The organism is Sphingomonas daechungensis (assembly GCF_014489495.1).
In the GTDB taxonomy this organism is placed as follows: Bacteria; Pseudomonadota; Alphaproteobacteria; order Sphingomonadales; family Sphingomonadaceae; genus Sphingomicrobium; species Sphingomicrobium daechungense.
The window spans coordinates 113029-1004923 of sequence record NZ_CP060780.1 but is presented as its reverse complement, the minus strand read 5'-3'; the positions used below and the strand labels follow the sequence as shown (position 1 = coordinate 1004923).

Here is an 891895-nt window from a genome sequence, read left to right as displayed (position 1 = left end):
CATCGGCAAGGTCGGGAAGGCGATCGGCGGCAGCTTCTCCGCTTCCGCATATTGATTGAGCAGGCCTTCCTTCCACTTGGCGCGCTGAAGCTGCCAAACGCCAAGGCCGATCATCACGGCCACCGCAGCGGCGACGATGAGGGTCGGGATTAGGGGAATTCTCCGGGTCATGACACGATCTTACCTTCGCGGGCGCGATGGCGGTATTCCTGTGCGATCAGCCAGGACTTGGCGAGGCGCAGGCCGCCGACCGTCAAAGCGAGGCCGACCGGAATCCAGACCAGGTGAACGTACCAGGGCGGCGAGACCTTGAGGTCGAAGACGACGGCGCAAACCGTCAAGATCGCGCCGACGATCAGGATCAGGAACGCGGCGGGCCCGTCGCCCACGTTGAAGCTGTCGAAATCGAGGCCGCAATCCCGGCAGGTGGCCGCGAATTGAACCGGCCCCTTGTACAACCGTCCCTGCCCGCAGCGCGGGCAGGTTCCCTTGAGGGTGTTGGCCAGTGGCGATGGTGGATTCACCTCGCCCATGTCCGGTCACCCGCGTGCGGCGCGCCCCAGCCGCCCCATACGTAGATCGACACGAACAGGAACAGCCACACGACGTCGACGAAGTGCCAGTACCAAGCCGCCGCTTCGAAGCCGAAGTGCTGCTTGGGCGTGAAATCGCCCTTGTAGGCGCGGATCAGGCAGATCGTGAGGAAGATGGTACCGACGATCACGTGGAAGCCGTGGAAACCGGTCGCCATGAAGAAGGTCGAACCGTAGATCGTGCCGCCGTTGGCAAGCTTGAACGCGAACGGAGCGTGCATGTACTCGTAGGCCTGGATCCCGCTGAACAGGATGCCGAGCAGAACCGTCAGGAGCAGACCGAGCTTCAGCCCTTCGCGATCGCCGTGGATCAGCGAATGGTGCGCCCAGGTCACCGTCGTGCCTGAGCAAAGCAGGATCAGGGTGTTGAGTAGCGGGAAGCCGAACGGGTCGAGCACTTCCTGGCCCTTCGGGGCCACTGGCCGCCAATCACTTCCGCGGTCGACGGGAACAGCGACGCGTCGAAATAGGCCCAGAACCAGGCGAGGAAGAACATCACCTCGGAGGCGATGAACAGGATCATTCCGTAACGCAGGTGAAGCTGCACGACCGGCGTGTGGTAGCCCTGGTGTGCTTCGCGGATGGTGTTGGACCACCAGCTGTACATGGTGACCAGGACGCCAGCGAGGCCGAGGAAGCCGACGGTGGAGCCGTACGGATTGTCGTGCATCCACATCACCAGCCCGCCGAACAGAGCGAGCGCCGAGAATGAGCCGATCAGCGGCCATGGATCGGGATCGACCAGATGGTAATCGTGATTCTTGCTTGCGGCCATTGCGCGGGCTTCCCCTCGTGTTCTTTGCTTGCGGCTCTAGCGGGACGTTTCCGGCTTTTCCACCGGGTAAAATGTGTAGCTGAGCGTGATCTCGTCGATGTTCCTGGTGTCGGGGTCGTCGAGGATCTTCGGATCGACGAAGAAGACGACCGGCATGTCGACCGACTGGCCGGGCTTCAGCGTTTGTTCGGAGAAGCAGAAGCATTCGATCTTGGAGAAATAAGGCCCCGCAATTTCCGGCGTGACGTTGAACACCGCTTGGCCCGTCGTCGTCCGCGCGGTCAGGTTGGTGGCGCGATAGAGGATCTGCGTCCGCGCCCCGGGGCGACGCGCACCGTCTCCTGCACCGGTTCGAACTTCCACGGCAGGTCCTGGTTGATATTGGCATCGAAGCGGACGCCAATCTGGCCGGCCACCGCTCCCGGCGCCTTTTCGGCACGGAGCGGGGTCCCGTCAAAGCCGGTCAGCTGGCAGAAGGCGCGGTAGAGCGGCACCGATGCGAAGGCGAGCGCGAGCATCGCCAGCGCGGCGAAGGCCATGATCGCAGCCGTGCGCCCGTTCTTGCTAGCGACGGCCGTCACTTGTTCAGGCCGATCTTGGCCACGGTGATCAGGAACAGCAGGATGACGAAGGCGCCCAGCAGCCAGGCCATGAGCCGAGCCCGCTCGCGCTGGCGACGGAGCAGTTCGTCTTCGGGATGCGGGTTCATGCAGCCACCCAGCGGTCCACCACCACGGCGGTGAACAAGGCGAAGAGATAGAGGATCGAATAAGCGAACAGCCGGCGCTCTGGCTTCATGCCTGCCGGCGTATCCGCCTTGTTCGCGAACACTGCGACCGCCAGCACGAGGAAGACCGCGCTGAGCACGACGGCGGCGACGCCGTAGAGCGTGCCTGTCAGGCCAAGCGCCCAGGGCGCGACAGCGGCGCCTGCCACGGTCAGGCTGTAGAGCAGGATCTGCAGGCGCGTGTTCTGAATGCCCGCTACGACCGGTAGCATCGGCACGTTCGCAGCTGCGTAATCGGAACGGACGAACAGCGACAACGCCCAGAAGTGCGGCGGCGTCCACAAGAAGATGATCGCGAACAGCAGAGCGGGCAGCAGGTCGATCTGCCCGGTCGCGGCAACCCAGCCGATCAGCGGCGGAAAGGCGCCGGCGGCTCCGCCGATGACGATGTTCTGCGCCGTTCGCCGCTTCAGCCAGACGGTATAGACCAGGACATAGAAGAGAATCGAAATCGCTAGCAGCAGCGCCGCCAAATGATTGGTCGCAAGGTCCATCAGGACGACCGAGAAAGCCGACAGCCCGACACCGAAGTGAAGCGCCGTCTGCCGGTCCATCCGCTGCGCCGGAAGCGGGCGATTGGCGGTCCGCCGCATCTTCGCGTCGAGATCTGCCTCATACCATTGGTTGAGCGCCCCGGCCGCTCCGGCGCCGAGGGCGATGCACAGGATCGCGGTGAAGCCGAGCACCGGTGGAAGCATCTCCGGCGCTGCCAGCAAGCCGCACAGCCCGGTGAACACCACCAGGCTCATCACGCGCGGCTTGGTCAGCGCGACGAGATCGCGCCAGTCGGCGGGCAGGGCAGGTTGCGCAATGGTGGGGGTCATGACTCGGCTGGGGCTATAATGAGGGAACGCGTGGACTGGAACCCTCTGCGCGGCCCGCTACCCTAGGACCATGCTGACCCGATTCGCCTTTGCATTGAGCCTGTTGCTCGTCGCCCCGGCCGCCGCCCAGGCGCCCGCGTCCCCTCCGCCGCTACCGACATCGTCAAGGTCGCCCTCGACACCAGCGCCGGACGCATCGTCCTCGCGCTCGACCGCGGCCATGCACCGGTCACCACCGACAACTTCCTCCGTTACGTCGATGCCGGGCGTTTCAACGGTGAGAGCTTCTACCGGTCGATGAAGTTCACCGACGGTGGCGGCATCGTCCAGGGCGGGATCACCACCGACGCCCGCAAGCTCTACCCGCGATCGCGCACGAACCGGTCAGCAAGACCGGCATTAAGCACGTCACCGGCACGGTTTCGATGGCTGCCTTCTCCCCGGCACCGCCAAGGCGGACTTCTTCATCCTGCTCAGCGACATCCCCTCGTTCGACGCAAGCTTCGCGGCGTTCGGCCATGTGGTCGAAGGCATGGACGTGGTGAAGGCCATCCAGGCCGCGCCGACCTCGCCGACCAAGGGCGAAGGGGTGATGAAGGGCCAGATGCTCGAGCCCGTTGTGAAGATCACCAAGGCATCGCGGCTGGCTAACTAGCCGGCTTCGCCTCTTCTTCCTCGATGATGGTCTGCTCGCGCCCGGTGCTCCCGGACTGCAGGGAGGCCGGGGTAACGATGATCACGCTTCCGGGTTTGAGTACGGACATCACGTCGTGGCGGAACATGACCGGCGTCTCAAACCGTTTGCCCTCGCCGGGGACGACCTCCATCCCCTCGCCCTCGCCGCCGAACTGAACCTTCAGCCATTTCTGACCGCTCTCGTCCCACGAGCGCATGACGTAGGCCATCGGCCGCGTCTCGCCGGTCACCCGCACCGGGGCGGATCCGATCTCGATGCCGTTGCGCAGCACTACCGCCCGTCCATCGGCAATGCTGACCACGACCGAGACGATGCTGTCGTCATGGGCCGGCGACCGCTCCGGGTGCCATTCGTAGGGCGCCCTCGCGATGGGAATGTCGGGTCCGGGCGCAGCGGTCGACGCGAGAGAGGGAGCGTCCGATCCCGTCGGAGCGGTCGGCACACTCGTGATCACCACGGTCATTCCGAGTTCGGTCGCCCCGAACAGCAAAGCCGAAAACCCAGCCGGAAGGCGAATGCAGCCATGCGAGGCCGGATAGCCGGGCAAATTCCCGGCATGCAGCGCAATGCCCTTCCAGGTCAGCCGCTGCATGTTGGGCATCGGCGCATTGTTGTAGGTCGAAGAAAAGTGCGTCTTGATCTTCTGCAGGATGGTGAAGACGCCGAGCGGAGTTTCGTAGCCCGGTTTTCCACTGGAGACCGTCGACGCCGCGATCGGCACGCCGTTGCGGAACAGGATCGCGCGTTGGGAAGCGAGGTTGACCACTAGCAGCATGCCCCGGACGGGCTCAGCTCCGGCGCCCAGACATATTCGCCGTTCTTCAGCTGCGCAGCGACTTCCAGGATCGGCCGATCCTGCCGTGCAACCTGCTGCGCGGACGCGGGAAGGGCGAGGCACGACGCGGCGACAGCGATGGCGGCAGTACGGAAGAATCTCATCCAGCCATCAACCTTGCTGACGGGCGCAATTCCATTCGGGAAATTCCCTAGTTCAGGCGATGGCTGCGCTGGTCTAGCGGCAGGAATAGGTGGAAAGCGGACATTCGACCACGCGCTCACCAAACGGCGTCTAGAACCTCGACTGCCGCACGTTGCATTACCGGTTCGTTCCGCGATTTCACCTCAGGGCCGACTCGTTCTGCGAACCGCATGAAGGTGTCTTGGTCACGTTCTTCCAATGCAGTGCATACTTGTTGTATTTCTGCGGCGCTTAACGTTTGCCAGCTTGCAACGAGGTTTTGCTCCCACTGCGTCCCGTGCCGTTCAACGGCCCCATCAATGGCCTGCGCAAGCTTTTCTCGCCCTCTGGAGCCATCCCGTGCCGCTGCCATGCTAACCGTTTGCGTCCGTTCAACGGCCATCGTGAGCATCGACCTGTACTGCTCTCTCGGTTTGAGCGCCTGAACAAGACCTTGGGCATCATTGGTGGCACAGCGAGGTGAATGACCGCAGCCCCGAGAGCAACTAATGCGCTTACGATGAGAATGGGACGCTTCATACCAAGAACGCTACCGCTGGATAGTTTCGGCACTCTAAACAAGGCTTAATGTCTGCTTTGGGTTCGTAAAAGCAAAAGGCCCCGGTCTCCCGGGGCCTTTCTCTTTTCCGGCTCGATCCGCCTAGCTGATCTTCGGCAGCGTCGAGAACTGGTGGAACGGCGGTGGGCTGGACAGCGTCCATTCCAGCGTCGTCGCGCCTTCGCCCCAGGGGTTGTCCGGCGCCTTCTTTCCGGCCGCGAGCGACCAGATCAGGTTGACGAAGAAGATCCCCATCGCAGCGATCGTGACCATGTAGCCGTAGGTCGAGATCGTGTTCCAATGCTCGAAGGCCGGCGTGTAGTCCGGGATACGGCGCGGCATGCCGTCGAGGCCGAGGAAGTGCTGCGGGAAGAAGATCATGTTCACGCCGATGAACATGATGAAGAAGTGCAGCTTGCCGAGCAGCTCGTTGTACATCTTCCCGCTCATCTTCGGGAACCAATAGTAGAAGCCGGCGAAGATCGCGAACACCGCGCCGAGGCTGAGCACGTAGTGGAAGTGCGCAACCACATAGTAGGTGTCGTGCATGTAGTTATCGACGCCGCCGTTCGCGAGGACGACGCCGGTGACGCCGCCGACCGTGAACAGGAAGATGAAGCCGATCGCCCACAGCATCGGCGTCTCGAAGGTGATCGAGCCGCCCCACATGGTGGCGATCCAGCTGAAGATCTTCACGCCGGTCGGGACCGCGATGATCATCGTCGCGGCGGTGAAGTACATCTTCGTTTCCATGGTCAGGCCAACCGTGAACATGTGGTGCGCCCACACGACGAAGCCGACCACGCCGATGGCGACCATTGCGTAGGCCATGCCGAGATAGCCGAACACCGGCTTGCGGCTGAACGTTGCGACAATCTGGCTGACCATGCCGAAGCCCGGCAAGATCATGATGTACACTTCGGGGTGGCCGAAGAACCAGAACAGGTGCTGGTAGAGGACGGGGTTACCGCCGCCAGCCGGGTCGAAGAAGCTGGTGCCGAAGTTGCGGTCGGTCAGCAGCATGGTGATCGCACCTGCAAGCACCGGCAACGCCAGCAGAAGCAGGAAGACGGTGACCAGGATCGACCACACGAACAGGGGCATTTTGTGCAGGGTCATGCCCGGCGCACGCATGTTGAAGATGGTCGTGATGAAGTTGATCGCGCCCAGGATCGAGCTGGCGCCCGCGAGGTGGAGCGAAAAGATCGCCATGTCGACGGCAGGTCCCGCGGACCCGCTGGTCGATAGCGGTGCATAGACCGTCCAACCGGTGCCGGCGCCGAGGCCGGTGCCGCCGGTGACGAAGGTCGAGCCGAGCAGCAGAAGGAAGGCGGGGACCAGCAGCCAGAAGCTGATGTTGTTCATGCGCGGGAACGCCATGTCCGGCGCGCCGATCATCAACGGCACGAACCAGTTGCCAAAGCCGCCGATCATCGCCGGCATGACCATGAAGAAGACCATGATCAGGCCGTGCGCGGTGATCAGCACGTTCCAGTGGTGAAGCTGCTCGTCGATTCCCGATGCGGTGCCGGCGCCGATCGGCCAGGCGTGATTCAGATACTGAATGCCCGGGTGCATCAGCTCCATGCGCATGATGCCCGAGATGCTGCCGCCGATGATTCCCGCGACGATCGCGAAGATGAGATAGAGCGTGCCGATGTCCTTGTGGTTCGTCGACATGAACCAGCGGACGAAGAAGCTCGGCTTGTGATCGGCATCATGATGAGCGTCGTGCGCTTCGTGAGCCTTCAGTGCGGTAGTGGCCATAATACTTTGCTTCCGCTCTTAATTCTGGGCCGTCGCGGCCTGGTTGGTGGCGGGCTGCGGCGCAGCCGGTTGCGCTTCGGCGGAGGCCGCGGCCGGCGTCGCCGCCGGAGCGGCGGCGGGCGCTGCGGCCGGCTTCGCGCCGGGCATGGTGCCGCCCTTGGAAGCGACCCAGGCGGCGAACTGTTCCGGCGGAACCACTTCGACCGCGGTCGGCATGTAGCCGTGACGCGCGCCGCACAGCTCGGTGCACTGGCCGAAATAGACGCCCGGACGATCGACCTTGACCCACATCTGGTTCACCTGGCCGGGGTTGGCGTCGATCTTGCTCCAGAAGGCCGGGACCCAGAAGGCGTGGATCACGTCGTTCGAGGTGACCAGGAACTTCACGACCTTGCCGGCCGGAATGACCATCCGCTCATCGACCGCGAGCATCGGCGGACCGTCCTTGTCGGTGCGATAGCGGTCGCCCGGCTTGACGTCCTTCTGCTCCTTCAACTGGTTCGAAACGATCTCGAACCCGCCGTTGTCCGGATAGGAATAGGTCCAGAACCACTGGTTGCCGACGACCTTCACGGTGAGGTCGGCGGGCGGCGGGTTGTATTGCTTGCTGAGAAGACGCATCGACGGGATGGCGATGGCGACGAGGATGAGGACGGGAACCAGCGTCCATACCACCTCGAGCACGGTGTTGTGCGAGGTGCGCGAGGGGGTCGGGTTCGCGCCACGGCGGAACTTCACCAGGGCGAGACAGAGCAGGCCAAGGACAAAGAGGCTGATCACCACGCAAAGAAGCAGCAGCCAGTTGTTGTGAAAGTTCGCGGCATAGTGGCCGATGTCGGTCACCTGCTCCTGGATGCCGATGCCGGATTTCCGCGGAACGCCGACCTCGGTCGGGGCCGCATGGCCCGGGCCCGTCGCGGTCATCGCCACAGCCTCGGGATTGGCGGGGGCCGTCGAGCCGCCAGGCGCATTCGCAACGGTCGGCTGGGCCGCCGCTTCCGCAGCGGTTGCGGCCTGCGGCTGGGCCGCTTGCGGGCTTTGGGCCGCTGCAGGTGTTAGTCCGGCGGCTGCCAGGGCAATCGCCCATGCAATCAGTTTCATTTTCACCCCGGTGAACTTGGGTTGGGGACTAAGAGCACCGCGACCGGGCCCCTTGAATCAGCGGCCTTATAGGCACGGCTTTTCGCTCTCTCAAGCGCCTCATCCAATGGTGTTGAAGCTGTTGCGTGCGAAGCCTATTCACGCGCTCGGTCCGAACGGCGGAGCATTCATGACCGAAGACGAAGTCCTTGCGGAATTCAGGGCGGCCGACGCGCTGCTCGAAGGGCATTTCATCCTGTCCTCCGGGCTTCGGAGCCCGCGTTATCTGCAATGCGCCCGCCTGCTGATGGACCCGGCGCGGGCCGAGCGGATCGCCGTGGCGCTGGCCGACCGCCTTCCCCAAGCGACCCGCGACGCTATCGACATCGTCGTCTCGCCGGCCATGGGCGGAGTGATCATCGGCCATGAAATGGGACGCGCGCTGGGCAAGCCCGCAGTGTTCGTCGAGCGGCCCGAAGGCAGCTTCGAGCTGCGCCGTGGCTTCCGGATCGATCCGGGGGCCAAGGTGCTGATGGTCGAGGATGTCGTCACCACCGGCCTGTCGTCCCGTGAAGCGATCAGGGCGATCGGAGAGGCTGGCGGCGAAGTGATCGCTGCTGCGTCGATTGTCGACCGGTCGGGCGGCGGCGTCGATCTCGGCGTGCCCTACACCTCGCTGATCCGCATCGACGTTCCGACGTATGAGGCCGACTCTCTTCCACCGGAGCTTGAGGCCATACCGCGATCAAGCCCGGGAGCCGCGCGGCGGCGTGACGGGCGAGCTGCGCTCCAATTCGCTCAGGCTGGGCGTCAACATCGATCACGTCGCGACCATCCGGAACGCGCGCGGCGGCGATCATCCCGACCCGGTCCGGGCGGCGATCCTCGCCGCTGATGCTGATGCAGACGGCATCACGGCCCACCTGCGCGAAGACCGCCGTCACATCACCGACAATGACATCGAGCGGCTGATGGCCGAGATCGCCTTGCCGCTGAACCTGGAGATGGCGGCGACCGAGGAGATGCTCGGCATCGCGCTCCGCCATCGCCCGCACGCGGCGTGCATCGTGCCCGAAAAGCGCGAGGAGCGAACGACGGAGGGCGGCCTCGATGCCGCCGGCCAGAACGAACACCTCGCTTATTTCGTGGAAAGCTTAAGCGCCGCGAACATCCGCGTCAGCCTGTTCATCGAGCCATCCGAGGAGCAGGTCGCCGCCGCCGTCCGTCTCGGCGCGCCGGTCGTCGAGTTTCACACCGGCCGCTACGCGCACGTCGAGGGGGAGGAACGCGCCGCCGAGCTCAAGCGGATTGCCGACTGCGCGGCGCTTGCGGTCAAGAACGGGATCGAGCCGCACGCAGGCCACGGCCTCACCTTCGACAATGTCGTGCCCATTGCGGCCATCCCGCAGATCGCCGAGCTCAATATCGGCCACTTCCTCATCGGGGAGGCGATCTTCACCGGCCTGGATGCCAGCGTCCGCCGCATGCGCGAGCTGATGGACAGCGCGCGCTAGGATGCCGCGATGCTGAGCGGATTGTCGGCTGGACTGAAAGTCGTGCTCGGCGTGCAATTCGTCCTGGCGCTCCTGTTCCTCGCGCTGGGATGGAGCCATACGTCATCGATGACCTTCGGTCGGACACCCTCGTTCGCAGACATGGTCGCGCTGGCCGCGCCGCTGGCGCTGGTCGTCGCGGGATCGATCGCTTCCGCCGGCGCTTCCCGGCGGGGACAGCGAGGTCTCGCGCAGGTATTCGCGCTTATCCCTATCCCGCTGGCGATCCTTCTCGCGACGCTGGCCGGATTGGTTTGAGCGCATGATCATCGGCATCGGCTCCGACCTCTGCAACATTGAGCGCATCGAGAATTCGCTGGCACGCTTCGGCGACCGCTTCCTCAACCGCGTTTTCACCGATGTCGAAAAAGCCAAGGCCGCATCTCGCCCGCACACGCGCGCCGGAACGCTCGCCAAGCGCTTCGCCGCCAAGGAGGCGTTCTCCAAGGCCGTCGGCACCGGCTTCAAGCGCGGCGTCTACATGAAGGACATCGGCGTGGTGAACGCGCCGTCGGGCGCTCCGACCCTCCGCCTCACCGGCGGTGCCAGGGCGCGGCTTGACGCCCTTGCGCCGGAAGGCCACGCCATCGACATACATCTGACGATGACCGACGATTTTCCCTGGGCTCAGGCATTTGTCATCCTGCAAGCCCGCAAGCTGGAGCCCTGATTGACCGACACCGTCCCCGAATCGAGCGCCGAGCCATCACCTGCTCCCGCTCCGGTCGCCGAGGAAAGCAAGGGCGCCGCGCTGTGGCGTGAGATCAAGGGCCTGTTCTGGGTCCTCGTCGCGGTGCTGCTGTTCCACAGCTTCATCGCCAAGCCCTTCTACATCCCGTCCGAATCGATGATGCCGATCCTGCTCAAGGGCGATCGGCTGGTGGTGAGCAAATATCCGTACGGCTGGTCGTGGGTTTCCCCGAGCTTTCACGTCTTCCCGCACTGGAGCGGGCGCGTGATGGGCCGGATGCCGGAGCGCGGCGATATCGTTATTGTCACCCCGCCGGGCGGAAGCGACGACTGGATCAAGCGCGTTATCGGCCTTCCCGGCGACACCATCGAGGTCCGCGGCGGGCGCCTGATCATCAACGGCAAGCCGGTGAAGTCGGTCCCGCGTCCGCCGGTGATGGTGCCCGTCGACGCCAACGTTCCCTGCGGCATGGAATTTTCCGGTTTCCAGACGATCGGCGAGGACGGGAAAGCCTATTGCCGGCTTCCGATCGTTCGCGAGACGCTTCCCAACGGCGTCACCTACGACACCATCGACCTCGGCCCGGGTTCGGCCGGCGACGACCGCCCGCCGGTCAAGGTTCCCGCCAACCACCTGTTCCTGATGGGCGACGACCGCGACCGCAGCGCCGACAGCCGCTTCACCCATGAGCAGCAGGGCCTCGGCGGCCCCGTGCCGTGGGAAAATATCGGCGGCCGGGCGGAGTTCATCACCTTCTCGCTCGACGGCACGTCGCAGCTGCTGAACCCGCTGAGCTGGTTCGAAGCGCTTCGCTCGGGCCGTGCAGGGACGTCTCTTCGGGCACAAAAGGAGTAGCCGATGAGTTCAGGGCCGCCGACCGTCGAACCTCACGTCGAGCGCCCTGGACCTGTCGAGCTTCGCGACCCCTGGTCGCCCGTGAATTCAAGCGCGCGTCCGTCTGGTTCGGGCTCGCCTTGCTGGTCGCGGGCGTCATCGTCCTCGCCCAGCCGCTGCTGCTGATCATCGGCGGAATGATCTTTGCCGTCTTCCTCGACGGCGGCGCCCGGCTGCTCGGCCGGTTCCTGCCGATTCGCCGCGGTTTCCGGCTTCTGCTGACCCTCCTGCTCGGATTCGGCTTCGTTGCCTGGGTGGGCTGGTTCGCCGGCACCACCATCGCCGCCCAGTTCGAGGCGCTGCGGATCGTGGTCACCGCCCAGTTCGACAAGCTGATGGAGACGGTGTCGTCGCTCGGCCTGATTCCAAAGGGACCGCCGACGAACCTCGGCTCCCAGCTATTGGGCTCGGTCGGCCGCCTGACCAGCGTTGTCGGAAGCGCGATCGGCGCCGTCACCAGCGTCATCCTGATGCTCGTGATCGGTATCTTCCTGGCGATTGAGCCGCGCCTTTACGACCGGGGCATCGCCTGGATGCTGCCGGTCCGCCACCGCGAGCAATTCTACCGAATCGCCAACCATGTCGGGTACACGCTGCGCCGCCTGCTGCTGGGCCGCCTGCTGGGGATGGTCTTCGAAGGCTTCTTCACTGGCGTGCTGCTGTGGCTGGTCGGCGTGCCGATGGCGGCTCTGCTGGGCCTGATTACCGGCATCCTCGCCTTCATCCCGAACATCGGTGCAATCACCTCGGGCATCCTGATGGTCGCGGTCGGATTCAGCGCCGGCCCGCACCAGGGCTTCGCGGCGATCATCATCTACTTCGCGGTGCAGAACATCGACGGTTACTTGATCATTCCATACATCGCGCGGCGCACGGTCGATCTCGCGCCGGCGATCGTGCTCGCCATGCAGCTCCTGATGGGCGCGCTGTTCGGAATTCTCGGGATCCTGTTCGCCGATCCGATCCTGGCAGCGATCAAGGTGACGCTGATGGATCTCAGCCACGAAAATGCGGAGAAGGATGGATTGAGCCCCGAGGTCGTCGGGGACGGAGCTAGCTCGCCTTAAGGCTGGGGCTGGCCGGGTTCAGGCACCGGAAGCCGATGCGGTTCCGCCTGGCCGCCGTCGGGAACGCCCTGCTGCTGCATCAGCGCCGCGTTGGGCACGATCTGGACGATGTGCACGTCGAAATCGAGGTCTGCGTTGGGCCGAACGGGCTGCCCGGAGGCGGGGTCTCGCCGTAAGCGAGCTTGCCCGGGATGTGGATCTTGTACTTGCCGCCCTTCTGCATCTTGGTCAGCGCCTCGGCAAAGCCGGGGATGACCTGTCCAGCGATCATCGGCTGCGGGCCGCCGTGGCGGGCGCTGTCGTCGAACACGGTGCCGTCGGCAAGGCGGCCTTCATATTCGACCATCACGCCGTCGACCGACTGGATGAACGGGCCCTCGCCGGCCTGCAGGGTGCGGATCCTGAGGCCGCTTTCGGTCGTGGTGCCGCGCAGCGGGCTGGCGCCGAGCCAGGCAAGGCCGATTCCGGCCGCGACCAGGACGATCAGGGCAATCCAGATTCCCGCGGCGCGTCCGCGATGTTCGGGACGCTTGGCAGCTTCGGCAACCGACATGTCTTTGCGTCCCGTTCTGGAGGGTAAGGGCTTAGCGCGAACCTTCGCGCTCGGCGCGCTTGCGCTCGAGCTTGCGGGCGCGACGGATGGCAGCGGCACGCTCGCGTGCGCGCTTTTCCGACGGCTTCTCGTAGTGGCGGCGCAGCTTCATCTCGCGATAGACGCCTTCGCGCTGCAGCTTCTTCTTGAGCGCGCGGAGCGCCTGGTCGACGTTATTGTCGCGAACGATGATCTGCATAAATGCCCTGTGAAACTCCGAATCTGCTGTGTCCAATCCCGTCAAAAGCTTACGGGACCAATAATCTTCGCCCGGCGCAGCATTGCTGGGTCGGGGCGCCGCCCTTAGCAGTGCCCTCCAGCCCATGCAAGGCGCGGAAAGACCACCGAATAGCAGGATGATCGCAGACCCGGGGCTCGTCGATGCGCGAGTATCCGCTCCGGGGGGATGCGAGCCTTTGCCCCGATCAGGCCACAATGATCCCGTTGCGCACTGCGTACCGTACGAGGTCGGCAGTTGTCCTGAGGCAAAGCTTCTGCATCACGTTCGTGCGATGCGTTTCGACTGTCTTCACACTGATCCGGAGCCCGCTCGCCATTTCGGCTCGGGTCTGCCCTCGGCAATGCGCTGGACGACCTCACGCTCACGATTCGTCAAAAAGCCGGTGAGCGGCCGGGATCCTTTCTTGAGGTAGGAATCCAGCAGTCTCTCTGACACGGAGCTGGAGAAGAATGGCCGGCCTGAAGAAAGCGAATCGAGCGCCCGTAGAACCTGCGTTCCGGGTTCTGATTTCAGCACGAGACCCCTCACGCCCGCTTCGAGGGCCTCAAGCACGAAATCTTCCCGCTCGTGCGCCGTGTACATCAGGATCGCAATTCGCGGCGACAGGCGCTTCAATTCCGTGGCGAGGTAGACGCCGCTCAAACCCGGCAAACAATCATCGATGACGGCAATATCGGGCCGGGTATTTCGGGACATGTCCACGGCCGCGCGGCTGTCTGCCGCTTCGGCAACGACCGAGTAATAGCCCGTCGCCTCGACGAGACCTCTCACGCCACGCCGGACAGAATGATGATCGTCCACGATCATGAGTCGCTTGACTGGAATGGACGCCATCGTTGCCCCGATCCGAGGACGCCGGTCAAAGCGTGCCTCCACAAGCTCGTTCGAAGTCTGCGAGCCGTCGGCAGCGGCGCGAACGAGTTCGAGTTCAATAGTCCGGAGGCACCCGGACGTCTAGTCATAATATACGACTTGTCATTATGACAATCAGTTTACTCTGACCCGATCATGCGATAATTCTCGCTGGTGGATTCCAGCAGAACAGGTGATCACCGCGTCCGCGTGGCTGCCGAGCGCCGCGATCGTATGCGCTCGAAGCTGATGGAAGCAGCGCTCGTCGTCTTTTCGTCCCGGATGCCGAGCCGAAGGGAATCGAGCATGTCATTCGACATGCGGGCGTCTCGCGAGGCTCATTCTACAATTACTTCGAAAGCGTTGAGGAGCTTCTGAAGGCCGTCGCGGTCCAGGTGAGTGACGACTTGATGGACGCGGTGGCTCCCGTCGTGGAAGCGCGGGCAGACGCGGCAGAACGGGTGTCGGCAGGCATTCGCTCATGGATCGCTCTGATTGAGGCGAACCAGTTCCTGGCCGCATTTTTTCGCCGTGCAGGACTCTATGTCTTTGAGCAGAATACGCGCCTGCGAGAGGATCTTCCTCGAGACCTCGTCGCGGGTATGGCCTCGGGACAGTTTACAATCGCCGAGGTGGAATTGGGGTTCGTGCTTGTCGCTGGAACGGTCTTGGCTGCCATAAACACCTTGGCACTCGGTCTTCCGCCGCCCGATTACGGCAAGAAGCTTTCTCAGCGCATTCTCATGTCGCTTGGCGTCGAATCTCACGAAGCCGAAAGGATTTCGGAAATGGCCATTCCCGAGGCACAGTTCCCAAAGGACTCCCCGGTCAGTCGCGCCGCAGGTTGAGTGCCGGGCGAGCAAAAAGTTCAATTCACTGCGGTGAATCGAGGCCTGAACACGATAGGCTAACTAATTGCGCAATCGCGGTTATCGGCGATTAACCTTCTCCCGTGTACAACCTCCGCTTCATTCGAGTGGGGTGGTAATGGGTTTCAATCGTAGGGAAGTGTTGCGTTGGGGCGCCGTTGGCGCGGCGGGGCCATGCTCTCGTCGGCTGCAAGCTCCGTTGGCCTTCCGTCGATCGTTTACGCTCCGCCGCCGGTGCCGCGGGACCCGCTGGGTCCACTCGCGCCGCAGCAGGTCACCCCTCCGGGCATCGATCCGACCTTGTTCCAGAAGGCCAAGGCCGCGCTGGATTCGCACCGCTACCAGGCGCGTGCGCGTGACGTGATCGGCATTGTCGATTTCTCGAAACCGTCGAGCGACCCGCGATTCCACCTCGTCGACCTGATGAACGGAACGGTCGAAAGCCATCTCGTCGCTCACGGCCGCGGCTCGGATCCCGACCATTCGGGCTTCCTCGAGCGCTTCTCCAACGATTTCGGGTCCTATGCGACCTCCAGCGGCGCCTACACGACAGGCGATTATTACGAAGGCAAGTACGGCCTCTCGATGAAGGTCAACGGCCTCGACTGGACCAACAACAATGCCGAGGCACGCGCCATCGTCATTCACAACGCCTGGTACGCCGAGCCGCAGATGATTTCGCAGCATGGCAAGCTCGGACGTTCCGAAGGCTGCTTTGCGTTCAGCCGCGCCAGCCAGTGGGACGTCATGCGCCGCCTCGCCGGCGGCCGGATGATCTACGCCGACAAGGTTGCCTGATTAGACCCAGCTTCAGGGGCAGGAGAGGACGGGCCTCGGATCGTGATCCGGGGCCCCGGCTTTTTGTGCTAGGCGCGCGGTGATGGACGCCCAAACTCTATCGATCCCGGTTGGCGATGAAACCACGTCCGGACTGTTGCTGATGCCACCGGACGCGAAGGCCCTGTTCGTCTTCGCGCATGGGGCCGGCACCGACATGCGCCACCGCGCCATGGCCGGCAATGCGGAAGGGCTGGCCGAACGCGGCGTTGCCACGCTCCGCTACAACTTCCTCTTCACCGAAAAGGGCGGGAAGCGTCCCGACCCGCCGCGGCTTGCGCATGCCGCCGTCCGCGCCGTAGTCGCCAGGGCCGCCGAGGTTGCGGACGGTCTTCCTCTCTTCGCCGGAGGCCGCTCGTTCGGCGGAAGGATGACGTCCCAGGCGCAGGCGGACCACCCGCTGCCGGGTGTGCGCGGCCTCGCTTTCCTCGGTTTTCCGCTTCATCCCGCCGGTAAGCCGGGCATTGAGCGCGCAAGCCATCTCGCCATGATCCGGATTCCGATGCTGTTCGTGTCCGGCACCCGCGACGCTCTGGCGGAGCTCGACCTGCTGCGTCCCGTCGTTGCCGGGCTCGGCAGTCTCGCAACGCTGCACCTGGTCGACCAGGCCGATCACAGCTTCAAGGTTGCGGCGAAGAGCGGCCGGACTGGGGCCGAAGCCGAAGCCGAAGTGCTCGATGCGCTCAGCCGCTGGATGTCAGGACACTAAGAGCGCCCGTTCGAGGTCCTTGGGCCGACCAAACGCCATCAGCATCGCCTTCAGATCCGGAACGGACGGGACAAACAATTCTTGGTCCCCGACCCGCTTTGCCTCGCGGCTTCGCGGCACCACGGGTTGCCAGCCGTTCGCAGCCGCCAAAGCGAAGCCGCCCATGACTTCGACCGGTAGGGGCGGGGCTCGCCAGGTTCCAAACACGGCCGACCGGAACTTCGCGCTCGGTGGTCCGGTCCGTCCGCCTCCGCCGACCCGCTTCATGAAGATCTCCGCGTCCCGTGCCGACATCAGCAGGTCGACGTCACGGACAGGAGTCACCGGAAAGCCGTGCAATGCGATCGCCGCGCTGCCGATGATCCACCAGTCGTCGGACGCTTCGGCCGCCATGGCGGCGACCATTTCCAGGCTTTGCCGGAGGTCCTTGGCGAGCAGCTAGGCTTCCTGGGCGACGGCGCCACGCGCTTTGGCGTCGCGAATGAACCACCATGCCGACCAGGCCAGGGTGGCGAGCAGGATCGCTTCGATGATCCGGCTCACGGTCGCCGGCCCGACTTGCGTCTGCAGGATCATGTTCGGGTAATAGAGCGCCAGGCTGTGCGACAAAGCGAGGACCACCAGTGCAGCGATTGAGGCTGCGGCCCACAGCACCGAGCGGTGCAGGGTCCTCAGGCGGAACAGGAACAGGCCAGCACCCGCGAAGGCAAGGGCCAGGAAGACGACGATCAGGATGTACGGCCCCGGCCGCGACCAGTCGGACAGGCCCGCCGAATGGTAATATTCGCCGAAGGCATCGCTGACTGCCATTTGCGCATCGACCGCGCGCAGCGCGGCGAACGCGGCGCAAACGAATGCGATGCGCAGCCAGAAGGGTGCGGTCTCCGACGTGGCGGGATTTCCCCGCGCCCTCGACGCAACAAAGGCGATACCCGCGCAAGCCGCATAAGCCGCCGCATAGACGATTTCCGGTTTCGTCTTACCCTCCCCACAACTCTTGACCTTGAATAGCCGCGACGGCTGCCGCCGCCAAGAGTCCCGTGGCGTTAGCGTGAAGCCACCTTGTCAGGCGTCTTGGCTTGCGGGGTCTTCGGGGCATTGTTCAGGGCCGCGATGACCTTGCCGTCCTTCTTGTAGATGTCGGCATAGTCCTTGATCGACCCGTCCTGCAGCGCAGCGGAGGACATGTAGACGATGTAGACCGGGAGCGGCTTGGGGAAGTTCGCCTGCACCGTCTTCTGGCTGGCGACCGTCTCCTTGATCCGCTCCGGGGTCCAGGCGGCGGGCACGGTCCCATCCGCGGCCGGCGCATAAGTGCCCTCGCCAAGCAGCTTCTCGGCCAGCAGCAGGATGTGCTCGGTGCGGATGCAGCCGTGGCTGTAGGCGCGCGACTTGGCGTCGAACAACGTCTTCGCGGTCGTGTCGTGAAGGTAGATGTTGTGCGGGTTGTACATCACGAACTTGATCTGCCCGAGTGCGTTGCGCGGCCCCGGCGGCTGACGCCAGCGGAGGATCTTCCCGTCCGGCCCTTTCAGCGAAACATAGCCCGGCTTGCCCGCGACTTCCTTGGTGATGCTGGGCGGCACTTCCCACCATGGATTGAGGATGACCCCCGTCGCGACCGCCATCAGCTGCGGCGTCTGCGTCTTGATTGCACCTGCAACCGCGCGGTGGCGCGACACGGTCTGCCCGTTCTCGACCAGCGCCGCCGTATAGGCCGGCACATTGACGATGATGTATCGCTCGCCCAGGTCGCGCGGCAGCCAGCGCCAGCGGTCCATGTTCAGGCGGATGCGGTTGATCTTGTCGGTCTCGCCCTTCGGAGTGACCTCCAGAGCGTGCCTCAGCGCCGCATATTGCGGGTGCGTCGGCAACAAGCCCGTCAGCGCTTCGCCGACCCGGTGCTGCGCCAGCGCGGCGCGGAGCAAGGTGTCCTGTTTCGCCGCATCGAGGTCGGGATCGGGGACGAACCAGTTCTGCCGGTCGGCGCGCTTCACGCGGCCCAGCGCCAGGTCGTTCGACAGCGCGTTGAAGCGCTCGGTCGCCGCCGCGGAGAGCAGGATCGGGTCGCCCGCGCTCATCGCGCTGATCAGCCCGGCCGTATCGTAATCCCTGGGGTCGAGCCCTTCCTTGGCCGAGGTCATGATCGCCATCAGCAGCTGGTTGGCGTCCAGCGGCGTCCACACCGCGGGCGGCGGAGGCGGCGGAACGGGCGCCGCCACCGGCGGAGCGACGGGCGTGGTCGCCTGCGCGGGCTTGGCCGCCGGCACGCCGGTCTGGGCGATCGCGAGCCCGGCGGGAGCCATCAGCGCCGTGAACAGAAGCAAGCCTTTGAAACGCACTCTCATCCCCTGGAAAATCCCACGTTTCGAGGTGGGTAGCCCCAACCTCGACACCTCAAAGAATGTGCAATCCACCTGATACACGGGCTGAACGGCTGTCGCTAGTGACGCCCGCGCCACACCCTTGCGGCAAATGATGAATCCGGAACGAACCAATCCTTAAGGTCCCGCCGCCTACCTTGCCCTGCCGATTGGGGACCTTGAGAATGTTGAACGGCACAATGATACCGCGAAGCGTGCGCCGGATCTTCGACGAACGCATCGAACCGCGCACGGAAACCGTGTCCCAGACCGCCGTCCTGGAGCTTCGCGGCCGCAAGCATGTCGTCCGGCTGCTCAACATTTCCCGCTTCGGGCGATGGTCATTTTCCAATCGATGCCGCATATTGGCGAGGCCGTCGCGCTCCATCTTTCCGACCGGGCCGGGTGTGCGGGCAGGTCTGCTGGGTTCGCGATGGGCGTATCGGAGTGAACTTCGAGACGAAGTCTTGAGTTGCGTAACGTGGAAATGAGTTTCTCCATGATCAGGGCCCGCATCGGCGAAACCGCCGATCCCGTCGAACGTCGCCGCGCATCGCGCCTTCCGGTCGAGCTGGACGCCCGCGTCCGCGAGCTCGGCACCGAGGGCGTCGAGGCCCGCGTCCTCAACATCTCCGAAACCGGCTTCATGGCCGAAAGCGACGGCCATTTCGAAGTCGGCGCCCGCATCTGGCTGATGCTTCCCGGCCGCGGCCGCTGCAACGCGGTGGTCAAGTGGATCGCCGGTGACAAGCTCGGCGCCGAGTTCGCCGAAGCCTTCGCGCTGGACCATCTCCGCACCGAAACGCACGGCGCCTGAGCGCGCGGGGCTGTCCTACAGCCCCGGATTTTGCATACAGGGCGCGGGATGAACGCATCCCCAGCGCCCGCCGAGCCTCAAACCGGCACCGCCATCCCCCACTTCGAAAAGCTAGCCGCCGATCCCGAGATCGCGCCCTTGCTCAACTTCGATCCCGTCGTCCGCAAGGTCAGGCGCCCCGACGGCTGGACCCCGGAGCTTCAGCGAGAGCTGATCGCCCGCATCGCCGCCACCGGCACGGTCCAGTCCGCCGTGTGGCAGATGGGCAAGCACGCCACCGGCTCCGAGGCGCTCTACAAGACCCCTTCCGCCAACGGCTTCCGCATGTCCTGGGACGCCGCCATCATCATCGGCCGCCGCCGCAACGGCCTCGATTCCCAGCCGCCCTACACCGGCGAGGTCCCCGGCATTCAGCGCCGCGGTTCGAAACGCGACCTGCCGCCCGAACCCGCGCCGGAACCGGTCATGAGCGACGAGCAGAAGTGGGACCTCATGCAGGCGATCGGCGCCAAGTTCCTGAAGAAGGTCGCGGCCGAGCGGCAGGCGCGCCTCGCCGGACAGACCGTCGCCGCCGATTTCTACCTTCGCCAGGTCACCTTCATCGAAGTCATGTTCGACCTCACCGCCACCCGCCTCGGCTTCGACACGCACGACGTGATGAGCAAGCTGCGCCGCGGCGATCACGATGTCACTCAGATCGCCAGCACCGCCTTCTCCGACTGGCTGGACGCCGCGCGGCGGAAATGGTGGACGGAGGAAGGCCAGCCCGAACGCCCGAGGCACCCGGACGTCAGCTTCCTGAAGGCGCACCGCAGCGTCGAGGGCAAGTTCACCACCGCCGCCGACGAGGATTCCACCGGCGCCACCACCACCCCGGCGCGCGGCTTCACCAGGGAGAGGTGGGCGACGATGAAGCACAATGAACAGCGCGCCGCCCGGCAATGGCAATATGGACAGGACGCGGAGGAGCAACGGGCCTACGAGCGTCGCGCCATCGAAGAGTGGCGCGCGCGAGTGAGCACCGAGCGTAGCGACGCCGACGCGTAGCGTCGCCGGAGCAGCGCGAAGAGATGCGTGCCCCAGGCCGGACGACGGGTCGCACAGCGAGCCCGATCGACGTCACGGGATTCACTCCCGTGACGGCTGGCACTTGCCAAGGAGACCAGGATGAAGCACCGATCCGACGCCGCCACCCGCCAACCCCAAAACCAGCCTCCGCAACCGCTCGCCGGTCCGGGCGAGCAGCGGCCTCAGCAGTTTGACGAAGAGGATGAAGCGGACGCGTTCATCCGATGGCTGGCGCATGGGGAGGCGGGGCGGTTGGGTGAGCCGAACTACGTCCAGTTACGTTGACAAACACACGCCTCCTGTAATCTATGGTTGACAGCATGTGTATTGTAAACTATAGGAGACAAAGTTGATCGAGGTCCGGCAGACCACTCGATTTGCGACATGGTTGGCAGGTCTGCGTGACGAACGCGCCCGGGCTCGCATCCTGAAGAGGCTTGATCGGGCTGGGCAAGGAAATTTGGGAGACGTCGCTCCGGTTGGAGATGGAGTCTCGGAGATAAGAATTTTCTACGGCCCGGGCTATCGCGTCTATTTTATCCAGCGAGGTTCGGAGCTGATCGTCTTGCTATGCGGCGGCGACAAGTCGACGCAGAGCGCGGACATCGAGGAAGCAAAGGCTTTGGCTAAGGAGGTTGATTGATGGCCAAGATCGAAACCACGGCTTTCGACTCCGCCGACTATCTCAACACCGCCGAAACCATCGCAGCCTATCTCGATGCCTATCTCGAGGATTCCACTCCCGAGGAGCTTCGCACTGCTCTTGCGACCGTCGCGCGTTCCCATGGCATTTCGGATTTGGCTCGGCGCAGCGGCATCAGTCGTCCGGGAATCTACAAGGCGCTCGGCCAAGATGGGAACCCGTCGTTCGAGACGATCCGCGCTATCCTGAGCGCGATGGGGTTGCGATTGACGGTGGAGCCTGCGGAGGTCGGATAGGGCCATTATTAGTCGCTGACCAAGGCAGCGCGTGCGGGCATGGAGGGTCGGAGTTGGAAGCGTCAGACAAGTGTCGGGTCCCGGTTCTCAGCCCGTCGTATATATGAGTAGTCATGCTTGAATCGCAGCCTCCGCCCCTTCCGCGCTTCCCGCGAGATGCTCGAATTGCAAACGTGGTCTCGGATCGCATGCGTAAGATCCGGAGTACGGACACCAAACCAGAGATGCGTGTTAGGCGCCTCCTGCACAGGATGGGATTTCGGTTTCGGCTTCATCGGTGTGACCTCCCAGGAAAGCCGGATGTCGTTTTGCCAAGGTACCGGTTGGCGATACTGGTTCATGGATGTTTTTGGCATCAGCACCCAGGCTGCCGCCACGCTCGCTTGCCTCGAACCCGGCAAAACTATTGGTTGCCAAAGCTAGCCAGAACTCAGGAGCGCGACCTTCGGAACGTAGTCGAATTGAATCGACTAGGCTGGCGAACTCTAACTATTTGGGAATGTTCAGTTGATAAACTGGACAAGTTAGAGGCAATACTTCGGCGAGTTACGGCTGCCCCTCAGGCGGCGAGCGCGGAAGTGATCTGACTTGCTACAGCCTCAGCGAGAATTGGTGGAACTGCATTGCCCACCTGCGAATATCTTGCGCTTTGTCGGCCGAGAAATTGAAATTCATCCGGGAAAGACTGAAGCCTTGCTGACTCTCGAACGGTGAGTCGCCTAGGTGCTCGAGAACAAGAAGCGTGTTGTCGAATTCTCGAGGACGCTTTCTGCCTCTTCGTTGCGAGGAATCGAAGCGCGGAATACGATATGGATTGCTCACATATGGATCAGCCGAATGAGCAAAAGGCTTGTTCGCCTCGAGGTTCCACTTCACAAAGCTCTGTTTTGCGAACTCTCTCGCGTCCCATGAGCGCTCGTTGCCATCGCCCTTCTGCATGGCCTGCGCGTCCAGAGTTGGGTCTGCCGCCTTTCCGGCAGCTTGGATGACTACGGCCTTCTTGTAGCCGATCTCCTCGCCGGAAAGGACTACGTCGATCAACTTATCCAACGGATCTGAAGGAGCGGGGATCGGTTGGCTCTCCACCTCCTCCCAGACGACCCGTAATATATCCAAAGCAATCTCAGCGTGCGAAGACAATAAACACCTCGATCGACCACTCGCGTTCCCGGCGATGGGTGCAGACACTCCAGATGCAGGTCAAGTCATCGCACCAACCGCGCTGTTGATTGCCGATTGGAGATCAGAAAGCAGCCCTTGCGCGTCGTGTCTCTCGCTTCCCCACTGCAAAAAGCGCTTCAACTCTCATCACCCATACGTAAGGCAGCAATAAACGCCTCCTGCGGGATGCTCACGGAGCCATATTCCCGCATGCGCTTCTTGCCCTCTTTCTGCTTCTCCAGAAGCTTGCGCTTGCGGGTGGCGTCGCCGCCGTAGCACTTGGCGGTCACGTCCTTGCGCAGCGCGGCGATGGTCTCGCGGGCGATGACCTTGCCGCCGATCGCGGCCTGGATCGGGATCTTGAACAAGTGCCTGGGGATCAGGTCCTTCAACCGCTCGCACATGCCGCGGCCGCGGGCTTCCGCGTTTCCGCGGTAGACGATCATGCTCAGCGCATCGACCGGCTCGCCGTTGACCAGGATGCTCATCTTGACGAGGTCGCCCTCGCGGTGGCCGACCTGGTGATAATCGAATGACGCGTAGCCGCGGCTGATCGACTTCAGTCGGTCGTAGAAGTCGAACACCACTTCGTTGAGCGGAAGCTCGTAGCGCAGCATCGCCCGCGCGTGGCTTCCGGTGCCGACGTAGGTCAGGTCCTTCTGGATGCCGCGGCGGTCCTGGCACAGCTTCAGCACCGCGCCGAGATAGCTGTCGGGGACGTAGATGGTCGCGTCGATCCACGGCTCCTCGACCCGCTCGATCACGGTCGGGTCGGGCCAGTCGGCGGGGTTGTGGATCTCCAGCTTTTTGCCGTCGCGCAGGTGGACCTCGTAGACCACGCTCGGCGCGGTGGTGATGAGGTCGAGGTCGTATTCGCGGGTCAGCCGCTCCTGGATGATTTCCAGGTGGAGAAGGCCAAGAAAGCCGCAGCGGAAGCCGAAGCCGAGCGCGGCGCTGGTCTCCATCTCGAAGCTGAACGAGGCGTCGTTGAGGCGGAGCTTGTAGAGGCTGTCACGGAGCTTCTCGAAGTCCGCGGCGTCGACCGGGAACAGGCCGCAGAAGACGACCGGCTGGACTTCCTTGAAGCCGGGGAGCGGCTCGGCGGCGGGGCGCTTCGCATCGGTGATGGTGTCGCCGACGCGGGTTTCCGCGACTTCCTTGATCTGCGCGGTGATGAAGCCGATCTCGCCCGCGGCCAGCTCGCTTAGCTGCTCGATCTTCGGGCGCATGCAGCCGACGCGGTCGACGAGGTGGGTGGTGCCGGCGGCCATGAACTTGATCTGCGCGCCCTTGCGGATGACGCCGTCCATCACGCGGACCAGGATGACCACGCCGAGATAGGGGTCGTACCAGCTGTCGACGAGCATCGCCTTCAGCGGCGCGTCGCGGTCGCCCTTGGGCGGGGGATCTTGTCGACGATCGCCTGGAGAACTTCGTCGATCCCGATGCCCGACTTTGCGGAGGCGAGGACCGCCTCGGAGGCGTCGAGCCCGATGATCTCCTCAATCTCCTGCCGCACCCCTCCGGGTCCGCGGCGGGCAAGTCGATCTTGTTGATCACCGGCACGATCTCGTGGTCATGCTCAATCGATTGATAAACATTCGCCAAAGTTTGAGCTTCGACGCCTTGGGCGGCGTCGACGACGAGGAGGGCGCCTTCGCAGGCCGCGAGCGAGCGCGAGACTTCGTAGGCGAAGTCCACGTGGCCGGGCGTGTCCATCAGGTTCAGCTCATAGCCGTTCCATGCGAGGCGGACGGTCTGCGCCTTGATGGTGATCCCGCGCTCCTGCTCGATCTCCATATTGTCGAGGATCTGCCCGTGGGTCATCTCGCGCTCGGTCAGCCCGCCGGTGCGCTGGATCAGGCGGTCGGCAAGCGTGCTCTTCCCGTGATCGATGTGCGCGATGATCGAGAAATTCCGGATTTTGTTCAGCTCTGTCATTTGCGGGGCGCGCTAGCAGGGGATTGAAGGAAGCGCGAGGGCGTTGGATAACGGCTGTTCAACAGGGGGCTAATCGATGAGCAAGTTCAGCATCTTGGCTACGGGTGTGTGCGCGGCCGCGTGTGGTGCAGCAGTCTATGCGGCGGCGCCCGCGAAGGCCCGCCACCTCCTCCGCCGATCGCGAACTACTGGATGGATGCCGCGACGACAGGCGGCTTTGGGGCCGGAATGACCGGAGGCGGCGGCCGCCCGAGCATGAGCCAGATGATGGGCATGATGTCCGGCAGCGCACCGCCGGTGACGCACACGCTGGAGCTGCGGCTCGCGTCGCGGACCAAGGCTCCTGCCGCTCCCAAGGCCGATCACCTGATCCCGCCGGGGCTGCAGATGGGACCGAGCCTGCCGCTGATCGCGCCGGACAGGCCAAAGCCGGAACCGACGGCGATGCCCTATGAGAAGCCAAAGGGGCGGATGCTGGTCTACTGGGGCTGCGGCGAGCATGTCGCGGCCGGCCAGCCGACGGTCATCGATTTTTCCAAGGTCGCGGCTGGGCAGATCCCGCCCGGGATGGCCGCGATGTCGAGCTTCGCGCGTTATTCGGCGGTGCCGCGAACGGCTCCGGGCTATGGCGAATGGCCCAACAAGGTCGACCGCAAGCAGGTGCCGCCGGGCGGGTCGCTAATCGGCGTGCACAAGGTCGAGGGCAATTATTCGCCGCCGATCGCGTTCACCCTCGGCCAGGACTGGATGCCGAACCTGAACCTCCGGCAGATCGCGGCGCTCCCCTCCGGAGCGGTGCGAATGGGCTGGACTCCAGCGCCTACCGCGACCGGCTACGCACTGGCCATGTTCGGCGCCAACCAGAGCGGGGACGTCGTCATCTGGTCATCGTCCAAGAGCGCCGCGACGGCCGCGTTGCTCGATTATCTGCCGCCGAGCGAGGTGAAGCGACTGATCGGCACGGGTCACGTATTGCCGCCGACGACGACCGAATGCACCTTGCCCGCCGAGGTCGTCCAGGCGTCGCCCGCAGGCATGATCATGGAGATCGGCTACGGTCCGGAAGCCTATTTTGCGGAGAGCCCGAAGGCGCCCAAGTGGACCGCCCGTGTCCGCTTCAAGACGGTGTCGTCGACCATGCTCGGGATGCCCGACATGGGTGAGGGCGCCCCGCAGGGCCAAGGACAGCAGCCGAAGAAAAAGAAGAAGTTCGGAATCGGCGACATCCTGGGCGGAGCCATTCCGCACTAAGGCGATTTCCGCCCGTTCGTCGATGTCGAAGCGTCGTCCGTCGAAGCGTCTTGCGCTGACGGGCGCGACCCCTACAGCAATCCGCCGAGTCGAGGGGAGTTAAAAGCTTCATGAATAACAAGAATCGTATTGCCGTCCTGCTTGCCAGCGCATCGCTGCTCGCCGCCTGCGCGACCGCGCCGCAAACCGCCGTCGCCCCGGCCGCCCCGCCGGCCGCTGCGGCGCCAGCGCCGTCCGAACCGGCGCCGGTTTCCGCGCTGGTCCAGGAAGTCGCGATTCCGCACACCTCGTTCAAGCTTGCAAACGGCCTGACGGTCATTGTCCACGAAGACCATAAGGCGCCGATCGTCGCGGTCAGTACCTGGTACAACGTCGGTTCCAAGGACGAGCCAAAGGGCAAGACCGGCTTCGCGCATCTGTTCGAGCATTTGATGTTCAACGGCTCGGACAACCTGCCCGGCGACTACTTCACCTACCTGCAGCAGATTGGCGCGACCGATTACAACGGGACGACCTGGTTCGACCGCACCAATTATTTTGAGACGGTGCCGAAGGCTGCGCTCGACCGCGCCCTGTTCATGGAATCCGACCGCATGGGCTATTTGCTCGGCGCAGTGACGCAGGAGAAGCTGGATAACCAGCGCGGCGTCGTCCAGAACGAGAAGCGGCAGGGCGACAACCAGCCGGGCGGCCTCACCGAATATGAGGTGCTCGGCAACCTCTTCCCCGAAGGCCATCCGTATCACCACTCGACGATCGGCTCGATGGCGGACCTCGACGCCGCCAGCCTGGCGACGGTGAAGGAATGGTTCATCGACAAGTACGGCCCGAACAATGCCGTCCTCGTGCTGGCGGGCGACATTACGGCGGCGGAAGCTCAGCCGCTGGTCGAGAAGTATTTCGGAGCGATCAAGGCGGGCCCGGTGAACACGCCGGCGGCCGCCGACGTCCCGACCCTGGCCGCGCCCAAGTCGATCGTCATGAAGGATCGCGTCGCCGCGGTTCAGATCCAGAAGCATTGGGCGGTTCCCGGTCTGCAGTCGGACCAGCTTGCCGCGCTCGACATCGGCGGGTCTATCCTCGGTGGCCTCGCCAGCTCGCGCCTCGACAAGATCCTGGTGCGTGACGAAAAGCTCGCGGTCGGCGTCAGCGCCGGACTGCAGCCGTTCCAGCGGATCGGGATGTTCGAGGTCGACGCGACGGTGAAGCCGGGCGTCGATCCGGCGGGGGTCGAGAAGCGTCTCGACGAGATCATGGCCGAATTCATCGCCAACGGCCCGACCGAGGATGAAGTCCGCCGCGCCGCGACCCGCGAAGTCAGCGGGCGCATTCGCGGGCTGGAGCAGGTTGGCGGCTTCGGCGGCAAGGCCGTGGCGCTGGCCGAAGGCGAGGTCTTCGTCGGAGATTCCGACTTCTACAAGAGGACGCTCGATGCCTATGCCGCGCTGACGCCCGCCGACGTGAAGGCGGCGCTGCAGCAGTGGCTGACCCGTCCTGCATTCACGATCAGGCTCGAGCCCGGCGACCGGCCTCCGTACGAGGAGACGAAGTTCAAGCCGAAGACGGGCAAGACCGCCGACATCAAGACGCCCAAGGTCAAGCGCGAGATTCCTGCCGTATCCGGTAATGCGCCGCTCGACTTCCCGGCGGTTCAGCACACGACGCTCTCCAACGGCATCAAGGTCAGCTACGCGCAGCGCACGACCGTGCCGGTCACGCAGATCGCGCTCGGCTTCGACGCCGGCTATGCAGCCGATGCACCCAACGGTCGCGGCCTGCAGAACATGACCCTGTCGCTTCTCGACGAAGGCGCTGCGGGCAAATCCTCGCAGCAGATTGCCGAGGACGAAGAGCGGCTGGGCGCCCAGATCTCCGCAGGAGGCGGCGCTGACACCAGCAACGTCACCTTGTCCGCGCTCAGCGCCAACCTCGGCCCGTCGCTCGACCTGCTGGCAGACCTCGTCCAGCGGCCCGATTTCAATGCGCCGGAAGTGGAACGCGTCCGCACCCAGATCCTGACCGGGATCGCGCAGGAGCAGAAGACTCCGGAGCGGATGGCGGGGCGCGCGCTGCCGTCGCTGCTCTACGGCCCGACGCATCCCTATGCCGCGATCGGCTCCGGCGATCCGGCAGCCGTGAAGGCGTTCTCGCGCGAGGATCTGGTCGGTTTCCAGCAGCGGTGGCTGCGGCCGGACAATCTCGAGATTTTCGTGGTCTCGAACCTGCCGCTTGCCGACGTCCAGCAGCAGCTGGAGCAGCGCTTCGGCACTTGGACGGCGCCTGCCGTTGCGAAGGGTGAGAAGGTGTTCACCGCGCCGCCGGCGCGCCCGAATGCCCAGCGGATCGTGCTCATCGACCGCCCGGGCTCACCGCAGTCGATCATCGTCGGCGGCCAGGTGACGCCGGTCGATCCGCGCGGGGAGATGGCGGCGCTGACGCTCGCCAACGACGTACTGGGCGTGCAGTTCCTGTCGCGCATCAACATGGACCTGCGCGAAACGAAAGGCTGGTCGTACGGCGTTCGCGGGACGACGCAGCTCAATGCCAAGGTCGTGCCCTATGTGATTTCCGCCCCCGTGCAGGCGGACCGCACCGGCGATTCGATCAAGGCGCTGCAGGCCGACATCCGCGAGTTCCTGACCACCAAGCCGGTTACCGACGAGGAATTCGAACGGAACCTCGCCAACCGGGTCAGCCAGCTGCCGGGCTCGTTCGAAACGTCGGGTTCCGTGCTGGGGGCGATGCAGACCAACGCGCTCTACGGCCGTCCCGACAATTACTACGAGCTGCTGGCGGACAAGTACCGTTCGCAGTCGAAGGCGTCGCTCGACGCGGCGCTGCGGGCGGCAGTCGATCCGAACGGCTTCGTCTGGGTGGTGGTCGGCGATGCGGCCAAGGTGAAGCCGCAGCTGGCCAAGCTTGGCCTGCCGGTTGAGGAAATGCAGCCGAAGTAAGCCTGGTCCGATGGGAGGCCGACGCCGCCATGGGTGAACCCATGGCGACGTTCTTTAGTGGCAGGTTTGGGTGGAAAGCTGACGTTAGGAGTAGCGTGCTGATATCCCCCACATGCTCCACACGCGTACACTAAATGGCACAATCGAAATCGAAGGTCGGGCGTACGACTGGGACCTACGTCGCGAGCCGCAATGGTGCACTGTGGACGGCTGGCAAGGTATGTTGGTCGGAGTCCGGGATGCGACCGAAGATGGGCGCGAGGCACTATTACACTTTCCCCGCGCCAAGGGTCCTGCTCAGCGAGGCCAGAGGACCCCGCCACCGCCCACAGGTCCATCGTCAGGAACTTGAACAAGCCATCAAGGGTGCGCTGGCGGCGGGCTGGGAACCGAGCGCTAGAGGCAAGGCATTCCACTTCGATGTCTAATGTCCGCGATGGGTGGAAAGCGGACGCCCGCGATCGATGTAGAAGGTGCCGCCAAACTACTGACGGCACTGTCTACAAGGTGAACTAGGCTATCTGCCGGCGTGCGATTGCGCCCGCCTTACGCCGCCTCATAGAGAGACCGACCGCACCGAAACCGAAAAGCATCATTGCCCAGGTCGCGGGCTCCGGAACGGCAGCGATTTGCGAGGTCGTGAACTGCGTTATCGCCCCCGCTGTTGACTGCGTTCCGGTGGTGGCTGCACCATTGAAGATGTCGACAACGCTGTAGATGCCGTCGTCAAGCGTGTTCACCGTGTCAAAGGTCAGAAAGCCGAACCCGGAGCCCGAGACCGTCGCGTCGGTCGGGATCAGGAAGTCGAGAATCAGACTCCCCATGGCCGGATCGTAGAGGAACGGATTGTCGAACATGATAGTGTAGTCGAATGGCTGGGAGCCCGTTCCCGTTGCAGCGGTGGAGAGCGACAGCGCCCCTGAATAGACCGTCTGCGGGTTCAACAAATTGTTCGCAAACACTGCATCGGCAACTCCCGATGAGTCATTGCCGGACGCCCCGGTTACGCCGGCCTGGATCGTAATGTCGGACACATTGACGGTATTGCCGGAGAAGAAGCTCGGCCCCGCGCCCGGATAGGCACGAAAGCTGATGGCACTGATCGACTGCGGTCCGCTGAAATAGCTGGACGAATAGATTTGCTGGACACGGCTTCCGCCGGTTCCGAAATAGCGAAGGGGCGCAGGACCTTGGGCATTTCCTGGGGCCGTCGGCACAACCTGCTGGGCTAAGGCCGATACGGGCAGGCACACGGCGGCCATTGCCAACAGACCGATACGTCCCTTTTTCATTAATACTCTCCTTGCCCGGAACGGGACCAAGGAGCTACGGTTGGGCGCCAGCGGCGGACGCAACTGCCGGTAAATAAATATTAATCAGCCGTTTCGGTAGTTGCCGTCGTGGCGCGCGCACCTGACTGACCCGCCCATGCGTCTACCAGCGAGATGTCTCCGTATCTCCAATACAGGGTTAACCTGTCGAAGGAGAAATTTATGAGGAATCTTGCTCGCCCGGTTGCCATCGCTCTGATGATTGCAATGGCAGGCTCGTCACCGGCAGGCGCCCGCAATCCGATGGTTGGCGGCGCCGCGATGTATTCGACCAAGACTATCGTCCAGAACGCCGTGAATTCGAAGGATCACACCACATTGGTCGCGGCCGTCAAAGCGGCCGGGTTGGTCGATACCTTGTCCGGGAAAGGTCCCTTCACCGTTTTCGCGCCGACGAACGAAGCATTCGCGAAATTGCCGGCGGGGACCGTCGACACGCTGCTGATGCCTGAAAACAAGGGCAAGCTTACCGCGGTGCTCACCTATCACGTCGTTCCTGGGACCTATACCGCGTCCCAGATCGCAGCGATGGCCGCAAAGCATGGCGGCACCGCGACGCTGAAGACCGTGCAAGGCGAGAACCTCAGGTTCCGTAAGTCGGGCGGCGGCTGGTGGGTCATCGACGCCAAGGGCGGCAAATCGCGCATCACCATTGCCAACGTGATGCAATCGAACGGCGTCATCCACGTCGTCGACACGGTTGTGATGCCCTGAACACGCTTGCGTGCCCGATTGGGGTCGGGCACGCCCGGCGGGAAGGGGTCAATTCAACCGCGTGATGCGGCGACTTCCCGCCGGCCCTATCAGTAGGGACCGGGATCGGGCATGACCATTACGATGAATCGTGGCGTAAACGACGGCCCCGCAAGGGACGAACTGAGAGCGCTGATGCTGGCGACCGCGGACGGCGACGTGCAGGCGTTCGAAACGCTTTATGGCCGGACTTCTGGGAAGCTCTACGGGATCTGCCTAAGGCTGCTCGGCAATGAGGCCGAAGCCCAGGATGTGCTTCAGGACACCTACGTGAAAGTCTGGCAGAAATCGGCGACCTTCGACGGCGACAAGGCGAGCCCGATCACCTGGCTCGCAGTTGTTGCACGAAACAAGGCCATCGACCGTTTGAGGCAGCGGCTTCCGAACAGCGAAGATGTCGGTGCGGCCGAGGGTATTGCCGACGGGGGTCTGTCCGCGATCGATGTGATCGAGGATCGGCAGGAGTCCGAGCGGCTGGCCGGCTGCCTCGACGAGCTTGAACAGCGTACGCGCGACATGATCCGGGCGGCTTTCCTGGATGGCGCGACCTATCCTGAGCTCGCGGAACGGCAGGGTGTCCCGCTTGGGACGATGAAAAGCTGGATCCGGCGCGGCCTCCAGCGACTTCGCGGATGTCTGGAACGATGAGCGACGACCGCACAGACATGGATGACCGCAACATCCTCGCTGGTGAATATGCGTTGGGCGCGCTTACCGGGGACGACCTGCGCCGCGCCCGCGACCTTGACGCCTCGGATGCCGAATTCCGGGCAGATGTCGAACGCTGGACTGGCCGGTTCACTCGCCTGTACGAGGAGGTGTCAGAGGTCGCGCCGCCCCGCATGCTCTGGTCGAGGATTACCGCTGACGTTGGCCACACCGGCGCGTCCGGCAATGTGGTCGCTTTGCGGCGAAAGGTGTCGATCTGGCGCGGTTCGGCGCTTGGGATGACCGGCATTGCAGCTGCTCTTGCTCTTTTCCTGGTGTTCCGGCCGCCGGTCCCGGTCCCGGTCCGGGCCGTTCCGGCTGAGCCGATGGTGGCAGTCCTCGGCGATGCCCAGGAAGCGAAAGTGGTCGCGAATTGGGACCCCGACCGCCGTCAATTGATCACCGTGGTGTCCGGAAAGCTTTCCGGCGATCCCGCCCACTCGCATGAGCTTTGGGTAATCCCGGCCGGCGGCAAGCCGGTCTCGCTCGGAACCTTGCCGGGCTCTGATCAGTCACACGTCACGCTGGCCGAAGCGCTCGCCAAGTTGCTTCAGGAAGGCGCGACGATTGCTATCTCCGTCGAACCGCGCGGTGGCTCTCCGACGGGTGCGCCGACCGGCCCGGTCGTGGCTTCCGGCCCGCTGAAGCCTGCCTGATCCGGATACAAGAAACACCAATCGACGACGCGCTGAATAAGGCTTCTAGCTCGGTTCGGTTTTCACGCGTCGAACAAAGGCGTTGGAAAATTTTCAGCGGCAGATGCCTGCCCAATGGCAGGAACGGGTCGCAGACGCCCGGCGGGATATGCCGGAGATCAAGCACGGATGGGGGTTGGTTTGGCTCGCAGTTGGGAGTCCGAAATGGGTCGAAAGCTGACACTGGCTGCTTCGCGCTTGTGAAACTCTGACGTTTACGTAAGCAGCCGCTCGGAGTGTCGATTCCAGGAGGGGAGAGACAGTCCCGGCTCGGATGGCCCCCAGCTGTCCGGGCCGTTCCTGATCTCTTTGCCAGCCTAGTGTCCGCTTTGGGTCGAATACGGTCGCGGCGGGTTTGGGTGGAAAGCGGACATAAGCTCCCTTAACTTGGCTCGGTGCATCGTGGGTTTGAATTCGCCGGCCTGGCTGAAGCAATTCTGACCACTGGCCGCACGCAACCGACGTACGACCCCGCGACCTTGACAGCGATCAAAATCGAGTCCGCGGTCCTGATGCGAGCCCACCCGACCAAGATGGATAATCCGGCTGGGTAGTTATATCGCTCGCGCTATTGCTTATTCCGCGGAAAGCGCGCTTCGTTGCTTCAGGAACGACTTTCCACCTGTCCGTCCGCGCCCATGTGGTTGGGCCGCTCCAGCGAACCGCCGGTTCGCCTCCTAGCTAGACAGCTAGATACAGGGAACAATCCGATGAAGAAGTTACTGGCCTTTGGCCTCGCCGTTGCGCTTGCAACGCCCGCATCAGCTCAGCTCAAGCCTTATACGGACTACACTGTGAGCGACACCGTCTCGAATGTCTCCACGATCAAGGTGAAGGAGAACATGGTCGAAGACTACCTACAGGGTATCCGCCAGACCTGGGTAGCCAGCAGCGCAGCTTCAAAGCGGCTTGGGCATATAAAGGACTATCATGTGTATGTGAGTGACCTGCCGAACGGCGGCGAGTTCAATGTCATGCTAGTTACAACGTTCGCCAACACCAGCGATCTGGCGCCAAATAAGGCTCGCTACGAAGCGTTCATGCGAGAGTGGGGAACGGCAAACGAAGCCCCAACCCGAAGTACCACCACTACCGTCTATCCCAATTTGCGGGACATAACGGGTGAATATCTGATGCGTGAAGTGACGTTCATGCCATCGAAGTAGGAGATTGGGGGCAGAGAGGCGCTTCTGCCCCGATCTATTCGCTTCCAAAGACTCAATTGATCAAAGCGGGCAGGAGGCCTACCGGCAGGTTTGGGTCGAAACCTGCCGCTAGATCCGGCAGAGGGCAGCATTCTGGACCGCTAGCTGCCCGCCGCAGTCATCGCCAATGTTCGCGAACCGGCTCAGCGCTTCTTGGGGTCAGGCCTTGCGACGGGTTTCTTGCTTTTACGCAATCCCAGCTGGTTTGCGGTGATTGCCACGGCCATGATCGCGTTCACGATCGCCTCCTCAGCATATCTAGCGGCGCGCATTGTACCACTCTTGGGGCAAGCGGTCAGGAGGGTTTTGGCGGCGTCGGCGCTAACGTCCGATTTCGCGACTTAGTGGCCGCTAGCGAAGCGACCTTGTGATCATGCCGGTCGAGCTTCCGACCTTGATGCCAAGCTTCTTGATGGTGATCAGGCTGTGGGCGGCGCGGCCTCCGGCCAGTGGAATGATCCATTGTTCTACGGAGACGCCGCCCTTCAGCTTAAAGCGGAATCGGAAGCGGTCGCCGACTTCCTCGGCGGTGACCGGCCCTCGCGCCTCGCTCATCGTTCCGACGTAACGGCCCGGGGCGACTTGCTTCATGTGCCAGCGGCGCTGGTACGGCTTCTTGCCTTCATCCTCGACGCGCTGGACCAGGACGAGCGAGCCGTCCGGCTGGATCTTTCCCTGGCCGATGGTGCGTGCCTTGTAGGGTTCCCTGGTGATGAGATCGACGGTGCTCACCATCTCCGTCGCGCCTTCGAAGAAGCGGAGGGGTAGGGGAGCCGCTCGGCCTTCGCCGCCGGTGCGGAACACAGGAACAGGCTGCCGATGAGCAACGCGGATGCACGCAACGCCATGGAAAGGCTGAACCAAGGCCGTGGGGTCGCGGTTCCTATTGCTGCGTTCAAAGCGTCATCTTTCCCTTGCGAGGCGTCGGAGTCCCGAGCGTTTCACTGGTGAGCGGTGCCCCGCGTCGAGGAGTGCCTGGCGGCGGCCTTTGATGTCGACGCCGCGCTGGATGTCTTCGAACGGCTTGGTGGCGGCGAAGGCGTCGTGGGCGAGTGCGCGATCGACGAAGCTCGCAACCTTCGGCCAGCGCGCCGGGTCGGGATGGTAGTCGACGTAGGCGGCGTTTCGGAAGAAGGTAGCGATCGCGATGTCGGCCAGGCCGAACTCGCCGAACAGCCAGCCGCTCTCGGGAAGCTGGCCTTCCAGATAGTCCATGACTTCCGGGATGTCCTCGGCCAACGCCTTGTCGATGCGCTGCTGATCGCCCGGCTCGCCCCAGACCATCGGGTGGACGAGCTTCTGATAGAACAGGTTCCAGATGAAGACGTCGCCGAGGCGGGTGTCGGCATATTCCTCGAACCAGCGGGCGCGGGCGCGGTCCTTGGGATCGGAGGGGAGCAGCGGGGGCCCCGGGTAAGCCTCGTCGATGTAGGCGCAGATGACGGAGGAATCGCCCGCGGTGAAGTCGCCGTCGATCAGGACCGGGATGCGGCTCAGCGGGCTCAGGCGGCGGAACTCGTCATTGCCGAAGAACGGCGTGATCGGGTCGATCTCGTAGGCGAGGCCCTTGAGGTGAAGGCAGGCGAGGACCTTGCGGACATAGGGACTGACGAAGCTGCCGATGATCTTCATTTGAGCGTCAACCTTGTGACGTGGCCCATCTTGCGGCCGGGGCGGGCCTCGCCCTTGCCGTAGATGTGGACGTGGGCATTCGGGTCCGCGAGCAGATCCCGCCAGCCGTGGACCTCGTCGCCGATGAGATTGTCCATGGCCACGGCTGCCGCGGCGAGGTCGGTCGAGCCGGGCGGAAGATCGCAGACGGCACGGATGTGCTGCTCGAATTGCGACGTGACCGCACCTTCGATCGTCCAGTGGCCGCTGTTGTGCACGCGCGGAGCGATCTCATTGACGACGGGGCCATGGGCGCTGGCGAAGAATTCGACGGTCAGGACGCCGATGTGGCCGAGGGCTTCGGCAACGCTGGCTGCGGCCGCGCGGGCTTCGGCGGTCTGGCCAGCGATGAGATCGCCGCTGGGAACGGTCGACGTGCGCAGGATGCCCTCGCGGTGGGCGTTGTCGGGACTGTCCCAGAAGGTCGTCCGGCCGTCGGCCCAACGTGCGACGATGACGGAGAACTCGGCGGCAAAACTGACGCCGGCTTCGGCAACCGCGGGCTCGTGGGAAATCGCGTCCCACGCCGCCGCTGCCTCCTCCGGTGAGCGGATCCAGGCCTGGCCCTTGCCGTCGTAGCCGTAGCGGCGGGTCTTGAGCACGATCGGGACGCCAAGCTCGGCGACCGCGGCTTCGACGTCTTCGAAGCTGGAGACCGAGCGCCAAGGGGCGACACGGGCTCCGGTGGCCTCGATGAAGGCCTTTTCCTCCGCGCGGTCCTGGGCGACGGCGAGCGACTTGGTGCCCGGCCGAAGCTTGTCGCCGAGGACCCTGAGCGGTTCGACGGGCAGGTTCTCGAACTCGTAGGTCGCAATGTCGACCGCCTGCCCGAAAGCTGCGAGGGCCGCGGTGTCGTCGTACGCTGCTCTGGTAAAGCCAGCGGCGACATCTGCCGCGCAGGGCCGTTCGTGCGGGTCGAAGATGTGGCATTTGTAACCGAGCTGGGCCGCGGCGACCGCCAGCATCCGGCCGAGCTGGCCGCCGCCGACAATCCCGATGATCGAGCCCGGGGCAATCATTCCGGCGATTCGACCACCGCCTGGGTTTGCTCCTCGCGATACCGCTCGACACGCGCCGCAAGATCGTCGTCGATCGTCGCAAGGATCGAGGCCGCGAGCAGGCCGGCATTGACGGCGCCGGCGCGGCCGATGGCCAGGGTGCCGACAGGGACGCCGGCGGGCATCTGAACGATGGAGAGCAGGCTATCCATGCCTTTCAAGGCCTGGCTTTCGACAGGAACGCCAAGCACGGGAAGGCTGGTCATCGAGGCGGCCATGCCCGGCAAATGCGCGGCTCCGCCGGCACCGGCGATGATGACCTTGAGGCCGCGCTCCTTGGCGGTCGACGCATAATCGTAGAGGCGCTTGGGCGTGCGATGGGCGGAAACGACCTTCGTCTCGTGAGCGACCCCGAGCTTGTCGAGCGTCTCGGCCGCGTGGCGCATCGTTTCCCAGTCCGAGCTGCTGCCCATGATGATACCGACGAGCGGCTGCGACATTCCCCTGCTTCCCTCCGCCTCAGCAATTGTGTCGTTTAGGAACACGCCATCGCATCGTCCAGTCATGGGTATTTTCCCCGAGGCCGAATCAGATTATGTTTTTCGCTCTTAAGGGGAATCTCGGGCTCCTATGAACGATGTGGTCATCGACGTGACCGATCCTGACACCCTGCTTGCAGAGGTGCGGCGCCTCAAGGCCGAGATCGCGCAACTGCAGGAGCGCGTCGAGCTTCTCGATCGCCTCGCCTACCAGGATGTGCTGATCGACCTGCCGAATCGGCGTGGATTCATGCGTCACCTGGAAGCGGCGATCGACCGCGTCAGCCGCTACGATGACAGCGCAGCCATGCTGTTCGTCGACATCGACGGCCTCAAGATGATCAACGACACCTTCGGTCACCAGGCCGGCGACGAAGCGCTCATGCAGGTTGCCGACATGCTTGCGAAGGGCGTCAGGAAGAGCGACTGCGTGGCCCGGCTGGGCGGCGACGAGTTCGGGATCCTGCTGGAGCGGGTCAACGAAGTTGGAGCTTCGGAGACGGCCGACCGCCTTGTCTCGATGATCGCGGATTGCGAGTTCTGCTTCCAGGGTACGTGCCTGCCGCTGAGCGTGGCCATCGGCATTTCAGCAATCGAGCCGAACGATCAGCCGGAGGCGGTCATGGCCCGGGCCGACCTTGCCATGTATCGGCAAAAAGCCGCGGCCTAAGCCGCGCGCTCGCTCAGATAATAGGAATCGCGGACTGTCAGGTCGTCGTTGAGTTCGTAGACCAGCGGCTGGCCGGTCGGAATCTCGACACCCACAATTTCATTGTCGCCGATGTTCGACAGATGCTTGATGATGCCGCGGATCGAATTGCCGTGCGCCGCGACCAGCACGCGCTCCTCACGTCGCAGCGCCGGGACAATCTCCGCATCGTAGTAGGGCAATGCGCGGGCAATCGTGTCCTTCAGGCTTTCCGTATTTGGCACCGGAATGCCGGCATAGCGCCGATCATTGCCGACGGCATATTCGCTATCGTCGGCGAGCGGGGCGGTGGGATATCGTAGGAGCGGCGCCAGATCTTCACCTGCTCGGCCCCGACCTTGTCGATCATCTCCTGCTTGTTGAGCCCTGTCAGCCCGCCATAGTGCCGCTCGTTCAGATGCCAGTCCTTGGCGACCGGCAGCCACAGGCTGTCGAGCTCGTGCAGGACGAGGTGAAGCGTGCGGATGGCACGGGTCAGGACGCTCGTGAAGCAGCGGTCGAACTCATAGCCGCGGTCCTTCAGCAATTTGCCGGCAGCGCGCGCTTCGTCGACGCCCTGCGCGGAAAGATCGACGTCCCACCAACCGGTGAATCGGCTCTCCAGGTTCCATTGCGATTGGCCGTGGCGAAGCAGGACAAGCGTTGGCATCAGGCGTCGACCCTGTCCTTGGCGGGCTTCTCCGCCTTTGCCTTCGAGAGGTCGGGAAGCGTCGCGTGGAGCGCTTCCAGGCAGGCGAAAGCCAGGAACTTCGACCGCTCCGGGCTCCAGCCGTAGAGCGGGTCGGGCAGGTCGAAATTGTCCTTGAACGGCATTTCTAGGGTCATCGACACGCAGCCGAAGCGCTCGGCAAGCTGGGTGGTGGACATGGACATGTTGGCCTGGCCGGGAGGAGGAACCTCATAGCCCTGGCGGGTCTGGAAGTCGGGCGAAATGCGCTCGAGATTATCGGAGAACGTTTTGAACAGGCCGAGCTGGCGATCCGTCAGCGACGGGATGCCTTCGAACCCGGCGAGGAAGTTCGCCGGGATGGCTTCGTCGCCGTGGACGTCCATCGCGAAATCGACCCCTGTCTCGTCCATCGCATTGCGGACGTAGAGAACCTCAGGGCTCTTTTCGGCCGTCGGCGCATGCCATTCGCGGTTGAGATTGATGCCCACGGCGTTGGTGCGCAGATGGCCGCGCTTCGACCCGTCCGGGTTCATGTTCGGAACGATGTGGAAGGTGCAGTCGCGGCGAAGCACGCGCGAGACGGGATCGTCGGGATCGGTGAGCTTCTCGAGGGCGCCCTCCATCCACCATTCGGCCATGCTCTCGCCGGGATGCTGGCGAGCGTAGAGCCAGACGGTGAGATCGCCGTCGCCGATCGTCAGGCAATCGAGATCCTGTCCGTCGATCGACTTGCCGAGCGAACGATACTCAACGACCGGAAGCGATGCGTACGTCGCAATCAGGTCGTGGTGACGCTCCATCGAGTATGGCGCGAAATAGGCGAGCCAGACGCAGTCGGTTGCCGGCGTGAAGCGGATGGTGAGGATGCCATCGGCATAGCTGGTATCATGGACGCGCAGCCACTCTTCGCGATCGTTCGAGACGACCGCCTTGTAGTCCGGCCAACCGTTCGGATAGGCGGAGTCCGCGCAGTTGGTGATCCGCAGCGTGACTTCGCGGCCCTCGCCGCCAGCAAGGCGGAAATAGAACCACTGGTAGAAGTCGGACATGTGGTCCTTGACGATCTCGAGATCGACCGTGTTGCCGTCCTGCTTCGCGACGCGGATGTTTCCTGCATCGAATGCGCTCGAAATCGTGAGTGCCATGAGACCTTCTTGAAAAATGCCGGTAATCGGCGCCGCTGATAGTGTGAGCCTGTCCATCAAGCAAACCGTCTTCCAGAGCGCATGTGCTTGGCGACAATGGGATAGTCCCCTAAGCAATCCGCAATGGGGGCTTCTTTTCAATGAGGGCATGATCGCGCGGTGTGGAGTGCTCGCACTGCTGGCGTGCGCGCTCGCCTCGTGCAATCGGACGATTGAGATCCAGGCTCCACCCAAGGTGGAGACCAAGGCGGAACTGCCGAAGCTGATCTCCACCCTCGAAGCCCCGATCGTGGTGCCGATGGCCGATGTTCAGGCGGCCCTGAACCGGGCTGCTCCGACCGTCCTCTGGAACATTAATCAGTATGAGGATGCATGCGTTCCGGCGCAGCGCGCATTCAAGGGCGGCAAGGTGCTTGGCGTGAAGATCTTCGGGCGGAAGGGGCTGAAGGTTACGCCCAACCTCGGTTGCCAGATCGTCGGCCGTGCGGTCCGTGGACCGATCCGGCTGAGCGGACAGGGTCAGATCCTGCAGATGACCATGCCGGTTTCGGCGGTGGTGAGCGTCAGGGACGTCGGCGGCATCATTCGGCAGGAGACCGCCACCGGCGCCGTCAACGTCACCGCCAGCGTTCGCCTGGGCATGCGCAGCGATTGGACGCCGACGGCGAAGCTCGACATCACTTACAACTGGACCAACCCGCCTGGAATCGACCTGCTCGGCCGGCGGATCACCTTCATAAAGCAGGCTGATTCCCGGCTGACCGGAGTCGTTGCCGGGCTCGAGAAGTCGCTGCCGGCCGAGCTTCAGAAGCTGAATGTCCGGCCCCAAGTCGCGCAAATCTGGGGCGGGGGCTTCACGACCATCCTTCTCAACCGCGAGAATCCGCCCGCCTGGATGCGCGTATCGCCGCAAAAGCTCGGCGTTGTCGGCTACAATGCCAACAAGACGAACATTACGCTGACCATCGCGGCGCAGCTCCTTACCGAGACCTTCGTTGGTGAACGGCCGACGGACCCGGTCCCGACGCCGCTCCCGCCGCGGCCAACGGCCTCAAGGAAGTCGGGATCGTCTTCAACACGCCAGTGATCGCGGACTATGGAGAAATTGAGCCCGTCATCCTCCGCGCCCTGCAGAAGCGCGCGGCCAAGGGATCAATATTCGAAACGTCGGCGCTGTCGATGCGACGTTCCAGAAGGTGACCGTCTATGCGACCGAGAACGGCAGGGTTGCTGTCGGCATCGACCTGGCCGCGCAACTGGTCGGCAAGCCGCGAACCAGGACGAGCGCCGTCGTCTGGCTGACCGGAACCTTGTTCAACGAACCCAATTCCGCGGTCCTGAGCGTTCATGATCTGGCCATTGCCGGCGACACCAGCAATGCGGCCGTCAATCTTGCAATCCGCTTGTTCACCGACCCGACGATGATCGGGACCGTCCAGGCTGCGCTTACCGAGGATTTCGCGAAGGACTACGATCATGTCATCGCCGCCGCCCGGAAGGCGATTCAGGAACGGCGGCAGGGCGATGTCGTCGTCTCGGCGCAGATCGATAAGGTCGAATCCGGCCGGATCGAAGCGACGGGACAAGGCCTGTTCCTTCCTGTCCGCGCAACCGGAAGCGGGACGATCAAGTACCAGCCGATGAGATAGCTGAGTTAGAGCAAGGGAGTTCTCATGATTGCTTACGTCGCTTTGTCCGTCGCTTCATTGCTGATTGCCGCCTCGTCGCAAGTCGCGACCGCTCCCGTTCCTTCGCAGGCAGCTTCGTCCGAGCGGCTTGCGAAGATCGAAGCCGCCGTCGCCAGTCCAAGCCGGACTCCGGCGAACGTCGTTCGCGATCGGTATCGGCATCCCGCGGCGACCTTGAACTTCTTCGAGGTCGATCCAGGCGACACGGTTGTCGAGATCTGGCCTGGCGGCGGCTGGTACACCGAGATCCTCGCGCCCTACCTCGCAGCTGGCGGAGGCAAGCTATACGCCGGCGCGCCGGATTGGGGACGCAGCGGCCTTGCCAAGCTGCAGCAGGCCGATGCCAAGCTTTACGGTGGAATCGAGGCGGTCGATTTCCCGGCCTTTGATTCGGCTGCAAAGCGTCTTCCGGACGGCACGGCGGATGTCGTCCTGACCTTCCGCAACGTCCATAACTGGCGGATGGGGTACCGCCGCGACGACAAGCAGGACTACAGCGCGGAAGCCTTTCGCCAGATGTTTGCGATGCTGAAACCCGGCGGGGTCCTTGGCATCGTCGATCACCGGCTGCCGGAATCGGCCAGCGAGGAGCGCGAGCGCAGCAGCGGCTACATCAAGGTTTCGACCGTCCGCCGGCTCGCGGAGGCCGCGGGCTTCAAGCTCATCGCTTCGTCGGAAATCAACGCCAATCCGAAGGACACGACCGACTGGCCGGAAGGCGTGTGGACGCTGCCGCCATCGCTGGCGCTGAAGGACCAGGACCGCGACAAGTACCTGGCGATCGGCGAAAGCGACCGCATGACGCTTAAGTTCGTGAAACCAACGGCGTAGGGCACTGGCGCCGCGCCAAAGCCTCGGCTAGCGATTGCCGCGCATGTCCAAAGTTCCTGTGCTTGTGACCGGCGGAGCCGGATATATCGGCAGCCATGCGGTCCTTGCCCTGCGCGACGCGGGTTGGACCGTTGCCGTAATCGACGACCTTTCGACCGGGACCAAATATCTCGTCCCGACGACGTCCCTTTCTACGAAGGGAATGTCGCGGACCGTGAGCTCGTTCAGCGCATTATTGCCGAGCAGGGCATCGGCGCGATCATGCATTTCGCGGGGTCGATCGTGGTGCCTGAGAGCGTCGAGAAGCCGCTCGACTATTACCGCAACAATACGGTCGCCAGCCACGCGCTCGTCTCGACCGCGATCGATGCGGGCGTCCGCCACATCGTCTTTTCCTCGACCGCAGCCGTCTACGGAGAGCCGGAGCGGGTGCCGGTCGACGAAAGCGTCGCGAAGATCCCGATCAATCCCTACGGCGCATCGAAACTGATGACCGAGCGAATGCTCGAGGATTCGGCGGCTGCTTATCCGATGAATTACGCGGCGCTTCGCTATTTCAACGTGTCCGGCGCCGATCCCGAGGGCCGCTCGGGCCAGGTCGGCAAGGGCTCGACCCACCTGATCAAGGTCGCGGTCGAGACGGCCGTCGGGAAGCGTGACCATATCGACGTCTACGGCACCGACTATCCGACCGAGGACGGCAGTTGCGTGCGCGACTACATCCACGTCAGCGACCTGGTGGCGGCGCATTTGAAAGCACTCGAGCGGCTAATCGAAAAGCCTGAGGAGAACCTCGTCCTTAACTTGGGCTACGGGCGCGGGCTGTCGGTCATCGAGGTGCTCGACGCGCTGGAGCGCGTGACCGGCAAGCCGATCCGGCGCGAGATCAAGGGCCGCCGCGCGGGTGACCCACCCAACCTCATCTCGTCCAACAAGGCGCTGCTGAGCACGCTCGACTGGTCGGCGCGTTATGCCGACATCGACACGATCCTGACCCATGCTCTCGAATGGGAGAGGAAGCTGCAGTCCCGGAACTGGGAATGAAGTCCAGGACCGTTTGGGTCGCAGCGTTTGCGGCGCTGCTGGTTGGCGCCGCGCCTGCCAAGCCCGCAGAACGTGATCTCGCCGCCGACCGCGTTCGGGCGCACGTCGAATTCCTGGCGAGCGACTTATTGAAGGGCCGTGACACGGGGTCGGAGGGACACCGGATCGCGGCCGCCTACGTGGCCTCGGAGTTCCGAGAACTCGGGCTGAAGCCCGGCGGACTGAACGGCAGCTATTTCATCGACGTTCCATTCCGGAAGGCAACGTTCGACGCCCTGCCTCCATTACGCTTACGGTCAACGGCAAGAAAATGCCGCTCGTCACCGGAAAGAACGCAGCCATCAGGCCGAGCGTCACCAGCCACGACGTCAGCCTGAGCGCGCCGCTCGTATTTGTCGGGCGCGGCATCTGCGACAAGCAATTGGGCGTCGACGATTATGCCGGCCTCGACGTTCGCGGGAAGATCGTGGTCGCCTTGCCGGACCGGCTGCCGGGCGTTCCCACCGATGTGGCGGCGCACCTCGCGTCGATTCAGGCCCAAACGGCGGGCGAGCAGGGTGCCCTCGGGATTATCGTGCTCGATGATTCTTCAACCATCGCGGGGATATCCAGCGCTTTTCGAAGCGGCCGGTGATCGACTGGGTGGATTCGCAAGGCCGTTCGAGCCGCGCATCGTCGGCGCAATCGATCGCCGTCTCATCGGAGGTCACCGAGCGGATTTTCGAGCGGGCTCCACGGCAGTTGCGAGCCATCCGGGCGGACGTCGCGACCGGAAAGAAGGTTCGCGGCTTCCCGCTGCCGGCCAGCCTTTCGATTACCGCGAAATCGAACTGGGAGGACTTCACGAGCCCTGAAGTCGTCGCAGTGCTGCCGGGGTCGGATCGCAAGCTGGCCGCCGAGCATGTCGTGTTGATGGGGCACCTCGACCATCTGGGGGTGAGGGCGGACGCCAAGCCAGGTGAAGACGCGATCTACAATGGGGCGCTCGACAATGCGGCCGGCGTTGCAACGATGCTGGAGGCGGCGCACGAGTTCGTCGATTCCGGCAAGCCGCCGCGGCGATCCGTGATGTTCATTGCCAATACGGGCGAGGAATACGGCCTCCTGGGCGCCAGTTATTTCGCGTCGCATCCGACGGTACCCGCGGACAAGATCGTCGGCCTTGTCGACCTCGACATGCCGCTGCTCCTCTACGATTTCACCGACGTCGTGGCCTTCGGCGCAAAGCATTCGACGACCGCAAGGGCTGTCGCCGCGGCCGGGGCGGGCATGAACGTCGCGGTCTCTCCGGATCCGATGCCGCAGGAAAGCCTGTTCGTCCGCTCCGACCATTATCCGTTCGCGAAGCAGGGCGTGCCCGCCGTGTTCCTGATGACAGGCTATGCAAATGGCGGGCGGCCACTGTGGCAGAAGTTCCTGGGCGAAACGTATCATTCCGTGAAGGACGACCTCGGCCAGGCGATTCGCTGGGACGCGGGCGCGAAGTTTGCGGAACTCAATTATCGCATTGCCAGGGCGATGGCTGACGGCGAGCGGAGGCCGATGTGGTACGCCGGGGACTATTTCGGCGAGACCTATGCCCGGGCCAGCCGAAGGCCCGCCGCTGAGCGCTGCACCTTGACGGCGAAGCCCGTTTTCGCTTAAGCGCGCGACCAGCGGCTGCCCTGCGGGCGGCCTTCCTTATTTTTGACCAGACGAAACGAAGAGACAGGCGCGCGCCATGAAGATTCGCAACAGCTTGAAGTCGCTCAAGGCGCGCCACCGCGATTGCCGCGTGATCCGCCGCCGTGGGCGCACCTACGTGATCAACAAGACGAACCGGCGTTTCAAGGCTCGCCAGGGCTAAACCCCTGAGAGGGCCAAGCCCTTCAAAAATCGTCATTTCGCTCCCATCTGCGTCAGTTCGGCGCAGATTTGCCGCGCTTCGTCTTTCACCCGCTGTTCACATCGGCGAGAGTAGGAAGCGACGCTAAGGAGTCGTGTGATGAAGATGGTTTCGAAGGGTGCACTGCTGATCGGAGCTGCCATGCTGGCAGTGACCGGATTTGCCGGCGTGGCCTTCGCGCAGGCGAACCAGGGCAACAAGGACCAGGCGACGCCGCGCGGCTGGAACTACGAGATTCGCGACGGTAAGCGCGTGCCCAAGGGCGGCAATCGAATTACCAATCCGGACGGCAGCTGGCGCGAGGAAACGCGCCAGGGCTCATGCGTAACGGTCAAGGAAAAGACCGCGGCGGGCGAGTATAAGGAAAGCCGCCGCTGCGACTAAGCCGGGCGGTCCGGCTTGGGCCGTTTGGTGATGACGCAAGCGGGTAGCTTCAGCTGCTCGACTTCCCGGCAATCACGAACCTGGATTGATCCGTCGGGCCCGACGAAGATCGCGAAGCTTTGCTTGGTGGAGCAGGTGGCGGTCCACATCGAGAGATTGCCATATTCCTGGACGTAGCCAGCATCGGTGAGTGTGTTGCACTTCTTGCCGCTGTCATAGATCGCCCTTCGAAGCGCGATCTTCAGGTTGGATTCGCTGAGATTGTGAAGTGCATTCTGCTGTTCGCTGCGCACCGAAATCTGCTTCGCCGGTGCCGGTTGGCTGCTGTTGTCGCCGCAGCCCGACGCCAGCAGCGCCAGTGCGATTGTCGCCGAGATCCGGGTTCGCATCGAACGTCCTTTCATCATCAACTGATTCAACAACGCAACCGCCGTGAGTTTCACCTCACGAATAGCGAATCTTCACGGCCGCTGCCGCAGCTTTTGCAGTCGCGACCGCGTCCTCCGCATCCGTTCCGCCAGCAAGCGCGATCCCCATTCGCCGATTCTTGAGCGTCTTCGGCTTGCAGAAGATGCGCAGATCGACCGGTGCGCCCGGATGACCACGAGCAAGCGCTTCCGCCAAGCCTTCGAATTCGAAGTTCTCGCTCTCTTCGCTCGCCAGGATGACCGCCGAGGCCCCGGGCCGGGTCAGCTCGATCGAAGGAATAGGCAGCTTCAAGACTGCGCGCAGGTGGAGCTCGAATTCGTTCGGGAATTGGGTGATCAGAGTCACCATGCCCGTATCGTGGGGACGGGGCGACAATTCGGAGAATATCGCCTGGTCGCCCTTAATGAAGAACTCCACACCGAAGATCCCGTAGCCGCGGAGCGCCTCGACGATCTTCCGCGCCTGCCGCCGCGCCGATAGCAGCGCTCCGTCGGCGATCTTGGCCGGCTGCCAGCTCTCGCGATAATCGCCGGCTTCCTGTCGGTGACCGATCGGCGCGCAGAACAGGACGCCGGCCTCGGTGGCGACAGTCAGGAGCGTGATCTCGCTGTCGAACTCGATGAATTCCTCGACAATGACGCGGGGCCGGTCGCCGCGCATGTTGGCCACGGCGTAATCATAGGCGGCACCGACATCGCCCGCCTCCTTGACGGTCGTCTGGCCCTTGCCGGAGCTCGACATGACCGGCTTCACGACGCACGGCACTCCGATCTCGGCGGCAGCCGCGATCGCATCCTCGCGGGACTCGGCGAACTTGTAGCGCGAGGTGATCAAAGCGAGGTCGCGTGCGGCGAATTCGCGGATGCCGTCGCGGTTCATGGTCAGCTGAACCGCCTTCGCCGACGGAGCGACCCGCCAACCGTCCGATTCGAGCTTGGCGAGAGTGTCCGTGTCGATCGCCTCGATCTCCGGAACGATGACGTCCGGCTTGTGCTTCTTCACCGCCGCAGTCAGCGCCTTGCCGTCGAGCATGGAGAAGACCTCGAACGCATCGGCGACCTGCATTGCGGGGGCGCTCTCGGAGCGGTCGCAGGCGATGACGCGGCAGCCGAGCCGCTTGGCGGCAATTGCAAATTCCCGGCCGAGTTCGCCCGACCCCAGGAGCATCAGAGTGGCAGTGTGCATCGCCGGGCGATAGCGGCGCTCGCAATCGTCGGCTAGACCACGGCCGTTCGCTGTGGAGGGCTGAGATGCGTGCAATGCTTCTGTTTTCAACTGTCCTGATTGCCGCCTCGCCTCCCGCGAAACCCAAGACTCCGTCCGAAATCGTCGCGGGGGCTCCCGCGGGCGCTTGGCGAGACATCAGCCCGGACGATCTGCTGGTGATGGATCTTGCCAACGGAAGACAGGTGGTCATCCAGCTCGCACCGCAGTTCGCACCGGTCCACGTCGCGAACATTCGCGCGTTGGCGAAAGGGAGCTGGTGGACCGGCTCGACGATCTACCGCGTGCAGGACAATTACGTTGTTCAGTGGGGCAACAACGAAGGCAAGAAGCCGCTTCCGGCCGGTGTCGTCGCCAAGCCGCCGGCCGAATATCATCGATCGCTAGAGGGATTATCCGTCCGACCCTTGGGTTATCCGGACGATTTCGCCCCAGCGCAGGCTTCGCCGGCGGCTGGCTGATCGGCTATGACACCAAGGCGGGCACGGCGAATCTCACCCACTGTTACGGCTATGTCGGCGTGGGCCGGGACCTGTCACCGGACACGGGAACAGGCGGGGAATTGTACGCCGTCATCGGTCACGCGCCGCGTCACCTCGACCGCAACATCGCGGTGGTCGGCAGGGTCATCGACGGGATGGATCGGTTGAGTTCGCTACCGCGAGGGACCGAGGCGCTCGGCTTCTACAAGAGCGAGAGCATGCACGTGCCGATCGCCATGGTTCGGCTGGGAAGCGAAATCCCTGCAGCCGCCCGGCCATCCTACCAGTACATGGATACAAGCAGCGCGACGTTTGCGGCTTATGTGAAAGCCCGCGCCAACCGGCAGGACGAATTCTTCATCCGCCCGGCAGGCGGCGTCGACTTGTGCAATGCGTCGGTGCCGGTGCGGAAGAAGGCAGCTTAGGCGGCCCAGGCAGCGTCCTGGTGGCGGTTTTTGTGCTGAATGATCGCGGGGCCAGCGTATGAGCGCATGCCGGCCTCGGCCAGCGGCAAGGCCGTGGCACAGAACGCGCACTCCGCCGACATTCGACCGATCAGCCAGTGCGTGCGGCCGCAGCCGGGCAGTGATTGACCTCATGCTCCCGGTACACGGCGTGATACCCTCTACCAGTCAGCGTCCTCAGCGCGTCGTTGGTCGGCATTGTCCGATCCTTCCTTTCGACCGCTCTCAACGCCGTGACCGCGGCAGTGGTTTCATCGATATTGGGCGATCCGCGCCCCGTTGCCTGAATCCGCGCCAGGCCGGGAACTGGATGAAATCACGCGAATTGTTGCCGTGGTGCGGAGCAGGTTCTGCTTCGCAGAAAGGGGGATTGGCCTAGCATGTCGAGTCATGGCCGACACGAGTAAGGCGTTGAATTCGAAGGCCGGCGAGGCGAGCGCCGAAGCGGCCTCGGAATCGGGCAGTCCGATCGAACTTGCAGGCGGGGGATTCGACTTCTCCGGTATGCTTGCAGTCGCCGACATGCTGCCAGTCATGGTGGCTTACATCGGCGAGGACCTTCGCTACCGCTTCATGAACAAGCCCATGGCCGACTGGTTCGAGCGGCCCCGCCTGGAACTGCTCGGACTGACGATCAGGGAACTGCTCGGCGAAGAAGCCTGGGCCATGCGTGAGCCGCTGATTGCGGCCGCCTTCGCGGGGGAACGCAAGTTCTTCGCGACGGACTTCAGGCACCCCACCCGCGGCAATCTGGCGGTCCAGACCAATTACATGCCTTGGACGGATGGCACTGGAAGGGTTCGGGGCGTCATCGTTCTCGTACAGGACGTGACCGAGCAACGCGCAGCGGAACGAGCCCTTCGCGAGAGCGAGGATCGCTTCCGCCGGATCGCGAACCAGGCGCCGGTCCTGATGTGGGTGACCCGCCTCGACCGCACCCGCGACTTCGTCAACGACGCCTATGTCGATTTCGTCGGTGGTGACCGCGAGCTCGCCCGTACGCTCGACTGGCGGGAGCGCATCCATCCCGACGATCATGACCGGATCGTCCAGGAATCGATCGCCGGCGAGGCGGGTCGCGGCACCTTCACGCTTGAGGGACGGTACCGGCGCGGCGATGGCGAATACCGCTGGTTGAGAAGCACTTCGTCGCCGCGTTACGCGCCGGACGGCGAGCTGGCCGGCTTCATCGGTGCGGCCACTGACATCACGGTCGCGAAGGAGGCCGAACTCGATCTCAAGCGCCAGGTCGAGGAGCGGACTGCCGAGTTGGTCCGGCGCGAAGCGCAGTTCCGGGCGGTCTTCGAAGCCGCTCTCGAGGTGATGGTGCTGCTGGAGCCCGACGGCACGGTGCTGGCGGTCAACAATCGCCGCGAGATCTGGCGGCATCCCAATCCCGACGATGCGATCGGCCTCAAGCTCTGGGATTCGCCGACGATGAAAGCCTATCCGCAGCATCGTGCGGTGATGAGGGAGGGTATTGCCCAGGCCGCGAAGGGCAGGATCTTCACGACCGAAGTCCAGATGGAGCGGGCGGGACTTCCTACGGCGATCCTCGACGTGTCGGTCCAGCCGGTGAAGGACACCGATGGATCAATCATCTATTTATTGTTCGAGGCGCGCGACATCACCGAGCTGAAGGCTGCCCAGGCGCAGCTCCGGCAAAGCCAGAAGATGGAGGCGCTCGGCCAGCTCACCGGCGGGATCGCGCACGACTTCAACAACCTTTTGACCGTGGTCGTCGGCGGCCTCGATCTCCTGACCAAGCGGATCGAGGACGAGAAACTAAAGCGCTACGCCACCAACGCGCTCACCGCCGCGGAGCGGGGCGCGCGGCTGACCGGACAGCTTCTCGCCTTCAGCCGAGTCCAGCGGCTGGAAGTCCGCGCGACGCACATCGCGCCACTGATCGACAATATGCGGCCGCTGCTGAAGAACGTGCTCGGGCCGGGCATCGAGAAGAAGTTCGACCTCGACGAGGAGATGGTGCCGGTCCTCGCCGATCCAACCCAGGTCGAGGTTGCCGTCCTCAACCTCGCGATCAACGCGCGCGATGCGATGCCTGAAGGAGGGGTGCTGACCTTCAAGACGCGGCATGTGGTTGTCACCCAGGAGACCGACCTCGACCCGGGCGATTACATCGAGCTGAGCATCAGCGACACCGGTTCCGGCATGACCGAGGACGTGCGCGAGCGGGCCTTCGAGCCGTTTTTCACGACCAAGGAAGTCGGCAAGGGCACCGGCCTTGGGCTGTCGATGGTCTACGGGATGGCGCGCCAATCGGGCGGAGTCGCGCGGATCGTCAGCGAGCCCGGCAAGGGGACTTCGGTCAGCCTGTTCTTCAAGGCCGCGGGCCGGGCGAGAAAGCCACAGCCGGCGACTCCGAGGAGCCGGCCGGCGAACCTCAAACGTCGGCGGAGCGCATCCTCGTCATCGACGACGACCCCGACGTTCGGGAATTCATTTCCGAGGCGCTCGTCGACCAGGGCTATGTCGTTCGCCAGGCTCCAGACGGCAAGACTGGGCTGAACGCCTTCTCGTCAGAAGTGCCTGATCTGGTGGTGCTCGATTTCATCATGCCCGGTCTTTCGGGGGCCGACGTCGCCAGCAAGATCCTATCGACCCATCCCGGCCAGCCCATTCTGTTCGTGTCCGGATACAGCGAAACCGATTCCATCAAGCGGATCGCACCCAACGCTCCGCTGCTCACCAAGCCGTTTCGGGCGGAAGCCCTGTCGAAAGCCGTGCGCTCGGCGCTAGTCCGAGGCTGATTCCGCCAAAAGGTGATCGGCCGTCCGCAGCGCGAGAGCGACGATTGTCAGAGTCGGATTGGCCCAGCCGCTGGTCGGGAAAATCGATCCGCCGGCAACGTAAAGGTTCTCGACGTCGTGGACCCGGCAGTCGCCGTCCACGACGCCCTTCGCCGGGTCGCTACTCATGCGCGTGCCGCCGAGCTGGTGGTAGTTTGCGAAGGGGTGGTTCCCGACGGTGTAGTCGATCGGCCATTGCGGGTCGGGGTCGGACAGCCACTCGGTCGGCGTCGCGCTACCTTTGCCGAGACGGCGCAGCTCGCGGTCCATGACATCGGGGAATATCCGGGCGGTACGTTTGTCGATGTCGCTCAGCTTCCACACGAGATCGGCGCGCGGTGACCCGAGCGCGTCGCGTTCGCCTGAAAGAATGACGCGGCTTTCTGGGTTTGGCGCCTGCTCACCGCGCGTGATCGCGTAAAGGTGGGTGCGCCCGGTGTTGGCCCGAATCTTCTCGAACCAATTGCGGACCGAGCGATGGAAGGCGGTGCGCACGGCCCGATAGAGATGGTCGGCCATGCGGCCCTTGCGGTCAGGCGAGATGTTGTGGCGGAGCTTGTTGTAGACGGCGCTGCTCATGTTCACGCCGTGCTTCGGGTCGCGTTGCAGCTTGAATGTGACGATGCTGTTCAGGACCTCGTGCTTCCGCTGGGCGTCGTCGGCGAGGCGAAGCGCCGGCGCCAGCGGCGGCCGATCGCGGTAGAAGCGCTTCTGGAACAGCGCCCACAACTCATAGGGCTCGCGCGTCTCGATCTTCGCTACGCGGCCGGCGGGATGCTCCATGAAGTAGCGGCCGACATTGTCGTGACCATTGCCGATGCCGTTGGCGAGCAAAAGGCGCGAATTTTCGATGGCCCCGCAGGCGAGTACGTAACGGCGCGCCCTGATTGTCGTGCTTCGGCCCTCCAGCGAGCGGACTTCGACCCCAACGACAGCCCTCCCTGCTTCGGAAGTAGTGATTTGAGTGACGTTGGCGTGTAGCAGGACAGTGACGTTGGGGACCTCGAACAGGTCGCGCGCGCGGGCGGCCGTGAACCGCTCCATTTCCTCGTCGAAACGCCATAGCTTCGCGTCGAGCTCGGAAGGATCCAGGCCGGGATCGGGGACCCCAAGCTGCTGCCACACATCATGTTCGTAATTGAACTCGCCGACATCGAAGATGGCGTTCGCTTGCCGGTAATATGGATTTAGCTGCCTTCGGTCGATGGGCCAGCCGCTGTGTTCGACCCAGGGACGCTGCTCGAAGTCGATCGGGTCGAGGACCGCGCAGCGTCCGCCCCAGATCGCGACCGTGCCGCCGAAGAACCGGAGCCTTGAATCGTGCAGGTCGTAATAGGGCATGCCGAGATTCGCGCCCCGGTAGAGATCCTGCGTCGCCTGCTCGAAATCCGTTCCGCCGCTTTCGACGAGGCAGACCTTTAGCCCGCCCTTGGCAAGGCGGCGAGCAAGCGGGATGCCGGCCGCGCCGGCGCCCATCACGCAGATGTCGGCGTCGATAGGGCCGAGGCCCTCTGCGGTTCGAAGATCGATCAGCATGGTGGGTTAGGCAGCCTTGCTCTGACCCTGGCTCATCGACTGCTGCCACCAGCAACTGAACATGGCGATCGCGTAGAGGATGCGGCCGTGATTGGCCTCGCCGCGCGCGTGCTCGTCGAACAATTGTTCGACCGCATCGGGCTGCAAGTAACCGAGCTGCCGGGCACCGCTATCGTTCCAGGCCTCGCGAGCGAAGCGGCTGAAGTCGCCGCGGAACCATTCGGCGAAAGGCAGCTGGAAACCCAGCTTGCGGCGGTCAAGATGGTCCTTGTTGAGCCATGGCTCGATCGCCTTGCGGAGCGAGTATTTCCCAACCCGGCCGCGGAGTTTCATGTCCTGCGGTACCGTCAGGCTCCAGTCGACGAACTCGCGCGACAGGAAGGGGACGCGCGCCTCCAGCGAATGCGCCATGCTGCCCTTGTCCAGCCGGTTCAGCAGCGACCCGGGCATATGGATGGTGAGATCGCCGAGCATCAGCTGCTCAAGCGGGGACAGCGCACGGTGCTCGGGCAGGAAATATTCCGCCTCCAGCTTCTGGTAGCTCGCGGGCCCTTCCTGTTCTTTCCAGAAGGACGGCGCGTAAAGCCGGGATCGTACTCCCGGCGTCGAGATCTCGGTCGCCGCGATATAGCGTTGGAGATTGTTCTCGAGCAGCGCCGACTGGCGGAAGCGGCGGGCGCTCTGAACCTGGTAGTTCCAGCGCGCAAGGCCGCTCCTGGGCAGTGCGTCGATCAAGTCGCCGAGATGGAGCGGGCCGTTGAGCAAAGGCGCGAGGCGGGATGCGAGGAGAGCGGTCCGCTGTCGCTTGTAGCCGGCGAAAATCTCGTCGGAGCCCTCGCCGCAGAGAACGACCTTTACCTGCTCTCGCGCGAATTTGGACAGGTGCCAGATTGGAACCGCCGCAGTCGCTGCGCATGGCTCGTCGAAATCGGCCTGGACTTGTGGAAGCACGTCGCCCGCTGCCGCCGGCTCCAGCGGCAGGACATGATGCTCGACACCGAGGTCCCTGGCGATCCGCGCCGCCGACGCGCTTTCGTCAATCGACGTTCCGGGAAAGCCCAGAGTGAAGGCCTTGACCTGCGTGTTCGCGACTCGAACCATCGCTGCGGTGATCGCGCTGGAGTCGATCCCCCTGACAGGAAAGCGCCGACCGGCACGTCGGCAAGCATGTGGCTTTTGACGGTGGCGAGTACCCTGCTTCGGGTTTCTTCGATCCATTCGCCTTCAGTCAGATTGTGGCGGACATTGAAGCGCGGTTGCCAATAGGTCTTTGCATTGCTGCTCGACCGGTCGACTTCCATGAATTGACCGGGACCGAGGCTCCGCGCGTTGTGGAAAATCGATCGGGGCGGTTGAACGTAACCGTAGCAGAAGAAGTCGTGAACTGCCCGGTCGTCGAGCTCCCAGCGATGACCAGGAAGCACTCGAAGCGCGCGGAGATCGGAGGCAAAGGCAATGCCGCCTTCCTGCTCGGTGATGAGCAGGGGTTTGATTCCCAGCGGGTCGCGGGCGAGCGTCAGCCGGCGATCGGCATGATCCCAGATTGCGATTGCGAACATGCCGTCAAGGCGGCCCCATGCGTCGTTGCCCAACACACAAAAGCCTGAAGGATTGTTTCTGTATCGCTGTGGGTGCGGAACCTGGCGCCGCGCCGCTCCAGCTCCGGCCGAAGCTCGAGGTGATTATAAATCTCCCCGTTGAAAACGATCGAGTAGCGGCCGTCCTCGGTCCGCATCGGCTGGTGGCCGCCTTCGATGTCGATGATGCTGAGGCGGCGCATGCCGAAGCCGAAATCGCCATCGACCGTCACGCCGTAATCGTCAGGTCCACGCGAATAGATGGTGTCGCACTGCCGCTTCACGACAGCGCTGGAGACCGCTCGGCCGGAGCGTCTATACCATCCCGCTATTCCACACATGTCGCTCTGCCCCGACAGGCTGGAATCATAAGGCCCGAAGCCAATTCTACAACAGCGCAGCGGCTCTGTTCGTCCCGAACGTCGATTGTCCCCAACCTTGCCCTCGGCAAAGCACGGTCATACGAGGCGGCCACATTTCAGCGAGGCCGGGACTTTGGACCAGACGCAGCGTGACCAGGAGATCGCCAAGCTCCTTCAGTCAGAGCATGTGAAGTATCAGAATATCGATTTCGGCGAGGGCAGGGGACCGGCGGATACCAGCGCACGTCCATGGACTCGCTGCTGTTCGGAAGCGGCCTTGAAGGGCTGACTTTGCTCGATATCGGCTCTTCGCTCGGGCATTTCTGCCTGGAAGCGCTGAAGCATGGTGCAGCGGGCGCCACCGGGCTCGAAACGTCGCCGGAGCGCATCCGGCACGCTCGCGAGATTGCGCGACTGATGAACCTGCCCGCGGAGTATATTGAAGCGGATTTCGAGGATTATGTCCCGAGCCGAAATCGTTCGACGTCGTGCTCTGCCTCAACGTGCTTCACCATCTCTATGAGCCGATCGGGGCGATCCGGAAGATCATGTCGATGACCCGCGACCGCTTCTATCTCGAGGTCGCGCCGGTGAAGGCGCGAGAGGTGATGAAGGTCGCGAATATTTTCTCGCTATGGGCGCGACGAACGCGCCGCTCGTCCTTCTCGGCGATACGTCGAAGAGCACCCGCGCCGCCGATCGCACTTTCACCTTCACGAAGAAGGCGATGTCGGTGATCGTCAACGGTCATTCGAAAGCGTTCGAGCCGGTTCGCTTCCATCCGTCGAGCTTCAAAGGCCGGTGGATCGTCGAAGCGCGCCGGCGACAGATCGACCATCTGGTCGTGGTTGCGGGCGTGACCGGGGTCGGCAAGTCGACCTTCATCGAGCGGCTCAAGTCGTCGAAGGAATTGCGCGCGCGGTTTGGAATTGAAGGCGACTTCTCCGTGGCCTCCGCAAACGATGTCGATGGACTTCGAACCGGCCGCCACGAGACGCTGATTTACCACTACGACATTCTGCGGCCCTTCGACCGGCCTCTCCATGCACATCCCGCGACCCTGCGTTCCATTTGCTATCGTCAGCCAAACGCGTGACTTCGATTACGCTTGCCAACGACCCGACACCCTTCGTAAGCGCCTCCAGTCGCCGGGAGCAGAGCCGAATTCGAAAAAGGGCAGGAAGAGGCATGCGGTGATCCTCAGGCAGTATGAGAATCCATCGTTCCTCGAAACGTGGCACGATGTCTGGGCCGCCGCAGTCGCAAAAGAGGTAGCCCCGTCGCCGCTCGAGGTTCGGCTGGTCCGGAGCGATTCCGACTATTCTGCGATCGCGACGGTATCGGACTTGAAGGCGATGCTCTCCGCCTGACCGGCAGGCATGGGATAGCCGAGCTCGGCCAGAGGCAGTCCGCGCCGCTCGGCAAGGAGCGCATTGTCTCGCGCGAAATGGGATTCCAGTTTCCCCGCAGCATCCTTGCCGATGAGGTCGCTCAGCTTGGGCGGCTTCCCGAACAGTCCCGTTCGGTTGAGTGCTTCGAGGATCTTCCGGCGCGGCCGATACCAGCCCGGAATGTTCACGAGGTAGTGCTTGTCGAGGACCGAGCGACGGGTGAAGAGATTGAGGCCGCGGGCGATCCAGGCGAGCGGAGCGCCATAGCCGCGCAGGCGCGGTTCCAGCGAGACTTTTTCCCAATCGACGTTGAGCCGGAGCTCTGCTGCGAACTCGCGCAGGAAATCCATGCCACCGCGACGGAAATCCTCGAACAGGAAGACGTGAACGTTTTCGCGTCCGAACAGATCGTCGTAGAGCGCGACGATCCTCGAATAGAGGAAGAAGTCGACGTCGAAACGCGGCTGCTTGTAGGTCACCACTTCAGGCCGCTGCAGATAGAGTTTGGGAAACAGGAAGCGAGTGGCGCTGAAGGTGCCGCCGGCGCGGATATACTGCTGGTAGAGAGAGACGATCACGCTAGTCTGCGACCGGAGCATGATCACGATGCGGGCGTCCGGGAATGTCGCTTTGATCCGATGCGCAAATTCCTTGGTGACGATGCCGTCGATGCCACCATTATGCTGGTAGCCGCACAGCCCTTCCTCCGAGAGAATGCCGGCCTCACCCCTTGTTAGCCCAAGGGTCGCGAGCGCCGCGGCGGGATCAAAGGTCAGCGCATTGGCGTCAAGAAGTGCGGCATTGACCAGCGCACGGTTGACGTAGCGCGGCGATTTTACGCAGGGGAAGAAGCTCTTCTGGAACCAGGTGCTAGCGGCTTTCGGAAAGCCGATATGGACTATCGGTGTCGCGCCGCCGCTCGCCACTGTTTCCGCCCCTCTCCAGGCTGCCGTGTCCGTCCGGCAGCCCTCCAAGTCAACAGCCGGGAGCAACGCGAGCGGCTCTGCGTTTAGCGTTTCATGGTTGGGTTGCTTCTCACGGTCCTCTCAGTCGCGACTCAACCTGCGCCAGCGCCGGCCTCGCTCAACCCTCATGCGGTCGAGCTGTTCGAGCGCGACTGGGTGCTAGACCAGTGGGCCAGGCGAACGTTCGATACCAATGGCGACGGCCGGATTTCGATCGAGGAGGCCCAGCCGGCCGCGCTTGCGTTCAAGGACCTCGCAGATGGCGACGGTGACGGGAGGGTGACGCCGTACGAATATGAACGCGCGCGGGAATTCATCCTCGCTCGCTATTGATCAGCCCGCCATCCTCTTGGCGCCCAATCCAACCACCATCTGGTTCGCTCGCTCATAAGACAGAGGTTTGCCGAACAAGTAGCCCTGGATCGTGTCGCAGCCGAGTTCGCGCATCCGCTCGAAATCTTCGGCAGTCTCGACGCCTTCCGCGGTCACCGACATGCGGAAGCTCTTGGCCAGCTGGACAATCGACTTGATGATCGCGACGTTTTCGGGCCGCGAGCCGCAATCGCGGACGAAGCTGCCGTCGATCTTCAGCTTGTGGAAGATCGCCTTGTTCAGATAGCCGATCGACGAATAGCCGGTGCCGAAGTCGTCGAGCGCAATGCCGACGCCCAGCGCGCGAAGCCGCTTCATGACGTCTAGCGTTGGCCCGTTGTCGCCAAGGAACACGCCTTCGGTCACTTCCAGCTCGATGCGGTTGCCCGGTACTTTCCAACGGGCGAGAGCCTCGCTGACGACGTTCGGGAGTGACGGAAGCACGATCTGCTTCGGGCTGATGTTCAGCGCGACGGTGATCGGGTCCGGCCAGGTGGCGACGGCGCGGCAAGCCTCGTCGATGACCCATTCGCCGATTTGAACCATCAGGCCCGATTCCTCGGCAACCGGGATAAAGACCCCGGCGGCACGAACCCTCGCTGTGGGTGGTTCCAGCGGATAAGGGCCTCGAATCCGACGAGCTTCTGATTCTTGGCGCTGACCAGAGGCTGGAATGCGAGGTGGAACTGCTTGGAGGTGACCGCCTGGCGGAGATCCTGTTCCAGACGAACGCGGTCTTCCTGTTCCGACTGCAATTCGGACGAGAAGTAGCGCGCGACGCCGCGTCCGGCGTCCTTCGCCTGATAGAGCGCAAGGTCGGCCTTGAGGATCAGGTCGTCGACCGTGGCGCCGTCGATTGGGCCGAAGGCGCAGCCGACCGAGACGCCGATGCGGATCTCGGTCTGGTCGATCATGTAGGGCTCCTTGATCGACACGATGATGCGATCACAAAGTTGCTCGACCAGCTTGCGGCTCTGGGCGTCGGTGATGACGATGGCGAACTCGTCGCCGCCCATGCGGCCGACGTGCCCGTCGGCGCCGACTTCATCGACCAGACGCTTGGCAACGGCGCGCAGGACGGCGTCGCCCTTCGGGTGGCCGAACGTGTCGTTGACCGGCTTGAAGCCGTCCAGATCGAGAAAAAGGATCGCGCAAGGGGTGTTGTTCGCCGTCGCCTGGCGCAGGGCGTCGCCGAGAAGCTGACGAACGCGACCGCGGTTGGGCAGGCCGGAAAGCACATCCATGTTGGCGAGGTGGGTCAGGCGCTCCTGCGTCTGGCGCATCTCCGTGATGTCGCTGCCGACGCCGCGGAAGCCCTCGAAGCGGCCAGCGGTATCAATGATGGGGTCGCCCGCGATCGAGATCCAGCGAGGCCCGCGGCCGTCTGCAATTCCATGTCGAGCGCATTGAAGGGTTGCTTCTCGAGCAGCTTGCGGCCCAGCTCCGCATGACCGCCGAGCAAAGAGGGCATCGAGTGGCCGAGCAACTGGCTGGCGGGGCGTCCCAGCAAGGCCGTCATTCGCGAGCTGATGTAGGTGACGCGATTTTCCGCATCGACCTGCCAGAGCCAACCCACGCCGCGCTGCTCATATTCCTGCAGCAAAAGGCTGGCACTTTCGCTCTGGGCGCTGAACGTCGCGTTGGTCTTCAATTGCTCGAAGGCCCAGCGGGCGACGTTGAGGACACCGAAAATCGACACGCCAAGTGTGAACAGGATCGAAAGCATGTGCTGGAACGGCACCGTGTTGCGGCCGAGTAGAAGTGCCGCAGCCAGGCCTGCCGTAAACGTCGACATCCATCCAATCACTGAGCGCGGATGGACTACAAGGCCGAGCCCGGCGACGCCGAGGCCCGCAGCGATCGATGCCGCGATGACCTGCCCGCCCGGTGGAAGACCGACGAAAACGTAGAGCGGAAGTGACAGCCAGACTGCCGCACGAAGGACGACTTCGCCGATCATCATCCAGTCGGGGACGCGTCGTCCCGACCTGCCGATGTGCGTGATCGCCTGGGTCTTGGCGATGTGAAGCGCGAGGAGGTTGATCCCCGCAACAGCCAAGGCCCACGGAACCACGAGCATTTCATCGACGTCGCCCAGAGGGCAGCGGCCATCATCAGCGCAGCAACGATGTTCGCGGCGGCGAAAAAGGGCGCGAGCTGCGCCCTGGAAATCAACTGGACGTCCTTAAGCGGAGTACTGGCGTTGTCCGACGGATCGCTGGCGAGCCCGAGGGACTCGCCGTCCGGCAGGCGCGCTGAAATCATCCGCTTATAACGGTCGGGAGCTTCGTACATTGCGCTCGCTACTTCTGGTCTAAGCAAGCGGTAGCCGAAGAGGGTTGAGACGCGGTTAAGACGTAGCTCTCAACTGCCTAATTTAAGTTTGTCCAAATCCCTCTGCGTAATGGGGTGATAGGAGCTCCTCGCAACCTTGTAGACGCGTGCCGCGATGGGCCGCCCCACGCGTTATCCGAGGCCAGAGTTTGGATTAACGGACGCACGAATTTGCGTCGGCCCTGCGAAGTCAGGAAATGCTCGAGCGCCGGGACCGCAGGGTCGTATCGGTTGCGAATGGCCAGATCGAGCCAGGCGAACAGGACTTCCTGGTTGCCGGCGTCGTTCAATTTGAGCGTCTTGTTCAGCTGGTCGAGCCGGGCAGTCGGCAGCTTCCGAGGCAACTTGTTGAGGAATCGCAGTTTTTCGGCCGTCGTCCAGCTGCTGAAGCCTGCTGGCACCGGTCCCCCGACGGTGAATGCGGAAACGGCCTTGTCCACATCCGCGAACGCGGCCGGATCGGGCCGTGCGACGTTCGAGGGCAGGCCCGGCTTATAGAGCCAATTGTCGAGTTGAAGCTTCTGCTCGAGGGCCTTGTCGCCCTTGACCAGCTTTTCCCGCAAATCGGCCAAAAACAAGGCGGAAGTCATCGGCTGGAAGGCGTGACGGTCGAAGTATGAGTGCAGATAGGCGTCCCATTTCTCGCGGCCGACGATCTTTTCCATCGTTCGCAGGAAGACGGCGCCCTTATCGTAAATAATTCCGCCTGCGCCTCCATCGGGCACACCTTCCTTCGGGCTTAGGTGAAGTTGCGTGTTGGGGCCATTAATGCCCTCTTCGGCGAACGCTTTCTCCATCTCGTCGAAGCTGAGCGCAGCTTCCTGCGCGGCTCGCTTAGGGCCGTAGAGCGCCTCCATGATCCGATTCTCGAAGTAGGAAGTGACCCCTTCGTTGAGCCAGCTGTCGCTCCAATTGGCATTCGTGACGAGATTGCCGGACCAGCTGTGTGCAAGCTCGTGAGCAACAAGGCCGACGAGACTCTTGTCGCCCGCAATGAAGGTCGGCGTCAGGAACGTCAGAGTCGGGTTTTCCATGCCGCCGTATGGGAAAGCTGGCGGTAGGACGAGGACGTCGTAGCGACCCCAGCGATAGGGCCCGTAGAGCGTCTCGGCAGCCTCGACCATTTTCTCAGTGTCCGCGAGCTCTGCCGCGGCACGATCGAGCATGGCCGGCTCGGTCCAGACGCCGGTTCGCTTGCCGAGCGGCTTGAAGGCGAGGTCTCCGACCGCGATTGCGATCATGTACGGAGCGACACTGTGATCCATCTTGTAGGTGAAGACGCTCTCGCCGCCCTGGGTCATCGGCTCGGCCGCCTTCGGGGCGCTCATGACCGCCGTCAGACCCGCCGGAACGTGGATCGTCGCTTCCCACGTCTGGCGGATGCCGGGTGAGTCCTGGGTTGGAATCCAGCTCCGGTTCTCGATCGCCTGGCCCTGGCTGAACAGGTAGGGCATTTTCTTCCCCGCGGTCTGCTCCGGGGTCAGCCACTGCAGCGCGCCAGCATCCGGAGCGCTTTTGTACTTGATGATCAACCGGTCGGTGTCCGGGCGCAGCGAGATCGCGAGCGGAGAGCCTAGCTTGGGATCGGACGGACCGACCTTGTAGTCGAGCGGCTGGTTGGAGCCGTCGGTGATGCTGGCGATTTCCAGGCCCTTATCGTCGAGGACGATCTCCTTCGCGTCCGGCTTGCGATCGATGTCGAGGGTCGCAGTGCCGCCTAGACGCTTCGTCTCGAAATCGACGTTGAGGTCGAGCGCGACGTGGTGGACGCGCGCTTCCAACGGACGGGCGTAGCTGGCTGAGTCCTTGGCATCGGCAGTTTCGAGGACCGGCGCGATACTGGCTTCGGTCTGATTATCGGCGGCGTTCATGGCCGTATTGGTTTGCGATGAGTTGCAGCCCGCAACAATGATTGCGGCCGCCGCAACGGCCGTACGTACAAAGCTCATGTAGGGTCCTTATTCGGCGGTGCTAACGTAGATCGACCGCTTCGGTGCCGAGAAAAAGCGCCGCACCATCGGCTCGAAAAAGTCGAGCGGTGCCGTGTCATACGCTTCGTCGAACGCTGTCTGGTCGTAAATCTCGCAGAACCGGGCAGTATCCTCGAAGTGCGGATGGCCCCGAAATTGCTCCCGCATGTCGCGGTCCATTCCGAGGTAATGGAAGAAGTAATACCCCTGGAAGATGCCATGGTGCTCGCACATCCAGTGCAGCTTCTCATCGACGAAGGGCTTGATGATGGCCGCCGCAATGTCGGGATGGTTGAGGGTCCCGAGCGTGTCGCCGATGTCATGAAGCAGCGCCATCACCACATAGTCCTCGGATTCGCCGCCCCGATGAGCGCGAGTCGCGGTCTGCAGGGAGTGCTGGAGGCGGTCGATCGGGAAGCCGCCATAGTCGCCGTCGAGCAGCTTCAGGTGGGTCAGCACGCGGTCGGCGAGACCCTGGGCAAAGGGGAAGAAATGGCTCCCGATGGTTGCCCAGTCTTCCGCCGTACCTTGGTCCATGCTGCGAAACTTCGCGCGCGGAGCATGTTCGTTCATCCGTGTCTCTCCCGTGGCGGACCGGATTGCCGCTTCCTGCCTTTGCTCGCAATGGCTGAATTGCCCTCTATATCCCAACCGGCAATGGCGACCGATAGCGCAGCATTGAAACAGCAAGCCGGCATGGCCGCCGCCCGCTCGCCCGCCCAGCCGCTGATGGCGGGCGTCGGTCTCGACCAGCCGTTCTTCGATGACAAGAACCGTGCCTTCTGGATCCTCCAGAGCGCCGGTTGGACCGGCTATTTCATCCTGCGGTCTTTGTCAGGCTTCTCGAACAGCATGGGCCTCGTCTGGCTGGTGCACACCGCACTGCTGACGGCCACCGGCTATTCTTTGACCCTGCTGATGGCGTCGCTGTTCCGGCGGCTGATCGCGATGAAGCCGATCTGGACCCTGGTCCTGTCGCTCGCCGTGGTTGTCCTCGCCGCGACGGCCTTCTCGATCATCGAGACCTGGAGCGTCGCGACCTTCCTGAAGCCGAACCTGGAGCTTGGACCGCGCACCTACCTCAGCGCGATCCTTCTCGACTTCGCTTTACTCGCGGCCTGGGCCGCGCTCTATTACGGGATCAACTATTTCCTCCTGCTGGAAAGTGAGATCAAGCAGCGCGAGCGGCTGGAAAGCCAGGCTTCGACCGCCCAGCTGGCGATGCTGCGCTACCAGCTCAATCCTCACTTCCTCTTCAATACGCTCAACTCAATCTCCACATTGGTGCTTCTGAAGCAGACCGAGCGGGCGAATGCGATGCTTGCGCGGCTGTCATCCTTCCTTCGCTATACCTTGGCCAATGAGCCGACCGCGAAGGTGACCCTGGCCCAGGAAGTGGAGACTTTGAAGCTGTACCTCGAGATCGAAAAGATGCGCTTCGAGGACCGGCTCCGTCCCCATTTCAAGATTGAGCCGGAAACGATCGGCGCCCGCTTGCCATCGCTGTTGCTCCAGCCGCTGATCGAAAATGCGATCAAATATGCGGTGACGCCGAGCGAGGACGGGGCCGACATCTGGATCAACGCGACCCGGCAGGGGCAGGGCGTGAGGATCGAAGTGGCCGACAACGGATCGGCCGAGGGTGCGGACTTGTCGGCGAGCCCGTCGACCGGCGTCGGACTGGCGAACATTCGAGACCGTCTGACGCAGGCCTATGGTCCTGCCCATGGTTTTGCGACTCAAGAGAACGACAAAGGGGGGTTCAGCGTTATTGTAGAAATTCCCTACGAAACCGGAGACAAGGACACATGACCATTCGCACCGTGCTCGTCGACGACGAGCCGCTGGCGACCCAGGGGCTTCAGCTCCGGCTCGAGGCTCACGACGACGTCGAAGTCGTCGCCACTGCGGCCAACGGGCGTGAGGCCATCAGGGCCATCAAGACCCACAAGCCGGACCTCGTCTTCCTCGACATCCAGATGCCCGGCTTCGACGGATTTTCCGTCATCCAGGGCCTGATGGACGTCGAGCCGCCACTGTTCGTGTTCGTCACGGCCTATGGCGACCACGCCCTCCGCGCGTTCGAGGCGCAGGCGGTCGATTACCTCATGAAGCCGGTCGAGGAAGACCGGCTTGCGGCGACGCTCGACCGGGTTCGACAGCGCCTATCGGAAAAGAGAAGCGCCGAGGAGGCCGGGCGCCTGAAGGAGGCGCTGGCCGAACATGCTCCCGAAGCGGCGGAGGAACTGGCCGAAGCGGGGACGCCGGAGGGCCACGCACCCGACCGCTACGAGAAGATGATCAACATCAAGGACCAGGGCAGATCTTCCGCGTCGACGTCGACACGATCGAGCGGATCGATGCTGCCGGGGACTACATGTGCATCCAGACCGGCGAGAACACTTTGATCCTGCGCGAGACGATGAAGGATCTCGAAAAGCGGCTCGACCCCCGCCGTTTCCAGCGCGTGCACCGCTCGACCATCGTCAACCTCGACCTCGTCCGCCAGGTGAAGCCCCACACCAACGGGGAATGCTTCCTGGTGCTCGATTCGGGTGCGCAGGTGAAAGTGTCCCGGTCCTATCGCGACGTCGTCGCCCGGTTCGTCCACTAGAACCCAGCCCATAAAAAAAAGGGGCGCCCCGTTCGGAGCGCCCCTTTCAAACCGCGTGCGTGCGCGCGGCTTGAGCGAAATTAATTCGCGCTATTGCCGTCAGCGTCGGCGCCGTTGCGAACTGCATCGGCAGCGTTCTCGCCCTCGGCGCGAACTGCGTCGGCGGCGTTGTCGGCAGTCTCGTTCAGGGTGACACCCGGAACATCGTCAGCATTGGCTTCGATGGCATCGGCCGTGTTCTCGGCGTTTGCCTCGATGTTGTCGGCGGCCTGCTCCTGCGGGCTCTGGTTACAAGCTGCGAGAGCAGCGACGCCGAGGGCCACTGCGAAAGCGGTCGAAATCTTCTTCATCAGTTCATTCCCTGTTTTGACACGAGATGCCTGAGGTAGCCTCATCTTCTCGAAGTGAGCAATACGCTTACAGATGTTTTCTGTTCCACCGCCGAAATCTTAGTTTCCTGGCGGCGGTGGAGTCGTGGTCGTCTGATCGCCTCCGCCGACGTTCCCGCCCGTGGAGATTTGCTGCTGGACGACTTGCGTCAGCTGCGGACTGGTAGTGGTCGCAGTACAAGTGGCGTTGCCGCTCGCGACAGAGGCCGCGAGGGCATCGACCGAGACTCCGCACACCGTTGCCGCGACATCCACAGGCACCTGGGCGGTGACGGGAATCGAGTTGCGGTTGACCTGCAACGACACGGAAAGGTCGTTGAGGACGTTCTGCAGGTTCACGTTCACCAGCGTCGGAATGCTTCCCGACCCCCGGTGGAAGTGCCGCTGCCGCCGTCTCCGGCGCCCGTGCCTCCTGTCGTCCCGGTGCCGGCAGTCGTGCCAGCACTGCCGTCTGACGCGCTCTGGGGTGCGGTGTCATTCGTCTTGCAGGCGGCAAGGAGCGTCGCCGACGCGACCGCGCCGGCCAAAAGCCACGATTTCAACATGATAGTCCTCCCGGAAAGCTACTGTGGGGGTTGGGTTGTGGGTTGCTGCTGCGGCGGGGTCGTTGTCGTCCCGCTGCCGCTTGTGCCTTGCGCGCTTGTCGTCGTCTGCGCCCCGCCGCCGACCGAGCCATTGGCGGCAAGCTGTTGCTGAACCGCTTGTGCGAGCTCCGGGGAGCTCGTGGTCGCCGTGCAGCTCTGGCTGGAACCGCCGCCGCCGATCGACAGGATGTTGATCGACACGCCGCAGACGTTGGCTGCGACCGTGATCGGGATCTGGGCGTTGATCGGGATGTTGGATCGGTCGATCTTCAGGTCGAGCGCAAGATCATTGAGAACATTGCGCAAATCGACATTGACCAGCGACACGCCGGCGCCGACCGCGCTTTGCGCACCGTCCGCGACAGCGCTCCCGGCGCTCCGCACTCCATCGGTCACATCGTTGGTTTTACAGCCGGCAAGCAGGACAAGCGCCGCCAGCGGGATACACACAGTGTTACGCGTCATACATCGACCCCTCTGTTGATTCCGCAAACGCGCTGAACCCTGAGTTGGTTGCGCTGTATCGGGCCGGGACAAGTGCTACGGGGCCTGTACGGACGACTCTGGCAGGAGCGGCGACAATGACTGAGAAATTCGAGCGCTTTCTGGCGCTTCACGTCCCGGGCGATCCGGTTATCCTGTACAACATCTGGGACGTCGGAAGCGCGCACGCCGTCGAAGAGGCGGGAGCGAAGGCGCTGGCGACCGGCAGTCATCCCGTCGCCGACGCGAACGGATGGCCGGACGGGCAGAAGGTCCCGATCGACTTCGCGCTCGCCAATGCGGCGCGGATCGTCGACGCCACCACCCTTCCGCTGACGGTCGACTTCGAAAGCGGCTATTCCACGGATCCGGACACGGTCGGCCGCAACGTCTGGCGGCTGGCGCACATGGGTGCCGTGGGTTGCAACTTCGAAGACCAGGTCATTGGCGGGGAGGGTCTTCACCCGCTCGCCCAACAGGTTGAGAAGATCGCCGCGATCCGGCGGCAGGTCGGCGACAATTTCTTCATCAACGCGCGGACGGATCTGCTCCTCAAAACGCAGGAACATGACGACGCGTTGATCGATCAGGTCGTGGAGCGCGGCAAGGCGTTCGCCGATGCCGGAGCAAGCGGCTTCTTCGTGCCCCGGCTATCGAACTCCGCGCAGATCGAACGGGTCGTCCGCGAGGTTCCGTTGCCCCTCAACGTAATCGCCTTCCCCGGCGCGCCGCCGAAGCAGGAATGGGCGAGCGCGGGCGTGGCCCGGATCAGTCATGGGCCGTTCCCGCATCGAGCCCTGATGGCAAAACTCGAGGAAATGGCGCGCGAGGCGATCCTGTAGCCTCATCGTCTGCGGCCTGACAAATGTTCACACTAGGTTGAAAGCCGCCCGGTAAACATCGAGTCCCATCAGGCGTGCTAGCCGACCAGCCAACCGCCAAGGCGCGAAAGACGCAGATCGTGATTGTCGGCGGTGGCGCCGGCGGCCTTGAGCTCGCCCGCCTGCTGGGCGCCCGGTTCGGTCGCAAGAATCACGACATCGTTCTGATCGAGCGCAACCTCACGCACATCTGGAAACCGCTGCTTCACGAGGTCGCGGCGGGTTCGCTCGACGCCAATCTCGACGAAGTCGGGTACCGGAGTCACGGCCACCGCTGGGGTTACCGCTTCTTTCTTGGCTCGCTCCAGTCGCTCGACCGCAAGCGGCGGAAAGTCATCGTCGCGCCCCTGGTCGACGTGGACGGCACCGAGCTTATGGCCGCGCATGCCATCCGCTACGACTATCTCGTGCTCGCGGTCGGAGGGGTGACCAACGACTTCAATGTCCCGGGCGTGCGGGAGCATTGCCTGTTCCTCGACGATCGCGAACAGGCCGATGCCTTCCGCCACCGCCTGCTGAACCAGTGCCTGCGCGTTTCACGGACGATGAGCGCCGATGCGGAGGCCGATGAGCATGTCTGCGTGACGGTGGTCGGCGGCGGAGCGACCGGGATCGAGCTTGCCGCCGAGCTCTACAACAGCGCCTCGGCGCTTCGACATTACGGGCTCGAGGTGTTCGACGAAAAGCGGCTTCAGGTGACCTTGCTGGAATCGGGCCCGCGCATCCTTCCCGCCCTTCCGGAAAAGCTAGCCGCGGCCGCCCATGAGGAGCTCGAGGCGCTGGGTGTTTCCGTCCGACCGGCGACCCGCATCGTCGAGGCGCGGGCGCATGAGATGATCACGGACGAAGGCGAGGTCATTCCAGGCCACCTCCAGGTCTGGGCCGCCGGCGTCAAAGCGCCGGATTTCCTGGGTTCGCTCGACGGCCTGGAAACGAACGCGCGGTGCCAGATCGTCGTTCGTCCGACGCTTCAGACCACGGTCGACGACAGGATCTTCGCGATCGGCGATTGCTGCTTCTGCGAGCTTCCCGACGGGAAGCCGGTTCCGCCGCGCGCTCAGGCGGCGCACCAGATGGCATCAGCAACCTATCGCAACCTGATCCGCCTCATGCGTGGGCGGGAATTGATCCCTTTTCGCTATCACGATCACGGTTCCCTGGTGTCGCTGTCCCGCTTTTCGACCGTGGGCAGCTTGATGGGGAACCTGATCGGCGGCCGGATCGCCGTCGAAGGCCGGATCGCTCGCTTCGTCTACAAGTCGCTCTACCGGATGCACCTGTTGGCGATTCACGGCTTTCTGAGAGGCGCGATCCTGATCCTGATCGGCCGCGTGAACATCGTGGTGAGGCCCAAGCTCAAGCTCCACTGAGCCGGTTGGCATGGGTCGCCAGATAGTGTTGCGCTAGCGGCAGGTTTGGGTGGAAAGCGGACGCTACGACGGTTTGTGACTGATCACTCTCGACAGCTCTTCGAGGCCCTCAGGCGCGTCCTCCCAGAAGGCCGACAACCTAACAGGAAATCGGTCGGCCAGATCATTTGAGGACGGGTGCACCATCGGGTTCCTGTAATCGCGAGATCAAGCCCGATATCGTCATGCCTGCTCTGGCAGCTCCGCATAGTACGCCCTCGGCCTCTGAGCCAAGCCAACCCTCTTCGGCATCTGCCATATCGCGCATGAGCGCGAGTTCGAACCAGGCGTCTACATAATCCTCGATGATCTTGCGCTCACGAGCGGGCCAACTTCGCCAACCAGCTAGTCCAACTTTCCCCAAGACGATCTCGGGGTCGATCAAACCTGCCGGGTCATTGGCTGCGATGTCCATGATGCGCGGAAGTAAGTATTTAAAGTCGAGCTCGCTTCCCAGGGTGAAGAATACGCCTGAGACATACGACCAGAGTTCCTCGTAGTTAAATGTCGCAATGAGTTCGTTAGCAAGGCGTCAGCGCCTTCGCTGTCGAGGCAACATGGGCAACCCTCGATCACTTTCGGCGTGTCGGCCTCAAAATGCCGATATTCCGTCTCAACGAGGTGCTGGACGCGCCCTTCGGCTGACTGCTCTGAGGCCACCATTCGGTTAAGGTGCCCATTGCCAGCTGTTGCCGCAAGACTCTCCGACAGCTAGCGGCAGCAATGGGTCGAAAGCCCACTCTAAAGGCGACACATCAGAAGGACCGGCTGATTCCGAACTCGGTCCTCGTCCGTTTGTATTCGTAATATTCTACGGAACTGTGGTTTCTCTCGCGGACAATGCGGATCGTCGGCGAAAAGCCAGCAATGCTTATTTGCCGGAACACGGCACCCAATTGAAAACGAGCCAACTTATCCTCTCGGGCCTTAGGTAGAATTAGCAGCCGGGCATCTGCATTCAGCCTTGCGTAGTCCGCCCCAATGTCGACGGTTGCTCGGCCAAGGTCGCGCGATATCGTCGCTCCGATGGACCAGGACCGAGTGGCATACGCCGGCTCGTTTGCCTTGAATCGATCGAATGACCCACGCAACGACGCAATCACTCGCGCCGAGAATGCGCGTTCGTAGCGAACTACAGTACCGATGCCGTGGCCATCCTGAAGGTCGTTAAAGAAATTGTCGGAAGTTCGAATGGAAGCATCGACCCGCAGCTGGGAAGCTCGATCGACGATCAGTCGACCACTGCCGGAAGCGCGGAAAGTTCGTTGGTACGGCTTCATGCCAAACCATCGCTGATTGAAGGCGACCTCTATCGCAATCCTTGCCGGGCCGCGGCCGATCTCCGGGCCCACTGCTGCTTCGAACGAAATATCATTGAACTCTGACCGTCGATACAAATCGGCGTCAAGCGAGCCATGGGCGGCTATGCTAACTTCGCCCGACACATCGACCCGACTCTGAAGCAGGCCCCTTGCGGACAAGCCAACACCAGATTTGGCCCTGGAATCTTCATCGAATGCAAATTCTCCGAACACCGTTCCCAATGTGTCGGATCGGGTGGCGCGGTTGATGTTCGTATCCGGCGCCACAGCAAGTTCAATCTGTAATGCCAGCGGCTGAGAAGACTTGAGGGACGCACTCAGCCGGTCAACCAGTCTTGCAATATTCAACGGAAGGTCGAGCCTACTCAGCGAGCGCAACTCACGAAGGACGCCAGCTTCGTCGCCAATCCTATGCAGCAGTCCCACAAGCTCAATGCGCGGAGCGGTCGCCTTCGGATTTTCATCTGCAACCCGCCGCATCAAGACTGCCGCTTCAGTCGTCTTGCCTTCCGCCGCCAGGATCTTGGCAAGTCGAAACCGTGCTTCCGATCGAACTTCTGCGTCAGCGTCCTCCAAAAGAGTTCGGTAGATTTTCGTCGCGTTGGCGAGTTCGCCCACCCTCTCGAAGCGCTGGCCAAGTTCGAGCAGCGCCGGCGCCAACAGCTTGATCCGTTCGCTTGCGTTTGCAGGGGACAAGGCGGCAACGGCCAGCGCCGCTGCGAGCGAGAGATGGATCTTTCGTCCCATCGCTCACGGCCCGCTGTTCCTGCGCCCGATCAGGGCACCGACGGCAGGCTCAGTCAGATTGGTGTCGGGATTGCGAAAATCGATGTTCCAGCGAGCAATCAATTCCTCTGCGCCAGGCCCAGTGAATTGCCCTAAGAATGCTCCGGAGAGGCCGTTTGCGCTGTCACGCAGCGATCCCGCGAATGTTGCGCTTCCGGTTCCGTAGACTGTGTTTGCGAAACTGTACGTTCCAATATGCGATGTGCCGCCGCCAAGATCATGGATGCTAAGATCCATTTGCCCACCCAGCGTTCCTGCCCCGAAGTCGAAATTGAGCGTTGTGGCGCCATCGAAATAGTAAAGATTCGAGACGGAGACGCCGATTGCTGTCCCTGAATAGCTTGCCGACCCCGTCGTCGGTACGGACGCGGCGGGAGTTGCCTGACCAAAGGCGAAGACTGACGTCGGATAGCTCGCCAGGACGTTGACCATGGCAAGGTCAGAAAATTGGTAGCCGGAGCCAGGCTTCAAAAACGAGATCTGCTCCGGGTTCATGCCGGCCCCAGCAATCTGGCCGTTATAATAGCTACTGGACTGCCCGGTCTGCTGGAAAGCCGAAGCCGGAGCTCCCTGATAGCTGGGAAGCGCCACGAAGTAGCTCTGAGTCGAAGCGTCGTAGGAAACTGAAAAGCCGTTTGTGTCGACGTCGGAAACCAGCTTGTCACCCGCGCTGATTTCCCACCCAAGGGTGGAAAAGGAAGTCGATTGGGTGATGCCGGGAGTCAGGTAGGCACCTGCCGGTGGCTGCGGTGGCGGTGGCGGTGGCGGTGGTGGTGGTGGTGGGCCCGGTTGAGGTGTTGGCGTTGAGTTTACTCCTTCACCGCCACCGCCACAGGCAGTCATTGTGAAAGCTGCACTCAAAATGATGAGTGCGTTCGTGCCTTGACGAGCCATTTGCTTTCTCCCCGCAAAGAGACTGAAGGCGGCGTAGAAACCCTCCAATCAATGTGCGATGACGGACTGCCGATCATGGCCTGATCATTTACTGATGGGGCCGTCTGTGGGTGGGAGAATGCGGGTTTGGTGAAACCAGCGCAGCTTGCGGAGCGTCGCGACTTTACTGCTGGTCCGCTCCTTATCAGCCCTGCCCGCCGACACATTCAGGGGCCAGCTGGCGAAATTCAGGTCGAGCCCCTCACCATGCAGATTTTTCTCCTCTTGGTGGACGCAAGAGGTGAGGTCGTCACGAGAGACCAACTCTTCGATGCTGGCTGGGGCGGAGCTCTGGTTGGCGATGACAGCTTGAACCGGACCATTAACCGTGTCCGACGGATCGCGATGCAGACCGGGCCCGGGTCGTTTGAGATCGAGACAATCCCTCGGACAGGGTATCGCCTCACAGGGTTGGACCGCGCGTCACCCCACGAAGCGCTTGGGACCAACGCGTCGGCGGCGCCCTCGGAGCAGGTTTCGCGAAGGTACGTTCTCGGCTTTTCCGCGGCGGCAATTGCCGGTTTGACCGGCATTGGCCTGTGGTCGGTTCGGCGGGTCCAAAACGACCGGCAGTTCGCGGCCCTCCTCGAAACCGGCGAACGCGCATTGCTGTTCGATAAGCGCGAGGAGGGCCTTCAGGCGCTGCAGGAAGCTCTCTCAATCTATCCTGGCGACGCGAAAGCGCTCGGCCTGATGGCCTATACTCAGCTCGGCGATTCCGGCGGGAGCCAGACTGGCAATCCGAGTGCCGCGGACCAATTTTCGCGCGCAGCGCTGAAAGCGGACCCCGAAGATCCTTATGCACGCCTCGCCGAGACTATCCTTCAGCGGTCAATGCTGGACGTCGCGTCGACCGAAGACAGGCTCAATCAGATCCTGACCAAGGACCCCAAGAACATAAGCGCCATGCGAAGCCTCTGGGGACTCTATCAATCGGTCGGATTAAGTCGTGCGGCGTCGGGACTGGTCGAAAGGGCTATGGCACTCCAACCTTTGGCCCCCGTCACGAACTATCCGCGAGCCCAGATGCTGTGGATCTTGGGACGGGTCGGCGAGGCTGACCGGGTCATCGATCGGGCGATCGAGATGTGGCCGTGGCACCGCTTCGTTCGCTTTGCCCGATTCATGATTTATGCGTTCACGGACAGGGCCGAGGCGGCTCGATCAATGCTCGATTCCAAGTCGACGCTGCCGCAGTCGTTCAGTCCCGATGCAGTGTCGCTGTGGCGGTTGTCGCTCCCGGCTCTTGGCGACAGGTCGGCTGCAAACATCGCGCAAGCGCGCGACGCTAACCTGCGCGCCGCCCTGAAGTCGCCAACTCTGTCCTACCAGGCGGTCATGACACTTTCCGCTCTTGGGGAAGTCGATGCCGCTTTCGACGTCGCTAACGCGCTGTTGGCATTTCGGAAGCCGGGAACCGCCGTCGGACCTTCGCCTGCCCCGACGGAATGCGGAGTACGGCGTGGCGGTTCACGCCGTGGCTCTTCACACCTCCTTCTGAAGCGCTGAGACGCGATCCCCGGTTTCGTGCGCTTTGCGATGGTGTTGGGTTGACGGACTATTGGTCGAAGCGCGGTGTGCAGCCGGATTATGGGTTGGGCAGCGTCTAGAATTTTGCCTCAAGCCCGATGCCGATTTCCCGGGATCTCCTGCGGTCGCCCAGGACGGGTTAAGAAAGTAGGTAAGGTAAAAGGTATTCAGCAGGTTGCGGGCATAGCCGAAGATCTTGAATTGCCCTGCCGCGTAGGAGGCCTGAGCATCGACCTTGGTCCAGCCATGAACGCGCCGGTCAGCACGGTTCAAGTCGTCGCTAAAGTAGCCGCTATTATGCCGCACCTGCGCCGACACGCTAAGACGGGGAACGACCTGCCACATGACCTCGGCACCGAGACTGAAGTGCGGCGAACGCTGGAACTCCTTTTCGTCGAACGCAGCGTATGCTGGGGGGACTCCGGTTATCCGGGTCGACAGGGCACCGATTGCCAGCCTCGCTGAGAAGCTTGGATCGGGGCGCCAGTCCATTGACAGCTCCGCTCCTTCGCTTCGGGCCCTGTCAACATTGAAGAGGTCCGCAAAAGTGACGAGCGCCGACGTTGGTGTAATGATGACGATGGACCGTGCCCGCTGAGGGTTCGTCATGTCGTAGCGGAACAGGTTGGCCGACGCCGTGAGCTTGCCGCCAGCAAGTGATGCTCGCGCAAAGATCTCGGTATCCCACAGGAATTCAGCCTGGAAATTGTCCGGCTGGCCCGTATCAAACCTCAACGTCGTCCCACCGGGATTATAAGCTCGCTGAAGGAGAACTCCGACGCGGACGTTCTTCTGGACGTCGTAGGAAAGGGATAGTTTGGGCAACCAAGCGTCGAACGCCTTTTTATAGTTCAGCGGGATTGGGGACGTGCTCCCAGCAAGTGCTCCGGTCCTGACCTGTCGATCCGACTGATACCGCAGCCCGGCCGTGAGATGCAGGCGGCTCGTCCAAAGCCAGGTGGCTTCGCCGAAGATGCCTGTCGCGCGCTGCGTGTCATCGAACCGCCCGATTCCGGACAGTTGCGAGAGGTCGATCATCTGGTGAAGGGTGGCCTGGCGGTGGGACAGCCCCATTGTGGTTTGCAGAGTCTCGGAGGGGTCCCAAGTGAATAAGGTCTCACCCGACCAGTCGCGCCCGGCGATCCGGGTGGTGCCCAGGCCGGGCGGTGCAAACCGGCGGATCTCCGTCCGACCGCCTGTGAAAAGGGTCTTCAGGGTCAAAGATGGCGACAGGGCAGCGGTTGAGGATGCCGTTCCCGAATCCACTCCGATTTTGAACGTCCCATAGGACGCACCCGGGTCCTCCCGGAGCTTGAACGGCGGTCGGACCGCCTCAAACTGAGGCATTTGCGATTTTGAATGGCTGAGGGAAAGCTGGAAGCGAACAGAATCGCTCAAATTCGCGAGCAACTTGCCTCGGACGAGGCCATAGACATCGTGGTTGGGATCGGCTCCCTCAACTCGATCGGCGATCTTGCTCGCAGGATGGCTGTAGCGCAGGTCGGCGGCGACGCGGATTGCAACATCTCGATCGATCGGGCCTGTAGCGCTGAACGAGGCCTGCCGCGTGCCGAGGTTGCCAACGATCACGCGCGCGCGAGTCTGCGGGTCGAACGACGGATCGCTAGTTTGGACGAAGATTGCGCCGGCGATCGAGTTTTGCCCCTGGGTGGTGGTCTGCGGGCTCCGGAAAACCTCGACTTGATCCACGTCCCAAAGTGGCGCTGAGCCGAATACGAACTCGTTGAAGCTGACAGGCCTCCCGTCGACGATCAGCGTCGTGCGCGGCCGGGTGCCGCCGAGGAAAGCCGGCAAGTCGCGGGTCGGGCCGGTCGTATCCTGGCCGCGGATCGTCGGGCCTTCCCCGCCCGAGGAAAGCTGAACATTGGGGATCAATTCGAGGATCTGCTCAATGCGATCTACGCCAACAGAACCTTCAATCCGCTGTTGATCGAAGACCTCCACGCTCGCCGGTGTGTCGAACTCGGAGCGTCGGACGCGCTCCCCGGTCACCATGATCACGCTGCCTGCGGTGAGTTCGGATTCCGAGGTGACATTGTCGGAGGGTCGCAGGGCTGACGCTGCCGCGAGACCGGCAAGAGCGGTTCCAAGCATTTGATTCTAGCTTACTACTTTGAGTGCCATTTCCAACCAGCCGTCCAGGATTGCTTGTTCAATATGTATCGCAAATCGTCTGCGACCTGGCCCGTTCGAACAAGTGTGTTGGATGAAAGACCGAGAGGCCCGCATGGACCGGTACGGGCAAGCGTGCCCCCGATCCATTTTTCAGTTGGGGCGCGCCATGAGGGCCCCGCCCTTTCGCGAATTCTTGCGCCGGATCTGGAATCCGACGACACCAAATCCGACCAGCATCATCGCCCAGGTCGCAGGTTCTGGGACGGCGTTGACGGAGCCGCCAAAGTTGAGATTGAAATGCGAGCCGACGCCCGCTTCGAGCTGCGACGTGGCGATTCCGCCAAAAGACCCATTGGCATTGGCATACAGGCCCGTGCCTCCAAGGATGGTGTAGGTTAAGTTGAGGTTGGTCAGAAAAGGTGTTCCGCTCGGTGTCGCCAGGCCTGCGACCGAGCCAAAGATCTCATCGGTCCCAAAGTCGAGCTGGAAGGTGCCGTTGATCGGACCCGATGCCCCAGAGAAACACCAGTTGTGACCATATGTGAAACTCCCCAATGTCGAGTTTCCAGTCGACGTTGATGGATCGAGAATCCCTCTGGAAGGAGCAGGCGCGCAGGTGGCGTCCGGTCCTGCAATTCCGAGCCCAGAGATTGTTCCTGAGAAATCGAGTATGTCGGCCTGTGCCGCCGTTGCGCAAACAAGCGCCGCCAGTCCTGCCGCAATCCTAGCGAATGTCTTGCTAGCCATCCGTCCTCTCCTTCATCACCCCGAAGCGGGTGCGCGAGGACAGTGACCAGCCGCCTATCGGAGAGCGATGATCATTTCCTGATCATTTCATGATGATCCAAAAGGTTCTCTGTTTCTCCGTTGGCGTCTCGAGCCAAAAGCGTCCGCTCCAAATCGGCTCCATGGCATGCGCTCGGCCTCTAGACTTCGAGAACCGAGGCTAGCGGCCGGTTTGGGTCGAAGGCGGACACTACGTCCGGGCGAGCTTCCTGCTTTTCAATCGCGTCGGTCCGGACTTGAGCACGCTCCGCCTGAAGATGCGCGAGGCGATTCGGAGGAAGAGGGCGACCCACAGGAGTTGCCAGACGATCGCGACGAGGTGCGGCAGCAGTCCCGGGAGCTCGCCGGCGCGTGCGATCATCACGTAGGGCGAGGATAGCGGGAAGATCGCCGCGGCAATCGCCTTGGTTGCGTTGGGCGCGCCGACCGCGACCGAGGCGAAGGCGAAAATGACGACCTGGGCCATGGTTACCGGCATCGACAGGGTCTGCACTTCCCGTGCGCTGGAGGCGTGGGCGCCAATGCCGAGGAAGATGGCACCCAGGAGCAGGTAGCTCATCGCGAAATAGACGATGCCAAGCAGGATGAAGGTCGGCCAACCGACCGCGGGTGGCGGAAGAGCGCTCAGGCCGTTCGGTGCGAATACGGCAATGGCTGCGGCACCCACGGCGGCCCAGACGGCGATTCCGACGAGCGAGGCGCACAGCATCGCCAGCAGCTTGCCGAGGAAAATGGAATCGATCGGCACTGCCGCGGCGAGCACCTCGATCACCTTGTTCGATTTCTCCTCGATCAGCTGCGACAAAAGCATGCCGGCGAGGAGGAGGGTAAGTAGGAACAGCAACGACTGGCCGCCTCGCGCGGTCAGCGCGTGGGCTCCGGTGTTTGGCGCATTCGGCGATGGGCTGGTCAGCATCACGGGCAAGTGGACGGCTTCCGAAGGAGTGCCGGACCGGCGCGCCTCGGCAATGATCAGCCGCAACTGCTTGGCCGTCCCGCTCTGTGCGCTGACCGACCCGAGCAGCCTCGGACTGGCCAACCCGCCTTCAAGGACTGCGACGTAGCCCGGCTTGGCGCTCTCCAGCGTGCGCGCGGCCTGCTGAGGCTGGCCGTTGGGATCAACCCGCTGGAGTCCGATCATCCCGATCGCTCCGAATGTATCCTGGAGCCGATTGCGGGCGGCATCCAGCTGCTGGAAGTCCTGGGCAGTGGCGATCACGCCGACCGTCGGACGCTCGGTCGCGCTCATTGGGGCGGTGGCTGCGCCGAAGACGGCGATCATCAGGACCGGGAAGAACGGCCCCAGCAGAAACAGCAGGAAGGTGCGGGAAAGCACGGTGGCCGAGAAATCGCGGCGGGCGATCACGAAGGCGGCGCGAATGAGCTCTTTCACTGCACGTTCTCCGGCTCGACCGCCATGGCCCGGGCCGCCGCATCCCCGGCAATCGCGACGAAGGCTTCGTGAAGACCGGGGCGTTCGATCGCAAGCGTCTCGATGCCCGCGCCGCCGTCGATCAAGGCCTTGAGCAGCGGCTCCGGGCCGCTTTGAGGAAGCTCGAAAATCCAGTCACCGCCTTCTTCGCGTGCCGAGGGCGGGAGCGCCGAGCGCCACGGACCATCGCGCTCGCGGGTGCGGAGGCGGACGATGGGACGAAGGCATTCACGCGCCTCGTCTACGCGGCCGTTGAAGGCGACCTTACCACCGGCGATGATCGCGATCTGCTCGCAAAGCCGTTCGGCGTGGGCGATGACGTGCGTGGAAAAGATGATGGTGACGCCGTCCGCCGCGCGGCTGCGGATCAATCGCTCCAGCTTGCCCTGGTTGATCGGATCGAGACCGGAGAAGGGTTCGTCGAGCACGATCATCCGCGGCTCGTGGACGAGCGTGCCAAGCAGCTGGACCGTCTGGGCCATGCCCTTGGACAAGGTCCGGATCGGCTTCTTCGCCCACTCGCCGAGGCCATTCTCCTCGAGCAATTGGTCGGCGCGTTTGCGGGCTGTCGAGAGGGGGAGGCCGCGAAGCGCGCCCATGAAGGCAATCCCCTCCGCGCGTTCATCGACGGGTAGAGGCCGCGCTCCTCGGGCAAGTAGCCGATCTGGTGAGCGGCTTCGATCGGACGCGTGTGACCCAGCACGCAGCGTTCTCCCGACGACGGCTCGATGATGCCGAGCAACATTCGCAGCGTCGTCGTCTTGCCGGCGCCGTTTGGCCCGAGCAGGCCAAAGATGGAACCGACCGGAACTTCGAGGCTGACGCCGTCGACCGCGCGCTTCTCCGCGAAGTCCTTGACAAGGTCGCGCGCTTCGACGGCCAGCCCTTCCGTCCAACCCTGCGGCGAAGCCTGTCGAAGCACTGGAATTCCTTAGAGAAACGATGGAGCGCGGTGTTAAGGGCAGCGCCGTGGATAAGAGCCAAACCCTTAAGGAGGCAATACGGGCCGAGGCCGAGCGCCTGGGCTTTGCCGCCTGCGGGTTCACGCGCGCGGATGCCGCCGATTCCGCAGGGCTCGATATCCGCAAGTGGATCGAGGCGGGGAATCACGGGACGATGGGCTGGATGGAGACGCGGGCCGATCACCGCGTGTCTCCGAAAGCGATGTGGCCCGACGCGAGATCGGCGATCGCGCTGGGGATGAGCTATGCACCTACGTCCGATCCGATGGCGCTAGGAAATGAGACGGAGCGCGGGCGCATCTCGGTCTATGCGCAGGGCGGCGACTATCACAAGACGGTCAAGAAGGCGCTGAAGGCGCTGGCCCGTTTCATCGTCGATGCAGCGCCAAGCGAGCTCAAGGTCTTCGTCGACACGGCGCCCGTGATGGAGAAGCCACTGGCCCAGGCGGCCGGGATCGGCTGGCAGGGCAAGCACACCAATCTCGTTTCCCGCGAGCATGGGAGTTGGCTGTTCCTCGGCGTGATCCTGACTGAGCTGGAACTGGCTCCCGACTCGCCGGCCACCGACGGCATCCACTGCGGGACGTGCACGCGATGCCTCGACTCCTGTCCGACAGGGGCGATCGGGCCGGAACATCGCATCGATGCACGCAAATGCATTTCCTACCTGACGATCGAACATGACGGGCAGATTCCGGAGGAGTTTCGTGAGGCAATGGGGAACCGCATCTACGGCTGCGACGACTGTTTGGCGGTGTGTCCGTGGAACAGCTTTGCCGACGCGGCTGCAGCCAATCGGGCGTTCCTGCCCGAGCGGAGCTTACGGCGCCGAGCCTGGCCGACCTGCTGAAGCTCGATGACGCGGCTTTCCGCGAGATGTTCGCGGGGTCGCCGATCAAGCGGATTGGCCGCGATCGCCTGATCCGCAATTGCCTCATTGCAGCGGGCAACAGCGGCTCAGGGGCGCTGGCGTCCAGCGTAGAAGTGCATGTTTCGGACCCCGACCCGGTGATTGCCGAGGCCGCGGCCTGGGCGCTCGATCAGCTTCGGATGAGGGACGCGATACAGGCCTGTTGAGACGTGTCATTGCCGTTCGACAGGCGCGTGTCGACGTGAGTCACGCGCTCGGGCAGGCCGCCCGACGGTGAAGGGTAGAGATAGGCGTCGAGGATGCATGAGCGGCTCTTGAACTGCAGCTTGAGGCCGGGTCCCTCGCGGACCTGTAGCTTCGGCTGACCCATCTTCTGGATCAGCTCCGCCGCCGTCATGTTCACCAGCGAACCCGGAACGGACGGGCCGGTGGGGTAGGCCTTGAAGCCGGCTCCGGCTCCGGTCCCGGCTGGGTGGCGCAGGCGGAAAGCAACACGGCACCAGTGAGAGGAAGGATCTTGCGCATCGCCTAGTCATGGCGGCGGCAGGGAGGCGAGGCAAGCTTGCCGCCCGGGCCCGGCGCAGCTAGGCGCGCGCTTTCCCCCGCAAAAGCAACAGGTGCTCCTACATGACCGACTGCCGTCTCGACGTCTTGTGCATCGGAAATGCCATCGTCGACGTGATCGCCAACGCCTCCGACGACTTCCTCGACATGGAGGGGTTGGTGAAGGGATCGATGCGGCTGATCGACGCCGATGAGGCTGAGCGGCTCTACTCCCACATGGGCCCGGCGCACCAGGTTAGCGGCGGATCGGCTGGCAACACGGCCGCCGGGATCGCGGCGTTCGGCGGGACCGCGGGTTTCATCGGCCAGGTGGCGAAGGACCAGCTCGGCGAGTTCTACCGGCACGACCTGACTTCCGCGGGCGTGGAGTTCATCACACCGGCATCGGATGTCGGAGTTCCGACTGCGCGCTCGATGATCCTGGTCACGCCCGACGGGCACCGGACCATGAATACGTTTCTCGGTGCCGCGCAGCTGCTTCCGGCAAGCGCGCTAGACGAGGACCAGATCCGGGCGGCTCGGATTCTCTACCTCGAAGGTTATCTTTGGGACCCGGAGACTCCGCGCTACGCGATGGTCCGGGCGATCGAGGTTGCGCGGGACGCTGGCCGCAAAGTTGCCTTCACCTTGTCGGACACGTTCTGCGTCGATCGCCATCGCGACGGGTTCAACGAGCTGCTCGATAGCGGCCGCATCGACATCCTGTTCGCCAACCAGGCGGAGATTGAGGCGCTGGCCGGCGTGGCGCATCTCGAATCTGCAGTCGCGGCAGTGAAGGACAAGGTCGAAATCCTCGTCGTGACCCGCAGCGAAGATGGCGCATTGGCCACTCGCGGCGATGAGCGCGCCGACGTTCCTGCGGAGCCGATCGAGAAGCTGGTCGACACGACCGGCGCGGGCGACCTGTTCGCGGCCGGCTTCCTGTTCGGCGTCGCGCGCGACCGCAGCCTCGAGGAATCACTGCGTCTCGGCGCGATCGCGGCAGCCGAGGTCATCCAGCACTACGGTGCGCGCCCGGAAGCCGACCTCAAGGTGCTCGCGGGCGACCTCGTCGCATAAGAAAAAGGGCGGCCCCGAAGGACCGCCCTGAACTTCATACTCTGACTCCGGTTACGGCCGGACGGTGGGTTCGCCGCTTTCGTCCAGAGGGCGTCCTCCGGGAACAGCGGAAAGTCGCCCTCGCCCTTGCCGTATCCACCCTTGCCGAGCTCCGAGTTCCTCATCCCGTAGAGGAAGTAGAGCACGACCATCGCCAGCGTGTACCAGAAGAAGATCACCAGCACGTACCAGGGCACGGTCGTGATCAGCCACAGGCAGGACAGGATGCCAGCCGCCGGAACGATCGGATAGAGCGGTACGCGATAGCCTCGGGGAATGTCCGGGTGGGTCCGGCGAAGCCAGATCACCGACAGGCAGACCACGGCGAAGGCCGCGAGCGTGCCGACCGAGGTCATGTCGCCAAGGCTGTTGATGTCGAAGAAGCCCGCCGCGAACGCGACGATGACACCGACCAGCAAGGTGTTGATCCACGGCGTGCGGAACTTCTGGTGAACCGTTGCGAAGACCCGCGGAAGCAGGCCGTCGCGCGCCATCGTGTAGAAGATTCGGGTCTGGCCATACATCAGCACGAGGATGACCGAGGTCAGGCCGATGATCGCGCCGATCTTGATGGTCTTAGCGAACCACGCCCATTCCGGTCCGAATGCATCGACCGCGACGGCGACCGGATCCGGCACGTTTAGCGACGTGTAGGGCACGATCAGGGTCATCACGATCGAAACGAGGATGTAGATGACCGTGCAGGCGAGCAACGAGCCGATGATCCCGAACGGCATGTCCTTGCCGGGTTCTTGGCCTCCTGACCCGCAGTCGAGACAGCCTCGAACCCGATATAGGCGAAGAAGACGATCGATGCGGCGCGAAGGATGCCGCTCCACCCGAACTCGCCGTCCTTGCCCGTAGGTGCCGGGATAAAGGGGTCCCAGTTCTGGGTGTAGCTGCCGAGATCCTTGAGAATGATGAACCCGCCGACGAGGATGAAGGCGACAAGCACGGTCACCTTGATCGCGACGATGGCGTTGTTGAACTTCGCCGATTCCGACACGCCGATGCACAGCAGAAGCGCGAGCGCGGCGCAGACGAGGAACGCAGGAAGATTGAAGGTGAACACGACGGGCGCCCCGTTGACGAGCACCTCCGCGCCATCCTTCATCAGATGATGTCCGGTTGGCCCGGTGAGCTCGACAGGAATGTTGATCCCGATGTCACCCAACAGGCTGACCATGTATCCGGACCATCCCACCGCGACCACGGACGCCGCGAGGCCGTATTCGAGGAGCAGCAGCGCACCCATCACCCACGCGGCGAATTCGCCGATCGTGGTGTAGCTATAAGTATAGGCGGAGCCCGACACGGGCAGCGTTGAGGCCAACTCGGCGTAACACAGGCCGGCGAAGGCGCAGACGATGCCTGCGATTGCGTAGGAAATGAGGACGGCCGGACCGGCATGAAGCGCCGCGGCGTTGCCTGTGCGAACGAAGATACCAGCGCCGATGATGCAGCCGATCCCGAGGAAAACGAGGTTCCAGGGTCCGAGCGTCCGCTTGAGCTCACTGGTCCGGGTCTCTTCCTGAACCTGGGCCACGCTTTTGCGCATCATCATGCGCCCGAGCACGCCTTTTGGTGCGGCAGTCGCCATTATTACTCCCCTATGATGGCGTAAGTCTTGGGGCCGACCCTAGCGGCTCCGCCCTAAGGGCAATCCCCTAGCGAGCGAGCATCGGGCCGAGGGTTGTGCCGCCGAAGATGTGCATGTGCAGGTGAGGCACTTCCTGCCCGCCTCGAAGGCCGGTGTTGGCCATCACCCGGTAGCCGATCTCGACCAGGCCGGCCTCGCGGGCGACCTTGCCGACGGCGCGCGTGAACCCGGCGATCTCCGCGTCCGAGGCCTTTTCCGAAAAGTCGTCCCAGGACACGTACCGCCCTTTCGGAATCACCAGAATATGCACTGGCGCCAAGGGGTTGATGTCATGGAAGGCGAGCGCGTGCTCGTCCTCGTAAACCGTCTTCGAAGGCAGCTCGCCGCGGAGGATGCGCGCGAAGACATTGTTGTCGTCGTAGGGCTGTGTCGGGTCGATTGGCATTACGGACTCCGCTTGACCGGGGGCGAGGCCTCGCTACCAGTTTTGAATATGACCGACGAGACTCCCGAAAGCCTGATCCCGTACGACGAGATCGTGCAGGAAGCCTTGCGCGACGTCGTCGGTCGCGTTCTCGGCGAGGTCGAGCGGTCCGGCGGCCTTCCGGGCGAGCATCACTTCTACATCACCTTCAAGACCAAGCTTCCCGGCGTCAGCATCCCGAAGCACCTGACGGAGCGCTTCCCGGACGAAATGACCATTGTCCTCCAGCACCGATTCTGGGACCTCAAGGTCGAACAGGACGCGTTCAGCGTCGGCCTGTCGTTCGGTGGCGTGCCCTCGACTCTTCACGTCCCGTTCGCGGCGGTCACCGACTTCGTCGACCCGGCGGTCGACTTCAGCCTGAAGTTCCAGGCGAGTGGCGCGGACGATGCTCATGAGCAGCATGAGGAAGCGGAGAACGACGCGCCCAAGGCCGAACCCGGCGAAGACGGTTCGAACGTCGTCAGCGTGGACTTTACGCGCAAGAAGTAGCGCGCGCTGCGTCATCCTGTTGAAGGCAGGATCGATGACCGCCCGCCTTGCCAATGATGCGCCGTCGCGTTCATGGATGCTGAAACAAGTTCAGCATGACGTTTCAGGAATTCAGATGAACACGACTCGCACCGAGACTGACAGCTTTGGACCGATCGAGGTCCCGCGGATTCCTACTGGGGGCGCAGACCGAGCGCTCGATCGAGAACTTCCCGTTTGGCCCCGCGAGCAGATGCCGCTGGAAATCGTCCATGCGCTCGGCTTCATCAAGCAGGCCGCTTCCCGTGTGAACGCCCGTATCGGCGGACTCGACCCGCAGATTGCGGAAGCGGTCCAGCAGGCGGCGGCGGAAGTCGCCCGTGGCGACCTCGACAGCCAGTTTCCGCTGGTCATCTGGCAGACCGGGTCCGGCACCCAGTCGAACATGAATGCCAACGAAGTCATCGCCGGACGCGCGAACGAGAAGCTGACCGGCAACCGCGGCGGCAAGGAGCCGGTTCACCCCAACGACCACGTCAACAAGAGCCAGTCGTCGAACGACAGCTTCCCGACCGCGCTTCACGTCTCGGCCGCCCGCGCGGTCAACAGGCGCCTGCTTCCGGCCCTCCGGATGATGCACGACCGGCTGGCGGAGCAGTCGAAGCGCTGGGCGGGGATCGTCAAGATCGGGCGTACGCACCTCCAGGATGCGACGCCGTTGACCCTCGGGCAGGAATTCTCGGGCTACGCGCAGCAGATCGCCGACAATATCGAGCGCGTCCAGGGCGTGATGCCACGGATCTATCGCCTGGCGCAGGGCGGGACGGCGGTCGGCACCGGGCTCAACACGCCCAGTGGCTTTGCCGAAGCTTTCGCCAAGGAGATTGCGAACCTCACGCAGCTGCCGTTCACCAGCGCTCCTAACAAGTTCGCGGAGCTCGCGGCTCATGACACGATGGTCGAGCTGTCCGGCGTCCTCAATACAATCGCGGTCTCGCTGACCAAGATCGCAAACGATATCCGTCTTCTGGGCTCAGGGCCGCGATCGGGGCTCGGCGAGCTGAAGCTTCCGGAGAATGAACCGGGAAGCTCGATCATGCCGGGCAAGGTCAACCCGACCCAGGCCGAGATGCTGACGATGGTCGCGGCGCAGGTCATGGGCAATCATGTCGCGGTGACGGTCGGAGGCCTCCAGGGTCATCTCGAGCTCAACGTGTTCAAGCCGCTGATTGGTGCCAACGTCATTCGCTCGATCAACCTGCTCAGCACGGGCATGGAAAGCTTCACGCTGCGGACGCTCGATGGGTTGGAGCCTGACGAAAAGCGGATCGGCGAGCACATGAACCGATCGCTCATGCTAGTGACAGCGCTTGCTCCCGAGATCGGCTACGATAACGCAGCGGCAATTGCCAAGCATGCCCACAAGAACGGCCAGACGCTAAAGGAGGCCGGGCTTGAACTGGGGCTGGTGGACGAGGAAACCTTCGACCGCGTGGTCAAGCCGGAAAGGATGATCGGCTAATGTCGATGGGCAGGTTCGCCATTGCCGCAATGGCCGTCGCGTTGAGTGCTTGCGATACCATGGTGCCGGGCCTGAAGCCTGCCGGGGCTCGTTCGGCGGGCCGCAAATCGGCGTCGTTCTTGAAAGCGGGGCCGGAACCGTCGACTTCGGTTGCGCCACGGGGACGATCGATGAGCCGATCTTTCCGGGCAAAGACGGGCTGTTCAGCGTCAAGGGCACCTACCGGACCGGCCAGAGTGGACCCATCAAGGTCGGCCAGATCTTCAAGTCACAAGAGGCTGTCTATTCCGGGACCATCGTCAAGGACGCCATGACCTTGTCGGTCAAGCTGGAAGACGAGACCGAACTTGGGCCCTTCACCTTGACCCTGGGCGCGCCGGCGCAGGTGGTGCGCTGCCGCTGATCAGAGCTTGAAAGTTAATCGAACGCCCAGGTTGTCGATCCCGGGTTCTGCTTGCTGAACAGTGTCGCATGACTCATGTGCACCCAGCTCGCTTCGATCGAGGTCCGGTCGGTGATCTGGGCGCCGATCCCCAGCTCCGGCTCGAACAGGACGCGGCTGCCAAACTCCAGCTTGCCGTTGCCATCGATCTGGTAGCCCTTGGTCGAACCGGTGTGCACGGCAATGCCGAGCCCGGGCCGGACGAAGAACTGCTTCCCGAACTTCGCCGAGAGGCCAACCGCGGCATAGTTGGTGTTGCCCGATGTGTTGACGGCGGCGAACGCATAGGGCTGCAGCGGGGTCTTGCCGATACGATCCCCGCGCCAGCCGAGCTGGACGTCCATACCGTCCTCGACTCCGGCGATTGTCAGGAACGTGTCCACGTCATGGACATAGAGGCCGCCGAACACTTCTCCGGCCTGTGCGGGGGTTGCGACGAAGAGGGCGGGAAGAATGGCGAGCGCGGCAAATTTGAGCGTTTTCACTAGGTTTCCTCGGATTTTGCCGGATGAATGCGCGAAGCGTCGAATGGTGCCGACGCCTACCCGCCCGATTGCCAAGCCTTTACCGCATCATTGGGGGCCAGCAACATCCATACGTTCAGGGTCAGGTTGTCGCGGATCATGATCAGCGGAATCAATTCCAGGACGAGGACGATGGCGACTGACGCCCACAGCGGCAGCCTACGTGCAAGGAAGAATCCCAGCGTCATCATTGCAATATCGCTGATCGAATTGAGCACGCTGTCGCCGGTGTAGCCGAGCGCGGCGGTCTCCTCGCGATAGCGGTTGATAATGAAGGGCGTGTTCTCGACGATCTCCCACGAGACCTCGATCGCCAGCGCGGCGAGAAACCGCCATTCGACCGGCCATTTGCGGAAGAGAAGAGTCAGGACCGCATAGAACAGGAAGCCGTGGACGATGTGGCTCGGGCTGTACCAGTCCGAGAGCATCTGGCTCGTCCTCGAGCTGTTGGGCTCCGAAATCCACACGTCGATCGTCCCGCAGGTGCAGATCGGTGGCCGGCCCATCATGTAAAGCAGGGCGCCGGCCGCAACGACGATTAACAGGGCAGCAGCAGTCGCGCGTTGCGTTCGGGTCATTGAGCCAAGGCTTAGCAGAGCGAAGCGGCTTGCAAAGCCGTTGCTGCCGGTCAATCAACCGTGACATGCTTCGCGCTTATGGTCCGAACTGCGACGGCGGCATCATCGATGCCGGCAAAGGCCAGCGCATTCCCGACGATGCCACCTGGATCGACCTTGAGGAGCCGACGAGGGACGAGGACAAGCTGGTCGAGGAGTGTGTTCGCGTTCAGATCCCGACCCGCGAGGACATGAGCGAGATCGAGCCGTCGAGCCGCCTCTACGAGCAGAACGGTGCGCTCTACATGACCTTGAGCACAATCTACGGTGTCGAGGAGGGCCACCCGAAAAGCGACCCGGTGAGCTTTGTCCTGACCGACAACAGGCTCGTGACCGTCCGCTATGTGACGCCAAAGCCGGTGCGCGCCTTCCAGCAGCACGCCCACAAGGACCATCTTCTGGTCAAAGACTCGCTGACTGCGGCCTACAATCTGCTCGACGTGATCATCGACCGGCTGGCGGACGAGCTGGAGGAAGTCGGACGTGAGATAGACAAGATCTCGGCCCACATCTTCGCGAAGTCGACCAACGCTCGTCGGATCCCGGCCGACCGGCTGACCTCACTATTGAGCCGCATCGGCCGCGCTCAGTCACTGCTGGTGCAGATTCGGATCAGCGCGGTCAGCACGGCCCGAATGCTGAGCTTTTTCCTGGCGTCGGACCGTCTCCGCTCGCCCAAGGCAGCAGGACTTCGCGATCACATCCAGGCGCTGCTCGGCGATACCAAGTCGCTGACCGACCACAGCGCATTCCTTGGCGATAACCTCACCTTTTTGCTCGACGCATCGCTCGGTCTGATCAGCATCGAGCAGAATGCGGCGATGAAGCTTTTTTCATGGGCAGCACTAGTGTTCCTCCCGCCGACCCTGATCGCCGGCATCTACGGAATGAACTTCGACCATATGCCCGAGCTCAGGTGGCTTTTCGGTTATCCGATGGCGCTGACCCTAATGCTTGCCAGCGCAGTCCTTCCGCTGTGGTTCCTGAAGCGGCGCGGATGGATATAGCCCGGTTTGCGGGGTTCGGGGCGGATTGCTAAGGGCCAGCACGCCGCCCATCTGACGGGCGCTCCCACAACCCAAGCATCACAGGACCTTTTTCGATGATTCCGACCGGCCAGGACAGCCTCAATACTCGCTCGAACCTGACCGTCGGAAGCCGATCCTACGCCTATTACTCGCTGCCCAAGGCGGCCGAGCAGCTCGGCGACATCAGCCGGCTGCCCTTCTCGATGAAGGTGCTGCTGGAGAACCTGCTGCGCTTCGAGGACGGCACGACCGTTACTCGCGACGACCTCCAGGCGATGGTCGACTGGCAGAAGGAGCGGAGCATCGCCCGCGAGATCCAGTACCGCCCGGCGCGCGTGCTGATGCAGGATTTCACCGGTGTTCCGGCCGTGGTCGACCTCGCCGCCATGCGCGACGCGATGAAGAACCTCGGCGGCGACCCGCAGAAGATCAATCCGCTGGTGCCGGTGCATCTCGTCATCGACCACAGCGTGATGGTCGACGAATTCGGCACGCCCAAGGCGTTCGAACGCAACGTCGAGCTGGAATATGCCCGCAACGGCGAGCGCTACGAGTTCCTCAAGTGGGGCAGCGGCGCGTTCGACAATTTCAAGGTCGTGCCGCCGGGAACGGGCATCTGCCACCAGGTCAACCTCGAGCACATCGCGCAGGGCATCTGGACCGGCGACGACACGAACGGCGAGACGGTCGCCTTCCCGGATACGTTGGTAGGTACGGACAGCCATACGACGATGGTCAACGGCCTCGGCGTGCTCGGCTGGGGCGTTGGAGGTATCGAGGCCGAAGCGGCGATGCTCGGTCAGCCGGTGTCGATGCTCATTCCGGAAGTCGTTGGCTTCCGCCTGTCGGGCTCGCTGCCTGAAGGCATTACCGCCACTGACCTGGTGCTGACCGTCACGCAGATGCTGCGCGCCAAGGGTGTCGTCGGCCGCTTCGTCGAGTTCTACGGTCCGGGCCTCGCGACGATGAGCGTCGCCGATCGCGCAACCATCGCCAACATGGCGCCGGAATATGGCGCGACCTGCGGCTTCTTCCCGATCGACGAGCGGACGATCGAGTATCTGAAGCTCACCGGCCGCTCCGACGAGACGATCGAATTGGTCCGCGCTTACTGCCAGGCCAATGGCTTCTGGCACGACAGTTCGCTGCCAGAGCCGGTGTTCACCGACACGCTCGAGCTCGACATGAGCAGCATCGAGCCGTCGCTCGCCGGTCCGAAGCGTCCGCAGGACCGCGTCGTCCTCAGCGACGTCGACGACCAGTTCAACGGCGAGCTGGAGCACACCTACAAGAAGCACAACGACCCGCGCGTCGCGGTTGAGGGCGAGCAGTTTCAGGTCGGCAATGGCGACGTCGTGATCGCAGCTATCACCAGCTGCACCAACACGTCGAACCCGTCGGTGCTGATTGCTGCCGGCCTCGTCGCCCGCAAGGCGCGCGAGTTCGGGCTGGAGCCGAAGCCGTGGGTGAAGACCAGCCTTGCGCCAGGCAGCCAGGTCGTCACGGATTACCTCGACGCCAGCGGCCTTTCCGAAGACCTCAACGCCATCGGCTTCGATCTCGTCGGCTACGGTTGCACGACCTGCATCGGCAATTCCGGCCCGCTTCCGGAGCCGATCAGCAAGGCGATCAACGAGAATGATTTGGTCGCGGTCAGCGTGCTTTCGGGCAATCGCAATTTCGAAGGCCGCGTCTCGCCGGACTGCCGCGCCAACTATCTTGCGTCGCCGCCGCTGGTGGTCGCCTATGCCCTGAAGGGCACCGTGCGCGCCGATCTCGCCCATGAGCCGATCGGCAAGGCGCGCAACGGTCAGGACGTGTTCCTCAAGGACATCTGGCCGTCGAACGACGAGATCCGTGCGCTAATTGATGCGCACGTCCATTCCGACATGTTCCGCAGCCGTTACGCCGACGTCTATCGCGGCGACGAGCGTTGGCGGGCGATCCCGGTGTCAGGCGGCGACACCTACGGCTGGCCCCCGACCTCGACCTACATCCAGAACCCGCCGTACTTCACCGGCATGACGATGGAGCCGGTTCCGCCGGGCGACATCGAACGCGCGCGGCCGCTGGCGATCTTCGGCGATTCGATCACCACCGATCACATCTCGCCCGCGGGCGCGATCAAGCCGGACAGCCCGGCGGGTCGTTACCTGCTGGAGCGCCAGGTCAGCCGCGGCGAGTTCAACAGCTACGGTTCGCGACGCGGCAATCACGAAGTGATGATGCGCGGCACGTTCGCCAACATCCGCATCCGCAACCGCATGCTCGACAATGTCGAGGGCGGCTTCACCCGCTACGCACCGAGCGGCGAGACGATGGCGATCTACGACGCTGCCATGCTCTACCAAGCGGACCAGCGCCCGCTCGTGATCATTGCCGGCAAGGAATATGGTACCGGCAGCTCGCGCGACTGGGCCGCCAAGGGCACGGTGCTGCTAGGCGTCCGCGCCGTCATCGCCGAGAGCTTCGAGCGCATCCACCGTTCCAACCTCGTCGGCATGGGCGTGCTTCCGCTTCAGTTCAATGCCGGCGAGAATGCCGAGACCTACGGCCTCGACGGCACGGAGAAATACACGATCACCGGCATCGGCGAATTGAAGCCGCGCCAGGACGTGACGGTCCAGGTCATCAAGGACGACGGCAAGGAGTTCAGCTTCACCGCCCGCTGCCGCATCGATACCTACAACGAGCTCGAATATTTCAGGTCGGGCGGCATTCTGCACTACGTGCTGCGGAGGCTTGCGGCGGCGTGAGGGACGGCACCGGCTGGATCCTCTCCTTTGCCGGCGGCGCGTTGCTTTGGTCAGTCGCTTCGGCGACATCCGGCGGCCGGGAGCCGTGGGACACCAGCGAATATTGGGTCGTGTACATGCCGATCGCCTGCGCGCTTTGCGCAGCCCTCGGCTTTGCATTCCCCGACCGCCCGTGGCGTTGGCCGCTTGCCGTGATGCTGGCGCAGATGCCGGTCATGTGGGTCACGCAGGGCATCGGTAGCCTCTGGATTCCTGGCATCGTCATGCTGCTGGTGCTGGCCTTGCCGGGGATGCTCCTCGCGTCGCTGGGCGGCGTGCTACGCCGCATGAGAAGCGCGACGTGACTCCGGTCGAAATCGTCGTCGAGGTCGTTGGTTGGGCCGGGGCCGTGCTGATCCTGTTGGCATATCTATTGCTCTCGGCGGGCAAGCTGACCGGACAGTCGATCGTCTACCAGGCGATGAACGTGGTCGGTGCCGCCGGCTTCACGGTGAACGGCTGGTGGCATGGGGCCATCCCGTCCGCCGCGCTCAACGTGATCTGGATGCTGATCGGGGCGATTGCCTTGTGGCGCATCGTCGATCGGCGCAAGAAAGCAGGCGATCCAGTCAGCTAAGGACGGGCATGGGGCAAGCCAGAATCGCAATGCTGTTCATTGTCGCTCTGGTCCTCACGGCCGCCGTCTCACCGGAGCGAAAGGCCGTCCTCGATGCCCTGCGGCCAAGGTCGAAGCCAGGCTGGGGCCGAACGTCGAGTTCGTCGTCCAGGTGCTGAGGGTCGAGAATGGCTGGGCGTTCGTCATGGCCGAACCGCGGCGCAAGGGCGGCAAGGCGATCGACGGCAACCAGATCTTTGGCGAGGACTTCGACAATATGGACGGACTTCGCGTCGATGCCGTTCTCAAGAAGCGCAACGGGCGATGGGCAGTGGCGGACTGGGCAATCGGTGCGACGGATGTTTGGTACTGCGACGTGGGGCCCAAAAGCCTCAAGCGCGATTACGGCTGCTGAGCGATCGCCGCCTCGAGCCAGGCAGGGATGATGGCGTCGCCGAGATCATCGGTACGGCGGTGCTCGACGGCCAGACCCAGATCCTCATAAACCACTCGCGTGCGGGCCCTGCAGCGGTCGTTGGAACGACGACCAGTCGGCGGTTGACCTTCTGCCGCCAGTTCATGCGCGCCGTATTTTCCTGGCCGACGAAACAGCCCTTGGTGAAGCTGACGCCGTTCAACTCCGCAGCGTTGCATTCCAGCCAGAGGATGTCGCCAAGTTCGGCGCGGCCTTCGCAAACCCCAAGGCGCAGTCGATGTTCCTGCCATCCACCGGCACTTTCCCCGGGCTCCGCGAGCCAGCGATGTCCGAGCTCTGGCAGTCGAGGGTCCGGTGTCCCGGGGCCGCCCGGCGCCCAATGGACGGCGAGCGTAGCGTCACGGTCGATCCCGATCGGGCGGCGCAAGCGGTACAAGGACAGCCGCTTGATCAAGTCTCCCGCCGAATCAGCTTCGCAGTCGAGCAGGAAGTCACCTTCGTCACGCCAGACGATGAAATCGAACTGACACTTCCCCTGAGGCGTCAGCAGTGCAGCCCATACCGGCAGCGGGCCCGCCACATCGCTTGTCACAAGCCCTGCAGGAAGCCCTGCACGTCTTCGCCGGAAAGGCGGACGATCGCTCGATTGCTGAGGGTGGTCGCGGCCATGGCCTTCAGTTAGGGAGCCGAGTGTGACGATGCAAAGCCTGACGATCCGGCGGCCCGACGACTGGCACGTCCATTTGCGGGATGGCGAGATGCTTCGGCTGGTCGCGCCATTCACGGCGCATCAGTTCGCGCGAGCGATCGTCATGCCCAATCTTGTTCCGCCGATCACCACGATCGCCGGCGCTGCCGACTACCGCGAGAGGATCTGGGAAGCGGCCGGCCGCGATTTCCAGCCGCTGATGACCTATTACCTCACGGACGAATCCGATCCGGAGGTCGTCGAGAGCGGCTTCAACGACAATGTCTGGCTCGCCGCCAAATTATACCCGGCCAATGCAACGACCAATTCGGCATTCGGCGTCACCGACATTCGCAATCTCCATCCGACGCTGGAGCGGATGCAGTGGGTAGGAATGGTTCTGTGCGTTCATGGCGAGGTGACCGATCCGGACGTCGACGTGTTCGATCGTGAGGCGGTTTTCATCGACCGCGTTCTCGTGCCGCTGATCCGCGATTTCCCCGAGCTCAAGATCGTCCTCGAGCATATCACCACCGCCGAAGCCGCGCATTTCGTGCGGGATGCGCCAGCGAACATCGCCGCGACCATCACGCCGCAGCATCTTCATCTGAACCGTAACGCCCTGTTTGCGGGCGGTTTGAGGCCACACGCCTATTGCCTGCCGGTGGTCAAGCGGGAGAACCATCGGCTGGCCGCGCGAGCGGCCGCCGTTTCGGGTTCGCCGAAGTTCTTCCTTGGCACCGACAGCGCGCCGCACTCGCGTCATGCGAAGGAGTCAAGTTGCGGATGCGCCGGCATCTTCAACGCGCCCTATGCTCTCGAGAGCTATGCGGCGGTCTTCGAGGAGGAGGGCGCGCTGGATAGACTGGAGGGCTTCGCCTCGGAACATGGCGCGCATTTCTACGGCCTTCCGCTCAACGAGGGCACCATCACCCTGCAGCGAGCGGAGAATGACATTCCCGAACGCCTGGCCTTGGAGATATCGATCTGATCCCGTTCCACGCCGGACAGACGCTGAACTGGACGGTCGCGGCTTAGCAGTCCGGGCTGCCGCCCGACCCACTTGGGCCGATCACCGCGCCGAAATGGTCCTTCACGGCGGAATAGCATTCGCAGGCATGTCGCTTGAGGCCGGCTCGATCGACGACGATGACCCGGCCGCGGCGGGCCGAGATCAGCCCCTGGTCCTGCAGGGCTCCGACGACTGCGTTCACCGTCGTGCGCTGAACGCCAAGCAGTTCGGCCAGCGCTTCCTGGGTCAATTCGATTCGGTCGCCGGCGCGGTCCTGCGCAGTCAGGAGCCAGCGCGCGGCCCGCTGCTGAATGCTGTGAAATGAGTTGCAGGTCGCGGACTGCATGACCTCGGCAAGCAAATAGTCCGAGAAGCGGCAGAAAAGGTTCTTGAGGAAGCTGGACTGGCCCTTGGCGTGCTCGAGCACCTTCATCGGTACGCGCATTGCCGGGCCGCCGACGATCACCTTGGCCTCCGCGAACGCGGGCGCGTGGCCGCAACTGACGATGCCGCCGACAGCGCCCTCGCGCCCGATCGAGGCGACTTGCACCGACCTGCCGTCGCTCAATTCCACGACAAGCGAGATCATCGTGGTGCCGAAGGGGAAGTAGCTCCAGTCGACGTCCTGGCCCCGAGTCAGCACGCGCTGACCGACGTCGAGGTCGACCAGGTCCGCATCAGATTGCAGAAGCTGGCGCACTTCCGTCGAAAAGGTAGACAGAAGCAAATTGCCCGAAAAGGCGTCCTCGAACCGTTCCGGTCCGGTCATGGTGTCCAACATACGCAACAAAACCCCCACAGTGGCTCATGAACGATGAAGCCACTGAATTCATTACGCCTGCGACACAGGACATAACAAGGGTTAAGCACGGTCATCAAATTTCAGCTCGTGATAGGCTCCACTGTGGTGTGGGACGCGGCAAGATAGGAATCGGCGACGAGACGGAGTGGAGTCACGTCGACGGAACTCCGCCGCTGATCGATCAGGTCGACGAACTCGCGATAGATGTCCGGATATTCGCCAGGGCCCGAAACATCCTGCTCGGCGCCATCGACGAACAGCCGGGCGCCGCCCTCCTTCAGGAAGATGCTGCGGCCGTCAGTGGTCCGGATATCGATCGTCCATTCTTCCCCGTCGGTTCGAAGGAAGTCGAAGCTGGCGTGGAGTGGGCCGTCGGCGACGTCGCTCGCGAAGTCGATCTCGGCGGCAACAGGCGTTTCGGCATTGGCTGGCACGCTCAACTGGGCTGAGCGGACGAACAGCGAGCCGGGAAAGATGGCTGTAACGATGGACAAGGCGTTGATGCCCGGGTCGAATACGCCGAACCCACCGGCGTCCCAGATCCATCGCTGCCCGGGATGCCATTTGTGGACGTCCTCCTGCCAACGGATCTGCATTTCGGCGATCCGTTTCCCTGCGAGAGCCTGCGCGGCGATCGGCACCGATGGATTGTGACGTGAGTGCCAGGTTCCGAACAGCGTCACGCCCTTCGCTTCGGCGAGGCAGATGAGATCCTCGACCTCGCTAAGTGTCGACGTCGGCGGCTTCTCCATCAGAACGTGGAGGCCGGCTTCGATGCAAGCTGCCGCAATCTCGTGACGGACGGACGGCGGAGTCGTGATCGCGACAGCTTCGAGACCTTCGATGCTTTGCAGTAGCTCGCGCCAATCCTCAAAGATTGGCTCGACGCCATGGCCGGTGCGGCTGGATGTCGCAGCCAGTTCGAACCGCGGGTTCGCCGAGATCGCCGGCAGATGCTGGTCTTCGGCGATCTTGCCGAAACCGATGATCGCAATCCGGATTGGCTTCATTGTCCCCCAATGCGGCGACATAGGCGCGCGCTTTTTCGAGCGTGGCCTGTTCGGTCTGTCCCGGCTTGTAAAGGCCGCCGCCCAGGCCGAATCCATCTGCGCCGGCGTCGAGCCAGCCTGTGATGGATTCGGGCGTAACGCCGCCGACAACGATCAGCGGAACGTTCGGCGGGAGAACGGCCTTCTGCGCCTTCACCACCGCGGGAGTTGCCGCCTCTGCCGGGAACAGCTTGATCGAATGAGCCCCGCGCGGATGGCGTCGAAGGCTTCCGAGGGCGTAAAGTAACCGGGCGAAGAGACCATTCCCGCAGCCACCGTTGCTTCGATTACGGACGTGTTGGCGTTCGGCGAAACGATCAGCCGGCCGCCCGCATTCGCAACCTCGGCCACTTGTGACGGATCGAGCACAGTCCCCGCACCAATCAATGCGCGGTCACCAAACTTCGCGGCGATGATGCGGATGCTCTCCAGCGGATCAGGGAATTTAGCGGGACTTCGATGATCCTAATGCCGCCCCTGTAAAGGGCGCCTGCGATCGCTTCAGCTTCCGCGGGGGTGACTCCCCGGACGATGGCCACCAGCGGACACTCGGCGAAGTACCGGCGGAAGTCTTCAACTGCGCTCATTCAATCAACTCCGCGATCCCCTTCGCTCCGGCGAGGAAAGCCTGCTCCCCATTGACCTCGTGGGGCGTCCTGCCGGCGATCTGTATGGCCTCCGAATAAAGCTTCGTCAGTTCCGGCCGACCCATGACGACGATGTCCTGCTCATCACTCTCGCCGAGGCCGGCGCGCACGTCAGTGCCTATCAACAGCCCGCTTGCATAGGACGGTGCGTCGCTCGCTTCGGCCTCGCCAAGGAGGATGCGTGCGCGGATCTTGAACAGCTCGGACGTGAGGCAATCGCCCGAAAGACCACGGCGCACGCCCACGGCAAACGCACGACCCCCTCAACGGTCCCGCCGATAAGATCGGCGAGAATGCTGTGCTCGCGAAGCACGTTGAACAGTTCGCCGGTCATCACGGTTCGGAAGCGAATGATGCGTCCCTCACGCAGAACCACCCATTTGTTGTGCGTGCCCGGATGGCAGACGAGCGCATCGGGCGAGACCAGGCCTGCAGCGAGAGCGCCGAGAAGCTGCAATTCCTCGCCGCGCATGACGTCCGCATCGCCGTCGCAAAGGAAGGACACCCCCGGCACTAGCGCGATCCGACCTTGCTCCGGCCACACGAGCGCTCGCGCGAGATCATCGAGCCCGGCGGGGGCGGGGACATACGGCGCGTCCACCCATCCACGGTTCGATCCCACCATCCCTGCCAACAGCAACGGCTTGTCGCCCAGGCGTCGGCGAATCTCCGCGACGGCATTGCCGAACCCGCCGGCCGGGACGGACAGGATTCCCTGCCCGTCCTCGAACTCGTCGGCGCAGAGGCCGTCGGAATTTATGAGGTAGGCGCGTCGATTGGTCGTGCCCCAATCGACCGCAATGAATCCGTCTTTCCAGGCCATGCGTTCTCTTCGTTATCGAAAACGGCGGGAACGCGACATTGCTCCCGCGGTTTTCTATTCGGGCAGGCCGGGACAGAAGCTGTTCCCTGAATAGAATATCGGCGTGAGCGGCGTCCGAGGGAGACTGAAACATCGCCAACTTCATGTTCGCGACCGGGATAGAGAACAGCATCCCGACCATCGACAATGGCAGGACGCGCGTCGACGAGATGGAGGTCTGCGGCCACTACGAAAGGTGGCGCGAGGATTTCGACTGCGTCCAGGAAATCGGCATCAATTTCCTTCGCTATGGTCCGCCTCTCCACAAGACGTATCTCGGCCCCGGCAAGTACGACTGGGAATTCGCGGATATCACGCTGACGGAGCTGAAGCGCCGCGACATCACGCCGATCATCGACCTTTGCCACTTCGGCGTTCCCGACTGGATCGGCAATTTCCAGAACCCCGATTTCCCGGTTCTCTTCGCGCGGTACGCGGCAGCCTTCGCCGAGCGCTACCCCTGGGTGCAGCTCTACACGCCGGTCAACGAGATGTTCATCTGCGCGATGTTCTCCGCCAAGTACGGCTGGTGGAACGAGCAGCTGAAGACGGACCTCGGGTTCGTCACCGCGCTCAAGCACATCGTCAAAGCCAATGTCCTGGCGATGCTCGAAATCCTCAAGCACCGCGCCGACGCGATTTTCATTCAGTCCGAATCGTCGGAATATTTTCACGCCGACAGCCCGGCCGCCATCCATCAGGCGGAAGTGCTCAACTCACGGCGCTTCCTCAGCCTCGACCTCAACTACGGCCGCCGGGTCGACAGTGAGATGTACGAGTATCTGCTGGATAACGGGATGACGAAGGAAGAGTATCACTTCTTCCTTCACAACCGGCTCAAGCAGCACTGCATCCTCGGCAACGATTACTATCGCACCAACGAGCATCGCGTCTTCGAGAACGGACACACGACCGCGAGCGGCGAAGTCTTCGGCTACACCGAGATCACGCGGCAATATTACAATCGCTACCGCCTTCCGATCATGCACACCGAGACCAACCTCGTCGAAGGTCCGGTTGGCGACGAAGCCGTGCACTGGCTGTGGAAGGAATGGGCCAACGTCCTTCGCCTGCGCAACGTCGGCATCCCGACCGTCGGCTTCACCTGGTATTCGCTGATCGACCAAATCGATTGGGACACGGCGCTTCGTGAGAAGAACGGCAATGTGAACGCGCTTGGGCTGTTCGACCTCGATCGCAACATCCGCAATGTCGGCCGCGCCTACAAACGCCTGATCCGCGACTGGCGGGAGGTGCTACCCGCGTCGAGCCTGTGCCTCGTCGTGCCGATCGTCCCGCCGTCTCACTACGAGCTCGCCAGCGCCCGCGAGCAGGAGGAAGAGGCCCGGCGGAGGCTGAACGAGGAAGAAGTGGATCTTGGCGCGCCCGGCGAGGGGCAGGCGTCGGCGTGAGAATCCGCGGCGGTGCGGTGTTGGTGAGCTAGGCTACGCGTCGAATGCGGCGGCGATCTTCGCGTTCGAAGTCGACGCCGTCGAGCTGGTGCCGGAGCTTCTCGATCTCCGCATCCGGGGCCGGCAGGTCGGCGGCGCCGTAGCGAGCCTCGCAAGCCGCTTCCTCGGCATTCAAATCGCGAAGGTAACTGATCGAGAGGCGGCGCCCGAAGACATCGTCGCCCTTCATCCGGAGCTCGGGCTCGGCTTCCGTCGGCAGGCTGTCCCGGATTGCCGTGAGCGAGTTGATCAGCTGATCGAGCGAAGTGTACTCGCTGATCTCGATAAAATCTTTGACTCGTCTACCCATGTTCCTCTCCCGGACCCCGGGGTAAATTACCAAGCGCCTGATTCCGTGCGCAACTTTATTTGTCAGCTTATCCCCAGCGAAGTTGCCGACTTGTGAATTCCTGGTCGTCTGAGGTTTAGAAATCCGATGTCATCCACTCTCCTGACTTTGTCGTCCTCGAGGCTCGAGCTTCAGCTAAATCCCTCAATAGGCGGGGTAATTTCACGGCTCGCGTATCTGGGAGCCGAAAGTCCCGTTTCAATATTGCGTGAAAGCCTCACCCCGCTCGAAAACGTTCTGGAGGCGGGTAATTTTCCTCTCGTCCCCTATGTGAACCGGATTCGGGGCGGCGCGTTCGCCTTTCGGGCAGGGAGATTCGCCTGGAGCCGAACATGGCTGGCGATCCGAGTCCCCTGCACGGGCAGGGGTGGCTGAACCCTTGGACAGCGGATGAGGTCGATGGATCCTCGGCGGTCCTCTCATACCGGCACGAGCCCGGGGAATGGCCTTGGGCCTACGAAGCGCAGCAGGACTTCAGGCTCGTTGACTCAGTGCTGGATGTGAGGCTGACCTGCACCAACACATCCGGTGAGCCGATGCCGTGCGGACTGGGCCAGCATCCCTATTTCCAGTGCGGGCCTCAGACCCGGATCGACACTGGCGTCGGCTTTGTGTGGACGATCGATGACAAGGTCCTCCCGGTCGCCAAGCTCCCGGCCACGGGCCGTTACGATCTCAAGGACCGCCTGATTTGCGGGCAGGCTCTTGACAACGGATTCGCAGACTGGAGCGGGCGCGCCCTGATCACCGATCCCGATTGGCTGTTTGAGATCGAGCTGTCGTCGCCCGAAGCCCGCTTCTTCCAGATCTACTCGCCCGCGAGCGGTGGAGTCTTCGTGGCCGAGCCGGTCAGCCACGCGAACGCCGCGCTCAATGAGCCGGAGACGGACTGGCTTGCCCTTGGAATCCGCATCCTCGAGCCCGGCGAGCAGATGTGCCTCGACATGCGGATCGACGTGCGAGCAATATAATGCAGCGACCGATCCAGGCGCCGGTAAGTCGCCACTCCGGCTTCCTCATTATTGCGTGGGGCTTTCCGCAGTGAATTCTGAACAGCACGGCTTCATGACGGGCTGAAACTCCATGAGTTCGATGCGCGTCCCGTCGGGATCGTAGAAATTGGCCTGCCATTTACCGTCGAGCCCCATCTGTGGGCCGTCGTGGCGTTTGCTGAGCCGGTTCTCGCGGTAGAGTGTCGTAACCGCCGTCTGCATGTTGGGCACGCCCAGCGACACATGGTTGAGCACGCCCAGCTGATTGGCATCGACTTTCTCCAGCGGCACGTCCGATCCCGGACCGACCATCATATATTCGAGCCAGTCGCGTCCATCCGGGCCTGTTGGACACCCAGTCGACCTTTGAGGGATTGAATGCGCCGTACCAGTACGGCCGGAACCCGAGCAGGTCGCGATAGAAAAGGTCCTGCTTGGCGCGGTCGCGAACCAGGTGGCCGACGTGGATGATCCGCCCGCTGATCGCTCCGGCCATTGCGGCATTGCCCTTGCTTGAGGGCTGCACGAACTGGACCTCGTTGCCTTCGGGATCCTTGACCGAGAACCAGACTCCCTGTGGCCCGCGCCGGAGTTCGCTCGCGCCGGCGACGTCGTTTGCAATCAGGTACGCGCGCAGCGCGGACGCGTCGGCTGTATTGTACGCGACGTGGGCGAGCCTGCTCGGGCCGAGACCGGCAGGTGAGGGAAGCACTTCGACGAATTGCTGCTCGCTGAAATAGTAACGCGCGCCGGCGGGTTCTCGGGTCCGGGCCCTTGGTGGCGCCCAGAACCACGACGTAGAAGTGCTCACTGGCCCCGAGATCGCTCGAATAGACTGCGAGATGCGAGATTCCGGTGATTGCCGGTCGCACCAAATGGGCTTTCCGCGGCGGCGTCACTGCAGCCAAGGCCAGAGCCGACGCAAGCCCGCCGGCGCAGAGTGCCAAGCGCCTCATCATCATAATGTCCTCCCCTCGACCTTTCAGCTTCCGCTGCCGGCGATCTTCCGGACAGCGGTTTGCATGGCCTCGGCGGAGCCAAGCTATTGCATGGGGTCTGAGGTCCGCAATCGGCTTTGTTGAAGGATAGCCGACGGGCTATTTCGGAACGACTCCCGATTGAAGCTTTGCCATTTCGGCATTGTGTCGCCGCACGGCCTCCTCGTGCTCCGCCTTCGCCTTTTCGAATTCGACGAGCGCCCGGTCCGCAGCTGCCCGCTGCTCCGCCCTCCGCCGAACGAATTCGTCATTGGCGCGCACGAATTCGTCCATTCTGCGCTGCTGCTCGGCGACCTGGGCTGAATCCGTGATCATGACCGGTGTGCCGACCTGAGTGGCTCCATAGAGCAGCTTGGCGAAGCCCACCGGCAGGCGAATACAGCCATGCGACGCGGCGTAACCGGGCAAATTGCCCGCATGCAGTGCGACGCCCTTTGAGGTCAGGCGCTGCATATATGGCATCGGTGCATTGTCGTAGGTGCTCGATCGATGCTCCAATTGCTTCTCCAGGATGGGGAAGATTCCGATCGGCGTCTCGCGATCCTTGCTGCCGGTAGAGATCGTCGAGGCGCCGATGAGGACGCCTTCCCGGTAAACCATGGCGCGTTGCGACGTGAGATTGATGACCACGAACAGGGCACCGGGGGAGCAGTGCTTGCTTCCCAGACATATTGGCCGGGGCCGAGCGTCGCCGCCCTTAACTCGATAGGCATGGTTTGAACGTCTGAAGCTCGCGCGGACGCCGAAGCGGCGGCGCAGGTCAGGACCAGTAATGCAATCAGCCGTCTCATCTTTACCTCGGCAGGTTTGCTTTCGAACAGGCCCCCGGCTGCGGCGACCTACTAGCGCAACGAAGACATTCGCACCATCTGACCAGGCTCCAGTTTCTCCATCCGCGGTTTCGGATCGCTGCGGCTTGAGATGCCTGGCGGAATGGAAGGGGCGGTTGAAGGATGCCGAGGCTGACTATATAGGCCGCCGCCTAGCGCTGCTTCCGGAGACGTGGGTGAGTGGCTGAAACCAGCGGTTTGCTAAACCGCCGTACGGGGATTCCCGTACCGAGGGTTCGAATCCCTCCGTCTCCGCCAGCTACTTATTCGCAATCATTCGCGATTGTCCAAAAATCGTTAGAATCCTGACGTTACTTAGGTGGATTCCGTGCGCCGACGGTCGTTGACGTTCGCGTGCAATCGCGCCATAAAGGGGTAACTGTTGAGGGAACTGCCATGGCGCTGACCGTCGCCCAAGCACGCAACGCCAAGCCCGGGCGACACTCCGACGGGAAAGGCCTTTATCTCCTCGTAAAGCCTAGCGGGACCAAATCCTGGGTCCTTCGAGTCCAGTACAATGGGAAGCGGCAGGACTTTGGCCTTGGGACCTTCGTGCCGGAGGCCGTCCCTGTTGAAATTCCGCTTCAACAGAAACGATCACTCACGCTGGGCGAGGCGCGAGAAAAGGCGCGGATCGGTCGTGAAATTGCGAAGGCTGGCTTGAACCCATCCGCCGTCTGGCGGCACATCCACGAGGAAATCCCGACATTTCGACGCGCCGCTGAGCAATACCACTCACAGGTTTCCAAAGGCTGGCGCAACGGGAAGCACGGCGAGCAATGGCTCAACACGCTGAAGACGTATGCCTTCCCGGCATTAGGCAGCCTATCCGTCGACGAAATCGACGCGCCTGCAATTCAGAAGGTCCTGCTTCCTATCTGGCTTTCCAAGGGCGAGACGGCCCGGCGCGTTCGCCAGCGTATCGGCGTGGTCCTCGATTATGCGCACGGCAAAGGATGGCGAAAGAGTGAAGCTCCGATGCGGGCGCTCAACCAGCTGATGGGGGCATAAAGCAGCCTAAAGGGTCCAACTTCGCCGCGATGCCGTACAAGAGCCTGCCGGAGTTCGTTTCCAGTCTGGCCGAGGGCGAGTTCTCCATCGGCCGGGCTGCGCTTCGGTTCCTGATCCTGACTGCGGCTAGATCCGGTGAAGTCCGCAAGGCGCGATGGCGGGATGTCGATTTGGATGGCTGCGAGTGGCGTGTTCCTCCCGAAAACACAAAGACAGCAAGATTGCACATTGTGCCGCTCGCACCTGCGGCCGTCGAGATATTGGGCAAACTCCGGGAGGCAGTCGCTCACAAGCCGAATGATCTCGTCTTTCCAGGGCTGAAAGGAACGATGAGCGACGCGACACTTGCCAAGGTGCTGCGGATCAATGAAGGCAAGGACTATACGGTTCACGGTTTCCGATCGTCCTTCCGCGATTGGGCGGCGGAGACTGGCTTCGCGGACGCCTGGGCGGAGGCTGCGCTTGCCCACACCAATCCCAATCGCACCGAAAGCGCCTACAGACGAACGACCTTCTTCGAGCAGCGGAAACAAAAGCTCATGCCGGCGTGGGCTTCGTATTGCACCGGTTCGCAAGCCAACATTATCCGGTTGGCGGAAGCCGTCTAGTTGCTTCCGGTTGCCGCCTTGCTACGCTTGTGTGGCTCGGGCGGGAGTTAGCGTGACCAACAAGCTGTTCTACGGCGACAATCTCGACGTTCTGCGCGAGCATATCGCGAGCGAGAGCGTCGACCTTATCTACCTCGACCTGCCGTTCAACTCGAACGCCAATTACATCCTGTTCAAGTCGAAAGTCGGCGACGGCGCCGACGCCCCGCGAGCGTAAAGCGCGCGAAACGCGAGGATACGTCGGGTTCGCAGCAGCAGTTGCTGTAGTCGGCCAGCTATGCCCGAATTTTGGATTCCGACCTCGAAGGCCTTGGCGGCAGTGGCAGCGGATGGCGACAAACGCGAAGCGAGATTTGCCATTACCAAGCGTGCTCACGCCGGCCTACTCAACAGTCGAGCCAGGCTATTTGTGAGCGAACGCGGAGAGGCTCAGTTCGCTCTAGTTCCTCGCGAGTTTTGGTGGGCCGAAGGACATGACGCGCTCGAGCAGGATTGGGAGCGCGGGGATTTTTCGACCTGGATCAACAAAACTTTCGAATTGAGAGCTTACGGGTCGAGTTCGATTTCGACGGCCTGCGCGACATGCTCAGCGCGGAAAGCTGGTTCAAGCTAGCCCGCAACCTTTCCGTTGTCGGAGATCCCAGCTGGCTGTCCGCCGTGGCGGCGCGACAGTTTATGTACGAGGAGCTTGGAGCAAACCCCGTTGCTGCGGGTCCGGCGCTACTCGATAAATGTAAGCTTGGATTTGTGCCGGCACGAGCGGCCTTGATGCAGAAGTCGTCGTCAGGCTTCACTAGTTGGAGCCTCGAAGAGCGTGAGTGGAATATCCCGGATTGGTTCTGGGAAAACTTCACTAAGCCGGAACATAGTTCTCAGGATTGGCAGCGTGGAGCGTTTCGCGGATTGGGGAATCTATGCGATGATCGGCGACGGCCGGCTTGAGATCTTCAAGCTGGGTCGCCGGACCCTCATTAAAACGGCTTCGATTCGCCGCCTCGTCGACTCTCAAAACTGAGGTGGCGGAATGGCAAAGCGCCGGGTAAACCCGAACGTAGTCAAGCTCAACCGGAACTACGACACTACTCAGCTCGCTACCTGTTGCGGCGTTCACAAGAACACAGTGCTGAACTGGCGAACGGCCGGGCTCGAGCCAATCGACAGTTCCAAACCGATCCTCTTCCACGGCTCTGTCGTCCGCGAGTTCCTCAAGCAAAGGAACGCCAAACGGAAGCAGCCCTGTGGACCAGGCAAGCTCTACTGTTTCAGTTGCCGAGAGCCGCGACGGCCAGCACTTGGCTTCGTTGAATACGTCTTGGTGACTCAAAAAGGAGGCAACCTGAAAGCCTTCTGCGAAACTTGCGAGACGGTCATGCATCGGAAGATCCGCCGCGCGGACCTGGAAGCCAAGATGCCCGGCGTCGAGGTCCAATTCGCGGACCGACAGCTACGCCTAATTGGGACCCTTCTCCCTCCCTGAACTGTGATCCTGAAAGGCAGGCCGCAGCATGACCAAACCCAACGCGAAAAATGAGCGAATCAAGCGCGAGTACGTCCTCTACCTTGAGGAGGCGATGCGCCGCGACCCAAGCACGGTGGATCGGGTGCTGAAGTCCATTGATCGGTTCGAAGAGTCGACGAGGCGGAGAGATTTTAGGTCCTTCCACCGCCGGCAAGCGGTCGCCTTTAAGCAGAGGCTCGCGGAAGCCCTGAATGCCCGAACCGGCGAACGGTTGAGCAAGGCGACGGTCCACTCGATACTCCGAGACCTGCACGCTTTCTTCTTCTGGCTGGCTCACCTGCAAGGGTTCAAATCGCACATCGCCTATTCCGACGCCGACTACTTCAACCTCAGCGACAAGGATGTCGCGATCGCCAATGCGAGGCGCGAGAAGCGAGTGCCCACGCTTGCGCAGGTTGAACTCGCGCTGGCTGCGATGCCGGTTGAAACTGCCTTGGAGCGGCGCAATCGAGCTGTGGTCGCCTATGCGGTCGTAACCGGGGCTCGTGTAGCGGCTCTGGCATCATTCCGGCTGGGTGACGTGAACATAGACGAGGGTTTCGTCGATCAGGACGCTCGCCACGTCCGGACCAAATTCAGCAAGACCTTTCGGACCACCCTGATGCCAGTGAGCGACCTATCTATGTCGATCGCACGGGACTGGTATGTGGAGATGAGTGCCGACCTGACCCGCGGCCCCGCCGATCCGCTATTTCCCGCGACCGAGATGGGTTTGACGGCCGAAAGCGTTTTCGCGCCGCGAGGGCTGGGCAGAGAACCTCTTCGAGCCGCTCAATTTCGCTTAGAGGGGCCAAATTATGCTCAAGCGCTTTGTAAGAGTCTGTAACGACAGCCGTGGTGCCACAGCAGTTGAATACGGCCTTCTCGCGGCACTTATCGCAGTTGCGGCGATCGCCTCGTTACGCACGACCGGAACCAAACTACGGGCACCTTCAGCAACGTGTCTAACGCGCTCTAAATCCGGAGGCTGAAGAGGGTCGCGACGGACGCAGCCGATGAGGACCTAAGAAGTCTGTGAATTTCCGCTTCTGGCCGGTCCCGACTATTGGCGCCACCTTAAGGTTGCTCCAATGAGACTTGCCCGGTTGAAGACTGCCTCCTCCGTTCGACCCATCTCCCGCGCTATGGCGCGAGCGGACAGCCCTTATTCGGTAATGCTTTGCAGCTTCGTGTATTCATCGGGTGTCCAAGGCTTTCGGTGATTGGGCCGTGAAACCATCAATATAGGCCCACTCGTCGAACTTTCTGATCGCCCTCACCGCGCTTGGTGCTTGTATTCGATTCTCGCTTTTGATCCCGAGCCAAGCTCCGGCCGGCGTCCTTAGGCTGTTTGACTACGTGTTTTTTGTCTCTTCGGACGTAGCGCTTCTGTGTTCCGGTATCGATGAGTTCGCGCGGCATATTTCTTCTCCCGGTTGGGAGAAAGGCACCAGGCTTCCGCGAGTTCCCGGTGCCTCAATTTGTGGGCGTACCCCGCCAAGAGCCCGGCGGCATCTACGTGGGAACGCGCGCGTTCAAGTTTCCGCCGCTCTTCGTAACCTGGCAGGGCTGCGCTGGATCTCCTAGATCACTTTGCGGTCTGCCATGCGCTTCTCTTGCCATTGCGGACATTAGAACCCTTCGAGTAGAGTTCCCGCTTTCCACCCAAACTTGCCGCGACCGTATTCGACCCATTGCGGACATTAGAGGCATTGCTAGTCTCATCGCATGCAACGCTGGTTTGTGGCACTCATTCTAGGCTCGTCGCTGTGCGCCTGTGTATCTCCCTCGGAGCAGCGAGCGAGAGCTTACGCGAGGGATTTTGTGCAATCGGACGCTAGATCCGACGCGGCCAACACGGCCGATGCGCGGTGTAATGGGAATGCAGTCTTGCTTGACGGTCGCGAGGGATACTCGGCGGACGATTACCAATGCGCGGGCGAGCCGCGCTGACTTCCGCTTTAGCGATACGGACTGGTTTCCTCGTCTGCGCGTCAGCAGCACTTTCGTCATGTTCGCCAACCGAACCCGCCTTAGATGCAGAGGCCCGCGCGGTGCTATCCAAGAGGTATCGCGAAGCATCCACCGACACCCTACACGTACGGAATGTGCGCCGCTCAAACGACGCGGTTTGCGGAGAGGGAAAGGGACGCCCTCCGTATTTTAGGCTTTTCTACTATCGGCCCGGAAAGGATGCCGCGCTCGACCTGCCGCCGGGCCAAGGTTGACTGCTGACGGCGCAAATTGCTCGGTGCGAGATGATATACTCGCTATTTGCGCTCCTACGGCATCGGAACGTGAGCAAGCGGAACTTCGTAACGTACGGTGCCGGATGAGCGGTACGCTCTGATGTCCGCTTTCACCCAAACTTGCCGCGACGGGTTCCGATATATTTAGGACAGTGGCAGAACGCCTAATCGCATTTCACCTCCGGACTTAGTCCGACCTTTTCTGCCCAACTTACTGCCCAACGATTGTCGGCATCCGGACCCAAGCTGCTTCGACGGACCGCACGGGCGTGGTCCAGTGGGCGGCCTCCGAGACAAAATATGCGGTGCAGATCGATCCGGGCGTGCGGAAACTGCACCATGCTCTGCCGGCCTGGCTTGGTCGGCACGACAGATCGCTTACCGCTTCCCTGCCAAGCGGCAAGACGGGTGCCTCACAGACATCGATCAGCGCGCGGCACATCGCGACTTCCCATTCGAAATAGGCGTCAACGGCGTCGACCGTGTCGGGCATATCGCGTGGCACGGCGGTCGAGGGAGCGGCTCCGGCGATCAGCAAAAGTGCTGCGAACAAGCTCACGCGACAATCCTGTAGTCAAAACTTCGCCGAAGCAATGCTCATTCCACCCGTTCCGGCCGCGTCCGCTTTCGACCCAAAGCTGCCACTAGCCAAGCGTCTGATTTCGACCCATTGCGGACTTAACAGCATCGGCAAAGTTGGGCCGAAGCGGAGGTGAGGCATCAAGTTCGATTGGATAGATTTCGGGCACTCCAACAGCGAGCCTGCGGAGGCAGCGGCATCGGTAGATAAGCTGCTGCACAACTCGACGGCCTCGTTGCTTGCCGAGTTCTTGCGGCGGCGAGACGCTCCCTACAGGAAGGTTTTTTGCTGGCTGGGACGCGAGGAAGGCGTTTTCAAAACGTCGCCGCCGGACGCTCCCGGCACACGCCTGGTGGAGCTTACGTTTCCCTTCGCGGCTTACAAAGCACCGGGCGCTGACCGTTTGGCAGTTTTCGCTGAGTGGCTGGTCAATGCGATCGCACTTGGAGCCCCGGAACTCGGCATTGATGGCGAACAGGTTGAGGCGCTGAAGCAGCGTCTCGCCGAACACAATTACACCTATGTTCGGACGGACAAGTTGAGGCGGTCAGCCGGCGAGCCTGCTTGCCTAGCTATTTACGCGCATTCGCCAACCGAGCTGACCGTCACCGTCAATTGCAAATTGCCGAATGGAGAAGCCATTTCGCGGACGCTCGCTGAGCATCCATTCAGCCGGGACGAGCTCGTCTACGGTCGTGCCATTTCGCGTGTCATTCTTGATGAGGACCGCAAACTCACGGTTTACGCTCACGACGGTGCTCTTTTGGCCTGATGGCAGCTCTCCATCCAAGTTGACATCCAACCAGACGAACGAAAAACTACGACATGATCTCGGCACCAGCAGCTTGGTGGAGCAAGGCGATCGCCGTACTCATAATGGCAATTGTCGCCGCCCTGTGGATCTATAACTTCATCGTCGCGCCCCTGATTGAAGGTAGATGGTTGTGGGTTGCCACTTTCGTCGCGGCGACCCTGGTTTGGATTGCACTGAGAAGCGCGGCTCAGCGCAAAGCCGACAGCATCGACTATCGGCGCAATCATCGCTGACGACTGCGCTGCCTTCCAATGTCAGCATTCCACCCAAACCCGTCGCGACCGTTTCGACCCATTGCGGTCATTAGAAGCAACGCTGGTCTCTTCGCATGGAACACCGCGTTGTGACACTCACTCTATGCGCTTCGCTGTGCGGTTGTGTTTCGGCTTCGGAACGGCGTGCGAAAGCCTACGCAAGGGACTTTGTCCAATGGGATGCTCGTTCCGATACGGCCAACACAGCCGACGCGCGGTGCCATGGTGGCGCCGTCTTGATCGACGGTCGGGAAGGATTCTCGCCGGACGACCATCAATGCGCTGAACAGCCGCGCTAACGGCCGCTTTCCACGCATTGCGGACATTAGCGGAGTGCCTGAAAGCAACAGCAAAGGATTGCTCTCATTCTCGTATGCGATAGCCTGAGCGCATGAGAGGCTTGGCCATATTTCTCTCGCTCTTCGCGGCCTCGTTGCTGCTTTTCACGCTCGGCGTGACGACCGGGACAAACTTCCTGCTCTATGCCGGTCTTATCCTCTTTGGCGTGCTGGTGACGGACTGGCACTGCGGTCCACTTCCAACGCCGTAGATTTGGGTACGTCGTGGATGATCGGTCCTCCGCCACCGAAGGACGATTGAATGTGATCGTGGCGACGGGGAGATGGTCCGCTTTCCCATTGCGGACATAATTGGGCGCTGGCACGATGAAGCATGGCGACCATCTACATGCCTCTGTTGAACGAAGGCGTGGACGTTTGGCGTCCTGTTGAAGCTACTGCTCTAACCGCTGACACTTATCGGGTTGAAGGCGACGTGCCAGACGACGAAGAGTGGGCATTTGATCCCGGCTCGATTGTCCGCTGTGAGAGCAGGAAGTTAAGCGAGGGCGAGAGAATGACGGCGGTTGCTGTCGCCGACTGAGTGTCAGCTTTCCACCCAAACCTGCCGCGTCAGCGTTCGACCATTGCAGCCATTCATCAACGCAGTAAGCAGGGTGCGTGAGGGCGCGAATATCTTCGTCGGCGTAGCGGTCGTCCTTTGGCTCGTCCTTGCGTTGATCGGATTTAGCCTCATTCAAGGCGTCGTGTCCCAACATGTCCCGGGTTACCCAAGCAGCGCCCAAATTCGGTTCTTAGTTATCTACCCACTGCTAATTGCAGCGACGCTCGTCGTTTGCGCTTGGCTTTGTAATCGTGGCGCGGGACGCCCAGCATTGCTGGGTGTCTTTCTGGAACCGCGATGCTGGCCTTCTTCCCTTATTTTCTCGGGTTTGGCGGCGGCGTTTAGTTACGGCAGCTTTCCACCCAAACTTGCCGCGACAGCGTTCGAACCACTGCGGATTTAGGGACGAAGGTCAATCGAGGCTGTTAAGCTATGGCCAAGCATCAGACACAACGAAAAGAAGCCGATCCCGCCCGCCCAGGAAGGGATGAGCGCCATCAATGCACAGGCAGCAAGCGCCCCTATAAAGAGTAGTTTTGAGAACAAGAACTCACGGCCGCCTCCGAGCCAATATTCGCGGAGGGACTTGTGAGTCAGAATGTGGATCCATTGAAGGTGTATCAAGACCCACATCGAAGCGAGCGCCGCAGCTATCCCTTGGTCGAATGTCATCGCCTGTCAGAGTATCGCATGGCTCGCTAAATGTCCGCTTTCCACCCATTGCGGACATCGGATGAACGCGCACATACCGACTGTGGCGAGCATTTATAAGAACGCGATGGGTTTTCTCGGCATTCTCATCGCGCCGGTTTGGATTTGGCTGATTTGGATGTCCGTTCGCTCGGGCGTCACCTGGGCTGGGCGGGCGGTCCAAGCCGCCGTCAGAAACCGGCACTGTTTTGGATTGTCATGCTCTCTTACCTTGCACTGAGCGTGGGCTTCGTTTGGTACGGGTTCGCTCGGCTCTGATGTTAACTTTCCACCCAAACCTGCCGCGACGGCCCGACCCAAATGCTGACTGAGAGGGATTGAAGCCAGTCGGCACGGCATTATCCTGTCGCTCGATTTGTAGGGGCCATCTGATGCAGCTGAATGCCAGGCAGCTCAGCCATTTCCAGTATCACAGGCGCAGATTGTTTCTGAACCTCTTCGCACTCGCGTGCGCAGTTGTGATCATCGTGGTCGTCGTTGGTTTTGGGACGGGGTCGCGATCCGTGGACATTCTTGTTGGCGTCGCAGCGATCGTCACTTTCATGCGTGCCGCTCCGGCGAGCGTTGAAGAATATAGAGTCATGAAGGCGGACCCATCGTAGGGTCCGCTTTACAGCCAAACCTGCTGCGCTAGCTTTCAACCCAAAGCGGACATTAGAAGCTGGAAGCTGGAAGCTGACGCATATCGACAATGGCTGAAACCAGTGCAAACTTGAGCGCATGATCTGGGTTGCACTTGCCGCTCAATTGAGCGCTCCGGTTCCCATCGATTTCCTCAAATGGTGGTCGCCCGATGACATGCCTGCCTACCACCAGATCAACGGGATCACGCGTTGGCTCACCTACCGCGTGACTGTGAAGCCCGACGGCTCAATTCAGGCTTGCGACGTCGAGATCAGCAGCAGTGACAGGTACCTCGACAGCCTGTCCTGCAACATCATCAAAAAGCGTGCGAAGCTGGCACCGGCAAAGTGGACCGACGGATCACCCGTCCAGGGTGTCTTCCGAGCCGGAGTGACATGGGCGGTCGGAGATGATCCGCCTCCGAACCTCAGGCCGCCTGACCTTACGGTTAAGGTAGACCAAATTCCCAAAGGGCTCGTTCGTCGGGCTACGCCAAGGTGATGTTCGCCGTCGATGAAAACGGTCGCGTTTCTGATTGCGCGGAATATCCTGAAAACGAGCGGCCAGAACTGGTCGCTGTGGCCTGTCAGGCAGTGATTGAGAGCTACAGAGCCACAGCCGCCGCAGGACCGAATGGCTACGCCGTACGGTCGGTTCAAAACGCTGACGTTAAGGTCTCGAAGAAGTAGACTGCCGTAGCGATTGCGAACCACTTCGTTCAACGCGATCTGAGCAAGCGCCAACGACCGCTTTCGACCGGTTCCGGAGATTAGCCCCAGCCTAGTCGAGCGACAGGAGTACCCATTTATCCTTGTCCAGCGCGACGATGACCAAGTGCCGCTTCCAGCGGCCCTGAGCATCCCACGCCTTGAAGCGGCAGCGATACTCAGTTGGTTCTTCCTCGAACGCTCGGCAGCGGAGAGAGCGGATGGTGTCCGTCCTGAAACTTACAGGTCCTGCGACCTGGGGGCAGCTTGCAGCGCGGCGGCAAGCTCCGCGCCTGAAGGGCCACTGGCAGCGCTAGGTGCGGTCACACCAACCGCAATGGTGAGCAAGAGCATTATGAGAGCACGGTCCTACATTTGATGGGGTCAATTCAATGTTGGCTTTCCAAACCCGCCGCGACCGTTTCCGACCCATTTCTGCCACTAGCGCCCAACAAGCATTACAACCAGTTCGTGCGTTGACTGCCTATTAAGAGTGCCGAACGCTTCTCGCCGGAGGACGAAGGGCGGCCTGGACTGGGCCGCCCCTCCTCGTTCCCGGATCTAGCTGAATGCGCTGCGCAAAGCCGATGCAATCGAGCCATCTCCGGCCGCCAGCACCGCTCCGCTAATGGCAATTGTTGCGGCAACAATTAGCCGTGCAAGAGCGCGTCCGACATCCGTGCCGCGGCGCTTTCCCGAATAGTCCAAGTTGATCATGTTCGTTCCTTCGTCGTTTGATTTTTGGTTGAGTTGGCAATGAGTGCGAGCGCCGCGAAAGCGGCGAGCGCAGGGTTATTTCCTCGTGGGTCGGATACGACGACGTAGACGGTCGAACCCGAATTGTAGGTCTGCTGGTACCAGGTGCCGGCACAGGAATAGTAGCGGCTTGTCCCGTAGGTGTATGGATAGCAGCTGGCTGGAAGGGTTGAGCGGTAAGAGCCGACTGCAACCGTCGTCGCGGTTGCTCCAACCGCGACCCCAGTCGCATAGGCCGCTCCCGTCCCAGCTGGATAGCCCGCCCATCCGCTATTCACGTTCACGTCGACGTCGTTGCCGACGGCGACATTGCCGGTGTTGACGTTTCCGGACCCAACGTTGCCGTTGTTCACGACGTTCGTATTGCCGTTGCCACTTCCAACGACGCCGGAATTGGCGTTTCCGGTGTTCATGGCGCCGGCCCTGTTGTTGCCGGTGTTCGTTGCGGTCGTACTGTTGCCGTTTCCGCGTTTTGCCTGCGCGTTCCGGCTCGCGCCGGTCGACGAACCGGTTTGCGGCTCTTGTGCGCTAGTCCGCTGAGGCCTGCTGCCACTGTGCTGACCGAGGCGGCTTCCGCTGGGTCGGGAGAAGGTCCCGCCTTTGACGCCGAGCGCGCCGCCTGGACCACGAGCTTCAGCCTCGTGGACCGTAAAGACCGTCAGCGCTGCAAAGGCAGCGACGAGCCCGAGGCCTGACGAAACGATACGAAGCCCGGCCAAGGGTTTCACGCTGGTAATGTCTTGCATCTCTCACTCCTTTTTCTTCGTGTTTTGCGCACGATCTCTCTTGCCCGGCCGGTGACCGGTGGGATGGGTCGTTCGCTTTGGTCAGGACGGACCACCGTGATGGTCCGCATCTAACGGAGAGGCTGGACCCCCCGTTCGAATCACAAGGCGTGGGCAATCCGTCGTCGGCGCATTGAGGGCCGACCCGGAATGTACCGACGCCGCCGATCTCCCTTTGGAAGAAGATCGGGCAGTCTTCGTCATCTTCGAAGGACACATCGGGACGCCAATCGTGCGCATGGTTTCCGTCTTCGTTCGACTGTCCATCGCTTTCGGCGCGAAGGCCGATTGCCGGCGCGGAGCTTTCCTGCTCGGCACCTATCCGCATGCCAGACACAGCAGCGGCAAACATCAAATCCAACACTTCCTTTCTCCTAGTGAGCATGGCCCGCTGCGACCGCGTGCTTGGGGCGCGGGGCGAGCCAGACGATTGACGCAGCTGCGGCGAACACGATTGCCGCGAGGGTGAAGATTGATCCGGTGGCGAGAGCCGTGGCCTGCCCATCGACAAGCTGGCTCACGACCTGGCGTGACTGCTCGACCGTGTAGCCGTGAGCCTCCAGCGACTGCATGGTCGCTCCGGCGCCGTTGAGGACGCCGGACAGCTCAGCCCGCGTACCTTGAGCGCCGTCGTACCACAGGGTCGTGCCGATCGCCGTTGCGACGGCCCCCGACATCGTGCGCAGGAAGTTCATGACGCCCGCGGCCGAGGCCACTTCGTCCTCGCGGACCGCGCCCAAGGCGAGCGTGGTCAGCGGCACGAAGAAGAACGGCATTCCGGCGCCCTGGATCAGTTGCGGCAATGCAAGCGTCCAGAAGTCGGAATCGCTGGTCCACCAGAACACGCGGATCAGCGATGTGCCGCCCAGCCAAAGGATTCCGAACGACACGAGGATACGTTCGTCGAACCGCGTCGAGAGCTTGGCTACCACTGGCGCCATCATCACGGCGGCGACACCGTTGAACGCGGTCGCATAACCTGCCCAGGTGGCCGTGTAGCCAAGCGAGCTCTGCAGCCACTGCGGGATGACGACTAGGCTGGCGAAGAAGGTGCCGTAGGCGAACACCAACGCGATGACGCTGACCGTGAAGCCGCGGTACCGAAAGACCTTGAGGTTCACGGCAGGATCCTTGTCGAACAGCTCCCAGACGGTGAAGAAGCTGAAGCCAACCGCGGCGATGATCGCCAGGCTGACGATGAAATCGCTGCCGAACCAGTCGTGCTCGCGGCCAAGGTCCAGCATCAACTGAAGCGATCCGACCCAGAGGACGAGGAGCATCAACCCGATCGTGTCGATCGGCGCCTTCTCCACCTTCGTCTCCGCGTTGCGTAGCAGGATGACGGCCCCGGTCGCGCAGATGGCCGCGATCGGAATGTTAATGAAGAAGATCCAGTGCCAGCCCCAGTTGTCGGAGATCGTCCCGCCAAGGATGGGGCCCAAGATCGGAGCGACGATTGTCGTCATTGCCCAGATACCCGTGGCTTGCGCGTGTTTCTCCTTAGGGAAGATGCGAAGGAGCAAGGTCTGGCTGATCGGCATCAGTGGTCCGCCGCACAGTCCCTGCCCTATCCGAAATGCCACCAGTGAGCCGAGGCTCCACGCCATCCCGCACAGCAAAGAGAATACGCCGAAGCCCGCCATCCCAAACGCAAAGACGCGAACCGTACCGAACCTGCGGGCGAGCCAGCCGGTCAACGGAACGCAGATGGCTTCCGCGACCGCATAGGATGTGATGACCCACGTGCCCTCGCTCGACGAGATACCGAGTCCGCCCGCGATGTGCGCGACGGACACGTTGGCGATCGTCGTATCCAGCACCACCATGAAGTTTGTGAAGGCCAGCACGAAGCAGGCGAGGATCAGCGTTCCCTTGCCCATTGCCGGCATCGGGTTTTCAACGGACGACATCACTTGCCTCCGGACGTGTCGATCTTGGCCTCCATCGAGAGGCCGACGCGCAGTGGGTGCTTGGCGAGCTCCTTGGGATCCAGCGTCACGCGAACCGGCAGGCGCTGAACGACCTTGATCCAATTGCCCGTGGCGTTTTGCGCAGGGATCAGGGCGAATGCGGACCCCGTGCCGCCCGAGAAGCCGGCGACCGTGCCGTGGTAGACGACGTCGTCACCATACAGGTCCGAAGTCAATTCGACCGGCTGGCCGGGCATGACTTTCTTGAGTTGGCCTTCCTTGAAGTTTGCATCGACGTAGACGCTTGCGACGGGCACGATCGTCATCACGGGAGAGCCGGCGCTGATGCGCTGGCCGACCTGCACCTGCCGGTTTGTGACGACACCGTCGATCGGCGCGCGGATGATTGTGCGCTGAAGATCGAGACGTGCCTGGTCGCGCTTGGCCTTTGCCGCCGCGACCTCGGGACTTGTGTCGATCGTCGATCCGAGGATCAGTGCCTGGTTGGCCGCCCAGCTCTCGCGAGCCGCGCCCTTCGTGGCAGCCGCCTGTGCGACACCCGCCCGAGCAAGGACCAGGTTCGCTTGCGCGGTCGAATAAGCATTCTTCGCATTGGTCAGCTCTTCGCCGGATACGGCCCCGACGATGCGAGTTCCGAACGACGGCCCAAATCGATCCGCGCCTTGTCTAAGCTGGCCTTGGCGGAAGCGAGCTGCGCTTGTGCCTGGCCGACATCCGCCTCACGGGCATTGATCTGCGCCGCAAGCGATCCGCTGTTTGCGGCCGTCTGCGAGAACTGGCGCCGTGCCTTGAAATACTCGGCTTCGGCCTTGGCAAGCGAAAGCCTTGCATCGCTGTCGTCAAGGCGAAGAAGAACCTGCCCCTTTCGGACAACCTGCGTGTTGACCACCGCAACATCAGTCACCGCTGCCGAGACCAGCGGCGTGACCTGGGCGGAGTCTGCCGCGACATAGGCGTTATCGGTCGAGACCGAGCCGCTGTCGTGGAGCATGTACCACCCGCCGCCGATCGCGAGCTTTGCAGCGACAAGCGCCAGCAGCACCTTTGTCCGGCGCGACTTTCGCAGCGCGTCCGCCGTCTTCTCCGCGTCCGGCACGACGACCTCCTCGAGGTGTTCGGCCTTCTGCAATTTGATCGGATCTCTATCAGCCATTGTCATATTCCCTGTTTCGAAAGTTGGAGTCAGGCAGCCGTGAAGCCGCCGCCAAGGGCGCGGATCAGCTGCACGTCGAGGGTGAAGGCACGCGTCTCGAGCTGCGCGACGTTGAGCCGAGCTTCGAGGACGCCTTCTTCGGCGGAGAGCACATCGAGGTAGGTCGACAGGCCGTGCTCGTAGCGCTGTCTCGCGAGGCGATTGGCCTCTTCAAAGTCGGCCAGCGCGCGGCGCGAGTTCGCCAGCCGCGAGACGAGCATCTTCTGGCTCGTCACGGTATCGGCCGTCTCGTGCAACGCCTCAATGACGCGGCCATCGTAGAGGGCTACGGCCTCGTCATATTGACCGCGTCGACCGCGGTACTGGCCTTGGAGCGCGCCCCCGTGGAACAAGGGGAGGGAAACCGCGGGCTCACGCTTCCAATTCCAGAGCCGCTGGAAAACAGATTGCCGAGCCCGAAGGACGACAAGCCAATCAGCGCGCTCAAATTTACGTTGGGGTAAAAGGCCGCTTTCGCTTCCTTGATGCGATCACTCGCGCCCTCGACGCGCGCACGGGCGGCGGCAATGTCGGGACGACGGGCGATCAGCTCGACCGAAGCGTTTGCCGGGATTCCCTGCGCCTGAAGCGCACCGAGCACCGGACGCTCGATCTCCATTGCGCGGTCGGGACCTGAGCCGACGAGTGCAGCCAAGGCATTCTTGGTGAGTGCGATGGCCTCATCGACTTCCTCGATGTCCGCCCGCGTCTGGGGGATACGTGCTTCGGCTTGCTTCAGCTCGGCACGGGTATCCAGGCCGATGGCAGTACGCTGATTGACCAGCCTTGCCGTCTCGGTTCGGATCTTCAGCGCGAATTCGAGCGTGTCACGCTGGGCGTAAAGCGAAGCCAGCTCTGCATAGGTCGACGCGAGGCCGGTGGTCAGCGCTAGCCGGGCCTCGTCCATTTCGAAGCGGGCGGCATCCGCGTCGGCGTTCGCGGCACGGAAGGCAGCGCGGTTCTTGCCCAGAGGTCGAGGTCCAGGGAAAAGCTGAGCCCAAGCGAACCGCTGTCGTTCCAGCCATTCGGGATCATCGCCGCTGGGACGCTTTGGTTCTGGCTCTGCTTGGCAAGTTCCGGCTGCGCGAACCCATCGACTGACGGCTTCAGCGCCGCGCCTGCCCGCTGGGCGAACCCTTCGGCGGTGCGCATCCGCGCCGCAGCGGCCTCGAGGTCAGGCGAGCCGATGAGTGCCTCGTCGATCAGGCGGGTAAGCTGGGCATCGCGGTAACGAAGCCACCAGCCATCTACCGGCCACGTTGCGCCTTCGCTCGTCCTGAGCGACCGCGCCGCCGCAAAGTCCGCCGGCGCTGCCATTTCGGGCATCGCGCCGAGGTTGGGCACTGAGGCACAAGCGCTCGTAAAAAGGGTAGCCGAGAGCATTGCCGCGCGGATGCTCCGCGCAGTTGAAAGCCGCGTCATCTGTACAAATCCCTGTTTTGTAACTGTACGGTACGGTTTAGTTTACGAGTCGAGGCTTGTCAACGGTAAAATGAACTGTAATGTACGGTTTTGTATTTGCGGGAGTTTGCACGTTGGTGCGTGTCAGGACTGAAGAAAAAAAGCGCGAGATCGTCGACGTTGCTGCCGAGCTGTTTCACGAACACGGGTTCGAACGGACGTCGATGTCGATGATCGCAGAGCGTCTCGGCGGGTCGAAAGCCACGCTCTACGGCTACTTCCAATCCAAGGAGCAGCTCCTGGCCGCGGTTCTACTTTACGACGTGACGGACGAGGCCGACCGCCTGATGAACGAGTTCCTGTCTTCCGGCGATCTCCGGGACGGGCTCATCAAGCTTGGTATCGCCTACATGACCCGCCGGCTCTCACCGGTGCCAATCGCAAATGTCAGGATGGTTGCGACACAGCCGGCAGACTCTCCTGTCGGCAAGGAGTTTTTCGAGCGGGTCTTGGGTCCTGCGTGGGATCGCCTTGCCAGGCGCTTCGCGTTGATGATGGACGAAGGCCTACTGAAGCGCGCGGACCCGTGGGTGGTGGCGATGCACTGGAAGGGTCTCAACGAGTGGGACATGTTCGAAAAGCGCCTTCTGGGAGCAATCGACGGCCCGGATCCGGAGCTTCTCAAGAAATCGTCTACCTTGGCTGCTGAAGCCTTCCTGCAGCTCTACGGCACCGACGAGTCACGCGCTGGTGGGTCAGGGAGCTGACGTCCGCAAGAGTGATTGCAGCTGCCAAACGCAGCTTCGGAAGCAGGCTCGCATAGAGTCCGCTTTCCACCCAAACTTGCCGCGACGGCTTTCGACCCAAACCTGCCGCGGCCGCCTTCGACCCGTTCCTACCCTAGGAACGTTCCCGAAGCAGCGAGGCTATGTGGTGGGCAAGCTCCCGAGCGGTCGCATCACCGCCGATAGTCCGAGTCCGAAACCACCCCTGCCGTGTCGTCGACCGCGCATCAGCAAATGGACGCAGATCGATGCTGTAGTCCTTTTCCAGCCGTTCAAGAAGGTCAATGCTGTCCCAGCCGGTAATGCGAAGTTCCGCGCCGATAAGCATATCAGCGTCTACCGCGGCACCGCGTCCGGCAATCTCTCTTAGAACCGAAAGTATGTGGCTTAGGATGGCATCCGATGTGTGGTCCATCGTCGCGCTCTAAGCCGTTCCCATGTCCGCTTTCCACCCAAACCCGCCGCTAGCCGTTGAACACCGCTCCTAATCAGGGAGCGAACCATGAACCGACCGCCCGCATGCCATCGTGGGAGCCAAGCAGCCACTCCGGCCGATGCACGTTTGGGCTATTCGCGTTAGACTACAGATTGCGAACCGGCTCCGAGACCTGGCGCTGTTCGACATAGCCGTGGACAGCAAGCTTCGCGGCTGCGACGTCGTTTCGCTTAGGCTGTCAAACATCATTGCGACCGGTGCCGTTCGCAGTCGGGCGATCGTCATTCAGCAGAAGACCGGCCAACCCGTCCAATTCGAGATCACGGAGCAGACCCGCCGCTCATTAGTCGAGTGGCTGAAAGTGCGACGCGGCGAACCCGACGCCTGGCTTTTCCCCAGCCGCATGGATCGGACTGCTCACCTATCGACCCGCCAATACTTCCGGCTCGTCAAAGGCTGGGTTGCATTGATCGGGCTGGAGCCGGCCGCCTTTGGCACTCACAGCCTCAGGAGAACCAAGGTCGCGATGCTGTACCGCAAGACCGGCAACCTCAGGGCCTGCCAGCTACTTCTCGGCCATACCAAGCTGGAAAGCACGGTTCGCTACTTGGGCGTCGAACTGGACGACGCGCTGGCGCTATCGGAAGCATTAGAAATTTGAGGCCACCACCTCAAAGCATCTAGTTAGATGTTCCCTTTTTGTACCATCAAGCCCGAATGCGACTCGAAGATCCTTCCGACAACGGCGGCCGGGGGTGGCGACGGTTGGAACGCGAAGAGGTCGCGGCCTTGGCTTACCTAGCCATCCGGTTGATCCGCAGGGGGTGCGGAACGACTTGGCAGGTCGCGACGCATCCAAGGCCGATGAGGCCGCCAGGAGGCTCGCTGAGGCGGTTTCTGAGCGCCTCCGGGCGTATCCGACTTTCGGCCCTGCGAAGCCCAGTGGCGGCCATTCTGCGGGCTCTGGCTCAAGAAGTGCAGATCGGTCTTAGCGGCCGATTTGGGTGGAAAGCGGACACTAAGCTAATCCCACAGGTCTCCGGCCTCATCTCCGACTGCCTGCAACTCGGCCGGGTGGGACGTTATCCATCTCTTGGCGCAATCATACTGCGCAAGCACGTCGTCAGTGGAGATCGGACCCTGCACTCGAACCCATGTTCCACCGTCTTTGTTTGGAACCCGCGTGATGACCGGAACGCCACAGCGACGGGCCTCAACTTCGAAGGCGGAGAGGCTCTCGTCGCTTCCCGACACGATCATCAGGGTATGGTACTCAGGCATGTGGTCGCGCGGACCAGGACGACTCGCACAGGCGCCTAGCGAGACTGCAAGCAGCGCGAATACGGACGATCTCATCGAGACAGAGTGACGAGTGCCGCCGTTTGCGTCGGTGGCGTGGCGATGCGCCAAAAGACGACGCCAGCAAGGAACCCGCCGATTGCAAAAAAGGCCAGATTGTAGCTGGCCACATAGGTGGATAGTCCATGCCCGGCCGCGGCGATAACCAGCGCAAGGCCGACGGGCAGCAACGCCAGCAATGCCCCTGTCACTCCATACGTTACTAACCTTTGCGGATGGCGTTTGCCGACCGCAAGGTAGAGCGGAAGGGCAAGAAAGAGTCCAAGCAGATAGAAGAGCAGGCAGATGGCGACGAACATCGACAGAGGATGCTCGAAGATGCCCATGCCCTTCTTGGGCCACATCGCCACCACGACCGACTGAATGAATGCCGCCGGAAATGGCGCGAGCAAAAGACCCAGTGCGATACGCTTCATACTGCTCCCCTGCGTATCAGACTAGCAATGCCGCAAATGTCCGCAATGGGTCGAAACCTGACGCGGCAAGTTTGGGTGGAAAAACAGATACTAGAGCCCGGCGGCGTGGATGCCCGTAAGTGTCGCACGGAAGTTTGCGGCCTACGCGCCCCGTAGTGCACTCTGAAGCGTTGCGCCCGCATGACCATCAACCACACGCGCACCGGCCACGGTAAACCCCTACTACTCGTCCATGGGTTGGGTGGCTCCCGCCGCTCCTGGGATTCGATCTCGATTTCACTTGCTCAGGCAAAGGAAGTAATTGCCCTGGACCTTCCAGGCCACGGGCAAACACCCGAACAAGCGGACAGCGGCACTTTCGATGGGCTCGCGCGCAGTTTGGATGATTGGCTCGGACGCGAGGGCCTCGCGGGCGTTGACATGGTAGGCAGCTCCATGGGCGCGCGTTTGGTGCTCGAAATGGCGCGACGCGGCCGCGCTGGCGCTGTCGTAGCTTTGGACCCGGGCGGCTTCTGGCAAGGTTGGGAACGTACTTTCTTCCGGACCACGATCGCGGCATCAATCCGCTTGGTGCAGGCGCTCAGGCCGGCACTCCCTGTCATTACCAAAAATGTTGCAGGCCGCACCGCACTCATGGCCCAACTTTCTGCAAAGCCTTGGGCGCTAGATCCCGCACTGGTGGCGCAGGAGCTAGAGTCATTCGCAAACACGCGGACTTTTGACGCACTTGTGAAAGACCTCGCCAACGGCGCCACGCAGCGAGGCATCGCTGAAACGCTGGCGCCTGTTGTCATCGGTTGGGGACGAAAGGATCGGCTGTGCCTACCGCGACAAGCAGCTCGCTCGATGGCTGCGTTCCCTAATGCACGGCTTCACTGGTTCGAGGGCAGCGGGCATTTCCCGATGTGGGATCAACCACAAGAAACAGTGCGCGTGATTATGGAGGCTACGGGCCGTTCAAGATAAGGCGGGACTGCGGCAACGATTGGACGAGTATCCATATTGTCTCAAAGAGGCCTATACAAAAATGGCGCTTCCTGGCCAAAGGTGGACCGAATGCAGATGTCAGAAATGGGTCGAAAGCCGCCACTCCATCGCTAGTGGCGAGTTTGGGTGGAAAGCTGCCGTAACTAAACGCCGCCGCCAAACCCGAGAAAATAAGGGAAGAAGACCAGCATCGCGGTTCCAGAAAGACACCCCAGCAATGCTGGGCGTCCCGCGCCACGATTACAAAGCCAAGCGCAGACGACGAGCGTCGCTGCAATTAGCAGTGGGTAGATAACTAAGAACCGAATTTGGGCGCTGCTTGGGTAACCCGGGACATGTTGGGACACGACGCCTTGAATGAGGCTAAATCCGATTGACGCAATGACGAGCCAAAGGACGACCGTTACGCCGACGAAGATATTCGCGCCCCTCACGCACCCTGCTTACTGCGTTGATGAATGGCTGCAATGGGTCGAACGCTGACGCGGCAGGTTTGGGTGGAAAGACAACTCGCTCGTGAACCGCACCTGCAAGCCTACTGCCGCGTCGCGGTGCCTCCCCCGCTTAGGTTCCACCACCAACCCTGGACGATGCAGCCGTTGCTGCCGGCTTCGCTTGTCACTTCCTTGAAGCGGGTGGTTGTGGAGGTGCCGGCGCCTAGCGTCGCGCTTTTGCGAGCGGCGTCGCAATCAGGCGCCCAGAAGCCGCGATACACTGCGTTCGGCACGCCCACAGGTTTAGCCAGCTGCTTCTGGTATTCGAGTTGCTGGTTACGGACTGTCTGGGCATGCGCCTCTAGCTGGCGCTGATAATCGGCCGCCGCTTGCTCTGCCGCCGCCTTCTGCTCCTGCTTCTTGCGCGCAACTTCGTCCTGCGACCGCTTGTATTCCTCGACCTGTTTCCTTTGTGCGGCCAGCTGCTTCTCGTATTCGGCCTGCGCAATCGCAAATTCAGAGTCTGCCTGAGCATTGGTCTTCTTCGGCTTGGCCAACTGGCCGTGCGAAACCGAGGCGCTGTCCGTATTCTTGTGCGCGGTGCCTCGGCTCCGAGACGTGGCACTTGAACTTGCCTGAGCCGAGTCCGGCGGGAAATTCGTGAGGAACGTTATCGACTTGCCGCTTTGTGCGAGGTTGCCAAGATACTCCGAGCGCATTTGCTCGGCCTCTTCCCTCGTCGCAAATCCGTCGCACCGTGAATCCCAGGGGTCTTGCCCACGCGATCCTCGACAAATCTTTCGTAACGAAGGTGAACGGAGCCGTATTCGCCAGTTTCCGGCAGTTCTATGACTTCAGTAAAGTAATACGCTGACCCGACGGCCGCGTGACAATACCCGACCAAGCCAGCAGCTTGTGTCGATCCACTCCAGGTAAGCAGACCCGCGGCGACACCCAACCATTTAATACGTAACATACCCCCCTGAACGCTACTAGCACGATGACCCTACACCGTGGACTGATGTCCGCAATGGGTAGAAACCTGCCATTAACGAACTTTGCTTATTCGACGGCGGGATCGGGGAATATCAAACCCAGGGCGGGTTCCAAAACCTACCGCTACTGCACTCGGTGCATAATTCCTTGGACGAGCGCGTAAGACTTGACGCGATTTGGCGTGGCCGGATCGCCTGTCGAGACCGCTGAATCGTCGCGGGGAATTTGTGACTCGCGCAACATGAACAGTATCGTGTCTCGATCTTGGCACACTGCATAAAGGTTCTGAGTACGAAGCACGGGAGCCGGCCGTGTTTCATTGGCACCCTGTGGTCGGAGCAAATTCACGAAGATGGTGCCCTCATACACATCAAGGGCGGGGTTGAGCGTGAACTCAACCATGCCGTGCAACGAAGCACATCGCTGCAACCAGAAGTTAGTGCCGGATCGTTGTCGAACAAACCCACGAAAACCTGATCTAGCAGCGCTTGAGCGGCAGAACTCGCTTCTTGCGAATTGCCAAATGCAAAGTCCTCTTGGTTGTCGCAACCACCGAAGACGGAGGCGCATGTTCCATCAATAACCCATGGATCGAAAGTCCAGCTAAGGTCGGTGTCGTGTGTGTCGCCATGCGCGAGCGTTGGACTGCCGGCCGCCAGCACGGCAATTGCTGGGGCAAGGCGCCTTATCCGAAGCATGGGGGAAGGATTAGCGAGGCGATCATCGGGTAGAGGATCGCGAGCGCGAATAAGGCGGCACAACCGACGGAGATTGTCGCGACCACCTGGCGCGGGTGATCTTTCGACAAACGCAAGCTTCGCCACGATGCCAGCCCGGAGATGCTGCAGGCGACCAGCCCTAGGGCGCCAGCGATCAGCAGCGGGCCGGGCGCAATTGTTGCGCATTTGTCGAACGTGCCGTCCGATCCGAACTGGTGGACAGCAGCTACGGCAATGATGCCCACAACCAGTCCGGCCCAAGGCATGAAAACTTCGCGGAGAGAGCCGCTCTGCCTCATCGGAACAGCCTCGGCACCCAGTAGATCAGGACGTAGATCGGCAGCCAGGTTAGCCAGACGAACCGCCAGTAAAGCGCATTCTCGTCAGTATCGACCAGACGGCGCGGGTCTTCGCCATGAGGCGTTTTCATCAATTGCCAGAGGACGAGCGTATCGCCCCAATCGGTGACAATGTGCGTCGTGTGCAGGAACAGCAGGGCCCAGATGATTGAGCCGTACGCATTGTCGTACCAGAAAACGTTGAGCGAGTTGAATTCGAAGCCGCGGATGATGACCAGTAGAAGTCCTATCGCTGACATCACCGGCAGCAGCTTCCGGACCGCAGCCACATCGTAAGCGTTAGCCGCCCTCTTGATCATCGTGTTCGGCACTTCGCTGAGGAGCATGACCGCCGTGAATAGGGTCCCGGCGAGCAGGTCCGGCGGCGACCAGGGACGCGGAGCCCACTCCTGCTCCTGCGCCATCAGGAAGAAATACGCAGCCATTGCGAGTGCAAAGAAGGCGCCTTCGATGACCATGAAGGCGATGATCCCCCACCAGGTCAGGCTCCGATAGCTGAACGCATGAGTCCGCAAGGCTGAGAGGTCGTCGGCGAATTCGGGCTCATGTCTCATGAAATCACAGGCTCCCGCTCAGGCGCGGGCTCTTCGGCCAGAACCAGGCGGTGAGCGCCAATGCGACCGGAACGACGCCGACGAGGACGGCCCACGGGCTGAAGATCGAGCAGACGAACATCGCGGTCGTCGCAACTGTCCCGATCAGAGGCCAGGGGCTCGGCTCCGGACTCGGTTCGCGCACATCGGGCTCGGCGGACATGACGGTCGTCAGCACGAGTTCGCGATCTTCAACGCGAAGACCGTGGACGACCGGCAATTTCTCGCCCGCATCCCACAATGGGGTCCGGCTGGAGACGAGAGGAATGTGCGGGAAATTGTATGGCGGAGGCGGGCAGGACGTCGCCCATTCCAGCGACGGCGCGCCCCATGGATTGGGCGCGGCCCTGCGCCCGCTTCGCGCGGAAATGACCAAGTTGACTACAAACAGCAGAACCGCAGTCGATACGACTAACGAGCCTAGGGTCGACAGCATGTTCGGAAGCTCGAGGCCCATGCCAGCGGGGTAGGTATAGACCCGCCTCGGCATGCCGTAGATGCCGGCGATGTGCATCGGAAAGAAGGCCAGCTGAAAGCCGAGGAAGATCATCCAGAAGGCGATCTTGCCCAGCGTTTCCGACATCAGTCGACCGGTCGCCTTGGGAAACCAGTATGTGATTGCGCCAAGCAGCGGAAAGACCGCCCCGCCGATCAGCACGTAATGGAAGTGCGCGACAATGAAGTACGTGTCGTGCAACTGCAGATCGAGCGGCACGGCAGCGATCATCACTCCGGTCAGGCCGCCGATCACAAACGTGAAGATGAAGCCGATCACGTAGAGAAGCGGCACCTTCAATTGCGGCCGCCCTTCCCACAACGTCGCGATCCAGCAGAAGATTTGCAGCCCGGTCGGGATCGACACAGACATGCTTGCCGCAGTGTAGAAGCTGTAGCCGATACGGGGCAGGCCGGTCGCAAACATGTGGTGGACCCACAGGCCGAAGGCGAGGATGCCGGTGGCGACCAGCGACATCACGACGATCGGGTACATGACGATGGAACGGCGAGAGAAGGTCGCGACGATCTCACTGACGAACCCGGTCGCGGGCAGGAAGATGATATAAACTTCGGGGTGCCCGAAGAACCAGAACAGGTGTTGCCACAACAGGGCGTCCCCGCGCTCGGCAGGATTGTAGAAATGGGTTCCGACCAGGCGATCCGACAGAAGCATGCCCGAGGCGAGTGCGACCGACGGCATCGAGAAGATCACCATCAGCGAAGTTACTAATGTCGCCCAGACGAAGATCGGCATTCGAGCCAGGCTCATTCCCGGCGCCTTCTGCTTGAGTATGGTGGCGGTCAGGCTGACCGCCGCCGCCAGCGCTGCGACTTCCGTGAAGGTGATCATCTGAGCCCAAATGTCGACGCGCTTGCCGACGCCGAACTGGGGACCGGAAAGGGGCGGGTAGGCGAACCAGCCGACGTCGGGCCCGACATTCAGCACAAACGCGATCCACAGCAACAGTCCGCCGGCGAGGTACATCCAGTAGGAAAATGCATTGAGCCGCGGGAAGGCGTTCGATCGCGTTCCGATCATCAGGGGCGTCAGGTAGATCTGCATGCCCTGCATCACGGGCACGGCGAACAGGAACATCATCGTCGTGCCGTGCATGGTGAAGATCTCATTGTAGCGCGCGGCGCCGATGAGATCGTTGTCGGGCCTTGCGAGCTGCAGTCGCATCGCGATCGCAAGCACCCCCGCTAATGCCAGGAAGACCAACGCGGTGATCACGTAGCGACGACCGATGTCCTTGTGGTCGACGGAGGAAAGCCAGCCGACGAAGCCGGGAGGATTGCTCCACGTCGTGGAAAGCTTCGTTTCCAGCTCCTCGCCGGTCAGGTTTGGCCCGTCGCGCGGGACGTCCGCTGGAGGCAGTTTCGCGCGTTCCGCCGCCGACTTCATTTCAAGGTCTCGAGATAGGCGACGATGCCGTGGAGATCGTCGGCCTTGAGGCCGATTGTCGGCATGTGGTTACCCGGCTTTTGCGACTGAGGGTCGGCGACCCAGCCGTAGATATTACCGGTGTTCATCGGAAGCGTTCCCGCGGCGATACTTCGACGGCTTGCGAAATGGGTCAGGTCCGGCGCGACCTGACCGCCCGCCGATGTGCCGGAAATGTTGTGGCAAGACGCGCACTCGCGCGTGGTGATGTAGCGATATCCGGCAAGCTGAAGCGGGGTCTTCGGCACCGGCGCAGTTTGCAGCTGAGCGCCATACCATTTCTCGAAATCGGCCTTGCTTTCGACCGTGACGTCGAGCGCCATTTGCGCGTGCTGGGTGCCGCAGAATTCGGCGCACTGGCCGCGGTAGAGGCCCGTCTTGCGCGGGAGCAGCTGCGCGTCTGTCCGGCGGCCGGGAATAAGGTCCTGCTTGCCCGCGAGGTTCGGGATCCAGAAGCTGTGAATCACGTCATTCGATTTGAGCGTGACTTCCACCGGAATGCCGACCGGGAGGTGGATCTCATTCGCGGTCCGGACGCTCTTCGAAACATCCGCCCAATCATACTCGACGTCCCACCACCATTGGTTGGCAGTCACGGTCAGCTTGAGCTGCGGATGGGAGCCGTTGCGGGCGTTGGAACGGTCGGTGAAGAAGCCCACAAGGGTCAGGGCGGTGAGGCCGATCGCGATCAGGGCAGTCCAGCCGATCAACGCTGGACGCACGACACCGGACGTCGCCTGATGATTACAGTCCTCAACCACCATCGCCGTCCTTCGCCGCCGCCAAACGGCAACGATCAGCGCAGCACTGACAAGCAAATACATGACGGTGCAGACGATCATGAACACGGTGAACAGTTGGATGAAGTTGGCATCCTCCGCGCCTTGCCCACCGAACGCGGTCTGCGCGCCTGAGCAACCGCTGAGGCAGAGCAGCGCCAACAATCCTTCCCGCCGCATCACTGCTCGTCCGAGTCCGCGGGCATCAGCGGTTCCCGCTTCGTCTGGGTCTGAGGCGGCGTGTTGCTGACTTCGTCCGCCCGCGCGCTTACGGCGTCTTTGCGCTCCTGGCCGGACAGCGTTCGAACGTAGGCAGCAAGTTGCCACATCTGCTGTTCGGTTAGCCGATGGCGCCACGCCGGCATTCCGTTCGGTCGACCCTGATCGATTGAGGCGACGATTTGGTCTATGCGACCGCCGTAGCGCCACTTGCCGTCCATAAGTGCGACGCCCATTCCGCCGCCGCCGTGAAAGTGGCAGCCTACGCAATTCATCTGATTGTAGAGCATCTGCCCCTGGGCGATGGCCGATGCATTCCCTTCGTACTGGGCGGCTCTCGGATCGGGCGCAGGTGCGTTTCCGGTGCCCGGGTAGACTGTATCGGGCATTGCGGCGGTAGCCGTTTCGCCCAACGGCTTGCCTCTTGTCTGCCGCTCCTCGCGATTGCAGCCCCAAAGCGCTGCCGCCAGCGCCAGGAGCGCAGTGCTATTGCGGAAGCGCAAAGACATAAACCGTCCCACCCCTCGTGGTGCGTTTCTTGAGGTCCTTTACTGCGTTGACGAAGCCGAGCGCGGCGGTCGGATCGCGTTCGTCGAGATCGGCCGAGACGATCGCTCCGGCCCAGCCGCCGATGCCCGACGGCACGGCGATGTACTGTCGCCCGTCGGGGCCCGATAGCTGATCGGCTGGCCGATGATCCCGCTTCCCGTCTTGAACTGCCACAGAAGCTTGCCGGATCGCGCGTCGATGGCTTTGAACCAGCCATCCATCGTTCCGTAGAAGACCAGGCCGCCGGCGGTCGCGAGCGCGGGGCTCCACAGCGGCAGATCTTCCTTGATCTCGAATACCTTGCGGCGCGCCACCGGATCCCAGGCCGTGAAGACACCGCGATTGCCTCCGGGGCCGGCATACATCTTCACATCGGCGCCGACGAAAGGCGTGCCCGGAATATAGTTCGCGTTCTTCGCGCCCATATCCATGCAGATGTTCAGGTGCGGGATGTAGATGAGACCGGTGACCGGGCTGAACGCCGACGGGTTCCAGTCCTTCGCACCCGGCGGCCCCGGACAGATGTTCCGGACCACGCGGCCTTCCTTCGGCTCCTTTTCTGGAGCCGGAATGAGCCGGCCGGTCTTTAGATCGACACCTTTGTAGGCATTGATGAAGCTGTAGGCGTCGGCCGACAGGATGCGCCCATTGCGGCGATCCTGGACGTAGAAATAGCCGTTGCGACTGGGCCGAAGCATCGCCGGGATCCGCTGTCCATTCGGGCCGGGCCAGTCGACGAGTATCGTCTCGTTAATGTCGTCGTGGTCGAAAAGGTCGTGCGGAGTGCTGTGATAATACCAGCGCGCTTGGCCCGTTGAAACGTCGCGGGCGAATACGCCCGCGGTCCATTTGTTGTCGCCCGGTCGCTGCTCCGCGTTCCACGGACCAGGATTGGACGTACCGTAATAGACGAGCTTGAGCACCGGATCGTAGCTGAGCCAGCCCCAGACGGTGCCACCACCGATCTTCCACTGTTCGGGACCCCAGCTCTTGACGCCGAGATCGGTGCCCTGATCCTGCGGATAGGGGGGCGGTATTCGGGACCGATCAGCGCGTCTTTGTCGGGGCCCGTGCTGTAGGCTTTCCATGCTAGCTTGTCGCTTCCGGCATCGAGTGCCGCAAGCCAGCCGCGCACGCCCATTTCGCCGCCCGAATTGCCGACGAGTACCTTGCCCTCGGCGACGAGCGGAGCCATCGTGATCGTCTCGCCCTTCTGAATGTCACCGAGCTTCGTCCGCCAGATTTCCTTGCCGCTGTCCGCGTCGATCGCGACCGTGCTTCCGTCCAGCAGGTTCATGTACAGCCTGCCGTCCAGGTAGAACGCGCCGCGGTTTACTGGACCGCAGCAGGCAACGCCTTTCGCCGCCGCGGCCGGCCTTGGCTCATAGGTCCACTTCGCCGGCGCGCCCGGCCTAGTCAGGTCCAGTGCGAAGACATTGTTCGGCCATGGCGCAATTACGTACATCGTGTTGTTGACGACGAGCGGCGGCGCCTCGAATCCCTCGGTCGTGCCAGTCGAGAAGGTGAAAGCGACCTGCAGCTTGCTTACGTTCTGAGGGTGACCTGACTTAAGCCGCTGAAGCGTGTGGATGCGTAATCCTTGCCCGGCATGGTCCAATTGCCGTCGTCCGGCGGGGACGCCGATGGTGCAGGGATAGCCTTTTCGGCGGCGCCTGTGCCGTACTGCGAAGTGCCGAGATCCGGCTGGTGTTTTCGGATAAGAGTGGAGCCCACCAATGCGATGACGATGAGCATCGCAAGCGCTGCGCAAATCGCGATGGTTGAACGCCGCATCCGGACTCCAGGTACGCATGACACCTGCGCGAAGGCGCAGCACAGAAGCCCCTAAAAATTGCGATTGCCGAAACGGTTCCTACGGCTGTTCACCTAGGTTAGCTGCGTCGGAATTCCCCAACAGCCGTAGGAACTTCGCGGTGACCAGTTCGGTTGACAGCCGGAATGCGACGGAGGTTGTCGATGTCCGAAAACCGGCAGGATCAGGGAAGCAATTCGCGTGCCTGGATTGGCGCCGGACTGGCGGCCGCAACCCTTGGCGCGGCCTTTGTCTGGGGACGCAAAATGCAATCGGAAAATAGCGAAGAAGCAAGCAGCGATGCTCCGCCCCATGTTCTGCGCGGCAATGCTGCAAAGGAAGCGCAGGGCGACCAAACTTTCGTCGGAAAGACGGTCACGATCGGAAAGCCCCGGCAGGAAATCTACGACATCTGGAAGGATTTCACCCGCTTCCCTTCTTTCATGGAGAACGTGCGGCAGGTGGAGCCCATCGATGAAAGCCGCTCCGAATGGCTGATCAAGGGCCGGCCGGGAGCGACGTGAAGATCGTCAGCCGTCTCGTCGAGGACGTGCCCGGATCGCGGCTGGCCTGGGAAAGCGAAGAGGGGTCGGACATCGACACCGCCGGTGTCATCGAGTTCGAAGACGCCCCACCCGGGCGCGGGACCTATGTCCGCTTCCTGATGAGCTACGACCCGCCCGGCGGAGCCATCGGGCGCGGCATTGCTAAACTGCTGCAGAGAGAACCGACGGTGCAGGCGCGCCGCGATCTACGCCGGTTCAAGCAATTGCTCGAGACGGGCGAGGTGAGCGTCAACGCGTCGCCATCGGCCCGAAAGTCCGAAACCCCGACCGAAGCCCGGATCTGAGGAGTATTTCATGCGCGCAGTAACCTGGCACGGCCGTCACGACGTTCGCGTCGACACCGTTCCCGACCCAGAGATCGTCAATCCCCGCGACGCGATCATCCGCATTACATCGACGGCCATCTGCGGGTCCGACCTTCACCTTTACGACGGCTACATTCCCGGAATGCGCGCCGGCGACATCCTCGGCCATGAGAATATGGGTGAAGTCGTGGAGGTTGGGCCCAAAAGTACGCTGAAGAAGGGCCAGAAGGTCGTGATCCCGTTCACGATCAGCTGCGGCGAGTGCTTTTTTTGTCAGAAACAGCAGTTCAGCGCCTGCGACAACAGCAATCCCTCGGAAACCTCCGACGCGTCCGAAGTGCTGATGGGTCACGCAATGGGCGCGGCGTTCGGTTACGCGCATCTGACTGGCGGCTATGCCGGCGGGCAGGCGGAATACCTCCGCGTCCCGTATTCGGATGTCGGGCCGATCGTCATTCCCGACGGCATCGAAGACGATCAGGTCCTCTTCCTTTCCGACATTCTCCCGACCGGTTGGATGGCGGCCGAAAATGCGATGATCGAGCCGGGCGATACGGTGGCCGTCTGGGGCTGCGGCCCCGTTGGCCTTTTCGCGATCCAGTCGGCCTTCATCATGGGCGCGCACCGGGTGATCGCCATCGATCATTATCCGACGCGGCTCGAGCTCGCGAAGCAGCTCGGCGCCGACATCCTCGACTATAACGAAGTCGACGTTCGCGCGGCTCTTAATGAGATGACCGGCGGCATCGGTCCAGATGCGGTGATCGACTGTGTCGGCATGGAAAGCCACGGCATGGCGATCGACAATGTGCTCGACACCGTGAAGGCCCACACCTTCCTGGGGACCGAGCGTCCCCATGCGCTTCGCCAGGCCATTCTCGCCTGCCGCAAGGGCGGGCGCGTCTCGATCCCCGGCGTCTATGGCGGGTTCGCCGACAAGTTCCCGCTTGGCCAGATGATGGAAAAGGGACTGACGGTGAAAAGCGGTCAGACCCACGTCCAGAAATATTCGAAGCAACTGCTCGACATGATTCTGGAGGGGAAAATCAACACGACATTCCTCGTGTCCCATCATGCTGGTCTGGAAGATGCGCCCGACATGTACCGGCACTGGCACGACGACCAGAACGAATACACGAAGATCGTCCTTAAGCCTGGCCTGGAAAAGGGCGAGGTCGAAACCCTCAGGGAGTTCGCTCATGAGCCAGCGTAAATTCGCCATCGTCACCGGAGCTTCGAGCGGGATCGGCCTTGAGCTTGCCAAGCTCGCGGCGGAGGACGGGTACGACCTGCTGGTGGCGGCCGACACGCCTTTCGTGGACGCGGGTCCAGCGCTTGAGGACATGGGCGTGGAGGTCCAGTCGATCGAGTGCGACCTGTCGACGGAGCAGGGCGTTCGCCAACTGCTCGATGCGGCAGGCAATCGTCCGATCGACGTGCTGGTGGCCAATGCCGGTCACGGCCTCGGTCACGCTTGGCTCGACCAATCGGTGGACGAGTGGCGCCATGTTATCGACACCAACATCACCGGCACCTTGTTGCTTATTCAGCCGGTTCTGAAGACCATGGTTCAGCGCGGGGAAGGCCGTGTGCTGATTACCGGATCGATCGCAGGCCACATGGCTGGTTCATTCCAGGCAGTCTACAATGGGTCCAAGGCGTTCGTGGACAGCTTTGCTGCAGCGATCGGCAATGAGCTCAAGGACACAAACCTCACGATCACCTGCCTCAAGCCCGGCGCGACCGAAACGGAGTTCTTCCACCGCGCAGGGCTCGACGACACCAAGGTGGGGCAGGCGAAAAAGGACGATCCCGCGGACGTCGCGAAGGCGGGCTGGGACGCGATGAAGAGCGGCGATCACGCTGTCATCTACGGGATGAAGAACAAGATGCAGGTGGCGGCCGCGGGCGTGATGACGGACGCGACGACGGCCGAAATTCATAGAAAGCAGGCCGAACCCGGCAGTGGGGATGAGTGACTGACTCCGTCTCCGCCAGACCAAGCCCGTTCAGCGATCCCGGTACCTGATCCCGATCCAGACCGTCCGCGGTGTTGCGCGTTCGATTGATCCGTCGCCGCCGATCCCGGCTTTCACGGTCTTGTCGAGAAGGTTTTGGCCGCGGGCGAAAACCTCGACAGTTGACGAGAGTGGAAGGCTGCCGAACGCGTCGAATGTGGTTGCTGAGCGGAGCTTGCGCTGGTTCTGATCGTCCTCGAACTGCGCCCCGACATGCCGCACCTGCAGCGACACGGTCCGCCCATTCTTCGACCATTCAGCCCCGCGGAGAGGACAAACTTCGGAGTTTGCGCGGGCCGCAGTCCGTCGAGGAATGACGCAGCTGCCGTCGCATCGACCTCGGCGTCGGTCAGGCTGGCATCGGCGTGAAGGGTCCAGGGGCCAAGCCTTGCCTGTCCGCTCGCTTCCACGCCGGTCACCTGGATCGCCCTGACATTCTGGCGCGGCCGATAGTCGCCCGCGACAAATCCGACGCCTGGAAAGGTTCCTGGACCACGCCCCAAGGTTACGTTGGCGATAGCGTCGTCGAGACGGTTGGCGAAGGCCGTCATCGCAAAGGTGAGCGGACCTTCCGAAACGTCAACGCCCACCTCGGCGCCCGCAACTTTTTCCGGCTTCAGGCGGGGATTTGCAGCGGTGGCATCCGTACCCGCGCGGAACGGCCGGAACAGCTCATTGAGCGTCGGCATCCGCCAACCTCGATATGCGGCGGCCCTGAGAGCCACGTTTCCCGAGAGCTTATATTGGATGCCAGCGCGGGCCGTCGGCAAGGTGCCGCTTCGCCGGGGAAGTGATCGTCCCGCGTTGGCGGTCCTGCGGCGAGCGGTCGCTCGAGCAGGCTGCCGTTCTCGACAGTCCAGCGATCGATCCTGCCGCCGGCAGTCAACAGCAGGCGTCCGCGTTCGTAGCTCGCCTCGCCGAACAGGCCGATCGTCTCGGTCCTCCCTCCCGCAATTCGTCGGCGCGTCGGCTGCCCAGCGACGTACGCGTAGAGCTCCCGCGATTCGCCGGTGGTGATCCTGCCATCTGAACCGGTGCGAAAGTCCACGCCGCCGGATCGCGGCGGCCGAATTTCTGCGCTGAATCCGAATCCAGACGAAGGCACCGAGTCCTGCAGCGAGGCTCGCGACACGGTCGTGCGGTTTTGAGTCACGCTCGCGAAGCTGCTGCGGAAGTTTCGCCACTGCGCGTAGGCCAGTGCGCTCCACTGCCAGACGCCGCGCCCGACCAAACGCAGGGACGTATCGAGACCTCGTGTTCGGTTGCCGCTGAAATCCGTTCCCCGATCGCGCCGGTCGACGAAAGCGAGCCCTCCCACCTGCGCTTCGATCGTCCCCGACAGAGGCGTAATCCATCGCGAGCGGATGCTGCCTTCTTGGTAGGGGGCCTGCCGATCCACGGTGCCGCGTGTCGAGGAAGTGATCGGAACGAAGCCGTCGCTGCGCGACGCCTGGGTATCCAGCGTGAATTGCGATTGTCCGAACGAAGCGCCTGCATAGACATGTCCGCGCACGGACTGGCGGGATCCCCTTCGAGCGACGCTGCAACGCCTTCCGCTGTCAGGCTGCGCATTTCGATGACCCCGCGAGTGCACCGGAGCCGTAAGGCACGCTTCCACCGCCGCGGGTGACGCTGACGGATTCCAGTCCAGCGGGATCATAGGCCGCCCAGTTTACCCAACCGCCGAACGGATCCGCCTGCGGCACTCCGTCCAGGATCAGCAGCGCCCGGCTCGATGCATTTCCGCCTAGCGCACGCAGAGTCACACCCTGGCTCGTTGGATGGCCGCTGGTCGAATCAGAACGGCGGAACAGTTGCAGCCCCGCGACCCGCTTCAGGATTTCGTCCAACTGTTGCGACGGCGCATCGCGCAGCTCTCCACTATCAATGACGTGGGTCTGGAAGGCGCGGCTGGAAATCGGGTCGGACAATGCCCTACCCGTGACGACGATGATTTCTGGGGGTGGCGGCGGCACATCCAACATCGGACACGTATCGCTTCATGGCCCGAAAAGTGCCAGCGGGCTCCTTCTCGCGAGTCCGCAAAAAGCAGCTATCGAATCAGGTCTCAGATCGAGCTGATGGGCCGGAGATGCGTCGAACCCGATTGTCCAAAATCGCTCAATTCAGAGGGTCTGCCCTGATATACCGGCCAATGAATGGCTTTAAGTTGTTCGGCGAAAGGAGAGCGGGAAAAATGAACATGCAAAAGGGACTTGCGGAACTGATCGGAACATTCTGGCTGGTGTTCGGTGGCTGCGGAGCGGCAATTTATGCCGCGGGCTTTCCGGATCTTGGTATCGGGTTTGCCGGGGTGGCGCTTGCGTTCGGGCTCACTGTCCTGACGATGGCGTTTACGATCGGGCGGATTTCGGGTTGCCACCTCAATCCAGCGGTGACCGCGGGTTGTGGGCGGCCGGACGATTCCCCGGCAAGGACATTCCGCTTTATGTAATTGCGCAGGTCGTGGGCGCGACTCTGGCTGCCGCCGCTCTCTATTATATTGCGTCGGGGGCTGGCGAGGTCACAGGCCTCGCGACCAATGGCTTCGGGGATCGATCGCCAGGGGGCTTTTCGTTGGCTTCATGCTTCGCGGCTGAGGTGCTGCTGACCTGCTTCTTTCTGATTGTCATCACCGGCTCGACGGAAGACGCGGCAACAGCCAGCTTTGCGCCGATCAGCATCGGGCTCTGCCTGACGCTCATCCACCTCATCAGCATCCCGATCACCAACACGTCGGTGAACCCCGCGCGCAGCACCGGGCCGGCACTGATTGAGGGAGGGGAAGCGATTCAGCAGCTCTGGCTATTCTGGCTAGCGCCGATCCTCGGCGGGCTTGTGGGCGGATATCTTCACCGCCACGTCCTCAAGGCACGCGCCGACTCCTGACGCGGACGCGGATTGCGTGCAGAAAAAAGCGGGATGAGCGCCTGTCGCCGAATAGCGACTAGGCGCTCATTCCTACTAAAGTTCGAACTCGCTGGCGCCGCACCCAACTAGGGCGCGGTCACCACAACGTATTGGACGCTGCTGCCGTAATAGCTGGGCTGGTACCAGACGCTGCCGCACTGATAGTAGATCACCGAGCCGCGGTAGACGGTCACGCAATTAGCGGGCAGCGTGCGATAGTAGCTGCCGATGACGGCCGCCGTCGCAACGGCTGCCGTGGTCGCGACCGCGGCACGCGCAACCGGGTGATAGTGATCGCCCCAATCGTAATCGTAGTGATGGTCGACATCGATGTTGACGTCGCGATCGACGTTCACGTTGCGATTGATGTTAGTGTTGTGATTGCCGTTGTAGTTTCCGTTGTAACGGCCGCTCGAGTTGATGTTGCTGCGCGACGAACTGCGCACGGACATGTCGCGTGACGGCGAGCCATGGACGGAGGCGCTCACGCCGCCGCGGCGGCCTCCGGCAGACATTCCGACGGAGCCGCTGACCCGGCCCCGTGCGTCCGCTTCCCAGGCTGAGAGGGTCGCAAGGGCGAGAAAGGAGCCGCCAATGGCCAAAGTCTTGAGTGCGGTCATCTTCATCACTTGTCTCCCTTCGCTGCGGCTGCAGCGTCGTCAGGCATGGTCGCGATCGCGATCTCGTGGGTTCCCTTGGGCGGGCTGAAGGTGAAACTTGCTGCCTTGGCCGCTTTGGCGGGGACCCAGGTATAGACCGCCGTGTACTGCGGCATTGCGGGATCCTCGCGATTGGTTACCACCAGCTTGCACGGAAGGCCGCTCCCGCCTTCGTCCAGCCAGACCTGCCAGTCGATCGCCGGCTGTCGAACGGCGTAATGCGTACAGATCTTGCCGTTCACGCTGTCGGCGCCCACGCGGAAGGCCGTCTGCACACGCTCGACGACTTTCGGATCGGTGCCCCAGTCGGCCAGCTCGAACAGCGGGATGGCAATGTCATACTTGCTGTCGGCGAGATCGATGATCTCCCGGATCGTTCCCGGGGCGGGGAAGCTGGCGAAGAAGCCGAGGTTCGGCGCGAAGATCGTCAGCGTCTTTCCGTTATAGAAGATCTCCCGATCGCGCCGCGCTGAATGAATTGTCGCTCGCAGCTTGTCGGGACGCTGGACAATGAGCGTCGTCGTACCGCCAAATTGCAGCTTCTGTCCGGAGCTCAAAACTTCTTCCGAAGTGACGTCGGAGTGGACTTCAGCGACTTCCAGCTTCCGGAGCGCCGCGCCCATCTTCTCCAGCGCGGCCATCGCTTCCGGATCACGGTCCGGCGCTGCCGCGGGTGCGGCGGCCGGTGCAGGGGCCGCGGCCGGTGCGGCATCCTGCGCGAGCGCTGGGGTGGCGAGGATTGCGCAGGCCCCCATCGTGCCGGCGACGATCAAGCGCCGCAGAGCGCTATCGGTATTGCTGGGGGTTTCTCCCAGTCGGATTGAGGCTCTCGTTGCCACGGTTCTGCTCCTGAAATCACGCTGATCGGATCAGCACCGCATCGAATTGCGACAGTCACTATGCTTGCGGAATCGGGGGATTCCCTGAGTTCGCGTGGCACGGCGAACATACGTCCGCCGATTGACCAAAATGAGCATTTTCAGCGTGTCAGCAGCGATCCCGACAGCTTGATTGCCTTGGCTCCCGATGGCTGCAAGCCGGCCGGGGAGAGGAACAGGAAATTGATCGCTAGCAGCAGGACCAGGGCAAGCAGATTCCAAAATGCGGCCGTCATGAGCTGACCCAGCATGCCGGAAGGCGCGGCGAGCGCCTCTCTCAGGGACCGCATTATCTAGAAGCCCTTCATGGTCTCGGCGGACACTTCCCAGCCGCCTTCGACGCCCGGGGGATCATTCCGCCCGGATCTTCGCCGACCTCGTCGTCGATGAGCTTCGTCATCTTGTCGTTCATTGCGAGGATCAGGTCGTTCGCAGGCTTGTCACCTGCGGCGAGATTGCGCGCTTCGAGCGGGTCAGCTTCGAGATCGTAAAGTTCGATGTCGTTGAAAGCGTGGATTTGCTCGAGTGTGCCCGGACGGTTGTGCTGCATCGGCGAGAAGTAGCGGGCGAACATGTATTGCCCGTCGAAGACCGCACGGATCGCGCCGCGCTTGCGCAAGTCGGGAACGATCCCGTTCTCCTTGAGCGTCTTCGGATTGCCACCCTTGTGAAGGAATTCCAGCGCGCGGTGGGCGAAGTTTCCGTCGACGTAGGCGAGCATGTTGAAATTATAGAGCGCGCCGTCCCGAACATCGTTGATGCCGGCCGCATCGCCCTTCGCCAGTGCCGGGCTGATGTCCTTGCCCGGGAGGGTCTTCTTGATCGCGTCCTTCTTCTCGGCCGCGGCGCCAGTCATGGAAATCAACGTCGGCGCAATGTCGAGGTGGGAGGTCAGCGCGCGGCATTCCTTGCCGCCCTGGATGTCCGGGTGGACGATGATCAGCGGCACATTGTTCTGTTCGCGATATGCAGTGCCTCCCTTGGCATGCAGGAAGTGGGCGCCGTCGATGTCGCCGTGATCGGCGGTCAGCACGATGATCGTGCGGTCGGCCAGGCCCGACGCGTCCAGCTCCGCGAGCACTGCAGCGATATTGCGATCCGCATCGCGCAGGCAATTGAGGTAATTGTTGTGACGTCTGCGCCAGGCTCCGTCGTCGCCTGGGCGACCTGCGCGACCAGCACGTCGTGCGACTGGATGTAATCACTATGGCAGGGCGGGCGGCCGGCTTCGTCAAGCGGCTGATAGTGTGTGGCTGGAAGGTCGAACTCCCATTCCTTCGCGTAGAGCGGATCGTCCGGATTGCGGCGGATGGGGGCGATGCCCGGTTGCGGACCGGGAGGCGTGCTTGGATCGGTCGTGTCGAAGAACATGACGTCGTGCGGATTGACGAAATTCACCGCAAGGAACCACGGCTTGCTCTTGCTCGCGAGTTCGCGGCCCTTTCCGCGCATCCAGCTGCCGGCCATCGCTGCGGTAATGCCGTCGTGCAGGTATCCGCCCTGCTCGTGCGCGATGATGTCGCCGATGCCGAAGTAATCGGAGAAACCGTAGGCCTCCATTTCGGCGGTGAAGATCTTGGTCGGGAGCCGAGTTCGTTAACCTCCTCGAACTCCTTGGTCATGTGCCACTTGCCCTTGTAGGCGGTGTAGTATCCGGCCTCGCGCAGCATGTCGCCGATGGTCGCTTTGTCAGAATCGAGGCTTTGGATCCACGGGAAGTTCGTGTTGTCGAACATCTTCGTCTTCTGGATATGCTGGCCGGTGTAGATGACCGACCGGGAAGACGTGCAGACGCACGATGCGATGCGGTGGTTGGTGAAATAGGTGCCGGTTTTACGCAGGCGTTCATGGGCCGGGAGCTCGAAACCGATAGGCAGCTCGCCGGGCCGGAAGTGGCGTTCCTGGTCAGTCAGGATGAACAAGATGTTATAGGGTTTTTCCTGTGCCCCAGCGACTTCATTTGCCAACGGATCTGCTCCTGCCTCACACCGAATCCGGCGCGTGTTGGCGGAGACGCTATGGCTCCGGCGGCGCGGAGCGGAATCGGGAGATTCCCTGAGAAGCAGCGTCCCTGGGAGCAAACCTCCCGGAGTGGGGAAGGGGAGTCTGGGATCCTCCGGGAGGCAAATTGGGTATACGCCCCCGGTTGCCGAGCGACGAATACGTAAAGCTACGGAACCCTCGCCCAGAAGAGGGGCTTACGTGAAATTCCTGATGGCACCAGCGTGACGGTAGGCAGAGAATCCTACCGCATTTTCCGATTGCCAAGGAGATGAACATGCTCGTCACAGAAGCGGCGCCGGCACTGAAGAGTGAGACGGGATGTGTCCGCGCGCAGGGTGGTATCAAATCCATCTTGCTCCATGTCCATGACGACAGCCATCTCGAGCATCGGCTGCAAGCCGCGCTTTCGATCGCAAGAGCCTGCACGGCCCATCTCCAGCTTCTCCACGTCGTTCCGATCGAGGCCTACACGTTCGTGGACGCCTACGGCGGGATGAACCTGAGTGCCCAGCTCGTCGAGGCGCTCGAGGATCAGGCACGAGCGGTCCAGGCGAGCGTGCAAGAACGTCTGCGGAATGAAGATGTCAGCTGGGACTACCAGTCTGTAACTTCCCCCTTGCGGCTGCCGTCATCGGACATGCCTCCCTGGCTGACCTCGTGATCGTCGGTCGGGAGCATAGCGCTCCGGATTTCGGCCTTGGCGGTTCGTATCTCATCAACCGTTTGATCGCTGAATCGCGCACGCCTATCCTCATCCCGGGCGACCAAGTGCCAATTGCCGAGTTTGATTGGCCCGCCGTCATCGCTTGGAACGGAAGCGTCGAGGCGGCGAACGCGGTCCGGGGGGCCATCGGACTTCTCAAGCTAGCACCGAAAGTAAAGGTCGTCCGGTTCGTTGAATCGAAGCCGGCGCAATTCCCGAACACGCAGCTACTCGAATATCTTTCGCGGCACGGGATCCATGCCGACTTCGATGAACGGCAGATCACCTATTCACCAGCGGCTGACATCGTGGCCTACGCCAGGAGCAAGGGCTGCGCTTATCTGGTGATGGGTGGGTACAGTCACAGTCGCGCGGGCGAGTTCCTGTTCGGCGGTGTCACCCGCGACCTGCTTCGCGAATGCCCGGTTTCAATCGTGACGATGCACTGATCTGCGAGGAGACTCTTCCATGCGTCACATCAACCCAACGAAGGCGGGCCTGTCCGTCGGCGCGGTTCTCGCACTTTGGCATTCGATGTGGGTCGCGATGGTCGCTGCTGGCTGGGCCAAGGCGTTCATGAACTTCGTCCTGCGACTGCATTTCATCCAGCTCGACTATGACCTGGCGCCATTCGCTTTCGAGACTGCGGCAACGTTGGTTGCAATCACTTTCGCTGCCGGTTTCCTGTTCGGATCGGTGTTCGCTCTGATTTGGAACTGGCTGACGGCAAAGCCGGAAATGCGTGACGACTCGACCGCGAACATGTCGGCGACATCTAATGTCATCTGACAAACGCGCGGCCCAAGACGAGGCTATCCGCATCCTGGACTCGCACCGTATCATGGCAGTCGCTACCAACCGCCCGGACGGATGGCCGCAGAACACCATCGTGGGATACGCGAATCTCGGCTTTTCGATTTACTTCGTGGTGTTCCGGTCCAGCCAGAAGCTCGCCAACATCCGTACGGACACTCGTGTAGCGATCGCTGTAGGCCATGAACCGGTCGGCCTCGATGTATTGCAGGCCGTTTACGCCGGCGCGGAAGCTGCCGAAGTGATCGACCAGACCGAGAAGGCCCAGGCCTGGAAACTTCTCACGGAACGCCACCCCAATCTATCCGGCCTCGACCTTCCGACCGCAGCCGATGCAGCTGTCATGCGGGCCAGGTGCAGATACCTCTCTGTGCTCGATTATCGCGTCGCCTTCGGGCACCGGGTATCGTTCGAGCTGGAGCCGCCCGACACGCCTTCGGAATGAGCGTGGCAAACCAGTACGGGGCTTTGCGTATATCGCGTCCGCGAGCGCCCGGCATATTCCGATCCGATGAATTGGAAGATCGTCCGGCTTGAGCTCGCGCAGTGTCGCGGCTCTTCGCGGGCCTCGGCGAGCAAGGCTTATCTCTTGCGCGTGCCACTCGACGCAGACGGCAGGATCGATGCCGAAGCCATAGCTTCCAATCCGGCAAGGGCGACCGTCGCCAGATTCTGGGCGTCCGAGCCGGATATGCATGGCCGGGTCGAACGCGAGAACGGTCATTGGCGGCTTCGCTGGCTGGACAAGGCCGGGCAGCTAGCGCGGATCCCCGCCGTTCCGTTGCGCTTGAATGAAAGGGTTTCGATCGAAGGCCCGGGCGGCAACGAAGCGTTCAGTGTCGCCAGCATCAATGATTCCGGCCGCCAGATCCTCGAGCGGCCTTAGCCATTCCGGAGCTTGATGCTATCATTCGTGACATGAGCCGTCCGACCCTGGTCGGGGAGAGCGAGACTCTCCTTCGATCGATCCTGGCGACAGTTCCTGACGCCATGATTGTCATCGACGATCATGGCCGCATCCTGTCATTCAGCGCAGCGGCGGAAAAGATGTTCGGCTATTCCGAAGGTGACGTTGTCGGCGAGAACGTCTCCATGCTGATGCCCTCACCGGATCGCGAGCGGCACGACAAGTATATCCGGGATTATCGCGAAACGGGTGAGCGCAAGATCATCGGCATCGGGCGCGTGACGACCGCCCGGCATCGCGACGGCTACACATTTCCTATCGAGCTTGCCGTGGGCGAAGCGGCGATGGGCGACCAGCGGATCTTCACAGGCTTCATCCATGACATCAGCGAACGGCGGCAGACGGAGCTGCGCCTGCGCGACCTCCAGTCCGAGCTCGCTCATGTCGGACGGTTGAGCGAAATGGCCTCGTTCGCGTCCTCGTTGGCGCATGAACTGAACCAGCCGTTGACCGCCATCGCCAACTATTGCGAAGCGGCACGCGACCTCATTCCCGAAGGCGCCCACCAAAATGATGCGCTCCTGCGCGAAGCGCTTGTTGAGGCCGCCAAGGAATCCGTCCGAGCGGGGCAAATCGTGCGTAGGCTGCGCGAGTTCGTCAGCCATGGAGAGTCACTGCGCGCTCCGGAATCTGTCAATCGCCTCGTCACCGAAGCGAGCGCACTCGCTCTCGTGGGCTCTCGGGAGCATGGCATTGAAGTGCAGCTGCAATTGGCTCCGGATCTCGATGACGTCCCGGTCGATCGCATCCAGATCCAGCAAGTGCTGACCAACCTGATCCGCAACGCCGTCGACGCAATGATCGATAGCCCGGAGAGGTCCTTGACGATCAGGACGGAATCCGGTCCGGACCGGATGGTGACCGTGACGGTCGAAGACACGGGAACTGGCATTGCCGAATCTGTAGCGGGCCAGCTCTTCCAGCCTTTCATCACCTCGAAGACGACGGGAATGGGCGTCGGCCTGTCGATCAGCAGGACCATCATCGAATCGCATGGCGGCCGGATCTGGTTCGAGCCGAATGAGGGCGCCGGGACCGTATTTCATTTCACCCTTCCAATTGTGGGAGCCGGCGAATGAGTGAGGCACCGAAAGTCGTTCACCTGGTCGACGACGACGATTCGGTCAGGCGATCGGTAGGATTCATGCTCAAGACTTCGGGTTTCCGAGTAAATGCTTTCGCGAGTGGCGCAGACCTTCTGAAGGAGCTGAAATCGCTGGATCCGGGCTGCATCTTGCTCGACATTCGCATGCCGGGGATGGACGGCCTGCAGGTTCAGGAAGCGTTGAATGAAGGAGGCAACGCGCTGCCGGTGATCATCATGACCGGTCACGGCGACGTCCCTTATCTGTCCGGGCCATGAAGGCCGGCGCGGTGGATTTCATCGAAAAGCCGTTCGACAAGGCAACCCTGCTTACAGCACTGGGCGCGGGTGAAGCGGTGCTCCAGCGCGCCGACGCTCGGTTGGATCGCGGCCGTGATGCGGCGATTCGATTGAAAGCTTTGACGCCACGGGAGCGCGAAGTCCTGGATGGGCTCGCAGACGGCCTTCCCAACAAGACGATCGCCTATGATCTCGGCATCAGTCCGCGCACGGTCGAAATCCATCGGGCGAATCTCATGGCCAAGCTCGCCGTCCACAGCTTGTCCGAAGCACTTCGCCTCGCCTTTGCCGCAAGGGATATCGAGGTGAGCTGAACGGAACCGTAGAGGATGGCACTGGATTTTTCACGAAACCGTATTATGTACCGCGCGATATGAATAAGCCTGAAGTGATATCCGAGGGGACCGGCCCCTGCCGAGGACGCCCCCGCGAATTCTGCGTCGATCGTGCTCTTGCGCAGGCGCTGCGCGTCTTCTGGGAGAAGGGTTACGATGGCACGTCGCTCACCGATCTGACGGAAGCGATGGGGATCACCCGGCCGAGTCTCTACGCGGCGTTTGGCAACAAGGACGCGTTGTTTCGCAAGGCGCTCGACCTCTACGAAACCGAAAAGCTCGCCTACATTCGACAGGCGCTTGAGCAACCGACTGCACGCGGCGTCGCCGAGGTGATGCTGCGCGGCTCCGTCGACAATGTGATGGCCTACGACGAACCGCACGGGTGCATGGGCGTCATCACTTCGGTTGCCTGCGGGCCCGATTCGCAATCGGTACGCGAGGATGTCGTCAAGCGAGGCGAAGCCGCCAAGCGCGCGTTGATGGAGAGGTTCGATCGCGCCAAGCAGGAGGGCGACCTCCCATCCCACGTTGATTCGGAAGGCCTCATGCGGGTGTTGATCGCCATGCTCCAGGGCATCTCCGTCCAGGCAAGCCAGGGCGCGACTCGCGATGAGCTCGACCGGCTGGTCGAAAGCGGCCTCGCCCTTTGGCCGAGCGCCTGATTTATAACTAACGCAAATTATTTTATCGGCCGGTACAGAATTTTTCTTGACGTCGGTTAGCAGACTTTGTACTGAGCAGTACAGAAAGCGGGAAGGTGTCGCGAACGCCCTCCCGTCTTCCGCGGGCCTGACCCCCGCAAAAAGGGTTCGAAGATTCATTAGCAGTCCACGCTGAGACCTCGCGTTTCAGTGAGCGGATTTCTGCGCCTGGGAAAAGCACTCGCGTCGAGACGGTGGTCCGGCGGACGGAGAGGCTTGCCCAGAAAAATGAGGGAGAATGACATGGCCTATCTGGCAAGAATCGATGCGCAAGACGCCCAGCCGATCGCGCTCCCGGCGCTGGCCTCGGCGACGCCCGACTTCTCCAAGCTCGAGTGGTCCATCATCCGCCTTGCCCGCATCGATCGGCTGTGGACGATCCGCGCAGCCGGTCGCGTGCGCAAGTTCTACAATTGGATGATTGGCCGGGGTAACCCGAACTCGCCAACCCGCGCCTCGAAGCGCTCCGCCGGATGGCGGTGCTGACCTGGCACTACGGCTTCACGGTCCCCGGTCGTGACATCGCCGAATTCCTCTCCGCCGGCTTCTCGCCGGATCAGTACGAGCTGATGGCGAGCTGCATCAACGCCACCATCAGCGCGCCGCGAAAGGCCGCAGCATGAACATGATTTCGAAAGTCACGTCCGATGGCGAAGCGCAACGCGTCCGCCTGAGCTTCGCGCGCAGGCCGCTCTGGCAACGTGCCGCGATTGTCGGAACGCCCCTGGTCGCCCTAGCCGCGGCCGTCACCCTCTGGAGCAGCGATCCCTCCCCCGCCGCTGCTCCCCCGGTCCCCACGGTGACGGTCGCGGCCCCCCTGCAGAGCGAGGTGAATCTGTGGGATGACTATGTCGGCCGCTTCGAGGCGAGCCGCTCGGTCGAAGTGCGCCCGCGCGTTTCGGGGCAGATCGTCGGCGTCCACTTCCGCGATGGCCAGATCGTCCAGAAGGGCCAGCTTCTCTTCACTGTCGATCCGCGTCCGTTCACGGCAGCGCTCGCCGAAGCCCGCGCCGGCGTCGCAACCGCGCGAAGCCAACTGGCGCTGGCGGAGACCAATCTCGGCCGTGCCCGTCGCTTGCTTGAAGCCAATGCGGTGTCGCAGGCCAATGTCGACCAATTGACGGCGCAGGTGCAGACGGCCCGTGCGGCGCTCGCGGCTGCTCAGGCTCGCGTTCAGCAGCGCTCTCTCGACGTAGAGTTCACGCAGATTCGGGCGCCGATCAGTGGACGCATTTCGGACCGCAAGATCGACGCGGGCAACCTCGTCGCATCCGGCGTGGACGGTGGAACCTTGCTGACCACAATCAACGCCCTGGACCCGATCTACTTCACGTTCGACGTGCCCGAGTCCCTGTATCTCAAGGATTCGCGTCAGCGGTCCGCGGGTGAGCAAGGCGACATCGCGCAGATCAGGCTTCAGGATGAGGCCACGTACAGCCGCACCGGCCGTCTCGATTTCACCGACAATGGCATCAGCCAGAACTCGGGCACCATTCGTGCTCGCGCCGTCGTTCCCAACCCGGATTACTTCCTGACCCGGGCATGTTCGGAAACATGCGGCTCGCGGACGGCGGCACGACTCCGGCATTGCTCGTCCCGGACGCGGCGATCCGCACCGATCAGGCGCGCAAGATCGTGCTTGTCGTCGGGCGGGACGATACCGTCGCCGCGAAGCCGGTTGAAACCGGACCGCTGGTTGGTGACCTCCGGGTCATTCGCAGCGGCCTGAGTCTTGCCGACCGGGTGGTCGTGCAGGGCGTCCAGTTCGCTATGCCCGGTGCCAAGGTAAAGGCGCGCGTGACGAAAGTTCATCCGGCCGCCGCACCGTTGGCACCGGCCCAGTCGCAGTCGCCCTCCGCCTCCCAGGCGACGCTGGCGGCTCGATAAGAGAGTTCTCTAACATGCAGTTCAGTCACTTCTTCATCCGACGGCCGATCTTTGCCGGCGTCATCGCGATCATCATCACGATCGTCGGTGCGTTCGCTTACTTCGGGCTGCCCGTGTCGCAGTTCCCGAACGTCGTCCCGCCAACGGTCACGGTCAGCACTTTCTATCCCGGTGCGTCCGCCGAAACCGTCGCGGACACCGTCGCTGCGCCGATCGAACAGCAGATCAACGGCGTCGACAACATGCTCTATCAGTCGTCGCAGTCGACCGGTGACGGGCGCGTCACGATCACCGTTACGTTCAAGCTCGGCACCGACCTCGATACCGCGCAAGTGCTCGTTCAGAACCGCGTCGCCCTCGCCACGCCGAGCTTGCCTGAGGACGTGCGCCGGCAGGGTGTCGTCGTTCGCAAGACCTCGCCGTCATGGCTGATGGCGGTCAACGTTCTGTCGCCCGACGGTTCGCTCGATCGCGGCTACGTGTCGAACTACGCGTTGACGCAGCTCAAGGACCGACTGTCGCGCGTCGACGGTATTGGCGACGTCTCAATCTTTGGCGCCCGCGATTATGCGATGCGCGTGTGGATCGATCCGGGCCGGGCTTCGACGCTTGGCCTGACCGCCGGCGAGGTCGTGAGTGCGCTGCGCAGCCAGAACGTCCAGGTTGCGGCCGGCACCGTGGGCCAGCCGCCCTTCGACACGGGCGCTGCGCAACAGCTTAACGTCGAGACCCAGGGCCGCTTCAAGACGGCCGACGAGTTCGCCAACATCATCATCAGGACCGATTCGGCATCTGGCGCAATCACGCGTCTTCGCGATGTCGCACGCGTCGAGCTCGGTGCCGAGGATTACGGGGTCAACGCCTACCTCTCGGGCAAGGACTCGGTGATCCTCGGCATCACCCAACGGCCGGGAACCAACGCGCTCGCCGCTGCGGAGGGCGTCAAGGCCCAGCTCGCTGAGGCGTCCAAGACTTTCCCGAAGGGCCTCGAATATCGCATCATCTGGAACCCGACCGAGTTCATCAGCAAGTCGATGACGGCGGTGCAGGAAACGCTCCTCGAAGCGCTTATCCTCGTCGTTCTTGTGATCATCGTCTTCCTGCAAAGCTGGCGTGCCGCGGTTATCCCGATCATCGCCATCCCGGTGTCGCTGATCGGCTCGTTCGCAGTGCTTGCCGCGCTCGGCTACTCGCTCAACACATTGTCGATGTTCGGCCTGGTGCTGGCGATCGGCATTGTGGTGGATGATGCCATCGTCGTCGTCGAAAATGTCGAACGCAACCTCGAACACGGCCTCAGTCCAAAGGAAGCGGCGCATCAGTCGATGGACGAGGTTTCGACCGCGCTCGTCGCCATCGTCCTCGTGCTTTGCGCGGTGTTCGTCCCGGTCACGTTCCTCACCGGAATCACGGGCGAATTCTATCGCCAGTTCGCGGTGACGATTGCAGCGTCGACGGTCATCTCGCTGCTGCTTTCGCTGACATTGTCTCCCGCACTTGCGGCGCGGCTGCTGAAGCCGAAGAGCAAGCATCGCGCGGAGTCGGGTATCATGGGCTTCGTCCATCGGGCGGGCGATCGCTTTAACACCGGCTTCGGCAAGCTCAGCAATTGGTACAGGAGCTTTACGCGCCGGGTCCTCCGGGCGCCGAAGCGGGCTCTGGCAACCTATGCCGGGCTCGTCGGTCTGACCGTCGGAGTGTTCTGGTACACGCCGGGCGGGTTCATCCCCGCGCAGGACCAGGGCTACGCGCTTGCCGCGATCCAACTTCCGCCGGGAAGCTCGATCGAGCGCACCGACGAAGTCTTGAAGAAGGCTGTGGCCAAGCTGCTGAAGGTGCCCGGAGTCGACCAGGCGGTGATGTTCTCCGGTTTCGACGGAGCGTCGGGGACGCAGGCTTCCAACGCCGGCGCAGCCTACGTCACCTTCAAGCCGTTCGAGGAGCGGGCGGGTACTGACCGCACCGAGCTTAATATCGAGAACGACATGCGCGCTGCGCTCGCCGACATGGACGAAGCGTTCGTGTTCGTCATCCCGCCGCCCGTCATCCAAGGCGTCGGCAACGGCGGCGGCTATCGCATGATCGTGCAGGATCGCAGCGGCGCCGGTTACCAGGCTCTCGAGCAGGCTGCCCAGCAGCTGATCGGCCAGGCCCACCAAGAGAAAGGTCTCGCCAACGTCTTCACCTTGTTCAACACCGCGACCCCGCGCGTCTTTGCCGACGTCGACCGCGCCAAGGCGGACATGCTCGGCGTACCGACGGAGCGTGTGAACGAGACGCTTCAGGTCTATCTCGGCTCCGCCTACGTCAACGACTTCAACCTGCTCGGCCGGACCTTCCGGGTAACGGCGCAGGCGGATGCTCAGTATCGCGACGATCCAGCCGACATCGCCCAGCTCAAGACCCGCTCAAACAGCGGCGCCATGGTGCCGATCGGAACGGTCGCGACGTTCCAGGACAAGACGGGCCCGTATCGCGTCACGCGCTTCAATCTCTTCCCTGCGGTCGAGGTCGATGGCGACACCGCGCCCGGTTATTCGACCGGCCAATCGCTGAAAACGATGGAAAGGCTCGCGTCGAGCTTGCCGCAGGGCTTCGCGACCGAGTGGACCGATATTGCCTTCCAACAGAAGCTTGCCGGCAACATCGCCGCGGTCATCTTCGCCTTGTCGGTGGTGTTCGTCTTCCTCGTGCTCGCGGCTCAGTTTGAAAGCCTGCTGCTTCCGCTGGCGATCATCCTGATCGTGCCGATGACATTGCTCGCCGCGATGACGGGAGTGAACCTGCGCGGTCTGGACAACAACATCCTGACGCAGATCGGCCTGATCGTGCTCATCGCGCTCGCCGCGAAGAATGCGATCCTGATCGTCGAGTTCGCCAAGCAGGCGGAGGAGCGAGGCCTTTCGGCCATCGATGCAGCGGTTGAAGCCGCCGGGTCGCGTTTGCGCCCGATCCTTATGACCAGCTTTGCCTTCGTCCTCGGTACGCTGCCGCTGGTGCTGGCGACCGGTCCGGGCTGGGAGCTGCGCCAGGCGCTCGGCACCGCGGTCTTCTTCGGAATGATCGGAGTCACGGCGTTCGGCCTCATCTTCACGCCGGTCTTCTACGTGGCGACGCGCACGCTCGGTGAGCGATTGGCGCGCGGTCGCGGCCGGCCGTCCGAGCAGCAGCCGATGCTGCTGCCCGCGGAATAGGGACTCTCGAGATGAAGACTGTAATGAGCATCGCGCTGGCGCTCGCCTTGGCGGCGTGCGCAAGCGGACCTGAGTATGCGCAACCCGCGACACCTTCGGCAGCTGCCGGACCCTTCGTGGCGGCTAAGTCGCCGGCGGTCCAGGCGCTCGCACCCGTGCCGGACGATTGGTGGCGGCTGTACAAGGATCCCGTACTCGATGGGCTTATCGCTGACGCCTTGGCGCACAACACCGACATCCGCGCGGCGGTTGCGCGTTTTGCCCGCGCTCGCGCTTCGCTCAAGGAAGTGAAGGTCGATCGGCTGCCGCAAGGCGGGGCTTCGGCCTCGGCAACTCGCGGACGCGAGAATGGCGATTCCGATGCGTCGACCAGCTTCGATGCCGGCCTTGAGGTCGCCTATGAAGTCGACTTGTTCGGTCGCGTGAAGCGGGGAGTCGAAGCCGCTAGCGGGGATGTCGGTGCGGCGGAAGCAGACGCCGATGCTGTGCGGATTGCCATCGTTGCGGACACGGCGCGTGCTTATGCGGATGCGTCGAGCGCGGCGGAACGTCTCGCGGTCGCCGAGCATATCGTCGCGCTGCTCGATGAGTCACTGGGCATTACCGAGAAGCAGGTCGAGATCGGCCAGACGACGCGCCTCGACACGGCGCGGATCGCGGCGCTGCGAAACCAGCGACAGGCAGGAATTCCGGCCCTCGCCGCCGAGCGGGATTCCGCTTTGTTCCGACTGGCGACGCTGACCGGGCGCGCACCTTCCGAACTTCCCTCAACGGCCGGTGCGCGCACTTCTTCGCTGAAGCTCGATCAGCCAATTCCCGTCGGGATGGCGCGCAGCTTCTGGCTCGGCGCCCGGACGTTCGTGCCGCCGAGCGCCGTCTCGCGGCCTCGACCGCTAGGATCGGAGTCGCGACCGCAGAGCTCTATCCGCAGATCACGCTCGGAGCATCCGTTGGTTCGAGCGCGGGCAATTTCGGCAATTTGCTGAGCAACCCAGTAGGCTTCCTGCTCGGCCCGCTGATCAGCTGGTCGTTCAGCGATCACGCCCGCGCACGGGCCCGTGTCCAGGGTGCGGAGGCGAGCACGCAGGAGGCGCTGGCACTGTTCGACGGAACCGTCCTGCGCTCGCTGGAGGAAACCGAGACAGCGCTGTCGGCCTACGCCAACATGCTTCGCCGCCGCGAAGCACTGCAGGCGGCCCGCAATGAGGCTGAGGTTGCAGCGAAGATCGTCCGCGCACAGCAGCGCGAAGGGGTGGTGGACTCGCTTGCACTGCTCGATGCCGAGCGCACGTTCGCGGAATCCGAAGCGGATCTTGCCGACGTCAACGGCGAGGTCGCCGACGCTCAAATCAACCTGTTCCGCGCGCTCGGCGGAGGCTGGTCGGCTTAGTTGCCGACAGCATTCGCGGGCGGTATTCGGCTCGCGGGCTGGGACAGGAGAAGTGCAATGAGCATCACGTTCCAGCTTGTCGACGTCTTCGGAAGCGGCCCGTTCACCGGCAATCCGGTAGCGGTCTATGACGGCCAGGGTCTCGATACCGAGACGATGCAGCAGATCGCGCGGTGGATGAACCTGTCGGAGACGACGTTCCTTCTGCCGCCGACAACTGACGAAGCCGATTACCGCGTTCGCATCTTCACTCTCGAGCGCGAGCTGCCGTTCGCCGGCCATCCGACGCTGGGCACTTGCCACGCGTGGCGGAGCGGACCGGTTCGTCGAAGGACCGCGTGATCCAGGAATGCGAAGCCGGGTTGATCACCGTCGAGCGTCGCGGCGGCCGCTGGGCATTCGAAGCGCCTCCGCTAATCCATACCGGAGCGGTGGAGGAATCTTCGGTCGCGGAGGTCGCTGACTTCCTCAACATCCACCGATCGAAGATCGTGGAAGCGGAGTGGGTCGACAACGGTCCGGGCTGGCTCGGCATCTTGCTCGGGTCGGCGGAGGAGGTCCTCGCTCTCGAACCGGTCAGTTCCTATCCGCGGCGGATGGATGTTGGCGTGATCGGGCCATATCCCGATGGCCATGATCTGGCGTTCGAGTTGCGGACGTTTTTCAGCAATCACGTCGGTGCGATCGTCGAGGATCCGGTGACCGGAAGCTTCCAGGCCTCCGCTGCCGAATGGATGATCCGATCCGGCCGCGGTCATCCGCCCTATGTCACGGCGCAGGGGACGCAGCTCGGTCGGAGCGGGCGGGCGTACATCGACCACGAAGGCGACCGCTTGTGGATCGGCGGGCAGACTGAAACTCTCGCTTTGGGTGACGCTCCCTTTCGACGCTAGACGCGAAGCGCGGCGGCCATCTCCGCCTCGCGCTTCAGGTTCCGGGCGAGCTGGCTCATTCCATTGAGATATTGCGGCGGCACGTGCACGTCGCGGTAACCCAGCTGCGCGGCCGCACGCAGCGTCCAGAACGGGTCGATGAGGTGAGGCCGCGCTAGAGCCACAAGATCGGCGCGACCCGCCGCGAGGATCGAGTTGGCATGGTCCGGCTCGTAGATGTTGCCGACCGCCATCGTGGCGAGGCGGGCTTCGTTGCGGAGCTTGTCGCTGAACGGGGTCTGGAACATGCGGCCGTAAACGGGTTGCGCGCCGGTCCAGGTCTGGCCCGCAGAAACGTCGATGAGGTCGGCGCCGGCGCGGGCGAAAGCGTCCGCGATCTCGACTGCCTCGTCTGGAGTAATTCCCTGATCACCGGCCCAGTCGGTCGCGGAAATGCGGACGGACATCGGGCGATCCGACGGCCAAGCATCCCGCATCGCGGTGAAGACTTCGAGCGGGTAGCGCAGGCGGTTCTCGAGTGACCCGCCGTATTCGTCGGTGCGCTTATTCTGCAGCGGCGTGAGAAAGCCCGACAGCAGATAGCCGTGCGCCGCATGAAGTTCGATCATGTCGAAATTCACATCGAGGGCCATCCGGACGGCGGCGACGAATTGGTCGCGAACCTCGTCCATGTCCTTGCGGGACATTGGGGTCGGCACCTGGTTGACCGGCGACCACGCCACATCGCTCGCGGCCATGATCGGCCAGTTGCCGTCGGGAAGCGGGGCATTGTCCTCTTCCCAGCCAACGCGCGTCGAGCCCTTCGCGCCCGAATGACCGAGCTGAAGGCAGATCTTCGCCTTTGAATTTCCGTGCACGAAATCGACGATGCGCTTCCATGCGGCAACGTGCTCATCGCTCCACATGCCGGTGCAGCCCGGACTAATCCGGCCCTCCGGCGACACGCACGTCATCTCGGTAAAGACGAGGCCCGCGCCGCCCATCGCGCGCTCGCCGTAATGCACGAAATGGAAATCGTTGGGCGTACCGTCGACCGCCGAGTACATCGCCATCGGCGACACGGTGATGCGGTTCTCCAGTGTCATCTCGCGCAACTTGAACGGTGCGAACATCGGCGGCGCGGTCTTGTTCGACCTTCCATCGGTCGCGCGTTTCCAGAACCAGCGTTCGGCACCTTCCAACCATTCGCGATCGCGCAGGCGGAGGTTCTCGTGGCTGATGCGCTGGCTACGCGTGAGGAGCGAGTAAGCGAACTGCAGCGGTTCGAAATGGGTGTAGCGTTCCAGCGTCTCGAACCATTCGGTCGAGTTGCGCGCGCTGTTCTGCAGCTTCAGGACTTCGAGATTCCGCTCGGCGACGTACTCGTCCATCGCCGCTTCGAGGCTGAGACCCGGCCGATTGAGCACGTCGGCGAGCTTGATCGCATCTTCGAGCGCAAGCTTGGTGCCGGAGCCCACTGAAAAATGCGCCGTGTGCGCGGCATCGCCGAGCAGAATGACGTTGCCCGCCGACCAGCGCTCACACTTGATGCGGCGGAAGTTCAGCCATGCCGCCGACCCACGTAGATGCGCCGCGTTCGACATCAGGCTGTGGCCGTAGAGATATTTCGCGAACAGCTTTTCGCACACCGCGATGGCTTCGGCCTGGTCCATCCGGTCGAATCCGAACTTGCGCCAGGTGTTTTCCGAGCATTCGACGATGAAGGTCGAGCAGTCGGGCGCGAAGCGATAGGCGTGCGCCCAGATCCAGCCATGCTCGGTTTCTTCGAATGCGAAGGTGAAAGCGTCGAAGACCTTGCGGGTGCCGAGCCAGACGAACTTGTTCGCGCGCACGTCGACGTCGACCCCGAACGCATCTTCATAGGCATCGCGGAAACGCGAATTGATCCCGTCCGAAGCAATGACGAGGTCGTAATCGCGCCACTTCGGATCGGCCGGATCGCACTCGGCATTGAATTCGATTGTTACGCCCAGTTCGCGCGCGCGGTCCTGCAGGATTTCCAGCAGCCGCTTGCGGCCGATCCCGATAAAGCCGTGGCCGGATGACGTTATCGTCTCGCCACCGATGTGGACGTCGATATCGTCCCAGTGCGCGAATTCGTCGGCGATGATCTTCGCGGACTTCGGGTCGTTGGCCTGCAAGTTCTCGACCGTCTGGTCGGAGAAAACCACGCCCCAGCCGAAGGTCACGCCTGGCGCATTGCGCTCGAAGACGGTGACGTCGTGCGACGGGTCGCGCAGCTTCATCGAAATGGCGAAGTAGAGGCCGGCGGGACCGGCGCCGACGCAGGCAATTCTCACGCTGGCAGACCTCGAATGTTCCCAATGTTCACGGTGACACGCGTGTGCGCGCGGGTGCCCACGTGAGGGCCGGGCAACTTAGCGAGGTTCGGACCGGACGTGCGGCGGCGCATTGGCACAGCATGGCACAATAGAGCGCCTGTAGGACAGGCCCCGTCGACCTATTTGAAATCAGGCGCTGCCGGTGTTCGCTTCAACCCGCCCCGGTCATCTCCGGCGCTGGGCCCATTTGTCGCCGGCGTTCCGGTTGACCAGTTGCAATCCTGCCGCCCCGGAGAGTGCCCACCGCACCTCGGCCTCGATGCTGTCCTCGCCGAGATCGAGTCGAATGGTCTCGGCCACCGGCAGCACCTCGTCGCATTCCACGCAGCAGCCGTTCGCGGAGACATCGCGGATCATCGCCGGGAACGTCCGTCCATCCTGCAAGACCACCGAGGCGTCGATCGACACCGCCTCCCGCTCTTCTCGCTCAACCCAACCTGGCAGACGCAATGCTCATTCTCCACGGTTCCAGAATGCCGTTAACGCTCGAACTCGGATGTCGGGCAAATTACCGGCATCGCGGGTGTCCGCAATGGGGGTAAGGCGCCGCGAGCGTCCTAGTGGCAGGAATGGGTGGAAAGCTGACATTAGTAAGTCTCTGCCAATCCAGCCGTTATGAATTGGAGTCGGCGTAAGCTGTTGGTTGGAGCGTCGCTGGCTGGAGCCTTAGCGGTAGCTGGGATCCTCCCAACGACGTGCTCGAAGCAGCGACGAATTACAAAGCCGGCGATGCCGGATAAGGAGCCGCCGAAGCGGCCGCCCGGCGAACCGAAGCCGTTGCTCGAGGAAAACATCGCGGCGGTGCTTGCGCGTCTCGACGCGTGGTATGCTGCGCATCTTCCGCCAGACAGGTATCGGTTCAATCCGCCTGCGACGGAAGCGCAGCTGGACGCGTTCGAGCGCCTGGTCGGGATCAACCTGCCGGCGTCTTATCGCCAGCTTTACCGGTGGCATGACGGCGAAAAAGATGATCGCTGGGGCCACATTTACGGGCTGCCTCTGCTGCCCCTCCGGGAGGCCGGCGCACAATGGGCGGCATGGAACCGAGTGCTCTTAAGCCTAGGCGGTGATCGCTATAAGATTCCCGGCAGGGGGTGGCCGGACGGTGCCGTCGATTCGGCCTATATCAATCCGCGCTGGTTGCCGCTCACCCATGACGGCTCGGGCAATCACATTGGCCTCGATTTCGGTCCGTGGCCACGAGGGCGCGTGGGCCAGGTCATCCTCTTCGGGCGCGACGAGGATACCAAGACCGTGCTTGCGGAATCCTTGGGCGGATTCCTCGAATGGGTTGCCGGACTTCTGGACAGCGGCAATTTTCGGCTGGAGGCAAGGCCGGATGAGCGTGTGCTACGCGTGTTCCGATTGAAGGATCCGCCGGCGGACGACTTCCAGGACGGAGCACGGGCGATCTTAGGCGCACCCGGTGCGATTGAATGATTGCTGCGGGCTAATCGCCTTAAATTCGCAAGGGGGAACGCGTCGCAGACTTGAGATACGCAAAGCCAAGCGTGGATCGCCTTCATGCGAGGTACTTTTATGTTCCCTGTTCCGAAGTCTCCAAGGGAGGCAAGTGAGATCTTCCGTAGCCCCAATGCAGAAGACTGGGAACGCGATTATGCGACCTTTTCGAGGTTCGTCTCAGCAGCGAACCGATAGCTACGAACCCCAACAGCATCGTCAGCCAAGTGGTGGGCTCAGGAACTGGCTTGGGATCAATCTGCTCGACAGTGAAAGTACGGCCTGAAAATGCACTCATGTCGATTGTGCAGGGATCCGCTCCGCCAAAGCAGGGGTGGAGATTCGTCGTACCGGAGATTGAGAGATCTTGGCCCTCGAAAATATAATTTCCCCACTGGTCCAAGCCCAAAAGTGCGATCGAGAAATCCGCAAAGAAGAAGTTGCCAACTTGAAGGTTATGGAAGGACGCAGGGGCAAGCGTCAGAGCGTCTGGATCTACCGCGACCGTTACAGAGAACGGAAAGCTCCAGGCGATCTGAGTGGAGGGGCACGCCGGCGGAGCAGATGGAAATGGTGTCTGAGAACAGATGTACGTCGTTGTCGTTCCTGGGACGTCGCCATGCCCGTTGACCCAGATCACCGACGCTGCCGACGGCGCTGCAGTTCCGATTCCGAGCGCAACAGCCACAATATCTATTGCGTTCAATCTTGATGTTCCCATGGCTTGCCCCTCTTAAGTAGAGCTCGTGCCGCTTGATTGATCGGTCCCGACGTGACTCGGCTCGCAGATCAACTGAATTTGCCTAAGCTTCTGAATCTCCGCGCCCAGCAGCGACTCGATCATTCGCCGCTGACGATCCTCGGTGCACTCGGCTAATTGTTGTCTGAAGCGGCGGATGTTCTCGGTGGCAACGAACTGGTCCATGACTGGAACTCACGTAATGCGGTTGAGTAAACCACGACCCCTCCGAACCCTTTTTTAGCAGATATTGGGTCCGTGCGGGAGGCAGGTTCGGTTTGAGTTGTAAGCGGCCTGCCTGGAACATGAGACGGTCGTCGTAGCGCCCTCGCCCTATTGGCAGACAATAGGTTTCGGACGACATGCGGCGTCATCGCGCAGCGTCCTAAGTGTCCGCATTGAGTCGAAAGCGGAGGCGCGGCGGTTCAACAGCTAGGGCCGAAATGCGCGGCGTGCTTCGGTCGCGCCTAGTCCTCAGGAGCGACGGTCAGGCTGAGGCCGTCGAGTTCGTCGGTGACCTTGATCTGGCAGGACAGCCGGCTGTTCGGCTCGCGCCAGTCCGAGAAGGCGAGGATGGTTTCTTCGTCCGGCTGGATCGGCGGCAGGCGGCTCAGCCAATCCTCCGCGACATAGACGTGGCAGGTGCCGCAGCTCGCGCAGCCGCCGCACAGGCCGAGGATCTCGTCCATTCCGCCGCGCTTGAGATTGTCCTTCAGGGAGGCGCCGGACTTCGCGTGGATCTGGCGAGTCTCGCCGCGGCGCGTGGTGGCCCAGACGGTCGGCACTCAGCGCGTCTCGATCCTGGCCAGGAAGGCGTCGATGGCGGCGTTGAATTCCGCCGGCTTGTCGAGGTTCGCGAGATGCGAAGCTCCCGCGATGATGTCGAGGGCGGCGCCGGGGATGAGGTTCGCGAGCTCCTCCGAAAGCGCCGGCGGGGTGATGGCGTCTTCGTCGCCGCAAATGACCAGGGTCGGCGTGCGGATCGCAGCGGCGCGCTCCCGCTGGTCGGCGAGCCAGACCGCCCGGGCGCCAAGGCGATAGGCTTCGGGGTCGATGCGCGACATGGTCTCGATGACCTGGCCTCTGACTGTCGGGTCCTGGTTTGCCATCAGCGCTCCGATCCGCGCTTCCGCCAGGCCGCGCATGTCGCTGCTCGCGGCGATCGAGCGGTCGTAAATGGCCTGTCCCTGCGGGTGCGCGGCGAAGCTGTCGGCGATGATCAGCGAGCGGCAGCGATCGGGAGCCGCGGCATGCATGGCGATCGCGACGACGCCGCCGAGCGAGAGTCCGCAGACGTGCGCTTCGTCGATGTCGAGCGCGTCCAATGCCGCCCACGCGGCCCGGGCAAAGTCCTCACGGGTCGCATCCGGCAGGAATGCGCTTTCGCCGTAGCCGGATAATCGATCGCGATTGCCCGGCGATGCCGACCGAAGTGTTCGAGCTGGCCCTTCCAGACGCTCTTGTCCGATCCGACCCCGTGAAGGAACAGGATCGGAATGGCTCCTTCGCCCTCGACATCGATCCCGATGACGCCGGCGGATGTTTGCAAGTCGACCATTCGCCCGCCGTGTACCGCGTCCCCGGCGATGGCAAGATTACGATTCGCTTGCGGAATGGTTCACCCTCGGCTCATCTGCGCAGGCGCACGGTCTGTCGTACAACTCCAGTGCCGAGGTAATGGCGATGCGTAAGGTCTTTCTCCTGATGTTGCTGGCCAGCGCGGCGTCGCCCGCTCTCGCCGGCCCAACGATAGTGAAAATCGCGGTTTCCGCGGCCACCGCGCCGAGAAGTCCCAGTCCGACGGCGACAGCCAGCGGTCGGAGCGCCCGTCGCGACCCGAACGCAGCTATCAGCCGCAGCAGAACTCGAGCCGTCCGGACTCCGGCGGCCGTTCGAACGGCAATGGCACTTTCACTGAGCCGCAGCCGAATGCGTTCGAGGGCCATGCCAGAAAGGCTGAGCACGCGCCGAGCCTTCCGGAGCGGCCGGCCGTTGAGACTCCGAGCGCCGCGGAAACGCACGTCCGGAAGTCGGAGCGTCCGACACTACCGGATCGACCCGACGTCGAGCGGCATGTCCAGCCGGCCGAGACGTCCGACACGGTTCGCAACTGGCGCGGGACTAGGCGGGACGGTCCGGCCGAGAATTCGACGATCGAGGACCGCAACGTGCGGGTCCCGCCGAATAGCCGCGAAGGCGGGCCGCTGGTCGAGCCGCGTCGAGATACGCCCCACGTTGTCCAGCCAAGCGAGCGCCGGGTCAGCCGACGGCCGATGTTCGGCACGGAGCCGCCGGCGCCGAGCACGGCGAACACGAGACATGCGCATCCCAACCGTCATTGGAACACGGACTGGCGGCGCGATCACCGTTACGACTGGAACGACTGGAGGCGACGCCATCGCAGCCGCTTCCACATCGGTTTCTACTACGATCCGTTCGGCTGGGATTACTTCCGCTACGGTCTCGGCTGGCGCATGTGGCCGAGCTATTACGGCAGCAGCTTCTGGCTGAACGACCCGTGGTATTATCGTTTGCCGCCGGCCTACGGACCGTACCGCTGGGTCCGTTATCACCACGATGCGGTGCTGGTGAACATCTACACCGGGCAGATCGCGGACATCATCTACAACTTCTTCTGGTAGACAGCAGAAGTTCATTGGACGAAGGGGCGTTGCGGCATCGCGGCGCCCCTTTTCCTATCCGCCGCCGGTCACAGAAAGTGTCATCATGAAGCCTTGTTTTCGCCTCTTCCTCCTTGGTGCGTCGCTGACGGCGCTTGGCGCCTGCGCAGGCGTCCCGGCGGTCGAGCCTGCGCCTGTCGCTCCGGTTGCCGAAGCAGCCCCGGCGCCAGTCCCGGAGAAGAGCGCGCACGACCGGCTGTTCGACCTGTTCAAGGCCAGCGACGAAGCCTCGCTCAAGCGCAACCCGATCAGCGCGATCTTTCGCGGCGACATGCGCTATGCCGACCGGCTCGGCGACAACATCAGCGACGAATATTATGCAGCAGAGAAAGCGGCTGGCGAAAGCGACCTCGAAGCGCTTCATGCCATCCCGCGCGACCAGCTCGATGAGACCGACCAGCTGGCGTACGACACGTTCGAATTTACTACGAAGGACACGCTGCGGGGTTACCAGCCGGACATCTTGAACCTGACCAAGGTCCGCCCGCTCAATCACTTCTACGGCATCCAGACCTTCTATCCGACCTTCGCAAGCGGGAAGGGTGGAGCGCCATTCAACACGCTTGCGGACTATGAGAACAACCTGAAGCGTCACAAGGATTTCGTGGTCTACGTCGACCGCGCCATCGGGCGGTTCAAGGAAGGCGAGGCCGCGGGCGTCGTCGAGACCAGGCTGACCGTTCGCAACATGATCGAACAGCTCGACACGCAGTTGAAGCAGAAGCCCGAAGACTCGCCATACTTCGGTCCGGTAAAGGAATTCCCGGACGCGATCGGCGCTGCGGATCGCGAGCGGCTGACACGTGAGTATCGGGCGGCCATTTCGGATGAGATCTACCCGGCCCTGACCCGCCTGCGTGATTTTCTCCGCGACGAATATCTCGGCAATGCCCGTGAAGGCGTCGGCCTGATGTACATGAAGGGCGGCGATCACCTGTACCGCTACCTGCTGCAGTCGACGACCACGCTGCCGATGACCCCCGACGAGATTCACGACCTTGGCCTCAAGGAAGTGGCGCGCATCAATTCGGAATTCGACAAGATCCGGCAGCAAGTCGGCTTCAAGGGCAATCTGCACCAGTTCTTCGACCACATGCGGACGGCCAAGCAGTTCCAGCCGAAGAGCCGGGAGTCGCTGACCGAGGATTATTACCGCATCGGGAAAGCCGTCGACGCCCACATCCCGCAATATTTCGCGACGGTCCCGAAGACCGCGCTGGTAATCAAGCCGTACGATCCGTTCCGCGAGAAGTTCGAAGCCGGCGGCTCCTACGAGCAGGGCACGCCGGACGGGTCCCGGCCCGGCACGTTCTACTTCAATGCCTACGATCTTCCTTCACGGAGCACGTGGGGTGAAACGACCCTGTTCCTGCATGAAGGTGCGCCCGGGCACCATTTCCAGATCAGCCTCGCACAGGAGAATGAGGCGCTTCCGGCCTTCATGCGGTTCGGGGCAATACGGCGTACGTCGAAGGCTGGGCGCTCTATGCGGAGACGCTTGGCTACGACATGGGCTTTTACAAGGACCCGTACCAGCGCTTCGGGACGCTCAACGACGAAATGCTGCGCGCGATGCGGCTCGTGGTCGACAGCGGCATCCACGCCAAGGGTTGGACGCGCGATCAGGCGATCAAGTACATGCTCGACAATTCGGGCATGGGCCGCACCGATGCCACGGCGGAGGTCGAGCGTTACATCGCCATCCCGAGCCAGGCGACGGCGTACAAGGTCGGCTCGCTGACGATCCAGCGGCTTCGGGACAAGGCCAAGGCCGAGCTCGGCGACAAGTTCGACATCCGCGAATTCCATGCGCAGGTGTTGAACACCGGAGCGCTGCCCTGCAGATCCTCGAGCAGAAGATCGACCGCTGGATCGCGGCGAAGAAGGCGAGCTAGCCTTCGCTCAGTTCGACGAAGGGTGCGAACTTCACTTCGCGTTTCACGAAGTGCGTTTCGTAGCGACGGACCGTGGGAGAGGACACCAGCAGTTCGTCCGAGGCGTCGTTGAAGGCCGACATGCTTTCGCAGTCGAATAAAGCAACGATGTCGTGGGACCGGCGATCTCGTAGCAGAATTGCACGCAGGGCGCCTCGAGCAGCCTCTTCTCCAACGCGTCCTTGCCTTTCAGGTCGGCGTGCTCGCTAAGCTGGATCAGGACGAGGGCGCGAAGCCGGCGCTCGACCAGGCGCGGAGAGAGCAAAGCGATCGTCCGCGCGATAATTCCGTTGGCACGCAACCGTCGCAGCCGCCGCGCAATCGCCGATGGTGAGAGGGGGACGTTGTTCGCCAACACTTCCGCCGTCTGGCCATCGTCACGCTGGACCAGGTTGAGGAGACTGATGTCGAAGCGGTCGAGCATGGCGGCAGCCTGCCAAATTCTGGACTGAAGTAAATCGCAGCGGCCTCGCCGTTTGCCGAAATTTGGCACGCAGGCCATCGAAATCGCCCGAACGCGACGCGGCTTTACGATATGATCGGCTGTCGAGGAGCACGGCAATGCCCAAGCATTCGAAACCACTGCTTCTTTTGGGGCGCTATGCTGGTTCGTTCCAGCATCGGCGAGCCAGGTCTTTGTTGGCTCGGATGAGCTGCCGGGATGTCCCGTCGCGCGTGCACGAATGCTTGCGGAAGCCAAAGCGGAGGCGGGAACGACGACGTTGATCTTCGTTTCGCGTCAGGATGCGTTTGGCGAAGGTCCGATGTTCGGACCCAGCCGGGCGTTCCAGCCCTAGGCGGGTTCGCTTTCGAGAGCTTCGGCGATCAGGCGTCGACTGTTGTCGATGCCGTAGAGCGCGATGAAGCTGCCCATGCGCGGACCTTGCGAGGAGCCGAGCAGGGTCTCGTACAAGGCCTGGAACCAGCCGCGCAGGCTTTCGAACGGGTGGCGCTTGCCGACTTCGAAGACGATGTTCTGGATCGCTTCGCCATCGGCGTCGGCGGGCAACTTGGCCAGCTCGTCATCGAGATCGCGTAGGGCGGTCGCTTCCGTCTCGGTCGGCGGACGCCGCTTCAACGTCGGGACGACGAAGTCGCGAGCGTAGTTGACCGCCAGCCCGATCAGCTCGTCCAGCTCCGCATGCGTGCTGGCGGAAGTCTCCGGCGCGTAACGCTGGACGAAGCGCCAGGCGGTTTCCTTGTCGTGAATGCCCGGCAGGCTGACGAGGTTGAGAAGCAGGCCGTAAGTCAGCGGCAAACTGCGCGGCCCCGGCACCTTGCCATTGTGAATATGGTGCACGGGATTGCCGAGCTTCTGCTCGATCGGTTGGTCCGCGTAGTTCCCGCGGAATTGCCAGTATTCGTCGACCGCGCGCGGGATGAGCCCGAGATGCAGGCTCTTCGCCTTCTTCGGCTCGCGATAGATGTAGAAGGCCAGGCTCGGTTCGCTGCCGTAACGCAGCCACTCGTCGAGGCTGAGGCCGTTCCCCTTCGACTTCGAGATCTTCTCGCCCTTCTCGTCGAGAAACATCTCGTAGTTGAAGCCCTCGGGCGGGCGCCCGCCAAGCACACGAGCGATCTCCGATGACTGGGTGACGCTGTCGATGAGGTCCTTGCCCGCCATTTCATAGTCGACGCCGAGCGCGACCCACCGTGCCGCCCAATCGACCTTCCACTGCAGCTTCGCCTGACCGCCGAACACGGTCTGCTCGACGCGGCCTTCCTCGTCGTCGAAGGCGATCATTCCCGCTTCGGCGTCCACCACCTCGACCGGAACCTGCAGCACGCGGCCCGAAGACGGCGAGACCGGCAGAACGGGCGAATAAGTCTGCCGCCGCTCTTCGCGGAGCGTCGGCAGCATGACCCCCATCACGCCATCCCAGTTGCGCAGCACCGAGCGGAGGATTTCGTCGAATCGGCCGATGGCATAGCACTCGGTCGCCGAGAGGAACTCGTAGTCGAAGCCGAACCGATCGAGGAAATGACGGAGCATCGCATTGTTGTGATGAGCGAAGCTCTCGTGACTTCCGAACGGGTCGGGGATCCGGGTCAGCGGCTGACCCAGATACTGCGCGAGCATTTCCTGCTCCGGCACGTTGTCCGGAACCTTGCGAAGCCCGTCCATGTCGTCGCTGAACGCGATGAGGCGCGTCGGCGCACCTCCCGTCAGTTCTTCGTAGGCGCGGCGGACGAAGGTCGTGCGCAATACTTCGTTGAAGGTCCCGATGTGCGGAAGGCCTGAGGGGCCATACCCCGTTTCGAAGATCATGGGCTCGCCGTCGGGCTTGCCATCGGGCCAGCGCTTCAGGAGCTTGCGCGCCTCCTCATAGGGCCAGGCTTTTGAGGCCATTGCGGCCGTCTGAAGCGTCTGCGCGTCCAAATCCGTTGCTCTTCTGTTCTTCCGGCGTCACTGTCTGAAGGTGGCTGCTCCTTTGCCTCTTCCCGCGCTTCACGCAACCCATGCGGGCATCTGGATTGCCGGCGGGGGAGGGCGAGCCGCGTGAGGCCAGCCGGGGCGAGGCGATCGCTCGCGCTGCGGAGAGCCCGCACATCATTCTCAATGCGCCTCTCGTCGGACAGCGGCTTGGCTATCCGGACTTGTCGGGCCTCGACATCCTGGAGCTGTTCGCCTTCGTCCATCCAGCGCGTTTCGCGGTTCCCACGGTTGCCGGCATGGCGCGCGCGGTCGGGCTGCAGCCTCCGGAAAGCGAGGCGGGTGCTGCCGGTTTGCTTCGGTCGGTTGCCGCCGCCTTGCTCGACGACCTCGAAAAGCCGGACTGGAAGGAGCGCGAGGGGCCTGGACGTCCAGCCAGTCGCTCGCGCGAATGGGTTGGACCTGGGCGCCGCTGATTGCGTCGCGGCTCGAGCGACCGGAGCGGGGCGAACGCATGCTCTTTTCCCGCCTGAAGCAGTGGGAAGAAGTCGCCGACAGGCCGCCGCCGCGAACGGTCGTTGTCGATCCTGTTCGAGCGCGCGATCGGCTGCGGGACCTGGCCGGATCGCGCTCCGAACTGCGCGCGGGTCAAGCGGCAATGGCCGAGGAAGCCGCTTCCGTGTTCGCGCCGCGCCGTCAGAAGGACGCGCCGAACATGCTGCTTGCGGAGGCCGGAACCGGGATCGGCAAGACGCTGGCCTATCTCGCCCCAGCATCCTTGTGGTCGGAGGCCGCGGGCGGGACGGTCTGGGTATCCACCTTCACGAAGGCTCTCCAGCGCCAACTGGATGCGGAGGGTCCTCGCCTGGTCGCCGATCCGGGCGAGCGGGCCCGGCGGATCGTCGTCCGCAAGGGCGAGAAAACTACCTGTGCCTGCTCAATCTGGAGGATGCCCTGCAAGGCGCCTTCGCCGGTCGCGCGGCGATCCTGGCGCAATTGGTCGGGCGCTGGGCGGCTTACTCCAAAGATGGCGACATGGTCGGCGGCGACCTTCCGGGATGGCTGCCGAGCCTGTTCCGCCGTGCCGGCGCCACGGCTTTGACCGATCGGCGCGGCGAGTGCGTCTATGCCGGCTGCCCCCACTACCGACGCTGCTTCATCGAGCGCGCCGAACGGGCAGGGCGAGAGGCGGACATCGTCATCGCCAATCATGCGCTGGTGATGATCAATGCCGCGCGGGCCCGCGAGGACGCTCCGCAACGGATCGTCTTCGACGAGGGGCATCACCTGTTCGATGCCGCCGATTCGACCTTCGCGGTCACGTTCGGCGGACAGGATGCGATCGAGATGCGGCGGTGGATCGTCGGTCCGGAAGGCAAGTCGCGCGGGCGGCGGCGCGGGCTGTCCGCCCGGCTGATGGACGTGGCAAGCTACGACGATGAAGGCGCTTCGGCACTCGACGCAGCGGTCGAAGCGGCAAGGGCCCTGCCGTCCGACGGCTGGTTGCAGCGGATCATCGAGGGGTCGCCGTTCGGCCCGGTCGAGGCGTTGCTCGGCGAGGTTCGCGGCATGGTCTATGCGCGAGCGAAGGCGCAGGACGCCGGCTATGGGCTCGAGACGGAGTTGGCGGAGCCGGACGGGGCGCTTGTCGCGGCCGCAATCAAGGCGATGGAAGGGCTGGAAGCGCTTCAGAAGCCGCTTGCGGCCCTCGGCCGTCGGCTGGAAGCCGTGCTCGAAGATGCGCCCGACTGGCTGGATTCGCAGGCGCGGGCGCGGGTCGAGGGCGCCATCAATGGCGTGTCGTGGCGGCGGGAGATCATCGCCGCCTGGGTTGCGCTTCTCGCAAGGGTCGGCGGGTCCGCGGATCCAGAGTTCGTCGACTGGCTGGCCATCGAGCGGGTCGAGGGGCGTGAATATGATGTCGCTATCCACCGCCGCTGGCTCGATCCGACGAAGCCCTTGGCGAGTGCGGTGCTGAAGCCGGCCCACGGCGTGCTCATCACGTCCGCTACCCTTCGCGGCGGCGATGGGTCGTGGGACAGGGCGGAGGCCCGGACCGGCGCTGCCCATCTCGACAGTTCCGTCGGGCGGTTCGAGGCCGATAGCCCGTTCGATTACGCCGGCTGTTCCGAGGTCCTGATCGTCACCGACGTGAAGCCCGGCGACGCCGCGGCCCTCGCGGGTGCGTACGCGAGGTTGATCGAGGCGGCGCGTGGTGGGACGCTGGGGCTGTTCACCGCAATCCAGCGCCTGAAGACCGTGCACTCGCGCATTGCGGACCGGCTGGCGCGAGCGGGCTTGCCGCTGCTGGCTCAGCACGTGGACCCGATCGACGCCGGCACTCTGGTCGATATCTTCCGCGACGATCCGCGCGCCTCGCTACTCGGAACCGATGCCTTGCGCGACGGAGTCGACGTCCCGGGAGAATCCCTGCGGCTGGTGGTGATGGAGCGCGTGCCGTGGCCCCGACCGACCGTGCTGCACGGAGCGCGGCGGATGGCGGGCGGCGGAAGCGCCTATGACGACGCCGTCGTCCGCGCCCGGCTGGCGCAGGCATTCGGACGGTTGATCCGGCGGGAGGGCGATCGCGGGACCTTCGTAATCCTGTCGGCGGCAATGCCTTCGCGCCTGCTGTCGGCGTTCCCTACGGGCGTACCCATCCGGCGGGTTCCGCTTGACGAGGCGATCGCTCATGTCGCGGCGACGGCGGCCGGCACTCACCTTCCGGCGGCCGCGCCGGAGGCTGTCGGATGAAAGCCCTATACCTGCTCCGTCATGCCAAGTCGGACTGGGGAGACTCGTCGCTCACGGATTTCGACCGGCCGCTGAACGATCGCGGTTGGCGTGCGGCGAAAGCGGTCGGTCACGAAATGCGCCAGCGAGACAGCGCCCCCGACGTGGTGTTCGTCAGCCCGGCGGTGCGAACCCGGGAAACCCTGGCGCGGGTAGTGGAAGGATTCGGCGGCAAGTTCGAAACCGTCGAGGAGCGCGCGATCTACCTTGCCGAAGCCCACAGCCTGGTGGAATTGGTCCGCCGCGCGCCGGTGGATTCCGAGCGCTTGATGATCGTCGGACACAATCCCGGTATGCATGAGCTGGCTCTGCTGCTGGCCGAGGGTCCAAGGAACCTGCGCGAAGACGTGGCGTACAAATTTCCGACCGCGGCGCTTGCCGAGATCATTTTCGACATCGAGGATTGGCGGGACCTTTCGCCGGGATCGGGCCGGATCCGGAGCTTCGTGAAGCCCCGCGATCCTTAGTCGTCGATCAAAGCGGCGAGGTGGTGACGTAGCGCCTTAAGCCGCTGGACGTCGACCTTCGGAGCTGAAGCTTCGGCCATCACCGGCGCCGGCGGCGGGGACGCTGGCTCAGGAATTGGATCCTTGCTGCGGAGCACCTTCTGCACGCCGCGGACGGTATAGCCCTCGGCGTTCAGCAGGCGATGGATGGTCCTCGCGAGCTCGACGTCGGCAGGCCGGTAATAGCGACGGTTGCCGGCGCGCTGCAGCGGCCGCAGCTGCGGGAACTTGGTCTCCCAGTACCGCAGGATATGCTGCGCAACGCCGAGCTCGGTTGAAAGCTCGCCGATGGTCTTGAAGGCGCCGGGTGCCTTTTCGCCGGTCGCCATTCCGATGTTACCGAGCGATCCTGTCGCGCATGATCTGGCTGGCGCGGAACGTCATGACTCGCCGCGGAGCAATCGCGACTTCGATCCCGGTCTTCGGATTGCGGCCGACGCGCTGGCCTTTGTCGCGCAGGATGAAGCTGCCGAATCCGGAAATCTTCACGTTCCGGCCTTCTGACAGCGAATGGCACATGTGGTGGAGGACTCGCTCGACAAGCTGGGCAGACTCGGCGCGGGACAGGCCGAGCCTGTTGTGCACGACATCCGCCAGGTCGGCGCGGGTCAACGTCCCCCCAGACCCATTTCCTTACTCATCCTTGCAATGCCGAGGTCGGCCATTTGCTTCTCCCGCTCAAAACTGCCGTTGCTCCCCTGCTAGGCAGTTACACTTGCGTAACGGAAACCCGTCCTGTCGGCAATGCGACATTCTTGGCTAATTTTCGTTAGATTTCAATACCTGAGGACCGCAGCCCCCCAAGTAAAGCCTCCTCCCATGGCTTCAAGCACAATGATGTCCCCGCGCTTGATTCGGCCATCCTTGACGGCCGTATCCAGGGCAAGCGGCACCGAAGCCGCCGACGTGTTCGCGTGCTTGTCGACCGTGACGACGACTTTCTCCGGCGGAAGACCCAGTTTCTTCGCGGTCGCGTCGAGGATTCTGGCGTTGGCCTGGTGAGGAACCAGCCAGTCGATGTCCTCACTCGTCATATTCGCGTCGGACAGGACTTCTCCGAGGACGTCGGCAAGGTTCACGACCGCGTGGCGGAAGACTTCACGGCCTTTCATCCGCACCTTGCCCACGGTGCCGGTCGTCGAAGGACCGCCGTCCACGAACAGCAGATCATTATGCCGCCCATCGGCGTGAAGCCTGGTGGCAAGGATGCCGCGATCGCCCTCCTCCGCTCGAAGCACCAGCGCGCCCGCACCGTCACCAAACAGAACACAAGTGGCGCGGTCCTCCCAATCGAGGATGCGGCTGAACGTCTCAGCGCCGATGACGAGGGCGGTGCGCCCGGTGCCGGCGCGGATCATCGCGTCCGCGACACTGACCGCGTAGAGGAAGCCGGTGCAGACCGCGTGAACGTCGAACGCCACGCAATCGTCGATGCCTAGCGCGGCCTGGACCTTGGTCGCCGATGACGGGAATGTCTGATCGGGGTGGCCGTTGCGAGGACGATGAGGTCGATTTCCGACGTTTGGATACCGGCATCCTCGAGAGCGCGCCGTGCGGCTTCGGTCGCGAGGCTCGCCGTGGTTTCGCCTTCTCCGGCGATGTAGCGGCTGCGGATCCCGCTTCGGGTGACGATCCATTCATCCGACGTGTCGACCTGCCGGGCAAGCTCCTCATTATCGACGCGGCGTTTGGGAAGTGCGGAACCGGTACCAGCAACAACGGAACGGATTGTCACTGGGCGGCCTCATTGAACGCGTGCGCGCGGAAGTTGTCGAGATCGTCGCCGATCTTCCGGATGATATCGTTGCGGACCATGCTGGCGGCGACGCCGATGGCGTTGGCCACGCCCTTGGGGTTCGCGCCGCCGTGGCTTTTCACCACCAGGCCGTTGAGACCGAGAAAGACCGCGCCATTGTGATTGTTGGGGTCGAGATGAACCTTGAGAAGGTTCAGCGCGGGCTGCGACAGCGCAAAGCCAGCCTTCGACCGCAGCGAGCTCTTGAAGGCTCGGCGCAGGAGATCGGTGACGAAGCGAGCGGTCCCCTCCGCGGTCTTCAGCGCGATATTGCCGGAGAAGCCGTCCGTGACGACGACGTCCACGTTACCGCGCGACAATTGGTCGCCTTCGGTGAAGCCATCGAACTTGAACGGCAGATAATCCGCTTCGCGAAGCAGACCTGCGGCCTCCTTGAGCTCGTCGGTGCCCTTCAGCTCCTCGGTGCCGATGTTGAGAAGTTTCACGCGCGGCTTCTGAACGCCCAGCACGGTGCGCGCATAAGCGGAGCCCATCACCGCGAACTGGACCAGGTTCTGGGCGTCGCACTCGGTGTTCGCGCCGAGGTCGAGCATCACGCAATCCTGGTCGCCGAGCGTCGGAAGTAGCGCCGCGAGAGCGGGACGGTCGATGCCGAGCAGGGTCCGAAGCGCCAGCTTGGACATTGCCATCAACGCGCCCGTATTGCCGCCTGAAACGGCGGCGTCGGCCTGGCCGTCCTTCACGGCGTTGATCGCCATTCCCATCGACGTCGTCTTCGCGCGCCGGATTGCCTGGCTCGGCTTTTCCGTCGCCGCAATGGATTCCGGGGCGTGGTAGACCGTGACGGCTTGGGTCAGACCGTCATGCTTGGCCAGTTCCTCGCGGACGATGGCCTCGTCACCGAAAAGGGCGAACTGGAGGGTCGAATCCTTGCGGCGCGCACGAGAGATCCCGGCGACGATTGCCGCCGGACCGGAGTCACCCCCATTGCATCGATCGCGATCCGCGGGCCTGCGTTCATCGCTTTAAGCCCCGCGCCTCCTTTAAGCCGTTAGGCTTCGGTCGAAACGATCTCGCGGCCGTTATAGTGGCCGCACGCCTGGCAGAGGTTATGCGGGAGCTTGAGCTCGCCGCAGTTCGGGCACTCCTGGAACGTCGTGGCCTTCAGCGCATGATGGCTGCGGCGCATGTTCCGCTTCGACGGCGAGGTTTTTCTCTTAGGGACAGCCATTCCGGCACCTTCAAAAAGCAATAAAAATTGCGACGATCTCCACCTCTTCCAGGCGGGGAGACCCCGCGGCGGCGGCCGGATCGTCGCGAACGCGGCTCCTATAGCGCAATACGAAGGGAGTGCAAGGCGGGCCGCGTGGGACTTTCATTGCAGATGCAATGCCGCCAGCTGCTCCTTGGTCAAATAATAATTGCCGTAAGCATTGAAATAGGCCGCTTCCGGCTTCCCGCCCGCAGAGCCGCTGTCGGCCACGTGTAGCATCGTCCATAGCGGTTTGCCGGTCGCCAGGTCGATCTCGATATCCCGCGCCTCATGCTTGGAGGCGATCATGGCGCGCTTTCCATCGGGACTCGGAGTGACGGTCCCACCATCGAAGTTGAAGAAGGGCAGGACCGGCCCGCTGGCGTCCGTCGGGAACACCGTCTGAGCACTTCCGTCGACGAGGTTCACGCGCAAGATTCGCGATCCGCCGAGCGATCGTGACCCGCCCTGGTTGTCGAACACGAGGACGGTGCCGTCGGGTAGGAAGCGGGCGCTATGCTGCGCGGCCGACCGTCCGACGATCATGCGCTTGATCTTGGATGAGACGGGATCGAGCAGCACGATTGCGCTCTGCTCTCTTAGAGAAATGAGGAGATCGCCGCTTGTTGCGCCCGGAATGTTTTTGGCGATTTCGGGCGTAACGATGTCGACCGAGTTAATGTGCAGCGGGTCGCAATCGTCGCGCACGCTGTAGATGAGGCCCGGATAGCCGTTGGCGACAAGGATGTCGGAGAGCATCAGCGTTCGCTCGACCGACCCGTCCGGGCGATAGATGCGCACACCTTCGTCGTAGACGATATCCGGGCACCGCAGCTCCACGGCATTGTCGCCGACGTTCTTCATCCGGCGGCGGACCTGGACCGGCGCGTAAATCCGCTCGTCCGCGCCGATGTGGATCCAGTGGTGAGCTCCGTCCAGATGCTTCCAGAGCACCTTCCCATTGGGGTCAATCCGGGCAATTCCGACTGCATAGGGATAGACGTTGGTGCCGTGGAAGGTCGCCACCAAACTGCCGTCGTGGAGCATCCCGAGGCCGATCGGGTAAAAGCTGCTCGGCTTCACGTCGCCAGAGAATTCCTTGGTGTCACTGAACAGCTCATCGAGCGGTGCCGGCCAGCTGCGCAGGATCTTCCCGGAGCGGTCGATTACGGACGCAAGGCATGGGTATTTCTGGCAGCGACCGCGATTGGGCCACCCAGTAACGAGCAAGAGCTCCGTTCCGGCAGCCGGGTCGAGTTGGTTGACGAACTTTGCAGGAGCGGGCTTGTCCTCGATCCGGTTCACGCCCGTTGGCATGGTTCGATCGATCAGGTTCAAAGCCTTCAGGGCAGACACCGCCTGGCGCATCAGGCCCTTTGGCGGGAGATCGAATTCGTTAGCGGCGAACCCGTACAGGAACGCCATCATGCAAAGCGAGATGACAAAGACGGTGAAGGACCAATCCGTCGAGCGCTTGCGCGGCTTCGACGTCCCTTTCGGAACTGTCCCATTTTCGGTCATTGTGCCTCCAGCCGGCGGCACCACCCCGCCGTCACCCTCTCTGCCGATGTGTAAGATACCTGACTTTACGCAATAGTTTACTTTCGATATGTCCCGGGCACTTCGAATTTCGACCAGTTTCCGCCTCCCAAAAGGAGCAGTGAAATGCGAGTCGCCGCATTCGTTCTAATGTGTTTGGCGCTGGCCGATCCGGCCTATGCCTATATGGGCCCGGGCGCCGGGCTGGCCTTCATTGGATCGCTGGTCGCGCTGATCGCGGCGCTCGGAATTGGAGCGCTGGGCCTGATCTGGTACCCGCTCAAGCGCCTGATCCACCTCCGGCAGGGCACCGAGACCGAGGACAAAGACGCTTCGTGATCGGCAATTATGCCGGGGCGGCGTTTGTCGTCCTCGGCTTTTCGTGGCTCTTCTTGAGACTTCAGCTCGTCGAGCGGTCCAGGCAGATCAATGGCATCGTTCGTCAGAGTGCGGCGACTGCGGCCGACCGGTCGCTAAGCGATGCCGTGAAGGGTCGAGTCTTACGAAATCACAGCCTGAGCTTGTTCGGGCTTTTTGCATCCTTGACGGTCGGCCTCGCCCTCGCGGTCGGCCTTCCTCTCCTCCTTGCCTGGGTGCTGGCGTTTACGCATGTCTGGACTTTCCACGGCGTGCTTGCAGCGACCCTGTCATGGCCGCTGCTGATCGCGGGAATCCTGCCACTGGTTGTCATTTTGCTGAGATCCACGCGTCGCCGTGAAGGCTGACTACGGGATCGTCGATCGCCTGCTTCACCGCGTCGCGCTGGGTGAGGCGACTGCGGGCGTGTTCCATGAGGTTGAGCGAGGCCGCTACCTCGAGGGCGCGCCGAAGGATGAAGGCGGCCATGTCTTCGTGACGGGTCTTGCCCGCGCGGGCACGACGATCCTGCTGCGTGAGCTCTATGCGACCGGGCAATTCGGATCGCTGCTCTATGCCGACATGCCATTCGTCCTGGCGCCGAACCTGTGGGCGGGGGTTTCGAAAGGGGCACGCAAACCCTTCGAAGCGGTCGAGCGTGGTCATGGTGATGGGATCGTCATCGACCTCGAGAGCCCGGAAGCATTCGACGAGGTGTTCTGGCGGCTCGCTTGCGGGAAGGACTACATCCGTCCCAACTGCCTTCTGCCTCACCGGCCCGACAGGAAGATGATCGCCCGCTATCGCGATTACATCCGGCTGGTCCTGCGACGCCGAAATCGAACGCGCTATCTCTCCAAGGACAACAACAACATCCTGCGGCTGGGTGCGCTGGCGGCTGCCATGCCCGACTGCAGCTTCCTCTTGGTCATTCGCGAACCGGCCGCGCACGCGAGGAGTTTATTGCGCCAGCATCTGCGAACATTGGGCGACAAGGACGCGTTTCGCCTCAATTACCTTCGCTGGCTCGTCCACCACGAATTCGGTGCTGACCATCGGCCATTCCGCTTTCCGGGAAGCCCGGATGGCGACCGGACTTCCCTGGATTATTGGCTGGCGACGTGGACGGCCTGCTACTCAGCGCTCGAAACGGTCGTTGAAACCCACGGGAATGTCCTGGTCGTGCCTTACGACCGGCTTTGCGGTGACCCGCAATCCTGGAATGCGGTCGCGAAGACGCTCGAGATCGCAGCCTCTGGCCGACAGGAAATTCGCATCGTTTCGAACGGGTGCCAGCCATTGAGCGAGACCAAGCCCAGCTCTGAGGCTCAAGCTCTGTACGAGCGCTACCTGAAACGCGGTATCGCCTGACGCGCTCACGCCGCGAGCGCGGCATCTCCGACCAGCGGATTGGTCGCCCGCTCATGGGCGAAGGTCGACATCGGGCCGTGACCCGGGACGAACGCCGTGTCGCCGCCCATCGGCCACAGGCGCTGGGTGATGGACTCAATGAGCTGCCCATGATTGCCCATCGGGAAGTCCCAGCGACCGATCGATCCCTTGAACAGTACGTCGCCGACGATCGCCAGCTTCGACTCCGGATGGTGGAAGACGACGTGGCCCGGCGTGTGGCCGGGGCAATGGCGCACATCGAACGTCAGCTCGCCGACCGTCACCGTGTCCCCGTCCTCGAGCCAGCGATCGGGCTCGAACGGCTTGCCGGTGATGCCCCAGCGCTTGCCGTCGTCGTCCAGCCGCGAGATCCAGAAGCGGTCGGCTTCGTGCGGACCTTCGATGGGAACGCCGAGCTCCTGAGCGAGAATTCCGGCCGACCCGCAATGATCGATATGGCCGTGGGTCAACAGGATCTTCTCGATCGTCACGCCATGCTGGGCCGCGGCGCCCTTCAGGCGCTCGAGATCGCCGCCGGGATCGGTGAACGTCCCGCGCATCGTCGCGGTGCACCAGATCAGCGTGCAGTTCTGCTGCAGCGGCGTGACCGGGATGATGGCGGCCTTGAGCGGCGGGTTCATCAGTCCGACTTGGCCGCTGCAGCGGCCGGGGGCAAGGTGGCGAGAGACGGGGGCACGTCCTTCATCGACGCCGAGACGGCTTCGGCCTGCCGCAAGACCCGGAGGATGTTGCCGCCCGCGAGCTTCGCCAAATCCTTGTCGTTCCAGCCGCGACGGATGAGCTCCGCGAAGATCAGCGGGTAACCGGCAACGCTGTTCATCCCCGGCGGCGACTGGTCGTAGGGAATGCCGTCGAGGTCCCCGCCAAGTCCGACGTGGTCGTGGCCGGCAACCTTGACGATATGCTCGATATGGTCGGCGATGATCCCGATTTCCGCCTTGGGTGGCGGATTGGCCTTGTCCCAGGCATCCATCGCAGCGTTTCGCTTGTCCGGCTGGCCGGTGAACAGCGACTTGAAGCGCGCTTCTTCCGCCGCACGGTTGGCGTTCCATTGGCGAAACGGCTCCGACAGATAGCCGGTGTAAAAGTTGACCATCACCACGCCGCCATTCGACGGCAGCAGAGCGAGCACCTCGTCCGGCACATTGCGCGGATGGTCTTCCAGGGCGCGGGCGTTGCTGTGGCTGAAGATCACGGGCGCCTTCGACGCGGCAATCGCATCCTTCATCGTGTCGGGCGAAACGTGGGCGAGATCGACCAGCATGCCGATCCGGTTCATTTCCTTCACGACTTCGACCCCGAACGGGCTGAGGCCGCCGTACTTGGGATCGTCGGTTGCGCTGTCCGCCCATTCGTTGGTCGCGAAGTGGGTGAGGGTCATGTAGCGTACTCCGAGCCGGTAATACTGGCGCAGGGCAGCCATCGACCCGCCGATCTGGTGCCCGCCTTCAACGCCCATGACCGAGGCGATCTTGCCCTTGCGGTGGATGCGCACGAAGTCGTCGGCGGTCGAGGCAAGCTCAAGGTCGTTGGGATAGGCCTCGACCAGGCGAGTCACGATGTCGATCTGCTCAAGCGTCTGGCGGATCGCCTCGTCGCCGTGGACGGACGCGTCGATATAGACCGACCAGAACTGTCCGCCGACGCGTCCCTGGTGAAGGCGTTCCATATCGGTCATCATCGGGTTCGGCTGGCGCTTGTCCGAACCGCTCGCGAGCCCTTCGACGCTGAACTTCCAGTTCTCGCGAACCTGCTCCGGCACGTCGTTGTGGCCATCGATCAGGGGCGTTTGCTTGAGGATCCGGTCGATCCGCTTCTGCACTGCGGGGTCGATCGTCTGCGACAATGCGGGGGTTGCAATCAGCAGCGCGGCTGCGGCGGTGAGGGCGCGGGTCGTTCGGGACATGCGCAATGTCTATCAGCGGGGCTTGTCCTCGCAACCTTGGATGTGGATGAAGGCGCCGATGACACAGCCAAGTCCGCAGCCCGACATTTCCGTCACGATGGATTTCGATCCCGAGGAAGGCATTGCGAACCTCGAGAGCCATCTTCAACACTTGAAGGAAGAGGCTGACGCCGCTGGCTTCAAGTTCGACCACCACGCTGCCCGCAACGAGCTGCAGGCGGCGACGTTCGGAAAGAGAACCGCCTCTACTGCGCGACTTGTGCTGTCACCGACAGGAGCGATGGCGATCGAGGTTCGCTCGATCTGACATTCGGGCATGGTTCCGTCGCGAGCCAGTCTTCTATTGCTTGAGCGATGCGCTTGGATGCCGCGCCATCGCCGTATGGCAAGTTGGGCGTGCTCATGGAGGCCAGGACGTCGGTCGAGTCCAGCAACGCGGACGCTGTGGCGTAGATGCGCTCCGGGTCGCGGCCGACCAGGACCGCATTGCCGCTTGAGATGCCTTCCGGGCGCTCGGTGCGATCGCGGAGGACTAGGAGCGGGATGCCGAGTGCCGGCGCTTCTTCCTGAATTCCGCCGGAGTCGCTCAGGATCAGATCGCTGTCGCGCATGAGCTGAAGGATCTCGACGTGCCCACACGGCGGCCGGAGATCGAGATTCGGGGTCCGTCCAAGAAGGCGAACCATCTCGCCCGCGACTCGTTGGTTCGGATGAAGCACGAGGGCGATTGCAACGTCGCTGCGTCTGGCGAGAGCGATGAGCGATGACGCAATGGCGGGCAGGGCCTCCCAGCTTTCGCGTCTATGACAGGTGACCAGCAGTCGCTTTCTGCATGGGTCCGTGGTCGCCGGTCGGAGACCACGAATCCGATCCAGCAAAACGTCGATTCCTGTATTCCCGGTGAGCGAGATTCGTCCCCGGACCCTTTCGCGGCGCAGGTTCGCGGCGTTCAACACCGTCGGCGCGAACAAAAGTGTTGCCATCGCATCGATCGCGATCCTGAAATCTTCTTCCGGCCACGGATCGCGACGGTCGTGGCTACGCAAGCCGGCTTCGACGTGAGCCACCGGAACCCCTGTCTGCGCAGCGCCGAGGCCTCCGCCGACCGCGCTCGACGTATCTCCCTGGACGATGACCAAGCGGATTCCATCCAAGGCTTGGCCAATGGATCGCGCGACGGTTCCCGCGTGCGCGTTTGGGTCGGGCAACCCTGCGCACGACAGCCCCACCGTCGGAAGATCGGGCATACCGTACTCTGATGCCCGCAAGTTCGGATGCTGCCCCGTGAGGATCAGGCGTGACGCAATGCCGCGCTCGATCAGCGCTTTGGCAAGGGGTGCTAGTTTAATCGCTTCGGGACGTGTGCCGACAACTAACGCAACTCGACTGTCGTACAGGCCTCCCCCTAGCTCGGCGGCCTATGTCTGGCGGTCGGCAGAGGGGCTGGCAAGTCCTAGCGGAAATTGTCCGCGTAGGCCTGAATCTTCATCTTGACCGGGGCGGCCGGGATGAGGTGGTAGGCGATGCCGCGGCTGTCGCAGAACGCGACGGCCTCGTCCTTGGTCTTGAAGGTGATGCGGACCTGCGTGTTTGTGTCACCGGAGCCGTTCCAGCCGGTCAGAGGATCCGGGCGAAGCGGCTTCTGCCGTTCGAACTCCAGAAGCCACAGTCCATTGTTGGCTTTCCCCGACTGGGTCGTGCGGCGGTCGAGCTCGGAAATGCGTGCGATCGTCATCGCCGAGCGACCTGAACCAGCACCGAGCCGAAATCAAGCGCCGCGCTGATGCACACCATTGTCGTTTGTGCTAATCGAAGCGTCCTCCCGAAGAGAGGAGGACTGCATGCATCATGTGAGAATGGCGTTGCTGGCCGCGGCGGGGATGTCGCTTGCCTTAAGTGGCTGCAAACAGGGACCGGTCGCCGAGGGGGCGGGGAATGAGGCGGAAGCTCCGGCCAACGCAGCCTCCGCCACGGATCACAGCGATCCAGTGACGAGCGCGATGTCGGCGGCGCCGGCGTCAATCGCCGGTGACGCGACGATCGTCCAAGCCGCGGCAGACGGGAAGATGACGACGCTGCGCGAAGGCAAGAACGGTTGGACCTGCATGCCGGACAGCCCGACGACGCCCGGACCCGATCCGATGTGCATGGACGCCAACGCCGCAAAATGGGCGAAGGCTTGGATGACCAAGGCCGAGCCGCCCGCGAACACCGTCGGCGTAATGTACATGATGGAAGGCGGCACGGACGCCAGCAACACCGACCCCTATGCAACCGGACCTGCGGAAGCGAAGGACTGGATCCATACCGGTCCACACATCATGATCGTGGGATCGAAAGAGGTGCTGGCAGGCTATCCCACTGGCGCCAAACCGGACACCTCAGCGCCCTATGTGATGTGGGCAGGAACGCCCTACGCGCACTTGATGGTGCCCGTGCCGGGCTCCGCTCAGTAAGCGCGGGAGATTGCGAACTCGACGGCCTCGCTGAGCGCGGACTTGGCTTTGCCGGCGGGGAATTGGGCGAGGCTGTCCAGCGCGCGTCGTCCATAGTGGCGCGCGCGCTCGACGGTTTCCGAAAGGGCATCGGTCTGGCGTAGCAGCGCGATGGCGTGCGCCAGGTCTTCGTCGGACGTGCGCTCGCCGGTGATCGCTGCGCGCCAGAACGCACGATCTTCGTCCGAGCCGCGCGCGTAGGCGAGGATGACGGGCAGAGTGACTTTACCGTCCCGGAAGTCATCACCCACGCCCTTGCCCATCACGTCCTGGTTCGCGCCGTAGTCGAGGACGTCGTCGACAAGCTGGAAGGCAATTCCGAGGTAACGGCCGTACTTTTCGAGAGCGACTTCGGCGTCGTCACTCGCTTCGGCGACAACCGGAGCGATTCGGCAGGCGGCTGCGAACAGGGCCGCGGTCTTGGCGGAAATGATGTCGAGGTACTGCTCTTCGTCCGTGTCGATCTTCCGCTGCGTGGTCAGCTGGTCGACTTCGCCCTCGGCGATGACCGCGGAGGCATGGCTGAGGATCTTGAGAACGCGAAGGCTGCCGTCCTCGACCATCAGCTCGAAAGCGCGGCTGAAGAGGAAGTCGCCGACAAGAACGCTGGCCGGGTTACCCCAGATGAGGTTCGCGGTGCGTTTTCCCCGGCGCAGGCCGGAGCCGTCGACGACATCGTCGTGGAGCAAGGTGGCGGTGTGGATGAACTCGACCGCGGCGGCGAGTTTCTGGTGCCTGTTCCCGCTATATCCGAGCAACGCCGCACAGCCGAGCGTCAGCATCGGCCGCATTCGCTTGCCGCCGCCGGCGATCAGGTGGCCCGCCAGCTCGGGGATGAGCCCGACCTTGCTCTGCATGCGGTCGAGAATGACGGCATTCACACCGTGCATGTCGTCGGCGACGAGTGCCATCAACGGATCGAGCGACGGCGCGGTCGCGGGCTTCAATTCGTGTAAGGTCGCGGTCACGGGCGCGCCCTAGCCGCTGAACAGCACATTTCCTAGCCTGCGGGGAGGCTCAGGCGGGCGAGCAGGCCGCCGAGGTCTTCGCTCTCCTCGAGCGTGATCGTCCCGCCGTAGATCTCCGCAACGTCGCGAACGATGGCGAGCCCGAGGCCGGTGCCGGGCTTGTCGGTGTCGAGACGCGCGCCGCGCTGGAACAGAGTTTCCCGCTGCTGCTTCGGGATGCCTTCGCCGTCATCCTCGATGATGATGTCGATCATCGGGGCCTGCCGCTCCACAGTGACGAAGACACGCCCGCCTCCATATTTCGCGGCGTTCTCGACGAGATTGCCGAGCATCTCATCAAGGTCCTGGCGCTCGACGCGAACCTGGGCGGTCTTGTCGCCGGCGATATCCACTGTGACCTTTTCGTAGAGGCGGTCGACCGCGCGCTGAACCGATTGCAGACTGTCCCAGACAGTCGCCCGGGCGTGCACCGAAGCGCGGCGGCCGATCGCGCGGGCACGGGCCAGGTGGTGATCGACCTGCCGCCGCATCACGATCGCTTCGCGGAACACCGTTTCCGGGAGGTCCGGCGAGCGCGCCGTGGCGGCGTTGGTGATGACCGTCAGCGGTGTCTTCAGCGCATGGGCGAGGTTGCCGGCGTGCCGCCGCGCTTCCTCCGCTTGCTCTTCGCTATGGGCAAGGAGCTGGTTGATCTCTTCGGTCAGCGGACGAACCTCGACCGGGAAATTCTCGTCGATCCGGGTCTTCGCGCCCGAGCGGATCGCAGCGACGTCCTGCCGGACGCGGCGCAGCGGCCAGAGGCCGTAGAACGTCTGGAGCGCGGCAAGGATCAGCAAGCCAATTCCGAGCGCGAAGAAGCTCCAGAACAGGGTCGAGCGCAATTGCCTGATCTGTGTGTCGATCATTTCGCGCGATTGGGCGACCTGAAATCGCCAGCGGACCTTCGACCCGGGCAAAATGACGTCGCGCTCCGAAATCCTCAGCGGCTCGCCGTCGAACTCATTACTGTTGTAGACGTGTACGTTGACGTCCTGATGCTCGTCGACAACCCGCAGGCGCCGGTCCCACAGCGACCGTGACGGGAAGGTGTCGGCGCCCGACCCGCTGACCTGGAAGTAGACCCGGAGTACGGCTCGATGAAACGCTGGTCGGCGGGTGGCCGGTTGAACCGGACTTCGCCGTCGGGCCCGATTTCGGACGCCGCGATCATGCCGTTGAGGACGTACTTCAACTGGTCGTCGAAGTTCTGGACGATGGACGCCGACAGGACGCGGTCGAGCGCGAAGCCACCCGTCAGCAGCAAGGTTGTAATCCAGAATGCGGCGACGACGATCATGCGCCGCGTCAGCGAGCCGACGGTCGAGCCTTTGCTCGTCGTCGCTACGGCCTCCCCCTCGGCCGCCGCCGTTGCCGGGCGGCTTGGTCGATCAACCCGCGGGATCCTCAAGGGTATAGCCGAGGCCGCGAATGGTCGTGATCACGTCGGCGCCCAATTTCTTGCGGATGCGGGTGACGAACACTTCGATCGTGTTCGAATCGCGGTCGAAGTCCTGGTCGTAGATGTGCTCGATCAGCTCGGTCCGACTCACCACCTTGCCCTTGTGGTGCATCAGGTAGCTGAGCAGCTTGTACTCCTGAGCGGTCAGCTTCACCGGCTCACCGGCCTTGGTGACCTTGCCCGAGCGCGTGTCGAGACGGATGTCGCCCGCGTTGAGCTCCGAGGACGCATTGCCGGACGCGCGACGGATCAACGCGCGAAGACGAGCAATCAACTCTTCGGTCTGGAACGGCTTGGCGAGGTAGTCGTCCGCGCCGGCATCGAGTCCAGCGACTTTGTCCGACCAGCTGTCGCGTGCGGTCAGGACCAGCACCGGCATCCGGCGACCTTCCTTCCGCCAACGGTCGAGCACGGTCAGGCCATCGACCTCAGGAAGCCCAAGATCGAGGATCACGGCGTCGTACGCTTCGGTTGAACCCAAATAGTGACCATCCTCGCCATCGGTCGCGAGATCTACGGCGTAACCGGCCCCCTCAAGGGTCGAACGCAACTGGCGCCCGAGGTTGGGCTCGTCTTCGACGATCAAGACACGCATTTGCGATGTTCCCCTAGAAACTTTGTCGAAGCCTCAAACCAACGCGAAGCTGAACGGTTGCTTTAGCGGAATGAACTGGGGAGACGCGCACAAAAGTCAATGTGCAGCCGAAACGGCTTAGGGCCTGGACTTGCCCTTGATGCGGCCGGTCGCGGCGTCGACATCGACCCAGATGACCCGTCCGTCCTTGACGAACTTCAGGCGGTAGGTGTCGCCATTGAACTCGGGACCGAGATAGTCGGCGCCGCCCATGAAGGGCATGACTCGGCGTTCGATGCTGGGAAGCGGCATGGCGCGGCCCTGGCGCGCCGCATCGAACGCGCGATCGGCATCGCGCGGCGGATCCGCTAGCGCGGGCGTCGCAATCAGGCCTGCGCCAAGCGCGGCCAGAGCAAGGTTACGAAACAGGCTCATGGCTTTTCTCTTGGGACGCGTTCTAACAGAAACCATTGAATGCCTTATGAATGGTCCTGAACAGAGCCGTTAAGCTCGCGAACCTGCCGTAAATTTCCCGTTTACGCCAGACTTGACGGTGAATGGCGGGTTCAAGGGAGCATGCGTCTCAGCCCGACGGGTGACGGCGCGGAATATCCAACCTATCTGGCCGCGCATGGTAGCGGCGACACTCAGTTACGAAGATCTCGGACTCGTTCAGGGCGAAGGCTGGCTGTTCCGTCACCTGGACGTCCATATTCGTCCACGCGACCGGCTGGCGCTGATCGGCCGCAACGGCGCTGGCAAGACCACGCTGCTCAAGTGCCTTGCCGACCTGATCGAGACCGACGAGGGGCGGCGAACGATCGTGCCGGGTAGCAAGGTCGTCCTGCTGGAGCAGGATCCCGACATGAGCGGGCACGCTACGCTGCTCGACTGGATCCTGTCCGGCCCCGGCGCTCCGGAGCCACATGAGGTGGCGGCGATCGCGGACCAGATCGCTCTCGACCTGTCCCGGCCCGTCGCGACCGCGAGCGGGGGCGAACGGAGGCGCGCCGCGATCACGCGCGCGCTTGCGCAGGACCCGGACATCCTCTTTCTCGACGAGCCGACCAACCACCTCGACCTTGGCGGCATCGAGTGGCTGGAGGACTGGCTCAACCGTTACACCGGTGCGTTCATCGTCATCAGCCACGATCGCACGTTCCTGACTCGCCTGACCAAGAGCTGCCTGTGGCTCGATCGCGGCCACCTGCGGCGCGCCGAGATCGGCTTCGGCGGCTTCGAGGCGTGGATGGAAAAGGCCTACGAAGAAGAAGCGCGGGCGGCCGAGAAGCTGGATGCCAAGTTGGCCATCGAGCTTCGCTGGCTCGAGCGCGGAGTCACCGCTCGCCGCCGCCGAAACCAGGGGCGCCTTGCCAAGCTGCAGGACATGCGCGCGCAGCGTGCGGCCATGATCGGTGGTCCAGGCACCGCAAAGCTCGCGGTCGCCAAGGACGACGTTCGCTCGAAGGCGGTGATCGATTCCGACCGTGTGTCCAAGAGCTACGGCGACCGCCAGATCATCCGCGACTTTACCTTGCGCATCCAGCGCGGCGACCGGATCGGCATCGTCGGTCCGAACGGAGCAGGGAAGACCACCCTTCTCAGGCTGCTTACCGGCGAGCTTCAGCCGGACGAGGGCACGGTCGAGCGGGCGAAGACGCTGTCGGGTATCGTCATCGACCAGCAACGCAAGCTGATGGACCCGGCGAAGCGAGTGCGCGACGTCCTTGCCGAGGGTGGCGACTGGATCGACGTCCGAGGCGTGAAGAAGCACATCAAGGGTTACCTCAAGGAATTCCTCTTCTCGCCCGAGCTGACGGAGGCCCCTGTGGGGTCGTTGTCGGGCGGCGAGAGATCGCGGCTGTTGCTGGCGCGCGAATTTGCACGCGAAGCCAATTTGCTTGTGCTGGACGAGCCAACCAACGATCTCGACCTGGAGACACTCGACCTGCTGCAGGAAGTGATCGCCGACTACGAAGGAACCGTCCTGATCGTGAGTCACGACCGCGACTTCCTTGACCGGACCGTGACGGTGACGCTCGGTCTCGATGGGTCCGGCCGAGTGGACGTCGTGGCGGGCGGCTACGAGGACTGGGCGAAGCGGCGACGGCCTAGCGCTCCTGCGAAGTCAGGATTGCAGCCTAGGGTCACAAGAGAAGAACCCACTGGACCCCTGCCTTCGCAGGGGACCAGGAAGCTTAGCTACAAGGACCAGCGCGATCTCGACCGGCTGCCCGGCGAGATTGAGCACATGGAAGCGGAGATCGCGGCGGTCGAGGACGTGCTTGCCGACCCCGACCTCTACACCCGCGATCCGAAGAAATTCGGAGAGCTGTCAGACCGCGCCGCCAAGCTCCGAGCTGACCGGAACGCTGCGGAAGAACGCTGGCTCGAAGTCGCCGAAATGGCGGAAGCGCTGTCTTCCTAGCCGACCGCTGCGCCGAACAGGCGGCCGACGCCGGCAGTCACCGCCATCGCTGCAGCTCCCCAGAAGCCCACCCGCATGATCGATGGAGCAAGCGGCGCTCCGCCCGCTTTGGCGCCCAGTGCCCCGAGTCCTGCCAGGCAGACGAGCGACACGGCCGCCACCGCCGGTACGAGGAGGTGCATCGGAGCCAGGATGACGACGATCAATGGCGCCGCCGCGCCCGCCGTGAACGTCAGCGCGGAAGCGAACGCGGCCTGAAGCGGGCGGGCGGCCATGGTTTCGCTCAAGCCAAGTTCGTCGCGCGCATGTGCGCCCAACGCGTCGTGAGCCATCATCTGGTCGGCGACGGCTTCGGCCGTTTGGCGGTCGACTCCGCGATCCTCGTAGATTCGGACCAGTTCCTCGCGCTCGAGCTCAGGGACCTGTTCGAGCTCCGCCTTTTCCCGCTCAAGGTCGGCTTTCTCCGTATCGGCTTGCGAGCTGACCGAGACATACTCGCCGGCTGCCATCGACATCGCGCCGGCGAACAATGAGGCGACGCCAGCGATAAGAACGGATGACCGGCTTGCATCGGCAGCGGCGACGCCGACGACCAGGCTTGCTGTCGAAACGATGCCGTCATTGGCGCCGAGCACCGCGGCGCGAAGCCATCCGATCCGTGACGACGCGTGGCGCTCGGAATGGAGTCTACTCATGCCACGACCGTAACCGGCTTGGGCAGGACGGCAATAAGTGGCTTCACGGATGCGCGTCAGAAAGCGCTTTCGCGCCGCGAACGACGGTGCAATGCTCTCTTGCAAACGAGGGGAGCATCATGGTGAAGCGCGTCGCTGGGATCTTGGCGGTCATCCTTTTGAGCATGCCGGCGGTCGCCGCCGCAAAGGAGAAGCCGGAGTCGCGCGTCCAGGAATTGCTGACGTGCCAGGCGATCACGGCAAACGAAGAACGGCTTGCCTGCTACGACCGGGCGATGGGGTCCCTGAAGCAGGCGCTGAGCCAAGGCACCATGGTCCTGAAGGAGAAGAAGGTTCCGCTGGCCATGGAAGGCGTGGTCAAGGCATCCGGCTATTGGGGCGGAAGCAGCGCGTGGGTGCTGCTAGACAATGGCGATCGCTGGTCGATCCAGCCGTCGAAGTCGCGGCGAGAGCCGCCGCCGCCGGGAACGGAGGTCAAGCTCAAGCGAACCCTGATGGGTACGTACTGGATGTCGGGAAAGAAACTTCCCGAGACCGAGGCGGAGTTCCTCGGCCACGAGGGATAAGCGGGGGCGGAGGCTTTAAACCTCCGCCGCCGTCCGCTCCTTGATCCGCTTCTCCAGCATCGTCAGCGGCATGGCACCTTCCTTCAGCACTTCGTGGAAGCGCTTCAGGTCGAACTTCGCGCTGAGCGCTTTTTGTGCATCTTCACGAGCGCGGGTCCATGCCATATGCCCGACCTTGTAGCTGCAAGCCTGTCCGATCATCGTGCAATAGCGCTCAACCTCTCGCTGCGATCTCGGCCGTGCGAAGCCGGTGGTCGCAACCATGTAGTCGGTCGCTCTCTCGCGGCTCCATCTCTTGCTGTGCAGGCCGGTGTCGACGACCAGGCGGGCCGCGCGGAACAGGAACGACTGCAAATATCCGGCCTTTTCGATGCCGGTATACCCGCCCAGTTCATCGGCCAGTTGCTCCGCGTAGAGTGCCCAACCTTCCGAATAGGCTGAGAAGAAGCCGAGCTTGCGCAGCGTCGGAATGTCCTTCGATTCCTGCGCCAGGCTGATCTGCAGGTGATGGCCCGGAACGCCTTCGTGATAGGTCAGGGCCGGCAGAGAGTATTTCGGCCAGTCGCCAACGTCCTTCAGGTTGATGAAGTAGATCGCCGGCCGAGAGCCATCGAGCGAAGCGCGGTTGTAATAGCCGTTGGAGGCTCCGTCCTGGATCTCCGGCGGAACGCGGAGAATTTCGAGCGGTGCGCTTGGAACCGTTGCGAAGGCGTTCGGCAGCTTTGCGTACATCGCCTTCACGCCCCGGTTGAGGCCTGCGATCAGGTCGGCTCGGCCCGCGTCGGTGTTCGGGTAGAGCTGGTCCGGCGAAGCGTTGAGCGCAGCGAGGCGCTCGCCGACCGTGCCTTTGGTGAAGCCTGCCTCCTTGAGGATTACGTCGAGACGGCCGCTGATCTCCGCAACCTGGTCGAGACCCATCTTGTGGACCTCGTCAGGCGTGAACCTGGTCGTCGTCGCCTGTTCCAGAGCCGCCGCATAGATTGCGTCGCCCTGCGATAGCCTCCAGGCGCCGTCGCCTGGCTTCGAGCTTGGCTTCAGTTGCTCCATCAAGGCGATCTGCCGGTCGAGCGCGGGATAGATGCTGTCTCCGACGATCCTCGCGGCGCGCGCCTCCCAGTCGCCTGCAATGGTCTTGGCGGCTGTCCGGCGGACGAGCGAATCCACCATTGTGTTCGCCTCCGCCGCAGGCGAGCGCAGCTTGCGCATCTGGCCAAGCGTCAGGTCGATCGACCAGGCCGGAGCAAGGAAGCCGCGGGCGGCCTGCGCGCGCTGTTCTTCCGTGTCGTTGTCGAGCAGCTTCCCGACCAGAGCCAAGCGAGCGAGATAGGCTTCGGCATCCGCGGCCGTCTCGATCGTATGCGCCGTGTTGAGGAAGTCCGGCGTGGAGAAGTAGGCGCCGCCCTGCTGGAAGATCGGATAGGGCCGCTGGACACTGTCGATGTCGAATCGCGCAGCCGGAACGATGCCCGTTTCCATCTGATAAGCGATGACGTCGCGGTTAAGCACCGCGGCCGGGCTGAGGCCGGATTCCGGGACCGCCTGGACCGCTGCCAGCTCGGCGCGGAGGTTCGCAAGGTCTTCCCCTCGCGCGACCGCGATCGGACGGACGTCGAACTCCGATTTCAGGTGGGCGTTCGCGCCCTTGTCGAGCCCCAGCGACGTCGCGAGCTCGGGGAAGCGCCGGACGCGATCCTGAAAGATCTTCTCGAACAGCGCATTGAGCGCGGCATCGCCGGATCCCGCTCCGCGCTGGATGACCGCGAGGGCCGGCGAACTGGCGGCACCCGAGACGAAGGCAAGTGAAAGCGCGGCGCTGCTGGTCGAAAGGAACTGACGGCGATCCATGATCTCTCCCGGATTCGAAGTCCGGGGAGGTTAGGGGCCGCATCGCAGTCAGCAACCCCGGTTCGTCGAAGAAATCCTTACGCTTGCAGCTGATACTGCTTGAGAAGGTCGTAGAGTGTCGGCCGGCTGATCCCGAGTAGCTTGGCGGCGCCCGAAATGTTGTTGTCGGTGCGGCTGAGCGCCTGGCGGATTGCCCGGCGGTCGGCGACCTCGCGCGCCGCACGAAGGTTGAGAGCGAGGCTCTCCTCCTCCGGGTTGGAGGTGCCGGGGAGGTCGAGATCTTCCGCCGTCACCGACTTGCCGTCTGCCATGATCACCGCGCGCTTGATGCGATTTTCGAGTTCGCGGACGTTGCCCGGCCAGGGATAGGCGTCGATCGCGGCAATCGCGTCGGCGGACAGGGACTGGATCTTGGTGTTCAGATCCTTGCCGAAGCGATTGACGAAGTGCCGCGCGAGAAGGACGGAGTCGCCGGGACGTTCCGCCAGCGACGGGATCTTCACCACGATCTCGGCAAGGCGGTAATAAAGGTCTTCGCGGAACCGGCCCTCGGCGATCATCGCCTCAAGGTCCTGGTGCGTCGCGCAGACGATGCGGGTGTCGACGTTGATTGGCTGGCGCCCGCCGATCCGCTCGATCACGCGCTCCTGGAGGAAGCGCAGCAGCTTGACCTGGAGCGGCAGCGGGATGTCCCCAACCTCGTCGAGGAACAGGGTGCCGCCCTCGGCCATCTCGATCTTCCCCACATTCGACTTGACCGCTCCGGTGAAGGCGCCGCGCTCATATCCGAACAGCTCGGCTTCGAGCAGCGTCTCCGGAATCGCGGCGCAGTTGATGGCGATGAACTCGCCCTTCCGGCCGCTCTTCTCGTGGACGGCGCGGGCGAGCAGTTCCTTGCCCGTGCCCGACGCGCCGAGCAGCATCACCGAGACGTCGGCGGAGGCGACGCGCTCGATGGTCTTGGCGACCTTCATCATTTCCGGCGCCGAGCTGATGATCGAGCCGAGCACCTGGCCGCCGTTGGTCTCCTCCAGGCGACGGTTCTCGGCCTCGATATCCGCCACGTGGAAGGCACGAGCTACGATCAGTCCAAGCTCGTCGATGTCGACCGGCTTGCGGTAGAAATCGTAGGCGCCGAGTCCGATCGCCTTCAGCATGCTTTCGCGGGCGCCATGCCCGGACGCGACGATGACCTTGGTGTCCGGCTTCAGCTTGAGGATCTGCGTCAGCGTCTCGAAGCCCTCGGTCGTCCCATCCGGGTCGGGTGGCAACCCGAGGTCGAGCGTCACTACCGCCGGCTCGTGCAGGCGTAGCGCCTCGATCGCGCTTTCGCGATTGCCCGCGAGCACGACTTCATAGCCCTCGTAGGCCCATTTCAACTGGCGCTGCAGACCCTCGTCGTCCTCGACGATGAGCAGCACGGGGTGTTTCTGGTCAGTCATGCGCGTTTCCGTTGCGGTTGAGCGACTTCCTCAGCCGCCGGGAGGTAGATGGAGAATTCGCTGCCCACGCCGGGCGTGGAGTCGACAACCAGCCGTCCGCCCATCGCGGCGATCAGCGAGCGAGCTTCGAATGACCCGATTCCGAACCCGTCGGGCTTGGTCGAAGCGAACGGCTGGAACAGCCGGTTGCGGACGAAGTCTCCGTCCATCCCGGTGCCATGGTCGGTGATAGAGATCCGGACTTCATCGCCCTCCGGTGCGACCCGAACCGTGATCGGCGCATCCGGCGAGCTGGCTTCGACCGCATTCTGAATGATGTGCCCTACCGCCTGCTCAAGCGCCGGGGCGTCGACGATCGCATGGAGGCTGGTGTCGCCGAGCAGCTTGACCTCATGTTCGCGCCTCTTGGCCGCAATCGCGTCGAGCAGGATGTTGCGCAGCGGCTGAGCGTCGGAGCGTTGCGACCGCGCCTGTGCCTTTGGCGAGAGCCGGGTCAGCAGGTCGTTCATCTTGTCGACCGAGCTGCGCAGTGTGGCGACCATGTCGGCACGGAACTCCGGGTTGTCGGCGTGCCGTTCGGCGTTGCGCGACAGCAGCGAGAGCTGACTGACCAGGTTCTTGATGTCGTGGAGGATGAAGGCGAAGCGGCGGTTGAATTCCTCGAACCGCTGCGCGTTCGACAACGCCTCCTGGCCATGGGCTTCGGCGAGCGAGCTGGCGGCCTGGCGCCCCGCCGTCCGCAGCAGATCGAAGTCCTCCCAGTCGAGCACGCGGCGATATTCGGGCGACGACAGCAGGATCAGCCCGAACAGGCGCTCGCCGTGGATGAGTGGAATGCCAATCCAGGCGCGGCGTTCCTCGAGCATCCATTCCGGCGGCAGCGATGCGCGATCCTCGGGGCTCGCCCAGCCGTTGCGGAGGGAGTCGAACTCGATGATCCGGCCTGTGGCTTCGAGCGCCGACCAGAAGTCCCGGACGCGCTCAAGCTCGCCGGCGGGCGGATGCTTACCCGACCAATTCCAGGACGATGCGGTGTTGATTGCACCGGACGGGTCCTTGGCAAGCAGCAGCCCGCCCGGCGCTTCCAGGATGTCGGCAAAGGCCTTGATGACGCGCTCGCCCAGTGGGGCCGCGTCGGTGCCGGTTGTTCCCACGGTGGTGGTGAATCGCAGCCATTCGGTGCGATAGTCGTAGCGGTGCTCGAACAGGTGCTTCGAGATCTTGACCTTGGCCCAGCCGCGCGCCTTGGCGCTCGGCAGCAGGACCATCGCCGCGACCGTCATTGTCGCGAGCAATCCGACGAGGATGCCGCGCGACCATTCGACGCTCGTCCCGCGAAGCGCCGTCGCGAGGATCGCCATCACCGCGAAGTAGCCGCAGATGGCCAGCAGCGAGAGCGACTGGAAGGTCGCGGCGCGGGATAGCCGGACGCGCCAGCCCTCCTCTCGACGAATCGCCATTGCGAACATCGGTGCGGTCAGCGCAACGACCAGCCCACGCCACTCATAGAGGTCCGGCGCCAGCCGGCTGTGGAGATAGGCAACCGTGTAGAGATTGAGGTCGTAGCTCCACATCAGCGACAGCCCGATCATCGCCAGGCGGATGTTCGACCGGCTCGCCGCAGATGCCTGGCCGTAGAGATTGTGAACCAGAATCAGCGAGCCGGCCGCGGCGGTCACGCGAAGCAAGGTGGCGGTATCGCGCACTGCATCGGTCGGGATCGAATAGCGCAGCAACGTCACAACGAGCTGGAAGCCGAGCACTGCCGCGACCGCGCCATAGACCAGACGGACGCCATGCTGGCGCTCCTCACTGGTCGCCGCGAGGCTGTGTAGCAATCCGATCCACACGAGGTTTCGCGCGGTTTCGGCAAAGCTGGCCAAAGGGTCGCCGGGCAGAATAGCGCTGAGCCACGCCCAGGACGCCGTCACCGCGAAGCCGGCGAGCAGCAGGCGTTGGTCAGGCTGCCGAACGGCCCGAAGCCGCCAGAGCAGCAGGCCCAGGAACGCGGCCGCGCAAATGGCATGGCTCCAGAAGGCGATCAGCGACTGCACGGGCGCCCGACTGTAAATCCCACCGACATGAGGAAGGGTGTCGCTAAATTTTACAAATAAGTGGTGAACGGATGAGCTAGAGGCGGTCAATGGCAGTGCAAATGCGGCCGCTCGGAACGAGCGGGATCTCGGTCGCCCCGGTGGCGCTTGGCGGCAATGTTTTCGGCTGGACCGCCGATGAGGAAACCAGTTTCAAGCTTCTCGACGCCTTCGTCGATGCCGGCGGCAACATGATCGATACGGCCGACGTCTATTCAGCCTGGGCACCGGGCAACCAGGGCGGCGAAAGCGAAATAATCATTGGCGATTGGCTTCGGCGTGACCCGTCCAAGCGCGACCGCGTGGTCATCGCGACGAAGGTCGGCTTTCTCGGCGGAGAGATGATCGACGGCGAATATGTCGCGGCGCTCGATCCTGAATCGATCCGTGACGGATGCGAAGCTTCGCTCCGTCGGCTCGGCGTCGACGCCATCGACCTCTACTACCATCACAAGGATAATCCCGCCGTACCGCTGGCCGAAAGCCTCGGGGCGATGGATGAGTTGGTTCGAACCGGGAAGGTCCGAGCGATCGGCCTGTCCCAATATTCCGGCCCGAGGATCGATGCGGCTATGGCGGTTGCCAAGGCGGAGGGCCTGATGCCCCCTTGCGCGCTCCAGACTTGGTACAATCTCGTCGAGCGCGAGAAGCTCGAGGGGGAGCTTCGAGATGCGGCCGTCAGGAATGGTTTGGGCATCATTCCGTTTTACGGGCTCGCTAACGGATTCCTCGCGGGCAAGTACCGGAGCGCCGGCGATCTTGCGAAGAGCCCTCGCGGCGAGCGCAGTGCCCAGTATCTCGACGGTCGAGGACTGCGAGTGCTCGCCGCGCTCGACCGGATTTCAGCGGAGACGGGGGCCGCCTTGGCAACGATTGCGCTGGCCTGGACCAGTGCACAGCCCGGGATTGCGACGACCCTGGCGAGCGCCACCCGGCTGGATCAGCTCGATGAGTTGGTCGCAGCGCTCAGTTTTCAGCTTACCGCAGAACAGCTCGCGCTGCTGACGGCGGCGAGCGCCTAGCGCTCACTTCTCAGTTCGCGAATCCCGTGCAGAATATCTGCCCACTCGCGTAGCTCGTGCGCGTTGGCCGGGTGATAGGCGGCATATCTCTCGATGCCCCGGATAATGCTTCCCCAGGAACAGGGTTCGTCCAACGCCGCGGTCGCGCTATCATCAGTAGCGAAAAGCAACTCAACCATCGGCGCTCGATGGCAGAAGCAAGCGGCTGCAGGCGCAAGCTTTCCACCAACGGCGGTTCAAAAGCGACGAATGGCTAACTCTTCTTGAGGACGTCGAGGGAGGCGAGGGTCATGGCCTCGGTCGCCGTCGAGATCACCTTCTCGGCGTCAGGCGCCCAGAACGGGCTGTGAAGCGAGGGGAGCTTCAGCGTGTCGCCGCCGGCGGCATCCCACTTGTCCTTTGGCGTTCCCCCGACCCAGAAGATCAAACTCTGGACCTCTTTGTCGGCTAGCCAGAAGCGGCTGAAGTCCTCTCCGCCCATCACGGGCGGCGTCAGGCTCGCGCGGTCGGCACCGAAATGTTGCTGGAACAGGGCAAGTGTCTTCTTCGAGAACTCTTCGGTGTTCAACGTCGCCGGAGTGTACATCTCTTCGCGGACCGTAATGACCGGCATGCGGTCTTCCGGCACGCCCGCGGCAATGGCCTCGCCTTTCGCGATACGCCTGATGCCGTCGAGCAGAAGCTTTCGAACTTCGGGCTTGTAGCTACGCACGGTCAGCTGGAGCTTGGCCTCGTCGGAAATGATGTTGTGCTTGGCACCGGCCTGGAAGCTACCGACCGTCACGACCGCCGGATCGAGCGGATTGTTCTCGCGGCTGACCAGTGTCTGCAACGCCACGACGATCCGGGACGCAAGGACAATCGGATCCTTGGTCGTGTGCGGATAGGCGCCATGCCCGCCAAGCCCTCTGACGAGGATGTCTACACTGTCGACGTTGGCGAGCGCATAGCCCGGCGTGACCCCGATCGTACCGGCGGGAAGTGCGGCCGCATCGTGAAAGGCGAGCGCGTAATCGGGCTTCGGAAAGCGCGTGTAGAGGCCGTCGTCGAGCATCGCCTTTGCGCCTTCGCCGGTCTCCTCGCCGGGCTGGAGCACCATGACAAGCGTGCCCGACCACTGCTCCTTCATCGCGGCGAGCCGGCGCGCCGTGCCAATGAAGGAGGTCATATGCGTGTCGTGGCCGCAGGCATGCATGACGCCGGTCTCGACCCCCGACCTTGCCGTCGCTCGGACCTTCGACGCGAAGGGCAATCCGGTTTGCTCGACCACCGGCAGGCCGTCCATGTCCGCGCGCAGCAAAAGGACGGGCCCCGGGCCGTTCTTCATCACCGCAACGACGCCGGTCTTCCCGACCTTTTCCGTGACGTCGAACCCGAGCTTGCGCATCTCGGCGGCAAGCTTGGCCGGCGTACGCACCTCCTGCATCGATAGCTCGGGATTGGCGTGGAGGTCGCGATAGAGCGTCATCAGCTGCGGCATATCCGACTGGATTGCGTCGGTCAGCGCAGCTGCATGGGCTGCAGTGGGCAGGGTCATCACTGCAACAACCAGTCCGAAGGTCAATTTCATCAATGCGCCCCTTATTGCGCTGGCACCAGCTCCAGCACGTCCATCTGAGATTCGAAGTGCGGCCGCGGCATGATCAGCCGCCATCGGTTCGGCCCGATCCGCTCGACGTAGCCAGCGACGTCGCGCTGCATGTCGCGGCCGTACTGGAATGCGCGCGTTTCGTCGCCGAGCACCAACGTGCCGAGAAACACCTGCCGTAACGGGTCGCCGGGAAAGATCGAGCCGACTTGCCGCTGCGACCCGGTCAGCTTTGCGAAGTCCTGCAACTCGCCGTCCTGCTGGATGCGGCAGTCGAAGGCCGGATAAGCAACAAAGGGCAGCATGCCCATCGTCTTCGATCCGACCTTGATAGTCCGGCACCGGTAGAGTCCGTTCGGTATCGGCCCTCCGCCGAGCGCGGCGTCCGGTTCGAGAAGCGCCCCCTCGCGTTCGATATCAGCGGCATGCCCGCCGGCGCGCGCGGACCGCAAGGCATCGACGAATGCGGTCCGCCACTCCTTCAAGCGTTCGCGGTCCGACGGGGTGGCGATGGTCCGCCAATCGCTTGCCGGGTGAGCGATGACGCCAGGCGCCTGATGGAATTCGGCACAGCCCGACAAAGTCAGCAAGACGGCGGCGAAGACGAAGTGGCGCATCCGCGGCAGCCTAGGCAGCTGTCCAGCCTCCGTCCATGCTGAGGTTCGCACCAGTGATCGACTTTGCCTCTTCGCGGCAGAGGAACAGAGCGAGCGCCGCAACCTCCTCCGGGGTGACGAAACGCTTGGTCGGCTGGGCGGCGAGAAGGACGTCGTTCATCACTTGCTCGCGGGTCAGGTTCCGCGCTTTCATCGTGTCCGGGATCTGGTTCTCGACCAAGGTCGTCCAGACATATCCCGGTGAAATGCAGTTGACGGTTACGCCGTCCTTCGCGGCCTCCAGCGCAACGGACTTGGTAAAGCCGGCGACCCCATGCTTGGCGGCGACATAGGCCGACTTGTTGGGCGAAGCGACGAGACTGTGGGCAGAGGCCGTGTTGATGATTCGGCCCCACTGCTTCGCCTTCATCGAAGGGATTGCCAGCCGCGTGGTGTGAAACACCGCCGTCAGGTTGATCGCCAGGATCGCGTCCCACTTTCCGACCGGGAAATCCTCAACCGGGGAGACGTGCTGGACGCCCGCATTGTTCACCAGAATGTCGGGCGCGCCGAGCTCGTCGGTGCAGTGGCGAAGCATGGATTCGATCTGAGCCGGGTCCGACAGGTCCGCCCCGTCGTAGAGTGCGCCGAGGTCGTCGCTGATCCTCGCGATTTCGGCCGGATCGCCGAAGCCGTTGATCATCACTCTCGCTCCTTCGCCCGCGAGAGCCTGTGCAATGGCGAGACCAATGCCGGACGTGGAACCAGTGACGAGAGCGACCTTGCCTTCGAGAATCATGGGATCTCCTTTGCCGCGCTAGTCGCGCCGGCAATCGTCATTTGCAACCGGTACGCCTTTTCGCGCATTTGGGCGGAAGAAGCAGGGGAGACTCATATGGTTCGGCTCGGCGGCGAAGGTCCAAGCGGCAATTTCGAAGACCGTACCGGACAAGGCGGAGGAGGCTTCGGCTTCGGCGGCGGAGGGGGCGGCGGCAATATGCTCGGCTGCCTGCTGCCCTTCGTCATGAGCCGCTTCGGGATCGTCGGCGTCCTGGTCCTCCTGCTCGGCTATTGCGTTCTCACGCAGCTCGGCGGCGGATCGGGCGGACTGATTCCCTCGGGCGGCCCGACAGCTCCCTCTCCCAACGGCCAGTCGACGCTTGACCCGAACATGCGCGACTTCCTCACGCGGACGCTCGGATCGACCGAGGAAACCTGGGGCGAGATCTTTGCCAAGCATGGCGCGCGCTACACGCCGACCAAGATGGTCGCCTACAGCCGTGGGACGCAGACCGCTTGCGGCGCAGGACAGGCGGCAATGGGCCCCTTCTATTGCCCCAACGACAGCACGATCTACATCGACCCGAGCTTCTTCAATGAGCTTTCGCAGCGCTTCGGGGCACCGGGCGACGCGGCCGCCGTCTACGTCGTCGCGCACGAGGTCGGGCACCACATCCAGAATCTCGAGGGCACGCTCGACGAGGCTCACAATGCGCAGGCTCGCGCGAGCCAGACGCAAGGGAATGCGATCCAGGTCGGCGTCGAGCTCCAGGCCGACTGCTACGCCGGCGTATGGCTGGCCAATGCCCGCGATGCCCAGGGATCAATCATCGAACCCGGCGACATCGAGGAAGGCATGCGCGCGGCCGAGGCGATCGGCGACGACACGCTCCAGCGTCAGTCGCAGGGGGTCGTCGTTCCGGAGAGCTTCACCCACGGAAGCTCGGCGCAGCGAATGCAAGCGCTCCAGATTGGCCTGAAGACCGGCGATCCGGCCGCCTGCAAATTCAACGGCTAGAGCTTGACGAGCATCTTTCCGACGTTGTCGCCGCTGAACAGGCCGCGGAATGCGTCGGGCATGTTCTCGATGCCCTCGACCACTGTGTCGCGCGATTTGACCTGCCCGCTTGCCAGCATCTGCCCCATTTCGCGGTAGAATTCGTCCATTCGCGGCTGGAAGTCGAAGACGATGAAGCCTTGCATGCGGATGCGCATGGCAATCACGCGCATAATGAAGCGGAAGGCCGCGGGCTCGGCCTTGTTGTACCCTCGATCATTCCGCAGATGGCGAAGCGGGCGCGCATCTTGGCAAGCGCGAAGGCCGCGTCGAGATGGTCGCCGCCGACATTGTCGAAATAGACGTCGATGCCGTCAGGCGTCGCGGCCGCGAGGCCCTTCAGGATCGGTTGCGCCTTGTAGTCGATCGCATGATCTGCGCCGAGCGACCGGACGAACTCGCACTTGTCCTCGCCACCGGCCGAACCGATGACGGTCATGCCCTTGGCCTTGGCGATCTGAACAACAGCAGAGCCGACCGCTCCCGCAGCGGCGGACACGAACACCACGTCGCCTTCCTTGGCCGATGCGACGTCAAGCAAGCCGAAGTAAGCAGTCGCGCCGGTTACGCCGAGATTGCCGAGGAACGCCTGCGGCTCGGCGCCGAGGTTGGGAAGCTTGTTCGCCATGCGGGAATCGACCACCGCTTCGTCGCGCCACCCGCCCATGTGAAGTACAAGGTCACCGGCCGAGAAACCGTCGGCGCGGGACTCAACGACTTCGCCGACCGCGCCGCCGTCCATCGGCTGATCGATCTGGAACGGCGGGACGTAGCTCTTCACGTCGTTCATGCGCCCACGCATGTAGGGATCCACCGACAGCCAGTGGTTGCGGACCAGAATCTGGCCTTCACCGAGCTCCGGAAGGTCGTAGGGCTTGAGTGCGAAATTCTCGTCCGTCGGTAGTCCCTGCGGACGGCTCATCAGGTGCCAGGCGCGTGCCATCAACTGTCTCCCGGTTTGATCGAGCCCGCGCATAGGACGCCATTCGCCCACAAGAAAGGCCCGGGCACTTTCGTGCCCGGGCCGCCCCGCCCGGAAAGGGCTGGGAAGACTAGCGATACGTGCCGGAGAAGCTGCGATCGAGGACGTGAGGTCCGGCCCGGCCCTGGTCCTCTCGCTCGAACAGCGCGCGACTGCGGTTCTCGTCGCGCCAGCGCTCCTTCGCCTTGTCTGCGCTGCATTCCAGGAGCACCCGGTCGCCGTCGATGCGGTCGACGTCGGAACAGCTCAGCGAGTGATGGGCGCCGCCCGATTCCGGATCGCTCCGGGTCAGGATGATCCGGTCTCCGGCAATGCGGTCGACTGTGCCGACGTGCTTGTCGTCGGTCCCGACGACCTCCATGTGCTCACGGATTCCACTGAGGAGCTGGCGCTTGGAAATGCGTCGCTCCCGCCACTCGCCGAATTCGCTTTCGAACTTGGAGGCCCGTTCGCGGCGGAACTCGTCGTAGTCGCGGTCGAGGTCATCGGCCTGCCGGCGGCGCATCTCGTGATAGTGACGGTCGTCGATGTTTGACGGTTCGCGGGATCCAGCGAAGCTGGTTCGGCGATAAGGATCGCGATCCCGAGGTGACTGGCCGTAGTGCTCGTCACGATCGGACCGGCTCGAACGCGGCTCGCCCTCATCACTCCAGTCCGGGTTGTAGCTGCGTTCGCTGCTCGCCCATTTCCAGCGGCCGTCGGTATCGCCGCCATATCGGCCATAGGCATCTTCACGGGAGCCGTGGCGGGATCGCCCGTCGTCGTCCTCGCCGAACCATGACCGAAATTCGTCTCCTACGCGGCCGAGAAAGCCGCGGTCGTCGCGATCGCGCTCATGGTCGCGGTCCCACGACCGCGGGTCGCGTTCGTTCCAGTCCTCGGACCTGCCTTCTCGCCAACGCTGTTCGCGCTCGTAGCGGTCATACGCCATTGCTACCTCCACATGGAAATCGCGCCGGCACCGTGCCGGCTACTCAACTGTGGGAACAACGAATGGAGGACGACGGCCGTTCCTGACGGAATCATCGTCAAGCGACAGGGCGAAATTGGCTCGCGGCGGGTCATTGCAAGGGGAAAGAGGCGCGGCTATGTGAGCCGCCTGCCGGGTACGGGGCTGTAGCTCAGATGGGAGAGCGCTGCAATCGCACTGCAGAGGTCAGGGGTTCGATTCCCCTCAGCTCCACCAGCCTAAATCTCTGAATCGAAGAGGGATTTTCGCTGGTTGGCCGGAATTGCCGGGGAAGCGACGCGCGCTTCCCCGGGATTTCAGCGTCAGGATTTGAACTCGAACTGATCGACGCCATCCGCGGTGGCTTCGCATAGCATTGGCAGTTCGCGCGTGCTGTCGGGGTACTGGGCCGTCAGCGTGCCGCCGATCTGGAACGCGCCGGGCTCGATCTCGCTGGCTGCCGCCGTCTGAAGCGTGATGCGGGTGCCGCCCGTTGCGCCGACGTCGCGTGCTGCGCGGGTCAGGCATTGGTTGAGCGCCGGACGCGCAGCTTGCTGAACCCAATTGGGGTCGGCGCTGATCGCTGCCGGCGGGCCTGCCGACGATGAGCTTGTGTCGATGTTCTTGCCGCTGTTCGAAAGGATCGCGGCCAGCCCCGCGGCGACTGCAATCCCGCCAATGATAAGCGCGGTGTTCGATCCACCGGAGCTGCTGTTGTTCTCGCGGTCGGGGTAATAGTGGCCGTACCCATAGGCGAAGGTCGCCCGGCAGCTTTGCGACACCCACACTCGCCGCGAATCATACCCCCAGCTATGGCCGCGCCGGCAATTTCCGCCGTGCGTCCGGATAAGCATGACGCGGTTCTGGGTTCGCGCCGAGCAACTGTTGAAGCGACCATTCTGCGAATTGCACCGTACTCGCCCCGCAAAGCCGCGCCCGTCGATATAATTCGATCGGGAGAAATAAGGCACCCGGTGATCTGGCCGCATCGGAGGACGGACCGTGGGCGGCCGGGTGACCGGGGTCTCGTAGTCGGCGGGATCGGCGCCGGAAGAGTGGTGACCTGAACTGCCACTGGCATCTGCATCGCCGGCGAACCTTGCGCCAGCAGGACGAGACCTATTGCGAGCGAGTTGGTGAACATTGGCGCGCTCCTGTCGGTTGTCGAAGGCTGTCATTCGCCATTGCCATAAACTGAAGGCAGGAAATCTCGGTGAAAGTCCCGATACGCGACAGTGCCTTGCACGCGTTCTTCCGCCTGCTCTTCCGGCGAGACTATGTTCACAAAAGCCGAAGTAGGGGCCTAAAGCAGGACCGATGAAGATCGCTGGGATAGAGTTACCAAGGGATATGGCGGAGGCCGTCGAGGCCTGCCGCCCGCACTTCCTAGCGGCTGCCGTCTTCAGCCTGTTCATCAACTTGCTGTTCCTCGCGCCTGCGATCTACATGCTGCAGGTTTACGACCGGGTCGTGGCGACCGGCGGCAAGATGACGCTGCTGTTCATCACCCTGGCATTGGCCGTCGCTTTGTTCGCCCTGTCCGCGCTGGATGCGATCCGGAACCGCCTTCTGGTCAGGGCCAGCCTGAGGCTCGATGCCTTGCTGGCCCCGAAGATCCTGAAGCGGATGATGGGACGCAACTCGAACGCCGCCGTCCAGGCCATGCGGGATTTCGAGACGGTTCGGCAGGCGATCGGAAGTCCTGTGGCCGGAGCCATGTTCGACGTGCCGTGGTTCCCCTTGTTCCTCGCCGTTGCCTTCCTGCTGCACTTCTGGATCGGAATCCTTGCCACCGCCGCTTCGGCGATCCTGTTCTTCGTGGCCTGGCGCAATCAACGCGCAACGGCGGAGACGATGCAGACGGCGACGCAAGCGATGGCCGCTTCGCAAGCCGCGGCCCAGACCGTCGCGCTCAACAACGACACGGTTCGGGCGCTTGGAATGGTCGGGACCATGGTCAACCGCCAGCTGGCCCAGCGGGCGTTCGGCCTTTCCCGCCTTTCGGATGCGCAGTTCACGGGCGGCCGCTTCTCGGCTCTGAGCCGCTTTCTTCGCCTCTTCGTCCAGTCGGCCGCGCTGGGCCTCGGCGCTCTCCTCGCGATCGCCGGCTATATTTCTGCAGGCGCCATTGTGGCCGCCTCGATCCTGCTCAGCCGCGCGCTACAGCCGGTCGAGGCGGTCATCGGCGGCTGGCCGACGATCATCGGCGCCCACGCGGCCTTGACGCGTCTCGCCGAAGTAATGTCCGGCGTTCCGGCCGAGCGAATCTACACGCGCCTCCCGAGCCCGCTGGACGGTTGGAAGTCGACCAGGTCGGAGTTCGCGGTCCCGACGGCCGGCCGGTTCTGTTTGGAATCTCGGTCGACGTCAGTCCTGGCGAGATGCTCGGCGTCATCGGTCCAAGCGGCGCAGGCAAGACGACGTTGGCAAAAGTGCTCGCAGGCGCCATCCCGACCGAGGCCGGCATCGTCCGGATCGACGGCGCGGCTTATTCCGACTGGGAGTCCGACGATCTCGCGCGCCACATCGGGTACCTGCCGCAGGAGCCAAGCCTGTTCGAAGGCACGATCAAGGAAAACATTTCCCGCTTCTCCGGTGCGGCTAATGGTACGGACGTGGACAAGCTGGCCGTTGCGGCGGCTCAAGCGGCCGGTGCCCACGAGCTCATCCTGAAATTGCCGAAGGGCTATGATACGCCGCTCGGGCCGCTCGGGCAGGGACTGTCCTCGGGCCAGGCTCAGCGGGTGGCACTGGCGCGCGCTTTCTATGGCAATCCTGTCCTGATGATCCTCGACGAGCCCAACGCCTTCCTCGATTCCGATGGCGAGGCCGCGCTCATCACGTCGCTTGCAGGAGCGATGAACCGAGGCGCCGCGGTCATCCTGATCGCGCATCGCCGCTCGATCCTTTCGGGCGCAAAGCGCCTCCTCGTGCTCGAAGGCGGCCGGCCCAAGCTGCTCGGGCCATCGCAAGAAGTCGCCAACCGGTTGCTTCAGGTGGGCGAAGGGGCGGCCGGATGAACGTGCTGACCTCGATCATCGAACCCTACCAGCAGGACGCGCCCGTCGACGATCCGCGCCGCGACATCCGGATTGGTGCCGGCATCGTCATCATATTCTTCGTAATCCTGCTCGGCTGGGCCGCGTTCATGCCGCTCGATGCGGCGGTTCCGGCCCGCGGAGTCATCGCCGTCTCAGGGAACCGCCAGTCGGTGCAGCACCGCGAAGGCGGCGTCGTCACCGCGATCAACGTCCGCGAAGGGCAGCATGTGAAGGCGGGCGACGTCCTCATCGAAATGGCCGCGCCTGACCTTCGCGCGCAAGAGCGGGCGCTGACCAGCGACTACCTGACAAATGTCGCCCAGCGCGCCCGGTTGATGGCCGAACGTGCGGGTGCCCGCGACTTCCTCCCGCCGGCGGAATTCGCCGGACTTCCCGCGGAGGATCAGCCGCTCGCCGCGCAAGCGATGGCCTTGCAGCGCGCTCAGCTTCAGGCGCGGCTCGCTTCGAAGTCGGCACAGCAATCCGTGCTCGGCCAGCGGTCGCTCCAGCTCGGCGAGCAGCAGTCTGGCTATTCGCAGCAGATCGCCTCACTGCACGAGCAGCAGCGCTTGCTTCAGGAAGAAATCGACGGGCTGAAGAAGATCCAGGAAAAGGGCTTTGCGTCGGTGAACCGCATCCGCGCGCTCGAACGGGCCTATGCCGAGCTGAAGGGCCAAGAAGCCTCGATGACCGCGGAGATCGCTCGCGCCGGCGAAGGCAAGGGCGAAACGCGGATGCAGTCGGTTTCGATCGAGAAGACGGCGATGGAGCAGGTCGCGTCGGACCTGCGCGACACCCAGGCGCGGCTGTCTGATGTACTTCCCAAGCTGATCGCGGTGCGCGAGCAACTGCAACGCGCCCGCGTCCGCGCTCCGGCCACCGGTCAGGTCGTGGGCCTTAGCGTGTTCACCATCGGCGGGGTGGTTTCGCCCGGGCAGACCCTGATGGAAATCGTCCCGGATCACCGCAGCCTAGTCATCCAAGCCCAAGTCGCGCCGACCAATGCTGACGACGTCTATCAGGGCCAGGAGGCGCAGGTTCGCTTCGTCAGCGTCAACGACCGCACCCTGCCGCTTCTGACGGGCAAGGTACGCACCATCTCCGCCGACAGCTTTACTGACGAGAAGACGGGCCAGTCCTACTTCCGGGCGGAGATCGACGTTCCTGCCGACGAGCTTCGGAGGGTCAGCGGCTCGCTTGGCAAAGGACAGCTGCGCCCGGGCCTTCCCGTCGAAGTCCTGCTTTCGGTGCGCAAGCGCACCGCGCTTCAATACATCCTCGAGCCGCTCACCCGGAACCTGTGGGGCTCGCTCCGGGAGCAGTGATCTTTGGGAGTGAGATGGTCACGGACGTCTGGACGCTGGAAGCGGCCTGAGGCAAAGGGGCTGCGAAACTCTTCGTACAGCACAGGGCAGTCATGAAAGCGCGCGTCTTCGTCACTTTGAAGCCCGGCGTCCTCGACCCGCAGGGCAAGGCCATCCATCATGCACTGGAGGGACTCGGCTTCTCCGGAGTGGAGGATGTTCGCGCTGGCAAGCTGATCGAGCTCAGCCTCGCCGACGGCACGCCGGACGCCGACATCGAAGAAATGTGCCGCAAGCTCCTCGCCAATACGGTCATCGAGAATTTCCGCATCGAGCGGCTGGAGACTGCCGCGTGAAAAGCGCGGTCATCGTTTTTCCCGGATCGAATTGCGACCGCGACCTCGCTGTTGCCATCGAGCAGGTGACCGGCCGCGCGCCGGCGATGGTCTGGCACCGCGAGACCGAGCTTCCCGACGGAACCGATTTCATCGCTCTTCCCGGTGGCTTCTCCTACGGCGATTACCTTCGATCCGGAGCGATGGCGGCGCGGTCCCCGATCATGCGCGCAGTTGCCGATGCGGCCGGGCGCGGCGTTCCGCTGCTTGGCGTATGCAACGGCTTCCAGGTGCTGACCGAAACCGGGCTCCTGCCGGGCGCCCTGATGCGCAACGCGGGCCTCAACTTCGTCTGCCGGCCGGTGCCGCTCAAGGTCGAGAACAGCCAGAGCCTTTTCACTTCGCAATATGATGCGGGAGAGGACATCGTCATTCCCGTCGCCCATCACGACGGCAACTTCCAGGCGGACGCCGAAACGCTCGACCGGCTGGAAGGGGAGGGCCGCGTGGCCTTCCGCTACCTCGATGAAGTAAACGGTTCGGCGCGGGGCATCGCCGGGATCCTCAACGATTCCGGAAACGTGCTGGGCATGATGCCGCATCCGGAGCGTGCGCTCGAGAAAGCGCACGGAAATACGGATGGACGGCGCTTGTTCGAGGGCCTGCTGGAGACCGTCGCGGCCTGATCAGGTCCTGCGCTTGACCGGGAGCTGGTGACAGCCCGCTTCGCCCGGCGGCAGCATGCACATGAAGAGCCGGTCCGGTCCGTCGCGGTCGACGACCACCATCCGCTGCTCAAGCGTTTCCGGGTTGGTGAAAACGACGATGGTTGCTGCCTGAGCGGGCTGAGCTGCCGCTGCGCCGACAAGTGCCGCGAATACAACCAATGCCCGACGCATCTCGTTGCCCCGATTTACCCCGCCCGGGATCAGCCCGAGCTGTTGAACGGGAAATGAATGGAGCCTTTTTCCGGCCAACGCAATGACTTGCGGACCGGCGCGGCGGACCACTGCCCAGACGGTCGCGGTTGGACCAGCCATCTTGCCGCTTTCGGGGTAAGAGTCGCCGACGATCGGCTGCCCGGCTTGAGGCCGAATGCGTTCGACGATCGTGACCGCCGCGTTATCGCGGCGTCAAATCGCCGCTTCGCGATGGGATTTCAGCATATTTGCAGCGCAGCCGGTTCAAATCCTTGGTTCGGCTTCGTCGATTGCTGCACGCGTTGCCGGTGCCAAGCAACCCGAGGCTTCGCTTCATCGCGGCCTCTTCCGCTGCGCGAAAGGCGCTCGCCCGCGCGGCGGGTCATCGGACAAGCCCGACACGAAATAGGCGACTCCGGTCCCATTGAGCCGATCGATCCAGAGTCCTGACCGGAGCCCGTAGGCGTCACCCGCGTGGCCGCTTCGAACGATGCCGTCCGCCGCCGGATCGTCGTGGCAACCGCGCATCGCGGACGGGATCTGCTGCGTCGCCAGCCCATAGGTGCAGTAAAAACCATGGTCGGTGTCGCCATTACGCCCGTCGAAGACCCACGCCGGCGCCAGCATCAGCTCGACGGACTTCGGCGTGAGCAATCGAACGCCGTCGATTGTCCCACCGCCCAGCAGCATGCGACCGACGCGGGCGAGGTCGCGCATCGAGATCCGCAGGCCGCCCTGTGGGGCATAAAGTGCGCCATTATCACCCAGATGCCACCGCCCGAGGTCACACGGGCCATCCTCGACGTAGACCGGACAATCGGGCTGCTCGCCGCCAAGGTCGTCCTTCACGGGCTTGCCTGCTTGGGTGAGGACGACCGCGCGCGCGACTTTCGCATCACTGCAGGTCGGCCAGTTGTAGCAGGCGTCCAGCTTCATCGGCTGCAGCACCTCGCGGCGCATCCACAGGTCGAAGCGCTCGCCGGTGACGCGCTCGACGATCGAGGCGACGATGGGAAAGTTGAGGTTGGAATACGTGAAATAGCCGGCGCCGGGACCGTGCTTGCGATCCCAGCTGGACGGTTCGGCCATTACCGACTGAACGGACGTTCCTAGCGGGATGGCGTATTGGTCATGGAAGTCGCGCACGGAGCTTGTGTGGGAGAGCAGCAGGCGCAGAGTGATCGGCCGGTCCGGATATGCCGGATTGCGAAGCGACCATCCAAGCCATGTTGAAACATCGATGTCGAGGTCGAGTTTTTCCTGCTCGACGAGCTTCATCACTCCAATCGAGACGACCAGCTTGCTGATCGAAGCGACGCGCACCGGATCGTCGGCCGTGACCGCGCGGCTTGTGGCCGGATCGGCGAAGCCGTCGGCAAAGGAACCGACCTCGCCGGTGCGGTCGAACGCGACGCCAACCTGCGAAACGGACACTTCCGGCGCGGGTGGCACGGTCGTGCACGCGGTCAGCGCCAAGCAAGCCAGTGCGATGCCCCTCATTTCGGCAGACTGTCGCATTCAGGCTGCCAGAAGCAAGCTCATCCGGTTGACTCGATGCGTGGTCACGGGGATTCTGGCGGCATGTTGGCGACTTTGCTGTTCATCGCTGCGGCGGCCGCCGCCCAGGACACTCAGCCGATCGTGGTCGAGGGCGCGAAGCCTGCGGAAGAGAAGAAGGTGTGCCGCACCGTGCGCGAGACCGGCAGCCGGCGGGTCAAGCAAGTTTGCAGGACCGCCGCGGAGCAGCGCCAGGACGATATCGACGCCAGGAACAAGATTGGCATGGGCAATCGCACCAATCGCCCGACCGAGACCTTCAAGTCACCGACCGGCCAGTAGGACTTACGGCGCGATGACGTTGAGCGCCCGCTTTCGCACCCGGTAATCCAGTGGCGGGGCGACCATTGCGACCTCGCCGTCCATCGACACTGCCAGATGGCTGCGACGACTTGCGACGCGGAGCCTCTCGACATGCTCCAGCCGGACCATGTCGTCGTCGCGAGTCCGGTTGAGCAATGCGCGAATGCTGGCGGCAATGAGTCCGCGCCGCGTTTTCTTGCGCATCACGAACACGCTCAGCTGGCCATCTTCCAGGCTGTCCCTCCGTCCGGGCGCGCCGAGGTCGAGCCGATAGTCGTTGTTCCCGACGAACAGCAAAGGCGTGTCAATTTGCGCCTCCTCGTCGTTGATCGTCAGGGTCAGGCGGCGGTGCCGGAATCGTGCCAGCGTTCGAGCGCTGGCGACCAGCATCGCCAGCCTCTTGCTGCGGCCGAGCTTCTTCTGCTGCATCTCGCGGTCGAGAACCATCAGCGGATAGAGGCCGATCGCGCTGTTGTTGATGAACACATGGCCGTTGACCTCCGCAACGTCGATCCCGCGAGACTTTCCCGTCGCGATCAGCGCAGCGGCCTCTTCGAGGGTATTGGGGATACCGAGGTCGCGCGCAAAATGGTTGAGCGTCCCTAGCGGCAGGATCCCCAGCTTCGACTTGGTCCCCGCCAGGAATTGAGCGACGGCGCTGATCGTCCCGTCGCCGCCGCCGGCCACGACGACCTGCGCTCCCGCCTCGACGGCCTTGCGAGACGCCTCCGCGATATCGGCTCCGTCGATGACCTGCACATCCGCTTCGACGCCAGCCTTCGCCAGCGCGTGCGCAACGTCAGCGCCTTCCGATTGCCCACGGTCGGCTGGTCCGCTGCCGCGGTTGATGAGGACAGGGACTTTGCCGGTGCGGGTCATTCCCCGCACAATGCCTCAATCGGCAGGACCGATCCGAAAGGCGCAAAGCTTGTTCCCGTCGAGGTCGCGGAAATAGGCCCCGTAGAAGGCCTGCTCGCCTTCCTCACCGCGCACGCCCGGTGCGCCTTCGTCGGTGGCGCCCAGGTCCATCGCCTTGGCATAAAGCGCATCGACCTTGGCCCGAGTGTCGCACGCGATCGCGGTCATGTTGCCGTTGCCGCATTCGGCGGAATTGCCATTGAAAGGCTTGCAGACGGCGAAGCCGGGCTTGCCCATCCCGGTGCCGTACATCGTGAAATTGTCGCCGAACTCGAGCATTCGTCCGGCTCCGAGGGTCGGCATCAGCGCGTCGTAAAAACCCCGCGCCTTCTCCAGATCGTTGGACCCAACCGTGACATAGCCGATCATGCTGCTTTCTCCGGTTTGACCGGAGCGCATTCGCCCACCCGCTTGACCTCGAACTTGCGCGACATGGCGTAATCCCCTGTGCCGGCGAGGTAGGTCGTGGTGCTGACGTCTGCGTCGATCGAATCACCGGCGAAGGTCCCGCTTACCGACTCACGAACTTCGCCTGCCTGGCCCTTTCGTGCGCAGGTCAGTTCCATGCCGATCCGCCCATTGCGAACGTAGGGATTGGCGATCGTGCACTTGTCCTCGCCTTCCGCGAACAAGGCGGCATCGATCGACCCGTCGGCGGCAACGCACCCTGTGGCGGGGCCCGTGGCGTCCTGCTTGAGCTTGGTGGCTGGAGTCGTCCTGTCCACCGAGCGGATGGAATCGACCTTCCACGTTCCCTCATACTGCCCGGCAGCAAGAACCTTGGGCGCTTCCACCGGCTTCTGGGCCGGAGCCTGCTCGTTGCACGCGGAAACCATCAAGGCCGCGGTCGCGGCGATAAGCACTCTCTGCATTGGTCTCTCCCCCTTTGCTGTGAACGTCAGCCCTTGCTTCCCTCGCAATCCCCGACGCGCTTGGCATCGACGGTCATCTTCATGTTCATCGTTTCCATCGGGCTGCTGCCCTTCGACGCGACGGACATGGCCATTTGATAGCTGTTGGGTTCGTAGGTCCCGGTCATCTGCATGGTCTGGGTCGCGTCCGGTCGAGCGCAAACCAGCTTCATGTCGATCTTTCCGTCACCCCAATTGAAATGTTCGTAGCGGCAGCTCTTGTCCGCTCCGGTGAAGAAGTCTTCCTTGGGGTGCTTGGCCTGCTCGGCCGTCAGGCAGGTCTCGTGGGTTTGAGTCGTGCCGATCGCCTTCTTCATCGCCTCGGCGACCTGAGGGGCATGCCCGGCGCTTCCATCGACACCAACGAAGCGTTCTGCTGCCACTTGCCCGGGCTGACGAAGCCGGTGTCCCCATTCTTCTTCGCCATTTCCTTGGCGACGTCGCTGGCCGACGCGTTTTCCATGTCCACTTTATTGCCGGACCCGCACGCCGAAACGAGCGCAGCCAGTCCAATCCAAATCAGTCGATTCATCACAGCCCCTGTGAGCGCCCCAGGCGCGTCGTGGACGCACACTATTCCGAAAAGCGGAACATGAAAATCGGCGTTTGCAAGGGGCCCGTTCACAGGTTGTTCCCGCCACCTCCGCTGACCATATAGACGGCGATGGCGATTCAGATCCGCACCACACTGGCCGAGCCGGAAACGGGCGAGGCGTTCGTTCCGCACAAGCCCGCACGGCCGGAGAAGGCGGAGGGCGGGAAGCGATTCCGAATCAAGTCCGATTTCGAGCCGTCGGGCGACCAGCCGCTGGCGATCAAGGAACTGACGGAGGCTGCGAGCGAAGGCGAGCGGAGCCAGGTGCTGCTGGGCGTCACCGGCTCGGGCAAGACGTTCACGATGGCGAAGGTCATCGAAACGCTTCAACGGCCGGCACTGATCATCGCTCCGAACAAGATTCTCGCGGCCCAGCTCTACGGCGAGTTCAAAAGTTTTTTCCCCGACAATGCGGTCGAATATTTCGTCAGCTACTACGATTATTACCAGCCCGAGGCCTACGTCCCACGCACCGACACCTACATCGAGAAGGAAAGCTCGGTGAACGAGGCGATCGACCGCATGCGCCACTCGGCGACGCGGTCGCTGCTGGAGCGCGACGACGTGATCATCGTTGCGTCGGTTTCGTGCCTGTATGGCATCGGCTCGGTCGAAACTTATTCGGCCATGACCTTCAGCCTGAAGAAGGGCAGCAGCGAGGACCAGCGCGAAATCATCCGCAAGCTCGTCGCGCTGCAGTACAAGCGCAACGACCAGGCCTTCGCCCGCGGCAATTTCCGCGTACGCGGCGACAATCTGGAAATCTTCCCGTCGCACTATGAGGACACCGCGTGGCGCGTGTCCTTCTTCGGCGACGAGATTGAGGACATCGTCGAGTTCGACCCGCTGACCGGCCAAAAGGCAGCCAGCCTCGACAGCGTGAAGGTCTATGCCAACTCGCACTACGTGACGCCCGGCCCGACGCTCAAGCAGGCGATGGGCGCGATCAAGCACGAGATGGAAGAAAGGCTGAAGGAGCTGGTCGCCGAAGGTCGGCTGCTGGAGGCGCAGCGGCTTGAGCAGCGCACCAACTTCGACCTGGAAATGATTGCCGCGACGGGCTCATGCGCGGGCATCGAGAATTACTCGCGCTTCCTCACCGGTCGCCTTCCTGGCGAGCCGCCGCCGACCCTGTTCGAATATCTCCCGGACAACGCTTTGCTGTTCATCGACGAGAGCCACCAGACCGTGCCGCAGATCGGCGCGATGGCGCGAGGCGACCATCGGCGGAAGATCACGCTCGCGGAATACGGCTTCCGGCTGCCGAGCTGCATCGACAACCGGCCGCTGCGCTTCAACGAATGGGACGCGATGCGCCCGCAGACGACCTTCGTCTCGGCAACTCCCGGTCCGTGGGAAATGAACGAGACGGCGGCGTATTCAGCGAGCAGGTGATCCGTCCAACGGGGCTCATCGACCCGCCGGTCGAGATCAAGCCGGTGGAGGACCAGGTCGACGACCTCGTTCACGAGGCGAAGGAAACCGCCCGGAAGGGTTATCGCACTTTGGTCACGACGCTGACGAAGCGCATGGCGGAGGACCTGACCGAGTACCTCCACGAGGCCGGACTGCGCGTCCGCTACATGCACTCAGACGTCGAGACGCTGGAGCGCATCGAGCTGATCCGCGAGTTGCGGCTCGGCGTCTATGACGTGCTCGTCGGCATCAACCTCCTGCGCGAGGGCCTCGACATTCCGGAATGCGGGCTGGTCGCGATCCTCGACGCGGACAAGGAAGGCTTCCTGCGGTCCGAAACGTCGCTGATCCAGACCATCGGCCGCGCCGCCCGCAACGTCGACGGCCGCGTCATCCTCTACGCCGACACCAAGACCGGATCGATCGAACGCGCGCTTGCCGAAACCGACCGCCGGCGGGAGAAACAGCTTGAGTACAACAGGCTCCACGGCATCACGCCGGAGAGCATCAAGCGTCAGATCAGCGACATCATTGCGCACGTCTCGACACGTGACGGCGTCGTAGTCGACACCGGCGACGACGAGCGACCGCACCTGGTCGGCCACAATCTCAAGGCCTATATCGCCGATCTCGAACAACGCATGCGCACGGCCGCGGCTGACCTCGAGTTCGAAGAAGCCGGCCGCCTCCGCGACGAAATCCGCCGACTGGAGGAAGACGACCTCGGCATTCCCCACGACCAGCGCGTAGCTCCGCGGCCGTCCGGCAATTCGAGCGAAGGAAAGCCGGGAACGCGAAAGGGCCGCTTCGGCAAGCAGTCTCGCACGCGTTTCGGTGGTCGCCGCTAGTTGGTTCAGCTAAGCGAAACCGAAACGACTGCAGTGAGTTGAACTTGAAACTGGCTCGGGGAATGCGCCGCGAAAGCGGCGCAAAATGTATGCGCAACACGCTTGCTTTGATCATCGGTGCGGCTGCCGTCCTGGGCACTGCACCCGCTATGGCGGCTCCCCGCGGCGACGAGCCCGTCGCAGTGCCGCGCGCGATCAAGCAGGGCATCGACTTCGTCTACGTCGATCCGGACATGAGCAATGTCGCGAGGCGCCACCAGCGGCCGCAGAATTGGCTGCAGCGACTGTTCAGCATGGATTTCTCCGCCGGCAGGTCCGGCGCTCCGAATGTCCTGTTCGGTCAGCTTGGGCGCGGATTGCAGCAGTATCAGGCGACATATGGCCGCCTTCCGCAGATCAAGATCCCGGCCGGCCCGGTACTGAAGCGTGGCTCGACTGGCAAAAGGGTTCAGCTGCTTCGCCAGCGGCTCGGGCTCTACCCTCAGGGCGGTTATGACGATCAGCTCTTCCAGGCCGTCGCGAGCTATCAGACTGTGCACGGAATTGGTCCCGCGGACGGCATTGCCGGCAAGGGAACGATCGCTTCGCTCAACCGCGGCTCGCGCTATTACGAGCAGCGGATTGCCATCAACATGGAGCGTGCATTCCGGCTTCCATCCGTCCGCACGTTCAACCGCTACGTCGTCGTCGATTCCGGCTCAGCCGAAGCTTACCTTTTCGATCGCGACCGCGTCGTCGACGGCATGAAGGTCGTCGTCGGCGCGCCGAAGACGAAGACGCCGATGATCGCGGTGATCATGCGCAATGCGAAGGCCAATCCTTACTGGAACGTGCCGCCCGAGCTGGTTCGCAGCCTGACCGCAAAGAAGGTCCAGGAGATGGGCCTCTCCTACTTCAAGAGCTTCCATTACGAAGTGCTGCGCGACTGGGGTCCCAACGCTCCCGTGATCGATCCGAAGACGGTCAACTGGAAGGCGATCGCGTCGGGCAAGCAGGAGCCGACAATCCACGTCCGGCAGCTTCCTGGTCCGTGGAATTCCATGCGCAACATGAAGTTCGAAATGCCCAACGATTACGGCATCTACCTTCACGATACACCGCATGACGAACTGTTCGCGAAGAATGACCGCTGGCTCAGCAACGGGTGCGTGCGTCTGCAGGACTATCGCCGCTTCGCGACCTGGGTGTTCGGCCGTGTCCCTCAGCCGTCAACGCAGTACGAGCAGACCTTCCCGTTGCCGCGGCCGGTGCCGATCTACCTGACTTATCTGACTGTCGCGCCGAGCAACAATGGCGTCGTCTTTCGTCCCGACCCTTACGGCTGGGATGCGCTCGCGATGTCGCAGATGTTCGCAGGCAAGGCGTAGAACGGGTGGCGCCGCGAGCGCCACCCGAACATCAGTGCGACAAAAGTCCTTTGCGTTCGGCGGCGCGCGCATAGGCAAATTGCGCGAGCCCCAGAATGACGATGATCAGAGGCATGTACTTCATCGGCCCGGCGGCTTCGCTGCCCGGCATCGGTGGTCCGAAGAACATGTAGCCGAAACTCAGGATCATTCCCGCAATCGAAACCCCGAAAGCCCAAACGGCGGCTCGCTTGCGCAGCAATAGGGCAATCGACCCGACCAGGGCCCCCAGACCCCAAAACCCCAGCCAAGCTGAGCGTAAAGAGGCATGCCGTCGATGTAGGCCAGCATCGCTGCCGGATCGACGCCAGGCGGCGACATGCCGGCAAGATAATCCATGTTCCGCATTCGGGTCATCGAATAGTCGTAAGCTCCGAAGCTGTTCCACAGCAGAGACAGAACTCCGACGACCCACAAATGCATGGGCGTGCGCAATGGTGCAGTAGCCACGATGTCCCTCCCCAAGTCACGGCGCTCGGGTTTGCGCCGCTTCCAGACGCGCACAGGGCAGGTGCGGGCGCTCGCCCGCGCCACCGGACGCGATGAGGCTCCTCATCGCGCGCGAAGTCAAGTTGGGTGGAGCTAAGCCGCGGGACTAGAAGCCGAAGTTGAACCCGACGTGGCCGGACACCTCATTGCCGTTGTCGCGGCTGACCGTCGTCGACAGAACGGCGTTGATCGTGACGTTGTCGACGATCTCCGCCGTGCCGCCGCCCGAGATCCGGCCGTAGATGCCGTCCGGCCGATCGCCGAGGTTCCAGCTATTGATGATTCCCGGTGAGCTCGTCTGCGAGAACAGCATCGTGCGCGAACCGTTCGACAGCTCCTTCTCAAGCATTCCGGTCAGATAGGGCCGAACCGAAAGGTCTGAAGTGTCGAAGTCGCCGCGAAGCTCGAGGCCGAGACCGCCGACCAGCGACTTGGCGGACGTCGAGTCCACGTTCAGCGTCAGCGCCGGATCGCCCGTTTCGGTGTAGCCGTCGACCTTTGCCTTGGCGTAGTCGATCGCGACCACCGGGCCGGCGCGCATCACGCCGAGCGGCATCAGGTAGCCGGCCTTGGCGCCGGCGGTCCAATGGCTGCCGTCGGCCTTGGCCCGCATGTTCTGAACCACACCCTGCCGCCGGATGTCGTGACTGTCCCAGCCGTAACCAAGATGACCCTGAGCGAAGGCGCCGCCAATGGCGAACCCGCCAAAGCCGCCAAGCTGCCAGCTGTCGGTGTCGGTCCGCGCAGTATCGCCAATGAACCTGGCGCGCGGGCGCGTGTAATTCCCGGCAACGCCGACCACTCCCGTTCCGAACCCGTAGGTTGCGCCGACCGTCACGCCCACGCCGTCGATGTCGTAGGGGTCATTCGCGGTGCTGATCGGGACGTCGTGCGAGAACGTATCGCCGACGATGAACAGCTTCATGCCCTCCGACACATCGCCGTCGCGTGGTGATCCGAGGTCGACGCGGCTCGACAGCGTCCGGCCAAACTGGCGCGAAGTATCGAGCGCGAGTTCGCCCTGAGCGCCCAGGGTGAGCGGCGCCTGCAATTGCGTGGCGATATACTGGCCGACCACGCGGAAGCCCGCCGACGTCAGGTGAAGTTGATCGACGTAGAACAGGAACTGGTTGGCGTAGGCGCTATCGGTCACGCACTGCGGCGCCGGCGTGCAGGCGCCCGTGTTGGTGAAACCGTAGGCGGCCGGATTGGCGATGATGTTCTGCCCGACCAGAGTGAGGTCGAGGTAGTGGACCATCACACCGTTGGCGGCATAGCCAGCGAGCACGCTCTGCATCTGCGTGTTGAATGTGGTCGAATAGGCATTGCGGATCGCCTGCGCGGTCGGATTGTTGGCGATCTCCGGCAGGATGGAGGTGTTTCCGGCCAGGAAGCTGATGTTCTGCGCGCCAGCGCCCACCAGTGCATCGAGCCCGACCTGCGCGAAGGCCGCCGATCCGAGCGCGGCAGTGGGCGCGCCGGCCAGTGTGCCACCTTGCTGCTGGTAGAAGCGGGCATCGTTGCCGCCGATTGAGACCGTCACCAGGTCGTTGGCATCGAAGCTGCCCGAAACCGTCGGGAATGGTCCGCCGCCGCCGCCCAGGAATGCATTCCATTCCGTGACGAAACCCGGGATGCCGGGGCCGTTGGTGTTGGTGTTGTCGGTCAGCGCTCCGCCGATCGCGAAATTGTCGACCGGGATGTTCAGCAGCTGCGACAAGGTGTCGATATAGTTGGTCCCGCCCGAAAAGCGGCCGGTCGGATAAACCTGCGGCGCCGGGTTGAAGCCAATGATCTGGAACAGGTTGCCGTCGTCGGCATAACTATCGCCGAACGCAGTGATGGAATCGACGTGTTGCGCCATCGCAGGCGTGGCGGTCAGGGTTGCGGCAAGCGCGCTCGCGCACAGAAGTGAACGGCCAAAGGTCCGGCGTGTCGTCATGATTTCCCTCCCCGCGGTCCGTCTCTCTCCTCGGCCGCAACCGTCGGAATACAACCGTGTATTTCGGTCCAAGACAAGTGCCGGAAGGCCACAGCTAAGCATTGATCGCTTCATCGCTGGAACCCCACTCTTCAACGCCTGTTGCACGCAGGATTCTGGAGCCGTTCATTTTGCGCTACTATGAGTGCGAGCGGTGGAAGGGGTGAAAATGCGTCGTCTGGTCCTGGTCCTCGCGGGCCTTAGCTTGCCTGCCTCGGCGCTTGCCGCCGCGCAGCAGCCGATCGAGCCGATCGACGTGCCGCCGAGCATCGAGCAGGGCCTCGACATGGTCTACATCGACCGTGAGATCGCGCCCACGATCGAGCAACGCGACGAACAGCAGCAGGCTCAGGGTCTCGACGATTTCAAGGTCGCGCCGGTCGACATGTTCTCGCCGGTGCACCCGCTTTACACCGACCTCCGCCGCGCCCTTGTGCGCTACCAGATGCGCTGGGGCTCGCTGCCGCAGGACCAGGTGTCCGCCGGCCCTACGCTGAAGCTAAACATGACCGGCGACCGGGTCGCGGCACTTCGCCATCGGCTCGGCCTCGCCGACGGAACCAAGTTCGATCCCCCGCTCGCGGCGGCGGTGAAGGAATTCCAGGAAGCGCACGGCATGAAGGGCGACGGCATTGCCGGCGCAGGCACGCTGGCGGCGCTCAACCGTGGCTTCAAGCATTACGAGAGCATCCTGCTCCTCAACCTGGAGCGCGCCCGCCGCCTTCCGCAGACCACCGAGTCCGGCCGCTACGTCCTCGTCGACGCCGGCGCCGCGCGGTTATGGATGTATGAGAATGGCCGCCCGGTCGACAGCATGCGCGTGATCGTCGGCAGCAATGCGACCGAGACGCCGATGATGGCCGCGCTGCTTCGCTTCGTCAGCGTTCACCCGTGGTGGAACACGCCGCCGGAGCTGGCCAAGAAGTCGGTTGCTCCGGGCGTCCTCAAGGAAGGCCTGAAGTACCTCACCGACCGCGATTACCAGGTGCTGTCCGACTGGTCGGACGATGCCGTCGCCGTCGATCCGCAGACGATCGACTGGCAGGCGGTCGCCGACGGCAAGATCACCGCGCGTCTCCGCCGCGGTCCCGGCGAGTGGAATTCGATGGGCGACTACAAGTTCAACATGCCCAACGACTTCGGCATCTACCTCCACGACGTGCCGGGTCATGAGAAAGACCTGTTCAAGGCCGACAACCGCTGGATCTCCAACGGCTGCATCCGCCTGGAAGACGCGCAGCGCCTCGCCAAATGGCTTTTCGGAAAGCCGCTAAAGGCCGACGGATCCAAGACCGAGGTGAACGTCGACCTCCCCGAGCCGGTGCCGGTCTACGTTACCTATCTCACTGCCGAAGCGGGCCCGAGCGGCCCCAAGTTCCGCGCCGACCCGTACAATCGCGACCCAGCGCTGCTGGCTCGCTACTTCGGCGACGGCGACCGCCAGGTCGCGGCGGTCTCGAACTAAGCACCACCGTCATGCTGAACTCGGTTCAGCATCCACGAAAACGGCGCGTCTCGCGAGGAAGCAACGGTGTTCATGGATTCGGACGTCCGTCAGGTTCCTAGAGCCTCCGCCTTGGCGCCAAGGCCGCGCTAGTGGCAGGAGTGGGTGGAAATCGGACGTTAGCGGGTCGCGCGCCACGCCCAGAAAATCACGACAGCAGCGGCCCAGATCGATGCCATGTTCAGGGCTTGCCCACTGAGTTCCAGAAACGGAACTGCGTACTTTGGTCCGTCGGTAGTGACCTGTCGCACGTGGTCCAAGTAGAAATGAACGGCTAGCCAACCCGGAAACAGCCAACCCACAGAGAACGTGCAAACGACTGCCCTGCTTAGCGTTAGGGCCGCTTTGCTCGATTGCTTGCCGCTGACCTGGCGGTAGCCGACGACCACAAATGCCGCACAAATAAGCAACAGGATAGCAAACAGGCGCATAGTGAATGCAGTAATGGCGTCGGTCGTCCACAGCTCGCGACTGCAAAACACGAAAAGCGCCGGTGGCAGGATGACTAGCAGCGCGGCCTGTATGTATCCGTTGCTGAAGTACAGCCGCATGACCGCTCCGGCTTTTGAGAGGGCGGCAAGCTGACATCGAACCCTAAGTTCGGCAATGGGTGGAAACCTGTCACTAGCGCCAAGCGCCTAGCGCTTCTCCTCCGCCAGCCGGCTCATCAGGATCGCCGCGCGCTTTGCCTGCCGCGAGATCGAAGGGATATCGACGCTCTCCCCCGGCGCATGGCTCCCGCGCCGGCAGGCCCGAGTCCGACCAGCCCATCCGTGTCCTGCGCGACGAAACTGATGTCGCCCGCGCCCCGCTCCATCGGGTCCAGCTCGCCCATCGGCTCCAGTTCCAGATCAGCGTTCACGCGGTTGAGCCGCGCCAGCAACGCCCGATTGCCATCCGTCGGCGCCATCGGCGGATAACCCCCGGCATCGAAACTGATCTCGGCCCTGGTGCCGGGAAGCGACTGGCCGACGATCGCCTGCATCTTCGCTTTCGTCCGCGCGATCTGCTCCGACGTGAGTGCGCGAAGGTCGCCGCGCGCAACCGCGGTCGCGGCGATGATGTTGGTCTTGCCCGTCGCGTTCAGCCGGATCCTCCCGGCGTCGAGGTCGGCGCTGGCGCCGCCGCCAACCAGGCCGACGTTGAACGTCAATTTGTCCTCGGGGAGTTCGCGCCGGAACGCATCGATGATCCGCGCCAGCTCGTAGTTGGCGCCGAAATCGGGGTGCATCACCCCGCTCGAATGGCCGGTGCGGCCGGTCACCGTGACGGTCCAGCTGTCGGAGCTGCGACGGGCAATCGAGCCCATGTCCTTGCCCTGCCTTTGCGCCAGCCCTTCGAAATCCATCGCGACGTCGGCCCACTTGCCCGCGTCGATCAACGGCTTGCGGGCGGCCTCGATCGGATCGCCCGCATCTTCCTCGTCGCCGGTCAGGACAACCGTGATGTCGGCAGCTTTCAGCGTTCCTGCCGCCTTCATGGCCCGCAGGGCGGCGATCATGACCGCCATGCCGCCTTTGTCGTCTCCCGCGCCGGGCCCGACGCCGCGGTCACCCTTGCGCTCCCACCTCTGGAACGGCGAGTCCGGCTCGAACACCGTGTCGAGATGCCCGATGAGAAGCATGCGCTTGCCGCGGCCATTGCCCTTGTGTCGCGCAACGATGTGCCCTGCGCGGCCGGTGTTCCTGGCGTCGATCCAGTCGACCTTGAATCCCAGCGGCTCCAACTCGGCGCGAAGCATCTTCGCCACCGCTTCAACGCCAGGGACGTTCTGGCTTCCGCTATTCTGGTTCACCCACGTCTCGAGCATCGACAGCGTCCGCTGCTGTTCGGAATCCACCGTCTGGATCATCGTCTGTTCGGGTGCCGAAAGCCGAGCTGCGGCAGGGGCGGCAAGAAGGATGGCGGTGGCGAAAATCGGCCAGAAACGCGGTGACATGAAAGCAGTTTAGCGGCCTAACCGTCAATCACAACTTGGTTCGTGACTTTCCTACAGTGAACCAAAACGGTTAGCAAAGCGCGACTCGGTAACCAGTTGCGGGAGTAGGGATTGGAAGACGAAAGTTTCGATGTCGACGCGTTGATCGACGGATTGATCGAGCGCGAGGGCGGTTACGTGAACCATCCGGCGGACAAAGGCGGGCCGACGTGCTTCGGCATTACCGAGGCTGTAGCCCGGGCGCACGGATTCGCCGGACCGATGAAAGCCCTTCCGCGCGACGAAGCGACGACGATCTATCGCCGACTGTATTGGCTTCGTCCGCGCTTCGACCAAGTGGCCAGGCGGTCGTCGCGCGTTGCTGGCGAGCATTTCGACACCGGCGTCAACATGGGTCCGGCCGTGGCGACGACATTCCTGCAACGTGCGCTGACTGCGCTCAATCGCAACGCCAAGGATTATGCGGACTTGACGCCAGACGGACGGGTCGGACCGCTCACCCTGCACGCGCTCGACGCCTATCTGCAGACGCGCGGCAAGCGGGGCGGTGAAACCGTGCTCATGCGCGCGCTCGAGGCGCTCCAGGCTGAGCGCTACCTTCGCCTCGCCGAACGCCGACCCGCCAATGAGGCGTTCCTCTACGGCTGGCTGGCGAACCGGATCGGCGCGATCGGCTGATCGCCCAGAACATCGCCACACAGTCAATTTAGTCAACTTCCCCTTAGGGAGAATCCAACAATGTCAATTTTGGAAGCCATCGTCGGGCCGGTTTCGAAGTTGCTCGACAAGATCATCCCCGACCCCGAGGCGCGCGACCGCGCCAAGCTCGAGCTGCTGAAGCTGCAGGGTGATCAGGAACTCGCGACCATCGGTGCGCAGATGCAGGCGATCGTGGCAGAAGCGCAGTCCAACGATCCCTGGACCAGCCGGGCGCGACCAAGCTTCCTGTACATGATGTACGGGCTGATCCTGTGGGCGATCCCGATGGGCCTCATCGCCGCGGTCCGGCCGGAAATGGCCAAGGGCATTGCCGACGGGATGACCGCTTATCTGCGCGGCATTCCGGAGGAATTGTATGCGCTCTTCGGCACCGGTTACCTCGGCTACACCGCGGCGCGGACCTAGGGTAAGGTCAAGGGAGCGGAGCGCTAAAGCAAAGGGGCGGGGCGCATGAAGCCGGAACGGGTCTGCGCGTTCACGGATGGCGTGATCGCCATCATCATCACCATCATGGTGCTGGAATTGCCGGTTCCACACGAGCCCGGCTGGGCCGCGCTCCGTCCCGTCCTTCCCTTGTTCGCGATCTATGCTCTGTCGTTCACCAAGGTCGGCATTTACTGGGTCAATCACCACCATTTGCTGTGCGCCGCGCGCAAGGTCGATGGCCAGGTCCTCCTCGCCAACCTGTTTCAGCTGTTCTGGCTCAGCCTCGTTCCGTGGGTCATGCGATGGATCGGGGAGGCTGGCCTGACACGCGACACCGTTCTCGCGTTCGGTGTGATCATGCTGATGTCGGCGCTCGGCTTCGCCTGGATCCGGTCGGCGCTGCTCAATGCGAACGATGATGACGCGCCCATCGTCAAAGCGGCCTCGCATGGCAGGAAAGGGCAAATCACGCTCATCTCCTACGTGGCAGCACTACCGATCACCTTGGTCTCGCCCGGCACGTCGATTGCAATCTACGTCATCGTTGCTTTGATGTGGCTCATTCCCGATCGCCGTTTCGAAGGACTCGCTGAATGACCCCCGGCCGCCTCAACGCCCTTACTGACGGCGTCGTCGCCATCGTCCTCACCATCATGGTGCTGGAGCTGAAGTTTCCCGAAGAGCCCACGTTCGGCGCTGTCCTGGAGGTTCTTCCGCTGCTTGCGGCCTATCTGCTCGCCTTCATCTATGTGGCGCTCTACTGGAACAACCACCATCACATGCTGCAATCGGCCCGCCGCGTCACCGGCGGCGTCCTTTGGGCCAATCACTCCCTCCTGTTTTGCCTGACGCTGTTCCCGCTGATGATCCGCTGGATCGATGAGGCGGGGTAACGCCCTGGCCGGTTGCGTCGTTTGGCGTTGTCCTTGCAGCAGCGGCCCTGACCTATCGAATCTTGCAGCACGCGCTCGCCGCTGCAGACGGTGAGGGCTCGAAGGTGAGCGAGGTATATCGACACCCGCTGAAAGAATATTCCAGCCTCGGTTTTTACGTGGCCGCCATCCTTCTGGCTTTTGTTGCACCTTACTTGTCGGTCGCGCTGTATGTCATCGTCGCGATCATCTGGATCGTTCCCGACCGCCGCTTCGTCGGCGCCTAGTTGCAGCCGTAGCGAGGCCTTCCCACATCCGGTCCATGGAAAAATATCATGGCACCACGATCCTCGGGGTGAAGAAGGACGGCAAGACCGTCATCGCCGGGGATGGCCAGGTCAGCCTGGGCAATACGGTTATCAAACCGAACGCGAAGAAGGTCCGCCGCATCGGTGAAGGCGGAAAGGTCATCGGCGGCTTCGCCGGAGCGACCGCCGACGCTTTTACCCTGTTCGAGCGGCTGGAGCGCAAGCTCGAGCAGTACAATGGTCAGCTCATGCGCTCGGCCGTGGAGCTCGCCAAGGACTGGCGGACCGACAAGTACCTGCGCAACCTCGAAGCGATGATGATCGTCGCCGACAAGGACAGCCTGTTGATTCTCACGGGAAACGGCGACGTGCTCGAACCGGAGGGCGGGATCGCCGCGATCGGCTCGGGCGGCAATTACGCCTTGGCGGCGGCACGCGCCCTGTCTGACTACGAGCAGGACCCCGAGGTGCTCGCTCGCCGGGCGATGAAGATTGCCGCCGAAGTCTGCGTGTTCACCAACGACCAGCTGACGATCGAAACGGTCGAATAGCGCCCGCTTGAAGCGCGTGCTCACCTTCCCAATCTAGGTTCCACATGAACTATCACACCACCATTTCCGAAGGCGGCGGGACGCAGATGCTAAAGGACCGGCTCACTCCCAAGGCCATCGTCGCCGCACTCAACGAGCACATCGTCGGTCAGAACGACGCGAAGAAGGCGGTCGCCGTCGCGCTCCGCAATCGCTGGCGGCGCCAGCAGCTTTCGCCCGAGCTTCGCGACGAAGTGACGCCGAAGAATATCCTGATGATCGGGCCGACCGGTTGCGGAAAGACGGAGATCAGCCGTCGCCTCGCCAGGCTCGCCGACGCGCCCTTCGTGAAGGTCGAAGCGACCAAGTTCACCGAGGTCGGATACGTCGGTCGCGACGTCGAGCAGATCGCCCGCGATCTCGTCGAGGAAGCGGTTCGGATGGAACGCGAACGCCGCCGCGAGGCGGTTCGCACGGGTGCCGAGGAGGCGGCGATGGAGCGTTTGCTCGACGCGCTGACCGGCAAGGGCTCCAGCGCGGCGACCCGCGAGAGCTTCCGCCAGCGGTACAAGGACGGCAGCCTCAACGAGGCCGAGGTCGAGATCGAGGTGCAAGAGGCGCCGTCGACGCCGTTCGAGATCCCCGGAATGGGCGGCCAGGTCGGCATGATCAATCTGTCCGACATGATGGGCAAGGCGTTCGGCAACCAGCCGGGCAAGCGCCGCAAATTGAAGGTGCCCGACGCGTTCCAACGGCTGACCGATGAGGAAGCCGACAAGCGCGTTGACCCCGACGATATCAACCGTGTGGCTTTGGCGGATGCCGAGGCGAACGGCATCGTCTTTCTCGACGAGATCGACAAGATCGCGGTCAGCGACGTTCGCGGCGGCTCCGTTAGTCGCGAAGGCGTACAGCGCGACCTGCTGCCGCTGATCGAAGGTACGACGGTTGCGACCAAGTATGGGCCGTTGAAGACGGATCATATCCTCTTCATCGCCTCGGGCGCGTTCCACCTCGCCAAGCCGGCCGACCTGCTGCCGGAGCTTCAGGGCCGCCTGCCGATCCGCGTGGAGCTCAGCGCGCTGACTCAGGACGACTTCGTCCGGATCCTGTCGCAAACCCGCGCAAGCCTGACGCAGCAGTACCAGGCGCTGCTGGGCACAGAGGGCGTGACGATCACGTTCGCTGACGACGGCATCGATGCGCTGGCCCGCATTGCCGCTGAAGTGAATGAAGCGGTCGAGAATATTGGCGCCCGCCGCCTGCAGACGGTGATGGAAAAGTTGCTTGAGGACGTCAGCTTCGAAGCTGAGGATCGCAGCGGGCAAACCTTGGTCGTCGACGCCGAATTCGTTGAGCAGCAGCTCTCAGGCATCGCCAAGAACGCCGACCTCAGCCGTTACGTGCTGTAATCGCGGGGGTCGGCGCCGCCCGACGGGAACCTAGAACGGTCTGCCGTTAAGCGGGCACCCGCGCGCGCGAAGCGACGTTTGCCCTTCCACCTACCAACGGAAGGGAAGACCAGATGAAATTTCGATCCAGCGTTTTGGGCACGTCGCTGACCCTCTTGCTCGCGACCGCCGCGGCGGCGCAAACCACGACGGCCCCGCCGACCACGACCGAAACGACGACGACGCAGACTCAGCCGACGACGACGACCGAGCCTGCGACGACGACCCAGACGACGACAACGCAGCCGACAACGACGCCGGGCGGAACTCCGGCCACGACGACGGAAAGCACAACCACTCAGACGACGCCGACGACCACTCCTGACGGTCAAGCGGCAACGACGACGACTGAGACCACGACCACGGAAACCCAAGTCACCGCGGCAACCGCGGACGACCTCAAGAAGGGCGCTTCGGTCTATGACCAGACGGGCGCGCTTGTCGGCAAGGTCGACTCCGCGAAGGCAGACAGTGCGGTCCTCAATACCGGAAAAGCCCGGGCGGAAATCCCGCTGGCCAGCTTCGGCAAGAACGAGAAGGGACTCGTCGTCAGCATCACCAAGGCTGACATCGACCACCAGGCAAAGAGCGCAAAGAAGCCGAAGTAAGCTTAGTCGGGACTGACCTTGCGGTAGCGCCAGGTGAGTCCCTGCACGAAGGGCGGCCACAGGCTTGTCTTGACCCCTGCAAGACGAAGTCTGCTGGCCGCCCAGCTGTTGCACGTCCTCAAGGCGTGGAACTTGCCGGTCGCCCAGTAAAAGGCATCGGAGCGGCCATATCCCGGGTGGTCGATGAGGATCGGCTGTCCCTCGCCGTCGAGCTGGAAGTCGGATCGGATCGACGTCCACAGACGGCGATACTCTTCCGGCCGCAGGCGGATGGCGCGATCCATGTAGTCAGCGTTCGAGACCCACTCGACGTGCATTACCCGCTTTCCGCCGGCGATCGCTGACCAGGCCGTCCGCGGCCGAATATCCTGCCAGCGCGGCGTATCGAGATAGACGCGCTCCTCGCCTGAGCCGAACGCGATCCACTGGGCATCAGGACTTGGTCCGGCGAAGTCGGATTTGGGAACGAAGGGCGTCCAGTCCAGGCCCGCAGCCTTCGCCGGCATGACGATGTCGGAATGAATGCCGTTGTTGGCGATATAGATCGTCACTCCTTTCTCTGGCTCGGTCCAGCTTCGATTCACCGGGATCAGGGACCCGACCAACGCCGCCACCAAATAGGCGAGTGGAATCGCCGCCAGCGCCAAGGCCAACCGTCGAAACCATGAGCTTTTTCTGCGGTGGCGGCGTCGTCTCATCGGCTTGTGTTATGGATGAGCGGTGCCTAGATGCCAGCCCTCGGTCGGGGCGTAGCGCAGCCTGGTAGCGCATCACACTGGGGGTGTGGGGTCGCTGGTTCGAATCCAGTCGCCCCGACCATCATATCAAGGGCTGTCCTTGCAGCCCCCGCAACTGCCGTGATAGTCGCCCCCGCGACCTTCCGCATAGGAACCTGTCCCTCAGCCCATGAACCAGATTTTCCTGCCAACTCTCGCCGCAGCGGGTGCGAACCCAACAGCGGCTCGGCAATCCTGATCGGCATTGCGCCGTGGCTCCTGATTTTCGTCATCTTCTACGTGCTGATGATTCGCCCGCAGCAACAGCGGGTGAAGCAACACCAGGCGGCGATCGCCGCGATCAAGAAGGGCGATGAAGTCGTGACCGGCGGCGGAATTCGCGGCCGCGTGACCAAGGTTTCCGACGACGAGGCGGAGATCGAAATCTCGCAGGGCGTCCGAGTTCGCGTCATCAAGTCGACGTTGAGCCAGGTCCTGAGCGGCACGTCCAAGCCAGCGAACGACTGATGCTCGATTTTCCGCGTTGGAAGGTGTGGTCGATCACGCTGGTCATTCTGGTCGGCATCCTTTTCGCCATTCCAAGCATGCTGCCGGCCAACCTCAAGGCCCGTTATCCTACCTGGCTTCCGAGCGCGACGATCAACCTTGGTCTCGACCTCGCTGGCGGTAGTCAGCTTCTCCTCGAAGCGGACCGCGTCGATGCGGCGAAGCAGCGGCTGCAGGCGATGGAAGATCAGGTGCAGACCGAACTCCGCCGCAATCCGCGCGTGGAGATCGGCGACATTTCGACCGCGGGCGGGCGTTTGTCCTTCCTGGTCCGCGATCCGACCCAGGTCGACACCGCTGTCGAGCGCCTCCGGGCCATCACCCAGCCAGTGGCGCTGACCGGCGGACGTGACTGGGACGTCCAGGTCATGGATTCGACGCGGGTCATCATGACCCCCACGCAGAGCGGTTCGGACCGCGCGATGCGTGACGCGATGACTGTCGCGCGCGACGTCGTCCGCCGCCGCATCGATCCGCAGGGGACCAAGGAAATCACGGTCGTCAACCAAGGGACCGACCGCATTCTGGTCGAGGTCCCCGGCGTCGAGGACCCCGAAGCGCTAAAGCGGTTGATCGGGCAGACGGCTCGCCTCGAATTCAAGCTAGTCGACCTTACGGCCGACCCGAACCAGGTCCAGCAGGGCCACGCGCCAGCCGGTAGCCAGGTGCTGCCGATGGCCGAAGGCGGCGGGAACATCGCGGTCAAGCGCCGGGTCATGGTGTCCGGCGACCAGCTGGTCGATGCCAAGCAGTCGTTCGATCAGGACGGCCGGGCGGTTGTCTCAATCCGCTTCAATACGGCCGGTTCGCGCCGCTTCGGCCGGGTGACCCAGGAAAACGTCAACAAGCCCTTCGCGATCATTCTCGACGACAAGGTGCTCTCGGCGCCGAACATCAACGAGCCAATCCTTGGCGGGCAAGCACAGATCAGCGGCAACTTCACCGTGGAAACGGCGAACCAACTCGCCGTCTCACTTGCCTCGGGCAAGCTGCCGGTGAAGCTGAACGTCATCGAAGAGCGGACCATCGGGCCCGAGCTCGGCAAGGACTCGATCCAGAAGGGCATCATCGCGTCCGTTGTCGCGACGCTGGCTGTGATCATCTTCATGATCGTCACCTACGGCAGGTTCGGAATCTACACGACCTACGGCCTGATCGTGAACGCACTGCTGATTCTCGGGATCATGGCCATCTTCAACGCCTCGCTGACGCTGCCCGGCATTGCCGGCTTCGTTCTGACCATCGGCGCCGCGGTCGACGCCAACGTGCTGATCAACGAACGCATTCGGGAAGAGCAGAGGCGGGGACGCAAGGTCCTCGATGCGATCGAGACGGGCTACAAGGAAGCGTCCACCGCCATCTTTGATGCCAACATCACCAACGTGATTGCGGCGGTGCTGATGTGGTACTTCGGCTCCGGGCCGATCCGCGGCTTCGCCGTCGTCCTGATGATCGGCATCATCACCTCGGTCTTCACGGCCGTGAACTTCACGCGAATGCTCGTCGCCCTTTGGGTGCGGCGCACGCGGCCTCGTGTCCTCCATATTTGAGGCTGAAATGAAGCTCCTCAAGCTTGTCCCCGACAACACCAACATCGACTTCATGAAGTGGCGCAACATTGCGCTCGTGCTGTCGATCATTGCGACCGTGGCCAGCCTGACGCTGGTCGCAGTCAGGGGACTAAACCTGGGCGTCGACTTCCTCGGCGGCCAGATGATTCGCGTGACCTTCGCGAAACAGGTCGACGTCGAAACCCTTCGCAACGATGTCGAATCGCTCAACCTCGGCGATGCAAGCATTCAGGAAACCGGCGGACCGCGCAGCTTCCAGATCCGGCTGCCGAGGCCGGAAGGCGGTGAAGCGGCGGCGAACAAGGCGGCAACCGAGGTTCGCGGCATGCTTGGCCAGCGTTATCCCGGCTCGCGCGTCGATTCGGTCGAGACCGTCTCGGGCAAGGTCAGCGAAGAGCTGGCTTGGGACGGCAGCCTAGCGATCGCGCTCGCGATGCTCGGCATTGCCATCTACATCTGGTTCCGGTTCGAATGGCAGTTCGGCATCGGCGCTCTGCTCACCTTGTTCCACGACGTGTCGATGACCCTGGGATTCTTCTCGCTGACGCAGTTGCAGGTCGACCTTAACGTGGTCGCCGCGATCCTCACCATCGTTGGCTATTCGCTGAATGACACGGTCGTCATCTACGACCGTATTCGCGAGAACCTGCGCAAGTTCCGCAAGATGCAGATCGTACCGCTGCTCAACCTCTCGCTCAATGAAACCCTTTCGCGAACGATGGTGACGTCGCTGTCGATCCTCCTCGCGCTCGGTGTCCTGCTGTTGTTGGGCCCGGAAGTGATCTTCGGCCTGACGATCGCAATCTTCATCGGCATCTTCGTCGGTACCTACTCGTCGATCTACATCTCTTCGCCGGTGCTGGTCTGGCTGGGCGTCAAGCCCGACAGCTTCGTCCGCGACGAGGAGAAGGCGCCCGGGCCGGCCGCTGTCTGACACTGTTCATCTGGCGCCAAGCAAAGTGCGTCCATGTCCCGCTTGGCCTGCCCGAGGCCCCGCGCTAATGAGGTTTCCATGCCGTCGAAGCTGACCCGTCCCGCCCTCCTGCTGCTTGCCTGTGCAGTCGTGCTTCCCGCCGCGGGTTGCGCCCGCAACAAGTCGGGATCGGACACCGCCTACATCGCCCGGGACGTGAACAGCCTGTACGCGTTGGCCAAGCAAAGGCTGGACAAGGGCCAGTACGAGGAGGCTGCCAAGCTGTTCGACGAGGTCGAGCGCCAGCACCCCTATTCGGTTTGGGCCCGCCGCGCGCAGATGATGAGCGCATTCAGCTATTACATGGCGACGAAGTATCCGGAGGCGATCAGCTCCGCACAACGATTCCTCACGATCCACCCGGGCAACAAGGACGCCGCTTACGCGAACTATCTGATCGCCATGAGCCACTATCAGCAGATCCAGAACGTCACCCGCGACCAGGCGGCGACGCAGAACGCGTCCAATTCGTTCGGCGAGCTGATCCGTCGCTATCCCGACAGCCGCTACGCGGCCGACGCACGCCTGAAGCTGGACCTGATCAACGATCACCTTGCTGGCAAGGAGATGGAGATCGGACGATTCTACCAGCGTTCGGGCAAGTGGCTGGCCGCGACGCTTCGCTTCCGCAAGGTCGTCGAGCAGTACCAGACTACGAACCATACGCCAGAAGCGCTCGAGCGCCTGGTCGAAAGCTACCTCGCGCTCGGCATTCCGTCGGAAGCGCAGAAAGCGGCGGCGGTACTCGGCCGCAACTATCCGGGCAGCGAGTGGTACCACCGCGCGTACAAGCTCGTGCAGCGGCACGCGCCGCAGACCGCTCCCCAGGGCTGATGCACCCAACCGCGGGCCCGCCATGCTGAGGCAGCTCGCAATTCGCAACGTCGCGCTCGTCGAGCAGCTCGAACTTGAGTTCGATGCTGGCCTCGGTGTGCTGACCGGCGAGACTGGCGCGGGCAAGTCGATCCTGCTCGACGCCCTCGGGCTGGCGTTAGGGGCACGGTCCGACGCCGGCCTGGTGCGCAGCGGCGAGGATTCGGCGTCGGTGTCCGCCGAGATCGAGTTGCCACGCACGCATGCCGTTCACTCGCTTCTGGGCGATCAGGGCATCGAGGTGGACGCGGGTGAGCCGCTCATCCTCAGACGAACCTTGAAAGGGGACGGCGGCAGCCGCGCCTTCGTCGGACCCGCAAGCGTTCCAGCAGGCCTCCTGCGCGACATTGGCGCAATGGCGGTCGAGGTTCACGGCCAGCACGACGAGCGCGGGCTTCTCAATCCGCGTGGTCACCGCGCTCTGCTGGATGCCTTTGGCGGACTGGAAGTTTCGGGGTTGAGGCAGCCTGGGCCGAGGTCACGAGGATCGAGACGGAGCTAGCCGAAGCTCGCGCCGAACTTGAGGCTGCCGAGCGGGATCGCGACTTCATCGTTTACTCCTTGTCGGAAATCGATGCCCTCGCACCTGAAGCGGGGGAGGAAACTCGGCTGGCTGAAGAGCGGGCCGCCATGCAGGCTGGGCTCAAGGCCGGCGAAAGCCTTACGGGGCTCGACGATCTGATCGGGGGATCGGACGGGGCGCTTGCGCAGCTTCGCCTTGCGGCCCGCCGGATCGAGCGTGGAGCGACAGATCATCCGCTCCTTGCCGAGGCGCTCGCGTCGCTCGACCGCGCCTTGATCGAGGCGAGCGAGGCGGAAGACCGGATCGCACGGGCCTCCGATGCCCTCGCATTCGACCCCGCCAGGCTGGAAGCCGCAGAGGCACGCTTGTTCGATATCCGTGGTCTGGCCCGCAAGCATCGGGTGGAACCGGACGCGCTCGCCGAGCTGGCCGACCGGATGCGCACCCAGCTTTCGGAGATCGATGCCGGTGGAACGCGCGTTGGCGACCTCGATCGCAGCCTCAGCGAGGCACGACTGCATTTCATGAACCTCGCCGCGGAGCTCAGTGCGCAGCGCCGAGCGGCGGCGGAACGGCTGGACGCGGCGGTGGCCGGCGAGCTGGTGCCGCTGAAGCTGGATGCAGCGCGTTTTCGAACCGCGCTCAGCCAGGCCGAGCCCGGTCCGTCCGGTACCGACCGCATCGAGTTCGAAGTTTCGACCAATCCTGGAGCGCCATTCGGGCCGCTGACGAAGATTGCCAGCGGCGGTGAGCTGTCTCGCTTCGTGCTGGCCCTGAAGGTCGCGCTCGCTGAGGCGGGCAGCGCAGGCACAATGATCTTCGACGAAATCGACCGGGGCGTCGGCGGCGCGGTCGCAAGCGCGATCGGTGAGAGGCTGGCCCGGCTCGCCCTGCAGTCGCAGGTGCTCGTCGTCACCCACTCGCCGCAGGTCGCGGCGCGCGCGGCCCATCACTTCAGGATCGAAAAGTCGCACGGCCCGGAGGGAACCCGGACCACGGTGCGCCGGCTCGACGATGCCGAGCGCCGCGAGGAGATTGCCCGCATGTTGTCCGGCGCGGCAGTTACCGATGAGGCCCGCGCACAGGCTGCGAGGCTGCTGGAAGCCGCATGACAGCCTTCGTCGCGCTGCTCAGGGCCGTGAACGTCGGCGGCCGCAAGCTGGTCATGACGGATCTCAAGAGGATCGCAGAAGAGGCCGGCTTCGAAAGGGCGAGGACGTTTATCGCCAGCGGGAACCTTATTTTTGCCAGTGACCGTGGCGAACGCGATGTGGCGGGCAAACTCGAGGACCGGCTTCGGGATCATATGAGCGCGGACGTGCCGGTGTTCGTCCGAACGCGAGGCGAGATGGAGAAGGTCGCCGCCGCGAATCCCTTTTCGGACGAGGCCGGATCGACCGTCGCGGCCATCTTCCTGAACGCCAGCCCGCCCGCCGATTTGATCGAAAATGCGCGCGGTGTCGCCGATGAGCGCATGGCGCTCGGAACCCGCGAGATTTATGTGCACTATCCAAGTGGCATGGCCGCAACCAAGCTGCGCTTCGCGTCGCAGATCGTCGGCACCGCACGCAACATGAATACCGTCGCCAAGCTCGCCGAGCTTGCAAAGGAGGTCGAATGAGCAAGCAGACACCGGTTCCTCTGACATTTGAGGGGAGGAACTGGAAGGCGTATTCGTCGGCCGCCGCGACAGTCAGGCGCGGCCGACAGTCATGCTGATCCCGACGGTGATGGGCGTGTCCGACCTGGAAATCGGGTTTGCCAAGCAGCTGGTCGAGCTTGGCTACAATGGCTTCGTCGCGGACATTTTCGGGAAGAAATTCCACGGTGCCCCGCGCGATGTGATGTTCGGGGAAATGACGCGGCTCGGCGACGATCGCGTGGCATTGCGCCGGCGGCTGCTCGCGATCGTCGAGCAGGTACGTGGGCTGCGTGAGGTCGAGGACGGCCAGCTGGTGGTTGCCGGTTACTGCTTCGGCGGGAAGTGCGCGCTCGACGTGGCGAGGACCGGCGTCGACATCGCCGCAGCCGTCGCGTTTCACGGCCTGCTCGATCCGCCCAATTGGCCGACGGAGAAGACCAGCATCAAGATCGTGGTCTTCCACGGCTGGGACGATCCGATGGCGCCGCCCGACCATGTGGTCGCCCTGGGCAAGGAGTTCACCGAAGCAGGCGCAGACTGGCAGATTCACGCGTTTGGCAATGTCCGGCACGGCTTCACCAACCCCAATGCGCACAAGATCGGGCTGGACGCGGTGCGCTATGACGAATTGGCGGCCGAGCGGTCGTGGACCAGCTTCATCAACCTGCTCGAGGAAACGTTCGGCTGAGCATGGCGGATTCGATCGGCGAGGCGGAGGCCGCCAATCGGCTGATGCGGCTGGCGAGGCTCATCGCGCATCATGACAAGCTTTATCACGACCAGGATGCGCCGGAGATCAGCGACGCTGACTATGATGCGCTGGTTCGCGAGAACAGGGAACTCGAAGAGCGATTTCCGCAGCTGGTGAGGCCGGATTCGCCGTCGAAGCGGCTCGGTGCTGCTCCGACGACCGCGCTCGCCAAGGTCGCTCATGCGCGGCCGATGCTGAGCCTGGAGAACGCGTTCTCGGAGGACGAAGTCAACGATTTCGCCGCCCGGATCCGACGCTTCCTGAACCTTCCGGCCGAGGCCTTCGTGGCGATGACCGCCGAGCCGAAGATCGATGGGCTGAGCTGCTCGGTTCGCTACGAAAGGGGCGATCTGGTCCTCGCGGCCACGCGCGGCGACGGAGCGGTCGGCGAGGACGTCACGCCGAACGTCCGAACGATCGCCGACATTCCGCAGCACATCGCGAACGCTCCGGACGTGCTCGAAGTCCGTGGCGAAGTGTACATGTCGAAGGCGGACTTCGAGGCGCTGAACGCGCGGCAGGAAGCTTCCGGCGGCAAGATCTTCGCGAACCCACGCAATGCCGCTGCAGGCTCGCTCCGCCAGAAGGACGCGAGCATCACGGCGGCCCGCCCGTTGCGCTTCCTCGCGCATGGCTGGGGCGAGGTTTCGGAACCGCTGGCAGACACGCAGTTCGAGGCGATGAAGCGGATCGAGAGCTTCGGCATTCCCGTCAGCGACCTGCTCGTCCGCTGTGACGATACGGCCGCCATGCTCGCGCACTACCGCGCGATCGAGAAGGCGCGCGCCGACCTTCCGTTCGACATCGATGGTGTCGTCTACAAGGTCGACCGCCTAGACCTGCAGGAGCGGCTCGGCTTCGTGGCCAGGGCGCCGCGCTGGGGGCTGGCGCACAAGTTTCCGGCGGAGAAGGCCGAGACCACCCTTGAAGCGATCGACATCCAGGTCGGGCGGACTGGCAAGCTGACACCCGTTGGCCGCCTGACTCCGGTTGGCGTCGGAGGCGTGATCGTCGCCAACGTCACCCTGCACAATCGCGACGAAATCCAGCGGCTCGGCCTCCGCATTGGCGACCGCGTTCGCATCCAGCGGGCCGGCGACGTCATCCCGCAGGTCGTCGAGAATCTTACGCGCGATGAGGTTCGCGAACCCTACGTTTTTCCGGACCACTGTCCCGAATGCCAGAGCGAGGCCGTCGCCGAGGAAGGCGAAGTCGACGTCCGCTGCACCGGCGGCCTGATCTGCCCGGCGCAGCGTTTCGAGCGGCTGCGGCACTTCGTTTCGCGCGGTGCGCTCGATATCGAAGGCCTCGGCGAGAAGTCGATCGCGGAGTTCATCGAACTCGGTTGGCTACATTCGCCCGCAGACATCTTCCGCCTGCGCAACCATCGCGGCGCCTTGATCGGCCTTGAGGGCTGGAAGGAGAAGTCGGTCGACAACCTGCTGGGCTCTATCGAAGCCAAGCGGGAACCGGACGGGCCGCGTTTCCTGTTCGGGCTCGGCATCCGTCAAATCGGCATCGTCACGGCCAGGGACCTGCTCAAGTGCTTCGGCACGGTCGAGGAGCTTCGCAGGGTGGCAGCGCACCCGGATGCGCAGGCCGAGTTCGCGGCTGTCGAAGGCGTCGGTCCAGTCGTGGCGGAGGCCCTCGTCGATTTCTTTCACGAAGAGCATAATCGGGAAGCGCTCGACGATTTGCTGTCGGAGGTCTCTCCGAAGCCCTTCGTGAGCGATGCCAGGCAGACTGAGTGGACGGGCAAGACGATCGTTTTCACCGGGAGCCTGGAAACCATGAGCCGCGATGAAGCGAAGGCACAGGCGGAACGCCTTGGTGCCCGCGCCGCCGGCTCCGTCAGCGCGAAGACCGACCTCGTTGTCGCGGGCCCCGGTGCGGGGTCGAAGCTCAAGAAGGCCGAAGAACTCGGCATCCGCGTGATCAACGAAGCGGAATGGGCGCAGATCGTCGCCGACGCCTGACGCGACAGACTGACTGGGAAATAGGAGCGGGCAACCCAAATCCGCTGTAGGAGTTCTCTACGGCTGATAAATGTTATTTGATCCGACGGGACAGCGGGCATGCCGCACGCTGACGGACGGGAAGGAAATGTGTGAGTTTATCGATCTCCGACCCGCCGTCGCTTGTCGCTGGCCAGATATCCTTCCAGCAGCTGGCGGATGCGATGCCGCAAATGGTGTGGTCGACGCTGCCGGACGGCTCGCACGATTATTACAACGCGCAATGGTACTCGTTCACTGGCGTTCCTGAAGGCTCAACCGATGGCGAGGGCTGGAACGGCATGTTCCATCCTGACGATCAGGCACGAGCCTGGGCGCGCTGGAGGCACAGCCTTGAGACTGGCGACCCGTATGAGATCGAATACCGGCTGCGTCACCATAGCGGCGAGTTTCGCTGGACCCTGGGTCGCGCACTGCCGGTTCGCGACGATGAGGGGCGGATCGTCCGCTGGGTCGGGACCTGCACCGAAATCGACGATCAGAAGCGCATCGCTGAACACAATCAGATCCTGAGCCGCGAGCTCAGCCACCGGATCAAGAACATCTTCGCGGTCGTGAACGGCCTGATCGGGCTATCCGCGAGGCAGTTTCCGGGAATGAAGGATTTTGCGCGCCAGATGCAGTCGCGCGTCGCGGCACTTGGGCGGGCGCACGACTACGTCCGGCCCCACAGCGAAGAAAGCGCGCGTCACGATGGCCCGACGACGCTGAAAGAACTGCTGTTCGACCTCCTCAGCCCCTATCCGGCGCTGGACGAGGGCCGGCTTACCATTGAAGGTGACGACGTCCAGGTCGATGACCGGGGTGCGACTCCGATCGGCCTGGTGTTTCACGAGCTTGCGACCAACGCGACGAAATATGGCGGTCTTTCGACACCTGAGGGGCGCGTTCGGGTCGTTTCGTCTCTGCGGGACGGGCGTGTGCACCTGAGTTGGAGCGAAGAGGGCGGGCCGCTAATTCACCGAGTCCCGCAATTGCATGGCTTTGGGACCCGGCTGACCGAAATCAGCATCGTTCGGCAGTTGGGGGCACACTCGAGCGACGCTGGCCGGTAGAAGGACTTTGCGTGGAGATCGAACTTCCGGAAGCGGCGCTGAGCCGGATCCGATCAGTTGAAGCAGCGTAACGCCTTCGGCGCTTCCGCCGGCTCTCCCTGACGCTTCCGAAGGGCAAAAGTAACGGCTGATACCAGGCTCGGCTCGTCAGTGGGTTTCGTCAGCACACCAATCGTGCCCGCGACGCCGTCGCCGAGCAACAGCGGATTGGCGGTGATAAACAGGACGCCGGAATTGTGCTCACTGGCGAGACGCTTGCCGATCTGCGGACCGGTCAGCCCGTCGCGGAGGTTCAAGTCGACAAGGGCCAGGTCGATGGTGCCGTCGGCGAAGGTCATGGCGCTTTCGAGGTCGACCGCGATCCCGGCGACCTGATAGCCATGGTCTTCGAGAATGCTTTGCATCTCGAGCGCCACGAGCATCTCGTCTTCCACAATGAGGATCGACGCAGTCATAGCCTGAGAAACTCGGATTCTGAGGCGCGGTTCCGAAGATTTTCGCCCGAATCGATCGAATTATTGGCCGATTTCAGCGCGTATTGCTCGTTCTCCGGATGAAGTCCGCGACATTGTCGTGGATCGCCTTCAACGACGGCGGGTGCGCGTAAACCATGTGGCCGGACTCGTAATAATGATACTCGACATTGCTCAGGATGTTCGCGGGCACCGGCAAATGGCGCATTTCGAACTTGCCGGCGAAGTAGGGCGTCGAGACGTCGTAATAGCCGCCGTTGACCATGACCTTGAGGTCGGGGTCCTGCTTCATCGCGACGGCAAGGTCCGGAAGGACATTCGGTAGCGCAATCAACGGCTTGGACGCGCCGGGCGGCTGGTGTTTGTAGTCCCAGTCGCCGTAGATATCGATGCCGGACTTGAACTCGACGCCCTCACCGTAGTGGAGGGTCTGCCGCACGTAGGTATTGAACGCCCCGACGTAGGCCGCGCTGATTGCGCTGCTCTGCGGATCGTAGCTCGCGACCTTGCTGAGCGGGTCCAGCGTTGCGCCAAGGAAGCGCGTGTCGAGCGTTCCGGTCGTCTGCTCCTGGTTGGCGAGCAGCTCTTTCTGGAACGCGCCGTACTGGATGCGGAGGTTGGTCTTCAGCAGGTACGGCACCGAGAGGCCGGTATAAGCCGACAGCTTCTCCGCGATCCGCTGCCGCTCATCAGGCTGGAGGTCATTCCCCTTGATCAGTGCGAGGGCATATTCTCCGGTGGCAAAGCCCTCGACCTCGGCAAGAAAGGCCTGGAGGTCGACCGGGCGGTTGGCGACGCGGTTGTGGTACCAAGCCGTCGCTGCGTAGGTCGGCAGCGATACGATATAGGGATAGTCGACGCCCGGATTGATCTGTGGATCGTCCGGCAGGAAATCCCAGTTCAGGATGTCGGACAGCAGGATCAGGCCGTTGAGATCGACGTCCTTGTTCTGCAGGGCGAGGGCGAGGCCCGCACCACGCATCGTTCCGTAGCTTTCGCCGAAGACGTACTTGGGCGAGTTCCAGCGACCGTATTTCGAGAGGAATTGGGTGATGAACTGCGCGAACGCGTCAATGTCCTGGTCGACGCCGTAGAACGCCTTTTCCTTGTCCTTCCCGGCAATGCGGCTGAAGCCGACGCCGGGCGCATCGATGAAAACGAGGTCGGACGCGTCGAGCAGGCTCTGGTCGTTGTTGACGACGGAATATGGCGCAGGCGGCGTGTGAACGGCGTCCGCGGTCTGTACGCGAACCGGTCCAAACGCACCCATGTGCAGCCAGACGGTCGACGAGCCGGGACCGCCGTTGAACAGGAACGTGATCGGTCGGTCGGAAGCGGGAATGCCGTTCTTGAAGTAAGCGGTGTAGAACATCGACGCTTCGGCCTTGGGCTTGTCGTCATCATCGCCGCCGGCCTTCGCCTTGTTCTCGATCGCGTCCGTGTCTTCCCAGCCTTTTGAATGGACGACCAGAGTTCCCGCGACCGCCTGATATCCGATGCGGCGCCCGCCAACGGTGACCGATCCTGTCGACGCGACTTCGGTCAGCTTGAACAGAGGTTCCTTCTCGGCTTCCGCGGCGGGCTTTTGCGCTCCAGCCTTGGGCGGTTCCGGCGGTTGCGCAGATGCGGGAGCGGCCTGGGCCGCGAGAAGAGCAGCAAGAATCGGGATCATGCGTGGAGACCTGCAGAAGACAGTGCGGCTGGATTGCAGCGGCACCGGGCGCAGGCAAGACAAAAGCTGCTTACGGCGCCTTCAGTTCGACCACCGGCCATTCGCCATGGCCGGGATCGATCAGTTGAAGGCCCTGTGCCTGATAAGCGGCTGCCACCGCGTCGGCCTGCGTATCGAGCAGGCCGGCGAGAATCACCGTTCCTCCGGACGCAAGCGACTTTGCGAACGTGGGAGCAAGCTCAATGAGAGGCCCGGCGAGGATATTGGCGATCAGCAAGTCGAACGGGCCCGCGCGGCGAGCATGGGCGAGTCCATTCCATCCGCCACCGCCAGCAAAAGTTCGCCCGGGTTGTGTCCGGTCTTCACTCCATTGATGGCCGCATTTTCGCGCGAAACGTCGATAGCCACGGGGTCGATGTCGGTCGCGATGCAACGCGCCTCTGGCCAGAGCGCTAGCGCTGCGAATGCAAGCAGGCCGGTGCCCGTGCCGATGTCGGCGATGTTCGCGAAAGCGGCGCCTGAGACGGCCAGCCGGTCGAGCGCGTCCAGGCAGCCGGCGGTGGTCGCATGCTGGCCTGTGCCGAACGCGAGGCCCGCGTCGATCTCGAAGTTGACCGTGTCCGCCGGTCGGTCGACGTAATGCATAGGCGTGTGGACGAAGAAGCGGCCCGCGCGGATTGGCTGCAGGCCCTGCTGGCTCTTGGTGATCCAGTCCGTGCTGTCCTCGAGATGTTCGATCTCGGGTTCGCCGCTTCCCAGGCCTCGCAGTTCGATCAGCTCTTCGGAAGTGGGTTCTGCCTCGAAGTAAGCGTGGATTACCCAGTCGTCCGGCTTGGTTTCGTCGGGTTCGTCGGCGACGACGACCGGGGTGCTTCGCTGGCGATGAAGAGATCTTCCGCGCTGCCGATCGCTTCGCCCTGCGCGCGCGTGCACGCGATGGTGACCCGGTAGCTTATTTCGCCTGTTCCTTCGTCAGGCGCGCGTCGAGTGCCGCGCGGCCGCGCTGCGCGTACTGCTTGCAAGCACTACCGTCGATCAGCGGGGCCTTGCCGGCGAGCCGGTCGTATAGATTGCTGGCGGCGGGGTGCGGGGTGACGAGCAGGCTGCACTGCATCCGTTCGATCTTGCGCAAGCTTTCACGGAAGGTCGTGACGTAACGCTTGTGGTCGGAAAAGCGGTAGCTGTCCGACGAGACGGCGCTCACGCTGTCGGCGTAGACGAAAGTGACGCAGCGGCCGCTTTCGCAGGAGCGCCAAGACCAGCTCGTGCTGCCGGCGCGTGGCCGGGAGTGGCGTGGGCGGTGATTGCAAGCGGCCCCTGGCGGACGACGAAGCCGTCGGCGAGCATGATGCCCACCTTCGCCGGCTGGTACGGCTTGTGAAGTCCAAGCTGCGGGTCGTCGTCATCGACCTTGCCGGTTTCGAGCGCGAGATAGGCCGACGGCATCGACATCACCGTTGCGCCGGTCAGCCGCTGGAGCTCCGCCAGGCCGCCGACATGGTCATAATGCTCATGGCTCGCGCCTATGATTTTCACGTCGGAGAGCTGGAAGCCAAGCCGCTGGATATTGGCGGCGATCCCGGGCGCGGCTTCTTCCGTCGCTCCGTCGAGCAAGATGTGGCCGCGCGGTCCGGTGATCAGCAGCGAAACGATGCCGCAGGTGCCTACGTCGTAAACGTTGGCGAAGATCCTGATCGGCGGCGCCGGGTCGCTCCAACCGTCCTTTCCGGCGCAGGCGGCCTCATGTTCGGCGATCGTCGCCGGTGTTGCGGCTGCAAGCGCGGCTGCGGCAATGCTAGCGAACATAGCTCGCGCCGTTCACATCGATGGTCGAGCCGGTCGAGGAGGCGGGGGCTTCGGTTGCGAGCCAGCGGATGACCTCCGCGACCTCATCCGTATTCGCCACGCGGCCGAGTGGGATATCGGCAACGACCGCAGCGCCGCCACGACCCTTCAAATACTCCTCGGTCATTTCCGAAACGGTGAAGCCAGGGGCGACCGCGAAGGCGTAGATGCCGTCAGCCGCGTAGGCGCGTGCGATGGTCTTGGTCATGCCGATCAGGGCGGACTTTGATGCGGCGTAGTGCCAATGATCCGGGCTGTCCCCGCGCCAGCCTGCGCGGCTCGCGACGTTGACGATGCGGCCGCCGCCCATTTCTTGAAAATGCTTTACCGCGAGACGGCTCAGGTCGGCGGGTGCCTGCAAGTTTATCGTCAACGTGGCGTACCAAGCGGTCCGCCAGTCTCGATCTCGAGTGCTCAGGGGATTCGCTTCGTAGATGCCGGCGTTATTGACCAGCACGTCAATTCGCCCGTCGAGGCGTTCCAGAGCAGCCTCCCAAATCTCGCGTGGGACTGCGGGGTCCATCAGGTCGCCGGCAATCAGGTCTGCGTTACCCTTGGTCGAATGGCCGACTACGTTGTGGCCCCGCGACTTCAGGAGATCGTAAGCCGCCGCGCCGATTCCGCGACTTGCCCCGGTGATCAGGATGTTCATGCGGCGCTCGTTAGCGCCGCACCGTTGTTTCGTCACGCCCGCGAAAGCGGGAGATTACGCCGCGACGCGGGTAACGAACTCTTTCGTCTTCGAGGTGAAGTCGGAAATCTGCTCGGCGAAGCGGCCGAAGCCCTGTTCGACCTGATCGATGTCCTTGGCGACATTCTCGGTGTCGGTGCGGATCGCAGCGATCGTCGAACTCATCGAGTCCGCGGCCAGCGCGGTCTCGTCGACGGCGGCGGTGATCATCGTCACGGTCTGCGCCTGAAGCTCCATGGCCTGGCGGATGCGGTCGGCCGAGGTCTGAACCTCTTCGACCGTGCCCTGGATCGAGCCGTTGGCTTCCACCGTCTGCTTGGTCGCCTGCTGGATGGCCGTGATCTTGGCAGTGATGTCGTCGGTGGCGCGAGCCGTCTGCGAGGCGAGGCTCTTCACTTCCTGTGCGACGACAGCGAAACCGCGGCCGGCATCGCCGGCCCGGGCCGCCTCGATGGTGGCATTGAGGGCGAGAAGGTTGGTCTGGCCCGCAATGTCGCGGATCAGGCCGAGGATGGATTCGATCGCTTCGACGTGTCCCGAAAGAGCTTGGCTGACCTTCACGGCCTCGCTGGCCTGGTCTCCGGCGCGGATGGCGACATCGGCGGCGACTTCGACTTCTGAGCGAGCGTCCTCGATGGCGCGAATGAGGCCAGCAGCGGTTTGCGCAGCTTCGCGCATCGCGACGGCCGACTGTTCCGCGGCAGCGGCAACTTCGCTTGTCTTGCCGAGCATTCCGCGCGCCGACGAGGCCGTCGAGCGAGTGCGCTCGGTCAGCGACTTGGACTGGTCGCTGCTTGCGCGGAACAACTCGCCGACGCGACGTTCGAACTCTTCGTTCTGCTTGCCGCGGGCATCGGCCGCTTCGCAGGCTTCGAGAACGGTGATTTGGGCAAGGATGATATCCTCGGCATAGGCAAGCGCGCGGCTGAACGCATCGATCGCGGTCAGCCGGTCTTCGGTCTTGCCTTCGAAGCGAGTCTCGAATTCGGCAATCACATCGCGCGACATGTCAGCGTGGGACGCGACGAACTCCGGCACGCTCTTCTTCTTCACGAACAGCTGGACGCCTTGCTCGGCGACGGCGCGAACCCAGGCGGAATCGACCTTCATGGTGAAATAGGCGCGGTTCAATTTGACGGCTTCTTCGCCGAAATGGCGGCGTGAGCATTCCTCGATCACGTCACCGGCCTGGCCCAGAGCCAGCGCAGCGAATCCTGGAATTTGCCGCCGTCGCTGTAGGCCTTCAGCCGCGAGTTGACCTGCTCGTCGCTAAGGCGCGGCAGATTACCAATGTCGACGCTCATGCCTTCTAGTCCCCGCCTTCACACGCAATGTCCGGGGCTGAAATGCTCCGCTAATGGTTAAGGGCGAGTTAGGGCCTGCCGAATCTTGCCCTTCGAGCACCCCGAGCCTAATCGGGCATCGACTTTCAAGGGGCCGGCGCGGCCTGCAGACGAACAGGAGAGTAGCCCTCATGGCTGAACAACGGGCGCGACCGCTCTCGCCGCACCTCGGCATCTGGCGCTGGGGACCGGGCATGGCGGCATCGATCTTCCACAGGATTTCGGGCGGTGCGTTGACCGTAGCCGGGCTCGCGGTCCTGACCTGGTGGCTGCTGGCTCTGGCGAAGGGTGCGGATGCTTACGGCGACTTCGCCGCGATCGCGCAGACCTGGGTTGGCGTGGTCGTCCTGATCGGCCTGACCTGGGCGTTCTTCCAGCACCTTTTCTCGGGCATTCGTCACCTGGTGATGGACACCGGCCAGAACTTCGACCTGAAGCCGAACAAGGCGTCGGCCGTCTCCACTTTCGTCGGTTCGGTCGTGGTGACCGCGGCTATCTGGTTCTATCTTCTGGGAGTTGCGAAATGAGCCTGGGTGACAGCTCGACCGAGCTCGGCAAGGTCCGCGGCCTTGGCTCCGCCCGCGAAGGCGGCGAGCACTGGATTTCGGAGCGGGTGAGCAGTCTGGCGCTGCTCCTGCTCGGCGTCTGGCTGATTGCCTCGCTGCTGTTCTTGCCGGGTCTGGACTACGGCACCCTTCGCGAATGGTTGCGCTCGCCGCTTGGGGCGGTTCCGATGGCCCTGTTCGTGATCACGTCCTTCTACCACGGGCTGGACGGCCTGAAGGTCGTCGTCGACGATTACGTGCACGAGCCGGGCAGCAATTTCGCGCTGAACACGCTGCTTCTGTTCGTCGCCGTCTTCGGCGCCGCCTTTGCGCTGTTCGCGCTGGCCAAGATCGCATTCGGAGCCGCAGCTTGAGCGCTTACCAGATCATCGATCATACCTACGACGTCGTTGTTGTCGGCGCTGGCGGTGCCGGCCTTCGCACCACCATGGGCGCGGCGAACGCCGGCCTGAAGACCGCATGCATCACCAAGGTCTTTCCAACCCGAAGCCATACCGTCGCGGCGCAAGGAGGCATTGCCGCCTCGCTTGGCAACATGGGGCCGGATCACTGGACCTGGCACATGTACGACACCGTCAAGGGCGCCGACTGGCTCGGCGACCAGGACGCAATCGAATATATGGTCCGCGAAGCTCCTGCGGCGGTCATCGAACTCGAACATGCGGGGATGCCGTTCAGCCGGCGGGCGGACGGAAAGATCTACCAGCGCGCCTTCGGCGGAATGACGCAGAACATGGGGGAGGGCCCGGCCGCGCAGCGCACCTGCGCCGCAGCCGACCGTACCGGCCATGCGATGCTCCACACGCTCTACCAGCAGAGCCTGAAGTACGACGCCGACTTCTTCATCGAATATTTTGCACTCGACCTCATCATGGAAGGTGGCGAGTGCCGCGGAGTCGTCGCTCTTTGCATGGACGACGGTTCGATCCATCGCTTCCGTGCACAATCCGTGGTGCTCGCCACCGGTGGCTACGGCCGCGTCTATTTCACGGCGACCAGCGCGCACACCTGCACCGGCGACGGCAATGCGATGGTCCTTCGCGCCGGCCTTCCGCTGCAGGATTTGGAGTTCGTGCAGTTCCACCCGACCGGCATTTACGGTGCGGGCGTGCTCATCACCGAGGGGGCGCGCGGCGAGGGCGGGTACCTCACCAATTCCGACGGCGAGCGTTTCATGGAGCGCTACGCTCCGCACGCGAAGGACCTCGCCAGCCGTGACGTCGTCTCACGCTCGATGGCGATGGAAATGCGCGAGGGTCGGGGCGTCGGCGAGCACAAGGATCATATTTTCCTTCACCTCGACCACCTCGATCCGGCCATTCTGGCGGAGCGCCTTCCGGGGATCACCGAGACGGCGATGACCTTCGCCGGTGTCGACTTGCGGCGGCAGCCCATCCCGGTCGCGCCCACCGTGCATTACAACATGGGCGGCATCCCGACGAACTTCCACGGGGAGGTTGTGACGCTGAAGGATGGCAATCCGGACGCGGTCGTGCCCGGGTTGTTCGCAGTCGGCGAAGCGGCTTGCGTGTCGGTTCATGGTGCCAATCGCTTGGGCTCGAACAGCCTGATCGACCTTGTGGTGTTCGGCCGCGCGGCCGGCCTGCGCCTGGGCGAAATCCTCAAGAAGAACGCCGCGCAGCCGGAACTCCCGAAGGACTCCGCCGACCTGGCGCTCGCTCGCCTCGACCACTTTCGCAACGCGAAAGGCGACCGCCCGACCGCTGAGATCCGTCTCGATATGCAGCGCACCATGCAGGCCGACTGTGCCGTGTTCCGCACCGAGCGCACGCTCGCGGAAGGCGAGACCAAGATAGACGCCGTCTACAAGACGATGGAGGACGTCCGCGTCAGCGACCGCAGCCTCATCTGGAACAGCGATCTGGTCGAGACGCTAGAGCTCGACAATCTCATCGCGCAGGCCGTCGTCACCATGCATTGCGCCGCGAACCGCAAGGAAAGCCGCGGCGCGCACATGCACGAGGACTTCCCCGACCGGAATGACAAGGACTGGATGAAGCACACCATCGCCTGGTTCGACGGCTGGGGCGGCAAGGGCGGATCGGTTAAGATCGACTATCGCCCGGTCCACGACTTCACGCTCACCGAGGACGTCCAGTACTTCAAACCCAAGGCGCGTGTGTATTGAACGAGACCGCGTTGTGGCTGCTGTATCTCGTCAGCGCGCTGGTTGCCTTTCTGATGGTGCAGAAGTTCGGATGGCGCATCGTGCCCTCGATGCTCGCGGGCACCGCAGCCACGGTCGTTGGATGGGGACTACTCTATCTCACCAGTAGCGAAGAGCTGCGCCCGCCATTCTGGCGCGTCGACCTGTCCTTGAATGCCAGCTTCGCACTGATCTTCGCCGCGGCCGGGGCAGCGATCGCCTTCGCAATGAAGAGCAAGTCGTCCGAGGACTGACGAACCCACGCTTTTCAGGAAATCATCACAAGCCGCTCAGGCTGCTCAGCACCCGTTCGACCTACGATCCCCGCTCGCACTGACATGCAAGAAAGGGGATTTCATCGTGTACAGGTCCGACGGCGAGCGTACGCCGGGAGCCAAGCTGCTGCTGGCGATATTGGTCGCGGCAGCGCTCTCCATTCCGCTCTTTTCGATCTACCTTCTAAACTACGACAGGCAGACCCAGTCGGAGACCGCCACCAAGGCGATTACCGAAGGCTGGGGCGGGCCGCAGGCCTTTTCCGGCCCGCTCCTGGTCATCCCGTACAAGTCAACGACGACCGAGACCGTGGTGGAGAACGGCAAGAGCGTGACGCGAACGCACGAAGGTGTTCGAGAGCTCACGCTTTCGCCGGAGGTTTCGGAACTCACGACCTCGCTCGCACCGGAGCACCGGAAGAAGTCCATCTACGAGACGGTGGTCTACGACGCGAAGATCGAAGGCGCCGCGCGTTTCGGTTTGCCTCGCGACCTTTCACGGCAGGGAGTCGATCCGGCTGCGCTGGATCTCGCGCGCGCGGAACTCCGTTTTGGAATCAGCGATCCGCGAGGGATCGGTGCCAATCCCAAGGTCAGCGTGAACCGCGTCCCGTTGCAATTGCAACCCGGTGGCGGAAGCAGCGGGGGGTCCGGCTTCTTCGCCCCATTCAACGCCGGCCAGCTGATCGTCGGACCGATCGGGGTCCGATACAAGTTCGGGCTGCGTGGCAATTCTTCACTGACCTTTGCACCGAAGGCGGGGCAGACGGTTTGGAATGTGCGCTCTCCCTGGCCTCACCCGAGCTTCGGCAGCGACTATTTGCCGGTCAGCCGCAATGTTCGTTCGAACGGCTTCGATGCCGTGTACGAAATCGGCAATCTCGCTCTGGGCGAGTCCCTCGTCTCAACCGCCGAGGGTTCGAGCCATGTCGTCGACCGGCTGAACCACGACCAGGCGATGCAGGATCGCGGCGTCGACAATTCGCAGAGCGCTCCGAAAGTCGCGTCGATCAGCCTCGTCCAGCCGATCGATCTTTATTCGCAGGTCGATCGCGCGACGAAGTATGGCTTCCTGTTCATCGGTTTCACTTTCCTCGCGCTTCTAATGTTCGACATCATCGGCGGCGTTCGGGTGTCGGCGGTCGAATACCTGCTGATGGGTGCCGCGCTGGTGCTGTTCTTCGTCCTGCTGCTCGCGTTCGCGGAGGTCATCGGGTTCAGCCTGGCCTACGTCGTGGCATCGGCAGCGATCGCTGGCCTCAATACGGCCTATTCCGCGGCCGTCCTGAAGAGTTGGGGACGGGCCAGCTTCATCGGCGGCTTGCTCGTCGGACTCTACGCCGTGCTCTACGTCCTTCTCAGCCTCGAAGCCTTCGCGCTGCTGATCGGCTCGCTGCTGCTGTTCGCGGCCCTTGCGGGTGTGATGTACGGGACACGCAAAATCGATTGGAGCACACCGCGAAAGTCGGAAGCGGCCGCGTGACCCTTGGGCTTGGGGGCTGGCTCGGCTAAGCCCCCAAACTCATGAACGATCCCATACCGCCGAAGCGCATTTTCCCCGAAGCCCACGTCGACGCGAAAGCCGCGCGACATGTGCCGTCCAGCCCTCAGACCGAGAGCGCCGCCTACAAGCTGGCGTTTCAGGACACCGACTTCCTTCTCCGCGAGGATTTGCGGCCCGTCCGCTTCCAGCTCGAACTGCTGAAGCCCGAGCTTCTGCTCGACGAAGCCAGGATCGCATCGACGTTCGTCGTTTACGGGTCGGCGCGAATCCCGGAGCCGTCGATGGCCGAGGCTTTGGTCGCCGGTGCGTCCGACGACCGCCAGCGGGCGATCGCGGAGCGGCTCAAGGCCAAGGCCGTCTATTACGATGTTGCGCTGGAACTCGGCCGGCTGGCGGGAGCATGCGGCTGCGACGAGGACGGATGGCGGCATTTCGTCGTCTGCTCGGGCGGCGGGCCTTCGATCATGGAGGCGGCGAACCGCGGGGCCTGCGAGGTCGGGGCGGAGACCATTGGCCTCAACATCGTGCTTCCGCACGAGCAGCTGCCGAACCGCTACGTCACCCCCGATCTCAGCTTCCAGTTCCACTATTTCGCGCTGAGGAAGATGCACTTCCTTCTGCGAGCGCGAGCGGTCGCGGTCTTTCCCGGCGGCTTTGGGACGTTCGACGAGTTCTTTGAGCTGCTGACGCTCATCCAGACCGGCAAGGTCAGGCCGCTGCCGGTGATCCTGTTCGGCCGCGAGTTCTGGAATCGCGTCGTCGATTTCGAGGCGCTCGTCGAGGAAGGCGTTATCGCGCCGCACGACCTCGATATTTTTCACTGGTGCGAAAGCGCCGAAGAGGCGTGGGAATTCGTGCAGCGCTTCTACGAGGATCATCCCGCTCCGCCGCGGGAGCGGAACGGCACCGCGGAATAAGGCTTAGTGGGCCGGGGCGGCCTGGTTCACCGCTTCGCCACCGCCCGGCTTCTTCGCGTCGGCTGGAACGTCTTTGGCAACCTGCGGACCGTCGTTGGTCCCGGTTCCTGCCGCATTGTCGGCGGCCGCCTTGTCCCGGCTGCTGGTGCAGCCGCCTCGGCGGGAGCTGCGGGAAGCGGAAGCGGCGCATCGCTGTGCGCGTTCAGGAACGCAATGACGTTGGCGCGATCCTGCGGATTGCTGAGGCCGGCGAAGGTCATCTTGGTGCCGGGAGCGAACTTCTTCGGGCTCGTGAGCCACGCGTTCATATTGTCCCAGTTCCAGGTGCCGCCAACGCCTGACAGTGCAGGCGAGAAGGGGAAGCCCTTGCCCTTGCCGACCGGCTCACCGAGCACATCCCACAAGTTCGGGCCGAGCGCGTTGGCGCCACCCTGGTCCGCGTTGTGGCAGGCGGTGCACTTCTTGAAGACCTGCTCACCCGCTGCCGGATCGGCGCTGGCGAGATAGAACGCGATCGGCTTCTCCGCCTCTGCGGCGCCGGCACCTTCCTCAACCACGCCTTCGATCGGGAAGCCCATGTGTTCGGGCCGTTCGCTGTGGAACGATTCACCGGCAACGATCGATGCTCCAAGAGCGACAATGCCAGCGAAAAGGGTCCAGCCGGCGATGGTGTTGAAACGGTCGTCCATGGGTCTCCGAACGGCGGTTGCCGAGGCTAAGCGAATGGAATTTGCGCCGCTCTTTACGAACGACTCAGCGGCACATCAAGCGGCGAGCCAGCGTTCGAGCAAGGTGCGCGCAATCGCGAACCGTGGCGGCGCCTGGAACGTGGCACCGGGCGCCCCCGCGAGCGCGGCCTCGACCTCTACCCGCGTGAACCAGCGAGCGTCGTCGAGCTCGGTGGTGTCGATGGTGAGTTCCGCGTCCAGCGCCTCGGCGTGACAGCCGAGCATCAGCGACGAGGGGAACGGCCAGGGCTGGCTCGCAACATAAGAGACGTTCCGGACCCTGATCCCTGCTTCTTCATGAAGCTCCCGGGCGACCGCGGCTTCGATCGATTCGCCAGGCTCGAGGAAGCCGGCGAGCGCGGAGTAGCGGCCGGCGGGATATTGTGGCTGGCGACCGAGCAGCAGGCGGCCGTCGTGCTCAGCCAGCATGATGACGACGGGGTCCACGCGGGGAAAGTGCTGGGCCGAGCATTCCGGGCAGCGGCGGGACCAGCCTGCCCGCTCGATTTCGGTGGGGGAGCCGCAGTTGGCGCAGAAGCGGTGGCGATTGTGCCACCAGGCCAGGCTTAGCGCGGCGGCAAACAGCGGCGCTTCGTCGTCGGCCAATAGGCCGATGGTGTCGAACGCTGCCCGGGCGTTGGTGTGCGGCTGCTCGGTCGCGGAAAAGCGCGGCTGGCCGTCCTGCATGCCGAGGAAGAGATCGGTTGATTGCGCTGACTGCCACTCGAGACGGCCGTCATCGCCAACCGCCGGTAGGCCGTCGCGCCAGATAAGCTGGAGCCCATCCTCGCGCGTGACGAATTCGGCGAAGCGGACCTCATCGGCGCGAGCCGGGTCGACGCGATCGATTCCAGGCCCTGAGAAGAAGGGTTCAGGCGGCAAGCGCGCTCCGGGACTGGAAAACAGATTCCACCGCGCGCCGGTACAAGGTCGGCAGGCCGGCGTCGACCAGATCGTCGATCTTCTGCCACCAGCCATCACCAGTGGCAGATTTGTGCGCGACGACCGCCAGTTCGAGGCGGAAGTGAGTGAAATCATGGGTAATGTGGCCGAGCGCTGACCGAGACTTCGGCTGCTCCTCAGTCCAGTCCGAACCCGGGAGAGCCGCCATTCCGCCGAGCATGCCCTTACGTGGCCTTCGAACAAGCCAGATTGCGCCGTTGCGCTCGATCCAATGGGCAATGCCATAGCGCACCGGTCGGGCCGCTCTTTGCTTGCGGGCCGGGAAGCGCTCGGGCTCGCCCGAAGCGGCGGCAACGCAGTCCTCGGCAAGCGGGCAGGCACCACAAACAGGACTCTTCGGTCGGCAAATCGTCGCGCCGAGGTCCATCATCGACTGCGCAAAATCCCCCGGACGATCGGCTGGAGTCATGGACGCGACGATCTCGCGGATCGTGTCGCGGGACTGCTCGATGGTACTTTCGAGGCCGGCAAAGCGGATGATGACCCTGGCGACGTTGGTGTCGACCACCGCTATCGGCTCGCCGAAAGCGATCGCGGCGATGGCGGCCGCGGTATACTCGCCGATTCCCGGAAGCTTGCGCAGCCCGGCAGCGGTGTCCGGGAAGTCGCCCAGCGCAGCGACTTCACGAGCGCAGGCGATGAGATTGCGGGCGCGAGCGTAATAGCCGAGCCCCGCCCATTCCGAGAGTACATCCTCGTCTCTCGCTGCGGCCAGCGCCTCGATCGTCGGCCATTTCTGGAGGAAGCGCTCGAAGCGCGGTGTGACGGCGGCAACTGTCGTCTGCTGAAGCATGACCTCGCTCAGCCAAACCCGGTAAGGTTCGGGCGCCGGCTCGCCGGGCATTGCGCGCCACGGAAGGCGGCGCGCGTTATCCACATAATGTTGGAGCAAACGGTTGGCGGGCACCTTTTGCCTATGGCATGACGAGAGACGATGGCGAAGCCCAAGTCACCGACTGTAAAGCCAAATGCGGAAGACGCGCCGCGCAGCGGCCGTGCCCGCGCGGCCGGAGAGCTGGTGGGTGAGATCGGCGGCGTCGCGTTCCGCCGCTTCGGCTTCGTTCAGGGCGCGATCGTCAGCCGCTGGAGCGAGATCGTCGGGGAGCGCTATGCCAGGGTGTCTTCTCCTGAGTCGATCCGTTTCCCGATGGGCAAGAAGTCCGGCGGCGTCCTGACTTTGCTCGTCGAGGGCGCCCATTCACCTCTGCTTCAGCATCTGGCGCCACTGATCATCGAACGCGTGAACCGCTTCTTTGGATATGGGCCATCGACAGGGTCGTCTTTCGGCAGGGGAAGCCATCGGCACCCCGGCCGAAGCCGGCGCGCCCGGAGCTGCGCCCGTTCCCAAGGAATTGGGCGAAGGACTTCGGCAAATCGCCGATCCGGAGCTTCGCGCGTGCCTTGAATCGCTTGCCGGAAAGATTTCCGGTACGAGCGGCGCGCCGACGGTCGAAGCGCCCGCCGACAACCCCATTCCCGTCACCTTTCGGAGTGAACGATGAAATCTGCCTACGTCCTGCTCGCCGCTGCGGCGATCCTCGCAAGCGCGGCTTGCAATGCAGATAACGGAGCCAACGCCAGCGGCAGCTCAAGCAGCAGCAATGCGCCGATCAAGGCGATCAAGGCGCCCAACGGCGATTGGTCGAAGCTGGTGAGCCGAACCGCTGAAGGCGGCTATGTGATGGGCAACCCGAACGCCGATGTGAAGTTGATCGAGTTCGGCTCGTTGACTTGTCCGCACTGCGCCGAGTTCGACGAGAAGGGCGCCGACAAGCTCGTCAATGACTTCGTGAAGACCGGACGCGTGAGCTGGGAATTCCGGAACTTCGTCCGCGATCCGTTCGATCTGACCGCCTCGTTGCTGGCGCGCTGCGCTGGCCCCGACCGTTTCTTCCCGCTGGTTCGTGAACTCTATGCCGACCAGAAGAACTGGACCAGCAAGATCCAGGACATTCCGCCGGAGAAGTTCCAGGCGATTCAGGCGATGGGGCCGGACAAGCAGTTCCTGGAGATCGCCAAACTGTCGCAACTTCAGCAGTGGGCGGCGCAACGCGGCCTGCCTTCGGGCAAGAGCAACGCCTGCCTGACGGACCAGAATGAGATCAACCTGCTGGTGCAGATGAATGGCGACACGACCACGCAGTTCCCGGAATTCACGGGAACGCCGTCGTTCGTGATCAACGGCACGATGCTCAAGGAAACTGCGACCTGGGAAAAGCTCGAGCCGCAGCTTCGCGACGCGCTCGGCAGCTAGCTGTGGCCTAAGGGTGGGGGAGACGATTTGCGCATCCGCCGGCTGAAACTCAGCGGGTTCAAGAGCTTCGTCGAACCGTCGGAGCTCCGGATCGAGCCCGGCCTGACCGGGGTGGTCGGGCCGAACGGATGCGGCAAATCGAACCTCCTCGAGGCCATACGCTGGGTGATGGGCGAAGGCAGTCCAAAGTCGCTTCGCGGCGGCGGCATGGACGACGTCATTTTCGCCGGCACGGCGACGCGCCCGCCGCGCGACTTCGCGGAGGTATCCATTCTCCTGGAGCGTCAGCCGGGCGATGAGGGGCCCACCGGCGAGAGCGAGGTTGTTCGCCGGATCGAGCGTGGCTCGGGTTCGGCATATCGGATCGACGGTCGCGACGTTCGTGCCAAGGACGTATCTTTGCTGTTCGCTGACGCCGCCACGGGTGCTCACTCGCCGGCGCTGGTCAGCCAGGGCAAGGTGGGATCGATCATTTCCGCCAAGCCGACGGAGCGCCGCCTGCTGCTTGAGGAGGCAGCCGGGATCTCAGGGCTTCATGCGCGGCGGAAGGATGCGGAGCAAAAGCTTCGGGCGACGGAAACCAACCTCAGCCGGCTGGCCGAACTTCTGTCCGATCAGGAGCAGCGCGCAGCGCAGCTGAGGCGCCAGGCGCGTGCCGCCGAGCGTTACCGGCAACTCTCCGACAAGATCCGGGCTGCCGAGGCACGTCTGGTCCACGCCCGTTGGGTCGAAGCCGACCTCGCAGCGACTGCGGCGCTCAAGGAAGCCAAAGACGCCGAGGGCAAGTGGCATCCTTGCAGGGCGCAATGGCAAACGCCCAGCAGGCACAGGACCAAGCAGCCGCATCGCTGAATCAGCGTCGTCATGAATTGTCCGAGGCTCGCGAGCGGGCGACCGCGCTGGCGCATGAACTCGCCACGACCCGCGCGCGGCGGGATACGGTTGTCCGCAGGCTGGCGGAGCTTGACCGGTTGGATGCGTCGCTTGCGTCGGATGTCGAGCGCGAAGAAGCGCTTCGGCACGATGCCGAGGCCCGGATCGCGGAGCTGGATTCCGAGCGGGCGGCGATCGAGCACCGCCTGTCGGATGATGAAGCCCAGTCGGCCCGCATCGGGCGCGAGCTTGCGGACTTGGAGACCAAATCGCGCGAAGCAGAGGCTGCGCTTGCAGACCTCCTGACCCGTCAGGCGGCGATGCGCGCGGAGCGCCGTGTCGCCGAAGCCGCTCTCGAAGCGGCCCGGGCGCAGGTCGAACGCACGGATCAGGAACGACAGCGGCTCACGGCTCAGCTCCAAGCCTTGGGCACGGGCTCCGCGGAAGATGCGGCCCGCGCCGAAGCCTTGAAGCGTGCTGAGGCCGGAAAGTCTGCGCAGGCAAAGGCAGAAAAGGATCTTGAAGCAGCGGAGCACGAACGGGCTTCCGCTGCTGAGCGCCGCGATGCGGCGGAAAGCTCGCTGGCGGCCGCGCGCGCCGCTTTGTCGGCTGCGAGGGCTGAGGCGCAGGCCCTTGAGCGTGCTCTCCAGCATGGCGGCGGTTCGGCCATCGAGAGCCTGTCCGCTGACGCCGGGTACGAGCGCGCTTTGGCGGCGGCCCTGGGTGAAGACGCGGACGCCTCGATCGGCGGCGAGGGTCTTCGCCGTTGGACGGGCAGCGATGCGCAGACCGGCGACCCCGCTCTTCCCTCGGGAGTCGAACCACTCATCGACCACGTCAGGGCTCCGTCGCAATTGCTGCGCCGACTGAAGCAAATCGGCGTGAGCGATCAGGACCGGGGCCAGGTTCTCGCCGTCGGCCAGAGACTGGTGACTCGCGATGGCGTCCTGCGGCGTTGGGACGGTTTCGTTTCAACCGGATCTGGCGCAGCGGCGGCGGAGCGGTTGATCCGGGGAACCGTCTCGCCGACCTGCAAAAGCAGCTTCCGGATCTTGAGCAGGCGGCCGATGCCGCCGCTGCAGCCCGCGACCAGGCGGCCCGGGACGTGGAACGCTGGAGATTTGAAGGGATGAGCAGCGCAAGGCTGCGTCAACCGCGGAGCGAGACGTTCGCGACGCCGAGCGGGCGGCGGATGCCGCTGCCGCTGCGATCGACCGGCTCAATGCCCAGCGCGAGGCCGTCGGCCAGCGTGTCGAGGATCTGAAGCCGGTTGCAGAAGCTTCGGCCGAGGCTCTGAGGGCCGCCGAAGGCGTTATCGCGGGATTGGCCGATCCGGCGGTGCTGGAAGCGGATGTGGAGGCCGTCCGTTCGCATGCGTCCTCGGCGGGCTCCGCGGTCGCCGACAAACGCGCCGAGGCCGCCACCCGAGCGCGCGAGACGGCTGCGGCTCGCGAACGGCACGGGACGGCCGGACGGGAGCAGGAGGAATGGCGCAGGCGGCATGCGGACGCCAACCGGCGCCTGGCTTCGGCAGTCGAGCGCCAAGGCCAACAGGCCGCCGAACGCGAGCAACTGAGTGCGGAGCCGGTGCGCCTCGACGATGCAATCGTCGAGCTCGAAGCGCGCTCACGCGACTGCGAGCGCGGCACCTCGGCTGCGGCTGAAGCCGAGCGGGCCGCGGAGGGCGAGGTCGCCAAGGCGGCGGCGGCCTTCGCGACGGCAAACGAATCGCTATCGTCGGCTCGGGAACGGCGAGCAGCCGCTTCTGCGCGCGCGGAAGCGCAGGAAGCGCGGCGCACTGAATATGGCCGCGTCTGCTTTGAGCGGTTCGAATGCATTCCTCAGCGGCTTCCCGAGAAACTGGGGTTCGATGAGACCGAGGCCGTCGATGCTGACGTACAGTCTGCCCTGCTCGAACGGCTGACGGCGGAGCGGGAGCGGATCGGCCCAGTGAATCTGGTTGCCGAACAGGAACTCGCCGAGCTCGACGAGGCTCGCATCAAGGGCGCCGAGGAAGCCGAGGAACTCACCCAGGCGATCCACCGCCTGCGCGGCTCGATCGGCAATCTCAACCGCGAGGGGCGCGTGCGGTTGCTGGACGCCTATCGCCAGGTCGACGCCCACTTCCGAAGCCTGTTCACGTCGCTGTTCGATGGCGGGCAGGCGCACCTCGAGCTGGTCGAAAGCGACGATCCGCTGGAGGCGGGCCTCGAAATCATGGCCCAGCCGCCGGGCAAGCGCCTCTCGACCCTGACCTTGTTGTCGGGTGGCGAGCAGGCGTTGACGGCGGTTGCTTTGATCTTCGCCTTGTTCCTGACCAATCCCGCGCCGATCTGCGTCCTCGACGAGGTCGACGCGCCGCTCGACGACGCCAATGTCGAACGTTTCTGCGATCTGCTCGACCGCATGACCCGGGAGACCGACACGCGTTACCTGATCGTCACGCACAATGCGGTGACGATGAGCCGGATGCATCGTCTCTACGGCGTGACCATGATCGAAAAGGGCATCAGCCGGCTGGTCTCGGTCGACCTTGGTGGCGCGGAGACGCTTCTCGCTGCAGAATAGGGAGATGAGCCCGATCCGCGTCGTATTCCTCGTCTACCCCAACGTCACCCAGCTGGATCTGACCGGGCCCGCGCAAGTCCTGTCCCGCTTGCCCAACGCGCAGGTCGACCTGGTCTGGAAGTCGGTGGACCCGGTGCCGACCGATAGCGGCTTTTCGCTGCTGCCGACCGCGACGTTGGACGAAGTGGAGACAGCCGACATCCTTTGCGTTCCCGGCGGCTTCGGATGCGTTGATGTCATGCACGATGACGAGGCGCTCGCATGGGTCCGGCGCGTGGGAGGCTCGGCGCAGTGGGTGACGAGCGTCTGCACAGGTTCGCTCATCCTGGGAGCGGCCGGCCTCCTCAAAGGGTATCGCGCGACCTCGCACTGGGCATGGAGCGGCTATCTGACCCTGTTCGATGCGGAGCCGGTCGCAGAGCGGGTCGTGTTCGACCGCAACCGTGTAACCGGGGGAGGCGTCACGGCCGGCATCGATTTCGCGCTTGCGCTGACTGCTCGGATCGCAGGCGAGGAATACGCCCGTAGCGTTCAGTTGGGTATCGAATACGACCCTCATCCGCCCTTCGATTCCGGCACGCCGGACAAGGCCGGCGCGACACTCGTGGCCAAGGTTTACGAGCGGTCTAACCGCATGGCTCCCGACCGGGAAAAGCAAATTGAGACCGCCGCCATTCGTCTGACGCAAAGGAGCTGATCGTCCAGCCTCGATCAAAAACAACGCCAAACCAGATATGCTATTGCGAATGACTATCAATAACGATAGTCCGCCTCTATTCGTTCTGTCGAAGCAACAAATAGGGGTAAGTTCCAGTGTCGCGATATTCGAGCAGCCCCGGGATCCGTTCCTACAGGAAGGCTGCTTCGGCGCTTGTCGGCTCCACGCTCTTGCTGGGTTCCGGCGCTCATGCCTCCGAAGTCGCGCAGGCCGGGCAGACCGGGGTTAGCGCGGAATCAGATGCTGCGAACGCGGTGCTTGCCAATACGGTCGGCGCTTCAGCCGCCGCTGACTCCGCCGAAGCGCCGTCTGACGCAATTGTGGTCACTGCGGACAAGTACCGGATCAACACGCTCAACAGCCGTCTGCCGGACGTTCGCGACGCACCGCAGTCGATCAGCATCATTCCGCGCGAGATCATCGAGCAGCAAGCCGCAACGACTCTCAACGATGTCCTTCGCAACGTCTCGGGCATCAGCATGGCTGCGGGCGAGGGCGGTGGCGGACCCGCAGGCGACAACCTGACCCTGCGGGGTTTTGGTGCCCGGAACGACATCTTCGTCGACGGCATCCGCGACTTTGCCAGCTATACGCGGGACACTTTCAACGTGGAGCAGGTCGAGGTCGTAAAGGGCCCGGCTTCGGCCCAGACGGGTCGTGGCTCGACTGGCGGCTATATCAACATGTTCTCGAAGCAGCCGAAGCTCGACACGTTCGTGAATGGAACGGTCGGCCTTGGACTACCCGGTTATGTCCGCGGCACTGCGGATTTGAACGTCGGCGGAGAATCGCTCGGAGTCGGCAGCGGCGCCGCGCTCCGTCTCAACCTCATGTATCACGACGCTGACGTGCCCGGGCGCGATCATGTCAAAACGAAGCGGTGGGGAATCGCGCCGTCGATTGCCCTCGGCCTGGGAACCTCGACCCGCGCGATTCTGTCCTATGTTCGGATCGAGGGTGACAACCAACCCGACTATGGCATCCCGTTCGTTCCCAACACGAACGTCGCGCTTCCTGAGTATCACGACAAGCCGGCCCCGTGAGTTACGACAATTATTACGGGCTGACCAAGCGCGACTACGAGGAGACAACTTCCAACATCGCGACGTTCGCGCTGGAACACGATGTGTCGTCTCAAGTCCGCATCGCGAACACGACCCGCTACGGTTACGCGACGCGAGACTCAATTTACTCGGCTCCCCGCTTCGCAACCCTGCCGAACTCGACGGCGACCGGGCTCCTCGTGAACCCGCAAACGCAGGGTCGCGACACCGTCGACAAGATCCTTCTCAATCAATCGAATCTCTTCGCGAGATTCGAAACCGGAAGCATCCGACATGATGCGATCGCCGGTTTCGAAATTTCGACCGAGAAGAGCCGCAACCAACTTCGCCTTGTTACGGACGGGACATCGACCGATCTGTTCGATCCCGATCCTGATCGGCCATGGAATGGGACGATAACGGATCGACCGGGCGAAATCGTTCACGCCAAGGCCAACACTGTCGCGGCTTACCTTTTCGATACTGCTTACCTCAGCGAGCAGGTCCTCATTACTGGCGGACTTCGCTGGGAGCATAACAAGAGCGACTTCGACCCGGCACCTTCGCAGCTTTCGGCGACGGTGGGTCCAATCCAGCGGTCGGACTCTTATCTGACTTGGCGGGCGGGCATCACCTACAAGCCGGTCCGATCGCTCAGCCTTTACGCGGGCGCGGGAACCTCGGTGAATCCGTCGATCGAAAACCTCACGCAGACGACGCCGACCGAAGCGCAGGGCGCTCTGAGACCCGAGCATAGCCGAACCTTCGAAATTGGCGTGAAGTGGGATGGCTTCCGCGGGAAGCTGTTGCTGACCTCCGCCATCTTCCGCACCGAAAAGACCAATGCACGCACACCGGGCCTCCCAGGTGAGCCCGCCTTGGTTCTCGACGGCGAGCAACGCGTGGACGGATTCGAGTTCGGCGCGACCGGACGCATTACCGAGCGGTGGCAAGTCGTCGCGAGCTATACTTATCTGCACAGCGAAGTGATCGAGTCCAACACCGTGACGGATATCGGCAACCGCCTTGGCAACGTGCCCAAGAACAGCGGTTCGCTGTGGACGCTGTACACGCTTCCGCAGGGCGTCGAGATCGGCGGCGGAGTCCGCTACGTTGGCCCGCGTTACACCAACACGACCAAGACGCGGCGGGTGGATGGCTACTGGGTGGCGGATGCGACGCTTGGCTACGACATCAATCCGAAGACGACGCTCAGGGTGAATGTCTTCAACATGTTTGACGAGCGCTACGCCGACGCGCTTGGAGGAGGCCATTTCGTTCCGGGTGCCGGCCGCAGCGCGGTCGCCACTTTGGCGTTCGGGATGTAAGCGGAAGCCATGCTTGTCGCCGTCCCAGCCGCTCTTTCAGCCAACGAGCTGGCCGAGGTCCGCCGCTTAATCCTTAATGGCGACTGGGAAGACGGCCGATCGACGGCCGGCCAGCAGTCGGAGCTTGCCAAGCGCAACCTCCAGCTGCCGGCCTCCGACGAGAATGCGCGGGCAGCGGCGGAAATCGTCCTGGCGGCGCTTGCAAACAACGGCCTGTTTATGTCGGCGGCGCTTCCGCAGCGCGTCTTCCCGCCCTTGTTCAACCGCTACGACGCTAGCGACGGGCATGGCTTCGACAACCATGTCGACAATGCGATCCGTTTCCTCCCCGATCGTTCAGGGAGGATCAGGACCGACCTTTCGGCGACGCTCTTCCTGTCCGATCCCGACAGTTACGACGGCGGCGAATTAATCATCGAAGACACGTACGGCGAGCATGCCGTGAAGCTGCCAGCGGGCGACCTCGTGCTCTATCCGTCGACGTCGCTGCATCGCGTGGCGCCGGTCACCCGCGGCTCGCGGGTCGCGTCCTTCTTCTGGGTCCAGTCCATGATCCGCGACGACGGCCAGCGCGCGCTGCTCCTCGAAATGGACGCCGCAATCCGCACGCTTGCGGCCAACGTCGGCGACCACGATCCGTCGATCGTCTCGCTGACCGGCAGCTATCACAACCTGCTTCGCCGCTGGGCCGACTGCTAGAAGCCGATACGGCCGGTTGGACCCGGCTTGGCCTCGGCTTCGCGACGAAGGAGTTCGACGATCTCCTTTGCCGTGCAGTCCGTACGGTAGCGGAGCTGGCGCTTCACCACCGCGAAATCGCCGGGTGTCAGCCCAACGATCTCACGCAGTTCCGGCCGTGACTGGCCTCCGAAGAAACGTTCGAAGGCCTTGTCCAGCTTACCCTCCGACAAAGGCCGGAGCTCGACCTTGAAGAGGAATCGCCGGAACACCGCGGGATCGAGGCGGCGGGCGAAGTTGGTTGCCGCAATGAAGGGCAGCGGGTGGCTGTCCATCCACGTCAGCAGCTCATTCACCTGCGTGATCTCCCACGACATGCGAGCATCGCTCCGGTCGAGAAGCAGGGAATCGGCTTCGTCGAACAGGAGCACGGCTCCTTCCTCGCGAGCATCGGCGAAGGCCTCTGCAATATTCTCCTCGGTCCCGCCGACCCACTTGGAAAGAAGGTCCGACGCACGCTTCACCGCCAGCGGCCGGTCAAGCCGGCGCGCGACATCTGCGGCGAGGGCTGTCTTTCCCGTCCCCGGCGGGCCGCTCAACAGAAGCGAGAAGTCCGCCGGAGCATCGCCGCGGGTCAGCCGCTCGACCACGTCGGCGATGCAGATGTCCGCATCGTAGAGCGAAAGATCGAGCTCACCGCTCCAGCGAGCGGGAGCCAGCCGGCGTCCGCCGCGAAGCCCTTGCAGAAGCGATCCCTCGACGGCAGCCGCGTCCCTTGCTCCTCCACCCGCTAGTGCCGCAGTGCGAAGCGCGATCGGCGCTACGCTGGCGCTGTCAGGCTGGCTCAGCAGGAAAGGCTTGAGGCCCTCAACCGTTTCCGCGGCACCTGCAGAGGCTGCCGACCGGGTCGCAATGCGTTCGCGCGCCGCAGCGGACGGGTAGCCCATGCGGAGCACGTAGTTCATGCGCCGGAGATGCGCGCGATCGATGCCTTCGAGCGAATTCGACGTCCAGATCACCGGAACCTTCATCTGCTCCAGCAGACGGTTCACGAAGATCTTCGACCCTGCGCGGCGCTCACCGCTTGCGGCCGTGGAAGACTCGGAAAACAAGTCTTCCATCTCGTCGAACAGGATCAGGCTGTCGCTGCGCCGATGAAGCAGTCGCGCCGCCCGGTTCAGCGAACAAAGGCGTTCCCACCGGCTAGGCTCCTCGCCACGGTCGTCCATTTCACCAACCGCGAACAAGCGTGCTCCAATTTCGCTGGCGAGGGTGCGGGCGAACTCCGTCTTTCCGGTCCCCGGCGGTCCGTGAATGAGGATGTTCACACCCTGCGCACGGTTCCGTAGCGCGCCGGTCAGAAGACGCGCCAGCAAGTCGAAGTCGCGATCGAGGTGAGCGAAGTCATCCCGAGCAAGCGATGCCGGCTGAGGCGTTCCAGCCAGGGCCGCGACGATCTGATCTTCGCTATCGAATGCCTGATCGATGACGTCGGCGAAGCGCCACTCCAGCTCGAGCGAAGCGGGGCTAGAATATTGCTGCTTCACGCAGATCAACCCGAGCTCAATTGCCTTGGCGCGGCGGACCAATGCCTCCGATGACGCAGCCGGCGCTCCGGCCAGTTGTCCGATAAGCGCAGCCATCTCGCCTCCGGCCCAGCGGAGGCGGGATGCTAGGGCCACCAATCGTGGCAAACGTTCGAACGCAGCCGTCAGGAACACCAACTCGTGATCGAACGGCTTGAGATCGAGCAGATTGAGCGCCGTGCTCACCGTGTCGAACACGTCCGGAAACGGTGCGGACACGTCGAGGCTATCCGCCAGCCGTGCCAGCGAATCCCAGTCGATCGTTTCACCATCCTTGGCCGACTCTGTGTCGGTCGCGGGCACAGCCCAGACGGTTTTTGGCCAGAGCCAGTCGCGCTGTTCGGCTGCCCATTCGAGCAGCGCACCCGCGACCGGGCTCGACTTTCCATATGTATCGCGCAGCAAGGTAAGCACGCGCTGCGCCAGAAGCTTCTCGCCCATGACAAATCCATAGCGGTAGCCGCACGCGATCAAGGGCGTGTGGCACCGTGGTTGCTGTTTCAGGATCTTGGTTTGCCGGCCGGTGGCCGGCCGAGCGCTAGCGCTTGGGCGACAACCGGACGGGTGCAAAACAAGACCGCATTAGGTTTTTGCGATCGTTCAATTCATTTGCTCCGTGGTTCTTCAGGACAGGTCCCGAAGGGTCGGCGCGATTAGTCGCGGCCGTAATGAAAGTCAAATCTCCCTCTCAGGCGGCAACCTTTTCCGCGCGGTCGCGGATGCGTTTTAGGTCGTCGACGAACTTCTGGCGTTCCTCGACTCGGCGTTCGGGCTCGGGGATGCGGAGGAGGAAGCTGGGGTGCACCGTCACCCAGCATTCGCCGCCCTCGGCAAGCGGGATCGGTGAGCCGCGCACCTTGCTGATGGTCACGACCTTGTCGAGGATCGAGCGGGCGGCGGTCGCGCCCAGAGCCACTGTGACGGGCGGACGGATCAAGGTTCGCTCCTGGTCGATCCACCAGCGGCAGGCCTCGATTTCCCCGGCGTTTGGCTTCGAGTGGATGCGCTTCTTGCCGCGCTGCTCGAACTTGAAGTGCTTCACTGCATTGGTGACATAGACCTCCGAACGCACGATTCCGGCCTTCTCGAGCGCTTCGTCGAAGACCTGTCCGGCGGGACCGACGAAGGGACGGCCGGCGAGGTCCTCTTGGTCGCCCGGCTGCTCGCCGACGAACATGATGGTCGCATCGAGCGGGCCTTCGCCGAACACCGTTTGCGTGCCGTGCTTGTAAAGGTCGCAGCGCGTGCAGCCGCGCGCTTCCTTCATCAGCGCTTCCCATGAGGCGCGGAGGTTGCTGCCCGGCTCGATCCGGCGTTCTGCCTCGAGGGCCTCCTGAAGCCCTGACTTTGCCGCGGCCCGGTCGATCATCTCCAACTCCCGCATGCGTGCGCTCGCAATCAGTGGCTGAACGAGCGAGGTTTCCGGCATGTTGCGCCAATATTTCTTCGGCATCTCCTTCAGCATGGCGCCGATCTTGAGCCGCGCGGGATTGAAGATGGACGCGTAATAGGTCTTCCACATCGCCTCGAGCGGGTCGCCGCCGGGCGCCTCGGCACGCGTCGCCCCGGGACCCTCGCTAAGTTTGTCGCCATCCCAGTGGATTGATAGCTCCGGCGTCAGGATCGACCACCGCATGTTGGTGAAGCGGCGGACGAAGAAGGCGGCCGTATGGCGAACGATGTGGTGGTCGGGTTCGAAGAAGGCGACGAAGCGCTCGCTCCCGTCAGGCTGCGCAACCTCCCGGAAGCGCACGAAGGCATGCATCTTGTGAACGTCGCGGCGAACCTCCTTCGCCAGCTTTTGAAGCCGGTCGACCAACGGGTCGGCGCGATCTTCCATGGCTCCGCGGTTCGAGCGCAACTTCCAGAGCATCGCGTACAGCAAAGAGAAGCGCTCCGGGTCGGAATGGCAGATCACGCTCTTCGCGACATCGATGAACGACCTTGGCACCGGAAAGCTGGCGCCGGGTTCGTGACGCACTTCGGTCCCGAACAGGTCCCCGTCCGATCCGCTGACCTGCCAGACGACGGCCTCGGGCGGGACGCCGGATTCGGCAAGGTCCCTGGCGGCATCGCGCCACCCGTCGAAATCGTCTTCGGCCGCGAGTGTCACGCGGTGCGCATCGATCATCGGGCCTTCGCGCAACACTAGACTGCTATCCGAGCGCTGCGAGCCGTTATCGGGTTTCCTGAACCGTTCGAAGAGCTTATCGGCCTTGGAAGATGATGAAGCGCGCTCCCTGGCCGGTGATGGTCGCGATGCTGCTGAGCATAGCCTTGAACCTGTGGTTCGCGGGCGCGCCCTCGCTGAGCTGGTTCCCGGCGGCGCTGATTGCCTGGTATTTCGCCGATTTCGCGTCCGGCATCACCCACATGGTCATGGACTACAAGCCGTGCCGCCAGGGCATCGGGCTCGACCGCCTCTATTTCTTCGAGGGCTCTCGCGAGTCCGAGGACTATCTTGCCCTGCGTGGTCGCGTGTGGCGGGAGATGGGCCGTTCGAAAAGCTCGTCTACGACTTCAAGAACCACCATCCTCGGCCCGAAGCCCTTGGGCGCAGGCCGATGCTGGTGCAGATTGGATCGACGATCTGCTTCGCGTCGCTCCCGGCCTCGATCCTTCTCAACCTTGCCGCCTGGCTGCTTCTCCTGCCTGGCTGGCTGGTGTTCGGAAGCGTCATCCTCCTGGTCGGCGGAACATTCGCGCAATACTTTCACGGGACGCTGCATCGTGCCGACAATCCGCGGATCGTGGAATGGATGCGTTCGGCCGGCCTGCTGATGTCGCCTGACGCTCACCAGCTTCATCACGACACGCTGACCCGCGACTTCGCAACCAACAACGGATGGTCCAACCCATTGGTCAATCGCATCTTCGCGCTTGCGATCCGCAGGCGCTGGCTCACCGAAAGCGGCCTCACTCCACAATAGATTTGAGTCAGGCAGCGAAAAGCTCCAGCTGCTCCTGCTTCGGCGCCACCAGGCTCCTCAAATCGTTTCGATCGATCAGGAGGGTCGGTCGCCAGTCGATGGTCGTGATGAACGGCCGCACCTTCGCAACTGACAGGGTCAGCCGTCCGACATCGTCAAGCCGAAGCTTGCGCCACCGCCTCGACGACAGGATGCGATCGACTGCTTTCGTGCCCAGTCCGGGCACGCGCAAAAGCATTTCCCGTGGCGCGCGGTTTACGTCGACCGGGAAATTGTCGCGGAACTTGAGCGCCCAGGCGAGCTTCGGATCGATGTCGAGCGGCAGCATGCCGTCCGTCCCCGCGGCGTCGACAACTTCGGCCGGCTTGAACCCGTAGAAGCGCATCAGCCAATCGGACTGGTACAGGCGATGCTCCCGCATCAAGGGAGGGCGCATCAGGGGAAGGACCGCACTGGCGTCGGGGATCGGCGAGAATGCAGAATAATAGACGCGGCGGAGCTGGAAGCGGTCGTAGAGCGAGCTCGCCCGAACGATGATGTCGCCATCGCTTGCCGCATCCGCGCCGACGATCATCTGGGTCGACTGCCCGGCAGGCGCATATTTGGGCGCGGATTTGAACCTGCGCTTTGCGTCTCCAGCTTCCTCGATCGACCGGCGCGTGTCCTTCATCGCCGTTTCGATCTGACCGCTGTCCTTCTCAGGCGCGAGCCGCTGGAGCCCGCTTTCAGTCGGCAACTCGACGTTAATCGAAACACGGTCGGCGTGAAGTCCGGCTTGCCGGACAAGCTCAGGATCGGCGTCGGGAATGGTCTTCAGGTGGATGTAGCCGCGGAAATCATGATCTTCGCGCAAGCTTCTGGCGACCTCGACCAATTGCTCCATCGTGTAGTTCGACGAACGAATGATGCCGGAGGAGAGGAACAATCCCTCGATGTAATTGCGCTTGTAGAATTCCAGCGTGAGCCGGACGACCTCCTGCGCCGTGAACCGCGCACGCCTGACGTTCGAGCTCTTGCGATTGATGCAGTAGGCGCAGTCGAAAATGCAGCTGTTGGTCAGCAGGATCTTGAGTAGCGAGATGCAGCGGCCGTCGGGAGCGTATGCGTGGCAAATGCCCATGCCCTCGGTAGAGCCCACGCCCTTGCCGCCGCGGCTGTCGCGCTTGGACGTGCCTGATGAGGCGCAGGATGCATCGTACTTCGCCGCATCCGCGAGAATCGCGAGCTTCGACTGAAGGTCCAGCTGAGCCATTCGTTCTCAGTATGTTCCTTTCAAATTACTTTCAAGACAATAGCTTAGCGGGAGAAAAGGTCCGACCTGACCTTAAGGCCATATGGCGGAACGGCTTCCCCGATCCGGCCGTTTGCTGCCGGAGAAGGAGATCGAAGACATGGCTGACGACCGCGAGATTGAAGAGAAACTCTGGAAGGCGCTGGAAGACAGTCCCTTCATCATGCTCGGCATCGACGGCGCGCGCGAAGGCGCGACGCAGCCGATGACTGCACAGTTCGAGGACCAGGATCGCGACGCTGGAATCCTGTGGATTTTCACCGCCAAGGATCACGACCTGATCCGCGCCATGGGCCAATCCAACCAGGCGCTCGCGACCTACACCAGCAAAGGCCATGACCTGTTCGCCAGCCTGCGCGGCACCCTTCAGATCGACAACGATCGTGAGACGATCGACCGTCTGTGGAATCCGATCGTGGCCGAGTGGTACGAGGGCAAGGACGATCCCAAGATGGCCCTCCTCCGGTTCGACGTCGAGGATGCCAAGGTCTGGCTGAGCACAGTCCGCGGATTTCTCAAGCCGGCGCTGAACAAGCTGTTGGGCCGGAAGCCGGACGCTGGCGCCAAGGAAGACGTCGCGGAGTTGAGCCTTTAGCTTAGCCGCGAACCGCTTCGACCACCTTCTCGGCGACGTGATCCACCGGCGGCGGCCGGTGGATCCGTCGAAAGCGCGCCTCGACCAGGCTGAGAACCCGAAGACGATCAGGCCCGCGGCCACCGAGGCCCGGACGACCGGGTGCATGGCATCGAGCGCTTCCTCCAGGCCGCCGGCCTCGGCGGCGCGACGGTGAAGCGCGGCAAGGGCCAGCAGCCACGCGATGATGAGGAAAATGATCCCGCGTGCCGAATAGCCGACACGCCCGAGCCATTTGATCCAGACTTTCTGACGCTCGTCGCAGTCGAGAGCGCGCAGGAAGTCGCATTTCCGGACTTTGACGAATTGCGCGATTGCAGCGCCTAATAATATGGCGGAGGCAATCCACACGAAGACCTCGCCGCCGGGCAGGTGCAAGGCCGCCGACGCATGCTGTTGCGGCTCATGGTCCCCAATCCGCTGGGAAAGCAGGATCAGCACCGCCTTGTAGGACAGGAATCCGTAGATCACGCCGCTGGTGGCCGCCGCGATCCGCTTGCGGTGCGCTTTCGCATGGCGGCGACCGCTTTCGATCCCGAACGCCGCGTCCGTAAGGCGCCACAGGCCGTAGACGGCCAATCCGGCGGCGAGGACGACAAGCAACACCTTGCCGAGACCGTGTCCAAGATACTCCAACGCTCCCGTGAGGTCTTCGGTGCGGCCCGCCAGGATCACCAGCAACCCGATGACGATGTACAGGAACCCACGCCCGGCAAAGCCGAGCCGCGTCAGCAGTTGGAAGCGACTTTCGCCCGCGAGATCTTCAGGGAGCGCGTCGGCCGGGTTCACACGGCGGCCGGAGCAGCGACGTCCTGAAACTTCTTTCCGACGACCAGCTTGAAGATCACGAAGGCGACGAGGCCGAAGGCGGCGCTCGCGATGTGGATCAGCCAGAACGTCGTGGTGGGCAGCGACGAATAAAGGCCGCCAACCCAGCCGACGACGGCGTTCGCCATGAAGAAGGCCAGGTAATAGAGCCCGATGACCGTCGCTGTGATCTGCTTGGGCGAGATCTTGGAGAACAGCGCCAGACTGACCGGCAGGATATGCGCGAAGCCGATGCTGTTCAGAAGGTGGAACATGACCGGCCAGAACAGGCTGATCTTGCCGCCCTCCGGCTGCGTCAGTGCCGCCATGAACAGGCAGGCGCCGCCGGCGATGGTGAAGATGCTGCCGATGATCATCTTGCTGATCTCGTCCGGCTCCCGGCGGGTCGTTCCCCACCACTTCCAGAAGGCGGCTACCGCGACCAGCATCGAGAAGCTGAGCGCCGCGTCGAGCGTGATCAGCCAGCTGCTGGTATTGTTGAGAAGAGTCAGGTCGAAATGCTGGTCACCCCAGATGAGGTAAGCATTGAAGATCTCCTGATTGGTCAGGAGGGCGATTCCAAGCACCGGAATCAGGAAGACGAGATAGAGGACGTTGACCCAGTCGCTTCTCGTCATCGGGTCCTGCGCCACCCTGTCCGCCCCCGAAGGGGCTTGTTGTCGGGCGCGAGATACTTGCGGCCGGAGAGGTAGATGAAGAGGCCGAGGACCATCACCACGCCTGCGCATCCAAAGCCCCAGTGCCAGCCGACCTTCTGACCCAGCGTTCCGGACACCAGGGGCGCCGCGATGACGCTGACGTTGATGAAGATGTAGAAGATCTGGAATGCCATGGCTCGGCGAAGGTCGTTCGGGCCGTAGAGCGCCCCGACCTGGGTCGCGATATTGCCCTTGAAGGCGCCGACGCCGAGCAGCAGCGCCAGCAAGGCCAGCAGGAATGCGGGCTCGATCGCCATCAGGAAGTGGCCGATCGCCATCAGCACGCCGCCGATGATCAACGTGGTGTTGCGGCCAAGCAGCTTGTCGGCAATCAGGCCGCCCGCGATCGGCGTGAGATAGACGAGCGCTGTGTAGGTCCCGAAGATCGCGGAGGCGAGAACCTGGCCCTCGAGGCCCGGGTAGATATGCGTGTTCAGCCAATCGAGGCCGATCACGTTCTCCATGCGGCCCGGCACCAACAGGTAATTGACCATGTAGAGAACCAGCAGAGTCTGCATGGAGTAATAGGAGAAGCGCTCGCAGGCTTCGGTGAAGCCGAGGTAGCCGAGCCCCTTGGGATGGCCGAGGAAGCTTCGATCGGTCTGGTCGATATGCTCCAGGTCCGGCGTGGCGTCGGCTACGGTCATCGATGTTCTCCCCATTCGGCATTGCAGGGCTAAGCCGTGGCCGCCTCCAGCACAATCCGGGAGGGCCGCCGTCTGTCGAAACGCCTGTTGCGGCCGCGCGTGCCCTGGCTAGGGTTCGGGGAACAGGGAGACATCATATGCGCAATCTGACGCTCGCTCTCGCGACGGCTGCCTCAATCGCCATCTCCGCCCGGCGACCGCCGGTCCGACCGAAGATTTCCACAAGCTAATGGACGATTACTGGGCGGCGTACCTGAAGGACAATCCGCTCACTGCAAGCTCGGTCGGGGTGAAGACTTATGATCGCGAGCTTGCCGAGCTCAGCCTGGCGGAATTCGATCGGCAGGCGGCGGAAGCGGACGCATTTCTCAAGCGGCTGCGCGCAATTCCCTCGGCCTCGCTGAACGCGATGGACCAAAGCAATCGCGCCGTTCTGGAGCGGACTCTGGATGACCAGATCCGCTTCAACCGCTTCGGTCAGCGGCAGCTGCTCTACTCCTCGCTCGGCAGCTATCACGACTACATGGCGACCATGGGTGAGAATATCCCCATGCGCGACAAGGCGGATTACGAGAATTACCTTGCGCGCCTGACGCTCGTTCCTGCGCGGATGAAGGCGTACAGCGACATGAGCGTGAAGGCCGCCAACGAGGGCTATACGCAGGCGTGCGAGTGGATGCGGAAGCTGCCGGAGCAGACCCTCGCCTTTGTCCCGGCCGATCCCACGCAGTCGCCGTTTTACGGGCCGTTCGCGGGATCCCGCCCGCCCTCGATCTCGGCCGGAGATTGGGCAAACCTCCAGTCCCGCGCTCGGGAGCAGATCCAGGGACCGATCACCGCGTCCTACAAGTCCTTCGCTTCGATCGCGCAGAGCCAGTTGGTGCCGAAATGCCGGACGGTCGACAGCGTTGCCAGCCAGCCGGGCGGCAAGGATTATTACGCGGCGCTGGTTCGCCTGCACACGACGACCGACCTCACTCCTGATCAAATACACCAGATCGGCCTGCAGGAAGTTGCGCGCATTCGCGCGGAGATGGAGGCCGTGGCGAAGAAGGCCGGGTTCGCCAGCCGCGAGGCGATGATCGCCGACATGCGGACCAACCCGAAGTGGTACGTGACGACGCCCGAGGAATTGATGGAGAAGACGGCGATCGTCACCAAGACCATCGACGGCAAGATGACTGGCTATTTCTCACGCCTGCCGCGCTTGCCCTACGGCATCCGCCCGATGACCGCCGCGACTGCCCCGACCGACACGACTGCGCGCTACCAGCCGGGCAGTCCGGAGGGCGGCATTGCCGGCTTCTATCTCGTCAACACGACCAAGCTCGACCAGCGGCCGCTCTGGGAAATCCCGGTCCTGTCGGTGCACGAGGCCGTTCCCGGCCATCATATGCAGATCGCGATCCAGCAAGAACTGGACATGCCGCAGTGGCGCAAGGCGACGACGTTCTACACGGCGTTCGTTGAGGGCTGGGGCTCTATTCGGAGCGGCTGGGCACCGACATGGGCCTCTACGACACGCCGCAGAAGGACATGGGCGCCTCAGTTACCAGATGTGGCGCGCGACGCGGCTGGTGGTCGACACCGGTATCCACTCAATGGGCTGGGACAAGGCGAAGGCCGTTGCCTTCATGAAGGACAATACGGCCCTTACCGACGCCAACATCGATGCTGAGGTGAACCGTTACATCTCGGTGCCGGGCCAGGCGACGGCCTACATGATCGGCAAGCGCAAGATCGAGGATCTACGGGCGAGGGCCGAGAAGTCGCTGGGCGACAAGTTCGACATACGCCGCTTCCACGACGCTGTGCTCGGACAGGGCGCGGTGCCGCTGGATGCGCTGGAAAGGCAAATCGACGCGTGGATCGCCTCCGAAAAGGCGAGAGGCTGAGGATTATTTCGGCGCAGTACCGGCGCGGTAATCGTCGTCGCTTTCCTGGCGCGCCGAATTGATCATCTGGTCCAGGCAGCCGGTGTAGCCCGCCGGTCCGACCGGCGAGCAGCTCTGGATTCCCGTGCGGCCGACGCGCTCGAGCGACTTTGCCTTGTTCGCCCACGCCTGACGTTGCTGATAGCTGCCGCCCGGCCGATAAGCTTCGGGCATGCGGTAGCGGTAGGATTCCGGAACGCGGCTACAGACCACGACTTCGTCATCGGTCGAACGCGGGCATGGGTCGGTTCCAAAGACGATGATCTCCGAAATCCGCTGCTTTGAGTCCTGCGTGCTCGAGTCATTCTGCGCGGCGACCGGCGCCGAGGCGAAGCCGACAAACAGGGCAGCGGCTGCAAGAGGGGCTGCAAGCTTCGTCATAACAATCCTTCCAACAGTAAAGCGGCCGACTGCCGCTGCTGGTTCCTCAAATCCGTTTCGATAACCCAATTGCGACACGGCATGCCGCACGGATTCCGAACGTCAATAGCGGATAGCACGGAGCCGTGGCAGCGCCAGCCTCGCGGGCGACGTCGCGGTGCTCCAGTTCCTCCGCGCGAAATTCCGCGATATCGGCGGCAAGCTCCGGATCTGAATCGCCCAAATGCTCGAGCTGCGCCCCGTAATGGCGGTCGATCTCCGTTTCGACGGCTTCGGTGCAGGCCATGGCCGCCGAGGGAGAGATCAGGGCGGTGACCGCTCCTAGTGCATAACCAGCGACGTTCCAGGCCGGCTGCAACGCGGTTGGCCGGACTCGCCGCTCGGCCATCAGGGCATCGAACCGGTCGAGATGACGCTGCTCTTGCGCGGCCATGCGTGCGACCATCTTGGCCGCAGTCGAATTCCGACGGAGAACTGCGAGCTGCCCTGCATAGATGCGGGTCGCGCCATATTCGCCGGCTTGGTCGACGCGGATCATCGATTCCGCATCGGACCGGCGCTGTCCGGGCCGCCATGGTTTCATGCGCGGCGACCTCTTAGAGACGGGACGACGATCAGTGCGGCTCCGCCAAGCGACAGGATCGCATTCCAGCCGGCCATCGAGATTCCGAAGAGCGACCACTGGATTTGGTCGCAGCGGACCAGCGGCACCTTCATGATGTCCTCCAGGGTCAGTCCCTTGGTCGCCGTGCAGGTCGTGAATCCTTCGAAGATGCGCGCCTCGACGCCGGCGTGATAGACACCGATAGCCCCAGAGATCGCGATCGCCGCAGCTGCAAGCAGGACCAATGTCCGGGAACGCGGGGATGTCGCGGGCCCCGTGAACGACAGAGCTGCGAGCAGGATCGCCGCTCCGTGCGGCCACCGTTGCCAGTAGCACATCTCGCAGGGGTGAAGGCCGCCGATGTACTGCGAGCCCAGCGCCCCACCGAGCAGGCCGAGCGGCAGCAGCAAGGCGATCAGCCGCGCCGCGGCAGCGCTTCCGATTCCCAGCATGCCCCGATCGCGCGGAAGCGCCGCTTCGTTCATTTAAGACCGCTTCGAAGTGTCGGCAGACGCAACGTTGGTCGGCGCCCGCAGCCGTTTCAGCGTGCGGAGAGCGTAATCGAGCTGGAAGTCCGTGACTCCCTTCTTCTCGAGCTCAGCAGCCGTGAAGTTGAAGCGGGGGTCCTTCGACAGGTCGTCCTGCTCCAGCAGCTTCTCGTCGACGTTGGCCTGGCCCAGCAGGTGGCGGCGAAGGTCGGATTCCCGCACAACCTTGCGGTCCTTGAAGTCCGGATCGCTCAGCTGCGGCACGTTGATGTCCGGCTCGATCCCGCCGGCCTGAACCGAACGGCCAGACGGCGTGTAGTAGCGCGCCGTGGTCAGGCGGAGAGCCGCCTTGGGTCCCATGATCTGGACGGTCTGCACCGATCCTTTGCCGAAGCTCTTCTCGCCGAGGACGAGTGCGCGGTGGTGATCCTGAAGCGCGGCCGCGACGATCTCCGCCGCCGAAGCGCTGCCTGCATCGATCAGCACGACCACTGGGAGGCCGTGAGCCATGTCGCCCGGAGTGGCGTAATAACGCTCGATATCGTCCTTTTCGCGGCCCCGCTGCGACACGATCTCGCCCCGCTCGAGGAAGGCGTCGCTGACGTCGATCGCCTGGTCGAGCAGGCCGCCCGGGTTGGACCGGAGGTCGACCACGTATCCGAGCGGCTTGCCGCCGGTCGCCTTGTCGATCGCCAAGAGCGCTGCCTTGGTGGCATCGCCCGTGTTCCCGGCGAACGAATTGATGTTGATGATGCCGATGCCGTCCTTGATTTCCCACTTCACCGGCCGGAGCTCGATGCGTTCGCGAACCATGGAGATGTCGAACGGCTTGTCGCGGCCCGGGCGAACGATGGTCAGCTTCACCGACGAACCCGGCTGCCCCTTCATCTTCTCGACCGCCTCGTCGAGGGAGAGGCCGTAGAGAAGTTCGCCATTGATGTGTGTGATGTAGTCGCCTGACTTCAGACCGGCGCGCCAGGCAGGCGTGTCTTCCATCGGCGAAACGATCTTCACCGCACCGTCTTCGACGCCAACCGTGATTCCGAGGCCGCCGTAATTGCCGTCCGTCGTCGCCTTGAGGACGTCGAAGTCAGTCGCTTCTGCATAGGAGCTGTGGGGATCGAGCGCCGCGAGCATGCCGTCGATCGCGCCCTTGATCAGGGTATGGTCATCGACCTTGTCGACGTATTGCGCCTTCACTCGCTCGTAGACGCTCATGAACGTCTCAAGCTCCTGGTAATTGGCGGAGTCCGCGGCTGCGAGCGAGCTGGTCGTCACCGGCACTAGGGCAAGCGCCCCGACGAGAGCGAGCGGCGGAAGCAATTTGGTAGTCAGCTTCATGATCTGCGTGTCCCGGGTTTCGGTCTACACCCTAACTCTGTTTCAGGCCCTTTGACAGGTTCTGAGATGAACCTGCGATGAGAGCAGGCGACACATGCCGCCCATTGCGGACAGTTCCACGCTTATTCGACCAATGGCGCGGCCAAGCGGCTGTCCGATCTGCACTTTTTGTCCCGACTTGAGCGGTGACGCGACGTTCAGCAGAAGGCTCATCCAGCCGTTGCCATGATCGATGATGATGACCGCATCGTAGCTGCGGAATGGGCCCGAAAAGCGGATCGTTCCTGCGGCGGGTGCGATGACCTCGGCACCGCTGCCCGTTGCCAGCGTGAGGCCGCGGGAGCGGACCCCATTCGGCGCGATGGCACTCAGGCCTTCGACGACGGGCGCGGTGGACGGCAGGATATAGGCGAAACCTTCAGCCGGCGACCTTGTCGTCCCCGGTCGGGCGGGCGGTGCCGGCAACCGCGACATCTCGGACGCGATCTGCTGGGCCTGCTGTCCACGCCGGGCTTCGCCGACGAGGTCGGCGGCTTCCTCGCCGCGTGCCAAAGCCACGTCGCCTGCACCTAGCGCTTCTCCGCCGCGCTCCTGTGCGATGCGGACGGCCTTGCCTTCGAGCTCGGCGAACTCCTGCTTGCGCATCGCGAGGGCGTTGCGGCTGTTGACGAGGTCGGATCGGGCTTGCTCGGCTTCAAGTTGCAGCTTTCGCCCGCGGTCGAGTTCTGCGCGCAGGGATGCCGTTCGCGCCTGGATGACAGGCAGGGTGGCGTCCAGAAGCAGCCTCACCTTCACAAATTCCTGCGTCGACCCCCGGTCGAGCACGGCCAGCAACGGCGGCCGCTCCGCCATCACTGCGAGCCCGCCCAGCAGCGAAGTCACCGGTGCTGCCTCGCGCTGCAGTCGCTCTCGCCGGAGCTGGATCTGGGCAGAGATCGCCCGTGCATTGGCATCAGCCGCGCTGATCCGGGCTTCGGCGGCGGCGATGGCTTCTGCGGCCGCGGCCCTCTGCGCACCGATGCGTTCGGCCTCGCTTTTCGCCTCGTCGGCGGCCTTTTGCAGCTTCACGACGCGAGCTTCCGCGAGCTTGGCCTCGGCGATCGCACGCTGCGCAGTCAGTGCGATCGGCTCGGGGCGGGGCGGACAGGCTCGCTCGCCGCAAGCAGGGCGAGAAGAGGAACGGCGAAGGCGAAACGCGCGTGCACCAGTCAACCTTCGCGATGATAGGGATGGTTCGCAAGGATGGATGTCGCCCGGAACAGCTGCTCGGCGAGCATGGCCCTTACGAGCAGGTGCGGCCAGGTCGCCGCTCCGAACGACAGCAGCATGTCCGCGGATTGACGTTCCTCGTGAGAATGGCCGTCCGCGGCCCCAATCACAAAGCGCACTTCGCGAGTGCCGCGATCGCGCCATTGCTCGAGCAGTTTTGCAAGCTCGGACGAGGAAAGCACGCGGCCTTTCTCATCGAGTAGCACTGTCATCGATCCCGCCGCGGTCACTGGAAGAGTGGCCCGCTCGCCAAGCTCGGTAAGTTTCGTCGTCCAGCTGATGCGCTTCAGGTAGCGCTCGACGAGTTCCGCCTCGGGTGATCGGCCGATTTTCCCACGCGCGATGACGTGGAGCAGCACCTAGTTGCGCGCGGCGCCCGAATACGCCGTGCCGTAGGTCGGCCAGGTGAACAGCTTGGTGAAGCCGTCGTAGATGGCGCGCGCGGCCTCTGCGATCGTCTTCGGCCGGTCGGTGCCGCCACGGGCGAACATGGCCACCGCGACGCGATGGCCGTTCGACAGTGTGATGTAGCCGACGTCGCTGGTGTAGCCGTTGAGCGTTCCGGTCTTATGCTCGACCTTGGTTCCCCACGGAAGAAGCCCACGAATGCGGTTCTTGCCAGTCTCGCAACGGCCCATCAGATCCATCAGATAGGATCGGCTCTCCGGTTTCAGGACATTGCCCCGGTCCAACCGTCGAAGGAGGTCGACCATGGCCAGCGGCGTTGCGGAATCGCGATAGTCCCACAGGTCGCGCTTGTCGGAGAGCAGGCGGGCGATCGTTCGGTCGACGCGGAAATCGTTGAGGCCGTGAAACTTCACCCAGGCCTGGATCGCAGAAGGCCCTCCGAGGTCGCGGATCAGCATGTCCGTCGCGCGATTGTCGCTGTGGATCAGCATCCGCTCCATCAGGCTGGCCGCGGAGGTTCCGGAAATCCTGTCATAGAGCGAGCGTTGGCCGTGATCGACCTGGCTGAGGTAGGCGGCGGCGACGGCGACCTTGACCGTGCTGGCCATCGGGAAGGCCGTGTGGCCGTTGATTTCGACGGTCTCGCCCGTCGTCAGGTCAAGCGCGGCAACGCCGACATCACTGGTTTGCGATCCGACAAGCAGTTTCAGCTGCTGCTCAAGCGTCAGCAGGCCCGGCGAAGACGCCGCATTGGCAGGCTGAAGCGCGAAGGCCAGCAGCCCCAGGAAAACAGCAATCAAACGCATAAAGCCCTCTACCCGTGAGCAGCTGTACTCCTTTCGGCATCATCGCCGAAAGCCCACATACGTTCTAAATTGTAAAAACTTCTAACCTCGGGCGGAAAAGATGCACGATCACATCGTCCGCGTCGATCAGAACCCAGTCCGCGGTGGGCAGTCCCTCAATCCGCGCAATCCTCCCGAATTGCTCCTTGATCCGGTCCGCAAGCTTATGCGCCATCGATGCAACCTGCCGGGTCGAGCGGCCCGACGCGATCACCATGTGATCGGCAATGTTCGATTTTCCAGCGAGCGGGATGGTCACGACCTCGACGGCCTGATCGTCATCCAGCGATTTGAGGACGAGGGCGTGGAGGTCTTCGACGTCGAGTTCGGGACGGCCGGTAGCGGTCTCAGTGGGACTGTCGGGCAAGTGCTCTCCTGATCAAAGTTGGCATTACGAAACGTTTGGAACCCCCGTGGGGTCCGGATACCGTTCATGCCAGTTGGGATCGTGCGCGCGGAGGCCGGTAGCGGAGGTTGGGTCGGGCGTCAGGCGAAGGAAAATAATCGCCGGTGCACTCCAATCCGTCCAGTTCCGTGCCTGGCTGGAAGGTCGGACAAACCGTCTCAGCCAGCCCATCGCGCGAGCCGCGTGGACCTGACGATCATAACCGGGCGGCGAATCACCGCAATCGGCAGCGATTCCGCGAGCTTGCGCCAGTGCTTCCACTGATGAAATTCGGCCACAGTGTCGCCGCCCATCAGCCAGATAAACTGGGTGCTGGGAAAGGTCCTTCGGAGCTTCCGAACCGTGTCGATCGTAAAACGCGTGCCCGCGCGCCGCTCGAAATCGCTGACCTTGATGCGCGATCGCCGGGCCATGTCCCTGGCCGACGCGAAGCGGTCTTCGAAGGACGCCATGTCCTTGCGGCCGGCCTTGAGCGGGTTTCCCGGGGACACCAGCCACCAGACCTCATCCAGCCCGAGCGCGTCCATGGCCGCCAGGCTGATACGTCGATGACCGACGTGCGCCGGATTGAACGAGCCGCCGAGAAGTCCAATCCGCTTCATTGAACGGCAGCTAGCATGAGCGCCGAAGCGCGCATAATGTTGGGGAGGGGAACGTTGCATGTCGGATCTGGAAGCCATCGGCGATGCTGCGACCGGCGCAGTACTTGGAGGCGCGGTTGAGCCGCGCTCCGGCGCGAGTAGCGGCCACACGCATGAGAAGAATTGCCTGAACTGCGGCGCGCAGCTGGTCGGCGAGTATTGCCATGCCTGCGGGCAGAAGTCGCATGTGCACCGCACCTTGCACGCCTTCTGGCACGACCTGCTTCACGGTGTGCTCCATTTCGAGGGCAAGGTCTGGCACACGCTGCCGATGCTCGCCTGGCGCCCTGGCGAGCTCACGCGGCGCTACATCGACGGCGAGCGCGCCAAGTTCGTCTCGCCCATGGCGCTATTCCTGTTCTCGGTTTTCCTGATGTTTGCCGTTGCGAGCTTCAGCGGTGACTTGTCGCCAAGGATCAGCCCGGATGCACCGGCAGAACTGCAGAAGAGCATCTCGTCGAACGAGCGGCAGATCGCCGACCTTCAGCGACAGCGCGACGCTGCCGTACGCGCCAATCGGCCGACTGCTCCGTACGACGCGAAGATTGCCGATCTGCAGCAAGACCTGGCGGTCATGCGGGGCGTCCAGCAGGGCGAGATCGGGCGGATAGCAAAGACGCGCATCGATGCACCGGACTGGCTGAGCAAACCGCTGGAGAAGGCGGTCAAGAATCCCGATCTCATGTTCTACAAGCTCAAGACGAATGCCTACAAATTCAGCTGGATGCTGATTCCGCTGTCCGTGCCATTCCTGTGGCTGTTATTCCCGTTCAGCCGCCGCTTCCGCCTCTACGATCACACCGTGTTCGTGACCTATTCGCTGAGCTTCATGACCTTGCTGGTGGTGACCGCGATGCTGATCGGGCTGGCGGGACTGCCGCAGGTCGCCGGCTTCGCAATGCTGGTCCCGCCGTTCCACATTTATCGCCAGCTCAAAGGTACTTACGGTCTGTCCGGCAGGAGCGCGCTGGTCCGCACGATCTTGTTGGTCACGTTCTCAATCGTTGCGCTCACCCTGTTTTTTCTCGCGCTCTTCGCGCTCGGCCTGTTCGATTAGCGGCCGCAGGGATATTTTCGCTCGAGCACGGTCCTCAGCACGTCCTTGGTCGTCGTGACACGGCGTCTCTCTGCCGGGACGGCCTTCAGAGCGGCGAGATATTCGTTGGGGCTGACACGCGGCTTGTCCGCTACGGGCGGGCAAAAGGCCGTCGGCCGCCCCGCCGCTTTCAACTCGGCATATTCCGTCTTGAGCTCTTCCCCGTCAGCCTCGACCAGGTGCTTGAGCCGATAAAATTCCGGCGAGAAGAACGCGAACGGGCCCAATCGCTGGACCTTGTGAACCCTGACGAGAAAGCTTTCGACATCCGTCGCCAGCGCCGGTGAGGCGCTGACGAGGATGATGGCTGCCGCGAGGAAGCGGCGAAGGCTCAAGCGCCGGCGGTCGCCGGTCCGCCAATGCCTTTCGGTGGGCGCTTCGCCTTCGGAATCGAGGAGCCGGCTGCCGGAATGGCGGGACCCTTCGGCCCACCGCGGTCGATGGCTCCGCCGTCCAGCACGATCTTGATCTCGTCACCCGACAGCGTCTCATATTCGAGAAGCGCCTTTGCCAGTGTCTCAAGCTGCTCGTGCTGCTCGGTCAGGACCGTCTTGGCGCGCTCGTACCCCTGCTCGACGATGCGGCGGATTTCCTTGTCGATGGCCTGCGCGGTCTCGTTCGACATGTTCTTCTGCCGGTTGACCGAATAGCCGAGGAAGACCTCCTCGTCGGCTTCCGCGTACTGCAGCGGGCCGAGCGCGTCGGACATGCCCCAACGGGTGACCATGTCGCGGGCGAGGCCCGTCGCGTAGCTGATGTCCGACGACGCGCCGGAGCTGACCTTGTCGTATCCAAAGATCAGTTCCTCGGCGACGCGGCCGCCCATGGCGACCGACAGGTTCGCGTACATCTTGTCGCGGTGGTAGCTGTAGTTGTCGCGTTCCGGCAGGCGCATCACCATGCCCAGCGCACGGCCGCGCGGGATGATCGTCGCCTTGTGGATCGGGTCCGAAGCCGGCTCATGAAGCGCGACGATGGCGTGGCCGGCCTCATGATAGGCGGTCATGCGCTTTTCGTCCTCGGTCATGACCATCGAGCGGCGCTCGGTGCCCATCATGACCTTGTCCTTGGCTTCTTCGAACTCGAGCGCGGCGACCAGGCGCTTGCCCTTGCGGGCCGCGAGGAGTGCAGCCTCGTTGACGAGATTGGCGAGGTCGGCGCCCGAGAAGCCCGGCGTGCCACGTGCAATGACGCGCGCGTCGACATCCGGCGCCAGCGGGACCTTCTTCATGTGAACGGCAAGGATCTGCTCGCGGCCGTCGATGTCGGGGCGCGGCACGACGACCTGGCGGTCGAAACGGCCGGGGCGGAGAAGCGCCGGGTCGAGCACGTCCGGCCGGTTGGTCGCGGCGATGATGATGATGCCTTCGTTGGCTTCGAAGCCGTCCATCTCGACCAGCAGCTGGTTGAGGGTCTGCTCGCGCTCATCATTGCCGTTGCCGAGGCCGGCGCCGCGATGGCGGCCGACCGCGTCGATTTCGTCGATAAAGACGATGCACGGGGCCGACTTCTTGGCCTGGTCGAACATGTCGCGGACGCGGCTGGCGCCAACGCCGACGAACATCTCAACGAAGTCCGAACCCGAGATGGTAAAGAAGGGAACGCCCGCTTCACCCGCGATGGCGCGGGCGAGAAGCGTCTTGCCGGTGCCGGGCGAGCCGACCAGTAGCGCGCCTTTCGGGATCTTGCCGCCGAGGCGAGCGAAGCGGCCCGGGTCTTTCAAGAACTCGACGATCTCCTGAAGCTCCTCGCGGGCTTCATCGATGCCGGCAACGTCGGCGAACGTTACGCGGCCCTGCTTCTCGGTCAGCATGCGGGCGCGGCTCTTGCCAAAGCCCATCGCTCCGGAGCCGGCGTTCTTCTGCATCTGACGCATCACGAAGAAGGCGATGCCGATCATTAGCATGAAGGGCAGGGACTGCAGCAGCAGGTACTGCCAGATGCTCGATTGTTCGGCTTCCTTGGCCTGAACCTGAACGCCGGCCTTGATCAAGCGATCGGTGACTTGGGCGTCCTTGGGCGCGGTCGTCCGGAATTCCTGACCGGAATTGAGCTTGCCGGTGATGACCTGGTTGCCGCTGGTCGTGGCCGAGGTCGTCACCGCCTGGACGTTGGACTCGTCGACCTGCTTGATGAATTCCGAGTAAGGAATGGCTTCGCCGGTAGCGGCCTTCGAGCCGCCGCCGATCAGTTGCACGAAAACGACGAGCCCGAAGAGGATGCCAACCCAGATGAGGAGGCTCTTTGCCCAGGGATTCGTCGGCTTTTTCTCGTTCATTCTAATCTCTCTCGACGGCGCGAATGCCGGTTAGCGACTGCAAGATAGGCGCTAGAACCTTAATGACAATGATATCACAGGCGTTTGGTGCCGTCAGCGGGATCGCGTTCAGTCCCGCCTGAGGAAGAGGGCGCCGACCCGCCCCGCGCAGGCCCAGCGAACTTCGGCCAAGAGATCGCCGAGAACCTCGTGTCGAATGGTGATGACCTCACCGGTCTCGAACGGAACATCGGAGCGGAACTGGCAGCCATCGCGCGAGATGTCGGTAAGGTGGATGTCGTGGCGCTGATTGTCGGCCCGGCGCGCTATCGCGTCGAGGTTCACGTGGCGTCGAAGCTCTCGGGAGACATCCTTCAGTTCCATCGTCGCAAGCAGCCCTGTGCAACTCCTATGTTGCACGCATATGTCACTGATTTTTGCAGTGATATGAACGGCGTCGCTGGCATTCGTCCCATTGCGGGACAGGTGGGTCAGCGCCGATCGGTCAGGAAACTCCCTGCGAGGAACTCGTCCGCGCGGATCGCAAGCTCAGTTCGGCTGGTGACGCCTAGCTTCTCGAACACTGCATGGAGATAGACCTTTATCGTCCCTTCGGTCACGCCAAGCTGCTCGGCGATCTCGCGGTTGCGGAGACCCTTGCGGACGAGATTGATCAATTGACGCTCACGGGGCGAGAGAGCCGGTCCCTCACGATCACCGAGCGTGTCGGCCAGCTCCTTGGCGCGGCCGGATAACTCTGGATCAAACCATCGGCGTCCCTTGCTGACGTGGTCGAGGCATTCGAGAAGGAATGCAGGGTCCGAGTTTTTCAGGACCATGCCCTGAACCCGTAGCGACTTGGCTTCCAGCAGCGAAGCGTCATCAATCGCGGCCGTTAGCAGGACGACGCGGACTTTGCTGCCGTTCATCTTGAGGCGGCGCAAGACGTCCATGCCGGTCCCCCCCGGCATTTGCAGGTCGAGCAGAAGGATGTCCGGGTTGAGCTCATCGAGCTTTTGCAATGCCTGCTCACCCGTCGATGCCATTCCGGCGATTTCAAAAGGCGAGTTGCGGAGCAGGGCTTCGATGGCCGTGCTGATCATCGGGTGATCGTCGGCGAGCAGGATGCGCATCAGTGAATTCTTCCCGAGATCGGTAGCGAGACCGAGATTCGTGTGACTCCCATCCCTCGCGTCAGCTCGAGCGCTCCGCCAGCCAACTTGACTCGCTCGCTGAGCGACCGTGGCATCCCGCCTGTCAGCTGGGTCTTGGGATAACGCGAGCCATCGTTAATGAAATCGAGCTTGAGCTGGTCGGTGTCGGACTGGAGCCGGATCGTCACGCTCTTGGCGCCGGCGTGACGGACGGCGTTGGCGACGGCTTCCCGCACGAGGTGCTGCGCATCGAGGTGGAGACGGCTGGGCACCATCATGTCTGTGGTCTGAGCCGAGAACTCACACAGCACGTTCCACTGTTCCGCGAGGCGCTCGGCCAGGCTCCGAAGGTCCTTGGCAAGCTCGTCGAGTCCGATCTGGGGAGCGCTTCGCAACGCTGCGATGAAGGAGCGAAGCTCGCCCTGCTCGTGCAGCATCAGCTGCTTGAGATAGTTGAGCTCGGGCTCAAGGTCGCGGCCGGACGCGAGGTCGCGCTTCAGCGCCTCTAGCCGGAACGCCGCGCCGGCGAGGAACTGGACGACGCTGTCGTGAAGGTCGCGCGCAAGTCCAAGCCGGGATCGCGCCTCGGCACTTTCCTCCACCGCGATGATGAGAGCGTGACGTTCGATCTGGCCGACCACGTCCAGAGCGATCTGCCGGCCGAGGTCGATATGATCCGTGGACAGGTTTGGCATGCCTTCGAGGAAGACTTCGCCTTCGCCGCCACCGGTGCGGAACGGGATGGCGATGCCCTCCTCCAAGCCGAGTTCGGCAGCGGCCTTCCCGTTGATTAACTCGTCTGCCTTGAAGGGACACAGGTTCCGGCGGTCGTCACGCGCCAGCGCCCGGTTCTTGGGATTGTTGTAGAGGAACGGGCCGGCTCCAAAGCCCATCAGTGCATCGGCATTCGTCCGCACTACCGTCATCCCCCCGTTGCGGGCGACAAAGGCGTTCGCGGCTTTGCGGCCGTGCGCCCGCCAGATCAGCACGCCCGATGAGGCATTCAGGCCCTCCATTGCCGCCCGCAGGCTGGTCTCGAGAGGCGATTCATCCAGCGCGGATTCAGACGAAATGGGTTCTGAGCGCGAATAAAGGCCAGATCGCCACTGATTCACGCCGAACCAAATGAGGATCATCGACAGGATGATCAGGTGCCCGGTGCGATCGACGAAGTCTTCGAAATGGGCCGGCCCTGTCGATCGGAACACCAGCATTCCGACCATGTAGAAGAGCCCGATCAGCAGGACGGACGTGAGTGAGGTGGCTCTCAACCCCCAGCGGATCGCGGATGCGCCGACAATGAAAATGAAGAGCGTGAAGTAAGGACTGTCAAAGCCCTGCGTCGAATAGACGAGAAGAGCGAAGGCGATGATGTCGACCGCGTGCGCTGGCCCGGCCAGTCGCGCCTCAAGCCACCAGTCATCCCAGGTAACCACCATGACGATGAGCGCGAAGATCGAGTAGGCGCCGAGCACGGCGAAGGTCATCGACGCCGGATCGAGAGCGGGGCTGGTGTCGATCCAAAGATAAAAGACGAGCAGCGCCGCCAGCATGTAGCGGCCGATCGCGATCACGCGTCCGGATGGTAGTCTGAGCCCCCGTCTCACTCGGCGGTGATATCGCACATGATACACGGCGCACAGTGGTCCATGGCATCGGTCGTCAAATCGGGACACACGGTCGCGCCTAACTTTTGATAGCTAGGTTGGCTGCGGCCGGGAGTATCCTGCGCGGCGGGGGTCAAACCCTTCCTTCGGTAATAGCCGTCAGCCGTTCGGGGAGGCGCGGCTAAGGTGTGGGGCCTGCCGACGGTGACGTCGTTCGACGATGCAGCCATCGACAGGCCCCACATCTGCCTTTCAGCACATCAGGAAATTGGAGCTTTGCTCAGACTAGCTGGGAGGGCATCGAGGCTTCGCGGGCGTAAAGATCCATGTAGGTCCACCGCTGCACCGAACGCCTCGTAGTGTCGCAGTCCCACTTGAGCGCAGCGTGTCGATTACGTGTTGGATTTCGCGGCTCCGAAGGTCGTTCGGGCAGCCCTCGGTGCCAAGCGTGGCAATCGCCCGTGACAACACGCGGCGAACGATTTCTGCTGGCGCGCCGGACGGCGTGTAGCTGACGCGATCGTCGCCAACTGTAACCTTCTCCTCCCATTCACGGTCTGTCGCCCAAGTGATCGCTTCGTCTGCGAAGCCGAGGTGCGAAGCGCTCCGGGCGAGTGACTCAGGATCGAGCCATGAAGAGTCCGAGATGGCCTTACGGATGCGCACTCTTTCATACCGCTCATCGTCGTTGCTGGGATCGGCTGCGGGTTTCACCCCGGCTTCTGCGCAAACATCTTCGAGCTCGCAGCGGCGCCATTCGAGCAATGGGCGGACGAGCTTCAGATCAGCCGCTCCAGTGAGCGGACTTCGCGCTCGCATTCCCGCGAGACCCTTCACTCCCGAACCCCTGTTGAAGCGCATCAGCAGCGTTTCGGCCTGATCGTCCAGATGGTGCGCGGTCATCAGGACCGGGACGCCCCGGCCTCGCATCCAGCTCGCAAGAGCGGCGTAACGGGCTTTGCGAGCGCTTTCCTGCACCGCGCTAGTCGGCGGGCGCTCCCAGGCGATCGGCAAAATCGCGTGCGGAATTCCAAGCCGGGCGCATTCGGCCGCAACGATTTCCGCTTCGGCACGGCTTTCCGTTCTCAGGCCGTGATCCACCGTCGCCGCCAAGATTTCGCCGGGCCTTGCGGCAGCAGCGAGCAGCAGGAGCGCCATGCTATCCGGCCCGCCCGAAACGGCGATGCCGACGCGGGTCCCGGGTTCAATCAGCCGATCAAGGTCGGATCGAAATCGATCGATGAACGCGGCGGGAGCCATATGTGGTCCCCTGGCGAATTCACGAGCACTTCGCTTCCGCCTTCGCGGGAGGAAGCAGTTTCTTCAGGTCCGCCCGGACGCCGTCACCGTACACCGCCTCCAGTTCCGCATAGGCCTTGCAGGCCTGGCTCGGCTGGTTGAGCTTCATCAGCGATTGCCCGAGGTAATAGAGGCTGTCAGCGGCGCGCTCGCCTTTCGGGTTCCTGCGATAGTTGGCCAGCAGGGCCTCGGCCGCGGCGCGTGGCTCGCCCTTGTCCAGCATGGCCCGTCCGGCGAGATTGTTCGCCCAGCTCGTCCGGCGATGGTTTGGGTAGGCCGAGCTGAAGGCGCGAAGCGCTCCGATAGCCTCGTCATACTTGCCCGCCTTCCATAGCTGGTAGCCGGCATCATAGGCTTCCTCGGCGGGGTCAGTCGCATCCTCGGAGGACGTTGCCGTTTGAGACGGCTTCGGACCAGGCGAGCTGCTGACAGGAGCCGGCTTCGGCTTCTCGGCCGCTGGCTCCGTGCTCGCCACGGACGGCAACCCGGCCGCCAGTCGGGATTCCAGTGCGGCGATCCGGCTGGCGCTGGCTTCGCGTTCCGACTTCAGCGTCGCTTCCAGTTCACTGATCCGCCGGCCGTTCTCCTCTTCCGCGCGCAGTAGATCGGCGATCTGGCGTTCGAGCGCGACGATACGATTGTCGAGGTTGATGACCGAGGCCTGCGTCGCGACGGGTTGGGCTTGCGGCATTGGCTGCTGCACTTGCGCCAGAACCGGCACCGCGCTCGTCGTCATCAAAGCCGCGACCGCCGCAAAACGGATTGTCTTGGTGTTCATTGTCCCTCCCCGAAGGGAAAACCTATTCCGATGAGTGCACTAAGCCAAGGATAGATATGGAACCTGCACTCGAAAATGAGGCTCTTACCCGGCGGTGTTCTGAACTGCCGGTGGCGCACTTGGCGCAGGCACGGTTGTTACTGCGGCAGCGGGCGCTCGCATCAGGTCGACCGGCTTCAGGCTGACGTTCGATGCAACTTTTCCGGCAGGCCCTATTGGCGGTGCAATTGCAGTCCCAACATTGACGCGCAAGGCTTCCGGAGCGCCCGCACGCAGCAGTGGGGCCGAGGCAGTTTGCGGGACGGAATAGGTCTGACCGGCGGGGAGCACGCCTTCGAACAAGGTCTTGCCCTGGTCGGTCACACGGATCCACGCGGGCTCAACTGCCGTCAACGTGACCGGCCCCTCTGCCGTTTGAGCCGGCGCGGGTGCCGTAGTTGCTGCTGGCTCCGTCCGCGCGGGCGCCGTGGCCGTTTCCTGCGGGGCTGGGGCTGCGGGCTGGTCGGGCGACAGGGCCCGGTTATTGAGCCAAGTCATGACCACCACGACCAGAATGATTGCCCCGATCGCCGAGAGAACCAGCCACTTGGGCATTGCACGCGCAGGATCGGCCGGTTCGAAGACCTCGGTCTTCGCGGCGTCGTAACGGACGCCGCCCATCTCATCGCGAAGGTCGTCGCCGATTTCCGTCCTGTCGAGGCCGACCGCGCTGGCATAGCTTTTGGCAAACCCGATCGTGTAGGTCGGCGCCGGCAGCGCACTCCACTCCCCGGCTTCCAGGTTTTGCAGGTGACGAAGAGGGATTCGAGTTTGCTCGGCAATATCTTCGAGCGACAGCTTCTTCGCCTCGCGGGCGGCCCGAAGGCGATCGCCTACGGACGGCTGTGCGTGTACAAAATCGTCTTCGCTTTCGGCCATTCGCCTCAACCCTACCCGGTCCGCTTGTCCAAGCGGTTGCCCATGCTGTCAACCGCAGTTTCCTTGCGTCAGTCGGTTGCCACCTTGTGCCGTCGCGCCCACTCGCCGAGCGTCTTGCGCATGTTCGCCGGAGGGCGATCAAGCAACTGCTCCATCCGGATACGGATCTTCCCCGAATCGAGCGACCGCACCATCGCCTTGAGCGGACCGACGGCGGCCGGCGTGATCGAAAATTGCTCGATCCCGATGCCGATTAGGGCCATCGCTTCAAGCGGACGCCCACCCATCTCCCCGCAGACACGGACGGGGACGCCAGCCTCGCGCGCCTGGGTGCTGACTCGTCGAAGGAAGCGTAGGATCGCCGGACTGAGCCAGTCGTAGCGCTCCGCCAACCTCGGGTCTCCCCGGTCTGCCGCGAACAGGAATTGCGTGAGATCGTTGGTGCCGATCGACAGGAAATCGATCTTTGGCAGAAGCTGGTCGAGAACCTCGGCAAGCGCGGGGACTTCGAGCATGGCGCCGAAATCGATACGGCTGGGGAGCTTGCGATGGCCCTTTCGCGCCCACGCGACCTGCTCCTCGAACAGGGCGCGAGCTTCGTCGAACTCCCAGGGCTCGGAGATCATCGGGAACATGACACGAAGCGTCTTGCCGCCGCAGGCTTCGATCAGCGCTCGGCCTGCGCCTTCATCAAGGTCGAGCGATCGAGCGACAGGCGGAGTGCGCGCCAACCCATCGATGGATTCTCAGCCTCATCGCGGATGTCGGTAAGATAGGGCAGGGCCTTGTCCCCGCCGATATCGACCGTGCGGAAGATCACCGGCTTGTCGCCAGCCGCAGCGAGCACCTTGGTATATAGTCGCTGCTGCCGCTCCCGGCCGGGAAGCGTCGCCGAGACGAGGAACTGGAATTCGGTCCGGAACAGACCGATGCCGTCCGCACCCGAAGGGTCGAGGTTGGCCGCGTCTTCGGCAAGCCCGCGTTGACCATTACGCTCACCGGAACACCGTCGAGGGTGACCGCAGGCAAATTGCGGACCGCCTCGAATTCGGCGCGCTTCTTCTGACGTGTCGCGAGGCGGTGCTCGAAGCCGGACAGGAGCGCCCTGCTGGGACGAATGATTACACTGCCGTTGTCGCCGTCGACGAGAATCTGCTCGCTTTCCTCGACGCTGTGGCGAATGTCGGGAATCCGGCCGACCACTGGGACGCCCATTGCCCGCGCCACGATGGTCATGTGGGCGGTCAGTGACCCTTCTTCGAGCACGACCGCCTTCAGCCTACGGCGATCGTATTCGAGCAGTTCGGCAGGGCCGAGATTGCGCGCGATGAGGACGGTGTCGCGAGCCAGGCCAGTCTGCGCCGCCGTCCCGAACCGTCCCGAGACGATGCGCAACAGCCTGTTGGACAGGTCCTCGAGATCGTGCATCCGATCCTTGAGCAGAGGATCGTCGATGTCCTGCATGCGGGCGCGAGTCCGTTGCTGAACTCGCTCGATGGCCGCCTCCGCGGTCAAGCCGCTATCGATCGCCTCGTTGATCCGCCTCGACCAGCCTTCGTCGTAGGCGAACATCTTATAGGTCTCGAGAATCTCCTGATGCTCGCCGGCGGTCCCGAACTCCGCATCCTTGGTCATCGCGTCGATCTGCTCGCGCATCTTGCGGAATGCGGAATAGACGCGGTCGCGCTCCGCCTCGACATCGTCAGCGACGGTATGCTCGACGATTACTCGGGCTGGTGGAAGACTGCCTCACCCTTGGCCATTCCGGAAACGAGCTTCAGTCCCGACAAGCGCAGCGGGCCGCTGCTGCGAATTCGTCCGCGTCGTGCGCCGTCAACCAGCCTTGCGGCCGCAATCATTTCGGAGAGCACCATCGCAACGGTCTGGAGCGCCTCGATTTCGACCTCTTCGTATCGGCGCGGCTCGACGTGCTGGACGGCGAGGACGCCGATCGGGCTTTCCAGCCTTACGATCGGGACTCCAGCGAAGCTGTGGAAGCTCTCCTCGCCCGTTTCGGGACGATAGGCGAAGGCAGGGTGATCGGCCGCCTCGGCGAGGTTGAGAATGCGCCCTCCGCGGCGATGGTGCCTACCAGGCCTTCCCCATCCCCAGCCGAGTGACGTGCACCGCTTCCTTGCGCAGGCCGTGAGTCGCGTAAAGCTCGAGCTTGTTGTCGCGCAGCAGGTAGATGGAACAGACCTCGCTCTCCATCGCGTCCGCGATCAGGTCGACGACCTTGTCGAGCTTGGATTGCGCGCTGCCCCGGCCGGCCATGATCTCATGGAGGCCCGTCAGGATTTCGCGGGCGGAGGCGGCGGCGCTCAGCGGCATAGCCAAGCGCTATCAGATGCGCCTCGCTTATGTCACGCGGCAGTCGCTCGTGTTCAGTAGGTTCCCACCTGATCGAGTGGGTTCAGCACCGGCTGCGGATAGGCTTCCATCTCAATTTCCTGCCAGAGCAGGTCGATCATCTTGGTCAGCTCACGGACGTGCGGGACGTCGTGGCGCTGAACGTAGCGATACTTTTCGGAGAGCATCGACACTTCCGCCAGGATCAGCCTTACCGTCTCGCCATGGCGATCGAGGGACGAAATCGCCTCATAGGCGTCGAGCTCCTTTGCACGGAGCAGGCTGTCGGAAGCGATCATAAAGCCTCCCGGATGATATCCGGCGCGTAGCCTGACGCGCCAAAAAGGAATGCAGCCGCTGCAAGCGTGAGAATCGCGGCGACTGCAAAGACCCATGCAAGCCAGGGCCGACGCGGAGTCTCCTCGATATCCTCGTAAACCCAGTCCGTAGGGTCCGCAGGCTCCGGATCAGGTACAGCCTCTTCCCTACTCCGGCCGGCAATCCCTCCGGCTAGGGTATGCTTTTCGACGTTGAGCGCGGACCGTTCCAGCTCCAGCAAGTTCCTGAAGATGCCGTCGTCATTGGCGACCGGCACGTGGGCAAGGAAATCCTGAAGGCTGCGGTCGAGCGCGACGAGGTCGTCCACTGCCTCCAGCGCCACGCGGCGGTCACGACGTTCCATCGCCAACTGAAGTCGGATGATCTTCAAGGTACTCGCGCGGACGAGCATCAGCCCTTCGGCTAGTTCTTCACTGCCAATCGCAATGTTCGCGTCTGCGCGCGCGGCACTCGCCGGTTGCATGTCCCACCCCACCGAGTCGTTGAGTGGAGGATACGCCCGGCGAGCAAATTCAGCAGGTTAGCGTGCCACGATTATCGCCTGACCGAGCGCCTCGCGCGCCCACACGAAGATTTTCGGTCTACTCGGTGGTCGATTCGCCGTCGTGCTTCAGCTCGCTAACGTGGACGCTCTTGATGTTCGTGAACTCGCGAATGCCGAAGGACGCGCATTCGCGGCCGTAGCCGGAGTGCTTCACGCCGCCGAACGGCATACGAGAGTCTGAGCGGACGTTTTCGTTGACGAAGCTCATGCCTGCTTCGAGTTCATGGGCCGCAATGCGGCGGCCGCGGTCGAGGTCGCCGGTCAGGACGCCGGAGCCAAGACCGAACTCGCTGTCGTTGGCGATGCGGATGGCGTCCGCTTCGTCATCGGCGGCGATGATTGCGGCGACCGGGCCGAAAACTTCTTCGTCATGCGCGGGCTGGCCCTCCCGGACATCGGCGAGGACGGTTGCGGGATACCAGGCGCCGGCACGATCCGGAATGTTCCCGCCCAATAAAAGGCGAGCACCATTGGCGATGCTCCGTTCAACCTGATTGTGGATTTCGTCACGGGCCTTCACGCTGACCATTGGCCCGAGCTTTGTGGTCTCGTCACGTGGATCTCCCATGTCGTAAGCGCGCATTGCTTCGACAATGGCGGGTTCGAACTTTTTAAGGACCGAGCGCACGACGATGAAGCGCTTGCCGGCGATGCAGCTTTGACCGCCATTGACCATGCGAGCCGTCGCGCAGACCTTCGCCGCGGTTTCGATGTCAGCGTCTTCCAGCACGACGTAAGCGTCCGACCCGCCGAGCTCGAGGACGCACTTCTTGAGCACGCCTCCTGCGGCGGTCGCCACACTCTTGCCGGCCCAACGCTGCCGGTGAGGGTTACGGCGGCGACATGTTCGTCCTCGATGAGTGGTTTGATCTCGCTGCTCGGCAGAAGGACCGTTCGGAAGAGGGCGCGTGGAACGCCGGCTTCATGGAGCACCTCTTCGATCGCGAGAGCGCAACCAGGGACGTTGCTGGCGTGTTTCAAAAGTGCGCCATTGCCCGCCATCAGCGCGGGTGCAGCGAAGCGGAAGACCTGCCAGAACGGGAAGTTCCACGGCATGACCGCAAGCACGACGCCGATGGGATTGAAGGTTACGAACGCCTCGCCGCCGCCGATGTCGACGCGCTCATTCGCCAGATAGCTCTCGGCGTGATCGGCGAACCAGTCGCAATGTCCGGCGCATTTCTCGACTTCCGCGCGGCCGTCGGAAAGGGTCTTACCCATCTCTTCGGTCATGAGTGCGGCGAACTCGTCCCTGCGGCGGCGAAGGATTTCGCCAGCCTTGCGGATCACCGCCGCGCGTTCGGCGAAGCTTGTCTTGCGCCAAGTCAGATAAGCCCGGTGCGAAGCGGCAGCGGCTGCCTTCGCATCGGCGAGCTTGTGCTCATGATAAGTCTTTCCGGGCTCGCCGGTCGCGGGATTGACGGTCTGCAACGCTTTGCGCGCCTCCGTTGTAGCGTCGCGTTCGACAATCGTCTGATCCGTCATTTCCAATCCTCTTGGCGCTAGCCCCGGCTTTCCAACGCAGCAGCGGCTTCATCGACCAATTCACGTATGATGTCCGCGACTGGCTCTTCGCGAGTGACCATGCCGACCGACTGGCCGGCCATGACCGATCCGCTTTCGACGTCCCCGTCAATGACGGCGCGACGGAGCGCTCCCGCCCAATAGTGCTCGATTTGGAGCTGGGCCTCGGCCATCTCGATCGAGCCCTCGTCGAGCTTCTGTGCGACTTCGCGCTGCTTGGCTGCGAAATTCTCCATCTCGCGATTCTTGAGCGCCCGGACAGGGATGACAGGCAGGCGCGGGTCGATCTGCACCGAGGGGATGGCGTCGCGGGCGGAGGCGCGGATGAACGCCTTCTTGAAGTTGGCGTGTGCAATGCTCTCGTTCGCGCACACGAAGCGGGTGCCGAGCTGGACGCCGACCGCGCCCATTTCGAGATACGCCGCGACCGCCTCGCCGCGGCCGATGCCCCCGGCGATTAAGACCGGAATGTCGCGGCTGATGTGCGGCAGGATTTCCTGCGCCAGCACGGTGGTGGATACCGGGCCGATGTGACCGCCGGCTTCCATGCCCTCTATCACGATGGCATCGACGTTCGACCGCATCAGTTTCTTGGCGAGGCTCAGCGCCGGCGCGAAGGCCATCAGCTTTGCGCCATGGCCCTTGATCTTCTCGATCGCCTTGCCCGGCGGAAGGCCGCCCGCGAGGACGATATGACCGACATCATGCCGCACGCAAACGTCGATCAGCTCGCTCAGCTGAGGGTGCATGGTGATGAGGTTGACGCCGAACGGGCGCTTGGTCCGCGCTTTCGTCTCGGTAATCTCGGTGTCCAGAAGCTCGGGCGTCATCGCACCGCAGGCGATCACGCCGAAGCCGCCGGCATTGGATATGGCGGAAACGAGGCTGCGCTCGCTGACCCAACTCATCGCGCCGCCCATGATCGCGACGTCGCAGCCGAGGAACTCGGTGCCCCGATGCATCAGCTCCTTGAGGCGCGCATGGCCAACGGACTGGTGGACGGCGCGCGGCTCGGCGATCAGGCCTTCGCCGCTCATGCTGCCGCTCCCGCGTTCGCTTCCGCGTCGTCAAGGCCGAACGCCGTGTGAAGGACGCGCACGGCAAGCTCCGTATATTCTTCCGGGACGAGAACGGAGACCTTGATCTCCGATGTGGAAATGGCGCGAATGTTGATGCCCCGCTCGGCCAAAGTCTGGAACATGCGGGCCGCGATACCGGCGTTGGAACGCATGCCGACGCCGATCGCACTGACCTTCACGACATCGGTGTCGGTGCTGACGGTTTCAAACCCGACGTCGGCCTTCACCTTCTCGAGCTCGGAGACCGCGTGCGCGAGGGAAGCGTTGGGAACGGTAAAGGTCAGCTCGCTCTTCTCGCCTTCGCGAGGCGCCGCCTGGATGATCATGTCGACGTTGATGTTGGCTTCGGCAAGGGGACCGAAGATGCCGGCGACCGTTCCGGGCTTGTCTGGCAGGCCGGTGAGGGTGACGAGCGCTTCGTTCTTGTCGTGAGCGATGCCGGTGACGAGCACGCGTTCCATTTTGAATTCCTCGATTTTGTCATCGCCGACGATCAAAGTGCCGGGCTTGTCTTCAAAGGACGAAAGGACCTGGAGCGGCATATTGTACCGCATCGCAAGTCCGACCGAGCGCGTCTGAAGCACCTTGGCTCCGACCGAGGCGAGCTCGAGCATTTCTTCGTAGGTGATCGCCTCGAGCTTGCGAGCGCGGGGACGATCCGGGGTCGGTGGTGAAGACCCCCTCAACGTCCGTGTAGATGTCGCAACGATCGGCTTTCGCCGCGACCGCAAGCGCAACTGCCGACGTATCTGAACCGCCCCGGCCCAATGTCGCGACGTCGCCGGCGTCGGTGACACCTTGGAAGCCAGGAATCACGGCAATACCGCCCTGCTCGAAGACGCGCTCCAGCACATCCGCATCGATATGATCGATCAGCCCGGCACTATGGCCGCTCGCGCGGATCGGGAGCTGCCAGCCCATGTAGGATTTGGCGTTGAGACCCATGCCCTGCAGAGTCATCGCAAGGAGACCAGAGGTGACCTGCTCGCCGCTAGCGACCACGACGTCATACTCGCGCGGATCGTAGAGCGGCGCAGCTTCCTTGCAGAGCTGGACGAGGCGATCCGTCTCGCCCGCCATGGCGGACACGACGACCGCGACTTCATTGCCCTCCTGCGCCTCACGGCGCACGCGCTCGGCGACGTGGCGAATGCGCTCGATACCGGCCATCGACGTGCCGCCGAATTTCATCACGATGCGCTTTTGGCTTGAGGAGGGCACTCTCGCTCCTTGGGTGTACGGGCGCGTCCTGTTAGGAGGCGACTATGGCGGAAACAAGCATCGTTCAGGAAGAGATCGAGCAGTTCGGGAAGCTCGCGGGAGACTGGTGGGACCCGAAGGGCGCCTCGGCGATGCTGCACAAGCTCAATCCCGTGCGGCTCGCCTACATCCGTGACTGGATCGATCAGCACTGGTCGCTCGACGAGCACAGCCGGCGTCCGCTGGACGGGAAGAGCGCGCTGGACGTCGGGTGTGGGCCGGACTGCTGGCGGAACCGCTGGCCAGGCTGGGCGCGAAGGTCACGGCGATCGATCCGGCGCCAGAGCTGATCGGTGCCGCGCGCGAGCATGCGGCCGGGCAGGGGCTGCAGATCGACTACCGCGTAGCCGCGGTGGAGGATCTCCAAGGCGCGTTCGACCTGATCACGTCGATGGAAGTGATCGAGCACACGGCCGATCCGCAGCAGTTCCTGATCGACCTTGCCAAGCGGCTGGCGCCAAATGGCCTGCTGATGATGTCAACGCCCAATGCGACCGGCTGGTCGAAGCTGATCACCATCACTCTGGCGGAGGGATTTGGTGCAGTCCCGAAGGGCACGCATGACTTCGACAAGTTCATCGCCCCGGAGCGGATGAAACAGTTGATGGCGAATGCGGGCCTGAAATGCCTCGACGTCGAAGGCCTGGCTTTCAGCCCGATGCGCGGGCTTCACCTGAGCGAGGACCTGCGCCTCAATTATTTGGTGGCGGCGACCCACTCATAAGGCGTTCGTAGAAGGCAATCGCTCGCATGTAGTCGGCGATAGCAATGCGCTCATCGTTGCCGTGGAAGCGCGTGAGGTCGCCTTTGCGCATGGTAATCGGGACGAAGCGGAGGACGGCTTTAGCGACGTCCTGGTAATGGCGGCCGTCTGTGGCGCCGACGACCAGGCCAGGGGAAACGCCGGCTTCCGGGAAACTGGAGCGGACTAACGCCCTGAATTGCCGGTACTCCGCGCTGTCCGGAGAGACAGGCTTGCCTGGCTGCTGCTGGAAAGATGCCGGACGAACCTGAACCTGCGGGTCGTCGACGACCTTGCGGTCGTGTTCGAGCACACTCTCCACGGTATCGCCCGGCAGGATGCGATGATTGACGACGGCGTGTGCGACCTGCGGGATGACATTGTCCTTGGTGCCAGCGTTGAGGATGGTCGGCGCGGTCGTGGTCCGGATCGCCGCCGCGGTGCTCGGCACCGATAGAAGTTGACGCTTGACCAGCGGTCCGGTGAGCCAGCGGTTGGCGAGGGCGGCGCGCATCGTAAAGCTGCCATACGGAGCAATGCCGTCCAGCATCGCGCCGGAGGCACCGTCGATCCTCGCAGGCATTTGATTGATCGAGAGCCGTTCCACCGCGCGCGCAATGCGCACGGCGCTGTTGTCGTCAGCCGGCATCGAGCTGTGCCCGCCGGCCCCGGTCGCAGTCACTTCGACCGAGACGTACCCTTTTTCGCCGATGCCGATCATGGCGATGGGCACGTTGACTCCGCCAATCACGCCGTCGAGCACCGCATAGCCTTCGTCTAGGCCAAGCCCGATGTTGGCGCCGCGCTGCTTGAGCAGGGCCGCCATCGCCTTCGCGCCCTCTCCGCCGCGTTCCTCGTCGTGGCCGAAGGCGAGATAGATCGTCTGCCTTGGCCGATAGCCGCGGGCGAGCAAGCGCTCCGTCGCTTCCAGGATCGCCATCAGCGAGCCCTTGTCGTCGATCGCGCCCCGACCGATCACGAAGCCGTTGGCGATCGTTCCGCTAAACGGTGGAGCACTCCATTTGCCCTCGCTTCCTGCCTCGACCGGGACCACGTCCTGGTGAGCCATCAGCAGGAGTGCGGGAGCGGAAGGATCGATCCCGGGCCATGTGAAGAGCAGGCTTCCACCGGGAAGCACCTCTTTTTGCAGCTCCGCGTGGATGCGGGGAAGCTTTGCGCGAGAAACGCATTGAAGGCGGCGAAGACCTCGGGCGAGGCGGGACCAGTCTCGGTGGAGACGGTCTGGACCTGCAGCGCCTGCGAAAGGCGATCGACGGCTGCCGCATCGACCGGCAAGGCGGGTGGAGCCTTTCCCAGCGGCTCGGCCTTCAGCCGGAATGTGTTGAACAGGACGACGGCGGTCAGCGCCAGAAGCAGGACCCCGAACGCGAGCCCGATCTTCGTCGCGGTCTTCAGAAGTCGACCTTGTCGTAGTGCTGTGGCGGCACGATCACCTCCATGCGCTCGCCGAGGAGCGGCCGGAAGCTCGGCCGCGACTTCATGACGGCGTACCAGTCCTTCGTCTGCTTGTGACCGCGCCAATCCAGCGCACCGAGATAATCGATCACGCTGAGATGCGCCGCGGCGGCGAAATCGGCGAGGCTGAGGCCAGGCCCCGCCATCCATCGGCGGTGATCGAGCAGGTAATCGACGTAATCGAGATGGTTGTTCGCGACCCGCATTGCCTCGCGGAGGATGCGCGTGTCCGGACTTTCCTTGCTGACCAGCCGCTTGCGCATCCGCTCGTTCATCAGCGGCTCGACGACCTCGCGGTAAAGCTTCTCGTCGAACCATTCAGTGAGGCGGCGGATCTCGGCCCGGAGCGGGGCATTGCCGTGGATCATCGGCATGCGGTCGACGGTCTCGTCGAAATATTCGACGATCGGCTGCGATCCGATCAAGGTGATGCCTTGGTCGGCGTCGACCATCACGGGCGTTTCACCGGCTGGGTTGAGGTCGATGAACTCGTCCCGGCGCTCCCAAGGGTTCTCACGCACCAGCTCGGCAGCGATGCCTTTTTCGGCAAGGACGAGTCTCACCTTGCGTGAGAAAGGACAAAGCGGAAATTGGAAGAGCTGCCACATCGAGCGGGCAGCTTTAGCGAGCGAAAACCGTGCGTCTAGGCGAGAACGTCAGCGCCTCGGATAATCGGGACGAGGGACGTTTGCGCTCGCGCGTTCGATCTCCCGCTGGGCATCGGAAAAGCCCTTCACGATTGCCGGCAAAGCGGCTGCCATCGCGCGCATGCCGGCCTCAATCTTCGGTCGTGTGTCTTCGATCTTCTGATGGAGCTGCTGCTCCGACATGCCGGTTTCGCTCTGCACCGTTCGCCGCTTGTCGGCGGCTGTTGGCGTGCGGCCCTGCACAGCGGCCTCGACCTCCCCGACAGGCATGTTCAGGAAAGCTCTCGACACCGCGACCATCGTGTCCGTCAGCCGGTCGGCCCACTTCGGGTCTGCCAGTTCGCGCTGGATCTTCGAGACGTCATGGTCCGCTGGCGGAGCCGCCAGAGCAGGCGTCGCCAAAAGTGCCAACGGCAAGACGACAAGAACAGCACGCATGCACCGGATCCTCACGTGGATAATCTGCTGATCTCTAACGCGGGAACACCTTAGCGGCCGATGAACGGCAGATGAATCAGCGGGACGCCAGCCAGATGAGTGCGGCGGTACCTGCGATGATGCGGTACCACGCAAAGGGCCAGAACCCGTGCTTCGAAATGTAGTGCACGAAGGCCCGGACCACGACGATTGCAACGATGAAGCTCACGACGAAGCCGACCGCGACGGCGCCGAAACCGACGCCGCTGGCGCCGGACAGCAACGTGTCGTGATGCTTCACGAGTTCGAGCGTCGTCGCCCCCATCATCGTTGGAATGGCGAGGAAGAAGCTGAACTCTGCCGCGGTCCGCCGCTCGACGCCAAGCGTAAGGCCGCCCAGGATGGTTGCGCCGGAACGGCTGACACCAGGAATCATCGCTAGGCACTGAATGAAACCGATACCGAGGACGGTCTTCAGCGGCATTTCGGCGACGCCGACGATATCGCCCGGCTTCACCAGCTTTTCGATCAACAGAATGGCGATGCCGCCAGCGATGAGTGCCCATGCCACGACTTCGGCATTGCCGAGCAGAAGCTCGATCTTGCTGATCAGGATGACGCCGATGATTGCCGAGGGAAGGAAGCCGATCAGGACGTTCCGGACGAAGCGCCATGACATCGGGTTGTTGCGGAGAATGCCCTCCAGCACCGCCCAGAACGTTCGCCAGTAAAGGACGACGATGGCCAGGATCGCTCCGAGCTGGATGATGACGTTGAAGGCGGCCCACTTCTCGGCGTCGAAGCCGAGCAACTCGGTCGCAAGGATCAAATGCCCGGTCGACGAAACCGGCAGGAATTCCGTCACCCCCTCGACGATGCCGAGGATGATCGCAATTAGGAGGACCGGCACGCCTTAGTGCTGCGCCGTAATGTTGACCCGGCGCCGCGCGAAACGGTTGCCTCCGTACATTCCCAGCCATTCCGGCGCGACGGCTCCGAATGGCACCGGCCGAATGCCGAAAGCCTCGAGCCCAGGTCCACTCGCGACATTGTCGTGCTGGAGCATCAGCCACTGGTCGCGCGTCAACGGCGCGCCGGGAAGGAAACCGAGACGGGAAATCAATGAGGAAATCGGGTTGGGAATGTCGATCAGCTCCGTCTCGCGTCCGGCAGCCTTGAGGATTTCGACCGTGAAGTCGCGCATCGACTGGACCTGCGCCCCTCCGATTTCGTAGGTTTTTCCGCCGTGAACCGCCGGATCGACCGACGCGCGGGCGATCGCCTTGGCCAAATCCTCGACGAACACCGGTTGGAAACGGCAGTTCGGGGCAATGACAGGCAAGGCGGGCAGGCGGGCCATTCCGGCAAGGCGATTGGTCAGCTGATCCTCGGCCCCGAACACGATGGAGGGACGAATGATCGTGGCATCGGGAAAAGCTTCTCGAACCGCCTTCTCGCCCTCGCCCTTGGTGCGGGCGTAGGTCGCTTCGCCGTCCGGGTCGGAGCCGATTGCCGAGATGTGGACCAGCGATCGGAGCCCGGCAGCCTTGGCCTCGTGCGCGATGTTCTTCGCCCCCTCAGCGTGGACCGCGGCCATCTTCGCAAAGGAGCCGGTGAGATTGATCACGCCCCAGGCCCCTTCGAGGGCACGGCGAACGGATGCGCGATCCGTCACGTCGGCGCGGACGAAGCCGAACTGCCCGACTTGTCCGAGCGGCTGGATGTAGTTGGCCTGCCGCGGCTCGCGAGTCACGACCCGCAGGCGCACATTATGTTCGCTATATTCGAAGAGCTGTTCGCAGACGTAGCGGCCGATAAAGCCACCGCCGCCGAATACGGTCACAAGCTTGGGTTCGATCATCGCGTCGCCACTAGCGGTTCGCGCGCCGCGTTGACAAGGCGGCCGCCACCCAGCCGACCGCCTTTTTCGCGTCAGTAATAATTGGCGAGGGTCACCGTCACGGTCTGCCCGTCAGCCTTGGTCACGGCGACCTTCGTGCCGACCGGCTCCTTTGCCCAGTTGGCCACTCTCGACGCGTAGAAGCCGGGCCCAACACGTTCGCCGTCGACCTCAACAAGTTTGTCGCCCTTCCTGAGTCCCGCCTTGTCCGCCGGGCTGCCTGGCGAGACGTGGAGGACGTTGAAATGATCGTCCTCTAACAGGACGAACATGCCCACCCGGTCCTTGGGAAAATCGAGCGGCGTGTCGCTCCGCTTCAGCCACATGCGGTCGTGGCCAAGGTCCAGAGTCAGGTGGAAGGGCTTGAACAATAGGATCCCGGCGTTGGCACGTCCGGCATACGGACCATTGCCGACCGACCGGAAATCCGCGGGCACGTTGGGAAGGGTGAACCCGGCAAAGCTCACCGTCGGGATGGTCGCGCGCCGGTCCTCGTGCAGGCCGCCGACTCCGCCGCCCAGCCCAAGCGCGTAAGGCAATTTCGCGAGGCTCGGATTGGCCTCGAAATATTCCTTCGAAACACTAAGGGCGCCGCCATTGCCTAGGTCCAGCGCGGCCTCGATCGGGCGAAGGCCAGCGATGGAGATCGGCAGATAATGGAGCGTGCCTTCCTTGCTGAGCTTCACCTCGGTGGCTCCGCTCGGCGCGGCGAACCCGGTTGAAGGAGACAGCGTCAGCACTTGCCGATCGAAGTCGAGACCGATCACGCTGTTGACGAACACTTCGTGGCCGAGGACCGCCGGGATCGGCCGGCCGATAGCCTTTTCAATCCGCTGCAGGTCGAGCACCAGGACGGTGACCCCAGTCAGCTTCAGATTGCCGGCCTGGATCGTGACGTCGCGGACGAGTTCGCCTTGCTCGCTCCCGCCCGTGCCAAGCGCCGTAACCTTCGACCCCGACTTGAGACCGATCTTTTTGGCGAAGTCGTCGTCGAGCGTGGTCACGCCCGCGCCGCTGTCGAGCATCATTGGCGTGTCGACGCCGTTGACGCGCCCGGTGAGCACGATCCGGCTTCCGCGAAACAGATCGAAGGGAATGTCGGGCGAAACGTTCGGAACGGTCGAGACCGCAGGCGCCGCGATCTGCGCCGCGGCGAGATGCGGAGCCAGTGCCGCTCCAGTTCCCATGCCAATGAGCCCAAGGACGATTCGGGTCTGGCGCTTCATGCTGTTTCCCTTTATCTTCGTATTGAATTGCAGGAATCAATTATCGTAAAACAATAATGGAGTCAAGCGTGCGAAGTTCGGGCATCGGCAGGACAGCAAACTCGCTTCGTTGGGCGGTGTGGATTTTCTGGCTGTGTGTTGTCGCCGCATATCTGGCCGCCCGGTTTGGATTGGGCCTAAGCGGAGCCGTCGAAGTTCGCGCCCATTCCTCCGCCGGGGATGTAGGCGCTCCGATGGTCGTCGCGGACATTTCCATCTTGCTCCTCAGTGTCGCGCTGTACCAGTTGAACCGGATGCTCGGCGCTATTGCGGAAGGCGATCTCTTCTCGGCGCGCGTCGTCGGTTCGTTCAGGTCGTTCGCCTTCTGGCTGCTGATGGTGTCCCTCGTCTGGGTCATTGCACCGATCCTCGCGGTCCTCCTGGTCGGTCCCGACGATTCGCATCGCCTCGAGTTCAAGCTGCAGCTTCGCGACATCCTGACCATCGGTATCGCTCTGATCCTGTTTCTCGTCGCTCGGTTGCTGGAGCGCGCGCGCATCATCGACGAAGAAATGCGGGAAATCGTCTGATGCCGATCGTCGTTCGGCTCGACGTGATGCTGGCGCTTCGCAAGATGCGATCGAAGGACCTCGCCGCGAAGATCGATATCACGGAGGCTAACCTGTCTTTGCTCAAGTCGGGAAAGGTGAAGGGCATCCGCTTCGCTACGCTCGAAGCGATCTGCGAGGAGCTCGACTGCAAGCCCGGCGATATTCTGGATTACGAGCCGGCCAACGGGAATTGACAAGGGAACGGCCCGTCTCCAAATGGCGCCGCCTACCAGCTGAAATCAATGCTCCTGTGCCCAGGTGGCGGAATTGGTAGACGCACCAGCTTCAGGTGCTGGCGCTCGCAAGGGCGTGGAGGTTCGAGTCCTCTCCTGGGCACCATCGTCACGCGCGGTCATGCCGGGGCTTAACGAGCTGGCGATCCGGATGGCGAGTTGACACACCGGCACCCTAGATGCTGTGCCCGCTCGATGACGAGCGCGGGGGCGAAGTGAAGATCGGAATCCTGACTGGCGGCGGCGATGTCCCGGGACTCAACCCCTGCATTCGCTCGATCACGCTCAATGCCGACGATCTTGGTTGGGAAGTCATCGGCTTCAAACGCGGCTGGCAAGGTGTGCTCGCGATCGACCCGGATGATCCGGCAAGCGTCGCGGCCAATTGCGGTCCGCTAACCCGCGACGGCGTTCGCGGCATCGACCGTATGGGCGGCACCATACTACACACCTCGCGCCTCGATCCGCGCACGATTGCTGACGGCGACAAGACCGCGCAGGTCCTGCAGACGCTACAGCGCCTCGGCGTGGATGCGATGGTCACGCTCGGCGGCGATGGAACGTTGCGCTTTTCGGCGCACCTCTCCCGCCAAGGGTTTCCGGTCGTCTCGATCCCGAAAACGATGGATAACGACGTCTTCGGCACCGATTACTGCATCGGCTTCTCGACAGCGGTCAGCCGCTCGGTCGAAGCGATCAATGCGCTGCGAACGACGGTCGGCAGCCATGAACGCATCGGCATCGTCGAGCTGTTCGGCCGCCGTAGTGGTGAGACCGCGCTTCTCGCCGGCTTCCTTGCGCAGGTCGATCGCACCGTGATTGCGGAGGTTCCCGCCAACCTCGACGTCCTGCTCCCGCTCCTGGCCAGGGACAAGGAAGAGAGCGGCTCCGGCTACGCCATGTGCGTCATCTCTGAAGGGGCGCGGATTGCCGGCGACGGGAATGGCGACGATTCGATGCGATCGCTCCCCGGCAGCGAGCGCGAGGAAATCAGTGTCAGCCGCCGCCTCGGCCGCGCGATCAAGCAGAGGCTGGGGATGGGCACTGTCATCCAGGAACTCGCCTATCTTATGCGGGCCGGCGAGCCCGATGCGATGGACCGCATGGTCGGTCTCGCGTTCGGAGCTCTAGCGGTGCAGCTGGTAGCCCGTAACGAGCATGCCCGAATGGTCGCACTCAAGGACGGCAATTACTGCCACGTGCCGATCGGCACCCTTGAAGAAGGCCAGAAGGTGGTCGACGTTTCGGGCCTGTACGATCCTGCCACCTACCGCGCGAAACTGATGCGCGTGGAGGGTATGCCGATGTTCCTCTATTAAGGAACGATGTTGCCGTCGCGGTTGCCGGGCGGAGAGTAGCGACAAATCAGATAGTCCCAGGTGCCGTCGCGATATATTGCGCAGCCGACGTGGGTCGTCGTCTTCCAGATCATTTGGGTATAGTGCGCGACGTCCGCCCAATTCCCAGACCGGCTGACGTTCGGGAAGGCGCCCGGGAAGAACATCCGCTTCTCGTCGCTCCACGCGGCGACCATCTCGTCGGGGCGGAAGCGGCCCTGCTGGCCCATCCACAAATTCTCGCGCTGGTTCTCGCGCCCTGCTCGGGGTGAGTGCACCAAGTGACCAATCCGCGAGAGCGCCGGACCATAAGACGCCGCTGCAACGGCAAGTCCAGGATCCCATTGGAGGGCGGTGCCCCGACCTCGGCGCGCGCCTCATTGTGCGCCACGAGGATGCGCGCGTTGACCGCGTCCAAACCTGCGGACGTCGCGACATAGGCGGCTGCATCCGCATGCGTCGGCACGAGCGCAACGGCCGCTGCCATGAGCACGATGAAGGGACTGGTCTTCATGCTGCCGACCCTGCCCGCAATTCCTAACCATTCCTAAACGGAAACTTCCTGTTTCGCGGCGGTTGAGCGACCGTGGCCGCTCCCGAATCCCGCCCCGCGATCATTGCCGCGCTCGTCGGGAACCTGCTGATCGCGATCACCAAGGGCATTGCCGCCGCGATCACGGGCAGTTCTGCGATGCTCAGCGAAGCAGTCCACTCGCTGGTCGACACCGGCAACGAAGTCCTGCTTCTCTACGGCCAGTATCGCTCCACCCGTAAGGCGGACGAAATCCATCCGTTCGGGTACGGGCGCGAGCTCTATTTCTGGTGCTTCGTCGTCGCGCTGATGATCTTTGCGTTGGGCGCCGGAATCTCGATCTATGAGGGCGTCGTCCACATCCGGCACCCGGAAGCGATCACGAAGCCGATGATCAACTTCGTCGTCCTCGGCCTGGCGTTCGTGTTTGAAGGCGTGTCCTGGTTCGTCGCCTTCCGCGGCTTCCAGCGAACGCGTGGCGAAGGGTCGTTCTGGCATGTCGTGAGGAACAGCAAGGACCCCACGATCTTCATGGTCCTGTTCGAAGATTCCGCTGCGCTCATCGGGATCGTCATTGCCGCCGTAGGAACCGCGCTCGCCGTGGTGCTGGAGGCGCCGTGGATCGACGGCACGGCCTCGATCCTCATCGGTTTCGTGCTCGCGGCCGTCGCCATCGTCCTCGCGAGGGAGAGCAAGAATCTTCTCATCGGTGAGCGGGCCGACCCGGAACTTCAAAAGGCCATTCGCGAGGCCGCGGACCGCGAGCCTTGCGTCCGGAGCGTGAGGCGCATCCTCACTACGCACATGGCGCCGGACCAGGTCATCGCAACAATGGACGTGGAGTTCGACGACGACCTGACAATCCCGGCCGTCGAAAAGCTCATAGGCCGCATCGAAGGCGGGCTTCGCGACCGCCACCCAGAGCTGTCGCGGGTGTTCATTCGTCCCGAGCCCCGCTGCGGGTGACTTGAACCGCCGCCCGCGTGTAAATGCGGCTGATGACCCATGCACGCGTCTGGAGATTCAGGCCGCCATCCGGCCGGGAACAGGAGTTCGAACAAGCCTATTCCGGGACCGGCCACTGGGCAAAGCTGTTCGAGAAGGCACCCGGCTATCGCGGCACGGTGTTGCTCCGGCCGTCACGCTTGGACGATTGGTGGCTGACGATCGACCGATGGGAAAGCGAAGAGCATTTCAAAGCCTTCGAGCGCGATTTCGGCGTCCAGTATCGTGGCCTCGACCAAGAGCTGGAAGGCGTTGCTGGTGACGAAGACTTCGTCGGCGCGTTCGAGGAAGATTGATGCCGCTCTACGAAATCGATGGCCTGGCTCCGCAACTGGGCGAGGGCGCCTGGGCCGCCCCTTCGGCCGACCTGATCGGCGACGTCCGACTCTCGGCCCGCGCCAGCGTCTGGTTCGGGGCCGTGATCCGCGCCGACAACACGCCGATCGTCTTGGGCGAGGAAACGAACTTCCAGGATGGCGCGATCGGGCATTCCGATCCCGGCGCTCCGCTGACGATCGGCGCCCGCGTAACGGTCGGTCATCAGGCGATTCTGCATGGCTGCACCGTCTCCGACGACTGTTTGATCGGGATGGGGGCAAGGGTGCTCAACGGCGCATTCCTCGGCCCGGGGTGCCTGGTCGGAGCGAACGCGCTGATCACCGAAGGGAAGCGTTTCGTAGACGGCGGATTGATCGTCGGTGCGCCAGCGCGTCTCATCCGCCCGCTCACTGACCAGGAGAAGGTGGGGCTGCGGCTATCCGCCGCCCATTACGCCGAAAAGGCAGGTCGTTACGCGGCCGGGCTGAAGGCACACCGATGACACTTGAAGCACTTCGTGGAGGGGCCACTTTCACTCCATGATCGACATCCGCAAATTTGATTCGCTGGGCCATGCCAACCACGGCTGGCTCGATGCCCGCCACCATTTCTCGTTCGCGAACTACTACGATCCGAGCCGCATGGGCTGGGGCAAGATTCGCGTGTGGAACGACGACAAGATTGCCGCAAAGTCGGGTTTCCCGCCGCATCCGCATCGCGACATGGAGATCATCACCTATGTCCGCACCGGCGCGATCACCCATCAGGATTCCATGGGCAACAAAGGCCGGACGGGAGCCGGCGACGTGCAGGTGATGAGCGCCGGAACGGGCGTCACCCACGCCGAGTATAATCTCGAGGACGAGGACACGACGCTCTTCCAGATCTGGATCGAGACGGACAAGCCGAACGCGCAACCGAGCTGGGGTGCCATGCCGTTTCCGAAGGAAAGCCGCGAGGGCCAGTTCCAGCTGCTTGCCAGCGGGCATGACGACGACGGCGTTCTGCACATCAATTCGGATGCGCGGATCCTGGGCGCGACGCTCAAGGCCGGCGAAACGCTCGAGTATGACGCCGATCCGGAGCGGCACCTCTACCTCGTTCCAAGCGCCAAGGTGGCGGTGAACGGCACGCCTGCCGAGAAGCGGGATGGAGTCGCAATCACCGGTGTCGACAAGGTCACCGTGCAGGCCGAGGAAGACGCCGAGCTGGTACTCGTCGACGCGCGCTAAGTTTCGAGGAAATCCGCCACTTTCATCGCCAGTCGCTTGCGGTTCATCCACCATGTGCTTGAATCGCGCGCGATTGGACGTCAAAGCGCCGGAGTCGCCGCGAGCGAATGCGGGCGGCTCCAGCCAGATATGCGGGTGAGAATGAGGGTAGGATTGCGCTTGAGTTCGGCGGCCATCGCGCTTGCGGTGGGCCTTGGAGCGCCGGCGCACGCCCAGAATCAGGCGGACTCCACCTCGATTCCGGTCCTGGCGCCGCCATCGCCTCGCAACGACGACGCCGTCGGACCGGCGCAGCTGCGCGACTTTTCGCTCAACGGAACGGTTACCCGTCAGGCCGATGCCCCGGCGACTGCGCCTCCGCGACCAGCGGAGCGGCAGACCGCGACCGCTGCCGCGCCTGCGACGCAGGGCCAGGCCACGCCCGCTACGAGCGCGCCGCGTCCGGCGCCCTCCGCAGTTGCAACCAGATCCAACGAAGGCTCGGCGCCTGCTACGCCCTCCGCGCCTTCAACAAGCGCCTTCAGTTTCCCGCCGCCGACACCGGCGAATAATCAGCCGGCATCATTCGGCCCGAGCGCGATCCCTTCGACCGCCTCCTTGCCGGCGGCGGAGCCGTTCGCGACGTCGGAAGCCAACCTGCTGTCCAAGTGGCCATGGTTCCTGGCGTTCCTGACTGCGGCCGGCGCCGCGCTATGGTATTTCCGCAGGCATCGGACCGATCGCTACGCGTTCGCAGGCGCGGAGAGCTCAGCGTTCGAACTGAGCCCTCAGCCCGCGCCGCCACGCGCAGCGCCTCGGCCCGAACCCGGTCCCCGCCCGCCCGTGCCAGCCGCATCGCCCAAACCCGCGACGCCGGCAGCGGGAATCGTCTCGACGCGTCTTCGTCCGTGGCTCGACATCGATTTCTCGCCGGAAGCGGCAATCGTCGATGAGGAGAAGGGCTCCATCCAGTTCGAGGTCACGATCTACAATTCCGGCAGCGCGCCAGCTCGCGACGTCCTTGTCGAAGCGGCCATGTTCAATGCCGGGCCGGATCAGGACGAGGTCATTGGCCAGTTCTTCGAGCGCCCGTCGGCCAGCGGCGAGGGGGTCGCCATTCCTCCCCTCCAGAGCATGAGCTTCCGCAGTCTCGTCACCTTGCCGCGCGACCAGCTCCGAATCTTCGAGGTCGAGGGCCGCTCACTGTTCGTCCCTCTGGTCGGCTTCAATGCCAGTTACCGCTGGAGCGGCGGACAGGGACAGACGTCGACGAGCTTCCTCGTTGGCCGCAATACCAACGGCGAGAAGATGGGCCCCTTCCGCGTCGACCAGGGGCGAAGACATTCCGCGGGCTTGCGGCGCGTGCGCATACGCTACGCGTCCGCAAGTAGACCGCCTCAGCCTTAGCTGACCTCAATCGCCCGCTTGTCGCCCTCGATGCTGAGAGCGCCCGGTCCGCGGAACACCAGGTAGAGGAAGACGAAGCAATACAGGATCGCCGCGTCGCCCATGTTGTTGACCGGGAAGAAATCCTGCGGCGCATGCGCGAGGAAGTACGCGACCGCCATTGTGCCTGACGCGACAAACGCGGCGGGGCGGGTGAGCCAGCCGACGGTGATCAAGAATCCGCAAATAAGCTCGATGACCCCGGCATAGGCCGGCGGGCCGGCAAAGGTCCAACCGAACCCGGCCATCTTGCCAGGCGGAAAGGACAGGAACTTCTGCAACCCGTGCTCGAGGAAGAGCAGCCCGCTCATGATCCGCAGAAGCCCGAGGGCAATCGGTTCGTAACGGGAAAGCTTGGCTGCGTTCATCTTGTCCTCCGCTTGGTCGCGCGTTCCTACAAGACCGCAGAATTGTAGCTGTGCCAAGCCAGAACGGCGGCAGCCCCGCGATGCGGGCGCCAGCCCTCGGCGAGCTCCCGCAGCTGCTTCTCGCTGGGCTTTTCTGGAAGGCCGAGCAACCGGCCAAGCTCCACGACAACCGCGAGATCGCCTGCGGGGAAGACGTCCCGGCGTCCCTCGGCGAACAGCAAGTAGATTTCCGCAGACCAGCGGCCGATCCCCTTGATACGGGTCAGGAGGGCAATCGCTTCCTCATCGTCGGCCGGGAGATTGTCGAGGTCGAGGTCTCCCGATAGCACCAGTTCGGCGAGGCTGCGGATGTATCCCGCTTTCTGCCGCGACATTCCTGCGGCACGCATTTCCTCATCGCTCGCGGCGAGAAGCTTCATCAAATCGGGCGGAGAGCCGAACGCGGCCTCCAGCTTGTTCCACATCGACCGGGCGGCGGCGACGCTGACCTGTTGGCCGACGATAGTGCGAAGCAAGGTCACGGCACCAGGCGGGCTACTGCGGGGCTCCGGATGACCATGACGGTCGATGACCGTGGCGAAAGCGGGCTCGCGTCTCGACAGTTCGTCGATGCTTTCCCGAAGCGTGTCGGCGGTCCGGACCATCAGGCAACACTCGCTGCGTAAAGGGCGACCGCGGCCGCGTTGGAAACGTTCAGGCTCTCGATTGAATCAGTGATCGGGAGGCGCGCCACAGCATCGCAATGCTCGCGAGTATTGTGGCGCAAACCTGGCCCTTCGGCACCCAGGACCAGCGCCACACGTGGCGGACCGAGCGCGTCCTTCAGGTCTGCATCAGCTTCACCGGCAAGCGCAATCCGCCAGAACCCCGCTTCGCCGATCTGCTCCAGCGCGCGCGAAAGGTTGACCACGCGGACCCACGGAACGCGCTCCAGAGCGCCCGATGCGGCCTTGGCCAGTGCTCCGCTCTCCGGTGGTGAATGCCGATCTTGGGTGACGATCCCAATCGCCCCAAAGGCCGCAGCCGAACGAAGGATTGCGCCGACATTGTGAGGGTCCGTGACTTGGTCGAGAACCAGCAGAACCGCTCGCTCCGGAGCGTCCGCCAGCACATCGTCGAGCCAGGCATCCTCCAGCGGCTCAAGCTCGATGACGACGCCCTGGTGGGGAGCGTCGTGCGGAACCAGGCGACCGAGGTCGGGAGCCTCGGCAAGAGTGACCGGCACATCTTTGGGGAATTGCATGAAGCCGGCGGCTTCACGCGTCGCCCAGGCTTTCAGGATTTTCCGGTCGGGATTGTCGAGCGCGGCCGCGACCGCGTGCTTACCCCAGAAGCGGGGTCGGTTGGCCGATCCGTGGCTTTGGTGCGACTTCTTGCGGCGCGACATGGCCGCGCAATGGGGCCGGCCGCGTGGCAGTGCAACCCTAGGCTGTTGCTTGCGCCCCCGGCCGGATCGCACGACGCCGCCGGCTGCTCCGCCAGGTCCCGAGGACGATGACCATGAAGATGGGATACGCCCAGAAGCGCGCGGCCGCCCCGTAGGCTTGGGGCATAAGGTCGAGTTGCACCGCCTTCATCGCGTGCGCGCCTACGGTCGTGAGTTGCAGTCCCGCGAGCCACAGAGGCCAGAACCTCTCGGACCTTAGTGCGATCAGTGCGAATCCGGCGAAGGTCACGGCATCGACCAGGAAAATCCCCATCTCGACCTGCTCGTAAGCACCCTTGCGGACGTATACGAGGTGAGTGGCGATGGTCGCGGCGATGCACAGGACCGCCGCGATCCGCTCGTCCGCGCGCCCGCGCCAGAACGCAAAGACGCTGACAAGAATCAGGATCGCCCAGTAGGTGGATGGACTCAACATCAGGAAACAGCCGGCCCAGCCTGCAACCGGGCCGGCACGTCCATGTCAAGCAACGATGCGGAGATCGGCAAAGCCGGTCTTCTGGTCTGGGCACTGGTCGCCGTCGCCGAAGGATACGGTGCGAAGTCCGGGGACCTTCCCCTTCGCTTCGGCGAGCGCCGAGTGGCAGCCGACAACGGAGCCACGTGCTCCGACGAGGCCGTTCACCGCGGCTGCCAGTTCCTCGAGAACCGGGTGCACCGCGCCGAAGCCGACGCGAGCAACGGAATTTGCACGCATGATCCTCGCTTGCAGCTCGGCGATTTCGGCGAGTGCGGCATCGATCGTGTCTTCAACCGCACGGACCTGGGTTGCGACTTCATGAGCGGCGTTTTCAATCTGTTGCTTACGCATGATTACTCCTTCTCCGACGCGGCATCACCCCGCGGAGCTGTTTGAATCGGAACGAAGCGCAGGCTGGCGGTTAGCCCCTCAAGAGCCTGGCGAGGCTTTCAAGACCGGCGAGATACATGCCGGCCGAAAAGGCCGCACCAGTCGCAATCAGGAAGATCCAGAGCAGCCGAAGCCCGACGCTCATCTCATTCCGGGGATGACTCCTCGTTGCGAACGGCAAAGGCAGGGAAGACCAGGAAGACTCAGGCCTCTGCTCGGTTTTGAGACCCACATCCCCGGCCGTCCCTGCACGATCAGCGTGCCGAATCTGATTGCTGACCGCCCCGTTGGATTGGCGGGCGTCCGGACGTGCCTCAATGTGCGGCGATTGATGTATCAAACGCTGATATGGCGCATGATGCCCAGCGACCATGCGGGCCGCTTGCGTGCGCCGCTCCACCCCAAGCGTTTGCAGCGCAATGCGGATGCGCTGGTCCACGGTGTGCGGAGAGATATTCAGCTCCGCCGCAATCTCTTTCGATGACAGGTGCTGATCGACAAGCAACAGGCAATCGAGCTGGCCCTGCGTCAGCTTCGCAAGCCGCGCCGCGATGGCCCATTTCCGTCGTCAGGATCATGCGATCCCGCGGGAACGTTCACTAAAATTCCTTCCGAGCTGACCGCTCCATAACCTCGGGGAGCATTTGAGTCCGCCTCAATTAATGCGATTTGTTCGATTTGGACAATTCCGTAGGGTCAATTTCTGGCTAACTAATGTTGCCAACGAAGCTCGATCACCGGACGCCGCGCGGCGGTGAGAGGAACTGCGGCAGTTCAATCAGTCAGAAAGCAGCTGTCACGTAGAGTGCAGGGCCCCGGAAGCGATATCGAACCGCGCCGTCGAACTTGTCCTTGGTGAGGTCAAGGCGATACTTCAGGAAGCGATAGCCGACGCCGACCCCGAAATTTCGCGTGGCTTTCCATTCCACGTTCGCTTCCGCGTCGGTCAGCCCACCTTTGAAATCGTCGATCTTCAGCTGGAAGTAATTTGCTCGCGCGCCAATCTTGAAGTCGCGGCCCACCTTGACGCTGCCGAACAGTCCGGCGTTCGGAAGAGGTGCGAAGGTGCTTCGCCGTTCATCGCGCTGCACGAGAATCCCGCTGCCGCCGACGCTGCCCTGACCTTCGACCGATACCAGGAAGTTCGTCAGGTGCGCGCCAAGTGAAATGCCAACTTCGGCCTTGTCATTCCTGACCGCGGACCAGCCGAACTGAACCTTGTACAGGTTCGAGCGAACCCGGCCGGAAACGGCTGCGTTCAATGGGAATGTCGTGTCGCCGATCTGGATCGAACGGTCGAGGGTCTTGCTGTTTTCGCGGTCAAGTCGCTGGTATTCCGCACTGACTTTCCATCGGCGAGCGAAACGATATTCGCCCTCGAAAAACAGGATATCGGGGCCGCGCTCGAACCCAAGGTCTCTCTCGAAGACCACGTCCTGCGAATTGAGGGTTGCATTGGGATCTACCCGCACCAGGGTGTGGACCCTCGCGATGAGTACGCCAGCGCGTAGGTTGAAGGAGGGATCGGTTTCAGCCGCGGCTGCAGGCGACGCGATCGCCACGGCGAAAAACGCCAGCGACGAGCAACAGATCCGTCTTAGTGAATGCGGGCATCGGGTTCTCGACATAGCTTTCCGCCCTTCGTCATGCCTGCACGAGACGGTTCCGGATTGCGTAGCGAACAAGGTCGGCTGTCGTCCGCAGCTTCAGCTTGTGCATGGCGCTCGCGCGGTGGGTTTCAACCGTCTTGATGCTGATGTTCAGGAGACCCGCTATCTCCTTGTTGATCCGGCCCTCCGCGATCAGCTGCACGACCTCGCGTTCGCGATGGGTCAGGCTCCTCGTCGCGGAGTCCGGCTTGATTGCCAGGAACTTGTGAAGCAGCGTCTCGGAGACCGAACCCGAAAAATAGGGCCTGCGAACCGAAAGAGCGTCGAGTGCAGCCACCAAGTGCTTTTCAGTGTCGGACTTCAGGACGAACCCGCGAACACCGGCCCTCAGGACCTCGGCAATCACGTCTTCCCGGTCGTGCATTGTGTAAAGGAGGATTTCGATCCGCGGCACGTTCTTCTTGAGCTCATGCGCGAGATCCAGCCCATTGAGCGCCGGCAGTGAGTAATCGATGATCGCGATGTCGGGCTTCGTCTCGATCGCAAGCTCAAGGCCCTCGCGGCCATTGCCCGATTCGCCGACGATCTCAAAATGCGGACGCGAATCGAGGACAGCCCGAACTCCGCGTCTCACAGCGTCGTGATCGTCGATGATGATGATTCGGCGTACGGGACTCGTCATAGTGATGCGATCCTCGACCCTCCCAAGCACGATGCGACATGCTGCACTGCGACCGGCTTAGCGCCTCAAACCGTCAGGCTTGTATCAGGATAATCCCGTGCCTTCGCGAATTCCGGTCCTGAAATTCGATCGAGTCTGCGCGATGCAGTCGTGCCACCGAAAAGTCAGGGCTATCCCGATAGTGGCCCGGAGTCAGCCCACGTATCCCCGCTCAATGAACACGGGGGAAACCACTTGGCACATACGCCCAAGCCGTTGGAAAGCCTGATTGGCGGTGACAACGGGACCGAACTCGCAGCACAGCGGACTGCCATGTCGTTCGACCGAACCGCGCTCGCGAGCGACAGAACGCTTATGGCTGGGGTACGCACTTCGTTCGCGTTGATCGGCTTCGGCTTCACGATCTTCCAGTTCCTTCACACGCTGAACGACCGTTTCGTGAACGGGTCGATCCCGGCCGGTGCACCACAGCGGTTCGGGCTCACGCTCATTTCGCTTGGCGTCATCCTGCTTGTCCTGGCCATTCTCAGCCACCGTTCGCAGACGCGTGTCCGCCGGCTACGCAGGGAGCAGCTCGTAGAGCGAGGCCTGATCAGGAGCGTGGAGGACAACAGCGTCAATGGCGCGATGGTCATCGCCATCCTGCTGCTCGTGACCGGCCTGCTGGCGCTCCTCAGGGTCGCCGCCAGCATCGGTCCCTTCTGAGCTAAGAGGAACCAGGACATGGGTGCTCCCCCGCTACTCCTATGGGGACTGAAACTCGCGATCATGACTTTGGTCGCTTGTGGCGCGATGCAGGCGAATTGGCGATCGGTGATCGAAGCCATTTTGAAGCCTGTATGGCTGCCTCGCGCCGTGCTCGCAGTGAACCTCGCGGTTCCTTTAGCCGGGCTGATCATGTGCTTGATCCTGCCCATCGATCCGATGGTCAAAATCGCCATCATGGTGATGGCTGCGTCTCCATTGGCGCCGCCGATTTCCCTGAAGTTGGTCCGTGCGGCCGATAACGCCTCCAGCGTGGAAGCGCACTTTGCGCTAATCACGCTCCTGGCCATTCTGTTCGTGCCGGTCACGGTCGCCTTGACGAGCAAGCTGATCGGGCTTGAGGTTTCCGCACCGATTCAGGGCGTGGCGCAGATCTCGGTCCTGCTGTTGATCCTGCCAATGGCGATCGGTGTAACCATCGGGACTTTGCTTCCGGCGCTCGCCGAGCGGGTCGCAAAGCCGCTGGCGGTCGGCGCCTACATCGTGCTGTTCGCATTGGCCCTGCCGATCCTGTTCATGCAGGCGGGAAGCATGGTGCAGCTGGCGGGTGACGGCACGATATTCGCGATGGTCGCAATCACTCTGGTCGCGGCAGCGGCGGGTCACTTGCTTGGCGGCCCGAAGCCGGAGGGCAGGTTCCTGTTGGCTTCAGCAGCCATCGTCCGTCATCCGGGTATTGCTCTCTGGGTGATCAATTCCAACGGTCTGGACCGAAGGTCGGTGACGGCTGTCTTCCTGTTTCTGGTCATCAATCTAATCGTCGCCGCCGTCTATCAGCGGTGGGCCAAGGGTCGCGAAGCCGCCGCCGGGACGGCGCTCGCTGGATGACCACTCACAACTTCTTGTGCCGTCCTCGGGTTTCCCCCGATGATTCGCTGCGCACGCATCTCATAATTTCAGAACAAAGTTATCTTGATCGGGAGGGCGCCATGAAGCGCGGGTTTGCAATTGGTTTGATGATGGCTGCGGGCTGCTTCGGAGCGACTGGTGCGGCCGCGGCGACGACGGACGCTGCCGAAGCGGCGCCTGAAACAACGGTTCCCGCTCTAGATACCGCCTTGGCCGTCGACGAAACTCAGACGGGTACGCAGGCCCCGACCCAGAGCCAGCGGCGGCAGTGGATGCGCCAGACGTGGACGGCTCGTCCAGCAATTGGGAAGCTTCGTTCACCCCTTATCTTTGGCTGGCGGGCACGGCGGGCAATGTCGGAGTTCCGAAATTCGGTCAGGGCGTCGAGATCGACAAGTCGTTCGCGGACATGCTCAGCAACCTCAACTTCGCGTTCATGGGCGCGGTGGATGCCCGCCGGAAGCGCTTCGTCATGCGGGGTGACCTCATGTACCTCAGCATGACGGCGAAGGCGGAAAACATTCTCAACCAGGCCTTCCTGTCCGGGCGGGTCGATGCGAAGACCACGATCGCCACGGCATCGATTGGCGTCCGGGTTGTCGACCAGGGCCCGTTGTTCCTCGACGTGCTCGTTGGCGGTCGAATCATCGGCCTCAATGTCGATATGAAGCTGACCGGACCAAACCAGACCTTTTCATACGGCACGTCGCCATCCAACGTTTCGCCGTTGATCGGCGCCCGCCTTCATGTGCCGCTCGGAGAGAAATGGGGACTGGGTGTTTATGGGGACGTTGGCGGCCTCCTCCACAACACGGATGTGAAATGGCAGGCTCTTGCGACCATCCAGTATGACATCAGCCGCCGTTGGACCGCAATCGCTGGCTACCGCCACATGCAGATTCACCACGAAAGTCAGCGGCTGGACTTCGACGTCAACATGAATGGGCCGCTGCTTGGATTTTCGTACAAGTTTTGATTGAGAAGCGACGAGCGGGAACGTCCCGCTCTTCCTTCATTGAACCCGCTGACGCTGCACGCGGGTCACGGCAGTCGATTGTCGGGGGCCTTCGCATCCCGATCCATCGCAGCAGCTAGCTCCTCCAGCCCGCGCTGGCTGACCAGGATCGACCCTGCGCGCGGGCGATCGAGGTCGATAATCATCACGATGCCGAGGACGAACAGGATTACCAGGATTGTCGAGGCGTAACGCTGACGGGTTCCGTCCTTTGCGAGCATCGATCCGAGCAGTGCCGACGACACCACGAGAAAGAGGTACAGCGCCCCGAGAATGGCGCCGGGAATGTGTGCGCGGGAGGCGAGGGCGCGCGACGTGCCGACATCCAGCATTTGGTTGACGGCCTCGACGAAATAGGAGCCGAGCTCGGTCGCTCGGACCGGGTAAACTGCTTTCTCGGTCGCGCCCCACAGCCGGTCACGGAGAGCTTCGCTCTTCGCGCCTAGCCTTTCCCTTGTCTCAGGAGTGATATTCTCGGGACGATGCGTGAGTGCGCATATTCGCGGAGCGTCGACTTCAACTCAGTCTTATAGGGCTCATCGAAGAGGCTTGCCCGAAGATAGGCGGTGCTGATCGCATTGGCCTCTTCAGCGACCCAATTGCGCCGCTCGTCATAACGGTCGAGCGCCAGGGAGAAGGTCAGGCCGATCAGCAGAGCGAGCAATCCGAAAACGGATCCGATGATGAAGCCCTGGGTGTCGCTGCCGATCAATCGCTTTTCGGCCAGGGTCTTGTCGAGCAGGAACTTGCCCCACCATGCTCCCACCTCCACTGCCAACAAGGCAGCGGCAATCAGGACGAGCCCGACAGCCCACAATGGCAGCGCGTGCATCAAGGGATCGAGCGAGATCAATTGCGACATGGGCGGATTCCGCTCAGGCGTCCTTCCGCTTTTCCGCCCGGAATCTCTCGGCCTGCTCGACGTCGCGGCCGAGGAAGAAATTCAGAGCCGTTCGAATGCCCGCGATCGCCGCCAGCTTGCCGATCTCGTCCCACGTCGGAGCGATCGCTGTCCGAATGATGTCGGCGCCCAGCGCGAATTCCAGCGAGAGCAGGATCCAGCTTGCAAACCGGACCCAGATGCCCCTGTCGCCCGACGATTGCTCAACCGACCACCCCAGGTTCCGAAACGACGCATAGAGCGCTTCGACAGCACCGATCACGACTGCAGTCACGGCCGCTGCCTCGATGAACAGCGCGAAGAATGATGCAATCAGGCGAAAGGTTATTTCGATTTGTTCAATCATCATGAGTGCAGAATTATGGGCCGACCGCAAACCGGCCTATCCGGCTTTTTCCCGATGTTCCCGGGCTTCGCCGGGGCCGTAGGAAAGCGCCATCCGGACGGCCGTCCGGTTGGCGCCGAAGGTTGCCCCCCAAGCCTCCTTCGGCGCCACACGATCGACCTTTGAACCGTCTACCTGAGCGGGATCAGCACCTTCAGAGTCGTGCCACCATTCGAATGGATATCGAGGTGGCCGCCCAGCCGCGCGACCCGGTCGCGCATGCCCGAAAGGCCAACGCCATAGCCGTTGTGATCCGTGACGCCCTCTTGGGAGAAACCGATGCCATCGTCGCAAATCTCCAGCTCGATCTTTCCCCTTATGACGTCCAGCCGGACGCTGACTGATTTTGCCTTTGCATGACGATGAACGTTCGTCAGCGCTTCCTGGCAAATTCGAAGCAGCGGAATGGCTAGTTCCTCCGGAAGCGAATTGACTCTCGTGTCCACGCTTACGTCGACGGCAATTCCCGCCCGGCCGCCGAACCCCATGGTGAAATTGCGAATGACGGACACCAGGCCCTGCTTCGCGATGGCCGGCGGATGCAGGAGATAACTGAGGACCCGGATTTCGCGCTCGGCGTCCTTCAGGCATTCCATCACGTCGTCGAGGGATCGGCGGACGCCGGGATTGCGCTTGAGCTCCGGACTTCGTTCCTGGGCGCCGATCAGCGCGAGCTCGGCGGCGACGACGTATTGGCCCGCAGAATCATGCAATTCCTGAGCGATCACGCGGCGTTCTTCGAGCTCGGCATTGGAAAGCAGGCTATTGAGCGCAGCAACTTCGTCGCGCAGGTGAGACTGGTCGGTCATGTCGGTCGCCACGCCGATCACTGAGCGGGCAGCGCCATCTTCGGTGCGGTCGAGCACGCGGTTGCGGCACGAGAGCCGCCGATAGCTTCCGGTGCTGTCACGCACTCGGCACTCGAAGATCGAAACCTCGTCCGGAGACTGGCCGATTTCCGCGAACATCTGCTCAACCCACCCGTAATCGTCAGGATGGACCATATCCCGGACCGGGTCTCCCATTTCCTCCAACTGATAAGGCTTGAACCCCAACAATTGCTCGACTTGTCCACCGACATACGTCGCGCGACGCGTTGGCAGGTCGAGCAGGTAGATCAGCCCCGGGTTCGTCGTGTTCAGACCGTCGACGAGCTTCTGGTTGCGCTCGTCGATACCGCTTGCGTGCAATCCAACCGGGATGGGACGGGACATGGCGACGATTTCGCGAAGCTCGCCATCTCCATGTCGCACGGGGATCATGTTGGCCGCCCAGGCAACCCGACCAGTCGGCAGGTCTATCGCTCGCTCGTAGTTTTGCGGCTCCCCGTGGCGAGACATTGCCTGAGCTTCGCCTCGAAATAGTCCGCGACCTCCGGAATCATGATGTCCCGGACCCGCTCGCCCGGTGCCTCGCTCCAGGGAATTGTGGAAAAGGCACCTGCCGCGGGATTGGCTTCAATGATCCGAAGCTCTCCGTCGGGATCGAGCCGAACGACGCCGACGGCGATATTCGGGTCGGACAATATGGCGCGCCAGATGTCCTCCATCTCGACCAAGGTCCGACCCTTGGTCGCGTACAACTCAGTCACGCGTGCAGCTCGCATTCGTCCCCGATTTTCGAGGGCGTTGAGCAATCAACGCAACGGCAAACGAGCCCCCGCTCTTAAACATATGTTAACAGGAAAATCCCTGAGAGTCAGTCTCTGAAATCGCTCAGGGTTTGTCCCAGTTTCGGATGCGAATCGCGCAAATCGGCCCATCTCAGGGTATCCGCCAGGCCCGCGTGGGGAGTTTCCCCGATATCCGAAACTCGCCCAGAAAGGCACAGCCACTCCCATTCAAGGCTCTGAACATGGGAGAATTTCTATGCCGGGCGGCAAGCCTAATATCTTGATCATGTGGGGTGACGACATTGGTCAGTCGAACCTGTCGATCTTCACCAAGGGAATGATGGGCTATCGCACGCCCAACATCGACCGCATCGGCGAGGAAGGTCTTCTTTTTACCGATTACTATGCGGAGCAGAGCTGCACCGCAGGCCGCGCCAGCTTCATCACTGGCCAGTGTGGCCTCCGGACCGGTTTGACCAAGGTCGGCATGCCGGGCGCCAAGCAGGGAATGAAGGACTCGATTCCGACGATCGCGACCGTCCTGAAAGCTCAAGGCTATAATACCGGCCAGTTCGGGAAGAACCACCTGGGTGACCTCGACGAACATCTGCCGACGATGCACGGCTTCGATGAGTTCTTCGGCAACCTCTACCACCTCAATGCCGAGGAAGAGCCGGAGAACGTCGACTATCCGGATCCCAAGGATTTCCCCAATTATCGTAAGAACTTCGGCCCGCGAGGCGTGCTCCACTGCCATGCCGACAGCAAAGGCGGGCAGACCGTGGTGGACACCGGTCCGCTGACGAAAAAGCGGATGGAGACGATCGACGACGAAGTGCTCGAAAAGACCATCGATTTCATCAAGCGCCAAAACGACGCGGGGTCCCATTCTTCGTTTGGTTCAACACGACCCACATGCACTTTCGGACCTATGCGAAGCCGGAGAGCAAGGGCCAGGCGGGTCGCTGGCAGAGCGAATATCATGACGTCATGATCGATCACGACAAGGCGATCGGCGTGTTGCTGAAGCTGCTCGACGATCTCGGCATCGTCGAAGACACCTTCGTCATGTACTCGACCGACAACGGTCCGCACTGCAACACTTGGCCGGATGCCGGCACTACGCCCTTCCGATCGGAGAAGAACACCAGCTGGGAAGGAGCCTATCGCGTCCCTTGTGTCGTCCGCTGGCCGGGCAAGATTGCCGCCGGGTCCGTCTCCAACGATATCGTCGCCCATCTCGACTGGCTGCCGACGCTGGCGGCGGTCGCGGGCGAGCCGGATATCAAGGGCAAGCTGAAGGCCGGGCACCAGCTCGGGGACCGGAAGTTCAAGTCCTACATTGATGGCGTGAACCAGCTCGATCACATTACCGGCAAAGCTCCGAGCGCACGCCAGGGCTTCATTTACTGGACCGACGAAGCCGAGCTCGCCGCCATCCGTTTCTTCAACTGGAAGGCGATCTTTATGGAGCAGCGCTGCCCGGGCACCTGCCTCATCTGGGCGGAGCCGATGGTGAAGCTACGGGCGCCGAAGTTGTTCAACCTCCGCACCGACCCGTATGAGCACGCGGACATCACGTCGAACACTTACTATGACTGGTGGCTCGACCGGGCGTTCGTGCTTCTGGCCGCGCAGCCGATCGTGGCGGAGTTCCTGCAAACGTTCGCGGAATTCCCTCCGGCCCAGAAAGCCGGGTCGTTCAATCTCGAGTCTGTACTCGAGACACTGCAGTACGGCGCAAGCGGCGCCGCTTGACCTTCTGGGGGTGCCGGAGGTTCCGGCGCCCCTTCATCCTACAGTCGAAATGAGGAGTTCGCGATGAGCAGGTCGCTGAAGTCGCTACTCGTCCTCCTTGCGCTAACGGCGTCTTCTGCAGCCTTTGCGCAAGAAACTCCGCCTGCCGAAGAACCGCAGCCGGTCAGTGAGCCGGCAGCAGCGGCCGATGACGGTCAGGACCTCGCACGCCAATTGTCGAACCCTGTCGCGTCGCTGATCAGCGTCCCGTTCCAGCAGAATCTCGATATCGGCGGTGGACCGAGGGACATGGGCGTTCGCTACACGATGAACGTGCAGCCGGTGATTCCGATCAGTATTTCCGATGACGCCAATTTGATCGTCAGGACCATCGTTCCGATCGTTTACCAGAACGAATTGAGCGGCCCGAACCAGTCCGAATTCGGGCTCGGCGATACGGTGCAGAGCTTCTTCTATTCGCCCAAGGCGCCGACGCGCAGCGGCATCATCTGGGGTGCGGGACCGGTGTTCCTGTTCCCGACGGCCACGAGCCGCTTCACCGGCGGCGAGAAGTGGGGCGCGGGGCCGACCTTTGTGGTGCTAAAGCAGGCTGGCCAATCCACGTTCGGCCTTCTCGCCAATCACATCTGGTCGTTCGCGGGCGACAACAGCCGAAACGACATCAGCGCGACCTTCATCCAGCCGTTCTACAGCTTCACGACCAAGCGGGCGACGACCTACAGCTTCAACACGGAGTCGACGTACAACTGGCAGACGAAAAAATGGATTGTGCCGGTCAACGTGAGCGTCTCGCAACTGATGCGGATCGGCAAGCAACCCGTCTCGCTAGGTATCGGCGGTCGCTATTATATCTCCAGCCCAACCGGCGGTCCGACCTGGGGATGCGCTTCACGACGACCCTGCTGTTCCCGAAGGGCTGATCAGTGCGGGATGTTTCGCAAGGCATTGATGGCGCGGATCACCGAAGCGTAAGGCTGCGCGCAGGCCCGGTGATAAAGCCCGTTCAGGCTATCCAGCCCATCGGGGTCGTCATGCGCGAAATGGATGAGATGCGCGTCCTCACCGGGCCAAATCGGCCGCTTGCAACTCGGGCAGACTGCGGCGTTCCCCCACCACCATCCGGACGCAAATCGCGGAACATGTTCGCTCAACGGGTGCTGGAAGACGCGAGTTCCAACGGCTGTCGCGAAAGCGCCTGCAGACCGGAGCTACCGGCATTCCGAGTCTCGTCTCAGGGTAAACCCCAGTCCCGAAGAGCTTGGCGGTTCAGTATCATGCGGCCCTTCGAACAGGAAAGGACGCTGACCATGAGGACCCTCTTTATTACAGTAGCTCTCGGCAGCGTCTTGGCGGCCTGCGCACAGCAGCCATCGGTCAACACCGTTTCAGCCAACCAGACGATGCGTGCCGTTCCCGTCCAGTTCGGGACGGTTGAAAGCGTTCGCGGTGTCGGAATTCAGGCGCATAACACTCGCCTTGGCGCGGTTACTGGAGCGGTTATCGGAGGAGCGATCGGCAGCACGATCGGCCGTAGCACCGCAGCGAATGTCGCTGGCGCAGCCGGCGGCGCGGCGGCAGGCGGCGCGCTGGGGAACGCGGTCGAGGGTTCCAACGTGAAGCAAGGCGTTGAGATCACGCTCAAGCTCGATTCCGGCGGCATGATCGCGGTCGTCCAGCCGGGCGATCCGCGCGACTTCCGGCCGGGCGACCGGGTGCGCGTGACCGGCGAAGGCGAAGGCGTCCGCGTCACGCGCTAAGCGTCACTGGGATTGGTGGAGAGGGCTGGATTCGAACCAGCGTACGCTTGCGCGGGCAGATTTACAGTCTGCTGCTCCTCCGCAGAAAACCGTCAGAAAGGCGCCTATATGTATCGTTTATGTAGCGAGCAGCGACTTCTCAGCCTTGAGGGCCAACTCAGCATCCTTGCGGGCATCGACAACCAAATGGCCGTAGACATCAATGGTCAGCTGAATGTTCTCGTGACCGATCCACGTTTGTAAACGCTTTAGATCAATCCCGTCATTCAGCCAGCTGGAGGCCGCGACGTGCCGTAAATGGTGCCAGTCGTAGCGAGCCCGGTAGACAGATTCGCCTTTGCGATCCCTTCGACCAGTATCGATCGCCAGTCCGGCGGCGATCTGGATCTTCAGCAGAAGCCCGATGAAGCCCTTCTGGTCGATTACCCCGCCACGACGGTTCGGAAACATCAGACCAAGCTCAGAAGGCTTGCAGCGAAGCTTCCAAGCCTTGAGGATGGTCGTCAAAGACGGCCCGATTGGAATTGTCCGGTGGCCGGCGTCCGACTTGGGCGGGCCGATTACGTTCCAGCGGTCAGCCCGTTGGGCAACTGTCAGGCATGAAGCCTTTAGGTCAGCTTTTTCCAGCGGGAAGCCACGCACCTCACTAGCGCGCAACCCAGTCAGCATGACCACGCGTAGGAGAACCGGGAGTCTTGGATCTTCGCTCGCAAGATCGTCAGCGGCCTTCAGCATGGCCTGCAAGTGTTCGAAGGGCGGTATTTCAGCGCGCTTCGCAAGCCGCTGCCTCTTTTCACCACGCGGTCGCTTCACTTGCACTCCCGAGCGACGTTCTGCGCTACCAGTCCACGGCGCATGGCTTCGGTCAGCACCATAGACAGGTGACGGACGGCCTTGCTCGCCATGGCATGGGACCGCGTCCGGATCATTGTGTCCCGGAACTCGACAACTTGCGGAGCTGATAGTCGGGACAGCTTCTCGGGCCCGATGTGCGGCTTAACGTGCCGGTTCACGATCTCGCGGTACGTTTTGATTGTTGCCCGGTCGCACCCGTTCGCTTCGCTCGCGGAAATCCAAATGTCAGCCGCCTGCGAAAGCGTGATGCTTTGAGCCTCCGGCGTATGAATGCCTCGGGCCAACTCGCTTTCAGCCTTAATTCGGTAAGCGTCAGCGTCGCGCCGCATCTCGAATTGCTTGTGGTGGCGGCGACCCTCGCGGTCCGTGTACGAGACCCGGAAAGCTTCGCGCCATTCCCCCTTAGAGGTCTGCCATCTACGCTTCTTGATGGTGGCCATAAGTGAACTTCCTCGTTCAGACGCAGCCGTTCTCTTTTTCAAGAAATCGAAGGCGATTACTCTTCAGAGTCCTCACCATCGTTTTCTGATAGCTCTAGCCAATTGGGTTTTCGGGTTGTGAAAGCGTCCGCGTCGATGTCGGGATCGTCAGGGGTTGTCCTGCCAATACCCGAATGCAGTCAAAGAACTCATCGTCCGTGATATTGAGGGGGTCTCGTAAACCCGGCAACGGCTCGAAGGCGCCGCTCTGCTTGAACATGCGCATAACGCCCCCAACCACGAAGTTTCCCGACCTGCTTGCGGCTCGCGAGACCGTCAATTCCCGGCCGATCCGGATCGCAGGTCTTCGCCTTTCCTCATGCTCTGCTAATGGGCCTTCGAAGATGGACTTTGCGAGTTTCTTCACGCGCTCCAAGCGCTTCGGATATTCCGCCCAGGCCTCTTCGTAGATCGAACGAACTTCCGGCGGAAAGTCCGTCTTGCTCGGATAAGCCTTCGCAAGGCCTTCAATTTTGCGGCGCACGTTTTCGAGTTCGGCGACGCGATCCAGAAAGTCAGCAACAATTCTCGATGACGCTCCCAAATGTCGAGATCGATCTGCGGTTGAAATGAAGTGAGAATCGTTCGGACAGCCGAGTTTACAGCTTCCCAAGTCATCCGGTCCTCGTTCCAGGGCTTGCCGCTTTCGGTTTCTATGAGAGCAACTGCGCCAATCACCAGTTTGGCCAAGATCGTTGTCTCACTTCCTCCGAGCAGCATCTCGTCTTGAAGCGATCGCTCGAGCCGAGACTCTATTTCTTGCGAGACTGACCGGCCGTTTGCAGTCGCCGCGCCGTTGATCCGCTCCCGCATGGTTTCGGACATGCGCATCGTAACGACGTGGCGCTTGGGTTCCTTCGCTTTCAAATATCCCATGGACCACCCCTGTAATCACATATGAATACACCTCTTGACATGTTCGAACTCTGGATGCAACGTATTCACATACGAATACATGGAGGTTTATGCATGCTCGCTGATGACCTGCTGGCAGGCGCCAATGCAGCCGCCAACTTTATCGGAGTCACGCCCCGCGCTGTTTATCATTTGGTTGAGGGAGGCCGTCTCCCAGTCGTTCGAATGGGAAAGCGGCTCTACTTCCGAAAATCCGAATTGGAGCGCGCGTTCAGCACCGCCGCGTGAGGAATTAGGCGCCGCTTGGCGGCCAATAAGTGAGGTGTCGAGTGAGCAGATTTCGGTCGCGATACGACGCAAAGGGGCGATCCTCCGCGAAGGATGACCACCATGTCCGGGTCTATCGATGGTTGTCGACAAGTCAGGCGTGGCTGCACGCCTCCGGGAACGAGATTAAGGGTCTTCTTTTTATCGCAAGCTTCGATTTTGGTGACAACAATGGTCGCATACACATGAGCGAGCGACGACTTTCAGAGGGAATTGGGATTGATCGAAAGACGGCGCGAAAAGTACTTCGTGGGCTCCAGGACAAGGGATTCATCGAGTGCACCGCCCGTGGCTCCTTTAAAGCGAAGCAGTCGCCCGCGGCACAATGGCGGCTGACGTGGAAGAGCTGGCCGGATCGGTCACAAGGTCCCACCCACGAATATCGTCGCTGGCAACCGCCGAGTGAAAAATCTCGGGGGAGAAATTGGCCGCCCAAGGGGGAAATCTGCCCCATGGCCGAATGAATTTGGCTGCAATGGGTGGAAACATTCCCCCGGTGAGCCGGACAATCCGCGGAAAACTGCCAGAATGAATTCGGGAAGTATTCCCCCACTTACAGTAGCCAGTGGGGAGGGTCGTCTGAATGACTCATCTCAAGATCTGGCTGCTTGAGCATGGATCCTAACCCTCCACCAAACCGCAAACAGAAAATGCCTGCCATCCTCAAAGAAATTGGGGCAAAGGCCATTGTTCGGCACGAGAAACGTGACGCCACCCCGGAGATTGAAATTGGGGTTGAAGGTGGCGGCTGGACCTTCCGTTCGCCTTACGAAGACGAGGACTTGGCAGAGTGGGAAGCGTTGCTGTTCGACGCTTTCGCGACTCGATCAATCGCCGCGTTCCAGTCGTTCGCGACCCAATTGGCCGAACTGTGCTCAACTGACTGGCATGGTGATGAAAAGGGATGGCTGCCCAACTCTTCGGAACTTAGGGCTGCTATTCAGGTCGTACGAAGCTTGCGACCGCGAGATGAGGCTGAGGCCTGTCTGGCGGCTCAGATGGTCGCGGTACACCTCATGCAGATCAAGCTTTCGGCCCAGGCGCTGAAGCAAAGCTATCCGGATCCAAGGACGTGCGCGATCGCCGGCAAGCTCGGCCGAACCTACGCGATGCAGCTCGAAACAATGGCCAAATTGCGTGGCAAGGTAACGCGCCAACGGATCACGGTCCGGAAGTACTCGCAGCACGAACACAAACACATTCATCTGCACCAGGGGAGGTTGAAAATGGGAACCAACCCCATGGACCAAGAGAGCGCGAAGCGGCTGAAACAGGAACGTCTGGGCAACCTTCGACGTGCTCCGCGCTGTCTAGCCCAGACGCAACGGGGAACCCCTTGTCAGTCGCCAGCGATCAAGGGTCGCAAGCGATGTCGACTACATGGGGCGCAAGCGGATCGGGCGCTCCGATGGGCGAAGCTAATGGGTCATTTATCCATGGGGGTTGGACACGTGAAGCAATTGAGCTCCGCCGTCAGGGGGCAAGGCTTCTCAGGGATTTGCGACGACTCAGGCGTTCGTGCTGATTACCGTTCGAGGCGTGCTCCCGAGAGCGGATCGGCGCTGAGGGGGTACCGCGTGCTCGAACAAACATTCTGAAATATCGATGACGTTCTCTGGAAAGAGGCCGGATGCACTACCGAGCTCGAGCCTGAAAACTGCCGCGCCTACTGGAATTGAAATACGGCACTCCCCAGGAGGCCGTCGCCCGCCTTGGCCCCCGGACGAGATCCGGGAGGCGTTTCGTGAACTACAGCGAGGTCTTTACGCCAGAGACTAGGCGCCGCTCTCTTCCTAACTAAGGGAGCATTTTGCCTAATGATTTTGGAATCTGGCGCTACCGCTTCGTTCCAAAACTGCTTTGACCTGTGCAGCATGCCACTTTCCGCCGCGAGGGCAGTGATCCCCCGGTCGTTAAGCGCGCCAGCTATTTGTCTGAGAGATAGACTGCCCCCCGCGGCTACCGCTTCGATCTGACGGCGAACTTTCTGTGCTCGCTCGACAGATTGGCGGCTCCGCACTTCGGCACTTCTCGCGGGACCCTTTCGAAGATCTTCGAGATTGCCACGGTTGCCGCCCAACCGGACCCCTCGTGCTCGCGCTGCAGCCAAGGCGTCCTTCGTGCGAGCTGAGATTGCCTTTCGTTCGGCCTGGGCAACCGCAGCCATAATATGAATCGTGAGCTCGTTTGCCTCCGGCATGTCCGCTGCGACGAACCTGGCGCCGCTTTCCTGGAGCTTCGCGAGGAAGGCAAGATTGCGGCTGAGGCGGTCTAACTTCGCTACGACCAATGTGGCGCCCGACAGCTCGCACATCGCCAAGGCCTGCTCGAGCTGAGGGCGATCGTCGCTTTTGCCGGATTCCACTTCAACGAACTCAGCACGGAGGTCCCAGGCGCCGCCATTGAGGAAGTCGCTGACAGATCTGCGTTGTGCTTCGAGGCCCAGCCCGCTTCGTCCCTGACGAGCTGTGCTCACCCGGTAGTAAGCGACGAAAGAACGCTCGGTCATAATGTGTTCCAATAGTAGCAACCAACGTTGCCACTAATAGAACAGTTCGCCGCCTAAATGCAATTGTGAACGCTAATGGCAGCTTTCGACCCATTCCGGACATCAGCCGGACAGCCATCGGCCGGTCAATCTCTCACACGAGTTCAAAGTCCGGTAACTTGAATGTCCCATTGTTGAATTCATCCGTTGGACCGTACAGTCGCATGCCGGGAGCGGTCGTTTGCCGGAGGTAGGGATCCAGTTGGCTTCCAGCCCCGCTGGCGGTTGCGGGCCGACATAGATTGTGATTCCACCATCCGCATTCTTCGTCATCAGTTCGACGTCGTAACTGGACAGGGTCGTGCGATTGCTGTCGCTGTAGATGAAGGCAAAGGTTGCGCGATCATAGACGGTCAGCGCCCAGAACTGTTTGACGGGAATGTCTGCGGGTAAGTCCAGCTTGTACAGCTTACCTGCCTCCAGTTTTCGGCCATCCCGATCGGCCATGGCCATCATATACTGGGTAGCCGGCGTGTCGCTGAGCTGTTTCGGCACGTAGGTGCACCAGACATATTGCGCCGCGCGGCGGACGAGATCGATCCGGTCTGAGTATTCGAATGTGAAGGTCCGGTTGTCATCGGCCTGCATCAACGTGGCGTAGTGGCGGTCCGGCCAGAACAGCAGCTCCGACGGGAGGTTATCGTACCATTGCTGGAGAAAATGCCAGGCGTCGACTGCGCCTTGCCGGATCGCACGAACGGTCGGGGGTCAGGGTCGAATTTCATGCCCTTGCGGATGCCGAGCGTCGCCAGCATCCCCATCATCACCTTGTCCTGTTCTCTGACTGGCTCTGCGTCGACGATCTCGGCGAGGTCGCGGAAATAACGCTCGTCGAAAAACGGCAGCGTCGGATAGCGGCTGTTGCTCGGATCAATGAATTTCTGCTCTGGCGGGCTTTTCGTGTCCCCTAAAAGATACATCCGCAGCTGGCGGGCGTATTGGTAAGCGTCCTTCGCCGTCTTGCCCGGCGCCCGTACCGATCGAAAGGCGAACGAGATGCGGTTGTTCGGTGATGCGACGTGCAGATAGCCATCCGGCACAGACTGGTCGTAGCCGGGCGGAGTGAAGAGGTATCGTCCACCCTTGCCTTCATCCATGCCTGACGGGCCCACGTCGGCGATCGAGAACTGCCATGCATCGACCACCTGGCCGTAAAGGCTACCATCCGCGCCCGCGGGTGGCACCTCCAGTACCGCTGGGCCGGCGCGAAGATCGCAATAAGCCCCGATGTAAGGTGTCGAGCTGTTCGCCGTGAGCCCCTCTAGGAGCGGAGTGGCAGTGCCCGTGTAGGCCAAGATGTCGCAATCGCGATAGCCTAACGCCTCGAAGGCCGCCCTCCGGAAGCCATAAATGGAGACAGCGGGCATCGCCCACAGCACGGCTTCGAACGCCCGCTGTCGCTTCAGCTCGAAATCGAAGTCCGAAATCGAACAGGAAGTGTCCGCCGGGGCTGCCCGCCGATTGGTTCACAGTCGTTCTCATCGTCCCTGGCCATGGACAGTGCTTTCCCAATTAAAGTGGTACTTCCTGAAGTCTCAACTCACCTTGATGAGGGTCGGAGGTTTCCAGCGTCCGTCGAGCGCTTCGGACTTTGGGCTGTAAAGCCGCATGTAAGTGATGAACGGGCCGGGTGGCGCGGGAAGCCAATTGGGCTCCTTATCATGTCCCGGCGAGTTGGCCTGGATGTACAAGGTCAGACCGCCGTCCTGATCTTTCACAAACTGATCCATCATCGGAGAATTCAACAGGTAGCGGTTCAGGGGATTGGCGACGAGCAGGCTCTCGGGAAGCTTGTACATGGTCAGCGACCAGAAGGCCCGGGCAGGAGGCATTTGACCAGGCGCGAAGCGCAAGGTGTAGTTATTCGATCCACTTAGCGGTTCACCGTCGAAATCGACAGAGAGGACCGGATAAATGGCTTCTTCCTTTGAGTTTCCGTAGATGCCGAGAACTGCACCGACCATGCGGGACAGATAATCGTTCTTCAGATACTCTCGGGTTCCAAAGACGTCGCCCGACGTCAACTGGCCGGTATCGATTTTCGTCCTCTTCAGGTCCGCGAAGGCTTCCCACGCGTCGGCCATTCCTTGAGCGAGGGCATCCTGGATATCGGCTGGCAGCGCTGCGACATCGAAGCTCTCGTTGCCGTTGAAACCGACTTGGGCGAAGCGCATCCGAAGATCCGTCTCCGAGGGATGCGTCGAGCAGAATTTGAGGACAAAGTTGAGGACGTTGAAGAATTTGATCGAGGTCTTCTGTTCTTCAGCCGAGAGCGGAGCGACTGCATCGATCTTCGCCATTGAGACGGGTTCGGCACCCACGAAAGCTGAAAGCGGCTCGACTCTGTAGCTGGCCTGGATCCTCTTGACATTCTCGATATCCGCCGGGTTGAACAATTGGGTTCGGAAGAAAGCGAAGACAAAGTCCGTCTCGCTTCGGATGACCTTGGTCACGCCGGCAGGCACCTCGCCCTGCCAGCTGGGGCCGGCAATCAGGTATTTTCCGCCACCGTTACCGGTCGTCCGGGTACCAATATAGTCGAAATTATGGGTGTAGGCGTCGATGAGCTGAATGCAGAAGTACCGGCCTTCCTCGATCGGCGGGACCGTGATGACCTGTGGCTCGCTGCGAAGATCCAGCCCAATGTGGGAATAGGGCGTATCGGAGTTCGGCGTCTGGATCGCCGTGTCTTCTGGGGTGAAGACCCTCGGCGTATTGATCAGTGTGTTCCAGGGACCCTTGTATTGGGAACCGCCGACGTCCGCGAAAAAGGCGTGCTGGATGCGGTAGTGGTCGACTAGCGGAAAGCCATAGATGTAGGCGTCCTTGGCGATCGCGCGCGCCGTTTCAGGCGTAAGCGTATCGGCGTTTGCCCGTAAACCCGGCTGGCTGACAACTTCTTGCATGGAGCCGCTCCTCTCGCGCTTTAAAAGACAGCGCATATTTTGAATGCGGGAGCTCCGCTATTCGGGCATTTGCGTAAGGAATCTCCCCATCCAAATGCGGCGAATGCGTACGGCTCATGCTGCTTGTTGCGGGCCTTTGCTTCCTCTTTCGTCGAATGCGTGATTGCCTTGTTCTGTCTGCTCTTCTGGAGATTCGAAGACAAATCCGTCTAGCGCCTAATGACCGCTTTCCACCCAAACTTGCCGCGAATGTTCTCCCGAATTGACCGGGTTGGATCACCGGCGCGCATTGGCTCGAACTAGGGCGCGGATTGGGGCTTGGCCCGGATTCCGGCAATGAGAATCGCGATCATCATGGCCTCCGCTATCATCGGTGGCAGAGCGTCTGGACCCACTCCGTCGAGCAACAAGCTGAGGGTTCGACCGACAAAGGCGATACCGAGGAGAGTCACGGGGACCCACAGCGCTCCGCGTTTGTTGGTTTCCAGCCCGAGCAACGCGAAAAGACCGGCCGTAATGAAGAAGCCCGGAAAGTCTGCGCGGATGGTCGCAAGCCCCTGGCTGCCAATCGCAGTTATTGAGAACTCGGCCGCCATTCTGACGGGAGCGTACAGGAACGCCAGGCCGAGTCCCAAATTCAGCAGGCCAACGAGAGCGATGGCAATCCGCAACACCTTATGCATCATCGTTGCCCCTAAGAAGTTCTCCAATCTCGTTGACTGCTAATAGGTTGTTGGAGCTTCGTAACTCGGGTTATCAGGGAGGCACCGTGCTATCGAGGTGATCGAGCGTCCGCTTTCCACCCATTCCCGCCGCGACCGATTTCGACCCATTGTAGACGCTAACGGCCCGTGCGGGTTAATCTGAGATGATGCCGAGCGGTCGATGGCTAATCGTTTCTGTACTGATCACTTTGGGCGGGTGTGGCCGTTCTGGCCTTCCCGCCACGGCGCTGTTCGCCGGAGTTGAGGATCAAACCTATGCCCAAGGGAGCCGACTTATCGAAGATCGGCTGGCGGCGCGCTTTCCGCCGGGAAGCTCCGTCCGGGAACTTGCGCGTTATCTAGAGCAGCAAGGACTGGCCGTTGAACCCGCCGCGCGTTCATCGACGTTCAACAGCGGTGTCGCTTTCTTCAAATACGGCGGACCTGTCTGCGGCAGTCAGGTCCGAGTGAACTGGAAAGGCGATGCTGCTGGGAAGGTCAAAAGCATTGACGCTTTGTACAGCGACACAGGCTGCCCTTAGTGGCAGCTTTCCACCCAAACCTGCCGCGACCGTATTCGACCCAAACCTGCCGCTAGATCGCTAGCGTCTGTTTTTGACCCAAAGCAGACGTTAGGCTTTGAAGTTGCTCCGCTTGCGCAGCGACGGCCTGACCACCCAGACTAGCAAGAGCAAGAGGAGCGGGACTGCCACTCCCCAAACCACAGCTTGAAGCGAGTAAGATTGCCCGGCCTCCAGCGCCGTTAGGACTGGATGCGGCACCGTTGCTCCGGGCGGTGGCTGGTCGATGTAGCTGTGAGCACCGCTGGACAGGGTGTATCCGCGCCAGCCCACGTAGGCCCAAATGGCTAACCAGCTAATGGTCGTAACCGCTAGGAGGCGCCTCATCGTCGGGTTCATCGCCGAGACGGTATTTCGATTAGCGTCCGCTTTCTACCCATTGCAGACGCCAGGGTCGTGTTTGAGATTGAACTCGTCCAATTGCGATGTCGCGACATCACTCCCACGAGAAAATCGTGCGAAGGTCACAGCCCGAAGGTGTTTGCCCTTCTTCGAATAAGACGACCCGGTCGATCGCCCGCTGTTGCGAATTGGTGAGAGGCTTCTTCGACCGAAAATAGGCAGCCCCGTGCGCACCATTCCAGATGGCGATCTCATAGCCATCCTCGACTCGACGCTCTGCGAATCTCGCAGGCCTGTTCCCTGATCCGCCTCTAACAATCGACCCCTTTGGACGACTGGCCCAACCTATTCCATGAACCTCAAGCGAGCCAAACTCGCCTTGCCAACGGAAGCTACCCCCATGGATGCCGCCTTCGAGAGTGGTCACTTTCTCTCCAGCGACCAAATCAATGATCGGTGCATATCCGCAGAAGCGACCTGGTCCGATGAGTTCGCTAGCTCTCGCTTGAGACGAAAGGAGAGTCGCGGCAACCGCGGAAACTAAGATCGCGATCTTCATGGTCTTGCGCCCGACCTACTCACAAGGAGGTCCTCGAAGTCTAATTGGCCTAATGTCAGCTTTCTACCCAAACCTGCCGCGACAGGTTTCGACCCATTGCGGACATTTGAGGTTCAGCACTCGGAAAGGTGAATGCTTAGGCGGTCGGTCAAATGCCTGCTACTACGACCAAGGATCCGTCGGGGGTCTTCGTTTGTCAGACACTCCGGCGGGTCTTCAATGCTCATCGTCTAGCTGAACGCCATTCGGGCTCAATCTCTGGGGACGGACGCCCGACCTGCCCTCCGAAGCCGCGCGGGACTTTCGACCCATTGCGGACACTGTGACCCAGCGCCATTCTCGGAGCATGTTGTACCTGGCTCTTAAAGCGGCGCTTTCAGGGATGTTGATTGCAGTCATCTCCGAAGTGGCGAAGCGCTACCCCGGCATAGGCGGCATGATTGCGTCGCTGCCGCTTGTTTCCGTCCTCGGCATGATCTGGCTTTGGCGAGACAAGCCCGACGTCGAGAACATGGCTTCCCACGTCGAAGCGACCTTTTGGTTCGTGCTCCCTTCGCTGCCGATGTTCCTGCTCATTCCGTGGCTCATGCGGAATGGAATATCGTTCTGGTTGGCGTTGGTGATCGGCTGCACGATGACGATCGCACTCTATTCAGCGATGGTTGCTATTGGGCCAAGGTTGGGGCTTCGGCTCTAATGTCCGCTTTCCACCCATTGCGGTCACTAAACAGGCGTGAGAACCTGGGCCGGGGCGTCTTCTATGGACACGTTCGAATATATCACTGCACTTGTGGCCGTCGTGATCGGTTTAGCGATCGCCGATCTAGCGACTAGCCTGCATCGCCTTCTGCGTAACCGGGAAAGAGTCCGCTGGGATTGGGTAGCGCCGCTATCCGCTTTGCTGATCCTGGCTGAACTTTTCAACCTGTGGTGGCGCTGGCATGGCTTTAGCGGAACGACCGCCGGTCAGGTCGTTCCTTACTTTCTCGCACTGATTCTCATTTTTCTTGCTGCCTGCATATCGCTTCCTGATGAAGTGCCGGCGGAGGGCGTCGACCTAGCCCGCCACTTCGACAAGAACCGAAGGTACTTTTGGTTCGTCTACGCGAGCTACGTTGCTTTGTTGATTGCGCTCATCTCGATCCGCGACCTGCACAATGGGCTCACGCCAAGAGACCTACTTTCGAGATATTATTTTGATTATCCATGGCTCGTTGCGGCTTACGCGATGATTTTCGTTCGCAAGCGCTGGATTAGTGGCATCGTCATGCTCGCGTCGCTCGGTTGGCTGGTGATCGGGCTCAATCTCTGGGGACGAACGCCTGACCTGCCTCTCTGAGGCCATCGCCGGTCGTAACCGGTGTCCGAAACGAGTGGAGCCCTAACCTCCGCTGGCGGGAAGATCACTGTTGAAGATGTCCGCAGCGGCCTTCCATTCGTCGCCGCTTTTTCGCCAGACGACTACGTACTTGCCGGTGTCCGTCTTCGCAGTGCCATCGGGCGCGATAGTAAGCTTATACATTCCACGATCGAGTGCCATGTCACCTGAAGACGACACGATGATTTGCTCCGGAACGATGCTCAGTTCGAAGCCTGGTATTTGCAGCAAGGAAGCCCAAACTTGCTGGATTGCTGCACGTCCTTTTCCGATTGGCGCGTTCGGCGGCATCACGGCGCCATCGCTCGTGTAAAGTTCCGCGATGCCCGCGGAATCCTTGGCTTTCATGAGTTCGTGCCAACGATCAACCTGCCCGCGTATCGCCTTTTCATCTGCGCCAGCATCGACAGCGGCGGGACTATTTTTCTCCTGAGCATGGTTCGCCGGCATTGCGGCGGCCTGCCACGCGGGCATCAGCAGCGCTGCCGAAGAAAGTAGCAATAATGATCTCGTCATATGCACCCCCAATCGCTGCTCTTCGTGCTAACACCAGCAACGGCATTCCAGCTAGTTCACTAAAGTCAGCTTTCCCAACAGAGCTGCCATCGGGGTGAGGTCACCACGATTACGATCGCCAGGTAGTCGCCGGTCCTGGACAATCTGGCGCGCTGCATCGGAAGCTAGTGGCAGCTTTCCACCCAAACCCGCCGCGACAGTTTGCGACCCATTGCGGACATCAGCCCTCGCAGTAAGGTCGAGTAAATGAGCGCAGACCTACTGAAAGATTGGTCGACCGAGCTTGTCCGGTTGATCGACGAGGACAAGTCGGACGCCGCGGCTGGCGACGATTTCGCCAAAGGACGCAAGTTTGGCTTGGGAGAGGCGCTGTCGCTACTTCAGCAGGAAGCGCGTGCCTTCGGCATAGATGCCGCATCTATTGGCCTTCCCCGGAGGATGGCATGACGATCGCTCTCAAGGCTTAGTGTCCCGTTCCGGGCTGGAGCCGGCCGCCTATGGGATGCACAGCCTCAGGCGAACCAAGGTGGCGATGCTCTATCGCAAGACCGGCAACCTCAGAGCCTGCCAGCTGCTACTCGGTCATACGAAGCTGGAGAGCACAGTTCGCTACTTGGGCGTCGAGCTCGACGACGCGCTGGCGCTCTCGGAAGCGCTGGAAATCTGAAGCTAAGCCTTCGGCCCACCTAGCCAGATGTTCCCCATTTGTACCAAGTAGCCCGAATGCGACTCGACGATCCTTTAGACAACGGCGGCCGGGGCTGGCGACGATTGGAGCCCGAAGAGGTCGCGGCCCTGGCTTACCTCGCGATCCGCCTGATCCGCAGGGGCGTACGGAACGACCTGGCAGGTCGCGACGCCTCGAAGGCCGACGAAGCTGCCAGGAGGCTCGCTGAGGCGGTTTCTGAACGCTTGCAAGCGTATCCGACGTTTGGCCCCGCAAGGCCCGTTGGTGGCCATTCTGCGGGCTGTGGCTCAAGAGATGCCGATCGGTCCTAGCGGCAAGTTTGGGTGGAAAGCGGACGCTAGATGATGGCTAGTCGCCAGCACCACCAAGCCGAAGGCATTCGAACGATCTCCGCGAGATGGGGAGAAAGTGCCGCGAATCATCTGGTGGATCTGGAGCAGTGGCATCGGGAAGTGTGACCCGTCCAGCACTCGGCTCGCGCGATCAATGGGTGTGTTGATCGGGAAGCAGAATTGTGAAGAGCAAGATCGCTGCTGCGACCACGAGGATCAAAAGCCAGTCGTCGCACCGTAGCTGGTCTGTGTCCGGTCGATTCGCCATCGTGCCCCGAACTGATCACTAGCTGTATTGCGGTTCTCAGCAATGAGGCCGCAGAGGAACGTCCCAAATCGAGACTATCGTAAAGGCAGTTTCACGTTTGAAACTTGTTACGCTGACGTCATGTTCTATCGGCTTCTGCGGGAATGTTTGTTCAGCGACGCCCGAACAGTCGCAGAAGCTCGCTTTCGGGAGGCGCCCAGATCGCCTACGACTGCGGGAGCGGTCCGGCTAGAGCACCCAAATTCGAACCGGGCCGCTCTAACTCGTTGGCGCTTCGAATGGATGGGCGGCGAACTTCAATATTGTCCTGCATCACAAGCGGGCTGAGACGCGCTCAGGAGGACTCGCGACGATTCCCTGTGATCGCCGTCTCCGAACAGTGCAGCGCCCAGATGACTCCGGTTTCCGCGTAATCCAGGCGTACACCGCAACCGAGCGACTTCTCCACCATCGTCCGCGCGACGCGGTCGCCAAAGCCTTTTCGGGCGGGAGGTCTGACGACTGGGCCACCCGTTTCGCGCCAGAGCATGGAAAATGCGTGGCCTCCTCCCTCGTCGTCAAGCGACCAGGATACCTCGACGCGGCCGGTATCGTTCGAAAGAGCCCCGTATTTTGCAGCGTTGGTGGCAAGCTCGTGGAAGGCCATTCCGAGGGTCTGAGCTGCCGACGGCGAGAGCTCCACCTTCGGACCCTCGAGCAAGATCCTTGTGCCGACCAGATCTTTGAAGTGAAGCAACTGCGTTGCGATCAGGCTTTTCAGATCGGCCACCGCCGATTCTGAACGCACCAGGAGATCCTGGCTCGAACCCAATGCCCGGATGCGTTCTCCGAAGCGATCGAGAAAATCGTCTGTCCCCGCCGCGGCGGTCTGATAGGCAATCGCATTCACTAGGGTCAGCATGTTCTTGGCGCGATGATTCAGCTCGCGCATGAGATATTCGATCTTCTCCTCATACGCCTGGCGTTCGGACAGGTCGTAGAAATGGCAGACCACTCCTGGCCTGCCATCGGGCATCATGACCCGCTCGATCTTCCAGTCATACGCCTCGGTGGCGTCAATGTCCGCGCGACGTTCGACGGTCGTTGGTGAATGATAGGGCTCGCCAGAAGCCAGAGTGTGCCGGAAAAGCGCAATTGCTTCGCTTGCAAAGTTTTCGGGCCATATCGTTCGAAGGACGTCCTCGAAATCCTGGCCGATCAACGGTCGAACGTTTTCGAACACCTTTTGAGCGCCGTCGCTGACCTGGACGAGGCGGAAATCGGCGTCGACCGCATAGATTCCAAAGGGAGAGCGCTCGACCAAATGCTGGAAGGTCTCCTGCGACCCGCGGAGCCTGCGCTCCGCCTCCACCTGTTCCGACACGTCCTGAACGGTCCCGACCAGCCGGACTGCGGCACCGTCTTCAAACGTCACGTCACCGGCAGCGCGGACCCAGCGGACTGTCCCGGTCGTCCGATGGATCACGCGATAGAACGCCTCATAGCGGCCGTCGCCAGCGGGGTTGAAGGCCGCTTCCACGGCTGAGAGCAGCCCATCCCGATCCTCGGAATGAACGCCAGCCAGGAACGTTTCGACCGTGACAGTCTCGTCCTCTGCGACTCCCCAAATGCTTCGAACCCTGGAATCCCAGATCATGGTTCTGGATGCCGGGTAGAAATCATGGACACCCAGCCGACCGGCATGCAGGGCGGCGATCAGGCGAGCTTCGCTTTCCGCGAGCGCTTTCTCGGTCACGACGCGGTCCGTCACCTCTTCGCAGATGATGCCGACACCGGTGACCGCGCCGTCACTTCCACGGACAGGGTAGAAGTGCTCGCGCCATTCGCGAGTGACGCCAGGTTGAGCGGCCGTGGCCCCTCTGACAGTCACGTCCCGAAGCGGCAGCCCGGTCTCCAAGACCTGCCGGAGCGCCGGCTCGCCACTTTCCCTCAAGTCAGGAACCAAGTCCCAAACCGTTCGCCCGAGGTGCTCGACGACCGAAAAGCCGTTGGTTTCCGCAAGCGCCCGGTTGATGCGAAGGAACCTGAGGTCCCGATCGAACATGGCCAGTCCGATCGGAGCTTCGGCATACAGCACTTCCAGCTCGGCAAGTCGTTGGACCGCGCTTTCGTCATTGCTACTGGAGTGGCCGGTTGACCGTTCGTAGTCGGTGATGTCGACGTTCAAGCCACGGATGACCGTCACCCGCCCCTTATCGTCACGTTCGACCGATCCTCGATCCAAGACGGTGCGCACCGTGCCGTCTGGCCGAACGATCCGGAACTCATGACTGTAGTTGCGCTCTTTCCCGCCGAGAATGCCGATTGACTCTCCCTCGACCCGCAACCGGTCGTCGGGATGGATCATCCGCGCATATTCCGCTTCTCCATTCGGGGTCGTGTCGACGCCGTAGATTTGCTGCAAGCCTTCCGACCAGACCAGCCGGTCCTCGTCAGCATACCACTCGTAAAAGCCGGTCCCGGTGGCGAGCTGCACGGACTCACTCCGTTCAGCCAATCCCGCGACAAATTTCGAGTCGGGCAAGAAACCCCCTATTCGAGCATGAACGTCGTTTGCCGTTCACGCGAGCGAGAGCCTAACATACATCAGTTTATGCGGGTACGCGAACTGTGGAGAGCGGCCCGATACGCTCGACCGCCCGCCGAAAATGAGGCGGGTCCCAGTACGCGGCTGAATGACCTCGGCAGGTGAAATGCGTCTACGGATATGCGGTTCCATCGTTGGCGATGTCAGACTACCGACGATTGCACAGGTCAGCTGGCGATCGTCGTTCCCGGCGGTGCGAGCGGTGGCCTTAGCTCCTAGTGTTCGCAATGGCTCAAGATACCCCTAAGTCCGCAGCGGCCGGATGGCTCGAAAACGGACGTTAACGGTACGACCCCATAGGATCGCTTGCTCCGCACCGATCCTCTACCGAACATAGGCGACCGCTGCAACGAGATGGTCCTTGGCGAGTAACTTCTCTGACTTCCGCGTCAGTAAAGCTCCGAGTTCAATCCGAACTGGGAGCAGCTAGGCGAGCAGATGACTGATTTTCCATCCGACTTGGTCAATGTGACAAGCGAATGTTAACTTTCCTTGTCATAAACGTTCTGTGTCTAGCCGGTACTTCGACATCCCGGTTCGATCTTCGTCTCGGGCGGCTTGGCATTCAGTGTTCAGGCCGCCCAATTCGACTTTGGGGGCAGGCCATGGTTAAGCGATTTGTGAAGCTTTGTAACGACTGCAGCGGTGCCACGGCGATCGAATATGGTCTTATCGCTGCTCTCATCGCAGTCGCAGCAATCGCCTCGCTTCGGACCACTGGAACGAAGCTCAAGACCACGTTCGGAAACGTGTCGAACGCACTTTAGCGACTGCCACTAATTAGGAACTCCACGACAAGCGAAAGCTTGTCGCGGCAGCTTCGGGTCGAAGGCGGACGGTACCGCCGCGGAGACGACTTATCTGCGGCGCCGTGAAACGGCGATCAGGACAAGCCCAACCAGCAAGAGGACAACGCCGCGCCTAACCTAGGGGCGCTGATCAATCATGAAGCTGGAGGCGGGCCAGTTCACCAGCCCCGCGCCTTGCCCGATCCAGAGCAATCCCATCAGTACTGCGAAAATGCCGAGTGCGAGGTGGACGGCTTTCATCCGAGTCATCTTATTCAACAATTCAAAAAGTGTCCGCAGTGGGTCGCAAACTGCCGCGGCGGGAATGGGTGGATAGCTGCCGTCGCGATGATGACCTAGTGCAGGCTGGTGATGTCAAAAGTCCGGATTGTCACACCCTAGATTCAATGTCACCGGACGGTAAGTCGACCAAGGCACATCTTAGGACTCGTTCGCCCTTGATCCATCAGTGTATGCCCAAAGCGTCCAGACGACCCTACGCAGGAAAACGGTTTGGTGTGCTGTCGATTGCATTCGGACTCTTCGCTTCAGCCTTGTCCTCAGCGGTATCTGCGCAGGACAATCCTGCATTTCTACACCCTGGAGCGTTAAACACGGCTTCCGGGCTCGACAGGGCGCGAGCACGGATCGCCGCGGGCCAAGAGCCATGGGCAAGCATCCTCCACAGGGTTGAACAGAAGGCTCAGGCGCCCGGCCTAGCTCTCACCGTCATCGACGCGGAGGATCAAACTCAGGCAGCGGCTTCGCAAGCAGAAGCGGTGAAAGCTTACGCCAACGCGCTCGCATGGCGCCTTACGGGCAATCGCAAATATTCTCGACGGGCCATCGCAATTCTCAACCTTTGGGCGAACTTACGAGGATTCGTCGCGAAGACCGATCAGGACAAATTGCACGCTGGATGGATCGGCGCACTTTTCGGCGGGGCAGCCGAAGTCATGCGAGAGTCTCCAGACTGGAGCACTGACGACATAGCAGCCTTGCAGGCCATGTTTCGGCGAGCATTCTACCCGCAACTGCTCACGGCCAGTCACTGGAATGGCAATGTCGACCTGACCCAGATCGACGCTTTGATGACAATCGCCGTCTTTAACGACGACGTTTCCGCATTCAAAATTGGTCTGCGAAGGCTTGAGGCTCGAAGCAAGGCCTACATCTTTCTTCAATCCGTTCTTGAGCCTGGCGCAGGCGATCCTCGCAAAACTCCCGCGGTCTGGTTCGATCCCGTTCGGTGGGTCGATGGCCTGACCCAAGAAACCTGCCGTGACAACGGCCATCATGCACAGTTTGGGTTAGCCTCAGCCTTCGACGCCGCTGAAATTGCCTGGAATCAGGGTGTGGATGTTTACACGCCCCAAACCAAGCGGTTTACCGCGGCAATGGAGCTCTTGGCCCGCCAACTCTTGACCGGCGACATGCAAGGTACCTGCGCCAACGCAGTTTCAACCGACAACGTCTTCAATACCTTTGAAGTCGGGTTCAATCACTACCACCATCGCATGGGCTTGCCTTTGCCGTTTACCGAGCGGCTAATTTCTGAGCGTGTAAGACCCGACGGCGCGTCGGAATTGAACATATTCCACGAGACTTTGACCCACGGCTCAAATGGCAAATATGTTTGGCAGCAGTAGCTGGGCCTGCTGGTCAATTCGATCAAGCGGCAACCGAGTCATTGTCATGCGAGCCGACCCGCGGCTGAAGCACGCATCATAGGACAAGAGAGGGAGCTACTCGGCGAAAATCCGCAACAACGCCAAGTTGAGAGACACTGGTAATGTCCAGTTTCCACCCATTACCGCCGCTAAATCGCCTAGCGTCTGCTTTCGACCCAAACCTGCTGCGACGGTATCCGGCGGTCATTGGCGGGTTCCGCGAGCGTCTAAACTAAGGGGAAAGAGATTGCTTAAGGGCGCTTGTCATTGCGGGTCAGCAACCTGGACGCTTGAAGGCGATCCGGGGTCGATCACGGCCTGCAACTGCTCGCTTTGCAGCCGCTATGGAGCGCTGTGGGCTTACGATTTCGAGGGCGAGCGCATCGGCATCAAAGGTGCGACATCGGCTTACCGGCGGCCTGGCAAAGTGGAGCCTGCGCTAGAGATTCTGTTCTGTGCCAGCTGCGCCAACGTCGTTGCGTGGCGCGGTCTCCGGCTGGAAGCGGGTCGTCGTAGAATGGCGGTAAACATCCGCCTTGCACCGTTTGAGGCCGTCGCCGACCTGCCAGTTGACCACTTCGATGGCTTCGACACCTTTGAAGATTTGCCATCAAAGGGCCGAACGGTCCGCGACCTTTGGTCGTAAGTCTCAACCGTCCGCTTACCTGTAATTAGCGACGGTCGTCATCGCACGAAGGGGTCGAAGATTGTCGCGGCAGGTTTGGGTCGAAAGCGGAAACGAGAAGGCGCGCCCGTTATCCAGACGTGGATAGGAAAACGAGACGTGTACCAGCTTTTGACGAAAACGGGTTGGGCCGGCCACGACGAGTGAGATGCAAACGCAGAACCATATTTTGCGCCGCACGCCTCTAAGAGTCGCCAGTCATTAGCTCTACGGTCTTTAGCCTATCGGTACTGTTACGGAGTGACCTGTCTGCCAAGCTCGAGTGAAAGCATCTCTGAGAAGGGGCTGCCAGATGCGGAAAGTCGTAATTCTGTGGTTTCTCACAATCTGCGGCGGTTGCTCTCCTGAGGGGAACGTCGCCGCTCAAAGTGGTCCGTCGCCGTGGCCGGACGAATTGAAGCGCTTCGGTGACGGCTTTCCCAAATCTGGCGACCCCTGCCAGCGTGTCGGAGAGACCGAAGCGACGGTGGATTTTCTTGATGACAGCGCCACGCTCGTAGGCTGCCCCAACAAAGAGACTGCGTCACAAATCAAGGGCCAGGCTGTGGGAGAGGTCAATGGGGTCATTCTGATATTGGTCCCCCATGGCGACACCATCGCATCTGACAGCACGGCGAACGGTGAAGGAGATGTGAAGGTCCCCGATACTAAATACAATGCAACGGCCTCTGTCCCTTGCGTCAATGTTGGAAGCGCCGATGCGACGTGCCCCGCCGGCGTGACCCGTTCGCCCGACCAGATTGCGGTCGAAATCCAGCTCCCCAAGAGGCGCCAGCGCGTGCTCCTCTTCGACGGCAAGGGCAAGTTCGTCACCCATTCCAGCTCCCAGGCCGATGGGTCTGCGGCCTTGCAAAGCAGCGCCACCCGGCGTGACGACTGGACGATCGTGACGGTCGGCAAGGAAGAATATCGAATCCCGGATGCGTTCGTCCTTGGTGACTGAGCGCCCGCGTAAACTGCGTATCCAATGTCCATTCGAGAGGATCGCATGAAGCACGCAAGCACATATCTGGCACGCGCGGCGATTGGAGCTGCCGTCATCGCGCAATCGATCCAGCTCCCCGCGCAGGAGGTCCCCGGCTCGGTCCGCGACCTGGTCGGGGTCAAGGCCAGCGCCGGCGAAAGCTCGCTCGAGGCGCGCGGCTTCACCTACATCACCGGCGGAACGCGAGACGACCGCAAGTTCAATTACTGGTGGAACAGGAACACCAAGGAATGCGTGCGCGTCACGACCTTCGATGGCCTCTACGAGAAGATTGCGGTGGTTCCCAAGTCGGACTGCAACCAGAAGGGCGGAAGCGACGCGGGAACGGTGGCTGCTGTGGGCGCCATCGCCCTGATCGGCGCGCTAGCGCTGAGCCACAAGTCACACGACCATGACAATTACAGCCATTACGGCGATGCCAACAGCGAAGCGCAGTACGAGCGCGGCTATCGCGACGGGCTCTACAGCCACAGCTATCACAATTACGACCGTTCCCAGGCCTATACGTCAGGCTACGAGAACGGCGTTCGCGCCCGCGGTTACGAGACCGGCTACCGCAACAACAATTACTACGGCGGCGGCTATAGCGCCCACGTTTCGCTTCGCGACCTCGAAGGGCAGGAGCGCAGCTATGTGAAAGGCCAGCTGGCAAGTCGCGGCTTCCAGCTGCGCGACGACAAAAAGACCTATGACGGCCGCTATTCGACCTATTGGCGCTCATCATCGCGGCAGTGCATCATCGTGACAGCGAACAACGGCTACGTAACGTCGATCGAGCACACCAGCACGCAGACCTGCAGCTACTAATTTCGGTCACGCCAAGAATGAAGGATTCCGCAATGCGATTTTTCGATAACGCTGCGCGTGCAGGCTTCCTGCTCGCGGTCTGTATTGCCGCGCCGGCCGCTGCGCAGACCAAGACCGAGACCGTTAATTTTCCACGTGGCAAAACGAATACGACCCTCATCGGCTCGATCAAGGGTGATGTCGGCCGGGATTATCTCGTCCGCGCTGCTGGCGGCCAGACTCTGCGCGTCGTCTTAAGTTCTGCCAACAAATCAACGTATTTCAACGTGTTACCGCCAGGGAGCAATGACGAGGCAATCTTCATCGGTTCGACTTCAGGAGACAGCTTCAGTGGTGTTCTGCCTCAAAGCGGCACCTACAAGGTTCGGGTATACTTGATGCGGAATGCGGCGCGCGAGAACCAGTCGTCGCTGTATACATTGAAAGTCGGTCTGACCGGCGCTTCCACGGGTTCTTCGGCCGTTTCGGGCGGCGCTGGCAAGGAGCCGATCGACGATCTGGCGGGAATGGATGCAATCCGCGCGATCGATGTCATGGCCGAACGCGGCTTCAACGATGTCGACAGTTTCGAGTCCGGTGATACGCGCTACGGCATTTTCTACCGTCCCTCTTCGCGCCAGTGCGTCCAGCTGACCTTCGCCAACAACCGGGTCGAAGCCGCCAACGACATCGGCACCCACCCAAAGTGCAAATAATTCGTCCCTGACAGGAGGCTGACATGAGGAAGCGCTGGATCGCGATCATACTCGCATGTGCTGCAGCAGCACCTACAGCGTTTGCTGCACAGGCGGGCGTGGTCGCGGCGGGGCCAGATCAGTTGGCCTTCAGCAAGCAGAACATGGATACCTCAGTTTCCCCGTCGACAGATTTCTATCGGTATGCAGCCGGCAGCTGGTTGAAGCGGGTAAAGCGTCCCGAGCAGCATCCGGGCTATGGTTTCTTCGAAATCGTTCTGGACCAGGTTCAGCAGCAGATGAACGTGCTTCTGGCAAAGGCCGCGGCGGATGCTCCGAATGCCTCTTCAGGAACGCCCGCGCAGCAGGTCGGGACCCTCTACAACGCTTATATGAACACGGCCGCCCGGAATGCGGCGGGGATCAAGCCGATTCAGCCGTTTCTCGAAAAGGGCGACGCTATCAAGGATCTTGACGGATTGGCAGCGTATCTTGCCCAAAACGAGATTGATGGGGGCCGGGCATCTTCCTGCAAATTTCCCCAGGGCAGGACTTCAACAACAACACCGTCACATCGTTGTTCGTCCAGGGGGGCACGCTTGGTCTTCCGGAAGCCTTCGAAGACGTCTTTGAGGAACCTGCAGGTGGGCCCCGCATCACCGCCTATCGCAACTATCTCATCGAATCCCTGAAGATCGCAGGCTTCAACGCTGCCAAGGCAACATCGATGGCAGACGCGTCGATCGCGATCGATCGCGCGCTCCACGCGGCGAAGCTTCCACCCGTAGAGGCGAACGACCCCAGCAAAATCAACAACGCCCGGACCCTCGCGCAACTTCAGACAGAACTGCCGAACCTCAATCTCCGGAAAATCCTCGGAGGACTTCGTTTTGAGGAGCCCGACCACCTGATTCTGATGGAGCCGAGATACCTTCCGACCCTATCGAAGGTTCTCGCGGAAAGGCCGATTCAGGACATTCGCGACTACGTAAAGCTGCGGGTTATTCTCGCCTACTCGCCTTACCTCAGCAGCGATTTCGACAAGCCTCTGATCGGTCTGAACGAAGGGCTCGTTGGAGTCAGCGTGCTCCCGTCTCAAGAGGAGCGGGCGCTCGACATCATCAAGGGGAGATTCGGGCAACCCGTAAGCCGGCTTTACTCCGACAGCTTTTTTCCTCCGGAAACACGCCGACAGGCGGCCGAAATGGTCGGCCTGATCAAGGAGGCGTTCCAGGTCCGGATGCCGAATCGCAAATGGCTTTCTGACGCGACGCGATCGGCCGCGACGGACAAGCTGAACGCACTCTCCTTCTGGATCGGATACCCCGACGAGTGGGTGGACTATTCGAGCGTCGAGATCACGCCGGACCTCGTCAGTTCGCTCGTTTCAATCGCCCGGTTCGATTACGAGCGGATGCGCCAGAAGCTGGGCAAGCCCTGGGTCACCGAGCATTTCAACAACAGTCACACGCTGCCGATCGTGGTCAACGCGGCCTACGACCCGCAGATCAACGGCTTCGAAGTGCCCGTGGCAATCATCCAGGCGCCAATGTTCGACGCGCAATCTGACCCCGCAGTGAACTTCTGTCGCATGGGTGCCGTGCTGGGTCATGAAATGACTCACGGCTTCGACTGGACAGGGAAGCAGTTCGACAAGACCGGCAACATGAAGAACTGGTGGACGCCAAAGGATAGCGCCGCCTTCGATGCGTTGGCGGGCCTGCTGATCACTCAGGCCAACGAGTATGAGTTTTTGCCGGGGTCGCGCACTGCGACAGGAGCTCAGCAGGTCGGTGAGAACATGGCTGATCTCGGCGGAATTACTCTCGCCCACGCTGCTCTGCGCAAATACCTTGCGCTCCACCCGGAAAAGGACGTCGTAATCGACGGTCAGACGCAGGACCAACGCTGCTTTCTAGCTTGGGCTCAATTTTGGGCGTGGCAAGGAAAGGACGAAGCTCTTCGCTCGCAGGTCGCTCGCGATGCCCATCCGCCGAACGCCTACCGCGCCACCGCTCCGCTTCGTCACCTGGACGCGTTCTACAAAGCGTTCGGAATCAGGCCGGGCGACCCGATGTGGCTTGCACCGGAAAAGCGCGTTGAAGCCTGGTAATTCCCCTTCGAGGCGAGGCCGGCTTGGAGCAGCCGGGTCGCTCGCGCAAGCCCAGCTGCTGGTCCCCGGCACGGCTATCGCACAAGGGAGCTCCGTCTCTTCGCCGATCGAGTTCGGTCGACACGGACACCAGGCCTAGCGGCAGGTTTGGGTCGAAACCGGACGCGGAACCGGGTGAAGAGCGGCCATTTAAGCTGACAGCAGAACAGCAGTTTCTTTTTTTCGCGCCATCAAGTCTTCCAATTCCTGACGGAACAACTCGAGGCTCGCGTAGCTCGTATCGAAGATGACCTGGCACCGCCGTCGTGGCTCGTAATAATCCGCTAGGTCTACAGAGACCGAAACCTTGCCGGTTGCACTGGTTTGGCTCAACGAGATGAGCGTTACCCGCGTGTATTCTCCGTTCTCGCTGTAGCCCCATTCCGCTTCCACTGGCCCATTGGTTGGCAAAGGATACGGCGCGAGCCGTGAAGCAAACTCAACCAAGTCTTGCCACTGGACCCAAAAGCCGTTCCGCGCGCGAAAGCCGCTAGCCTCGACGGACGCGGCCAGCCAGCCAAAGTCGTCGTTTGGGTCGTTGGTGAACTCGTATGCCAGTGTCAGATTGTCGGCCATGGTGTGCCACACTGTCGGCGTTCCCTACAGACAGCAATGGGCCGAAGCCTGCCGCTATTCGCCTGAGCCTTCTCCACTTCCATCCTGAGTGGAGGAACGGCGAACGAGCCAGAACACCGCTGCAATGATCAGGATGTCCAGCACGACGGCCACTGCGGTTGAAGGCCATCCCCTGACGCCCACGGCGTGAAGCGACTTGGGTCCCAGTGTCCGCAATGGGTCGAAAGTCCCGCGCGGCGGAAACGGGTGGAAAGCGGACATCAGCCGCGGCATCAATTTTGTCCTCTTGAAGTGGCGAACGGGAGCAAATATGTAGGCTGGGCGGACCGGGCCCCTCTGGCGGCTGCTCTTTCAGGGCATTCGTGATGTCGGACCGCATCGGTTGATCCGGTGCGTTCGATAGGCTGTCAGCACTTCCCAAAGCACTGCCGGGTCTCCGATCAAACCTTGGTTTGAGCAAAGAGGAGACATCTATGCGTTCGCGTTTGTATAGCCTGCTCGAGGCGCACCAGCGCATCGACGGGCAACTGCGTTTCGAACAGCAACGCCGCTGGAAGGACTGGTTGAGGATCTCGCAGCTTAAGAAGCTCAAGCTGCCCGTGAAGGACCTGATCCATCGGCAGACGCTTCAGGCGGGGAGGGCTTGAGATGCAGTGCCCCGTTTGTGCGACCCAGCTGACCATGTCCGAACGGCAAGGTATCGAAATTGACTATTGTCCGTCCTGCCGCGGCGTGTGGCTCGATCGCGGCGAACTCGACAAGATCATTCAGCGAAGCGGCGCCGCAAGCGATGCACCCCCGCAAGCTGTTGTGCCCTATGGTCATGATCGGCATTGGGATGATGATCGTTATCAAGGCCGGCGCCACGGCAAGCGACGCAAGAGCTTCCTGGAGGAGCTGTTTGACTGACCGGTAAGCGCCCACCTCCGGCTGGAGGTGGCGCTGCCTTTTCATCCCATCCGGGCCCCTCTGGCGGACGACAGTCCGTGATGTCGGACGGGAACGCTCCTTCAAGGAGCGCTGACAAAGGGACCTGCAATGGAATTTCTGTTCTTCGACTGGCTCGGTAAGCCGCTCTGGATGTGGCTCGGCTTCATCGGCGTGGTCATCACCCTGCTCGTGCTCGACCTCGGTGTGCTGCACCGCAAGCAACGGGAGATCGGCGCGCGCGAAAGCATTATCATGTCTGCGTTCTACATCCTGCTCGGTCTCGGCTTTGGCGGATGGGTGTGGTGGTACATGGGCCCGACCGCCGGCATGAACTACGTTACCGGCTTCGTCATCGAGAAGAGCCTTGCGATGGACAATGTGTTCGTCATCGCGATGATCTTCACCTACTTCGCCGTTCCGCGCGAATATCAGCATCGGGTGCTCTTCTGGGGCATTCTCGGCGTCATCGTACTTCGCGCAATCATGATCGGACTGGGCGCAACGATCGTCAGCCAGTTTGGCTGGGTGCTCTATATCTTCGCGGCGTTCTTGATCGTGACCGGCATCAAGATGTGGGTGTTCGCCGACAAGGAGTATGACGTCGGCTCATCGCCGGTTCTTCGGTGGGTCCGCAGGCGGTTCAATGTCACCGACCGCTTTCATGGAAACCGCTTTTGGGTTCGCCTGCCGTCGGCGGAGGGCCGAAGCGCGGATCTGTTCATGACGCCGCTGTTCCTGTCTCTCGCCATGGTCGAGGTCGTCGACGTAGTCTTCGCAGTCGACTCGGTCCCCGCCATCTTCGCGATCACGACGGACCCGTTCATCGTGTACACCTCGAACATCTTCGCCGTGCTCGGCCTGCGCGCGCTCTACTTTGCCCTCGCGGCAATGGTGCACCGGTTCCACTACCTGAAATACGCCTTGAGCGTGCTGTTGGTCTTTATCGGCTCTAAGATTTTCCTCGCAGACGCACTGGGCATCGCCAAGATTCCACCCCTCGTATCGCTGGCCGTCACCTTTGCGATCCTCTCGGCCGGCGTCGGCTACTCGCTTTGGAGGACCGGTGGGCGGCCTGAAGCCGACTCGCTGACTCCTGCGAAGAGCTGAACGAACCGTCTGGTCGCGAGGATTTCAGCGCCAGCCCGTCAGGAGGCCGCGGCGATGCTGATCGCGGATGCCTAGTGTCTTGCTTTGGGTCGAAAACGGTCGCGGCAGGTTTGGGTCGATACCTGCCATTAGGGCAGGGGGTGGTCGGATCTCTACATTGATGGGATCGGACAGCGGCGCGGAATCGCCACTCGAACGCTAACTGGAGATTTTCCGTAGCGAGGCCATTTTTGTGTATCGCCGTGTATCGGCGATGTATCACGGAGCCGACGGTACTCGACGGAAATTGACAGAAATCTGCGTTTTTTGATGTCGGTAAATGTTAGACCGATCCGTTGGGAGCAGCCCGCGGAAGTGCCGCAAAGAAATGGCCGAAATCGGCCATTGCGTGCGTGGTGGAGAGGGCTGGATTCGAACCAGCGTACGCTTGCGCGGGCAGATTTACAGTCTGCTGCCTTTAACCACTCGGCCACCTCTCCAGGTGCAGGCAGGCGCGCCATGTGGCGGCCAGTGACAAGAGTGTCAACGGTGCTGAAGCGCCGAGCTACCTTGTTTTGGAGCGGGTGAAGGGAATCGAACCCTCGTCGTAAGCTTGGAAGGCTTCTGCTCTACCATTGAGCTACACCCGCACCTGAGCGGAGGCGTCCCATGCCCCAGCGCTCGCACATCCGTCAACCGCCGCTTAGCGCCAGGCGCGAAGGCGTCCCTCGTCGTCAAGGATAAACATGGTGTTGTTGGCGACGACCGGCTGCAGGTGAACCCCGCCCTTCATGTTGGTCTGGCTCTGGAAGGCACCATTGCTAGGGTCGATGTTGATCAAGGCGCCCTCGGAGCTGGCGACGATCAACCGTCCACCGGCCAGGATCGGTCCGACGTAGGAAATCGGCCCCGCCTTCTTCTTCACGTTGCGGAATGCCGGCGCCTGCGCGATCCATCGGATCTTGCCGCTGGCGCGGTTGATGCAAATGATCTTGCCATCGTCGGTCACGACGAACACCCATTCACCGGCGACCCAGGGGGTCGAGATTCCGGCGATGTTCAGTTCCCACTGCCGCTGGCCGGTCAGCAGGTCGATTGCGACCATGCGGCCGCCCTGGCCGACCGCGAGGACCTGGCTGTTGTCGATCACCGGATCGGCATCGACGTCGGAAATCGAAGCGACGCTGGTTCGGATCGTCGTGCGCGCCAGCTGATCCTGCCAGACCAGGCGGCCGTTCTCATAACGGTACGCGTTGAGCTCGCCGGACGAGAAGCCAGCGACGACCGTCCCTTGGCCTACGGCAGGAGAGGCGGAGCCGAACACGCCCGCGATTTCCAGCGCGGCTGATTGCGACCAATCGGTCGCGCCATCCGCGGTCTTGAGAGCGTAGATCTGGTTGTCCTGGGTGATCACATAGAGAGAGTCCCCGACGACGGTGGGCGCTCCACGGATCGGGCCAGTCGGGTGGACCTGCCAGATAATCCCGCCGTTGCGCGCGTCCAGCGCGGCGACGTAGCCGAGCCCGTTGCTCGCGTAGATCTTGCCATTGTCGTAGGCGACGCCGCCGCCGAACAGCGACGCCGTATTGGTTTTCTCGAACCCGAACTGTGTGGACCAAGCGGTTGCGCCGGTCTGCGCATCGAAGGCACGGACAGTCGCCTGCGTGTCGATGGTATAGACGCGGCCGTCCCCGACGACCGCCGATGACGCCAGGCGCTGGCTGGTGCTGCCGCCCGGCCGATCGAGACTTCCCAGGCCTGGCCGACCGACTGGCCGAGCGCGACATGTCCCATCGATTTCGAAGCATTTCCGCCAGACTGGCCCCATTCCGTGTTGGCGACGGGATCCGGAATGGTGAACGGCTGTGCAGCGGTCGCATCGTCGACCGCGACATCCTGCTCGGTCGCGAGGACAGCGACCCGCTCGCCCACGACGGGCGTCTTGGGCGCGCCTTTCTTGAAGATTCCGCATCCGCTGGCTGCCAGTGCAGCAAGCGTCAACACAACGAGCTTCGTCCGAACTGCCTTCATATCGTCAATCCTATTGCTGCACCGGGGCATCGACGCGCTTGCGTCCACCCCAAGAGTGCCCGCGACCTGGACGGCGCGTGCGCGAATGGAACCTGGAACCTGTGTATCGGCGGCGACTGCGGCGAACATGCGGCCTGCCTCCGCGCGCTTGCCCTGTTTGAGTAAAGCGAGGGCGGTCATTTCGCCGGCACTGCCGAACCAGGGATTGCCGGCCTTGGCCAACGGCGCCATGCGGGCGATGACTTCGTCCGGTTTGATTGTGTCGAACTCCAGCGCGGTGAGGCGGATATTGCCTGCATCGCGGTAAGCATCCGGCAGACCCTTGTCGTTCACGATCTCGCGATACTTGGCGACGGCTGCGGTGCGATCGTTCTTCTCCAGCGACAGCGCTGCGCTGGTGAATAGCGCCGTCGCGCGGACGATGTCGTTGCCGGACTTCTCCAGCTTTTCCACGCGTTGCGGGACGGTCTGCCGCTTGTTTTGCGCGATGTCGTTGAAGATGGCGTGAAGCTGTTCCGACTCTTCGGCCGCCTTCTTGTTCTGGTACTGCTCCCAGTAAATCCAGCCACCGGCGGCGGCGAGGAACAGGATCACCGCGAGTGCGATCCACTTGGCATTCTTCTGGAAGAAGTCCTGAAGCCGGTCGCGCCGAAGATTCTCGTCGACTTCCCTAAGAAAAGTGTCGTTGCTGTCCGTCGGAACCGCCAAGACCTGCCTCAAATCGAAGATACGGGGATAAAAATGCCGACCGCTCCCTTCCTCACTAAAGCTGAACGGAAGCTGGCGGTGCATCGTCTAGCGGCTGAAAAGCCAAAGGCAAAGGGGTGGCCTTCGGGCAATTGATCGGACTAGTCCGGCGGCGAAGAGGATTGTTGATGGCGGGTCTTCGTATTGCTGTTTCCCTGCTTCTCCTTGCCACGGCATGCTCGGCGCAATCGGGGCCGCGTGTCGCCCCGGTCGAAGGCCAACTGCGCAAGGATCTGCACGTCCTGCCGATGCATGTTGGAGGGCGTGCCGTGCTTCGCGAGAACGAGGTCCTGCGACAGTGGCCCGGTACGTATTTCGAGACTGCTTTCAACGGGACCGAAATCTATTTCCGTGTGGGGAAGGCGAACAGAAATTGCACGTCCGCCTGGACGGGCAGGTCATCCAAACGCTGATGCGGCCTGCCGCCGGGCTCTATGCGTTGACGGGCCTGGCGAAAGGTCCGCATCGACTTGCCGTCGAGGTCGCAAGCGAGAGCCAGGCCGGGCCGACCGCCTTCGGCGGTTTCTTTGCGCCCGCGTCGACCAAAGCATCCAATTGGCCAGCCCGGACCCGCCAGATCGAGTTCATCGGCGATTCCCACACCGTAGGTTACGGCAACACCTCCGCCACGCGACAGTGCACGGAGCAAGAGGTGTGGGAGACCACGGATACGTCCCATGCCTTCGGTCCGATCCTCGCCCGGCGCTACGCGGCCGACTACGAGGTCAACGCAATTTCGGGACGAGGCGTGGTCCGAAGCTACGACGGGGCCGCCGTCGATAGCCTGCCGACAATCTACCCGTACGTCCTCTTCAATCGCGATAAGCTTGCTCGCGATGCGACGTGGCAGCCGAGCCTGATCGTCATCTCCCTCGGCACCAACGACTTCTCGACCCAGCTTCATCCCGACGAGAAATGGCGCTCACGAAAGGAGCTGAGCGCCGATTTCCGAAGCTCCTACGTCGCGTTCGTCAAGCGCCTGCGAGCCGCGAATCCGGACGCCCAGTTCGTCGTGTGGACGACGGATGCTGCGAACGGGGAGATTGCTGCCGAGGTCCGCAGCGCTGTCGAAGACCTCAAGGCCGCGGGCGAAAAGCGCATCGACTTCGTGGAGATCGCCGGCCTGGAATTCGGCGGCTGCAACTATCACCCGTCGGTGGCCGACGATCGCAGGATTGCTGAACGTCTCGCGGTCGTAGTCGACGCTCACGGGGATGTCTGGCGGAACTAGTCGCTCTTGGGCGGTAGGTCTGATCAGCCGATGGAAAGGTCCGCGACCGGACCTCCTCAGCGTAGCTCCTTGCAGCGTTCGAGATTTGCTCGGCGAGGTTGTCGTAGCGCTTCACGAAACGCGGCGTGCGCTCGAACAGGCCGAGCATGTCGTCCGTCACGAGGATTTGTCCGTCGCAATCTGCCGATGCACCAATGCCGATGATCGGCGCCGCGACTTCGCGCGAGATCCGGGTCGCAAGCTCTTCCATCACCCCTTCGAGGACGATGCAGAATGCGCCGGCGTCCGAAATCGCCCGCGCATCGCCGAGGATCTTGGCCGCCTCGGCATCGCCGCGGCCACGAGCTCCGTAGCCGCCAAGCGTGTTCACGGCCTGGGGGTGAGGCCGACATGGCCGACAACCGGAATGCCTCGCTCGGTCAGGAAGCGGACCGTCGGAGCCATGGCTTCGCCGCCTTCAAGCTTGATCGCCGCGCAACCGGTCTCCTTCATCACGCGGGAGCAGCTGGCAAAGGCTTGCTCCGGCGAGCCCTCGTAGGATCCGAACGGCATGTCGACGGCCACCAATGCATGCCAGCTGCCGCGAACGACCGCGGCACCATGCGCGATCATCATTTCGAGGGTCACAGGGATGGTCGAGGGCAAGCCGTAAATGACTTGCCCAAGGCTGTCGCCGACAAGGAGCAGGTCGCAATGCTCGTCGAGCAATTGCGCCATCCGCATCGTGTACGCCGTCAGCGCGACGATGGGCTGATCGGTCTTCCCCTCCACCTTGCGCGCGCGCAGCGATGGCGCGGTCACCCGCTTGCCGGGAACGGGCGTCGGGGTCGCGCGGCTCGTTGCCGTGTCGATGGTGAACGTGGACATGGAGCCGGCTTTTACCGGCGAGTTGTCAGACCAGCCAGCCCCGCTGCCGCGAATGGCGTGCGAACGACCAGATCGTGCCCGTGATCAGGATGATAATGACCGCCATTGCAATGTCATTCGTGGTCACGTTGTCGCGGATGGCCGGGACGGTCGCCAGCGGAACAAACGTAAAAACTGCCGCGACCAGGGACACAAGTAGAAGCGGCTCGGCGGTCTTTTTGCGGAGAAGCAGGAGGACAGCGCCGATCAACCCCACCCAGACCGCAATCGCATAGGCGGCAACTTGCCAGACGGGCCGGGCCAGAACGAGATTGCGTTGGTCGAGCGGCAGGCTCTGCGGATCGGTCGTCACATCGATGACGTATCCGGCGCAACCGATCGCCATGAATAGGATCGATGCGATTGCAGCGAACTTGAACCAGCCAGCGACCGGTCGAGGCGAGGTGGTTTCGTCCATGTGGCCCTCTTCGAAATGATCACGGACACTGCGCGCGGGATTGCTGTTTCGCAAGCGGTTCGGCACCATTTCGTTGCGAGTGCGTTACGGCGTCATGGAACGGTTCTTCGCGCGTGTTGCGACGAGTATTGCCACGGTCGCTGGTCAGCCACTGACCTTCCTCCTGGCTGTGGCTGTCATCATCGTCTGGGCAGTCACCGGTCCGATCTTTCATTTCTCGGATACGTGGCAGCTCATCATCAACACCGGGACCACGATCGTGACGTTCCTGATGGTGTTCCTGATCCAGAACGCGCAAAATCGTGACGCTGGAGCAATGCAGGCAAAACTGGACGAGTTGTTGCGCGCCGTTGCGGACGCGAGAGACCGCTTCATTGGAGTGGAGCATTTGACCGAGCGAGAGATTGAGATGATCCGTCGGGCGCTCGAACGAGAGGCGAAGGATCCGAACAGCAAGCCCGGCAGCGCCAAGGGAACTGTCGATCGGCTGCTTGACCGTTTCTAGGACATGAGCGGGGGAGATTTCCTTTGAATCAGAGGCAATTGCTAATAAGTGACATTCCGGGGCTGATGAATGCCGGCGCAGTTTGCCGGCGAGTTAGGAACAACTGCGTCTTGTCCAATCTCGAGAGTATGTCGGAGCAGCAGCGTTTCCAGCTGCTCATCCACTCGATCACCGACTACGCAATCTACATGCTCGACCCGACCGGTCTCGTGACGACCTGGAATCCGGGCGCGGAGCGATTCAAGGGCTACTCGGCCGATCAGATCATCGGTCATCACTTCTCTTTATTCTTCACGCCGGAAGATCGTGCAGCGGGTCTTCCGGCCAAGGCGCTCCGCACTGCGCTTGCGGAGGGGCGCTTCGAGGCTGAGGGATGGCGAGTGCGCAAGGATGGCACCCGCTTTTGGGCGAATGCCGTGCTCGATCCGGTGTTTGATACCGAAGGGCAGCACATCGGCTTCGCCAAGATCACTCGCGACATTACGGCGAAGCGTGAGCAGGAAAGAGCGCTTTACGAAAGCGAGCAAAGGTTCACGACCCTCGTCCAAGGCGTGCGCGACTACGCCATCTACATGCTCGACACCGATGGCCGCATTACCAACTGGAATAGCGGGGCCGAGGCGATCAAGGGCTATACGGCCGACGAAATCGTCGGTCAGCATTTCTCGCGTTTCTACACGGACGAAGATCGGGCTCGCGGCGAGCCGCAGTTTGCGCTGGAGACGGCGCTTCGCGAAGGCAAGTACGAACGCGAGGCGTGGCGCGTTCGCAAGGACGGTTCGCCGTTCTGGCCAGCGTGGTGCTTGACCCCATCTTCGATGAGAGCGGCAAGCATGTCGGCTTCGCCAAGATCACCCGCGACATCACGGAGCGAAAGAAGGCCGAAGAGGAACTGGAAGATGCGAGAACCTCGCTGATTCAGTCGCAAAAGTTACAGGCGCTTGGTGAGCTTACCGGCGGCATCGCGCACGATTTCAATAACCTGATGACTGTCGTTGCGGGTTCGGCGGATTTCCTCCTGCGCAAGCCCGACCTGCCGGAAAACAAGCGCAAGCAATATCTCGAAGCGATCGCCGAGACCGCCGAGCGGGCGACGACCTTGACCAACCACCTGCTTGCCTTCGGCCGGCGCCAGCCGATCAAGCCCGAAGTTCTTGACCTCAACGTTCGTCTCGACGCGCTGGCGGAAGTGCTTTCGCGCACTCTCGGCAACAATGTTCACGTCGCGCTGGCGCTGACGTCGGACGATACTCGGGTGGAAATCGATGCGGCGCAGTTGGAGACGGCCATTCTCAACGCTGCGGTCAACGCGCGCGACGCCATGCCGGACGGCGGGACTCTAACCCTGGGGACGCGTCGCGTCGACGAGCAGGGTTCCGAATTCGTTGCGCTCGACGTGAGCGACACGGGCACGGGCATGTCCAAGCACGTCATCGAACGCGCGTTCGAACCTTTCTTCACGACCAAGGAAGTCGGCAAAGGCACCGGCCTTGGCTTGTCGCAGATCCACGGCTTCGCGGCGCAGGCCGGCGGCCGCGCCGAGATCAGGTCTCAGGAGGGCGAGGGGACAACCATCACCTTCCTCCTGCCCGAACGGAGAAGAAGGCTGCAGCGGCGATCGCAACCTCGGAAGTCCATGATCTGCCCGAAGGGCTCACTGTCCTGCTGGTTGAGGACAATCCACAGGTTCGCGAGTTCGCAGAGGGCCTGTTGGTCGATCTGGGGTGCAGCGTCATCTCCGTGGATTCGGCCGAGCAGGCATTGGAATCCCTGGGCTCCGACGAGGTCGACCTGATCCTGTCGGACGTCGTCATGCCCGGAATGAGCGGCCTCGAACTCGCCCGCCGGGTCCGCGAGACCCGGCCAGGCATCCCGGTGCTGCTGGCCACCGGATACAGCAACGAAATCATGGAGCGCGGTTTCGAATGCGCCGTGCTTGGCAAGCCGTTCGGAGCGGCAGACCTGAGCAGGGCCATGTCCGCCCTGCTCATCGAAAGCGGGATTAGTCGACCGAAGACTTCTGCTGCTGCGCGCGGCTGATCGCTTCCGTCACGATCCGGCGCGCGTCCTCGGCATCGCCCCAATTGCCGATCCGCACCCACTTTTCCGACTCCAGGTCCTTATAGTGGGTGAAGAAGTGCTCGATCTGTTGCAGGATGATTGAGGGCAGGTCCTGCCGCTCCCCACGTCCGCGTAATAAGGAAAGGTCGTGTCGACCGGCACGCAGATCAGCTTCTCGTCCCCGCCATGTTCGTCCTCGAGATTGAGCACGCCGATCGGCCGGGCGCGCACCACGCAGCCGGGAACGAACGGCGAGCGGGCGATCACCAGCGCGTCAAGCGGATCGCCATCGGGCGATAGAGTGTGCGGGACGAAGCCGTAGTTCGCCGGATAGCGCATCGGCGTGTGCAGGATGCGGTCGACGAACAAGGCGCCCGACTTCTTGTCGAACTCATATTTCACCGGCTCGCCGCCAACCGGCACCTCGATGACGACGTTCAGGCTTTCGGGCGGATTGTCGCCGACGGGAATCAAATCGATATTCAAGGGAGAGGTGCTCCGGTTCGAAAAAGGCTGAGGCCGACGAACAATGCCACGAGGCTCAGGATGACCGAACCCGCGACGTAGATGGCTGCCGACCAATATGCGTGGCGCTCCATTAGCAAAGCCGTGTCCAGACTAAAGGCCGAAAATGTCGTGAAGCCGCCCAGAATTCCGGTGGTTAGGAACAGGCGCATGTGCTGCGGGACACCGGTTCGGAACAGGAAATAGCCGGCGATAACGCCCATCGCGAGCGAACCGATGACATTCACGATCAGGGTTCCGTACGGGAAATCCACGCCGAACAGTCTCATCGAGGTCAGGTTCACCCCGTGACGGAGCGCTCCGCCGATGCCCGCACCGAGGAAAACGATCAAATAGCCCATCACCCTCTCCGTACCAGGACGGCTCCGACCAGAACGAGCAGCGCTCCGGCAATTCGCTCCACGCTGACCGGCTGGCGGGCCAAACCGAGCAGTCCGAAGTGGTCCATGATCAGCGCGGCGAAAATCTGACCGGCGACCGCTGCAGTCAACATGGTCGCCACGCCGATCCGCGGAGCGGCGAACGCGGCCATCGCGACGAAGAAGGCGCCGTAGAAGCCCCAAGCCAGGCATACCAGGGGACCGACTTGAGTTCCGGAGCGAATACCCGGCCGCCGGTGATCGCCACCATGGCGCCGAGCGCAAGCATGCCGACCACGAAGGATATGAAAGCGGCAACAACCGGCGATCCCGATGCCTTGCCGAGGAGGGCGTTGGTAGGCGCCTGGATCGCGATGAAGATCCCCGCAATGACGGCTAGCGACAGGGCAAGGCGGCTGCATTCATCCGGCGTTCCTCTTGACTTCCGCGAGCCATTCCGCTTGAGGGCGGCGCTCAGCGAAAGCAACGGGAAAAGGGCGGCTCCCGCAAACAAGTCCGCCTGGCCGGGATTACCTCGTACGGGTCCCGAACGAACGGAGAAGAACCATGCGTCACCGCGTAGGCGGCCGTAAGCTGCAGCGTACCTCGAGCCACCGTGCGGCCCTGTTCCGCAACATGGCGGCAGCGCTGATCAAGCATGAGCAGATCACCACCACCACCGCGAAGGCGAAGGAGCTACGGCCCTACGTCGAGAAGCTTATCACGCTCGCCAAGCACGGCGGCCTCAGCAATCGCCGTCTCGCCCAGTCGCGCCTGATGGACGACGCTCAGCTCGTGAAGCTCTTCGACGTGCTCGCACCGCGCTATGCCGACCGTAACGGCGGTTACACGCGCATCATCAAGGCTGGCATCCGCGCCAGCGACGCCGCGCCGATCTCGATCATCGAGTTCGTCGATCGCGACGTTTCGGCCAAGGGCCAGGACAGCGGCCCGGTAATGACCGAGGAAGAGTTCGAAGCCGCCTGACGTCTTCGGACCACTGAATAGAAAAGGGCCGCGGAGTTCATCCGCGGCCCTTTTTGTTCGTGCAGCTATCTCTATGCGGCTCGCGGCAGCGACTTCCTGCGCGAACGCCGCATCGCGAAGCCCACAACCCCAAAGCCGAGGAGCGCCATGCCCAGGTGGCGGGCTCGGGCACAGCGGTCGCCGGAGCAACCGTCGCACGAACGATCAGGTCGTCAAAATCGCCGTCCGGGCCCGCAAGTTGATCGTCGAAACCAAGGTAGAAGACCGACCATGGATCGCCGGAAACCGCATTCGCGCCCAAAAAGAGCGCAAGGCCGGGATCGCCGACGTTGGCCGAAAGCCCGCCGGAGCTGGTGAAGCCGAACAAGCCGGCGAGGTCGCCCGCAAGGAATGACGCGCTACCTACGGCAGTCGGCGATGCGAAGCTGTTCAGGAACGAGGTGAATTCCTGAAACGTCAGGCCCGACGCTTGGAAACCGTCGTCGAAACCGCTTTCGCTTCCGAGAACGTCGAAGGTGATGATCGAATCCTCGTCGAGGACGAGTGAAATCCCCGACGTTGCAACCTGGGTCAGGCCAAGGCTGCCAAGCTCCGTCGTGAAGTCATTCCCAGACGGAATGCCGGCTGGTGGATCGAACCCCACGATGACCGATGCACTGGCTGGGCCAGCACTCGTAATGAAGGCAACAGCCGCGACGATGGTTCTGGTGGTGAACCGCATGTGCCCGCTCCGATGAAAAGTGACGTCATGATTGACGATGAGCGAACAGGGACTTCGGAAGTTCGTTCCTCAAAATGAGCGATACTCGCGCGCGTTAATGACAAGTTGTGCTGACGACGCGGTGAGCGGGGGAACGGGTCTAGCGAGTTCGCGGTCCAGCCACCTCGTTGAAACGATCGAAAGATGCGGGTGGCCGTTCCTTCATAAAGGTCTGCACCTGGAGCATAGGTCGCTGGGACTCGATGATCCCGCCAGCCGTCGGGTGGTCGATATCGAAGACCAGCAGCAAAGCGATGCCGAACAGCAGGAGCAGAAACGCGGCGATCCTCCGTCCACCCTCGCCGGAGAGCGTGTAGCCGATCACTCCGGCGGCCATGAATTGGTAGAGAAGAAGGACGATGAACACCTCTGACGGCACATGCGCCATCCGGCTGGCCTGCCGCGCGGCATCCGTATCGATCAGCAGGTTCATCGATTCGAGGTACGAGCTGGAGAAATCATATGGCCGCATCGTGGGAAATGCCGCGACGGTTGCCGTCCACAGGTCGGCGATCAGCCCGTCGCTCCGTTGAAGCAAGGGCCTGACAGCCGGGCCTGGCTTGCTCGTCGCAAGCTCGATCCGGACATCGGTGTATTCGGACAGCAGCTTGCTGATCCGTGCCCGGTGCGGCTCTTCGAGCAGCTGGGTTCGGAGATATGTCGTCCCGATCGCATTGGCTTCTTCCAGCACCAGGTGGCGCCGGGTGTCGAAGCGATCGACGGCCATCGAAAACGTAAAGCCGATCAGCAGTGCCAATAGTCCCATGACCGACGACACCAGGAAGGTCTGCTGGCTGTCTTCTTCCTTCGTGGGTTTGCCATGACGCTTGTCGTGGCGTCGCCGCAGGTACGTTCCGACGACGGCTGCCACGAGCATGCCTCCGAGAGAGAGAATGGCCATGGTCCAGATCGGCGCCGTGTTGAGCCATTGTTCGACAACTGGCGGCATGCGGGTTCTCCACGCTCGTTCGCGGGAACACCGTGAGCGGTTCGGCTTGGAAGTGAATCGGGGAAATCCCCAATTGAGTGCGGTGGGGCGGACTTTTTTCCGCAGTGCTTGAGATAGCAGCGCCGCGCCTGCTACCGGTTGCCGGCGCCGCCGATCATTGCGCGGGGGAGACATTCATGCGTCGGAGTTTCTACGTTGCTGCTTTGCTCACAAGTGCCTGTGCAATGACCCCCAGCCCGGAAGTCGAAGCTGCAGCCGCCGCTGATGCCGCGGCGATGGCCTCGCAGGCGGCAGACGCCCAGGCCGGGCTTGCCTACCCGCAGACACGGCGCACCGATCAGGTCGACCCGCGGTTCGGCGTTCAGGTCGCCGACCCCTATCGCTGGCTTGAGAACGACGTTCGCGAGGACAAGGAAGTGAAGGCCTGGGTCGATGCCCAGAATGCCGTCACCAACACGTTCCTGACGACGCTTCCGGGGCGCGAAGGCCTCGAAGCGCGCATCAAGCAGCTTTACGATTATGAGCGGTTCGGTGTGCCGGTGAAGAAGGGCGGTCATTACTTCTACGCCCACAATTCGGGGCTGCAGAACCAGTCCGTACTCTTCGTTCGCGACAGCCTGGACGGCGAAGGTCGCGTCCTCATCGATCCGAACAGCTGGTCGAAGGACGGCGCGACGGCGTTGGCCGAATGGTCGCCGAGCGAGGATGGCAAGTACCTGGTCTATTCGATCCAAGATGGCGGTTCGGATTGGCGGACGGTCAAGGTCATCGACGTCGCGACCGGCAAGGAGACCGGCGACGAGGTCAAGTGGGTCAAGTTCTCCGGCATGGAATGGACGAAGGACGGGTCCGGTTTCTTCTACACCCGCTTTCCGGAGCCGACCGCAGGGCAGGAGTTCCAGTCCACCAACCTCAACGCGAAGATCTACTTCCACAAGCTCGGCACGCCGCAGGCCGAGGATCGGCTGGTCTACGCGACACCGGAGAAGCCGACTTATGGCCATTATGCGACCGTCAGCGACGACGGCCGCTGGCTAGTCATTACCACGGCGGAAGGCACTGACGACCGCTACGAGGTGCACGCAATCGACCTGCGTGCCCGCGGCGCGAAGCCGAAGGCATTGATCACGGGGCTCGAAAACAATTGGAGCTTCATCGGTAACGAAGGATCGCGCTTCTTCTTCATCACCAACAAGGACGCTCCGAAGCTGAAGATCGTCGCGATGGACGTAGGTCGTGCCGGCAATCCGATCACTCCGGTCGTCGGAGAGCAGGACTCGACGCTGGACGGGGCCTCGATCGTCGGCGGCAAGCTGATCACATCTTATCTCGCCGACGCGAAATCGGCGATCAGCGTGCACAATTTGCAGGGCAAGAAGCTGACCGACGTGGACCTGCCCGGTATCGGCACGGCGAGCGGCTTCGGCGGCGATCTTGACGATCCCGAGACCTTCTTCGCCTTCACCAGCTTCAATCGCCCGACGACCATTTACCGCTATGATGTGAAGACCGGTCAGGCGTCGGCCTGGGCCGCGCCGAAGGTTGCGTTCAACCCGGACGACTATTCGGTTGAACAGGTCTTCTACAATTCGAAGGACGGCACCCGTGTGCCGATGTTCATCGTCCGCAAGAAGGGCACGACCGGCCCGGCACCGACACTGCTGTACGCCTACGGCGGGTTCAACGTGTCGCTCACGCCGAGCTTTTCCGCGACGCGGCTGGCGTGGCTTGAGAAGGGCGGTGTCTACGCGCTCGCCAACCTTCGCGGCGGGGGCGAATACGGCAAGGCGTGGCACGACGCCGGCCGCCTGGCGAACAAGCAGAACGTGTTCGACGATTTCATCGCCGCCGGTGAGTATCTGAAGGCGAATAATATCGCCTCACCGAAGGGTCTCGCAATCCAGGGCGGATCGAACGGTGGCTTGCTGATTGGCGCGGTCGTCAATCAGCGGCCGGACCTTTTCGATGCGGCGAATGCTGCGGTCGGCGTGATGGACATGCTGCGGTTCGATCGTTTCACGGCAGGCCGCTATTGGGTCGACGATTATGGCTATCCCAATAAGGAAGCGGACTTCAAAACGCTGCTGGCCTACTCACCCTACCATAACATCAAGACGGGTGTTCACTACCCGCCGATGCTGGTGACGACGGCCGACACCGACGATCGCGTCGTTCCGGGGCACAGCTTCAAGTACATCTCGGCGCTGCAGGCCGCCGATCCGAACGGCGAGCCGCACGTCATCCGGATCGAGACTCGCGCCGGTCATGGCTCCGGCAAGCCCACCGACAAGATTATCGAGGAAGCGTCGGACGTTCTCGCCTTCTTCGCGCACTACACCGGACTTCAACTCTGATCCTCAGCGGCTCCGGCTGGGGCTGACTTGGTGATGGTCGTCGTCTGCCACCAGGCGGGCGTAGGCTTGCGCGAGTTCCTGGTGCACCCGACGGGCATGCGGGCAGCCGGCGCTTTTTGCCGCCGCGCGCTCCGCACGCTCACGTGATCGATAATAATCGGAATCGTTGGCCATCATTCCCCGCTGTTAACCCGTTGAAACGTGGAGAAATTCGTGAGGTTTGCATGCGGGGAAAATCACATATGTAAGTCGCGCGCGATTTCAGCGGGGTCTCTTCTCGAGATAGAGATAGTCGTCATCGAATTCGCCCAGCGTTTTCAATGCCGGAAGATCGAGGATCTCGGCGCACCCGCGATCGAGCTTGATTAGCCCCTGCCGGCGCAGGCTCTGAAGCGTGCGATTGACGTGCACCGATGTCAGCCCAAGGCAGTCACCAAGCTCCTGTTGCGTCAACGGCATCTCGAAACTGTTGCCTTCGGTTTTTCCAACGATTCTCAGGCGGGTCAGCATCTCGCAGAACAGGTGTGCCATCCTCGATGGCGCGGTCCGCCGCCCTAGCGATACCGTCCACTCGCGATGGATCGCGGCGTCCACGTTGGTCATCAGCCAATAGACACGGGCGAGATGCGGATGCTTCTCGAGCATCACACGGAGTCGCTCATGCGGGAAAACGGCGTAACGGCAGGCGGTGATCGCCATGATGTTATGATCGAGGCGCTTCAGTGTGAAGCCATGCAGGTCGACGAAGTCCCCGCAGTATTGGAGCTCGCTGATTTGCTGGTGGCCACTGGCCATGGACGTCGTACGCGCCATCCATCCATCGAGCAGCAGCAGACTTTCGTGCAATTCCCGGCCGTGCCTGACAACGGTTGTGTCCGCCTCGGCCTCCCGCACTTCGAGCATGGCCGCGCGTATCGCAGCTTCTTCCTCGCAGCTGATATCGTCGCGAATCCGCAGCTTCTTGAGATGCGCCTCTAACATCTAGGGTCTGCAGCCAACGCTTTCCGGCAGATGGGTCATATCGAAACGTCCGATGCTCTCTCGGCGCCGAGATCGCGGTGACGACCCCAGCAGCATTTCGTGCCCGAAACTGTGGTGCGACAGGCCGAGCTTCGAGTCCAGTCCAGTCGGCGCAACTAGCGATCAGGGGTGCCAACCAGTTCCGCGAAACATCGGACAAACGCACTCGGAAGCCATCGAAGGCTCAGCTTCTATAATATGTTAGTGCAGTTGTTCGGCTCCCGCGCCTAAGGGCGGCCCGGAGAGTCGAAGCTAAGGTGGGTAGTGCGTTTCGTTGATTGCTTTCGCGCGCGCCGGGGAGAGGCGAACGCGTGATTGGCCAGGCATTTTTGGACTACCTGACGCAGCTTGGAGAGTTGTGCGAGGAAGATCGCAACGCGATCCTGAAGGTCGACGGGGAGCGCAGGGCTTTCCGCCGACACGAAGACATTGCGAAGTCCGGCACGCAGCCCAGTTTCTCGGTCATTGTTGTAACCGGTTTCCTGCAACGTTACGTCAGCCGTCGCGACGGTTCGCGGCAGATCCACGCATTCTATCTGCCTGGCGATGCGCCCTCGCTGGAGTCGGTCCACCTCGATTGCCTGGACAGCAGCCTCAGCGCTGCCGCGCACAGCGAGGTGTTCCTGATTCCGATCGCCGATCTCGCCGATCTGATGCGCAATCGTCCCCGCGTGCAGGACCTCGTTTGGCGGTCCAGCCTGGTGCAGTCGGCGCAGTATCGCGAATGGCTCACCCGTAATTCGCGGCTCACAGCCGACGGCGCCATGGCGCACATGTTCTGCGAGATTTACAAGCGCGCGGATGCGGCGGGTCTCGTCGAAGGGAACAGCTGCGAAATGCCGCTGACGCAGGAGATGGTCGGCGACGCGCTCGGTCTCACCGGAGTCCACGTCAACCGAACGCTCCAGCACCTGCGCGAAACTGGTTATGTCGACCATCACCGGGGCCGGCTTTTCATGCACGACTTCGACCGGCTGGCTAACTTTGCCGACTTCGATCCGGCCTATCTGCGCCTCGGCAACGGGCGCCGTTCGTTAAACTAGCTGAACACCAGCAAACGACGCATTCAGAACAAGTGCAGTGCTGAAGCGTTAGGCAGGTCATAAGCTTGGCAGCGGTCTCTCTGCTGCAAGCGGGCTTGTTTAGGAGATGCTGAGATGAAAGCTCTTACGAAGATTCTCGCTGGCGGAGTCGGCCTCGCTGCTCTGGCAGGCGCCGCGCCTGCTGCCGCTCAATATTATCCGGCGCCAAATTACGGCTACGGTCAGAACCCGGTTGGCCAGATCATTGGCCAGATCCTGGGCTACGGGCGGTATCCCTACGGCAACTACGGCTACAACCAGTATTCGAACCAGTCCGGCGCCGTCGACCAATGTGCTCGTGCAGTCGAGGCCCGCCTGAACGGCTATCGCAACGGCTACTACGGCTATGGCAACGTCCCGTATCAAGGTGGCTACGGATACAACGGCTATAACGGGTACAACGGCTACAATAATTACAATGCCGGTGGGCGCGTTCAGGGTATCACCCGCGTCGATCGCAAGTCGTACGGTCTGAAAGTCTTCGGCGTCGCCAGCTCCGGCTACAACGGCTATCAGGGCTATGGCCAGCGCGGTTACGGTACCTACGGATACAATGCCGGTGCGGACCTTAGCTGGAACTGCGAAGTCCGCTACGACGGCCGCATCCGCGACATCGATATCAACCGCCGTACGGCCAATTGGCGGGTTACTAAGCGTTAGCCTTCCGGGCTAATGACCAAGATGCGCCGGTGTCGAAAGGCACCGGCGCATATGGTATTGGGCCGCCGCGGAACGATCGTTCGCGCTTTCGGGCCGTTTGAGCGGCCGCTGCAGGGAGGTGCTCCATGAAGACGAAGTTGCTGGTAGCGGCAGCAGGATGTGCAGCGTCGATCCAGCCGGCCGGGCCGGTGTTTGCCCAGCCCCAGAACAGCCACACCTACATGGAGCAGTCGTACAAGTACGGCCGCTACCCGTACGCAAACTACGGCTACAATCAGTATGGCGGCCAGGCGCGAGCGATCGACCAGTGCGCGCGAGCGGTCGAAGGCCGGCTGAATGGCTACAATTACAATTGGTACCAGGGGCAGAACTACAATCGCTATCGCCGCTACGGCAGGGTCGAGGGCATCACGCGCGTCGAACGCAAGAGCTATGGCTTCAGGGTTCTGGGTGTGGCCAGCTCCGGATGGAGTGGATACCAGGGCTGGAATCGACCCGGTTACGGCACATATGGCTATCACGCCGGTGTCGACCTGAAATGGGTTTGCAAGGTCCAGCCGAACGGTCGGATCAAGGAAGTCGACGTGGCCAAACGCCCCTATAACTGGCGCGGTTACTGAGGCAATGAGATGCGCGGGGCCGCCGGCCCCGCGCACCCTAACTCAGGCACTGACCTTCAGGGCCTTTGCAAATTCCTCCAGCTGGGCGGCGACGGTACCCCAGCCATCGTGGAAACCCATCTGTTCATGGGCCGCCTTGTCCTTTGCATCCTTGTGCAGGGCGACGGCGCGGTACGCGGTCTTGCCGTTGCCGGCATCTTCGAAGGTCACGATCGCTGTCATTGGAAAGCTCTCGCACCCTTCGCCGGTCTCGTTGGGGCGGAAGCCCGGGCCGAGAGCGCTGGTCCAGGTCAGCGTCTTGTTCTCAACCACTTCCAGCACGCAGCCGGGCGTTCCGTGACCGGTGTCGAAATCGTCCGGTCCGACCATGCGGATTCGGAACACGCCGCCGGGCCGGAGGTCGAGCTCGCATTCGGTGATCTGGTAAGGCTTGGGCGCGAACCACTGCTTCAGATGCTCGGGTCCGTGTAGGCCGCCCACACCAGCTCCACCGGAGCGTCCAGGGTCCGCTCCAGCACCAGGTCATTCTCATTCGTCACTGGGTCACTCCATCATTCTTAAGAGTTGCAAGGTGCGCCTCGAAGCGGTCGAGCTGAGCCTCCCACTCGGTTCGCCGCTTGACGATCCACTCCTCAGCAGCGCCCAGCGCCTTCGGCTCGAGCTGGACGGTCCTGACGCGGCCCTTCTTCTCGGACCGTACCAGCCCGCTTTGTTCGAGCGCCTTCAGGTGCTGCATCACCGCCGGCAGGCTGATCGGCAGGGGCATCGCGAGCTCGGAGACCGATGCAGGCCCGCGGCTCAGCCGCGCCAGAATCCCGCGCCGGACCGGATCGGACAGGGCTTGGAAAGCCCTGTCGAGGGTGGCTGAATCGTTAAGCACACGCTTAAGTATCCTGCACGTGACCCCGTGTCAACAAACTTAAGCAACAGCTTAACTTTACTCGCGGCGACAGGCTCTCTATCGGCTCGCCATGACGGTCCAGCCCACCGAATCCATCCTCATCGTCGACTTCGGCAGCCAGGTGACGCAGCTCATCGCGCGGCGCATCCGCGAAGCCGGAGTCTATTCCGAAATCGTCCCCTTCAACGCCTCGGCGGAAGCCTTCGAGCGGATGCAGCCCAAGGGAGTCATCTTCTCCGGCGGCCCGTCGTCAGTGACCTGGGACGATGCGCCGAGCGCTCCGCAGGTCATTTTCGACAGCGGCCTGCCGTTGCTTGGCATCTGTTACGGGCAGCAGACGCTGCACCAGCAGCTCGGCGGACGCGTGGTTCCCTCTGACCAGCGCGAGTTCGGACGAGCCTACATCGATGTCGTCGCTCCATCCGCCTTGTTCGACGGCCTTTGGAACGTCGGCGAAAAGCACCAGGTCTGGATGAGCCACGGTGACCGCGTAGAAACGTTGGCACCAGGCTTCGAGGTCGTCGCCCGCTCGGAAGGCGCGCCTTACGCGATCGCCACGAACGAGGCCGAGAAGCGCTACAGCGTCATGTTTCACCCTGAGGTGGTTCACACGCCGGACGGTGGCAAGTTGCTCGCGAACTTCGCGCGGCACGTTTGCGGCTGCTCGGGCAACTGGACCATGGCCAGCTTCCGCGAGGCCAAGATCGCCGACATCCGGGGACAGGTCGGCAAGCGGCGCGTGATCTGCGGCCTGTCCGGCGGCGTCGACAGCGCAGTCGCCGCGGTCCTCATCCACGAGGCGATCGGCGAGCAGCTGACCTGCGTGTTCGTCGACCACGGATTGATGCGGGCAGGAGAGGCCGAACAGGTCGTCTCGCTGTTCCGCAACAGCTACAACATTCCGCTCGTCCACGTGGACGCCAGTCGCGACTTTCTCGGCGGGCTCGAGAGCGTCAGCGACCCCGAGAAGAAGCGCAAGTTCATCGGCGCGGAATTCATCAACGTCTTCGAGGAGGAGGCGAAGAAGATCGGCGGTGCCGATTTCCTTGCGCAGGGCACGCTCTACCCCGACGTCATCGAAAGCGTCAGCTTCACGGGTGGTCCTAGCGTCACCATCAAGAGCCACCACAATGTCGGCGGCCTACCCGAGCGGATGAATATGAAGCTGGTCGAGCCGTTGCGCGAGTTGTTCAAGGACGAGGTCCGCGAACTCGGTCGCGAACTAGGCCTGCCCGAAGCCTTCGTCGGCCGACATCCGTTCCCGGGCCCCGGCCTCGCCATTCGTATCCCCGGTGAAGTGACCAAGGACAAGTGCGACATCCTTCGCAAGGCGGACACGATCTACCTCGAAGAGATCCGCAACGCGGGCCTTTACGACGCGATCTGGCAGGCGTTCGCGGTGCTACTGCCGGTGCGCACTGTCGGCGTCATGGGCGACTATCGCACCTACGATTACGTCTGCGCTCTGCGCGCGGTGACCAGCGTCGACGGCATGACCGCTGACATCTATCCCTTCGACGCCGCATTTCTCAGCCGCGTGGCGACCCGCATCGTCAATGAGGTGCAAGGCATCAACCGCGTGGTCTACGATTACACGTCGAAGCCACCGGGAACGATCGAATGGGAGTGAAGCCCTGGCTCGCCGTTGGCACCTTGCTCGCCGTCGGCGCAGCCCCGACAGCGAAGCTCGACCCCGACACGGCGGCCTGGTGGAAGACGACCGCGCAACTGTCCAGCGACGCGATGGAAGGGCGCGACACGGGGTCGGCGGCCTATTTGCGCGCTGCGCGACTCGTCGCGTCGAAGTTCGAGGCATTGGGCCTTAAACCGGCGGGCGAAAATGGCGGCTGGTTCCAGTCCGTGCCGATGAACGAGATCTCGATCACGAGTGCAAGAGTTCGCATCGGCCAGCGTCCGCTCGTCTTTCTTCACGACCTGACGATCTCGCCCAACGACGCGACGCCCGCGCGGCTCGACGTGCCGTTGACGTATGCGGGATATTGCGGGCCGGATCGCTCGGCGACGTCCGTGGACGCATCGTGATTTGCCACGGCACGCGCAAGCCCGGGTTACCGAATGCCGACGAACGGAATTCGGCGTTACGAGCAGCCGGCGCCATCGGTATGCTGACGATCGCGGATCCAGGCTTCACCGTCGAACCTCCGCGCTGGCCTTATGCCTATGCGCGTACGGTCAGGCTGGCGACGGACCCGCGTTCATCGCACGCCTTCGTGACGGGGACCCTGAATGCCGGGTCGCTCGGTAAGCTGCTCGTGGGCACTGGCAAGGACGCCGCCGCCTTGATTGCAGCCGGGAGCAAGGGGCAGCCACTGCCGAGCTTTGCGCTCCGAGACCGCCTGAGGGCCGATTTCAACATCCGACGCCGAGAGATTAGCTCGCCGAACGTCCTTGCACTTCTACCCGGCTCGGACCCGACGCTTGCCAACGAGGTGATATTCTTGTCAGCGCACCTCGACGGCTATGGCTATGGCGAGCCGGTCAAGGGCGACCGGCTCTACAACGGGACGCTAGACGATGCCGCCTACGTGGCGCTGCTAATCAGGCTGGCCGAGCGCAGGCGCGGACAGCCATTTCGCCGGCCGATCCTTTTTGCGGCTTACACCGGGGAAGAGAAAGGTCTGCTTGGTTCGCGCTGGTACGTCAGTCATCCGACGGTTCCGCTTTCGCATATCGCCGGCGTCATCAACCTGGACCAGTTGCGGCCGATTTTTCCGCTAGAGCTGCTCACGGTCCACGCGCTGAACGACACGACGCTCGGCGACGACGCACGCGCGGTGGCTGACAGCCTTGGCATAGAAGTTCAGACCGATTCGGAGCCGGAGCGAAACCTGTTGCGGCGCACCGACCATTGGCCCTTCCTGGAAGCTGGTATTCCGGCCACGAACTTCGTCTTCGGTTTCCGGCCGGGTTCGCGGAGCGAGCAGATCTACCGGCAATGGTACCGGGCGGGATATCACAGGCCGCAGGATGACCTGCGCCAGCAAATGGACTGGAAAGCGGCCGCCGATTTCAATCGCTTCTTTTACAAGCTGGTAGAGCGCGTGGCCGATCAGCCGGCGGCGCCGGCATGGAAGCCGGGAAGCACGCTGAAGCCACAATAACCGGCTTCGATAACGGCGATCTGACCCGGGAAGCCTTACCCGGCGGCCGTGACTTGCATCTGTGGCTGGACGATCATCGGCCGCGCTCGTTCCTGAGCTGCAAGATATTGATGAATCGCCGCGACCACCTGAGCGCCATCGCCGACCGAAGCCGCGACGCGCTTTACCGAGCTTGAGCGCACGTCGCCGACCGCAAAGACTCCCGGCTTGTTCGTCTCCATCGGGAAACGGTCATCGCCGCCGGTCAGCACGAAACCGCGCTCGTCCAGCTCCAGTCCGGAGCTTTGCAGCCAGTCCGTGTTCGGCTCGGCCCGATGAACGAGAAGAGATAGCGGCAGGGCGCGTCGGTCTCCTTGCCCGAAGTGCGGCAAAGCAAGCCGACGCGTTCGAGTGCGCCGTCGGAGCCATCCAGCCGGCAAACTTCGGCCCCGATGACAACGTCGACGTTCGGCAGGCTCTCTATGCGGTCGATTAAATATTGAGACATGGTCGCGCTCAGCGGCCGCCGGGCGACCAGGGTCACCCGGCGCGCACGACTAGCCAGGAAGACCACCGCCTGACCGGCGCTGTTGCCGCCACCGACCAATGTGACGTCTTCATTGGCCGCAAGGTCGGCTTCAAGCGGCGATGCCCAATAATGAACGGACGATCCCTCGAATTCGTCGAGCCGCTCGACGCCCAGTCGCCGGTAGCGGGCCCCGGTGGCGATGACGACTGCACGCGCCTGGACGCGCTCGCCGTTGGCAAGGAGGAGGTGGCAGGGGTCGTTCCCGCATTCGAGCTTCACCGCCTCGTCGGGAATGGCGAGCTCGACGCCGAACTTCTGCGCTTGGCTGAACGCTCGCCCCATCAGCGCCATGCCGGAAATGCCGGTGGGGAAGCCGAGGTAGTTCTCGATCCGCGCCGATGCCCCGGCCTGCCCGCCGAACGAGCGGCAATCGATAGTCAGGACCGAAAGGCCTTCCGACCCCGCATAGACAGACGTCGCCAGCCCCGATGGCCCGGCACCAATCACGACGAGATCGTAGAGCTTGTCAGCATTGATCGGCCCCACCAGGCCAACGCAGCGGGCGAGCTGGCCTTCGTCGGGATTCCGAAGCAGCTTCCCGTTCGGGCAAAGCACGATCGGCAGTTCTTCCTCGGCCACCTGGAACCGCTCGACCAAAGTGCGCGCGCAACTGTCCTGAACAGGGTCCAGCCGCTGGTACGGATGACCGTTGCGGCGAAGGAAATTGACCAGGCGAAGGACGTTTCCGTCCGCCTCGTTGCCGATGATGATCGGCCCCGCGCCCGCTTCGATCAGGCCCATTCGCCGCAGGATAAGCGAGCGCATGATGCGCTCGCCAAGCTCGGCTTCTGCGATGAGCAATGCCCGAAGGCGCTCCGGCGCGATCGCGATGCCCTCGACGTCGGTGAGGGCCTTGGAATCGACCAGCACCGGCCGGCCGGACAATTGCGCGAGCTCGCCCATGAAGTTGCCGCGTTCGTGCGTGACGATGTGCGATGTCTTGTCGCCGTGGTCGTGCTGGGTGACCTCCACTTCGCCCGACAGGACCAGCATCAGGCCGGGACCTGTCTCGCCGATCCGCGAGATCATCTCGCCCGCGCGGTAGGTGCGCGGCTCCCCAAACCTGGAGAGCCGCGCCAACTCATCATCCGACAGGCGGGGGAACATTTGCGCCCCGCGCGTCGCAATCAACTCTCGCTGCCCGTCACTCATTGAGCGAGGACGGGTTCCACGATCAGCTTCTCTTCTTCGCGGGCATCCGCTCCGAAGTCCTCACCGCGAATGAAGGCGAGCAGCACCGGGTTCACGATTTCCGGATGAGTCGTGCACAGCCCGTGCGGCAGGTCCTTGAAGGTCTTGAGCGTGCCATTCTTCAGCAGCTTGGCCGATAAGGGACCCGAGTCCGCATAAGGCACGATCTGGTCGTCTTCGCTGTGGATGACGAGCACCGGTATCTCGATCGACTTCAGGTCTTCAGTGAAGTCCGTTTCCGAGAAGGCCTTCACGCATTCGTAGTGGGCCTTGATGCTGCCCATCATGCCCTGCCGCCACCAGTTGCGGATGATGCCTTCCGACACCTTCGCGCCCGGACGGTTGAAACCGTAGAACGGCCCGGTCGGGATATCGAGGAACGCCTGCGAACGATGGCTGGCGACCGCGGCGCGATATTCATCGAACACTTCGATCGGCGTGCCGCCCGGGTTGGACTCCTTCTTGACCATCACCGGCGGGACCGCGTCGACCAGAACAGCCTTGGCGACCCGGCCCTTGGCGTGCTGAGCGACGTAGCGAGTCACTTCGCCGCCGCCGGTCGAATGGCCGATATGGACTGCGTTCGTCAGGCCGAGCCCGGTGACCAGATCGTCGACGTCGGAGGCGTATGTGTCCATCTCGTTGCCGCCGTCAGTCTGGGTCGACCGTCCATGTCCGCGACGGTCGTGAGCGACGACCCGGTATCCCTTGTCGAGGAAGAACATCAGCTGGGCGTCCCAGTCGTCCGCGCTGAGCGGCCAGCCGTGGTGGAAGACGATCGGTTGCGCGTCCTTCGGGCCCCAATCCTTGAAGAAGATCTCGGTGCCGTCCTTTGTGGTGATGTAGCTCATTTGAGCCCTCCCGGGGGTGGAGTGCCGGCCGGCGAGACCGGCGTCGGTGTCGCGAGTGGGGGCCGATCGGCAGAGATACGCGTCCACCAAACGCATCGGACTCGGGTCGTGACGTCGACAGCCAGTATCAGGATTTCCCTGACAGCGCGATGACATCGCGAAGGTTTGCGGCGCGCGTCCGAAACGACCCGGCGCGGCGGCATGGTTTGACCCCTTGTAGCACGCGTGGCAACGCATCGGCATGTCCGACCAACTCCCAAGCCAGAAGACCTGGGGCGGCCGCTTCCGCGGTGCTGCGTCGGACCTGATGACGAAAATCAATGCGTCGATCGGCTTCGACAAAAGATTGTGGCGGGAGGACATCGAGGCGTCGAAGGCCCACGCGGCGATGCTGCGCGACCAGGGCATCGTCGGCGCCGAGGACGCCGAGGCGATCCTGAAGGGTCTCGACACCATCGCCGGTGAGTTCGAGCGGGACGGCGTGCCCGAGCGCGTCGAGCTCGAGGACATCCACATGACCGTCGAGCACCGGCTGACGGAATTGATCGGCCCGGCGGCTGGGCGCCTCCACACGGCGCGCTCACGCAACGACCAGGTTGCGACGGACTTTCGGATGTGGGTGCGGACGTCTTGCGATGAAGCCGCCGCCAACATTCGTGAACTGCAGCGCGCTCTCGTCGATGTCGCGGATCGTCATGCCGACACCGTCATGCCGGGATTCACGCACCTGCAGGTCGCGCAGCCGGTGACGCTTGGCCATCATCTGCTGGCCTATTACGAGATGCTTCGGCGCGACGTGTCCCGCTTTGTGGATGCGCGGCGGCGCATGAACGACAGCCCTCTTGGTGCGGCCGCGCTTGCAGGTACGGGATTCTCGCTTGATCGGGATACAACGGCGAAAGCGCTCGGGTTCGACCGTCCCACGGCGAACAGCCTCGACAGCGTATCCGACCGTGATTTCGCGCTAGATTATCTGTCGGCAGCAGCTCAGTGCAGCCTCCACCTGTCGCGACTTGCCGAGGAACTGATCATTTGGGCAAGCCCGCAGTTCGGCTTCGTAAGGTTATCCGACTCATTCTCTACCGGCTCGTCGATCATGCCGCAGAAGCGCAACCCCGATGCTGCCGAGTTGGTGCGAGGCCACAGCGGCCGGATCATCGGCTGCCTCACGTCGCTGATGGTGACGATGAAGGGCCTGCCCCTCGCTTATTCGAAGGACATGCAGGATGATAAGGAGCCGGTGTTCGACGCGGCCGACCTGCTGACGATCTCGATCCAGGCGCTCGGCGGGATGATCGAGACCTGTGAGTTCGTGCCAGAGCGCATGCGGGCGGCGGCAGAGCAGGGGTTCTCGACCGCAACGGACCTGGCCGACTGGCTGGTGCGCGAGGCCGGCGTGCCGTTCCGCGAGGCGCATCACGTCACTGGCGCAGCCGTGAAAGCTGCCGAGGATCGCGGCTGCGGTCTAAACGAGCTTCCGTTGAACGCGCTCAAGGCAATCGACGCGCGTATCGACCAACGGGTTTTCGATGTCCTCAGCGTCGATGCATCGGTGCGCAGCCGCACAAGTTATGGCGGCACTGCCCCGAACGTGTTCGGGAGCAGATCGCGAAAGCGAAGGCCGACTTAGGCCTTTAGCCGCCGCGCTCGCTGGCCCAGAGTCCTTAGCCGCAGAGCGTTCAACCGGATGAATCCCGCCGCATCGCGCTGGTCGTAGTCGCCGGTGCCTTCCTCGAACGTGACGAGATCCTGGTCGTAGAGCGAATGCTCGCTCTCCCGACCGATGACGGTCGCATTGCCCTTGTAGAGCTTCATCGTGACGCGGCCGGTGACATGCTCCTGGCTCTTGTCGATCGCGGCCTGGAGCATCTCGCGCTCCGGCGAGAACCAGAAGCCGTTGTAGATGAGGCTGGCGTAGCGCGGCATCAGCTCGTCCTTGAGATGCATCGCGCCGCCATCGACGGTGATGCTCTCAATCCCGCGATGTGCCGCGAGTAGGATCGTCCCCCGGGCGTCTCATAAACGCCGCGCGATTTCATCCCGACGAAGCGGTTCTCGACCAGGTCAAGGCGGCCGATGCCATTATCGTGACCAAGCGTGTTGAGCCTCTCCAGCAACGATGCGGGCGAGAGCTTCTCGCCATCGATCGCCACCGGATCGCCGCGTTCGAAGTCGATCGTGATCGTGGTCGCTTCGTCCGGTGCGTCCTCAGGCGAAATCGTCCGCTGGTGGACATATTCCGGCGCGTCGAGCGACGGGTCTTCCAGCACCTTGCCCTCGGAAGACGAGTGCAGGAGGTTCGCATCAATCGAAAAGGGCGCCTCGCCGCGCTTGTCCTTGGCGATCGGGATCTGGTGCTTCTCGGCGAAGTCGATCAGCGCCTCGCGGCTCGCATGCTTCCACTCGCGCCACGGAGCGATCACGCGGATGTTCGGCTCCAGCGCATAATAGCCTAGCTCGAACCGGACCTGATCGTTGCCCTTGCCGGTCGCCCCGTGGCAGACTGCGTCGGCGCCAACCTGCCGCGCAATCTCGATCTGGCGCTTTGCGATCAGCGGACGGGCGATTGACGTGCCGAGCAGATACTGTCCCTCGTAGACCGTGTTCGCGCGGAACATCGGGAAGACGAAGTTGCGGACGAACTCTTCGCGCAGGTCGTCAATGAAGATGTTCTCCGGCTTCACGCCCAGCATCTCGGCCTTGCGCCGCGCGGGCTCGACTTCCTCGCCTTGGCCGAGGTCGGCGGTGAAGGTCACGACCTCCGCGTCATATTCGGTCTGCAGCCACTTCAGGATGATCGAGGTGTCGAGACCGCCGGAATAGGCGAGCACCACCTTCAGCTTCTTGTTGGTCATCATTCTTCCTCGAAATTCAGGCAGTGGCGCCGGTGAGCCAGAGCATCGCTCCGCGCGCCGTATGCATCCGGTTCTCGGCCTGACGCCAGACCGCGGAATTGGGGCCGTCGATCACGTCGGCGGTGACTTCCTCGCCGCGGCGGGCTGGGAGGCAGTGCAGGAACGGCGCGTTTGGCGCTTTCGCCATTAGGCCGGCATTGACCTGGTAGGGCGCGAACACCTCTCGGCGCTCGTCGCTGTCTTCATCTCCCATCGACACCCATACGTCCGAGTAGACGACGTCCGCTCCATCCATCGCCTCAGCAGGATCGACGACCTGGTTCACGGCCAGCATAGGTGCGGCAAAGCCGTATCCGGGCGGGCTGGCGATATTGAGCGTCGCGCCGAGCAGCGCGCAGCCCTCTGCCAGCGAACGCGCGACGTTGTTGGCCTCGCCGACAAAGGCGATCTTCACGCCCTCAATGCGGCCGGTCAGTTGCTTGATGGTCAGCAAGTCGGCGAGCGCCTGGAGAGGATGGTCGGACGCCGACAGCATGTTGAGCACCGGCGCGGCATTGAGCGCAGCCATCTGCTCCAGCAGGTCATGATCGAACACCCGCGCCGCGATGACAGCGTGGTAGCAGGCGAGGGTGCGGGTAACGTCCTCGACGCTCTCGCGTTCGCCGATGCCAAGCTCGTTCGGCTGCAAATAGACGGGGTGACCGCCAAGTTGCGCCGCGGCGACCTCCATCGAGTTACGCGTGCGTGCGCTCGGCTTCTCGAAGTAGAGCGCTACGCCCTTGTTCTGCAGTGAGTGCGTGTACGGCGCTTCGGACAAGGCGAGGATCGCGTTGAGATCGTCCGCCGAAAGGTCGCGGATGGCGAGGAGATGCTTCACCAGTTCGCCTCCCGCTTGACCATCGTGCCGACGCCATGGTCGGTCAGAAGTTCGATCAGCAGCGAATGGTGTACGCGGCCGTCGATGATGTGCGCACCGCCGACGCCCTGATCGACCGCATCGGCACAGGCCTTGAGCTTCGGGATCATGCCTTTCCCGACGCTTTCATGGCTGAGCCGCTCGCGAAGCTCCGATGAGGTGAGCCGCTGCACGAGCGTGCTCTCGTCCTTCGGATTTTCGAGCAGGCCCGGAACAGCGGTCAGGTAGACGATCTTCTCCGCCTTCATCGCGACCGCGATCGCCCGCGCGGCCTCGTCCGCATTGACGTTGTACGGCTGACCCGCGGCATTGGCGCCAATGGTCGAAACCACCGGCGTCAGGCCGTCGTCGAGCAGGCGATGAAGCAGTTCCGCGCGGACGCCCGTGACATTTCCCACGAAGCCAAGCGCGGCGTCGGCGGGCGTCACCGTCAGCAGTCCCGCATCTTCACCCGACACGCCAACCGCGACCGGCTCTTCGCCGGCCTGGCTGTTGATGGTCGAGACGAGGTCGCGGTTGATCTTGCCGACCAGCACCATGCGGACGATCTCGAGCGTCTCTTCATCAGTGACGCGAAGGCCGTCACGGAACTCCGGCTCCTTGCCGACGCGGCGGAGCATCGTGTCCACCTGCGGCCCGCCGCCGTGGACGAGCACGCAGCGCACGCCGACGCTCCGAAGCAGGAGCACGTCTTGCGCCAGCGCGAGGTCGGACTCACGATCGATCGCCGCCCCGCCGAGCTTCACGACGATCGACTTGCCGGCCCACTGCCGGATGTAGGGCAGCGCCTCGACGAGGACGTGCGCGGTCTCTCCGGGGTCATGACGTCTTGCTGTTTTCTTTGATGTAGCCGGGCCGAGGTCGATCCCGATCATCTTCGCGGATGCCTTGCCCGCGCCGAGGTGGACCTCGATCTGGACCTCGTCGCCCATCATGTGCCGGGCGAGCGCGACGCCGTCATGGGCGATACCCGCACCGCCCTTGGCGACAATGATTCCGCCGTACGCGACCCGCGACTTGGCGACGTCCAGCTCGACGCCGGCCGAACCTGCAGCCGCCATGAGCCGTCCCAATAAGGATCGCCGCCGTACCAGCTGCACTTCACGAGGTTGTTCTCGACGATGTTCTTCGCCGCGATCTTCGCTTCATTGTCGTTGGCCGCGCCGGTGACGACCAGTCGAGCGATCCGCGTCATGCCTTCGGCATCGCGCGCCATCTGCATGGTCAGGTCCTCGCAGGCGGCTAGAAGCGCATTGCCGAACTCTTCGTGGCTGGCCTTCCCGCGCTTGCCCGACGCCAGCACCATCGCCGTGTCGTTGGTCGAGGTCGCGCCGTCGACGTTCAGCGTGTTGAACGTCGCGTCGGAGGCCGAGCGCAGCACCTTCTGGATCAGCTCTCGCGGAACGTCGGCATCGGTGGTCAGGAACGCGAGCATCGTCGCCATGTTCGGCGCGATCATGCCGCATCCCTTGGCCATACCGCCGAGCGTGAAGGTCGCTCCCTTGATCAGGACCTCCTTCGGCTTGTGGTCGGTGGTGAGGATGCCGCGAGCCGCGTCATGGCCACCTTCGACCGACAGCTTCTTGGCGAGCTTCGGCGTCGCATGGAGGATCGGCTCCATCGGCAGCGGCGTACCGATGATGCCCGTCGAGCAGACCAGAACCTGGCTCGCGTCCACGCCGAGCGCGTCGCCCGCAGCCGTGCCCATGAGCTGCGCGTCCTTGTAGCCCGACGCGCCGGTGCCAGCATTGGCGTTGCCGGAATTCACGATCACCGCCGTCGCCTTGCCGCCATTCGCTTCGAGCAGCTTGCGGCCGAGCTCGACCGGCGGCGCCGCAAACTTGTTCTGCGTGAACACGGCCGCGCAGGCGACCGGTTGGCGGTCGTCGGTCGCCAGCAGCGCCATGTCGAAGCGCCGCTTCTTGATGCCGGCGTGGCAGCCGGCCGCGACGAAGCCTTCGGCCGCGGTTACGCTCATGGATACACTCCGATTGCAGTGAGCCCGGCCGTCTCCTCGAGGCCGAGCATGAGATTGGCGCACTGGACCATCTGGCCCGCCGCGCCCTTTCCGAGATTGTCGATCGCGGACAGTGCGAGCACACGTCCTGTCCGCTCGTCGTACCGCGCCGTGACCTGCACACCGTTGGAGCCAGAGACCCATTTGGTCGCGGGCGAAGCATCCGTGACGTGCACGAACGGCTCACCGGCGTAGGCGCCCTTCAGCGCCTCCAGCGGATCGCCACTGCCGGTCGCCTCGCCGTAGCAAGTGGCGAGGATGCCGCGGGTCATCGGGACAAGGTGGGGCGTGAACAGTACGGTCGCTCCCAACGCCATTTCCATTTCGGCCGTATGACGGTGACTGAGCAATCCGTAGGCGGCGAAGTTTCCGTCGACCGTGCTGAAGCCGGTCGCTTCCTTCGCCTCGCGGCCCGCTCCGCTGACTCCGGAGGCGGCGTCGACGATCAAGCTCTCCGAGTTGACGAGTCCGCTGTCCACCAGAGGCTTCAACGCAAGGATCGCCGCCGTGGCGTAGCATCCGGCGGCAGCCACCGCCTTCGCACCACGGATCGCCGCCCGGTTCAGCTCCGGGATGCCGTACACGAACGTTTCGAGCAGGGCCGGGGCCTCGTGCGCATTGCCGTACCAGCGCTCGTAGGTTTCGGCGTCGTCGAGCCGGAAGTCCGCGCCGAGATCGACGAACGGGATTCCGCGATCGAGAATAGCCTGCGCGATCGCCTGACTATGCCCGTGAGGCAAAGCGGCGAAGACCAGGTCCACGTTCGCCAGCGCAGTCTCGTCGAACTTCGCGAACGATCCTGCATAAGCCGCCGCGAGGTGCGGATGCGTCTCCGCTACCGGACGCCCAGCCTTGCTCTCACCGAACACCTTCGTTGCTCGCAGCTCGGGGTGAGCAGCAAGAAGCCGCAGCAATTCGCCGCCGACATAGCCCGAGGCTCCAAGGATGGCCGTTCGAATCATGAGGGACGGCGCTATTCACGCATTTGCATAAATATGCAAGTTAATGCATAGACATTCAGATGACCGAATTGAAGGAGCGCCGGCAGAAGGCCATCGCCGAACTGATCCGTGAGCATGCGCTCGCAAGTCAGGAGGAGGTTGCGTCGCGCCTCGTGAGCCTCGGCTTCGAGGTGACCCAGGCGACCGTCTCCCGCGACCTCGAGCAGCTCGGCGCGCTCAAGGTCCGCCGTGACGGAGTTACGAGTTATGCGCTCCCCGACCGCACGGGGCGAATGGCGGCTCGCCGTCTCGGCTCGCCGCGGTTCTGCACGACTGGGTCCACACGATCGACGTTGCTGCAACGATCGTCGTCCTCAAGACGCCGCCGGGCACCGGGCATCTCGTCGGAGTGGCGCTCGATGAATCGCCGTTTCCGGAGATCGTCGGCACCATCTGCGGTGACGACACGATTTTCGCGGCTTGCCGAAGCGCGGCTGACGCGGTCACGCTCGCGGCGACGCTACGGGATTTAGGGCGATGAGGGCTTCGGGTCGAACGACGACACGATGATGTCCCAATGATCTTCGAGTAGCTCGAACCGCCGCTTCTCTTCTGCGTCGAGGACCTTCTTGTCGGGCCGCAGGCGCTTACTCGTGGCCTCCCATGCCTCGTCCCAGGCGCCGCCGAGCTCCACCGCCGCCGGCGCATCCCGGTAAACAATGGTCGCGCGAATATCCCACCGGTTGTCGCCCGGGATGTGCGTGAACGGCTCGTCGAAGCGGAGCTCCTTGATGAAGCCTTGCCGCTGCATCTCGATCAGCATCGATGCTTCATTTTTGCGGTAGAGTTTTTTGAACTCCTCCGCGCTGCCCCACTTGGCGCGATAATAGGATTCGACAGTGACCGGATTTCCCGCGGGGCCCGGGTGGACGCGGCCGATCCGGCGACTGTCTGGGCGGCCGCGCCCTGTGCGCAAACTGCCAACGCAAGCACGAGCACGCTCCTCATATGCGATCCCCCTTCAGCGCAATTTTACGATCTTCAGCCCGTCTTCCTTGGCCCTCTGCTTGATGGACTCTTCACTGCGGGTCAGCGCCTTCGCGAGCTGCTTCAGCGCCATCCCCTTCGCCGCGAGCGTCCGCAACTTCGCGAGTTCCTCCGGCTTCCACGGCTGCCGATGCCGCTCAAATCGCTCCGCCATTTCGGCTCCTTTTCCCAGTGCGATGACTAGTCGCTGTTCGAAGCGGGTGATAGTGGCCGCGACCAGTCGAGACTTGGCTTAGAGATGTTGCGTAAATTCTTGCGTTGGTTGTTACCCTCCGCCGATGCCTGCCGACATTGCGGCGACCCTGATGGCGATCACGAGGATTGCGCTCTCTTTTGGGTGGGGTGGTGAGCGGGGCTAGCCTTAGTTCCAGATATTAATAGCGCAGTTTGTTAATTCGTGTTAACCGTTAGTTTACGGCATTGGGGGAGTTTGCCCGTGCAATCCAGCGTCTTCACATTCTTCGATCGCGTTCGAGTGATCAACCTCGCGGACCGGCCCGACCGCAAGCGTGAGATCAAGCGGGACCTTCGGCCACTCGGCTGGACTCCCGACGAATCGGATTTCCTGGTCGCCTCGCGCCCTGTCGTTTCAGGCCCGTTTATCAGCATCGGCGCACATGGTTGTTTTCAAAGCCACGCGCGGGCCGTACGGGAAGCGGCGCGGGCCAAGGAAAGTCTCTTGATCCTTGAGGATGACTGCTCTTTCCTTCCTGAAGCCGGAACTTACGAGGTTCCGGACTGCGATATCTTCTACGGCGGATGGAACGAGCTGGCGGAGGACGGCGACTATGTCGTCGGCTCGCATTGTATGGGCTTCAGCCGCCGTGCCGTTCAACTGCTCGATAGCTATCTAGCCGCCTTTCTTGCCGCGCCAGCCGATCCCAAGGCTATGACCGAGCCGGGATTTGACCCTGCGGTCAAGCCGGGGATCGACGGAGCGTACGTTTGGTTCCGGCGCGCCCACCCGGAGCTCACGACAGTGTTTGCCAATCTTTCGTTTCAGAGGTCCTCACGATCCGACGTGACGCCGGGCCGCCTGGACCAGATCTCATTTCTTCGCACGCCATTGAGCGTTGCACGACGTTTCAAGACCCTCGCCGCAAGATGACGCCCGAAGTGACGCTGGTCTGCTGCATCGAGGCAGGCCGGCTGGAGACCCAGACGCTTCTGATGATCCGCTCGCTGCGGTACTTTGGCGGCAAGTATGCCCACATCCCAGCGATTGCAGTCGTCGGCCGGGCAGGGGCGCCATTGAAAGCGGAAACGCAAGAGGAGCTAGTTTCGCTAGGAGTTCAAGTCATCAAGGCGTCGGGAGACAACCCCTCGCCCTGGCTCGGATATGCCAACAAGGTGGCCGCCGTCAGCGTCGCGGAGCGAAGGGCGAATACGGATACGATCGTATGGGCCGACAGCGACATACTGTTCGCGGCCGAACCGATGGCTTTCGACCTTCGTGGCGCGGACTTTGCGGCTCGCAGTGAATGGCTCCCGCCGGCTATTCGACGCGGTTCCTCTGCTAACATCGCATATTGGCAGAAGGTCTGCGACCTGTTCGGCCTCAAGTTTGAGAGCGTTCCCTGGGTCGATCGTGAGGACGGTCGTCCTGAGCAACGCATGTACTTCAATTCCGGCCTGTTCGCTTGGCGGAAGGGCAGCGGGTTCGCTCAGGCGTACGCATCGGCATTCTCCCGGCTGCTCGGAAGCCGGATCGCGCAGTCCAATGGGGCATTTCACTTCGCTGACCAAGTGATCCTGACGCCGGTCGTTCTGAGGCTGAACTTGCCATGGCGCCACCTGAGTCAGACTGAGCATTGCATGTTCTTCCAGGGGTTCATCAGCGGACAGGACGCGACCCCGCCGATGCAGGGCGCGTCGGTCATCCATTATTCCAAGTCGTTGGATGAGCCCTTCAGAACGTCAGCGCTCGAGCGCTTGAAGAGGGAATTGCCGGCTTTGCACGCCTGGTTCGAAGCGCAGGCCGAAGTTCATTTGCCGTCTCGTCCCGCCCGACTTGGGCCGTCAATACTGCGACTTTGGCGAGGACTGCGCTGGCGCCTTTATGGCGCCCGTGTCCGCCCTTGCTTCGACGTCGGTTAACAAGAAAAGGGCCGCCCCAGCGGGACGGCCCTCTTATTTCCAGCGAAGTCCGGCGTGATTAGCCGAGCATTTCCTGCTCAAGCTTCTTCGCCATCTCTTCGATGTTCTCCGGCGGCCAGCCCGGGATGTCCATGCCGAGGCGCAGGCCCATCGAGGCAAGGACTTCCTTGATCTCGTTGAGGCTCTTGCGGCCGAAGTTCGGCGTACGGAGCATCTCGGCCTCGGTCTTCTGAACCAGGTCGCCGATGTAGATGATGTTGTCGTTCTTCAGGCAGTTCGCCGAACGGACCGAAAGCTCCAGCTCGTCGACCTTCTTCAGGAGGTAACGGTTGAGCTGGTTGGTGTCGGTGGTCGTCTCGGCAGCCGACGGGACCGCAATGCCGGCGGTCAATGGCGCGGCCTGACGGACCTGGCCCTCGTCGAAGTGGACGAACAGCTGCAGCTGGTCCTGGAGGATGCGGGCCGCATAGGCCAGCGCGTCTTCCGGGGTCACCGTGCCGTCGGTCTCGATCGTCAGGTTGAGCTTGTCGTAGTCGAGCTCCTGTCCGACGCGGGTGTTCTCGACCTTGTACGCAACCTGGCGGACCGGGCTGTACAGCGCGTCGACCGGGATGAGGCCGATCGGCGCGTCGGCGGGACGATTGGCGGCGGCGGGGACGTAGCCCTTACCGATGTCGACCGTCAGTTCCATGTTGAGCGTCGCGCCATCGTCGAGGTGGCAGATGACGAGATCCGGGTTGGTGACTTCAATGTCGCCGGTCGCCTGGATCATGCCCGCGGTGACTTCCGCCGGGCCGGTCGCGGACAGCGCCAGACGCTTCGGGCCTTCGCCTTCCATCTTGAGCGCGATCTGCTTCACGTTGAGCACGATGTCGGTGACATCCTCGCGGACACCCGCGAGGCTCGAGAATTCGTGCAGCACGCCTTCGATCTTGATCGAGGTGACTGCCGCGCCCTGAAGCGACGACAGAAGGACGCGGCGCAGCGAGTTGCCGAGCGTCATTCCGAAACCGCGCTCCAGCGGTTCGGCGACGAAAACGGCGCGGCGGCGAGCGTCGCCCGAGCCCTGCTTGCGCTCCAGCGCGTTCGGCTTCTTGAGTTCCTGCCAGTTCTTCGCGTTGACGGCCATGTTTCTTCCCTAGCCTGGGCGGGGAGGTGGGAGTCCCGCCCGTAAAATTCAAACTGCCGCCGGATTTCGACCCGGCGGCGACGGCAGTGGCCGCGTCAGACGCGGCGGCGCTTGCTCGGACGGACGCCGTTGTGCGGGATCGGCGTGACGTCGCGGATCGAAGTGATTGTGAATCCGACCGCCTGGAGTGCGCGAAGGGCGCTCTCGCGGCCCGAACCTGGACCCTTGACCTCGACCTCGAGCGTGCGGACGCCGTGCTCGGCGGCCTTCTTGCCCGCATCTTCGGCGGCAACCTGCGCCGCGTACGGCGTCGACTTGCGGCTGCCCTTGAAGCCCATCATTCCGGCGCTCGACCAGGCAATCGCATTGCCCTGCGCGTCGGTGATGGTGATCATGGTGTTGTTAAAGCTGGCGTTCACGTGTGCCACGCCGCTGGTGATGTTTTTGCGTTCCCGCCTACGGAGACGCTGCGGTGCCTGGGCCATTCGTTCTTACATCCTTCAAAAGTCGTGCTGGGGCGTCGCGCCTCGCTCAACTCGCCATCCGGCGGAGTAATAGCGGCGCAACCGTCCCCGGACGGTCGCTGCTGCTATTACTTCTTCTTTCCGGCGATCGGCTTGGCCTTGCCCTTGCGGGTGCGCGCATTGGTGTGCGTGCGCTGGCCGCGGACTGGAAGGCCCTTGCGGTGGCGGAGGCCACGGTAGCAGGCGAGGTCCATAAGACGCTTGATGTTCATCGCAGTCTGGCGGCGGAGGTCGCCCTCGACCGTCTGATCGCGATCGATCGCCTCGCGGATGTGCAGGACTTCCTGGTCGGTCAGGTCCTGGACACGGCGCTCGGGAGCAATACCCAGGTCTGCCGCGATCTTCTTGGCCGTCGTGCGGCCAATGCCGTGGATGTAGGTCAGCGCAATTTCAACGCGCTTGTTGGTGGGGATGTTAACCCCGGCAATACGAGCCATTCTCTACCCTTCTTCAAGCTCCACAGGGCGCCAACCGCCCCATCTCGTCGCTAGAAAAGCCCTGTTTCCAAACGAAAAACCGACGCGCGCACGAATGCGCCGCCGGAACCGGTGGATCGGGATAGGTGCGAAATAGGATTTGGGGGCTTCAAGTCAAGCGTCGGCCCGTGTAGCCGCCGCGGCCATGAAAGAGCGCCGGATTCATGGCCTGTTCGTACTGACCGTGGGCCTTAAGGGCTTCTACGCGCTCGTGGAAATGGCCAGCGGCATCGCCCTTTATCTCGTGGCTCACGATTCGATCATCAACTTCCTCAGCCGGTTCATTACCGAGGAGCGGCTTCAGGACCCGCAGGACTGGGTGGCGAGCACGGCAATGAAGCTCGCGCATAGCTTCTCGCTGGAAACCCAGCATTTCTACGCCTTCTATCTGTTCACCCATGGTCTGCTGAAGCTGGCAGTGGTGATCGGCCTCCTGCGCGAGAAGCTGTGGGCCTATCCGGCCTGCTTCGTCGTGTTCAGCGCATTCATCGTCTACCAGCTCTACCGCTACAGCTTCACGCAGGACGTCGGCCTGCTCCTGCTTTCGGTCCTCGACGCGTTCGTGATTGCGCTGGCTGTGCACGAGTACCGGCTCCTGAAAAAGCATTTGCCGACGCACTGATTTGCGATGGCGGCGCTGCGCCGATAGAGCCGCGCGCGATGCAGCGCCTGTACCACGACCAGCCCATTCCCGAAGAGTTTCGCGGCGCCGTCCTCGCGCTCGGCAATTTCGACGGCTTCCACCTCGGCCACCAGGCGGTGGTGAGCAGGGCGATCGCGCTCGGCTTTCACCTTCGGCGGTCGGTGATCGTCGCCACCTTCGACCCGCACCCGGTGCGCCACTTCAGGCCGGACGTTCCGCCGTTCCGCCTTACCACGCTCGACCAGCGGGAGAGCCTCTTCGCCCATGCCGGCGCGGACGCCATGCTGGTCTTTCGCTTCGGTGCCGAACTTGCCGCGATGGACGCGGAGCAATTCGTCGCGGACGTGCTGGTGAAGCGCATCGGAGCCGTGGGTGTCGTGACCGGTGACGACTTTAGCTTCGGCAAGGGCCGCTCCGGCGACGTCGCCCTCCTGAGGGACATCGGCGAGCGCCACGGCGTAACCGCCGAAGCCGTCTCCCAGGTCCTCATCGAAGGCGAGCGCGTCTCGTCCGGCCGTATCCGCGAGGCGCTGATCGCCGCCGATATGGGCATGGCCACCCGCCTGCTGACGCGTGCCTATGCCATCGAAGGCGTTGTCGAGCGCGGCGACGGGCGGGGAGGGCCGAGCTCAACTGCCCGACCGCGAACATCCGCCTCTCCGACTATCAGCGCCCCGCTTACGGCATCTACTCCGTCCGCGTCCGGCTCGACGACGGCAGCGAATATCCCGGCGTCGCCAGCCTCGGCGTCCGCCCGATGTTCGACCCCCGGTCGAGCTGCTCGAAGCCAACCTCTTCGACTTCAGCGGCGACCTCTACGGCCGCACCATCGAAGTGGGCTTGCATCATTACATCCGACCGGAGATGAAGTTCGACAGCATGGGGGAGCTGGCCGAGCGCATGAAACAGGATGCGGACGAGGCAAGGCGGCTTTTAGCACTGCCTGAATGAAGGGCTGGATCCGGCTCGTCGCCTTTGCGGGCGCGATCATCCTGCTCGTCTTTACGTTCATCAATGCCAGCTGGCTGGCCGGAACCTCGCCTGGCGGTGTCCGCCTGATCGCCCATCGCGGGGTTTCGCAGCTGTTCGACCACACGGATCTGAAGCGCGACGATTGCACCGCGACGCGGATCGAGCAGCCAGTGCACGATTACCTTGAGAACACCGTCCGCTCGATGCAGGCGGCGCGGCAGATGGGTGCTGACGTGGTCGAGATCGATATCGCCCGACCAAAGATGGACAGATCGCGGTCTTCCACGACTGGACGGTCGATTGCCGCACCAATGGCAAGGGCAACATCCGTGACAAGACCATTGCCGAGGTCAAGCTGCTGGATCCCGGCTACGGCTACACGGCGGACAGCGGGAAGACCTTCCCGTTCCGCGGCCGCCAGGTCGGCACCATCCCGACGCTTCAGGAGGCGCTAAACGCGCTTCCGTCCTCGCCGATCATCTTCAACTTCAAGGGCACGGACGCGGGGAAGCCGACCAGCTCGGTGTGGCCCTCAAAGCCGCGCGCCGCGACGTCGTCGCCCGCAAGGACATATTCTACGGAGCGCCCGGCCCGGTCGACCGGATCCGGCAGATTTATCCGGACGCCTTCGCCTGGAGCAAGGAGGGCGCCAAGGCGTGCACGATGGACTATCTGAAGCTTGGTTGGACCTCGATCGTCCCGCAAAGCTGCCGCAACGGCATCCTGATCGTCCCGCTCAACCGCCAATGGGCCTTCTGGGGCTGGCCCAACCGCACCATCCAGCGGATGGACAAGGTGGGCGCCCGCATTCTCATCGTCGGCCCTACGGCGACAAGCGCGGGATGGGCCTGACCTTGCCAGAACAACTCGGCAAGATCCCATCGACGTTCAAGGGCTACGTCTGGGTGGACGACATCTGGACGGTCGGTCCGGCGCTCCGCCCCAATCACGACATCCGCACGCAAGCGGAGCAGGATGCCGCCGAGGCAGGATTGAAGCGACGGAGAGAAGCCACGAAATAAGACACCTTCTCGTCATTGCGAGCGAAGCGAAGCAATCCAGCTGGATTGCCGCGTCGCCTTCGGCTCCTCGCAATGACGGGCAGGTTTGCATCTCCCACCTCAGCCGCTAGAGCCGCGCGCAATGGCCGACAGCCCTGACACGACCGAATTGAAGCGGGATTATCGCCCGACCGTCTTCCTGCCCAAGACCGACTTTCCGATGAAGGCCGGCCTGCCGCAGAAGGAGCCGGCGATTCTCGCCCGCTGGCTGGAAGGCGACATCTACCAGCAGGTGCGTGTCAATCGCGCCGACCGCGAGAAGTTCATCCTTCACGACGGCCCGCCCTACGCCAATGGCGACATGCACATCGGCCATGCGCTGAACCACATACTCAAGGACATGGTCGTGCGCACCCAGACTTTGCTGGGCAAAGACGCGCCCTACGTGCCCGGTTGGGACTGCCACGGCCTTCCGATCGAGTGGAAGGTCGAGGAGCAGTACCGCAAGAAGAAGCTCAACAAGGACGAGGTGCCGGTCAAGGAATTCCGCGCCGAGTGCCGCGCCTATGCCCAGCATTGGGTCGACACGCAGCGCGGGCAGCTGAAACGGCTCGGCATCGGCGGCGACTGGGACAATCCGTACCTGACGATGGATTTCCAGGCGGAAGCGACGATCGTCTCCGAGCTGATGAAGTTCGCCGAAAGCGGCCAGATCTATCGCGGCGCCAAGCCCGTGATGTGGTCTCCGGTCGAGAAGACCGCACTGGCCGAAGCCGAGATCGAATATGAGGACATCACCTCGACCCAGATCGACGTGGCGTTCGAGATTGTTGAGGCGCCAAACTCGCCCGCGCTGCAAACTGCGTTAGGCCAAGGTCCCGTATTCGCGGTCATCTGGACGACCACGCCTTGGACGATTCCCGTCAATCAGGGCATCGCATTCAATCCGGACGTCGAGTACGAACTTTGGAGATATCCGGGCGGCACGATCTTGGTCGCCGGAGACCTTCACAAGTCCGTCGATAAGCGCCTGCATGATGCGGGCTGGTATCCGGACTCGGATACGTACGATCTTGCGGGCAACCTGAAAGGTTCGGAACTAGCGGGCGCATCGGCCAAGCACCCGATGCACCACCTGGGCGGCTTCTTCGCCAAGCCGCGTCCGTTCCTGCCGGGCGACTTCGTGACTACCGATCAGGGCACGGGCCTCGTTCACATGGCGCCGGATCATGGCGAGGACGATTTCGAGCTGTGCAAGGCGAACGGCATCGACCCGGTCTTCGCGGTCGATGCGGCGGGCTTCTATCGGCCCGACTGGCTGTGGCTCGGCGGGCAGGGCAGCGTCATCAACAACAAGTTCAACGCGCCGGACGGCCCGATCTGCTCCGACCTGCGCGAGGCCGGCGCCTTGCTCGCGGCGAGCGCGGACTTCCTGCACAGCTATCCGCATAGCTGGCGGTCGAAGGCCAAGGTCATCTACCGCTGCACGCCGCAATGGTTCGTTGCCATCGACCGACCGCTCTCGCAATTCTCGCCCGAGACACGGGCCGAGCAGCGCTGGGACAATGAAGGCGGCGCCGACCCGATCGACGAGGATACCGGCGCGACGCTTCGCCAGCTCGCGCTGAACGCCATCGCCAACACTCGGTTCGTTCCGGAGAAGGGCGGCAACCGCATCGGCTCGATGGTCGAGCAGCGCCCCGACTGGGTGCTCAGCCGTCAGCGCGCCTGGGGCGTCCCGATCGCGCTCTTCGTCGATCGCAAGACCGGTCAGCTCCTCGTCGATCACGAGGTCAACCACCGCATCGTCGCCGCCATCCGCGAACAGGGCGTCGACGCGTGGGACGCGGAGAACGCCGCCGCCTTTCTCGGCAATCGCAACCCCGACGATTACGAGATGGTCACCGACATTCTCGACGTCTGGTTCGACAGCGGATCGACCCACGCCTTCGTGCTGGAAAGCGGACGCTGGCCCGAGCAGCGCTGGCCCGCCGACCTTTACCTCGAAGGCTCCGACCAGCATCGCGGCTGGTTCCAGTCCTCGCTACTCGAAAGCTGCGGAACGCGCGGCCGGGCGCCGTTCAACGCCGTTTTGACCCATGGCTTCACGATGGATGCCAAGGGCCTCAAGATGTCGAAGAGCCTCGGCAACACCGTCAACCCGCTCGACCTGATGAAGGAGCATGGCGCCGACATCCTTCGGCTGTGGGCACTGTCGGTCGACTTCACCGAGGATCATCGCATCGGCAAGGAAATCCTCGCCGGCGTCGCCGATCAGTATCGCAAGCTCCGCAACACCTTCCGCTATCTGCTCGGCGCGCTCGCCGATTTCCGCGAGGAGGAGAAGGTCGGCATCGAGGCGATGCCGGAGCTGGAGCTGTACATGCTTCATCTGACGGCGGAGCTGGACAAGAAGCTGCGGCAGGCGGTCAACGACTTCGACTTCAACAGCTACACGCGGCTGCTGTCGGACTTCGCCAATAACGATCTGTCGGCCTTCTATTTCGATATCCGCAAGGACGTCCTCTACTGCGAAGTGAACGCGGAGACCGGTTTCCAGACCGAAAAGCGCCGCGCCTACCGCACCGTTCTCGACGAGCTGTTCCAGGGCCTTGTCCGCTGGCTCGCTCCAGTGCTGGTGTTCACGACCGAGGAGGTCTGGGGCACGCGCTACCCGGATGCGGAGTCCGTGCATTTGCAGGAATGGCCGGAGATTCCGGACGTGCCCGCCGACGACGGCCGTTGGTCCGCGCTGCGCGAACTCCGGACGCAGGTCACCGAGGCGATCGAACCGCTCCGCCGCGAAAAGGTCATCGGGTCCAGCCTGCAGGCGGTTGTGACCTTGCCCGAACTTCCAGCCTCGCTGGAAGAGCTCGCCGAACTGTTCATCGTCTCGTCAGTGAAGGCAGGCGATTCCATCCGCGTGGACGAGACCGACAACAACAAGTGCGGCCGCTGCTGGCGCTATCTGCCGGAAGTCACCGAGGACGGCGAACTTTGCGCCCGCTGCGAGGACGTTTTGAATGCGTAAGGGTGCTCTCGGCTTCACCGTCGCCGCGATCGTCTTCATCCTTGAGCAGGTCACCAAGGGGATCGTTCTCGGGCCGCTGGACCTGCGCAATGTCATGCAGATCCGGATCCTGCCGATCTTCAACCTGACCTACACGGAGAACCACGGGATATCGCTCGGCCTGTTCCAGGCATCGAGCGACGCCATGCGCTGGGGTCTCGTCGCCGTGACCGCTGCCATCGCGGTCGGGGTCGCGGTCTGGATTACGCGCGAGGAGAAGCGCTGGGACCAGATCGCGCTCGGCATGGTGCTGGGCGGAGCGCTCGGCAACATCCTCGATCGCGTCCGCCACGGCTATGTCGTCGACTTCGCCGACTTGCACTTCGGCGACTTTCGTCCCTTTTTCATCTTCAATGTCGCCGATGCAGCGATTAGCATTGGCGTCGCCATCCTGTTACTGCGGGCCTTCCTGGTAAAAGAGGCTCCCAAGGAGAATGCCGAACATGCGTAAGTTGCTCCCGCTTCTGGCCGTCCCCGCCTTCGTGCTTGGAGGTTGCGGCGTGATTGGCGGCAAGCCTCAGACTCCGGACGAATTTCAGGTTGCGCGCAATGCGCCGCTGGTGATCCCGCCCGACTATACGCTGACCCCGCCGGTCGCCGGCACGGTCGCGCTGACCCCGCAGGATGCGCAGCAGCAGGCGGTCGACGCCTTGTTCGGCGGCCCGGCTCCGCGCAGCCAGAGCGAATTGAATCTGCTTGAAAAGGCCGGTCGCGACCGTGCGCTGGTCGGCGCCCGCTCGACCGCCAGCGATCCCGACACGCGCGTCGTGGACAAGGGACCGACGACCATGGCAATTTTGAACGCGCCGGAATCTGACGGGCAAGTCGCATCCGCTCAGGTCCCGCAGTAATTCAATCTGGGGGAACGAGGCAGGACATGGCTGAAGAGACACTTTCCGCACGCCTCGTGGAAATCGAATCCATGCTCGAACGGTCGCGCCGCCGTTTCGAGGAGGGCACGCGCCTCGTCGAGGAAGCCCAGCAGATCATGGGCGAGATCCAGCAGGCGCTGATCGGCGCGCCGACACGCGTTTCGCCGGAAGACAGCGACGAGGCGGCGTCGAAGCTGCTGCAATCGCTGAAGGCCACCGGCGGGGAAATGCCGGAAAGCCTGTGCGGCGGCCGCCTGTCGGTCGACCAGGTCCAGCGCCTGATCCGCATCGACGGCCATCCCATCGGCATCACCGAGATGGAATATCGCGTGCTGGAGCTGCTGGCGTTTGCACGCAACAATGTCGTGACTCGGGCGATGCTTCTGAAGCACCTCTACCGCCGCGCCGACGACCAGCCGCAGCCGAAGATCATCGACGTTTTCATCTCGAAGCTCCGCAAGAAACTGCGCAGCGCTTCGGGCGGGCGGAGTTCATCGAGACGATCCCCCAACGTGGCTGGATCCTCCGCGACATCGACGCCAACCAGGGGCTTAGCTCTCGTGCTCCTGCGAAGGCAGGAGCCCAGTAGTCCTTCATCCCATAAACTAGGCTCCTGCCTTCGCAGGAGCGCGCACGCGTTCACACTTTCTTGACCATCCGCGCGCGACAAGTGCGGGCATGTTGCAGATCCTTTCGATCGAGGCCGCTTCCGAAGCCCCCGTTGCCGGCGGCGAGTTGGCCGCGCGCATCGCGGGCCTGCAGCGCGCGCTTCGCATCCTCGAGCCTGGCGGAGGTGGTCCCTCCTGCGACGCCGAGGAATTCGACGCGATCGAATTCGCCAGCGAAGCCGCCAGGCGCTGCTTCGACATTCGCTCCGAACGGGTCATCGGCGAAGCCTCGGCTGGCCTGGAAGCGGTCGTCAGCGTACGCGGCACCGGCCGTGAACCACATCCCGCAGCGGTCGACCTGGTCGCCGAAGCGATCCGCGACGGCCTCGCTAGTCTGGATGACCTGATCCGCCGCTAGGCCGGACCAGTTTCCTTCGGCGTATTGGGATCAGCGCCCCATTCGCTCCAGCTTCCGTCGTAGAGCCGAGTATCGCGATTACCGAGCAGCCTTGCCGCGAAGATCAGTGAATTCGCGGTTACACCGGACCCGCAGTTCGCCACGAACGGGCGGTCCGGATTCACACCGGCCTTGTCGAACAGCTCGCGCAATTCCTCGCGCGACTTGAAGGTGCCGTCGGGATTGTAGAGCTCTGCGAATGGGAGATTTCGGGCGCCCGGGATATGGCCGGCAGCAACGCCGGGACGCGGGTCCGGCTCGCTCCCCTCGAAGCGCCCCCGCCCACGAGCATCGACCAGCGGAACTCCCAAACCTCTGCCGACATCGCGCTTGTCGACCACCTCTCCGCGCCGCTCGGCGGCACTGAAGCGCGCCTTCCGCGGCCTGGGCTCGCCGCTTTCGGTCGGCCGGCCCTCCGCCAGCCATTTCGGCAGCCCGCCATCGAGGATGGCGACATTCGCTGCCCCAAAATGGCGGAGCATGAACCAGCCGCGCGCCGCGTTGCGGGTGGCGGAATTGTCGTAGACCACGATCCGGTCGTCCCGGCCTACGCCAAGCGCCTCCATCGCACGTCCGAAGTCGGCGGCGCTTGGAAGCATGTGCGGCAGGGGCTGTGTGTATCGGCGACCGCATCGATGTCGAGGAACCGCGCCCCCGGGATGTGCGCCGCAAGATATTCTTCGCGCCCGCTGCGCTTCGTCGCGGGCATATGCCAGGTGGAATCGACGACAGCGACGTCCGCCTTGCCCAGGTTCTGGGCCAGCCATTCGGTCGAGACCAGATCGTCCATCAGCGAGCCTCCAGCAGGCCGACGCGCTGCAGGGTCGCGAGGAAGTCCGCAACTTCGGCGATCGGCACCGGCCCGACGGTAGCGGTCAGTTGGTTGCCAATGTCCTGAACGCTTCGGTTACCGTCGACGAGATTAAGTGCCTCGTAGGCGAAGCTCGGCCCGTCGCGAGGGGCCTCTCGATCGAGCAGCTTCGGGCGGGGAAGCTTGGCCTTCTCAAGCTGATCGTCGAGCCAGGAATAGCCGAAGCCGGTCATCGGCCCTTGGGGTTTGGCTTGCGGCGATAGACGACGCCTTCGATGTGCGCAGGGGGCGCGTCGGCTGTACTCTGCGGCCCTACCAGGCCGAAACGGGCGAGCGACGCCGCCTCTTCGGTTTCCGCTGCCTGTGCGAATTGCACTGCATTCGGATTGGGCGAACGACGGGCGGCGGCTTTCCGCTCCAGCGCTTCATTTTCCATGGCAGCCGCTAGAACCGGGACCTCGTCCTGCCCGACGTTCGCGAGATACCAGCCGGACGCAGCAGCAATGAAGATCGCCCGCTTCATTTTCGTCGCGTCGAGGTTCTCGGGGACGTCGCGGTTGGTGTGGATGTAGCGGTCCGGCCAATCCGACACATAGATGATCGGGGTCCGCCAGCTTCCTTCTGCCCAGACCTGATGGTCGCTGCCTTCGGAGAAGCCGCCGACCTTCGCCTGCAGCGCGTCCCTGGTGCCCTCCGGGTCGATCAGCGGCCAATCGCCCGAGCCGCTATCGGCGAACGCAAAGGTCTGCCGATTGACCCAGCGGGTCAGCGCGAACGCGACATCGTCGACCAAGCTCGGCGAACTGGGAGGCGAGCCTTCGACGCGCAGGACGCCTTTGGTCGTTTCGGTCCGGCCGCCGATCATGTCGAGATGAATGGCCGCCAGCGTCCTCTCAGCGAACTCCGGACGCGCGTTGAGGAGCGAGATCGTGCACTCGACTTCGCACGGCCAGATGAAGCGCAGGGTCCGCTCCGGCTGGGGCAGGCGGCCTTCCTTCACAAGCCGATTGAGGGTGCGTGCAACCTCGAGAATGCCGGCGCATCCGCTGGCATTGTCGTTCGCGCCGGGCGAAGGGTGGTCGAGGTGGCAGGAGTAGAGAATTTCCTTCGCGCGGTCGCGGCCCGGGATCACTGCTGTCGGGATCAGATATTCTCCGGGTGATCGTCCCGCCTGCACCGCCGCCCGCAGCTGGACGACCTCGCCCTTCTGCAAACGTTCCTGCCAGGCGTGTGCTCGGGCAGGGGAGATCATGAAGGCGAATGTGGGTCCTTCCACGTGTCGAGATGGCCCCACCGGATCAGGCTCTCGTCCTCGCCCCACCACGCGGATTTCTGGTTCTGCGCCCAGGAGACGATGCCTGCGGCGCCATATTTCGTGACGGCCAGCTTCGCGACCGCCTCCGGTTGCGAGGAAGTCAGCACCAATTTCCCGCGGACGTCCTTGCCGGCATAATCGCTGTCGGCCGTCCCCACGCCGACATCGACCAACGGAGCGTGGGCCGTCCCGCTGACGCTGTCCTGCGCAAGCGTGATGGGCTGGTCCTTCCACGATGCAATGCGTTCCGCATCGATCCAGCGCCCGCCGTCCTGCTTCTGCTCCCAGAGCTCGGCAAAGGTCGCGTTCCAGGCGGGTCGCGAGCGCTGGGTCCCGTAGAAGATTTTCCCGTCGGCGGGCAAAGCCATGATGCTCGCTTCGGCCAAACCATAGTTCTCGAGCCGACTGCGGATCAGTTCAGCAGCGCGTCGATAGCCCTGAGATCCGCGCATGCGGTGGTTGAGGGAGAGCGCCTCTACCGTCCGCTTCGCTGCGCCTCCGGACACTTGGCTGGCGATGGCCTCCGCATCCGAGGTTTTGAGTAAAGGCGGCGGTTCTGCCCCTGCTGCGGTCGCCACGACCAGCAGCCCGGACAGGATCACGGTTCTCAGCATGCTACCCCCTGATGAAGCGGGTAGGATAGGCGGGAAGACCGAGGCCTGCTAGGTGGCCGCGCCATGGTCGAAACGACGCATCTCGGCAAAGCCGCGCCGCTGCCTTCGTCGCCGGAAGAGGCGCAACTCGATTACGTGCCCAACCCACGGTCGGGCACGCTCTACCTGGTGCGGTTCGCAGCGCCGGAATTCACGTCTCTCTGCCCGGTAACCGGACAGCCCGACTTCGCGCATCTGGTCATCGACTATGCGCCCGCTAAGACGATCGTCGAGAGCAAGAGCCTGAAGTTGTTCCTCGGGTCCTTCCGCAATCATTGCGGCTTTCACGAGGACGTGACGGTCGGCATCGGCCAGCGCCTGGTGGACGAGATGAAGCCGCAGTGGCTGCGCATCGGCGGCTACTGGTATCCGCGCGGCGGCATGCCGATCGATGTCTTCTGGCAGAGCGGCCCGCCACCCGAGGGATTGTGGCTGCCGGACCAGGGGTTCAGCCCTATCGTGGCCGCGGCTAGGGTCGTCGTCCACGGCGCCGGCTCGGTCGGCTGCTTCATCGGGGATGCTGGCAAGCGGCCGGCGTTCCCGTCAGCTTCCTCGGCCGAAAGAGCTTTGGCGCAGAGATTGCCGAACACGGCCTGTCGCTGAGCGATTTCGCAGGGTGGAAGGCCCATCTCTCCGACGTCGACTACCGCACCGACGCATCGGTTCTCGCGGATGCCGACATCATCGCACTGACGGTGAAGAGCGGCGCAACTGCAGAAGCGGCCCAGCAGATCGCGGATCATGCCCGGGACGGCACGCTCGTCGTCAGCTTCCAGAACGGGATCAGCAATCTGGACGTGCTCCGGCGCGAGCTCGGCGGGCGTTTCAAGATCGCTCGCGGGATCATTCAGTACAATGTCGTCCATCTCGGGAGGGCCGCTTCCACAAGGCGGTTGCAGGGGCCTTGTTCGCAGAGGACCGCCCGGAGATTCGCGAACTGGCTGCGATTGTCGCCGATGGACCAGCGCCGCTGAAGCTGTCCGATGACATGACGGGTGTCGCCTGGGGGAAGCTGCTCATCAACCTCAACAATGCGGTCAACGCGCTGTCCGGCCGGACACTGCTCGGCGAATTTGGCGAGCGCGACTATCGGCGAGTGGTTGCGGCTTCGCAGCATGAAGGGCTGGCCCTGCTTAAGCGAGCCGGGATCCAGCCGGCGAAAATTGCCGCGGTTTCGCCAGCGGTCCTGCCCTACGTGATCGGATCACCGAACTGGCTCTTCAAAAACGTCTTCCTGCGCAAATGGAAGATTGATGAGAAAGCACGGTCGTCGATGAACGACGATATCGTCGGCGGCCGTAAGACTGAGGTCGACTACATCAACGGCGAGCTGGTTGCGCTCGCTGAGCGGCTCGGGATGGATGCGCCGATCAATCGCAAGGTTGTCGAGCTGATCCGGAAGGCGGAGCAAGGCGCTCCAGCGCTTGGCCCTGCAGAGCTTCGCCGAGAAGTGCTCGGGCGCTAGCTATGGCTCGACACGGCGGAAGGTGATCACCGTTTCGTAACGCCGCATCAGCAGTTTTCCGTCCTCGATTGCCAGCGGCTCCCTGTCGAACACTGCCTTGCCGAGATCGTTCGGGGTGAAGCGCAGGACGAGCCTGTGACCGCCCGGCTTCAGCGGGATCGGATCACCAAGGAAGCCGTAGATTGGAACCACGGGCCGGATCGAGGTGACGGTCGCGCCGCCTGTATCGACGTCCCCGTCGCTGCTCGCTTCCAGCCCCACCGGCCGGTCCTGCCCCGCGACTGTGGCCACAAGATCCATGCGACCCGTCCATCCGAAACCCGGTGGCTCCAGCGTCACCGATAGCTGGCCGTCGGGTGCCGGTTCGTCCTTTACGAGTACGAAATTCGGCGTCTGGGGCTTCGGGTTGCTGGTGAGGAGGACGGTGCTGCCTTCGACCGTCCAATCGCCTTCGCCCTCTTCGGAAGCTGCGCCATATTCGAGCGCGTAGCGGAAGCGGCCGTCGGGTCGAAGCTCGAGGCCACCGCCCATCTCCATCTGGCGGATCTCGTAAAGGCCGGCGAGCTTGGCTGGCGGTTCGGCCCATGCCGCCGTGGCGACGGTCAGCAAGGCCAGGCCGAGTACCCCCGCCTCATCCTATCGCGGCGTGATCTCGTGAGGCGGAATCACATGGTCTTCCGGCACCGCCGGTGCGGAGCGGGCGTCCGAGACCGTCTTGGAATAAAGCCAAGCGATCGCCGCCGCGAAGACGAGGATGCCAATCGGCACCGCCCATGCATTCTCGCTGACGAGGGCCATCGGTGCGTCGCTGTTGGTGGCGGCGACGATTCCGGCGAAGAGCACTCCGAACAGGCTTTCCCCGACGATCAAGCCGGTGGCCATCAGTACACCAAGCCGCTGCGCGAACTCGGGTTCTGGCTCCGCGCTGCCCACTTTTCATAGAGGTGGCCCAGCAGGGCTCCAATCGGGATCAGCAGGGTCAAAGCCATCGGCAGGTAGATGCCCATGCCGACCGCCAGCGGCGGCAGCGAACCCTTCTTGGTCGCTCGAAGAATCTCGTCGACCGCGACGCAGATGGCCCCGATCACCGCGCCCCATCCGATCAGGCCCCAGTCGAGGTCGCCGCCGAGCACGCCTTGCGCGATGGCCGAGATCAGCGCGGCCTGCGGTGCGGCCAGCGACGTGTCCTTCGCGCCGGGCGCGCCCTGGAACCCGAACGCCGAATTGAGCAGGTCGAGAATCGGCGGGATTACCAAAGCTCCGAAGATCACGCCGAGAACCAGTGCGACCTGCTGCCGCCATGGCGTCGCGTCGACGAGCTGGCCGGTCTTCAGGTCCTGCAAGTTGTTGTTGGCGATCGTTGCTATGCCGAAGATCAATGCCGTCACGAAGAGTGCGAAGGCGACGAGCGACTTGGTGAGGTCGCCAGTTACGCCCGGGAACAGCAAGGCGAGGATCACGGAAATACCGAGCACCGCAAGGATGCCGACGCCGGAGACCGGGCTGTTCGAAGCACCGATCAGGCCGGCCATGTAGCCGGTGACCGCCGCGATGATGACGCCGATGACCAGGATGTAGACGATGCTGATGCTGAGGGTCAGGGCCGGCTCCGATGAGATCGGCGGGGTGTTGGCAAAAGCATAGAGCAGGAATGCGATCGGGATCATCGATAGCAGGATCGTGCCGCCGACGATGCCGATCGGCAGGTCGCGCTCGGTCAGCGGAAGCTCGTCGCCGCGGCCGGCCTTGCGAGCGCTGTTGGCGACGAGGGCGGCACGGATGCCGGAAACGATTGGGCCGATGATCCGCAACAGCGTCCAGATCGCTGCGACGCCAATCGTGCCTGCACCGATGAATCGAACCTTGTTGCGGAACACATCGTTGACGAAGTCGCCGATCTCCACCCCAGGCGCTGCAGCCGAAATCGCGGTGTAGTGCGGGACGAGATAGACCCAGCTGATCAGCAGCCCGACGAACATGGCGATGCCGACGGCGAGGCCGACGAGGTGTCCAACGCCAATCAACGCCATCGACAGGCTGGTCGAAACGGCGGTGGCGCCGCTTCCGAATTTGAAGGCCTTGGCCGCGTCGGCGGCGAGGAGCTTGGTCTGGGCGAGAGCCGCATAGCCGGCTGCTGCAATCGAGCTCCACACGATCATGCGCAGGCCGCGCTTGTTCTCTTCGGCGCCGCCGACGCCTGCGCCGACCTTCAGCACTTCCGCCGCGGCGACACCTTCGGGTAGGGGAGGTCAGTGCCAGTGACGAGTGCGCGTCTCAACGGCACGGAATACATGACGCCGAGGATGCCGCCGATGGCGATGACGGCGACCGACAGCCAATAAGGGAAGCCGGTCCACCAGCCGACCATGATCAGTCCGGGCAGCACGAAGATGATCGCCGACAGCGTGCCCGCCGCCGAAGCGATCGTCTGGACGATATTGTTTTCCTGGATCGTGGAATCCGAGAAGAACCGAAGCACGGCCATCGAGATGACGGCGGCCGGGATCGAGGTGGCGAAGGTAAGTCCGATCTTAAGGCCAAGGTAAACGTTCGCCGCAGTGAACACCAAGGTAATGATCGCACCCAGGATGATCCCTCGGAGCGTGAGCTCCTTCACGGCCTGAATGCCACTCTTTCCCGACACTGTTGCCACTAACGTCCCTCCGTCCCGTACTGGCCCGGGGTGCCGGGCTGGAATGCCTTCGAACCACTTTCCACTGACCATCGTCCTGGACCCAAACGTCGGTGAGCAGGACGCAATCTTCGATCTCGCCGCCAAGGTATTTGACGCGCCAGCGTGCCCAAATCGTCCCGACCATCACCTGGTCGAGAACGACGGCATCACGGATGTCGAGATCGATGGAGATGAGCTCGCGCTTCTGGATCGCGTCGATCCATTCATCGCGAGTGAGAATGAATGGACCAGTCGAGCGCGTGCCGATCAGGACGAAGCTCGGATGGATCAGGCTTTCGAGCCTGTCCACGTCCTTGGCGCACAACGCGTCGCGCCAAGCGCACTCGAGCGCCTGAATCTGGTCGCGCTTATCTGCCACGCAATAATCCGCCGAAGATTCCCCGGAGAAGCTGGTTGCCTAGCTGCCGTCCGACGGAGCTGGCGATGGAGCGGCCCGCCGACTGGATCATCTTGTCGGCCATGGTCGGCTTGGCGGCCTCGCGCGCCTGCCGGGCCGCTTCGCGCTCCTCGGCAGCACGCTGGCGTTCGGCTTCGCGCTGCTGTTGCGCCTCGAGCCGAGCCTGAGCCGCCTGCGCCCGCGCCGCTTCCTTGGCGGCGACGGCATCGAGCTTCGCCTGCTGCGCGGCCGCCTTCTCGGAATCTGTCTTAGCCTTGAGCTCGGCGGCTGCGGCTGCCGCTTCGTCGCCCTTGGCCTTGAGGATCTCCTCGGCGGATTCGCGATCCAGCAAGGTGTCGTACTTCACGCCGACCGCATCGGTCGTGATGATGATGTTGCGCTCCTCCGGCGTCAGCGGGCCGACGCGGGTCGAAGTCGGCTTGATCAAGACGCGCTGGACCGGCGACGGCGATCCGTCGGGCTGCAGCAGCGACACCAGGGCCTCACCGATCTTCAGCTCGGTGATGGCGGTCGCGACGTCGATCGCGGGATTGATGCGGAACGTGTCGGCCGCCGCTTTTACCGCCTGCTGGTCGCGCGGCGTGAAGGCGTTGAGCTTGTGCTGGATGCGGTTGTTGAGCTGAGCCGCGACCTTGTCCGGAATATCGATCGGGTTCTGCGTGATAAAATAGACGCCGACACCCTTCGAACGGATCAGGCGGACCACCTGCTCCACCTTTTCGAGCAGTCCCGGAGGCGCGTCGTCGAAAAGAAGGTGAGCCTCGTCGAAGAAGAAGCAGAGCACGGGCTTGTCGGGATCGCCAATCTCCGGAAGCTCTTCGAACAGCTCGCTCAGCAGCCAGAGGAGGAAGGTCGCATACAGCCGCGGAGACGCCATCAGGCGATCCGCCGCCAGCACGTTGACGAAGCCCCGCCCCTGGTCGTCGAAGCCAATGAAGTCGTGGAGTTCGAGCGCCGGCTCGCCGAAGAAGTGATCGCCGCCCTGGCTTCTCAACTGAAGCAACGAGCGCTGGATCGACCCGATCGATTGCTTCGTGACGTTGCCGTACTGCAGCGTCAGCTGATCCGCTTCCTCGCCGCAATGGACCAGCATCGATTGCAAATCGTCGAGGTCGAGGAGGAGCAGGCCTTCCTTGTCCGCGACATTGAAGGCGATGTTGAGCACGCCTTCCTGAACCTCGTTGAGGTTCATCAGCCGGCTGAGCAACAGCGGGCCCATCTCGCTGACCGTCGTGCGGATCGGATGGCCTTGCTCACCGAACAGGTCCCAGAACTGAACGGGCACGTCGTGGTACGTCCAGTCGGTCATGCCGATGTCGGCCGCCCGCTGCTGAAAGATCGAGTGGATCTTCGACGTGGGCGATCCGGCCATTGCGAGGCCTGACAAATCGCCTTTCACGTCGGCGACAAAGCAGGGGACGCCTGCGACCGAGAGTCCTTCGACGATGCCCTGCAGCGTGACCGTTTTGCCGGTGCCGGTGGCGCCGGCGATCAGTCCGTGCCGGTTCGCCCGCTTGAGCTCGAGCTGCTGCGGATTTGCACCACCCGCCTCGCAACCAATGAAGATACCGCTCGTCGGTTCGCCGGCCATGCGCACTCCCTCGAAGATTCGCGGGCGCAACCTAGCCTCGGCAAAACGCCGTGGCGACTCCTACTGCTGCGGAGCGATGTCCACGCCGACAAAGGCTTCCGGCCCGGTGCCGCGCCTGACCAGCAGCAGGACGCTCGTCCGTCCGCCAGCCTTGGCCGCGGCGACCGCAGCCGCCACCTGAGCGGGTGTCGTCACCGGCTGCTGGTTGACCGACATGATCAGGTCGCCCCGCTGCAGGCCCTTCTCGCTGGCGTCGCTGTTCGGGTCGACCGAGGTCACCACGACACCGCGAGCGCCGGCCGGAAGACTGAGCGCGCGAGCAATGTCAGCGTTCAGCGGCTGAAGCTGCAGGCCCAGCACCGCGCTGCCTGGAGTGGCGGGCGTGTTCTCCGGGTTAAGCGGCTGGTTGTCGTTTCCGCCCAGCTGCTTCGCGAGCTCTTCCTCGGTCGGACGCTGGCCGACAGTGACGGTCACCGTCTGCCGCTTGCCGCCACGGATGAGCTCGACCGGGACCTTCGAACCGACCGGCGTGTTCGCAACGATGTACGAGACGGTCTGGTCGGGGTTCACGTCGCGGCCGCCGACACGGAGGATGACGTCGCCCTGCTGAATCCCGGCGCGAGCGGCGGGCTCGTTCGGCTGCACGGAGCGGACGATCTCGCCGCGATCCTTCGGAAGGCCGAGCGATCCGGCGATGTTTTCGTCGAGCGGCTGGAGGCCGACACCGAGATAGCCGCGCGACGGACGCTGCCCGCGGCGCAGCGAATCGATGACCGGCTGGGCAAGCTCGGCCGGAATGGCGAGGCCGATGCCGACCGAAGCACCGGTCGGCGAGATCAGCGCCGAGTTGATGCCGATCACGTTGCCGTTGAGATCGAACATCGGGCCGCCCGAATTACCCATGTTGATGGACGCATCGGTCTGGATGTAGCGGTCATAGGCGCCGGCACCGGTGATACCGCGATGCAGGGCCGAGATGATGCCCGCAGTAACGGTTCCGCCAAGGCCGTAGGGATTGCCGATCGCCAGCACCCAGTCGCCCACGCGGGCCTTGGTGCTGTCGCCCCAGTTAACGAACGGCAGGTTCTGCCCCTCGATCTTGAGCAGGGCGAGATCGGAAGCCGTGTCGCGGCCGATGATTCGCGCCGGATATTCCTTGCGGTTGGTCAGCGTCACGGTGACCTGATCGACCGTTCCGTTGCCGGTCGCGCTCTGGATCAGGTGGTTGTTGGTGACGATGTAGCCGTCCGGCGAAATGATGAAGCCGGAGCCGAGGGAGCCGGTTTCACGGGTGCGCGGCCCGCCACCGCCCTGGCCGTTGGGGGTCTGGCTGTCGGGAAATCCGAAGCGTTTGAAGAACTCTTCCAGCGGGTCGGACTGGGTCCTGACCGGTACGCGCTGCTTCGTTGAAATGTTGACCACTGCTGGCTGAAGCTTTGCCGCCAGGTCCGCAAAGGACATGGGGGCTCCACCCGGCGCCATCGCCGCGGGAGAATTTTGCGCAACCTGCGCACCCGCCGACCCGGTTGTCAGCGAAAAGGCGGTTCCACCCAACAGCAGCGCCGTTGCAACTCCATAGGCGTAGCGCACCGTCCCGGACTCCTTCGATCTCATCGATACTCCATGAATTGCACGTTTAGCACTTACGCTGGCGCTAGCCACAACGCCTGAACGCGAATTGAACGGACTCAGCGTCCTCTCCCAGCGAATTCCTTCAAATAGGCATTGTCAGGCGACAAAACGATGCTCGTGGGAGCAGTTTTATCCTGGCCGTCGCCGACGAAGGTCGTCTGGTAACTCTGCATGGCGCGGTAGAAGTCATAGAAGTCCGCATCCTTGCCAAAGCTTGCGGCATAGGTCTTCGCCGCGTCAGCGTCTGCTTCCGCACGGATGATCTGCGCCTGCTTGGCACCCTGGGCACGGATTGAGCGAGCCTCCTGCTGGCGCGCCGTCCGCATCCGATCGTAGGCGGACTGAAGCGGCGTGCCGTCGGGAAGGTCGGTCTTCTTGATCCGCACATCGATGATTTCCGCGCCGTACTGGCTGGCGATCATGTTGAGCGACTTCTTGACGCTTTCCATGATTCCCTGCCGCTCCGGGGTCAGGAGCGCCGCGAACTCGATCCGGCCGAGCTCATTGCGAACTTCCGAGCCCAGGATCGGGCGTAGCTGGTCGCGAAGCTGGTCCTCGTTTCGTGCACGGATGTACATTTTCAGAGGATCCACGATGCGGTAGCGGGCGAATGCATCGACCTCGAGCCGGCGCTGGTCGGTCGACAGCACCTGCTGGCGCTGCATGTCCACGTCCTGCACGCGCTTGTCGATCCAGACGATGTCTTCCGCGAACGGAATGCGCCAGCTGATTCCCGCGCCTGCGCTGCCGATCGGGCGGCCTGGTTCGTAGCGGTTGAGAATCCGGGCCGGCTTGCCGAAGCGGACTACGACGGCCTGCTTGGTTTCCGGAACGACGGGGAAGCTGCTCACGAGCACGAGCAACAGCGCGAGTGCGACGACCGCGGTAACGATCGGACGCTGGCGGATGAAGTCCATCATCGCTGCGTCTCCTGCTGCTGCGGCTGCGACTTCTTAAGCTCCGGCAGTGGAAGATACGGCGTCACTCCGGGCGCCTCGATGATCGTCTTGTCGACCTTGGATAGCACCTGCTCCATCGTTTCGTAATACATGCGGCGGCGGGTGACTTCGGGCGCGAGCTTGTACTGCTCGTAGACCTTGTCGAACGCCGTCGCCTCGCCCTGCGCCTTGGCAGTGAGCTGAAGGGCATAGGCCCGGCCTGGTTGACGTAGGACTGGGCGTCCTGCTGGGCCGCCGTGACTTCCTTGAAGGCGTCGTTGACGGCGTCGGGCGGATCGGCCTGCTTGATTGCGATGCCCTGCACCTGGATGCCCGAGCGATAGCTGTCGAGGATACGCTGCATCAGCTCGGTGACCTGGGTTTCGATCTCTGCCCTCTTGTCACCCATGGCGTCGTTCAGGCTGACCCGGCTGACGACCGCGCGCATTGCGCTTTCCGCCACCTGCTTGGTCGTTTCGTCGGGATCCGCAAGCTGGAACAAATAGAGCTCCGGCGTCCGGATGTTCCAACGGACCGAATAAGCGATATCCAGCAAGTTCTGGTCGCCGGTCAGCATCAGGTCGTTATCGCCGGTCGAACCCAGGTCGAACGAGCGGATGTTCTCGACGTCGATCTTCTTCACGCGGTCGATTGGCGAGGGGAGGGTGAAGCCCACACCTGGCCGAGGGTAGTGGTGTAGCGCCCGAACCGGGAAACGACGCCGCGCTGGCTTGGCGAGATCACGTGGGTCGAGGTGAACAGCAACCAGACGAGCACCAAAGCGCCGATCGCCCAGAAGATGAGGGAGCCGATCGGCCGGCCAGAATAGCCGCCGCCGCCGCCGCCGAAGCGTTCGCGTCCCCGGCGAAGGAATTCGTCGAGGGAGGCGGTTTGTCGCGACGATCCCGTCGCGCGCTTGCCCTTGGAGGGAGTCTCGCCCCACGGGCCTTTCGGAGACGGTTCGTCCTCCGGCTCTCCGCCGCTCGACGGACCCCATGGACCTTTATTGTCGCTGAAGAGGGCGCGCGCCCTGGGGACGAGCCCCGAAAAGATGGTCATGGGACCACTATAGGAAGCAGTCCGGGCGAAAAACAGTGGCAACCGAGCGACGACTTCCTATGTCGCGCGGCGATGGCAGCAGAGAATGACCCGCTCGCGACGCTCGATGCGCACCCGGAAGCCGCGCGCCTGCGCTCGCGAAAGCTGAAGGATGGCGTAGCGACGTTGATCGTCGATGCGACCGGTCTTGGAACCGCGGATCGCGCGGCCGTCGAGGAAAATTTCCGCGACGCCGCGCTGGCGATTGAAGGCGTAAGCGAGGCACGCATTGCCATGACCGCCTCGCAGCCGGCGCGTACCCTGATCGCCGTCGGGGCCGGCAAGGGCGGGGTCGGCAAATCGACTGTCGCGACTAACCTGGCCATCGCCATATCGCGGACAGGAAAGAAAGTCGGTCTTGTCGACGCCGACGTCTACGGACCGTCGCAGCCGACCCTGCTAGGGACCAATGCCAAGCCCGAAGCCGAGGACGACCGCCTGATCCCGGTCGAAGCGCATGGCCTCAAGTTTCTTTCGCTCGGCCAGCTGGTGTCGCCGGGCCATGCACTGGCCTGGCGCGGGCCGATGGCGACGGGTGCGCTGGCCAAGCTGATCGAGGCGGACTGGGGCGATGCCGAGGTCCTCGTCGTCGATTTGCCGCCGGGCACCGGTGACGTCCAATTGTCACTGATCCAGAAATCGCGGCCGGATGGGGCCGTGATCGTCTCGACACCGCAGGACTTGTCCTTGATCGACGCGACCCGCGCGATCGACCTGTTCCGCAAGATGGACGTGCCGGTTCTCGGGATCGTCGAGAACATGGCGGGCTACATTTGCCCGCATTGCGGCGAAGGCTCCGATCCGTTCGGCAGCGGCGGCGCGGAAGCTGCCGCGGAGACGATCGGCGTGCCCTTCCTGGGGCGGCTGCCTTTGTCGCCTGCAATTCGCTCGGCATCCGATGCCGGAATGCCGCCAGCCGCGGGCGCTCCGCAGGACGCGGACGCTTTCACCAGACTCGCCGCCGCGGTGTTGGCCGAACTGGAGAAAGTTCGCCGCTGAAGCATTGAACGCTCGGGAGACGACTGATGCCGCTGACCACCGACGAAGACATCCGGCAGTTGCTGACAGAGGCACGGACGATTGCCGTGTTCGGCTGCTCGGACCGGCCGGATCGCCCGTCCTACGGCGTGTCGGCCTTCTTGCAGCGCCACGGCTACCGGATGCTGCCGGTCAACCCGCAGATCACCGGCGAGCGCGTTCACAACGAGTTCGTCTGGCGCGACCTTGGCCAGATCGGCGTCCCGATCGACATCGTCGATATTTTCCGCCGCCCGATCGCGGCAGGCGAGGCCGTCGACCAGGCGATTGCCGCAGGCGCCAAGGCAGTCTGGATGCAGCTCGGAATCGTCAACGAGGATGCGGCGGCCCGCGCCGAGGCTGCCGGCCTCAAAGTGGTGATGGATCGCTGCACCAAGATCGAGATCATGCGGCTTGGCGTTCCGGCCATCGAGGCGGCGGACTAGGCGGCGGCGACTGTCATTTCCGGCAATAGCAGGGTCGGGAATCGATCCCGCGCCGGAACTCCAGATCGCTGCCCGGCTCTAAAGTTGCAAACATTTCGAGCAGGTTGGAGGCGATTGTGATTTCGGCGACCGGCTCCGCGATCTCGCCGTTGCGGACCATGAAGCCGGCAGCTCCCCGGCTGTAGTCGCCGGTCACGTAGTTGATCCCCTGTCCGATGAGTTCGGTGACCAGGATCGCTTCCGGATAGCTGGCGAGAAGCTCCTCCCGAGTGCGGTTCCCCGCCTCGATGAACAGGTTGCTCGGTCCGGCCCCGGCGCTCCGCCAGCACCGCGCACGGCGTGGCCCGTCGGCTGGATGCCAAGTTGGCGAGCGGACGCGCTCTCGGCTGTCCAAGTTCGAAGAATTCCATCGGATACGAAGTCCATGCGAGCAACCGGGAGACCTTCGCCGTCAAAGGCGCGGGAGCGAAGTCCGCGCGGGCGGAGTGGATCGTCGACGATCCGCACACCGTCTGCAAAAATGCGCTCGCCGAGCTTGCTGAGCAGGAAGCTGGCCTTTCGCGCAATCGATCCGCCGGAGATAGACGCGGCGAAATGAGTCACCAGCGACCCGGCGACGCGAGGATCGAACAGGATCGGATAGCGTCCCGGCTGGGGCTTGCCGGGGTTGAGCTTGGCGATCGCCCGATCGCCAGCAAGTCGGCCAACGATTTCCGGTGCGTCCACGTCCGACAGATGTCGCGCACCGTGCCATGCGCCGTCGCGCTGCATTGTCGGCCCTTCTCCGGCAATCACGCTGACGGAAATGCTGTGCCCCGTGGAACGCGAAGCTCCGCTAAAGCCGGAGGATGTGGCGAGCGCCATGGTGCTCGCAGAGCGGCCCGCCGAGCCTCCAGAAGAATTGGTGACGCCTTCGACCGCGCGCGCTGCTCTCTCGGCTGCGAGTGCGCTCTCGCGTAATTCCTGCGGGCCCGGGGCGCTTCGATCTTCGGCGTCGATGTCAGGGAACGGTCCTCGGGCAATCAGCTGAGCGGGTGCAAGCCCCGCGTAAGGATCCTCAGGTGCTTCGCGAGCCATGGCGACTGCGCGTTCGACGAGGGCTGAGAGCGCCTCGTTCGAGAAGTCGGACGTGGACACGCTGGCGGACTGCTGCCCGACGAAGACCCTCAGGCCGACGTCTTCACCTTCCGAAAAATCCACATGCTCCAGCTCGCCAAGGCGGACCTGCACGCCCTGGGACTTCGACCCGATGTAAACGGCGTCTGCGGCATCGGCACCGGCACGGCGCGCCTGCTCGACGAGCGATTGCGCGGAATCGCGCGCCTGTTCCACGGAAAGCATTGGCGGCGCCTAGCGGCTGGAAAGGCCGACGACCAGCAGCCCGAGGAAAACAAGGAAGCCTGCGGTCCGATTGGACCGGAACAGCTTGAGCGCCAAGTCCCCGTCCTTGGAATCGGCCCGGCGCGCCTGGCTGGCGAGGTGGATCGCGGCGGGAGCCAATGCGACGAGCGCGAGCCAGTCCGCGCGGACCGACCAAATCGCGGCGCCCCAGAATAGCACCGCGATTGCATAGAAAACCGCGACGCCCTGCGCTGCCTTGTGGCCGAGCCGCCGTGCCGACGACTTCACGCCAACCAGCGCGTCATCCTCGATATCCTGGATGGCATAGAGCGTGTCGTAGCCGACGACCCAGGCGATGCTTCCCAACCACAGCAGCAGCGCGGGAAGATCGAGCGTCCCGCGCACGGCCGGCCACCCGACCAGAGCGCCCAGGAGAAGACGAGGCCGAGCCACGCCTGCGGCCACCAAGTGATGCGTTTCATGAAAGGATAGGCCGCGACAGGCGCAATGCTAACGAATGCAATGATACCCGCGGTGACATTCAACTGGGCCACCACAACCAGTCCCAGCAGACAAAGCGTTGCGATCAGCGCCCACGCGGCGCCGACCGAGGTCCGCCCGCTTGCGAGGGGACGAAGGCGCGTGCGCTCGACCGACTTGTCGAGGTTCCTGTCGACAATGTCGTTGTAGACGCAGCCGGCGCTCCGCATCGCAAAGGCGCCGAGGAAGAACCACAACAGCAGGCTCCAGTGCCTGTCGACGCCCGCCAGCGCCACGCTCCACGCGCATGGCCAGTAGAGCAGCCACGTCCCAATCGGCCGATCGATCCGCATCAGGGACGCCAGCGGTCTCAGGCGAGCGGGGAGAGCGCCGATCAACCCACGGCGTTCGCTGTCGGGCACGATATCGGAAGCGGCGGTCACCGCGCGAGCGTTAGCGCGGGTTGCACGGTATGTCTGCCAATGATGTCTCGCCAGTTGGCCGGAGATCGATTACGTTCCCGAAACGGCTGTCTGGATCGCTCTTCTCGCCGTTTTCGTTGCGCTCATTCCGGTGTTCATTTCGCAGTCTCGCAAGGGCAAGTAGCCCTGCCGTAGTCGGGCCACGCGCAAGGCGCTAAGCCGCTCTGATGCCTGCAACGCCCGCCTGGCCGCCGAAGAGCCTGCCTCGCTTGTTCGTGAGAACGCCGCTTGCAGAGGGGACTGGTGTCGAGCTCGACGCAGGTCAGGCGAACTATCTCGGCAACGTCATGCGCCTCGGCGAGGGAGCCGAATTGCTCGTCTTCGACGGCGAGTCCGGCGAATGGCTCGCGCGGGTTTCCGAGGCAGGCCGCAAGCGGATGACGCTCACGGTCGAGCGGAAGACGCGGGACGCGGAGGTCATGCCCGACGTCTGCCTGGCGTTCGCGCCGGTAAAGCGCACGCAGACAGACTGGCTGGTCGAAAAGGCAACCGAGCTCGGCGTGGCGGCTCTGCAGCCGGTCATGACTCACCGCACCATTGCGGAGCGCGTGAAGCTGGAGCGGCTGCAATCGATCGCGATCGAGGCAGCGGAGCAATGCGGCCGCACGGTGCTGCCGGCGATCGCGGAGCCAGTCAGCCTTCAACAGCTCCTGCGAGAAATCCACCGCCCTCTCTACTTTGCCGACGAGACCGGCGGTGAGCCGGCCGCCAACGCATTCAGGCCAGGTTCTGCGACTATCCTGACCGGCCCCGAAGGTGGATTCACCGACGAAGAGCGCGCCGCGATCCGCGATTTGCCCTCGGCCACGCCAATCTCGCTCGGGCCGCGTATCCTGCGTGCGGAGACGGCGGCGCTCGCAGCGCTTGCCGCGTACATGGCGGTCGCCGGCGATTGGCGCTGAAAGCCGGGCTTATGAGGCCATAAAGCGGAAGTGCTGGCGCGGATTCCCGCCCGGAGCTAAGTCGCGCTCCCAATGACGCAACGCACCGACGATACGCCCGAGACGCACCGCATGATCGAGAGCCGCGACGATTTGCTTGCGGTCTTCGCCAAGGGTGAAAAGCCGCAAGAGCGCTGGCGCATCGGAACCGAGCACGAGAAGTTCGTCTATCGCGTCGCTGACCACCGAGCACCCAGTTATGACGAGGCCGGCGGTATCCGCGATCTTCTGAATGGCCTCACCGAATATGGCTGGGAGCCTGTGCTCGAGAACGGCAATGCGATCGCTTTGTCCGGCCCGGATGGAACAATCAGCCTGGAGCCGGCCGGCCAGTTCGAGCTTTCCGGCGCTGCGCTGGAGAATTTACACCAGACTTGCGCCGAGGCCGGGCGCCACCTCAACCAGTGCAAGGCGGTGGGTGAGAAGCTCGGCATCGGCTTTCTCGGTGTCGGCATGTGGCCCGACAAGACGCGCGGCGAGCTGCCGATCATGCCCAAGGGCCGGTACGCGATCATGCTCAACTACATGCCGAAGGTCGGCTCGCTCGGCCTCGATATGATGTTGCGCACATGTACCATTCAGGTGAATCTGGACTACAGTTCAGAAGCCGATATGGCTAAGAAGTTTCGGGTCGGCCTTGCTCTCCAGCCCGTTGCAACGGCTCTGTTCGCGAACTCGCCGCTGACCGAGGGCAAGCCCAACGGCTATCGCAGCTTCCGCAGCCACATCTGGGAGGACACCGACGCCGACCGAACCGGAATGCTGCCGTTCGTGTTCGAGGATGGGTTCGGTTACGAGCGCTACCTCGACTATGCGCTGAACGTACCGATGTACTTCGTCTACCGCGACGGAAAGTACATCGACGTCGCGGGCGAGAGCTTCCATGCCTTCCTCGACGGAAAGCTCCCGCAACTGCCCGGAGAAAAGCCGAGGCGGTCGGACTTCGTCGATCATTTGTCGACCATCTTCCCGGAGGTTCGCCTCAAGAGCTTTCTCGAGATGCGTGGCGCCGACGGCGGTCGCTGGGGCAAGATTTGCGCACTTCCGGCGCTGTGGGTCGGGCTACTCTACGACAGCCAGGCTCTCGATGCCGCCTGGGACCTCGTCAAGGACTGGACCATCGAGGAGCGGTCGCAGGTTCGGCACGACGTTCCGAAACTGGCGCTTAAGACGTCAGTCCCCGGCGGCGGTACCGTGCACGATCTCGCCCGCCAGGTGCTCGACATCGCATCCGATGGCCTCAGCCGACGCGCGCGACTCAATTCCGCCGGCGACAACGAGAGCGGATTCCTTGATCCCCTCCACGAAGTCGTCGCAACTGGCGTGACGCCTGCCGACCGCCTGCTCGACAAATATGAGAACGAGTGGAATGGCGACGTTTCGCGCATCTACGAGGAGTTCAGCTTCTGATGGACATACACGCCCCACAGCGCCGGACCCTCTATCCGGAAATCCAGCCTTACGAGACGGGCATGCTCGACGTCGGCGACGGCCACAGCCTCTATTGGGAACTCAGCGGCAATCCGAACGGCAAGCCGGCGGTGATGCTGCACGGCGGCCCGGGCGGCGGGTCGAGCCCTGACCATCGGCGCCAGTGGAACCCCGACAAGTACAAGATCCTCGTGTTCGACCAGCGCGGCTGCGGGAAGTCGACTCCCTACGCGAGCCTAGAGAACAACACGACCTGGGACCTGGTCGACGACATCGAGAAGCTGCGGACGCAGGTTTCGAAGGTCGACAAATGGCAGGTGTTCGGCGGCAGCTGGGGCTCGACGCTGTCGTTGGCTTACGCGCAGACCTACCCCGAGCGCGTTACCGAGGTTATCCTTCGCGGCATCTTCCTGTTCGACCAATACGAAATCGACTGGATGTATGCCTACGGCGGCGCATCATCGGTCTATCCCGACAAGTGGGACGAGTTCGAAGCGCCGATTCCCGAGGCCGAGCGCGGCGACATGGTTGAAGCCTATCGCAAGCGCCTGACCGGCGACGACAAGGACGTGCAACTGACTGCCGCCAAGGCCTGGAGCAAGTGGGAAGGTGACATCGTCACCCTCCTGCCGAGTCCGGCCACCGTCGAGCATTTCACCAGCCCCGACGTTGCGGTCGCGGTGGCCCGCATTGAGAACCACTACATGGCCAACAATGGCTGGTTCGAGGAAGGTCAGTTGCTGAAGGGAGTCGAGAAGCTCCGCGGCATTCCGGGCGTGATCGTCCAGGGCCGCCATGACACGTGCACACCGCCGCGCGCGGCCTGGGCACTGAAGAAGGCTTGGCCGGAGGTCGACCTACAGATCATTCCCGACGCCGGGCACCTCTTCAACGAGCCGGGCATTCTCGACGGCCTGGTGCGCGCGACGGACAGGTTCGGCGACGCCTGAACGCGCCTGTTGTGAGCGCTAACATTCCGGCTCGCCAACCGCAGTAGCCATGCTATGCACGCAGCTTCGTTTTGGGAGAGGCGAAGCATGACCGAATTCTCGCGTCGCGATATTGGCAAGATACTCGGTTCCGCTTCGACGGCCGCGATTGTTGGCGGTCCGGCCGGACTGGCGAAGGCCGCACCCACCGACCTGTCGTTTCCGAAGGACTTCCGCTGGGGCTGTGCGACAGCGGCCTACCAGATCGAAGGCGCGGTCAACGAGGACGGGCGCGGCCCGACCAACTGGGATGTCTTCTCGCACACGCCGGGAAAGGTGTTCGGGAACGACAATGGCGACGTCGCGACGGACAGCTACCATCGCTACGCCGAAGACACGCAGCTTCTGAAGAACCTCGGAGTCAGCAGCTATCGCCTGTCGCTGGCCTGGTCGCGCATCTTCCCGACCGGTCGCGGCAAGCCCAACCAGAAGGGCGTCGATCACTACAACCGGGTCCTCGACAATCTGCTCGAGAACGGCATCGAGCCGTATGTCACCATGTTTCACTGGGACTATCCGGCGGCGCTTCCTGGCGGCTGGCAGAATCGCGACACCTCGAAGGCCTTTGCCGAATATGCGGGCTACATGGCCGGCCAGATCACTGACCGTGTGAAGAATATCATGACGGTCAATGAGCTGCGCTGCTTCACCGACCTTAGCTACAAAGTCGGAATCCACGCTCCGGGCATGAAGCTGCCCGATGCCGAGGCGAACCAGGTTCGGCACAACGGCGTGCTTGCCCATGGCCTCAGCGTCCAGGCGATCCGTGCCCATGCCAAGCCTGGGACGAAAGTCGGAATTGCGGACAATACGGTCATCCATGTGCCGGTGATGGAGACTCCGGAGCATGTCGCCGCGGCCCAGAAGGCGACTCGCGTGAACAACGCCATGTTCCTGACCGCGATCATGGAAGGCCGCTACATCGACGAATATCTGACTCAGGAAGGCGCGAATGCGCCCAAGGTGCAGGCGGGTGACATGGAAGCGATCGGCAGCCCGCTCGATTTCGTCGCCCTCAATATCTACGCGCCGGAATGGGTGCGAGCCGACGACTCGCCGCGCGGCTTCGCGGTCATCCCGCATATTCCCTCGTCGCCGCGAATGGCCTCGCCATGGCTGATTGTCGGCCCGGAGGTCGGATACTGGGGCGTGCGCCAGGTCAGCGAGCTGTGGAAGCCGAACGTGATGTATATCTCCGAGAACGGAGCGTCAGCGGACGATCCGCTGACCAACGGCCGCGTCGATGACGCCGACCGCGTGATGTATCTCCGGAATTACGTCGGCCAGTTTCACCGCGCGGTCGCCGAGGGCTATCCGCTCAAGGGATATTTCCTGTGGAGCCTGCTGGACAATTTCGAGTGGGCCGACGGCTACAGCAAGCGGTTCGGGATTCACTACGTCGACTTCAAGACCCAGCAGCGTATCCCGAAGCTGAGCGCCGCCTGGTACAAGGAAGTGATCCGGAACAACCGCATCGTCTGAGGCCTTCGGGCAACGGTGACGCGCTGGATTCGCCAAGGTGACTCTTTTGCGTAGCTTTGTAGCTTGAATCGCGCATAGGGGGCTCGGAACGACTCCGGGCGCCGCTTCATGCCCGCGCCTTCCAGATATCCGGGGGATGAGATGCGCACCTATCTTTCGTCGATCTCGGCGTTGGCAATTGCCACTGCCGGCACCTTCGCCACGCCAGCTGCGGCTCAGGATGCGCCAGCTCCCGACGCGCCTGCGGCCACTCCCACCGACGCAGCCCAGGTTCCGGTCGAACGCGAAGACACGGGCCTCGGCGAGATTATCGTTACCGCCCAGCGTCGTTCGGAAAACCTGCAGGACGTTCCCGTCTCCGTCGGCACCATCAACGAGGATCAGCTGACGGCGATCAACGCGGCGGGCGCCGACGTCCGTGCGCTCGCGGGGCGGGTACCTAGCCTGAATATCGAAAGCTCGTTCGGACGCACATTTCCGCGTTTCTACATTCGCGGTCTCGGCAATACCGACTTCGACCTCAACGCGTCGCAGCCGGTCAGCGTGGTCTACCAGGATGTGGTCCTCGAAAACCCGATCCTGAAGGGCTTCCCAGCCTTCGACCTCGATCGCATCGAAGTCCTGCGCGGCCCGCAAGGCACATTGTTCGGCCGCAATACCCCTGCCGGCATCGTCAAGTTCGACACCACCCGTCCGGGCCGTGGCGATAATTATGCGCGGATCAGCTACGGCACCTATTCGACGATCAACGCCGAGGGCGCGACTGGCGGCAATCTCAGCGACCAGGTTTCGGCGCGCGTGTCGGGGATCTGGCAGCACCGCAATGACTGGGTCGACAACCTCGACGACCCTGGCAAGCACGACCTCGAAGGCTATGACGACTACGCCCTTCGCGCGCAGGTCCAGTTCAAGCCGACGGAGGAGCTCAAGATCCTGCTGGTCGGCCAGTTCCGGCATTTGAACGGTAGCGCTCGCCTGTTCCGCGCCAACGCGATCGAGCAGGGCACGAACAATTTGGTCGGCGTCACTGGCGGCGAGTTCAAGCGCGACCAGGTTCGCACCGACGGCCTGAATTTCCAGAAGCTGCGGACGCAGAACGTGGCCGGCACGATCGAGTATGATTTCGGCGCCGCGACGCTCTATTCCGTGACCAGCTACTGGCACGGCAAGGTCGAAAGCCGCGGCGACATCGACGGCGGCTTCGGCTGCTGCGGCCTGCCAGGATCGGGCCCGGCTTCATCCCGTTCCCTGCGCAGAGCCAGGACAATGTCCCGAGCCTCGACCAATTCACGCAGGAAATCCGGATTGCGTCGAACAACAAGGGCGGCTTCGGATACCAGGCCGGCGTCTTCTACTTCGACGAGAATCTCGACATCGAGAGCTTCGACTTCTCGAACCCGACTGACACGTCACCGGCGGCGATCGTCAACCAGAAGCAGGATTCGAAGGCGCTCGGAATCTTCGGCTCGGTCAATTACGCGACCGACAGCGGCCTGACGCTTCAGGCCGGCGCGCGCTGGAACCACGACAAGAAGACGCTCGACGCCGAACGCCTGTTCGACATTCGGCCGCTTTTCGTGGGCGGTGGCCCGGTTCCGGAGACGACCACCAGGGTCAAGGACAGCCAGCTGACCTGGGACGTCAGCGCGCTCCAGGAGGTCAGTCCGGACGTCAACGTCTATGCCCGTGTCGCCAAGGGTTATCGCGCTCCCGCGATCCAGGGCCGTATCCTGTTCGACCGTCAGGTTTCGACGGCGAACAGTGAGAGGACGATGTCTTATGAGGCGGGCATCAAGACCGTGCTGTTCGACCGCAAGCTGCGCTTCAACTTCGACGCGTACTTCTTCAAGACCAAGGACCTGCAGCTATCCGCGGTCGGTGGCGGCACCAACGCCAACCTGCTGCTGAATGCGGACGCGGTGAAGGGCCACGGCCTCGAAGCGGAATTCGAAGCCCGCCCGGTCACCGGCCTGACCTTCACCGGCGGCGTCAGCTTGAACATCGCGAAGATCCGCGACAGCGGCCTTGTCGTCGAGACCTGCGGCGCGCCCTGCACCGTGCTCGATCCGGTTGCGGTTCCGGCAGCGCCGTTCCAGCCGTCGATCGTCTACATCGACGGCAACCAGCTTCCGCAGGCGCCGAAGTGGACGATTAACTTCACCGCCGGATACGAGCATCCGGTCGGCCCGGGCAGCATCTACTTCTACACCGACTGGTACCACCGTTCGAAGATCCAGTTCTTCCTCTACCGCTCGGTCGAGTTCAGCGACGACAGCCTTCTCGAGGGCGGCGTGAGGATCGGCTACAAGTGGGACAAGTTCGACGTTGCCGGGTTCGTCCGGAACATCACCAACGACGAAAGCGCCGTTTCCGGCATCGACTTCAATAACTTGACTGCGATGGTCAACGAGCCGCGCATCTGGGGTGTCGAGTTCGGCGTGAAGTTCTGATCCGACTAAGGGCAGGGCCGCCGGGTTCTGCCCTTAGTCGCCGGGCCTGTAGGTCCGTTCCGTGTGACCCTTCAGCTGGTCGGGATAGAAATAGACCTCGCGCAGGTTGCCGGAGGCATAACGCTCCGCCTGATCGTTGAAATGCTTTGAGGCGGGATTGCCGCTTTGGCCTCCGGCCGTGACCGCGCGCGCGCGGACCCGGCGCCCGAATTCGACGACGGCGACGAAGCTGTTGCCACTTGTTCCGTACCATCTCTTCGTGCCGGGCTTCTGCGACGCGCCGAACGACGCGAGCGACCCCAGCGGGCGGAGCTGAAGGGGACGGGAATGCTCGGGCCCGCATCCGTGAAAGGATGATCGATTGCGGGTGAAATGCGCTGGAAGCGGTTCACGTCGCCCCACGGCACTTGCCACCAGCCGAAGTCGCGGCGAAGCCGCGCCATCGCTGCCCTTAGGGCATCGAGCTTTTGCTTGCCGCTGAGACGAAGCAAACGCTGGAAAACTGGAAGGCCGTCATCCCATTCAGTGTTGGTCGAGAGCTTCCAGATCTCGTCGCCCCAATAGTTTGCGATAGTGTTCGCGATCGATCCCGCGCTCCAGCGATTGTCCCATGTTCGCAGCACACCGATCGCGCCGCCCAGTTGCGCGCGCTGCGGACTTCTGACCGGAAGCGCGTCATAGGCTTGAACGAGGCCGGGAAGTAGTAAGCCGAACCCTGGCTGGTCGTTATCGAAAGCCGCGGATTGCAGCTTCTCTCTCGTCCAACTTCTGCTTGCCATCAGCAATTGGAGCGCGTGAATTCCGCGATAATTCTCGCCGAACGTATCCATGTAGGCGGGGAAGGGCTTTGGCTTCGGGCTGTTCGGACCGGCCGCGGAGTAGGGCCAGTTGTTGGTGTTCTGCACCCAGCCATTCGGCGGCGTGACTGTGCTTGGCAGTTCGGTGATTGGGTGGAGCGGACCCCAGTCCGTCGCCGGATCGCTGCCGTCGACGGGCTTCGAATAATCGAACCGGTTGTCGCGCCGCGGCATGAACTGCGGCATCAGCATCGCGATCTCGCCCTTGCTGTCCGCAAAGACCGTGTTGTTGGAGCTGTTCGCCTTGAGGTCGGCGACCTTGAGGAAGTCCTTCAGGTCACGCGTCTTGGTGCGAAGGAAGCTCTGCTGAAGAGCGGCAACCGGCTTGTCCATCATCGCGAAGGAAACCCAGCGGCCGTTCGCCTCGCGGACGATAGGCCCGTGATGCGTGCGCCAGGTGGTGAAAGTCCGCTGGACCAGCTTGCCGTTTGCGGCGCGGTAATTGATCGTGACGTTGCGTTCGACGAGCGAGCGGCAGTCCTTGCCGAAGCGGTAGCAAAAGCCCTTGCCCTTGCGCTCGACCTTCTCCGCGAACTCATCGACATTATCGACGCCGCTCGACGTGTGCATCCAGCCGACGCGCTCGTTGAAGCCCTGGTAGATGAAGAACTGGCCCCACGTTGAGGCGCCGTAGGCATTGAGACCTTCGTCGCTGCTGACCTGCAGCTCGGAGCGGAAGAAGAAGCTGGTGTGCGGATTGATCAGCAGCAGCGATCCGGTGCCGGGCGCTGTGATCGTCGGTGCAATCGCGATCCCGTTCGAACCGCGCGGTTCAACGTCCTTCAAGCTGGCGGCGAGGGTACGCTTGCCCGCGTAGAACTTCTGCAATTCGCCGAGATCGATCCGCTCGATGTCGCCGCCGATGCTCCCTTCGGTGAAGCTCAGCGCCATCCACGGCTCGAAGCGGGTGAGGACGCGCGGGCGCACGTTCGGATGAGTCGCCAGGTAGTAATTGAGGCCTGCCGCCCAACTATCCATCAACCGCTTCAGCCACGGCGGGCTCGCGGCGTAGTTCGCCCGTAACTCCGGCTCGCTGACGTAGAGGCGCGCACGCAAGTCCTGCCAGATCGCCTTCTCGCCCTCGGCTTCGGCGGTGCGGCCGAGATTGGTGAGATAGTTTGCCTCGATCCGCGGAAAGTCGTCCTCGGCCTGCGCGTAGATCATGCCGAACACCGCGTCGGCGTCCGTCTTTCCGCGCACATGGGCGATGCCCCAATCGTCGCGAGCGATCGTGACGCGCGCAGCCTGTCCGCGCCATTGCTGGAGTTCGGGCGGCGATGCGGCGATCAGGACGAAGAGGAGTGGGAGGAGCGTTAGACGGAGGCTGTTACGCATCCGGAAGGGATTGCGACGCTTTTCCCCAGCCCGCAAGCGACTTCGACTTGGCCCGCTTCAGCAGTTCGCCCGCATCGCGGATCGAAAAGGCGTGGCCGCTGTCGAAGTCGTCAAGTTCGTCCCACGTCACCGGAGCCGCGACCGGAGCGCCCTCGCGGGCGCGGGCGGAGTAAGGCATGACCGCGGTCGCTCCTCGCTGGTTGCGGAGCCAGTCGATGAAAATGCGGCCAGTGCGCTGCGCCTTGCGGATGTTGGCGGTGAACCGCTCCGGCTCCGCTTCCGAAACGGCGCGCGAGAAGCGGTCGGCGAAGCTCTTCACCTTCGGCCAATCGGCGGTCGCGTCGAGCGGGATAACAACGTGGATGCCTTTCCCTCCGGTGAGCAGCGGAAAGCTCTTGAGGCCGAGCTGTGCGACGAGGTCGCGCACGTAAACTGCGGCTTCCGTGACCTTGCCGAAGTCGAGCCCTTCATCGGGGTCGAGGTCGAACACCAGGCGGTCGGGGCATTCGACCGCGCCGATTTTGCTGCCCCAGCCGTGAAACTCCATCGTGCCCATCTGCACGCAGGCGAGCAGGCCGCGGATGTCGTCGAAGTAGAGGTAGTCCTCCGTTTCGCCATCCTTTTCCTCGATCGGGATTTGCTTCACGTTCGGCCCGAAGGTGCCTTTATCGTGCTTCTGGAAGAAGCATTCGCCGGTTCGTCCGCCCGGGCAGCGGATCAAAGTCATTGGCCGGTCGGCGCAATCCTTCATGATCAGCGGCTCGATGGTCGCGTAATAGTCGGCGAGGTCTTTCTTGGTCAGGCCAAGCTCGGGATAGATGACGCGGTCCGGGCTCGAGATCTCGATTCCGAAGTCCTCGGCGGACTTCAGCTTGACCTTCCGCGGCGCGGTCTTCGGCTTCGCCGTCACGTTCGTTTCCCTGAGATGCCTGGGCACCTCGCGGACGACCTGGCTCGCAGGTTTGTCCTCACGCAAGGCGATGAAGCTTGGATGTCGAAGAACGCCATCCGACGTAAACTCCGTAAAGGCGATTTCGGCTACGAGCTTCGGCTCGATCCAGTGCGCGCCCTTGCGCTCCGCGCGGGGGACTTCGACCGCCGCCTTGTCCGTCGCGAGCGGCTCCATCCGCTCCATCAGGTCTTCGATCAGCGCGCCGCTGAAGCCCGTGCCGACCTTGCCGGCGTAAGTCAGTTTACGGCCATCGCGCGTGCCGACCAGCAATGATCGGAACCCGCGGCGCTTGTCGCTTTCGGACCAGCCGACGATGACGAATTCCTGGCGCCGGATGCATTTGACCTTCAGCCAATTGCGCGTGCGTTCGCCGCGGTAGGGGGCATTGGCGACTTTTGCGATCAGGCCTTCGCCGCCCGCCTTGCAGATCTCGCGGAACAGCTCGTCACCGCGGCCGATGACGTGATCGCCGAACAGGATCGGTTCGGCCATCCCGGCAAGCAGAGATTTCAGGCGGTCCTTGCGCTCGATATTCGGAAGCCGGGTTATGTCCTCGCCGCGGTCGACCAGCAGGTCGAAGGCGTAGAAGGCGAGGTTCCTGCCGCGGCTGTCCTTCAGCGTTGATTGGAGCAACTGGAAGTCGGGTTTCCCGGTCTCATCGAGCGCAACCGCTTCGCCGTCGATCAGGCAGCCGGGGGAAGATGCGCCGCGGCTTTCACCAATGCTCGGAACTTGTCGCTCCAGTCCTTGCCGTTGCGGGTCCAGGCGGTGGCCGCACCGCTGCCCGTGGCGATCAGCAGACGGTAGCCGTCGTACTTGTATTCGAAGAGCCAGTTCGAACCCGGCGGAACCTCGTCTACCAACGTCGCGAGCTGCGGCGACTGGAACGGCGGCGGAGCTTCCGATGCCTTTTTCTTCGCGCGCCCGCCTTTCTGACCGCCGCGGTTGGAGCGCCAGACTTCGCTCCCGGATGCGATTTCCGCCATCGTGCGGTCGGTGGTCACGCTGGTGGTGAACTCGTCGACCAGCTCCTCCCCATTGTCGGGATTGGCAAACTCGTCGGTGACCTTCTTCAGCATCCACGGCTCGGCCTTTTCGCCGGGCTTGGGCTTCAGGCGGAACATCACCCACTCCCCGCGCATGCGCTCGCCTTCGAGGGTGAAGTGGAGGTGACCTTCTTCCAGTGTCTTGCGTGGGTCCTTGTCGGGGTGCGGAATCCAGCGGCCATGGTCCCACAGCATCACCGTGCCGCCGCCATATTCGCCCGCCGGGATCGTCCCTTCGAAGCTTCCGTAATCGAGCGGATGATCCTCTGTGCGCATGGCGAGACGGTTGTCGCCCGGGTCGAGACTGGGCCCTTGGGCACCGCCCAGCTTTTCAAGACACCGTCGAGCTCCAGCCGGAAATCCCAGTGGAGGCGCGACGCCTCATGCTTCTGGACGACGAAGCTGTCGCCCTTGCCCTTGAGCTTGCGGCCCTTCGGCTCCTTCGTCTTCGTGAAGTCGCGCTTTTGGTTGTAGGTCTCGATGTCGAGCTTGCGGGCCATTATCCGCGCTCCCGCGAAGGCAGGAGCCTAGTCCAGCGCCGCAGGCGCTGCCTTCCGGCAGCGAACTGGGCCCCTGCCTTCGCAGGGGCGCAACTCACCGTCCTCGACCGCCCGCCGCGACTTTTTTCGCCGGCTTTTTCTCGGGCGCCTTCTTCGCCGCAGCTTTCTTCGGCGCCGACTTCTTCTCGTCGCCGAGGCTCTTCTTGAGCGCCGCCATCAAGTCGATGACATTGGAGCCCTTCGGCGGAGCCTTGTCCGCATCCGGATCCTGGATCACCTTCTCGCCCTTCTTCTTCTGCTTCTCGGCGATCAGGTCCTTCAGGGCATCGACATAGCGGTTGTGGAATTCGCTGGGATTGAACTCGCCCGCCTTCCGCTCGATCAGCATCGAAGCCATGTCGAGCAGGTCCGGGTCGGGCTTGGTGTCACCGATATCGCGGAAGAAGCCCGAGGACTTGTGGACCTCGTCCGCGTAGCGGAGCGTCTCCATCAGGATACCGCGGCCGGCTGGCTTGATCGCGACGACATATTCCTGGCCGCGCATCGCCATCTGGCCGACGCCGATCTTCTTGGCGTCCTTCAGCGCATCGCGAAGCACGACATAGGCTTCCTCGGCGAGGTCGTCGGCGGGAACCACGTAATATGGCTTCTCGAAGAACATCGCCTCGATATTGTCCTCGTCGACAAACTGGACGAGGTCGAGCGTCTTGCGGCTTTCGAGCTTTACCGCCTCGATCTCTTCCGGATCTAGAAGGACGTAGTGGCCTTTCGACACCTCAAAGCCCTTGACGATTTCGTCGGGGTCGACCGGCCCGATGCCGGGTACGACCTTCTCATACTTGATGCGCTTGCCCGAGGGCTCGTGCACCTGATGGAACTGGATCTGAGCGCCACTTTTGGTGGCGGGATAAATCTCCACGGGGATCGAGACCAAGGCGAGTCTGATCTGTCCCCTCCATGCGGGTCGCGACGGCATTCTTCTCATGCTCCCGAACTTGGAACGGGCGATTCAATACGCTCGCCGCTAACTCGTTCCGTTGCGCACACGAATCGGTGTTGTATCACGGTCCTTCGCAGAAGCGGATTCATCGGCTAACCGCCGCGGATGCCCCGTCTCCCCACCGTAGCGATCGTCGGCCGTCCCAATGTGGGAAAGTCGACGCTCTTCAATCGCCTCGTCGGCAAGAAGATCGCGCTGGTGGACGATCGCCCCGGCGTCACCCGCGACCGCCGCGAGGGCGAGGCGAAGCTGCTCGGGCTCGAGTTCCGGGTGATGGACACGGCCGGTTACGAGGACGAAGACCCGCACACGCTTCCGGGTCGCATGCGCCAGCAGACCGAAGCCGCGGTGCGCGAGGCGGACGTGGCCTTGTTCCTGATCGATGGGCGCGAGGGGCTGACCCGCTCGACGAAGAGATCGCTCGGTGGCTGCGCGCGGGGGAAACACCGGTCATCGTCGCCGCCAACAAGGCGGAGGGGAACGCCGGCGAGAGCGGGCGTCTCGAGGCCTTCTCGCTCGGCCTCGGCGAACCGATCGCCATCAGCGCCGAGCATGGCGAGGGCGTCGTCGACCTGTTCGAAAGCCTCCGACCCTTTGTTGAGCGCGACGACGACGAGGTCGAAGAGGAGCTTGACGAGGAAGACCCGGCTCGGCCGCTGAAGCTCGCCATCGTCGGGCGGCCCAATGCCGGCAAGTCGACGCTGGTCAACAAGATGCTCGGCGAGGAGCGAATGATCACCGGTCCCGAAGCGGGGATCACGCGGGACTCCATCACCCTCGACTGGGAATGGCAGGGACGGCCCGTGCGGCTCGTCGATACGGCGGGCCTTCGGAAGCGGGCGAAAATCGAGGACAAGCTCGAGAAGCTGTCGGGTGCGGACACGCGGCGCTCGATCGAACATGCCGAGGTGGTCGTCCTCCTCCTGGATGCCACTCGGGGCCTGGAGGCACAGGATCTGCGTATTGCTGACCTCGTCGTCGAGGAGGGCAGGGCGCTCATCATCGCGCTCAACAAGTGGGACGTCGCTGAACATGCCTCCTCATTGTTCAACGGAGTGAAGGCGGCGCTTGAAGAGGGGCTCTCGCAGCTCAAGAACGTTCCGGTGCTGGCGATCTCGGCGAAGACCGGGAAAGCCGTGGACGACGTTCTCAAAGTCGCGTTCGAGCTTCGCGAGTCCTGGTCGCGCCGGATTTCGACGGGCGAGCTCAACCGTTGGTTCGAGCAGGCCGTCGACGCCAATCCGCCGCCGGCTCCGAGCGGTCGCCGGATCAAGCTTCGCTACATCACGCAGGTGAAGACCCGACCGCCGACCTTCGTCGTCTTCGGCACCCGCGTCGACCAACTGCCGGACAGCTATCGCCGCTACTTGCTCAACTCGATGCGGCGCGACCTGAAGCTTGCCCGGTGCCGATGCGGCTTTCCTTTCGCGCGCCGAAAAACCCGTACGACAAGGGGCGCTAAGCCTAATTTTACCCTTTGCGGCGTAAGCGAGTCCCGTGGTCACGGGGAATGCAATGAGCGACGACGACTTCAAGATCGTCGACTGGGTTCACTTCGAACGGAGCCGCGCCGAGCTCGGTGCCGGTTTCATTCGGATTCTCAGTTACTTCCGCGAAGACGGAGCCAAATCGGTCGCGCAGATCGAAGAGGCGATGCACGACCAGAACACGGCCGCGCTCGTTATTCCGGCCCACACCATCAAGGGTGAGGCTCGTCAGTTCGGGGCCGGTCCGCTCGCCGATGTTGCCGAACTGATTGAAAGCACCGCGAGGCTTTGCGTCGAGTCGCGCCGCTTCCCTGACGAGCTCGTTCCGGAAGTCGTCGAGCTTCGCAAGCTCTTCTCGCGAACGGTCGACCTGTTCGACAAGGCAACCAATCCGCTTCTGACCCGCGCTCCGCAGGCAGGTTTCGGCCGCAAGGCCTCGAACCAGGATTTCGGCCGGATCTAGGCCGTCGCGGGCGTCGCTCGCGTCTTCCGCATCGGCTGCATCTTGCCACGCGCAAGGCTGCGCCATGCCCATTCCAGCGGGCCGTAGTGGAAGCGCTCGAGCCATGGCTTGGACCATAAGAGCATCCCCACCCACACCAGCGGCACGAGGCACCACGCCTGCCAGCGCGACAGAGACCCGTAGTAGCCAAGCCCCAGCCGTAGAAGATCAGCGACGCCACGATCGATGTGCCAAGATAGTTGGAGAAGGCACACCGTCCCGTGGCAGCAATGCGCTGCGCAAGCGGGCCGAAGCGGCGCGTTAGCAGGATGATCTTGGCCGCATAGCCGAATGCCATGACCGTGATGAAGGGCGTCGCAACGACAACGAACGCGGCGATCGAACCTAGGACGCTGAAGCCGGACCAAACATCGTAACCGACAACCCCCGCGCCGCCGACGAAACCGATCGAAAGCGAGATGACGGCAACCCGGCGGTAAGCCTTGTTGCTCCATTCACCGGTCAGGAAACCGGACCGGTATCCGGCCATGCCCAGCAGCATCAGCCCGATAGTGTCCGGAATGAAGGCGATCGTCGTCGGGAAGATATCCGTCCATTCGGACAGGCGATAGCGGACGTAATCGAGATAGGTCCCCAGGTGGATGGCCCGATCGTCGGCAATCGTCTGCGCATCCGGGGCAAAGCTTCCGAAACCGGCATTCCAGGAGTCGATGGCGGCCTGCGGAGCGTTCGGTGCATGGGCGGCGACATCGGTGTGATAGCCATCGATCAGGAAGCCGGTGAACAACAGCATGTGCCCGACCATGAAGGCGGCCCCGAGCGCCACTTGCCTTTCGATCGACAGGTTGCGGAACAGGAAGACCACCAGTCCGCAAACCGCATAGAGCGTCAGGATGTCGCCGAACCAGATGAAGTAATAGTGGATCAACCCGAAGCCGAGCAGGACGAGCATCCGCCGTGCGTGAACGAGCCAGGCCGGCCGGCCGGAAGCTTCGGCGCGCTCGATCACCAACAGCATCGAGGCACCGAATAGCATCGAGAACAACGACCGCATCTTGCCGTCGATCAGGACCATGTTGGTCGCCCAGACCGCAAAGTTCGGGCCGGTACTTCCACCGTACACGGCGGGGTTGAAATAGGCGGCCTCGATCATCGCGAAGGCGATGACGTTGACCGAGAATATGCCCATCACCGCGACGCCGCGAATGATGTCGAGCGTGATGATTCGCCCCGACTCTCCGGTCGATGGAAGTGTCGCCATTCCTGTCCCCTGCGGGAACCTTAGCTTTCGGCGGGCTTCGACTGAAGCTGAATGTAATTCTGCAGGCCCATCCGCGCGATCATCTCCAACTGCTGCTCAAGCGTGTCGACGTGGCTCTCCTCATTTTCGAGGATTTCCGAGAAGAGATCGCGACTGACGTAATCCTTCACCGTCTCGCAGTGCGCGATGGCTCCGCGCAGCTGGGTCAGCGCTTCCATCTCCAGCTCGAGATCGGCCTTCAGCACCTCTTCAACGTTCTCGCCGATGTGCAGGCGCCCAAGCAGCTGGAAATTGGGCAAGCCGTCGAGAAACAGGATGCGTTCCGCCAGCCGGTCCGCATGCTTCATCTCGTCGATCGATTCGTGACGCTCGAACGCGGCGAGCTTGTGGACGCCCCAATTGTCGAGCAGCCGGTAGTGCAGCCAGTACTGGTTGGTGGCGGTCAGCTCATTCTTCAGCGCCTCATTGAGAAGCTCGATGACCTTGGGATCGCCCTTCATTCAGTGACTCCTGCCGACAGCACGGATGTACTCCCCACGCGCGCGGAAGGAAGTCGAAAAACTGGCGGAAAACCGGGAAAAACATGCGACTGAGAGTCAGTCGCAGAAAGTCAGGCGGCGCGGGCAGTCACGAGCCGAAGGTGCTTCGCCTTGCCAAGCTCTTCGTCGATCACGTCCTGGGCAAAGTCGAGGCAGCATCCGCACTGCACGTTGCAGCCCTGGCAGGCGTACGCGGCCTCCGGAGACGCCGCGCCGCAGCGAGCGGCCTTGCGGACCTCGCTCTCGGTGATGCGGTTGCAGATGCAGACGATCATGCAGACGTATATATCGATAATGCGAACCATTCGCAAGTATCAGTCGCCGGCCCCTAGCAGCGGCAGCAGGACATTGGGCACGAAGTCGACCAGGAAGTGGCCAGTGATCGTCGCCAACAGGTCGCGCTTCCACAAGTAGTAAGCGGTGAACAGTCCGCCGAGCACGAACGCCAGGAACACACCGGCCATGCCTTGCCGAAAATGGAATGCGGCGAAGAGGACTAGGGTGACGCCCGCGGCAATCCACTTGCTTCCGGTCAGCGACTGCAGGCGCTCCAAGGCAAATCCTCGGTAGAGCACCTCTTCCGAAATGCCTGCGCGCATGACTGCGAGGAATGTGACCGGAAGCGCGCGCGATATTCCGCTTCCTTCTCCATAGTGAATGCCAAGGTCCGAGAAGCCAGCGAGGCACGCGAGCAGGATTACGAAAGCGGCGACGGCCAGCCCGAATCCCCAGGCCACGGAGCGGCCGACACGATCGAAGCGAAGGCCGATCGAAGACAATGGCAGGCGCTCGCGAGCGACGACGATCCACAGGACGAATGCGGTGACGGCAAGGATTGCAATCTCCCGGATGACGATGCTGCTCGCCGCTGTCGGATCGGGGGCGAGCAGACGCTGAGCCGTGACGATCGCTGGAATGCCGAGGAGCGAGATTGCCAGGCCCGCATAGGTCCAGCCGCGCGTGGATGTCTGGGTCATGCGCCCACGTTACACGTGTGTAACGAGAGCGCGAAGCCTTACCGTCGCCGCATCAGCTTCAGGCCCGACCAGGTCGCGTCGATCGCGCAGACCTTCACGTCGACCAGACCCATCGGCAGGCAAACCTCGCGGATCGTGTCCTCCGTGATGTCGGTTGCGACTTTCGCGGCCTTCTTCGGCCAGCTCACCCAGAGGAACCCGCCCTTGCCCAGCAGGGGCAGCAGTGCCCGGGCCTTGTCCTCCAGCGCAGTGCGCTGGGTAACGAAGACGTGCGCTGCCTCGAGCTCGCTTTCGGGAATGAACTGCCATTCGGGCTTCTCGCCGATGCTCTGTTCGATCTCGTGACGAATGGGATCGGGCATGTCGCCCACGAACACCCGCATGCCTTGGCGATACCCGAGCTTCTTGCCGAGCGGCGTGCCGGAGTAGCCGGCGGTCATTCGGATCGCGGCTTCAGAGCGCGCGCGGCGACGAGCGACATGGGGATGCCGACCAGCACCACGTGCGCGAACAGCTGAGTCGCGATCGACAGCGCTTTCGGCGGAAGCGGCGTGCCGAAGCGGAGCGGAACGACCAGCCAGTTCATGATGAAATAGGTGATGACGCCAAAAGCGATTCCGGTTCGGTAAGGCGTAGCGAGAATCGGCGGCCGCGATCGCAGGAACAGCATCAGGGAGACCGCCATAATCGCCATCAGAGAAAAGTGGACGAGCAGGCCGAGGATCGCGCCCGCGGCGCCCATGTCCACGGCAGCAGGGAAGGGGCCCGAGGCGACGTAGCGCAGCATGTTCCCGATCTCGCGGCCGAAGAAAACCGTCAGGATCATCGCGAACAGGATGTCGAGCGTGCCGGAAACGGCCGTCGCGATGGCGATCGGCTTGAGCATTGAGCCTCCCCTTTCCAGGGACGCTAGCTACCTCTCTCCGTCATTGCGAGCGCAGCGAAGCAATCCAGCCGCGCACTGGATTGCCGCGTCCCTTCGGCACCTCGCAATGACGAGCGTTATGCAAGCGCGGCGTCGGCGCCCATCAGCTTAGGGAAGGTGCCTTCATGCGCGACCCGCAACTGACTTAGCGTCACGCTCTGAGGGCCGCCGCGATCCATCAAATCGAACGTCAATGCATCTCCGCCCGTCGTTCCAATCGGAACGGCGAAAAGGTTCGCATCATTCGCTAGCGCCCGGACCCGATCTGGATCGGACGTCGTGACGACGTAACGACCCTGATCCTCGCCGAACAGGATCGCGCCTGGGTTGGGGATTTGCGGCACGACCGTCATGGACATTCCGATGTTTCCGGCAAGTGCCATTTCAGCAATCGCGACACCTGCTCCACCGTCGGCGCAATCGTGAACAGCAGTGACGAGCCCGTCCGCGATCAATCCACGGATGCATTCGCCCGCACGCCGCTCGGCATCAAGATCGACTGGTGGCGGAGAGCCCTCACGTCGGCCGTGACACACGTCAAGCCAGAGTGACTGGCCCGAATGACTGTCGCTGTGGCCGATCAGGATGATGTGCTCACCCTCAGCCTTGAAAGCGATCGTCGCCGACTTCTCCCAATCCTCCAGCAACCCGACGCCGCCAATTGCAGGCGTCGGCAAAATCGCTGAGCCGCCGCCCGTCGCCTTGCTCTCATTGTAGAGCGACACGTTGCCGCTCACGATCGGGTAGTCGAGCGCGCGGCAAGCTTCGCCCATGCCCTGCAAGGCACCGACGAGCTGCGCCATGATCTCCGGCCGCTGCGGGTTGCCGAAGTTGAGGCAGTTGGTGATCGCCAGCGGCTTCGCGCCGACCGCGCAGAGGTTGCGGTAGGTCTCCGCGACCGCCTGCTTCCCGCCCTCGACCGGATCGGCATAGACGTAGCGCGGCGTGCAATCGGTGGTGATGGCCAGCGCCTTCTTCGTCCCGTGCACGCGCACGACCGCTGCGTCTCCGCCCGGCCGCTGGACGGTGTCGGCCCCCACCTGGCTGTCGTACTGCTCCCAGATCCAGCGGCGGCTGGCGAGGTTGGGTGAGGCCATCAGCTTCAGCAGGTCCGCCGCGATGTCCGTGCTCTCCGGCACGTTCTCCAGCGGCTTGATGCCGGCCCACGCCTTGTACTCGTCCTGGCTGATGTACGGGCGCTCGTAGCAGGGCGCCTCGTCGGCGAGCGGACCGAGCGGGATGTCGCAGACGACCTCCCCGTCGAACTCCAGCACCATGTGGCCGGTGTCGGTGACCTCGCCGATGACCGCGAAGTCGAGCTCCCACTTGCGGAAGATGGCTTCGGCCTCCGGCTCGCGGCCGGGCTTCAGCACCATCAGCATGCGCTCCTGGCTCTCGGAGAGCATCATTTCGTAGGGCGTCATGCCCTCTTCGCGGCACGGCACCTTGTTCATGTCGAGCCGGATGCCCGCGCCGCCCTTGCTCGCCATTTCGACCGAGGAGGAGGTGAGGCCCGCGGCGCCCATGTCCTGGATGGCGACGATCGCGTCGGTGGCCATCAACTCCAGGCAGGCCTCGATCAGCAATTTCTCGGTGAAGGGGTCGCCGACCTGCACGGTCGGGCGCTTCTCGTCGCTGTTCTCGTCGAAGTCCGCGCTGGCCATGGTCGCGCCGTGGATGCCGTCACGGCCGGTTTTCGAGCCGACATAGACGATCGGGTTTCCGATGCCCGTCGCGGCCGAGTAGAAGATCTTGTCCGTCTTCGCGACGCCGACGGTCATCGCGTTGACGAGGATGTTGCCGTCATAGGCGGTGTCGAAATTGACCTCGCCGCCGACGGTCGGGACGCCGACGCAATTGCCGTAGCCGCCGATGCCGTGGACCACGCCCGCGATCAGGTGGCGCATCTTGGGATGATCGGGCCGGCCGAAGCGCAGCGCGTTCATGTTCGCGATCGGGCGTGCGCCCATGGTGAAGACGTCGCGCAGGATGCCGCCGACGCCCGTCGCCGCGCCCTGATAGGGCTCGATGTAGGACGGGTGGTTGTGGCTCTCCATCTTGAAGATGGCCGCGTCGCCGTCGCCGATGTCGATGATGCCGGCATTCTCTCCGGGACCGCAGATCACCCACGGCGCCTCGGTCGGCAGCTTCTTCAGGTGGAAGCGCGACGATTTGTAGGAGCAATGCTCCGACCACATCACCGAGAAGATGCCGAGTTCCACGAGGTTCGGCTCGCGTCCGAGCGCGTGGAGGAGACGGTCGTACTCCTCAGGCGAAAGGCCATGCTCGGCGACGGTTTCGGGACTGATGCGGGAGGCTTCGAGAACGGTCATGCGCGGCCCTTAGCCGCGTCTGCGAATGGTCGCTAGCTTGCGACGAACGGCTTTGGAGCGACTCAGGCAAAAGGAGTAGGCTCGCGGCGGGTGGAAGGGTCAGGAGACCTCAGATGCCGAAGCCCATTCCCGAAGGCTATCACAGCGTCACCCCGTATCTGGTCGTCGACGACGCCAACGCCGCAATCAAATTCTACGAGCGCGCGTTTGGCGCGAATGAGAAGTTCCGACTGCCGATGGGCGGCCGTGTCGGCCATGCCGAGCTGGAGATCGGCGACAGCGTGGTGATGCTGGCTGATGAATTTCCGGATCAAGGCCACCTTGGCCCTCGGAGCCGGGGCGGGCCGACGTCGAGCATTCTGCTTTACGTCGATGACGTCGACACGGCGTTCAACAAGGCGATCAACGCCGGCGCCCATCAGGATCGTCCACTCGAAGACCAGTTCTGGGGCGACCGTATGGGCACCTTGAGCGACCCGTTCGGCCACCAGTGGAGCCTCGCGATGCACGTCGAGGATGTTCCGCCGGACGAGATGCAGCGGCGGATGGAGCAAATGGGCTCTTCCCAGAAGCAGGCGGAACCAGCCTAAGGCCAAATGAAAACGGCGCCGGATTTCTCCGGCGCCGTGGATTGAAACAATGGTGCTGGCTTAAGCCTTGCAGCTCTGGCCGTTGAAGGTGATCGACGCGGCCTTGGCATCGCCGGTCAGTGCCTTGTCGCCAGCGGCGAGCAGAGGAGCGCCTACCTCGTCACGCGACTTCTTCACGCGCGCGGAGCCGTCCGAATACCAGTCAACGTAGATCAGGCTGTTGTCCTTGCAGCGATAGGCCTTGCTGGCCTGGATCGACGGCGGAAGCGTCACCGATCCGGCGTTGGCAACGGCGTTGGCCATGGGGTCCGGCCCGGCGGGGTCGGAAACGATGGTGTGGTCTTCGCTGTTGCAGCCGGCTAGCGCGGCGGCCGCAACGAGCGTCAGGATCGTTAGGGGCGAGTCATGATTCCAGCGCCTTTCACAACGGCAGTGCAAGCGTCAAGGCATCACCTTGCATTGTACCGTGTCGGGCCATAGCTTCCAACCGCAATGGCCAATCCCGCGAGCACCAGCGCTCAACGCATTCGGATCGGGCTCACGGGCCTTGCGTTCGCCTTCCTGCTGGTGCTGCTCGGCTCGGTCATCACTCGGTCCCGCGAGGATCCGGAAATCGACAATGCGCAGCAGTTGAACACATCGGAATCCGATGAGCCGCTGGCGCAACTGGGCGTTGCTCCCGGAGGCGACGCTTCCCTCAATAACGCCAGCGCAGAGTAGGTCGCCATATGCGCCGCATTCCGGCGCTGGTCCTGGCGCTTGGCTTGATCGCATTGCTCGCCATCGGCGCGGCTGTCGCGCTGGGTCGTGGCGGGTCGGCCTCGAATCTCGGTCCGCGCGACCGGAAGCCGCGGCTGATGCTGCTTACGACCCTGCCACTGATCTTCCCGAAGAGTTCACCCTGGAAAGCAGTGGATCGAAGGCGCTGACGGTGCTGGAGACCCGCTACCGCGTCGTCCCGATTGGGGCTGCCGACCGGGCGTCCCTCGCGCAGGGCCGATTGCTGCTGATGGCTCATGCATTGCCGCAGACCGCCGAGGCGCTGGTCGATCTCGATCGCTGGGTACGGGATGGGGGCGGCTGCTTCTACTGGCAGATCCCAAGCTCGACTGGCCGAGCAAGCGGCCGCTGGGCGACAAACTTCGCCCGCCGCCATCGTTCGCTGATACGGGACTGCTTGCTCACTGGGGCTTGAAGCTCGTGAAGAGCGCGGCGGACGGGCCAGTTGCTGGGGACATCGGACCCAGCCCAACGACTTTTTCCTCGCCGGCGGGATCCTCGCCGAGAAAGCCGGCTGCGATGTTGAGGGGAAGGGCTTAATCGCCCGCTGCGCGATCGGACGCGGCAAAGCGACGATCATCGCCGACGCGGATTGGCTGAATGTCGATGACCGATCCGGTGACCTCCAACTGCTGCTTCGCGAACTCGACCGGCTGGAACGCTGAGTAGGCAGTGACTTAGCCGCTGATTCTCCGATTCGGTCTGCGCACAGGGTTATCCACAGGTTGATATGCAAAGAACAGGTTAGGAACATCCCGCGAAACTGAGGTAAAAAAGCCGCAGAAATCCGCCAGTGGGCATGAAAACCCACGAAATGGCATCAAAATCCATTGTGTCCCAAATAAGGTGAGTTACCAACACTCTCCGTAGTGCGGGGCTAACCCATTGCCTGTGTTTTGGGCGCGGAAGCGCGGCGATGCCGTGCGTCCGTGGTCGGGAGAGCCGTGCGCTGCGAACGGGGAGTGGTTTGTGGCGCTAGAGCATCTGTTTCAGGGCAGTGCGCTGAACGCGGTGGACGCGAAGGGTCGCGTTTCCGTGCCCTCCTTCCTGCGATCCGTCATTGAACGCAGAGGCGACTCCCGCACGATCGTCCTCGCCAAGCATGACACCTTCGCCTGCCTCAGCGCCTACGACCCGCATACGCTGCGCTGAAGCACGCCAAGCTGGAGCGCCTGCTCGAAAAAGAAGAGACGAGCCCCGATGCGCAGCTGGAATATCAGCAACGCAACCTGATGGCGTTCGCCGCCACCGAAGAGGTTCCTTACGACCCGTCGGGCCGGATCGTCCTCCCGCCGATGATGCGCCGCAAAGGCGAGCTTCAGGACATCGCACTGTTCCTGGGTACCGGCGAAACCTTCCAGATCTGGAATCCCAAGCTGCTCCTCAAAGATCCGCGCATCCCGAGGACCTCAAAGACGTCACGCGCTTCCGCCTCGAAGAGAAGGGCCTGAAGGCATGACCGGCCGCGGCACCACCGCAGCGCCGCATGTCCCGGTGCTCCTCGACGAGGTGATCGGCGCAATGGCCATCCAGCCGGGCGAGACGGCTGTCGATGGAACGTTCGGAGCCGGCGGCTACACGCGTGCCATGCTCCAGGTGGGGCGGGACGAGTGATCGCTTTCGATCGCGACCCCGAGGCGATCGAAGCCGGCAGGTCGCTCGTCCCGGACCCAATCTGATGCTCGTCGAAGATCGGTTCAGCCAGATGGACCGGGTGTTGACGGAGCGCGGCATCGGCCTCGTCGATGCCATCACGCTCGATATCGGCGTCTCTTCGATGCAACTGGACAGAGCGGACCGCGGCTTTTCCTTCTCGGCCGACGGTCCGCTCGACATGCGCATGGAAAAGGCCGGCCCGACCGCCGCCGACTTCCTCAACGAGGCCGACGAGGCCGAGATCGCGCGTGTCCTTCGCGAATACGGCGAGGAGCCTCGCGCCCGCGCCATCGCCCGCGCCATCGTCAACAATCGCCCGATCGAACGGACGGGCGAGCTTGCCGCCATCGTCCGCCGCGCAACCGGCTACCGCCAGGGCCAGAAGAGCGATCCGGCGACCCGGACCTTTCAGGCGATCCGCATTCATCTCAACGCCGAGCTCGATGAGCTCGAAGGCGGTCTCGCTGCTGCCGAGCGCTCGCTCAAGCCCGGCGGCCGGCTTGCCATCGTCACTTTCCACAGTCTCGAGGACCGCATCGTGAAGCGGTTCTTCCGTGAACGTAGCGGCGCGACGCCAGCGGGGTCTCGTCATCGCCCAGTAGCAGTCCAGGGCCCCGCACCAACATTTGAGCGGGTCGCCAAGCCGGTCAGCCCGTCCGAGGCCGAGATCGCACGCAATCCGCGGTCGCGTTCGGCACGGCTGCGCAGCGCGGTCCGGACATCCACGCCGGCATGGCAGGCCAAATCAGGAGACAGGAAATGAGCGCGGCCCGGAGCTTCCGCTCGGTGTTCATGGTGGCGAGCTGTGCGGGCGCCGCGCTTGGTTGCTACCTGGTCTCGCTCAACGTCGCTTCGGAGCGCGCGTCTTTGGAAGACGTCGAGAACCGGATCGTCATGACGCAGCGCGACATCCGCATGCTTCAGACCGAGATCGGCACTCGCGGCCGCCTGGCACAGCTGGAGCGGTGGAACGTCAAGGTCCTCGCTTTGTCGGCTCCGTCGGCGGACCAGTTTCTGGAGGGCGGCTTCCAGCTTGCCCGCCTCGCGCAGCCCGAGCCGGCGCATAATGTCGAAGCTCCCGTGGTGATGGCCTCGGTGCCCGCGCCGCCTCTCCAATCTGCTCCGCTCGAGGAGGGCGACGCTGGAGTGGATGGCGCGGGCGCCTCCTCGTCCGCTCCCGCTGCCCGGCTGATGCGTGAAGCGAGTCTCAAGATTCCGGTTCGCGAGGCGGTGGAGCAGCAGGCCGTCGCGCCCCAGCCGAAGAAGGTCGTCCAGTCTGCGCAAAAGATCGAAGCCAAGTCGGTGAAAAGTGTTTCGGACGTGCGCGTTAAGACGCCGCAGACCAAGCCGGCGATGAACGAAAAGAAAGCTGGGGATAAGAAGCTCGAAGCCGCCGCCAAGCCGGTGACAAAGCCGGTGCGTCTGGCCAAGGTCGATCCGCTGGCGCCGCTTCCGGCCAAGGCAAATTCGAAGAAAACAGCCAAGGATTCCGGCTCGGCCCGATGAACGCACCGACTCCCGCTCTCGTCGCTTCCCGGCCCGAGCGGCTCCGACTTGTCGGTCAGCGGCGTCAGATTCTGACGATGATGCACCAGCGGCTGATGTTCGGCCTGTTGGTCTATGCCGGCATCATCGCGCTGATCGCGCTGCGCATCCTGTATCTTGCAGCCTTTGGCGATCATGCCGGGGCCAAGCGCGGCCTGACCGCACTCATCCCGGAACGCGGCGACATCGTCGATCGCGACGGCGTGCCGCTGGCGCGGACGATGGACGCGTGGACCATCGGTTTGTGGCCGAACAAGGTGATCGGCGACAAGCTGGAGCTTGCGCGCAGTCTGGCGCGGCTGATGCCCGAACGGGACGAGGCAGCGTATTTCGCAATGCTGCGATCGGGGAAGAACTTCTTCTACCTTCGCCGCCGCGCAGCACCTGGCGTGGTCGAGGCGGTCAACGCGCTTGGCGAGCCAGGCATCGCGCTGGAGCGGGAGCCCGACCGGCTCTACCCGCAGACCAGTCTCGCTGCTCACGTCATCGGCTACACCGATATCGACGGGCATGGCGTGGCCGGCATGGAGCGGGCGTTCGACAAGAAGCTGTCCGACTCCGCCTCCCGCGGGGAGCCGCTGCAGCTGGCGATTTCCAGCCGGATCCAGCAGGCTCTCGAGCACGAACTGCTGTTCGCCATGACCAAGTTCTCGGCCAAGGGCGCGGCCGGTGTCGTCATGGACATTCACACGGGCGAAGTCCTGGCGCTCACGTCGTTGCCGCAGCTCAACCCCAACGCTGCGGGACAGGGATCGATGGAAGCCCGCTTCAACCGCGCCACGCTTGGCGTCTGGGAGCTGGGCTCGACCTTCAAGCCGTTCACCGTCGCGATGGCGATGGACAGCGGGATCATCAAGAATTTCGGCAAGATGTATCCCTGTCCGCGCGAATATCCGGCTTACGGCCGGGTCATTCACGACACTCACCCCTACGGCCGCGCCTGCTCCGTCGCCGAAATCATGAAGGAAAGCTCCAACATCGGTTCGGCTCAAATAGCCGCGGAGGTTGGTGCAGCTCGTCAAAAGGCGTTCCTCGATAAATTGGGCTTCCTGCGGAAGAGCGACATCGAGCTGCTGGAGAAGACGAAACCTCTTCGGCCGCGCGATTGGACTTCGCTGGACACGATGATGATCGGCTTCGGCCACAGCCTTGCGGTCAGCCCGCTGCATCTCGCCAGCGGCTATGCGACGTTGTTCAACGGCGGCGTCTACCGGCCGCCGACGTTGCTCAAGGTCGACCGCAGCCACGCGACTGGCAAGGGTCATCGCGTCTTCACCGAGGACACGAGCTACAAGATGCGCTCGCTCCTGCGTCTGGTTGTGACAGAGGGGACGGGCAAGAAGGCCGACGCGCCCGGCTATCGGGTCGGCGGCAAGACCGGATCGGCCGAGAAATATGAGAACCGGTCCAAGCTGGTGACCAGCTTCGCGGGTGTGTTCCCGATGGATGAGCCGCGCTATGTGATGGTTATGATGCTCGACGAACCCCAGGCGCTGCCGGAAACCTATGGCTTCCGCACTGCCGCCTGGAACGTCGGCCCGGCCTTCGGACAGGCGGTCAGCCGCATCGCGCCCATGCTTGGCGTTCGCCCGGACAAGAATCGCGAACCCGACATGTCGCTTGTACTCCCCTACGTTCACGAAGACGCAAAGCACTAGAGACAGTGAAGCTGAGGGACCTCGCGGGCGTCGATAGCGATTCAGAAGTGACCGGCTTTGCGATCGACCACCGGAAGGTGGCGAAGGGCAGCGTCTTCGGCGCGTTCAGGGGTGCAGTCTTCAACGGTGAAGACTTCATCGGCGAGGCGGTTGAGCGCGGCGCTGTCGCGGTCGTCGCGCGGGCCGAGGCGACCGTTCCATCGGTGCCGCATCTGTCTGATGGCGAGCCGCGGCTGCTGTTCGCGCAACTCGCTTCACGCTTTTACGGACCGTATCCGGAGACTGTCGTGGCGGTCACCGGAACGAACGGAAAGACTTCGACCGTCGAGATGACGCGCCAGATCTGGCGAATGGCGGGACATCGGTCGGCGTCGATCGGAACCCTGGGAGTCACGACCTCCGACGATCAAGTGAAGACCGGCCTGACCACGCCCGACATCGTCACGTTCCTCAACAACATGGCCGGCCTCAAGCGCTTGGGCATCAGCCACGTCGCTTACGAAGCCTCGTCACACGGGCTCGACCAGCATCGCGCCGAGGGCGTGCCGCTGAAGGCCGTCGCCTTCACCAATTTCAGCCGCGACCACCTCGATTATCACCCCTCGATGGACGCCTACTTCGAAGCCAAGATGCGGCTGTTTGACGAGCTGCTCCCGGCGGATGGCGCCGCGGTGGTCTGGACCGACGATCCCAAGTCGGCGGAGGTGATCGAACGGGTTCGCAAGCGCGGGATCGAGCCGTTGACCGCTGGCCGCGCGGGCGAATTCATCCAACTGGTCGAGCAACAGCCGACCGCGCTCGGGCAAAAACTGGTGATCAAGCATGGCGAGGGAACGTATCGTCTCGCTCTGCCTTTGATCGGTGCATACCAGGCGGCCAACGTGTTGGTCGCGGCAGGCCTAGCCATGGCGACAGGCAGTAGCTTCGAGACCGTCTTTTCCGCAATTCAGCGGCTCGCGCCCGTGCGCGGGCGACTTGAGCGTGCGGTCATCAGTCGCGCGGGCGCGCCGGTTTACGTGGATTATGCGCATACCGCCGATGCTCTGGAGGCGGCGATCGCCGCTCTCCGTCCGCATGTCAGCAACCGCTTGATCACGGTGTTCGGGCAGGTGGCGACCGCGACCAGGGCAAGCGGCCGGAGATGGGTGCGGTCGCGGCCCGGCTTTCGGACGTCGTCATCGTCACCGACGACAATCCTCGCGGCGAGGATGCCGCGAAGATCCGCGCGGAGGTGCTCGCCGGAGCCCCCGGCGCGATCGAGATCGGCGGCCGCCGCGAAGCAATCGCTGAAGCCATTCGCATGGCAGTGGAGGGGACATCATCCTGCTCGCCGGCAAGGGGCACGAGACCGGTCAGATCATCGGCGCGGGCGCGAACCAAAAAATCCTGCCGTTCGACGACTCACTCGTCGCGCGGGAGTGCGCGGCATGAGGGGCTTGGGCGAAGGCATGGGCGTGCTCTGGGCCTCGGCCGAAATCGAAGCTGCAACCGGCGGCCGTGCAAGCGAGCCCTTCGAAGTCACTGGAGTGACGTTCGACAGTCGCGAAGTTCAGCCGGGCGACCTGTTCATCGCCATGCCGGGCACCGTCTACGATGGCCACAAGTTCGTCGAACGCGCCTTCGCAACGGGAGCGGCGGCAGCAATTGTCTCGCAACCGGTCATTGGCCCGCATGTCCTGGTCGAGGACACAGCGCGGGCGCTCGAAGACCTCGGCCGTGCGTCACGCGAACGTTCGAACGCGCTGATCGTCGGTGTCACCGGCTCCGTCGGAAAGACCAGCACCAAGGAAGCGCTGTACGCCGTGCTCGACCGCATCAGCGGCGGCAAGGCCCATCGCTCCGTCAAGAGCTACAACAACCATACCGGCGTTCCGCTGAGCCTCGCCCGGATGCCGCGCGACGTGGACTTTGCGGTGCTCGAGATGGGCATGAATCATCCCGGCGAGATCGCCGCGCTTACGCGTATGGTCCGCCCGCATCTTGCGCTCATCACCGCCATCGCGCCGGCCCACATCGAAAACCTCGGTTCGGAAGAAGCGATTGCCGATGCGAAGGGCGAAGTGTTCGAGGGCCTCGAAACCGACGGAATCGCGATCATCCCGAACGACACGCCACATCGTGACCGGCTCGTCCGGGCAGCGCGCCGTTACGCCGACCGGATCGTCACGTTCGGTTCGGGCGACGCCGACGTTCACGCCCTTCACGCGGTCCGTTCGTCGGAGGGCGGAAGCCTGATCACCGCAGCGCTTCTAGAAAGTGAAGTTACCTTTACAATTTCTCAGCGCGGCGAGCATTGGGTGTCGAACGCGCTCGCCGTGCTTGCGACCATCGAGGCCCTGGGTCTCGACGTCGGCGTGGCCGGCCTGGCGCTTGCGGATCTCGGCGGACTCAAGGGGCGCGGCGAGCGTCACCACGTCCGCGTCGATGGCGGCGAGTTCCTGCTGATCGATGAAAGCTACAACGCCAATCCCGCCTCCATGGCAGCGACGCTGAAGAGCCTTGGCGCGGAACAGGAGATCGAGCGGCGCATCGCCGTCCTCGGACCGATGCGCGAGCTTGGCGAGCATAGCGCCGAGCTTCACGCCAGTCTCGCGCCTTCCGTTCTCGACGCGCACGTCGACCGCGTCATCCTGATCGGCGACGAGATGCGGCCGCTAGCTGAGATCATCGTCGGAAAGGTCGGTGTCGACATGTCGAGGGACGTCGACGAAGCGACCGAAGCCCTCTTGTCCATGCTCCGTCCTGGGGACGCCGTGCTGGTGAAAGCATCCAACTCAGTCGGGCTTGCGAAGCTGGTCGAGCGCGTGAAGGAGGGCGCGACATGCTCTATCTGATCGCCGAACAGCTCGGATTTCCGGGCATCCTCAACCTCATCCGCTACATCAGCTTTCGCGCCGGCGCGGCAAGCGCGACCGCGCTGCTGATCGGCCTGGTCCTCGGTCCGTGGCTGATCTCGCAACTCCGCGTCCGGCAGGGGAAGGGCCAGCCCATCCGTGCCGACGGGCCGCAGAGCCATCTCGCCAAGCGCGGCACGCCGACAATGGGCGGCCTGCTGATCCTGATTTCGATGTCGGTGTCCGTCCTGCTATGGATGGACCTACGCAATCCGTACGTCTGGGCGGTGTTGCTGGTGACCGGCGGCTTCGGGCTGATCGGGTTCCTCGACGACTACGACAAGGTGAAGAAGGCGCATCACGCCGGCCTGTCCGGCAAGACGCGTTTGGTGCTGGAGTTCCTGATCGCCGGCTTCGCCACCTGGCTGATCGCCGGGTCGGGCACGACCAATCTCTACCTGCCGTTCGTGCAGGGGCCGGTGCTGGACCTCGGCTGGTTCTACATTCCCTTCGGAGCGTTCGTGATCGTCGCCTTCGGGAATGCGGTGAACCTGACCGACGGCCTCGACGGGCTGGCGACCATGCCGGTCATCATCGCCTCGATGGCGTTCCTGCTGATCGCCTATCTAGTCGGCAACGCCCGTTTCGCCGAATACCTCGGCATTCCGCACATCCTCGGCGTCGGCGACCTGACGGTTCTGCTTCTGGCGATCGTCGGCGCGGGTCTCGCCTTCCTGTGGTTCAACGCGCCGCCCGCCGCCGTCTTCATGGGCGACACCGGCAGCCTGGCATTAGGCGGGGCGCTCGGAGCGGTCGCGGTCGCCACGCACCACGAGTTCGTGTTGGTGATCATCGGCGGTCTGTTCGTGTTGGAGGCGGCGTCGGTCGTGATCCAGGTCGTGGTCTACAAGCGCACCGGCAAGCGCGTCTTCCGAATGGCCCCGATCCACCACCATTTCGAGCATCTCGGCTGGTCCGAGCCGACGGTCGTCATCCGTTTTTGGATCGTCAGCTTCATCCTGGCGCTGGCCGGGCTTTCCACCCTCAAGCTGAGGTGATCACCGCCAAGGCCTTCGCCGGCAAACATTATGCGGTCTACGGTCTGGCGCGGTCGGGGCTTGCGACTGTCAAAGCACTGATCGCCAGCGGCGCGACGGTCACTGGTTGGGACAGTAACGACGATGCTCGTGAGCGGGCCTTCGACGAAGTTATGGAAATGTCTGTCGATTTGGATTCTGCCGAATTTCGCGTTGAAGACCTAGATCGGGCGGACCTCAGCCAGTTCGACAGCTTGGTGGTCACGCCCGGCCTGCCTCTCAATCGCCACCCCATCGCCCAGCGCGCCCGCGCTGCCGGCGTCGAGATCATCGGCGACATCGAGATCTTCGCCGCGCCCGGCCCGAGCTTCCGCCGCACAAGGTCGTCGGCATTACGGGAACCAACGGCAAGTCGACGACGACTGCTCTCACCCATCATATCCTCAAGACCGCCGGCGTGCCGACGGAAATGGGCGGTAACATCGGCCTGCCGATCCTCGCGCAGGACCCGCTGCCCGATGGCGGCGTCTATGTGCTGGAGCTGTCGAGCTACCAGATCGACCTGACGCGGAGCCTCGACTGCGACGTCGCGGTGCTCCTCAACATCACGCCCGACCATCTCGACCGGTACGACGACTTTGATGCTTACGTGGCCTCGAAGGTGCGTTTGCTCGACATGCAGGCAGGTCATTATCTTCAGGTCATCTCGCGCGAAACTCAGCCGACTTTTGAGGAGTATGAGATCCGGTGGTCGCAAGATCATGACCGGGTTATCGGTGTCGGCGTTGACGAGATTGCTGATCAATCGCGCTGGCCCGCGCTCCAAGGACCACACAACGCTGAAAACGCCGCCGCCGCCACTGCGGCATGTCGTTTGCTCGGTTTGACGGAGGAGCAAGTCGAGGAAGGCCTCCGAACCTACCCCGGTCTCCCCCACCGCATGGAGCGCGTCCGCGAAAAGGACGGCGTTCTTTTTGTCAACGACAGCAAGGCCACCAACCCGACCGCGACCGCTCCGGCGCTTGCCGCCTTCCCGGCGATCCGCTGGATCCTCGGCGGGCAAGCGAAGACAGACAATCTCGACGAATGCGCACCGCACTTCGGTCACGTTCGCTCCGCCTACACGATCGGGGAGGCCGGTGAATTGTTCGCGAGGCTTCTCGCGCCGCACATGCCGGTGACGAACTGCGAAACGCTTGAAAATGCGCTGGATCACGCCGCGCGGGATTCACAGGCGGGCGATACCGTTCTACTCTCGCCAGCCTGCGCGTCGTTCGACCAATTCAAGGACTTCGAGCAGAGGGGTGACAGGTTCAAGGACCTGGTGGGGCGTTATGATCGGAAGCATTTCAGGGCAGATCAAGGCGAAGGCCGCGCGGCTGGACCCGAGCAATTACGGCCGCTCCGACACATCGGCGGTCGGCCGCTGGTTCTGGGAGATCGACAAGGTCCTGCTGCTGCTGATCGCGACGCTGATCGGCATCGGCCTGATCGCCGTCGCCGCCGCGTCGCCCGCCGCCGGCGAGCGCTATTCCGGCGGCTCCGTCCGCTTTTCCGAACTTCACTATTTCTACCGCCAGATCGTCTGGATCGGCGTCGGCGTCCCGGTGATGATTGCCATCTCGATGATGCCGCGCGAGCGGGCCAAGCGCTTCTCCCTCGCGGGGCGGCCTTCTTCTTCGTCATGCTGATCTTCGTGCCGATCCTCGGGCCGGAGGTGAACGGCGCGACACGCTGGATCGACATTGGCATCGGCCAGCTTCAGCCGTCCGAATTCCTCAAGCCGTTCTTCGTCGTTGCAATGGCATGGCTGCTGTCGCTGCGGGAGCAGGACAAATCGCTGCCGATCTTCCCGCTGTCCGCGGTGCTGGTCGGCGCGGTCGCGGTGCTGCTGATGAAGCAGCCGGACTTCGGCTCAACCATCATCTTCGCCAGCGTCTGGATCGCGATGCTGGCACTCGCAGGCGTTAGCCTGCGCGTCCTGGGAATCCTCGCGGCAGCCGCCGTCGTCGGCGTGGTGCTTGCCTATTTCTTCTATCCCGTCGCGACCACGCGCATCGACGGCTTCCTGTTCGGCGAGGGCGACAATTTTCAGGTCGAGAACGCGATGCGCACTTTGACCGCAGGCGGCCTGTTCGGGATGGGCCCGGGCGCCGGCACTCGCAAGTTCGGCCTGCCCGAGCCCCACACGGACTACATCTTCTCGGTGATCGGCGAGGAGTTCGGCCTGATCGCCTGCCTCGCCATCGCCATCCTGTATCTGACCATTGTCGCCCGCGTTCTGATCAAGCTGCTCGACGAGGACAACAGCTTCGCCCTGCTGGCCGCGGCGGGGCTGGTGATCCAGTTCGGGCTGCAGGCGCTCATCAACATGATGGTGAATGTCCAGCTCGCACCGTCGAAGGGCATGACCTTGCCGTTCATCAGCTACGGCGGAAGTTCGATGCTCGCCCTCTCCATCGGCATGGGCTTGCTGCTCGCATTCACGCGGCGAAATCCGTATCTGACCCGCTCGCCATATGTCGTGAAATGGAGCGGGGAGAGCGTTACCGCATGAATTTCGTTCTGGCCGCAGGGGGACCGGGGCCACATGGTCCCGCGCATGCGCTCGCTGCGGAACTGCGGAAGCGCGGACACGGCGTGCTCTTGATCACCGACGATCGTGGCGCGCGCTTTCCCGGGCTATTCCAGGGCGTGCCGGTGCATATCCTGCCAGCGGGACGGCTGACGAAGAGTCCGCTCGGAATGATCCGCGGTGTGCGCTCGCTGATGGCGGGCCGTCGCGAGGCGAAGAACCTTTACAAGAACCATCGTCCCGACGCGGTTATCGGCTTCGGCGGCTATCCGGCGGTGCCAGCGCTGCTTGCGGCATCTTCGATGAAGATTCCGACTGTTCTTCACGAGCAGAATGCGGTGCTCGGCCGCGCCAATCGATTTCTTGCGGGCGAGGCGACCGCGATCGCAACCGCGTACAACGAGGTTGAACGAATCAAGAAGAGCTACAATGACAAGGTGGTGCTGGTCGGCAATCCGGTGCGCGAGGCGATCGCCAAGCTTGGCGAAGTTCCGTTCCCGCCGTTCGACGAATATGCCCCTTCAAGATCCTCGTCACCGGCGGAAGCCAAGGCGCGACCGTCCTCAGCAAGGTCGTGCCGGAAGGGCTGGGCCTGCTATCGCCGTCGTTGCGTCTTCGCCTGCAGGTCATGCAGCAGTGCCGCCCGGACGACATCGACCAGGTACGCAAGCGCTATTCGGAACTCGGCATTCCTGCAGAGCTGATGACCTACATCGAGGACATGCCTGCGAAGCTCGCCGAGGCGCATCTGGTTATTGCACGGTCCGGCGCGTCGACGGTCGCCGAGATGACGGCAGCGGGCCGCCCGGCGATCCTCATCCCCTATCCGGAAGCGACCGACGATCATCAGACCGCAAACGCTCGCGACATCACCGACGCGGGCGGCGCGCGGATGATTCAGCAACCTCTGTTTTCGCCCGAGGCGCTGGCCAGGCAGATCGAAGTGATGGCCGAGGACCCGCAGTCATTGATCAACGCGGCGGCCCGCTCGCTATCCGTCGGTAAACCGCACGCGGCGAGCAATCTCGCCGATCTCGTCGAACGCGTCGGTGGAGGGCTGTCGCCGATGGAAGTCGGCTTCACGCTCAGCCCGCGCGTACGCGCCGAAGCCCCCGCCGGAGGGGTTCCAGCGTGAAGGCTTTGGGCACCGACATCGGCACCATCCACTTCGTCGGCATCGGCGGCATCGGCATGTCCGGCATCGCCGAGGTAATGCACAAGGTCGGCTACAAAGTTCAGGGCTCCGACCTCGCTGAAGGTTATATTGTCGAAGGGCTGCGCAAGCTCGGCATTCCGATCATGATCGGCCAGAAGGCCGAGAACCTCGGCGACGCGGCGGTGATCGTGATCTCCTCCGCGGTCAGCCGCGGCAATCCTGAGGTCGAAGCCGCCGTCGAGCGTCGCCTGCCGATCGTGAAGCGCGCCGAAATGCTCGCCGAGCTGATGCGGATGCAGAAGACCATCGCGGTCGCCGGCACGCACGGGAAGACGACCACGACGTCGATGATCGCGGCGATGCTCGATGCGGGCGGGCTCGACCCGACCGTGATCAACGGAGGCATCATCAATCGTTACGGATCCAACGCCCGGCTGGGCAAGAGCGACTGGATGGTGGTCGAAGCCGACGAGAGCGACGGCAGCTTCCTCCGCCTCGACGGGACAATCGCGGTCGTCACCAACATCGATCCCGAACATCTCGAGCATTACGGCGGGTTCGAAGAGGTCAAGAAGGCCTACTGCGAATTCATCGAGAACGTGCCCTTCTACGGCCTCGCCGTGATGTGCGTGGATCATCCGGAGGTGCAGAACGTCATCGGCCGCATTCGCGACCGGCGGATCGTGACCTATGGATTCTCCGCGCTGGCGGATTTGCGTGCCGATAACATGCAGGTCGCGGGACCGGCCGGGAGCCAGTTCGACGTCGTGGTTTCGGGCCGGGATGGCGAGAGGCATACGATCGAGGGCCTCGCCGTGCCGATGCCCGGGCGGCACAACGTCCAGAATGCGCTCGCCGCCGTAGCGGTCGCGCTGGAGCTTAGCATTTCCGAAGACCAGATCCGCGAAGGCTTCGCCCGCTTCGATGGCGTGAAGCGGCGCTTCAGCAAGGTCGGGGAAGTCGATGGCTGCGTGATCATCGACGATTACGCGCACCATCCGGTCGAGATTCGCGCGGTGTTGTCGGCGGCCCGGGAAAGCGCCGACCAGCGGGTCATCGCGGTCGTGCAGCCGCACCGCTACTCGCGTCTTCACGACTTGATGGAAGACTTCCAGAACGCCTTCAATAACGCCGACATCGTGTTCGTGACGCCCGTCTACGCGGCGGGCGAGCAGCCGATCGAGGGCACGGATTCCGAGGCGCTGGCCGAGGGTCTTCGCGCGCACGGCCACCGCATGGTCCGCACGGTCAGCGACCTCGACGACCTGTGCGCCGGCCTTCGCGATCTCGCGGCGCCGGGCGACCTCATCATCTGCATGGGCGCGGGCGACATCACCAAGTGGGCCGCCTCGCTCGGCGACTGCCTGACCAAGGTCAGGGCGAGCAAGTGAGCGTCGACACGCTCCCGCAGGTTCAAGGCAGGCTCACCGAAAATGCGCCGCTGGCGCCGTTGGTGTGGTTCAAGAGCGGCGGCGCAGCGCAGTGGTTGTTCGAGCCGAAGGACGAGGACGATTTGGTCCAGTTCCTGCGCGATCTCGATCCCGAAGTGCCGGTGATGGCGCTCGGTCTCGGCTCCAACATGATCGTCCGCGACGCGGGCGTTCCGGGTGTCGTGGTCCGCCTCGGCAAAGCATTTTCGAAGATCGACAAGGTCGACGACGTGACCCTTCGTTGCGGGGCGGGGCGAGCGGTATCCTCGTCTCTTCGACTGCGCGCGATGCAGGCATTGCCGGCCTCGAGTTCCTGCGCGGAATCCCCGGCACGGTTGGCGGTTTCGTTCGAATGAACGGCGGCGCTTACGGCCGCGAGGTTCAGGACATTCTCGTCGAAGCTCGCGTCGCGATGCGCGACGGCAGCATCGAAACCCTGCCGCTCGAAAAGCTCGGTTACACCTACCGCCACAGCGAACTGCCTGAAGGAGCAGTGGTCGTCGAAGCCACCTTCCGCGGCTCACCCGGCAAGCCAGAAGCCATCGGCGCGGAAATGGATGCCATCGCCCGCGCTCGCGAGGAATCCCAGCCGCTCCGTAGCCGCACCGGCGGCTCGACGTTCAAGAATCCGCCCGGCCACAAGGCCTGGGTGCTCGTCGATGCGGCCGGTTGCCGTGGGCTGACGATGGGCGACGCCCAAGTCTCGGAAAAGCATTGCAACTTCCTGCTCAACCTCGGTAGCGCGACCAGCGCCGACATCGAGGCGCTGGGCGAGGAAGTCCGCCGCCGCGTGTTGGAAAACTCCGGCATTACCCTTGAATGGGAAATCCAGCGGATCGGCAGGGAATGAACAAGGATTTTCGCGTCGTTGTGTTGATGGGCGGCTGGTCGTCCGAGCGCGAGGTTTCGCTGACGAGCGGGCGCGGCGTCGCCAATGCGATCCGTGAGCGCGGCTGGTCGAACGTGATCGAACTGGACATGGACCGCGACGTCGCCGCCAAGCTGAAAGAGCTGAAGCCCGACGTCGTCTTCAATGCGCTCCACGGTACGCCGGGCGAGGACGGCACGGTCCAGGGCATGCTCGACCTGATGGGCATCGCCTACACCCACAGCGGGCTCGAAGCCTCGGTCATCGCGATCGACAAGGAGCTGACCAAGATGGTGCTGGTCCCGCACGGCGTGCGCATGCCGGCGGGGACGATCGTCGAGAGTGAGAGCCTCTACAGCGGCGACCCGATTGCGCGGCCGTACGTGCTGAAGCCGGTCAACGAGGGTTCGTCGGTCGGCGTCGCCATCGTCACTGACGAGAGCAATTATGGCAGCCCGATCGGCCGCGATGTCGAGGGACCGTGGAGGCACTTTGATACGCTTCTCGCCGAGCCGTTCGTGAAGGGTCACGAACTCACCGTCGCCGTGCTCAACGACGAGGCGCTCGCCGTGACCGAGCTAAAGCCGAAGGTCGGCTTCTACGACTACGACAGCAAATATACCGACGGCCTGACAGAGCATGTCTGCCCGCGCAGATCCCCGACGACATCGCTCAATCGATGAAGGACATGGCCGCCAAGGCGCACAAGTTGCTCGGCTGCCGCGGCGCGTCGCGGTCCGACTTCCGCTGGGACGACGAACAGGGCGAAGCCGGCATTTTTCTTTTGGAAGTCAACACTCAACCCGGAATGACCCCTTGTCCCTGGTGCCGGAGCAAGCGAAGGTGTGCGGCATCAGTTACGGGGAACTGGTCGAGCGTCTGATCGAGGAAGCGCTCACGAGAAAGAAGGGTAGGCGAATGGCGGCGCGGATGCGGCGCGGATCGGGGGCAAGGCGAAACGCAAGACCGCGCCCACGGCCGCTCAGAAGATGAACAGCGCGCGGGCCAACAAGCTCGCCGCGTTCGGCTTCACCGGCTTCCTGGTGCTGATGGCCGGCGCCGCCGCAATCGCTCTCGACATCCCTGCCAAGGCCGCGCTGCAGGCGGGCGAAGCGGTCGGAAACGCAGGCTTCCGCGTCAACGGCTATCAGATCGTCGGCATCAAGCACATGAACCATAAGCTGATCGACGCCGTGGTCGTGGATGAGCTCCACAAGGCTGCGGCGGCAACCGGCCAGAACGACCCGGCGCAGCCGCTTGTCGACGTCGCCGCCATCCGCAACCGGCTGCTGCAGTTCGGCTGGGTCCAGGACGCCCGCGTGTCGCGCCGCCTGCCCGATACGCTGGTCATCGACGTCGTCGAGCGAACCCCGTCTGCGCTTTGGCAGGATCGCGAGCGGCTCGCCCTGATCGACGCCCATGGCATCGTCCTCGACCGTGTGCCGGTCGACAAGATGCCCGATTTGCCGCTGGTCATCGGACCCGGCGCAAACCGGCGGTCGAGCGACCTCAAGACCATCCTCGCGGGCTCCCCGGCCATGCAGGCGCAGCTCGCATCGGCGACCTGGGTCGGCGGACGCCGCTGGGACCTCGCCTTCCAGTCGGGGGAGACGGTGGCGCTTCCTGAGGGCGTCGATGCAGCGCGTGACGCGCTCGCCCGCTTCGCCAAGGCCGACCGCTCATCCGGCCTGCTTGGCCGCGGGCTGGTGCGGTTCGACCTGCGCATTCCCGGCAAGATGATCGTCCGCCTGCCGCGTTCGCCGGGCGAACCGATCATCCCGAATCCGCCCAGCAACCGACGGTGGAGGGTTAGTCGCTCGCCGTGGCAGCACCCGTCGATCAGCCTTTGATTGCAGCGCTGGATATCGGTTCCTCGAAGGTCGGGGCGCTGATCTGCACGCTGACCGACGACGGCCGCCTGCAGGTGCTCGGCACCGGTCAGCGCGAGAGCCGCGGCGTCAAGCGCGGCTACGTGACCGACATGGAAGCGAGCGAGCATGCCGTCCGCGAAGCCGTCGAGCTTGCCGAGCGCATGTCGGGCCTCACCATCGAGGACGTCTGGGCCAGCTTCGGCGCCGGCGGCCTGTCGAGCGACCTTGCCAATGTCGAGGTCGAGCTCGGCGGCCATCAGGTCGAGCAGACCGACATCGACGAGCTTCTAATGGGCGGCCGCGGAGCGATCGACCGCAACGGCCAGGTCGTTCTTCACGCGCACCCGGCGCTCTACACCATCGACGGCGTCGAGGGCGTCAAGAACCCGCTCGGCCTTCACGCCGACCGGCTTGGCGTCGATATCCACGTCGTCGCCGCCGACCCCGCGCCGCTGCGCAACATCGACTATGTGATCCGCTCCGCCCATCTCGGCGTGAAGACAATCGTCGCGTCGCCCGTCGCGGCGGCGCTCGCCTGCCTTACGGAGGACGAGCGCGACCTTGGCGTTGCGCTGGTCGAGCTCGGTGCCGAAGTGACCAACGTCTCTCTTCATGCGGGCGGGATGCTCCTCGGCCTGCGCTCGATCCCACTTGGGGCCAAGGATATTACCGACGACATCGCCTGTGCCTTCGGCGTGCAGCGTCGCGATGCCGAGCGGCTGAAGTGCTTCTACGGATCGGCGATGACGAGCCCGCGCGACAATCACGAAATGATCGAGGCGCGGCAGATGGGCACGGAAGACGGCGTCGACCCGATGCGCATCACCCGCGCGCAGCTGATGACCGTCATTCGCCAGCGCGTCGAGGAACTGACCGCCAGCATCGACGAGGCGCTGAAGAGCCTCGGTTTCACGGGTCCAGTCGGTCGCCAGGTCGTGCTGACCGGCGGCGGCGCCGAGCTCAAGAACATCGCCGACTATATGCAGGGCGTCCTCGGCCGCTCCGTCCGCGTCGGCCGGCCGAGGCAACTCACCGGCCTTCCCGATGCCCACAGCGGCCCGGCCTTCTCGACCCTCGTCGGCCTCGCCTGCCTGGCCTCGTCACAGAGCGGCGACATCCGCGACCTCACGGTAAGCAAGGGCGGCCCGAAGAAGCCCGCCAACGGCATGTTCGGCCGCCTGATCGCGGCCATGAAGGGCGGGATCTAGCTACTCAGGACGCGAGAACGCCCGCAAGGCTGATCGGCCCAAGCGCGACGATCCTGAGCAAGGCGGGTCCGAACGTGATCGCAGCGGCAACGCTGCCGAGCAGGATCCAGGCGACGGCAATCTTGATGATGGTCATACGCTAGTTCTTACGAACGGGACCGCCGACTGAAACCTCATCCAAAGTTAGGTGAGGAACCGTGGCCCGCCGCGGGCGCCTGGTTCGCGCCCGCCGCAGCCATGGGTGAACTGCTCCTCGCTAATCGGACAGTTCAAGCTACTGCCGAGCGAGGTACATTCGGACTTGCGCTTCCCTGTCCTCGATCGGCTCGCCGCTAACATCGACCAAAGCCTTCTTGATGGTTCCCGTGAACGCGAACGGGGGATCGTAATCCGTCATGACGGGCGAACCCGAATCCGAACCAACGCAGATGCCGGCCCCAGTCCGAGCGAAAGGGGAATGGTTACGGGAAGATCCCGGACCCCACTGACTTGCCGTCGACGAACAAAGTGATCGTTGCCGGCACTCCTTTGCCATTGGCGAAATCCGGCGCACCCGTCGGAGTGAATTCGAATCCGAAGACATGCTCTCCTGCGGGGATCGTTTCGTCAGATTGAATCTTGAATCGCTGGTCGGATACATAATTGTAGCCATAGGTCAGCCGGCCGTTTTGAACGTAGAAAACGAACCCTCCGTCGTTGCCACCCATGGTGAACAGCGCGCCACTGGCTCCGCCATCGGGAACTGACACGTGCACGGCCACCCGATGCGGAACGTTGGTGACGCGAGGCGCTGCGTTCGTCGGCACCATCTGCGTGCCGGGATAATAAACGTAGTGTGTTCGTGGCGGCGCGATTTGTGGCCTTTCCTCAAGAAAGCGCATCGTTCCGCGGCTGTCGATTGGCAGGACGTTATACTTGCCGGCTTCGACGTACCACATGCCGATCATGGCGATCAGCCGTTCGCGTTCCTTGTCGGCAAGATTATTGGTTTCGGCGAAGTCTTCGCGGATGTTGTAAAGCTCCCAGCCATAGGCATCCAACTCGGTCAGCTGGTCAAAAGTAATTGGCGTGCCGAACACTCTTCCTTCGGCTTCTGCGAAGGACGTTCCCGGCCAGGGGCAAACGGCTCGCCATCCATCGTGATAGAGTGACCGGTGCCCGAACATCTCGAAATACTGGGTAACGTGCAGTGCTTCTGCGTCCTCGCGGTCGAATGAACTGGCAAGGCTGAACCCCTCGATCGGAGATTGGGAGATGCCCCTGATATGCGTGGGCGGCTCGATCCCGATCGCGTCAAGGACAGTGGGGACCATGTCGATGCCGTGGCAATATTGGGTGCGCACCTCGCCTCGGGACTTGATCCCTTTCGGCCAGCTTACGATCAATGGGTCGGACACTCCGCCTCGATAGGTCTCCCGCTTCCAGCGACGGAAAGGCGTGTTGCCGGCGTGGGTCCAGCCCCAGGGATAATGGTTGAACCATTCGGGACCTCCCAGCGTGTCGATGGCTGCGAGATTCTGCTCAAGGCTATCGGGCACGTTGTTGAAGAACTTGTTCTCGTTCACCGAGCCGTGCGGTCCGCCCTCTGAACTCGCGCCATTGTCGGACACCACCATGATCATGGTGTTCTCATATTCTCCGAGGTCCTTGAGGAAGGCGATGAGCTCGCCGATGTAATGATCGGTGTGCTCCAGGAAGCCGGCAAACACCTCCATCATCCGCGCATAAAGCCGCCGCTCATCCGCTGATAACTCGTTCCAGTCCTGTACGTCGGGATCGTGGCGAGACAGCTGCGTATTGTCTGGCACGAGCCCCATCGCCTTTTGCCGTTCGAACGTCTCTTCGCGATAGACATCCCAGCCGCCGTCGAACTTGCCCTTGTATTTGTCTGCCCATTCCTGGGGAACGTGATGCGGCGCGTGCATGGCGCCCGGACAGAAGTACATGAAGAACGGCTTGTTCGGAGCGACCTGCTTCGCATCCGCGATCATCGCCTTGGCTTTCTCAACCAGGTCGACCGTCAGGTGATAACCTTCTTCCGGCGTCTTTTCCGGTTCAACCTGCGTGTTGTCCCGGACGAGCTCCGGATAATATTGGTGCGTGTCGCCACCGAGGAAGCCGTAGAAGCGCTCAAAGCCACGCCCAAGGGCCAGCGATCATAGGGTCCGGCGGCTGAGCTCGCTTCGGTCGGCGTGAGGTGCCACTTGCCGATGGCGTAGGTATTGTAGCCATGCTGCAGGAGAATTTCCGACAGCATGCCATTTTCCAACGGCATGGAGCCATTGCTTCCGGGTAGCCGGTCGAACCCTCGGTAATGCAGGCCAAGGCGTTCGAATGATGATTGCGACCGGTCAGGAAACAGGCCCGTGAGGGCGAGCAAAGCGCCGTCGTGTGCATGTTGTTGTAGCGCACTCCGTCGGCCGCCAATGCGTCCATGTGCGGCGTGCGGATCGGACTACCGAAGCAGCCGAGCTGCCCGAACCCCACGTCATCGAGAATAATGAACAGCACATTCGGTGCGCCTTCCTTGGCTCGTTTCGGAGCAGGCCACGCGGGTTTCGAAACGTCGAAAGTACGACCGATGACCCCAGAGAATGCCTGTCCGCTCTTATATTCATTCATCGTCATCGCCCCGTCTCCCCGCGCTTTTCTTACGGCCTCAGCGACACCTCACGTTCGATCACGCGGGGCGCTCGACAGTCACTTAGGATCGCAGTCAGTGCGGCGACATCCGGGATACTCCCGAGCGACATCCAAGGGCATGGATTGGGTTGAAACAGACACCCCAACACGATTGCGCTGGCGGAATAGGAAAAGCTCTGCTTGTCTCTTCGAGCTTCCCTGTTCGGCGTTGGATTCAACGCGTGCGTGGAGGACTGGTGCGTCGCGAAAAGCAGGCCCGTCACTGCGAACATTGGGACCATTCGCGGGTTGGCGGGAGGCGTGGGGGAGGGGCAATCCATGATGGCAGGCGGCGCGCGGAGCGGGACGACGGGGCGTTGATCTTCCTCCTCGGGGCGGCGGTGTTCCTCAACTATGTCGATCGCGGTGCGATCGGGATCGCGTCGCCGTTGATGAAGACGGACCTCGGCCTGTCCGAGGAAGCCTATGGCGTCGTCTTCTCGGCCTTCTTCTGGATCTACGCGCCGGTGCAGATGTTCGCCGGCTGGCTGTGCGACCGCTTCTCCGTCTACAAGCTGATGGCGGCCGGCATCCTGCTCTGGGCCGGCTCGACCTTCCTCATGGGCTTCGCCGGCGGCTTCACGTCGCTGCTGGTGCTGCGGATCATGCTCGGCGTCGGCGAGAGCATCTCCTTTCCGGGGAGTTCGAAGATCATCGCCCGGCACGTCGAGCCGGAGCGGCGCGGCGTCGCCAATGCCGCGGTTGCGACTGGCCTTGCGCTCGGCCCGGCGGTGGGGACGCTGGCAGGCGGCCTGATCCTTCAGAGCTGGGGCTGGCAGGCGATCTTCTTCGTGTTCGGGATCGTGACGCTCGCCTGGCTTCTTCCGTGGTGGCAGACGGTCAAGGCGCTGCCGACGACCGGTTTTCGCGATGAAGGCCAGCGGGTGCCGCTGGGGCAATTGCTGTCCAAGTGGCCTTTGTGGTCGATGTCGATCGTCCACGCGCTCGGCAATTACTGCTTCTACTTCCTGCTCGCCTGGCTGCCGCTTTTCCTGACCAAGTCGCGCGGCTTTTCGATCGGCGAGATGACCATGTTGGCGACGCTTGGCTATGCCGTGCAGGGCGCGTGCGCTTTGGGCTACGGGCATTTCTCGGATTGGTGGACCCGTTCCGGCCGGTCGGAAGCGCTGTGCCGGCGCTGGATGATGGTCGCCAGCCAGACGCTTGCCGCGCTGGCAATCCTTGGGCTCGCTTACGCACATGACGCGGTGACCATCGCCATCCTGCTCTGCCTCGCGGGGCGGCATCGGCATCGCTCTCGCTCAACCTTTACGCCGTCGCGCAGATGTTCGCGGGACCGCGCGCGTCGGGAACGTGGGTCGGCGTACAGAACGCGATCGGCAATCTGTCCGGCATTGTCGGGCCGATCGTCACCGGCATCGTGGTCCAGCGCTCCGGCTATAACGCGGCCTTCGTGCTGACGGCCGTCATTGCGGCGATCGGTGCGATCTGGTGGGCCGTGGGCGTCCCAAAAATCGAACAGGTTGACCTCGACGGGGAACAACCGTCGCGCGTCTGAGTCTTTCGGGACACGCGGTTCGCACTTTTTTCGGGTCGCGTTAACTTTTTCGCTTGGCTTGAGACTCGGGATGATTCAGAAGAATCACGGTGGAGGATCAACGCGCTAGCGGCGCTTGAAGGGGTTTGCCCATGAGCATCGATTTCATCCGGCCGGAAGTCGACGAACTTCGGCCGCGGATCAGCGTCATTGGCGTCGGCGGTGCCGGCGGTAATGCCGTCGCAAACATGATGCGCGCTGACGTACAGGGCGTGGATTTCATCGTCGCCAATACGGATGCGCAGGCGCTTAACGCGTCGAGCGCGGACCGGCGGATCCAGCTTGGCCTGAAGATTACGCAGGGCCTCGGCGCCGGATCGCGGCCCGAGATCGGACGCGCGGCTGCCGAAGAAACGATCGAGGATATCGAGCGCGCTCTCGATGGATCTCACATGTGCTTCATCGCTGCCGGCATGGGCGGCGGTACCGGCACGGGTGCTGCTCCGGTCATTGCCAAGGCTGCTCGCGACCGCGGCATCCTGACGGTCGGCGTGGTGACCAAGCCGTTCGCGTTCGAAGGCGCCCGCCGCGGCCGCTCTGCCGATTCCGGCATCGAGGAGCTGCAGCAGCACGTCGACACTTTGATCGTGATCCCGAACCAGAACCTGTTCCGGCTCGCCAACTCGGAAACGACCTTCAAGGAAGCGTTCGAGATGGCCGACGAGGTCCTCCAGCAGGGCGTTCGCGGGATCACTGACTTGATGGTCATGCCCGGCCTCATCAATCTCGACTTCGCCGACGTCCGCTCGGTGATGGGCGAGATGGGCAAGGCGATGATGGGCACCGGAGAAGCGTCGGGCGACAATCGCGCGATCGAAGCCGCCGAAAAGGCGATCTCGAATCCGCTGCTCGACGGTGTAAGCATGAAGGGCGCCAAGGGCGTGATCATCTCGATCACCGGCGGCGAAGACATGCGCCTGATGGAAGTCGATGAGGCTGCCAGCCACATCAAGGAACTGGTCGATCCGGACGCCAACATCATCTGGGTTCGGCGTTCAACAACGACCTCGACGGCCGTATCCGCGTTTCGGTGGTTGCGACCGGCATCGAAGCCGAAGCTGTCGCCCAGCCGCAGCCGGGCAAGGTGTTCGCTTTCCCGCGCACGGCGACAACGGCGACAATCACGCCGGCCACCGTCGTCCCAACGCCAACGCCGACCATGGTGACGGAGGAGGAGACGGACGAGGATACGCTCGAGCTCACCGACGAGATCGAGGACGGTGATGAACTCGCTCTCGACAATGATGACGTGCTCACGACCGTCGGGTCGGCGCCGATCGCTCCGCCGATGGACGAGGACGAGATGCCCGAAATGGCCGCGCCGATCGAGGAGAAGCCGAAGGTTCGCGAGACCGGCACCTTATTCGAACGCATGTCGAACATCGCTCGCGGTGCTGCCCAGGCGCAGGTGAACGAGGACGATTCGGCGACCGACTATCGCCGCGAGCCGATCGACATCCCGCGTTTCCTCAACCGGCAGAACAACCAGTAATCGCAAGTTAGACGTTGCGGGCGGCTTATCGCCTGCCCGCAACGGTCTGGCGATAACCCACTAGCGAGCAAGCTTTGTGCAAGCTCCAATCTGCCATGGGGGTCCATGGCAAAAGGTATGGCCGGTCGCGTTGGTTTAGCGGCAGCGGCGCTTTCAATAATCGGGCCTGCGATGGTTGCTGTTCCGACGGCTGCACTCGCGCAGGTGGCGGTGGGACCGGCGGGGAAAGTCCATCGGACGCGCTCGCCCGCAACATGAAGGTTCTCGGATCCAGTCCCGGAAATTTCGACGCCTTGATCGGCGCCGGTCGTGCAGCGCTAGCCCTCGGCGACACGCAGGCGGCTGCGGGATTCTTCGGCAGGGCGGACGAGGCCTGGTCTACCAGCCCGCTTCCGCAAGCGGGGATCGGTGCCGCTTTGGCGCAGCAGGGCGACGGGAATGGCGCTCTCCAATATTTCTCCCGCGCGGTGCAGCGGGGTGCGACGCAATCGATGATCGGCTGCGATCGCGGCCTCGCCTACGACCTCCTCGGCCGTCACCGCGATGCGCAGGCGGATTACCGCGCGGCCTTGTTCGGACACGACGGCGACGAAGCGCGCCGCCGCCTTGCACTGAGCCTCGCCATTACGGGCAACAAGACGGACGCGTTGTCGACCTTGTCGCCGCTGATGGCACGCGGCGACGCCGGCGCCGCGCGGACCCGGGCGTTCGTTTTGGCTCTCACCGGGGATTCAGCAGGCGCAAAGAATGCGATTGAGAGCGCCATGCCTGGCTCGGCTTCGCATATGGCCTACTTCTTCCAGAAGTTGCCGGCTCTGCGTTCCGATCAGAAGGCCGCGGCAGTGAACCTTGGCATCTTTCCGAGTGCTAGCGGTCTCCAGACGGCGTCCGCGCCGCCGCCGATCCCGGCCAATCCTGTGAAGATCATCTACGGTCGGTCACCGAAGCAGTCCGCCGAAAAGCCGACCCGGAGGAGGAGGACCGCATCGCCTCCATTCAGGAGTGGTTGTCGCAGGCGACAAAGCCAGCCGGGGAAACTGCGACGACTACGGGTGAGCCCGCATCGACCGTACAAGTCGCTTCGACCTCGATTCCGACGACCGTGAGCCAGCCTTCGAGCGCGTCGCCGAGCACTACGAGCGCCACGCGCAGGCTATGGATCCAGCTCGCAAGTGGCCCCAATGCAACCGCTCTTCCGGACCAGTTCGTGCGGCTGAAGACCCGCAATCGCGAGCTGTTCGAGGGTATCAGCGGCTACATTGCCGAGGAGCCCGGCAAGGCACGGTTGCTGATCGGTCCCTTCCGCAACGACAGCGAAGCAAGTATTTTCGCGGACGACCTTGCGTCCGTTCACATTGACGCCTTTACGTGGACCAACCAGCCCGGACAGTCGATCAGGAAACTCCAAGGCGAATGACCTCGAAACTTGCCGCGCAGCCTTCAACGTCGCGCGGCAGGGCCCATCCGGAGGTGGACGCCGGTCCGCGCGGGCCTCGCGACATTTTCCAGCGCGACCGCGACCGCATCATCCACTCGGTTTCGTTTCGCCGCTTGCGTCACAAGACACAGGTCTTCGTCGCTCCCGACGGCGACCATTATCGCGTTCGCCTGACCCACAGCATCGAGGTAGCGCAGATCGGGCGGACCATCGCGCGGGCACTCGGCCTCAATGAGGACCTGACCGAAGCGCTGTGCCTCGCGCACGACCTCGGCCATCCGCCGTTCGGCCATGCCGGCGAGGACTCCCTGCAGGCGGCGATGGCCGACGCGGGCGGCTTCGATCACAACGCCCACAGCATTCGCCTCGTGACACGGCTCGAGGCACCTTATCCAGGTTTCGACGGTCTCAACCTGAGCTGGGAAGCGCTTGAGGGCCTCGCCAAGCACAACGGTCCCGTCGCCGCCCGACCTGGGCGCTAGCCGAGGCCAACGACGCGTTCGACCTGGAGCTTCGGTCCTGGCCTTCGCTGGAAGCGCAGGTCGCCGCTGTGGCAGACGACATCGCCTACGATAATCACGACATCGACGATGGTGTGAGGGCTGGGCTGCTAAGGCTCGACGAGCTTGTCGAGGTTCCTATCGTGCACAAGCATTGGGGCGCCATCGCAAGGCGCTTCATTGGCCTGTCCGACGACAAGGCGCTGCGAGCGCTCGTTCGCGATCAGATCGGGACGATGGTCGGAGACCTGATTTCGGAAACGCAAAGGCGCATTGCCGCGACCGGTGTCGAGACCTGCGACGACGTCCGCGCGGCTGGGATGCAGCTCGTCGGCTTTTCAGAAAGTCTTGGCCATCAGGAGAGGGAGCTCAAGCGCTTCCTGTATAAACGCCTCTATAATGCACCACTTCTCGTGCCGGTGCGGACCGAAGCCCAGCGCGTCGTCGCCAACCTCTTTGCGGCCTACTGCGGTGACCCGTCACTGCTGCCCGAGGCCTGGCGCCGCGATGAAGATCATGTGCAGAGGCTTCGAACGATCGGCGACTTCGTTGCCGGAATGACCGACCGATTTGCGGTTGCCCGGCACGAAGAGCTGGTCGGGCCGGTGGATCTGCCCGATCGCTTCTAGGGTTGGGGTCCGTCCCTCGCGTCGCTCTACAAGACACGGACCCCATAAGGGCAATTCGATCTATTGTGTGTTCGGGTGGGACCCGTCACCCCGGTGTCGCGAAGAGGGCGCCGGGCCCATAACAGAAACCGTGGCTCCCTCTTTGCGAGTGTCGTTCCCCAGGGGCCTATGCGGCCTGAGGAATCAAGGTCTTCCGGCGGCGACGCACTGCGAAGCCGACGGCGGTGAAGCCCATCAACATCATCGCCCAGCTGGCCGGCTCCGGAACGCTCGGTGGCGTCGGGGTTCCGATTGCGGATCCGCCCGTGATGCCCAGTTGGGTGGAATCGATGCCCTGCCAGCGGACATACATCCCGCTCAAGGTAATCGACGGGTTGCTTCCCGAAAATGCGATCGTGAGGTTGCCCGATCCGGTCTGGCCGACGCCCGGTCCGCCTGAGCTTCCCGAGCAATTGTTGTTCTGACCGTTCTTCGCGCAGAACTCGAGGTCGATGTTCCCCGGCAGGCTGCCGCTGGAAACCGTCCCATACGTCCCAGTCACGCTGGAACCGAGGAGCGTCGCGTTCGGGGTGATGTCATCGAAGCCGAAGGCAGTGACCCGCGCAGCATCGATCGGTGATCCCGACGTGTTCGCGATCCGATAGGTGAACGTGTAGTTGTTCCCGCTCAAGCCCTGGAAGACGAGCGTCAGATCGCCCGTCAGACCGGGAATGACCGGACTGTTCGGCGAAAACCCATTGAAGGAAATTGTCGTACTGTCGCCGACCGTGGTGTTCCCATCAACGGTCAGGATTCCAGTGTTGTAATCGAAAATGATCGCGGCCGATGCCGGCATCGCAGCGGACATCGCCAGCACTGCTACTGCTGCTCTGAGTACGAGTTTCATCGATTTGTCCCTTTAACGCACCTGCTGGGACGCTCGCCCAATCCGACAGCGAATCGTCTAGCGAGCGGAAAATACATGATTTATCGGCATGCGTTAAACATTTGTTTACCATAAACTTCGTGACAGAATCGTAACAAGTATCAAAACGGGACAATCGCGTCCGTCTCTGGCTAAGGGTGACGGCTCGCCGGTGCTGCGCTAGAGGCGCTGCTTTCCTGACCTGGTGAACCGAATTGAGCCTGTACTCCCGCTATTCCGCGCTTCTCGACGAGGTGCTCGATCAGCTTCAGTCCGAAGGTGCGCTGCCCGAAGGGTTGAACCGTCGTGCCGTTGCGGTCGAGCCACCGCGCGATCCTTCGCACGGGGACCTCGCGAGCAATGCCGCAATGGTTCTGGCCAAGCCGGCGGGAACCAATCCGCGCGCATTGGCGGAGGCGATTGCGCCCAAGCTCAGGGAACTTCCGGACGTGACTTCGGTCGACATCGCCGGCCCGGGGTTCATCAACATCCGGTTGTCCGACAATGCCTGGCGGAACGAGCTTCGATCGATCCTCGCGGCGGGCGAGAAATACGGGCTGTCGACGATTGGCAACAACGAGCGAGTCAACGTCGAATATGTCTCGGCCAACCCGACCGGGCCGATGCACGTGGGCCATTGCCGGGGCGCAGTCGTCGGCGATGCGCTGGCGCGCCTGCTCGAGGCCGCCGGTTTTCGAGTCACCAAGGAATATTACCTCAACGATGCCGGCGCGCAGGTCGACGTGCTCGCGCGGTCGCTGCACATGCGATACCGCGAAGCGCTCGGTCAGGATGTCGGCGAGATTCCCGAGGGCCTGTATCCCGGCGACTATCTGATCCCCGTTGGCCAAGCGCTCGCCGAGGAGTTCGGCGACCGTTACGCCGACCTGCCCGAAGACGAGTGGCTGCCGACATTCCGGGAGCGCGGGATCGCGGCGATGGTCGAGCTGATCAAACATGACCTCGGTCTGCTCGGCATCCATCACGATCATTTCGCGTCCGAGGACAAGCTCCAGAAGTCGGGCGCCGTCGACAAGGCGATGGAAGTCCTCCGCGAAAAGGGCCTCGTCTACGAAGGCGAGCTCGAGCGGCCGAAGAGTCTCGATCCCCACGATGAGTGGGAGCCGGTCGAGCTGACGCTGTTCCGCTCCAGCCAGTTCGGCGACGACCAGGATCGGCCGATGAAGAAGTCGGACGGAAGCTGGACTTATTTCGGCGCCGATGCCGCCTATCATTTCCAGAAGGCCGAGAACGCGGACCATCTGGTCAACATCTGGGGCGCCGACCACGCCGGGACCGTCAAGCGCGTGCAGGCCGCGGTGAAGGCGCTGACCGACGGACGCGTCGACCTCGACGTGAAGCTGATCCAGATGGTGCGGCTGTTCCGCGCCGGCGAGCCGGTGAAGATGTCCAAGCGTTCGGGTCATTCGTGACCCTGGCGGACGTCGTCCGCGAGGTCGGCAAGGACGTCGTCCGCTTCATCATGCTGACGCGCCGGGCCGACGCGCCGCTCGATTTCGACTTCACCAAGGTCGTCGAAGCGTCGAAGGACAATCCGGTCTTTTACGTCCAGTACGCTCATGCGCGGATCAGTTCGCTGATGCGCAAGGCCGCTAATGCCGGGGTCAGCCTGGATAGACCTGCCGACCTCGATTTGCTGGATGCGGAAGAAATCGCGCTGGTGAAGCTTGCGGCGCAATATCCGCGGACGATCGAGGGTGCCGCGATGGCGCATGAGCCGCATCGGATCGCCTTCTACCTCTACGATCTCGCGGCCGCGTTCCACGCCCTGTGGCATCGCGGCAACGACGACCCGGATCGGCGCTTTCTGGTTGAAAACAAGCCAGAACTTTCTCGCGCGCGCCTGGAACTCGCGCTAGGCATTGGGCAGGTCATTCGAAGCGGACTCGCGCTGATGGGCGTGACCGCGACCGAGGAGATGCGTTGAGCTGATGCCCCACACGATTGCGCCGGATGCCGACCGGCTTCCGTGGCTGACCGACGATCACGTGCCGCAAAGAAAGCGCGGCGGGAAGTTCCTGATTTTCGCGTCGGTTGTTTTGGCGATGATGGCGGTCGCGGGCATCGCTTATTGGTTCGGAGCGACGCGCAGCGAGATTGCATCGGCGCCAAGCTCCACGATTCGGCAGGAAGCGACGGCAAGTCCGCCGGTGACAGCACCGGTGCTTCCGATGGATCGCGATGTCACCCTGGCTCCCATGCCGCAGATCGAACCGTCGCCCGTTCCGGCACCGGTCGTCCTTCGACAGCAAGAGGACCTTCGCCCGACGGTGATCTCTGCTCCGCAGAGAAGCACCCGGCAGTCGCACGCCATCAAAGCAGGCGAAGAGTCGCTGCCCAGGCCGGACAGCCAGTCGAAGGCGCTCCAATTCTCGAATCCCTGGGAGTCGGCTGGCGCATCCGGACGGATGGTTCGGATCGGGACTTATGCGAGCCTGAGGCAAGGCAAGATCGCATGGTCGCGACTGGCCAAGGCATTTCCCGGCATGAAGAGGCTTCCGGCAGTGGTCACCGACATTCCGTCGCTCCGCAACGGCAAGGTTTATTACCGGCTCCAGATCGGAACCACTTCACAGGCCCATTCCGAAGTGCTTTGCCAGCGGATGAGGACGATCGGGCAGAGTTGCGTGGTCGTCGACCTGGCGGGTGCGCGAAAGGGCATTGGGGATGAGCGACAGCCGATCGGCATATGATGAGCAGCTGCCGTGGCTCGAAGCGGTCGATGACGAGGATGGTCCCGGCGGCGTTCCCGCGCGGCGGATGCTCCTTGCGCTGCTGGTCGTCCTGGTCGCCCTCGCCCTGGTCACTGCAACCTTCTTCTGGCTTGGCCGTCAGGGGCGGTCGACAGCGGCGCCGCAGCGCCCGAGCTGATCCGCGCCGAACCTGGCCCCTACAAGGTCAAGCCCATCGATCCGGGCGGACTCGATGTCGCGGGCGAAAGCGAGACCGCATTCGAGACGAGCGCCGGCCAGGACACCGACGCCCAGCTCGATCTCAGCAAAACGGCGGAGACGCCCATAGCGCCGCCGAAGGTCAAGCCCGAAGCAGCGCCTGCGACCGAGCCCGCGCCAGCCAAGGTTGAAGCCAAGCCCGAACCGGCGCCGACCGGCGGCAAGGGCAGCGTCATCCAGCTCGGCGCCTTTGCCAACCAGGCGCAGGCGGAGCGGGCGTGGTCCGCATTATCGGCGCGCTTCCCCTCGATCGCGGCGATGAACAAGATGATCATTCCCTTCTCCGGCGGCATTCGCCTGCGCGCGTCGGCGTCATCGCCGGCCGAGGCCAAGCAGGCGTGCCAGGCGCTCAAGGTGGCCGGCGAGAACTGCTTCGTAGCCAACTGATGCGGGCAGCGATTTACGGTCTGGAGGGGACGGAAATCACGCGCGACGAGCGCGACTTCTTCCGCGATGCCGATCCGACCGGCTTCATCCTGTTCCGCCGCAATTGCGAAGATCGCGAGCAGATGCGGCGGCTGACCGACGGGCTCCGGGACATTGTGGGCCGGCCTGAAGTGCCGATCCTGATCGATCAGGAAGGCGGGCGCGTCGCGAGGATGAAGCCGCCGGAATGGCCGTCATTCCCGTGCGGCGAAGCCTTCGACCGGCTCTATCAATTGGCGCCGTCGAGCGCGATCGAGGCGGCGCGGGTCAACGCCCGCGCGCTCGCGCTGATGCTCAACGAGGTTGGGGTGAACGTCGATTGCCTGCCGATGCTCGACGTCCGCCAGCCGGGCGCGAGCGACATCGTCGGCGACCGCGCCCTTGGGGCGGAGCCGATGCAGGTGTCCGCGCTTGGCCGGGCCATCCTCGACGGCCTGCACTCGGCCGGCGTGCTTGGCGTCATCAAGCATATCCCGGGACATGGCCGTGCGCTCGTCGACAGCCATCACGAGCTGCCCGTCGTCAACGCCAGCGAGGAGGAGCTTGCGGTCGATCTCGAGCCGTTCGAGCGTCTCCGCAATGCACCCATGGGAATGACCAGCCACCTGCTCTACAAGGCGTGGGACCCGGACCGCCCGGCGTCGCAATCGCCGGTCGTCATCCATGACATCATTCGCCAGCGTATCGGATTCGACGGCTTCCTGATGAGCGACGATATCGGCATGGAGGCCCTTGAGGGCGATCATGGGCAGCGCGCGGCGGCCTGCGTCGCGGCGGGTTGCGACGTGGCTCTGCACTGCGACGGCAAGATGGAAAACATGATCCTGGTCGCAAAAGCGGTGCCCGCCCTGAGCCAGGAAGCCGAGGCGCGGCTGTCGCGGGCGATGGCGTTGACCTTCACGCCGCAGGACGGCCTCGATTTCGCCGCGGCGGTCGAGAAAAGGGACACGTTGCTGGCCCTCGCCTGACGGCCGACTTATCCACAAGAGTCTGGCCTTTTCTCTTCGCACTCCAGGAACTTGGGACTAGGCTCGCTCCATGGGGGTGGATGCGCTCGATTTCTCGGTCGGCAAAGAAGAGCTGACCCTGAACCTCGACGGGTGGGAAGGCCCGCTCGACCTGCTGCTCAACCTGGCGCGGGCGCAGAAGGTCGACCTCGCGCAGATTTCGATCCTGCAGCTCGTCGACCAGTACACCGACTACATCACCAACGCCCGGGCGCTGAAGCTGGAGATCGCCGCCGATTATCTCGTGATGGCGGCCTGGCTGGCATATTTGAAGTCCTGCCTGCTGTTGCCAAAGGATCCGGAGCAGGACCCAAGCCCGAAGAAGTCGCGCTGCGCCTGCAGATGCGGCTGCAGCGGCTCGATGCGATGCGCGAGGCTGGTGCGCGGCTGCTTGGCCGGGACCGCATCGGCCGCGACGTTTTCCTGCGCGGCGCGCCGGAAGGATTGCGGCTGGTCCGCAAGTCCGCCTGGCAGGTTAGCCCGTTCGAGCTCTTTTCCGCTTACGGCATGGTTAAGGCGCGCACCGCTCCCGCCATGCACGTGGTGCATACGCGTTCGGTGATGACGCTGGATGATGCGATCGAGCGGGTCAGCCGGATGATCGGCATGGCCATCGACTGGATGGAAATCGGCAATTTCCTGCCCGATAGCGATGACCCCGTGTTCCGCCGTTCGGCCCTGGCTTCAAGCTTCGTCGCCGCCTTGGAGCTCGCGAGGCGCGGCAGGCTCGATATCCGCCAGGATGAGCCGTTCGCGGCGCTTGAGCTGCGGGCGGCCTGATGGAAGAGTTCGTGCGCGCCGTCGAAGCGACCGTCTTCGCTTCCGCCGAACCTTTGACCGTCGACGATATCCAGGGCCATGTCGGAGAAGGCGACGTCGCTGCCGCGCTGCAGACACTGACGGAGATCTATACCGGGCGCGGCGTCGAGCTCGTCGAGCGCGGTGGCCACTGGCATTTCCAGACCGCGCCCGACCTTGCTCACTTGCTGCGCCGCACGCGCGAGGAGCCCCGGCGCTTGTCCCGAGCGGCGACCGAGACACTCGCGATCATCGCCTATCATGAGCCGGTCAGCCGCGCGGAGATCGAGGCCATTCGCGGGGTGCAGATTTCGAAAGGCACGCTGGATGTTCTGATGGAGGCAGGATGGGTTCGCACCGCCGGTCGCCGCGAGGGACCGGGACGCCCGCTGCTTTACGCGAGCACACAGGAATTCCTCACCCACTTCGGGCTCGGGTCGCGCAAGGACTTGCCGGGAATTGACGATCTGAAGGCCGCGGGCCTGCTCGACCCGCTCGAAGACGGCGTCTTCGAAGCGCTCGGACAACTCCAACTGGAAAGCGAAGAGCAGGAAGACTAGAAGGCCCGCCAAAGGAGTTCTTTCCCATGGGTGGCTTCAGTTTCTGGCATATCCTGATCCTCGCGATCATCCTCCTGCTGCTGTTCGGCGGGAACCGGTTCTCGAACATGATGGGCGACGTCGCCAAGGGCTTGAAAAGCTTCAAGCAAGGCATGGCAGAGGATGAAGACGAGAAGCGTCGGGAAGAGCAGCGCCGCGCCGATCCGCGCCCGCTTCCGCGCAGCGAACCCATTGACGTGACCCCGAGCCGCGCCGTACCACCGACTCCGTGCCGCCAGCCGGAGACGATCGCACCAACGGCTAATTCCGGCGGAGACTGCCGAAGATGTTCGGCGTCGATACCAGCGAACTTGTCCTCGTCGCGATCCTCGCGCTGATCTTCATCGGCCCGAAGGACTTGCCCAATGCGCTGCGAACGCTCGGCCGCTGGGTCGCGCAGATTCGCGGCATGGCGCGGCATTTTCAGTCCGGCATCGACGCGATGATCCGCGAGGCCGAGCTCGAGGAAATGGAGAAGAAGTGGCGCGAGGAAAATGAGCGCATCATGCGCGAATATCCTGCCCTGATGGAGCCGCCCAAGCCGGAAGAGAACCAGCCGGCGCTACCGCTGGAGCCCGATCCGCAGGTCCCGCCCGACAAGCGGGAACTGCCGTGAAGGATATCGACGACACCAAGGCGCCTCTGCTCGAGCATTTGATCGAGCTGAGGAAGCGGCTGCTCTATTCGATCGTCGTCCTTGCCATCCTGTTCTTCAGCTGCCTCGCGTTCTCGAAGGCCATCTTCGCCTTTCTCGTCCAGCCGCTGATCGCCGCCGGGCAGGGAAAGATCATTTACACCGACATCTTCGAAGCCTTCTTCGCCGAGGTGAAGGTCGCTCTGTTCGCGTCGCTGATGCTCGGCTTCCCGTTCTTCGCGATCCAGATGTGGAAATTCGTCGCGCCGGGCCTGTACGCCAAGGAAAAGAGGGCGCTCCTGCCTTTCCTCCTGCTGACGCCGTTCTTTTTTATCGGCGGCGCGGCGTTCGCCTACTACGTGGCCATGCCCTGGGCTCTGCATTTCCTGTTGAGCTTCCAGGGAGACGTAGGCGGGATTCAGCGCGAGGCTCTACCGGGCGTCGGCAACTATCTGAGCTTCTGCACCCGTTTCCTGTTCGGCTTCGGGGTCGCCTTCCTCACGCCGATCCTGCTGATGGTTCTGGAACGGGCCGGCATCATCACCCTGGAGCAACTCACGAAATCGCGCCGCTACGCGATCGTCGCATGCGCGGCCGTTTCGGCGGTGCTCACGCCTCCCGATGCGGTGTCAATGCTGCTGCTGCTGGTGCCGCTCTATTCGCTCTACGAGCTGGCCATCGTCGCAATCCGTCTCACGCACTGGCGCCGCAGCCGCCAAGCGAACGCCGCGGAGACCGAAGGGTCAGAAGAAATGGATGCTGGAAAGAATGAGGGCCCGGAAACGCCACCGGGGGGGGGAGGGTTGGCGGTTCCGGGCCCATTTAATCGGATAGCGAGAGCGGGGGGCAAAAGGTCACTATCCAGTATGTAAAACGCGCCTTCTCCGGCGGAAGTTCCGAACGGCTGAAACTTTTTTCTCTGCAGCCGTAACGATATTTTCCTTCCTGCTAGAGCGGAGGAAACACCGGAATTTCAACGCTGTAGCGCCCGAGCTTGCGCTCGAGCACGGAGCGGAGCTGCTTGGCGAGGCCGGAAATAATACGCTCGAACTGATCTTTTTCGCGGTCGCCCTCTTCGTCTGGGTTGAGGACCTTGCTGTTGAGCGTGAGGCGTGCCGTCAGCTCGCTCGTCCGCCGAAGCGAGATTTCCACCGGATCCTCGGGTGTCCTGAGCATCGCGAATTCGACGATCTCGGTGACCAGGAAGGCGACTGAAACGGCGACGTCCTGTGTCGTGTTCGCCCCTTCGAGGTCCAGTTCGATCCGCATTCCGCGCGCGGAATCGGGAGCGGTCGCGCGGAGTTCGGCTGCCAGTTCGGACAGCAGGGGCGAAGCGAAATTCCGCGGTTCTCTTCCATCTCCGCGAAGTGATTGCGGTGGACGATCGCGAGTGCGCCGACGCGCCGGCTGATGGAGCCGTAGGCGGCGCGCGCCGGCGGGGTCTCCGCGGTGCGGCCATGAATGTTGATCAGTGAAGCGACAACCTGCAGATTGTTCTTCACCCGGTGGTGCACTTCGCGAACCAGGCGCCGCTGGCCTTCGAGGGCGCCGGCCATCTCGCGCTCGGAGCCTTCGACCCGCTCCATGGCGCGCTCGAAAGCATCGCGTAAATCCTGGATCTCCGTCGCGGGCCCAAGCTTCTGAGGCAAAGCGAGCTCTTCGTTCCCGGGCTCGTAGTTGACCACGGCGCGCTGAAGCATTCGCAACGGACCGATCAGCAGGCGGGTCACCAGCACCCAGGTCAGCAACGCCGCCACGATCCACATCAGGAATGGGAGCAGGAGGAGCAGCCGGTCGCCGGTGGTAATCATCGGCAGCTTGGTGGTGACGACCATTTCCAGGCGGCCGTTCGCCAGCGGCCATTTCGACGTGACCAGCTTCTGCGCGGGGTCGTCGAGCGCGCTCGGCGCAACGATTTGCAGCTCAGATTGCCGGTCGCGAAGGGTCAGACCCTGGACGTTCGGCGCCGCATCCAGCGCCGCCTTCTTCAGGTCTGCCCTGGACAAAGCGCCAGTGGCAAGGCCGCCTACGACGCCGACCCGGAAGCCCAGCGCTTCGTCCTCCGGGAGAATCTTGAGAGCAATGTCGCCAGGTGCGACCAAAGAAAGCCGTGCAGTTTCCGGAACATTGCCGACCTCGCAGAGGCGTCGGCCGTTCTCGTCCTCCAGCTCGAACCTCTGCGCGACTGCGGGTGTGACGGTCAGGGATTGCTGGACGATGGAGCAGGCATCCGCGCTGTTCGTGATTCGGCCGTTGCTGGCGATTCGCAGGGCAAGGGCGTTGCGGGCGATCAGGCTTTCGACGCCACGCGACGCAAGGCGCGCCTGCTCGTGGGCCTGGTCTTCGATGACATTGTTCGCATCGCGAATGCCCTGGCTCGCCGCCCAGACGAGCCCAAGGCCAATCGGCAGCAGGGCGGCCGACAGGATCAGGAATAGTTTTACAGGAGTGGAGAGCGCAGCGAAGCGCCGTGCAGCCTCGCCTAACATGTTGAAAAGCCTGTCAACGCGTCAGCTGAGTTTCCCGAGCAGGTCGCTGAAATCGTCAGGAACGGCCTCGCGCAGCGTGTCGTCATAGATCGTACGAAGCGCGCGGCCGATATCGCCTGCTCGCTGCTTGCGGCTCTTATTCTCTTCGGACGCCTTTTGCGGCGCCGCATTGTTCTTAGCGCCGCCCAATGAGCCGCCCTTATTCCTGACACTCAACCTTCTCGTCCCCTTGCGCGGGTAACAAGCGCGTTTCGTTTAACGTTGTACTCTCACGGTGCAACGGGTTTAGGAAAGATCATCGCGATCGTTGAAAATGCGATGCGGCAAGCGCCGAAACCTCCACCCGCAGCAACCTTACCGCGCGAAGCGGAAACCAAATGCGTTGTGCTTTGTTCCAGCGATTAACATTTCCGCGGGACGAGCAGCGAAACGACCGACCACGCCCGAGCCAGGGTTGCATCGATCGTTACGCGCGCTCAAAGAACCTCCCCGCATACGATTGGGAGAGTCCATAAATATGTCCCTTGGTCAGGAACTCGCACCGCACCTGCCTTTCCTGCGCCGCTATGCTCGCGCCCTGACCGGCAGTCAGACGCATGGCGATGCATTCGTCCGCGCAACACTGGAAGCCATCGTTGCGAAGCCCGACGAGTTCCCGCGGGACGTCGACCCGCGGTTGGGCCTCTACAAGACCTTCCACGCGATCTGGTCGACGGCAAATATCGAGGAAGGCGAGGAGCCTGGCCAGGATTACTCCGGCGCGGAGGGTATTGCCCAAGCCCGCCTCTCGCGGATCACGCCTTTGTCGAGGCAAGCGCTGCTGCTGACCTCTCTCGAGGGTTTCTCGTCGGACGACGCGGCTTATCTCATTGGCGCGACGCCCGAAGACGTCGACTCGCTGGTTGCCGAGGCCCTGAGCGAAATCGAGCGCCAGACGCTGGCGGACGTCCTGATCATCGAGGATGAGCCGATCATCGCAATGGATATCGAAACGATCGTCCGCGACCTGGGCCACAACGTCACCGGCGTGGCCGTGACCCGCGATGAGGCCGTATCGCAGGCCCGCCAGCATCCGCCGGGCCTTGTTCTCGCCGACATCCAGCTCGCCGACGATTCCAGCGGTATCGACGCGGTGAAGGACATTCTTGCGGAATTCTCGGTCCCGGTGATCTTCATCACCGCGTTCCCGGAACGGCTGTTGACGGGCACGCGGCCCGAACCCACCTTCCTCATCACGAAGCCGTTCCAGCGGTCCACGGTGAAGGCGGCAATCGCCCAAGCGTTGTTCTTCGACGCCGCGACGGTGCCGGCTTAAGGTCCAGCCGTAACGGTTGCGGAACATGGTCGCCAACAGCGCGTTGGCCCGTGGAACGTAAAGCTTGAGAGAATGATGAGCGACGAGAGACCCGAACAGCTGACGACTACGGAAGCGCGTGCCGGCGCTACGCCGCATGTGACGCGTTATGTTTTGGGTGTCGGTCTTGCACTTGTGATTGTGTTGTTCGCGATCATCTATTTGTTCGCCGCGACCTGACCTGCAATCGTCATTCTCTGAAGCGTACGGGTCCGGCGGCTGCCGGATCGCATAAACCCTTGTTTGAACGGGTGGGGAATTAGTGGCCGAAGACGAAGACCAGAAGGCTGTATCCAAGGCTGACGCCGATTCTGGAGAGTGGGCTCCACTCCCGGATCCGGAGTTCAAGGAACAGCTTGCCGCCGTCATCCCGCACCTCCGCGCGTTCGGCCGCTCGCTTTCAGGCAGCCGCGATCTCGCCGACGACCTGGTGCAGGAGACGCTGCTCAAGGCGTGGGCGGCGCGGAAGCGGTTCCAGGCCGGCACCAACATGCGGGCCTGGACCTTCATCATCCTTCGCAACCTGTTCCTCAGCCAGATGCGGCGCGCCCGCTTCAAGGGCGAGTGGGACGACCTTACCGCGTCGAAGATCCTGGCGGCACCCGCGAGCCAGGACCGGCATATCGAGCTCAGCGACATGCAGCGTGCGCTGATGCACCTGCCCCAGCCGCAGCGCGAAGCGCTCATCCTGGTTGGCGCCGGCGGCTTCGCTTACGAAGAAGCTGCCGACATCTGCGGCTGCGCAGTCGGTACGATAAAGAGCCGCGTGGCTCGGGGGCGCGTCGCGCTAGAAAGCCTGCTCAACAGCGGCAAACTGCCCTCACGTCGCCAGCATCGCACCGACCCCAACAAGTCGGCCTTGCAAACCATCATGAATGAAGTTGACGACCTCAGCCGCGACCACGAACGTTAGATTTGCGTGGCTCAGCGACTAGCTGAGGCGGCGGAGCAAGTCGGAGAAATCCCGCTCGCATGGGTCCTCGTTCACCGGAGAGAAGGCTCTCCGGAGTGCGGCTGTAATGCCGGCGTGGGCTGGCGGAATGTCGACGCGGATGATTCTGCGGTCCATGTTGACTTCCGTTGCACCACTGGATCGACGCTCCGTATCCATGGTCTGTATTGAACGACTAAGACGCCCGGAGGTTTCGCCGAACTTGCCCGATCCTCGACGAACTGCTGCGGGTGGGACACCAACGGCACAAGGGGCGCGGCAAGATGCCCTCGAGCGCGCCAGGGCCTACTCGCCGTTCTTGCGCGAGTCTGCGCAGTCCCTTCCGGAACTGGCGGAAATCTTCGTGTCCATGGGGAGCGATGCGGCGATTGCCGCTGCCCTCCAGGCTCGGGCGAGACGGTGGATGCGGAGCTGCGTCGGCAGCGCGCAGGAGTGGCGCTGACCGTTGCCCTTGGCGACCTGGCCGGAGAACTGAGCTTCGAGCAGGCTACGCGCCATCTGTCAGACTTCGCCGATGAAGCGATCGAGCGCGCCGTGGAAGTCGCAATCGCAGAACGTGTCCCAGGTGCAGCCGCCCAGGGAATTGCGGTCATCGCTCTCGGAAAGCTTGGCAGCCGCGAGCTCAACTATTCGTCGGATGTCGACCTGCTCCTTTTGTTCGACCCCGAGGTCATGCCCAAGCGAGAACGCGACGACCATTCGGAGGCGGCCGTTCGCGTCGGGCGTCGGATGGTCGAGCTGCTGCAGAAGAGGACTGCGGACGGCTATGTCGCACGGGTCGATCTTCGGCTTCGCCCGTCGCCGGAAGTGACGCCGATCGTGCTGCCTATCAACGCCGCCATCTCGCATTACGAGTCCTCGGCTCTGGCCTGGGAGCGGGCAGCCTTCATCCGCGCCCGAGTCTGCGCGGGCGACCGGCGGCTTGGCGAGCAATTCCTGAAGGCGATCCAGCCGTTCGTGTGGCGCCGGTCGCTGGATTTCGGAGTGATCGAGGAAGTGCGCGAGATCTCCGCGCGGATCCGCGATCATTACGCCCAGGGCGCAAGGCTCGGGCCCGGCTACGACCTCAAGCGGGGACGCGGCGGAATCCGCGAGGTCGAATTCTTCGCCCAGGTACAGCAGATGATCCACGGCGGACGCGACCCATCCGTCAGGGCTCCCGCGACGCTCGACGCGCTGCGGGTCCTTGCAGACGGCGACCACATCCCGCGAGAGACCGCCAACGCCTTGGCACAAACCTATGTGCTGTTGAGGACGATCGAGCACCGCGTGCAGATGGTCGGCGATGCGCAGACGCACCTCCTGCCGCTCGATCGCGAAGCCCTCGACGATGTCGCGAGGCTGCATGGGCTTCCGAGCGGGACCGACCTCATCGATCAGCTCGTGCCCCACGTCGATTGCGCGGAGCGATTGTTCAATTCGCTCGCCCCAGATCGGGAAGGCCGTCTGTCGAGCGACCCCGATGTCCTCGTCGATGAGCTGAAGGAACTTGGGTTTGCGGATCCGTCGGTCGCGGTGAAGCGGATTTCGGACTGGCGGTCCGGGCGCGCGCGCTCGCTACGCTCATCTGCCGCCAGGACTGCGTTCGAGGCCATGCTCCCGGCGCTTCTGCGAGAAATCGCGTCGGGACCGGACCCAGATCATGCGGTCAACCGGCTGGCGGACATTGTCGAGCGGTTGTCGAGTGGTATCAATCTCTACCGTCTGCTCGAAGCGCGGCCGCAGCTGGCGCGACACCTGGCCTTGATGCTCACCTACGCGCCGCCGCTTGCGGATATGCTGACGCGGCGTCCCGATCTCCTCGACGGATTGATCGACGAATCGAGCTTCGCCCTTCCGCCCGAACCCGGCCCGATGGCGAAGCTGCTCAGCGCGGCGATGCGGGGCGAGTCCTACGACCGTGCGCTCGACCGCGCGCGGCGGATCATCGCGGAAAGGCGCTTCGCGCTGGGCGTCCAGCTCATTGCGGGACATGCCGATCCGCTCGACGTCGCCATGGGTTACAGCAATGTCGCCGAGGGCACGATCGTGGCGATGGCAGACCTCGCTGCTGCGGAGTTCGAGAAGTCACACGGCCGGATCGACGGCGGCGAGCTGATGATCCTTGCGCTTGGACGGCTCGGCGGGCGCGCACTGACTCACGCGTCCGACCTCGACATTATCTATGTCTATGACGCGCCCGAGGGCGCGATGTCGGACGGCAAGAAGCCTTTGAGCGCAACCGACTATTACAACCGGCTTGCCAATCGGGTCACTGCCGCGATCAGTGTGCCGACGGCCGCCGGACCGCTCTACGACGTCGACACGCGGCTGCGGCCGCAGGGAAGCGAAGGCATGCTGGCCGTCTCCCGAGAAGGTTTCCTCGCTTATCAGCGCAATGAGGCGTGGACGTGGGAGCATATGGCCTTGTGCCGGGCCCGCCCGATCTACGGATCGCCGGGCGCGCGGAAGAGATTGCGGACGGAAATTTGCGATGTTCTCGAGGCGCGGGGAGATGCCGGCAAGACCCGCAGTGACGCCGCCCGGATGCGGGACGAGATGGCCCGTCACAAGGCGCCTTCCGGTCCGCTCGACATCAAGCTCGGGCCGGGCGGACTCGTCGACCTGGAGTTCGCGGTCCACACTCTGCAACTCGTAAGTGGCAAGGGACTCGATCCGCGTTTGGAACATGCCATCGGGCAATTGGCGACGGATGGGCTGATCGATGCCAGCTTCGACGCCGACCTCCGCCTGTTGAGCCGGATGCTGGTGGTCATGCGGCTGGTCGCTCCCGGCAGCAATGAGCCTCCGGAGAAGTCGCGTGCGCTCGTTGCGGCGCTATGCGGACACGATGGTTGGGACTCCCTCCTTGCGGCGCACGGCGAGGCACGGCAGAGGATCGCCACACTCTGGAAATCGGTGAGGGACGCGCAATGATCAACGAAGGCGGCGTTAAGGAAGGCGATCGGGCTCCGGCGCTCAAGGTCACGTCGAGCGATGGAAGCACCGTCGACCTTTCGTCGCCCGGCCAGCCGTTGGTTCTCTACTTCTATCCGAAGGACGACACGTCGGGCTGCACGCTGGAAGCCCAGAATTTCACTCAGCTTGCCCCGACTTCAAGAAGGCGGGCGTGAAGGTCGTCGGCGTTTCCCGCGATCCGATGAAGAAGCATGAGAAGTTCATCGCCAAGTACGACCTCGCCGTACCGCTCGCTTCGGACGAGGACGGCAAAATCTCGGACGCCTTCGGAACCTGGGTCGAAAAGTCGATGTATGGTCGGAAATACATGGGGATGGAGCGGGCGACCTATCTCATCGGTTCAGATGGCAAGGTCGTTCGCGCGTGGCGGAAAGTGAAGGTGCCGGGTCACGCCCAGGATGTGCTGAAGGCCGCCGCGCAGGTTTGAAAATCAAGGTCGCGGGTGATAGCGCCCGCGCAAGACTTATCAGGAGCCAGTCCTTGGCCGAGTTTCGCCTTCCGAAGAACAGCCTCGTCACGCGGGCAAGACGTTCCCCGCCGAAGAGGGCAAGCGGCTGAAGACGTTCAAGATCTACCGCTACGACCCGGATAGCGGTCACAATCCTCGCGTCGACACGTTCACCATCGATCTCGACAAGACCGGCCCGATGGTTCTCGACGCGCTGATCCGCATCAAGAACGAGATCGACTCCACCCTGACGTTTCGCCGCTCCTGCCGCGAAGGCATTTGCGGATCCTGTTCGATGAACATGGACGGCCGCAACGGCCTCGCCTGCACGACGGCGATCGAGGACATCAAGGGCGACGTCCAGATCACGCCATTGCCGCACATGGAAGTGGTGAAGGACCTCGTTCCCGACCTCACGCACGTCTATGCGCAATATGCCTCGATCCAGCCCTGGCTGAAGACGGTGACCCCGGCCCCGTCGGGTCGCGAACGGCTGCAGTCGCCGGAAGACCGTGCGAAGCTCGACGGCCTTTACGAATGCATCCTCTGCTTCTGCTGTTCGACCGGCTGCCCAAGCTATTGGTGGAATTCCGACCGGTTCCTTGGACCGGCCGTGCTGCTGCAGGCTTATCGCTGGATTGCCGACAGTCGCGATGAAGCGACGGGCGAGCGTCTCAACGATCTCGAGGATCCGTACCGTCTGTATCGCTGCCACACGATCATGAACTGCGCCAACGTATGTCCGAAGGGACTCAACCCGGCCAAGGCGATTGCCGAGACCAAGAAGCTGATCGCCGAACGGGCAGCTTGAGCGATACGGGCGTGAGCGACGGCCTGGAAGACGTCGGTGTTCCGACCGGAGCGCAGCCCGATGCGGAGAATCCGGGCTGGTACAGCTGGGGCGACTTTCGCAAGCATTCGTTCGCGGCTGCGACTGGCCGTCTTCTGTTCAAGCCTGATGGCCCGGGACGCGGGATCGCCCGCATGTTCCCGAACGAAAGTCATATGAACATGGGCGGCTCCATCCACGGCGGCGCCGTGATGAGCTTCATCGACATGGCTCTGTTCGCTGGCGGCCGCTGCGCCGGCATCACGCCGGGCCACTTCGTGACGCTCGACCTGACCACTCACTTCCTTGCACGCGGCAAGGTTGGCATCCCGCTCGACGCCCACGTCGAACTGGTAAAGCAGACGCGGAGCCTGGTGTTCCTGCAGGGTGTGGTGAAGCAGGACGGCGAGTCCTGTTACAGCTTCACGGGCACGCTGAAGCGCATCAAAGAGCGAAACGGGCCCGCATGAGCGGACCGGTAGGCACGGCCTACCATCAGCTTGTCGCGGCAGGGAGCTGAAGCCCGATCCCGCGCAGGAGCGTGCGGCCGGAGCGCTCGACCGGCTGGGGAGGAACTCAACGCCAGCAATGGCGGATTTCTCAAAAGGCTGTTCAATAGGCAGCAGACTGAACTCTGCGGCATCTACCTTTGGGCGGTGTCGGGCGCGGCAAATCGATGCTGATGGACCTTGCGTTCGAGCATATCGCCGTCGAGCCGAAGCGCCGCGTGCATTTCCATGCCTTCATGCTCGAAACGCACGCCCGCCTGCGTGAAAAGCGCAAGGATGAGGAAGGCGATCCGCTCGAGCGCGTCGCGGACGACATCGCCGACGAAGTGACGCTGCTCTGCTTCGACGAGATGGTCGTGAACAATCCCGCAGACGCGATGATCCTGTCGCGGCTATTCGAGCATCTGCTGGAGCGAGGCATGCGGGTGGTGACGACGTCGAACCGTCCGCCGCGCGATCTCTACAAGGACGGGCTCAATCGGGAGCTGTTCCTGCCGTTCATCGACCTGATCGAAAAGAGTTTCGCGCTCGTCGAAGTCGATGGTCCGACCGACTACCGGCTTCACCGCCTGACCGGCGTGAACACCTGGCACGTTCCCAACGGAGCGGAAGCGACCAAGGCGCTGAGCGACGCCTTCTTCAAATTGACGGACTATCCCGTCGAGGACCGCGCCAAGGTCCCGACGGAGGACCTATCGGTCGGTGGCGGACGAACATTGCACGTTCCCAAGAGCCTGAAAGGCGTCGCGGTCTTTTCGTTCAAGCGGCTGGTTGGCGAGGCTCGCGGGGCTGCCGATTACCTCGCCATCGCCCAGCGCTTCCACACGGTGATCATCGTCGGCATCCCAGTGATGACGCGCGAGATGCGCAATGAGGCGGCCCGGTTCGTTACCTTGATCGACGCGCTGTACGAGCATCGGGTGAAGCTTCTGGCTGCTGCGGACGCGGATCCTGCGGGTCTTTATCCGGACGGCGACGGGAGCTTCGAGTTCCAACGGACCGTCAGCCGTCTCGAGGAAATGCGGAGCGCCGAATATCTCGCGGAAGGGCACGGCACCGACCACGCTTGACGCCCGATTGCTCAGGCTTAGCGTGCGGCGCGTTCAAGGGGAGATTCCAATGCGCATACCGCTGACCGTCATGCTTGCACTCTCATCCACAGTCGCGCTGGCGCAGGCACCTGAGCCGCCGTTGAACTCTCCTCCTCCCGCCGCACTAAAAGGTGGGAAGAGCCTTCCACCGCAATGGGAGGCAACGGCTCGCGAAATCTACAAGACGGCGGTGGAGACGCCGACGGTCAAGGGCCGCGCGGGCGAGAATTTGAAGCTCGCCAATTACCTCGCCAGCAAATTCAAGGAATTCGGCTGGGCGGACAGCGACATTCATGTCCTTCCGTACACGTCGGTGCCGGGCAACGACACGGCGGCGATTATTGCGCGCTGGCCGGCGGCGGGCACGCCGAAGAAGAAGCCGATCCTGATCCTGGCCCACATGGATGTGGTCGACGCTTTGCCGTCGGATTGGACGACGGACCCGTTCAAGCTGGTCGAAAAGGACGGCTATTTCTACGGACGCGGTTCCGGCGACGACAAGGGCGGCCTGGTGCCATCCATGGTCGCTCTGCTGAAGCTGCGCGCATCGGGCTTCAAGCCGGATCGCGACATCGTCGTTTTGTTCACGGGCGACGAGGAGACACAGGGCAAGGGCGCGGAGCTCGGCGCGACCGAATGGCGCAAGTGGACGGAAGCGGAGTTTGCGTTGAACGCCGATGGCGGCGGCGGCGCCTTCACACGCGACGGCAAGTCGCTCGGCTACGGCCTGCAGACGTCGGAGAAGACGTTCCAGACCTACTTCTTCCGCGTCCGCAATCCCGGCGGCCATAGCTCGCGGCCGCGACCGGACAATGCGATTTATCAGCTCGCCGATGCTCTGAAGAAGCTGCAGAACCACCGTTTCGAGCCGGCGCTCAACGAGACGACCAAGGTCTATTTCACCGAGCGCGCCAAGCAGGAGGGCAATAGCGAGCTAGGCAACGCCATGCGCGCGTGGGTCGCCAATCCGGCCGACGGTGCGGCCGCGGATCGTATCGAAAGCGATCCGCTCGAAGTCGGCCTGACCCGCACCCGCTGCGTCGCCACGCGGCTCAAGGGCGGACATGCCGACAATGCGCTGCCGCAGCTGGCCGAAGCCACCGTGAACTGCCGCATCCTGCCGGGTGTCCAGCCGGCGACGATCGAGGCCGAGTTGAAGCAGGTGGTCGGTCCGGGCGTCGAAGTCACGCCGGACGCCGACGCCGGCCGACCGACGCCTGTCTCGCCGCTCCGGCCGGATGTCGTGGGAGCCTACACCAAGGCGATCCACGCACGCTTCCCGGGCGCTCAGATCATCCCGCAAATGTCGACCGGAGCTACCGACGGGCTAGAGTTCCGGGCACGCGGGATCCCGGTCTACGGCGTCGATGGAGGTTGGGGCGTCTCCCCCGACGACGAGCGCGCCCATGGCAAGGACGAGCGCATCCCCGTCCAGTCGCTGTGGGACAGCACGATGCACTGGGAATCGATGATCCGCGACTTGGCTGGCAAGTAGCGGTCGCGACAAAGAAAAAGGGCCGGGGATCGCTCCTCCGGCCCTTCTTTTCTGTGCGTTGAGCGCGGGACCTAGAAGTCCATTCCGCCCATGCCGCCCATGCCACCAGCGCCCATCGGCATTGCCGGCTTGTCTTCCGGCATTTCGCTGACCGCCGCTTCGGTGGTGATCAGCAGACCGGCGACCGAGGCCGCGTCCTGGAGCGCAGCGCGGACGACCTTGGTCGGGTCGATCACGCCGGCGGAGACGAGGTTCTCGTAGGTTTCGGTCTGGGCGTTGAAGCCGAGCGTCGGATCATTCCCGTCGACCAGCTTGCCGGCAACCACGGCGCCGTCATGGCCGGCGTTCTCGGCGATCTGGCGGACCGGAGCCTGCAGCGCACGACGGATGATGTCGATGCCGCGGGTCTGGTCGTCATTCTCGCCCTTGAGGCCGTCGAGAGCCTTGGTGGCGTAGAGCAGCGCAGTGCCGCCGCCCGGAACGATGCCTTCCTCGACCGCAGCGCGGGTCGCGTGGAGAGCGTCGTCGACGCGGTCCTTGCGCTCCTTCACCTCGACCTCGGACGCGCCGCCGACCTTGATGACCGCAACGCCGCCGGCGAGCTTCGCGAGACGCTCCTGCAGCTTTTCACGGTCGTAGTCGGACGTCGTGTTCTCGATCTGCTGACGGATCGCGCCGACGCGGCCTTCGATGCCTTCACGCTGACCGGCGCCATCGACGATCGTCGTGTTGTCCTTGTCGATCGTGACGCGCTTGGCCTGGCCGAGCATGTTCACCGTGACGTTCTCGAGCTTGATGCCGAGATCTTCGCTGATCATCTCGCCGCCGGTGAGGATGGCAATGTCCTCGAGCATCGCCTTGCGGCGATCGCCGAAGCCCGGAGCCTTCACGGCCGCGACCTTGAGGCCACCGCGCAGCTTGTTGACGACGAGCGTCGCCAGAGCCTCGCCCTCGATGTCCTCGGCGATGATCAGGAGCGGACGGCCGCTCTGAACAACCGCTTCCAGGATCGGGAGCATCGACTGGAGGTTCGACAGCTTCTTCTCGTGGATGAGGATGTACGGGTCGTTGAGTTCGACCTGCATCTTCTCGGGGTTGGTGATGAAGTAGGGCGACAGGTAACCGCGGTCGAACTGCATGCCTTCGACGACGTCCAGCTCGAACTCGAGACCCTTGGCCTCTTCGACGGTGATGACGCCTTCCTTGCCGACCTTTTCCATGGCTTCGGCGATCTTCTCACCGACTTCCTTGTCGCCGTTGGCGGAGATGATTCCGACCTGGGCGATTTCCTGGCTGCCCGAAACGGCCTTCGAACGGCCCTTGAGGTCCTCGACGACCTTGCCGACGGCGATGTCGATGCCGCGCTTCAGGTCCATCGGGTTCATGCCGGCCGCAACCGACTTCATGCCTTCGCGAACGATCGACTGCGCCAGGACGGTCGCGGTCGTGGTGCCGTCGCCGGCGAGGTCGTTCGTCTTCGAAGCGACTTCGCGCAGCATCTGCGCGCCCATGTTCTCGAACTTGTCCTTGAGTTCGATTTCCTTGGCGACGGTGACGCCGTCCTTGGTGATGCGCGGTGCGCCGAAGCTCTTGTCGATGACGACGTTGCGGCCCTTGGGACCGAGCGTCACCTTCACGGCGTCGGCGAGAATGTCGACGCCGCGGAGGATGCGCTCACGCGCATCGCGGGAAAATTTGACGTCCTTGGCTGCCATTTGGCTACCCTTTCTTGATGTCGTGGATTCGTTGGAAGTTCAGCTGAGGTCAGCCGACGATCCCGAGCCCGTTGGCGTCAGCCAACAATGCCCAGAATGTCGCTTTCCTTCATGATGATCAGGTCTTCACCGTCGATCTTGACCTCGGTGCCCGACCACTTGCCGAACAGGATCTTGTCGCCGGCCTTGACGTCGAGCGGCGTAACCTTGCCCTCGTCGCTGCGAGCGCCGGTGCCGACGGCGACGATTTCGCCTTCCTGCGGCTTTTCCTTGGCGGTGTCGGGAATGATGATTCCGCCCGTCGTCTTCTCATCAGCCTCGATGCGGCGGACGAGGACGCGGTCGTGAAGCGGCCTGAAACCCATAGTGAGCCCCTTGTCTCTCTCTTGTTGAACATGCGCGTTGGCACTCCCGCGAGGAGAGTGCCAGCGATGCCGCGCATATGGGTGCCGCCGTTTGGGGCGTCAACACCCTGGGCGATGAGATTTTTAGGCGCCGACTGGAAGCAGGCCCAGCCTCTCGCGACGAGTCCAGCGCCAAAGCATGAGGATCGCGACAACTCCGAGGCCCGCGGCAAGGCCGGTCCAGATGCCGACCCCGCGCCATTCCATTGCGAAGGCCAACGCCAAGCCAATGCCCAAGCCGATCGCCCAGTAACCGAAGAGGGCGAAAACCATCGGGACGCGCGTGTCGTGGATTCCGCGAAGCATTCCCGCGCCGACGACCTGCCAGCCATCAACAATCTGGAACAGTGCCGCGATGCGCAGGAAGGAGACTCCGAACGCGATGACCGTCGCATTCTCCGGCGTGTCCGCGAGGAAGAGCGTGATCAGCTGATGCGGGAAGATGAACATCAACGTCGCCATCAGCGTCATGAAGGCGGTGCTGAGCCAGAATGCCGTCCATCCGGCGAGGCCGATGCCCTCGCGATCCTTCCGGCCATAGGCGAGGCCGACCCGCACGGTGGTCGCCTGGCCAAGCGCCAAGGGAACCATGAAGGTGGTCGCGGCGATCTGCAGCGCGATCTGATGAGCAGCGACGGACGGTGCCCCGAACAGGCCCATGAGATAGGCAGCGGCACTGAACACGCCGCCTTCCAGGCCCATGGTGATGCCGATCGGCCCGCCAAGCTTGAACAGCTTGCGAAATCGGGCCAGTCGGCACGCCATAACCGTCCGAAGACGTGGAAGCGGCGAAATTGCCGGTCGGTGAGGATTACGATCACGAGAGCGAGGGCCATCGCAGCCCAGACGATCGAGCTGCCGACGCCGCCGCCGATCAGTCCGAGCCTGGGCATGCCCAGGTGGCCGAAGATCAGCGACCAGCTCACCAGCGCGTTGAGCGGAATGCCGAATGTGCTGATCACCAGCACCCAGCCGGGCCGTTCCAGCGCAGACACGAAGTTGCGCATGACCTGGAACAGCATCCACGGCGGGATCACCCACATGTACCCGCGCAGGAACCGGGCGGCGAGGCGGGCGAGCTCCGGGTCCTGACCAAAGGAGAGGATGACCGCTTCGGCATTCCACAGGACGATGAGGGTCGGAATCGCCATAAGCGCGGCCGCCCACACGCCCTGGCGGAATGTTCGGCGGACATCGCGGACGGAGTTGGATCGTGCGCCTAGTGCTGATGCCATCATTGGCGAGGTGGCGGTCAGAACACCGAGTGCGAACAGGATCATGCCGAACGACAGGCTCAGCGCGAGGGCCGCGGCGGCCAGCTCTTTCGGCCCGAGCCAGCCGAGCAGGACGACGTCGGTCGCCTGGATCAGCTGCATGGTCAGGTTGGCGAGGATCAGCGGCCAGGCGAGCGCGAGCGTTGCCCGGAGCTCTCCGCTCCAAGTGCGCGCGGGTGCACCCGGTGAAATGGCCGCCGCTGTATCCATTGCGCCGCCCTAGCGGTACCGGCCGGTGTTAGTCGAGGTTCGGCCTCAGCCAGCGGCGCGCGCAGTCGAGGTCGACGCCGCGCCGTTCCGCATAGTCCGCCAGCTGGTCCTCGCCGATCCGGGCGACACCGAAATACTGGCTGTCGCGGTGGGCAAAATAGAAGCCCGACACTGCTGAAGTCGGAAGCATCGCAAAATTCTCGGTAAGGCTCACCTCGCCGGGCGCTCCGCCGAGCATCTCGAACAGGATCGGCTTGAGGCTGTGGTCGGGACAGGCTGGGTAGCCGGGCGCCGGGCGAATGCCCTGGAACTTTTCTCGGATCAGGTCGGCCGTCGAGAAGTGCTCATCGGCATAACCCCACAGGCGGTTGCGGACTTCCGCGTGCAGAACTTCGGCGAAGCTCTCGGCGAGACGGTCAGACAGCGCCTTCAGCAGGATGTCCGAGTAATCGTCATTCTCGGCCTTGAAGCGCTCGAGGTGCGGCTCGAGCCCGTGAATGCCGACCGCGAAACCGCCGATCCAATCCTCGCCCTCGGGATTGATGAAGTCGGCGAGGCTCATGTTCGGCCGGCCTTCGCGCTTTTTCACCTGCTGGCGAAGGAAGGGCAGGCGGGTCCAGTCGTTGCCGGCAAGCACCAGGACGTCGTCGCCCTCGCGCTTGCAGCGCCACAGGCCGACGGTGGCCTTCGGTGTGACCCAGCGCTCCGCGATAATCTTGTCGAGCATCGCTTGCGCGTCGTTGAAGAGGCTGCGGGCGCTTTCGCCGACGACCTCGTCGTCGAGGATCTGCGGATAGTTTCCGGCGAGCTCCCAGGCGCGGAAGAAAGGTGTCCAGTCGATCGATGCCTTGAGGTCGCGGAGCGGCCATTCGCCGATCTGGTGGAGGCCGGGGCGGATAGGTGCGGGCGCCTGGCCGGATGGATCGAAGGCGAAGGCATTAGCGCGGGCATCCGCAATGCTTGCGAGTTCGCTCTGCCCGCTGCGCGAGCGGGCGATGCGTAGCGCCTCATATTCGTCGGCGGTCTTGGCGACGAGCGGCTCACACTGCGTGTCGGACACCAGTGACGATGCCACGCCGACCGCGCGGCTGGCGTCGAGGACGTGAATGACCGGGCCTTCGTAGGCTGGGTCGATCCGCAGCGCCGTGTGCGCCTTGCTAGTGGTCGCGCCGCCGATCAGAAGCGGGGTCTTGAGGCCGAGACGCTGCATCTCACCGGCAACGGTGACCATCTCGTCCAGCGATGGGGTAATCAGGCCGCTGAGGCCGATCATGTCTGCCTGATTGTCGTTCGCTGATTCAAGGATCGTCTGCCACGGTACCATGACGCCGAGGTCGATGACCTCGAAGCCGTTGCACTGAAGAACGACGCCGACGATGTTCTTCCCGATGTCGTGAACGTCGCCCTTCACGGTCGCCATCACGACGCGGCCCTTGCCCGCGGTGACACCGCTCTTTTCCTTCTCCTCTTCGATGAAGGGGATGAGATGGGCGACGGCCTTCTTCATCACGCGGGCGGACTTCACCACCTGGGGCAGGAACATCTTGCCCGCGCCGAACAGGTCGCCGACGACGTTCATGCCGTCCATCAGCGGGCCTTCGATGACGTGGATCGGACGCTCGGCCTGCTGGCGCGCCTCTTCGGTGTCCTCGACGATGTGGGCGTCGATGCCCTTCACCAGCGCGTAGGACAGGCGCTCGGTGACCGGCAGGCCGCGCCATTCGGCGAGCTTCTTCTCTTCGGCGGCGTCGGTGCCCTTGTAGCGTTCGGCGAGCGCGATCAGCGTCTCGGTCGCGTCCTCATTGCGGTCGAGAATGACGTCCTCGCAGGCGTCGCGAAGCTCGGGATCGATCTGGTCGTAGACTTCGAGCTGGCCGGCGTTGACGATGCCCATGTCCATGCCCGCGGGGATGGCGTGGTAGAGGAACACGCTGTGCATCGCGCGGCGAACGGGCTCATTGCCGCGGAACGAGAAGCTGAGGTTCGAAAGACCGCCCGAGATGTGGACGCCGGGGCAGCGGCGGCGGATTTCGGCCGTCGCCTCGATGAAGTCGATGGCGTAGCGGCGGTGCTCGTCGATGCCCGTCGCGATGGCGAAGATGTTGGGGTCGAAGATGATGTCCTGCGGCTCGAACCCGTCGGCGGTCAGCAATTTGTAGGCCCGCTCGCAGATTTCGATCTTGCGTGCGGCAGTGTCGGCCTGTCCGACCTCGTCGAAAGCCATGACGACGACGGCGGCGCCGTAGGCGCGGCACTTGCGGGCGAGCTCGAGGAAGGGCGCTTCGCCTTCCTTCATGCTGATCGAATTGACGATCGGCTTGCCCGACACGCACTTGAGGCCAGCCTCGATCACGCTCCACTTGGAGCTGTCGATCATCACCGGGACGCGGGCGATGTCCGGCTCCGCGGCGATGCGCTTGAGGAAGATGGTCATCGCCTGCTCTGAATCGAGCAAAGCCTCGTCCATGTTGACGTCGATGATCTGCGCGCCGTTCTCGACCTGGTCGCGAGCGACGTCGACCGCCGCGTCATAGTCGCCGGCGAGGATCAGTTTCTTGAACTTGGCGGAACCGGTGACGTTGGTCCGCTCACCCACGTTGACGAAGCGCGCGCCTGCTGCGGCCGCGGCCGGCTCGGAATCCAGAATCGTCTTCGGTTGGGTACTCACGCAGCGATCACCATCGGCTCCAGGCCGGCAAGAAGGGTTTGACGGGGGGCGGTCGGCACCTTGCGCGGCATGCGGCCCTCAGCAGCCTTGGCGATCGCGGCGATGTGCGCAGGCGTCGTGCCGCAGCAGCCGCCGACGATGTTGACGAGACCGGCGTCGAACCATTCGCTCACCTGAGCGGCAGTCTCGGCGGCGACTTCGTCATATTCGCCGAGATCGTTGGGCAAGCCGGCGTTCGGGTAGGCCATGATCAAAGTGTCGGCGAGGCCGTTGAGCGCCACGAGGTGCGGGCGAAGTTGCGAGGCGCCGAATGAACAGTTGAGGCCGATCGTGACCGGCTTGGCGTGGCGGACGGTGGCCCAGAACGCCTCGACCGTGTGGCCGGAAAGGTTGCGGCCGGAAAGGTCAGTGAGGGTCATCGACACCATCAGCGGAAGCTCGCGACCGAGCGCCTGCTCGGCTTCCAGCGTCGCCATGATCGCCGCCTTGGCGTTGAGCGTGTCGAACACCGTTTCGACGAGGATGAAGTCGACGCCACCTTCGACGAGCGCGTCGATCTGCTCGCGGTAAACGTCCTTCACCGTGTCGAAGTCGACCTCGCGATAGGCAGGATCGTTCACGTCCGGCGATAGCGAAAGGGTCTTGTTGGTCGGTCCGAGTGCACCGGCAATCCAGCGCGGCTTGCCGTCCTTCGCGGTGTAACGGTCGGCCACCTCGCGCATGATGCGGGCCGAAGCGCGGTTGATGTCGCCGACCAAGTGCTCAGCGGCATAATCTGCCTGGCTGATGCGGTTCGCGTTGAAGGTATTGGTGGCGAGGATTTCTGCGCCGACGTCGGCGAAGCGCTCGCAGATGGTGCGGACCACTTGCGGCTGGGTCAGGTTCAAAAGGTCGTTGTTGCCCTTCTGGTCCTTCAGCAGATCGAGGCCAGCGCAATAGGCTTCGCCGGACAACTTTTCGCCCTGGATGCCGGTGCCGTAGGGGCCGTCCTTGATCAGGATGCGCTTGGCGGCTTCGCTGCGGAGTGACTGGGAAGCGCTCATGCTTGGGCCCTCACACCGAGCAGGTGGCAGATCGCGTAGGACAGCTCCGCCCGGTTCAATGTGTAAAAGTGGAAGTGGCGAACCCCGCCCGCGTAGAGTTGGCCGCAAAGCTCGGCCGCGACGGTCGCCGCAATCAATTGACGCGCAGCCGGTAGGTCGTCGAGACCTTCGAACAAATCGTCGAGCCACTTCGGGATCGCGGCGCCGCAGGTCGCGGCGAAGCGGCGTGTCGTTGCGACGTTGGAGACCGGCAGGATTCCCGGGACAATCTCGACGTCCAGCCCGCAGCCGCCGCATCGTCGCGGAAGCGGAAGAAGCAGTCCGCCGAGAAGAAGAATTGCGTGATCGCCCGGTCAGCGCCCGCATCGACCTTCTTCTTCAAGTTCTCGATGTCGAATGCGCGCGACGATGAGTCCGGGTGGCACTCCGGGTATGCGGCAACCGAGATGTCGAACGGGGCAACCTTTTTCAGGCCTGCGACCAGCTCACAGGCGTCGCGATAGCCATTGGGGTGCGGCTGGTACTTGGTTCCAGCCTCCGGGGGATCGCCGCGGAGGGCGACAATGTTGCGGACGCCGAGGTCCCAATAGTCCTTCGCGATCTCGTCGACCTCGTCCTTGCTGGCGGCGACGCAGGTCAAATGCGCGGCCGGGTCAGCGAGGTTTCCTTGAGGATGCGCTCGACGGTCTGGTGCGTGCGCTCGCGGGTCGAGCCGCCGGCCCCGTAGGTCACTGAGACGAAGCGAGGATGCAGCGGCTCGAGGGTTTTCACCGAGTCCCAAAGGGTGTCCGCCATCTTGTCGGTTTTCGGCGGGAAGAACTCGAAGCTGACCTCGATGTCGCCCGCGTCTCCGCAAACAGAGGCGTGCGGGCGGCAAGGCTCTCGAACTTGTTCATGCAGCCCTCCGCTCGCGCTGGCGGACGCCGGCTTTCTCGCCGCGCCAAACGGTCACGGTCAGTTCGCCGCCTTCCAGATGCTCGACATGATCGACGGCAATACCCGCCGCCTTGAACCAGCTTGTCATTGTGTCGTCGTCGAAGCCCAGTCGGATATGCGCATCTGTCGTGCGGAGCTCCTCGCGTTCGTGCGCCGCGAAATCGACGATCAGCAGGCGTCCGCCGGGCGCGAGCACGCGGGAAGCTTCCTCGATCGCTGCGGCCGGCGAGTGCGCATAGTGCAGCACCTGATGAATGATGACGGTGTCGGCGGCACCGTCATCCAGGGGCAAGGAATACAGGTCGCCCTGGCGCAGGCTCGACGAGATGCCGGCGGCCTCAAGCTTTACTCGGGCCAGCCGTAGCATCTCAGACGAGCGGTCGATTCCGATCGAATGGCTGGCGCTGCGTCCGAATAACTCGATCATCCGCCCGGTGCCGGTGCCGATGTCCACCAGGCAACCGAGATCTTCCGAGCCCAGCGCACGGCCGATCGCTTCCTCGACCTCGCTTTCGGCGACGTGCAGCGAGCGAATGGAGTCCCAGACTTCGGCGTGGGACGTGAAATAGCGGGTGGCCGCCTCGGCGCGGTCGGAGCGGATGCGGTCCAGCTTCGAAGCGTCAGCTTCGAAGGCCTGTGCGCTTTCTTCGCATGTCCATGCGTCTATGAGAGAAAACATCGGCGCTGCGCGCCCTTCCGGCGCAATCGTCAGGAATACCCAACTGCCTTCACGGCGGCGGTCGATGACACCCGCGTCTGCGAGGATGCGGACGTGCCGAGACACGCGCGGCTGGCTCTGGTCGAGGATGATGGCCAGTTCGCCGACGGACAGCTCCATCCGCCGCAGGAGCGCAAGGATGCGAAGCCGCGTCGGGTCGGCAAGTGCCTGCAACAGCTCGGCAAGTGGGAGCGCGTCCATCGGGAAACATGATATAAAGAAAACTTTATATGTCAATGAACGCAGGGGCGACTGTGTCAGAAAATGTGATGATTTTCCCGATTGCGCGGCTTGTAACGCCCCTGTAATGGCGCCCGCTGGCCTGAGCGATTTTCGCGACAGGCCGAGCCGGGTCCGGCTTAGGACCATTTGAGGGAGTGGAACGATCATGAAGAAAGTTGCAGTGACCGTTGCGGTCCTCGCGCTCGGCCTGGCTGCTTGCCAAGCCAAGACCGAAGACACCACCGCAGGTAACGAAGCGAACGTCGAGAACGCGGCCGTCGAGGACGTCAACGCGGCGACTGTCGACGCCGGCAACGCTGCCGACAATGCGCTCGACGCGGCCGGCAACGCCATCGACGCTGCGGGCAACGCCGTCGACAACGCTGCCAGCGCTGTTGGCAACGCAGCCGAAAACGCCGCGAACTAAGGGTTCACGCGATTTCGAAGGGGTCGTGCGGCTTGCCGCGCGGCCCCTTTTCTTTGGCATTTGGGCGCGCTTCCGTCATGGAGTGCTGAACATGAAGATCGCCCCGATCCTGCTCGCTTTGCCGCTGATGGTGTCCTGCCAAAGGCCTGCCGACACGCCAACGGCCGAGGAGAATCTCCAGCTCGACGATGCCTCGAACCTGCTCAACGCGGCCCCGGCCAACCTTAACGCCGTGGACGATCACGGCTTGAACGCCGTTGTAACGTCCAACGAAGGCGGGCTTTAGGGAAGCGCCCGTAGAATCTGCCGGACGATCATCGTCTCCGGGTCGACCCGATACAGGAATTGCTGGTCGTAGACGTAGCGGGCGCTTCGATCGAGCGCGCCGCCGTATCCCATGCGCAGATCGTAAGGCAAAGCGCTGTAGGGCATCAGACCCTTGAAGCCGCTGGGAACGCGCTGACCAATCTCAAACAATTTCTTGTAGCGGCCGGGAGGCATGCAAGAAACATTCTTGCCCTTGAGACCCGGCGGACAGCCGCCGGCGCCATAGCCGACAGGCGACGAATTCGCTGCACGCGATTTCCCACTGCCCTGATTGGCATGTTCCGGTTTTGCCGAAGCCATGGCGGTCGCGCCAAGCATCGCGAAGCTCGCGACCAGTAAAAGCCTTCCCATGGCCGAGAAACTAGGCGGGCAACTCTGCGCAATGCTTGATGAATTTGGTTACCGACGAGTCGTGGACGGGCTTAATCGTCATCGCCGTGGCCGGAGTGGGGCTCGCCTTGATCGATGCCGCAAAGGTGAGGATTTTGACATCCGGGAGAGGCGGTTGCCCGACTCCTCATCGCGGTCTAGAGCGCCGCCATTCTGCGCCGAGCCCTCGGCGTCAAACGAAAAAGCAAGGAAAGCAGCAGCCTGATGGCCCGCAAGAAGATCGCCCTGATTGGCGCCGGAATGATCGGTGGAACCCTCGCTCACCTCGCCGCGCAGCGCGAGCTTGGCGACATCGTGCTGTTCGACATTGCGGAGGGCATTCCGCAGGGCAAGGCGCTGGATCTGAGCCAATGCGGTCCCATCGAGCGCTTTGACGCGAAGATTACGGGCACCAACGACTATGCCGACATTGCCGGAGCCGATGTCGTGATCGTCACCGCCGGCGTGCCGCGCAAGCCAGGCATGAGCCGCGACGATCTCCTCGGCATCAACCTCAAGGTCATGAAGGCCGTCGGCGCGGGCATCAAGGAGCATTGCCCGGACGCCTTCGTCATCTGCATCACCAACCCGCTCGACGCGATGGTGTGGGCGCTTCGCGAGTTCTCAGGTCTCCCGCACAACAAGGTGGTCGGCATGGCCGGCGTGCTCGACAGCGCGCGCTTCGCGACATTCCTGGCGCAGGAATTCAATGTCAGCGTCCGCGACGTGAACGCTTTCGTCCTCGGCGGACACGGCGACACGATGGTCCCGGTGACCAGCTACACCACGATCAGCGGCATTCCGGTCGACGACTTGGTCAAGATGGGCCGCTCCACGAAGGAGCGGATCGACGAGATCGTCAAGCGCACCCGCGGCGGCGGCGGCGAGATCGTGGCGCTGTTGAAGACCGGCTCGGCTTACTACGCGCCCGCCACCAGCGCGATCGCGATGGCGGAAGCTTATCTCGGGGACCAGAAGCGCGTCTTGCCATGCGCGGTCTACGTGGAAGGCAAATATGGCCTCGACGGACTTTATGTCGGCGTTCCGGTCGTAATCGGTGCCGATGGCGCGGAGGAAGTGATCGAGATCACGCTCGACGATGAAGCCAGGCAGAACCTCCAGGTCAGCGTTGACGCGGTGAAGGAACTTCTGGTGGCGTGCAGGCAGATCGATGGCAGCCTGAGCTAAAGGGCGTTCATCGAATCACGGTTCGTTTCGTCGGCGATGGGGCGCATAATCGCTGCCCCAAGAAGTTAGAGGGAGGTCCAAGATGATGATGTCACTTGCAGCAGCCACTCTTTTGAACGCAGCGGCTGTCACGACCCCGGTCGCACCCGACCAACTACCGAACCTGTTCATTGCCGCCTGCTTCGAGGGCAAGGCGGCGGCGACGTCCGCCACCCAGGTCGGCTTTGACGGACTTCCGACCGCCATCCGCAGCCGCCTCGGCAAGCCGAGCGAAGCGCAGGTGTGGAAGATCGCAGGCTCGGAGGATTCCTACCTCTATTCGCTGAGCTATACGGATCGCAGCTTCAGCCCGAGGATCTGCGGCGTCGCATCGCAGAACCTCGTCCTGCGGCCGGCATCGGCCGCGGTTGAGAGCCACTTGCGCGGCGGCCAGCCGTCGGCGGGCTCCTTCAAGCCGGTTGAGTGGTTGAACGACAAGGAGGGCTATCGCGCCCTCGCGACGCGGACCGGCGGATACACGGTCCTGCAGGTCAATTGGAACAAAGACGCAAAGGTAACGCCGACCCAATGAGCATTCTGGTTAATCGGAACACCAAGGTCATCACGCAGGGGATGACCGGAGAGACTGGCACCTTCCACACGCGCCAGGCTCTCGATTACGGCACGCAGATGGTGGGCGGTGTCACCCCGGGTAAGGGCGGCACCACCCACATCGGCTTGCCGGTGTTCGATACGGTCGGCGAGGCGGTGGAGAAGACGAGAGCAGATGCGTCCGTCATCTACGTGCCGCCGCCGTTCGCCGCCGACTCCATCCTGGAAGCGATCGATGCCGAGGTCCCGCTGATCGTGGCGATTACTGAGGGCATTCCCGTGCTCGACATGGTCCGCGTGAAGCGCGCACTGGATGGCTCCAAATCGCGGCTGATTGGCCCGAACTGCCCCGGGGTGCTGACTCCGGACGAGTGCAAGATCGGCATCATGCCGGGCAACATCTTCAAGAAAGGCAGTGTCGGCGTCGTCAGCCGCTCCGGCACGCTCACTTACGAAGCGGTGTTCCAGACCACCAACGAGGGCCTTGGCCAGTCGACCGCGGTCGGCATCGGCGGCGATCCGGTGAAGGGCACCGAGTTCATCGACGTGCTTGAGATGTTCCTCGCCGACGACGAGACCAAGTCCATCATCATGATCGGCGAAATCGGCGGCTCGGCTGAAGAAGACGCTGCCCAGTTCCTTGCCGATGAAGCGAAACGCGGCCGCAAGAAGCCGGTCGTCGGCTTCATCGCGGGCCGCACGGCGCCTCCGGGACGCCGCATGGGCCATGCCGGCGCGATCGTGTCGGGCGGCAAGGGCGATGCGGAGAGCAAGATCGCGGCGATGGAGGCGGCTGGAATTACCGTCAGCCCAAGCCCATCTGAGCTCGGAACGACGCTGAAAGAGCTACTGGCAGCTTACGCATAATGTCCGACGACCAACCGATCTTCCCGGAGCGCGAGCCGGGACCTAGCTGGGCGCGGCCAAACTGGCCGATCGCCGAGCTCGACGACATCAATCTTGGTCTCGATCCCACCGAGGCGACGATCGAGGCCTTCAAGAAAGCAGCTACGGAGAAGGCTGCGGCCGCCACGCCAGCCGCGAATCCCGACGTCATCCGGCGTGCGGCGGAAGACTCAATCCGCGCAATGATGCTGATCCGCACCTATCGCGTGCGCGGGCATCTGGCCGCCAAGCTCGATCCGCTCGGCCTCCATCATTCGGAGCTGCCGGCCGACCTGACCCCGAATATCACGGTTTCGGGCCGGGCGACCTTGACCGGCCGATCTGGGTTGGCGGGGCACTCGGGTTCGAGCGGGCGACGATAAACGAGATCGTGAAGGTGCTGCAGGCGAACTACTGCGGCGTCGTCGGCGTCGAATATATGCACATCAACGACCTGGAGGAGCGCCGCTTTCTTCAGGAGCGGATCGAAGGCAAGGACGCCGAGATCCAGTTTACGCCGAGGGCAAGCGCTCGATCCTGACCAAGGTCATCGAAGCTGAGCAGTGGGAAAAGTTTCTCGCGCGCAAATATGTCGGCACGAAAAGATTCGGGCTCGACGGCGGCGAGAGCGCGGTTCCCGCTCTTGAGGCGGTCATCAAATATGGTGGCCAATATGGCGTGACCGAGATCGACGTCGGCATGGCTCACCGCGGCCGGCTGAACATCCTGTCGAACGTGATGGGCAAGCCCTATCGCGCGATCTTCAACGAGTTCGCCGGAGGCGCGACCAACCCGGCGGACGTCGGCGGATCGGGCGACGTGAAATACCACCTCGGTACTTCGTCGGACCGCGAGTTCGACGGCAACAAGGTGCACTTGTCGCTGCTGCCGAACCCGTCACACCTCGAAGCGGTCGATCCGGTCGTGCTCGGCAAGGCGCGTGCCGTCATGACGCTGCGTGAGGACAAGCATGGCAAGACCGTGCTTCCGGTCCTCCTGCACGGCGATGCAGCTTTCGCGGGCCAGGGCATCGTCGCCGAATGCCTCGCCTTCTCCGGGCTACCCGGATACGGCACCGGCGGCACGATCCACTTCATCATCAACAACCAGGTCGGGTTTACGACCAGCCCGCAATTCGCGCGATCATCGCCCTATCCTTCGGATGTGGCGAAGTCGGTCCAGGCACCGATCCTGCACGTCAACGGCGACGATCCGGAGGCGGTGACCTTCTGCTGCAAGCTGGCGACCGAGTTCCGCCAGACCTTCGGCCGCGACATCGTCATCGACATGTGGTGCTACCGCCGCTTCGGTCACAACGAGGGCGACGAGCCCAGCTTCACCCAGCCGCTCATGTATGCGGCTATTCGCCAGCATCCGCCGATTTCGGCGATCTATGAGCAGCGCCTCGTCAACGAAGGCGTGATCGACGCAAAGTGGGTCGAAGAGCATACCAAGGCGTACGTCGACCACCTAGAGGAAGAGTTTCAGGCGGCGGTCAGCTATCTGCCGAACAAGGCCGACTGGTTCGAGGGCCGCTGGACCGGGCTCAACCAGCCGGAGGAGACGGTCACGGGGCGTCGCAACACGACGACCGCCGTACCGGAGGACGAGTTTCGCAAGATTGGCGAAGCACTCACGACGGTTCCGGCCGATGTCCACGTCCACAAGACGCTGCAGCGCATTCTCGATGCCAAGAAGGCGATGTTCGACACAGGCGAAGGCTTCGACTGGGCGACCGCCGAGGCGCTCGCGTTTGGAAGCCTGATCGCCGAAGGCCACAATGTCCGCCTGTCAGGCCAGGACAGCGGCCGCGGCACGTTCAGCCAGCGTCACGCGGTCTGGGTCGATCAGCAGACCGGTGCGAAATACATCCCGCTGGCGCACATCGATGGCGGTCGCTTCGAGGTTCGCGACAGTCCGCTTAGCGAATTCGGCGTGCTCGGGTTCGAATATGGCTACTCGCTCGCCGACCCGAGCACCCTGGTGTGCTGGGAAGCGCAGTTCGGTGACTTCGCCAACGGCGCGCAGACCATCATCGACCAGTTCATCGCGGCGGGCGAGGCCAAGTGGCTCCGAGCGAGCGGCCTGGTCATGCTGCTTCCCCACGGGTTCGAAGGGCAGGGGCCGGAGCACAGCTCCGCGCGCCTCGAGCGGTACCTGCAGCTTTGCGCCGAGGACAATATTCAGGTCGCCAACTGCACGACCCGGCGAACTACTTCCACATCCTTCGGCGTCAGCTTCTGCGCGATTTCCGCAAGCCGCTGGTCATGATGACGCCGAAGTCGCTGCTTCGGCACAAGCTGGCGGTGTCGAGCCTCGCCGATTTCACCGGCGAGAGCCACTTCCGGCGCATCGTCAGCGATTTGCGTCCACCGCAGGACGGCGAGACCAAGCGCCTCGTGCTCTGCAGCGGCAAGCTCGCCTACGAGCTGATGGAAGCCCGCGATGGCGGGGGCGACCCGAACACCGAGGTGGTTCGGATCGAGCAACTCTATCCGTTCCCGTCGGAACCGCTCGTGAAGCGCCTCCAGGCGATGCCGAAGCTCGAAACGCTCGTCTGGGCGCAGGAAGAGCCGAAGAACAACGGCGCCTGGTTCTTCGTTGAGGACCTGCTCGAGGAGTGCCTCGCCGAGGCGGGGTTCCAGGGCATGCGGCCGACCTACGCGGGCCGCGCGTCGTCTGCGTCGCCCGCGACTGGCTTGGCAAAACGTCATGCGGCGGAGCAGGCGAACTTGATTGCGGCGGCGCTGGGCCATAGCAGCCCGGCACAGGCTGAGCCCGCGGCACGCCGGGCCTAGAGGAGCATCGATGGCGACTGAGGTAAAAGTTCCGACACTCGGCGAGTCCATCACCGAAGGCACACTCGCGCAGTGGCTGAAGAAGCCAGGCGAGGCGGTCGCGGCCGACGAGGCCATTGCGACGCTCGAGACCGACAAGGTCAGCGTCGACGTTCCGTCGCCGGTCGCGGGAGTTTTGACCGAGGCGCTGGCGAATGAGGGCGACACGGTTGCCGTCGGCGGACTGATCGCTCGGATCGACGAGAATGCGACGGCGGGCGCTGCCGCGCCTTCCGCGCCGGCCACCGAGGCCGCAGCCGCGACGACGAACCCGGCCGGCGCCGGCGAGAACCCGCAATTGCGCGGGACCGAGCATGCTCCTGAGCCCCGAACGGTGACGATGCCATCACGACCCTGTCGCCGGCGGTTCGCCGTGCCGTGCTCGAGCATCATGTCGACCCGACCAAGATCCGCGGGACCGGAAAGGACGGACGCCTGACCAAGGACGACGTGCTTGCTGCCGCTGAAGCCGCGAAGGCCGGTGGGCCGGTCCATGAGCCGGAGGCCCGTGCTCCCGCAGCGCCGACTTCTGCTACTCCGCAGCCCGTCGCGAAAACTGCCCCAACCGGAGACCGCAGAGAAGAGCGCGTGAAGATGACGCGTCTGCGGCAGACGATCGCGCATCGCCTGAAGGAGGCGCAGAATACGGCAGCGCTGCTGACGACATTCAACGACGTCGACATGTCGGCGGTGATCGACGCCCGAGCTCGCTACAAGGATCTGTTCGAAAAGAAGCACGGCATTCGCCTCGGCTTCATGGGCTTCTTCGTGAAGGCGGTCGCGCTTGCGGCTAAGGACGTTCCGTCGGTCAACGCGAGCATCGAAGGCGACGAGATCGTCTATCACGACTATCTCGACGTGTCGGTCGCGGTATCGGCACCCAAGGGCCTCGTCGTACCGGTCGTCCGCAACGCCGACCGCATGACCTTTGCCGAGATCGAGAAGTCGATCGCCGATTACGGCAAGAAGGCCAAGGAAGGCACGCTGACGGTCGACGACATGACCGGCGGCACCTTCACCATTTCAAACGGCGGGGTGTTCGGGTCTTTGCTGTCGACGCCGATCATCAACCCGCCGCAGTCTGCCGTGCTCGGCATGCACCGCATCGAGGAGCGGCCGGTGGTCAAGGACGGGCAGATCGTCGCCCGCCCGATGATGTACCTGGCTCTCAGCTACGACCACCGCCTGATCGACGGCCGCGAGGCGGTTACCTTCCTGGTTCGCGTCAAGGAAGCGATCGAAGATCCGACCCGTTTGCTGATCGACCTCTAGGCCGCGGCTCTCAGCGCCGGGAAGACGTGCTGCGCCAGCCGTTCGGCGGCGCCGGTCAGGACGGCCTCGTGCTGGTCGACACGCCAGATCGTCGAATTCGACACCAGCCGGCTGAAGTTGCGGCGTGTGGTGAACGCTGATTCGAAGTGCAGGCGACTGTCCGCCCGAAGCATTCTCGCTGCGCGACTCCCCGTGACCATGATCCCGTCCCACGCCCGAAGCTGTGCATCAGGTTGACGGCAAAGCGGCAGAGCAGGGTCGCAAGGACACGCGGCCGCTCAGGCTCCAGCAGGTCGGGGCAGGCGCTTGCCCATATCGGGTCCATCCGGTCGAACATCAGCAGCATTTCCCAGCTGACCACGCCATTCGCTCCACGGACGGCCTTCGCGAGTCGCTCCTCACGCTCGTTCGACGCTGCGAAGTCCATGTGACCGGCTTCCGTCTCGAGAACGCGCACGGACCCGTCGCGAGCGACGTCCACGATTGCCGCGCCGACGCCTTCCTCAACCATGATCATGCCGTAGCGCCCCGGCTTGTCGAAGCTCAGTCGATCCACGCCGCGGATCGGTTCGATGATCCCGGTCCCGGAGCGGGTCGCCCATGCTCGCGCGGCCACATCGTTCAAAATGATGGGGCTGGTGCCGAAGTAGGCTGCAAGCCCGGCTCTGCTGATGGTCCAGCGAGACCGGACCAGAGAGATGGCTTCACCGTTCGCGGCTCCGGCGATTGCCATGGCGCATTGCATGCCGCTGAGCTGGAGGCGCTTCTCCCTCTCATACTGTTGCAGGGCGTCGGTGAAAGTTGGGACCCCGTCCACACGGATTTCATGAATGTCCGCAATGCGGGGGCGGGCCGACGGCAGTGCGGTCGCAAAGCGAAGAATTCCTTCGCGCGACGCTTCGATCAATAGCCAGGCGCGTACGCCCGATGCGTGACGATCCAACATTTTGTACGGCTCTCCCCGTGGTGATAGCGCTAACAAATGACGGTTAAATGCGCGTTACCAACGGCGACGCGCTTGCGGCTGGCGGGTCTCGCCCTTAAGTCGCCCGCGAACCCCAAGATCGGAGCGATTGATGGCCGAGGCCTACGACTTTGACGTTCTCGTGATCGGCTCCGGCCCGGCGGCTACGTCGCGGCGATCCGTGCCGCGCAGCTTGGCCTGAAGACCGCTTGCGCCGAAAGCCGCGACACGCTCGGCGGCACCTGCCTCAACGTCGGTTGCATTCCGTCGAAGGCTCTCCTGCACGCGTCGGAGTATTTCGACGCGGCGGCGAATGGCGCGATGGCCAAGATGGGCATCAAGGTCACGCCCGAGCTCGACCTGCCGGCGATGCATGCGCAGCGCCTCGACGCGGTGAAGGGCCTGACGGGCGGCATCGAATTCCTGTTCAAGAAGAACAAGGTCGAATGGCTGAAGGGCCGCGCCAGCTTCGAGAACGCGGACACGGTCAAGGTCGGCGACCGCACCGTCCGCGCGAAGAATATCGTCGTAGCCACCGGCTCGTCGGTGACGCCGCTCCCGGGCGTCGAGATCGACGAGAAGACCGTCGTCTCCTCGACCGGCGCGCTCGAGCTTGAGAAGGTCCCGGGCCATCTGGTTGTCATCGGCGGCGGCGTGATCGGGCTTGAGCTGGGCAGCGTATGGCGCCGGCTCGGGGCGAAGGTGACCTGCGTCGAGTTCCTCGACCAGATCCTCCCTGGCTTCGATGACGACATCCGCAAGGAAGCGAACAAGATCTTCAAGAAGCAAGGGATCGAGTTCCGGCTCGGCACCAAGGTGACCGGCGTGACGGTCAACGGCAGCAAGGCGACGCTCACCGTCGAGCCAGCCAAGGGCGGCGCAGCCCAGACGATCGAGGCCGACGCTGTGCTGGTGTCGATCGGCCGCCGGCCTAATACGGAAGGCCTCGCGCTCGACAAGGCGGGTCTGCAGGTCAACCAGCGCGGTCAGATCGAGACCGACCACGAGTTCCGCACGTCGGTCCCGGGCGTCTGGGCGATCGGCGACGTCATCCCGGGCCCGATGCTCGCCCACAAGGCCGAGGATGAGGGCATTGCGGTCGCGGAAAACATCGCAGGCCTGACCGGCATCGTGAACCACGATGTGATCCCGAGCGTCGTCTACACCATGCCGGAGATCGCCGGCGTCGGCCTCACCGAAGCGCAGGCGCGCGAGCATGGCGAGGTGAAGGTCGGCAAATTCCCGATGCTCGCCAACAGCCGCGCCAAGACCAACCACGAGCCCGACGGCTTCGTGAAGGTCATCGCCGATGCGAAGACCGACCGCGTGCTCGGCGTGTGGATGATCGCGTCGGTTGCGGGGACGATGGTCGCGCAGGCCGCTCAGGCGATGGAATTCGGCGCGACATCGGAGGACATCGCATACACCTGCCATGCCCATCCGACGCACAGCGAAGCGCTGAAGGAAGCGGCGATGGCGGTGACCGGCAAGCCGATCCACATCTAGGACGCTGATTTACCGGGCAAATCCCGAATCCACGCCGGAGCCCGCTTCATCCCCTTTTGAGACAGGGGCTTAAGTCTCGATTGCCGGTGCTTGCAATTCGTCCTGTCCTACGGCCTCATGAGAGGCGGAGGATGGGCATCTGACGATTGAATCCACGCGCCAGGACATTGTCCCGATTCAGATGCTGCGCGGTGTTGCGGCGACGATGGTGGTCTTTGTCCACATCGGCTTGCAGCTGGAGCGGCTGGGGTACGGGACCCTGGACGTGAACTGGCTGTCGTCGGGCGTCGACATCTTCTTTGTCATCAGTGGCTTCATCATGTGGGTGTCGGTCGAGCGGCGGCAGGGAATGTCCGCGGGCGATTTTATGCGCAACCGGATCATTCGCATCGTCCCGCTTTACTGGCTCGTCACTGCCGGAGTCCTGGCGATTGCGCTGACCGCACCGCAATTGCTCAAGACCACCGTTTTCAGCGCGCCGCATGCAATTGCATCCTTCCTGTTCTTGCCGGCGCGACATCCGGTGGTCACCGATCAGTTCTGGCCGTTGCTGGTGCCCGGTTGGACGCTGAATTACGAAATGCTGTTCTACGTCCTGTTCGCCATTGCGATTGCCGCCAGCCGGGGTCGTGGCGAAAACGCTTCGCACTCATCGCCGTGTTTCTCACCGCAGTGGTCCTTGCCGGCTCCGCGCTTCGCGGCCGGATCGACGTGATGAATTTCTACGCCAACCCGATCATCTTCGAATTCCTGTCGGGCGTCGTGCTCGGCATCATCTACATGCGGCATCAGTTTGCGCGGTCGTGGACTTGGCTGCTGGCCGTGGCGGCAGGCTTTATCATCCTGCGGGACGGCTCCATCCTTCCGTTTCTCGGCCATGCTTCGAACCTGGTTGGAGCGACATTGGTCGTCGGCGGCGCGCTATATTCGCGGACCTTGCCGATCCCTGGCCTGAAGGCCGTTGGTGACGCGTCCTATTCGCTCTACCTCACGCACGTGATCACGCTTGCAGCCTTGGCGCATTTCTGGAGATCCGGCGGCCTGGAGAGCCTGGGGCCGACTGCGTTCACCGCCGTTGGGGTAACGGTTTCGATCCTTGGGGCCATGCTCTGCTATCGGCTTCTGGAGCGTCCGATGACGCAGGGATTGCGGCGCTTCTGGCGGACGTCGCCAAGGAAGCATTTGCCAGCGGCATGACCACGGCGGCGAGGGGATGGCGATAATGGAACGGGCCGGCCTCAGGCGCTGGCACATCCGCCTCGGCTGGCTGGCCGCGATCCCGGTGCTCCTGTGGATCATCTCCGGCCTGGTCATGGTCGCGCGGCCCATCGAGACAGTGCGTGGTGAGGGCCTGCTTCGTGATGCGGCACCCGTTCGGCTTGCGGGTCCGCCGATCCCGCCGTCACTGACAGGCGTGAATCTGACGTCCCTCTCTCTGGAGCAGCGCGCGGTCGGTCCGCGATGGGTGGTCAAGCTGCCCGATGGCAAGGTTCGGCTCGCCGATCCATTGACCGGGCTTTATCTCCCGGCCCTGTCCGCTGCCGATGCCCGGCAAGAAGTCCAGGCGCGCTATGCCGGTACGGGCCGGGTTGCATCCGTAACACGAACCAGGCCGGAAGACCCGCCGCTCGACCTTCGTCGTCCACTCGCGACATGGCAGGTGACGATGGACGACGGAACGCACTTCTTTGTCGATGCCGTATCGGGCCAGATCGTCGCCACGCGCACGCGCTGGTGGCGCTTCTACGATTTCATGTGGGGCCTGCACATCTTGGACCCCGGCGGCCGCGAGGACGCACACAATCCGTTTATCATCGTCCTCGCGATCGGAGCGCTGGCAATGGCCGTCCTGGGCGCCATGACTTTGCCGATGACGCTACGTCGGAAGCGGAAGGGGCTCTAGAACAGCCAGTCGCTGATTGCGGCCAGGAAGCCGGCGTCCTTCCGATCGACCTTGGCCGGAGCGGGGGACGGGCACTCGAGGCAGCGGACCTGGATGCTTGGTCCGCCGAGAACCGAGCGCAGGTCGGCAACCGCCTGGGCCAATTCGACCTGGCCATTCCCGATGAAGGCGAAGCCATCGGTTGGGCTCGACCCTTCGTCGCGCTCTTCCGAGGCGAGCATTTCGATCAGCTGCTCCTTGAAGCTGGTCGGCCGCTCCAGATAGGTGATGCCGCGGTCGTCCTTGTCCAGCTTCGCGAGCTCGCCGGCCTTCTGGACCGCGTCGTTCAAGCTGCCGAATCCGTCGACGAGGCCGATCTGGTGGGCGGTTCCGCCATCCCACACGCGGCCTTGCGCGATCTTGTCGATCTCCTGCGGAGTCTTGTGCCGCGACTGGGCGACGAGGCCGAGGAAACGCCCGTAGATGGAGTTCACGCCGGTCTGCAGAAGTTGCTCGGATTCCGGTGACGGCCCGCGCAGGACATCGGGCTCTCCGGACAACGGCGTCGTCTTGATGCCATCAGCGCCAAGCCCGAGCTTGGCGAGCGTGCCTTCGAAGCTGGGCAGGATCCCGAACACGCCGATCGATCCGGTGATCGTCGACGGTTCGGCGTAGATGTAGTCGGCGGGGGTGGACACCCAGTAGCCACCCGAGGCTGCAACGCTGCCCATCGAGACGACGACCGGGAGCTTGCGGCGCTTGGCTTCGAGGATCGCCTGGCGAATACGCTCAGACGCAAGCACCGAACCGCCGGGCTGTCGACGCGAACGACCAGGGCCTTGAGGTTTTTCCGGGCGAGACCCTTTTCGATCAGCTGGGCGATGCTGTCGCCGCCCGCTGTTCCGGCCGAGGCCTTGCCGTCGACGATCATGCCGGCAACGGTGACGACGCCAATCGGACCTTCCGGCTGCGCGTCGACTGCGTCCTTGATGTAGGCGCCAAGTCGAATGCGCTTGTAGCCGCCGACGGCGCTGTCATCTTCGCCACCCAGCTCCGCCAGACGCTTCTCGAAGTCGTGGCGATCCGCGACCTTGTCGACCAGCCCGGCGTTAAGCGCCGCCTTGGCCATGTCGCCACCGGCAGCCTGAACCGCGGCATTGGTATCGCGCATATAGGCGTCGAGCTGCGCCTTCGGACGGCCCTTGACCACGCTTTCGCGCCAGCTTTCGAGCAGGGCATTGCCGAGCGCCTGGGCGTTCTCCTTCGCCTCCGGCGACATGTCGGTTCGGGTGTAGGGCTCGACGGCGGCCTTGTAGGTGCCGACGCGATAGACGTGGGCAGTGACGCCGAGCTTGTCGAGCAGGCCCTTGTAATAGAGCCGCTGACCGCCGGGTCCGGCCACTGCGACCAGTCCCAGCGGGTTCAGCCAGATTTCGGATGCCGCGGAGGCGAGCTGATAGCCGTCGTCGGTGTAGCCGGTCGCATAGGCGATCACCGGCTTGCCCGACGCTCGCACGGAGCGAATCTCGTCGGCGAGATCGGTAAGCGTCGTCTGACCGCCGCCAGTGAAGCCATCCAGATCAAGCGCCACCGCTTTGACGCGATCGTCGGTTTTCGCCGCCTCCAAGGCCGCCAGCAACTCGCGCAGGCTGTATTGACGGATGCGGTTGCCGCCCGAGAGGACTTCGGAAACGTCCGCCTTCGAGGGCTGTTCGACGACCGACCCGTTGAGGTCGAGAGCGAGAATGCCGTCGCCGACCGGCGTCGGCTTCGCGGACAGCGCCGCGTAGAGGAACCCGAAGAACAGAAGCATGAAGATGAGGACGAGGGCGTCCTTAACTCCGACAAGCAGTTTCCAGATTGCACGAACGAAGCGCATTCCATGACTCTCCGACTTGGGTCCGCGGCAAGAGCTAGCCGAGATGTGAAGCCATTGCGACTCCGACTCTCTTGCCTTCGGGCCGTACGGCTGTACCCGTTAACGCAATGCTTCGGCGCCTGCTGATCCTGCTCGCCATCTTGCTTGCGCCGGCCCTCGCCAACGCGCGCGGAATCGAGCCGCAACTGATCGCCGAAAATTCCGCGCAGCCGGGCGGTGAAGTCGAGCTTGCCATCCGCATGAATACGCAACCTGGCTGGCACGGCTATTGGCTCAATCCCGGGACGCCGGGCTGCCGATGGAGGTGAAGTGGGAGCTGCCGCCGGGCTATGCGGTCGGCGCGCTTCGCTACCCGGTTCCCACGCGGCTGACCGTCGCCGGGATCATGAATTACGTCTACGAGAACGACTATTCGGTACTCGCAAGGCTGAAGGTTCCGGCGGACGCAAAGCCCGGAACGGTTCCGATCCGTGCCAGCGCCCGCTGGCTCGCCTGCACTGACAAGATCTGCGTTCCCGAACAGGGCGAATTCTCGACAGACCTTGCAATCGGGAAGGTGCAACCGGACTTCCAGGAGCAGTTCGATGCATGGCGAAAGCTGTTGCCGCGTCCGCTTGCGACGCCGGCGAATTTCGAGGTGTCAGGCCAGAAGCTCCGGATCGCAATCCCGCTTCCGCGAAACGTGGAGGTCAAGGAGCCGTACGTCTTCGCGGCGGTGGACGGGCCCGTCGATTATGCTGCCGAGCAGCAGTTCCGTCGGAAGGGCGACAGGCTGATCGCGGGGCTGCCGCGGCGAACGGGCGAACCGGCGCAGTTTGCCGGCGTGCTTTCGCTGGGGACGGCACCGGGCTCGAGTTCACGGCGGTGCGCGGAACGGTGCCAAAGGGCGGTAGCCTGATCGGCGATACGGGGCCCCAGGCGATCTTGTGGGCCGTTGTCGGGGCGATCCTAGGCGGTCTTCTACTCAACCTGATGCCGTGCGTGTTCCCGATCCTGGCGATCAAGGCCCTTCACCTGGCGAAGAGCGGCGGTGACGAGCGAGCGGCGCGGAGGGATGCGCTTGGCTATGCGGCCGGCGCAATCGTCGGCACGGGCGCGCTCGGTGTCGTCCTGCTTGCGATCCGATCGGCCGGGACCGAGATCGGTTGGGCCTTCCAGCTTCAGGACCCGAGGACGATCCTCATTCTCCTGCTGCTGACGACGGCGATCACGCTGAACCTCCTGCGTGTGTTCGAAGTGCCGAGCGTGATGACGGAGAGCATGCCGTCTGGAAGCTTCGGCGCCGGGGCGCTGGCGGCCTTCGTGGCCACGCCGTGTGCCGGGCCGTTCCTCGGAGTAGCGCTCGGTGCTGCGCTGCTGCTTCCGCCTGCTGGGTCGATCGCCGTGTTCGCGGCGCTCGGTCTTGGCCTTGCGCTGCCGTTCGTCCTGGTTGCCTTCATTCCGGCGCTTCGGAAGCTGCTTCCGAAGCCGGGTGCGTGGATGGCTACGCTCCAGCGCATCCTGGCCATCCCGATGGGGCTGACTGCGCTTGCCTGCCTTTGGCTCTTGTGGCGGCTGGCGGGGGACCGCGCTGCAGATCGGATCGCTGCAGCTGTGCTGGTGTCCGTGATGCTGTTCGGGGCAGGCCTGCTCCAGCGGCAAGGCAAGCAGTCCGGCTATTTGGCGACGCTCGCCGCAATCGCGGTCGCCGTGGTCGCGATCGCGTTCATCCCCATCGCGCCGCCTACGGCTTCAACCGCGGCTTCGGATGCGAGTGCATGGAGCGAAGCCCGTGTCGAGGAGCAGCTGGCGGCAGGCCACCCCGTGTTCGTCTATTTCACCGCCGACTGGTGCTTGACCTGCAAGGCGAACGAAACCGCCGCGATCAATCGCGACGAGGTGCAGAAGGCGTTCGAAAAGGCGGGTGTGACGGTGCTCGTGGGGACTGGACCAAGGGCGATCCGGAAATCACGCGCTTCCTCGAAAGCCGGGACGGGCGGGGTGCCACTCTACCTTTGGTATGTGCCGGGCAAGGATCCCGAGGAATTGCCGCAGATCCTGACGCCGTCGATGCTTATCTCCCGCGCTCGGCAGTCCCGCTAGCCGGACGCTGCCAGACCTTTTTGCCGGCGACCCAGGTCTGCAGCACCTGCGTCTTGCCGATCTCCTGCGGATCGGCAGCCGCGACATCCGTATCGACAATGATGAAGTCGGCCCACTTGCCCGGTTCGAGCGCGCCGAACTTTTGCTCGGCAAAGCCCGCGTAGGCGGCGTCTCGGGTGAATCCGGCGAGTGCCTGCTCGAAGCTCACCCTTTCTTCCGGATCCACCCGCCCAAAGGCTGTCCGTTCGCATCCTGGCGACTGACTGCCGCGGACAGGCCCGGGAAGGGGTTGGGCGATTCGACCGGGAAGTCTGAGCCGAAGGCCAACCGCGCACCCGATTTCAGCACCGATTGCCAGGCGTAGGCCCCCGCCAGCCGGTCCGGCCCGAGCCGCTTTTCCGCCATCAGACGATCGCTGGTCTGATGAGTCGGCTGCATCGAGGCGATGATACCGGCGGGCGCGAGGCGTGGGATGTCGGCCGGGTCGGCGATCTGGAAATGCTCGATCCGCCAGCGGCGCTGGTTGCCGTAGCGCTTTGTGAGTTGTTCGTAGGCTGAGATGGCCTGCGCATTCGCGGCATCGCCGATCGCGTGCACCGCGACCTGCAGCCCCTTGCCTGCTGCTTCCTCCGCCTTGGCGAGAAGCTCTTCGTCCTTGAGGAACTGCAAGCCCCGCGTGTCGGGCTTGTCGGCGTAAGGCTTCTTGAGCCATGCGCCTCGAGAGCCCAAAGCCCCATCGGCGTAGAGCTTGATCCCACCCATTCGAAGACGGTCGTCGAACAGCCACGGCGTCGGACCATTCGGGACCACTGCCCGCATGTTCTGGACGTCGAACGCATAACTCATGATGCGGACGTTGAGCTTTCCGCTCTGCCCGGCCGCCTGCATCGCCGCCCAGTCCGCTGCGGAAGTGCCCATGTCGGCCGCAGCCGTGACTCCGACGGAAAGCAGTTGCTCCTGCGCCTTGGCCAGCGCCTGCGCGAGCTGTTCCGGCGTCGACGGCGGAACCTTCGACGCAACGAGGTCCATCGCAGCGTCGACGAGCAAGCCGGTGGGATTCCCGCTCGCGTCGCGCTCGATCTTGCCGCCGACGGGATCCTTCGTCGCCGCAGTGATGCCCGCTGCCTTCAGCGCAGCGCTGTTGACCACCAGCGCGTGGCCATCCACCCGCTCCAGAACCACCGGCCTGTCGGAAACCGCTGCATCCAGATCAGCCGCGGTCGGAAAGCGTGAATCCGTCCACAATTCCTGGTTCCAGCCCCGGCCGGAAAGCCACGGATCGCTGGTCCGGGCCGAAGCATAGGCACGCAGCCGTTGCTGCAGGTTGGCGACCGAGCTCGTGCCGACGAGGTCGAGCTGAAGCGCGGCAATGCCGAGGCCCATTACGTGTCCGTGCGCGTCGATCAGTCCGGGAAGCAAAGTTCGCCCGCCGACATCGACCGTACGCTCGATCGGCATGACGGCAGTTTGTCCGTCGCGAAGGACCTGGACGACCTTGCCCTTGTCATTGACGACGAGTGCGCGAAACCGCTGCAGCTTGCCGTCGGCGCCAATTTGGATGCCGCGAGCATTGTCGATGAGGGTATCGGCGAACGCCGGTGTGGCGAGGAGAACCGCAACCGCGGCGAGAAATGCCTTTCGCATCCTTGCGGCATAGCATTGTTCCGACGGCGCGGAAGGTCTAGCTCCGCGGCATGCTTCAGCCCGCGTCCATGCAAGCCCCGACGATCAACGACATCCGCGCCGCCGCCGAGCGTATCGAAGGCGCCGTCGTGCGAACGCCAATGCTCAAGAGCCAGACGCTGAGCGAGATCATCGGAGCGGAAGTCTGGCTGAAGTTCGAGAACCTGCAGTTCACTGCCGCCTACAAGGAGCGCGGCGCCCTCAACAAGCTACTGCAGCTTTCGCCCGAAGAACGCGCCCGCGGCGTGATCGCGGCGTCGGCCGGCAATCACGCACAGGCGGTCGCCTATCACGGACACCGGCTCGGCATTCCGGTGACGATCGTCATGCCGGAGCCGACCCCAACAATCAAAGTCACCCAGACCGAGGGCCACGGCGCCCGGGTCGTGCTGTTTGGCAAGATGTTCGACGATGCCTTTGCCAAGGCGCGCGAGTTGGAACGCGAGGAAGGACTCGTCTTCGTTCATCCGTTCGACGACCCTCAGATCATTGCCGGCGCGGGAACGCTCGGTATCGAGATGCTGGAGGAAGCGCCGGATCTCGACATGCTGGTCGTTCCGATCGGTGGCGGTGGCCTGCTTTCGGGTATCGCAACTGCAGCACGCGCGCTGAAGCCGGAGATCGAGCTGATCGGCGTCGAGGCCGAGCTCTATCCGTCGATGAAATGCGCTCACGACGGATCGAACCTTCCTTTGGGCGGAGACACCCTCGCAGAGGGCATCGCAGTCAAGGAACCCGGCGAACTCACCTCGCGCATTCTGAAGGCGCTGATCGACGACATCGTTCTGGTCCCGAGCGCGACATCGAGCGCGCGGTCGCGATGCTCGTCGGGATCGAAAAGACCGTCGCAGAAGGGGCCGGCGCGGCGGGCTGGCGGCACTGCTTTCGGATCCCAAGCGCTATGCCGGGAAGAAGGTCGGCACCGTATTATGCGGCGGCAATATCGACACGCACTTGCTTGCAACCGTGCTGGTGCGCGACCTTGCCCGCCAGGGGCGAATGGCGCGTCTTCGAATTGCCGCACAGGACCGGCCGGGCGCGCTCGCCGCGATCGCGGGCTGCTGTCAGGACGCGGGCGTCAACATCATCGAAATCTATCACAGCCGGATCTTCAACCGCCTTCCGGCCAAGGACACGATCATCGAAGTCGAGTGCGAGGCACGCGATGCAGAGTCGATCGACGACGTGATCAAGCGATTGGAATCGGCAGGATTCCGCGTCGAACGGGCTTCGCTCGACTAGGTCCGGACAAGTCCGGATTTTCCCATCTCGGGACAGCGGCGACAATTAACCCTCTTTCCAAGGGCGCAAACCCTTTCAATCGGCGTTTACCAGTCGCATAAATGAGTTCGTAACTTTCTCAGGAGGCGAGTCCGCTTGAGCGCACCGTTCCGCTTTCCGAAGTTCTTCGTGACGAATCCGTCGCCGTGCCCGTATCTCCCGGGCAAGGTTGAGCGGAAGGTTTTCACGGAGCTTTCGGGTCGCCACGCCGGCGAGCTCAACGAAGCGCTCGGCCGGATCGGATTTCGGCGCAGTCAGTCGGTCGCCTACCGTCCAAGCTGCATCGAATGCTCGGCCTGCGTTTCCGTGCGCGTCCTGGCGGCGGAGTTCACGCCCAACGCAACGCAACGCAAGATGATGCGCAAGCATGCGGACCTCGAAGTGACAGCGTGCAAGCCCTGGACGACGCAGGAGCAATACGAGCTGCTGCAGCGCTATCTCGAAATTCGTCATCCGGGCGGCGGCATGGCCGAGATGGACGAGAGCGATTTCGCCGACATGGTCGAGCAGACGCCGGTTCGCACCTACCTCGTCGAATATCGGGAGCCGTCGAAGAACGGGAAGCCGGGCAAGCTGGTCGGCGCCTGCCTGTCGGACCAGCAGGGCGACGGTCTGTCGATGATCTACAGCTTCTTCGACGTCGGCCCCGGATCGCGCAAAGGCCTTGGCACCTACATCATCCTCGATCACATCATCCGGGCATCAAGGGCGGGGCTGCCATACGTCTACCTCGGCTATTGGGTCGAGGGCTCTCCGCGAATGGCCTACAAGACCCGTTTCCGCCCGCTCGAGCGGCTTGGCCGCGACGGCTGGCGGCGAATGGACGAGGCGGAGCACGAAGCGGCCGCCAATGCGCTGCCGGAGCAGCTCAGTCTGCCCATTCGCGGTGAACGGAAGCGCCTGCTGATCAACGCCTGAGATTCGGTATCGCCGAAGACTCTCGACGCCAAATCGACCTAACCTTGGCTAGATGACGGCTTTCTGACTACGCACCTGAACCCGAGGTGGCTCATCGAGCTGTCGATCGCTTGTGCGTGCCGAGCTGCAGCACGGTAGCGTCGGCAATAGGAGGGCGCACAAAGGTGTGACCCGCCCTTGACCACTTTCCGGGGAATTCGAATGTCGGGAAGATTGGGATCGTAGCTACCTTCGATGGATGCGCCTCGGGGACTCGCGGGCGAGCAACATGGCTTGACGGCCTCAACCGAATGGCCATTCGAATACCAGTTGGAGGTCCATTCCCAGACGTTTCCGATCATGTCGACCAGCCCGAACCCGTTCGCTGGAAAGCTGCCCACGGAGATGTCCTCAAGAACCCGTCTTCCAAGCTGTTGCGGTAGGGAATTCGCCCTGCCACGTATTGGCCATGTGCTTCCCGTTGGGCACGAGTTCATCGCCCCAGACGAATTCGCCGGTCGATCCGCCCTTCGCTGCATACTCCCACTCGGCCTCGGTAGGCAGGTCCTTGCCCACCCAGTCGGCATATGCGTTTACGTCGGCCCAGGCGACATGGACGACCGGATGATCTTCCAATCCGTCCAAACCGCTTTCCGGTCCCGTCGGGTGCCGCCAGTCCGCGCCGAACTCATAGCACCACCATTGGCTCCAGTCGTCGAGCTGGACAGGCCGATCGGTCGGTGTGAACACCAATGACGCGGGTCGGAGCATTTCCGGCTTGGCGCCCGGATAATCATCGGCCAACGGCGCGATTTCGGCTATGGTGACGTAGCCAGTCGCCTTCACAAATTCCGCAAATTGCCGGTTCGTGACGGGATGCTCGTCCATCCAGAAGCCGGCCACCGAAACATCATGTGCAGGTGACTCTTCCCGGTAATGATGGTCCGATCCCATTCTGAACTCGCCGCCGGCCAGCCAGACCATTCCGTCGTGATTGCCTGTGTCGGCCAAGTTCACGCCCCCGATTTTCAACTTCCAAGAAGTGATGCGTGCCGTCGCCAAAAAGCAAGCGTTTCAGTCTGCCATGGACGCTTTGGCGCAAAGAAAAAGGCGGGCGCCGATCAGGCACCCCGCCAATTCACCCTCCCCGGGATTTTGTTGGGTTACGCTACTGCCGCCGCAGGCGGGTCTACCTCTTCTGAATCGGGATCGCGAAGCACGTAGCCGCGGCCCCAGACCGTTTCGATGTAGTTCGCACCGCCACAAGCCAGCGAAAGTTTCTTGCGCAGCTTGCAGATGAACACGTCGATGATCTTGAGCTCGGGCTCGTCCATGCCGCCGTAGAGGTGGTTCAGGAACATTTCCTTGGTCAGCGTCGTGCCCTTGCGGAGCGAAAGCAGCTCCAGCATCGCATATTCCTTGCCGGTCAGGTGCACCCGGGCGCTGTCGACTTCGACCGTCTTGGCGTCGAGGTTCACAGCGAGCTTGCCGGTGCGGATGACCGATTGCGAATGGCCCTTCGAGCGGCGCACGATCGCATGGATGCGGGCGACCAATTCATCGCGGTGGAACGGCTTGGTGACGTAGTCGTCAGCGCCGAAACCAAGCGCACGGACCTTGCTGTCCATTTCGCCGATGCCCGAGAGGATCAGGACCGGAGTGCCGACCTTCGCGGTGCGAAGCTTCTTCAGCACGTCATAGCCGTGCATGTCCGGCAGGTTCAGGTCGAGAAGGATGATATCGTAGTCGTAGAGCTTGCCGAGATCGAGGCCTTCTTCCCGAGATCGGTGGTATAAACATTGAAGCCTTCCGTACCCAGCATGAGCTCAATGCTCTTTGCGGTCGTCGGCTCGTCCTCGATCAGCAGCACACGCATCTTGAAATCCCCCACCCGACAGGCCCCTAAAGCGTAGCTAGCGTTACGCTCTCTTAACGGCCTTGAAGCGGTCATTAACCATTCGATGTCTGAAGGCAAAAGGTTAATAATGTGTAACGCGCTGGATTCCCTCGGAATCGTTGCGCAGGAGTCACAGACCCGATTTCCCTTTGTTCGCAGGCGCGACGCCGCAATTGAGCCGATGGATTGCTTCGCCACGGCGTTCCTCGCAATGACGGCAAGTGCTTAACGAACGCATCCTCTTCATCGACGCGGAAGCGATGGTCATCGACAAGCCCGCGGGCCTGCCGGTGGATACGCCGCGCCGGGGCGGCGATAGCGTCGTCGGGCGTCTCAACGAATTGAAGCAAGGCTTCCAGCGGCCGCCGACGCCGATGCATCGGCTGGATCAAGACACGTCCGGCTGCCTGTTGCTCGCGCGATCGCCCAAGGCGAGGTCGCTGCTGCAGAAGGCGTTCGAAACGCGGCAGGTCGAGAAATATTATCTCGCGGTCGTCGACGGCGCGATCGAGCAGGACGACGGCGTGATCGAACTCGCGCTCGGCAAAAAGTCGAGTGAAAAAGCGGGATGGCGAATGGTGCCAGATCCCAAGGGCGACAAGGCCGTGACCAATTGGCGCAAGTTGTCGGAACGCGATGGCAGGACGTTGGTCGAGTTTCGCCCGGTGACCGGACGCACCCATCAGCTGCGTGTGCACGCGCGAGAGGCGTTCGGCCGCGGGATCGTCGGCGATCGCGTCTACGGCGTTCCTGGCGGACCGATGCTGCTGCATGCCTCGCGGCTGGTCGTGCCGCGCGAGAAGAAGGCGACGATCGACGTGAGCGCGCCGCTTCCGGAATATTTCGGGACTGGGGCAGTGAAGCCTGAGGATGTCATCATCCCCGAGGACGCACTGAGCGAGAGCTTCCTCGCCGCGACGGGACCCGGCGGACAGAACGTCAACAAGGTCGCGACGGCAGTGCAGCTGCGCGTCGACCTCTATCGGCTCGGCCTTCATCCCAACGCCTACGAGCGGCTAAAGCAGATCGCCGGCAGCAAGGTGACCGGCGCCGGCGAACTGCTGATCACCGCCCGCAAGTATCGCACGCAGGATGCCAATCGGCAGGACGCGCGGCGGCGGCTGGCGGAAATGATTGCCGCTGCCCATATCGTCCAGGCGAAGCGCAAGCCGACGCGTCCAAGCCGGGCGGCGAAGGCTGAGCGCGTTGACAGGAAGAAGCAACGCAGCGCGGTCAAGCAGGGCCGCGGAAAGGTTCAGTTCGACTGATGTACGACTTCAAGATCGAAGCGGCGGACAAGGCGACGCTCTACAAGGATCTGCTGAGCGCGGCCGAGGGGCTGACGGCCGGTGAGCCCGATCCGATCGCCAACATGGCCAACGTCGCGGCGCTGATCTGGGAGACGCTTCCCGACATCAATTGGGCGGGCTTCTACCGCAACGTCGACGGCGAGCTGGTGCTCGGACCGTTCCAGGGACGGCCGGCCTGCATCCGCATTCCGTTCGGCACCGGCGTGTGCGGCGCTGCCGCAGCGAGCCACGAGGTTCAGCGCGTCGATGACGTTCACGCCTTCCCAGGCCATATCGCCTGCGACGCAGCTTCGGCGAGCGAGCTGGTCGTTCCGATCGTTCGTGACGGGAAGCTGATTGCAGTCCTGGATATCGACAGCCCGAGCCCGGCAAGGTTCAGCGGAGAGGATGAAGCGGGCTGCGTCGCCTTGGGCGAGCTGCTGGCGAAAGTCCTCTAGACGCGGTCGCGCTCGAATCGCCGTTGGAGCGGGAATGGCGGCATCCATGACTCGCGACGAACCGTCCACAGTTCATAAGTCGGCTTGAATTGATCGATGGCGTCGAGGGCGCCGAGATTCACTTCAACTTCGACGCCGCTCCGGCCGAACACCGACGAGCCGCAACGCGGGCAGAAATGACGCCCGGCATATTCGCGTGTCTCTCCCTCAACCTCCACGGCACCCTGATCGAAGATCGCCGACGCGTGAAACAGGGCTCCATGGTGCTTCCGGCAATCGAAGCAGTGGCAGATGCCAACGCGCTCCGGCTCGCCTACCGCGGTGAAACGGACATCGCCGCAGAGGCAGCCGCCGCTTACCGCATTCATCTCAGCTGAGCTGTTCCAGCCGCTCCTCGCTGAGCGAGCCGGGGATGATCATGATCGGGCAGGGAACCTTGCCGGCATCATTGCCGGTGAAATGCGCCACCAGCGGTCCGGGACTCCCCGCAGGGGCGGCACCGAGCACCAGCGCAGCGACCTCAGTCCGTTCGCCGACATATTCGCGCACGACCTTGGCCGGCTCGCCGCTACGAATGACGATCGAGGGCTTCAGGCCCGACTCGTCCATGATCTCGCCGACCGCGCCGCTGACGATCCCCTCGATGCGCAGCGTCTGCTCTTCCTCCATTGCCGCCTGGACTCCCCCCACTGGACGAAATCCTGCGGCTCGACGATGGCCAGCACCTCGACGAGGCCGCCGGTCTTGATCGCGCGACGCGCCGCGAACCGGAGCGCAACACGCGCCTCCGCACTGTCGTCGATCACGACGAGGTAGGTTCTTTTCGGGCCGCTCTCCCCCATGTCAGACAAGTGCTGCGTTAATCCGGCGTTCAGCGCAAGCGGCACGTTCGCGAGCGGTCTGGCCCTTGACCCGGACCGCCGCATTGGCTTTGTGCCCAAAGGCTTGCTCAAGCGGAAAGACGCTCATGCCGACCGAACTCAAAATGCCCGCACTTTCACCGACCATGGAGGAGGGCACGCTCGCCAAATGGCTCGTGAAAGAGGGCGATGACGTGAAGTCGGGCGACATTCTCGCCGAGATCGAGACAGACAAGGCGACGATGGAGTTCGAAGCGGTCGACGAGGGCAAGATCGCCAAGATCCTCGTTCCCGAAGGCACGGATGGCGTGAAGGTCGGAGCCCCCATCGCGATTCTCGCGGGCGAGGGCGAGGACGTTTCCGCGGCGGCTCCGAAGGCAGATACCGCTCCGGCGGAAGCGCCGAAGGCCGCCACTCCTGCACCGAAGCCGGACGAAACGCCCAAGAGTGCGCTGCCGGAGGCCAAGGGCGTCACTTCGACCGAGACACCTCCTGCTCCGGCGCAGCCCGCCGCTCGGCCACGTACAGAAGGTGACCGCGTGAAGGCCTCGCCGCTGGCTCGCCGTCTGGCCCAGGCCCAGAACATCGATCTCAATGCGCTGCAGGGCTCGGGTCCGGACGGGCGCATCGTCCGCGCCGACATCGACGCTGCGGTCGGCAAAGCTCCGGCTGCTGCACCGGCAGGTACGCCAGCGGCGGCTCCGGCGCTTGGCGGTCACGCCGTACTCCCAGGCGTCATTGAACAAGCGATCCCGCACGAGGCGATCAAGCTGTCGAACATCCGCAAGACGATCGCTCGCCGCCTCACGGAGTCGAAGCAGCAGATCCCGCACATCTATTTGACGGTCGACATCCAGCTCGACGCGCTGCTCAAGCTTCGCGCCGAGCTCAACGCCGGCCTCGAAAGCCGCGGCGTGAAGCTGTCGGTCAACGATCTGCTGATTAAGGCGCTTGCTCAGTCGCTGATCGAGGTGCCGGAGTGCAACGTCAGCTTCGCCGGCGACCAGCTGTTCAAGTACAGCCGGGCTGACGTTTCCGTAGCAGTCTCCATCCCCGCGGGCCTGATCACTCCGATCATCGTCGGTGCCGACACCAAGAGCGTCTCCGCGATTTCGACGGAGATGAAGGACCTGGCGGGCCGTGCTAAAGAGGGCAAGCTCCAGCCGCAGGAATATCAGGGCGGCACCGCCAGCCTTAGCAATATGGGCATGTACGGCATCAAGCAGTTCGAAGCCGTCATCAACCCGCCGCAGGGCATGATCATGGCGATCGGCGCGGGCGAGAAGCGGCCCTATGTCATCAACGACAGCCTTCAGATCGCCTCGGTGATGTCTGCGACCGGAAGTTTCGACCACCGCGCCATCGACGGCGCCGACGGAGCGAAGCTGATGCAGGCGTTCAAGCGGCTGGTGGAGAATCCTTTAGGCATGTTGGCCTGACATGAAGTGGATGACGGCACTCCTGCTCGGAGCGATCCTGGCGTTCGTGTTGCCATTGTCCCTCGGCGGCCAGGAAGGCGGGTGGCTCCATAGTTGGGCAGGTTGGGGGACGATCCGGCCGATCAAGGGGTCGCCGGGCTTCCTTTTCTCGGTCCCTTTGTTCCTGGGTTCCGCGCTTGCCTTCCGGATGTTCTTCAATTGGCACACGCGCTGAGGGCCGCGCTTGCCTGACCGCGTCCCCGTGATCCGCGCGACTGCAATGCCGACGCACCTCAATCCTTACGGCGGGGTATTCGGCGGTTGGTTGATCAGTCAGATGGCACTCGGCGCGGGAAGCGAAGCGTCGCGCGTTGTGCGCGGCAAGGCGGTGCTGGTCGCGGCGGACGAGCTTCGGTTCAAGGGCGCGCCGAGCGTCGGCGACGAAGTCTCTGTCTACGTGGAGCTGCTTGAAAGCGGGCGGACGTCGCTCACCTATCAGGCGGAAGCGATCTCGCGGGAACGGCACGGCGATGCCGAGACGCGCGTTGCATGGGGGCGCTTCAAGTTCGTCGCGCTCGACGAGAATGACAGACCGCGCGAAGTCGCGGCACAAGAGGGAAGTAATGGCTGAATCCTACGACGTCATCGTGCTCGGCTCCGGCCCGGGCGGTTATGTGGCCGCGATCCGCGCTGCCCAGCTTGGCCTCAAGACCGCGATCGTCGAGCGCGAGAACCTTGGCGGCATCTGCCTCAATTGGGGCTGTATCCCGACCAAGGCGTTGCTTCGGACGGCCGAAATCTTCCACCAGATTCAACATGCGGACGCCTACGGGCTCGAGGCGATCAAGGCCGGCTTCAAGATCGACAAGGTCGTCGCCCGCAGCCGCGCAGTCGCCAAGCAGCTCAATCAGGGCGTCACGCACCTGATGAAGAAGAACAAGATCGCCGTGCACATGGGCGAGGGAAAGATCACCGCGAAGGGCAAGCTCTCGGTGACCGGCTCGGACGGCAAGGCGACCGAGCTGGCGGCTAAGCACATCATCATCGCGACAGGCGCCCGGGCGCGGGACCTGCCGTTCGCTGCGGCCGACGGCAAGCGCATCTGGACCTACCGCCACGCCATGACTCCGGCGGAGATGCCGAGCGAACTGCTGGTCATCGGTTCCGGCGCGATCGGGATCGAGTTCGCGAGCTTCTATGCCGACCTTGGCGCCAAGGTGACGGTGGTCGAAATGCTCGACCGCATCGTTCCGGTCGAGGATGCGGAGGTCAGCGCCTTCCTCGAAAAGTCGGTGACCAAGCAGGGCATGCAGGTGCTGACGTCCGCGGGCGTCGAGAGCCTGAAGTCGGACGCGAAGGGCGTCGTCGCGGTCATCAAGACCAAGGACGGCAAGTCGGCCGCGCATCGGTTCAGCCATGCGATTGTCGCGGTCGGCATCGTTCCGAACACCGAGAACATCGGGCTCGAAGCGCTCGGCGTGAAGACGACCAAGGGACACATCGACACCGACCCGATGTGCCGCACCAACGTGCCGGGCCTTTGGGCAATCGGCGACGTGACCGCGCCGCCCTGGCTTGCGCACAAGGCGAGCCACGAAGGGGTGACGGCGGCTGAAGCGATCGCCAAGGAGCTCGGCAATAAAGATGCGCACCCGCACGCGACCGATGCGAAGAACATTCCGGGCTGCACCTACTGCCGGCCGCAGGTCGCTTCAGTCGGCCTGACCGAGGCGAAGGCGAAGGAAGCCGGCTACGAGGTGAAGGTCGGCAAGTTCCCCTTCATCGGGAACGGCAAGGCGATCGCGCTCGGCGAGGTCGACGGCTTCGTGAAGACGGTGTTCGACGCCAAGACCGGCGAATTGCTCGGCGCGCACATGATCGGCGCCGAGGTCACCGAGCTGATCCAGGGCTACACGATAGGCAAGACCGCTGAGCTCGTGGAAGACGACTTCATTCAAACCGTCTTTCCACACCCGACGCTCAGCGAGATGATGCACGAAAGCGTCCTCGCCGCTTTTGGACGGGTCATTCACATCTAAGCATTAGAAATAGGGGAATTCGATGAAGCGCCTGTTGCTCGCCGCCGCTGCGGCATTGTCCTTCGCTGTGCCTGCGAGCGGGGCGACGGTGATCACTGCTGACCGTTATCTCGACGTCGAGACGGGGCGTTACGTCGCGAACCCGGCGATCTTCGTCGACGACAGCGGGCACATCACGTCGATTGCGGACGCGCGCACGGTTCGCTGGGGATCGGACGTCAAGCATATCGATCTGGGCAACCGTACCTTGCTGCCCGGCCTGATCGACATGCACACGCATCTTGGGCCCGCCGACATCGCGGGTTATCGCTTCCTCGAATACACCGACAGTTTCTGGCCGATCGTCGCGGCCGCAAGCGCTCGCGACATGCTCGACGTGGGCTTCACAACGATGCGGGTTGTCGGCTCGAGCGATTGGGAGGACGTCGGCCTGAAGCAGGCCATCGAGGCTGGCTATGTCACTGGCCCAGGATCATCGGCGCGGGCCACGCGCTCGGGGCGACGGGCGGCCATTGCGACGATACCTATCTGCCGCCCAGTCTTCAGAAGAAGGAAAAGGAAGAAGGCATTGGCGATAGCCCTGACGAGCTGAAGTACCAGGTTCGCCGCCAGCGCAAGTTTGGCGCCGAAGTGATCAAGGTCTGCGCGACTGGAGGCGTCTTCTCGCGAGGCGACACGCCGGGGCAGCAGCAGCTGACCGAGGAGGAGCTTCGCGCCATTGCCGACGAGGCGCACATGCAGGGCCTCCGCGTCGCCGCGCATGCGCACGGCGCAAGCGGCATCAACGCAGCGATCCGTGCCGGCATCGACACGATCGAGCATGCCAGCCTGCTCGACGATGAAAGCATCAAGCTCGCCAAGGCGCGCAAGCGGCCGGTCTGGTTCTCGATGGACATCAAGAACACCGACTACACGCAGGCGGAGGGCAAGAAGAACGGCGAGCTCGAGGAAAACATCCGCAAGGACCGGGAGATCGGGCAGATCCAGCGCGACAACTTCCGCAAGGCCAATCAGGCGGGCGTACGCATGCTGTTCGGGTCGGACGCCGGCGTGATGCCGCACAAGATGGTCCCGCAGCAGTTCGCGGTCATGGTCGAGTACGGGATGACCCCGCTGCAGGCGATCCAGGCGGCGACCAGGAATGCGTCGGAAGCGCTCGGCCGCAACGACGTCGGCGAGATCCAGGTCGGACGCTATGGCGATCTCGTTGCCTATGACGGCGATCCGCTTCAGGACGTGCGCGTGCTTGAGCGCCCGGTCGCGGTGGTGAAGGGTGGCGAACTGGTTCCACGCGACCATTAGGCCTTTCGACCATCTTGAGCCGAACGCGCCCCTCATCTGTTGAGGGGCCATGCCAGAGATCGATCGCGACAAAGTCCGCAAGGACTTCAACGAAGCGGTGAACATGACCGCTCCGGAGTTGAAAAAATGGCTCGACACCAAGGAGAGCCGAGCCGTCGGATGGAAAGGCAAGGACGGCAAGGGTTCCGGAGAGAGTGTCGGCCATGCCAGCGGACGGCGCATCATTGACATCCTAAGTAAGGCAAAGGCGGAACTGACAGACGACGACTACGCCCACATGCGCAAGGTCGTCGGATATGTCCGCCGGCATCGGGCGCAGGAACCGGCGAACATTGCGACATCGCGCTGGCGCTACTCGCTCATGAACTGGGGCAACGATCCGTTGAAAAGCTAGGCCGCGCGAACAACATCCGTTGACGCGAGTTGAGCATCTGAAAACGCAATTCGGCGAGCGGAAAGGTTGATGGAATGAAGCGCGGCTTTTGCGACGATATCGAGCGGCTGACGATCGACAATGAGGACTTTCGACGCGTCCTCTACACCGGCGGACATCTGCAGCTCGTCCTGATGACGCTTCAGCCGGGCGAGGAAATCGGCGAGGAAGTCCATTCCGACCGCGACCAGTTCTTCCGCATCGAGGACGGGCAGGGATCGATCGACATCGACGGCCGCGAGAATCCCGTCCAGGGCGACTTCGCGGTCATCGTCCCGGCCGGTGCGCGCCACAACGTCCGCAACACGGGAACCGAGCCGCTGCGTCTCTATACGATCTACGGTCCGCCGGAGCACAAGGACAAGATCGTCCAGGCCACCAAGGCCGATGCGGAAGCCCGGCATTCCCGGGAAGAATGGGACGGCGCTACGACGGATTAGGCAACAGCCGTTGCGCTCGGCGGGAGTTGCCGTAAGCTTCGGGCATGCTCCGCAAACTGCTCATCGCCGCCGCGCTCGCTTCGAGTGCACCCGCTGCGCTTGCCGCGCCGACCTACATCCATGCCGGACGCGTGATCGCCGTCCCTGGACAGACTCCGCTCGGCCCGTCGACGATCATCGTCGACAACGGCCGGATCGTCGAAGTCCGCGACGGTCACGTTGCCGCGCCGGCAGGTGCCACAACGATCGAACTTGGCGACAAGACGGTGCTCCCCGGCCTGATCGATAGCCACGTGCACCTCGTCAGCGACCGTGGCGGGGAGCAGGCGCTTCTTGCCGAAATCCGCGACGACATGCCGCTGCATGCGCTCGAGACGCAGATGAACGGCATGAAGACCCTACGAGCGGGCTTCACCACCGTTCGCAATCTTGGTGACGATTATGGCGACACCCTGGCCTTGCGGGAGGCGGTGAAGCGGGGCTGGGTGCAAGGTCCGCGGATCGTCGACGCGGGCCGGGCGATTTCGACCACCGGTGGGCACATGGACGGGCGCGGTTCGCTCAACGACGATCTCGTCGCGCATTGGATGCCAAACCCGGAGAACCTTTGCGACAGCGTCGAAAGCTGCCGCCGTGTCGTGCGCCGCCAGATCGATCGCGGTGCGGATGTCATCAAGTTTGCAGCCACCGGCGGCGTGAACAGCGGCACCGGCCTTGCGACGCGCATGTTCGACGATGAGGCAAAGGCGCTGGTGCAGACTGCGCATGCGTACGGCCGCAAGGTCGCGGTTCACGCGCACGGTGCCGACGGTATCAAGCTTGCGCTGCGATCCGGCGCGGACTCGATCGAGCATGGCACCGTCATGGACGACGAGATCATCAAGCTCTTCAAGCAGACCGGAGCCTATTACGTGCCAACTTTGTCCACGGTGAATGGCTATATCGAGCGGCTCGCGAAGGACCCGAACGCCTACACCGGCGCGGTCAAGCAGCAGATCGAATGGCGCATCGGCATTACGGGCCAGTCATTGAAAAAGGCCTATCCGGCCGGCGTGAAGATCGCTTTCGGCACGGATGCCGGCGTTTCGAAACACGGCAAGAATGCCGAAGAGTTCGAGCTGATGGTGAAGTTCGGGATGCCGCCAGCCGAGGCGCTCAAGGCGGCCACCGTCAACGCTGCGGACCTGCTCGGTCTGTCGAACGAGATTGGGACGATCGAGGTGGGCAAGGCTGCGGATATCATCGCCGTCGCCGGGGACCCGCTAACCGATGTGCGCGTGCTGAAGACAGTTGCCTTCGTGATGGCGCGCGGCGAGGTGGTGAAGAACGAGGACTAGGGCATGAGGGCGCGGCCCGTAACCGCGCCCACCCTGACAGTCTTTACTGGTTAAGCATCTTGTCGACGTCGACTCGCTGCTTCTTCCATTCGTCCTTGGTGAGGCACTGGGTGCGAGTGACGCGGCTGCCGACGACGTTGTCGTAGGAAATGCAGTATTTCTTTTGATCGACCGCTGTCGTGGCCTCTTTTCCCGACTTCGGCTCGCCCTTGGCAGCGGCCGGAGCGGCGATCAGCGCGACGCTCAGTGCGACGATAATCTGCTTGTTGGTCATGCTCTTGCTCCCTCTAGAACGGCCCATGGATGTCGCGGGAGCGGTGCTAATGCCCGCCGGTTTCGACGGGGCGCGGGTCGGTGTCGATCAAGTCCGCTTGTCGGTCTGCGACGTACATTCGTCGCCTGTCGCGCCTTGCCAAGCTGACGGACGGGCACCAAGCTTCTCCGATGGCGCAGTCGATGCATGACGTCTCGGATCCGCGGAACGCGTCGATCCTCATCAATGTGAACGGCGAACTGAAGCCGCGCGACCAGGCGGTGGTGTCGGTCTTCGATTCCGGTTTCATGCTGGGCGACGGTGTCTGGGAGGGTTTGCGGGTTCACCAAGGGCGGTTCGCCTTCCTCGACCGTCACCTCGACCGGCTGTTCGAGGGCGCGAAGGCGATCGCCATGGACGTCGGCCTGACGCTCGATGAGCTTACCGAGCGACTGTACGAAACGCTCGACGCGAACGGCATGGATGAGGGCGTCCATACACGGCTGATCGTCTCGCGCGGGGTTCGCTCGACGCCCTACCAGGATCCTCGCGTCGTCGTGGGCGGTTCGACGATCGTCATCATCCCGAATACAAGGAACCGCCCGAAGGCATTCACGAACGCGGGCTCAAGCTGTTCACCGTGCACGTGCGCCGCGGCGACCCGGCGGTCCAGGATCAGAAGCTCAATTCCCTGTCGAAGCTCAATTGCATCACGGCCTGCATCCAGGCCGCGCAGGCAGGCGCCGACGAGGGGCTGATGCTCGATCCGCACGGGTTCGTGGCGACCTGCAATTCCACCCACTTCTTCATCGTCCGCAAGGGCGAGGTTTGGACGTCGAGCGGCAAGTATTGCCTCGGCGGGGTCACGCGCGCCGTCACCCTCGAGGTCGCACGGGAAGCAGGTATCCGGCGGTCGAGAAGGATTTCTCCCTCACCGACGTCTATGGTGCGGACGAGGCCTTCGTGACCGGCACGTTCGCCGGCATCGTCCCGGTCCGCGAAGTCGACGGACGCCAGCTCGAATGTCGCGGGCCGATGGTCGAGCGGCTGCAAGGCCTCTATCGTGACCGGGTCGAGCAAGACGTCCGGGAGGCTGTTCGTCCGTGACGGTTCGCGTCGCCATGTGGTCGGGGCCAAGGAACCTGTCCACGGCGATGATGCGAAGCTTCGGGAGCCGGGCTGACACATACGTCACCGACGAGCCCTTCTACGGAGCTTACCTCAAGGCGACGGGCGATCCCCAGCCGATGGCGGACGAGGTCATCGCCTCGATGGACTGCGATTGGCGAGACGTCGCGCGGACTATGACGGGTCCGTGCCCGACCGCCGCTCCGATCTGGTACCAGAAGCACATGGCCCATCACATGGTCGGTCCCGTTGCCCACGACGATTTGCCGGGTCTGCGCCATGCGTTCCTGATCCGCGATCCGGAGCGCGTGGTGGCCAGCTATGCGAGCAAGCGTGTGGCCGTGCGGCCGGAGCATCTCGGCGTCGAGCGCCAGGTCGAGTATTTTGAGCGCGAGGCCGATCGGCTCGGGCATGCGCCCCCGGTCGTCGATAGCGCAGACATCCTTCGCGATCCGCCGGCCATGCTCGAGCGACTGTGCCGCGCCCTCGGCATTGCCTGGGATCCCGCCATGCTAAAGTGGGAGCCGGGAATTCGCGAGACAGACGGGATTTGGGCATCGCATTGGTACGATGCGGTTGCGGCAAGCACCGGCTTCGGAGCGCCGGACGAGCATCCCACTCGCCTAGACGGCGAGGCGCAGCGCGTCGCGGATGCCTGCCGTCCTTATTACGAGCAACTCGCGGAGCATCGCATCCGCGCCTGACCGTCACCCGATCGTGCGGACTCCCGATGTAGCCCAGTCGGCATCGACATCGACCTCTCGAGCAGCCCATTCATCGCGCGTCCAGCAGCGGACTTTTTCCAGCCGGCTTCCGGTGATTGCTTCGATATGCATGCAATATCTGGTCTCAGGCGATCCGGCCGGAGCACTGAGACGTTGGGGCTCCTGGATCGTTGCTGACAGCGGCGTCGCGGCGGCGATCAGTCCCAAGCCGATTATCAGTCGATGTGCCATGCATTTTCTCCTTGATGGCAGCCGCCTTGGTTTACTCCTCCAAGCGAGCGGAAGCGAGGCGCTTTCGACCAACCGTCGGAGCCGAATGATAGCCGCGAACGTCAATTAAACTTTCCGTATACCTGCTTTTGATATGCTTTCCGGCACGGAGAGGAGAGCCATGCGGAAGTTCCATTATCGCGCCGGCAAGAATGCCATGGCCGCCTTGTTCATGGGCGCTTTGACCATCTTCTGCGCAATGCTTTGGTGGCGGAGCGGCGGTGTCTTCAGCCTTGCCGGATTTCTCCTCTTTGGTGCTGGCGCGGCCAAGGGTGCGACGGACGCCATGAGCAGCGAACCGGCCTTGGCATTCGGCGACGAAGGCCTCCGCGTCCGCACCGCGACCGGCGTGCAGCAGGCCGGCTGGAAGGACGTCCAGCATATCGGCCTCGAGGTCTTCACCTATCGCTACTGGGGCATCATCCCGATCGCGAAGCACGAAAACCTCGTCATCAAGATCGACGGCGGGCTGTTCGGAGCGAGGCGCCTCCGGCTTTCCGCCAATGCCATCGAGCTGCCCCCTGGCGGAGCGGTTGCCCTTGTCGCCTTGCTCCAGGCGGCGCATGTCGCGGCGGTAGGCGTCACGGGCGTCGCGATGAAGGGCGCCGGTGAGAATGGCTGGGGAGCGGCGCCGGCGCGGCCGACTCCAGAGCAGCAGGCTGGCTTCGATCCTGACGCGGCCCTGGCGCGCTATATGGCGCGGAAGGCGGAGGGCGAGCCGGGACCGATGGCTGAAGTCAGCCCGATTGCTGCACCTGCCGCCTCGACGATGCAGGCGCGGCCGGCTTTTGGGCGAAAGGGCCTTTAGCTACACGGTTGGAGTCCGCGACCCGTTGACCCTGAGCGGCCCCCTCGCTATGTGGCCGCTCGTCCGCGGGGCTGCGACCTCGTTCCCCTGACGGACAGAGCTGAACATTGCTCAAAGACGTGAAGGCCGGGTGGCCATAGGCCGCCAGGACTTCGCGCTTTTGCTTTGGGCAAAGTAACCGCCGGGTCTTCCGGCAACATAAAGGTGAAGGGCTTCATGCCAACGATTAACCAGCTGATCCGCAAGGGTCGCGAACCGCAGAAGGCCAAGTCTAAGGTCCCTGCGATGGAACAGAACCCGCAGAAGCGTGGCGTTTGCACTCGCGTTTACACGACCACTCCGAAGAAGCCGAACTCGGCTCTCCGCAAGGTCGCCAAGGTTCGCCTGACGAACCAGCGCGAAGTCATCAGCTACATCCCGGGCGAAGGCCACAACCTCCAGGAGCACAGCGTCGTGCTGATCCGTGGCGGCCGTGTGCGCGACCTTCCGGGTGTCCGCTACCACGTGCTTCGCGGCGTTCTCGACACCCAGGGTGTCAAGGACCGCAAGCAGAGCCGTTCGAAGTACGGCGCCAAGCGTCCCAAGTAACTCGCACGAGTAAGCCCCGGACAGGTTCCGGATTAGGCTGAAGAGAAAGGAACAGTCCAATGTCCCGTCGTCGCCGCCCAGAGAAGCGCGAAATTCTTCCCGATCCCCGTTTCGGGGACATCGTCCTGTCGAAGTTCATGAATTCGGTCATGCTCGACGGCAAGAAGTCCGTTGCTGAAGGCATCGTTTATGGCGCTCTCGACAATGTCGAGGCTCGCCTCAAGAAGGACCCGATCCAGGTCTTCCACGACGCCCTCAACAATGTGAAGCCGGGCATCGAGGTTCGCAGCCGCCGCGTCGGCGGTGCGACCTACCAGGTCCCCGTCGAGGTTCGCGTCGAGCGCGCTCAGGCGCTTGCCATCCGCTGGCTAATCTCGGCCGCTCGCGCCCGTTCTGAAAAGACGATGGCCGGCCGCCTGTCGGGCGAGCTGATGGATGCGTCGCAGAACCGCGGCAATGCCGTGAAGAAGCGTGAAGACACGCACCGCATGGCCGAAGCGAACCGCGCCTTCAGCCACTATCGTTGGTAGTCCATTCCGGTGGCCAAGGCCGCCGGGTGGCGCTGGTAGAAATCGTACCTATATTTGGGGAAGCCGGATCCGCCGGCTCCCCATATCGCTAAGGAACTTCAGAAAATGGCCCGCAGCCATCCGCTCGAACGCTATCGCAACATCGGAATCATGGCGCACATCGACGCCGGCAAGACGACGACGACCGAGCGCATCCTTTATTACACCGGCAAGTCCTACAAGATCGGTGAAGTCCACGAAGGCACCGCCACGATGGACTGGATGGAGCAGGAGCAAGAGCGCGGGATTACGATCACGTCGGCCGCGACGACCTGTTTCTGGTCGGCTGAGGAGGGCAAGGGCCCCGAGCACCGCATCAACATCATCGACACTCCGGGCCACGTCGACTTCACCATCGAAGTCGAGCGTTCGCTGCGCGTGCTCGACGGCGCGGTCGCCTGTTTCGACGGCGTTGCCGGCGTTGAGCCGCAGTCCGAGACCGTCTGGCGCCAGGCCGACAAGTACGGCGTGCCGCGCATGTGCTTCGTCAACAAGCTCGATCGCACCGGTGCGGACTTCTATTATTGCGTCCAGTCGATCATCGATCGCCTCGGCGCGCGTCCGGCCGTCCTCTATCTCCCGATCGGGATCGAAGGCGGCTTCAAGGGCCTCGTCGATCTGGTCGAGAACCGCGCCATCATCTGGCTCGACGAGAGCCTCGGCGCGAAGTTCGAATATCAGGAAATTCCGGACGATCTGAAGGACAAGGCCGCCGAAGCGCGGACCAACCTCATCGAGCTCGCCGTCGAACAGGACGACGATGCTATGGAGGCTTATCTCGAAGGCAGTGAGCCTGACGTCGCGACGCTGAAGAAGCTGATCCGGAAGGGCACGCTCGGCATGGCGTTCGTTCCGGTTGTCTGTGGCTCCGCCTTCAAGAACAAGGGTGTTCAGCCGCTGCTCGACGCGGTGGTCGACTATCTGCCGAGCCCGCTCGACGTTCCGGCGATCAAGGGCATCCTGCCCGATGGCGGCGAAGATTCGCGTCCGTCGGACGACAATGCGCCGTTCGCCGCGCTGGCCTTCAAGATCATGAACGATCCGTTCGTGGGTACGCTGACCTTCGCTCGCATCTACTCGGGCAAGCTCGAGACCGCGTCGCAGGTCATGAACAGCGTCAAGGACAAGAAGGAAAAGGTCGGCCGCATGCTGCTGATGCATGCCAACGACCGCGAGGACATCCAGGTGGCGTACGCTGGCGACATCGTCGCTCTGGCGGGCCTCAAGGACACGACCACCGGCGATACGCTGTGCGCCACGACCGCGCCGATCATTCTCGAGCGGATGGAGTTCCCGGACCCCGTCATCGAGCTTTCGGTCGAACCCAAGACCAAGGCCGACCAGGAGAAGATGGGCGTCGCGCTCAATCGCCTGGCTCGCGAGGACCCGTCGTTCCGCGTTTCGACCGACCATGAGTCGGGCCAGACGATCATCAAGGGATGGGCGAGCTCCACCTCGAGATTCTCGTCGACCGCATGAAGCGCGAGTTCAAGGTCGAGGCCAACGTCGGCGCGCCGCAGGTCGCCTATCGCGAATATCTCGCGAAGCCGGTCGAGCTGACCTACACCCACAAGAAGCAGTCGGGCGGCTCCGGCCAGTTCGGCGAGATCAAGATCGCGGTTGCTCCCGGCGAGCGCGGTTCGGGCTTCCAGTTCTTCGACGAGATCAAGGGCGGCAACGTTCCGAAGGAATATATTCCCTCGGTCGAGAAGGGCCTGCGCGAGACGGCGGAGACGGGTTCGCTGATCGGCTTCCCGATCATCGACTTCGAAGTGCACCTGGTCGACGGCAAGTACCACGACGTCGACTCTTCGGCGCTCGCGTTCGAAATCTGTGCCCGCGGCGCAATGCGCGAAGTGGCTCAGAAGGCCGGAATCAAGCTGCTTGAGCCGATCATGAAGGTCGAAGTCGTGACTCCCGAGGATTACCTCGGCGACGTCATCGGCGACTTGAACAGCCGCCGTGGTCAGATTCAGGGTACCGACACGCGCGGCAACGCGCAGGCGGTCGAAGCGATCGTCCCGCTGGCGAACATGTTCGGCTACGTGAACCAGCTGCGTTCCTTCACCCAGGGACGCGCGCAGTACACGATGCAGTTCTCTCACTACGACGAGGTTCCGCAGAACGTCGCCGACGAGGTGAAGGCGAAGCTGGCGTAACCGTTTTTTGTTAGCTATGGGCGCGTCCGCGATACGGGCGGGCCGCCCGGATTTCAGAGAAGAAGAGGCGTAAAATGGCGAAGGCTAAATTCGAGCGGAACAAGCCGCACTGCAACATCGGCACCATCGGTCACGTCGACCATGGCAAGACGTCGCTGACGGCTGCAATCACCAAGGTGCTGGCCAAGCACGGCGGCGGTGAAGCCGTCGACTTCGCCAACATCGACAAGGCGCCGGAAGAGCGCGAGCGCGGCATCACCATTTCGACGGCCCACGTCGAATATGAGACCGACGCCCGCCACTACGCGCACGTCGATTGCCCGGGTCACGCCGACTACGTGAAGAACATGATCACCGGTGCCGCCCAGATGGACGGCGCGATCCTGGTCGTGTCGGCTGCTGACGGCCCGATGCCGCAGACCAAGGAGCACATCCTGCTCGCAGCGCAGGTCGGCGTCCCGACCATGGTCGTGTTCCTGAACAAGGTAGACCAGGTTGACGATCCCGAACTGCTCGAGCTCGTCGAGCTCGAAATCCGCGAGGAGCTTTCCAAGCGCGGCTTCGACGGCGACAACATTCCGATCGTTGCCGGTTCGGCTCTCGCGGTCCTCGAGGACCGTGACGCCAACATCGGCGAAGAGAAGATCATGGAGCTGATGAAGGCGGTCGACGACTGGATTCCCCAGCCGGAGCGTCCGCTCGACAAGCCGTTCCTGATGCCGATCGAAGACGTGTTCTCGATCTCGGGCCGCGGCACCGTCGTGACCGGCCGTGTCGAGACCGGCATCGTCAAGGTTGGCGAGGAAGTCGAGATCGTCGGCATCCGCGACACCCAGAAGACCGTCGTCACCGGCGTCGAAATGTTCCGCAAGCTGCTCGATCAGGGTCAGGCCGGCGACAACATCGGTGCGCTGCTCCGCGGCGTCGGCCGTGAAGACGTCGAGCGCGGGCAGGTTCTCTGCAAGCCGGGCTCGATCACGCCGCACACGGACTTCCAGGCGGAAGTTTACGTCCTGTCGAAGGACGAGGGCGGCCGTCACACGCCGTTCTTCGCGAACTACCGTCCGCAGTTCTACTTCCGCACGACCGACGTGACGGGCGAAGTGCAGCTGCCGGAAGGCACCGAGATGGTCATGCCGGGCGACAACGTTTCGCTGGGCGTGAAGCTGATCGCTCCGATCGCCATGGACCCGGGTCTCCGCTTCGCAATTCGCGAAGGCGGCCGCACGGTCGGCGCCGGCGTCGTCGGTACGATCTCCAAGTAAGTCTCGCGCCTCCGGGCGCTGGATGAAGAAGGGCTCGGTGCTTCAATCGAAGCGCCGGCCTTTTCTTTTGGGTCGCGTGAGCGACCTGAAAATGCGGAGCGTCTAAAGTGTGCTTTCGACCCAAACCTGCCGGAAGCGCCGCGGCAGGTTTCGGCCCATTCCTGCCGCTAGATGTAGACCCGATTCCGAACCATTGCGGACATTCGACCGCCCATGGTCGCGTTCGAAGCTACGCAAAAGCACGTATGCAGTCGCAAAGAATCCTAAGCTATGGGCGCAGGATCGCATGAACTTGCGGAGCGGGGTCGCGAGGAGCACTCGGCTATGAAGCGTTTTATCCGGGCACTATTGGCGTCAGTAGGATTGCTTTCGGCAGTTTCTGCGACGCCGGCAATTTCAGCCATCCTCATCGTTGACGGATCGGGGAATCTGACGGGCGCGACTGGTGTGAACGTGCTCGGGACGGTTTATGATGTGGTCTTTATTGATGGAACATGCGCCTCCGTCTTCGGTGGTTGCGACAACCAAGAGGACTTTGCATTTGGCAATTCGCAAGAAGCGAGTTCTGCCGCTCAAGCGCTGCTAGATCAGGTTTTCGTGGGTTTGTTCGACAACGATCCGGCACTAACTTCTGGTTGCAGCGATGTGCTTCGTTGCACGGCATGGTTGCCGTATCACACTAGCGGCTTCAGCATCGACGTTGGTGTTGCCCAGAATTGGTACTCCGGACAGGTCGACCGCTCATTTCACGGCACATTTCTTCTGTCCGATGTACCGGATTTTTCACAACTCGGCGAAGACCCCTGGGTGTGGGCGAAATTCACTCGTGCTGTTCCCGAGCCATCGACCTGGGCGATGATGCTGCTGGGATTTGCGCTGTCGGGCTTCTTACTGCGCCGCAGCGGGCGAACCATGAGTTTCGATCTGCGCCAGCTGCCACGTCAAGATAGGCTGGCTCGGAATCCAACGTCACGTTTCACCTGAGTTGTGGTCGACGGGTGTCAGCTTTCCACCCAAAGCCGACATTTACCCCGAACTTGCCGCACAGGGTTGATCTGACCGGCTGTCCTCTGTAGAGGCGCCTTCACCGACGGGGATTCGTCACCGTCACCACACATTCAGTTGAGGTCGTCCGTTCCGGCTCGCCAGGGTCAAACGGGTGCGGCCTCTTGTTTTTCGAGTTGGCAACAGCTCGTTGGCTCTTTCGCATCGGTAGGGACATGGAAACGCAGAATATCCGTATTCGTCTGAAGGCTTTCGATCATCGAGTGCTGGATCAGGCCACTGGCGACATCGCCGACACGGCGCGCCGTACGGGTGCTCTTATTCGCGGTCCGATCCCCCTGCCGACGCGTATCGAGAAGTTCACCGTCAACCGTTCGCCGCACGTCGACAAGAAGTCGCGCGAGCAGTTCGAGGTGAGGACGTACAAGCGGCTGCTCGACATCGTTCAGCCGACGCCGCAGACGGTCGACGCGCTGATGAAGCTCGATCTGGCCGCCGGTGTGGACGTAGAGATCAAGCTGGCCTAACAGCCGGCCGTCGCTCCGACCCGGAGCGGCATCGAGAGGCCCACGGGCCGCTCGGACATAGGGTGATACCGCGGAGCTTTTTGCTCCGGCTGCGTCCCCGCCGTTCCGGAATTTCCGGAGCACTAGCCCAGGCGGGGCACGCAATCAGTTCAATGGGCTACACGCACCCGGGATTGGCCCGTGGTGCCTCTGTGAGGAGCATTTGATCATGCGCACTGGCGTGATCGCGAAGAAGGTCGGAATGACCCGCTTGTTCCAGGCGGACGGACGGCACGTGCCGGTTACCGTCCTGCAGCTGGACGAGCTTCAGGTCATCGGCCGCCGCGAGATGGACCGTGACGGATATACTGCCGTTCAGCTCGGCGCGGGCACTGCGAAGGCGAAGAACCTCGCCAAGCCGCAGCGCGTCGCGTTCGGCAAGGCCGAAGTCGAGCCCAAGGCTCGCGTCGTAGAATTCCGCGTCGCCGAAGACGCCCTCCTGGACGTCGGTGCCCGCATCAGCGCCGAGCACTTCGTTGCCGGTCAGCTGGTCGACATTTCCGGCGTGACGCAGGGCAAGGGCTTCGCCGGCGCCATGAAGCGCTGGGGCTTCGGCGGTCTGCGCGCCACCCACGGCGTTTCCGTCTCGCACCGTTCGCACGGTTCGACGGGTAACCGCCAGGATCCGGGCCGCGTCTTCAAGAACAAGAAGATGGCCGGTCACATGGGTGCCCGTAACCGCACGCAGCAGAACCTCGAGGTCGTCCGCACGGACCCGATCCGCGGACTGCTGTTCATCAAGGGCTCGGTTCCGGGCCACAAGGGCGCATGGGTGACCGTCGCCGACGCAATCAAGCTGCCGCGTCACGAGAGCGCGCCGTATCCGGCGGGCATCCTCGATACGAAGGCGAAGATCGACGAGGACGCGCTGCCCGCAGCCGGCCTGGTCGACGACGCCGCCGTCCACGAGATCCCGGCTCTCCCGAGCGACGAGGAAGTGGCGGCGATCGCGGCCGAGCAGGAAGCTGGCGCAGCTGCTGAAGCTGCCGCTGAAGAGGCTGCCGAGGCTGAAGCAAATGAGGCACCGGCTGCCGAGGCGGGCGAAGGCTCGACCGAGGACAGCGGCAATGCCGACGAAAGCAAGGAAGGCTAAGCGATGAAGGTCAAGGTACAGACCCTCGACGCGAAGAGCGGGGCGACCTCGAGCTCAATGACGAGATCTTCGGTGTCGAGCCGCGCGCCGACATCCTGCATCGCGTCGTCACGTGGCAGCTCGTCAATCGCCGCGCTCCGGCTCGCGCCGCGCGTGAGCGCAGCGACGTTGCCCGCACCGGCAAGAAGTTCGGTCGCCAGAAGGGCGGCGGTACGGCTCGTCACGGCGATCGCCGCGCCCCGATCTTCATCGGCGGCGGCAAGGCCCACGGTCCGCGTGCCCGCGTGTTCAGCGCCTCGCTGAACAAGAAGGTTCGCGCGCTCGGCTTGAAGATGGCGCTTTCGTCAAAGGCTCTCGGCGGTCAGCTGATCGTGGTCGACAACCTCGACCTCAAGGACGGCAAGACCAAGGAGCTGAAGGCGAAGCTGGGCGGCCTGAACCTCGGCAAGTCGGCACTGGTCATCGACGGTGACGCGCTGAACGTCGGTTTCGCCCGCGCTTCGTCGAACCTCGGCAATGTCGACCTGCTCCCGGCAGTCGGCGCCAACGTCTACGACATCATGCGCTGCGAGACCCTGGTCCTGACCAAGGCAGCGGTCGAGCGCCTGGAGGCACGTTTCAATGGCTAAGAAGCAGCAGCAAGGTGCTGTCGATACGCGTCACTATGACGTGATCGTCGCTCCGCACATCACCGAGAAGTCGACCATGCTCTCCGAGCAGAACGCAGTCGTCTTCAAGGTCGCCAAGGACGCGTCGAAGCCGGAGATCAAGGCTGCGGTCGAAGCGCTGTTCAACGTCAAGGTGACGGGCGTCAACACGCTGGTCGCCAAGGGCAAGTCCAAGCGCTGGAAAGGCCAGGCCTATCAGCGTTCGGACGCGAAGAAGGCCATCGTGACCCTCGCTGAAGGCGAGACGATCGACATTACCTCAGGGGTCCAGGGCTAATGGCACTCAAGCAATACAAGCCGACGTCGCCAGCGCGCCGCGGCCTCATCCTCGTCGACAAGTCGGCGCTGTGGAAGGGCAAGCCGGTCAAGGCTCTGACCGAAGGCAAGCGCAAGACGGGCGGACGCAACAACAAGGGTCACGTGACCTCGCGCGGAATCGCCGGCGGTCACAAGCAGAAGTACCGCTACATTGACTTCAAGCGCCGGACCTGGGACGTCGCTGCGACCGTCGAGCGTCTCGAGTACGACCCGAACCGTTCGGCGTTCATCGCGCTCGTAACCTACGAGGGCGGCGAGCAGGCCTACATCATCGCTCCGCAGCGTCTCGCGCCGGGCGACAAGGTCATCGCCGGCAAGAAGGTCGACGTGAAGCCGGGCAATGCGATGGAGATCGGTCAGATGCCGGTTGGCACCATTGTCCACAACGTCGAGCTGAAGCCCGGCAAGGGCGGCCAGATCGCTCGTGCCGCAGGCACCTATGTGCAGGTCGTCGGCCGCGACAAGGGCATGGTCATCGTCAGGCTCAATTCAGGCGAGCAGCGCTACATCCGCTCGGACTGCATGGCGACGGTCGGTGCGGTGTCCAACCCGGACAACGGCAACCAGACCTTTGCCAAGGCAGGCCGTACCCGCTGGATGGGCAAGCGTCCGCTGACCCGCGGCGTCGCCAAGAACCCGGTCGACCACCCGCACGGCGGTGGTGAAGGCCGGACCTCGGGCGGCCGCCATCCGGTCACCCGTGGGGCAAGCCGACCAAGGGTGCGCGCACCCGTCACAACAAGGCGACGGACAAGTTCATCATCCGTAGCCGTCACGCGAAGAAGAAGGGTTAAGCAATGGCCCGTTCCATCTGGAAAGGCCCGTTCGTCGAGCTTTCGCTGCTGAAGAAGGCGGAAGCTGCGCAGGAAAAGGGCGGCCGCGCGCCGATCAAGACCTGGTCGCGCCGTTCGACGATCCTGCCGCAGTTCGTCGGCCTCACCTTCAATGTCTACAACGGCCGCAAGTTCGTGCCGGTGTCGGTCAATGAGGACATGGTGGGCATGAAGCTCGGCGAGTTCGCGCCGACCCGCTTCTTCCCCGGCCACGCCTCGGACAAGAAGGGCAAGCGCTAATGTCCAAGCAGGCAGCCCCCCGCAAGGTCGGCGACAAGGAAGCGCTGGCCGTCGGCACCATGATCCGTGGTTCGGCTCGCAAGCTGAACCTCGTCGCGGGTCTCATCCGCGGCCGCAAGGTCGAGGAAGCCCTCAACATTCTGCAGTTCTCGCCCAAGGCGATGGCTGACGACGTGCGCAAGGTGCTCGCGTCGGCAGTCGCCAATGCCGAGAACAACCACAATCTCGACGTCGACGCGCTCGTCGTGTCGGAAGCGAGCGTGGGCAAGTCGATCTCGATGAAGCGCTTCGCGACCCGTGCGCGCGGCCGCTCCAGCCGGATCGTCAAGCCGTTCAGCCGCATCCGCGTCGTCGTTCGCGAGCAGGAAGAAGCGTAACTTATGGGTCAGAAAACCTCTCCCGTCGGGCTCCGCCTGCAGATCAACCGGACCTGGGACAGCCGCTGGTTCGCGGAAGGCCAGGATTACGGTCGTCTGCTGCTGGAAGACCTGAAGATCCGGAAGCACATCCTTTCGACGCTGCCGCAGGCCGCGATTTCGAAGGTGGTGATCGAGCGTCCGGCCAAGATCTGCCGCGTCAGCATCTACGCTGCTCGCCCGGGCGTGATCATCGGCAAGAAGGGCGCGGACATCGAGAAGCTTCGCAAGAAGCTCGGCGCGATGACCAGCTCGGAAGTGAGCCTGAACATCGTCGAGATCCGCAAGCCGGAAATCGACGCCAAGCTCGTTGCCCAGGGCGTCGCCGACCAGCTCGAGCGCCGTATCGCCTTCCGCCGCGCCATGAAGCGCGCGGTGCAGTCCGCTCTGCGTCTCGGTGCCGAAGGCATTCGTATCACCTGCTCGGGCCGCCTCGGCGGCGCCGAGATCGCGCGCACCGAATGGTACCGTGAAGGTCGCGTTCCGCTGCACACGCTGCGCGGCAACGTCGATTACGCGGAGGCCGAAGCCCACACCGCCTACGGCGTATGCGGCGTGAAGGTGTGGATCTTCAAGGGCGAGATTCTCGGCCACGATCCGACGGCTCAGGACCGGCTGATGATGGAGGCTCAGACCTCCGGCGTCCGGCCGGCCCGCGAAGAGCGCGGCAACCGGTAAGCGCGAAGGAAAGAGTAAGTCATGCTGCAACCCAAGCGCACCAAGTTCCGCAAGGCCTTCAAGGGCCGCATCCACGGCAATGCCAAGGGTGGAACTGAGCTCAACTTCGGCGCCTTCGGCCTGAAGGCGATGGAGCCGGAGCGGATTACCGCACGCCAGATCGAAGCGGCCCGCCGCGCGATCACGCGTCACATCAAGCGTAGCGGCCGTCTCTGGATCCGCATTTTCCCGGACGTTCCGGTTAGCTCGAAGCCGGCCGAAGTCCGCATGGGCTCCGGTAAGGGCGCGCCCGAGTTCTGGGTCGCCCGCGTCAAGCCGGGCCGGATCCTGTTCGAGCTCGACGGCGTCCCTGGCTACCTCGCCAAGACCGCTTTCGAGCGTGCGGCGGAGAAGCTGCCGATCAAGACGAAGGTCGTGGCCCGCCTCGGCGAGACCCTGGCCGGAGAGGAAAAGTAAGATGGCCGCCAAGAAGGGCAACAAGAAGGACGACCTGAAGGTCGCGACCGACGACCAATTGCAGACGCAGCTGTCGGACCTGAAGCGCGAGCAGTTCAACCTGCGCTTCCAGGCGGCGACCAATCAGCTCGAGAAGCCGTCGCGGGTGAAGGAGGTGCGCCGCACCATCGCTCGCATCAAGACGCTGCAGAGCCAACGCGCCCGCACCGCTGACGCGGCCCAGGCCTGAGGAGACTGACGAATGCCTAAGCGCGTCCTGACCGGCACCGTAGTGTCCGACAAGGGTGACAAGACCGTGGTGGTTCGTGTCGAGCGGCGGGTGAAGCACCCGCTGTACGGCAAGATCATCAAGCTCTCGAAGAAGTACCACGCTCACGACGAGGCAAATGCCTACAAGTCGGGTGAGCAGGTGCGCATCGAAGAGTGCGCCCCGATTTCGAAGCTGAAGACCTGGACCGTCCTGGACCGGATCGGCGCCGCCAAGGCCGCCGCCGTCGAGATCGTCGAGGGTGCTTCGAACCCGGTCGAAGAAGAAAAGGCCCCGGCCAAGGCGAAAGCCGAAAAGCCGGCCGCAAAGGCGAAGAAGGCGAAAGCCGACGCCGACGCGGACGCCTGAGCGGATTTTGAGAGAAGGTAGGGTCGAACAATGATCCAGATGCAGTCCAACCTTGAGGTTGCGGACAACAGCGGCGCGAAGCGCGTTCAGTGCATCAAGGTGCTGGGCGGATCGAAGCGTCGCGTTGCCGGCGTCGGCGACATCATCGTCGTTTCCGTCAAGGAAGCGGCGCCGCGCGGCCGCGTGAAGAAGGGCGACGTCCACCGTGCGGTGATCGTTCGCACTGCCAAGGACATCCGCCGTCCCGACGGTTCGGTGATCCGCTTCGACACGAATGCCGCCGTGCTGGTCAACAAGAACGAGGAGCCGATCGGCACCCGTATCTTCGGCCCGGTCGTCCGTGAGCTTCGCGCGAAGAAGCACATGAAGATCATCAGCCTTGCGCCGGAGGTGCTGTAACCATGGCTGCTGCAAAGATCCGCAAGGGTGACACGGTCGTTGTCCTGTCCGGCAAGGACAAGGGCAAGACCGGCGAGGTCATCCGCTCGATGCCGAAGGACAGCAAGGTCGTCGTGTCCGGCGTGAATGTCGCCGCTCGTCACCGCAAGCCGTCCCAGGTCAACCCGCAGGGCGGGATCGAGCGCAAGGAAGCGCCGCTGCACGTGTCGAAGGTCGCGATTGCCGACCCGAAGAGCGGCAAGGCCACCAGAGTTCGTTTTGAGGACCGCAACGGCAAGAAGGTTCGTGTCGCTGCCAAGTCCGGGGAGCTTATCAATGGCTGACGAAAACAACGTCGCACAGGACGAAGCCGTCGAGACGGCCCCGGCCGCCGAGAAGGCGCCGAAGGCTGAAAAGTCGGCGAAGGCGTCGAAGGACAAGTCCTACACGTCGCGTCTGAAGTCCGATTACGAGGACCGCATCGTCAAGGCGATGATCGAGAAGTTTGGCTACAAGAACCGTCTCGAGGTTCCGAAGCTCGACAAGATCGTCATCAACATGGGCGTCGGCGAGGCCACGCAGGACAAGAAGAAGGTCGAGGCGGCTGCCGCCGAGATGCAGGCGATTGCCGGCCAAAAGCCGGTCATTGCCAAGGCCAAGAAGTCGATCGCGCAGTTCAAGCTGCGTGAAGGCATGCCGATCGGTTGCAAGGTCACCTTGCGCCGCGACCGCATGTTCGAGTTTCTGGACCGCCTGGTCACCATCGCGCTTCCGCGCGTCCGCGACTTCCGGGGCCTCAACCCCAAGTCGTTCGACGGCCGTGGCAATTATGCGATGGGCCTCAAGGAGCAGATCATTTTCCCCGAGATCAACTACGACCAGATCGACAAGGTCCGGGGAATGGACATCATCGTAACCACCACCGCGAAGACGGACGAAGAGGCGCGCGAGCTGCTGCGCCTGTTCAACTTCCCGTTCCCGCGTGACGAGGAGCAGAAGCAGGCTGCCTAAGGGCAGGACCTGCTTCTCTTAAGGAGAAGAACTTAAGTCATGGCGAAACTGAGTTCGATCAACAAGAACGAGCGTCGGAAGAAGCTCGTTGAGAAGAACAAGGCGAAGTACGCTCGTCTCAAGGAAAAGGCGGCTGACAAGTCGCTGGATGAGACCGAGCGTCTGATCGCACGGCTCAAGATGGCGGAGCTTCCGCGCAACGGTAACCCGACGCGCATTCGCAACCGCTGCGAGCTGACCGGGCGTTCGCGCGCCTATTATCGCAAGTTCCGCCTGTCGCGGATCATGCTTCGGGAACTGGCCAACAAGGGCCTGATCCCGGGCGTCACGAAGTCGAGCTGGTAAGGGCCAACGCATGGCGATGACCGATCCTTTGGGTGATATGCTCACCCGCATTCGTAACGGCCAGCAGGCACGCAAGGATTCCATTGTGACTCCGGCGTCGAAGCTTCGTGCCCGGGTGCTCGATGTGCTCCAGCGTGAAGGCTACATCCGTGGCTATTCCGAGGAAGCCGTCGGCCCGGCCAAGGGCCTGCGTATCGAGCTGAAGTATTTCGAGGGCCAGCCGGCGATCCAGCATCTGGCCCGCGTGTCCAAGCCCGGACGCCGTGTTTACTCGGCCGCCCGCGAGCTTCCGCGCATCCGCAACGGCCTCGGCACGATTATCGTGTCGACTCCGCGCGGCGTGCTGTCGGATGCTGAAGCGCGCGACCAGAACGTCGGCGGCGAAGTGCTGGCGGAGGTGTTCTAAGATGTCCCGCATTGGCAAGAAACCGATCGCGATCCCGGCTGGCGTCACTGCCACCGTGGAAAGCGGCACGCTGACCGTGAAGGGCCCGAAGGGCACCCTCGCGATGCAGCTGCTCGACGACCTCGTTAAGTACGAGATCGCCGAGGACGAGATCCGCGTGACTCCGCTCACCCAGGCTCAGCGTAACCGCGCTGCGTGGGGTATGCAGCGGACCAACGTGCAGAACCTCGTCACCGGCGTGACCGAAGGCTTCTCGAAGAAGCTGCTGATCAGCGGCGTCGGCTACCGCGCGCAGGCCCAGGGCAAGAACCTGAAGCTTCAGCTCGGCTACAGCCACGACGTGAACTTCGCGGTTCCGGAAGGTGTCGATGTGAAGACGCCGGACCAGAACACCGTGGAAATCAGCGGCATCGACAAGCAGAAGGTCGGTCAGGTCGCGGCCGAAATTCGCCGTTGGCGCAAGCCGGAGCCGTACAAGGGCAAGGGCATCAAGTACGACGGTGAGTTCATCTTCCGCAAAGAAGGCAAGAAGAAGTAAGCCATGGCGAAACTCTCTCTCTTCGATCGCCGCCGGCGCCGTGTCCGCACGTCGCTTCGCGCGCGTTCCGCGGGCAAGCCGCGTCTTTCGGTCCACCGTTCGGGCCGCCACATCTACGCGCAGGTCATCGACGACACTGCCGGCACGACGATTGCGTCTGCTTCGACCCTCGACAAGGACGTCAAGGGCAAGACCGGCGCGACCCGCGATGCGGCTGCTGCAGTCGGCAAGACCCTTGCCGAGCGCGCGAAGAAGGCTGGCGTGTCGACGGTCGTGTTCGACCGTGGCGGCTTCCTATTCCATGGCCGGGTGAAGGCCCTGGCCGATGCCGCCCGTGAAGGCGGATTGGAGTTCTAATGGCTGACGAAAACGAAACCCCGCAGGTCGAAGCGACCGAAGCGCCGGCTGAAGCTGCTCCGGCAGCGGAAGTAGCAGGCGACGCCGGGCGTCCCGAGGGCGATCGTCCGCAGGGCCGTGGCCCGCGTGGTCCGCGCGGCGGACGCGGCGGTGGCCGTGGCAACGATCGTGGTGGCGGCCGTGGCCGTCGTGACGACCGCCGTGGCGGCCGTGGCGGCGACGACGACGGTGGTGAGGAACTGATCGAAAAGCTCGTCCACATCAACCGCGTCTCCAAGACCGTGAAGGGCGGTAAGCGCTTCGGTTTCGCAGCGCTCGTCGTCGTTGGCGACGGCAAGGGCCGCGCCGGCTTCGGTCATGGCAAGGCTCGCGAAGTTCCCGAGGCGATCAGCAAGGCGACTGCCGCTGCGAAGAAGGCGATGATTCGCGTTCCGCTGCGCGATGGCCGCACGCTGCACCATGACGGCCTTGGCCACTTCGGCGCCGGCCGCGTGACGGTCCGTACCGCTCCGGCGGGAACCGGCATCATCGCCGGCGGTCCGATGCGCGCCATTTTCGAAAGCCTCGGCGTTGCCGACGTTGTCACCAAGTCGGTCGGCACGTCCAACCCCTACAACATGATCCGCGCGACCTTCGAGGCGCTCAAGGAGCAGACGAGCCCGCGCTCGGTTGCCCAGCGTCGCGGCAAGAAGGTTGCCGACCTGCTCGGCCGTGGCGGCGCAAGCGCTGCCGAAGCCGAGGCCCAGGCCGAAGCGATCACGGAGTAATAGTGATGGCGAAGATCAAGATCACCCAGACCGGTTCGCCGATCCGGCGCGACAAGACGCAGCGGGCGACCCTCGTCGGCCTCGGCCTCAACAAGATGCACCGCACCGTGGAAGTGGAAGAGACCCCGAGGTTCTCGGCCAGGTCCGCAAGGTGCAGCACCTTGTGAGCGTCGAAGCCGCCTAACAACGATTTGGCTCCGCTTCGGCGGGTCATGCGCGACAAAAGCGAAAGCGAGTGCAGAGAAAATGAAACTCAACGAACTCCGCGACAATCTTGGCGCCCGCAAGGGTCGCATCCGCGTCGGCCGTGGTATCGGTTCGGGCAAGGGCAAGACTTCGGGCCGCGGCCAGAAGGGTCAGACCAGCCGTTCGGGCGTGTCGATCTTCGGCTTCGAAGGCGGTCAGATGCCGCTCCACATGCGGATCCCGAAGCGCGGCTTCAACAACATCTTCGCCAAGGACTATGCCGAAGTGAACATCGGCGCGATCCAGAAGGCGATCGATGCCGGCAAGCTCGATGCCAAGGGCACGCTCGACCATGACTCGCTGAAGGCTGCTGGCCTTGCTCGCGGCGGCAAGGACGGCGTTCGCGTTCTCGGCAAGGGTGAACTCAAGGCGAAGCTGGCGCTCAAGGTTGCCGGTGTGTCGAAGGGCGCTCGCGAGTTGATCGAGAAGGCTGGCGGTTCGATCGAGCTGATCGAGCGCAAGAACCCGGCCGAGCTTGCTGCTGCCAAGAAGGGCACGGCAAAGAAGCGCGCGAAAGCCGAGGCTTAAGGGAAAAACGTCCGAGGGGCTTAGACTAGCCGCTCGGACGCCCTATATCCGGCAGCGGGGAGCAATGGCAGCACCGCCGCTGCGCAGTCCGGGAACAGATTGAATGGCATCCGTAGCCGAACAAATGGCGTCCAACATCAGCCTGGCGAACTTCGCCAAGGCGACCGAGCTCAAGAAGCGGCTCTGGTTCACTTTGGGCGCTTTGATACTGTTCCGCTTCCTGTCCTACGTGCCGATGCCTGGCATCGACCCGGCCGCAATGGCCAGCCTGTTCAACACACAGCAGGGCGGCGTCCTCGATTTCTTCAACACATTCTCCGGCGGCTCGCTGTCGCGCATGAGCATCATCGCGCTTGGCGTGATGCCGTACATCACCGCGTCCATCGTCGTTCAGCTCGGCGCGACCCTCTACGGGCCGTGGCAGCAGCTGAAGAAGGAAGGCGAGACCGGCCGCAAGAAGATGAACCAGTACACCCGCTACCTGACGGTGCTCCTCACCTCGGTGCAGGGCTACTGGATTGCCGTCGGGCTGGAGAGTCTTGGCGCCGCACAAGGAATTCAGGCGGTCGTCGAACCAGGCCTGATGTTCCGCGTTTCTGCGACGATCAGCCTTGTGGGCGGTACGCTGTTCCTGATGTGGATCGGTGAGCAGATCACCAGCCGCGGCATCGGTAACGGCGTCTCGCTCATCATCATGGCCGGCATCGTCGCATCGCTACCGGTGCATATCGCGCAGCTGTTCGAAGGCGGTCGCACGGGCACCATGGATCCGATCATGGTGTTCGGCATCGTCGCGCTCTGCGTCGGCCTCGTTCTGTTCATCTGCTTTGTGGAGCGGGCCCAGCGGCGCGTTCCGATCCAGTATCCCAAGCGTCAAACGGCGCGCGGAATGATGCAGGCTGAACGCAGCCATCTGCCGATCAAGATCAACATCGCCGGCGTCATCCCGCCGATCTTTGCCTCGTCGTTGCTGCTAATGCCGCTCACCATTCTCCAGATGGCGGGCGCCAGGAGCAATCCCGAATCGGGCGACTGGCTGATCACGGTCAGCACGTACCTGCAGCATGGCTCGCCGCTGTACCTGCTGCTGTACGGCGCGGGCATCGCCTTCTTCTGCTTCTTCTACGCTGCCGTGCAGTTCAACAGCGAGGAGACCGCCGAAAATCTGAAGCGCCACGGCGGCTTCATCCCCGGCATTCGTCCGGGCAAGGCGACCGAGAACTACTTCGACTATCTGATTAGCCGCGTGACGGTGATCGGCGCTGCCTATCTCGTGCTGATCTGCCTCATTCCGGAGATCCTGTTCAGCCAGGCCGGCGTGCCTTTCTATCTCGGCGGCACCAGCCTGCTCATCGTTGTCAACGTGACGATGGACACGGTCGCGCAGATCCAGAGCCACTTGATCGCCCACCAGTATGGCGACCTCATCAAGAAGGCCAAGCTGAAGACCAACCGCAAGCGCTGATCCACGGCGAAGAGGGGAGCGCCGCGATGTTGAACATCATTCTTCTTGGGCCTCCGGGCGCCGGCAAGGGACGCAGGCTCAACGCCTCCAGGCCGAGCGCGGCATGATCCAACTATCCACCGGCGACATGTTGCGGGCGGCGGTCGCCAGCGGCTCGCCGGTTGGACTGAAAGCCAAGGCGGTGATGGAAGCTGGCGAGCTCGTCAGCGACGCGATCGTCAGCGCCCTGATCGGCGAACGCCTCGACGACATGGGTGAGGCGGGAGCCATCTTCGACGGCTATCCGCGTACCCTTGCGCAAGCCGAAGCGCTCGACCTGTTGCTCGCCGAACGGCATCGCAAGCTGGACTATGTGGTCGAGCTCTGCGTCAACGAGGATGCGCTGGTCGAGCGGATCACCGGCCGCTTCACATGCGCGCAGTGCGGTGCAGGGTACCACGACACGTTCAAGCGGCCGAAGGTCGAGAACACCTGCGACGTTTGCGGCTCACACGACTTCAAGCGGCGTCCCGACGACAACGAAGAGACGGTCCGCACCCGCCTCGCCGAATATCGAGCGAAGACCGCGCCGATCCTGCCCTACTACGAGCAGCGTGGGCTGGTTCGCCGGGTGGACGGAATGGGTACGCCGGACGCCGTCGCGGCAGAGATCGACGCTATTCTCGACAGCTAGACAAACGCCTTCGTCATTGCGAGCGTAGCGAAGCAATCCAGATGGATTGCCACGGAGCCTTTCGGCTCCTCGCAATGACGGGGGAAATTATGCGCGTTGCCGCTGCCATTTTTCTGGCCACTGCCGTTCACGGCCAATCGGCTCAGGCCGAGGTCGTCAGCTCAGGCCCGAACGGCTTTCACGTCCGTCAATCCGTCCAGATCGTCATCCCGCAGGATGCTGCCTTTTCGACGTTCGGGCAGGTCTCGAGCTGGTGGAATCCCGAGCATACCTACGGCGGCAAGGCCGAGAGCCTGAGCCTGTCGCTGCAGCCCGGCGGCTGCTTTTGCGAACGGTTCCCAACCGGCGGCGGCATCGAGCATATGCGGGTCACATACGTGGACCCCGGCAAGCGCCTGATTCTTACCGGCTCACTTGGTCCGCTGCTCCATGAAGCGACCACCGGCGTGCTCGACATGAAGTTCGACCGAATCGCGGGCGGGACCAAGGTAATGATGGATTACAAAGTCTCTGGATTCGCAAATGGCGGAGCTGAAAAGCTGGCAGCGGCAGTGGACGCCGTCTTGGCCGAGCAGTTCAAGCGCTATCGCGAATATGCGCGGAAGCCACGCCCGCAGAACTAGGCGCGGTCGAGCGTAACAAAGCGGTAGGCGGGCGTCTCGCCCTCCGCGGGATGCTCCTCGCGAGCGGTCTCCACCCACGAGCCGCCTGATCGCGGGTCGACCATGAAGGTGTCGCCCTGCACGTCGCCGGGAACTTCAGTCAGCTCCAGTCGGTCGGCGTGAGGCAGGAACAGCGCGAAGATTTCTGCGCCGCCGATGATCGAGACTGGCTCGGCACCCGCCACCGCCAAGGCCTCTTCGACCGAGTGCACGACCTCCGCTCCGGAAGCCGACCAGTCGAGATCGCGGGTCAGGACGATGTGCCGCCGTCCCGGAAGCCGTCCGGGCAGGCTGTCGAACGTCCGGCGTCCCATGATCATCGCTGTGCCCATCGTCAGCGCCTTGAAGCGCTTGAGGTCGGCGGAGATGCGCCACGGCAGGCCGCCGTCGCGGCCGATCACGCCATTGGTGGCACGGGCGACGACAATGGTGACTTTCGGGCGCTGGGTCATATCTGCGATTTGCCCCGATGGCGGCGAGATGCCAACAGGGCATCATGAGCGACGCTCAAAATCTCGTCGAGAACGTCCGCAACCGCTTCGGTGACAGGGCTGCGATAACCGAGCCTTCGGACATTGAGCCTTGGCTGACCGACTGGCGCGGTCGCTTTCATGGGCAAACGCCCGGGATCCTGTCGCCAGCCTCGACCGAGGAGGTTGCCGATATCGTCCGCATGGCTGCAGCCCACCGTGTCGCGTTGGTCGCGCAGGGCGGGAATACCGGCATGGTTGGCGGAGCCACTCCGCCACCAGATGGCTCGGCGCTGATCCTCTCTCTTCGACGCATGAACAAGCTGCGCTCAATTGGTGCGGGGTCGCCGTGGCGGAAGCCGGGGTGATCCTCGCCGACCTGCACGAGCGAGCCGCCGAAACCGGCCAGCGCTTTCCGCTTACCCTCGGCGCGCGCGGAAGCTGCACTATTGGCGGCCTCGTCTCCACGAACGCCGGCGGCACGCAGGTACTGAAGTTCGGCACGATGCGTTCGCTCGTCCTTGGCCTTGAAGCGGTCCTTCCGGACGGATCGATCTACGATGGTCTTGCGGCCCTCAAGAAGGACAATCGCGGGTACAATCTCGACCAGCTGCTGACCGGCGCGGAGGGCACGCTCGGCGTCGTCACCGCCGCCTCTCTGCGGCTGGTTCCAGCCGTCGTGGCTCGCGCCGTCGCCTGGGCCGGCTTGTCCGATCCGCAGCGCGCGCTGGAGCTGCTCCAGTTCATGCAGGCGCGGACGGACCGCATCGAAGGCTTCGAGATCGTCCCTCAGGATTGCCTCGACCTCGTGCTCGGCCACGTCCCGGCACCCGCAACCCGCTCGCCGGCGCGCACCCGTGGCACGTCCTGATCGAAGCGACGTCGGATCGCGCCGGCGAGGACCCCGCGGCATTGCTTCAATCGCTGCTCGCCGAAGCGCTGGATCACCACCTCATCGAGGACGCGACGCTGTCCGCGAACGACGCCCAGGCGGAAGCGTTCTGGCGGATTCGCGATTCCATCGCCGAGGCGGAGAGAGCCACCGGGGGCTCGCTCGCGCATGACGTTTCCGTACCCGTCCCCGACATGCCGCGCTTCATGGCCGATGCCGCCGCCGCCGTCGAAGCGAAGTTCGCCGGCACGCACGCAAGCGCGTTCGGGCACCTCGGCGACGGCAACGTGCATTTCCACGTTCGCGGCGACGCCATGCGCGGCAGGAGTCTGACATCTCCCACTTCGTCTACGACCTGGTCACGCGCGCCGGCGGCTCCATCTCGGCGGAACACGGCATCGGCCAGCTGAAGCTCGAAGAGCTGGAGCGCCTGGCCCCGCCGGCAAAGCTTCACGCCATGCAAGCGATCAAGCAGGCGCTAGACCCGCTCGGCATCATGAACCCCGGAAAGCTGGTGCGCTGAGGCTCAGCCCTCGCAGCGCGCGTAAGTGAAGCTGCGCATCGGGCTGCTTTCGGTACGGACGAGCTTCCCGGCCTGGACTTCCAGCGCCTCGTAGCGCTTCCAGGTCATGCCCTCGCCGGTGAAGGCGAAGTCGCCGCTGGCCGAATCGTCTGAGGTCTTCAATTCGCCGGAGGGCTTCCCGGTGGACTCGTAGAATTTCAGCTGGTCCGCCGACACGATCAGGAGGCCCTTCGCATCGCCGCGTGTCGACGTGCAATCGGTGGGCGTTAGCCCCCAACGGCCGTGAAGTGCAGCGGGGATCTTCCCTCCCACCGCCGCACTGGCATTCGAGGGCTCGTCATCGCCGCTTTCGAGTTCATTGGTCGGCGTGGTTGCGCTTTCGTCGGGCGGAAGCACGTCGACCTCTGCCGGTCCCGCAGCGGCGTTATTGGCGCCGTCGTCGACCGGATCACGGCCGCTGCACGCGACCATGCTCAGAATCGAAGAGATTGCCACGATCGGCAGGATGAACCGGATCATGGCGCCTCAACGCCGCCGAGACGATTCCGGTTTCAGCCGTACCAGTGTTGGACGATGCTCAGGCGAAGGTCGGGATGACGAAGGCATTCTCGCCGCTCGCCGACCCGTCCGGCCAGCGCTGGGTGACGATCTTGTTCTTCGTCCAGAACTTCATGCCTTCCATGCCGTACTGGTTGGTGTCGCCGAAGCCCGAACGCTTCCAGCCGCCGAAGCTATGGTAGCTGACCGGCACCGGAATCGGCACGTTGACGCCGACCATTCCGACGTTGACGCGGGCGGTGAATTCGCGGGCGGCGTGGCCGTTGCGGGTGAAGATGGCGACGCCGTTGCCATATTCGTGCTCGGACGGAAGGCGGACCGCCTCTTCGAAATCCTTCGCGCGGACCATCTGCAGGACGGGACCGAAGATCTCTTCCTTGTAAGTCTGCATGTTGGGCTTCACGTGGTCGAAGAAGGTCGGGCCGATGAAGAAGCCTTCCTCATGCCCCTGCAGCTTGAAACCGCGGCCGTCGACGACCAGCTCCGAGCCCTCGTCGATCGCCATCTGGATGTAGCGCTCGACCTTCTCCTTGTGCGCCTGGGTGACGACTGGGCCGTAGTGCGCCTCGGGATCGGTGGAGACACCGACGCGCAGCTTCTCGATTGCCGGAATCAGCTTCTCGCGCAGCGCATTGGCGGTTTCCTCGCCGACCGGAACGACGACCGGAAGCGCCATGCAGCGCTCGCCCGCGGAGCCGAAGGCCGCGCCGGTGAGGTCGTTGACAACTTGGTCGAGGTCGGCGTCGGGCATGACGATGCCGTGGTTCTTGGCGCCGCCGAAAGCCTGCACGCGCTTGTTGTTCGCCGTGCCGCGGGAATAGATGTACTGCGCGATGTCGGACGATCCGACGAAGCTGACCGCCTTGATGTCCGGATGGTCGAGGATCGCGTCGACCATTTCCTTGTCGCCGTGAACGACGTTGAGGATGCCGTCGGGCAGGCCCGCTTCCTTCATCAGCTCGGCCAGGCGAATGGGAACGGTCGGATCGCGCTCGGACGGCTTGAGGATGAAGGCGTTGCCGCAGGCGATCGCCATGCCGAACATCCACATCGGGATCATCGCGGGGAAGTTGAACGGCGTGATGCCGGCGCCGATGCCAAGCGGCTGGCGCATCGAATAGACGTCGATACCCGGGCCGGCGCCCATCGAATATTCGCCCTTCAGCGCCTGTGGGATGCCAGTCGCGAACTCGATGACCTCGAGGCCGCGTTGGACGTCGCCCTTGGCGTCGGCGATGACCTTGCCATGCTCGGACGAAAGCGCATGGGCGAGCTCGTCCATGTGCGCTTCGACCAGTTCCTTGAACTTGAACATGACGCGGGCGCGGCGCTGCGGGTTGGTCGCGGCCCAGGCCGGCTGGGCAGCCTTGGCGGCGTCGATAGCGCGCTCCAGATCGGCGGCGGTGCCGAGCCGGACCTTCGCCTGCACCTGCCCCTGGTTGGGGTCGAAAACGTCGCCGCTGCGTTCTCCGGAGGAGTAGCTTTCGCCGGCGATGAAATGGTCGATCTCGCGCAACATGGATAGGTCCTTGAGAATGCTGTTCCGGGGTTGCCGCTCCCCTAGACCGGCGGCCCCGCAAATGCCAGTTGCAGCGACGGAGAGAGGAGACGCGTTGTGCGTAAAGTTGGACTGTTTTCCTGCCTTCTGCTGGTTGCCGCCGCGTCGCCTTCACCCGATGCGAGGCTGAAGGAGATCATCGCGCCGGTCAGCGGCGCTCAGATGAAGCAAACGGTGACGAAGCTGGTGAGCTTCGGCACGCGGCACACGCTTTCCTCGCAAGCCGATCCGGAGCGCGGCATCGGCGCGGCGCTGACCTGGACAGAGGGCAGTTCAAGAGTTTCGGCCTTCCCACCGAGCGGCCCTGCGACACGGTCACCGGCAAGCGCGTGCCGACCCCGACGCGAGTGTGCGACATGATCGCCATCCAGCGCGGCACCGAGCGGCCGAACGACGTCGTCATCATCCAGGGCCACATCGACAGCCGAGTCACCGACGTGATGAACTTCACGTCCGACGCTCCTGGCGCCAACGACGACGGATCGGGCACGGCGGCCGTGATCGAGGCGGCGCGGGTGCTGTCCAAGCGCAAGTTCCCGGGCACCATCGTCTATGCGGCGCTCTCAGGCGAAGAGCAGGGCCTGCTCGGCGGCAAGATCCTCGCGCAATATGCCAAGGCGCAGGGCTGGAACGTCGTCACCGTCTTCAACAACGACATCATCGGCAACAGCTGCTCGTCGGATGGCTTCTGCGACGACAAGCATGTCCGCGTGCTGTCGGAAGGCCCGCGTTCACAGGGGCAGGCCGAACTGGCGGCGCAGACGCACAGTCTCGGCGGAGAGAATGACGCGCCATCGCGCAACATCTCGCGCTATCTCGACAGCCTCGCCGACCGGCTGAACATCGGCCTCGACGTCACGCAGATCTGGCGCACCGACCGCTTCAGCCGCGGCGGCGACCATATTCCGTTCCTTGAGATGGGCTATCCGGCGGCGCGTATCAGCGTCGCGGTCGAGAATTACGACTGGCAGCACCAGGACCTCAGGACCGAGAACGGCAAGGCCTACGGCGACACCATCGACCACATGGATTTTCCGTATCTTGAGAAGGTCACGAAGCTGAATGTCGCGGCGCTCGCTTCGATCGCCAGTGCACCTCCGCCGCCGGAGGCGAAAGTCGAGGGTGGAGTTAGCACGGATACTCTCGTTACGTGGGCTCCTGTGTCGGGAGCGGAGGGATACGTGATCCGGCTCCGCCGAACTGATTCCAGCCAATGGGAAACGGTACCCGCTTGGGACGCACCGGTCTCACCCAGTGGGCAGCCAAGCAAAAGCATGAATTGTCTCTATCCGGTCACCGCGGGGAAAAAGCGGGTGCATGCGGTTGGCGAGTTGTCCTGCCGCATGTCCGGGTCGACGATTGGGTCTTCGGAGTGTCTTCCGTCAGCAAAGACGGCTTCGAAAGCCCCGTCGCCTCCGCAGTCCCCGGCGGCGCGTTCAAGCCTTACGTCGCTCCCCCGCCGGAACCGGTGAAATAGAGGCGCTTTCTTCCTATATTGAAGGAGGAAAGGAAGGCTGATGGCCGGCGGATGGACGCGCGATGGCGCGGTACAGGACCAGATCGACGACACCGTGAAGGACGCGATCCTTCGCGCCCGTGCCCTCACGCCCAGGGCGAAAGCGCGGAGGAATGCGACGATTGCGGCGAGCCCATCCCGAAGCGGCGCCGCGAAGCGCTTCCCGGCGTCCGCACCTGCATCGCCTGCCAGTCGGAACGCGACAAGGCGGTCGTCCACTCGACCATCAATCGGCGCGGCAGCAAGGATAGCCAGCTTCGTTGACGCTTCCGTCATTGCGAGCAGCGCGAAGCAATCCAGCGGAACCTAGGCGCTAGTGGATTGCTTCGTCGTCATGCTCCTCGCAATGACGACCTGAGATGACAAAGAAACGTTCGGCCGGGCTTCCGACCCGCAAGCAAATCCTCGACTTCATCGCGACGTCCGACCAACCGGCGGGCAAGCGCGAGATTGCGCGCGCGTTCGGCCTGTCGGGTCAGGACAAGATCCTGCTCAAGGCGCTGCTCAAGGACATGGCCGACGAGGGGATGATCGACAGCGCCCCGGTCGTGCCTTCCACAAGATGGGCGGCGTGCCGAAGGTCACCGTGTTGCGGGTCGTCGAGGCGGACGACAGCGGCAACATCTTCGCCGTGCCCGAACAATGGCACGCCGACGGCCCGCCGCCGCGCGTTCGAGTGCTGGAGCGCGGCCGGCGCGGTGCGCTTGGTATCGGCGACCGCATCCTCGCCCGGACCGAGGAGCGCGGGCAAGGATACGCCGCGCATCCGATGAAGAAGCTCATGCGCACGGCCGAGCTGGTACTCGGCGTGGTGCGCGAGGAGGGCGAGCGCTTCTGGCTGACTCCGGTCGAGAAGAAGGAACGCCGCGAGCTGGCAATTGCCGACCTGAAGGATGCCGAGCCCGGCGATCTCGTCCTGTGCGAACTCTCCGGCCGGCCGCCGCGCGTACAGGCCCGCGTCGATGCCGTACTCGGCGACCCGTTCGCGCCGCGCAGCTTCAGCCTGATCGCCATCCACAAGCACGGCCTTCGTCACGAATTCCGGCAGGAGGCGATCGATGAGGCGCACGACGTCGCCAGGCAGAAGCTCGGAGAGCGCGAAGACCTGACTCACCTGCCGATCGTTGCCATCGATCCCGCGGACGCCCGCGACCATGACGACGCTATCTGGGCCGCACCTGACGATGACGAAAACAACAAGGGCGGCTGGAAGGCGATCGTCGCGATTGCCGATGTCAGCTTCTACGTCCGCCCCGGCTCCGAGCTTGACCGAGAGGCGAGGGCACGCGGCAACAGCGTCTACTTCCCCGACCGCGTCGTGCCGATGCTTCCGGAGGAATTGTCCGCCGACATCTGCTCGCTGAAAGAAGGGCAGGTCCGGGCGGCGATGGCCTGCCACATGAAGATCGCCAAGGACGGCTCTCTCAGAAGCTGGCGTTTTACGCGCGCGAAGGTTTGCGTCGCTGCAAATATTGCCTACGAGGATGCACAGGCTGCGATCGACGCTGCAGGAGAGGAAAGGGGCGATGTTTCCTCTCCAACCTGCTTCATGCCGGAAGTCGAAGGCGCCGTCCCGCCGAACTGGTGCGCACCGCGCTCCAGCCATTGTGGGGCGCATGGCGTGCCTTGCTCGCCGCCCGCAACAAGCGCGAACCGCTGGAGCTCGACATCCCGAACGCCGGGTGATGCTCGACGAGAAGGGCCGGATCACATCGATCGCACCGCGCGACCGGCTCGATGCGCACCGGCTGGTCGAGGATTTCATGATCGCCGCCAACGTCGCTGTGGCCAAAGCGCTGGAGGCGAAGAAGGCGCCGGTCATGTACCGCGTCCACGAGGCGCCGAGCCGCGAGAAGCTGGTCGCGCTGAAGGACTATCTTGCAACGTTCGATCTGGAGTTCGCGCTCGGCCAGGTGGTCAAGCCGGGCACTTTCAACCGCATCATCGAGCGCGTCGGCGATTCCAGCGGCCGCGAGGAACTCATGGAGCAATTGCTCCGCACCCAGATGCAGGCGCGCTACGGACCGGAGCGGCTCGGCCACTTCGGCCTGGCGCTGGCGACCTACGCCCACTTCACCTCACCGATCCGGCGCTATGCCGATTTGCTCGTCCACCGCGCTCTGGTCAGCGCCTACAGGCTTGGCGATGGCGGTCTCCCGTCGGGCGAAGAAGAGCGCTTCGTCGAGATCGGCGAGAAGATCTCGATGCTTGAACGCCGCGCGATGGAAGCGGAGCGCGAGACGATCGACCGCTATGTCGCGGCCTTTCTCGCCGACCAGGTCGGTCAGCTCGTCCAGTGTCGCATCACCGGCGTCCAGCCGTTCGGCTTCTTCGCCACGGTCGAGGATCTCGGCGGCGACGGCCTCGTCCTCGCCCAGACTCTCGGCCAGGAATATTTCCGTTACGACGAAGCGGCCCGCCAGCTCGTCGGCGAGGAAACCGGCGAGACCTATCGCGTCGGCCAGCGCCTGACGCTCCGCCTCGCCGACGCTAACCCCGTCAGCGGTTCCCTCCGCTTTGAGCTTCCGGAGGGCAGCTACGGCAGTCCGCGACCAAGTCAGCAGCGCCGCGACCGCGTGCGAACGACCTCACGGCGCGGGCGGCCGGCCAACATCCGCCACGATTCCCGCCGTCGCTGAATTTCGCTATGCGGCCCTTGGAAACGGGGGTTTCGAACATGGCGAAAGTGTTGCGTTGGACGGGGTACGTCCTTGGCGTTCTGCTGCTGCTGGTCCTGCTTGCGGCGGCCTACATCTGGTTTGCCTCATCCAGGACGCTGAATGCGAAGGCTGAGGCGAAGCCCGAGCAGCTCATTCCGATGGAGCAGGCCAGTCTGGAACAGGGGCAGCATCTCCTTCTGACCCACGCCTGCGTCGAGTGCCACGGCGATAACGTCCAGGGCCGCAAATTCCTCGAAATCCCGAACGTCGTCACTCTCTACGCTCCCAATCTGACCTGGGTGGCAAAGCGCGCGAGTGACCAGCAACTTGCCCAGGCCATCCGTCAGGGCATCGGCCACAAGGGGAGCCGCTGCTGGTCATGCCCTCGGAGAGCTATCAGAATCTGACGGACGCAGAGGTTTCGGCGCTCATCAAGGCGATCCGCGCCACACCGGCCGGCGGATCCGCGACGCCCGCGAGAACGGTCGGACCTCTCGGCCGGATCGGTGTCGTCAATGGAGCAGTGAAGTTCGCGCCGGAGGTCATCGAAGAATACGCGGCTGCGCAGGCGGCAGACTTCGGGCCGAAGTTCGCTGAGGGGCGCCACATTGCGGTGACCGTCTGCAGCGGCTGCCACGGCCCGACCTTGTCCGGCAAGGAGCCTGAGCCGGGAACGGTCGCGCCGGACCTCAGCGTCACCGGCAGCTACGACCTGCCGACTTTCACGAGGCTGATGCGAACCGGACTGCCGCCGGACGGCCGCCAGCTGAAAATGATGACCGGCGTATCGCAGAAAGCCTTTCGTCACTTCGACGATGCGGAGATTGCCGCGCTTCACGCCTATCTCGTCGAGCGGGCGCAAAAAGCGCGCTGAACGGCCATCGCAACCTTTCTTCCGAGAGAGTATTGGCAGTAGCGGAACAAGGAGCGACCGAATGGCCTACAAGATCGCGATCATCGTCGGCAGCCTGCGCAAGGACAGCCTCAACCGGAAGGTCGCGCGGTCGATCTGCGCCATCCGCAACGACAATCTCGACTGCTCGATGGTCGAAATCGGCGATCTGCCGCTCTACAATCAGGATCTCGACGGCAACCCGCCGGAGCAATGGGCCCGCTTCCGGCAGGAGGTCGGCGCGGCCGATGGCGTGCTGTTCGTTTCGCCCGAGTATAACCGCGGAATTCCGGGCGCGCTGAAGAACGCCATCGATGTCGGCTCCCGTCCCTATGGACAGAGCGTCTTCGACAAGAAGCCGGGCGCGATCGTCACGGTTTCACCGGGCTCGCTCGGCGGATTCGGCGCCAACCATCAGATCCGGCAAGCGGCGGTGTTCCTGAACATGCCGATCATGCAACAGCCTGAGGCGTATCTCGGCCATGTCACCGACGACAGCTTTGACGCTGATGGCTGCCTCAAGGATGGTCCGTTGAAGGACCTGGTTTCGGTGCTCGCTCACGCGTTCGCGAACTGGGTCGACATGATCCACCGCTCGCGTGCTGCGTTGGCGGAGGATTCGGCGCATGCCGCCAAAGCGAAAGAAGCCAAGCCTGCGCTCGCCAGCAGCTGATGTGCTGAGGCCAAAGAAAAAGGGCGGCCCGAGAGCCGCCCTTCTCCTTGTGTAGGCAGGAAGCCTAAGCTGCCTGTGCAAGCACCGGACGACGGCGGCGGCGGAGCACGAAGCCCGCTGCACCGAAGCCCAGGAGCATCATCGCCCAGGTGGCCGGTTCCGGAACCGCCGGCGACACGGTGACGCGAATGATCATGTCATCGTGGTTGTCGTCGACGTTCGTGATCTGATCGTCATAGCCGATGTAGAACACGTTGCCCGTGTAACCCGCGAGTTGCTGGTCGGTCAGGAAGATGCCGAAGCCGTCGTCACCAACCGTCGCGTTCGCGCCGCCAACCGACGAGAAATTGATCAGACCGGCAAGCGAACCGGCGGTGAACAGGTCAGAACCCAGCAGAACCGAGGTCCACGCCGTGAACCAGCTGTTCTCGGTGAAATTGACAGACCCAGCGGTGATGTTGTCGCTGAAGCCGCTCTCGCTACCCAGGAATTCGAACGTCAGGATCGAATTCTCATCGAGCGTGATCGTCGCGCCCGTCGTCGTGATGGACGTCAGGCCCAGCCCGTTGAGTTGGGTCAAGAAATCATTGAACCCGGAGATACCGGTCGGTGCGCCCGTACCAGTGCCCGGAGTAATCGTCACGACCGACGCATTCGCGTTCGAACCGAACGCCAGCGCTGCCGCGCCCATAAGTCCAATGCCAGCTTACGCATCTTCGACACCTCCTAGAAAGGGGATGCACGCCCTTGTTGCGACTCGCCCTTCGAGTCGTGCGTATACGCTTTATTAACCCACATTGCTCCTCTCGGAGTAACGTTTTTTTAACGATTGGTTGTCCCGTTTCGAAACAAAGCGGAGCAAAGACAATCAGGTAACGGTTTGCCGCTGCCGGAAGTGGCCCTTGTCCCAGGCTCGGGTAGCCAGAATCTGTGACAGCGCCGTGGCTGCCGACCAAGCGTCGAGATGGCTGTTGTACAGGGGCGCGAAGCCAAAGCGCATCAGGTCCGGCGGGCGGAAATCCCGATGATTCCCTCCGCGATCAGCGCCTGCATCACTGCATATCCTTCAGGGTGCCCGACAGAGACGTGACTTCCCCGATCGCTGAACGGACACGGCGCGGGAAGCATCAGCTGCGATCCGCAAAGCGCCTGAACACTCTCCAGGAAGAAGTCCGTCAGGCTCTCCGCCTTGCGTTCGACGTCTGCGATGCGAACGCCATCGAAGGTATCCAGCCCGGCGTCCAGAGCGGCCAGCGCGAGGATTGACGGCGTTCCTGTCAGAAACCGGCGGATGCCGTCTGCGGGCGTGTGCAAATGGGCGAATGCGAACGGGTTGCGATCGCCCATCCACCCGGGGATCGGCGACTCGAGCACTGGTTGAAGGTGATCCGCCACAAAGAGGAAGGCCGGGGCGCCGGGACCGCCGTTCAGATATTTATAGCCACAGCCGACAGCGAGGTCGGCCTCGGACGCGTTGAGGTCGACGGCCAACGCCCCGGCAGTGTGAGAGAGGTCCCACAGAGTGAGGGCCCCGGCGTCGTGGGCTGCCCGGTTGAGCTCCACCATGTCGTGACGAGCGCCGGTGCGATAATTGACGTGGGTCAGGAACAGGACGCCGACTTCTGCGTCGAGGACGTCCAGCAGCTCGTTCTTAGGCCGGGTGTCCACCCGGATGCCCGGCATTAAGCTTGCCACCGCCTCGGCCGCGTACGCGTCGGTCGGGAAGTTCCCTTCCTCGGTGAGAATGACCCGGCGATCCGGTCGCGCTTTCATCGCCGCTGCCAACAGCTTGAATAGATTGACGGTGGTTGAATCCGCGATGAGCAGCTCGCTCGGCCGGGCTCCAACGATGGGCGCAAGCTTCGCTGCGATCCGCATCGGCCATTCGATCCAGCCGTGTCGGTTCCAGCTGTTGATGAGGTCCTGACCCCATTGTCGCTCGACGACATCGGCAAGGTGGTGGGGTGTCGCCTTCGGAAGCGCGCCGAGCGAATTGCCGTCCAGATAGATCATGCCCTCGGGCAGAGCGAACCTCTCACGCGCGAAGCGGAGCGGATCGGTGGCGTCCAGCTGTCGGGCCCGTTCGAGGGTCACGGCTCGACGGCGGGATTGCGCGTATTGAATCTGCAACGCAGACGCGCCATTCCCGCTTCTCCTCTAACACAGGTTAGGAGAGTCGAATGGCTCACAAGTTCGTCATCCGCAAAACCTCCGGCGGGGAATATCGGGCGTATTTCGAATACAATAGCGAGAAGATCTTCTGGACCGAGGGCTATTCGAGCAAGTCGGGCGCGCAGAATGCGATCGACTCCATCAAGAAGAACGGCCCTGGCGCCAAAACCGCCGACGAAAGCTGATCCCGGCTAGAGTTTCGGCAACGTCACCCCGCGCTGGCCCATGTATTTGCCGGCGCGGTCGGCGTAGCTCACCTCGCACGGTTCGTTCCCCTGCAGGAACAGGAACTGGCACGCGCCCTCGTTGGCGTAGACCTTGGCCGGAAGCGGCGTGGTGTTCGAGAATTCGAGCGTCACGTGGCCTTCCCAGCCGGGCTCGAGTGGCGTGACGTTCACGATGATCCCGCAGCGCGCATAGGTCGACTTGCCGAGGCAGATCACCAGCACATCGCGCGGCACCCGGAAGTATTCGACCGTACGCGCAAGCGCAAAGCTGTTGGGCGGGATGATACAGACGTCGGTCTTGCGATCGACGAAGCTGTTGGACGCGAAGTCCTTCGGGTCGACCGTCGCCGAATCCACATTGGTGAAGATCTTGAATTCATCAGCGACACGGGCGTCGTAGCCGTATGAGCTGAGGCCGTAGCTGATGCACCCTCGCGCCGCTGCGCCTCCACGAACGGCTCGATCATGCCGTGATCTTGGGCTTGTTCGCGAATCCAACGGTCGGAAAGAATGGACATGGGCGAGTGGCGTAACGGTCACCATTTCGGCCTTCAATCAGCCGTATCTTTTTTCTGTGGATGCCCCGTTCCGATCAGAATCGACCCTTCCCCGGACCGAGCGGCCAATCGGCTCACATTCTATCCACAGCCGCGACCCGTTGTGCTACTTTCGTTCTCGTTGGAGGGTGGTCGCTTAGCGGCCAAGAAGAGTCATGGCCGAAGTTATCCGTATATCCGAACCCGCCGAGCCGGCGGCGACCGCAGCACTGCCGCAGAACGTCGAGGCGGAGGCCGCGCTTCTGGGCGCGCTGATGATCGACAACCGCCTTGTCGAGGACGTTCAGCTCAAGCTGAAGCCGCACCATTTCTTCGAGCCGCTGCATGGCCGGATCTACGAATCGATCCTTAAGCTCACCGACCGCAACATGGTTGCGAATCCGGTGACTCTTCGGCCGTCGTTTGAGGCGGACGAGTCGATGAAGGAGCTTGGCGGGCCCGCCTATCTGGCGACCCTGACCGGCTCCGGCGCGGCGATCATCGGCGCCAAGGATTTCGCGGCGCAGGTCTACGACCTTGCGCTGCTCCGCGCACTCATTGGTGTCGGGCGCGATCTGGTGGAGGGCGCGCTCGATACCAGTGAGGACGTCGCGCCTCTCGAGCAGATCGAGCGGGCCGAGACCGAACTCTATAAGGTCGCCGAAGAGGGCGGGGCCGAGGGCAAGGCGAAGAGCTTCGGCGATGCGACCAAGCTCGCCGTGCAGATGGCGGAGAAGGCGCTCAACAGCGGCGGCCACCTATCGGGCATCACCACGGGCCTCGAAGGCATCAACTCCAAGGTCGGCGGCCTGCACAAGTCCGACTTGGTGATCCTCGCCGGGCGTCCGGGCATGGGCAAGACGTCGCTCGCGACCAATATCGCCTTCGCCGCCGCGCAGCGTTTCGCCCGCGATGTCGAGGATGGGATTGAGCCGGCCAAGTCCGCGGGTGCGCCGGTCGCTTTCTTCAGCCTGGAAATGTCGGCCGATCAGCTGGCGACGCGTATCCTCGCCGAGGAATCGGGCATCAGCTCTGAGAACCTGCGCATGGGCAAGATCAGCCAGCAGGAGTTTCGCCAGCTTGCCCGCGCCGCCGCCGAGCTCGAGAGCCTCCCGCTCTACATCGACGACACCCCGGGCCTGACGATCGCAGCGCTGCGCACCCGGGCGCGCCGCCTTAAGCGCCAGAAGGGCATCGGCTGCGTCGTCGTCGACTACCTTCAGCTGCTCCAGGGCACCGGCCGCGGCGGAAACGACAACCGCGTTCAGGAAATCTCGGAAATCAGCCGAGGCCTGAAGCAACTCGCCAAGGAACTGGAGCTGCCCGTACTGGCACTGTCCCAGCTCAGCCGCGCCGTCGAGCAACGCGAGGACAAGCGGCCGCAGCTTTCCGACCTTCGTGAATCGGGCTCGATCGAGCAGGACGCCGACATGGTCTGGTTCGTCTATCGCGGCGACTATTATCTCGCAGCGAAGAAGCCCGACGACGACCATCCGGATTTCGCCGCCTGGCATGAGGAGATGAACCGTATTTACGGTCGCGCCGACCTCATCGTCGCCAAGCAGCGCCACGGCGCCACCGGGACGGTCCGCATGAAGTTCGACAGCCGAATCACCAAGTTCAGCGACGCCGCCGAGGACGCCTACCTGCCGGAAATGCGCAGCTAATCAGTCTTCCTGGAGATTGGGGTCGCGGAGGCCCTCGCCGATGCTTCCGCGAAGGGTCTCGGCTTCGCTGCTCGTCACCGGATAGGCGCAATAGTCGGCCGCATAGAAGGCGCTCGGCCGGTGATTGCCCGACATGCCGACACCGCCGAACGGTGCGGATGACGGCGCGCCGTTGGTGGGCTTGTTCCAGTTGATGACGCCCGCTTTCACATTGGCCCAGAACTTGTCGTACTGCTCCGGGTTTCCACCGAGCAGGCTGGCGGCGAGTCCGTAGCGGGTGTTGTTCGCTTCCTCGATCGCAGCATCGAAGTCCTTGACCCGGATCAGCTGCAGCGCGGGGCCGAACATCTCCTCGTCCGGCAAGTCCTTTGCGTCGGTAACGTCGATCAACGCGGGCGTCAGATAAGGCTTGTCCTCGACCGGCCGTTCGAGCCTGCGGATCGGGCGACCTCCCTTCATCATCAGGGTCACCCACTGCTCCTGCAAGTGGTCCGCCGCGGCATTGTCGATGACCGGTCCCATGAACGGCTGCGGCTCGGCAAATGGATCGCCGTAGAGGATGCGGTCCATCAGTTTGGTGACCTTCTCGATCAGCGAGCCCTCCTGGCCGTCCTCCACGATCAGGCGACGGGCGCAGGTGCAGCGCTGCCCGGCCGACAGGAACGCCGATTGGACGATGACCGCTGCAGCGGCATCGAGGTCCTTCACGTTCCAGGCGACGATCGGGTTGTTTCCGCCCAGCTCCAGAGCGAGGATCTTGTTCGGCGTATCGGCGAACTGCCTGTGCAGAGCCGCGCCGCCGCGCACGGAACCGGTGAACAGCAGGCCGTCGATTCCGGGCTGGGCGGCCAGCGCCTTGCCCTGCTCCGGCCCGCCGATCAGCAGGCGGATCGCGCCTTCGGGAACACCGGCTTCGCGGTAGCAGTCGACCAGGAAAGCTCCGCTCGCCGGGGTCTTCTCGGACGGCTTGAACACCACAGCATTGCCGGCGATCAGCGCCGGGACGATGTGACCGTTGGGCAAGTGCGCCGGGAAGTTGAACGGACCGAGCACCGCCAGCACGCCATGCGGCTTGTGGCGGACGGCGACCTTGCTGCCCAGCGCGGCTTCGAGCTTCTTCTGCGGCGTGCGATCAGCGTACGCGGCGATGGAAATCTCGACCTTGTTGATGACCGCGCCGACCTCGGTCTTGGTTTCCCACAAGGGCTTGCCGGTTTCGCGCGAGATGAGGCCTGCGAAATTGTTGGTCTGGGTGCGCACGACATTGGCGAAGCGGCGCAAAGTCTCGATGCGGAAAGCGACGGAGTGTGCGGCCCATGCCGGCCAGGCGGCGCGCGCGGCTGCGACCTCGGCGGCTGCGTCGCCTACCTCGCCCGACCAAAGTTCAACGCCGGTCGCCGGCTCCGTCGACACCAATTTGTCAGCCATTAACCGTGCCTCACCAAATTGCGGTGAAACGGTCAAGCCGCACGCATCAGTCGCGTAGGGCGACGCCCATGCGGCGGATGGCGGCGACCTTCGCCTCGAAGGGCTGCCAGTCGTCTCCATCGGCGATCGCGGCCCAGATCGATTCGACCTCGTCGATCAGCATCGAACAGGGCTCAGGATCGGACCAGTATGAGTGCTGGCGGTCCTTCCGCGGCTGGAAGGTCGCAACCAACGCGGCCACGGTTTCGAAGTCCGAACCGTAGCCCTGGGGAACGGAGCCGCCGAACCAGTCGAAGTAGAACTTGTCGAGCGAGACCCGGCCCGTCTCCAGCGCGCGGACGACGGCTGCCGTCAGTTCCCGGTCGCGCTGTTCGCCGGATCGCTGAAGGCCCAGGCGCCAGAAAATTGCCGCGATCAGTTCCTCCTCGAAGCGATTGGACCAGCCTGCGAGCAGGTCCGACAACGGCGGCGCTTCGGTCACCAGCGAGAGCGATCCGGCGAGCTGCGCCAGGTCCCATTGAATAGCTTCCGGCTGGCGGCTGAAGGAATAGAGTCCGTAATGGTCGAAGTAGGCCGCCGTGAAGTCTGGGTCCCATGTCGGAGCGAACCGCCACGGACCGTAGTCGAAGCTCTCGCCGGTGATGTTGATGTTGTCGCTGTTGAGCACGCCATGGACGAAGCCGGACGCGAGATAGCTTGCAGCAAGGCGCGCGGTCGCCGCAGTGACCAGGTCGAATAAGCGCAAAGCATTCTTGGACGCGTCCGTGACCACCGGCTCGCCGTACAGATTGGCGAGGCAGTACCGGACGAGTGCGTTGATGTTCTCGACCTCTCCGTAGAAGGCGAGGCGCTGGAACGTGCCGATGCGGATGTGGCCGTGGCTCAGCCGGGTGAGGACAGCGGATCGGGTTGGCGACGGCTCGTCGCCTCGCACAAGCTCCTCGCCGGTCTCGAAGAGGGCGAACGTCTTGGACGTGTTGACGCCAAGTGCTTCGAGCATCTCGGTCGCGAGGGCCTCGCGAACGCCGCCTTTCAGAGTTAGTCGGCCGTCGGCCGTCCGGCTGTACGGGGTTTGCCCGGAACCCTTGGTGCCTAGGTCAAGCTGCCGGCCGCGATCGTCGCGTAGCTGGGCGAAAGTGAAGCCGCGCCCGTCGCCGATGTCCGGGTTGTAAACGCGGAACTGATGCCCGTGGTAGCGGAGGGCCAAAGGTGACGGCAGGTTGTCCGAAAGGGGCTCGAACCGGCAGAAGTGCGCAGCCCATTCCTCCGGCGTCAGGCCGCCAAGCCCGGCGCGCTCAGCCCACCGCTGGTTGAGGAAGCGAGGGATGCACTTGGGGAACTTCGCCGACTCGACCGGGTCGTAGAAGGCGTCGCCCAGGCTGAGGATTGCAGGATCGGGCCGATAGGATTGCGCAAGCGTCACAAGGCCGCGATACGAGCCGGATGGATATGGCGAAACAGCAAACTCAACGCTGGACGGACAAGTTCTGGACCAGCCGCGACGGACTGAAGCTTCATTATCGCGATTATGACGGCCCAGCGGATCGGCCGCCCTTGTTGATGCTCCATGGCCTCACCCGGAACTCGCGGGATTTCGAGGATCTGGCCGAGCGTTATGCCGGGGACTGGCGCGTGATTGCCGTCGATTTCCGCGGCCGGGGCGGAGCGCTTACGACCCGAACTCCGCCAACTATCATCCCCCGTTTACGCCATGGACATCCTGCAGCTGCTGGATGAGCTGGGCATCGACCGCGCGGTCTTCATGGGGACTTCGCTCGGCGGATTGGTGACGATGATCATCGCCACCATCGCGCCGCAGCGCATGGCTGGCGTACTCCTCAACGACGTAGGACCCGAGCTGAACCTGACCGGCATCGACCGCATCAAATCCTATGTGGGCAAGCCCGTCGTCTTTGCGGAATGGGCAGATGCGGTGGCCGAGTTGCGAAGCCGGCATCAGAGCGTTCTGCCGGGCTACACCGACGAGCAGTGGGACAGATATTCGCGCCGGGTCTTGCGAAAGACCGATCGCGGAATTGAGTTCGACTATGACATGCGCATCGCTGAGCCGTTCGAGGCGGCGAATTCAGGTGAGACGCCGGACATTTGGCCGTTCTATCGTGCGCTGGCCGGTCGCCCGGTGCTAGTTCTTCGCGGAGAGCATAGCGACCTGCTGACGGACTCGGCGCTGCAGCGCATGGCCAAGGAAATTCCGGACGTTGAGGCGGTCACCGTGGCTGGCGTCGGCCATGCCCCGGACCTCGACGAGCCGGAAGCAGTCAGCGCGATCGACCGCCTGCTGGAGCGCGTTCTTAAGTCGTAATCCGCTTCAACTTGGCGAGGGCAGGGGCGTCCTGCTCCTCCAGCGCGATCGTGCTCGAGAACTGGCCGTTGCGATCGAACAGGAGGACGGTTGCCGTGTGGTCGACGGAATAGCCGCCATGCTCATCGGGCACCTTCTTCGAGTAGATTCCGAATTGCTTCTTCACCTGCTCGATCTGCGTCGGTGAGCCGGTGAGGCCGATGACCGGGCTTCCGAGCATATCGGCATATCTGCCGACCTCGGCCGGGCCATCGCGTTCGGGATCGACGGTGACGAAGACGATCTCGAATGCATCGTCACCTTTCCCGATCTGCTGCCGCAACCGGATGAGCCGCGCAAGCGTCGTCGGGCAGACGTCGGGGCAGTTCGTGAAGCCGAAGAAGATCGCATAGGGCTTGCCGTTCAACCGTGCGCTCGAGAAGGGCTTGCCGTCGGCGCCGGTCAGCGTGAACGGGCCGCCGAAGCTGACCATCGTCACCGGCTCTTTGGTCTGTCGATCGTCGGCTGGCCTGAAGTGCAGGAAGACCAGCCCGCGGCCGCGAGCGCCACGATGACCCAGAGCACCATTCGTAGACGCTTCATCTCGCCTCGTTCGCTGCAACGATCTTCAAAGGCACCGAGCGTTTTCCGGAGCCTTCGAAGGTTAGTGTCAGGTTCAGCGTCTGTCCGACCCGAAGCGGGGCGGGAAGTCCGCTGACCATCACGTGGCTTCCGCCAGGCTTGAGCTCGATCCGTGTTCCGGCCGGGATCGCCAATCCCGAGGTCATGGCCCGCATCCTCGCGACGCCGTCGGCGCTTTCCGACGAGTGCAGCATCGCCATCGCCGGCGCCTCGGCGGCGACGCTCAGCAGCCGGTCATCGCCGGAGCCATTGTTGGCCAGGGTCATGTAGGCCGCCGTGCTCGTCTGGCCCGCGACAGTCTCGCGAGCCCAGGCGTTCGAAATCTCGATGTCGGCCGGTCCGCCCTTGCTGCACGAAGCGAGCAGGACCGCTGCCAGGAGGACGCGTTTCACGCGCCGCTCAGTAGAGCGCGCATCCGTGCACGGCAATCAGCCCTTGGTGTAGGGAATGAAGTCGCCCAGGCGGCATGTGGGGCCGGGGATCTTGCTGACGGGATCGAACGAGCGAACGAGGTCGCCCTTGCAATATTGAGTCCCGATCGGCTCGACGACCAGGACATCCCATTTCCTGAAACCGCCGCAGTTTCCCTGGACCTGGTTGACGTACATCGTCCTGCCGGAGTGCAAGGTGAGAGTGTTCCGGTTGACGATATTGAGACCGACGCCCTGTTCGATTAGCACGCAATTCTTCGGCGGGCCGGCAATCCGTCCAGCAATCTCCGCGATCGGGGCATCGTTGGCCGGGTTGGGCGGCGGGGCGGAGCAGCCCGCAAGAATAGCGCCAAGGGCAACAACGAAGATTCGCATGGCCTCATCCTCCTGGGGCAGATTGCCGGGTACGGAAACGCCGATTAACCGTCGCTGAGAATCGAAGAGGTCAGCACTTATGGCAAGGGGCGATCAGCCGGTACGCAAGATCTGCATCGTCGGCGGCGGTACCGCTGGATGGATGACTGCCGCCGTGGTGTCGCAATGGCTGAGCCAGGTCGACGTAACTCTGGTCGAGTCGGAGGAGATCGGAACCGTCGGCGTCGGCGAAGCGACGATCCCGCACATCCGCAATTATCTGGCGCTGGCCGGGATCGACCCACTGAAGATGATCAGCGAGACGAAGGCGACCTTCAAGCTCGGCATCCAATTTGTCGATTGGGGCGCCCCGGGGAATCCTACATCCACGGATTCGGCAAGATCGGCCGCGACATGCTGTGGCTGCATCCGCACCAGTTGTGGATGGCCGCCTATGCGCGAGCACCGGGTTCGGTAAAGCATTTCGATAATTATTCCATCGCGGGTGCGGCTTCGCTTCGGAACCGCTTCAGCTTCCCCGACAAGCGCAATCCGAACTCGCCCGCTGCAGACATTGAATATGCCTATCATTTCGACGCGTCCTTGTTTGCGCGCTTCCTGCGTGCGGAGAGCGAAGCTCGCGGGGTGACACGGACGGAGGGTCGCATCGTCGAAGTCGTCCAGGATCCGGAAAGCGGATTCGTCACGGCCGTGAAGCTGACCGACGGACGGACCGTCGAAGCCGACCTGTTCGTCGATTGCTCGGGCATGCGGGCCCTCTTGATCGGCGACGCGATGGGTGTCGGCTACGAGCATTGGAACAAGTGGCTGCTCTGCGACCGGGCGCTGGCGGTTCCATGTGAGAGCGTGACGCCGGTCACGCCCTACGTTCGCTGCACGACCCGTTCGGCCGGTTGGCAGTGGCGCATTCCGCTGCAGCACAGGATTGGCAACGGATACGTCTACTCTTCGAACCTGATCAGCGACGACGACGCTGCTCTCACCCTGATGTCGACTCTGGATGGAGCGCCGCAAGCCGATCCGCGGCCGGTTCGTTTTGCACCGGGATTGCGCTCGAGGGCGTGGGAAAAAAACGTTGTCTCGATCGGTCTGTCGTCGGGCTTCCTCGAACCGTTGGAATCGACGAGCATCCACCTGATCCAGACCGGCATTCACAAGCTTCTGGCGCTGTTCCCGACGACCGGCTTCGCACAGGCCGACATCAACGAATATAATCGCCAGGCACGCTTCGAGTTCGAGGACGTGCGTGATTTCATCATCGCTCACTACAACGTGACCCGCCGCTCCGGGGAGGAGTTCTGGGATTACGTCCGCACTATGGATGTCCCGGACAGCCTGAAGGAGCGATACGACCTGTTCCGCTCGTCCGGCCGCTTCTTCAAGCGCGGGGCGGCGGAACTGTTCGCTGAGGAAAGCTGGGTCCAGGTCCTGCTGGGCCAGGGATTCCGGCGGAGCCCGATCCAGTGACGCAGTTCGTGCCGACCGAGGAGATCGTCGGCTTCCTGGCGGACATCGAGGAAACCGTCGCGGCCGTTGCGGAAGACATGCCCGATCATGGGGAATTCGTCAGCCGCTTGCCGCCTAGCACGCCCGCCGCCCAACAGGCCGCGCCAACCCCACGTTGATGCACAACCTCGCGGAAGCGCACCGCTGAACTAACGCGCATCGTGTCCTGAAAAGCACAGCGCGGGCGCAGTGTTGCGCAACAGCCGCGAGCCACATTGACTCAGTATGAATGAATCTATTTCATCGGGGTGTTCGGCCTGTGGGCTGATGCAGTTTTGTAACCGGTTACATAATCGGCACCTGGGGAGAGGCGCTAGTGAGCACGATCAAGAGCAAGCGTCAGCTTGCAAACGGAATTTCCGCATTCGCAGTCGCAGCAGCGCTCGTCGTCGCAACGCCAGCCTACGCTCAAAGCGAAACCGCGACCCTGCAAGGTCACGTCGACGGTGCGGCCGCGGGCGCGCAGGTTACGGCTACGGATACGAACACCGGCCGGAAGGTCGTCGGCACGGTCGATGAGACGGGCAACTACACCATTCTCGGCCTCGTCCCGGGCACCTACACGGTCGCTACGGACGGCAAGGACGCGCAGACCACGACCTTGCTGGTTGGACAGACCGCCGTTGTCGATTTCGTCGCGGCCGCTGAAGGCGCGCCTGCCGGAATCGTCGTTACCGGCCGCCGCGTTCGCGAGGTCCGGACTCAGACGGTCTCGACCAACATCACGCCCGCGCAGATCGAGAACCTTCCCCAGAGCAAGCGCAACTTCCTCAGCTTTGCCGCCTTGGCTCCTGGCGTGTCCGTGACCGCCGGTGAGAATGCGCAGGTGCAGGCCGGCGCGACCTCTTCACAGAACGTCAACGTCTTCATCGACGGCATGAGCCTCAAGAATCCGATCAACCACGGGGGTGTGTTCGGACAGAATTTCGGCCTCGGTAACCCCTTCCCGCAGATCGCGATCCAGGAATATTCGATCGAGACCCAAAATTTCGGTGCGGAAAGCGGCCAGGCCGGTTCGGCCCTGATTACGGCGATCACCAAGACCGGTGGCAACGAATTCCACGGCTCGGCCTTCATCGAATTCCAGCCCAAGGCGTGGATCACGCAGCCGTACTTCGACAAGAAGAACAATGTTCCGAAGCCGGACTATAACCGTAAGCAGTACGGCGGCGAACTCGGCGGTCCGATCATTCCGGGAAAGCTGCATTTCTATGTCGCGGCCGAGCGCACCAACCAGCTCCGCCCAGCACGACCGGAAACGTACCGGCGTCAGATTTCCCTCAGAGCCTCGTTTCGCAGACGAACGTCTCGCATAACCAGGACTTCAAGCAGGGTCTCTATTTCGGAAAGCTGACGGGCTACGTCACCGACGAAGATACGGTGAACCTCATCGGCTATCTGCGCCGCGAGGATAACCTGGGCGACATCGCCGGCAATGCGACGGACACCCATGGTCGCCGAATCCGGACGAACCAGGACCGCGTCCAGCTGCAATGGCGCCATAACGCCGGGGACTTCCTCAACCAGTTCAACATCGCGTTCGACAAGGCGCGGCAGGACACGCCCAGTGTCGGATCCGGCCCCGAATTCGTGATGCTCAATCCGGGCGACCCCGCTTTCAGTGAGGGCATTCTCGCCGGTGCACACTTCTTCGAACAGGGCGACGTCCAGAAGTCGTGGACAATCAAGAACGACAGCACCTATCGCATGGGCCAGCATACGCTAAAGTTCGGTGGCCAGCTCGCCCAGCTCGACCTTAGCCGGTCCGTCATCAATGCGTTCAACGGGCGCTACTACTATTCAAACCCGTGCACGGGTTCGGTGACGCCGGTTTGCCCGGTCACGACCTTCGACTTTGCGACGGCGCAGCCGATCCAGACGAAGATCAACGTTCAGCCGACGCCGACGCTGAATGCCAAAGATCTTCAGGTTGGCCTGTACGTCCAGGACGAATGGAAGCCCGACAACCATTGGACGATCAACGCTGGCTTGCGCTGGGATTTCGAATCCAACGCGAACAACAACAAGTACATCACCCCAACCGCGATCGCGACGGCGCTGCGCAATTATCCGGGCTGGGCCGCACGCGGCATCGATCCGGAAGACTACATCTCCAACGGAAAGAACCGGAAGGAGTATTGGGGCGCATTCCAGCCGAGGCTCGGCGTTTCGTATGACGTCCACGGCGATCGCGACATCGTCTTCTTCGGCGGTGCCGGCCGGTACTACGATCGCAATCTGTTCATCCAGGGCGTGATCGAAACGCTGACCAACTCCAACCGCGAGGTCTCGCTATTCTTCTGCCCGAACGGCGGAGCTGCCCAGGGCAATGGCCTCGGAACGAGCGCAGCGGACTGCGCGCAATGGAACGACGCCTATCGCGATCCGCATAACCTGCGCGCGTTTGCGGCGAACTCCGCCAACGCGGCAGGCCTGAGCGGAGGTTCGGTCTTCGTCCTCAACAACAAGACGCGGATGCCGTTCTCCGACCAGTTCGACATCGGCGTGCGCAAGCGGTTCGGCGACATCCAGACGTCGCTGACCTTCTCGCACATCCGTTCGCACAACATTCAGATGTTCACCCGTGCGAACTTCTACGCGAATGGCTGGTTCACGGCGCTTCCGACCTGCGCAGACGGTGGCGACCAGTGGATCATCGACTTCACGCCGGACACCGTTGCAGGTTGCCCGGGTGCGACCAACGGTCAGCTGACCGGCTTCAACGGCAAGCTGAACCGCGGCATGAGCAACGGGAAGGCGAACTACAACGCCATCTACATCTACGCCGAGAAGCCGTTTACCGACCTTTCCACCTGGGGCTTCACCACCGCGCTCACGCTCGGCAAGGCTCGCAGCAATGTGGCGCAGGAACTCAACAGCGACGAGTTCTACAATGGTCCCTACCTCAACACGTACGGCTGGAATCGCGTCAACGGTCTGACCAAGTGGAACTGGGTGTCTTCGGCCAACTATCGCGCGCCGTTCGACATCGTTCTGTCGGGTATCCTGACGCTGAACAGCGGCCCGGCCTTCGGCAACATCGTCGCGCCGTGGAACGGCCTGACGACGCCGGTTCCAAACGGCGCCTGCTGCTACGCGAACATGGGCGGCGTGTACTTCCCGAAGAAGGACATCGGGTACAAGCGGCTCGACATTCGCGTCGCCAAGACGTTCAAGCTGCCTTGGGGCCACGAGTTCACGGCGGACTTCGAAGTCTTCAACGTCTTCAACTGGCTGAACCGCAGCTACTCTTCGTGGGGTGCGGGCGGCGGCAATCCGGCGCCGCGGACCGAGAACAGCCAGGTCGGCGCCGACGCTCGCGCGTTCCAGGCTGGCCTGAGGTACAAGTTCTGATCTGAATGACGTAGGCGGGGCTTCGGCCCGCCTCTTTCACCAACGCGGGGCTTGAGAGGTTTCGTTGAAGCCCGAACTTCGCCGCGTCGGCTCCCTGCAGAGCCCGGTCGTAGTGATCGACGATTTCAGTGGGGCCGCGGAGGAGGCGGCCTTGCTCGCCGACTCGCTTGCGCCTTTCCCGCCGATCGGTCGCGACAGTTATTACCCCGGTGTCCGGCGGATCATCGAGCGCTCCGACGAGGCCGCGAACGCCTATGTCGAGCGACTCTGCGAAGACGCGGCGCAGTTCATCGCTGGCGCGTTCGACGTGGACGGGTTCGACCTGCTCGAGGCAAGCTTCTCTATGGTTTCGGCAAGGCCCGATCAGCTACGCCCGGCGCAGCGCGCGCCGCACTTCGATTCGACCGATCCGAAGTATCTCGCGGTCCTGCATTACCTGCGGGTCCCGCAGGGTACGGGCACCGCATTCTATCGCCAGCGCGCGACTGGCATCGAGCAAGTCACCGAAGCCAACATCTCGCGGTTCGTGACGACCGCGGAGAGGGAGGCCGCCATGCTTCCCGCCGGCTCCGGCTACATTCACGGATCAGATCCCTATTTCGAGCAAATCGGCGCGGTGGAGGGGATCGCGGATCGGCTCGTCATCTATCAGGGAAGCCTGCTCCATTCGGGCATCATCCCGCCGGGCATGACCTTCAGCGCCGATCCGCGAGAAGGCCGGCTGACGGCGAACATCTTTGTGCGTGGACATTGAGGAACATGAGAATGCGTTCGTTTGGGGTATTGGCAGGGTGTTGCGTTGCACTGCTTGGGTCATCGGCAAACGCGGAGAAGCGGACATACATCAATCCGGTCGACGTGGATTACCGATACAATTGGGAGCAGACGAACAACGGCATCAGCTACCGCACCGGCGCCGACCCCGCGATCGTCCGGCACAAGGGTGCCTATTATCTCTTCCAGACCTTGGCCGATGGATATTGGCGCTCAACCAACCTCATCGACTGGACGTTCATCACCCCGTCGCGCTGGCCCTTCGGCGGCATCGTCGCGCCCGCGGTGGCCTCGGACGGTGACCGGCTGATCATCTGGCCGTCGATGTCATTCACCCGCCCCGGCTCGATCCTGGTCACGACCGCGCCCGAAACCGGCAAGCTCGACTTCCTGGCCCGCTCGATGCCCGACCTGCCGGGCGCGGTGGATGACAAATATCTAGAGAAGATGAAACCCGGCGAAATCCCGCCGGGGCCGTGGGATCCGGGCTTGCTGAAGGACGATGACGGCCGCTGGTACCTCTATTGGAACAGCAGCAATGTTTTTCCGATCTACGGCATCGAGATCGCGTTCGAGGACGGCAAGCTAATCTACAAGGGCAAGCCGACCACCTTGTTCAACCTTCAGCCGGAAAAGCATGGCTGGGAGCGGTTCGGACAGGACCACAACGGCCTGCTCGCCAACGGCCAGCCGACGCGGCCCTATGTCGAGGGCGCGTGGGTGACCAAGCACAACGGCAAATATTACCTGCAGTACGGAGCGCCGGGAACGGAGTTCAACGTTTACGGAAACGGTACCTACGTGTCCGACAAGCCGTTGGGGCCGTTCACCTACGCTGAGTACAATCCCATCGCCTACAAGCCGGGCGGTTTCGTCCAGGGGCCGGCCACGGCTCTACCTTCGAGGACAATTACGGGAACTGGTGGAACACCGGCACGCCGTGGATCGGCTACAATTGGACGTTCGAGCGGCGGATCAACATGTTCCCGACCAAGTTCGAGGCGGACGGTCAGATGTGGGCGTCCTCGCGCTTCCAGGACTTCCCGCAGTACATGCCGACGACGAAGGTCAACGACCCGAACAGCCTGTTCACCGGCTGGATGCTGCTGTCCTACCGCAAGCCGGCTGCGGCCTCTTCGACCCTCGGCGAGTTCGTGGCCGAACAGGTCACCGACGAAAATCCGCGCACCTTCTGGGTCGCAGCCGCCAACAAGGCCGGCGAAACGCTGACCGTCGACCTCGGGGCGGTCGACACGGTGCGCGCGGTGCAGGTCAACTACACGGACTACAAGTCGGGGCGCTTTGCGGATGCGCCGGACATCTACACCGAGTTCGAGCTTCAGCATTCGGTCGATGGCCGGACCTGGCAGCCTCTGGCGAAGCCCGACGGCCCGCGGCGCGATCGGCCCAATGCCTACATCGAGCTGCCGCAGCCGGTGCGCGCGCGCTTCGTGCGCTACGTCCACGGCCATGTCGGTGGAGCGAACCTGGCGATCAGCGATTTGCGTGTGTTCGGAAACGCCGATGGACGCGCTCCTTCGCAGCCGTCGAGCGTCGTTGGCCAGCGTCACCGGGATCAGCGCGATGCCACGATTCGCTGGGCACGGGTGCCCGGCGCGGTCGGCTACAACATCCGCTTCGGCACGCGGGCCGACCGGCTGACCCACACCTATCAGCTATGGGCCGACGATCTTGGCAGCGGAGCGACGCTGCAGAAGGACTTGCGCTCACTGAACGTGGGCGTGCCCTACTGGGTGGCGATCGAGGCGTTCAACGAGACTGGCGTGTCGAAGCTCAGCCGGGTCGTACGCCTCAAATAATCGTCATTGCGAGCGCATCGAAGCAATCCAGGCTATCGCGCAGCTAGATTGCGTCGTCGCTTTGCTCCTCGCAATGACGACTAGGATGAAAGCCAACCCCGGTGAACCCTGCTCGCTTCAGCCCGAGCCGGATCGCGGGACCTGACGCGTGTAGCGCCAGACGAAATCGTCGCGGTAGTTGGCGGCCTGGAGAAGGATCGGGCCCTGGTCGATGCCGAGGTAATCGGTCGCGACCCAGCCGCTGTTCGGATCGATTGAGCCGGTCTCCAGCTTGCGATCCGAAAATCGGAAGCTCGGATTGAAGGAATCGCGAAAGCCGTAGTCGCAGTAGAGCCCGGGATAGTTGAGCATGGCCTCCGCCGCCGGGATCACGATTTCCGGAGCGAACGGAAGGGACGAAAGCGCGGCCGTAGGAGCGAGCGTGCCGTCGTCACGACCATCGGGCTCGCCGATCGGTCCTCGGGCGGAATAGCCGTAGAAGGTCCGTGTCTCGCCCTTGAACGGCAGCTCGAAGTTGCCCGGGCCGTCGCATGCGGTGAGGCCCCAGATGCGATCGGAATAGCCATCCCACCGCATCGGGTTGGCGATGCAATAGGCGCGGTTGCCATAGGTCGCGCGGCGGCTGTTCTCGAAATAGTCGAACCCGGCAGCGCGCATCGGCGCGTCGTAAATGCCGCGGAAGTCGATGAAGAGGTGGCTGTACTGGTGCCCAAACAGGGGTGCGAAGGCGATTCTCCGGGTCGGACCCTCGCCACGCCAGAAGTTCGGATAGGGCGCGGTCCAATAGTCCCAGCTGTTCGGCGGCACGGCGTGGACCGGGGCGCCGAGCGCGAGGATGTAGACGAACATCCCCTCGTTGTAGCCGTCCCAGTTGCGCTCGATGAGGCCGCTTTCCGGCTGCCACCCCATCGAGATTTGCGGACGGCCGTCATAACGGAAGAATTTCCAGTCGGCGCGGGCATAAATGGCGTTGGCAAGCTGGCGGATCTCACGCTCGGCGGGATCGTCGCGGTCGTAATATTGGGCGGAGAACAGCACGCCCATCAGGAGGATCGTGGTGTCGACGCTGGAAAGTTCGTTCGTCCTGTGACGAAGCCCCGTCTCCATGTTGAGGAAATGGTAGAAAAAGCCTTTGTGGCCAGAAACGCCGGTGGGCTCCGGGCCCTGCGGCGCGTTCCAGAAGAAGCGCAGTGTCGTCAGGGTCAGGTCGCGCGCCTCCGCCCTGGTACACCAGCCGCGCTCGACTCCGACAGCGTAGGCCGGAAGCGCGAAACCGACCGCGGCTATGCTGCTGAACGACGGCGTCGGCCAGCGGTCGGGAACGAGGCCGTTTTTCCGGTTCACGGTTTTCCAGAAGAAGCGGAAGGTCCGCTTTTCGATGTCCTCGTAGAAGGCGGGCAGAGTTCGGCCGGACGAACCGTAGGTGATCGACGTGCAGGCCGGTAGCGCGCTGCCGGCGACGAGAAGTGAAGAACTCTTGAGAAGCGTGCGACGGTTGAGGAGCATTATCGGGGATTGGCTTTCGGATCGGTCGTTGAACGAATGACGAGCTCAGGCTTGTGCAACTCCTGGCCGCCGGGATCCTCCTTGCCCTCGAGGATCGAAATGAGGCGGTCGAGCGCGCGAGCTCCGAGCTCGGCGATGTGGACCTGCACAGTAGTAAGACCGATGTGCCGTGCGAGCGGCACGTCGTCGAAGCCGACCACGGCGACGTCCTCCGGCACACGGAGTCCAGCGCGGTTCAGCGCCTGCAGTGCGCCGCTGGCCATCATGTCGTTGGCGGCGAAGACACCGTCGAAGCTCTCGCCGGCCTTGAGCAAAGCTTCGATGGCGGCCTCGCCGGATTCCTCAAGGAAGTCGCCTTCGATGACCTGGACGGCGATTCCGCGCCGTTGCAGCGCCGCGAGGAAAGCGTCCGCGCGCTGCTGCGCGTCGATGTTCCCAGCCGCGCCAGCGATGTGGACGATCCTCGTCCGGCCAAGCGAGGCGAGATGGTCCGCGACCGCCTCGGCCCCGGCGGCATTGTCGAGGCGGACGCCGGGATGTCCGCCAGCATCGCCGCGGGTGTTGATGAGCACGGCCGGCGTACCGCGAGGAACGGCATCGGCAAGCTCGTCCTCCGACAAATGCGGTGCAAGGATGACCAGTCCGTCGACACGTCCACGCATGGCGCGCATCGCGTTTGCCGACTGCTCGCTTCCCGCATGGACGTTTGAGAGCAGGAGCATGTAGCCGCGCCGGCTCGCCTCCCGGTCCATCCCGCGCACGATCTCGGAAAAGAACTCGCCGTGGAAATCCGGGAGGACGACACCGATCGCATTGGTCCGCGCGAGGCTCAGGCTACGTGCCCCGGCGTGCGGCACGTAACCGAGTTCGCGGACCGCCTCCGTAACGCGTGCGCGGGTCTCCTCGCTGACATTGTCCAGCCGGTTGAGGACGCGCGACACCGAGGCAACCGAGACTTGCGCTCGGCGAGCAACATCACGAATGGTCGCGTCGGCCATGGGGTCCTTTGAAAGCCAATTGCAGCAAAAGTCACCCGATGGGTAATTGCAATCCGTTACCGGCTAGGTCATGTAACCGGTTACAACATGCGTCAAGACTCTGATCCGGCGGTTAGCTCGGAAGCGCCACGCAGAGCGAGTGAAGGGGAGATAGAATGCTCGATACGCGCATTTCGCGCAGGGCCGCGCTCATGGGCGCAGGCGCCGCAGCAGCCTGGCTGGCAAGCCCGGCGCGAGCGCTGCTGCAGGCCGCGGGGCGGATGGAGGTTCCGGGCTTCGTCAACGATCTCGTCGGACGCATGACGCTCGAAGAGAAGGCAGGTCAGCTGAGCCTGATGGCCTCCGCCTGGGGCGGAGGCGCGGCGGCTGCTTTGAACCCGCCGAGCGACAGCAACTTCCCCAAGCAGCTCGAGGAAACGCGCCAGGGACAGCTGACCGGCGTCTTCAACGGCAATGGCGCCCGCATGGCGCGCATCATGCAGACTGCCGCCGTCAAGGAATCGCGCCTCAAGATCCCGCTCATCTTCGCGGCCGATATCATTCACGGCCACCGCACGATCTTTCCGGTTCCCCTTGCCGAAGTGTCGAGTTTTGAGCCGGAGCTTGCACGGCGGACCGCCGAAGTCGCCGCTTTCGAAGCGGCCGGGGCGGGCATCGACTGGAACTTCGCCCCCATGTGCGACGTGGCCCGCGACCAGCGCTGGGGCCGCGGCGTTGAGGGCGGCGGCGAGGACCCGCTGCTCGGCAGCCTGTTCGCGGCGGCTCGCGTGCACGGCTTCCAGGGCAGCGACTTCAAGTCCAACGAGCACTTCCTCGCCTGCGTGAAGCACTTCGCTGCCTATGGCGCGGCGGAGGCGGGACTCGACTATAATACGGTCGACATTTCGGAGCGCACGCTGCGCGAGGTCTATCTTCGACCATACAAGGCTGGCTTCGATGCCGGCGCGTTGTCCGCCATGGCCTCGTTCAACGAAATCTCCGGGATTCCGGCGACCGGCAACCACTGGCTGCTGACCGACCTGCTGCGCGGCGAGTGGGGCTTCCAGGGTTTCGTCGTGTCCGACTACACGGGCGACGAGGAGATGATCAAACACGGCTACGCCAAGGATGGGCGCGACGCCGCGAGGATCGCCTTCTTGGCCGGCGTCGACATGAGCATGCAGAGCGGTCTCTACCGCATGTACCTTCCCGACCTGGTCCGCAGCGGCGAGGTCCCCGAGGCAACGCTGAACACATCTGTCCGGCGAGTGCTTGCAGCGAAGCACATGCTCGGCCTGTTCGAGGATCCGTTCCGCCGGATCGACGAGAAGCGCGAGAAGTCGCGCTCGATGCTCCCGCGCAGCCGGGCTGTGGCTCGGGAATCCGGGCGCAAGTCGATCGTCCTTTTGAAAAACGAAGGCGACCTGCTTCCGCTGCCGCGCTCGGGCAAGAAGATCGCGCTGATCGGGCCGTTCGCGAGCGGCCAGCACGACCTGGTCGGACCATGGGTGGTCTATGGCTCGGACGCCAATGCGGTGTCTCTCGAAACGGGCGTCCGTGCTGCCGTCGCCGACAAGAATTCGATCGTCGCCGTTGAAGGCTCTAAGGTCGAGCAGCCGATTCCCGGGGCATTGATCAGGCGGTCGCCGCTGCGCAGGCAGCAGACATCGTGGTCCTTGCCATCGGCGAATCCCAGGGGATGTCGGGCGAGGCTCAGTCGCGCGCCGACATTGTGCTGCCGAAGCCGCAGCAGGACCTTGCGGAGGCGGTGGCAAAGACGGGCAAGCCGATCGTCGTGGTCCTCAAGCACGGTCGCGCCCTGGCGCTCGAAGGTGCCGTCAAGGATGCGCCGGCGATCCTCGCGACCTGGTTCCTCGGGACGGAGACCGGCAATTCGATCGCGGACGTACTGTTCGGCGCATACAGCCCGTCCGGCCGCTTGCCGGCGAGCTTTCCGCATCTGTCGGGTCAGCAGCCTTATTTCTACGCGCACAAGACGACCGGCCGTCCGAACCCCGACCCCAAACTCGATGATTACAAGGCACGGTTCCGGGGGATCACCAACACGGCCCTGTACCCGTTCGGGCACGGCCTCACCTACGGCAAGATCGCCTACAGCGACTTCGCAATCAGCGGGCCGAGCCTGCCGATGACCGGCGAAATCTCGGTGTCGGCGCGGGTCACCAACAGTGGCAAGCGCGCCGCCGAAGAGGTGGTCCAGCTTTATATCCACGACCGTGTAGGCAGCGTCACGCGGCCGGTCCGTGAGCTGAAGGCCTTCCGCAAGGTGAAGCTGGAGCCAGGCCAGTCGGAAGTCGTGCGCTTCACGCTCAAGCGCGATGACCTGCTGTTCTATGGCGTTGCCAACACGCCGACGGTCGAGCCCGGGACCTTCGATGTGTGGATCGCTCCATCGGCCGAGGCCGAGGGCGTCCACGGCACGTTCCAGCTGACCGCCTAAGCGGGCTCGGGCCGGGTCCGCTTGGGCGCCCTCTCGCGCCCGAGCGGGTTGAGCAGCATCGCCACGCAGGAAAGCGCCAGGAACAGCATCGGCGCGAAGATGATCGTCGTTCGCATCCCGCTGAGTGTCGCGCTGCTCTGGTGGATGTTGGCGATGTAGCCGGCCGAGGCAAAGCTCCAGCCGAGAATCGCGGTGGCGATGCCGATGGCGATGCGCTGCAGCAGTGCCGCGACTCCGAAAACCGTGCCTTCCACGTGCACGCCCGTCGCCTGCTCGCCATATTCGATCGTGTTGGGCAGCATGGCCCAGAAGATGAAGTTCAGCCCGACGATCATCACCTGCATTGCGATCAGGAACAGCTGCATCAGCCCTGACTGGTGAATGTCGGCCACGGCAAAGAACACGAGCGCCGCAATGCCGACGCCTGCAGCGATCATCCATAGGGCGCGCAGTCCGACCGCCCGGCCGAGCAGCATCCAGAATGGAATCGCGGCGCCGCTGACGATTCCCATCGACGCCAACGCCAGTTGGCCGGCTTCGGGATCGTCGAGAAGATACTTGAAATAGTAGAGCACCGACTTGTTGAGGATGGTGATGCCGACGATCATCGCCGTCATCGCTGCGCTCAGGGTGATGAATGCGCGGTTGTGCGCCAGGCTGGCGAGGGCATCGCGCACGCTTGCCGGGAGCGGGCGTTCGATTGGAGCGCTCTCACGATAAGTGACGCCGACGATCACGAGGATGATCGCCCCGATCGTTGCGAACAGCATGGCAGCCGCGAAATAGGCTTCGGATGCGCTCGATCCGGTGAGCCACCGGCCGAGGGGGACGGTGCACAGCGCGATCATCACTGCCGCGGCGGTGCCGAACAGCATCCGCATTCCGGCAACGAAGGCGCGATCGCCAGGGTCCGCGCTGATCCGCGCCGTCATGGCGAGATAGGGAACGTTGACCGCTGCGTAGGCAGTCCGGAACAGCAGATGGGCACCAAGCACTCCGGCGACCATGACCGCACCGCTGCCGATTGGCGGCATGTAAATCAGGATGAAGCAGACCCCGAGCGGGATCGCTCCGGCGGTCAGGATCGCACCATAGCGCAAGGAGCCGTGGCGGCGGTCGACGAGCACTCCAGCCGCAAAATTCGCGATCCCGTCCCAAACGGAGGCGACCATGTAGGTGGTTGCCGCGACCGCGATCGGGATGTCCAACGCGTCCGTGTAGTAGAACAACAGGAAGAGCATCACGCTCTGCCAGTAGATGTTGAAGGCAAAGTCCCGAATGCGAACAGGACCAGCCTTGGCTTCGACGGGCGCGCGAACTCCATCAGAAGCGGCTGAGCACGAAGTCCGCTGCTGCCTTCTGGTCCGGGATCGTGAAGCGAACCGTCCGTGAGGCGGCATCGGCTTCGACATCCCTCACGCCGCGAACGCGGGCTGGGCCGCTCCACCCGTGGATCGTGACCGCAATCTGCTTCCACCACGGCTTGAACCCGCCTTCGCGCTTGTCGAAGTGCAGCATGATGCCGTCCTTGCCGAGCGTGCAGCGGACGGTTTGGCGAAGCGTCGCGCCACGAATGCTCACGCCGTCATCCCAGTAGAGTTTACCGCTGCAATCGTGCCCCGGATAGACGTGAATCTCGAGCGGGCCTTGAGGCGTTTCGGAGGTGCTCTGGATCAGCGACTGCTTCGCGATGATCGCCCCGGGCCGAACAAAGACGGGCAGCCGGTCGAGCCTTGGCGTTTCGCGGACGACTTCGAACGGCGTACCGTCCTTGCGCTCGCCGGAGACCGGGAGGCCGGACCAGTAATCGTACCATCCGGGGCGGGCATGCAGGCATCGTAGGGATGCGTCGATTCCGGTTTGGGCGAGGGTGCGACCAGGACGTCGCGCCCCAGCGTGAAGGCCATGGCCTGATCGCAGGGCGATTTCGCGAGCTCCGGATAATCGTAGAAGGTCGGCCGCATGATCGGGTCGCCAGTGCGCGTGTTCTGCTCGGCGACCTCGTAGAAGTAAGGGAGCAGGCGATAGCGCTCCTCGATGAAGCGGCGGCGGATGGCGAGGTGATCCGGACCGTCAACCCACGGCTCGGCCCGGGGGCGTTGTTGGCAGCATGGCCGCGGAAGACCGGTGTGAAGGCGGCGATCTCATACCAGCGGGTGGCAAGTTCCGGACTTGCGCCGCCGATGAAGCCCGGGATGTCCGCGCCCGACCAGGAGATGCCTGACAAGCCGAGGTTGAGCATCTGCTGGACCGCGAGCTTCAGGTGATCCCAGGTGGAGTTGTTGTCGCCAGTCCAGGTCACCGCAAACTTTTGCCCGCCCGCAAATGTTGCCCGAGTCATTACGAACGGGCGGACATTTGGGCGCAGTTTCAGCAATCCGTCGTAAGTCGCCCGGCTGTTTTCCATTCCGTAGACGTTGTGAAGCTCGGCATGCGTAGCGGTGCGCGTGGCGAAGTCGTCGCTATCGACGCGATGCGTGGTCGACAGCGGCATGGTCTTGGTCGGCGTCTCGAAAATCGCCGGCTCGTTCATGTCGTTCCAGAAGCCGGCGATGCCATCGGCAACGAAGGGCTTGTAGAGGTTGCCCCACCAGTCGCGGCTCGACTTGCGCGTGAAATCCGGGAAGACCGACGGACCGGGCCAGACCGGCGCGACGTACAGGCTGCGGTCCGCATTCTTCAGGAAATGATCGCCGGCGATCCCGCTGTCGTAGGGAGCATAGCCTTGGTTAGCGGCAGCCGCGACGTGCAGGTCGGTGATGGCGACAAGCCTGAAGCCCTTTCGCCGACGTCATGGGCGAGGCCCTTCAGGTCGGGGAAGGTCTCGGCGTTGGTCGAGAAGGGCGGTTGCGGTCCTGAAAGTCGATGTCGAGCCAGATGACGTCGGACGGGATTCGTTCGGATCGGAGCCGAGCGGCGATATCGCGGACCTCGGTCGCGGTCATGTAGCTGTAGCGAGACTGCTGGTAGCCCATGCCCCAGCGCGGCGGCAGCGGCGCCTTGCCCGTCAGATCGGTGTAGCGGCGGACGACGTCCGGAACGGTTGGACCGGCGATGATGTAATAATCGATCGGGCCGCCGTCGGCGGAGATGGCCACAGTTTCCGGGTCGCGATGGGCAAAATCGAAGCCGCTGCGGAACGTGTTATCGAGGAACAGGCCGTAGGCGCCGGCCTTGTCGCCGGTGGCGATATAGAAGGGGATCGACTTGTAGATGGGGTCGGTTCCGCGATCGAAACCCATGCGTCTGTCGTCCAGTTGACGTAGCTCGCGCCGCGCCGATTGAAGGGCCCGGTCTTGTCGCCGAATCCGTAGAATTGCTCGGCGGCGGGAGTGGACTTGCGAAGTGTGAAGCCGTTGCCGTCGAACTGGAGCGGTCGCGCTTCGTTATCGCGAACGACGACCAGGCCCTGCCGGTCGGTGATCGTCAATCCGAGTGACTTTGGCGAGACGTGAACCTGCAGGGCATGGGTCTGGAAGCCGTCGGCAAGGGATTGGACGGGCACACCTTCGTGTCGAGTAGCCGCCGAAACGGCCCAGCTGGCGTCCTCGGGGAACGCTCCGCCTCGGGCGATCCGCACTCGGATAATGGAGTCGGTCAGCGCCTGGACACGGATGGTCGCGGCGCCGTTGGAAATTTCGACTCCATTCGGCAGTGCAGTGGCCGCGACGGCCTGCGCGGGAGCTTGGGCGATAGCGGGCGAGGCGAGCACCGTGAGCGTAGCGGTGAGAGGAATGGCAATGCGTTTCATAGCTCTTTCCGACCCTAGCCGAGCCATGGATGTCTGCAATGCCTACGTAGTTTCCACTATTTCGTGGGCCGCCTTTCGCCTTATTGCCCCGGGAAATGGCCGGGCCTAAGGGAACCCCGACCAGTTCGCATTCGTCTGGGCTTCGACCCAGTTTCAAGTCGGTGGGGACCGTGAATTCATTCGCGCGTCAAGATCGAAATGAAGGTTGTCAGCTGAGACTGGCAGTCCGGCTTGGCGCGCTCTCCGGCCTAATTTTGCTGGGGTCTGCATGCGATCGGGGCATCCTCGACCCGGTCGGGCCGGTCGGCCAGGCCGAGAAAACGATCCTCATCAATTCGACCGCGATCATGCTGGCGATCATCATCCCGACGATGATCGCGACGGTCGCATTCGCCTGGTGGTTCCGCCGCGGCAACAAGAAGGCGACCTACCTTCCGGACTGGGAATATTCGGGCGCCGTCGAGCTCGTCGTCTGGTCGATCCCGGCGCTGACGATCATGCTGCTGGGCGGCATCACCTGGATCGGGAGCCACGACCTGGAGCCGAGCAAGCCGCTGGTCTCTGACAAGCCGGCGCTGAACGTCGAAGTCGTTTCGCTCGATTGGAAGTGGCTCTTCATCTACCCCGATCAAGGTATTGCCACCGTCAATCGGCTGGTCGTCCCCAAGGCACGCCGGTCAGCTTCCGCTTAACATCGGGCACCGTCTGGAACGTCTTCTTCGTCCCGCAATTCGGGACGATGATCTACACCATGCCGCGGATGCAGACGCGCCTGAACCTTCAGGCCGATCGCCCCGGCACCTATGGCGGATTGTCGGCCCATTTCAGCGGCGACGGCTTTCCCGGGATGGAGTTCAAGGCCGAGGTCCTGCCGCCCGACCAGTTCGCGATGTGGGCCCAGGGCGCGCGCGGGCAGGGGGCTGCGCTCGACGCCAAGGGTTTTGCCGAGCTTTCCAAGCCGAGCAGCTATGTGAAGCCGATGACCTACGGCGCGGTTGCGCCGGGACTGTTCGACGCCATCGTCGCGAACAAGGCGCCGCCTCCGCAGCAGCTGCCGCACAACCCACAAGCTGAAAGTCCCGCGGGATGAGTGTCATTTTCGGCAAGCTGACCTGGGACGCCATTCCGTTCCACGATCCGATCCCGCTGATCACGTCGGCCGTGGTCCTCGTGACGGTCGCGGCTGTCGCCATCCTCGTCTGGCGCAAGGGTTGGTGGCCTTATCTTCGCGACGAATACATCACCTCCACCGACCACAAGCGCATCGGCATCATGTATATCGTCCTGGCGCTGCTAATGCTGGTGCGAGGCTTCGCGGACGCGATCATGATGCGCGCGCAGCAGTCGATGGCGATCGGCGCTTCGCAGGGGTATTTGCCGCCCGAGCATTACAACCAGATCTTCTCCGCTCACGGCACGATCATGATCTTCTTCGTGGCGATGCCATTTGTCATCGGATTCATGAATTTCGTCGTGCCGCTGCAGCTCGGCGTTCGCGACGTGGCCTTCCCGACGATGAACAACGTCAGCTTCTGGCTGACCGCATCGGGCGCGCTGCTGATCAATCTCAGCCTGTTCATCGGCGAGTTCGCGCGGACCGGCTGGCTCGCCTTCCCGCCGCTCAGCGAGAAGGAATTCTCCCCCGGTGTCGGGGTCGATTACTACCTTGTCGCGCTGCAGATATCCGGCGTCGGAACCGTCCTGACCGCCGTCAATTTCGTGACGACGATCCTGAAGATCCGCGCGCCGGGCATGAGCTACCTGCGCATGCCGGTGTTCTGCTGGACTTCGCTGGCCTCGAACCTGCTGATCCTTGCCGCTTTCCCGGTCCTCACCGCGACCTTGGCGATGCTGATGCTCGACCGCTACCTCGACTTCCACTTCTTCACGAACGACGGCGGCGGCAACTCGATGCTCTACATGAACCTGATTTGGGTTTGGGGCATCCGGAAGTCTACATCCTCATCCTGCCCGCCTTCGGAATCTACTCGGAAGTCGCCGCGACGTTCTCGGGCAAGCCGCTGTTCGGCTATCGCTCGATGGTCTTCGCGACCCTCGCCATCTGCATCATCTCCTTCATGGTCTGGCTGCACCACTTCTTCACGATGGGAGCGGGCGCGAACATCAACGCGATCTTCGGCATCGCCAGCATGATCATCGGCATTCCGACCGGCGTGAAGATCTACAACTGGCTGTTCACGATGTACGGCGGCCGCGTCCGCTTCACGGTACCGATGTACTATCTGATCGGCTTCATGCTGACCTTCGTGATCGGCGGCCTCACTGGCGTTCTCCTCGCCATTCCGCCGGTCGATTTCATCGTCCACAACAGCCTGTTCCTGGTCGCCCACTTCCACCAGGTGATCATCGGCGGCGTCGTTTTCGCCTTGATGGCCGGTTACACTTACTGGTTCCCGAAGGCGTTCGGCTTCATGCTTCACGAGGGGCTGGGCAAAGCGGTCTTCTGGTGCTGGTTCATCGGCTTCCACCTCGCCTTCATGCCGCTCTATGTGCTCGGCTTCTGGGCGGCACGCGGCGCATGCAGCACATCTCCGACCCCAGCTTCGCTCCGTGGCTGCACGTTGCGTTGCTAGGCGCGGTGATCATCGGCGTCGGGATCGTCCTGACCGTCGTGCAGCTGTGGTATTCGATCAAGACGCGCGACCAGCGCATGGACGTCACCGGCGACCCGTGGGACGGCCGTACGCTGGAATGGCTGACGCTCTCGCCGCCGCCACACTACAATTTCGCAGTGCTTCCCGACGTTCACGGCGAAGAGGCCTACTGGACCCGCAAGCAGACCGCCATCAAGCAGGATGCCCTGATCAAGGAGCCCGACTACCAGCCGATCGAAATGCCGGTGAGCACTCCGGTCGGCGTGATCTGCGCCTTCTTCGCTTCCGTCTGCGGCTTCGCAGTGATCTGGCACATCTGGTGGCTCGCCATCCTCGGCCTGATCGGCGCCTTCGCGGTCTTCGTCTGGTACGCCTGGCAGGACGAGCATGAGCACATCATCCCCGTCGACGAGGTGCGGAAGAACGCTCGTGAGCGGCGCCGAATTCGCATGGAACATCTGCACAATCTGAGTCAGTCCACATGACCACTGAAGCTGCAGCCGTCGGACTGACGCACGGAGGCTCGGAAGACACGGGCCTCGGCCACCGCGGTCCGGAATCGAAGAGCATCGTCGTCCCGTACGGCTTCTGGCTGTTCGTCCTTTCGGACATGATCCTCTTCTCGGCCCTGTTCGCCACCTACGCCTCGTTGGTCAATGCGACGGATGGCGGGCCGACGACCAACCAGCTGTTCGACCGCAGACTGGTTGCGATCGAAACCGTCGCATTGCTGCTGTCCAGCTTCACCTGCGGGCTGGCGATGATCGCGGCGAGGCGGAAGAACATGGCCTGGACGCAGATCTGGCTGCTCGTGACCGGTGTGCTCGGCGCGATCTTCCTGTTTATCGAGGTCTACGAGTTCACCTACATGATCGGCGAGGGCGCGGGCCGCAGCGGAGCGCCTTCCTCTCATCCTTCTTCACACTCGTCGGCTGCCACGGCGCCCACGTCACGGCCGGCCTGCTGTGGATCGGGACGATGATGGCGCAGATCTGGGCGAAGGGTTTCAGGGAGCACATCGTCCGCCGACTGCTCTGCCTCAGCATCTTCTGGCACGCCCTCGATATCATCTGGGTGGCCATCTTCACCATCGTCTATCTGATCGGGACGCTGCCATGAGCCAGAACGAGGACCATCTGCTCGACGTCGCGCCGGGCCAGCCGCACAGCAATATCGTCAGCGAAACCTGGGCCTATGTCATCGGCCTCGGCCTGGCCCTGCTGCTAACCGGCATTTCGTTCTGGGTTGCCTCGACGGGTGCCCTGTGGGGTCCGGGCGTTGCCGTGGGCCTGGTGGTGCTCGCCATCGCGCAAATGGGCGTTCACCTCGTCTTCTTCCTCCACATCACCAGCGGGCCGGACAATACCAACAACGTCCTCGCGCTCGCGTTCGGCGTGCTGATCGTCTTCCTGGTGATGATCGGGACGATCTGGATCATGTCCCATATGAACCACAATGTGATGCCGGGGCCGGAGATGACGAACCTGCAGATGCAGCACTGATCCACGGGACTGTCACAACAAAATCCTTGTCTGCGGGGTCGTTGAGGCCAAGCGTGCCGGCTCATGGCATCCAACGACATCGCGGCAATCCTCGACCAGCTCTGTTCCATCTACGACCAGTCGGTCGCCAGTCTTCGTGAAGCGCTTGCCGCTTATTGTGAAAACGGAACACAACCGGATCCAGCGCTGAGGGCGGACCGCGCATTTGCCTATCCCGAACTTCGCGTCACCTATCGCGGCGACCAGACCGCCGGACGCCTGACCCGGGCCTTCGCCCGCCTGACGCAGCCCGGAACCTACGCCTGCAGCATCGCCCGGCCCGCGATGTTCCGCGACTATCTCAAGACGCAGCTCGAATATCTCGTCGCCGACTATGGCGTCGTCGTCGAGGTGGGACGCAGCGAGAGCGAGATCCCGTATCCCTACGTGCTCGACGGAAGCGGGATCAATGTCGACCGGGTGACTGCCGCCGAGCTATCGCGATGGTTCCCGTCGAACGAGCTGTCCCACATCGGCGATGAGATCGCGGACGGCGACTGGGATTACTCGATGCGAGACGCACGGCCGCTGGCCCTGTTCGACGGCCCCGGACCGACTTCAGCCTGGCGAGGCTGAAGCATTACACTGGCACCGACAGCGGCCACTTCCAGCACTTCGTCCTGTTCACCAACTACGTCCGCTACGTCGACGAGTTCGTCCGCTTTGCGATCGATGAGCTTCGGCGGGAGGGCAGTCCCTACACCGGCCTGTCGGTGCCTGGGGATTCTATGATCGCAGTCACCTGACCGATGCCGAAGCGCAGATCGCAGCGGGCACATGGCGGCGGCACCAGATGCCGGCCTACCACCTCATCGCCGAGGGAGGCGGGGCATCACGCTCGTGAATATTGGCGTCGGCCCTTCGAATGCGAAGACGATTTGCGATCACATCGCCGTGCTTCGGCCCGAGGTGTGGCTGATGATCGGCCATTGCGGCGGCCTTCGCCCGACCCAGCGGATCGGCGACTATGTCCTCGCTCACGCTTACCTTCGCGACGATCATGTTCTCGACGATGTACTTCCGGTGGAAATCCCATTGCCGGCGATCGCCGAGGTCCAGCGGGCATTGTTCGAGGCGACAGTGCAGGTCACCGGTGGGGACGAGGACAGCGTCAAGACCCGGCTGCGGACGGGCACCGTCGTCACCACCGACGACCGCAACTGGGAGCTTCGCTTCACCCAGTCTGCGAAGCGCTTCAACCAGAGCCGAGCCGTGGCGATCGACATGGAATCGGCGACGGTGGCTGCGCAGGGTTACCGTTTCCGGGTGCCCTACGGAACATTGCTGTGCGTCTCGGACAAGCCGATTCATGGCGAGCTCAAGCTTCCAGGTCAGGCGAACGACTTCTACGAAACGTCGATCGGCCAGCACCTCCGGATCGGCATCCAGACGTTGGGCTTGCTGTTGAAGGAAGGCGAGGGCCTGCATTCGCGCAAGCTGCGCAGTTTCGACGAACCGCCGCTGCGCTAGGGAGAAAGCGCACGCGATCAGGCCTCGGCGGTGACCTCCCCGGTGCGATCCAGGCGACGAATGCGTCGAGATCGACGACGCCCTTGTCGGTCAGCTCGGTTCCTTTGGTGAATGCCGTCAGGCTGTCCCCGCCCGATGCGAGATAATTGTTCACGACGACCCGGTAGCGGCCTGAAGGGCTGACAGGCTTTCCATTCAGCCGCATGTCGGTCACGCGGCTTCCCTCAGGCCTGGACATGTCAACGGCGTAGGCGAACCCCTCCGAGGGCGCGAGCGCCGCAGGTCGCGTGCGGCCCGCCTCGAGTGGAATTGCGTACTGTTGCTCCAGCGCGGCTTTCAGCTGCGCGCCAGTCAGGGTCATTACGACGAGATTGTTCCCGAACGGCATCATCGCGAACGCGTCCTTGTAGAGCACGTCCCCCGCCGGCAGCGCGATGCGCACGCCCGTCGCATTGACGAGCGCGAGCTGGGCGCCGCCATTCTCCGGAGCGCGTGTCGAGCCGAGCAGGGCGTCGGCGATGAGGTCGGCCGCTGCGCTTTCGCCGTCGTCCGCGTCGGTACCGGCTTTCTCGGTCAAATGGCCGACGACCTTGGACGCGATCGGAGCCACGGCCTCCGCATAGCGGCTCACCAGCGCCTGAGCGGCGGCGTCGGTCCCGTGCTCGCCATTGCCGACGACGACATTGCTGGCGCCCTGGCGGATCAGCTGGTGGCTCGAACGGTCGAAGTTCAGGCGGATGTCGGTAACGAAATAGCCGTTCTTGCCGGCGCTGGTCATCAGCCGGCCGGCCCCGGTCTCCGCAGTTCCGTTGCAGATGTAGGCCCAGTGCGTGTGGCCGGACACGACGGTGGTGATCGCGGGATCGAGTTTCGACAGGATCGGGAGGATGTCGCCGCTGAGGCCGTCGCAGGAATTGCCGGCAGTGAACTGAGCCGTCTTCCCACCCTGGTGGATGAGCAGGACGATCGCGTCCGCCCCTTGCGCTTTCAGCGCAGGAACCAGGGCGTTTGCAGTCGCCGCCTCGTCGACGAAGGTCAGTCCTTTGACTCCCGAGGGCGTCACGATGTTGGCTGTTCCTTTGAGCGTCATTCCGATGAAGCCGATCGTCACCGGCCCGAAGCGCTTGATTCCGGTCGATGGAAAGACGGTAGAGCCGTCCGCCTGAACGACGTTGGCGGCGAGGTACTGGAACCGTGCGCCGATGAACGGCTCGACGGCGCACGGTGCGCGTCGGGTGAACTTCGCGCACCCACCGGATTGCATTCGCTTCAGCTCCTCCGAGCCGCGATCGAATTCGTGGTTGCCGACCGAATTGAACTCGAGCCCGAGCAAGTTCATCGCCTCGATCGTCGGCTCATCGAGGTAATTGGCGGAGATCAAAGGCGAAGCGCCGATCGTATCGCCCGCTGATACGGTGACGCCGTTATAGTGCCCGGAACGGAGCTGGGTCAGCGCTGCCGCCAGGTGCGCGACTCCACCGGTCTGGATCTTGCGCTTGGTTCCGTCGGGCTCAGCGATCTCGACCGGAGCGGGCGGCTCGAGATTGCCGTGGAAGTCGTTGAACGCAAGGATCTGAACTTCGATCGGGTGCGGCGGCGCGTTCGGGTCGAATACGACAGGCTGGCCCGCGCAACCGGCCAGCGCCAGAAGCGCGACGACGACGAACTTGCGGGACATCAGCGGGCGGCCGGCTGCGGCTGCGCGTAGATGGCGTTGAGGTAGGCAGCGAGGCGGACGCCCGCCTGTTTCAGGCGCTGCTCCATGACCGGCGTGAGCTTGTAGACGTAGGCGTAGGATAGCTCGGGCACCGCGGGTTGCCCCTTCTTGTCCTTCGCACCCTTGGGCGGCATTTCGGGATAGAGCGTCTCGCGGATCTGGCCGCTTTCGCTGATCCAGTCGCGCGGGTTGATGTCCCACCAGCGGATGACGTCCTCGTTGCTGGTATGGCGCTGCAGCTTGGCGGCCAACTCGGTGAAGCTCAATTGCTCGTCGTCGACCAGCGCTGAATCCCAAACCGAATGCAGGTTCAGGTCGCGCCCGAACCACTTCACCTTCACCTCATTGCCGCCCTTGTCGCAGCATTTGCCGACGTGGAGAGGCTGGTGAAGGTCGCCGACCAGGTGAACGATGAAACGTAGTGCAAGCTGCTTGTCAGCGAGGCTGGCGTTCGGATCGCGCAGGGTCGCGCTGTACCGGTTCAGCGCTTCGAGCGCGTCGCCTTCGGGCGGAGCATGGTCGTAGACCACCCCGTTCAACGTGACGTAGTGATACGGGCCCGACTTCTTCTGCCAGAAGGGAGCGGGGTCTGACCGCATTTCGTCGGGCCAAGTCGCAGCCTCGTCCAGGCTTTCCGCACCGCCGAGGATTTCCTTGATATGCGCCCGGGCTAGCCCGCTCAGTTGCGCATCCGCAAGCGCCGCCACGACGCGATGCCCGGTCTTCCCCAAGCAAAGGCCGGCGAGGGGATCAGCACGCAAACCGTTGCGGCGATCAGGAACAACCGTGCTTTCATCAACTCAGACTCACAGATTCGGAAGACTAGCGCATGCCCCGTGCACGGCCTTAAGGACAAGAGCATGACGGAAGAAGACCTGCTCGCTTTGGCGCGATCCGCCGCATTGAAGGCCTACGCGCCCTATTCGGGGTTCCACGTCGGCTGCGCGGTGGAATCGGTCGACGGGGAGATCGTGACGGGCGCGAACATGGAAAACGCCTGCTACCGTCTCGGCATCTGCGCGGAGCAGAGCGCCTTGACCGCCGCACAGCACCAGTTTGGCCTCGGCAAGGTTGCACGGATCGCCATCGCGGGAGGCGGAGCGGAGAATGGCGACTTGAACGGCCAGATCGTCTGCACGCCGTGCGGAGGCTGCCGGCAGGCGATTTTCGAAGCGGCGCAGCTGTCCGGGCGGGACGTCGAAATCCTGTGCTCGAATGGTGAAGGATCGGCGGTCGATCGGCATCGTATCGGCGAGTTGCTCCCGCATGGATTTGGACCAGCAAACCTACGCGACGCTGATTGAATTTCATGGCATATCGGCGCCGTTCGACATCGGCCAACAGGGGCGGGATGACTGACGAACCTCAACCGGAAGCGGGCGGCGAACGCCCGAAGTTCTTCAATAACGTCACCGGATGGATTGGTGGCTTGACGGCCGTGGTGCTCGCACTGGCAGGTCTGAAAGCCGCCGCGGGCCAGCTCGACCTGTTTGGGCCGGCCGAGCCCGCTCAAGCCGAGCAGGCGGCGGCGGCGACCCAGGAAACGCAGGCCACTGACGAGCCGCAAGCCGTTGCGGAGACACCCGCAGCCGACGCGCTTCCCAGCAAATATACGGGAACTTGGAAAGGCCAGGATGTCACGCTGGAATGGCGCAACGGCATTTGGGTCGAAGTGACTGCCGAGGGAACCGAAGACGAGATCGTCACCAAATATGAACAGCTCGCGCGAACGGACTTGATGACCAACGGCATCGACCGCAACCGCAACCTCTACGTGCGCTGGCCGAGTGGCGGGACGCTGGAGGAAAGCGAGGACGGGATCACCTGGACCCGGTCCTATGAGGTGACACCGGCCTGACGCATCGATCGGCGGTTCGTCGAACGGGCGCTCCGGCTTGCTGAATAGGGCGTTGGGTTTGTCGGCGTTTCGTTAGCGTCACGACATGACGAAGCTCGATCGACGTTCATTCATCGCGTCCGCCACGGCGCTTGGCGCAGCGCTCGCATGGCCGAGCGCCGCGGTTTCGAAGTCTCGCGTAAAATGGGTCGAGCGGCGCGACCTTTATCCGGATGGAGTAGCCTCGGGCGATCCGGATTCGAACAGCGTGATCCTGTGGACACGGCGCCCCTTCGATAGCGGCGATCGGCACGCGCTAACAGTCGAAGTGGCGCTGGACCCGGAGTTCAGACGCGTGGTTTCGACAACCCGGGTGCCGGTGCTTGCGGAATCCGACTGGACCTGCCGGGTATTCGCGGGCGGCCTGAGGCCCGCGACCGTTTACTGGTACCGCTTCACGGATGCGACCGGCGCCGGAAGCCGGGTGGGCCGCACGATTACCGCGCCATCGGACGAGGATTCGCGGCTCGTCAGCTTCGCCTTCGTATCCTGCCAGAGCGTCAACGAAGGCGCCCAGAACGCCTACCGCCGGCTGATCTGGGAAGACGAGCGGAAGCCTGCGGAGGAGCGTCTCGGCTTCGTGCTCCACCTCGGCGATTTCATTTACGAGGTCGTCGAATACCCGGAGGAGGTCGCGCACCGCTACGGCCGCACCGTCTACGACATCGGCAAGATTCCGAATTCGCGGAAGGTCTACAACTTCCACGTTCCCACCGATCTCGCCGGATACCGTGTCGTCTACCAGGGCCATGTTCGCGATCCCGATATCCAGGACGCTCGCGCGCATTTCCCGTTCATCTGCATGGGCGACAATCACGAATTCTCGTGGAAAGGCTGGCAGAGCACGATCCAGTACGACGGTGAGCCCGAGCCGGCGCAGGAACTCAGGGTCGCGGCAAACCAGGCCTGGTGGGAATATATCCCCTCGCGCGTCCGCAAGGCGTCGGGACCCGGGCTCCAGTCGTTTGAAGGGCCCACGGTCAAGAACACGCCGATCACCAAAGTCGACGACGACGGCTTCGGCGATGAGCCCAACAATCGGACAGCGATCGGAAGCATGACCGCCTATCGCGCGCTGCGGTACGGCCGGAACGTCGAGCTGATCATCACCGACATGCACGCCTACATGATGCAGGACCCGACTTCGCGGCCGGAGGTCGCTGCGCTCGACCCCGGCGACTTCCCGAACATGTTTCCGCAAGAATGGACCGAGGTGCTGGACGGCGGACGGGCATACAACGGCGGCAATCCGCCCGAAGTCATCATGGTAGGTGACAAGGCGGTCCCCAACTTCCGCAAGGGCGAGGCGCCGATGACCTTGCTCGGGCGGCAGCAGAAGGCATGGTTCAAGAGTAAGCTCGCCGAGTCCAAGGCCACCTGGAAGGTATGGGCGGCCACAAACCCGACGCTTGACTGGCGCTTCGACCCCCAGAATCTTCCGCTAGGGCTAGCGGCGAAGCCGTGGCCGGTTGCGGGCTATGCTTGCACCGGCGGCGGCGACATGAGCGGCAGCTACCACGAGAGGGCGGAGCTGTACGATTTCGTCCGCGACCGGAAGATCGGTGGGCTGGTCACCGTGTCGGGCGATCGCCACAGCTTCTGGGCAGGCTATTCGGCCAAGGCGCTACCGCCGCAGTCGTTCGATCCGGTTGGCATCGCATTCGTCACCGGCTCCATCTCCGCGCCGGGCATGGCCGAGGCGATGGAGTACAACCTCAAGAAGCACCCGCTGCGGCCTCTGTTCACCGCCGATCGCGGAAACGGCAAGTTTGAGGCGACCTGCAACCTGTCCCTGAAGCGCGGCGTCCGCAGCGCGCTTGAATATGCGAAGTCGGGCGACATCGAGGCCGCGCGCCGACTGACGAATCCCGACAATGCGCCGCATCTCGAATTCATCGACATGGGCGGCCACGGTTATTCGGTGGTGACTGCGACTCTGGAGACCGTGCAGACCGAGTTCGTTTGCATTCCGCGGCCAGTCACGCGCGCGACGACGCCCGATGGCGGGCCCTTACGGTATCGCGTGCGGCATACAGCGAGCTTGTGGGAAGGCGGGGAGCGGCCCCGCCTCAAGCAGGAAGTGCTTGAAGGCGACCCGAAGCTGTCGGTCTAGCGTGACGCCAGCTGCGCGGGCGGAAGGTCGATGCGAAGCGTTCCGTGATCGTCGGCTCGCACCGCTTGCGGCTTCGGCGCCGTCGGATCTGGCGGAGGTGGGTAGGCCACGGCGACTTGCTCCGGCGCGACCGTCGTCCCTGGGCCGGCGAAGGCGAAGTGACTGTGATCGCCCTCGTCCAGGGACTCGACCATCCTGTACCCGGCGCGGGTCAGTGCAGTCGCGATCATGGCGTGCGTAACGCCGGGGCGGCGTGCGACGTCGATCGCTCGGCCCTGCAGGTGATAGCTGTTGGAGACTCCGCCCACCGCGCGATTGTGGGCGACGGAGCGGTAGATGCTGGTGATCGAGCCATAGTTGGCTGCAACCGCGGCGGCGCCATAGACCTGGCGCGCCGCGGCTGACGGCCCTCCGCCCGTTGGGCGATGGCTGGGGTGGTTGCGACGGCCGCGAGGACCAACACGCAAGCGGGCAATTTCATTCGAAAACTCACCGCATTGCTCAAACAGAGTGAGGCGGATGACTCTCACGGGGCGCTGAGTCCATGGACTTGTTCAACGACCTGTCCCGGAACGGGACAGGAGCCATTGGAATTCAGACGAGCTTGATCTCGCGCAGCCGCTCCTGGAGGTAATCGTGTGCGGTGATCGGCGGCCACTTCGGCTCTTCGCCGGCTGCCACGGTGCCTGGCAGCGCTTCGATCAGATAGTCCGAGCGGAAGTGCAGGAAGAAAGGCATCGAGTAGCGCGCGTGGCTGGCGCGGTCCGGCCGCGGATTGACGACGCGGTGCGAGGTCGAGCGGAGGCGGCCGTTGGTCAGCCGCTGCAGCATGTCGCCGATGTTGATTACCAGTTCGCCCGGCTTGGGTGACACCGGGATCCAGCGGCCGTCCTTGGTCAGAAGCTCGAGTCCCGCTTCCTCAGCGCCAAGCAAAAGCGTGATCGTGTTGATGTCCTCATGCGCGCCGGCGCGGATGTGCTGGCCGGTCGGCTCGCTTTGCGGCGGGTAGTGGAGTGCGCGCAGGATTGAGTTTCCGTCGCGGACCGTGTCTGCGAAATAATCCTCGTCGATCTTCAGGTAGCGGGCGATTGCGCGCAGGACCTTGAGGCCGGTCCGATCGAAGGTCGCAAACAGTTCGGTGAACGTGTCCTTGAAGCTCGGCACTTCCGACGGCCAGACATTGTCCGGCATGTGCGAGCGGAACGGGTGTCCTGCGGGCAGGTCGCGGCCGACGTGCCAGAATTCCTTGAGATCGTGCGCCTTGGCACCCTTGGCGGTCTCGATCCCGAAAGGCGTGTAGCCCCGCTGTCCGCCGCCGTTGGCGAGGAAGTATGTTTTCTTAACCGCCTCAGGCAGCGCGAAGAAAGCCTTCGCCTTCTCCTCGGCGCGGTGGATCAGCTCGTCGGGAATGTCGTGGTCGGCGATGATCGCGAACCCGTAATCCTCGAAGCTTCGGCCCAGCTTTTCGGCAAACTCGTCAGGATTGGAGTCGGCGTCCTTCAGTGACACGGACGCAATGTGGTCGGCAGTAATTGTGGCCATTTCTTACTCTCTACTCGTCATTGCGAGCGAAGCGAAGCAATCCATGGATTGCCGCGTCGCCTGCGGCTCCTCGCAATGACAGGGACTTAAGGAAGCATCAGGCTGGCAAGCGCCGCGCTCATAAGGTTGGCGAGCGAACCGGCCAACAGGGCGCGAATCCCGAGCTTGGCGATCACCGGACGTTGGTTGGGGCGAGGCCGCCCGTCACCGCCATCTGGATGGCAATCGAGCTGAAATTGGCAAAGCCGCACAGCGCAAACGTCACGATGGCCCGGCTGCGATCGTTCAGCACTTCAGCGCCCATTTGCCCGAGATCGATGAAAGCGACGAATTCGTTCAGCACCAGCTTGGTGCCGAACAGGCCTCCGGCGGCATTGGCCTGATCCCACGGCACGCCGATCAGGAACATGATCGGCTGGAAGATATAGCCCACTAGCCGCTGGAAGCTGAGATCGGGAATGCCGACCATGTTGCCGAGCCCGCCAAGCAGACCGTTGGCAAGCGCGACGAGAGCGACGAACGCAAGCACCATCGCACCAACCGCGACGGCCAGCTTCACGCCGGTCTGCGCGCCTTGGGCTGCTGCCATGATGATGTTGGCGGGCTTTACGCCTTCCTCAAACGTTTCCGAGACGTCCACATCGGCATCTTCGGACGGGTCATTCGGATCGTCCGGCATGACCATCTTGGCCATCAGGATTCCGCCCGGTGCCGACATGAAGGCCGCGGCAAGAAGGTAAGGCAGATAGCTTTGCCCGAGCAGGCTTGCGTAAGCGGCGAGGATCGTGCCTGCGACGCCGGCCATGCCTACGCACATGACCGTGAACAAGCGCGATGGCGGCAAGGCAGCGAGGTAGGGTCGAACCACCAGCGGCGATTCCGACTGGCCGACGAAGATATTCGCCGCGGCGCTTAAGGACTCGACGCGGCTGATGCCGGTGACCCAGCCGATCGCTCCGCCGACCCAGCGCACGATCCGCTGCATGATGCCGAGATAGTAGAGGATAGCGACAAGGCTCGCGAAGAAGATGATCACGGGGAGGGCCGCAATCGCGAAAGTGTGGGCGAGCGGGTTCTGGTCGCTCGGCCCGAACAGGAACTCGGTGCCCTTGTTGGCGTACCCGAGCAGGTTGGCGACGCCGTTCGACAGTGACTGGATTCCGGCGCGGCCCCAGCTCGTCCACAAGACGAGCCAGGCAATCGCCGCCTGCAGCGCGAACGCTGCGCCAACGATTCGAATCTTGATCGCCTTGCGGTTGGTCGAGAGCAGGAACGCGATGGCAAGGATCGCAAGGATCCCGACAACGCTCATCAGTTTCGGATTCAACAAAGTAGCCCCTCCCCGGGCTTACCAGACCATGCCTTGCGTAGCGCGTCCGGCGGCTTCGTCCAGCAGATTGAGCGCCTCGTCCGGCGTCTGCGCGACGAGAAGCTGCTTTCGACGCGATTGCGAGAGGAAGCCGCTGTCCGTCGCATGGTCAATGAAGTGGATCATGCCGTCCCAGAAGCCGGCGACATTGAGCAGGCAGAAGGGCTTGGCGTGATAGCCGAGCGCATTCCAGCTCCACGCTTCGAACAATTCGTCGAAGGTGCCGATCCCGCCCGGCAAGGCGACGAACGCGTCGGCGAGGTCGGTCATCTTCGCCTTGCGCTCATGCATGTTGGGCACGCGATAGAGCTCGGTCACCCCGTGTGGGCGACCTCCAGGTCGACCAGCGCATCGGGAATGACGCCGTACACCTTGCCGCCAAGCTCGAGCACGGAGTCTGCGACAAGGCCCATGAGGCCAAGGCGGCCGCCCCCGTAAACGAGCTCGACACCGTTGCTGACCATCGCCGCCGCCGTTGCCCGCGTCGCGTCCGCGAAGTCGGGGTCGGTACCCGGGCAGAACCGCAGTAGACGGCGAGGCGCTTCAGATTGTTCACAGCCGGACCAAGTCCTTGAGGTTTGCTTCGGGACGCGCGCCGAAGTGCGAAATGACCTCGGCGGCAGCCTGGGAACCGGCTTCGAGGCAGCGCTGGAGCGGGCGGGCGCGGCAGCGAGCGGCAAGGAAACCGGCGGCAAAGAGATCGCCAGCGCCGGTCGTGTCAACGACCTTCTCGACATGCGCCGCTGGGACTTCGACGCGACGGCCGGCTTCCATTCCGAGCGCGCCGGCGGGTCCGCGCGTCACGATCAAGGTCGAAACCAGCGGCGACAGCTTCGCGATCGCGCTGTCGAGGTCACCCGCACCCGCTAGCAGAAGAGCTTCGTCCTCGTTGGCGAAGAGCACGTCGATCATCCCGCCCTCGATCATTCCAAGCACGCCTTCCTTGCGGCCCGGAATGCACAGGCTTTCCGACAATGTGAAGGCGACGGTGCGCTCCGCTTCGTGCGCCATCTGGGCGGCGCGGAGCATCGCGTGGCGCGGGCGCTCCGGACCCAAAGATATCCCTCCAGGAAGGTGATCGAGGCCGAGCGGATCATTTGCTCGTCCAGCCTCTGGGGGTCAGTTCATGACTCGCTCCCGGGCATGTGTTCATCGTCCGCTGCGCGTCGGGCGTGACGATAATCAGGCAGCGGCCGGTCGGCGGGCCATAGCCGATCGGCGGAGTTTCGAACCGCACGCCCAGCGACTTCATGTCGTGCGCGAAGATGTCGCCGAGCTGGTCGTCAGCCACCTGCCCGATGAACCCGGCGTTCAATCCCAGCGCCGCAACACCGGCCATGCTGTTCGCCGCCGAGCCGCCGCTGATCTCGCGAGCCGGGCCATTGCGGCGTACAGCGCATCCGCTTGCTCGGGCGTCAGCAATTGCATCGATCCCTTGGTCAAGCCGTGCGCTTGCAGAAACGAATCTTCCGCTGTCGCGATCACGTCGACGATCGCGTCGCCGATCGCGACAATGTCCAGGGCTCCGGGAATCACGGGGCGTCGGGTAGCGGGGGCTAAGCCGCTCGGTCAATTGGCGTTCTTGAAGTTCGCCGCAAAGCAGCTAGGCCAGCGGCCATGACGACCGAAGTCCAGGCGGCCTCAGACGCGCCGCAATCCGCCCGATCCATGCCAATGTCGCTGTTTGCCTATGCCATCTTCTATGGCGGCATGGTCTGTATCGCCGGCGTCCTCGGCAACAAGCAGGTCGCACTCGGTCCGCTTGCCGTCGAAGCAGGAATCTTTGCCTTCCTGCTGCTGGTCGTCACCTCTAGCGCGGTCGCCGAGCTGCACGGGCGGGAGACAGCGAACCGCCTGGTGCTGATTGGTTTTATTCCGCTGCTAGTGTCGCTCGCGCTCAGCATCATCGTGCTTCGGGTCCCGGCCTCGCCCGAGATGGACCCCGCCGGCTTTCGGCTTTCGAAACGGTGATGGGCGGAACCCCGCGGATATGGCTCGGTGGGATCCTTGCCTACGGAATCTCGACGCTCCTCAATGTCACCATCTTCAGCCGGCTCAAGGCGCGGGAAGGCAAGGGCCTGCTCTGGCTTCGCGCCGGGATCGCAAGTGTGCTCAGTCAGATCGTCGACACCCTGATATTCATCACGGTCGCGTTTTACGGAGTCTTCCCGATCACGGAGCTGTTGCTGGGACAGATGGTGGCGAAGGTCGTCCTGTCCGCCGTCCTGGTCCCACCAGCGGTGTATCTGTTTGTGTCGCTGGGACGTAAGCTCGACGCAGCAAACTAGTCATTCTCATCAATTTTCGATCAGTTTCGTTGCGCAACTGCCACAGTCCGCAGGATTCCGGACTCTTGCGGTTCCGGCTGTCACGGACTCGTCTTAAAGGCCCTTAGCGGCGGGGGTCGCACTCGGGGATTCTCCCGGGTTATCTAAATCAACCATCGGGGTTTTACGTGAAAAGAGCGTTTCTGCTGTGCACCACGGCGGCATTGTTCATGCCTGCCACCGCCTACGCCCAGTCCACCGGCTCGGTCGAATTCGACAAGGAAGCGATCGTCGTCACCGGAAGCCGGACCAAGGACGTCGGAGGCATCCAGACTCCCGACGCGACCAAGGCCAAGGCCGTCGTCACGCAGGAAATGATCAGCCGCAGCGGCCCGGCCAGACGGTCCTCGACACGATCAACATCGTTCCGGGCGTCAGCTTCCAGAACAACGATGCCTACGGCAACGCGGGCGGCACGCTCACCATGCGGGGCTTCGATTCGACGCGCGTTAGCTACACGCTTGACGGAATCCAGCTGAACGACAGCGGCAACTATAACATCTACTCGAACTTCTCGATCGATCCGGAGCTGATCGAGCAGGTCAACGTCAACCTCGGCTCGACCGACGTCGACTCTCCGACGGCCTCTGCTGTCGGTGGCACGATCAACCAGCGCACGCGCACGCCTTCGACGACGCCGGGCGGCCTGGTGAACATCTCGCTCGGTGAATATGATTATCGCCGCTTCTTCGGCATGTTCGACACGGGTGAGTTCACCAAGTGGGGCACGCGCGCGTTCGTCGCCGCCAGCATGTCGGGCTACGACAACCCCTTCAACAACTACGGCAAACTGAAGCGCCAGCAGTATAACGCCAAAATCTATCAGCCGATCGGCAGCAACGGCGACTTCATCTCGATCGCTGGCCGCTACAATCAGGACCGCAACAACTTTTTCGGCTCGCTTCCGCTTCGCTGGGACGCCAACCGAACGGTTGGCTCGGGCACCGGAAATCGCTTCCCGCGCAACAACGACGAGCGCGAGTACGACATCAACTTCCCGTGCCAGACCGCCGTCGCGCGCCCGGGTCTCGCCGATCTGGCGAACACTTGCGGCACCGAGTTCGATCGGCGCTACAACCCGTCGAACAGCGTCAACATCCGCGGCAACTCGCGTTTCTCGCTGACCGACGCGCTGACCCTCACGGTCGACCCGAGCTACCAGTACACCAAGGCCAATGGCGGCGGCACGGCGACCGCCCGTGAATTTGGTTACGACATCAACCCGACCGGTGGCCGTGCGAACTGCTCGACGGCGGCTCCGAACGTGAACATCACCTGCGTCGGCGGCTACTTCGGCGGAAGCCCGTACCTGAACGGTGTCGACCTGAACGGCGATGGCGACGTGCTCGACCAGGTGACGGTCCTCGCGCCAAGCCAGACCCGCACGCGGCGTTACGCGGTGGTTGCGGGCCTCGCCTACGAGATCAACCCGGATCACATCGTTCGCGCGACATACACGCATGACTATTCGAACCACCGCCAGACCGGTCAGGTCGGATATGTGAAGTCGAATGGCGAGCCTGTGGACGTATTTCCCGTCAACGACCCGATCGCTGTGAAGTCAGGCTTCGACCTCCAGAAGCGTGACCGTCAGTCCTACGCCATCCTGAACAAGTTCGCGGCACAGTATCGCGGCCAGTTCGGCCCGCTGCGGGTAGTGCTCGGCGCGAGCATGCCGTACTTCAAACGTGACCTGGAGAACTTCTGCTTCACCTCGTCGGCTAGCGGCTTCGTGGAATGCAGCGGCCAGGATGCGGCCCTCGACGCCGTCATCGCGGCGAACAACCCGTACACCTTCAACCCGACGACGGGCGCCATCACCGGCTTCTCGCCTCCGGGTCACCGGGTCCTGAAGTATCACAAGTTCCTTCCAGACCTGGGCCTCGTGTACAACTTCACGAACGCGATTTCGGCCTTCGCGAACTACACGAAGAACATCTCGGTCCCGAGCACGGACAATCTGTACAACGCGTTCTACTTCCCCGAAGGCACGGCACAGGCCAAGCCGACGCCGGAAACGACGGACTCGTTCGACACGGGTCTTCGCTACTCGAGCTCCAAGATCCAGGCGCAGGTCGCTGGCTGGTACACGAAGTTCAACGATCGACTGGCCTCCGCCTACGATCCTGAACTGGACAAGACCGTGTACCGAAACCTCGGCCGCGTGAATAAGTGGGGTATCGACGGCTCTGTCGCCTACGAGCCGATGAAGGAGCTGACGCTTTATGCGTTCGGTTCGTGGATGCGCTCGAAGATCCAGGACAATATCCAGATTGGCCGCTTCGGCACTGGCGTGAACCAGGTGACGGACTGCGACAACGTTCCGGCGGGTGCGACCCAAGCCGACATTATTCGCAGCTGCGCCTTCACCAAGGGCAAGTACGAATCGGGTTCGCCAAAGTACTCCTTCGGTGGATCGGCGGTCGGCCGCTTCAGCATCTTCGAGCTGGGCGCGACCGTGAAGCGGACCGGTCCGCGCTACGTGTTCGACACGAACCTGCCGACTTATTCGGGAACGATCGGCAGCCCTTCGGCGGTCGAGATCTTCCCGTCCAAGGCGCCGGCCTACACGCTCGTCAACCTGGACGCTCGCGTGAAGCTGACGATGCTCAAGGGCCTGGAAAAGAGCTACTTCCAGCTCAACGTCTACAACCTGTTCGACGAATTCTATGTCGGCGGTTTCAACGGTGGCCTGAACCAGGCGTTCAGCGGCACCAGCTACGGCAACCCGAACTTTGTCCAGATCGGCGCTCCGCGCACGATTTCGGGAACGCTCAGCCTGGCTTTCTAAGGAACGCCTCACGGCAGTTAAGGACGGCGTCCCATCTTCCGGATGGGGCGCCGTTTCCTTTTGACGTGACGTTGCCGGTTGCAGCCGCGCTGCTAATGTGGGGCTAGTGTTGCTTTACCGCCACGGCTGGCGCGAATCTCGACTTGGCCTTGCGGGTCTCCGACCGGGCCCCGCCATCGCGATCGGCATCATCCTGTTCCTGCTGCTTGCGTTCGCCATCGCATGATCGCCGCAACGGCGGACGAACCGAATTAAGGGAATGAGGATGGAGGCCCGAGCCGGAATCGAACCGGCGTGCAAGGATTTGCAGTCCTCTGCGTAACCACTCCGCCATCGGGCCTTAACCGACCAGAATCGTCGAACAATTCTGTTGAGGCGAACCGCGTCCGAAGCAAGAATGATCCGATCGCGGCAATGTCCTGGCGAGCACGCCAGGCGCGAGTGCTGATGGCATCTCAAGATTTGGAAGGCAACCGCGAATCATGCCGCCAACGGCAGCGGGCGAAACAGCATCCTGTCGCTCCAAAGCAACGGATTGTCGCCAGGACCGCAACGCCCCGACTTGTTCACTTCCGGTGAGAAGTTGTCACGGCTCGAAGCCCCCTCTTGAAATACTCTAACTTAAGTGAAACAACTCCGGCTCTTCTGTTAGCGCTAACGTGATTCTGAGGCGCCGACATAAGGTGGAGAGATGTTACCGCTAACAAATGGGGCTTAGCGGTGCGAAACGGACTATACAGGGGAGAGACACATGGCAGTTACTGGGGTCGGATTCCGTCCGACGAGCAGGGCGTTTCGGCGGTTCGCCGCTCCTTGCTGATTGGCGCATCGATCATCGCAACGTGCACCGTAGCATTTCCGGCCTACGCCCAGACACAACCTTCCACCCCTGAAGCGCCTCCGGCTGATAGTGCCGCCAACCCGGCCGAAGCCGGCACGCCGCCGGGTGATGACGATGCGGCAACGAACGAGATCGTCGTTACCGGTGTCCGCGCCTCGTACGAGCGCGCCCGCGACATCAAGCGCAACGCGACCGGCGTCGTCGATGCCGTTTCTGCCGAAGAAATCGGCAAGTTCCCGGATACAAACCTCGCCGAATCGCTCCAGCGCATTCCGGGCGTCTCCATTGAGCGTCGCGGTGGCGAAGGCTCCACTGTCACCGTTCGCGGCTTCGGTCCCCAGTTCAACCTGGTGACGGTCAACGGCCGCCAGCTGGCGACCTCGCAGGTCGACCTGGTCGGAACGGACGGCGGTGACTTCGGTCGCGCGACCAGCCGCTCCTTCGACTTCTCGAACCTCGCCTCCGAAGGCGTGTCTCGCCTCGAGGTCTTCAAGACCGGACGTGCGGCGATTCCGTCGGGCGGCATCGGCGCCACGATCGACATCGTCACGCAACGTCCGCTCGAAGATGGAAGGACGGGCCTGTGGGGCAATGTCGGCGGCAAGGCGCTGTGGGACACCAGTCTCTCGAGCTTTAAGGTCACGCCTGAAGCGTCTGGTGTGATCGGCTGGTCCAACGATGCCGATACGGTCGGCTTCAGCATTTTCGGCGCCTATCAGAAGCGCAAGAATGAGGCGGCGGGCGCCATCTCCAACGACTGGAATATCGCTCCGTTCAGCTCGATGCCGGGCCGCGGACCGAGCACGGTGATCCAGAATGCGCCGTCGGATCCGAACCAGCTCGTCGCCATCCCGAACGACAGCCGGTACGATTATTCGAAGTTCAACCGCGAGCGCATCAATGTCAGCGGCGTTGTCCAGTTCAAGCCGATCGAGACTCTGACCATCACTGGAGATGCACTGTTCGCTCAGAACAAAGTGCGTGAGGAACGGGCCGAGCAGACGAACTGGTTCAACCGGCCGTTCGACAATGTGACCTTCGACAACGACCCGGTGGTAGCGACCGCGATCTATCTCGACGAAGGCGTCGGCTACGGGACGAAGGACATTGGCTTCGAACAGGTTTATCGTGCGCTAAAGACCAAGCTCACCAGCTATGGCGTGAATGCCAACTGGGAAATCGTCGATGGGCTGACGCTTAACCTGGACGGCAATACGTCCAAGTCCCGCACAACGCCGGACGCTCCCAATGGGACCAGCTCGACTTTGGTTGGCATGGGCGCCCCGGTCGTCGACGCTCACTCGGTCGACTACAGCGGCGACATCCCGCTTCAGGATTGGACGCTGAACGATAGCGGCCTTGGTGTCGACGGCATCGCCGGTACGCCGGACGACCGCGGCAATAACAATGGTATCCTGGATATCGGCGACTTGGGCACGCAGATCGCGCGTACCGCGACGACGAGCCAGACCCACCGCGTCAACCAGTTCCGCGCCGATCTCGGGTGGGACTTCGGAGGCGGCGCTCGCTTCGATGTCGGCGGAGCTCGCATCAATTCGAGGATGACGAGCACTCGTATCCAGACCCAGCAGCAGCTCGGTGACTGGGGTATCGGACAAGTCGGCGACATCCAGCAGCTGACCGGCAACCTGGTTCACCAGTTCTGTCTCGCTTGCCAGTTCGATCACTTCAACCCGACGAGCGCAGACGTCGCGTTCCGCGGCAATGCCGTCGAAATGTACGAGATCCTGTCGCCAGCATATGCAGCGGACGGCCAGCCGCTGACCCCGGGGACGCAACCCGGTAACGCGGTGGGCATCACTGCCAATGACTACGATCGCGTCACGGAGAAGGTCACGTCACTCTACGCCCAGCTTAGCTGGAAGGGTGATTTTGTCGGTCGGCCGGCAAGCGTCGTCGGCGGCGTCAGGTGGGAAACCACGAAGGTCAATTCCTTCACGCTCCAGGCCATCCCGGCGTACATCCAGTGGGACAGCGACAACGACTTCAGCCGCGTCGTCAGCTCCAGCGTCAGCGGTTTGACGTCGAAGGGACAGTACACGAACTTCCTGCCGTCGATCGATTTCCGGATCGAACCGATGGACAAGGTCGTCGCGCGTGTCTCGCTCAGCAAGACGCTCGCACGGCCTGACTACGGGAACCTGTTCGCGTCGGTTTCAGCCAATGCTCCGAACCGTCCGACGTTCCTTGGCGGTGTTGCAACCGGCAACGGCGGTGATCCCGACCTGAAGCCGCTGGTTTCGAGCAACCTCGATATCAGCCTCGAGTGGTACTACGCGCCCTCCAGCTATGTCTCGGCAGGCTTCTTCGCCAAGAGCGTGAAGAACTTTGTTGGGCAGGGCACCTTCGACGAACAGCTGTTCGGACTTAGGGACCCGAGCTCCGGCGCAGCGGGAAGCCGGTCCGGACTGGCCGTCAGTCAGCTCGGCTCGCTCGGCGTGCCGGTCAGCGACGTGAGCATGTTCACGTACACTGCGTTGCTGATCCAGAACGGCGGCAGCACTGCAGCGGCCGACGCTCAGTTCATGGCCAACTACAACGTGGCCACGCAGCAACTGAACCAGGCCTTCGTGGACCAGGTCCTCGCGGCGGTGAACGTCGTTCCGGATGCCAACGATCCGTTCTTCACGTTCGCGGTCACCCGGCCGATCAACAACCGGACTGGCAAGATCTACGGCTTCGAGCTCCAGGGTCAGCACTTCTTCGGGGACAGCGGCTTCGGTATCGCCGGCTCTCTGACCAAGGTGTTCGGCGACGTGGACTTCGACCGCGGCTCTCCGCCGGGACCAACGTGTTCGCGCTGACCGGTCTTAGCGACAGCGCAAACATCACCGGTATCTTCGAAAAGTGGGGTTTCTCGGCCCGCGTTGCATACAATTGGCGCGGGACGTTCCTGGCTTCCGTGAACAACGGCGGCAGCCGCAATCCGCGGTACTTCGAGCCTTACGGAACCCTCGATTTCTCACTGGGATATGAGCTCAACAATCACTTCTCGGTGTCATTCGAAGGCGTGAACGTCCTTGGTGAGGATCTCCGGGTCTACGGCCGCAGCAAGAAGCAGCTGTTCTTCGCTCAGGAAGGGCATGCTCGCTACTACCTCGGCGCCCGGTACCGGTTCGGTGGAGATACGGTTGCACCGCCGCCGCCTCCGCCCCGCCGCCGCCTCCGCCTCCGCCGCCACCTCCGGCGACGCAGACCTGCTCCGACGGATCGGTGATCCTGGCGACCGACGCGTGCCCGGTTCCGCCGCCTCCGCCTCCGCCGCCGCCGCCGGCACCGGAGCGTGGCTAGGAAGCTTCGCACTGGATAAGGTCTGTTAGTAAGCAGTAAGTGTGATGCCGCTGCCCCAGGGCAGCGGCATCATTCCGTTTGTAGGGGTGGGTTTTGTCGAACCGGGTTCCGCTGGACAATGTCGAGCACCAGTCGCTGCGTGTCGCGACCATCGCCAGCGCAGACCGCGACCTTGTGAACCAGGCGCTCGTCGTCCCCGGCGAGTTCGAGGAGGTTCAGCGGGAATATCCGATCTTCATTCGCAAGGACCAGGATGGCCGGTACGTCGCCGTTGCGCTGCTCGGCCTCGACAAGGGTGAGAATCTTTTCCTCGACGGCGACCGATGGGACGCCCGCTACATCCCAGCCACGATTGCTCGCGGCCCCTTCTTCCTCGGTATTCGCGAAGGCATCGACGGGGCCGAACCAGCACTGGCCGTGCATATCGATATGGACGACCCACGCGTGGGTCGGAGAGCGGCGAGCCGTTATTCAGGGAGCACGGAGGCAACAGCGCCTATCTCGACATGGTGACCAGCAGGCTGGGCCTGATCCATGAAGGCCTTGTGGCGTCACCCCTGATGTTCGCGTTGTTCGAGGAACTGGGTCTTATCCAGCCGCTCGACATCGACGTTCAGCTCGGAGACGGGACGCACTATCGCCTCGGCGAGATGTTCACGATCGGCATGGAGCAATTTCAGGCGCTGGCAAGCGACCAGCTCGAGCGGCTCCATCGCGAGGGCTTTCTCGCCCCGGCGATCTTCATTCGCTCTTCGCTTCCGAATATGAACCGGCTCGTCGAACGCAAGCGGCGCAAGATTGAAGGCGCGCCGGTCCTGGCGGGATGAAGAGCGCCCGCATCATCGAAGGGTTGCGGGCCGATGCGCTGCCCATCCAAGCCCTGATTGACCACGGCGAGCCCGCAATCCTGAAAGGCGTCGTGAAGGACTGGCCGTTGGTGCAGCGGGGGCTGCAAGGCCCGCGAGCGGCCATCGACTATCTTTCAGGCTTCGACGCCGGCCGGCCCGTTGTCGGCTACACCGGCGCGCCCGAGATTGGCGGCCGGTTCTTCTACAATGAGGACGTCAGCGGCCTGAACTTCGACGCCAGGCGCGTGCCGCTAAAGGATTTTCTCCAGCGTATCGCCGATCACCTCGACGATCCTGACGCGCCATCGTTTTACATTGGCTCGACCGACCTCGAGTTCTTCCTGCCCGAGCTGGCAAGCGAGAACCGGCTACCTGCGACCCTCGCGCCCTTCGACACGCATCCGCCGATCGCCAGCATCTGGATCGGCAACCGGACGATTGCCAGCACGCATTACGATTTCTCGAACAACATCGCGTGCAACCTCGTCGGGCATCGTCGCTTCACGCTCTTCCCGCCGGACCAGATCGCGAACCTGCACCCGGGACCGCTGGAGCCGACACCTGGCGGCCAGGTCGTCAGCATGGTCGACCTGCGCGATCCGGACTTCGAGCGCTTCCCGTCGTTTCGCGAAGCTCTGGAAGCGGCCCAGGTGGCGGAACTCGAACCGGGGACTTGCTGATCTACCCTGCAATGTGGTGGCACAATGTCGAGGCGCTCGACCCCTTCAACGTGATGATCAACTACTGGTGGAACGCGACGCCGCGCTTCGTCGACAGCCCGATGACGACCTTGCTGCACGCGATCCTCAGCCTCCGCGACCGCCCCGAAGCGGAGAAGGCGGCCTGGAAGACCCTGTTCGACTATTACGTGTTCGGAGACGGTGCGCGAGCGGGCGCGCATCTTCCGGAGCATGCGCGCGGCGTCCTCTCGCCGCTCGACGATACGATGGCGCGCCGCTTGCGCGCCGACCTCCTGCAAAGGCTCAATCGCTAAGATGGATGGACAGAAGATCAAGCGCATCGTGATCGCGGGCGGCGGGACTGCCGGCTGGATCGCAGCCTATGCGTTGGTGAATCAGCTCGGCGGCCTGCTCGACATCACCCTCGTCGAATCCGACGAGATCGGGACGGTCGGAGTCGGCGAATCGACCATCCCGACGGCGCGGACGTTCCACGAATATATGGGCATCGACGAAGCGGACTTCGTGCGCGCGACCGGCTCGACCTTCAAGCTCGGCATTTCGTTCGAGGACTGGGCGCGGGAAGGCGACCGCTACATTCATTCGTTCGGTGCGATCGGCCGGTCGACCTGGATGGTCGATTTCCACCACTTTTGGCTCCGCGCGCACGAACTCGGGATCGCGCAGGACATTGGGCCCTATTGCCTGGAGCATGAAGCAGCTGCTCAGGGGCGTTTCGCGGCGTCCGGCAACGTGCCGCTCAACTACGCCTATCACCTCGATGCCGGCCTCTATGGCCGCTACCTGCGCGGGCTCGCCGAGGCTGCCGGCGTTCGCCGGGTCGAGGGAAAGATTGGCGAGGTTCGCCAGAATGGCGAAACCGGCGACATCGAAGCGCTCGTGCTGGAGGACGGGCAAGTCGTCGAGGGCGACCTGTTCATCGACTGCACGGGCTTCCGCGCACTGCTGATCGACAAGGCGCTCGGCTGCAAGTTCGAGGACTGGTCGAAGTGGCTTCCGACCGACAGCGCGCTCGCGGTGCAGACGAGGCAGGTCGAATCGCCGCGGCCGTACACGCGGGCGATGGCGCATGAGGCGGGCTGGCGCTGGAAGATCCCGCTCCAGCACCGCGTCGGCAATGGGCTGGTCTATTCGAGCGCTCACATGAGCGACGAACGAGCGCGCGAATTGCTGAATGAAAAGCTCGAAGGCGATGTGTTGATCGAGCCGCGGCTGATCCGCTTCAAGGCGGGCCAGCGCCCCCAGGTCTGGGTGAAGAACTGCATCGCGCTCGGCCTATCGAGCGGCTTTATCGAGCCGCTGGAATCGACCAGCATCCACCTGATCATGATTGCGGTGACGCGGCTTCTCCAGGTTTTCCCATCGCGCGGTGTCAGCCCGGCGATCTCGGAGCGCTTCAACGAACAGGCCAATCGCGAGATCGAAGCCATCCGCGACTTCATCGTTCTCCACTATCATTTGAACGAACGCGAAGGGTCGGACTTCTGGCGCGACTGCCGCGACCTCGACATTCCCGATACGCTGAAGCAGCGCATTGCGCTCTTCCGCGACGCCGCGCACGTCTACCAGGACACGCACGACCTGTTCCGGATCGACAGCTGGGTCCAGGTCATGCTCGGGCAGCGGCTCCAGCCGTTGAGTTACCATCCTGCCGCTCGCCTGATGCCGGAAACGCAAATGAAGGAGGCTCTCGCGAACCTTCAGGGGAACATCGCGAGGGCTGTGGCGTCGCTGCCTGCGCACGAAGATGCGCTCCGCTCCTTCGCCAGTCCGGCGGGCTAGGGCACGAGTGGGTTTCGGGCCGACGGGCCATCAGTTTCGACCAACGGGCACTGCTTGCCCTTGGCGGATGCGGCGTCGGCGGATAAGACCGCCCTTGCATCCTAGGTGTATTAGCAGCATATAACAGTCATGACCGCACACGCACCCGTTCCGGACTATGCGGCCGCGCGCCAGGCGATGGTCGATTCCCAGCTTCGCCCGCAAGGCGTGAACGACCCCTCGGTGATCGAGGCGATGTCGGTCGTCCCGCGCGAGAAGTTCGTGCCCGATGAGCTGAAGCCGCTCGCCTATATCGACCGATCGATCCCGCTCGGTGAGGGCAGGGCGCTGACCTCATCCGCCGTCCTTGGCCTGCTGTTGACCGCGCTCACGCCCTTGCGCGGCGAACGTGCGCTGATTGTTGGCGCCGCAACCGGCTATTCGGCCGCCGTGATGGCCGAGCTGGGCCTTGAGGTGGTTGCTCTTGAGTCCTCTACGGAATTGGCTGCGATCGCCCGCAAGAACCGCGCCAAGCCCATCGAAGGGCCGCTCCAGGAGGGCTATCCGGCCAAGGCGCCTTATGACCTGATCCTGATCGACGGCGCGGTCGAGTATGTTCCCGACGCGCTTATCGACCAGCTTGTGGACGGCGGACGGCTCGGCGGGGCGATCGTCGACAAGGGGATCACGCGCCTGTTCGTCGGCCGCAAGGTTGGAGGCGGTTTCGGGCAAATCTCGATCGCGGACATGGCGACGCCGGCACTGCCCGGCTTCGAGCGTCCGCGAGTGTTCACTTTCTGATTATCCGGAGTTCGTAGGTCGTGATCCGCAACACCGCCATTGCCACCATCGCCGCAGTGCTGCTGGCTGGAACGGCTTCGGCCGACACGCTGCGCGAGGCGCTCGTGTCTGCTTACCAGACGAACCCGACACTGACGGGACAGCGCGAGTCCTTGCGGGCGACCGACGCCAACGTGGCAATCGCCAAGGCTGCCGGACGCCCCACGCTGAGCGCGACCGCCGGCATCAATAAGGATCTGTCGCGCAGCGGCATCCTCGACACTGGCGGCAGCGGTCCGACCCTCTCGGTCGGCGCCGATCTCAGCTATCCGTTGTTCAGCGGCGGTCGGGTCAAAAACTCGGTCAAGGCTGCGGAGAAGCGCGTTGAAGCTGGCCGTGCAACGTTGCGCGCGGTTGAAGGTGACGTCTTCACCCAGGCTGTTGCGTCCTACATGGACGTCATTCGCGACCGCGCCACCGTCGAGCTCAACGCCAACAACGTGAAGGTGCTGGAGACCAACCTCCAGGCCACCAACGACCGCTTCGAGATCGGCGATCTCACCCGCACCGACGTGGCTCAGTCCGAGGCGCGGCTCCAGCTGGGTCGCTCGCGCCTGGCGCTCGCGATCGGGCAGCAGACCGCGAGCGAAGCGCGCTATCGCGAAGTGATGGGGCATCCGCCGGGGACGCTGGCGCCGCCGCCACCGCTTCCGCCACTGCCGAATACCGAAGCCGAGGCCGTTCAGATAGCGCTTGCGGACAATCCCGATCTGCTCTCCGTCCAGCGTCAGACGGTGGCTGCCGGCTATGACATCCGCGTCGCAGAGGGCACGCGCCTGCCGAGTGTCTCGGCAGGTATCAGCGGCACGTATCTCAACAACCTCAACGGCAACAACGGGCCTGCGCCGAACACCGGCACTCAGACGACCGCTGGCGTCAACGTCAGCCTGCCCCTGTTCCAGGGCGGTCTTCCCGCAGCGCGCATCCGCCAGTCGGAGGCGCTCCGTGGCCAGCTTCAGGAGCAGGTGGTCGGCACTGAGCGCGCGGTGGTTTCGACGACCCGCGCCGCCTTCGCCAACTACCATGCGGCTCAAAAGGCGATCGAATCTCAAACGGTGGCCGTGAAGGCCAACGAACTTGCCCTCGAAGGCGTTCGCGCGGAGCAAAGCGTCGGTACCCGAACTGTTCTCGACGTCCTCGATGCCGAACAGGAGCTTCTGAATTCGCAGGTGCTGCTCGTGACGGCGCGCCGCGACGCGTACGTCGCCGGCTTCCAGCTGCTGAACGCGATGGGACAGGCGGAAGCGCAGGACCTCGGCCTCGATGGCGGACCGCTCTACGATCCGCTCGGCAATTACCGCCGTGTCGCCGGCAATTGGAGCGACTGGGCGCGTGATCCGAAATATGTGCCGGTCGCAACCCGGACCGTCGACTCCAGCGAGATGCCGGCGAGCCCGATCGTCACTCCGGATGTCGTCCCGGCTCCGTTCGCCCCGCCGACGACCGGAATACCGGTGACCGCCCCCGCTACGACAGGCGTGACTCAGCCGCCGCAATAAGCGATATCGCCGTAAATGATTGCTTCCGGCCGCGAACCTTCGATGGAAGACATCCTTGCCTCGATCAAGAAAGTGATCGCGGAGGACAAGGATGCACGGACCGCGCAGCCCAGCAATGAGGTCCAGCAGGATTATCAGGACAGCGCCGACGACGATGTCCTCGAACTGGAGGAAGAAGTCGCGCTGAAGGCTGACGCCGGCCCGCCCCTCATCGACGCCGCGACAGCCGGCGCCACGCGAAGCGCGCTCGACCAGCTCAGCACCGTCGCCGCAAGCGCCCCGCCTCCTCCGCAGGGCAATCCGCTGGAGGACATGATCCGCGAAATGCTTCGGCCGATGCTGAAGCAATGGCTCGACGACAATCTTCCGCGCCTCGTCGATGAGCATGTGAAGCGCGAAATCTCGCGGATTACGGGACGGCCGGTCTAGCACTGACGTCACCCTGAAATTGATCCAGGGCCCGGCATTTTAGGTCAGCATCGGGATATTGAACGGCGGCGCGCGCCCCGCTAGGTCGCCTGCATGGTAAAATCGTTGCGTGCGGCTGCGTTGGTTGCCGCGTTCGTTTCCGCTTCCCCAGTCGTTGCTCGCCCGATGACCGCGACCGACATGCAGTCGATGCATCGCGTCGGTGCGCCGGAAATCTCGCCGGACGGCAAGTGGGCGGTGTTCACCATCTCCGACACCGACTTCGACGCGAACAAGCGAAACAATACGCTCTACCTCCTCGACCTGACCCGACCTGGTGCGACTCCGCAGCGCGTGGCCGGAGCGGAGAAGGGCCATGACGCGGTGTTCGGCAGTGACGGCGCGCTCTACTTCCTGATGAAGTCAGGCGACCGCGACCAGCTCTTCCGCATGCCGGTCGGCGGGGCTTCGCAACAGATCAGCGATTTCGGCGCGGACGTTTCCGGCTTCAAGCTTTCGCCGGCCGGCGATCGCGTCGTCGTCTGGGCCGATCAGAAGGACTGCCCGGACCTTGCCTGCGCCGCGACGACGTTTCCAGCGAAGCCGGCGGGCAGTGGCCGGACCTACGACAAGCTATTCGTTCGTCACTGGGACAGCTGGGCTGAGCCGGGCACGCGTTCGCGCATCTATGCCTTCCCGATCGAAGGCGGGAAGCTGACCGGCGGTGGCGTTCGCCTTACCGGCCAGTTGGAGGGCGACACGCCATCGAAACCAATGGGCGGCGGCGAGGAGATCGCTTTCGCGCCGGACGGCAAGACCGTCTTCTTCGCGCTTCGTGAGGCGGGGCGGATCGAGCCGCTCTCGACCAACCTCGACATCTTTGCGAGCCCCGCGGACGGCAGCACTCCGCCGGTCAACCTGACCGACGCCAACGACGGCACCGACAACCTGCCGGCGGTGTCGCCCGACGGCCGGACGCTCGCTTACTTCGCGATGGCGCGCGCTGGGTATGAGGCCGACCGCCAGGTCCTCCAGCTTCGCGACCTCGCGACGGGCCAAACCCGCGCCTTGACGCAGGGCTGGGATCGTAGCGTCGGCTCGATCGAATGGGCCCGCGACGGCAAGAGCTTGCTCGTCACCGCCGAAGATACGCTGGAGCAGCCGGTGTTCCGCGTCGACGCGCTTACCGGCAAGGTCACGCGCCTCACCAAGGACGGTCACTATGGCAATGTCCGCGCTCTCCCGAACGGAGGCGCGGTCGCGACCATGAACAGCATCATGGCGCCGGACGACATTTACCTCCTCAACCGTAGCGGGAAGACCAGGCAACTCACGTACGCAAACCGCGAGCTTCTCGCTAAGCTCGACCCGGTCACCCTCAAGAAGTTCAGCTTCAAGGGCGCCAACAACGACGTCGTCTGGGGATGGACGCTGAAGCCCGGTGGCCCGCAATACGCCGCGGCCGCCAAGCTCCCCGTCCTGCTGCTTGTCCACGGCGGCCCGCAGGGCACGTTCGCGAACAGTTGGTCGTTCCGCTGGAATCCGCGCGTTTTCACTGGTCCCGGCTATGCGGCGGTGTCCGTCGATTTCCACGGCTCCACGGGATACGGACAGGCCTTCACCGACGCGATCAACAAGAATTGGGGCGGCTGGCCGCTAGAGGATCTGCAAAAGGGCCTGGCGTTCGCGACCGCGAACGATGCCCAGCTCGACGTCGACAAGGCCTGCGCGGCTGGCGGCTCTTACGGCGGCTACATGATGAACTGGATCGAAGGCCGCTGGCCCGATCGGTTCAAGTGCCTGGTCCAGCACGATGGCGTCTTCGATGCCCGTGCCATGGCTTACGAAACCGAAGAGCTGTGGTTCGACGAGTGGGAGCATGGCGGAAAGCCCTATTACGAGGACCCGCAGGCGTTCGAGCAGTGGAATCCGGCGAATTACGTGACCGCGTGGAAGACGCCGCAACTGGTCATCACCAGCGAGAACGACTTTCGCATTCCCTACACGCAGGGAATCGCGGCGTTCACGGCACTCCAGCGGCGCGACATTCCTTCGCGCCTGCTGATCTTCCCTGACGAGAACCACTGGGTTTTGAAGCCGAAGAACTCGGTTCAGTGGTACGATGAGGTGTTCAGCTGGCTGGGGAAGTATCTCAACGGCCCTCAGTAGGTTGATGCTGCAGCGCGGCATCGCTAACCGCCGCGCATGAGCGAATTGCCGAAGACCTTCGATCCGTCCGCGATCGAGCAGCGCTGGTACGAGCATTGGGAGTCCGAGGGGCTCTTCCGGCCCGAACGGCCAGATGAGGAACCGTGGACAATCGTCATGCCGCCGCCCAACGTCACGGGCTCGCTGCACATCGGCCATGCGCTCGACAATACGTTGCAGGACGTCCTGACCCGCCGCGAGCGCATGCGCGGCAAGGACGCTCTGTGGGTGGTCGGCACCGACCACGCCGGCATCGCCACGCAGATGGTCGTCGAGCGCAATCTCGAAAGCCAGCGCGTCAAGCGCGCCGAGATCGGCCGCGAGGCGTTTCTTGAGCACGTGTGGGAGTGGAAGGCGCAGTCGGGCGGCGCGATCACCCGCCAGCTTCGGCGCCTCGGCGCGTCGTGCGACTGGTCGAACGAACGCTTCACCATGGACGAGGGCTTTTCGAAGGCCGTCATCAAGGTCTTCGTCGAGCTCTACAACCGCAAGCTCATCTATCGCGCCAAGCGTCTCGTGAATTGGGACCCCAAGTTCCAGACCGCGATCAGCGATCTCGAAGTCGAGAACCGCGAAGTGCAGGGCCACATGTGGCACTTCAAATATCCGCTCGCGGGCGGTGAGACCTACACCTACGTCGAGAAGGACGAGGACGGGAACGTCACTCTCCAGGAAGAACGCGACTATATCTCGATCGCGACCACCCGGCCGGAGACGATGCTCGGAGACGGCGCCGTCGCGGTGCACCCGGGCGACGAGCGCTACCGGCCCATCGTTGGCAAGCTCTGCGAGATCCCGGTCGGGCCGAAGGAGCATCGCCGCCTGATCCCGATCATCACCGACGATTATCCGGACCCGAACTTCGGCTCCGGCGCGGTGAAGATCACCGGCGCGCACGACCTCAACGACTATGGCGTCGCCCAGCGCAACGGCATCCCGATGTACCGCCTGATGGACGGCACCGCGCACATGCGCGCCGACGGGCCGTCGTACGAGGAGTCTGCGAAACGCGCCGTCGAAATCGCTAGGGGCGCGATGGCGAGCGCGGAAGAGGTAGACGCGCTCAATCTCGTTCCGGAGGAATATCGCGGCCTCGACCGCTACGACGCCCGCAAAGCTGTCGTCGCCGACATCGACGCCGAGGGCCTGATGGTCAAGGTCGAGGACAAGCTGATCATGCAGCCCTTCGGCGACCGCTCGGGCTGGTGATCGAGCCGATGCTGACCGACCAGTGGTACGTCGACGCGGAAACGCTCGCCAAGCCGGCGATCGAGGCCGTGCGCTCCGGCGACATCGCGGTCGTTCCGGAGACCTGGAAGAAGACCTGGTTCAACTGGCTCGAAAACATCCAACCCTGGTGCGTTTCCCGCCAGCTGTGGTGGGGCCACCGCATCCCGGCGTGGTTCGATCCATCGGGCAACGTTTTCGTCGCGGAAACTTTTGAAGAAGCACAACAGCAGGCTGGCGGAGGCGTGGAGCTGCGCCAGGACGAGGATGTGCTCGACACCTGGTTCTCGTCTGCCCTGTGGCCGTTCGCCACGCTCGGCTGGCCTGAGGAGACGCACGACCTCAAGCGGCACTACCCGAACGACGTGCTCATCTCCGGCTTCGACATCATCTTCTTCTGGGACGCCCGCATGGCGATGCAGGGCTTCGAGTTCATGGGCGAGCGCCCGTGGAAGACGCTCTACCTCCACGGCCTGGTCCGCGACGCCAAGGGCCAGAAGATGTCCAAGTCGAAGGGCAATACGGTCGACCCGCTCGGCCTGATCGACAAATATGGCGCGGATGCCTTGCGCTTCACGCTGGCGGCGATGGAAAGTCAGGGCCGCGACATCAAGCTCGATGAGAAGCGCGTCGAGGGATACCGCAACTTCGCGACCAAGCTGTGGAACGCCGCGCGCTTCCTGCAAATGAACGGCGTCGGCGCATCGCAAAGCATCGCCGCGCCTGCCGCCGAGCTACCCGTCAACCGCTGGATCATCGGCGAGGTCGTCGAGACGCTCGCGAAGCTCGACACTGCCTTCGACGAGCTGCGCTTCGACGAAATGGCCGACGCCATCTACCACTTCGTCTGGGGCACGTTCTGCGACTGGTACGTGGAACTAGTGAAGGGCGCGTTCGACCAGGAGACGAAGGCCGTCGCCGCCTGGGCGTTCGACCAGATTCTCGTCATGCTCCACCCGTTCATGCCCTTCGTCACCGAAGAGCTGTGGAACGCGAATGAGCGCTCGTACGATTTGATCGTCGCCAAATGGCCGAACCCTCAAGTCGGGCTGCATCCGCAGCAAGCCGAGCTCGATGTGGCGATGCAGCACATGTCCGAGCAAACCGGGCGAGAAGTTCATCGAAACTTGGACGAACTGAATAAATGGTTCGTCGAAACGACCATCGATGTCATCCGTGAAATCAGGGCTGCACGGTCTGAACTGTCAATTCCGTGGTCGGTCACGTTGAAGCCGGTCGTGGTCATGTCCGAGCACTACGATACCACGCTCCTTGAGCTGCTGGAGGAGGACAAGTCAGTCGCTCGATTGGCGAAAATCGCCGAGCCATCGCTGGCCGAGTCTGCACCGCCTAACTCAGTCCAAATTGTAGTCCGAGGGTGGACAATTGCACTCCCACTTGAAGGCGTCGTCGACTTCGAGTCGGAGCGCGGTCGTCTTACCAAGGCCGTCGCGGCTGCCGAGAAGGAGCGCGACAGCCTGGCTGCCCGTCTTTCCAATCCGCAATTCGCCGAACGCGCCAAGCCTGAAGCGGTGGAAAAGGCGCGCGCGGATCATGCGGAGAAGTCGGCGGAAGCGGAACGCTACCGCGCTGCGTTGGAGAGACTGGGTTAGCTTCGCAGGGACGCGTGGAGGGTTGATGGCGGACGCAGCATCGGCAGAGCGCGGCGACCTGACGCAGGGGAGCATCGGGCCGACCCTGCTCAAGTTCGCTCTTCCGACCCTGGCGTCCTCGATCCTTCAGTCGCTCAACGGCACAATCAACGCGATCTGGGTCGGCCGCTTCCTCGGCGAGCACGCGCTTGCGGCGACGTCCAACGCCAACATGGTCATGTTCCTGCTGACGGCCTTCGTGTTCGGCTTCGGCATGGCCTCGACCATCCTCATCGGTCAGTACTGGGGCCGAAAGGACGTCGACGAGGCGCGGCGGATCTTCGGAACTGCCGCCGGCGCGTTCGGGATGATTACCATCGTGATCGCGATTGCCGGCTGGCTGCTTGCTCCGGCCATCCTTCACGCACTCGGAACGCCGGGTGATGCGGAGCAGCTCGCGCTCGAATATCTGCGCGTGATCTTCCTCGCCATGCCGGCGCTGCTGCTACTGACCCTGCTGATGATGGCCTTGCGCGGGGCGGGGGACAGTCTCACGCCGCTGTGGTTCATGATCGTCGCGGTCATCCTCGACAGCGGGCTGAACCCCGTCTTCATTCTCGGGCTCGGTCCCGCGCCCGAGATGGGCATTTCCGGCGCCGCGACCGCGACACTGATCGCCAACTATGCAGCGCTGATCGGCCTGCTGGCCTACATGTACGTCAAAGACTTGCCGCTGCGCCTGCGCGGGCGGGAGCTTTGCTACCTCTGGCCCAATTTCACGATCCTGCGGACGATCGTCACTAAAGGCCTGCCGATGGGCATCCAGATGGTCGTCATCTCGATGTCCGCACTCGCCCTGGTCAGCCTCGTCAACCGCGAGGGCGTGGACACCACCGCCGCGTTCGGCGTGGCGATGCAGCTTTGGACATATGTCCAGATGCCGGCGATGGCGCTTGGCGCGGCGGTCAGCGCTATGACCGCGCAGAATATCGGTGCCGGCCGATGGGACCGGGTCAACGCCATCACCCGCTCCGGGATCATCTACACCGTGCTAATCACCGCCGGGCTTATCGTCGCGCTGACGCTGGCGGATCGCGTGGTGCTCGCGCTGTTCATGGGCACCGACAGCCCGGCGCTGCCGATTGCACGGCACATTCACATGCTCGCGACATGGAACTTCGTTCTGTTCGGGGTGACGATGGTGCTGTTCGGCACCGTTCGAGCCAACGGCGCGGTGTGGGCGCCTCTGATCATCCTTGCCGTGGGTTTGGTCGGCGTCCGCTTCGGCTGGATCTTCGCCACCTACGGCTGGCTTGGCGCCGATGCCCTGTGGACCAGTTTCCCGGTGGCATCGACGGTTAACATGCTCCTGGCGGTTGCATATTACTTCAAGGGGGGCTGGCGAAAGGCGCGGATGGACGTCCAGCCGGATGCGGAAGAGGGCGTCGAACATGCGCATGCAGTTCGCGAGCCGGGCGGGGCGCTCACGCCCGCCGGCTAGTCGCGTGGCGCCGCGATGATCACGCCATCTGGCAAGGCGCTGATCTCCAACGGAGTTTCCTCGCCGATTTCTCCGTCGATGGAGACCTTCATCCGCGGCCTGGTACTGAGTGTGAAGCTCTCGGCCACGAACTCCCGCACCGTCTGGTGCCGTGCCTTCATCTTGGTTGCCGAGGCGAGATAGCTCCAGCCGAGCTTGGCAACGCTTCGCCCAGTTACGACCTGCACCACGATCTCGCCGCTCTTGAGGTCGGCGTTCTCGATCAGCTCGATCCCGCCGTGGTAGCGGCCGTTGGCGATGCGGACCTCGGTCGCCCACATGCGAAAAGCTCGCTTCCCGTCCTCCAGCTTGACGCGGAAGGCACGAAAGTTGGCCGCCGACCAGCCCGCCCAAACGAGATAGCCCAGGCGTCCGAGCTTGCGCTTCAACCCGTGCGGGACGCTTTCCGCGACCTTCGGGCGAGGCCCATCGCTGCGGCGTTGAGGAAATAGTCGCCGTTGATGCAGCCGACGTCGATCTTCCGCGCTTCGCCCTTGGCGATCACGCCAATCGCGCCGTCCAGGTCGAGGGGGATGCCAAGTGTTCGCGCGAAGCTGTTGGCGGTCCCCAGCGGCAGCAATGCGAAGACGACGTTCGTGCCGATGAAATGGTCGACGAAGGACGACAGCGAACCGTCGCCGCCGCCGACGATGACCATCGGCGCTTTCTTCAGCGCGGCCTTCACCGCCTTGTCCATCGTCGCGGCGGTCTTGCACTTCTTGGCGTCGAGCAGCTCGATCCCCACCGCCGTCAGCTTGTCGCGCGCCTCCTCGAACAGGTCAGCACCGCGGCGGCTGCCGGCATTGACGATCAGAATGGCTTGTTTCGGAAGCGTTTTGGTCATTGCGAGGCTCAATGTTCGGCGCGCCCTTTCTTTCCCCCGCGCTCCCAGTCTATCTGCGCGCCATGTCTTCCTTCCCAGCACTTCGCATGCGCCGGGGCCGGTCGAGCCCGTGGATGCGCGACATGCTCGCCGAGAACCGGCTGCATCCGAGCGACTTCATCCTGCCGCTCTTCATCTGCGAGGGCAGTGGCTGCGAGGAGCCGATCGGGTCGCTGCCGGGCGTCAGCCGCTGGAGCATCGATCGCATCACCGCCAAGGCGAAGGAAGCGGCGAGCCTCGGCATTCCGTGCATCGCGCTCTTTCCGAATACGCCGAACGAGCTGCGCACCGATGATGCCCGCGAGGCGCTGAACCAAGACAACCTCATTTGCCGCGCGACCAAGGCGATCAAGGATGCGGTGCCGGAGATCGGGGTGCTGACCGACGTCGCGCTCGATCCGTACACCTCGCACGGCCACGACGGCATGATCGACGCGTCAGGCTGGGTCATCAACGACGATACCGTCTCAATCCTCGTCGACCAGGCGGTCGTTCAGGCTGAAGCGGGCGCGGACATCATCGCCCCGTCGGACATGATGGACGGCCGCGTCGCCGCGATCCGCGCCGCGCTGGAGGACGGCGGGCACCAGAACGTCGCGATCATGGCCTATGCCGCGAAATATGCGTCCGCCTTCTACGGTCCGTTCCGCGAGGCGGTCGGCTCGCTCGGCCGACTGAAAGGCGACAAGCGCGGCTACCAGATGAACCCCGCGAACATCGAGGAAGCACTGCGGGAGGTCGAGCTCGACCTGGCCGAGGGTGCTGACTTCGTGATGGTGAAGCCAGGACTGCCCTATCTCGACGTCGTCGCCCGAGTGAAGGACACGTTCGGCGTGCCGACCTTCGCTTACCAGGTGAGCGGCGAGTATGCGATGATCGAGAACACGGCGGCGGCGGGTGGGGGCGACCGCGATGCGCTGATCCTCGAGACCTTGATGGCCTTCAAGCGGGCAGGGGCCAGCGGCGTCCTCACCTACCACGCGCTCGACGTTGCGCGGCTGATTCAGGGCTGATGCCGGACGAGCTCCGCGTCGAGCTCGAACGACTGCGGACGGCGGCAGCACCGCTGGAGCCGGACGCCGACGCGCGCGGCCAGCTCGGAACCCAGGCGTTGGAGCACATCCTCGCCTATCACGATCAGATTGGGACGGCCTCGACCAATAGGCCCTGGTCCGAGGTCTTTGCGCAGAGGCTGGACCCGGAATTCACCGAGCAGGGCCGCGATCCGGCGCGGGTGCTCGACTACATCGCCGAATGTGTTGACCGTCCCGGCTTCGCGACCACATCGCCGCGATTCATGGCCTACATTCCCGGCGGCGGGCTGTTCCATTCCGCCCTCGGCGACATGATCGCGGCGGCCTCGAACAAATATGCCGGTTTCGCGTCGGCCAGCCCCGGGGCGGTCCGCATCGAGAATGCCTGCACGCAATGGCTGACGAGCGTCGTTGGCTTTCCCGACACCGCCGCCGGGACCCTGACGTCGGGCGGGAGCATCGCCAACCTGACGGCCATCGTCGCCGCCCGCGAAGCGCGCGATCCGGATGGCGGCGGGGCGGTCTACACCACCCGGTTCGCGCATTATTGCGTCGACAAGGCGCTGCACATTGCGGGCAGGGGTCGCTCCCCGCGCCGGCAGGTTGCGACGGACGCAGCGCTTCGCATGTCGGCGGCGGCGCTGGAGGAAGCGCTGGCGAAAGACGTCCGCGATGGCATCCGGCCCTGGCTGGTCGTCGCATCAGGCGGCACCGTCGACACCGGCGCGGTCGATCCGCTTCCCCAGATTGCCGAACTCTGCCGGAAGTATGGCGCCTGGATGCACGTCGACGGGGCCTATGGCGGCCTGTTTGCGCTCTGTGACGAGGGCCGCGAATTGCTGCGCGGGATCGAGCAGGCGGACAGCGTGGCGCTCGATCCGCACAAGACCTTGTTCCTGCCCTACGGCACCGGCGCGGCGCTGGTCCGCGATGGACGCCACCTGACCGACGCCTTCAGTGCGTCGGGAGAATATATCCGCCCACTCGGCGAGTCCGAGGTTGGGCCGTCGCCTGCCGATTTGTCGCCGGAGCTGACCCGCCACTTCCGGGCGATGCGCCTGTGGTTGCCGTTGCAGATCGCAGGCGTGGCAGCATTCCGCGCGGCCCAGTCGGAAAAGCTGGCGCTCGCCCGCTACTTCCACCGGCGCCTGTCCGAGATCGAAGGCTTCGACCCCGGACCACCGCCCGACCTCTCCGTCGTCGCCTTCCGCTATCTGCCGAAAACCGGCGATGCGAACGAATTCACCGAGCGCTTGCTCAAGCATCTCCAACAGGAAGGGCGCGTGATGATGAGCGGGACGCGGATCGACGGCACCTTCCTGATCCGCTGTGCAATTCTTTGCTTCCGTACCCACGTCGAGCATGTCGACGAAGCGATCGAGGCAATCGTCGACGGCGTGAGGGCGCTAAATGACTGAAACCGCGATTGAAACCGAGCGCCTCCGCCTGAGGACCTGGGACCTGCAGGATCTCGACGCGTTCATGCTGCACACCAACACCGAACCGGTGATGCGTTGGCTTGGCGGGGTTCGCACGCGCGATTGGCACGAGGCCGCCTTCGGCCGCATCGAGCGGTACCAGCGCGAGTTCGGCCACACCTTCTGGATCGTCGAACGCAAGGCGGACGGGGCGCTGCTTGGCTTTTGCGGCCTGAAGCGCGTCAACAGCGAAGGCGCGCCTAATCCGGGCGACTTCGAGGTCGGCTGGCGTTTGCGCGAGGACGCGTGGGGGCAGGGCTACGCCAAGGAAGCGGCCATCGCGAGCCTCGACCTCGCCTTCGACACGTTTGGCGCTCCGCATGTCGTCGCGCTGACTGTCGAGCAGAACGAAGCCAGCCAGGGCCTGATGAAGCGGCTGCGGATGACGAGGCGAAAGGACATGGATTTCCAGAGCGCCGATGTCCCGCCCGAGCTCAATCCGGTAATCGTCTATGCGATCGGCGCTTCGGAATGGCCAGCCGCGAGGGCTGCCGCGCTCGCCTAAAGCCCTAGGCGCTTCTCGATCGCGTCGATGCGGCTCGCTTCGGCATCGTCGATTGCCGCGACCTTGTCGGCAGCCGCCTGGATGGCTGCGAGGTTGCCGGCCGGAATCCCGCCCTGCTTCTGAAGCGCGGCGGCGGCGATGCCGTCGATATCGCCGAGCGCCTGGACTGTCGGGCCGCGCGCCTCCTGGGCTGCCGAGAGAGCCTGCTGTGCGGCGACCCAGCTCTCGCTTGGCTGCGGCCCGGCGCTGCTTGCCAGCCGCTCGGCATTGGCGGCGGCGGCCTGGAACGCCTGGTCGCCGGACTGCGCCTGGTCGATCAGCCCCGCTAGGTGCGCCGACAGGCTCGGGTCGGCTGGATCGACTCGAACCACGTTGGGAATGGGCACGCGCGGATCGATCGCTTCCTGCGGACGCGGGGCCAGCGAGGGATAGGTCGCATCCGGAGTCGAACAGGCGCTGGCTGCGCCGAGAAGGCCGAGCGCAAGGAGAATGCGGGTCCGCATCGGCGAAGCTCTAGGGACGCTGCCGCGGACTAGCAATCGTGGGGTTGCCACTCCGCCAACAGCCCCCTATGTCGCGCCCCTGCCGTTCACTCGGCCGCGCGCCCGTAGCTCAGCTGGATAGAGCATCAGACTACGAATCTGAGGGTCGGACGTTCGAATCGTTCCGGGCGCGCCATTTTCCCTATGCCTTTGCCGGGTCGGCTTCGATCGAGGGCAAACGCCCGCAATCGCTCAGCGGCGGCACTCCATTCATCCGGTCCTGGAGCCATCGAAAGGCAGCATCCGCCGTTTTGATCGCCGTCCACTCATGAGTGACGCCGGTGATCACGTCGAGGTCTACCGTGCGTCCCGCCTCACACTGCTTCCGAGCAAAGGCGAAGGTCACCGATGGCCGGACGACCTCGTCCGTCGTGCTTTGCGACAGGAATAGCGGGACCGACCTTGGCAGCACGCCCGGCGTGTTACGAAGAATGATCGACTTCCACGGCTCTACGCGCGTGATGTCGGGGACCGTGAAGTAAGCCTGCGACAGAGACACGTCCGCCTTCTTCTTGGCCGAGCTCGAAAAGACGGTGTCCAGGCAACGGGCGGCGATGGTGTCGATCGCTGGGACGGCGGACGGAACGACGACGTTCGAGAAGGAGGCGCCGTAGACGCGGCTCCACGACCACAAGGTCAGCGCCGCCAGATTATTGCCGCCGGTCGTCCCAAGATCGTCTCGAAACAGCTGGGCCAGGTCCGTGGCCGGGCCGCGGCGGCGGCGCCTGCCAGCTTGAGCTCCGGCGTGTAGCTGGACGCCAATTGCGCCGCGAACATCACCGCCTGGCCGCCTGCGAATGGCCCCACAGAGCAAAGCGGTCGTTGGTTGCGGCGCCGGGGATTGCGCCGATTGCGCGCACGGAGTCGAGGACTGCGCGCGCCTCGCTCACTCCGTCGAGAAACGGATGGACGCTTCCGGCGCCGAGACCCGGATAATCCGTCGCAGCAACGGCGTATCCGGCCTTCAGCATCGCATCGAGGCCCGGAATCATCAGGTAGCGGAGAGTCGATATCGACGGCGCGCACTGGGGGATGACCCCGGTGGTCGGATGGGCCCAGGCGACGACCGGCCGCCCGCCTGCGGGTGCCGCCGTGTTGGGAATGACGACCATCCCGGACACCGGGATCACCGTCCCGTCTTCCGCCGTCGTCTTGTACAAAACGCGATAGGCGCGGCTGCCGACAGGAGCGTTCGGAAGCGCCTTGTAACGGATGAGATCGCCGTGGCGGCCGGCGGGCGGCGGGCCCGAATAATCGTAGAATGCGGGGGCGGCCCAACGGGGGCGCAAGCGCTGAGCGACAGGACGACAAAGGCCAAGAGGCAGAAGGGAAACGTTCGCATGGCGATTCTCCGACACCCGTGATGGCCGATGCTAACAGGGTTCGACTGCGTCTCAACAAATGTTGTTGATGGAACTTGTTCTGCCGTCCGGTCGTAGTGCGCGCGTCAGTTGCGAAGGCGAACCTATGGCCGATCGTATCCCCGAGGAAAGCACTGCTCGAGCGCGCCCGGGCGCAATGGAAACCCTCCATGCGCTGTTAGGCTCGATGCCTGTCGCCTACTTCCTTCTCGCCTTCCTGTTCGACATTGCATACGTCCGCTCGACCTACTTTCTGTGGCCGTTCTTCTCGGTCTGGCTGATCACCGCCGGTCTTGTGGCGGGCGGTTTTGCGGTGCTGCTGGGTCTGATTGAATGGTTCGCGCATCGCCGCGATCGCGCGAGGCGCAGCGTCCGCTGGCACGGGATCGTTACCATCGTCGCGCTGGTGCTCGGCCTGATCAACGCCTTCGTTCACAGCCGCGACGGCTGGACGTCGGTCGTTCCGGAGGGGATCATCCTGTCCGGCGTCACCACTGTGCTGATGATCGTCGCCGTCTTCTTCGGCGCTGCGTCGCGGAGGACCGCATGACCAACCGGCTCTTGATCGCTGGCCTCCTTGCGGCCTCTCTCGCCGGCTGCAGCGACCCCGATTTCGACGACAATACGCAGATCGGGCCGAATCCGGTGCTGCCGAAGCCGACCCAGTTCCTGATCCCGCCGATGAACGTCGCTGCGGGAACCGGCTGGTCGGCGGGGCAAAAGCCGACTGTCGCCAACGGTCTAAAGATTCAGCCGCTGGCTACCGGTTTGCACCATCCGCGCTTCGTCTACGTCCTTCCGAACGGCGATATCCTGGCCGTCCAGTCGGCGCCGCCGGGTGAACCCGTGAAGCGGCCCAAGGACCTGATCTTCGGCTTCGTCATCGGCAAGGCCGACAATCTCGGCGGTCCCTCGCCGAAGAGCGAGATCAGCCTCATCCGCGACGCGAATGGCGACGGAAAGCCGGAGCTGCAGACGACATTGCTCGACAACCTCAATGCGCCGTTCGGCGTCACTTGGGTCGACGGGACGCTGTATGTCGCGAACACGGACGGCGTGGTGGCCTATCCCTTTGCGCCCGGGCAGACGAAGGTCTCGGGTCCGGGTCGGATGCTGACGCCGCTCCCGGCCGGCGTGATCAATCATCACTGGACGAAAAGCCTGGTGGCGAGCCCGGACGGTTCGAAGCTCTACGCAACGGTCGGCTCGAACAGCAATATCGTGGAGAATGGTTTCGACGCCGAGCTTGGCCGGGCCGCGGTGTGGGAGATCGATCGCAAGACCGGCCTCGCGCGAGAGTTCGCGACTGGGCTCCGCAATCCCAACAGCCCGTCCTTCTACCCAGGGACGAACACCTTTTACGTCGTCGTCAATGAACGCGACGAGCTTGGTGCTCATTTGGTGCCCGATTATCTGACGTCGGTTCGCGACGGCGGCTTCTACGGTTGGCCCTATTCCTATTACGGCCGCCACCTCGACCCGCGCGTGCGTCCGCAAAACCCGGCCAAGGTCGCGAGCGCCATCGTGCCGGATTATGCTCTGGGCTCGCACGTCGCGCCGCTGGGGCTGACATTTTATACTGGTGACCTCCTGCCGCAGTTCAAGGGAGGGGCTTTCATCGGTGAGCATGGCAGCTGGGACCGCCGCAAGTTCTACGGATACAAGGTCGTCTACGTGCCGTTCGCGGGCGGCAAGCCGTCAGGCAAGGCCGTCGACGTCGTCACCGGCTTCCTCGATGCGAAGAACAAGAAGACGCTGGGCCGCCCGGTCGGAGTTGCCGTCGAACGGTTCGGAGCGCTGCTGATTGCCGACGACGTCGGCAATGCGGTCTGGCGGGTGACGCCCGCCGGCTGGCGGCCTGGTGCTGCGGGCGAAAAAAATGCCTCACCGAGCGGCGAGGCATCTCGATAGTTGTCGGATCTTCCGGAGCGTCTAGGCGCTCGCGGCAATCACGCCTTGCGCTCGTTCGGCGAAATCGGCCGCCAGCTTGGCGTGCCATTCGCGGGCCTGTTCGGTGATCGCCCTTTGCGCGGCCATTCGCTCTTCAACGGCCCGACGCCGGTAATAACGCTCGTTCGACTCCATCGTCCACGCCTCCCCGCAGGCTCCCTCCCCACAAGCGCACGATGCGTGTCGATCCCTAAAGTTTAGTTAATATCCACAGGGCCGTTCACTCACCTTCGAATCTGTCCCGCACTGACACAAGTTGTTGCAGGCACGCGACAATTTCGCCGCAATCGCGGATTATCGCGGAAACATAACGACTCACCGTCGTTGGTTTGGGGAGAGGCAGGAAGGAAAGACGATGCTGAATTCGATCGAGTCCCGCCGCGATCCGTTCAATCCGGCGAACCGCGGATACCATGCGGTTTACCGGGACAATGAAGTAAACCACTGCCCGGGTTGCGGGCGAACCCACTGGCACATCGGCCGCATGCTGGCCGAGTGCGCATTCTGCGGGACGGCGCTCCCGCTCCAGGAAGCCTACATGCGCGGCAATTCGCCAAGCGTCGTCGGCTGGAGCTCGCGCAACAGCTACCAGGAGCTGCAGGCGGCCTGACGTCCGGTATTTCGCGTTAACGCGAGCGCGTTTATATTGCCCGCATGATCAAGTTTGCTTTCCTGATTGCCCTTGTGGCCGTTGCGGTGCCTTCGCCCGCGGCGGCACAGGGTGCATCGGGCTTCTCGGTCGTCAACCAGACCGGGCTCAACATGACCAACCTCACGATCCGCCGTTTCGGCACGCAAGGCTGGAAGGCGCTGGGAATGCGCCCTCACCGGGCGGACGCGGAAGCGTTCAGTTTTCGGATCCCGACTGCGCATTTGACATCCAGGCCACGCTGGAGGGCGTCGGCACAGTCGTCTGGAACGGCGTCAATCTGTGTGAAGTGAAGACCGTAATCCTGAACCGGAACGCGTCGGGCGCAATCTGGGTCGATTACGAATAGCTTCATAGCGCTGGCGTCGCAGCGGCGGCGTAATGCGTGCGACCCTGGCAACCGCTGGAACAGGCCGCACCGAGTCCAACAACTTGGCGCCCGCAATGAACACGACGCCGGTGCAGGCGATGGCCAGCAGGACGCCGGAATTGCCGGGATAAAGTTCAAGGTAGTGGCGGGCTCGTTCGACGGCACCGACCGCGATCGCGTAGGTCACCAGCCAGGCTTCCGTCCGGGTTTTGATGGTAAAGAGTCGACCGACTTTTTTCAGCATCGCAATCATTAACACCTGAACGAGTCAGTCACGGTTTTGAGCCGTTCCCGCGCTAAAGAACAGGGTTACGATACGGTTAAGGGCGAATTTGTCTCTTTTCGGGATTCAGCTGAGGTCGGTCAGATCGAGCTCTTCCAGCAGCGCGCTCCGGGCCCGCTCGACGTCGCTGACCAGCGCCGGTCTCTGGAGGTCGGCATTGTCGATTTCGACCGGCCAGTCCTGCCGGACGACTTCACTCAGCCGATCGAGCTTGGCGTCGTCGACGATGAAGCGGGGATCGACGGTCTCGGGTCGGCGACCACCCGAAGGCGAAGGCAGGCCGGGCCGCCGCCATTGGCCATCGACTGGCGCACGTCGACGACCTCGACGCGACGGATCGGTCCGTTGCCTGCGATGTGGCGTTCGATCCACGACCAGACGGTCGGCGTCTCGCGCGCTTCGCTGGGGGCGACCAGGGTCATTTCGCCGTCGGGCGGCGTAACCAGCTGCGCGTTGAACAGATAGGAGGCGATCGCGTCGCCGATCGGCACCTCCGCCGCCGGGACTTCGACCAGTTCGAAGCTGGACAGTCGCTCTTCGCAGAACGCGACGACCTTGCTGCGATCCGCGAAGGCCAGTTCGTGCGCGAACAGGACGTTCTCGTTGGCGACCGCGACGACGTCGTTATGGAACGCGCCAGCGGCGATGGCCGCTTCCGATTGCTCGACGAACAATGCGCGCTCGGGATCGAGTCCGTGAAGCCTTGCGATGGCCTTCGACGCCTGCAGGTGCTGGCGTGCGGGGAAGGCGCCGCCCGCTACCCCGTAGACGAACAGCTCGAGGCCCGGCTCGTCATGCTTCGAGGCGATCCGCATGTGGTTGGCGGCACCTTCGTCGCCGAACGCCGGCGGGACCGGATCGTGGACGGCGAAATGACGATCGTTGCCGAACGCGACCCGTAGCTGTGCCAGCGTGCCGGGCCATTCGTGGCTGCGATGCGGCATGGTGCGGAGATTGGCGACGGTTAGATGCGTGCGGCCGTCCCGCGTGTCGGGAGCGGGCGAAACCGTTGCGGCATTGGCCGCCCACATGGCCGAGGCCGACATGGCCGCCGCGGCGAGCGGTTGCTCGCATTCCTCATACGTCGTCCCAAGCGACGCAAGCCAGTCCCGGTTCGGACGGGACAAGGGCACGAAAACCCCTGCACGAGGCCGAGCGCCAAGTTCGCGCGCATCTTGTCGAGGCCCTGGAGGGCGGCCGCGCGGGCTGCGAGACCTGCCCCGCGTTCCGCGTAGAGGCGAGATTGCCGAAGCTCAGCCCGCGTAATTGTGCGACGGCCCGATGATCCCGTCGAAGTTGATTTCACGAAGAGCCATCAGCGCTTCACGGCGAGAACGGTGTCGCCCTTTTTCACGCCGAGCAATTCTGCCGCTTCCGGGTCGATGCACAGGCCCTTGCGGCCGGCGCGCCGCGTCGATGCGAGGCAGGCCTTGAAATCCTTCAGGCGGCCGCATGCCAGCAGCATCCTGGTCTTTCCGCCGGGCGCTATCTCCTCGATCAGTTCCTCGTCGGATTCGTCGATTGTCCGGATATCGTCGGTGTGCGCGGTGACCGTCGGGCCGCCGTCGAAGATGTCGATGTAGCGGTCGAAGACGAAATTCTCTTCCTCCAGCATTCGCAGCGCCGCTCGGCCGGTCGGATGGGGCAGGCCCATGACGGCGCGCGCCTGCTCGCTCAGCAGCGAGACGTAGATCGGTGTCTTCGGCATCAGGTCGGCGATGAATTGCGTTCCGTGAACCGCGTTGAACTCGTCGGCCTCCGGGAAAGTCATGTCGAAGAAACGGCCGGCGAGACCGTCCCAGAAGGGCGAGTTGCCGGCTTCGTCCATCACTCCGCGCAGCTCGGCGAGGACGCGGTCGCCGAAGCGGGCGCGATGCTGCTTGATGAAGAGATAGCGGCTGCGCGCGATCAGCGAGCCCCATCCGCCGGCGCGCGCCTGCGGATGCAGGAACAGGCCGCCGACTTCCGACGAACCTTCGAGGTCCGTCGTCAGCGTCAGCATCTGGTTACGGAACGTCTTTCCGAGCTCGGGGCTGGTCTGGGTCAGCGTGCTGACGTGATAGGAGTAGAACGCCTGGCGGACGCCGACCTGGCCGAACACCTGGCAGGTGCCGCGGATGATCCCGGCCTTCGGGTCCTCGAGGACAAAGACGTAGAGGTCGTCGGACTGGCTGTCCTCCGTCCGCGAAAAGCTGTCCTCGGAACGTGCCAGCTTCTGCACCAGCGTCGCGCGGTCGGGCGGGAGGTTGGTGAAGCCGCCGCCGGTCAGCTTGGCCATTTCGTAGATGGCCGCAAAATCGTCAGGAGTCGCGGGACGGACACGGAATGTCATGCCGCACCACCGGCCAGGCGAAGGATGGTGAGCGCCGACAAGGCCGCGCGCTCTTTCAAGCTTTCGACGATCAGAAATTCCTCCGTGCTGTGGATCTTGCCGCCGCGCACGCCCATCGTGTCGACGACGGGCACGCCGCAGGCGGCGATGTTGTTGCCATCGCAGACGCCGCCGCTCGGTTGCCAGCCGATCGACTGGCCGAGATCTGCACCGGCCTGCTTCACCAGTCCGAACAAGGCTTCTGCGGCAGGGGTCATAGGCTTCGGCGGGCGGGCAAAGCCGCCGTGAATGTCGATGTGCACGTCGCGCTCGGCAGCGACGGCAGCAATGGCGGCGGCGATCATGTCGTTGGCTTCGGCTTCGAGCTCGGGCGTTGCCGGTCGCAGGTTCACGCGCAGGATGGCGAGGTCGGGAACGACATTGGTCGGCGATCCGCCGTCGATCTTGGCGGGATTCACCGTCAGTCCGGCCCTGCGCATTTTCTCGAACCGAAGGGCAAGATCGGACGCGGCAAGGACGGCGTTGCGGCCATCATCCGGATTTCGGCCGGCATGCGCCGAGCGCCCGCGAATGGTGATCGCGAAGTTGCCGCTGCCGGGCCGTGCACCCGCAAGCGTTCCATCCGGGAGTGCCGAGGGTTCATAAGTCAGAGCGGCCTTCTTGCCCCGCGCGGTTTCCGCAATCAGCGGAGCGGAGCCGAGCGAACCGACTTCCTCATCGCTGTTGATGATCACTTCGTAGCCGAGGTTCGTAACGCCGCTCGCCTCGACGGCCTTCAGTGCCGCAAGCATGACCGCGATGCCGCCCTTCATGTCGGCGGTGCCGGGCCCGTTGATCACCTCGTCATCCAGCCAGCGCGTTTCCTGGAACGGGTGGTCGATCGCGAAGACCGTATCCATATGGCCGGTGAAGAGCAGCTGCACCGGCGCTTCCGGCCGGACTTTCAGGTGCAGATTCTGCCCGTGCGCAATTCCGATCGTCTTGCCCGCAGCATCGACTGCGTCGACTGGCGCCGCGTCGACCAGGACGACACTGCCCGGAAGCTTGGAGAAGGCGTCGCCGAGCAGCCCGGCCATTCGCGCCAGCCCGTCGAGATTGCGCGACCCACTATTGACCGCAGCCCAGGCGAGGACCTGGTCTAGCATCGGCTCGGCTGCGGCGCGTTCTACGACGATCTGTTCTTGTGAAGACAGGGCCCCCATGCGGCAGGCTCCTAGCCGGAGGCAGGCGCGAAGGCCACACCACGGCTGTCGGCACCTATTTCCCGGTCGGGCAAATCTCCATGATCACGTCTCCGGCTTCCAGGCTCTGAACCTGCGGCCGCCAGAAGCCATAGGGTGTTTCGTCGCGAATGATCCGGAGGCCAAGGCCGTTGGTGATATCTTTCAACGCCTTGCCGATCTCCTCCGGCCGGACATCGCGCTCGACGATGCGGACCTTGCCCTTCATCGATGCGAGGTCGGCGAGATAGTCGGCGATGTGGTGGCCCGCGTGGGTCGTCGCCAGCAACAGCCCGGCGAAGTCGAGCGGATTGACCACGACATCCGCGCCGGCGCGCCTTGCCGGCTGCTCATTGTCTTCCTCGTTGACGGCAATGCTGATGCGCACGTCCGGCGCGAGGTGGCGTGCGGTGAGGCAGATCAGGATCGATGTGTCGTCGCGGCCCGCCGAAATGATGACCAGCTTCGCGCGCTCGACGTGCACGGCGCGCAGGGTCTCGTCGCGTGCCGCATCGGCGTTGAACACGATGCAGCCAAGCTCCTTGGCGAGTGCGAGCCGGGCCTCGTTGGTGTCGATCACGACGATCGAGCCCGGCGCTGCGCCGAGGTCGATCAGCTCCTGCACCGCCCGGCGGTTCTTCGTGCCGTATCCGGCGACGATGATGTGGTTCTTCAGCGATTGCTGGATGCGTTTCATGACGAATCTTTCCCAGGAACGCCGGGCCACGAACGAATAAGCGGAGCCCGCGAGGATCAGGATGAAGAGGATGCGGATCGGCGTGACGACCAGCGCATCGAACATCCGGGTCCGGTCGGTAACGGGAACGATGTCGCCGTATCCCGTCGTCGTCGCGCTAATCATGGTGAAATAAATGACGTCGAGGAAGCTGACGACGCCGTCCTTGCTGTCTTTCAGGCCGTCACGCTCGATCCAGTGGATGAGGATCAGGGCACCGAGCAGCCCGGCCATGATCGCCAGTCGCCAGCCAAGGCTCAGCCAGCCGGAGATGCGCGGCTTGCGCCGGAGGACGAGCAGATCGTTGGTGTCGCTTGCCGCCATTGTTCGTGCCTAGACCGACTTCCGTGGGCAAGTACACGCCAGGCTAGACGAAGGTTGCGACTTCCGCCTTGCGGCCGAACGCTTCGGCGAGCCGCTGCAGCCGGCGGCGGACCGCGTCGCCGGCCAGCGCCTCGTTCCGATGCGGAACGCAAAGCGTTACCGACGTGCGGCTGAGATTGAGGTGAGTCCGTTCCAGCACCGAGGCAACGCCGCCGCTGAGTCGCTGGCCGAGGCGCATCGCGAGGCCCAGCAATGGGCGCGGAGCAGCAGCTCCGGCTTCACCAATTGCGTCAGGCGCCAGTCGGGAAGCGTGTCGCGCCCGAAATTGGACGTGAGCGCCTGGGCCATGATCACGCGGCCGGCGGCATCGACGGCGGTCCAGTCTCCGTGCAGCGCCATCTCGACGCCGCGATCGGCCCGGAACGGGGGAGCTGCCTGCCAGGCGACGTCCGCGAGCAGGCAGGATGCGCGCCGCAGCCGCTCCATCTTCGGTCCGTCCTCGAAAAGCGGCGCAATCCAGTCGTGGAGCAGGTCGCCGTGCTGTCCGAAGCGATGCTCCGCGCCGCCGGCGTCGCGGGCCGCCTCGATCAATGGGTCGAGCTTTCGCGCACGCGCGTCCAGGTCGGCGTAAAGCAGGCCCTCGCGAAGCCCGAAGGCCGAGACGATCAGCTCGCTCGGCTGAAGTTCGTCGACGACCCGTTCGAGGACCATTGCGGCGACAGGGGCGCTGGCGAGGCGGGCAGACGAGAGCAGGCCCTCGAACGTGGCAGGATTCTCCGCGATCTTGCGCAGTTCGGCGACGCGCTCCGGCTTGATCCGGTAATGGTGCGTTGCGGGGAGCGGGAAGTCGGTTGCGATCATGTCGATCTTGGCGAGCGCACGCCAAGACCCGCCCACCATGTAGAACGGCTGGCCGCGGCCGGACTTGTCGAGGCCGGTCTTCTTTACCTCTTTCTTGAGGATGTCTCGGACCAGCTTCTCGCCCGCTTTGCTGCGTTCGACGCGCAGCACTCCAAGCGGAAGCGAAAGGCCCGGGCGGGGGCCGTCATTGCCGATCTCGATCAGTTCCAGGCTGCCGCCGCCGAGATCGCCTACGATGCCGGAGGCTCCGGGAAACGCGGATAGAACACCAAGCCCCGAGAAGCGCGCTTCATCCTCGGCGCTCACCACTTCGCAGGGCAGGCCGATGGCCTTTACCGAGGCGATGAAGTCGTCCGCATTGGCAGCGTCGCGGACAGCCGCCGTTGCGACCACCTTCGCCTCGCGCACGCCCATGTGGCGAAGCAGCAGCTTGTACCGGCACAGCGCCGACAGAGCCTTCTGCTCGCTCTCCGGCGACATTTGCCCGTTGCCGCGAAGCCCGGCGCCAAGCCCCGCCATCACCTTTTCGTTGAAGATCGGCGAGGGCGCGCGCTGGCGGCCGGAATAGACCACGAGCCGGACGGAGTTGGACCCGATATCGACGACCGCAACGGGCTTTCGCGCCAACGCCGTCTCCTAACGCCCGCGCTGGAAGCGCAGCTTCGGCACCCTGCGGCCCTTCTTGAGCGACTGCCCGCGGCCGGACAGCGACGGGTTGCTCATGAAATATTCGTGCAGATTGAAGGCGTCGTTCGGCTTTGGCGTCAGCCGCTCGTAGGTGCCGTCGGGCAGCAGCCGCCAGCTCTGCTCATTGTCGATCAGGTTGGCGACCATCACCTGGTCGAGAAGCTGGGCGTGGACCGTCGGGTTTTCGATGGGCAGCATATATTCGATCCGTCGGTCCAGGTTGCGCGGCATCCAGTCGGCCGAGCTGATGTACACCTTGGCCTGTGGATGCGGCAGCGCATGCCCGTTGGCAAAGCACCACATGCGCGCATGTTCCAGGAACCGCCCGACGATCGACTTGACCGAGATGTTCTCCGACATGCCGGGGATGCCCGGCCGAAGGCAGCAGATGCCGCGCACGACAAGGTCGATCGGCACGCCCGCCTGGCTCGCCTCGTAGAGCTTGTCGATGATCATCGGGTCGACCAGCGAATTGAGCTTCGCCCACAGGCCGACGGCTTGCCCGCCTTCGCCGCCGCAATCTCCGCGTCCATCAGCCGGAGAAGCTCGGCGCGCATCCCGGCCGGCGAGATGACCAGCTGGCGAAGGTTCTTCGGCTCCAGATAACCGGTGATGTAATTGAACAGCTTGGCGACGTCGCGGCCGATGCGCGGGTCCGCGGTGAAGTAGCTGACGTCGGTGTAGATGCGCGCCGTGACCGGGTGGTAATTGCCGGTGCCGAAGTGGCAGTAGGTGCGATAGCCCTTGGCCTCGCGGCGAATGACCATCGACACCTTGGCGTGTGTCTTCCAGTCGACGAAGCCGTAGACCACCTGCACGCCGGCGCGTTCCAGCGCATTGGCCCACATGATGTTCTGTTCTTCGTCGAAGCGGGCCTTTAGCTCGATGACGGCGGTCACCGATTTCCCGGCTTCCGCCGCATCGATCAGGGCGCGCATGATCGCCGATTGCTTGCCGGCGCGGTAAAGCGTCTGCTTGATTGCGACGACGTCGGGATCGGCCGCGGCCTGGCGGACGAACTCGACCACCACCTCGAAGCTTTCGTACGGGTGGTGAACCAGAAAATCCTTCTCGCGGATCGCCGCGAAGCAATCGCCGCCATGCTCGCGGATGCGCTCGGGGAAGCGGGGATCGAACGGCGGGAACTTCAGCTCCGGCCGGTCCTCTTCGACGATCGCCGAAAGGTCTGCCATGCCCGGCGAGCTGCTTTCCGAGATGATCGCGTTTTGCGCGCCGAGGCCTTCCTTCACGAAGCGGATCAGCACGTCCGGCATGTCCGGTTCGATCTCCAGTCGCACCACGCGGCCGCGGCGGCGGCGCTTGATGGCGGTGCTGAAGTAGCGGACGAGATCTTCCGCCTCTTCCTCGATCTCGATGTCGCTGTCGCGCAGGATCCGGAACGCGCCCTGCCGCAACAGCTCGTATTTCGGGAACAAATAATCCGTCCGGCGGCGGATCAGGGTCTCCAGCGCGATGTAGCGCGCGTCCGCGCCGGGGATGCGGATGAAGCGGGGCACGCCCGCCGGCAGCATGATCAGCTCGCGAATATGCGTCTTGCCGCGCTTCAGCTCGAAGATGAGCGAAAAGCCGCGGTTGGGAATGAACGGGAAGGGGTGGGCCGGGTCGATCGCCTGCGGCGTCAGCACCGGGAAGATCTGCTCGCGGAAGTAGGAATCGAGCCACGCTTCCGCCTTGGCGTCGAGCGGTTCGGAACCGACGACCGTCACCTCGTTCTCGTGAAGCGCGGTCCGCAGGCTGCGCCAGACTTCCTCCTGGCTTTCGACCAGCCGGTCGGCCTCGGCCTCGATCGCGGAGAGCTGCTGCGCCGTCGTCAGCCCGTCCGCCGACCTCTCCTCGACGCCGAGGATCTGGTGCGCCTTCAGGCCGGCGACGCGAACCATGAAGAACTCATCGAGATTGCTGGCCGAAATCGACAGGAACCGCAGCCGCTCCAGCAACGGATGGTGCGGGTTGGCTGCCTCCTCCAGAACGCGGCGGTTGAACGCCAGCCAGCTCAGTTCGCGGTTGAAATAGCGGGCTTCCGGCACGGCCGGGGCGACATTGGGTGCGGCCGGGGCTGGAGCCTCGGACGGCGCGGCTGGAGCTTGCGTCGCCATTTTCCTCGCATGCGCTGGTCGCGGCATGATGCTGCTAGTATCAGGCCACGTGATTGCTGTCGCCGATCTGAAACAGAGCGGTGTTACAAACGTGTGACGCTAACGTGAAAAAGCACTCGATCAGGGAGGGGTTCTTGACCAAGGACAAAGCGAAGAAACCGAAAGCCAAAGCGAAGAAAGCGGCCCGAAGGCCAAGGTCGCCAAGGTCGTGAAGAGCGCCAAGAAGGTCGCGAAGAACCCGCTGACCGCCGAAGTGGTCGCGGCAACCCTGGTCGCCGCCGCCGCCGCCCTTCGCAACCCCAAGAAGGCTCAGGCGCTCGCGCTGGAAGCTGCGGACGACATCAAGTCGGCCGCCAAGTCGGGCGTCGAAAGCGGCACCGCCATGTGGCAGCTCGCCCTCGACGTCGCCCGCCGCAGCATGGACGCGCTGGGCAAGGACGAACCCCCGCGAAGGCGAAGAAGCCTGCAGCGAAGAAGTCCGGGGCGAAGAAGAAGTAATTGCCCCGTCCGGCTAGGGCGCGCGACATCCGGCATCGAGACCTAATCCCGGGAGCGGATTTCCGATGAGCCCGCTAACCATGGCCGCCTGAATCCACGTCGCGGGCCATATTTTCGATAGTGGCCCCACGATGCGGTCGCGGAGGAATGGCAAGACGCGGCTGTCCGACTGATAGACCGGCGTGAAGATTGCCGTCAGCCACTGATAAAGCTGAATGTGCCGCCTTCGCATTTTCACAGCGACACGGAGCGCCTCGTCCATGTTCGCGGAGCGCTCAAGGGCCCGAGCCAAAGACCAGGCGTCGAGCATTGCCATGTTGGCGCCTTGCCCGAGCTGCGGGCTGGCGGAATGCCATGCATCGCCCAAGTGGATGAGTGCTGGCTCCGCGGATCGCCTGAGGGTTCGATGCGAGTATCGCGCGAACGTGAGTTGTTCCGCGTCTATGATCTGGTCGAGGACCGGATCCATTTCCCACCAAAGCGAGCGGACGTCGGCCTTCCACGCGTCGAGGCCTGCCGCTCGCCATTGATCGAGTTGGTCGCATTTCAATGACCAGAAGAAGGCCGCCTTCGATTGCCCGCTTCGACCGATTCCGATTGGCAGGAGCCCAATCATGATCTTCGATCGCTGGTACCGTTGCTGCAGCGCAGCCAGATCGAATCCGGCGCCGTGGGGCCAATCCAGCGTCGCCCAGAGCGCGCCGTAGGCAAGCTCACGACCGCACGGCTCGGCGAGCAATGAGCGAGTTCCCAAGGCATCGATTACAAGATCATAAGGTTCGCTCGCACCGCCGGATTCAAAGATGATCCGCCGTCCCTTGGTTTCCAGCCGGCTGCCACTGATCGTCGTTCCCGTCAGGATTGGGATTCCCTCATCGACCAAAGCATCGTGCAGGACATCGAACAGTGTCGACCGGTGGACCCCGACCCGAACCAGTCCCCGGGTCCAAGCCACTCGTAACGAACGTCGAGAACGGTTCTCTGTCCAGCAGTCCCGAACAGTCGCTCGATCCGAGCACCCTCTGAAATGAGACGCTCGGAAAGGCCGAGCTTATCCAGTACGGCGAGGCCGGTTGGCTGGATCATCAGTCCGGAGCCGATCGGGCGCGGCGCGTCGAACCGCTCGAATAGCGCAACCCTATGACCCTGCCTTGAGAGCAGCAGTGCAGTTGCTAGCCCGCAAGGCCCGCAACCCGCTACCGCAACCTTCAATCCCCGCATGGACTCCCGCTAGCAATTCGACCGAAGCATCGGCAATGGACAGAACCGTGTGTTATCTATATAACACACCAGCGAAGGAGACAGCGATGCTTGAAGACCCACGCGCAAAGCGGACCGCGATCGCCGCCGGTATCGGCGCGCTCGTGGCCATCCCGCTCCCGTTCATCGGCCCGATCCTCGGCGCCATCGTCGGCGGCGGCATCGGTTACTTCACGGCGGACAAGAAGGGCTGAGGTAAGAGGGCTCTAAGCGCCTAATGTCCGCTTTGGGCGGAATGCTGCCACCACGCCACAACTCAAATAGCTTCGAAGTTGACGTAATAGACTTCGACGGATCTGACGCGATCATCGTGAAAATCGACAATCATTCCCCCGGCTTGCTGGGGTAGGAGAAACAAAGCTTCGACTGACGAAGCATTACGGCCAGTAATTCGGCGCGCTCGTACAAGGTTGCGCCACCAGCTCGATCATCACCCAACAGACCGGTTGAACGATTAGTCCAGCTTGTTCGGCTGCCTCAATAGCCTCTGCTTTCGTGGAGCCGACTGTCACGCCGAGAGCCGCGCCCTTGGTATACGTTTCGGAAAAGTTGAACCAAGGCGGGCGATAGTTGGCCGCTCGTTGAGGGTTCGTCCTGCCGATCTCGCGACTATCTACGGAGTTAAGTGCGAATGCGCCGAATATGCATAAGGCGAGAATGGTGACGCATCCCAGGCCCACTTTCCTACCTGTCCGCATGACCCGAGCGTACCGGATACTCCTATGTCCGCAATGGGTCGGAAGCTGCCTCTAGCTCCCGCAGCAGAACCCTAAGCCAGGAAATCCCGGACGAACTGGCTCGCCGGCGCGTTTTCGACTTCGCTGGGGACCGCGAATTGCTCGATGCGGCCGGTGTTGAGCAGGGCAACGCGGTCGGCGAGGGTGAAGGCTTCTTCGTGATCGTGAGTGACGAAGATCGACGTCAAGCCGAGGTCGTCGTGGATGCTGCGGAGCGCTCCGCGAAGCTCGCGGCGGACCTTGGCGTCGAGCGCTCCGAACGGCTCGTCGAGCAGCAGGATCTTGGGCTTGCGGGCGAGCGCCCGGGCGAGCGCCACGCGCTGCCGCTGGCCGCCCGACAGTTCACTCGGGTAGCGGGCGCCGAGGCCGGGAAGCTGGACGAGCTCCAGCAACTCCTCGACCCGCGAGCCGACATCCGCTTTCGACGGCCGCGAGGCGCGCGGCATGACGGTCAGCCCGAAGGCGATGTTCTGCGCAACGGTCATGTGGCCGAACAGCGCATAATGTTGGAAGACGAAGCCGATCCCGCGGGAGGCGGCCGACGTGTCGGTGACGTCGCGCTGGCCGAACCAGACGCGGCCGGCTTCCGGCTCCTCCAGCCCGGCAATCACGCGCAGGAGGGTCGTCTTGCCAGAACCCGAGGGCCAAGGAGCGCGACGAATTCTCCGTCCTCGATCTCCAGCGACACGCGGTCGAGCGCCGGATACGACGAATAGCTCTTCGAAACGTCTTCAATGCGGATCGACATGTCAGAACTTCGCAGCAAGCTCGTCCCGGTGTCGCCACTCGATGAAGCTCTTGAGAGCAAGAGTGACGACGGCGAGGAGCGCGAGGAGGGTCGCGACTGCGAAAGCGGCGGCAAAGTTGTACTCATTGTAGAGCACCTCGACATGGAGCGGCATGGTGTTGGTCTCGCCGCGGATGTGACCGGAAACGACGCTGACCGCGCCAAACTCGCCCATTGCGCGGGCGTTACATAGCAGGACGCCGTAGAGCAGCGCAAAACGGATGTTGGGCAAGGTGACGTGCCAGAACGTCTGCCAGCCCGACGCGCCGAGCGTCAGCGCCGCCTCTTCGCTGGCGCGGCCCTGCATCGTCATCAGCGGGATGAGCTGCCGCGCGACGAAGGGGAAGGTGACGAAGACGGTCGCCAGCACCAGCCCGGGAAGCGCGAAGATGATCTCGATATTGCGGTCCTGGAGCCAGGTTCCGAACCAGCCCTGCGCTCCGAACAGCAGGACAAAGACCAGGCCCGACACCACCGGCGAGACAGAGAAGGGCAAGTCGATCAAGGTGATCAAGATCGGCTTCCCGCGAAAGTCGTACTTGGAAATCAGCCAGGCGCCGGCGATGCCGAAGACGGTGTTGAGGGGCACGGAGATGGCGGCGACGACGAGGGTCAGCCAGATCGCCGAGCGCGCATCCGGCTCGGTCACGGCGGCCAGCCAGGCTTCGGTGCCCTTCCTGAGGCCCTCGGCAATGACGGTGCCGAGCGGGAGCAGGAGCATCAGCCCGAAATAGGCCAAGGCCGCCGCGATCAGCAGTGCCTTGACGGCCGTAGGCTCACGCAGGTGTCCGCCTTTCCTCACGTTCCCAGCCTTCGCTGCTGCCAGTGCTGCAGCACGTTGAGGACAAGCAGGAGGCCGAACGATACGAGCAGCATGACAACCGCGATTGCGGCCGCGCCGACGTAGTCGAACTCCTCGAGCTGGGTGATGATCAGCAGCGGCGCGATCTCCGACTTGAACGGCATGTTGCCGGCAATGAAGATCACCGAACCATATTCACCCGCGCCACGGGCGAAGGCCAGCGTGAAGCCGGTTGCGAGAGCGGGGAACAACGTCGGCAGGATCACCCGGCCGAAGGTCTGCAATCGCGAAGCGCCAAGGGTCAGCGCCGCCTCTTCGGCTTCGCGCGAAACTTCCGCCAGCACCGGCTCGACCGTGCGCACGACAAACGGCAGGCCGATGAAGGTCAGCGCGACGACGATCCCTGCAGGGGTGTAGGCGATCGGGATCCCCAGTTCGGCGAACTGCCGTCCGATCAGTCCGGTATCCGCATAGAGCGCGGTCAGTGCGATGCCCGCGACCGCGGTCGGAAGCGCGAAGGGAAGGTCGACCAGCGCCCCATCAGCCGCTTCAGGGGAATTCGTAGCGGACCAGAACCCACGCGATCAGAAGGCCGAAGACGACGTTGACCGCAGCGGCGATCAGCGCGGCGCCGAAGGTCACTTTGTACGATGCCAGCGCGCGGGAGGAGAAGGCGGCGGCGACGAACTCGCCCAGGCCGCCGCTCGCGCTCTTCAGGAATACGGCGCTGAGCGGGACGAGAACGATGAACGACAGCCAGAAGACGGTGATGCCCAGAGAGAGACTGAGCCCCGGCAGAGATGACGATCTGCGGAGTCTAGGGAGTTTGGGCATCACCGCCGACTGCGGCATCAGAAGTCCAGGTGCAACCGCGTTGCGAAGGCGTCGCCCTTGGTCTCCGAGCCGACCGGGTCGAGCGGTGTGTTGTCGCCGCTGAACCGGACCCAGTTGAACATCAGCTTGGCAAACGGATTGAAGTACCAGTTGAGCCCAAGCGTGACGCTTTGCGCTTCATTGCCCGGACGCACCGGCGATTCCGACAGGTCGATCTTGTCGTATCGAAGCGCGACTTCGAACGCGCCGAGGCCATCCTTGCCGACTTCCGTGAACGGGCGCACGCGGTCGAAATTGCAGTTGCGGAACGGTCGCGTCTCGCCAGTCAGGAACCAGCTGCCGTAGATGTAGAAGCCGTCGAAGCTGACGTTCGAGAGGCTGGGACGGTCGGCCCACAGCTTTCCGTACTCGCCGGCGATCGTGAACGGCCCGAACACTCCGGTAGCTTCGGCGCCGGCATAGAGCAGGGATTCGACGCCGGTGATCACGCCGCTGTCGGCGATGTTGCCGTTGTCGACCCGGACGTTCGGACGGTCGGACAGCCGCAGCGCGTCCTTGGTGTCGCCCGCGCGCAGTGCAGTGCGATAATAGCCGGATACGCCGAGGTGGACGATCTTGCCGGTGTCGAAGATCGGCTCCCAGGTCGCGCGGCCGTTGAAGCCCCAGCTTTCGTCCGGCGTGTCAGTGACCGGGGCGACGCTCGAACGGCTGATGCTTTCATTGTCGCCGAAGGCGCCGACGGTGACGTTGACGGTCTCCTTCGGCGAGTAGGCGGCCGACAGGCCGATGCGGCGTTCCGCGCCGGCATTGCCGAACGCATTGGTGAACATGCCGCGCTCAAGAAAGGTATTGTAATTGTCGCTGTTGTTGGACTCGAGCCCGAACGGCGCCTTGTGCTGGCCCAGCGTCAACAGCGTCTTTGGGATCTTGGTGTACTGCAGATAGGCGTCGGTGATGTTGACGGCATTGCCGGCGAAGTCGACTTCGATGCGGTAATTCCACCACTTGAGCGCGGTGCCTTCGAAGCCGATGCGGGCGCGGCGAAGGGCGGTGCCGTTGTTGAAATCGTAGCCGCCCTTGCGCTCGATGAACGCCGCGCCGTCGGCTTCGATGACCCCGCGCGGCTTGAACGAGAACTGGCCGGTCGGTTCCGAGATCGTCGGCGCCCATGTGAATTGCGCGGCCTTGGCGGCCTTCGTTTCCACGGACTGCAGCCGCGTCTGGTTCAATTCGGCCTGCTGCTCCAGTTCGGCATTGCGGGCTTCGAGCTGCCTCACCCGCGCTTCCAAGGCATTGAGGCGATCGAGAACCGCATCGCCCGTCGGCGCAGGGGCCGCTGCCGCCTGGCTCGGGCGGCATCCGCCGGCTCCAGCGAGTCGATGGGAGATTCGCTCGGCTGGGTCGCTGTCACATCTTCGCCCTGCTGAGCGAACGCGGGTGTGCTGATGGCTAGCGCGGAGGCGCCAGCGAGGAGCAGGAAACGCATGGAATTCCCCTTTGAGTCCAATCGGCCGTGCGGCTCAGCGCTTCGCATCCTCGAAGATCTGGTCGAACAGGGCGCCGTCGTTGAAGTGGTTGGCCTGAGCTTGCTTCCACCCGCCGAAATTGCGGTCGATAGTGAACAGCCTCAGGTTCGGAAAGCGGCCCTTGTACTTGGCTGCAACCGCGGCGTTGCGCGGGCGGTAATAGTTGCGCGCGATGATTTCCTGCGCTTCGGGCGTGTAGAGAAACTTGAGATAGGCTTCCGACACGGCCCGCGTGCCACGCCGGTCGACGACCTTGTCGACCACTGCGACCGGCGGCTCGGCGAGGATCGAGACCGAGGGTATGACAATGTCGAACTTGCCCTTGCCGAGTTCGTTCACCGCCAGGAACGCTTCGTTTTCCCACGCGAAAAGGACGTCGCCCTGGCCGCGCTCGACGAACGTCGTCGTCGAGCCGCGAGCGCCCGAATCGAGCACCGGCACATTGCGGAAAAGGCGGGTCAAATACTCCCGCGCCTTCGCGACGCTTCCGTACTTCTGGCGGGCGTAGCCCCAGGCGGCGAGATAGTTCCAGCGAGCGCCGCCGCTGGTCTTTGGATTTGGCGTAATGACCTTGACGCCGGGCTTCACCAGATCGTCCCAATCCTTGATGCCCTTCGGGTTCCCCTTGCGAACCAGGAAGACAATGGTCGAATAATAAGGCGAGCTGTTGTTCGGCAGCCGCTTTTGCCAGTTCGGAGCAATCAGCTTCTTATCGGCGATGGAATCGATGTCATAGGCAAGCGCCAGAGTGACGACGTCTGCCGGAAGTCCGTCGATGACGGCGCGGGCCTGTTTGCCCGATCCCCCGTGGCTCTGCCGGATCGTCAGCTGCTGCTTCGCCTGCGCCTGCCACTTGGGAGCGAACGCGGCATTGATATCCTTGTAGAGCTCGCGCGTCGGATCGTAGGACACGTTCAGGATCTGGGTCGGAGCCGCTTGCGCGGCAGGAGCGGTCAGAACTGCAACGCCGACTGCGAAGGCAACAAGCTTGCTTCGAAAAGCCATGGGAACCCCCGTTGATTGGTTAACCGAGAGCTATACCCTACTAAATGACTAGACAATAAGAATTCGCATCGGATCGGCGCTGGACTCTCTCATTTCGCCGCTGAATCGTTAGATTTGCCAGTCCTCCGCGGGCGGCTCCTCGAAGCCTTCATGGTTGGCGGTCGTGGGACCGGCGACTCGCAGTTCCCATCGCGCTCCATCTTCCAGACTGACCGAATTGAGCACGTCCAGGCTTCGGTCGCGGACCTGGGCGAAGACCCGGCGGATGGCGCAGGTCGCCTCGTCGTGGCAGTCCCCGCACTTCTTGTAGAAGTTCACGCTGGCGCACGGGATGAGTGCGATGGGTCCTTCGAGCCCGCGCACGACCTGGCCGAAGGAAATGCTGCTGGGATGGCGTTTCAGGCGATACCCGCCCTTGGGCCCGCGAACGCTCTGGACGACGCCCATGGCCTTCAGGTCGAGCATGATAAGCTCGAGGAACTTGCGCGGAATCTTCTGCGTCTCGGCAATGCGCTGGAGTTGGACCGCGTCGCCGTGGCCCTCTTCGATCAGGTAGAGCAGAGCGCGAAGCGCATAGCGCGTCTTCTGGGTAAGCATCCCTCTAGTGTGGTTGCATCACGCCCGCCGCGCAATGACGCGCGGATGATCTTCAGAGATGCTCCGCGAAGTCCTCGAGCAGCCGCCGGTAAAGCTCGCGCTTGAACGGAACGATGAGGTCGGGGAGGTGCGACGGCTCGACCCACTTCCACGCATTGAACTCGGGGTGTTCGGTGGCGATGTTGACGTCGCTATCCTCCCCCAGGAAGCGCGCAAGATACCAGTCCTGAAGCTGACCCTTCCACTTGCCGCCCCACAGTTTCCCGCGAAGCTCGGGCGGCAAATCGTACTTCAGCCGTTCCGGGTGCGCTGCGATCCGCTCGACCAGGTGGGGTGGAATGCCTGTCTCTTCCTCCAGCTCGCGCTTGGCGGTCGCCCACGGCTTCTCGCCCTTGTCGATACCGCCTTGGGGCATCTGCCACGCCTCGTCGGTATTATCGATCCGCCGCCCGACGAACACTTTGCCGTTCCTGTTGAGGAGCATGATGCCGACACCGCGGCGGTATTGATCGTCGTCGTTGGTCATTTGCCTTCCATATCCTCCCCTGCGGTTGCAGGGAGGGGAACTAGTGAAGCTGGTGGAGGGACCCGTCCGTCAGCCTGCGGCTGCCACCTCCACTCAAAATCGAGGGGAGGAGTAAAATGACAGAAAGGTGGCGGAAGAGGAGTCAGAGTCCTAAAGAGGGCCAACGAAGCTCACAGCGTTTGTAAGGACTCCCACGTGGCGACAGCCACCCACATCATCACTGAGGAAGAAGCCGCCTCGCACCCTCAAGCCGAAGCCGTCGTCGTCCGTTTCGCGGGCGACAGCGGCGACGGCATGCAGCTTACCGGCGGACAATTCACCCTCTCGACGGCGCTCGCGGGCAACGACCTCGCGACTTTCCCGGACTTTCCGGCAGAAATCCGCGCCCCGCAGGGCACGACGTTCGGCGTCAGCGCCTTCCAGATCAATTTCGGCTCGACCGCGATCGAGACGGCGGGCGACCAGCCCGACGTGCTGATCGCGATGAACCCGGCGGCGCTGAAGGTAAACGTCGACCAGCTTCGCGAAGGCGGCCTGATCATCGCCGACGAGGGCGAGTTCTCGGCGCGCAACCTTGCCAAGGCGGGTTACGAGCAGAACCCGCTGGAGGACGGCAGCCTCGCCAAGTGGCAGCTCGTCCACTTCAACATCTCGCAGCTGACGCTCGATGCCGTGAAGCCGTTCGGCCTCGGCAACAAGGAAGCGCTTCGCTGCAAGAACATGTGGACGCTGGGGCTCGCGCTCTGGATGTTCGACCGCGACCGCCAGCCGATCGTCGACTGGCTCAACACCAAGTTTGCCAAGGCGCCGGAGCTGGCCGAGGCGAACATCGCCGCGCTGAACGCGGGCCACGCGTATGGCGAGACGGTCGAGATCGGCGGCGTCCACCGCCACCACGTTGCCGCGGCGCCGGCTGAGCCGGGTCTATATCGCACTGTCACGGGCGCGGAATCGCTCGCGTTAGGGCTCGTTGCCGGAGCGCAGCTGGCGGGGCTGAAGATGTTTTTCGGCGGTTATCCGATCACGCCGGCCTCTGCGCTGCTGCACCATCTGTCGCGCCTGAAGGAATTCGGGATCACGACTTTCCAGGCGGAGGACGAGATTGCGGCGATCTGCTCGGCCATCGGCGCGAGCTATGCCGGCCAGCTCGGCATCACCTCGTCGTCGGGCCCGGGCATTGCGCTGAAGACCGAGGCGCTAGGCCTAGCGATTATGACCGAGCTGCCGCTCGTCGTCGTCAATTCGCAGCGTGGTGGGCCGTCGACTGGCCTTCCGACCAAGACCGAGCAGTCCGACCTCTATCAGGCGGTGTACGGCCGCAACGCCGATGCGCCGCTGCCGGTGATCGCGGCGCGCTCGCCCGCCGACGCGTTCGAATGCGCGATCGAGGCGGTGCGGATTGCCACCCGGTACATGACGCCGGTCATGCTTCTGACCGACGGCTACATCGCCAATGCGGCGGAGCCGTGGAGGGTGCCGGACATGAGCGGCTACGAACCGTTCCCGGTCAGCTTCTTCGACAAGGCGCCGGCGGAGGGCGAGAGCGTCATGCCGTTCGCCCGCAACGGCGACCTCGCGCGGCCGTGGATCAAGCCCGGTACGGAAGGCCTCGAGCATCGTATTGGCGGCATCGAGAAGCAGCCGGGCACCGGCAACATCGACTATTCGCCGGGCGCCCACCAGCAGATGACCGACACCCGCGCCGCCAAGGTCAATAAGGTCGCGGAGAGCATTCCCGACCAGGACGTTTGCCTCGGCAATCCGGGCGCGAAGCTGGCCGTCGTCGGCTGGGGCTCAACCTTCGGCCCGATCCACCAGGCGGTACGGCGGGCGCAGGGCAGGGGTCAGGACGTCGCCCACGTCCACATCCGCCATATCTGGCCGATGCCGAAGAACATGGGCGAGCTGCTCAAGAGCTTTGACAAGATTATCGTTCCGGAGATGAACACCGGCCAGCTCAAGACCGTGCTCCGCGACCAGTTCCTCGTCGACGCGCGGCCGCTCAACAAGGTCAGCGGCCACCCCTTCCGCATTGCCGAGATCGAAGCCGCCATCGAGGAGGCGCTCGCGTGAAGCCGATCAATCCCTTTCCGATGATCGTCATGCTCGTGCTGGTTTGCGCACTGATTTACTGGGTCCTGTACCGATGAACGAGATGACCAAAGTCACCACCGCCAAGGACTGGGCGAGCGACCAGGAGGTCCGCTGGTGCCCGGGCTGCGGCGATTATGCCGTGCTGAAGGCCGTGCAGCGGACGATGCCGGACCTCGGCGTCGCGCGCGAGAAGACGGTGTTCGTGAGCGGCATCGGCTGCTCCAGCCGCTTTCCCTATTACATGGCAAGCTACGGCTTCCACACGATCCACGGCCGCGCGCCTGCCTTCGCGACTGGCATCAAGCTTGCCAATCCGGAACTGGACGTCTGGGTCATCACCGGGGACGGCGATGCTTTGTCGATCGGCGGCAACCACACGATGCACGTGCTTCGCCGCAACCTCGACTGCCAGATCCTGCTGTTCAACAACGAAATCTACGGCCTGACCAAGGGGCAATACTCGCCGACCAGCCGCGTCGGTACGCGCAGCCCGTCGACGCCGTTCGGCTCGGTCGATCGGCCGGTGACTCCGTGCATGTTCGCGCTCGGCAGCGGCGCGCGGTTCATCGCCCGCGGCATCGACGTCCACAAGGCGCTGCCGGACGTGCTGAAGGCCGCCCACGCGCACAAGGGCGCGAGCTTCGTGGAAATCTACCAGAACTGCGTCGTCTACAACGACGACGTCTTCGCCAGCTTCACCGAGCGCAGCGTCGCGCAGGAAAAGCAGCTGTGGCTGAAGCCCGGCGAGAAGATGCTGTTCGCCGGCGACACCAAGGGACTCGCTCTCGACTCCGAGCGGCTGTGCCTGAAGATCGTGGAAGCGGACGATCCGTCGGTCATCGTCCACGACCCGAAGAACCGCGGCGTCGCGGCGATGCTGATCGAGCTGCCGCAAGGCTTCCCGGTCGCGCTCGGCGTGATTTACGAGGACCCGGCGCCGACGTTCGAAAGCGCCGTCGTCGAGCAGAACGCCGCCGCCGCTTCGGGCAAGAAGGCCGACCTCCAGGCGCTCGTTTCCAAGGGCCAGACCTGGCAAGTCGACAAAGAGCCGCACGCGATCTGACGACCTAGCCCAGCTTGGACAATCTCACCCACTCGATGGCCGGCTGGGCGCTGGGCCAGGCCGGTCTCAAGACGAAGACGCGCAAGGGGCTCGCGGCGCTGATCCTCGGCGCGAACATGCCGGACATCGACGTCTTCTTCGGCAATGCGCCTTGGGACCCGCTGGCAATTCACCGCGGGTTTACGCACGGTATCGTCGGCGGGGTACTGTTGATGCCGCCGGTATTGGCGGGCCTGCTGTGGTTGCTCGACCGCTGGCAGGTCGGGCGCGGAACGGTGTTCAAAAGCGGGCTGAAGATGCACTTCGGTTGGCTCGTCGCGCTGTCCTATATCGGCGCGCTCACGCATCCGTATCTCGACCTGCTGACCACCTATTCGGTCCAGCTTTTCTCGCCGTTCTCAAACCTCTGGTACCATGCCGACGGGCTGTTCATCATCGACCTCTGGCTGTGGCTCGTGCTCGCCGTCTCCATCGGACTATCGAAGGAGCTGGAGAGAAAAGGTCGGCCGTGGAAGCGGCCGGCGCAGGTCGGTGTCGCGATCACGTTTGCCTACATCGGAGTGAACCTGCTGATTACGCAGAGCGCGAATGCGGCAGTGCGCTCCGTCAGTCCCCATGCCGAGGCCTTGTTCGCTTCACCTCCACCCGCAGCGTCGTGGCGTCGCGACATGGTCTGGCGTGAAGGCGATTGCTACCGCCGCAGCACCTATTCGCCGTTTGCGGGCTCGGGCCCGTCGGCAAGTGTGAACCGAACAACATGAACCTGCCGGAAGTGAGGCAAGCCATTGCGGCGGACCCGCGGCTGCGCAAGTTTCTCAAATGGTCGATCCTGCCGCAGGCGGACGTCATTCGCCGCGAGTGCAGCGCGCATGTGGCGATCGGCGACGCGCGCTACGGCGAGGGCCGCAGGTCGCGGCTGGCGCGGGAGAGCGAGGTTCCGATCACGGGACCGGGCTGCACCCAAAACCTCGACAACCGCCCGCCAAATTCATAACTGCGCGCCATGAGCACACGCGGCGCGCATCTGGTGCATGGCGATCGCGGCTTCATGACCGGCGGCAGCCTGATCGCGCGGGCGATTGCCCCGGGCGTCGATACGCTCATCGACGCCGTTCATCGCAAGATGGAGCGCGGCGGGATTGACGCGACCTTGCCCGATGGATCGCGGCGCAGGGTCGGCTTCCATCGTCCGGGCCCCGCCGCCCGCCTGGAGGTCAAGAGCTGGATGGCGTTGGTGCGGCTCGGCTTCTCCGGATCGGTCGGCTGGTACAAGGCCTGGGACCTCGGGGAGTGGACCTCGCCCGACCTTGTGCCCTTGTTCGAGCTGTTCAGCCTGAACGCGGTCACTCTTGGGACGTCGGACGGGCAAAAGGTCCGGCGCGCTGGCTCAACTCTCTCGCCCATCGGCTGCGCGACAATGCGCCGCAGCGCGCCAAGGCGAATATCGCCGCCCACTACGATCTCGGCAACGATTTCTATTCGGCCTGGCTCGACACGACGATGACCTACAGCTCGGCGCGGTTCGCCGGGACGGATGAGCCGCTCGAGACGTCGCAATTGCGCAAGGTTCACGCCTTGCTCGATCGGCTGGAAATCAAGCCGGGCTCCCGGCTGCTTGAGATCGGGTCGGGCTGGGGCACGCTGGCGATCGAGGCGGGCAAGCGGGGCGCCAATGTCGTCGGCCTCACCCTGTCGGAGGAGCAGAAGGCCTGGGCGGATCGCCGCATTGCCGAGGCCGGCCTGTCCGATAAGGTCGAGATCCGGCTTCAGGATTACCGCGAAATCGCGGAGCAGTTCGATGCCATCGCCTCGGTCGAAATGGTCGAGGCGGTCGGCCAGCGCTGGTGGCCGGCCTACCTCGATTGCATCGCGCGAAACCTGAGGCCCGGCGGCCGAGCAGCCTTGCAGTTCATCAGCATGGATGGCCGGCTGTTCGACCGCTATGCCCGCAACGCCGATTTCATCCAGACCTACATCTTCCCGGGCGGCCAGTTGCTCAACGAGCCGCGGTTCGAGGCTCTTGCCCAGGAACGGGCCCTGTCATGGGAGGGCCGCGAAGGTTTTCGGAGCGACTATGCCGAGACGCTCAAGCACTGGCGCGAACGCTATGAAGCCGCAATTGCCACCGGCCGGCTGAATGGCTTCGGCGAGCAATTCCATCGCCTTTGGCGCTATTACCTGATGTATTGCGAAGGCGGATTCCGGGGCGGCGCGATCGACGTCGCGCAGGTGACGATGGTCAAGGGCTGACGAGCCCGAACGGGGGAGGGGCGAATGAGAATCCGGGAATTATTCTGTTGGCTTGCTTGCGTGGTCTCGCTCGGCGCTCCGGCCAGTGCCCAGTCGGTGCAGGAGATCGTCAACAAGGCCCCCAACGGTCTCGCCCAGACCCCGCCGATGGGCTGGAACAGCTGGAACAAGTTCGCCTGCAACATCACCGAAGCGACCGTTCGCGCAACCGCCGATGCGATGGTCGCCAGCGGCATGCGGGACGCCGGTTACGAATATGTCGTCATCGACGATTGCTGGCACGGAGCGCGAGACGCCGACGGCTTCATCACCGCGGACGCGCAGAAGTTTCCGTCCGGCATCAAGGCGCTCGCCGACTACGTGCACTCGAAGGGACTGAAGTTCGGGATCTACTCCGACGCAGGGCGTCTCACCTGCGGCGGCCGTCCGGGCAGCCAGGGCCACGAGTATCAGGATGCGCTGACTTATGCCCGCTGGGGCGTCGACTACCTCAAGTACGACTGGTGCAACACGGGCGACCGCAATGCGAAGGAAGCCTACGCGCTGATGGCGCACGCGCTTCGGCAAAGCGGCCGGCCGATCGTCTTTTCGATGTGTGAATGGGGCACCGCCAAGCCGGGCTATGGGCGCAGAACGTCGGCAATCTGTGGCGGACGACGGGCGACATCTGGGACAGCTTCGCCAAGAACGACAAGGCGCACGACTGGGCGCATCCCGTCCTTTCGATCGTCGATCAGAACGAGCCGCTTTGGCAGTACGCCGGGCCGGGCCACTGGAACGATCCCGACATGCTCGAAGTCGGCAATGGGGGATGACCACCGCCGAGTATCGCTCGCATTTCTCCTTGTGGGCGATGATGGCCGCCCGCTGATGGCCGGGAATGACATTGCCAATATGGACGAAGCGACGCGCTCGATCCTGCTCAACAAGGACGTGATCGCGGTCGATCAGGACACGCTGGGAATCCAGGGCCGTCGCGTGGCGAAGGATGGGGACAAGGAAGTCTGGGTGAAGCCGCTGACCGGAGGCGGTCGCGCGGTGCTCCTGTTCAATCGCGGCGAGCTGCCGGTCAGGATTCAGGCGACGGCCGACCATGTCGGCATCCCCGCAACGCAGCGCGCCAAGGTCCGCGACCTCTGGGCCCATCGCGACATGCCGCGCTGGAAGGGCTCGCTCGAAGCCGAGGTGGAGCCGCGCGGTGTCGCGATGTTCCGGGTCGGTCCTTAGGGCAGGACTCGCCTGACCGCGTCTTGCCAGCCGGCGAGCAACCTGTCCCGGAGAGCGGCGTCCATCGCTGGCGCAAACCTGTTCGCTGCCGACCATGTCCGCTTCAACTCCGCAAGCCCGGACCAGATTCCGGTCGCCAGTCCGGCGTGGAAGGCCGCGCCCAGCGCCGTCGTCTCGAGGTTGGACGGACGTTCCACCGGCACGTCCGTGATGTCGGCAAGGAACTGGCAGAGCCAGCTGTTCGCCGTCATGCCGCCATCGACACGGATGGCGGCGGGCGTGGCGCAACCGTCCGCGATCATCGCATCGATCAGGTCGCGGGTCTGGTAGGCGGTGGCTTCCAGCGCAGCTCGGGCGAGATGCGCGCCAGTCGCGTCCAGGGTCAGCCCGAAGATCGCGCCGCGCGCGGTCGGGTCCCAATGGGGCGCCCCAAGCCGACGAAGGCGGGCACCATGTAAACGCCGTGACTGTCGGGCAGGCGGGTCGCCATTCCATCGGTGTCGGACGCATGCGCGATGACCCCCAAGCCGTCGCGGAGCCACTTCACTGCCGCTCCGGCAACGAAGATCGAGCCTTCCAGGGCGTAGGTGGTCTTGCCGCCGATCCGGTAGGCGGGCGTAGTCAGCAAGCGATGCTCGGATGCGACTGCAGTCCCGCCGGTGTTCGCCAGCATGAAGCAGCCGGTGCCGTAGGTCGACTTGACCATGCCCGGTTTGAAGCAGGCCTGGCCGAACAGTGCCGCCTGCTGGTCACCCGCCATTCCGGCAATGGGATTTGTCGCTCGAACAATCCCGGCGCGGTCAGGCCGAATACGCGGCTATTGTCATGGATCTCGGGAGCAGGGCTTCGGGAACCCGGAACAGTCGGCAGAGATCGCCGTCCCATTCACCGCGATGAATGTCGCAAAGCAAAGTCCGCCCGCGTTGGTGATATCGGTCGCGTGGACGTCGCCGCCCGTCAGCCGCCACAGCAGGAAGCTGTCGATCATCCCGGCCGCAAGCTCGCCACGCTCGGCGCGCTCGCGGGCGCCCGGTACATTGTCGAGGATCCAGGCGATCTTCGTCGCCGAAAAATAGGGGTCGAGCAGGAGGCCGGTCTTGGCCTGAACCTGCGGCTCGACGCCTTCGCGTTTCAGCCGCTCGCAAGTCTCGGAGGTGCGGCGGTCCTGCCAAACGATCGCGCGATGGATCGGCTCGCCCGTCGAGCGGTCCCAAACCACCACCGTCTCGCGCTGGTTGGTGATGCCGATGCCGGCCACGCGGCCTGGTTCGTTCGAACCGAGCACCTCACGCGCGACGGCGAGCGTGTCGCGCCAGATCTCTTCCGGATCATGCTCGACCCAGCCGGGCTCGGGATAATGCTGCGGCAGCTCCCGCTGGGAAACTGTCACGGGCCTTGCCGCCACATCGAACAGGATCGCACGCGTGGACGTCGTGCCCTGATCGATCGCCAGGATGTGGTCGGCCTGCATCGCGGCCGCAGCCTAACGCAAAGCGGCGGAAGCTCCAGCGGCGGTTACGACGCTTTCGCCCACTCCTTCGATTTCTCGACGATGGTCACTTCGCGCAGCAGCGCATCGACGCTTTCCGTCAGCTCCGGAAGAAAGCTGATCTGGTGCCGCGCACCGCGATAGGATTCCACCATCAGCAGCGCGTCGAGCAGGATCGGTACGACCACGCTCTCCGGATCGTCGAGCTCGGCGAGGAGCTTCAACTTGTCGATCGCTTTCTTTCTTGCGGCCTGCGGGTCGGCCAAAGCCGCCGTCCGCCCAATCATCCAACCCATGACGCAACCCTCCACTCGATTGCGCGGAGGATAGACCTTCGGCTGGGGCAGTGAAGTTCGCCCGGTCGCGGCTTCAGCGCGGCTCGGCGATACCGGCGTTATGTCAGGCGTCAGGCGCTCTCACCAATTCGCCGGTCGGGCATCGGAAAGCACTCGGCCGAGGATGAACTCGGCGACGACCTCGGGCGGCTTGACGCTCTCCGGCTCCTCGCCCGGGAAGGCCAGCTGTCGCATCCGGGTGCGCGTGGCGCCCGGATCGACGATGTGGACGCGGATGCGCTTGGTGTGCTCGGTCTCGTCGGCATAGGAGCCGAGCAGGTTTTCAAGCCCGGCTTTCGACGATCCGTATGCGCCCCAGAAGGCGCGGGCTCGTGCCCGACACTCGAAGTCACACCGATCACGTCCGCGCGCTCGGCCTTGCGAAGGATCGGGTCGAAGGCCGCAATCAGTGCCTGGCTCGATCCGACATTGAGCGTCAGGATCCGCGAATATTCCTTGGGATCGATATGCTCGACAGGGGTCAGCGACCCGAGCATGGCCGCGTTGAGCACCAGCACGTCGAGCTGCCCCCAACGCTCCGCGACGGCGGCTCCGAGCTTGCCGATGCCTTCGCCGTCGGTGAGGTCGAGCGGCGCAATCGTCGCGCTTCCACCGGCCTGGTGAATGCGCTCCTCGACCTCCTCCAACGCGCTTGCGGTGCGGGCGACGAGCAGGACGTGCGCCCCTTCGCGGGCGAGCGCCTCGGCGGTCGCGGCGCCAATGCCGCGGCTTGCCCGGTGACGAGCGCGAGTTTCCCGGAAAGGGGTTTGGTTTCAGTCATAGGTTGCCGTCATTGCGAGGAGCGAAGCGACGAAGCAATCCACTTTCGCGCTGGATTGCTTCGCTTCGCTCGCAATGACGAATTAGCGCGCCGCGGCCAAAGCCAGCGTCGCGGCCGGGTCGTTCTCTTCGACGTCGGTCAGGCGTGTGGGGTAATCGCCGGTGAAGCAGGCATCGCAACGCTGCGGCTGCGCCGGGTCGCGATTGTCGCCGAGCGCGCGATAGAGGCCATCGATCGAAATGAACGCCAGGCTGTCGGCGTTGATGTAATCGGCCATCGCCTCGACGCTCATCTGTGCGGCGAGCAGCTTGGCGCGCTCGGGCGTGTCGACGCCGTAGAAGCAGCTGAACTTGGTTGGCGGCGAGGCGATGCGCATGTGCACTTCACGGGCACCGGCGTCGCGCATCATCTGCACGATCTTCACGCTGGTCGTGCCGCGAACGATGCTGTCGTCGATCAATACGACGCGCTTGCCGCGAATGAGCGCCGAATTGGCATTGTGCTTCAGCTTCACGCCGAGGTGGCGGACTTCCTGGCTCGGCTGGATGAAGGTCCGGCCGACATAGTGCGAGCGGATGATTCCCAGCTCGAACGGGATTCCGCTCTCCTGGCTGTAGCCGATGGCTGCCGGAACGCCGCTGTCGGGAACAGGAACGACCAGGTCAGCCTCGACAGGTGCTTCGCGCGAAAGCTCAGCGCCAATCCGCTTGCGCACTTCGTAGACGGAGGTGCCGTCGGCGATGGAGTCCGGCCGCGAGAAATAGACGTGCTCGAAGATACAGGGCGGGGTCTGCCTTCGCGAACGGGCAGAAGGAGCGGATTCCGCTGCCGTTGACGATGACCAGCTCGCCCGGATCGATCTCGCGGATGAAGCTTGCGCCGATCACGTCCAGCGCGACAGTCTCGGACGCGAAGATGGTGGCTTCGCCAAGCTTTCCCATCACCAGCGGGCGAATGCCGAGCGGGTCGCGGCAGGCGATCAGGCCCTCCTCGGTCAGCACGACGAGCGAATACGCGCCTTCGATCTGCTTCAGCGCATCGATCAGGCGGTCGGTCGGGCTTGCGGCCTGCGAGGTGGCGACGAGGTGGATAATCACCTCGGTGTCGCTGGTTGACTGGAAGATGGATCCGCGGCGGTTGAGCGTGCGCCGCAGCTTCATCGCGTTCGAAAGATTGCCGTTGTGGCCGACCGCGAAGCCTCCATCGTTCAGCTCGGCGTAAAGCGGCTGGACGTTGCGCAGCGCCGTCTCGCCGGTGGTCGAATAGCGAACATGACCGATCGCGGCACGACCGGGCAGCCTGCGCATGACCTCGTCGCGGTCGAAGTTGCCGGCGACGTGGCCCATCGCGCGGTGGGAGTGGAAATGCGCACCATCATAGCTGGTGACGCCTGCCGCCTCCTGGCCGCGATGCTGGAGGGCGTGAAGCCCAAGAGCAACGAAGCTCGCGGCGTTGTCGGCACCCCAGATGCCGAAGATTCCGCACTCTTCGTGCAGTTTGTCCCGTCGAGGGACTCAAAAGGATTTGTGGTCAGCATCGTTCCCGGCCAGCGCTGCTAAGGCCCGTCATATAGGTGTCACCTTTTCGTTTGTCGCCCCCGCCGACCGTTGAAATGAAATCCTCACGGGAGTTGACGTTTACGTGAACGTAAAGCATAGGCCGCCGCATGGACGCGGAGAGGCGTTACTATTCGATCGGGGAGATGTGTGACGACTACAGCGTCACCGCTCGTGCGCTTCGATTCTACGAAGACGAAGAGCTGATTGCGCCCGAACGGCGTGGGACGACTCGGCTTTACACCGACCGCGACCGCGCGCGCCTGACCTGGATCCTGCGCGGAAAGTCGGTTGGCTTCAGCCTCAACGACATTCGCGAACTGCTCGACCTCTACGATATCGGCGACCAGCAGCACACGCAGATGCTCGCGACCCGCGATCGCTGCCGGGATCGCATCGACGCGCTTCATCGCCAGAAGAAGGACATCGACGCCACCCTCGCGGAGCTCGAAGAGTTCTGCGTCTTCCTCGACGACCGCCTGACAAAGGACAGCTAGACATGCCGACCTACACAGCGCCCGTGCGCGAAACGCGTTTCATCCTCGAGGACGTGCTGCAGATCGGCCGCTACTCGAACCTGCCGGGCTTCGCGAATGCGACTCCGGACCTGGTGCAGGCGGTCCTGGAGGAAGGCGGCAAGTTCTGCGAGGAAGTGCTTCAGCCGCTGAACCGCGTCGGCGACGAGGAAGGCTGCCACCGCAACGACGATGGGTCGGTGACCACGCCTCCAGGTTTTAAGGACGCCTGGGACCAGTTCGTCGCCAATGGCTGGACGACGCTGTCGGCGCCTGAAGAGTTCGGCGGACAGGGCATGCCGCACGTGGTGTCGACCGCGATTTCCGAGTTCCTCTGCTCGGCCAACCACAGCTTCGAAATGTACAACGGCCTGACCCAGGGCGCGATCGCCGCGTTGCTGGTAAAGGGCACCGACGAGCAGAAGGCGAAGTACCTTCCGAACATGGTCTCGGGCCGCTGGACCGGCACGATGAACCTGACCGAGCCGCATTGCGGAACCGACCTCGGCTTGCTCAAGACCCGCGCCGACCCGAACCCGGACGGCACCTATTCGCTGACCGGCACCAAGATTTTCATCTCTTCGGGCGAGCACGACCTTAGCGAGAACATCATCCACATGGTGATCGCCAAGATCGCGGGCGCGCCGGACAATGTGAAAGGCATTTCGCTGTTCCTCGTTCCGAAGTTCCTCGTCAACGACGACGGATCGCTCGGCGAGCGCAACAAGGTCAGCTGCGGCTCTCTCGAAAAGAAGATGGGCATCCACGGCAATTCGACCTGCGTGATGAATTACGACGGCGCCAAGGGCTATCTCGTCGGTGAGGCGGAGAAGGGCCTTGCGGCGATGTTCATCATGATGAACGCCGCGCGCCTCGGCGTCGGCCTCCAGGGTCTTGCGCAGGGCGAGGTCGCTTACCAGAACGCCGTCACTTACGCTCGCGAGCGGCGGCAGGGCCGCGGCCTCCACAAGGACGCTTGGGATCAGAACGCCAAGGCCGATCCCTTGTTCGTCCACCCGGACGTGCGGCGGATGCTGATGGAGATGCGGACCTTCAACCAGGCGGCGCGGGCGCTAATCCTGTGGGGCGCGCTCCAGGTCGACCTTTCGCGGAAAGCGGCGACCGAGGAAGAGCGTGAGGCGGCGGACGATCTCGTCTCTCTGATCACCCCGGTCATCAAGGGCTATCTCACCGACAAGGGCTTCGAGGCTGCGGTGCTCGGCCAGCAGGTGTTCGGCGGTCACGGCTACATCCGCGAGCATGGCATGGAGCAGTTCGTCCGCGACGCCCGCATCGCCCAGATTTACGAGGGCACCAACGGCATCCAGGCGATGGACCTCGTCGGCCGCAAGCTGGCGCAGAACGGCGGCCGCGCGGTCCGCGCTTTGTTCGCGGCGTTGGCCGAGGACATTGCGGCGGCCAAGGCAGCCGGCGATCCGGCTGGGATGGGTGCGGCGCTCGAGCCTGCGGTCGGTGAGCTTCAGCGCGCGACCATGTGGCTGGCCCAGAACGGCATGGCCGACCCCGACAATGCCGGCGCGGGCGCCTATGCGTACATGAAGCTGATGGGCCTCGTCGTCCTCGGCTGGATGTGGCTGAAGATGGTCCAGGTTTCGGGACCGCTCGCCGCCAACGGGTCAGCCGACCGCGACTTTCACGAGGCCAAGCTGATCACCGCCCGCTTCTACGCCGAGCGCGAGCTTCCGCTGGCCGGATCGCTGCGTCGTCAGGTGGAAGCGGGTGCGGAAGCCGTGATGAAGCTCCCGGAAGAGGCGTTCTAGGCGGACGCCTTCTTCTCGACGTACCAGGGCGAAAGCATCTGGACGTCGTTGAGCTTCTGCTTCTTCGGAGCCAGCCGCGACATCTGGAACGCGTTCGTGAACTGCAGGCCGAACTTGCCGGCCTGCGCCCAGCGTACGATGCCCTCGACCGGACCGGCGCCGACGATATCCATCGCAACGCGCGTGCCCGGAGCGACGGATACGTCGCACTCGACCAGCGCGCCCATGATCGAGATGTTGCGCAGGCGGACTTCCTGAACCTTGCCGTCGATCGACGCCATCGCGCGGCGCATCAGGCGCTGGCGCGGCTCGCGAAGGCACTGGAAGCCGTCGGCGACGACTACCGCCTTCGCCGCAAGCTCGCGGGCTTCGAGGCCTTCGACCGGCCGGCCGAAGATGAAGCCCTGCACGTGGCTGACGCCAAGCTCGCGGATCAGCTGGAGGTCGTCGTGAGTTTCGACGCCCTCGGCGCAGGTGTCCATCTGCAGGCTCTCGGCCAATGTCACAATGGCGCGGATGATGGCGCTGTTGCGACTGGTTGTGGACGCGGCGCCGCGAACGAAGCTCTGGTCGATCTTGATCTTGTCGAACGGCGCCTTCTTCAAATAGCCGAGCGAGGAATAGCCCGTTCCGAAATCGTCCAGCGCGAGGCGAACGCCGAGGTCCTTGAGCTTGGCGAACGTTTCATCGGTGGTGTCGCCCTCGGCAAGGAACACGCCCTCGGTGATCTCCAGCTCCACCCGGCTCGCGCGGACATTGGTGCGCGCAATGGCGTTCGAGACGATCTCGACGATGTTGGGGTCGTTGAACTGGATCGGCGACAGGTTGATGGCGATCCGCACTGAGTCCGGCCACTTGGACGCTTCCTCCAGCGCCGTTTCCAGCACCCAGGTGCCAATCCGGCCGATGAGGCCGCATTCCTCGGCGAGCGGGATGAACTTTTCGGGCGAGATCTTGCCGCGCAGAGGATGGTTCCAGCGCACCAAGGCCTCGAAGCCACAGACGTCTTCACCGGCCGCGCTGACGATAGGTTGGTAGGCGACCCAAAGCTCGCCCTTGTCGATCGCCTGCCGCAAGTCGTTTTCGAGCACCTGGCGGTCTGACGCTTCGGAGTGCATCGAGGCTTCGTAGAAGCAATGCTTGCCGCGTCCCGCACCCTTCGCCGCATAGAGCGCAAGGTCGGCGTCGCGGACGAGGCTGTCGGCGGTGCAGCGGCCCGGGTCGCCGATCGAAATGCCGACCGACGCACCGATCACCACGCGGTGACCTTCGATGCTGTAGGGGCGCGAGACCTGCTCGATCAGGGTTCGGGCGAGCGATTCCAGCAGCCCGATGTCGACCGTTCCCGGTAGCACCGCCTTGAATTCGTCGCCGCCAAGGCGCCCAACCTGCCCGTGCTCGCCCATCACCGATTTCAGGCGATCGGCGACCTGTCGCAGGAGTGCGTCGCCAACCGGGTGGCCGAGTGTGTCGTTGACGTTCTTGAATCGATCGAGGTCGATGAGGAAGAGCGCGCAGCCCTTCTGCCGGTTCGTCGCGTTGCGCAGCGCCTCGTCGAGAGTCTGGCGCATCATTGCTCGGTTCGGCAGGCCTGTCAGCGAATCGAAGCGTGCCAGGCGAGTAATTTCCTGCTCGGAACGGCGCTGCTCGGTGAGGTCGGTGCCGATGCCGCGGAAGCCAAGGAAGCGGCCGCGCTCGTCGAAAATGGGGTTGCCCGACAGCGACCAGTGAATGTCCTCGTCGCTGGCGGCGCTGACGATCACGTCCGAGAAGGGGAAGCGCGCCGACAGATGGAAGCCCAAAGTCTTGCGTTCCTCGTTCGCTCCGGAGCTGGTGTCGACCGACAGCAGATCGGTGAACTGGCGGCCGAGAAGTTCGGGCGCTTCGCACTGGAAGTCGTCGGCAAGCTGCTGCGACACGTAGGAAAGGGTGCCCTCGCCATTGGTTTCCCAGAACCAGCCGCGCCCGCTGTTCTCGAATTCCTCGACGAAGTTGAGCGCCTTGCGCGCTTCTGCGTCGAGGTTGAGCCGCTTCCGGCCGGCGGCGATGAACGAGCGCGATCCGGCGATGCTGTATGCGACCAGGGTCAGCGACAGAGCGGCAACTGCCAGCGGCACCAGCGAACCCTCGGACAGCGCGACAGCGGCGAAGGCCGAGGTAATCATGTTGACGATGATCAACGGCGGCGACTGGATCGACACGACCGCGCCCATCGCGATTCCGGCGCTCATCGCGATCGGTGCAGCCGCCATCGGATAGAGGAAGCTGTCGTCCTGGATCGCCCAGCCAAACCAGGTCCAGATCAGGCCGGCGACGGTCAAATACACACACAGGCCGCGAACGACTGCGTGGGAAGGAATGTTGAGCCGCTTGCGGTTGTAGAGGACGGCGGCCGCCAGGACGTCGATAAGGATGGCTAGCGCGGCAGGAATGATGGGGTTGTCCGCCGACAGGCCGACACCGCGCGATTTGAACAGGAACATGCAAGCGCTGGTGACGAGAATGTGAGTCACGCCAAGGAGGACCGGCACGAGCTCCAGGCCCGTGACTCGCCAATCCGACAGCGATGCTTCGTCACTCGTCTCGGGAGAGCGAAGGCCGAACCACAGCGCCTCGCTGATCGAGATGCTGGTCTTCTGCGATCCGGTTTTTTCAACTGCTCTTGCGAAGCGAGCTCTGCGCATTCCTGGGCCTTTGCTGCGGGATCGTCCCGCTTGATGCAAAGGCCCATACGCCCGCAGGCCTTAATGGCCCGCGTAAGAAACGTGGTTAGCGGCGATTAACTATTTTTCTTCAGGCAGGAAGTCCGCGACCGACAAATAGCGCTCGCCGGTGTCGTAGTTGAAGCCCAGGACTCGCGAATTCTCGCCCAATTCCGGTAGCTTCTGCTTGATTGCCGCAAGCGTCGCGCCGGAAGAAATGCCGACCAGCAGCCCTTCTTCGCGCGCCGATCGCCGCGCCATTTCCTTCGCGTCGTCGGGGGTCACCTGGATTACGCCGTCAAGCAAATTGGTATCCATGATGGCAGGGATAAATCCCGCGCCGATTCCCTGGATGGGGTGCGGGCCCGGATCGCCGCCGGACAGGACCGGCGAAAGGGTCGGCTCGACCGCATAGACCTTAAGGTTCGGCCAGGCTTTCTTGAGGATGTCGGCGCAGCCGGTGATGTGGCCGCCAGTGCCGACGCCGGTGATCAGGACATCGGGAGGGCTGTCGCCGAAATCGCGCAGGATTTCCTGCGCCGTCGTGCGGCGATGAACTTCGAGGTTCGCGGGATTTTCGAACTGCTGCGGCATCCACGAGTTGGGCGTCGATGCGATGATTTCCTGGGCGCGGGCGATCGATCCCTTCATGCCCTTTTCGCGCGGTGTCAGTTCGAACTCGGCACCGTAGGAAAGCATCAGCCGGCGGCGCTCGATGCTCATGCTGTCGGGCATGACCAGGATCAGGCGATAGCCCTTGACCGCGGCGACCATGGCGAGGCCGATACCGGTGTTGCCCGAGGTCGGCTCGACGATCACGCCGCCCGGCTTCAGCTTGCCGGACTGCTCTGCATCCTCGACCATCGCGAGGGCGATGCGGTCTTTGATCGACGCGCCTGGGTTCGACCGCTCGGACTTGATCCAGACCTCCGCCTTGTCGCCGAACAGGCGGTTGATGCGGATGTGCGGCGTATTGCCGATGGTCTCGAGGACGGTGTTGGCTTTCATGCCGAGGGTCTCCTTTGGGTCGAGGCGGCTAGGTCGGGTCGATGATCCAGTCTTGCAAGCGGTCGCCTATACACCACTTGCGACGACGTCTGCTTCTTCGGGTGCAGGCTCTGGAAGTTCGAAGGTCCGCGCCTTGCGAAGCTCGGGAACAGTCCGGCCCAGATCAAGGTGACGCAGATTGCGGCGATACCTCCCGCAACCGTCGCGGCGACCGGACCGAGCAAGGCGGCGGTGAACCCGCTGCGGGTTTCGCCGAGCTCGTTGGATGCCGAGATCGCCAGCGTCGACACGGCGGAAACGCGGCCGCGCATCTCGTCGGGCGTGTGGAGCTGGATCAGCGACTGGCGGATGTAGACCGAGAACATGTCCGCCGCTCCCAGCGTCGCGAGCATCGCCAGGGACAGCGGGTAGCTGGTCGAAAAGCCGAAGATCGCGGTCGCCGCGCCGAAGACGATGACTGCGGACAGCATCTTGACCCCGACGTCGGTCTTCAACGGCCGGACGGAAAAGAAGATCGCGGTAAGCGTCGCTCCAACGGCCGGCGCCGCGCGCAGTGGCCCAAGCCCGTCCGCGCCGACCTGCAGGATGTCGCGGGCATAGACCGGCAGCATGGCCGTCACGCCGCCGAGGAGCACAGCGAAAAGGTCGAGCGTGATCGCACCGAGCACCAGGCGGTTGCGGCGAACATAGGCGAGGCCGTCCGCCATTTGCTTGATCGGGCTTCCAGGCTTGAGCGGCGCCCGCGCAATTGGGCCGATGGTGAACAGGCAGATCGTGGCGAAGGCAAACAGGATCGCACTGAAGGCGTAGGGGATCTGCGGGTGGAAATCGTAGAGGATGCCGCCGAGGGCCGGACCGGCGATGGCGCCGGCCTGCCATGCGGCGGAGCTCAAGGCGATCGCCTGCGGCAGGATTTCCTTTGGAACCAGGTTCGGCGCCAAAGCTCCGAGCGCCGGACCGGCGAAGGCTCGCGCAACCCCAAGCAACGCCGCGACTCCGAACAGGATGGGAATGCTGATGAACCCGCCCAGGTCGCCCAGAACAGGATGAGCGCGCAGACGAACTCCAGCGAAACAACCGCCCGGGCGATGTACCGGCGGTCGAGCCGGTCGGCGGTCCAGCCGCTGATCGGCGTCAGGACGAACAGGGGCACGAACTGGATCAGGCCGACGAGGCCAAGCTGGAACGCCGCATCGCGGATCGACATCGTCTCGCGGGCGATGTCATAGACCTGCCAGCCGATGACGATGACCATCGCCATCTGGGCAATGGTCGTGGCCAGGCGGGAAAACCAGTAGGACCGGTAGTCCGCGATACGCAAAGGGCAGGGATCACGCCTTGCACCTAGAGGCGGCATGGCGGGTGCGCAATCGCACCGCGCTTGCTGTTGTTCGGCGCGAGCTTTACGCGATGCACCCTCAAGGGAGAGAGATTCATGCGAAGAATTCTGGTCGCTTCGGTTGCGGTTGCGGCGGTGGCTCTGGCGAGCTGCCAGGTGCAGGACAATTCCAATCAGGCGGGGACTGCGGCGGCAACGCCGTCCGCCGACTGGCCGGGCTTCGTCAACAGCTTCATCGAGGCGACCTTCAAGGCCAATCCCGGCTTTGCCGTCGCGCAGGGCCGCCACGAATTCGACGGGCAGATCTCCGATCTTTCGCAGGCCGGGATCGATGCCGAGGTCGCCCGCCTGAAAAAGGCGATCACCGACGCCGAGGCGTTCGGCAACGACAAGCTGACGAAGGAACAGCAATACGAACGCGACTATCTCGTCGCCGTCGCCAAGGGCCAATTGTTCTGGATCGACTCGGAAGGCGCCGACCAGCCACACACCAATCCTGCGTCCTACCTCGGCGCGCTTGACCCTCGGTTTACATCACCGTGCCCTATGCTTCGGAGGAGCAGAGGCTGCGGTCGTACATCAAGTTCCTTGAGAACGTCCCGCGCGCCGCCGAGCAGATGCGCGCCAACATCCGCACCCCGATGCCGATCAGCTTCGTCGACTATGCCAAGAATGCGTTCGGCGGCTTCGCCGAATATTATCCGGCCGACGGCATGGCCGCGTGGAAAGGCGTCGGCACCGACGAGGACCAGAAGGCGCTTCAGGCCGCGACCGACAAGGCCGTGACCGCGATGAAGGAGACGGTCGCCTGGGTCGAAGGGCAGCGCTCGTCCGCCAAGCCGAACTTCGCGCTCGGCAAGGCCAAATACCAGCGAATGCTGGCCGACACCGAAATGGTGGCGACGCCGGTCGAGGAGCTCGAGAAGATCGGGCGAGCCGACCTCGAGTCCAACCAGAAGCTGCTGAAGGAAGCCTGCGCCCGCTACGCGCCCGGCGCGACGATCCCGGCCTGCATGGACAAGATGAATGCCGACAAGCCCGAAGGCGGGCCGGTCGCCGAGGCCCGCCGGCAGCTGCCGATGCTGAAGCAGTTCCTGATCGACAAGAACATCGTCAGCATCCCCGGGCCGGAAGAGGCCAAGGTCGAGGAAGCGCCGCCCTACAACCGGCAGAACGCGGCCTACATCAACATCCCGGGGCCGTACGAAAAGAACCTCCCGTCCGTCTATTACATCGCGCCGCCGGACCCGACCTGGACCAAGGCGATGCAGGACGCCTACATCCCGGGCAAGTCGGACCTCCTGTTCACATCGGTGCACGAGGTTTGGCCGGGCCACTTCCTCAACTTCCTCCACGCCAACCGGTCCAAGAACATGTTCGGCCGCCTGTTCGTCGGTTACGCCTTTGCCGAAGGCTGGGCCACTACACCGAGGAGATGATGCGCCAGGCGGGTGTCGGCGGCGGCACGGACGAGGTTCTCATCGGCCAGATCTCGAACGCGCTTCTGCGCGACTGCCGCTTCCTTTCCTCAATCGGAATGCACACCGGATCGATGACCCAGCAGCAAAGCTACGACCTGTTCCGCAACGAATGCTACCAGGACGAGGGCAATGCGAAGCAGCAGGCGGCGCGCGGGACGTACGATCCGGGCTACCTCAACTACACCATGGGCAAGCTGATGATCCGCAAGCTCCGCGACGACTGGACGGCCAGCCGTGGCGGGCAGAAGGCGTGGAAGGACTTCCACGACCAATTCCTCAGCTTCGGCGGCCCACCCATCCCGCTGGTCCGCCAGCAGATGATGGGCAGCAAGGCGGAAGCGGTATTTTAGGCGCTTCTCGTTCGTGCTTTGTTCTAGTACGCTGAACGCATGGAGATGACGCAAATTCCTCCCGAACCGGGAGGGGGACCATGCGCAGCATGGTGGAGGGGCCCAGGCCTCCTCCGCGCACCAATCAAGCAGGTTAAGCGCGCACGCCGCCTGCGGCGAGAGCTGACCTTGCCGGAGGTTCTCCTGTGGCAGGCTCTTCGAAAGCGTCCGAACGGACTAAAGTTCAGGCGTCAGTTTCCGATCGGTCCGATCGCGGTGGACTTTGCATGTCTTGACCGGCGTTTGATCGTGGAGGTTGATGGAGAAGGGAATAGCTTTGGCGATCAGCCTCGGCGAGATGCTGCACGCGACGCGCTGCTCGTCCGGGAAGGCTTTGGCGTTCTGCGCATTCCGGCTCGTGCCGTTCTCGAAGATCTCGACGCCGTAATTCGCCGGATTGTATCAAGCGCGGACGTGGGCCCCTCCACCAGCCTGCGGCCGGTCCCCTCCCGTGCCGGGGAGGAATAAGTATGGCCAAGCCCAAGACCCGGTACGTCTGCCAAGCTTGCGGCTCCGTCTCCAGCCGCTGGCAAGGGCAGTGCACCGACTGCGCCGAATGGAACACGTTGGTGCAGGAGGCCGCGGAGGTCTCCAGCATCTTTGCAGCCAAGCACAACCTCCAGGGCGGCGGGCGGCAGATTCAGCTTGTCGGCCTCGACCATCCGGTCGCGCTGCCGGAGCGGATCGGCACCGGCATCACCGAATTCGACCGCGCCATCGGCGGCGGCATCGTCCCCGGCTCGGCAATGCTGGTCGGCGGCGACCCCGGCATCGGCAAGTCGACCCTGCTGCTTCAGGTCTGCGCCGACCTCGCGAGCAAGGGCCGTAACGTCATCTACGTGTCGGGCGAGGAGTCCGCAGAACAGGTGCGGCTGCGCGCCGTTCGTCTCGGGCTCGGCAAGGCTCCGGTGCGGCTGGCGGCGGCGACGTCGGTCCGTGACATCCTGACCACGCTCGGCGACAATGGTGGCGCGGACCTGCTGGTCATCGACTCCATCCAGACCATGCACTCCGATTTGATCGAGGGCGCGCCCGGCACGGTGAGCCAGGTCCGCGCTTCGGCGCAGGAGCTGGTGCGCTTTGCCAAGGAGCATGGGACCGCGCTGATCCTGGTCGGCCACGTCACCAAGGACGGCACTGTCGCGGGCCCGCGCGTGCTCGAGCATATGGTCGACACGGTGCTCAGCTTCGAAGGCGAGCGCAGCCACCAGTACCGCATCCTCCGCGCGATGAAGAACCGCTTCGGCGGCACCGACGAGATCGGCGTGTTCGCGATGGAGCGCGAAGGGCTGACCGAAGTCCCGAACCCGTCGGTCCTCTTCCTCACCCAACGCGGCGAGCCGGTTAGCGGCACCAGTATCTTCCCAGCGCTGGAAGGCAGCCGCCCGGTGCTTGTCGAAATCCAGGCTTTGACCGTCCGCCTCGCCTCAGGCGCAACGCCGCGACGCGCGGCCGTCGGGTGGGACAGCGGCCGCCTCGCCATGATCCTCGCTGTCCTCGAAGCGCGCTGCGGCCTCAGCTTCGCGTCGGCGGAAGTCTATCTCAACGTCGCCGGCGGCTATCGCCTGACCGACCCGCCGCCGACCTCGCCGTGGCGGCGGCCCTGATATCCGCGCTGACCGAACGGCCGATCCCGAACGAGTGCATCACTTTCGGCGAGATCGCCTTGTCCGGCGAAGTCCGCCAGGTCGCGCACGCCGGTCTACGGCTCAAGGAAGCCGCCAAGCTCGGCTTCGAACGCGGCTGGGTTCCCGCCGGTACGAAGGGCGCGGATGGCATCGCGTCGAGCAGCTTCGGCAACGTCCGCGCGCTGGTGGATCAGATTCTCGGGCGTTAGCGGAATGGCTGCTTTGGGTGGAAAGCGGACAGTTCGCTGCTAGGCACGCAACATGCTTTTGGGGTTAGCGACGACTGTACTTGTAGCCCTGCTCTGGGACTGGTCTGTCTTTTGGTCGGTTGGGAACTGGCAGCGCACTTTCCGGGGAACGAGTCCTAGTTTCACCTACAGGGAGACGATGTTTCCGAGGCTGGTGGCAACGATCGCAGGCTGCGTCTTGTTTTGGTTTGGCAAACAGTTCTCGGAGCAGTCGATCGGGGTAGCTTTGTTCATTCTGGCCGTGGGCCTCATCGGCACTTCCACGGGTACCTCTATTATAAGGCTTGGGTGATGCGGCGCGAAGGCACATCTGGTCCCGGAAAGTAGGATGCGCGCCTTGGTTTGAAGCTACTATTAAGCCTCTCGTCGCTTCCCGATCACGCTGACCGTTAGAAACTTCGCGTGCTGCTCTGTCGCAACCAGGAATTCGCTCACGCCGCCGCTTGCCAGCGCGACGATGACCTCGCTCATCGGATAGTCGTTCATCTGCATCGCGGGCGCATTCCACCGCCGGCCGGCGCAGATGTTCTGCCAGATCTTCACGCCGGGGATGTGATGGCTCGCCCACCACAAGGCGCGTGAGGGAGCCCGTCGGTGCGGATCGACACATGCACGTGGATTCCGCCGCCCGGACGCACCCGCTCCACCAGCCGCGCCAGGATCGAAAGCCCGCGCCGCACGGGGATGTGCTGCAGCGTGATGTAGCTGTTGACGAAGTCGAACTGGCCGGCCGCATTCGAGAGCCGGTCGTCGGCCAGTTCGAACTCGACATTCGCAACGTCGAGCCGCTCGGCATTGGCCTTCGCCTCGGCGAGCATGGAGGGCGAAACGTCGAGCCCGGTCACCTGCTCGAACCCGGCCCCAGCGGCAGGGTCAGGCGACCGACGCCGCAGCCATGGTCGAGCGCCGACCCACGCGGCACGGCGCCGAAATGGCTTTCGTACCGCCGCAGCAGCCCGGCGACGAAGGCGCGGCCGGATTCGAAGAACGCATCGCGGTTGTCCCCGATCTGCGGCGCGGTGAAGCGCTCCTCGGCGAGCACTCCGTAATAAGGGTTCTCGCGCCCGAACTTCTCCCACGCCTTGTCGGTACTTAGCATTCGCGGGCCACATCAGCCGAACCGTGCCGCCGGCGCAAGCGCCATCGTTCCGTCATTGCGAGGAGCCGAAGGCGACGCGGCAATCCAGATCGCCGCTGGATTGCTTCGCTCCGCTCGCAATGACGAAAAGAACAGGCTAGCGCCTCGCAAAATGAGTGCGCTCGACATCTTCGTCATCGTCCTGCTTGGCGGCGGAGCCGTGATCGGCTTCGTCCGCGGGCTGGTGCACGAAATGCTGTCGCTGCTCGCCTGGGTGGTGGCGATCGTCATGCTGCGCCTGTTCCATACTCCGATCACCGTGTCGCTGACCGAGGCGGTGGATTCGGCGACGGCCGCCGCGGTGCTCGCCTTCATCATCCTGTTCCTGCCGAGCTTCCTGTTCATGAAGTTACTGGCGCGGTCGATCGGCAAGAAGACGCGGACGTCGATGCTCGGCCCTTCGACCGCGTGCTGGGCGGCGGGTTCGGCCTGCTCAAGGGCCTGCTTGCGGTGACCTTGTTCTTCCTGCTGGCGAACCTCGCCACCGATTTGACCTACGGCCCGGAGGAGCCCCGCCCGATTGGATGCGCAACGCCCGCACCTATCCTCTCCTCAACGCCAGCGGCCGCGCCGTCGTCGACTGGGTCGAGGCGCGGCGGAAGGGGAGCCACGAACTCCAGAAGGAAGACCAGAATTGATCCGCCTGCATGACACGATGACCCGCGAGAAGCGGCCGTTTGTGCCGTTCAATCCGCAGCGGATCACCATGTATGTGTGCGGGCCGACGGTCTATGGCCGCGCGCATATCGGCAATGCGCGGCCGCCGGTTATCTTCGACACGCTGGCGCGGCTGATCCGGCATGAGTTCGGACCGAACAGCCTAGTCTATGCCCGCAATGTCACCGACGTCGATGACAAGATCATCGCCGCGGCCGAGGCGGAAGGGGTCGATCCGTCCGTCATCACCGAGCGGTATGAGCGCTTTTACCTCGACGACATGGGTGCGCTTGGCGTGACCCGCCGGACATCGCCCCGCATGCGACGCAGGAAATCCCGGCGATGGTCGCAATGATTGAGCGGCTGATCGAGCGCGCCAATGCCTACGCCGCGGAGGGCCACGTGCTGTTCTCCGTCCCGAGCGATCCCGACTATGGTGCGCTTAGCAAGCGCGACCGCGACGCGATGGTCGCCGGCGCGCGGGTCGAGGTCGCCCCTACAAGCGCGACCCCGCCGACTTCGTGCTGTGGAAGCCAAGCGGCGAGGGCGTCATCGGCTGGAAATCGCCGTGGGGCAGGGGCCGCCCAGGCTGGCACGTCGAATGCTCGGCGATGATCGAGCGGCACCTCGGCGAGACCATCGACATCCACGGTGGCGGGCTCGACCTCATCTTCCCGCACCACGAGAACGAGATCGCCCAGAGCCGCTGTGCCCACCACGGCCTGCCGCTCGCGCGCTACTGGGTGCACAACGGCTTCGTCGACATGGGGTCGGAGAAGATGTCGAAGTCGCTCGGCAATGTCGTCACGCCGGCGGAGCTGCTCGAACAGGGGCACCGCGGCGAGACGCTGCGGCTGGCATTGCTGTCGGCGCATTACCGGCAGCCGCTGGCGTGGACGGACGACCTGATCGCACAGGCGAAGGCGACGCTCGACCGCCTTTATCGCGCTGGCGGCGATGCGGAGGCGGGAGAGATCGACCCGGGCGTGATCGAGGCGCTTTCCGACGATCTCAACACACCGCTGGCGATGTCGCGTCTTTCGGCGATCGAGGATCCGTCGGTCTTGAGAGCCAGCGCGAACTTGCTCGGCTTGCTCCAAAGCTCGGAAGAGGAATGGTTTCGCGGCGGCGGAGATGCGTCGGACGTTGACGCCCGCATCGCAAAGCGCGCGGAAGCGAAGAAAAACCGCGACTTCGCCACCGCCGACCGCATCCGCGACGAGCTAAAGGCCGAGGGTATTGTCTTGGAGGATACGGCTGCGGGCACTACGTGGCGAAGGGAATGAACGCGCCGCTGTACACGACCGAGATCCTGCGGCTTGCGGCTTCGCTGCCTGGGCCGATGACGCTCGACCGGATCGACGGAAGCGCCGAGCAGCGTTCTCCAATCTGCGGAAGCACGATCCGCGCGGTCGTGAAGCTGGGCGATGACGGCAGGATCGAAGCGCTCTCGCAGGAAGTCCATGCCTGCGCGTTCGGGCAGGCTTCGGCCTCCTTGCTTGCGGCAGGCGCGGTCGGCCGCTCGTTCGAAGACATCTCCGAAGCCGCCAACGCTCTCGAAGCGTGGCTTGGCGGCGATCGCGACGATGCCGGAACCTGGCCGAACCTGTCGGCGCTCGCACCCGCCGTTCGCGCAAGTCGCGTCACGGCGCGATCCTTCTGCCGTTCAAGGCTCTCGCCGCCGCCATGAAGAGCGCTCACGCATGACCGGCACCGCGCCCGAGGTCGTCACCAGCAACCTGCTGTTCGACGGCGCGCTGATGCTCGGCGCGGCCTTGTTCTTCGTCACCCTGTTTCGCAAGCTCGGGCTTGGTGCGACGCTCGGCTATATCGTCGCCGGTGCGATCATCGGCCCCAACGCGCTCGGCCTGATCGGCGAGGCGGACTCGATCATGGCGGTGTCGGAAATCGGCATCGCGCTCCTGCTGTTCCTCGTTGGCCTGGAGCTGAACCCGAGCCGGCTGTGGCGATTGCGCAAGGACATTTTCGGGCTTGGCCTGTTGCAGGTCATGGTCTGCGGCCTGGCACTCGCGCTGCTGATCCGCTTCGCGCTCGGCTTCAGCTGGGAAGCGAGCATCGCCATCGGCCTGCCGCTGGGCCTGTCGTCGACGGCGCAGGTGCTGCCGATGCTGCGGTCGACCGGCCAGCTCAACCATCCGCGCGGGGAGCGGGCCTTCTCGGTCCTGCTGTTCCAGGACCTGTCGATCGTCCCGATGATCACCATCATCGCGGCCATGTCGCGGGCGCCGGTCGATCCGACCGCGCCGTCGGGCGGGATGCTCGCGCTCTACACGGTGGGGGCGATCGTCGGCCTGGTCCTCGTCGGCCGCTTCATTCTCAATCCGTTGTTCCGGCTGATCGGCCGCTTCGGCGAGCGCGAATTGTTCATCGTCGCTGGGCTGTTCGCGGTCATCGCCAGCGCCGCGCTCATGCATTCGCTGCATTTGTCGACGGCTCTTGGCGCCTTCATCGCCGGCGTGATGCTTGCGGAATCACCGTATCGGCACGAGCTCGAAAGCGACGTCGAGCCGTTTCGCTCGATCCTGCTCGGCCTGTTCTTCCTCTCGGTCGGAATGCTGATCGACTTCAACGCCGTCGCCGCCCGGCCGGAGCTGGTGTTCGGCCTCGCGGTCGGGATCATCGTCGTGAAGGCGGTGCTGATTGCCGGCCTCGCGTTCATGTTCGGGATGAAGAAAGGGCGGGCGATCTGGCTCGGCCTGTTGCTCAGCCAGGCGGGCGAATTCGGCTTCGTGCTGTTCGGCCAGGCGGCGAGCGCGCAGCTGATCACGCCGGAGGCCGCGTCGCTGTTCAGTGCCGTCGTCACCCTGACCATGGTCTCGACGCCGTTCCTGATGCAGGTAGTCGAGTGGGTCCTCCGGCGGATTCCCGAACCGGCATCCGATCTCGACGGACCCGAGTTCTCGCCCGAGACCAATGTCATTGTCGTCGGCTACGGCCGCTTCGGCCAGACCGTCGCGCAAATGCTGATGGCCAAGCGCATCCCGGTCACGATCATCGACAGCAAGCCATCGCAGATCGAGCTCAGCGAGGAATTCGGCACCAAGGTCTATTACGGCGATGGAACCCGCGTGGACCTGTTGCGCACCGCTGGCGCCGACACCGCCGAGGGCATCCTGTTCTGCCAGACCCGCGCGAACTGACGCGTGAGAAGCTGGAGGCGGTGTTCAACACCTTCCCGCAGGTGGCGGTCATGGCCCGCGTGTATGACCGGCTTCAGGTGATCGAATTCTCCGGGCTCGAGCTCGCTGTCTGCGAGCGCGAGCTCTACGAAAGCGCGGTTGTCATGGGCCGGCAGGCACTGATCAAGCTCGGCATCGCGCAGCGCGAAGCCGAACGGGTCGAGCGCGAATACCGCCAGCGGGACCTCGAACGGCTCGATGCGCAAACGGTGACGGGCGACCTCCACGCCAAGTTCGACCGCAGCTTCGGGGTCGACCGCCCCTGGAGGACGAGGCGAAGAGCCCGGCCTAGGCCGGGCCGTCGAGGTGCGATTCGAGCGCCACGACAATGGACTCGACGACATCGCCGTGGGCGCCCTGGCCGCTGGTCACACGGATATGCGCCTCCGCGTAGGAAGGTCCCGGTCCTTGGCGAGCCGCTCCAGCGTTTCCTTGGGATCACCGTTCCTCAGCAGCGGCCGCGTGTCGCGTCGTGCGGTGCGGTCCGCGAGCACCTCGACCGGAGCGTCGAGCCAGATGGTGATCGAACGCTCGATGAGAAGTTGCCGCGTGCGGGGATCGACGAAGACGCCGCCGCCGGTCGCAATCACTCGAACCTCGCCGTCGACCAGCCTTGCGACCAGCCGGCGCTCGCCGTCGCGGAAGTCGGCCTCGCCGTAGCGTTCGAAGATTTCCGCAGCGGTATAGCCAGCGGCATCGGCGATCGCGCTGTCGGTGTCGATGAAGGGAAGGCCGAGCCGCTTCGCCAGCCGACGTCCGACAGTCGACTTCCCCGCGCCCATCAGGCCAACGAGAACGATCGGTCGATCAAGACGGTCTGTCAGCTTTCCCACCGGCGGGGCTATACAGCGAGCGGACGCGGCGGCAAAAGCGGTCGCGTTCCGTATTTCCAACCGACGCGAGTGCCAATGCCGCGAGCTGTAATCGTTATCCTGTTGCTGGTCCTTGTCCTGCTGGGCCTGCTGTTCTTCTTCTCGCGCCAGGCCGGCGAGCAGCCGACCCGCACCATCGAGGTCGAGGTCAACCGGCCTGCCAATGCGCAATAGCCGACTGCTTGCAGCGGTAGCCGTCGCCGCGATCGCCATTCCGGCGGTCGCGCAAATCGCTGCGCCGACCAACAGCGCGGCTCCGCCCACGCCAGCGGCCCGGCACAGCCAGCACCAACCAGCCCGACGCCAAGCGCTCCGCCGGCGGAAGGGGTTGGCGAAAGCGAAACGGGCGTTGTCGAACTGGATACGGAGGAAGCGGCGGATCAACCTCCGCCGACGCCGGTCGAGATGCCCGGTTTCGCAAGGCGCGATTCTCGCCTGGTCGGGCGTCTCGATCCCGTCGACCTGGGCCTTGGCGCAAGTCCGTGGAAAGGAGCCAGCGGCGCGTTCCTGGCCAGCCTGATGCGACGCATGGGCACGCCGGTCGCATCGCGCTGGGCGCATATCGCGCTTCGCAACGCATTGCTGGCGCGTGCCGTCGCGCCGCGAAACGTCAATCCGGTCGACTGGGCCGCCGAGCGTGCCTGGCTGCTGCTGCGCATGGGCGAGGCCGATGCCGGGCGGATGATCATCGCCAATGTGGACGTCGACCGGTTCACGCCGCGCATGTTCCAGGTCGGGGTCGAGGGCGCTCTCGCCAATGCCGACCCTGCCGCGCTGTGCCCACTCCAGGACGGCATCCAGAAGGCCGATCCCAAGATTTTCCAGGTCGTCGACGCAATGTGTGCGGCGATGGCGGGAGAGCCCGAACAGGCCGCAGCGCAGGTGGACGCGGCGCGCCGTCGTGGCCGGATGACCGGGATCGACCTCGAACTCGCCGAGAAGGTGGTCGGCGCTGGCGGGAACACCAACCGGGCTGTCGATATCAAGTGGGACCCGGTCGACCGCCTCGACACGTGGCGGTTCGGCCTTGCCACTGCGACGGGGATGACGTTCCCGGATCGCCTGATCGCCGCCGCGCCCTCCCAGATGCGCGCGTGGCAGGCCGCCGCTCCGGTGATCGCGCCTTCCGACCGGCTGGCGTCGGCGCAGATCGCCGCTGGGCTCGGCGTCTTTTCGTCGCAGGCGATGGCCGACCTGTATTCGATGATTTACGATTCGACCGGCCCTGACGATCTACCGGGCACGGACGCCTGGCAGTTGCGTCAGGCTTTCGTCGGCAAGGACGTCGAGACCAAGCTCGCGGCGATGCGCAAGCTGTGGGGCAGCGACAAGGACTACCTCGAGTTGGAGGCCGCGCGGGCGACGCTTGGTCGGGCCGCGACCCTGATCGAGCCGGACAAGGCGCTCCAGGCCGATGCGCCCAATCTGGTCGCGTCGATGCTCGCCGCCGGCTTCGACAGGCAGGCCGCGCGATGGAGCCAGGCCGCCAGCCAGATGGACGATCAATATGCCGACCAGGTCTGGGCCATGCTCGCGCTTGGCGCTCCCGACGGAGCCGGCATCGACGTCAGCGCCGGGCGGATCAATTCGTTCATCGATCGCGACAATAGCGAGGGAAAGAAGCGCAGCGCCTTGCTCGTCGCGGGGCTCGCCGGGCTCGGCCGCATCGATCAGGAGACCGCGGGTCGGATCAGCGGACGCTCGGGCCTTCGTCTCGACCGACGCTCGCCGTGGACCCGGATGATCGATCGCGCCGCGGCGCTCGGGCAGGCGGGAACCGTGCTGGTGCTCACCGGCACCGGATTCCAGTCGCCGACGTTCGACGGTCTTCCGCCCGCGCACGTCTACCACTCGATCGCCGCCCTCAAGCGGACCGGTCAGGACTACATTGCGCGAATGATCGCCGCGGAAGCTCTCGCGCGCACGTGATGCCGGCGTGAACCTCGACGACAAAGCGCTCGTCGACCGCTTCCTGGACATGATGGCGGCGGAGGCGGGTGCGTCGAAGAATACGCTGGCAGCCTATCGCACCGACCTCGAACGCACGGCGGATTCGCTCGGCGGCGTTCTCGGCAGCGCCAACAGCGATGGTCTGTCGGGCCTCGGCAAGGCGTGGAGCGACCTTGCGCCATCGACTGTGGCTCGGCGGTCGGCGGCGCTTCGACGCTTCTACGGTTTCCTGTTCGACGAAGGCCTTCGCAAAGACGACCCCTCCGCCGCCCTACCGCGTCCGGCATTCGAGCGTCCGCTGCCGAAGATTCTCGATTCCGACGAGGTCTCCCGTCTGTTCGAAGCGGCCGAGGACCGCGCGTCCAGCGGCGAGCATCTCGCCGTTCGCAACCTCGCTTTGCTGGAACTGCTCTACGGTTCCGGACTGCGAGCGACCGAGCTGGTGAGCTTGCCCCGTGGTGCGCTCCGCGTCGGCCAGCCATTCCTGATCCTCAGGGCAAAGGCTCCAAGGAGCGGCTGGTACCGATCTCCGGCCGTGCGGAGCAGGCGGTCGAGAAATGGCGCGCGGAAGTGCCGTCGGCTTCCCTGTGGCTGTTCCCCAGCGGCAAGTCGCACCTCAGCCGCATTCGCCTTTACCAGATCGTGCGGGCCATGGCCGCCGACGCCGGCATCCCGCCGGAACGGATCAGCCCGCACGTCCTCCGCCATGCCTTCGCGACGCACTTGCTGTCGGGGGAGCAGACCTTCGCGTGGTCCAGTCGCTGCTCGGCCATGCCGACATTGCGACGACGCAGATCTATACCCACGTCGACAGCGCGCGCCTGATCGAGCTGGTCAACACGCGGCATCCGCTGGCCGACCGTCGTTGACGCGCACGTCAGGCCGCCGTACCCGCGCGGCCAATGCAGACGTACCTAGATTTCGAAAAGCCGATTGCCGAGCTCGAGACCCGCGTTGCCGAGCTGAAAGACACGGCCACCAATGGCGAGATCGATATCGATCCGGAGATCGAGAAGCTCGAAGCCAAGGCGGCCAAGCTCCTGTGCGACACTTATGCCAAGCTGACGCCGTGGCAGAAGGCGCAGGTCGCCCGCCATCCGGAACGGCCGCACTTCAAGGACTATGTCGCGGGCCTCGCCGAGGACTTCGTACCGCTCGCCGGCGATCGCGGCTTCGCGGACGATCCGGCGATCGTCGGCGGCCTCGCCACCATCGGCGGTCACAAGGTCGTTCTGATCGGCCATGAAAAGGGCGACGACACCGCCTCGCGGCTCAAGCACAATTTCGGGATGGCGAAGCCGGAAGGCTATCGCAAAGCCATCCGCCTGATGCGCCTCGCCGACCGGTTCGGGTTGCCCGTCGTCAGCCTGGTCGACACTCCCGGCGCGTTTCCGGGCGTGCAGGCCGAGGAGCGCGGGCAGGCGGAAGCCATCGCCCGTTCGACCGAGGAATGCCTTTCGCTGAAGGTTCCGGTCGTTGCGGTGATCGTCGGTGAAGGCGGCAGCGGCGGAGCGGTCGCCATTGCCGCGGCCAACCGCGTGCTGATGTTCGAACATGCGGTCTATTCAGTGATTTCGCCCGAAGGCTGCGCCTCCATCCTGTGGCGCACGGCCGACAAGGCTGCCGATGCTGCCGAGGCGATGAAGATTACGGCGCAGGACCAGCAGGCGCTCGGCGTCGTCGACCGCATCGTGCCGGAGCCGCTGGGTGGAGCGCACCGCGATCCAGAGGAAGCGATCGCCAATCTGAAGGACGCGATCCTCGAGGAACTGAAGGGCTGCGGTGAGCTCGGCGGCGAGGACCTGTTGCGGCAAAGGCGCGCCAAGTACCTCGCGATGGCCTAGGCGCCACAGGAACCGCCTGACTTCATCTCTCGTTCAAGGTCGCAAGGGTTCAGTTACGGCCCGTAGCGAAACAAGAGAGAGACCATGCGTAAGGCCTTTTTTCTTCTCGGCGGCGCGGCGCTTGCCGCCAGCTCCATCATTTATGCGCAAGTCCCGGCCGGGTGCTGCCGCCGCGATACGTCCAGGAAAGCCAGCAGGAACATCCCAAGCTGGTGGACGAGTTCGGGGAGCCGAGACGGGTCAGCGCGCTTCCTACGTCGATTCCGTCGGACGGCGGGTCGCGTCCTATTCCGGCGTTGCACCCAACGCATACCGTTTCACCGTGCTCAACTCGGCGGTCGAAAACGCCTTCGCGACGCCGGGCGGCTACGTCTACATCACCCGGCAGCTGATGGCGCTGATGGACGATGAGTCCCAGCTGGCCTTCGCGCTGGGCCATGAGGTCGGCCACGTCGCCGCCAATCACCAGCAGGCACGCGAGAATTATGCCCAGCGCAGCAGCGTGATGGGCGTGTTGGGCGCGATCCTCGGCAGCGTCATCGGCGGCGGGTTCGGCAATGCAGTGGCGCAGATGGCGACCACCCGGTCGCAGATGGCCACGCTCAGTTTCTCGCGCGACCAGGAATATCAGGCCGATACGCTTGGCCTACGTTATCTCGTCAATGCGGGATACGACCCGGCCGGCGCCGCCGGTGTCCTGGCCGCGATCACCCGGGCGACGGCGCTGGAAGCCCGCGTGCAGGGGCAGGACAGCCGCCAGACGCCGGAATGGGCGAGCACCCATCCGCTCAGCGAGAACCGGGTTCAGCGCGCCTCCCTGGAGGCTCGCCAGACTGGGCGCATTGGCACGGGGCAGAAGAACCGCGACCTGTTTCTCAACCAGCTCGAAGGCGTGTTCGTCGATGACGATCCAGCGCAGGGCATCATCGACGGCCGCACTTTTACCCATCCCGACCTGCGGATCTATTTCGCGGTGCCGCAGGGCTACCTGATGCAGAACGGTACGACCGAAGTCTCGATCAGCGGTTCGGCCGGGAAGGCGCAGTTCAGCGGCGGGCGCTACGACGGCAGCCTCGAGAACTATATCGGCCAGCTGTTGCAGGCCCTTGGCGGCGGCCAAGTGCGGATGTCGGTGCCGCCGCGAGAAGGACGAGCGTCAACGGCATTCCCGCCGCCTACACGACCGCTCAAGCCTACACGCGGTCAGGAAGGGTGGACGTAAGCGTCTTCGCCTACCAGTGGAGCCCGAACACGGTGTATCACTTCGTGATGATCACACGGGGCGGCACCGGCTTTGCGCAGTTCGTGCCGATGGTGGAATCGATCCGCCGGCTAGGGCCGAACGAGGCGGCACAGATCCGCCGCGCGTTATCCACGTCGAGACGGTGAAGCCCGGGGATACCGTACAAGCGCTTGCGAGCCGGATGGCCTATCGGACCTTCCAGCTCGATCGGTTCCTGTCGCTGAACAACCTGGCCGCGAACTCGAGGCTCGTGCCGGGTCAGAAGGTGAAACTGGTCGTTTACGGGTCCCGGCGCGCCTGAACGCGGCGCGCCGAACTGGGGTCCCTTAAGAGTTCTGAACGGCCTGTGAGATGTTGGTCCACATGCCGCCTGCTCCGCCGCCCATGGCGCGAAGCCCGCCCATCATCGCAATGACGATGAGCGCAGCGATTAGTCCGTATTCGATCGCCGTTGCGCCCTTCTGGTCGGTGCGCAACCGGCGAAAATTCCTTCGGATAGCGTCCACGCCACCCTCCTCTGGTCCACGTCCACGGAAGCGGGCTTACACTGTTACGGGTTAACAACTGATGCGATGCAGAGGTTAATGGAGCTTCATCCATGGCCGCCGGCCGGAGGCGTCCAGGCGGCGAAGTGAAGGATCTCGAAAGTCTCCTTCACCCGGCCGCCTTGCGCAGCCGATTGAAACTGCGCGGCCGCCGCCTCGGCAGCCGCCCGCGACAAAGGCTGCCGGGACCGGGATTTGAGGACATTGGTGGCGCCCATGGAGCGGAGGTCGCGAACGAGGTCGGCAAGTGACTTGTAGCTGACCATCACGCGATCGACATCGACGACCGGCATTGCGAAACCGGCCGAGGTGAGGAGCGCCGTGAACGGCGCTGCCTCGACCCGGGGTGTGCATGCGGCGTTGCGCCGCCCATCCGCTCGTCGGCGGAACGCATGGCAGATCGAAGCGCCGGGAGAGTGTCGCCGCCGGACAGCGCGCCGATGAACAGGGAGTCGTCCTGAAGCGCAAAGCACATCGTCAGGAGCGCACGCGGGAGATCATTGGCCGTGTCGAGCCAGCCGAGGGCGATGACGAGGTCGTAGGCGCCGGGTTCGATGCCTGCGATGTCCTGCGGGGCGATAACCTCGACCGTGTCCGCATACGAACCGAGCTTCTGCGACCATCGAGGGTCGAATGTGCTCACCAGCAGGGCCGAGCGAAAGCGCCGCTGGATCAGGCTGAGGCGGTCGAGAATATCCTCGAACGCGCGCTCGTGCAGGAACAGCTCCGGGCCGCGCTTCAGCGCGCGCTGGCGGCGAAGTTCGCCAAGTCCCTCATCGAACAGCGCATTCGTCATCGAGGCGCTTGTGCGGCGGCGGCGGAGCGGCGACAAGGATTGAGTGGAGGCGGGACGGATCATTCGATCGGCGTGGAGGGAAGTGCTCGACTTCGCGCTCCCACCGCGATGCGGGGTTGCGGACTGATCGTCGATGAGGTGCACAGCTTTTGTCCCGACTGCTGGACCAAGGTCGAGTTCCTCGGCGAGAGCGGCTGCTTGACCTGCGGAATGCCGCTGGAAGCCACCGATGCCGAGGAATGCGGCGCTTGCATCGCCAAGCCGCCGCGCATCCGGCGCACGCGCTCGGCCGTCGCCTATGACGACCTGTCGCGGAGTATTGCCATTCGTCTCAAGTACGGGCGCAAGGTGGCGCTTGCGCGGACGATGGCGCGCTACATGGCGCCGCTGGTCCGGCGCGACGAGCGGGCGATCCTCGTGCCTGTGCCGCTCCATCGCGCGCGGCTGTGGCAGCGCGGGTTCAACCAGTCGGCGCTTGTTGCGAACGAGCTTGCGCGGGCGACCGGCCTTCGCGCGGACCCGTACATCCTGCGCCGGGTGAAACGGACTCCGGCGCTGAAGGGAACGAGCCTGAACCAGCGCCGCAACGTGGTCGCGGGCGCGTTTGCAGTGAACAAAGCGGCGGAGCTTCAGGGGCGCGCGGTCGTTCTCGTCGATGACGTCCTGACGACGGGGAGCACCGCCAACGCCTGCGCCAAGGCGCTTCAGCGGGCCGGTGCCGACCGCGTAGAGCTGGTGAGCTGGGCGCGAGTGATCAAGCCGATGCAAGTGACCGAATGAGGAGCGAAGAGATTGGCCCGGGTGGAGATTTACGTGAAGTCGACGTGCGGATTTTGCTTCAGGGCACAGCAGCTGCTCGACGCCAAGGGCGTCGACTATGAGGCTTACGAGCTGAAGTGGGGCAGCCCCTGCGCGAGGAGATGATCCAGCGCGCCCACGGGCGAACGACGGTGCCGCAGATTTTCATCGACGGCCAGCACATCGGCGGGTGCGACGAACTCTACGCGCTGGACCGCGAGGGCAAGCTGGAGCAATTACTGGCGGCGTGATGGTCAAGATCGCACTCTTCCAGTCGCAGACGGGCGTCGATCCCGCCGCCAGCGCTTCGCGCATGGTCGAGGCGGTGGCGACGGCCGCGGAGAGCGGCGCGGCGATGCTGTTCACGCCGGAAATGTCCGGTCTCCTCGATCGCGACAAGGAAAGAGCGGCACATAACGTCCGGCTCGAGGATAATGACGAGGTTCTCGCCGCGACGAGGGAAGCGGCGGCCAAGCATGGCATCTGGGTGCATATCGGTTCGCTCGCAGTGCGCACCGAGGGCCGCCAGTTCGCCAATCGCGCCTTTGTCATCGATCCGCGCGGCGAAGTGCGGGCGCGCTACGACAAGATTCACCTGTTCGACGTCGACTTGCCGTCCGGCGAAAGCTGGCGGGAAAGCAACGTCTACCGGCACGGCAGCGAAGTCGTGATCGTCGACGGGACCCCGGTCGGGAAGCTGGGCCTGACCATCTGCTACGACCTGCGGTTCCCTGCGCTCTTCGCGGCCCTTGCCGAAGCCAATGCGGACGTCATCGCGGTGCCGGCCGCGTTCACGGTCCCGACGGGCAGGGCGCACTGGGAAGTGCTTCTGCGCGCTCGTGCGATCGAGGCGGGCCTGTTCATCGTGGCTGCAGCGCAGTCGGGTCATCATGAGGATGGGCGCACGACCTACGGCCATTCCCTGGTCGTCGATCCGTGGGGCGAAGTGGTGCTGGACATGGGCGAGGGAAGTGCCGTGAAGACCGTCGACATCGACCTCAGCCGGATCACCGACGTTCGCAGCCGGGTCCCGGCACTCAGCCATCGCCGCTCGATCGGCGAAGCGGTCTCGCGATGATCGTCTTCGACCTTCGCTGCGATGAAGGTTGCGCCACGTTCGAAGGATGGTTCGATTCCAGCGAAGATTACGCGCAGCAGGCGCGGCGCGGGCTGGTGCAATGTCCCTATTGCGGCTCCGCCAAGGTTGCGAAGGCGCCGATGGCTCCGCGTGTCAGCCGCTCCGACGGTTCTTTTGCGGACGTCAAGGATGTGATCGGCGAAGTCGCGGCGCTGCAAGCGAAGATGCTCAGCAACTCAGAATGGGTCGGCGCTGACCTGCCGGATACGGCGCGGGCGATGCATCTCGGCGAGATGGAAAAGCGGCCGGTACACGGCCAGGCGAGTGCCGAGGAGGCCAAGTCGCTGGTCGAGGAAGGCGTGCCGATCCTGCCGCTGCCGCTTCCCGTCGTGCCGCCCGGCCAAGTGAATTGATAAAGCCGCGCCGGATGCCTATTCCGGCGCTCGGAGGCTCCGTAGCTCAGCAGGATAGAGCGACGGTTTCCTAAACCGCAGGTCGCAGGTTCGAGTCCTGCCGGGGCCACCATTTTGGTTCAGAGCCGAACGGGGACATGGCTGTAGAACATCAGGAAACGCGGACCGGGAATCTCTTCACGGCACATCCGCGCGCGCTTGGGATGACATGGGCCAGCCATGGTGCTGGAGCGGTCAGGATCGGTGCCGAGCTGATCGGTGCAGGCACGGCCTGCATCGTCCACGCGATTGTACCGGGCTGGTTCACCGAGACAGCGGGCCGAACGGTGATGCGGCTTCACGATCACATGGTGAAGCGCAAGGCCGGCGCGAAGAACCCGAACGCCTGGCCCGACTATGAAATTTGACCGCTTGCCGGTCGCGATTGTCGGTGGCGGCTTTTCGGGAACCATGGTCGCGGCGCAGCTCGCCCGCAAGGGGATCGACGCCGTCCTGATCGACGGCAGCGGACGGGCCGGGCAGGGCGTCGCGTATTCGACGTCAGATGCCGCCCACGTCCTCAACATCCAGGCCGACGTAATGAGCGCCTGGCCCGAAGACCTCGAGCATTTCCGCCGCGCGGTTGAGGATGAAGGCGCTACGGGGCGCGACTTCGTTCAGCGCCGGCAGTTCGGAACCTATCTGCGCGGAATCCTCGGCGAGGCGCTCGAAAGTGGCCATCTGCGCCTGGTCGAGAAGCAGGCGACCGAGGCTGAGCCGAGCGAGGACGGCTGGACGGTGCAGCTCGACAATGGCGACCGGATCGCCGCTCGCGGACTGGTCCTCGCGATCGGCAACCAGCCGCCGGAGAAGCTGCCGTTCGGCGGCGGGAGCGCCAGGGTCATCGACAATCCCTGGGGTCCGGAAGCGCGCGCCGCGATCCCCGCCCTTGCGTCATCCGGTGGGGATGTGATGCTTCTCGGTACCGGCCTCACGATGGTCGATGCCGTCCTTTCTCTCGACGCCGCCGGACATGGCGGCCGGATCGTCGCTCTGTCGCGCCGCGGATTGATCCCGCGCGGGCATACCGAGGGCTTTGCGCCTGCGCCCGTCGACGCCGAGGATATTCCGTTCGGAAATGTGCGGACGCTGTGGCGTTGGCTTCGCCGGCGCGGCGCGGAGATCGGCTGGCGTGCGGCGGTGGACGGAATGCGCCCGCACAGCCACCGGCTGTGGCAGACCCTTCCGCCCGAGGAGAAGAGGCGCTTCGCCCGGCACGCACGTCCGTGGTGGGACGTCCACCGGCACCGCATCGCGCCGGAAGTCGCCGCCGCCTGCAGAGCCTGATCGCCGAGGGGCGGCTGACCGTCCTCGCCGGCCGCATTCAGTCGATCCGCGAGGAAGAGGACCGGCTGGTCGTCAACTACCGGCGGCGGGGCAGCAGCCAGGTCGCGGAGGATCGCTTTGCGTATCTGATCAACTGCACCGGACCACTCGGATCGATTGCCCGGACCCGCGATCCTTTGCTGAAAGGCATGCTGGCCGACGGCCTGGCAAGGCCGGACGAGATGGGCATTGCCTTCGACGTCGATGAGTTTTCGCGCATCGCCGGAGCGAAAAACGCGTGGGCAATGGGGCCCCTGACCAAGGGGAGGTATTGGGAAATGATTGCGGTACCCGATATCAGGGGCCAGGCGGCGGCCGTCGCCGACGACATTGAAGCGGAGTTGGGTCGATGAGCGTGGTCGAACATGGCGAGCCGGACGACGGCGATCTGGTCGAGTCCGCGCCTGCGCGTGAGATCCCGCGGACGTCAGCGAGGCGATCCGCACCTTGATCCGCTGGGCCGGGGACGACCCGGAACGCGAGGGCCTGCTCGATACGCCGCGCCGCGTCGCCAAGGCGTGGAAGGAATATGCGCGCGGCTATGAGGAAGACCCGGCCGTCCACCTCAGCCGGACGTTCGAGGAAGTCGGCGGATACGACGAGATCGTGCTGCTGAAGGACATTCCGTTCCAGTCGCACTGCGAGCATCACATGGCGCCAATCATCGGCAAGGCGGCGATCGCCTATCTGCCGGGAGACCGCGTCGTCGGCATCAGCAAGCTTGCTCGCGTGCTTCACGGTTATGCGCGGCGGCTCCAGGTTCAGGAACGGCTGACCGCGCAGGTCGCCGATGCGATCTGGGACCATCTTCAGCCCAAGGGCGTCGCCGTGGTGATTGAGGCTAGCCACGCCTGCATGACGGCGCGTGGAGTGCAGACGCCGGGCGTAATGATGACCACCAGCCGGATGATGGGCACCTTCCGCGCGGACGAGCGGAGCAGGCGCGAGGTGCTTGCACTCATGGGGTACTAACCCTGATTTACTTTTCGTTAAACGCGCCTACTGTCCCCGCCCGGACGACCTCGCCCATGTCGTAAGACGGGGCCGCCCAGCCGAGGCGGCGGTCAATTGGGGCGCGCCCCTCGCATAGGGGGAACTCTCATGCGTCTGACCACTTCTACCGCAATTGCCGCAGCGCTCATTCTGTCGCTCGGCGCGTGCAAGGCCCAGGAAAGCACGGGGAACAACGAAGCCGCCGCCACGGCGCCGGCCGGCGACCTTTCCGCGATCGATGGCACGTGGAAGGCCGATCTTTCGACCCTGAAGTTCGAGCAGAAGCCGGATGAGTTCCTGCTGAAGGACGGCAAGTACAGCTGCAACACGTGCATTCCGCCGCTCACGGCAGTGGCGGACGGCCAGTTCCATCCGGTCGCCGACCGGCCTTACTACGACAGCCTCTCGATCAAGGCGGTCGACGACAAGACTGTCGAGTTCCACCGCAAGAAAGGCGACGCGGAAGTTTCCACGAACACGCTGACTGTGTCGGCCGATGGCAACACGCTCACCAACAAGTTCCACGATGCAACGACGCCGAACACGCCGATCGACGGTTCGACGACGCTGAAGCGCGCGGGCCCGGCGCCTGAAGGAGCGCACGCAATCTCCGGCCAATGGCAGCCGGAGCACATCGGCGACTACACGCAGGATGCGCTGAACACGACGTACAAGGTCGAAGGCAACAAGGTGACGTCGAGCGTTGCCGGGCAGACCTACACGGCCGAGATCGGCGGGCCTGAGGTGCCGATCGCGAACGACACCGGTGGGACTACCGTCAAGGTCGCCCGCGAAGGCGCCAACGGCCTTAGCGAAACCTTCAGCCGCGGCGGCAAGGTCGTCGGTATCGTCCTCACGATTCCCAGTGCTGACGGAAAGACGGTTGCGATCGTTAGCACCGATCCTCGCGACGGATCGAAATCCACCTGGACGTCGACGAAGTCCGAATAGGCTTGGGGAGGCGCCGGGCGGAGGGGAGAGCCGCCCGGCAGCTTTCATGGAGACGAGCCGCGCGAACGGCGTTTAGCGACCATGGCCAAGACGCCTGAGCGCAAGCAAAAGCTGAAAGTGTTCCGGACGCCGATCGGCTTCCACGACGCTTATGTCGCGGCGCCAAGCCAGAAGGCGGCGCTGGAGGCGTGGGGCGCGGACTCCAATATCTTCGCGCAGGGGATCGCCGAGCAGGTCACGGAGCCTGCCTTGATGGAGGAGCCGCTCGCCAATCCGGGCAAAGTGATCAAGCGCGTCCGCGGCAGCACTGACGAGCATTTCGCAGCGCTGGAGCGGGCGACTCCGACGGCGAAAGCGAAGCAGAAAGGCTCGGAGCCGGCGGCACCGAAGACGAAGCTCAAACCTCGGCCGAGCCGGGACGCACTCGACGAGGCCGAGGAAGCGCTTGAGAAGGCGGAGAAGAAACAGCGCAAGAAGATCAATGAGCTGGACGAGCGGATCCGCGAGCTGGAAGGAAAGCGCCGGGAGATGCAGCGCAAGCATGAGGCCGAGCGCGACGCGCTCTCCGGCAAGCGCGACCGGGCGAAGGCAGATTACGACAAAGCCATGCGCGACTGGCGCGGGTAGCTAGGTCCGTACCTCCCGGTCACCCGGGTGAACGCCCGGTCGCTGCGGCAAGATGAAGATCAGCGCAACGATTGCGATCGCCAATGCCGCGGACGCCATCGCCCGGCTCAGCTCGAGCCCGCCCTCGTCGAGCGGCTTGTCGAGGAAGTCGCCAACGGTAGCGCCGAGCGGGCGGGTGAGAATGAAGGCTGCCCAGAACAGCAGCACACGCGAAATGCTGGTCCAGTAATAGAGCGCGACCAGCACCAGCAAGGCGGCGCCGAACACGATCGCTCCGCCGGCGTAGCCAAGCGCGCCGTCCGCCGCCCAATCGCCAAGGGCGGTGCCGAGCGTCTGGGAGAAGGTGATGGTCAGCCAATAGAAGGCTTCGGCCTTTGGGCTGGCGACGGTGCTGACGTCGACGGTGCCGAGCGAGCGGTGCCAGGCGAACAGGGAGAGGAGCACGCAGCCGAGCAGGAGCAGTGATCCGCCTGGGTAACCGACGCCGAGGGAACGGTCGGCGAAGTCCGCAAGGGTCGTGCCCATCGTTGTCGAGGCGGCAATGGTCGCCCAGTACAGCCACGGATTGAAGCGCCTGGCCCGGATCTGCGCCCAGACCAGGATCAGCAGCAACGCTCCGAAGATTGCGGTGCCGATCAGGTAGCCGTTGGGTACCGGGTGGTCGGTCGTTTCTCCGAGCCACGACATGGTCACGGTATCGCCGGCGGTTTCGCCCAATGTGGTGGCGAGAATCTTGATGATCCAGAAGCCCAACGTGACCGCTGGAACCTTGGCCAGCGCGGCTTGCCGGACCTGCTCGTCGTTCATCGCGAAGCCCCTTCGACATGGTTATTCCCGATGAAGGGCAAGTTTGGAAACCATCTTCTTCACTGGACTCATCAATAACATCCATTAGCTTCCGCGCGCCGAATCGCCCGAATGATAGTGGAGCCCGAATGGCCTACCTCGTGATCGGCTGCGACCTGAATGGGAGCGCGGCCGACCCGTCCAAGGGGCGCTTGAATCGTGGGGCGCGGTGCGTCTCCTGGATTCGTTATGGCTCCTCGAGACGCCGCTAGGCGCCGGCTATGTCCGCTCGGCGCTCGAAGACGTCGTCGACGGCGGCGACCGGGTCGCGGTCTTCGCTATCCAGCCGGGGTCCGAATGGTCGGCCAGCAGCGAGGATTCGCCGGGGAGTAAATGGCTGCAGTCGAAGATCGGCGTTAATTAACATCTCGCAGTCTTCCTTACGGCCAAAAGTCTGTATGAGCCTTCGAGAGAATCGGCGCCGGCTCAGGAGGGCGGCGCCGATTCTCCCTTCCGGCCGCGTGCCCATAAAGCCGGAGGGGAAGCGGCCCGCTGATCGCTCGCGCGTCCGGGCCGCTTCATCCCTCCCGCGACGGCGCGCCCCACATCATGATGTCAAGTCTTGTTAACTGTGCCTGTTTGCAGGATGTCAATTAGACTTCACCTATTGGCCGGCTCGGGAACACGCTTTCGATGCGCAAACTCAGGGGCGGTTTCCAAGTGGAGTGCGGAGACCTGTTGCGGCTTTAGCCTGCTGGCGACAGGTCTCCTGTCACCCTCAGTCAACCCAACGTGGCCTACTGATAATCTACGGTGACGTTCATCGTCCCGCTGTAGAGTCCACCCGTCGTTGTCGAATTCACGGTGATCGACCCGCCGACCGAGAAATCGACCCCGGCTGCCCGGAGTTCGGTATGGCAACCGTCGCCGGCGCGCTTAGCGTCATCACCAGCGTCTTGGTGCTGTCCGCCTGATTGACGAGCGTCACGTTCGGCGCAGAGATGCGCGCGACATTGTTGTTGCTTCCGACGATGTTGAACTTCGCCGCCTGCGCCGTGCCGGAGCAGGTCACGTTGGCACTGACGCACGTGCGCACGCCAGCCTGCGAGACCGAGATGGTTACGCCCGACCAGGTGCCGTTGTTAAGGACGATTGTGCCGAGGTCGAGGTCCTGCTTGGCGGTCAGAACGAGAGGCTTCACGACGGATGCCTTCACGGTCACCGTCGTGGTCGCGCTGCCGGGTGCGGCCACGGCCGGCGATGCCAACGCAGCACACAAGATCGCGCCTGGAATGAGCACCCGCCCCACATGGGCCACGTGACTAGTCAAAGATGGTTAACATCATGCCAATTGTTTGCGCGGGCCGGGGCCCGGACTATTGTGGGCCATGCCTTTGATCATCGGCATCGCACTTGCGATCCTCGTCGCGCTGGCGATGCACCTCGCAGCATTCGATCGTGAGCGGTCGCTTTATCCCGTCATCCTGATTGTCGTCGCGTCTTACTATCTGTTGTTCGCGGCGATGGCGGGAGGTGAGGGGCTGCCAATTGAGATCGCCTTCTTCGCCGCGTTCGGGGCTGCGGCGATCGTGGGCTTTCGGACAAGCCTGTGGATCGTAGTCGTCGGCCTCGCCGGGCACGGGATCTTCGATTTTATCCGCCACGCATTTCTGCCGGGGAGCGGGGTTCCCGAATGGTGGCCGTGGTTCTGCATGGGCTTCGACGTCGCAGCGGCGGCGGCCCTCGCGATTCTTCTGTCGATGTCGCGACCACCAGCTCGTGGCCCGAAGGCCGCGAACTCATAACGAGCACGGTCACCCGCACGAAGCGGATGGCCGTGCCGTTTCCTTGAATGCTAGGCCAGCTGCGCCAGCTTTGGCTGTCGCCGGCGGCGGAGCGCGTAGCCCGCGACGCCGAAGCCGAACAGCATCATCGCCCACGTGGCCGGTTCCGGCACCGCTGGGGAGTCACCGGTGAGGTAAACCGCAGCGTTCGAGAAGCCCTCGGGGTAGTTGAGAGCGACCGAGCTTGCGCCCTGGGTGCCGAAGTCGAACAGCCAGAAGCCGGAGACGTTTCCGGCCGGGCCGTTCACGTTGCCAAAGTGCGCTCCGATGACCGTCAGGCCAAACAGGGTCTGGCCGAAATCGAGGACGTTGCCGGTCAGCGTTTCGACCTTGGTCGGATCGACGCTTGCCCAATTGCCGTCCCAGGTGAGGCCGCCCGGAAGGCCGGCGATCGCGTTTTGGGCGTTGGTGATGTCGGTCGGACTGCCGTTGATGAGGTTGCCGTCGTAATAGCCGGCGCAGGCAGTTGAACCGGTGAAGATTCCCGTGTCGCAAGGCGAGGTGACCGTCAGCATGGTCGAACCCTTGCCCGGCGGTGGAAGCGTTGACTTGATGTCCTTGGCTTGGGCCGTACCCGCCAACGACAAGGCTACGGCGAAAGCCGCTGCCAGACCCACTCGGCGCATCATATTCTCCTAGCGACTGGATGTCCTGCCGAGGGCGTGCCGCACTCAGCGGTGGGTAAACATGGCGTTAACCACCTAAGTTCCCACGGCTGTTGGAAAATTGGAGTTGTGTCTTTTCGGCACAGGTGAGGCGAGCCGATTCAGCGGCAGGTAATGTCAGATCGCGGCGGCGCGATCCTCCTGCAGGGATTGCGGCTCGCGGCGACCCTGCATGGCCGAGCGGAGCATCATCACCGCCGCATAGAGAACGACGACGATCACCATCCAGCGCAGCGTTTCGAGCGGCAAGGACTTCACGATGAATGCAGCAACGAACACCGCGGGAATCCCGCCGATCGCCATTCCGCTGACGATCCTGAGGTCGATCTCACCCATCGAGATGTGGCGGGCGCTTGCACCGGCGACGGCCATTGCCGCGCCGCCGGCCATGATCGGGAAGGCCAATCGCGGGTCCATGCCCATCAGGCTGAGCATCACCAGCGTCGGTGCGTAATTGCCGATGCCGAAGTTGAGCAGGATGCCGAAGATGAAATTGGCGACGATGGCGACGATCATCAGCGTCAGAGGAAGCGACGAAGCGGTGCCGCCGCCAGGCATCATGCCGAGATTGGTCAAAGTGTAGAGCCCCGCGGCGAGGATCAGGGCGCAGCCGACGACAAGCTGCACCACCCAAACCTTGGTCCGGACGACCATCGGCGCCCCAAGCAGGCCGCCCATCAGCAAGGCGATCATGCAGCCGGCGAGCAGCACGGGATCCACCAGTACGCCGAGCAGGACGAGAAAGATCACAGCCTGCGTGATCGTGGGCAGGGTGTGGCCGACCAGCATGGTGCAGGGGAGCAGGCGGTCCGGAACCAGCTTGCGGAACTTGAACCAGGCCATGCTCGGCGCAAACGAGCCGATGCCAAGCGTGTCGAAGAAATTGGTGACCGCGCCGAGAATGACCGCTTCGCCCTTTGGAACGATGCGGTTGGCTACGGCAACGCGGATCAACATTACCGAATAGACAAGTGCGCCGAGGCAAAGCGGGATCAGAAGCGCGATCAGCATGCATGTCCCCTGCGTGCGGCCTCGACGGCGGGGATGATAGCCGAACTATTCCCGTTCGCCAGCGCCTTCGTCGCGGGAGAAGCGAAGGATGTCGCCGGGCTGGCAGTCGAGCACTCCGCAGATGGCGCTGAGGGTCGAGAAGCGGATCGCGCGGGCTTTGCCTGTCTTGAGGATCGACAGGTTCGCAAGCGTGATATCGATGCGCTCCGCAAGCTCGGTCAGCGTCATCCGCCGCTGGTGAAGCATTTCGTCGAGGTTGACGAGGATCGCCATCAGATCGTGCCCTCGAGATCCTCGCGCATCAGGGTGCCCTCCGCGAAAACACGGGCAAGCACGAACGTCAGCACGACGGAGAGCCAGCCGATCGGTGAAAAGCCGGCGTCGAGATGCAGCGGATGCGCAGGACTGGAGATCGCCTCGCCGATCCCGCCTATGATCATGCTGAGAACCTGCAGCGCCAGCAGGATCCAGGCGATGGTGTTGAGGCGATAGGCATTGTCGGCAACGAAGGGGCTTCCGGCGCGCACGGTCTCGACGATGCGAAGCATGCGCTTGAACATCATGTGATTGAGCGGGATCGCGGCGAGACCGAACGCCGCGATAGTGCGCATGCCGTTCATGAATGCGTGGCCATCGGCATCGGCCGTGACCTCCAGAGCCTTCATCGTCCAGGCCTCGTTGACGAAGGTATAGGCGAGCAGGCCGAGCACCAGCGCGCCGCCGATCCAGTTCAACACGATCAGGATGCGCAAGAAAATCCAGGCTGCGGGCAAAGCGGTAGAGTGTCGCACGGCAAGTCTCCGATTCGTTATCGATAAACAATATGTCATTTATTGTTTTTCGGCAAGTCCAGGCAGCTACTTCCTGCGGAGAACACGTCCAAACAAACCAAATAGGCAAAATAATCGTTGACATCGTGACGCTGTTTGGGTACACGGTAGGCACAGTGAAGAATTGGGTATCGGGCCGGGCTCCTTCGGGAGTGACCGGCCCGAGGCGTTTTGGACATCACGGGTCGAGGCGAGGGAGATACCCCTCGACCATGCAGTCTTGCTGCATGGTCCCCCTCCCCGTTGCGGGGAGGATCAGGATGGCGCGCAGGACGAAGTCTGCCGAGCGTGTGCTTGCCGGCGGGCAAGTCCGCAAGGCGTCGACACGGGATTGGACGAAGGCCAAGGAGGCGGCATTCCTGTCGGTCCTGGCCGAGACCTGCAATGTCACGCTGGCGGCGGGTGAGGCGGGTGTGTCGGTCAGCGCCGTTTATCGGCGCCGCAAGCTGGATGCGGCGTTCCGCGGCGCCTGGATGGAGGCGATCGGGGTCGCCTACCAGCGGCTGGAACTCGTGCTGCTGGAACGGGCGTTCGTCGGGACGGAGAAGACCGTCCGGCGAAAGGACGGCAGCGAGGAGCGGATGATCGAATATCCGACCCAGCTGGCGCTGACCCTGCTGAAGATGCATCGCGACACGGCGGTGGAGGCGGTGACCGAGTTCGATCCCGGCGACGTCGACGAGATCCGCGAGCGCCTGGTCCAGAAGCTGCAGCGGCTGCGCAAGCGCGGCGGATGCGAAGCGGGCTGCGAATGAATGCGGATGCCATCGATTGGCAGATGGAGCTGATCGCCAATGCCTCGGAGGAAGAGCAGCGGCGGCTGATCTGGGGGATGTCCCCGATCGACGTGCTTCGCTTCGACGCCAAGTTCGAAAATTGGGCGCACAGGAACCAGTTTCCGCCCAGTGGTGACGGGTGGCGGACGTGGCTGATGATGGCGGGCCGCGGGTTCGGGAAGACGCGGGCGGGTGCGGAATGGATTCATTCGCTGGCGAATTCGCGGCGCGGGGTGCGCATCGCATTGGTCGGAGCGACGCTTCACGAAGCACGAGCGATCATGGTCGAAGGCGTCAGCGGATTGTTGCGCGTGGCGAAGTTGCGGGGCGAGACGCTGAGCTGGGAGCCAAGCCTGGGGCGTCTGCGGTGGCGGAACGGGAGCGAGGCGCAGATTTTCTCCGGCGAGAATCCGGATGGTTTGCGGGGCCCGAGCATGATTTCGCCTGGGCCGACGAGCTGGCGAAGTGGGCCCAGCCCGAAGCGGCGTGGGACAATCTGCAGATGGGGCTGCGGCGTGGAACGCGGCCCCGTGCGCTGATCACCACGACGCCGCGGTCGATGCGGTTGCTGGAGACGATCCGGGACGACCGCTGGACGGTGGCGACGAACGGCCGGACCGATGAGAACATCAACCTGGACGAGCGGTACCTGGACGTGATGACGGCGACCTATGGCGGGACCCGGCTGGGGCGGCAGGAACTGGAAGGCGAGCTGATCACCGATGTCGAGGGATCGCTGTGGCCGCGGGAACTGATCGAGCGATGCCGGCTGGTGAGGCCGGAACGGTTCGACCGGATCGTGGTCGGGGTCGATCCTCCGGCCGGGTCGGCGAGGGATGCGATGCGTGCGGGATCGTCGTTGCCGGGCGCCTCGACGAGCGGTTGTACGTGCTGTCGGACGAGACATGCCAGGGCCTGAGCCCGGAAGGATGGGCGCGGCGCGTCGCTGCAGCCGTCGAACGCTGGGACGCGGACATGGTCGTCGCGGAGGCCAACAATGGGGGAGCGATGGTCAAGAGCGTGCTGGACGCCGCCAATGTCGGCGTGCGGGTGAGGCTGGTTCACGCGTCGCTCGGCAAGGTGGCACGGGCGGAGCCCATCGCGCTTCGATTTGAAAGCGGGCGAGCGTTCCTGACCGGACGTTTCCCGCAACTCGAGGATGAAATGTCGGGGATGGTCGCCGGCGGACAATATCCCCAGGCCGCTCCCCGGATCGCGCCGACGCAATGGTGTGGGCGATGACGGAGTTGAGCCCGACCAGGAGCGGAATACCGCGGGTGAGGAGACTGTAGTACAGGGCAAGACGCTGCCTGCGGTGGGAGAGTCGAATGCTGTTGCTGTCCATCCTGCTGACCCAGGTCGCAAGCGCGGCTCCGCGTGAGGTGATCGATCTGACGATCCCGCAACCGTGCGTCGCAGCTCCCGCCGATGGCGAGGTGGTCGTCTGTGCCAACCGCAACGGCGAAAGCCCCTACCGGCTGCGGCAGCCGCGCGGGAGGGTGGCGGAAACGGATTTGCCCAAGGCCGAGGTGCAGGTTGCCAACGGCCTGGCCATCGCGGGCGAGACGGAGCAGGCCGATGTCGGCGGGTTTCCGTCAAACCGGGCGATGATCAAGCTGAAGATTAAGTTTTGAGCTGAAAAGGCGGCCCGCGACACGAATGGACGCGGACCGCCTCTACCAGGGGCAACGAAACATGGGAGCTTGTTGCCTTGCGTCCACCCGGGGCGAACGAATGTTCGACACAGACGCGAGGCGCTGAACCCGCCAAATGAGGCGATGTTCCTAGTGCTGTTTTGCAATCGGCCAGGGCGAGACGATCGCGGGTTCGGGCGAGGCCCATGAAAGCCGCCGAACCGGCGGCTCGACGGCATCAAATTACAGGAGAAACAATGGGTTCGTGGTGGTTCGGCCGAAAGGCCGCGGCTCCGGACGTGCGGGCCTGCGCGCCGGCATGGCTGAGTGCCGAACGACAGGCGGGGTTTGCGCGGAGCTACGAGACGCAAATCGACGAAGTCTTCCGGCGCAATCCGGTCGGGCAGCGAGCAGTTCGCTTGGTGGCTGGGATGCTCGGCGCGTTGCCGGTCTATGCGGCGGAGGGCGATAGTCACGCCGCGAAGATCGTCGGCGCGGATGGCGTTCTGGAGGGCATTGCGGCGCAGCTGCTTCTGCACGGCAATTCCTATGCCCAGCTGATTAGCGGCGATGACGGGGCGCCTGCGGAAATCTGCACGCTGCGGCCGGAGCGGGTGAGCGTGGTTGCGGACGATCGTGGGTGGCCGACGGCCTATCTCTATCGCGTTGGCGGGCGGGTGACGCGGGTCGAGCGGGAGGATGCGCTTGGGCGGCGGCAGGTGGCGCATCTTCGGAGCCTCCATCCGCGCGACGATCATTATGGCATGGGATGTTTGGAGGCGGCTTGCGCCGCGGCGACGGTGCACAATGACGCGAGCCGCTGGAACAAGGCGCTGCTCGACAATGCGGCGCGGCCGAGCGGGGCTTTGGTTTACGATCCGGCGGATGGTTCGACGCTGTCGACCGACCAGTTCACGCGGTTGAAGGACGAGCTTGCCGCGGAGTTTTCCGGGAGCGGGAATGCGGGGCGGCCGTTGCTGCTCGAGGGCGGGCTCAAGTGGTAGGCCTTAAGCCTGACTCCGGCGGACATGGACTTCGTTGCGCTGAAGGAGGGCGCCGCGCGGGACATCGCGCTGGCGTTCGGCGTGCCGCCGGTGCTGGTCGGGCTTCCGGGCGATGCGACTTACGCGAATGCGCGGGAGGCGGGCGGGCGCTGTACCGGCAGACGATTTTGCCGATGGCGACGCGGATCTTGAATGGGCTGGGCGAGATGCTGAGTGATTGGGTTGGGCCGGTGAAGCTGGCGGTGGACACCGACCAGTTGAGCGAGCTCGCCGAGGACCGGTCGCGGTTGTGGGAGCAGGTTGGGGCGGCGGCGTTCCTCAGTGACGACGAGAAGCGCGAGATGCTGGGGTTTGCGCCGCGAGGTGACGCATGACGGCGGATGCGTTGCTGGCGAGCCTGATGGCACAGAGCGAGGCGCGCGGCGTGGACATGATTACGCTGCGGGCTTTAGTGGAGGAGTCGAGCCAGGCGGGGGCTCGGCGGGCGCTGGCTCAACTCGGGCTGGATGACGAGCGGGCGCGGCGGGACATGGATGAACTGCGCGAGCTGCTGTCGGCCTGGCGCGACGCGAGGCGGAGTGCTGCGCGGGCGGTCGTGACGTGGATTACGAGCGTGGTGCTCGCGCTGCTGCTGATTGGGATCGCGGTGCGGCTTCGGCTGACCGAACTGGTGACCGGATGAGCGTTCGGTTCGCGGGCTATGCGGCGGTGTTCGACCGGCCGGACGGTGGGGGCGACATCATCCGCAAAGGCGAATTCCTCGACAGTTTGAGACGCGCGGGTGAGGTGCCTTTGTTGTGGCAGCACAAGGCGGGGCGGGTGCTCGGGCGGATCGAGCATCTGTCCGAGGACAAGCGCGGGCTGCGCGTGATCGCGCGGCTGGACGGCGGCGCGGAGGGACGGCGGGTTGGCGCGCTGCTGCAGGGCGGGAAGCTGGATGGGTTGAGCTTTGGGTATCGCGTGCGGGAGGCGCGGTCGGGGCCGTGTCGGGAGTTGGTTGAACTGGACCTGGTTGAGGTGAGTTTGGTCGCGAAACCCATGCAGAGGCTGGCGCGGGTACATGCAGTTGAAGAGACTCGTTAAGAGTAAAACGCTAGGTGCGCCGCATGCCAACGAGTGTTCATATCGATATTTCTCTCTTCACGGAGCATGAGGCCGTGGGGATGGTATCGGGCGAGATCCAAATGCCTGCCGCGCCGGCCATTGGGGATGTCATAGCATTCGATCTGCAAGGCGCGGACCTTGTTCGCCATAAAGCTGCGTTCGCGATGGGCCCCATCAAGGTGACCGATCGCATAATTCACACCGGCGCCACCGTGATGTTGGATGACCTGAAGGCCAAGACAAAGGAGGACGCCCTCCAGATGATGGCATTCTTCGAGGATTGTCACGGTCTGTTTGGAGATCGCTGGGACGAGCAAGTTCGACTGGCTGAAGCGGAAGAATAAATGGGTTCCCGCTTTCGCGGGAATGACGATTGAGAAAGTGACGAGGGTCGCGGTTTCCGCGGCCCTTTTTGTTTGGGTTTTGCACGGGAGAAGAAGTGAATGCTGGAAGTGAAGGCGGATGCGCTCGAGCAGTCGTTCGAGGCGTTTGAGGATTATGGCGTGGCGGCGCTGAAGGACGAGCTGGAACAGCTCAAGTCGAAGATTGCTGCGGGCGTGATTGCGGCTCAGCGGCCGGCGCTCGATGGCGTGAAGTCGGTGGCCTCGGCGAGCTTCGTCGACGGCTATTTGCGCAAGGGCAACGAGAGCGGCCTGGAGATGAAGGCGCTTGGGTCGAGCTCGGACGCGATCGGTGGGTATGCGGTTCCGGAAGAGATTGACGCGGTGATCGATCGCACGCTGACGGCGATCTCGCCGATCCGCGCGATTGCCAATGTCGTGAAGGTCGGAAGCGCCGGCTATCGCAAGCTGGTGACCACGGGCGGGACGCCGTCGGGCTGGGTCGGGTTCGAGGCGGCTCGACCAATGACGGGCACGCCGACGTTTACGGAAGTCGTGCCTCCGTCGGGTGAGCTTTATGCCAATCCGGCGGCGTCGCAGCAGATGCTCGACGATGCGGCTTTCGATGTCGAAAGCTGGCTGGCGAACGAGATCGCGACCGAGTTCGCTCGCGCCGAGGGCATGGCATTCGTGAAGGGCAACGGCACGAACCAGCCGCTCGGCTTCCTGAGCTCGCCGAATGCGACGACTGCCGACGGCGTTCGTCCGATAGGTACGCTGCAGACGATCGGGACGGGCGCTGCGGGTGCGTTCGCAGCGACCAATCCGGCGGACAAGCTCGTCGACCTGGTGCAGGCGCTGCGCGCTCCGTACCGGCAGGGGCCGTGTTCGTGATGAACAGCTCGACACTTGCGGCGATCCGCAAGTTCAAGACGGCGGACGGCGCGTTCCTCTTCCAACCGAGCCTGGCCGCGGGACAGCCGGCGACGTTGCTCGGCTATTCGGTGGTGGAGGCCGAGGACATGCCGGACATTGCCGCGGGATCGCTGTCGATCGCGTTCGGCAACTTCAAGGCGGGCTATGTGATCGCCGAGCGGAATGCGACGCAGATCCTGCGCGATCCGTTCACGAACAAGCCGTACGTCCACTTCTACGCGACTCCTGACCTTTGAGCTGCTTGGCGATGCCGTCGATCCGACGCTCGGCGAAATCCTTAACGAGGTCGGTGAGGGATGCATCGCCTCAAGCGCATCCGAGACAATTGCCGGCTATGCTGCATATGGGTCCAACCGGCGGGTCGCGGTGATGCCGTTGGTCGAGCAATTTGCGGTTCCGCTCTTTGATGACGGGACGCTGCTGCGAGATCCGTTCGTGACGACCTACGTGCCCGGCGTAGATGAGCTGGGTTGTGGTGTGGAAGACGACCATTTACGAAGCGAGCGATCGCAGGCTGCTGCCGGTTCCCTGCCCAAGCGCCTGTCGCTGACGTTCTACGATCCGTCGCGCGATTATCTGGCTGCTCTGATGCAGGCGAACGCCGACGCTGTTGCCGGTGTCGAAGAGCTTGTTGAGCTGCCGGTCGTCATGCCGGCGGATCAGGCCAAGGCAATTGCGGAGAACAGTCTCGCGCGAAAATGGGCGGAGCGCGAGCGCTTGGTTCTCCGCTTGCCGCCGGACGAGATGGCAATCGAGCCGGGGTCGGAAGTCGCGACCGCCGATGGCGTGGTCTGGCGCGTGGAAATGGCTGTGATCGAGCAGATGGCCGTGCGCGTCGATCTGCGCCGGACCGTCGACAGGACGGCCGCGGTGGTCGCGGACTCGGGGACGCATCTGCCGTCCCTTGACTTGGTTGCCGCGCCGACGGTGGTCGCGGTACTCGATCTGCCCGATCTGGGGATCGGACGTCATGACGCGCCGGCGCTTTTCGTCGCCGCTTGCCAGCCGGTTGCGCAATGGCGGCAGGTGCCGCTGGAAGTCACGGTCGGTGGCGAGTTGCTGACAGTTGTTTCTGCGTCGGCGGAAGCAATTATTGGAACTGCGCTGAGCGCGCTTCCCGACGGTCCGACTGATGGCTTCGATGACCTGGGCACGGTTGAGATCGAGCTGTCGGGCGACGACCAGTGGCTAGAGAACCGAGATGACAGCGCACTCGCGAATGGTGCAAATCTGGCGGCGCTTGGCAGCGAACTGATTCAATTTGGACGGGCCGTGCCTGTCGGGTTGCGCCGTTTCAGGCTCGAGCGGCTATTGCGCGGACGTTGCGGAAGCGAGTGGGCAACAGCGTCTCATGCTGCCGGCGAGAAGTTGGTAATGATCAAGGCCGGTACCCTGCAGCAAGTTGCATTGCCGCCATCAGCAATCGGTTCGGTGGCATCGGTCAGGCCAATGGGAGTGGCCGACGGCAACGCCGTTGCGATTCAGCAGGCGGTGACCGGCAAAGCGATGCGGCCGCCCCCGCCGATCGATCTGCAGGCGGCGGCATCGAGCGATGGCACCATAGTCCTATCGTGGGTGCGGCGCAGCAGACTGAGCTGGTCCTGGCCTGCCGGGTCGAAGGTGCCGCTTGGCGAGAGCTCGGAACGATATCGGGTTACGTTGCAAGGGGCTGCCGGAACCCTGACGTTCGCAACGGATGCGCCGAACTATTCGATACCCGGTTCGGTGCTTGCAGGCATGAGTGGGGCGGTGACTGTCTCCGTCGTGCAATTGGGCGATTATGCGGAATCGCGGCCGGTGACAGTGACGACCTCGATCTAGGCGCTGGTCGCGCGTTCCTCGCGTGTGGCTTCGAGTTCCGCGAGCTTCCTCGATGCCAGCCACAAGGCCATGAGCGTGAAAGGCGGGACGATGTACAGTGCGAAGATTCCCGTCGCTAGGCTTCCGGTCAGCGCGGCAACTTTCCCGGAAAAATAGGGGCCGAGTGCCAGTCCGACGAGCGAGGTTCCGAGAACGTAAGTTGCGCCGGCGGTGCCGCGCATGCGCGGCAATACGAGGTCCTGAAGCGTGGCGACGGCGGCGCCAACCCACAGCGCGCTGCATAGCCCGACGTAAGGCGCGACCAGGTAGAAGTTGGTGAGGTTGTCGGTCGTGAAGAGGAAATAGACCGCCGGAGCGGGAAGGACGACAGACGCCATCGCAACGTAGACGCGACCGGCGGGGTGGCGACGCCGCAATTTGTCGCTGACGATGCCCCAAGGATGACACCGGTGGCCGACGCGAAAGCGGCGCTCCAGCCGAACAGGGTCGAGACTTCTTCCGCGGCGGTTCGTCCCTGGAGCAGCAGCGCCGCGTCTGTTGGGCCGGTGTAGAAGGTTCGCAGCACGTAGGGCGGAATCCAGAAGGCTACGGCATAGGTCATGAAGCTGATGCTTCCGAAGCCGATTGCCAGCGTCACGAACTGGGGAGTGCCCCAGATGAGACGGTGGGTTCCGGGATCGCGATGCTTGAGCGACTGGGTCCAGCTGGAGACTGCGTATATTCCAGTCCACCAGGCAAACCATTGCGGCCAATCGCCGGTGACGCTTCCGAGCAGGAATGCTCCCGCGATGCAGCCGGCAAGGATGAAAAGGTTGGGGACAATCGCACCGGGAATCCGGGCCACGCTGAGCAGTGTCAGAGGCGGGATGATCGCGGCGAGTTCGCGCCCGAACTCTCGCCAAGCATTTGGGCGGACGATCTCGCTCGGATGGCCGTCGATGGCGCCGCGAAGCGGTTCCTTGAGGCTCCAGATCCACGCCGCGAGGAGAATGCCGGGAAGGCCGACTGCGACAAATGCCGCCTGCCAGGGCTCGAGACCCAGCGGCGCCGCCGCGGCATTCGGGTAGGCCCGGCCCCAAGACGCCAGAACGAAGCCGCCGAGGGGCAAGGCGAGACCGCCGCCGATGTACAAACCGCTGGAATAAATCGAGAGCGCCGTCGCGCGGCGTTCCTTCGGGAAATAGTCCGCGATCATCGAGAAGGCGGCCGGGGATGCGCTGGCCTCACCAATGCCCACGCCGACGCGCGCGACGGCAAGCGTGCCGAAGTTCTGGGCGAAGCCTGAGAGAGCAGTCATCGACGACCACAATGCGAGGCCGATGGCCATCAGCCGCCCGCGATACCAGCTGTCTGCCAGGCGTCCGAGCGGGATTCCGAAGAGCGCATAGAAGACGGCGAAGGCGGTACCGTAGAGAAAGCCGATTTGCGCGTCGTCGAGCTTGAGGTCCGCCTTGATGCTCTCCGCAAGGATGGAAAGAATCTGCCGGTCGATGAAGTTGAAGATGTAAACGATGACGAAGAGGATCAGCGCGTACCAGGCGTAGCCGGAAACGCGCGGGCGGTCGGCGGCGGTTGGCTCATCGGTCATCGCTCGCCTCTCCTTCAATCTCGACAAGCTTGCCGCTGCGGAACAGAAACGCAAATTGGGCTTAGTGTCGAGGGGAGACGGTAATGTTGCGCAAGAGTATCCTGGCGATTGCAATCTCGACGGCAGGCTGCGTGCCCATGGCGGCGCCCGATGTTCCAGTCGTGACGTCGAACCTCGTTTCGAGCAGTGGAGCGGTGTTGGGTACCGTGCGCTTGTTCAGCGAGCCGACGGGCCTGACGATCCGGATCGATGCTCGTGGCCTGCCGCCAGGGATGCACGGCGTGCACGTGCATTCCGTCGGGCGCTGCGATGCGCCGGATTTCAAGAGTGCGGGTTCGCATTGGAATCCGACCACCCGCCAACATGGGCACCAGAACCCCGCTGGCTTCCACTCGGGCGATCTCGGCAATCTGGGTGTCGGCCCTGAAGGACGGTTGGTCGTGGGGCTTTTGGTGCCCGGTGCACGTGTTGCTGATGGAAGCGACGGCGACGGGCCGGTGCTCCACGACGCCGATGGCGCCGCGCTGGTCATTCACGCCAGGCCTGATGACGAGAAGACCGATCCGAGCGGCAACAGCGGGGATCGCATTGCTTGTGCGATTTTGTGATATCATCGGGCATAATGGCCAAGACACGGAAGTTGCCGAAGCGGATCGGCGGGGTGAAGATCCCCAAGAAGCTGCGCAAGCGCGGTGGGCAGGTTTACGCCTTCCTGGAAAACCCGCTGGTGTCGAGCATCGTCGCAGCGGCGCTGCTGGCGGCGGCGGACAGTCTTAGCAAAAAGCCGAAGGTGAAGAAGGCGAAGCAGGCGGCTGCCGACACGGCCGAGGCCGCACAAAGCAACGTCGTCGACTTCGCCACCATCCTCGCGTTTGCCGCACGCGAAGGCGCCAGGGCGATCAAAAACCGCTGAGAGTTTTGGCCCGGCCGGGAGGGGCGTGCCGACCGGGCCAAGCAAACGCCGCGCAGGACGACGCTTGCCTCAGCCGCGCCCGTAACGGGCAAATCTCCGTCGTCTGTAGCTTTACGATGAGCGGAGCCTTGCTTCGGACGGGAGACGCCGGCGGTTCCAAGGCTGAAATCTCAGGGAAAGTCCCGATGCCAGCAGCCGCCAAGGCTGGTGTAGGCGAGGGGCAGAAGGAGACCCCCTGATGCGCAAGCTCGCCGTTCTCGCCGCCGCACTCGCACTGACTTCGTGCGCGACTGGCCCGACCATTCGAAGCGACTTCGACCCCTCGGTGAACTTCACCAAGCTGCACACCTACACCTGGGTCTTCACGACGCCGCCGGCTGGAATGAACCCGTTGCTGTTCGAGCGCGTACAGGCTTCGATCGACCGTTCGCTGGCGGCGCGAGGCTTCACCAAGGCCGAACCGGGTGACTTCGCCGTGGCGTTCACGCTCGGCCGGCGCGACCGGGTCGAGGTGACCAATTGGGGAGGCTACGGCGGTTTCTACGGCGGCTGGGGCTGGGGACGTCACAGCTGGGGCTGGGCGCCGGTTTACAGCCGTGTTGATGCCAGGACCGTGACCGACGGGACGCTGGCCATCGACATGTTCGACACCGGGACGAAGCACCCGATCTGGCATGGAACCGCCACGCAGCAGATCAATCCGCGCAACCTGCCGGATCAGGCAGCGATCGATCGCGCCATCGACGAGATCATCGCGAAGTTCCCGCCGCAACAATAAGTCCGGATCGGTGACGAAAGATGCCCGGCGGGAGACGATCCCGCCGGGCTTTTTCATTTAGCCGCGATAGTTTCCGGCGGGCGGATGCGGACGTTGGTGACCGTCCCGCGATAGTCGACGTTGCAGCGGAAGCTGAGGTCGCCGGTCGCCGCATAGCCCTGATTCTGGTAGCCGTAGGCTCGGCCGTTGGGCGGGTAGCCGTTGCGGCTGTCGAGCAGGCCCGAGACGCGCAAGCCGTTGCGCTGGCGTTGCACATCCGTGATCGCAGTCACCCGCAGCGTCGGATTGTAACCCTGTCTGTACCCGCGATTGTTGTTGTAACCGTAGGCGTTGCCATAGGGAGGCCGGTACTGGGCGGACGCCTGGGTCATCGCCGCGCTGGCGCATTGCTGGATCGCCGTGCGGTCGCTGACATTGTAGCGGTTGCCAAGCAGCTGGCCGATGATCGCGCCGAGGCTGTCCTGAGAATTGTATCCGTAACCCTGCTGGTAGCCCTGCTGCGGCGGATAATAGCCGTAGCCCGGCTGGCCCGGCGCCGGTTGCGGCACCTGCGGCTGGTACGGATATTGCGCGGCGGCGGGGGCCGCGAGGCCGATCACCGCGGCTGCGGCCAGAATGCTCTTGCACATCGTCATGCGAATTTCCCTCATCTCGACCGGAGAAACGCCCGGGGAGTTCGGATCAAAAACGCCCGCACGGCGCGATTGATGCATGAACATAAAACAACAACGGCGAGCGTCCGCTGACCTCAGTGCTGATCGTCGAGGCGCATCACGAGGCGAGAGTTCGACCACAGCTCATACCTGTGGCCGTCGATTTTCTCTCGCGCGGCGGCGATCGCCGCTTCGTCATCTTCCGCTTCGATCCACTCGGCGGACATGACCTTTCCCACCCGTCGAGGCAGTAAAGCCGGTAATTTCCCACTGTTCGCAACCCTTGTTCGTGCTGCCGCCGAAGCGACAATTTGAGGGATAGACGAGCCGTTACGGTTCCGGTTCGATCACTTGCGACGAGTTGTGGTTGCGGGTCGACGATTGGCGGATTTGCTGGATTTTTTCCAAGTCATCTTTACCTTGCGGTCATGACCTTCGACCTCGGCAAGGCAATGGCGAAGAAGGGCGAGTTCGAAAGCGCCCGCCTGGCAGAATTCGGGTTCCGGCAGAGGGCGCGAACGTTCCGAATGATGGCGGGAGAGCTTGGCGCCGAGCCCGCCGACCTGGTCGCGATGGTTGCGCAGATGGACGATGAGGCCATCCTCCAAGAGCTGCGGATTCGCTTTCTGGCGCAGGCCGATCGGATCGAAGCCGCATATGGCCGTTGCGTCGCGGAGGCCCGGGCGCAGTTGATCAGGGAACGTGGAGATCCGACGCCGCATCGGCTGGCCTAACCGGCTGCCGCCAAACGTGCTTTGCAAATCGAACAAGTTCCGACAGTGTGCTGCCCGGCGGCCTGCTTGAAGGGTCCGCATCAGGGGATTGTTCAATGTTGCATTCGTGTATCGCGCTTGTCGTGTTCGCTGCCGCGCAGGCAGCCGCGCCAGCTTCCAACGGCGTACAGTGGGCGCCGCTTACGCCCAACCAGCCAGCCGCTGCGCCGGCCGCTCAAGTCACCCCGGCCGTTCGCCGGTCGCTTCCCGCCGGAACACAGGTCAGCGTGACGCCGCTCCAGGAAATCAGCAGCAAGCACGTCAAGGAAGGCGAGCGCTTTCAGTTTCGCGTCGTCAATGATGTCGTCGAAAATGGCGTCGTCGTCATCCCGCGCGGATCGATGGCGACCGGTGTGATCAGCATGCAGACCGGCCGCGCGATCGGCGGCAAGTCGGGCAAATTCGACGTTACCTTCGAAAAGGTGGAGGCGAACGGCAGGGTCTTTCCGTTGATGGGCACTCACCGCCAGGAGGGTAAGGGAAACACGGTCGGCGCCTTGCTTGGATCGATCCTGATCAGCGGCCGATCCGCCGTGATGATGCCCGGGCAGATCGTGACCGCCATGGTCAAGGAGCAGACGGACTACTGAGGCCGCGCGCCTGCTTATCGGCCTTCGCCCAAACGTCCTAAGGCAGTTTCGGCGGTTCCGGCGGAGGGGAGCGGGCGGTTCTGGCGGGCCTGCGGGGCCGCCGGGCAGATTGGCCTGGGATTGGATCGCGCAGTCGCGTAGCCACGGATCGCTGCCGCCGCCGCCCATCCCCTGGCAGCTGACGGTTACGCGCTGGCCGGGCTGCAGCTTCTTGGCGTCCTCGACGGCTAGACCGGCGAGGTCCACGCCCACGGGCACGTCCGGGTTGGACGTCTTCAGGCGCATGTCGAGGCTGTTGTAACCGTCCGGCACGATGCGCAGGAATTCGCCGCTGACCACCATCTCCCGCCCGTCGAACCGTTTCGCGGCGGCGGCGGGGTCCTCGTGGAAGGCGTCGTAGACCTGCTGCGCCTCCACCACGGCCGGAGCCTTGCGCGGAGCGTCGGTGTCGATGTGTATCGACGGGCCGGACAGGCCGAACCGGCCGACCGCGGCGAAGGCGAGGACGATCGCGGCGCCGCCGATCAGGATCGTCTTGCGATTGGACCGGAGCTCTTCAACCGTGCGCTGGCCGCGCGCGCCGCGCTTGTGGGCGGCGAGGCCAGGATCCATCGGCGATCCGCACTGCGGGCAGAATTCGCGCAGGACGTGAACGTCGGCAGCACATTCCGGACACTCCACCTGACGCCTCTTTTCCTATCCGCGAAAGTCGCGGCCATTTGCCATGGAGTCCTGATGCGCGGCAAGAGGTTCGGGCGGCTTGCCCGAACGAGGCGTTTTCGCGCAGGATGCGGGCATGGCGATACAGGGTTCCTGCCATTGCGGGCGGTGCGGATCGAAGTTCCGGAGGCACCCGAATGGGTCGGCAGCTGCAATTGCAGCTTTTGCCGCAAGATCGGGTCGCTGATGGCGTATTATCCGGATGACGGAAGGGTCAGGATCACCGGCGAGACGGTGGCCTACATTTGGGGCGACCGGATGATTTCCCAGCACCATTGCCCGGCCTGCGGATGCTACACCGATTGGCGCAGCACGGGCGGAAGCTACGGCAAGGTCGGCGTCAACGCGCGGCTGCTCGACGGGTTCGAGCTGCGCGACGGGCGCGTCCTGTTCGACGGCAACGCACTGGAAGTCCGGTTTCTCGATAACGCCGACTAGCGGTCAGCGCCGATCGGCCAGGTGCGAGCGGTGCGCCTGTCGAGCGCGCGGGCGGTGAGGAGGTCGGCGGCCATGGCTCCGCCGACGAAGGCGAGGGCTCCGGCGATGGCGCCCTTGCGGTTCGAGCCACGCAGCGCGAGGCCGAGCGCTCCGGCATCCATCGCGTCGCCGATCACGCGGTTCCACATGTTGGTCGACACGGCAGGGCCGCGCAGGAGCATTCCGCCGGCGGCGAGCTCGCGCAGGCCGAAGGCGAAGAGGGTGTTGCGCGCGGCACGGCTGCCCTCCAGCCCGAGCCAGCGCGCCAGCCGCCCAGGCGCGGCAACCTCCAGCAGTCCAAGCGCAATGCTGAAATAGCCGAGCCCGAGCGCGATCCGCTTGGTCGTGACCCCGCCCGTTTCCTTCCGATTTTCGTCAGCCATCGAGAATTTCCTTTCGATGCAAACAACATGCGGGGCGGAGACGCCGTTCCTACTGCTGATCGTCGACCCGCCTATGAACGAGCGCCGGTCGGCCTCGCGCGATTTCGGCGGAAGCGATCCCGGGATTTGCGAGCAAGAATTTTAGGACGCGATCCGGAGCATTGCTCAACAAGTTGGTAATCGCGCGCCGGCTGCTGCTTGCCGAACTCAGCGGCGATCCCGACGCGCGGGCGGCGTGGGCAGTGCTGCCGGCCGATTGGGAGAGAGCGGTGACGTTCCTGCCGCAGGACGATGAGCCGTCCGGCGTGCCGAGCTTTCGCGGCGCCGACATGCTGCTTACGGCGAGCGCCGGCTATTTGGCGGAGATTAGAGCCTGAATATTTACATTTGGGTCATGAGTAATAACAGTGGAAAGATCTGCTGCACCTTTCACGAGCATAACAAACATCACACCAATTATCATAATCGGAGCGGCAGCTAACCAAAAATATTGTTTGATGTTCTTGCTACCGTGGTTAACAAATTCAACAATCTCGGTTGGAAAAAGATTGATATTGTTGCGCAACGATTTCAGTGTGGCCTCGCTGTTTTGCACCTCGGTTGCTAATTCGGCTGATCGTTTTTCGAGCAGATCAGTCCGTTGCTGAAGGTCACGAAACCTTGCGTTGCCTTCGTCCAACGCCCTCGTTGCCTCACCGTTCTCGGTGATGAGTTCGTTCTTCTTGTGAGCAAGGTCGTCAACGGTCTTTTTCGCGCGCGAAGCGGTCTGTTTAAGGGTGGCAATTTCTCGGAGATAGTCTGCCTGTTGAGGTCGGCTTGTGCTGCGGCAGTTATCTTTTGATCCGCTTTCGCGACGACCTTGTCAGCAACGTCGACTATGCTCTGTTTCAAGCCTTCGAGATTGGACAGGGAATCTAAAGCGGCTGGAAGTCGGATACAACAGCGGCTCAGAAGACTTCAATTAATGGCTATTAAATCCGACTGATTTCCATCCGATGAAGCCTTCGCCGTCTTTCGCTTCGCATTATTCGGCGCGCTATCCACCACTTCGGGTTTCACACTAGCGCGCTCCAAAAGCGGCTTCAGATACTGCCCCGTAAAGCTTTCCCGGCAGGCGGCGATGTCTTCCGGGGTGCCGGTGACCACGATGCGGCCGCCGTTGACGCCTCCACCGGGGCCGAGGTCGATGACGTGGTCGGCGGTCTTGATGACGTCCAGGTTGTGTTCGATCACGACGACAGTGTTGCCGGTCTCAACCAGGCGGTGGAGCACCTCCATCAGCTTGCGCACGTCCTCGAAATGGAGGCCGGTGGTGGGCTCGTCGAGGATGTAGAGCGTCTTGCCGGTGGCCCGCCGCGACAGCTCCTTCGACAGCTTCACGCGCTGTGCCTCGCCGCCCGACAGGGTCGTCGCCTGCTGCCCGACCTTGATGTAGCCGAGGCCGACCTCCTGCAGCATGCGCATCTTGTCGCGGATGCCGGGACGGCCTTGAAGAACTCGGCCGCGTCCTCGACCGTCATGTCGAGCACGTCGGCGATCGACTTGCCCTTGAACTTCACCTCCAGCGTCTCGCGGTTGTAGCGCGCGCCGTGGCAGACGTCGCAGGTGACGTAGACGTCGGGCAGGAAGTGCATCTCGATCTTCAACAGGCCGTCGCCGGTGCATTTCTCGCAGCGGCCGCCCTTCACGTTGAAGCTGAAGCGGCCGGGCTTGTAGCCGCGCGCTTGCGCCTCCGGCAGGCCGGCGAACCAGTCGCGGATCTGGGTGAAGGCGCCGGTGTAGGTCGCCGGGTTAGACCGCGGAGTGCGGCCGATCGGCGACTGGTCGATATCGATGACCTTGTCGAGGTTGGCGAGGCCGTCGATGCCGTCGCACGGGCCGCAGACGATGCGGGCGCCGTTCAGCGCTCGGGCGGCGCCGGCGTAGAGCGTATCGATGGTCAGCGAGGATTTGCCCGAGCCGCTGACTCCGGTGACGCAGGTGAAGGTGCCGAGCGGGAACTTCGCGGTCACGTTCTGGAGATTATTGGCCTTGGCGCACTTCACGGTGACGAACTTGCCGCTGCCCTTCAGGCGCCTTTTCGGCAGCGGGATTTCGCGGCGGCCGGTGAGATAGTCGGCGGTGACGCTGGTTTCGCACGCGAGCAACTCGTCGAGCGTGCCCTGGCAGACGACCTCGCCGCCGTGAACGCCGGCGCCGGGGCCCATGTCGATCACATGGTCGGCGGTGCGGATCGCATCCTCGTCATGCTCGACGACGAGCACGGTGTTGCCGAGCGACTTCAGGCGCTTCAGCGTTTCGAGGAGGCGGTCGTTGTCCTTCTGGTGGAGGCCGATCGACGGTTCGTCGAGGACGTAGAGGACGCCGGAGAGGCCGGAGCCGATCTGCGAGGCGAGGCGGATGCGCTGGCTCTCGCCGCCGCTTAGCGTGCCCGACGTGCGGTCGAGGTGGAGATAGTCGAGGCCGACGTTGTGGAGGAAGCCGAGGCGCTCGTTGATTTCCTTGAGAATGACGTGCGCGATTTCCCGTTGAACCGGGTTGAGCTTGTCTTCGAGACTACCGAACCAGGCGTAGGCGTCCGCGACCGATCGGCGTGTGGAGAGGGAGATATCCTCGCCGGCGATCTTCACGCTGAGCGCTTCGGGCTTGAGGCGGGCGCCGTGGCAGACTTCGCACGGGCGGCTGGCCTGGTAGCGGCTGAGCTCCTCTCGCATCCAGGCGGACTCGGTCTGCAGCATGCGGCGGTTGAGGTTGCCGATCACGCCTTCGAACGGCTTCTTCACCTCGTAGGACTTGCGGCCGTCGACGAAGCGGAGGGTGACGGCGCGGCCCTTGGTGCCGAACAGGATGACGTCCCGCGCCTCCTCCGGCAGGTCGGCCCATGGCGTTTCGAGGTCGAAATCGTAGGCGCGGGCGAGCGAGCTCAGCACCTGCATGTAATAGGGCGAGGGCGGGTTGGACTTGGCCCAGGGGACGACGGCGCCCTTCTTGATCGACAGCGCGTGGTTGGGGACGACGAGGTCCTCGTCGAACACCAGCTTCTCGCCGAGGCCGTCGCAGGCGGGGCAGGCGCCCTGCGGCGCGTTGAAGCTGAACAGGCGCGGCTCGATCTCGGCGATGGTGAAGCCGCTGACCGGGCAGGCGAACTTCTCCGAGAAGAGGATGCGGCCGGGCGGGGAGTAGTCGAGCTTCATCCCCTTCGCGGTCGGCGCGTCTTCGGCGTCTGGTTGCGGGTCGGCGGGGTCGAGATAGGCGAGGCCCTCGGCGAGCTTCAGCGCAGTCTCGAAGCTGTCGGCGAGGCGCGGCTCGATGCCTTCGCGGACAACGATGCGGTCGACCACGATCTCGATGTCGTGCTTGTACTTCTTGTCGAGCGCCGGCGCGTCCTCGATGTCGTGGAACTCGCCGTCGATGCGGACGCGGGTGAAGCCGGCCTTCTGCCATTCCGCGAGCTCCTTGCGATACTCGCCCTTGCGGCCGCGCACGACGGGCGCGAGCAGATAATGGCGGCTGCCGTCGGGCAGGCCCATCACGCGGTCGACCATCTGGCTGACCTGCTGCGCCTCGATCGGGAGGCCGGTCGCGGGCGAGTAGGGAATGCCGACGCGCGCCCAGAGCAGGCGCATGTAGTCGTAGATCTCTGTGACCGTCGCGACCGTCGAGCGCGGGTTTCGCGAGGTAGTCTTCTGCTCGATCGAGATGGCGGGCGACAGGCCGTCGATATGCTCGACGTCCGGCTTTTGCATCATCTCCAGAAACTGACGCGCGTAAGCCGAGAGGCTCTCGACGTAGCGGCGCTGCCCCTCGGCGTAGATGGTGTCGAACGCGAGCGAGGATTTGCCCGAGCCGGAGAGGCCGGTGATGACCGTCAGGCTCTCGCGCGGGATGTCCACGTCGACCGCCTTCAGATTATGTTCGCGCGCCCCGCGGACGGAAATATGAGTCAGCATCAGCCGGTTTTCGTTCCGTTTATGTTCTGGTTAAACGAGCCACCGCTGATGGTCAACGCGGCTTAAGTCCATGTGGGTTCGCGCGGCGGATTCTGCAACTCATCGATAGCATTGGCGCGTTTGTCGATGCCGGGTATCTGCAGGTGCAGTGACGGCCGAAGTCGCGCCGTCAAATCAAACATTTGGGGCAAATGATGATTCTCTCTTACCGGCGCCGTGCATCGCGGTTTGGCGCAATGCTTCTCGCGTGCAGCGCACTCGTCGCCATTCCCGCTTCGGCGCAGGAATCGCCGACAACCGTCCACTTCGGCAAATGGGGTGTCGACCTGTCGACCCGCGACCTGTCGGTGAATCCCGGCGACGACTTCCAGCGCTACGCCGCCGGCAAGTGGATGGACGAGAACGAGATCCCGGCCGACAAATCGCAGAACGGCGTCGGATCCGAACTCGCCGACCGTAACCAGGAGCAGTTGCGTGCGATCGTCGCAAGCTCTCCGGCGAACAGCCAGATCGGCGCATTCTACGCCAGCTACATGGACGAGGCGCGGCTGGAGCAGCTCGACGCTGCGCCGCTGAAGGCTGACCTCGACCGCATCGCGGCGATCAAGACCAAGGACGAGTTCGCCAAGAGCATGGCCGACAGCTTCGCCGACTTCGGGTCGACTCTGTTCGGTGTCGGAGTCCTTCCCGATCCCGCCAATCCAACCATCAACATCGCGTTCGTCGGCTCGGGCGGGATGGGCTTGCCCGACCGCGACTATTACTTGCTCGACAAGTACAAGCCGCAGCGAGACGCTTACCGCGCTTACATCCAGCGTACGTTGGAGCTGACCAACACGCCGAATGCATCGGCAGCGGCGGACGAGGTGCTCGCGTTCGAAACGGAGATCGCCAAGGTATCCTGGCCGCAAGCCGACCTGCGCGACCTCGACAAGCTCAACAATCCCATGACCGCCGCGCAGCTCTCCGCTTACGCGCCCGGACTGGATTGGAACCGCTATCTTTCCGAAACGGGCGTCGTCGCTCCGAAGTATATCGTCGGGGACAATACGGCGGTGAAGGCGGTAGCGGCGCTTTACGAGACGACGCCGCTGGAAACGCTGAAGACCTGGCAGCGGTTCAAGGTCACCGACCAGGCCGGCAACTATCTTTCCAAGCGCTTCGTCGATAGCAAGTTCGCCTTCACCAAGACGCTGAGCGGAGCGAAGGAGCTTCGCCCTCGCTGGCGTCGCGGCATCGGCGAAGTCGACGGCCGGCTCGGCGAATTGCTTGGTCAAACTTACGTCGACAAATACTTCAGCCCGCAATCCAAGGCCGCGATGGAAGAGCTGGTCGCCAACCTTAAAAAGGCGGCGGCGGTCCGGATCCAGGAAAACAGCTGGATGGAGCCGGCGACCAAGAAGGCGGCCCTGACCAAGCTCGGCCGGATGGACGTCATGGTCGGCTATCCCGAGAAATTCCGCGACTTCTCGAAGCTGGAGATGAAGCCGGACGATCTGTACGGCAACGTGAAGCGCAGCGCGGCCTTCGAATGGGATTATGCGCTGAGCGATCTTGGTAAGCCTGTCGACCGCAAGAAGTGGGCGATGAGCCCGGCGACCGTGAACGCCTACAACGGCGGTCTCGAGAACAAGATCGTCTTCCCGGCCGGCATCCTGCAGCCGCCCTTCTTCGACCTGAGCGCGGACGACGCCGTCAATTACGGTGCGATCGGCGCGATCATCGGCCATGAAATCATGCACGGCTTCGACGACCAGGGCCGCAAGATCGACGAGAATGGCGCGATCCGGGACTGGTGGACAAAGGCGGATGCAACGCGGTTCAAGTCGCTAACCGACGCGCTCGGCAAGCAGTACGCGTCCTATGAAGCCGCGCCGGGCGTATTCATCAACGGCAACCTGACGATGGGCGAAAACATCGGTGACATGTCGGGCTGGAGGTCGCCTATTCGGCATACAAAATGTCGCTGAACGGCAAGCCCGCCCCTGTGATCGATGGTTTGACCGCGGACCAGCGCTTCTTCCTGTCCTTCGCCCAGGCGTGGCGCGGTGAGCAACGGGACGATGCGATCAAGACGCAGGTCGCGTCCGACCCGCATAGTCCGCGCCGTTACCGGATCATCGGTCCGCTTCGGAATCTCGACGCCTGGTACGCCGCGTTCGATATCAAGCCGGGCTCGAAGTTCTACATCCCGCCGGAGCAGCGCGTCCGGATCTGGTAATCGGCAAGTCGTTCCTCGACTGCTGAGGGGAGTGCGCGGCTGGGCATCGTCAGCCGCGCATTTCTTTGCGCGGGAAATCCTCGGCGGGAGTTTCGGCCTCTGCCGATTTACGGCCAGGCAGTGTGAAGACGTTGCTTGGCCAGCGTCCGGCAGGGCGCCAGTGCTGCTTTTTCAATCCTCGATGGTCGAGCCAGTCGACAATGGATTGCAGCCATTCGCCGCGGCGGATTGCGATCGGGTGCCAGGACAGAGGATCGAACCCGGTCCAAGGCATGAACGGTGAGCGGCGCGAAAATGCCCAGAGCTCCACACGCATGGTCGGCCGCGTCGATTGGGCGCGTGCATGGAAACCGCAGGTGTCGACCACTACCAGGGTGTTCGCTGGAACGCTGAAGTGTGTCGGTTGCGGAAGGCCGAGCTCCGCCAGCTCTTCTAACGCAATGCGAAATGAGCCGCGCTGTGACAGCCGGTCACCGGTTTCCAGCACGTCGACGCTCTTGCGTTTCTCCCACGCGATCCGGGCGTCCGACAGGCGATGCGATCCCGCGACGTAGGTCAGCGGCCGGCCATCGTCTGGGACGTCGGACAGGAAGAGCCAGGCCTTCATCGAAGGCTGGAACGTGTCGGCGTGAAGCTCGAGCTGCGGATCGGGCGGGCCCTCGGCAACCCCTCCGGCAATGGCCTGGACGTAGTACAGCGGCGCGCTTCGCGTACTCGCGACATAGGCCAGCAGGCCCTTCCACCGGCGGCTGTCCAGCAGCTTGGCGAGCTCCGGTAGACGGCGGCGGAAGCCGGGGCCGATGGGAATTCGATGCGTTAGGGTGTCGCCCTGTTGCTGGCTTCGGCACTCCAGGGCCGGATCGAGAAGTTCGCGCTGGAAGGACTGGAAGAGATCCTGGGGCAAGAAGTCGTGAATTAGCACATAGCCGTCGCGGTCGAACTGTTCACGAAGCTCGAGCGGGATGTCACCAGCAAGCCGACTTCGCCTCGAACGCGCCAAGGCATGTGCACCTTTGAGGCGCCAAACATGAAGGCCTGCTGCGTTCAGCCGCCTGGAACCGAGGATCGGGTTATCGACGAAGCTCTTCGCGCCGGTCAGCAGAGCGGCCAGCCAGAACGGCGCGCGCCACCAGGACTTCAGAATCGTTTGTTTAGGCGGCATGCGAAGAATCGCGTCCTTGCCTTGTAATCTTCGGCCGCGCGCCAGACCCGGAGCAGATACGCATCTCTATTAACTCGAGTACTTGATCATGGCTGAGCATATCCTTCTAGCAATTCTCATTCAGCTATTGGTTAGATTTATTTCCGGGAGTTGGTGGGCGGGTGCGGCAGCCGCTTGCGCATGGTTCATCTCCCGGGAGATTGCCCAGGCGGAATATCGCTGGATCGAGTATTTCGGGTCCGGCCTCCGCGCGAACATGCCATGGTGGGGCGCTTCGATCCGCGGGTGTGGAACAAGGTCTATCCCTGGCTCGACTGGATTCTGCCTTCGCTCGTGACGATCGGGATCGCGGCGTTCGTTCAGCGAAGATCGAAGGTCGCGACCTCTTCATAGTGCGGCCCGTGGCGTGACAGCTTGCTTTCGAACAGGATGAAGCGGTTAACCCAGAAGGTCTCGGACCTTAACTCCGAGTTGCGCCGCATGAACGCCTCGATCGCCCCGGAGCCCCGCCGATTCCAGCGGGCGAGCGTGATATGAGGCGAAAAAGCGCGATGCTCGGGCTCGAGTCCCGCCTGCTGGATGGCGCGTTCGACCTTGGCCGCAAGCGCAGCGACCGGAGCTTTCGGTTCGACGCCCGCCCACAAGGCACCGCCGCTGCGGCGTTCGAACTTCCCAACGCCGGCCACTCGCAACTCGAACACCGCCGAATGGATCTGGCCCAGCGCAGAAGCGATGTCCGAGGCGACCGGACGCTCGACTTCTCCAACAAACCGTAGCGTCAAGTGGAGCTGCTCATCGCCGACCCAGCGCAGCGCAGGACTGTCGTCCATGGCGTCTATCAGCAGGTCGCGAACACCCTCCGGCGGGCGGATGGCGACGAACAACCGGTGCATCGCTCTCCTTTCGCACGAATGAACGAGATTTCACCTCGTCCGGTTTCGCTTGAATCACTCTCGGCAATTACCGATATTGCGCTTCGGGAGCATGGGCCCTTAGCCCATCCGATAGGAGAAAGAATGCAGAACCAGTTTGACCCGCGCACGACGACCGGCGTGAATACCACCGCAACGGTTGGTGTTCCGCGCGCCGCCCGCGATGCGGGCCTCCGGTCCTACATGCTGTCTGTTTACAATTACATGGCATCGGGCGTGCTGCTGACCGGCATCGTCGCCCTGCTGTTTGCACCCTATGCTCAAGACGCACTGATCAGTGCGAGCGGACGCGGCCTCAGCGGCCTCGGCTGGATCGTGACTCTGGCGCCGCTCGGTTTCGTCATGGTCATGAGCTTCGGCCTCAACCGTCTCTCGACCGGGGCGTTGCAGATGCTGTTCTGGGCATTTGCGACGGTGATGGGCCTGTCGATGTCGACGATCTTCATCACGTACACCGGCACCTCGATCGCTCAGACGTTCTTCGCGGTTGCTGCGGCGTTCCTTGGCCTTAGCCTCTACGGCTACACGACCAAGCGCGACCTCAGTGGGCTAGGAACGTTCCTGATCATGGGCGTCGTCGGCCTGCTGGTCGCGATGTTGCTGAACCTTTGGCTGCAGTCGCCTGCGATGCAGATGGCGATCAGCGCAATCGGCGTCCTGCTGTTTGCGGCCCTGACCGCTTACGACACGCAGAAGATCAAGAGCATGTATGCCTACGTCGCTGGCACCGACATGATGGGCAAGGTCGTGATCATGGGGCGCTGAACCTCTACCTCGACTTCGTGAACATGTTCATGTTCCTGCTGCAGTTCATGGGCAACCGCCGCTAAGGCGTCGCCCGGAGCGAAATGGGAGGGCCGGCGGGAAACCGTCGGCCCTTTCTATTTGCGCTTTGCCCAGTTCTCCGCATCGAGTTCGAAATAGACGCTGTCGCACCATTGATCGCCGATCTGGAAGGTTCGCTCCTCCCGTCCGGTCTCCTGGAAGCCGAGCCCCGCCAATAGCCTGATCGAGCCCTCGTTACGGGGTCGACGTCCGCGGTGACCGCTGGAAGCTGGTGTACTCCAAAGGCGCGATCGAGGACGAACTCGAGCGCCTCCCGCGCATAACCGCGTCCCCAATAATCCGGATGGAAAATGAAGCCGATCTCCGGGAAGCGCCACAGCCCGGCCTTGCCGATCAGCTTGCCGCCGAGTTCGACGACGAAATCTTCGCCCTCGGAAGGCGGGATGGCGAGCATCGAAGCAAGCCAATCCCACGTCTGCTCAATACGATCGTGCGGGAGCGACGACCAATAGGTCATTGCGCGGGGGTCGCTGAGAATCCCGTGCATGGCCACGAGGTCGCTTTCGCGCGCCGGCCTGAGTGTCAGTCGTTTGGTGCGGAACTCCATGAGCCCCGCTTACCAAGTCAGCCGAGATGCTGCTTGAAAAAGGCGATCGTACGCTTCCATGCCAAATCCGCAGCCGCCTTGTCGTAGCGCTCTGCCGACGTGTCGTTGTTGAAGGCGTGGTTGACGCCTTCGTAGAGGTAGAACTTCACCGGCTTGCCGACCGCGCGAAGCGCGTCGACCCACGGAAATGAGGTGCGGTTGACCCGGTCGTCGAGGCCGGCGTCATGGATCAGCAGCGGGGCTTGCACCTTTGATGCCTCCGACGCGTCCGGCGCGGAGCCGTAGAAGGATACGCCGGCGGCCAGCTTGTCGCCCGCGGCAACCGCCAGCCGATTGACGAAGCCGCCGCCCCAGCAGAAGCCGACGGATCCGACCTTCCCTCCGCGGCTCGACCTGGCGAGCTCGTCCAGCATCGCAACGGCGTCGTTGACCGATTTGGCGAGATCGAGCTTGCCGATCGCCTCTCTAGCCGCGTCTTCGTTGGCGGGTGTCCCGCCTGACAGCGAAAGGAAATCCGGGGCGACTGCACGGAAGCCCGCCACTGCGAGGCGCCGGGCGATATCGCGAATATGGTCGTTAAGCCCCCGGTTTTCGTGAATGACTAGGACCGTTGGCTTCAGCGATCGCGATCGCGGCTCTGCGACATAGGCCTTGTATCCGCCGACCAGGTCCTGCGTCCGCGCGACGAGCCGCTTGTCGTCGGCCGGGACGATCGCCGCAGCGGCTGGGGTAGCGGCAATCGCGCCGATCATGGCCTCCGCTGCCGCAACGCTACCGGCGAGGGCCACCATACGGGCCATGAAAACGCGCCGGTCTAGGCCCTCGTGCGTGAAGCGATCGTAAAGCGCGATCGCCTGCTTCCTGAGCTGGGTGTCCATCGTCAGGCCGGCTGCGGCTGTTGAGCCTGGGCCTCGGCGACGAGCCTGGAGTCGATCTCCTGCGCCCGGCGGTAGGGGTCGCGGTCAGTCATCCGCCGAGCATAATCGACGAACACTGGATTCGGATCGAGCAGGTTGAAGGCGAGCATGAAGTTGACCATCGAGCCGACGAACAGGTCGGCCGCAGTGAAATGATCTGCGGCAATGTAGTTTCGCCCGGTCAGGGCTTTTTCCAGCGTGCCGATCGCTAGATCGAAATTGCCGTAACCGATCATGCGTTGGCGCTCTGGCGTCGGCTCCCAACCTGCGGCGCGATTGCTGAACGCGGCTTCGATCGGTCCGGATGCAAAGAAGATCCAGCGATAATAGTCCGCCCTGTCGTCGGTCGGCGGTGCGAGGTTCGCCTCGGGAAACGCATCGGCCAGGTAGCAGCAGATTGCCGCTACTTCGGTCACGACCTTGCCTTTGTGCTTGATTGCCGGGACTTTCCCCATCGGATTGACCGACAGGTACGGCTCGGTCTTCATGGTCGTGGCGTAATCGAGGATTTCCGTGTCGTAGGGAGCGCCGATCTCCTCCAGCATCCACCGTACTGTCTGCCCACGCGATTGCGGGTTGGTGTAGAAAATGAGGTCCGCCATTTTCGCTCTCCCTGATTAGAACAAAGCAGGAACTACTCCGCCTCGAGCGATTGCTCAAGCATCTCCAGCATGGCTTGCAGGGATTTCACCCTGATGACGCCGCGCCCGACGGCGCCGAAATGCTCCTCGCGGTGCCGGATGTCACAACCATGTCGGGCAAGGGCCATGTGCACCAGGCCTTCTTCGTCTCCTTCGGCGCCAGGCCCGGCGAAGCCCGTGACGCTGATGGCAATGTCCGCACTCGATCGCTCCAGGGCTCCGGCTGCCATCGCCTTGGCAACGATTGCGGAAACCGCATTGTTGCGGTCAAGCAAATCATCGGGGTACCGAGGAGCTCCGACTTCGCTTCCTTCGTGTAGGTGACGAAGCCGCGTTCAAAGCCGTGGCCGGCACCTTCGATGTCGGTCAGCAGCGCTGCCAGCATTCCGCCAGTGCAACTTTCCGCCGTGGCGACCTTCAGATCCTTTTCACATAGCCGCCGCATCAGGCGCTCGGCCTGCTCGTCCAGGTCGTCCGGGAGGGCAGGCTCGAGCGTTTCGCTCAACCGCGTTCCCCGGGCTTCTTCTCAGATGCGGCCGGCACCGACGAGCGTTCGGAAGCCGACCGGTCGCGCGCAGCACGGAATTCGCTGTCCGCGCTCCAGTTGGGCCAGTCGCTGCCGTTCGCCAGCCTCAACCCGACGGCGTGGAGCAGCTCGGCATCCTCGGCCATGCCTGTGAAATCCCAGTCCGGCGAATATTCGTCGGCGGGCTGATGATACATCTTCGCAGTGTAGTTTTCCGACCAGGCCTTTGCCCGAGCGACGCCGCCGTTCACCAGGTCTTGCCCGGGGCCAAAGCTCATAGCCGGTATGCCAACCTTGGCCAGGGTGAAGTGGTCCGAGCGGAAGAAGCCGCCGGTCTCGGGGCGTGGGTCGGGTGTGTAGCGGCGGCCGCGCTTGGCGCCTTCCTCGACCAGGATGTCGAGCAGCCCGAATTTCTGGTTGCCGCGAATGGTGAAGTCCTTCGCCGGGCCGAGCACGCCGAGAACGTCGGTATTGATCACCCCCGCAGTCAGGGCCGCCGGATAGAGCGGATTGGCCGCGTAATATTCGCTCCCGAGGAGGCCTTTCTCCTCCGCGGTCACGGCCATGAAGACCACCGAACGCTGCGGGCGAGGGCCTGTCGCGAATGCGCGCGCCTGCTCGATCAGCTGCGCCAGGCCCGTGCCATTGTCGATGGCACCGTTGTAGATGCGGTCGCCACTGGCGTCCGGCAGGCCAATGCCGAGATGGTCCCAGTGCGCGGTGTAGATGACGGTCTCGTTCGGACGCGCGGCTCCGGGCAGGATTCCGACCACGTTGTGGGAGGTGATGACTTCCGTCTTGGCGCTGCCGTGGACGTCCAGGGCGGCCTTCAGCGGAACGGGTTTGAAGTCCTTCCGCTTGGCCGCCTCCTTCATCGCTTCGAAACTGGTGCCGGACGCCGTGAACAACTGCGCCGCCAGGTCGCGCTGGATCCAGCCTTCCAGCGGCGGATGCTCGCCGCGCGGGTTCTTGCGGACGATGTCGAACATCGCGTTCGTGTTCGAGTTCTTGACCGTCGCCCAGCCATAGCTCGCGGGCGCGGTCTCGTGGATAACCAGCACGCCCAGGGCGCCTTGCCGAGCGCCCTCCTCATACTTGTAGGTCCAGCGGCCGTAATAGGTCATCGCCTTGCCGCCGAAGTCGCCTTCGCCCCTTCGAAATCGGGATCGTTGACGAGCATGACGAGGATCTTGCCCCGGGCGTCCAGGCCCTTGAAATCGTCCCAATTCCGCTCCGGCGCTTTCACTCCATAGCCGACGAAGACCAAGGGAGCGCCGTTGATCGCGAGCGCCTTGTCGCCGTTGGTGGGTGCGCGGACCGCGATCTGTTCGCCTTGGGTGAGCGCTGTCGCGGTACCGGCGAGGTTGAGACTGACGTGCGGCGCCGACGCAAACTCCGACTTCAGCAACGGAACAGCTTGAGTCCATGCCCTTTTGCCATTGGTCAGGTCGCCGCCGGGCTGCAGGCCGGCCCTGCGAATTGCTTGCTGAGATAATCGACGGTCAGGGTCTCGCCCTCGGTCGCCGGAGCGCGGCCCTGGAAGGCGTCCGAGCCAAGCGTCTGCACGTGCTGCGACAAGCGTTGCGGGCTGAAACTGCCCGTGTCGGCGGCGGAAACGGGAACGGCCACGATCGCGAGGGCGGTCGCGGCGAACAAGGATACGGTCTTCACTTTACTCTCCCAGAGTCACAAGCTGCGGCGGCTGGCCGAATGACGACCAGCCGCCGAAAAGGTTGCAAGGGCGATACTTACTGCCCTGCGGGCGGGGAAGAGCCGTTCGTCGAATTGGCCGCCGTGCCTGGCTTCTGCCGATAGCGGTCGAACCAGGCGATGATAGCGCTCGCCTTGGCGGCTGACTGGCTCGGCCGTGCGGCGATCCCACCGTGGCTGGCGTCGGGCACCTTGACCAAAGCCGTTGGAACCCGCTGAAGCTTCAGCGCCGAATAAAGCTGCTCGGCTTCGCTGACAGGCGTGCGATAGTCCGAGGCTCCAACGACCACTAGCGTCGGGGTCTTCACATTGGCCATCAAGCTCAGCGGCGACCGCGCCCAGTACGACTGGTAATTCTCCCATGGCTGGGCGCCCATCCAATAGGGTCCGAAGAAGGGCGTGCCATCGGATGTCAGCGCCATGCTGGTCCAATTGGTGACCGGCTTCTGGGCGGCCGCCGCCTTGAAGCGGTTGGTCTTGCCGACGATCCACGCAGTCAGGATGCCGCCGCCCGATCCGCCGGTGACGAACAGGTTGTTCGGATCGACCGCGCCGCTCGCAATCGCCGCGTCGACGGCCGCCATCAGGTCGGCGTAGTCGCTGTCCGGATAGGTCTTCTCGATCCCATCCGCGAACGCCTGGCCATAGCCGGTTGAGCCGCGCGGGTTGGTATAGAGCACGGCGTAACCGGCTGCGGAATACAGCTGGTAGTCGGTCGAGAAGTGCGGGCCGTAGGCGGCGTAGGGGCCGCCATGGATTTCCAGGATCATCGGGACGCGCTGTCCCTCCTGGTACGTCGGCGGCAGCAGGAGCCACGACGGCACCCGGCCCCGTCTGGAGCGGCCACATCCAGGGTCCGCAGCGTGCCGAGATTCTTCGATCCCAGGCTAAGGTCGTTGAGCCGGGTCAGCTTGCGCATGGCTCCGCCGCTCGAAACCGCGACGTCGGTCGGCCGGTCATAGGAGTTGGTGGTGAATGCGACCGTTCCGTTGCGCGCAACGCTGAAGCCGCCGCCTGCGTATGGCCGGTCGTAGCCCGCATCCGCGACATCGCGCGTGATTGGCCTCACACTCCCGTCGAGCCCGATGCGCGAGACGGTGACCGAGCCGCTTTCTTCATAGGCTGCGTAGATCGCGCGCCCATCCGCCGACCAGCGGATCTGGTTGATCCCGCGGTCCAGGCCCGGCGCAACCAAACGCGATCCGCCGCCATTGGTGCTCATCACATAGAGGTCAGCTTGCTCGTAGCCCTTCTTGTGATCGTCGAAGCCCAGGTAGGCGATGCTTCGTCCGTCGGGCGATGCCACGGGGGAGGCGTCGGGCCCGTTGCGGCTGGTCAGCGCGGTTACCGTTCCGCTGTCGATGTCGAGGCGATAAACCTCGCTATCGACGACGGTCATCTCCCAGTCGGGCTTGCGAACCGCGCTGAACAGGATCGCGCGCCCGTCGGGCGTCCATTCCGGAGCGCCGTCATGAAAGGCGCCGAAGGTGAGCTGCCGCGGCGCGCCGCCGTTGGCGTCGACCATGAAGATGTGGTCGAACCCGGCCTTGACGTAGCCGCCGTCGTCGGTGCGGTATGTCACCTTGTCGATGATCTCGAGCGGCTTCGCCCACTGCGCACCCTCGGGCTTTTCGGGGCGGAGCCGAGCCTCGGTCCGTCGTCGGGCACCGTCATCAGATAGGCGATGCGTGTCCCGTCGGGCGACCAGGCAATGCCCTGCGGACTGTCCGGAAGGCCGGTGACGCGGACCGACTGACCGGTATCCATCCAGCGCACGAACAGCTGCGGAGCGCCGCCTTCGCCGGTCGAGGCGTAGGCGAGCCGCCGGCCGTCCGGGGACCAGCGCGGGCTGAAGTGGTCGCCCGTGCCCGTGACCAAAGGACGCTGCTCGCCGGTCGCGACGTTGATGACCCAGATCGACGAGCGGGCCTTGTCGGTCATGATATCTGCCGTCTTGCGGACGTAGGCGATCGTCCGTCCGTCGGGGCTGATCTGAGCATCCGTTGCCGCGCTTAGGTTGAAAAGGTCGCCACCGGTGAAGATTGGGTTTGGACCCTCGGCGGGGGCGGCAAGCGCCGGCGCTGCAAACGCGGTCGCGGAAAGCAGCAGCGCCCATGGCGCAAGCGAGTGGGCAAGACGACGCATTTTCGGAAAGCTCCCCTGATTGAAGCCGTGCACGATTCAACTTTCTGTGCCCTCCGACAAGCATTGTCGCTGCAACTGGACGCGCGTCCGCTTTGCCTGTCATACTTCGGGCATGAAAAGGCCTTGTGCCGCAGTTCTTTGCGCCTTTCTTCTCGGCTGCGCGGCCGAGGGCGAATATCCAAAGCCCTCCGAAGCGGAGATTGATCGGGTGGAAGCCAGGCTCGCGGATCACCCCTGCGTGGGCTCGCTCGATTCGTGGGAGCGGAACTACCGTTATGGGGAGCGCCGGCGGACGTTCTGGCCACAGATCGATCATGCCGACCTGGACGTCATCACCTTCCACCTTCGCCGTGCCGGGACGGTGGAAATCATACCGGGCAGGGCGATTTTCAGCACCGGGAGCGGCGACTGGCCGGACAGCCGGGCGATCCGCGCGATCGACGGCTCTTTGGTGCTCAGCAGCGGCCGGCTGAGTGTCAGCCGTTGCCAGGCGGAGCCTAAGGCACGATCGTCGTGAGCAGGTAGGCCCCGAAGATCACCACATGCACTGCTCCGTGGAGGACAGTCGTCCGGCCGCGGGCCAGCGAGAGCGCGCTCACGAACAACGTCAGCGCGAGCAGGACAATGCCCTTCGGATCCAGGCCCAGAGCCAGTGGCAGTCCAAGGAAGAACGACGTGATCGTCACCGCCGGGATGGTCAGCCCAATGGTCGCCAGCGCCGATCCGAGGGCGAGGTTCAGGCTCGTCTGGAGGCGGTTGGAAAGCGCCGCGCGCACGGCCGCCACACCTTCCGGAAGGAGGACGATCGCAGCGATTGCGACCCCGACGACGGCCCGCGGAAGGTCCGCCTGGGTAACGGCGGCCTCCAGTGTCGGCGATAATGTCTTGGCCATCAGGACCACCGCGCCGAGACTGACCAGAAGCGCGCCAAGCGAAAGCCAGGTTTGCGCCGGACTCGGGGAGCGGCGTGGGCTTCCGGCTCCGCCTGCAGGCCGCCCTTGGGGAGAAAATAGTCGCGATTGCCAACCGTCTGCACGAACACGAACGTCAGGTAGAGCAGGAGCGAGAAAGCAGCGACGAAGGCAAGTTGCGGCCTGCTGTAGACGGGACCCATCACGGTCGTCGTGAAATTCGGCAGGACGAGTGTGAGGATCATCAGCGTCGCGAGGGTGCTGAGCGCCGCGGTCGCGCCGGTGCGCGTGAACCGCGCTTCTCGCTGATGCTTGGCTGCTGCAATCAGGCAAAGGCCGAGCAGCAGGTTGAGGATGATCATGCCTGCCGCAAACACGGTGTCGCGGGTCAGGGTCAGAGCTGCCTCTCGATTGGCCAGCATCAGGGACACGATCAGCCCCACTTCGATGATCGTAACCGCCACTGCCAAGATCAGCGTTCCGAACGGTTCGCCAACCCGATGAGCGACCGTCTCGGCGTGATGAACCGCAGCGATGACGACGCCGATCAAGGTCAGGCCGGTGACCAGCGGCCAACTTAGCCCTGCCCAGGCGGCGAACAGCACGAGCCATCCAATGAATGGGAGCGCAAGGTTGGCGTTGCGGCTGGTCGATTGCATCGCTCAGGCTATTGCCGAGCATGCCCGATAAGGCCACCCCGCATCGACGGGCTTAGACGCACAGCCGATACGCTATTGCCCGTTTCAATTGTCAGACTAAAGCAGTGAAGAAGTCCGGTTGCCGGGTACGGCATCGGTGGCATTGGCCCGGGAGTGGAAGTGGCAAGACCTGCGTCCTCAAGTTCTGAGTGCCTTCGCATTCACGGGAAGCTTGCTCGCGACCTCGGTGTGCAGATCGTATCCGGGGTCATCCGCCCCGGTGAGCTCTTGGAGACGGAGCTGGCGGCGAGCGAGCGTCACCAGGTCTCTCGCGCAGCCTACCGTGAAGCGGTACGTATCCTTGCCGCAAAGGGATTGGTGGTTTCCCGGCCAAAGGTCGGAACGCGAGTCACTCCTCGGGAGCAATGGCATCTCCTTGATCCGGACGTCCTCGCCTGGATTTTCCAGTCCGATCCTGAAGACCAAGTGCTCGAGGCTCTGTTCGAATTGCGCATGGTGGTGGAGCCGGAGGCCGCGGCCCTGGCGGCGGAGCGGCGAACCAGCGATCAAGTCGCCATCATGCGCGAGGCCTTGCGCGACATGACTGAGCATACGCTTGGCACGGCGGAAGGTCGCGCGGCGGATCAGCGGTTTCACACCACGCTTCTGCTTGCATCGGCCAATCCGTTCCTTCGGACCCTCACCAGCAGCATCTCGACGGCAGTGTCGTGGACGACCGCTCTAAAGCAGCGTGTCCGCCCGCTGGTCCGAGACCCGGTGCCGGACCACGCCGAAGTGCTGGAAGCCATCGCGTCGCGCGATCCGGACGCCGCAAGACGCGCGATGAGGAAGCTGGTGGAATTGGCGCTGTTCGATACCAGGACTGCCCCGCAAGCACCCTCCGGACGGCGTTCCAAGCGCTCCAAAGCTGCCTGAACCAGCGCACGTGGGCTTGCACCTCATCCAGCTCAAGGACCATCGCGGCGAGCGGATTGTTGCGGCCTTCCTGGACGATGTTGCCTGGCGGCTGGGCAAGATCGCAACCGTTTTCGAATTGGCGGCGCTGGCGATCGAACGAGACGTCTCGCTTTCCGAACTGGTCACCGAGCTGCGGACGGACGACCAGGTTGATCTGGCGGCAGCGGAGAAGGAAGGGCGGCTGCTTCCCGCCATCGACCATCCCGATCCAGCCCGGTTTCACCTGACTGGCACTGGTCTCACCCACCTCGGGTCCGCCGAAGGCCGGGACAAGATGCACAAGCAGGCGGCCGCCGGCGCGACGACCGACTCCATGCGCATGTTCCTGATGGGCATCGAGGGCGGCAAGCCGGAGCAAGGTCCGGGCTCCCAGCCGGAATGGTTCTTCAAGGGGGACGGGACCTCGCTCGTCGGTCCTGGCGAAAACCTTCGCTCGCCCGAGTTCGCCCTGGACGGCGGAGAAGAGCCGGAAATCGCGGGAATCTACGTCATCGATGCGGAAGGCAGGCCACGCCGCCTTGGCTTCGCGCTGGCCAACGAATTCTCCGATCACATCACCGAGCGGCACAATTATCTCTGGCTTGCCCATTCCAAGCTTCGCCCGGCGGCGCTCGGCGCGGAGATCCTGACCGGCGAGCTGCCGGCCGACGTGCGAGGGACCAGCCGAATCCGGCGGAATGGCGAGGTTCTGTGGGAAGCGCCGTTCCTGTCAGGCGAGGCGAACATGTCGCATTCGATCGCCAACCTCGAGCACCATCATTTCAAATATGGCCTGTTCCGCAGGCCGGGCGACGTCCACGTCCATTTTTTCGGGACGGCCACGCTGTCGTTCGCGCAATCGATCACGGCCGAGCCCGGCGACATCTTCGAAATTGAAGCCGAGCCCTTCGCACTGAAGCTCCGCAATCGCCTGACGATCGCGGAGCCGAGCGAGGTTCAGGTGACGCCACTCTAGATATTTTGGCATCGAAACTTGGGGGAGAGACAATGCGATCGAGTTCCGCGGGCAGATTGATCAAGGGCGCCTGCATGGCCGCGCTTCTGGCAAGCCAGGCGCTGCCTGCGTTCGCGCAGTCCGCTTCCGCTCCGGTGCAAGTGCGGGTTCAGGCCAACGCTCCCGGACCGAAGATCGACCGGGACATCTTCGGACAGTTCGCGGAGCATCTCGGCACGGGTATCTACGGCGGCGTCTGGGTCGGACCGGACTCGACCATTCCCAACGTCCGCGGAATTCGGACCGACGTCGTCGAGGCGCTACGCGAGATCAAGGTGCCCAACGTGCGCTGGCCTGGCGGGTGCTTTGCCGACGAATATCACTGGCGCGAAGGCATCGGACCGGCCGCGAAGAGGCCTGCGCGCCTTAACGCCAGCTGGGGCAGTGTCATCGAGCCGAACTCTTTCGGCACGCACGAATTCATGGACTTCGTCGACCAGCTTGGCGCCGAGGTCTTCCTGTCCGTGAACGTCGGGTCGGGTACCGTCCAGGAGGCCGCCGACTGGATGGAGTATCTGACCGCCGACAAGCCGACGACGCTCCAGCAGGAGCGTGCCGCCAATGGCCATCCCGCCCCCTACAAGATCAAGTATCTTGGCCTCGGCAACGAAAACTGGGGCTGCGGCGGCGCAATGTCGAACACCCACTACGTCGAGGAGATGAAGAGCTTCGCGCATTATTCGCGCAACCTGAATCCTTCGCAGACCGGCGAGAATGCAATGAAGCGTGTCGCGGTCGGCTGGGACAGCGGCGACAGCGACTACACCGAAGACGTCATGAAGGCCTGGAAGAACAAGGTCTGGAGCTGGGACATCGAAGGCATTTCGCTCCACGGCTACACCATCCCGAACACCTGGGAGAAGAAGGGGCCCAGCGTCGGCTTTGGCGAAGACGAATATGCCAAGGGCATCAAGGCAACGCTCAAGATGAAGGACTGGATCGCCAAGCAGACCGCGATCATGGATCGATACGATCCCGACAAGAAGCTGGGCCTTTACGTCGATGAATGGGGCATCTGGGTCGACCCCAACCCGGGCAGCAATCCCGGCTTCCTGCAGCAGCAGAACACGATGCGCGATGCTGTCATTGCCGCGCTGAACCTCAACCTGTTTATGCGCAACGCCGACCGCATCCGGGGCACGAACATCGCGCAGATGGTCAACGTCCTGCAGGCGATGATCCTGACCGACGGGCCGAAGATGCTGCTGACGCCGACGTACCATGTCTATCACATGTACGTGCCGTTTCATGACGCGAAGGCGGTGCCGGTAACCTTTGACGCGGGCAGCTACACCCACGGTGGCGTGACCGTGCCGCGCGTCGATGCAGTGGCCGCGCGCGACACGTCGGGCAAGCTTTGGCTGGCGCTGGTCAATGTGGATGCAAACAAGCCGGCGCGGTTCGATGTGGCTTTTGACGGCGTGAATGCGCGTGGCGCCTCCGGCCGCATCCTGACGGCCACAGCCGCCGACGCGCATAACAGCTTCGAAAATCCGAACAGCGTCGTGCCGCGGCCGTTTTCCGGGCGAGCATCCGGCGGGCAGCTTCGGTTCGAACTTCCGGCCAAATCGATCGCGGTCGTCCAGGTTCAATGATGGCCGCGTGGAAGAAAGAGGGAATGAAGTGATGAAGTATGTCGCTCTGACGATTGCGGCCGCGGCCGTGGCCCTCACCGGCTGCGGGCAGGGGGAAGCGCAGGCAAGGCCGACGGTAAGGAGCTCGTCGTCGGCTTCTCGCAGATCGGATCGGAATCCGGCTGGCGGACCGCTGAGACCAACGCGGCCCGGGCCGCCGCGGATCAGCGCAAGGTCGATCTCCGGATTTCGGACGCGCAGCAGCGCCAGGAGAACCAGATCAAGGCAATTCGCGCGTTCATTGCGCAAGGCGTGGACGGCATCCTGGTCGCGCCAGTCGTCGCGACGGGCTGGGACCAGGTCCTGCGCGAGGCAAAGGCCGCGAACATTCCGGTCATCCTGGTCGACCGCCAGATCGAGACGTCCGACCCCAACCTGTATTTGTCTGCGGTGACGTCCGACCAGGTTCTCGAGGCCGAACGGCTGGGGAATGGCTGGTGAAGACCGTCGGCGGCAAGGATTGCTCGGTCGTGGAGCTTCAGGGAACAGTGGGTTCGAGCCCGGCAATTGCCCGAAAGAAGGGTTTCGACGAAGCCATCGGCAAGGCGCCGAACATCAAGACGGTCGTGAGCCAGTCCGGTGACTTTACGCGCGCCAAGGCCAAGGAGGTCATGGAAAGCGCGATCAAGTCGCTCGGCAACGCCAAGATCTGCGCCGTCTATGCGCACAACGACGACATGATGATCGGCGCGATCCAGGCGATGAAGGAGGCCGGGCTGCGTCCGGGCAAGGACGTGCTGACCGTCTCGATCGACGCAGTGCCTGACATCTTCAAGGCGATGGCCGACGGTGAGGCGAACGCGACCGTCGAGCTCACGCCGGAAATGGCCGGACCGGCGCTGGACATGCTGATCGCCTACAAGAAGGACGGCAAGGCGGCGCCGAAATGGCATCAGACTCCGACGAAGCTGTTCCTGCCGGATACTGCGGCGGCCGAGTACGAGCGCCGCAAGACCCTGTACTGAGCCAAGCAGGAATGTCCGACGCCCCGCCCTTGCTCGAAGCGAGAGGCATCACGAAAGCCTATCCGGGGACCGTGGCTCTCGACGACGTGAACTTCGCCGTTCGCGCCGGCGAGATCCACGCCCTGATGGGCGAAAACGGCGCGGGCAAGTCGACGCTGATCAAGATCCTGACGGGGGCCGTGCGACGGGATTTCGGCGCGATCCTGATCGACGGCCGGCCTGCCGAGCCGGACTCCACGCCGCGCGCGCAGCAGGCCGGGATCTGGGCGGTTCACCAGGAGGTGATGGTTCTTCCGAACCTGAGCGTCGCCGAAAATGTGATGCTCGGCTGCCAGCCGCGGCGGTTCGGCCTCGTGGACCGGCGCAAAACTCGCAGGCTGGCGAACCAGGCGCTGGCGGAACTTGGCCTTTCGCTCGACATGGACCGCGAGCTCGGTTCGTTTCCGGTGGCCATTCGCCAACTCGTGGCGATTGCCCGTGCGGTCCGGGCGAATGCGCGGGTGCTGGTGCTCGACGAGCCCACCGCCAGTCTCGATGCGCCCGAGGTCGAGAGACTCTTCGACGTGGTGCGCGCACTCGCCTCGCGCGGGACCGGCATCGTCTTCATTACCCATTTCCTCGACCAGGTTTACGCGCTCAGCGATCGCATCACCGTCCTTCGCAACGGAAAGGCTGTGGGCAGTTCGAGGACGCAAGAGCTCCCGCAAGTCGACCTGATCCACATGATGATCGGGAAGGGACTTGAGCAGGCGATCGAGAGGGAGCGGCCTGCCAATGCCAAAAAGGGGAACGTGGCTGCGAGCTTCGTCGGGCTCGGTAAGACCGGCTTGGTCGAGCCCTTCGACATTACTCTCCATGCGGGCGAGGCGGTTGGCGCTGCCGGTCTCCTCGGTTCGGGCCGCACCGAAACCGCCATGCTGATGTTCGGAGCTGAGCGGGCGGACACGGGTTCCGTGGAGATCGATGGCAAGCCGCGTCGGTTGCGCTCGCCCCGCGATGCGATCCGCGCGGGGTTGGCCTTTAGCCCTGAGGACCGGAAGGCCGACGGGATTTTCGGCGACCTGTCGATCCGCGACAATATCGCGATCGTCCTTCAGTCGAAGCGCGGCTGGGCGCGCAAATTGTCCCGCCGCAAGCAGCAGCGCCTGGCCGACGAATATATCGCGCGGCTAAACGTCAAGACGCCCGATGCGGACAAGCCGATCGGGCAATTGTCGGGCGGCAACCAGCAGAAGGCCTTGCTGGCGCGCTGGCTTGCCTCCGACCCGAAGGTCCTGATCCTCGATGAACCGACCCGCGGGATCGACGTCGGGGCGCACGCCGATATCGTGAAGGCCATCGAAGAGCTGCGGGACTCCGGCCTCGCGCTTTACGTGATCTCCTCCGAGCTCGAGGAACTGGTCGCGTACAGCGAGCGGGTCAGCGTGATGCGCGACCGCCGCCAGGTTGCCCTGCTCGAGCGCGACGAGCTTTCCGTCGACCGGATCGTCGCTGCGATTGCTGCTTCGTCCGGTGATCGATGATCAAGGCGCGCTCCCTGCCGGGCTGGGCGCCGCCCGTTGCTGCAATGCTCGTCGTGTTGCTCATCAACACCGTCCTCTTTCCCTCCTTTTTCCAACTTCGGCTTGTCGACGGGCGCCTCACCGGAAGCCTGGTGGACGTACTGATCCGCGGAGCGCCGGTCGCGTTGCTGGCGCTCGGCATGGCAGGCGTGATTGCGACGCGCGGGATCGACCTGTCGGTCGGCGCAGTCATGGCGATCGCCGGCGCGGTGGCTGCCAATGCCCTGGCCGGAGGCGCGTCCTGGACTAGCGCCATCGTCTATGCGCTCGCAGCCGGGCTCGCGTGCGGTCTGTGGAATGGCATGCTCGTCGGCTTCCTGAAGCTGCAGCCGATCGTTGCGACGTTGGTGCTCATGGTCGCGGGTCGCGGCATTGCCCAGCTCATCACCGGCGGACAGATCACGACCTTCGACGACGCGCCGTTTGCGGCATTGGCTGGAGGTACGCTCCTCACGATCCCGGCGCCGATCTTGATTGTCGCGACAATTGCCGTTCTGCTGACGTTGCTGGTTCGCTCCACGGCGCTCGGGCTCATGGTGGAAGCGATCGGCGTGAACCCGCGCGCGGCCGAACTGGTCGGCATCAACACGCGCTCGATCGTCGTCGCCGTCTATGCGCTGTCCGGAGTCACGGCGGCCCTCGCAGGCATCATCGCGACCGCCGATATTAAAGGCGCCGATGCCAACAACGCCGGGCTCTGGCTGGAGCCGGATGCGATTCTCGTGGTCGTGCTCGGCGGAGGATCCCTCCTCGGCGGGCGTTTATCCTACGGTCTCACCATCGTCGGCGCGATTACCCTGCAGGCGATCAAGACCGGTATCCTGCTTGCCGGCTTCCCGCCGCAGATGGGCCTGATCCTGATGGCGGTCATGGTCTCGATCCTGCTAGTCGTTCAGGCTCCCGCGCTTCAGCAATGGCTGCAGCATCGAGCGCTGCGGAGGGCCGCGTCATGACCGGCCAGAACCGCACGATCATGGTGACCCTGGCCGTCCTGGTGGCCTTGTTCGCCTTCAGCGCCTTTCAATTCCCGTTCATCCTGTCGACGCGGGTGATCGGCAACCTGCTCACCGACAACGCCTTCCTCGGGATGCTGGCCATCGGAATGACGGTGGTCATCATCTCTGGGGGATCGACCTTTCGGTCGGTTCGGTGCTGGCATTCAGCGCCGTGCTGCTCAGCGTACTGATCACGAAAGGGGGCGTGGATCCGGCCCTCGCATTCGTCATCGTTCTTGGTGCCGGAACGGCGTTCGGCGCACTGCAGGGTGTGGCGGTGCACGTGCTGCGCGCTCCGGCCTTCATCGTGACTCTAGCGGGCATGTTCCTGGCACGCGGCGCCTGCTTCCTGCTGACGGAGGATTCGATACCGATCAGCTCGCCGACCTATCAAAGACTGACCGACGTCGGCCTGCCACTAGGCGGAGGTGCGCGTCTCTCGTTCAGTGCCATCATCCTGCTGGCTGCAGTGCTGTTTACCGCGGTGCTCCTGCGCCGCACGCGGTTCGGAGCGAACGTCTATGCGCTTGGCGGAGACCGCCGGGCGGCGGAGTTGATGGGCGTTCCGGCGGGATCAACCACGGCGAGCATTTACGCTTATTCGGGGTTCATGGCGGCCGCGGGTGGCATCCTCTATTCGCTTTATACGCAGTCGGGATATCCGCTCGCCGGCGTCGGGCTCGAGCTCGACGCGATCGCCGCGACGATCATCGGCGGCACATTGCTGGCTGGCGGTTACGGCAGCGTCTGGGGAACCGCGCTCGGCGTTCTGATCCTGGGGCTGATCCAGCTCTACATCACGCTGCAGGGCACGCTTTCCAGCTGGGTCGCGAAGATCGCCACCGGAGCGCTGCTTCTGTTTTTCATCGCAGCCCAGAAGTTCTTTTCCCATGTGTCTTTCGCGCCTGGCCAATTTGCGCGCCGAAACGTTGCGTCAAAGCGTGGCCTGACACTTTCATCGGAACAATCTCAATGACTCATGACACTTCCTCGCCTGGCCGGCATCTTCGCTCGCGCGCCTGGTTCGACGATCCGGCGAATGCCGACATGACGGCGCTCTACCTTGAGCGGTACATGAACTTCGGCCTCGCTCTGGATGAGCTTCAATCGGGCAAGCCGATCATCGGCATTGCCCAGACGGGAAGCGACCTCAGCCCCTGCAATCGACACCATCTGGTGCTTGCCGAGAGAATCCGAGCCGGGATCATCGAAGCTGGCGGCATACCGTTCGAGTTTCCCGTCCATCCCATTCAAGAAACCGGCAAGCGGCCGACCGCGGGGCTCGACCGCAACCTCGCGTACATCGGCTTAGTCGAGGTGCTTTTCGGCTATCCGCTCGACGGAGTTGTGCTCACCACCGGCTGTGACAAGACGACGCCCGCCTGCCTCATGGCTGCAGCAACCGTGAACATCCCCGCGATTTCACTGTCAGTCGGCCCGATGTTGAACGGCTGGCACAAGGGCGAGCGCACCGGTTCAGGGACGATCGTGTGGAAAGCCCGAGAGCTGCTCGCGGCCGGTGAGATCGATTACCAGGGCTTCATCAAGCTTGTCGCGTCCTCGGCGCCATCGACAGGGTTCTGCAATACGATGGGAACCGCGACGACGATGAACTCGCTTGCCGAAGCACTGGGAATGTCGCTCCCGGGGTCGGCAGCCATTCCGGCGCCTTATCGCGATCGCCAGGAGTCGGCCTACCGAACCGGCCTCCAAATCGTGGAAATGGTAGAGGCAGACCGCAAACCGTCGGATATCCTTACGCGCGATGCGTTTCTGAACGCCATCCGGGTCAATTCCGCCATCGGCGGCTCAACCAATGCGCCGATCCATCTCATCGGTCTCGCTCGTCACGTCGGCGTCGAACTATCAATCGACGACTGGCAGGAGTTCGGCCGTGACATTCCCCTGCTCGTGAACCTGCAGCCCGCCGGCGAGTATCTCGGAGAAGACTATTATCGGGCAGGCGGGGTGCCAGCGATCGTGTCCCAGCTGATGACCCACGGCCTTATCCAGGAAAATGCCCTGACCGTGAACGGCCGGACCATCGGCGACAATTGCCGGGGCGCGGAGATCGAGGATGAGCGCGTCATCCGTCCGTTCGACCGGCCGATCAAGGCCGCGGCGGGTTTCTCCGTGCTCCGAGGTAACTTGTTCGAGAGCGCGGTGATGAAGCTCAGCGTCATCTCTGACGAGTTTCGCGAGCGCTATCTCAGCAATCCGGACGACCCGAATGCATTCGAAGGCCCCGTCGTCGTCTTCGATGGCCCCGAAGACTATCACAGTCGGATCGACGACCCCGCGAACGGCATCGACGACAGCACGATCCTCATCATGCGCGGAGCGGGGCCGATCGGCTATCCCGGCGCGGCCGAAGTGGTGAACATGCGCCCGCCTGCGGAGCTCATCAAAGCGGGGGTTCACGCGCTTCCGTGCATGGGTGACGGCCGTCAGTCGGGAACGTCTGGGTCGCCATCGATCCTCAACGCGTCACCGGAAGCAGCGGTCGGCGGCGGCCTCGCGCTTCTTCGGAGTGGAGACCGCGTTCGGATCGACCTCAACCGTGGCGAAGCGAACATCCTCATCGACGAGGCTGAGCTCGAGGGACGGCGCCGGGAGTTGGAGGCCCAAGGCGGCTACCCTTATCCGCGGAGCCAGACGCCCTGGCAGGAGATGCAACGCGCGACCGTCGGCCAATTGTCGGACGGTGCGGTGCTCGAGCCTGCTGTGAAGTACCAGAGGATCGCTCAGATCTTCGGCGTGCCGAGGCACAACCACTAAGCTACTTGGGTAGGGCGATCGCTTTCTCGATCCTGAGAGACGCGCTTTGCGATGGCACGCCGGTTCCCGGTTGTCCGGATCCGACGCTGACCGTGTAGTTCCCGGCGAGGACGACGTGCCGACCTTCCGGCGTCACGCTGCTGAGATCGCGCGTGGAGAGATTAAAGGTCAGGGCTCGCACCTCGCCCGGCTTGAGCGACAGTCGCTGAAACCCGCGCAATGCGAGCCTCGGAGTGCCGGGCGCATCGGGAAAATCGAGGTAAAGCTGAGCGACCTCGTTGCCCTCCCGAGGGCCGGTGTTGCGAACCTCCACTGATACGCGAGCACCTCCGTCGGTGGTCCTCACTACCGCTGGAGACGAGTAAGCGAAGCTGGTGAAGCTCAAGCCATATCCGAACGGATAAACCGGCGTCCCGGCGAAGTAGCGGTAGGTCCTTCCTGCCATCGCGTAATCGTCGAAGGGCGGAAGGTCGTTCACATTCTTGTAGAACGTCAACGGAAGTCGCCCGCCTGCATCGACGCGGCCCGAAAGGACGTTCGCGACTGCAAGGCCTCCCGATTGGCCCGGGTACCAGGCTTCGAGGATCGCGTTGGCGTTCTGCTTTTCCCAATCGAGGTTGATCGGGCTCCCGTTCATCGCGACGACGACCAGAGGTTTTCCTGTTGCCTTGGCCTGTTCGAGCAGCTTGCGCTGGTCCGTGGGCAGGTCGAGCGTCGTCTTGTCGCCACCCTTGAAGCCGGGCCGCTCTACGGAGGATTCCTCGCCCTCAAGGTCCGATGTCAGCCCGACGATTGCAATGATGACGTCGGCGTTTGCCGCTGCCGCCCTGAGGTCGGCTTCCGGCTGCTCCGAAACATATTTCCATGTCAGACCCACGCCGGTCTCACCGTGAGCATCCGCCACGATTTGGATCGGATAGCGACGACCTTTCTCGACGCGAACGGTCTTCAGCTTCGGAAGGCTGCCCCAGGGCGCATCGACGAACTCGACGAGCGGCTGGCCGTCGAACGTGAACCTGCCGTTCCGCCAGCCGGACAGGCCGAGCCGATATGAGCCGGACTCCGGCGGCACGAAGAATCCGGTCCACACCACGCGGTAGTCGTCATCGACGGCTGCCATATCCGCGTCGCCGTTGTTCAGTCCGGACACGATTGCCGTGGCGGCGGGCTTTGCGGAAACTGCCATCGGCTTTCCGTCTCTCCCGAGCGCGCCTGGGAGAGCATTGTAGAAGCGGGCGAGCAATCCGCGCTTACCCTCGGGCGTCTCCAGAACCGACGCGGGTACAGGATCGCCGTCGGTCATCGACTCTCCCGCCGGGGCGTAGACGACCTGCGTGTGGGGCAATGCCCGGCGCAGGCCGTCGAGGACAGAGATCGGGGCGCCGATGCCGGAGACGAATAATTTCCGCGCAGCACACGCGTGGCGTCGCCGAGCGGTCCGATCACCGCAATGCGGGCACCCGGCTTCAGAGGAAGGATGCCGTCATTCTTCAGCAGCACCAGGCTCTCTTCGGCTGCCTTGAGCGCGAGGGCCTGGTGCTCGGCCGTCCCGATCGCGGAGGCGGGGACGGGCCCATCTTGGCGAACACCCGCAAGATCGCCGGTGCGATACCTAGCCGCAAACAGCCGGATCAGCGCACGGTCTATGTCAGCTTCGGTGATGAGATGCCGATCGAGCGCCTCGCGATAGCGCTGCCACAGCGGCGGCGGCGTTGGGCCCAGCGTTGCCGTGTGGCATTCATTGTCGACGCCGGCGCGGACCGCCGCCGCGACACCTGCAGCGATATCCGGCGCGTAACGATGATTGTCGCTGATATCCTGGACGGCATCGCAGTCGGACACGACGTAGCCGTCGAACTTCCAGGCGCCCCGCAGATGATCCTTGAGCAATTCGTCGCTTGCGCAGGCCGGCTGTCCGTCCACGCGGTTGTAGGCGCACATCACCGACTGGGCTCGGGCTTCCACCAGAGCCGCCCGGAACGCCGGAAGATAGGTGTCCTCAAGATCGTGCTGCGACACGAAGACGTTCGCCTTGTGCCGCGTAGTTTCAGGGCCGCTGTGGACGGCGAAATGCTTTGGCGTCGCGATCACATTGGGAAGATCGGGATTCGGTCCCTGCATCCCCTCCACGAACGCAACCCCGATACGCGCGGTCAGGAACGGGTCTTCGCCATAGGTTTCCTGTCCGCGGCCCCAGCGCGGATCGCGGAAGATGTTGATGTTGGGCGACCACGTATCGAGGCCGGTCCCAATCCTGCCGAGCTCGCCGGTCTGGCGTCCGAGCGTGTGAAGCGCGCGGACCTCGGTGCCGATCGCTCCGGCGACCTCCTTCACCAGCGGCGCGTTGAAGCTAGCGGCGAGACCGATCGGCTCGGGTAGTTGGTGGTCGGAACGCTTCCGATCGCGCCGTGCAGAGATTCGGTCCACCAGTTGTAGGCAGGGACTTTGAGCCGGGGGATCGCCGGAGCGACATTGACCATCTGCCCTAGCTTCTCCTCCAGCGTCATCTTGCCGACGAGATCGGAGGCTAGCGCGTTAGCGCGTTCGCGCGCATCCGGAGTGCTTTGGACCGCGGCCTGAGCCTGCAAAGCCGAAGGGAGGAGAGTGCCTGCTAACAGGCACAGGCGAGCGAGGTGGACGAACGTCCGGCCCTTGGTCATCGGCCGGCCTACTGCGCGGGTTTCAGCATGCCGTGCATGCCCATCCATTTGACGAAAGCGTCGAACCAGCCGGTGCTCGTCGTCTCCTTGGGATACATGCCAAAGCCGTGGCCGCCCTGTTCGTAGAGGTGGAACTCCGCGGGCCGCTTGGCCGCCGTCCAGCTTTCGATCAGACCCATGCCCTTGCCGGCAAACAGCGGATCGTCCGCCGCGAGGGCAACGAAAATGGGTGGCGCGTCAGCAGGAACCTTCACTGCCGCCAGCGGACCGTAAATCGTCCCGATGAAGGCCGGTTTGGCATCCTCGCCGGCAAGGGCTGTCACCAACGTCAGCATGGCGCCTGCGGAAAAGCCGACCATTCCGATGCGATCAGGATTGACGTGCCATTCGCCCGCCCTTTTGCGGATGAGCGCGAACGCGGCCCGGGAATCGGCGATTTGCGGCGCGAGTTGCGGGACTGCGCTTTCCATCGTCATCGGCGGGCGAGGGGCCGAGGCGACGCCCGCGAACATGTCGGCCATGGATTTCTCAAATGCCGGCATGCCCTCCGGCGTCGGAACGAGGCGATACTTCAGCACGAATGCCGCAACGCCCCGATCCGCGAGTGCGCGGGCCACGTCCCAGCCTTCATTTTCCATCGAAAGCGTCCGGAAACCGCCGCCTGGCGCAACTACAACCGCAGTCCCGTTCGCCTTTGCCGGATCAGGCAGAAACGGTGTCAGCGTGGCTACGGTGACGTTGCGAGCGAACAGCTTCTCATACTGGCGGTGCCAGCTCTCCGGCGCGGCGTTATCGGGCAAATTTCCGGTTCCAAGCACGATTGCATTCGGCTGATCCGGAACCGCGACCGGGACCATCTTGTCGTTCTGCGCATGGGCGGGCGTAGCGATGGAGCATGCCAGTCCGACCATCATTCCGAACGCAGTCGACCGCGTCAGACCGTTCAGCCTCGCCAATATGTTCATACGCACTCGACCTCCCCTAACGCGCCTCACGCGGGGCTTAGCCGACAATCAATTGTCCTACAAATGAAGCGCGCGCAAAAAAAAGGCCGGGAGATCATCCCGGCCCTCGTAGGTGTTTGCGAGCTTACTCGGCCGCCGGCGCTTCGTCGTCGGCGTTTGGCTTGGCAGCCGCCTTCTTGCCCTTCGCAGGCTTCGGCTTTGCGGCCTTCGGCGGTGCCGGGACGATTTCGAACGAGGGCGCATTCTCCTTGATGCGGACCTTGACCTCGCCGCCGTTGACCAACTTGCCGAACAGTAGCTCTTCGGCGAGCGGCTGCTTGATCTTTTCCTGCACCAGGCGAGCCATCGGACGAGCGCCGTAAAGCTTGTCGTAGCCGCGACTGGTGAGCCATTCGCGTGCCTCGTCGTCCAGCTCGATGTGGACGCCGCGGTCGGCGAGCTGAAGCTCCAGCTGCAGGATGAACTTGTCGACGACCCGGCTGACGACGGCCGGCGGCAAGTAGGCGAACGGAACGATCGCATCCAGGCGGTTGCGGAATTCCGGCGTGAACATCTTCTTGACCGCGTCCTCCTGCGCATCCTCGCGGGTGGCAGCGCCGAAGCCGATGCTCTCGCGGGCCATGTCCGCCGCGCCGGCATTGGTGGTCATGGTCAGGATGACGTTCCTGAAATCGACCGTCTTGCCGTGGTGGTCGGTCAGCTTCCCGTTATCCATCACCTGCAATAGGATGTTGAACAGGTCCGGGTGCGCCTTCTCGATTTCGTCGAGCAGAAGCACGCTGTGCGGATGCTGGTCGACAGCGTCGGTCAGAAGACCGCCCTGATCGTAACCGACGTAACCCGGAGGCGCACCGATCAGGCGGCTGACCGAGTGCCGCTCCATATATTCCGACATGTCGAAGCGCTGGAGCGGGATGCCCATGATCGACGCCAGCTGGCGCGCAACCTCGGTCTTGCCCACACCGGTCGGGCCCGAGAACAGATAGTTGCCGATCGGCTTGTCCGGCTCGCGAAGACCGGCGCGCGACAGCTTGATCGCCGACGCAAGCTTCTCGATCGCCATATCCTGACCGAAGACGACGCGCTTCAGGTCGGCCTCGAGGTTCTCGAGCACGCGCTTGTCGTCGGTCGAAACCGATTTCGGAGGAATGCGCGCCATGGTCGCGACCACGGCCTCGATCTCTTTCGGCGTGATGACTTTCTTGCGGCGGCTCGGCGGTACCAGCATCTGCATCGCGCCGACTTCGTCGATCACGTCGATTGCCTTGTCCGGAAGCTTGCGGTCGTGGATGTACCGCGCCGACAGCTCAACCGCCGACTTGATCGCATCCGGAGTGTACCGGACGTGGTGGTGTCCCTCGAACGAAGAGCGCAGGCCGGCGATGATCTTGATCGTGTCCTCGACCGTCGGCTCGTTTACGTCGATCTTCTGGAAGCGCCGGAGCAGGGCCCGGTCCTTCTCGAAGTGGTTGCGAAACTCCTTGTAGGTCGTCGATCCGATGCAACGGATCGCTCCCGACGAAAGTGCCGGCTTCAGCAGGTTCGACGCGTCCATCGCGCCGCCTGAGGTCGCGCCCGCACCGATGACGGTGTGGATTTCGTCGATGAACAGGATCGCGTCAGGGAGCTTCTCCAGCTCCGAGACCACCGACTTCAGCCGCTCTTCGAAGTCACCGCGATACCGGGTGCCCGCCAGCAGCGCACCCATGTCGAGCGCGTAGATGGTCGCGGGCTTCAGGACCTCGGGAACGTCGCCCTCGATGATCTTGCGCGCAAGGCCCTCGGCGATGGCGGTCTTACCAACGCCCGGATCGCCGACGTAAAGGGGGTTGTTCTTCGACCGGCGGCAGAGGATCTGCACGGTGCGATCCACCTCGGCACTGCGGCCGATAAGGGGATCGACCTTGCCGGCGCGAGCCTTCTCGTTGAGGTCGACGGTAAACTGCTTAAGGGCCGACTCCTTTTTGCCTTCCTTCTCGGTGCTCTTTTCCTCTGTGGCGCTGGTCTCACGAACCTCCTGGGGCGTATCGCCCTTGCCAACACCGTGGCTGATGTAAGTCACGGCATCCAGGCGGCTCATGTCCTGCTGCTGGAGGAAATAGACCGCATAGCTCTCGCGCTCGGAGAACAATGCCACGAGCACGTTCGCGCCCGTGACTTCATCACGGCCCGAGGACTGGACGTGAAGGATCGCACGTTGGACCACGCGCTGGAACCCGCTCGTCGGCGTCGGGTCGGTGCCGGTGTCGGCGACTAGGGCCCCAAGCTCGTTGTCGAGGTAATGCTTCACCGAAGCGCGAAGCTCGTCCCGGCTGACGCCGCAGGCGGTCATCACCTTCGAGGCATGCTCATCGTCGATCAGGGCGATGAGCAGATGTTCTAAGGTCGCGTACTCGTGCCGGCGGCGGCTGGCCTCGGCGAGCGCGTTATGCAGGGTTTGTTCGAGTTCGCGAGCGAAACTGGGCATTTAGGTGTTACTCCTGCCCGGGTCCCCGGAAATTGGCCCGGGCTCACTTACCAAATGTCATACGCGCTTGGCGCTCAATCAAGGGGCGATGAGCCGCTTATCCCCAGAATATCGCTCAGAAAGCTTGGTTGAGCCTGAATGCGGCAGCTCGGAACCTACTTTTTGAACAGTTCCTCGGCGGCCGAACGGTGCGCCTGGGCACGGTTCATGTGTGCTTCGACCCGGGCGATTTCGGTCTTCAAGGCTTCGATCCGCGCCAGCAGCTCCTCGATCGAAATGGGGTCGAGGTCCTGCTTGGCAAGCTCGACCAAGGGATCGCCCGGCTTGCTCGGGAAAAGATCGTCAAGATCCATGCCGGGAATCGTTGACCCTTGCGGCCGCCCTGTCAATAAGCGCGAGCCAGTGACCAGCCCAGTTCCAGCCACAATGAAGGCGATTGTCGCGCCCCAGCCCGACGGAGCCGAAGAGCTCACCGTTGTCGAGCGACCCGTCCCAGGGTCGGACCCGGCGAAGTCCTCATTCAGGTCGCCGCGGCCGGGGTCAATCGTCCCGATATCCTGCAACGCCGCGGGCTCTATCCGCCGCCTCCGGGCGCGCCCGACATCCTCGGATTGGAAGTTGCGGGAACAGTGGTCGAGGCCGGGGAGGGCGCCGGCGAGCTCCTCGGCAAGAAGGTCTGTGCCTTGGTCGCGGGCGGCGGGTATGCCGAATATTGCGTCGCCCCTGCAGGTACCTGTTTCGTCGTGCCGGAAGTCTTGACGCTGGCCGAGGCTGCGGCCATGCCTGAGACGCTCTTCACCGTCTGGGTAAACCTGTTCGAACGCGGCTATGCTGCGGAAGGAGACGCGGTTCTGGTGCATGGCGGAACCAGCGGCATCGGCACGATGGCAATCGCTCTCGGCAAGCTGTTCAACCTCAAGGTCATCGTGACCTGCGGCACCGATGAGAAATGCGCGCGGGCGCTAGAGCTCGGAGCGGCAGCCGCGGTCAATTACCGGACTCAGGATTTCGTAGCCGAAGTGAAGAGGGTTACGGACGGTGAAGGCGTGTCGGTCGTCCTCGACATGGTCGGCGGAGACTACGTTCCCCGCAACCTTGCGAGCCTGTCGGACGATGGCCGCCACGTTTCGATCGCCTTCCAGCAGGGTGCGAAATCCGAAGTGCTAATCCCGGAGATCATGCGACGGCGCTTGACCTTGACCGGCTCGACGCTTCGGCCGCGCTCGGTCGAATTCAAGACGATGGTGGCCGACGAGATTGCGCGAACCGTCTGGCCTTACGTGGAGGGCGGCCGGTTGAAGCCCGTCATCGACAGCAGCGTCCCCTCGACCGCGCGGCCGAGGCACACGCCCGGATGGAAGCAGGCGAGCATGTCGGCAAGATCGTGTTGACCGTTCGCTAGAAAGCCGCACAACATTCGATCGATGCCTGCGCCGATTTGTATCCTCATTTGATGCTGAACCGCCTGCGCGCACCGCCGCGACCAGCCGCCGCCGTGCCGGATTCGCCCTTGGGTGCCCGATCGGTATTTACCGTCGGCCAGCGCTGGGCACTTTTCGCCGCCTTTACGTTGCTCGTAGCTCTCCGCCTGCCGGATGCTTGGACGCATGGCCGCTTTCAGGACGAGGAGGCGACGGTCTTCCTCGCTTATGCGTGGCATCATCCGTGGCTCGACGCGCTATTTCGGCCCTTTGCCGGCTACTGGAACCTTGGCGCCAATGCGTCGACCGTGCTGGTCGCCGAATTGGTGAAGGGCGGAGTGGTTTCGCTCGAGCGCGCCCCGTACATCACCATGACGATCGGGCTGGCGTTCCAGGTCTTGCCCGGCGTCCTGATCCTCACCGGAAAGGCACAGTGGCTGGCCAATCGGCTGGCGGTCGTCGTCGCACTGCTGATGATCGCGATCATGCCGGCGACGTCGGAGGTGTCCTTCAACGTCCTTCACATTCAGTTCCACCTGGCGCTCTGCACGGGGATCATCCTCGCGCTGGACGTTCCCGACAGCCGGCTGGCGAGAGCGAGTTATCAACTGCTTCTGTTTCTGGCGCCGCTTTGCGGGCCGGGCGCCATCGTGCTGTTGCCCTTCTTCGCATTGCGGGCGTTCCTGGATCGTGACACCGGGCGAGCCTGGCAATTCGGGGTATTGGCCGTTGGCGCCGCGCTCCAACTGCTGATCTTCTACGGGCCGAGCCCGGTTCGCGGGCATCCGCTCAATCCGGCCTTGATTCCGGCGGTCATGCTCGTCCGCATGATCGCCTTGCCCGCCGTTGGCATCCAGCTTGGCAATCGTGTCGCGATGACCATCGTCGATTCACTGCTTGAAGGTGGTGTCCTCGTGTGGCTGGCATCTGCGGCTACGGTCGCTCTCTTCGCGGCGTTGGTCTGGAAAGCCGCGCAGCGGCGTGACGCGGCAGTCTGGCTGGTCCTGTCTGGACTCTCCATCTCGGCAGTCACCTTCGGGGTCGGAATGGCCACTCTGAACCCACTCAGCGCATTCAACATCCAGGGAGGAGAGCGTTACAATTTCCTGCCCTTGTGCTTGTCGGCCTCGCGCTGCTGGTGCTGGCTATGCGGACGGAGTTCCGCCGATCGATCTTCGCTGCACTCTGCCTTCTCATGCTGATCACCGGCGCCTATCACTACCAGCTCCCGCTAGAGGATTTTGCCCATGGCCATCCTGGCCGGACGAGGTGCGCGCCTGGCGCGCGGATCACAACCACCCGCTGGCCGTGTGGCCGAGACCTTGGGTTGCAGACCTTTCGGACGAGGCGCAGGAATGCCTGCCGCCGGGCCCAGACCCAGCACACTCGACCCAACCTCGCTATTGCGAGAGCGGCTGGCTAGCAGGCTTCTACCGGATGTAAGGCAGGCTGAACGGAGCGATGAACATGGGCAGACGATCCTGCACGAATACGCGCCGTCGGGAAATTGCTACAAAGTCCGGCTGACTGCCGCTCATCTTGGAATCCCGCTGGAGCGGCGCGACTATGACATCATGAGAGGCGAGACGCGAACGCCTGAATTTCTGGCAAACGTAAATGCCAACGGCCGGATCCCTGTGCTCCAGGACGGCGACCGGTTCATTCCCGAGAGCAATGCCGCCTGCTTCTACCTCGCCGACGGAAGCGCCTTGATCCCGGCGGACCGGTTCGACCGGGCCGACATGCTGAGGTGGATGTTCTGGGAGCAGTACAATCACGAGCCGAATATCGCGACGCTCCGCTTCTGGCTTCGCTATGTCGGCCTCGATGCCCTGTCGGGACTTCAGCGCGACCAGATTGGAGTGAAGCGCAAGGCGGGTAACGAAGCCTTGAAGCTACTGGACGACCACCTTGCCGGCCGGGAGTGGCTGGTCGGCGATGCGCTAAGCCTCGCGGATATCTGCCTGTTTGCCTACACGCATGTCGCCGACGAGGCCGATTTCGACCTTGAGCTCTACCCGAATGTGATCGCCTGGATGGAGCGGATCATGGTGCTTCCGAAGCATATTGCGATGAGCGACTGAGACCTTGCCCCAACGCCGTGGCAAGCGTACATCGCCGCCAACGCTGGCCGCTCCGCAAGGGGCGGCCCTATTCATTTTTGGACGACCGGAGAGAACCGTTGGCCCAGCCCCTGATGCCCCATGCGACCGCCTCCTGGCTGGTTGAAAATACGTCGCTCACCTTCGAGCAGATCGCCGAATTCTGCGGGCTGCATATCCTCGAAGTGCAGGCCATCGCCGATGACACGGCCGCGACCAAGCTGACCGGCCGCGACCCGATCCGCGCCGGCGAGCTGACCCACGAGGAGATCGAGAAGGGCCAGGAGGACCCGAACTACGTGCTGCAGATGCACAAGGCCCCGGACCCCGTCCGCCGAACCAAGGGCCCGCGCTACACTCCGGTGTCGAAGCGCCAGGACAAGCCTGATGGGATCGCCTGGATCATCAAGAACCATCCGGAGGTCAGCGACGGCCAGATCAGCAAGCTGATCGGCACAACGCGCACGACCATCGCGGCCATCCGCGAGCGCTCGCATTGGAACATGGCGAACATCACTCCGAAGGACCCCGTCACGCTTGGACTGACCAGCCAGCGTGAGCTCGATGCCTCGATCGCCAAGGCTCAGAAGGCCGCCGGTGCCGCCGCTCCGACCGACGAGCGCTTTGAGAGCGACCGCGACGCCCTGATCGAGCAACTGCGCCACGAGCGCGAACTGCACGCCCGCGAAGCCGAGGCTGCTCTCGCGGCTGCCGAGGCAGGGGACGAAGCGCCGTCGGACGAGATCGTCCCGGGCATCCGCGATCCGTTCAAGCGCTCAGACGGTTGATTCGGCACTCTAGGAGGGTCATTCCTCTGTGATGGACGCACCGGAACCGCAGAACGAATTGAGCTTCGAGGCAGCGCTTGCACGGCTCGAGGAAATCGTGCGCCTGCTGGAGCGCGGTGAGGCGCCGCTCGACCAGTCCATCGAGCTCTACCAGGAAGGGGATCGTCTCCGCCGCCATTGCGAGGCTCGCCTGAAGGCTGCGCAGGAGCGGATCGAGCAGATCGCGTTCGGGGTTGACGGCCGTCCGTCCGGAGTCACGCCGTTCGATGCCGGTTGAGACCGTCGATCGGTCGCGGCTGGAGCTAGACGCCGAAGCCGATCGGGTCCGCGGCGAGATCGACGACCTGTTCGCTCGACTTCTGGTTTCCCGCGGTGATGGACGGGACGTTCTCTTCGAAGCGATGCGGCATGCAGCGATCGGTGGCGGCAAGCGGCTTCGCCCTCTTCTGACGGTCGCGACGGCAAAGCTGTTCGGGATCGATCGCGAGCGGGCCCTGAGAGCCGGAGCCGCTATCGAGGCGATCCACGTCTATTCGCTGATTCACGACGACCTTCCGTGCATGGACGATGACGACCTGCGCCGAGGCAAGCCGACGGTGCACAAGGCATTCGGCGAAGCAGCCGCAGTCCTTGCGGGAGACAGTCTTCACGCTTTGGCGTTCGAAATCCTTGCCGAGCCCGACACCCACGAGGACCCCTTCGTGCGGGCGGACCTGATCCTGGAGCTGGCCAAGGCGGCCGGCCGTGGGGATGGCGGGCGGCCAGATGATGGACCTGGCGGCGGAAGGGCAGACGCTCGACCTGCCGGCAATCACGCGCCTCCAGCAGCTGAAAACGGGTGCCCTGATCGAATATTCGGTCGAAGCGCCCTGCATCATGGCGCGCCTGCCTGCGGATGCGCGGACGCCTTATCGCGGTTATGCGCGTAACATTGGCCTAGCCTTCCAGATCGCCGACGATTTGATCGATCACGGGGGCGACGAGGGTGCGGCCGGCAAGCGAACGGGCAAGGACGCGGAGGCGGGGAAGGCGACGTTCGTCTCGGTCCTTGGGCCGGAGCGGGCGGAGCAGCAGGCAAGGCTCCTCGTCAGCCAGGCCATCGAGCACCTCGACGCGCACGGCGCCGAGGCCGACCTTCTCCGAACGCTCGCGCGCTTTTCGATCGAGCGAAAGCACTAAGGGGGCAGCATGGGGAACGCATTGGCGTCTATCCGGGCACGTTCGATCCGATCACGCTCGGCCATATCGACATCATCCGGCGAGGCGTTCACCTGGTCGACCAACTGGTCATCGGCGTCACGACCAATCCGTCAAAGGAGCCGATGTTCTCGCTTTCCGAGCGCCTGGCCATGGTGAAGCGCGAGATTGCGGGACTGGCGAACGGCAAGATCCAGGTTGTGGAGTTCAACTCGCTCTTGATGGACTTCGCGGAATCGCAGAACGCGTCGATGATCATCCGCGGTCTCAGGGCCGTCGCCGACTTCGAATATGAATTCCAGATGGCGGGCATGAACCAGCAGCTGAATGACGACATCGAGACCGTCTTCCTGATGGCCGACGTGTCGCTGCAGCCGATCGCCTCACGTCTGGTTAAGGAAATTGCCCGCTATGGCGGGTCCATCGACAAGTTCGTCACGCCGGCGGTCGCCGCGGACGTCAAAAGGCACCTCGAAGGAGAAGCGGGCGCATGATTGGGAGGGTATTGTTTTCGTTGTCGGCACTTGCGTTGGTTGCCGCCAAGCCTGCGGCGGTCGAAGCGCCGGCGCGGCCCATGCTCACGATCATCGCCCCGGCCGAGGTCGCCAACGATCCCACCAACCGCCTGACCATCGAGCTCAGCAATGGCGGCCGCGTGGTCATCCAGCTCCGTCCTGATGCCGCTCCGGCCCATGTCGAGCGAATGAAGACCCTGGTCCGCCAGGGATTTTACGACGGGCTTGCGTTCCACCGCGTCGTGCCGGGCTTCATGGCGCAAGGCGGCGATCCCAAGGGGACGGGCGAGGGCGGCTCTCCACTTCCCGACCTCAAGGCCGAGTTCAACACGTTGCCGTTCATGCGGGCATGCTTGGCGCAGCCCGGTCCGAAAATGTGGACAGCGCGAACAGCCAGTTCTTCATCATGCTCGCGCCCAATGCGACGCTCAATGACAAGTACACCGTGTACGGCCGCGTCATCTCCGGGATGGACGCCGTGGACCGTATCGCTCCGGGCGAACCGCCTGAGAGCCCGACCAAGATCGTGCACATGAGCCTGGGCGGCTAACAGGCGCGAATGCGCGTCGACCTCTTCGATTTCGACCTTCCGGCAGAGCTGATCGCGCTGAGACCCGCCAAGCCGCGGGATTCGGCGCGACTGCTGCTGGTCGAGGGCACGGAGATTTCGGACAGGACGGTGCTCGACCTGCCGAACCTCCTCCGGCCCGGCGACACGCTCGTCTTCAACGATACGCGCGTGATCCCGGCTCAGCTGGAAGGCCGCCGCGGGGACGCGAAGATTGGAGCGACGCTCCACAAGCGTGAAGGACCGCGCGACTGGTGGGCCTTCGTCCGCAATGCCAAGCGCCTGCGGACAGACGACACCGTTGAGTTCGGCGGAGGGGTTACGGCCGCTGTTGTCGATCGCGGCGATGACGGGGCGATCCTGCTGCACTTCGAGGGAGATGAGCCGGTCGAGATCCTCCTCGAACGTGCCGGCCGGATGCCGTTGCCGCCCTACATCGCGTCGAAGCGGCCGGCAGATGACTCCGATCGCAGCGACTACCAGACAATGTTTGCCCGCGAGGATGGCGCCGTTGCAGCTCCGACCGCCGCCCTGCACTTTACGCCGCGCCTGATCGAGGAGTTGGGCGAGGCCGGCATCGCCGCGAGACGCTGACGCTACACGTGGGCGCAGGCACTTTTCTGCCAGTGAAGGCGGAGGACACCAGCGGGCACAAGATGCACGCCGAATGGGGCCGGATCGACGCGGAAACCGCAAAGAGGCTCAACGAGGTCCGATCTTCGGGCGGTCGGCTCATTGCCGTCGGAACCACGTCCCTCCGCCTGCTCGAAAGCGCGGCCGACGACGACGGCATCATTCACCCATTCGCAGGTGACACCGCGATCTTCATTACGCCTGGCTATCGATTCAAGGTGATCGACGGGCTCGTCACCAACTTTCACTTGCCGAAATCGACACTCTTCATGCTTGTCAGCGCGCTGATGGGACTGGACGTCATGAAGTCCGCCTACGGCCACGCGATCTCGCAGAACTACCGCTTCTACTCCTACGGCGATGCGAGCCTGCTGCTGCCATCCCGCTGAAGTCTGCTCGCCTCGAGATGGTGCAATTCACCCATGGTTGGTGCTTTCACGGCGAATAGCCGCCGCTCGGGAGGAAGGAATGGTGCTTTTCCGCGGATGGCACGGTCTTTGAATACTTACTTTCGACCAAGCGGCACGAAACAATCGAGCTGCAAAAAAGGGAGAAAGCAAATGTTCAATCACTCGAACCTGAAGCGCAGCCTCGTCGCCATTTCCGCTGCAATCGCCATGAGCACCGTGGCGGTCGGCGCGGCCGTTGGGCCAGCACAGGCTTCAAGCGCTCCGACCCACGTTGCAGCCAATGCGTGACACCGAGAGTGCGGATCTATCCGCGCATCTGCAGAGCCTGATCGCGATGCGGCGAGAGGCGGTCCAAATGCCGGCTCCATCCGAGCCGGAAAAGATCCCTGCCAAGCTCTACGGGATCATGGCGGTCACGACCGTGCTGACCTTCGCCACGCTGGTGACGGGCTACCAGCTGCTGTTTCCCCCGCAGCAGCTCTTCGCCTGATCGCTCACGCAAAGAGAATGCCTCCGGCGAGCGCGGACCCAAGCACGACCGCAGGGACGTTGAGTTTCGAGCGCCACAGGTAAAGTGCCGCGAGGCCCGCCGCGTAGATCGAGAAGCCCCAGACGGTCGATGGTGTCGATTGGCTCACGTGCCACGCGAGCTGGACAGCCGTCACCGCAATCAGGCCAACAACGGCAGCCGCAACGCCTTCCAGGAATCTGTGCAGCCGCTCGTCCTCGATCACGCGCTCGAGCTGGTCGAAGAAGAGCATCGCAAAAGCGAACGCGGGCAGGAAGATCCCTGCCGTCATTGCGAGCGCGCCGGCAAGGCCGCCGGCGATGTATCCGACGAAGGTCGCGAAGATGATCAGAGGCGCGGGAATGATCCCGGACAGCGCCAGGCTGTCGAGGAATTGGCCCTCGCTCATCCAGCCGCGTCCGACCGCATCGTCGCGCACGAACGGAATGGCAGTGTAGGCGCCGCCGAAAGTGAGGAGCCCGGCTTTCAGCCCTGAGAGGAACAGGACCGCAGGACCAACGCTGCCGGATGCCGCGTGCGGTATGATCTTCGAGCTGCCAAGGACGCCCTCCGACTGACCGCCTAGCCATATCGCTAGAGCGACGGCAATCGCGAGGATCAGCGCAGCCCGACCATAATGCTTCCCAGCCAACGCAGCGTAGGCCAGGCCAGCCGCTGAAAGTGTAATCCAGAACGTCACATCGAATGCTGCGCCGATCGCCGCGACGGCCGCGATTGCCCACAACCACGGACTGCCAAGAGTGTGGTCGGCGATCCTGTGAACGGCGCGAACGATCAATGCGATTACGCCGATCTGGACGCCGACAAACAGAGCGGCAATTTCGGGCTGCTTGAGGTCGAGCCGCTGGTACAACCAGACCATCGCCAGAACGAGAAGAAGTCCGGGCAGCATGAAGCCCAGCCCGGCAAGCAACCCGCCCAGCCTCTTGCCCTTCATCATCCCGAAATGAACGCAAAGCTCGTGCGCCTCAGGACCAGGAAGGACCTGATAGATTGCGAGCAGCCGATTGAAGCGCGAGGGCTCCACCCAACGCTCCTCTTCGACCAGCTCGCGCTTGATCATCGCGATCTGCGCGACCGGCCCACCCCAGGCGAGCAGGCCGAACCGCAGGAAGCGGGCGAAGATGGCGCCTGCCGAAGGCTCGCTGGACGGCACTTCGCTTGGCTAGTTCAGCTGGTGCCGCCTTTCCAGCCTCCGAGCTATGGGTGCCATCGGGCGTACTTAGTTTAAGGTTAATATTCTAGGGATAGTCACCGGAGCCATTCGCTGGGGGACGAGTTGGCTTCCGAGACAAGTCTTGAAAGTTCGGATCAACGCCGAAGCGCGTTTGGCTTCCTCCGGCTGCTATTTGCGGCGCTGGTTATCGTCTCTCATGCCCCAGAGATTCTCGATGGCGATCGAACCCGCGAGCCTCTCACCCAGATATTCGGAACGGTTTCGCTGGGCGAGCTATCGGTGGACGCCTTCTTCATAATCAGCGGCTATTTGATTGCGGGAAGCTATCTCCAGTCGCCCAATGCCTTGGTATATCTGCGTAAGCGCGTTGCCCGGATCTATCCCGCATTCATTGTTGCCAGTCTCGTGACACTTCTTGTCGTCGCGCCGCTAGCCGGCGTGGGTATCGACTGGATCGCCCGTCATTTTGAGTACGAAAGCCTCAGGATCGGGCTGCTCCAGCCACCGGACATTCCAAACGCCTTTTCCGATCAACCGCTCCCCTACACGAACGCTCCAATGTGGACGATTGCGTATGAGTTTCGGTGCTACCTCTTGTTGCTGGGTCTCGGCCTTTTGGGACTTCTGCGTCATCCCAGGATCTTGGTAGTGCTTGCCGGCGTGTGTTTCCTGGCACTGGGAATCCTGCCGACCGCCTTCTTCGAGACCTTAGACCGGCAAGTCCCGCTTTCGATTTTCTGGTTTGGGCTGTCCCAGGAAGCGCTCCGTTTCACTGCGATTTTCGTCATGGGCATCGTCTTCTATGTCGAGCGAGAGCGCATCAGGTTCTCGCCTCGCGCGGTGGTGCTCGCAGGATTGCTGCTCGTTGGTTGCTTGTTTTCTGCAAAGCTGGCCGAACCGGCCATAGCCGTCTTTGGTGCTTATCTCATTTTCGCGGCGGCATCCTGGGCATCAACACGCAGGATCGGTAAGCTCAATACCGGAACCGATGTCTCCTACGGCGTCTATCTCTACGCCTGGCCGGTCGCACAATTGCTGACTCGATACGTGCCTGGGTTGCCGATCGCGGTGCATGTGCTGATCACCGTCACCATCGCCCTGTGTTGCGGTTGGGTTAGCTGGAAACTCATCGAGCGACCGGTGCTGAAGGCACTGAATCGTAAGCTCGAGAAGAGAACGCTAGCAAGAACCGAAATGGCTCCTGCGTTGCAATTGTCAGCCTAGATTAACGCTTCAAGGGCACATGTCGAGGACGGCCCACTAGTCCACTACCGTTCCCACGCAATTCGGCGTAGGCGCTGCATCATGCAACATTCGAGAATCCACTCCGCGCTTGCGGAGGCATTGGCTGCGCGCGGCTATGACACACTGACCTCCGTCCAGGCCGCGGTCATCGAGGAAGGGGCGCACGGGCGCGACCTGATCGTTTCCGCCAAGACCGGTTCCGGCAAGACCGTGGCGTTCGGCCTCGCAATCGCGGACCAGTTGCTGGAAGGCGACAAGGCGCCGTGGAGCCGCGAACCTCTCGGTCTGGTCATCGCGCCGACCCGCGAGCTCGCGATCCAGGTCAGCAAGGAACTGCAGTGGCTCTACGCTCCGGCGGGTGCCCGTGTCGTCACCTGCGTTGGGGGATGGACCCAATGAAGGAGCGCCGGGCGCTGCAGGGCGGCGCGCATATTGTCGTAGGGACGCCCGGACGCCTCCGCGACCACCTCGAGCGAGGCGCGCTCGACTTGTCCGCCTTGCGGGCCGTCGTTCTCGACGAAGCGGACGAGATGCTCGACATGGGATTCCGCGAGGAGCTGGAGGAAATTCTCGACGCCACGCCGGTCGAACGCCGGACCTTGCTGTTCTCAGCCACCATGCCGCGCCCGATCGTCGCGATGGCCCGCCGGTATCAGAAGGACGCACTGCGGATCGAGACCATCGGCGAGAGTGAGGCTCATGCCGATATCGCCTATCAGGCCGTCGCCGTTTCCCCTACCGACATCGAGCACGCAGTCGTCAACCTGCTTCGACTGCACGAGGCCGAAACGGCGATTCTGTTCTGCGCCACCCGCGAAGCCGTCCGCCGACTTCATGCGAGCCTGACCGAGCGCGGCTTTCACGCCGTCGCCTTGTCCGGCGAGCATAGCCAGAACGAGCGTAACAATGCGCTCCAGAGCCTCCGCGACAGGAAGGCGCGAGTCTGCGTCGCGACTGACGTCGCCGCTCGCGGCATCGATTTGCCATCGGTTTCGCTGGTGATTCACGTCGAGCTTCCCCGCGACGCCGAGGCGCTTCAGCACCGGTCGGGCCGAACCGGCCGAGCCGGGCGCAAAGGCATTGCCGTGCTGATGGTCCCTTTCCGCCGCCGCCGCGCGGTAGACGCAATGCTGAAGCGGGCGCGCATTGACGCCGAATGGATCGAACCCCCACGGCCGACGAAATCCGCGCGAAGGATCGCGCCCGCTTGCTCGAAACGCTGTCCGCGCCCGTCGAGCTCGATGAGGAGGATCAGCAACTCGCGGCGCAGATCATGGAACGCCTGGCCCCGGACATGATCGCTGGCGCGCTCGTCCGGGCTCTACGGACCGACCTGCCGGCTCCCGAGGACATTCTCGCGTCGGGAGGGCGTGACGAGCGCGAGCCGGGGCCGCGGCCAGGGTTCGAGGGATCGACGTGGTTCACGATCAACGCCGGCCGCCGCCACAATGCCGACCCGCGCTGGCTGCTGCCGGTCATCTGCCGCTACGGTCACATAGGCCGCAACGATATCGGTGCGATCAGGGTGGCGGCGAACGAGAGCTATTTCGAAGTTACACAGCGCGCGACGCCGGGGTTCATCAAGGCGCTGCGGCGGGCAACCATTGCGCCGGAGGATGAGGGACTCGTGATCGAGCAAGCCCCGCCTCGCGCCGTGCCTCCGACGCAAGCGCGGCCCGCAAGACCCCATCAGCGTCCAATGCCGAACAAGGGGCCCAAGGCAAAGAAAGCGCGACGGTAAGATCGGCTTAGCCCGTAGCGCTGCTCTTGTTTGCACCCGGCGAGGCCTCCGCTAAGCGCGCTTCGTGACCCGCTTCTCGTTCACCATCGCCAGGACTGACGGCAAGGCCCGGACCGGCACGATCGCCATGAAGCGGGGCGAGATCCGGACGCCGGCCTTCATGCCGGTCGGGACCGCCGCGACGGTGAAGGCGATGAAGCCGCAGGACGTGCGCTCGTCCGGCGCGGATATCATTCTCGGCAATACCTATCACTTGATGCTGCGGCCCGGCGCGGAACGCGTCGCGCGGCTGGGAGGTCTGCATCGCTTCATGGGGTGGGGGCGGCCGATCCTGACTGACAGCGGCGGCTACCAGGTGATGAGCCTCAGCGAGCTGACAAAGGTGAGCGAAGAGGGAGTCTCGTTCGCGAGCCATCTCGACGGTACTCGCCACATGCTGTCGCCTGAACGGTCGATCGACATCCAGCGATTGCTGGGCTCGGACATCGTCATGGCCTTCGACCAGCTCGTTCCGGCAACGGCGACGCGAGACGAGGCCGCGGCGGCGATGGAGCGCTCGATGCGGTGGGCGAAGCGCTCTCGCGACGAATTCGACCGTGGCGGCGAGCACGCGGCCAGCGCGGCCCTGTTCGGAATCCAACAGGGCGGTCTCGATGAGCAGCTGCGCAAGGCCTCGGCCGACGCGCTGATCGAAGTCGGGTTCGACGGCTATGCGGTTGGCGGACTGGCTGTGGGGGAGGGGCATGAGGCGATGTGCGCGTGCCTGGACTATGCGCCGGGGCAGCTTCCCGAGGACAAGCCGCGCTACCTGATGGGCGTTGGCAAGCCGGATGATATCGTCGAGGCGGTCCGGCGCGGGATCGACATGTTCGACTGCGTGCTGCCGACCCGGTCAGGTCGAACTGGTCAGGCCTTCACCGCCGACGGGCCGCTCAACATTCGCAACGCGAAGTTCGGCGAGGACCGCGAGCCGATTGAGCCCGGCTGTCCGTGCCCAACCTGCACGACGTTCAAGCGCGCCTACGTTCATCATCTCGTGCGGTCGGGGGAAATTCTCGGCGCAATGCTCATGACCGAGCATAATCTGTGGTTCTACCAGCGCCTGATGCAGGGACTTCGCGATGCGATCGCCGATGGCCGGTTCTCGCAGCATGCCGCAAACGTCCTCGCGCGGTATCGGAGGCAGAGCTGATCGAGCTCCTTCAGGATGCCGAGGCGTTGCAGCGTATCGGTGGCGATGACATCACCGCGCTGACCGAGCGGGCGACGAACGCGACCTTCTATCGCGATGACCTGCGCCCCGATGAAATCGATGCGAACCGGCGAGTGGTGAGGATTAGTGCGGAGACTGCGCTCGGGGCAATGCGCAACTCACATCAGTTCTTCGCCGCGGCCTTCGTCGATGGGGCATTCGCAGGCTACGTCATCTCCACGGTTCACGCTCCGGACAGTCGCGAGCTCGACTGGCTGATGGTCGATCCGGCATTTCACGGGAACGGTGTCGCCGACGCCCTGATGAGCGCCGGTGTCGACTGGCTGGGCCGCGATCGCCCGATGTGGCTCAACGTCCTGCAGCACAACCGGCGCGCGATCCGCTTCTACGAGAAGCACGACTTCGCCATCGATCCCGATGCTCGCACCGAGCATTTGATCCCGCATTTCATCATGCGCCGGCGACCCAAGGTCGTCTGATCATTTCAGCAGGGCGTATCCGGTGGTGTGGCATTGGCCGAGGCCACACTGAACGACCACGGATGCGAAGTTCACCACCGCCAACGCGATGACGTATAGACCCACTATCGCGGCGAACCGTCCACCAGGGAACTTGAGTTTGGCGGCCGCGCCCCGTCCTCGGTGCCGATGATGCACAGTTTCAGTGCGAAGCCGGTAATCAGCGCGACCGCGATGATCACGGACCAGACCGGCATGTGCAGACCAAGCACCGCGCTGCCGACATATTCGTGACCGGGCCGAGGGTAGATATCCAGCAGCGTCTGGCGAACCGCGACAATCAGCAGGAACACCGAAAAGAGAAGGCCATAGCCGGTGTTTCGATCGGAAAAGCCGTTGCGGAAGTTCAGCATCAGCCCAAAGCAGACGCCGAGCATCGCCACGCGCTGCAGCAGGCATAATGGGCATGGGATCTCGCCCCGGCCGTATTGCATATACAAGGCGGCGGTCAGCACCGCTGCGATCACGGCCATCATCGCCACACCGAACAACTCGTTCAGGATATAGCGCAACGTGCCTTGGCGGCGCTCCTCAGAAGCAGTCATGTCTGGATCCACGGAAGGCTGTATCCGTAAACGGGATCGTGAACTTCCCAGAGGAACAGGTGAACCGACAGGACTAGGGTGACCGCGATCAGGATGATCGCAACCAGCCGGCGTCCTAGCCAGGCAGTAACAAGCGCTGCCGAAAGCGTCGCGAAAATCACTGCCATCATGGGCGTTCCCCAGAGCAATGGACGATGTACGCTTACTCTGGGAAACAGCAGTAACACAGGGACGCGGCGGCGTCGAAGCGCCGCTGCTGTCGGTCAGGCTGCCTCCAGCTTGTCTTGGGTCCGAAACTCGAAATCGCTCGCGTCGTGACGTTCGCGGAGCTGCTCGCCCGGATCGCCGTTCGTCTTGTTCACGATCCTCCCGCGCTTCACGCCAGGCCGGGCATCGATTTGGCGCGCCCACCGCTGAAGGTTGGAGTAGTGGCCGACCGATAGGAATTCGCCTGCGCCCTTGTAGCTGCGATCGAGGGCGAGCTGCCCGTACCAGGGCCAAATCGCGATATCGGCGATCGTGTAATCGCTGCCTGCAATGAACTCATGGTCCGCAAGCTGGCGGTCGAGCACGTCCAACTGGCGCTTGGTTTCCATCGCATAGCGATTGATCGGATATTCCTGCTTCGCAGGCGCATAAGCGAAGAAGTGTCCAAACCCGCCGCCCAGGAAGGGCGCGCTGCCCATCTGCCAGAAGAGCCACGAAAGCGCTTCGGCGCGTTCCGGTCCGGACTTCGGAAGAAGCTCGCCGAATTTCTCCGCGAGGTGCACGAGAATTGCTCCGGACTCGAAGATACGGACTGGTTCGGGACCGCTGCGGTCGACCAGAGCGGGGATCTTGGAATTCGGGTTCACCTCGACGAAGCCGCTTCCGAATTGGTCGCCTTGGCCAATGTTGATCAGCCAGGCGTCATAATCGGCATCTTTATGACCGAGTTCGAGCAGTTCCTCGAACATGATGGTCACCTTCTGTCCGTTTGGAGTTCCAAGCGAATAGAGCTGAAAGGGATGCTTCCCGACCGGCAATACCCTGTCGTGCGTCGGTCCGGCGACCGGCCGGTTGATGCTGGCGAACTGGCCGCCGCTGGGCTGCTCCCATGTCCACACTTTCGGGGAACGTACTCGGTCATCGCTGAAGTCCCTTTTCGGTTAGGGACAACAGCTAGGAAGGCGAAAAGGCGCCTTCTAGAAACACGAATGTGCCTTAGGCAGCGCCGACCGAGAGGAACGAGGGGAGGGGCCCGTTCCACTCCGGTTGGATGTCCTCGACGACGAGCGAGCGCTCGTGGGTCTCCTCGTGCTCGTCACGCTGCTCCCTGGGACGGCGAGGTTCACGCTTCGGCTTCTCAGCTCGCGGAGGCTTTTCCGTGCGGGCAGGCTTTTCGGCACGACCTGGCCGTTCGGCCGCAGTCTCAACCTTGGCGGGCTCGTCAGCTCTGGCGATAGGACCGCCGGTCAGCTTCTCGATCGCGGCAATCGCCTCGCGATCTTCCCGCGTCGCAAGCGTAATCGCGGTGCCAGTCGCTCCGGCGCGGCCGGTCCGACCGATGCGGTGCACATAATCGTCCGGCTGCCAGGGAACGTCGAAATTGAAGACGTGGCTGACACCCTTCACGTCGAGACCGCGGGCGGCAACGTCGGACGCGACGAGGATGTTGATCTCGTCGCGCTTGAACCGCTCGAACTCGGCGATGCGGTCCGATTGGTCCATGTCGCCGTGGATTTGTCCAACCGCAAAGCCCGAGCGCTTCAGGCTCGTCGCCAGCTCCCGCACGGTCGTCTTGCGATTGCAGAAGATGATGGCGTTCTTGACGTCATCGCTCCGCAGCAGATTGCGCAGCGTGTCGCGCTTCTTGTCGGGCGAGACCTGGACCAGCTTCTGTTCGATGTTGACGTTGGCGGTGGCGGGACGAGCGACCTCGATCCGCTTCGGCTCATTGAGGAACTTCGCCGCCAGCTTCTGGATCGGCGGCGGCATGGTCGCCGAGAAGAGCAGGGTCTGCCGGTTCTTTGGCAGCTTCGAGCAGATTTCCTCGATGTCCGGGATGAAGCCCATGTCGAGCATGCGGTCGGCTTCGTCGATGACGAGCAGTTCGCAACCGTTGAGCAGGATCTTGCCGCGCTGGAACAGGTCCATCAACCGTCCGGGGGTGGCGATCAGAACGTCGACGCCCTTTTCCAGTGCCTTGACCTGGTCGCCCATCTGCACGCCCCCGATCAGCAGCGCCATGGAGAGCTTGTTGTACTTGCCGTACTTCTCGAAGTTCTCGGAAACCTGGGCAGCGAGTTCGCGCGTCGGTTCCAGGATCAGCGAGCGCGGCATCAGCGCGCGGCTGCGGCCGTGGGCGAGGATGTCGATCATCGGCAGCACGAAGCTGGCCGTCTTGCCCGTTCCGGTCTGGGCGATGCCGATGAGGTCGCGGCCCATCAGCACGGATGGAATCGCGCCCCGCTGGATCGGGGTCGGCTCGGTATAGCCGCTTTCCTCCACGGCACGGAGCAATTGGTCTGAAAGGCCGAGATCGGCAAAAGTCATGGTGAATCCGGATGAAAGACGATGCAGTCGCGTTCGGGACGCGGCTTTCTCGTAAGGTGGTGGCTAAGGCGCGCTTTTCAAAATTGTCAAGGAATCAGCGCGAGAGGACCCTCGGGACCAGCCGCCGAAATCGCTCGATGCGGCAGCTCCGTCCGATGCGGGAGTGGATGTCGTCCCGCTTCGCGCAGAGCTTTCCGTTTTCGGGAGTCACGTAAAATCCGTTGTAGAAGTCGAGCGCCGGACAATCTTCCGAAAGCTCCGCGCGGACCCGACTGCGATCGTACAACATCAAGTCGACCGACTCCCTGCCGGAAAGGGCCGCTCCGCGTATCGTCGACGCATCGATGCATTTCGGGCCCTTCTGCACCTCCCACGCATCCGGCTGCATCGGGCGCGGCCGGACCGGAATGCGCATGATCACTTCTTCCTGGACGACGAGTGTGCGCACCTGGTCGGGCTGCTCGGCTGCGGCGAGCCCCAACATCGCCTGAAGCAGCGAAAGGAAAAGCGTTATCGGCATTCAGGCAGTCGTCCCCGGTTCTCCTTGCTTTGCGGCCACCCCGTTGAACAATCAATGAATTGATACGCCCGGCATAGGGGCTAGCCGCGGCACTTGCCTTAGTTGAGGCCCATGCCTACAGCGCTGCGCACAATTTCCAGTCGGCCCGGTGGAACGCGCGCGAGTGCCCCCGAAACGACGCCCAGGAGAAACTCGGAATATGGCGACTGCTGCGCCCACTCAGGAACTACCGCTTTTCTATAACAAGCTGGAAGCTCTCAACGGACCTCAACACGGCAATATGCGTATTCGCCGCATCGAGAGCGCACCGCAGATGGGCGAGACCCACGCCGTGCCGGTCACGGTCGATGAGTTCGCCTTGCTTCAGCGCCATTATCCGATTGTTTTCTCGGTCGGCGGCGATCCCGTCCCGTTGGCCCTGATGGGGCTTAACGAAGGCTCGAATGTCTTCCTGGATGCTAGCGGTATTCCGCACGATCCGGCGATTTACATCCCGGCCTACATGCGCCGGTATCCGTTCCTTCTCGCCCGCCTCGCGCCGGAGAGCGACGAGCTGTCGCTGTGCTTCGACCCGACGTCGGGCGCGGTCGGCGAATTCGCCGAAGGCGAGCCACTGTTCGACGGCGACCAGCCTTCGGAAGCGACCAAGGCTGTCCTTCAGTTCTGCGAACAGTTCGAGACTGCGGGTCAGCGCACCGCCGCATTCATCCAGGAACTGAAGACCAGCGATCTGCTGATGGACGGTGAAGTCGCGATCCAGCCGGAAGGCGCGACGCAGCCGTTCGTTTACCGTGGCTTCCGCATGGTGGACGAGGAGAAGCTCCGGAACTTGCGCGGCGACGAGCTCCGCAAGATGAACCAGAGCGGCATGCTTGCCCTCATCTACGCGCACCTCTTCTCACTGTCGCAGATCCGTGAAGTGTTCTCGCTTCAGGTCCAGCAGGGGAAGGGGCCGATCGCAATTCCTCAGCCGGCGACAGCCGACGCGTGAGGATCGCGCGGTGGGGGAATTGAAAACGGCCGCCGCGTAACCATCTAACTCTTGCTCGCTGCCGCCAGCTCCCCCTTAGGCGGCGTGAGCGACGCACCTTGAGTGCGTTCCTCCCTGAACTGGGCCGTTCCGCAACTTCGGGACGGCCCTTTTTCTTTGGCTATTCGGCGGCTTCCGAGAAGCGTCGGTCGAGCAAATGCTGGCCAAGTCGAAGGGCGAGTTGCTCGAACAGGCGGGACACTTTTCCAAACCCGGGTCCGCGTCCGACGAGGTTCGGCCGCATGTAGCAACGGCGGTCGATCTCGATCTGGATCGCGTGAATCCCGCGTGCCGGTGCACCGTGGCGCTGGACGATGTGCCCGCCTGCGAAGGGCTGGTTCACGCCTGCCCGAAATCCGAGCGAGGTGACGATCTTCACCGCCTCCGTCGTCACCCATGGCGCCGCGCTTTGCCCGTAGCGGTCGCCGATCACGATGGCCGGCCCCTCTTCGGGCGGCGGCATGGAATGACAATCGAGCAACAGCGCGCAGCCGAACGTATCCAGCAGGCGCCTCAAAGCGTCCTCGATCGCCTTGTGATAGGGGCGGTGCGCCTGGGCCAGGCGCTCCTCAAGCTCGTGACGCGGGATGGCCTGTCGCCAAAGCGGGCCATGCGATGCTGTGCGGCCGGGGACGATACCCAGCCCGCCGCGCGCCCGCGGGCTCAGCGAAGCGATCGGCCCCGAGCGAATAACGGTCGGGTCGATCTCGTCTTCGGCCCGATTGCAATCCACGGCCGCTCGCGGCGCGCGCGCGATTACGGCGCCGAAGCCCTTGTCGACAGTGGTTTCGACGAGGTCGTCGACCAACGGGTCTTCGAGCGCGTACAGCGCCGATGCTCCGCCCTTGCATAGGGCGATCAGCCACTCGGGGTAGTCCCGGCCGGCGTGCGGAACGGACAGCAGCACCGGGAATTCGGCGGTGGATGGAAAAATGGCCGGAGGGGCAAGAGACATTAGGGGCAGGTGGTCCTGTTCATGGCCATCACCCCATGAGTGTCGCGTTTCGGGGCAATTGCAACCTATGACGCTGGAAAAAATTAAGCGTTCCGAGCATAAGGGCACATATGGCGAAAATTCTTCTGGCCGAAGACGACAGCTCCATGCGCGAGTATCTGCAGCGCGCTTTGCAGCGTGTCGGCTATGAAGTCTCTGCGGTTGGGTGCGGAACGGAGGCCATGCCTCTTCTGGAAACCGACCGTTTCGACCTGCTTCTGACCGACATCGTCATGCCTGAGATGGACGGGATCGAGCTCGCCCAGAAGGCTTCTTCAATCGATCCCGAGATCCGCGTGATGTTCATCACCGGTTTTGCCGCGGTGGCGCTTCAGGGCGGCCGGACGACTCCGGGAGCGAAACTCCTGTCGAAGCCGTTTCACCTGAAGGATCTGGTCGCTGAAGTAGACCGAATCTTCCAGACCGAAGATCAACACGGCCGCCTCTAGGCGGCTTTCGCCTCATTCAGCGTGATCCAGGTCGCGGTCGCAGCCGCGATCAAATCGCCATTCGCATCGTGCAGGGCGCTTCCGACGCGATGCTTGCGACCTTCGGCGGAGATGGGCCACCCAGTGACGATCAGTGGCTCGCCGATTTGTGCCTGCCGGTGAATGGTCGCCGACATGCGTCCGAGCAAGGCAAGGCCGGCGGTGCTTTCGACGGCAAAGTATCCCGGGCAGTCCAAAGCGGCCCACAGGAACTCGGGCAGGACGAAACCGTCCGCGTCGCCGACGCTCGCATCAGGCGTCCATGTCGCAGCGACGCGATCGGCTCCGTCATGCAATGAACCCGGAAAGATCCGCATCCCGTCGCCACGTTCCCGTTCTGGCCCGCAGACGAAGCAGCCTGGAAAGATGTGGTGCACATGTCCGGTGAAGCGAGGTTCGGCGTCCTGCGCTTCCGCGAGTGTGGGTGGAGGCGGGACCTCCACCTCAACAGGATCTCGTGAAGCGGTGACGACGATGGTCCCGTCGTCGAACAATGTCGCGCCGTCGGCATCGGTCGAGAGGGTGAGGTTGCGCCCGATCGGGGCGGTGACTTCAAGGTGACGGTGCAGTTCGAGCCCCCGAGGGCAGCGGCGACCAGGCCGGCCGCATAGCCACCATTGCCGGACTCTGGCGGCCCGCGAAACCGTCGTTCGATGCGGAGTGTGGACATCGGTAGAGTGTCCCATCTCCGCCCTTGGCACGCAACCGCCGAAGAGCCGCCACAAAGGGTTGCGCCACCCGCCGCCGCTCTCTACATGCGCCTCCCGAGTGGGCGTGTAGCTCAGTGGTAGAGCACTGTGTTGACATCGCAGGGGTCGCAAGTTCAATCCTTGCCACGCCCACCATTTTTCTCTCGTGATCTCAGGTGCTTAGTCAAAAGCGCTAACTCTGCCTGCAGGGTTCGGCTGGTGCAGTTGCACCAAAGATGAGGATGCCGGCCATTGGAGTGCGGGGTCGGCGGAGATGTGGATTTGGATCGCATAACGGAAGAGTTCATTCGCACCTTCGAGAGGGTCAAGGCGGAGGTCAATCGCCGCGCAGGTGATGCGGCGTCAGTCGAATTTAAGATCGACAGAGCCGCGAGCCATGACGGCTTAGTGCGGAGGAACCGCACTCTCCTTTTCTACGTGAAAGATGTTCGGAACGCTCTCCAGCACCCCCAACACAGGTCGGAGGGGGCGCTGTTCAAGTGACAGAGTCGTTCCTCGCTGAAGTGCAGGCGTTACTCCGTCACCTGCAGAATCCCCCGTGGCGAGCCGAGTAGGCGTCTCGCGAAATGAGATTGTCGTCGCCAAGCTGACCGATAAGCTCGGTGATCTAGCAGAGGCGATGAGGCAGGGCGGGTTTAGCCACTTACCCATACTCGATGAGCGCGATGCGGTGGTTGGAGTGTTCAACGAGTCAGCGGTCTTCGACCATTTGTGGGCAGATACGGAGACAATCATCGCTCGTGACATGACGGTCAGCGAGATTTTGCGGCATTGCCGGCTCGACGCAGGTCACACCGAGGCATTTAGGTTCGTAAGGCCGACAACTCTGCTAGACGACCTCACGGACATGTTCGTTGCTTTGGAGACCCCAACGACCCGCGTGGGGGCCATTTTCGTCACTGCGTCTGGAAAGAGCACCGAAGCGCTGCAGCGGATGATTACGCCTTGGGACGTCCTAGCGAGTTCTTCGACTTAGCGGTCGCCGATGTTTCGCCGTAGACACATGCATACATACCATAACACACAAACGTGTATCTTGACACTATAACGTGTCAAACTATGTTCTCTGAACGGTTCAGGGAGCTAGTCGATGATTCAAAACAATATCCGAGCACTGCGCTTGAAGAGGGTATGACCCAGCGCCAATTGGCGGAGCTTGCAGGCACAAGCCAGCAACAGATCCAGCGGATTGAGTCTGGGTTCCAAGCAGCCAAGGTCGACCTTGCTCGCAAGCTCGCGCACGCGCTCCAAGCTCCGATACGCGAGTTGTTCCCGGCTTCGCAGACGGTCCAGGTGCCTGAGGAAGTCGCACCGCTCGATAAAAGAGCCATCGCGTTGGCCAAAGCGGGTATCGACATAGATCCTCGTCACTACCGGCTGGATGTCAGAATGCGCGGCGGCTTCGCACGCGACTTCAACATCAGCCTAAAGGATCGGGCGCGACTCCAATCCGTGCTTAAAAACCGATTGGATTACTATTTCGTGGTCTTTGACACGCCCACTGAGAGGGTGGCCCTCAATCTCAGAGAAATGTCTTTTTGCCAGTTCTTATACGATGTCGGCGCCCCTGTGAGTGAAGGGGTTGAGAGCGCGGAAGATGAAGAGCCGTTGAAGGTGTGGCTCACGGACTCGACCGAACCGCTAACTTTCGACGTCGAGCCGGATCAGGTGGATGACGAAGACGATGATCAAGCGGGCGAGGCGGATAATCTCTCAGACATATTCCACTATCTCGAGATGTATGACGGCGCGGACGATGATTCCTTCCTAAGTCAGGTATCCTTTGTCGATGCAGACGGCGAGGAGGTGTTGATACTAAACTCGCACATCGCGCTGTGCACCGTCCCGCTCGAGTATGTTTCGGCGGCATTCCGCCGATCGAAGTGGGAAGGCGAGGACGAGGACGAACAATTGCCCGAAGACGTATTGCTTCAAAGCTGAGTGAAGTGCGGCGGCGTCAAAACTCCAGCGCTGCCGCGGCATCCTTCATGAATGAAGGCGAGTAGCGCGCATAGGTTCGCTCCGTGACACGCGTCGAGGTGTGTCCCAAGAACTGTGAGATTTTCTGCATGGGCACGTCGGCCTGAGCCATCCAAACACCGGCGGTGTGGCGGAAGACATGAGGTGAGCAAGGAATGCCCGAACGCTTCGCCGCCATTCTGACGGCCTTCTTGATGCTCTTTACGCGCTCCCCGCTCCACTCGATCACAAAAGCAGTCAAAGCACCGCGTGCAGCGTCCTCAAGAGCAGCAAGGGCCCGTTGGTTGAGAGGCACCACCGGACGTCTTTTGTTAGTTTGCTCATGCTCCGGGGAATTGAAGTTTACAGTCCGGTGTTTGAAGTCCACCTGATCCCACCGGAGCTCCAGAATTGCGCTCATGCGGGCGCCGGTCGTCATCGCTAGGATGATGAACAGTCGCACATGCGCGGTTTGGACGTTGCTCAGCAGCATATCGAACTCTTCTCGCGTCAGGTATCGATCGCGAGGAGGGCTCCCAGTCGGAAGCCATACTCGATTGTGACCCCGACCGTAGCGAAGGTTTAGACAAGCCCGCAAATATTCGAGTTCCGTTCTCACGGTTCCTGGTGCTGCACCAAAACGCCGCCGCAACTTTGCATAGGCGCGGCAATCGTCCTTGCTGATGTCGGTGCCAAGGAAGTGACCAAATACTGGCTGAAGGTGCTTCCAAGCGTTCTCCTGCCGGGTCACATCCTTCCGATCCTTGCGGCGGTCGGCAAGATAGTGCTTCCAAAGGTCGTCGAGACGCTCGGAAGCTGGAGCGTGAAGCTTCTCCCAGATCTGCCGTGCGACTACTCGGGCGAGACCAGGGTCAGACGTGCCAGTCGAGATCCGACGGCGAGCCTTTCCCGTTCCGATAGCAACGGCGAGCTTGCCTCGGTGTGGAACGAGTTCATATTCTTCACTGGACGCAAGTGGGCGCATTCGTATCTCTCAACTTCTAGGGCGGGGATGCGGAAGAGCTTGCCAAGCGGAAAGGCAGCAAGCTCGCCACGGTGGATCATTTGGCGCACTTTCTCGGCGCTGCAGCTCCACCGCTCCGAGAGGGTCTCAGGCGTGTAGGGCCGTGTGGCTCTGACTGATTGGACTGCGTGGCAGCCGCTCTCATCGCTGGCTTCCGCGAGGCTTATCCTGCTGGTCAGAGACATGCTGCCCTCAATTCCGTTGCTTCGAGGTCGCTTATTCGACCGTATATTTGCGGCTGCATGAGGATCGCGACGTGCTCGGGCGTCAAACGGAGCATCGAACGCCGGCTAGCAGCGCATCGTAGTTTTTGTGCCAGCTCAACCGCCGGCGCTTTGGTTATCGTTGTCATATGCGTGCTATATGACACGCATGTGTTCTTGTAAATAGATTATTGATAGGATCGTTGCATGGTCGATGAGCATCCCTACGCGAACACCCGTGCGGCGCAGCTACTTGCGAGCGCGCTGCGGCGGAAGGCGGATACGGAGCGCATGAGTGTGCGCGCGATAGGCAAGGAGCTGGGCTACAAGCAGGCCGTTGTCCTCAGTCACATGGCCAACGGCCGGGTTCCGATCCCTGTTGATCGCGCAACCGACATTGCTCGGGCTGTAGGTTTACCAGAGAGAGAGTTCCTCCTCGCTGTGCTTCACCAACGTCATGACGAAGTCGATTGGAGTCTGATTACGTCATCATCTGACGAGTTCGTGGACGAGCTCGAGGCGATCGCCGGCCGGCCTTTGTCGACGCTCCCTGCCGAGCACCGCCAGGTGATGAGAGAGATTGTCGCCGAGAGTAGGCCGGAGCGGCGCTGGCTCTCACTTGCGGAGGTGCCCGTCATGGAGCTGATTCGTGCAGCAGTCCCATATGCCCGCTCCGACGGGATGCCGCGCCGGCTCATGGAAAGGTTCGCTACAGCGTTACGATCGGCATAATGCGTGTTGAACAACACGCACACGTAGGCTATGATGTAGCCTCATATGATCGCAACATCATCATCCCCAATGTCTCGAACCTCCCGGCGCCTAGGACTCGTCGAGTGGATCATGACGACGGCGACGCACGCGATTGATCTCGCACCCAATCGGCATGACGACATCAATGACCGAGCGCTTACCGAGATGTTCCGTCGCACCACCTTCCGCTGGGATAGCTACATGCTCGGATGCAGGCATGTGCACCTGCGCAATTCACATGATCGACTCAAAGTCATTGCGTTGCCGGAGAAGCTTTCGACCAATCCTCACCTCCACTGCTTCGCCGACCTTTCCGAGGCTCAATGGGGTGACCAGCTCAGACAGCTGCCATGGGAATGGAAGCTGGAACAGATCTGGCAAGAGGTAACCGAGGGGTCTGGCACAATCCACATTACGGCCGACTTCGATCGGGGCGCTGCAGTCTATCGCACGAAGGAGGCGCTGCGCCACGACCACGATTATCTGCACTCGTGGGACTTCCATCGAGATGACAAGCTCAAGGAACGCCGATGCGCACCTCGCCATCAACGGAGAGCTGCCGTCCGAAGGTGTCGGACGCACCAATAGCCAATCGGCATCGAGGCGTCCCTGATCGTCGCGCGGACGCGGAGCCTAGGCACGAGTGGATCTTGTCATCACAAGATGCTCGCGACGAGCTCCCGATCGGCAGGTCGGACGCTACGCGCTCAGCGCCGTGGTGATCCAGAGGTATGGCTTTCAGAAGCTCATAGGGACCACTCAAGAATAACAGGCAAGCCGGAGCGCAGCGTAGGCGACGCCTGGTAGCGGCCGCAGGGCGCTACCAGCAGCGACGTAAGCCAATACGAAGCCACCCGCTTCCATGAGAGCGTAACGGTAACTCTGACCTCATCGTCAACAACGTCATGAGGTTATCGAAGTGAGGCTCTTCTACTGTTCTACGGATGCGGGGTGCTGCCGCTATCTATTTGCCGAGGACTCGGACGAGGCCCTAGAGCTCTATTCAGTCTGTATCGTCCTTGAGAGCGTCAGGCCCTCAAAGGTCTGGGTTCTGGAGCTGACCCCCAATACTGTCGCCCGTCCTTGCCAGGAACACCTTCGCGAAGCCCTGTCTTGGGAACAGCAAGGCTTCGGAACGTATCAACACGGTGAAGGCTGGCGAATCTCGCGGGTGCAAGCCGAGTTCGATCGGCTGTCCACTCTTAAGCATCCCGGAGATGTGTCATGATCCGCATATCCGAGATGCGGGACCTCGGAACAGTCGAGGCGTTCGTCCTGGCGGCTGATGTCGATCGAGCCTCGGAGATCTTTGAGCATTATCTCTGGGTGGTTGGGGGCGACCCAGACACCATCATGTTACGCGAATTGGAACTTCAGCAGCTCAACGAGCCTGCCAACGACGCCGTCTATGAAGCTCTTGAGTTCGGGTGCGAAGGATTGGTCCTACGCGACCCTGACGGAGAGTGGGGCTTTGTTTCGGCTGAGGGCCCCTCTGGATAGCTTTGGCCTCGCGCCAAATTAGCGGCTGGTTCTTACGGAACTGCTCGAGCGCTTGTGAATGTTTGGCAGTGCATAGTCCACCATCCAATCAAGAAAGCATCAAGAGTAGTTTGTGCCCTACAGAGTCCTGGCGGTTTTGTGCCATTTCTGATGAAATTCACCGACGCTGGCACCTGACGGGAAACATTACTTTCATGCATTTGGCCTTCGGCCATGCTATACTGACGCATGCCGCTACAACGACCGAATCGGATTAGTAAAGAGCAGTGGGATACCGCCGCCGCCTCCTATGAATTAGGTGAACGCCACGCCGTGCAGATCGCGCGAGATCTCGGGGTTTCGCCACCTACCGTTTCGCGAGAGTTTGCCAGGCGCGGATGTGTGAAGGCATCCAGGATCGCCGAGACAATTGGCGCGATTGAGACGCGGCTCGATGCCGAGGCTATCCAGCGGGAACGAGCTAAAGCTGAGGCTGCGGCAAGACAGAGGGAAGTGATCTCACGGTTCGTCGACCAAATCTTCGAGGCGATGGACGCGGCCCGCAACGCGGGACGGTCACTCGGCGAATGCCCCGACATTCAAAGGATCAGTCAGGAACTTGAGTTCGGGCTTCGGTAGCGGTGTTTCTTCCCGCTAGCGATACCAGGTGTTCTCCGGCTACTGTCGCTTTGCTCGGGTTGAAGCGTAGCGGGGAGCAGGGTTGCCCACATTGGACTTGATGCCGCGCGGCGAGGGTGTGCGCGCGGCTGAGCATCTGCCTAATCGGCCACTTGAGAATCGGGTCAAATTTGAGGGCCGTTCCTTCTCGGCTGCACTCGAGCTGGTGGGAAAGCTGCCGTGAATGTCTTCGATCTCGATGAGAAGCTGGTCGCGCGCTATCAAGACTTCACGCGCTCATTCACATCGATCCGAGCACAGGATCTGAAGGCCAAGATCGACCGGATCTACGCGAGCAACGCCTTCTGGCCTGAGCCCTTGATCGGCTTGAATCCGAATTTTCGACCGGCCCAAGAGACGCTGGAAGCGCTCGCCGCCAACGGTTTCATTGATGCCGGTCTGCCGCAGGTTTTTGCCGCGGGCCAGCCTCGCAAGCCCATTCGTTTGCACCGGCACCAGGAGCAGGCGCTCTCGAAGGCGCAGCAAGGTAAGAACTACATCGTCACGACGGGCACTGGATCGGGTAAGTCGCTGTGCTTTTTCGTGCCCATCATCGACCGCATCCTAAAAGCACGGCGGGCAGGTGAGCCTCAACGCACACGTGCTGTCATTATTTATCCCATGAACGCGCTGGCGAACTCCCAGCGAGAAGAACTAGAAAAGTTCATCGGCGGGTGCGGTTTGCCCGACGAGTTGCGGCCTACATTCCGACGTTACACCGGGCAGGAACAGGACAGCGAGCGCCGGGCAGCGGCGGCCGAAAAGCCAGACATTATCCTCACAAATTTTATGATGCTTGAACTGCTGATGACGCGGCAGGACCATCTCGACCGCGCCGTCATCGAGAACATGCGTGGCCTAGAGTTTCTCGTGCTCGACGAGCTGCATACCTACCGCGGCCGGCAAGGCGCTGACGTAGCGATGCTCGTTCGGCGAGTTCGCGAGCGCGTGGGATCGCCTGAGATGCTGTGTGTCGGCACGTCGGCGACGATGGCGTCCGGCGACGAGGATGCCGGACGCCTTGCGGTCGCGGAAGTAGGCACCCGCTTGTTCGGGAGCGCAGTCCTACCCGACGATGTCATTACCGAGACGCTCCAGCGTCGCACCATCAAGCCAACGAATGAAGCAGAATACCTTCACGCGCTGCGCCGGGCCATAGTGGAGCCATCTCAAAATACGGGCCCCGCCGACTTTGAAACCGATCCGTTGGCGATTTGGGTTGAGGAGCAGGTAGGACTCCATCTGGGCGAAACAGTTAGGCGTAGGCCACCAATGACCTTGACCCAGGCCGCGCGAGACCTGGGGGCACATTCCGGCCTGGACGAGAAGACATGCCGCGAAGCGCTCATGCGGCAACTCGTGATCATGAGTGACAACAGGAACGCGCCGGATCCCGCGTTCATGGCGTTCAAGCTGCACCGCTTCATTGCGGGCGCCGGCCATGCACACTCTACACTCGAGGCAGTTGATAAGCGGACTGTCTCGCTTGCCGGCGAGAAGTTTGATCGTGATACACCGGATGCACGACTCTATCCTGTTTTCTTCTGCCGCGAGTGCGGTCAGGAGGTGCACAGTGTGTCGATTGACAGCGAGGGGCAGGTTCTTCCTCGCTCAATCGACGCAACTCCGCGAGACGAACCTGACCTGGACGGCAATTGGACGGGCTTCCTCGTGCCGGACGCAGCAGGCGATCTCGCCTTCGCCGGCAACGTCGAGGACTATCCCGATGCTTGGCTTGAAGAGGGTAGTTCAGGTCCTCGTCTGAGGAATAGCCATCGTGGAAAGCACGAGGGCCGCCTGATGCATCTCGCACGGGACGGTCGCGAAAAGGGCGAGGGCATCGGGCTCCGCTCATGGTTCTTCCCTGGCAAGTTCCGTTTCTGCCCGCAGTGTCGCTACGAACCAGCCCCCAGGCCCGAGACATCAACAAGCTCGCGGGGCTTTCGTCCGAGGGCCGAAGCTCTGCCACGACGATGATTACGACCGCGGCGCTCGACTGGATGGATCGTGCCCGCGCGCCTGAGGACGAACACCGTCGAAAACTGCTGGGGTTCACTGATAATCGGCAGGATGCGGCCCTCCAGGCTGGGCACTTCAACGACTTCATTTTCGTCACACTCCTACGGGGCGCAATGCTGCGCGCGGTGGAAGAAGCCGGCGTGGACGGGCTCAGTCACGAAGAGTTCGGTAACGCCCTGCGTAAGGCTCTTGGCTTCGAACCGGAGAACGAACGGCGCCGGGCCGAGTGGATGCAGGATACCGGCCGACGCGATTTTGCGGCACTCGATGACGCCAAACGCACGTTGAACCGGGTATTGGCGCATCGGCTATGGACCGACCTGCGACGCGGGTGGCGTTACACCAATCCCAACCTCGACCAACTTGGGCTCATCTGTGTCGCTTATCCTGCGACCGCATCACTTGCGGCTGACGAGGATGCTTGCGCTGGAGCGGGGTTACAGGGTGATCTTAGCGATACAGAGCGCAGGGGCTTCGCCTTACTTTCCGAATTGACGATCGACGTTAGGAAAAAGGTATTCACGCGCCTGTTTGACGCGATGCGACAGGGACTTGCTGTTGCCGTCGACGCCCTGGACGCCACGGATCTCGACCAAGTCGCCGAACGCTCGCGGCACTTACTCAAAGATCCTTGGGCTATCGGCAAGGAAGAGCGAGAGAGCCTCTCGCGAGCAGGCACCCTAGTCATAGGAAGCGCGCGCCAGAAGGGGAACGAGACGTTATCCGGGCGACCGGCCGGAGTGTGCTGGGTCGCGACATCGGCAAGCTGGCGGGCAGCCTATCGGTCACAGACCGCGAGGCGTTGATAGCGGCGATGCTGCTCGCGGCAGAGAGCCACTACATCGCTCGTAAATTTTCGACGCGGGATCTTACCGGATGGCGCCTCGCACCGGATGCTGTGAGGCTTCACAAGGGAACGGGTGATACGAAACGGGGACAGGAGAACGCCTTCTTCTCCCAGCTTTATTCGGATGTCGCGATGCGGCTTGCCGATCCTGGTGCGCTGCCGTTCGGCTTTGAGGCGCGCGAGCACACAGCGCAGGTCAAAAGCGAGGTCCGGGAATGGCGCGAGAATCGCTTCCGTTACGGCCCCACCGACGTCGCGCAGATCGCCAAGGAGGTTGGCGAAATGCGCAACGAGGGGAACCGCAGGACTTCCTGCCAGTGCTTTTCTGCTCCCCTACAATGGAACTCGGTGTCGACATCTCGCAATTGAACTTCGTCTACTTGCGCAATGCTCCACCTACGCCGGCGAACTACGTCCAGCGGGCCGGTCGTGCGGGGCGCAGCGGCCAGGCAGCCCTCGTGGTGACCTATTGCGCCGCTCAGAGCCCCACGACCAATACTACTTCGAACGTCGCAGTGACCTAGTTGCCGGTGTCGTTCGTCCGCCGGCGATCGACTTGGCCAACCCAGACCTTCTCACGGCGCACGTTCAGGCAGAATGGCTGGCTGCGTGCGTCAAGCCGCTCGAAGCCGCCATTCCCGCCAATCTTGAACTGATCGAAGGGTTACCCTTGTCGCCCGAACTTGCCGCCGCGGCTTCTGAGGCGAGTGCCGACGAGACTGCGTGCAGGCGTGCGATTGCGGTGGTTCGAGCAGCAGTCGATGACCTTGCTCTGGCTGCAGAAGGTCTCGGCACGGTCGAGATGTTCGTGGAACGCCTCTGGCTCGAAGCTGCAGGCGCATTCAACGAAGCGTTCGACAGGTGGAGGAAGCTTCGCGAATCGACCCAGGAAGAGCTCGAGGCGGCTCAGGAGATTGTCCGACGGATGGGTCTCTCCCAAGAGCAGCGGGCTGAGGCAGGAGCGCGCCAGCATCGGGCGAACAAGCAGCTGGAACTGCTAGACAGCGGTCGCGCCAGCAGCGGGTCCGATTTTTACTCATACCGCTACCTGGCCACGGAGGGATTCCTGCCCGGCTACAACTTCCCACGATTGCCGCTCTATGCGTTCGTAGATGCCGAAAAAGGCTCGACTGTCCTACAACGGCCGCGCTTCCTCGCGATCGCGGAGTTCGGACCGAACAGCCTCGTTTATCACGAGGGGAAGGCCTACCGCTGCAACCGTGCCAAACTCCCCGCCGGCACGCGCGACCAGGAAGGGAATCTCGCTACCCGGACGTTGACGTGCTGCACCGAATGCGGCGCGGGCCACGATGGCGAGACGCAGGAACGCTGCGCCGTGTGCGCTTCGCCGCTGACGAGCGAGGGGCGCCTCTCGAAGCTTTACCGCATCGAGAACGTCGAGGCCGTTCCCGGCGCACGGATCACTGCGAATGACGAGGATCGGCAACGGCGCGGTTTCGATGTGCGCACCATCTTCACTTGGCCCGATGGCGGACAGAAGGAGCTAGTTCTGGGGGATGGCGAAGGCGCCATCGTTACGCTCCGCTATGGGCCGCAGACTGTGCTGGCCCGCGCTAATCTCGGGCTGCGGCGTCGAAAGGCGCAAGAGATTACCGGCTTTGACATCGATACCCTGACCGGCCGCTGGCTGAAGAACGAGGCGGCAGGCGAGGAGGAAGGCGCCGATCCGAAAAGCGCCCGCCGCCAGTCCATCGTGCCGATGGTCGAGGATACCAAGAACGCACTATTGGTGCAGTTCAGCCCCTCTCTTGGCTTCGGTCCTGTGCAGATGGCGACCCTGCAGCACGCCTTCGTTCGCGCCATTGAGACGGTCCATGTGCTGGAAACCGGGGAACTGCTTGGCGAGCCGTTGCCTACTCGGGACAATCGCAAGGCGATCCTGCTTTACGAGGCATCGGAGGGCGGCGCGGGCGTGCTCAAGCGGCTGATGACGGGCTCGGACAGCTGGCGCACGTTGGCGTCGACGGCGCTTGATCTCCTTCACCTCGAACGCGACGATGATGGCGCACTGCACGACAGCGACAATGCCTGCGTGGAAGGTTGCTACCGCTGCCTACTGTCCTACTACAACCAGCCCGACCATGAGCTGATTGAGCGGAGCGACGGCCAGGTTCAATCGCTTCTAGATCGTCTGACGCGGTGCGAGGTGATGCGCGGCGAAGCGCAACCGCGGGTGGCGAGGGCTGGGTGGAGGCGCTGGAGAAGTGGGGCGCTCCGGCTCCCACCACTGAATCCATCGCAGGGTGCACCTATCCACTGTGCTGGCCGGATCTGATGGTCATGGCGACAGTCGGGTCAGCGCCAGTCGGCTTAGCGCAGAGGTGCGAGGACATGGGGCGGGTTCTCGTTCAATTGCCCGAAAGGCCGGGAGAATCGATTCCTGCCGAACTCGCACTGGCGCTTGGAGTGAATGCATGATCCTCGCGCAATTGCAGAGCGGCGATCTCGTCAAAGCGCGCGGCCGGGACTGGATCGTGCTCGACAAGCAGGAGCGCGACGGGCTGTTGCGGGTGCGGCCGCTCTCAGGGTCGGAAGAGGACGCCATCACCATCGCGCCCTTGCTCGAGCGCCAGCCGATCGTCAGCACGGCATTCGCTCCGCCAACGGCGGAGAGCCTCGACACGCAGGAGGCTGCCCGCCTGCTCGCTGATGCGTTGCGCCTCTCGCTCCGGCGCGGCGCGGGGCCATTCCGCTCCGCCGCGCACTTGGGCGTGGAGCCGCGTGCCTATCAGCTCGTGCCGCTGCTCATGGCTTTGCGCCTCGATACGAAGCGGCTGCTGATCGCGGACGATGTCGGCATCGGCAAGACGATCGAGGCCGGCATGATCGTGCGGGAGATGATAGACCGCGGCGAGGTCGATCGCTTCACCGTGCTGTGCCCCCGCACTTGGTTGACCAGTGGGTCAGGGAGCTGGCGGAAAAGTTCGACATCGATGCCGTCGCGGTCACGTCCTCGCGCGCCCGTGGGCTGGAGCGCGGCCTTGCCCTCTCAGAGAGCATATTTTCCGCCTACCCCTATACGGTCGTCAGCCTGGACTACATAAAGGCCGACACCCGCCGCGACAGCTTCGCTGACGTCTGTCCCGGCATGGTCATCGTCGACGAGGCGCACACCTGCGTGGGCGGAAACGAGTGCGGAACACAACAACGGTTCGCGCTGCTGCAGCGGCTCGCTGACGACGAGAGCCGGCACATGCTGCTGCTGACCGCAACACCCCACAGTGGGAACCAGGACGCCTACGCGCGCCTGCTGAGCCTGCTGCACGTAGACCTGACGAGCGAACCCGATACGCCGGATGCGAACGCTCTGGAGCGCTATCGCCGCCGCCTTGCTCAGCACTTCGTCCAGCGCCGCCGGCCCGACATCATGGACAACTGGGGCGCCGAGCGTGCTTTCGCCAAGCCGATGAAGCTCCCGGCCTCAGCAGCTTCCTACGTTCTCTCCGGCGAGTCTCAAACGTTCCAAGAAGACGTGCTCGATTACTGCGTCGGCGTTGCCACCCGCTCGGACGGGGAACGTGCGAGGCGGCTCGCGTTCTGGGCACGCTGGCACTGATGCGCTGCGTCGGCTCCTCGCCTGCGGCGGCGATCAGCGCGCTCAGAAATAGGCTTGTTGGCATGGCGGACGAGGCCGCGCTCGAAACGGCCATCCTAGACGAGGACGACGGTCAGCTCATCGAAAGCGATGTCGAGCCGGCGACGGCACCGAAAGCAGAGGAAACCGCGGCGCTGCAAAGGCTGATCGATCAGGCCGAAGCGCTGGCCGCGCGCCCCCTGGATGATCCCAAACTGCGCAAGCTCGTGCAGCACCTCAAGGACCTCGATGCTAAGGGCGCCAGGCCGGTGGTTTTCTGTCGCTTTATCTCGACCGCGGAGGCCGTAGGCGAAGCACTTCGACAGCAATTCAAGAAGCATACAATAGAGATCGTCACCGGCCGACTAACGCCCGACGAACGCCGCGTGCGGGTAGAAGCTCTGGCCGACTATCCGCACCGTATCCTCGTTGCCACCGATTGTCTTTCGGAAGGCATCAACCTGCAGGCGCTGTTCAACGCCGTGGTCCACTACGACCTTAACTGGAATCCCACCCGTCACCAGCAGCGAGAAGGGCGCGTCGACCGCTTCGGCCAGCCTGAGCGCGAGGTCTGGTCGGTAATGATGTTCGGCGAGAACTCGATGATCGACGGTGCCGTGCTCGACGTTATCACCAAGAAAGCCGAGCGAATTGCGAGGGAGACGGGCGTCACCGTGCCGATCCCCGAGGATTCCGCCAGCGTTACGAACGCGTTGATGCAAGCGATGCTGCTCCGCTCTAGCGCCCCCGCGCGCAAGGCACATTCGACTTCGGCAATGCGGAGGCGCAGCTCGATGCCGAATGGCGCGATGCGGAGGCAAACGCCAAGAAGAGCCGCACGCGCTACGCGCAGACCGCGCTGCAGCCGCAAGAAGTCCTGCCGGAATGGCACAAGATGCGCGACCTCCTCGGTGGCCCGGAGCAAGTGGAGCGCTTCACCCGTCGAGCTCTGGCCCGCATCGACGTGCCGATGGGCGACGTTGAGGGTAAGGCAGGCAGCGCATGGCGTGTGCATTATGACCAGCTGCCCCAGCAATTGCAGGAACGGCTCGCGGCGCGCGGTCTGACCGGCACGCGGCTGGTATCATTTCACGATGACCCCTTGCCGGACACGACCCACGTTGGCCGCACGCATCCGCTTGTGTCGATGCTGGCCGAAAGCGTTAGCGAGGGTGCGCTCGATCCTGACGGGGTGACCGGCGCCAAGCCTATGGGGCGAGCTGGTGCGTGGCGCTCCACAGCAGTCAACAAGCTGACCACGGTGCTTCTGCTGCGGCTGCGATTTACTCTCACGACAAGTGGGCGAAAGACACTGCTGGCGGAGGAAGCGAGCGCCGTCGCCTTCGAGCGCGGAGAGACCATCCCACTTGCTACTGGTCCCGAGGCACTGGCTTTGATCGAACAGGCTGCCGCGGGCGACGTCGCTACGCCGGTTATCGCCAGGCAGGTCAATGAAGCACTCAACCGTTTACCGGGATGCCAAGATGCGATCTCCTCCTACGCGCATGAACGCGCCGCGAAACTCGGCGAGGACCATGATAGGGTGAAGTCTGCTACCCGCGGCGAGGGTGCGACGACGGAGGTCGCGCCAGTCCTGCCGGCCGATGTCATTGGCCTCTACGTGCTCGTTCCAGAGGCGAACTGATGGTCCGCATCGGTTCGCGCACGGGCGCCCTAGCGCTTGAAGCCGTCGTAGTAGAAGGCGGCCTGATTGCTCCTGAGCAGATCGTCAAAATTGCTGCCGCTGAGATGGGCCCGAAAGGAGCTGCAGATTACGCCTGTCCCAAGGGCACTACGCTGCGCGACGAGATCGCGCGCTATTACAGCATCGGCCATGCGCTCTGGTCCGAATTCGACCGGATCGAAAGCCCCACAGTAACTCAAACCGCCGCGTTTGCCCGCGACCTTCTGATCCAATGCTTCGGGTTCACAGATCTGACGGGCCCGCACGAACACCACGAGGGAAGCCGGCGGTTTCGCATTGCATGGGAAGCGAAGGGTGGGCGCGTGCCAGTCGTGGTCGCGGCTCCTGTTCCCGGCGCAGACGCTTTCGCTAAATCGCAGCCCGAGTTTGGAGACGGTGAAGGCGGACGCGCTCGCCGCAGCCCCACCGTGCTCCTCCAAGACTGGCTGAACGCCAAGCCGGAATTCTACTGGGGTCTCGTTTTCGCCGGCGATCGCGTGCGGCTGATGCGCGACAACGCAAGCCTCACCCGGCCCGCATGGATCGAGGCGGATCTCGCAGCAATGTTCCGAGACGAGATGTTTGCGGACTTCACTACTTGGTGGTTGCTTACGCACGCCACGCGGTTCGGAGCCGAGGGCGCTGCGGCCTCAGACTGCGCGCTCGAACAGTGGCGCGAGGAAGGGCTGAAACAGGGCACCGCCGCTCGCGAACGCCTGCGGGAGGGAGTCGAGGAAGCCCTTCGCCAACTTGGCCAAGGTTTGGTCGAAGCCAATCCTGACATTCGCCGACGCATTGTCGAGAACGAGCTCTCGCTGACGGCTCTGTTCGAGGAGTTGCTGCGCACCGTGTATCGGCTGATCTTCTTGGCGGTGGCTGAGGATCGGGACCTGCTGCATCCACGTAACGTGTCGCAACGAGTGCGCGCGCTCTATGCGGGGAACTACTCGTTCACCTTCTGGCGTGAGCGATCGCGCCGCCGGGTCGCGCGCGATCATCACCACGACGCTTGGGAAGGCATGAAAATTGCGCTCGCCGCCTTGGAGCACGGGGAGGCGGCGCTCGGCCTCCCGCACTCGGTGGGCTGTTCGCGCGTGGCGCTACGCCGACTCTGAACGAGGCGCGCATCTCCAATCGCCATTTCCTCGAGGCGCTGTTCAACCTCGGCTTCATCCGTGTTGACGGCGGCCTGCATCGCATCAACTGGCGCGACATGAAGACAGAGGAGCTGGGTAGCGTTTACGAAAGCCTGCTCGAGATTCGGCCCAGCCTCGCTCCAAACGGCGAGTTCGTGCTCGGCACCGGCAAGGGCAACGCGCGCAAGATCAGCGGCAGCTACTACACACCCGATAGCCTCGTGGAGACACTGCTCGGTTCAGCGCTCGATCCGGTGCTGGAGAAGGCCGAGGCGAACGCCGAGACGAGCCAGGACAGAGCCGCCGCCGTCCTCGACCTGCGTGTGATCGACCCGGCTTGCGGCTCCGGCCACTTTCTACTCGGTGCCGCGCGTCGGATGGCGGACCGGGTGGCGCTGTGGCGCAATCCCGATGCCGGCAAGGAGGAGAAGCAGGCCGCGCTGCGCGATGTGGTCAGCCGTTGCATCCACGGCACCGACCGTAATCCGATGGCGGTCGAGCTGGCGAAGGTCGCGCTGTGGATCGAGAGCGTCAGCCCCGGCCAGCCGCTCGGCTTTCTCGACGCCAACATCCGCTGTGGCGACGCGCTGCTGGGGTGTTCGATCTCGGCGCGCTTGAAGAAGGCATCCCAGACGAAGCCTACAAGCCGCTCAGCGGAGACAGCAAGGAAGCGGCCAAATATTATGGCAAGCTCAATAAGGACGCGAAGAAGGGCCAGGGCGCCTTCGATTTTCACAGCGGCGGCGGAGCCATGCCACCCAAGAAACTGGCGGCTAACCTTGCCATCATCAAGCGCATGCCCGAGGACACCGTCGGGCAAGTCGAGGAGAAAAAGCGCCGATTCGAGGCGTGGCGGCACGATCCGGCGCGCTACGCCACCAAGGTTGCCTGCGATCTCTACATCGCTGCGTTCCTGCTACCCAAGACCGAGGTGCCCGATGTGCGCGGGCGTGATATGGTGCCGACTACGGCGGACGTGCGTCGCAAGCTGGCCGGTGGGACCAATTATGGGCCGATGGAAGCCGCCGCGATCGATGCCGCCGAAGCTGCTCGGCCGCTGCATTGGCCGTTGGCATTCCCTGACATCGTGATCGAGCGCGGCGGGTTCGATCTCGTGCTCGGTAATCCGCCGTGGGAAGTCGTCCAGCTAGGCGAGCAGGAATATTTCGAAAGCCGCGTGCCCGAGATCGCGGAGATGAAGGGCGCGGCGCGGAAGGCGGCGATTGCCGCGCTCGAAACCGAGCACCCGGAGATTTTCGATGAGTTTGCCCGCGACAAGCGCACGTTCGATGCGATGAATGAGTTCGCGCGTGCTAGTGGTCGTTTCGACCTGACCGCGCGCGGCAAGGTGAACACTTACGGATTGTTCGCCGAACACTTCCTCAATCTGACCCGCGAAGGCGGACGAGCGGGCTTGATCGTGCCCACCGGCATCGCCACCGACGCCACCACAGCTCCATTCTTCGGCCATTTGGTAGACTGTCAGCGTCTTGTTTCTCTTCATTCTTTTGAGAACGAGGAGTTTATTTTCCCGAGTGTCCATCATTCTACTCGGTTTGCGTTGCTCACGCTGGGGTCCAATACTGAAGGCGCAGAATTTGCTTTCTTTCTTCGGCAGGTTGAGGGACTGGAGGACGCTCGCCGCCGTTTCCTGCTCGCCCCCAGCGAGATTGCCGCGATCAATCCAAATACCAGGACCGCTCCGGTTTTCCGCGCTCGGAACGACGCTGAGCTGACTGCGCGCATCTACAACCGTGTGCCGGTGCTGATCCATGAGGGCACAGGGCCGGAAGCCAACCCGTGGGGCGTGGAGTTCCGTCAAGGACTCTTCAACATGACCAGCGACAGCGGCCTGTTCCGAACCGCCGAGCAATTGGAACATGACAATTGGATTCGCGATGGCACCGACTGGATCAAGATCAATCACGCCGATCCACGCGCCCCGCTAACTGTGGAGATGGATACCTCCGATGAGGACGAGCGCGAGCGTTACGTTCCGCTCTACGAAGCAAAGATGATCCACCAGTTCGATCATCGCTGGGCGACCTTCGAAGGCTCCGAGAGCAGGGACGTTACGCAGGCCGAGAAGGAAGACGATGAGTTTGACCCAAGCCCTCGTTATTGGGTGCCCAAAAGAGAGGTTGACGATCGACTGCAATCGAAGGGTTGGAAGCGTGATTGGCTTCTAGGCTGGCGTGATGTCACGAGCGCTCACGTGTTGCGAACAACAATTGCCGCCGCGTTACCGAGGGCGGGCGTGGGGCACACGATGCCGTTATTCCTTTTTGATGTTGAGCCGAGCCAATGTGCGGCGCTTCAAGCCAATCTGTCCTCAATGCCCCTCGATTTCGTGGCTCGGCAGAAGGTTGGGGGTAACCACCTCACCTACGGCTATTTGAACCAATTTCCCATTCTTCCGCCGTCCGCCTACAGCGAATCCGACCTCGCCTTTATCGTCACCCGCGTGCTGGAACTGACCTACACCAGCCACAGCATGGCCCCCTTCGCCCGCGACCTCGGCCGTGAGGGCCCGCCGTTCTCCTGGGATGAACCACGCCGCGCGCAGCTTCGCGCCGAGCTCGACGCCTGGTATGGCCTCGCCTACGGCCTCACCCGCGAAGAGCTGCGCTACGTGCTCGATCCGAAGGACGTAATGGGCGCCGACTACCCCAGCGAAACTTTCCGCGTCCTCCAGAACAATGAAAAGCGCCAGTTCGGCGAATACCGCACGCGCCGGCTGGTGCTTGCCGCCTACGACAACCTGATTGCCGAGGGCATGCGCCCACGGACGGATGGGTATCGTTAAGCGGCGGTGACATCATCAAGCGCGAATGGGCACTGAGGGACAAGACAGGGAGGCAACGTGCAGATCAGCACAATTCTCGATTACATCGACAATGGCCACATGGCATTGCCCGAGTTCCAGCGCGGCTACGTCTGGGGCCGCGACCAGGTGCGCGGACTGTTCGGGTCGCTCTACCGCAGGCACCCGGTCGGCGGGCTCCTGGTTTGGGCCACTCAATCCGAGGAGGCGATCCACCGTGGCGACCAGGAGCTCGCGCCCGGCGTCGTAAAGCTGTTGCTCGACGGGCAGCAGCGCATGACATCGCTGTATGGCGTCATCCGGGGCGCTGCGCCGAAATTCTTCGACGGCAACGAGCAGGCGTTCACAGGCTTGCATTTCCACATCGCCAACGAGGAGTTCCAGTTCTACCAGCCGATCGCGATGCGCGACGATCCACTCTGGATCGATGTTAGCCAGCTTTTCGCGCACGGGAACGAGGGGCTCGGCAAACTAGTCGCGGAAATCGCTACGCGGCCGGAGCACGCCGCGTTGGTAGGCGAGTATGCCGGCCGGCTTAACCGCCTGCTCGGCATCCGCGACATCGGGTTGCATATCGAGGAGATCACCGGCCCTGACATGACGCTCGACGTCGTGGTGGACATCTTCAACAAGGTGAATAGCGGCGGGACCAAGCTGTCCAAGGGCGACCTCGCGCTCGCCAAGATCTGCGCAAGCTGGCCCGATGCTCGCGCTCGGATGAAACTGCTGCTCGACGGCTGGAAGGCCCATCGCTACGACTTTTCGCTCGACTGGCTGCTGCGCTCGGTGAACACCGTCCTCACGGGCGAGGCGAAGTTCCTCTATCTGCATGACAAGCCGGCAGCCGAGGTTAGCGATGCGCTGAAGCGCGCGGGCAAGCACATTGATACCAGCCTCAACTACATCGCTGGGCGGCTGGGGCTAGACCATGACCGGGTCCTGTTCGGCCGCGGAGCGATCTCCGTGATGAGCCGCTACCTCGACATCCGGGCGGCCAGCTCGACGCGGTGGAGCGCGACAAACTGCTGTTCTGGTATACCCAGGCCGCGATGTGGGGCCGGTTCTCGGGGTCGGTCGAAAGCTTCATCGACGTGGACCTCGAGGCGCTGGAAGGACCGGAAGGCGGGCTCGACAAGTTGATCGAGGTGCTGCGGCTGTGGCGCGGCGGCCTTCGCGTGGAGCCGTCGCATTTCGACTCTTGGAGCGTGGGCGCGCGCTTCTATCCCATCCTCTATATGCTGACACGGGTGCGTGGCGCGCGCGATTGGGGATCCGGACTTGAGCTCAAGGCGGAGCTTCTCGGCAAATTGAGCGGCCTGGAGGTGCATCACATCTTCCCAAAGGCGCAACTCTACAAGGCGAACGTGGGGCGCGCGAAGGTCAACGCCCTCGCCAATTTCTGCTTCCTAACCAAGGGCACGAACTTGAAGATCTCGGACACCCGTCCGGAGGTCTATTTCCCGGAGATCGAGAAGCGTCATCCGGGTGCGTTAGCCTCGCAATGGGTGCCGATGGATCCCGAGCTGTGGCGGATCGAGAACTTCGATCGGTTCCTCGACGCGCGCCGGAACTTGCTCGCTGACGAGGCAAACCGAGTTTTCAAAGAGTTGCTGAATGGTGACGAGCGCTGGTTGGCGGCGATGGACCCCGCGTTGGCGAGTGTGCCCGCTTCAGCGGCCGGGAACGTGCTCGGCGGCGTTTCGAGCGTCGAGGAAGAAGAAGCACTGATTGAGCTGAATGATTGGCTGGAGGGACAGGGACTGTCGCGCGGTCAGGTGTCGTTCGAGCTCGTCGATCCCGACACCGGCGAGCAGCTCGCTTTGCTTGATCTAGCGTGGCCCGATGGGGTCCAGGCGGAGCTGACCGAGCGAGTTGCGCTCCTGCTGGATGAGAGTGCCGAACTGCTCGCCCTGGCGAACGCTGCAAACTACCGCTGCTTCGTGTCCGTCGAGACTTTCAAGGACTATGTGCGTCGCGAAATCTTGAGTGCGAGCGGGGAGCGATCGGCGTCGACGAGCAGCTCGAAGCGGCCGAGTGAGCGGCGACCTCGACGTCGTCATGGAAACCAACCTCCGCGCCCAAGACCCACCATTTGCTCTGCGTTCGGAACTTATCGAAGCGGCCGCGAATCACGGCTATCGCCGTCAAAAGGGGCTCGCAAACGGCTGGCTGTTCTTCGCCAGCGAGGAGAACGTGCCGGGTGAAATTGCATTGGCGGTGAGTGCCGACGGCTCTGCCTGGTTCCTTGCTGTCGAGCATCCTGGTGTGGCCGAGCGATTGGATGCCGCTTCAGCCGCGCCGCCACCGGGGCGGTTCCGCGGGGCCTTCGGATTCGTCGATCAGATTGAGATGCGCCGCGCGCTTTCTCGCGCTTGGCAGCTGGCTTCAAGCCTGCCCACCCTGCCGCTTGCGGAATACGAAGTGGAAGTGCGCGGGCTCGGCGACACCGAGGCCGAGCGGTTGGTCAAACAGCGCAAGGGTCAAGACATCTTCCGCCGTGCGCTGCTGCTTTATTGGGATGCCCAGTGTGCGGTCACCGGTATCGCCCAGCTAGAACTGCTGCGCGCGAGCCATATCGTGCCTTGGGCACTATGCCGCCATGATGCCGAACGACTTGATGCCGAGAATGGCTTGCTGCTCGCTGCACATTGGGACGCAGCTTTCGACAAGGGTTTGGTGAGCTTCACCAATGAAGGGCGCGCGATTTACAAGCCCAACCTTCATTCAACAGTGCTTGAGCTGCTGCAGCCAGAGACAGCCAGACTGCGTCTGGTAACGCCGAAGCATAAAGAGCAGCTTTCATGGCACCGCCGACATTTTGGTTTTGGCGACGGTTGAGCCACGTCTGAGGCGAGCATCACCTCGTGCACGAATGTAACAACCTTAGCAGGGCGCCAAGGACGGGAATCGAGCTAATCCAAGCGATCCCGCTCCGCATCGCTTAGCGCTTGCGTCAAGGAGAAGTCCTAGGATTATTCGCGATGCTTGACCCTAGTGCTGCCTATCAGCCGAGGTCCGTATCGATCTGCCATCCACCGCGGCATGTTGATAACAAGCGTAGTCCGGAGGTGGGTATGACAACGAGAAGTTTCAGTGATGCGGCGTTGAATGCTGTCACTGGCGAAGCGCGCAAGAGCATGGAAGCGTTTGCGCAGGCGCTCGTCCAGGCTGAGGGGTTATTGCGCGAATACCACGCAACGACACAGGCCCAGTTCAAAAGCTCCCATCCTGACGAGATGATCGCCATTCGCGAGAACAGCCGTCTCATCTTCACGCTCAGCTGGACCAAGGCGGTCCTGTTCTCGCGGGCAATCATCGATCAGGTTAACGCCGGCAATCTCCTAGCGGCATTCCAATCCTTGCGAGCGTATGCAGAACTCGTCGCAACGGTGAGGTTCACCGCAAAGGAGATGATGCCCCTCATTCAAGATGCCGCTGAGACGGGATCAATCTCGGTGGAGAACGCCAGAACCTTATCGTCCAAGCTAAACACTCTTCTCCACGGTGGGCGGTTCAATTGGCCGCTCTACTTCGAAGAGGGAGCGAAGGCGGTGCTCGATAGGAAGCGCGCCAAAACGACGAAAGAAGAGCGACGTAAGTTCGAGACGAACTCTCTGCGCGTGGGAACGTGTTTTGAAAAGTGGGCAGAAGAGGAGCCGGCAGTTGAGTTCATCTACGACTACCTGTGCGATCTCGTTCATCCCAACAAAGGGAGCAACTTGATCTTGCTCGTTGAACGAGGCGGGAATGTTGTGTTCGACACAAGCCCATCGAGCCAGATGGGTTGGGTGATCTTTGGAAGGATCTTCCCTTTCGCCGCTTCTATGTGTTTGAGGGCTATGGGTGAGTTCCAACCCATCTTCGCGCTTCTCGGCGCGGAAGATGAAGCTCGCTCAGTCCATTGAGTGTGATCGGAGCCTCCTCCCTGTCGTCCCCGCCCGCTCATTGTTGCGAACCGAGATGACTCGACCGCTCGTGGATCAGATGGGGGGCGTTAGTAGTGCGCGTTGAAGATGCTCGTGCTTTTGTTGAGGTCAATGTGCTGACGCCGGCACTAAACAACGCTGCCGTGGCTGGTAAAGTCAGGGCAACCATCCAAAACACGCGCTCATGGCTGCCGCGGTTCGATCGAATCGGTGACCTTGTTGCTTACATGGATCGGTTTCAAGGCACCGCGGACACCGAGGTCTACAAAGGTTTGAAGTCGGTAGGACTCAAAACGTTCGAAGACATACATGACGAATTCATGGCTAAGTTTGGCAAGTTTGCATCGGAGCGAACACGGCTCGACGACTTCGTTGTTGGTCAGCGTTACACTAGCAGCCAACTCGTGATCTTCGCCGAGCTCTACGACAACAGGAGTGGAGGGATCCTCCTGATAGGCAACCCACCGAAGCCCCAGGCGGTCTTCGTGAAGGCAACGTTCAGCGGCGGTAAGTATCCAAACAAATGGATCTCAGAACCCGATCGCCTCAAATATTATCTCAAATCTCGCAATGCGGTTTTCAGTGAGACCTACATCGAGAACGCGGCGATAATCAAAAATCCTGATCTTCCAGTTTTCGTGTTTCACCGGTTGGAAGAAAGACAACCGTTCACGTTCGCTGGGCAGTTCAGGGCCGAGCGGGTTGTGAGTGAAGCTGATGGATCGAAGTGGTTCGATCTCGTCCAGTCTTCCGTCATCTCGCCGACGAATCGAGTGGATGAGGGCGAGCTGCGACGCACCTTCGCTCAGAAGGTCGCAAACGCTGTGCAAACATCGAGAGAAGCGCGTTTGAATCGGTTGAAGAGCGCTCCGAAACGACCGCCGACTGTGGCTACCACTGCTATAGCCTACCTCCGCAACCCGGACGTCGTTGCGGAGGTTCTATACCGAAGCCAGGGGGTGTGCGAAGGGTGCGGCATGAACGCGCCGTTCGATCGAAAATCAGACGGGTCGCCGTATTTAGAGGTGCATCACAAGATGCATCTCTCTGAGGGAGGTGAGGACACCGTCGAAAATGCCATAGCGATTTGTCCAAATTGCCATCGACGTGAGCATTTCGGGACCCGAACCTGGCAGTAGCGATGCGGCGGTTTGCTTCTTACCTCCTTGCTGCTGTGCTGGGCGCCGTCGTGGCTTACAGCCTGACTGCCGCCAGATCCGTCACAGGCGCAATAGACGCTGGGGATTGGCTCGCTTTTGCGGGAGCATTGCTCGGTGTCGTCCTGGCGGTGGGTGGCGCAATATTCGTCGAGCGCTGGAAGAAGTCGACAGAGCTTCAAGCTGACCTCAAGCTTATCGAGGACGCCCTAGTCGAGTTGGAACAGAGCTTGTCGAGTCTAGACGTGCCATTCGATGCCGATCGACGGGTCGCTGATCAGAAGCAGCCAGTCATTCACTCACTTGAGCGCCTCGAAGACGCCCGCGCGGTTCTTGCATTCGCGCGAGAACAAACGAAAGTCACCGACATCGCGTTATGGAGGGGGCTCAGATCGATCGAGCTCGACATCGATGCTCGGCGTCAGATGTTGGATCAGGAGAAGGGATCTTGCTGGGGCGCAACGTTACGCGTCGCGTGCTTGAAATAAATCGCTCTAAACTCGTTGCCTTCGCCGAGAACCTCCTGCCGACAGTGCGCCAGACGATAAGAGCTTTACGGGAGAAGAGAGCCTGGACCTTCTGACCTGGTTCACCTGAAGCCCGCAATCGAGCGGGAGTTGGGCGGAGGGCCGTTCGTGCTTGGTTAGCATTTCCGTATGGCGTGGAATATCAGCTTCAACGCAGCCGGAACGTCAGCTTCGCTGCGCACCTTGAACCGTGTATTCCCCGATCGTCCTTGATCACCAGTTCACTCATCGGCTTGAAGTGATCAACAGGTCCGCGGACCGTGATTGAGAGCTCGTTGATGCGTGGCTGAACGATGACATACCAGAAGTTGTCTGGCGTCTCGCTGAAGTTTCGAGATTGTCCTCGCTTCAGGTCTCCCGGTGATTTCACGCGCACACCGGCGAGCAACTCCTCAGCAGCCCTGGCGAGGTCCGCAGATAATTCTGAACGAACGAGCTGCAGGAAATTGCGATCTCCGGGGCCCGCAGAAACTGCGTGTGTGGCTGGTTTCGAGGGGAGAAAGGCCTCATCTTGCAACTGCGCGTCGATGCCGACCGCTTGTGATGTCGTCCCAACGTTAAGAGCAGTAACTTCGTCAATCTTAAACCGAAGGTGCTGCTGCTCTGGATCGAACTCGCAATCGTTCAAAAGTAGAACGCTGCGCGGCCCGGTTGCGCTGCTGGGTCTGCCGAAGTGCCTCACTTGATGTGGAGGCATATCGAATAGCCACATGCCATTGCCCAACTCTGTCACATTCGTAGCGGTGATGAGTAATGACATCCGGGAATCTCCAGACGAGATTTGTCTGCACAGATAAATCTGCAGAGCGAAGTTGTCAATATCTCGCTCTGCAAAGGTGAGGGGAGGGGTTACGCGAGCACCAAGCGAGACCTTGCAATGGCCCGGAGCTCGCGCTGGACAAGTCCCGCAGCGTAGCGGTCGAGCTGCAAGTGGCGGAATGACCTCTCGCTAAGGCATTGTTCTGAATGAGCTGACCGAAATTGGAATACCAAGAGCGTGCAAGGTATTTCGATGTCCTAAAAGCTTGCACTGCGGCTCTAGCCGGATGCCGCCTATCAGGCGGCAGTTCAGCGTTTCTGCCATCCACATTACGGTCCAGTGCTCAGCGCGGTCTTCGCTTAGCTGTCGATCGTGAAGTGCTCGATCGAACATGATCGCCTTCAAAAAGCGGCTGATCTGACCCTAATCGCGTATCCAAATCCCGGAGAACACTCTGGAGCTGCGCAGAAAGCTTTCTTGCCATGTCCAGTTGGCCAGCGCGCTGACGAACGTCGCTCGTCGATTCCGCCGTCATTTGCGTTTCGCGGGCAATCGGAAACCTCCCCGACACGCCCGGAAGAAGCTCTATGTTTATAACCCGCGGCTTTCAGTTCGGATCTTCGGTATGCGATTTTCCTGATTCAGCAGAAGAAACTCTTCATAGTTAATGTCTGCCTCGATGGGGCGAAGGCTATTGCGAGGGCTTGCAAGTGATCGAAAGAGCCGCCGGCCAAGACAGTCGCCTGTGGTCATCACGTCGCTATTTGGATTGAGCCCAGCGAAGAAACCAAACCAAATGACCGCCATCGGAGACTTTTGGGCGTGGTTCAGCGTGAGTGGAAGGTAATTAAAAGATCCTTCTGCAACCATCGAAGCAGCAAAGCCTACGAACATGTCTTGCCGCTCTTGATCCACGCCGGTCATCGTAAGTTCTGTCCGAAGTCGATCCAAAGCCCGAACGCGGTCTTCACGGCTGGCCCGCAACATCTGCCAAATCTGCTGCCCTCCCGGCAGCAAACCGCTTAACCAGTTGATGCCGGCCGCGTCGCTATCAGAGCCACTCTGTGCAGCTGAAACCAGCTCGAGAAGGCGAGGGTCAACGTCAGCAAAATGCAAGCCATCGGGGTGAGAAAGTGCGCCCAGAGCATTCGACCAGAAGTCCCTCATCAGACGAGCTGGCACGCGTTCTGTTGCGGCTCTTAGCGTGTCACGGACTGAACGCCATCTGTCTAGTGCTGCGAGTGCTAGTTCCAGATTGTATCCTGTTAGCGCCGCACCGATCACCGATGCGGAGGAGCATCGTAAGCACAATTGTATGCTTATCTCAGACAATCGCTGAGCGTTCGAACCGCCGTTGAGTGACGCTTCGGCTATAAGAGCACCAATCAGGGCCTCGGCAGGAACGCGTTGCTCTTCATCTCGCGCCATGAGTTGATCCGCGACTTCCTTCGCAACCACTCGGAAGAAGGCGCTGAAAGGAGTGTGCGTGCCCACGTATGTGGAGGTGAAAGCCAAGAAGTCGCGCATCTCGGCTGCTGGCACGGCGATCAACGGTTCTTCATCAGGTCGGAACCAGTAGAGGTGGATTTGCGCGTCTTTGTTTGATCGCGACATGGGCGGCGGCGGGAGCAGCGCCCGTCCTTGCGCCGTGCTGCCCAGCCAGTCGAGGAAGTCGGGTCGCGAGAGTGCCGCCTGGTTCATTTCGAGGCCCCTCCGAACAGCTCACCGAGGCTCGGCGCCTCAGAGGGCGCACCTTCTAGAGCCACTAAGCCGCGCTCAATATATCCTGGCACAGAACCTTCATGATACAGCGCCAAACTTGTTTTAGCGCGAGTGACTGCAGTGTAGGCTACGCGCTGGTGGTTATCGAGCTTGGTTATGGTGTCGAGCGCGAAAAGATGCGCTGCCCTGAACTCCAGCCCTTTGCCGAGTGCATTGTGGTTACGATGATGGGCTTCTCACGATCAAGCGTGTCGTAGCCATCTTCATAGCGCTGGAGCTGAACCTTGTCGCCGACGGCCGTGTCTGACAACGCTTCGAACACACGACCGACATCCACCTTCAACGGTGCAAGCACACCGATCCATTCATTGGGATACGCGACGAGCTGTGTCTCTAACTCTGGCACGGCGGCGGCAATCTGATCGGATAGAGCTAGCCCGCCCAAACGGCGCACAGTCGAAGGATAGGTGCTCTCGTCATAATTGCACGTCTCTAGCATTCCTCCGTCAACTCTATTCATTATCCCATCAGCAAGAATGCAGATTGCCGTGCCATTCCTGTAATGATATTTTAGTTCTGGAGCCACATTACAGACCGACCCTAAATATCCGAGAGCGCCGTCTGATTCGTATATTCTCTGATCGTTGTCACCAACTGCAAATATTTCGTCACAGAAGCTTCTAATTATCTTTATTTCTTCGATAGTGTAATCTTGAGCTTCATCAACAAGAATGCAATCGAATCGCAATTCTGCACCAGATCTTCCAGCAAGGTCAGTAAGAGACAGCATAATTCGTCTCCTTATTTCAGGAAACTTGCCAGTCGTATCAACATTGTCGCCATTGGCTTTGAGTAGATCAACTGCCCAAGTGCGAAATGTTTGTAGACGCCTTGGTTCGAAGGGATAATTACCGGCGCCGGTGGCCAGGAACTCCCGAAGGACACGTCCGAACGTGATGACAGCTATGTTGGGTCGGCCGGCTCTCGTCAGATACGACGCTCGTAGCAGGAGCAGGTTCGTCTTGCCGCTGCCCGGCGGGCCAATCACCAGATGACTACCTTCCAGAGGTAGCGACACAATATCTTGTTGATCGGGATCGAGCTGTTCAGGGTTCGCCACCAGGTCTCGTCCATCCTTACTCCTCTCCACCGAGCTCTGGTCGAAATATCTCTGCAAAACCTTCCTCCACGCCTGGGGAGACCGACAATCCCCATTCCGCCGCGGCGAAGAAGAAGTCTTGGAATGCGGCATGGAGGGATACGTTGTCGAGCACGCCTTGGAACCACAACCTATCCTCTTCGGGCGGTGGAGGGCCGCCAGGCCGCTTGGGCAGATAGGCACTGCCGGTGCAAGCAACGACGTTCTCAGAAGGGTCTATGACATCAACGCATGCGCGTATCGCTAGGCCATGCTGGAAGCCCGCATCACCGTCTGGTTCGAAGTGGAACTCAGCGCAGGCCTCGTTTCCTTCACAACGACAGTTTCGCATTCTCGGAAGGCCAGGCATTGATGTCTTGGCGGCGGTCGCAGCCAGTTTGAGCTGGCCGAGAACGTTCCTTCGCATTGTGTCCACGAAACGAGCTGGCCGAGTCGGCTTTCGGCCCCGCTCTCTGACTGAGCGCGCACAGTCACCATGCGTTCAGCAACGCGCTCTCGGGGCGATACGCGAGCGGCCGGCTCGGTCGCGAAAAAGTCGTCCCAGCGCACCACCTTCAAACGTGTTACTGGGTTCTTCAAAAGGCACCGTTCCGCCAGGTCGATCAGGCGCTGCGACACAGCCGGATTCACAATGCTCGGACGTTCAAATTGCACTGCGTTGACCAGCTTCGCGTAGGGATTGGCGAATTGCTCAAAGAGCGGCTTTTTGGTGATGAGGTCGTGAAGCACGGCTCCAATCTGGTAAAACGTAAGGGCTCTATAACCCTCCAGGTCTTGGGTTTCTTCTCGCAAAAGGAACTCGGGCGAGGAGTATTGCAGAGTGCCAACGAATGCCTGAATGCCCTCGGGATCCGTCAAGTTGGAACCCTTAATCGGGCGGATGACGCCGAAGTCCATTAAAACTAGTCGATGACCGGCATCCAAAATGGCGATATTTTCGGGCTTTATGTCTCTGTGGACCAGGTCCTTCTCTTCAAGGAATCTGGCAGCGGAGGCGAGCTGCGAGATAAGCCCAGGGATCTGATCAGTTTCGACGGTGCTTAGCGCCTCTTTCAAATTTGGGCCGTCTAAGAATTCCATGACGACGAAGTAGATGTTCCTCGTTTCGTCGTGCCCGCCACCGTAGATTGATACGAGATGATCGTGAGATTGTCCGCGAAGTTCGAGCTCCCGCTCGATCCTTTCCATTTGCGTCGAATCGCCATAGCGTTCGATTAGTTCGGTATCGAAGACCTTTACAGCCGCTAGGTTGCCAGCCTTCCGGCCGAGGAACACCGCAGCCGATTTCCCGTAATTGACCAGCCGCTCGATGGTCCATCCATCAAGTTCCTGACCGCGGAGCTGTTCCTCTAGGCTCAGCGCTTTTGCCTGGTCCAACCGCCGCTCCTCCTTATCGGTGCAGGCTAACGCTTAATGATTGTCCATCAAGCGCATCAATGCTTCTTTTCAGTTTCGGCCAGTCATCTTATTTGGAGATCAATCGGTTCTTCATGAAAAGAACGCACGATCAGGGACTTAGGTGGGCGTTGCACCTGCAGTGTTCGGCTGGTTCAATGTGAACCAGAACCGTTGTTGAAACCCTCGTGGTTGGGTAAATCAGTTTTTGCTGCTGCGCAGAACGATGAAAAATCAACAGATTAGCTAAGGCGGCTCGTGTTGACATCGCAGGGGTCGCAAGTTCAATCCTTGCCACGCCCACCATTTTTCCCCGATCGGCGTCGAACGATGCTGCAGCCTTGGGGTCCCAAAATCTCTTCTGTCGCCCGATAGCGTCCGAAATGGCGTTCGGCCGCTAATTATTGTATCCCGACGCGAGAGCCGAGCGCCACTAATGCGTTTGCTTCGCTCTGCGACTGGTGGGCGAACTATGGACAGTACGACGATCACTGAAGAGGCCGCGACGGTTCAGGATCTGGATGCCCGGCAGTGGCGCCTGCGGCGAATTGATATTCGGTCGCCGGTGTTGAAGGATGCATGGCCCGTTGCGCGCGTGGAGCTTGAGCATCCCGAAAGAGGTCGTGTGACCGATATCGGGACCGCCCCCGGCGCGTTCGATGCGGCATTCGTGGCCGCGAGCCACATCGTGGGCGTGAGCCCGCACCTTCTCAGTTACAACGTGCGGTCCGGTCCGCCGGAGGAAGAGGGTGCTTTGCCAATCACGATCGAGGTTGAAATCGATCACAAAGGCAGGACCTTCTCCGGGAGCAGTTCGGGCGTGGATCTCGTCCGATGCTCGCTCGAGGCTTGGCTCGACGCCATCGCCAGGTCTTCCGGGTATACCGCTTAGCCGTCCTAGGGAACATTCAGCCACGGGGCTGGTCGGCCGGACAAATATCGATCACATCGACGCGGGGCCTGACCACGCACCAACGATCGCCGTTCACGAGAACTTCCGGCGTCAGTGGGCGCGAGTTGTAAGTGCTCGACATCGCCGCCGCGTAAGCTCCAGCAGTCCTGAAAACCAGCAGGTCTCCTTCGACCATCCGGTCCATGACTCGGGCGGTCGCGAAGGTGTCGCCGGATTCGCAGACAGGCCCGACAACGTTGGCGATCCAGCGATCGCCGGTGGGCCTGACCCCGTCGATCTGATGCCACGCGTCGTAAAGCGCGGGCCGGATCAGATCGTTCATCGCCGCATCGACGATCACGAACGGGTGGACGGCGCCCGGCTTGATGCGGACCACCCCGGACAGAAGTACACCAGCGTTTCCGACGATCAGGCGTCCTGGCTCGAAAACCAGCCGCTCCTTCCAATCGCGCGTGACGCGCCGCACCATCTCGCCATATTCCTGAGGGCCTGGGGTGCGGGCAGGTCGGGGTTGTACGGAACGCCAAGTCCTCCACCGAGATCGGCGACGCGAAGCTCAAGTCCCTGCGAGCGCAGGTCGCTGAGCAGGTCGCCGACCCTGACGAATGCTCGCTCCAGCGGAGCAAGGTCGGTGAGCTGGCTGCCAATGTGAACGGCTACGCCTTGCGCGGAGAGTCCGGGCAGATTCGCGATATGCGCATAGGCTGCGGGCGCTTCGCCGATCGCGATGCCGAACTTGCTCTCGGCAATGCCGGTCGTGATTTTCGCGTGGGTGCCGGCCGATACGTCCGGATTAACCCTGAACGCCACCGGCGCGGTGACGCCCAGCGACGTTGCAATCGCCGACAGGGTCTCCGCTTCAGCCATAGATTCGAGGTTGAACTGGTAGACACCTTCGGCAAGCGCGAGCCGCATCTCCTCCGCGGTCTTGCCGACACCGGAGAAGACGATCCTGTCCGCGGGGATGCCGGCGGCCCGTGCGCGCTGGATCTCGCCGCCCGAAACGACGTCCGCTCCCAGGCCCGCCTGCGCGAGCGTCGCCAGCACTGCGGGATTCGGGTTCGCCTTGACCGCATAGGCAATGAGGGGATCGCCAAGGCCTCCAAGCGAAGACTTCAACACCTCGGCATGACGGAGCATCGTGGCGGTCGAATAGACGTAGGCGGGAGTGCCGACCGCTACCGCGATTTCCGCCAGCGGGACTTCCTCACAGAAGAGCTCGCCGTTCCTGATCTCGAAATGATCCATCGCCGCCCCAACGCACAGCTTCCCGCTGAGCGCAAGGGATCCCAAATTGGATTGCATTGCCAAAATCCGGTGGATACCCGACATTCACTGGCATTTAAGAAGAGGGAGGGCGTCCTGGCGAAGCCTGGTTCGGGATCCAAAAGTCGCAAGCCGGCGACAATCCACGTTTTGAACGGGCCGAACCTCAATCTCCTCGGAGAGCGGGAGCCCGAGGTTTACGGAACCGCGACCTTGGCGGACGTCGAGCGCGCGTGCCTGGACCTGTGCAAGTCCGCGGGCGTGACGCTGGAATTCCACCAGACCAACAGCGAAGGGAGCCTGATCGATCAGATCCAGGCGGCCCGACACTCTAACGGCATCGTGATCAACCCCGCCGGCTACTCCTATTCCGTCGCGGTCCTGGACGCCTTGCTGGCTTGCTCGGCACCCGTCGTGGAGGTCCACATCAGCAACGTCCACGCGCGCAAGGAGAGCTGGCGCGCCGAGACCAAGACCACCGCGGCGGCAAAAGGGGTGATCTCGGGCTGGGCACGGAAGGCTACCTTCTGGCGCTGCGCTACATCCTGGGCACTGGTGGCGCGCTTTCCTAGCAAGCCTCTCGTCCTCGTCGGCTTCATGGCGGCTGGAAAGTCTAAGATCGGCCGCCTGCTCGCTCGGGAGCTTGAGCTTCCCTTCATCGATACGGATCGAGAGATCGAGAAGGAAATGGGGTGCGCCATTCCCACCATTTTTCGAGACTTCGGCGAGCCTGAGTTCCGGCGGATCGAACGGGAGACGATCGCCCGGATTGTCGGGCGCGAGCCCCAGGTCGTTGCGATCGGCGGAGGCGCCTGCATGGATGCCCAGACCCGCCAAGTCCTGGACCAAAGGGCGCTGACCATCTGGCTAGACGTTCCATTCGAAGCGGTCATGGATCGGCTGTCCAAATCCTCTGGGCGCCCCGTTGCATCGGGCAAGACGGTCGATGAACTCCGCGAGCTTTGGGAGCAACGACGGCCCTTTTACGAGCTGGCCAAGATCCGAATTGAGACCGGTCGAATGCCTGCTCCCGAGGCGGTCTTGAGGAGAGTTCTCGAAGCACTTCAATAATTTGGCGTTGCGTTGGATCGACGGCTTGACTCAACGCCGAGTGCTGCTAGTCACGTTCTACTGTATTAACACGTTGTAACGATAAGACGAGCCATGCCGCCACTTAGTCCCACCCGCGACGTTGATGCGCTCACCGATCAGCTTTGCGACGCGCTCCTGACGCCGCGAAGCCGCGCAGACATGCAGCGGCTCCTTCGCGACCTCTGCACCCCGTCCGAGCTGCGGGCGCTGGCGGAGCGCTGGCACGTCGCTCGGCTGCTCGATGGAACGGAGCTGTCCTACCGCGAAATCCACGATGGCACCGGCGTCAGCACGACGACGATCGTGCGTGTCGGGAGATTCCTTCGGCAGGAGCCACACCAGGGGTATCGGTCTGCCATCGATGCGCTGGAGAGTGTCGATGCTGGTTGACCGGAGCCGGATCCACATCGCGCTGCAGCGGTCCGGACGTCTTTCTGAGCTGAGCCGGGATCTTCTTCGCGAGTCCGGTCTTCGCATTGAGGCGGGCAAGAACAGCCTGAGCGCGCGCGCCGGCAATTTCCCCGCCGACCTCATGTTCGTCCGTGACGACGACATTCCGACGTTCGTCAGCGATGGCGCCTGCGAGCTGGGAATCGTCGGCCAGAACGTCCTTGAAGAATTTGCGCTCGGTTCGAACGAGCGCGGGTTCGATGTCCTTGCGGAGCTTGGCTTCGGTCAGTGCAGCCTCCGCATCGCCGCGCCAGAGCGCCTGAACTACTCGGGCCCCGAGTCTCTGGCCCGGCAACGCATCGCGACGTCCTATCCGCGTCTCCTCCGCCGTTTCCTCGACGATCGAAAGATCGAAGCCGAGGTCGTTCAGATGAAGGGCGCCGTGGAGCTGGCGCCACGTCTCGAGATCGCCACCTACATTTGCGACCTCGTTTCGACCGGCGCGACTTTGGAGGCCAATGGTCTTCGGCCGGTCGATACTGTCCTCAAGAGCCAGGCCGTCCTGATCCGGACGCGCAAACCGCTCGACGACGAGCGGAAAGCCATCGCCGACCAGCTCCTCAGCCGCATCGATGGTGTACTCGCGACCAAGGAATCGAAGTACATCATGCTCAACGCCTCGGAGGAGGCGCTCAGTCGCATCACTGCCCTGTTGCCCGGAGCCGAAGCGCCGACTGTCCTGCCGCTGCATGGACGCCCCGGCCATTTCGCGGTGCATGCAGTCTGTCAGGAGAACGTCTTCTGGGAGACCCTGCAGGAGCTGAAGGGGCGGGCGCATCCGCCATCCTCGTCGTGCCCATCGAAAAGATGATGCTGTGAAGCGGATCGACTGGAACGGGCTCGGCGACGCCGACCGTTGCCGCGCGCTCGCTCGGCCCGAGAAGCGGGCCGACGAGCAGCTTCGGGAGCGAGTCCGCAATATCGTCAATGATGTTCGAGCGAGAGGCTGGCAGGCGCTCTCCGAGATCGCGCTCGAACTCGACGGACAGGAACCTCGGCGTGTCGAGGTTCGTACGATGGCGAGCGCGGCTCGGCGCCGACTGGATCCTCAACAGGTGGAGGCTGTCGAGTTCGCGGCTGCTCAAATCCGGAAGTTCCACAGGGCGAGCGTGCCTTCGGACTTCTCGCTGGAAACCGCGCCGGGACTGGTGGTGACCAAGACGTGGCGGCCGATCGATCGCGTTGGCCTGTACGTGCCGGGCGGGAAGACGCCGCTGTTCTCATCCCTGCTCATGCTGGCGATCCCCGCGCGTGCGGCTGGCGTCCGCCAAATCGTCACTATTACGCCACCGCGCCCCGGGGCGGTCTCGACGATCTGGTCGCTCTTGCGGCCGACCTGGCCGGCATCGACGAGGTGTGGACTGTCGGCGGTGCTCAGGCGATTGCGGCACTGGCCTTCGGGGCTGGCGCAATTCCCGCCGTCGACAAGATCTGCGGTCCGGGAAATGCGTGGGTCGCAGAGGCGAAGCGTCTGGTGATGAGCATGCCAGGCGGTCCCGCAATCGACCTGCCCGCTGGCCCGAGTGAGCTGCTCGTCATTGCCGACGAAAGCTCCGACCCTCGCCTGGTTGCCGCCGACCTCCTCAGCCAGGCGGAGCACGATCCAGACGCCCAGGTCTTGCTAGTGACGCCATCGGTCGCTGTGGCGACCGCCGTTGAAGCCGAAATCTCCGAGCGCGTCCGTACTCTTCCGCGCCGTGAGATCGTGGAGGCGTCGCTTGGAAGCTGCCGCGTCATCCTTGTCGCCGATCTCCACGAGGCCATCGAAGTCGCAAACCTCTACGCTCCCGAGCACCTTTCGCTTGCGGTGGAGCCTGCGCAGGCACTCGTCGCGAAAATCCGTAGTGCGGGCGCCGTCTTTGCCGGACCGCACGCGGCCGAGACGTTCGGCGATTATCTGGCCGGATCGAGCCACGTCCTGCCGACGGACGGAGCCGCTCGGGCCTGGAGCGGCATTTCCGTTTACACTTTCCTCAAGGCGATGAGCGTGCAAGCCGTAACACGCGAAGGCGCCGAAAGCCTGTCCCGACGTGCCGCTTTGCTTGCCCGCATGGAGTCGCTCGAAGCGCATGCGCTCGCCGCGGACGCCCGGCTGGAACTGATGGCATGAGCAGCCTTGCGGAACGCCTCGCACGGCCGGAAGTGCTTGCGCTGGAGCCATTCGACATCGCCGCGAACAACGCGATGGCAATCCCCGACGCGATCCGCCTCGACGCCAACGAGAACCCGTTCCCGCCTTTGGTCGACGGAGCGTTGGCGACCAACGTCAATCGATACCCGGAGCCCCAGCCGACCAGACTCAAGGCGGCACTGGCGGCGCTCTACGGTGTGGAGCCAGGAAACGTCGTCATCACCCGCGGGGCGGACGATGCCATCGACATGATGGTCCGCGCCTTTTGCCGCCCGCAGACCGATGCAGTCGCCATCTGCACCCCAAGTTTCTCCGCTTACGCCCATTTCGTTCGGCTTCAGGGCGCCCGCCTGATCGAGGCGCCTTTGACGGCTGGCTTTGATTTCGCGGCGGACCCGTTTCTGGCAGCCGTCTCGGGGAGCGAAACCTCAAGATCGCTTTTATCTGCACGCCCAACAATCCCACCGGGAATGAGGTGGACCCCAACCAGATTCTGAAAGTGGCGGCCGCGCTGCCCAACACCATTGTTGTCGCGGATGAAGCCTATCTCGACTTCTCAACCACTCCGAGCTTGGCGGGGATGCCGCCCGGTGTCCGAACCTCGTCGTTCTCAAGACCTTGTCCAAGGCTTACGGTCTCGCTGGCGCGCGAGTGGGTTGCGCAATCGGCGAGCCTGACCTGATGGCAATCGCCGCGCGATCCTTGCCGCCTTACCCAATGCCAAGCCTGTCGGTGGACGCCGCTGTCCTCGCGTTGTCGCCGTCGCGACGGGCAGTTCATCAGGAACGGGTTGAGCGCCTCAAGACCGATCGGGGCAGACTGGCCGAACGCCTCCAAGGCTCGCCGATCGTCCGTCGGGTCTATCCAAGTGGCGGGAACTTCCTCTTCCTGGAGGTCGACGACGCGCCGGCTCTGGCTGCCAGGATGCGCTCGATGGGGATTCGGGTGCGCTTCCGACCGAATGCCGCGCCCGGCGGGGTGCGCGTTACGATCGGCACTGACGCCGAGAACGAAGCCCTCCTGAATGCTTTCGGTGTTACTTGCGAGCCATCGAGCCCGCGGCGCGCGGAAGTCATTCGCGACACGAAGGAGACGGAGATCGCCGTTGCCGTCGACCTTGACCGGCCCACGCCCCGGAAGATCGACACGGGCGTGCCGTTCTACGACCACATGCTCGACCAGGTGGCCGCGCATGGCGGATTCAGCATCGTGCTCGATTGCGATGGCGACACCGAAATCGACGGGCATCACAGCATCGAAGATTGCGCTCTCGCGCTCGGCACTGCGCTTTCGCAAGCGCTGGGCGACAAGCGCGGCATCCGCCGCTTCGGGTTCACTTTGCCGATGGACGAGGCGCAAGCGCAGGTCCTCATCGATCTCTCCGGACGTCCCTACTGCCGGTTCGAAGGCGAGTTTGCGGCGACCAGCATCGGTGAATATCCGACGCAAATGACCCGCCATGTCTTCCGCTCGCTCGCGGACAGCATGGGAGCGGCGATCCACGTGAAGGTGGATGGCGAGAACGACCACCATAAGACGGAGGCTTGCTTCAAGGCGTTCGGCCGGGCCTTGCGCGACGCGATCCGCCGGGAAGGCGACGCGCTGCCTAGCACCAAGGGGTGCTGTGAGGCTGGCCATCGTCGACCTTGCCTATGGGAATATCGGATCGATCAAGCTGGCCTTCGAGCGGCTCGGCGTAACTCCGGTAGTGACTGCCGATTCCGTGGAGATCTCTGGGGCTGATCGGGTGGTCCTTCCGGGAGTTGGAGCGGCCGGTCACGCGATGGCCCGGATCGAGGCGCGCGGGCTGGGCGACTGCCTGCGATCCCTGAAGCAGCCCGCTCTCGGCATCTGCCTCGGCATGCAGCTGCTGTTCGACCGAAGCGACGAAGCAAACTCGGAATGCCTTGGCATCATTCCGGGTGAGGTCCGGGCACTCTCTCCCGCACCAGGGACGCCGGTGCCGCACATGGGCTGGAGCCGGCTTGCAGTTGCCGACGCCGAGATTGGGATCGGTACCGGCGAATACGTCTATTTCGCCCACGGCTATGCCTGTGACACGGGCCCGGCGACCGTCGCGACAGCGGAATATGGCCGTACGATTCCGGCGGTCGTGCGCCAGGGCAATTGGCTTGGCGCGCAATTCCATCCCGAGCGCTCGGGCGCAGCGGGGTCGAACTTCCTTCAGGCGTTCCTGGCATGATCATCTACCCCGCGATGGATCTGATCGGAGGTCGTGCGGTGCGCCTCAAGCAGGGGCGCTTCGACGACGTTACCGCCTATTCGACCGAACCGTTCGAGGCGCTCCGCGGCTTTGCGGCCGCTGGCGCAAGCTGGGCGCACGTCGTCGATCTCGACGGTGCGAAGACCGGCAACCCGGTCCAGCGCGAACTGGTTGCGCAACTCGCCCGCGAAACGCCGCTCAAGCTGCAGGTGGCCGGCGGCTACCGCGAGCGCGGCCAGCTCGTGCGAATGTTCGACGCCGGCGTCTCGCGCGTCGTCATCGGCAGTCTTGCCGTCAGGGAACCGGACGCCGTGGGCGCGTGGCTCAAGGAATTCGGACCCGACCGCATCACCCTCTCGCTGGATATCCGATTAACCGAAGGCTCACCGAGAGTTGCGGTCGCCGGTTGGACGGAGGACACCGGTCGAAGCCTTTGGGACGTGGCGGCGCAATTTCCGAACGCCCGACACCTGCTCGTGACCGACATTGGCCGTGACGGAATGCTGCAAGGGCCCAACTTCGCCCTGTACCAGGAGATCGCCCGCCGCCTTCCCGGCGTTGCCGTGCAGGCGTCAGGGGGCATCACCTCGCTCGATGACCTTGAGCAGCTGCCAACGGATGGTGCGATCATCGGGAAGGCGCTCTGGGAGCAGCGGATTTCGCTCGAAGAGGCGCTCGGACTTGCCCGCGCGTAGGATCATCCCCTGCCTCGACGTGAAAGACGGGCGCGTCGTGAAGGGCGTGCAATTCCGTGACCACCGCGACGCCGGCGACATCCTCGAGCAGGCGCTCCGTTATCGCGAGGAGGGCGCGGATGAGCTCGTCTTCTACGACATCAGCGCCAGCGCGGATGGCCGCTCGCTGTCGCACGATTGGGTGAAGCGTGTCGCGGCAGTAATCGATATTCCTTTTGCCGTGGCGGGCGGCCTGCGCAGCCGCGATGAGGCAGTTGCCTGCCTGGATGCAGGGGCAGACAAAATCTCGATCAACTCGCCGGCCCTCGAACGCCCTGAACTGATCGATGAGCTTGCGAATGCGTTCGGCAGTCAGTGCGTTGTGCTTGGCGTGGATAGCTATGCGCGAGACGGCGAGTATTTCGTCCAGCAGTATACGGGCCGCCCGGATCGGACTCGCGATACTGGCCGGCGGACGCTGCAATGGCTTCAGGAAGCGACCCAACGCGGCGCTGGCGAGCTCGTGCTCAATTGCATGCGCAATGACGGCGTCCGGACCGGATATGACATCGCTCACACGCGTGACGTCGTCGAGGCGGTGACGGTCCCGGTGATCGCGTCGGGCGGGGCGGGTTCGCCCAAACACTTCCGTGACGCATTCGAGGCGGGTGCGAGCGGTGCGCTTGCCGCCACCGTCTTCCACGATCGCCTCATCGCCATTCCCGAGTTGAAGGAGTTCCTCGCGACATGCGGGATCGAAGTACGCCCTGAGTCAGGCCGATATCGGTTCGCTGGACTGGGAGAAGATGGGCGGGTTGCTGCCCGCATTGGTCCAGGACCCGCGTTCGGGCCAAGTCCTGATGCTTGGGTATCTGGACGAGGCCGCGCTTGCTGGCACTCTGCAAACGGGGTTCGCGACTTTCTTCAGCCGGTCGAAGCAGCGCCTGTGGCAGAAGGGCGAGACGAGCGGAAACCGGCTGCGCGTGTCTGCTGTGTTTGCCGACTGCGACAAAGACGCTTTGCTGGTGCTCGCGGATCCGGAAGGGCCGACCTGCCACCTTGGCATGAAAAGTTGCTTTGCGGCCGACATTCGCAGTTCCGGATGGCTTTCCGAACTCTCCGCCATCATCGCGGAGCGCGCAAGTTCAGACGACCCCGGAAGCTATACTCGGACGCTCCTCGACGACGGCCCGGAGCGGATCGGAAAGAAGATCGGCGAGGAAGGCGTTGAGGTCGCTCTTGCCGGGGTCAGTAGGGATGTCGAGGGCTGCGTCGAGGAGGTAGCCGACCTCATTTATCACGTCAGCGTCTTGATGGAGGCGAGGGCTTTCGCTGGGACGACGTGATCGCCCGGTTGGCGGATCGTCACGCAAAGGCTTCGAACGCGCGTACCGCCTCTTCGTAAAGCTCTCGCGTGGCGGCCGCGATGATCTTCCCGCCGGTGAAATCCTCTCCGCCGCCCCAATCGCCGATGACTCCTCCCGCGCCGCGAATGACCGGGATCAGGGCATTGTAATCATGGGGCTTCAGGCCGGCCTCGATGACAAGGTCCAGCGACCCTGCAGCAAGACGCGCATAGGCGTAGCCGTCGTGGCCATAGCGGGTAACTCGCACCGATCGCCGGAGTGCCTCGAAAGCTTCCTCCGAGCCATCGTTGAACAGAAACGGATCGGTGGTCGAAAGGCGAGCATCGGCGATGTCCGTACAATCGCTTGTCCGGACCCGAGTCCGACTGCGTCCGGTTATCAGCCAAGCCTCTGATCCGTGCCCGATATAGAGTTCATTCAGGCACGGCGCGTCGATCAGCCCGAGCACAGCCTGTTCACTATGCAGCAGCCCGGCGAGCGTCACCCAGTTTGGCAATTGGCAGATGAAGGACCGCGTTCCGTCCACAGGATCGAGTGACCAGCTGTAGGGCCCGCTCGCCGCTTGATCCGGCCATTCTTCGCCAGTGATGCCATGATCCGGATACCGGGACGTAATGAGGTCACGCATGGCGCGTTCCGCTTCGCGGTCCGCGTCGGTCACCGGGTCGTAGAGACCCTTACCCTTGTCGTCGGCGGCAACCGATGAGGCCCAACGCTCGAGCGTCTCGACGCGCGCTACGGCCGCGAGCTCTTCGGCAAAGGCGATCAGGTCGGGCGTGACGTCCATGAACGCGCGATGGGCAAGGCGACAGAACGGGTCAAGTCGGCCAGTGGATCAGCTTGACATCCGGGATCCCAAACGCGAGGAATGGGCGGTGATCTTCGTTCGCGCCCTTACTGACAACCAGCATCAGGCCTGGACCTGGTGGTGCGACACGATTCTCGCGGCGCGATGGCGCGGCTGGTGAGCTGACTCCGGGAAACCGACCAACTTCCAACCGACCATCGACCCGCCACCGGCGGGTTTTTTATTGCCATTTGCGAGGATCAGAATGCTTCAACCCACCGACATCGCGCCAGCTCGACACCCCGTCGTCGACACCGGCCCCGTGCCCAATCCGCTGCCGCGACTGCTCGACGGCGAGGACCTTGCGCTCGAGGATAGCGAGCACTTGTTCGAACGCCTCGTGCTGGGAAAGCTCGAGCCTGCCGAAATCGCCGGGATGCTCGTTGCCCTTCGAATGAAGGGTGAGACGGCGGCCGAGATGATGGGTGCCGCGCGGGCCTGTTCGCCGCTGCACAATCATTCGAGCGACCCGATTACCTCTTCGCCGATTGCTGTGGCACGGGTGGCGACTCGTCGGGATCGATCAACGTTTCGACCGCCGTTGCGTTCGTGGCGGCCGCTGCGGGACTTCCGATCGCCAAGCATGGCAACCGCAGCGTCAGTTCGCGTTGCGGCTCGGCGGATGTGCTGGGAGCGCTCGGCGCCCGAATCGACGTCGGACCGCTGAGAGCGCGGGAGATTCTCGACCGGACCGGCTTCTGCTTTCTCTTTGCGCCTGCCTATCATCCGGGGATGAAGCATGCCGCCCTGGTGCGCCGGCAGCTCTCAGTCCGCACCGTGATGAATCTGCTCGGGCCCTGCATCAATCCCGCGCGTCCGCCGGTCCAGTTGCTCGGTGTTGCGGACCCGAGGATGCTCGGGCGCGTCTCGCAGACTCTCGAGGCCATGGGTGTGAAAGAGGCCCTCGTGGTTCACGGGTCGGGACTGGACGAGGTCGCGCTCCATGGCGAGACGCGTGCGGTGCGGTTGTCGGGCAATCAGCATACGGAGATTGTCATATCGCCGGAGGATGCGGGGCTGGAGCGCGCGCCGTTGCAGTCCGTGACCGGTGGCGACGTCACCGAAAATGCAAGCCGCTTCCGCGCCCTGATGGACGGTAGCGGTGCCCGATCGGAGCAGGACATGGTCATCCTCAACGCCGCCGCACTTCTTCACACCGCAGGCAAGGTCGCCGATCTTCGAGCCGGCGCCGAACTGGCCCGTGAGGCGCTGGTATCCGGCAAGGCCGGGCAAGTGCTGAACGCCTACGTTGAGGCGAGCAATGGCTGAAGGCGTCCTTGCCGAAATCGCCGAACGTAAGCGTCGGGATGTCACGGATCGCCTCGCCGGTGTGAGCTTCGATCCTGCGCCGACACGCCGAAGCCTGCGTGCTGCACTTTCACAGCCAGGAGCACGCTTCCTCATGGAAGTGAAGAAGGCGTCGCCTTCTGGTCATCGCAGCGACGTCAGTGTGGAACAGGCGGTCGCGGCCTACACGCCGGTCGCCGATGCGATCAGCGTTCTCACCGACACGCCGTTCTTCCAAGGTTCGCTTGAGGATCTGCGGACAGTGCGCAGCCGCTTCGAGGGGCCGATCCTCGCCAAGGATTTCATCGTCGATCCGCGCCAAGTCGCAGAAGCACGGCTTAGCGGCGCCGATGCGGCCCTCGTGATCCTCGCCATGCTCGACGATGCGGCGGCAGCTGCAGTCATGGCGGAAGCGCGCCGACTAGCCATGGATGTGATCGTCGAAGTGCATGACGAGACGGAGCTTCGGCGCGCTCTGGCGCTCGGCGCGCAAGTTGTCGGCATCAACAACCGCGACTTGCGTACGCTGAAGACCGATCTTGCAGTTACGGAGAGGCTCGCGAACCTCGTGCCTGATGGCACCCTGGTCATCAGCGAGTCCGGCGTCCGCGACCGCCGCGACGTCGAGCGCCTGGCCCGAGCGTGGACGCCTTTTTAGTCGGATCCGCGCTGATGGCTTCGGCGAATGTTGCGGAAGCCGCCCGAGCGCTGGTTCACGGCCACATCAAGATTTGCGGTCTGACGAACGAGGATGATGCCGCGATGTCCGCGCGAAAGGCCACGCACGCTGGCTTGATCTTCGCTGACATCAGCCCCGGAACGTCGCCGACCGCGCTCCGTCCCTCGTCGACGAGATTCGGGATCGCGGTGCCAGGCCGGTCGGTGTCTTCCAAGATCAAGGCCATGAATTCGTCGGCCGAACGGCGAAGGAGCTTGGGCTCGCCGCGGTACAGCTGCACGGGGGAGAAGGTGATCTGGACCGGCTTCGCGCGAAGCTGCCCGAAGATTGCGAGATCTGGGCGGTGAGCGCGGTCCGCAACGAGGTTTCGCCCGAGCGGGCTGGCGCAGACCGCATTCTCTATGACACCAGCGTCAATGGGCGCACGGGCGGCACCGGGCACGTGTTCGATTGGGGCCTGCTCGCCGATCGTCCTGAACTTGCTGATGCATTCGTGGCTGGAGGAATCAGCCCGTCAAATGCGCGCGATGCGCAGGCCCTCGGAAGCTACGGGATCGATGTCTGCTCGGGGGTGGAAGCCTTTCCCGGCCGCAAGGACCTGGACAAGGTCGCCCATCTTTTCGAAGCTGTCCGACCCGCCTGCCGGAGGCGCGCCTGATGCGTCAGGATGGCCGCTTTGGCCGCTTCGGCGGCTGCTTCATCCCGAGATCCTCGTCCCCGCGCTCGAGCAGCTCGAAGGGGCGTTCCTCGACGCGGAGCAGGACCCGGCGTTTCGGTCCGAGCTTAATGAGCTGCTGGCGAATTATGCCGGGCGGCCTACCCCGCTCACTCTGTGCCGAAACCTCGGTGGCAAGGCGCGCATTTACCTGAAGCGCGAGGACCTGCTTCATGGCGGCGCGCACAAGACCAATCAGGTGCTCGGGCAAGCCCTGCTCGCCAAGCGCATGGGCAAGCACCGGCTGATCGCCGAAACCGGCGCTGGCCAACACGGAGTAGCCACGGCGATTGTCGGCGCGCTCTTCGGCTTCGAAACCGTGGTCTACATGGGCGCCGAAGACGTCGAGCGGCAAAAGCTCAACGTCTTTCGGATGGAGCTAATGGGCGCGAGAGTCGTGCCGGTGGAAAGCGGCGGGCGGACGCTCAAGGATGCCATCAACGAGGCGCTCCGCGATTGGAGCGCGAGCTTCGATGACACGCACTATCTTCTCGGGACCGCAGCCGGCCCGCATCCCTTCCCGACGATGGTGCGCGAATTCCAGCGTGTGATCGGCAAGGAGGCGCGCGCGCAGGTGCTGGAGGCGGAAGGGCGGCTGCCCGATGCCGTGCTAGCCTGCGTGGGCGGCGGGTCGAATGCCATCGGCATGTTCGCTGACTTCATTCCCGACCATGAGGTCCGTCTGATCGGCGTCGAGGCGGCAGGGAAGGGCCTCCACGGCCATGAGCACGGCGCGACGATCCAGCGTGGCATGCATGGCATCCTGCACGGTGCGGAGACCCTCGTGCTCCAGAATGAGGACGGACAGGTGACCGATACCTGGTCCGTTTCGGCCGGGCTCGACTACCCTGCGGTCGGACCGGAGCACGCGCACCTCAACGACATTGGCCGCGCCGATTATGTCGGAAGCACTGACCAGGAGGCGCTCGACGCTTTCGTGAAGCTGGCGCGAAGCGAGGGGATCATTGGGGCGTTCGAGTCCTGTCACGCGCTCGCGCAGGCCTTGAAGATGGCGGAGGCGGGGGAGGCCGAGGTGCTGGTCGTCAATCTCTCCGGTCGCGGCGACAAGGACGTGGCCCAGGCGCAGGCACTGCTCGGAGCGATGGCATGAGCCGCTACGACGCGATGTTCGATCGGCTCCGGGGGCACGGCGAGGCCGCGTTCGGCGGGTTTCTGATGCTTGGCGACCCCGATCTGGAAACATGCGCGAGGCTTCTCGATGCCGTCGTCGAGGGCGGGGCCGACATGATCGAGGTCGGCATCCCGTTCTCCGACCCCGTGGCAGACGGGCCGGTGATCCAGGCTGCGGCGGTGCGGGCGCTGGAGGCAGGTACTCGAGTCGACGATTGCTTCCGTCTGCTGACCGAGTTCCGCTCGCGCCATGCGAATATTCCGGTCGGCATTCTGACGTACGCCAATCTGGTTGCGGCCCGCGGGCGAGAGCGCTTCTTCGCGGATGCTACTGCCGCAGGGGTGGACAGCCTGCTCATCGCGGACGTGCCGTCGCTAGAAGCCGAGCCCTACGCAGATGAGGCGCGATCGGCCGGTGTCAGCCTCGTCATGATCGCAGCGCCGAACACGCCCGGTCAAACACTGACCCGGATCGGCCGTCTGTGTTCGGGCTACACCTATTGCGTGGCGCGAGCCGGTGTGACCGGCGAGCGGCAGGAGCTGGCGCTGGAACACGATCGGCTTTTCACGACCCTTCAAAGCGTTGGCGCGCCGCCGGCTGTGCTCGGCTTCGGGATTTCGACACCCGATCACGTGCGCCAGGCCATCGCGAGCGGCGCGGCCGGGGTGATCAGCGGCTCGGCCATCGTCCGGCTTGGCGTCGAGCAGGGTGCCGATGCCGTCCGCGAGTTCGTCGCCACCATGAAAGCGGCAACTCGCTCGACCGTTTCGGCCTAGTCGAAGCCCTTCAGCACGTTTGCGAAGATGCGCTGGCCGACGGGTGTCAGCACCGACTCCGGGTGGAACTGAACGCCGACCTGCTTGGCCTGCACGTCGCTGATCGCCATCGCCATGCCATCGATCGAGGCATGGACGCGGAAACGGGACGGCGGGTTGGGCGTGCAAAGCGAGTGATAGCGCCCAATCTTGATGGTTTCGGGTAACCCTTCGAACGGGCCAGAACCGTCGTGGTTCAACGCCGAAGCCTTGCCATGCATCGCGTCCGGCGCTCGCACGACCTCACCGCCTGCTTCCAGAACGATCGCCTGCTGGCCCAGGCAGACACCGAACAGCGGCACCTCACCCTTCGCCAGCGAGATCAATTCGATGCAGCAGCCCGCATCTTCCGGTCGGCCCGGGCCGGGCGAAATCAGGATGACGGCGCTCGTCTCGCGTGCCTGGTCCAACGCGTCGGCCGCGGCAATTTCGTTGCGCACCGCTCTCACGGTCGCCCCCAGCCTCTCAAGCGCTTCCACGATGTTGAAGGTGAAGCTGTCGTGGTTGTCCACCATCAGGACGTTGCGGCTCATCGAATTTGCCCCCCGGCAATCGCAGAAAGGACAGCCGACGCCTTTCGTCTTGTTTCCTCCGCTTCCGCCATCGGATCTGAATCGTGCACGACACCGGCGCCTGCGCGAACGTAGGCAGTCCCGTCCTTCACCAGCGCCGACCGAATCACGATGCCGGTGTCCATCGACCCTTCACCGTTCAGCCAGCCGATCGTCCCGCCATAAGGACCGCGTCGGGTCCGCTCGTACTCGCGGAGCAACTGCGTCGCGCGTAGTTTCGGCGCTCCCGAAAGCGTGCCGGGATTGAGGCACGCCTGCAGCGCGTGGATCGCATCGTAACCCTTGGTCAGCACGCCCTTCACCGAGCTGACGAGGTGCATCACCCGGGCATATTTCTCGAGCGTCATCAGTTGGGCCACGTGACGGGTGCCCGGCTCGCTGATACGCGCGACGTCGTTGCGGGCGAGATCGACCAGCATCATGTGCTCGGCCGCTTCCTTCTCATCGAGGCGCAGGTCGGCCTCCATGCGATCATCCTGGTCGCTGTCGGTCCCTCGCGGTCGAGTGCCGGCAATGGGCTTCACTTCGACGAGGGGCTTTCCGCTTTCGCGCGTCACCCGGACCGAGGTTTCGGGAGATGCCCCAAACAGCGCGAAGTCGCCGCCCGATACGAAGAACATGTAGGGGCTGCGATCGAGGGACCGGACGCGTGCGAATGCGGAGAGCGGATCGGGACAGGCGGCGCTGAACGTGCGCGATGCGACGATCTGGTACACGTCGCCGGCAAGGATGTGCTCCTTGAGTTGGGAAACAGCAGAAGCGAAGGTCCGGTCGTCGAGATCGACGGCAACCTCGCCCGGCGCGCCAGGCTTCGGATGTAATCCGTGGACGTCCGACGCGCGAAACGACAATTCGCCGAGACGCTCGATAGCGCTGTTGTGGCTGCGTTTCCGCTGTTCCGGATCCCCGGTCGCAAAGGATGTGCAGACAAGGCGCGGAGTGAGCTTCGGCTCACTGACGATCACCGATTCCGCAAGCCAGAAGATGAAGTCGGGGAAGTCGGCCTGGTCTTCGGCGTACGGCGGCAGCTCCTCGAACAGCTCGACGTGATCGAAGGCGATCACACCGGCGAGGCAGACCGCCATGGCCTCTTCGGGCGTCTCGTTCGCAATCTCGGTCGTGATTGCGCGTAAGACGTCAAACGGTGACGGCGCAAGCAGCCGGCGCTCCGCATCGACTTCATCCGAGCGCTGATACCGGAGAGTGACTCGATCCGCCGATTCAGACGCCAGATTCTTCGCAAGCTTTCGCGCGACGAGTTCGAGGACCGGCTGGCCCGTTGTCGAGAGTGCATCGAGCGTCACCTCCCCGCCGCGGCAGTCGATCCGCACCGCGGCTTGGTCGAGGATAACACTCTTTCCCGCAGTGGTTTCGATCAGCAGCGTGTCGGGGCGTCGGCCGTGATCACTCAACTGGGCATAGAGTGCGAGCAGGTCGACCGGCGTGGACAGGCGACGAGAAATCGCCCGCGCCGTGCCGGTGGCGAGATCGGTCACTGCGTTCACGCCAACTCCCTGCCAATCGCCGCGAGCACGGGTCGAAGCCCGGTCATCAGGGCCTCGAACTGGTGGGGATACAGCGACTGCGCTCCGTCCGACCAGGCGTCGACCGGGTCTTGATGCACTTCGACGAGGAGACCGTCGGCACCGCAGGCCGCGGCCGCCAAGGACATCGGAATGACGAGGTCGCGAACGCCCGTGCCGTGGGAGGGATCAACCATGACCGGCAGGTGGGTCTTCTGCTTCATGTAAGCGACCGCATTGAGGTCGAGGGTGTTGCGCGTCACGGTTTCGAACGTGCGAATGCCTCGCTCGCAAAGGATGACCTGTTCGTTGCCGGCCGCGAGCAGATATTCGGCGGCGAGCAGCAGATCTTCAACCTTTGCGGCAAGACCGCGCTTCAGGAGTACCGGCTTGCGCACCTTGCCGAGAGCTTTCAGCAGCGAGAAATTCTGCATGTTGCGCGCGCCGACCTGGAGCATGTCCGCGCTCTCCGCGACCGCATCCACATCCGCCGTGTCCATGACCTCGGTGACGACCGGGAGGCCGAGCTCGTCGCCGACCTTGCGTAAGGTCGCCAGCCCTTCCGGGCCGTGTCCTTGAAAGGAATACGGGCTGCTGCGCGGCTTGTAAGCGCCTGCGCGGATGCCAATCGCGCCCGCCGACGCGACTGCACTCGCACTGTCGTGCAGGCGCTCCGCCGTCTCCACCGCGCAGGGACCGCCGATCACAGCGAACCCGACGCCGCCGATGTTTGCGTTGCCGAACCGGACGACCGTATCGTGAGGGTGCATCTCGCGGCTGACCAGCTTGTAGGGCGAGAGGATGGGTTTCAGCGATTCCACCATCGGGTGGCCGTCGAGGTTCAACTCCGACAAAACCCTCTCGTCGCCAAGGGCCCGAGAACGACGCGCTCGCTGCCGGGCATGTAGAGCGGCTTGAGGCCCTTTTCCTCGATACGCCCCAGGATTTCCTGGGCGATTTCCTCGGTGGCTTCACGCTTGAGAACGATGATCATCTGTCGAATTCCGTTGTGTTGAGGGCAAAGAAAAACCCGCCGGGTTGCGGCGGGTCCTTGGAGACATCTGGCGGGAAGAGGCTGTCTTCCGGCTATCCGTTCACTGGGCGCGCCGCATCGATGGCTGGGGACCAGCGCCACCACCAAATCGTTGCGGTGCGAACCTGAATCATCGTGAGCAGCATGCTATGCGGCCCGCTCGCGGTCAATCATGCGTGTGACGAAATCGCCGAAGCGTTCTCCGGGCGCTCGCTCGTTTGCGTAGGTCGAGAGCTTCTCGGACAGGATTTCGAGGATGCGTTCCTCGCCAATGTTCTCGGCGTAGAGCGAGTTCAGCCGCTCACCGTGGAAGCCGCCGCCCAGATAGAGATTGTATTTGCCTGGCGCCCGTCCGGTCAGCGCAATCTCGGAGACATAGGGGCGCGAGCATCCGTTGGGACATCCGCTCATGCGAATGGTGATCGGCTCCTGCGCCAGGCCGTTCTGCTCAAGGATCGCTTCGATCTTAGTGATCAGGTCGGGCAGATAACGCTCCGCCTCCGCCATCGCGAGCGGGCAGGTCGGCAGCGCGACGCAGGCGATCGAGTTCAGCCGCAGCGAGCTTGTCTTGTCGCTTTCGGCGAGGCCATGCTTGGCCAGTAGCGCCTCGATCTGCGGCTTATCCTCCGGCGTGACGCCCGCAATGATAAGGTTCTGGTTCGGGGTCAGGCGGAGATTGCCACTGAGCACTTTTGCGATCTCGCGGAGCCCGGTCATGATGTCGCGGCCGGGCAGGTCTGACACGCGCCCGTTGGCGATGAACAGGCCGTAGTTCCAGGTGCCTCGGTCTGTCTGACGCCATCCGAAGCCGTCGCCGTTCGTGGTCAGATCGAAAGGCCGCGCGGACTCGAACGGGGCGCCCATGCGCTGCTCTATCTCTGACTTGATGAAGTCGAGACCCTTGTCGTCGATGGTGTATTTGAAGCGAGCGCGGGCGCGGACTACGCGGTTTCCGTAGTCGCGCTGAACCCCCATGACCGCGTCGGCACAAGCGAGCAGGCGATCCTTTGGAATGAAGCCGACGACATCGGCAAGGCGCGGATAGGTCGTCGGCTCATTATCGGTACGGCCCATGCCGCCACCGATGGTGACATTGAAACCTTCTATGCCGTTCGGACCCGTGACGGCAATGAAGCCGAGGTCTTGCGTATAGACGTCGATGTCGTTCGAGGGCGGGACGACGAAGCCGATCTTGAACTTCCGCGGCAGGTATTGCTTGCCGTAGAACGGTTCCTCGTTCTCGCTCGTGGCAACGCGCTCTTCGCCGTACCAGATCTCGTGATAGGCGCGGGTCTTCGGAATGACGTGGTCGCTGAGCTGCTTGGAAAGCTCCGCGACTTCAGCGTGGATATCGGAGTCCGCCGGATCGGCTGTCGCCATCACGCCGCGTGAATCGTCCCCGCAGGCCGCGATCGTGTCGAGTAGCACATCGTGCAGGCCTTCGATCGTCGGCTTGATGTCTTCCTTGACGATCCAGTGGAATTGAAATGTCTGACGCGTCGTCAGCCGGATCGTGTTCCCGCCGTGGGTCTGAGCCAGCTCGTCGATCTTCAGCCATTGCTCAGGCGTGCAGACACCGCCGGGAAGGCGAACGCGAACCATGAAGGTCAGTGCGGGCTCCAGTTTCTGACGCCTACGCTCGTCGCGGATGTCGCGGTCGTCCTGCTGGTAAATGCCGTGAAACTTCATGAGCTTGTTGCTCGCGAAGGTCACCCCGCCGGTGATGCGGTCGAGCAGGTCGCTGGCAATATGGCCGCGCAGATAATCGCTATTGTATTTCAGCGTCTCATCGGGCCCGAGCTTGTCGAGCGCCTGCGAGAGGTCGGTGCTTCTGTCGATGGTTCGGGTAGTCATTGAACTCTCAGTAGACGTCGCGCTGGTAGCGATGCTCGGCGGCCAGGTTGCGGATGTAATCTTCGGCAGCTTCCCGTGAACGGCCACCCTCATGCTCGACGATGCCGATCAGGGCTTCGTGCACATCGCGCGCCATCGCCTTCCCATCGCCGCAGACGTAGAAATGAGCGCCTTCCTCAAGCCACGCGAACAGGTTGCGCGACTGCTCGCGCATGCGGTGCTGGACGTAGGTCTTGGAACTGGCATCGCGAGAGAAGGCGACGTCGAGACGGCTGAGCACACCTTCATCCAGCCACTCCTGCCATTCGACCTGGTAGAGGAAGTCGCTGCGGAAGTTGCGCTCGCCGAAGAAAAGCCAGGAGCGGCCGGCGGCGGCTCGCGCCTCGCGTTCTTGAAGGAACGCGCGGAACGGAGCGACGCCCGTACCCGGACCGACCATGATGATCGGGACATCGTCGGCGGGCAGTCGGAAGTGCGGGTTCTCCTGAACGTAGACAGGAATGGTCGAGCCCATTTCGAGCCGGTCAGCGATCTGCGTCGTTGCGACTCCGCCCCGAGCGGTGCCGTGCAACTCGTAGCGCACCCGCGCGACAGTCAGGTGGGCTTCGTTGCCGACGAGCGCCTGGCTCGAAGCAAGGGAGTAAAGCCGCGGCTGCAGCGGGCGCAGGCCGGCGAGCAGGCTATCAGCCTCGACACCCGCGACCGGAAAGCGGCGGATGATATCGACGATGTGATGTTCGTACAGGAACTTCACGCGAGCTGCGGCGGCCTCCGGGCCGGTGAGGTCCTCGAGCTCCTTGGCGCCCGTGAGGTTTGCCCACTGCTCGATGAAGCGGGGGCTGCCGATCGTGATTTCGAACTTCCCGCGAGCGCATCGGCGAGCGGCAATGGCTCATTCTTCACCGTCACCGAAGTGCCTGGCGAAAGGCCTGTCGTCTCGAGCAATTCTTCCACCACGCGCGGGTCGTTCGTCGCCGCGAAGCCGAGTGAATCTCCGGGCTGGTAAGTCAGTCCCGATCCGCCGAGGTCCAGCTCGACGTGCCGCGTCTCCTTGGTCGAGTGGCGGCCGACGATCTGAATGTTCTCGAGGACGGTCGCGTTGAATGGATTGCGCTTGTCGTGTTTGGCCGGCGCGGGGTCCGAGATACGGGGCGAGGCGCCGATCGTCGGGGCGGCGGCAACCGCGAGGTCGGCAGCGAGAAGCTCGACAACCGAACTGCTCCACGCTGCGGCAGGTTCGTCAAAGTCGATGTCGCAATCGACGCGCGGGCTCAGGCGGCTTGCGCCAAGTTCTTCGAAGCGGCTGTCGATGCGCTTTCCGGCCTCGCAATATTTCTCGTAGGTCGAATCCCGAGCGCCAGCACGGAGAAGCGGACGCCTTCCAGCTTCGGAGCGCGAGGCCCTTCGAGGAACTCGAAGAAGGCCACCGACGGCTGCGGTGGATCGCCCTCGCCATAGGTGCTGACGATGAAGAGCACGTCCTGCTCATCCTTCAGCTGACGGACTTTGTAGTCGGAAAGATCGGACACCTTGGGCGTCAGCCCGCGCTCGGTCGCACTCGCGGCCAGTGCTTTGGCGAGGTCGCGGCTATTTCCCGTCTCGGTTCCATAGAGGATCGTCAGCGTACGTCCTTGCGGAACAACGAGCGGCTCGATCTCGCCGTCGCCGGAGCGGAGAAGCCCGGCATCAAGCCCCGCGAAATATCCGCTGATCCACCGCGCCTGCGATGGCGTCAGGCTCTGGGCAAGGTTCTCGACCAGCTGCCATTGCTCAAGGCTCAGCGCGCCCTCGTGAAGGGGAAGCTGGACGGTCATGGCTTTGCTCCAGTCGCCTGTGAGGAGGTCAGATCACCCATTCCCCGCCTCCATTGTCTTCGTTCGATGCTTCGACGACGCGGCCTGGGTGAGCCTCGCCGGGCCGCGCTTCGATAGTGACGAGGACGTGCACGCCAGCGGCGGCGAGCAGCTTCGCAGCTTCCCGCGCGGTGAGAACGGGATCGTCCGCCGGGAAGCCAGCAATGGCCTCCTCGTCAATTATCGAAACCTGCCGGCGCTGCGCCTTCAGCTCTGCCGCGGTCCTCGCGGCCCACAGCGCGCGGTCGGGGCCAGTGACCCAGATGATCGTGCTGGTTGGACCGGCGGCACGCCTGACCGCGTTGGCGGGGAAGTCGTCGACGAGGCCCGCCGCCACCGTGGCGTGGGTCATCTTGTCGATCAGGATGAAGCCGCCGAGCTTACGGTTGTCGACATAACGAACACCTGGAATCGCTCGATCGAGGTCGATCACGACCTTGCCGATGTCGTTCAGCGCCAGTGCGTTGCCGTCCGAAATCTCCAGCGTGTTCACGTCGGTGATCGACTGGACGGTGTCGATGCTTGCGGAGACCGTCTGGGTGCCGACCTTCAGCCAATAGGATCGGTGCGGAACCAGCTTCTCGTCGGACATCCAGATGAGGCTTGCGGAGATGCGGCTGACCGCGTCCGATCTTTCGCCGGCCGCGACCAGGATGTCACCGCGTGAGCAGTCGATTTCGTCGGTCAAAGTCAGGGTCACGGATTGGCCAGCGACCGCCTGATCGAGGTCACCGTCAAATGTGACAATCCGCTCGACGAAGGTGTTTCTCCCAGCCGGAAGCACCGAGATCGGATCGCCCACGCGGACCTGGCCGCTGGCGATCCGCCCGGTATAACCGCGGAAGTTCTGGCTCGGGCGGCTGACCCACTGCACCGCCATGCGGAAAGGTTCATCCCCCGCTTTGCGTTCAGCCGCCGGCACCGCCTCCAGATGCTCCAGCAAGAATGGGCTATCGTACCAGTCGATTTCGGCCGAGCGGCTGGTGATGTTGTCGCCCTTCAGACCCGAGACCGGAATGGCCGTGAAGGTTCCGATGCCAGCCGTCTTTGCGAAGGCGGCATAATCTTCGACGATCCGATCGAAAGCGGATTGGTCGTAACCGACGAGATCCATCTTGTTCACCGCCAGCACCACGTTCCGGATGCCGAGCAGGTGGACGAGGAAGCTGTGCCGCTTAGTCTGCGTCAGCACGCCCTTGCGCGCGTCGATCAGGATCACAGCGAGGTCGGCGGTGGATGCACCTGTGACCATGTTGCGCGTGTACTGCTCGTGGCCCGGAGTATCGGCGACGATGAACTTGCGCCTTTCAGTCGCGAAGAAGCGGTAGGCGACGTCGATCGTGATGCCCTGTTCGCGTTCCGCGGCGAGGCCGTCGACCAGCAACGCGAAATCTAGCGCTTCGCCCTGCGTGCCCTGCTTCTTGCTGTCGCTGGCCAGCGTCGAAAGCTGGTCTTCGAAGAGCATCTTGGAATCGTACAGGAGGCGACCGATCAAAGTGGACTTGCCGTCGTCGACCGATCCGCAGGTAATGAAGCGCAGCAACGACTTCTTCTGCGTCGCATCGATCCAGCGTTCGAGTTCCTCGCGCGCGGTCTCGGCGGCATCCAAAGGCTTGAGCAGCGTGGCCATCAGAAATAGCCCTCCTGCTTCTTCTTCTCCATGCTGGCGGCGCCGCCGTCCTTGTCGATGACGCGGCCCTGCCGCTCCGACGTGGTCGCGACGAGCATTTCCTGGATGACCTCAGCTAGCGTGGTCGCTTCGCTCTCGACGGCACCTGTCAGCGGGTAGCAACCAAGCGTGCGGAATCTTACCGAACGGTCGACCGGCGTTTCGCCCGGCTGAAGTGGAAAGCGCTCGTCGTCGACCATGAGCAGCGTGCCGTCGCGCTCAACCGTTGGACGAGGCGCGGACAAATAGAGCGGGACGATCTCGATCCCCTCGGCGTAGATGTACTGCCAGATGTCGAGCTCGGTCCAATTGGACAGCGGGAAGACGCGGATCGATTCCTTTGCGCCCTTCTTCGCATTGTAGAGCGACCACAGTTCCGGCCGCTGGTTCTTCGGATCCCAGCGATGGTTCTTGTCACGGAAGCTGAACACGCGCTCCTTGGCGCGGCTCTTTTCCTCGTCGCGGCGGGCGCCGCCGAAGGCCGCGTCAAAGCCGTATTGATCGAGCGCCTGCTTTAGCCCCTCTGTCTTCCACATGTCTGTGTGGAGCGGGCCATGATCGAATGGGTTGATGCCCAGCTTTTCGGCTTCGGGATTGCGGTGAACCAGGAGCTCGATCCCCGGCTCGGCAGCAACTTTGTCGCGCAGGCCATACATGTCCCGGAATTTCCAGGTCGTGTCGACGTGAAGGAGCGGAAAGGGCAGGGGCCGGGGAAGAAAGCCTTCTTGGCAAGATGCAGCATCACCGCGCTGTCCTTGCCGATCGAATAGAGCAGCACCGGCCGCTCCGACTCCGCAACGACCTCGCGGAAAATCTCGATGCTCTCCGCCTCAAGCTGCTCAAGGTGATTGAGGGAGCGCGTGGTGAACTCAACTGGCGCGTTCATGATGCGAGGGCTTTCGGAAAGGGCAGGGGTGCCGAGGTTGCGCCAACGTGACGGCGGCCAACCCAGCCGATGACTACCGTGACGGGTGCTCCGATGGGCAGTTCAGCAACGAAATTTTCGATCTCGGCAACTGTTGCAGAGACGTGAACTTCGTCGGGAAGCGTCGCGGAAGCGATTGCAATTGCTGGTGTTTCCGGATCGATGCCCTTGCGAAGCGCATCGCGCACGAACTGTCCGAGCGTCTTGCGCGGCATATAGAGCACCGTCGTCACCTTGCGATCGGCGACGCTGATCCAGTCGATGTCGGAGGGCAGTTTGCCGTCGGCGCCATGCCCAGTCAGGAACTGTACGCGGCGGGCGTGGCGGCGCTCTGTCAGCGACATCAGCAAAGAAGCGCTGACGCCCTGCGCCGCTGAAATGCCGGGAATGGCGGAGATCTCAATGCCGGCCGCCCGGCAGGCGTCGATCTCTTCCGTGGCGCGACCGAATATCATTGGGTCGCCGCCCTTGAGGCGCACGACAGTGTCGCCGGCCCGCGCGAGCTCGACCATAATTTCGTTGATGTCGGACTGCTTGCACGAAGGGCCGTGGCCGCTCTTCCCGACGGGAACGCGCCGGGCCTCGCGACGAGCCAGTTCGAGCACATCCGGTCCGACCAGATGATCGTAGAGGATCACCGTTGCCGTTTGCAGAGCCCGGACGGCCTTAAGGGTTAGCAACTCGGGATCACCCGGACCAGCGCCCACCAGAGTCACGCGTCCGGTCGTGCCGGGAGCCGACGCGACCAGCGCGTCGAAGTCGCTGTCCAGAGGCGCGAGATCCGGTCCGCTCCAGGCCTTGACGGCGAAGCGCTGCCAGAATGCCCGACGGTCTGAGAAGTTGCTCAAACGCTGCTTCAGGCGCGGACGCCACGCCTTTGCAGCCTTCGCCCAGCTGGAAAGACCGAGAGGCAGAACACTTTCGATCCGGGAGCGGATGGACTGGCCGAGAACCGGGGCTGCGCCGTCCGTGGAGATCCCGACTACAATCGGCGAGCGGTTGACGATCGTCCCGAAGGTGACGTCGCACAGATCGGTCTGATCGATGATGTTGACGACAGCGCCGGCAGCATGAGCGGCATCGATTAAGCGCAGCGCCTCATCGTGATCGGCAAGATCTGCGACGGCGATAGCCGCGCCTTCGAGTTGCGGAGCTTCCCAATGATCGCTGATGTGAACATCTGCTCCTGCCGCGCTGAGCAGCTCCGCCTTCCACTTCGCTCCTTCGGACGAGCCGATGACGACGGCCTTCCGCCCTTGCAGCCTGTGGAAGAGGGGCAGATTCGCCAGCGGGCGATGCGCGAGATATCGCTCATGCCGCCACATTCCGGACGAGCTTGCCGTCAGCCCGAACATGAAGTCCGCATTCGCGAGCTTCGTCGGTTTCCCACCACCAGCGGCCGGCCCGCTCGGGTTCGCCGGGCTGAAGTGCGCGAGTGCAGGGCGCACACCCGATGGAGAGATATCCCTCCGCATGCAGTGCATTGATCGGCACATCTAGCTTCGTGCACTCCGAAGCGACGTCGTCCCGGCGGTGGTCGAACAAGGGTGCGACCTTCAGAAGGCCTCGCCCTGCATCCCAATCGGCAAACCGCACCGCGGAGCGGTTTCCGGACTGGTCGGCGCGAAGCCCGGTGATCCATCCTGCCGCTCCGGCGAGAGCGCGCTTCAGCGGTTCAACCTTCCGGACCTCACAGCAGGAAAGCCGGGCGTCCTTCGAATAATAGAAGCCGTTGATGCCCTGATCGGCGACCATCCCCGCGACCGCCTGAGCATCCGGGTAGAAGGCGCGGATACGGACTCCGTACCGTTCTTCGGTCTCCTGCCAAAGCGTATAGGTCGACGGGAAGAGCCTGCCCGTATCGAGCGTGACGACGTCAATCGGCAACCGCTGCGTAAAGATATGATGCGCGATGAGCTGGTCTTCGATGCCGAAGCTGGTCGTGAAGACTAAGCGGCCGGAAATCAGGCCTGAGGCAGCACGGAGGCGTCCTGGCACGTCGGCTGCGGCGGCGGACTTGAGCTCCGCAGACACCGGGACAGCCGGTCTGATCTTCGGGAAATCCGCGTCGGCCACTGTGCCACCTTAGAAAAATATTCCACTGGCGACGCTGACCATGCGCTTGCACATGTCTCCCCGACAGCATCGGAGGCCGAGATACATAGGGAGTCTTAAGCTTCAACGGAAGGTACGAAGAAAAAACTGAGATTGCACAGGAACGTGAAGAATGTAGAATAATCTTCCACAATTAGCTGAAGCATCAGATGGATTCGACCGACCGCAAGATCCTCGCCATCCTTCAGGACGATGCGTCCATGTCGGTGGCGGACATCGCGAAGCAGGTGAACCTGTCGCAAACGCCGTGCTGGCGGCGGATTCAAAAGCTGCAGGACGCTGGCGTGATTACGAAGCGGGTGGCGCTGGTCGATCCGGACGCCCTCGGCCTTGGCCTCACGGTCTTCGTTGAGATCGAGACGGGGGACCATTCGAAGGACTGGCTCGACGGCTTCGCTTCGGCGGTCACGGAAATGCCGGAAGTGATGGAAATCTACCGCATGGCCGGGGACGTAGACTACATGCTGCGCATCACCGTGCCGAACATGGCAGCGGTCGATTCCTTCTATCAGCGCCTGATCGCGATGGTCCCGCTGAAGAACGTGACGTCGCGCTTTGCCATGGAGCGCGTGAAGTACACGACGGCCTATCCGGTGACGGAGGTCTAGGCCGAGCGCACCAGTACCGGTTCGGCCTTCTGCTCCGCGGTCAGGAAGGCATTGACCGCTTCAGCGCAATCGCGGCCCTCGCGGATGGCCCAGACAACCAGCGACTGTCCGCGGCGCATGTCACCGCATGCGAAGATGCGATCACCGCTGGTTCGATAGTCGGTCATCGCCGCCTTCACATTGCCCTGAGGCGTGAGCTCGACTTGCGAACTGTCGACCGCGCCGGCCTTGCGCGGGCCCAAGAAACCCATCGCCAGCAAGACGAGGTCCGCCTTGATCTCGAACTCCGTGCCGGCGACCGGCTGGATCGTCATCCGCCCGTCCGGACCTGAAACCATTTCGGTGCGAGCGCACTGCAGAGCCTGAACCTGTCCGCTTTCACCGACGAAGGCGGTGGTCACTACGGAAAACTCGCGCTCGGCGCCCTCTTCTTGCGACGAAGACGTCCGCAGCTTCATTGGCCAATTGGGCCAGGTCAGCGCCTTGTTCTCGTGGAGCGGGGCTGGGGCAGGATCTCGAGCTGCGTCACCGAAGCCGCGCCCTGACGGAAGGAGGTACCGATGCAATCGGAACCGGTATCGCCGCCGCCGATCACGACGACATGCTTGCCGTGCCCACTGATCGTGCCTCCGGCAGCGGCCTTTTCCTCCGCGTCGCCGGCGTTGCGCTTGTTCTGCTGACTGAGGAAATCCATCGCGAAATGGACGCCGTCGAGCTCGCGGCCCGGCACTGGGAGGTCGCGCGGCTGCTCGGCGCCGCCAGCGAGGACGAGGACGTGATAATCGTCCAGCAGCCGCTCGACCGACACGGTCACGCCGACTTCCATGTTCGTCCGGAAGATGACGCCTTCGACTTCCATCTGCTCCATGCGGCGGTCGATGACGGACTTGTCTAGCTTGAAATCCGGGATGCCGTAGCGAAGCAGACCGCCGATACGGTCCGACTTCTCGAACACCGTCGGTGCATGGCCCATGCGCGCCAGCTGCTGTGCGCAGGCTAACCCCGCAGGGCCGGAGCCGACGATGGCAATGCGCTTCCCGGTTCCGCGAGGCGCGCATTGCGGCTTTATCCAGCCTTCTCGGAAGGCACGGTCGGCAATCTCGCCCTCGATCGATTTGATCGTCACCGGTACGTCGTCGATGTTGAGCGTGCACGCTGCCTCACATGGCGCGGGGCAAATGCGGCCGGTGACTTCCGGGAAGTTGTTTGTCTGGTGCAGCCGTTCGATCGCCGCCTGCCAGTCATCCTTGTAGACGAGGTCGTTCCAGTCCGGGATCAGGTTGTTCACCGGGCAGCCCGAGTGGCAGAATGGGATGCCGCAATCCATGCAACGAGAGGCCTGCTTGGAAACGGCTTCCGCGCCCGGCTCCTGCGTAAACTCGCGCCAGTTCGTTACGCGCTCGGCAACTGGCGCATATTTGCGATCCTGGCGTTCGACTTCGAGGAATCCGGTCGGCTTACCCATCAGACTCTACTCCGCGGCGACGGCGACGGACTCGAGGTCCGCCAGCGCGCGCCGGTATTCGGTTGGAACGACTTTGACGAAGTGCAGCAGCGCGTCCGGCAGGTCCGCGAGCAGCTCGGCCGCCCTGGCACTCCCGGTCGCCTGCCGGTGACGTTCGAGCAGGATGCGCACGCGCTCCGCGTCGTAGCGCATCGGATGACCCATGCCGTTGTCGCCGACGCTTGTTGTCGCGGGCGAGGGAGCGCCTTCGCCCATGAGGTGCCTGCAGGGGCGATGCCCTCGAGCTCGACGCTGTCGAGGTTGCACTGATTCTTGAGCTGGCCATCGGGATCGTAGACGTAGGCGATGCCCCGGACATCCCCGCCGCGAAGTTGCGGCCGACGGGCCCCAGCACGCAAACCACGCCCCGGTCATGTACTCGCAGCAGTGGTCGCCGGCGCCCTCCACAACCGCGATGGCGCCCGAATTGCGAACCGCGAAGCGCTCGCCCGCGACCCCTGGAAGAAAGCCTGCCCCGCAATGGCGCCGTAGAGGACGGTGTTGCCGACGATGATGTTGTTCGCGGGATCGCGGTCAACCTGCTCGGGCTGGCGGACGATCAGCGTCCCGCCCGACAGGCCTTTGCCCACATAATCGTTGCCGTCGCCCGTGAGCTCCAGCGTCACTCCATGTGCGACGAAGGCACCGAAGCTCTGACCGGCGGTGCCCTTGAGGCGCGCGACGATGCTGTCGGGGGCCAGGCCTTCGTGGCCGAAGCGCCGAGCGACCTCACCGGACAACATCGTGCCTATGCTGCGGTTCACGTTGCGGACGTCGCGCTCGATCACCACGGGCTTGCGGCTGTCGAGCGCCGGCTTGGCCGCCGCGATCAGGTCGCGATCGAACGAGGTCTCGAGGCTATGGTTCTGGCGCTCCGAGTTCCAGATTGCCGTGCCCTGGGACTTGGGAGCGTAGAGCAATTTGCTCAGATCGATGCCACGAGCTTTCCAGTGATCGACGGCCCGCTTCGGATCGAGCAAATCGGTGCGGCCAATCATGTTCTCCAGCCTGCGGATGCCAAGCGAAGCCATGATCTCGCGCAGCTCTTCCGCAACGAAGAAGAAGTAATTGATGACATGCTCGGGCGTGCCGGTGAACCGGGCGCGAAGCACCGGGTCCTGCGTCGCCACACCGACTGGGCAGGTATTGAGATGGCACTTGCGCATCATGATGCAGCCCGCCGCAATTAGCGGCGCCGTCGCGAAGCCGAACTCGTCGGCCCCGAGCAACGCCGCGACGGCGACATCGCGCCCGGTGCGCAGGCCGCCGTCGGCCTGAACCGCAATCCGTCCACGCAGGCGGTTGAGCACCAGGGTCTGTTGGGTCTCGGCAAGGCCGATCTCCCACGGCAGGCCGGCATGCGTCAGCGAGGTCAGCGGCGATGCGCCAGTTCCGCCTTCGTAGCCGGAGATGGTGACGTGATCCGCCTTGCACTTGGCAACACCCGCCGCGACGGTGCCGACGCCGACTTCCGAAACAAGCTTCACCGATACACGAGCGCGCTCGTTGACGTTCTTGAGGTCGAAGATGAGCTGGGCGAGATCCTCGATCGAATAAATGTCATGGTGGGGCGGAGGTGAAATGAGGCCGACGCCTGGAGTGGAGTGACGAACCGCCGCGATGTGCCGGTCGACCTTGTGGCCAGGAAGCTGACCGCCTTCGCCGGGCTTTGCGCCTTGCGCGACCTTGATCTGCAGCTCGGCGGCATTGACCAGATACTCGGCCGTCACGCCGAAGCGGCCCGAGGCCACCTGCTTGATCGCAGACCGCATGGAATCGCCGTTCGGAAGCGGCGTGAAGCGGTCGCGCTCCTCCCGCCTTCACCGGTGTTCGACTTGCCGCCGATCCGGTTCATGGCGATCGCCAGCGTCGTGTGCGCCTCGCGGCTGATCGAGCCGAAGCTCATGGCGCCGGTTGCGAAGCGCTTCACGATTTCGCTCGCCGCTTCGACTTCTTCCAGCGGCACCGCTGGGCCGGCCGGCTTGAATTGGAGCAGGCCGCGGATCGTCAGCAGCCGGCGGCTTTGGTCGTTCACGCCCGCCGCAAAATCGCGGTACTTGTCCGGCAGGTTGCCGCGCACCGCGTGCTGCAGGTTGGCGACCGTCTCAGGGTTCCAGGCATGCGCCTCCCGTTGACGCGCCACGCGTAGATTCCGCCGACGTCGATCGCATCCGTGTCGCCAAACGCACGCTGGTGACGAGCAGTCGTTTCCGCCGCGATCTCGTCGAGGCCCACGCCTTCGATCATCGTTACGGTGCCGGTGAAATATTGGTCGACGACCTTGCTCGACAGTCCGACGGCGTCGAAGATCTGCGCTCCGCAGTAAGACTGGAAGGTGGAGATGCCCATCTTGGACATCACCTTCAGCATGCCCTTGCCGATCGCCTTGATGTAATTGGCACGGACCTTTTCGGCAGAAAGCTCGAGCTCGCGCTCCTGCCGCAGCTCCTCCAGCGTCGCGAAGGCTACGTAAGGGTTGATGGCTTCGGCGCCGTAGCCGGCGAGCACGCAAAAATGGTGCACTTCGCGGGCTTCACCCGTCTCGACGACTAGCCCGGTCTGCATGCGCAGGCCCTGGCGGATCAGGTGATGATGCACCGCCGCCGTCGCCAGCGCTGCCGGGATTGGCACCCGGTCCTTGCCGCCGGTTCGGTCTGTAATGACCAGCACGTTGATATCGGCGAGGACGGCCTCTGTCGCTTCCCAGCACAGCCGCTTTAGCGCGGCCTCCAGCGCCTGGCCGGTGCCGCCCGCCCAAGTGGCGTCGAGGGTCTGCGTACGGAAAGCGCCATCCAGTACGTCGTGAATGCCGCGGATCTTGTGCAGATCCTCGTCGGTCAGGATTGGCTGCGTGACCTCCAATCTCTTGTGCGTGCCAGCGTGGTGTCCGAGCAGGTTCGGTCGCGGCCCGATCATCGATACGAGGCTCATCACCATCGCTTCGCGGATGGGATCGATCGGCGGGTTCGTGACCTGTGCGAAGTTCTGCTTGAAATAGTCGTACACAAGCCTCGGGCGATCCGACAAAGCGGCGAGCGGCGTGTCGGTGCCATCGATCCGACCGGATCGTCACCGGCCTTGCCCATCGGCTCCAGGAAAAACTTCAGGTCTTCTTCGGTGTAGCCGAATGACTTGCGTGCAGTTTCCATGTCCTCCCTCGATGAGGGAGCGGACTCGAAATTGGCGGGCAGGTCTTCCAGCTTAAACTGGGTTTCGCGAAGCCAGTCACCGTAGGGTTCCTCGGCGGCAAGACGGGACTTGATCTCTTCGTCCTCGACGATGCGGCCTTCATCGAGGTCGATCAGAAGCATGCGGCCCGGCTGTAGCCGCCACTTGCGAACGATGTTTACCTCCGGGATCGGAAGCACGCCGCTTTCCGACGCCATGATCACGCGGTCGTCGTCGGTAACGCAGAAACGCGCGGGCCTCAGGCCGTTGCGGTCGAGCGTGGCGCCGATCTGCCGTCCGTCGGTAAAGGCGATGGCCGCGGGACCGTCCCACGGCTCCATCAGCGCGGCGTAATATTCGTAGAAGGCGCGCCGCTTCGATTCCATCAGCGCATTGCCCGCCCATGCCTCAGGAATGAGCATCATCATCGCGTGGGAGAGCGAGTATCCCCGGCGATCAGCAGCTCGAGAGCATTGTCGAGACAGGCCGTGTCCGACTGTCCGTGAGGGATCAGCGGCCACATCTTGTCGAGGTCGGCGCCGAGCAGTGGCGATTCCAGCGTACGGCGGCGGGCGTTCATCCAGTTCACGTTGCCGCGAACCGTGTTGATCTCGCCGTTGTGGGCGATGAACCGATACGGGTGCGCCAGCTTCCAGCTCGGGAAGGTATTGGTCGAGAAGCGCTGGTGGACCAGCGCCAGCGCCGACTTGCAGCGCGGATCGACGAGGTCCTTATAGAAAGTGCCGACTTGGGTCGCGAGCAGCAGCCCTTGTAGACGATCGTCCGTGTCGAGAAGCTTGGGATGTAGAAATCGGCGAGGCCGGGCAGGTCACGCTTCTCGGCTAGTTCCAGGAGCGGGTTCTGAGTCTGCTTGCGAATGGTGAGGATCTTGCGTTCGAAGGCGTCCTGGTCCGCGGCGCGGGGCCGCGTGCGACGATGGCCTGGCGGATGACCGGCATGGACTCCAGCACGGCCTGACCGAGACCGGCCGTATCGGTCGGCACCTCGCGCCAGCCGAGAAGGATTTGTCCTTCGATCTCGATGAAACGCTCAAGACGGGCAATGGCGACATCGCGTGCCTCCTCGTCTTGCGGGAGGAAGCACATGGCGACCGCATAGTCGCCGGGCGGAGGCAGGTTGACCGAGCGTTCGCCTGCCCAGTCGCGGAAGAGCTCATCGGGGATCTGGATCAGGCAGCCAGCGCCATCGCCGACGAGCGGATCGGCACCCTTGGCGCCACGATGGTCGAGGTTGGCGAGGATCTGCAGGCCGTCGCGGACGATGTCATTCGACTTATCGCCCTTGATATTGGCGATGAAGCCGGTGCCGCACGAGTCATGCTCGTTGGATGGGTCGTACAGGCCTTGCTTTTCTGGCGCTCTTACCACGTCAGATTCCCACTCTTTGCTCATAGGCCCGGATCGCCGTCTCGTGCGTGAGCGTCAGGGCAATTTCGTCGAGTCCGGCGAGCAGGCATTCACGCCGAAATCGATCCATGGAAAAGGTGAAATGATCGCCTGCCGACGAAGTCACTTCCTGCCGGTCCAAGTCGACGCAAATGCTGTGCTGAGGGGCGGATCGAAGCAATGCTTCGACGGCGGAATGCGCTAATTCCACCGCAGCGATGCCGTTCTTGAAGGCGTTGCCGGCAAAGATATCCGAGAAGCTCGGCGCGATGACGGCGCGAACCCCAGGTCGGCGAGGGCCCAGGCGGCATGCTCGCGGCTCGAGCCGCAGCCGAAATTGTCCAGCGCGATGAGGATGGGCGCGCGTTCGTTCGCGGGATCGTCAAAGACGTTGCCAGAGGTCGCGCGGAGAACTTCGAACGCGTGACCGCCAAGGCCGGAACGGCGGATCGTCTTCAAATGCTCGGCCGGAATGATGAGGTCAGTATCGACGTTGCTTAGCGGGAGGGCGTAGGCGCGGCCCTCGACGCGAGTGAACGGGATCATGCCGCCAGCTCCCCGACATTGCCGACGAGGTCGCGGACATCGGTGAGCTTTCCGGTCACGGCGGCGGCAGCAGCCATCGCAGGTGACATGAGGTGCGTCCGTGCTCCCGGTCCCTGACGGCCGACAAAATTCCGGTTGGATGTCGAGGCGCAGCGCTCGCCCGATGGCACCTTGTCAGGATTCATTGCCAGGCACATCGAGCAGCCGGGCTCGCGCCACTCGAAGCCGGCCGTGGTGAAGATCTGGTCAAGACCTTCCGCCTCGGCCTGTCTCTTCACGAGACCCGAGCCTGGCACGATCAGCGCCTGCTTGATGCGGTCGTGAACCTTGCGTCCGCTGATCACTGCCGCGGCCGCGCGAAGATCCTCGATGCGGCTGTTGGTGCAGCTGCCAATGAAGATGTGCTCGATCGAGATGTCCTGGAGCCGCTGGCCCGGATGGAGCCCCATATAATCGAGCGCCCTGCGCGCCGCCTCGCGCCTTTGTGCTCCTGCAAATCCATCGGGAAACGGAACGCTGGCCGTGATTGGCAGTGCGTCTTCGGGCGTGGTTCCCCACGTGACGGTCGGCGCGACATGGCTGGCATCGATCTGGACCGAACGGTCGAAGCTAGCTCCTTCGTCGGTCTTCAGCTCTTGCCAACACGCGACTGCACGGTCCCATGCCTCGCCTCGCGGAGCCATGGGCCGGCCCTTCAAGTAGGCGAATGTTTTCTCGTCCGGGGCGAAGAGTCCGGAGCGCGCGCCAGCCTCGATCGACATGTTCGCGACCGTCAGTCGGCCTTCGACGCTCATCGCCGAAAAGGTGCTGCCGCGATATTCGATCACATGGCCTGCGCCACCGGCGACACCGATCCGGGCGATGATGGCAAGGATCAGGTCCTTGGGTGTGACAGCAAACCCAAGCTCACCGTCGACCCGGACTTCCAGCGTCTTGGACGGCTTCATTAGCAGGGTCTGCGTGGCGAGGACGTGCTCGACCTCGCTGGTGCCGATACCGAAGGCGAGGGCGCCGAGCGCTCCGTGTGCAGCCGTGTGACTGTCGCCGCAGACAATCGTGGTGCCCGGAAGGGTGAAGCCTTGCTCGGGCCCAACGACGTGCACGATCCCCTGCTCGGCCGCGATGGCATCGATATATGGAACGTCGAACTCCGCGACATTCTCTTCGAGTGCCGCAAGCTGGGCGGCACTCGCCGGATCCTCGATCAGCAGGGGTCCGCCATTGCCTTTCACGCGCGGCGTGGTCGGCAGGTTGTGATCCGCCACCGCCAAAGTGAGGTCCGGCCGGCGCAGCTTGCGGTCAGCAAGCCTGAGTCCCTCGAACGCCTGAGGAGAGGTGACCTCGTGGACAAGGTGCCGGTCGATGTAGAGCAGACACGTGCCGTCTTCGCGCCGCTCGATCACATGCGCGTCCCAGATTTTCTCGTAGAGGGTGCGCGGGCGATCGGTCACGCGCACAGGCCTCGGTTCATGGCGAACAACTCGCGATAGGCGCCACTTCGGGAAAGGCAGTCGCGCAGGTTTTCGCGGACCTGCTCACCGAACTCGGAACAGCTGGCATCGCCGCCGAGGTCACTCGTGCGGCAGCCTTCCAGCAATGTGGTCTCCAGCGCGGAGGCAAGCAGTCGTCCGCTGTCGCCCAATCCGAGTTCTTCGAGCATCATCACGGCGCTGGCGATGGCTCCGGCGGGATTGGCGACGTTGAGGCCCGCAATCTGCGGTGCAGAGCCATGGATTGGCTCGAACAGCCCGGGTCCGCCGGAGCCGACGCTGGCCGATCCGAGCAGTCCGATCGATCCGCCGATCACCGACAGCTCATCGGAAAGGATGTCGCCGAACATGTTCTCGGTGAGGATGACGTCGAAGCGGCGCGGATTGGTGATCAGCACCATCGCGCAGGCGTCGACGTACATGTGCTCCAGCTCGACGCCAGGATAGGACTTGGCGACTTCGGTCACCGTCTCCCGCCAGAGCTTGGAGGTGGCGAGGACGTTCGCTTTGTCGACCGAGGTGACCTTGTGCCGCCGATGCTCGGCTGCACGAAACGCGACATGCGCGATCCGCTCGATCTCTTCGCGAGTGTAGGAGCAGACGTCCGACGCTGCGTCATGGGCAGAGCTGCGCTCTCCGAAATAGATGCCGCTTGTCAGCTCCCGGACGATGAGGATGTCCGCGCCCTTCGAAATGTCCGGGCGCAGGGGCGAGACGTCCTGGAGTGCTTCCAGCACGCGAGCGGGACGGAGGTTGGCGAACAGGCCCAGCTCTTCGCGGAGCTTCAGCAGCCCTGCCTCAGGGCGCTCGGCCGCGTCGTTCCATTTGTCGCCGCCGACCGCGCCAAGGATGACCGCGTCCGCGTTGCGGCATGCCTCGAGTGTGGCCTCCGGGAGGGGCAGGCCATGGCGATCGATCGCCACGCCGCCGAAATCGTGTTCGGAGAAGCGAAGGCCAAGGTCGCGCTCGGCGGAGAGCTCGGTCAGGCAGGCTACCGCCTGGGCGGTAACTTCCGGGCCAATTCCGTCGCCGGGCAAAACAACGATGTTAATCACGCGGCCTGATCCTTCCTGGCGTTCATTTCCCGCAGGTCGCGAACCGCCTGCGCGTTGCTGGCGGCGTCGATGTAGGCCGAGACGCAGCAGGGCAGGATGTCGCGAGAACGAGCACGACCGGCGAAGATCTCTCCGTCCACTTCAATGGTCATTTCGACGAGCACGCTGGCGCCCTGTCCATCGGGCGCATCCTGATCGGGATCGGCCGCGATGTACTGCATCTCCAGGCTGTCGACGCGCGCGGGGACGCCGATCATCTGGCTGACCGCCGCAAAGGCTCCATCGAGTGCTCCAGGAGCACTGGCAATGTCGGTCACGCGCCCCCGTTCGCCATGCTCCAGCTCCACGCGAACCACGGGCCAGGCGCTCACGGAGAGAGGCGCCCGGATATCGAGCTTGGACAGCTTCCACAGGTCCTGCGGCCGATGCGTCTGCGCCTCGGAAAGCAGAGCGACCAGGCGTGCCGTGTCGACGGTCCCGACCTCGTCGGCAACGATTTTGAACGCGGCGAAAGTCTCGTCGAGCTGTTCGCCTTCAAGCATGTATCCGAGCGCCTTGGCACGGGCTGCCAGTGCGTGGCGCCCGCTATGCTTGCCGAGCACGATGCCTTCCGTGGAGAGGCCGATGTCCTCCGGCTTCATGATCTCGTACGTCTCGCGGTTCTGGAGCACGCCGTGCTGGTGAATCCCGCTTTCATGAGCGAAGGCATTTGCGCCGACGATGGACTTGTTGCGCGGCGGCGGCGTGTTGGTGATCTGCGAGAGCGTCCGGCTGGCCGCCATGATCTTGGTCGTGTCGACGTTGGTGGTCGCGTTGTAGAGGTTGCCGCGCGTGCGCAGCGCCATCACCACGTCTTCAAGTGCGCAATTCCCCGCGCGTTCGCCGATGCCGTTCACTGCGCATTCGACCTGCTGCGCCCCTGCGCGGACCGCAGCCAGCGAATTGGCGACCGCCATCCCGAGGTCGTCGTGGCAATGGGTGGAGAAGATCATGCCTTTCGGGCGATCGACGGCGCCGTCGAGGAAGCGGAAAAGATCGTAGGTCTCTTCGGGCGTCGTGTAGCCGACGGTATCGGGCACGTTCAGCGTTGTCGCGCCTTCCGCGGCCGCCAGCGATAGCGCCTCGGCCAGGAACTCGCGCTCGGTGCGGATTGCGTCTTCCGCAGAGAATTCGATGTCGTCGAAATAGTCCCGGCCAAAGGCGATCGACGTACGGATCGCCTCGAGCACCTGGTCCCGCGTCATCTGAAGCTTGGCTTCGCGGTGAATCGGGCTGGTGCCGAGGAATAGGTGAAGGCGCTTGCGTGGAGCAGGTGCCAAGGCGCTGGCCGACGCCAGAATGTCACCGCGTACGGCCCGGGCCAGTGAGCAGATGACTGGGCCCTCGATCGTACCAGCGATCTCCATGATCGATTGAGCATCGCCGGGGGATGCGGCCGCAAAGCCTGCCTCGATGACATCGACCTTGAGCGCGGCAAGGGCCTTGGCCATGCGCAGCTTGGCTTCGGGCGTCATGGAGAAGCCAGGCGCCTGCTCGCCATCGCGAAGCGTCGTGTCGAAGATGCGAACCTGGGTCATGCGAGCGATCCTGCGTCGCGGGCTGCGAGGGAAACGGAACGAACATCGACCAGCCGCGCGAGCTGCTGAGCCAAGACCGGCACGCGTCGGCTCGCCTCACGGGGCTCGACGTCGATCACGAGTGACGCCGTGTCGGCTTTCTCCTTCATGGACAGCCCGCGCAGCACGTATCCGCGCCGCTCGACCACGCCGAGAACGCGGATGACGGCTCCCTCGGCCGGCGTGAATTCGACGGTCAGGCGCTCGGTCACCAGCCCTTCTCCATCATCTGGACGTTGGAGCTGTTGGGCGGGACCAGGGGCCAGACGTTCTCGCGCGGGTCGATCCGGACGTGCAACAGGATCGGGCCGCTGGTGCGAAGCAGGCGCTGGATCGCCGGTCCGACCTGCGAGCGATGATCGATCGTGAAGGCCTCGATCCCGAACGAATGCGCGACTTCCGAGAAGTCGGGATTGTCGCTGAGGTCGATCTCCGAGAAGTTCTCTTCGAAGAACAGCTCCTGCCACTGGCGAACCATGCCGAGCTGGGAATTGTCGATCAGGACGATCTTCAGTGGCAGGCGATATCGGCGCAGCGTCGCCAGCTCCTGAACGTTCATCATGAACGAACCGTCGCCGGACACGGTGATGACGGTCGCGTCGGGTTCGGCGAGCACCGCGCCCATGCCGGCGGGAACGCCGTAGCCCATCGTGCCGAGACCGCCGCTGGTCAGGTGCGCTTGCGGGCGGCTGAATTGGCAGTGCTGGGCAACCCACATTTGGTGCTGGCCGACGTCGCAAGTGAAGATCGCCTTGTCGCCCGCCGCTTCGGAAAGCTCCTTCAGCAGTGCAGGAGCGTAGATGCCCTGGCCCGGAGCATCATAGCGCGGGGCCCACATCTTCCTCTGAGCCCGGCATTGCTGGGCCCAATCCGCAATCTTGGGGACAGCCGTGAGGCGGCCAAGGATCGATGAAACGTCGCCGGCCAGCCCAACCTCCGGAACGCGCAGCTTGCCGATCTCAGCGGCGTCGCCGTCGATGTGGATGACTTTCGCGCGGGCGGCGAAGCTATCGAGCTTGCCTGTCGCGCGGTCATCAAACCTGGCGCCGACGCAGATCAGCAAATCGCAATTGTCGATCGCAATATTAGCGGCGCGCGCCCCGTGCATGCCAAGCATGCCCAGGTAATTCGGCTCGTCCGAGGGGATGCAGCCGAGGCCCTTCAGCGTTGAGACGGAGGGGACTCCCATCCGCTGGGCAAGGTCACGGAGCGCGCGCTCGGCGCGGGCGATTGCGACGCCCCCGCCGAAGTAGATGACGGGTGCCTTCGCCTCAGCGATCAGCGCGTTGGCGAGGGCAATCGAGGCTTCGTCCAGTGGAGCTGCAGGCTCGTCGGGGAGTTCGAACGGTTCCGGATTCGCCGTCAGGACGCCTACGTCTTTCGGAAGGTCGATGAGAACGGGCCCCGGCCGACCGGAACTCGCAATACGGAACGCCTCGGCAAAGATCCTCGGGATGTCGGCAGTGTTCCGGATGATGAAGCTGTGCTTCACGATCGGCAGCGTGATCCCGAAGATGTCGACTTCCTGGAACGCGTCGGTGCCCATTAGCGGCGAGCCGACCTGGCCGGTGATCGCAACCATAGGGACGCTGTCCAGGAAGGCGTTGGCAATGCCGGTGACGAGATTGGTCGCCCCCGGACCGGACGTAGCAAGACAGACGCCGGGCCGGCCGGTGACGCGACCATAGGCATCGGCGGCGAGAGCGGCGGCCTGCTCGTGGCGGACCAGGATGTGCTGGAGGGACGAACCGGTCAGTGCGTCGTACACCGGCATAATGGCGCCGCCCGGGTAACCGAAGACGTGCTTGACGCCTTCGCGTTCGAGGGCCTCGACGACCAGCCGCGCCCCTGAAACGGGCAGCGGCTGCGGCGATGGCGAGGCTTGGGCGGCGCTGCTCATCTTATGCCGCTTGCGGTTGCGCTTGCGGAGCGGGCTGCGGATCGGCCTCCTTCTCGCCGCGAAGCCACGCCATCTTCTTGCGCAGCTCGGCGCCGACTTGCTCGATCGGCTGGGCGAGATCTTCGTCCCACATCCGCTGATATTCGGGCTTGCCGGCCTGGTTCTCGGCGATCCACTGGCGAGCGAAGCTTCCGTCCTGAATGTCGGACAGGACTTCCTTCATCCGCTCGCGGGTCTCGTCGTTGATCACACGAGGGCCGGATACGAAGTCGCCGTACTTGGCTGTCTCGGACACGAAGTGCAGCATCTTCTGGAAACCGCCCTCGTACATCAGGTCCACAATCAGCTTCAGCTCGTGGAGGCATTCGAAATAGGCGACTTCGGGCTTGTAGCCGGCGTCGACGAGGGTCTTGAAACCTGACGCCACCAGTTCGGTCGCACCGCCGCACAGCACGGCTTGCTCGCCGAACAGGTCGGTCTCGGTCTCTTCCTTGAAGGTGGTTTCGATGGCTCCGGCGCGCGTGCCGCCATTACCCCATGTGTAGGCCAGCGCCTTGTCGCGCGCCGAGCCTGTCGCGTCCTGGTAGACGGCGAACAGGCTCGGGACGCCTCTCCCAATTTCGAATTCGCGACGAACGAGATCGCCGGGGCCTTTCGGCGCAACCAGCACCACGTCGAGATCGGCGCGCGGCTTGACCTCGCCGTACAGCACGGAAAAACCGTGAGCGACCAGCAGGGTATCTCCGGGCGACAGGTTCGGCTCGATATCGCGGGCGTAGACTTCGCGATGACTCATGTCTGGGGTGAGCAGGCATACGAGCTGCGCCTCACGTGCCGCATCGGAAGGAGACACTACGCGAAAGCCATCTGCCGTCGCACGTTGTGATGCGCCGCCCCCCGCTCGGGCGCCGACCACGACGTCGAAACCGCTGTCGCGAAGGTTGCGCGCATGCGCGCGGCCCTGGCTGCCATAGCCGATTACCGCGATCCTTGAGCCCTTGAGGACTTCCGGCCTGGCGTCGTCGTTGCTGTAGACCCGTTCCACTCGAGATTTCCTTTCCGCAAAAGAAAACCCCCGCTCCCGGGTTGGGGAGCGGGGTCTTGGTTCCTGATCCGATTGGACCGTTCGGAACCCTAGCCCGCTCCCCTATCAAGGGTAATAAGTACGATCGTAAGCACGTTGAGGCGCACGTCGATCGACGTGTCCGTAAAGTCGTTCGCAATGAGCTTCGAATTCAGAAGCATCGATCGAACCGCCCCAATCAGGACCCCCACTTTGGGATCCAATCTGATCATTGTTATGCTGCATCGCGACACGGCTAGCAAGAGCAAATTGGCCTGTTAGAGGCGGAATTGCTGCTTTTCTTGTCCGCCGGACCGTGCTTGAGAGGGACAATTGTATCCAAAATGCTACAGGTTCAGCCATGAGTTCCAAGGGTTTGCCGTCGCGCGAAGTCGTCGAAGGGCCGTCGCGTGCCCCGGCGAGAGCAATGCTTCACGCTGCCGGTTTCAATGCGAGAGCGCTTTCGAAGCCGCTGATCGCGATCGTTCACAGCTTTTCGACCGTAACGCCGTGCAACATGCACCTGCGCGATCTGGCCCAGCATGCCGCTCGCGGGATCGAAGAGGCGGGCGGACCCCGATCGAGTTCAATACGATCGTCGTAACCGACGGTATTGCCATGGGAACGCGTGGCATGCGTGCGTCCCTGATGAGCCGCGAAGTCATCGCGGACTCCGCGGAACTTGCCGTTCGGGGCCACTCGCTAGACGGCGTCGTGTTCATCGTCGGCTGCGACAAGACCATTCCGGCTGCAGCTATGGCAGCGGCTCGCCTCGATTTGCCGAGTGTCGTACTTTACGGCGGCTCGATCATGCCTGGTCACCTGGGGCCCAAGGCGATCACCATCCAGGACGTTTTCGAAGCAGTCGGGGCGCACAGCGCGGGCGCGATCGGCGATCAGGAGTTGCAGACGGTCGAGCAGGCGGCCTGTCCGGGCGCCGGCGCTTGCGGAGGTCAGTTCACGGCCAATACGATGGCATTGGCAATGAGCTTCCTTGGCCTGTCGCCGGTGGGTCTGAACGATATTCCCGCCGTTCACCCCGACAAGAGGGAGGCTGCCGTCGAAGCGGGCAGGTTGGCGCTCGAGGCACTGCGCGCAGGGCGCAATGCGAGAAGCTTCATCACGGCCGAGAGCCTGCGAAACGCAGCGGTTGCGGGAACAGCAACTGCGGGATCGACCAACCTTGTCCTGCACCTGCTGGCGATCGCCCGAGAGGCCGGCATTTCCGAGAGCGCGTTCAACATCGATATCTTCGATGAGGTTTCCCGCTCCACCCCCGTCATCGCCGATTTGAAGCCGGGCGGACGCTTCATGGCGCCCGACATGAGCGCCGCGGGTGGAACGGCGTTACTGGGCGTCGACTGATGGAAGCCGGACTGATCTCCGACGCTCCAACGGTTACCGGCAAATCGCTATTCGATCATTTCCGCGATGCTGATGAGACGCCAGGCCAGGAAGTCATCGTCACCGCTGATGCGCCTATCAAGGAGCGAGGCGGGTTCGGCATCTGCTACGGCAACATCGCGCCGGAGGGCTGCGTCGTGAAGCTCGCTGGTCACGGGAAGCTTCGGTTCGAAGGACCAGCAAAAGTCTATGACGGCGAAGAGGCTGCGTTCGACGCTGTGACGCACGGACTGATCGAGCCCGGCGACGTCGTTGTGATCCGCGGTGAGGGTCCTGTCGGCGGCCCCGGCATGCGGGAGATGCTCGGCGTTACCGCCGCTATCCAGGGCCGAGGGTTGGGTGACTCAGTGGCGCTGATCACCGATGGCCGCTTCTCCGGCGCAACCTACGGTTTCATGGTCGGCCACATCTCGCCCGAAGCCGCGCGAGGAGGTCCGATTGCACTGCTCGAGACCGGCGACAGCATCGTCATCGACGTGAACTCGCGCGTAGTCGAAACTACTGCCGACCTATCGTCCCGTGCCGCGAACGATTGGCTCGTATCGCCTGAATCGACGGGGCATTTGCCAAATATGCAGCGCTCGTTGGCTCCGCTTCACATGGCGCAGTGACGCTGCCCCATTAGGGCGGACCCCTCGAGGACCTGCGCAAGATCGTCCAGCTCGGGCGCGCTTCGAACCTTGTAGGTCCGCCGGTTGAGAATGCTCGCAAGCGCCGCCGTCGGTTCGATTTCGCGTCCGATCAGGGGCTCGACCATGTCCGCAAACTTGTAGGGATGTGCCGTCGCCAAGGCGATCCAGTCGCGATCCGAGCGCTCGTCTTTCGGCAAGCGCCACCAGGCTTCGAACGTCGTCGCCGTATGTGGGCATGCGACGTAACCGCTCGTTTCGTAAACAGCCTTGATCCGTGTCCGGATTTGACCGTCGGTGACCAGCTCCACCCTGAGTTCGCTCGGCTGTACACCCAGCGCGGACAGGCGCTCAAAGTTGCTGGGATTGCCGACGTCCATGGCGTTGGCCAGCGTCTGGACCGAGGCGCGAGGCTGGTAGCGCCCCTTGTCGTGCCAGTCCTTGAGCGTTTTGTTCGCATTGGTGGCGAGTACGATCGGACCGATCGGCAGGCCCATCGCCTTCGCCATGAGTACCGCGAAGCCGTGTCCGAGATTGCCGCTGGGAACCACGAAACCGGGCTTCATGCCTGTAGCCTTGAACCTGGCCAAAGCCGCGTGCGCGACATAGGCAAGCTGGGGCAACAGCCTTCCGAAATTGATCGAATTGGCGGATGTCAATCGATGCTCGGCACACAGCGCCGGGTTGCAGAAGGCGGCTTTCACGAGCCGTTGGCAATCGTCGAAATCGCCCTCGATTTCGATCGCCGTGACGTTTTCGCCCCAGCATGTCAGCTGATGCTCCTGGAAAGCGGAGACGCGCCCTTTCGGAAACAGGATAACAGTGCGAACCGACTTGCGTCCGTCGGCAGCGCACCCAACTGCGCCGCCGGTATCACCAGAGGTTGCGACGAGAACCGTCAGGGGTCCGCGCCCGGCAAGCCGCTCGAAGCAATTCATCAGGAATCGCGCGCCGAAATCCTTGAACGCCCCGGTCGGTCCATTGAACAGCTCCAGCGCGTGGAACTGCGGTTTGGCCAGATTGGGGACGACGAGGTTAATCGGGAAATCGAAGGATTGCTCGCAAATCGATCGGAGATGCGGCTCCAGTTCGTCGCCGGCAAAGAAAGGTCGCAAGAGGCGCGCCGCGAACTCTGCCAGTGGCTCATCAGGATTAAGCAAGTCCAGTTCGGCTTTCGGAAGCACCTCGGGCATGTAAAGGCCGCCGTCAGGTGCGGCACCGCTCAGAAGGGCTTCCGATAGCGTTGCTGCAGGCGACTGGCCTCGGGTGCTGACGAACTTCATGCCGCTGCCAGCGCTTCGTCACTGAAAGTGACTTTCACTCCGCCGGAAGACACGGGTGCGCGATACGCTCGCGCAGGGACATCGGCATCCGCGAAGGCCATGGACAAAGCATTCTCAACCGCATCGGCGTCTGCATCGACGGCCCAGGCGAACACGGACGGCCCCGAACCAGAGAATGAGCAGCCCAAGGCTCCAGAACCGAGTGCGGCTGCCTTTACCTGGTTGAAGCAAGGCAAGAGGTGCTGCCGCTGCGGCTCGACAAGGACATCCTCGAAACCGGAGCGCAGCAAATCGAAATCATTGGTCGAGCATCCCAGGATGAACGATGCGACCCGGCGACCATGTTCGACTGCGACCTTCAAAGGTACCTCAGATCCGAGGATGGATCGCGCCATGCGCGTTTCGATCTTGACCTCCGGGTGAAGCACGATCGATGTCACACCGTCGGGCACTGGCACCCGTTGAATGAGGGCAGGCTCCTCCCGCGCGGCAAGCACCAAGCCGCCGAGCAGACTGGCCATGACGTTATCCCAATGAGGCGGGTCCGATGCGACCCGTTCGCCCTCCAGGACGAAGGGCAGGAGTTCGCCGAGCGAGTATGGCTCTCCAAGCACGGCATTGGCAGCGGCTGCTCCGGCGACGGCCGACGCTGCAGACCCGCCCATTCCAGCAGCAAGAGGCACGCCCTTGACGATCGACAGCCGCAACCCGCACGGCGATCCGACCGACTTCAACACGGCGTCTGCAGCGGCGAGGGCGGTATTCGACGCGGTATCGTCCGGAAGTGAGCTGACCAGGCCGCTGACGTCGACGAGGTGGACTCCGGGCCGTTCGTCACGAACCGCAGTGACCACGTCATGTGCTGCTTCGAACGCTTGGCCGAGAATGTCGAATCCAACCCCAACGTTGCCGATGCTGGCCGGAGCGCTGGCGCTGGCGGCTTGGCGGATCATCTGCGCTATGCCCTTAGCCGCACGGATTTTTCGCCCACGACGGGGCGACGGCCGAGCAACGCCCGCTGCGCGTCCATCACGTCCGCGAATACTGCTGTCGCTGTGGGCCACCGACCTGCACCCTTGCCGAAGACATCGTGCACGTTGCCTGCGGAATCGGTGACAAGGAAGCGGTTTTCTTCATCGCGCGCAGCTGCCAGCGGATGGTCCAGCGGCAATGATGCAAGCTGAACTTCCGCCTCGACCGAGCCATCCGGCAAAAGCCGCACGCGACCGACCTGTTTGAGCACTTCGCCGCGTTCCAAGGCTTCCAGCGCTGCGCGAGGTTGGAGGTCACTCAATGACGCTTTGGGCACCAGCGCGGGCTGAAGTGCGATTCCGAAAGCTTCACGTGCGAGGACGGTGAGCTTGTCGGCGGCATCGTGACCATCGACGTCTGCCGTTGGATCCGCCTCGGCAAAGCCCAGCCTCTGCGCCGCCCTGAGCGCGTCCTCGAAGGTCCAACCTTCGGCGAGGCGGCTGAGCAGATAGTTGCAGGTGCCGTTCATCACGCCCTCGACGGAGACGACACCACCCGTGATTCGCCGTAGCGTTTCGATGATCGGGGCACCGCCACCGACCGCGGCCGAGAAGCGGAGACCGCCACCGTGCCGCGCCGCACAGGCATGAAGCGAGTCCCAATGACGAGCTAAAGCGGCCTTGTTCGCGGTTACGACCTGCGCTCCGCGCGCCAGTGCGGAATGGATTGCGTCGGCGGCCAGCTCGGTACCGCCGACCAGCTCGATCACAACGTCGGGATCGTCCGCCAGCGCGTCATCGAGGCTTTGAGTGAAAACGACATTCTCGTTGTGCTGGACGGGAGTGCGAACGAGCACCGGGCCGACCTGGAACAGCTCCGGCTGCGCAAGCAGAAGCTGGAGCACGCCGCCTCCAACCGACCCGCAGCCGAGCAATGCGACCTTGAGCCGCTCCGAGCGGGAGGGCAGGATTTCGCGGCCGGCAAGCGGGCAATCGTGGTCGCTTCGAGTGACCCCAAGGCCGCGACTTCGATCAGGACGTCTTTCTCGTCCGCGGCATGGATCGCCTTGACCTGGATCAGGCCGCTGCTCGCTTCTTCCGCTTCCGCGTAGCTCATTTGCGAGAAGCGTTCCGCACGCGCATTCCGGGCGGGTCTTGATCGTAAACGCCGTCCACGTCCTTCACCAGGCGGACCCGGTGGGCGTTGAGACGGTCGGCGAAGAAGACGGCACTGAGATCGGTTCCGCCCCGGCCCAAAGTCACGACCCCATGCTCGGCGTGATCGGCGATGAAACCGGGGACGACGACCGCGTCATTTTCATTGATCCGGGCCCAAACGGATTCCGAATCCAGGCCGGCGAGATTGGAGTCGAGCGGGGACCCCTCGGCAACCAACGCCATCTCGTGCGGGTCGAGTGTGCAGGCCCGCAGTCCTGCCTTGCTGAGCGCTAGAGACAGAAGTGCCGCGGATTGAAGTTCACCGACCGCGCAAGCCGGGCAACCAGCCCGTCCGGAGCGGCATTTCCGCCGACGCGGTGCGCCTGGGCCAGGAGCGCATCCGTTTCGCCGGCGAGGGCCGACACCACCGCGACGACCTTTTCCCCGTCACGAACGTGGCGATAGATCTCGGCGACGACCTTCGGATAGTCCTCCTCACGTTCGAGGACAGAGCTTCCAAATTTCAGAACGCACAAGCGCTTCGCTTGCACCTCCGGCTTATCGTCTGGCCTGGACATCTCTTGCTCGCTTTCGATCGGTCAGAATTCGGCATAAAAAAACCCGCTCGCCTGGTTCGGGGAGCGGGTCGGATGAAACCTTGTTTAGATGGTTATCAGCCGGTCACGCCCCGCATGCGCGTGGTCATAATCGTCGTAATCATCATCATCGTGCGTTGGGCGTGCAAAACCGCTGCGCTGTCGAGCGCAAGTGCGGCAGTTGAGGTCACGCTGTTCTGCATTGGATCCCAAAAATGCACGGATGATGCGCCGCCGTCAACCCGCAAGGAGGATATCGCGGGGAATTCCAACGTCCAGTGACAAATGGGATACAATTTGTGACCTAACTCCTAACTGTGGATCCAGAGAAGGCACCGCGGCGGGATCCCGATCAGGGGCGTATCTGGCCCGTTCCGCGGACCTGATACTTGAAAGTCGTCAGCTGCTCGGGCCCGACCGGACCGCGAGCGTGAAGCTTCCCCGTCGCAATGCCGATTTCCGCACCGAACCCGAATTCACCGCCGTCAGCGAACTGGGTCGATGCGTTCCAAAGGACGATGGCGCTGTCGACGCGATCGAGGAAATGCTCGGCGGCCTCGGCATCCTCGGCGATGATCGCTTCGGTATGACCGGTCCCGTAGCGGCGGATGTGATCGACTGCTTCGTCGACACCTGAAACCGTCTTCACCGCGAGGACGGGTTCAAGATATTCGGCATGCCAGTCCGCGTCGCTGGCCGCGGCCATCGGCACGATTGCTCGCGCGGTTTCATCTCCGCGAAGCTCACACCCTCCCAGCGCCTCTGCGATGCTCGGAAGCAGTCGGGAGCGACATCGCTGTCGATCAGCAAGGTCTCGGTGGCGCCGCAAACACTGACCCGCCGCAGCTTGGCGTTGCGGACGATTTCCGCGGCCATTTTCGGATCTGCCGAGACGTGAACATAGGTGTGGCAAACGCCTTCCAGGTGCCCAAGCACAGGCACACGAGCTTCGTTCTGTACACGCTCGACAAGCGCCCTGCCGCCACGAGGGATGAGGAGATCGATCGAACCGTTCAGCCCTTCGAGCATGAACCCAACGGCGGAACGGTCGGGGTCGGTACGACCTGGACGGATCCGGTCGGCAAGCCAGCTTCGGAAAGAGCCTCGGCAATCGCTTCCCCGATCGCCAGCGAGCTTCGCAGGGCCTCCGATCCCGACCGCAGGATGACGGCATTCCCGGACCGCAGACAAATCGCTGCCGCATCGGCGGTCACGTTTGGCCTGCTCTCGTAGATCATGCCGATTACCCGATCGGCGTGCGAATGCGCGAAATCTCCAAGCCGTTGGGGCGCGTCCATTGCTCGATGACTGCGCCAACCGGATCCGGCAGATGGGCGATGGCCTCGACCGCTTGCGCCATCGCTTCGACGCGTTCGGGGTGAGCAGCAACCTGTCCACGAGGGCCGTGGCATCGGCGACGTCTGCCGCGTTTGCCGCCAAGATGCTCTCGGAGTGGTCGCGAATGCGTCCCGCGATTGTGCGAATGGCCCCGCTGCGCTGTTCGGCAGGCGCACCGCGAAGGACGTCGGCGGCGTCTCGGGCATTGCGACCCATCGCTGCGATCTGTTCATGGATGCTCACATCAGCACCAGGTCATTGCGATGGATGAGCTCGTCAGGACCGGAGTAGCCGAGATGAGCTTCGAACTCGCTGCTCGGACGACCCAGGATCGCCTGAGTTTCTGACGACGTATAGGCGGTGATGCCCCGGGCAACTTCCTGGCCCTCCGATCCAAGGACGCGCAGGCAAACGCCGCGTTCGAACGTGCCCTCGACTGCCTTCACCCCGGCCGGGAGAAGGCTTCTGCCGGCCGATAGCGCGGCCATTGCCCCCGCATCGACGCTGACACTTCCTGCCGGGACAAGAGTGCCTGCGATCCATTGCTTGTAGGCGCGCGCGGGCGACCCTTTCGCATCGATGACGGTTGCGCGACCGCCATCGCCAAGCGCGCGGAGCGGATGCCCTCCGCGTCCCGAAGCGATGACGGTCGCGCAGCCGAAACTCTGGGCGATCCGCGCTGCGGCGATCTTCGTCCGCATGCCGCCCGAGCCTAGCCCGGCGCCGGAAGCCCTCCCGCCCAGGCCTCGACCTCGCCGGTGATGACGGAGATGTGTGGCATATGTTCTGCCGACGGGTCTCGCGACGGGTCGCCGGTGTAGACGCCATCGACGTCCGAGAGGAGGATGAGCAGGTCCGCCTGGATCATCTGCGCGACTCTTGCCGACAGCCGGTCGTTGTCGCCGTAGCGAAGTTCCTCGGTCGCCACAGTGTCGTTCTCGTTCACGACCGGAATGGCTCCGTTCCCGAGCAGCACTTCCATGGTCGCCCTGGCATTGAGCCAACGCCGGCGCGATTCCGTGTCATCGAGAGTCAGCAACAGCTGCGCCGTCGGGATCCCAAATTGCGCGAGTGCTTTGTCCCAGGCCTGCATCAGCAGCGGCTGGCCTGCCGCTGCGGCTGCCTGCTTGAGGGCGAGCTTCGGCGAACGCTTGAGAGACAAGTGTTGCCGACCAAGGGCTACGGCCCCGGAGGAGACCAGGGCGACTTGTTTGCCTGCGCTCCGCAATTTTGCGACGTCGCTCCCCAATCGCGAGAGCCATTCACTCCGGATCCCATTGCCGCCGGGCTCCACAAGCAGCGACGAGCCCACCTTGACGGTGATCCGGCGCGCGGCCTCGATCAGTGCGGAGGGCCGCACGAAAGCCTCTTCGAGTTCGGGCATGGCGGCGGCTCTTATCAGGTTCCGGACCTTCGACAATGCGTTGAAAGGGATCCCATATTGACATGTCCGTCGCCTTTCGCCAGCCTTAAGGGGATGACCATCACGGCGAACAGCAACGGTTCGGACTTCGCGACGTCGCTTCGTGGTTGGCGCTTTTTTGTCTCGTTTACGGGCCGGTACGCCTACGGGCGGCCGGAGATTTTGCAGACGCACTGACCCGTAAACCGCCGCACCGATAAGCGGCACAAGAACGAGACCAACGTGACCCAGGAACAACTGCAGGACCTCGCTGCGCTGCGAGGAAATCTGGACCGGATCGACGACCAGATCCTCGACCTGATCGAGCAACGGCTAGCGGCGTCCGCCGATATTGCGGCGCGCAAGGATGCCGAAGGCGATCGCCACCTGAAGATTCGGCCGAAGCGTCAGGTGCAGATCCTCGATCGGCTGAAGGATCGGTCCGATCGCGCTGCGCCGATGCTGATCGAGCAGGTCTGGCGCGAGATTATGGCCCACAGTCTTCAGGCGCAGGCCATGACCGACCTCGTCCTGGCCCGTCCGACAATCCGGAACTGCTGGAGGCGCGCGTTCGCGCCCATTTCGGCTCGGCGGCATCGGTTCGCTGGGCGGCGAGCGAGGCACACGCCATTCGTGCGGCGCTCGCAGGCGAAGCGATCGCCATCGTCACGGAATCCATCCCGGAGACCGAGGGCGAGCTCAGGGTCTTTGACGTACTCCAGTCGGAAGATGGCCGAAATGTCGCTTTTGCGGTGGGTCGCGTATCCGCCGAGAATGTCGCGATTCAGGCAAAATCGCCGGCGGAGGCCAAAGCTCATCAACCGAAATCCGATTGGACGCCCGGGGCCTGGCGATCGCGTCCGGCCGAGCAGCTGATTGACTATCCCGATCCCGAGGCGCTTTCGCGTGTCGAGCGCCGGCTTGCCGGTTCGGAACCTCTCGTCGAGGTCGCGGACATCATTCACCTGCGGGCAGCGCTCGCAAGGGTCGCGAATGGTGAGGCGATCATCATGCAGGGCGGCGACTGCGCGGAAAGCTTCGCGGAGTTCGATGCCGACAAAGTCCGGGTAACCTACAACCTACTGTTGCGCATGGGTGCGATCGTCCGGGCAGCCGGGAGCGATGTTGTCCACCTCGCACGGATTGCCGGACAATTTGCGAAGCCACGTTCGTCACCCGTCGAGACGATCGGCGAGGTCACGCTTCCGAGCTACAGGGGCGACGCCGTAAACGGCCCGGCTTTCACTTCTCTGGCTCGTGTTCCCGATCCGAAGCGGCTCCTCGATGCTCATCGTCAGGCGCAGGTGACCATCGAATTGCTGCAGGCCTACGCATCCGCGTCCTACGCGGACCTGCCGCGAGTCCATCGCGAAGTCGGATTGAAGGAGCCTCCGCGTCCGATCTCGATGTTCACGAGCCATGAAGCCTTGCTTCTCAACTACGAACAGGCGCTTACCCGTTTCGACGAAGCGAGCGAGCAATGGTGGGCGACGTCCGGTCACATGTTGTGGATCGGCGACCGGACCCGACAACTGGATGGCGCTCATGTCGAGTTCGCTCGCGGCGTCGGCAATCCTGTCGGACTGAAGTGTGGTCCAAGCATCAACGCCGACGATTTCCTCCGCCTGATGGACCGTATCGATCCCGACAATCTGCCCGGGAAGCTCGTCCTGATCGGCCGCTTCGGTGCCGACAAGGTCGCGGAGCACCTCCCGGAGCTGATGCGCATAACTTGCCGCGAAGGCCGTAAGGTGATCTGGAGCATTGATCCGATGCACGGCAACACGCGGACCGTGGAGGGTCTCAAGACCCGCATGGTCGGCGATATCGTGAAGGAAGTCCGGACTTTCTTCGAGATCGCCGAGGCCGAGGGCGTCCACGGAGGCGGCATCCACCTGGAGATGACGGGGTCGGACGTGACAGAGTGCCTCGGCGGCAGCATCAACCTAGCCCGCGAGGATCTAGGCCGCAGGTACCTCACGCATTGCGATCCGCGCCTCAACGAAGCCCAGGCGCTAGACGTCGCCCACGCCGTTGCAGCGATGGTGGCGGATCAGGCTAAGCGCGCCAACGCTGCATGACCATGGTGGCCGAAATCGAAGCGCGGGACTGTCTCACTGCCAGTCGTTCCGGCCCCTTGCGGGGGGAAATTCAAATGCCTGGCGACAAGTCGATGTCGCACCGGGCATTGATCCTCGGCGGAATGGCCGATGGCGTCACGCGCATTCGCGGCTTGCTGGAAGGCGACGACGTGTTGCGGACGGCAGTCGCCGTCGGTGCGCTGGGCGCTGGAACGGAGCGCGTCGGTCCCGGGGAATGGATCGTGCGCGGGGCGAAATGGCAGTCTCCGGCCGCTCCGATCGATTGCGGTAACAGCGGCACGGCTGCACGCCTGTTGATGGGCGCTGTGGCCGGCTTTCCAATAAGCGCAACGTTCACGGGCGACGCGTCGCTGAGCAGTCGTCCGATGGAGCGAGTCCTTGGGCCGCTCAGGAGCATGGGCGCGCGGACGGAGGGAAGCACGCTTCCTCTGACCATCCACGGCGGCGGCCTGACGGGCATCCGCTTCATGAACGAGAAGGCATCTGCCCAGGTCAAATCCGCCATACTGCTCGCCGGCCTGCGGGCCGACGGCGAGGTCGATGTAATCGAGCCTGCTCCGAGCCGCGACCACACCGAGAACATGCTCCGCCAATTCGGCTGCGAGGTGGTGACCGAGCGGAGCAGGATCGCTTTGGGGCAACACCGCTCACTAATCGGAACGGATGTGACGATAGCCGGAGACCCGTCGTCGGCAGCCTTTCCGATTGTCGCTGCGCTAATTGTCCCAGGTTCTCAGGTGACCGTTCGCAACGTCATGTTGAACCCGCTCCGGGCCGGCCTGCTGATCACGCTGCGTGAGATGGGTGCAGGAATTCAGGTCAAGAACGAACGAATCGAGGGTGGCGAGCCGGTAGCGGATTTAGCCGTGGCGACGTCGTCGCTCAGCGGCGTCGAAGTCCCAGCGCACCGAGCTCCGTCGATGATCGACGAATATCCAATTCTGGCAGTCGCGGCCGCTTTCGCTGAAGGTCGGACTGTGATGCACGGGCTCGCCGAGTTGAGGGTCAAAGAGAGTGACCGGCTTGCGGCGATCGTTGCCGGCCTGCTGGAATGCGGTGTGGAAGCGCGGGAAGAAGGCGACAGCCTCATCGTCGAAGGGCGCGGCGCGCCTCCGAGGGCGGCGGTAACGTACAGGCTCATCACGATCATCGCATCGCGATGAGCTTTTTGGTGATGGGCCTTGCGGCGCAGCAGCCGATCGGGGTGGACAGCGCGGACATGATCGCCACCAGTTTTCCCGACTTCGTTCCGCTCATGCAATCGCTCGGCGCGAGCATCTCGTGACGGTCGCGTATTCCGGAGCTGAAGGGGCGTTTGCCCACGAGGCTTGCTTGCGGTTTGTCCCGAGCATGAGCCGATCGCGCTGCCCACTTTTTCGGATGTCGTCGACGCCGTGGAGAGCGGCAGCGTAGACCTCGGAATGCTCCCGATCGCCAACAATGCTGCCGGTGAAACAGGAGCCCGCGAACTCGTCGAAAAGGCTGGCCTGGTCACGGTTGAAGAGCATAGCCTGCCCGTGCGGATGCATCTGCTTGGGATGCCTTCCGCGAAGCTCGAGCAAATCCGCACGGTCGTCAGCCACCCGGTTGCGCTCCTGCAATGCACCCAAACGCTTTCGGAAATGGGCGTGAGGACAGAAGAGACTTCGAACACCGCCGTCGCCGCGAAGATGCTGACGAACCCCGATCGCGGCGTGCTTGCGTCCAAGGCGGCTGCCGACCTCTATGGTCTCACAATCCTACGGCGGGACGTCCACGATCGCCCCGACAATGCGACCCGGTTTGCGATCGTTGCGCGAGGTGAGAGATGAGCCTCAACACCTTCGGGCGGGTGTTGCGCGTGACGACCTGGGGCGAAAGTCACGGGCCGGCGATCGGTGCGGTCATCGACGGCTGCCCTCCAGGGATCGAGGTGTCCGAAGCGGACATCCAGCCGTGGCTGGACAAAAGGCGCCCGGGTGCGAGCCGCTTCACGACCCAGCGCCGTGAAAGCGACCAGGTCCGCATTCTGTCCGGAACGTTCGAAGGACGCACGACAGGCACTCCGATCAGCCTGCTGATCGAGAATGAGGATCCGCGTTCGAAGGACTATTCGGATGTGTCGAAGGCCTATCGCCCCGGCCACGCCGATTACACGTATGATGCGAAGTACGGGTTCCGGGACTGGCGGGGTGGGGGACGAAGTTCCGCTCGCGAGACGGCTGTGCGAGTTGCGGCAGGCGCAGTAGCGCGGCTGATCGTACCGGACGTGAGCATCCGCGGGTACCTTGTCGAGCTTGGCGGGGACGCGATCGACCGGGAAGCGTTCGACGCCGAATCGATCGATTCGAACCCGTTGAATTGCCCTGATCCGGCCGCAGCCGTGCGGTGGGAGCGGAAGATCGATGAAGCTCGCAAGGCCGGCTCATCGCTCGGTGCGATTGTGGAATGCGTAGCGGACGGCGTGCCTGCCGGCTGGGGTGCGCCGATCTACGGCAAGCTCGACGCAGAGCTCGCGGCCGCGATGATGTCGATCAATGCAGCCAAGGGTGTCGAGATCGGCGATGGATTCGCTGCGGCGCGCTTGCGCGGTGAGGATAATGCCGATGCCATGCGTGCGGGCCCGACCTTCCTTTCGAACCACGCTGGCGGCATTCTTGGTGGGATTTCTAGCGGGCAGCCCGTTGTCGTTCGGGTGGCTTTCAAGCCCACGTCGTCGATTCTGACGCCCGTTCCAACCATCGACAGCGATGGTCAGGAAACGGAGATCGTGACCAAGGGTCGCCACGACCCCTGTGTCGGTATTCGTGCAGTTCAGGTGGTCGAAGCGATGATGGCGCTCGTTCTTGCGGACCAGATGCTGCTGCATCGGGCGCAGTGCGGTTGACCTCATGAAGACGATTCGGGTCGCGCTGGGCGGCCGCAGCTACGAAATCCTGATCGAACGGGGCCTGGTCGATCGCCTGTCCGGGCATCTTGAGCCGATGGCTCGCGACGGCCGCCTGCTCGTGATTAGTGACGAAATTGTCTGGGACTTGCTGGGTGACCGGTTCCAGGCGGGGCTCGGGTCGACCAGGGCCGTTCCGATCGTCATCCCGGCAGGCGAGGCGAGCAAGAGCTGGGCGGGGCTGTCTTCCGTAATCGACCAGCTGATCGAGAACGGTGTCGAGCGCACCGATCATGTAGTCGCATTCGGCGGCGGAGTGGTCGGCGACCTCGCTGGCTTCGCGGCTGCGATCGTCAATCGCGGATGCAATTTCGTTCAAGTGCCGACCACATTGCTGGCGCAAGTCGACAGCAGCGTGGGCGGAAAGACCGCAATCAATGTCCCGGCGGGCAAGAACCTCGTTGGGGCTTTCCACCAACCGGCGCTGGTGATCGTCGATCCGTCGCTGCTCGACAGTCTTGACCCGCGACAGGTGCGGGCCGGCTACGCCGAGGTCGTCAAATATGCCCTGATCGAGGATCCCGAATTCTTCGAGTGGCTCGAAAGAAATGGGCCGGCCGTGCTCGACGGCGAAGCGGAAGCGCGAACCCATGCCATCGCGGTGGCAATCGCTGGCAAGGCGCGGGTCGTTGAAGAAGACGAGGTCGAGACGAAGGGGCGCCGTGCGCTCCTGAACCTCGGGCACACCTTCGGGCATGCGCTTGAGGCGGCTACGGGCTTTTCGGACCGGCTGCTTCACGGCGAGGCGGTGGCTCTCGGGTGCGTGCTGGCATTTGCATTCTCGGCCGAACGCGGACTCTGCGGTCCGGACGATGCACGCAGAGTTCGCGAGCATTTCCGATCCGCTGGTCTGCCGACGACGCTGGCCGAGGTCGAAATGCAGGGACGTGGAGAAGAACTCGCCGCGAATATGGAGCGCGACAAGAAGCATGCCGCTGGGCGAACGACCTTCATCCTGACTCGCGGTATCGGCAAGGCGTTCGTCGATGGGACCGTCGATATGGGGACGTTGCCGCTTTCCTGGACGAAGCGCCATGAGGGCCCCTTTTGCGGAAGTCATCGGCGATCCGATCGCTCAATCGAAGTCGCCGATCATTCACAAGTTCTGGCTTCAGCAACTTGGGATCGACGCGGATTATCGAGCAACGCAGGTCCAGCCGACCGAGCTCGAGCCGTTCCTCGCAGACCGTCGCAACAACCCCGACTGGCTGGGCTGCAACGTGACGATCCCGCACAAGGTCGACGTGATCCCTGCCCTCGATGAGATCTCAGCTTCGGCAGCCCAAGTCGGCGCCGTGAACTGCATCGAAAGGAGGCGAGCGGGCGGCTTGGAGAAGCTTGTCGGCCACAACACGGATCTCGACGGGATCGAGGCCGCGCTAGATACTCTCGATCTCGCTGGAAAGTCGGCCGCATTGATCGGTGCGGGGGAGGGCGCGAGCCGTTGTCGCCTATCTCGCCGACCGCGGCGCAGCAAGGATTTCAGTGGTTGCGCGCGATCCTGGGCGTTCCGAAGCACTGCGGAGCCTTGCTCCTTCAACGACCATGAAGTTCGTGCAGATCGTGGACGCCGAACAGGCGTTCGAAGGCGCGGCGGCGATTATCAATGCGAGCCCGCTCGGAATGGTCGGCGCCGAACCGATGCCGGACATGTTGGTCGACGCGGTCGGGCGACATGCCGCCGCGGCGACGATATTCGATCTCGTTACCACGCCGATCGAAACCGCATTCCTTGTAGCGGGTCGCGCCGGCGGAGGCTTGCCAGTGGATGGCCTGACCATGCTCGTAGGCCAGGCCGCCCGGGCATTCGAACTGTTCTTTGGAGCTCGTCCGCCCGCACCGGGCAAAGAGCTTCGCAACCTTCTCATTCCCAAGGGAAACCAATGAGCCATCCGCGTACCTTGCTGGAGCCGAGCCGGCATCAACACCGCGCTCCGGCGGGCGCCGAGCCGCCCGAAGGTGCCGCCAGCGACTGGACCGTGCCCCAGCACTGGGAAGAGCTGACGGACGAGGACCACTGGGTCTGGAACACCCTTTTTGCGCGCCAGAAGACCTTGCTGCACGACAAGGTGGTCCGGGCGCTGGAAGACGGCCTCGACATCCTCAACCTGTCGCATCCGGGTGTTCCGAACTTCGAAGAGCTGAACGAGAAGCTGGGTGCGCGGACAGGGTGGACGATCGTCGCGGTCCCAAGCGTGATTCCGGACGACGTCTTCTTCGAGCATCTCGCCAGCCGCCGCTTTCCGGCCGGCAACTTCATGCGAACTGCCAAGCAGATGGATTATCTCGGCGAACCGGACGTGTTCCACGATGTGTTCGGCCATGTGCCGCTGCTGGCTCAGCCGGCTGTCGCGGATTTCATGGTCGAGCTCGGCAAGCTGGGACTCAAGGCGGTCGAGCTAGGCGAGATCGAGCGCGTTGCGCGTCTCTATTGGTACACGATCGAATGCGGGCTGGCCCGCGAGGATGGACGGACGAAGATTTACGGCGCGGGCATCGTGTCGAGCTTCGGTGAAACCCACTACAGCCTGGATAGTCCGCGGCCTCACCGTCTCAAGTTCGACCTGAAGCGGGTGTTGCGGACGCGGTATCGCCCGGACGAATTCCAGAAGACCTATTTCGTGATCGACCGGTTCGAAGATGTCCTTGATATTGTCCGTGAGAATGATTTCGAGGCTGTCTGCGCCGAACTTGAGAGCCAGTCGGATATCGATCCCAAGGTCGCCAGACCGGACGAGGTGTTCGGGCGTGACCTCCATTTCGCCGCCATTTCAGAGTGTTACCGTGATCGGCCTTGGCTTGATCGGGTCCTCCATCGCGCGTTCAGTTCGCGAGGCGATGCCGGGTGTGAGACTGAATGGGTTCGACGTGAGCGCGGACGTTTGCGACCGGGCCGCTTCATTGCAGTTGGTCGACCTTCTTGCTGAAGGCTCTGAGGCGGCTGTTTCCGGCGCGGACCTCGTAATTCTTTGCGTTCCCGTCGGAGCCATGGCCGAGGCGGCGATCTCCATCGCTCCCCACCTCCGTCCCGGCACGATCGTCACCGATGTCGGGTCGGCAAAGGGTTGATCGCGAGGGAAATCCGGGCGGCTCTCCCTGACGCTGTCGTCATCCCGGCTCATCCGATTGCAGGGACCGAGAACAGCGGTCCGGAAGCGGGCTTTGCGGGCCTCTTCCGCAATCGCTGGTGTATTCTGACTCCTGAGGACTCCACCGATCCAGCCGACATTGCCAGGCTCGTTAGCTTCTGGGACGCGCTTGGCGCGCGCGTCGAAATCATGGACGCGGCGCGTCACGATCTGGTCCTGGCGATTACCAGCCATTTGCCGCACCTCATTGCCTTCACGATCGTCGGGACTGCGTCGCACCTGGAGGCCGTGACCGAAGGGGAAGTCATCAAATATTCGGCCGGCGGGTTCCGCGATTTCACTCGGATCGCCGCATCCAATCCGGTGATGTGGCGCGATGTGTTCCTCGCTAACCAAGAGGCCGTTCTCGACGTTCTGGGTCGGTTTCTCGCCGATCTGGGCAGCCTCGAGAATGCCATTCGCGAAGCTGATGGCCCGGCGCTGTTCGATTGGTTCAGCCGAACCGGCGCGATCCGCAGGGCAATCATCTACGAAGGCCAGGACGTTGCAGCTCCCGATTTCGGGCGACAGAAACAGTGAGCTTGGAGCTTCGGGCCATAGACTGGACTTCTCCCCTCCGGCTATGAGTGACGGCGAGAGAGGGGAGCTATCTCATGGATCCAATCAAGAGCGGCGTGTGGACAGTCGAGTAGCCCAACGAATTCGGGAATTGATTGTCGAAGGAATCCTTCCGCCCGGCAAGCGCGTAGCGGAGGCTGCGATTGCCGAGCGCCTCGGTGTTTCGAGAACGCCGGTTCGGAATGCGCTTCCGGCGCTTGCAAGCGAGGGACTGCTCGAACCTGCCGGAAAGCGGGGATATGCGGTTCGGAACTTCACGGTTGAGGACAGTTACAGGGCTACTGAAATCCGCTGTGTCCTGGAAGGCTACGCCGCTCGCGAGCTAGCCTCTCGCGAAGATCGCGGGACGATTGTCGAGGAGTTGCGGGACACGCTCGCGCAAGGCGACGCGATTTTCGCCAAGGGTCATGTCGTCAAGAATGACGAGAATGCCTACGCGGACATGAACATGCGCTTTCACGACTTGATTGTCAGCGGCGCTCAGGACCCTTTGCTCGGCGACCTCATTCATCGGGTCTATTCGATACCGTTCGTCGCACCCAACGTCGTGGCCTTCAATCGCATTCCGCTAGACGAGATTTATCCCATCCTTCTCTCAGGACATTACCAGCATCACGCGATCGTAGACGCCATTGATGGTGGTCAGCCGGATGTTGCCGAATCGCTCATGCGCGGTCATTCAAGTCCGGCCCGGCGGAGCCTCGGCCTCGAGGGCGGAACGCCTGGCGAAGCCAACTTATAACTTGACGTTAAGCTGCGCTGCAGCATAGTTTGGGATCCAACGTGGCTCTTCTGGGCCGCGGGAAGCATCAAGAGTGGGCTGGCGGCCAAAAGGCCAACGACCCACGCCAACCTGCCCTCCCGGGCAAGGTGGCAGTCCCGAGCGGGGCGATGCGGCCGAAAGGGCAACGAAGCGGGCTCAATAGGCAGTGTCACCCGGCTCCCGAAGGAAGGGTTATGGAGCTGTCTGTACTGCCGTGTCTCGACACATCGAATGCGCAAGAGGTGACCTCTGAAGGCCGAGGTCCATCGACGTCGCGCCCGCTTCTGACGGTGTTCGATGTTCCTGTGCCGCCCGATCTCCGGCGGTTTGGCGACACCGTTCGCGCCTCGGCGCTCGGCAATCCCTCCAATCCCCCCATTGTCGTCCTCGGCGGTATTTCGGCTAACGGCTTTCCTTCGCTGACGCCGGAGGGTTCTGCAGGCTGGTGGTCGAACCTTATCGGCCAGGGGCAATCGATTGACCCTCGCGGCTTCTACATCGTCGGCGTCGATTTCGCGGCCGACGATAGCGGAACGTCCGCCCCGACTACGGCTGAGCAGGCGAGGGTTCTCGCCGCGGCCCTGGACTCGATCGGGATCGATCGTCCAGCAGCAATACTTGGTGCCTCATATGGCGCGATGGTTGGCCTGGCTTTGGCCGAGGCGGAGCCGGACCGCGTTTCGCGCCTGGTAATCGTGTCTGCTGCGGAAAGGCCGCATCCCACCAGTACCGCAGCACGCGAACTTCAGCGGAGAGTCGTTGCCCTGGGCCAAGCCGCTGGCTGCGGCGAAGAGGCACTGTCCATCGCGCGCGGACTGGCGATGCTGACCTACCGCACACCGGCGGAATTCCAGGAAAGGTTTGAGGGAGGAATCGCCGATGACGGCGTCCTCTCCGGATCTGAGCCGGGGCCTATTTACGCTCGCGGGACAGGCTTTCTGCTCAGTTATGTGCCCGGGTCGCTTCCTGAGCCTTTCGGCCTCGATCGACCGGCACGATGTCGACCCGACGAAGATCCAGGTGCCGTGTCTGATCATCGGCGCAGAAAGCGATCAGCTTGTCTTTGCCGAACAGCTCCGGACGCTGGCAGAGCGGCTCGGTGACCTCGCTCAGCTCCATTTGCTCGACTCCCTGTACGGCCATGACATGTTCCTGAAGGAAGCAGAGCGCGTCGGATCGCTGATCGCGCCTTTTGTGGCCGGCGAGGAATGAGCAAGCCGAAGAAGCCGTGCACGATTGTCGCGGCGGCGCACCCGGATCTGGACCCCGCCTACCGCAGCGTCGGACCGGCGATCTGGCCAACGGACACGTTCGAATGGGCCAGCCCCGCCGAAAAGCCGGCCTTCGATTATTCGCGCACGGTCAATCCCAACCGAGCGATGCTCATCCGAACCTTGTCCGAGCTCGAGGGCGCCGCGGGTGGCGTAGTCACGAACAGTGGGCAAGCGGCGGCACTACTCGCGTTCCTGCGCTTACCCGCTGGCGCCCGCGTAATTGCGCCTCACGACTGCTACGGCGGCACCTATCGGCTGCTCGAAGCTTTGGAGCGTCAGTGCAAGATCCGGTGCACGTTTGTCGATCAAACAAACGACGCGGCGTTCGATAGAGCGATCGAGGATGAATTCGCGCTGCTGTGGATCGAGACGCCAAGCAATCCGCTAATGCGGATCACCGACATCCGAAGGCGGGCTGCAGCAGCGAGGTCGCGCGGCGCGCTTACGATTGCCGATAACACGTTGCTTTCGCCACTTCGCCAGCGGCCGCTCGATCTTGGCTGCGACCTTGTCTGTCATTCGACGACCAAGGTTCTTAATGGTCATGCCGACCTGTTCGGCGGCGCACTTCTCGCGAGTGATCCGGCAATGGTTGAAGAGCTGGAGTGGTGGTCGAACGCCGGGGGATTGAACGGCTCCGCGTTTGACTCGTCCCAGATCGTGCGCGGGCTTCGGACGTTGCCGCTGCGAATCGATCGGCAGGAAGCGACCGCGACCCGAATCGCGGAATGGCTCGCTGAACGACCGGAGGTGAAGGCGGTGTACTATCCTGGGCTCGATTCATCGGACGGCGCAGAGCTTGTTGCAGCGCAACAGTTCGGGCCCGGATTCATGCTCAGCTTCGAACTTCGTGGAGGTAAGCCGGTTGCCGACCGATTCGTCGGCGCCCTCGACTTGATCACGCTTGCATCTTCGCTCGGCGGATTTTCGACTTTGATCTGTACTCCTTCGACCATGACTCATCGTGGGATGCCGGTTGAGGCTCAGGAGAAAGCGGGCATCTCTGCCGACCTATTGCGCCTGTCCGTAGGTCTCGAAGACCCAGACGATCTGATCGCGGATTTGAACCGCGGATTCACCCGTTTGGGATCCTAATTCTTTCAGATTCCGAACGCCTGAATCTGTGCGCGTGCTCACACTTATGTGAGCGTTAACATTTCGCGTTGTGCACTGCAGCAAGAATGTGTCCATTTTGTTGCAGCAGACGCGGCGCGGGGAAACGCTGCCGAAGCTGGGAGAGAGGCCACCACTTCTGGGAGGATCCTCATGTCAGGTTTCGTTCGAGTATCGTGTTACGTTGCTGCGTTGCTCTCTATTTCCATGGCTGCCCCTGCGGCGGCTGAGGACCTGGGCGGCGGATTCACTGTCAACGGCGGCGCAACCGTCGTTTCCGATTACCGCTTTCGCGGCATTTCGCAGACCGACAAGAGGTTCGCCATCCAGGGGACTTTCACGGTCGGGCACAGCTCCGGCGTTTACGGATCCGTGTGGGGCTCATCGATTGACGATTACGTCGCGGCGGGCGCTGATGCAGAGCTCGACCTGATCTTCGGCTACAAGAAGACGTTCGGATCGACCACGATCGATGGCGGTCTCCTTTATTACTATTATCCAGGTTCGGGCGGCGCCAACACCGACTTCGCCGAGCCTTACCTGAAGATCAGCCAGGCGATGGGCGCTGCGACGCTTACAGGCACCATCGCCTATGCTCCGAAGCAGAAGGCACTGACCGTCGGTAACGGCAAGGAAGACAACCTCTATCTCGCCGGCGACCTGGGGTACGCCATTCCGAAGACTCCGGTCAGCCTGACCGCGCACTTCGGTCACAGCTTCGGTCCGAGCTATCTGACCATCGGCGACGGCTATTCCGACTGGAGCCTGGGGCGACCGTAACGCACAAGAACCTGTCGGCGGGCATCTCCTACGTCGACACCAACAAGTCTCTGTACAGCCCGAGCGGCCGCAACATCAGCAAGGCTGGCGTGGTGGCAACTCTCGGCGTGGCATTCTGAGGGGGGAGCGCTGAATGAAACTGGTTCTAGCGATCATCAAGCCGCACAAGCTCGATGAGGTGAAGGAGTCGCTGCAAGACGTCGGCGTCGCCGGGATCACGGTCACGGAAGTGAAGGGCTTCGGCCGTCAGAAAGGCCACACCGAGCTTTATCGTGGCGCCGAGTACGTCATCGATTTCGTGCCCAAGATCAAACTCGAAATCGTCGTCGAGGACTCGCTTGCCGAGCATGTCGTCGAAGCGATCAGCAGCGCCGCGCGCACGGGCTCGATCGGCGACGGCAAGATCTTCGTCCTGGACGTGGAGCAGGCGCTCCGCATCCGCACCGGCGACGTCGGCGCCGACGCGCTTTGAGAGGGGTGAATTCCATGAAGCTTGTTCAAAAGTCAGCCGTCGCCGCCTCGGCGATGGCGCTAAGCATGCTCGCGGCCATGCCCGCCTGGGCGCAGGACGCCGCTGCCGCCGCCGCTCCGGCGGCTCCGACCGTCGACAAGGGCGATACCGCCTGGATGATGACTTCGACGGTGCTGGTCCTGATGATGATCCTGCCGGGTCTCGCATTGTTCTACGGCGGCCTGACCCGCGCCAAGAACATGCTTTCGACGATGACGCAGATTGGTGCCGTCGCGGCGATCGCGATCCTCGTCTGGGTGTGCTGGGGTTACACAATGGCATTCGGCGACGGAGGCAACGCCTTCATTTCCGGGTTCGGAAAGCTCTTCCTGGCGAGTGTCACGAGCGAGTCCACGTCGGCGACCTTCACCGACAGCGTCGCCATTCCGGAATATGTCTTCATCTGCTTCCAGATGACCTTTGCGGCGATCACCGTCGCGCTGGTCCTGGGCAGCGTCGTTGAACGGATGAAGTTCGCGGCCACCTGTGTCTTTGCGCTGATCTGGCTGACGATCGTGTACTTCCCAATTGCGCATATGGTCTGGGCGGCTGGCGGCTTGTTCTTTGAGATGGGCGCGCTGGATTTCGCGGGTGGCACGGTCGTTCACATTAACGCGGGCGTCTCCGCGCTCGTTGCCGCGGTGATCCTCGGCAAGCGAGTCGGCTATCCGAACGAGCCCATGCTCCCGCATTCGATGACGCTCACCAGTGTCGGCACTGGCCTGCTGTGGGTTGGCTGGTTCGGGTTCAACGCGGGCTCTGCGCTGGAAGCGAATGGATCGGCGGGGCTGGCGATGATCAACACGTTCGTTGCAACCGCCTCGGCGGCTTTGGCGTGGATGCTTGTCGAGAGGCTTGCCGGTCACCGTCCGTCGGCGCTCGGCTTCTGCTCGGGCGTTATCGCCGGGCTCGTTGCCGTCACTCCGGCGGCGGGCAATAGCGGGCCGTTCGGCGCCATCGTGCTTGGCGCGGTCGCATCAGTCGTCTGCTACCTCGCCGTCGCGAAGTTGAAGCCGAAACTCGGCTACGACGACTCCCTGGATGCTTTCGGTATCCATGGGATCGGCGGCATGATCGGAGCGCTCGGCACCGGCATCGTCTATTCGCCTGCGCTCGGAGGCCCGGGCGGCGCGGATTATGCGATTGGCGGACAGATGGTCACCCAGTTCCTGACCGTCGCGACCACCATCGCTTGGGCCGCAATCGGAACGGCCATCGCAATCTACGTCGCCAAGGCTGTGACCGGATTGCGCGTGGCACCTGACGCCGAGCGTGAGGGCCTCGACGTCAACGAGCATGGGGAACGGGCGTACAATTACTGATCCGAGGCGTGCTCAGCAGTTGTGGCGGGTCGGCACGCAAGTGCCGGCCCGTTCGTTGCCATCAGGGAAGATTAGGGCGTAGCTGAGCCAGACGATGACAACGGTCGCTGAACAGGACTCGAAAGTCGCTTCCGTCGCGAAGGGCGCCCGGTCGGTCGAACAGAATCCCGACATCCGCTTTCTTGGCCGCATCCTCGGCGACGTCATTCGCCGCTTCGGTGGTGACACTTTATTCCGCCGGATTGAATATATCCGCTCAACGTCCGTGGACCGGTATCGCGGAGTTATCGCCGACGACGACGCAGTTGACCCTGGCCTTGCGGCCCTCAGCCAGGATGAGGCGCTCGATTTCGTCCGCGGTTTCATGCTCTTTTCGATGCTCGCGAACCTCGCCGAAGACCGGCAGGCGGAAGCTGCCGAGCCGGATGCGACGCTGGCGGAAGCTCTGGAGATCCTGAAGGTGCAGGGCACCGGTCAGGAGCAGATCGCCGAACTTCTCGCAAACGGCCTGATCATGCCCGTGCTGACGGCGCACCCCACGGAAGTGCGTCGCAAGAGCATGATCGACCACAAGAATCGCATCGCCGAACTCATGCGATTGCGTGACGAGGGGCGTTCGGAGACCCTCGACGGAGAGCGTGTCGAAGAGGCACTTGCCCGCCAGGTCGCCTTCCTTTGGCTGACCCGGCCGCTGCGGCGCGAGCGACTGTTCGTCGCCGACGAGGTCGAGACCGCGGTCTCCTACATGCGAGACATCTTTCTGCCGGTGTTGCCGCGGCTGTACGGACGCTGGGAGGGGTGCTTGGTCAGAGGCCCCGAGCTTCCTCCGGCTCGGCACCTGGATTGGCGGCGATCGCGACGGCAATCCCAACGTCACCGTCGAAACTCTGCGCCTAGCGCTGGGCCGCTCGTGCGAGACAATCCTGCTTCACTATCTCGATCAGGTCCACGCGCTCGGCGCGGAGCTGTCGATTTCCGCGGAATTGGCGGACGTGACTCCCGAGCTGCGAGTGCTCGCCGATCGCTCTCACGACGCATCGCCCGCGCGAGCGGATGAGCCCTATCGTAGAGCCATCAGCGGCATCTACGCGCGGCTCGCTGCGACCTATCATGCAAACAGGGGCAAGGACCCCCGAGACCTTCGCGGCTCGAAGCCGAGCCGTACGAAGCACCGGCCGAGTTCTCCGGCGAGCTGAAGGCCGTCGTCGATGCGCTTGCCAGCGAAGGCAACGGACTGTTGTCCGCTCATGCGCCGCTACGAAGGCTCATTCGAACGGTTGAGACTTTCGGCTTCCACCTGGCGACACTGGACCTTCGCCAGAATTCCAACGTCCACGAAAAGGTGGTCGCCGAGCTGCTCGCCACGGCGGGCGTTGAGCCCGATTACCTGGCCTTGTCGGAAGAGGAGCGGGTCGATCTCTTGCGCAAGGAACTCGGATCGGAGCGCCTGCTGTCGAGCCCGTTTTTGAGCTATTCCGACCAGACGCAGTCTGAACTTGCGATCATGCGCGGCGCTGCCGAGGCACATGCGCTGTTTGGGCCGGCCGCCATCGAGTACCATGTGATCTCCAAGACGGAGCAGCTATCGGATCTGCTTGAGGTTCACGTCCTGCTCAAGGAGGCGGGCCTGTGGAGCGCGAGCAGTGCTCCGCACGCGGACATCTTGGCGGTTCCGCTGTTTGAGACGATCGCCGACCTTGAACGGGCTCCGGAAGTCGTCCGCAGGTGGCTCGAGTTGCCGGAAATCATGACGGCGGTCTCAGAGCGCGGGCACGCCGAAGTGATGATCGGCTACTCGGACTCCAACAAGGACGGCGGTTATCTCACATCGGTCTGGAGCCTCTACAAGGGAAGCGAGGCGCTTGCGGCGGTTTTCGCGGACGCGGGCGTGCATATGCAGCTTTTCCACGGTCGCGGCGGTGCAGTCGGCCGAGGCGGCGGATCGAGCTTCGGAGCGATTCGCGCTCAGTCGAAGGCCACAGTCCAGGGCCGCATTCGCATCACCGAGCAGGGCGAAGTCATCGCCGCAAAATATGCGACGCCGGATATCGCCGCTGCAAACCTCGAGGCGATGACGGCGGCGACCGTACTCGCCTCACTGGAACAGGACCAGCTCTCCGAAGCAGATCGGCGCCGCTTCGCTCAAGTGATGGATGGTCTCTCCGCCGTCTCGTTCTCGGAATATCGGAGCCTAGTCTACGACGAACCCGGCTTTCCAACGTTCTTCCGACAGATGACTCCGCTTTCGGAGATCGCGACGCTGAATATCGGATCGCGCCCCGCCAGTCGCACCAAGTCCGACCGGATCGAAGACCTTCGGGCGATTCCCTGGGTATTCAGCTGGGCCCAGGCCCGCGTGATGCTGCCCGGATGGTATGGCGTCGGCTCGGCGGCGTCAGCCGCGCAGGATCTGGGTGCGTTACGTGAAATGTTCGCAGCCTGGCCGTTCTTCCGGACCTCGCTCGACAATATCGCGATGGTCCTGGCCAAGTCCGACATCGCAATCAGTGCCCGTTACGCCGAGCTGGTTGAGGACGAACAGGCAAGAGCACATTTGTTCGGCCGGATCCGCGACGAGTGGCATCGTACCCATGATGCGCTGCTTGAGATCACTGGCGAAACGAGCCTTCTTGAGCGAAGCCCGCAGCTCCGGAACTCGATCCGATTGCGTCTGCCCTATATCGAGCCGCTCAACCATCTGCAGATCGAGCTCATGCGCCGCTTTCGGTCGGGCGAGACCGACCAGAAGGTTCAGGATGGTATTCACCTGACCATCAACGCCATCGCGACCGCGCTACGAAACTCCGGCTGATCGCGGTTGCGAATTGTGCATATGCGAATGCACTCTTCGCAATTGCAGCAATGGTCTTCCTAACCCACAAAGAGCGGGCCGGTAACGCGGTCCTCTCCTACGTTACCAGGGCCTTCCACTCTCTCTCCCCGGAAGGCCCTTTTTTCTTGCCCAGATCAGAACAAGCAGCATAATGCTGCGCTGCACAAGGCTGGAGTGGCGCATTGCGAAGGCTTCCACCGTTGGGATCGATCCAGGCCTTCGTCCACGCGGCGCGGTTGGGCTCGATCAAGGCGGCCGCGGACTCGCTTGCACTTTCGTCCCCGGCGCTGACCCGGCGTATCCAGTCGCTTGAACAATTCATCGGCACGTCGCTGTTCGAGCGTCAGAGCAACTCGGTTCACCTCAATGCGCGTGGCAAGGCGTTCCTGGCCGACATCGAACCGCACATTGAAGCACTGTCTTCCGCCGTTGCGAGGGTAGGCGAGACCGAGCGCATGCGGATTCGGATCGCGGTTCCCTCGCTTTTCGCCTCGCAGCGGCTGATGCCGCTCTTGCCAGAGTTGCGACACCGTCACCCCGAGCTGTCAATCGACGTCGATACGGGGGCCGATCGCATTGCTCGCCTGGGCGAAGGTTTGGATGCCGCGATCGCGATCACCGACAAGGTCGACGAGAAGCTGTACTCGCGGATGCTTGAACGCGGCAGCATCGTGGCGATCGGCTCGCGCGACCTGCTCGACGTCGTGCGGACGCCCGCCGACCTCCGCAACGTTCAGATCCTGCTTCACCGCGACTTGCCCAAGGGATTTGACGCCTGGCGAACATCGATCGGTATGCCTGAGCTGGAGCCGGCGGAAATCAGCTATTTCGACGCCGGTCAGCTGATCCTTGACGCCGCTGCCGGCGGCTTGGGGATCGCTTTCATGCTCGACAGCCATCTCAAGGCATCGAACGACAGCCGGTTGGTGCAATTCTTCGGACGGTCGGCCGTCAGCCCCTACGCCTACTGGTTTGCGTGCAATCGCCAGGGTCTTGATCGCAAGCCGATCCGGATCTTCCACAATTGGCTTTTCGAGCAGATCGCGGTCGATGCGGCGGCGTGATTGCGTAGCACGCACTCGACAAGCGGCCTGATTGGCGACACCTTGCGTCTCAAAGGAGTAGGATTCGCGTGATCACTGTTGGCACATTGCTGACCCACAAAGCTCGCGTCTCTGCGTCCTTCGCAGCAGCGGCACTCGTAATCGTACGTCTCCATTCCGGAGCGGGAGTGACCTCTGACTAGCTGAACGAAGCAACATCAAGAGATCCAAGACCCCGCTCCGGGACCCGGAGCGGGGTTTTTTATTGTCTGCAATTCAAAGGAGGAAAAGGCCAATGTGCCATATGTCCGTCGAGATCGATCAATCGATCCACCCCGTTGCGCCGGTTCTGAGCGCGGTCGAGGATAGCGGCTTCTACCTGCGCTCAATCAGGGTCGTTCCCTGCGCGCGTTCAAGGCTGGCTTCCGTTTACCTCAGTCTTGGGGGCGGCTCGAAGTCGGACCTCCAGCACCTGCTCGCGAACGTTCGGCAGCTTCCGGGCGTTCTCACCACCGAAAGCACGATCCCGCCCGTTTAGTAGTTCAGCGAGCGTCGAATTTTTCAAATTCGTATGCGATCGAGCCTTCGATCAGGAGATCGTAGAGTTGCGCAACGAGCTCGGGAGGCGCTCCGACCTCCTCGGCGCGTCGGCGGACGTGGGCGATGACGGCCGCCTTGCGTTCCTCATCGCGGACGTCCCCCGGTTGCGCTTGATCCGGGCGGCGGCTTCCATGAGGCGGAAACGAGAGCCTAGGAGGCCTACGACTTGCTCGTCGATCTCATCGACGCTGGCCCGGACGTCTTCCATCGTGCGACATTGGTCTGCTGGTATCATGCCGCCCCCTAGCGAGCCCAGCCCGTTGAACAACCAGCAAATGTTTTCGTGACAAGTTCGCGGGCGCCGTGAATATTTCGCGCCGCACCATTGTCGTTCGCAGTTGCAACATGGGTGTGTTCGGGCAATCCTCGGCGCAGCGTTAAGTCGTTGGAGACAAGATGCGGACCGATGTGGCGAAGGCACTGATTGCCGAGCATCTCGCGATCGACTTGAAGTCGGTCCGCAACGAGGCGCCGTTCTCGGCGCTCGGCGCGGACTCCCTCGACATGGTTGAACTCGCGATGCGGTTCGAGAATGAGCTGAATATCCTTATCGAGGACGATGAGAGCGAAGCCTGCGTGACGGTTGGCGATGCTCTGGCACTCCTCGAGCGGAAGGTGCAGCTCGCCTAGGTTCCCGTTCCGGGCTCAAGTCCTCAAGTTTTTCCAGTCGTTGCGCGAAGTTGGCGAGCCGGGCGCGCAGGCGGCGGTTCCTCGCGGTCTCGTTGCGGCGGTCTCTCTCTCGCTGCCTCGAAGCGAGGAGAGCGTGGCGTAGGGCCGGAGCTATGGCTTCGAGGGCAGCGACGTCGTCCTTTCCGTAAGCTGTCCCATCCGGACGAGGTCCGATCAGCAACGAGCCCTGTCGTCCTCCAAACGGGCAGCGGAGCGGCAAATCGAGGCTGAATTCCGCGGCGCTGCCAGCGACCTCCTTCAACGTTATGCCGTCTCCGGCGATCGGCTGGTCGCTAAGCACCAGGGCCGCACTCATCGCGTGAAGCGCGTTTCGGACCCGGGGAAGGACGGCCTCGCCAACCTGACGGGGCGTCCATGACAAGGGTGCTTCGGCCAGCAGATCTGGCAATTGCTCTCTGAGCTCGACAAGGTCGCGTTGAAACCGCCGCTCGGCCCACTTGCTGATGCGTTCGTTGAGCGGAGCCAGCAGGACCGCAGCGACCGCTGCCGCCATAGCGCCGGAAACCTGGCCAATCCCGGACCCGAGATACTGCTGCCCGAGGTTTTCGATCAGTGACTCGCTTCCGGCGAAGACCGCAACCAGCATAACGGTCAGAACGGCGTAGCCCGCCGACCGGCTGATGACCGTCTCTGCGTCGTAGAGACGGTAACGCAGGAGCGGGACAAGGAATCCCAGCGCGACGAAGACGATCCCGAGCTGGAACATGGCTTCGAAGGCAAGGCGCGGCCCATTAAGGGCGGCTCCAGCGCGGGCGCCTAGGATCAGGCCGATGCCGGTCACTAGGCCGAATGCGACCCACTTCAGCTGTAATTGGAGGGTATCGCTGCTGGTGGTCCGATACCTTTGAATCAGAGACGCGATCGCACCGAGGACGCAACCGATTGCGAGTGGCAGGAAGATTGATGTTCCAAGCAGCCCCAGGACTTCGGCGGTTCCGATGAGGAAGACGCTTGCGCTCGCCACGGCGACTGCCCGCGTCCAGCGCGGTCGCCATCTTCCGGACGGGAAGAGTAGAAGTGCCCAAGCGAACAGCAGGAAGCGCAGGCGTTCGAGAAGCATCGGCCAGACTTCAGCTGACGTGAAGTCGATGCTGCTGGTGATAGTCCAGCACAGGAGGGCGAGTGCGAGGATGGCCGCGACCGGATCGCGCTGACGGCGCCAGATCAGGACGATCGCGACAGCGATCAGGACTGCCGATTTTACCAGTCTGATGCCGAGCACCAGCGGCTGCATTGAACCTGCTGGCAGCGTTGTAGCCAATGCAAAGACCGTTGCGGCCGCGAGGATAAGCCACGCGATCCGGTAAGCCCAAAGGAGCCCCCGCTCAAGGCGGGAAGGCCCTTTTCAATAGGCTGAAATGTGCTTGTGGGTTCACTGCATCCGGGCGGCCGCAGCGAGGCGGTCGAGGTGTGCTTCCGGCTCTTCCGCCGCGCGGCGTGCCTGCGGCTGGCGATTGAGGAAGAAGCAAACCGCGAGGATGTCCTTGCGAGGAAGCGGACCGACAATCCGCTCGTTCGGCGATGTAAAGCGCTGCATGGTCACTTCCTCGTCGAAGAAGCGATGGAGGCCGCGACTTCGCCTGCCATGGCAATCTGCTTGTCGCGGTCGGCGAGCTGATAGCGATTGGCGACGAAGTTGAAGTCGCTCCAGCTGACCCAGACCGTCCCGTCGTCGTCCTGCGTTACGAGCATTCGGACGGGCCAATCGAGGCCGGCAACCGGGTTCGCCTGCAGGAACTGCACACCGAGCGGCGGATTGCCGAACAGCAGCAGTTTTGAACGGTTGATCGGCAGGTCGGCCGACGCTCCGAGCGCGGTGTGGTCGATCTCATCGAAAAAGCGGATACCCTTCTTGGCGATGTCCGCCCTGATGCGGGTCACCGTCTCATCGAACCCATAATCGCTCTTCTGCTTGATCACACCGTCAGCGTGAGCGCTGGCGACCGGAGTTGCAGCTTTCGCTACCGTGGCGATGACCGGTGTCACGACGGTTGCCGGACCGGCGAGCAACAGGACCGCCAGGAATTTCTTGTGGAGCTTCGAACTTCTGAACATTGGATCTCTCCTTGCCTCTGCTCCGGATTTTCGCGGTTTGGAGCCCTCAAGAAAAATCGCGATTGCTCATTGTTTCCATGCGCTCGACGCATGCGCCGGGCGCATCACCTGGCAGCAGCCGTGTGGATCATTCGCCCGCCGCTGGCCTCGTGGAGGATGAAGCCCTCGATGTCGTCGACCGGCTCGCGCCACGGGGCCTTGCCGAGCGTTTCCATCGTGTCCCGGTAACCCGCTTCCCGGCGTTGTCGGATGCCGTTGGCGCTGAAGTCGATATCCTTGCTGTGGTCCTCGTAATCGAGCGCCGGCGCTAGAAGGCGAACGACATGCATGCGCGTCAGGCAGCCGTAGGATGCGAACTCCGAAACGCGGTTGTCGCGGCGCTTATCTTCAGGAAGCATCTTGCTCATCTCAGCAATGATGTGCCGCATCTTGTGCAGCTGCCGCTGGCGCTTGATGTGCGCCGCGGCGCGAGACGAATATTGGACGTCCTTCTGGCGGTTCATCACCTCCCAGATCGTCTCCGGCTCGGGGCCATGCGGGTTCCAGATATGCACCGCGAAGACCAGGCTATCCTTTCGCGGATTGTCGTCGAACACGACCTCGACCGGTGTGTTCGAGAGGATGCCGCCATCCCAATAAAGCTCACCGTCGATCCGGACCGGCGGGAAGCCTGGCGGCAACGCGCCAGAAGCGAGCACATGCTCAACCTGCAGCGGCATGTCGCGGGAGTCGAAATAACGCATCTCCGCGGTCTTCACGCTTGACGCGCCGACGGTGATGCGGGTCCCGCCCTTATTGAGCTGATCGAAGTCGATCAGCTCCTCGAGCGTCCTCCTGAGCGGATCGACAGAGTAATAGCCGGCCTTGTCGGCGCCCAGCCGGTTGTGCGGGCTCAGGAAGGCCATCGGGTTCGGGCTGAAGAAAGACGGAACGCCGGCGCTGATCGCGCGGAAGTTGCGCGCGGCGCTTGCCATCCAGCTCGGTAACCCTTGCGGAATGAGCTGGTCGTTCTGAACTCGCGACCAGAATTCGCAGAGCTTCTCGACGCGTTCGCCGGGCTTGCTGCCGGCGATCAGGGAAGCGTTGATCGCTCCAATCGAGGTGCCGATCACCCACTGTGGGGCGATGCCCGCCTCGTCGAGCGCTTCGTAGACGCCGACCTGATAGGCTCCGAGCGCCCCTCCGCCCTGCAGGACGAGGACGGTCTGGCCGAGTTCAGCCACTTCAGTTGCGAGAGTCATGCGCATTTCCTTTCGAGTGCCTGCGGGCACCTGGGTTGCGATGGAGGGAGTGGATGATCTCCGGTGATCAGTCGGGCGCTCCGCTGATAGGTTGCGTAGCTCCACAGCCAGCTGATCCCGACGGCGATGCGGCTCCGGAAGCCGACGAGGAACCAGATGTGCGCAACCGACCAGATGAGCCACGCGATGAAGCCGCTCATCCGTACCTGGCCCCAGTCGATCACAGCTTTGCTTCGGCCGATCGTGGCCAGGTTTCCGAAGTCTCGATATTTGAAGGCGAGGGCGGGGTGCCCCAGGATGATGTCGGCGACATACTGGCCCTGCTGCTTGGCGACGGGAGCGATGGCCGGGAGCGCACGGCGGTCCTGCCCAGCAGCATTGGCGGTGTCCCAATTGCGAAGATCCGCTCCTGGCCGCTCACGCGGAGATCTGGTTCGACGAACACCCGACCGGAGGTGTCATGCTCGGCATCGAGCCATTCGGCGGCCGGTGAAGCCTCTACGCCTGCGGCCCAGACGATTGTCCGGCCGAGGATGAGTTCATTGCCAAGCTGGACGTAGCCGGAGCCGACATCGAGAACTGGTGAACGGAGTCGAACCTCGACGCCGAGATCTTCCAGGGACCGCCTGGCGGCGTCCGACAGGGAAGATGGGAAAGCTGGGAGTACGCGCTCGCCGGCTTCGATTAGGATCACCCGCGAGCAGTGCGGCGTGATGCTCCGGAAGTCCTTCGACACGGAGCGACGGGCCAGCTCGGCGATCGCTCCCGCCATCTCGACACCCGTCGGACCGGCGCCAATGACGACGAACGTCAATAGGGCGCGGCGTTTGTCCGGATCGGTCTCGGATTCCGCCCGCTCCAGGGCGAGCAGGATCTTGCGCCGGATCGCAGTCGCGTCCTCAATGCTCTTGAGGCCAGGCGCGTTCGCAGCCCAGTCGTTGCGGCCGAAATAGCTGTGACGCGCTCCGGTCGCCAGGATCAGCCAGTCATATTCGAGGCTCGCTCCGGACCCAAGCTCGATCAGCCGTTGCAGCGGATCTACGCCGATGGCCTCGTCGAGAACGACACGCACGTTCGGCGCCTTCGAGAGGATCGAGCGCACCGGCGCGGCGATGTCAGCGGGCGACAAGGCGGCGGTCGCCACTTGATAAAGCAGGGGCTGGAACAGGTGATGGTTCCGGCAGTCGACCACCGTAACGTCGACGGCTTTGCCGGACAGCCGCTTGGCAGCCGCAAGGCCGCCGAAGCCGGCGCCGACAATCACCACCCGCGGGCGAGCAACCTTCTTCATGATGGGCTCAGTGCGCCGTCCAGCCGCCGTCGACCGGGAGCGCAGTCCCGGTAATCGAACGACCACCCGGCCCACACAGGAACACCGCCAATGCGCCAAGCTCCTCGACATCCGCAAAGCGCTTGTTCGGCTGGGCAGCCAACAGGACGTCGCGGATCACCTGCTCGCGAGTAATGCCGCGAGCCATCGCGGTGTCGTCGATCTGGTTCTCGACCAGCGGCGTCCAGACATAGCCCGGGCAAATCGCATTGACGGTAATGCCATGCTCCGCGCCCTCGAGCGCGAGCGTCTTGGTCAGGCCGACGATACCGTGTTTGGCGGCGACGTAGGCGCTCTTGAACGGCGAAGCGACCAGACCGTGGGCGGACGCCACGTTGATGATGCGGCCGTAGCCTTTCGCCTTCATCGCGGCGAAGGCGGCGCGCGAGGTGTACCAGCTCGCCGAGAGATTAAGCGCGATGATCGCCTCGTACTTCTCGGCCGGAAAGCTTTCGATCGGGCTGACGTGCTGGATCCCGGCATTGTTCACCAGGACGTCGATGCCGCCGAACTCTACGATCGTTTCCTCGACGAGGCCGGTCGCTTCGTCGGCCTTCATCAGGTTTGCGCCATTGTATGCGATGCGGCTGGCCGGACAAATGCCGTCCAGCTCTTCGCACACGAAGTCGATCTCGCGCTGTTCTGCGAGGCCGTTGATCACGACGTTGGCGCCAGATTCCGCGAAAGCGCGCGCGATCCCGAGGCCAATGCCGCTGGTCGAGCCGGTGACGACGGCGACCTTGCCGGCCAGCGGACGTTCGACCTCCGTCATACCGTGAACCTGCATGTCCATGTCCAAGCACTCCAATCCATTGAGCGCTTAGGATCGGTTACACGCGCAATTGTTGGAAATGCGCTTCGTGCATGAAGTCGATGCGGCATTGCGATTTCCGCGAAAGAGGCCGGCTCCGTAATTTGATGAAGCGTCGTGAAGGCCGGCAACTCAGCCGATGGCGCACGGGACCGAAGACACTCTCTCCCATCCTGCAGACCGGCCTTCACGATGAGACAAATTATCGAATTCAAGGAGACGGCAATGTTCAATCTCAAGACCATGCTCGCGACGGCCACCATTGCCGTTGCCGCCGCCAGCTTCGCGACCCCCGCAGTCGCCGGCCAGTGCACGACCCCGGCACCAGCGATCTCGCGAACGCCCCGAGGATGCCGAAGGGCGTCACCGACGACGTGCTCGCGGCCATTCAGCTTGGACCGGAAATCAACGTGGACGGCCGCCAGCTGCGCACCCGTCGGCTGGTCGTCCAGCCCGGCGGCATCGTGCCGCTGCACAGCCACAAGGATCGCCCGGCACTGATCTATGTGGTCAGCGGATCGATCACCGAACACAGCAGTGCTTGCGGCGCTCCGATCGAGCACAAGGCCGGCGAGATCAGCCGCGAGGCCGACGGTCTCAGCCATTATTGGGAAAACCACGGCAAGGAGCCGGCGGTTCTCCTCTCGTCGGACGTGTTCCACGGCTAACGAACCCCGCCGGCCCTAGCTCCCCGCCGGCCCACAGGCGTCCCGCCCTTGCCCCTCGGGCGGGACGCCATTTCTTTCAGGATCTGATCATGACAGACCTCGCGCGCTCTGCGGTGGCACCAGCGATGCCAGGACTTTCGGCTAATCGGTCGCTGCTGATCGCAGTGATCGGCTTTCTGACTCTGGTCGATCTCTTCGCCACGCAGGCAATCCTGCCGAGCCTGGCTGCCTCCTATGGCGTAAAGCCCGCGCAAATCGGTCTGGCCGCTAACGCCAGTACCCTGGGAATGGCGATCTCCGGGCTACTCGTTGGGGTCTTCAGCGCGAACATCGAGCGCAAGCGCGCGGTCGCGCTGAGCCTGCTCTTTCTATCCGTACCGACCGCGGCACTGGCATTCGCGCCGAACCTGACCGTTTTCGCAATCCTTCGCGTAGTGCAGGGCCTCTTCATGGCCGCGGCCTTCACCCTGACGCTCACGCACTTGGCGGAGCGCTGCGAAGTTCGGACCGCGCATGCACTCGCCGCGTATGTAACCGGCGTCGTCGCCAGCAATCTCATCGGCCGCCTGACCGCCGCCTTCGTCGCGAGCCTGGTTGGCGCCGAGCACAGCTTCCTGTTCTTCGCCTTGCTGAACCTCGCCGGCGCCGCACTCGTGAGCGTCGCGCTTCACCGCAACACGCCGGAGCCAATGGATCGCAAAGGCCGGTTCTGGAATGCCTGGCTCGAGCATCTGTCGGATCCGGCATTGCGGCGGACGTTCGCGATCGGCTTCCTGATCCTGTTCGGCTTCATCGGCGTCTTCACCTACGTCGGCTTCGTTCTGATGAAGCCGCCGCTTTCGCTGTCGATGACCGCGCTCGGACTGGTCTTTCTCGTGTTCCTCCCTTCGATGATAACTACGCCGATGGCGGGATCGTTTGTTCGCAAGCGGGGTCCGGGGCCTGCTGCTGCCGGGAGCCTCCTTGTGGCGCTGTTCGGTTTGGGATTTCTGCTCCTGCCCAATCTCTACGCAGTGGTCGCGGGATTGACCTTGGTCGGTGTCGGGACGTTCTTCGCTCAAGCGGTAGCAACAGGGCACGTCGGTCGGATCGCTCGCGGCGACAAGGCTGCGGCGAGCGGTCTTTACCTGTCATCCTATTACTGCGGCGGCCTCGCCGGAGCGGCGGTCGTCGGCCAGCTGTTCGATCGGATCGGCTGGTTTGCGGCGGTCGCCGGCGTCTTCGCCGCACTTGGCCTGGCCGCACTGCTTGGAGTCAAACTCGCCCCACCGGAGATTGCATGATGAGTGAGCGCTATCGTCGTGGCGTAGATGTCGTTCAGCACCTGTCGTCCGGATCGTTGGAGAGATTTCTCAAGACAAGCCGCATCGCCGAGGTCGCCCCCGACTTTGCAAGAATGGTGGTCGAGTTCGCGTTTGGTGATCTCTACTCCCGCGAGGCGCTCAGCTATCGCGATCGAGAGATCGTCGCGATCGCCTCCTTGGCGAGCCTCGGCCATGCCAGTCCGCAACTCCGCACGCACGTGGAGGCTGCCCAGAAGCTCGGTCTCAGCAAGTCGGAAATCGTCGAGATCCTGATGCAGATCGCGATCTACAGCGGTCTGCCAGCGTCGTTGAACGCACTAGCTGACTGTCATGACCTGCTGGCGGAGGGTGATTGTGTCGCCTGCACCAGCCATTCGTGACGCGGGCCAGGGATAGCGACGCGCTTCCTGTACAAACGCACCGACAGAAGGCGAATGCGGCCGGCCGCGAACGGTCGTGAGATAGATCGTCCGGGTGAAGCTCGGCTCCACGAGTGGCCGCACGGCCAGATCGGGATCGGTAACGCTGAATTCCGGGAAAAAGCCGAGACCAAGCCCGGCCTTGATCATGCCTTGGACCCAGTCATCCCGCGGCGAGCTGAAAACCTGTCGAAGGTAGATGTTGCGGGCAAACAGCTCCTTGCGGACGGGTTCGAACACCTCGCAATTTGTCCGGCTAACGTAGGGCTCCTTGTCGAGTTCGGCCGCCCGGATGAAATCATGAGCGACCAGCCGGTGATTGGGCGGCAGAACGATGACGAACCGTTCTTCGAAAATCGGCAGCTGGTGAAGAGTGTCGGGCAATTCGCCCGGAACACCGACGATCGCGACTTCCAGATCGCCCTTTTCCAAAAGCTCGATCATTTGCGGAGCGCCGGTATCGATGATCCGGACCTCGACACCCGGATGCTGCGCCTGGAAGCGCACGAGGAGGTCGGACACGAGCTGCGGGCCGATTGTGCACATCGTGCCGATCGTCAGGGTCGCCTGCTCAAGCTTCTTGACCGCCTTGGCCTGGTCGCGCGCGGCGCGGCAGCTTTCTTCGACCGTCTGCAGATAGGGGAGCATCATTCGGCCAAGCTCGGACAGATGCGTGTTGCCGCGTTCGCGATGGAACAGCGGACCGCCCAATTCATGCTCCAGCTGCTGGATCGCGCGGGTCAGGGCGGGTTGGCTGACGTTGCACTGCTCGGCCGCACGCGTGAAGTTCAGCGTGCCGGCAAGGGCAACGAAATAGCGAACCTGCTGCATTTCCATGAGCGCGTCCCCTCGCCATCGAGGTTGGAACTACTTACACATCCGAAACAAGAGCGGCCATACCGGTTCGGCATGACCTCAATGCATCCGCACTACCAGCGCAGCAGTTTCGGTCCGACAAGCCAGCCCGCAAGCGCCGGCACAAGAGCAGCGGGAGTATACGCTGCCAGGAGGAAGGCGGCCGTCGTCTCCGGACAGTACAGCGCGTAAGCGACGGCTGCGGCAGCGCCTGCGCTGAGACCAACCAAAAGGCCTGCAAGTGCAGGGCGGGTGGGTGCCATCTCGCGATAGGCCCAGAGCGCGGCGGCAAGGACAGGGAGGCTCGCCAGCGCAATCGCGGTGATGCATGTCGCATAGGTCGTCCGAAAAAATAGCTGAGGCCAATCGGACCGGGCCGTCGACGTCAGCTCAAGAATTGCCAGTGCGAGCAAGACAGCAAACGGGATCGCAATGAGCGTCGCTCTAAGCGCCAGCTTTTGCCCGGGTCTGCCGGCAGCGAGTGAAGCCGAGATTGCGGCGGCAGTAAAAGCGACGGCAAATCCGGTCTTCACCGCGAAAGGCAGCATTCCGGTGTTCGGAACCGCGGAGAGGGGCGACCCGAGGAATAGTACGAGGCCCAGCAGCGCAATAATCCAACCCGCTGCCAAGGCCACGGCGAAGCCACGCGACGGGCTCGCAGTTGCAGTGGGGCTGGCGGCCAGATCGGCAATGAGGTCTTCAGTTCGCATCGCCGGTGCCCTTGATTCTGGCGGCAAGCTTGCCGAGCCCACGATGGACGTTGACCTTCACGGCCGGCTCGCTCTGGCCGGTCATCTCGGCAGTTTCGCGAACCGAATAGCCGTCGATCCGCGTTAGCCGGATCGCCGCAACCTGGTTCGGAGAGAGATCGGCCAACAAGGCGTCGAGGTCGATCTGGGCGAGACTGGCTTCGAACGCGTCGGTGTCGGCGGTGTCGAAACCATCCTCCACCGGTACCTCAACGCCACGCTTGTCGCGCCGAAGGAAGTCGATCAGGCGATAGCGTGCGATTCCGTGCAGCCAGGCCGTGAACGGCAAAGACGGATCGTAGGTCGCGCGCTTTCGGTGCACCGCGATCAGCGTTTCCTGCACCAGGTCCTCCACATCAAATTCTCGCCCGGCGAGCCGACGGCCGAAATAGGAGCGAAGCCGCTCCGCACTCAGGGTCAGCAAAGCTTGGTACGCGCTGGAATGTCCGCTCAAGCCGGCAACCATCAGCGCGTGCAGCTTGGCTTCGAGCAGATCCGCCTTGTCATGCTGCTTCATTCGGACGCTCCGCTGCGCTGGTTACAGCAGCATCCGCTTACGGGCGAAAGCGATTTTCGTTTCGGGACGTAACCCATTCGTCGCCTCGAACGGATGGGCAAGCATGACGGCGGCGGGCGCTGTCATGGGCTGAATGCATGGAGATCATGCCGAAGTGGCATTTCATCTCCGGCGTCTCGAACGCGATCATGATGCCCGGGAAACCGAACTGAAAGGAAGAGGACATGAAGACCTTTGCAACGATCGTCACCGCAACGGCTCTCAGCGCGTTCGCAGCGACGGCGTCGACGGCCGGCCCGGTGAAGCCGCAGCCGACCAAGGACAAGTGCTACGGCATTTCGCTCGCGGGCAAGAATGACTGCGCCGCCGGTGCGGGCACGAGCTGCGCCGGAACGTCCAAGAAGAACTATGCCGGTAACGCCTGGAAGTATGTCGCCAAGGGCACTTGCGCGTCGATCAAGACGCCCAAGGGCAACGGCTCACTCACCCCGACCGCCCGGTAACGCCATGATTCCCACCGCCGGCCTTGGCTTCAAGCCACAGCACTTCAGCGAAGCGCTGGCCTCGCCGGCGGTGGGACTTTGGTTTGAAGTCCATGCCGAAAACTACATGGTCGAGGGCGGGCCCCGCCTGGCCATGCTGGAGCAGCTCCGACGCGATCGCCGCATCTCCTTGCATGGAGTCGGCATGTCGCTCGGAAGTCCGTCGGCACCCGACCCCAATCACCTCGATGCCCTCAAGTCGCTCGTGGATCGGTTCGAGCCGGCATTGGTCTCAGAGCATCTGGCCTGGTCGCGCTTCGATGGTCGCAGCTTCCCGGACCTGCTGCCGCTGCCGAGGACCAATGAGACGCTCGCCTGCCTCAGCGCCAATATCGGCCGCGTGCAGGATGCTCTCGGGCGCGAGATCCTGATCGAGAATCCGACCCATTATTTGCCGCTCAACCAGCACCGCTGGAGCGAGACCAGCTTCCTTCGCGAGCTCGCCCGCCGGAGCGGCTGCAAACTTCTGGTCGACATCAACAATGTTGCGGTCGGCGCAAATAACATCGGCTTCGACCCCGCCGCCTGGCTGCTCGACATACCGGCAAAGCTAATCGGAGAGATCCATCTCGCGGGCCACAGCCTCGACGCTGAAGGCGCTTTGCTGATCGACAGCCACGATCAGCCCATCAGCGAGGACGTCTGGGCGCTCTACGAAGGACTGATCGCCCGGACCGGCCCGCGCCCGACGCTAATCGAGCGCGACGGCAATGTCCCGGCTTTCGCCGAACTCATCCACGAGCGCGACCGCGCGCAGGCCATTCTCGACGGAGGGCTTCGCCTTGCTGCCTGACCTCATCAGCTTCCAGCGCCAGTTCGTTGGCGCGATCGACAATCCGGCGACGGGAGCGCTCTCGGTCTATCGCAACACCGTCATCCACGGTGCGGTCGAGGCCCTGCGGTCGAATTTCCCCGTCGTCGAGCAAATCGTTGGCGAGGAGATGTTCGAAGGAATCGCTGTCGAATTCTCGCAAGCCAAGCCGCCCAGACGCCCGTTCTGGCGCTGTACGGGGCCGACTTCGCACAATGGCTTGGCCAGCAGCCATGGATCGGAGACCTGCCGTACCTCCCTGACGTAGCTCGTGTTGAGCGACTGCACGTCGAATGCCTGATGGCGGCCGACGCGGAGGCGCTGACCGAACTGGGCGGCGATACCGGCGCACTTCGAGTCAAGCTTCATCCAGCGGTTCGATTCCGGTGGTTGCAAACGCCGGCAATGAGCATCTGGCTGGCCCACCAGCGGCCTGTTCCTTCCGTGATCGAGCCTGACTGGAAGCCCGAAGGCGCCTTGTTCGCGCGGCCCTCCGCGTTCCTGATGCATACCCCCGCATTGGAGCTTCCGCTCACCGCATCCTGTCCGGAGTTCGGCTTGGCGAGAGCGTGGCCGAAAGCCTTGCGGCATCGACACGCCTCCATCCCGGCGAGAGCGCCGAGGCAGTCTTCGCATCCCTCCTCAACTTGGGCGCATTCGCCGCCCCATCCGAAAGGAACTGACATGGCCACTCAAGCTGCCGCGCCGTTGTGGCGCAAGCCTTACGATCTCTTTGCCGGCACCGCCGAAACGTTGCTGCCGATGTCGTTGCTACTGCTCGTTCAGCGGCTCGGAATCGCTTCGGTCTTTTTCATGTCGGGACGCACCAAGGTCGACGGATTGCTGACGGTCAATGACACCGCTTTCGAACTATTTCGCACCGACTATGCGTTGCCACTGATCAAGCCGAGATCGCGGCTTATGCGGCAACATATTCGGAGCATTTGTTCCCGATTCTTCTGACCCTTGGCTTGTTCACCCGTTTCAGCGCCACCGCGCTGCTTGTCATGACCTTGGTCATCGAGATCTTCGTCTATCCCGATGCGTGGCCGACGCATTTGAGCTGGGCCGGCCTGCTGCTTCCGCTGATCGCTCTCGGGGCGGGAAGGTGTCGCTCGATCGTCTGCTCAAGCTTCCTTAGCAAGCGTCTTGGTGCGCAGCCTCGTCCATCGTAGGCTGCGCGGATGTTGGAACGTCGTGAAGTCCTCAGCACCGGCCTTTCGCTCCTCATCGGCGCGGCGGCACCTCGTAGCCTTGGCGCGGCGCCGCCGTTCGTCCGAAGGGAAGGGACCATTCTTCGGGTGGGACCGGACGCGTACCGGTTTGCCGGAACGAACATGTGGTACGCCGCTTATCTCGGCGCGGATGCGCCATTCGGCGATCGAGCCCGGCTGAAGCGCGAGCTTGATCGCCTGAAGGCGCTAGGGATCAGCAACGTGCGAATTCTCGGTTCGTCGGAACTTTCGCCGCTGAAGAATTCGATCACACCGGCGTTCCGAACGCAGTCGAATCATTACGACGAAACACTTCTCGGCGGGTTGGATTTCGCGCTCGCCGAATTGGGACGCCGAGGGATGCGGGCCGTCATCTACCTGACAAACTTCTGGGAGTGGTCGGGCGGGATGATGACCTACCTCTATTGGACGAACGGTGGGCGCTACATCAACATGAACGATGCGGCGCATCCGTGGCCGGAATTTCCGGACATGGTCTCGCAATTCTATTCCAGCGTACCGGCGGTCAATCTCTACCACGACTACGTCCGTGCCGTGGTTGGCCGGACAAACACGGTGACGGGCAAGGCTTATGCCAAGGATCCGGCGATTATGAGCTGGCAGCTCGCGAATGAGCCACGGCCTGGTGGAAGCGATGCAGTCGCTCTCAAGCAAATGTCGGCCTATCTGGCGTGGATCGGCGCGACCGCTCGCCTGATAAAGTCGATCGACCCGAACCATCTTGTCTCGACAGGAAGCGAAGGCACCCAGGGGTGCATCGGCCGGGACGACTGCGTGGTTCACGCGCATGAATTTCCAGAAGTGGACTATGTGACGGCTCACATCTGGCCGCAGAATTGGAGCTGGGCGGATCCGAAGGATCTCGCGGGAACCTGGCCGACGGTAGAGGCGAAAACGCTGGAGTATATCGCCGCGCAAACAGCCATTGCCAAACGGCTGGGCAAACCGCTGATCATCGAGGAATTCGGTTTTCCTCGCGACGGCGGAAGCTTCGATCCCGCGGCCGCGACGACGTTCAAGGACCGGTTCTACGGTCTGATCTACGGCGCCGTAGCGGAAAGCATGAAGAAGGGCGGTCCGATCGCCGGATCAAACTTCTGGGCGTGGGGCGGGGAGGGGCGCGCGCAACATGCCGACCATCTCTTTGTCCGCGGCGACACGGCCTATCTGGGCGATCCGCCGCACGAGCCGCAGGGCTGGTACAGCGTCTTCGACAGCGATGCCTCGACCCAGGCGCTCGTCCGCAGTCATGCCTCTGCGTTAGTCGCGTAGGCGGACGATCTTGCTGCTGCCGTCGTAAGCGACTGTCTTGTCGGCCTGGTCGAGATCGAGCGCGCGGGCGCGACCCGGTTGTATCAACCGAACGCGGATCGTCCGATTGGCACTCATCCCCGGGTAGCCGCCTTCGCGAGTGCCGATCGTCAGCGTTCCACTGGCGTCGTCGTAGCGGATCGGAATCCGAGAAAAAGCGCCGTTAAGATACTGGTGGCTGACCCCATCGTCCTCGTAGAGAGAGAAACTGCCGTCGGCTCCCGCATAGATCTGCAAAGATATGGCGCCGTTCTGGCCTTCCTTCGTGTGCTGAATGGCCGGTCCGACAGGGACGATCGACCCAGCGCGGACAAAAATTGGCATCCGCTCGTAGGGTGCTGACGCCGTGACCGACTGGCCGCCCTCGAAACTACGGCCCGAGTAAAGGTCGAACCACTTCGTATTCGCAGGAAGATAGACCTTGCGCTCCCTGACTTTGAACTCGGTGACGGGCGCAACGAGGAAGGCTGGACCGAAGAGATATTCGTCGTCGACGTCCCACGCTTTCCGGTCATCGCCGAAGTCCATCACAAGCCCACGCATGATCGAGCCGTCATTGAAGTGCGTGTCGGCGGCGAGCGTGTAGATGTACGGCATCAACCGGTAACGGAGCCGGTCGTACCATTCCATTGACCGGTACGTCGGGGTGCCCGTTGGCGCGAGCTCGTAGATTTCGCGGAACGGCGGTTCCCCGTGACTGCGGAAGAGCGGCGAGAAGGCGCCGAACTGGAACCAGCGGGTGTTGAGCTCGAGCCACTCGGCCAGATGGGCAGGGTCCTGCTTGGTGTAGCGCTCTTCGTTCGCGAAGCCGCCAATGTCGTGGGTCCAGTTCGGAACGCCGGACATGGAGAAGTTTACGCCCGCCGAGACCTGGTCACGTAAATCGTCCCACCGCGAGGCGACGTCGCCGGACCAGACTGCGGCGCTGTCGCGCTGGATCCCTCCGAAGGCGGAGCGCGTCAGGATGAACGGCCTCACGTCAGGCTTGAAGCGAACGAGGTTCGAATAGACGCCGTCAACGTGAACGCGAGGGAAGGAGTTGAAGAAAGCGGCTCCCGGGCCGACTGCCGTAGGACCCATCCGCCGCTGTCGTTCCTCGATCGACAGGTTCGAATGGAAATCGGGCTCGTCCGAATCGAGCCACCAGGCGTCAAAGTTCTTCACGCCGAGGCTATCGATCATCTGCCGCGAATAGATGTCTTTCGCCTTGCGATTATAGGGGTCGTAAAAGGCGCTCGCGTAGCCCGGGCCGACCCAGTCGCGGAAATTGGCCTTGATGAAGTCCGGGGTTGCATCTGCCGGCGGTGTGACCATCCGGCGGTAGATGCCATCGACCGCATCCAATTCCTTGTAGTGATCGGTCGTCGGATAGAACTTGGCCCACACAGAAATCATGATGTTCGCGTTCGCGCGGTGCACGTCGTCGACCATCGCTTGCGGGTTCGGGAAGCGCTTCGGATCGAAGCAGTGGCATCCCCAGCTGTCCTCGGGCCAGTAGAACCAATCCTGGACGATGTTGTCGAGCGGAAGGCCGCGCTTGCGATACTCGCGGACGACACCGAGCAGTTCGTCCTGCGTATTGTAACGCTGGCGGCTCTGCCAGAAACCGTACGCCCATTTGGGTAGGATCGGGGCCTTGCCGGTCAGCGTCCGGTAGCCGGAGATGACGCCGTCCATGCTGTCGCCGGCAATGAAGTAATAGTCGAGCGCTTTTCCGACTTCCGACGAAAGCGTCAGCGAATGGCGGTCGGCATCCGGCAACGGGTCGCTGTGAAGGAGCGCGATGTAGCCTGCATTCGGTTCCCACTCGACGCGGACATCGGCCGGCTTGTCCGCGACAAGCGGCAGGTCGTAATTATGGTACCAGGGTTCCAGTTCTGTCGCCAGCGCTGCAGAACTTCTTTCCCGTCGACGAAGACTTTCACGTAGCTCGACGAGTACAGGCGAAACTTGTGCGTCCCTGAGGCAGTCGGATGGATCGTGCCCGTCCAGACGACGCGCTGCTTGCCGACGGCATTGCCCGCGGTGTTTTGCCCAGACGTCGCGGCCGTGGTCTGCGCTTTTGCTTCGGCTGGCCACTTCGACTGATCTTCGATGTACTGGTAATCGATCGCCGGTTCCTGCCGGGTCACGACCTCGCGGTCGCCGAGGAAATAATGTGCGGTGAAGCCCGGCTGGCCGCCCTCACCGGTGACCTTCAGTTCTTGTCCGACAAAGGCATAGGGCTTCGGATTGCCAAACCGCGTGATGGAATTGTTGTCCCACAGGAGACCGTAGTTTCGGGTGGAGACGACGAACGGGATCGCCACGTCCATGTTGTGCTGGGCGAGCTCAACGTCCTCGCCGTTGTAGTTCATCTGGCGGTTCTGATGCTGGCCGAGGCCGTAGAAACCCTCGTCCGTTCCGCGATTGAACTGCTGCGTCACGGACAGGAAGGGCTGTCCCTCCGCGGACGTGTCGGCAAATGCCGGTGGTCCGCTTTCGACTAGTACGGCTTTTCCGGAAGCATCTCGGAAGCTTACGTTTCCGGTGGCGAGGTCGACGTCCGCTGAAGCCTTCGGCGTTGTCAGCGTAACATGGCCTTGTGCGTCCGAGACGGTGAAGCCGTTCGAAAGCGGACGCGCTACAACCATGAGGCTGCCCGCAGCGGGAATGTTCGCCGTCGGTGCCGAAGTGACGCGGATGATCCCGTCGCCGTAAACTTGCAGACGAACCACCTTTTCCGAACCGTTCGCGGGCGAGACGATCACGCCGTCAGCGGTCTGCTTCCAGGTCTGCGCCAAAGCGGCGGTGCTGCTGCAGATGAGGAAGCCTGCAGTGATTTGGGTGACAGAACGTCGCATTCGCATCCTCTTCAGCGATAGGTTCCAAGCCGAACCTTCAACAGTGTCGGCTTCGCAAGATTCAGTCCGTAGTCGACCTGATCGCCGTTCCAGCGCCGGGCCATGACCCAACGGCCCTTGTCGTAGGTTCCTTCTTCGACGCTCAGGAACTGTGACTGGTCACCGCCTGGCTTGTCGAGCGAGAAGCCAAGCCGGAGGTCGGTCCCAGCAATCAGGAATTCGTCATCGCCCAGCTGAATGATCGCTGCGCCGCCGACCGGCAGTTCCTTTTTCGGCGACATGGTCATGCCGTTCCATTCGGGCTGGCCGAATTGCCAACGGCCGTACATTGCGGTGATCTTCCATTTGCCGAGAACCGCAGTCTGATCCGACGCGTCCTGCGGCTTGGCGAATCCGGCCGTCGGGTGAGCGAACGCCAGCTTGGCCCAATCGCGGGAGATCGGCGCGAGCAAGGCAAACTTGGAAGCGAAGGCGTCGAGCGTCTCCGCGTCGAGCTGTTTCGCGCCAAGCGGAAAATTCGAATAGCCGGTCGTGTCCATACCGAACGGGGACCAGCCGATCGCCCCATTGCCGAGCGCGAGCCAGAAAAAGCGGGCAAACGGCACGTCATTCCCTGTTTCTGGAATGAACAACGGATTGTCCGGTCGCCGATAGTGACCGATCCAGCCGGCATATTTGGCGTAGTCGGAGGAGTAGATGTCGGGTGCCAGGATATCGATGTTCGGCGCCGCGACTTTCCAGATGTCGATGACGTTCCAGTTCGGCCCGCCGCTCGCGGTCCGAAGCACGCCTTCGAGCGTGAACGGATCGGACAGCGACGCATTCGCATACATCGGCAGGTTCAGCTCTGCTTTGCCCGCGGCGGCGACCTCATCGACGTAACGCGCAACATGCCAGGCGTTGAAGGCCTGATCCGCTGTGGCGCCAAAGGCTTGTGACCAGGTGCCGCTCCTGCGCAGCATGCGGGCCAGCTCCGCCGGGATCGGTTGCGCGAACAGGCGCTGCGCGGTCGGGGAGAAATCGCGCGGGATGTCGTAGCTGCCTGTCTCGTTCTGCACCTGCACCATGATGACGGTGTGCTGCGGATCGGCCCCGCGCAGATGTGACATCAGGGCTGCGAATGCCTTCTTGTCGGCCTCGAGTGTCGCGCGCCCGTGCGCCGACATGACGAAGTAGCTCTTTCCGTTCGGCGCGATCTCCCTTGGGAAGCGCCGCGTGTCGGACTTCACCCATTCGGGCGTGTATTGCGGATTGGTGTTCTTCCAGGTGCCGAACCAGAGCAACACCAGCCGGACGTCATTGTCGCGTGCTTGCTTCAGAAGTTCGTCGACGAACGTGAAGTCGAACCGGCCTTCCTGCGGTTCGATCTGTTCCCACGCGACCGGCATTTCCACGGCATTCGCCCGAAGCGTCCGGACCGTTGGCCAGACTTGCGGGAGGGCCGCCACGTAGTTGCTCGAATTGTTCACCTGCGCGCCGAGGATGAGAAACGGCGCGCCGTCCACAAACAAGGCGTGCCGGCCGTCCCTCGTCTCGATCTTGGGAAGCGGCGACCCTGCAAACGAAGGCGTGCTGAAGCACAGCAATAGCATCACAGCGAACTGACGCAGCATTGCCTTCAAGTCCCGCCCCCGCGCCCGCGCAATCATTGCTTTCGAACCGCAACAACGGTTGCTAATGATAGCGCTATCATTGCCGTGGAACGGGATGCACCGGCATCCGGACCAAGGCAAGCGGGGAGAGACATTGATGGGGTATTTGCGCGTGGGAGCGGGCTGGCGTGCGCTCGCGATTGTCGGGCTTCTTGCGAGTACTGCGGGGCGGCGCAGCCCAACGCATCGGCAAATCCGAACGCTTGGCCCAACGTCCATAGCCGCGTGGCTCTCAATCCCGCGCAGGAAGCGCGAATCGACAAGATTCTCGCAAAAATGACGGTCGAGGAGAAAGTCGCGCAGATCGTCCAGCCCGACATCTCCAGCGTGACGCCGGCAGACATGCGCAAGTACAAGTTCGGCTCGATCCTCGCCGGCGGAAACAGCGCGCCAGGTGGGAACGAGAAAGCGCCGGCCGCCGAGTGGCTGAAACTGTCCGATTCCTTCTGGAACGCAGGCAATTCCGCCGCGTGGGCGGGTGAAAAGATCCCGGTGATGTGGGGCGTCGACGCGGTCCACGGCCATGCCAACATCGTCGGCGCGACGATTTTCCCGCAAAACATCGGCCTGGGTGCAATGCGCAACCCGGAACTGATCAAGAAGATCGGTGAGGTCACCGCCAAGGAAATGGCAATCACCGGCATCGATTGGGATTTCTCCCCGACGCTCGCTGTCGTTCGCGACGACCGGTGGGGCGGACCTACGAAGGGTTCTCGGAGGATCCCGAAATCGTCCGCTCCTATGCAGGCAAAATGGTGGAAGGTCTTCAGGGGGTCGCCGGAACACCGGAGTTCCTTGGGCCCGGCAAGGTCATTGCGACGGCCAAGCATTTCGTCGGCGACGGCGGCACGGCGAATGGCAAGGACCAGGGGGACAATCCTTCCACCGATCAGCAGATCAGGGACATTCACGGCGCCGGATATCCACCCGCAGTCGAAGCCGGCGTGCAGACGGTCATGGCGTCATATTCGAGTGTGCGCGGACAGAAGATGCACGGCAATCGTGAGCTCCTGACGAACAGGCTGAAGGGCGACATGCACTTCGACGGTTTCGTCGTCGGCGACTGGAACGGTCATGGGCAGGTTCCGACCTGCACGACGACGAGCTGTCCGGCGGCGGTCAATGCGGGCCTGGACATGTTCATGGCGCCCGACAGCTGGAAGGGTCTTTACGACAGCACGCTCGCACAGGTGAAATCGGGCGAGATCCCCATGACTCGGCTCGATGACGCGGTTCGTCGAATCCTGCGCGTGAAGTTGCGTGCCCATCTATTCGACAAGGGCGCTCCTCGACCCGCCCGTATGCAGGCCGGTTCGACCTGCTCGGCTCGGCCGAACATCGCGCCGTTGCGCGGCAGGCGGTGCGCGAATCCCTGGTCCTGCTCAAGAACGAGGGCCAGCTCCTTCCGCTGTCTCCAAAGACCAACGTCCTGGTTGCGGGTGACGGCGCGGACAACATCGGCAAGCAGTCCGGTGGATGGACGATCACGTGGCAAGGAACGGACCTGACCAAGGCCGACTTCCCGCATGCTCAGTCCATTTTCAGCGGGATCGAGGATGCCGTGAAAGCCGCCGGCGGGACGGCCACTCTCAGCACCGACGGAAGCTATTCGCGCAAGCCCGATGTGGCGATCGTGGTGTTCGGCGAGAATCCCTACGCCGAAATGGTCGGCGACCGCCCCTCGCTCGAATTCAGCCCAAGCGACAAGAGTGCTCTTGAAACGCTCCGCAAGCTGAAGGCGGCCGGTATTCCGACGGTTTCGGTCTTCCTTTCGGGACGTCCGATGTGGGTGAACCCGGAACTCAATTCATCCGACGCGTTCGTTGCGGCATTCCTGCCGGGGAGCGAAGGGGCGGCATCAGCGACGTGCTGTTCCGGGATAGCGCAGGAAACGTGCGGTACGACTTCCGCGGCAAGCTTTCCTTCAGCTGGCCGCGGCGAGCAGACCAGACCCCGCTCAACCGTGGGGACGCGAACTACGATCCTCTGTTCGCCTTCGGCTATGGTTTGACCTTCGCTGACAAGGTCAGCGTTCCCAAGCTTTCCGAGGAAAAGCCGGCTGCGGGTGCTGCGGGCGCCGACGGCGTCTATTTCGCTCGAGGCGCATTGCCGACCGGCTGGTCGTTCGCCACGTCGCCCGGCGTGAACGCTCGCGCGATCGATCGCCGCGGTCAGGAGGATACGCGTCTGTTCACCTTCAACGGTGGAGCGATGCAGTCGGTGCGCCTGACCACGAACCAGCCACTGGACATTGCGCGGGAGACCAATGCAGAACTCAGCCTGCAGGTGGAGTATAGCGTGCGCTCGGCGCCATCCTCCGTCGTCACGGTCGGGATGGAGGGCGTCTCCGTGCCGGTTACCGATACTCTGCGGTCCTCTGCGAAAGACTCGTGGCAGACGCTCACCATTCCGCTTCGCTGCTTCGCCAAGGCGGGCGCGGACATGGCGAAGGTGAGCACGCCTCTGGTGATGAGCACATCCGGACAACTGACGATTGCCGTGTCGGACGTTCGCATCGCCAGCGCAAACGTTCCTCAAGACCGCTGCGCCTTCTAGAACGATGGCAACTTGGAGAAGCCCTTGCGCGAGCATGATTGGTAGCGCTAACAGGGCCGCCGTGTCAGGGATCGATCTCAGGTGACTTCCGCCTTCTCGCCAGAGATGCTGCCAAGCGATTGCACCCGCGCGACTCTTGCGGGACGGCTGCTGCTCGATGAGGGACCGACGCCGGTTCTGATCCGACACGGCAGGGTCGAGGACGTGTCCCGCCAGGCGCCGACAGTTTCGGATCTTCTCGAGCGGGATATTGCGTCGATCCAGGGCGAGCATCTGTTCGATTTGGACGCGTTGTTTTCGCTGGAATGGAAGCGCTTCCTTTCGCCTTTCGATTTGCAGGTCATCAAGGCAGCGGGCGTCACGTTCGCAATCTCCGCAATCGAGCGGGTCATCGAGGAACGCGCCCGTGGCGATTATCGAGAAGCTGCGACGATCCGGGAAAAAGTCGAGGCGGCGATCGGCGGGGCAATTCGCTCGCTGGTTCCGGGAAGCGAGGCCGCGGACCGATTGAAAGCGACATTGATCGAGAACGGACTCTGGTCACAGTATCTCGAAGTCGCAATCGGTCCCGATGCGGAGATTTTCACCAAGACTGCTCCGCTCGCGAGCGTAGGTTGGGGCGCCGAGATTGGCGTGCGATCGGACTCGAGCTGGAACAATCCCGAGCCGGAAGTCGTGCTCGCTGTAAGCAGTCACGGAAAGATCCGCGGCGCGACCTTGGGCAATGACGTCAACCTGCGCGACTTTGAGGGGCGTAGTGCGTTGCTCCTCAGCAAAGCCAAGGACAACAATGCGTCCTGCGCGATCGGACCATTCATTCGCTTATTCGACGAGCATTTCACCATCGAGGATGTCCGCACTGCGGTGATCGATCTGGCGATCGAAGGCGATGATGGTTTCACGCTCGAAGGGCGTAGCCTGATGAGCGAGATCAGCAGGCCGCCGGAGGAATTGGTTCGCCAGGCGATGAGCGAGCACCACTATCCCGACGGCTTCGCCCTGTTCCTGGGCACATTGTTTGCGCCCACGGACGACCGTGATGAACCGGGCCGCGGATTCACGCACAAGATCGGCGATGTCGTCCGGATTTCGACGCCGACAATCGGCGCGCTGGTCAATCGGGTGACGACTTCGAAGGACGCGCCACCCTGGGAATTTGGAATGCGCGACTTGATGCGAAACCTCGCTTCGCGCGGGCTACTGGAAAGTGAAGTTCAATGACTGACACGCTGACGCATTTCATCGGCGGCGAAGCCGAGGCCGGCGATGCCGTCGGCGAGAGCATCAACCCGTCCAATCTCGATGATGTCGTCGCTCGCTATCCGAAGGCGACGCCGGCCGATGTCGACCGTGCCGCGAAGGCCGCTCGCGAGGCGTTTCCGGCATGGTCCGAAGCTTCGCCCGAAGTCCGCTCGGACGTTCTCGACCGCGCCGGCACTCTCGTGATGCAGCGCGCGAAGGAACTCGGCGAACTGCTGTCGCGGGAAGAAGGCAAGACGCTTCCCGAGGGCACCGGGGAAGTCATGCGTGCCGCGCGCATCCTCAAGTATTTCGCCGGCGAGGCCCTGCGGCGTCACGGCCAGGCGCTCGAGTCGACGCGCCCGGGCATCGATGTCACGACTCATCGCGAAGCGGTGGGTGTGTTCGGCATGATCACGCCGTGGAATTTCCCAATCGCTATCCCAGCGTGGAAGGCCGCGCCCGCACTGGCGTTCGGCAATACGGTCGTGATGAAGCCCGCAACTCCGACGCCTGCGATTGCGCATGCGCTCGCAGCCATCATCCACGAGGCTGGCGCGCCTCCGGGCGTGTTCAACCTCGTCATCGGCGAGGGTGGGATCGGGAGCGCGATTGTTGACCATCCGGAGATCGACGGCATTTCCTTCACGGGTTCGCAGGGCGTTGGCGCCTTGGTCGGACAAGGTGCCATCAAGCGGCAGGCGCGCGTTCAGCTCGAAATGGGCGGCAAGAACCCGCTCGTCGTTCTTGATGACGCGGACATCGAACGGGCGGTGACCTGTGCGATCGATGGCGCCTTCTTCGGCACCGGGCAGCGTTGCACCGCTTCGTCTCGCATCATTGTCACGGAGGGCATCCACGATCGTTTCGTGGAGGCTCTTGCGGAACGCGCTCGCTCTCTCAGGGTCGGCGATGCGCTCGATCCGACTTCACAGATCGGGCCGGCGGTCAGCCAAGGCCAGCTGGAACAAAACCTCAACTACGTCGAGATCGCGAAGGGCGAAGGCGGCAAGGTGCTGACCGGCGGCGAGGCGTTGAAGCTCGACAAGCGGGGTTACTACATGGCGCCGACCGTCATTTCCGACACGGCTCCCGATCAGCGGATCAATTGCGAAGAAGTTTTCGGACCGGTCGCAAGCACCGTGCGGGTCAAGGATTACGACGAGGCGCTGGAAATCGCCAATCGCGGCCAGTTCGGGCTTTCAGCCGGCATCGTCACCAATTCGCTGAAGCATGCCCGCGATTTCCGTTGGAAAGTGAAAGCGGGAATGGTGATGGTCAACTTGCCAACGGCCGGTGTCGATTATCACGTTCCGTTCGGGGTACTCGCAAGTCGAGTTACGGCGCCCGCGAGCAGGGCTTCGCCGCGGTCGAATTCTACACGCAAACTAAGACCGTATACGTGGGGGCTGAATTCATTGGCTGAGCAACAAACGGGCCGCGCGGCATACTCAAGCCTCCGCGGCAGGCGGGTATTGGTTACGGGCGGGGGCTCGGGCATCGGTGCGGCGATTGTCGAGGGCTTTGCGAAGCAAGACTCCGACGTTGTCTTCTTCGACGTATGCGAGAGCGAGTCGCGCGCCGTTGCCGATGCATGTGGCGCAAGGTTCGTCGTCAACGACCTCACAAATATCGCTGATACGAAGCAGGCGATCGCGAGACTCGAGAAGGAGGGTGGCCCGTTTGACGTCCTGGTCAACAATGCTGCGAACGACGACCGGCATTCGATCGATGATGTGACCGAGGAATATTGGGACAATCGAGTCAACGTGAACCTGAAGCACTTGTTCTTCTGTTCGCAGGCCGTGGTTCCAGGCATGCGGGCCAAGGGCGGTGGCGTGATCGTCAACCTCGGTTCGATCAGTTGGCACCTCGGTCTTCCAGACCTGGTTTTGTACCAGACATGCAAGGCCGCGATCGAAGGTCTGACCCGAGCGCTGGCCCGCGACCTCGGCACGCATAATATCCGCGTCAATTGTGTTGTTCCCGGAAACGTCCGGACGCCGCGTCAGCTCAAATGGTACACGCCGGAAGGTGAGGCGGAGATCGTCGCCGCGCAGAGCCTGAAGGGCAGGATGGTTCCGGAGGATATTGCGGCAATGGTCCTGTTCCTGGCTTCCGACGATGCCAGGTTCACCACTGGTCATAATTATTGGGTGGATGCCGGCTGGCGGTGAGACCGCGTCAGGGGAGGAATATGCGTCGACTAGCGTTCGTGCTCCTGGCGAGCACCTGTTCGGTTGCCAACGCCGCGCCGCAATTCAACAGCCTCTTCTCAGACCACGCCGTGCTTCAAAGGAACCGCCCGATCGCCGTCTGGGGAATGGCGGCGCCCGGAGAAAGGCTCAGTGTTTCGATCGCCGCTGTCGCTCGTTCGGCAACCGCCGATGCCAAGGGCAATTGGCGCGTCGAACTTCCGCCCATGAAGGCAGGCGGTCCCTTTGAGTTGAGCGCTTCGAGCGCTTCCGGGCGTGTGACGGCAGGCGATATCCTTGTCGGTGACGTCTGGCTCTGTTCCGGTCAATCGAACATGGAGCTGCCGGTCAGCCGTGGCCTCGACAGCTGGAACCAGACTCAGTCGGCGAACGATCCCGAACTGCGGGTCGTCACCATCCCGCATGTTTCCGGTTCGGCGGTGAAAGCGACGATCGAGGCGCCGATCAAGTGGCAAGCAATCACACCGCAAACGGTCGGCGATTTCTCCGCCGCCTGTTACTACATGGTTCGCGATCTCCGGCGGTCGCAAAAGGTGCCCATCGGCGCAATCAATGCGAGTTGGGGTGGAACCCCGATCCGTTCATGGCTGGATGAAACCGGCGCTGCAGCGACCGGGGGTGATGACTATGACCAGCTGAAGCTCTTCCGCAGAGATCCGACTGCCGCAAACAAGGCTTTCGGAGAGAATTGGGCTGCGTGGTGGCGAACCAAGACCGGCAACAAGCCGGGGCAGGAGCCGTGGAATGCCAGCGACAGACTGAACTGGGCGGCGGTCCCGCGGATTACGTATTGGGAACAGTGGGGCGATCGAAAGTTTGCCGACTTCAACGGCATGGTGTGGATGCGAAAGCGCTTCACCCTCACGCCCGCCGAGGCCGCGAAAGAAGCCACGATTTCCTTGTCCGTGATTGATGAGCTCGACGAGACATTCGTGAACGGGGTCGCTGTCGGCGGCAGCTATACCTGGGAGGCTCCGCGCAACTACCGGATCCCTGCCGGAGTCCTTCGCGCTGGCAATAACGAAGTTCTCGTCAACGTCTCCGATGGCTCTGGAGCGGGCGGCCTGAGTGGGCCTGCCGACCAGGTGAAGCTCACTCTAGCGGACGGCACGGTCAAGCCGCTGGGCGAGGGCTGGCAATACTCGGTTGTTGCTCAGGCCCGAGTGGCGCTCCTCAAGCGCCCTGGGATTCGGCCCAGGGACTGACGGCGATCTACAACGGCATGATCGCGCCTCTTCGCGATTACGGCCTGACCGGAGTGGCCTGGTATCAAGGCGAGGCGGACGTCGGCCGGCCGGGCAGTTATGCCGACCCACTGGGAGCCATGATGCGAGGTTGGCGCGCGCAATTCCGGCAGCCGGAGCTTCCGTTCCTGATTGTCAGCCTCGCCAACTTCGGGCCCTCGGCGTCGAAGCCGGTTGTCAGTGGGTGGGCGGACCTGCGCGACCAGCAAAGACTAGGCGTCGGTCGCGATGCGAATGCGGCACTTGTCATCGCCATGGATCTCGGCGAGCGCCTCGACATTCACCCCGCGAACAAGATCGAACTCGGTAGCAGGCTCGCTCGCGCGGCCGAAGCGCGCGCTTATGGATCATCGACGCCGGTCGGACCCGAAGTCGTCGGTGCGCGACGAACGGCCAATGGCATCGAGGTCGAGTTCAAGGGTGTCACCGGTGCGTTGCAGACGTGGAGTGGCACGCGCGCACTGGCGTTTGAACTCTGCGGGACGACCCAAAAGAGTTGTCGTTATGCCGATGCAGTTGCTTCAGGAGCCAATGTACGCCTTGTCGATGATGGCAAGCCGGTGACGCGGGTTCGCTACGCGTGGGCCGATACGCCGGTCACCAATCTGTACGATGAGGCGCAGCTCCCGCCGGGACCGTTCGAGGTTCCGGTCAACTAATCGGCAACGGCGCGGCCCGCGTCTCGGGCAGAAGCAACAGCCCGACGACCACCGTGAGTAGCGCCACCCCGACCGGGTACCACAGCCCTGAATAGATGTTTCCGCCGGCGGCCACGATCGCGAATGCAATGGTCGGAAGGAAGCCTCCAAACCAGCCGTTGCCGATGTGGTAAGGCAGGGACATCGATGTGTAGCGGATTCGCGCAGGGAACAGCTCGACCAGCAACGCGGCAATGGGTCCGTAGACCATCGTGACGTAGAGCACGAGGACGAACAGAAGCAGGATTGCAAGGCCGTGGTTCACCTGCGCGGGGTCGGCCTTGCTCGGGTAGCCCGCCGCTTTCAGGGCCTCGCCTGCGGAGGCCTGAAATGCCTTGATTGCACCTGCCTTATCGTCGCCCCCAAGGTTGGCGCATCCGGCGCGAACAGAATCTTTTCGCCGATTACGAGCTGCGCTGGAGACCCCGGCAAAGCGGATTGATTTTCGTAGCTCACCCGGCCTTGGCCACGAAGGCCTTCACGATATCGCACGAGCGCCGGTCGAACTTGTTCTTGCCCACCGGGTCGAACTGGACCGAGCAATCCGCGGGATCGGCAACGATGGTGACCGGCGAACGGGACTGCGCTGCCGCCAGCGCCGGATTTACCGCGCCGGCCAGCGCATGGAACAGCGGGAAATAGGTCAGCGCCGCCAACAGGCAGCCGGTGAGGATGATCGGCTTGCGCCCGATGCGGTCGGACAGCCAGCCGAAGAACACGAAGAACGGCGTTCCGAGCGCAAGCGCAGCCGCGATCATGATGTTGGTGCTCGCGCCGTCGAGCTTCAGCGTCTTCTCCAGAAAGAACAGCGCGTAGAACTGGCCGGTGTACCAGACCACAGCCTGACCGGCGACGGCGCCGAACAGTGCGATCAAGACCAGGCGGAGATTGGACCAGCGCCCGAAGGCTTCGGTCAGCGGCGCCTTCGACGTCGCGCCTTCAGCCTTCATGCGCTGGTAGACCGGACTCTCGTTGAGCTGCAGCCGGATCCACAGCGATACGCCAAGCAGCAGGATCGAAAGCAGGAATGGGATCCGCCATCCCCACGACGCGAACGCCTCTTCACCAATCAGCGAACGCGTGCCGATCACGATCAGCAGCGTCGCGAAGAGTCCCAGCGTAGCGGTCGTCTGGATCCAGCTCGTGAAGAATCCGCGCTTCCCCTCCGGCGCATGCTCGGCGACATAGATGGCCGCGCCGCCATATTGTCCGCCGAGAGCAAGTCCCTGGAGCAGGCGCAGCAGGACGAGCAGGGTGGGGCCAGGATCCCCGCGGTAGCATAGCTCGGCAGCAGTCCGACGGCGAACGTGGAGAACCCATGATCCCCATGGTGACGAGGAACGTGTTCTTGCGCCCGACGAGATCGCCGATCCGCCCGAAAACGAGCGCTCCAAACGGCCTTACGAAGAAGCCGGCAGCGAATGCCGCGAGGGCGAGGATGAAGCCGGTCGTCTCGTTGACGCCGGAGAAGAATTGCGCGGTGAGAATCGTCGCAAGGAGGCCGTACAGGTAGAAGTCGTACCACTCGAAGATCGTGCCTAGCGACGAGGCTGCAATGACCAGTTTCGAATTTTGGCTGGTGACCGAAGCATCGTCATTGGTGGCGGCCTCTGCTTCGGTTGCCATTGTTCCCCCTCAGTGATTGTGACGCGGAGTGCGGTTCGATGTGCCCCGGTACTTGACCGCGAACTCGAGTACCGCACCTTCGCCCATCTGGCCGGTCTTTTCGCGATACAACTCTTCCCAGGGCGTATTGCTCTCCGGGATTGGCGGGGGCGAATCCGTCTTGCGCCGCGCAATCTCGACGTCGTCGACGAGCGCGTCGCAGCGCCCGTTCTTGAGGTCGATCCGGATCGTGTCGCCCGTCCGCAGCCATGACAGCCCGCCGCCTGCAGCGCTCTCGGGCGAGGCATTGAGGATCGAGGGACTGTCCGACGTGCCGGACTGCCGCCCGTCACCCAGCGTCGGCAGGCTGGTGATACCACGCTGAAGCAGCGCATCAGGCGGCTGCATGTTCACGACTTCGGCCGATCCCGGCCAGCCGATCGGGCCCGAGCCACGAATGACGAGGATACAGTTCTCGTCGATGCCCAGCGAAGGATCGTTGATCCGATGGTGATAATCGTCGGAGCCATCGAAGACGACTGCGCGCGCCTCGAACACGTTCTCATGTCCCGGGCGACTGAGGTATCGATTCCGGAATTCCTCCGAGATCACGCTCGTCTTCATGATCGCGAAGTCGAACAAGTTCCCGTGCAGCACCAGGAAGCCGGCGTGCTCCTTGAGGGCTGGGCATAAGGACGGATCACGTCGCGGTCCGTGGCCTCGCGACCATTGAGGTTGTCGGCTTGCGAGCGTCCGGTAACAGTAAGGGCGTCCGCATCGAGCTTGCCGGCCTGCAGCAGCTCCCACATCACCGCAGGAACTCCGCCAGCGCGATGGAAACGCTCGCTGAGGTATTGACCGGCAGGCTGCACGTTCGCGAGCAAGGGGATGTCGTAGCCGAACTCCATCCAGTCGGTCGGCCAGAGTTCCACACCCGCATGACGCGCCATTGCGACAATGTGCGGCTGGGCGTTCGTTGACCCGCCAAGCGCGCTGACGAGCCGGATCGCATTGAGGAATGATTGCCGCGTCAGAATCTTCGATGGGCGCAGATCCTCATACGCCATTTCGACGATGCGACGGCCGGTCTCGTAGGCGATCTGGCCGCGTTCCCGATACGGCGCCGGGATCGCTGCATTGCCGGGGAGGGACAGGCCCAGCGCTTCCGACACGGCATTCATCGTCGAGGCCGTGCCCATCGTGTTGCAATGCCCCGGCGAAGGCGCGGAGTCGGCCGCGCGGCGAAGGAACTCCGCCTCGTCGATCTTGCCTGCGGCGAGCAACCGCCGCGAGCGCCAGATAACCGTGCCGGATCCCACCAGCTCGCCCTCATGCCAGCCATCGAGCATCGGGCCGCCGGACAAGGTGATTGCCGGAATGTCGACCGTGCAGGCCGCCATGATGCTCGCCGGCGTCGTCTTGTCGCATCCGGTCGTGAGCACCACGGCATCGATTGGGTAGCCGTTCAGCGTCTCGACAAGCCCGAGGTAAGCGAGATTGCGGTCCAGCGCGGCGGTCGGCCGCCGGCAGTTTTCGAAGATCGGGTGCATGGGAAATTCCATTGGAATTCCGCCAGCATCGCGAATGCCGGCCTTCACGCGTTCCACCAGTTGCAGGTGGATGCGGTTGCATGGCACCAGGTCCGACCCCGATTGCGAGATGCCGATGACCGGCTTCCCGCTCCTGAGCTCGTCCGGCGTAAGGCCGTAGTTCATGTAGCGCTCCAGATAGAGCGCAGTCATGTCGCTCCGTCCCGGCGCGTCGAACCACTCGCGCGATCGGAACGGACGGACAGGCGTTCGCGTCATCCCAAACTCCGGAAGCGCAGGGCGCGGTCTGAAGAACCGCGCCCGAGACGCTGTTAGCCCTGCATTTCCTCGAGCTCTTTGCCCTTCGTCTCATGCACGAACTTTTGCACGAGGAAGAAGCTGATGACCGCGCAGACGCCATAGAAAACGTAACTGCCGGTCAGGCTCCAGGCGGCCATGGCCGGGAAGCTGAACGAGATGAGGAAGTTCGCGAACCATTGGCAAAAGCCCGCAACCGCAAGGGCGGACCCGCGAATCTGGTTCGGGAACATCTCCCCGAGCATGACCCACATCACCGGGCCCCAGGAAACGTTGAAGAAGATCACGTACAGGTTCGCAGCGACCACTGCGATCATGCCGAGGTCCTTCGACAGCACCAAATTGCCTTCGGGATCGAGCGACCCGTGACTAAAGGCGTAGACCATGACGAACAGCGTCACGGCCATGCCGGCAGAGCCGATCAGCAGCAGCGGCTTGCGCCCGATCTTGTCGATCACCGCGATGGTGATGAAGCAGGCGGCGATCGAAACGGCGCCCGAGACGATGTTGATCAGAAGCGCATCATTCTCGGTGAAGCCGGCGAGCTGCCAGAGCGTCGCCCCGTAATAAAAGATGACGTTGATGCCGACGAGCTGCTGAAACACAGCGAGCATGATCCCGACCCAGACGATTGGTCGAACACCCATGAATCCGTGCGAGCCCTCGGGCGCAAGAACGTCGCTGAGCCGCGGACGGTGATCGCTGCTGAAGGTCGCCCGGATTTCTTCCAGCTTGGTACTGGCGATATCGCTTCCGAACAGTTTGGTGAGAACTGTCGTTGCGCTTTCGTCTCGTCCCTTCGAGACGAGATAGCGCGGACTTTCCGGAATGAAGTACAAAGCGACAAGGAAGATCGCGGCCGGAATGGCCTGCATCAGATACATCCAGCGCCACGCTTCCAGGCCCAACCAGAAACTGGCGGTTGAAACACCGGCGGTGGCGGCCAGGAAATAATTGACCAGGAACGCGGCCGTCAGACCGGTGATGATCATGATTTGCTGGACGGTCGTCATACGCCCGCGAATGCTCGCAGGGGCGACTTCCGAGATATAAGCGGGCGAAAGAACGCTCGCGGCGCCCACGGCCATGCCGCCCAGAATCCGCGCGAGCACGAATAACAGGTGGTCGTGGGAGAGGCCCTGCACAATGGCCCCGATCAGGAAGAGCAGGGCGGTCAGGCGCATGACGTTGCGGCGACCGAAGATGTCAGCGAGCCGACCGGCGAAAAACGCGCCGATGAAGCAGCCGATAAGGAGCGACGCCACCGTGAAGCCGAGCCCGTTGCTGGGCGAGAAGCTGCCCGGAACAAGGTTGAATGCTGCGGTCAGGCCGGGCTGGGTACCGTTCACGGCACCGCTGTCATATCCGAACAGGAAACCGCCAATCGTCGCGACCGCGACGATTGCGCCAATGTACCCCATGTTGGCACGCTGTGGACTTGCCTCAACCATACTCTCTCCCCGCATGGCGCGAATCGGTTGACCCGCCACTGATTGTTAGCGCTAACTTGTCGCGTGCCCCTGACGAATTGCAAGGGGCACCATCTAACTGTTTCCCCGACCTCCAAGCTCAGGCGGCGGGCCGGAAGATTCGCGGACAATCAGTTCGTGCTCGAGCACGCGCTCAGCTGGAACCGGCGGCAAGCCGTGACGCCGGCTCCGCAAATCCGCGAGCAAGAGATCCATCGCTGCGGCGGCCATTGCGGCAACCGGCTGACGGATGGTGGTCAGCTCGGGCCAGACTGTCGTCGCGGGCGAAGTGTCGTCAAATCCGACCACGCTGAGATCGCCGGGAACGTCGAGCCCGCGCCGGTGAGCGACGCTGACAACGGCCGCTGCCATGTCATCGTTGCTTGCGAAAATGGCGGTGGGCCGATTGGGGCTGTCGAGCAGTTTCTCTGCCGCTTCCAACCCGGAGCGGAACGTAAAATATCCCTGCTCGACCTGCACATCGGCGGGGTCGAGTCCCGCGGCCTGGACAGCCGCGCGAAAGCCGCGCTCACGCTCGGTGCCGGCAATGTGCTGGGGATGCCCTTGATCAAGGCAATGCGGCGATGGCCGAGATTGATGAGGTAATTCGTGATCTCGGCAGCCGCGCCGAAGTCGTCGATGCGAACGTTAAGCGCGTTGGCGTAAAGCTTGCCCATTGCGACAGTGACCACCGGCGTTTCCGACTTCGCGAGCTCGGTCAGAATGGGCACGGACTCCGACAGCGGCGGCGGGAGGATGACGCCTTCAACGTCAGCCGCTGCGATGTGTGTTGCGGCCTGGGTGTGCGCTGACTCGTCCTCGTCTTCGCAGGCTTCGATGACCAGGTGGGTGCCGGTCTTGCGCGCTTCGTCGAGCGCGCCGACAAGGAATTGGCTAAGATACGCGGCGCTCGGGTTTGAATAGAGCAGACCGACGTGAGTCGCCTCGCCAGCAGCGAGGCTCCGAGCGGCCATGTTCGGCGAATAGCGGAGCTCGCTGACGGCCTTCAGAACGCGGGCGCGAGTTTTGTCGCGGACGTTCTTCTCCTTGTTGATGACGCGTGACACCGTCATCGCGGAGACGCCGGCCGCCCGCGCAACATCCTCGATCGTGACGGTCCCCGGCTTCGCCTGCTGGGCTTGTTCACAGAAGCCATTGGCAAACGGCTTAGGTGCGCAATCGCCCCATTGCAACGGCGACGCTCGTCCGTATGGTAGCGCTATCATATTTGGCTGACATCTGGGGAGAGAGTGATGGTCAGGCGCGGCAGTAATCTTTTGCGTATTTCCGCGGTGGTGGCTGGTGCCGCGCTAATCGGCCTGACGGGTGCTTCGAGCATCGCACAGACGCCCGTTTCCAAGAACAGCAATTCGGTTGCGATCTATAAGGACGCGTCGAAACCTGTCGAAGCTCGGGTTGAAGATTTACTCAAGCGAATGACGCTCGAGGAGAAGACTGCGCAGCTGGTCACCCTTTGGGAGCAAAAGGGCAAGATCCAGACCGACGACGGCACATTCTCCCCGGAAGAGGCGTCGCAGAACTTTCCCAACGGGATCGGCCAGATTGCGCGCCCATCCGATCGTCGTGGAGTGACGCAAACCAATGCGGGTGCCGCGGGCGCATCGGCCGGATCGGTGAACCGGAATGCACGCGAGACCGCCGATTATATCAATGCTGCGCAGCATTGGGCCGTCGAGCGCACACGCCTCGGCATTCCGATCCTGATGCACGAGGAGGCTCTGCACGGTTACGTAGCACGCGATGCGACCAGCTTTCCGCAGGCAATCGCACTTTCGAGCACCTGGGATCCCGCACTTCTAGAGCGGGTTTTCTCGGTTGCGGCGCGTGAAATGCGCGCGCGCGGAGCGACGCTTGCGCTGGCGCCGGTTGTTGACGTGGCTCGCGATCCGCGCTGGGGCCGAATCGAAGAAACATACGGCGAAGATCCTTACCTCGTCAGCGAGATGGGCCTGGCCGCCATCCGTGGATTCCAGGGATCGAAGCTGCCGCTGCCTGCAGACAAGATCATGGTCACGCTGAAGCACATGACAGGGCACGGTCAGCCGGAAAGCGGGACGAACATCGGTCCGGCTCATCTGGGTGAGCGCGAGCTTCGCGAAGTCTTCTTTCCGCCATTCGAACGCGCGGTTACAGAACTGCCGGTTCGCTCCGTCATGCCGTCCTACAACGAAATCGACGGCGTCCCTCGCACGCCAACACTTGGCTGTTGACTGGCGTTCTCAAGAACGAGTGGGGGTTCAAGGGAGCCGTGGTCAGCGACTATTTCGCGATCAATGAACTCGTCACCCGGCACCGGATGTTCGCAAACGTCAAGGAGGCCGCAGAGCGGGCAATCAAGGCGGGCGTCGATTCGGAAACACCCGATCCGCAAGGCTTCACGTATCTTCCCGAACTCGTCCGCGAGGGCCGTGTATCGCAAGCGCGAGTCGATGACGCCGTTCGCCGGGTTCTTCGAATGAAGTTCGAAATGGGCCTGTTCGAAAACCCCTACGCCGATGCCGCGACAGCCGATGCGAAGACCGCGTCGCCGGATGCGATTGCACTGGCCCGTGAAGCGGCCCAGCGGTCGATGATCCTGCTGAAGAACACCAACAACTTGCTGCCCCTCGATCCAACCAAGATTCGCAGGATGGCAGTGCTTGGAACTCATGCGCGCGATACGCCGATCGGCGGGTATAGCGATGTGCCTCGCCACGTCGTCAGCGTGCTCGAAGGGATGCAAGCCGCAGGGCAGGGCAAGTTCGCCGTTGACTATGCGGAAGGGGTCCGGCTGACGGAGAGCCGCTGCTGGTCCTGCGACGAGGTCAAACTCATCGACCCGAAGTGAATCGGAAGCTGATTGCCGAGGCGGTTGAGACGGCGCGGAAGGCAGATGTCGTGGTCATGGTGCTCGGTGACAACGAACAGCTCAGCCGCGAAGCTTGGGCGGACAACCATCTTGGCGACCGCTCATCCCTCGACCTCGTCGGGCAGCAGGAAGACTTGGCTCGCGCAGTGTTGGCGCTCAAGAAGCCGACTGTCGTCCTGCTTCTCAACGGCCGTCCGTTGGCGGTGAACTATCTTGCCGCAAATGCGCCGGCGCTGATCGAGGGCTGGTACCTAGGACAGGAGACCGGGAATGCGGTTGCGGACGTCGTGTTCGGCAAGGTCAATCCGGGCGGCAAGCTCCCGGTGACGATCGCTCGTTCGGTCGGGCAGCTTCCGGTTTACTACAACCGCAAGCCGTCTTCGCGCCGCGGCTACCTGTTCGATACAACGTCGCCACTTTATCCGTTCGGATACGGGCTCAGCTATACGACGTTCGATATCTCCGCGCCGCGCATTGCCCGGCCGACGATTCGCAACGGGGAGACAGCGCAGGTCAGCGTCGATGTAACGAACACTGGAAGCCGGCAGGGCGATGAGGTCGTGCAGCTTTACATCCATGATGATCAGGCGACGGTCACTCGACCTCTGATTGAGCTCAAGCGGTTCAAGCGCGTTTCACTGCAGCCGGGCGAAAAGCAGTCCGTTACCTTCGAGCTGAAGCCGAACGACCTTGCGCTTTGGAACATGGATATGAAGCGCGTGGTCGAACCCGGTACGTTCACAATCTCGGCGGGCCCGAACTCTGCCGAGTTGAAGACCGCAACGCTGACGGTTGCTGCTCGCTAGGCCTTGCACATGCTTTCGAGGATCGGCTGGTAGTCGGTCCTCGACGGCAGCGGCCCTTTCGCCGAAGCCTTTCTCTCCAGTCCCTGAGGTTCAGCCGGAAGAGCTGGACTGGTCTGGTCCGCATAGGCCGGGTCCGCTTCCGCCTGTGCCAGGCTTACGAAGGTGAACCCTTCATCCCGGTACAGCTTCAGCAGTCGGGGCAGCATCTTGCCTTCGAACGCGCTGGTGTGGAGCAGGAGGACATATGGAATGTCGCGCCCGTAGACGGTCTTCGAGAGCTGGCGAAAATAGCCGATGTTTTCCCGGGCTGACTCCAGGAACGTTTCTTCCAGCTTGGCGACGCCAGCGACATTGCCGGAATCCATGCATCGCGCATAGGGCGCCGTCCACGCCCAATCGCTGAAGTCCATGGTGACGGCGGCGATCTTGTACCCGTGACGAGCAAGCACTTCCCGCGACGCTGCGCGCTTTTCCGGTGACCCGCCTTCATCTAGGTACGGATAGCGAAACCACCGCCAATCGCCCGTCGAAATCGGCTTCAGCACGGGATCGTTCTTCAGCAGTTCCTGCTCGAATTCCGCGGCGCTGATCTCGCTGAGATGTCGGTGCGCCCAGCCATGATTGGCAAGGGGAAGCGCGGCATCCTTCCAAGCCTGGAGAACCTTGGCGGTCGAAGGATCACGCGCGGTCCAATATCCATTGACGAAGCCGTAGGCCTCGACTTTCTCGGCCTTGAGCGCGGCGATGACTTCGTGAGCGACATTCTCAGGCGTGACAGTTTTCGGGAACGGGCCGTGGACTGGCAGGTCATCGACAGTGATGGCGATTTGCAGTGGTTGTTCCGCGGCGGATGCGCAGCCGGTCGACATCAGAACTGCGATTGCGAACGCGGTACACTGCCTCATCTATCGACCTTTCTCTGAACCGCTGACATCCGGTGATTGATATGCGTGCACGCCGAACATGGTGCCGACGAACCCGCCGGCGCGCTTCGTGCTCAGGACTGTCCCGTCGACGTCCTTCGCAAGCAGGTTCCAGCGATTGCCGTCGTTGCTCCAGCTGAAGTCATATTTGCCGCCGTGCGCATCGATTCGCAGTTGTACGCGGCCCTTTCTGCTCAGTGCAGCCTGTTGGATGATTGCACCCGTCGCAGGATCGCTCGAACCAGCGCGGCGCTTCAGGCGGATAACGGGCTGTCCCTTATCCTCGCCCACCGCGAGGAAGTACCAGAAATCATCGCTCTGAAGCGCGACGACCCCGGCTTCAACGCCCTTCGACGGATCGAACCGGATTTCGGTCGTCGCGGTGGCGTTGAGGTGCTGCTGCCGGCGGGCGAGGAATGAGGGGTTGCCGTTGTCACCAAGCGCGACCGGGCGCGCGCGAAGCTCCAGGGCGCCGCGTCCAATCTTCCACCAATTCTCGCGCGGATTACGCATCATCATCCAGTGCAGCGGCAGCTCCTCTCCGGCGAAATCCTCGCGGAAGACGAACGCTCCGTTCAATGGGACTGGCGGCTTGTCTCCGCCCGGCAGGTTGGGCCGTGCCGCCACCCAGGGAATGGCCTCGCCTGGCTTTGTGATTGTGGGCCAGCCGTCCTTCCAGTGCACAGGCATCAAGAAGGTCTCGCGGCCAGTGTTGTAGAAATCGCCGGCGTACGGGCGCGTAGCGAGGAAGGTCGCCCACCATTCGCCGCGGCTGGTCTGGACGAAGTCGGCGTGGCCGGCGGACGTGATCGGGTTCGGGCGATCGCGCGGCAGATCGCGCTGGGTCAGGATCGGGTTGCCGGGGAACGGCTCGTACGGGCCCGTAACGCTCCGGCTGCGAAGTACGACTTGCGAGTGGCCTTCGGCGGTTCCGCCTTCAGCTGCGATCAAATAGTACCAGCCGTCCTTGCGGAAGATGTGTGGCCCTTCAATCCAGATCGGCTTTTCCTCGGGCCGCACTCCGCCATTGACGAGCAAGGTCCGCGGTCCCGTGAGCTTCAGTGTCTTGGTGTCGAACCGCTGAACCCAGATGGCGCGATGTCCATCGTACAGGGGCTTGCCGGGTGGGGGCTGGTTGTTGACCAGCCAGGCGCTGCCGTCCTCATCGAAAAAGAGGGATGGATCGATCCCGCCTTCGATCTCCGGAAGCCAGGTCGGCTGGGACCATGGCCCGCAGGGTTCTTCGCCGTGATGACGAAATTGCCGCCGCAATCGACGCAGGTGTTGACGATGTAGAAGATCCCGTCGTGCCAGCTAATGGCGGGTGCGAATACGCCGCGCGAAAGGCCGAGCGTCTTGAATTCCAGCTGCTCCGGGCGATCGATTGCGTTTCCGATCTGCGTCCAGTTCACCAGGTCGCGGCTGTGGAAGACAGGGATGCCGGGAAACCAGCTGAAGGTCGAGTTGACGAGATAATAGTCGTCGCCGACACGAGTGATGCTCGGATCCGGATAGAAGCCTTGCAGGATCGGGTTTGAATATTCCGTCGGCGTCGGCTTCGGCAGATTGTCGTCACCGCGATATTCGAACCAGTTGAACGATGCGACCGAGGCTGCGGCAAGCAGCAGGTTCGTTAGCATCAGAGGCCTTCCGCAATCTGTTTCAGGGTCATTCGCATCCGCTCGAGAAGCTGCGGCGTGAGATCGCCAAGCACGCCGCGAGCATGGGCGGGCAGATGCTCGGCGGGGTCGCCGTTCGCTTCGAACACGTAGTGGTCGAACAGGGTTCGCCAGACATCGCGCTGATCAGGCGGCAGATGTTTCAGGGCGAAGAACGCATACATCAGTGCATCGTAAGGCTGGCCTAGGCCGGGTCGAGTATCGTTCCACCAATAGTTCACGAAGAAATTGAAGGGCTCCAGCGATTCAACGCCGTGCCACCATTGGTACGGAATGTAGATGGCGTCTCCCGGCCTCAGCTCAGCTGTTTGAGCGCTGGAGAGCGCGTCGGCGAAGCGCGGAAACCGCTCGAAGTCGGGTTCATTCAGATTGACGATGCTGATCGGAGTGCCCGCCGGCGTCAGCTCGAAAGGTCCCGCGTACAAATTGGCGATCTGATCGGGCGGAAAGAGTGTGAACTTGCGTCGTCCGGCGACGACCACACCCAAGTTTTCGAAAAGGTCGTAGTGCGGCGCGACGTGAATTCGATTTCCGATCCACATTCGCGGTGCGACGCTCGAATTGACCAATTCGGTCCCGTTCTCATCGGCGAAGCCGGGCAAGACCTTCGGGATGATTTCGGACTGGACCGCCATGGCCATCGGCGCGTCGGCCTGGCGGTCGCGCAGTAGTCGATCGAGAAACGGATCCAGCGCCGTTTGCCCTCGCTGGAAATTCAGGTCCTTGAGATCATCCGTATAGAAGAAATGACCTGCGATCTCGGACGGCCCGCGAATTGCGGCGACACGCGCCTCGGATGAGAATCGCTTGACGTAATCGACCAGAGATTCGTCGGACTTTTTCGCCGCAGCCACCGCGGGCCAGTCGGCGGCGATTCCGCGTAGAACCGCGGGTTGTCGCGATGGGCGGATTTCTCCCTCCAACACGGAGGCGTCTACCTCGTCATATTCGCGGATTGGCTTCGGTTCCGGGACATCCATCAGGAGGCGCGCCGCGCGGTCACATTGCTGAGCCCGCCGATCTGCCTGAGGAAGTCGTCCTGCATGGGCATCATCCGTGCCGTGTTGGCAATGACTTCCCGGATATGGACCAGGCGCTTCAGCGTCTCGTCATCCGGCAGGATATCGGCCGCCGGGTGATAGCTTTCCGCTTCGATGCCCTGGCCGACCATCACGGCTAGCCAGCTGGTCTCAGTGAACAACTCGTTGTGCTCGCGGTAGATCCGTCCGTTGGCCCGGAACATGTCCAGCTTGTACGCGAGGCCTTCCGGCGGCTCGAGCGTGCGACAGTAATTCCAGAAGTCTGAATCGTCGCGCGTCGTTGCTTTGTAATGCAGGACGAGGAAGTCGCGGATGTCGATATATTCCTTGATCGTCTGATCGTTGAAGCGGTCAATTTCCTCTTCATCGAATCCGCGCGAGGGAAGAGCGACATCAACCGGGCAATGCCGGATTGGACGAGGTGGATGCTGGTAGATTCTAGTGGTTCGAGGAATCCCCCGGCGAGGCCGAACGCGACGACGTTCTTAACCCATGGCTTTCTGCGATGTCCGGCCGTGAAGCGGAGCGGGCGCGGGTCGGCAAGTGCCTCGCCGTCGAGGTTGGCGAGCAGGACCGAGGCGGCTTCGTCGTCTGAAATATGCGCGCTCGAGTAGACGTAACCGTTGCCGATGCGATGCTGGAGCGGGATCCGCCATTGCCAACCCGCCGACCGCGCGGTCGAGCGCGTCAAAGGCTGATGATCGCCTCCGAGTTCGCAAGGCGCGGCAAGCGCGCGATCGCAGGGGAGCCACGCCGACCAATCCTCGAAGCCGCTCTTTAGGGTCTGCTCGATCAGGAGTCCGCGGAAGCCGGAACAATCGATGAAAAGCTCGCCCTCGACACGCTTCCCGCTTTCAAGGACGACAGCTTCAACGAAGCCAGTCTCGGCGTTTTGAACGACTTCGACGATCCGCCCCTCGGTACGGGTGACACCGGCCGCTTCCGCCATTTTGCGCAAGTACCGCGCATAGAGGCTCGCATCGAACTGGAAGGCGTAAGCAATCTTGGACAGAGGGAGTTCGGCTGGTCGGAACGGGGATGTGAGAACTTCCCCATGACTCCGGCAATGCCGCCGAGCGAGTAATCGCCAAGCGGAGTGTCATCGCCCAGCATCCGGCCCTTGAGCCAGTGATGGTGGAATTCCACCCCTTCATGTCGAGCCCGTAATAGCCAAACGGATGGACGTAGCGGTGCCCGATATGAGTCCAGTCGACGAATTCGATTCCGAGCTTGTACGTCGCGTTGGTTTCGCGGCAGAATTCGCCTTCGTCGATTTCCAGTAGCTGGTTGAACAACGTAATTTGCGGGATCGTTGCTTCGCCAACGCCAACGGTTCCGATCTCCTCGGATTCCACCAGCTCGACTTTGAAGTCGGGAATGTCTCCCATGATCTTCGACAGGGCCGCGGCGGACATCCAGCCTGCTGTGCCACCGCCGACGACGACCACCTTGCGGATGCGGTCGGGCCTCAAAAGATGAACTCCGGGAGCTCGGGTTCGGAGCGACGTCGATGGCCCAGGATTTCCGCGAGAAATTCGCCGTGGCTCGGAAGCCTTTCGGCGGCCTGGAGATTGGCCAGCCGCATCTGCTCCAGCGCGGCCGCAACCTTCTGCTCGTCCAGCGCGTCCGCGATCGGATCGTAGCTCTCTGGCAGGATGCCTTGCCCCAACATCACCGCGACCCAGCTCGTGCGTGCGAACAACTCTGCATTCTCCCGGAATATGCGGGCCTTGGAGCGCCACAGATCGATCTTCCGCTGAAGGCTGTCCGGCAATTCCATGGCTGCGCACGATTTCCAGAAGTCCGAGTCCGTGCGGCGGTTCGCCCAGTAATGGAGAATGACGAAGTCGCGGACGTCTTCGAACAGGTTTTGAATCTGCTGGTTATATTCATCGCGCTCGATCGGGCTGAAGCGCTTGTCCGGGAATAATGCGAGCAGCCGGGCGATCCCGGCCTGGATCAGGTGGATGCTGGTCGATTCAAGCGGCTCGACGAAGCCGCTGGCCAGCCCCAGCGCCACGACGTTCTTGTTCCACGCGAGAAGCCGCCGACCGGTGGTGAACGAAAGTGCACGCGGGTCGGCTAGTTGTTCGCCTTCCAGGTTGTCGAGAAGGAGCTGGGCCGCATCGTCATCGGAGATATGCGCGCTGGAATAGACCAGGCCGTTGCCCATCCGGTGCTGCAGCGGGATGCGCCATTGCCAGCCGCTGCCGTGTGCGGTGGATCGCGTGAACGGATCGGGCTGTCCGTCATAGGTGCTCGGCACTGCCAGCGCCCGATCACAGGGCAGCCAGTGGGTCCAATCTTCGTATCCGGTCTCGAGATCCTGTTCGATCAGGAGTCCGCGAAAGCCGGAACAGTCGATGAAAAGATCGCCCTCGATGGTCCGGCCATTGTCGAGGGTGACGGCTTCGACGAACCCGTCCTCGCCACGCAGGCGCGTCTCGACAATTTTGCCCTCGATCCGGCGGACACCGAGGCGCTCGGCGTAGCTGCGCAGGTATGCGGCATACAGGCTGGCGTCGAAATGGAAGGCATGCGTCATCCCCGACAACGGGGACGCGTTTCGGGACCAGGTCTGGCGCAACGGCCAAGCGACGATGCCACTGCGGTAATCGACCAGGCGGAGATATCCTGCATCACTCGCTGGCTTCGTTCGCGCAGGTAGAGTTGGTGGAAATGAACACCCTGCAGGTCGTGCCCGTAGTTCCCGAACGGGTGGAAGTAGCGATGTCCGATCTGCCCCCAGTTCACGAACTCGATCCCGAGTTTGAACGTGCCCTTGGTTGCCGCGAGGAACTCGTCTTCGTCGATGCCGAGCATGGCGTTGAAGTTGACCAGCGGCGGAATGGTCGCTTCGCCCACTCCAATGGTGCCGATGTCCTCGGACTCGATCAGGCTTGTCTGCGTGTATCCATTGTCGAGATAACGCGAGAGCGCCGCAGCCGCCATCCAGCCGGCAGTGCCGCCGCCGACGATAACGACATTGCGGATACTATGCTCGTTCATCGCGGCTCCTGCCTGGCGAGATTGCGGAGGTAGTTTGCGTGCGATGGCGCCCTTGCGACAACCGCGCTGATGGCGTCACGCATTTGCTGCATGGCTCGCGCCGATTCACTCGTGGTCATCTCGTCGAGCAGCGGGTCGGATCGGCGCGGAAACACGCCCTGGCCGATCAGGACCGCCGCCCAGCTGTCACGAGCGAAGGTCTCTTCCTCATAAAACGGAAGCCGGCCGCGTTCGCGAAACTGGGTCAACGTATGCTCTAGCGAAGCGGGCAGGGCCGCGTTGAGGCGTCTGTCCAGAAGGCCTCATCCGGGCGGTGCGAGGCCACGTAATGGAGCATGACGAAATCGCGAACGCGGTCCGCTTCTGCATTGGTCTGCCGGTTGTAATCCCACAGCTCCACCGGGGAGCAATCCGTGTCCGGCATCATCGCGACGAGACGATCGATCGCGCTGTGAGCCAGATGAAGGTTGGTCCATTCGAGGGGCTCGATTGAAACCGCCGCGTCCCCGATCGCCACGCAGTTACGGAACCATGGCTCTGAATATCGTCCCGGCCGGATTTCAATCCGCTCCGCATCGTCCAGTATCGCATTCGCGTCATCATCGGCGAGGTGCCGGGAGGAGTAGGTCACGCCCTCGGTCCGGCGCGATGGTGATGAGGCTTCCCATCGCCAGCCTGCATTGAACGTGCGCACCTGGTCTAAAGACGAAGCCTCTGCTCCGGCGGGTCGATCGGAGATCAAAAGGCGGTCGCAGGGGAGGTAGCTGCTCCACTCCTCGATGACTCGATCCAGCTTTCCTCGGATCGTCGCATCAGGTCCCGAAGCGTCGATGTAGAGGTCGCCTGCTATTTCCGCTCCGTCGCTTAACGCCAGCGCGTCGATGAAGCCGTCTTCGGACCGGAGGCGAACCTCGCCGATTTCGGACACTAACTCCTTGGCTCCGAGATGCGTCGCGTAGGCGCGCATCATCTGGCCGTAGACCGGTGGGTCGATCGTCAGGCCGTAGGCGAGATCCATTTGGCCGTCCGTCGCGGAGAACTTCCCCTCGGCACCGAGTGCGGCAGCACAGCAAAAAGCGTCGAACAATTCGACATCCCCAAGCTCCCTCGCGCGGAGCCAATGCTGGTAAAAAGGGGAGGCGCCCAATTGCCGGCCATAAGGGCCGTAGGCATGCACATAATTTGGATGTTCGACCGACCATCCCCGGAACTCAGTGCCGAAGCGAAGGCCGCTCTTGGCGTTTAGGATCGTGTCGACGTCGTTAAGACCGATGTCGGCGTGGAAATCGACGATCGATGGAAGCGTGCAGGGCAGACGGTCGGCCAGTGCATCCGGCGAGGGGCCGTCGCAATGACAGTTACGTCAAGCGTCGGGATGCGGCGCTTCAACGCGGCGGCGGCCGACCAACCGACGATGCCGCCGCCGACAATAACAATCGTCGAGATCGATCGTGGACCCATTCAGGCGGCCATCGGGCAATAGCGCCCAATCATGTCGATATGGTTGGGCATGGTCTGCGCGGCATGAAGAACTTCGGCACGGAGCTTCTCCATCCCGGCTGCAAGCGATTCGGGGTCAGGACCATTGACCCGCATATCGTGGCCCTGCGGAATGACTCGCTGGCCGAGGTAAACGGCAATCCAGCTCGCCTCCAGGAAGACGCCTTCGCGATATTTGACGACCCTGCCGCGTCGGCGAAACAGATCAAGCTTTTCGGCGAGCGAGTCCGGAATCGGCATCGTTCGGACATAGTCCCAGAACGGCGTGTCCGACCGTTCAGTCGCATGGTAATGCAGGATCAGGAAATCCCGGATCCGGTCATATTCCAGATCGATCAGCCGGTTGAATTCGTCCCGGTCTGAGGGCGCGATCTGCTTTTCCGGGAACAGTTCGATCAAAGCGGTGATCGCTGCCTGGATAAGATAGATGCTAGTCGATTCCAACGGCTCAAGGAAACCGCTGGCCAGACCGACGGAAACGCAATTGCCCACCCAGCTCCGCTCGCGACGGCCGGCACGGAAGCGCAACACCCGAGGGTCCGCGATCGGCTCCCCTCAACAGAAGCGACGAGGGCGTCAATCGCCGTCTGCTCGTCGGTAAAGCCACTCGCGTGGACATAGCCATTGCCAGTGCGATGCTGGAGCGGGATCCGCCAGCGCCATCCCGCGTCCATGGCAATGGCGCTCGTATAAGGCGTGACCGCAGTCTCCGTCTTGCAGGGCATCGCGACGGCCCGGTCGCACGGCAGCCACTTCGACCAATCCTGGAAAGGTTCGTTGAGCGTCTTGCCGATCAGCAGCGACGCAAATCCGGAGCAGTCAACGAATAGGTCGCCGGTGATGCGTTCTCCGTTCGCAAGGCGGATCGCCGTGATGTTGCCCGTCTCTCCGTCAATCTCGGCATCGACGATCCTTCCCTCCGTGCGCTGTGCGCCGAGGCTTTCCGCGATCTGGCGAAGGAATGGCGCGAATAGAGTCGCGTCAAATTGGTAGGCGTAATTGAACGTGGACGCGATCTGGGCGGGGTCCGAAGAAGGTAGATCGAACTTGCCCAACCGCGCGATCATGCAGCCGAGCGAATATTGCTCCAGATCTTCCACCGTCCGGCCCTCGTGGACCATTCGCAGCCAATATTGGTGAAAGCCGATGTCGCCCTGCGCGCGGCCGAATGTGCCGAACGGATGGATATAGCTGTCCCCGATCTTGCCCCAGTTCTCGAATTCGATCCCGAGCTTGAAGGTGGCTCGTGTCCTGGCCATGAACTCGGCCTCGTCGATACCGAGCCGCTCATTGAAGCCACGAATGTGCGGCAGTGTCGCTTCTCCGACGCCGACGATTCCGATCTCTTCCGATTCGACGAGATGAACATGACAGCGACCGGGCAGCAACTTCGTCAGCGCTGACGCGGTCATCCATCCGGCAGTGCCGCCTCCGACAATTACGACGTCCAAGCTTGGTTGCGCTAACATTTCTCACCCCAGTCCATGTTGTAAGCGCCTGCTTTCGCCAACGTCAAATGGCTGTTTAACGGTTGCAGAACCTGCAAAAATATCGCGACTTCAATCGCTTATCTCGCATGTGGCAGTTTTGATACATCACTTTGCCCATCAACGAATCTCCCTCTTGCACATGTTAAGCCGCTCGTATTATCGTCCGTGCAGAGAGAGACAGCGCTGGGGCTTGTTAGCGCTAACACGGGGAGAGTTCATGTCGTCACCGGTTATCGGCGGCCAAAGGCTGCAGTTTGGGCTGAACGCATCTCTGCGCTGCGGAGTGTCGGCTTTGGCCATGTGCGTCCTTGGGACCGCTCCGGCTTATGCTCAATCGACAGAGACAACGCCGTCTGAGGCGACCGTCGATGCGACGGCTGCGCAAGATACCGGGACTTCCAGCTCCACGGAAACGACCGACAACACCGATGACAAGGCCATCGTCGTCACGGGCATCCGGCAGAGCCTTGCGAACTCACAGAACATCAAGCGCAACGCCGATACGGTTGTGGACGCAATCACTGCGCAGGACATTGGCGCTCTGCCGGACCGGTCGGTCACCGAGGCGCTCCAGCGCGTTCCTGGCGTTTCGATCAACCGCTTCGCCGGCAGCAACGACCCCGACCACTTTTCGGTCGAAGGTTCAGCCGTTGCGATTCGCGGCCTGAGCTTCGTCCGGTCGGAGTTCAACGGCCGCGATACCTTCGCCACGGGCGTTGGCGGACAGGCCATCAATTTCGCCGATGTGCCGGCGGAACTGCTCGGTTCGGTCGAGGTGTACAAGAACTCGACTGCGGAAATGATCGAGGGCGGACTTTCAGGTGCCGTCAACATGAACCTGCGTTTGCCGTTCGACCAGAAGGGCCTTCGCATCGGCTTCGACCTGGAGGCCAATTACAGCGACCTGGCGGAAAAGTGGTCGCCGGTTGGTTCGATCCTCGTCAGCAACACCTGGGATACCGGCATGGGCCGGATCGGTTTGCTCGGCGCGGTTTCCTACTCGCAGGTGTTCAGCCGCGCGGACGGTGTTCAGATCACCAACTTCCAGGCTCGCGACGGCACGCAGGTTCCGGGTGCGAACAACGGACCGCTGATCTGCCGCAACCCGCTTCCGAGCGACAACGACACCACGACTCTACCTCCGTCAGGCTCGCCGTGCGGGACTGCGGAAACACCGGGGCGGATGGGTTCGCAGATCAGCTGCCGCTCGCATACGCGCCGCTCGGTGGGCAATTCCGCACGCAGGATTTCAACCGCCAGCGCAGGGGCATTGCCGCAGCGGCCCAGTGGGAAAGCCTCGACCGGCGTGCGCTCCTGACAGCGCAGTTCCTCCGTTCGCACGCGACCCAGAAATGGGGCGAGCATACGTTTGAGGCCGCGCCTGACTTGTCCGAATACAATACCTATCCCGCGGGCTGCCAGCCGAACGGCAACGGGCCAGGCGGAACCACCCGCGCCGAATGTCCGGTCGGTGGGTTCCAGAATTATCAGTACGACGACGACGGCATTTTCGAGAGCGGCTACATCACCGTCCCGACGGGCGGCTGGCGTGGCAGCCCGTATGGCGCCGGATGGGGCACGCAAGTCGTTGGCGATCGCGTGCCGGTCGGGGGCATGCAGCACTCGCTGGCTCGTCGTCAGGTCGATGACGACAACAAAGTCACCGACATGGGCGTCAATTTCAAATACAACGTCGACGATCACTGGTCATTCGCTGTCGACGCGCAGCGCGTGAAGGCGAAGCACGACAATCTGGACGTCAGCGTTTTCGGATCGAACTTTGCCGACCAGGAAGTCGACCTGACTGGAAACAGTCCGGACGTCATCCTGCACAAGCCCTTGAATCTCGGAAATCCGACTTCGCCTGAATTGTCGGGCGCGACGGACGACGAATACTTCAGCAATCCTCGCTACACCTTCTGGCGTGCAGCGATGGATCACGCGGAAAAGAGCCGCGGCGATCAGTGGTCGTTCCGCGGCGACATCACCTACAACTTCCTGGATGACGTGCCCTTCTTGCGGCGTGCGAAGTTCGGTGCTCGTTACGCCGACCGCGACCAGACGGTGAAATACTCCACATACAACTGGGGTTCGCTGTCTGAGGTTTGGAGCACTGCGGTGTTCATGGACCAGGTGGGCGGCGCTAACGTCGAACAGTACAGCTTCAACAACTTCTTCCGTGGTGACACCACGCGACCACCGACGGCGAACTATTACGCCGGTGACCTGATCGATGGTTATCAGAACGCGATCGACTTCTTCGAGAGCGTGCAGGCAGCCGGTGTTGCTGGAGGCGGAAGCGCCAACAGTTGGAATTCGCTGGCCAACCGTCCAGGCGTCGTTCCTGGAACGCTGTTCCTGCCGAGCGAAATTCAGGAAGTCAGCGAGACGAACAAGGCCGCGTACGCGATGCTGAACTTCGGCAGCGACGAACCGATCTTTGGCAATGTCCGGCTCGATGGCAACATCGGCATCCGGTACGTGACTACGAAAGTCACATCGCTGGGTTCGATCGGCGTTCCTTCGCAGTCCGCGCTGGGTATCACGAATCCCTTTGCCATTCGCTGCGCCGTTCCGCCGCCGCCTGCGCCGCAGGTGCCGCCGACCGGCGTTTGCCTCCTCGGGCCGGCCGGCTACGCCGACCTGCAGACCTGGGCGACGGGTCAGACGACCGAGGACCTCGCCAAGAATGACTATCATTATTGGTTGCCAAGCCTGAACCTGAAGTTCGGCCTGACCAACGATCTCATCCTGCGTTTCGCGGCCTCGAAGAATCTGGCTCGACCAGAAATGGCGAACATCCGGAACTTCCTGACGATTGGCTCGGACACGAGCGCTGGGTTCCAGTTGACGGCGACGGCGGGCAATCCGTTCCTGAAGCCCGCAATCTCGAAGAATTTCGATGCGAGCCTGGAGTGGTATTTCGCTCGAGTGGGATCGCTGACGTTCAACGCATTCTACAAGACGATCCACAACTTCTTCTTCCAGGACGTCACCAACCGCGACATCACGAGCAACGGCATCACACAGACCGTAATCGTTCGTGGTCCAGCCAACTACGACGGTAACGGCAAGGTGAAGGGTTTCGAGATTGCTTACCAGCAAACCTTCGATTTCCTTCCGGGCCTGCTCAGCGGCTTCGGCATCAACGCCAACTACACGCACATCAAGAGCAAGGGCCTGCCGAACTCGATGCTGAATGGCGGTGCTCCGGTGAACACGCCTCCGGGCGGCGTTTCCGGCAACTTGCCGCTTGAGCAATTGTCGAAGCACAACGTCAATATCGAAGGCTTCTACGAGAAGGGTCCGGTATCCTTCCGTCTCGCCTACAACTGGCGTTCGAAATTCCTGCTGACCGCAGCCGACGTGATCTTCCCGTACGACCCGATCTTTAATGACAAGACCGGGCAGCTGGATGCTTCGGCGTTCTTCTCGGTCACGAAGGACATCAAGGTCGGTGTCCAGGCGGTGAACCTGACGAACGAGGTGACCAAGACCCTCCAGCAATTCACGACAACCGGATTGCTGGGTCCGCGGTCCTACTTCATGAACGATCGCAGGTTCTCGTTCATCCTGCGCGGCACCTTCACGCCGGCGCCGCCGCCGCCACCGGCTCCGCCGCCTCCGCCACCACCTCCGCCGCCGCCTCCGGCGACCCAGACGTGCGCGGACGGGTCAGTGATCCTGGCGACGGATGCGTGCCCGGTTCCGCCGCCTCCGCCTCCGCCGCCGCCGCCGGCTCCAGAGCGCGGATAGCAGAACGGGCGAAAGCCCTCTCCCGGGGCCCTCCGCGTAAACGGAGGGGCCCCTTTTTTTTTCCGATCAGTGCCCTGGGACGTTGGGGAAGGTCAGCGCCTCGTAATAGCCGAGGCTATGCGCAGGAGGTTGCACACCCTCAGGGAGTTGCCGCCCCGACACGTTCGAGAAATAGGCTAGAGAAGCATCGCGCCACCACCGGGCCTCAGCTTCCTGAATCCCGAGGAAGGCGTCGACTTCGTTGAAGCGCTCAGCATCGATCTCACCTTGCAAAGCGCGCCACGTTCGGCGCATCTCCTGCACCCGACTGACGCCATCATCATACCGGAAGGCCAACTCACCCCACAACGAGCGCCCACTTCGCATTCGCTCATCCCAACCCACATGATGGAACCAGAGAAGGTAATCGTCCGGCACGCAGCGGCGATTGCTGAAGCAGCCGGCGACCCGGGGTGAATATTGCGCAACTGCATCGCTTCCGGACTTTGTCCGGTCGAAGCCGATGCCGTCTTTGGCGGCCTTGTGGAAATAGGTCGGGTTCCAGTCCGCACGCTCGAGGTTGTTGACCCAGGGGCCAGGCCCATAGTGATGGCCCGTCGCCATGAGGTGATGAAGCCCGAGCGGCGTCATGTAGTTCACGACTGCTTGTCGCGACCCCATCATCATGCCCACGATTGGTTCGACCACTTTGGGATCGTTGCCCCAAGTCATCCGAACCCATTCCTCAGCTGCCTCACGTGCCGGCAAGCCGTGATCCCAGGCTAGCCGACCGAACGCGTACCAATTGGCCTGGTCGAATTGTGAACCGGTCCAGTTGCGATCCGTGCCGACATTCGAAACACCCGCCATGCCGGCGATCGTGTCGGCGACGGGAGTTCCGCATTTCGGACGGCAGGTGTCGGCCTTCAGCACCTCCTCCCACATGGTCCCGAGAAAGGCGAGGTGGGTCGCAAATCCCAGATACTCCTTGGTGATCTGCGCCTCGAGCACCACTGGCGTCCTGGGCATGGCTCCGAACAGCGGATGGAACGGCTCGCGGGGCTGGAAATCGATCGGCCCGTTCTTGACCTGCAGCATGACATTGGGACGGAAGCTGCCGTCGAGCGGCCGGAACTCATCGAAGGCCTGCTTTGCGCGGTCTTCTCCTGGCTTTGCAGCGTACACGAACGCGCGCCAGATTACCGTTCCACCGTGAGGCTGCAGGGCCTCGGCCAGCATGTTGGCGCCGTCAGCGTGCGTACGGGCGTAATCTTGCGGTCCCGGCTGGCCTTCGGAGTTCGCCTTGACGAGAAAGCCACCGAAATCCGGGATGATCCGGTAGATCTCGTCCGACTTCGCACGCCACCAGGCACGGACCTTCGGATCGACCGGATCCGCGGTCTTCAGCCCGCCCAGCTCCAGTGGCGCGCTGAATCTTGCCGTCAGGAACACGCGGATTCCATATGGCCGGAAAACATCCGCGAGGGCCGCGACCTTGGCCAGGTAGAGGGGCGTCAGGACCTGGGCGTCAGCATTGACGTTGGTCAGCACCGTGGCGTTGATGCCGATCGAGGCATTGGCGCGCGCATAATCCGTGTAGCGCGGGTCTCGCCAGCGAGGCAGCTTTTGCCAATCCCACAGTGAGAAGCCGGAATATCCGCGCTCGACAGTGCGATCCAGGTTGTCCCAATGGTCAAGCATCCGCAGCCGTGACGCGGGCACGTCGCGGATGTTCAGCGTTTCAGCGAGTCGATGTGTCTGCAATTGCCGCAAGAAGGCGAAAGTGCCGTAAAGGACTCCAACTTCGTCATTTGCGGCAATCACCGTCACGCGATTGCCCGAGAGATTGACGCTGCGGATCAGGAACCCATCGCTGCCCAAACCGTCCAGTTTCAGTCCAATTCCTGCGATTACGCGCGACGACGCCGGCGTGCCAATCAGGATCGCGCCGTCCGAGAGGTCGCGTCGAAGAGGGGGCGTTGCGCCGAGCAGACCGCCGATGCCGCGCTGCAATTCTGCGACTGCCGCATTCAATGTCGGCGAGCTCCGCGTCTCGACGATGCTTTGCGCCTGTCGAACGTAGGCTTCTCGCTGCGAGTTCTCGATTGGCCGATAGCGGAGCCAGAGATCGTAGCCATCTTCGGCGCGGGCGGGGTAGCAATCACCACCAACACGCTCAGAGCCAGCAAGGTCACTGCGCTATTCGGAAACCACCTGGCCATCATCTCACATCCGCGTTGAGTGGCCTGTTGCAGCGTGTTAGCGCTATCACAGGAAATTAAGTGTGGATGCAGCGTTATGGACATTGCAAGCAAGCCAACGCAATTTTCGAGGCGCGGAGCATTGGCCGCCGGACTTTCGGCCGCGCTGATCGCTTCGACCGACTCGGCCGTGGCCGCAGGGTCTTCAGCGTCCCTCGACGCGTTCGCGAAGAAGAGCGGCCGCCGTTTTGGTTCGGCCGTGTCTTGGAGCAAGCCCGGCGCCGATCGCGGCAGCTTTGCCAATCCGGCCTACGCGACAATCCTTGAACGCGATTGTTCGCTTCTGGTCCCCGAGAATGAACTGAAGTGGCAGTGGACGCGGCCGGGCCCAACGACTTTCGACTTCCAGCAATTCGACGCAATCGTAGAATATGCGACGAAGCAAGGAATGGCTGTGCGCGGCCACACGCTGTTTTGGACGCCTACAAAATGGTATCCGAAGTGGCTTGAGACTTTCGACTTCGGCCCTCAGCCCAAGGCGGCCGCTGAAGCCCTCCTTGTCAGCCACGTCCGCACAGTTTGCAGTCGCTACGGCAAGCGCATCTACTCCTACGATGTCGTGAACGAAGCGGTGGAACCGGGAACCGGTGAAATCCGGGATACCAACGTCACGCGCGCGATTGGTGGGGAAGCCTTCCTTGACCTCATGTTCCACACCGCGCGTGCCGAAGCCCCTCACGCCCAGCTGGTCTACAACGATTACATGAGTTGGGAGCGCAACAGCGAAGACGAGACCCACATGCGCGGCGTGCTTAAGCTGCTAGAGGGTTTCCGAAAGCGCGGGACACCGGTCGATGCGCTTGGCATCCAATCCCACATCCGTCTGCTGAAACAGGGGCCAGTCGCAGACATCGTGAAAGAGTCTGAAGGTCCTTGGCGCCGCTTCGTGGATGAGGTCGTCGGCATGGGCTACAAACTGGTCATCACGGAATTCGACGTGAACGACCGCATGGCACCTACCGATATCACCCAGCGCGATCGCATGGTGGCAGACTATGCCAAGGCGTACCTCGACCTGATGCTGAGCTATTCGCAGCTTCGCGATATCCTCGCCTGGGGAATGGTTGACCGATACAGCTGGCTGAATGGATTCGATCCGCGAGCGGACAAGACCATGAAGCGCGGGACGCCATACGATGCAAACTTCCGCCCGAAGCCGCTGTACGATGCAATCGGAAACGCGTTCGCCTCAGCCCCGGTTCATGCATCGGCAGTATGATTCTCGCTTCTCGGGAGAACAGCCATGAAGATAGCGATTTCACTGGCGCTGGTAGGCATGACCGCGGCTGGAGCTGCGTTGGCGGCTAATCCGACCGCTGAACCCTCCGCGACGACAAAAGCGAATAGGTGCGTTCCGCTGGATCAGATTGTCGGTCGGCGGACTGTTGGCCCCAATGCGATGGAGTTCGACGTCGTTGGCGGGGTCACCTATCGCAGCGAGCTGGCGAGACCATGCGCCGGCGTGGAACGGCTGGGATCCAGCGCGGCAATCGCGATCACGACCGGGGCTGAAACGGGCGACATTTGCGAAGGAGATCGCGTCAA

848 protein-coding genes, 11 tRNA genes, 177 pseudogenes and 1 riboswitch (2 of these 1037 running past the window's edge) are annotated in these 891895 nt (G+C 63.2%); of the genes and pseudogenes, 563 read left to right on the top strand and 473 right to left on the bottom strand.

Going from position 1 to position 891895, the window contains the following annotated elements:
• The 6 genes and pseudogenes from H9L15_RS05310 to H9L15_RS05290 all read right to left on the bottom strand — a co-directional run.
• A protein-coding gene (locus tag H9L15_RS05310) for an SURF1 family cytochrome oxidase biogenesis protein (RefSeq protein ID WP_317617589.1) crosses the window boundary here: on the bottom strand, nucleotides 1-171 show its beginning. 366 nt of this gene lie to the left of the window's left edge; the window shows 171 of its 537 coding nt (coding positions 1-171); it begins with the start codon at nucleotides 169-171; its stop codon lies off the left edge, out of view.
• Nucleotides 168-533, bottom strand: a complete 366-nt coding sequence (locus tag H9L15_RS05305; RefSeq protein WP_187715431.1) for a DUF983 domain-containing protein — start codon at nucleotides 531-533, stop codon at nucleotides 168-170. Before H9L15_RS05305 ends, H9L15_RS05310 begins: the two co-directional genes overlap by 4 nt.
• Nucleotides 521-1368 (bottom strand): annotated as a pseudogene (locus H9L15_RS05300) (cytochrome c oxidase subunit 3). Before H9L15_RS05300 ends, H9L15_RS05305 begins: the two are co-directional and overlap by 13 nt.
• A gap of 36 nt (nucleotides 1369-1404) precedes the next feature.
• Nucleotides 1405-1907 (bottom strand): annotated as a pseudogene (locus H9L15_RS05295) (cytochrome c oxidase assembly protein).
• 38 nt (nucleotides 1908-1945) lie between these two features.
• The gene (locus H9L15_RS18630) at nucleotides 1946-2077 is read right to left on the bottom strand and encodes a hypothetical protein (protein WP_262984921.1); all 132 of its coding nucleotides are present in this window, start codon (nucleotides 2075-2077) and stop codon (nucleotides 1946-1948) included.
• Nucleotides 2074-2979 (bottom strand): heme o synthase, encoded by a 906-nt coding sequence (locus tag H9L15_RS05290; protein ID WP_187715430.1) that lies wholly within the window; start codon nucleotides 2977-2979, stop codon nucleotides 2074-2076. The genes H9L15_RS18630 and H9L15_RS05290 overlap by 4 nt, the downstream gene beginning before the upstream one ends.
• An 81-nt stretch (nucleotides 2980-3060) precedes the next feature.
• Between H9L15_RS05290 and H9L15_RS19400 the strand changes: the two are divergent.
• Nucleotides 3061-3282: pseudogene (locus H9L15_RS19400) on the top strand (peptidylprolyl isomerase); the annotation flags it as partial.
• Nucleotides 3283-3316: 34 nt separating this feature from the next.
• Here H9L15_RS19400 and H9L15_RS19395 read toward each other — a convergent pair.
• Nucleotides 3317-3499 (bottom strand): hypothetical protein, encoded by a 183-nt coding sequence (locus H9L15_RS19395; protein ID WP_317617588.1) that lies wholly within the window; start codon nucleotides 3497-3499, stop codon nucleotides 3317-3319.
• On the opposite strand from H9L15_RS19395, the gene H9L15_RS19390 reads away from it, so the two are divergent.
• On the top strand, nucleotides 3446-3634 hold the full coding sequence (locus H9L15_RS19390; RefSeq protein WP_317617634.1) for a peptidylprolyl isomerase: 189 nt from the start codon (nucleotides 3446-3448) through the stop codon (nucleotides 3632-3634). The two genes, H9L15_RS19395 and H9L15_RS19390, sit on opposite strands and share 54 nt — an antisense overlap.
• Here the strand turns inward: H9L15_RS19390 and H9L15_RS05280 are convergent.
• From H9L15_RS05280 to coxB (H9L15_RS05265), 4 genes are all read right to left on the bottom strand, one after another.
• Nucleotides 3627-4451, bottom strand: a complete 825-nt coding sequence (locus tag H9L15_RS05280; protein ID WP_187715429.1) for a L,D-transpeptidase family protein — start codon at nucleotides 4449-4451, stop codon at nucleotides 3627-3629. The two genes, H9L15_RS19390 and H9L15_RS05280, sit on opposite strands and share 8 nt — an antisense overlap.
• Nucleotides 4442-4615: a hypothetical protein gene (locus H9L15_RS05275; protein ID WP_187715428.1), complete on the bottom strand. Its 174-nt coding sequence runs from the start codon at nucleotides 4613-4615 to the stop codon at nucleotides 4442-4444. The genes H9L15_RS05280 and H9L15_RS05275 overlap by 10 nt, the downstream gene beginning before the upstream one ends.
• 680 nt (nucleotides 4616-5295) lie before the next feature.
• Nucleotides 5296-6960 (bottom strand): cytochrome c oxidase subunit I, encoded by a 1665-nt coding sequence (gene ctaD / locus H9L15_RS05270; RefSeq protein ID WP_187715427.1) that lies wholly within the window; start codon nucleotides 6958-6960, stop codon nucleotides 5296-5298.
• 18 nt (nucleotides 6961-6978) lie between these two features.
• Nucleotides 6979-8061, bottom strand: a complete 1083-nt coding sequence (gene coxB / locus H9L15_RS05265; protein WP_187715426.1) for a cytochrome c oxidase subunit II — start codon at nucleotides 8059-8061, stop codon at nucleotides 6979-6981.
• A gap of 169 nt (nucleotides 8062-8230) precedes the next feature.
• Between coxB (H9L15_RS05265) and pyrE the strand changes: the two are divergent.
• The 6 genes and pseudogenes from pyrE to H9L15_RS05235 all read left to right on the top strand — a co-directional run bounded on the left by pyrE (nucleotide 8231) and on the right by H9L15_RS05235 (nucleotide 12245).
• Nucleotides 8231-8814, top strand: a pseudogene (gene pyrE / locus H9L15_RS05260) (orotate phosphoribosyltransferase).
• Nucleotides 8815-8822: 8 nt separating this feature from the next.
• Nucleotides 8823-9554 (top strand): pyridoxine 5'-phosphate synthase, encoded by a 732-nt coding sequence (locus tag H9L15_RS05255; protein ID WP_223276649.1) that lies wholly within the window; start codon nucleotides 8823-8825, stop codon nucleotides 9552-9554.
• Nucleotides 9555-9563: 9 nt separating this feature from the next.
• A complete protein-coding gene (locus H9L15_RS05250) occupies nucleotides 9564-9851 on the top strand; it encodes a hypothetical protein (protein ID WP_187715424.1) in 288 nt (95 codons plus the stop codon).
• A 4-nt stretch (nucleotides 9852-9855) separates the two neighbouring features.
• Entirely contained in the window at nucleotides 9856-10263 is a 408-nt protein-coding gene (gene acpS / locus H9L15_RS05245) for a holo-ACP synthase (RefSeq protein ID WP_187715423.1), read from the top strand.
• Nucleotides 10264-11139 (top strand): signal peptidase I, encoded by an 876-nt coding sequence (lepB, locus tag H9L15_RS05240; protein WP_187715422.1) that lies wholly within the window; start codon nucleotides 10264-10266, stop codon nucleotides 11137-11139.
• A gap of 119 nt (nucleotides 11140-11258) precedes the next feature.
• Entirely contained in the window at nucleotides 11259-12245 is a 987-nt protein-coding gene (locus H9L15_RS05235; protein WP_317617587.1) for an AI-2E family transporter, read from the top strand.
• A 79-nt stretch (nucleotides 12246-12324) separates the two neighbouring features.
• Here H9L15_RS05235 and H9L15_RS05230 read toward each other — a convergent pair whose 3' ends face one another.
• From H9L15_RS05230 to H9L15_RS05220, 4 genes are all read right to left on the bottom strand, one after another.
• Nucleotides 12325-12798, bottom strand: coding sequence for an FKBP-type peptidyl-prolyl cis-trans isomerase (locus H9L15_RS05230; protein WP_187715421.1), 474 nt, complete (start codon nucleotides 12796-12798; stop codon nucleotides 12325-12327).
• Between the two features lie 31 nt (nucleotides 12799-12829).
• Complete coding sequence (gene rpsU / locus H9L15_RS05225) at nucleotides 12830-13036, bottom strand: 30S ribosomal protein S21 (protein WP_187478788.1); 207 nt, start codon at nucleotides 13034-13036, stop codon at nucleotides 12830-12832.
• Between the two features lie 226 nt (nucleotides 13037-13262).
• Complete coding sequence (locus tag H9L15_RS17115) at nucleotides 13263-13394, bottom strand: LuxR C-terminal-related transcriptional regulator (RefSeq protein ID WP_262984920.1); 132 nt, start codon at nucleotides 13392-13394, stop codon at nucleotides 13263-13265.
• On the bottom strand, nucleotides 13367-13912 hold the full coding sequence (locus H9L15_RS05220) for a response regulator (RefSeq protein WP_223276530.1): 546 nt from the start codon (nucleotides 13910-13912) through the stop codon (nucleotides 13367-13369). The genes H9L15_RS17115 and H9L15_RS05220 overlap by 28 nt, the downstream gene beginning before the upstream one ends.
• A gap of 317 nt (nucleotides 13913-14229) precedes the next feature.
• Here H9L15_RS05220 and H9L15_RS20185 point away from each other — a divergent pair.
• From H9L15_RS20185 to H9L15_RS05205, 4 genes and pseudogenes are all read left to right on the top strand, one after another.
• Nucleotides 14230-14274, top strand: a pseudogene (locus H9L15_RS20185) (hypothetical protein); the annotation flags it as partial.
• Nucleotides 14275-14325: 51 nt separating this feature from the next.
• Nucleotides 14326-14778 carry a hypothetical protein gene (locus H9L15_RS05215; protein WP_223276529.1) on the top strand — a complete coding sequence of 151 codons (453 nt, stop codon included), beginning with the start codon at nucleotides 14326-14328 and terminating at the stop codon, nucleotides 14776-14778.
• Nucleotides 14779-14973: 195 nt separating this feature from the next.
• The gene (locus H9L15_RS05210) at nucleotides 14974-15597 is read left to right on the top strand and encodes a murein L,D-transpeptidase catalytic domain family protein (protein ID WP_187715420.1); all 624 of its coding nucleotides are present in this window, start codon (nucleotides 14974-14976) and stop codon (nucleotides 15595-15597) included.
• A gap of 82 nt (nucleotides 15598-15679) precedes the next feature.
• On the top strand, nucleotides 15680-16345 hold the full coding sequence (locus tag H9L15_RS05205; RefSeq protein WP_187715419.1) for an alpha/beta hydrolase family protein: 666 nt from the start codon (nucleotides 15680-15682) through the stop codon (nucleotides 16343-16345).
• Here H9L15_RS05205 and H9L15_RS05200 read toward each other — a convergent pair.
• From H9L15_RS05200 to H9L15_RS05190, 3 genes are all read right to left on the bottom strand, one after another.
• Nucleotides 16334-16750, bottom strand: a complete 417-nt coding sequence (locus tag H9L15_RS05200) for a hypothetical protein (RefSeq protein ID WP_187715418.1) — start codon at nucleotides 16748-16750, stop codon at nucleotides 16334-16336. The two genes, H9L15_RS05205 and H9L15_RS05200, sit on opposite strands and share 12 nt — an antisense overlap.
• Before the next feature lie 33 nt (nucleotides 16751-16783).
• A complete protein-coding gene (locus H9L15_RS05195; RefSeq protein ID WP_187715417.1) occupies nucleotides 16784-17155 on the bottom strand; it encodes a hypothetical protein in 372 nt (123 codons plus the stop codon).
• Nucleotides 17156-17391: 236 nt separating this feature from the next.
• The gene (locus H9L15_RS05190; RefSeq protein ID WP_187715416.1) at nucleotides 17392-18687 is read right to left on the bottom strand and encodes a L,D-transpeptidase family protein; all 1296 of its coding nucleotides are present in this window, start codon (nucleotides 18685-18687) and stop codon (nucleotides 17392-17394) included.
• A 520-nt stretch (nucleotides 18688-19207) separates the two neighbouring features.
• On the opposite strand from H9L15_RS05190, the gene H9L15_RS05185 reads away from it, so the two are divergent.
• From H9L15_RS05185 to H9L15_RS05160, 6 genes are all read left to right on the top strand, one after another.
• A complete protein-coding gene (locus H9L15_RS05185; RefSeq protein ID WP_187715415.1) occupies nucleotides 19208-19525 on the top strand; it encodes a PilZ domain-containing protein in 318 nt (105 codons plus the stop codon).
• Between the two features lie 138 nt (nucleotides 19526-19663).
• The gene (locus H9L15_RS05180; RefSeq protein WP_187715414.1) at nucleotides 19664-20572 is read left to right on the top strand and encodes a hypothetical protein; all 909 of its coding nucleotides are present in this window, start codon (nucleotides 19664-19666) and stop codon (nucleotides 20570-20572) included.
• A 120-nt stretch (nucleotides 20573-20692) separates the two neighbouring features.
• Nucleotides 20693-20878, top strand: coding sequence for a hypothetical protein (locus tag H9L15_RS05175; protein ID WP_187715413.1), 186 nt, complete (start codon nucleotides 20693-20695; stop codon nucleotides 20876-20878).
• A 64-nt stretch (nucleotides 20879-20942) separates the two neighbouring features.
• Nucleotides 20943-21236, top strand: coding sequence for a type II toxin-antitoxin system RelE/ParE family toxin (locus H9L15_RS05170; RefSeq protein WP_187715412.1), 294 nt, complete (start codon nucleotides 20943-20945; stop codon nucleotides 21234-21236).
• Nucleotides 21236-21532, top strand: coding sequence for an addiction module antidote protein (locus H9L15_RS05165; RefSeq protein ID WP_187715411.1), 297 nt, complete (start codon nucleotides 21236-21238; stop codon nucleotides 21530-21532). The genes H9L15_RS05170 and H9L15_RS05165 overlap by 1 nt, the downstream gene beginning before the upstream one ends.
• Nucleotides 21533-21645: 113 nt before the next feature.
• Nucleotides 21646-22119, top strand: coding sequence for a very short patch repair endonuclease (locus tag H9L15_RS05160; protein WP_223276528.1), 474 nt, complete (start codon nucleotides 21646-21648; stop codon nucleotides 22117-22119).
• Here the strand turns inward: H9L15_RS05160 and H9L15_RS05155 are convergent.
• The 3 genes and pseudogenes from H9L15_RS05155 to lepA all read right to left on the bottom strand — a co-directional run bounded on the left by H9L15_RS05155 (nucleotide 22092) and on the right by lepA (nucleotide 24634).
• The gene (locus tag H9L15_RS05155) at nucleotides 22092-22286 is read right to left on the bottom strand and encodes a DNA cytosine methyltransferase (RefSeq protein ID WP_223276647.1); all 195 of its coding nucleotides are present in this window, start codon (nucleotides 22284-22286) and stop codon (nucleotides 22092-22094) included. The two genes, H9L15_RS05160 and H9L15_RS05155, sit on opposite strands and share 28 nt — an antisense overlap.
• A 38-nt stretch (nucleotides 22287-22324) precedes the next feature.
• Nucleotides 22325-22618 (bottom strand): annotated as a pseudogene (locus tag H9L15_RS17105) (restriction endonuclease, SacI family); the annotation flags it as partial.
• A gap of 212 nt (nucleotides 22619-22830) precedes the next feature.
• Nucleotides 22831-24634, bottom strand: a pseudogene (gene lepA, locus H9L15_RS05150) (translation elongation factor 4).
• Between the two features lie 228 nt (nucleotides 24635-24862).
• On the opposite strand from lepA, the gene H9L15_RS05145 reads away from it, so the two are divergent.
• Entirely contained in the window at nucleotides 24863-25885 is a 1023-nt protein-coding gene (locus H9L15_RS05145) for a hypothetical protein (protein WP_187715409.1), read from the top strand.
• A 110-nt stretch (nucleotides 25886-25995) separates the two neighbouring features.
• Nucleotides 25996-28839, top strand: a complete 2844-nt coding sequence (locus tag H9L15_RS05140) for a M16 family metallopeptidase (RefSeq protein WP_187715408.1) — start codon at nucleotides 25996-25998, stop codon at nucleotides 28837-28839.
• A 512-nt stretch (nucleotides 28840-29351) separates the two neighbouring features.
• Here the strand turns inward: H9L15_RS05140 and H9L15_RS17100 are convergent.
• Nucleotides 29352-30131 (bottom strand): PEPxxWA-CTERM sorting domain-containing protein, encoded by a 780-nt coding sequence (locus H9L15_RS17100; protein ID WP_223276527.1) that lies wholly within the window; start codon nucleotides 30129-30131, stop codon nucleotides 29352-29354.
• Between the two features lie 201 nt (nucleotides 30132-30332).
• On the opposite strand from H9L15_RS17100, the gene H9L15_RS05130 reads away from it, so the two are divergent.
• From H9L15_RS05130 to H9L15_RS05115, 4 genes are all read left to right on the top strand, one after another.
• Entirely contained in the window at nucleotides 30333-30884 is a 552-nt protein-coding gene (locus tag H9L15_RS05130; RefSeq protein ID WP_187715407.1) for a fasciclin domain-containing protein, read from the top strand.
• A 174-nt stretch (nucleotides 30885-31058) separates the two neighbouring features.
• Nucleotides 31059-31571, top strand: a complete 513-nt coding sequence (locus H9L15_RS05125; protein WP_223276526.1) for a sigma-70 family RNA polymerase sigma factor — start codon at nucleotides 31059-31061, stop codon at nucleotides 31569-31571.
• Nucleotides 31568-32287, top strand: a complete 720-nt coding sequence (locus tag H9L15_RS05120) for an anti-sigma factor (protein WP_187715406.1) — start codon at nucleotides 31568-31570, stop codon at nucleotides 32285-32287. The genes H9L15_RS05125 and H9L15_RS05120 overlap by 4 nt, the downstream gene beginning before the upstream one ends.
• A gap of 749 nt (nucleotides 32288-33036) precedes the next feature.
• Entirely contained in the window at nucleotides 33037-33492 is a 456-nt protein-coding gene (locus H9L15_RS05115; protein ID WP_187715405.1) for a hypothetical protein, read from the top strand.
• Nucleotides 33493-33882: 390 nt separating this feature from the next.
• Here the strand turns inward: H9L15_RS05115 and H9L15_RS05110 are convergent, their stop codons facing one another.
• The 4 genes from H9L15_RS05110 to purE form a co-directional block, all read right to left on the bottom strand.
• Nucleotides 33883-34335: a hypothetical protein gene (locus tag H9L15_RS05110; protein WP_187715404.1), complete on the bottom strand. Its 453-nt coding sequence runs from the start codon at nucleotides 34333-34335 to the stop codon at nucleotides 33883-33885.
• Nucleotides 34336-34434: 99 nt separating this feature from the next.
• A complete protein-coding gene (locus H9L15_RS05105) occupies nucleotides 34435-35163 on the bottom strand; it encodes a glutathione S-transferase family protein (RefSeq protein ID WP_187715403.1) in 729 nt (242 codons plus the stop codon).
• Entirely contained in the window at nucleotides 35160-36221 is a 1062-nt protein-coding gene (locus tag H9L15_RS05100; protein ID WP_187715402.1) for a 5-(carboxyamino)imidazole ribonucleotide synthase, read from the bottom strand. Before H9L15_RS05100 ends, H9L15_RS05105 begins: the two co-directional genes overlap by 4 nt.
• Nucleotides 36218-36700 carry a 5-(carboxyamino)imidazole ribonucleotide mutase gene (gene purE / locus H9L15_RS05095; RefSeq protein ID WP_187715401.1) on the bottom strand — a complete coding sequence of 161 codons (483 nt, stop codon included), beginning with the start codon at nucleotides 36698-36700 and terminating at the stop codon, nucleotides 36218-36220. Before purE ends, H9L15_RS05100 begins: the two co-directional genes overlap by 4 nt.
• A gap of 130 nt (nucleotides 36701-36830) precedes the next feature.
• Here purE and H9L15_RS05090 point away from each other — a divergent pair, with 130 nt between their 5' ends.
• On the top strand, nucleotides 36831-37409 hold the full coding sequence (locus tag H9L15_RS05090) for a GGDEF domain-containing protein (RefSeq protein WP_187715400.1): 579 nt from the start codon (nucleotides 36831-36833) through the stop codon (nucleotides 37407-37409).
• Here H9L15_RS05090 and gpmA read toward each other — a convergent pair.
• Together gpmA and H9L15_RS05080 are read right to left on the bottom strand one after the other, a co-directional pair.
• Nucleotides 37406-38097: pseudogene (gene gpmA / locus H9L15_RS05085) on the bottom strand (2,3-diphosphoglycerate-dependent phosphoglycerate mutase). The gene H9L15_RS05090 and the pseudogene gpmA sit on opposite strands and share 4 nt — an antisense overlap.
• Entirely contained in the window at nucleotides 38097-39263 is a 1167-nt protein-coding gene (locus H9L15_RS05080) for a M14 family metallopeptidase (protein WP_187715399.1), read from the bottom strand. Before H9L15_RS05080 ends, gpmA begins: the two are co-directional and overlap by 1 nt.
• A 148-nt stretch (nucleotides 39264-39411) precedes the next feature.
• Here H9L15_RS05080 and H9L15_RS18625 point away from each other — a divergent pair, with 148 nt between their 5' ends.
• The 8 genes and pseudogenes from H9L15_RS18625 to H9L15_RS05045 all read left to right on the top strand — a co-directional run bounded on the left by H9L15_RS18625 (nucleotide 39412) and on the right by H9L15_RS05045 (nucleotide 45095).
• Nucleotides 39412-40350: a DUF4403 family protein gene (locus H9L15_RS18625; protein WP_262984919.1), complete on the top strand. Its 939-nt coding sequence runs from the start codon at nucleotides 39412-39414 to the stop codon at nucleotides 40348-40350.
• 109 nt (nucleotides 40351-40459) lie between these two features.
• Nucleotides 40460-40912: a DUF4403 family protein gene (locus tag H9L15_RS18620; protein ID WP_262984918.1), complete on the top strand. Its 453-nt coding sequence runs from the start codon at nucleotides 40460-40462 to the stop codon at nucleotides 40910-40912.
• A 24-nt stretch (nucleotides 40913-40936) separates the two neighbouring features.
• Entirely contained in the window at nucleotides 40937-41782 is an 846-nt protein-coding gene (locus H9L15_RS05065; protein WP_187715397.1) for a class I SAM-dependent methyltransferase, read from the top strand.
• A 43-nt stretch (nucleotides 41783-41825) separates the two neighbouring features.
• Nucleotides 41826-42826 (top strand): annotated as a pseudogene (galE, locus tag H9L15_RS05060) (UDP-glucose 4-epimerase GalE).
• A gap of 310 nt (nucleotides 42827-43136) precedes the next feature.
• Nucleotides 43137-43460: a protease-associated domain-containing protein gene (locus tag H9L15_RS17090; protein ID WP_223276525.1), complete on the top strand. Its 324-nt coding sequence runs from the start codon at nucleotides 43137-43139 to the stop codon at nucleotides 43458-43460.
• On the top strand, nucleotides 43457-44470 hold the full coding sequence (locus H9L15_RS17085) for a M20/M25/M40 family metallo-hydrolase (protein ID WP_223276524.1): 1014 nt from the start codon (nucleotides 43457-43459) through the stop codon (nucleotides 44468-44470). The genes H9L15_RS17090 and H9L15_RS17085 overlap by 4 nt, the downstream gene beginning before the upstream one ends.
• A 76-nt stretch (nucleotides 44471-44546) precedes the next feature.
• Complete coding sequence (ykgO, locus tag H9L15_RS05050) at nucleotides 44547-44672, top strand: type B 50S ribosomal protein L36 (RefSeq protein WP_118857849.1); 126 nt, start codon at nucleotides 44547-44549, stop codon at nucleotides 44670-44672.
• A 138-nt stretch (nucleotides 44673-44810) separates the two neighbouring features.
• Nucleotides 44811-45095 (top strand): hypothetical protein, encoded by a 285-nt coding sequence (locus H9L15_RS05045; RefSeq protein WP_187715396.1) that lies wholly within the window; start codon nucleotides 44811-44813, stop codon nucleotides 45093-45095.
• On the opposite strand, the gene H9L15_RS05040 is transcribed toward H9L15_RS05045, so the two are convergent.
• The gene (locus H9L15_RS05040) at nucleotides 45092-45484 is read right to left on the bottom strand and encodes a hypothetical protein (RefSeq protein ID WP_187715395.1); all 393 of its coding nucleotides are present in this window, start codon (nucleotides 45482-45484) and stop codon (nucleotides 45092-45094) included. The two genes, H9L15_RS05045 and H9L15_RS05040, sit on opposite strands and share 4 nt — an antisense overlap.
• Nucleotides 45485-45539: 55 nt before the next feature.
• Nucleotides 45540-46709 carry a formate-dependent phosphoribosylglycinamide formyltransferase gene (purT, locus tag H9L15_RS05035; RefSeq protein ID WP_187715394.1) on the bottom strand — a complete coding sequence of 390 codons (1170 nt, stop codon included), beginning with the start codon at nucleotides 46707-46709 and terminating at the stop codon, nucleotides 45540-45542.
• A gap of 65 nt (nucleotides 46710-46774) precedes the next feature.
• Between purT and H9L15_RS05030 the strand changes: the two are divergent.
• From H9L15_RS05030 to H9L15_RS17080, 3 genes and pseudogenes are all read left to right on the top strand, one after another.
• A pseudogene (locus H9L15_RS05030) lies at nucleotides 46775-47655 on the top strand (peptidylprolyl isomerase).
• A gap of 429 nt (nucleotides 47656-48084) precedes the next feature.
• Nucleotides 48085-50223, top strand: coding sequence for a hybrid sensor histidine kinase/response regulator (locus tag H9L15_RS05025; protein WP_187715393.1), 2139 nt, complete (start codon nucleotides 48085-48087; stop codon nucleotides 50221-50223).
• A complete protein-coding gene (locus H9L15_RS17080) occupies nucleotides 50118-50465 on the top strand; it encodes a response regulator (protein WP_223276645.1) in 348 nt (115 codons plus the stop codon). Before H9L15_RS05025 ends, H9L15_RS17080 begins: the two co-directional genes overlap by 106 nt.
• Here H9L15_RS17080 and H9L15_RS05015 read toward each other — a convergent pair.
• The 3 genes and pseudogenes from H9L15_RS05015 to H9L15_RS18615 form a co-directional block, all read right to left on the bottom strand.
• Nucleotides 50451-52040, bottom strand: a complete 1590-nt coding sequence (locus tag H9L15_RS05015; protein WP_187715391.1) for an FAD-dependent oxidoreductase — start codon at nucleotides 52038-52040, stop codon at nucleotides 50451-50453. The genes H9L15_RS17080 and H9L15_RS05015 overlap by 15 nt on opposite strands.
• A 6-nt stretch (nucleotides 52041-52046) precedes the next feature.
• Complete coding sequence (locus H9L15_RS17075) at nucleotides 52047-53141, bottom strand: asparagine synthetase B family protein (RefSeq protein WP_262984917.1); 1095 nt, start codon at nucleotides 53139-53141, stop codon at nucleotides 52047-52049.
• 383 nt (nucleotides 53142-53524) lie between these two features.
• A pseudogene (locus tag H9L15_RS18615) lies at nucleotides 53525-53820 on the bottom strand (asparagine synthase (glutamine-hydrolyzing)); the annotation flags it as partial.
• Nucleotides 53821-54228: 408 nt separating this feature from the next.
• Between H9L15_RS18615 and H9L15_RS05005 the strand changes: the two are divergent.
• From H9L15_RS05005 to H9L15_RS05000, 3 genes are read left to right on the top strand one after another with little or no spacing between them, the layout of a single operon-like run.
• Nucleotides 54229-54537: a class I SAM-dependent methyltransferase gene (locus tag H9L15_RS05005; protein WP_187715390.1), complete on the top strand. Its 309-nt coding sequence runs from the start codon at nucleotides 54229-54231 to the stop codon at nucleotides 54535-54537.
• Entirely contained in the window at nucleotides 54468-54716 is a 249-nt protein-coding gene (locus H9L15_RS20180) for a hypothetical protein (protein WP_398286697.1), read from the top strand. Before H9L15_RS05005 ends, H9L15_RS20180 begins: the two co-directional genes overlap by 70 nt.
• Nucleotides 54614-55075 carry a hypothetical protein gene (locus tag H9L15_RS05000; RefSeq protein ID WP_187715389.1) on the top strand — a complete coding sequence of 154 codons (462 nt, stop codon included), beginning with the start codon at nucleotides 54614-54616 and terminating at the stop codon, nucleotides 55073-55075. Before H9L15_RS20180 ends, H9L15_RS05000 begins: the two co-directional genes overlap by 103 nt.
• A 222-nt stretch (nucleotides 55076-55297) precedes the next feature.
• Here the strand turns inward: H9L15_RS05000 and H9L15_RS04995 are convergent, their stop codons facing one another.
• A complete protein-coding gene (locus tag H9L15_RS04995) occupies nucleotides 55298-56296 on the bottom strand; it encodes a hypothetical protein (RefSeq protein ID WP_187715388.1) in 999 nt (332 codons plus the stop codon).
• Between the two features lie 93 nt (nucleotides 56297-56389).
• Between H9L15_RS04995 and H9L15_RS04990 the strand changes: the two genes are divergently transcribed.
• Nucleotides 56390-56668: an EF-hand domain-containing protein gene (locus tag H9L15_RS04990; protein ID WP_187715387.1), complete on the top strand. Its 279-nt coding sequence runs from the start codon at nucleotides 56390-56392 to the stop codon at nucleotides 56666-56668.
• Here the strand turns inward: H9L15_RS04990 and H9L15_RS17065 are convergent.
• From H9L15_RS17065 to H9L15_RS04965, 4 genes and pseudogenes are all read right to left on the bottom strand, one after another.
• Nucleotides 56669-57951 (bottom strand): annotated as a pseudogene (locus H9L15_RS17065) (putative bifunctional diguanylate cyclase/phosphodiesterase).
• A 14-nt stretch (nucleotides 57952-57965) separates the two neighbouring features.
• Complete coding sequence (locus H9L15_RS04975) at nucleotides 57966-58787, bottom strand: PAS domain-containing protein (protein ID WP_187715385.1); 822 nt, start codon at nucleotides 58785-58787, stop codon at nucleotides 57966-57968.
• 292 nt (nucleotides 58788-59079) lie between these two features.
• Entirely contained in the window at nucleotides 59080-60990 is a 1911-nt protein-coding gene (locus tag H9L15_RS04970; protein ID WP_223276522.1) for a M1 family metallopeptidase, read from the bottom strand.
• A 9-nt stretch (nucleotides 60991-60999) separates the two neighbouring features.
• Entirely contained in the window at nucleotides 61000-61584 is a 585-nt protein-coding gene (locus H9L15_RS04965) for an HD domain-containing protein (RefSeq protein WP_187715384.1), read from the bottom strand.
• A gap of 123 nt (nucleotides 61585-61707) precedes the next feature.
• On the opposite strand from H9L15_RS04965, the gene H9L15_RS04960 reads away from it, so the two are divergent.
• Both H9L15_RS04960 and H9L15_RS04955 read left to right on the top strand, forming a co-directional pair.
• Nucleotides 61708-62823 carry a sensor histidine kinase gene (locus H9L15_RS04960; protein WP_395622279.1) on the top strand — a complete coding sequence of 372 codons (1116 nt, stop codon included), beginning with the start codon at nucleotides 61708-61710 and terminating at the stop codon, nucleotides 62821-62823.
• Nucleotides 62820-63625: pseudogene (locus tag H9L15_RS04955) on the top strand (LytR/AlgR family response regulator transcription factor). The gene H9L15_RS04960 and the pseudogene H9L15_RS04955 overlap by 4 nt, the downstream one beginning before the upstream one ends.
• Before the next feature lie 80 nt (nucleotides 63626-63705).
• On the opposite strand, the gene H9L15_RS04950 reads toward H9L15_RS04955, so the two are convergent.
• From H9L15_RS04950 to H9L15_RS04940, 3 genes are all read right to left on the bottom strand, one after another.
• Nucleotides 63706-63975: a hypothetical protein gene (locus H9L15_RS04950; RefSeq protein WP_187715383.1), complete on the bottom strand. Its 270-nt coding sequence runs from the start codon at nucleotides 63973-63975 to the stop codon at nucleotides 63706-63708.
• Between the two features lie 99 nt (nucleotides 63976-64074).
• Nucleotides 64075-64359: a hypothetical protein gene (locus H9L15_RS04945; protein ID WP_187715382.1), complete on the bottom strand. Its 285-nt coding sequence runs from the start codon at nucleotides 64357-64359 to the stop codon at nucleotides 64075-64077.
• A 218-nt stretch (nucleotides 64360-64577) separates the two neighbouring features.
• Nucleotides 64578-65063 (bottom strand): hypothetical protein, encoded by a 486-nt coding sequence (locus H9L15_RS04940; protein WP_187715381.1) that lies wholly within the window; start codon nucleotides 65061-65063, stop codon nucleotides 64578-64580.
• A 116-nt stretch (nucleotides 65064-65179) separates the two neighbouring features.
• On the opposite strand from H9L15_RS04940, the gene H9L15_RS04935 reads away from it, so the two are divergent.
• Both H9L15_RS04935 and H9L15_RS04930 read left to right on the top strand, forming a co-directional pair.
• On the top strand, nucleotides 65180-65923 hold the full coding sequence (locus tag H9L15_RS04935; protein ID WP_187715380.1) for an isocitrate lyase/PEP mutase family protein: 744 nt from the start codon (nucleotides 65180-65182) through the stop codon (nucleotides 65921-65923).
• Between the two features lie 74 nt (nucleotides 65924-65997).
• Nucleotides 65998-67332, top strand: coding sequence for an NAD(P)/FAD-dependent oxidoreductase (locus H9L15_RS04930; protein ID WP_187715379.1), 1335 nt, complete (start codon nucleotides 65998-66000; stop codon nucleotides 67330-67332).
• A 163-nt stretch (nucleotides 67333-67495) separates the two neighbouring features.
• On the opposite strand, the gene H9L15_RS04925 is transcribed toward H9L15_RS04930, so the two are convergent.
• From H9L15_RS04925 to H9L15_RS04915, 3 genes are all read right to left on the bottom strand, one after another.
• Nucleotides 67496-67786 (bottom strand): hypothetical protein, encoded by a 291-nt coding sequence (locus H9L15_RS04925; RefSeq protein ID WP_187715378.1) that lies wholly within the window; start codon nucleotides 67784-67786, stop codon nucleotides 67496-67498.
• Nucleotides 67787-68126: 340 nt separating this feature from the next.
• Nucleotides 68127-69440: a surface lipoprotein assembly modifier gene (locus H9L15_RS04920; protein ID WP_187715377.1), complete on the bottom strand. Its 1314-nt coding sequence runs from the start codon at nucleotides 69438-69440 to the stop codon at nucleotides 68127-68129.
• A 3-nt stretch (nucleotides 69441-69443) separates the two neighbouring features.
• On the bottom strand, nucleotides 69444-70373 hold the full coding sequence (locus H9L15_RS04915; RefSeq protein WP_187715376.1) for a HupA family protein: 930 nt from the start codon (nucleotides 70371-70373) through the stop codon (nucleotides 69444-69446).
• Between the two features lie 246 nt (nucleotides 70374-70619).
• Between H9L15_RS04915 and H9L15_RS04910 the strand changes: the two genes are divergently transcribed.
• On the top strand, nucleotides 70620-71921 hold the full coding sequence (locus tag H9L15_RS04910) for a winged helix-turn-helix domain-containing protein (protein WP_187715375.1): 1302 nt from the start codon (nucleotides 70620-70622) through the stop codon (nucleotides 71919-71921).
• Here H9L15_RS04910 and H9L15_RS04905 read toward each other — a convergent pair.
• The 4 genes and pseudogenes from H9L15_RS04905 to H9L15_RS04890 all read right to left on the bottom strand — a co-directional run bounded on the left by H9L15_RS04905 (nucleotide 71898) and on the right by H9L15_RS04890 (nucleotide 77224).
• On the bottom strand, nucleotides 71898-74057 hold the full coding sequence (locus H9L15_RS04905; protein ID WP_187715374.1) for a TonB-dependent receptor: 2160 nt from the start codon (nucleotides 74055-74057) through the stop codon (nucleotides 71898-71900). The genes H9L15_RS04910 and H9L15_RS04905 overlap by 24 nt on opposite strands.
• Before the next feature lie 171 nt (nucleotides 74058-74228).
• Nucleotides 74229-74354, bottom strand: a pseudogene (locus H9L15_RS20725) (PEPxxWA-CTERM sorting domain-containing protein); the annotation flags it as partial.
• Nucleotides 74355-75054: 700 nt separating this feature from the next.
• On the bottom strand, nucleotides 75055-76257 hold the full coding sequence (locus tag H9L15_RS04895; protein ID WP_187715372.1) for an ABC transporter permease: 1203 nt from the start codon (nucleotides 76255-76257) through the stop codon (nucleotides 75055-75057).
• Nucleotides 76254-77224: pseudogene (locus H9L15_RS04890) on the bottom strand (ABC transporter ATP-binding protein). Before H9L15_RS04890 ends, H9L15_RS04895 begins: the two are co-directional and overlap by 4 nt.
• 14 nt (nucleotides 77225-77238) lie before the next feature.
• Between H9L15_RS04890 and queG the strand changes: the two are divergent.
• Nucleotides 77239-78335, top strand: a pseudogene (gene queG, locus H9L15_RS04885) (tRNA epoxyqueuosine(34) reductase QueG).
• Here queG and H9L15_RS04880 read toward each other — a convergent pair.
• Nucleotides 78299-78532, bottom strand: coding sequence for a hypothetical protein (locus H9L15_RS04880; protein ID WP_187715371.1), 234 nt, complete (start codon nucleotides 78530-78532; stop codon nucleotides 78299-78301). The pseudogene queG and the gene H9L15_RS04880 sit on opposite strands and share 37 nt — an antisense overlap.
• Before the next feature lie 224 nt (nucleotides 78533-78756).
• On the opposite strand from H9L15_RS04880, the gene H9L15_RS04875 reads away from it, so the two are divergent.
• On the top strand, nucleotides 78757-79752 hold the full coding sequence (locus H9L15_RS04875) for an adenosine kinase (RefSeq protein WP_187715370.1): 996 nt from the start codon (nucleotides 78757-78759) through the stop codon (nucleotides 79750-79752).
• Here the strand turns inward: H9L15_RS04875 and H9L15_RS04870 are convergent.
• Together H9L15_RS04870 and H9L15_RS04865 are read right to left on the bottom strand one after the other, a co-directional pair.
• Nucleotides 79695-81349 (bottom strand): annotated as a pseudogene (locus tag H9L15_RS04870) (amino acid permease). The gene H9L15_RS04875 and the pseudogene H9L15_RS04870 sit on opposite strands and share 58 nt — an antisense overlap.
• A 109-nt stretch (nucleotides 81350-81458) precedes the next feature.
• Nucleotides 81459-81836, bottom strand: a complete 378-nt coding sequence (locus tag H9L15_RS04865; protein WP_187715369.1) for a histidine triad nucleotide-binding protein — start codon at nucleotides 81834-81836, stop codon at nucleotides 81459-81461.
• A gap of 48 nt (nucleotides 81837-81884) precedes the next feature.
• Between H9L15_RS04865 and H9L15_RS04860 the strand changes: the two genes are divergently transcribed.
• From H9L15_RS04860 to H9L15_RS04850, 3 genes are all read left to right on the top strand, one after another.
• Nucleotides 81885-82367, top strand: coding sequence for an SspB family protein (locus tag H9L15_RS04860; RefSeq protein ID WP_187715368.1), 483 nt, complete (start codon nucleotides 81885-81887; stop codon nucleotides 82365-82367).
• 115 nt (nucleotides 82368-82482) lie between these two features.
• Entirely contained in the window at nucleotides 82483-83868 is a 1386-nt protein-coding gene (gene fumC, locus H9L15_RS04855) for a class II fumarate hydratase (RefSeq protein WP_223276519.1), read from the top strand.
• Between the two features lie 49 nt (nucleotides 83869-83917).
• The gene (locus H9L15_RS04850; protein ID WP_187715367.1) at nucleotides 83918-84271 is read left to right on the top strand and encodes a hypothetical protein; all 354 of its coding nucleotides are present in this window, start codon (nucleotides 83918-83920) and stop codon (nucleotides 84269-84271) included.
• 14 nt (nucleotides 84272-84285) lie between these two features.
• On the opposite strand, the gene H9L15_RS04845 is transcribed toward H9L15_RS04850, so the two are convergent.
• Together H9L15_RS04845 and H9L15_RS04840 are read right to left on the bottom strand one after the other, a co-directional pair.
• Entirely contained in the window at nucleotides 84286-84795 is a 510-nt protein-coding gene (locus H9L15_RS04845; protein ID WP_187715366.1) for an acyloxyacyl hydrolase, read from the bottom strand.
• Between the two features lie 56 nt (nucleotides 84796-84851).
• Nucleotides 84852-85412: a DUF2585 family protein gene (locus H9L15_RS04840; protein ID WP_187715365.1), complete on the bottom strand. Its 561-nt coding sequence runs from the start codon at nucleotides 85410-85412 to the stop codon at nucleotides 84852-84854.
• Nucleotides 85413-85477: 65 nt separating this feature from the next.
• Here H9L15_RS04840 and H9L15_RS04835 point away from each other — a divergent pair, with 65 nt between their 5' ends.
• The 5 genes from H9L15_RS04835 to H9L15_RS04815 all read left to right on the top strand — a co-directional run bounded on the left by H9L15_RS04835 (nucleotide 85478) and on the right by H9L15_RS04815 (nucleotide 90245).
• A complete protein-coding gene (locus H9L15_RS04835; RefSeq protein ID WP_187715364.1) occupies nucleotides 85478-86458 on the top strand; it encodes a magnesium transporter CorA family protein in 981 nt (326 codons plus the stop codon).
• 95 nt (nucleotides 86459-86553) lie between these two features.
• Nucleotides 86554-89235: an aconitate hydratase AcnA gene (gene acnA / locus H9L15_RS04830; RefSeq protein ID WP_187715363.1), complete on the top strand. Its 2682-nt coding sequence runs from the start codon at nucleotides 86554-86556 to the stop codon at nucleotides 89233-89235.
• Nucleotides 89232-89579, top strand: coding sequence for a hypothetical protein (locus H9L15_RS04825; RefSeq protein WP_187715362.1), 348 nt, complete (start codon nucleotides 89232-89234; stop codon nucleotides 89577-89579). The genes acnA and H9L15_RS04825 overlap by 4 nt, the downstream gene beginning before the upstream one ends.
• A complete protein-coding gene (locus tag H9L15_RS04820; RefSeq protein WP_187715361.1) occupies nucleotides 89576-89851 on the top strand; it encodes a CBU_0592 family membrane protein in 276 nt (91 codons plus the stop codon). Before H9L15_RS04825 ends, H9L15_RS04820 begins: the two co-directional genes overlap by 4 nt.
• Nucleotides 89852-90002: 151 nt before the next feature.
• Nucleotides 90003-90245 carry a hypothetical protein gene (locus tag H9L15_RS04815; RefSeq protein WP_187715360.1) on the top strand — a complete coding sequence of 81 codons (243 nt, stop codon included), beginning with the start codon at nucleotides 90003-90005 and terminating at the stop codon, nucleotides 90243-90245.
• Here H9L15_RS04815 and ygfZ read toward each other — a convergent pair.
• A pseudogene (gene ygfZ, locus H9L15_RS04810) lies at nucleotides 90233-90935 on the bottom strand (CAF17-like 4Fe-4S cluster assembly/insertion protein YgfZ). The gene H9L15_RS04815 and the pseudogene ygfZ overlap by 13 nt on opposite strands.
• A 29-nt stretch (nucleotides 90936-90964) precedes the next feature.
• Here ygfZ and pyrC point away from each other — a divergent pair.
• Nucleotides 90965-91992 (top strand): annotated as a pseudogene (gene pyrC, locus H9L15_RS04805) (dihydroorotase).
• Here the strand turns inward: pyrC and H9L15_RS04800 are convergent.
• From H9L15_RS04800 to H9L15_RS04780, 5 genes are all read right to left on the bottom strand, one after another.
• Nucleotides 91989-92747, bottom strand: a complete 759-nt coding sequence (locus H9L15_RS04800; RefSeq protein WP_223276644.1) for a Crp/Fnr family transcriptional regulator — start codon at nucleotides 92745-92747, stop codon at nucleotides 91989-91991. The pseudogene pyrC and the gene H9L15_RS04800 sit on opposite strands and share 4 nt — an antisense overlap.
• A gap of 101 nt (nucleotides 92748-92848) precedes the next feature.
• Entirely contained in the window at nucleotides 92849-93778 is a 930-nt protein-coding gene (locus H9L15_RS04795) for a Gfo/Idh/MocA family protein (protein ID WP_187715358.1), read from the bottom strand.
• 192 nt (nucleotides 93779-93970) lie between these two features.
• A complete protein-coding gene (locus H9L15_RS19385) occupies nucleotides 93971-94204 on the bottom strand; it encodes a beta/alpha barrel domain-containing protein (protein WP_317617585.1) in 234 nt (77 codons plus the stop codon).
• Nucleotides 94205-94400: 196 nt separating this feature from the next.
• Nucleotides 94401-94703, bottom strand: a complete 303-nt coding sequence (locus tag H9L15_RS18610; RefSeq protein ID WP_187715357.1) for a 2-dehydro-3-deoxygalactonokinase — start codon at nucleotides 94701-94703, stop codon at nucleotides 94401-94403.
• On the bottom strand, nucleotides 94586-95287 hold the full coding sequence (locus tag H9L15_RS04780; RefSeq protein ID WP_187715356.1) for a 2-dehydro-3-deoxygalactonokinase: 702 nt from the start codon (nucleotides 95285-95287) through the stop codon (nucleotides 94586-94588). Before H9L15_RS04780 ends, H9L15_RS18610 begins: the two co-directional genes overlap by 118 nt.
• Before the next feature lie 143 nt (nucleotides 95288-95430).
• Here H9L15_RS04780 and H9L15_RS04775 point away from each other — a divergent pair, with 143 nt between their 5' ends.
• Nucleotides 95431-96738, top strand: coding sequence for a family 1 glycosylhydrolase (locus tag H9L15_RS04775; RefSeq protein WP_187715355.1), 1308 nt, complete (start codon nucleotides 95431-95433; stop codon nucleotides 96736-96738).
• A gap of 28 nt (nucleotides 96739-96766) precedes the next feature.
• Here the strand turns inward: H9L15_RS04775 and H9L15_RS04770 are convergent, their stop codons facing one another.
• Nucleotides 96767-97087 carry a hypothetical protein gene (locus H9L15_RS04770; RefSeq protein WP_187715354.1) on the bottom strand — a complete coding sequence of 107 codons (321 nt, stop codon included), beginning with the start codon at nucleotides 97085-97087 and terminating at the stop codon, nucleotides 96767-96769.
• Between the two features lie 371 nt (nucleotides 97088-97458).
• Here H9L15_RS04770 and H9L15_RS04765 point away from each other — a divergent pair, with 371 nt between their 5' ends.
• Nucleotides 97459-98097 (top strand): aldose epimerase family protein, encoded by a 639-nt coding sequence (locus tag H9L15_RS04765; RefSeq protein ID WP_187715791.1) that lies wholly within the window; start codon nucleotides 97459-97461, stop codon nucleotides 98095-98097.
• Between the two features lie 48 nt (nucleotides 98098-98145).
• Here the strand turns inward: H9L15_RS04765 and H9L15_RS17060 are convergent, their stop codons facing one another.
• A complete protein-coding gene (locus tag H9L15_RS17060) occupies nucleotides 98146-98433 on the bottom strand; it encodes a VOC family protein (protein WP_223276518.1) in 288 nt (95 codons plus the stop codon).
• A 782-nt stretch (nucleotides 98434-99215) separates the two neighbouring features.
• On the bottom strand, nucleotides 99216-99746 hold the full coding sequence (locus H9L15_RS04755) for a L,D-transpeptidase family protein (protein WP_223276517.1): 531 nt from the start codon (nucleotides 99744-99746) through the stop codon (nucleotides 99216-99218).
• Between the two features lie 366 nt (nucleotides 99747-100112).
• On the opposite strand from H9L15_RS04755, the gene H9L15_RS04750 reads away from it, so the two are divergent.
• The 4 genes from H9L15_RS04750 (at nucleotide 100113) to H9L15_RS04740 (ending at nucleotide 101782) form a co-directional block, all read left to right on the top strand.
• Nucleotides 100113-100204, top strand: a tRNA-Ser gene (locus H9L15_RS04750).
• A 138-nt stretch (nucleotides 100205-100342) separates the two neighbouring features.
• The gene (locus H9L15_RS17055) at nucleotides 100343-100957 is read left to right on the top strand and encodes a tyrosine-type recombinase/integrase (protein WP_223276516.1); all 615 of its coding nucleotides are present in this window, start codon (nucleotides 100343-100345) and stop codon (nucleotides 100955-100957) included.
• A gap of 29 nt (nucleotides 100958-100986) precedes the next feature.
• Nucleotides 100987-101565 (top strand): tyrosine-type recombinase/integrase, encoded by a 579-nt coding sequence (locus tag H9L15_RS17050; RefSeq protein WP_223276515.1) that lies wholly within the window; start codon nucleotides 100987-100989, stop codon nucleotides 101563-101565.
• Between the two features lie 52 nt (nucleotides 101566-101617).
• Nucleotides 101618-101782, top strand: coding sequence for a hypothetical protein (locus H9L15_RS04740; RefSeq protein ID WP_187715966.1), 165 nt, complete (start codon nucleotides 101618-101620; stop codon nucleotides 101780-101782).
• Between the two features lie 636 nt (nucleotides 101783-102418).
• Here H9L15_RS04740 and H9L15_RS04735 read toward each other — a convergent pair.
• Nucleotides 102419-102994 carry a hypothetical protein gene (locus tag H9L15_RS04735; protein WP_187715353.1) on the bottom strand — a complete coding sequence of 192 codons (576 nt, stop codon included), beginning with the start codon at nucleotides 102992-102994 and terminating at the stop codon, nucleotides 102419-102421.
• Nucleotides 102995-103070: 76 nt separating this feature from the next.
• Here H9L15_RS04735 and H9L15_RS04730 point away from each other — a divergent pair, with 76 nt between their 5' ends.
• Nucleotides 103071-103910 (top strand): site-specific integrase, encoded by an 840-nt coding sequence (locus H9L15_RS04730; RefSeq protein WP_187715352.1) that lies wholly within the window; start codon nucleotides 103071-103073, stop codon nucleotides 103908-103910.
• On the top strand, nucleotides 103882-104055 hold the full coding sequence (locus H9L15_RS20175) for a Flp family type IVb pilin (RefSeq protein ID WP_187715351.1): 174 nt from the start codon (nucleotides 103882-103884) through the stop codon (nucleotides 104053-104055). The genes H9L15_RS04730 and H9L15_RS20175 overlap by 29 nt, the downstream gene beginning before the upstream one ends.
• 1468 nt (nucleotides 104056-105523) lie before the next feature.
• Here the strand turns inward: H9L15_RS20175 and H9L15_RS04720 are convergent.
• Entirely contained in the window at nucleotides 105524-105871 is a 348-nt protein-coding gene (locus H9L15_RS04720) for a hypothetical protein (protein WP_187715350.1), read from the bottom strand.
• A gap of 424 nt (nucleotides 105872-106295) precedes the next feature.
• Between H9L15_RS04720 and H9L15_RS04715 the strand changes: the two genes are divergently transcribed.
• The 5 genes from H9L15_RS04715 (at nucleotide 106296) to H9L15_RS04695 (ending at nucleotide 109699) form a co-directional block, all read left to right on the top strand.
• A complete protein-coding gene (locus H9L15_RS04715) occupies nucleotides 106296-106664 on the top strand; it encodes a hypothetical protein (RefSeq protein ID WP_187715349.1) in 369 nt (122 codons plus the stop codon).
• Nucleotides 106665-106717: 53 nt separating this feature from the next.
• Entirely contained in the window at nucleotides 106718-106939 is a 222-nt protein-coding gene (locus tag H9L15_RS04710) for a hypothetical protein (protein WP_187715348.1), read from the top strand.
• Between the two features lie 421 nt (nucleotides 106940-107360).
• Nucleotides 107361-107510 (top strand): hypothetical protein, encoded by a 150-nt coding sequence (locus H9L15_RS04705; RefSeq protein WP_223276514.1) that lies wholly within the window; start codon nucleotides 107361-107363, stop codon nucleotides 107508-107510.
• 1435 nt (nucleotides 107511-108945) lie between these two features.
• Nucleotides 108946-109176: a hypothetical protein gene (locus tag H9L15_RS04700; protein WP_187715346.1), complete on the top strand. Its 231-nt coding sequence runs from the start codon at nucleotides 108946-108948 to the stop codon at nucleotides 109174-109176.
• Between the two features lie 118 nt (nucleotides 109177-109294).
• Nucleotides 109295-109699 (top strand): energy transducer TonB, encoded by a 405-nt coding sequence (locus H9L15_RS04695; protein WP_187715345.1) that lies wholly within the window; start codon nucleotides 109295-109297, stop codon nucleotides 109697-109699.
• A gap of 767 nt (nucleotides 109700-110466) precedes the next feature.
• Here the strand turns inward: H9L15_RS04695 and H9L15_RS04690 are convergent.
• The 7 genes and pseudogenes from H9L15_RS04690 to H9L15_RS17045 form a co-directional block, all read right to left on the bottom strand.
• Nucleotides 110467-110622, bottom strand: coding sequence for a hypothetical protein (locus H9L15_RS04690; RefSeq protein ID WP_187715344.1), 156 nt, complete (start codon nucleotides 110620-110622; stop codon nucleotides 110467-110469).
• Nucleotides 110619-111407, bottom strand: a complete 789-nt coding sequence (locus H9L15_RS04685) for a hypothetical protein (protein WP_187715343.1) — start codon at nucleotides 111405-111407, stop codon at nucleotides 110619-110621. The genes H9L15_RS04690 and H9L15_RS04685 overlap by 4 nt, the downstream gene beginning before the upstream one ends.
• 413 nt (nucleotides 111408-111820) lie before the next feature.
• Nucleotides 111821-113356, bottom strand: coding sequence for a DHA2 family efflux MFS transporter permease subunit (locus tag H9L15_RS04680; RefSeq protein WP_187715342.1), 1536 nt, complete (start codon nucleotides 113354-113356; stop codon nucleotides 111821-111823).
• A pseudogene (locus H9L15_RS04675) lies at nucleotides 113356-114530 on the bottom strand (HlyD family secretion protein). Before H9L15_RS04675 ends, H9L15_RS04680 begins: the two are co-directional and overlap by 1 nt.
• Before the next feature lie 29 nt (nucleotides 114531-114559).
• Complete coding sequence (locus tag H9L15_RS18605; RefSeq protein ID WP_262984916.1) at nucleotides 114560-114922, bottom strand: TolC family protein; 363 nt, start codon at nucleotides 114920-114922, stop codon at nucleotides 114560-114562.
• Nucleotides 114856-115476, bottom strand: coding sequence for a TolC family protein (locus H9L15_RS18600; protein ID WP_262984915.1), 621 nt, complete (start codon nucleotides 115474-115476; stop codon nucleotides 114856-114858). The genes H9L15_RS18605 and H9L15_RS18600 overlap by 67 nt, the downstream gene beginning before the upstream one ends.
• Nucleotides 115458-115913, bottom strand: coding sequence for an outer membrane factor lipoprotein domain-containing protein (locus H9L15_RS17045; protein ID WP_223276513.1), 456 nt, complete (start codon nucleotides 115911-115913; stop codon nucleotides 115458-115460). Before H9L15_RS17045 ends, H9L15_RS18600 begins: the two co-directional genes overlap by 19 nt.
• 194 nt (nucleotides 115914-116107) lie before the next feature.
• Between H9L15_RS17045 and H9L15_RS04665 the strand changes: the two genes are divergently transcribed.
• The gene (locus H9L15_RS04665) at nucleotides 116108-116737 is read left to right on the top strand and encodes a TetR/AcrR family transcriptional regulator (RefSeq protein WP_223276512.1); all 630 of its coding nucleotides are present in this window, start codon (nucleotides 116108-116110) and stop codon (nucleotides 116735-116737) included.
• Between the two features lie 133 nt (nucleotides 116738-116870).
• Here H9L15_RS04665 and H9L15_RS17040 read toward each other — a convergent pair whose 3' ends face one another.
• On the bottom strand, nucleotides 116871-117170 hold the full coding sequence (locus tag H9L15_RS17040; RefSeq protein ID WP_223276511.1) for a hypothetical protein: 300 nt from the start codon (nucleotides 117168-117170) through the stop codon (nucleotides 116871-116873).
• 214 nt (nucleotides 117171-117384) lie between these two features.
• Between H9L15_RS17040 and H9L15_RS04660 the strand changes: the two genes are divergently transcribed.
• Nucleotides 117385-117852, top strand: coding sequence for a tyrosine-type recombinase/integrase (locus tag H9L15_RS04660; protein WP_262984914.1), 468 nt, complete (start codon nucleotides 117385-117387; stop codon nucleotides 117850-117852).
• Nucleotides 117853-118214: 362 nt separating this feature from the next.
• Here the strand turns inward: H9L15_RS04660 and H9L15_RS04655 are convergent, their stop codons facing one another.
• On the bottom strand, nucleotides 118215-118472 hold the full coding sequence (locus H9L15_RS04655; protein WP_187715339.1) for a type 2 periplasmic-binding domain-containing protein: 258 nt from the start codon (nucleotides 118470-118472) through the stop codon (nucleotides 118215-118217).
• A gap of 71 nt (nucleotides 118473-118543) precedes the next feature.
• Entirely contained in the window at nucleotides 118544-118966 is a 423-nt protein-coding gene (locus H9L15_RS04650) for a hypothetical protein (protein WP_187715338.1), read from the bottom strand.
• Nucleotides 118967-119146: 180 nt separating this feature from the next.
• Between H9L15_RS04650 and H9L15_RS04645 the strand changes: the two genes are divergently transcribed.
• Complete coding sequence (locus tag H9L15_RS04645) at nucleotides 119147-119932, top strand: alpha/beta fold hydrolase (RefSeq protein ID WP_187715337.1); 786 nt, start codon at nucleotides 119147-119149, stop codon at nucleotides 119930-119932.
• Between the two features lie 556 nt (nucleotides 119933-120488).
• Here the strand turns inward: H9L15_RS04645 and H9L15_RS04640 are convergent.
• The 9 genes and pseudogenes from H9L15_RS04640 to H9L15_RS17030 all read right to left on the bottom strand — a co-directional run bounded on the left by H9L15_RS04640 (nucleotide 120489) and on the right by H9L15_RS17030 (nucleotide 128337).
• Entirely contained in the window at nucleotides 120489-120944 is a 456-nt protein-coding gene (locus tag H9L15_RS04640) for a hypothetical protein (RefSeq protein WP_187715336.1), read from the bottom strand.
• 1124 nt (nucleotides 120945-122068) lie between these two features.
• Nucleotides 122069-122368: a hypothetical protein gene (locus tag H9L15_RS04635; RefSeq protein WP_223276510.1), complete on the bottom strand. Its 300-nt coding sequence runs from the start codon at nucleotides 122366-122368 to the stop codon at nucleotides 122069-122071.
• 29 nt (nucleotides 122369-122397) lie between these two features.
• Nucleotides 122398-123015 (bottom strand): cytochrome c oxidase subunit 3, encoded by a 618-nt coding sequence (locus H9L15_RS04630; RefSeq protein WP_187715334.1) that lies wholly within the window; start codon nucleotides 123013-123015, stop codon nucleotides 122398-122400.
• A gap of 4 nt (nucleotides 123016-123019) precedes the next feature.
• A complete protein-coding gene (gene ctaD, locus H9L15_RS04625; protein WP_187715333.1) occupies nucleotides 123020-124957 on the bottom strand; it encodes a cytochrome c oxidase subunit I in 1938 nt (645 codons plus the stop codon).
• Nucleotides 124954-125937 carry a cytochrome c oxidase subunit II gene (gene coxB, locus H9L15_RS04620; protein WP_187715332.1) on the bottom strand — a complete coding sequence of 328 codons (984 nt, stop codon included), beginning with the start codon at nucleotides 125935-125937 and terminating at the stop codon, nucleotides 124954-124956. The genes ctaD (H9L15_RS04625) and coxB (H9L15_RS04620) overlap by 4 nt, the downstream gene beginning before the upstream one ends.
• A gap of 17 nt (nucleotides 125938-125954) precedes the next feature.
• Nucleotides 125955-126503, bottom strand: coding sequence for a c-type cytochrome (locus H9L15_RS04615; RefSeq protein WP_187715331.1), 549 nt, complete (start codon nucleotides 126501-126503; stop codon nucleotides 125955-125957).
• A 39-nt stretch (nucleotides 126504-126542) separates the two neighbouring features.
• Nucleotides 126543-127631 (bottom strand): PQQ-binding-like beta-propeller repeat protein, encoded by a 1089-nt coding sequence (locus tag H9L15_RS04610; RefSeq protein WP_223276509.1) that lies wholly within the window; start codon nucleotides 127629-127631, stop codon nucleotides 126543-126545.
• Nucleotides 127632-127660: 29 nt separating this feature from the next.
• Nucleotides 127661-128161, bottom strand: a pseudogene (locus H9L15_RS20170) (outer membrane protein assembly factor BamB family protein); the annotation flags it as partial.
• Nucleotides 128089-128337 carry a hypothetical protein gene (locus H9L15_RS17030; protein WP_223276738.1) on the bottom strand — a complete coding sequence of 83 codons (249 nt, stop codon included), beginning with the start codon at nucleotides 128335-128337 and terminating at the stop codon, nucleotides 128089-128091. The gene H9L15_RS17030 and the pseudogene H9L15_RS20170, both read right to left, overlap by 73 nt.
• A 285-nt stretch (nucleotides 128338-128622) precedes the next feature.
• Between H9L15_RS17030 and H9L15_RS17025 the strand changes: the two genes are divergently transcribed.
• Genes H9L15_RS17025 through H9L15_RS04595 form a run of 4 tightly spaced genes read left to right on the top strand, consistent with a single transcriptional unit; the run spans nucleotide 128623 to nucleotide 131206 of the window.
• The gene (locus tag H9L15_RS17025; RefSeq protein ID WP_223276508.1) at nucleotides 128623-128880 is read left to right on the top strand and encodes an SRPBCC family protein; all 258 of its coding nucleotides are present in this window, start codon (nucleotides 128623-128625) and stop codon (nucleotides 128878-128880) included.
• On the top strand, nucleotides 128877-129206 hold the full coding sequence (locus tag H9L15_RS17020; RefSeq protein WP_223276507.1) for an SRPBCC family protein: 330 nt from the start codon (nucleotides 128877-128879) through the stop codon (nucleotides 129204-129206). Before H9L15_RS17025 ends, H9L15_RS17020 begins: the two co-directional genes overlap by 4 nt.
• A 10-nt stretch (nucleotides 129207-129216) precedes the next feature.
• Nucleotides 129217-130440, top strand: coding sequence for a zinc-dependent alcohol dehydrogenase (locus H9L15_RS04600; protein WP_187715330.1), 1224 nt, complete (start codon nucleotides 129217-129219; stop codon nucleotides 130438-130440).
• Nucleotides 130427-131206: an SDR family NAD(P)-dependent oxidoreductase gene (locus tag H9L15_RS04595; RefSeq protein ID WP_187715329.1), complete on the top strand. Its 780-nt coding sequence runs from the start codon at nucleotides 130427-130429 to the stop codon at nucleotides 131204-131206. The genes H9L15_RS04600 and H9L15_RS04595 overlap by 14 nt, the downstream gene beginning before the upstream one ends.
• Before the next feature lie 30 nt (nucleotides 131207-131236).
• Here the strand turns inward: H9L15_RS04595 and H9L15_RS19380 are convergent, their stop codons facing one another.
• The 3 genes and pseudogenes from H9L15_RS19380 to H9L15_RS04585 all read right to left on the bottom strand — a co-directional run bounded on the left by H9L15_RS19380 (nucleotide 131237) and on the right by H9L15_RS04585 (nucleotide 133176).
• Complete coding sequence (locus H9L15_RS19380) at nucleotides 131237-131479, bottom strand: TonB-dependent receptor (protein ID WP_317617584.1); 243 nt, start codon at nucleotides 131477-131479, stop codon at nucleotides 131237-131239.
• 80 nt (nucleotides 131480-131559) lie between these two features.
• Nucleotides 131560-132600, bottom strand: a pseudogene (locus tag H9L15_RS17015) (TonB-dependent receptor domain-containing protein); the annotation flags it as partial.
• 204 nt (nucleotides 132601-132804) lie between these two features.
• Complete coding sequence (locus H9L15_RS04585; RefSeq protein ID WP_223276505.1) at nucleotides 132805-133176, bottom strand: TonB-dependent receptor; 372 nt, start codon at nucleotides 133174-133176, stop codon at nucleotides 132805-132807.
• A gap of 71 nt (nucleotides 133177-133247) precedes the next feature.
• On the opposite strand from H9L15_RS04585, the pseudogene aqpZ reads away from it, so the two are divergent.
• Nucleotides 133248-134134, top strand: a pseudogene (gene aqpZ / locus H9L15_RS04580) (aquaporin Z).
• 107 nt (nucleotides 134135-134241) lie between these two features.
• On the opposite strand, the gene H9L15_RS04575 reads toward aqpZ, so the two are convergent.
• From H9L15_RS04575 to H9L15_RS20165, 6 genes and pseudogenes are all read right to left on the bottom strand, one after another.
• The gene (locus H9L15_RS04575) at nucleotides 134242-134781 is read right to left on the bottom strand and encodes a hypothetical protein (RefSeq protein WP_187715326.1); all 540 of its coding nucleotides are present in this window, start codon (nucleotides 134779-134781) and stop codon (nucleotides 134242-134244) included.
• Nucleotides 134781-135587 (bottom strand): DUF2092 domain-containing protein, encoded by an 807-nt coding sequence (locus H9L15_RS04570; protein WP_187715325.1) that lies wholly within the window; start codon nucleotides 135585-135587, stop codon nucleotides 134781-134783. Before H9L15_RS04570 ends, H9L15_RS04575 begins: the two co-directional genes overlap by 1 nt.
• Before the next feature lie 206 nt (nucleotides 135588-135793).
• On the bottom strand, nucleotides 135794-135982 hold the full coding sequence (locus tag H9L15_RS04565; RefSeq protein ID WP_187715324.1) for a hypothetical protein: 189 nt from the start codon (nucleotides 135980-135982) through the stop codon (nucleotides 135794-135796).
• A 14-nt stretch (nucleotides 135983-135996) separates the two neighbouring features.
• Nucleotides 135997-136773, bottom strand: a complete 777-nt coding sequence (locus H9L15_RS17010) for a sulfatase-like hydrolase/transferase (protein WP_262984913.1) — start codon at nucleotides 136771-136773, stop codon at nucleotides 135997-135999.
• Nucleotides 136719-137252 (bottom strand): hypothetical protein, encoded by a 534-nt coding sequence (locus tag H9L15_RS17005; protein WP_223276737.1) that lies wholly within the window; start codon nucleotides 137250-137252, stop codon nucleotides 136719-136721. The genes H9L15_RS17010 and H9L15_RS17005 overlap by 55 nt, the downstream gene beginning before the upstream one ends.
• Before the next feature lie 116 nt (nucleotides 137253-137368).
• Nucleotides 137369-137614 (bottom strand): annotated as a pseudogene (locus H9L15_RS20165) (hypothetical protein); the annotation flags it as partial.
• Nucleotides 137615-137970: 356 nt separating this feature from the next.
• On the opposite strand from H9L15_RS20165, the gene H9L15_RS04555 reads away from it, so the two are divergent.
• The 14 genes and pseudogenes from H9L15_RS04555 (at nucleotide 137971) to H9L15_RS04490 (ending at nucleotide 149966) form a co-directional block, all read left to right on the top strand.
• A complete protein-coding gene (locus H9L15_RS04555; RefSeq protein ID WP_187715323.1) occupies nucleotides 137971-138357 on the top strand; it encodes a universal stress protein in 387 nt (128 codons plus the stop codon).
• Nucleotides 138354-138848: a universal stress protein gene (locus H9L15_RS04550; RefSeq protein WP_187715322.1), complete on the top strand. Its 495-nt coding sequence runs from the start codon at nucleotides 138354-138356 to the stop codon at nucleotides 138846-138848. Before H9L15_RS04555 ends, H9L15_RS04550 begins: the two co-directional genes overlap by 4 nt.
• A gap of 19 nt (nucleotides 138849-138867) precedes the next feature.
• Nucleotides 138868-139188 carry a hypothetical protein gene (locus H9L15_RS04545; RefSeq protein ID WP_187715321.1) on the top strand — a complete coding sequence of 107 codons (321 nt, stop codon included), beginning with the start codon at nucleotides 138868-138870 and terminating at the stop codon, nucleotides 139186-139188.
• Nucleotides 139189-139240: 52 nt separating this feature from the next.
• On the top strand, nucleotides 139241-139657 hold the full coding sequence (locus H9L15_RS04540) for a pyridoxamine 5'-phosphate oxidase family protein (RefSeq protein ID WP_187715320.1): 417 nt from the start codon (nucleotides 139241-139243) through the stop codon (nucleotides 139655-139657).
• A 66-nt stretch (nucleotides 139658-139723) separates the two neighbouring features.
• A complete protein-coding gene (locus tag H9L15_RS04535) occupies nucleotides 139724-140098 on the top strand; it encodes a hypothetical protein (protein WP_187715319.1) in 375 nt (124 codons plus the stop codon).
• A gap of 32 nt (nucleotides 140099-140130) precedes the next feature.
• A complete protein-coding gene (locus H9L15_RS04530) occupies nucleotides 140131-141258 on the top strand; it encodes a sensor histidine kinase (RefSeq protein WP_187715318.1) in 1128 nt (375 codons plus the stop codon).
• A pseudogene (locus H9L15_RS04525) lies at nucleotides 141255-141877 on the top strand (response regulator transcription factor). Before H9L15_RS04530 ends, H9L15_RS04525 begins: the two are co-directional and overlap by 4 nt.
• Nucleotides 141878-141936: 59 nt before the next feature.
• The gene (locus tag H9L15_RS04520) at nucleotides 141937-142563 is read left to right on the top strand and encodes a TetR/AcrR family transcriptional regulator (protein WP_187715317.1); all 627 of its coding nucleotides are present in this window, start codon (nucleotides 141937-141939) and stop codon (nucleotides 142561-142563) included.
• 282 nt (nucleotides 142564-142845) lie between these two features.
• Nucleotides 142846-143088 (top strand): hypothetical protein, encoded by a 243-nt coding sequence (locus tag H9L15_RS04515; RefSeq protein WP_187715316.1) that lies wholly within the window; start codon nucleotides 142846-142848, stop codon nucleotides 143086-143088.
• Entirely contained in the window at nucleotides 143076-143225 is a 150-nt protein-coding gene (locus H9L15_RS04510) for a hypothetical protein (RefSeq protein ID WP_187715315.1), read from the top strand. The genes H9L15_RS04515 and H9L15_RS04510 overlap by 13 nt, the downstream gene beginning before the upstream one ends.
• A pseudogene (locus H9L15_RS04505) lies at nucleotides 143222-144489 on the top strand (efflux RND transporter periplasmic adaptor subunit). The gene H9L15_RS04510 and the pseudogene H9L15_RS04505 overlap by 4 nt, the downstream one beginning before the upstream one ends.
• Nucleotides 144490-144503: 14 nt before the next feature.
• A complete protein-coding gene (locus H9L15_RS04500; RefSeq protein ID WP_187715314.1) occupies nucleotides 144504-147683 on the top strand; it encodes an efflux RND transporter permease subunit in 3180 nt (1059 codons plus the stop codon).
• An 11-nt stretch (nucleotides 147684-147694) separates the two neighbouring features.
• Nucleotides 147695-149073, top strand: a pseudogene (locus H9L15_RS04495) (efflux transporter outer membrane subunit).
• Between the two features lie 57 nt (nucleotides 149074-149130).
• Nucleotides 149131-149966, top strand: a pseudogene (locus H9L15_RS04490) (PhzF family phenazine biosynthesis protein).
• On the opposite strand, the gene H9L15_RS04485 reads toward H9L15_RS04490, so the two are convergent.
• Both H9L15_RS04485 and H9L15_RS04480 read right to left on the bottom strand, forming a co-directional pair.
• The gene (locus tag H9L15_RS04485) at nucleotides 149963-152266 is read right to left on the bottom strand and encodes a bifunctional salicylyl-CoA 5-hydroxylase/oxidoreductase (RefSeq protein ID WP_187715313.1); all 2304 of its coding nucleotides are present in this window, start codon (nucleotides 152264-152266) and stop codon (nucleotides 149963-149965) included. The pseudogene H9L15_RS04490 and the gene H9L15_RS04485 overlap by 4 nt on opposite strands.
• A gap of 207 nt (nucleotides 152267-152473) precedes the next feature.
• Nucleotides 152474-152716, bottom strand: coding sequence for a PilZ domain-containing protein (locus H9L15_RS04480; protein WP_187715312.1), 243 nt, complete (start codon nucleotides 152714-152716; stop codon nucleotides 152474-152476).
• 321 nt (nucleotides 152717-153037) lie between these two features.
• Between H9L15_RS04480 and H9L15_RS04475 the strand changes: the two genes are divergently transcribed.
• On the top strand, nucleotides 153038-153748 hold the full coding sequence (locus H9L15_RS04475) for an SMI1/KNR4 family protein (protein WP_187715311.1): 711 nt from the start codon (nucleotides 153038-153040) through the stop codon (nucleotides 153746-153748).
• Between the two features lie 97 nt (nucleotides 153749-153845).
• Here H9L15_RS04475 and H9L15_RS20160 read toward each other — a convergent pair whose 3' ends face one another.
• The 4 genes from H9L15_RS20160 to H9L15_RS04460 all read right to left on the bottom strand — a co-directional run bounded on the left by H9L15_RS20160 (nucleotide 153846) and on the right by H9L15_RS04460 (nucleotide 155881).
• Nucleotides 153846-153986 carry a hypothetical protein gene (locus tag H9L15_RS20160; RefSeq protein ID WP_398286896.1) on the bottom strand — a complete coding sequence of 47 codons (141 nt, stop codon included), beginning with the start codon at nucleotides 153984-153986 and terminating at the stop codon, nucleotides 153846-153848.
• A gap of 516 nt (nucleotides 153987-154502) precedes the next feature.
• The gene (locus tag H9L15_RS16990) at nucleotides 154503-154694 is read right to left on the bottom strand and encodes a hypothetical protein (RefSeq protein ID WP_223276502.1); all 192 of its coding nucleotides are present in this window, start codon (nucleotides 154692-154694) and stop codon (nucleotides 154503-154505) included.
• Nucleotides 154695-154975: 281 nt separating this feature from the next.
• Nucleotides 154976-155293, bottom strand: coding sequence for a 2Fe-2S iron-sulfur cluster-binding protein (locus H9L15_RS04465; RefSeq protein WP_187715309.1), 318 nt, complete (start codon nucleotides 155291-155293; stop codon nucleotides 154976-154978).
• Nucleotides 155294-155881, bottom strand: coding sequence for an alpha/beta hydrolase (locus tag H9L15_RS04460; RefSeq protein ID WP_262984956.1), 588 nt, complete (start codon nucleotides 155879-155881; stop codon nucleotides 155294-155296).
• Nucleotides 155882-156676: 795 nt separating this feature from the next.
• Between H9L15_RS04460 and H9L15_RS04455 the strand changes: the two genes are divergently transcribed.
• Complete coding sequence (locus H9L15_RS04455) at nucleotides 156677-157150, top strand: RcnB family protein (protein ID WP_223276501.1); 474 nt, start codon at nucleotides 156677-156679, stop codon at nucleotides 157148-157150.
• An 85-nt stretch (nucleotides 157151-157235) separates the two neighbouring features.
• A pseudogene (locus H9L15_RS04450) lies at nucleotides 157236-159196 on the top strand (DUF885 domain-containing protein).
• Here the strand turns inward: H9L15_RS04450 and H9L15_RS04445 are convergent.
• Both H9L15_RS04445 and H9L15_RS04440 read right to left on the bottom strand, forming a co-directional pair.
• Nucleotides 159128-159547 carry an Lrp/AsnC family transcriptional regulator gene (locus tag H9L15_RS04445; RefSeq protein WP_187715308.1) on the bottom strand — a complete coding sequence of 140 codons (420 nt, stop codon included), beginning with the start codon at nucleotides 159545-159547 and terminating at the stop codon, nucleotides 159128-159130. The pseudogene H9L15_RS04450 and the gene H9L15_RS04445 sit on opposite strands and share 69 nt — an antisense overlap.
• Nucleotides 159548-159916: 369 nt before the next feature.
• Nucleotides 159917-161473, bottom strand: coding sequence for a lysine--tRNA ligase (locus H9L15_RS04440; protein ID WP_187715788.1), 1557 nt, complete (start codon nucleotides 161471-161473; stop codon nucleotides 159917-159919).
• A 70-nt stretch (nucleotides 161474-161543) separates the two neighbouring features.
• Between H9L15_RS04440 and H9L15_RS04435 the strand changes: the two are divergent.
• Both H9L15_RS04435 and H9L15_RS04430 read left to right on the top strand, forming a co-directional pair.
• Nucleotides 161544-164251 (top strand): annotated as a pseudogene (locus H9L15_RS04435) (ATP-dependent DNA helicase).
• Entirely contained in the window at nucleotides 164248-164757 is a 510-nt protein-coding gene (locus H9L15_RS04430; RefSeq protein WP_187715307.1) for a SixA phosphatase family protein, read from the top strand. The pseudogene H9L15_RS04435 and the gene H9L15_RS04430 overlap by 4 nt, the downstream one beginning before the upstream one ends.
• On the opposite strand, the gene H9L15_RS04425 is transcribed toward H9L15_RS04430, so the two are convergent.
• The 6 genes and pseudogenes from H9L15_RS04425 to H9L15_RS04400 form a co-directional block, all read right to left on the bottom strand.
• Nucleotides 164754-165125, bottom strand: coding sequence for a MerR family transcriptional regulator (locus H9L15_RS04425; protein ID WP_187715306.1), 372 nt, complete (start codon nucleotides 165123-165125; stop codon nucleotides 164754-164756). The genes H9L15_RS04430 and H9L15_RS04425 overlap by 4 nt on opposite strands.
• 7 nt (nucleotides 165126-165132) lie before the next feature.
• Nucleotides 165133-165408, bottom strand: a complete 276-nt coding sequence (locus tag H9L15_RS04420; protein ID WP_187715305.1) for an integration host factor subunit alpha — start codon at nucleotides 165406-165408, stop codon at nucleotides 165133-165135.
• A 164-nt stretch (nucleotides 165409-165572) separates the two neighbouring features.
• Nucleotides 165573-166531: pseudogene (locus H9L15_RS04415) on the bottom strand (beta-ketoacyl-ACP synthase III).
• A pseudogene (plsX, locus tag H9L15_RS04410) lies at nucleotides 166528-167573 on the bottom strand (phosphate acyltransferase PlsX). The pseudogenes H9L15_RS04415 and plsX overlap by 4 nt, the downstream one beginning before the upstream one ends.
• A gap of 30 nt (nucleotides 167574-167603) precedes the next feature.
• Nucleotides 167604-167783 (bottom strand): 50S ribosomal protein L32, encoded by a 180-nt coding sequence (gene rpmF / locus H9L15_RS04405; protein ID WP_187708782.1) that lies wholly within the window; start codon nucleotides 167781-167783, stop codon nucleotides 167604-167606.
• Nucleotides 167784-167927: 144 nt separating this feature from the next.
• Complete coding sequence (locus tag H9L15_RS04400; protein ID WP_187715304.1) at nucleotides 167928-169325, bottom strand: arylsulfotransferase family protein; 1398 nt, start codon at nucleotides 169323-169325, stop codon at nucleotides 167928-167930.
• Between the two features lie 144 nt (nucleotides 169326-169469).
• On the opposite strand from H9L15_RS04400, the gene H9L15_RS04395 reads away from it, so the two are divergent.
• From H9L15_RS04395 to H9L15_RS04385, 3 genes are read left to right on the top strand one after another with little or no spacing between them, the layout of a single operon-like run.
• On the top strand, nucleotides 169470-169682 hold the full coding sequence (locus H9L15_RS04395) for a hypothetical protein (RefSeq protein ID WP_187715303.1): 213 nt from the start codon (nucleotides 169470-169472) through the stop codon (nucleotides 169680-169682).
• Complete coding sequence (locus H9L15_RS04390) at nucleotides 169679-170068, top strand: hypothetical protein (protein WP_187715302.1); 390 nt, start codon at nucleotides 169679-169681, stop codon at nucleotides 170066-170068. Before H9L15_RS04395 ends, H9L15_RS04390 begins: the two co-directional genes overlap by 4 nt.
• Nucleotides 170058-171071 (top strand): sulfotransferase, encoded by a 1014-nt coding sequence (locus H9L15_RS04385; protein ID WP_187715301.1) that lies wholly within the window; start codon nucleotides 170058-170060, stop codon nucleotides 171069-171071. Before H9L15_RS04390 ends, H9L15_RS04385 begins: the two co-directional genes overlap by 11 nt.
• A gap of 5 nt (nucleotides 171072-171076) precedes the next feature.
• Here H9L15_RS04385 and H9L15_RS04380 read toward each other — a convergent pair whose 3' ends face one another.
• Together H9L15_RS04380 and H9L15_RS04375 are read right to left on the bottom strand one after the other, a co-directional pair.
• Nucleotides 171077-171736 carry an MBL fold metallo-hydrolase gene (locus H9L15_RS04380; protein ID WP_317617633.1) on the bottom strand — a complete coding sequence of 220 codons (660 nt, stop codon included), beginning with the start codon at nucleotides 171734-171736 and terminating at the stop codon, nucleotides 171077-171079.
• Nucleotides 171733-173019 (bottom strand): dipeptidase, encoded by a 1287-nt coding sequence (locus H9L15_RS04375; RefSeq protein WP_187715299.1) that lies wholly within the window; start codon nucleotides 173017-173019, stop codon nucleotides 171733-171735. Before H9L15_RS04375 ends, H9L15_RS04380 begins: the two co-directional genes overlap by 4 nt.
• Before the next feature lie 22 nt (nucleotides 173020-173041).
• Here H9L15_RS04375 and H9L15_RS04370 point away from each other — a divergent pair, with 22 nt between their 5' ends.
• A complete protein-coding gene (locus H9L15_RS04370) occupies nucleotides 173042-173326 on the top strand; it encodes an aminotransferase class IV (RefSeq protein ID WP_223276499.1) in 285 nt (94 codons plus the stop codon).
• On the opposite strand, the gene wecB is transcribed toward H9L15_RS04370, so the two are convergent.
• Entirely contained in the window at nucleotides 173265-174368 is a 1104-nt protein-coding gene (gene wecB / locus H9L15_RS04365; protein WP_262984955.1) for a non-hydrolyzing UDP-N-acetylglucosamine 2-epimerase, read from the bottom strand. The two genes, H9L15_RS04370 and wecB, sit on opposite strands and share 62 nt — an antisense overlap.
• Before the next feature lie 104 nt (nucleotides 174369-174472).
• Nucleotides 174473-174754 carry an NADH dehydrogenase ubiquinone Fe-S protein 4 gene (locus H9L15_RS04360; RefSeq protein WP_187715297.1) on the bottom strand — a complete coding sequence of 94 codons (282 nt, stop codon included), beginning with the start codon at nucleotides 174752-174754 and terminating at the stop codon, nucleotides 174473-174475.
• A gap of 106 nt (nucleotides 174755-174860) precedes the next feature.
• Between H9L15_RS04360 and H9L15_RS04355 the strand changes: the two genes are divergently transcribed.
• Nucleotides 174861-175475 carry a hypothetical protein gene (locus tag H9L15_RS04355; protein ID WP_223276498.1) on the top strand — a complete coding sequence of 205 codons (615 nt, stop codon included), beginning with the start codon at nucleotides 174861-174863 and terminating at the stop codon, nucleotides 175473-175475.
• On the opposite strand, the gene H9L15_RS04350 is transcribed toward H9L15_RS04355, so the two are convergent.
• The 4 genes and pseudogenes from H9L15_RS04350 to H9L15_RS04335 form a co-directional block, all read right to left on the bottom strand.
• A complete protein-coding gene (locus H9L15_RS04350) occupies nucleotides 175469-176425 on the bottom strand; it encodes a polyprenyl synthetase family protein (RefSeq protein WP_187715784.1) in 957 nt (318 codons plus the stop codon). The genes H9L15_RS04355 and H9L15_RS04350 overlap by 7 nt on opposite strands.
• Nucleotides 176426-176514: 89 nt before the next feature.
• Nucleotides 176515-177818 (bottom strand): annotated as a pseudogene (locus H9L15_RS04345) (ATP-binding protein).
• Nucleotides 177819-177909: 91 nt separating this feature from the next.
• Nucleotides 177910-178575 (bottom strand): response regulator transcription factor, encoded by a 666-nt coding sequence (locus H9L15_RS04340; RefSeq protein WP_187715296.1) that lies wholly within the window; start codon nucleotides 178573-178575, stop codon nucleotides 177910-177912.
• 117 nt (nucleotides 178576-178692) lie between these two features.
• A complete protein-coding gene (locus H9L15_RS04335) occupies nucleotides 178693-178989 on the bottom strand; it encodes a hypothetical protein (RefSeq protein WP_187715295.1) in 297 nt (98 codons plus the stop codon).
• Nucleotides 178990-179185: 196 nt separating this feature from the next.
• Between H9L15_RS04335 and H9L15_RS04330 the strand changes: the two genes are divergently transcribed.
• The gene (locus H9L15_RS04330; RefSeq protein ID WP_187715294.1) at nucleotides 179186-180982 is read left to right on the top strand and encodes an ABC-F family ATP-binding cassette domain-containing protein; all 1797 of its coding nucleotides are present in this window, start codon (nucleotides 179186-179188) and stop codon (nucleotides 180980-180982) included.
• Here the strand turns inward: H9L15_RS04330 and H9L15_RS04325 are convergent.
• Nucleotides 180979-181677 (bottom strand): VIT1/CCC1 transporter family protein, encoded by a 699-nt coding sequence (locus H9L15_RS04325; protein ID WP_187715293.1) that lies wholly within the window; start codon nucleotides 181675-181677, stop codon nucleotides 180979-180981. The two genes, H9L15_RS04330 and H9L15_RS04325, sit on opposite strands and share 4 nt — an antisense overlap.
• Nucleotides 181678-181799: 122 nt before the next feature.
• Here H9L15_RS04325 and H9L15_RS04320 point away from each other — a divergent pair, with 122 nt between their 5' ends.
• A complete protein-coding gene (locus H9L15_RS04320; RefSeq protein ID WP_187715292.1) occupies nucleotides 181800-182243 on the top strand; it encodes a hypothetical protein in 444 nt (147 codons plus the stop codon).
• A gap of 15 nt (nucleotides 182244-182258) precedes the next feature.
• Here the strand turns inward: H9L15_RS04320 and H9L15_RS04315 are convergent, their stop codons facing one another.
• From H9L15_RS04315 to prsK, 3 genes are all read right to left on the bottom strand, one after another.
• Entirely contained in the window at nucleotides 182259-184088 is a 1830-nt protein-coding gene (locus tag H9L15_RS04315) for a DUF885 domain-containing protein (RefSeq protein WP_187715291.1), read from the bottom strand.
• Between the two features lie 77 nt (nucleotides 184089-184165).
• The gene (gene prsR / locus H9L15_RS04310) at nucleotides 184166-185530 is read right to left on the bottom strand and encodes a PEP-CTERM-box response regulator transcription factor (protein ID WP_187715290.1); all 1365 of its coding nucleotides are present in this window, start codon (nucleotides 185528-185530) and stop codon (nucleotides 184166-184168) included.
• Nucleotides 185527-187584 carry an XrtA/PEP-CTERM system histidine kinase PrsK gene (prsK, locus tag H9L15_RS04305; RefSeq protein WP_187715289.1) on the bottom strand — a complete coding sequence of 686 codons (2058 nt, stop codon included), beginning with the start codon at nucleotides 187582-187584 and terminating at the stop codon, nucleotides 185527-185529. The genes prsR and prsK overlap by 4 nt, the downstream gene beginning before the upstream one ends.
• A gap of 89 nt (nucleotides 187585-187673) precedes the next feature.
• On the opposite strand from prsK, the gene H9L15_RS04300 reads away from it, so the two are divergent.
• Entirely contained in the window at nucleotides 187674-188645 is a 972-nt protein-coding gene (locus H9L15_RS04300) for an aldo/keto reductase (protein WP_223276497.1), read from the top strand.
• Between the two features lie 253 nt (nucleotides 188646-188898).
• On the opposite strand, the gene H9L15_RS04295 is transcribed toward H9L15_RS04300, so the two are convergent.
• Genes H9L15_RS04295 through H9L15_RS04285 form a run of 3 tightly spaced genes read right to left on the bottom strand, consistent with a single transcriptional unit; the run spans nucleotide 188899 to nucleotide 191628 of the window.
• Nucleotides 188899-190215: an amidohydrolase gene (locus tag H9L15_RS04295; RefSeq protein WP_187715288.1), complete on the bottom strand. Its 1317-nt coding sequence runs from the start codon at nucleotides 190213-190215 to the stop codon at nucleotides 188899-188901.
• Nucleotides 190216-190226: 11 nt separating this feature from the next.
• Nucleotides 190227-190850 (bottom strand): DUF4893 domain-containing protein, encoded by a 624-nt coding sequence (locus H9L15_RS04290; RefSeq protein ID WP_187715287.1) that lies wholly within the window; start codon nucleotides 190848-190850, stop codon nucleotides 190227-190229.
• A gap of 10 nt (nucleotides 190851-190860) precedes the next feature.
• Nucleotides 190861-191628, bottom strand: a complete 768-nt coding sequence (locus H9L15_RS04285) for a 3-hydroxybutyrate dehydrogenase (RefSeq protein WP_187715286.1) — start codon at nucleotides 191626-191628, stop codon at nucleotides 190861-190863.
• Between the two features lie 96 nt (nucleotides 191629-191724).
• On the opposite strand from H9L15_RS04285, the gene ypfJ reads away from it, so the two are divergent.
• Nucleotides 191725-192627 (top strand): KPN_02809 family neutral zinc metallopeptidase, encoded by a 903-nt coding sequence (gene ypfJ, locus H9L15_RS04280; RefSeq protein ID WP_187715285.1) that lies wholly within the window; start codon nucleotides 191725-191727, stop codon nucleotides 192625-192627.
• Here ypfJ and H9L15_RS04275 read toward each other — a convergent pair.
• Both H9L15_RS04275 and H9L15_RS04270 read right to left on the bottom strand, forming a co-directional pair.
• A pseudogene (locus H9L15_RS04275) lies at nucleotides 192624-193609 on the bottom strand (NADP-dependent oxidoreductase). The gene ypfJ and the pseudogene H9L15_RS04275 sit on opposite strands and share 4 nt — an antisense overlap.
• Nucleotides 193610-193718: 109 nt before the next feature.
• Nucleotides 193719-194579, bottom strand: coding sequence for a DUF2171 domain-containing protein (locus H9L15_RS04270; RefSeq protein ID WP_187715284.1), 861 nt, complete (start codon nucleotides 194577-194579; stop codon nucleotides 193719-193721).
• A gap of 179 nt (nucleotides 194580-194758) precedes the next feature.
• Here H9L15_RS04270 and H9L15_RS04265 point away from each other — a divergent pair.
• Nucleotides 194759-194834: transfer RNA gene (locus tag H9L15_RS04265), tRNA-Ala, on the top strand.
• 86 nt (nucleotides 194835-194920) lie between these two features.
• On the opposite strand, the gene H9L15_RS04260 is transcribed toward H9L15_RS04265, so the two are convergent.
• Both H9L15_RS04260 and H9L15_RS20155 read right to left on the bottom strand, forming a co-directional pair.
• Nucleotides 194921-195379: a hypothetical protein gene (locus H9L15_RS04260; RefSeq protein WP_262984910.1), complete on the bottom strand. Its 459-nt coding sequence runs from the start codon at nucleotides 195377-195379 to the stop codon at nucleotides 194921-194923.
• Nucleotides 195380-195394: 15 nt separating this feature from the next.
• Nucleotides 195395-195586: pseudogene (locus H9L15_RS20155) on the bottom strand (hypothetical protein); the annotation flags it as partial.
• Between the two features lie 328 nt (nucleotides 195587-195914).
• Here H9L15_RS20155 and H9L15_RS20150 point away from each other — a divergent pair.
• From H9L15_RS20150 to purQ, 5 genes and pseudogenes are all read left to right on the top strand, one after another.
• Nucleotides 195915-196691: pseudogene (locus H9L15_RS20150) on the top strand (type I secretion system permease/ATPase); the annotation flags it as partial.
• A gap of 287 nt (nucleotides 196692-196978) precedes the next feature.
• The gene (locus H9L15_RS18590; RefSeq protein WP_262984954.1) at nucleotides 196979-197617 is read left to right on the top strand and encodes an ATP-binding cassette domain-containing protein; all 639 of its coding nucleotides are present in this window, start codon (nucleotides 196979-196981) and stop codon (nucleotides 197615-197617) included.
• A complete protein-coding gene (locus H9L15_RS04245; protein ID WP_187715280.1) occupies nucleotides 197614-198963 on the top strand; it encodes an HlyD family type I secretion periplasmic adaptor subunit in 1350 nt (449 codons plus the stop codon). Before H9L15_RS18590 ends, H9L15_RS04245 begins: the two co-directional genes overlap by 4 nt.
• Nucleotides 198964-199055: 92 nt before the next feature.
• The gene (purS, locus tag H9L15_RS04240) at nucleotides 199056-199298 is read left to right on the top strand and encodes a phosphoribosylformylglycinamidine synthase subunit PurS (RefSeq protein ID WP_187715279.1); all 243 of its coding nucleotides are present in this window, start codon (nucleotides 199056-199058) and stop codon (nucleotides 199296-199298) included.
• Nucleotides 199295-199963, top strand: a complete 669-nt coding sequence (purQ, locus tag H9L15_RS04235; protein WP_187715278.1) for a phosphoribosylformylglycinamidine synthase subunit PurQ — start codon at nucleotides 199295-199297, stop codon at nucleotides 199961-199963. Before purS ends, purQ begins: the two co-directional genes overlap by 4 nt.
• Here purQ and H9L15_RS04230 read toward each other — a convergent pair whose 3' ends face one another.
• Both H9L15_RS04230 and H9L15_RS04225 read right to left on the bottom strand, forming a co-directional pair.
• Complete coding sequence (locus H9L15_RS04230; protein WP_187715277.1) at nucleotides 199964-200317, bottom strand: hypothetical protein; 354 nt, start codon at nucleotides 200315-200317, stop codon at nucleotides 199964-199966. It abuts the gene before it with no gap.
• Between the two features lie 213 nt (nucleotides 200318-200530).
• Nucleotides 200531-201697: a serine hydrolase domain-containing protein gene (locus H9L15_RS04225; protein WP_187715276.1), complete on the bottom strand. Its 1167-nt coding sequence runs from the start codon at nucleotides 201695-201697 to the stop codon at nucleotides 200531-200533.
• An 81-nt stretch (nucleotides 201698-201778) separates the two neighbouring features.
• Here H9L15_RS04225 and H9L15_RS04220 point away from each other — a divergent pair, with 81 nt between their 5' ends.
• A complete protein-coding gene (locus H9L15_RS04220; RefSeq protein ID WP_187715275.1) occupies nucleotides 201779-202036 on the top strand; it encodes a hypothetical protein in 258 nt (85 codons plus the stop codon).
• 3 nt (nucleotides 202037-202039) lie between these two features.
• Here H9L15_RS04220 and H9L15_RS04215 read toward each other — a convergent pair whose 3' ends face one another.
• From H9L15_RS04215 to H9L15_RS04195, 5 genes are read right to left on the bottom strand one after another with little or no spacing between them, the layout of a single operon-like run.
• Nucleotides 202040-202936 (bottom strand): diacylglycerol/lipid kinase family protein, encoded by an 897-nt coding sequence (locus tag H9L15_RS04215; protein ID WP_187715274.1) that lies wholly within the window; start codon nucleotides 202934-202936, stop codon nucleotides 202040-202042.
• 15 nt (nucleotides 202937-202951) lie between these two features.
• Nucleotides 202952-203344, bottom strand: coding sequence for a VOC family protein (locus tag H9L15_RS04210; RefSeq protein ID WP_187715273.1), 393 nt, complete (start codon nucleotides 203342-203344; stop codon nucleotides 202952-202954).
• A complete protein-coding gene (locus H9L15_RS04205) occupies nucleotides 203341-203847 on the bottom strand; it encodes a DUF3617 domain-containing protein (protein ID WP_187715272.1) in 507 nt (168 codons plus the stop codon). Before H9L15_RS04205 ends, H9L15_RS04210 begins: the two co-directional genes overlap by 4 nt.
• A 26-nt stretch (nucleotides 203848-203873) precedes the next feature.
• Nucleotides 203874-204203 carry a DUF3617 domain-containing protein gene (locus H9L15_RS04200; RefSeq protein WP_187715271.1) on the bottom strand — a complete coding sequence of 110 codons (330 nt, stop codon included), beginning with the start codon at nucleotides 204201-204203 and terminating at the stop codon, nucleotides 203874-203876.
• Nucleotides 204200-204418 (bottom strand): hypothetical protein, encoded by a 219-nt coding sequence (locus H9L15_RS04195; RefSeq protein WP_187715270.1) that lies wholly within the window; start codon nucleotides 204416-204418, stop codon nucleotides 204200-204202. The genes H9L15_RS04200 and H9L15_RS04195 overlap by 4 nt, the downstream gene beginning before the upstream one ends.
• 132 nt (nucleotides 204419-204550) lie before the next feature.
• Between H9L15_RS04195 and uvrB the strand changes: the two are divergent.
• A pseudogene (uvrB, locus tag H9L15_RS04190) lies at nucleotides 204551-206745 on the top strand (excinuclease ABC subunit UvrB).
• 89 nt (nucleotides 206746-206834) lie between these two features.
• Nucleotides 206835-208112 (top strand): L,D-transpeptidase family protein, encoded by a 1278-nt coding sequence (locus H9L15_RS04185; protein WP_187715269.1) that lies wholly within the window; start codon nucleotides 206835-206837, stop codon nucleotides 208110-208112.
• 31 nt (nucleotides 208113-208143) lie between these two features.
• On the opposite strand, the gene H9L15_RS04180 is transcribed toward H9L15_RS04185, so the two are convergent.
• From H9L15_RS04180 to H9L15_RS04170, 3 genes are all read right to left on the bottom strand, one after another.
• Complete coding sequence (locus tag H9L15_RS04180) at nucleotides 208144-208302, bottom strand: hypothetical protein (RefSeq protein ID WP_187715268.1); 159 nt, start codon at nucleotides 208300-208302, stop codon at nucleotides 208144-208146.
• Entirely contained in the window at nucleotides 208299-208601 is a 303-nt protein-coding gene (locus tag H9L15_RS04175) for a hypothetical protein (protein ID WP_187715267.1), read from the bottom strand. The genes H9L15_RS04180 and H9L15_RS04175 overlap by 4 nt, the downstream gene beginning before the upstream one ends.
• Before the next feature lie 145 nt (nucleotides 208602-208746).
• Nucleotides 208747-210582: an autotransporter domain-containing protein gene (locus H9L15_RS04170; protein WP_187715266.1), complete on the bottom strand. Its 1836-nt coding sequence runs from the start codon at nucleotides 210580-210582 to the stop codon at nucleotides 208747-208749.
• 208 nt (nucleotides 210583-210790) lie between these two features.
• On the opposite strand from H9L15_RS04170, the gene H9L15_RS04165 reads away from it, so the two are divergent.
• Nucleotides 210791-212086 (top strand): L,D-transpeptidase family protein, encoded by a 1296-nt coding sequence (locus H9L15_RS04165; protein WP_187715265.1) that lies wholly within the window; start codon nucleotides 210791-210793, stop codon nucleotides 212084-212086.
• Between the two features lie 158 nt (nucleotides 212087-212244).
• On the opposite strand, the gene H9L15_RS04160 is transcribed toward H9L15_RS04165, so the two are convergent.
• On the bottom strand, nucleotides 212245-212676 hold the full coding sequence (locus H9L15_RS04160) for a hypothetical protein (RefSeq protein WP_187715264.1): 432 nt from the start codon (nucleotides 212674-212676) through the stop codon (nucleotides 212245-212247).
• A gap of 87 nt (nucleotides 212677-212763) precedes the next feature.
• Nucleotides 212764-214064: pseudogene (locus H9L15_RS04155) on the bottom strand (M20/M25/M40 family metallo-hydrolase).
• 111 nt (nucleotides 214065-214175) lie between these two features.
• On the opposite strand from H9L15_RS04155, the gene H9L15_RS04150 reads away from it, so the two are divergent.
• The 8 genes from H9L15_RS04150 (at nucleotide 214176) to H9L15_RS04120 (ending at nucleotide 218979) form a co-directional block, all read left to right on the top strand.
• Nucleotides 214176-214742 carry a glycoside hydrolase family 108 protein gene (locus tag H9L15_RS04150; protein WP_187715263.1) on the top strand — a complete coding sequence of 189 codons (567 nt, stop codon included), beginning with the start codon at nucleotides 214176-214178 and terminating at the stop codon, nucleotides 214740-214742.
• A gap of 60 nt (nucleotides 214743-214802) precedes the next feature.
• The gene (locus H9L15_RS04145; RefSeq protein WP_187715262.1) at nucleotides 214803-215189 is read left to right on the top strand and encodes a holin family protein; all 387 of its coding nucleotides are present in this window, start codon (nucleotides 214803-214805) and stop codon (nucleotides 215187-215189) included.
• A 45-nt stretch (nucleotides 215190-215234) separates the two neighbouring features.
• Nucleotides 215235-215807 carry a TMEM175 family protein gene (locus H9L15_RS04140; RefSeq protein ID WP_187715261.1) on the top strand — a complete coding sequence of 191 codons (573 nt, stop codon included), beginning with the start codon at nucleotides 215235-215237 and terminating at the stop codon, nucleotides 215805-215807.
• Nucleotides 215804-216103, top strand: a complete 300-nt coding sequence (locus H9L15_RS16980; protein WP_223276493.1) for a TMEM175 family protein — start codon at nucleotides 215804-215806, stop codon at nucleotides 216101-216103. Before H9L15_RS04140 ends, H9L15_RS16980 begins: the two co-directional genes overlap by 4 nt.
• Before the next feature lie 62 nt (nucleotides 216104-216165).
• The gene (locus H9L15_RS16975; RefSeq protein ID WP_223276492.1) at nucleotides 216166-216369 is read left to right on the top strand and encodes a hypothetical protein; all 204 of its coding nucleotides are present in this window, start codon (nucleotides 216166-216168) and stop codon (nucleotides 216367-216369) included.
• 35 nt (nucleotides 216370-216404) lie between these two features.
• On the top strand, nucleotides 216405-216941 hold the full coding sequence (gene hslV, locus H9L15_RS04130; protein ID WP_187715260.1) for an ATP-dependent protease subunit HslV: 537 nt from the start codon (nucleotides 216405-216407) through the stop codon (nucleotides 216939-216941).
• A gap of 86 nt (nucleotides 216942-217027) precedes the next feature.
• Complete coding sequence (hslU, locus tag H9L15_RS04125) at nucleotides 217028-218332, top strand: ATP-dependent protease ATPase subunit HslU (RefSeq protein ID WP_187715782.1); 1305 nt, start codon at nucleotides 217028-217030, stop codon at nucleotides 218330-218332.
• 113 nt (nucleotides 218333-218445) lie between these two features.
• Nucleotides 218446-218979, top strand: coding sequence for a hypothetical protein (locus H9L15_RS04120; protein WP_187715259.1), 534 nt, complete (start codon nucleotides 218446-218448; stop codon nucleotides 218977-218979).
• 2 nt (nucleotides 218980-218981) lie between these two features.
• Here the strand turns inward: H9L15_RS04120 and H9L15_RS04115 are convergent, their stop codons facing one another.
• Nucleotides 218982-219677: a TIGR02117 family protein gene (locus H9L15_RS04115; protein WP_187715258.1), complete on the bottom strand. Its 696-nt coding sequence runs from the start codon at nucleotides 219675-219677 to the stop codon at nucleotides 218982-218984.
• Nucleotides 219678-219722: 45 nt separating this feature from the next.
• On the opposite strand from H9L15_RS04115, the gene H9L15_RS04110 reads away from it, so the two are divergent.
• The 10 genes and pseudogenes from H9L15_RS04110 to H9L15_RS04065 all read left to right on the top strand — a co-directional run bounded on the left by H9L15_RS04110 (nucleotide 219723) and on the right by H9L15_RS04065 (nucleotide 229665).
• Nucleotides 219723-219798: transfer RNA gene (locus H9L15_RS04110), tRNA-Pro, on the top strand.
• A gap of 149 nt (nucleotides 219799-219947) precedes the next feature.
• Nucleotides 219948-220223, top strand: a complete 276-nt coding sequence (yajC, locus tag H9L15_RS04105) for a preprotein translocase subunit YajC (protein ID WP_223276638.1) — start codon at nucleotides 219948-219950, stop codon at nucleotides 220221-220223.
• Nucleotides 220223-221812: a protein translocase subunit SecD gene (gene secD / locus H9L15_RS04100; protein ID WP_187715257.1), complete on the top strand. Its 1590-nt coding sequence runs from the start codon at nucleotides 220223-220225 to the stop codon at nucleotides 221810-221812. Before yajC ends, secD begins: the two co-directional genes overlap by 1 nt.
• Before the next feature lie 7 nt (nucleotides 221813-221819).
• Entirely contained in the window at nucleotides 221820-222767 is a 948-nt protein-coding gene (gene secF, locus H9L15_RS04095) for a protein translocase subunit SecF (RefSeq protein ID WP_187715256.1), read from the top strand.
• A 78-nt stretch (nucleotides 222768-222845) separates the two neighbouring features.
• On the top strand, nucleotides 222846-223640 hold the full coding sequence (locus H9L15_RS04090) for an outer membrane protein assembly factor BamD (RefSeq protein ID WP_187715255.1): 795 nt from the start codon (nucleotides 222846-222848) through the stop codon (nucleotides 223638-223640).
• A gap of 22 nt (nucleotides 223641-223662) precedes the next feature.
• Nucleotides 223663-225314: pseudogene (gene recN, locus H9L15_RS04085) on the top strand (DNA repair protein RecN).
• Entirely contained in the window at nucleotides 225311-225823 is a 513-nt protein-coding gene (locus H9L15_RS04080; RefSeq protein ID WP_187715254.1) for a DUF1697 domain-containing protein, read from the top strand. Before recN ends, H9L15_RS04080 begins: the two are co-directional and overlap by 4 nt.
• Nucleotides 225824-225914: 91 nt before the next feature.
• On the top strand, nucleotides 225915-226532 hold the full coding sequence (locus tag H9L15_RS04075; RefSeq protein WP_187715253.1) for a dienelactone hydrolase family protein: 618 nt from the start codon (nucleotides 225915-225917) through the stop codon (nucleotides 226530-226532).
• Nucleotides 226533-226534: 2 nt separating this feature from the next.
• Nucleotides 226535-228571, top strand: coding sequence for an NAD-dependent DNA ligase LigA (gene ligA, locus H9L15_RS04070; protein WP_187715252.1), 2037 nt, complete (start codon nucleotides 226535-226537; stop codon nucleotides 228569-228571).
• A gap of 131 nt (nucleotides 228572-228702) precedes the next feature.
• Nucleotides 228703-229665, top strand: a complete 963-nt coding sequence (locus H9L15_RS04065) for a sensor histidine kinase (RefSeq protein ID WP_187715251.1) — start codon at nucleotides 228703-228705, stop codon at nucleotides 229663-229665.
• A 53-nt stretch (nucleotides 229666-229718) separates the two neighbouring features.
• On the opposite strand, the gene H9L15_RS04060 is transcribed toward H9L15_RS04065, so the two are convergent.
• The 9 genes from H9L15_RS04060 to H9L15_RS18580 all read right to left on the bottom strand — a co-directional run bounded on the left by H9L15_RS04060 (nucleotide 229719) and on the right by H9L15_RS18580 (nucleotide 235650).
• Entirely contained in the window at nucleotides 229719-230120 is a 402-nt protein-coding gene (locus H9L15_RS04060; protein ID WP_187715250.1) for a response regulator, read from the bottom strand.
• A 73-nt stretch (nucleotides 230121-230193) separates the two neighbouring features.
• Entirely contained in the window at nucleotides 230194-231810 is a 1617-nt protein-coding gene (locus tag H9L15_RS04055; RefSeq protein WP_187715249.1) for a S10 family peptidase, read from the bottom strand.
• A gap of 70 nt (nucleotides 231811-231880) precedes the next feature.
• Nucleotides 231881-232087: a 50S ribosomal protein L11 methyltransferase gene (locus H9L15_RS18585; protein WP_187715248.1), complete on the bottom strand. Its 207-nt coding sequence runs from the start codon at nucleotides 232085-232087 to the stop codon at nucleotides 231881-231883.
• Nucleotides 232081-232743: a 50S ribosomal protein L11 methyltransferase gene (locus H9L15_RS04045; protein ID WP_187715247.1), complete on the bottom strand. Its 663-nt coding sequence runs from the start codon at nucleotides 232741-232743 to the stop codon at nucleotides 232081-232083. Before H9L15_RS04045 ends, H9L15_RS18585 begins: the two co-directional genes overlap by 7 nt.
• 19 nt (nucleotides 232744-232762) lie before the next feature.
• Nucleotides 232763-233014 carry an MBL fold metallo-hydrolase gene (locus tag H9L15_RS16970; protein WP_223276491.1) on the bottom strand — a complete coding sequence of 84 codons (252 nt, stop codon included), beginning with the start codon at nucleotides 233012-233014 and terminating at the stop codon, nucleotides 232763-232765.
• The gene (locus tag H9L15_RS04040) at nucleotides 233011-233616 is read right to left on the bottom strand and encodes an MBL fold metallo-hydrolase (RefSeq protein WP_223276490.1); all 606 of its coding nucleotides are present in this window, start codon (nucleotides 233614-233616) and stop codon (nucleotides 233011-233013) included. The genes H9L15_RS16970 and H9L15_RS04040 overlap by 4 nt, the downstream gene beginning before the upstream one ends.
• Nucleotides 233606-234307, bottom strand: a complete 702-nt coding sequence (locus H9L15_RS04035; RefSeq protein ID WP_187715246.1) for an SDR family NAD(P)-dependent oxidoreductase — start codon at nucleotides 234305-234307, stop codon at nucleotides 233606-233608. Before H9L15_RS04035 ends, H9L15_RS04040 begins: the two co-directional genes overlap by 11 nt.
• A 54-nt stretch (nucleotides 234308-234361) precedes the next feature.
• Nucleotides 234362-235525 carry a methyl-accepting chemotaxis protein gene (locus H9L15_RS04030; RefSeq protein WP_223276489.1) on the bottom strand — a complete coding sequence of 388 codons (1164 nt, stop codon included), beginning with the start codon at nucleotides 235523-235525 and terminating at the stop codon, nucleotides 234362-234364.
• The gene (locus tag H9L15_RS18580; protein ID WP_262984909.1) at nucleotides 235522-235650 is read right to left on the bottom strand and encodes a hypothetical protein; all 129 of its coding nucleotides are present in this window, start codon (nucleotides 235648-235650) and stop codon (nucleotides 235522-235524) included. Before H9L15_RS18580 ends, H9L15_RS04030 begins: the two co-directional genes overlap by 4 nt.
• 170 nt (nucleotides 235651-235820) lie before the next feature.
• On the opposite strand from H9L15_RS18580, the gene sdhC reads away from it, so the two are divergent.
• The 6 genes from sdhC (at nucleotide 235821) to H9L15_RS04000 (ending at nucleotide 241118) form a co-directional block, all read left to right on the top strand.
• Nucleotides 235821-236216, top strand: coding sequence for a succinate dehydrogenase, cytochrome b556 subunit (gene sdhC, locus H9L15_RS04025; RefSeq protein WP_187715245.1), 396 nt, complete (start codon nucleotides 235821-235823; stop codon nucleotides 236214-236216).
• On the top strand, nucleotides 236213-236608 hold the full coding sequence (gene sdhD / locus H9L15_RS04020; RefSeq protein WP_187715244.1) for a succinate dehydrogenase, hydrophobic membrane anchor protein: 396 nt from the start codon (nucleotides 236213-236215) through the stop codon (nucleotides 236606-236608). Before sdhC ends, sdhD begins: the two co-directional genes overlap by 4 nt.
• Complete coding sequence (gene sdhA, locus H9L15_RS04015; RefSeq protein WP_187715243.1) at nucleotides 236605-238404, top strand: succinate dehydrogenase flavoprotein subunit; 1800 nt, start codon at nucleotides 236605-236607, stop codon at nucleotides 238402-238404. Before sdhD ends, sdhA begins: the two co-directional genes overlap by 4 nt.
• A complete protein-coding gene (locus H9L15_RS04010; RefSeq protein WP_187715242.1) occupies nucleotides 238401-238676 on the top strand; it encodes a hypothetical protein in 276 nt (91 codons plus the stop codon). The genes sdhA and H9L15_RS04010 overlap by 4 nt, the downstream gene beginning before the upstream one ends.
• Nucleotides 238677-238782: 106 nt before the next feature.
• Nucleotides 238783-240180 (top strand): cell envelope integrity protein CreD, encoded by a 1398-nt coding sequence (gene creD, locus H9L15_RS04005; protein WP_187715241.1) that lies wholly within the window; start codon nucleotides 238783-238785, stop codon nucleotides 240178-240180.
• Nucleotides 240181-240221: 41 nt separating this feature from the next.
• Entirely contained in the window at nucleotides 240222-241118 is an 897-nt protein-coding gene (locus H9L15_RS04000; protein WP_187715240.1) for an LOG family protein, read from the top strand.
• A gap of 26 nt (nucleotides 241119-241144) precedes the next feature.
• Here H9L15_RS04000 and H9L15_RS03995 read toward each other — a convergent pair whose 3' ends face one another.
• From H9L15_RS03995 to H9L15_RS03985, 3 genes are all read right to left on the bottom strand, one after another.
• A complete protein-coding gene (locus H9L15_RS03995; RefSeq protein ID WP_187715239.1) occupies nucleotides 241145-241807 on the bottom strand; it encodes a c-type cytochrome in 663 nt (220 codons plus the stop codon).
• Between the two features lie 75 nt (nucleotides 241808-241882).
• Nucleotides 241883-242728 carry an NAD(+) diphosphatase gene (nudC, locus tag H9L15_RS03990; protein WP_223276488.1) on the bottom strand — a complete coding sequence of 282 codons (846 nt, stop codon included), beginning with the start codon at nucleotides 242726-242728 and terminating at the stop codon, nucleotides 241883-241885.
• Nucleotides 242718-243602, bottom strand: coding sequence for an A/G-specific adenine glycosylase (locus tag H9L15_RS03985; RefSeq protein ID WP_262984908.1), 885 nt, complete (start codon nucleotides 243600-243602; stop codon nucleotides 242718-242720). The genes nudC and H9L15_RS03985 overlap by 11 nt, the downstream gene beginning before the upstream one ends.
• 225 nt (nucleotides 243603-243827) lie before the next feature.
• On the opposite strand from H9L15_RS03985, the gene H9L15_RS03980 reads away from it, so the two are divergent.
• From H9L15_RS03980 to H9L15_RS03945, 7 genes and pseudogenes are all read left to right on the top strand, one after another.
• Nucleotides 243828-244214: a DUF721 domain-containing protein gene (locus tag H9L15_RS03980; RefSeq protein WP_317617581.1), complete on the top strand. Its 387-nt coding sequence runs from the start codon at nucleotides 243828-243830 to the stop codon at nucleotides 244212-244214.
• A gap of 93 nt (nucleotides 244215-244307) precedes the next feature.
• Complete coding sequence (locus H9L15_RS03975; RefSeq protein ID WP_187715237.1) at nucleotides 244308-245063, top strand: thioredoxin domain-containing protein; 756 nt, start codon at nucleotides 244308-244310, stop codon at nucleotides 245061-245063.
• A gap of 27 nt (nucleotides 245064-245090) precedes the next feature.
• Nucleotides 245091-248504 (top strand): annotated as a pseudogene (locus H9L15_RS20145) (chromosome segregation SMC family protein).
• Between the two features lie 4 nt (nucleotides 248505-248508).
• Nucleotides 248509-249201 (top strand): DJ-1/PfpI family protein, encoded by a 693-nt coding sequence (locus H9L15_RS03960; protein ID WP_187715236.1) that lies wholly within the window; start codon nucleotides 248509-248511, stop codon nucleotides 249199-249201.
• A 116-nt stretch (nucleotides 249202-249317) separates the two neighbouring features.
• Nucleotides 249318-250265, top strand: a complete 948-nt coding sequence (locus tag H9L15_RS03955) for a TonB-dependent receptor (protein WP_187715235.1) — start codon at nucleotides 249318-249320, stop codon at nucleotides 250263-250265.
• On the top strand, nucleotides 250262-251593 hold the full coding sequence (locus H9L15_RS03950) for a TonB-dependent receptor (RefSeq protein ID WP_187715234.1): 1332 nt from the start codon (nucleotides 250262-250264) through the stop codon (nucleotides 251591-251593). Before H9L15_RS03955 ends, H9L15_RS03950 begins: the two co-directional genes overlap by 4 nt.
• A 9-nt stretch (nucleotides 251594-251602) precedes the next feature.
• On the top strand, nucleotides 251603-252292 hold the full coding sequence (locus tag H9L15_RS03945; protein ID WP_187715233.1) for a Fe2+-dependent dioxygenase: 690 nt from the start codon (nucleotides 251603-251605) through the stop codon (nucleotides 252290-252292).
• Here the strand turns inward: H9L15_RS03945 and H9L15_RS03940 are convergent.
• From H9L15_RS03940 to H9L15_RS16950, 3 genes are all read right to left on the bottom strand, one after another.
• Complete coding sequence (locus tag H9L15_RS03940; RefSeq protein WP_187715232.1) at nucleotides 252289-254298, bottom strand: AAA family ATPase; 2010 nt, start codon at nucleotides 254296-254298, stop codon at nucleotides 252289-252291. The genes H9L15_RS03945 and H9L15_RS03940 overlap by 4 nt on opposite strands.
• A 247-nt stretch (nucleotides 254299-254545) precedes the next feature.
• Entirely contained in the window at nucleotides 254546-255988 is a 1443-nt protein-coding gene (locus H9L15_RS03935) for a UdgX family uracil-DNA binding protein (protein WP_187715231.1), read from the bottom strand.
• A gap of 76 nt (nucleotides 255989-256064) precedes the next feature.
• Nucleotides 256065-256238 (bottom strand): hypothetical protein, encoded by a 174-nt coding sequence (locus H9L15_RS16950; protein ID WP_223276483.1) that lies wholly within the window; start codon nucleotides 256236-256238, stop codon nucleotides 256065-256067.
• A gap of 99 nt (nucleotides 256239-256337) precedes the next feature.
• Here H9L15_RS16950 and H9L15_RS03930 point away from each other — a divergent pair, with 99 nt between their 5' ends.
• On the top strand, nucleotides 256338-256787 hold the full coding sequence (locus tag H9L15_RS03930; protein ID WP_223276482.1) for a fatty acid desaturase family protein: 450 nt from the start codon (nucleotides 256338-256340) through the stop codon (nucleotides 256785-256787).
• A 7-nt stretch (nucleotides 256788-256794) separates the two neighbouring features.
• On the opposite strand, the gene H9L15_RS03925 is transcribed toward H9L15_RS03930, so the two are convergent.
• Nucleotides 256795-258039 carry a putative DNA modification/repair radical SAM protein gene (locus tag H9L15_RS03925; RefSeq protein WP_187715230.1) on the bottom strand — a complete coding sequence of 415 codons (1245 nt, stop codon included), beginning with the start codon at nucleotides 258037-258039 and terminating at the stop codon, nucleotides 256795-256797.
• 82 nt (nucleotides 258040-258121) lie between these two features.
• On the opposite strand from H9L15_RS03925, the gene H9L15_RS20140 reads away from it, so the two are divergent.
• On the top strand, nucleotides 258122-258673 hold the full coding sequence (locus H9L15_RS20140) for a pyridoxamine 5'-phosphate oxidase family protein (protein WP_398286892.1): 552 nt from the start codon (nucleotides 258122-258124) through the stop codon (nucleotides 258671-258673).
• Nucleotides 258674-259063: 390 nt separating this feature from the next.
• Here H9L15_RS20140 and H9L15_RS20135 read toward each other — a convergent pair.
• The 3 genes and pseudogenes from H9L15_RS20135 to H9L15_RS19365 form a co-directional block, all read right to left on the bottom strand.
• Nucleotides 259064-259387, bottom strand: a pseudogene (locus tag H9L15_RS20135) (DUF1206 domain-containing protein); the annotation flags it as partial.
• 110 nt (nucleotides 259388-259497) lie between these two features.
• A complete protein-coding gene (locus H9L15_RS19370; protein ID WP_317617580.1) occupies nucleotides 259498-260157 on the bottom strand; it encodes an MFS transporter in 660 nt (219 codons plus the stop codon).
• Nucleotides 260154-260885 (bottom strand): oligopeptide:H+ symporter, encoded by a 732-nt coding sequence (locus tag H9L15_RS19365; protein WP_317617579.1) that lies wholly within the window; start codon nucleotides 260883-260885, stop codon nucleotides 260154-260156. Before H9L15_RS19365 ends, H9L15_RS19370 begins: the two co-directional genes overlap by 4 nt.
• Before the next feature lie 229 nt (nucleotides 260886-261114).
• On the opposite strand from H9L15_RS19365, the gene H9L15_RS03910 reads away from it, so the two are divergent.
• Both H9L15_RS03910 and H9L15_RS18570 read left to right on the top strand, forming a co-directional pair.
• On the top strand, nucleotides 261115-262563 hold the full coding sequence (locus H9L15_RS03910; protein WP_262984907.1) for a DUF885 domain-containing protein: 1449 nt from the start codon (nucleotides 261115-261117) through the stop codon (nucleotides 262561-262563).
• The gene (locus tag H9L15_RS18570; RefSeq protein ID WP_262984906.1) at nucleotides 262463-262780 is read left to right on the top strand and encodes a DUF885 domain-containing protein; all 318 of its coding nucleotides are present in this window, start codon (nucleotides 262463-262465) and stop codon (nucleotides 262778-262780) included. The genes H9L15_RS03910 and H9L15_RS18570 overlap by 101 nt, the downstream gene beginning before the upstream one ends.
• Nucleotides 262781-262783: 3 nt before the next feature.
• Here the strand turns inward: H9L15_RS18570 and H9L15_RS03905 are convergent, their stop codons facing one another.
• The 9 genes and pseudogenes from H9L15_RS03905 to H9L15_RS03865 all read right to left on the bottom strand — a co-directional run bounded on the left by H9L15_RS03905 (nucleotide 262784) and on the right by H9L15_RS03865 (nucleotide 269163).
• Nucleotides 262784-263200, bottom strand: a complete 417-nt coding sequence (locus H9L15_RS03905; RefSeq protein WP_187715228.1) for a hypothetical protein — start codon at nucleotides 263198-263200, stop codon at nucleotides 262784-262786.
• Nucleotides 263201-263246: 46 nt separating this feature from the next.
• A complete protein-coding gene (locus H9L15_RS03900) occupies nucleotides 263247-263738 on the bottom strand; it encodes a demethoxyubiquinone hydroxylase family protein (protein WP_187715227.1) in 492 nt (163 codons plus the stop codon).
• 41 nt (nucleotides 263739-263779) lie between these two features.
• A complete protein-coding gene (locus tag H9L15_RS03895) occupies nucleotides 263780-264289 on the bottom strand; it encodes a disulfide bond formation protein B (RefSeq protein WP_223276481.1) in 510 nt (169 codons plus the stop codon).
• Nucleotides 264290-265627 (bottom strand): S41 family peptidase, encoded by a 1338-nt coding sequence (locus tag H9L15_RS03890; protein ID WP_398286890.1) that lies wholly within the window; start codon nucleotides 265625-265627, stop codon nucleotides 264290-264292.
• Between the two features lie 48 nt (nucleotides 265628-265675).
• Nucleotides 265676-266701 carry a murein hydrolase activator EnvC family protein gene (locus H9L15_RS03885; protein ID WP_187715225.1) on the bottom strand — a complete coding sequence of 342 codons (1026 nt, stop codon included), beginning with the start codon at nucleotides 266699-266701 and terminating at the stop codon, nucleotides 265676-265678.
• Between the two features lie 140 nt (nucleotides 266702-266841).
• Complete coding sequence (locus H9L15_RS03880) at nucleotides 266842-267261, bottom strand: 23S rRNA (pseudouridine(1915)-N(3))-methyltransferase RlmH (protein ID WP_187715224.1); 420 nt, start codon at nucleotides 267259-267261, stop codon at nucleotides 266842-266844.
• Nucleotides 267262-268116 (bottom strand): serine hydrolase, encoded by an 855-nt coding sequence (locus tag H9L15_RS03875; protein ID WP_187715223.1) that lies wholly within the window; start codon nucleotides 268114-268116, stop codon nucleotides 267262-267264.
• Between the two features lie 8 nt (nucleotides 268117-268124).
• A pseudogene (gene rsfS, locus H9L15_RS03870) lies at nucleotides 268125-268522 on the bottom strand (ribosome silencing factor).
• A 24-nt stretch (nucleotides 268523-268546) separates the two neighbouring features.
• Nucleotides 268547-269163, bottom strand: a pseudogene (locus H9L15_RS03865) (nicotinate-nucleotide adenylyltransferase).
• 58 nt (nucleotides 269164-269221) lie between these two features.
• Here H9L15_RS03865 and H9L15_RS03860 point away from each other — a divergent pair.
• A complete protein-coding gene (locus tag H9L15_RS03860; RefSeq protein WP_187715222.1) occupies nucleotides 269222-270259 on the top strand; it encodes a DUF3667 domain-containing protein in 1038 nt (345 codons plus the stop codon).
• Here the strand turns inward: H9L15_RS03860 and H9L15_RS03855 are convergent.
• The 15 genes and pseudogenes from H9L15_RS03855 to H9L15_RS03790 all read right to left on the bottom strand — a co-directional run bounded on the left by H9L15_RS03855 (nucleotide 270256) and on the right by H9L15_RS03790 (nucleotide 285337).
• A complete protein-coding gene (locus H9L15_RS03855; RefSeq protein WP_187715221.1) occupies nucleotides 270256-270633 on the bottom strand; it encodes a hypothetical protein in 378 nt (125 codons plus the stop codon). The two genes, H9L15_RS03860 and H9L15_RS03855, sit on opposite strands and share 4 nt — an antisense overlap.
• Complete coding sequence (gene ftsH, locus H9L15_RS03850; protein ID WP_187715220.1) at nucleotides 270630-272576, bottom strand: ATP-dependent zinc metalloprotease FtsH; 1947 nt, start codon at nucleotides 272574-272576, stop codon at nucleotides 270630-270632. Before ftsH ends, H9L15_RS03855 begins: the two co-directional genes overlap by 4 nt.
• A gap of 108 nt (nucleotides 272577-272684) precedes the next feature.
• Nucleotides 272685-272939, bottom strand: a complete 255-nt coding sequence (locus tag H9L15_RS03845; RefSeq protein WP_187715219.1) for a PilZ domain-containing protein — start codon at nucleotides 272937-272939, stop codon at nucleotides 272685-272687.
• 107 nt (nucleotides 272940-273046) lie between these two features.
• The gene (locus H9L15_RS03840) at nucleotides 273047-273688 is read right to left on the bottom strand and encodes a response regulator (RefSeq protein ID WP_187715218.1); all 642 of its coding nucleotides are present in this window, start codon (nucleotides 273686-273688) and stop codon (nucleotides 273047-273049) included.
• Nucleotides 273688-275283, bottom strand: coding sequence for a sensor histidine kinase (locus H9L15_RS03835; protein WP_187715217.1), 1596 nt, complete (start codon nucleotides 275281-275283; stop codon nucleotides 273688-273690). Before H9L15_RS03835 ends, H9L15_RS03840 begins: the two co-directional genes overlap by 1 nt.
• A 318-nt stretch (nucleotides 275284-275601) precedes the next feature.
• Nucleotides 275602-276576, bottom strand: a complete 975-nt coding sequence (tilS, locus tag H9L15_RS03830) for a tRNA lysidine(34) synthetase TilS (RefSeq protein ID WP_187715216.1) — start codon at nucleotides 276574-276576, stop codon at nucleotides 275602-275604.
• Between the two features lie 19 nt (nucleotides 276577-276595).
• Nucleotides 276596-277393 (bottom strand): tetratricopeptide repeat protein, encoded by a 798-nt coding sequence (locus H9L15_RS03825; RefSeq protein WP_187715215.1) that lies wholly within the window; start codon nucleotides 277391-277393, stop codon nucleotides 276596-276598.
• 84 nt (nucleotides 277394-277477) lie between these two features.
• Nucleotides 277478-278311: a helix-turn-helix domain-containing protein gene (locus H9L15_RS03820; RefSeq protein ID WP_187715214.1), complete on the bottom strand. Its 834-nt coding sequence runs from the start codon at nucleotides 278309-278311 to the stop codon at nucleotides 277478-277480.
• A gap of 68 nt (nucleotides 278312-278379) precedes the next feature.
• Nucleotides 278380-280642 (bottom strand): annotated as a pseudogene (gene ptsP / locus H9L15_RS03815) (phosphoenolpyruvate--protein phosphotransferase).
• Between the two features lie 53 nt (nucleotides 280643-280695).
• Nucleotides 280696-280959 carry a hypothetical protein gene (locus tag H9L15_RS03810; protein WP_187715213.1) on the bottom strand — a complete coding sequence of 88 codons (264 nt, stop codon included), beginning with the start codon at nucleotides 280957-280959 and terminating at the stop codon, nucleotides 280696-280698.
• Nucleotides 280956-281390, bottom strand: coding sequence for a hypothetical protein (locus H9L15_RS03805; RefSeq protein WP_223276480.1), 435 nt, complete (start codon nucleotides 281388-281390; stop codon nucleotides 280956-280958). Before H9L15_RS03805 ends, H9L15_RS03810 begins: the two co-directional genes overlap by 4 nt.
• 190 nt (nucleotides 281391-281580) lie before the next feature.
• The gene (locus tag H9L15_RS18565) at nucleotides 281581-282342 is read right to left on the bottom strand and encodes an aldehyde dehydrogenase family protein (RefSeq protein WP_262984905.1); all 762 of its coding nucleotides are present in this window, start codon (nucleotides 282340-282342) and stop codon (nucleotides 281581-281583) included.
• Between the two features lie 74 nt (nucleotides 282343-282416).
• Nucleotides 282417-283028, bottom strand: a pseudogene (locus tag H9L15_RS20130) (aldehyde dehydrogenase family protein); the annotation flags it as partial.
• 17 nt (nucleotides 283029-283045) lie between these two features.
• Nucleotides 283046-284104, bottom strand: a complete 1059-nt coding sequence (locus H9L15_RS03795) for an NAD(P)H-dependent flavin oxidoreductase (RefSeq protein ID WP_398286627.1) — start codon at nucleotides 284102-284104, stop codon at nucleotides 283046-283048.
• Nucleotides 284101-285337 (bottom strand): annotated as a pseudogene (locus tag H9L15_RS03790) (aspartate kinase). The gene H9L15_RS03795 and the pseudogene H9L15_RS03790 overlap by 4 nt, the downstream one beginning before the upstream one ends.
• A gap of 74 nt (nucleotides 285338-285411) precedes the next feature.
• Between H9L15_RS03790 and ubiG the strand changes: the two are divergent.
• Nucleotides 285412-286130: pseudogene (gene ubiG, locus H9L15_RS03785) on the top strand (bifunctional 2-polyprenyl-6-hydroxyphenol methylase/3-demethylubiquinol 3-O-methyltransferase UbiG).
• Here the strand turns inward: ubiG and H9L15_RS03780 are convergent.
• Nucleotides 286099-287286 (bottom strand): M20/M25/M40 family metallo-hydrolase, encoded by a 1188-nt coding sequence (locus H9L15_RS03780; RefSeq protein WP_187715211.1) that lies wholly within the window; start codon nucleotides 287284-287286, stop codon nucleotides 286099-286101. The pseudogene ubiG and the gene H9L15_RS03780 sit on opposite strands and share 32 nt — an antisense overlap.
• A 35-nt stretch (nucleotides 287287-287321) precedes the next feature.
• Here H9L15_RS03780 and H9L15_RS03775 point away from each other — a divergent pair, with 35 nt between their 5' ends.
• A complete protein-coding gene (locus H9L15_RS03775; RefSeq protein ID WP_187715210.1) occupies nucleotides 287322-287582 on the top strand; it encodes a hypothetical protein in 261 nt (86 codons plus the stop codon).
• On the opposite strand, the gene H9L15_RS03770 is transcribed toward H9L15_RS03775, so the two are convergent.
• From H9L15_RS03770 to H9L15_RS03750, 5 genes are all read right to left on the bottom strand, one after another.
• Nucleotides 287561-288232, bottom strand: a complete 672-nt coding sequence (locus H9L15_RS03770) for a glutathione S-transferase family protein (protein ID WP_187715209.1) — start codon at nucleotides 288230-288232, stop codon at nucleotides 287561-287563. The two genes, H9L15_RS03775 and H9L15_RS03770, sit on opposite strands and share 22 nt — an antisense overlap.
• A gap of 48 nt (nucleotides 288233-288280) precedes the next feature.
• Nucleotides 288281-288709: a hypothetical protein gene (locus H9L15_RS03765; RefSeq protein WP_187715208.1), complete on the bottom strand. Its 429-nt coding sequence runs from the start codon at nucleotides 288707-288709 to the stop codon at nucleotides 288281-288283.
• 76 nt (nucleotides 288710-288785) lie between these two features.
• The gene (locus H9L15_RS03760; protein ID WP_187715207.1) at nucleotides 288786-289598 is read right to left on the bottom strand and encodes an undecaprenyl-diphosphate phosphatase; all 813 of its coding nucleotides are present in this window, start codon (nucleotides 289596-289598) and stop codon (nucleotides 288786-288788) included.
• A 3-nt stretch (nucleotides 289599-289601) separates the two neighbouring features.
• Complete coding sequence (locus H9L15_RS03755) at nucleotides 289602-290549, bottom strand: complex I NDUFA9 subunit family protein (protein WP_187715206.1); 948 nt, start codon at nucleotides 290547-290549, stop codon at nucleotides 289602-289604.
• 71 nt (nucleotides 290550-290620) lie between these two features.
• Nucleotides 290621-291814: an aspartyl protease family protein gene (locus H9L15_RS03750; protein ID WP_187715205.1), complete on the bottom strand. Its 1194-nt coding sequence runs from the start codon at nucleotides 291812-291814 to the stop codon at nucleotides 290621-290623.
• A gap of 233 nt (nucleotides 291815-292047) precedes the next feature.
• On the opposite strand from H9L15_RS03750, the gene H9L15_RS03745 reads away from it, so the two are divergent.
• The 4 genes from H9L15_RS03745 (at nucleotide 292048) to H9L15_RS03730 (ending at nucleotide 293956) form a co-directional block, all read left to right on the top strand.
• Nucleotides 292048-292383: a DUF2975 domain-containing protein gene (locus H9L15_RS03745; RefSeq protein WP_187715204.1), complete on the top strand. Its 336-nt coding sequence runs from the start codon at nucleotides 292048-292050 to the stop codon at nucleotides 292381-292383.
• The gene (locus H9L15_RS03740; RefSeq protein ID WP_187715203.1) at nucleotides 292383-292598 is read left to right on the top strand and encodes a helix-turn-helix domain-containing protein; all 216 of its coding nucleotides are present in this window, start codon (nucleotides 292383-292385) and stop codon (nucleotides 292596-292598) included. The genes H9L15_RS03745 and H9L15_RS03740 overlap by 1 nt, the downstream gene beginning before the upstream one ends.
• 58 nt (nucleotides 292599-292656) lie before the next feature.
• Nucleotides 292657-292743 (top strand) — tRNA-Leu (locus H9L15_RS03735).
• A 73-nt stretch (nucleotides 292744-292816) separates the two neighbouring features.
• The gene (locus H9L15_RS03730) at nucleotides 292817-293956 is read left to right on the top strand and encodes a 6-phosphofructokinase (RefSeq protein ID WP_223276479.1); all 1140 of its coding nucleotides are present in this window, start codon (nucleotides 292817-292819) and stop codon (nucleotides 293954-293956) included.
• Here the strand turns inward: H9L15_RS03730 and H9L15_RS03725 are convergent.
• A pseudogene (locus tag H9L15_RS03725) lies at nucleotides 293953-294267 on the bottom strand (CAP domain-containing protein); the annotation flags it as partial. The gene H9L15_RS03730 and the pseudogene H9L15_RS03725 sit on opposite strands and share 4 nt — an antisense overlap.
• A gap of 293 nt (nucleotides 294268-294560) precedes the next feature.
• Here H9L15_RS03725 and H9L15_RS03720 point away from each other — a divergent pair.
• The 5 genes from H9L15_RS03720 (at nucleotide 294561) to H9L15_RS03700 (ending at nucleotide 298447) form a co-directional block, all read left to right on the top strand.
• Nucleotides 294561-295472, top strand: coding sequence for a cation diffusion facilitator family transporter (locus tag H9L15_RS03720; RefSeq protein ID WP_187715202.1), 912 nt, complete (start codon nucleotides 294561-294563; stop codon nucleotides 295470-295472).
• A gap of 32 nt (nucleotides 295473-295504) precedes the next feature.
• Complete coding sequence (locus tag H9L15_RS03715; RefSeq protein WP_187715201.1) at nucleotides 295505-295807, top strand: antibiotic biosynthesis monooxygenase family protein; 303 nt, start codon at nucleotides 295505-295507, stop codon at nucleotides 295805-295807.
• The gene (locus H9L15_RS03710; RefSeq protein ID WP_187715200.1) at nucleotides 295807-296331 is read left to right on the top strand and encodes a gamma carbonic anhydrase family protein; all 525 of its coding nucleotides are present in this window, start codon (nucleotides 295807-295809) and stop codon (nucleotides 296329-296331) included. The genes H9L15_RS03715 and H9L15_RS03710 overlap by 1 nt, the downstream gene beginning before the upstream one ends.
• A 37-nt stretch (nucleotides 296332-296368) precedes the next feature.
• On the top strand, nucleotides 296369-297061 hold the full coding sequence (locus H9L15_RS03705; protein ID WP_187715199.1) for a pirin family protein: 693 nt from the start codon (nucleotides 296369-296371) through the stop codon (nucleotides 297059-297061).
• A gap of 159 nt (nucleotides 297062-297220) precedes the next feature.
• Entirely contained in the window at nucleotides 297221-298447 is a 1227-nt protein-coding gene (locus tag H9L15_RS03700; protein WP_223276478.1) for a hypothetical protein, read from the top strand.
• Here the strand turns inward: H9L15_RS03700 and H9L15_RS03695 are convergent.
• The 8 genes and pseudogenes from H9L15_RS03695 to H9L15_RS03660 form a co-directional block, all read right to left on the bottom strand.
• The gene (locus H9L15_RS03695) at nucleotides 298444-298854 is read right to left on the bottom strand and encodes a DoxX family protein (RefSeq protein ID WP_187715197.1); all 411 of its coding nucleotides are present in this window, start codon (nucleotides 298852-298854) and stop codon (nucleotides 298444-298446) included. The genes H9L15_RS03700 and H9L15_RS03695 overlap by 4 nt on opposite strands.
• A 26-nt stretch (nucleotides 298855-298880) precedes the next feature.
• On the bottom strand, nucleotides 298881-299498 hold the full coding sequence (locus H9L15_RS03690) for a DNA-3-methyladenine glycosylase family protein (protein ID WP_187715196.1): 618 nt from the start codon (nucleotides 299496-299498) through the stop codon (nucleotides 298881-298883).
• Nucleotides 299498-300241 (bottom strand): 23S rRNA (guanosine(2251)-2'-O)-methyltransferase RlmB, encoded by a 744-nt coding sequence (gene rlmB / locus H9L15_RS03685; RefSeq protein ID WP_187715195.1) that lies wholly within the window; start codon nucleotides 300239-300241, stop codon nucleotides 299498-299500. The genes H9L15_RS03690 and rlmB overlap by 1 nt, the downstream gene beginning before the upstream one ends.
• A gap of 37 nt (nucleotides 300242-300278) precedes the next feature.
• Entirely contained in the window at nucleotides 300279-300716 is a 438-nt protein-coding gene (locus tag H9L15_RS03680; protein WP_187715194.1) for a hypothetical protein, read from the bottom strand.
• Between the two features lie 45 nt (nucleotides 300717-300761).
• Nucleotides 300762-301109: a hypothetical protein gene (locus H9L15_RS03675; protein WP_187715193.1), complete on the bottom strand. Its 348-nt coding sequence runs from the start codon at nucleotides 301107-301109 to the stop codon at nucleotides 300762-300764.
• Between the two features lie 466 nt (nucleotides 301110-301575).
• Nucleotides 301576-301653, bottom strand: a pseudogene (locus H9L15_RS20125) (helix-turn-helix domain-containing protein); the annotation flags it as partial.
• Between the two features lie 277 nt (nucleotides 301654-301930).
• Nucleotides 301931-302710: an outer membrane beta-barrel protein gene (locus H9L15_RS03665; protein ID WP_187715192.1), complete on the bottom strand. Its 780-nt coding sequence runs from the start codon at nucleotides 302708-302710 to the stop codon at nucleotides 301931-301933.
• 82 nt (nucleotides 302711-302792) lie between these two features.
• On the bottom strand, nucleotides 302793-303440 hold the full coding sequence (locus tag H9L15_RS03660) for a response regulator (RefSeq protein WP_187715191.1): 648 nt from the start codon (nucleotides 303438-303440) through the stop codon (nucleotides 302793-302795).
• 234 nt (nucleotides 303441-303674) lie between these two features.
• Here H9L15_RS03660 and H9L15_RS03655 point away from each other — a divergent pair, with 234 nt between their 5' ends.
• The 3 genes from H9L15_RS03655 to H9L15_RS03645 all read left to right on the top strand — a co-directional run bounded on the left by H9L15_RS03655 (nucleotide 303675) and on the right by H9L15_RS03645 (nucleotide 306030).
• Entirely contained in the window at nucleotides 303675-304145 is a 471-nt protein-coding gene (locus tag H9L15_RS03655) for a YidH family protein (protein WP_187715190.1), read from the top strand.
• 18 nt (nucleotides 304146-304163) lie between these two features.
• Nucleotides 304164-305033 (top strand): hypothetical protein, encoded by an 870-nt coding sequence (locus H9L15_RS03650; RefSeq protein WP_187715189.1) that lies wholly within the window; start codon nucleotides 304164-304166, stop codon nucleotides 305031-305033.
• Between the two features lie 289 nt (nucleotides 305034-305322).
• The gene (locus tag H9L15_RS03645; protein ID WP_187715188.1) at nucleotides 305323-306030 is read left to right on the top strand and encodes a hypothetical protein; all 708 of its coding nucleotides are present in this window, start codon (nucleotides 305323-305325) and stop codon (nucleotides 306028-306030) included.
• A 65-nt stretch (nucleotides 306031-306095) separates the two neighbouring features.
• Here the strand turns inward: H9L15_RS03645 and H9L15_RS03640 are convergent, their stop codons facing one another.
• From H9L15_RS03640 to H9L15_RS03620, 5 genes are all read right to left on the bottom strand, one after another.
• Nucleotides 306096-306401 carry a hypothetical protein gene (locus tag H9L15_RS03640; RefSeq protein ID WP_187715187.1) on the bottom strand — a complete coding sequence of 102 codons (306 nt, stop codon included), beginning with the start codon at nucleotides 306399-306401 and terminating at the stop codon, nucleotides 306096-306098.
• 110 nt (nucleotides 306402-306511) lie between these two features.
• Entirely contained in the window at nucleotides 306512-306931 is a 420-nt protein-coding gene (locus H9L15_RS03635) for a bestrophin-like domain (protein WP_187715186.1), read from the bottom strand.
• A gap of 13 nt (nucleotides 306932-306944) precedes the next feature.
• The gene (locus tag H9L15_RS03630) at nucleotides 306945-307319 is read right to left on the bottom strand and encodes a DUF1622 domain-containing protein (protein WP_223276476.1); all 375 of its coding nucleotides are present in this window, start codon (nucleotides 307317-307319) and stop codon (nucleotides 306945-306947) included.
• Between the two features lie 167 nt (nucleotides 307320-307486).
• The gene (locus H9L15_RS03625; protein WP_187715184.1) at nucleotides 307487-308695 is read right to left on the bottom strand and encodes a sensor histidine kinase; all 1209 of its coding nucleotides are present in this window, start codon (nucleotides 308693-308695) and stop codon (nucleotides 307487-307489) included.
• Complete coding sequence (locus H9L15_RS03620) at nucleotides 308653-308946, bottom strand: nitrogen regulation protein NR(II) (RefSeq protein WP_187715183.1); 294 nt, start codon at nucleotides 308944-308946, stop codon at nucleotides 308653-308655. Before H9L15_RS03620 ends, H9L15_RS03625 begins: the two co-directional genes overlap by 43 nt.
• Before the next feature lie 277 nt (nucleotides 308947-309223).
• Here H9L15_RS03620 and H9L15_RS19360 point away from each other — a divergent pair, with 277 nt between their 5' ends.
• From H9L15_RS19360 to H9L15_RS03605, 4 genes are all read left to right on the top strand, one after another.
• Nucleotides 309224-309961 carry a sulfatase-like hydrolase/transferase gene (locus H9L15_RS19360; protein WP_317617578.1) on the top strand — a complete coding sequence of 246 codons (738 nt, stop codon included), beginning with the start codon at nucleotides 309224-309226 and terminating at the stop codon, nucleotides 309959-309961.
• Nucleotides 309883-310725 carry a sulfatase-like hydrolase/transferase gene (locus tag H9L15_RS19355; RefSeq protein WP_317617577.1) on the top strand — a complete coding sequence of 281 codons (843 nt, stop codon included), beginning with the start codon at nucleotides 309883-309885 and terminating at the stop codon, nucleotides 310723-310725. The genes H9L15_RS19360 and H9L15_RS19355 overlap by 79 nt, the downstream gene beginning before the upstream one ends.
• Before the next feature lie 63 nt (nucleotides 310726-310788).
• On the top strand, nucleotides 310789-311697 hold the full coding sequence (locus H9L15_RS03610; protein ID WP_223276475.1) for a hypothetical protein: 909 nt from the start codon (nucleotides 310789-310791) through the stop codon (nucleotides 311695-311697).
• Nucleotides 311698-312032: 335 nt separating this feature from the next.
• Nucleotides 312033-312482: an outer membrane lipoprotein gene (locus H9L15_RS03605; RefSeq protein ID WP_187715182.1), complete on the top strand. Its 450-nt coding sequence runs from the start codon at nucleotides 312033-312035 to the stop codon at nucleotides 312480-312482.
• Between the two features lie 13 nt (nucleotides 312483-312495).
• Here the strand turns inward: H9L15_RS03605 and H9L15_RS03600 are convergent.
• From H9L15_RS03600 to H9L15_RS16930, 4 genes are all read right to left on the bottom strand, one after another.
• Nucleotides 312496-312648 (bottom strand) — tRNA-Tyr (locus H9L15_RS03600).
• Nucleotides 312600-313217, bottom strand: a complete 618-nt coding sequence (locus H9L15_RS03595; protein WP_223276635.1) for a tyrosine-type recombinase/integrase — start codon at nucleotides 313215-313217, stop codon at nucleotides 312600-312602. The genes H9L15_RS03600 and H9L15_RS03595 overlap by 49 nt, the downstream gene beginning before the upstream one ends.
• Before the next feature lie 74 nt (nucleotides 313218-313291).
• On the bottom strand, nucleotides 313292-313777 hold the full coding sequence (locus H9L15_RS03590) for a phage integrase central domain-containing protein (RefSeq protein WP_187715180.1): 486 nt from the start codon (nucleotides 313775-313777) through the stop codon (nucleotides 313292-313294).
• Nucleotides 313778-313871: 94 nt separating this feature from the next.
• Nucleotides 313872-314300, bottom strand: a complete 429-nt coding sequence (locus H9L15_RS16930; RefSeq protein ID WP_223276736.1) for a hypothetical protein — start codon at nucleotides 314298-314300, stop codon at nucleotides 313872-313874.
• A gap of 413 nt (nucleotides 314301-314713) precedes the next feature.
• Between H9L15_RS16930 and H9L15_RS19350 the strand changes: the two genes are divergently transcribed.
• Nucleotides 314714-314959 (top strand): helix-turn-helix domain-containing protein, encoded by a 246-nt coding sequence (locus H9L15_RS19350; protein ID WP_317617576.1) that lies wholly within the window; start codon nucleotides 314714-314716, stop codon nucleotides 314957-314959.
• A 653-nt stretch (nucleotides 314960-315612) separates the two neighbouring features.
• Nucleotides 315613-316596, top strand: coding sequence for an HGGxSTG domain-containing protein (locus tag H9L15_RS03575; RefSeq protein WP_223276474.1), 984 nt, complete (start codon nucleotides 315613-315615; stop codon nucleotides 316594-316596).
• A 68-nt stretch (nucleotides 316597-316664) separates the two neighbouring features.
• Here H9L15_RS03575 and H9L15_RS03570 read toward each other — a convergent pair whose 3' ends face one another.
• The 5 genes from H9L15_RS03570 to H9L15_RS03555 all read right to left on the bottom strand — a co-directional run bounded on the left by H9L15_RS03570 (nucleotide 316665) and on the right by H9L15_RS03555 (nucleotide 321138).
• Nucleotides 316665-317507, bottom strand: coding sequence for a recombinase family protein (locus H9L15_RS03570; protein ID WP_223276473.1), 843 nt, complete (start codon nucleotides 317505-317507; stop codon nucleotides 316665-316667).
• Between the two features lie 102 nt (nucleotides 317508-317609).
• The gene (locus H9L15_RS16920; protein WP_223276472.1) at nucleotides 317610-318134 is read right to left on the bottom strand and encodes a DUF1214 domain-containing protein; all 525 of its coding nucleotides are present in this window, start codon (nucleotides 318132-318134) and stop codon (nucleotides 317610-317612) included.
• Nucleotides 318134-318925: a DUF1254 domain-containing protein gene (locus H9L15_RS16915; RefSeq protein WP_223276471.1), complete on the bottom strand. Its 792-nt coding sequence runs from the start codon at nucleotides 318923-318925 to the stop codon at nucleotides 318134-318136. Before H9L15_RS16915 ends, H9L15_RS16920 begins: the two co-directional genes overlap by 1 nt.
• Nucleotides 318926-319081: 156 nt before the next feature.
• Nucleotides 319082-320452, bottom strand: coding sequence for a DUF1254 domain-containing protein (locus H9L15_RS03560; protein WP_223276470.1), 1371 nt, complete (start codon nucleotides 320450-320452; stop codon nucleotides 319082-319084).
• 299 nt (nucleotides 320453-320751) lie between these two features.
• The gene (locus tag H9L15_RS03555) at nucleotides 320752-321138 is read right to left on the bottom strand and encodes a hypothetical protein (protein WP_223276469.1); all 387 of its coding nucleotides are present in this window, start codon (nucleotides 321136-321138) and stop codon (nucleotides 320752-320754) included.
• 1846 nt (nucleotides 321139-322984) lie between these two features.
• On the opposite strand from H9L15_RS03555, the gene H9L15_RS03550 reads away from it, so the two are divergent.
• Both H9L15_RS03550 and H9L15_RS03545 read left to right on the top strand, forming a co-directional pair.
• Nucleotides 322985-323335, top strand: coding sequence for a DUF3147 family protein (locus tag H9L15_RS03550; RefSeq protein ID WP_187715175.1), 351 nt, complete (start codon nucleotides 322985-322987; stop codon nucleotides 323333-323335).
• Nucleotides 323336-323398: 63 nt separating this feature from the next.
• A complete protein-coding gene (locus H9L15_RS03545; RefSeq protein ID WP_187715174.1) occupies nucleotides 323399-323977 on the top strand; it encodes a hypothetical protein in 579 nt (192 codons plus the stop codon).
• A 42-nt stretch (nucleotides 323978-324019) separates the two neighbouring features.
• Here H9L15_RS03545 and H9L15_RS03540 read toward each other — a convergent pair whose 3' ends face one another.
• On the bottom strand, nucleotides 324020-324538 hold the full coding sequence (locus H9L15_RS03540) for a YybH family protein (RefSeq protein ID WP_223276634.1): 519 nt from the start codon (nucleotides 324536-324538) through the stop codon (nucleotides 324020-324022).
• 240 nt (nucleotides 324539-324778) lie between these two features.
• On the opposite strand from H9L15_RS03540, the gene H9L15_RS03535 reads away from it, so the two are divergent.
• Both H9L15_RS03535 and H9L15_RS03530 read left to right on the top strand, forming a co-directional pair.
• Nucleotides 324779-324979 carry a hypothetical protein gene (locus tag H9L15_RS03535; RefSeq protein WP_187715173.1) on the top strand — a complete coding sequence of 67 codons (201 nt, stop codon included), beginning with the start codon at nucleotides 324779-324781 and terminating at the stop codon, nucleotides 324977-324979.
• Between the two features lie 19 nt (nucleotides 324980-324998).
• Nucleotides 324999-325199, top strand: coding sequence for a tyrosine-type recombinase/integrase (locus tag H9L15_RS03530; RefSeq protein ID WP_398286610.1), 201 nt, complete (start codon nucleotides 324999-325001; stop codon nucleotides 325197-325199).
• Between the two features lie 955 nt (nucleotides 325200-326154).
• On the opposite strand, the gene H9L15_RS03525 is transcribed toward H9L15_RS03530, so the two are convergent.
• Nucleotides 326155-328296, bottom strand: a complete 2142-nt coding sequence (locus H9L15_RS03525; protein WP_187715172.1) for a PAS domain-containing sensor histidine kinase — start codon at nucleotides 328294-328296, stop codon at nucleotides 326155-326157.
• Between the two features lie 716 nt (nucleotides 328297-329012).
• Here H9L15_RS03525 and H9L15_RS03520 point away from each other — a divergent pair.
• Nucleotides 329013-329174: a Flp family type IVb pilin gene (locus H9L15_RS03520; protein WP_187715171.1), complete on the top strand. Its 162-nt coding sequence runs from the start codon at nucleotides 329013-329015 to the stop codon at nucleotides 329172-329174.
• A gap of 159 nt (nucleotides 329175-329333) precedes the next feature.
• Here the strand turns inward: H9L15_RS03520 and H9L15_RS18555 are convergent, their stop codons facing one another.
• Complete coding sequence (locus H9L15_RS18555) at nucleotides 329334-329456, bottom strand: hypothetical protein (protein WP_262984903.1); 123 nt, start codon at nucleotides 329454-329456, stop codon at nucleotides 329334-329336.
• A gap of 212 nt (nucleotides 329457-329668) precedes the next feature.
• On the opposite strand from H9L15_RS18555, the gene H9L15_RS03510 reads away from it, so the two are divergent.
• The 7 genes from H9L15_RS03510 (at nucleotide 329669) to H9L15_RS18545 (ending at nucleotide 336129) form a co-directional block, all read left to right on the top strand.
• On the top strand, nucleotides 329669-330844 hold the full coding sequence (locus H9L15_RS03510; RefSeq protein WP_187715170.1) for an alginate lyase family protein: 1176 nt from the start codon (nucleotides 329669-329671) through the stop codon (nucleotides 330842-330844).
• A 268-nt stretch (nucleotides 330845-331112) separates the two neighbouring features.
• A complete protein-coding gene (locus H9L15_RS03505; RefSeq protein ID WP_187715169.1) occupies nucleotides 331113-331511 on the top strand; it encodes a GFA family protein in 399 nt (132 codons plus the stop codon).
• A gap of 433 nt (nucleotides 331512-331944) precedes the next feature.
• A complete protein-coding gene (locus tag H9L15_RS03500) occupies nucleotides 331945-332493 on the top strand; it encodes a hypothetical protein (RefSeq protein ID WP_187715168.1) in 549 nt (182 codons plus the stop codon).
• A gap of 45 nt (nucleotides 332494-332538) precedes the next feature.
• Entirely contained in the window at nucleotides 332539-333342 is an 804-nt protein-coding gene (locus tag H9L15_RS03495; protein ID WP_187715167.1) for a hypothetical protein, read from the top strand.
• Nucleotides 333246-334037 carry a hypothetical protein gene (locus tag H9L15_RS03490; RefSeq protein WP_187715166.1) on the top strand — a complete coding sequence of 264 codons (792 nt, stop codon included), beginning with the start codon at nucleotides 333246-333248 and terminating at the stop codon, nucleotides 334035-334037. Before H9L15_RS03495 ends, H9L15_RS03490 begins: the two co-directional genes overlap by 97 nt.
• Nucleotides 334038-334060: 23 nt before the next feature.
• The gene (locus H9L15_RS18550; protein ID WP_187715165.1) at nucleotides 334061-334708 is read left to right on the top strand and encodes a M13 family metallopeptidase; all 648 of its coding nucleotides are present in this window, start codon (nucleotides 334061-334063) and stop codon (nucleotides 334706-334708) included.
• The gene (locus tag H9L15_RS18545) at nucleotides 334594-336129 is read left to right on the top strand and encodes a M13-type metalloendopeptidase (protein ID WP_187715164.1); all 1536 of its coding nucleotides are present in this window, start codon (nucleotides 334594-334596) and stop codon (nucleotides 336127-336129) included. Before H9L15_RS18550 ends, H9L15_RS18545 begins: the two co-directional genes overlap by 115 nt.
• 189 nt (nucleotides 336130-336318) lie before the next feature.
• Here the strand turns inward: H9L15_RS18545 and H9L15_RS03475 are convergent, their stop codons facing one another.
• Together H9L15_RS03475 and H9L15_RS03470 are read right to left on the bottom strand one after the other, a co-directional pair.
• Nucleotides 336319-336744: a hypothetical protein gene (locus H9L15_RS03475; RefSeq protein ID WP_187715163.1), complete on the bottom strand. Its 426-nt coding sequence runs from the start codon at nucleotides 336742-336744 to the stop codon at nucleotides 336319-336321.
• A 54-nt stretch (nucleotides 336745-336798) separates the two neighbouring features.
• A complete protein-coding gene (locus H9L15_RS03470; protein ID WP_223276468.1) occupies nucleotides 336799-337017 on the bottom strand; it encodes a hypothetical protein in 219 nt (72 codons plus the stop codon).
• Nucleotides 337018-337217: 200 nt separating this feature from the next.
• Here H9L15_RS03470 and H9L15_RS03465 point away from each other — a divergent pair, with 200 nt between their 5' ends.
• From H9L15_RS03465 to H9L15_RS03455, 3 genes are all read left to right on the top strand, one after another.
• Nucleotides 337218-337391 carry a DUF465 domain-containing protein gene (locus tag H9L15_RS03465; protein WP_187715161.1) on the top strand — a complete coding sequence of 58 codons (174 nt, stop codon included), beginning with the start codon at nucleotides 337218-337220 and terminating at the stop codon, nucleotides 337389-337391.
• Nucleotide 337392: 1 nt separating this feature from the next.
• The gene (locus H9L15_RS03460; RefSeq protein ID WP_187715160.1) at nucleotides 337393-337653 is read left to right on the top strand and encodes a TFIIB-type zinc ribbon-containing protein; all 261 of its coding nucleotides are present in this window, start codon (nucleotides 337393-337395) and stop codon (nucleotides 337651-337653) included.
• 129 nt (nucleotides 337654-337782) lie between these two features.
• Nucleotides 337783-338781 (top strand): TerC family protein, encoded by a 999-nt coding sequence (locus H9L15_RS03455; protein ID WP_187715159.1) that lies wholly within the window; start codon nucleotides 337783-337785, stop codon nucleotides 338779-338781.
• 393 nt (nucleotides 338782-339174) lie between these two features.
• Here the strand turns inward: H9L15_RS03455 and H9L15_RS03450 are convergent.
• The 4 genes and pseudogenes from H9L15_RS03450 to H9L15_RS03435 form a co-directional block, all read right to left on the bottom strand.
• A tRNA-Tyr gene (locus H9L15_RS03450) sits at nucleotides 339175-339260 on the bottom strand.
• 76 nt (nucleotides 339261-339336) lie between these two features.
• A tRNA-Gly gene (locus H9L15_RS03445) sits at nucleotides 339337-339410 on the bottom strand.
• A gap of 53 nt (nucleotides 339411-339463) precedes the next feature.
• Complete coding sequence (locus H9L15_RS03440) at nucleotides 339464-340588, bottom strand: PQQ-like beta-propeller repeat protein (RefSeq protein WP_317617575.1); 1125 nt, start codon at nucleotides 340586-340588, stop codon at nucleotides 339464-339466.
• A gap of 368 nt (nucleotides 340589-340956) precedes the next feature.
• Nucleotides 340957-341583, bottom strand: a pseudogene (locus H9L15_RS03435) (tetratricopeptide repeat protein); the annotation flags it as partial.
• 328 nt (nucleotides 341584-341911) lie between these two features.
• Between H9L15_RS03435 and H9L15_RS03430 the strand changes: the two are divergent.
• The gene (locus H9L15_RS03430) at nucleotides 341912-342769 is read left to right on the top strand and encodes an SGNH/GDSL hydrolase family protein (protein ID WP_223276467.1); all 858 of its coding nucleotides are present in this window, start codon (nucleotides 341912-341914) and stop codon (nucleotides 342767-342769) included.
• Between the two features lie 4 nt (nucleotides 342770-342773).
• Here H9L15_RS03430 and panB read toward each other — a convergent pair.
• Nucleotides 342774-343636 (bottom strand): annotated as a pseudogene (panB, locus tag H9L15_RS03425) (3-methyl-2-oxobutanoate hydroxymethyltransferase); the annotation flags it as partial.
• A gap of 25 nt (nucleotides 343637-343661) precedes the next feature.
• Entirely contained in the window at nucleotides 343662-344093 is a 432-nt protein-coding gene (locus H9L15_RS03420; protein ID WP_187715158.1) for a hypothetical protein, read from the bottom strand.
• Between the two features lie 94 nt (nucleotides 344094-344187).
• Between H9L15_RS03420 and H9L15_RS03415 the strand changes: the two genes are divergently transcribed.
• The 4 genes from H9L15_RS03415 (at nucleotide 344188) to H9L15_RS16890 (ending at nucleotide 346638) form a co-directional block, all read left to right on the top strand.
• Nucleotides 344188-344598, top strand: a complete 411-nt coding sequence (locus H9L15_RS03415) for a low affinity iron permease family protein (RefSeq protein WP_187715772.1) — start codon at nucleotides 344188-344190, stop codon at nucleotides 344596-344598.
• Between the two features lie 128 nt (nucleotides 344599-344726).
• Entirely contained in the window at nucleotides 344727-345515 is a 789-nt protein-coding gene (locus H9L15_RS18540; protein ID WP_398286603.1) for a PAS domain-containing protein, read from the top strand.
• A complete protein-coding gene (locus H9L15_RS18535) occupies nucleotides 345398-346393 on the top strand; it encodes an ATP-binding protein (RefSeq protein ID WP_398286601.1) in 996 nt (331 codons plus the stop codon). The genes H9L15_RS18540 and H9L15_RS18535 overlap by 118 nt, the downstream gene beginning before the upstream one ends.
• Nucleotides 346309-346638 (top strand): response regulator, encoded by a 330-nt coding sequence (locus H9L15_RS16890; RefSeq protein ID WP_262984901.1) that lies wholly within the window; start codon nucleotides 346309-346311, stop codon nucleotides 346636-346638. The genes H9L15_RS18535 and H9L15_RS16890 overlap by 85 nt, the downstream gene beginning before the upstream one ends.
• Here H9L15_RS16890 and ppa read toward each other — a convergent pair.
• The 3 genes and pseudogenes from ppa to H9L15_RS03395 form a co-directional block, all read right to left on the bottom strand.
• Nucleotides 346601-347145: pseudogene (gene ppa / locus H9L15_RS03405) on the bottom strand (inorganic diphosphatase). The gene H9L15_RS16890 and the pseudogene ppa overlap by 38 nt on opposite strands.
• Complete coding sequence (gene crcB / locus H9L15_RS03400; protein WP_187715157.1) at nucleotides 347142-347525, bottom strand: fluoride efflux transporter CrcB; 384 nt, start codon at nucleotides 347523-347525, stop codon at nucleotides 347142-347144. The pseudogene ppa and the gene crcB overlap by 4 nt, the downstream one beginning before the upstream one ends.
• A pseudogene (locus tag H9L15_RS03395) lies at nucleotides 347525-348030 on the bottom strand (DMT family transporter). The gene crcB and the pseudogene H9L15_RS03395 overlap by 1 nt, the downstream one beginning before the upstream one ends.
• 80 nt (nucleotides 348031-348110) lie before the next feature.
• Between H9L15_RS03395 and rplQ the strand changes: the two are divergent.
• Nucleotides 348111-348530 (top strand): 50S ribosomal protein L17, encoded by a 420-nt coding sequence (gene rplQ, locus H9L15_RS03390; protein ID WP_187715156.1) that lies wholly within the window; start codon nucleotides 348111-348113, stop codon nucleotides 348528-348530.
• Between the two features lie 37 nt (nucleotides 348531-348567).
• On the opposite strand, the gene H9L15_RS03385 is transcribed toward rplQ, so the two are convergent.
• Together H9L15_RS03385 and H9L15_RS03380 are read right to left on the bottom strand one after the other, a co-directional pair.
• Nucleotides 348568-349251 carry a hypothetical protein gene (locus tag H9L15_RS03385; protein WP_187715155.1) on the bottom strand — a complete coding sequence of 228 codons (684 nt, stop codon included), beginning with the start codon at nucleotides 349249-349251 and terminating at the stop codon, nucleotides 348568-348570.
• A 139-nt stretch (nucleotides 349252-349390) separates the two neighbouring features.
• A complete protein-coding gene (locus H9L15_RS03380) occupies nucleotides 349391-350239 on the bottom strand; it encodes a bestrophin-like domain (RefSeq protein ID WP_187715154.1) in 849 nt (282 codons plus the stop codon).
• A 176-nt stretch (nucleotides 350240-350415) separates the two neighbouring features.
• Between H9L15_RS03380 and H9L15_RS03375 the strand changes: the two genes are divergently transcribed.
• Complete coding sequence (locus H9L15_RS03375) at nucleotides 350416-352593, top strand: prolyl oligopeptidase family serine peptidase (RefSeq protein ID WP_187715153.1); 2178 nt, start codon at nucleotides 350416-350418, stop codon at nucleotides 352591-352593.
• Between the two features lie 261 nt (nucleotides 352594-352854).
• Here H9L15_RS03375 and H9L15_RS03370 read toward each other — a convergent pair whose 3' ends face one another.
• A complete protein-coding gene (locus tag H9L15_RS03370; RefSeq protein WP_187715152.1) occupies nucleotides 352855-353574 on the bottom strand; it encodes a Crp/Fnr family transcriptional regulator in 720 nt (239 codons plus the stop codon).
• 350 nt (nucleotides 353575-353924) lie between these two features.
• On the opposite strand from H9L15_RS03370, the gene H9L15_RS03365 reads away from it, so the two are divergent.
• The 3 genes from H9L15_RS03365 (at nucleotide 353925) to H9L15_RS03355 (ending at nucleotide 355975) form a co-directional block, all read left to right on the top strand.
• Complete coding sequence (locus H9L15_RS03365; RefSeq protein ID WP_187715151.1) at nucleotides 353925-354656, top strand: Crp/Fnr family transcriptional regulator; 732 nt, start codon at nucleotides 353925-353927, stop codon at nucleotides 354654-354656.
• Between the two features lie 114 nt (nucleotides 354657-354770).
• Nucleotides 354771-355355, top strand: coding sequence for a hypothetical protein (locus H9L15_RS03360; protein WP_187715150.1), 585 nt, complete (start codon nucleotides 354771-354773; stop codon nucleotides 355353-355355).
• Nucleotides 355356-355480: 125 nt separating this feature from the next.
• Nucleotides 355481-355975, top strand: coding sequence for a hypothetical protein (locus H9L15_RS03355; protein WP_187715149.1), 495 nt, complete (start codon nucleotides 355481-355483; stop codon nucleotides 355973-355975).
• 42 nt (nucleotides 355976-356017) lie between these two features.
• Here H9L15_RS03355 and H9L15_RS03350 read toward each other — a convergent pair whose 3' ends face one another.
• Both H9L15_RS03350 and H9L15_RS03345 read right to left on the bottom strand, forming a co-directional pair.
• A complete protein-coding gene (locus H9L15_RS03350) occupies nucleotides 356018-356455 on the bottom strand; it encodes an SRPBCC domain-containing protein (protein WP_223276466.1) in 438 nt (145 codons plus the stop codon).
• A gap of 55 nt (nucleotides 356456-356510) precedes the next feature.
• Nucleotides 356511-356855 carry an ArsR/SmtB family transcription factor gene (locus H9L15_RS03345; protein ID WP_187715148.1) on the bottom strand — a complete coding sequence of 115 codons (345 nt, stop codon included), beginning with the start codon at nucleotides 356853-356855 and terminating at the stop codon, nucleotides 356511-356513.
• Nucleotides 356856-356946: 91 nt separating this feature from the next.
• Between H9L15_RS03345 and guaA the strand changes: the two genes are divergently transcribed.
• The 3 genes from guaA (at nucleotide 356947) to H9L15_RS03335 (ending at nucleotide 359998) form a co-directional block, all read left to right on the top strand.
• Nucleotides 356947-358506 (top strand): glutamine-hydrolyzing GMP synthase, encoded by a 1560-nt coding sequence (guaA, locus tag H9L15_RS03340; protein WP_187715147.1) that lies wholly within the window; start codon nucleotides 356947-356949, stop codon nucleotides 358504-358506.
• Nucleotides 358503-358919, top strand: coding sequence for a hypothetical protein (locus H9L15_RS16885; RefSeq protein ID WP_223276465.1), 417 nt, complete (start codon nucleotides 358503-358505; stop codon nucleotides 358917-358919). Before guaA ends, H9L15_RS16885 begins: the two co-directional genes overlap by 4 nt.
• Before the next feature lie 80 nt (nucleotides 358920-358999).
• Nucleotides 359000-359998 (top strand): M28 family peptidase, encoded by a 999-nt coding sequence (locus H9L15_RS03335; protein WP_223276464.1) that lies wholly within the window; start codon nucleotides 359000-359002, stop codon nucleotides 359996-359998.
• Between the two features lie 35 nt (nucleotides 359999-360033).
• Here H9L15_RS03335 and H9L15_RS03330 read toward each other — a convergent pair.
• Nucleotides 360034-361559 (bottom strand): annotated as a pseudogene (locus H9L15_RS03330) (FAD-dependent oxidoreductase).
• A gap of 155 nt (nucleotides 361560-361714) precedes the next feature.
• Nucleotides 361715-362608, bottom strand: a complete 894-nt coding sequence (locus H9L15_RS03325) for an alpha/beta fold hydrolase (protein WP_187715146.1) — start codon at nucleotides 362606-362608, stop codon at nucleotides 361715-361717.
• Between the two features lie 241 nt (nucleotides 362609-362849).
• On the opposite strand from H9L15_RS03325, the gene argH reads away from it, so the two are divergent.
• The gene (argH, locus tag H9L15_RS03320) at nucleotides 362850-364238 is read left to right on the top strand and encodes an argininosuccinate lyase (protein ID WP_187715145.1); all 1389 of its coding nucleotides are present in this window, start codon (nucleotides 362850-362852) and stop codon (nucleotides 364236-364238) included.
• On the opposite strand, the pseudogene H9L15_RS03315 reads toward argH, so the two are convergent.
• The 5 genes and pseudogenes from H9L15_RS03315 to argC all read right to left on the bottom strand — a co-directional run bounded on the left by H9L15_RS03315 (nucleotide 364235) and on the right by argC (nucleotide 369358).
• Nucleotides 364235-365463: pseudogene (locus H9L15_RS03315) on the bottom strand (argininosuccinate synthase). The gene argH and the pseudogene H9L15_RS03315 sit on opposite strands and share 4 nt — an antisense overlap.
• Before the next feature lie 16 nt (nucleotides 365464-365479).
• Nucleotides 365480-366340: an ornithine carbamoyltransferase gene (gene argF, locus H9L15_RS03310; protein WP_187715144.1), complete on the bottom strand. Its 861-nt coding sequence runs from the start codon at nucleotides 366338-366340 to the stop codon at nucleotides 365480-365482.
• Nucleotides 366337-367254, bottom strand: a complete 918-nt coding sequence (gene argB / locus H9L15_RS03305) for an acetylglutamate kinase (protein WP_187715771.1) — start codon at nucleotides 367252-367254, stop codon at nucleotides 366337-366339. The genes argF and argB overlap by 4 nt, the downstream gene beginning before the upstream one ends.
• A 39-nt stretch (nucleotides 367255-367293) precedes the next feature.
• Nucleotides 367294-368357 (bottom strand): annotated as a pseudogene (gene argJ, locus H9L15_RS03300) (bifunctional glutamate N-acetyltransferase/amino-acid acetyltransferase ArgJ); the annotation flags it as partial.
• Complete coding sequence (gene argC / locus H9L15_RS03295) at nucleotides 368354-369358, bottom strand: N-acetyl-gamma-glutamyl-phosphate reductase (RefSeq protein WP_187715142.1); 1005 nt, start codon at nucleotides 369356-369358, stop codon at nucleotides 368354-368356. The gene argC and the pseudogene argJ, both read right to left, overlap by 4 nt.
• Before the next feature lie 59 nt (nucleotides 369359-369417).
• Between argC and H9L15_RS20120 the strand changes: the two are divergent.
• Both H9L15_RS20120 and H9L15_RS20115 read left to right on the top strand, forming a co-directional pair.
• A pseudogene (locus H9L15_RS20120) lies at nucleotides 369418-369564 on the top strand (hypothetical protein); the annotation flags it as partial.
• Between the two features lie 98 nt (nucleotides 369565-369662).
• Complete coding sequence (locus H9L15_RS20115; protein WP_223276629.1) at nucleotides 369663-369878, top strand: arginine repressor; 216 nt, start codon at nucleotides 369663-369665, stop codon at nucleotides 369876-369878.
• Here the strand turns inward: H9L15_RS20115 and H9L15_RS03285 are convergent.
• Both H9L15_RS03285 and H9L15_RS03280 read right to left on the bottom strand, forming a co-directional pair.
• Nucleotides 369867-370160 (bottom strand): hypothetical protein, encoded by a 294-nt coding sequence (locus H9L15_RS03285; protein ID WP_187715140.1) that lies wholly within the window; start codon nucleotides 370158-370160, stop codon nucleotides 369867-369869. The genes H9L15_RS20115 and H9L15_RS03285 overlap by 12 nt on opposite strands.
• Nucleotides 370161-370358: 198 nt before the next feature.
• Complete coding sequence (locus H9L15_RS03280; protein WP_187715139.1) at nucleotides 370359-370538, bottom strand: hypothetical protein; 180 nt, start codon at nucleotides 370536-370538, stop codon at nucleotides 370359-370361.
• A gap of 282 nt (nucleotides 370539-370820) precedes the next feature.
• Here H9L15_RS03280 and H9L15_RS03275 point away from each other — a divergent pair, with 282 nt between their 5' ends.
• Together H9L15_RS03275 and H9L15_RS03270 are read left to right on the top strand one after the other, a co-directional pair.
• Nucleotides 370821-371492, top strand: coding sequence for a glycosyltransferase family 25 protein (locus H9L15_RS03275; RefSeq protein ID WP_187715138.1), 672 nt, complete (start codon nucleotides 370821-370823; stop codon nucleotides 371490-371492).
• Nucleotides 371489-372481: a hypothetical protein gene (locus H9L15_RS03270; RefSeq protein ID WP_187715137.1), complete on the top strand. Its 993-nt coding sequence runs from the start codon at nucleotides 371489-371491 to the stop codon at nucleotides 372479-372481. Before H9L15_RS03275 ends, H9L15_RS03270 begins: the two co-directional genes overlap by 4 nt.
• 58 nt (nucleotides 372482-372539) lie before the next feature.
• On the opposite strand, the gene H9L15_RS03265 is transcribed toward H9L15_RS03270, so the two are convergent.
• The 3 genes from H9L15_RS03265 to rpsM form a co-directional block, all read right to left on the bottom strand.
• Nucleotides 372540-373610, bottom strand: a complete 1071-nt coding sequence (locus H9L15_RS03265) for a DNA-directed RNA polymerase subunit alpha (protein ID WP_187715136.1) — start codon at nucleotides 373608-373610, stop codon at nucleotides 372540-372542.
• A 95-nt stretch (nucleotides 373611-373705) separates the two neighbouring features.
• On the bottom strand, nucleotides 373706-374095 hold the full coding sequence (gene rpsK, locus H9L15_RS03260) for a 30S ribosomal protein S11 (RefSeq protein WP_187715135.1): 390 nt from the start codon (nucleotides 374093-374095) through the stop codon (nucleotides 373706-373708).
• A gap of 107 nt (nucleotides 374096-374202) precedes the next feature.
• Nucleotides 374203-374571, bottom strand: a complete 369-nt coding sequence (gene rpsM, locus H9L15_RS03255) for a 30S ribosomal protein S13 (protein WP_187715134.1) — start codon at nucleotides 374569-374571, stop codon at nucleotides 374203-374205.
• Between the two features lie 184 nt (nucleotides 374572-374755).
• Between rpsM and H9L15_RS03250 the strand changes: the two genes are divergently transcribed.
• The 10 genes and pseudogenes from H9L15_RS03250 to H9L15_RS03210 all read left to right on the top strand — a co-directional run bounded on the left by H9L15_RS03250 (nucleotide 374756) and on the right by H9L15_RS03210 (nucleotide 382194).
• Nucleotides 374756-375232 (top strand): DUF2127 domain-containing protein, encoded by a 477-nt coding sequence (locus tag H9L15_RS03250; RefSeq protein WP_187715133.1) that lies wholly within the window; start codon nucleotides 374756-374758, stop codon nucleotides 375230-375232.
• 38 nt (nucleotides 375233-375270) lie between these two features.
• Nucleotides 375271-376204: pseudogene (locus tag H9L15_RS03245) on the top strand (bifunctional riboflavin kinase/FAD synthetase).
• 292 nt (nucleotides 376205-376496) lie between these two features.
• A pseudogene (locus H9L15_RS20110) lies at nucleotides 376497-376625 on the top strand (glycerophosphodiester phosphodiesterase family protein); the annotation flags it as partial.
• A gap of 125 nt (nucleotides 376626-376750) precedes the next feature.
• A complete protein-coding gene (locus H9L15_RS16865) occupies nucleotides 376751-377077 on the top strand; it encodes a PI-PLC domain-containing protein (RefSeq protein WP_223276463.1) in 327 nt (108 codons plus the stop codon).
• On the top strand, nucleotides 377068-377247 hold the full coding sequence (locus H9L15_RS03235; protein ID WP_223276462.1) for a hypothetical protein: 180 nt from the start codon (nucleotides 377068-377070) through the stop codon (nucleotides 377245-377247). Before H9L15_RS16865 ends, H9L15_RS03235 begins: the two co-directional genes overlap by 10 nt.
• A 121-nt stretch (nucleotides 377248-377368) precedes the next feature.
• A complete protein-coding gene (gene ileS, locus H9L15_RS03230) occupies nucleotides 377369-380257 on the top strand; it encodes an isoleucine--tRNA ligase (RefSeq protein ID WP_187715131.1) in 2889 nt (962 codons plus the stop codon).
• A complete protein-coding gene (lspA, locus tag H9L15_RS03225) occupies nucleotides 380250-380747 on the top strand; it encodes a signal peptidase II (protein ID WP_187715130.1) in 498 nt (165 codons plus the stop codon). The genes ileS and lspA overlap by 8 nt, the downstream gene beginning before the upstream one ends.
• A complete protein-coding gene (locus H9L15_RS03220; protein ID WP_187715129.1) occupies nucleotides 380740-381147 on the top strand; it encodes a DUF3035 domain-containing protein in 408 nt (135 codons plus the stop codon). Before lspA ends, H9L15_RS03220 begins: the two co-directional genes overlap by 8 nt.
• A gap of 26 nt (nucleotides 381148-381173) precedes the next feature.
• Nucleotides 381174-381821 (top strand): winged helix-turn-helix domain-containing protein, encoded by a 648-nt coding sequence (locus H9L15_RS03215; protein WP_187715128.1) that lies wholly within the window; start codon nucleotides 381174-381176, stop codon nucleotides 381819-381821.
• A gap of 25 nt (nucleotides 381822-381846) precedes the next feature.
• On the top strand, nucleotides 381847-382194 hold the full coding sequence (locus tag H9L15_RS03210) for a hypothetical protein (RefSeq protein ID WP_187715127.1): 348 nt from the start codon (nucleotides 381847-381849) through the stop codon (nucleotides 382192-382194).
• Here the strand turns inward: H9L15_RS03210 and sseA are convergent.
• The 4 genes and pseudogenes from sseA to H9L15_RS03190 form a co-directional block, all read right to left on the bottom strand.
• Nucleotides 382191-383023: pseudogene (gene sseA, locus H9L15_RS03205) on the bottom strand (3-mercaptopyruvate sulfurtransferase). The gene H9L15_RS03210 and the pseudogene sseA sit on opposite strands and share 4 nt — an antisense overlap.
• Complete coding sequence (locus tag H9L15_RS03200) at nucleotides 383023-383277, bottom strand: hypothetical protein (protein WP_187715126.1); 255 nt, start codon at nucleotides 383275-383277, stop codon at nucleotides 383023-383025. The pseudogene sseA and the gene H9L15_RS03200 overlap by 1 nt, the downstream one beginning before the upstream one ends.
• Complete coding sequence (locus tag H9L15_RS03195) at nucleotides 383274-384296, bottom strand: M28 family peptidase (protein ID WP_187715125.1); 1023 nt, start codon at nucleotides 384294-384296, stop codon at nucleotides 383274-383276. Before H9L15_RS03195 ends, H9L15_RS03200 begins: the two co-directional genes overlap by 4 nt.
• A complete protein-coding gene (locus H9L15_RS03190; protein ID WP_187715124.1) occupies nucleotides 384293-384973 on the bottom strand; it encodes a zinc-binding metallopeptidase family protein in 681 nt (226 codons plus the stop codon). The genes H9L15_RS03195 and H9L15_RS03190 overlap by 4 nt, the downstream gene beginning before the upstream one ends.
• A gap of 63 nt (nucleotides 384974-385036) precedes the next feature.
• On the opposite strand from H9L15_RS03190, the pseudogene queF reads away from it, so the two are divergent.
• The 3 genes and pseudogenes from queF to H9L15_RS03175 all read left to right on the top strand — a co-directional run bounded on the left by queF (nucleotide 385037) and on the right by H9L15_RS03175 (nucleotide 386477).
• Nucleotides 385037-385485, top strand: a pseudogene (gene queF, locus H9L15_RS03185) (preQ(1) synthase).
• A gap of 30 nt (nucleotides 385486-385515) precedes the next feature.
• Entirely contained in the window at nucleotides 385516-385986 is a 471-nt protein-coding gene (locus H9L15_RS03180) for a 2-dehydropantoate 2-reductase N-terminal domain-containing protein (protein WP_187715769.1), read from the top strand.
• Complete coding sequence (locus H9L15_RS03175) at nucleotides 385917-386477, top strand: ketopantoate reductase C-terminal domain-containing protein (protein ID WP_187715123.1); 561 nt, start codon at nucleotides 385917-385919, stop codon at nucleotides 386475-386477. The genes H9L15_RS03180 and H9L15_RS03175 overlap by 70 nt, the downstream gene beginning before the upstream one ends.
• On the opposite strand, the gene H9L15_RS03170 is transcribed toward H9L15_RS03175, so the two are convergent.
• The 7 genes and pseudogenes from H9L15_RS03170 to hflK all read right to left on the bottom strand — a co-directional run bounded on the left by H9L15_RS03170 (nucleotide 386478) and on the right by hflK (nucleotide 394789).
• Complete coding sequence (locus H9L15_RS03170) at nucleotides 386478-387086, bottom strand: hypothetical protein (protein ID WP_187715122.1); 609 nt, start codon at nucleotides 387084-387086, stop codon at nucleotides 386478-386480.
• Between the two features lie 27 nt (nucleotides 387087-387113).
• A pseudogene (locus tag H9L15_RS03165) lies at nucleotides 387114-389094 on the bottom strand (OPT family oligopeptide transporter).
• The gene (locus H9L15_RS16860) at nucleotides 389009-389530 is read right to left on the bottom strand and encodes a nuclear transport factor 2 family protein (protein ID WP_223276461.1); all 522 of its coding nucleotides are present in this window, start codon (nucleotides 389528-389530) and stop codon (nucleotides 389009-389011) included. Before H9L15_RS16860 ends, H9L15_RS03165 begins: the two are co-directional and overlap by 86 nt.
• Nucleotides 389520-391160: a helicase HerA-like domain-containing protein gene (locus tag H9L15_RS03160; protein ID WP_187715121.1), complete on the bottom strand. Its 1641-nt coding sequence runs from the start codon at nucleotides 391158-391160 to the stop codon at nucleotides 389520-389522. Before H9L15_RS03160 ends, H9L15_RS16860 begins: the two co-directional genes overlap by 11 nt.
• A 60-nt stretch (nucleotides 391161-391220) precedes the next feature.
• Nucleotides 391221-392774: a Do family serine endopeptidase gene (locus tag H9L15_RS03155; protein WP_223276460.1), complete on the bottom strand. Its 1554-nt coding sequence runs from the start codon at nucleotides 392772-392774 to the stop codon at nucleotides 391221-391223.
• A 74-nt stretch (nucleotides 392775-392848) separates the two neighbouring features.
• On the bottom strand, nucleotides 392849-393709 hold the full coding sequence (hflC, locus tag H9L15_RS03150) for a protease modulator HflC (RefSeq protein ID WP_187715767.1): 861 nt from the start codon (nucleotides 393707-393709) through the stop codon (nucleotides 392849-392851).
• A pseudogene (hflK, locus tag H9L15_RS03145) lies at nucleotides 393709-394789 on the bottom strand (FtsH protease activity modulator HflK). Before hflK ends, hflC begins: the two are co-directional and overlap by 1 nt.
• 72 nt (nucleotides 394790-394861) lie before the next feature.
• Between hflK and H9L15_RS03140 the strand changes: the two are divergent.
• The gene (locus H9L15_RS03140) at nucleotides 394862-395827 is read left to right on the top strand and encodes an Mrp/NBP35 family ATP-binding protein (protein WP_187715120.1); all 966 of its coding nucleotides are present in this window, start codon (nucleotides 394862-394864) and stop codon (nucleotides 395825-395827) included.
• Nucleotides 395828-395853: 26 nt separating this feature from the next.
• The gene (locus tag H9L15_RS03135; protein WP_187715119.1) at nucleotides 395854-396291 is read left to right on the top strand and encodes a CoA-binding protein; all 438 of its coding nucleotides are present in this window, start codon (nucleotides 395854-395856) and stop codon (nucleotides 396289-396291) included.
• Here H9L15_RS03135 and H9L15_RS03130 read toward each other — a convergent pair.
• Nucleotides 396288-397632 (bottom strand): annotated as a pseudogene (locus tag H9L15_RS03130) (TldD/PmbA family protein). The gene H9L15_RS03135 and the pseudogene H9L15_RS03130 overlap by 4 nt on opposite strands.
• A 9-nt stretch (nucleotides 397633-397641) precedes the next feature.
• Nucleotides 397642-398555: pseudogene (ubiA, locus tag H9L15_RS03125) on the bottom strand (4-hydroxybenzoate octaprenyltransferase).
• A gap of 206 nt (nucleotides 398556-398761) precedes the next feature.
• Here ubiA and H9L15_RS03120 point away from each other — a divergent pair.
• From H9L15_RS03120 to H9L15_RS03095, 6 genes and pseudogenes are all read left to right on the top strand, one after another.
• Complete coding sequence (locus H9L15_RS03120) at nucleotides 398762-399496, top strand: 16S rRNA (uracil(1498)-N(3))-methyltransferase (RefSeq protein WP_187715118.1); 735 nt, start codon at nucleotides 398762-398764, stop codon at nucleotides 399494-399496.
• 72 nt (nucleotides 399497-399568) lie between these two features.
• Nucleotides 399569-400945, top strand: coding sequence for a glutamate--cysteine ligase (locus tag H9L15_RS03115; RefSeq protein WP_187715117.1), 1377 nt, complete (start codon nucleotides 399569-399571; stop codon nucleotides 400943-400945).
• Complete coding sequence (gene pip, locus H9L15_RS03110) at nucleotides 400945-401916, top strand: prolyl aminopeptidase (RefSeq protein ID WP_187715116.1); 972 nt, start codon at nucleotides 400945-400947, stop codon at nucleotides 401914-401916. Before H9L15_RS03115 ends, pip begins: the two co-directional genes overlap by 1 nt.
• Nucleotides 401917-402003: 87 nt before the next feature.
• Nucleotides 402004-403437, top strand: coding sequence for a GH1 family beta-glucosidase (locus H9L15_RS03105; RefSeq protein ID WP_187715115.1), 1434 nt, complete (start codon nucleotides 402004-402006; stop codon nucleotides 403435-403437).
• A 108-nt stretch (nucleotides 403438-403545) separates the two neighbouring features.
• Nucleotides 403546-404049 (top strand): annotated as a pseudogene (locus tag H9L15_RS16855) (TonB-dependent receptor plug domain-containing protein); the annotation flags it as partial.
• Between the two features lie 545 nt (nucleotides 404050-404594).
• The gene (locus H9L15_RS03095; RefSeq protein WP_317617632.1) at nucleotides 404595-405887 is read left to right on the top strand and encodes a TonB-dependent receptor; all 1293 of its coding nucleotides are present in this window, start codon (nucleotides 404595-404597) and stop codon (nucleotides 405885-405887) included.
• 33 nt (nucleotides 405888-405920) lie between these two features.
• On the opposite strand, the gene H9L15_RS20105 is transcribed toward H9L15_RS03095, so the two are convergent.
• The 4 genes and pseudogenes from H9L15_RS20105 to ku all read right to left on the bottom strand — a co-directional run bounded on the left by H9L15_RS20105 (nucleotide 405921) and on the right by ku (nucleotide 411553).
• On the bottom strand, nucleotides 405921-406289 hold the full coding sequence (locus tag H9L15_RS20105; protein WP_398286885.1) for a penicillin acylase family protein: 369 nt from the start codon (nucleotides 406287-406289) through the stop codon (nucleotides 405921-405923).
• Nucleotides 406283-408079 (bottom strand): annotated as a pseudogene (locus H9L15_RS03090) (penicillin acylase family protein); the annotation flags it as partial. The pseudogene H9L15_RS03090 and the gene H9L15_RS20105, both read right to left, overlap by 7 nt.
• Nucleotides 408072-410577, bottom strand: a pseudogene (gene ligD, locus H9L15_RS03085) (DNA ligase D). The pseudogenes H9L15_RS03090 and ligD, both read right to left, overlap by 8 nt.
• A gap of 94 nt (nucleotides 410578-410671) precedes the next feature.
• Nucleotides 410672-411553, bottom strand: coding sequence for a non-homologous end joining protein Ku (gene ku, locus H9L15_RS03080; RefSeq protein ID WP_187715112.1), 882 nt, complete (start codon nucleotides 411551-411553; stop codon nucleotides 410672-410674).
• 129 nt (nucleotides 411554-411682) lie between these two features.
• On the opposite strand from ku, the pseudogene der reads away from it, so the two are divergent.
• A pseudogene (gene der, locus H9L15_RS03075) lies at nucleotides 411683-413039 on the top strand (ribosome biogenesis GTPase Der).
• A 53-nt stretch (nucleotides 413040-413092) separates the two neighbouring features.
• The gene (locus tag H9L15_RS03070) at nucleotides 413093-413527 is read left to right on the top strand and encodes an Hpt domain-containing protein (protein ID WP_187715111.1); all 435 of its coding nucleotides are present in this window, start codon (nucleotides 413093-413095) and stop codon (nucleotides 413525-413527) included.
• On the opposite strand, the pseudogene H9L15_RS20100 reads toward H9L15_RS03070, so the two are convergent.
• The 7 genes and pseudogenes from H9L15_RS20100 to purL form a co-directional block, all read right to left on the bottom strand.
• Nucleotides 413524-414056: pseudogene (locus tag H9L15_RS20100) on the bottom strand (DUF418 domain-containing protein). The gene H9L15_RS03070 and the pseudogene H9L15_RS20100 sit on opposite strands and share 4 nt — an antisense overlap.
• A 752-nt stretch (nucleotides 414057-414808) precedes the next feature.
• Nucleotides 414809-415288, bottom strand: coding sequence for a bacterioferritin (gene bfr / locus H9L15_RS03055; RefSeq protein ID WP_187715109.1), 480 nt, complete (start codon nucleotides 415286-415288; stop codon nucleotides 414809-414811).
• Between the two features lie 110 nt (nucleotides 415289-415398).
• Nucleotides 415399-415632 carry a (2Fe-2S)-binding protein gene (locus H9L15_RS03050; protein ID WP_317617574.1) on the bottom strand — a complete coding sequence of 78 codons (234 nt, stop codon included), beginning with the start codon at nucleotides 415630-415632 and terminating at the stop codon, nucleotides 415399-415401.
• 9 nt (nucleotides 415633-415641) lie between these two features.
• A complete protein-coding gene (locus H9L15_RS03045) occupies nucleotides 415642-416304 on the bottom strand; it encodes a CPBP family intramembrane glutamic endopeptidase (protein WP_187715108.1) in 663 nt (220 codons plus the stop codon).
• Between the two features lie 38 nt (nucleotides 416305-416342).
• Nucleotides 416343-416744, bottom strand: a complete 402-nt coding sequence (locus H9L15_RS03040) for a DUF3052 family protein (protein WP_187715107.1) — start codon at nucleotides 416742-416744, stop codon at nucleotides 416343-416345.
• Nucleotides 416741-417190: a hypothetical protein gene (locus H9L15_RS03035; protein ID WP_187715106.1), complete on the bottom strand. Its 450-nt coding sequence runs from the start codon at nucleotides 417188-417190 to the stop codon at nucleotides 416741-416743. The genes H9L15_RS03040 and H9L15_RS03035 overlap by 4 nt, the downstream gene beginning before the upstream one ends.
• 116 nt (nucleotides 417191-417306) lie before the next feature.
• Nucleotides 417307-419562, bottom strand: a complete 2256-nt coding sequence (gene purL, locus H9L15_RS03030) for a phosphoribosylformylglycinamidine synthase subunit PurL (protein WP_187715105.1) — start codon at nucleotides 419560-419562, stop codon at nucleotides 417307-417309.
• 113 nt (nucleotides 419563-419675) lie between these two features.
• Here purL and H9L15_RS03025 point away from each other — a divergent pair, with 113 nt between their 5' ends.
• On the top strand, nucleotides 419676-420152 hold the full coding sequence (locus H9L15_RS03025; protein WP_187715104.1) for a VOC family protein: 477 nt from the start codon (nucleotides 419676-419678) through the stop codon (nucleotides 420150-420152).
• A 60-nt stretch (nucleotides 420153-420212) separates the two neighbouring features.
• Here H9L15_RS03025 and H9L15_RS03020 read toward each other — a convergent pair whose 3' ends face one another.
• Nucleotides 420213-420455, bottom strand: coding sequence for a hypothetical protein (locus tag H9L15_RS03020; protein ID WP_187715103.1), 243 nt, complete (start codon nucleotides 420453-420455; stop codon nucleotides 420213-420215).
• Between the two features lie 189 nt (nucleotides 420456-420644).
• Here H9L15_RS03020 and H9L15_RS03015 point away from each other — a divergent pair, with 189 nt between their 5' ends.
• The 19 genes and pseudogenes from H9L15_RS03015 (at nucleotide 420645) to ftsA (ending at nucleotide 438770) form a co-directional block, all read left to right on the top strand.
• On the top strand, nucleotides 420645-420872 hold the full coding sequence (locus tag H9L15_RS03015; protein ID WP_187715102.1) for a hypothetical protein: 228 nt from the start codon (nucleotides 420645-420647) through the stop codon (nucleotides 420870-420872).
• 8 nt (nucleotides 420873-420880) lie between these two features.
• Nucleotides 420881-421081: a hypothetical protein gene (locus H9L15_RS03010; RefSeq protein WP_187715101.1), complete on the top strand. Its 201-nt coding sequence runs from the start codon at nucleotides 420881-420883 to the stop codon at nucleotides 421079-421081.
• 2 nt (nucleotides 421082-421083) lie between these two features.
• The gene (locus H9L15_RS03005; protein WP_187715100.1) at nucleotides 421084-421347 is read left to right on the top strand and encodes a hypothetical protein; all 264 of its coding nucleotides are present in this window, start codon (nucleotides 421084-421086) and stop codon (nucleotides 421345-421347) included.
• 554 nt (nucleotides 421348-421901) lie between these two features.
• Nucleotides 421902-422084: an MraZ N-terminal domain-containing protein gene (locus H9L15_RS03000; RefSeq protein ID WP_187715099.1), complete on the top strand. Its 183-nt coding sequence runs from the start codon at nucleotides 421902-421904 to the stop codon at nucleotides 422082-422084.
• Between the two features lie 80 nt (nucleotides 422085-422164).
• Nucleotides 422165-422383, top strand: a complete 219-nt coding sequence (locus H9L15_RS02995; protein WP_187715098.1) for an MraZ C-terminal domain-containing protein — start codon at nucleotides 422165-422167, stop codon at nucleotides 422381-422383.
• A gap of 4 nt (nucleotides 422384-422387) precedes the next feature.
• Nucleotides 422388-423351: pseudogene (gene rsmH / locus H9L15_RS02990) on the top strand (16S rRNA (cytosine(1402)-N(4))-methyltransferase RsmH).
• Complete coding sequence (locus tag H9L15_RS02985; protein WP_187715097.1) at nucleotides 423348-424094, top strand: hypothetical protein; 747 nt, start codon at nucleotides 423348-423350, stop codon at nucleotides 424092-424094. The pseudogene rsmH and the gene H9L15_RS02985 overlap by 4 nt, the downstream one beginning before the upstream one ends.
• Nucleotides 424091-425791, top strand: coding sequence for a peptidoglycan D,D-transpeptidase FtsI family protein (locus H9L15_RS02980; protein WP_187715096.1), 1701 nt, complete (start codon nucleotides 424091-424093; stop codon nucleotides 425789-425791). The genes H9L15_RS02985 and H9L15_RS02980 overlap by 4 nt, the downstream gene beginning before the upstream one ends.
• A gap of 5 nt (nucleotides 425792-425796) precedes the next feature.
• Nucleotides 425797-427222, top strand: a pseudogene (locus H9L15_RS02975) (UDP-N-acetylmuramoyl-L-alanyl-D-glutamate--2,6-diaminopimelate ligase).
• A 17-nt stretch (nucleotides 427223-427239) separates the two neighbouring features.
• A complete protein-coding gene (locus tag H9L15_RS02970; protein WP_187715765.1) occupies nucleotides 427240-428625 on the top strand; it encodes a UDP-N-acetylmuramoyl-tripeptide--D-alanyl-D-alanine ligase in 1386 nt (461 codons plus the stop codon).
• A complete protein-coding gene (gene mraY, locus H9L15_RS02965; RefSeq protein ID WP_187715095.1) occupies nucleotides 428613-429683 on the top strand; it encodes a phospho-N-acetylmuramoyl-pentapeptide-transferase in 1071 nt (356 codons plus the stop codon). The genes H9L15_RS02970 and mraY overlap by 13 nt, the downstream gene beginning before the upstream one ends.
• A pseudogene (gene murD / locus H9L15_RS02960) lies at nucleotides 429680-430989 on the top strand (UDP-N-acetylmuramoyl-L-alanine--D-glutamate ligase); the annotation flags it as partial. The gene mraY and the pseudogene murD, both read left to right, overlap by 4 nt.
• 7 nt (nucleotides 430990-430996) lie before the next feature.
• A pseudogene (locus H9L15_RS02955) lies at nucleotides 430997-432219 on the top strand (FtsW/RodA/SpoVE family cell cycle protein).
• A pseudogene (murG, locus tag H9L15_RS02950) lies at nucleotides 432216-433372 on the top strand (undecaprenyldiphospho-muramoylpentapeptide beta-N-acetylglucosaminyltransferase). Before H9L15_RS02955 ends, murG begins: the two co-directional pseudogenes overlap by 4 nt.
• Nucleotides 433369-434784 (top strand): UDP-N-acetylmuramate--L-alanine ligase, encoded by a 1416-nt coding sequence (murC, locus tag H9L15_RS02945; protein ID WP_187715094.1) that lies wholly within the window; start codon nucleotides 433369-433371, stop codon nucleotides 434782-434784. Before murG ends, murC begins: the two are co-directional and overlap by 4 nt.
• A pseudogene (gene murB, locus H9L15_RS02940) lies at nucleotides 434781-435673 on the top strand (UDP-N-acetylmuramate dehydrogenase). The gene murC and the pseudogene murB overlap by 4 nt, the downstream one beginning before the upstream one ends.
• Nucleotides 435670-436684: pseudogene (locus H9L15_RS02935) on the top strand (D-alanine--D-alanine ligase). The pseudogenes murB and H9L15_RS02935 overlap by 4 nt, the downstream one beginning before the upstream one ends.
• Nucleotides 436681-437541 (top strand): cell division protein FtsQ/DivIB, encoded by an 861-nt coding sequence (locus H9L15_RS02930; protein ID WP_187715093.1) that lies wholly within the window; start codon nucleotides 436681-436683, stop codon nucleotides 437539-437541. Before H9L15_RS02935 ends, H9L15_RS02930 begins: the two are co-directional and overlap by 4 nt.
• Nucleotides 437514-438770, top strand: coding sequence for a cell division protein FtsA (ftsA, locus tag H9L15_RS02925; RefSeq protein WP_187715092.1), 1257 nt, complete (start codon nucleotides 437514-437516; stop codon nucleotides 438768-438770). Before H9L15_RS02930 ends, ftsA begins: the two co-directional genes overlap by 28 nt.
• A 4-nt stretch (nucleotides 438771-438774) precedes the next feature.
• Here the strand turns inward: ftsA and H9L15_RS18510 are convergent, their stop codons facing one another.
• From H9L15_RS18510 to H9L15_RS20095, 4 genes and pseudogenes are all read right to left on the bottom strand, one after another.
• On the bottom strand, nucleotides 438775-438906 hold the full coding sequence (locus H9L15_RS18510; protein ID WP_262984898.1) for a hypothetical protein: 132 nt from the start codon (nucleotides 438904-438906) through the stop codon (nucleotides 438775-438777).
• A gap of 138 nt (nucleotides 438907-439044) precedes the next feature.
• On the bottom strand, nucleotides 439045-439167 hold the full coding sequence (locus H9L15_RS18505) for a hypothetical protein (protein ID WP_262984897.1): 123 nt from the start codon (nucleotides 439165-439167) through the stop codon (nucleotides 439045-439047).
• A 64-nt stretch (nucleotides 439168-439231) separates the two neighbouring features.
• Nucleotides 439232-440923 carry a sulfatase-like hydrolase/transferase gene (locus H9L15_RS02920; RefSeq protein ID WP_262984951.1) on the bottom strand — a complete coding sequence of 564 codons (1692 nt, stop codon included), beginning with the start codon at nucleotides 440921-440923 and terminating at the stop codon, nucleotides 439232-439234.
• Nucleotides 440924-441155: 232 nt separating this feature from the next.
• Nucleotides 441156-441392 (bottom strand): annotated as a pseudogene (locus H9L15_RS20095) (sulfatase-like hydrolase/transferase); the annotation flags it as partial.
• Nucleotides 441393-441844: 452 nt separating this feature from the next.
• Here H9L15_RS20095 and H9L15_RS20090 point away from each other — a divergent pair.
• The 6 genes and pseudogenes from H9L15_RS20090 to H9L15_RS02895 all read left to right on the top strand — a co-directional run.
• Nucleotides 441845-442633, top strand: a pseudogene (locus tag H9L15_RS20090) (MFS transporter); the annotation flags it as partial.
• A gap of 104 nt (nucleotides 442634-442737) precedes the next feature.
• Nucleotides 442738-442863: pseudogene (locus tag H9L15_RS20085) on the top strand (MFS transporter); the annotation flags it as partial.
• A gap of 239 nt (nucleotides 442864-443102) precedes the next feature.
• Nucleotides 443103-444502 (top strand): annotated as a pseudogene (gene ftsZ, locus H9L15_RS02910) (cell division protein FtsZ).
• A 254-nt stretch (nucleotides 444503-444756) separates the two neighbouring features.
• Nucleotides 444757-445608, top strand: coding sequence for a tetratricopeptide repeat protein (locus H9L15_RS02905; protein ID WP_187715090.1), 852 nt, complete (start codon nucleotides 444757-444759; stop codon nucleotides 445606-445608).
• A 101-nt stretch (nucleotides 445609-445709) separates the two neighbouring features.
• On the top strand, nucleotides 445710-445919 hold the full coding sequence (locus tag H9L15_RS02900) for a hypothetical protein (protein WP_187715089.1): 210 nt from the start codon (nucleotides 445710-445712) through the stop codon (nucleotides 445917-445919).
• Nucleotides 445916-447069, top strand: a pseudogene (locus tag H9L15_RS02895) (deoxyguanosinetriphosphate triphosphohydrolase). Before H9L15_RS02900 ends, H9L15_RS02895 begins: the two are co-directional and overlap by 4 nt.
• 166 nt (nucleotides 447070-447235) lie before the next feature.
• On the opposite strand, the gene H9L15_RS02890 reads toward H9L15_RS02895, so the two are convergent.
• Nucleotides 447236-447955: a cistern family PEP-CTERM protein gene (locus H9L15_RS02890; RefSeq protein WP_187715088.1), complete on the bottom strand. Its 720-nt coding sequence runs from the start codon at nucleotides 447953-447955 to the stop codon at nucleotides 447236-447238.
• A gap of 233 nt (nucleotides 447956-448188) precedes the next feature.
• Here H9L15_RS02890 and argS point away from each other — a divergent pair.
• From argS to H9L15_RS02875, 3 genes and pseudogenes are all read left to right on the top strand, one after another.
• Nucleotides 448189-449921, top strand: a pseudogene (argS, locus tag H9L15_RS02885) (arginine--tRNA ligase).
• Nucleotides 449922-449925: 4 nt separating this feature from the next.
• The gene (locus tag H9L15_RS02880; RefSeq protein WP_187715087.1) at nucleotides 449926-450687 is read left to right on the top strand and encodes a flagellar basal body-associated FliL family protein; all 762 of its coding nucleotides are present in this window, start codon (nucleotides 449926-449928) and stop codon (nucleotides 450685-450687) included.
• Nucleotides 450662-450865: a hypothetical protein gene (locus H9L15_RS02875; RefSeq protein ID WP_187715086.1), complete on the top strand. Its 204-nt coding sequence runs from the start codon at nucleotides 450662-450664 to the stop codon at nucleotides 450863-450865. Before H9L15_RS02880 ends, H9L15_RS02875 begins: the two co-directional genes overlap by 26 nt.
• 19 nt (nucleotides 450866-450884) lie before the next feature.
• Here the strand turns inward: H9L15_RS02875 and H9L15_RS16840 are convergent, their stop codons facing one another.
• Nucleotides 450885-451220 carry a hypothetical protein gene (locus H9L15_RS16840; RefSeq protein ID WP_223276459.1) on the bottom strand — a complete coding sequence of 112 codons (336 nt, stop codon included), beginning with the start codon at nucleotides 451218-451220 and terminating at the stop codon, nucleotides 450885-450887.
• On the opposite strand from H9L15_RS16840, the gene H9L15_RS16835 reads away from it, so the two are divergent.
• The 7 genes and pseudogenes from H9L15_RS16835 to tatC all read left to right on the top strand — a co-directional run.
• Nucleotides 451120-451332, top strand: coding sequence for an SPOR domain-containing protein (locus H9L15_RS16835; protein ID WP_223276626.1), 213 nt, complete (start codon nucleotides 451120-451122; stop codon nucleotides 451330-451332). The genes H9L15_RS16840 and H9L15_RS16835 overlap by 101 nt on opposite strands.
• Entirely contained in the window at nucleotides 451332-452339 is a 1008-nt protein-coding gene (gene nagZ, locus H9L15_RS02865) for a beta-N-acetylhexosaminidase (protein WP_187715085.1), read from the top strand. The genes H9L15_RS16835 and nagZ overlap by 1 nt, the downstream gene beginning before the upstream one ends.
• A gap of 70 nt (nucleotides 452340-452409) precedes the next feature.
• A pseudogene (locus H9L15_RS02860) lies at nucleotides 452410-453158 on the top strand (segregation and condensation protein A).
• Nucleotides 453158-453736: an SMC-Scp complex subunit ScpB gene (gene scpB / locus H9L15_RS02855; RefSeq protein WP_187715084.1), complete on the top strand. Its 579-nt coding sequence runs from the start codon at nucleotides 453158-453160 to the stop codon at nucleotides 453734-453736. The pseudogene H9L15_RS02860 and the gene scpB overlap by 1 nt, the downstream one beginning before the upstream one ends.
• A 26-nt stretch (nucleotides 453737-453762) precedes the next feature.
• Nucleotides 453763-454113, top strand: a complete 351-nt coding sequence (gene tatA / locus H9L15_RS02850) for a twin-arginine translocase TatA/TatE family subunit (RefSeq protein ID WP_187715083.1) — start codon at nucleotides 453763-453765, stop codon at nucleotides 454111-454113.
• Nucleotides 454062-454391, top strand: a complete 330-nt coding sequence (tatB, locus tag H9L15_RS02845; RefSeq protein WP_187715082.1) for a Sec-independent protein translocase protein TatB — start codon at nucleotides 454062-454064, stop codon at nucleotides 454389-454391. Before tatA ends, tatB begins: the two co-directional genes overlap by 52 nt.
• A pseudogene (gene tatC, locus H9L15_RS02840) lies at nucleotides 454388-455146 on the top strand (twin-arginine translocase subunit TatC); the annotation flags it as partial. The gene tatB and the pseudogene tatC, both read left to right, overlap by 4 nt.
• Before the next feature lie 211 nt (nucleotides 455147-455357).
• On the opposite strand, the gene H9L15_RS02835 reads toward tatC, so the two are convergent.
• Genes H9L15_RS02835 through H9L15_RS02825 form a run of 3 tightly spaced genes read right to left on the bottom strand, consistent with a single transcriptional unit; the run spans nucleotide 455358 to nucleotide 457114 of the window.
• Nucleotides 455358-455561: a hypothetical protein gene (locus tag H9L15_RS02835; RefSeq protein WP_187715080.1), complete on the bottom strand. Its 204-nt coding sequence runs from the start codon at nucleotides 455559-455561 to the stop codon at nucleotides 455358-455360.
• The gene (locus tag H9L15_RS02830; protein ID WP_187715079.1) at nucleotides 455528-456898 is read right to left on the bottom strand and encodes a histidine kinase dimerization/phosphoacceptor domain -containing protein; all 1371 of its coding nucleotides are present in this window, start codon (nucleotides 456896-456898) and stop codon (nucleotides 455528-455530) included. Before H9L15_RS02830 ends, H9L15_RS02835 begins: the two co-directional genes overlap by 34 nt.
• Before the next feature lie 21 nt (nucleotides 456899-456919).
• Nucleotides 456920-457114, bottom strand: coding sequence for a NepR family anti-sigma factor (locus H9L15_RS02825; protein ID WP_223276458.1), 195 nt, complete (start codon nucleotides 457112-457114; stop codon nucleotides 456920-456922).
• Between the two features lie 301 nt (nucleotides 457115-457415).
• Here H9L15_RS02825 and H9L15_RS02820 point away from each other — a divergent pair, with 301 nt between their 5' ends.
• The 3 genes from H9L15_RS02820 to H9L15_RS02810 all read left to right on the top strand — a co-directional run bounded on the left by H9L15_RS02820 (nucleotide 457416) and on the right by H9L15_RS02810 (nucleotide 459165).
• Nucleotides 457416-458213: a response regulator gene (locus tag H9L15_RS02820; protein WP_187715078.1), complete on the top strand. Its 798-nt coding sequence runs from the start codon at nucleotides 457416-457418 to the stop codon at nucleotides 458211-458213.
• 72 nt (nucleotides 458214-458285) lie between these two features.
• The gene (locus H9L15_RS02815) at nucleotides 458286-458432 is read left to right on the top strand and encodes a hypothetical protein (protein WP_223276457.1); all 147 of its coding nucleotides are present in this window, start codon (nucleotides 458286-458288) and stop codon (nucleotides 458430-458432) included.
• Nucleotides 458433-458514: 82 nt separating this feature from the next.
• The gene (locus tag H9L15_RS02810; RefSeq protein WP_187715077.1) at nucleotides 458515-459165 is read left to right on the top strand and encodes a sigma-70 family RNA polymerase sigma factor; all 651 of its coding nucleotides are present in this window, start codon (nucleotides 458515-458517) and stop codon (nucleotides 459163-459165) included.
• A gap of 18 nt (nucleotides 459166-459183) precedes the next feature.
• Here the strand turns inward: H9L15_RS02810 and H9L15_RS02805 are convergent, their stop codons facing one another.
• Complete coding sequence (locus tag H9L15_RS02805; RefSeq protein ID WP_187715076.1) at nucleotides 459184-459321, bottom strand: hypothetical protein; 138 nt, start codon at nucleotides 459319-459321, stop codon at nucleotides 459184-459186.
• Between the two features lie 282 nt (nucleotides 459322-459603).
• Between H9L15_RS02805 and H9L15_RS02800 the strand changes: the two genes are divergently transcribed.
• The 6 genes and pseudogenes from H9L15_RS02800 (at nucleotide 459604) to H9L15_RS02775 (ending at nucleotide 466534) form a co-directional block, all read left to right on the top strand.
• The gene (locus tag H9L15_RS02800) at nucleotides 459604-462120 is read left to right on the top strand and encodes a bifunctional [glutamine synthetase] adenylyltransferase/[glutamine synthetase]-adenylyl-L-tyrosine phosphorylase (protein WP_223276456.1); all 2517 of its coding nucleotides are present in this window, start codon (nucleotides 459604-459606) and stop codon (nucleotides 462118-462120) included.
• Nucleotides 462117-462589 (top strand): annotated as a pseudogene (locus H9L15_RS02795) (peroxiredoxin). The gene H9L15_RS02800 and the pseudogene H9L15_RS02795 overlap by 4 nt, the downstream one beginning before the upstream one ends.
• Nucleotides 462590-462642: 53 nt before the next feature.
• Nucleotides 462643-463421, top strand: a pseudogene (locus H9L15_RS02790) (succinate dehydrogenase iron-sulfur subunit).
• Complete coding sequence (locus H9L15_RS02785) at nucleotides 463418-463909, top strand: PaaI family thioesterase (protein WP_223276455.1); 492 nt, start codon at nucleotides 463418-463420, stop codon at nucleotides 463907-463909. Before H9L15_RS02790 ends, H9L15_RS02785 begins: the two are co-directional and overlap by 4 nt.
• Before the next feature lie 206 nt (nucleotides 463910-464115).
• Complete coding sequence (zapE, locus tag H9L15_RS02780; RefSeq protein ID WP_187715074.1) at nucleotides 464116-465018, top strand: cell division protein ZapE; 903 nt, start codon at nucleotides 464116-464118, stop codon at nucleotides 465016-465018.
• Nucleotides 465019-465067: 49 nt separating this feature from the next.
• Nucleotides 465068-466534 (top strand): M20/M25/M40 family metallo-hydrolase, encoded by a 1467-nt coding sequence (locus H9L15_RS02775; protein WP_187715073.1) that lies wholly within the window; start codon nucleotides 465068-465070, stop codon nucleotides 466532-466534.
• 71 nt (nucleotides 466535-466605) lie between these two features.
• On the opposite strand, the gene groL is transcribed toward H9L15_RS02775, so the two are convergent.
• The 8 genes and pseudogenes from groL to H9L15_RS02740 form a co-directional block, all read right to left on the bottom strand.
• The gene (gene groL, locus H9L15_RS02770) at nucleotides 466606-468249 is read right to left on the bottom strand and encodes a chaperonin GroEL (RefSeq protein ID WP_187715072.1); all 1644 of its coding nucleotides are present in this window, start codon (nucleotides 468247-468249) and stop codon (nucleotides 466606-466608) included.
• Nucleotides 468250-468326: 77 nt separating this feature from the next.
• Nucleotides 468327-468614, bottom strand: coding sequence for a co-chaperone GroES (gene groES, locus H9L15_RS02765; protein ID WP_187715071.1), 288 nt, complete (start codon nucleotides 468612-468614; stop codon nucleotides 468327-468329).
• 123 nt (nucleotides 468615-468737) lie between these two features.
• Nucleotides 468738-469313 carry an MATE family efflux transporter gene (locus H9L15_RS19345; RefSeq protein ID WP_317617573.1) on the bottom strand — a complete coding sequence of 192 codons (576 nt, stop codon included), beginning with the start codon at nucleotides 469311-469313 and terminating at the stop codon, nucleotides 468738-468740.
• A 317-nt stretch (nucleotides 469314-469630) separates the two neighbouring features.
• Nucleotides 469631-470029 (bottom strand): annotated as a pseudogene (locus tag H9L15_RS19340) (MATE family efflux transporter); the annotation flags it as partial.
• 136 nt (nucleotides 470030-470165) lie between these two features.
• Nucleotides 470166-472805 (bottom strand): methionine synthase, encoded by a 2640-nt coding sequence (gene metH, locus H9L15_RS02755; protein ID WP_398286568.1) that lies wholly within the window; start codon nucleotides 472803-472805, stop codon nucleotides 470166-470168.
• Nucleotides 472802-473848, bottom strand: coding sequence for a homocysteine S-methyltransferase family protein (locus tag H9L15_RS02750; protein WP_187715070.1), 1047 nt, complete (start codon nucleotides 473846-473848; stop codon nucleotides 472802-472804). The genes metH and H9L15_RS02750 overlap by 4 nt, the downstream gene beginning before the upstream one ends.
• A pseudogene (gene metF / locus H9L15_RS02745) lies at nucleotides 473845-474643 on the bottom strand (methylenetetrahydrofolate reductase [NAD(P)H]). The gene H9L15_RS02750 and the pseudogene metF overlap by 4 nt, the downstream one beginning before the upstream one ends.
• 97 nt (nucleotides 474644-474740) lie before the next feature.
• Nucleotides 474741-475703, bottom strand: coding sequence for a metalloregulator ArsR/SmtB family transcription factor (locus tag H9L15_RS02740; RefSeq protein ID WP_187715069.1), 963 nt, complete (start codon nucleotides 475701-475703; stop codon nucleotides 474741-474743).
• 202 nt (nucleotides 475704-475905) lie between these two features.
• On the opposite strand from H9L15_RS02740, the gene H9L15_RS02735 reads away from it, so the two are divergent.
• On the top strand, nucleotides 475906-476151 hold the full coding sequence (locus H9L15_RS02735) for a circumsporozoite protein (protein ID WP_317617572.1): 246 nt from the start codon (nucleotides 475906-475908) through the stop codon (nucleotides 476149-476151).
• Between the two features lie 91 nt (nucleotides 476152-476242).
• Nucleotides 476243-476437 (top strand): hypothetical protein, encoded by a 195-nt coding sequence (locus H9L15_RS02730; RefSeq protein WP_187715068.1) that lies wholly within the window; start codon nucleotides 476243-476245, stop codon nucleotides 476435-476437.
• Here H9L15_RS02730 and H9L15_RS02725 read toward each other — a convergent pair.
• A complete protein-coding gene (locus tag H9L15_RS02725) occupies nucleotides 476434-476829 on the bottom strand; it encodes a hypothetical protein (protein ID WP_187715067.1) in 396 nt (131 codons plus the stop codon). The genes H9L15_RS02730 and H9L15_RS02725 overlap by 4 nt on opposite strands.
• A gap of 243 nt (nucleotides 476830-477072) precedes the next feature.
• Here H9L15_RS02725 and mdh point away from each other — a divergent pair, with 243 nt between their 5' ends.
• The 5 genes and pseudogenes from mdh to odhB all read left to right on the top strand — a co-directional run bounded on the left by mdh (nucleotide 477073) and on the right by odhB (nucleotide 483620).
• Nucleotides 477073-478035 (top strand): malate dehydrogenase, encoded by a 963-nt coding sequence (gene mdh, locus H9L15_RS02720; RefSeq protein WP_187715066.1) that lies wholly within the window; start codon nucleotides 477073-477075, stop codon nucleotides 478033-478035.
• Between the two features lie 82 nt (nucleotides 478036-478117).
• Nucleotides 478118-478606, top strand: a complete 489-nt coding sequence (locus H9L15_RS02715) for a hypothetical protein (protein WP_187715065.1) — start codon at nucleotides 478118-478120, stop codon at nucleotides 478604-478606.
• Nucleotides 478603-479493, top strand: a complete 891-nt coding sequence (sucD, locus tag H9L15_RS02710) for a succinate--CoA ligase subunit alpha (protein WP_187715064.1) — start codon at nucleotides 478603-478605, stop codon at nucleotides 479491-479493. The genes H9L15_RS02715 and sucD overlap by 4 nt, the downstream gene beginning before the upstream one ends.
• Nucleotides 479493-482309: pseudogene (locus H9L15_RS02705) on the top strand (2-oxoglutarate dehydrogenase E1 component). The gene sucD and the pseudogene H9L15_RS02705 overlap by 1 nt, the downstream one beginning before the upstream one ends.
• Before the next feature lie 10 nt (nucleotides 482310-482319).
• Nucleotides 482320-483620 (top strand): annotated as a pseudogene (gene odhB, locus H9L15_RS02700) (2-oxoglutarate dehydrogenase complex dihydrolipoyllysine-residue succinyltransferase).
• A gap of 55 nt (nucleotides 483621-483675) precedes the next feature.
• Here the strand turns inward: odhB and H9L15_RS02695 are convergent.
• A complete protein-coding gene (locus H9L15_RS02695; protein WP_187715063.1) occupies nucleotides 483676-484566 on the bottom strand; it encodes a glucokinase in 891 nt (296 codons plus the stop codon).
• A 130-nt stretch (nucleotides 484567-484696) separates the two neighbouring features.
• Here H9L15_RS02695 and lpdA (H9L15_RS02690) point away from each other — a divergent pair.
• The 4 genes and pseudogenes from lpdA (H9L15_RS02690) (at nucleotide 484697) to H9L15_RS02675 (ending at nucleotide 487993) form a co-directional block, all read left to right on the top strand.
• A pseudogene (gene lpdA, locus H9L15_RS02690) lies at nucleotides 484697-486090 on the top strand (dihydrolipoyl dehydrogenase).
• Nucleotides 486091-486271: 181 nt separating this feature from the next.
• A complete protein-coding gene (locus H9L15_RS02685; RefSeq protein ID WP_187715062.1) occupies nucleotides 486272-486805 on the top strand; it encodes an acyltransferase family protein in 534 nt (177 codons plus the stop codon).
• Nucleotides 486748-487287 carry an acyltransferase family protein gene (locus H9L15_RS02680; RefSeq protein WP_187715061.1) on the top strand — a complete coding sequence of 180 codons (540 nt, stop codon included), beginning with the start codon at nucleotides 486748-486750 and terminating at the stop codon, nucleotides 487285-487287. The genes H9L15_RS02685 and H9L15_RS02680 overlap by 58 nt, the downstream gene beginning before the upstream one ends.
• Nucleotides 487288-487312: 25 nt before the next feature.
• Nucleotides 487313-487993 (top strand): hypothetical protein, encoded by a 681-nt coding sequence (locus H9L15_RS02675; RefSeq protein WP_187715060.1) that lies wholly within the window; start codon nucleotides 487313-487315, stop codon nucleotides 487991-487993.
• Here the strand turns inward: H9L15_RS02675 and sppA are convergent.
• Nucleotides 487990-489851: pseudogene (gene sppA, locus H9L15_RS20720) on the bottom strand (signal peptide peptidase SppA). The gene H9L15_RS02675 and the pseudogene sppA sit on opposite strands and share 4 nt — an antisense overlap.
• Nucleotides 489852-489958: 107 nt before the next feature.
• On the opposite strand from sppA, the gene H9L15_RS16820 reads away from it, so the two are divergent.
• The 3 genes from H9L15_RS16820 to H9L15_RS16810 are packed head-to-tail and all read left to right on the top strand — an operon-like array spanning nucleotide 489959 to nucleotide 491933.
• A complete protein-coding gene (locus H9L15_RS16820) occupies nucleotides 489959-490159 on the top strand; it encodes a protein-disulfide reductase DsbD family protein (protein WP_223276453.1) in 201 nt (66 codons plus the stop codon).
• Nucleotides 490156-490749 carry a protein-disulfide reductase DsbD domain-containing protein gene (locus tag H9L15_RS16815; RefSeq protein ID WP_262984895.1) on the top strand — a complete coding sequence of 198 codons (594 nt, stop codon included), beginning with the start codon at nucleotides 490156-490158 and terminating at the stop codon, nucleotides 490747-490749. Before H9L15_RS16820 ends, H9L15_RS16815 begins: the two co-directional genes overlap by 4 nt.
• Entirely contained in the window at nucleotides 490716-491933 is a 1218-nt protein-coding gene (locus H9L15_RS16810) for a protein-disulfide reductase DsbD family protein (protein WP_223276452.1), read from the top strand. Before H9L15_RS16815 ends, H9L15_RS16810 begins: the two co-directional genes overlap by 34 nt.
• Here H9L15_RS16810 and H9L15_RS02660 read toward each other — a convergent pair.
• A pseudogene (locus H9L15_RS02660) lies at nucleotides 491905-493577 on the bottom strand (amidohydrolase). The gene H9L15_RS16810 and the pseudogene H9L15_RS02660 overlap by 29 nt on opposite strands.
• A 50-nt stretch (nucleotides 493578-493627) precedes the next feature.
• On the opposite strand from H9L15_RS02660, the pseudogene H9L15_RS02655 reads away from it, so the two are divergent.
• Together H9L15_RS02655 and H9L15_RS02650 are read left to right on the top strand one after the other, a co-directional pair.
• Nucleotides 493628-494858 (top strand): annotated as a pseudogene (locus tag H9L15_RS02655) (threonine ammonia-lyase).
• Nucleotides 494859-494993: 135 nt separating this feature from the next.
• A complete protein-coding gene (locus H9L15_RS02650; protein WP_187715059.1) occupies nucleotides 494994-495815 on the top strand; it encodes an arginyltransferase in 822 nt (273 codons plus the stop codon).
• 38 nt (nucleotides 495816-495853) lie between these two features.
• Here H9L15_RS02650 and H9L15_RS02645 read toward each other — a convergent pair.
• Nucleotides 495854-496748, bottom strand: a pseudogene (locus H9L15_RS02645) (formylglycine-generating enzyme family protein).
• Nucleotides 496749-496957: 209 nt separating this feature from the next.
• Nucleotides 496958-497670: pseudogene (gene ctrA, locus H9L15_RS02640) on the bottom strand (response regulator transcription factor CtrA).
• A gap of 281 nt (nucleotides 497671-497951) precedes the next feature.
• Here ctrA and H9L15_RS02635 point away from each other — a divergent pair.
• The 3 genes and pseudogenes from H9L15_RS02635 to H9L15_RS02630 all read left to right on the top strand — a co-directional run.
• Nucleotides 497952-498332, top strand: a pseudogene (locus H9L15_RS02635) (pseudouridine synthase); the annotation flags it as partial.
• A gap of 216 nt (nucleotides 498333-498548) precedes the next feature.
• A complete protein-coding gene (gene arfB / locus H9L15_RS16805; protein ID WP_223276624.1) occupies nucleotides 498549-498959 on the top strand; it encodes an alternative ribosome rescue aminoacyl-tRNA hydrolase ArfB in 411 nt (136 codons plus the stop codon).
• Nucleotides 498959-499438, top strand: coding sequence for a GAF domain-containing protein (locus H9L15_RS02630; protein WP_187715058.1), 480 nt, complete (start codon nucleotides 498959-498961; stop codon nucleotides 499436-499438). Before arfB ends, H9L15_RS02630 begins: the two co-directional genes overlap by 1 nt.
• Here H9L15_RS02630 and H9L15_RS20080 read toward each other — a convergent pair.
• A complete protein-coding gene (locus H9L15_RS20080) occupies nucleotides 499435-499806 on the bottom strand; it encodes a GFA family protein (protein WP_187715057.1) in 372 nt (123 codons plus the stop codon). The two genes, H9L15_RS02630 and H9L15_RS20080, sit on opposite strands and share 4 nt — an antisense overlap.
• 1 nt (nucleotide 499807) lies before the next feature.
• Nucleotides 499808-500280 (bottom strand): annotated as a pseudogene (locus tag H9L15_RS02620) (universal stress protein).
• A gap of 125 nt (nucleotides 500281-500405) precedes the next feature.
• On the opposite strand from H9L15_RS02620, the gene H9L15_RS02615 reads away from it, so the two are divergent.
• The 8 genes and pseudogenes from H9L15_RS02615 (at nucleotide 500406) to H9L15_RS02580 (ending at nucleotide 507267) form a co-directional block, all read left to right on the top strand.
• The gene (locus tag H9L15_RS02615) at nucleotides 500406-501737 is read left to right on the top strand and encodes a pyruvate dehydrogenase complex dihydrolipoamide acetyltransferase (RefSeq protein ID WP_187715056.1); all 1332 of its coding nucleotides are present in this window, start codon (nucleotides 500406-500408) and stop codon (nucleotides 501735-501737) included.
• Nucleotide 501738: 1 nt separating this feature from the next.
• Nucleotides 501739-501951, top strand: coding sequence for a hypothetical protein (locus H9L15_RS02610; RefSeq protein WP_187715055.1), 213 nt, complete (start codon nucleotides 501739-501741; stop codon nucleotides 501949-501951).
• A gap of 9 nt (nucleotides 501952-501960) precedes the next feature.
• Nucleotides 501961-502347 carry an acyl-CoA thioesterase gene (locus H9L15_RS02605; protein WP_223276451.1) on the top strand — a complete coding sequence of 129 codons (387 nt, stop codon included), beginning with the start codon at nucleotides 501961-501963 and terminating at the stop codon, nucleotides 502345-502347.
• A complete protein-coding gene (lpdA, locus tag H9L15_RS02600) occupies nucleotides 502340-503755 on the top strand; it encodes a dihydrolipoyl dehydrogenase (protein ID WP_187715054.1) in 1416 nt (471 codons plus the stop codon). Before H9L15_RS02605 ends, lpdA (H9L15_RS02600) begins: the two co-directional genes overlap by 8 nt.
• 22 nt (nucleotides 503756-503777) lie before the next feature.
• Nucleotides 503778-505057: pseudogene (locus tag H9L15_RS02595) on the top strand (Xaa-Pro dipeptidase).
• 49 nt (nucleotides 505058-505106) lie between these two features.
• Nucleotides 505107-505451, top strand: a complete 345-nt coding sequence (locus tag H9L15_RS02590; RefSeq protein ID WP_187715053.1) for a DUF3140 domain-containing protein — start codon at nucleotides 505107-505109, stop codon at nucleotides 505449-505451.
• Nucleotides 505452-505525: 74 nt separating this feature from the next.
• Nucleotides 505526-505930: a cupin domain-containing protein gene (locus H9L15_RS02585; protein ID WP_187715052.1), complete on the top strand. Its 405-nt coding sequence runs from the start codon at nucleotides 505526-505528 to the stop codon at nucleotides 505928-505930.
• 44 nt (nucleotides 505931-505974) lie between these two features.
• Nucleotides 505975-507267, top strand: coding sequence for an amidohydrolase family protein (locus H9L15_RS02580; protein WP_187715051.1), 1293 nt, complete (start codon nucleotides 505975-505977; stop codon nucleotides 507265-507267).
• Nucleotides 507268-507310: 43 nt separating this feature from the next.
• On the opposite strand, the gene H9L15_RS02575 is transcribed toward H9L15_RS02580, so the two are convergent.
• The gene (locus tag H9L15_RS02575; RefSeq protein WP_187715050.1) at nucleotides 507311-507541 is read right to left on the bottom strand and encodes a hypothetical protein; all 231 of its coding nucleotides are present in this window, start codon (nucleotides 507539-507541) and stop codon (nucleotides 507311-507313) included.
• A gap of 80 nt (nucleotides 507542-507621) precedes the next feature.
• On the opposite strand from H9L15_RS02575, the gene H9L15_RS18495 reads away from it, so the two are divergent.
• From H9L15_RS18495 to H9L15_RS02565, 4 genes are read left to right on the top strand one after another with little or no spacing between them, the layout of a single operon-like run.
• On the top strand, nucleotides 507622-508278 hold the full coding sequence (locus tag H9L15_RS18495; RefSeq protein WP_262984893.1) for an aminotransferase class IV: 657 nt from the start codon (nucleotides 507622-507624) through the stop codon (nucleotides 508276-508278).
• Complete coding sequence (locus H9L15_RS18490; RefSeq protein ID WP_317617571.1) at nucleotides 508161-508487, top strand: aminotransferase class IV; 327 nt, start codon at nucleotides 508161-508163, stop codon at nucleotides 508485-508487. Before H9L15_RS18495 ends, H9L15_RS18490 begins: the two co-directional genes overlap by 118 nt.
• Nucleotides 508484-508627 carry a hypothetical protein gene (locus tag H9L15_RS16800; protein WP_223276450.1) on the top strand — a complete coding sequence of 48 codons (144 nt, stop codon included), beginning with the start codon at nucleotides 508484-508486 and terminating at the stop codon, nucleotides 508625-508627. Before H9L15_RS18490 ends, H9L15_RS16800 begins: the two co-directional genes overlap by 4 nt.
• A complete protein-coding gene (locus H9L15_RS02565; protein WP_223276449.1) occupies nucleotides 508624-509352 on the top strand; it encodes a sulfotransferase in 729 nt (242 codons plus the stop codon). The genes H9L15_RS16800 and H9L15_RS02565 overlap by 4 nt, the downstream gene beginning before the upstream one ends.
• A gap of 3 nt (nucleotides 509353-509355) precedes the next feature.
• Here the strand turns inward: H9L15_RS02565 and H9L15_RS02560 are convergent, their stop codons facing one another.
• Nucleotides 509356-509604, bottom strand: a complete 249-nt coding sequence (locus H9L15_RS02560) for a hypothetical protein (protein WP_187715049.1) — start codon at nucleotides 509602-509604, stop codon at nucleotides 509356-509358.
• Between the two features lie 160 nt (nucleotides 509605-509764).
• On the opposite strand from H9L15_RS02560, the gene H9L15_RS02555 reads away from it, so the two are divergent.
• The 30 genes and pseudogenes from H9L15_RS02555 (at nucleotide 509765) to H9L15_RS02410 (ending at nucleotide 529258) form a co-directional block, all read left to right on the top strand.
• Nucleotides 509765-510451, top strand: coding sequence for a hypothetical protein (locus tag H9L15_RS02555; protein WP_187715048.1), 687 nt, complete (start codon nucleotides 509765-509767; stop codon nucleotides 510449-510451).
• Nucleotides 510452-510667: 216 nt separating this feature from the next.
• Nucleotides 510668-511039 (top strand): 30S ribosomal protein S12, encoded by a 372-nt coding sequence (gene rpsL / locus H9L15_RS02550; RefSeq protein ID WP_147044308.1) that lies wholly within the window; start codon nucleotides 510668-510670, stop codon nucleotides 511037-511039.
• A 59-nt stretch (nucleotides 511040-511098) separates the two neighbouring features.
• Entirely contained in the window at nucleotides 511099-511569 is a 471-nt protein-coding gene (gene rpsG, locus H9L15_RS02545; RefSeq protein WP_187715047.1) for a 30S ribosomal protein S7, read from the top strand.
• A gap of 105 nt (nucleotides 511570-511674) precedes the next feature.
• Nucleotides 511675-513767: pseudogene (gene fusA, locus H9L15_RS02540) on the top strand (elongation factor G).
• Nucleotides 513768-513841: 74 nt separating this feature from the next.
• A complete protein-coding gene (gene tuf / locus H9L15_RS02535) occupies nucleotides 513842-515032 on the top strand; it encodes an elongation factor Tu (protein WP_187715046.1) in 1191 nt (396 codons plus the stop codon).
• Nucleotides 515033-515356: 324 nt separating this feature from the next.
• The gene (locus H9L15_RS02530) at nucleotides 515357-516016 is read left to right on the top strand and encodes a PEPxxWA-CTERM sorting domain-containing protein (RefSeq protein ID WP_223276448.1); all 660 of its coding nucleotides are present in this window, start codon (nucleotides 515357-515359) and stop codon (nucleotides 516014-516016) included.
• Between the two features lie 236 nt (nucleotides 516017-516252).
• Nucleotides 516253-516564, top strand: a complete 312-nt coding sequence (gene rpsJ / locus H9L15_RS02525; RefSeq protein WP_028969184.1) for a 30S ribosomal protein S10 — start codon at nucleotides 516253-516255, stop codon at nucleotides 516562-516564.
• Between the two features lie 208 nt (nucleotides 516565-516772).
• On the top strand, nucleotides 516773-517696 hold the full coding sequence (gene rplC / locus H9L15_RS02520; RefSeq protein ID WP_187715044.1) for a 50S ribosomal protein L3: 924 nt from the start codon (nucleotides 516773-516775) through the stop codon (nucleotides 517694-517696).
• A gap of 3 nt (nucleotides 517697-517699) precedes the next feature.
• Nucleotides 517700-518325, top strand: a pseudogene (gene rplD / locus H9L15_RS02515) (50S ribosomal protein L4).
• The gene (locus tag H9L15_RS02510) at nucleotides 518318-518641 is read left to right on the top strand and encodes a 50S ribosomal protein L23 (protein ID WP_187715043.1); all 324 of its coding nucleotides are present in this window, start codon (nucleotides 518318-518320) and stop codon (nucleotides 518639-518641) included. Before rplD ends, H9L15_RS02510 begins: the two are co-directional and overlap by 8 nt.
• The gene (rplB, locus tag H9L15_RS02505) at nucleotides 518641-519528 is read left to right on the top strand and encodes a 50S ribosomal protein L2 (RefSeq protein WP_223276447.1); all 888 of its coding nucleotides are present in this window, start codon (nucleotides 518641-518643) and stop codon (nucleotides 519526-519528) included. The genes H9L15_RS02510 and rplB overlap by 1 nt, the downstream gene beginning before the upstream one ends.
• Complete coding sequence (gene rpsS / locus H9L15_RS02500) at nucleotides 519480-519755, top strand: 30S ribosomal protein S19 (RefSeq protein ID WP_187707966.1); 276 nt, start codon at nucleotides 519480-519482, stop codon at nucleotides 519753-519755. Before rplB ends, rpsS begins: the two co-directional genes overlap by 49 nt.
• Entirely contained in the window at nucleotides 519755-520132 is a 378-nt protein-coding gene (rplV, locus tag H9L15_RS02495; protein ID WP_187707965.1) for a 50S ribosomal protein L22, read from the top strand. The genes rpsS and rplV overlap by 1 nt, the downstream gene beginning before the upstream one ends.
• Nucleotides 520133-520135: 3 nt before the next feature.
• Nucleotides 520136-520849, top strand: coding sequence for a 30S ribosomal protein S3 (gene rpsC, locus H9L15_RS02490; RefSeq protein ID WP_187715042.1), 714 nt, complete (start codon nucleotides 520136-520138; stop codon nucleotides 520847-520849).
• Between the two features lie 21 nt (nucleotides 520850-520870).
• Entirely contained in the window at nucleotides 520871-521305 is a 435-nt protein-coding gene (gene rplP / locus H9L15_RS02485; RefSeq protein WP_187715041.1) for a 50S ribosomal protein L16, read from the top strand.
• A 1-nt stretch (nucleotide 521306) separates the two neighbouring features.
• On the top strand, nucleotides 521307-521534 hold the full coding sequence (gene rpmC, locus H9L15_RS02480) for a 50S ribosomal protein L29 (protein ID WP_187715040.1): 228 nt from the start codon (nucleotides 521307-521309) through the stop codon (nucleotides 521532-521534).
• A 12-nt stretch (nucleotides 521535-521546) separates the two neighbouring features.
• Nucleotides 521547-521795 (top strand): annotated as a pseudogene (rpsQ, locus tag H9L15_RS16795) (30S ribosomal protein S17); the annotation flags it as partial.
• A gap of 156 nt (nucleotides 521796-521951) precedes the next feature.
• Nucleotides 521952-522320 carry a 50S ribosomal protein L14 gene (gene rplN / locus H9L15_RS02470; protein WP_119531594.1) on the top strand — a complete coding sequence of 123 codons (369 nt, stop codon included), beginning with the start codon at nucleotides 521952-521954 and terminating at the stop codon, nucleotides 522318-522320.
• Nucleotides 522321-522322: 2 nt separating this feature from the next.
• Nucleotides 522323-522643 (top strand): 50S ribosomal protein L24, encoded by a 321-nt coding sequence (rplX, locus tag H9L15_RS02465; protein WP_187715038.1) that lies wholly within the window; start codon nucleotides 522323-522325, stop codon nucleotides 522641-522643.
• A 148-nt stretch (nucleotides 522644-522791) separates the two neighbouring features.
• Nucleotides 522792-523310 carry a 50S ribosomal protein L5 gene (rplE, locus tag H9L15_RS02460; RefSeq protein ID WP_262984950.1) on the top strand — a complete coding sequence of 173 codons (519 nt, stop codon included), beginning with the start codon at nucleotides 522792-522794 and terminating at the stop codon, nucleotides 523308-523310.
• 39 nt (nucleotides 523311-523349) lie between these two features.
• Nucleotides 523350-523655, top strand: coding sequence for a 30S ribosomal protein S14 (gene rpsN, locus H9L15_RS02455; protein ID WP_187715036.1), 306 nt, complete (start codon nucleotides 523350-523352; stop codon nucleotides 523653-523655).
• 10 nt (nucleotides 523656-523665) lie between these two features.
• Entirely contained in the window at nucleotides 523666-524061 is a 396-nt protein-coding gene (gene rpsH / locus H9L15_RS02450; RefSeq protein ID WP_187715035.1) for a 30S ribosomal protein S8, read from the top strand.
• Between the two features lies 1 nt (nucleotide 524062).
• On the top strand, nucleotides 524063-524599 hold the full coding sequence (gene rplF, locus H9L15_RS02445) for a 50S ribosomal protein L6 (RefSeq protein ID WP_187715034.1): 537 nt from the start codon (nucleotides 524063-524065) through the stop codon (nucleotides 524597-524599).
• Nucleotides 524600-524602: 3 nt separating this feature from the next.
• Nucleotides 524603-524956 (top strand): 50S ribosomal protein L18, encoded by a 354-nt coding sequence (rplR, locus tag H9L15_RS02440; RefSeq protein ID WP_187715033.1) that lies wholly within the window; start codon nucleotides 524603-524605, stop codon nucleotides 524954-524956.
• Nucleotides 524956-525723, top strand: coding sequence for a 30S ribosomal protein S5 (rpsE, locus tag H9L15_RS02435; protein WP_187715032.1), 768 nt, complete (start codon nucleotides 524956-524958; stop codon nucleotides 525721-525723). The genes rplR and rpsE overlap by 1 nt, the downstream gene beginning before the upstream one ends.
• Nucleotides 525724-525728: 5 nt before the next feature.
• Nucleotides 525729-525907, top strand: a pseudogene (gene rpmD, locus H9L15_RS02430) (50S ribosomal protein L30).
• Nucleotides 525908-525969: 62 nt separating this feature from the next.
• The gene (gene rplO / locus H9L15_RS02425; RefSeq protein ID WP_187715031.1) at nucleotides 525970-526497 is read left to right on the top strand and encodes a 50S ribosomal protein L15; all 528 of its coding nucleotides are present in this window, start codon (nucleotides 525970-525972) and stop codon (nucleotides 526495-526497) included.
• 103 nt (nucleotides 526498-526600) lie between these two features.
• Complete coding sequence (secY, locus tag H9L15_RS02420; RefSeq protein WP_187715030.1) at nucleotides 526601-527962, top strand: preprotein translocase subunit SecY; 1362 nt, start codon at nucleotides 526601-526603, stop codon at nucleotides 527960-527962.
• A gap of 29 nt (nucleotides 527963-527991) precedes the next feature.
• Nucleotides 527992-528635, top strand: a pseudogene (locus H9L15_RS02415) (adenylate kinase).
• Between the two features lie 74 nt (nucleotides 528636-528709).
• Nucleotides 528710-529258, top strand: coding sequence for an SRPBCC family protein (locus H9L15_RS02410; RefSeq protein ID WP_187715029.1), 549 nt, complete (start codon nucleotides 528710-528712; stop codon nucleotides 529256-529258).
• Here H9L15_RS02410 and H9L15_RS02405 read toward each other — a convergent pair.
• Complete coding sequence (locus H9L15_RS02405; RefSeq protein WP_187715028.1) at nucleotides 529255-529749, bottom strand: dihydrofolate reductase; 495 nt, start codon at nucleotides 529747-529749, stop codon at nucleotides 529255-529257. The genes H9L15_RS02410 and H9L15_RS02405 overlap by 4 nt on opposite strands.
• Before the next feature lie 44 nt (nucleotides 529750-529793).
• On the opposite strand from H9L15_RS02405, the pseudogene H9L15_RS02400 reads away from it, so the two are divergent.
• Nucleotides 529794-531182, top strand: a pseudogene (locus H9L15_RS02400) (FAD-binding oxidoreductase).
• 3 nt (nucleotides 531183-531185) lie between these two features.
• On the opposite strand, the gene H9L15_RS16790 reads toward H9L15_RS02400, so the two are convergent.
• The gene (locus H9L15_RS16790; RefSeq protein WP_223276446.1) at nucleotides 531186-531701 is read right to left on the bottom strand and encodes a hypothetical protein; all 516 of its coding nucleotides are present in this window, start codon (nucleotides 531699-531701) and stop codon (nucleotides 531186-531188) included.
• A 58-nt stretch (nucleotides 531702-531759) separates the two neighbouring features.
• On the bottom strand, nucleotides 531760-533256 hold the full coding sequence (locus tag H9L15_RS02390; RefSeq protein WP_187715756.1) for a CoA-acylating methylmalonate-semialdehyde dehydrogenase: 1497 nt from the start codon (nucleotides 533254-533256) through the stop codon (nucleotides 531760-531762).
• A gap of 99 nt (nucleotides 533257-533355) precedes the next feature.
• Between H9L15_RS02390 and H9L15_RS16785 the strand changes: the two genes are divergently transcribed.
• From H9L15_RS16785 to H9L15_RS02360, 7 genes and pseudogenes are all read left to right on the top strand, one after another.
• Entirely contained in the window at nucleotides 533356-533658 is a 303-nt protein-coding gene (locus H9L15_RS16785; protein ID WP_223276445.1) for a hypothetical protein, read from the top strand.
• The gene (locus tag H9L15_RS02385; RefSeq protein WP_223276444.1) at nucleotides 533628-534770 is read left to right on the top strand and encodes a M28 family peptidase; all 1143 of its coding nucleotides are present in this window, start codon (nucleotides 533628-533630) and stop codon (nucleotides 534768-534770) included. The genes H9L15_RS16785 and H9L15_RS02385 overlap by 31 nt, the downstream gene beginning before the upstream one ends.
• A gap of 45 nt (nucleotides 534771-534815) precedes the next feature.
• Nucleotides 534816-535078, top strand: a pseudogene (locus H9L15_RS02380) (DksA/TraR family C4-type zinc finger protein).
• Between the two features lie 95 nt (nucleotides 535079-535173).
• Nucleotides 535174-537453 (top strand): annotated as a pseudogene (gene rnr, locus H9L15_RS02375) (ribonuclease R).
• 38 nt (nucleotides 537454-537491) lie between these two features.
• Nucleotides 537492-537881 (top strand): c-type cytochrome, encoded by a 390-nt coding sequence (locus H9L15_RS02370; protein ID WP_187715027.1) that lies wholly within the window; start codon nucleotides 537492-537494, stop codon nucleotides 537879-537881.
• Entirely contained in the window at nucleotides 537854-538348 is a 495-nt protein-coding gene (locus tag H9L15_RS02365; protein WP_187715026.1) for a c-type cytochrome, read from the top strand. The genes H9L15_RS02370 and H9L15_RS02365 overlap by 28 nt, the downstream gene beginning before the upstream one ends.
• A gap of 61 nt (nucleotides 538349-538409) precedes the next feature.
• Nucleotides 538410-539039 carry an NADPH-dependent FMN reductase gene (locus H9L15_RS02360; RefSeq protein ID WP_187715025.1) on the top strand — a complete coding sequence of 210 codons (630 nt, stop codon included), beginning with the start codon at nucleotides 538410-538412 and terminating at the stop codon, nucleotides 539037-539039.
• A gap of 64 nt (nucleotides 539040-539103) precedes the next feature.
• Here the strand turns inward: H9L15_RS02360 and H9L15_RS02355 are convergent, their stop codons facing one another.
• Both H9L15_RS02355 and H9L15_RS02350 read right to left on the bottom strand, forming a co-directional pair.
• On the bottom strand, nucleotides 539104-539730 hold the full coding sequence (locus H9L15_RS02355) for a PEPxxWA-CTERM sorting domain-containing protein (protein ID WP_187715024.1): 627 nt from the start codon (nucleotides 539728-539730) through the stop codon (nucleotides 539104-539106).
• Between the two features lie 177 nt (nucleotides 539731-539907).
• Nucleotides 539908-540917, bottom strand: a pseudogene (locus H9L15_RS02350) (aminotransferase class V-fold PLP-dependent enzyme).
• A gap of 302 nt (nucleotides 540918-541219) precedes the next feature.
• On the opposite strand from H9L15_RS02350, the gene H9L15_RS02345 reads away from it, so the two are divergent.
• Nucleotides 541220-541396: a YegP family protein gene (locus tag H9L15_RS02345; protein ID WP_187715023.1), complete on the top strand. Its 177-nt coding sequence runs from the start codon at nucleotides 541220-541222 to the stop codon at nucleotides 541394-541396.
• Between the two features lie 6 nt (nucleotides 541397-541402).
• Here H9L15_RS02345 and dcd read toward each other — a convergent pair.
• Nucleotides 541403-541956, bottom strand: a pseudogene (dcd, locus tag H9L15_RS02340) (dCTP deaminase).
• Between the two features lie 194 nt (nucleotides 541957-542150).
• On the opposite strand from dcd, the gene H9L15_RS02335 reads away from it, so the two are divergent.
• Nucleotides 542151-543641 carry a replicative DNA helicase gene (locus H9L15_RS02335; protein ID WP_187715022.1) on the top strand — a complete coding sequence of 497 codons (1491 nt, stop codon included), beginning with the start codon at nucleotides 542151-542153 and terminating at the stop codon, nucleotides 543639-543641.
• Here H9L15_RS02335 and astD read toward each other — a convergent pair whose 3' ends face one another.
• Complete coding sequence (gene astD, locus H9L15_RS02330) at nucleotides 543642-545069, bottom strand: succinylglutamate-semialdehyde dehydrogenase (protein ID WP_187715021.1); 1428 nt, start codon at nucleotides 545067-545069, stop codon at nucleotides 543642-543644.
• Between the two features lie 46 nt (nucleotides 545070-545115).
• Nucleotides 545116-546492 carry a protein adenylyltransferase SelO family protein gene (locus H9L15_RS02325; protein ID WP_187715020.1) on the bottom strand — a complete coding sequence of 459 codons (1377 nt, stop codon included), beginning with the start codon at nucleotides 546490-546492 and terminating at the stop codon, nucleotides 545116-545118.
• 26 nt (nucleotides 546493-546518) lie between these two features.
• On the opposite strand from H9L15_RS02325, the gene H9L15_RS16780 reads away from it, so the two are divergent.
• Nucleotides 546519-546806, top strand: coding sequence for an alpha/beta fold hydrolase (locus H9L15_RS16780; RefSeq protein ID WP_223276442.1), 288 nt, complete (start codon nucleotides 546519-546521; stop codon nucleotides 546804-546806).
• Nucleotides 546781-547392, top strand: coding sequence for an alpha/beta fold hydrolase (locus H9L15_RS02320; protein ID WP_223276441.1), 612 nt, complete (start codon nucleotides 546781-546783; stop codon nucleotides 547390-547392). The genes H9L15_RS16780 and H9L15_RS02320 overlap by 26 nt, the downstream gene beginning before the upstream one ends.
• Here the strand turns inward: H9L15_RS02320 and H9L15_RS02315 are convergent.
• The 3 genes from H9L15_RS02315 to H9L15_RS02305 form a co-directional block, all read right to left on the bottom strand.
• Complete coding sequence (locus H9L15_RS02315) at nucleotides 547382-547864, bottom strand: SCO family protein (protein ID WP_187715019.1); 483 nt, start codon at nucleotides 547862-547864, stop codon at nucleotides 547382-547384. The two genes, H9L15_RS02320 and H9L15_RS02315, sit on opposite strands and share 11 nt — an antisense overlap.
• Nucleotides 547865-547970: 106 nt before the next feature.
• Complete coding sequence (locus tag H9L15_RS02310) at nucleotides 547971-548405, bottom strand: copper chaperone PCu(A)C (RefSeq protein WP_187715018.1); 435 nt, start codon at nucleotides 548403-548405, stop codon at nucleotides 547971-547973.
• Between the two features lie 36 nt (nucleotides 548406-548441).
• Nucleotides 548442-548819: a hypothetical protein gene (locus tag H9L15_RS02305; RefSeq protein ID WP_187715017.1), complete on the bottom strand. Its 378-nt coding sequence runs from the start codon at nucleotides 548817-548819 to the stop codon at nucleotides 548442-548444.
• A 79-nt stretch (nucleotides 548820-548898) separates the two neighbouring features.
• Between H9L15_RS02305 and H9L15_RS02300 the strand changes: the two are divergent.
• From H9L15_RS02300 to H9L15_RS16770, 7 genes and pseudogenes are all read left to right on the top strand, one after another.
• Nucleotides 548899-550286, top strand: a pseudogene (locus H9L15_RS02300) (tryptophan halogenase family protein).
• Nucleotides 550283-550444, top strand: coding sequence for a hypothetical protein (locus tag H9L15_RS16775; RefSeq protein ID WP_223276440.1), 162 nt, complete (start codon nucleotides 550283-550285; stop codon nucleotides 550442-550444). Before H9L15_RS02300 ends, H9L15_RS16775 begins: the two are co-directional and overlap by 4 nt.
• A gap of 197 nt (nucleotides 550445-550641) precedes the next feature.
• Nucleotides 550642-551679, top strand: a complete 1038-nt coding sequence (locus H9L15_RS02295) for a TonB-dependent receptor (RefSeq protein ID WP_187715016.1) — start codon at nucleotides 550642-550644, stop codon at nucleotides 551677-551679.
• Nucleotides 551676-553679 (top strand): TonB-dependent receptor domain-containing protein, encoded by a 2004-nt coding sequence (locus H9L15_RS02290; protein ID WP_455567146.1) that lies wholly within the window; start codon nucleotides 551676-551678, stop codon nucleotides 553677-553679. The genes H9L15_RS02295 and H9L15_RS02290 overlap by 4 nt, the downstream gene beginning before the upstream one ends.
• Before the next feature lie 64 nt (nucleotides 553680-553743).
• On the top strand, nucleotides 553744-554433 hold the full coding sequence (locus H9L15_RS02285; protein WP_187715014.1) for a DUF6445 family protein: 690 nt from the start codon (nucleotides 553744-553746) through the stop codon (nucleotides 554431-554433).
• A gap of 11 nt (nucleotides 554434-554444) precedes the next feature.
• Complete coding sequence (locus H9L15_RS02280; RefSeq protein ID WP_223276439.1) at nucleotides 554445-555683, top strand: family 43 glycosylhydrolase; 1239 nt, start codon at nucleotides 554445-554447, stop codon at nucleotides 555681-555683.
• Entirely contained in the window at nucleotides 555608-556273 is a 666-nt protein-coding gene (locus H9L15_RS16770; protein WP_223276438.1) for a discoidin domain-containing protein, read from the top strand. The genes H9L15_RS02280 and H9L15_RS16770 overlap by 76 nt, the downstream gene beginning before the upstream one ends.
• 117 nt (nucleotides 556274-556390) lie before the next feature.
• Here H9L15_RS16770 and H9L15_RS02275 read toward each other — a convergent pair whose 3' ends face one another.
• On the bottom strand, nucleotides 556391-557779 hold the full coding sequence (locus tag H9L15_RS02275) for a glucoamylase family protein (RefSeq protein ID WP_317617570.1): 1389 nt from the start codon (nucleotides 557777-557779) through the stop codon (nucleotides 556391-556393).
• Entirely contained in the window at nucleotides 557779-558777 is a 999-nt protein-coding gene (locus H9L15_RS02270; protein WP_187715013.1) for a LacI family DNA-binding transcriptional regulator, read from the bottom strand. The genes H9L15_RS02275 and H9L15_RS02270 overlap by 1 nt, the downstream gene beginning before the upstream one ends.
• A gap of 155 nt (nucleotides 558778-558932) precedes the next feature.
• On the opposite strand from H9L15_RS02270, the pseudogene H9L15_RS02265 reads away from it, so the two are divergent.
• Nucleotides 558933-561217: pseudogene (locus tag H9L15_RS02265) on the top strand (glycoside hydrolase family 3 N-terminal domain-containing protein).
• On the opposite strand, the gene H9L15_RS02260 reads toward H9L15_RS02265, so the two are convergent.
• The 5 genes and pseudogenes from H9L15_RS02260 to H9L15_RS18470 all read right to left on the bottom strand — a co-directional run.
• Complete coding sequence (locus H9L15_RS02260) at nucleotides 561214-562458, bottom strand: MFS transporter (RefSeq protein WP_262984949.1); 1245 nt, start codon at nucleotides 562456-562458, stop codon at nucleotides 561214-561216. The pseudogene H9L15_RS02265 and the gene H9L15_RS02260 sit on opposite strands and share 4 nt — an antisense overlap.
• A gap of 82 nt (nucleotides 562459-562540) precedes the next feature.
• On the bottom strand, nucleotides 562541-562852 hold the full coding sequence (locus tag H9L15_RS16765) for a DUF5110 domain-containing protein (protein WP_223276622.1): 312 nt from the start codon (nucleotides 562850-562852) through the stop codon (nucleotides 562541-562543).
• Nucleotides 562818-563969 (bottom strand): TIM-barrel domain-containing protein, encoded by a 1152-nt coding sequence (locus tag H9L15_RS18480; RefSeq protein ID WP_398286880.1) that lies wholly within the window; start codon nucleotides 563967-563969, stop codon nucleotides 562818-562820. The genes H9L15_RS16765 and H9L15_RS18480 overlap by 35 nt, the downstream gene beginning before the upstream one ends.
• 55 nt (nucleotides 563970-564024) lie before the next feature.
• On the bottom strand, nucleotides 564025-564459 hold the full coding sequence (locus tag H9L15_RS18475; protein WP_398286537.1) for a TIM-barrel domain-containing protein: 435 nt from the start codon (nucleotides 564457-564459) through the stop codon (nucleotides 564025-564027).
• Nucleotides 564460-564524: 65 nt separating this feature from the next.
• Nucleotides 564525-564968, bottom strand: a pseudogene (locus tag H9L15_RS18470) (DUF4968 domain-containing protein); the annotation flags it as partial.
• 254 nt (nucleotides 564969-565222) lie between these two features.
• Between H9L15_RS18470 and H9L15_RS16760 the strand changes: the two are divergent.
• From H9L15_RS16760 to H9L15_RS02230, 7 genes and pseudogenes are all read left to right on the top strand, one after another.
• A complete protein-coding gene (locus H9L15_RS16760; protein WP_223276437.1) occupies nucleotides 565223-565660 on the top strand; it encodes a cytochrome ubiquinol oxidase subunit II in 438 nt (145 codons plus the stop codon).
• A gap of 47 nt (nucleotides 565661-565707) precedes the next feature.
• Entirely contained in the window at nucleotides 565708-566058 is a 351-nt protein-coding gene (locus tag H9L15_RS16755; RefSeq protein WP_223276436.1) for a COX aromatic rich motif-containing protein, read from the top strand.
• Nucleotides 566055-568068: pseudogene (gene cyoB, locus H9L15_RS02245) on the top strand (cytochrome o ubiquinol oxidase subunit I). Before H9L15_RS16755 ends, cyoB begins: the two are co-directional and overlap by 4 nt.
• Nucleotides 568065-568565 carry a cytochrome c oxidase subunit 3 family protein gene (locus H9L15_RS02240; RefSeq protein WP_223276435.1) on the top strand — a complete coding sequence of 167 codons (501 nt, stop codon included), beginning with the start codon at nucleotides 568065-568067 and terminating at the stop codon, nucleotides 568563-568565. Before cyoB ends, H9L15_RS02240 begins: the two are co-directional and overlap by 4 nt.
• Nucleotides 568562-568702: a cytochrome c oxidase subunit 3 family protein gene (locus tag H9L15_RS16750; protein WP_223276434.1), complete on the top strand. Its 141-nt coding sequence runs from the start codon at nucleotides 568562-568564 to the stop codon at nucleotides 568700-568702. Before H9L15_RS02240 ends, H9L15_RS16750 begins: the two co-directional genes overlap by 4 nt.
• Entirely contained in the window at nucleotides 568699-569085 is a 387-nt protein-coding gene (cyoD, locus tag H9L15_RS02235) for a cytochrome o ubiquinol oxidase subunit IV (protein WP_187715011.1), read from the top strand. Before H9L15_RS16750 ends, cyoD begins: the two co-directional genes overlap by 4 nt.
• Before the next feature lie 63 nt (nucleotides 569086-569148).
• Nucleotides 569149-570594: pseudogene (locus H9L15_RS02230) on the top strand (AMP nucleosidase).
• Nucleotides 570595-570760: 166 nt separating this feature from the next.
• On the opposite strand, the pseudogene H9L15_RS20075 reads toward H9L15_RS02230, so the two are convergent.
• Nucleotides 570761-571372, bottom strand: a pseudogene (locus H9L15_RS20075) (5'-nucleotidase C-terminal domain-containing protein); the annotation flags it as partial.
• Between the two features lie 899 nt (nucleotides 571373-572271).
• Nucleotides 572272-573018, bottom strand: a complete 747-nt coding sequence (locus H9L15_RS02220; RefSeq protein WP_262984889.1) for a S1/P1 nuclease — start codon at nucleotides 573016-573018, stop codon at nucleotides 572272-572274.
• Nucleotides 573019-573171: 153 nt separating this feature from the next.
• On the opposite strand from H9L15_RS02220, the gene H9L15_RS02215 reads away from it, so the two are divergent.
• The 3 genes from H9L15_RS02215 to H9L15_RS02205 all read left to right on the top strand — a co-directional run bounded on the left by H9L15_RS02215 (nucleotide 573172) and on the right by H9L15_RS02205 (nucleotide 576321).
• Nucleotides 573172-573615 carry a cytidine deaminase gene (locus H9L15_RS02215; protein WP_187715010.1) on the top strand — a complete coding sequence of 148 codons (444 nt, stop codon included), beginning with the start codon at nucleotides 573172-573174 and terminating at the stop codon, nucleotides 573613-573615.
• A 47-nt stretch (nucleotides 573616-573662) separates the two neighbouring features.
• Nucleotides 573663-574169 carry a hypothetical protein gene (locus tag H9L15_RS02210; protein ID WP_187715009.1) on the top strand — a complete coding sequence of 169 codons (507 nt, stop codon included), beginning with the start codon at nucleotides 573663-573665 and terminating at the stop codon, nucleotides 574167-574169.
• A gap of 85 nt (nucleotides 574170-574254) precedes the next feature.
• Nucleotides 574255-576321, top strand: coding sequence for an alkaline phosphatase D family protein (locus H9L15_RS02205; protein ID WP_187715008.1), 2067 nt, complete (start codon nucleotides 574255-574257; stop codon nucleotides 576319-576321).
• On the opposite strand, the gene H9L15_RS02200 is transcribed toward H9L15_RS02205, so the two are convergent.
• The 6 genes and pseudogenes from H9L15_RS02200 to H9L15_RS02180 form a co-directional block, all read right to left on the bottom strand.
• A complete protein-coding gene (locus H9L15_RS02200) occupies nucleotides 576318-576788 on the bottom strand; it encodes a D-Ala-D-Ala carboxypeptidase family metallohydrolase (protein ID WP_223276432.1) in 471 nt (156 codons plus the stop codon). The genes H9L15_RS02205 and H9L15_RS02200 overlap by 4 nt on opposite strands.
• 127 nt (nucleotides 576789-576915) lie before the next feature.
• Nucleotides 576916-577863, bottom strand: coding sequence for an isopenicillin N synthase family dioxygenase (locus H9L15_RS02195; protein WP_187715007.1), 948 nt, complete (start codon nucleotides 577861-577863; stop codon nucleotides 576916-576918).
• A gap of 86 nt (nucleotides 577864-577949) precedes the next feature.
• Nucleotides 577950-579175 (bottom strand): annotated as a pseudogene (locus tag H9L15_RS02190) (NupC/NupG family nucleoside CNT transporter).
• 36 nt (nucleotides 579176-579211) lie between these two features.
• The gene (locus tag H9L15_RS19335; RefSeq protein WP_317617569.1) at nucleotides 579212-579550 is read right to left on the bottom strand and encodes an LOG family protein; all 339 of its coding nucleotides are present in this window, start codon (nucleotides 579548-579550) and stop codon (nucleotides 579212-579214) included.
• A complete protein-coding gene (locus H9L15_RS19330) occupies nucleotides 579547-579696 on the bottom strand; it encodes a hypothetical protein (protein WP_317617568.1) in 150 nt (49 codons plus the stop codon). The genes H9L15_RS19335 and H9L15_RS19330 overlap by 4 nt, the downstream gene beginning before the upstream one ends.
• A gap of 88 nt (nucleotides 579697-579784) precedes the next feature.
• Nucleotides 579785-580768, bottom strand: a pseudogene (locus tag H9L15_RS02180) (adenosine kinase).
• A 132-nt stretch (nucleotides 580769-580900) separates the two neighbouring features.
• Here H9L15_RS02180 and H9L15_RS02175 point away from each other — a divergent pair.
• From H9L15_RS02175 to H9L15_RS02170, 3 genes and pseudogenes are all read left to right on the top strand, one after another.
• Nucleotides 580901-581520, top strand: a pseudogene (locus H9L15_RS02175) (queuosine precursor transporter).
• Nucleotides 581521-581687: 167 nt separating this feature from the next.
• Nucleotides 581688-582038, top strand: a complete 351-nt coding sequence (locus H9L15_RS19325; RefSeq protein ID WP_317617658.1) for a hypothetical protein — start codon at nucleotides 581688-581690, stop codon at nucleotides 582036-582038.
• Nucleotides 581921-584350 (top strand): TonB-dependent receptor, encoded by a 2430-nt coding sequence (locus H9L15_RS02170; protein WP_317617631.1) that lies wholly within the window; start codon nucleotides 581921-581923, stop codon nucleotides 584348-584350. The genes H9L15_RS19325 and H9L15_RS02170 overlap by 118 nt, the downstream gene beginning before the upstream one ends.
• Nucleotides 584351-584616: 266 nt before the next feature.
• Here H9L15_RS02170 and H9L15_RS02165 read toward each other — a convergent pair.
• Nucleotides 584617-584690 (bottom strand) — tRNA-Cys (locus tag H9L15_RS02165).
• A gap of 380 nt (nucleotides 584691-585070) precedes the next feature.
• Here H9L15_RS02165 and H9L15_RS02160 point away from each other — a divergent pair.
• The 11 genes and pseudogenes from H9L15_RS02160 (at nucleotide 585071) to H9L15_RS02115 (ending at nucleotide 601088) form a co-directional block, all read left to right on the top strand.
• Complete coding sequence (locus H9L15_RS02160) at nucleotides 585071-588016, top strand: TonB-dependent receptor (RefSeq protein ID WP_262984888.1); 2946 nt, start codon at nucleotides 585071-585073, stop codon at nucleotides 588014-588016.
• A complete protein-coding gene (locus H9L15_RS18465; protein WP_262984887.1) occupies nucleotides 588004-588429 on the top strand; it encodes a TonB-dependent receptor in 426 nt (141 codons plus the stop codon). The genes H9L15_RS02160 and H9L15_RS18465 overlap by 13 nt, the downstream gene beginning before the upstream one ends.
• A 167-nt stretch (nucleotides 588430-588596) precedes the next feature.
• Nucleotides 588597-589330: pseudogene (locus tag H9L15_RS20070) on the top strand (SapC family protein).
• Nucleotides 589327-590345, top strand: a pseudogene (locus H9L15_RS02150) (cupin-like domain-containing protein). The pseudogenes H9L15_RS20070 and H9L15_RS02150 overlap by 4 nt, the downstream one beginning before the upstream one ends.
• Nucleotide 590346: 1 nt before the next feature.
• Entirely contained in the window at nucleotides 590347-591834 is a 1488-nt protein-coding gene (locus tag H9L15_RS02145; RefSeq protein ID WP_187715006.1) for a tryptophan halogenase family protein, read from the top strand.
• Between the two features lie 129 nt (nucleotides 591835-591963).
• The gene (locus tag H9L15_RS02140) at nucleotides 591964-592614 is read left to right on the top strand and encodes a protein-L-isoaspartate O-methyltransferase family protein (protein ID WP_187715005.1); all 651 of its coding nucleotides are present in this window, start codon (nucleotides 591964-591966) and stop codon (nucleotides 592612-592614) included.
• Between the two features lie 20 nt (nucleotides 592615-592634).
• Nucleotides 592635-594152, top strand: a complete 1518-nt coding sequence (locus H9L15_RS02135; protein WP_223276431.1) for a TolC family outer membrane protein — start codon at nucleotides 592635-592637, stop codon at nucleotides 594150-594152.
• A 15-nt stretch (nucleotides 594153-594167) separates the two neighbouring features.
• A complete protein-coding gene (locus tag H9L15_RS02130) occupies nucleotides 594168-594581 on the top strand; it encodes a DUF2497 domain-containing protein (RefSeq protein WP_223276430.1) in 414 nt (137 codons plus the stop codon).
• A gap of 93 nt (nucleotides 594582-594674) precedes the next feature.
• Nucleotides 594675-596729, top strand: a complete 2055-nt coding sequence (locus H9L15_RS02125; RefSeq protein ID WP_187715004.1) for a S9 family peptidase — start codon at nucleotides 594675-594677, stop codon at nucleotides 596727-596729.
• Nucleotides 596730-596765: 36 nt separating this feature from the next.
• Nucleotides 596766-599608: pseudogene (locus H9L15_RS02120) on the top strand (valine--tRNA ligase).
• A 25-nt stretch (nucleotides 599609-599633) separates the two neighbouring features.
• A complete protein-coding gene (locus H9L15_RS02115; RefSeq protein WP_187715003.1) occupies nucleotides 599634-601088 on the top strand; it encodes an MATE family efflux transporter in 1455 nt (484 codons plus the stop codon).
• Here H9L15_RS02115 and H9L15_RS19315 read toward each other — a convergent pair.
• Nucleotides 601085-601516, bottom strand: coding sequence for a diacylglycerol/lipid kinase family protein (locus H9L15_RS19315; RefSeq protein ID WP_317617565.1), 432 nt, complete (start codon nucleotides 601514-601516; stop codon nucleotides 601085-601087). The genes H9L15_RS02115 and H9L15_RS19315 overlap by 4 nt on opposite strands.
• Nucleotides 601513-601971: a diacylglycerol kinase family protein gene (locus H9L15_RS19310; protein WP_317617564.1), complete on the bottom strand. Its 459-nt coding sequence runs from the start codon at nucleotides 601969-601971 to the stop codon at nucleotides 601513-601515. Before H9L15_RS19310 ends, H9L15_RS19315 begins: the two co-directional genes overlap by 4 nt.
• A 62-nt stretch (nucleotides 601972-602033) precedes the next feature.
• Between H9L15_RS19310 and hemB the strand changes: the two genes are divergently transcribed.
• From hemB to H9L15_RS02095, 3 genes are read left to right on the top strand one after another with little or no spacing between them, the layout of a single operon-like run.
• Nucleotides 602034-603023, top strand: a complete 990-nt coding sequence (hemB, locus tag H9L15_RS02105) for a porphobilinogen synthase (RefSeq protein ID WP_187715002.1) — start codon at nucleotides 602034-602036, stop codon at nucleotides 603021-603023.
• Nucleotides 603023-604462: a pyridoxal phosphate-dependent decarboxylase family protein gene (locus H9L15_RS02100; RefSeq protein ID WP_187715001.1), complete on the top strand. Its 1440-nt coding sequence runs from the start codon at nucleotides 603023-603025 to the stop codon at nucleotides 604460-604462. The genes hemB and H9L15_RS02100 overlap by 1 nt, the downstream gene beginning before the upstream one ends.
• Nucleotides 604455-605027, top strand: coding sequence for a GNAT family N-acetyltransferase (locus H9L15_RS02095; RefSeq protein WP_187715000.1), 573 nt, complete (start codon nucleotides 604455-604457; stop codon nucleotides 605025-605027). The genes H9L15_RS02100 and H9L15_RS02095 overlap by 8 nt, the downstream gene beginning before the upstream one ends.
• Here H9L15_RS02095 and H9L15_RS02090 read toward each other — a convergent pair.
• Nucleotides 605024-605530, bottom strand: a complete 507-nt coding sequence (locus tag H9L15_RS02090) for a hypothetical protein (protein WP_187714999.1) — start codon at nucleotides 605528-605530, stop codon at nucleotides 605024-605026. The genes H9L15_RS02095 and H9L15_RS02090 overlap by 4 nt on opposite strands.
• A gap of 98 nt (nucleotides 605531-605628) precedes the next feature.
• Between H9L15_RS02090 and H9L15_RS02085 the strand changes: the two genes are divergently transcribed.
• A tRNA-Arg gene (locus tag H9L15_RS02085) sits at nucleotides 605629-605705 on the top strand.
• A gap of 6 nt (nucleotides 605706-605711) precedes the next feature.
• Here the strand turns inward: H9L15_RS02085 and H9L15_RS02080 are convergent.
• Nucleotides 605712-606383 (bottom strand): lipase family protein, encoded by a 672-nt coding sequence (locus H9L15_RS02080; protein WP_187714998.1) that lies wholly within the window; start codon nucleotides 606381-606383, stop codon nucleotides 605712-605714.
• Nucleotides 606346-606858, bottom strand: a complete 513-nt coding sequence (locus tag H9L15_RS02075; protein ID WP_187714997.1) for an alpha/beta hydrolase family protein — start codon at nucleotides 606856-606858, stop codon at nucleotides 606346-606348. The genes H9L15_RS02080 and H9L15_RS02075 overlap by 38 nt, the downstream gene beginning before the upstream one ends.
• A gap of 178 nt (nucleotides 606859-607036) precedes the next feature.
• Between H9L15_RS02075 and H9L15_RS02070 the strand changes: the two genes are divergently transcribed.
• Nucleotides 607037-607480, top strand: a complete 444-nt coding sequence (locus tag H9L15_RS02070) for a DUF2231 domain-containing protein (protein WP_187714996.1) — start codon at nucleotides 607037-607039, stop codon at nucleotides 607478-607480.
• On the top strand, nucleotides 607477-608841 hold the full coding sequence (locus tag H9L15_RS02065) for a PQQ-dependent sugar dehydrogenase (RefSeq protein ID WP_187714995.1): 1365 nt from the start codon (nucleotides 607477-607479) through the stop codon (nucleotides 608839-608841). Before H9L15_RS02070 ends, H9L15_RS02065 begins: the two co-directional genes overlap by 4 nt.
• 21 nt (nucleotides 608842-608862) lie before the next feature.
• Here H9L15_RS02065 and H9L15_RS02060 read toward each other — a convergent pair whose 3' ends face one another.
• A complete protein-coding gene (locus H9L15_RS02060; protein ID WP_187714994.1) occupies nucleotides 608863-609015 on the bottom strand; it encodes a hypothetical protein in 153 nt (50 codons plus the stop codon).
• 220 nt (nucleotides 609016-609235) lie between these two features.
• Here H9L15_RS02060 and H9L15_RS02055 point away from each other — a divergent pair, with 220 nt between their 5' ends.
• Together H9L15_RS02055 and H9L15_RS02050 are read left to right on the top strand one after the other, a co-directional pair.
• Entirely contained in the window at nucleotides 609236-609490 is a 255-nt protein-coding gene (locus H9L15_RS02055; RefSeq protein WP_187714993.1) for a hypothetical protein, read from the top strand.
• A gap of 44 nt (nucleotides 609491-609534) precedes the next feature.
• Nucleotides 609535-609822: a hypothetical protein gene (locus tag H9L15_RS02050; protein WP_187714992.1), complete on the top strand. Its 288-nt coding sequence runs from the start codon at nucleotides 609535-609537 to the stop codon at nucleotides 609820-609822.
• On the opposite strand, the gene H9L15_RS19305 is transcribed toward H9L15_RS02050, so the two are convergent.
• The 8 genes and pseudogenes from H9L15_RS19305 to H9L15_RS02015 all read right to left on the bottom strand — a co-directional run bounded on the left by H9L15_RS19305 (nucleotide 609805) and on the right by H9L15_RS02015 (nucleotide 618459).
• A complete protein-coding gene (locus tag H9L15_RS19305; protein ID WP_317617563.1) occupies nucleotides 609805-610152 on the bottom strand; it encodes a hypothetical protein in 348 nt (115 codons plus the stop codon). The two genes, H9L15_RS02050 and H9L15_RS19305, sit on opposite strands and share 18 nt — an antisense overlap.
• A 96-nt stretch (nucleotides 610153-610248) precedes the next feature.
• Nucleotides 610249-611498 (bottom strand): annotated as a pseudogene (locus H9L15_RS02040) (N-succinylarginine dihydrolase).
• The gene (locus H9L15_RS02035) at nucleotides 611498-612514 is read right to left on the bottom strand and encodes an arginine N-succinyltransferase (RefSeq protein ID WP_187714991.1); all 1017 of its coding nucleotides are present in this window, start codon (nucleotides 612512-612514) and stop codon (nucleotides 611498-611500) included. Before H9L15_RS02035 ends, H9L15_RS02040 begins: the two are co-directional and overlap by 1 nt.
• Nucleotides 612511-613716, bottom strand: coding sequence for a hydrolase (locus H9L15_RS02030; RefSeq protein WP_187714990.1), 1206 nt, complete (start codon nucleotides 613714-613716; stop codon nucleotides 612511-612513). Before H9L15_RS02030 ends, H9L15_RS02035 begins: the two co-directional genes overlap by 4 nt.
• Nucleotides 613717-613771: 55 nt before the next feature.
• Nucleotides 613772-614794: a potassium channel family protein gene (locus H9L15_RS02025; protein ID WP_187714989.1), complete on the bottom strand. Its 1023-nt coding sequence runs from the start codon at nucleotides 614792-614794 to the stop codon at nucleotides 613772-613774.
• A gap of 43 nt (nucleotides 614795-614837) precedes the next feature.
• A complete protein-coding gene (locus H9L15_RS16745; RefSeq protein WP_223276429.1) occupies nucleotides 614838-614993 on the bottom strand; it encodes a hypothetical protein in 156 nt (51 codons plus the stop codon).
• The gene (locus tag H9L15_RS02020; protein WP_223276428.1) at nucleotides 614951-616282 is read right to left on the bottom strand and encodes a Ppx/GppA family phosphatase; all 1332 of its coding nucleotides are present in this window, start codon (nucleotides 616280-616282) and stop codon (nucleotides 614951-614953) included. The genes H9L15_RS16745 and H9L15_RS02020 overlap by 43 nt, the downstream gene beginning before the upstream one ends.
• A gap of 9 nt (nucleotides 616283-616291) precedes the next feature.
• Nucleotides 616292-618459, bottom strand: a pseudogene (locus H9L15_RS02015) (RNA degradosome polyphosphate kinase).
• A gap of 208 nt (nucleotides 618460-618667) precedes the next feature.
• On the opposite strand from H9L15_RS02015, the gene H9L15_RS02010 reads away from it, so the two are divergent.
• Nucleotides 618668-619003 carry a hypothetical protein gene (locus H9L15_RS02010; protein ID WP_187714988.1) on the top strand — a complete coding sequence of 112 codons (336 nt, stop codon included), beginning with the start codon at nucleotides 618668-618670 and terminating at the stop codon, nucleotides 619001-619003.
• Here H9L15_RS02010 and H9L15_RS02005 read toward each other — a convergent pair.
• Nucleotides 618971-619912 carry an FAD-dependent oxidoreductase gene (locus tag H9L15_RS02005; protein WP_223276427.1) on the bottom strand — a complete coding sequence of 314 codons (942 nt, stop codon included), beginning with the start codon at nucleotides 619910-619912 and terminating at the stop codon, nucleotides 618971-618973. The two genes, H9L15_RS02010 and H9L15_RS02005, sit on opposite strands and share 33 nt — an antisense overlap.
• Nucleotides 619813-620178: an FAD-dependent oxidoreductase gene (locus H9L15_RS16740; protein ID WP_223276426.1), complete on the bottom strand. Its 366-nt coding sequence runs from the start codon at nucleotides 620176-620178 to the stop codon at nucleotides 619813-619815. Before H9L15_RS16740 ends, H9L15_RS02005 begins: the two co-directional genes overlap by 100 nt.
• Before the next feature lie 86 nt (nucleotides 620179-620264).
• Between H9L15_RS16740 and H9L15_RS02000 the strand changes: the two genes are divergently transcribed.
• Entirely contained in the window at nucleotides 620265-620411 is a 147-nt protein-coding gene (locus H9L15_RS02000) for a hypothetical protein (RefSeq protein ID WP_187714987.1), read from the top strand.
• 575 nt (nucleotides 620412-620986) lie between these two features.
• Here H9L15_RS02000 and H9L15_RS01995 read toward each other — a convergent pair.
• The 10 genes from H9L15_RS01995 to H9L15_RS01960 form a co-directional block, all read right to left on the bottom strand.
• Entirely contained in the window at nucleotides 620987-621565 is a 579-nt protein-coding gene (locus H9L15_RS01995) for a sulfate/molybdate ABC transporter ATP-binding protein (protein ID WP_262984884.1), read from the bottom strand.
• Complete coding sequence (locus H9L15_RS16735; protein ID WP_223276425.1) at nucleotides 621562-621702, bottom strand: hypothetical protein; 141 nt, start codon at nucleotides 621700-621702, stop codon at nucleotides 621562-621564. Before H9L15_RS16735 ends, H9L15_RS01995 begins: the two co-directional genes overlap by 4 nt.
• 1 nt (nucleotide 621703) lies before the next feature.
• Entirely contained in the window at nucleotides 621704-622543 is an 840-nt protein-coding gene (gene cysW, locus H9L15_RS01990) for a sulfate ABC transporter permease subunit CysW (protein WP_223276424.1), read from the bottom strand.
• A complete protein-coding gene (locus H9L15_RS16730; RefSeq protein ID WP_262984947.1) occupies nucleotides 622540-623028 on the bottom strand; it encodes an ABC transporter permease in 489 nt (162 codons plus the stop codon). The genes cysW and H9L15_RS16730 overlap by 4 nt, the downstream gene beginning before the upstream one ends.
• 64 nt (nucleotides 623029-623092) lie before the next feature.
• Nucleotides 623093-623377, bottom strand: a complete 285-nt coding sequence (locus H9L15_RS16725) for an ABC transporter permease (protein WP_223276423.1) — start codon at nucleotides 623375-623377, stop codon at nucleotides 623093-623095.
• 17 nt (nucleotides 623378-623394) lie between these two features.
• Entirely contained in the window at nucleotides 623395-624654 is a 1260-nt protein-coding gene (locus H9L15_RS01980) for an OprO/OprP family phosphate-selective porin (RefSeq protein WP_187714986.1), read from the bottom strand.
• Nucleotides 624651-624863: a hypothetical protein gene (locus tag H9L15_RS01975; protein ID WP_187714985.1), complete on the bottom strand. Its 213-nt coding sequence runs from the start codon at nucleotides 624861-624863 to the stop codon at nucleotides 624651-624653. The genes H9L15_RS01980 and H9L15_RS01975 overlap by 4 nt, the downstream gene beginning before the upstream one ends.
• Before the next feature lie 34 nt (nucleotides 624864-624897).
• A complete protein-coding gene (locus H9L15_RS01970) occupies nucleotides 624898-625908 on the bottom strand; it encodes a sulfate ABC transporter substrate-binding protein (protein WP_187714984.1) in 1011 nt (336 codons plus the stop codon).
• Between the two features lie 108 nt (nucleotides 625909-626016).
• On the bottom strand, nucleotides 626017-626505 hold the full coding sequence (locus tag H9L15_RS01965; protein WP_187714983.1) for an RrF2 family transcriptional regulator: 489 nt from the start codon (nucleotides 626503-626505) through the stop codon (nucleotides 626017-626019).
• 52 nt (nucleotides 626506-626557) lie between these two features.
• Complete coding sequence (locus H9L15_RS01960) at nucleotides 626558-627031, bottom strand: RNA pyrophosphohydrolase (protein ID WP_187714982.1); 474 nt, start codon at nucleotides 627029-627031, stop codon at nucleotides 626558-626560.
• Nucleotides 627032-627226: 195 nt separating this feature from the next.
• Between H9L15_RS01960 and H9L15_RS01955 the strand changes: the two genes are divergently transcribed.
• The 7 genes from H9L15_RS01955 to H9L15_RS20715 all read left to right on the top strand — a co-directional run bounded on the left by H9L15_RS01955 (nucleotide 627227) and on the right by H9L15_RS20715 (nucleotide 633665).
• Nucleotides 627227-629104: a 2-oxoacid:acceptor oxidoreductase subunit alpha gene (locus tag H9L15_RS01955; RefSeq protein ID WP_187714981.1), complete on the top strand. Its 1878-nt coding sequence runs from the start codon at nucleotides 627227-627229 to the stop codon at nucleotides 629102-629104.
• A gap of 73 nt (nucleotides 629105-629177) precedes the next feature.
• A complete protein-coding gene (locus tag H9L15_RS01950; protein WP_187714980.1) occupies nucleotides 629178-630188 on the top strand; it encodes a 2-oxoacid:ferredoxin oxidoreductase subunit beta in 1011 nt (336 codons plus the stop codon).
• Nucleotides 630189-630202: 14 nt separating this feature from the next.
• Nucleotides 630203-630949, top strand: a complete 747-nt coding sequence (locus tag H9L15_RS01945; RefSeq protein WP_187714979.1) for a metal-dependent hydrolase — start codon at nucleotides 630203-630205, stop codon at nucleotides 630947-630949.
• The gene (locus H9L15_RS01940) at nucleotides 630946-631182 is read left to right on the top strand and encodes a hypothetical protein (RefSeq protein WP_187714978.1); all 237 of its coding nucleotides are present in this window, start codon (nucleotides 630946-630948) and stop codon (nucleotides 631180-631182) included. Before H9L15_RS01945 ends, H9L15_RS01940 begins: the two co-directional genes overlap by 4 nt.
• 9 nt (nucleotides 631183-631191) lie before the next feature.
• A complete protein-coding gene (locus tag H9L15_RS19300) occupies nucleotides 631192-631692 on the top strand; it encodes a hypothetical protein (RefSeq protein ID WP_317617562.1) in 501 nt (166 codons plus the stop codon).
• Nucleotides 631596-632438, top strand: a complete 843-nt coding sequence (locus H9L15_RS01935) for a cyclopropane-fatty-acyl-phospholipid synthase family protein (RefSeq protein ID WP_317617630.1) — start codon at nucleotides 631596-631598, stop codon at nucleotides 632436-632438. Before H9L15_RS19300 ends, H9L15_RS01935 begins: the two co-directional genes overlap by 97 nt.
• A 24-nt stretch (nucleotides 632439-632462) precedes the next feature.
• Nucleotides 632463-633665, top strand: a complete 1203-nt coding sequence (locus H9L15_RS20715; RefSeq protein ID WP_455567144.1) for a glycoside hydrolase family 27 protein — start codon at nucleotides 632463-632465, stop codon at nucleotides 633663-633665.
• Here H9L15_RS20715 and glpK read toward each other — a convergent pair.
• The 4 genes and pseudogenes from glpK to purF form a co-directional block, all read right to left on the bottom strand.
• Nucleotides 633662-635136, bottom strand: a pseudogene (glpK, locus tag H9L15_RS01925) (glycerol kinase GlpK). The gene H9L15_RS20715 and the pseudogene glpK overlap by 4 nt on opposite strands.
• 44 nt (nucleotides 635137-635180) lie before the next feature.
• Entirely contained in the window at nucleotides 635181-635450 is a 270-nt protein-coding gene (locus H9L15_RS01920; RefSeq protein ID WP_187714977.1) for a hypothetical protein, read from the bottom strand.
• 120 nt (nucleotides 635451-635570) lie between these two features.
• Nucleotides 635571-636270: pseudogene (locus H9L15_RS01915) on the bottom strand (SDR family NAD(P)-dependent oxidoreductase).
• Between the two features lie 82 nt (nucleotides 636271-636352).
• Nucleotides 636353-637807: pseudogene (gene purF, locus H9L15_RS01910) on the bottom strand (amidophosphoribosyltransferase).
• 129 nt (nucleotides 637808-637936) lie between these two features.
• Here purF and H9L15_RS01905 point away from each other — a divergent pair.
• Nucleotides 637937-638323 (top strand): MerR family transcriptional regulator, encoded by a 387-nt coding sequence (locus H9L15_RS01905; protein WP_187714976.1) that lies wholly within the window; start codon nucleotides 637937-637939, stop codon nucleotides 638321-638323.
• 2 nt (nucleotides 638324-638325) lie between these two features.
• Nucleotides 638326-640122, top strand: a complete 1797-nt coding sequence (locus tag H9L15_RS01900) for an acyl-CoA dehydrogenase C-terminal domain-containing protein (RefSeq protein WP_187714975.1) — start codon at nucleotides 638326-638328, stop codon at nucleotides 640120-640122.
• On the opposite strand, the gene H9L15_RS01895 is transcribed toward H9L15_RS01900, so the two are convergent.
• The 3 genes and pseudogenes from H9L15_RS01895 to H9L15_RS01885 form a co-directional block, all read right to left on the bottom strand.
• A complete protein-coding gene (locus H9L15_RS01895; RefSeq protein WP_187714974.1) occupies nucleotides 640119-642806 on the bottom strand; it encodes an EAL domain-containing protein in 2688 nt (895 codons plus the stop codon). The genes H9L15_RS01900 and H9L15_RS01895 overlap by 4 nt on opposite strands.
• 99 nt (nucleotides 642807-642905) lie before the next feature.
• Entirely contained in the window at nucleotides 642906-643832 is a 927-nt protein-coding gene (cysK, locus tag H9L15_RS01890; protein ID WP_187714973.1) for a cysteine synthase A, read from the bottom strand.
• Between the two features lie 66 nt (nucleotides 643833-643898).
• Nucleotides 643899-645189: pseudogene (locus H9L15_RS01885) on the bottom strand (MFS transporter).
• 521 nt (nucleotides 645190-645710) lie between these two features.
• Between H9L15_RS01885 and H9L15_RS01880 the strand changes: the two are divergent.
• The 3 genes and pseudogenes from H9L15_RS01880 (at nucleotide 645711) to radA (ending at nucleotide 648878) form a co-directional block, all read left to right on the top strand.
• Nucleotides 645711-647002: pseudogene (locus H9L15_RS01880) on the top strand (DUF885 domain-containing protein).
• A gap of 39 nt (nucleotides 647003-647041) precedes the next feature.
• Nucleotides 647042-647509, top strand: coding sequence for an endonuclease domain-containing protein (locus H9L15_RS01875; protein WP_317617561.1), 468 nt, complete (start codon nucleotides 647042-647044; stop codon nucleotides 647507-647509).
• Between the two features lie 2 nt (nucleotides 647510-647511).
• Nucleotides 647512-648878: pseudogene (gene radA, locus H9L15_RS01870) on the top strand (DNA repair protein RadA).
• A gap of 393 nt (nucleotides 648879-649271) precedes the next feature.
• Here the strand turns inward: radA and H9L15_RS01865 are convergent.
• The 3 genes from H9L15_RS01865 to H9L15_RS01855 are packed head-to-tail and all read right to left on the bottom strand — an operon-like array spanning nucleotide 649272 to nucleotide 650016.
• A complete protein-coding gene (locus H9L15_RS01865; RefSeq protein WP_187714972.1) occupies nucleotides 649272-649460 on the bottom strand; it encodes a hypothetical protein in 189 nt (62 codons plus the stop codon).
• Nucleotides 649457-649762: a class I SAM-dependent methyltransferase gene (locus H9L15_RS01860; RefSeq protein ID WP_187714971.1), complete on the bottom strand. Its 306-nt coding sequence runs from the start codon at nucleotides 649760-649762 to the stop codon at nucleotides 649457-649459. The genes H9L15_RS01865 and H9L15_RS01860 overlap by 4 nt, the downstream gene beginning before the upstream one ends.
• Entirely contained in the window at nucleotides 649759-650016 is a 258-nt protein-coding gene (locus H9L15_RS01855) for a hypothetical protein (RefSeq protein WP_187714970.1), read from the bottom strand. The genes H9L15_RS01860 and H9L15_RS01855 overlap by 4 nt, the downstream gene beginning before the upstream one ends.
• A 151-nt stretch (nucleotides 650017-650167) precedes the next feature.
• Between H9L15_RS01855 and H9L15_RS01850 the strand changes: the two genes are divergently transcribed.
• The 6 genes and pseudogenes from H9L15_RS01850 to H9L15_RS01835 all read left to right on the top strand — a co-directional run.
• The gene (locus H9L15_RS01850) at nucleotides 650168-650509 is read left to right on the top strand and encodes a CvpA family protein (protein ID WP_317617560.1); all 342 of its coding nucleotides are present in this window, start codon (nucleotides 650168-650170) and stop codon (nucleotides 650507-650509) included.
• 180 nt (nucleotides 650510-650689) lie between these two features.
• Nucleotides 650690-651067: a cysteine--tRNA ligase gene (locus tag H9L15_RS18435; protein WP_262984881.1), complete on the top strand. Its 378-nt coding sequence runs from the start codon at nucleotides 650690-650692 to the stop codon at nucleotides 651065-651067.
• Nucleotides 651055-651575, top strand: a pseudogene (locus H9L15_RS20710) (cysteine--tRNA ligase); the annotation flags it as partial. The gene H9L15_RS18435 and the pseudogene H9L15_RS20710, both read left to right, overlap by 13 nt.
• A gap of 165 nt (nucleotides 651576-651740) precedes the next feature.
• Nucleotides 651741-651998 (top strand): CysS/YqeB C-terminal domain-containing protein, encoded by a 258-nt coding sequence (locus H9L15_RS20705; RefSeq protein WP_455567145.1) that lies wholly within the window; start codon nucleotides 651741-651743, stop codon nucleotides 651996-651998.
• Complete coding sequence (locus H9L15_RS01840; protein ID WP_223276422.1) at nucleotides 651995-652402, top strand: iron-sulfur cluster assembly scaffold protein; 408 nt, start codon at nucleotides 651995-651997, stop codon at nucleotides 652400-652402. Before H9L15_RS20705 ends, H9L15_RS01840 begins: the two co-directional genes overlap by 4 nt.
• A gap of 13 nt (nucleotides 652403-652415) precedes the next feature.
• Nucleotides 652416-654190: pseudogene (locus tag H9L15_RS01835) on the top strand (cation:proton antiporter domain-containing protein); the annotation flags it as partial.
• A gap of 90 nt (nucleotides 654191-654280) precedes the next feature.
• On the opposite strand, the gene H9L15_RS01830 reads toward H9L15_RS01835, so the two are convergent.
• Nucleotides 654281-654745: a shikimate kinase gene (locus H9L15_RS01830; protein WP_317617628.1), complete on the bottom strand. Its 465-nt coding sequence runs from the start codon at nucleotides 654743-654745 to the stop codon at nucleotides 654281-654283.
• A 75-nt stretch (nucleotides 654746-654820) separates the two neighbouring features.
• On the opposite strand from H9L15_RS01830, the gene H9L15_RS16715 reads away from it, so the two are divergent.
• The 7 genes and pseudogenes from H9L15_RS16715 (at nucleotide 654821) to H9L15_RS01790 (ending at nucleotide 660122) form a co-directional block, all read left to right on the top strand.
• Nucleotides 654821-654958, top strand: coding sequence for a hypothetical protein (locus H9L15_RS16715; RefSeq protein ID WP_223276421.1), 138 nt, complete (start codon nucleotides 654821-654823; stop codon nucleotides 654956-654958).
• A gap of 231 nt (nucleotides 654959-655189) precedes the next feature.
• Entirely contained in the window at nucleotides 655190-656713 is a 1524-nt protein-coding gene (locus H9L15_RS01825; protein ID WP_187714969.1) for a hypothetical protein, read from the top strand.
• Between the two features lie 49 nt (nucleotides 656714-656762).
• Nucleotides 656763-657603: pseudogene (locus tag H9L15_RS16710) on the top strand (tyrosine recombinase).
• A gap of 33 nt (nucleotides 657604-657636) precedes the next feature.
• The gene (locus H9L15_RS01805) at nucleotides 657637-658578 is read left to right on the top strand and encodes an acetyl-CoA carboxylase carboxyltransferase subunit alpha (protein WP_187714968.1); all 942 of its coding nucleotides are present in this window, start codon (nucleotides 657637-657639) and stop codon (nucleotides 658576-658578) included.
• 142 nt (nucleotides 658579-658720) lie between these two features.
• Nucleotides 658721-659800, top strand: coding sequence for a M48 family metalloprotease (locus H9L15_RS01800; protein WP_187714967.1), 1080 nt, complete (start codon nucleotides 658721-658723; stop codon nucleotides 659798-659800).
• A complete protein-coding gene (locus H9L15_RS01795; RefSeq protein WP_187714966.1) occupies nucleotides 659791-659967 on the top strand; it encodes a hypothetical protein in 177 nt (58 codons plus the stop codon). The genes H9L15_RS01800 and H9L15_RS01795 overlap by 10 nt, the downstream gene beginning before the upstream one ends.
• Complete coding sequence (locus H9L15_RS01790) at nucleotides 659964-660122, top strand: LysM peptidoglycan-binding domain-containing protein (protein WP_187714965.1); 159 nt, start codon at nucleotides 659964-659966, stop codon at nucleotides 660120-660122. The genes H9L15_RS01795 and H9L15_RS01790 overlap by 4 nt, the downstream gene beginning before the upstream one ends.
• Nucleotides 660123-660147: 25 nt before the next feature.
• Here the strand turns inward: H9L15_RS01790 and H9L15_RS01785 are convergent, their stop codons facing one another.
• The 3 genes from H9L15_RS01785 to H9L15_RS01775 form a co-directional block, all read right to left on the bottom strand.
• Nucleotides 660148-660327, bottom strand: a complete 180-nt coding sequence (locus H9L15_RS01785; protein ID WP_223276420.1) for a Flp family type IVb pilin — start codon at nucleotides 660325-660327, stop codon at nucleotides 660148-660150.
• Nucleotides 660328-660413: 86 nt separating this feature from the next.
• Nucleotides 660414-660659 (bottom strand): hypothetical protein, encoded by a 246-nt coding sequence (locus tag H9L15_RS01780; protein WP_187714964.1) that lies wholly within the window; start codon nucleotides 660657-660659, stop codon nucleotides 660414-660416.
• Nucleotides 660632-661225, bottom strand: a complete 594-nt coding sequence (locus tag H9L15_RS01775; RefSeq protein ID WP_187714963.1) for a hypothetical protein — start codon at nucleotides 661223-661225, stop codon at nucleotides 660632-660634. The genes H9L15_RS01780 and H9L15_RS01775 overlap by 28 nt, the downstream gene beginning before the upstream one ends.
• Nucleotides 661226-661234: 9 nt before the next feature.
• Between H9L15_RS01775 and H9L15_RS01770 the strand changes: the two genes are divergently transcribed.
• The 11 genes and pseudogenes from H9L15_RS01770 to H9L15_RS01720 all read left to right on the top strand — a co-directional run bounded on the left by H9L15_RS01770 (nucleotide 661235) and on the right by H9L15_RS01720 (nucleotide 667387).
• The gene (locus H9L15_RS01770) at nucleotides 661235-661942 is read left to right on the top strand and encodes a ComF family protein (protein WP_317617559.1); all 708 of its coding nucleotides are present in this window, start codon (nucleotides 661235-661237) and stop codon (nucleotides 661940-661942) included.
• A 12-nt stretch (nucleotides 661943-661954) separates the two neighbouring features.
• Nucleotides 661955-662211 (top strand): annotated as a pseudogene (gene grxC, locus H9L15_RS01765) (glutaredoxin 3).
• On the top strand, nucleotides 662211-663038 hold the full coding sequence (locus H9L15_RS01760; protein ID WP_187714962.1) for a carbon-nitrogen hydrolase family protein: 828 nt from the start codon (nucleotides 662211-662213) through the stop codon (nucleotides 663036-663038). The pseudogene grxC and the gene H9L15_RS01760 overlap by 1 nt, the downstream one beginning before the upstream one ends.
• Complete coding sequence (locus H9L15_RS01755) at nucleotides 663035-663451, top strand: DUF1178 family protein (protein ID WP_187714961.1); 417 nt, start codon at nucleotides 663035-663037, stop codon at nucleotides 663449-663451. The genes H9L15_RS01760 and H9L15_RS01755 overlap by 4 nt, the downstream gene beginning before the upstream one ends.
• 35 nt (nucleotides 663452-663486) lie before the next feature.
• Nucleotides 663487-663563 (top strand) — tRNA-Arg (locus H9L15_RS01750).
• A gap of 25 nt (nucleotides 663564-663588) precedes the next feature.
• Entirely contained in the window at nucleotides 663589-663858 is a 270-nt protein-coding gene (locus tag H9L15_RS01745) for a DUF6356 family protein (RefSeq protein WP_187714960.1), read from the top strand.
• On the top strand, nucleotides 663848-664777 hold the full coding sequence (locus H9L15_RS01740; protein ID WP_187714959.1) for an FAD/NAD(P)-binding protein: 930 nt from the start codon (nucleotides 663848-663850) through the stop codon (nucleotides 664775-664777). The genes H9L15_RS01745 and H9L15_RS01740 overlap by 11 nt, the downstream gene beginning before the upstream one ends.
• A complete protein-coding gene (locus tag H9L15_RS01735; protein WP_187714958.1) occupies nucleotides 664720-665169 on the top strand; it encodes an FAD/NAD(P)-binding protein in 450 nt (149 codons plus the stop codon). The genes H9L15_RS01740 and H9L15_RS01735 overlap by 58 nt, the downstream gene beginning before the upstream one ends.
• 85 nt (nucleotides 665170-665254) lie before the next feature.
• A complete protein-coding gene (gene folE, locus H9L15_RS01730; RefSeq protein ID WP_187715749.1) occupies nucleotides 665255-665788 on the top strand; it encodes a GTP cyclohydrolase I FolE in 534 nt (177 codons plus the stop codon).
• A gap of 129 nt (nucleotides 665789-665917) precedes the next feature.
• Entirely contained in the window at nucleotides 665918-666760 is an 843-nt protein-coding gene (locus H9L15_RS01725; RefSeq protein ID WP_187714957.1) for a hypothetical protein, read from the top strand.
• An 81-nt stretch (nucleotides 666761-666841) separates the two neighbouring features.
• Nucleotides 666842-667387, top strand: coding sequence for a hypothetical protein (locus tag H9L15_RS01720; RefSeq protein ID WP_187714956.1), 546 nt, complete (start codon nucleotides 666842-666844; stop codon nucleotides 667385-667387).
• On the opposite strand, the gene H9L15_RS01715 is transcribed toward H9L15_RS01720, so the two are convergent.
• Entirely contained in the window at nucleotides 667388-668194 is an 807-nt protein-coding gene (locus H9L15_RS01715) for a COG4705 family protein (RefSeq protein WP_187714955.1), read from the bottom strand.
• A gap of 208 nt (nucleotides 668195-668402) precedes the next feature.
• Between H9L15_RS01715 and H9L15_RS01710 the strand changes: the two genes are divergently transcribed.
• Complete coding sequence (locus H9L15_RS01710) at nucleotides 668403-668597, top strand: hypothetical protein (RefSeq protein WP_187714954.1); 195 nt, start codon at nucleotides 668403-668405, stop codon at nucleotides 668595-668597.
• Nucleotides 668598-668970: 373 nt separating this feature from the next.
• On the opposite strand, the gene H9L15_RS20065 is transcribed toward H9L15_RS01710, so the two are convergent.
• Together H9L15_RS20065 and H9L15_RS01705 are read right to left on the bottom strand one after the other, a co-directional pair.
• Nucleotides 668971-669036: a hypothetical protein gene (locus H9L15_RS20065; protein ID WP_398286873.1), complete on the bottom strand. Its 66-nt coding sequence runs from the start codon at nucleotides 669034-669036 to the stop codon at nucleotides 668971-668973.
• A complete protein-coding gene (locus tag H9L15_RS01705) occupies nucleotides 669033-669425 on the bottom strand; it encodes a DUF4402 domain-containing protein (protein ID WP_187714953.1) in 393 nt (130 codons plus the stop codon). The genes H9L15_RS20065 and H9L15_RS01705 overlap by 4 nt, the downstream gene beginning before the upstream one ends.
• A gap of 136 nt (nucleotides 669426-669561) precedes the next feature.
• Here H9L15_RS01705 and H9L15_RS01700 point away from each other — a divergent pair, with 136 nt between their 5' ends.
• Nucleotides 669562-669978, top strand: coding sequence for a hypothetical protein (locus tag H9L15_RS01700; RefSeq protein ID WP_187714952.1), 417 nt, complete (start codon nucleotides 669562-669564; stop codon nucleotides 669976-669978).
• Between the two features lie 50 nt (nucleotides 669979-670028).
• Here the strand turns inward: H9L15_RS01700 and H9L15_RS16705 are convergent, their stop codons facing one another.
• The 4 genes from H9L15_RS16705 to H9L15_RS01680 all read right to left on the bottom strand — a co-directional run bounded on the left by H9L15_RS16705 (nucleotide 670029) and on the right by H9L15_RS01680 (nucleotide 672445).
• Complete coding sequence (locus tag H9L15_RS16705; RefSeq protein WP_223276419.1) at nucleotides 670029-670643, bottom strand: PEPxxWA-CTERM sorting domain-containing protein; 615 nt, start codon at nucleotides 670641-670643, stop codon at nucleotides 670029-670031.
• 156 nt (nucleotides 670644-670799) lie between these two features.
• Nucleotides 670800-671693 (bottom strand): sulfite exporter TauE/SafE family protein, encoded by an 894-nt coding sequence (locus H9L15_RS01690; protein ID WP_187714951.1) that lies wholly within the window; start codon nucleotides 671691-671693, stop codon nucleotides 670800-670802.
• Nucleotides 671694-671738: 45 nt separating this feature from the next.
• The gene (locus tag H9L15_RS01685) at nucleotides 671739-671966 is read right to left on the bottom strand and encodes a helix-turn-helix domain-containing protein (protein WP_187714950.1); all 228 of its coding nucleotides are present in this window, start codon (nucleotides 671964-671966) and stop codon (nucleotides 671739-671741) included.
• A complete protein-coding gene (locus tag H9L15_RS01680) occupies nucleotides 671966-672445 on the bottom strand; it encodes a DUF2975 domain-containing protein (RefSeq protein WP_187714949.1) in 480 nt (159 codons plus the stop codon). Before H9L15_RS01680 ends, H9L15_RS01685 begins: the two co-directional genes overlap by 1 nt.
• Nucleotides 672446-672783: 338 nt before the next feature.
• On the opposite strand from H9L15_RS01680, the gene H9L15_RS01675 reads away from it, so the two are divergent.
• The 10 genes and pseudogenes from H9L15_RS01675 (at nucleotide 672784) to H9L15_RS01635 (ending at nucleotide 680139) form a co-directional block, all read left to right on the top strand.
• Nucleotides 672784-673278 (top strand): hypothetical protein, encoded by a 495-nt coding sequence (locus H9L15_RS01675; RefSeq protein WP_187714948.1) that lies wholly within the window; start codon nucleotides 672784-672786, stop codon nucleotides 673276-673278.
• Nucleotides 673257-674218, top strand: a pseudogene (locus tag H9L15_RS20060) (terminase large subunit domain-containing protein). The gene H9L15_RS01675 and the pseudogene H9L15_RS20060 overlap by 22 nt, the downstream one beginning before the upstream one ends.
• Nucleotides 674188-674541, top strand: coding sequence for a phage terminase large subunit family protein (locus tag H9L15_RS16700; RefSeq protein ID WP_262984877.1), 354 nt, complete (start codon nucleotides 674188-674190; stop codon nucleotides 674539-674541). The pseudogene H9L15_RS20060 and the gene H9L15_RS16700 overlap by 31 nt, the downstream one beginning before the upstream one ends.
• Before the next feature lie 86 nt (nucleotides 674542-674627).
• Entirely contained in the window at nucleotides 674628-674933 is a 306-nt protein-coding gene (locus H9L15_RS01665) for a hypothetical protein (protein ID WP_187714947.1), read from the top strand.
• A 257-nt stretch (nucleotides 674934-675190) separates the two neighbouring features.
• Nucleotides 675191-676311: pseudogene (locus H9L15_RS01660) on the top strand (phage portal protein).
• On the top strand, nucleotides 676308-676619 hold the full coding sequence (locus tag H9L15_RS01655; protein ID WP_187714946.1) for a DUF6127 family protein: 312 nt from the start codon (nucleotides 676308-676310) through the stop codon (nucleotides 676617-676619). The pseudogene H9L15_RS01660 and the gene H9L15_RS01655 overlap by 4 nt, the downstream one beginning before the upstream one ends.
• Nucleotides 676616-677020, top strand: coding sequence for an HK97 family phage prohead protease (locus H9L15_RS01650; RefSeq protein WP_187714945.1), 405 nt, complete (start codon nucleotides 676616-676618; stop codon nucleotides 677018-677020). Before H9L15_RS01655 ends, H9L15_RS01650 begins: the two co-directional genes overlap by 4 nt.
• A 23-nt stretch (nucleotides 677021-677043) precedes the next feature.
• Nucleotides 677044-677385: a hypothetical protein gene (locus H9L15_RS01645; protein ID WP_187714944.1), complete on the top strand. Its 342-nt coding sequence runs from the start codon at nucleotides 677044-677046 to the stop codon at nucleotides 677383-677385.
• A gap of 99 nt (nucleotides 677386-677484) precedes the next feature.
• Nucleotides 677485-678554: pseudogene (locus H9L15_RS01640) on the top strand (phage major capsid protein).
• A complete protein-coding gene (locus H9L15_RS01635; protein ID WP_187714943.1) occupies nucleotides 678481-680139 on the top strand; it encodes a phage tail protein in 1659 nt (552 codons plus the stop codon). The pseudogene H9L15_RS01640 and the gene H9L15_RS01635 overlap by 74 nt, the downstream one beginning before the upstream one ends.
• 127 nt (nucleotides 680140-680266) lie before the next feature.
• On the opposite strand, the gene H9L15_RS01630 is transcribed toward H9L15_RS01635, so the two are convergent.
• Entirely contained in the window at nucleotides 680267-681727 is a 1461-nt protein-coding gene (locus tag H9L15_RS01630; protein ID WP_317617558.1) for an MFS transporter, read from the bottom strand.
• Between the two features lie 83 nt (nucleotides 681728-681810).
• Here H9L15_RS01630 and H9L15_RS01625 point away from each other — a divergent pair, with 83 nt between their 5' ends.
• The 3 genes from H9L15_RS01625 to H9L15_RS01615 all read left to right on the top strand — a co-directional run bounded on the left by H9L15_RS01625 (nucleotide 681811) and on the right by H9L15_RS01615 (nucleotide 683418).
• Complete coding sequence (locus H9L15_RS01625) at nucleotides 681811-682335, top strand: superoxide dismutase family protein (RefSeq protein ID WP_187714942.1); 525 nt, start codon at nucleotides 681811-681813, stop codon at nucleotides 682333-682335.
• Between the two features lie 14 nt (nucleotides 682336-682349).
• The gene (locus tag H9L15_RS01620) at nucleotides 682350-682640 is read left to right on the top strand and encodes a hypothetical protein (protein WP_187714941.1); all 291 of its coding nucleotides are present in this window, start codon (nucleotides 682350-682352) and stop codon (nucleotides 682638-682640) included.
• Nucleotides 682641-682878: 238 nt separating this feature from the next.
• A complete protein-coding gene (locus H9L15_RS01615) occupies nucleotides 682879-683418 on the top strand; it encodes a DUF4136 domain-containing protein (RefSeq protein ID WP_223276418.1) in 540 nt (179 codons plus the stop codon).
• Between the two features lie 53 nt (nucleotides 683419-683471).
• Here H9L15_RS01615 and H9L15_RS01610 read toward each other — a convergent pair whose 3' ends face one another.
• Nucleotides 683472-684047, bottom strand: coding sequence for a hypothetical protein (locus tag H9L15_RS01610; protein WP_187714940.1), 576 nt, complete (start codon nucleotides 684045-684047; stop codon nucleotides 683472-683474).
• 119 nt (nucleotides 684048-684166) lie between these two features.
• A complete protein-coding gene (locus H9L15_RS18410) occupies nucleotides 684167-684298 on the bottom strand; it encodes a hypothetical protein (RefSeq protein WP_262984876.1) in 132 nt (43 codons plus the stop codon).
• Nucleotides 684299-684499: 201 nt separating this feature from the next.
• Between H9L15_RS18410 and H9L15_RS01605 the strand changes: the two genes are divergently transcribed.
• Nucleotides 684500-684805 carry a hypothetical protein gene (locus H9L15_RS01605; RefSeq protein WP_187714939.1) on the top strand — a complete coding sequence of 102 codons (306 nt, stop codon included), beginning with the start codon at nucleotides 684500-684502 and terminating at the stop codon, nucleotides 684803-684805.
• 92 nt (nucleotides 684806-684897) lie between these two features.
• On the opposite strand, the gene H9L15_RS01600 is transcribed toward H9L15_RS01605, so the two are convergent.
• Nucleotides 684898-686046, bottom strand: a complete 1149-nt coding sequence (locus H9L15_RS01600; RefSeq protein ID WP_187714938.1) for a hypothetical protein — start codon at nucleotides 686044-686046, stop codon at nucleotides 684898-684900.
• A 36-nt stretch (nucleotides 686047-686082) separates the two neighbouring features.
• Between H9L15_RS01600 and H9L15_RS16695 the strand changes: the two genes are divergently transcribed.
• Nucleotides 686083-686592, top strand: coding sequence for a GFA family protein (locus H9L15_RS16695; RefSeq protein WP_223276417.1), 510 nt, complete (start codon nucleotides 686083-686085; stop codon nucleotides 686590-686592).
• Here the strand turns inward: H9L15_RS16695 and H9L15_RS01590 are convergent.
• Nucleotides 686589-687014, bottom strand: a complete 426-nt coding sequence (locus H9L15_RS01590) for a hypothetical protein (protein WP_187714937.1) — start codon at nucleotides 687012-687014, stop codon at nucleotides 686589-686591. The two genes, H9L15_RS16695 and H9L15_RS01590, sit on opposite strands and share 4 nt — an antisense overlap.
• Before the next feature lie 161 nt (nucleotides 687015-687175).
• Here H9L15_RS01590 and H9L15_RS01585 point away from each other — a divergent pair, with 161 nt between their 5' ends.
• Nucleotides 687176-687391: a hypothetical protein gene (locus H9L15_RS01585; RefSeq protein ID WP_187714936.1), complete on the top strand. Its 216-nt coding sequence runs from the start codon at nucleotides 687176-687178 to the stop codon at nucleotides 687389-687391.
• On the opposite strand, the gene H9L15_RS01580 is transcribed toward H9L15_RS01585, so the two are convergent.
• From H9L15_RS01580 to uvrA, 3 genes are all read right to left on the bottom strand, one after another.
• On the bottom strand, nucleotides 687367-687693 hold the full coding sequence (locus H9L15_RS01580) for a hypothetical protein (RefSeq protein ID WP_187714935.1): 327 nt from the start codon (nucleotides 687691-687693) through the stop codon (nucleotides 687367-687369). The genes H9L15_RS01585 and H9L15_RS01580 overlap by 25 nt on opposite strands.
• A 278-nt stretch (nucleotides 687694-687971) precedes the next feature.
• The gene (locus H9L15_RS20700; RefSeq protein ID WP_455567143.1) at nucleotides 687972-688472 is read right to left on the bottom strand and encodes a hypothetical protein; all 501 of its coding nucleotides are present in this window, start codon (nucleotides 688470-688472) and stop codon (nucleotides 687972-687974) included.
• On the bottom strand, nucleotides 688391-690964 hold the full coding sequence (gene uvrA, locus H9L15_RS01575) for an excinuclease ABC subunit UvrA (RefSeq protein WP_455567142.1): 2574 nt from the start codon (nucleotides 690962-690964) through the stop codon (nucleotides 688391-688393). Before uvrA ends, H9L15_RS20700 begins: the two co-directional genes overlap by 82 nt.
• Before the next feature lie 191 nt (nucleotides 690965-691155).
• Here uvrA and H9L15_RS01570 point away from each other — a divergent pair.
• Nucleotides 691156-693185 (top strand): annotated as a pseudogene (locus H9L15_RS01570) (M13 family metallopeptidase).
• Nucleotides 693186-693234: 49 nt separating this feature from the next.
• Here the strand turns inward: H9L15_RS01570 and H9L15_RS01565 are convergent.
• Nucleotides 693235-694347, bottom strand: coding sequence for a phytanoyl-CoA dioxygenase family protein (locus H9L15_RS01565; protein ID WP_187714934.1), 1113 nt, complete (start codon nucleotides 694345-694347; stop codon nucleotides 693235-693237).
• An 88-nt stretch (nucleotides 694348-694435) separates the two neighbouring features.
• On the opposite strand from H9L15_RS01565, the gene H9L15_RS16690 reads away from it, so the two are divergent.
• A complete protein-coding gene (locus H9L15_RS16690; protein WP_223276416.1) occupies nucleotides 694436-694684 on the top strand; it encodes a hypothetical protein in 249 nt (82 codons plus the stop codon).
• Nucleotides 694685-694706: 22 nt separating this feature from the next.
• Here H9L15_RS16690 and thpR read toward each other — a convergent pair whose 3' ends face one another.
• Complete coding sequence (gene thpR, locus H9L15_RS01560; RefSeq protein ID WP_187714933.1) at nucleotides 694707-695240, bottom strand: RNA 2',3'-cyclic phosphodiesterase; 534 nt, start codon at nucleotides 695238-695240, stop codon at nucleotides 694707-694709.
• Between the two features lie 123 nt (nucleotides 695241-695363).
• Here thpR and H9L15_RS01555 point away from each other — a divergent pair.
• Nucleotides 695364-696109 (top strand): annotated as a pseudogene (locus H9L15_RS01555) (Bax inhibitor-1/YccA family protein).
• Here the strand turns inward: H9L15_RS01555 and H9L15_RS01550 are convergent.
• The 8 genes and pseudogenes from H9L15_RS01550 to H9L15_RS01525 all read right to left on the bottom strand — a co-directional run bounded on the left by H9L15_RS01550 (nucleotide 696106) and on the right by H9L15_RS01525 (nucleotide 702611).
• On the bottom strand, nucleotides 696106-696672 hold the full coding sequence (locus tag H9L15_RS01550) for a GNAT family N-acetyltransferase (RefSeq protein ID WP_317617557.1): 567 nt from the start codon (nucleotides 696670-696672) through the stop codon (nucleotides 696106-696108). The pseudogene H9L15_RS01555 and the gene H9L15_RS01550 overlap by 4 nt on opposite strands.
• A gap of 17 nt (nucleotides 696673-696689) precedes the next feature.
• A complete protein-coding gene (locus tag H9L15_RS01545) occupies nucleotides 696690-697550 on the bottom strand; it encodes a dienelactone hydrolase family protein (RefSeq protein WP_187714932.1) in 861 nt (286 codons plus the stop codon).
• Nucleotides 697551-697552: 2 nt separating this feature from the next.
• A complete protein-coding gene (locus H9L15_RS01540) occupies nucleotides 697553-698191 on the bottom strand; it encodes a glutathione S-transferase family protein (RefSeq protein ID WP_187714931.1) in 639 nt (212 codons plus the stop codon).
• 32 nt (nucleotides 698192-698223) lie between these two features.
• Nucleotides 698224-698675: pseudogene (locus H9L15_RS01535) on the bottom strand (CinA family protein).
• Between the two features lie 56 nt (nucleotides 698676-698731).
• The gene (locus tag H9L15_RS01530) at nucleotides 698732-699880 is read right to left on the bottom strand and encodes a M28 family metallopeptidase (protein WP_223276415.1); all 1149 of its coding nucleotides are present in this window, start codon (nucleotides 699878-699880) and stop codon (nucleotides 698732-698734) included.
• Nucleotides 699877-700164, bottom strand: coding sequence for a protease-associated domain-containing protein (locus tag H9L15_RS16685; RefSeq protein ID WP_223276414.1), 288 nt, complete (start codon nucleotides 700162-700164; stop codon nucleotides 699877-699879). The genes H9L15_RS01530 and H9L15_RS16685 overlap by 4 nt, the downstream gene beginning before the upstream one ends.
• A 35-nt stretch (nucleotides 700165-700199) precedes the next feature.
• Nucleotides 700200-700427 (bottom strand): hypothetical protein, encoded by a 228-nt coding sequence (locus H9L15_RS16680; protein WP_223276413.1) that lies wholly within the window; start codon nucleotides 700425-700427, stop codon nucleotides 700200-700202.
• A gap of 77 nt (nucleotides 700428-700504) precedes the next feature.
• Nucleotides 700505-702611: pseudogene (locus H9L15_RS01525) on the bottom strand (prolyl oligopeptidase family serine peptidase).
• A gap of 238 nt (nucleotides 702612-702849) precedes the next feature.
• Between H9L15_RS01525 and H9L15_RS01520 the strand changes: the two are divergent.
• Nucleotides 702850-703128 carry a hypothetical protein gene (locus H9L15_RS01520; RefSeq protein ID WP_223276412.1) on the top strand — a complete coding sequence of 93 codons (279 nt, stop codon included), beginning with the start codon at nucleotides 702850-702852 and terminating at the stop codon, nucleotides 703126-703128.
• Here the strand turns inward: H9L15_RS01520 and H9L15_RS16675 are convergent.
• Both H9L15_RS16675 and H9L15_RS16670 read right to left on the bottom strand, forming a co-directional pair.
• Nucleotides 703109-703504, bottom strand: a complete 396-nt coding sequence (locus tag H9L15_RS16675) for a hypothetical protein (RefSeq protein ID WP_262984873.1) — start codon at nucleotides 703502-703504, stop codon at nucleotides 703109-703111. The two genes, H9L15_RS01520 and H9L15_RS16675, sit on opposite strands and share 20 nt — an antisense overlap.
• Nucleotides 703504-704181: a hypothetical protein gene (locus H9L15_RS16670; RefSeq protein ID WP_223276411.1), complete on the bottom strand. Its 678-nt coding sequence runs from the start codon at nucleotides 704179-704181 to the stop codon at nucleotides 703504-703506. The genes H9L15_RS16675 and H9L15_RS16670 overlap by 1 nt, the downstream gene beginning before the upstream one ends.
• Nucleotides 704182-704340: 159 nt before the next feature.
• Here H9L15_RS16670 and H9L15_RS01510 point away from each other — a divergent pair, with 159 nt between their 5' ends.
• The 10 genes from H9L15_RS01510 to H9L15_RS01475 all read left to right on the top strand — a co-directional run bounded on the left by H9L15_RS01510 (nucleotide 704341) and on the right by H9L15_RS01475 (nucleotide 714066).
• Nucleotides 704341-705096: a FadR/GntR family transcriptional regulator gene (locus H9L15_RS01510; protein ID WP_223276410.1), complete on the top strand. Its 756-nt coding sequence runs from the start codon at nucleotides 704341-704343 to the stop codon at nucleotides 705094-705096.
• A gap of 10 nt (nucleotides 705097-705106) precedes the next feature.
• The gene (araD1, locus tag H9L15_RS01505) at nucleotides 705107-706093 is read left to right on the top strand and encodes an AraD1 family protein (RefSeq protein ID WP_187714929.1); all 987 of its coding nucleotides are present in this window, start codon (nucleotides 705107-705109) and stop codon (nucleotides 706091-706093) included.
• A 32-nt stretch (nucleotides 706094-706125) separates the two neighbouring features.
• Nucleotides 706126-707727: an alpha-N-arabinofuranosidase gene (locus tag H9L15_RS01500; RefSeq protein WP_223276409.1), complete on the top strand. Its 1602-nt coding sequence runs from the start codon at nucleotides 706126-706128 to the stop codon at nucleotides 707725-707727.
• 81 nt (nucleotides 707728-707808) lie between these two features.
• Nucleotides 707809-708207: a substrate-binding domain-containing protein gene (locus H9L15_RS19290; RefSeq protein WP_317617627.1), complete on the top strand. Its 399-nt coding sequence runs from the start codon at nucleotides 707809-707811 to the stop codon at nucleotides 708205-708207.
• Nucleotides 708204-708731 (top strand): substrate-binding domain-containing protein, encoded by a 528-nt coding sequence (locus H9L15_RS19285; protein WP_317617556.1) that lies wholly within the window; start codon nucleotides 708204-708206, stop codon nucleotides 708729-708731. The genes H9L15_RS19290 and H9L15_RS19285 overlap by 4 nt, the downstream gene beginning before the upstream one ends.
• Nucleotides 708732-708742: 11 nt before the next feature.
• On the top strand, nucleotides 708743-710254 hold the full coding sequence (locus H9L15_RS01490; RefSeq protein ID WP_187714928.1) for a sugar ABC transporter ATP-binding protein: 1512 nt from the start codon (nucleotides 708743-708745) through the stop codon (nucleotides 710252-710254).
• A complete protein-coding gene (locus H9L15_RS01485) occupies nucleotides 710251-711246 on the top strand; it encodes an ABC transporter permease (RefSeq protein WP_187714927.1) in 996 nt (331 codons plus the stop codon). The genes H9L15_RS01490 and H9L15_RS01485 overlap by 4 nt, the downstream gene beginning before the upstream one ends.
• Nucleotides 711243-711479 carry a hypothetical protein gene (locus H9L15_RS16665; protein WP_223276408.1) on the top strand — a complete coding sequence of 79 codons (237 nt, stop codon included), beginning with the start codon at nucleotides 711243-711245 and terminating at the stop codon, nucleotides 711477-711479. The genes H9L15_RS01485 and H9L15_RS16665 overlap by 4 nt, the downstream gene beginning before the upstream one ends.
• A complete protein-coding gene (locus H9L15_RS01480) occupies nucleotides 711443-712264 on the top strand; it encodes an ABC transporter permease subunit (RefSeq protein WP_262984872.1) in 822 nt (273 codons plus the stop codon). Before H9L15_RS16665 ends, H9L15_RS01480 begins: the two co-directional genes overlap by 37 nt.
• The gene (locus H9L15_RS01475; protein WP_187714926.1) at nucleotides 712261-714066 is read left to right on the top strand and encodes an IlvD/Edd family dehydratase; all 1806 of its coding nucleotides are present in this window, start codon (nucleotides 712261-712263) and stop codon (nucleotides 714064-714066) included. The genes H9L15_RS01480 and H9L15_RS01475 overlap by 4 nt, the downstream gene beginning before the upstream one ends.
• A 1-nt stretch (nucleotide 714067) precedes the next feature.
• Here the strand turns inward: H9L15_RS01475 and H9L15_RS16660 are convergent, their stop codons facing one another.
• The 6 genes from H9L15_RS16660 to H9L15_RS01455 form a co-directional block, all read right to left on the bottom strand.
• Nucleotides 714068-715411, bottom strand: coding sequence for a glycoside hydrolase family 3 C-terminal domain-containing protein (locus H9L15_RS16660; protein WP_262984871.1), 1344 nt, complete (start codon nucleotides 715409-715411; stop codon nucleotides 714068-714070).
• Entirely contained in the window at nucleotides 715366-716493 is a 1128-nt protein-coding gene (locus H9L15_RS16655) for a glycoside hydrolase family 3 protein (protein WP_262984870.1), read from the bottom strand. Before H9L15_RS16655 ends, H9L15_RS16660 begins: the two co-directional genes overlap by 46 nt.
• Nucleotides 716397-716726 (bottom strand): hypothetical protein, encoded by a 330-nt coding sequence (locus H9L15_RS16650; protein ID WP_223276407.1) that lies wholly within the window; start codon nucleotides 716724-716726, stop codon nucleotides 716397-716399. The genes H9L15_RS16655 and H9L15_RS16650 overlap by 97 nt, the downstream gene beginning before the upstream one ends.
• Nucleotides 716727-716734: 8 nt before the next feature.
• Nucleotides 716735-717640, bottom strand: a complete 906-nt coding sequence (locus H9L15_RS01465; protein WP_398286871.1) for an alpha/beta hydrolase — start codon at nucleotides 717638-717640, stop codon at nucleotides 716735-716737.
• A gap of 175 nt (nucleotides 717641-717815) precedes the next feature.
• On the bottom strand, nucleotides 717816-720158 hold the full coding sequence (gene clpA, locus H9L15_RS01460; RefSeq protein WP_187714925.1) for an ATP-dependent Clp protease ATP-binding subunit ClpA: 2343 nt from the start codon (nucleotides 720156-720158) through the stop codon (nucleotides 717816-717818).
• 155 nt (nucleotides 720159-720313) lie between these two features.
• A complete protein-coding gene (locus tag H9L15_RS01455) occupies nucleotides 720314-720511 on the bottom strand; it encodes a DUF1192 domain-containing protein (protein ID WP_187714924.1) in 198 nt (65 codons plus the stop codon).
• 73 nt (nucleotides 720512-720584) lie between these two features.
• Between H9L15_RS01455 and H9L15_RS01450 the strand changes: the two are divergent.
• The 12 genes and pseudogenes from H9L15_RS01450 (at nucleotide 720585) to H9L15_RS01400 (ending at nucleotide 728282) form a co-directional block, all read left to right on the top strand.
• A pseudogene (locus H9L15_RS01450) lies at nucleotides 720585-721560 on the top strand (NAD(P)H-quinone oxidoreductase).
• A 51-nt stretch (nucleotides 721561-721611) separates the two neighbouring features.
• Entirely contained in the window at nucleotides 721612-722781 is a 1170-nt protein-coding gene (locus tag H9L15_RS01445) for a hypothetical protein (RefSeq protein WP_187714923.1), read from the top strand.
• A 153-nt stretch (nucleotides 722782-722934) separates the two neighbouring features.
• Complete coding sequence (locus H9L15_RS01440) at nucleotides 722935-723663, top strand: glutathione S-transferase family protein (protein ID WP_187714922.1); 729 nt, start codon at nucleotides 722935-722937, stop codon at nucleotides 723661-723663.
• Between the two features lie 113 nt (nucleotides 723664-723776).
• On the top strand, nucleotides 723777-724469 hold the full coding sequence (locus H9L15_RS01435) for a DUF1013 domain-containing protein (RefSeq protein WP_187715743.1): 693 nt from the start codon (nucleotides 723777-723779) through the stop codon (nucleotides 724467-724469).
• 31 nt (nucleotides 724470-724500) lie between these two features.
• A complete protein-coding gene (locus H9L15_RS01430) occupies nucleotides 724501-724746 on the top strand; it encodes an exodeoxyribonuclease VII small subunit (protein ID WP_187714921.1) in 246 nt (81 codons plus the stop codon).
• A pseudogene (locus tag H9L15_RS01425) lies at nucleotides 724736-725648 on the top strand (polyprenyl synthetase family protein). Before H9L15_RS01430 ends, H9L15_RS01425 begins: the two are co-directional and overlap by 11 nt.
• A gap of 20 nt (nucleotides 725649-725668) precedes the next feature.
• Nucleotides 725669-726160 (top strand): pantetheine-phosphate adenylyltransferase, encoded by a 492-nt coding sequence (coaD, locus tag H9L15_RS01420; protein WP_187715742.1) that lies wholly within the window; start codon nucleotides 725669-725671, stop codon nucleotides 726158-726160.
• Nucleotides 726157-726447 (top strand): annotated as a pseudogene (locus H9L15_RS20055) (peptidylprolyl isomerase); the annotation flags it as partial. The gene coaD and the pseudogene H9L15_RS20055, both read left to right, overlap by 4 nt.
• Before the next feature lie 83 nt (nucleotides 726448-726530).
• Entirely contained in the window at nucleotides 726531-726731 is a 201-nt protein-coding gene (locus H9L15_RS20050; RefSeq protein ID WP_398286485.1) for a peptidylprolyl isomerase, read from the top strand.
• A gap of 9 nt (nucleotides 726732-726740) precedes the next feature.
• Nucleotides 726741-727771, top strand: a pseudogene (queA, locus tag H9L15_RS01410) (tRNA preQ1(34) S-adenosylmethionine ribosyltransferase-isomerase QueA).
• 171 nt (nucleotides 727772-727942) lie between these two features.
• Entirely contained in the window at nucleotides 727943-728080 is a 138-nt protein-coding gene (locus tag H9L15_RS01405) for a hypothetical protein (RefSeq protein ID WP_187714920.1), read from the top strand.
• A complete protein-coding gene (locus H9L15_RS01400; protein ID WP_187714919.1) occupies nucleotides 728073-728282 on the top strand; it encodes a hypothetical protein in 210 nt (69 codons plus the stop codon). Before H9L15_RS01405 ends, H9L15_RS01400 begins: the two co-directional genes overlap by 8 nt.
• A 4-nt stretch (nucleotides 728283-728286) precedes the next feature.
• On the opposite strand, the gene chrA is transcribed toward H9L15_RS01400, so the two are convergent.
• Nucleotides 728287-729477, bottom strand: a complete 1191-nt coding sequence (chrA, locus tag H9L15_RS01395) for a chromate efflux transporter (RefSeq protein ID WP_187714918.1) — start codon at nucleotides 729475-729477, stop codon at nucleotides 728287-728289.
• Nucleotides 729478-729600: 123 nt separating this feature from the next.
• Between chrA and H9L15_RS01390 the strand changes: the two genes are divergently transcribed.
• From H9L15_RS01390 to H9L15_RS01375, 4 genes and pseudogenes are all read left to right on the top strand, one after another.
• Complete coding sequence (locus H9L15_RS01390; protein ID WP_187714917.1) at nucleotides 729601-730722, top strand: acyltransferase family protein; 1122 nt, start codon at nucleotides 729601-729603, stop codon at nucleotides 730720-730722.
• An 81-nt stretch (nucleotides 730723-730803) separates the two neighbouring features.
• Nucleotides 730804-732484: pseudogene (locus tag H9L15_RS01385) on the top strand (DEAD/DEAH box helicase).
• 64 nt (nucleotides 732485-732548) lie between these two features.
• Nucleotides 732549-733676 carry a tRNA guanosine(34) transglycosylase Tgt gene (gene tgt, locus H9L15_RS01380; RefSeq protein WP_187714916.1) on the top strand — a complete coding sequence of 376 codons (1128 nt, stop codon included), beginning with the start codon at nucleotides 732549-732551 and terminating at the stop codon, nucleotides 733674-733676.
• 26 nt (nucleotides 733677-733702) lie between these two features.
• On the top strand, nucleotides 733703-734176 hold the full coding sequence (locus H9L15_RS01375; RefSeq protein ID WP_223276406.1) for a GNAT family N-acetyltransferase: 474 nt from the start codon (nucleotides 733703-733705) through the stop codon (nucleotides 734174-734176).
• A 104-nt stretch (nucleotides 734177-734280) separates the two neighbouring features.
• Here H9L15_RS01375 and H9L15_RS01370 read toward each other — a convergent pair whose 3' ends face one another.
• The 5 genes from H9L15_RS01370 to H9L15_RS01350 all read right to left on the bottom strand — a co-directional run bounded on the left by H9L15_RS01370 (nucleotide 734281) and on the right by H9L15_RS01350 (nucleotide 737815).
• Nucleotides 734281-734760 carry a disulfide bond formation protein B gene (locus H9L15_RS01370; RefSeq protein WP_223276405.1) on the bottom strand — a complete coding sequence of 160 codons (480 nt, stop codon included), beginning with the start codon at nucleotides 734758-734760 and terminating at the stop codon, nucleotides 734281-734283.
• Nucleotides 734757-734930: a DUF5993 family protein gene (locus H9L15_RS01365; protein WP_187714915.1), complete on the bottom strand. Its 174-nt coding sequence runs from the start codon at nucleotides 734928-734930 to the stop codon at nucleotides 734757-734759. The genes H9L15_RS01370 and H9L15_RS01365 overlap by 4 nt, the downstream gene beginning before the upstream one ends.
• Nucleotides 734931-735023: 93 nt before the next feature.
• The gene (gene yghU, locus H9L15_RS01360; RefSeq protein ID WP_187714914.1) at nucleotides 735024-735866 is read right to left on the bottom strand and encodes a glutathione-dependent disulfide-bond oxidoreductase; all 843 of its coding nucleotides are present in this window, start codon (nucleotides 735864-735866) and stop codon (nucleotides 735024-735026) included.
• A 97-nt stretch (nucleotides 735867-735963) separates the two neighbouring features.
• Complete coding sequence (locus H9L15_RS01355; RefSeq protein ID WP_187714913.1) at nucleotides 735964-737295, bottom strand: DEAD/DEAH box helicase; 1332 nt, start codon at nucleotides 737293-737295, stop codon at nucleotides 735964-735966.
• Nucleotides 737296-737389: 94 nt separating this feature from the next.
• A complete protein-coding gene (locus H9L15_RS01350) occupies nucleotides 737390-737815 on the bottom strand; it encodes a hypothetical protein (RefSeq protein WP_187714912.1) in 426 nt (141 codons plus the stop codon).
• A 199-nt stretch (nucleotides 737816-738014) separates the two neighbouring features.
• Between H9L15_RS01350 and H9L15_RS01345 the strand changes: the two genes are divergently transcribed.
• Nucleotides 738015-738806, top strand: coding sequence for a SapC family protein (locus H9L15_RS01345; protein ID WP_187714911.1), 792 nt, complete (start codon nucleotides 738015-738017; stop codon nucleotides 738804-738806).
• A gap of 160 nt (nucleotides 738807-738966) precedes the next feature.
• Here H9L15_RS01345 and H9L15_RS01340 read toward each other — a convergent pair whose 3' ends face one another.
• Nucleotides 738967-739800 carry an N-formylglutamate amidohydrolase gene (locus H9L15_RS01340; protein ID WP_187714910.1) on the bottom strand — a complete coding sequence of 278 codons (834 nt, stop codon included), beginning with the start codon at nucleotides 739798-739800 and terminating at the stop codon, nucleotides 738967-738969.
• 110 nt (nucleotides 739801-739910) lie between these two features.
• Here H9L15_RS01340 and cpdR point away from each other — a divergent pair, with 110 nt between their 5' ends.
• Nucleotides 739911-740288, top strand: a complete 378-nt coding sequence (gene cpdR, locus H9L15_RS01335; RefSeq protein ID WP_187714909.1) for a cell cycle two-component system response regulator CpdR — start codon at nucleotides 739911-739913, stop codon at nucleotides 740286-740288.
• Here the strand turns inward: cpdR and H9L15_RS01330 are convergent.
• Nucleotides 740285-741013, bottom strand: a complete 729-nt coding sequence (locus H9L15_RS01330; RefSeq protein WP_223276404.1) for a PaaI family thioesterase — start codon at nucleotides 741011-741013, stop codon at nucleotides 740285-740287. The two genes, cpdR and H9L15_RS01330, sit on opposite strands and share 4 nt — an antisense overlap.
• A gap of 84 nt (nucleotides 741014-741097) precedes the next feature.
• Between H9L15_RS01330 and H9L15_RS01325 the strand changes: the two genes are divergently transcribed.
• The 3 genes from H9L15_RS01325 (at nucleotide 741098) to H9L15_RS01315 (ending at nucleotide 742978) form a co-directional block, all read left to right on the top strand.
• Nucleotides 741098-741172: transfer RNA gene (locus H9L15_RS01325), tRNA-Val, on the top strand.
• Nucleotides 741173-741575: 403 nt separating this feature from the next.
• On the top strand, nucleotides 741576-742013 hold the full coding sequence (locus H9L15_RS01320) for a CBS domain-containing protein (RefSeq protein ID WP_187714908.1): 438 nt from the start codon (nucleotides 741576-741578) through the stop codon (nucleotides 742011-742013).
• Between the two features lie 155 nt (nucleotides 742014-742168).
• Nucleotides 742169-742978 (top strand): helix-turn-helix transcriptional regulator, encoded by an 810-nt coding sequence (locus H9L15_RS01315; RefSeq protein ID WP_187714907.1) that lies wholly within the window; start codon nucleotides 742169-742171, stop codon nucleotides 742976-742978.
• A 16-nt stretch (nucleotides 742979-742994) separates the two neighbouring features.
• On the opposite strand, the gene H9L15_RS01310 is transcribed toward H9L15_RS01315, so the two are convergent.
• Nucleotides 742995-743489, bottom strand: coding sequence for a site-specific integrase (locus H9L15_RS01310; RefSeq protein ID WP_187714906.1), 495 nt, complete (start codon nucleotides 743487-743489; stop codon nucleotides 742995-742997).
• Between the two features lie 359 nt (nucleotides 743490-743848).
• A complete protein-coding gene (locus H9L15_RS20045) occupies nucleotides 743849-744061 on the bottom strand; it encodes a hypothetical protein (RefSeq protein WP_398286477.1) in 213 nt (70 codons plus the stop codon).
• A 369-nt stretch (nucleotides 744062-744430) separates the two neighbouring features.
• On the opposite strand from H9L15_RS20045, the gene H9L15_RS01300 reads away from it, so the two are divergent.
• The 20 genes from H9L15_RS01300 (at nucleotide 744431) to H9L15_RS01250 (ending at nucleotide 764809) form a co-directional block, all read left to right on the top strand.
• Nucleotides 744431-744955, top strand: a complete 525-nt coding sequence (locus H9L15_RS01300; protein WP_187714904.1) for a hypothetical protein — start codon at nucleotides 744431-744433, stop codon at nucleotides 744953-744955.
• A gap of 111 nt (nucleotides 744956-745066) precedes the next feature.
• Nucleotides 745067-745564: a hypothetical protein gene (locus H9L15_RS01295; protein ID WP_187714903.1), complete on the top strand. Its 498-nt coding sequence runs from the start codon at nucleotides 745067-745069 to the stop codon at nucleotides 745562-745564.
• A gap of 636 nt (nucleotides 745565-746200) precedes the next feature.
• The gene (locus H9L15_RS01290; protein WP_187714902.1) at nucleotides 746201-746476 is read left to right on the top strand and encodes a DNA ligase-like domain-containing protein; all 276 of its coding nucleotides are present in this window, start codon (nucleotides 746201-746203) and stop codon (nucleotides 746474-746476) included.
• 837 nt (nucleotides 746477-747313) lie between these two features.
• Entirely contained in the window at nucleotides 747314-749110 is a 1797-nt protein-coding gene (locus tag H9L15_RS16645; RefSeq protein ID WP_223276402.1) for a DEAD/DEAH box helicase, read from the top strand.
• Nucleotides 749107-749958 (top strand): hypothetical protein, encoded by an 852-nt coding sequence (locus H9L15_RS16640; protein ID WP_223276401.1) that lies wholly within the window; start codon nucleotides 749107-749109, stop codon nucleotides 749956-749958. The genes H9L15_RS16645 and H9L15_RS16640 overlap by 4 nt, the downstream gene beginning before the upstream one ends.
• Before the next feature lie 8 nt (nucleotides 749959-749966).
• Nucleotides 749967-750368, top strand: a complete 402-nt coding sequence (locus H9L15_RS16635) for a hypothetical protein (RefSeq protein ID WP_223276735.1) — start codon at nucleotides 749967-749969, stop codon at nucleotides 750366-750368.
• On the top strand, nucleotides 750365-750523 hold the full coding sequence (locus H9L15_RS16630; RefSeq protein ID WP_262984868.1) for a hypothetical protein: 159 nt from the start codon (nucleotides 750365-750367) through the stop codon (nucleotides 750521-750523). Before H9L15_RS16635 ends, H9L15_RS16630 begins: the two co-directional genes overlap by 4 nt.
• Before the next feature lie 32 nt (nucleotides 750524-750555).
• Nucleotides 750556-752295: a DUF1998 domain-containing protein gene (locus H9L15_RS16625; protein WP_223276399.1), complete on the top strand. Its 1740-nt coding sequence runs from the start codon at nucleotides 750556-750558 to the stop codon at nucleotides 752293-752295.
• Nucleotides 752296-752434: 139 nt separating this feature from the next.
• A complete protein-coding gene (locus tag H9L15_RS16620) occupies nucleotides 752435-753064 on the top strand; it encodes a hypothetical protein (RefSeq protein WP_223276398.1) in 630 nt (209 codons plus the stop codon).
• Nucleotides 752950-753576 carry a DEAD/DEAH box helicase family protein gene (locus H9L15_RS16615; protein WP_223276609.1) on the top strand — a complete coding sequence of 209 codons (627 nt, stop codon included), beginning with the start codon at nucleotides 752950-752952 and terminating at the stop codon, nucleotides 753574-753576. Before H9L15_RS16620 ends, H9L15_RS16615 begins: the two co-directional genes overlap by 115 nt.
• 62 nt (nucleotides 753577-753638) lie before the next feature.
• Complete coding sequence (locus H9L15_RS16610; RefSeq protein ID WP_223276397.1) at nucleotides 753639-754661, top strand: C-terminal helicase domain-containing protein; 1023 nt, start codon at nucleotides 753639-753641, stop codon at nucleotides 754659-754661.
• 80 nt (nucleotides 754662-754741) lie between these two features.
• Nucleotides 754742-755239 carry a hypothetical protein gene (locus H9L15_RS16605; protein WP_223276396.1) on the top strand — a complete coding sequence of 166 codons (498 nt, stop codon included), beginning with the start codon at nucleotides 754742-754744 and terminating at the stop codon, nucleotides 755237-755239.
• Nucleotides 755239-756393: a hypothetical protein gene (locus H9L15_RS16600; protein WP_223276395.1), complete on the top strand. Its 1155-nt coding sequence runs from the start codon at nucleotides 755239-755241 to the stop codon at nucleotides 756391-756393. Before H9L15_RS16605 ends, H9L15_RS16600 begins: the two co-directional genes overlap by 1 nt.
• The gene (locus H9L15_RS16595; protein WP_223276394.1) at nucleotides 756288-757505 is read left to right on the top strand and encodes an N-6 DNA methylase; all 1218 of its coding nucleotides are present in this window, start codon (nucleotides 756288-756290) and stop codon (nucleotides 757503-757505) included. Before H9L15_RS16600 ends, H9L15_RS16595 begins: the two co-directional genes overlap by 106 nt.
• On the top strand, nucleotides 757502-759220 hold the full coding sequence (locus tag H9L15_RS16590; protein ID WP_223276393.1) for a hypothetical protein: 1719 nt from the start codon (nucleotides 757502-757504) through the stop codon (nucleotides 759218-759220). The genes H9L15_RS16595 and H9L15_RS16590 overlap by 4 nt, the downstream gene beginning before the upstream one ends.
• 57 nt (nucleotides 759221-759277) lie before the next feature.
• Nucleotides 759278-760378, top strand: coding sequence for a DUF262 domain-containing protein (locus H9L15_RS16585; RefSeq protein ID WP_223276392.1), 1101 nt, complete (start codon nucleotides 759278-759280; stop codon nucleotides 760376-760378).
• A 1053-nt stretch (nucleotides 760379-761431) separates the two neighbouring features.
• Nucleotides 761432-762076 (top strand): HNH endonuclease, encoded by a 645-nt coding sequence (locus H9L15_RS01265; protein WP_223276391.1) that lies wholly within the window; start codon nucleotides 761432-761434, stop codon nucleotides 762074-762076.
• A gap of 236 nt (nucleotides 762077-762312) precedes the next feature.
• Nucleotides 762313-763143, top strand: coding sequence for a hypothetical protein (locus H9L15_RS01260; protein WP_223276390.1), 831 nt, complete (start codon nucleotides 762313-762315; stop codon nucleotides 763141-763143).
• 95 nt (nucleotides 763144-763238) lie between these two features.
• Nucleotides 763239-764303, top strand: coding sequence for an HNH endonuclease (locus tag H9L15_RS01255; protein WP_223276389.1), 1065 nt, complete (start codon nucleotides 763239-763241; stop codon nucleotides 764301-764303).
• Between the two features lie 50 nt (nucleotides 764304-764353).
• Entirely contained in the window at nucleotides 764354-764809 is a 456-nt protein-coding gene (locus H9L15_RS01250; protein WP_223276388.1) for a hypothetical protein, read from the top strand.
• A 187-nt stretch (nucleotides 764810-764996) separates the two neighbouring features.
• Here H9L15_RS01250 and H9L15_RS01245 read toward each other — a convergent pair whose 3' ends face one another.
• From H9L15_RS01245 to H9L15_RS01225, 4 genes are all read right to left on the bottom strand, one after another.
• The gene (locus tag H9L15_RS01245) at nucleotides 764997-765608 is read right to left on the bottom strand and encodes a hypothetical protein (protein WP_187714898.1); all 612 of its coding nucleotides are present in this window, start codon (nucleotides 765606-765608) and stop codon (nucleotides 764997-764999) included.
• A gap of 591 nt (nucleotides 765609-766199) precedes the next feature.
• A complete protein-coding gene (locus H9L15_RS01240; RefSeq protein WP_187714897.1) occupies nucleotides 766200-767309 on the bottom strand; it encodes a hypothetical protein in 1110 nt (369 codons plus the stop codon).
• Between the two features lie 175 nt (nucleotides 767310-767484).
• Nucleotides 767485-768507 carry a UvrD-helicase domain-containing protein gene (locus H9L15_RS01230; RefSeq protein WP_223276387.1) on the bottom strand — a complete coding sequence of 341 codons (1023 nt, stop codon included), beginning with the start codon at nucleotides 768505-768507 and terminating at the stop codon, nucleotides 767485-767487.
• Nucleotides 768508-768732: 225 nt separating this feature from the next.
• A complete protein-coding gene (locus tag H9L15_RS01225; RefSeq protein ID WP_187714895.1) occupies nucleotides 768733-769866 on the bottom strand; it encodes a protein kinase domain-containing protein in 1134 nt (377 codons plus the stop codon).
• Between the two features lie 490 nt (nucleotides 769867-770356).
• Here H9L15_RS01225 and H9L15_RS01220 point away from each other — a divergent pair, with 490 nt between their 5' ends.
• On the top strand, nucleotides 770357-770776 hold the full coding sequence (locus tag H9L15_RS01220; protein WP_187714894.1) for an alpha-isopropylmalate synthase regulatory domain-containing protein: 420 nt from the start codon (nucleotides 770357-770359) through the stop codon (nucleotides 770774-770776).
• 16 nt (nucleotides 770777-770792) lie between these two features.
• Here H9L15_RS01220 and lysA read toward each other — a convergent pair.
• Nucleotides 770793-772045: pseudogene (lysA, locus tag H9L15_RS01215) on the bottom strand (diaminopimelate decarboxylase).
• A gap of 168 nt (nucleotides 772046-772213) precedes the next feature.
• Here lysA and H9L15_RS16580 point away from each other — a divergent pair.
• From H9L15_RS16580 to hisIE, 12 genes and pseudogenes are all read left to right on the top strand, one after another.
• Nucleotides 772214-773134, top strand: coding sequence for a type II 3-dehydroquinate dehydratase (locus H9L15_RS16580; protein ID WP_262984867.1), 921 nt, complete (start codon nucleotides 772214-772216; stop codon nucleotides 773132-773134).
• Nucleotides 773135-773227: 93 nt separating this feature from the next.
• The gene (locus H9L15_RS01200) at nucleotides 773228-773545 is read left to right on the top strand and encodes a YerC/YecD family TrpR-related protein (RefSeq protein ID WP_187714892.1); all 318 of its coding nucleotides are present in this window, start codon (nucleotides 773228-773230) and stop codon (nucleotides 773543-773545) included.
• On the top strand, nucleotides 773535-774416 hold the full coding sequence (hisG, locus tag H9L15_RS01195; protein WP_223276385.1) for an ATP phosphoribosyltransferase: 882 nt from the start codon (nucleotides 773535-773537) through the stop codon (nucleotides 774414-774416). The genes H9L15_RS01200 and hisG overlap by 11 nt, the downstream gene beginning before the upstream one ends.
• A gap of 4 nt (nucleotides 774417-774420) precedes the next feature.
• A pseudogene (locus H9L15_RS18395) lies at nucleotides 774421-774855 on the top strand (histidinol dehydrogenase); the annotation flags it as partial.
• Complete coding sequence (gene hisD / locus H9L15_RS01190) at nucleotides 774768-775715, top strand: histidinol dehydrogenase (RefSeq protein ID WP_262984866.1); 948 nt, start codon at nucleotides 774768-774770, stop codon at nucleotides 775713-775715. The pseudogene H9L15_RS18395 and the gene hisD, both read left to right, overlap by 88 nt.
• The gene (locus tag H9L15_RS18390) at nucleotides 775712-776233 is read left to right on the top strand and encodes an aminotransferase class I/II-fold pyridoxal phosphate-dependent enzyme (RefSeq protein ID WP_187714891.1); all 522 of its coding nucleotides are present in this window, start codon (nucleotides 775712-775714) and stop codon (nucleotides 776231-776233) included. The genes hisD and H9L15_RS18390 overlap by 4 nt, the downstream gene beginning before the upstream one ends.
• A complete protein-coding gene (locus tag H9L15_RS20040; protein WP_398286464.1) occupies nucleotides 776212-776418 on the top strand; it encodes a hypothetical protein in 207 nt (68 codons plus the stop codon). The genes H9L15_RS18390 and H9L15_RS20040 overlap by 22 nt, the downstream gene beginning before the upstream one ends.
• Nucleotides 776355-777479 (top strand): imidazoleglycerol-phosphate dehydratase HisB, encoded by a 1125-nt coding sequence (gene hisB, locus H9L15_RS18385; RefSeq protein WP_262984865.1) that lies wholly within the window; start codon nucleotides 776355-776357, stop codon nucleotides 777477-777479. The genes H9L15_RS20040 and hisB overlap by 64 nt, the downstream gene beginning before the upstream one ends.
• Nucleotides 777361-777939, top strand: a complete 579-nt coding sequence (hisH, locus tag H9L15_RS01170; protein ID WP_223276384.1) for an imidazole glycerol phosphate synthase subunit HisH — start codon at nucleotides 777361-777363, stop codon at nucleotides 777937-777939. Before hisB ends, hisH begins: the two co-directional genes overlap by 119 nt.
• The gene (locus H9L15_RS01165; protein ID WP_187714889.1) at nucleotides 777936-778655 is read left to right on the top strand and encodes a 1-(5-phosphoribosyl)-5-[(5-phosphoribosylamino)methylideneamino]imidazole-4-carboxamide isomerase; all 720 of its coding nucleotides are present in this window, start codon (nucleotides 777936-777938) and stop codon (nucleotides 778653-778655) included. The genes hisH and H9L15_RS01165 overlap by 4 nt, the downstream gene beginning before the upstream one ends.
• Nucleotides 778555-779340 (top strand): annotated as a pseudogene (gene hisF, locus H9L15_RS01160) (imidazole glycerol phosphate synthase subunit HisF); the annotation flags it as partial. The gene H9L15_RS01165 and the pseudogene hisF, both read left to right, overlap by 101 nt.
• Nucleotides 779341-779440: 100 nt before the next feature.
• Complete coding sequence (gene hisIE, locus H9L15_RS01155) at nucleotides 779441-779980, top strand: bifunctional phosphoribosyl-AMP cyclohydrolase/phosphoribosyl-ATP diphosphatase HisIE (protein WP_187714888.1); 540 nt, start codon at nucleotides 779441-779443, stop codon at nucleotides 779978-779980.
• Between the two features lie 19 nt (nucleotides 779981-779999).
• On the opposite strand, the gene H9L15_RS01150 is transcribed toward hisIE, so the two are convergent.
• Nucleotides 780000-780788: an inositol monophosphatase family protein gene (locus H9L15_RS01150; RefSeq protein WP_187714887.1), complete on the bottom strand. Its 789-nt coding sequence runs from the start codon at nucleotides 780786-780788 to the stop codon at nucleotides 780000-780002.
• A gap of 43 nt (nucleotides 780789-780831) precedes the next feature.
• On the opposite strand from H9L15_RS01150, the gene H9L15_RS01145 reads away from it, so the two are divergent.
• From H9L15_RS01145 to trpA, 7 genes and pseudogenes are all read left to right on the top strand, one after another.
• The gene (locus H9L15_RS01145) at nucleotides 780832-780969 is read left to right on the top strand and encodes a hypothetical protein (RefSeq protein WP_187714886.1); all 138 of its coding nucleotides are present in this window, start codon (nucleotides 780832-780834) and stop codon (nucleotides 780967-780969) included.
• 84 nt (nucleotides 780970-781053) lie between these two features.
• A pseudogene (locus H9L15_RS20035) lies at nucleotides 781054-781227 on the top strand (hypothetical protein); the annotation flags it as partial.
• Between the two features lie 59 nt (nucleotides 781228-781286).
• Nucleotides 781287-782117: an anthranilate phosphoribosyltransferase gene (gene trpD, locus H9L15_RS01140; RefSeq protein ID WP_223276606.1), complete on the top strand. Its 831-nt coding sequence runs from the start codon at nucleotides 781287-781289 to the stop codon at nucleotides 782115-782117.
• The gene (locus tag H9L15_RS01135; RefSeq protein ID WP_187714885.1) at nucleotides 782110-782793 is read left to right on the top strand and encodes an indole-3-glycerol phosphate synthase TrpC; all 684 of its coding nucleotides are present in this window, start codon (nucleotides 782110-782112) and stop codon (nucleotides 782791-782793) included. Before trpD ends, H9L15_RS01135 begins: the two co-directional genes overlap by 8 nt.
• 196 nt (nucleotides 782794-782989) lie before the next feature.
• Nucleotides 782990-783472, top strand: coding sequence for a phosphoribosylanthranilate isomerase (trpF, locus tag H9L15_RS20025; RefSeq protein ID WP_187715737.1), 483 nt, complete (start codon nucleotides 782990-782992; stop codon nucleotides 783470-783472).
• The gene (gene trpB, locus H9L15_RS01120) at nucleotides 783372-784640 is read left to right on the top strand and encodes a tryptophan synthase subunit beta (RefSeq protein WP_317617555.1); all 1269 of its coding nucleotides are present in this window, start codon (nucleotides 783372-783374) and stop codon (nucleotides 784638-784640) included. Before trpF ends, trpB begins: the two co-directional genes overlap by 101 nt.
• On the top strand, nucleotides 784637-785437 hold the full coding sequence (gene trpA, locus H9L15_RS01115) for a tryptophan synthase subunit alpha (RefSeq protein ID WP_187714883.1): 801 nt from the start codon (nucleotides 784637-784639) through the stop codon (nucleotides 785435-785437). The genes trpB and trpA overlap by 4 nt, the downstream gene beginning before the upstream one ends.
• On the opposite strand, the gene H9L15_RS01110 is transcribed toward trpA, so the two are convergent.
• The 12 genes and pseudogenes from H9L15_RS01110 to H9L15_RS01070 all read right to left on the bottom strand — a co-directional run bounded on the left by H9L15_RS01110 (nucleotide 785434) and on the right by H9L15_RS01070 (nucleotide 796981).
• On the bottom strand, nucleotides 785434-786009 hold the full coding sequence (locus tag H9L15_RS01110) for an anthranilate synthase component II (protein ID WP_187714882.1): 576 nt from the start codon (nucleotides 786007-786009) through the stop codon (nucleotides 785434-785436). The two genes, trpA and H9L15_RS01110, sit on opposite strands and share 4 nt — an antisense overlap.
• Nucleotides 786006-787553: an anthranilate synthase component 1 gene (locus tag H9L15_RS01105; protein ID WP_187714881.1), complete on the bottom strand. Its 1548-nt coding sequence runs from the start codon at nucleotides 787551-787553 to the stop codon at nucleotides 786006-786008. The genes H9L15_RS01110 and H9L15_RS01105 overlap by 4 nt, the downstream gene beginning before the upstream one ends.
• Nucleotides 787550-788425 carry a 3-deoxy-7-phosphoheptulonate synthase gene (gene aroF / locus H9L15_RS01100; protein ID WP_223276382.1) on the bottom strand — a complete coding sequence of 292 codons (876 nt, stop codon included), beginning with the start codon at nucleotides 788423-788425 and terminating at the stop codon, nucleotides 787550-787552. The genes H9L15_RS01105 and aroF overlap by 4 nt, the downstream gene beginning before the upstream one ends.
• The gene (locus H9L15_RS16565; protein WP_223276381.1) at nucleotides 788413-788565 is read right to left on the bottom strand and encodes a hypothetical protein; all 153 of its coding nucleotides are present in this window, start codon (nucleotides 788563-788565) and stop codon (nucleotides 788413-788415) included. The genes aroF and H9L15_RS16565 overlap by 13 nt, the downstream gene beginning before the upstream one ends.
• A 186-nt stretch (nucleotides 788566-788751) precedes the next feature.
• Nucleotides 788752-790458, bottom strand: a complete 1707-nt coding sequence (gene cysI / locus H9L15_RS01095; RefSeq protein ID WP_187714880.1) for an assimilatory sulfite reductase (NADPH) hemoprotein subunit — start codon at nucleotides 790456-790458, stop codon at nucleotides 788752-788754.
• A 7-nt stretch (nucleotides 790459-790465) separates the two neighbouring features.
• Nucleotides 790466-791212, bottom strand: a complete 747-nt coding sequence (locus tag H9L15_RS18370; RefSeq protein WP_262984861.1) for a diflavin oxidoreductase — start codon at nucleotides 791210-791212, stop codon at nucleotides 790466-790468.
• Entirely contained in the window at nucleotides 791209-791532 is a 324-nt protein-coding gene (locus H9L15_RS18365; RefSeq protein WP_262984944.1) for a hypothetical protein, read from the bottom strand. The genes H9L15_RS18370 and H9L15_RS18365 overlap by 4 nt, the downstream gene beginning before the upstream one ends.
• 231 nt (nucleotides 791533-791763) lie before the next feature.
• A pseudogene (locus H9L15_RS18360) lies at nucleotides 791764-792272 on the bottom strand (flavodoxin domain-containing protein); the annotation flags it as partial.
• 28 nt (nucleotides 792273-792300) lie between these two features.
• On the bottom strand, nucleotides 792301-793941 hold the full coding sequence (cysN, locus tag H9L15_RS01085; RefSeq protein ID WP_187714879.1) for a sulfate adenylyltransferase subunit CysN: 1641 nt from the start codon (nucleotides 793939-793941) through the stop codon (nucleotides 792301-792303).
• Nucleotides 793941-794866 (bottom strand): annotated as a pseudogene (gene cysD / locus H9L15_RS01080) (sulfate adenylyltransferase subunit CysD). The gene cysN and the pseudogene cysD overlap by 1 nt, the downstream one beginning before the upstream one ends.
• Complete coding sequence (gene cysG, locus H9L15_RS01075) at nucleotides 794863-796260, bottom strand: siroheme synthase CysG (protein WP_223276380.1); 1398 nt, start codon at nucleotides 796258-796260, stop codon at nucleotides 794863-794865. Before cysG ends, cysD begins: the two are co-directional and overlap by 4 nt.
• Nucleotides 796217-796981 carry a phosphoadenylyl-sulfate reductase gene (locus H9L15_RS01070; protein WP_223276379.1) on the bottom strand — a complete coding sequence of 255 codons (765 nt, stop codon included), beginning with the start codon at nucleotides 796979-796981 and terminating at the stop codon, nucleotides 796217-796219. Before H9L15_RS01070 ends, cysG begins: the two co-directional genes overlap by 44 nt.
• A 188-nt stretch (nucleotides 796982-797169) precedes the next feature.
• Between H9L15_RS01070 and H9L15_RS01065 the strand changes: the two genes are divergently transcribed.
• Complete coding sequence (locus H9L15_RS01065; protein ID WP_187714878.1) at nucleotides 797170-797628, top strand: Lrp/AsnC family transcriptional regulator; 459 nt, start codon at nucleotides 797170-797172, stop codon at nucleotides 797626-797628.
• On the opposite strand, the pseudogene H9L15_RS01060 reads toward H9L15_RS01065, so the two are convergent.
• The 14 genes and pseudogenes from H9L15_RS01060 to ilvC all read right to left on the bottom strand — a co-directional run bounded on the left by H9L15_RS01060 (nucleotide 797625) and on the right by ilvC (nucleotide 811358).
• Nucleotides 797625-799093, bottom strand: a pseudogene (locus H9L15_RS01060) (glutamate synthase subunit beta). The gene H9L15_RS01065 and the pseudogene H9L15_RS01060 overlap by 4 nt on opposite strands.
• A gap of 6 nt (nucleotides 799094-799099) precedes the next feature.
• Nucleotides 799100-799348 (bottom strand): hypothetical protein, encoded by a 249-nt coding sequence (locus H9L15_RS20020; protein WP_398286980.1) that lies wholly within the window; start codon nucleotides 799346-799348, stop codon nucleotides 799100-799102.
• A gap of 189 nt (nucleotides 799349-799537) precedes the next feature.
• Nucleotides 799538-800904 (bottom strand): annotated as a pseudogene (locus H9L15_RS20015) (glutamate synthase-related protein); the annotation flags it as partial.
• Nucleotides 800859-801212 (bottom strand): glutamate synthase-related protein, encoded by a 354-nt coding sequence (locus H9L15_RS20010; RefSeq protein ID WP_398286454.1) that lies wholly within the window; start codon nucleotides 801210-801212, stop codon nucleotides 800859-800861. The gene H9L15_RS20010 and the pseudogene H9L15_RS20015, both read right to left, overlap by 46 nt.
• Entirely contained in the window at nucleotides 801164-802138 is a 975-nt protein-coding gene (locus H9L15_RS20005) for a glutamate synthase central domain-containing protein (RefSeq protein ID WP_398286452.1), read from the bottom strand. Before H9L15_RS20005 ends, H9L15_RS20010 begins: the two co-directional genes overlap by 49 nt.
• Nucleotides 802063-803179: pseudogene (locus H9L15_RS20000) on the bottom strand (hypothetical protein). Before H9L15_RS20000 ends, H9L15_RS20005 begins: the two are co-directional and overlap by 76 nt.
• The gene (locus H9L15_RS19995; RefSeq protein WP_398286450.1) at nucleotides 803143-803688 is read right to left on the bottom strand and encodes a hypothetical protein; all 546 of its coding nucleotides are present in this window, start codon (nucleotides 803686-803688) and stop codon (nucleotides 803143-803145) included. Before H9L15_RS19995 ends, H9L15_RS20000 begins: the two are co-directional and overlap by 37 nt.
• Before the next feature lie 277 nt (nucleotides 803689-803965).
• Nucleotides 803966-804252 (bottom strand): annotated as a pseudogene (locus H9L15_RS19990) (3-isopropylmalate dehydratase small subunit); the annotation flags it as partial.
• Nucleotides 804249-805703, bottom strand: a complete 1455-nt coding sequence (gene leuC, locus H9L15_RS01045) for a 3-isopropylmalate dehydratase large subunit (RefSeq protein ID WP_187714877.1) — start codon at nucleotides 805701-805703, stop codon at nucleotides 804249-804251. The gene leuC and the pseudogene H9L15_RS19990, both read right to left, overlap by 4 nt.
• Nucleotides 805700-806797 (bottom strand): 3-isopropylmalate dehydrogenase, encoded by a 1098-nt coding sequence (leuB, locus tag H9L15_RS01040; protein ID WP_187714876.1) that lies wholly within the window; start codon nucleotides 806795-806797, stop codon nucleotides 805700-805702. The genes leuC and leuB overlap by 4 nt, the downstream gene beginning before the upstream one ends.
• Nucleotides 806794-808374, bottom strand: coding sequence for a 2-isopropylmalate synthase (locus H9L15_RS01035; RefSeq protein ID WP_187714875.1), 1581 nt, complete (start codon nucleotides 808372-808374; stop codon nucleotides 806794-806796). The genes leuB and H9L15_RS01035 overlap by 4 nt, the downstream gene beginning before the upstream one ends.
• Nucleotides 808371-808625 carry an ACT domain-containing protein gene (locus H9L15_RS01030; protein WP_187714874.1) on the bottom strand — a complete coding sequence of 85 codons (255 nt, stop codon included), beginning with the start codon at nucleotides 808623-808625 and terminating at the stop codon, nucleotides 808371-808373. Before H9L15_RS01030 ends, H9L15_RS01035 begins: the two co-directional genes overlap by 4 nt.
• Nucleotides 808622-810313: an acetolactate synthase 2 catalytic subunit gene (ilvG, locus tag H9L15_RS01025; protein ID WP_187714873.1), complete on the bottom strand. Its 1692-nt coding sequence runs from the start codon at nucleotides 810311-810313 to the stop codon at nucleotides 808622-808624. The genes H9L15_RS01030 and ilvG overlap by 4 nt, the downstream gene beginning before the upstream one ends.
• Before the next feature lies 1 nt (nucleotide 810314).
• Complete coding sequence (gene ilvC, locus H9L15_RS01020) at nucleotides 810315-811358, bottom strand: ketol-acid reductoisomerase (protein WP_187714872.1); 1044 nt, start codon at nucleotides 811356-811358, stop codon at nucleotides 810315-810317.
• Nucleotides 811359-811737: 379 nt separating this feature from the next.
• Between ilvC and H9L15_RS18350 the strand changes: the two are divergent.
• Both H9L15_RS18350 and H9L15_RS18345 read left to right on the top strand, forming a co-directional pair.
• Nucleotides 811738-812741, top strand: a pseudogene (locus H9L15_RS18350) (dihydroxy-acid dehydratase domain-containing protein).
• The gene (locus H9L15_RS18345; protein WP_262984858.1) at nucleotides 812741-813391 is read left to right on the top strand and encodes an IlvD/Edd family dehydratase; all 651 of its coding nucleotides are present in this window, start codon (nucleotides 812741-812743) and stop codon (nucleotides 813389-813391) included. The pseudogene H9L15_RS18350 and the gene H9L15_RS18345 overlap by 1 nt, the downstream one beginning before the upstream one ends.
• Here H9L15_RS18345 and thrC read toward each other — a convergent pair.
• The 5 genes from thrC to H9L15_RS18335 form a co-directional block, all read right to left on the bottom strand.
• Nucleotides 813376-814692: a threonine synthase gene (thrC, locus tag H9L15_RS01010; protein ID WP_187714871.1), complete on the bottom strand. Its 1317-nt coding sequence runs from the start codon at nucleotides 814690-814692 to the stop codon at nucleotides 813376-813378. The two genes, H9L15_RS18345 and thrC, sit on opposite strands and share 16 nt — an antisense overlap.
• Nucleotides 814689-815645, bottom strand: a complete 957-nt coding sequence (locus H9L15_RS01005; protein WP_223276378.1) for a homoserine kinase — start codon at nucleotides 815643-815645, stop codon at nucleotides 814689-814691. Before H9L15_RS01005 ends, thrC begins: the two co-directional genes overlap by 4 nt.
• A gap of 5 nt (nucleotides 815646-815650) precedes the next feature.
• Complete coding sequence (locus tag H9L15_RS01000) at nucleotides 815651-816568, bottom strand: homoserine dehydrogenase (RefSeq protein ID WP_262984857.1); 918 nt, start codon at nucleotides 816566-816568, stop codon at nucleotides 815651-815653.
• A 208-nt stretch (nucleotides 816569-816776) separates the two neighbouring features.
• On the bottom strand, nucleotides 816777-817121 hold the full coding sequence (locus H9L15_RS18340) for an amino acid kinase family protein (RefSeq protein ID WP_187715733.1): 345 nt from the start codon (nucleotides 817119-817121) through the stop codon (nucleotides 816777-816779).
• Nucleotides 817112-817399, bottom strand: coding sequence for an amino acid kinase family protein (locus H9L15_RS18335; RefSeq protein ID WP_187714869.1), 288 nt, complete (start codon nucleotides 817397-817399; stop codon nucleotides 817112-817114). The genes H9L15_RS18340 and H9L15_RS18335 overlap by 10 nt, the downstream gene beginning before the upstream one ends.
• A 3-nt stretch (nucleotides 817400-817402) precedes the next feature.
• On the opposite strand from H9L15_RS18335, the gene H9L15_RS00985 reads away from it, so the two are divergent.
• Nucleotides 817403-817699 (top strand): hypothetical protein, encoded by a 297-nt coding sequence (locus H9L15_RS00985; RefSeq protein WP_187714868.1) that lies wholly within the window; start codon nucleotides 817403-817405, stop codon nucleotides 817697-817699.
• A gap of 70 nt (nucleotides 817700-817769) precedes the next feature.
• Here H9L15_RS00985 and H9L15_RS00980 read toward each other — a convergent pair.
• From H9L15_RS00980 to proB, 3 genes and pseudogenes are all read right to left on the bottom strand, one after another.
• Nucleotides 817770-818971, bottom strand: a pseudogene (locus H9L15_RS00980) (glutamate-5-semialdehyde dehydrogenase).
• 23 nt (nucleotides 818972-818994) lie between these two features.
• Complete coding sequence (locus H9L15_RS16550; protein ID WP_223276377.1) at nucleotides 818995-819456, bottom strand: PUA domain-containing protein; 462 nt, start codon at nucleotides 819454-819456, stop codon at nucleotides 818995-818997.
• A gap of 11 nt (nucleotides 819457-819467) precedes the next feature.
• A complete protein-coding gene (gene proB, locus H9L15_RS16545; protein ID WP_223276376.1) occupies nucleotides 819468-820139 on the bottom strand; it encodes a glutamate 5-kinase in 672 nt (223 codons plus the stop codon).
• A 261-nt stretch (nucleotides 820140-820400) separates the two neighbouring features.
• Here proB and H9L15_RS19985 point away from each other — a divergent pair, with 261 nt between their 5' ends.
• The 21 genes and pseudogenes from H9L15_RS19985 to H9L15_RS00880 all read left to right on the top strand — a co-directional run bounded on the left by H9L15_RS19985 (nucleotide 820401) and on the right by H9L15_RS00880 (nucleotide 839069).
• Nucleotides 820401-821033, top strand: coding sequence for a chorismate mutase (locus H9L15_RS19985; protein WP_187714867.1), 633 nt, complete (start codon nucleotides 820401-820403; stop codon nucleotides 821031-821033).
• On the top strand, nucleotides 820940-822238 hold the full coding sequence (locus tag H9L15_RS00965; protein WP_187715732.1) for a 3-deoxy-7-phosphoheptulonate synthase: 1299 nt from the start codon (nucleotides 820940-820942) through the stop codon (nucleotides 822236-822238). Before H9L15_RS19985 ends, H9L15_RS00965 begins: the two co-directional genes overlap by 94 nt.
• 74 nt (nucleotides 822239-822312) lie before the next feature.
• On the top strand, nucleotides 822313-823422 hold the full coding sequence (gene aroA / locus H9L15_RS00960) for a 3-phosphoshikimate 1-carboxyvinyltransferase (protein WP_317617554.1): 1110 nt from the start codon (nucleotides 822313-822315) through the stop codon (nucleotides 823420-823422).
• Entirely contained in the window at nucleotides 823419-823544 is a 126-nt protein-coding gene (locus tag H9L15_RS19280; protein WP_317617553.1) for a hypothetical protein, read from the top strand. The genes aroA and H9L15_RS19280 overlap by 4 nt, the downstream gene beginning before the upstream one ends.
• Nucleotides 823545-823587: 43 nt before the next feature.
• Complete coding sequence (locus H9L15_RS00955) at nucleotides 823588-824070, top strand: prephenate dehydratase domain-containing protein (protein WP_187714866.1); 483 nt, start codon at nucleotides 823588-823590, stop codon at nucleotides 824068-824070.
• Nucleotides 824067-825125, top strand: a complete 1059-nt coding sequence (gene aroC, locus H9L15_RS00950) for a chorismate synthase (RefSeq protein ID WP_187714865.1) — start codon at nucleotides 824067-824069, stop codon at nucleotides 825123-825125. The genes H9L15_RS00955 and aroC overlap by 4 nt, the downstream gene beginning before the upstream one ends.
• A gap of 4 nt (nucleotides 825126-825129) precedes the next feature.
• A pseudogene (gene aroB / locus H9L15_RS00945) lies at nucleotides 825130-826122 on the top strand (3-dehydroquinate synthase); the annotation flags it as partial.
• 49 nt (nucleotides 826123-826171) lie between these two features.
• Nucleotides 826172-826432, top strand: a pseudogene (locus H9L15_RS00940) (hypothetical protein); the annotation flags it as partial.
• Between the two features lie 238 nt (nucleotides 826433-826670).
• Nucleotides 826671-827072: a hypothetical protein gene (locus H9L15_RS00935; RefSeq protein WP_223276602.1), complete on the top strand. Its 402-nt coding sequence runs from the start codon at nucleotides 826671-826673 to the stop codon at nucleotides 827070-827072.
• A pseudogene (gene phhA, locus H9L15_RS00930) lies at nucleotides 827069-827842 on the top strand (phenylalanine 4-monooxygenase); the annotation flags it as partial. The gene H9L15_RS00935 and the pseudogene phhA, both read left to right, overlap by 4 nt.
• A gap of 100 nt (nucleotides 827843-827942) precedes the next feature.
• Nucleotides 827943-828853 (top strand): annotated as a pseudogene (locus H9L15_RS00925) (prephenate/arogenate dehydrogenase family protein).
• Between the two features lie 130 nt (nucleotides 828854-828983).
• The gene (locus tag H9L15_RS00920) at nucleotides 828984-829634 is read left to right on the top strand and encodes a GntR family transcriptional regulator (protein WP_262984854.1); all 651 of its coding nucleotides are present in this window, start codon (nucleotides 828984-828986) and stop codon (nucleotides 829632-829634) included.
• A gap of 59 nt (nucleotides 829635-829693) precedes the next feature.
• Nucleotides 829694-829815, top strand: a riboswitch (SAM-I-IV-variant riboswitch).
• Nucleotides 829784-830338, top strand: a pseudogene (locus H9L15_RS19980) (alpha/beta fold hydrolase); the annotation flags it as partial. (Overlaps the previous riboswitch by 32 nt.)
• Before the next feature lie 265 nt (nucleotides 830339-830603).
• Entirely contained in the window at nucleotides 830604-830867 is a 264-nt protein-coding gene (locus H9L15_RS16535) for an alpha/beta hydrolase family protein (protein ID WP_223276734.1), read from the top strand.
• Nucleotides 830864-832024, top strand: a complete 1161-nt coding sequence (locus tag H9L15_RS00910; RefSeq protein ID WP_187714862.1) for a trans-sulfuration enzyme family protein — start codon at nucleotides 830864-830866, stop codon at nucleotides 832022-832024. The genes H9L15_RS16535 and H9L15_RS00910 overlap by 4 nt, the downstream gene beginning before the upstream one ends.
• Nucleotides 832025-832249: 225 nt before the next feature.
• On the top strand, nucleotides 832250-832822 hold the full coding sequence (locus tag H9L15_RS00905) for a TorF family putative porin (protein WP_262984853.1): 573 nt from the start codon (nucleotides 832250-832252) through the stop codon (nucleotides 832820-832822).
• A gap of 133 nt (nucleotides 832823-832955) precedes the next feature.
• On the top strand, nucleotides 832956-833294 hold the full coding sequence (locus tag H9L15_RS00900) for a P-II family nitrogen regulator (protein ID WP_187714861.1): 339 nt from the start codon (nucleotides 832956-832958) through the stop codon (nucleotides 833292-833294).
• 14 nt (nucleotides 833295-833308) lie between these two features.
• Entirely contained in the window at nucleotides 833309-834655 is a 1347-nt protein-coding gene (locus H9L15_RS00895; protein WP_187714860.1) for an ammonium transporter, read from the top strand.
• A 94-nt stretch (nucleotides 834656-834749) separates the two neighbouring features.
• A pseudogene (gene ppc / locus H9L15_RS00890) lies at nucleotides 834750-837467 on the top strand (phosphoenolpyruvate carboxylase).
• A gap of 203 nt (nucleotides 837468-837670) precedes the next feature.
• Entirely contained in the window at nucleotides 837671-838552 is an 882-nt protein-coding gene (locus tag H9L15_RS00885) for a LysR substrate-binding domain-containing protein (protein ID WP_187714859.1), read from the top strand.
• Between the two features lie 274 nt (nucleotides 838553-838826).
• On the top strand, nucleotides 838827-839069 hold the full coding sequence (locus H9L15_RS00880; protein ID WP_187714858.1) for an ACT domain-containing protein: 243 nt from the start codon (nucleotides 838827-838829) through the stop codon (nucleotides 839067-839069).
• Between the two features lie 4 nt (nucleotides 839070-839073).
• Here the strand turns inward: H9L15_RS00880 and H9L15_RS00875 are convergent.
• Nucleotides 839074-839339: pseudogene (locus tag H9L15_RS00875) on the bottom strand (chorismate mutase).
• A 188-nt stretch (nucleotides 839340-839527) separates the two neighbouring features.
• Between H9L15_RS00875 and H9L15_RS00870 the strand changes: the two are divergent.
• Nucleotides 839528-839761, top strand: coding sequence for an acyl carrier protein (locus H9L15_RS00870; RefSeq protein ID WP_187714857.1), 234 nt, complete (start codon nucleotides 839528-839530; stop codon nucleotides 839759-839761).
• Here H9L15_RS00870 and H9L15_RS00865 read toward each other — a convergent pair.
• From H9L15_RS00865 to H9L15_RS00840, 7 genes are all read right to left on the bottom strand, one after another.
• Nucleotides 839679-841055, bottom strand: a complete 1377-nt coding sequence (locus H9L15_RS00865) for a hypothetical protein (RefSeq protein ID WP_187714856.1) — start codon at nucleotides 841053-841055, stop codon at nucleotides 839679-839681. The genes H9L15_RS00870 and H9L15_RS00865 overlap by 83 nt on opposite strands.
• 138 nt (nucleotides 841056-841193) lie before the next feature.
• Nucleotides 841194-841358, bottom strand: a complete 165-nt coding sequence (locus H9L15_RS00860) for a hypothetical protein (RefSeq protein ID WP_187714855.1) — start codon at nucleotides 841356-841358, stop codon at nucleotides 841194-841196.
• 2 nt (nucleotides 841359-841360) lie between these two features.
• Nucleotides 841361-841876, bottom strand: coding sequence for a DUF302 domain-containing protein (locus H9L15_RS00855; RefSeq protein ID WP_187714854.1), 516 nt, complete (start codon nucleotides 841874-841876; stop codon nucleotides 841361-841363).
• A gap of 104 nt (nucleotides 841877-841980) precedes the next feature.
• On the bottom strand, nucleotides 841981-843117 hold the full coding sequence (locus H9L15_RS00850; RefSeq protein WP_187714853.1) for a patatin-like phospholipase family protein: 1137 nt from the start codon (nucleotides 843115-843117) through the stop codon (nucleotides 841981-841983).
• On the bottom strand, nucleotides 843114-843341 hold the full coding sequence (locus tag H9L15_RS16530) for a hypothetical protein (RefSeq protein ID WP_223276374.1): 228 nt from the start codon (nucleotides 843339-843341) through the stop codon (nucleotides 843114-843116). Before H9L15_RS16530 ends, H9L15_RS00850 begins: the two co-directional genes overlap by 4 nt.
• On the bottom strand, nucleotides 843338-844408 hold the full coding sequence (locus H9L15_RS00845) for an NAD(P)/FAD-dependent oxidoreductase (RefSeq protein WP_223276373.1): 1071 nt from the start codon (nucleotides 844406-844408) through the stop codon (nucleotides 843338-843340). Before H9L15_RS00845 ends, H9L15_RS16530 begins: the two co-directional genes overlap by 4 nt.
• A gap of 7 nt (nucleotides 844409-844415) precedes the next feature.
• Complete coding sequence (locus H9L15_RS00840) at nucleotides 844416-845240, bottom strand: 3-hydroxybutyrate dehydrogenase (RefSeq protein WP_187714852.1); 825 nt, start codon at nucleotides 845238-845240, stop codon at nucleotides 844416-844418.
• A 326-nt stretch (nucleotides 845241-845566) separates the two neighbouring features.
• Here H9L15_RS00840 and H9L15_RS00835 point away from each other — a divergent pair, with 326 nt between their 5' ends.
• The 3 genes from H9L15_RS00835 to H9L15_RS00825 all read left to right on the top strand — a co-directional run bounded on the left by H9L15_RS00835 (nucleotide 845567) and on the right by H9L15_RS00825 (nucleotide 847610).
• A complete protein-coding gene (locus H9L15_RS00835; RefSeq protein WP_223276372.1) occupies nucleotides 845567-845926 on the top strand; it encodes a cupin domain-containing protein in 360 nt (119 codons plus the stop codon).
• Between the two features lie 89 nt (nucleotides 845927-846015).
• Complete coding sequence (locus H9L15_RS00830) at nucleotides 846016-847209, top strand: MFS transporter (protein ID WP_187714851.1); 1194 nt, start codon at nucleotides 846016-846018, stop codon at nucleotides 847207-847209.
• The gene (locus H9L15_RS00825) at nucleotides 847209-847610 is read left to right on the top strand and encodes a carboxymuconolactone decarboxylase family protein (protein ID WP_223276371.1); all 402 of its coding nucleotides are present in this window, start codon (nucleotides 847209-847211) and stop codon (nucleotides 847608-847610) included. Before H9L15_RS00830 ends, H9L15_RS00825 begins: the two co-directional genes overlap by 1 nt.
• Here the strand turns inward: H9L15_RS00825 and H9L15_RS00820 are convergent.
• From H9L15_RS00820 to H9L15_RS00810, 3 genes are all read right to left on the bottom strand, one after another.
• Entirely contained in the window at nucleotides 847548-848486 is a 939-nt protein-coding gene (locus H9L15_RS00820; RefSeq protein ID WP_187714849.1) for a LysR family transcriptional regulator, read from the bottom strand. The genes H9L15_RS00825 and H9L15_RS00820 overlap by 63 nt on opposite strands.
• A gap of 92 nt (nucleotides 848487-848578) precedes the next feature.
• Nucleotides 848579-849214, bottom strand: a complete 636-nt coding sequence (locus H9L15_RS00815; protein ID WP_187714848.1) for an NrsF family protein — start codon at nucleotides 849212-849214, stop codon at nucleotides 848579-848581.
• Nucleotides 849204-849770, bottom strand: a complete 567-nt coding sequence (locus H9L15_RS00810) for a sigma-70 family RNA polymerase sigma factor (protein ID WP_223276370.1) — start codon at nucleotides 849768-849770, stop codon at nucleotides 849204-849206. Before H9L15_RS00810 ends, H9L15_RS00815 begins: the two co-directional genes overlap by 11 nt.
• A gap of 224 nt (nucleotides 849771-849994) precedes the next feature.
• Between H9L15_RS00810 and H9L15_RS00805 the strand changes: the two genes are divergently transcribed.
• From H9L15_RS00805 to H9L15_RS00785, 5 genes and pseudogenes are all read left to right on the top strand, one after another.
• The gene (locus H9L15_RS00805; RefSeq protein WP_187714847.1) at nucleotides 849995-850273 is read left to right on the top strand and encodes a BufA1 family periplasmic bufferin-type metallophore; all 279 of its coding nucleotides are present in this window, start codon (nucleotides 849995-849997) and stop codon (nucleotides 850271-850273) included.
• 4 nt (nucleotides 850274-850277) lie between these two features.
• The gene (gene bufB, locus H9L15_RS00800) at nucleotides 850278-851105 is read left to right on the top strand and encodes an MNIO family bufferin maturase (RefSeq protein ID WP_187714846.1); all 828 of its coding nucleotides are present in this window, start codon (nucleotides 850278-850280) and stop codon (nucleotides 851103-851105) included.
• Nucleotides 851095-851391, top strand: coding sequence for an HvfC/BufC N-terminal domain-containing protein (locus H9L15_RS00795; protein ID WP_187714845.1), 297 nt, complete (start codon nucleotides 851095-851097; stop codon nucleotides 851389-851391). The genes bufB and H9L15_RS00795 overlap by 11 nt, the downstream gene beginning before the upstream one ends.
• Before the next feature lie 494 nt (nucleotides 851392-851885).
• Nucleotides 851886-852264, top strand: a pseudogene (locus H9L15_RS00790) (DoxX family protein).
• Between the two features lie 43 nt (nucleotides 852265-852307).
• Nucleotides 852308-853630, top strand: a complete 1323-nt coding sequence (locus H9L15_RS00785) for a glycoside hydrolase 5 family protein (RefSeq protein ID WP_187714844.1) — start codon at nucleotides 852308-852310, stop codon at nucleotides 853628-853630.
• Here H9L15_RS00785 and H9L15_RS16525 read toward each other — a convergent pair.
• From H9L15_RS16525 to H9L15_RS00775, 3 genes are read right to left on the bottom strand one after another with little or no spacing between them, the layout of a single operon-like run.
• Nucleotides 853619-855430: a glycoside hydrolase family 31 protein gene (locus tag H9L15_RS16525; protein ID WP_223276369.1), complete on the bottom strand. Its 1812-nt coding sequence runs from the start codon at nucleotides 855428-855430 to the stop codon at nucleotides 853619-853621. The genes H9L15_RS00785 and H9L15_RS16525 overlap by 12 nt on opposite strands.
• Nucleotides 855403-856512 carry a PA14 domain-containing protein gene (locus tag H9L15_RS16520; protein WP_223276368.1) on the bottom strand — a complete coding sequence of 370 codons (1110 nt, stop codon included), beginning with the start codon at nucleotides 856510-856512 and terminating at the stop codon, nucleotides 855403-855405. Before H9L15_RS16520 ends, H9L15_RS16525 begins: the two co-directional genes overlap by 28 nt.
• Nucleotides 856513-856523: 11 nt before the next feature.
• On the bottom strand, nucleotides 856524-858125 hold the full coding sequence (locus H9L15_RS00775; protein WP_187714843.1) for a DUF5597 domain-containing protein: 1602 nt from the start codon (nucleotides 858123-858125) through the stop codon (nucleotides 856524-856526).
• Between the two features lie 315 nt (nucleotides 858126-858440).
• Here H9L15_RS00775 and H9L15_RS19975 point away from each other — a divergent pair.
• From H9L15_RS19975 to H9L15_RS00745, 8 genes and pseudogenes are all read left to right on the top strand, one after another.
• Nucleotides 858441-859357 (top strand): annotated as a pseudogene (locus H9L15_RS19975) (glycoside hydrolase family 3 protein); the annotation flags it as partial.
• Nucleotides 859358-859524: 167 nt separating this feature from the next.
• Nucleotides 859525-860175, top strand: coding sequence for a glycoside hydrolase family 3 protein (locus tag H9L15_RS16510; protein WP_223276367.1), 651 nt, complete (start codon nucleotides 859525-859527; stop codon nucleotides 860173-860175).
• A complete protein-coding gene (locus tag H9L15_RS16505) occupies nucleotides 860172-860720 on the top strand; it encodes a putative glycoside hydrolase (RefSeq protein WP_223276366.1) in 549 nt (182 codons plus the stop codon). Before H9L15_RS16510 ends, H9L15_RS16505 begins: the two co-directional genes overlap by 4 nt.
• A 105-nt stretch (nucleotides 860721-860825) precedes the next feature.
• Nucleotides 860826-861941, top strand: a complete 1116-nt coding sequence (locus H9L15_RS00765) for a fumarylacetoacetate hydrolase family protein (protein WP_187714842.1) — start codon at nucleotides 860826-860828, stop codon at nucleotides 861939-861941.
• A pseudogene (locus H9L15_RS00760) lies at nucleotides 861938-863221 on the top strand (aldehyde dehydrogenase family protein); the annotation flags it as partial. The gene H9L15_RS00765 and the pseudogene H9L15_RS00760, both read left to right, overlap by 4 nt.
• A gap of 147 nt (nucleotides 863222-863368) precedes the next feature.
• Nucleotides 863369-864136 (top strand): SDR family NAD(P)-dependent oxidoreductase, encoded by a 768-nt coding sequence (locus H9L15_RS00755; RefSeq protein ID WP_398286973.1) that lies wholly within the window; start codon nucleotides 863369-863371, stop codon nucleotides 864134-864136.
• 20 nt (nucleotides 864137-864156) lie between these two features.
• Entirely contained in the window at nucleotides 864157-865380 is a 1224-nt protein-coding gene (locus H9L15_RS00750; protein WP_187714840.1) for a sialate O-acetylesterase, read from the top strand.
• Nucleotides 865381-865397: 17 nt separating this feature from the next.
• Nucleotides 865398-866078 carry a sialate O-acetylesterase gene (locus H9L15_RS00745; protein WP_262984852.1) on the top strand — a complete coding sequence of 227 codons (681 nt, stop codon included), beginning with the start codon at nucleotides 865398-865400 and terminating at the stop codon, nucleotides 866076-866078.
• On the opposite strand, the pseudogene H9L15_RS00740 reads toward H9L15_RS00745, so the two are convergent.
• The 4 genes and pseudogenes from H9L15_RS00740 to H9L15_RS00725 form a co-directional block, all read right to left on the bottom strand.
• Nucleotides 866071-867743: pseudogene (locus H9L15_RS00740) on the bottom strand (MFS transporter). The gene H9L15_RS00745 and the pseudogene H9L15_RS00740 overlap by 8 nt on opposite strands.
• A gap of 9 nt (nucleotides 867744-867752) precedes the next feature.
• Nucleotides 867753-869530 (bottom strand): annotated as a pseudogene (locus tag H9L15_RS00735) (IlvD/Edd family dehydratase).
• A gap of 53 nt (nucleotides 869531-869583) precedes the next feature.
• Nucleotides 869584-871020: a sugar porter family MFS transporter gene (locus H9L15_RS00730; protein WP_187714839.1), complete on the bottom strand. Its 1437-nt coding sequence runs from the start codon at nucleotides 871018-871020 to the stop codon at nucleotides 869584-869586.
• Nucleotides 871021-871113: 93 nt separating this feature from the next.
• Nucleotides 871114-872111: pseudogene (locus H9L15_RS00725) on the bottom strand (LacI family DNA-binding transcriptional regulator).
• Nucleotides 872112-872291: 180 nt separating this feature from the next.
• On the opposite strand from H9L15_RS00725, the pseudogene H9L15_RS19970 reads away from it, so the two are divergent.
• Nucleotides 872292-874713: pseudogene (locus H9L15_RS19970) on the top strand (glycoside hydrolase family 3 N-terminal domain-containing protein).
• Here the strand turns inward: H9L15_RS19970 and H9L15_RS00715 are convergent.
• The 10 genes and pseudogenes from H9L15_RS00715 to H9L15_RS19275 all read right to left on the bottom strand — a co-directional run bounded on the left by H9L15_RS00715 (nucleotide 874710) and on the right by H9L15_RS19275 (nucleotide 884276).
• A complete protein-coding gene (locus H9L15_RS00715; RefSeq protein WP_187714838.1) occupies nucleotides 874710-875582 on the bottom strand; it encodes a polysaccharide deacetylase family protein in 873 nt (290 codons plus the stop codon). The pseudogene H9L15_RS19970 and the gene H9L15_RS00715 overlap by 4 nt on opposite strands.
• Nucleotides 875583-875618: 36 nt before the next feature.
• Nucleotides 875619-876149, bottom strand: a complete 531-nt coding sequence (locus tag H9L15_RS16495; RefSeq protein ID WP_262985000.1) for a beta-xylosidase family glycoside hydrolase — start codon at nucleotides 876147-876149, stop codon at nucleotides 875619-875621.
• A gap of 207 nt (nucleotides 876150-876356) precedes the next feature.
• Nucleotides 876357-877276 (bottom strand): annotated as a pseudogene (locus tag H9L15_RS16490) (family 43 glycosylhydrolase); the annotation flags it as partial.
• Nucleotides 877276-878295, bottom strand: a complete 1020-nt coding sequence (locus tag H9L15_RS00705) for a cupin-like domain-containing protein (protein WP_187714837.1) — start codon at nucleotides 878293-878295, stop codon at nucleotides 877276-877278. The gene H9L15_RS00705 and the pseudogene H9L15_RS16490, both read right to left, overlap by 1 nt.
• A pseudogene (locus tag H9L15_RS00700) lies at nucleotides 878295-879770 on the bottom strand (tryptophan halogenase family protein). The gene H9L15_RS00705 and the pseudogene H9L15_RS00700 overlap by 1 nt, the downstream one beginning before the upstream one ends.
• A 53-nt stretch (nucleotides 879771-879823) precedes the next feature.
• A pseudogene (locus H9L15_RS00695) lies at nucleotides 879824-881364 on the bottom strand (tryptophan halogenase family protein).
• Nucleotides 881361-881612, bottom strand: a complete 252-nt coding sequence (locus H9L15_RS18295; RefSeq protein WP_262984847.1) for a tryptophan 7-halogenase — start codon at nucleotides 881610-881612, stop codon at nucleotides 881361-881363. The pseudogene H9L15_RS00695 and the gene H9L15_RS18295 overlap by 4 nt, the downstream one beginning before the upstream one ends.
• Before the next feature lie 8 nt (nucleotides 881613-881620).
• A complete protein-coding gene (locus H9L15_RS00690) occupies nucleotides 881621-882613 on the bottom strand; it encodes a tryptophan 7-halogenase (RefSeq protein ID WP_262984999.1) in 993 nt (330 codons plus the stop codon).
• On the bottom strand, nucleotides 882607-882825 hold the full coding sequence (locus H9L15_RS18290) for a tryptophan 7-halogenase (protein WP_262984846.1): 219 nt from the start codon (nucleotides 882823-882825) through the stop codon (nucleotides 882607-882609). The genes H9L15_RS00690 and H9L15_RS18290 overlap by 7 nt, the downstream gene beginning before the upstream one ends.
• A pseudogene (locus H9L15_RS19275) lies at nucleotides 882826-884276 on the bottom strand (tryptophan halogenase family protein).
• Nucleotides 884277-884571: 295 nt separating this feature from the next.
• On the opposite strand from H9L15_RS19275, the gene H9L15_RS16485 reads away from it, so the two are divergent.
• Both H9L15_RS16485 and H9L15_RS00680 read left to right on the top strand, forming a co-directional pair.
• On the top strand, nucleotides 884572-885672 hold the full coding sequence (locus H9L15_RS16485; RefSeq protein WP_223276364.1) for a TonB-dependent receptor plug domain-containing protein: 1101 nt from the start codon (nucleotides 884572-884574) through the stop codon (nucleotides 885670-885672).
• Entirely contained in the window at nucleotides 885555-888110 is a 2556-nt protein-coding gene (locus H9L15_RS00680) for a TonB-dependent receptor (RefSeq protein WP_262984998.1), read from the top strand. Before H9L15_RS16485 ends, H9L15_RS00680 begins: the two co-directional genes overlap by 118 nt.
• 66 nt (nucleotides 888111-888176) lie before the next feature.
• Here the strand turns inward: H9L15_RS00680 and H9L15_RS00675 are convergent.
• Nucleotides 888177-890243 (bottom strand): annotated as a pseudogene (locus tag H9L15_RS00675) (alpha-glucuronidase family glycosyl hydrolase); the annotation flags it as partial.
• Between the two features lie 189 nt (nucleotides 890244-890432).
• On the opposite strand from H9L15_RS00675, the gene H9L15_RS00670 reads away from it, so the two are divergent.
• Nucleotides 890433-891569 carry an endo-1,4-beta-xylanase gene (locus H9L15_RS00670; protein WP_223276363.1) on the top strand — a complete coding sequence of 379 codons (1137 nt, stop codon included), beginning with the start codon at nucleotides 890433-890435 and terminating at the stop codon, nucleotides 891567-891569.
• Between the two features lie 24 nt (nucleotides 891570-891593).
• Nucleotides 891594-891895 carry the 5' portion of a hypothetical protein gene (locus tag H9L15_RS00665; RefSeq protein WP_187714835.1) on the top strand. The gene runs 103 nt beyond the window's last position, so 302 of the gene's 405 nt are visible here — the first part of the coding sequence; its start codon is at nucleotides 891594-891596; its stop codon lies beyond the right edge, outside the window.

Excerpts from the sequence above, each read along its gene's own strand:
- H9L15_RS05305 (WP_187715431.1), bottom strand. The coding sequence starts at position 533 with ATGGGCGAGGTGAATCCACCATCGCCACTGGCCAACACCCTCAAGGGA.
- H9L15_RS18630 (WP_262984921.1), bottom strand. The coding sequence starts at position 2,077 with ATGAACCCGCATCCCGAAGACGAACTGCTCCGTCGCCAGCGCGAGCGG.
- H9L15_RS05290 (WP_187715430.1), bottom strand. The coding sequence starts at position 2,979 with ATGACCCCCACCATTGCGCAACCTGCCCTGCCCGCCGACTGGCGCGAT.
- H9L15_RS19395 (WP_317617588.1), bottom strand. The coding sequence starts at position 3,499 with ATGGCCGAACGCCGCGAAGCTTGCGTCGAACGAGGGGATGTCGCTGAG.
- H9L15_RS05280 (WP_187715429.1), bottom strand. The coding sequence starts at position 4,451 with ATGCTGCTAGTGGTCAACCTCGCTTCCCAACGCGCGATCCTGTTCCGC.
- H9L15_RS05275 (WP_187715428.1), bottom strand. The coding sequence starts at position 4,615 with ATGAGATTCTTCCGTACTGCCGCCATCGCTGTCGCCGCGTCGTGCCTC.
- ctaD (WP_187715427.1), bottom strand. The coding sequence starts at position 6,960 with ATGGCCACTACCGCACTGAAGGCTCACGAAGCGCACGACGCTCATCAT.
- coxB (WP_187715426.1), bottom strand. The coding sequence starts at position 8,061 with ATGAAACTGATTGCATGGGCGATTGCCCTGGCAGCCGCCGGACTAACA.
- H9L15_RS05250 (WP_187715424.1), top strand. The coding sequence starts at position 9,564 with ATGCTGAGCGGATTGTCGGCTGGACTGAAAGTCGTGCTCGGCGTGCAA.
- acpS (WP_187715423.1), top strand. The coding sequence starts at position 9,856 with ATGATCATCGGCATCGGCTCCGACCTCTGCAACATTGAGCGCATCGAG.
- H9L15_RS05230 (WP_187715421.1), bottom strand. The coding sequence starts at position 12,798 with ATGTCGGTTGCCGAAGCTGCCAAGCGTCCCGAACATCGCGGACGCGCC.
- rpsU (WP_187478788.1), bottom strand. The coding sequence starts at position 13,036 with ATGCAGATCATCGTTCGCGACAATAACGTCGACCAGGCGCTCCGCGCG.
- H9L15_RS17115 (WP_262984920.1), bottom strand. The coding sequence starts at position 13,394 with ATGGCGAGCGGGCTCCGGATCAGTGTGAAGACAGTCGAAACGCATCGC.
- H9L15_RS05220 (WP_223276530.1), bottom strand. The coding sequence starts at position 13,912 with ATGGCGTCCATTCCAGTCAAGCGACTCATGATCGTGGACGATCATCAT.
- H9L15_RS05210 (WP_187715420.1), top strand. The coding sequence starts at position 14,974 with ATGCTCTCGTCGGCTGCAAGCTCCGTTGGCCTTCCGTCGATCGTTTAC.
- H9L15_RS05205 (WP_187715419.1), top strand. The coding sequence starts at position 15,680 with ATGGACGCCCAAACTCTATCGATCCCGGTTGGCGATGAAACCACGTCC.
- H9L15_RS05200 (WP_187715418.1), bottom strand. The coding sequence starts at position 16,750 with ATGGTCGCCGCCATGGCGGCCGAAGCGTCCGACGACTGGTGGATCATC.
- H9L15_RS05195 (WP_187715417.1), bottom strand. The coding sequence starts at position 17,155 with ATGGCAGTCAGCGATGCCTTCGGCGAATATTACCATTCGGCGGGCCTG.
- H9L15_RS05185 (WP_187715415.1), top strand. The coding sequence starts at position 19,208 with ATGATCAGGGCCCGCATCGGCGAAACCGCCGATCCCGTCGAACGTCGC.
- H9L15_RS05175 (WP_187715413.1), top strand. The coding sequence starts at position 20,693 with ATGAAGCACCGATCCGACGCCGCCACCCGCCAACCCCAAAACCAGCCT.
- H9L15_RS05165 (WP_187715411.1), top strand. The coding sequence starts at position 21,236 with ATGGCCAAGATCGAAACCACGGCTTTCGACTCCGCCGACTATCTCAAC.
- H9L15_RS05160 (WP_223276528.1), top strand. The coding sequence starts at position 21,646 with ATGCTTGAATCGCAGCCTCCGCCCCTTCCGCGCTTCCCGCGAGATGCT.
- H9L15_RS05145 (WP_187715409.1), top strand. The coding sequence starts at position 24,863 with ATGACCGGAGGCGGCGGCCGCCCGAGCATGAGCCAGATGATGGGCATG.
- H9L15_RS05140 (WP_187715408.1), top strand. The coding sequence starts at position 25,996 with ATGAATAACAAGAATCGTATTGCCGTCCTGCTTGCCAGCGCATCGCTG.
- H9L15_RS17100 (WP_223276527.1), bottom strand. The coding sequence starts at position 30,131 with ATGAAAAAGGGACGTATCGGTCTGTTGGCAATGGCCGCCGTGTGCCTG.
- H9L15_RS05130 (WP_187715407.1), top strand. The coding sequence starts at position 30,333 with ATGAGGAATCTTGCTCGCCCGGTTGCCATCGCTCTGATGATTGCAATG.
- H9L15_RS05125 (WP_223276526.1), top strand. The coding sequence starts at position 31,059 with ATGCTGGCGACCGCGGACGGCGACGTGCAGGCGTTCGAAACGCTTTAT.
- H9L15_RS05120 (WP_187715406.1), top strand. The coding sequence starts at position 31,568 with ATGAGCGACGACCGCACAGACATGGATGACCGCAACATCCTCGCTGGT.
- H9L15_RS05115 (WP_187715405.1), top strand. The coding sequence starts at position 33,037 with ATGAAGAAGTTACTGGCCTTTGGCCTCGCCGTTGCGCTTGCAACGCCC.
- H9L15_RS05105 (WP_187715403.1), bottom strand. The coding sequence starts at position 35,163 with ATGAAGATCATCGGCAGCTTCGTCAGTCCCTATGTCCGCAAGGTCCTC.
- H9L15_RS05100 (WP_187715402.1), bottom strand. The coding sequence starts at position 36,221 with ATGATTGCCCCGGGCTCGATCATCGGGATTGTCGGCGGCGGCCAGCTC.
- purE (WP_187715401.1), bottom strand. The coding sequence starts at position 36,700 with ATGTCGCAGCCGCTCGTCGGTATCATCATGGGCAGCAGCTCGGACTGG.
- H9L15_RS05090 (WP_187715400.1), top strand. The coding sequence starts at position 36,831 with ATGAACGATGTGGTCATCGACGTGACCGATCCTGACACCCTGCTTGCA.
- H9L15_RS05080 (WP_187715399.1), bottom strand. The coding sequence starts at position 39,263 with ATGGCACTCACGATTTCGAGCGCATTCGATGCAGGAAACATCCGCGTC.
- H9L15_RS18625 (WP_262984919.1), top strand. The coding sequence starts at position 39,412 with ATGATCGCGCGGTGTGGAGTGCTCGCACTGCTGGCGTGCGCGCTCGCC.
- H9L15_RS05065 (WP_187715397.1), top strand. The coding sequence starts at position 40,937 with ATGATTGCTTACGTCGCTTTGTCCGTCGCTTCATTGCTGATTGCCGCC.
- H9L15_RS17090 (WP_223276525.1), top strand. The coding sequence starts at position 43,137 with ATGCCGCTCGTCACCGGAAAGAACGCAGCCATCAGGCCGAGCGTCACC.
- ykgO (WP_118857849.1), top strand. The coding sequence starts at position 44,547 with ATGAAGATTCGCAACAGCTTGAAGTCGCTCAAGGCGCGCCACCGCGAT.
- H9L15_RS05045 (WP_187715396.1), top strand. The coding sequence starts at position 44,811 with ATGAAGATGGTTTCGAAGGGTGCACTGCTGATCGGAGCTGCCATGCTG.
- H9L15_RS05040 (WP_187715395.1), bottom strand. The coding sequence starts at position 45,484 with ATGCGAACCCGGATCTCGGCGACAATCGCACTGGCGCTGCTGGCGTCG.
- purT (WP_187715394.1), bottom strand. The coding sequence starts at position 46,709 with ATGCACACTGCCACTCTGATGCTCCTGGGGTCGGGCGAACTCGGCCGG.
- H9L15_RS05025 (WP_187715393.1), top strand. The coding sequence starts at position 48,085 with ATGGCCGACACGAGTAAGGCGTTGAATTCGAAGGCCGGCGAGGCGAGC.
- H9L15_RS05015 (WP_187715391.1), bottom strand. The coding sequence starts at position 52,040 with ATGCTGATCGATCTTCGAACCGCAGAGGGCCTCGGCCCTATCGACGCC.
- H9L15_RS17075 (WP_262984917.1), bottom strand. The coding sequence starts at position 53,141 with ATGGTTCGAGTCGCGAACACGCAGGTCAAGGCCTTCACTCTGGGCTTT.
- H9L15_RS05005 (WP_187715390.1), top strand. The coding sequence starts at position 54,229 with ATGGACTCGCTGCTGTTCGGAAGCGGCCTTGAAGGGCTGACTTTGCTC.
- H9L15_RS05000 (WP_187715389.1), top strand. The coding sequence starts at position 54,614 with ATGGGCGCGACGAACGCGCCGCTCGTCCTTCTCGGCGATACGTCGAAG.
- H9L15_RS04990 (WP_187715387.1), top strand. The coding sequence starts at position 56,390 with ATGGTTGGGTTGCTTCTCACGGTCCTCTCAGTCGCGACTCAACCTGCG.
- H9L15_RS04975 (WP_187715385.1), bottom strand. The coding sequence starts at position 58,787 with ATGCTCGTGGTTCCGTGGGCCTTGGCTGTTGCGGGGATCAACCTCCTC.
- H9L15_RS04970 (WP_223276522.1), bottom strand. The coding sequence starts at position 60,990 with ATGAGCTTTGTACGTACGGCCGTTGCGGCGGCCGCAATCATTGTTGCG.
- H9L15_RS04965 (WP_187715384.1), bottom strand. The coding sequence starts at position 61,584 with ATGAACGAACATGCTCCGCGCGCGAAGTTTCGCAGCATGGACCAAGGT.
- H9L15_RS04960 (WP_395622279.1), top strand. The coding sequence starts at position 61,708 with ATGGCCGCCGCCCGCTCGCCCGCCCAGCCGCTGATGGCGGGCGTCGGT.
- H9L15_RS04950 (WP_187715383.1), bottom strand. The coding sequence starts at position 63,975 with ATGAAGAAGATTTCGACCGCTTTCGCAGTGGCCCTCGGCGTCGCTGCT.
- H9L15_RS04940 (WP_187715381.1), bottom strand. The coding sequence starts at position 65,063 with ATGACGCGTAACACTGTGTGTATCCCGCTGGCGGCGCTTGTCCTGCTT.
- H9L15_RS04935 (WP_187715380.1), top strand. The coding sequence starts at position 65,180 with ATGACTGAGAAATTCGAGCGCTTTCTGGCGCTTCACGTCCCGGGCGAT.
- H9L15_RS04925 (WP_187715378.1), bottom strand. The coding sequence starts at position 67,786 with ATGGACATCGCAGCCAATGACCCGGCAGGTTTGATCGACCCCGAGATC.
- H9L15_RS04920 (WP_187715377.1), bottom strand. The coding sequence starts at position 69,440 with ATGGGACGAAAGATCCATCTCTCGCTCGCAGCGGCGCTGGCCGTTGCC.
- H9L15_RS04915 (WP_187715376.1), bottom strand. The coding sequence starts at position 70,373 with ATGGCTCGTCAAGGCACGAACGCACTCATCATTTTGAGTGCAGCTTTC.
- H9L15_RS04910 (WP_187715375.1), top strand. The coding sequence starts at position 70,620 with ATGCAGATTTTTCTCCTCTTGGTGGACGCAAGAGGTGAGGTCGTCACG.
- H9L15_RS04905 (WP_187715374.1), bottom strand. The coding sequence starts at position 74,057 with ATGCTTGGAACCGCTCTTGCCGGTCTCGCGGCAGCGTCAGCCCTGCGA.
- H9L15_RS04875 (WP_187715370.1), top strand. The coding sequence starts at position 78,757 with ATGACCGACTGCCGTCTCGACGTCTTGTGCATCGGAAATGCCATCGTC.
- H9L15_RS04865 (WP_187715369.1), bottom strand. The coding sequence starts at position 81,836 with ATGCCAATCGACCCGACACAGCCCTACGACGACAACAATGTCTTCGCG.
- H9L15_RS04860 (WP_187715368.1), top strand. The coding sequence starts at position 81,885 with ATGACCGACGAGACTCCCGAAAGCCTGATCCCGTACGACGAGATCGTG.
- fumC (WP_223276519.1), top strand. The coding sequence starts at position 82,483 with ATGAACACGACTCGCACCGAGACTGACAGCTTTGGACCGATCGAGGTC.
- H9L15_RS04840 (WP_187715365.1), bottom strand. The coding sequence starts at position 85,412 with ATGACCCGAACGCAACGCGCGACTGCTGCTGCCCTGTTAATCGTCGTT.
- H9L15_RS04835 (WP_187715364.1), top strand. The coding sequence starts at position 85,478 with ATGCTTCGCGCTTATGGTCCGAACTGCGACGGCGGCATCATCGATGCC.
- acnA (WP_187715363.1), top strand. The coding sequence starts at position 86,554 with ATGATTCCGACCGGCCAGGACAGCCTCAATACTCGCTCGAACCTGACC.
- H9L15_RS04800 (WP_223276644.1), bottom strand. The coding sequence starts at position 92,747 with ATGTTGGACACCATGACCGGACCGGAACGGTTCGAGGACGCCTTTTCG.
- H9L15_RS04795 (WP_187715358.1), bottom strand. The coding sequence starts at position 93,778 with ATGAAGCCAATCCGGATTGCGATCATCGGTTTCGGCAAGATCGCCGAA.
- H9L15_RS04780 (WP_187715356.1), bottom strand. The coding sequence starts at position 95,287 with ATGGCCTGGAAAGACGGATTCATTGCGGTCGATTGGGGCACGACCAAT.
- H9L15_RS04775 (WP_187715355.1), top strand. The coding sequence starts at position 95,431 with ATGTTCGCGACCGGGATAGAGAACAGCATCCCGACCATCGACAATGGC.
- H9L15_RS04770 (WP_187715354.1), bottom strand. The coding sequence starts at position 97,087 with ATGGGTAGACGAGTCAAAGATTTTATCGAGATCAGCGAGTACACTTCG.
- H9L15_RS04765 (WP_187715791.1), top strand. The coding sequence starts at position 97,459 with ATGGCTGGCGATCCGAGTCCCCTGCACGGGCAGGGGTGGCTGAACCCT.
- H9L15_RS17060 (WP_223276518.1), bottom strand. The coding sequence starts at position 98,433 with ATGATGGTCGGTCCGGGATCGGACGTGCCGCTGGAGAAAGTCGATGCC.
- H9L15_RS17055 (WP_223276516.1), top strand. The coding sequence starts at position 100,343 with ATGGCGCTGACCGTCGCCCAAGCACGCAACGCCAAGCCCGGGCGACAC.
- H9L15_RS17050 (WP_223276515.1), top strand. The coding sequence starts at position 100,987 with ATGCCGTACAAGAGCCTGCCGGAGTTCGTTTCCAGTCTGGCCGAGGGC.
- H9L15_RS04730 (WP_187715352.1), top strand. The coding sequence starts at position 103,071 with ATGACCAAACCCAACGCGAAAAATGAGCGAATCAAGCGCGAGTACGTC.
- H9L15_RS20175 (WP_187715351.1), top strand. The coding sequence starts at position 103,882 with ATGCTCAAGCGCTTTGTAAGAGTCTGTAACGACAGCCGTGGTGCCACA.
- H9L15_RS04710 (WP_187715348.1), top strand. The coding sequence starts at position 106,718 with ATGATCTCGGCACCAGCAGCTTGGTGGAGCAAGGCGATCGCCGTACTC.
- H9L15_RS04700 (WP_187715346.1), top strand. The coding sequence starts at position 108,946 with ATGCAGCTGAATGCCAGGCAGCTCAGCCATTTCCAGTATCACAGGCGC.
- H9L15_RS04695 (WP_187715345.1), top strand. The coding sequence starts at position 109,295 with ATGATCTGGGTTGCACTTGCCGCTCAATTGAGCGCTCCGGTTCCCATC.
- H9L15_RS04690 (WP_187715344.1), bottom strand. The coding sequence starts at position 110,622 with ATGATCAACTTGGACTATTCGGGAAAGCGCCGCGGCACGGATGTCGGA.
- H9L15_RS04685 (WP_187715343.1), bottom strand. The coding sequence starts at position 111,407 with ATGCAAGACATTACCAGCGTGAAACCCTTGGCCGGGCTTCGTATCGTT.
- H9L15_RS04680 (WP_187715342.1), bottom strand. The coding sequence starts at position 113,356 with ATGTCGTCCGTTGAAAACCCGATGCCGGCAATGGGCAAGGGAACGCTG.
- H9L15_RS18600 (WP_262984915.1), bottom strand. The coding sequence starts at position 115,476 with ATGGACGAGGCCCGGCTAGCGCTGACCACCGGCCTCGCGTCGACCTAT.
- H9L15_RS17040 (WP_223276511.1), bottom strand. The coding sequence starts at position 117,170 with ATGGACCACACATCGGATGCCATCCTAAGCCACATACTTTCGGTTCTA.
- H9L15_RS04655 (WP_187715339.1), bottom strand. The coding sequence starts at position 118,472 with ATGCCTGAGTACCATACCCTGATGATCGTGTCGGGAAGCGACGAGAGC.
- H9L15_RS04650 (WP_187715338.1), bottom strand. The coding sequence starts at position 118,966 with ATGAAGCGTATCGCACTGGGTCTTTTGCTCGCGCCATTTCCGGCGGCA.
- H9L15_RS04645 (WP_187715337.1), top strand. The coding sequence starts at position 119,147 with ATGACCATCAACCACACGCGCACCGGCCACGGTAAACCCCTACTACTC.
- H9L15_RS04635 (WP_223276510.1), bottom strand. The coding sequence starts at position 122,368 with ATGCCTTGGGCCGGACTGGTTGTGGGCATCATTGCCGTAGCTGCTGTC.
- H9L15_RS04630 (WP_187715334.1), bottom strand. The coding sequence starts at position 123,015 with ATGAGACATGAGCCCGAATTCGCCGACGACCTCTCAGCCTTGCGGACT.
- ctaD (WP_187715333.1), bottom strand. The coding sequence starts at position 124,957 with ATGAAGTCGGCGGCGGAACGCGCGAAACTGCCTCCAGCGGACGTCCCG.
- H9L15_RS04615 (WP_187715331.1), bottom strand. The coding sequence starts at position 126,503 with ATGTCTTTGCGCTTCCGCAATAGCACTGCGCTCCTGGCGCTGGCGGCA.
- H9L15_RS04610 (WP_223276509.1), bottom strand. The coding sequence starts at position 127,631 with ATGGAAAGCCTACAGCACGGGCCCCGACAAAGACGCGCTGATCGGTCC.
- H9L15_RS17030 (WP_223276738.1), bottom strand. The coding sequence starts at position 128,337 with ATGCGGCGTTCAACCATCGCGATTTGCGCAGCGCTTGCGATGCTCATC.
- H9L15_RS17025 (WP_223276508.1), top strand. The coding sequence starts at position 128,623 with ATGCAATCGGAAAATAGCGAAGAAGCAAGCAGCGATGCTCCGCCCCAT.
- H9L15_RS04600 (WP_187715330.1), top strand. The coding sequence starts at position 129,217 with ATGCGCGCAGTAACCTGGCACGGCCGTCACGACGTTCGCGTCGACACC.
- H9L15_RS04595 (WP_187715329.1), top strand. The coding sequence starts at position 130,427 with ATGAGCCAGCGTAAATTCGCCATCGTCACCGGAGCTTCGAGCGGGATC.
- H9L15_RS04575 (WP_187715326.1), bottom strand. The coding sequence starts at position 134,781 with ATGAAGATGACCGCACTCAAGACTTTGGCCATTGGCGGCTCCTTTCTC.
- H9L15_RS04565 (WP_187715324.1), bottom strand. The coding sequence starts at position 135,982 with ATGCGGTCCCTGAGAGAGGCGCTCGCCGCGCCTTCCGGCATGCTGGGT.
- H9L15_RS17005 (WP_223276737.1), bottom strand. The coding sequence starts at position 137,252 with ATGGAGGCCTACGGTTTCTCCGATTACTTCGGCATCGGCGACATCATC.
- H9L15_RS04555 (WP_187715323.1), top strand. The coding sequence starts at position 137,971 with ATGCTCGTCACAGAAGCGGCGCCGGCACTGAAGAGTGAGACGGGATGT.
- H9L15_RS04545 (WP_187715321.1), top strand. The coding sequence starts at position 138,868 with ATGCGTCACATCAACCCAACGAAGGCGGGCCTGTCCGTCGGCGCGGTT.
- H9L15_RS04540 (WP_187715320.1), top strand. The coding sequence starts at position 139,241 with ATGGCAGTCGCTACCAACCGCCCGGACGGATGGCCGCAGAACACCATC.
- H9L15_RS04535 (WP_187715319.1), top strand. The coding sequence starts at position 139,724 with ATGAATTGGAAGATCGTCCGGCTTGAGCTCGCGCAGTGTCGCGGCTCT.
- H9L15_RS04530 (WP_187715318.1), top strand. The coding sequence starts at position 140,131 with ATGAGCCGTCCGACCCTGGTCGGGGAGAGCGAGACTCTCCTTCGATCG.
- H9L15_RS04520 (WP_187715317.1), top strand. The coding sequence starts at position 141,937 with ATGAATAAGCCTGAAGTGATATCCGAGGGGACCGGCCCCTGCCGAGGA.
- H9L15_RS04515 (WP_187715316.1), top strand. The coding sequence starts at position 142,846 with ATGGCCTATCTGGCAAGAATCGATGCGCAAGACGCCCAGCCGATCGCG.
- H9L15_RS04510 (WP_187715315.1), top strand. The coding sequence starts at position 143,076 with ATGGCGGTGCTGACCTGGCACTACGGCTTCACGGTCCCCGGTCGTGAC.
- H9L15_RS04500 (WP_187715314.1), top strand. The coding sequence starts at position 144,504 with ATGCAGTTCAGTCACTTCTTCATCCGACGGCCGATCTTTGCCGGCGTC.
- H9L15_RS04475 (WP_187715311.1), top strand. The coding sequence starts at position 153,038 with ATGCCGGATAAGGAGCCGCCGAAGCGGCCGCCCGGCGAACCGAAGCCG.
- H9L15_RS20160 (WP_398286896.1), bottom strand. The coding sequence starts at position 153,986 with ATGCTGTTGGGGTTCGTAGCTATCGGTTCGCTGCTGAGACGAACCTCG.
- H9L15_RS16990 (WP_223276502.1), bottom strand. The coding sequence starts at position 154,694 with ATGGACCAGTTCGTTGCCACCGAGAACATCCGCCGCTTCAGACAACAA.
- H9L15_RS04445 (WP_187715308.1), bottom strand. The coding sequence starts at position 159,547 with ATGCTCGACCGCTTCGACATCAGTCTCCTCAACCTGGTCCAGCGTGAC.
- H9L15_RS04440 (WP_187715788.1), bottom strand. The coding sequence starts at position 161,473 with ATGGCCTCAAAAGCCTGGCCCTATGAGGAGGCGCGCAAGCTCCTGAAG.
- H9L15_RS04430 (WP_187715307.1), top strand. The coding sequence starts at position 164,248 with ATGAAAGCCCTATACCTGCTCCGTCATGCCAAGTCGGACTGGGGAGAC.
- H9L15_RS04425 (WP_187715306.1), bottom strand. The coding sequence starts at position 165,125 with ATGGCGACCGGCGAAAAGGCACCCGGCGCCTTCAAGACCATCGGCGAG.
- rpmF (WP_187708782.1), bottom strand. The coding sequence starts at position 167,783 with ATGGCTGTCCCTAAGAGAAAAACCTCGCCGTCGAAGCGGAACATGCGC.
- H9L15_RS04400 (WP_187715304.1), bottom strand. The coding sequence starts at position 169,325 with ATGACCGAAAATGGGACAGTTCCGAAAGGGACGTCGAAGCCGCGCAAG.
- H9L15_RS04395 (WP_187715303.1), top strand. The coding sequence starts at position 169,470 with ATGCGAGTCGCCGCATTCGTTCTAATGTGTTTGGCGCTGGCCGATCCG.
- H9L15_RS04375 (WP_187715299.1), bottom strand. The coding sequence starts at position 173,019 with ATGTCCCGAACGACCCGCGCCCTCACCGCCGCAGCCGCGCTGCTGATT.
- H9L15_RS04360 (WP_187715297.1), bottom strand. The coding sequence starts at position 174,754 with ATGACGATCGCACGCATTTCCGAGCTCGACCGCCGCACGACCCAGTCG.
- H9L15_RS04355 (WP_223276498.1), top strand. The coding sequence starts at position 174,861 with ATGCATCATGTGAGAATGGCGTTGCTGGCCGCGGCGGGGATGTCGCTT.
- H9L15_RS04350 (WP_187715784.1), bottom strand. The coding sequence starts at position 176,425 with ATGGCACTCGTCGCCGACGACATGCACGGTGTGAATGCCGTCATTCTC.
- H9L15_RS04340 (WP_187715296.1), bottom strand. The coding sequence starts at position 178,575 with ATGCGTGTCTTGATCGTCGAAGACGAGCCCAACCTCGGGCGCCAGTTG.
- H9L15_RS04335 (WP_187715295.1), bottom strand. The coding sequence starts at position 178,989 with ATGAGCCTGTTTCGTAACCTTGCTCTGGCCGCGCTTGGCGCAGGCCTG.
- H9L15_RS04330 (WP_187715294.1), top strand. The coding sequence starts at position 179,186 with ATGGTAGCGGCGACACTCAGTTACGAAGATCTCGGACTCGTTCAGGGC.
- H9L15_RS04325 (WP_187715293.1), bottom strand. The coding sequence starts at position 181,677 with ATGAGTAGACTCCATTCCGAGCGCCACGCGTCGTCACGGATCGGATGG.
- H9L15_RS04315 (WP_187715291.1), bottom strand. The coding sequence starts at position 184,088 with ATGGATCGCCGTCAGTTCCTTTCGACCAGCAGCGCCGCGCTTTCACTT.
- prsR (WP_187715290.1), bottom strand. The coding sequence starts at position 185,530 with ATGACTGACCAGAAACACCCCGTGCTGCTCATCGTCGAGGACGACGAG.
- H9L15_RS04300 (WP_223276497.1), top strand. The coding sequence starts at position 187,674 with ATGGCAGTGCAAATGCGGCCGCTCGGAACGAGCGGGATCTCGGTCGCC.
- H9L15_RS04295 (WP_187715288.1), bottom strand. The coding sequence starts at position 190,215 with ATGAAATTGACCTTCGGACTGGTTGTTGCAGTGATGACCCTGCCCACT.
- H9L15_RS04290 (WP_187715287.1), bottom strand. The coding sequence starts at position 190,850 with ATGCGCCACTTCGTCTTCGCCGCCGTCTTGCTGACTTTGTCGGGCTGT.
- H9L15_RS04285 (WP_187715286.1), bottom strand. The coding sequence starts at position 191,628 with ATGATTCTCGAAGGCAAGGTCGCTCTCGTCACTGGTTCCACGTCCGGC.
- ypfJ (WP_187715285.1), top strand. The coding sequence starts at position 191,725 with ATGGTTCGGCTCGGCGGCGAAGGTCCAAGCGGCAATTTCGAAGACCGT.
- H9L15_RS04270 (WP_187715284.1), bottom strand. The coding sequence starts at position 194,579 with ATGGCGTATGACCGCTACGAGCGCGAACAGCGTTGGCGAGAAGGCAGG.
- H9L15_RS18590 (WP_262984954.1), top strand. The coding sequence starts at position 196,979 with ATGCTCGGCGTCATCGGTCCAAGCGGCGCAGGCAAGACGACGTTGGCA.
- H9L15_RS04245 (WP_187715280.1), top strand. The coding sequence starts at position 197,614 with ATGAACGTGCTGACCTCGATCATCGAACCCTACCAGCAGGACGCGCCC.
- purS (WP_187715279.1), top strand. The coding sequence starts at position 199,056 with ATGAAAGCGCGCGTCTTCGTCACTTTGAAGCCCGGCGTCCTCGACCCG.
- H9L15_RS04230 (WP_187715277.1), bottom strand. The coding sequence starts at position 200,317 with ATGGCTGGTCCAACCGCGACCGTCTGGGCAGTGGTCCGCCGCGCCGGT.
- H9L15_RS04225 (WP_187715276.1), bottom strand. The coding sequence starts at position 201,697 with ATGAGGGGCATCGCACTGGCTTGCTTGGCGCTGACCGCGTGCACGACC.
- H9L15_RS04220 (WP_187715275.1), top strand. The coding sequence starts at position 201,779 with ATGTTGGCGACTTTGCTGTTCATCGCTGCGGCGGCCGCCGCCCAGGAC.
- H9L15_RS04215 (WP_187715274.1), bottom strand. The coding sequence starts at position 202,936 with ATGACCCGCACCGGCAAAGTCCCTGTCCTCATCAACCGCGGCAGCGGA.
- H9L15_RS04210 (WP_187715273.1), bottom strand. The coding sequence starts at position 203,344 with ATGATCGGCTATGTCACGGTTGGGTCCAACGATCTGGAGAAGGCGCGG.
- H9L15_RS04205 (WP_187715272.1), bottom strand. The coding sequence starts at position 203,847 with ATGCAGAGAGTGCTTATCGCCGCGACCGCGGCCTTGATGGTTTCCGCG.
- H9L15_RS04200 (WP_187715271.1), bottom strand. The coding sequence starts at position 204,203 with ATGAAGAAGGCGATCGGCACGACTCAAACCCACGAGACCTGCCTGACG.
- H9L15_RS04195 (WP_187715270.1), bottom strand. The coding sequence starts at position 204,418 with ATGAATCGACTGATTTGGATTGGACTGGCTGCGCTCGTTTCGGCGTGC.
- H9L15_RS04185 (WP_187715269.1), top strand. The coding sequence starts at position 206,835 with ATGCGCAACACGCTTGCTTTGATCATCGGTGCGGCTGCCGTCCTGGGC.
- H9L15_RS04180 (WP_187715268.1), bottom strand. The coding sequence starts at position 208,302 with ATGATCCTGAGTTTCGGCTACATGTTCTTCGGACCACCGATGCCGGGC.
- H9L15_RS04170 (WP_187715266.1), bottom strand. The coding sequence starts at position 210,582 with ATGACGACACGCCGGACCTTTGGCCGTTCACTTCTGTGCGCGAGCGCG.
- H9L15_RS04165 (WP_187715265.1), top strand. The coding sequence starts at position 210,791 with ATGCGTCGTCTGGTCCTGGTCCTCGCGGGCCTTAGCTTGCCTGCCTCG.
- H9L15_RS04160 (WP_187715264.1), bottom strand. The coding sequence starts at position 212,676 with ATGCGGCTGTACTTCAGCAACGGATACATACAGGCCGCGCTGCTAGTC.
- H9L15_RS04145 (WP_187715262.1), top strand. The coding sequence starts at position 214,803 with ATGTCAATTTTGGAAGCCATCGTCGGGCCGGTTTCGAAGTTGCTCGAC.
- H9L15_RS04140 (WP_187715261.1), top strand. The coding sequence starts at position 215,235 with ATGAAGCCGGAACGGGTCTGCGCGTTCACGGATGGCGTGATCGCCATC.
- H9L15_RS16980 (WP_223276493.1), top strand. The coding sequence starts at position 215,804 with ATGACCCCCGGCCGCCTCAACGCCCTTACTGACGGCGTCGTCGCCATC.
- hslV (WP_187715260.1), top strand. The coding sequence starts at position 216,405 with ATGGAAAAATATCATGGCACCACGATCCTCGGGGTGAAGAAGGACGGC.
- hslU (WP_187715782.1), top strand. The coding sequence starts at position 217,028 with ATGCTAAAGGACCGGCTCACTCCCAAGGCCATCGTCGCCGCACTCAAC.
- H9L15_RS04120 (WP_187715259.1), top strand. The coding sequence starts at position 218,446 with ATGAAATTTCGATCCAGCGTTTTGGGCACGTCGCTGACCCTCTTGCTC.
- H9L15_RS04115 (WP_187715258.1), bottom strand. The coding sequence starts at position 219,677 with ATGAGACGACGCCGCCACCGCAGAAAAAGCTCATGGTTTCGACGGTTG.
- secD (WP_187715257.1), top strand. The coding sequence starts at position 220,223 with ATGCTCGATTTTCCGCGTTGGAAGGTGTGGTCGATCACGCTGGTCATT.
- secF (WP_187715256.1), top strand. The coding sequence starts at position 221,820 with ATGAAGCTCCTCAAGCTTGTCCCCGACAACACCAACATCGACTTCATG.
- H9L15_RS04090 (WP_187715255.1), top strand. The coding sequence starts at position 222,846 with ATGCCGTCGAAGCTGACCCGTCCCGCCCTCCTGCTGCTTGCCTGTGCA.
- H9L15_RS04080 (WP_187715254.1), top strand. The coding sequence starts at position 225,311 with ATGACAGCCTTCGTCGCGCTGCTCAGGGCCGTGAACGTCGGCGGCCGC.
- H9L15_RS04075 (WP_187715253.1), top strand. The coding sequence starts at position 225,915 with ATGCTGATCCCGACGGTGATGGGCGTGTCCGACCTGGAAATCGGGTTT.
- ligA (WP_187715252.1), top strand. The coding sequence starts at position 226,535 with ATGGCGGATTCGATCGGCGAGGCGGAGGCCGCCAATCGGCTGATGCGG.
- H9L15_RS04060 (WP_187715250.1), bottom strand. The coding sequence starts at position 230,120 with ATGACTGCGTCGATCCTCATTGTGGAAGACGAGATGCTCGTGGCGCTC.
- H9L15_RS04055 (WP_187715249.1), bottom strand. The coding sequence starts at position 231,810 with ATGATCCCGATTCTTGCTGCTCTTCTCGCGGCCCAGGCCGCTCCCGCA.
- H9L15_RS04040 (WP_223276490.1), bottom strand. The coding sequence starts at position 233,616 with ATGTTCGCTAGCATTGCCGCAGCCGCGCTTGCAGCCGCAACACCGGCG.
- H9L15_RS04035 (WP_187715246.1), bottom strand. The coding sequence starts at position 234,307 with ATGAACATCCTGATCACCGGGGCAAGTCGCGGAATCGGCGCGGCGGCT.
- H9L15_RS18580 (WP_262984909.1), bottom strand. The coding sequence starts at position 235,650 with ATGAGCGTCGACATTGGTAATCTGCCGCGCCTTAGCGACGAGCAGGTC.
- sdhC (WP_187715245.1), top strand. The coding sequence starts at position 235,821 with ATGGCTGAACAACGGGCGCGACCGCTCTCGCCGCACCTCGGCATCTGG.
- sdhD (WP_187715244.1), top strand. The coding sequence starts at position 236,213 with ATGAGCCTGGGTGACAGCTCGACCGAGCTCGGCAAGGTCCGCGGCCTT.
- H9L15_RS04000 (WP_187715240.1), top strand. The coding sequence starts at position 240,222 with ATGAACGATCCCATACCGCCGAAGCGCATTTTCCCCGAAGCCCACGTC.
- H9L15_RS03995 (WP_187715239.1), bottom strand. The coding sequence starts at position 241,807 with ATGGACGACCGTTTCAACACCATCGCCGGCTGGACCCTTTTCGCTGGC.
- H9L15_RS03985 (WP_262984908.1), bottom strand. The coding sequence starts at position 243,602 with ATGCTTCAGCAGACGACAGTTGCCGCCGTCACACCGCGCTTCGAGCGC.
- H9L15_RS03975 (WP_187715237.1), top strand. The coding sequence starts at position 244,308 with ATGAAATCTGCCTACGTCCTGCTCGCCGCTGCGGCGATCCTCGCAAGC.
- H9L15_RS03960 (WP_187715236.1), top strand. The coding sequence starts at position 248,509 with ATGAGCCCGATCCGCGTCGTATTCCTCGTCTACCCCAACGTCACCCAG.
- H9L15_RS03945 (WP_187715233.1), top strand. The coding sequence starts at position 251,603 with ATGCTTGTCGCCGTCCCAGCCGCTCTTTCAGCCAACGAGCTGGCCGAG.
- H9L15_RS03940 (WP_187715232.1), bottom strand. The coding sequence starts at position 254,298 with ATGGGCGAGAAGCTTCTGGCGCAGCGCGTGCTTACCTTGCTGCGCGAT.
- H9L15_RS03935 (WP_187715231.1), bottom strand. The coding sequence starts at position 255,988 with ATGATCGATGCGCACCGCGTGACACTCGCGGCCGAAGACGATTTCGAC.
- H9L15_RS16950 (WP_223276483.1), bottom strand. The coding sequence starts at position 256,238 with ATGACCATGTGGGTGATGCCGGACGCGAAATCGGCGAAATACCAGGCA.
- H9L15_RS03925 (WP_187715230.1), bottom strand. The coding sequence starts at position 258,039 with ATGGCTCAGCTGGACCTTCAGTCGAAGCTCGCGATTCTCGCGGATGCG.
- H9L15_RS20140 (WP_398286892.1), top strand. The coding sequence starts at position 258,122 with ATGGCGGAACGGCTTCCCCGATCCGGCCGTTTGCTGCCGGAGAAGGAG.
- H9L15_RS19370 (WP_317617580.1), bottom strand. The coding sequence starts at position 260,157 with ATGACGAGAAGCGACTGGGTCAACGTCCTCTATCTCGTCTTCCTGATT.
- H9L15_RS19365 (WP_317617579.1), bottom strand. The coding sequence starts at position 260,885 with ATGACCGTAGCCGACGCCACGCCGGACCTGGAGCATATCGACCAGACC.
- H9L15_RS03910 (WP_262984907.1), top strand. The coding sequence starts at position 261,115 with ATGGACGATTACTGGGCGGCGTACCTGAAGGACAATCCGCTCACTGCA.
- H9L15_RS03905 (WP_187715228.1), bottom strand. The coding sequence starts at position 263,200 with ATGACGAAGCTTGCAGCCCCTCTTGCAGCCGCTGCCCTGTTTGTCGGC.
- H9L15_RS03900 (WP_187715227.1), bottom strand. The coding sequence starts at position 263,738 with ATGATCCGCGTCGACCAAGCCGGCGAATATGGCGCGACCCGCATCTAT.
- H9L15_RS03895 (WP_223276481.1), bottom strand. The coding sequence starts at position 264,289 with ATGAACGAAGCGGCGCTTCCGCGCGATCGGGGCATGCTGGGAATCGGA.
- H9L15_RS03875 (WP_187715223.1), bottom strand. The coding sequence starts at position 268,116 with ATGCGTTTGATTGCTGTTTTCCTGGGGCTGCTGGCCTTCGCGCTTCAG.
- H9L15_RS03860 (WP_187715222.1), top strand. The coding sequence starts at position 269,222 with ATGTCGGATCTGGAAGCCATCGGCGATGCTGCGACCGGCGCAGTACTT.
- ftsH (WP_187715220.1), bottom strand. The coding sequence starts at position 272,576 with ATGAACGAGAAAAAGCCGACGAATCCCTGGGCAAAGAGCCTCCTCATC.
- H9L15_RS03845 (WP_187715219.1), bottom strand. The coding sequence starts at position 272,939 with ATGGAACTGAAGGATGTCTCCCGAGAGCTTCGACGCCACGTGAACCTC.
- H9L15_RS03840 (WP_187715218.1), bottom strand. The coding sequence starts at position 273,688 with ATGCGCATCCTGCTCGCCGACGATCACCCGATGATCAGCACGGCCATC.
- tilS (WP_187715216.1), bottom strand. The coding sequence starts at position 276,576 with ATGGCTCCCGCCGCGTTCATCGATCGATTTCGATCCGACCTTGATCGG.
- H9L15_RS03825 (WP_187715215.1), bottom strand. The coding sequence starts at position 277,393 with ATGAACACCAAGACAATCCGTTTTGCGGCGGTCGCGGCTTTGATGACG.
- H9L15_RS03820 (WP_187715214.1), bottom strand. The coding sequence starts at position 278,311 with ATGGCCGAAAGCGAAGACGATTTTGTACACGCACAGCCGTCCGTAGGC.
- H9L15_RS03810 (WP_187715213.1), bottom strand. The coding sequence starts at position 280,959 with ATGATCGCTTCCGACAGCCTGCTCCGTGCAAAGGAGCTCGACGCCTAT.
- H9L15_RS03805 (WP_223276480.1), bottom strand. The coding sequence starts at position 281,390 with ATGCTCGTCCGCGCGAGTACCTTGAAGATCATCCGACTTCAGTTGGCG.
- H9L15_RS03795 (WP_398286627.1), bottom strand. The coding sequence starts at position 284,104 with ATGAGCGGCGAAGGCCTGATCGCCGAGCCGCGCGCCGTCCACCAGTCC.
- H9L15_RS03770 (WP_187715209.1), bottom strand. The coding sequence starts at position 288,232 with ATGTGGCAGCTCTTCCAATTTCCGCTTTGTCCTTTCTCACGCAAGGTG.
- H9L15_RS03765 (WP_187715208.1), bottom strand. The coding sequence starts at position 288,709 with ATGCGTGCTGTTCTTGTCGTCTTGCCGTTGGCACTTTTGGCGACGCCT.
- H9L15_RS03755 (WP_187715206.1), bottom strand. The coding sequence starts at position 290,549 with ATGATCGAACCCAAGCTTGTGACCGTATTCGGCGGCGGTGGCTTTATC.
- H9L15_RS03750 (WP_187715205.1), bottom strand. The coding sequence starts at position 291,814 with ATGAAGCGCCAGACCCGAATCGTCCTTGGGCTCATTGGCATGGGAACT.
- H9L15_RS03745 (WP_187715204.1), top strand. The coding sequence starts at position 292,048 with ATGGTCGTCGCGGACATTTCCATCTTGCTCCTCAGTGTCGCGCTGTAC.
- H9L15_RS03740 (WP_187715203.1), top strand. The coding sequence starts at position 292,383 with ATGCCGATCGTCGTTCGGCTCGACGTGATGCTGGCGCTTCGCAAGATG.
- H9L15_RS03730 (WP_223276479.1), top strand. The coding sequence starts at position 292,817 with ATGCTGTGCCCGCTCGATGACGAGCGCGGGGGCGAAGTGAAGATCGGA.
- H9L15_RS03715 (WP_187715201.1), top strand. The coding sequence starts at position 295,505 with ATGACCCATGCACGCGTCTGGAGATTCAGGCCGCCATCCGGCCGGGAA.
- H9L15_RS03710 (WP_187715200.1), top strand. The coding sequence starts at position 295,807 with ATGCCGCTCTACGAAATCGATGGCCTGGCTCCGCAACTGGGCGAGGGC.
- H9L15_RS03705 (WP_187715199.1), top strand. The coding sequence starts at position 296,369 with ATGATCGACATCCGCAAATTTGATTCGCTGGGCCATGCCAACCACGGC.
- H9L15_RS03695 (WP_187715197.1), bottom strand. The coding sequence starts at position 298,854 with ATGAACGCAGCCAAGCTTTCCCGTTACGAACCGATTGCCCTCGGGCTT.
- H9L15_RS03690 (WP_187715196.1), bottom strand. The coding sequence starts at position 299,498 with ATGGTCCGGACCGCCGACACGCTTCGGGAAAGCATCGACGAACTGTCG.
- rlmB (WP_187715195.1), bottom strand. The coding sequence starts at position 300,241 with ATGTCGCGCCGCAAGAAGTCGCACCAAAGCCACGGATCGGCCAACCGA.
- H9L15_RS03680 (WP_187715194.1), bottom strand. The coding sequence starts at position 300,716 with ATGTTGAGTCCATCCACCTACTGGGCGATCCTGATTCTTGTCAGCGTC.
- H9L15_RS03675 (WP_187715193.1), bottom strand. The coding sequence starts at position 301,109 with ATGCGTAAGCAACAGATTGAAAACGCCGCTCATGAAGTCGCAACCCAG.
- H9L15_RS03660 (WP_187715191.1), bottom strand. The coding sequence starts at position 303,440 with ATGACGAGTCCCGTACGCCGAATCATCATCATCGACGATCACGACGCT.
- H9L15_RS03650 (WP_187715189.1), top strand. The coding sequence starts at position 304,164 with ATGGGTGCTCCCCCGCTACTCCTATGGGGACTGAAACTCGCGATCATG.
- H9L15_RS03640 (WP_187715187.1), bottom strand. The coding sequence starts at position 306,401 with ATGCTGGATGTCGGCACGTCGCGCGCCCTCGCCTCCCGCGCACACATT.
- H9L15_RS03635 (WP_187715186.1), bottom strand. The coding sequence starts at position 306,931 with ATGTCGCAATTGATCTCGCTCGATCCCTTGATGCACGCGCTGCCATTG.
- H9L15_RS03630 (WP_223276476.1), bottom strand. The coding sequence starts at position 307,319 with ATGATGATTGAACAAATCGAAATAACCTTTCGCCTGATTGCATCATTC.
- H9L15_RS03625 (WP_187715184.1), bottom strand. The coding sequence starts at position 308,695 with ATGTCTCGCCACGGGGAGCCGCAAAACTACGAGCGAGCGATAGACCTG.
- H9L15_RS19360 (WP_317617578.1), top strand. The coding sequence starts at position 309,224 with ATGCCGGGCGGCAAGCCTAATATCTTGATCATGTGGGGTGACGACATT.
- H9L15_RS19355 (WP_317617577.1), top strand. The coding sequence starts at position 309,883 with ATGCACTTTCGGACCTATGCGAAGCCGGAGAGCAAGGGCCAGGCGGGT.
- H9L15_RS03610 (WP_223276475.1), top strand. The coding sequence starts at position 310,789 with ATGAGCAGGTCGCTGAAGTCGCTACTCGTCCTCCTTGCGCTAACGGCG.
- H9L15_RS03605 (WP_187715182.1), top strand. The coding sequence starts at position 312,033 with ATGAGGACCCTCTTTATTACAGTAGCTCTCGGCAGCGTCTTGGCGGCC.
- H9L15_RS03595 (WP_223276635.1), bottom strand. The coding sequence starts at position 313,217 with ATGCTGAAGGCCGCTGACGATCTTGCGAGCGAAGATCCAAGACTCCCG.
- H9L15_RS03590 (WP_187715180.1), bottom strand. The coding sequence starts at position 313,777 with ATGGCCACCATCAAGAAGCGTAGATGGCAGACCTCTAAGGGGGAATGG.
- H9L15_RS19350 (WP_317617576.1), top strand. The coding sequence starts at position 314,714 with ATGAATACACCTCTTGACATGTTCGAACTCTGGATGCAACGTATTCAC.
- H9L15_RS03575 (WP_223276474.1), top strand. The coding sequence starts at position 315,613 with ATGGATCCTAACCCTCCACCAAACCGCAAACAGAAAATGCCTGCCATC.
- H9L15_RS03570 (WP_223276473.1), bottom strand. The coding sequence starts at position 317,507 with ATGACCGAGCGTTCTTTCGTCGCTTACTACCGGGTGAGCACAGCTCGT.
- H9L15_RS16920 (WP_223276472.1), bottom strand. The coding sequence starts at position 318,134 with ATGCAGGCCGATGACAACCGGACCTTCACATTCGAATACTCAGACCGG.
- H9L15_RS03560 (WP_223276470.1), bottom strand. The coding sequence starts at position 320,452 with ATGCAAGAAGTTGTCAGCCAGCCGGGTTTACGGGCAAACGCCGATACG.
- H9L15_RS03555 (WP_223276469.1), bottom strand. The coding sequence starts at position 321,138 with ATGATGCATAAGGTGTTGCGGATTGCCATCGCTCTCGTTGGCCTGCTG.
- H9L15_RS03550 (WP_187715175.1), top strand. The coding sequence starts at position 322,985 with ATGTTGTACCTGGCTCTTAAAGCGGCGCTTTCAGGGATGTTGATTGCA.
- H9L15_RS03545 (WP_187715174.1), top strand. The coding sequence starts at position 323,399 with ATGGACACGTTCGAATATATCACTGCACTTGTGGCCGTCGTGATCGGT.
- H9L15_RS03535 (WP_187715173.1), top strand. The coding sequence starts at position 324,779 with ATGAGCGCAGACCTACTGAAAGATTGGTCGACCGAGCTTGTCCGGTTG.
- H9L15_RS03520 (WP_187715171.1), top strand. The coding sequence starts at position 329,013 with ATGGTTAAGCGATTTGTGAAGCTTTGTAACGACTGCAGCGGTGCCACG.
- H9L15_RS18555 (WP_262984903.1), bottom strand. The coding sequence starts at position 329,456 with ATGAAAGCCGTCCACCTCGCACTCGGCATTTTCGCAGTACTGATGGGA.
- H9L15_RS03510 (WP_187715170.1), top strand. The coding sequence starts at position 329,669 with ATGCCCAAAGCGTCCAGACGACCCTACGCAGGAAAACGGTTTGGTGTG.
- H9L15_RS03495 (WP_187715167.1), top strand. The coding sequence starts at position 332,539 with ATGAAGCACGCAAGCACATATCTGGCACGCGCGGCGATTGGAGCTGCC.
- H9L15_RS18550 (WP_187715165.1), top strand. The coding sequence starts at position 334,061 with ATGAGGAAGCGCTGGATCGCGATCATACTCGCATGTGCTGCAGCAGCA.
- H9L15_RS03475 (WP_187715163.1), bottom strand. The coding sequence starts at position 336,744 with ATGGCCGACAATCTGACACTGGCATACGAGTTCACCAACGACCCAAAC.
- H9L15_RS03470 (WP_223276468.1), bottom strand. The coding sequence starts at position 337,017 with ATGCCGCGGCTGATGTCCGCTTTCCACCCGTTTCCGCCGCGCGGGACT.
- H9L15_RS03465 (WP_187715161.1), top strand. The coding sequence starts at position 337,218 with ATGCGTTCGCGTTTGTATAGCCTGCTCGAGGCGCACCAGCGCATCGAC.
- H9L15_RS03460 (WP_187715160.1), top strand. The coding sequence starts at position 337,393 with ATGCAGTGCCCCGTTTGTGCGACCCAGCTGACCATGTCCGAACGGCAA.
- H9L15_RS03455 (WP_187715159.1), top strand. The coding sequence starts at position 337,783 with ATGGAATTTCTGTTCTTCGACTGGCTCGGTAAGCCGCTCTGGATGTGG.
- H9L15_RS03440 (WP_317617575.1), bottom strand. The coding sequence starts at position 340,588 with ATGGGGCCAGTCTGGCGGAAATGCTTCGAAATCGATGGGACATGTCGC.
- H9L15_RS03420 (WP_187715158.1), bottom strand. The coding sequence starts at position 344,093 with ATGGACGAAACCACCTCGCCTCGACCGGTCGCTGGCTGGTTCAAGTTC.
- H9L15_RS03415 (WP_187715772.1), top strand. The coding sequence starts at position 344,188 with ATGGAACGGTTCTTCGCGCGTGTTGCGACGAGTATTGCCACGGTCGCT.
- H9L15_RS18540 (WP_398286603.1), top strand. The coding sequence starts at position 344,727 with ATGTCGGAGCAGCAGCGTTTCCAGCTGCTCATCCACTCGATCACCGAC.
- crcB (WP_187715157.1), bottom strand. The coding sequence starts at position 347,525 with ATGGGCTATTTGATCGTTTTCCTCGGTGCGGGCATCGGCGGAGCGCTC.
- rplQ (WP_187715156.1), top strand. The coding sequence starts at position 348,111 with ATGCGTCACCGCGTAGGCGGCCGTAAGCTGCAGCGTACCTCGAGCCAC.
- H9L15_RS03385 (WP_187715155.1), bottom strand. The coding sequence starts at position 349,251 with ATGCGGTTCACCACCAGAACCATCGTCGCGGCTGTTGCCTTCATTACG.
- H9L15_RS03380 (WP_187715154.1), bottom strand. The coding sequence starts at position 350,239 with ATGCCGCCAGTTGTCGAACAATGGCTCAACACGGCGCCGATCTGGACC.
- H9L15_RS03375 (WP_187715153.1), top strand. The coding sequence starts at position 350,416 with ATGCGTCGGAGTTTCTACGTTGCTGCTTTGCTCACAAGTGCCTGTGCA.
- H9L15_RS03370 (WP_187715152.1), bottom strand. The coding sequence starts at position 353,574 with ATGTTAGAGGCGCATCTCAAGAAGCTGCGGATTCGCGACGATATCAGC.
- H9L15_RS03360 (WP_187715150.1), top strand. The coding sequence starts at position 354,771 with ATGAAAGCTCTTACGAAGATTCTCGCTGGCGGAGTCGGCCTCGCTGCT.
- H9L15_RS03355 (WP_187715149.1), top strand. The coding sequence starts at position 355,481 with ATGAAGACGAAGTTGCTGGTAGCGGCAGCAGGATGTGCAGCGTCGATC.
- guaA (WP_187715147.1), top strand. The coding sequence starts at position 356,947 with ATGACGGTCCAGCCCACCGAATCCATCCTCATCGTCGACTTCGGCAGC.
- H9L15_RS03335 (WP_223276464.1), top strand. The coding sequence starts at position 359,000 with ATGCTGACGATCGCGGATCCAGGCTTCACCGTCGAACCTCCGCGCTGG.
- H9L15_RS03325 (WP_187715146.1), bottom strand. The coding sequence starts at position 362,608 with ATGAGCTACATCACCACAAAGGACGGCACCGAGATCTTCTTCAAGGAT.
- argH (WP_187715145.1), top strand. The coding sequence starts at position 362,850 with ATGTCCGACCAACTCCCAAGCCAGAAGACCTGGGGCGGCCGCTTCCGC.
- argB (WP_187715771.1), bottom strand. The coding sequence starts at position 367,254 with ATGATCGGGATCGACCTCGGCCCGGCTACATCAAAGAAAACAGCAAGA.
- argC (WP_187715142.1), bottom strand. The coding sequence starts at position 369,358 with ATGATTCGAACGGCCATCCTTGGAGCCTCGGGCTATGTCGGCGGCGAA.
- H9L15_RS03285 (WP_187715140.1), bottom strand. The coding sequence starts at position 370,160 with ATGCTGATCGAGATGCAGCGGCAAGGCTTCATCAAGGAGCTCCGCTTC.
- H9L15_RS03280 (WP_187715139.1), bottom strand. The coding sequence starts at position 370,538 with ATGGCGGAGCGATTTGAGCGGCATCGGCAGCCGTGGAAGCCGGAGGAA.
- H9L15_RS03270 (WP_187715137.1), top strand. The coding sequence starts at position 371,489 with ATGACGCCCGAAGTGACGCTGGTCTGCTGCATCGAGGCAGGCCGGCTG.
- H9L15_RS03265 (WP_187715136.1), bottom strand. The coding sequence starts at position 373,610 with ATGGCCGTCAACGCGAAGAACTGGCAGGAACTCAAGAAGCCGAACGCG.
- rpsK (WP_187715135.1), bottom strand. The coding sequence starts at position 374,095 with ATGGCCCAGGCACCGCAGCGTCTCCGTAGGCGGGAACGCAAAAACATC.
- rpsM (WP_187715134.1), bottom strand. The coding sequence starts at position 374,571 with ATGGCTCGTATTGCCGGGGTTAACATCCCCACCAACAAGCGCGTTGAA.
- H9L15_RS03250 (WP_187715133.1), top strand. The coding sequence starts at position 374,756 with ATGAAAGAGCGCCGGATTCATGGCCTGTTCGTACTGACCGTGGGCCTT.
- H9L15_RS03235 (WP_223276462.1), top strand. The coding sequence starts at position 377,068 with ATGGGCCTGACCTTGCCAGAACAACTCGGCAAGATCCCATCGACGTTC.
- ileS (WP_187715131.1), top strand. The coding sequence starts at position 377,369 with ATGGCCGACAGCCCTGACACGACCGAATTGAAGCGGGATTATCGCCCG.
- lspA (WP_187715130.1), top strand. The coding sequence starts at position 380,250 with ATGCGTAAGGGTGCTCTCGGCTTCACCGTCGCCGCGATCGTCTTCATC.
- H9L15_RS03220 (WP_187715129.1), top strand. The coding sequence starts at position 380,740 with ATGCGTAAGTTGCTCCCGCTTCTGGCCGTCCCCGCCTTCGTGCTTGGA.
- H9L15_RS03215 (WP_187715128.1), top strand. The coding sequence starts at position 381,174 with ATGGCTGAAGAGACACTTTCCGCACGCCTCGTGGAAATCGAATCCATG.
- H9L15_RS03210 (WP_187715127.1), top strand. The coding sequence starts at position 381,847 with ATGTTGCAGATCCTTTCGATCGAGGCCGCTTCCGAAGCCCCCGTTGCC.
- H9L15_RS03200 (WP_187715126.1), bottom strand. The coding sequence starts at position 383,277 with ATGACCGGCTTCGGCTATTCCTGGCTCGACGATCAGCTTGAGAAGGCC.
- H9L15_RS03195 (WP_187715125.1), bottom strand. The coding sequence starts at position 384,296 with ATGATCTCCCCTGCCCGAGCACACGCCTGGCAGGAACGTTTGCAGAAG.
- H9L15_RS03190 (WP_187715124.1), bottom strand. The coding sequence starts at position 384,973 with ATGCTGAGAACCGTGATCCTGTCCGGGCTGCTGGTCGTGGCGACCGCA.
- H9L15_RS03160 (WP_187715121.1), bottom strand. The coding sequence starts at position 391,160 with ATGGCCGGCGAACCGACGAGCGGTATCTTCATTGGTTGCGAGGCGGGT.
- H9L15_RS03155 (WP_223276460.1), bottom strand. The coding sequence starts at position 392,774 with ATGAGATCGAAGGAGTCCGGGACGGTGCGCTACGCCTATGGAGTTGCA.
- hflC (WP_187715767.1), bottom strand. The coding sequence starts at position 393,709 with ATGGACTTCATCCGCCAGCGTCCGATCGTTACCGCGGTCGTCGCACTC.
- H9L15_RS03140 (WP_187715120.1), top strand. The coding sequence starts at position 394,862 with ATGGCAGCAGAGAATGACCCGCTCGCGACGCTCGATGCGCACCCGGAA.
- H9L15_RS03135 (WP_187715119.1), top strand. The coding sequence starts at position 395,854 with ATGCCGCTGACCACCGACGAAGACATCCGGCAGTTGCTGACAGAGGCA.
- H9L15_RS03120 (WP_187715118.1), top strand. The coding sequence starts at position 398,762 with ATGCCTGCAACGCCCGCCTGGCCGCCGAAGAGCCTGCCTCGCTTGTTC.
- H9L15_RS03115 (WP_187715117.1), top strand. The coding sequence starts at position 399,569 with ATGACGCAACGCACCGACGATACGCCCGAGACGCACCGCATGATCGAG.
- pip (WP_187715116.1), top strand. The coding sequence starts at position 400,945 with ATGGACATACACGCCCCACAGCGCCGGACCCTCTATCCGGAAATCCAG.
- H9L15_RS03105 (WP_187715115.1), top strand. The coding sequence starts at position 402,004 with ATGACCGAATTCTCGCGTCGCGATATTGGCAAGATACTCGGTTCCGCT.
- ku (WP_187715112.1), bottom strand. The coding sequence starts at position 411,553 with ATGCCGTCGCGACCCGCATGGAGGGGACAGATCAGACTCGCCTTGGTC.
- H9L15_RS03070 (WP_187715111.1), top strand. The coding sequence starts at position 413,093 with ATGAGCGACGACGACTTCAAGATCGTCGACTGGGTTCACTTCGAACGG.
- bfr (WP_187715109.1), bottom strand. The coding sequence starts at position 415,288 with ATGAAGGGCGATCCCAAGGTCATCGAGCTTCTCAATGAGGCGCTGAAG.
- H9L15_RS03050 (WP_317617574.1), bottom strand. The coding sequence starts at position 415,632 with ATGGTTCGCATTATCGATATATACGTCTGCATGATCGTCTGCATCTGC.
- H9L15_RS03045 (WP_187715108.1), bottom strand. The coding sequence starts at position 416,304 with ATGACCCAGACATCCACGCGCGGCTGGACCTATGCGGGCCTGGCAATC.
- H9L15_RS03040 (WP_187715107.1), bottom strand. The coding sequence starts at position 416,744 with ATGACCGCCGGCTACTCCGGCACGCCGCTCGGCAAGAAGCTCGGGTAT.
- H9L15_RS03035 (WP_187715106.1), bottom strand. The coding sequence starts at position 417,190 with ATGCTCAAGCCGATCGCCATCGCGACGGCCGTTTCCGGCACGCTCGAC.
- purL (WP_187715105.1), bottom strand. The coding sequence starts at position 419,562 with ATGACCGTTCTCGAAGCCTCCCGCATCAGTCCCGAAACCGTCGCCGAG.
- H9L15_RS03025 (WP_187715104.1), top strand. The coding sequence starts at position 419,676 with ATGCCGAAGCCCATTCCCGAAGGCTATCACAGCGTCACCCCGTATCTG.
- H9L15_RS03020 (WP_187715103.1), bottom strand. The coding sequence starts at position 420,455 with ATGGCCAACGCCGTTGCCAACGCCGGATCGGTGACGCTTCCGCCGTCG.
- H9L15_RS03015 (WP_187715102.1), top strand. The coding sequence starts at position 420,645 with ATGGCCAATCCCGCGAGCACCAGCGCTCAACGCATTCGGATCGGGCTC.
- H9L15_RS03010 (WP_187715101.1), top strand. The coding sequence starts at position 420,881 with ATGCGCCGCATTCCGGCGCTGGTCCTGGCGCTTGGCTTGATCGCATTG.
- H9L15_RS02995 (WP_187715098.1), top strand. The coding sequence starts at position 422,165 with ATGGCGTTCGCCGCCACCGAAGAGGTTCCTTACGACCCGTCGGGCCGG.
- H9L15_RS02985 (WP_187715097.1), top strand. The coding sequence starts at position 423,348 with ATGAGCGCGGCCCGGAGCTTCCGCTCGGTGTTCATGGTGGCGAGCTGT.
- H9L15_RS02980 (WP_187715096.1), top strand. The coding sequence starts at position 424,091 with ATGAACGCACCGACTCCCGCTCTCGTCGCTTCCCGGCCCGAGCGGCTC.
- H9L15_RS02970 (WP_187715765.1), top strand. The coding sequence starts at position 427,240 with ATGGGCGTGCTCTGGGCCTCGGCCGAAATCGAAGCTGCAACCGGCGGC.
- mraY (WP_187715095.1), top strand. The coding sequence starts at position 428,613 with ATGCTCTATCTGATCGCCGAACAGCTCGGATTTCCGGGCATCCTCAAC.
- H9L15_RS02930 (WP_187715093.1), top strand. The coding sequence starts at position 436,681 with ATGAACAGCGCGCGGGCCAACAAGCTCGCCGCGTTCGGCTTCACCGGC.
- H9L15_RS18510 (WP_262984898.1), bottom strand. The coding sequence starts at position 438,906 with ATGACCATCATCAAGATTGCCGTCGCCTGGATCCTGCTCGGCAGCGTT.
- H9L15_RS18505 (WP_262984897.1), bottom strand. The coding sequence starts at position 439,167 with ATGACGGATTACGATCCCCCGTTCGCGTTCACGGGAACCATCAAGAAG.
- H9L15_RS02905 (WP_187715090.1), top strand. The coding sequence starts at position 444,757 with ATGAAGGTTCTCGGATCCAGTCCCGGAAATTTCGACGCCTTGATCGGC.
- H9L15_RS02890 (WP_187715088.1), bottom strand. The coding sequence starts at position 447,955 with ATGAAACTCGTACTCAGAGCAGCAGTAGCAGTGCTGGCGATGTCCGCT.
- H9L15_RS02880 (WP_187715087.1), top strand. The coding sequence starts at position 449,926 with ATGCCCCACACGATTGCGCCGGATGCCGACCGGCTTCCGTGGCTGACC.
- H9L15_RS02875 (WP_187715086.1), top strand. The coding sequence starts at position 450,662 with ATGAGCGACAGCCGATCGGCATATGATGAGCAGCTGCCGTGGCTCGAA.
- H9L15_RS16840 (WP_223276459.1), bottom strand. The coding sequence starts at position 451,220 with ATGATCATCTTGTTCATCGCCGCGATCGAGGGGAAGCGCGCCGATAAT.
- nagZ (WP_187715085.1), top strand. The coding sequence starts at position 451,332 with ATGCGGGCAGCGATTTACGGTCTGGAGGGGACGGAAATCACGCGCGAC.
- scpB (WP_187715084.1), top strand. The coding sequence starts at position 453,158 with ATGGAAGAGTTCGTGCGCGCCGTCGAAGCGACCGTCTTCGCTTCCGCC.
- tatA (WP_187715083.1), top strand. The coding sequence starts at position 453,763 with ATGGGTGGCTTCAGTTTCTGGCATATCCTGATCCTCGCGATCATCCTC.
- tatB (WP_187715082.1), top strand. The coding sequence starts at position 454,062 with ATGTTCGGCGTCGATACCAGCGAACTTGTCCTCGTCGCGATCCTCGCG.
- H9L15_RS02830 (WP_187715079.1), bottom strand. The coding sequence starts at position 456,898 with ATGTTAGGCGAGGCTGCACGGCGCTTCGCTGCGCTCTCCACTCCTGTA.
- H9L15_RS02820 (WP_187715078.1), top strand. The coding sequence starts at position 457,416 with ATGTCCCTTGGTCAGGAACTCGCACCGCACCTGCCTTTCCTGCGCCGC.
- H9L15_RS02815 (WP_223276457.1), top strand. The coding sequence starts at position 458,286 with ATGATGAGCGACGAGAGACCCGAACAGCTGACGACTACGGAAGCGCGT.
- H9L15_RS02805 (WP_187715076.1), bottom strand. The coding sequence starts at position 459,321 with ATGGACCGCAGAATCATCCGCGTCGACATTCCGCCAGCCCACGCCGGC.
- zapE (WP_187715074.1), top strand. The coding sequence starts at position 464,116 with ATGCTGATGGACCTTGCGTTCGAGCATATCGCCGTCGAGCCGAAGCGC.
- H9L15_RS02775 (WP_187715073.1), top strand. The coding sequence starts at position 465,068 with ATGCGCATACCGCTGACCGTCATGCTTGCACTCTCATCCACAGTCGCG.
- groL (WP_187715072.1), bottom strand. The coding sequence starts at position 468,249 with ATGGCAGCCAAGGACGTCAAATTTTCCCGCGATGCGCGTGAGCGCATC.
- groES (WP_187715071.1), bottom strand. The coding sequence starts at position 468,614 with ATGGGTTTCAGGCCGCTTCACGACCGCGTCCTCGTCCGCCGCATCGAG.
- H9L15_RS19345 (WP_317617573.1), bottom strand. The coding sequence starts at position 469,313 with ATGGGCCTGTTCGGGGCACCGTCCGTCGCTGCTCATCAGATCGCGCTG.
- H9L15_RS02750 (WP_187715070.1), bottom strand. The coding sequence starts at position 473,848 with ATGAGCGCTTCCCAGTCACTCCGCAGCGAAGCCGCCAAGCGCATCCTG.
- H9L15_RS02740 (WP_187715069.1), bottom strand. The coding sequence starts at position 475,703 with ATGGACGCGCTCCCACTTGCCGAGCTGTTGCAGGCACTTGCCGACCCG.
- H9L15_RS02730 (WP_187715068.1), top strand. The coding sequence starts at position 476,243 with ATGAAGATCGCCCCGATCCTGCTCGCTTTGCCGCTGATGGTGTCCTGC.
- H9L15_RS02725 (WP_187715067.1), bottom strand. The coding sequence starts at position 476,829 with ATGGGAAGGCTTTTACTGGTCGCGAGCTTCGCGATGCTTGGCGCGACC.
- mdh (WP_187715066.1), top strand. The coding sequence starts at position 477,073 with ATGGCCCGCAAGAAGATCGCCCTGATTGGCGCCGGAATGATCGGTGGA.
- H9L15_RS02715 (WP_187715065.1), top strand. The coding sequence starts at position 478,118 with ATGATGATGTCACTTGCAGCAGCCACTCTTTTGAACGCAGCGGCTGTC.
- sucD (WP_187715064.1), top strand. The coding sequence starts at position 478,603 with ATGAGCATTCTGGTTAATCGGAACACCAAGGTCATCACGCAGGGGATG.
- H9L15_RS02695 (WP_187715063.1), bottom strand. The coding sequence starts at position 484,566 with ATGTTGGATCGTCACGCATCGGGCGTACGCGCCTGGCTATTGATCGAA.
- H9L15_RS02685 (WP_187715062.1), top strand. The coding sequence starts at position 486,272 with ATGCTGCGCGGTGTTGCGGCGACGATGGTGGTCTTTGTCCACATCGGC.
- H9L15_RS02675 (WP_187715060.1), top strand. The coding sequence starts at position 487,313 with ATGGAACGGGCCGGCCTCAGGCGCTGGCACATCCGCCTCGGCTGGCTG.
- H9L15_RS16820 (WP_223276453.1), top strand. The coding sequence starts at position 489,959 with ATGCTTCGGCGCCTGCTGATCCTGCTCGCCATCTTGCTTGCGCCGGCC.
- H9L15_RS02630 (WP_187715058.1), top strand. The coding sequence starts at position 498,959 with ATGTACGACTTCAAGATCGAAGCGGCGGACAAGGCGACGCTCTACAAG.
- H9L15_RS20080 (WP_187715057.1), bottom strand. The coding sequence starts at position 499,806 with ATGAATGCGGTAAGCGGCGGCTGCCTCTGCGGCGATGTCCGTTTCACC.
- H9L15_RS02615 (WP_187715056.1), top strand. The coding sequence starts at position 500,406 with ATGCCGACCGAACTCAAAATGCCCGCACTTTCACCGACCATGGAGGAG.
- H9L15_RS02610 (WP_187715055.1), top strand. The coding sequence starts at position 501,739 with ATGAAGTGGATGACGGCACTCCTGCTCGGAGCGATCCTGGCGTTCGTG.
- lpdA (WP_187715054.1), top strand. The coding sequence starts at position 502,340 with ATGGCTGAATCCTACGACGTCATCGTGCTCGGCTCCGGCCCGGGCGGT.
- H9L15_RS02590 (WP_187715053.1), top strand. The coding sequence starts at position 505,107 with ATGCCAGAGATCGATCGCGACAAAGTCCGCAAGGACTTCAACGAAGCG.
- H9L15_RS02585 (WP_187715052.1), top strand. The coding sequence starts at position 505,526 with ATGAAGCGCGGCTTTTGCGACGATATCGAGCGGCTGACGATCGACAAT.
- H9L15_RS02580 (WP_187715051.1), top strand. The coding sequence starts at position 505,975 with ATGCTCCGCAAACTGCTCATCGCCGCCGCGCTCGCTTCGAGTGCACCC.
- H9L15_RS02575 (WP_187715050.1), bottom strand. The coding sequence starts at position 507,541 with ATGACCAACAAGCAGATTATCGTCGCACTGAGCGTCGCGCTGATCGCC.
- H9L15_RS02560 (WP_187715049.1), bottom strand. The coding sequence starts at position 509,604 with ATGGCACATCGACTGATAATCGGCTTGGGACTGATCGCCGCCGCGACG.
- H9L15_RS02555 (WP_187715048.1), top strand. The coding sequence starts at position 509,765 with ATGCGGAAGTTCCATTATCGCGCCGGCAAGAATGCCATGGCCGCCTTG.
- rpsL (WP_147044308.1), top strand. The coding sequence starts at position 510,668 with ATGCCAACGATTAACCAGCTGATCCGCAAGGGTCGCGAACCGCAGAAG.
- rpsG (WP_187715047.1), top strand. The coding sequence starts at position 511,099 with ATGTCCCGTCGTCGCCGCCCAGAGAAGCGCGAAATTCTTCCCGATCCC.
- tuf (WP_187715046.1), top strand. The coding sequence starts at position 513,842 with ATGGCGAAGGCTAAATTCGAGCGGAACAAGCCGCACTGCAACATCGGC.
- H9L15_RS02530 (WP_223276448.1), top strand. The coding sequence starts at position 515,357 with ATGAAGCGTTTTATCCGGGCACTATTGGCGTCAGTAGGATTGCTTTCG.
- rpsJ (WP_028969184.1), top strand. The coding sequence starts at position 516,253 with ATGGAAACGCAGAATATCCGTATTCGTCTGAAGGCTTTCGATCATCGA.
- rplC (WP_187715044.1), top strand. The coding sequence starts at position 516,773 with ATGCGCACTGGCGTGATCGCGAAGAAGGTCGGAATGACCCGCTTGTTC.
- H9L15_RS02510 (WP_187715043.1), top strand. The coding sequence starts at position 518,318 with ATGGCTAAGAAGCAGCAGCAAGGTGCTGTCGATACGCGTCACTATGAC.
- rplB (WP_223276447.1), top strand. The coding sequence starts at position 518,641 with ATGGCACTCAAGCAATACAAGCCGACGTCGCCAGCGCGCCGCGGCCTC.
- rpsS (WP_187707966.1), top strand. The coding sequence starts at position 519,480 with ATGGCCCGTTCCATCTGGAAAGGCCCGTTCGTCGAGCTTTCGCTGCTG.
- rplV (WP_187707965.1), top strand. The coding sequence starts at position 519,755 with ATGTCCAAGCAGGCAGCCCCCCGCAAGGTCGGCGACAAGGAAGCGCTG.
- rpsC (WP_187715042.1), top strand. The coding sequence starts at position 520,136 with ATGGGTCAGAAAACCTCTCCCGTCGGGCTCCGCCTGCAGATCAACCGG.
- rplP (WP_187715041.1), top strand. The coding sequence starts at position 520,871 with ATGCTGCAACCCAAGCGCACCAAGTTCCGCAAGGCCTTCAAGGGCCGC.
- rpmC (WP_187715040.1), top strand. The coding sequence starts at position 521,307 with ATGGCCGCCAAGAAGGGCAACAAGAAGGACGACCTGAAGGTCGCGACC.
- rplN (WP_119531594.1), top strand. The coding sequence starts at position 521,952 with ATGATCCAGATGCAGTCCAACCTTGAGGTTGCGGACAACAGCGGCGCG.
- rplX (WP_187715038.1), top strand. The coding sequence starts at position 522,323 with ATGGCTGCTGCAAAGATCCGCAAGGGTGACACGGTCGTTGTCCTGTCC.
- rplE (WP_262984950.1), top strand. The coding sequence starts at position 522,792 with ATGATCGAGAAGTTTGGCTACAAGAACCGTCTCGAGGTTCCGAAGCTC.
- rpsN (WP_187715036.1), top strand. The coding sequence starts at position 523,350 with ATGGCGAAACTGAGTTCGATCAACAAGAACGAGCGTCGGAAGAAGCTC.
- rpsH (WP_187715035.1), top strand. The coding sequence starts at position 523,666 with ATGGCGATGACCGATCCTTTGGGTGATATGCTCACCCGCATTCGTAAC.
- rplF (WP_187715034.1), top strand. The coding sequence starts at position 524,063 with ATGTCCCGCATTGGCAAGAAACCGATCGCGATCCCGGCTGGCGTCACT.
- rplR (WP_187715033.1), top strand. The coding sequence starts at position 524,603 with ATGGCGAAACTCTCTCTCTTCGATCGCCGCCGGCGCCGTGTCCGCACG.
- rpsE (WP_187715032.1), top strand. The coding sequence starts at position 524,956 with ATGGCTGACGAAAACGAAACCCCGCAGGTCGAAGCGACCGAAGCGCCG.
- rplO (WP_187715031.1), top strand. The coding sequence starts at position 525,970 with ATGAAACTCAACGAACTCCGCGACAATCTTGGCGCCCGCAAGGGTCGC.
- secY (WP_187715030.1), top strand. The coding sequence starts at position 526,601 with ATGGCATCCGTAGCCGAACAAATGGCGTCCAACATCAGCCTGGCGAAC.
- H9L15_RS02410 (WP_187715029.1), top strand. The coding sequence starts at position 528,710 with ATGACGGGGGAAATTATGCGCGTTGCCGCTGCCATTTTTCTGGCCACT.
- H9L15_RS02405 (WP_187715028.1), bottom strand. The coding sequence starts at position 529,749 with ATGACCCAGCGCCCGAAAGTCACCATTGTCGTCGCCCGTGCCACCAAT.
- H9L15_RS16790 (WP_223276446.1), bottom strand. The coding sequence starts at position 531,701 with ATGATCCGGTTCATCCTGCCGATCGTGGCAATCTCTTCGATTCTGAGC.
- H9L15_RS02370 (WP_187715027.1), top strand. The coding sequence starts at position 537,492 with ATGGCGAAAGTGTTGCGTTGGACGGGGTACGTCCTTGGCGTTCTGCTG.
- H9L15_RS02365 (WP_187715026.1), top strand. The coding sequence starts at position 537,854 with ATGCCCTCGGAGAGCTATCAGAATCTGACGGACGCAGAGGTTTCGGCG.
- H9L15_RS02360 (WP_187715025.1), top strand. The coding sequence starts at position 538,410 with ATGGCCTACAAGATCGCGATCATCGTCGGCAGCCTGCGCAAGGACAGC.
- H9L15_RS02355 (WP_187715024.1), bottom strand. The coding sequence starts at position 539,730 with ATGGGCGCGGCAGCGCTGGCGTTCGGTTCGAACGCGAATGCGTCGGTC.
- H9L15_RS02345 (WP_187715023.1), top strand. The coding sequence starts at position 541,220 with ATGGCTCACAAGTTCGTCATCCGCAAAACCTCCGGCGGGGAATATCGG.
- H9L15_RS02335 (WP_187715022.1), top strand. The coding sequence starts at position 542,151 with ATGGCCGAAGTTATCCGTATATCCGAACCCGCCGAGCCGGCGGCGACC.
- astD (WP_187715021.1), bottom strand. The coding sequence starts at position 545,069 with ATGGCTGACAAATTGGTGTCGACGGAGCCGGCGACCGGCGTTGAACTT.
- H9L15_RS16780 (WP_223276442.1), top strand. The coding sequence starts at position 546,519 with ATGGCGAAACAGCAAACTCAACGCTGGACGGACAAGTTCTGGACCAGC.
- H9L15_RS02320 (WP_223276441.1), top strand. The coding sequence starts at position 546,781 with ATGGACATCCTGCAGCTGCTGGATGAGCTGGGCATCGACCGCGCGGTC.
- H9L15_RS02315 (WP_187715019.1), bottom strand. The coding sequence starts at position 547,864 with ATGGTCAGCTTCGGCGGCCCGTTCACGCTGACCGGCGCCGACGGCAAG.
- H9L15_RS02305 (WP_187715017.1), bottom strand. The coding sequence starts at position 548,819 with ATGCGAATCTTCGTTGTTGCCCTTGGCGCTATTCTTGCGGGCTGCTCC.
- H9L15_RS02280 (WP_223276439.1), top strand. The coding sequence starts at position 554,445 with ATGCGTTCGTTTGGGGTATTGGCAGGGTGTTGCGTTGCACTGCTTGGG.
- H9L15_RS02275 (WP_317617570.1), bottom strand. The coding sequence starts at position 557,779 with ATGCTCCTCAACCGTCGCACGCTTCTCAAGAGTTCTTCACTTCTCGTC.
- H9L15_RS02270 (WP_187715013.1), bottom strand. The coding sequence starts at position 558,777 with ATGGCCGACGCGACCATTCGTGATGTTGCTCGCCGAGCGCAAGTCTCG.
- H9L15_RS02260 (WP_262984949.1), bottom strand. The coding sequence starts at position 562,458 with ATGCTCTTCCTGTTGTTCTACTACACGGACGCGTTGGACATCCCGATC.
- H9L15_RS18475 (WP_398286537.1), bottom strand. The coding sequence starts at position 564,459 with ATGGGTTTCGATCGCGGAACCGACCCCATCTACAAGTCGATCCCCTTC.
- H9L15_RS16755 (WP_223276436.1), top strand. The coding sequence starts at position 565,708 with ATGATCTACACCATGCCGCGGATGCAGACGCGCCTGAACCTTCAGGCC.
- H9L15_RS02240 (WP_223276435.1), top strand. The coding sequence starts at position 568,065 with ATGACCACTGAAGCTGCAGCCGTCGGACTGACGCACGGAGGCTCGGAA.
- H9L15_RS16750 (WP_223276434.1), top strand. The coding sequence starts at position 568,562 with ATGATGGCGCAGATCTGGGCGAAGGGTTTCAGGGAGCACATCGTCCGC.
- cyoD (WP_187715011.1), top strand. The coding sequence starts at position 568,699 with ATGAGCCAGAACGAGGACCATCTGCTCGACGTCGCGCCGGGCCAGCCG.
- H9L15_RS02215 (WP_187715010.1), top strand. The coding sequence starts at position 573,172 with ATGACGGAAGAAGACCTGCTCGCTTTGGCGCGATCCGCCGCATTGAAG.
- H9L15_RS02210 (WP_187715009.1), top strand. The coding sequence starts at position 573,663 with ATGACTGACGAACCTCAACCGGAAGCGGGCGGCGAACGCCCGAAGTTC.
- H9L15_RS02205 (WP_187715008.1), top strand. The coding sequence starts at position 574,255 with ATGACGAAGCTCGATCGACGTTCATTCATCGCGTCCGCCACGGCGCTT.
- H9L15_RS02195 (WP_187715007.1), bottom strand. The coding sequence starts at position 577,863 with ATGGCCACAATTACTGCCGACCACATTGCGTCCGTGTCACTGAAGGAC.
- H9L15_RS19330 (WP_317617568.1), bottom strand. The coding sequence starts at position 579,696 with ATGGTCAGCAACGGTGTCGAGCTCGTTTACGGGGGCGGCCGCCTTGGC.
- H9L15_RS02145 (WP_187715006.1), top strand. The coding sequence starts at position 590,347 with ATGGATGGACAGAAGATCAAGCGCATCGTGATCGCGGGCGGCGGGACT.
- H9L15_RS02140 (WP_187715005.1), top strand. The coding sequence starts at position 591,964 with ATGACCGCACACGCACCCGTTCCGGACTATGCGGCCGCGCGCCAGGCG.
- H9L15_RS02130 (WP_223276430.1), top strand. The coding sequence starts at position 594,168 with ATGATTGCTTCCGGCCGCGAACCTTCGATGGAAGACATCCTTGCCTCG.
- H9L15_RS02125 (WP_187715004.1), top strand. The coding sequence starts at position 594,675 with ATGGTAAAATCGTTGCGTGCGGCTGCGTTGGTTGCCGCGTTCGTTTCC.
- H9L15_RS02115 (WP_187715003.1), top strand. The coding sequence starts at position 599,634 with ATGGCGGACGCAGCATCGGCAGAGCGCGGCGACCTGACGCAGGGGAGC.
- H9L15_RS19310 (WP_317617564.1), bottom strand. The coding sequence starts at position 601,971 with ATGACCAAAACGCTTCCGAAACAAGCCATTCTGATCGTCAATGCCGGC.
- hemB (WP_187715002.1), top strand. The coding sequence starts at position 602,034 with ATGTCTTCCTTCCCAGCACTTCGCATGCGCCGGGGCCGGTCGAGCCCG.
- H9L15_RS02100 (WP_187715001.1), top strand. The coding sequence starts at position 603,023 with ATGCCGGACGAGCTCCGCGTCGAGCTCGAACGACTGCGGACGGCGGCA.
- H9L15_RS02095 (WP_187715000.1), top strand. The coding sequence starts at position 604,455 with ATGACTGAAACCGCGATTGAAACCGAGCGCCTCCGCCTGAGGACCTGG.
- H9L15_RS02090 (WP_187714999.1), bottom strand. The coding sequence starts at position 605,530 with ATGCGGACCCGCATTCTCCTTGCGCTCGGCCTTCTCGGCGCAGCCAGC.
- H9L15_RS02070 (WP_187714996.1), top strand. The coding sequence starts at position 607,037 with ATGGCCGATCGTATCCCCGAGGAAAGCACTGCTCGAGCGCGCCCGGGC.
- H9L15_RS02065 (WP_187714995.1), top strand. The coding sequence starts at position 607,477 with ATGACCAACCGGCTCTTGATCGCTGGCCTCCTTGCGGCCTCTCTCGCC.
- H9L15_RS02060 (WP_187714994.1), bottom strand. The coding sequence starts at position 609,015 with ATGGAGTCGAACGAGCGTTATTACCGGCGTCGGGCCGTTGAAGAGCGA.
- H9L15_RS02055 (WP_187714993.1), top strand. The coding sequence starts at position 609,236 with ATGCTGAATTCGATCGAGTCCCGCCGCGATCCGTTCAATCCGGCGAAC.
- H9L15_RS02050 (WP_187714992.1), top strand. The coding sequence starts at position 609,535 with ATGATCAAGTTTGCTTTCCTGATTGCCCTTGTGGCCGTTGCGGTGCCT.
- H9L15_RS19305 (WP_317617563.1), bottom strand. The coding sequence starts at position 610,152 with ATGATTGCGATGCTGAAAAAAGTCGGTCGACTCTTTACCATCAAAACC.
- H9L15_RS02035 (WP_187714991.1), bottom strand. The coding sequence starts at position 612,514 with ATGACATTCCGTGTCCGTCCCGCGACTCCTGACGATTTTGCGGCCATC.
- H9L15_RS02030 (WP_187714990.1), bottom strand. The coding sequence starts at position 613,716 with ATGGGGGCCCTGTCTTCACAAGAACAGATCGTCGTAGAACGCGCCGCA.
- H9L15_RS02025 (WP_187714989.1), bottom strand. The coding sequence starts at position 614,794 with ATGGCGGCAAGCGACACCAACGATCTGCTCGTCCTCCGGCGCAAGCCG.
- H9L15_RS16740 (WP_223276426.1), bottom strand. The coding sequence starts at position 620,178 with ATGCGGGGATTGAAGGTTGCGGTAGCGGGTTGCGGGCCTTGCGGGCTA.
- H9L15_RS02000 (WP_187714987.1), top strand. The coding sequence starts at position 620,265 with ATGCTTGAAGACCCACGCGCAAAGCGGACCGCGATCGCCGCCGGTATC.
- H9L15_RS16735 (WP_223276425.1), bottom strand. The coding sequence starts at position 621,702 with ATGTCGATCCGCATTGAAGACGTTTCGAAGAGCTATTCGTCGTATCCG.
- H9L15_RS16725 (WP_223276423.1), bottom strand. The coding sequence starts at position 623,377 with ATGCCCAAACTCCCTAGACTCCGCAGATCGTCATCTCTGCCGGGGCTC.
- H9L15_RS01975 (WP_187714985.1), bottom strand. The coding sequence starts at position 624,863 with ATGCGTTTCCTGCTCCTCGCTGGCGCCTCCGCGCTAGCCATCAGCACA.
- H9L15_RS01970 (WP_187714984.1), bottom strand. The coding sequence starts at position 625,908 with ATGGCTTTTCGAAGCAAGCTTGTTGCCTTCGCAGTCGGCGTTGCAGTT.
- H9L15_RS01965 (WP_187714983.1), bottom strand. The coding sequence starts at position 626,505 with ATGCTTACCCAGAAGACGCGCTATGCGCTTCGCGCTCTGCTCTACCTG.
- H9L15_RS01960 (WP_187714982.1), bottom strand. The coding sequence starts at position 627,031 with ATGACCAACGACGACGATCAATACCGCCGCGGTGTCGGCATCATGCTC.
- H9L15_RS01950 (WP_187714980.1), top strand. The coding sequence starts at position 629,178 with ATGAACGAGATGACCAAAGTCACCACCGCCAAGGACTGGGCGAGCGAC.
- H9L15_RS01940 (WP_187714978.1), top strand. The coding sequence starts at position 630,946 with ATGAACCTGCCGGAAGTGAGGCAAGCCATTGCGGCGGACCCGCGGCTG.
- H9L15_RS19300 (WP_317617562.1), top strand. The coding sequence starts at position 631,192 with ATGAGCACACGCGGCGCGCATCTGGTGCATGGCGATCGCGGCTTCATG.
- H9L15_RS20715 (WP_455567144.1), top strand. The coding sequence starts at position 632,463 with ATGAGAATCCGGGAATTATTCTGTTGGCTTGCTTGCGTGGTCTCGCTC.
- H9L15_RS01920 (WP_187714977.1), bottom strand. The coding sequence starts at position 635,450 with ATGGGTTGGATGATTGGGCGGACGGCGGCTTTGGCCGACCCGCAGGCC.
- H9L15_RS01905 (WP_187714976.1), top strand. The coding sequence starts at position 637,937 with ATGGACGCGGAGAGGCGTTACTATTCGATCGGGGAGATGTGTGACGAC.
- H9L15_RS01900 (WP_187714975.1), top strand. The coding sequence starts at position 638,326 with ATGCCGACCTACACAGCGCCCGTGCGCGAAACGCGTTTCATCCTCGAG.
- H9L15_RS01895 (WP_187714974.1), bottom strand. The coding sequence starts at position 642,806 with ATGCGCAGAGCTCGCTTCGCAAGAGCAGTTGAAAAAACCGGATCGCAG.
- cysK (WP_187714973.1), bottom strand. The coding sequence starts at position 643,832 with ATGAAAGCCAACACCGTCCTCGAGACCATCGGCAATACGCCGCACATC.
- H9L15_RS01875 (WP_317617561.1), top strand. The coding sequence starts at position 647,042 with ATGGAGATGACGCAAATTCCTCCCGAACCGGGAGGGGGACCATGCGCA.
- H9L15_RS01855 (WP_187714970.1), bottom strand. The coding sequence starts at position 650,016 with ATGCTAAGTACCGACAAGGCGTGGGAGAAGTTCGGGCGCGAGAACCCT.
- H9L15_RS01850 (WP_317617560.1), top strand. The coding sequence starts at position 650,168 with ATGAGTGCGCTCGACATCTTCGTCATCGTCCTGCTTGGCGGCGGAGCC.
- H9L15_RS20705 (WP_455567145.1), top strand. The coding sequence starts at position 651,741 with ATGTCGCGTCTTTCGGCGATCGAGGATCCGTCGGTCTTGAGAGCCAGC.
- H9L15_RS01840 (WP_223276422.1), top strand. The coding sequence starts at position 651,995 with ATGAACGCGCCGCTGTACACGACCGAGATCCTGCGGCTTGCGGCTTCG.
- H9L15_RS16715 (WP_223276421.1), top strand. The coding sequence starts at position 654,821 with ATGCCGCGAGCTGTAATCGTTATCCTGTTGCTGGTCCTTGTCCTGCTG.
- H9L15_RS01825 (WP_187714969.1), top strand. The coding sequence starts at position 655,190 with ATGCCCGGTTTCGCAAGGCGCGATTCTCGCCTGGTCGGGCGTCTCGAT.
- H9L15_RS01805 (WP_187714968.1), top strand. The coding sequence starts at position 657,637 with ATGCAGACGTACCTAGATTTCGAAAAGCCGATTGCCGAGCTCGAGACC.
- H9L15_RS01800 (WP_187714967.1), top strand. The coding sequence starts at position 658,721 with ATGCGCAAGTCCCGGCCGGGTGCTGCCGCCGCGATACGTCCAGGAAAG.
- H9L15_RS01780 (WP_187714964.1), bottom strand. The coding sequence starts at position 660,659 with ATGCCGGTCGTCGATGTCGATCGCGTGATGGTCAGCTACAAGTCACTT.
- H9L15_RS01775 (WP_187714963.1), bottom strand. The coding sequence starts at position 661,225 with ATGATCCGTCCCGCCTCCACTCAATCCTTGTCGCCGCTCCGCCGCCGC.
- H9L15_RS01760 (WP_187714962.1), top strand. The coding sequence starts at position 662,211 with ATGGTCAAGATCGCACTCTTCCAGTCGCAGACGGGCGTCGATCCCGCC.
- H9L15_RS01755 (WP_187714961.1), top strand. The coding sequence starts at position 663,035 with ATGATCGTCTTCGACCTTCGCTGCGATGAAGGTTGCGCCACGTTCGAA.
- H9L15_RS01745 (WP_187714960.1), top strand. The coding sequence starts at position 663,589 with ATGGCTGTAGAACATCAGGAAACGCGGACCGGGAATCTCTTCACGGCA.
- H9L15_RS01740 (WP_187714959.1), top strand. The coding sequence starts at position 663,848 with ATGAAATTTGACCGCTTGCCGGTCGCGATTGTCGGTGGCGGCTTTTCG.
- H9L15_RS01725 (WP_187714957.1), top strand. The coding sequence starts at position 665,918 with ATGCGTCTGACCACTTCTACCGCAATTGCCGCAGCGCTCATTCTGTCG.
- H9L15_RS01720 (WP_187714956.1), top strand. The coding sequence starts at position 666,842 with ATGGCCAAGACGCCTGAGCGCAAGCAAAAGCTGAAAGTGTTCCGGACG.
- H9L15_RS01715 (WP_187714955.1), bottom strand. The coding sequence starts at position 668,194 with ATGAACGACGAGCAGGTCCGGCAAGCCGCGCTGGCCAAGGTTCCAGCG.
- H9L15_RS01700 (WP_187714952.1), top strand. The coding sequence starts at position 669,562 with ATGCCTTTGATCATCGGCATCGCACTTGCGATCCTCGTCGCGCTGGCG.
- H9L15_RS16705 (WP_223276419.1), bottom strand. The coding sequence starts at position 670,643 with ATGCGCCGAGTGGGTCTGGCAGCGGCTTTCGCCGTAGCCTTGTCGTTG.
- H9L15_RS01690 (WP_187714951.1), bottom strand. The coding sequence starts at position 671,693 with ATGCTGATCGCGCTTCTGATCCCGCTTTGCCTCGGCGCACTTGTCTAT.
- H9L15_RS01685 (WP_187714950.1), bottom strand. The coding sequence starts at position 671,966 with ATGGCGATCCTCGTCAACCTCGACGAAATGCTTCACCAGCGGCGGATG.
- H9L15_RS01675 (WP_187714948.1), top strand. The coding sequence starts at position 672,784 with ATGGCGCGCAGGACGAAGTCTGCCGAGCGTGTGCTTGCCGGCGGGCAA.
- H9L15_RS01665 (WP_187714947.1), top strand. The coding sequence starts at position 674,628 with ATGCTGTTGCTGTCCATCCTGCTGACCCAGGTCGCAAGCGCGGCTCCG.
- H9L15_RS01655 (WP_187714946.1), top strand. The coding sequence starts at position 676,308 with ATGACGGCGGATGCGTTGCTGGCGAGCCTGATGGCACAGAGCGAGGCG.
- H9L15_RS01650 (WP_187714945.1), top strand. The coding sequence starts at position 676,616 with ATGAGCGTTCGGTTCGCGGGCTATGCGGCGGTGTTCGACCGGCCGGAC.
- H9L15_RS01645 (WP_187714944.1), top strand. The coding sequence starts at position 677,044 with ATGCCAACGAGTGTTCATATCGATATTTCTCTCTTCACGGAGCATGAG.
- H9L15_RS01635 (WP_187714943.1), top strand. The coding sequence starts at position 678,481 with ATGCGACGCAGATCCTGCGCGATCCGTTCACGAACAAGCCGTACGTCC.
- H9L15_RS01630 (WP_317617558.1), bottom strand. The coding sequence starts at position 681,727 with ATGACCGATGAGCCAACCGCCGCCGACCGCCCGCGCGTTTCCGGCTAC.
- H9L15_RS01625 (WP_187714942.1), top strand. The coding sequence starts at position 681,811 with ATGTTGCGCAAGAGTATCCTGGCGATTGCAATCTCGACGGCAGGCTGC.
- H9L15_RS01620 (WP_187714941.1), top strand. The coding sequence starts at position 682,350 with ATGGCCAAGACACGGAAGTTGCCGAAGCGGATCGGCGGGGTGAAGATC.
- H9L15_RS01615 (WP_223276418.1), top strand. The coding sequence starts at position 682,879 with ATGCGCAAGCTCGCCGTTCTCGCCGCCGCACTCGCACTGACTTCGTGC.
- H9L15_RS01610 (WP_187714940.1), bottom strand. The coding sequence starts at position 684,047 with ATGTGCAAGAGCATTCTGGCCGCAGCCGCGGTGATCGGCCTCGCGGCC.
- H9L15_RS18410 (WP_262984876.1), bottom strand. The coding sequence starts at position 684,298 with ATGTCCGCCGAGTGGATCGAAGCGGAAGATGACGAAGCGGCGATCGCC.
- H9L15_RS01605 (WP_187714939.1), top strand. The coding sequence starts at position 684,500 with ATGACCTTCGACCTCGGCAAGGCAATGGCGAAGAAGGGCGAGTTCGAA.
- H9L15_RS01600 (WP_187714938.1), bottom strand. The coding sequence starts at position 686,046 with ATGGATCCTGGCCTCGCCGCCCACAAGCGCGGCGCGCGCGGCCAGCGC.
- H9L15_RS01590 (WP_187714937.1), bottom strand. The coding sequence starts at position 687,014 with ATGGCTGACGAAAATCGGAAGGAAACGGGCGGGGTCACGACCAAGCGG.
- H9L15_RS20700 (WP_455567143.1), bottom strand. The coding sequence starts at position 688,472 with ATGCTGCAGGAGGTCGGCCTCGGCTACATCAAGGTCGGGCAGCAGGCG.
- uvrA (WP_455567142.1), bottom strand. The coding sequence starts at position 690,964 with ATGCTGACTCATATTTCCGTCCGCGGGGCGCGCGAACATAATCTGAAG.
- H9L15_RS01565 (WP_187714934.1), bottom strand. The coding sequence starts at position 694,347 with ATGCCGCCTAAACAAACGATTCTGAAGTCCTGGTGGCGCGCGCCGTTC.
- H9L15_RS16690 (WP_223276416.1), top strand. The coding sequence starts at position 694,436 with ATGGCTGAGCATATCCTTCTAGCAATTCTCATTCAGCTATTGGTTAGA.
- thpR (WP_187714933.1), bottom strand. The coding sequence starts at position 695,240 with ATGCACCGGTTGTTCGTCGCCATCCGCCCGCCGGAGGGTGTTCGCGAC.
- H9L15_RS01550 (WP_317617557.1), bottom strand. The coding sequence starts at position 696,672 with ATGGAGTTCCGCACCAAACGACTGACACTCAGGCCGGCGCGCGAAAGC.
- H9L15_RS01545 (WP_187714932.1), bottom strand. The coding sequence starts at position 697,550 with ATGGACACCCAGCTCAGGAAGCAGGCGATCGCGCTTTACGATCGCTTC.
- H9L15_RS01540 (WP_187714931.1), bottom strand. The coding sequence starts at position 698,191 with ATGGCGGACCTCATTTTCTACACCAACCCGCAATCGCGTGGGCAGACA.
- H9L15_RS01530 (WP_223276415.1), bottom strand. The coding sequence starts at position 699,880 with ATGACCTATTACGGCCGCTGGACCTACAAGTATGAGGAGGGCGCTCGG.
- H9L15_RS16675 (WP_262984873.1), bottom strand. The coding sequence starts at position 703,504 with ATGGCCAAGACATTATCGCCGACACTGGAGGCCGCCGTTACCCAGGCG.
- H9L15_RS16670 (WP_223276411.1), bottom strand. The coding sequence starts at position 704,181 with ATGCAATCGACCAGCCGCAACGCCAACCTTGCGCTCCCATTCATTGGA.
- H9L15_RS01500 (WP_223276409.1), top strand. The coding sequence starts at position 706,126 with ATGCGATCGAGTTCCGCGGGCAGATTGATCAAGGGCGCCTGCATGGCC.
- H9L15_RS01490 (WP_187714928.1), top strand. The coding sequence starts at position 708,743 with ATGTCCGACGCCCCGCCCTTGCTCGAAGCGAGAGGCATCACGAAAGCC.
- H9L15_RS01485 (WP_187714927.1), top strand. The coding sequence starts at position 710,251 with ATGATCAAGGCGCGCTCCCTGCCGGGCTGGGCGCCGCCCGTTGCTGCA.
- H9L15_RS16665 (WP_223276408.1), top strand. The coding sequence starts at position 711,243 with ATGACCGGCCAGAACCGCACGATCATGGTGACCCTGGCCGTCCTGGTG.
- H9L15_RS01475 (WP_187714926.1), top strand. The coding sequence starts at position 712,261 with ATGACTCATGACACTTCCTCGCCTGGCCGGCATCTTCGCTCGCGCGCC.
- H9L15_RS16650 (WP_223276407.1), bottom strand. The coding sequence starts at position 716,726 with ATGACCAAGGGCCGGACGTTCGTCCACCTCGCTCGCCTGTGCCTGTTA.
- H9L15_RS01465 (WP_398286871.1), bottom strand. The coding sequence starts at position 717,640 with ATGATGGTCGGACTGGCATGCTCCATCGCTACGCCCGCCCATGCGCAG.
- clpA (WP_187714925.1), bottom strand. The coding sequence starts at position 720,158 with ATGCCCAGTTTCGCTCGCGAACTCGAACAAACCCTGCATAACGCGCTC.
- H9L15_RS01455 (WP_187714924.1), bottom strand. The coding sequence starts at position 720,511 with ATGGATCTTGACGATCTTTTCCCGAGCAAGCCGGGCGATCCCTTGGTC.
- H9L15_RS01445 (WP_187714923.1), top strand. The coding sequence starts at position 721,612 with ATGCTGAACCGCCTGCGCGCACCGCCGCGACCAGCCGCCGCCGTGCCG.
- H9L15_RS01440 (WP_187714922.1), top strand. The coding sequence starts at position 722,935 with ATGCCTGCCGCCGGGCCCAGACCCAGCACACTCGACCCAACCTCGCTA.
- H9L15_RS01435 (WP_187715743.1), top strand. The coding sequence starts at position 723,777 with ATGCCCCATGCGACCGCCTCCTGGCTGGTTGAAAATACGTCGCTCACC.
- H9L15_RS01430 (WP_187714921.1), top strand. The coding sequence starts at position 724,501 with ATGGACGCACCGGAACCGCAGAACGAATTGAGCTTCGAGGCAGCGCTT.
- H9L15_RS20050 (WP_398286485.1), top strand. The coding sequence starts at position 726,531 with ATGCTTGGCGCAGCCCGGTCCGAAAATGTGGACAGCGCGAACAGCCAG.
- H9L15_RS01405 (WP_187714920.1), top strand. The coding sequence starts at position 727,943 with ATGTTCAATCACTCGAACCTGAAGCGCAGCCTCGTCGCCATTTCCGCT.
- H9L15_RS01400 (WP_187714919.1), top strand. The coding sequence starts at position 728,073 with ATGCGTGACACCGAGAGTGCGGATCTATCCGCGCATCTGCAGAGCCTG.
- H9L15_RS01370 (WP_223276405.1), bottom strand. The coding sequence starts at position 734,760 with ATGACTGCTTCTGAGGAGCGCCGCCAAGGCACGTTGCGCTATATCCTG.
- H9L15_RS01365 (WP_187714915.1), bottom strand. The coding sequence starts at position 734,930 with ATGATGGCAGTGATTTTCGCGACGCTTTCGGCAGCGCTTGTTACTGCC.
- H9L15_RS01355 (WP_187714913.1), bottom strand. The coding sequence starts at position 737,295 with ATGACTTTTGCCGATCTCGGCCTTTCAGACCAATTGCTCCGTGCCGTG.
- H9L15_RS01350 (WP_187714912.1), bottom strand. The coding sequence starts at position 737,815 with ATGCCGATAACGCTTTTCCTTTCGCTGCTTCAGGCGATGTTGGGGCTC.
- H9L15_RS01345 (WP_187714911.1), top strand. The coding sequence starts at position 738,015 with ATGGCGACTGCTGCGCCCACTCAGGAACTACCGCTTTTCTATAACAAG.
- H9L15_RS01340 (WP_187714910.1), bottom strand. The coding sequence starts at position 739,800 with ATGTCTCTTGCCCCTCCGGCCATTTTTCCATCCACCGCCGAATTCCCG.
- cpdR (WP_187714909.1), top strand. The coding sequence starts at position 739,911 with ATGGCGAAAATTCTTCTGGCCGAAGACGACAGCTCCATGCGCGAGTAT.
- H9L15_RS01330 (WP_223276404.1), bottom strand. The coding sequence starts at position 741,013 with ATGGGACACTCTACCGATGTCCACACTCCGCATCGAACGACGGTTTCG.
- H9L15_RS01315 (WP_187714907.1), top strand. The coding sequence starts at position 742,169 with ATGACCCAGCGCCAATTGGCGGAGCTTGCAGGCACAAGCCAGCAACAG.
- H9L15_RS01310 (WP_187714906.1), bottom strand. The coding sequence starts at position 743,489 with ATGCTGCTGAGCAACGTCCAAACCGCGCATGTGCGACTGTTCATCATC.
- H9L15_RS20045 (WP_398286477.1), bottom strand. The coding sequence starts at position 744,061 with ATGATCCACCGTGGCGAGCTTGCTGCCTTTCCGCTTGGCAAGCTCTTC.
- H9L15_RS01300 (WP_187714904.1), top strand. The coding sequence starts at position 744,431 with ATGGTCGATGAGCATCCCTACGCGAACACCCGTGCGGCGCAGCTACTT.
- H9L15_RS01295 (WP_187714903.1), top strand. The coding sequence starts at position 745,067 with ATGACGACGGCGACGCACGCGATTGATCTCGCACCCAATCGGCATGAC.
- H9L15_RS01290 (WP_187714902.1), top strand. The coding sequence starts at position 746,201 with ATGATCCGCATATCCGAGATGCGGGACCTCGGAACAGTCGAGGCGTTC.
- H9L15_RS16640 (WP_223276401.1), top strand. The coding sequence starts at position 749,107 with ATGATTACGACCGCGGCGCTCGACTGGATGGATCGTGCCCGCGCGCCT.
- H9L15_RS16635 (WP_223276735.1), top strand. The coding sequence starts at position 749,967 with ATGCTGCTCGCGGCAGAGAGCCACTACATCGCTCGTAAATTTTCGACG.
- H9L15_RS16620 (WP_223276398.1), top strand. The coding sequence starts at position 752,435 with ATGATCCTCGCGCAATTGCAGAGCGGCGATCTCGTCAAAGCGCGCGGC.
- H9L15_RS16610 (WP_223276397.1), top strand. The coding sequence starts at position 753,639 with ATGGCGGACGAGGCCGCGCTCGAAACGGCCATCCTAGACGAGGACGAC.
- H9L15_RS16605 (WP_223276396.1), top strand. The coding sequence starts at position 754,742 with ATGCTGGCCGAAAGCGTTAGCGAGGGTGCGCTCGATCCTGACGGGGTG.
- H9L15_RS16600 (WP_223276395.1), top strand. The coding sequence starts at position 755,239 with ATGGTCCGCATCGGTTCGCGCACGGGCGCCCTAGCGCTTGAAGCCGTC.
- H9L15_RS01260 (WP_223276390.1), top strand. The coding sequence starts at position 762,313 with ATGACAACGAGAAGTTTCAGTGATGCGGCGTTGAATGCTGTCACTGGC.
- H9L15_RS01245 (WP_187714898.1), bottom strand. The coding sequence starts at position 765,608 with ATGTCATTACTCATCACCGCTACGAATGTGACAGAGTTGGGCAATGGC.
- H9L15_RS01240 (WP_187714897.1), bottom strand. The coding sequence starts at position 767,309 with ATGAACCAGGCGGCACTCTCGCGACCCGACTTCCTCGACTGGCTGGGC.
- H9L15_RS01220 (WP_187714894.1), top strand. The coding sequence starts at position 770,357 with ATGGACAGTACGACGATCACTGAAGAGGCCGCGACGGTTCAGGATCTG.
- H9L15_RS01200 (WP_187714892.1), top strand. The coding sequence starts at position 773,228 with ATGCCGCCACTTAGTCCCACCCGCGACGTTGATGCGCTCACCGATCAG.
- hisG (WP_223276385.1), top strand. The coding sequence starts at position 773,535 with ATGCTGGTTGACCGGAGCCGGATCCACATCGCGCTGCAGCGGTCCGGA.
- H9L15_RS18390 (WP_187714891.1), top strand. The coding sequence starts at position 775,712 with ATGAGCAGCCTTGCGGAACGCCTCGCACGGCCGGAAGTGCTTGCGCTG.
- H9L15_RS01165 (WP_187714889.1), top strand. The coding sequence starts at position 777,936 with ATGATCATCTACCCCGCGATGGATCTGATCGGAGGTCGTGCGGTGCGC.
- hisIE (WP_187714888.1), top strand. The coding sequence starts at position 779,441 with ATGGGCGGGTTGCTGCCCGCATTGGTCCAGGACCCGCGTTCGGGCCAA.
- H9L15_RS01150 (WP_187714887.1), bottom strand. The coding sequence starts at position 780,788 with ATGGACGTCACGCCCGACCTGATCGCCTTTGCCGAAGAGCTCGCGGCC.
- H9L15_RS01135 (WP_187714885.1), top strand. The coding sequence starts at position 782,110 with ATGGCTGAAGGCGTCCTTGCCGAAATCGCCGAACGTAAGCGTCGGGAT.
- trpB (WP_317617555.1), top strand. The coding sequence starts at position 783,372 with ATGTCTGCTCGGGGGTGGAAGCCTTTCCCGGCCGCAAGGACCTGGACA.
- trpA (WP_187714883.1), top strand. The coding sequence starts at position 784,637 with ATGAGCCGCTACGACGCGATGTTCGATCGGCTCCGGGGGCACGGCGAG.
- H9L15_RS01110 (WP_187714882.1), bottom strand. The coding sequence starts at position 786,009 with ATGAGCCGCAACGTCCTGATGGTGGACAACCACGACAGCTTCACCTTC.
- H9L15_RS16565 (WP_223276381.1), bottom strand. The coding sequence starts at position 788,565 with ATGATCATCGTTCTCAAGCGTGAAGCCACCGAGGAAATCGCCCAGGAA.
- cysI (WP_187714880.1), bottom strand. The coding sequence starts at position 790,458 with ATGACTACCCGAACCATCGACAGAAGCACCGACCTCTCGCAGGCGCTC.
- cysN (WP_187714879.1), bottom strand. The coding sequence starts at position 793,941 with ATGGCCACGCTGCTCAAGCCTTTGGATGCCGCCGAGACCGCGCGCGAG.
- cysG (WP_223276380.1), bottom strand. The coding sequence starts at position 796,260 with ATGTTCGGGCTGACGGCAAGCTCGTCCGGAATGTGGCGGCATGAGCGA.
- H9L15_RS01065 (WP_187714878.1), top strand. The coding sequence starts at position 797,170 with ATGGATTCGACCGACCGCAAGATCCTCGCCATCCTTCAGGACGATGCG.
- H9L15_RS20020 (WP_398286980.1), bottom strand. The coding sequence starts at position 799,348 with ATGGGCGAAGGCGCTCCCTCGCCCGCGACAACAAGCGTCGGCGACAAC.
- H9L15_RS01035 (WP_187714875.1), bottom strand. The coding sequence starts at position 808,374 with ATGACCCAGGTTCGCATCTTCGACACGACGCTTCGCGATGGCGAGCAG.
- ilvG (WP_187714873.1), bottom strand. The coding sequence starts at position 810,313 with ATGAGCAGCGCCGCCCAAGCCTCGCCATCGCCGCAGCCGCTGCCCGTT.
- H9L15_RS18345 (WP_262984858.1), top strand. The coding sequence starts at position 812,741 with ATGGAAGCCGGACTGATCTCCGACGCTCCAACGGTTACCGGCAAATCG.
- thrC (WP_187714871.1), bottom strand. The coding sequence starts at position 814,692 with ATGAAGTTCGTCAGCACCCGAGGCCAGTCGCCTGCAGCAACGCTATCG.
- H9L15_RS01005 (WP_223276378.1), bottom strand. The coding sequence starts at position 815,645 with ATGATCCGCCAAGCCGCCAGCGCCAGCGCTCCGGCCAGCATCGGCAAC.
- H9L15_RS18335 (WP_187714869.1), bottom strand. The coding sequence starts at position 817,399 with ATGTCCAGGCCAGACGATAAGCCGGAGGTGCAAGCGAAGCGCTTGTGC.
- H9L15_RS16550 (WP_223276377.1), bottom strand. The coding sequence starts at position 819,456 with ATGCGGACGAAGATCGCCGCAGCGCGGATCGCCCAGAGTTTCGGCTGC.
- proB (WP_223276376.1), bottom strand. The coding sequence starts at position 820,139 with ATGCCCGAACTCGAAGAGGCTTTCGTGCGGCCCTCCGCACTGATCGAG.
- aroA (WP_317617554.1), top strand. The coding sequence starts at position 822,313 with ATGCCTGGCGACAAGTCGATGTCGCACCGGGCATTGATCCTCGGCGGA.
- H9L15_RS19280 (WP_317617553.1), top strand. The coding sequence starts at position 823,419 with ATGAGCTTTTTGGTGATGGGCCTTGCGGCGCAGCAGCCGATCGGGGTG.
- aroC (WP_187714865.1), top strand. The coding sequence starts at position 824,067 with ATGAGCCTCAACACCTTCGGGCGGGTGTTGCGCGTGACGACCTGGGGC.
- H9L15_RS16535 (WP_223276734.1), top strand. The coding sequence starts at position 830,604 with ATGTGCCCGGGTCGCTTCCTGAGCCTTTCGGCCTCGATCGACCGGCAC.
- H9L15_RS00910 (WP_187714862.1), top strand. The coding sequence starts at position 830,864 with ATGAGCAAGCCGAAGAAGCCGTGCACGATTGTCGCGGCGGCGCACCCG.
- H9L15_RS00905 (WP_262984853.1), top strand. The coding sequence starts at position 832,250 with ATGGCTGCCCCTGCGGCGGCTGAGGACCTGGGCGGCGGATTCACTGTC.
- H9L15_RS00900 (WP_187714861.1), top strand. The coding sequence starts at position 832,956 with ATGAAACTGGTTCTAGCGATCATCAAGCCGCACAAGCTCGATGAGGTG.
- H9L15_RS00895 (WP_187714860.1), top strand. The coding sequence starts at position 833,309 with ATGAAGCTTGTTCAAAAGTCAGCCGTCGCCGCCTCGGCGATGGCGCTA.
- H9L15_RS00880 (WP_187714858.1), top strand. The coding sequence starts at position 838,827 with ATGTGCCATATGTCCGTCGAGATCGATCAATCGATCCACCCCGTTGCG.
- H9L15_RS00870 (WP_187714857.1), top strand. The coding sequence starts at position 839,528 with ATGCGGACCGATGTGGCGAAGGCACTGATTGCCGAGCATCTCGCGATC.
- H9L15_RS00865 (WP_187714856.1), bottom strand. The coding sequence starts at position 841,055 with ATGCAGCCGCTGGTGCTCGGCATCAGACTGGTAAAATCGGCAGTCCTG.
- H9L15_RS00860 (WP_187714855.1), bottom strand. The coding sequence starts at position 841,358 with ATGCAGCGCTTTACATCGCCGAACGAGCGGATTGTCGGTCCGCTTCCT.
- H9L15_RS00855 (WP_187714854.1), bottom strand. The coding sequence starts at position 841,876 with ATGTTCAGAAGTTCGAAGCTCCACAAGAAATTCCTGGCGGTCCTGTTG.
- H9L15_RS00850 (WP_187714853.1), bottom strand. The coding sequence starts at position 843,117 with ATGACTCTCGCAACTGAAGTGGCTGAACTCGGCCAGACCGTCCTCGTC.
- H9L15_RS00845 (WP_223276373.1), bottom strand. The coding sequence starts at position 844,408 with ATGAAGAAGGTTGCTCGCCCGCGGGTGGTGATTGTCGGCGCCGGCTTC.
- H9L15_RS00840 (WP_187714852.1), bottom strand. The coding sequence starts at position 845,240 with ATGGACATGCAGGTTCACGGTATGACGGAGGTCGAACGTCCGCTGGCC.
- H9L15_RS00830 (WP_187714851.1), top strand. The coding sequence starts at position 846,016 with ATGACAGACCTCGCGCGCTCTGCGGTGGCACCAGCGATGCCAGGACTT.
- H9L15_RS00825 (WP_223276371.1), top strand. The coding sequence starts at position 847,209 with ATGAGTGAGCGCTATCGTCGTGGCGTAGATGTCGTTCAGCACCTGTCG.
- H9L15_RS00820 (WP_187714849.1), bottom strand. The coding sequence starts at position 848,486 with ATGGAAATGCAGCAGGTTCGCTATTTCGTTGCCCTTGCCGGCACGCTG.
- H9L15_RS00815 (WP_187714848.1), bottom strand. The coding sequence starts at position 849,214 with ATGCGAACTGAAGACCTCATTGCCGATCTGGCCGCCAGCCCCACTGCA.
- H9L15_RS00810 (WP_223276370.1), bottom strand. The coding sequence starts at position 849,770 with ATGAAGCAGCATGACAAGGCGGATCTGCTCGAAGCCAAGCTGCACGCG.
- H9L15_RS00805 (WP_187714847.1), top strand. The coding sequence starts at position 849,995 with ATGAAGACCTTTGCAACGATCGTCACCGCAACGGCTCTCAGCGCGTTC.
- bufB (WP_187714846.1), top strand. The coding sequence starts at position 850,278 with ATGATTCCCACCGCCGGCCTTGGCTTCAAGCCACAGCACTTCAGCGAA.
- H9L15_RS00785 (WP_187714844.1), top strand. The coding sequence starts at position 852,308 with ATGTTGGAACGTCGTGAAGTCCTCAGCACCGGCCTTTCGCTCCTCATC.
- H9L15_RS16520 (WP_223276368.1), bottom strand. The coding sequence starts at position 856,512 with ATGCGACGTTCTGTCACCCAAATCACTGCAGGCTTCCTCATCTGCAGC.
- H9L15_RS00775 (WP_187714843.1), bottom strand. The coding sequence starts at position 858,125 with ATGCTGCGTCAGTTCGCTGTGATGCTATTGCTGTGCTTCAGCACGCCT.
- H9L15_RS00765 (WP_187714842.1), top strand. The coding sequence starts at position 860,826 with ATGCTGCCAAGCGATTGCACCCGCGCGACTCTTGCGGGACGGCTGCTG.
- H9L15_RS00750 (WP_187714840.1), top strand. The coding sequence starts at position 864,157 with ATGCGTCGACTAGCGTTCGTGCTCCTGGCGAGCACCTGTTCGGTTGCC.
- H9L15_RS00745 (WP_262984852.1), top strand. The coding sequence starts at position 865,398 with ATGATCGCGCCTCTTCGCGATTACGGCCTGACCGGAGTGGCCTGGTAT.
- H9L15_RS00730 (WP_187714839.1), bottom strand. The coding sequence starts at position 871,020 with ATGGTTGAGGCAAGTCCACAGCGTGCCAACATGGGGTACATTGGCGCA.
- H9L15_RS00715 (WP_187714838.1), bottom strand. The coding sequence starts at position 875,582 with ATGTCGACCGGCTGCGCATCCGCCGCGGAACAACCACTGCAAATCGCC.
- H9L15_RS16495 (WP_262985000.1), bottom strand. The coding sequence starts at position 876,149 with ATGCGTAATCCGCGCGAGAATTGGTGGAAGATTGGACGCGGCGCCCTG.
- H9L15_RS00705 (WP_187714837.1), bottom strand. The coding sequence starts at position 878,295 with ATGGATGTCCCGGAACCGAAGCCAATCCGCGAATATGACGAGGTAGAC.
- H9L15_RS18290 (WP_262984846.1), bottom strand. The coding sequence starts at position 882,825 with ATGGGTCCACGATCGATCTCGACGATTGTTATTGTCGGCGGCGGCATC.
- H9L15_RS16485 (WP_223276364.1), top strand. The coding sequence starts at position 884,572 with ATGTCGTCACCGGTTATCGGCGGCCAAAGGCTGCAGTTTGGGCTGAAC.